General features: G+C 68.7%; 685 protein-coding genes, 3 tRNA genes, 1 other RNA gene, 13 pseudogenes, 2 CRISPR repeat arrays and 1 other annotated feature (1 of these 705 only partly in view). Of the genes and pseudogenes, 242 read left to right on the forward strand and 460 right to left on the reverse strand.

Features of this window, described 5'->3' with window-relative positions:
• A protein-coding gene (locus tag E4J16_RS11545) for a pyridoxal phosphate-dependent aminotransferase (protein WP_136192507.1) crosses the window boundary here: on the forward strand, positions 1-684 show its 3' portion. It extends 531 nt beyond the left edge of the window; only the last 684 of its 1,215 coding nucleotides appear in the window; its start codon lies off the left edge, out of view; it ends in the stop codon at positions 682-684.
• A 46-nt stretch (positions 685-730) separates the two neighbouring features.
• Here E4J16_RS11545 and E4J16_RS11550 read toward each other — a convergent pair whose 3' ends face one another.
• The 3 genes from E4J16_RS11550 to E4J16_RS11560 form a co-directional block, all read right to left on the reverse strand.
• The gene (locus tag E4J16_RS11550) at positions 731-1,900 is read right to left on the reverse strand and encodes a mandelate racemase/muconate lactonizing enzyme family protein (protein WP_136314059.1); all 1,170 of its coding nucleotides are present in this window, start codon (positions 1,898-1,900) and stop codon (positions 731-733) included.
• Positions 1,901-2,148: 248 nt separating this feature from the next.
• Entirely contained in the window at positions 2,149-3,654 is a 1,506-nt protein-coding gene (locus tag E4J16_RS11555; RefSeq protein WP_240038130.1) for an alanine/glycine:cation symporter family protein, read from the reverse strand.
• 169 nt (positions 3,655-3,823) lie between these two features.
• Complete coding sequence (locus tag E4J16_RS11560; protein WP_136192509.1) at positions 3,824-5,071, reverse strand: protein kinase family protein; 1,248 nt, start codon at positions 5,069-5,071, stop codon at positions 3,824-3,826.
• 135 nt (positions 5,072-5,206) lie between these two features.
• Here E4J16_RS11560 and E4J16_RS11565 point away from each other — a divergent pair, with 135 nt between their 5' ends.
• Positions 5,207-6,226, forward strand: coding sequence for an adenosine deaminase (locus E4J16_RS11565; protein WP_136314060.1), 1,020 nt, complete (start codon positions 5,207-5,209; stop codon positions 6,224-6,226).
• A gap of 72 nt (positions 6,227-6,298) precedes the next feature.
• Here the strand turns inward: E4J16_RS11565 and E4J16_RS11570 are convergent, their stop codons facing one another.
• Together E4J16_RS11570 and E4J16_RS11575 are read right to left on the reverse strand one after the other, a co-directional pair.
• The gene (locus E4J16_RS11570) at positions 6,299-7,585 is read right to left on the reverse strand and encodes a UDP-N-acetylmuramate dehydrogenase (RefSeq protein ID WP_136314061.1); all 1,287 of its coding nucleotides are present in this window, start codon (positions 7,583-7,585) and stop codon (positions 6,299-6,301) included.
• Between the two features lie 54 nt (positions 7,586-7,639).
• Positions 7,640-8,677 carry an arabinan endo-1,5-alpha-L-arabinosidase gene (locus E4J16_RS11575; RefSeq protein ID WP_168709493.1) on the reverse strand — a complete coding sequence of 346 codons (1,038 nt, stop codon included), beginning with the start codon at positions 8,675-8,677 and terminating at the stop codon, positions 7,640-7,642.
• A gap of 312 nt (positions 8,678-8,989) precedes the next feature.
• Between E4J16_RS11575 and E4J16_RS11580 the strand changes: the two genes are divergently transcribed.
• The 5 genes from E4J16_RS11580 to E4J16_RS11600 are packed head-to-tail and all read left to right on the forward strand — an operon-like array spanning position 8,990 to position 14,195.
• Positions 8,990-10,351 (forward strand): ABC transporter substrate-binding protein, encoded by a 1,362-nt coding sequence (locus E4J16_RS11580; RefSeq protein WP_204519820.1) that lies wholly within the window; start codon positions 8,990-8,992, stop codon positions 10,349-10,351.
• 59 nt (positions 10,352-10,410) lie between these two features.
• On the forward strand, positions 10,411-11,352 hold the full coding sequence (locus E4J16_RS11585; protein ID WP_108966189.1) for a carbohydrate ABC transporter permease: 942 nt from the start codon (positions 10,411-10,413) through the stop codon (positions 11,350-11,352).
• A gap of 7 nt (positions 11,353-11,359) precedes the next feature.
• A complete protein-coding gene (locus E4J16_RS11590) occupies positions 11,360-12,238 on the forward strand; it encodes a carbohydrate ABC transporter permease (RefSeq protein WP_136314063.1) in 879 nt (292 codons plus the stop codon).
• Positions 12,239-12,243: 5 nt separating this feature from the next.
• Complete coding sequence (locus E4J16_RS11595) at positions 12,244-13,533, forward strand: arabinan endo-1,5-alpha-L-arabinosidase (RefSeq protein ID WP_168709494.1); 1,290 nt, start codon at positions 12,244-12,246, stop codon at positions 13,531-13,533.
• An 11-nt stretch (positions 13,534-13,544) separates the two neighbouring features.
• Complete coding sequence (locus E4J16_RS11600; protein ID WP_168708083.1) at positions 13,545-14,195, forward strand: YesL family protein; 651 nt, start codon at positions 13,545-13,547, stop codon at positions 14,193-14,195.
• 65 nt (positions 14,196-14,260) lie between these two features.
• Here the strand turns inward: E4J16_RS11600 and E4J16_RS11605 are convergent, their stop codons facing one another.
• The 3 genes from E4J16_RS11605 to E4J16_RS11615 form a co-directional block, all read right to left on the reverse strand.
• Complete coding sequence (locus E4J16_RS11605; RefSeq protein ID WP_136192516.1) at positions 14,261-15,280, reverse strand: LacI family DNA-binding transcriptional regulator; 1,020 nt, start codon at positions 15,278-15,280, stop codon at positions 14,261-14,263.
• A gap of 68 nt (positions 15,281-15,348) precedes the next feature.
• Complete coding sequence (locus tag E4J16_RS11610; RefSeq protein ID WP_003792170.1) at positions 15,349-15,447, reverse strand: 30S ribosomal protein bS22; 99 nt, start codon at positions 15,445-15,447, stop codon at positions 15,349-15,351.
• Between the two features lie 194 nt (positions 15,448-15,641).
• Positions 15,642-15,884: a helix-turn-helix domain-containing protein gene (locus E4J16_RS11615; RefSeq protein WP_136192517.1), complete on the reverse strand. Its 243-nt coding sequence runs from the start codon at positions 15,882-15,884 to the stop codon at positions 15,642-15,644.
• A 420-nt stretch (positions 15,885-16,304) separates the two neighbouring features.
• Here E4J16_RS11615 and E4J16_RS11620 point away from each other — a divergent pair, with 420 nt between their 5' ends.
• Positions 16,305-17,651 (forward strand): TrkH family potassium uptake protein, encoded by a 1,347-nt coding sequence (locus E4J16_RS11620; RefSeq protein WP_240038468.1) that lies wholly within the window; start codon positions 16,305-16,307, stop codon positions 17,649-17,651.
• Between the two features lie 14 nt (positions 17,652-17,665).
• Here E4J16_RS11620 and E4J16_RS11625 read toward each other — a convergent pair whose 3' ends face one another.
• Positions 17,666-18,334, reverse strand: coding sequence for a TetR/AcrR family transcriptional regulator (locus E4J16_RS11625; RefSeq protein WP_136314066.1), 669 nt, complete (start codon positions 18,332-18,334; stop codon positions 17,666-17,668).
• Positions 18,335-18,477: 143 nt separating this feature from the next.
• On the opposite strand from E4J16_RS11625, the gene E4J16_RS11630 reads away from it, so the two are divergent.
• Both E4J16_RS11630 and E4J16_RS11635 read left to right on the forward strand, forming a co-directional pair.
• Positions 18,478-19,662 (forward strand): alpha/beta fold hydrolase, encoded by a 1,185-nt coding sequence (locus E4J16_RS11630; protein ID WP_136314067.1) that lies wholly within the window; start codon positions 18,478-18,480, stop codon positions 19,660-19,662.
• 232 nt (positions 19,663-19,894) lie between these two features.
• Complete coding sequence (locus tag E4J16_RS11635; protein ID WP_136192521.1) at positions 19,895-20,563, forward strand: potassium channel family protein; 669 nt, start codon at positions 19,895-19,897, stop codon at positions 20,561-20,563.
• A gap of 65 nt (positions 20,564-20,628) precedes the next feature.
• On the opposite strand, the gene E4J16_RS11640 is transcribed toward E4J16_RS11635, so the two are convergent.
• The 7 genes from E4J16_RS11640 to E4J16_RS11670 all read right to left on the reverse strand — a co-directional run bounded on the left by E4J16_RS11640 (position 20,629) and on the right by E4J16_RS11670 (position 27,464).
• Entirely contained in the window at positions 20,629-21,915 is a 1,287-nt protein-coding gene (locus E4J16_RS11640) for an endo-1,4-beta-xylanase (RefSeq protein ID WP_204519822.1), read from the reverse strand.
• Positions 21,916-21,969: 54 nt separating this feature from the next.
• On the reverse strand, positions 21,970-22,710 hold the full coding sequence (locus E4J16_RS11645; RefSeq protein ID WP_136314068.1) for an SDR family NAD(P)-dependent oxidoreductase: 741 nt from the start codon (positions 22,708-22,710) through the stop codon (positions 21,970-21,972).
• Positions 22,711-22,811: 101 nt separating this feature from the next.
• Entirely contained in the window at positions 22,812-23,183 is a 372-nt protein-coding gene (locus E4J16_RS11650) for a tautomerase family protein (protein ID WP_136192523.1), read from the reverse strand.
• Positions 23,183-24,265: a Gfo/Idh/MocA family protein gene (locus E4J16_RS11655; RefSeq protein ID WP_136192524.1), complete on the reverse strand. Its 1,083-nt coding sequence runs from the start codon at positions 24,263-24,265 to the stop codon at positions 23,183-23,185. The genes E4J16_RS11650 and E4J16_RS11655 overlap by 1 nt, the downstream gene beginning before the upstream one ends.
• Before the next feature lie 65 nt (positions 24,266-24,330).
• Positions 24,331-25,119: a carbohydrate ABC transporter permease gene (locus E4J16_RS11660; RefSeq protein ID WP_086614130.1), complete on the reverse strand. Its 789-nt coding sequence runs from the start codon at positions 25,117-25,119 to the stop codon at positions 24,331-24,333.
• A gap of 1 nt (position 25,120) precedes the next feature.
• Positions 25,121-26,053, reverse strand: coding sequence for a carbohydrate ABC transporter permease (locus E4J16_RS11665; protein WP_204519823.1), 933 nt, complete (start codon positions 26,051-26,053; stop codon positions 25,121-25,123).
• A gap of 67 nt (positions 26,054-26,120) precedes the next feature.
• Positions 26,121-27,464, reverse strand: coding sequence for an ABC transporter substrate-binding protein (locus tag E4J16_RS11670; RefSeq protein ID WP_168709495.1), 1,344 nt, complete (start codon positions 27,462-27,464; stop codon positions 26,121-26,123).
• Positions 27,465-27,629: 165 nt separating this feature from the next.
• On the opposite strand from E4J16_RS11670, the gene E4J16_RS11675 reads away from it, so the two are divergent.
• Positions 27,630-28,640 carry a LacI family DNA-binding transcriptional regulator gene (locus tag E4J16_RS11675; protein WP_086614132.1) on the forward strand — a complete coding sequence of 337 codons (1,011 nt, stop codon included), beginning with the start codon at positions 27,630-27,632 and terminating at the stop codon, positions 28,638-28,640.
• Between the two features lie 57 nt (positions 28,641-28,697).
• Here E4J16_RS11675 and E4J16_RS11680 read toward each other — a convergent pair whose 3' ends face one another.
• From E4J16_RS11680 to E4J16_RS11700, 5 genes are all read right to left on the reverse strand, one after another.
• Positions 28,698-29,993: an ABC transporter substrate-binding protein gene (locus E4J16_RS11680; protein WP_136314070.1), complete on the reverse strand. Its 1,296-nt coding sequence runs from the start codon at positions 29,991-29,993 to the stop codon at positions 28,698-28,700.
• 53 nt (positions 29,994-30,046) lie between these two features.
• On the reverse strand, positions 30,047-32,413 hold the full coding sequence (locus E4J16_RS11685; protein ID WP_204519824.1) for a glycoside hydrolase family 3 N-terminal domain-containing protein: 2,367 nt from the start codon (positions 32,411-32,413) through the stop codon (positions 30,047-30,049).
• A 43-nt stretch (positions 32,414-32,456) separates the two neighbouring features.
• Entirely contained in the window at positions 32,457-33,365 is a 909-nt protein-coding gene (locus tag E4J16_RS11690) for a carbohydrate ABC transporter permease (RefSeq protein WP_136314071.1), read from the reverse strand.
• Positions 33,362-34,342, reverse strand: a complete 981-nt coding sequence (locus E4J16_RS11695; RefSeq protein ID WP_136192528.1) for a carbohydrate ABC transporter permease — start codon at positions 34,340-34,342, stop codon at positions 33,362-33,364. Before E4J16_RS11695 ends, E4J16_RS11690 begins: the two co-directional genes overlap by 4 nt.
• Before the next feature lie 89 nt (positions 34,343-34,431).
• The gene (locus tag E4J16_RS11700; RefSeq protein ID WP_204519825.1) at positions 34,432-35,754 is read right to left on the reverse strand and encodes an ABC transporter substrate-binding protein; all 1,323 of its coding nucleotides are present in this window, start codon (positions 35,752-35,754) and stop codon (positions 34,432-34,434) included.
• Positions 35,755-35,889: 135 nt separating this feature from the next.
• Here E4J16_RS11700 and E4J16_RS11705 point away from each other — a divergent pair, with 135 nt between their 5' ends.
• Positions 35,890-36,897, forward strand: coding sequence for an acetylxylan esterase (locus E4J16_RS11705; RefSeq protein ID WP_136192529.1), 1,008 nt, complete (start codon positions 35,890-35,892; stop codon positions 36,895-36,897).
• Between the two features lie 46 nt (positions 36,898-36,943).
• Positions 36,944-37,981 (forward strand): LacI family DNA-binding transcriptional regulator, encoded by a 1,038-nt coding sequence (locus tag E4J16_RS11710; protein ID WP_136314072.1) that lies wholly within the window; start codon positions 36,944-36,946, stop codon positions 37,979-37,981.
• A 45-nt stretch (positions 37,982-38,026) separates the two neighbouring features.
• On the opposite strand, the gene mmsB (E4J16_RS11715) is transcribed toward E4J16_RS11710, so the two are convergent.
• The 5 genes from mmsB (E4J16_RS11715) to E4J16_RS11735 all read right to left on the reverse strand — a co-directional run bounded on the left by mmsB (E4J16_RS11715) (position 38,027) and on the right by E4J16_RS11735 (position 44,280).
• Positions 38,027-39,208: a multiple monosaccharide ABC transporter permease gene (mmsB, locus tag E4J16_RS11715; RefSeq protein WP_136314073.1), complete on the reverse strand. Its 1,182-nt coding sequence runs from the start codon at positions 39,206-39,208 to the stop codon at positions 38,027-38,029.
• Between the two features lie 3 nt (positions 39,209-39,211).
• On the reverse strand, positions 39,212-40,750 hold the full coding sequence (mmsA, locus tag E4J16_RS11720) for a multiple monosaccharide ABC transporter ATP-binding protein (RefSeq protein WP_136314074.1): 1,539 nt from the start codon (positions 40,748-40,750) through the stop codon (positions 39,212-39,214).
• A 66-nt stretch (positions 40,751-40,816) separates the two neighbouring features.
• Entirely contained in the window at positions 40,817-41,974 is a 1,158-nt protein-coding gene (gene chvE, locus E4J16_RS11725; protein ID WP_136314075.1) for a multiple monosaccharide ABC transporter substrate-binding protein, read from the reverse strand.
• Positions 41,975-42,247: 273 nt separating this feature from the next.
• Positions 42,248-43,279 carry a LacI family DNA-binding transcriptional regulator gene (locus E4J16_RS11730; RefSeq protein WP_240038131.1) on the reverse strand — a complete coding sequence of 344 codons (1,032 nt, stop codon included), beginning with the start codon at positions 43,277-43,279 and terminating at the stop codon, positions 42,248-42,250.
• Positions 43,280-43,293: 14 nt separating this feature from the next.
• On the reverse strand, positions 43,294-44,280 hold the full coding sequence (locus E4J16_RS11735; protein WP_136314076.1) for an aldose-1-epimerase: 987 nt from the start codon (positions 44,278-44,280) through the stop codon (positions 43,294-43,296).
• 259 nt (positions 44,281-44,539) lie between these two features.
• Here E4J16_RS11735 and E4J16_RS15155 point away from each other — a divergent pair, with 259 nt between their 5' ends.
• The 3 genes from E4J16_RS15155 to E4J16_RS11745 are packed head-to-tail and all read left to right on the forward strand — an operon-like array spanning position 44,540 to position 46,391.
• Positions 44,540-45,046, forward strand: coding sequence for a hypothetical protein (locus tag E4J16_RS15155; RefSeq protein ID WP_168709496.1), 507 nt, complete (start codon positions 44,540-44,542; stop codon positions 45,044-45,046).
• Positions 45,033-45,620, forward strand: coding sequence for an RNA polymerase sigma factor (locus E4J16_RS15160; protein WP_275669548.1), 588 nt, complete (start codon positions 45,033-45,035; stop codon positions 45,618-45,620). The genes E4J16_RS15155 and E4J16_RS15160 overlap by 14 nt, the downstream gene beginning before the upstream one ends.
• 30 nt (positions 45,621-45,650) lie before the next feature.
• A complete protein-coding gene (locus E4J16_RS11745) occupies positions 45,651-46,391 on the forward strand; it encodes a hypothetical protein (RefSeq protein WP_136314078.1) in 741 nt (246 codons plus the stop codon).
• 8 nt (positions 46,392-46,399) lie between these two features.
• On the opposite strand, the gene E4J16_RS11750 is transcribed toward E4J16_RS11745, so the two are convergent.
• From E4J16_RS11750 to arfA, 4 genes are all read right to left on the reverse strand, one after another.
• On the reverse strand, positions 46,400-47,332 hold the full coding sequence (locus tag E4J16_RS11750; RefSeq protein WP_136192536.1) for a carbohydrate ABC transporter permease: 933 nt from the start codon (positions 47,330-47,332) through the stop codon (positions 46,400-46,402).
• A complete protein-coding gene (locus E4J16_RS11755) occupies positions 47,322-48,317 on the reverse strand; it encodes a carbohydrate ABC transporter permease (RefSeq protein ID WP_136314079.1) in 996 nt (331 codons plus the stop codon). Before E4J16_RS11755 ends, E4J16_RS11750 begins: the two co-directional genes overlap by 11 nt.
• Positions 48,318-48,334: 17 nt before the next feature.
• Complete coding sequence (locus E4J16_RS11760; RefSeq protein ID WP_204519826.1) at positions 48,335-49,672, reverse strand: ABC transporter substrate-binding protein; 1,338 nt, start codon at positions 49,670-49,672, stop codon at positions 48,335-48,337.
• Positions 49,673-49,811: 139 nt separating this feature from the next.
• A complete protein-coding gene (gene arfA, locus E4J16_RS11765) occupies positions 49,812-51,317 on the reverse strand; it encodes an arabinosylfuranosidase ArfA (RefSeq protein ID WP_240038132.1) in 1,506 nt (501 codons plus the stop codon).
• Between the two features lie 261 nt (positions 51,318-51,578).
• On the opposite strand from arfA, the gene E4J16_RS11770 reads away from it, so the two are divergent.
• Both E4J16_RS11770 and E4J16_RS11775 read left to right on the forward strand, forming a co-directional pair.
• A complete protein-coding gene (locus tag E4J16_RS11770; RefSeq protein WP_168709498.1) occupies positions 51,579-52,604 on the forward strand; it encodes a LacI family DNA-binding transcriptional regulator in 1,026 nt (341 codons plus the stop codon).
• A gap of 2 nt (positions 52,605-52,606) precedes the next feature.
• Complete coding sequence (locus E4J16_RS11775) at positions 52,607-53,662, forward strand: LacI family DNA-binding transcriptional regulator (RefSeq protein ID WP_136314081.1); 1,056 nt, start codon at positions 52,607-52,609, stop codon at positions 53,660-53,662.
• Positions 53,663-53,664: 2 nt separating this feature from the next.
• Here the strand turns inward: E4J16_RS11775 and araA are convergent, their stop codons facing one another.
• Entirely contained in the window at positions 53,665-55,179 is a 1,515-nt protein-coding gene (gene araA / locus E4J16_RS11780; RefSeq protein ID WP_136314082.1) for an L-arabinose isomerase, read from the reverse strand.
• Positions 55,180-55,296: 117 nt separating this feature from the next.
• Positions 55,297-56,034: an L-ribulose-5-phosphate 4-epimerase gene (locus E4J16_RS11785; protein ID WP_136314083.1), complete on the reverse strand. Its 738-nt coding sequence runs from the start codon at positions 56,032-56,034 to the stop codon at positions 55,297-55,299.
• 558 nt (positions 56,035-56,592) lie between these two features.
• Between E4J16_RS11785 and E4J16_RS11790 the strand changes: the two genes are divergently transcribed.
• Positions 56,593-57,210: a hypothetical protein gene (locus E4J16_RS11790; RefSeq protein WP_136314084.1), complete on the forward strand. Its 618-nt coding sequence runs from the start codon at positions 56,593-56,595 to the stop codon at positions 57,208-57,210.
• A complete protein-coding gene (locus E4J16_RS11795) occupies positions 57,207-57,740 on the forward strand; it encodes a hypothetical protein (protein ID WP_136192541.1) in 534 nt (177 codons plus the stop codon). The genes E4J16_RS11790 and E4J16_RS11795 overlap by 4 nt, the downstream gene beginning before the upstream one ends.
• A 21-nt stretch (positions 57,741-57,761) precedes the next feature.
• Here E4J16_RS11795 and E4J16_RS11800 read toward each other — a convergent pair whose 3' ends face one another.
• From E4J16_RS11800 to E4J16_RS11830, 8 genes and pseudogenes are all read right to left on the reverse strand, one after another.
• Positions 57,762-58,469 carry a YesL family protein gene (locus E4J16_RS11800; RefSeq protein WP_168709499.1) on the reverse strand — a complete coding sequence of 236 codons (708 nt, stop codon included), beginning with the start codon at positions 58,467-58,469 and terminating at the stop codon, positions 57,762-57,764.
• A gap of 29 nt (positions 58,470-58,498) precedes the next feature.
• Positions 58,499-59,449 carry a carbohydrate ABC transporter permease gene (locus E4J16_RS11805; protein ID WP_108966099.1) on the reverse strand — a complete coding sequence of 317 codons (951 nt, stop codon included), beginning with the start codon at positions 59,447-59,449 and terminating at the stop codon, positions 58,499-58,501.
• A gap of 13 nt (positions 59,450-59,462) precedes the next feature.
• Positions 59,463-60,416: an ABC transporter permease gene (locus E4J16_RS11810; RefSeq protein ID WP_136314086.1), complete on the reverse strand. Its 954-nt coding sequence runs from the start codon at positions 60,414-60,416 to the stop codon at positions 59,463-59,465.
• Positions 60,413-62,041, reverse strand: coding sequence for an extracellular solute-binding protein (locus E4J16_RS11815; RefSeq protein WP_204519827.1), 1,629 nt, complete (start codon positions 62,039-62,041; stop codon positions 60,413-60,415). The genes E4J16_RS11810 and E4J16_RS11815 overlap by 4 nt, the downstream gene beginning before the upstream one ends.
• 65 nt (positions 62,042-62,106) lie before the next feature.
• Entirely contained in the window at positions 62,107-64,065 is a 1,959-nt protein-coding gene (locus tag E4J16_RS11820) for a glycoside hydrolase family 127 protein (RefSeq protein WP_136192543.1), read from the reverse strand.
• A gap of 142 nt (positions 64,066-64,207) precedes the next feature.
• Positions 64,208-65,056 carry a LacI family DNA-binding transcriptional regulator gene (locus tag E4J16_RS11825; RefSeq protein WP_240038133.1) on the reverse strand — a complete coding sequence of 283 codons (849 nt, stop codon included), beginning with the start codon at positions 65,054-65,056 and terminating at the stop codon, positions 64,208-64,210.
• Between the two features lie 3 nt (positions 65,057-65,059).
• Positions 65,060-65,215, reverse strand: a pseudogene (locus E4J16_RS16285) (LacI family DNA-binding transcriptional regulator); the annotation flags it as partial.
• Complete coding sequence (locus E4J16_RS11830; RefSeq protein WP_168709500.1) at positions 65,215-66,255, reverse strand: LacI family DNA-binding transcriptional regulator; 1,041 nt, start codon at positions 66,253-66,255, stop codon at positions 65,215-65,217. The pseudogene E4J16_RS16285 and the gene E4J16_RS11830, both read right to left, overlap by 1 nt.
• A gap of 195 nt (positions 66,256-66,450) precedes the next feature.
• Here E4J16_RS11830 and E4J16_RS11835 point away from each other — a divergent pair, with 195 nt between their 5' ends.
• Both E4J16_RS11835 and E4J16_RS11840 read left to right on the forward strand, forming a co-directional pair.
• Complete coding sequence (locus tag E4J16_RS11835; RefSeq protein ID WP_136314088.1) at positions 66,451-67,752, forward strand: glycoside hydrolase family 27 protein; 1,302 nt, start codon at positions 66,451-66,453, stop codon at positions 67,750-67,752.
• Positions 67,753-67,785: 33 nt separating this feature from the next.
• Positions 67,786-69,831: a glycoside hydrolase family 31 protein gene (locus E4J16_RS11840; protein WP_136314089.1), complete on the forward strand. Its 2,046-nt coding sequence runs from the start codon at positions 67,786-67,788 to the stop codon at positions 69,829-69,831.
• A 271-nt stretch (positions 69,832-70,102) separates the two neighbouring features.
• Here the strand turns inward: E4J16_RS11840 and E4J16_RS11845 are convergent, their stop codons facing one another.
• The 3 genes from E4J16_RS11845 to E4J16_RS11855 form a co-directional block, all read right to left on the reverse strand.
• Positions 70,103-70,936 (reverse strand): carbohydrate ABC transporter permease, encoded by an 834-nt coding sequence (locus tag E4J16_RS11845; RefSeq protein ID WP_136314090.1) that lies wholly within the window; start codon positions 70,934-70,936, stop codon positions 70,103-70,105.
• A complete protein-coding gene (locus tag E4J16_RS11850; protein ID WP_204519829.1) occupies positions 70,933-71,796 on the reverse strand; it encodes a carbohydrate ABC transporter permease in 864 nt (287 codons plus the stop codon). Before E4J16_RS11850 ends, E4J16_RS11845 begins: the two co-directional genes overlap by 4 nt.
• 104 nt (positions 71,797-71,900) lie before the next feature.
• Positions 71,901-73,163, reverse strand: a complete 1,263-nt coding sequence (locus E4J16_RS11855; RefSeq protein ID WP_136314092.1) for an ABC transporter substrate-binding protein — start codon at positions 73,161-73,163, stop codon at positions 71,901-71,903.
• A 138-nt stretch (positions 73,164-73,301) separates the two neighbouring features.
• Here E4J16_RS11855 and E4J16_RS11860 point away from each other — a divergent pair, with 138 nt between their 5' ends.
• Together E4J16_RS11860 and E4J16_RS11865 are read left to right on the forward strand one after the other, a co-directional pair.
• Positions 73,302-74,309 (forward strand): LacI family DNA-binding transcriptional regulator, encoded by a 1,008-nt coding sequence (locus tag E4J16_RS11860; protein WP_108966081.1) that lies wholly within the window; start codon positions 73,302-73,304, stop codon positions 74,307-74,309.
• Positions 74,310-74,432: 123 nt separating this feature from the next.
• Positions 74,433-75,983, forward strand: coding sequence for an alpha-N-arabinofuranosidase (locus E4J16_RS11865; protein WP_240038134.1), 1,551 nt, complete (start codon positions 74,433-74,435; stop codon positions 75,981-75,983).
• Positions 75,984-76,733: 750 nt separating this feature from the next.
• Here the strand turns inward: E4J16_RS11865 and E4J16_RS11870 are convergent.
• Positions 76,734-79,262 (reverse strand): HNH endonuclease signature motif containing protein, encoded by a 2,529-nt coding sequence (locus E4J16_RS11870; protein WP_240038135.1) that lies wholly within the window; start codon positions 79,260-79,262, stop codon positions 76,734-76,736.
• Between the two features lie 1,076 nt (positions 79,263-80,338).
• On the opposite strand from E4J16_RS11870, the gene E4J16_RS11875 reads away from it, so the two are divergent.
• The 3 genes from E4J16_RS11875 to E4J16_RS11885 all read left to right on the forward strand — a co-directional run bounded on the left by E4J16_RS11875 (position 80,339) and on the right by E4J16_RS11885 (position 83,734).
• Positions 80,339-81,070, forward strand: a complete 732-nt coding sequence (locus tag E4J16_RS11875; protein WP_136314094.1) for a TetR/AcrR family transcriptional regulator — start codon at positions 80,339-80,341, stop codon at positions 81,068-81,070.
• A gap of 99 nt (positions 81,071-81,169) precedes the next feature.
• Positions 81,170-82,594: an MFS transporter gene (locus tag E4J16_RS11880; protein ID WP_168709501.1), complete on the forward strand. Its 1,425-nt coding sequence runs from the start codon at positions 81,170-81,172 to the stop codon at positions 82,592-82,594.
• Positions 82,595-82,717: 123 nt separating this feature from the next.
• Positions 82,718-83,734, forward strand: a complete 1,017-nt coding sequence (locus E4J16_RS11885) for a nucleoside hydrolase (protein ID WP_168708090.1) — start codon at positions 82,718-82,720, stop codon at positions 83,732-83,734.
• Here the strand turns inward: E4J16_RS11885 and E4J16_RS11890 are convergent.
• The 11 genes from E4J16_RS11890 to E4J16_RS11940 all read right to left on the reverse strand — a co-directional run bounded on the left by E4J16_RS11890 (position 83,716) and on the right by E4J16_RS11940 (position 95,395).
• On the reverse strand, positions 83,716-84,681 hold the full coding sequence (locus tag E4J16_RS11890; RefSeq protein WP_240038136.1) for a sugar-binding transcriptional regulator: 966 nt from the start codon (positions 84,679-84,681) through the stop codon (positions 83,716-83,718). The genes E4J16_RS11885 and E4J16_RS11890 overlap by 19 nt on opposite strands.
• A 136-nt stretch (positions 84,682-84,817) precedes the next feature.
• Positions 84,818-85,771 (reverse strand): transketolase family protein, encoded by a 954-nt coding sequence (locus E4J16_RS11895; RefSeq protein WP_136192553.1) that lies wholly within the window; start codon positions 85,769-85,771, stop codon positions 84,818-84,820.
• Positions 85,768-86,646: a transketolase gene (locus E4J16_RS11900; RefSeq protein WP_136314096.1), complete on the reverse strand. Its 879-nt coding sequence runs from the start codon at positions 86,644-86,646 to the stop codon at positions 85,768-85,770. The genes E4J16_RS11895 and E4J16_RS11900 overlap by 4 nt, the downstream gene beginning before the upstream one ends.
• Positions 86,647-86,694: 48 nt before the next feature.
• On the reverse strand, positions 86,695-87,678 hold the full coding sequence (locus E4J16_RS11905; RefSeq protein ID WP_136192555.1) for a sugar phosphate isomerase/epimerase family protein: 984 nt from the start codon (positions 87,676-87,678) through the stop codon (positions 86,695-86,697).
• A gap of 80 nt (positions 87,679-87,758) precedes the next feature.
• Positions 87,759-89,228 (reverse strand): FGGY-family carbohydrate kinase, encoded by a 1,470-nt coding sequence (locus tag E4J16_RS11910; protein WP_136314097.1) that lies wholly within the window; start codon positions 89,226-89,228, stop codon positions 87,759-87,761.
• A gap of 164 nt (positions 89,229-89,392) precedes the next feature.
• Entirely contained in the window at positions 89,393-90,397 is a 1,005-nt protein-coding gene (locus E4J16_RS11915; RefSeq protein ID WP_204519830.1) for a D-ribose ABC transporter substrate-binding protein, read from the reverse strand.
• Positions 90,398-90,441: 44 nt separating this feature from the next.
• Entirely contained in the window at positions 90,442-91,563 is a 1,122-nt protein-coding gene (locus E4J16_RS11920; protein ID WP_136314098.1) for an ABC transporter permease, read from the reverse strand.
• Entirely contained in the window at positions 91,560-93,155 is a 1,596-nt protein-coding gene (locus E4J16_RS11925; RefSeq protein ID WP_136314099.1) for a sugar ABC transporter ATP-binding protein, read from the reverse strand. Before E4J16_RS11925 ends, E4J16_RS11920 begins: the two co-directional genes overlap by 4 nt.
• A complete protein-coding gene (locus tag E4J16_RS11930; protein ID WP_136192559.1) occupies positions 93,152-93,805 on the reverse strand; it encodes a DUF2291 family protein in 654 nt (217 codons plus the stop codon). The genes E4J16_RS11925 and E4J16_RS11930 overlap by 4 nt, the downstream gene beginning before the upstream one ends.
• Before the next feature lie 211 nt (positions 93,806-94,016).
• Complete coding sequence (locus tag E4J16_RS11935; protein WP_136192560.1) at positions 94,017-94,934, reverse strand: PfkB family carbohydrate kinase; 918 nt, start codon at positions 94,932-94,934, stop codon at positions 94,017-94,019.
• Between the two features lie 14 nt (positions 94,935-94,948).
• Positions 94,949-95,395, reverse strand: coding sequence for an RbsD/FucU family protein (locus E4J16_RS11940; RefSeq protein WP_204519832.1), 447 nt, complete (start codon positions 95,393-95,395; stop codon positions 94,949-94,951).
• A gap of 651 nt (positions 95,396-96,046) precedes the next feature.
• On the opposite strand from E4J16_RS11940, the gene E4J16_RS11945 reads away from it, so the two are divergent.
• From E4J16_RS11945 to E4J16_RS15990, 4 genes are all read left to right on the forward strand, one after another.
• Positions 96,047-98,287, forward strand: a complete 2,241-nt coding sequence (locus E4J16_RS11945) for a protease PrsW (RefSeq protein WP_168709502.1) — start codon at positions 96,047-96,049, stop codon at positions 98,285-98,287.
• Positions 98,288-98,316: 29 nt separating this feature from the next.
• Positions 98,317-98,748 carry a hypothetical protein gene (locus E4J16_RS11950; protein ID WP_136314101.1) on the forward strand — a complete coding sequence of 144 codons (432 nt, stop codon included), beginning with the start codon at positions 98,317-98,319 and terminating at the stop codon, positions 98,746-98,748.
• Positions 98,749-98,833: 85 nt separating this feature from the next.
• Positions 98,834-99,358 carry a DUF6301 family protein gene (locus E4J16_RS11955; RefSeq protein ID WP_136314102.1) on the forward strand — a complete coding sequence of 175 codons (525 nt, stop codon included), beginning with the start codon at positions 98,834-98,836 and terminating at the stop codon, positions 99,356-99,358.
• Positions 99,345-99,467, forward strand: a complete 123-nt coding sequence (locus E4J16_RS15990; protein WP_275669549.1) for a hypothetical protein — start codon at positions 99,345-99,347, stop codon at positions 99,465-99,467. Before E4J16_RS11955 ends, E4J16_RS15990 begins: the two co-directional genes overlap by 14 nt.
• A gap of 246 nt (positions 99,468-99,713) precedes the next feature.
• On the opposite strand, the gene E4J16_RS11960 is transcribed toward E4J16_RS15990, so the two are convergent.
• From E4J16_RS11960 to E4J16_RS11985, 6 genes are all read right to left on the reverse strand, one after another.
• Positions 99,714-100,613, reverse strand: a complete 900-nt coding sequence (locus E4J16_RS11960) for a carbohydrate ABC transporter permease (RefSeq protein ID WP_136192563.1) — start codon at positions 100,611-100,613, stop codon at positions 99,714-99,716.
• A 1-nt stretch (position 100,614) separates the two neighbouring features.
• On the reverse strand, positions 100,615-101,532 hold the full coding sequence (locus E4J16_RS11965; RefSeq protein WP_073327698.1) for a carbohydrate ABC transporter permease: 918 nt from the start codon (positions 101,530-101,532) through the stop codon (positions 100,615-100,617).
• 74 nt (positions 101,533-101,606) lie between these two features.
• Positions 101,607-102,881, reverse strand: coding sequence for an ABC transporter substrate-binding protein (locus tag E4J16_RS11970; protein WP_136314103.1), 1,275 nt, complete (start codon positions 102,879-102,881; stop codon positions 101,607-101,609).
• 152 nt (positions 102,882-103,033) lie between these two features.
• Complete coding sequence (locus tag E4J16_RS11975) at positions 103,034-104,068, reverse strand: LacI family DNA-binding transcriptional regulator (RefSeq protein ID WP_136192565.1); 1,035 nt, start codon at positions 104,066-104,068, stop codon at positions 103,034-103,036.
• An 89-nt stretch (positions 104,069-104,157) separates the two neighbouring features.
• Positions 104,158-104,808, reverse strand: coding sequence for an MBL fold metallo-hydrolase (locus E4J16_RS11980; RefSeq protein WP_136314104.1), 651 nt, complete (start codon positions 104,806-104,808; stop codon positions 104,158-104,160).
• On the reverse strand, positions 104,808-105,566 hold the full coding sequence (locus tag E4J16_RS11985; RefSeq protein WP_204519834.1) for a DsbA family oxidoreductase: 759 nt from the start codon (positions 105,564-105,566) through the stop codon (positions 104,808-104,810). The genes E4J16_RS11980 and E4J16_RS11985 overlap by 1 nt, the downstream gene beginning before the upstream one ends.
• A 65-nt stretch (positions 105,567-105,631) precedes the next feature.
• Here E4J16_RS11985 and E4J16_RS11990 point away from each other — a divergent pair, with 65 nt between their 5' ends.
• Positions 105,632-106,021, forward strand: a complete 390-nt coding sequence (locus tag E4J16_RS11990) for a winged helix-turn-helix transcriptional regulator (protein ID WP_073327704.1) — start codon at positions 105,632-105,634, stop codon at positions 106,019-106,021.
• Positions 106,022-106,027: 6 nt separating this feature from the next.
• Here the strand turns inward: E4J16_RS11990 and E4J16_RS11995 are convergent, their stop codons facing one another.
• The 5 genes from E4J16_RS11995 to E4J16_RS12015 form a co-directional block, all read right to left on the reverse strand.
• Complete coding sequence (locus tag E4J16_RS11995; protein WP_136314105.1) at positions 106,028-108,079, reverse strand: beta-galactosidase; 2,052 nt, start codon at positions 108,077-108,079, stop codon at positions 106,028-106,030.
• Positions 108,080-108,187: 108 nt separating this feature from the next.
• Positions 108,188-109,534 (reverse strand): extracellular solute-binding protein, encoded by a 1,347-nt coding sequence (locus E4J16_RS12000; protein WP_136192567.1) that lies wholly within the window; start codon positions 109,532-109,534, stop codon positions 108,188-108,190.
• A gap of 54 nt (positions 109,535-109,588) precedes the next feature.
• Positions 109,589-110,941, reverse strand: a complete 1,353-nt coding sequence (locus tag E4J16_RS12005; RefSeq protein WP_136314106.1) for an ABC transporter substrate-binding protein — start codon at positions 110,939-110,941, stop codon at positions 109,589-109,591.
• A gap of 113 nt (positions 110,942-111,054) precedes the next feature.
• Entirely contained in the window at positions 111,055-111,951 is an 897-nt protein-coding gene (locus tag E4J16_RS12010) for a carbohydrate ABC transporter permease (protein ID WP_136192569.1), read from the reverse strand.
• A 3-nt stretch (positions 111,952-111,954) separates the two neighbouring features.
• Positions 111,955-112,884: a carbohydrate ABC transporter permease gene (locus E4J16_RS12015; protein ID WP_136314107.1), complete on the reverse strand. Its 930-nt coding sequence runs from the start codon at positions 112,882-112,884 to the stop codon at positions 111,955-111,957.
• A gap of 174 nt (positions 112,885-113,058) precedes the next feature.
• Between E4J16_RS12015 and E4J16_RS12020 the strand changes: the two genes are divergently transcribed.
• The gene (locus tag E4J16_RS12020; RefSeq protein ID WP_136314108.1) at positions 113,059-114,084 is read left to right on the forward strand and encodes a LacI family DNA-binding transcriptional regulator; all 1,026 of its coding nucleotides are present in this window, start codon (positions 113,059-113,061) and stop codon (positions 114,082-114,084) included.
• Between the two features lie 125 nt (positions 114,085-114,209).
• Here E4J16_RS12020 and E4J16_RS12025 read toward each other — a convergent pair whose 3' ends face one another.
• From E4J16_RS12025 to E4J16_RS12035, 3 genes are all read right to left on the reverse strand, one after another.
• A complete protein-coding gene (locus tag E4J16_RS12025; protein ID WP_204519836.1) occupies positions 114,210-115,067 on the reverse strand; it encodes a carbohydrate ABC transporter permease in 858 nt (285 codons plus the stop codon).
• A 68-nt stretch (positions 115,068-115,135) separates the two neighbouring features.
• A complete protein-coding gene (locus E4J16_RS12030) occupies positions 115,136-115,990 on the reverse strand; it encodes an ABC transporter permease (RefSeq protein WP_240038469.1) in 855 nt (284 codons plus the stop codon).
• 189 nt (positions 115,991-116,179) lie between these two features.
• Positions 116,180-117,862: an ABC transporter substrate-binding protein gene (locus E4J16_RS12035; protein WP_136314110.1), complete on the reverse strand. Its 1,683-nt coding sequence runs from the start codon at positions 117,860-117,862 to the stop codon at positions 116,180-116,182.
• Positions 117,863-118,320: 458 nt separating this feature from the next.
• On the opposite strand from E4J16_RS12035, the gene E4J16_RS12040 reads away from it, so the two are divergent.
• Positions 118,321-119,391, forward strand: a complete 1,071-nt coding sequence (locus E4J16_RS12040) for a LacI family DNA-binding transcriptional regulator (protein WP_168709503.1) — start codon at positions 118,321-118,323, stop codon at positions 119,389-119,391.
• 204 nt (positions 119,392-119,595) lie between these two features.
• On the opposite strand, the gene mmsB (E4J16_RS12045) is transcribed toward E4J16_RS12040, so the two are convergent.
• From mmsB (E4J16_RS12045) to chvE (E4J16_RS12055), 3 genes are read right to left on the reverse strand one after another with little or no spacing between them, the layout of a single operon-like run.
• The gene (gene mmsB, locus E4J16_RS12045; RefSeq protein ID WP_136192575.1) at positions 119,596-120,852 is read right to left on the reverse strand and encodes a multiple monosaccharide ABC transporter permease; all 1,257 of its coding nucleotides are present in this window, start codon (positions 120,850-120,852) and stop codon (positions 119,596-119,598) included.
• Complete coding sequence (mmsA, locus tag E4J16_RS12050) at positions 120,849-122,489, reverse strand: multiple monosaccharide ABC transporter ATP-binding protein (protein ID WP_136314111.1); 1,641 nt, start codon at positions 122,487-122,489, stop codon at positions 120,849-120,851. The genes mmsB (E4J16_RS12045) and mmsA (E4J16_RS12050) overlap by 4 nt, the downstream gene beginning before the upstream one ends.
• The gene (gene chvE, locus E4J16_RS12055; protein WP_136314112.1) at positions 122,489-123,610 is read right to left on the reverse strand and encodes a multiple monosaccharide ABC transporter substrate-binding protein; all 1,122 of its coding nucleotides are present in this window, start codon (positions 123,608-123,610) and stop codon (positions 122,489-122,491) included. Before chvE (E4J16_RS12055) ends, mmsA (E4J16_RS12050) begins: the two co-directional genes overlap by 1 nt.
• Positions 123,611-123,808: 198 nt before the next feature.
• On the opposite strand from chvE (E4J16_RS12055), the gene E4J16_RS12060 reads away from it, so the two are divergent.
• From E4J16_RS12060 to E4J16_RS15995, 6 genes are all read left to right on the forward strand, one after another.
• Complete coding sequence (locus E4J16_RS12060) at positions 123,809-124,510, forward strand: hypothetical protein (protein WP_136314113.1); 702 nt, start codon at positions 123,809-123,811, stop codon at positions 124,508-124,510.
• Between the two features lie 348 nt (positions 124,511-124,858).
• A complete protein-coding gene (locus E4J16_RS12065; RefSeq protein WP_240038137.1) occupies positions 124,859-125,593 on the forward strand; it encodes a hypothetical protein in 735 nt (244 codons plus the stop codon).
• 90 nt (positions 125,594-125,683) lie between these two features.
• On the forward strand, positions 125,684-126,025 hold the full coding sequence (locus E4J16_RS12070) for a hypothetical protein (protein ID WP_136314114.1): 342 nt from the start codon (positions 125,684-125,686) through the stop codon (positions 126,023-126,025).
• 43 nt (positions 126,026-126,068) lie between these two features.
• Positions 126,069-128,174 carry a DUF6571 family protein gene (locus tag E4J16_RS12075; protein WP_136314115.1) on the forward strand — a complete coding sequence of 702 codons (2,106 nt, stop codon included), beginning with the start codon at positions 126,069-126,071 and terminating at the stop codon, positions 128,172-128,174.
• Positions 128,175-128,301: 127 nt separating this feature from the next.
• Complete coding sequence (locus E4J16_RS12080) at positions 128,302-129,987, forward strand: DUF6571 family protein (RefSeq protein WP_136314116.1); 1,686 nt, start codon at positions 128,302-128,304, stop codon at positions 129,985-129,987.
• 124 nt (positions 129,988-130,111) lie between these two features.
• Positions 130,112-131,812 (forward strand): DUF6571 family protein, encoded by a 1,701-nt coding sequence (locus tag E4J16_RS15995; protein ID WP_338028854.1) that lies wholly within the window; start codon positions 130,112-130,114, stop codon positions 131,810-131,812.
• A gap of 65 nt (positions 131,813-131,877) precedes the next feature.
• Here E4J16_RS15995 and E4J16_RS12090 read toward each other — a convergent pair whose 3' ends face one another.
• Together E4J16_RS12090 and E4J16_RS12095 are read right to left on the reverse strand one after the other, a co-directional pair.
• Complete coding sequence (locus E4J16_RS12090) at positions 131,878-133,848, reverse strand: right-handed parallel beta-helix repeat-containing protein (protein ID WP_136314118.1); 1,971 nt, start codon at positions 133,846-133,848, stop codon at positions 131,878-131,880.
• A gap of 38 nt (positions 133,849-133,886) precedes the next feature.
• On the reverse strand, positions 133,887-134,930 hold the full coding sequence (locus E4J16_RS12095; protein WP_136314119.1) for an NAD(P)-dependent alcohol dehydrogenase: 1,044 nt from the start codon (positions 134,928-134,930) through the stop codon (positions 133,887-133,889).
• A 316-nt stretch (positions 134,931-135,246) separates the two neighbouring features.
• On the opposite strand from E4J16_RS12095, the gene E4J16_RS12100 reads away from it, so the two are divergent.
• Positions 135,247-136,311, forward strand: a complete 1,065-nt coding sequence (locus tag E4J16_RS12100; RefSeq protein ID WP_168709504.1) for a LacI family DNA-binding transcriptional regulator — start codon at positions 135,247-135,249, stop codon at positions 136,309-136,311.
• A 462-nt stretch (positions 136,312-136,773) separates the two neighbouring features.
• On the opposite strand, the gene E4J16_RS12105 is transcribed toward E4J16_RS12100, so the two are convergent.
• The 8 genes and pseudogenes from E4J16_RS12105 to E4J16_RS12140 form a co-directional block, all read right to left on the reverse strand.
• Positions 136,774-138,714 (reverse strand): endo-1,4-beta-xylanase, encoded by a 1,941-nt coding sequence (locus tag E4J16_RS12105; protein WP_136192585.1) that lies wholly within the window; start codon positions 138,712-138,714, stop codon positions 136,774-136,776.
• 369 nt (positions 138,715-139,083) lie between these two features.
• Entirely contained in the window at positions 139,084-141,117 is a 2,034-nt protein-coding gene (locus tag E4J16_RS12110; RefSeq protein ID WP_136314122.1) for an alpha-glucuronidase, read from the reverse strand.
• Between the two features lie 59 nt (positions 141,118-141,176).
• Complete coding sequence (locus E4J16_RS12115) at positions 141,177-143,168, reverse strand: beta-galactosidase (protein WP_136314123.1); 1,992 nt, start codon at positions 143,166-143,168, stop codon at positions 141,177-141,179.
• 3 nt (positions 143,169-143,171) lie between these two features.
• Entirely contained in the window at positions 143,172-143,972 is an 801-nt protein-coding gene (locus tag E4J16_RS12120) for a hypothetical protein (RefSeq protein WP_136192588.1), read from the reverse strand.
• Positions 143,965-145,629, reverse strand: coding sequence for an ABC transporter substrate-binding protein (locus E4J16_RS12125; RefSeq protein ID WP_136314124.1), 1,665 nt, complete (start codon positions 145,627-145,629; stop codon positions 143,965-143,967). The genes E4J16_RS12120 and E4J16_RS12125 overlap by 8 nt, the downstream gene beginning before the upstream one ends.
• Positions 145,630-145,764: 135 nt before the next feature.
• Positions 145,765-146,652, reverse strand: a complete 888-nt coding sequence (locus E4J16_RS12130) for a carbohydrate ABC transporter permease (RefSeq protein WP_136314125.1) — start codon at positions 146,650-146,652, stop codon at positions 145,765-145,767.
• A 6-nt stretch (positions 146,653-146,658) separates the two neighbouring features.
• A pseudogene (locus E4J16_RS15360) lies at positions 146,659-147,243 on the reverse strand (ABC transporter permease subunit); the annotation flags it as partial.
• Between the two features lie 642 nt (positions 147,244-147,885).
• Positions 147,886-148,872, reverse strand: coding sequence for an acetylxylan esterase (locus E4J16_RS12140; RefSeq protein WP_136314126.1), 987 nt, complete (start codon positions 148,870-148,872; stop codon positions 147,886-147,888).
• Between the two features lie 257 nt (positions 148,873-149,129).
• Here E4J16_RS12140 and E4J16_RS12145 point away from each other — a divergent pair, with 257 nt between their 5' ends.
• Both E4J16_RS12145 and E4J16_RS12150 read left to right on the forward strand, forming a co-directional pair.
• Entirely contained in the window at positions 149,130-150,164 is a 1,035-nt protein-coding gene (locus E4J16_RS12145) for a LacI family DNA-binding transcriptional regulator (RefSeq protein WP_136192591.1), read from the forward strand.
• Positions 150,165-150,338: 174 nt separating this feature from the next.
• Positions 150,339-150,779 carry an RpiB/LacA/LacB family sugar-phosphate isomerase gene (locus tag E4J16_RS12150; protein WP_136314127.1) on the forward strand — a complete coding sequence of 147 codons (441 nt, stop codon included), beginning with the start codon at positions 150,339-150,341 and terminating at the stop codon, positions 150,777-150,779.
• Positions 150,780-150,898: 119 nt separating this feature from the next.
• Here the strand turns inward: E4J16_RS12150 and E4J16_RS12155 are convergent, their stop codons facing one another.
• The 7 genes from E4J16_RS12155 to E4J16_RS12185 form a co-directional block, all read right to left on the reverse strand.
• Positions 150,899-152,635, reverse strand: coding sequence for a dihydroxyacetone kinase family protein (locus tag E4J16_RS12155; protein ID WP_136314128.1), 1,737 nt, complete (start codon positions 152,633-152,635; stop codon positions 150,899-150,901).
• Positions 152,632-154,626, reverse strand: coding sequence for a right-handed parallel beta-helix repeat-containing protein (locus tag E4J16_RS12160; RefSeq protein WP_136192594.1), 1,995 nt, complete (start codon positions 154,624-154,626; stop codon positions 152,632-152,634). The genes E4J16_RS12155 and E4J16_RS12160 overlap by 4 nt, the downstream gene beginning before the upstream one ends.
• A gap of 58 nt (positions 154,627-154,684) precedes the next feature.
• Positions 154,685-155,599: an NAD(P)-dependent oxidoreductase gene (locus E4J16_RS12165; RefSeq protein ID WP_136314129.1), complete on the reverse strand. Its 915-nt coding sequence runs from the start codon at positions 155,597-155,599 to the stop codon at positions 154,685-154,687.
• Positions 155,600-155,820: 221 nt separating this feature from the next.
• Positions 155,821-156,537: a sugar phosphate isomerase/epimerase family protein gene (locus E4J16_RS12170; RefSeq protein WP_204519840.1), complete on the reverse strand. Its 717-nt coding sequence runs from the start codon at positions 156,535-156,537 to the stop codon at positions 155,821-155,823.
• A gap of 61 nt (positions 156,538-156,598) precedes the next feature.
• Positions 156,599-157,477, reverse strand: a complete 879-nt coding sequence (locus tag E4J16_RS12175) for a carbohydrate ABC transporter permease (RefSeq protein WP_136192597.1) — start codon at positions 157,475-157,477, stop codon at positions 156,599-156,601.
• Positions 157,477-158,385 carry a carbohydrate ABC transporter permease gene (locus E4J16_RS12180; RefSeq protein ID WP_136314130.1) on the reverse strand — a complete coding sequence of 303 codons (909 nt, stop codon included), beginning with the start codon at positions 158,383-158,385 and terminating at the stop codon, positions 157,477-157,479. The genes E4J16_RS12175 and E4J16_RS12180 overlap by 1 nt, the downstream gene beginning before the upstream one ends.
• A 7-nt stretch (positions 158,386-158,392) precedes the next feature.
• Positions 158,393-159,748 (reverse strand): extracellular solute-binding protein, encoded by a 1,356-nt coding sequence (locus tag E4J16_RS12185; protein ID WP_204519843.1) that lies wholly within the window; start codon positions 159,746-159,748, stop codon positions 158,393-158,395.
• Positions 159,749-159,993: 245 nt separating this feature from the next.
• Between E4J16_RS12185 and E4J16_RS12190 the strand changes: the two genes are divergently transcribed.
• Positions 159,994-161,031: a LacI family DNA-binding transcriptional regulator gene (locus tag E4J16_RS12190; protein ID WP_136192599.1), complete on the forward strand. Its 1,038-nt coding sequence runs from the start codon at positions 159,994-159,996 to the stop codon at positions 161,029-161,031.
• 195 nt (positions 161,032-161,226) lie between these two features.
• Here E4J16_RS12190 and E4J16_RS12195 read toward each other — a convergent pair whose 3' ends face one another.
• Together E4J16_RS12195 and xylA are read right to left on the reverse strand one after the other, a co-directional pair.
• Entirely contained in the window at positions 161,227-162,702 is a 1,476-nt protein-coding gene (locus E4J16_RS12195) for a xylulokinase (RefSeq protein WP_136192600.1), read from the reverse strand.
• A gap of 172 nt (positions 162,703-162,874) precedes the next feature.
• Positions 162,875-164,056, reverse strand: a complete 1,182-nt coding sequence (gene xylA, locus E4J16_RS12200; RefSeq protein ID WP_136192601.1) for a xylose isomerase — start codon at positions 164,054-164,056, stop codon at positions 162,875-162,877.
• 68 nt (positions 164,057-164,124) lie between these two features.
• Between xylA and E4J16_RS12205 the strand changes: the two genes are divergently transcribed.
• Positions 164,125-165,504, forward strand: a complete 1,380-nt coding sequence (locus tag E4J16_RS12205; RefSeq protein ID WP_240038139.1) for an ROK family protein — start codon at positions 164,125-164,127, stop codon at positions 165,502-165,504.
• 29 nt (positions 165,505-165,533) lie between these two features.
• Here E4J16_RS12205 and E4J16_RS12210 read toward each other — a convergent pair whose 3' ends face one another.
• The 4 genes from E4J16_RS12210 to E4J16_RS12225 all read right to left on the reverse strand — a co-directional run bounded on the left by E4J16_RS12210 (position 165,534) and on the right by E4J16_RS12225 (position 170,219).
• On the reverse strand, positions 165,534-166,661 hold the full coding sequence (locus tag E4J16_RS12210; protein ID WP_136314132.1) for a sugar kinase: 1,128 nt from the start codon (positions 166,659-166,661) through the stop codon (positions 165,534-165,536).
• Positions 166,658-167,338: a bifunctional 4-hydroxy-2-oxoglutarate aldolase/2-dehydro-3-deoxy-phosphogluconate aldolase gene (eda, locus tag E4J16_RS12215; RefSeq protein WP_136314133.1), complete on the reverse strand. Its 681-nt coding sequence runs from the start codon at positions 167,336-167,338 to the stop codon at positions 166,658-166,660. The genes E4J16_RS12210 and eda overlap by 4 nt, the downstream gene beginning before the upstream one ends.
• A gap of 164 nt (positions 167,339-167,502) precedes the next feature.
• Positions 167,503-168,609 (reverse strand): mannonate dehydratase, encoded by a 1,107-nt coding sequence (gene uxuA, locus E4J16_RS12220; RefSeq protein ID WP_136192605.1) that lies wholly within the window; start codon positions 168,607-168,609, stop codon positions 167,503-167,505.
• Complete coding sequence (locus E4J16_RS12225; protein ID WP_136314134.1) at positions 168,606-170,219, reverse strand: mannitol dehydrogenase family protein; 1,614 nt, start codon at positions 170,217-170,219, stop codon at positions 168,606-168,608. The genes uxuA and E4J16_RS12225 overlap by 4 nt, the downstream gene beginning before the upstream one ends.
• Positions 170,220-170,662: 443 nt before the next feature.
• Here E4J16_RS12225 and uidA point away from each other — a divergent pair, with 443 nt between their 5' ends.
• The 3 genes from uidA to uxaC all read left to right on the forward strand — a co-directional run bounded on the left by uidA (position 170,663) and on the right by uxaC (position 175,204).
• The gene (uidA, locus tag E4J16_RS12230; RefSeq protein ID WP_136314135.1) at positions 170,663-172,480 is read left to right on the forward strand and encodes a beta-glucuronidase; all 1,818 of its coding nucleotides are present in this window, start codon (positions 170,663-170,665) and stop codon (positions 172,478-172,480) included.
• A gap of 69 nt (positions 172,481-172,549) precedes the next feature.
• Positions 172,550-173,662: a LacI family DNA-binding transcriptional regulator gene (locus E4J16_RS12235; protein ID WP_136314136.1), complete on the forward strand. Its 1,113-nt coding sequence runs from the start codon at positions 172,550-172,552 to the stop codon at positions 173,660-173,662.
• A 111-nt stretch (positions 173,663-173,773) separates the two neighbouring features.
• Positions 173,774-175,204 carry a glucuronate isomerase gene (gene uxaC / locus E4J16_RS12240; RefSeq protein ID WP_136314137.1) on the forward strand — a complete coding sequence of 477 codons (1,431 nt, stop codon included), beginning with the start codon at positions 173,774-173,776 and terminating at the stop codon, positions 175,202-175,204.
• 14 nt (positions 175,205-175,218) lie between these two features.
• Here the strand turns inward: uxaC and E4J16_RS12245 are convergent, their stop codons facing one another.
• The 4 genes from E4J16_RS12245 to E4J16_RS12260 form a co-directional block, all read right to left on the reverse strand.
• A complete protein-coding gene (locus tag E4J16_RS12245; RefSeq protein WP_136314138.1) occupies positions 175,219-177,219 on the reverse strand; it encodes a glycoside hydrolase family 31 protein in 2,001 nt (666 codons plus the stop codon).
• A gap of 56 nt (positions 177,220-177,275) precedes the next feature.
• A complete protein-coding gene (locus E4J16_RS12250) occupies positions 177,276-178,097 on the reverse strand; it encodes a carbohydrate ABC transporter permease (RefSeq protein ID WP_136314139.1) in 822 nt (273 codons plus the stop codon).
• 4 nt (positions 178,098-178,101) lie between these two features.
• Complete coding sequence (locus E4J16_RS12255; RefSeq protein ID WP_204519845.1) at positions 178,102-179,019, reverse strand: carbohydrate ABC transporter permease; 918 nt, start codon at positions 179,017-179,019, stop codon at positions 178,102-178,104.
• Between the two features lie 80 nt (positions 179,020-179,099).
• Complete coding sequence (locus E4J16_RS12260; RefSeq protein ID WP_136314140.1) at positions 179,100-180,377, reverse strand: sugar ABC transporter substrate-binding protein; 1,278 nt, start codon at positions 180,375-180,377, stop codon at positions 179,100-179,102.
• 222 nt (positions 180,378-180,599) lie between these two features.
• Here E4J16_RS12260 and E4J16_RS12265 point away from each other — a divergent pair, with 222 nt between their 5' ends.
• Positions 180,600-181,622, forward strand: a complete 1,023-nt coding sequence (locus E4J16_RS12265) for a LacI family DNA-binding transcriptional regulator (RefSeq protein ID WP_136314141.1) — start codon at positions 180,600-180,602, stop codon at positions 181,620-181,622.
• Positions 181,623-181,671: 49 nt separating this feature from the next.
• Here the strand turns inward: E4J16_RS12265 and yicI are convergent, their stop codons facing one another.
• From yicI to E4J16_RS12290, 5 genes are all read right to left on the reverse strand, one after another.
• Positions 181,672-183,981, reverse strand: a complete 2,310-nt coding sequence (gene yicI / locus E4J16_RS12270) for an alpha-xylosidase (RefSeq protein ID WP_136314142.1) — start codon at positions 183,979-183,981, stop codon at positions 181,672-181,674.
• An 11-nt stretch (positions 183,982-183,992) separates the two neighbouring features.
• Positions 183,993-184,925, reverse strand: a complete 933-nt coding sequence (locus E4J16_RS12275) for a carbohydrate ABC transporter permease (protein ID WP_136314143.1) — start codon at positions 184,923-184,925, stop codon at positions 183,993-183,995.
• A 1-nt stretch (position 184,926) separates the two neighbouring features.
• The gene (locus tag E4J16_RS12280) at positions 184,927-185,859 is read right to left on the reverse strand and encodes a carbohydrate ABC transporter permease (RefSeq protein WP_240038140.1); all 933 of its coding nucleotides are present in this window, start codon (positions 185,857-185,859) and stop codon (positions 184,927-184,929) included.
• A gap of 2 nt (positions 185,860-185,861) precedes the next feature.
• Positions 185,862-187,178: an ABC transporter substrate-binding protein gene (locus E4J16_RS12285; protein WP_136314144.1), complete on the reverse strand. Its 1,317-nt coding sequence runs from the start codon at positions 187,176-187,178 to the stop codon at positions 185,862-185,864.
• Positions 187,179-187,278: 100 nt separating this feature from the next.
• Positions 187,279-188,343, reverse strand: a complete 1,065-nt coding sequence (locus tag E4J16_RS12290; protein WP_168709505.1) for a LacI family DNA-binding transcriptional regulator — start codon at positions 188,341-188,343, stop codon at positions 187,279-187,281.
• Positions 188,344-188,704: 361 nt separating this feature from the next.
• Here E4J16_RS12290 and E4J16_RS12295 point away from each other — a divergent pair, with 361 nt between their 5' ends.
• Together E4J16_RS12295 and E4J16_RS15165 are read left to right on the forward strand one after the other, a co-directional pair.
• Entirely contained in the window at positions 188,705-189,661 is a 957-nt protein-coding gene (locus E4J16_RS12295; protein ID WP_136314146.1) for a sugar-binding transcriptional regulator, read from the forward strand.
• Between the two features lie 419 nt (positions 189,662-190,080).
• Positions 190,081-190,236 carry a hypothetical protein gene (locus tag E4J16_RS15165; RefSeq protein ID WP_168709506.1) on the forward strand — a complete coding sequence of 52 codons (156 nt, stop codon included), beginning with the start codon at positions 190,081-190,083 and terminating at the stop codon, positions 190,234-190,236.
• A 115-nt stretch (positions 190,237-190,351) separates the two neighbouring features.
• Here the strand turns inward: E4J16_RS15165 and E4J16_RS12300 are convergent, their stop codons facing one another.
• The 8 genes from E4J16_RS12300 to E4J16_RS12335 form a co-directional block, all read right to left on the reverse strand.
• The gene (locus E4J16_RS12300; RefSeq protein ID WP_136314147.1) at positions 190,352-191,296 is read right to left on the reverse strand and encodes an AlbA family DNA-binding domain-containing protein; all 945 of its coding nucleotides are present in this window, start codon (positions 191,294-191,296) and stop codon (positions 190,352-190,354) included.
• Between the two features lie 137 nt (positions 191,297-191,433).
• A complete protein-coding gene (locus E4J16_RS12305; RefSeq protein WP_136314148.1) occupies positions 191,434-192,492 on the reverse strand; it encodes an aldo/keto reductase in 1,059 nt (352 codons plus the stop codon).
• A gap of 67 nt (positions 192,493-192,559) precedes the next feature.
• The gene (locus E4J16_RS12310; protein ID WP_204519847.1) at positions 192,560-193,198 is read right to left on the reverse strand and encodes a dihydroxyacetone kinase subunit L; all 639 of its coding nucleotides are present in this window, start codon (positions 193,196-193,198) and stop codon (positions 192,560-192,562) included.
• A 7-nt stretch (positions 193,199-193,205) separates the two neighbouring features.
• The gene (locus E4J16_RS12315) at positions 193,206-194,213 is read right to left on the reverse strand and encodes a dihydroxyacetone kinase subunit DhaK (protein ID WP_136314149.1); all 1,008 of its coding nucleotides are present in this window, start codon (positions 194,211-194,213) and stop codon (positions 193,206-193,208) included.
• A gap of 26 nt (positions 194,214-194,239) precedes the next feature.
• Positions 194,240-194,899, reverse strand: coding sequence for a class II aldolase/adducin family protein (locus tag E4J16_RS12320; protein WP_204519849.1), 660 nt, complete (start codon positions 194,897-194,899; stop codon positions 194,240-194,242).
• 101 nt (positions 194,900-195,000) lie between these two features.
• Positions 195,001-196,377, reverse strand: coding sequence for a PTS galactitol transporter subunit IIC (locus E4J16_RS12325; protein ID WP_136314151.1), 1,377 nt, complete (start codon positions 196,375-196,377; stop codon positions 195,001-195,003).
• 1 nt (position 196,378) lies between these two features.
• Entirely contained in the window at positions 196,379-196,681 is a 303-nt protein-coding gene (locus E4J16_RS12330) for a PTS sugar transporter subunit IIB (protein WP_092612975.1), read from the reverse strand.
• A gap of 46 nt (positions 196,682-196,727) precedes the next feature.
• On the reverse strand, positions 196,728-197,201 hold the full coding sequence (locus E4J16_RS12335; RefSeq protein WP_136314152.1) for a PTS sugar transporter subunit IIA: 474 nt from the start codon (positions 197,199-197,201) through the stop codon (positions 196,728-196,730).
• Between the two features lie 748 nt (positions 197,202-197,949).
• Here E4J16_RS12335 and tkt point away from each other — a divergent pair.
• Entirely contained in the window at positions 197,950-200,034 is a 2,085-nt protein-coding gene (gene tkt / locus E4J16_RS12340) for a transketolase (RefSeq protein WP_136314153.1), read from the forward strand.
• Between the two features lie 711 nt (positions 200,035-200,745).
• On the opposite strand, the gene E4J16_RS12345 is transcribed toward tkt, so the two are convergent.
• The 7 genes from E4J16_RS12345 to E4J16_RS12375 all read right to left on the reverse strand — a co-directional run bounded on the left by E4J16_RS12345 (position 200,746) and on the right by E4J16_RS12375 (position 209,316).
• Positions 200,746-200,970 (reverse strand): ATP-binding cassette domain-containing protein, encoded by a 225-nt coding sequence (locus E4J16_RS12345; RefSeq protein WP_204519851.1) that lies wholly within the window; start codon positions 200,968-200,970, stop codon positions 200,746-200,748.
• Positions 200,971-201,615: 645 nt separating this feature from the next.
• Positions 201,616-203,544, reverse strand: a complete 1,929-nt coding sequence (locus tag E4J16_RS12350; RefSeq protein WP_136314154.1) for a PT domain-containing protein — start codon at positions 203,542-203,544, stop codon at positions 201,616-201,618.
• Between the two features lie 393 nt (positions 203,545-203,937).
• A complete protein-coding gene (locus tag E4J16_RS12355; protein WP_136192627.1) occupies positions 203,938-204,690 on the reverse strand; it encodes an iron ABC transporter ATP-binding protein in 753 nt (250 codons plus the stop codon).
• Positions 204,687-205,826 (reverse strand): iron chelate uptake ABC transporter family permease subunit, encoded by a 1,140-nt coding sequence (locus tag E4J16_RS12360; RefSeq protein WP_136314699.1) that lies wholly within the window; start codon positions 205,824-205,826, stop codon positions 204,687-204,689. The genes E4J16_RS12355 and E4J16_RS12360 overlap by 4 nt, the downstream gene beginning before the upstream one ends.
• Positions 205,827-205,828: 2 nt before the next feature.
• Positions 205,829-206,740: an ABC transporter permease gene (locus E4J16_RS12365; RefSeq protein ID WP_338028855.1), complete on the reverse strand. Its 912-nt coding sequence runs from the start codon at positions 206,738-206,740 to the stop codon at positions 205,829-205,831.
• A 104-nt stretch (positions 206,741-206,844) separates the two neighbouring features.
• Entirely contained in the window at positions 206,845-207,870 is a 1,026-nt protein-coding gene (locus E4J16_RS12370; RefSeq protein WP_136314156.1) for a siderophore ABC transporter substrate-binding protein, read from the reverse strand.
• Positions 207,871-208,098: 228 nt separating this feature from the next.
• Positions 208,099-209,316: an ABC transporter substrate-binding protein gene (locus E4J16_RS12375; RefSeq protein ID WP_168709507.1), complete on the reverse strand. Its 1,218-nt coding sequence runs from the start codon at positions 209,314-209,316 to the stop codon at positions 208,099-208,101.
• A gap of 277 nt (positions 209,317-209,593) precedes the next feature.
• Here E4J16_RS12375 and E4J16_RS15365 point away from each other — a divergent pair, with 277 nt between their 5' ends.
• The 4 genes from E4J16_RS15365 (at position 209,594) to disA (ending at position 213,360) form a co-directional block, all read left to right on the forward strand.
• Entirely contained in the window at positions 209,594-210,148 is a 555-nt protein-coding gene (locus E4J16_RS15365) for a hypothetical protein (protein WP_136314158.1), read from the forward strand.
• A gap of 103 nt (positions 210,149-210,251) precedes the next feature.
• Positions 210,252-210,662: a hypothetical protein gene (locus E4J16_RS12385; protein ID WP_136192633.1), complete on the forward strand. Its 411-nt coding sequence runs from the start codon at positions 210,252-210,254 to the stop codon at positions 210,660-210,662.
• A gap of 49 nt (positions 210,663-210,711) precedes the next feature.
• The gene (gene radA, locus E4J16_RS12390) at positions 210,712-212,130 is read left to right on the forward strand and encodes a DNA repair protein RadA (RefSeq protein ID WP_136314159.1); all 1,419 of its coding nucleotides are present in this window, start codon (positions 210,712-210,714) and stop codon (positions 212,128-212,130) included.
• Between the two features lie 159 nt (positions 212,131-212,289).
• A complete protein-coding gene (gene disA / locus E4J16_RS12395) occupies positions 212,290-213,360 on the forward strand; it encodes a DNA integrity scanning diadenylate cyclase DisA (RefSeq protein ID WP_136314160.1) in 1,071 nt (356 codons plus the stop codon).
• A gap of 74 nt (positions 213,361-213,434) precedes the next feature.
• Here disA and E4J16_RS12400 read toward each other — a convergent pair whose 3' ends face one another.
• Positions 213,435-214,115, reverse strand: a complete 681-nt coding sequence (locus E4J16_RS12400) for a hypothetical protein (RefSeq protein WP_136192636.1) — start codon at positions 214,113-214,115, stop codon at positions 213,435-213,437.
• 112 nt (positions 214,116-214,227) lie between these two features.
• Between E4J16_RS12400 and E4J16_RS12405 the strand changes: the two genes are divergently transcribed.
• On the forward strand, positions 214,228-214,560 hold the full coding sequence (locus E4J16_RS12405) for a hypothetical protein (protein WP_136314161.1): 333 nt from the start codon (positions 214,228-214,230) through the stop codon (positions 214,558-214,560).
• Positions 214,561-214,793: 233 nt separating this feature from the next.
• On the opposite strand, the gene E4J16_RS12410 is transcribed toward E4J16_RS12405, so the two are convergent.
• A complete protein-coding gene (locus E4J16_RS12410; RefSeq protein WP_240038141.1) occupies positions 214,794-215,507 on the reverse strand; it encodes an amino-acid N-acetyltransferase in 714 nt (237 codons plus the stop codon).
• A complete protein-coding gene (locus E4J16_RS12415) occupies positions 215,467-216,495 on the reverse strand; it encodes a sugar-binding transcriptional regulator (RefSeq protein ID WP_136192637.1) in 1,029 nt (342 codons plus the stop codon). The genes E4J16_RS12410 and E4J16_RS12415 overlap by 41 nt, the downstream gene beginning before the upstream one ends.
• 136 nt (positions 216,496-216,631) lie before the next feature.
• Between E4J16_RS12415 and E4J16_RS12420 the strand changes: the two genes are divergently transcribed.
• On the forward strand, positions 216,632-218,365 hold the full coding sequence (locus tag E4J16_RS12420) for a glycerol-3-phosphate dehydrogenase/oxidase (protein ID WP_204519853.1): 1,734 nt from the start codon (positions 216,632-216,634) through the stop codon (positions 218,363-218,365).
• Between the two features lie 577 nt (positions 218,366-218,942).
• Here E4J16_RS12420 and E4J16_RS12425 read toward each other — a convergent pair.
• Genes E4J16_RS12425 through glpA form a run of 3 tightly spaced genes read right to left on the reverse strand, consistent with a single transcriptional unit; the run spans position 218,943 to position 223,539 of the window.
• Complete coding sequence (locus E4J16_RS12425; protein WP_136314162.1) at positions 218,943-220,298, reverse strand: anaerobic glycerol-3-phosphate dehydrogenase subunit C; 1,356 nt, start codon at positions 220,296-220,298, stop codon at positions 218,943-218,945.
• A complete protein-coding gene (gene glpB, locus E4J16_RS12430) occupies positions 220,298-221,794 on the reverse strand; it encodes a glycerol-3-phosphate dehydrogenase subunit GlpB (RefSeq protein WP_136314163.1) in 1,497 nt (498 codons plus the stop codon). The genes E4J16_RS12425 and glpB overlap by 1 nt, the downstream gene beginning before the upstream one ends.
• The gene (glpA, locus tag E4J16_RS12435) at positions 221,791-223,539 is read right to left on the reverse strand and encodes an anaerobic glycerol-3-phosphate dehydrogenase subunit GlpA (protein WP_136314164.1); all 1,749 of its coding nucleotides are present in this window, start codon (positions 223,537-223,539) and stop codon (positions 221,791-221,793) included. The genes glpB and glpA overlap by 4 nt, the downstream gene beginning before the upstream one ends.
• A 419-nt stretch (positions 223,540-223,958) precedes the next feature.
• Between glpA and E4J16_RS12440 the strand changes: the two genes are divergently transcribed.
• The 10 genes from E4J16_RS12440 to E4J16_RS12485 all read left to right on the forward strand — a co-directional run bounded on the left by E4J16_RS12440 (position 223,959) and on the right by E4J16_RS12485 (position 237,430).
• Complete coding sequence (locus tag E4J16_RS12440; RefSeq protein WP_136192641.1) at positions 223,959-224,693, forward strand: MIP/aquaporin family protein; 735 nt, start codon at positions 223,959-223,961, stop codon at positions 224,691-224,693.
• Between the two features lie 38 nt (positions 224,694-224,731).
• Complete coding sequence (glpK, locus tag E4J16_RS12445; protein WP_136314165.1) at positions 224,732-226,270, forward strand: glycerol kinase GlpK; 1,539 nt, start codon at positions 224,732-224,734, stop codon at positions 226,268-226,270.
• A gap of 289 nt (positions 226,271-226,559) precedes the next feature.
• Positions 226,560-228,236 (forward strand): L-lactate permease, encoded by a 1,677-nt coding sequence (locus tag E4J16_RS12450; protein WP_136192643.1) that lies wholly within the window; start codon positions 226,560-226,562, stop codon positions 228,234-228,236.
• Between the two features lie 287 nt (positions 228,237-228,523).
• Positions 228,524-228,949, forward strand: a complete 426-nt coding sequence (locus E4J16_RS12455; RefSeq protein WP_136314166.1) for a hypothetical protein — start codon at positions 228,524-228,526, stop codon at positions 228,947-228,949.
• 1,424 nt (positions 228,950-230,373) lie between these two features.
• The gene (locus tag E4J16_RS12460; RefSeq protein WP_136192645.1) at positions 230,374-231,174 is read left to right on the forward strand and encodes a (Fe-S)-binding protein; all 801 of its coding nucleotides are present in this window, start codon (positions 230,374-230,376) and stop codon (positions 231,172-231,174) included.
• A complete protein-coding gene (locus tag E4J16_RS12465) occupies positions 231,174-232,763 on the forward strand; it encodes a LutB/LldF family L-lactate oxidation iron-sulfur protein (protein WP_136192646.1) in 1,590 nt (529 codons plus the stop codon). Before E4J16_RS12460 ends, E4J16_RS12465 begins: the two co-directional genes overlap by 1 nt.
• On the forward strand, positions 232,763-233,416 hold the full coding sequence (locus E4J16_RS12470) for a LutC/YkgG family protein (RefSeq protein WP_136192647.1): 654 nt from the start codon (positions 232,763-232,765) through the stop codon (positions 233,414-233,416). Before E4J16_RS12465 ends, E4J16_RS12470 begins: the two co-directional genes overlap by 1 nt.
• A 59-nt stretch (positions 233,417-233,475) precedes the next feature.
• Complete coding sequence (locus tag E4J16_RS12475; RefSeq protein ID WP_136314167.1) at positions 233,476-234,273, forward strand: DeoR/GlpR family DNA-binding transcription regulator; 798 nt, start codon at positions 233,476-233,478, stop codon at positions 234,271-234,273.
• Between the two features lie 280 nt (positions 234,274-234,553).
• Positions 234,554-235,864 (forward strand): MFS transporter, encoded by a 1,311-nt coding sequence (locus tag E4J16_RS12480; protein WP_136192649.1) that lies wholly within the window; start codon positions 234,554-234,556, stop codon positions 235,862-235,864.
• A gap of 117 nt (positions 235,865-235,981) precedes the next feature.
• The gene (locus tag E4J16_RS12485) at positions 235,982-237,430 is read left to right on the forward strand and encodes a mannitol dehydrogenase family protein (RefSeq protein WP_136314168.1); all 1,449 of its coding nucleotides are present in this window, start codon (positions 235,982-235,984) and stop codon (positions 237,428-237,430) included.
• Positions 237,431-237,682: 252 nt separating this feature from the next.
• Here the strand turns inward: E4J16_RS12485 and E4J16_RS12490 are convergent, their stop codons facing one another.
• The 4 genes from E4J16_RS12490 to E4J16_RS12500 all read right to left on the reverse strand — a co-directional run bounded on the left by E4J16_RS12490 (position 237,683) and on the right by E4J16_RS12500 (position 241,109).
• Positions 237,683-239,164 carry a PTS ascorbate transporter subunit IIC gene (locus tag E4J16_RS12490; RefSeq protein ID WP_136314169.1) on the reverse strand — a complete coding sequence of 494 codons (1,482 nt, stop codon included), beginning with the start codon at positions 239,162-239,164 and terminating at the stop codon, positions 237,683-237,685.
• The gene (locus E4J16_RS15175; protein ID WP_073330091.1) at positions 239,161-239,433 is read right to left on the reverse strand and encodes a PTS sugar transporter subunit IIB; all 273 of its coding nucleotides are present in this window, start codon (positions 239,431-239,433) and stop codon (positions 239,161-239,163) included. The genes E4J16_RS12490 and E4J16_RS15175 overlap by 4 nt, the downstream gene beginning before the upstream one ends.
• A complete protein-coding gene (locus tag E4J16_RS15180) occupies positions 239,430-239,921 on the reverse strand; it encodes a PTS sugar transporter subunit IIA (RefSeq protein ID WP_073330094.1) in 492 nt (163 codons plus the stop codon). The genes E4J16_RS15175 and E4J16_RS15180 overlap by 4 nt, the downstream gene beginning before the upstream one ends.
• A 66-nt stretch (positions 239,922-239,987) precedes the next feature.
• Positions 239,988-241,109 (reverse strand): ROK family protein, encoded by a 1,122-nt coding sequence (locus E4J16_RS12500; RefSeq protein WP_168708095.1) that lies wholly within the window; start codon positions 241,107-241,109, stop codon positions 239,988-239,990.
• Positions 241,110-241,394: 285 nt separating this feature from the next.
• Here E4J16_RS12500 and E4J16_RS12505 point away from each other — a divergent pair, with 285 nt between their 5' ends.
• The 4 genes from E4J16_RS12505 (at position 241,395) to E4J16_RS15370 (ending at position 244,080) form a co-directional block, all read left to right on the forward strand.
• A complete protein-coding gene (locus E4J16_RS12505) occupies positions 241,395-242,057 on the forward strand; it encodes an ATP-binding protein (protein WP_136314170.1) in 663 nt (220 codons plus the stop codon).
• 5 nt (positions 242,058-242,062) lie between these two features.
• On the forward strand, positions 242,063-242,722 hold the full coding sequence (locus E4J16_RS12510) for a pentapeptide repeat-containing protein (protein ID WP_136314171.1): 660 nt from the start codon (positions 242,063-242,065) through the stop codon (positions 242,720-242,722).
• Between the two features lie 244 nt (positions 242,723-242,966).
• The gene (locus E4J16_RS12515; protein ID WP_136314172.1) at positions 242,967-243,617 is read left to right on the forward strand and encodes a DUF6318 family protein; all 651 of its coding nucleotides are present in this window, start codon (positions 242,967-242,969) and stop codon (positions 243,615-243,617) included.
• A gap of 133 nt (positions 243,618-243,750) precedes the next feature.
• Complete coding sequence (locus E4J16_RS15370; RefSeq protein ID WP_136314173.1) at positions 243,751-244,080, forward strand: hypothetical protein; 330 nt, start codon at positions 243,751-243,753, stop codon at positions 244,078-244,080.
• A gap of 101 nt (positions 244,081-244,181) precedes the next feature.
• On the opposite strand, the pseudogene E4J16_RS12525 reads toward E4J16_RS15370, so the two are convergent.
• Positions 244,182-244,964 (reverse strand): annotated as a pseudogene (locus E4J16_RS12525) (ISL3 family transposase); the annotation flags it as partial.
• Positions 244,965-245,071: 107 nt separating this feature from the next.
• Here E4J16_RS12525 and E4J16_RS16290 point away from each other — a divergent pair.
• A pseudogene (locus E4J16_RS16290) lies at positions 245,072-246,125 on the forward strand (IS30 family transposase).
• Here E4J16_RS16290 and E4J16_RS12535 read toward each other — a convergent pair.
• Together E4J16_RS12535 and E4J16_RS12540 are read right to left on the reverse strand one after the other, a co-directional pair.
• Positions 246,088-246,669, reverse strand: coding sequence for a transposase family protein (locus tag E4J16_RS12535; protein WP_168709509.1), 582 nt, complete (start codon positions 246,667-246,669; stop codon positions 246,088-246,090). The pseudogene E4J16_RS16290 and the gene E4J16_RS12535 overlap by 38 nt on opposite strands.
• Positions 246,670-246,857: 188 nt before the next feature.
• Positions 246,858-247,142, reverse strand: a complete 285-nt coding sequence (locus tag E4J16_RS12540) for a DUF4230 domain-containing protein (protein WP_136314176.1) — start codon at positions 247,140-247,142, stop codon at positions 246,858-246,860.
• Positions 247,143-247,254: 112 nt separating this feature from the next.
• Here E4J16_RS12540 and E4J16_RS12545 point away from each other — a divergent pair, with 112 nt between their 5' ends.
• The 3 genes from E4J16_RS12545 (at position 247,255) to E4J16_RS12555 (ending at position 249,594) form a co-directional block, all read left to right on the forward strand.
• Positions 247,255-247,755 (forward strand): IS1/IS1595 family N-terminal zinc-binding domain-containing protein, encoded by a 501-nt coding sequence (locus tag E4J16_RS12545; protein ID WP_420809313.1) that lies wholly within the window; start codon positions 247,255-247,257, stop codon positions 247,753-247,755.
• 39 nt (positions 247,756-247,794) lie between these two features.
• On the forward strand, positions 247,795-248,463 hold the full coding sequence (locus tag E4J16_RS12550) for a hypothetical protein (RefSeq protein WP_136314178.1): 669 nt from the start codon (positions 247,795-247,797) through the stop codon (positions 248,461-248,463).
• Positions 248,464-248,910: 447 nt separating this feature from the next.
• The gene (locus E4J16_RS12555) at positions 248,911-249,594 is read left to right on the forward strand and encodes an HAD family hydrolase (RefSeq protein WP_168709510.1); all 684 of its coding nucleotides are present in this window, start codon (positions 248,911-248,913) and stop codon (positions 249,592-249,594) included.
• A 135-nt stretch (positions 249,595-249,729) separates the two neighbouring features.
• On the opposite strand, the gene E4J16_RS12560 is transcribed toward E4J16_RS12555, so the two are convergent.
• Positions 249,730-251,391 (reverse strand): lysine--tRNA ligase, encoded by a 1,662-nt coding sequence (locus tag E4J16_RS12560; RefSeq protein ID WP_204519858.1) that lies wholly within the window; start codon positions 251,389-251,391, stop codon positions 249,730-249,732.
• A 262-nt stretch (positions 251,392-251,653) separates the two neighbouring features.
• Here E4J16_RS12560 and E4J16_RS15800 point away from each other — a divergent pair, with 262 nt between their 5' ends.
• The gene (locus E4J16_RS15800; RefSeq protein ID WP_240038142.1) at positions 251,654-252,592 is read left to right on the forward strand and encodes a hypothetical protein; all 939 of its coding nucleotides are present in this window, start codon (positions 251,654-251,656) and stop codon (positions 252,590-252,592) included.
• A gap of 281 nt (positions 252,593-252,873) precedes the next feature.
• Here the strand turns inward: E4J16_RS15800 and panD are convergent, their stop codons facing one another.
• The 9 genes from panD to folP all read right to left on the reverse strand — a co-directional run bounded on the left by panD (position 252,874) and on the right by folP (position 261,324).
• Positions 252,874-253,329 carry an aspartate 1-decarboxylase gene (gene panD, locus E4J16_RS12570; protein WP_136192659.1) on the reverse strand — a complete coding sequence of 152 codons (456 nt, stop codon included), beginning with the start codon at positions 253,327-253,329 and terminating at the stop codon, positions 252,874-252,876.
• 337 nt (positions 253,330-253,666) lie between these two features.
• Positions 253,667-255,478, reverse strand: coding sequence for a PH domain-containing protein (locus E4J16_RS12575; protein ID WP_136314180.1), 1,812 nt, complete (start codon positions 255,476-255,478; stop codon positions 253,667-253,669).
• Positions 255,475-255,993 carry a PH domain-containing protein gene (locus E4J16_RS12580; protein WP_240038143.1) on the reverse strand — a complete coding sequence of 173 codons (519 nt, stop codon included), beginning with the start codon at positions 255,991-255,993 and terminating at the stop codon, positions 255,475-255,477. Before E4J16_RS12580 ends, E4J16_RS12575 begins: the two co-directional genes overlap by 4 nt.
• 181 nt (positions 255,994-256,174) lie before the next feature.
• Positions 256,175-257,167, reverse strand: a complete 993-nt coding sequence (gene panC / locus E4J16_RS12585) for a pantoate--beta-alanine ligase (protein WP_136314181.1) — start codon at positions 257,165-257,167, stop codon at positions 256,175-256,177.
• Positions 257,168-257,176: 9 nt separating this feature from the next.
• A complete protein-coding gene (locus tag E4J16_RS12590) occupies positions 257,177-258,166 on the reverse strand; it encodes a Rossmann-like and DUF2520 domain-containing protein (protein WP_136314705.1) in 990 nt (329 codons plus the stop codon).
• Positions 258,167-258,225: 59 nt separating this feature from the next.
• Positions 258,226-258,714, reverse strand: a complete 489-nt coding sequence (locus E4J16_RS12595) for a DUF3180 family protein (protein ID WP_240038144.1) — start codon at positions 258,712-258,714, stop codon at positions 258,226-258,228.
• Positions 258,711-259,583 (reverse strand): 2-amino-4-hydroxy-6-hydroxymethyldihydropteridine diphosphokinase, encoded by an 873-nt coding sequence (folK, locus tag E4J16_RS12600; RefSeq protein WP_168709511.1) that lies wholly within the window; start codon positions 259,581-259,583, stop codon positions 258,711-258,713. Before folK ends, E4J16_RS12595 begins: the two co-directional genes overlap by 4 nt.
• Positions 259,580-260,446, reverse strand: a complete 867-nt coding sequence (gene folB, locus E4J16_RS16005) for a dihydroneopterin aldolase (protein WP_136314183.1) — start codon at positions 260,444-260,446, stop codon at positions 259,580-259,582. The genes folK and folB overlap by 4 nt, the downstream gene beginning before the upstream one ends.
• Complete coding sequence (gene folP / locus E4J16_RS12610) at positions 260,443-261,324, reverse strand: dihydropteroate synthase (RefSeq protein ID WP_396027323.1); 882 nt, start codon at positions 261,322-261,324, stop codon at positions 260,443-260,445. The genes folB and folP overlap by 4 nt, the downstream gene beginning before the upstream one ends.
• A gap of 222 nt (positions 261,325-261,546) precedes the next feature.
• Here folP and E4J16_RS12615 point away from each other — a divergent pair, with 222 nt between their 5' ends.
• Complete coding sequence (locus tag E4J16_RS12615) at positions 261,547-262,764, forward strand: ATP-binding protein (protein WP_136314184.1); 1,218 nt, start codon at positions 261,547-261,549, stop codon at positions 262,762-262,764.
• A 77-nt stretch (positions 262,765-262,841) separates the two neighbouring features.
• On the opposite strand, the gene folE is transcribed toward E4J16_RS12615, so the two are convergent.
• Positions 262,842-263,417: a GTP cyclohydrolase I FolE gene (gene folE / locus E4J16_RS12620; RefSeq protein ID WP_136192664.1), complete on the reverse strand. Its 576-nt coding sequence runs from the start codon at positions 263,415-263,417 to the stop codon at positions 262,842-262,844.
• Complete coding sequence (gene ftsH / locus E4J16_RS12625; RefSeq protein ID WP_136314185.1) at positions 263,414-265,627, reverse strand: ATP-dependent zinc metalloprotease FtsH; 2,214 nt, start codon at positions 265,625-265,627, stop codon at positions 263,414-263,416. The genes folE and ftsH overlap by 4 nt, the downstream gene beginning before the upstream one ends.
• A 356-nt stretch (positions 265,628-265,983) precedes the next feature.
• Here ftsH and E4J16_RS12630 point away from each other — a divergent pair, with 356 nt between their 5' ends.
• Positions 265,984-267,165, forward strand: a complete 1,182-nt coding sequence (locus tag E4J16_RS12630) for an NlpC/P60 family protein (RefSeq protein WP_136314186.1) — start codon at positions 265,984-265,986, stop codon at positions 267,163-267,165.
• Positions 267,166-267,589: 424 nt separating this feature from the next.
• On the opposite strand, the pseudogene E4J16_RS12635 reads toward E4J16_RS12630, so the two are convergent.
• A pseudogene (locus E4J16_RS12635) lies at positions 267,590-268,216 on the reverse strand (IS1634 family transposase); the annotation flags it as partial.
• Positions 268,217-268,254: 38 nt separating this feature from the next.
• Here E4J16_RS12635 and E4J16_RS15190 point away from each other — a divergent pair.
• Both E4J16_RS15190 and E4J16_RS12640 read left to right on the forward strand, forming a co-directional pair.
• The gene (locus E4J16_RS15190) at positions 268,255-268,629 is read left to right on the forward strand and encodes a hypothetical protein (RefSeq protein ID WP_168708096.1); all 375 of its coding nucleotides are present in this window, start codon (positions 268,255-268,257) and stop codon (positions 268,627-268,629) included.
• 14 nt (positions 268,630-268,643) lie between these two features.
• The gene (locus E4J16_RS12640; RefSeq protein WP_240038145.1) at positions 268,644-269,297 is read left to right on the forward strand and encodes an RES domain-containing protein; all 654 of its coding nucleotides are present in this window, start codon (positions 268,644-268,646) and stop codon (positions 269,295-269,297) included.
• Positions 269,298-270,326: 1,029 nt separating this feature from the next.
• Positions 270,327-272,765: direct repeats of the CRISPR family, unit length 37 nt; unit sequence GTCTTAATGCACCTGAAGGTGCGAGGTGCTTCCTGAC.
• Between the two features lie 388 nt (positions 272,766-273,153).
• Here the strand turns inward: E4J16_RS12640 and E4J16_RS12645 are convergent.
• From E4J16_RS12645 to E4J16_RS12665, 5 genes are read right to left on the reverse strand one after another with little or no spacing between them, the layout of a single operon-like run.
• Positions 273,154-274,446 carry a hypothetical protein gene (locus tag E4J16_RS12645; RefSeq protein WP_136314188.1) on the reverse strand — a complete coding sequence of 431 codons (1,293 nt, stop codon included), beginning with the start codon at positions 274,444-274,446 and terminating at the stop codon, positions 273,154-273,156.
• Complete coding sequence (locus E4J16_RS12650; protein ID WP_136314189.1) at positions 274,443-275,615, reverse strand: hypothetical protein; 1,173 nt, start codon at positions 275,613-275,615, stop codon at positions 274,443-274,445. The genes E4J16_RS12645 and E4J16_RS12650 overlap by 4 nt, the downstream gene beginning before the upstream one ends.
• Positions 275,612-277,558 (reverse strand): hypothetical protein, encoded by a 1,947-nt coding sequence (locus E4J16_RS12655; RefSeq protein ID WP_136314190.1) that lies wholly within the window; start codon positions 277,556-277,558, stop codon positions 275,612-275,614. Before E4J16_RS12655 ends, E4J16_RS12650 begins: the two co-directional genes overlap by 4 nt.
• Complete coding sequence (locus E4J16_RS12660; RefSeq protein WP_136314191.1) at positions 277,555-278,004, reverse strand: hypothetical protein; 450 nt, start codon at positions 278,002-278,004, stop codon at positions 277,555-277,557. Before E4J16_RS12660 ends, E4J16_RS12655 begins: the two co-directional genes overlap by 4 nt.
• The gene (locus E4J16_RS12665) at positions 278,004-280,388 is read right to left on the reverse strand and encodes a hypothetical protein (protein WP_136314192.1); all 2,385 of its coding nucleotides are present in this window, start codon (positions 280,386-280,388) and stop codon (positions 278,004-278,006) included. The genes E4J16_RS12660 and E4J16_RS12665 overlap by 1 nt, the downstream gene beginning before the upstream one ends.
• A 245-nt stretch (positions 280,389-280,633) precedes the next feature.
• Between E4J16_RS12665 and E4J16_RS12670 the strand changes: the two genes are divergently transcribed.
• The 7 genes from E4J16_RS12670 to E4J16_RS12700 all read left to right on the forward strand — a co-directional run bounded on the left by E4J16_RS12670 (position 280,634) and on the right by E4J16_RS12700 (position 291,955).
• Positions 280,634-282,427 (forward strand): hypothetical protein, encoded by a 1,794-nt coding sequence (locus tag E4J16_RS12670; RefSeq protein WP_136192674.1) that lies wholly within the window; start codon positions 280,634-280,636, stop codon positions 282,425-282,427.
• A complete protein-coding gene (locus E4J16_RS12675; RefSeq protein WP_136314193.1) occupies positions 282,424-284,514 on the forward strand; it encodes an RAMP superfamily CRISPR-associated protein in 2,091 nt (696 codons plus the stop codon). The genes E4J16_RS12670 and E4J16_RS12675 overlap by 4 nt, the downstream gene beginning before the upstream one ends.
• Complete coding sequence (locus E4J16_RS12680) at positions 284,511-286,208, forward strand: RAMP superfamily CRISPR-associated protein (RefSeq protein ID WP_136192676.1); 1,698 nt, start codon at positions 284,511-284,513, stop codon at positions 286,206-286,208. The genes E4J16_RS12675 and E4J16_RS12680 overlap by 4 nt, the downstream gene beginning before the upstream one ends.
• Entirely contained in the window at positions 286,201-286,743 is a 543-nt protein-coding gene (locus tag E4J16_RS12685) for a hypothetical protein (protein WP_136314194.1), read from the forward strand. Before E4J16_RS12680 ends, E4J16_RS12685 begins: the two co-directional genes overlap by 8 nt.
• A gap of 1 nt (position 286,744) precedes the next feature.
• Entirely contained in the window at positions 286,745-288,967 is a 2,223-nt protein-coding gene (locus tag E4J16_RS12690) for a hypothetical protein (RefSeq protein ID WP_136314195.1), read from the forward strand.
• 84 nt (positions 288,968-289,051) lie between these two features.
• Positions 289,052-291,394: a hypothetical protein gene (locus E4J16_RS12695; protein ID WP_136314196.1), complete on the forward strand. Its 2,343-nt coding sequence runs from the start codon at positions 289,052-289,054 to the stop codon at positions 291,392-291,394.
• Positions 291,395-291,616: 222 nt separating this feature from the next.
• Positions 291,617-291,955 carry a hypothetical protein gene (locus E4J16_RS12700; protein WP_136314197.1) on the forward strand — a complete coding sequence of 113 codons (339 nt, stop codon included), beginning with the start codon at positions 291,617-291,619 and terminating at the stop codon, positions 291,953-291,955.
• Between the two features lie 280 nt (positions 291,956-292,235).
• On the opposite strand, the gene E4J16_RS12705 is transcribed toward E4J16_RS12700, so the two are convergent.
• Positions 292,236-292,577: a transcriptional regulator gene (locus E4J16_RS12705; RefSeq protein WP_136314198.1), complete on the reverse strand. Its 342-nt coding sequence runs from the start codon at positions 292,575-292,577 to the stop codon at positions 292,236-292,238.
• Between the two features lie 58 nt (positions 292,578-292,635).
• On the opposite strand from E4J16_RS12705, the gene E4J16_RS15195 reads away from it, so the two are divergent.
• Complete coding sequence (locus E4J16_RS15195) at positions 292,636-292,794, forward strand: hypothetical protein (RefSeq protein WP_168709512.1); 159 nt, start codon at positions 292,636-292,638, stop codon at positions 292,792-292,794.
• A gap of 41 nt (positions 292,795-292,835) precedes the next feature.
• Here the strand turns inward: E4J16_RS15195 and cas2 are convergent, their stop codons facing one another.
• Both cas2 and cas1 read right to left on the reverse strand, forming a co-directional pair.
• The gene (cas2, locus tag E4J16_RS12710; RefSeq protein ID WP_092606642.1) at positions 292,836-293,123 is read right to left on the reverse strand and encodes a CRISPR-associated endonuclease Cas2; all 288 of its coding nucleotides are present in this window, start codon (positions 293,121-293,123) and stop codon (positions 292,836-292,838) included.
• Positions 293,114-294,994, reverse strand: a complete 1,881-nt coding sequence (gene cas1, locus E4J16_RS12715; RefSeq protein WP_168709513.1) for a CRISPR-associated endonuclease Cas1 — start codon at positions 294,992-294,994, stop codon at positions 293,114-293,116. Before cas1 ends, cas2 begins: the two co-directional genes overlap by 10 nt.
• A 445-nt stretch (positions 294,995-295,439) precedes the next feature.
• Between cas1 and E4J16_RS12720 the strand changes: the two genes are divergently transcribed.
• The 3 genes from E4J16_RS12720 to cas6 all read left to right on the forward strand — a co-directional run bounded on the left by E4J16_RS12720 (position 295,440) and on the right by cas6 (position 299,514).
• Complete coding sequence (locus E4J16_RS12720) at positions 295,440-295,673, forward strand: hypothetical protein (protein WP_136314200.1); 234 nt, start codon at positions 295,440-295,442, stop codon at positions 295,671-295,673.
• Positions 295,661-296,008 carry a type II toxin-antitoxin system PemK/MazF family toxin gene (locus tag E4J16_RS12725; RefSeq protein ID WP_136314201.1) on the forward strand — a complete coding sequence of 116 codons (348 nt, stop codon included), beginning with the start codon at positions 295,661-295,663 and terminating at the stop codon, positions 296,006-296,008. The genes E4J16_RS12720 and E4J16_RS12725 overlap by 13 nt, the downstream gene beginning before the upstream one ends.
• Positions 296,009-296,492: 484 nt before the next feature.
• Positions 296,493-298,198: direct repeats of the CRISPR family, unit length 37 nt; unit sequence GTCTTAATGCACCTTGAGGTGCGAGGTGCTTCCTGAC.
• 497 nt (positions 298,199-298,695) lie between these two features.
• The gene (cas6, locus tag E4J16_RS12730; RefSeq protein ID WP_240038146.1) at positions 298,696-299,514 is read left to right on the forward strand and encodes a CRISPR system precrRNA processing endoribonuclease RAMP protein Cas6; all 819 of its coding nucleotides are present in this window, start codon (positions 298,696-298,698) and stop codon (positions 299,512-299,514) included.
• 67 nt (positions 299,515-299,581) lie between these two features.
• On the opposite strand, the gene hpt is transcribed toward cas6, so the two are convergent.
• The 3 genes from hpt to dacB form a co-directional block, all read right to left on the reverse strand.
• Positions 299,582-300,136 (reverse strand): hypoxanthine phosphoribosyltransferase, encoded by a 555-nt coding sequence (gene hpt / locus E4J16_RS12735; protein WP_136193950.1) that lies wholly within the window; start codon positions 300,134-300,136, stop codon positions 299,582-299,584.
• Positions 300,137-300,247: 111 nt separating this feature from the next.
• Positions 300,248-301,471, reverse strand: coding sequence for a zinc-dependent metalloprotease (locus E4J16_RS12740; RefSeq protein ID WP_240038147.1), 1,224 nt, complete (start codon positions 301,469-301,471; stop codon positions 300,248-300,250).
• A 3-nt stretch (positions 301,472-301,474) separates the two neighbouring features.
• The gene (dacB, locus tag E4J16_RS12745; protein ID WP_136314202.1) at positions 301,475-302,869 is read right to left on the reverse strand and encodes a D-alanyl-D-alanine carboxypeptidase/D-alanyl-D-alanine endopeptidase; all 1,395 of its coding nucleotides are present in this window, start codon (positions 302,867-302,869) and stop codon (positions 301,475-301,477) included.
• 239 nt (positions 302,870-303,108) lie between these two features.
• Here dacB and E4J16_RS12750 point away from each other — a divergent pair, with 239 nt between their 5' ends.
• The gene (locus E4J16_RS12750; RefSeq protein ID WP_086616070.1) at positions 303,109-303,609 is read left to right on the forward strand and encodes an inorganic diphosphatase; all 501 of its coding nucleotides are present in this window, start codon (positions 303,109-303,111) and stop codon (positions 303,607-303,609) included.
• Positions 303,610-303,757: 148 nt separating this feature from the next.
• Here E4J16_RS12750 and E4J16_RS12755 read toward each other — a convergent pair whose 3' ends face one another.
• On the reverse strand, positions 303,758-305,221 hold the full coding sequence (locus E4J16_RS12755) for a C40 family peptidase (RefSeq protein WP_240038148.1): 1,464 nt from the start codon (positions 305,219-305,221) through the stop codon (positions 303,758-303,760).
• Positions 305,222-305,542: 321 nt separating this feature from the next.
• On the opposite strand from E4J16_RS12755, the gene E4J16_RS12760 reads away from it, so the two are divergent.
• The 5 genes and pseudogenes from E4J16_RS12760 to E4J16_RS12785 all read left to right on the forward strand — a co-directional run bounded on the left by E4J16_RS12760 (position 305,543) and on the right by E4J16_RS12785 (position 312,377).
• Positions 305,543-306,904, forward strand: coding sequence for an O-acetylhomoserine aminocarboxypropyltransferase/cysteine synthase family protein (locus E4J16_RS12760; protein WP_136193952.1), 1,362 nt, complete (start codon positions 305,543-305,545; stop codon positions 306,902-306,904).
• A 211-nt stretch (positions 306,905-307,115) separates the two neighbouring features.
• Positions 307,116-308,306 carry a homoserine O-acetyltransferase MetX gene (metX, locus tag E4J16_RS12765; protein WP_420809314.1) on the forward strand — a complete coding sequence of 397 codons (1,191 nt, stop codon included), beginning with the start codon at positions 307,116-307,118 and terminating at the stop codon, positions 308,304-308,306.
• The gene (locus E4J16_RS12770) at positions 308,303-309,391 is read left to right on the forward strand and encodes an alpha/beta hydrolase (RefSeq protein ID WP_136193954.1); all 1,089 of its coding nucleotides are present in this window, start codon (positions 308,303-308,305) and stop codon (positions 309,389-309,391) included. The genes metX and E4J16_RS12770 overlap by 4 nt, the downstream gene beginning before the upstream one ends.
• Before the next feature lie 594 nt (positions 309,392-309,985).
• Positions 309,986-311,005 (forward strand): annotated as a pseudogene (locus E4J16_RS12780) (bifunctional lysylphosphatidylglycerol flippase/synthetase MprF); the annotation flags it as partial.
• The gene (locus tag E4J16_RS12785) at positions 310,998-312,377 is read left to right on the forward strand and encodes an alpha/beta hydrolase (RefSeq protein ID WP_136314203.1); all 1,380 of its coding nucleotides are present in this window, start codon (positions 310,998-311,000) and stop codon (positions 312,375-312,377) included. The pseudogene E4J16_RS12780 and the gene E4J16_RS12785, both read left to right, overlap by 8 nt.
• Before the next feature lie 43 nt (positions 312,378-312,420).
• Here the strand turns inward: E4J16_RS12785 and E4J16_RS12790 are convergent, their stop codons facing one another.
• Together E4J16_RS12790 and E4J16_RS15810 are read right to left on the reverse strand one after the other, a co-directional pair.
• Entirely contained in the window at positions 312,421-313,449 is a 1,029-nt protein-coding gene (locus tag E4J16_RS12790; protein ID WP_136193957.1) for a restriction system modified-DNA reader domain-containing protein, read from the reverse strand.
• A gap of 181 nt (positions 313,450-313,630) precedes the next feature.
• Entirely contained in the window at positions 313,631-315,583 is a 1,953-nt protein-coding gene (locus E4J16_RS15810) for a transglutaminase TgpA family protein (RefSeq protein WP_338028889.1), read from the reverse strand.
• A 392-nt stretch (positions 315,584-315,975) separates the two neighbouring features.
• Here E4J16_RS15810 and E4J16_RS12800 point away from each other — a divergent pair, with 392 nt between their 5' ends.
• On the forward strand, positions 315,976-316,281 hold the full coding sequence (locus tag E4J16_RS12800; RefSeq protein WP_136314205.1) for a hypothetical protein: 306 nt from the start codon (positions 315,976-315,978) through the stop codon (positions 316,279-316,281).
• Positions 316,282-316,337: 56 nt separating this feature from the next.
• Positions 316,338-317,165, forward strand: coding sequence for a hypothetical protein (locus E4J16_RS16340; protein ID WP_168709425.1), 828 nt, complete (start codon positions 316,338-316,340; stop codon positions 317,163-317,165).
• A 262-nt stretch (positions 317,166-317,427) separates the two neighbouring features.
• Here the strand turns inward: E4J16_RS16340 and E4J16_RS12810 are convergent, their stop codons facing one another.
• A complete protein-coding gene (locus E4J16_RS12810) occupies positions 317,428-318,429 on the reverse strand; it encodes an AAA family ATPase (RefSeq protein WP_240038149.1) in 1,002 nt (333 codons plus the stop codon).
• Positions 318,430-318,636: 207 nt separating this feature from the next.
• Between E4J16_RS12810 and E4J16_RS12815 the strand changes: the two genes are divergently transcribed.
• Positions 318,637-319,167 (forward strand): MauE/DoxX family redox-associated membrane protein, encoded by a 531-nt coding sequence (locus E4J16_RS12815; protein ID WP_168709515.1) that lies wholly within the window; start codon positions 318,637-318,639, stop codon positions 319,165-319,167.
• A 72-nt stretch (positions 319,168-319,239) separates the two neighbouring features.
• On the opposite strand, the gene E4J16_RS12820 is transcribed toward E4J16_RS12815, so the two are convergent.
• The 9 genes from E4J16_RS12820 to E4J16_RS12860 all read right to left on the reverse strand — a co-directional run bounded on the left by E4J16_RS12820 (position 319,240) and on the right by E4J16_RS12860 (position 335,872).
• Positions 319,240-321,711, reverse strand: a complete 2,472-nt coding sequence (locus tag E4J16_RS12820) for a DUF6571 family protein (protein WP_136314207.1) — start codon at positions 321,709-321,711, stop codon at positions 319,240-319,242.
• Between the two features lie 2 nt (positions 321,712-321,713).
• Entirely contained in the window at positions 321,714-322,382 is a 669-nt protein-coding gene (locus E4J16_RS12825) for a hypothetical protein (RefSeq protein WP_136314208.1), read from the reverse strand.
• Positions 322,379-324,490 carry a DUF6571 family protein gene (locus E4J16_RS12830; RefSeq protein ID WP_136314209.1) on the reverse strand — a complete coding sequence of 704 codons (2,112 nt, stop codon included), beginning with the start codon at positions 324,488-324,490 and terminating at the stop codon, positions 322,379-322,381. Before E4J16_RS12830 ends, E4J16_RS12825 begins: the two co-directional genes overlap by 4 nt.
• Positions 324,491-324,554: 64 nt before the next feature.
• A complete protein-coding gene (locus E4J16_RS12835) occupies positions 324,555-324,821 on the reverse strand; it encodes a hypothetical protein (RefSeq protein ID WP_136314210.1) in 267 nt (88 codons plus the stop codon).
• Between the two features lie 541 nt (positions 324,822-325,362).
• Positions 325,363-328,068 carry a pyruvate, phosphate dikinase gene (gene ppdK / locus E4J16_RS12840; protein ID WP_136314211.1) on the reverse strand — a complete coding sequence of 902 codons (2,706 nt, stop codon included), beginning with the start codon at positions 328,066-328,068 and terminating at the stop codon, positions 325,363-325,365.
• Positions 328,069-328,817: 749 nt separating this feature from the next.
• Positions 328,818-329,942, reverse strand: coding sequence for a putative glycoside hydrolase (locus E4J16_RS12845; protein WP_136314212.1), 1,125 nt, complete (start codon positions 329,940-329,942; stop codon positions 328,818-328,820).
• Complete coding sequence (pelF, locus tag E4J16_RS12850; RefSeq protein WP_136193967.1) at positions 329,939-331,720, reverse strand: GT4 family glycosyltransferase PelF; 1,782 nt, start codon at positions 331,718-331,720, stop codon at positions 329,939-329,941. The genes E4J16_RS12845 and pelF overlap by 4 nt, the downstream gene beginning before the upstream one ends.
• Entirely contained in the window at positions 331,714-333,024 is a 1,311-nt protein-coding gene (locus E4J16_RS12855; RefSeq protein WP_136314213.1) for a beta-carotene 15,15'-monooxygenase, read from the reverse strand. Before E4J16_RS12855 ends, pelF begins: the two co-directional genes overlap by 7 nt.
• 328 nt (positions 333,025-333,352) lie before the next feature.
• Positions 333,353-335,872 (reverse strand): ATP-dependent Clp protease ATP-binding subunit, encoded by a 2,520-nt coding sequence (locus E4J16_RS12860; RefSeq protein ID WP_204519860.1) that lies wholly within the window; start codon positions 335,870-335,872, stop codon positions 333,353-333,355.
• A 325-nt stretch (positions 335,873-336,197) separates the two neighbouring features.
• On the opposite strand from E4J16_RS12860, the gene E4J16_RS12865 reads away from it, so the two are divergent.
• A complete protein-coding gene (locus E4J16_RS12865) occupies positions 336,198-336,560 on the forward strand; it encodes a DUF6054 family protein (RefSeq protein WP_136314214.1) in 363 nt (120 codons plus the stop codon).
• A gap of 84 nt (positions 336,561-336,644) precedes the next feature.
• Here E4J16_RS12865 and E4J16_RS12870 read toward each other — a convergent pair whose 3' ends face one another.
• The 8 genes and pseudogenes from E4J16_RS12870 to E4J16_RS12900 all read right to left on the reverse strand — a co-directional run bounded on the left by E4J16_RS12870 (position 336,645) and on the right by E4J16_RS12900 (position 342,824).
• A complete protein-coding gene (locus tag E4J16_RS12870; RefSeq protein WP_136314711.1) occupies positions 336,645-337,226 on the reverse strand; it encodes an O-acetyl-ADP-ribose deacetylase in 582 nt (193 codons plus the stop codon).
• A gap of 41 nt (positions 337,227-337,267) precedes the next feature.
• Positions 337,268-337,645: a hypothetical protein gene (locus E4J16_RS12875; protein WP_136314215.1), complete on the reverse strand. Its 378-nt coding sequence runs from the start codon at positions 337,643-337,645 to the stop codon at positions 337,268-337,270.
• A gap of 541 nt (positions 337,646-338,186) precedes the next feature.
• Positions 338,187-338,795: a hypothetical protein gene (locus E4J16_RS12880; protein ID WP_136314216.1), complete on the reverse strand. Its 609-nt coding sequence runs from the start codon at positions 338,793-338,795 to the stop codon at positions 338,187-338,189.
• 254 nt (positions 338,796-339,049) lie between these two features.
• On the reverse strand, positions 339,050-340,330 hold the full coding sequence (locus tag E4J16_RS16010; RefSeq protein WP_204519862.1) for an FAD-dependent oxidoreductase: 1,281 nt from the start codon (positions 340,328-340,330) through the stop codon (positions 339,050-339,052).
• Positions 340,331-340,359: 29 nt separating this feature from the next.
• A pseudogene (locus E4J16_RS15820) lies at positions 340,360-341,211 on the reverse strand (oxidoreductase); the annotation flags it as partial.
• Between the two features lie 73 nt (positions 341,212-341,284).
• Complete coding sequence (locus tag E4J16_RS12890) at positions 341,285-341,959, reverse strand: 4'-phosphopantetheinyl transferase family protein (protein WP_136314217.1); 675 nt, start codon at positions 341,957-341,959, stop codon at positions 341,285-341,287.
• A 23-nt stretch (positions 341,960-341,982) separates the two neighbouring features.
• On the reverse strand, positions 341,983-342,438 hold the full coding sequence (gene dtd, locus E4J16_RS12895) for a D-aminoacyl-tRNA deacylase (protein ID WP_136314218.1): 456 nt from the start codon (positions 342,436-342,438) through the stop codon (positions 341,983-341,985).
• Positions 342,438-342,824 (reverse strand): DUF2516 family protein, encoded by a 387-nt coding sequence (locus E4J16_RS12900; protein WP_136193973.1) that lies wholly within the window; start codon positions 342,822-342,824, stop codon positions 342,438-342,440. Before E4J16_RS12900 ends, dtd begins: the two co-directional genes overlap by 1 nt.
• A 172-nt stretch (positions 342,825-342,996) precedes the next feature.
• On the opposite strand from E4J16_RS12900, the gene E4J16_RS12905 reads away from it, so the two are divergent.
• Genes E4J16_RS12905 through E4J16_RS12915 form a run of 3 tightly spaced genes read left to right on the forward strand, consistent with a single transcriptional unit; the run spans position 342,997 to position 345,523 of the window.
• Entirely contained in the window at positions 342,997-344,001 is a 1,005-nt protein-coding gene (locus E4J16_RS12905; protein ID WP_240038150.1) for an ABC transporter ATP-binding protein, read from the forward strand.
• Entirely contained in the window at positions 343,998-344,756 is a 759-nt protein-coding gene (locus tag E4J16_RS12910) for an ABC transporter permease (protein ID WP_168709516.1), read from the forward strand. The genes E4J16_RS12905 and E4J16_RS12910 overlap by 4 nt, the downstream gene beginning before the upstream one ends.
• The gene (locus E4J16_RS12915; RefSeq protein ID WP_136314219.1) at positions 344,756-345,523 is read left to right on the forward strand and encodes an ABC transporter; all 768 of its coding nucleotides are present in this window, start codon (positions 344,756-344,758) and stop codon (positions 345,521-345,523) included. Before E4J16_RS12910 ends, E4J16_RS12915 begins: the two co-directional genes overlap by 1 nt.
• Before the next feature lie 51 nt (positions 345,524-345,574).
• On the opposite strand, the gene E4J16_RS12920 is transcribed toward E4J16_RS12915, so the two are convergent.
• The 6 genes from E4J16_RS12920 to E4J16_RS12950 all read right to left on the reverse strand — a co-directional run bounded on the left by E4J16_RS12920 (position 345,575) and on the right by E4J16_RS12950 (position 351,691).
• A complete protein-coding gene (locus E4J16_RS12920) occupies positions 345,575-346,096 on the reverse strand; it encodes a hypothetical protein (RefSeq protein ID WP_136314220.1) in 522 nt (173 codons plus the stop codon).
• Between the two features lie 182 nt (positions 346,097-346,278).
• Positions 346,279-346,569 (reverse strand): putative quinol monooxygenase, encoded by a 291-nt coding sequence (locus tag E4J16_RS12925; RefSeq protein WP_136193976.1) that lies wholly within the window; start codon positions 346,567-346,569, stop codon positions 346,279-346,281.
• 313 nt (positions 346,570-346,882) lie between these two features.
• Entirely contained in the window at positions 346,883-347,497 is a 615-nt protein-coding gene (locus tag E4J16_RS12930; protein WP_136314221.1) for a hypothetical protein, read from the reverse strand.
• Between the two features lie 1,260 nt (positions 347,498-348,757).
• Positions 348,758-350,041, reverse strand: a complete 1,284-nt coding sequence (gene ygfZ / locus E4J16_RS12940) for a CAF17-like 4Fe-4S cluster assembly/insertion protein YgfZ (protein WP_136314223.1) — start codon at positions 350,039-350,041, stop codon at positions 348,758-348,760.
• Positions 350,041-350,772: a heme-binding beta-barrel domain-containing protein gene (locus tag E4J16_RS12945; protein WP_136314224.1), complete on the reverse strand. Its 732-nt coding sequence runs from the start codon at positions 350,770-350,772 to the stop codon at positions 350,041-350,043. Before E4J16_RS12945 ends, ygfZ begins: the two co-directional genes overlap by 1 nt.
• Before the next feature lie 46 nt (positions 350,773-350,818).
• A complete protein-coding gene (locus tag E4J16_RS12950) occupies positions 350,819-351,691 on the reverse strand; it encodes a tellurium resistance protein TerC (RefSeq protein WP_338028858.1) in 873 nt (290 codons plus the stop codon).
• 132 nt (positions 351,692-351,823) lie between these two features.
• On the opposite strand from E4J16_RS12950, the gene E4J16_RS12955 reads away from it, so the two are divergent.
• Positions 351,824-352,495: a winged helix family transcriptional regulator gene (locus tag E4J16_RS12955; RefSeq protein ID WP_136314226.1), complete on the forward strand. Its 672-nt coding sequence runs from the start codon at positions 351,824-351,826 to the stop codon at positions 352,493-352,495.
• Between the two features lie 162 nt (positions 352,496-352,657).
• Here the strand turns inward: E4J16_RS12955 and E4J16_RS12960 are convergent, their stop codons facing one another.
• The gene (locus E4J16_RS12960) at positions 352,658-354,082 is read right to left on the reverse strand and encodes a multidrug effflux MFS transporter (protein ID WP_275669552.1); all 1,425 of its coding nucleotides are present in this window, start codon (positions 354,080-354,082) and stop codon (positions 352,658-352,660) included.
• 291 nt (positions 354,083-354,373) lie between these two features.
• Here E4J16_RS12960 and E4J16_RS12965 point away from each other — a divergent pair, with 291 nt between their 5' ends.
• Positions 354,374-355,387 (forward strand): phosphodiester glycosidase family protein, encoded by a 1,014-nt coding sequence (locus E4J16_RS12965; protein ID WP_136314715.1) that lies wholly within the window; start codon positions 354,374-354,376, stop codon positions 355,385-355,387.
• Between the two features lies 1 nt (position 355,388).
• Positions 355,389-356,516: a bifunctional glycosyltransferase family 2/GtrA family protein gene (locus tag E4J16_RS12970; RefSeq protein WP_136314227.1), complete on the forward strand. Its 1,128-nt coding sequence runs from the start codon at positions 355,389-355,391 to the stop codon at positions 356,514-356,516.
• A gap of 240 nt (positions 356,517-356,756) precedes the next feature.
• On the opposite strand, the gene E4J16_RS12975 is transcribed toward E4J16_RS12970, so the two are convergent.
• The 7 genes from E4J16_RS12975 to E4J16_RS13005 form a co-directional block, all read right to left on the reverse strand.
• Complete coding sequence (locus E4J16_RS12975) at positions 356,757-359,675, reverse strand: FtsX-like permease family protein (RefSeq protein ID WP_136314228.1); 2,919 nt, start codon at positions 359,673-359,675, stop codon at positions 356,757-356,759.
• Positions 359,672-360,412, reverse strand: a complete 741-nt coding sequence (locus tag E4J16_RS12980; protein ID WP_136314229.1) for an ABC transporter ATP-binding protein — start codon at positions 360,410-360,412, stop codon at positions 359,672-359,674. The genes E4J16_RS12975 and E4J16_RS12980 overlap by 4 nt, the downstream gene beginning before the upstream one ends.
• Complete coding sequence (locus tag E4J16_RS12985) at positions 360,412-361,170, reverse strand: PadR family transcriptional regulator (RefSeq protein ID WP_136314230.1); 759 nt, start codon at positions 361,168-361,170, stop codon at positions 360,412-360,414. The genes E4J16_RS12980 and E4J16_RS12985 overlap by 1 nt, the downstream gene beginning before the upstream one ends.
• Positions 361,171-362,009: 839 nt before the next feature.
• Entirely contained in the window at positions 362,010-362,771 is a 762-nt protein-coding gene (locus E4J16_RS12990; RefSeq protein ID WP_136314231.1) for an anaerobic ribonucleoside-triphosphate reductase activating protein, read from the reverse strand.
• On the reverse strand, positions 362,764-363,000 hold the full coding sequence (gene relB / locus E4J16_RS12995) for a type II toxin-antitoxin system RelB family antitoxin (RefSeq protein ID WP_136193987.1): 237 nt from the start codon (positions 362,998-363,000) through the stop codon (positions 362,764-362,766). The genes E4J16_RS12990 and relB overlap by 8 nt, the downstream gene beginning before the upstream one ends.
• Before the next feature lie 153 nt (positions 363,001-363,153).
• The gene (locus tag E4J16_RS13000) at positions 363,154-363,420 is read right to left on the reverse strand and encodes a type II toxin-antitoxin system RelE family toxin (RefSeq protein ID WP_136314232.1); all 267 of its coding nucleotides are present in this window, start codon (positions 363,418-363,420) and stop codon (positions 363,154-363,156) included.
• 32 nt (positions 363,421-363,452) lie between these two features.
• Positions 363,453-365,402, reverse strand: coding sequence for a ribonucleoside triphosphate reductase (locus E4J16_RS13005; RefSeq protein WP_136314233.1), 1,950 nt, complete (start codon positions 365,400-365,402; stop codon positions 363,453-363,455).
• A gap of 518 nt (positions 365,403-365,920) precedes the next feature.
• On the opposite strand from E4J16_RS13005, the gene E4J16_RS13010 reads away from it, so the two are divergent.
• Both E4J16_RS13010 and E4J16_RS13015 read left to right on the forward strand, forming a co-directional pair.
• Positions 365,921-366,481: a serine acetyltransferase gene (locus E4J16_RS13010; RefSeq protein WP_136314234.1), complete on the forward strand. Its 561-nt coding sequence runs from the start codon at positions 365,921-365,923 to the stop codon at positions 366,479-366,481.
• Between the two features lie 190 nt (positions 366,482-366,671).
• A complete protein-coding gene (locus tag E4J16_RS13015) occupies positions 366,672-367,445 on the forward strand; it encodes a DUF1801 domain-containing protein (RefSeq protein ID WP_136314235.1) in 774 nt (257 codons plus the stop codon).
• A 148-nt stretch (positions 367,446-367,593) separates the two neighbouring features.
• On the opposite strand, the pseudogene E4J16_RS16095 reads toward E4J16_RS13015, so the two are convergent.
• From E4J16_RS16095 to E4J16_RS13045, 6 genes and pseudogenes are all read right to left on the reverse strand, one after another.
• A pseudogene (locus tag E4J16_RS16095) lies at positions 367,594-368,013 on the reverse strand (HipA domain-containing protein); the annotation flags it as partial.
• Positions 368,003-368,290: a helix-turn-helix domain-containing protein gene (locus E4J16_RS13025; protein WP_136314236.1), complete on the reverse strand. Its 288-nt coding sequence runs from the start codon at positions 368,288-368,290 to the stop codon at positions 368,003-368,005. The gene E4J16_RS13025 and the pseudogene E4J16_RS16095, both read right to left, overlap by 11 nt.
• Positions 368,291-368,402: 112 nt before the next feature.
• Positions 368,403-368,783, reverse strand: a complete 381-nt coding sequence (locus tag E4J16_RS13030; protein ID WP_136314237.1) for a hypothetical protein — start codon at positions 368,781-368,783, stop codon at positions 368,403-368,405.
• On the reverse strand, positions 368,780-368,992 hold the full coding sequence (locus E4J16_RS13035; RefSeq protein WP_136314238.1) for a ribonuclease PH: 213 nt from the start codon (positions 368,990-368,992) through the stop codon (positions 368,780-368,782). The genes E4J16_RS13030 and E4J16_RS13035 overlap by 4 nt, the downstream gene beginning before the upstream one ends.
• A 190-nt stretch (positions 368,993-369,182) precedes the next feature.
• Positions 369,183-369,620 carry a helix-turn-helix domain-containing protein gene (locus E4J16_RS13040; RefSeq protein ID WP_136314239.1) on the reverse strand — a complete coding sequence of 146 codons (438 nt, stop codon included), beginning with the start codon at positions 369,618-369,620 and terminating at the stop codon, positions 369,183-369,185.
• A gap of 667 nt (positions 369,621-370,287) precedes the next feature.
• A complete protein-coding gene (locus E4J16_RS13045; protein WP_136314240.1) occupies positions 370,288-371,088 on the reverse strand; it encodes a hypothetical protein in 801 nt (266 codons plus the stop codon).
• A 180-nt stretch (positions 371,089-371,268) separates the two neighbouring features.
• On the opposite strand from E4J16_RS13045, the gene E4J16_RS13050 reads away from it, so the two are divergent.
• Positions 371,269-372,459: a DEAD/DEAH box helicase gene (locus E4J16_RS13050; RefSeq protein ID WP_240038151.1), complete on the forward strand. Its 1,191-nt coding sequence runs from the start codon at positions 371,269-371,271 to the stop codon at positions 372,457-372,459.
• A 38-nt stretch (positions 372,460-372,497) separates the two neighbouring features.
• Positions 372,498-375,035 (forward strand): DEAD/DEAH box helicase, encoded by a 2,538-nt coding sequence (locus E4J16_RS13055; RefSeq protein WP_136314241.1) that lies wholly within the window; start codon positions 372,498-372,500, stop codon positions 375,033-375,035.
• A 29-nt stretch (positions 375,036-375,064) separates the two neighbouring features.
• Here the strand turns inward: E4J16_RS13055 and E4J16_RS13060 are convergent, their stop codons facing one another.
• The 4 genes from E4J16_RS13060 to E4J16_RS13075 all read right to left on the reverse strand — a co-directional run bounded on the left by E4J16_RS13060 (position 375,065) and on the right by E4J16_RS13075 (position 382,229).
• Positions 375,065-378,151: a type I restriction endonuclease subunit R gene (locus E4J16_RS13060; protein WP_136314242.1), complete on the reverse strand. Its 3,087-nt coding sequence runs from the start codon at positions 378,149-378,151 to the stop codon at positions 375,065-375,067.
• A complete protein-coding gene (locus E4J16_RS13065) occupies positions 378,148-379,317 on the reverse strand; it encodes a restriction endonuclease subunit S (protein ID WP_136314243.1) in 1,170 nt (389 codons plus the stop codon). The genes E4J16_RS13060 and E4J16_RS13065 overlap by 4 nt, the downstream gene beginning before the upstream one ends.
• Positions 379,314-380,873: a type I restriction-modification system subunit M gene (locus E4J16_RS13070; protein WP_136314244.1), complete on the reverse strand. Its 1,560-nt coding sequence runs from the start codon at positions 380,871-380,873 to the stop codon at positions 379,314-379,316. The genes E4J16_RS13065 and E4J16_RS13070 overlap by 4 nt, the downstream gene beginning before the upstream one ends.
• A 201-nt stretch (positions 380,874-381,074) precedes the next feature.
• Positions 381,075-382,229, reverse strand: a complete 1,155-nt coding sequence (locus E4J16_RS13075; RefSeq protein WP_136314245.1) for an ImmA/IrrE family metallo-endopeptidase — start codon at positions 382,227-382,229, stop codon at positions 381,075-381,077.
• 489 nt (positions 382,230-382,718) lie between these two features.
• Between E4J16_RS13075 and E4J16_RS13085 the strand changes: the two are divergent.
• Positions 382,719-383,228, forward strand: a pseudogene (locus tag E4J16_RS13085) (3'-5' exonuclease); the annotation flags it as partial.
• An 8-nt stretch (positions 383,229-383,236) separates the two neighbouring features.
• Here E4J16_RS13085 and E4J16_RS13090 read toward each other — a convergent pair.
• From E4J16_RS13090 to E4J16_RS13105, 4 genes are all read right to left on the reverse strand, one after another.
• Positions 383,237-383,800, reverse strand: coding sequence for a PIN domain-containing protein (locus E4J16_RS13090; RefSeq protein WP_240038476.1), 564 nt, complete (start codon positions 383,798-383,800; stop codon positions 383,237-383,239).
• Between the two features lie 25 nt (positions 383,801-383,825).
• Positions 383,826-384,320, reverse strand: coding sequence for a helix-turn-helix domain-containing protein (locus E4J16_RS13095; protein WP_108965671.1), 495 nt, complete (start codon positions 384,318-384,320; stop codon positions 383,826-383,828).
• 661 nt (positions 384,321-384,981) lie between these two features.
• A complete protein-coding gene (locus E4J16_RS13100) occupies positions 384,982-386,778 on the reverse strand; it encodes an SWIM zinc finger family protein (protein WP_136314248.1) in 1,797 nt (598 codons plus the stop codon).
• Between the two features lie 77 nt (positions 386,779-386,855).
• Positions 386,856-390,071 carry a DEAD/DEAH box helicase gene (locus E4J16_RS13105; RefSeq protein WP_136314249.1) on the reverse strand — a complete coding sequence of 1,072 codons (3,216 nt, stop codon included), beginning with the start codon at positions 390,069-390,071 and terminating at the stop codon, positions 386,856-386,858.
• Positions 390,072-390,338: 267 nt separating this feature from the next.
• Between E4J16_RS13105 and E4J16_RS13110 the strand changes: the two genes are divergently transcribed.
• Positions 390,339-392,990, forward strand: a complete 2,652-nt coding sequence (locus E4J16_RS13110; protein ID WP_136314250.1) for a DEAD/DEAH box helicase — start codon at positions 390,339-390,341, stop codon at positions 392,988-392,990.
• Between the two features lie 92 nt (positions 392,991-393,082).
• Here E4J16_RS13110 and E4J16_RS13115 read toward each other — a convergent pair whose 3' ends face one another.
• The 4 genes from E4J16_RS13115 to E4J16_RS13130 all read right to left on the reverse strand — a co-directional run bounded on the left by E4J16_RS13115 (position 393,083) and on the right by E4J16_RS13130 (position 395,077).
• Entirely contained in the window at positions 393,083-393,835 is a 753-nt protein-coding gene (locus E4J16_RS13115) for an A24 family peptidase (protein ID WP_240038153.1), read from the reverse strand.
• A 165-nt stretch (positions 393,836-394,000) separates the two neighbouring features.
• The gene (locus E4J16_RS13120; protein WP_275669553.1) at positions 394,001-394,429 is read right to left on the reverse strand and encodes an Rv3654c family TadE-like protein; all 429 of its coding nucleotides are present in this window, start codon (positions 394,427-394,429) and stop codon (positions 394,001-394,003) included.
• A complete protein-coding gene (locus tag E4J16_RS13125) occupies positions 394,426-394,836 on the reverse strand; it encodes a TadE family type IV pilus minor pilin (RefSeq protein WP_240038154.1) in 411 nt (136 codons plus the stop codon). Before E4J16_RS13125 ends, E4J16_RS13120 begins: the two co-directional genes overlap by 4 nt.
• Positions 394,837-394,843: 7 nt before the next feature.
• Positions 394,844-395,077: a DUF4244 domain-containing protein gene (locus tag E4J16_RS13130; RefSeq protein WP_136314717.1), complete on the reverse strand. Its 234-nt coding sequence runs from the start codon at positions 395,075-395,077 to the stop codon at positions 394,844-394,846.
• Positions 395,078-395,415: 338 nt separating this feature from the next.
• Here E4J16_RS13130 and E4J16_RS13135 point away from each other — a divergent pair, with 338 nt between their 5' ends.
• The 5 genes from E4J16_RS13135 (at position 395,416) to E4J16_RS13155 (ending at position 399,069) form a co-directional block, all read left to right on the forward strand.
• Positions 395,416-396,174 (forward strand): excalibur calcium-binding domain-containing protein, encoded by a 759-nt coding sequence (locus E4J16_RS13135; protein ID WP_136314252.1) that lies wholly within the window; start codon positions 395,416-395,418, stop codon positions 396,172-396,174.
• 18 nt (positions 396,175-396,192) lie between these two features.
• Positions 396,193-396,762, forward strand: coding sequence for a cyclophilin-like fold protein (locus tag E4J16_RS13140; protein WP_136314253.1), 570 nt, complete (start codon positions 396,193-396,195; stop codon positions 396,760-396,762).
• 93 nt (positions 396,763-396,855) lie between these two features.
• Positions 396,856-398,196 (forward strand): DUF4921 family protein, encoded by a 1,341-nt coding sequence (locus E4J16_RS13145; protein ID WP_136314254.1) that lies wholly within the window; start codon positions 396,856-396,858, stop codon positions 398,194-398,196.
• A 61-nt stretch (positions 398,197-398,257) separates the two neighbouring features.
• The gene (locus tag E4J16_RS13150) at positions 398,258-398,557 is read left to right on the forward strand and encodes a type II toxin-antitoxin system TacA family antitoxin (RefSeq protein ID WP_136314255.1); all 300 of its coding nucleotides are present in this window, start codon (positions 398,258-398,260) and stop codon (positions 398,555-398,557) included.
• Between the two features lie 2 nt (positions 398,558-398,559).
• Positions 398,560-399,069, forward strand: coding sequence for a GNAT family N-acetyltransferase (locus E4J16_RS13155; RefSeq protein WP_136314256.1), 510 nt, complete (start codon positions 398,560-398,562; stop codon positions 399,067-399,069).
• Positions 399,070-400,010: 941 nt separating this feature from the next.
• Here the strand turns inward: E4J16_RS13155 and E4J16_RS13165 are convergent.
• The 10 genes from E4J16_RS13165 to E4J16_RS13210 form a co-directional block, all read right to left on the reverse strand.
• Positions 400,011-402,086 (reverse strand): DUF6571 family protein, encoded by a 2,076-nt coding sequence (locus E4J16_RS13165; protein WP_136314257.1) that lies wholly within the window; start codon positions 402,084-402,086, stop codon positions 400,011-400,013.
• Positions 402,087-402,138: 52 nt separating this feature from the next.
• Positions 402,139-402,465 (reverse strand): hypothetical protein, encoded by a 327-nt coding sequence (locus E4J16_RS13170; protein ID WP_136191818.1) that lies wholly within the window; start codon positions 402,463-402,465, stop codon positions 402,139-402,141.
• Between the two features lie 403 nt (positions 402,466-402,868).
• Positions 402,869-403,735 (reverse strand): glutathione S-transferase family protein, encoded by an 867-nt coding sequence (locus E4J16_RS13175; protein ID WP_136192130.1) that lies wholly within the window; start codon positions 403,733-403,735, stop codon positions 402,869-402,871.
• Between the two features lie 156 nt (positions 403,736-403,891).
• Positions 403,892-405,778: a dipeptide ABC transporter ATP-binding protein gene (locus E4J16_RS13180; RefSeq protein ID WP_136314258.1), complete on the reverse strand. Its 1,887-nt coding sequence runs from the start codon at positions 405,776-405,778 to the stop codon at positions 403,892-403,894.
• Positions 405,778-407,535 carry an ABC transporter substrate-binding protein gene (locus tag E4J16_RS13185; RefSeq protein WP_136314259.1) on the reverse strand — a complete coding sequence of 586 codons (1,758 nt, stop codon included), beginning with the start codon at positions 407,533-407,535 and terminating at the stop codon, positions 405,778-405,780. The genes E4J16_RS13180 and E4J16_RS13185 overlap by 1 nt, the downstream gene beginning before the upstream one ends.
• A gap of 46 nt (positions 407,536-407,581) precedes the next feature.
• A complete protein-coding gene (locus E4J16_RS13190; RefSeq protein WP_136191820.1) occupies positions 407,582-408,568 on the reverse strand; it encodes an ABC transporter permease in 987 nt (328 codons plus the stop codon).
• Complete coding sequence (locus E4J16_RS13195; RefSeq protein WP_136314260.1) at positions 408,565-409,554, reverse strand: ABC transporter permease; 990 nt, start codon at positions 409,552-409,554, stop codon at positions 408,565-408,567. The genes E4J16_RS13190 and E4J16_RS13195 overlap by 4 nt, the downstream gene beginning before the upstream one ends.
• A gap of 404 nt (positions 409,555-409,958) precedes the next feature.
• Positions 409,959-410,540, reverse strand: a complete 582-nt coding sequence (locus E4J16_RS13200; protein ID WP_136191822.1) for an isochorismatase family protein — start codon at positions 410,538-410,540, stop codon at positions 409,959-409,961.
• A 122-nt stretch (positions 410,541-410,662) separates the two neighbouring features.
• Complete coding sequence (locus E4J16_RS13205) at positions 410,663-411,598, reverse strand: endonuclease domain-containing protein (RefSeq protein ID WP_240038156.1); 936 nt, start codon at positions 411,596-411,598, stop codon at positions 410,663-410,665.
• A 329-nt stretch (positions 411,599-411,927) separates the two neighbouring features.
• The gene (locus E4J16_RS13210) at positions 411,928-413,772 is read right to left on the reverse strand and encodes a phosphoenolpyruvate carboxykinase (GTP) (RefSeq protein WP_136314261.1); all 1,845 of its coding nucleotides are present in this window, start codon (positions 413,770-413,772) and stop codon (positions 411,928-411,930) included.
• Between the two features lie 158 nt (positions 413,773-413,930).
• Between E4J16_RS13210 and E4J16_RS13215 the strand changes: the two genes are divergently transcribed.
• On the forward strand, positions 413,931-414,761 hold the full coding sequence (locus E4J16_RS13215; protein ID WP_240038157.1) for an LppM family (lipo)protein: 831 nt from the start codon (positions 413,931-413,933) through the stop codon (positions 414,759-414,761).
• Between the two features lie 67 nt (positions 414,762-414,828).
• Here the strand turns inward: E4J16_RS13215 and E4J16_RS13220 are convergent, their stop codons facing one another.
• Positions 414,829-416,115: an adenylosuccinate synthase gene (locus E4J16_RS13220; protein ID WP_136314262.1), complete on the reverse strand. Its 1,287-nt coding sequence runs from the start codon at positions 416,113-416,115 to the stop codon at positions 414,829-414,831.
• A gap of 207 nt (positions 416,116-416,322) precedes the next feature.
• The gene (locus E4J16_RS13225; protein WP_136314263.1) at positions 416,323-418,080 is read right to left on the reverse strand and encodes an alpha/beta hydrolase family protein; all 1,758 of its coding nucleotides are present in this window, start codon (positions 418,078-418,080) and stop codon (positions 416,323-416,325) included.
• Positions 418,081-418,289: 209 nt separating this feature from the next.
• Between E4J16_RS13225 and E4J16_RS13230 the strand changes: the two genes are divergently transcribed.
• Positions 418,290-419,579: a hypothetical protein gene (locus tag E4J16_RS13230; RefSeq protein ID WP_240038158.1), complete on the forward strand. Its 1,290-nt coding sequence runs from the start codon at positions 418,290-418,292 to the stop codon at positions 419,577-419,579.
• Between the two features lie 608 nt (positions 419,580-420,187).
• On the opposite strand, the gene E4J16_RS13235 is transcribed toward E4J16_RS13230, so the two are convergent.
• From E4J16_RS13235 to E4J16_RS13250, 4 genes are all read right to left on the reverse strand, one after another.
• Positions 420,188-420,829 (reverse strand): MusI family membrane protein, encoded by a 642-nt coding sequence (locus tag E4J16_RS13235; RefSeq protein ID WP_136191827.1) that lies wholly within the window; start codon positions 420,827-420,829, stop codon positions 420,188-420,190.
• A gap of 21 nt (positions 420,830-420,850) precedes the next feature.
• Positions 420,851-421,711, reverse strand: a complete 861-nt coding sequence (locus E4J16_RS13240; RefSeq protein ID WP_240038477.1) for a carbohydrate ABC transporter permease — start codon at positions 421,709-421,711, stop codon at positions 420,851-420,853.
• Between the two features lie 44 nt (positions 421,712-421,755).
• Positions 421,756-422,601, reverse strand: a complete 846-nt coding sequence (locus tag E4J16_RS13245) for a carbohydrate ABC transporter permease (protein ID WP_136191829.1) — start codon at positions 422,599-422,601, stop codon at positions 421,756-421,758.
• A gap of 150 nt (positions 422,602-422,751) precedes the next feature.
• Positions 422,752-424,101 (reverse strand): ABC transporter substrate-binding protein, encoded by a 1,350-nt coding sequence (locus tag E4J16_RS13250; protein ID WP_136314264.1) that lies wholly within the window; start codon positions 424,099-424,101, stop codon positions 422,752-422,754.
• 370 nt (positions 424,102-424,471) lie between these two features.
• On the opposite strand from E4J16_RS13250, the gene E4J16_RS13255 reads away from it, so the two are divergent.
• Positions 424,472-424,699, forward strand: coding sequence for a toxin-antitoxin system antitoxin subunit (locus tag E4J16_RS13255; RefSeq protein ID WP_136314265.1), 228 nt, complete (start codon positions 424,472-424,474; stop codon positions 424,697-424,699).
• Positions 424,696-425,091, forward strand: a complete 396-nt coding sequence (locus tag E4J16_RS13260) for a PIN domain-containing protein (protein WP_240038159.1) — start codon at positions 424,696-424,698, stop codon at positions 425,089-425,091. Before E4J16_RS13255 ends, E4J16_RS13260 begins: the two co-directional genes overlap by 4 nt.
• A 245-nt stretch (positions 425,092-425,336) precedes the next feature.
• Here the strand turns inward: E4J16_RS13260 and E4J16_RS13265 are convergent, their stop codons facing one another.
• From E4J16_RS13265 to fbaA, 7 genes are all read right to left on the reverse strand, one after another.
• Positions 425,337-425,564, reverse strand: coding sequence for a hypothetical protein (locus tag E4J16_RS13265; RefSeq protein ID WP_136314266.1), 228 nt, complete (start codon positions 425,562-425,564; stop codon positions 425,337-425,339).
• A 192-nt stretch (positions 425,565-425,756) separates the two neighbouring features.
• On the reverse strand, positions 425,757-426,350 hold the full coding sequence (locus tag E4J16_RS13270; RefSeq protein WP_136314267.1) for a hypothetical protein: 594 nt from the start codon (positions 426,348-426,350) through the stop codon (positions 425,757-425,759).
• Positions 426,347-427,645 carry a DUF7224 domain-containing protein gene (locus E4J16_RS13275; protein WP_136314268.1) on the reverse strand — a complete coding sequence of 433 codons (1,299 nt, stop codon included), beginning with the start codon at positions 427,643-427,645 and terminating at the stop codon, positions 426,347-426,349. The genes E4J16_RS13270 and E4J16_RS13275 overlap by 4 nt, the downstream gene beginning before the upstream one ends.
• Entirely contained in the window at positions 427,642-428,415 is a 774-nt protein-coding gene (locus E4J16_RS13280) for an ABC transporter ATP-binding protein (protein ID WP_136314269.1), read from the reverse strand. The genes E4J16_RS13275 and E4J16_RS13280 overlap by 4 nt, the downstream gene beginning before the upstream one ends.
• A 500-nt stretch (positions 428,416-428,915) precedes the next feature.
• Positions 428,916-429,626, reverse strand: coding sequence for a response regulator transcription factor (locus E4J16_RS13285; RefSeq protein ID WP_168709518.1), 711 nt, complete (start codon positions 429,624-429,626; stop codon positions 428,916-428,918).
• A 4-nt stretch (positions 429,627-429,630) separates the two neighbouring features.
• The gene (locus E4J16_RS13290) at positions 429,631-430,725 is read right to left on the reverse strand and encodes a sensor histidine kinase (RefSeq protein WP_136314271.1); all 1,095 of its coding nucleotides are present in this window, start codon (positions 430,723-430,725) and stop codon (positions 429,631-429,633) included.
• A gap of 1,842 nt (positions 430,726-432,567) precedes the next feature.
• A complete protein-coding gene (gene fbaA / locus E4J16_RS13295; RefSeq protein WP_136191840.1) occupies positions 432,568-433,617 on the reverse strand; it encodes a class II fructose-bisphosphate aldolase in 1,050 nt (349 codons plus the stop codon).
• Positions 433,618-433,857: 240 nt separating this feature from the next.
• On the opposite strand from fbaA, the gene E4J16_RS13300 reads away from it, so the two are divergent.
• Positions 433,858-434,295, forward strand: coding sequence for an Hsp20/alpha crystallin family protein (locus E4J16_RS13300; RefSeq protein WP_136191841.1), 438 nt, complete (start codon positions 433,858-433,860; stop codon positions 434,293-434,295).
• A gap of 92 nt (positions 434,296-434,387) precedes the next feature.
• Here the strand turns inward: E4J16_RS13300 and E4J16_RS13305 are convergent, their stop codons facing one another.
• From E4J16_RS13305 to E4J16_RS13350, 10 genes are all read right to left on the reverse strand, one after another.
• A complete protein-coding gene (locus E4J16_RS13305) occupies positions 434,388-435,011 on the reverse strand; it encodes a TrmH family RNA methyltransferase (RefSeq protein WP_240038478.1) in 624 nt (207 codons plus the stop codon).
• A gap of 55 nt (positions 435,012-435,066) precedes the next feature.
• Positions 435,067-435,636 (reverse strand): orotate phosphoribosyltransferase, encoded by a 570-nt coding sequence (gene pyrE, locus E4J16_RS13310; RefSeq protein WP_170866503.1) that lies wholly within the window; start codon positions 435,634-435,636, stop codon positions 435,067-435,069.
• 724 nt (positions 435,637-436,360) lie between these two features.
• The gene (locus tag E4J16_RS13315; protein ID WP_136314273.1) at positions 436,361-437,092 is read right to left on the reverse strand and encodes a TlpA family protein disulfide reductase; all 732 of its coding nucleotides are present in this window, start codon (positions 437,090-437,092) and stop codon (positions 436,361-436,363) included.
• Positions 437,085-438,005, reverse strand: a complete 921-nt coding sequence (ccsB, locus tag E4J16_RS13320) for a c-type cytochrome biogenesis protein CcsB (protein WP_136191843.1) — start codon at positions 438,003-438,005, stop codon at positions 437,085-437,087. Before ccsB ends, E4J16_RS13315 begins: the two co-directional genes overlap by 8 nt.
• Positions 437,998-439,518 carry a cytochrome c biogenesis ResB family protein gene (locus E4J16_RS13325; protein WP_136314274.1) on the reverse strand — a complete coding sequence of 507 codons (1,521 nt, stop codon included), beginning with the start codon at positions 439,516-439,518 and terminating at the stop codon, positions 437,998-438,000. The genes ccsB and E4J16_RS13325 overlap by 8 nt, the downstream gene beginning before the upstream one ends.
• 14 nt (positions 439,519-439,532) lie before the next feature.
• On the reverse strand, positions 439,533-440,225 hold the full coding sequence (locus E4J16_RS13330; RefSeq protein ID WP_136191845.1) for a cytochrome c biogenesis CcdA family protein: 693 nt from the start codon (positions 440,223-440,225) through the stop codon (positions 439,533-439,535).
• 4 nt (positions 440,226-440,229) lie between these two features.
• Positions 440,230-441,132, reverse strand: coding sequence for a tetratricopeptide repeat protein (locus E4J16_RS13335; RefSeq protein WP_136314275.1), 903 nt, complete (start codon positions 441,130-441,132; stop codon positions 440,230-440,232).
• Between the two features lie 17 nt (positions 441,133-441,149).
• A complete protein-coding gene (locus E4J16_RS13340; RefSeq protein ID WP_204519865.1) occupies positions 441,150-442,673 on the reverse strand; it encodes an ammonia-forming cytochrome c nitrite reductase subunit c552 in 1,524 nt (507 codons plus the stop codon).
• 6 nt (positions 442,674-442,679) lie between these two features.
• Positions 442,680-443,177, reverse strand: a complete 498-nt coding sequence (gene nrfH, locus E4J16_RS13345) for a cytochrome c nitrite reductase small subunit (RefSeq protein ID WP_240038160.1) — start codon at positions 443,175-443,177, stop codon at positions 442,680-442,682.
• Between the two features lie 136 nt (positions 443,178-443,313).
• Positions 443,314-444,159, reverse strand: coding sequence for an SDR family NAD(P)-dependent oxidoreductase (locus E4J16_RS13350; protein ID WP_136191848.1), 846 nt, complete (start codon positions 444,157-444,159; stop codon positions 443,314-443,316).
• A gap of 62 nt (positions 444,160-444,221) precedes the next feature.
• Between E4J16_RS13350 and E4J16_RS13355 the strand changes: the two genes are divergently transcribed.
• Positions 444,222-445,031 carry an exodeoxyribonuclease III gene (locus E4J16_RS13355; RefSeq protein ID WP_136314276.1) on the forward strand — a complete coding sequence of 270 codons (810 nt, stop codon included), beginning with the start codon at positions 444,222-444,224 and terminating at the stop codon, positions 445,029-445,031.
• A gap of 750 nt (positions 445,032-445,781) precedes the next feature.
• Here E4J16_RS13355 and E4J16_RS13360 read toward each other — a convergent pair.
• From E4J16_RS13360 to E4J16_RS13370, 3 genes are all read right to left on the reverse strand, one after another.
• A complete protein-coding gene (locus E4J16_RS13360) occupies positions 445,782-446,615 on the reverse strand; it encodes an IS5 family transposase (protein WP_136314277.1) in 834 nt (277 codons plus the stop codon).
• Between the two features lie 103 nt (positions 446,616-446,718).
• On the reverse strand, positions 446,719-447,594 hold the full coding sequence (locus tag E4J16_RS13365; protein ID WP_240038161.1) for a serine hydrolase domain-containing protein: 876 nt from the start codon (positions 447,592-447,594) through the stop codon (positions 446,719-446,721).
• Positions 447,595-447,704: 110 nt separating this feature from the next.
• On the reverse strand, positions 447,705-448,457 hold the full coding sequence (locus tag E4J16_RS13370) for a nitroreductase family protein (protein ID WP_240038479.1): 753 nt from the start codon (positions 448,455-448,457) through the stop codon (positions 447,705-447,707).
• Between the two features lie 189 nt (positions 448,458-448,646).
• Between E4J16_RS13370 and E4J16_RS13375 the strand changes: the two genes are divergently transcribed.
• From E4J16_RS13375 to E4J16_RS13385, 3 genes are all read left to right on the forward strand, one after another.
• On the forward strand, positions 448,647-449,396 hold the full coding sequence (locus E4J16_RS13375; protein WP_136191852.1) for a 3'-5' exonuclease: 750 nt from the start codon (positions 448,647-448,649) through the stop codon (positions 449,394-449,396).
• 288 nt (positions 449,397-449,684) lie between these two features.
• A complete protein-coding gene (locus tag E4J16_RS13380; protein WP_240038162.1) occupies positions 449,685-451,973 on the forward strand; it encodes a PrsW family glutamic-type intramembrane protease in 2,289 nt (762 codons plus the stop codon).
• A 53-nt stretch (positions 451,974-452,026) separates the two neighbouring features.
• Complete coding sequence (locus E4J16_RS13385; RefSeq protein WP_240038163.1) at positions 452,027-452,674, forward strand: hypothetical protein; 648 nt, start codon at positions 452,027-452,029, stop codon at positions 452,672-452,674.
• 28 nt (positions 452,675-452,702) lie between these two features.
• Here the strand turns inward: E4J16_RS13385 and E4J16_RS13390 are convergent, their stop codons facing one another.
• The 3 genes from E4J16_RS13390 to E4J16_RS13400 are packed head-to-tail and all read right to left on the reverse strand — an operon-like array spanning position 452,703 to position 455,183.
• Entirely contained in the window at positions 452,703-453,890 is a 1,188-nt protein-coding gene (locus E4J16_RS13390) for a hypothetical protein (protein WP_240038164.1), read from the reverse strand.
• A complete protein-coding gene (gene dcd / locus E4J16_RS13395) occupies positions 453,887-454,516 on the reverse strand; it encodes a dCTP deaminase (RefSeq protein WP_136191856.1) in 630 nt (209 codons plus the stop codon). Before dcd ends, E4J16_RS13390 begins: the two co-directional genes overlap by 4 nt.
• A 58-nt stretch (positions 454,517-454,574) precedes the next feature.
• Positions 454,575-455,183, reverse strand: a complete 609-nt coding sequence (locus E4J16_RS13400; protein WP_136314279.1) for a TM2 domain-containing protein — start codon at positions 455,181-455,183, stop codon at positions 454,575-454,577.
• Between the two features lie 303 nt (positions 455,184-455,486).
• Here E4J16_RS13400 and E4J16_RS13405 point away from each other — a divergent pair.
• From E4J16_RS13405 to E4J16_RS15830, 6 genes are all read left to right on the forward strand, one after another.
• Positions 455,487-455,560: transfer RNA gene (locus E4J16_RS13405), tRNA-Gly, on the forward strand.
• Between the two features lie 231 nt (positions 455,561-455,791).
• Complete coding sequence (locus E4J16_RS13410) at positions 455,792-456,001, forward strand: hypothetical protein (protein ID WP_136314280.1); 210 nt, start codon at positions 455,792-455,794, stop codon at positions 455,999-456,001.
• Positions 456,002-456,310: 309 nt separating this feature from the next.
• Positions 456,311-456,703, forward strand: a complete 393-nt coding sequence (locus tag E4J16_RS13415) for a peptidase inhibitor family I36 protein (RefSeq protein WP_136314281.1) — start codon at positions 456,311-456,313, stop codon at positions 456,701-456,703.
• Positions 456,697-457,656 (forward strand): hypothetical protein, encoded by a 960-nt coding sequence (locus E4J16_RS13420; RefSeq protein ID WP_136314282.1) that lies wholly within the window; start codon positions 456,697-456,699, stop codon positions 457,654-457,656. The genes E4J16_RS13415 and E4J16_RS13420 overlap by 7 nt, the downstream gene beginning before the upstream one ends.
• A complete protein-coding gene (locus tag E4J16_RS13425; RefSeq protein WP_136314283.1) occupies positions 457,653-458,966 on the forward strand; it encodes a peptidoglycan-binding domain-containing protein in 1,314 nt (437 codons plus the stop codon). Before E4J16_RS13420 ends, E4J16_RS13425 begins: the two co-directional genes overlap by 4 nt.
• Positions 458,963-460,954 carry an ATP-binding cassette domain-containing protein gene (locus E4J16_RS15830; protein ID WP_168709519.1) on the forward strand — a complete coding sequence of 664 codons (1,992 nt, stop codon included), beginning with the start codon at positions 458,963-458,965 and terminating at the stop codon, positions 460,952-460,954. The genes E4J16_RS13425 and E4J16_RS15830 overlap by 4 nt, the downstream gene beginning before the upstream one ends.
• 88 nt (positions 460,955-461,042) lie before the next feature.
• Here E4J16_RS15830 and E4J16_RS13435 read toward each other — a convergent pair whose 3' ends face one another.
• Positions 461,043-461,789 carry a M50 family metallopeptidase gene (locus tag E4J16_RS13435; protein ID WP_136314725.1) on the reverse strand — a complete coding sequence of 249 codons (747 nt, stop codon included), beginning with the start codon at positions 461,787-461,789 and terminating at the stop codon, positions 461,043-461,045.
• Between the two features lie 333 nt (positions 461,790-462,122).
• On the opposite strand from E4J16_RS13435, the gene E4J16_RS13440 reads away from it, so the two are divergent.
• Both E4J16_RS13440 and E4J16_RS13445 read left to right on the forward strand, forming a co-directional pair.
• Complete coding sequence (locus E4J16_RS13440; protein ID WP_136314284.1) at positions 462,123-462,731, forward strand: (deoxy)nucleoside triphosphate pyrophosphohydrolase; 609 nt, start codon at positions 462,123-462,125, stop codon at positions 462,729-462,731.
• Positions 462,732-462,906: 175 nt separating this feature from the next.
• The gene (locus tag E4J16_RS13445; protein ID WP_136191859.1) at positions 462,907-463,578 is read left to right on the forward strand and encodes a TetR/AcrR family transcriptional regulator; all 672 of its coding nucleotides are present in this window, start codon (positions 462,907-462,909) and stop codon (positions 463,576-463,578) included.
• A gap of 39 nt (positions 463,579-463,617) precedes the next feature.
• Here the strand turns inward: E4J16_RS13445 and E4J16_RS13450 are convergent, their stop codons facing one another.
• The 10 genes from E4J16_RS13450 to E4J16_RS13495 all read right to left on the reverse strand — a co-directional run bounded on the left by E4J16_RS13450 (position 463,618) and on the right by E4J16_RS13495 (position 473,411).
• Positions 463,618-464,583, reverse strand: a complete 966-nt coding sequence (locus tag E4J16_RS13450) for a tetratricopeptide repeat protein (RefSeq protein ID WP_136314285.1) — start codon at positions 464,581-464,583, stop codon at positions 463,618-463,620.
• The gene (locus tag E4J16_RS13455; protein WP_240038165.1) at positions 464,580-465,662 is read right to left on the reverse strand and encodes a VWA domain-containing protein; all 1,083 of its coding nucleotides are present in this window, start codon (positions 465,660-465,662) and stop codon (positions 464,580-464,582) included. The genes E4J16_RS13450 and E4J16_RS13455 overlap by 4 nt, the downstream gene beginning before the upstream one ends.
• Positions 465,659-466,711: a VWA domain-containing protein gene (locus tag E4J16_RS13460; protein WP_136314286.1), complete on the reverse strand. Its 1,053-nt coding sequence runs from the start codon at positions 466,709-466,711 to the stop codon at positions 465,659-465,661. Before E4J16_RS13460 ends, E4J16_RS13455 begins: the two co-directional genes overlap by 4 nt.
• Positions 466,705-467,226: an alpha-amylase gene (locus E4J16_RS13465; RefSeq protein WP_136191863.1), complete on the reverse strand. Its 522-nt coding sequence runs from the start codon at positions 467,224-467,226 to the stop codon at positions 466,705-466,707. The genes E4J16_RS13460 and E4J16_RS13465 overlap by 7 nt, the downstream gene beginning before the upstream one ends.
• A gap of 1 nt (position 467,227) precedes the next feature.
• Positions 467,228-468,220 carry a DUF58 domain-containing protein gene (locus E4J16_RS13470; protein ID WP_136314726.1) on the reverse strand — a complete coding sequence of 331 codons (993 nt, stop codon included), beginning with the start codon at positions 468,218-468,220 and terminating at the stop codon, positions 467,228-467,230.
• A 14-nt stretch (positions 468,221-468,234) separates the two neighbouring features.
• Positions 468,235-469,485, reverse strand: coding sequence for an AAA family ATPase (locus tag E4J16_RS13475; RefSeq protein WP_136191864.1), 1,251 nt, complete (start codon positions 469,483-469,485; stop codon positions 468,235-468,237).
• 159 nt (positions 469,486-469,644) lie between these two features.
• Positions 469,645-470,571 (reverse strand): LmeA family phospholipid-binding protein, encoded by a 927-nt coding sequence (locus E4J16_RS13480; protein ID WP_136314287.1) that lies wholly within the window; start codon positions 470,569-470,571, stop codon positions 469,645-469,647.
• On the reverse strand, positions 470,568-471,404 hold the full coding sequence (locus tag E4J16_RS13485; RefSeq protein ID WP_136191866.1) for an FHA domain-containing protein: 837 nt from the start codon (positions 471,402-471,404) through the stop codon (positions 470,568-470,570). Before E4J16_RS13485 ends, E4J16_RS13480 begins: the two co-directional genes overlap by 4 nt.
• A 97-nt stretch (positions 471,405-471,501) precedes the next feature.
• Complete coding sequence (locus E4J16_RS13490) at positions 471,502-472,506, reverse strand: FHA domain-containing protein (RefSeq protein WP_168709426.1); 1,005 nt, start codon at positions 472,504-472,506, stop codon at positions 471,502-471,504.
• Positions 472,503-473,411, reverse strand: coding sequence for a PP2C family protein-serine/threonine phosphatase (locus E4J16_RS13495; RefSeq protein ID WP_136314289.1), 909 nt, complete (start codon positions 473,409-473,411; stop codon positions 472,503-472,505). Before E4J16_RS13495 ends, E4J16_RS13490 begins: the two co-directional genes overlap by 4 nt.
• Positions 473,412-473,573: 162 nt before the next feature.
• Here E4J16_RS13495 and E4J16_RS13500 point away from each other — a divergent pair, with 162 nt between their 5' ends.
• The 4 genes from E4J16_RS13500 (at position 473,574) to E4J16_RS13515 (ending at position 478,722) form a co-directional block, all read left to right on the forward strand.
• The gene (locus E4J16_RS13500) at positions 473,574-474,803 is read left to right on the forward strand and encodes a variant leucine-rich repeat-containing protein (protein ID WP_136314290.1); all 1,230 of its coding nucleotides are present in this window, start codon (positions 473,574-473,576) and stop codon (positions 474,801-474,803) included.
• A gap of 48 nt (positions 474,804-474,851) precedes the next feature.
• The gene (locus tag E4J16_RS13505) at positions 474,852-476,132 is read left to right on the forward strand and encodes an MFS transporter (RefSeq protein ID WP_136314291.1); all 1,281 of its coding nucleotides are present in this window, start codon (positions 474,852-474,854) and stop codon (positions 476,130-476,132) included.
• 51 nt (positions 476,133-476,183) lie between these two features.
• Complete coding sequence (locus E4J16_RS13510; protein WP_240038166.1) at positions 476,184-477,473, forward strand: glycosyltransferase 87 family protein; 1,290 nt, start codon at positions 476,184-476,186, stop codon at positions 477,471-477,473.
• Positions 477,474-477,561: 88 nt separating this feature from the next.
• Entirely contained in the window at positions 477,562-478,722 is a 1,161-nt protein-coding gene (locus E4J16_RS13515; RefSeq protein WP_136191872.1) for an App1 family protein, read from the forward strand.
• Between the two features lie 391 nt (positions 478,723-479,113).
• Here E4J16_RS13515 and E4J16_RS13520 read toward each other — a convergent pair whose 3' ends face one another.
• Positions 479,114-479,965, reverse strand: a complete 852-nt coding sequence (locus E4J16_RS13520; protein ID WP_240038167.1) for a VIT1/CCC1 transporter family protein — start codon at positions 479,963-479,965, stop codon at positions 479,114-479,116.
• A gap of 205 nt (positions 479,966-480,170) precedes the next feature.
• On the opposite strand from E4J16_RS13520, the gene E4J16_RS13525 reads away from it, so the two are divergent.
• Positions 480,171-480,485, forward strand: a complete 315-nt coding sequence (locus tag E4J16_RS13525) for a YtxH domain-containing protein (protein ID WP_136191873.1) — start codon at positions 480,171-480,173, stop codon at positions 480,483-480,485.
• Between the two features lie 69 nt (positions 480,486-480,554).
• The gene (locus tag E4J16_RS13530) at positions 480,555-481,472 is read left to right on the forward strand and encodes a cation diffusion facilitator family transporter (protein WP_136191874.1); all 918 of its coding nucleotides are present in this window, start codon (positions 480,555-480,557) and stop codon (positions 481,470-481,472) included.
• A 28-nt stretch (positions 481,473-481,500) separates the two neighbouring features.
• Here E4J16_RS13530 and E4J16_RS13535 read toward each other — a convergent pair whose 3' ends face one another.
• Together E4J16_RS13535 and E4J16_RS13540 are read right to left on the reverse strand one after the other, a co-directional pair.
• Positions 481,501-483,276, reverse strand: coding sequence for an ABC transporter ATP-binding protein (locus E4J16_RS13535; RefSeq protein WP_136314293.1), 1,776 nt, complete (start codon positions 483,274-483,276; stop codon positions 481,501-481,503).
• Complete coding sequence (locus E4J16_RS13540) at positions 483,273-485,102, reverse strand: ABC transporter ATP-binding protein/permease (RefSeq protein ID WP_136314294.1); 1,830 nt, start codon at positions 485,100-485,102, stop codon at positions 483,273-483,275. The genes E4J16_RS13535 and E4J16_RS13540 overlap by 4 nt, the downstream gene beginning before the upstream one ends.
• A 169-nt stretch (positions 485,103-485,271) precedes the next feature.
• Here E4J16_RS13540 and E4J16_RS13545 point away from each other — a divergent pair, with 169 nt between their 5' ends.
• The 4 genes from E4J16_RS13545 (at position 485,272) to E4J16_RS13560 (ending at position 489,864) form a co-directional block, all read left to right on the forward strand.
• Positions 485,272-485,865, forward strand: a complete 594-nt coding sequence (locus E4J16_RS13545) for an NYN domain-containing protein (protein ID WP_136191877.1) — start codon at positions 485,272-485,274, stop codon at positions 485,863-485,865.
• A 172-nt stretch (positions 485,866-486,037) separates the two neighbouring features.
• Positions 486,038-486,784 carry a response regulator transcription factor gene (locus E4J16_RS13550; protein ID WP_136191878.1) on the forward strand — a complete coding sequence of 249 codons (747 nt, stop codon included), beginning with the start codon at positions 486,038-486,040 and terminating at the stop codon, positions 486,782-486,784.
• Positions 486,785-486,846: 62 nt separating this feature from the next.
• Complete coding sequence (locus E4J16_RS13555) at positions 486,847-488,376, forward strand: sensor histidine kinase (RefSeq protein WP_240038480.1); 1,530 nt, start codon at positions 486,847-486,849, stop codon at positions 488,374-488,376.
• A gap of 231 nt (positions 488,377-488,607) precedes the next feature.
• Positions 488,608-489,864, forward strand: coding sequence for a hypothetical protein (locus E4J16_RS13560; protein WP_338028859.1), 1,257 nt, complete (start codon positions 488,608-488,610; stop codon positions 489,862-489,864).
• Between the two features lie 45 nt (positions 489,865-489,909).
• On the opposite strand, the gene E4J16_RS15835 is transcribed toward E4J16_RS13560, so the two are convergent.
• Positions 489,910-490,485, reverse strand: coding sequence for an endonuclease domain-containing protein (locus E4J16_RS15835; RefSeq protein WP_240038168.1), 576 nt, complete (start codon positions 490,483-490,485; stop codon positions 489,910-489,912).
• Between the two features lie 772 nt (positions 490,486-491,257).
• Between E4J16_RS15835 and E4J16_RS13570 the strand changes: the two genes are divergently transcribed.
• Positions 491,258-491,563: a WXG100 family type VII secretion target gene (locus E4J16_RS13570; protein ID WP_136314295.1), complete on the forward strand. Its 306-nt coding sequence runs from the start codon at positions 491,258-491,260 to the stop codon at positions 491,561-491,563.
• A 127-nt stretch (positions 491,564-491,690) separates the two neighbouring features.
• On the opposite strand, the gene E4J16_RS13575 is transcribed toward E4J16_RS13570, so the two are convergent.
• Positions 491,691-492,080: a hypothetical protein gene (locus E4J16_RS13575; protein ID WP_136314296.1), complete on the reverse strand. Its 390-nt coding sequence runs from the start codon at positions 492,078-492,080 to the stop codon at positions 491,691-491,693.
• Positions 492,081-492,341: 261 nt separating this feature from the next.
• Here E4J16_RS13575 and E4J16_RS13580 point away from each other — a divergent pair.
• A protein-coding gene (locus E4J16_RS13580; protein ID WP_204519867.1) for an IS5 family transposase occupies positions 492,342-493,227 on the forward strand; the annotation gives its coding sequence in 2 pieces (ribosomal slippage) (positions 492,342-492,548 and positions 492,550-493,227; 885 coding nt in all).
• Between the two features lie 297 nt (positions 493,228-493,524).
• Here the strand turns inward: E4J16_RS13580 and groL are convergent.
• Together groL and E4J16_RS13590 are read right to left on the reverse strand one after the other, a co-directional pair.
• Positions 493,525-495,150: a chaperonin GroEL gene (gene groL, locus E4J16_RS13585; RefSeq protein WP_136314297.1), complete on the reverse strand. Its 1,626-nt coding sequence runs from the start codon at positions 495,148-495,150 to the stop codon at positions 493,525-493,527.
• Between the two features lie 388 nt (positions 495,151-495,538).
• Positions 495,539-496,135 carry a LytR C-terminal domain-containing protein gene (locus E4J16_RS13590; protein ID WP_136314298.1) on the reverse strand — a complete coding sequence of 199 codons (597 nt, stop codon included), beginning with the start codon at positions 496,133-496,135 and terminating at the stop codon, positions 495,539-495,541.
• Between the two features lie 86 nt (positions 496,136-496,221).
• Here E4J16_RS13590 and E4J16_RS13595 point away from each other — a divergent pair, with 86 nt between their 5' ends.
• Positions 496,222-496,899: a uracil-DNA glycosylase gene (locus E4J16_RS13595; RefSeq protein WP_136314299.1), complete on the forward strand. Its 678-nt coding sequence runs from the start codon at positions 496,222-496,224 to the stop codon at positions 496,897-496,899.
• A 23-nt stretch (positions 496,900-496,922) separates the two neighbouring features.
• Here the strand turns inward: E4J16_RS13595 and E4J16_RS13600 are convergent, their stop codons facing one another.
• The gene (locus E4J16_RS13600) at positions 496,923-497,696 is read right to left on the reverse strand and encodes a Rossmann-like domain-containing protein (protein WP_136192146.1); all 774 of its coding nucleotides are present in this window, start codon (positions 497,694-497,696) and stop codon (positions 496,923-496,925) included.
• A gap of 346 nt (positions 497,697-498,042) precedes the next feature.
• On the opposite strand from E4J16_RS13600, the gene E4J16_RS13605 reads away from it, so the two are divergent.
• Both E4J16_RS13605 and E4J16_RS13610 read left to right on the forward strand, forming a co-directional pair.
• Entirely contained in the window at positions 498,043-499,293 is a 1,251-nt protein-coding gene (locus E4J16_RS13605; protein WP_168709520.1) for a tyrosine-type recombinase/integrase, read from the forward strand.
• Positions 499,294-499,312: 19 nt separating this feature from the next.
• Entirely contained in the window at positions 499,313-499,540 is a 228-nt protein-coding gene (locus E4J16_RS13610; protein WP_136314301.1) for a hypothetical protein, read from the forward strand.
• A 180-nt stretch (positions 499,541-499,720) separates the two neighbouring features.
• On the opposite strand, the gene E4J16_RS13615 is transcribed toward E4J16_RS13610, so the two are convergent.
• The 9 genes from E4J16_RS13615 to E4J16_RS13655 all read right to left on the reverse strand — a co-directional run bounded on the left by E4J16_RS13615 (position 499,721) and on the right by E4J16_RS13655 (position 511,465).
• Complete coding sequence (locus tag E4J16_RS13615; RefSeq protein ID WP_136314302.1) at positions 499,721-500,008, reverse strand: hypothetical protein; 288 nt, start codon at positions 500,006-500,008, stop codon at positions 499,721-499,723.
• Positions 500,008-500,517: a hypothetical protein gene (locus tag E4J16_RS13620; protein ID WP_136314303.1), complete on the reverse strand. Its 510-nt coding sequence runs from the start codon at positions 500,515-500,517 to the stop codon at positions 500,008-500,010. The genes E4J16_RS13615 and E4J16_RS13620 overlap by 1 nt, the downstream gene beginning before the upstream one ends.
• Before the next feature lie 4 nt (positions 500,518-500,521).
• Positions 500,522-500,794 (reverse strand): phage holin, encoded by a 273-nt coding sequence (locus E4J16_RS13625; protein WP_136314304.1) that lies wholly within the window; start codon positions 500,792-500,794, stop codon positions 500,522-500,524.
• 13 nt (positions 500,795-500,807) lie between these two features.
• Positions 500,808-501,911: a GH25 family lysozyme gene (locus E4J16_RS13630; protein ID WP_136314305.1), complete on the reverse strand. Its 1,104-nt coding sequence runs from the start codon at positions 501,909-501,911 to the stop codon at positions 500,808-500,810.
• Between the two features lie 81 nt (positions 501,912-501,992).
• Positions 501,993-502,643 carry a hypothetical protein gene (locus tag E4J16_RS13635; RefSeq protein WP_136314306.1) on the reverse strand — a complete coding sequence of 217 codons (651 nt, stop codon included), beginning with the start codon at positions 502,641-502,643 and terminating at the stop codon, positions 501,993-501,995.
• A gap of 12 nt (positions 502,644-502,655) precedes the next feature.
• On the reverse strand, positions 502,656-506,474 hold the full coding sequence (locus tag E4J16_RS13640; protein WP_136314307.1) for a hypothetical protein: 3,819 nt from the start codon (positions 506,472-506,474) through the stop codon (positions 502,656-502,658).
• A 42-nt stretch (positions 506,475-506,516) separates the two neighbouring features.
• Entirely contained in the window at positions 506,517-507,575 is a 1,059-nt protein-coding gene (locus E4J16_RS13645; protein WP_136314308.1) for a hypothetical protein, read from the reverse strand.
• Positions 507,572-508,312 carry a hypothetical protein gene (locus tag E4J16_RS13650; RefSeq protein WP_136314309.1) on the reverse strand — a complete coding sequence of 247 codons (741 nt, stop codon included), beginning with the start codon at positions 508,310-508,312 and terminating at the stop codon, positions 507,572-507,574. Before E4J16_RS13650 ends, E4J16_RS13645 begins: the two co-directional genes overlap by 4 nt.
• A 15-nt stretch (positions 508,313-508,327) precedes the next feature.
• On the reverse strand, positions 508,328-511,465 hold the full coding sequence (locus E4J16_RS13655) for a phage tail tape measure protein (protein ID WP_136314310.1): 3,138 nt from the start codon (positions 511,463-511,465) through the stop codon (positions 508,328-508,330).
• Between the two features lie 60 nt (positions 511,466-511,525).
• Between E4J16_RS13655 and E4J16_RS13660 the strand changes: the two genes are divergently transcribed.
• Positions 511,526-511,894: a hypothetical protein gene (locus E4J16_RS13660; RefSeq protein WP_136314311.1), complete on the forward strand. Its 369-nt coding sequence runs from the start codon at positions 511,526-511,528 to the stop codon at positions 511,892-511,894.
• Positions 511,895-511,897: 3 nt separating this feature from the next.
• Here the strand turns inward: E4J16_RS13660 and E4J16_RS13665 are convergent, their stop codons facing one another.
• The 43 genes from E4J16_RS13665 to E4J16_RS13870 all read right to left on the reverse strand — a co-directional run bounded on the left by E4J16_RS13665 (position 511,898) and on the right by E4J16_RS13870 (position 536,542).
• Positions 511,898-512,167: a hypothetical protein gene (locus E4J16_RS13665; RefSeq protein ID WP_136314312.1), complete on the reverse strand. Its 270-nt coding sequence runs from the start codon at positions 512,165-512,167 to the stop codon at positions 511,898-511,900.
• 50 nt (positions 512,168-512,217) lie between these two features.
• The gene (locus E4J16_RS13670) at positions 512,218-512,802 is read right to left on the reverse strand and encodes a hypothetical protein (RefSeq protein ID WP_136314313.1); all 585 of its coding nucleotides are present in this window, start codon (positions 512,800-512,802) and stop codon (positions 512,218-512,220) included.
• 123 nt (positions 512,803-512,925) lie between these two features.
• On the reverse strand, positions 512,926-513,432 hold the full coding sequence (locus E4J16_RS13675) for a phage tail tube protein (protein ID WP_136314314.1): 507 nt from the start codon (positions 513,430-513,432) through the stop codon (positions 512,926-512,928).
• 35 nt (positions 513,433-513,467) lie between these two features.
• Positions 513,468-513,659 carry a hypothetical protein gene (locus tag E4J16_RS13680; protein ID WP_136314315.1) on the reverse strand — a complete coding sequence of 64 codons (192 nt, stop codon included), beginning with the start codon at positions 513,657-513,659 and terminating at the stop codon, positions 513,468-513,470.
• A complete protein-coding gene (locus tag E4J16_RS13685; protein WP_136314316.1) occupies positions 513,656-514,096 on the reverse strand; it encodes a DUF3168 domain-containing protein in 441 nt (146 codons plus the stop codon). Before E4J16_RS13685 ends, E4J16_RS13680 begins: the two co-directional genes overlap by 4 nt.
• Positions 514,090-514,476, reverse strand: a complete 387-nt coding sequence (locus tag E4J16_RS13690; protein ID WP_136314317.1) for a hypothetical protein — start codon at positions 514,474-514,476, stop codon at positions 514,090-514,092. The genes E4J16_RS13685 and E4J16_RS13690 overlap by 7 nt, the downstream gene beginning before the upstream one ends.
• A 13-nt stretch (positions 514,477-514,489) precedes the next feature.
• Positions 514,490-514,849 (reverse strand): DUF6093 family protein, encoded by a 360-nt coding sequence (locus tag E4J16_RS13695; RefSeq protein ID WP_136314318.1) that lies wholly within the window; start codon positions 514,847-514,849, stop codon positions 514,490-514,492.
• Between the two features lie 8 nt (positions 514,850-514,857).
• The gene (locus tag E4J16_RS13700) at positions 514,858-515,307 is read right to left on the reverse strand and encodes a hypothetical protein (RefSeq protein WP_136314319.1); all 450 of its coding nucleotides are present in this window, start codon (positions 515,305-515,307) and stop codon (positions 514,858-514,860) included.
• Positions 515,308-515,328: 21 nt separating this feature from the next.
• Positions 515,329-516,264 carry a major capsid protein gene (locus tag E4J16_RS13705; protein WP_136314320.1) on the reverse strand — a complete coding sequence of 312 codons (936 nt, stop codon included), beginning with the start codon at positions 516,262-516,264 and terminating at the stop codon, positions 515,329-515,331.
• A gap of 18 nt (positions 516,265-516,282) precedes the next feature.
• On the reverse strand, positions 516,283-516,864 hold the full coding sequence (locus E4J16_RS13710; RefSeq protein WP_136314321.1) for a hypothetical protein: 582 nt from the start codon (positions 516,862-516,864) through the stop codon (positions 516,283-516,285).
• 93 nt (positions 516,865-516,957) lie between these two features.
• Positions 516,958-517,767 (reverse strand): VG15 protein, encoded by an 810-nt coding sequence (locus E4J16_RS13715; protein WP_136314322.1) that lies wholly within the window; start codon positions 517,765-517,767, stop codon positions 516,958-516,960.
• Positions 517,751-519,127, reverse strand: coding sequence for a phage portal protein (locus tag E4J16_RS13720; protein WP_136314323.1), 1,377 nt, complete (start codon positions 519,125-519,127; stop codon positions 517,751-517,753). The genes E4J16_RS13715 and E4J16_RS13720 overlap by 17 nt, the downstream gene beginning before the upstream one ends.
• Positions 519,128-519,149: 22 nt before the next feature.
• Entirely contained in the window at positions 519,150-520,922 is a 1,773-nt protein-coding gene (locus E4J16_RS13725; RefSeq protein ID WP_136314324.1) for a terminase, read from the reverse strand.
• On the reverse strand, positions 520,906-521,286 hold the full coding sequence (locus tag E4J16_RS13730; protein WP_136314325.1) for a hypothetical protein: 381 nt from the start codon (positions 521,284-521,286) through the stop codon (positions 520,906-520,908). Before E4J16_RS13730 ends, E4J16_RS13725 begins: the two co-directional genes overlap by 17 nt.
• A 58-nt stretch (positions 521,287-521,344) precedes the next feature.
• Positions 521,345-521,833, reverse strand: coding sequence for a bifunctional DNA primase/polymerase (locus E4J16_RS13735; RefSeq protein ID WP_240038169.1), 489 nt, complete (start codon positions 521,831-521,833; stop codon positions 521,345-521,347).
• Positions 521,834-522,185: 352 nt separating this feature from the next.
• Entirely contained in the window at positions 522,186-522,485 is a 300-nt protein-coding gene (locus tag E4J16_RS13740) for an HNH endonuclease (RefSeq protein WP_136314327.1), read from the reverse strand.
• A 99-nt stretch (positions 522,486-522,584) separates the two neighbouring features.
• On the reverse strand, positions 522,585-523,316 hold the full coding sequence (locus E4J16_RS13745; RefSeq protein WP_136314328.1) for a hypothetical protein: 732 nt from the start codon (positions 523,314-523,316) through the stop codon (positions 522,585-522,587).
• 12 nt (positions 523,317-523,328) lie between these two features.
• Positions 523,329-523,583, reverse strand: coding sequence for a hypothetical protein (locus E4J16_RS13750; RefSeq protein ID WP_136314329.1), 255 nt, complete (start codon positions 523,581-523,583; stop codon positions 523,329-523,331).
• A 4-nt stretch (positions 523,584-523,587) separates the two neighbouring features.
• Positions 523,588-523,788, reverse strand: coding sequence for a hypothetical protein (locus E4J16_RS13755; RefSeq protein WP_136314330.1), 201 nt, complete (start codon positions 523,786-523,788; stop codon positions 523,588-523,590).
• A complete protein-coding gene (locus tag E4J16_RS13760) occupies positions 523,785-524,006 on the reverse strand; it encodes a hypothetical protein (RefSeq protein WP_136314331.1) in 222 nt (73 codons plus the stop codon). The genes E4J16_RS13755 and E4J16_RS13760 overlap by 4 nt, the downstream gene beginning before the upstream one ends.
• A gap of 62 nt (positions 524,007-524,068) precedes the next feature.
• Positions 524,069-524,593 (reverse strand): hypothetical protein, encoded by a 525-nt coding sequence (locus E4J16_RS13765; RefSeq protein WP_136314332.1) that lies wholly within the window; start codon positions 524,591-524,593, stop codon positions 524,069-524,071.
• A 159-nt stretch (positions 524,594-524,752) separates the two neighbouring features.
• Positions 524,753-525,232, reverse strand: coding sequence for a single-stranded DNA-binding protein (locus E4J16_RS13770; protein WP_136314729.1), 480 nt, complete (start codon positions 525,230-525,232; stop codon positions 524,753-524,755).
• Positions 525,233-525,387: 155 nt separating this feature from the next.
• Complete coding sequence (locus tag E4J16_RS13775; RefSeq protein WP_136314333.1) at positions 525,388-525,897, reverse strand: hypothetical protein; 510 nt, start codon at positions 525,895-525,897, stop codon at positions 525,388-525,390.
• Entirely contained in the window at positions 525,894-526,961 is a 1,068-nt protein-coding gene (locus tag E4J16_RS13780) for a hypothetical protein (protein ID WP_136314334.1), read from the reverse strand. The genes E4J16_RS13775 and E4J16_RS13780 overlap by 4 nt, the downstream gene beginning before the upstream one ends.
• Positions 526,958-527,764, reverse strand: a complete 807-nt coding sequence (locus E4J16_RS13785) for an HNH endonuclease (protein WP_136314335.1) — start codon at positions 527,762-527,764, stop codon at positions 526,958-526,960. Before E4J16_RS13785 ends, E4J16_RS13780 begins: the two co-directional genes overlap by 4 nt.
• Positions 527,761-528,225: a hypothetical protein gene (locus E4J16_RS13790; RefSeq protein ID WP_136314336.1), complete on the reverse strand. Its 465-nt coding sequence runs from the start codon at positions 528,223-528,225 to the stop codon at positions 527,761-527,763. Before E4J16_RS13790 ends, E4J16_RS13785 begins: the two co-directional genes overlap by 4 nt.
• Complete coding sequence (locus E4J16_RS13795) at positions 528,222-528,464, reverse strand: hypothetical protein (RefSeq protein ID WP_136314337.1); 243 nt, start codon at positions 528,462-528,464, stop codon at positions 528,222-528,224. The genes E4J16_RS13790 and E4J16_RS13795 overlap by 4 nt, the downstream gene beginning before the upstream one ends.
• Entirely contained in the window at positions 528,461-529,186 is a 726-nt protein-coding gene (locus E4J16_RS13800; RefSeq protein ID WP_136314338.1) for a hypothetical protein, read from the reverse strand. Before E4J16_RS13800 ends, E4J16_RS13795 begins: the two co-directional genes overlap by 4 nt.
• 3 nt (positions 529,187-529,189) lie before the next feature.
• Complete coding sequence (locus E4J16_RS13805) at positions 529,190-529,474, reverse strand: hypothetical protein (protein ID WP_136314339.1); 285 nt, start codon at positions 529,472-529,474, stop codon at positions 529,190-529,192.
• On the reverse strand, positions 529,471-529,974 hold the full coding sequence (locus E4J16_RS13810) for a hypothetical protein (RefSeq protein ID WP_136314340.1): 504 nt from the start codon (positions 529,972-529,974) through the stop codon (positions 529,471-529,473). The genes E4J16_RS13805 and E4J16_RS13810 overlap by 4 nt, the downstream gene beginning before the upstream one ends.
• The gene (locus tag E4J16_RS13815; RefSeq protein ID WP_136314341.1) at positions 529,971-530,264 is read right to left on the reverse strand and encodes a hypothetical protein; all 294 of its coding nucleotides are present in this window, start codon (positions 530,262-530,264) and stop codon (positions 529,971-529,973) included. The genes E4J16_RS13810 and E4J16_RS13815 overlap by 4 nt, the downstream gene beginning before the upstream one ends.
• Entirely contained in the window at positions 530,261-530,689 is a 429-nt protein-coding gene (locus tag E4J16_RS13820) for a hypothetical protein (protein ID WP_136314342.1), read from the reverse strand. The genes E4J16_RS13815 and E4J16_RS13820 overlap by 4 nt, the downstream gene beginning before the upstream one ends.
• Entirely contained in the window at positions 530,689-530,898 is a 210-nt protein-coding gene (locus E4J16_RS13825; protein WP_136314343.1) for a hypothetical protein, read from the reverse strand. Before E4J16_RS13825 ends, E4J16_RS13820 begins: the two co-directional genes overlap by 1 nt.
• The gene (locus E4J16_RS13830; RefSeq protein WP_136314344.1) at positions 530,895-531,818 is read right to left on the reverse strand and encodes a DNA cytosine methyltransferase; all 924 of its coding nucleotides are present in this window, start codon (positions 531,816-531,818) and stop codon (positions 530,895-530,897) included. The genes E4J16_RS13825 and E4J16_RS13830 overlap by 4 nt, the downstream gene beginning before the upstream one ends.
• Positions 531,809-532,108: a DUF4406 domain-containing protein gene (locus tag E4J16_RS13835; protein ID WP_136314345.1), complete on the reverse strand. Its 300-nt coding sequence runs from the start codon at positions 532,106-532,108 to the stop codon at positions 531,809-531,811. The genes E4J16_RS13830 and E4J16_RS13835 overlap by 10 nt, the downstream gene beginning before the upstream one ends.
• Positions 532,105-532,590, reverse strand: coding sequence for a hypothetical protein (locus E4J16_RS13840; RefSeq protein WP_136314346.1), 486 nt, complete (start codon positions 532,588-532,590; stop codon positions 532,105-532,107). The genes E4J16_RS13835 and E4J16_RS13840 overlap by 4 nt, the downstream gene beginning before the upstream one ends.
• Positions 532,587-533,513 (reverse strand): phage recombination protein Bet, encoded by a 927-nt coding sequence (gene bet / locus E4J16_RS13845; protein WP_136314347.1) that lies wholly within the window; start codon positions 533,511-533,513, stop codon positions 532,587-532,589. The genes E4J16_RS13840 and bet overlap by 4 nt, the downstream gene beginning before the upstream one ends.
• Entirely contained in the window at positions 533,510-533,848 is a 339-nt protein-coding gene (locus E4J16_RS13850; protein WP_136314348.1) for a hypothetical protein, read from the reverse strand. The genes bet and E4J16_RS13850 overlap by 4 nt, the downstream gene beginning before the upstream one ends.
• A gap of 3 nt (positions 533,849-533,851) precedes the next feature.
• Entirely contained in the window at positions 533,852-534,022 is a 171-nt protein-coding gene (locus tag E4J16_RS15215) for a hypothetical protein (protein ID WP_168709521.1), read from the reverse strand.
• Positions 534,023-534,025: 3 nt separating this feature from the next.
• Entirely contained in the window at positions 534,026-534,238 is a 213-nt protein-coding gene (locus E4J16_RS13855) for a helix-turn-helix domain-containing protein (RefSeq protein WP_136314349.1), read from the reverse strand.
• Entirely contained in the window at positions 534,235-535,071 is an 837-nt protein-coding gene (locus E4J16_RS13860; protein ID WP_136314350.1) for a BRO family protein, read from the reverse strand. The genes E4J16_RS13855 and E4J16_RS13860 overlap by 4 nt, the downstream gene beginning before the upstream one ends.
• The gene (locus E4J16_RS15840) at positions 535,068-536,099 is read right to left on the reverse strand and encodes a DUF2807 domain-containing protein (RefSeq protein ID WP_240038170.1); all 1,032 of its coding nucleotides are present in this window, start codon (positions 536,097-536,099) and stop codon (positions 535,068-535,070) included. The genes E4J16_RS13860 and E4J16_RS15840 overlap by 4 nt, the downstream gene beginning before the upstream one ends.
• A 167-nt stretch (positions 536,100-536,266) precedes the next feature.
• On the reverse strand, positions 536,267-536,542 hold the full coding sequence (locus E4J16_RS13870) for a helix-turn-helix domain-containing protein (RefSeq protein WP_136314351.1): 276 nt from the start codon (positions 536,540-536,542) through the stop codon (positions 536,267-536,269).
• An 81-nt stretch (positions 536,543-536,623) separates the two neighbouring features.
• On the opposite strand from E4J16_RS13870, the gene E4J16_RS13875 reads away from it, so the two are divergent.
• Together E4J16_RS13875 and E4J16_RS13880 are read left to right on the forward strand one after the other, a co-directional pair.
• Positions 536,624-537,046 carry a hypothetical protein gene (locus tag E4J16_RS13875; protein WP_136314352.1) on the forward strand — a complete coding sequence of 141 codons (423 nt, stop codon included), beginning with the start codon at positions 536,624-536,626 and terminating at the stop codon, positions 537,044-537,046.
• 98 nt (positions 537,047-537,144) lie between these two features.
• On the forward strand, positions 537,145-537,516 hold the full coding sequence (locus tag E4J16_RS13880; protein ID WP_136314353.1) for an ImmA/IrrE family metallo-endopeptidase: 372 nt from the start codon (positions 537,145-537,147) through the stop codon (positions 537,514-537,516).
• Between the two features lie 104 nt (positions 537,517-537,620).
• Here E4J16_RS13880 and E4J16_RS13885 read toward each other — a convergent pair.
• The 4 genes from E4J16_RS13885 to E4J16_RS13895 form a co-directional block, all read right to left on the reverse strand.
• Positions 537,621-537,696, reverse strand: a tRNA-Thr gene (locus tag E4J16_RS13885).
• Positions 537,697-537,768: 72 nt separating this feature from the next.
• Positions 537,769-538,584 (reverse strand): DsbA family protein, encoded by an 816-nt coding sequence (locus tag E4J16_RS13890; RefSeq protein WP_240038171.1) that lies wholly within the window; start codon positions 538,582-538,584, stop codon positions 537,769-537,771.
• 232 nt (positions 538,585-538,816) lie between these two features.
• Positions 538,817-539,374, reverse strand: a complete 558-nt coding sequence (locus E4J16_RS15845; protein WP_240038172.1) for a hypothetical protein — start codon at positions 539,372-539,374, stop codon at positions 538,817-538,819.
• Positions 539,374-540,768, reverse strand: coding sequence for a serine/threonine-protein kinase (locus tag E4J16_RS13895; protein ID WP_240038173.1), 1,395 nt, complete (start codon positions 540,766-540,768; stop codon positions 539,374-539,376). Before E4J16_RS13895 ends, E4J16_RS15845 begins: the two co-directional genes overlap by 1 nt.
• A gap of 223 nt (positions 540,769-540,991) precedes the next feature.
• On the opposite strand from E4J16_RS13895, the gene E4J16_RS13900 reads away from it, so the two are divergent.
• The 4 genes from E4J16_RS13900 (at position 540,992) to E4J16_RS13915 (ending at position 545,669) form a co-directional block, all read left to right on the forward strand.
• Positions 540,992-542,119: an ABC transporter ATP-binding protein gene (locus E4J16_RS13900; RefSeq protein ID WP_136191886.1), complete on the forward strand. Its 1,128-nt coding sequence runs from the start codon at positions 540,992-540,994 to the stop codon at positions 542,117-542,119.
• Between the two features lie 229 nt (positions 542,120-542,348).
• Positions 542,349-543,722 carry a DUF4032 domain-containing protein gene (locus E4J16_RS13905; protein WP_136191887.1) on the forward strand — a complete coding sequence of 458 codons (1,374 nt, stop codon included), beginning with the start codon at positions 542,349-542,351 and terminating at the stop codon, positions 543,720-543,722.
• A 54-nt stretch (positions 543,723-543,776) separates the two neighbouring features.
• Positions 543,777-544,370 (forward strand): hypothetical protein, encoded by a 594-nt coding sequence (locus E4J16_RS13910; RefSeq protein ID WP_136191890.1) that lies wholly within the window; start codon positions 543,777-543,779, stop codon positions 544,368-544,370.
• Positions 544,371-544,442: 72 nt separating this feature from the next.
• The gene (locus E4J16_RS13915) at positions 544,443-545,669 is read left to right on the forward strand and encodes an AGE family epimerase/isomerase (RefSeq protein WP_136314355.1); all 1,227 of its coding nucleotides are present in this window, start codon (positions 544,443-544,445) and stop codon (positions 545,667-545,669) included.
• Between the two features lie 131 nt (positions 545,670-545,800).
• On the opposite strand, the gene E4J16_RS13920 is transcribed toward E4J16_RS13915, so the two are convergent.
• On the reverse strand, positions 545,801-546,544 hold the full coding sequence (locus E4J16_RS13920) for a hypothetical protein (protein ID WP_136314356.1): 744 nt from the start codon (positions 546,542-546,544) through the stop codon (positions 545,801-545,803).
• A 562-nt stretch (positions 546,545-547,106) separates the two neighbouring features.
• Here E4J16_RS13920 and E4J16_RS13925 point away from each other — a divergent pair.
• The gene (locus E4J16_RS13925) at positions 547,107-549,587 is read left to right on the forward strand and encodes an HNH endonuclease signature motif containing protein (protein ID WP_136314357.1); all 2,481 of its coding nucleotides are present in this window, start codon (positions 547,107-547,109) and stop codon (positions 549,585-549,587) included.
• A gap of 25 nt (positions 549,588-549,612) precedes the next feature.
• Here E4J16_RS13925 and E4J16_RS13930 read toward each other — a convergent pair whose 3' ends face one another.
• From E4J16_RS13930 to ispF, 4 genes are all read right to left on the reverse strand, one after another.
• Positions 549,613-550,854 carry a hypothetical protein gene (locus tag E4J16_RS13930; RefSeq protein ID WP_136191894.1) on the reverse strand — a complete coding sequence of 414 codons (1,242 nt, stop codon included), beginning with the start codon at positions 550,852-550,854 and terminating at the stop codon, positions 549,613-549,615.
• Positions 550,855-551,003: 149 nt separating this feature from the next.
• A complete protein-coding gene (gene rlmB, locus E4J16_RS13935; protein ID WP_136191895.1) occupies positions 551,004-551,999 on the reverse strand; it encodes a 23S rRNA (guanosine(2251)-2'-O)-methyltransferase RlmB in 996 nt (331 codons plus the stop codon).
• A gap of 91 nt (positions 552,000-552,090) precedes the next feature.
• On the reverse strand, positions 552,091-553,614 hold the full coding sequence (cysS, locus tag E4J16_RS13940) for a cysteine--tRNA ligase (RefSeq protein WP_136314358.1): 1,524 nt from the start codon (positions 553,612-553,614) through the stop codon (positions 552,091-552,093).
• Between the two features lie 31 nt (positions 553,615-553,645).
• The gene (ispF, locus tag E4J16_RS13945) at positions 553,646-554,248 is read right to left on the reverse strand and encodes a 2-C-methyl-D-erythritol 2,4-cyclodiphosphate synthase (protein ID WP_136191897.1); all 603 of its coding nucleotides are present in this window, start codon (positions 554,246-554,248) and stop codon (positions 553,646-553,648) included.
• A gap of 115 nt (positions 554,249-554,363) precedes the next feature.
• Here ispF and E4J16_RS13950 point away from each other — a divergent pair, with 115 nt between their 5' ends.
• The 3 genes from E4J16_RS13950 to E4J16_RS13960 all read left to right on the forward strand — a co-directional run bounded on the left by E4J16_RS13950 (position 554,364) and on the right by E4J16_RS13960 (position 557,775).
• The gene (locus tag E4J16_RS13950; protein ID WP_240038174.1) at positions 554,364-555,647 is read left to right on the forward strand and encodes a methyltransferase domain-containing protein; all 1,284 of its coding nucleotides are present in this window, start codon (positions 554,364-554,366) and stop codon (positions 555,645-555,647) included.
• 109 nt (positions 555,648-555,756) lie between these two features.
• A complete protein-coding gene (locus tag E4J16_RS13955; protein ID WP_136314360.1) occupies positions 555,757-557,178 on the forward strand; it encodes a serpin family protein in 1,422 nt (473 codons plus the stop codon).
• A gap of 147 nt (positions 557,179-557,325) precedes the next feature.
• Entirely contained in the window at positions 557,326-557,775 is a 450-nt protein-coding gene (locus tag E4J16_RS13960) for a GNAT family N-acetyltransferase (protein ID WP_136191900.1), read from the forward strand.
• A gap of 42 nt (positions 557,776-557,817) precedes the next feature.
• Here the strand turns inward: E4J16_RS13960 and E4J16_RS13965 are convergent, their stop codons facing one another.
• The 9 genes from E4J16_RS13965 to E4J16_RS14005 form a co-directional block, all read right to left on the reverse strand.
• Positions 557,818-558,489: an HAD family hydrolase gene (locus E4J16_RS13965; protein WP_136314361.1), complete on the reverse strand. Its 672-nt coding sequence runs from the start codon at positions 558,487-558,489 to the stop codon at positions 557,818-557,820.
• Complete coding sequence (locus E4J16_RS13970; protein WP_136314362.1) at positions 558,486-559,022, reverse strand: hypothetical protein; 537 nt, start codon at positions 559,020-559,022, stop codon at positions 558,486-558,488. The genes E4J16_RS13965 and E4J16_RS13970 overlap by 4 nt, the downstream gene beginning before the upstream one ends.
• Complete coding sequence (locus E4J16_RS13975) at positions 559,019-559,882, reverse strand: HAD-IIB family hydrolase (RefSeq protein ID WP_136191903.1); 864 nt, start codon at positions 559,880-559,882, stop codon at positions 559,019-559,021. The genes E4J16_RS13970 and E4J16_RS13975 overlap by 4 nt, the downstream gene beginning before the upstream one ends.
• Positions 559,883-560,018: 136 nt before the next feature.
• Positions 560,019-560,492, reverse strand: coding sequence for a transcriptional accessory protein (locus tag E4J16_RS13980; protein ID WP_136314363.1), 474 nt, complete (start codon positions 560,490-560,492; stop codon positions 560,019-560,021).
• A 149-nt stretch (positions 560,493-560,641) separates the two neighbouring features.
• Positions 560,642-561,499: a PTS system mannose/fructose/sorbose family transporter subunit IID gene (locus E4J16_RS13985; RefSeq protein ID WP_136191905.1), complete on the reverse strand. Its 858-nt coding sequence runs from the start codon at positions 561,497-561,499 to the stop codon at positions 560,642-560,644.
• Positions 561,500-561,530: 31 nt separating this feature from the next.
• Positions 561,531-562,382: a PTS mannose/fructose/sorbose transporter subunit IIC gene (locus tag E4J16_RS13990; protein ID WP_136191906.1), complete on the reverse strand. Its 852-nt coding sequence runs from the start codon at positions 562,380-562,382 to the stop codon at positions 561,531-561,533.
• Between the two features lie 68 nt (positions 562,383-562,450).
• Positions 562,451-562,945, reverse strand: coding sequence for a PTS sugar transporter subunit IIB (locus E4J16_RS13995; RefSeq protein WP_136314364.1), 495 nt, complete (start codon positions 562,943-562,945; stop codon positions 562,451-562,453).
• Positions 562,945-563,397 (reverse strand): PTS sugar transporter subunit IIA, encoded by a 453-nt coding sequence (locus E4J16_RS14000; RefSeq protein WP_073333948.1) that lies wholly within the window; start codon positions 563,395-563,397, stop codon positions 562,945-562,947. Before E4J16_RS14000 ends, E4J16_RS13995 begins: the two co-directional genes overlap by 1 nt.
• A 156-nt stretch (positions 563,398-563,553) precedes the next feature.
• Complete coding sequence (locus E4J16_RS14005) at positions 563,554-565,728, reverse strand: NAD(+) synthase (RefSeq protein WP_136314365.1); 2,175 nt, start codon at positions 565,726-565,728, stop codon at positions 563,554-563,556.
• Positions 565,729-565,861: 133 nt separating this feature from the next.
• Here E4J16_RS14005 and E4J16_RS14010 point away from each other — a divergent pair, with 133 nt between their 5' ends.
• The gene (locus E4J16_RS14010; protein WP_136314366.1) at positions 565,862-568,699 is read left to right on the forward strand and encodes a glycoside hydrolase family 32 protein; all 2,838 of its coding nucleotides are present in this window, start codon (positions 565,862-565,864) and stop codon (positions 568,697-568,699) included.
• A gap of 323 nt (positions 568,700-569,022) precedes the next feature.
• On the opposite strand, the gene E4J16_RS14015 is transcribed toward E4J16_RS14010, so the two are convergent.
• The 3 genes from E4J16_RS14015 to E4J16_RS14025 form a co-directional block, all read right to left on the reverse strand.
• Positions 569,023-570,234, reverse strand: coding sequence for an IS1249 family transposase (locus tag E4J16_RS14015; RefSeq protein ID WP_136314367.1), 1,212 nt, complete (start codon positions 570,232-570,234; stop codon positions 569,023-569,025).
• A 223-nt stretch (positions 570,235-570,457) separates the two neighbouring features.
• Positions 570,458-571,165: a TetR/AcrR family transcriptional regulator gene (locus E4J16_RS14020; protein ID WP_136314368.1), complete on the reverse strand. Its 708-nt coding sequence runs from the start codon at positions 571,163-571,165 to the stop codon at positions 570,458-570,460.
• 79 nt (positions 571,166-571,244) lie between these two features.
• Positions 571,245-573,950, reverse strand: a complete 2,706-nt coding sequence (locus E4J16_RS14025; protein ID WP_136314369.1) for an ATP-dependent Clp protease ATP-binding subunit — start codon at positions 573,948-573,950, stop codon at positions 571,245-571,247.
• A gap of 294 nt (positions 573,951-574,244) precedes the next feature.
• Between E4J16_RS14025 and E4J16_RS14030 the strand changes: the two genes are divergently transcribed.
• From E4J16_RS14030 to E4J16_RS14050, 5 genes are all read left to right on the forward strand, one after another.
• Positions 574,245-574,988: a hypothetical protein gene (locus E4J16_RS14030; protein ID WP_136314370.1), complete on the forward strand. Its 744-nt coding sequence runs from the start codon at positions 574,245-574,247 to the stop codon at positions 574,986-574,988.
• 143 nt (positions 574,989-575,131) lie between these two features.
• The gene (locus E4J16_RS14035) at positions 575,132-575,821 is read left to right on the forward strand and encodes a hypothetical protein (protein ID WP_136314371.1); all 690 of its coding nucleotides are present in this window, start codon (positions 575,132-575,134) and stop codon (positions 575,819-575,821) included.
• A 274-nt stretch (positions 575,822-576,095) separates the two neighbouring features.
• The gene (locus tag E4J16_RS14040) at positions 576,096-576,806 is read left to right on the forward strand and encodes a hypothetical protein (protein ID WP_136191915.1); all 711 of its coding nucleotides are present in this window, start codon (positions 576,096-576,098) and stop codon (positions 576,804-576,806) included.
• A 68-nt stretch (positions 576,807-576,874) separates the two neighbouring features.
• Positions 576,875-577,057 carry an antitoxin gene (locus E4J16_RS14045; protein ID WP_136314372.1) on the forward strand — a complete coding sequence of 61 codons (183 nt, stop codon included), beginning with the start codon at positions 576,875-576,877 and terminating at the stop codon, positions 577,055-577,057.
• Between the two features lie 48 nt (positions 577,058-577,105).
• Entirely contained in the window at positions 577,106-579,373 is a 2,268-nt protein-coding gene (locus E4J16_RS14050) for a prolyl oligopeptidase family serine peptidase (protein ID WP_136314373.1), read from the forward strand.
• Positions 579,374-580,280: 907 nt separating this feature from the next.
• Here E4J16_RS14050 and E4J16_RS14055 read toward each other — a convergent pair.
• From E4J16_RS14055 to dnaK, 6 genes are all read right to left on the reverse strand, one after another.
• Entirely contained in the window at positions 580,281-580,916 is a 636-nt protein-coding gene (locus tag E4J16_RS14055; protein WP_136314374.1) for a hypothetical protein, read from the reverse strand.
• A 26-nt stretch (positions 580,917-580,942) separates the two neighbouring features.
• Entirely contained in the window at positions 580,943-581,428 is a 486-nt protein-coding gene (locus E4J16_RS14060) for a hypothetical protein (RefSeq protein ID WP_136191918.1), read from the reverse strand.
• A gap of 126 nt (positions 581,429-581,554) precedes the next feature.
• On the reverse strand, positions 581,555-582,052 hold the full coding sequence (locus E4J16_RS14065; RefSeq protein WP_136314731.1) for a heat shock protein transcriptional repressor HspR: 498 nt from the start codon (positions 582,050-582,052) through the stop codon (positions 581,555-581,557).
• 2 nt (positions 582,053-582,054) lie between these two features.
• Positions 582,055-583,089, reverse strand: coding sequence for a DnaJ C-terminal domain-containing protein (locus tag E4J16_RS14070; RefSeq protein ID WP_136314375.1), 1,035 nt, complete (start codon positions 583,087-583,089; stop codon positions 582,055-582,057).
• A gap of 69 nt (positions 583,090-583,158) precedes the next feature.
• Positions 583,159-583,719, reverse strand: coding sequence for a nucleotide exchange factor GrpE (gene grpE, locus E4J16_RS14075; protein ID WP_136314732.1), 561 nt, complete (start codon positions 583,717-583,719; stop codon positions 583,159-583,161).
• 101 nt (positions 583,720-583,820) lie between these two features.
• Positions 583,821-585,680 carry a molecular chaperone DnaK gene (gene dnaK / locus E4J16_RS14080; RefSeq protein WP_136314376.1) on the reverse strand — a complete coding sequence of 620 codons (1,860 nt, stop codon included), beginning with the start codon at positions 585,678-585,680 and terminating at the stop codon, positions 583,821-583,823.
• Positions 585,681-586,113: 433 nt separating this feature from the next.
• On the opposite strand from dnaK, the gene E4J16_RS14085 reads away from it, so the two are divergent.
• The 7 genes from E4J16_RS14085 to E4J16_RS16015 all read left to right on the forward strand — a co-directional run bounded on the left by E4J16_RS14085 (position 586,114) and on the right by E4J16_RS16015 (position 590,651).
• Positions 586,114-586,857: a hypothetical protein gene (locus tag E4J16_RS14085; protein ID WP_136314377.1), complete on the forward strand. Its 744-nt coding sequence runs from the start codon at positions 586,114-586,116 to the stop codon at positions 586,855-586,857.
• Positions 586,854-587,078: a helix-turn-helix domain-containing protein gene (locus tag E4J16_RS14090; RefSeq protein WP_136191922.1), complete on the forward strand. Its 225-nt coding sequence runs from the start codon at positions 586,854-586,856 to the stop codon at positions 587,076-587,078. The genes E4J16_RS14085 and E4J16_RS14090 overlap by 4 nt, the downstream gene beginning before the upstream one ends.
• Before the next feature lie 417 nt (positions 587,079-587,495).
• Positions 587,496-588,812: an MFS transporter gene (locus E4J16_RS14095; RefSeq protein WP_136314378.1), complete on the forward strand. Its 1,317-nt coding sequence runs from the start codon at positions 587,496-587,498 to the stop codon at positions 588,810-588,812.
• A gap of 60 nt (positions 588,813-588,872) precedes the next feature.
• The gene (locus E4J16_RS14100) at positions 588,873-589,373 is read left to right on the forward strand and encodes a helix-turn-helix domain-containing protein (RefSeq protein ID WP_136314379.1); all 501 of its coding nucleotides are present in this window, start codon (positions 588,873-588,875) and stop codon (positions 589,371-589,373) included.
• 141 nt (positions 589,374-589,514) lie between these two features.
• Positions 589,515-589,886: a transposase family protein gene (locus E4J16_RS15850; protein ID WP_275669611.1), complete on the forward strand. Its 372-nt coding sequence runs from the start codon at positions 589,515-589,517 to the stop codon at positions 589,884-589,886.
• The gene (locus E4J16_RS15855) at positions 589,777-590,517 is read left to right on the forward strand and encodes an ISAs1 family transposase (protein WP_240038175.1); all 741 of its coding nucleotides are present in this window, start codon (positions 589,777-589,779) and stop codon (positions 590,515-590,517) included. The genes E4J16_RS15850 and E4J16_RS15855 overlap by 110 nt, the downstream gene beginning before the upstream one ends.
• Positions 590,517-590,651, forward strand: coding sequence for a hypothetical protein (locus E4J16_RS16015; protein ID WP_275669556.1), 135 nt, complete (start codon positions 590,517-590,519; stop codon positions 590,649-590,651). Before E4J16_RS15855 ends, E4J16_RS16015 begins: the two co-directional genes overlap by 1 nt.
• Here E4J16_RS16015 and E4J16_RS14110 read toward each other — a convergent pair.
• From E4J16_RS14110 to E4J16_RS14140, 6 genes and pseudogenes are all read right to left on the reverse strand, one after another.
• A pseudogene (locus tag E4J16_RS14110) lies at positions 590,637-590,789 on the reverse strand (transposase); the annotation flags it as partial. The gene E4J16_RS16015 and the pseudogene E4J16_RS14110 sit on opposite strands and share 15 nt — an antisense overlap.
• Positions 590,790-592,206: 1,417 nt before the next feature.
• Positions 592,207-592,356: a hypothetical protein gene (locus E4J16_RS16300; RefSeq protein ID WP_420809315.1), complete on the reverse strand. Its 150-nt coding sequence runs from the start codon at positions 592,354-592,356 to the stop codon at positions 592,207-592,209.
• Positions 592,357-592,517: 161 nt separating this feature from the next.
• Positions 592,518-593,753 (reverse strand): annotated as a pseudogene (locus tag E4J16_RS16305) (IS3 family transposase); the annotation flags it as partial.
• Positions 593,344-593,475, reverse strand: a sequence feature (AL1L pseudoknot). (Overlaps the previous pseudogene by 132 nt.)
• Positions 593,750-594,013 (reverse strand): transposase, encoded by a 264-nt coding sequence (locus E4J16_RS14130; protein ID WP_136314382.1) that lies wholly within the window; start codon positions 594,011-594,013, stop codon positions 593,750-593,752. The gene E4J16_RS14130 and the pseudogene E4J16_RS16305, both read right to left, overlap by 4 nt.
• Complete coding sequence (locus E4J16_RS14135; RefSeq protein ID WP_136314383.1) at positions 593,997-594,383, reverse strand: hypothetical protein; 387 nt, start codon at positions 594,381-594,383, stop codon at positions 593,997-593,999. Before E4J16_RS14135 ends, E4J16_RS14130 begins: the two co-directional genes overlap by 17 nt.
• 1,050 nt (positions 594,384-595,433) lie before the next feature.
• Positions 595,434-596,769, reverse strand: a pseudogene (locus tag E4J16_RS14140) (ISL3 family transposase).
• Positions 596,770-597,086: 317 nt separating this feature from the next.
• Here E4J16_RS14140 and E4J16_RS14145 point away from each other — a divergent pair.
• The 7 genes from E4J16_RS14145 (at position 597,087) to E4J16_RS14175 (ending at position 604,964) form a co-directional block, all read left to right on the forward strand.
• Positions 597,087-598,763, forward strand: a complete 1,677-nt coding sequence (locus E4J16_RS14145; protein ID WP_240038176.1) for a bifunctional phosphatase PAP2/diacylglycerol kinase family protein — start codon at positions 597,087-597,089, stop codon at positions 598,761-598,763.
• Positions 598,764-598,796: 33 nt separating this feature from the next.
• Positions 598,797-600,173 (forward strand): Mur ligase family protein, encoded by a 1,377-nt coding sequence (locus E4J16_RS14150; RefSeq protein ID WP_136314384.1) that lies wholly within the window; start codon positions 598,797-598,799, stop codon positions 600,171-600,173.
• Positions 600,170-600,934: a type 1 glutamine amidotransferase gene (locus E4J16_RS14155; protein WP_240038177.1), complete on the forward strand. Its 765-nt coding sequence runs from the start codon at positions 600,170-600,172 to the stop codon at positions 600,932-600,934. The genes E4J16_RS14150 and E4J16_RS14155 overlap by 4 nt, the downstream gene beginning before the upstream one ends.
• A 6-nt stretch (positions 600,935-600,940) precedes the next feature.
• Entirely contained in the window at positions 600,941-601,432 is a 492-nt protein-coding gene (locus E4J16_RS14160) for an NUDIX domain-containing protein (RefSeq protein ID WP_136191925.1), read from the forward strand.
• 482 nt (positions 601,433-601,914) lie between these two features.
• Positions 601,915-602,241 (forward strand): FeoA family protein, encoded by a 327-nt coding sequence (locus E4J16_RS14165; RefSeq protein WP_136191926.1) that lies wholly within the window; start codon positions 601,915-601,917, stop codon positions 602,239-602,241.
• Positions 602,238-604,403, forward strand: a complete 2,166-nt coding sequence (gene feoB, locus E4J16_RS14170; RefSeq protein WP_136314385.1) for a ferrous iron transporter B — start codon at positions 602,238-602,240, stop codon at positions 604,401-604,403. The genes E4J16_RS14165 and feoB overlap by 4 nt, the downstream gene beginning before the upstream one ends.
• 12 nt (positions 604,404-604,415) lie before the next feature.
• Complete coding sequence (locus E4J16_RS14175; protein WP_136314386.1) at positions 604,416-604,964, forward strand: NifU family protein; 549 nt, start codon at positions 604,416-604,418, stop codon at positions 604,962-604,964.
• A gap of 4 nt (positions 604,965-604,968) precedes the next feature.
• Here the strand turns inward: E4J16_RS14175 and E4J16_RS14180 are convergent, their stop codons facing one another.
• The 6 genes from E4J16_RS14180 to E4J16_RS14205 all read right to left on the reverse strand — a co-directional run bounded on the left by E4J16_RS14180 (position 604,969) and on the right by E4J16_RS14205 (position 613,375).
• Positions 604,969-607,314, reverse strand: coding sequence for an ABC transporter permease family protein (locus tag E4J16_RS14180; protein ID WP_136314387.1), 2,346 nt, complete (start codon positions 607,312-607,314; stop codon positions 604,969-604,971).
• Complete coding sequence (locus tag E4J16_RS14185) at positions 607,311-607,997, reverse strand: ATP-binding cassette domain-containing protein (RefSeq protein WP_136314388.1); 687 nt, start codon at positions 607,995-607,997, stop codon at positions 607,311-607,313. Before E4J16_RS14185 ends, E4J16_RS14180 begins: the two co-directional genes overlap by 4 nt.
• A gap of 584 nt (positions 607,998-608,581) precedes the next feature.
• Entirely contained in the window at positions 608,582-609,829 is a 1,248-nt protein-coding gene (locus tag E4J16_RS14190) for a TIGR04053 family radical SAM/SPASM domain-containing protein (RefSeq protein WP_240038178.1), read from the reverse strand.
• Positions 609,826-610,632, reverse strand: a complete 807-nt coding sequence (hemQ, locus tag E4J16_RS14195; protein ID WP_136314389.1) for a hydrogen peroxide-dependent heme synthase — start codon at positions 610,630-610,632, stop codon at positions 609,826-609,828. Before hemQ ends, E4J16_RS14190 begins: the two co-directional genes overlap by 4 nt.
• Positions 610,633-610,649: 17 nt before the next feature.
• Positions 610,650-612,038 (reverse strand): ferrochelatase, encoded by a 1,389-nt coding sequence (locus E4J16_RS14200; RefSeq protein WP_136314390.1) that lies wholly within the window; start codon positions 612,036-612,038, stop codon positions 610,650-610,652.
• Positions 612,035-613,375, reverse strand: a complete 1,341-nt coding sequence (locus E4J16_RS14205) for a glutamyl-tRNA reductase (protein WP_136314391.1) — start codon at positions 613,373-613,375, stop codon at positions 612,035-612,037. The genes E4J16_RS14200 and E4J16_RS14205 overlap by 4 nt, the downstream gene beginning before the upstream one ends.
• Before the next feature lie 251 nt (positions 613,376-613,626).
• On the opposite strand from E4J16_RS14205, the gene E4J16_RS15865 reads away from it, so the two are divergent.
• The 8 genes from E4J16_RS15865 (at position 613,627) to E4J16_RS14245 (ending at position 621,800) form a co-directional block, all read left to right on the forward strand.
• Positions 613,627-614,388, forward strand: coding sequence for a uroporphyrinogen decarboxylase family protein (locus E4J16_RS15865; protein WP_240038179.1), 762 nt, complete (start codon positions 613,627-613,629; stop codon positions 614,386-614,388).
• Positions 614,295-614,942: a uroporphyrinogen decarboxylase family protein gene (locus tag E4J16_RS15870; RefSeq protein ID WP_240038484.1), complete on the forward strand. Its 648-nt coding sequence runs from the start codon at positions 614,295-614,297 to the stop codon at positions 614,940-614,942. Before E4J16_RS15865 ends, E4J16_RS15870 begins: the two co-directional genes overlap by 94 nt.
• A complete protein-coding gene (locus tag E4J16_RS14220; protein WP_136314393.1) occupies positions 614,939-616,543 on the forward strand; it encodes a protoporphyrinogen/coproporphyrinogen oxidase in 1,605 nt (534 codons plus the stop codon). The genes E4J16_RS15870 and E4J16_RS14220 overlap by 4 nt, the downstream gene beginning before the upstream one ends.
• Positions 616,540-617,682 (forward strand): hydroxymethylbilane synthase, encoded by a 1,143-nt coding sequence (hemC, locus tag E4J16_RS14225; RefSeq protein ID WP_136314394.1) that lies wholly within the window; start codon positions 616,540-616,542, stop codon positions 617,680-617,682. The genes E4J16_RS14220 and hemC overlap by 4 nt, the downstream gene beginning before the upstream one ends.
• The gene (locus E4J16_RS14230) at positions 617,679-618,569 is read left to right on the forward strand and encodes a uroporphyrinogen-III synthase (RefSeq protein ID WP_136314395.1); all 891 of its coding nucleotides are present in this window, start codon (positions 617,679-617,681) and stop codon (positions 618,567-618,569) included. The genes hemC and E4J16_RS14230 overlap by 4 nt, the downstream gene beginning before the upstream one ends.
• Positions 618,570-618,616: 47 nt before the next feature.
• Positions 618,617-619,705: a porphobilinogen synthase gene (hemB, locus tag E4J16_RS14235; protein WP_136191937.1), complete on the forward strand. Its 1,089-nt coding sequence runs from the start codon at positions 618,617-618,619 to the stop codon at positions 619,703-619,705.
• Positions 619,706-619,922: 217 nt separating this feature from the next.
• On the forward strand, positions 619,923-621,350 hold the full coding sequence (locus E4J16_RS14240; RefSeq protein WP_136314396.1) for a glutamate-1-semialdehyde 2,1-aminomutase: 1,428 nt from the start codon (positions 619,923-619,925) through the stop codon (positions 621,348-621,350).
• A gap of 192 nt (positions 621,351-621,542) precedes the next feature.
• Complete coding sequence (locus E4J16_RS14245; RefSeq protein ID WP_136191939.1) at positions 621,543-621,800, forward strand: PspC domain-containing protein; 258 nt, start codon at positions 621,543-621,545, stop codon at positions 621,798-621,800.
• Here E4J16_RS14245 and E4J16_RS14250 read toward each other — a convergent pair.
• From E4J16_RS14250 to trxA (E4J16_RS14260), 3 genes are all read right to left on the reverse strand, one after another.
• A complete protein-coding gene (locus tag E4J16_RS14250) occupies positions 621,788-622,684 on the reverse strand; it encodes a macro domain-containing protein (RefSeq protein WP_136314397.1) in 897 nt (298 codons plus the stop codon). The two genes, E4J16_RS14245 and E4J16_RS14250, sit on opposite strands and share 13 nt — an antisense overlap.
• 69 nt (positions 622,685-622,753) lie before the next feature.
• Complete coding sequence (locus E4J16_RS14255; protein WP_136191941.1) at positions 622,754-623,248, reverse strand: Dps family protein; 495 nt, start codon at positions 623,246-623,248, stop codon at positions 622,754-622,756.
• Between the two features lie 203 nt (positions 623,249-623,451).
• Positions 623,452-623,829: a thioredoxin gene (trxA, locus tag E4J16_RS14260; protein ID WP_136314398.1), complete on the reverse strand. Its 378-nt coding sequence runs from the start codon at positions 623,827-623,829 to the stop codon at positions 623,452-623,454.
• Positions 623,830-624,142: 313 nt separating this feature from the next.
• On the opposite strand from trxA (E4J16_RS14260), the gene E4J16_RS14265 reads away from it, so the two are divergent.
• Complete coding sequence (locus E4J16_RS14265; protein ID WP_168709524.1) at positions 624,143-624,850, forward strand: GNAT family N-acetyltransferase; 708 nt, start codon at positions 624,143-624,145, stop codon at positions 624,848-624,850.
• Between the two features lie 86 nt (positions 624,851-624,936).
• On the opposite strand, the gene E4J16_RS14270 is transcribed toward E4J16_RS14265, so the two are convergent.
• Together E4J16_RS14270 and E4J16_RS14275 are read right to left on the reverse strand one after the other, a co-directional pair.
• Entirely contained in the window at positions 624,937-626,076 is a 1,140-nt protein-coding gene (locus tag E4J16_RS14270; RefSeq protein WP_136314400.1) for an aspartate-semialdehyde dehydrogenase, read from the reverse strand.
• Positions 626,073-627,566: an aspartate kinase gene (locus tag E4J16_RS14275; protein ID WP_136191945.1), complete on the reverse strand. Its 1,494-nt coding sequence runs from the start codon at positions 627,564-627,566 to the stop codon at positions 626,073-626,075. Before E4J16_RS14275 ends, E4J16_RS14270 begins: the two co-directional genes overlap by 4 nt.
• Positions 627,567-628,243: 677 nt before the next feature.
• On the opposite strand from E4J16_RS14275, the gene E4J16_RS14280 reads away from it, so the two are divergent.
• From E4J16_RS14280 to E4J16_RS14310, 8 genes are all read left to right on the forward strand, one after another.
• Complete coding sequence (locus E4J16_RS14280) at positions 628,244-629,902, forward strand: hypothetical protein (protein WP_136314401.1); 1,659 nt, start codon at positions 628,244-628,246, stop codon at positions 629,900-629,902.
• Positions 629,903-630,816: 914 nt separating this feature from the next.
• Positions 630,817-631,338, forward strand: coding sequence for a DUF6301 family protein (locus tag E4J16_RS14285; RefSeq protein ID WP_136314402.1), 522 nt, complete (start codon positions 630,817-630,819; stop codon positions 631,336-631,338).
• 69 nt (positions 631,339-631,407) lie between these two features.
• The gene (locus E4J16_RS14290) at positions 631,408-631,920 is read left to right on the forward strand and encodes a DUF6301 family protein (RefSeq protein WP_136314403.1); all 513 of its coding nucleotides are present in this window, start codon (positions 631,408-631,410) and stop codon (positions 631,918-631,920) included.
• Complete coding sequence (locus E4J16_RS14295; RefSeq protein WP_136314404.1) at positions 631,907-632,506, forward strand: DUF6301 family protein; 600 nt, start codon at positions 631,907-631,909, stop codon at positions 632,504-632,506. The genes E4J16_RS14290 and E4J16_RS14295 overlap by 14 nt, the downstream gene beginning before the upstream one ends.
• Positions 632,493-632,729 carry a hypothetical protein gene (locus E4J16_RS14300; protein ID WP_136314405.1) on the forward strand — a complete coding sequence of 79 codons (237 nt, stop codon included), beginning with the start codon at positions 632,493-632,495 and terminating at the stop codon, positions 632,727-632,729. Before E4J16_RS14295 ends, E4J16_RS14300 begins: the two co-directional genes overlap by 14 nt.
• 3 nt (positions 632,730-632,732) lie before the next feature.
• Positions 632,733-633,347: an Imm5 family immunity protein gene (locus E4J16_RS14305; RefSeq protein ID WP_136314406.1), complete on the forward strand. Its 615-nt coding sequence runs from the start codon at positions 632,733-632,735 to the stop codon at positions 633,345-633,347.
• Positions 633,348-633,471: 124 nt separating this feature from the next.
• On the forward strand, positions 633,472-633,645 hold the full coding sequence (locus E4J16_RS15220) for a hypothetical protein (protein WP_168709525.1): 174 nt from the start codon (positions 633,472-633,474) through the stop codon (positions 633,643-633,645).
• A gap of 33 nt (positions 633,646-633,678) precedes the next feature.
• Positions 633,679-634,113, forward strand: coding sequence for a hypothetical protein (locus tag E4J16_RS14310; RefSeq protein ID WP_136314407.1), 435 nt, complete (start codon positions 633,679-633,681; stop codon positions 634,111-634,113).
• A gap of 1,688 nt (positions 634,114-635,801) precedes the next feature.
• On the opposite strand, the gene E4J16_RS14315 is transcribed toward E4J16_RS14310, so the two are convergent.
• Both E4J16_RS14315 and E4J16_RS14320 read right to left on the reverse strand, forming a co-directional pair.
• Positions 635,802-636,212: a hypothetical protein gene (locus E4J16_RS14315; protein WP_136314408.1), complete on the reverse strand. Its 411-nt coding sequence runs from the start codon at positions 636,210-636,212 to the stop codon at positions 635,802-635,804.
• 156 nt (positions 636,213-636,368) lie between these two features.
• Entirely contained in the window at positions 636,369-637,415 is a 1,047-nt protein-coding gene (locus E4J16_RS14320) for an AAA family ATPase (protein WP_136314409.1), read from the reverse strand.
• A gap of 119 nt (positions 637,416-637,534) precedes the next feature.
• Between E4J16_RS14320 and E4J16_RS14325 the strand changes: the two genes are divergently transcribed.
• Together E4J16_RS14325 and E4J16_RS14330 are read left to right on the forward strand one after the other, a co-directional pair.
• On the forward strand, positions 637,535-638,548 hold the full coding sequence (locus E4J16_RS14325; protein WP_136314410.1) for an ABC transporter ATP-binding protein: 1,014 nt from the start codon (positions 637,535-637,537) through the stop codon (positions 638,546-638,548).
• Positions 638,545-639,609, forward strand: coding sequence for an ABC transporter permease (locus tag E4J16_RS14330; RefSeq protein WP_136191960.1), 1,065 nt, complete (start codon positions 638,545-638,547; stop codon positions 639,607-639,609). Before E4J16_RS14325 ends, E4J16_RS14330 begins: the two co-directional genes overlap by 4 nt.
• Positions 639,610-640,758: 1,149 nt before the next feature.
• Here the strand turns inward: E4J16_RS14330 and E4J16_RS14335 are convergent.
• The 5 genes from E4J16_RS14335 to E4J16_RS14355 all read right to left on the reverse strand — a co-directional run bounded on the left by E4J16_RS14335 (position 640,759) and on the right by E4J16_RS14355 (position 646,256).
• Positions 640,759-641,322 (reverse strand): hypothetical protein, encoded by a 564-nt coding sequence (locus tag E4J16_RS14335; protein ID WP_136314411.1) that lies wholly within the window; start codon positions 641,320-641,322, stop codon positions 640,759-640,761.
• Positions 641,323-641,413: 91 nt separating this feature from the next.
• Complete coding sequence (gene recR / locus E4J16_RS14340) at positions 641,414-642,028, reverse strand: recombination mediator RecR (RefSeq protein ID WP_136191966.1); 615 nt, start codon at positions 642,026-642,028, stop codon at positions 641,414-641,416.
• A gap of 2 nt (positions 642,029-642,030) precedes the next feature.
• Positions 642,031-644,922, reverse strand: coding sequence for a DNA polymerase III subunit gamma and tau (locus E4J16_RS14345; RefSeq protein ID WP_136314412.1), 2,892 nt, complete (start codon positions 644,920-644,922; stop codon positions 642,031-642,033).
• Between the two features lie 138 nt (positions 644,923-645,060).
• Positions 645,061-645,155: signal recognition particle sRNA small type (gene ffs / locus E4J16_RS14350), an RNA gene on the reverse strand.
• A gap of 45 nt (positions 645,156-645,200) precedes the next feature.
• A complete protein-coding gene (locus E4J16_RS14355) occupies positions 645,201-646,256 on the reverse strand; it encodes an IS30 family transposase (RefSeq protein WP_204519869.1) in 1,056 nt (351 codons plus the stop codon).
• A gap of 311 nt (positions 646,257-646,567) precedes the next feature.
• On the opposite strand from E4J16_RS14355, the gene E4J16_RS14360 reads away from it, so the two are divergent.
• Positions 646,568-646,655 (forward strand) — tRNA-Ser (locus tag E4J16_RS14360).
• Between the two features lie 160 nt (positions 646,656-646,815).
• Complete coding sequence (locus tag E4J16_RS16020) at positions 646,816-646,938, forward strand: hypothetical protein (protein WP_275669557.1); 123 nt, start codon at positions 646,816-646,818, stop codon at positions 646,936-646,938.
• 66 nt (positions 646,939-647,004) lie between these two features.
• Here the strand turns inward: E4J16_RS16020 and E4J16_RS14365 are convergent, their stop codons facing one another.
• From E4J16_RS14365 to E4J16_RS14585, 49 genes are all read right to left on the reverse strand, one after another.
• On the reverse strand, positions 647,005-648,447 hold the full coding sequence (locus tag E4J16_RS14365) for a glycerophosphodiester phosphodiesterase (protein ID WP_136314413.1): 1,443 nt from the start codon (positions 648,445-648,447) through the stop codon (positions 647,005-647,007).
• Positions 648,444-648,626: a hypothetical protein gene (locus tag E4J16_RS14370; RefSeq protein WP_136314414.1), complete on the reverse strand. Its 183-nt coding sequence runs from the start codon at positions 648,624-648,626 to the stop codon at positions 648,444-648,446. The genes E4J16_RS14365 and E4J16_RS14370 overlap by 4 nt, the downstream gene beginning before the upstream one ends.
• A 16-nt stretch (positions 648,627-648,642) precedes the next feature.
• Positions 648,643-648,924, reverse strand: a complete 282-nt coding sequence (locus E4J16_RS14375) for a hypothetical protein (protein ID WP_136314415.1) — start codon at positions 648,922-648,924, stop codon at positions 648,643-648,645.
• Positions 648,911-649,435, reverse strand: a complete 525-nt coding sequence (locus E4J16_RS14380; RefSeq protein WP_136314416.1) for a hypothetical protein — start codon at positions 649,433-649,435, stop codon at positions 648,911-648,913. Before E4J16_RS14380 ends, E4J16_RS14375 begins: the two co-directional genes overlap by 14 nt.
• A gap of 6 nt (positions 649,436-649,441) precedes the next feature.
• A complete protein-coding gene (locus E4J16_RS14385; RefSeq protein ID WP_136314417.1) occupies positions 649,442-649,714 on the reverse strand; it encodes a phage holin in 273 nt (90 codons plus the stop codon).
• Between the two features lie 16 nt (positions 649,715-649,730).
• Complete coding sequence (locus E4J16_RS14390) at positions 649,731-650,846, reverse strand: GH25 family lysozyme (protein ID WP_168709526.1); 1,116 nt, start codon at positions 650,844-650,846, stop codon at positions 649,731-649,733.
• Between the two features lie 40 nt (positions 650,847-650,886).
• Positions 650,887-651,135 carry a hypothetical protein gene (locus E4J16_RS15225; RefSeq protein ID WP_136191974.1) on the reverse strand — a complete coding sequence of 83 codons (249 nt, stop codon included), beginning with the start codon at positions 651,133-651,135 and terminating at the stop codon, positions 650,887-650,889.
• Entirely contained in the window at positions 651,132-652,259 is a 1,128-nt protein-coding gene (locus tag E4J16_RS14395) for a hypothetical protein (RefSeq protein WP_136314419.1), read from the reverse strand. The genes E4J16_RS15225 and E4J16_RS14395 overlap by 4 nt, the downstream gene beginning before the upstream one ends.
• Positions 652,249-655,335: a fibronectin type III domain-containing protein gene (locus tag E4J16_RS14400; RefSeq protein ID WP_136314420.1), complete on the reverse strand. Its 3,087-nt coding sequence runs from the start codon at positions 655,333-655,335 to the stop codon at positions 652,249-652,251. The genes E4J16_RS14395 and E4J16_RS14400 overlap by 11 nt, the downstream gene beginning before the upstream one ends.
• Before the next feature lie 342 nt (positions 655,336-655,677).
• Positions 655,678-659,799, reverse strand: a complete 4,122-nt coding sequence (locus E4J16_RS14405; RefSeq protein ID WP_136314421.1) for a tape measure protein — start codon at positions 659,797-659,799, stop codon at positions 655,678-655,680.
• 32 nt (positions 659,800-659,831) lie between these two features.
• Positions 659,832-660,110 (reverse strand): hypothetical protein, encoded by a 279-nt coding sequence (locus tag E4J16_RS14410; protein WP_136314422.1) that lies wholly within the window; start codon positions 660,108-660,110, stop codon positions 659,832-659,834.
• A gap of 116 nt (positions 660,111-660,226) precedes the next feature.
• Positions 660,227-660,655 (reverse strand): hypothetical protein, encoded by a 429-nt coding sequence (locus tag E4J16_RS14415; RefSeq protein WP_136314423.1) that lies wholly within the window; start codon positions 660,653-660,655, stop codon positions 660,227-660,229.
• Between the two features lie 101 nt (positions 660,656-660,756).
• Positions 660,757-661,353, reverse strand: a complete 597-nt coding sequence (locus E4J16_RS14420) for a hypothetical protein (RefSeq protein WP_136314424.1) — start codon at positions 661,351-661,353, stop codon at positions 660,757-660,759.
• Positions 661,354-661,370: 17 nt separating this feature from the next.
• Entirely contained in the window at positions 661,371-661,751 is a 381-nt protein-coding gene (locus E4J16_RS15230; RefSeq protein WP_168708052.1) for a hypothetical protein, read from the reverse strand.
• A complete protein-coding gene (locus E4J16_RS15235; protein ID WP_168708053.1) occupies positions 661,748-661,990 on the reverse strand; it encodes a hypothetical protein in 243 nt (80 codons plus the stop codon). Before E4J16_RS15235 ends, E4J16_RS15230 begins: the two co-directional genes overlap by 4 nt.
• Entirely contained in the window at positions 661,987-662,328 is a 342-nt protein-coding gene (locus tag E4J16_RS15240; RefSeq protein ID WP_168709527.1) for a hypothetical protein, read from the reverse strand. The genes E4J16_RS15235 and E4J16_RS15240 overlap by 4 nt, the downstream gene beginning before the upstream one ends.
• Positions 662,325-662,762 (reverse strand): Gp19/Gp15/Gp42 family protein, encoded by a 438-nt coding sequence (locus E4J16_RS14430; protein WP_136314426.1) that lies wholly within the window; start codon positions 662,760-662,762, stop codon positions 662,325-662,327. The genes E4J16_RS15240 and E4J16_RS14430 overlap by 4 nt, the downstream gene beginning before the upstream one ends.
• A 30-nt stretch (positions 662,763-662,792) precedes the next feature.
• A complete protein-coding gene (locus E4J16_RS14435) occupies positions 662,793-663,011 on the reverse strand; it encodes a hypothetical protein (RefSeq protein ID WP_136191983.1) in 219 nt (72 codons plus the stop codon).
• Positions 663,011-663,970, reverse strand: a complete 960-nt coding sequence (locus E4J16_RS14440) for an SU10 major capsid protein (RefSeq protein ID WP_136191984.1) — start codon at positions 663,968-663,970, stop codon at positions 663,011-663,013. Before E4J16_RS14440 ends, E4J16_RS14435 begins: the two co-directional genes overlap by 1 nt.
• A 33-nt stretch (positions 663,971-664,003) precedes the next feature.
• A complete protein-coding gene (locus E4J16_RS14445; protein ID WP_136314427.1) occupies positions 664,004-664,597 on the reverse strand; it encodes a hypothetical protein in 594 nt (197 codons plus the stop codon).
• 128 nt (positions 664,598-664,725) lie between these two features.
• Entirely contained in the window at positions 664,726-665,016 is a 291-nt protein-coding gene (locus tag E4J16_RS14450; RefSeq protein WP_136314428.1) for a hypothetical protein, read from the reverse strand.
• A 9-nt stretch (positions 665,017-665,025) separates the two neighbouring features.
• On the reverse strand, positions 665,026-666,273 hold the full coding sequence (locus E4J16_RS14455; RefSeq protein ID WP_136314429.1) for a VG15 protein: 1,248 nt from the start codon (positions 666,271-666,273) through the stop codon (positions 665,026-665,028).
• On the reverse strand, positions 666,273-667,751 hold the full coding sequence (locus E4J16_RS14460; protein WP_136314430.1) for a phage portal protein: 1,479 nt from the start codon (positions 667,749-667,751) through the stop codon (positions 666,273-666,275). Before E4J16_RS14460 ends, E4J16_RS14455 begins: the two co-directional genes overlap by 1 nt.
• Positions 667,751-669,103: a terminase gene (locus E4J16_RS14465; RefSeq protein ID WP_136314431.1), complete on the reverse strand. Its 1,353-nt coding sequence runs from the start codon at positions 669,101-669,103 to the stop codon at positions 667,751-667,753. The genes E4J16_RS14460 and E4J16_RS14465 overlap by 1 nt, the downstream gene beginning before the upstream one ends.
• Positions 669,104-669,248: 145 nt before the next feature.
• Entirely contained in the window at positions 669,249-669,581 is a 333-nt protein-coding gene (locus E4J16_RS14470; protein WP_136314432.1) for a hypothetical protein, read from the reverse strand.
• Positions 669,582-669,730: 149 nt separating this feature from the next.
• Positions 669,731-670,054, reverse strand: a complete 324-nt coding sequence (locus E4J16_RS14475; RefSeq protein ID WP_136314433.1) for an HNH endonuclease — start codon at positions 670,052-670,054, stop codon at positions 669,731-669,733.
• A 19-nt stretch (positions 670,055-670,073) separates the two neighbouring features.
• Positions 670,074-670,460, reverse strand: coding sequence for a DUF4145 domain-containing protein (locus E4J16_RS15245; RefSeq protein ID WP_168709528.1), 387 nt, complete (start codon positions 670,458-670,460; stop codon positions 670,074-670,076).
• Between the two features lie 589 nt (positions 670,461-671,049).
• Entirely contained in the window at positions 671,050-671,850 is an 801-nt protein-coding gene (locus E4J16_RS14485) for a hypothetical protein (protein WP_136314435.1), read from the reverse strand.
• Positions 671,847-673,178, reverse strand: a complete 1,332-nt coding sequence (locus E4J16_RS14490; RefSeq protein ID WP_168709529.1) for an HNH endonuclease — start codon at positions 673,176-673,178, stop codon at positions 671,847-671,849. The genes E4J16_RS14485 and E4J16_RS14490 overlap by 4 nt, the downstream gene beginning before the upstream one ends.
• Positions 673,179-673,260: 82 nt before the next feature.
• Positions 673,261-673,797 carry a hypothetical protein gene (locus tag E4J16_RS15390; protein ID WP_204519871.1) on the reverse strand — a complete coding sequence of 179 codons (537 nt, stop codon included), beginning with the start codon at positions 673,795-673,797 and terminating at the stop codon, positions 673,261-673,263.
• Positions 673,797-674,063, reverse strand: coding sequence for a hypothetical protein (locus tag E4J16_RS14500; RefSeq protein ID WP_136314437.1), 267 nt, complete (start codon positions 674,061-674,063; stop codon positions 673,797-673,799). The genes E4J16_RS15390 and E4J16_RS14500 overlap by 1 nt, the downstream gene beginning before the upstream one ends.
• Positions 674,064-674,083: 20 nt before the next feature.
• Positions 674,084-674,569 (reverse strand): single-stranded DNA-binding protein, encoded by a 486-nt coding sequence (locus E4J16_RS14505; protein WP_136314438.1) that lies wholly within the window; start codon positions 674,567-674,569, stop codon positions 674,084-674,086.
• Positions 674,569-675,138 carry a hypothetical protein gene (locus E4J16_RS14510; RefSeq protein WP_136314439.1) on the reverse strand — a complete coding sequence of 190 codons (570 nt, stop codon included), beginning with the start codon at positions 675,136-675,138 and terminating at the stop codon, positions 674,569-674,571. Before E4J16_RS14510 ends, E4J16_RS14505 begins: the two co-directional genes overlap by 1 nt.
• Positions 675,139-675,141: 3 nt before the next feature.
• The gene (locus tag E4J16_RS14515) at positions 675,142-675,915 is read right to left on the reverse strand and encodes a nucleoside triphosphate pyrophosphohydrolase family protein (protein ID WP_136314440.1); all 774 of its coding nucleotides are present in this window, start codon (positions 675,913-675,915) and stop codon (positions 675,142-675,144) included.
• Complete coding sequence (locus tag E4J16_RS14520) at positions 675,912-676,103, reverse strand: hypothetical protein (protein ID WP_136314441.1); 192 nt, start codon at positions 676,101-676,103, stop codon at positions 675,912-675,914. Before E4J16_RS14520 ends, E4J16_RS14515 begins: the two co-directional genes overlap by 4 nt.
• The gene (locus E4J16_RS14525) at positions 676,100-676,522 is read right to left on the reverse strand and encodes a RusA family crossover junction endodeoxyribonuclease (protein WP_136314442.1); all 423 of its coding nucleotides are present in this window, start codon (positions 676,520-676,522) and stop codon (positions 676,100-676,102) included. The genes E4J16_RS14520 and E4J16_RS14525 overlap by 4 nt, the downstream gene beginning before the upstream one ends.
• The gene (locus tag E4J16_RS14530; protein WP_240038486.1) at positions 676,519-676,839 is read right to left on the reverse strand and encodes a glutaredoxin family protein; all 321 of its coding nucleotides are present in this window, start codon (positions 676,837-676,839) and stop codon (positions 676,519-676,521) included. The genes E4J16_RS14525 and E4J16_RS14530 overlap by 4 nt, the downstream gene beginning before the upstream one ends.
• Entirely contained in the window at positions 676,839-677,087 is a 249-nt protein-coding gene (locus E4J16_RS14535) for a hypothetical protein (RefSeq protein WP_136314444.1), read from the reverse strand. Before E4J16_RS14535 ends, E4J16_RS14530 begins: the two co-directional genes overlap by 1 nt.
• Complete coding sequence (locus tag E4J16_RS14540; RefSeq protein WP_136314445.1) at positions 677,084-678,019, reverse strand: hypothetical protein; 936 nt, start codon at positions 678,017-678,019, stop codon at positions 677,084-677,086. The genes E4J16_RS14535 and E4J16_RS14540 overlap by 4 nt, the downstream gene beginning before the upstream one ends.
• Entirely contained in the window at positions 678,016-678,363 is a 348-nt protein-coding gene (locus E4J16_RS14545) for a hypothetical protein (RefSeq protein WP_136314446.1), read from the reverse strand. The genes E4J16_RS14540 and E4J16_RS14545 overlap by 4 nt, the downstream gene beginning before the upstream one ends.
• Before the next feature lie 13 nt (positions 678,364-678,376).
• Positions 678,377-678,997 (reverse strand): hypothetical protein, encoded by a 621-nt coding sequence (locus tag E4J16_RS14550; protein WP_136314447.1) that lies wholly within the window; start codon positions 678,995-678,997, stop codon positions 678,377-678,379.
• The gene (locus tag E4J16_RS14555) at positions 678,994-679,278 is read right to left on the reverse strand and encodes a hypothetical protein (protein ID WP_136314448.1); all 285 of its coding nucleotides are present in this window, start codon (positions 679,276-679,278) and stop codon (positions 678,994-678,996) included. The genes E4J16_RS14550 and E4J16_RS14555 overlap by 4 nt, the downstream gene beginning before the upstream one ends.
• A 23-nt stretch (positions 679,279-679,301) precedes the next feature.
• Positions 679,302-679,745, reverse strand: coding sequence for a DUF4326 domain-containing protein (locus E4J16_RS16310; protein WP_136314449.1), 444 nt, complete (start codon positions 679,743-679,745; stop codon positions 679,302-679,304).
• A complete protein-coding gene (locus E4J16_RS14565) occupies positions 679,742-680,137 on the reverse strand; it encodes a hypothetical protein (RefSeq protein WP_136314450.1) in 396 nt (131 codons plus the stop codon). Before E4J16_RS14565 ends, E4J16_RS16310 begins: the two co-directional genes overlap by 4 nt.
• Before the next feature lie 160 nt (positions 680,138-680,297).
• Entirely contained in the window at positions 680,298-680,477 is a 180-nt protein-coding gene (locus E4J16_RS14570; RefSeq protein WP_136314451.1) for a hypothetical protein, read from the reverse strand.
• A 19-nt stretch (positions 680,478-680,496) separates the two neighbouring features.
• Positions 680,497-680,745, reverse strand: coding sequence for a hypothetical protein (locus E4J16_RS14575; RefSeq protein WP_168709530.1), 249 nt, complete (start codon positions 680,743-680,745; stop codon positions 680,497-680,499).
• On the reverse strand, positions 680,720-680,899 hold the full coding sequence (locus E4J16_RS14580; protein ID WP_136314453.1) for a hypothetical protein: 180 nt from the start codon (positions 680,897-680,899) through the stop codon (positions 680,720-680,722). Before E4J16_RS14580 ends, E4J16_RS14575 begins: the two co-directional genes overlap by 26 nt.
• Positions 680,896-681,021, reverse strand: coding sequence for a hypothetical protein (locus E4J16_RS16025; RefSeq protein ID WP_275669559.1), 126 nt, complete (start codon positions 681,019-681,021; stop codon positions 680,896-680,898). Before E4J16_RS16025 ends, E4J16_RS14580 begins: the two co-directional genes overlap by 4 nt.
• Before the next feature lie 20 nt (positions 681,022-681,041).
• The gene (locus E4J16_RS14585; RefSeq protein ID WP_136192009.1) at positions 681,042-681,389 is read right to left on the reverse strand and encodes a helix-turn-helix domain-containing protein; all 348 of its coding nucleotides are present in this window, start codon (positions 681,387-681,389) and stop codon (positions 681,042-681,044) included.
• A 212-nt stretch (positions 681,390-681,601) separates the two neighbouring features.
• On the opposite strand from E4J16_RS14585, the gene E4J16_RS14590 reads away from it, so the two are divergent.
• A complete protein-coding gene (locus E4J16_RS14590; RefSeq protein ID WP_136192010.1) occupies positions 681,602-682,150 on the forward strand; it encodes a hypothetical protein in 549 nt (182 codons plus the stop codon).
• 163 nt (positions 682,151-682,313) lie between these two features.
• On the opposite strand, the gene E4J16_RS14595 is transcribed toward E4J16_RS14590, so the two are convergent.
• A complete protein-coding gene (locus E4J16_RS14595) occupies positions 682,314-682,760 on the reverse strand; it encodes a helix-turn-helix domain-containing protein (protein WP_168708056.1) in 447 nt (148 codons plus the stop codon).
• 97 nt (positions 682,761-682,857) lie between these two features.
• Here E4J16_RS14595 and E4J16_RS14600 point away from each other — a divergent pair, with 97 nt between their 5' ends.
• From E4J16_RS14600 to E4J16_RS14615, 4 genes are all read left to right on the forward strand, one after another.
• The gene (locus E4J16_RS14600; RefSeq protein ID WP_136192012.1) at positions 682,858-683,304 is read left to right on the forward strand and encodes a helix-turn-helix domain-containing protein; all 447 of its coding nucleotides are present in this window, start codon (positions 682,858-682,860) and stop codon (positions 683,302-683,304) included.
• A 98-nt stretch (positions 683,305-683,402) separates the two neighbouring features.
• Complete coding sequence (locus E4J16_RS14605) at positions 683,403-683,798, forward strand: hypothetical protein (protein WP_136314455.1); 396 nt, start codon at positions 683,403-683,405, stop codon at positions 683,796-683,798.
• 81 nt (positions 683,799-683,879) lie between these two features.
• On the forward strand, positions 683,880-684,944 hold the full coding sequence (locus E4J16_RS14610) for a hypothetical protein (protein ID WP_136314456.1): 1,065 nt from the start codon (positions 683,880-683,882) through the stop codon (positions 684,942-684,944).
• Entirely contained in the window at positions 684,941-685,984 is a 1,044-nt protein-coding gene (locus E4J16_RS14615) for an LAPAL motif-containing putative phage structural protein (protein WP_136314457.1), read from the forward strand. Before E4J16_RS14610 ends, E4J16_RS14615 begins: the two co-directional genes overlap by 4 nt.
• Before the next feature lie 41 nt (positions 685,985-686,025).
• Here the strand turns inward: E4J16_RS14615 and E4J16_RS14620 are convergent, their stop codons facing one another.
• Complete coding sequence (locus E4J16_RS14620; RefSeq protein ID WP_136314458.1) at positions 686,026-687,204, reverse strand: tyrosine-type recombinase/integrase; 1,179 nt, start codon at positions 687,202-687,204, stop codon at positions 686,026-686,028.
• A 1,354-nt stretch (positions 687,205-688,558) separates the two neighbouring features.
• Between E4J16_RS14620 and E4J16_RS14630 the strand changes: the two genes are divergently transcribed.
• Positions 688,559-689,188 carry a septum formation family protein gene (locus E4J16_RS14630; protein ID WP_136314460.1) on the forward strand — a complete coding sequence of 210 codons (630 nt, stop codon included), beginning with the start codon at positions 688,559-688,561 and terminating at the stop codon, positions 689,186-689,188.
• A 133-nt stretch (positions 689,189-689,321) separates the two neighbouring features.
• On the opposite strand, the gene E4J16_RS14635 is transcribed toward E4J16_RS14630, so the two are convergent.
• Positions 689,322-694,433, reverse strand: coding sequence for an acyl-CoA dehydratase activase-related protein (locus tag E4J16_RS14635; protein WP_240038180.1), 5,112 nt, complete (start codon positions 694,431-694,433; stop codon positions 689,322-689,324).
• 361 nt (positions 694,434-694,794) lie between these two features.
• Here E4J16_RS14635 and E4J16_RS14640 point away from each other — a divergent pair, with 361 nt between their 5' ends.
• Together E4J16_RS14640 and E4J16_RS14645 are read left to right on the forward strand one after the other, a co-directional pair.
• Complete coding sequence (locus E4J16_RS14640; protein WP_136314461.1) at positions 694,795-695,463, forward strand: TetR/AcrR family transcriptional regulator; 669 nt, start codon at positions 694,795-694,797, stop codon at positions 695,461-695,463.
• Between the two features lie 148 nt (positions 695,464-695,611).
• Complete coding sequence (locus E4J16_RS14645) at positions 695,612-695,950, forward strand: type II toxin-antitoxin system VapB family antitoxin (protein WP_136192020.1); 339 nt, start codon at positions 695,612-695,614, stop codon at positions 695,948-695,950.
• Between the two features lie 16 nt (positions 695,951-695,966).
• Here E4J16_RS14645 and E4J16_RS14650 read toward each other — a convergent pair whose 3' ends face one another.
• Positions 695,967-697,370 carry a uracil-xanthine permease family protein gene (locus E4J16_RS14650; protein WP_136192021.1) on the reverse strand — a complete coding sequence of 468 codons (1,404 nt, stop codon included), beginning with the start codon at positions 697,368-697,370 and terminating at the stop codon, positions 695,967-695,969.
• A gap of 282 nt (positions 697,371-697,652) precedes the next feature.
• Here E4J16_RS14650 and E4J16_RS14655 point away from each other — a divergent pair, with 282 nt between their 5' ends.
• From E4J16_RS14655 to E4J16_RS14665, 3 genes are all read left to right on the forward strand, one after another.
• Positions 697,653-698,384, forward strand: a complete 732-nt coding sequence (locus E4J16_RS14655; RefSeq protein ID WP_136314462.1) for a DUF4956 domain-containing protein — start codon at positions 697,653-697,655, stop codon at positions 698,382-698,384.
• A 58-nt stretch (positions 698,385-698,442) separates the two neighbouring features.
• The gene (locus tag E4J16_RS14660; protein WP_136192023.1) at positions 698,443-699,282 is read left to right on the forward strand and encodes a polyphosphate polymerase domain-containing protein; all 840 of its coding nucleotides are present in this window, start codon (positions 698,443-698,445) and stop codon (positions 699,280-699,282) included.
• Between the two features lie 61 nt (positions 699,283-699,343).
• Positions 699,344-701,233: a carbohydrate-binding domain-containing protein gene (locus tag E4J16_RS14665; RefSeq protein ID WP_420809316.1), complete on the forward strand. Its 1,890-nt coding sequence runs from the start codon at positions 699,344-699,346 to the stop codon at positions 701,231-701,233.
• Positions 701,234-701,384: 151 nt separating this feature from the next.
• Here the strand turns inward: E4J16_RS14665 and E4J16_RS14670 are convergent, their stop codons facing one another.
• Positions 701,385-702,347: an alpha/beta hydrolase gene (locus E4J16_RS14670; protein WP_204519873.1), complete on the reverse strand. Its 963-nt coding sequence runs from the start codon at positions 702,345-702,347 to the stop codon at positions 701,385-701,387.
• 606 nt (positions 702,348-702,953) lie between these two features.
• On the opposite strand from E4J16_RS14670, the gene E4J16_RS14675 reads away from it, so the two are divergent.
• A complete protein-coding gene (locus E4J16_RS14675) occupies positions 702,954-703,841 on the forward strand; it encodes an alpha/beta fold hydrolase (RefSeq protein ID WP_136314463.1) in 888 nt (295 codons plus the stop codon).
• On the opposite strand, the gene E4J16_RS14680 is transcribed toward E4J16_RS14675, so the two are convergent.
• Positions 703,829-705,058, reverse strand: coding sequence for a type II toxin-antitoxin system HipA family toxin (locus tag E4J16_RS14680; RefSeq protein ID WP_136314464.1), 1,230 nt, complete (start codon positions 705,056-705,058; stop codon positions 703,829-703,831). The two genes, E4J16_RS14675 and E4J16_RS14680, sit on opposite strands and share 13 nt — an antisense overlap.
• Before the next feature lie 2 nt (positions 705,059-705,060).
• The gene (locus E4J16_RS14685) at positions 705,061-706,686 is read right to left on the reverse strand and encodes a DUF262 domain-containing protein (protein WP_136314465.1); all 1,626 of its coding nucleotides are present in this window, start codon (positions 706,684-706,686) and stop codon (positions 705,061-705,063) included.
• 150 nt (positions 706,687-706,836) lie between these two features.
• On the opposite strand from E4J16_RS14685, the gene E4J16_RS14690 reads away from it, so the two are divergent.
• The 3 genes from E4J16_RS14690 (at position 706,837) to E4J16_RS14700 (ending at position 708,824) form a co-directional block, all read left to right on the forward strand.
• Positions 706,837-708,054, forward strand: coding sequence for a type II toxin-antitoxin system HipA family toxin (locus E4J16_RS14690; RefSeq protein WP_136314466.1), 1,218 nt, complete (start codon positions 706,837-706,839; stop codon positions 708,052-708,054).
• Between the two features lie 96 nt (positions 708,055-708,150).
• Positions 708,151-708,405: a type II toxin-antitoxin system Phd/YefM family antitoxin gene (locus tag E4J16_RS14695; RefSeq protein ID WP_136192029.1), complete on the forward strand. Its 255-nt coding sequence runs from the start codon at positions 708,151-708,153 to the stop codon at positions 708,403-708,405.
• Positions 708,405-708,824 carry a type II toxin-antitoxin system VapC family toxin gene (locus E4J16_RS14700; RefSeq protein ID WP_204519875.1) on the forward strand — a complete coding sequence of 140 codons (420 nt, stop codon included), beginning with the start codon at positions 708,405-708,407 and terminating at the stop codon, positions 708,822-708,824. The genes E4J16_RS14695 and E4J16_RS14700 overlap by 1 nt, the downstream gene beginning before the upstream one ends.
• Positions 708,825-708,840: 16 nt before the next feature.
• On the opposite strand, the gene E4J16_RS14705 is transcribed toward E4J16_RS14700, so the two are convergent.
• Both E4J16_RS14705 and E4J16_RS14710 read right to left on the reverse strand, forming a co-directional pair.
• A complete protein-coding gene (locus tag E4J16_RS14705; protein ID WP_136314468.1) occupies positions 708,841-710,910 on the reverse strand; it encodes an alpha-amylase family protein in 2,070 nt (689 codons plus the stop codon).
• A gap of 281 nt (positions 710,911-711,191) precedes the next feature.
• Complete coding sequence (locus E4J16_RS14710; RefSeq protein ID WP_136192157.1) at positions 711,192-711,635, reverse strand: winged helix-turn-helix transcriptional regulator; 444 nt, start codon at positions 711,633-711,635, stop codon at positions 711,192-711,194.
• Between the two features lie 166 nt (positions 711,636-711,801).
• Here E4J16_RS14710 and E4J16_RS14715 point away from each other — a divergent pair, with 166 nt between their 5' ends.
• The 5 genes from E4J16_RS14715 to E4J16_RS14735 all read left to right on the forward strand — a co-directional run bounded on the left by E4J16_RS14715 (position 711,802) and on the right by E4J16_RS14735 (position 715,676).
• On the forward strand, positions 711,802-712,416 hold the full coding sequence (locus tag E4J16_RS14715; RefSeq protein ID WP_136314469.1) for an NAD(P)-dependent oxidoreductase: 615 nt from the start codon (positions 711,802-711,804) through the stop codon (positions 712,414-712,416).
• 134 nt (positions 712,417-712,550) lie between these two features.
• A complete protein-coding gene (locus E4J16_RS14720) occupies positions 712,551-713,402 on the forward strand; it encodes a hydroxymethylpyrimidine/phosphomethylpyrimidine kinase (RefSeq protein WP_136314470.1) in 852 nt (283 codons plus the stop codon).
• Positions 713,403-713,638: 236 nt separating this feature from the next.
• Entirely contained in the window at positions 713,639-714,019 is a 381-nt protein-coding gene (locus E4J16_RS14725; RefSeq protein WP_136314471.1) for a PadR family transcriptional regulator, read from the forward strand.
• Positions 714,016-714,924 (forward strand): ATP-binding cassette domain-containing protein, encoded by a 909-nt coding sequence (locus tag E4J16_RS14730; protein WP_136192034.1) that lies wholly within the window; start codon positions 714,016-714,018, stop codon positions 714,922-714,924. The genes E4J16_RS14725 and E4J16_RS14730 overlap by 4 nt, the downstream gene beginning before the upstream one ends.
• An 80-nt stretch (positions 714,925-715,004) precedes the next feature.
• Entirely contained in the window at positions 715,005-715,676 is a 672-nt protein-coding gene (locus tag E4J16_RS14735; protein ID WP_240038487.1) for an ABC transporter permease, read from the forward strand.
• Between the two features lie 650 nt (positions 715,677-716,326).
• Here the strand turns inward: E4J16_RS14735 and dnaB are convergent.
• On the reverse strand, positions 716,327-717,769 hold the full coding sequence (gene dnaB, locus E4J16_RS14740) for a replicative DNA helicase (RefSeq protein WP_136192035.1): 1,443 nt from the start codon (positions 717,767-717,769) through the stop codon (positions 716,327-716,329).
• Between the two features lie 446 nt (positions 717,770-718,215).
• Here dnaB and E4J16_RS14745 point away from each other — a divergent pair, with 446 nt between their 5' ends.
• Positions 718,216-719,742, forward strand: coding sequence for an MATE family efflux transporter (locus tag E4J16_RS14745; RefSeq protein WP_136314472.1), 1,527 nt, complete (start codon positions 718,216-718,218; stop codon positions 719,740-719,742).
• Between the two features lie 475 nt (positions 719,743-720,217).
• Here the strand turns inward: E4J16_RS14745 and rplI are convergent, their stop codons facing one another.
• From rplI to E4J16_RS14770, 5 genes are all read right to left on the reverse strand, one after another.
• Positions 720,218-720,673: a 50S ribosomal protein L9 gene (gene rplI / locus E4J16_RS14750; protein ID WP_136192037.1), complete on the reverse strand. Its 456-nt coding sequence runs from the start codon at positions 720,671-720,673 to the stop codon at positions 720,218-720,220.
• Positions 720,674-720,688: 15 nt separating this feature from the next.
• Positions 720,689-720,925 carry a 30S ribosomal protein S18 gene (gene rpsR / locus E4J16_RS14755; RefSeq protein ID WP_073333345.1) on the reverse strand — a complete coding sequence of 79 codons (237 nt, stop codon included), beginning with the start codon at positions 720,923-720,925 and terminating at the stop codon, positions 720,689-720,691.
• A 144-nt stretch (positions 720,926-721,069) separates the two neighbouring features.
• Complete coding sequence (locus tag E4J16_RS14760) at positions 721,070-721,681, reverse strand: single-stranded DNA-binding protein (RefSeq protein ID WP_136192038.1); 612 nt, start codon at positions 721,679-721,681, stop codon at positions 721,070-721,072.
• A 26-nt stretch (positions 721,682-721,707) separates the two neighbouring features.
• The gene (gene rpsF, locus E4J16_RS14765) at positions 721,708-721,995 is read right to left on the reverse strand and encodes a 30S ribosomal protein S6 (RefSeq protein WP_136192039.1); all 288 of its coding nucleotides are present in this window, start codon (positions 721,993-721,995) and stop codon (positions 721,708-721,710) included.
• Positions 721,996-722,229: 234 nt separating this feature from the next.
• Positions 722,230-724,647 (reverse strand): transglycosylase domain-containing protein, encoded by a 2,418-nt coding sequence (locus tag E4J16_RS14770; protein WP_136314473.1) that lies wholly within the window; start codon positions 724,645-724,647, stop codon positions 722,230-722,232.
• Positions 724,648-724,884: 237 nt separating this feature from the next.
• Here E4J16_RS14770 and E4J16_RS14775 point away from each other — a divergent pair, with 237 nt between their 5' ends.
• The gene (locus E4J16_RS14775) at positions 724,885-727,761 is read left to right on the forward strand and encodes a cation-translocating P-type ATPase (protein WP_240038182.1); all 2,877 of its coding nucleotides are present in this window, start codon (positions 724,885-724,887) and stop codon (positions 727,759-727,761) included.
• A 1,362-nt stretch (positions 727,762-729,123) separates the two neighbouring features.
• Here the strand turns inward: E4J16_RS14775 and E4J16_RS14780 are convergent.
• The 6 genes from E4J16_RS14780 to E4J16_RS14805 all read right to left on the reverse strand — a co-directional run bounded on the left by E4J16_RS14780 (position 729,124) and on the right by E4J16_RS14805 (position 736,245).
• Positions 729,124-730,110 carry an NAD-dependent epimerase/dehydratase family protein gene (locus E4J16_RS14780; RefSeq protein ID WP_168709531.1) on the reverse strand — a complete coding sequence of 329 codons (987 nt, stop codon included), beginning with the start codon at positions 730,108-730,110 and terminating at the stop codon, positions 729,124-729,126.
• 50 nt (positions 730,111-730,160) lie between these two features.
• Positions 730,161-731,183, reverse strand: coding sequence for a LacI family DNA-binding transcriptional regulator (locus tag E4J16_RS14785; RefSeq protein ID WP_136192044.1), 1,023 nt, complete (start codon positions 731,181-731,183; stop codon positions 730,161-730,163).
• Between the two features lie 85 nt (positions 731,184-731,268).
• Positions 731,269-732,165: a carbohydrate ABC transporter permease gene (locus E4J16_RS14790; protein ID WP_108969293.1), complete on the reverse strand. Its 897-nt coding sequence runs from the start codon at positions 732,163-732,165 to the stop codon at positions 731,269-731,271.
• Complete coding sequence (locus E4J16_RS14795) at positions 732,162-733,139, reverse strand: carbohydrate ABC transporter permease (RefSeq protein ID WP_108969296.1); 978 nt, start codon at positions 733,137-733,139, stop codon at positions 732,162-732,164. Before E4J16_RS14795 ends, E4J16_RS14790 begins: the two co-directional genes overlap by 4 nt.
• 69 nt (positions 733,140-733,208) lie before the next feature.
• Positions 733,209-734,552: an ABC transporter substrate-binding protein gene (locus E4J16_RS14800; RefSeq protein WP_136192045.1), complete on the reverse strand. Its 1,344-nt coding sequence runs from the start codon at positions 734,550-734,552 to the stop codon at positions 733,209-733,211.
• 379 nt (positions 734,553-734,931) lie between these two features.
• Complete coding sequence (locus E4J16_RS14805) at positions 734,932-736,245, reverse strand: MFS transporter (protein ID WP_136314476.1); 1,314 nt, start codon at positions 736,243-736,245, stop codon at positions 734,932-734,934.
• A gap of 282 nt (positions 736,246-736,527) precedes the next feature.
• Between E4J16_RS14805 and E4J16_RS14810 the strand changes: the two genes are divergently transcribed.
• Both E4J16_RS14810 and E4J16_RS14815 read left to right on the forward strand, forming a co-directional pair.
• Entirely contained in the window at positions 736,528-737,835 is a 1,308-nt protein-coding gene (locus E4J16_RS14810; RefSeq protein ID WP_136314477.1) for an MFS transporter, read from the forward strand.
• A 206-nt stretch (positions 737,836-738,041) separates the two neighbouring features.
• Positions 738,042-738,680, forward strand: a complete 639-nt coding sequence (locus E4J16_RS14815) for a TetR/AcrR family transcriptional regulator (RefSeq protein WP_136314478.1) — start codon at positions 738,042-738,044, stop codon at positions 738,678-738,680.
• Between the two features lie 4 nt (positions 738,681-738,684).
• Here E4J16_RS14815 and E4J16_RS14820 read toward each other — a convergent pair whose 3' ends face one another.
• From E4J16_RS14820 to serC, 4 genes are all read right to left on the reverse strand, one after another.
• Positions 738,685-740,136 (reverse strand): glycoside hydrolase family 30 protein, encoded by a 1,452-nt coding sequence (locus E4J16_RS14820; protein ID WP_136314479.1) that lies wholly within the window; start codon positions 740,134-740,136, stop codon positions 738,685-738,687.
• A 75-nt stretch (positions 740,137-740,211) separates the two neighbouring features.
• Positions 740,212-742,353: a beta-galactosidase gene (locus tag E4J16_RS14825; protein WP_136314480.1), complete on the reverse strand. Its 2,142-nt coding sequence runs from the start codon at positions 742,351-742,353 to the stop codon at positions 740,212-740,214.
• A gap of 233 nt (positions 742,354-742,586) precedes the next feature.
• Positions 742,587-743,774, reverse strand: a complete 1,188-nt coding sequence (locus tag E4J16_RS14830) for a phosphoglycerate dehydrogenase (RefSeq protein ID WP_136314481.1) — start codon at positions 743,772-743,774, stop codon at positions 742,587-742,589.
• A 45-nt stretch (positions 743,775-743,819) separates the two neighbouring features.
• Positions 743,820-744,902, reverse strand: a complete 1,083-nt coding sequence (gene serC / locus E4J16_RS14835; protein ID WP_136314482.1) for a 3-phosphoserine/phosphohydroxythreonine transaminase — start codon at positions 744,900-744,902, stop codon at positions 743,820-743,822.
• Positions 744,903-745,546: 644 nt separating this feature from the next.
• On the opposite strand from serC, the gene E4J16_RS14840 reads away from it, so the two are divergent.
• Positions 745,547-745,819: a ribbon-helix-helix domain-containing protein gene (locus E4J16_RS14840; RefSeq protein WP_136192052.1), complete on the forward strand. Its 273-nt coding sequence runs from the start codon at positions 745,547-745,549 to the stop codon at positions 745,817-745,819.
• Positions 745,794-746,138: a type II toxin-antitoxin system RelE/ParE family toxin gene (locus tag E4J16_RS14845; RefSeq protein ID WP_136192053.1), complete on the forward strand. Its 345-nt coding sequence runs from the start codon at positions 745,794-745,796 to the stop codon at positions 746,136-746,138. The genes E4J16_RS14840 and E4J16_RS14845 overlap by 26 nt, the downstream gene beginning before the upstream one ends.
• Before the next feature lie 45 nt (positions 746,139-746,183).
• Here E4J16_RS14845 and E4J16_RS16030 read toward each other — a convergent pair whose 3' ends face one another.
• Complete coding sequence (locus E4J16_RS16030) at positions 746,184-750,623, reverse strand: type ISP restriction/modification enzyme (RefSeq protein WP_275669560.1); 4,440 nt, start codon at positions 750,621-750,623, stop codon at positions 746,184-746,186.
• The gene (locus tag E4J16_RS16035) at positions 750,535-751,257 is read right to left on the reverse strand and encodes a restriction endonuclease (RefSeq protein ID WP_275669562.1); all 723 of its coding nucleotides are present in this window, start codon (positions 751,255-751,257) and stop codon (positions 750,535-750,537) included. Before E4J16_RS16035 ends, E4J16_RS16030 begins: the two co-directional genes overlap by 89 nt.
• A 346-nt stretch (positions 751,258-751,603) precedes the next feature.
• Here E4J16_RS16035 and E4J16_RS14855 point away from each other — a divergent pair, with 346 nt between their 5' ends.
• The gene (locus tag E4J16_RS14855) at positions 751,604-753,499 is read left to right on the forward strand and encodes a DUF726 domain-containing protein (protein WP_136314483.1); all 1,896 of its coding nucleotides are present in this window, start codon (positions 751,604-751,606) and stop codon (positions 753,497-753,499) included.
• 246 nt (positions 753,500-753,745) lie between these two features.
• On the opposite strand, the gene E4J16_RS14860 is transcribed toward E4J16_RS14855, so the two are convergent.
• Complete coding sequence (locus E4J16_RS14860) at positions 753,746-754,021, reverse strand: hypothetical protein (RefSeq protein ID WP_136314484.1); 276 nt, start codon at positions 754,019-754,021, stop codon at positions 753,746-753,748.
• Between the two features lie 137 nt (positions 754,022-754,158).
• Here E4J16_RS14860 and E4J16_RS14865 point away from each other — a divergent pair, with 137 nt between their 5' ends.
• The 3 genes from E4J16_RS14865 (at position 754,159) to E4J16_RS14870 (ending at position 755,134) form a co-directional block, all read left to right on the forward strand.
• A complete protein-coding gene (locus E4J16_RS14865) occupies positions 754,159-754,371 on the forward strand; it encodes a hypothetical protein (protein ID WP_136314485.1) in 213 nt (70 codons plus the stop codon).
• 275 nt (positions 754,372-754,646) lie between these two features.
• Positions 754,647-754,790: a ribbon-helix-helix domain-containing protein gene (locus E4J16_RS15250; protein ID WP_168709532.1), complete on the forward strand. Its 144-nt coding sequence runs from the start codon at positions 754,647-754,649 to the stop codon at positions 754,788-754,790.
• A 38-nt stretch (positions 754,791-754,828) separates the two neighbouring features.
• Entirely contained in the window at positions 754,829-755,134 is a 306-nt protein-coding gene (locus tag E4J16_RS14870) for a hypothetical protein (protein WP_136314486.1), read from the forward strand.
• 28 nt (positions 755,135-755,162) lie between these two features.
• Here the strand turns inward: E4J16_RS14870 and E4J16_RS14875 are convergent, their stop codons facing one another.
• The 3 genes from E4J16_RS14875 to E4J16_RS14885 all read right to left on the reverse strand — a co-directional run bounded on the left by E4J16_RS14875 (position 755,163) and on the right by E4J16_RS14885 (position 758,942).
• Positions 755,163-755,696, reverse strand: a complete 534-nt coding sequence (locus E4J16_RS14875; protein ID WP_136314487.1) for a hypothetical protein — start codon at positions 755,694-755,696, stop codon at positions 755,163-755,165.
• Positions 755,697-755,982: 286 nt separating this feature from the next.
• Positions 755,983-757,014 (reverse strand): hypothetical protein, encoded by a 1,032-nt coding sequence (locus E4J16_RS14880; protein WP_136314488.1) that lies wholly within the window; start codon positions 757,012-757,014, stop codon positions 755,983-755,985.
• 401 nt (positions 757,015-757,415) lie between these two features.
• On the reverse strand, positions 757,416-758,942 hold the full coding sequence (locus E4J16_RS14885; RefSeq protein WP_136314489.1) for a CCA tRNA nucleotidyltransferase: 1,527 nt from the start codon (positions 758,940-758,942) through the stop codon (positions 757,416-757,418).
• 66 nt (positions 758,943-759,008) lie between these two features.
• Here E4J16_RS14885 and E4J16_RS14890 point away from each other — a divergent pair, with 66 nt between their 5' ends.
• From E4J16_RS14890 to trxA (E4J16_RS14905), 5 genes are all read left to right on the forward strand, one after another.
• A complete protein-coding gene (locus tag E4J16_RS14890; RefSeq protein ID WP_136192061.1) occupies positions 759,009-759,518 on the forward strand; it encodes an NUDIX hydrolase in 510 nt (169 codons plus the stop codon).
• Positions 759,515-761,899, forward strand: coding sequence for a DUF6049 family protein (locus E4J16_RS15255; RefSeq protein ID WP_168709533.1), 2,385 nt, complete (start codon positions 759,515-759,517; stop codon positions 761,897-761,899). Before E4J16_RS14890 ends, E4J16_RS15255 begins: the two co-directional genes overlap by 4 nt.
• A complete protein-coding gene (locus E4J16_RS14895) occupies positions 761,896-765,663 on the forward strand; it encodes a lipid II flippase MurJ (RefSeq protein ID WP_136314490.1) in 3,768 nt (1,255 codons plus the stop codon). The genes E4J16_RS15255 and E4J16_RS14895 overlap by 4 nt, the downstream gene beginning before the upstream one ends.
• A 103-nt stretch (positions 765,664-765,766) precedes the next feature.
• Entirely contained in the window at positions 765,767-766,693 is a 927-nt protein-coding gene (gene trxB, locus E4J16_RS14900; RefSeq protein WP_136314491.1) for a thioredoxin-disulfide reductase, read from the forward strand.
• Between the two features lie 69 nt (positions 766,694-766,762).
• Positions 766,763-767,089 (forward strand): thioredoxin, encoded by a 327-nt coding sequence (gene trxA / locus E4J16_RS14905; protein ID WP_136192064.1) that lies wholly within the window; start codon positions 766,763-766,765, stop codon positions 767,087-767,089.
• A 272-nt stretch (positions 767,090-767,361) separates the two neighbouring features.
• Here trxA (E4J16_RS14905) and E4J16_RS14910 read toward each other — a convergent pair whose 3' ends face one another.
• Both E4J16_RS14910 and E4J16_RS14915 read right to left on the reverse strand, forming a co-directional pair.
• On the reverse strand, positions 767,362-767,775 hold the full coding sequence (locus tag E4J16_RS14910) for a hypothetical protein (RefSeq protein WP_136314492.1): 414 nt from the start codon (positions 767,773-767,775) through the stop codon (positions 767,362-767,364).
• 213 nt (positions 767,776-767,988) lie between these two features.
• Positions 767,989-768,585 carry a hypothetical protein gene (locus tag E4J16_RS14915; RefSeq protein WP_136314493.1) on the reverse strand — a complete coding sequence of 199 codons (597 nt, stop codon included), beginning with the start codon at positions 768,583-768,585 and terminating at the stop codon, positions 767,989-767,991.
• 333 nt (positions 768,586-768,918) lie between these two features.
• Between E4J16_RS14915 and thrC the strand changes: the two genes are divergently transcribed.
• The 4 genes from thrC to E4J16_RS14930 all read left to right on the forward strand — a co-directional run bounded on the left by thrC (position 768,919) and on the right by E4J16_RS14930 (position 775,643).
• On the forward strand, positions 768,919-770,409 hold the full coding sequence (thrC, locus tag E4J16_RS14920) for a threonine synthase (RefSeq protein WP_136314494.1): 1,491 nt from the start codon (positions 768,919-768,921) through the stop codon (positions 770,407-770,409).
• Positions 770,410-772,543: 2,134 nt separating this feature from the next.
• Positions 772,544-772,699 (forward strand): hypothetical protein, encoded by a 156-nt coding sequence (locus tag E4J16_RS15260; RefSeq protein ID WP_168709534.1) that lies wholly within the window; start codon positions 772,544-772,546, stop codon positions 772,697-772,699.
• A 603-nt stretch (positions 772,700-773,302) separates the two neighbouring features.
• A complete protein-coding gene (locus tag E4J16_RS14925) occupies positions 773,303-774,610 on the forward strand; it encodes an aminotransferase-like domain-containing protein (RefSeq protein WP_136314495.1) in 1,308 nt (435 codons plus the stop codon).
• A 43-nt stretch (positions 774,611-774,653) separates the two neighbouring features.
• Complete coding sequence (locus tag E4J16_RS14930; RefSeq protein ID WP_136314496.1) at positions 774,654-775,643, forward strand: D-alanine--D-alanine ligase family protein; 990 nt, start codon at positions 774,654-774,656, stop codon at positions 775,641-775,643.
• Between the two features lie 192 nt (positions 775,644-775,835).
• Here the strand turns inward: E4J16_RS14930 and E4J16_RS14935 are convergent, their stop codons facing one another.
• From E4J16_RS14935 to rpmH, 8 genes and pseudogenes are all read right to left on the reverse strand, one after another.
• On the reverse strand, positions 775,836-777,155 hold the full coding sequence (locus E4J16_RS14935) for a ParB/RepB/Spo0J family partition protein (protein WP_136192070.1): 1,320 nt from the start codon (positions 777,153-777,155) through the stop codon (positions 775,836-775,838).
• A gap of 2 nt (positions 777,156-777,157) precedes the next feature.
• Positions 777,158-778,075: a ParA family protein gene (locus tag E4J16_RS14940; protein WP_136314497.1), complete on the reverse strand. Its 918-nt coding sequence runs from the start codon at positions 778,073-778,075 to the stop codon at positions 777,158-777,160.
• A 94-nt stretch (positions 778,076-778,169) separates the two neighbouring features.
• On the reverse strand, positions 778,170-778,826 hold the full coding sequence (gene rsmG, locus E4J16_RS14945) for a 16S rRNA (guanine(527)-N(7))-methyltransferase RsmG (protein WP_136192160.1): 657 nt from the start codon (positions 778,824-778,826) through the stop codon (positions 778,170-778,172).
• A 19-nt stretch (positions 778,827-778,845) separates the two neighbouring features.
• Positions 778,846-779,436 carry a Jag family protein gene (locus E4J16_RS14950; RefSeq protein WP_136192072.1) on the reverse strand — a complete coding sequence of 197 codons (591 nt, stop codon included), beginning with the start codon at positions 779,434-779,436 and terminating at the stop codon, positions 778,846-778,848.
• A 52-nt stretch (positions 779,437-779,488) separates the two neighbouring features.
• Positions 779,489-780,685: a membrane protein insertase YidC gene (gene yidC, locus E4J16_RS14955; RefSeq protein WP_136314498.1), complete on the reverse strand. Its 1,197-nt coding sequence runs from the start codon at positions 780,683-780,685 to the stop codon at positions 779,489-779,491.
• 215 nt (positions 780,686-780,900) lie between these two features.
• Positions 780,901-781,188 (reverse strand): annotated as a pseudogene (gene yidD / locus E4J16_RS14960) (membrane protein insertion efficiency factor YidD); the annotation flags it as partial.
• Positions 781,185-781,673 (reverse strand): ribonuclease P protein component, encoded by a 489-nt coding sequence (gene rnpA / locus E4J16_RS14965; RefSeq protein WP_338028860.1) that lies wholly within the window; start codon positions 781,671-781,673, stop codon positions 781,185-781,187. The pseudogene yidD and the gene rnpA, both read right to left, overlap by 4 nt.
• Positions 781,612-781,749: a 50S ribosomal protein L34 gene (gene rpmH / locus E4J16_RS14970; protein WP_073333441.1), complete on the reverse strand. Its 138-nt coding sequence runs from the start codon at positions 781,747-781,749 to the stop codon at positions 781,612-781,614. Before rpmH ends, rnpA begins: the two co-directional genes overlap by 62 nt.
• Positions 781,750-782,375 lie beyond the last annotated feature (626 nt).

Here is a 782,375-nt window from a genome sequence, read left to right on the forward strand (position 1 = left end):
TCGCCGTCCAACCCCACCGGCGCCGTCTACACCGCCGCGGAGCTCACCCACATCGGCCAGTGGGCCCTGGAGCACGGCATCTGGGTCGTCACCGACGAGATCTACGAGCACCTCCTGTACGACGACGCCCAGCCGGCCCACATCGTGGCGCTCGTGCCCGAGCTGGCCGAGCAGACGGTGGTGCTCAACGGCGTCGCCAAGACCTACGCGATGACCGGCTGGCGCGTGGGCTGGATGATGGGCCCCTCCGACGTCATCCGTGCGGCCGCCAACTTCCAGTCGCACCTGTCCAGCAACGTGGCCAACGTCTCCCAGCGCGCGGCCCTCGCCGCCGTGGGCGGTGACCTGTCCGCGGTGGAGCACATGCGCACCGCCTTCGACCGCCGCCGCCAGCTGATCGTGTCCATGCTCGCCGAGATCGACGGCGTCAAGGTCCCCACCCCCAAGGGCGCCTTCTACGCCTACCCGAGCGTGGAGGCGCTCATCGGCAAGTCCCTGCGCGGGCACGTGATCGACTCCTCGGCGACGCTGGCCGACCTGCTGCTGGAGTACGCGGAGGTGGCCGTGGTGCCCGGGGAGGCCTTCGGCCCCTCCGGCTTCCTGCGCCTGTCCTACGCCATGAGCGACGACGCCATCACCGAGGGCGTCACCCGCATGCAGCAGCTGCTGGCCGAGGTCGACTGAGCCCGAAGCGGATACACAGGGCCCGGAGCCGCCGGGCGCGGCCCCCTCAGGAGTGCAAGTCCCGCAGCACGGAGTAGAACTCCGCCTTGCCCTCCAGGCCGATGCCCGGCAGCTCGCCGGGAGCCACACGGGAGTCCACGACCTGGGCGTCGTCGGTGAAGCCTCCGGTGGGCTGGAACTCGCCCGGGTAGGACTCGTTGCCGCCCAGGTGCAGGCCGGCGGCGATGTGGAGTGAGAACTGGTGCCCGCCGTGCGGGATGCAGCGGCGCGAGGACCAGCCGTGGCGGTCGAGCACGTCCAGGACGCGGCGGTACTCGGTCAGCCCGTAGGACAGCGCCGGATCCACCTGGATGTAGTCGCGGTCCGGACGCAGGCCGCCGTAGCGCAGCAGGTTGCGGGTGTCCTGCATGGAGAACAGGTTCTCTCCCGTGGCGATGGGGCGTCGGTAGTTCTCGGCGACGACGGCGTTCAGGGCGTAGTCGAGCGGGTCGCCGATCTCCTCGTACCAGAACAGGCCCAGGGGCTCCAGCGCGCGGGCGTACTCCAGCGCGGTGTCCAGGTCGAAGCGCCCGTTGACGTCGACCGCCAGGCGCGAGCCGTCGCCGTCGAGGACGCCGTCGATGACCGCCTCGATGCGGCGCAGGTCCTCATCCAGTGGGGCGCCGCCGATCTTCATCTTGACCACCCGGTATCCGGCGTCGAGGAAGCGGCGCATCTCGTCGCACAGGTCGGTCAGGGTCTTGCCCGGCGCGTAGTAGCCGCCGGCGGCGTAGACGAAGACATCGGCGTCGGGGCTGCCGTCGCCGTAGTGGTCGGAGATCCAGCGGTACAGGGGCACGCCGGCGAGCTTCGCGGCCAGGTCGTGCAGGGCCATGTCGGCCACTCCGACGGCGACGGAGCGCTCCCCGTGGCCACCGGGCTTCTCATTGCGCAGCATGACCCGCCAGGCGCGTTCGGGGGCGAGTGCGCCGTAGTCGTCGAGCAGCTCGGCCTCGGGGGCGGCCAGCAGGCGGGGCAGCAGCCGCTGCTCGAGGATGGCGGAGGCGTTGTAGCGGCCATTGGAGTTGAAGCCGTAGCCGACCACCGGCCGACCGTCGACGATCACGTCGCTGACCAGGGCCAGGATCGAGCAGTCCATCGAGCTGAAGTCGATGTAGGCGTTGCGGATGGGGGAACTGATCGGGATGGTGCCGACGTGAGCGGAGACGATCCTCATTGAACATCCTTCACATGCCTGGGGGACACAAATCAGTGTAGCCGCGCGGATCAGGTCGCCTGTGCCCTGCGGGGGGAACCCGCGACCGCCTCCGCCTTGGAAAGGTGTCCATTCGTCGCAACTTTGAGCGGATGGCGCCCCGAGAGGTCACGAGCCGCTGAGCATTTACGCAGGTCAGCGCCGGTATCCAAAAGAAACCGGCGCTGACCTCGGTTGAAAACTCCGACAGATGGACACTTTTGCGCCGCTTAGGCCTTCACCGGGATGGAGGTGAACTCGTCCCCGGGGCGGCGCAGGCGCGGGTCCTGAGCCAGGTAGGCCTTCGTCTCACTGGCGATCAGGCCGGACAGCAGCACCATGCCGAGCAGGTTGGGGATGGCCATCAGGCCGTTGGCGATATCCGCGAAGGTCCACACGTCCTCCAGGCTGGTGACGGTGCCCAGGAAGATCAGGACGGTGAAGAACAGGCGGAACGGCAGCACCCCGTGGACGCCGACCAGGCGCACCGCGCAGCGCTCGCCGTAGTACGCCCAGCCCAGAATCGTCGAGGATCCCAGGAAGATGAGCGCCACCGAGACGATGTAGTGGCCCCACTGCCCGGGCAGGCCGGTGGTGAAGGCGGCCGCGGTCATGGTGGCCGGGTCGTCACCCGTCCAAGCGCCCGTCGAGAGCACCACCAGGCCCGTGCAGGTGACCACCACGAAGGTGTCGATGAAGGTCTGCGTCATGGACACCAGCCCCTGCCGCACCGGGTGGTTGGTCTTGGCCGCGGCGGCCGCAATGGCCGCGGAACCCATGCCCGACTCATTGGAGAAGATGCCGCGCGCCACCCCGAACTGCAGCGCCGCGAGCATCGTGGAGCCGGCGAATCCCCCCACCATGCCGTGCCCGGTGAAGGCACTGGAGATCACCAGCGCCAGCGCCGCCGGGATCGCCGTGATGTTCACTGCGAGGATGTACAGGCAGCCGCCCACGTAGAAGACGATCATCATGGGCACGAATGCGGCCGTGACCCTGCCGATGGACTCAATACCGCCCAGGAGCACGCCGCCGATGGCGATCGCCATGATGATGCCGACCAGCGCCGGATCCGCCCCGAAGGAGTGCTCCAGCTGGGCGGCCACGGAGTTGGACTGGGTCATGGAGCCGATGCCGAAGCAGGCCAAAAGCGTGGACACGGCGAAGAACACCGACAGCACCGTGCCCAGGCGGCCCTTGATCGCGTGCTGCAGGTAGTACTGGGGACCTCCGGACTTCTGCCCATTGGCGTCGGTGGTGCGGAAGCGCACCGCCAGGAAGGCCTCGGAGTACTTCGAGGCCATGCCGAAGAAGGCGGTCACCCACATCCAGAACAGCGCACCGGGGCCACCCAGGTGGATGGCGGTGGCCACACCGATGATGTTGCCCACGCCGACGGTGGCGGCCAGCGCGGTGGTCAGCGCCTGGTAGTGGGAGATGTCGCCCTCGGCCGTGTCCGCCTCACCGTCGCTGCGGTCCACCAAGGCGAAGCGCAGCGCGGGCAGGAGCTTGCGCAGCTGCACGGCGCGCAGCCGAATGGTCAGCCAGATCCCGGTGCCCAGCAGCAGCGGGATGAGCAGCCAGGGGCCCCATAGGAAGTCGTCGGCCGCGGTCAGGGCCTCACTGAGATCGGTCGGGCGCATGGCCGCCGGCAGCGCTGCCGACCCGGCCGACGCGGGCGGCGGGCCTACGGAGGCCGTGGAGACTACGGAGCTGGCCAAGGACGTGGGGAACACGGTTTCTGCCTTTCAGCCGGCGGGCACCGGCGCGGCCGCAGATTACGCAGGTGTGCGGTTTCGCGCATGTGAGTGTCCACAACGTGACCGTCCCGCAGGGCGGGGACGGCGCCGCGCCGCGTCCCCGGGCCCTCCCCCGGGCCCCGGCGCGTGCCGGGATCCGGCCGCCTCAGTGGGCGCCGCGGCGCGCCTGGATCTCCCGGGCCTGCGCCAGCCACGACTCGGCACGGGCCAGACGCCCCTCGGCATCGGCGCGCCACGGCCCGCCGTCCTCCCGGCGCGCGCCCGCAACGAGGGAGAGTACGACGCCGGCGCAGCGGGCGCGCAGCGCCACCGGATCCACCTGCTGCTCGGCCAGGCGCGTCCAGGTCTCCAGGACGGGACGCAGATGAGGGTAGGAGGCGGGCGCGAGGTGGTCCAGGACGCTGACGTGCCCGAGCAGGCAGGCCAAGTCGTCCACGCGCCGCCCGGGTCCCAGGGAGTCGACGTCCAGCAGGCTGGCGACCTGCTCCCCTTCCATCAGCACGTTCGCCTCGTAGAAGTCGCCGTGCACGGGGACGACCGGCCCCGGGTCGGAGCCCGCCATCAGCTGCTCAACCCCCTCCGCGATGGCGCGGGCACGGCCCACATGCTCGGGCAGGACGGTGGCGGCTGCGTGCGCGTAGTGGCGGGCCCGCTCGGACCAGGCGGGGTGGGCGGCCAGTTGCAGGGCGGCGGCGGGCAGGGAGTCGAGCAGCACGGTCAGGCCGTTGAACACGCGCGTCGCCTGCGCCTCATCCATTCCCCGCGAGAGCAGCCCGGACAGGGCCACGCCCCGACCGGTTGACAGCAGCACCAGGCCGTCCCGGTCGTCGCGCAGCACGTCCGGCGCCGGCACGCCGGCCGCGCGCAGCATGCGGTGCCGCTCGGCGAAGGCCGCCGACTGGCTGGGGCGAAGCACCTTGGCGTAGGCCGTGGTGGAGTCCGGATAGGTCACCCTCACGACTGCACGGCGCGTGGGCCGGTAGGCGACCATGGTCGCCTTGACGGGGGCGCCCAGCCGCTGGGAGAGCAGGGAGGGGGTGCAGGCGACCGCGAGCGCGGGCAGTTCCGGGTCCGCCGGGTGCCGCCAGACGTGCACGACCGGCCCATCCCCGCCGGTGGGGGCCACGCGGGTCAGGCCCGCGACCTGCGGGTTGGACAGCCGCGCAGTGGTGGCGCACAGGTACTCGGTGGCGCGGCTGCCGTCAGGCCGGGCGACGACGGCGGTGTACCCGACCGAGACACCGGCTCCGGGCCGGTGGTGCACCGAGTGGACCTCCCAGCTCATGAGCTGCTGGCCCGCCGGGGCGAGCGCCGCAGCCAGCACGGAGGCGGCACGCGCACCGGTGAGCAGGGCGACCTCCTCGGGCTCGTGTCCGGCCATGACGGTGCTCATGGGACAAGTCTGCCTCACCGCGGGCCCGACTCCACCCGAACGCGCGGCCCGATCCGCTCGGCGCTCGTGGGCATCCGCCGCCGCCTCCGCACGGCCCGGGTCTGCGGGTCACGCAGGAGGTGGCACAATCCCGCCATGCGCGACCTCTCCACCCTGCCCAAGGCGCACCTGCACCTGCACTTCACGGGCTCCATGCGCCTGGAGACGCTGGTCGAACTGGCGTCCTCCGCCCACGCCCGGCTGCCGTCGTCATTCCTGGAGGGGGACCCGCTGCACGTGCCCGCAGACCACCGCGGCTGGTTCCGCTTCCAGCGGGCCTACGACACGGCCCGCCACCTGGTGGTCACCGAGGAGGTCATGCGCCGCATCGTGCTGGAGGCGGCGCTGGACGACGCCGCCGAGGGGTCGCGGCGCCTGGAGATCCAGGTGGACCCGACCTCCTACGCCCCCTTCGTGGGCGGTATCACCCCGGCACTGGAGATCATTCTCGACGCCGCCCGGCAGGCCAGCATCCTGTCCGGGGTCGAGGTCGCCGTGATCGTGGCCGCCTCCCGGATGCGCCACCCGTTGGAGGCGCGCACACTGGCCCGGCTGGCCGCGCACTATGCGGGGGACGAGCCGGGCACCGTCGTCGGCTTCGGGCTGTCCAACGATGAGCGGGCCGGCGAGACCGCTTCCTGGGGGCCGGCCTTCGCCATCGCCCGCCGCGCCGGGCTGGCCTCGCTCCCCCACGGTGGGGAGCTGCTGGGCCCCGAGCACGTGCGCGACGTCGTCTCCGCATTGGGTCCGACCCGGCTGGGGCACGGGATCCGCACGAGCGAGGACCCGGCCCTGCTGGACGCGGTGGCGGCGGCGGGCATCAGCCTGGAGGTGTGCCCGGCGTCGAATGTGTGCCTGGGCGTGTACCGGGAGCCGGGCGACGTGCCGCTGCCGACGCTCCTGGAGCACGGCGCCCAGGTGGCATTGGGTGCGGATGATCCGCTGCTGTTCCAGTCGCGCCTGGTGGACCAGTACCAGATCGCCCGGGACCAGGGCCTGGACGACGCCGCGCTGGCGGAGCTGGCGCGCGGCTCCATCCGGGCCTCGCTGGCGTCGCCGTCCTCCAAGCGGGAGTGGCTGGCGCAGGTGGACGCCTGGTTGGCGGCGGACGACTGACCCCCGGGCCGCCTGCCCGTGCCGGCGGGCCGGGCGGTGCGCGGGCGGTCGGGGCCCGGGAGCCGCCCGGGTCTAGAAGCCGACGTGCACGGGCTCGGGCACGAGCGTGACGCCGAAGCGCTCACGCACGCCGGCGACAACGGCGTCGCGCAGCCCGGCCAGGTCGGCGGCGCGGGCATGGCCCCGGTTGGTCAGGGCCAGTACGTGCTTGGTGGACAGGGTGGCGGCAGGATCGGCCCCGGCGGTCGCGGGGGCGAAGCCCTTGCCGAAGCCGGCGTGGTCGATGAGCCAGGCGGCGGAGGTCTTCACCAGTCCCTCGACGACGGGCGCCTGCCGGGTGCCGGCCACCATCTGGGAGTGGTCGGCCACCGGGAAGCGGGGGGCGTCGTCGGGGAGGGCATCGGCCTGGGCGCGGGTGAGGATCGGGTTGGTGAAGAAGGAGCCGGCGGACCAGGTGTCGTGGTCGGCGTCGTCCAGGACCATTCCCTTGGAGCGGCGCAGTTCCAGCACGGCCTCGCGCACCGCCCGGGCGTCCACCCGGTCGCCCACCTCGACCCCCAGGGTGCGGGCCAGCTGGTCGTAGGCGATGGGGGCGGACAGGGAGGCCGCCCGCACGGAGAAGGTCACCGACAGCACCACCCAGCGGCCCGTGGGGCCCCAGGTGCGGCCGCCGCCGATCTCCGCGTCGGTCAGGGAGCGCTTGAGTTCGGAGTCGCGGTAGCTCAGGTGCAGACGGGCCAGCGGGAGCTGGACGGGCCGGCCCGTTGCCCGGTCCCAGGCGCGCACGGAGGCGAGCAGCTCGGCGACCTCGGCGCCGTAGGCGCCGATGTTCTGCACCGGGGCTGCACCGACGGTGCCGGGAATCCCGGACAGGGGCGCGAAGCCTCCCCAGTGGCTGGCGATGGCCTCGCGCACCAGGTCGTCCCAGGTGGTGCCGGCGGTGGCGGTGAACTCCACGCCTCCGCAGCGGTCATCCGCGGACAGGCTGACCTCCTGGCGGGCGTCGCGCACGACCACTCCGGCGAATCCCGCATCGGCGGCCAGGATGTTGGAACCGCCGCCGATCACCAGCAGGGGGGTTCCGGCGGCGTCGGCCTGGCGGACCGCGTCGATCAGCTCGGCCTCGGTGCGGGCCTCGACGTAGCTGTCGACCGGGCCACCCACCCGCAGGGTGGTCAGCTCGGCCAGGCACGGGGTCGAACCGGCGGCGGATCCCAGTGGGCGGGCGAGGGCGGGGACGGGTGCGGGCCAGTCGGCGGGATCGGCGTGCACGGAGATCGGCGTGGTGCACGCCTCGGTGCCGGACAACGGATCGGGCGCGCTCAGGCCGAAGCGGCCGGCGTCTGGGGGTAGTGACATGGAGGCTCCGCTCGGGTCGTGTTTGCAGGAGCAGGATAGGCGACCCGCCTCCACTCAGGCTGTCGCCTGCGCACGTGCGCTCAACTCCTCACTGCTGAGCAGAACCGGCCAGTCGTCGTCCCAGGCGAGTCTGCGCAGGGCCAGCGTGGGGGTGCCGCCGTTGTCGGCGTCGTAGTAGTGGTGGACCAGCCAGTCCCCGGCCACGGCCCCGCCTCCGGGGCCGATCATGTTCCCCTGGCTGCTAAGTAGTACCGTACCGCCGCCGTCGAGGAGCGACGCACCCGAACGGTCCAGATAGGGGCCGGTGATCGCCTCGGAACGCCCGACCGCGATCTCGTAGGTGGAATCGATTCCCTGACAACAGCTGCCGAAGGAGACGAACAGGTAGTACCACCCGTGGTGCCGGGCAAGGGCGGCCCCCTCCACGTCGTTCAGCGCGGTGCCGCGGTCGGCGAGCCGAATGGGGTCTGCGGTGGGGTCTGCGCGCAGTCCGTCCCGCCCCAGCTCCACGGCGAAGATCCCACCCCAGAAAGAGCCGAAGGCCATCCAGGTGCGCCCGTCGGCGTCGGTCAGGACGGAGGGGTCGATCGCGTTGTAGGCCTCGCCGTCGCCGGAGGTAATCACCACGCCCCGGTCCTCCCAGCCGGTCTGAGGATCGGTCGGGTCGAAGGCGGAGCTGGCCATCAGGCCGATTGCCGAGCGGGAGGAGCCGAAGGTAGAAGCCGCGTAGTACAGACGGATCTCGTCACCCACACGGACGACGTCGGGCGCCCAGTAGTTCGTCAGCCCGGGTACCGCCTCGTGCGTCCAGGCGGGCTCGTCGGCCAGGCGCCACGCACCGGTTCGCTTCCCCCAGGTGGTACCGCCGTCCTCGCTGATGCGCACCAGGATGGCACCGCCCCCGATGCTCGCATCCCCGGTGGAGAAGACCGCCAGCGGTGCGCCTTGCTCGTCCAGCAACAGCGCCGGGTCGTGCGCGGCCAGGTCACCGGCGAGGGTGGGTACTTCCGCGGCCGGACCGCGGTCGGCATCGCCCGCGTTCGACCTCGCGGCGCATCCGCCAGCAAGTCCAAGCACTGCCTGTGACGACAACAAGCTTCCTAGAACCAGTAGCGAACGTCGATTCATGTTTGCTCCCGAAGTTGTGCGGGGAACGGCTGCAGGGGCCCCGCCCCTGGGCAAGCCCCACCGAGCCGGTCGGGCCCGCAGCGGCACGCACCCTCCTTGGTACATCGTTATAGACGATGCTGCACGCACTCGCCCAGCCTGTCAATACCCGGCGTTTCCCGCATGATTCCAGCACAAATTGCGGTATTGACGTGCGGCCGGTCACATGCCATACTTTCTAACGTTGTAAATCAAGCGGGCCGATGATGCCCCACTTCTTCCGAACGGAGTCCTTCAATGATGAAGCACCAGATGCTCAGCCGTCGCTCCTTCAACTCACTCGCCCTGGCAGCGGGTGCTCTGGCTGGAGCCTCCGCCCTGGCGAGCTGCTCCTCCTCTGATTCCTCCGCCTCCGGCACCCCGGAGCTGACCTACATGTTCCGCGGAGGCACGGACGAGAAGGCCGCCTACCAGACGGCCATCGACAACTTCTCCAAGGCCAACAACTGCACCGTCAAGGTCATCACCACCGACGCCGACCAGTACTCCACCAAGCTGCAGGCCGCCATCACCGGCAACCAGGTCCCCGACGTCTTCTACCTGGAGCAGGGCTCGGTCATGTCCTTCGCCTCCAACGGCATCGTCATGGACATCACCGACATGCTCGGCGACGTCGACCTGGACAACATCTGGGCCTACGGCGTGGACTCCTACCGCTACGACGGCACCCAGGTCGGCAAGGGCCAGATCTACGGCCTGCCCAAGGACGTCGGCCCGTTCGCCTTCGGCTACAACAAGACCATGTTCGAGGCGGCCGGGCTCGAGCTGCCCGACAAGGACGTGCCCTACACCTGGGACGAGTTCGTCGACGTGTGCCAGCAGCTCACCCAGGACACCGACGGCGACGGCGAGCTCGACCAGTGGGGCACGGGCCTGAACGTCAACTGGTGCCTGCAGGCCTTCGTGTGGTCCAACGGCGCCGACTGGTGCAACGAGGAGCACACCACCGTCACCGTCGACACCCCGGAGTTCGCCGAGGCACTGCAGTTCTTCGCGGACATGCAGAACGTGTACGGCATCACCCCCTCCATTGCCCAGGCCCAGACCATGGACACCTACCAGCGCTGGATGCGCGGCCAGATCGGCTTCTTCCCCGTCGGCCCCTGGGACGTGTCCACCTACCAGGAGTTGGACTTCGAGTGGGACCTGATTCCGTTCCCCGCCGGCAAGACCGGCAAGCCGTCCACCTACATCGGCTCGCTGGGCATCGCCGTCTCCTCGGGCACGAAGTACCCCGAACTCGCCGCCAAGCTGGTCGCCTACCTTTCGGCCGACCGCGACTGCCAGAAGCAACTGGTTGAGGCGGGCATCCAGATTCCCAACCTGATCGACTACGCCAAGGACGAGTACGCCACCGACACCGAGACGGCGCCGGCCAACAAGGAGGAGTTCCTCCAGATCGTCGAGACCGACGGCCACGCCCTTCCCGGTGCGGTCACCTGGAGCCCCGAGTGGTATGACGAGTTCTTCACCAACATCCAGCCGGTGCTGGACGGGGACAAGACCGCCAGCGAGTACTGCGCGGAGGTGCAGCCCGTCATGCAGGCAAAGCTCGACGCCGCCGTCGAGGCCGCCAAGCAGGCTCAGGCCGGCGCCTGATTCCCATTCGCTGAGGCAGGTGGAGACGCCTGCCTCAGCGCCAACCCGGAGTTTGCACCATGTCCCTTACCAAAACCGCGCCCCCACGGCCGGTCGCGGCGGCCGTAGCGCCGCAGCGCAAGTCCACACTGCACCGCAGTGAGCACCGCTGGGCGGCGGTCTTCGTCGCCGCCCCCGTGATCGGCTTCCTGCTGTTCACTCTCTTTCCACTGGGCTATTCCATCTATGCCTCGTTCACTTCATGGAACGGCCTGTCCGCCCCTCGCTTCATCGGGCTGAACAACTTCATCGCCATCGCCTCCGACCCCTACTTCCGCAAGACGCTGTTCAACACGTTCTTCTACATGTTGGGCATCCCGATCGGCCTGGTCCTGTCGCTGCTGCTGGCCATGGCTCTGAGCCGGAGACTGCCGGGGCGGACCTTCTTCCGCACGGTCTACTACATTCCGGTGATCTCCTCGCTCGCGGCCATCGCCATTCTGTGGCAGTGGGCCTACAACGGTGACTATGGCCTGGTCAACCAGGTGCTGCACATCTTCGGAATCCAGGGCCCCAACTGGCTCCAAGACACCGCAACGGTTAAACCGGCGATCATCATCATGTCCGTCTGGAAGGGCCTGGGCTACTCCATGCTGCTGTACCTGGCCGCCATCCAGTCGGTACCGAAGTCGCTGTACGAGGCGGCCGAACTCGACGGCGCCGGGTCGCTACGCAAGTTCATCTCGATCACGCTGCCGATGGTGCGTCCCGTGACCTTCTTCTTGATCGTCACCAACATCATCAACGGCTCCCAGATGTTCACCGAAATCAACATCATGACCCCCACTGGCGGCCCCGAGTACTCCGCCGCAACCATCGTCTGGTATATCTGGCAGAAGGCCTTCAAGAACCTGCAGATGGGCTACGCGACCTCGATGGCGCTCGTGCTAGGGGTGCTCATCTTCATCATCACGGCGATCCAGATGCGCATGAACGCGCGCAACGCGTTCAGCGTCGAGTGAGGCGACCATGCAGATCCTCAAGCAGACCCGTAGCCGGACCCCCCTGAAGGCCAAGACCCGCTACACCATCACCAATATCTGGATCACCATCCTGCTGGCGATCGGAGCGGTCATCATGGTCGCTCCGCTGCTGTGGATGTTCACCACCTCGCTGAAGGACAAGGAGGGCGTCTTCGCGCTCCCGCCGGAGTGGATCCCCAGCCCGGCGCACTGGGACACCTACCTGCGCATTTGGACCGAGGGACCACTGGCCAGCGGCATCAAGAACAGCCTTGTCGTCTCCCTGTCGGTGACGATCGTCGGCTCCTTCGTCTCAGCACTGGCCGCATTCGCTTTCGCCAAGATGCGGCTGCCCGGGAAGAACGGATTGTTCCTGCTGCTGCTGTCCGGAATGATGATTCCCTTCCCGACACTCATGATCCCGCAGTTCATGATGTTCTCTCGTATCGGTTGGGTGGACACCCTGCTGCCGCTGATCGTGCCCGGCATGTTCGGCAACATCATGATGATCTTCTTCCTGCGCCAGTACCTGACCTCCACCCCGGACTCGCTGATTGAGGCGGCCCGGGTTGACGGGGCCTCCTTCCCGCAGATCTTCTTCCGCATGATCCTGCCGCTGATCCGTCCCGCCATAGCCGCCCAATTCATCTTGTGGTTCATGGGCGTGTGGAACGACTACCTCGCGCCGACGATCTACCTCAACAGCCCCGAGAAGCTGACGCTGCAGCTGGTGATCGCCAATTTCAACTCCAACTACGCCATCCAGTCCGACTACCCGTTGATCATGGCGGCCTCCATCGTCGCGCTGCTGCCGATCTTCGTGATCTTCCTGGTCTTCCAGCGGCAGATCATTGAGTCCGTCGCACTGACCGGAACGAAGGCATGAGGCCCATGGGCAGTAACCCACGACCCCGCCCGGTCGCCTCGCCGAACGCGGCGCCAGAGAGCGCCAACACGCCCGGTCCCGGAGCCGACCCCGGCCCCTGGGGCGCTCACGACCCCGCGGTCATCCGCGCTCGCGACGGCCGTTACTACATGTTCTCCACGGACACCGAAGTCGCGGGATCGCCCGGGGTCGGCGTGCAGGTCCGCCGCTCCGACGACCTGATGCACTGGCAGTGGGTGGGTCATGCCTTCGACGGCGTGCCGGCCTCGGCCGAGCGGTGGTCGGGGGCGCAGGGCATCTGGGCACCCGACGTCGTCGAGCGCGACGGCGAGTACCGCATGTACTACTCCGCCTCCACCTTCGGCTCACGGCGCTCGTGCATAAACCTGGCGGTGTCCGGGAGCCTGGAAGGCCCCTGGACGGATCTGGGCCCGGTGGTGCGCACGCGCGCAGAGGATCCTGTCAACGCCATCGATGCCGCCGTCGTGCGCACCGCAGAGGGAACGGACCTGATGCTCTACGGTTCCTTCTTCGGGGGATTGCGGCTGCTCGCCCTGGATGAGCGGGGTCTGCCTCGCCGGCCGGGCGACCTGGGCGTATCGGTCGGTCGGCGCACCACTGCGCACAACGGCCCCATTGAGGGATCGCACATGTGGTACGACGCGGAGACCGGGCGCTACCTGCTGGTGTGTTCATTCGACTCGCTGTTCGACACCTACAACATCAGGGTCGCGCGTTCCGAGCACCCCGAGGGCCCGTTCCTCGATGCCGCCGGTCGCCGCCTCGGCTCCCGGGAGGGCGACGTGGTGGACGGCGGCACCAAGATCCTCGGCTCTCTGGTGACAACCGCGGGTGAGACGGAGCTGGCTCCTGGGCATTCCAATCACCTGGTTACCCCGGACGGCATGCTCCTGGTCCATCACGTCCGCACGGGCGCCGATCCCGAGCGCCACCGGGCGCAGCTGCGCCGCATGGCGCTGACATCCGCCGGCTGGCCGGTGGTGAGCCCCGTCGAATACGACGCGCTCCCCCTGCTGCCGCTGGAGGGCACCGATCTCGACGGCCCTTGGCAGGTGTGGCGGATGGACGCCGAATCCACGCTCCCCGCAAGGCCGTCCGTGGGCGCGGTGCGCCTGGGGGCCCTACTCCCGACACCCGCGGAACAGGGCGGCGTCCGGGCTACGCTGGAGGTCGATGGCACCGCCGTCGACGCCGTCGTCTGGCGTACCCGGGCCTCCACCGCCTTCGCGGGGCTGTCGGGGGACGAGGTCGTGCTGGGAGTCCGGGCGGAATGAGACAACGCCGTATGCAGCCAGTCGACGACGCCGACATCGACCTGCCGGGTTGGGGCGGCACCGTCATGGGCTGGCTGCGCGTGGCCACCCAGCTCGTGGCGCTGAACATCCTGTGGTGGCTCGGTCTTCTCGCCGGACTGGTGGTGTGCGGCGCGCTTCCCGCCGGCTGCGCCGTGCACGAGCTTGCACGGCGCAGCCGCCGCGATCCCTCCATGCATCTGTGGCGCGACTTCTGGCGAATCTACCGGGAGTCCTTCCGCCCTGCAGCGGGCGTCGGGGCGCCGCTGGTCACCGTGACACTGCTGGGCGGCGTCGACCTGGGCATCCTGTCTCACGCCCGCGGAGCGCTGGTGGCACTGTTAATTCCCGTCATCGTCATCTGCATCATGTGCGTCGTAGTGGCGTGCTACGCCATCCCACTGCTCGGCGCCACGGACGACCTCGGGGCGCGGGAGACGCTACGGCGGGCGGCGGGGGTCGCCGTAGCCTCACCGCTTACAACCATTGGCCTGGTGGTCACGGCTGCGGCCGCCGGGGCGGTGGCCTGGTGCTGGCCGCTGTTGGAGGTCCTGGTCGGCGTAAGCCTCCCGCTGACGGCGATGACGCTGCTTACCCGCGAGCGGCTGCTGCACACCGGGGTGCTTGTCGATCCGTCCGCGTAGCCGCGGCCGAATCCCGCCGCAGCGCTGAGCATGCGGTGCGCGCGGGCCGCAAGGGCGCGTCTGAGCTATAACGCCGTCGACTGTCGCTGAACGAGCCGGAAGGGAGCCACCTCGTTGCGGTAGGGAACGGGCGGGCGACCGGCCTGCTGCTCTTCGATCCGCTCAACCAACAGGGCGACGGCGCGCTGAGCGATCCAGCCCGGACCGGGATCGATAGTGCTCAGCGAAGGCTGGGTGTACTGGCCGTCCTCGACGCTGTCGAAGCCGATCACCGACACATCTTCCGGAACCCGAATGCCCGCGACCGTGAGCTCGTGCAGCACACCAATGGCCATGGCGTCATTGAGCGCGAAAATCGCATCAAACTGGACACCGTCTGAGATCAGCCTCCGCGTGGCCTCCGCCCCGCTGGCCCGATGCCACAGGCCCGCCTCGCGCACCAACCGTTCATCCACCACGAGTCCGGCCTGCGCATGCGCCTGCCGGTAGCCGGCCTCGCGCAGTCCGGCCGAGCCGACGACCTCGCCCGCATGCGCACCGATCAGCGCGACCCGCCTGCGCCCCAGGCCCAGCAGGTGTGTGGTGGCCTGGTACGCCGCCTCCGTGTTCGCCATGGTCACGTGGTCTGCGGGCGCACCAAAAACACGCTCCCCCAGCAGCACCAGCGGGTAGTCGACGTGGAACTGGGCGATGTCATCCTGCCCCAGCTCGAGCGGGCTGAACAGCAGTCCGTCAAACAGATGGCGGCGAGAGTCGTGCAGTACCCGCAGCTCACGCTCCCTATCGGAGTTCGTCTGCTCAATCAGTACCGTGCGGTCGTACTTCTCGGCGGCGGCGATTACCGCGTCGGCGAGTTCCGCGAAGTAGGCGAGTTTCAGCTCGGGGACTGCCAGGCAGACGAGCCCGGTGGAACCGCGGCGCAGGTTGCGCGCCGACTGGTTGACCTTGTAGCCGAGCTTGTCGATGGCATCGAGGACTTTGGTGCGTGTGGACTCACGCACGTGCGGGTAGTCGTTGACGACGTTTGAGACGGTCTTGACCGAGACCCCAGCCAAACGGGCGACGTCATGCATGGTCACGGCCATGTGGTGCTCCTATGCGGTACGGCTGGGTACGTGTGTGCCCGGGGAACAGGCCCCGGGCACAGGTCACTTCACTTCTTGTTGCGACGCTGGTGCCGCGTCTTGCGCAGCAGCTTGCGGTGCTTCTTCTTGGCCATGCGCTTGCGGCGCTTCTTAATGACAGATCCCATTGAGGCTCCTCGTGGTGTTGTTCGTGCCGGCCTGCTCGCGCGGCCGGCAGCGCCGGCGCGTGGTTGAACGAGCGTGGTGGCCGGGCGAGGGACAGATCAGCACTCGCGGGGTTGACCGCCAGTAGCTGGCGGTCAACCGCCGTGCTGACGGGTCTTGCCCGGCCACACGGGTGACGAGGGGATTGTAGCGGGTCTCAGGATCCGGTCGACGCCGAGTTCTCGTGTCCCCAGTCACCCAGGCCCGCAGCCAGGTACTGCTGGACCGCACGTTCGGGAACCCGGAAGGAGCGCCCCACCTGCATGGCGGGCAGATCCCCGGAGTGAACCATGCGGTAGACCGTCATCTTGGATACGCGCAGCATGGCGGCGACCTCAGCCACGGTGAGGAAACTGGGCGCGCCCGCGGCGCTTGGTGGGGTCGAGGTGCCCGATGCCATGGCGGTGATGTCCTGTCTTCCGGTCGGATTGGACGCGAAAGGGGTCGGACCGTACACGACCCCGCGCGATTGCGGAACGGACCCAATATAACCTGTGTCCCAACTGTCGCACAGGCTCTTTCCTCCCACATTTGTCACGCGCGCCGCATCTCACACATCCGACACGTCTCAACCGGATGCCGCCGGGCACCGCACCTGCCACGACGGTACCCGTCGCGCCGCCTCATGGCCCACAATGGCTCCGTGTCCTCATCCGTGAGCCCCGAGTTCAACGCACACCCCGCGCCGTCGTCCTCCGGCGCCGCCATGATGGGGACGACGGAGCCCACCGACCCGCTTGACCCCGAGGGACCCGTCGAGATCGCGCGCCAACTGACGGCGCAGGAGGACGCCACCGGCCTACGCGGTCTCCTGGCCCGCATGGGGGTGCGCAGCCGCTTCGACCGGGTGGCCCGCTTCTCCCCCGCACGCCTGGCGGTCACCGTCTTCGCCATCATCGTCGCCGGCATCGCCGCCCTGCTCAGCCTGCCGATCGCCACCGCGAGCGGCCAGCGCGCCCCCTTCGTGGACGCCCTGTTCACCGCGACATCAGCGGTATGCGTCACCGGGCTGACAACCGTGGACACCGCCACCTACTGGTCCCCCTTCGGACAGCTGGTCATCGTCCTCGGCGCGGCGATCGGCGGCCTGGGGATCATGACCATGGCGTCACTGCTGTCCTTCGCCGTGTCCCGGCACCTGGGCCTGACTCAGCGCATGCTCGCCGCCTCGGAGAACATGGCGGGGCTGGGCGACGTCATCTCCCTGCTGCGCGCGGTCGCATACACGGCGTTCGGCGTGGAGGCGGTCCTGATGCTGGTGCTCCTGCCCCGCTTCCTCACCCTGGGACTCGACTTCGGGCACGCCGCCTGGTACGCGTTCTTCATGGCGTTGTCGATCTTCAACAACGCCGGCTTCGTGGTCATGCCGGAGGGACTGACGCCCTACGCCAGCGACTGGTGGGTGGGGCTGCCGATCGTGCTGGGCACCTTCCTGGGCGCCATCGGCTTCCCGGTGATCCGCGATGTGGTGCGCAACCGGCACCGCCCCCGTCAGCTGACGCTGCACAGCAAGCTGACACTGACCACGTACACCGCGCTGAGCGCCTTCTCCGCCGTGGCCATCGGCGCCTTCGAGTGGAACAACCCCAACACCTACGGAACGCTGTCCACCAGCGGGAAGCTCCTGACCGCGCTGGTCAACAGCGTCAACGCCCGCTCCTCAGGACTGTCAACGATCGCCCCCGAGCACATGCACGAGTCGACCTGGCTGCTGCAGGACGCGCTGATGTTCATCGGCGGCGGCTCGGCGTCAACGGCGGGGGGCATCAAGGTTTCCACCTTCGCGGTGCTGGTGCTGGCGATCCTCGCCGAGGCCCGCGGCGATCAGGACATCGAGGCCTTCGGGCGGCGCATCACCCTGTCCACCGTGCGGCTGAGCGTGGCCGTGGCCTTCATCGGGGCGAGCATCGTCGGCGTGTCCTCGCTGCTGCTGCTGGAGCTGACCGACCTGACCCTGGACCGCATCCTGTTCGAGGTGATCAGCGCCTTCGCCACCGTGGGCCTGTCCACGGGCATCACCCCGATCCTGCCGCCGGGAGCCAAGTACGTGATCATCGGCCTGATGTTCATCGGCCGCGTCGGCACCATGACCGCCGCCTCCGCGCTGGCACTGCGCGAGCGCCGCCGGGTGATCCGCATGCCCGCCGAGCGTCCGCTCATCGGCTGAGGCGCGCAGTCCGCTCAGCCGCCCAGCATGCCGGCCAGTGCGCGCGCGGTGGCGACGACGTCGTCGTGCCAGCCGGACTCGCCGACGACGATTCTCCGCACCAGCAGGCCCACGGCGGCATGGTGCACGACGGCGGCCGCCGCCTCCGGATCGAGGTGCCCGGCGACGTCGCCTCGGGCCTGCCAGCGCCCGAGGATGCGGGCGGTCTCGGAACGCACCCGGGCGTAGCTCTCGGCATTGGCGGCGCGCAGATCCGGTTGGCGCACCAGCTCCGCCCAGATGGCCGCCTGCAGGGCGGCGTCGGCCACCGTGCGCCCGCCGTCCTCCGCCCCGGCGTCGGCGCGGGGGCCTCCCTCCGCGCCGGTGCCGGCCGCGGCTTTGTACCTCCATGCCTGTTCCACGGCGTCGACGAAGGCGGACTCGAACGGCGGGAGCTCCTCACCGGCAGACAGCCCCGCCATCCACTCCACCACGGGGTCGGTCGCCTGCCCGAGGACCGCCCGGATCAGGGACTCCTTGCCCTGCGGAAAGTAGCGGTAGACGGTGGCGGAGGACATGCCGGCCTCGGCGATGATCTCGTCCATGGAGGCGCCGTCGAAGCCGCGGCGGGCGAAGCAGGCCTCCGCCGCCGCCACGATTCGGGCGGTCTGGCGATCCCGGTAGGACTGAGTGACGCGAGGCATGGGGACAGGATATGGCGCGCCGATACGCGTCCCGCCCCCACGCTCAACCCCGCCACATACAACAACGATCGTTTTGACTTGGACTCCGACAGTCATTAGCATCCCACGTCAAACAACAACGTGCGGTTTCATTAGGAGGGCTGTTGAGCACTTCCCACGCATTCGACCTTGACGCCCCGCCCCTGGGCGCGCGGGCACTCCCGGCCGCGACCGACCACGCCTTCCAGGCGCTGCGCTGGGCGGAGTTGATCGGCCCCCACGCGATCGACGAGATCAGCGCGCTGACGCCGCTGCCCCGCACCAATGCCGGCTGGGTCGGGGCGTACCTGCACCTGGCGCGCGGCGCCCGGACCGCGGGCAGGGACTTCGACGCCGTCGTCTATGAGCGCGCCGCCCAGTTCTTCATGAGCGGCGACGACCCGCGTCGGTCCCCCATCCGGGAGCGCTTTGTGGACTTCATGCGCCACCGCTTCGGTCTTTATCCCGTCGGCGTCCCCTGCGACGGCGCCGTTCTGGCCGCATACGACCTGCCGGCCCGGGGACTCGGCCCGGGCGAGGAGCCCCACAGCACTTGGGTGGTGTTCGGCGGCTTCGACTCCTATATCGAGGAGTGGTTCCCACTGCTGGACGCCGTGGCCCGGCGGGGGCACCGCGTGATCGCCTTCGACGGGCCCGGTCAGGGCGGCGTGCTGGAGGAACAGGGGCTGCCCCTCGTGGCGGAGTGGGAGCGGCCGGTGTCGGCGGTTCTGGATCACTTCGACTTAAGCGATGTGACTCTGATCGGCATCTCCCTGGGCGGCGAGCTCGTGATCCGGGCAGCAGCCTTTGAACGACGGGCCGAGCGGGTGGTGGCTTGGGATGTGATGGACGACTTCCTCGACGTCCTCATGCGGCAGGTGGCCCCCGTACCGCCGCACGTGGGACGGACGCTCTCCGGGCTGCCAGGTGTTCTGGTGGACGGGCTGCTCGCGCTGGCAAGCAGGCGGCCCGTCGTCCAGTGGGGCCTGGAACAGGGGATGCGAGTCACCGGCACGAAGTCCCCGGCGCAGTTCCTGCGCTTCGCCGGGCGGCTACGAACCCGTGAGGCCTCCGCACAGGTGCGCGGGGACGTACTTCTGCTCGCAGGCCGGCGCGACCACTACGTACCCCTGTCCCAGCTGAGCCGGCAGGCGCGCGCACTCACGGGCGCCCGGTCGGTCACCACGCGCGTATTCACCGACGTCGAGGGCTGCGCCACCCATTGCCAGGTTGGAGACCTGGGGCTGGTGGTGCGCACCATCCTGGCCTGGGAGGAGCCGTTGCTGCGCCGGGACCGACGGATCGCGTAGGGGATCTTGCGGACTGAGGGTGCGATGGGGCGGGCGCCGTTTCGCCGGAGCCCGCGCCCCCGATATGCACGAAGCGTGGAAGCCGTGCCATTTCAACCGAACTCAGCACGTAACAACAACCGACCTCGGCATGTAACTTCAACCGACCTCGGTGGGAGGGGACTACCGTTGGGCGCAGTATCCGTCCGGACCCACGACTAATCTGTCCGGACCCGCACCGCTACGAGGACTCATGCCTGACCGCTCCGCCTACAACGACTCGACCCTGGTGATCGGGCTCGGCCGCTTCGGCTCCGCCATGGCCGCCACCTTGGACCGCCTGGGCCGGGAGGTCCTCGCCGTCGAACGCGATCCCGTCCTCGTGCGCCAGTGGGCCGGGCGCATCCCGCTGGTGGAGGCGGACGCCACTGATATGGAGGCCCTGGAGCAGCTGGGGGCCACCGAGTTCGGCACCGCGGTGGTGGGCGTGGCCACCTCCCTGGAGGCGAGCGTGCTGATCACCGGCAACCTGGTGGACCTGGAGACCCCGCAGATCTGGGCGAAGGCCGTCTCCCGGGCGCACGGCCGGATCCTGCGGCGTATCGGCGCCCACCACGTGGTCTATCCCGAGTTCGATGCGGGGCAGCGCGCCGCCCACCTGGTGTCCGGCCGCATGCTGGACTACATCGAGATGGAGAAGGGCGGCTTCACCATTGTCAAGATGCGCCCGCCCGCCGAGCTGCACGGCTTCACCATCGGCGAGTCCAAGATCCGCTCCCGCTACGGGGTGACCGTCTTCGGCCTGATGAGCCCGGGTGAGGCCTTCGAGTACGCCACCCCCGCCACTCTGGTCTCCCCCGACGACGTGCTCGTGGTCGGCGGGGACGCCATGCTGCTGGAGCGCTTCGCCAACCGCGGCTGAGTCGCTTGCTTACCCGTCGTCGTGCGGATCGGCCTCCGCCTTCCGATCCGCGCGACGACGGCGTCTCATCCCCGCAGCGTGACGGCCACCTGTGGCACATCGGGCGCCGAGTCGAGAACCATCTCGCCGCTGCGGTCGGCGGCGGTGACCCGGTAGGTGCCGCGGAAGCCCGCCAGGCGCAGTTTTCCGTCGGCGTCGGTGCGTACAGTCGTCGGCGGCGTCCACCACTGGCCCTTGACCAGGTCGTGCAGGGCCGCGTAGCTGGGTTTCAGGGTGCCGTCGGCGCGGGCGAAGCCGACCGGGGCGCCCAGCCAGGCGCCGTCGTCGGTGAAGCCCCAGTAGGTGATCGCCTCGACGGCGGGGTGGGAGGCGAGCGTGGTGTAGTGGCGGCGGATCTCGTCGGCCTGGCGCTCCTCGCCCTCCGGGGTGCTGGGCCACTGCGGGATCTGGTAGTCGTTCAGGTCCACGATCTCGGGCGGCATGAGGTGACCGGAGACCAGCGTGGTCTCGGTGAAGTGCAGCGGCAGGCCGAAGCGGCTGAAGCGCTCGAGCACCTCATGGGTGCGCTCCTCGCCCCAGTAGCCCTGGTGCATGTGCGACTGCAGGCCGATGGCGTCGATCTTCACCCCAGCCTCCAGGCACTCCTCGATCAGCTGGGCGTACTTCTCGCTCATGTTGAAGTCGTTGAGCAGCAGGAAGGCGTCGGGGTTGGCGGCGCGGGCGGTCTCGAAGGCGAGTCGCACGATGCCCACGCGGCCGAGCCGCCGGGCGAGCGGGGTGATGGCGTTGTCCTCGGCGGTGAAAACGGGCATGATCACCACCTCGTTGATGGCGTCCCAGGTGTCCACCAGGCCGCGGAAACCACCCGCGTCGCGGGTGATGCGGGCGCGCAGGATGCGCTCGACCTCCTCCGGGTCGCGCCCCAGCAGCCACTTCGGCGCCATGGTGTGCCAGGCCAGCGGGTGCCCCTTGACGTCGGCCCCATGGGCGCGGATCCAGCGGGCAGTGTTGGCCAGGCGCTCGGTGCGCGGGTGTCCCTCCTCCGGCTCGAATGAGCGCCAGTAGAAGGGCAGGGTGGCCACGTTGAACAGGTCGAAGAAGCGGTCCGTCAGCGCCTGCGCCAGTTCCGGCCGGGCCCCGCCGAACAGGCTGTCCGCATTGGAGTTCTCCCCGTTGGCGACGGCGACGAAGTCGAAGCCGATGTTGCCGATTCCCAGCTCGTGCCGGGTCTGCTCGACGACGACGTCGGTCTCCGCCAGCGGCGCCCCGTCGGGGCCGGTCACGGTGATGACGCTCTCGGACAGGCGGTGGCGCATGGCTTGTGGGACGGTTACGGTGCTTACGTGGTTCAAGGCTTGCTCCTGTTGTAGTTCGTTTGCGGAAATAGTGCGATTCGCAGTGGGGTCCTAGATCTGGCTCATGCCGCCGTCGATGACCAGCTCCGCGCCGGCCACGTAGGCGGAGTCCTCGGCGGCGAGGAAGACGATCGCGGCGGCGGTCTCGTCGATCGAGGCGATGTGGCCCACGGGCACCATGCTCGTGATCCGGTCGATGGCCTCCTGCCCGCCGACGAAGTCGGCGAAGCCCTCGGACATGGTTGGGCCCGGGCTGGCCGCGTTGACCCGGATGCGTCGCTCACGCAGCTCGGCGGTGAAGGTGCGCGCGAGCGAGCGCACGGCGGCCTTGGAGGCGTTGTACACCGAGTGTCCGGGGTCGCCGTTGGAGCCGGAGATGGAGGACAGCAGGACGATCCGCGCGCCGTCCCGCAGGAGGGGCAGGGCCTTGCGGACGGTGAAGTAGGCGCTCTTGACGTTCAGGTCCATGACCCGGTCGTAGGTGTCCTCGTCCATCTCGGCCAGCGGCCGGTCACCGCCGCCGCCCGCATTGGCGACGATGACGTCGAGCGGGCGCCCGAGCGCCGCGATACGCCCCATGAGGCGGTCGAGGTCCTCCATGCTCGAGGCATCGCCCTGCACGGTCAGGCAGTTCTCGCCGAGTTCCCGGCGCGCCCGAGCGAGCATGTCGCTGCGGCGTCCGGTTACGACGACGTCCGCGCCCTCCGCGATGAGGCGGCGCGCCACGCCGTAACCGATGCCGGCGGTGGCGCCGGTGACGAGCGCGAGCTGATTTTCGAATCTACGTTCCATCGTTTGTCCTTCTGTGAGATGTCGGGCTCGCCGGGGGTGCGGACGAGCATGGATTCGGAAGGGGGGACAGCAGCCGGATGTCCCGCCCCGGCAACCGGGCGTCAACCACGCTCCCCGCGCGCGCCCGGGTACCAGTCCTCAAGCTGGTTCTCGGTCACCGCGATGAAGACGTCGTCCGGCCGAGCGCCCGCGGCCTCCAGGTGCCGTGCGACCGCCTGATACATGGCGCGCTTCTGCTCGACTCCGTACATCCGCACCATGAGCACGCGCACGATGACAACGTCCTCACGCCGACCACCGAGATAGGTGGGATGGGCGATGATCTGCTCCTTCGGCAAGGCGTGGATCACTTGGAAACGGTCCTCCCGGTCCATTCCGAGGCCCTCGACGAGGCCCTCATGAATGGCGTCGGCGTACTTCCGGCGAGTCTCCTGGGACAGTGCGTCGGAGAGCTCGATAGTGACCAGTGGCATCAGGCCCACACCTCCTTGACTGCGCGAACATTGCGTCCCCTCTGGATGGACTCCTCAATGGCCAGGGCGAGGTAGTGGTCCTGGCAGGCCTCGGCAAGCGGGTAGGGCTCCGGGGCCTCACCACGCGCCCACGCGCCGACCTCGAGGAGGAAGGAGGCGACGGCGATGTCGTCCTCCGAGAAGCGGCTTCCCAGCCAGGGATTGCGGTAGACGATCTGCCCGTCGAAGGCAACGGCGGCGAGCTCGTTGCCTTCGAGGTTCATGTCGACTCCAAGCCGCCTGTAGCTCAGAGGAGACGAGACAACGCCCTCATCTGTCAGGCGCACGACATTGTCGTCGACAATCTCCCCCTTCTCGCCCCGCACCAGGATCCTCCGCGACAGCAGGGGGTTCCACCACTGGTTGTCGGTGAACAGGTACAGGCCGCAGCGTCCGTCGCCGAAGTCGAGTGTGGCGATAGTGGTGGCCATGTCCTTGGGCTGCGGATTAGCCTCCCACCCGGAGAAGGACAGCGGATCGACCAGCGGCGCCGTGAACCGGTGCGCGTTGACCACCGCCTCGTCCATGCCGGCACCGAGGAAGCTCCTGATAAGGGACATCGAGTGATACATATGGGTTGAGGCGACCTCCACGAAGGTCGGGGCCCCGATCACACCCCGGTCCACGACGGCCTTGCGGCTCGCGTGGCCGGGCATGCGCAGGTACTGCTCTGCGACCTGGACGAGGCCCGTGGACCCGACGTCGTGCCATAGCGCCCGTAGCCCCTCCAGGTCCGGTGCCGGAGGGGTCTCGGCGAGGACCTTGACGCCGCGAGCGACGAGGTCGCGGACGACCCCGGGCATCGAGGACCAGGACACGCAAGCGATCACGAACTCCGGATCGGTGGCGAGCAGATCTTCCACGGCGGGGACAACCGGCACGTCCCAGCCGTCGCGAATACGGGAGCGGGAGGGCTCAGAGCGAGCCAGTACCCCGGTGCAGTTCAAGACTTCGGGGACTGTGGCGGCAATACGGAGGAAGAACTCCGATCTCCACCCGGCCCCGATGATGGCGAAGCGGATGGGAGGCGATGATGTTGTCATACTGCTCGGCTTTCGTGTCAGTGGGCGAAGCAGCGCCCTGGGTGGTTGTGACAATGAGGAGACCGCTACTTGAGTGCGCCGGCCGCCATGCCCCGCTCGAAGTACTTCTGGGCGGACAGGTAGGCGATCACGGCCGGCACGGCCGTGATTACCGCGGCCGCGAGCACTCCGGTCTGGTCGTTGGTGTACTGGCTCGTGAAGAACGAGGGCAGGAGCGTGACTACCTGCTTGCCCGGATCATTGAGCATGAGCATCGGCAGAAGATATGAGTTCCAGGAGTTGATGAAGGTCAGTACGACGATCGTCGCGGCAATGGGCCGTGTCAGTGGAAGGATGACGTGGCGGAAGACCTGCAGGATGCTCGCTCCGTCGACTTTGCCCGCCTCCATGAGCTCGTTGGGGATACCGCCCACGTAATTGCGGGCGAGCAGCACCGTGAAGGGCGTCTGCAGCGCCGCAAGAGGCAGAATGACCGCCGCATACTCGTTGTAGAGGTCGAATCGTGAGGCCATGACGAACAGCGGCGTGAGCAGGACGGCCTCGGGCATCGTCAGCGCCGCCAGCAGCGCCCAGAACCAGATCTCCTTGCCGCGGAACCTGAGCTTGGAGAAACCGAAGGCGGCGAGCATCGTGACCACGTAGACGATCACGACCACGCTGACGGCGATGATGGCGCTGTTCCTGAAGTAAGTCGGCACGACGCCGGTTGCGAAGACCTTCTGGTAGTTGCCGATGCCGCGGCCCGCGAACGATCCCTGCACCATCGCCATCAGCGGGAGCAGGAAGGGGACGGTCAAGACCGTGGCTAGAGCCTGGATCAGAACCCTGGAGCGTCGGCTACGAGAGTCGAACATGTCAGTTCGCCCCCTTTCTGCTGCGGACGCTGGAGGCGACTCCGCCGACAATGGCGAGGACAAGCAGGATCACCGCGACGGCAGCCGCATATCCGAAGTGCTTCTCCTGCACCATGGTGTGGTAGATGTAAGTGCCGAGGAACTCGGTGCCGTGGTTCGGTCCACCCTTGGTCACGAGGTAGGGCACGTCAAAGGTCTTCAGGGCGCCGATGAGGCCGAGAATGGCCAGCGCGCCGGTGGTTCCCCTGCACATCGGCCAGATGATCGAGCGCATGGTTCGCACGCCTCCGGCACCGTCGATCCTTGCGGCCTCGAGTATCTCGGAGTCGATCTGACTCATCGCCGCGTAGTAGAGGATGAAGGTCATGCCGGTCCACTGCCAGACGGTGACCACCATGACCACCCCCATCGCGGTGGACGGGGAGGCGAGCCAGGGCTGGCTCAGCCAGCCGAGCCCGACGTGCTGCAGGAGCCAGTTGAGCTGTCCATCGGCGTCGAAGATCTGACGGAAGACCGGGGCCATGGTCGCGGGGGCCAAGACGGTCGGCACGAAGATGATCACCTTGTACACCGCACCCAGGCGGACCCTGGAATGCAGCAGCGCCGCCAGAATGAACCCCACGGCCGTCTGCACGGTGAACGTGATGATGAAGAAGTACAGGGTGTGCCACAGGGCTCCCCAGAAGACGTTGTCGCCGACGAGCTCGGCATAGTTCCCCGCACCTATGAAGTCGGGTGCGGAGAGGATGAAACCGTTCCAGTCAAGCGTGGAGACGAAGCCCGTGTACCCGATCGCGAAGTAGACGAGCCCGATGACCAGGACGGCCGCGGGCAGGATCCAGGGCAGGCCCCATGACTGCATGTCGATGCCACGCCGCGCCGCGGCCTCGGTCCCGGAAGCACGCTTTGCCCGGGCGGGGCGTACGACCGTCATAGCGGTTCTCCACTCGTCGCTGCCGCATCGTGGAGAGACCGCTGTGGAAGCAACTCAGGCATTGCGCTCACCTCTCCGAGTCCACAACCGCCTGTAGCGCGGACAGCACTTCCTCGATCGTGACCGTCCCCGCGATGAGGCCGATCAGACCGTCCCGGTAGGCGCTGTTGAGATCCGCGCTGACGTCGGCGAAACGCGTGACACTGCTGCCGCCGGCCTGCTCCGTGTACGTCTGCAGGGGCTCCCTCTGCACCTCGGGGTCGACCAGGTCGATGGCGTCCCAGTCGGGGGTGACTCCCTCAAGCGCGGGGATGTCATTGAGAGTGTCGGCGATCGCCTGCTGACCGGCACTTGAGGCGGCCAACCAGGTGGCGAATGTCGTGGCCGCGGCCTGCTGCTGAGACATGCCGCTGACGGCGACACCGTAATCCGCGTCACCGAAGTAGCCGCCGATATTGCCCGTGCCCGCAACGTCCGGGAAGTCGATCGGAAGGATCGTGAACGGCTCCGGGTTGGACACCCCGGCGGCCTCCATGGCCGCCACCATCGCGTCCTTGACCGCGTACTGCGTGTACCAGGACCCCATCATGATCATGGCGTACTTGCCGGACATGAACATGTTGTTGGCGTCAGGGTACTGCTGGAGCCCGATCGCACCCTCCTGCATGATCCCCTCATCGAAGAGGCTCTGCCAAATCTCGAGGCCCTGGGTGAAGACCGGGTCGCTGAACGGGATCTCCCCCTTCGCAGCCGCCACATATGAGCCCGGCCTGATGTTCTCCATGATCGCCTCGAAGGTGTCCATGTCGAAGGCGTGCTGGCCGGCGCCCTGAACGAAGCCGCCGACGCCCGCCGCTCGGAAGGCCTCGCAGGCCGACTTCCACTCGGCCAAAGTGGTCGGATGCTTGACACCGTGCTCGTCAAAGAGGTCCTGGTTGACCCACAGGCCGCCGGAGTACACGGCGCCGGCGGACAGGCCGACCAGCTTGTCGCCGACCGTGAGTCCGTCGACCCCGATCGAGGCGAGCCTGCTCCTCCAGTCGTCGCCCAGCGCCGCGGTGACCGCCTCCGTAAGGTCGATGGCGCCGGCTTCGAAGGTCTGGACTCCGCCGTTGGCAGAGCCAGGAGCGACGTTGAAGACGTCCGGTCCGTCCTTGGAGGTGATTGCGGGGCTGAGCACGGAGTCGTAGGAGTCGATCGGCTTGGAGACGAACTCGACGTGAATATCGGGGAACTCCTGGTTGAAGGCCTCGATGATCTTAGCCGCGTTGGCGGCGTCCGGCGTCCAGCCCCACCAGGTGATGTCACCGGTCGTGGCCGAGCCCTGCTGCTCCTGCCCGCCGCCGCACGCGCCGATGCCGGCAGCGATGGCGATAGATGCGGCTAGACCGCCGAAGGATCGACGAGTCATGGGAAAGTTTCGCGAGTAGTGCATCATTGCACCTTCCTCCTAGCAAGCTCATTGTCCCCAAGAAGGGTTGCACACACCTTCGAGTGCCACGAAAGTTTCTTTTATCTTTCGTGGCTCGCTAATCTAGTTCCATCGGCTGGTCCTGTCAAGAGAGGAGCCCCGACGATGAGCCAGCGGGTCACAATCGCCTCCATCGCCCGGCAGGCCGGGGTCTCGGTCCCGACGGTCTCGAAAGTGCTCAACGGCCGCCCCGGCGTTTCAGAGACGACGCGCCGCGAGGTCGAGGCGCTCGCGTCGGCGCTCGGCTACAAGCCCCGCCACACCACCCGCCCGGCTCCGAGCCATCTGGTCGACTTCGTGATCTCCGGGCTCGACACGCAGTGGGCATCCGCGCTGCTCACCGGCGCCCAGGCCGAGGCCGCCCGCAGAGGAAAGGACCTCGTGGTCACCGCGACCCACGGATCTCCCGTCGGGGGAGCCCACTGGGTGGATCATCTGGTCACCCGCGGCTCCGCAGGAGTGGTCGTCGTCGTCTCGGAACTGCTCGAGGTGACCGAGCGCAAGATGCGCCAGCTGAAGATGCCGGTGGTCCTTCTCAACCCGTCAGGACACCAGCACCGTGACATCCCCACCGTCGCGGCCACGGACTGGGCGGGCTCACGGGACGCCACAGAGCACCTGGTCTCCCTCGGTCACCGCCGGATCGCCTACATCACCGGCCCGATGGACCTCGTCTCTCACCAGGACCGTCTTGACGCCTACCGCTCCGTCCTCAGCCGCCACCAAATCCCCTACGACCCCGAGCTCGTCGTCACCGGCAACTCCCTGTTCGAGGGCGGCTACCGGCTCACGCCGCGGCTCCTCGCCCTGGACAACCCGCCGACGGCAATCCTCAACGGCTCCGACGAGCAGGCCTACGGCAGCTACCGGGCGATCAAGGACGCCGGCTTGGCCATCCCCGAAGACATCTCCGTCATCGGCTTCGACGACGTGGACCTGTGCCAGTGGGTCTCGCCCCCCATGACCACCGTCCACCAGCCCCTGATCGAGATGGCGCAGGAGGCCACGCGCATGGTCATCGATCTCTCCGAGGATCCGCACGCGCCGGCGCAGAACATCGAACTCGCCACGACCCTGGTCGTGCGTTCATCGACAGGGCCCGCGCCCCGCCACTGAGCGGAGCGGCATCAGACCGGACGGGAGCCGCCGCGCACTCGCCCGCGCCCGGCCTCGTCACTCCTTGGCGGCGGCCGCGGTCATGGCGTCGACGATGCCCTGGGCGTCGCCCTTGCCCGCCAGCATGTCGACCACCGCGACGTTGAGCGCGTTGCCGATGTTCTGCCCCAGGGAGGTGTCCAGCCACACCTGCGAGTAGGCGGCGTCGTTGCCCGCCTGCATGGCGTCGGCCAGGGGGCCCGCCGCGATTACCCCCTGGGCGTCCCGGTTGGCGGGCAGCATGTCGAAGGCCTCGGCGTAGGCCTCCTGGTTGTCCTTGGTCATGATGAAGTTGAGGAACTCGGCGCACAGCTCGGCCGGGGCCGTAGCCGAGCAGGAGTAGCCGTCAACGCCACCCATGATGGCGGTCGGATCGCCCTCGCCACCCTCAACGGCGGGGAAGGGGAACCAGCCCAGATCGGGAAGCGGCTGCTCATCCGGGGTCAACGAGGCGATGACACCCACGTCCCAGGTGCCCATGAGCTCCATGGCGGCCTGGTGGTTTGCCACCAGGCCCGCGGATGAACCGGCGCCCTGCTGGGCGGAGGTGGTCAGGAAGCCGCTGTTGAAGGGCTCGGTGGCGGCGAAGTCGGCCAGATCCTCCCCGGCGTCGACCCAGCACTGGTCGGAGAACTCCAGCTCCGACAGCGACGTCTCCAACCTCTCCTGACTGCACTCGCGCAGCACGAACTGGTAGTACCAGTGGGCGGCGGGCCAAGCGTCCTTGCCGCCCAAGGCGATTGGAGCAGTGCCGGACTCCTTCAGCTTGGCCACCGCGTCGGACAGCTCCGCGATCGTCGTCGGCGTCTCGGTGATGCCCGCAGCGTCGAACAGCTCCTGCGAGTAGTAGATCCCCTCGGGCTGGAAGGAGGTGGGCATCGCATACAAGGAACCGTCGATGGTGTAGGGCGCGAAGGTGCCCTCGGCCACCGATTCGCGCACCTCCGGGTCCACCAAATCCGTGATGTCGAGCAGCTGGCCCGCCTCGACCATGTCGGCCATCTTGCCGCCGCCGCGCTGGACGAACAGGTCCGGGGCCTGCCCGCCGGCCAGCGCCGTCTGCAGCTTGCCGTCGATGTCCTCGTTGGAGATCGCCACCACGTCAATGGTCACGCCCTCGTGGGCGGCCTCGAAGTCGGCCGTGACCTCCTCCCAGTACGCCGCCCAGGCAGGCGTGGTGGAGTTGTTCCAGAAGGTCAGCGTGACCTCCTCCCCACCGTCGGCCGAGTTCGCACCGCATGCAGTCAGCGCCAGCGAGGCGGCCAGCACGGCGGCGGCTCCGAGGCGGCGTCCGCGCCCCGCAGATAGCTTCATCCTTGAAACCTCCGTAGATCGTTTGTGACTGGTGGAAGCCGTGGCAGGCGCCCTCAGGCGGGCGTCACGTCCACCGGCGTGGTGAGTACGCGGCCCTCGCCGACCTCGCGACGAGCGCCGGTGATTTCGACGGCGAGCGGCGCCAGCCGGTCCTCGCTGCTGGTGCCGGCGGCGAGCAGGATCTGCCCGGGCTCGACGATGCGCCGGTGGTCTACGCCGGTGAAGGAGGTGCGGTCGGCGTGCACGGTGAAGGTGACCCGCTTGGACTCCCCCGCCTCCAGGTCCACCTTGGCGAAGCCGATGAGGGCCTTCAGCGGGCGCACCACCTCGGCCACCGGGTCGGACAGGTACAGCTGGACCACCTCGGCGCCGGCGCGGTCGGAGGTGTTGGTGACCGTGACCGCGTACTCGACCTGGCCGCCCGCGTCCATCCGGGGGGCGGCCACGGCCGGGTCGGTGAGGGTGAAAGTCGAGTAGCCGAGCCCGTAGCCGAAGGGGTACAGCGGCGTGGGGTCCAGGTTGGAGATGCCATCGGCGTGCCAGGCGAGCGGCGCCGCCAGATAGGTGCCCGGCTGGCCGCCGCGGCCATTCGGAATGGCGACGGGCAGCCGCCCGGAGGGGTTGACCGCTCCGGTGAGCACGCCGGCGATGGCGTCGGCGCCCTCCACGCCCGGCATGAAGGCCTGCACGATGGCGGCGCAGCGGTCGGCGTACTCCCCCAGCGCATAGGGGCGGCCGGTGACCAGCACCAGCACGGTGGGCGTGCCGGTCGCCAGCACGGCCTCCAGCAGCTCCCCCTGGCGTCCGGGCAGGCCCAGGTCGACGACGTCGCAGCCCTCCCCCGAGGTGCCGCCGCCGAAGAGCCCGGCGATGTCCCCGAGGGTCACTACGGCCACCTCGGCGGCCGCGGCGGCCGCGACGGCGGCCTCGAAGTCCTCGGCGCGCCCGTCGATGAAGCCGACGCCCCGGTGGAAGGTGGCCCCACCGGGGCGGGCGGCACGCAGCGCCTCGGGCAGGTCGCGGATCTCCAGCCCGGTGGTGCGGCCGCCGTCGCGGCTGAGCACGTGGTTGGGGAAGGAGTAGCAGCCCAGGAAGGAGCGCACGTCCTCCCACACCGGGCCGGACACGGCCACGCTCGCCTCGGGGGCGAGCGGCAGCACGCCGTCGTTCTTCAGCAGGACCACCGACTCCTCCGCCAGGGCGCGGGCCACCGCCCGGTTGCCGGGAGAGTCCAGGTCGCGGCCCGTATCGACGCCGGTGGTCGGCTCCCAGCCGGCGTCGAGCAGGCCCAGCTGGGCCTTCTGGGTCAGGACCCGGACGACGGCGGTGTCGAGCTCGGCCTCGGTGAGCAGGCCGGCGTCCAGCGCCGCCTCGAGGTGGGAGTAGCAGGTGGTCTCCGGCAGCTCCACGTCCAGCCCGGCGCGTACCGCCAGCGCGGCGGCGTGGGCGTAGTCCCCGGCGACGTGGTGCATGGCCTGGAGGAAGCGCACCGACCAGTAGTCGGAGACCACCGTGCCGGAAAAGCCCCAGCGCTCGCGCAGCACCTGCGTGAGCAGGTGGTGGGAGGCGGCCACCGGTTCGCCGTCGATGTCGGAGTAGGAGTTCATGACGGCGGCGACGCCGCCCTCGCGTACCGCCATCTCAAACGGCGGCAGCATGACGTCCTCCAGCTCGCGCACGCCCATGGGCACCGGGGCGTGATTGCGGCCGGCCTTTGAGGCCGGGTAGGCGACGAAGTGCTTGAGGGTGGCGTGTACTCCCTGGGCCTGCAGGCCGCGCACGTAGGCGGTGCCGAGCGTGCCCACCAGGTAGGGGTCCTCCCCGCAGGTCTCCTCCACGCGCCCCCACCGGTAGTCGCGCACGACGTCGAGCAGCGGGGCCAGGCCCTGGTGGACGCCGACGGCGTGCAGGTCGGCACCGATGCGCCCGGCCATCTGCTCCACGAGCGCGGGTCGCCAGGTGGCGCCCCAGGCGATGGCGGCCGGGTAGACGGTCGCCCCCAGCGCCGTGAACCCGGTCAGGCACTCCTCGTGGACGATCGCCGGGATGCCGAAGGCGTTGCGGGCGATGACGTCACGCTGCAGGCGCGCCAGCTTGGCCGCTCCCTCGGCGACGCTGACGGGGTCGGTGCCGTATATGCGGGTGAGGTGTCCCAGTCCGTCGTCGACGCTCTCCTCCCAGCCCTGGCGCCCGGCCTTGAACGCGTCCTCCATGGGGGCGACCGGGTGACCGGTCTCGGATGCGTCCGCGTCGCCGTCGTGCTCGCCGTCGCCGGCCGGCTCCGGTGCGGGCACGGCCTGTTCCTCGTCGCGCTCCCAGAAGGAGGCGAGCTGGTGGATCTTCTCCCGGCGGCTCATGGCGGCGAGGAGGGCTGCGGCCCGCTGGTCGGCAGGCAGGGAGGTGTCGTTCCAGGTGTTCACGGTTGGCTCCAGGTTGGTTTGGTGGCGGGCGGCGGTGGGAGGGTCAGCCCTTGACTGCGCCGGTCAGGCCGCCGACGATGCGCCGCTCGAAGAGGCTGAAGACCACGAGGGCGGGGATCATGGACAGGGAGGTGAAGGCGAGCACCTGGGCGGTGTTGACCGAGTGCTCGGAGGCGAAGGCCTGGACCCCCAGCGGGAGGGTGTACTTGGAGTGGTCGGTCAGGATGAACAGCGGCAGCATGTAGGAGTTCCAGGAGCCGACGAAGGTGAGGATGCCGGTGGTGACCACACCGGGCGCCGACAGGGGCACCACCACGCGCCAGAAGAAGCCCATGCGCCCGCAGCCGTCCAGGGAGGCGGCCTCCTCCAGCTCCTTGGGGATGGCCCGCAGGAAGGGCACCAGAATGATGACCGTCTGCGGCAGGGCGAAGGCGATGCCGGGGATGATGATGCCCGCCAGGGAGTTCATCATGCCCAGATTCTTGATCAGGATGTACAGCGGTGTGATGGCCACCGTCATGGGGAACATGAGCCCGGCCGCGAACAGCATGTACAGGGCGCTGCCGCCCTTGAAGGGGTAGCGGGCGATGACGAAGCTGACCATCAGCCCAAGCGTGACGGTGCCCAGGGTGCCGCAGGCGGCCGCAATCGTGGAGTTGCCGACCTGCTGCCAGAACCCGGAGCTGGTGAGCACCACCCGGTAGTTGTCCACCACCCAGGGGTCGGGCAGGCCCGCGGGATCGGCGGTGATCTGCGAATTGTTGCGGAAGCCGCCGAGGATGACGTAGACGACCGGGGCGAGCAGCGCGGCAATCACCAGCGCGGCCACCAGGTAGACCGCGGGGCTGGCCCATTCCGGCTTGGCCTTGGCGGCCCGCCCGGGGCGGCGCCTTCCGGCGGAGGCGGGCGCGGCGGGGTCGAGGGGCTTGATGGAGGATGCGGCGGCGGTCATCGGCTGCTCCCGGTCAGTGCGCCCTCGGTGTCGCGGCGCAGGACGAATCGTTGATAGGTCAGGGCAATCACCAGGGAGATCAGGAACAGCACCACCGCTACCGCGTTTCCGTAGCCGTAGTTGCCGCTCATGCGCCCGTTGACCACCATGTAGGTGGCCATGGTGGAGGTGCCCGCGGTGGAGGAGATGTACTGCCCCCAGATGATGTAGACCAGGTCGAACAGCTGCAGGGAGCCGATGATCGACAGGAAGCCCCACATGCGCATGGTCGGTCCCAGCAGCGGGATGGTGATCTTGCGCTGAATCTGCCAGTAGGAGGCGCCGTCGACCTTGGCGGCCTCGGTCAGTTCCTCCGGAATGCCCTGCATACCGGCCAGGAAGATGATGACGGCGAAGCCGGCGTACTTCCAGGTCAGGATGAACAACAGGATGGTCAGGGCGGTCTTGGGGTTGGAGATCCAGTCATTGGCGAGGGCACCGAGGCCTAGCTTGCGCAGCAGGCCGTTCATGGCGCCGTCGGTCTGCAGGATCAGCCCCCAGGCGGTTCCGGCGATGACCTCGGAGATGACATAGGGGATGAAGATCAGGACGCGGATGACCGACTGGCCGCGCATCTTCTTGTTCAGCAGCAGCGCCAGGAGCAGGGCGAAGGGGCCCTGCAGCGCCAGGGAGCCGACCACGACGATGGCGTTGTGCCGCAGCACGTTGTGGAACTCGGGGTCGGTCAGGATCGTGCGGTAGTTGTCGAAGCCGACGAAGTTGGTGGGAACGCCGAAGCCCTTCCACTTGAAGAAGCCGTAGTAGGCGGCCATGATCACCGGCAGGATGACGAAGGTCAGGAACATGATGACGGCGGGAGCGGACAGGGCGGTGATCTCCACCCGGTCCCGCCAGGACAGGGAGCTGGGACTCTTCCTCTTCTTACTCCGCCTGACGGCGGTGGCGCCGCCGGCAGGCGCTGAAGTTACTGCTGTCATGTGCGGATCTCGTTTCGTGGATTGGCCGCGACGCGCCCGGGGCGCGTCCTGGGCGCGCCGCGGCCTACTGGTTGAGAGTTGAGAGGGAACTATTCCTTGGCGGCGGCCGCGGTCATGGCGTCGACGATGCCCTGGGCGTCGCCCTTGCCCGCCAGCATGTCGACCACCGCGACGTTCAGCGCGTTGCCGACGTTCTGCCCCAGGGAGGTGTCCAGCCACACCTGGGAATAGGCGGCGTTGTTGTTGGCCTCCACCTGCGGAAGCAGAGCCTCCTGGGTGACTACGTCCTGCGCGTTCTCGTTGACGGGGATGGTCTCGAAGGCGTCGGCGTAGGCCTCCTGATTGGCCTCACTCATGAAGAAGTTGAGGAACTCGGCGCACAGCTCGGCCGGGGCGGTGGAGGAGCAGGCATAGCCGTCCACCCCACCCATGATTGCGGTCGGGTCGCCCTCGCCGCCCTCGACGGCCGGGAAGGGGAACCAGCGCAGGTCGGGCAGCGGCTGCTCATCCGGCGTCAGCGAGGCGATCACACCGACGTTCCAGGTGCCCATGAGCTCCATGGCGGCCTGGTGGTTGGCCACCATGCCGGCCGAGGAGCCGGCGCCCTGCTGGGCGGAGGTGGTCAGGTAGCCGCTGTTGAAGGGCTCGGTGGCGGCGAAGTCAGCCAGATCCTCCCCGGCGTCGACCCAGCACTGGTCGGAGAAATCCAACTCCGCCAGTGAGGACTCCAAGGTCTCCTGGCTGCACTCGCGCAGGGCGAAGAAGTAGTACCAGTGGGCGGCGGGCCAGGCGTCCTTGGCCCCCAGCGCAATCGGCGAGGTCCCGGACTCCTTCAGTTTGGCCACCGCGTCGGACAGCTCCTCCATGGTGGCGGGCTCCTCGGTGATGCCCGCGGCGTCGAACAGGTCCTGGGAGTAGTAGATGCCGCCGGGCTGGAGCGAGGTGGGCATGGCGTAGACGCCGTCCTCGATCGTGTAGGCGGAGAAGGCGCCCTCGGGGACCTCCGCGGCCACGGTCTCATCGATCATGTCGGAGATGTCTAGGATGAGTCCGGCGTCGACCATGTCGCGCAGCTTGCCGCCACCGCGCGCGAGGAAGACGTCAGGCCCCTCACCGGCGTTCTGAGCGGTCTGCAGCTTGCCGTCCAGGTCCTCGTTCTGAATGGCCTGGACCTCCACCGTGACACCCTCGTGGGACGCCTCGAAGTCCGCGGCAATGGTCTCCCAGTATTCCGAACCGGGACCTGTGGTCGCGTTGTGCCAGAGGGTGAGGGTGTTGTCGTCTCCGCCTCCACCGGCGCCGCCGCCGCAGGCCGCCAGGGCCAGCGATGCGGTCAGGACACCGGCCATCATTCCCGCCACGCGACGGCGGGAACGGGCAGGATGGGGGTTGTGAGCACTGAGCTTCATCATTGAAACCTCCGAGTACGGGCGCGTCCGATCAGGCTGACCGAAATATTTCGCGAATCCGTCTGACATGTTTAGTATAGCGGCGCACGTAAATCTGTCAAGTACTGTGCTACCGCACTCTCCAACGAAGGAGCCGCCATGTCCTACTTCGACCTGCCGCTGCAAGAACTCGAGGTTTACGCTCCGGATCTACACGAGCCGGAGGACTTCGACGCCTTCTGGGCACGCACGCTCGCCGAGAACCCCTTCGTTCCCTCCAGCGTGACCGCCACCCCTGTGACGACGCCGCTGCTCACCCACCGAGTCCAGGACGTCACCTTCGGCGGCTACGCCGGCGACCCCATCCGCGCCTGGCTCATTAGTCCGGCAGAGGCGGACGGGCCGCTACCGGGCGTCGTCGAGTTCCTCGGCATGGGCGGGGGCCGCGGCCTGCCGCAGGACCATCTGACCTGGGCGGCCGCGGGGTACGCGCACCTGGTGATGGACACCCGCGGGCAGGGCTCCCACTGGGGCTCCGGGGGCGACACGCCCGACCCGCACGGCACGGGCCCGGCCGCGGCCGGGTTCGCGACCCACGGCCTGCAGTCCCCCGAGGAATACCTCTACCGGCGCCTGTTCATCGACGCCCACCACGCCGTCGAGGCCGCCGCCGGCCTGCCGGAGGTCGACGCCAACCGGATCTGCGTCACCGGCGTCTCCCAGGGCGGCGGACTGACCATCGCCGCCGCCGGCCTGAACCACCGGGTGGTCGCCGCCATGCCGGACGTGCCCTTCATGTGCGCCCTCCCCCGCGCCCTCGGACTTACGAATGATCCGCCCTATGCCGATATTGCCGGCTACCTGGCGGTGCACCGCGACCAGGTCGAGCAGACGTACCGCACGCTCGCCTACTTCGACGCCGCGCTGCTGGGCGCACGGGCCACCTGCCCGGCCCTGTTCTCCACCGGGCTGATGGACACCACCTGCCCGCCCTCAACCGTCTTCGCCGCGCGCAACCGCTGGGGGCGCGCAGCCGCCGAAGCTCCGCAGCGACCGGAGATACGCGTCTACCCGTTCAATGGTCATGAAGGCGGCGAGTCCTATCAGTGGCGCGAGCAGGTCGCCTGGCTGGCGGCGCTGCGCCGAGACCTGCAGCAGTCCTGCTAGCCTCCGTCTACACGGCGGGCTCCAACGGCCCTGAGGGGAGAATGACGTGGAACCTCGGCAACGAGTAACTCTTGACGACGTCGCCGCGGCGGCCGGCGTGTCAAAGTCGGCCGCATCCAAGGCACTGAACAACCGCGCCGACGTCTCCGCCGCCACCCGGGAGCGCGTACTGGCGGCCTGTGAGGACCTGGGCTATGTGCGCCCGGAGACCTCGGCGGCGCGTTCCTACCCGCAGATCGCGATGGTCTCCGACGACCTCGCGACCGCTTACACCATCGAGGTGCTCAAGGGGGCCGCCACCGCCGCACTCCACGCCGGCGTCGCCCTGAACACCACCTACACGCCCGCGGCGGCACCGCACGAGTTCCCGGTCCCCTTCGAGCCGGAATGGTTCACGCTGCTGAAGTCGACCGACTACCTCGGACTGATCGTGCTGACCTCACCCCTGACCCGGGAGCAGCAGGCGGCCGCCAGGCGCATCGGGCTACCCGTGGTGCTGATCGACCCCTCCGGCGAGCAGGAACGCGGCGTCGCCTCAATCGGCGCCACCAACTGGAACGGCGGAGTGGACGCCACCGATTACCTCATCGGCCTGGGCCATGAGCGGATAGCCCTGGTCGGTGGCCCGAAGGACTCGGTGCCCGCCCGTGAACGCCACCAGGGGTACCTGTCGGCATTGCAGATGCACGCACTGACGGTGCGCCCCGAGCTGATCTCCTCAGGCCCCTACACCTATGACACCGGCCTGCAGCAGGGCCGTCGCCTCCTGGCGCTGCCCGCGGACCGGCGTCCGACGGCGGCATTCGCCGCTTCGGACACGACCGCGCTGGGCGTCTACGAGGCCGTCCGCGAGGCCGGAATGCGCATTCCGGACGACTTCAGCGTGGTCGGTTTTGACGACACCGAGATGGCCGGGTGGGCGGCGCCACGGCTCACAACCGTGCGCCAGCCCCTGTTCCGCATGGGGCAGGAGGCGGTCCGCATGATCGTGGACCACCACCGCGGCCGCCCCATGCTCACCACCACGCCCGTGCGCCTGAGCACCCGACTCGTGATCCGCGACTCGGCGGCACCGCCCCGATAGCGCCGCCCTGCCTGCCACCGCGGGCGGATCGCCGTGGCCCTCCGCCTAGGCGGTCACGGCACGGCGCTTGTTGAGCAGGTCGAAGGCGACGGCGCCGAGTACGACCAGTCCCTTGATGGCCTGCTGGTAGTCGATGCCGACCCCCAGCAGGGACATGCCGTTGTTCATCACGGCCATGACCAGCCCGCCGACGATGGCGCCCACCACGGTGCCCACGCCTCCGGTGACGGCCGCGCCGCCGATGAAGCAGGCGGCGATCGCGTCCAGCTCGAAGCCCTGGCCGGCCTTAGGACCTGCCATATTGAGCCGCGAGGTGAAGATGATGCCGGCCAGCGCGCACAGCACGCCGTTGTTGACGAATACCCAGAAGCGGACCCACTGGACCTTGACTCCGGACAGGGCGGCCGCCTCCTTGTTCCCGCCGATCGCGTAGATCTGGCGGCCGATGACCGTGCGCCCGGCGACGAAGGAGTAGAGCAGAATCAGTGCCGCCAAGATGAGCAGCACGTATGGGGTGCCCTTGTAGGTGGCGATCTTCCAGGCGAAGGCCATGCCGATCAGGCATACGAGCACCATGCGCGCGATCCAGGTCCCGGCGGCGGAGACGGGAACCTCATTGGCAATGGAACGCCGCCGGTTGCGGACCTCGGAGAACACATACGCGGCCAGTGCGATGGCGACCAGCAGCAGGGTGAATACGTCGTACCCGTACCCGCCGAGCAGGCCGTTGAGATAGCCCGATGAGATCTCCCGGAATCCGCTCGGGAACGGGGAGATGGACAGGTTGTGCAGCACGATCATGGTCAGCCCGCGGAAGATCAGCATGCCGGCGAGGGTGACGATGAAGGCGGGGATCCCGACGAAGGCGATCCAGAACCCCTGCCACACGCCGACGACCAGACCGGTGATCAGGGCGGCGATGACTCCGGCCCACCAGGGCAGGCCGTGGTTGACGGTCACCACCCCCGCGACGGCCCCGGTCAGAGCCACGACCGAGCCGACCGACAGGTCGATGTCGGCCATCAGGATGGCGAAGAGCATGCCGATCGCCAGGACCAGTACATAGGCGTTCTGCACGATGATGTTGGAGACGTTCTGGGAGGAGAGGATCTGACCGTTGGTGACGATCGCGAAGAAGATCACGATGACGACGAGCGCAATAGCCAGGCCCCCTTGCCGCAGGTTTGTGCGCAAGGCGCCCTTGAGCGTTGAGAATGTGTTGGACATTGGTCAGTCTTCCTTGATCTGAGTCATGTAGCGCATGAGCGTCTCCTGGTCGGCATCGCCGCGATCCAGGTCGGCGGTGACGCGCCCGGCCGAAAGGGTGTAGATGCGATCGCAGATGCCCAGAAGCTCGGGCAGCTCCGAGGAGATGACGAGGACGGCCTTGCCCGCGTCCGCCAGCTGATTGATGATCTGGTAGATCTCGTACTTGGCGCCGATGTCGATCCCGCGGGTGGGCTCATCGAGGATCAGCACGTCCGGCTCGGCGGCCACCCACTTGGCGAGCACGACCTTCTGCTGATTGCCTCCCGACAGTCCGCCGACGACGGACTCGATGGTGGGCGCCTTCACGGCCATCTGGCCGCACAGCTCGGTGACCACGGCCCGTTCCTCATGCAGATCGAGCACGCCGCGGCGGGAGAACCTGTGCGGGGATGCCGATGAGACGTTGCGCCTGATGGACTCGATGAGGTTGAGCCCGTAGCGCTTGCGGTCCTCCGACACGTAGGCGATGCCGTTGGCGATGGCCGAGGCAACGTCCTTGATGTGGATCTCGCGGCCGTCTTTGAAAACCCTGCCGGCAATGTCACTGCCCCAGGAACGGCCGAACAGGCTCATGGCCAGCTCGGTGCGCCCGGCCCCCATCAGGCCGGCGAGGCCGACGATCTCACCGTGCCTGAGCACCAGGTCGGCGGCGTCGACGACGGTGCGCGACGGGTCGGCGGGATGGTGCACGGTCCAGCCCTCGAGCCGCAGTGCCTCACCATCTACGTGGGAGACGTGAGCGGGGAAGCGCTGGTCCAGCGTGCGGCCGACCATGAGGCGGATGATCTCGTCCTCCTCGACACCGCCGTCACGGTGCATGTCGAGTGTGGCGATGGTGTGCCCGTCTCGAATGATCGTCGTGGAATCGGCGATCCGCCTGATCTCTCCGAGCTTGTGGGAGATCATGATGCAGGTGATGCCCCGCTCCTGGAGCTGACGCATGAGGTCGAGCAGGTGGGCGGAGTCGTCATCATTGAGGGCGGCGGTGGGCTCGTCCAGGATCAGCAGGCGCACGTCCTTGGACAGTGCCTTGGCGATCTCCACCAGCTGCTGCTTGCCCACGCCGATGTCCTGGACCCGGGTTGCCGGGTTCTCCGCCAGCCCCACGCGGGCCATGATCTTCTGCGCCTCGGTGTTCGTGCGGTGCCAGTCGATGACACCGCGGGATGAACGTTCATTCCCCAGGAAGATGTTCTCCGCAATGGACAGGAACGGGCTGAGCGTGAGCTCCTGGTGGATGATTGCAATGCCCGCACTCTCCGACGCCTTGATGTCGGAGAAGCTCACCTCCTGGCCGTCCAGCAGAATCTGCCCCTCGTAGGTGCCGTGCGGGTGCACGCCCGACAGCACCTTCATCAGGGTCGACTTACCGGCCCCGTTCTCGCCGCAGATCGCATGGATCTCGCCGCGCCCCACCGCGAAGTTGACGTCGTCCAACGCCACCACCCCGGGGAACCGCTTGGTGATGCCACGCATCTCAAGAATGTTGTCAGTTGCCATGTTCAGCCCCGACTCCCGTCACGGATGGGCACCGATGATGCACCCGGCGCCATGAAGCAATTCCGGTCACTTGAGCTCATCCTCGGTGATGTAGCCCGTGTCCACGAGGGAGCTTTGTACGTTGTCCTTGGTGATGATCTCGGACTTGAGCAGGTAGGAGGGGACGATCTTCACCCCGTTGTCATAGGTCTCGGTGTCGTTCACCTCCGGCTCCTCGCCGCTGAGCACCGCCACGGCCATCTGCACCGCGGCCTCAGCGAGCTCGCGAGTGTCCTTGAAGATGGTGGAGTACTGCTCGCCGGCCATGATCGACTTGATGCCTGCAATTTCCGCGTCCTGCCCGGTCACCGTCGGGTACGGCTGTGCGTCCGTGCCGTACCCGGCGCCCTTGAGTGCGCCGAGGATGCCGATGGACATGGAGTCGAGCGGCGACAGTACGCCATCCACCCGGCTGCCGTCGGAGTAGGTGGAGGTGATCAGGTTGTCCATGCGGGACTGTGCGGTGGCGGCATCCCAGCGCATGGTGGCCACGGTGTCGAAGGCGGTCTGACCGGATTTGACGGAGACGACGCCGCTGCCGAGGTACGGCTGGATCACGTCCATAGCGCCATTGAAGAAGAAGGGGGCGTTGTTGTCGTCAGGAGAACCACCGAACAGCTCGATGTTGTAGGCCTCGTCCGGCGACACACCTGCATCCTCGCCATCGGCGTTGAGAATACCCATGCCGATGAGCAGTGAGGTGCCCATCTGGGTGCCGACGTCGTAGTTGTCGAAGCTGGTGTAGTAACTGACGTTCTCGTTGTCACGGATGAGGCGGTCGTAGGAGATGACCGGGATTCCGGCCTCTCCCGCAGAGTCCAGCTGCCCGGACAGGGCCGTACCGTCAATGGGCGCTATGATCAGCAGATTCACGGCCTGCGTGATCATGTTGTCGATCTGGTTGGCCTGCGTGGGAATGTCATCCTCGGCGAACTGCAGATCGACGTTGTAGCCGAGCTCTTCGAGCTGCTTCTTGATGTTGTTACCGTCTTTGATCCAGCGTTCAGACGACTTGGTCGGCATGGCCACGCCGATCTTGAGCTCCTCGGGCGCCTTGCCGGCGGTATCGCTTCCGGCTCCACCTGTTGCACCGGGCCCACCGCAGGCAGCCAACGCCGCCGCTGCGGCGACACCACCGACGAGCGCACAGCGACGCGAAAGAGTCGGGACTTGGGGTCGGGACATGTCAAACCTCCTCATCGAGATCTTCAGGGAGCCCCGCAGCCGCCACACCTAGGCATGCCGTCCGCGGGAACCAACACCAGTGTGAACGTTCACTTTCAAAGTGTCAACATTCTCCCGCAAGATCAACACGCGCGGACCGGGCGGCTAAATTGCGGCTTTTAATAGCCATACAAGGCGCTCACCTAGAGTCAACCTAGGCGGCCGGGTTTTGAGGTGGTACTCCTCGGCGGTCGGTGCCGGGCCTGCCGCCGAGCGCCACCTCCCGTGCAGGTGTCAGCAGCTGGAGCGGCGCACGCGCAGGGTGGGTGAGATCGAGTGGGCGGTTCCGGCCTCGCCGTCGATGGCGCGCAGCAGCACCTCCATGCACAGCACCCCGAGCTCGTCGAAGGGCTGCCGCACGGAGGTCAGCGGCGGGGAGAAGAAGGCCGTGCCAGGAGTGTCGTCGAAGCCGACCACCGCGACATCCTCGGGCACGCGCACACCCTGGTCACGCAGGGCGGCCAGCAGGCCGAGGGCCATGAGGTCGTTCGCGCAGAAGACCGCATCCGTGAGGCCACGCGTCACCATCTCGGCGCCGGCCTCATAGCCGCGCTCCGCGCTCCAGTCCCCCGTCAGCATCGGCGGGATCTCGCACCCGGCATCCTCCAGCGCAGTGCGCCAGCCGCGAGCGCGGGCGAGCGCGTCGTACCAGTCCGCCGGCCCCGCGAGGTGCGTGATGCGCCTGCGGCCGGTTCCCAGCAGGTGCCCCACCGCCATGCGCGCTCCGAGCTCCTGATCCACGGAGACCACGTGAATGCGCTCGCTCGGCGCCAGGCCGTCCGCAACGACGACGAGCGGAACCGCGCGGGCGGCCCTCTCGGCACAGGTGGCGATCCAGGTCTGCGGGGCGACGGCGATGATCCCGTCCACGCCGCGCTCGATCAGGAAGTCGAAGGCCTCCCTGATCTCCCTCTCCGCATCGTCCCCCTCACGTTTGAGGGCGGTGACCAGGGTGGCGTAGCCGGCCTGCCTTGCAGCCACCTCGATGGCAGCGGTGGTGGAGGCGGGGCCCTGGAACTGAGAGCCGGTGGTGACCACGCCGATCATGCGGCTGGAGTCGGTGACCAGCGCGCGGGCCGCCATGTTGGGCCGGTAGCCCAGCCGGTCGATGGCGTCCCTGACCTTCGCCAGGGTGGCGGGCCGGACGGACTCGGGGCGGTTGATGACGCGCGAGACGGTCTGGTGGGAGACGCCGGCCAGGCGGGCGACATCCATCATTCCGGGACGGCGTCCCGGCGGCGGCGCTGGCGCGGGCGTGACGGGCACGCCCGCGTCCCCGCTCAGTCCTCCTCCCAGAGCCGCCAGGTGAAGCTGTGCGACTGCCCCACCGCGAGGGTGATCAGGTCCTGGCCGGTGTTGAAGGCGTTGGGCGGGCAGGTCATGGGCTCGACGGCGACGCCCCTGCGGCCCAGGTGCTCCCCGCTGTAGACCTGCACCCAGGGGACCGCGGCGCTCATGACCACGCTGCGCTCGCCCTCTCCCCCGGTCAGGCGCACCTGCCACTCACCCTCCGGCAGGCCGGTGTAGGCGTTGTCCGTGGCGGTGGCGCCGACCAGGCGTCCGGCGCGCCAGTCGCACTCGGTGCCGGTCACGTCCCGCTCCCCTGCGGGGGCCATCCGGGAGTCGACGTCGAGAATGCGCCGGGCCGGGACCTGCAGGCTGCATTCGTCCAGCGGGACCGAGCGGGTCAGGTAGGGGTGGCAGGAGACCCCGTAGGGTGCGGGCGCCGGGGCTCCGCCCTCAACCGGGGCGCCGACCACGCCGACGGACCGGGAGACGGCGGCCCCGGCATTGGTGGCGGTGGTGGTGACAGTGAGCCCGGTGCGGGCGTCCAGCTCGTAGCGGACCGTGACCTCCAGCGCCCAGGGATAGGCGTAGGAGGCGGGCAGGCCCAGGGTGAGCAGGACGGCGCTCGCCGAGGCACTGCCGGCCGCCGCGCCGTCGTCGGGCCCGGAACCCGAGCCGACGGCGAAGTTCGTCCAGCCGACCAGGCCGTGCAGGGCCGCCCCGGTCTCGGGCTCGTTGCACGGCACGAGGTAGTCCACACCGCGGTAGGTGTAGCAGGAGCCGGCGATGCGGTTGGGCCAGGGGGCAAGGGTCTTGCCCTGCCAGGCGCCGGGCAGGGACTCCTCGGCGTCGAAGGGGATGACCAGGTCGCGGCCCTGCCGACGCAGGTACACCAGGGTGGCGCCTGCGGTGGCGATCCGGGCCTCGTAGTCGCCGGCCCTCAGGTCTATGAGCTCTCCGTTGAGCGGGGGGTGGTTCATGCTTGCTTCCGTAACTCTCGTGGGGCCGCCGCCCCTGATTGTTGTCCGGTCGGGCGCAATCGTAGTCGACACTCTCCCGCAAGGGTGTAACGCGACCGGCCTCCCGGACATATACCGGGTGTGGGAACCACCAGTCCCGCGCGCCCGCCGACGCCGGCATGACCGGCGGCACCGGGAGTTCCGCGAGAATGGTTCCAGGTACCCACACCGCAAGTGCTGCATCAGGCCCACCGGGCCGCCGTCAAGGAGGCGACCGACAATGAACCGGTTTAAGACGAGTCGGACGACCGGAGCCGACCGCACCGCCCGGCGTATGGGCGCCGTTGGCGCAGCCCTGGTCGTGGCGCTTCTGGGCGTGGCAGTACTGGGAGGATGCGCGGCGCGGCAGGCTGACGACGCGCGCCCCGACCCGACGGCGCGGCCGTGCGTATTCACCTATGCGGTCGCCCAGGACGAGGATCGGATCTACCTGGATGCGCTGTGGCAGGGGCGGCTGGAGGTGGACGAGGACAGCGGTTGCATCCAGGGGGCAGACGTCGGCGCGGACGACGATCAGGAGCCGGGGACGGGCCCGGTGGGCATGGTCTTCCCAGAGGGCACCGAGGTCACGTCCGACGGCACCGAGATACGCCTGCCGAGTGGAGGCACCATCCCCATCGGCCCGGAGGTCTCACTGGGTGGAGGCTTCTTCCCGGACGCACCCGCCACACCCTCGCCGAGTCCCGGATACGGCGAGTACTTCATGGTCAACGATGCACCCGAGTGAGGCCCGCTCAACAGCACCGGGGAGGTCCGACCCGCCGACGAGCCGGACCTCCCCCGACGCGCCCCGCTCCAGCACCGCCTCGACACACCCGCACGCGGTCGAGGCATTCCAACGTATCTACACGGACCATCAGCCGCACATGCTGGCGATCGCCAGGCAGCGCCTCGGCAGGCAGGCCGTGGCTGAGGACATTACCGCCGAGGCATTCCGAATAGCCTGGCAGCATCATGTGTCCGGCGGGGAGGTCACCGTCCCGTGGCTGTACCGGACGCTCCGCAACCTGATCGCCAATCAATACCGCAGGCATGAGCGTGACTCGAAGTACTTCAACTCGATGAGCAACGCCCGCGAGAAACACCGGTCGATCGAGAGCGCGGTTGACGACTCCATTCTGATTCGTCAGGCCATGGGGACGCTCAGCGACGCCGACCGTGAGCTCCTACGGATGGCGTACTGGGAGGAGCTGACGCGATCCGAGATGGCATCCGTCCTCGGAATCACGACCGTCGCCGTCCGGGTGCGTCTTGCGCGGGCAAGGCAACGGCTGCGCGCCGCGCTCGGAGAGCCGGGGTGAGAAGTGCACGCAGGAGGTCGACACCGTTCCATGAACGATCTTGAGCGCAGAATCCAGGACTCGCGCCCCCGGGGACCCGGACGGGGCTCCCCGCTCTCGCGGCGCGCGCAAGCAGACTTCGAAGCAATCACCGGCCACGCCTACGAACGCCGGCGTCAGCGCCCCGAAGCGCGGAGGTCGCCGCTTGAGCGGAGCGCCCGCGCCCGGCTCCTGATGCCCGCCGCGGCCGCGGTCGCGATTGGACTCGCCGTCGGATCGTTCGCGGTCTCGCAGATCGGCCGCCCGACTCAGGGCGACGGCGATGCCGAGTCCATTACGGGGGACTCCTACCAGCTCGCCGGCCAGTCGGCAGCCGCGCAGCCCTATGAAGACCTACGGGCACTCGCCCAGGCCGCGGACCTCGTCGTCGTAGTCGAGGTTCCCGCCCGGGACGGTACGGAGAGGACGGATGGCACCGCGATCAATCCGGACGGAATCACAGTAGCTGAAGTCGACGAGGTCCTGATGCCGGCGCAGCTGGACCTGTCGACGGTGCAGGTTGTGGAGGATCCCGTGGACTCGGGCGGACAGTCAGCGCTGGCCGCGGTCGATGGCGCCAAGGCGGTGCTGTTCTTGAACGCCTCCGGTGAGCCGGGGGTGTACACGCTCACCCATCCGACCCAGGGCGTGCTCGGCGTCGACGGCGGCGAGGTCCGTCCGGTCCTCGCCGCCGTCGACATGGGGGGAGTGGAGACGGTCGCTCAGCTCAGGAGCCTGCTTGACGACCAGTGACGCCGGCCTTACTGCCCTCCCAGGCCGGTGGTGGCCACGGCCTTGATGATCTGGCGCTGGAAGGCCATGAACAGGATCGTCAGCGGCAACGCGGCGATCATGGCGGATGCCATGGTCTGGGCGTAGATGGTGCCGTAGGCGTTCTTCACCGTGGACAGACCCACCGGCAGCGTCATCAGGTCGGGGTTGTTGGTGACGATGAACGGCCACATGAAGTTGTTCCAGGCACCGATGAACACGAAGATGGCCACTGCGGTGACAATCGGCCGGGACACCGGCAGGATGATGTTCCAGAACAGGCGCCAGTTGCCTGCGCCGTCCACGCGGGCGGCATCCTCCAGTTCCTGGGGAACCTGGTCGAAGTACTGCTTGAAGATGAACACCATCATCGGGGCGATGGTCTGCGGCAGGATCACACCGGCGAAGGTGTCCACCGCGTTCAGCAGCACCATTTCCTTGAACAGGGGCACGATCAGGATCTGCCCGGGGACCATGATGAGCGCGATTGTCAGCGCGAGCAGGATCTTGCGTCCGCGGAAGATGGTGCGGGAGAAGGCGTAGCCGGCCAGCGCGCAGATGATGACCGTGAGGATGGTGACCGCGGTGGCGATCAGGAAGGTGTTGCCCATCCAGGTGAACACCTCGCCGCGTGCGAATACGGTGCGGTAGTTCTCCAGGGTGAAGCCGCCGTCGGGAACCCACTGCAGCGGCAGTGACTGTGCCTGTACCTCGGTCTTGAAGGAGGTGTCGATCGCCCAGGCGAGCGGCAACAGCCAGGTGAGGGCGAACAGGCCGAGGATGAGGAAGGCGACGACGCGGGCCACCTTGCTGTCTCCCAGCAGCAGACCGCGGGTGCGGCGGATCTCCGCATTGCGCTCGGCCCGTTCGCGGCGGTGCCGGTCGCGCAAAGAAGTCGGCGGGGCGATGGACTCAGCGCTCATTGTTGGCGTCCTTCCGAGAGCGGGTCAGGAACCGGAAGGCCACGGTGATGACGATGATGACGACGAAGAAGATGTACGACATCGCCGAGGCGTAGCCCATGCGGTAGTTCGTGAAACCCGTGTCGTAGATGTATTGGAGGATGGGGCGGGTGGAGCCCTCCGGGCCGGAGCCGCCGGCGAAGGCGATGAACATCTGGTCGAAGATCTTCAGCGATGCGATCACCTGCAGCGTGGCCACGAGCACCGTGGTGCTGCGCAGCTGCGGCAAGGTGACAGACCACAGTTTGCGCCAGAAGCCGGCGCCGTCGACCTCAGCGGCCTCATAAAGCAGGTCCGGGATCGCCTGAAGGCTGGACAGGTACAGCAGGAAGTTGAAGCCCACGGTCCACCAGACGGTCAGGATCACCATGGACCACATGGCCACGTCCACGTCGGTGAGCCAGCCGACCCTGTCCAGCCCGAGCCGGCCCAGCCAGTAATTGATGAAACCGACGTCGGAGTTGAACAGCCAGGTCCAGATCTGCACGACGACGGCGACCGGCAGCAGGTAGGGGGCGAAGAATGACAGCCGCCAGAACCACTGGCCGGGAATGCCGGTATACACCAGCAGCGCCATGATCAGGGCGACGAGTACCAGCGGAATGGTGCTCATGAGCGTGAAGGCGAGCGTGTGGCCCAGAGTGGACCACATGGTGGGGTCACCGAGTGCCTCGGCGTAGTTGGCCGGCCCCACCCAGCCACCGTTGCCCATCAGGGACTGCTCCGTGAAAGACAGCCACAGCCCGTAGACGATGGGGGCAATCAGAAACAGGAAGGCGACGACGAGGAAGGGAATGACGAAGGGCATGCCGGAGCCGAGTCGCCTAACCGCACGGGAGGAGTCCTGTGCGCTCCGGCTCGCGCTGGCCCGATGACCGGTCCTCGTGGTGGAGGCCGTAGCCGGATCCGTGCCGGCTGCCGTACTCACGGCAGTTCTAACAGTCATAGCGGGTCTCCTTTCACTCAGGCCGGCGGGTTCTGGGCGAGCATGCGGTCCAGCCGGTCGATGAGTCCGTCCACGGCCTGCTCCGGCGTGAGGGAGCCGGACAGCCAGCAGGACTGCATAACCTCCGCCACACGCGCCTGGAAGTCGGAGCCGGATCCCGTGAACCAGGCGGCGGGTTCGAAGACGGCCTGGCCGATGGCATCGGCATAGTGGGACTGGGGCACGAGCTCGGCGTAGGCGGAGGATGAGGTGACCTCCACGTTCGCGGGAGTGTGCCCGCCGGCCGCCCAGTCGAGGGAGTTCTTGAGCATGCCGGCCACGACCTCGTAGGCCGCATCGCGCCTGGCCTCGTCCACACTCGTCTGGTGCGGGAGGACGAATACGTGGGAGTCGCCGAAGGTGGCGGGCGTACCGAACACATTGGGCATGGGCATGGCGTCCAGGGGCACGCCGGCGTTCAGGAAGGTCTGGTACTCCCAGTTGCCCATGAAGGTGATGCCGGTGCGGCCGGTGGAGAAGGAGGCGATGGCGCCGCCGTAGTCCATATCCGGCTCGGCGACGGTGCCGTCGAGCATGTCCTTGATCAGGGAGGTGACCTTGATGGCGGCGTCTCGGTCGATCTGCGCCTCCTGCCCCGGAGTGAGGGTGCATTCCGCACCGGTCTGGGCGTACAGGCCCCAGAACATGCGGGAGACCTGGGCGCCGTCGCCGGTGTAGCCGAAGGACATGCCCTGCCCGCCGGTTACCTCCGCCAGGCGGCGGCCGGCGTCGAGGAAGCCCCCGGGGGAGTCCAGTCCGGTCAGGGTGCCGTCCGCGGCAAGCAACCCGGCCTGGTCGCACAACTCGGTGTTGAAGAAGAGGATGAAGGCGTGGAAGTCCAGCGGGACGGCATACAGCTGCCCGTCAACGAAGCACTTGTCCCACAGCAGTTCGGGGAAGTCCTCCGGGGTAATGCCGTGATCCGCCAGGCGATCCAAGTCCCAGGTGTCGAGCAGCCCGCCGGGGGCATAGCCGATCACTCGAGTGGCGTGCATGACGGCCAGATCCGGGGAGCGCCCGCCGACCGAGGACATCGCTAGCTTCGTGTAGTAGGGACCGCCCCAGGTGAGCACCACGGGGTCGATCTCAAGCTGCGGATTCTGCTGTCCGACGGTGTCCATCATGGCCTGGAAGACGCCGCCGTCACCGCCGGTGAACAGATGCCAGAGCTGGATCCTGGTGCGGTCGGAGGCGGATACCGCGGACGAGCAGCCGCCCAGCAGGCCGGTTCCGGCCAGTGCGGCGCCCGAAAGCATGGCCGCGGTCAGAAAGCGACGTCTGCTGAGGTGCGCCGACGGAATCGATGGTTGACTCAACGTGACCTCCTTGTCAGTCGTGAGTGAGTGGCGCCCGTGGGGGCGGCGCGTACGGACTGTCGAGCCGTACACACCGCCCGGGTGGGGCGTCGGCGACGGGTCGGGCCGGCCCGCCGCCGACGCTTTGGACTCCTTTCTTTCAGGCGAGCTCGACCGCCAGCCAGGAGGCGGGCGGCAGCGTGGTGGCGAGCACGCCGTCGGCCAGCGTCACCTCGTGCGGGACGGGGCGGACGCGGTCGGGGTCGTCGGCGGTGTTGACGGCGTCGAGATCGTCGGGCGCGATGATCTGGGCCGCCTTGACGCGGCTCACGCCCAGCGCCCCCAGCGCGGCGGTGACGTCGACCGCATCGGTCAGTGAGCGGTTCAGGGCCAGCAGCGAGCCGGTTCCCGTCTCCTCCTCCCAGGTGACCACGGCGTCGACGGCGTCGACCTCGCCATAGCGCTCGGTACCGGCGACCGGGCTGGCGACGACGGCGTCGTAGGCCTGGCCACGGGCGATCCGGGAGGCGATGGCGAAGGGGTGGAAGGTGGTCTGCCGCCAGGCACGGCCGCCCTTCTCGGTCATAATCGGGGCGATCACGTTGACCAGCTGCGCCATGGAGGCGGCCTTGACGCGGTCGGCGTGGCGCAGCAGGGAGATCAGCAGGCCGCCGACCACCAGGGCATCGGCGCCGGTGTAGACGTCCTCGATGCGGGGGGCGGCCTCCGGCCAGTCGTCGGGGGCGAAGCCGTGCTCGATGGAGTTCCAGGCGCCTAGGCGCCACACGTTCCACTCGTCGACGCTGACCATGATCTTCTTGTTGGAGCGGTGCTTGGCGCCGACGGCGTCGGCGGTGGCGATCACCCCGTCGATGAAGCGGTCCAGGTCCACGCCGGCGGCCAGGAAGCTGGCCCGGTCCTGGGCGTCGGGGTCGACGTAGCGGTGCAGGCTGATGTAGTCGACCTCGTCGTAGGCCAGGTCGAGGATGGTGCGCTCCCAGTCGCCGAAGGTGGGCATCTCCCAGGAGGAGGAGCCGCAGGCCACCAGCTCCAGGTCCTGGTCCACCATGTGCATGGCGCGGGCGGTGGACAGGGCCAGGTAGGCGTAGTCCGCGGCGTTCTTGTGCCCGACCTGCCAGGGGCCGTCCATCTCGTTGCCCAGGCACCACATGCGCACGTTGTAGGGGTCCTCGTGCCCGTTGGTGCGGCGCATGTTGGCGTACTGCGTGTCTGCCTGACCGTTGACGTAGTCCAGGAGGTTGACGGCGTCGGTCTCGCCGCGGGTGCCGAGGTTGATGGCCAGCATCGGCTCGATGCCGGCCTGGTCGCACCAGGTCATGAACTGGTCGGTGCCGAAGGTGTTGGGCTCGGTGGTGTGCCAGGCGAGCTCGAGCCGCCGGGGCCGGTCCTGGATGGGGCCGACGCCGTCCTCCCAGCGGTAGTTGGACACGAAGTTGCCGCCGGGGTAGCGCACGGTGGTGACCCCGAGCTCGCGCACCAGGTCCATGACGTCCTGTCGCAGGCCGTTGGCGTCGGCGGTGGGGTGGTCGGGTTCGAAGATGCCGGTGTAGACGCAGCGCCCCATGTGCTCCACGAAGGAGCCGTACATGCGGGGTGAGATGCGACCGATGGGGCGGTCGGCGTCGACCGCGATACGTGCTGTCAAGGGATCCTCTCCTTTGAGTCGGTTGTGGGCCGTGCCTCCGGCGGGCGGTGCCGGCGCGCTGCCGTTGTCACCATGGTGACCCTCTACTTCAACGTTGTCAATCCCCACGGCGCCGTCCACGAACGAACATCAACCCGACTTCTTCTGCCGTACCAGCGCACAGCTGGAGCGAACGGGGAAACAAAGGCAAATTGACAACGTTTGACATCGTTGAACGTGCGTCGCGGCACAGTCGGCGTGCGTTTCTGTATGCTGCCGCGCATGGCCGCCACGCTCCTCGACGTCGCCGCCCTCGCGGGCGTCTCGCCGAAGACCGTCTCGCGGGTGGTCAACGGCGAGCCGGGGGTCTCCCCCACTACCCGCGAGCGAGTGCTGGACGCCGTGACGCGCGCAGGCTATGCCCCCAACACCTCCGCACGCTCGCTGCGCACCGGTCGCTCCGGAGCCATCGGGCTGGCGGTGCCGGAGTTGAATCAGCCGTTCTTCGCCGAGATCGCCGACCGCATTGCCGCCGAGGCGCACCGCCACGACCTGGCGGTGGTGCTCGGGGTGACCGGCGAGCGGGGGCAGGGCGAGGCGGAGTTCCTGGCGGAGCATCCCGACCTGGACGGCACCGTCATGTACTGGCAGGGCATGGAACCCGAGCAGATCGCCGCCGCGGCCGCACAGCGCCCGCTGGTGCTTCTCGGGGAGCGGAGACACGACGCCGTCGACCGCGTCGCCATGGACAACGAGCGCGGCATTGATCTGGTCGTTTCTCACCTGCAGGCCCTCGGACGCGGCCGCGTCGCCGCGCTGGGCGTGGCCGCACCGGGCCAGTGGACGCATGCGGCGGGCCTGACCCGCACCGAGGCGTTGCGCACAGCCATGGAGGAGCACGGACTCGACCTCGACGAGCATCGCCTGGTCGCCTCCACCGAGTGGCGTCCCGTCGACGGCGCCGCCGCCGTGCGAAAGCTGCTGGAGCGCGGCGTCGACTTCGACGCCGTGATCGGCTTCAACGATGGGCTCGCGCTCGGCGCGCTCCATGAACTGGCGGCGGCGGGGCTGCGAGTGCCGCAGGACGTGGCCGTCACCGGCATCGACAACCTTGAACTGGCGCGCTACTCCTCCCCGTCGCTGACCACCGTCTCGCCGAACCTGAGCACATATGCGGCGGACGCCGTTTCACTGCTGCGACGGCGCATAGCCGTCCCGGACACTCCCGCCCGCACCGTCATCGAGGATGTGACACTGCTGGCCCGGGACTCCACCGTCGGGGGTGAGACGCCGTGGCCGCGCGTGTGACCATGAGCGATGTCGCCCGCCGGGCGGGCGTGTCCACCAAGACCGTCTCGAACGTGCTGCGCGGCGCGCCCGGAGCCTCTACCGCTACGCGCCGGCGCGTGCTGGAAGCGGTCACGGCGCTGGACTATCGGCTCAATCCGAGCGCTTCGGCACTGCGCTCAGGCCGGTGGGGAAGCATCACCTTGGCGATCCCCACCCTGCAGCAGCCGCTGTACGCCGCACTGGCCCAGGAATTGATGCGTGCCGCCGGCGACACGACCGTGATTCTGGAACTGACGAGCGGTGAGGCGGAGCACGAGCAGGAGATCCTGGCCGGCTCATGGGCGAGGCGCTCCGATGCCGCGGTGTTGGTGCCCCGGGCGCTGGATCCGGCGTCATTGCTGGCCGGTGAGGCGTCATCCCCCGCACCCCTGGCGCTCATCGCCGATTCCGGCCCCGTGGGCGTGCCGCGAGTGAGCTGCCCGCTCGATGCCCAGGCGGCGCTGGTCGCCGCCCATCTGCGGTCGCTGGGACGAATCCGTCCCGCCGTCGTCGGCGTCGCCAGTGCCGCCGACCGCTGGACGCGCGCCTGCGTGCGAGGCCTACGGGAGTCGGGATTGCGCGTCGACGACGATGCCGTCCTGCGTGTCGGTTCTCCTGACGGGATGCTCGGCGGAGTCGAGGCGGTGGCACGGTTGGCATACACAGGGCTCCCCGTGGACGCGGTGGTGTGCCACAACGATGCGCTGGCCGCGGGCGCCGTAAGCGCGCTACGACGACGCGGTGTACGGGTACCTCTGGAGGTGGCCGTGATCGGCCGCGGGAACACCGACGCCGCCGCCTTCGCCACCCCAACGCTCACCAGCGTGGACCTGGATCTGCCGGCCATCGCCAGGGGGGCGTTGTCGCTGCTCAGTATCGGAGCGGACGCGACTGTTAGCGAGGACTCACCCGCATCGGGGCCGCTGGAGCCGCGGCCAGTGGAGACCACCCCGGCGTTGTCGGTGCGTGGGTCCACGGTCGACGACGCCGGGGCGGCCCCGGGGCGGCGGGGCGAGCCCCACCGCGGACAGGTCTGATCTCAACCCTGGGTGAGGCGGTAGTAGACCTGGTTATTCCGCAGCTCCTGCACGAAGCCGCGGGTGGTGGTGGAGGAGTCGATGACGGCCAGTTCCATCCGGGCGATCTCGGCCAGGTCCTGCCACATCTCCAGGGTGGTGGCCGTGGTCATGACCGTGTGGTGGGCGGCGCCGGCCTGCATCCAGCACTCGGTGGAGGTGTAGAAGTCGGGAGCCGGTTCCCATACGGCGCGGGCGACGGGCAGCTTGGGCAGCGGCTCGTCGGGACCGACGACCTCAACGAGGTTGGCGGTCAGGCGGAACCGCTCACGCATGTCGGACATGGCGACTACGAGTCCGGCGCCGGAGTCGGCGTCGAAGACCAGGCGCACGGGGTCCTCGCGGTTCCCGATGCCCAGCGGGTGGATCTCCAGGCGGGGCTTGGACTCGGTGAGCGAGGGGCAGACCTCCAGCATGTGGGCGCCGAGGATCTTCTCCTTGCCGGGCGTCATCTCGTAGCAGTAGTCCTCCATGAGGGAGGCGCCGCCGGGCAGGCCGTAGCCCATGACCTTGGCAGCGCGCACGAGCAGGGCGGTCTTCCAGTCGCCCTCCGCGCCGAAGCCGTAGCCGTCGGCCATGAGCCTCTGGACGGCCAGGCCCGGCAGCTGACGCAGCCCGCCGAGGTCCTCGAAGTTGGTGGTGAAGGCGGTGGCACCGCGCTCCTGGAGGAAGCGGCGCATGCCGGCCTCGATGCGAGCACCGTAGCGCAGGGACTCGTGACGCTCGCCGCCGGGACGCAGTTCCTCGACGACGTCGTAGGCGTCCAGGTACTCCTCAATGAGGGCATCGATCTCGGCCTCGGTGACGGCGTCGACGACCTCGACCAGGTCGTTTACGCCCCAGGTGTTCACGCTGGCGCCCAGGCGCAGCTCAGCCTCGGTCTTGTCGCCCTCGGTGACGGCGACGTTGCGCATATTGTCGCCGAAGCGGACCAGGCGCGTGGCATGCAGGGCGTCCCAGCCGGCGGCGGCGCGGGCCCAGGTGCCGATCTTGGCCTGCGTGGCCGCCTGGGTGGCGTGCCCGACGACGACCTTGCGGGGCTGGCTCAGGCGGGTCAGGATGTAGCCGAACTCGCGGTCGCCGTGGGCGGCCTGGTTGAGGTTCATGTAGTCCATGTCGATGGTGGACCACGGCAGGGACTGCGAGTACTGGGTGTGCAACTGAACCAGGGGCTTGGACAGCGCGTCGATGCCACCGATCCACATCTTGGCCGGGGAGAAGGTGTGCATCCAGGCAATCACACCGATGCAGGCGTCGTCGGCGTTGGCGGCGAGCATGGCGGTGCGGATGGCGTCGCGGTCCTTCAGGACCGGCTTCCAGACGATGCGCACCGGAATGGCATCGGCGGCCTCCAGCCAGGCGGCTACCTGTTGGGACTGGTCGGCGACCTGAGCCAGGGTCTCCTCGCCGTACAGGTCCTGGCTTCCGGTGAGGAACCAGATCTCCTTGCCGTCGAAGGGGTTGGGTAGAGCAGTCATGAGTCTTCTCCTTTGAATTGCGTTGATAGACAGTAGGTTGAAAAAGGTTCAGGGGCGGCCCGCACCGTGCCGGGCGGCGACTCGGGGCGGGGCACCGGCTCGGGGCGGACGGGTTGGTCAGTGTTGGCCGTAGACGTTCTGGTAGCGGTCGTTGAGGCGGTCGATCATCCCCTGCTCGATCGGCACCGGCTCACCCCCCTGACGCGCGATATGCACGGTACGCGCCACCTCCTCACACATCGCCGCGGCCTTCACCGCCGCCCGCGCATCGACCCCGATCGTGAACGGGCCGTGATTCGCCATCAACACCGCCGGCGACCGCGACCCCGACAAGGTCTCCACAATCCCCCGCCCAATCGAGTCATCCCCAATCAGGGCAAACGGACCCACCGGAATCTCACCCCCGAACTCATCGGCCATCATCGTCAGCACACACGGCACCGGCTCCCGCCGCGCCGCCCAAGCCGTCGCATACGTCGAGTGCGTATGCACCACCCCACCCACATGCCCCATATGCCGGTACACATACGCATGCGCCGCCGTATCCGACGACGGCGTCAGATTCTCCGGCGTCCCATCCTCGATCTTGTCCCCGTCCAGCGTGCACACCACCATGTTGTCCGCCGCCAGCTCCTCATACGCCACACCCGACGGCTTAATCACAAACAAGTCCGTCCGCTCCACACTCCCGTCCGGACGAGACACGCTCACCCGCTCAGACACATTCCCAGCCGTCCACACCACCAGACCCCACCGAATCAACTCCCCATGCAAACGCGCCACCCGCTCACGCGCACCAGCCACCGCCTCACGCACACCATCATCCAAATCAGCCAACACAATCCGCTCAGTCATGTTCTTCTCCTACTTGTTCGTCGGGTGGATCGGGGTCGACGGCGCCGTTCGGCACCGTTGCCGCAGCCCTAATTGTGAACGCTCACATCGACGTCGTCAACCCCCTGTCCAATCGACATCCCCCAACCCGCCTCCGCTATGACGCCCCCACCGCCCCAGTCATCCACTCCACCCCTTTCCTTGCATGAATCGAGCGAACCTCTGCCGACCGACACCTCACGCCCAAGGTTCGGCGAACCACAAGCAGTCTCAACAGACACACGTCGGGGCACTTCCACAAAACCAGCCCGAAGGCGATTATCACACATCAAGCCTGCACGCAAGGTACGCAAGGCTGAAGCCACCGCAACGATCTCCGCCATACGGGCGAGGACTATCTCAGCCAAAAGATGTATATGTCAGCGGAGACATAGTAGTTAGGATTGACTCGCCAAATCAGATACAGGATCGGAGATCTGCATGATGCAACGACGCTCAGCGACGACTCTATTCACCACGATTGCGGGCAGCGTCGCCCTATCAGTGATCCCGGCACCCGCTTCGGCGTCATCCCACATTATGCCCACTGAAACACAACCAACTCCAGACATCCCCGGCCTGCTCGCAGAGATCAGCAACAACCTCGCCTCGAAGGGGCAGTCCATCGAAGGAGTACTCAGAAGCTATGGATACGAGAGTGCCGCAGCGGAGTATGAGGAAGGCGCCCCACACGCAACCTCCCGACTGGACGCTCCGAACGCGACCAGTTCCGCCAGAACGAGAAAGGCCCTTCGCGTTGCAGTGGCCGGAATCGGGGCAAGTTTCCTATCAGCCGGATACAAGCTGTCAGCAGAACTGGCTCTTCACGGGCTAAACCTAAAGCGAGGAGGGACCACACGCATACCCAAAAACGGGGGCATCGCCGCACAGACGCAACTCGTCAAAAGACTGCGATCATCCAAGTCCCGGCGCGGCAGCGCCGCATTCGAGAAGACCGGTGGAACAGTTGGCTACGATCTATACTATTCAATCCACCGCTTCTCCTGGGTGCGAGTAGGCACGAGAATCAACATTAGAGATGTATACGACTTCAGCGCCAACGACTATGCGGGCCTACAGCAGAAAGTCATCAAGGTAATGCTAGCCGCTCAACAGACGCGCGCCATTTACCCATTCAATGTTAGAATAACCGTATGATCGGGAACTCCTCGTCTGCGTGCAAGCTGACGACCAAGGCTGCACTCACGCTCATGGCGGTGATCATCATCACTCCCGCGCTAATAGTGGGTGCAATATCATTGACCATCGCTCATGCCGGCGCGCCTCTGGCGGGCGCTTTAGCTTCCGAAGAGGCTGGAAACAACGATTTGGACTGGCAGTTGGAAGCACTCGAAAGCAATTGGGGAGTGACGGTACCTGATTCTGTCGTCCTGCAGGAGTACCACGAGTCGGAGGTCGGTCCGCACGGTGAGCATGATGCGGTGTATGTGCTGCATGCCGCCGAGGTCGAGGGCACCTGGCTCGATCCGGAGTTCACCTCCCCATCGCCGCACCGCGTGAACCTTATTGGGAGGATCGCGGAAAGTGCGGGCGCCACCGATATCGTCGACGACGCCTCGGCCCTCAGTTGCGCCGTCGTCAAAGGGAACGATGTGTATCGGAGCCTAACGGCATGTCGTATGCCCGGCATCGATGCTGGACTCCTGCTTCTGGAGCGCATCACGTAACGACCATGGCCTTGAGTTGCGTCAACGCTCCGCCAGCGCCCGAATGGCGGCGTCGATGTCGACGTCGTCGGCCGCTTCGACCGGCACTGCCGAATCGGGCAGCGGGAGGACGCCGGAGTGCCAGTACAGCCAGGCCACGCACCAGGCGGGCAGGGCCACACCGAAGACGGGGACCAGCCCGGGAGACGCGCGCCACAGGCCCAGCCATCCCGCCGCGACGGCGAGCGCCACCAGCGATTGCGCCGGGCGCGACAGTGCCAGCACCACCACCAGCTTGGCCACCCGCGGCAGGGGCTCGTCGAAATGAACCGCCACCGGCCAGACGATCAGCGTAACCGCCGCCCACAGAACGCTGAGCACCACCACGAGCCCGGAAAGCCAGGGAGTGACCTCGCCGATGCCGCCGCGCAGCACCAGCCGGTCCAGGCCCAACACCTCCCAACCTGCGAGCACCACCGCGCCGATCGCCTGCGCGTGCCAGAACTCTGTCCGCCACACCCGCCAGAACTCCCGCCACAGGCCGGGCCGCTCGGCAACAACGAGGTTGCCCGCCTCCAGGGCCTGATTGAGCAGGTCCCGCCGAATGACGGCGTTGAGAGCCATAGTCGCCGGTGCCGCACCGAGAATGACCCCGCCGGCGACCACGCCCAGCAGCCAGACCAGGTGCAGGACGAACAGGCGTCCTACTAGCTCGCCGATGCGTACGTGCCACCCCACGAGGGCGGGCATAAGGCGCCCCCGTGGGGCGGGCCGGCCACTCATCCCTTCACCGCTCCGATCAGCACACCCTTCTCGAAGTACTTCTGCAGGAAGGGATATACGACGATGACGGGCAGGGTAGACACCACGATCACCCCATACTTGATCTGGTCGGCGTATCGCTGCGCGTAAGCGCCTCCCGACCCGCCGCCACCGCCGGCCCCGCCGGAGAAGGCCTGGTTGGACAGCAGGATGTCTCGCAGGACGATCTGCAGCGGCTGCTTGGCGTAGTCACGGACGAAGATGAGCCCGGTGAAGAAGTCATTCCAGTGCTGCACCAGGTAGTACAGCCCGATCACCGAGATGATTGCCTTCGACAGCGGCAGCGCGATGGTGCCGAAGAACCTGAAGTAGTCCGCGCCGTCAAGCGTCGCCGCCTCGTAGAGCTCCTCGGGTAGGGAGTTTTCGAAGAAGGAACGGGCGATGATCAGGTTGTAGACGTTGACCGCCGAAGGCAGGATGAACACCAGCCAGTTGTCCAGCAGCCCAAGGTCCTTGTAGAGCAGATACGTTGGAATGAGCCCGCCGCTGAAGAACATGGTGAAGGCGAAGAACAGCATGAGCGGGCGCCGCGGTCGGAACTCCCTGCGCGACAGCGCGAAGGCCGCGGGCAGTGTGACCGCCAGGTTCAAGGCCGTACCCACCGCCGTGTACACGATCGTGTTACGGTACCCGGTCCAGATACGCGCGTCGCCGAGTATCTGTTCGTACCCGAACAGGCTCAGGCGTTTGGGAAGCAAGACGACTTGTCCGGTGGCCACGGCACCCGAGTCACTGATGGACGCGATCAGGACGAAGTAGATCGGATACAGGGTCGCGAACACTACAAGCGCGCATGCCAGCAGCACGCCGAGGTCGAACAGCCTCTCCCCCGACGACCAGCGCCGACGCCGAGAGTGAGGTCGCCGTGCCCTGCGGGATCGACCCGATGAGAGCGATGTGGTGGTCATGTCTCCTCCTTCGTCACCACAGGCTCGTATCCGACACCCGCTTCGCGATGCGGTTGGCAAGCACGAGGAAGGTGAAGTTGATGAGCGTGTTGAACAGGCCGATGGCAGTCGAGTAGCTGAATTGGCTGCTGAGAATGCCGATCTTGTAGGTGTAGGTCGAGATGACCTCGGAGATCGGCAGGTTCAGGGTGTTCTGCATCAGGAACACCTTTTCGAAGCCGGTGTTGAGTACGTTGCCCATGTTGAGAATGAGCAGGATGATCATCGTGGGCACGAGGGCCGGTATATCCACGTGGCGTATGAGTTGCCACCGGTTGGCGCCGTCGATTCGGGCGGCCTCGTAAAGCTGGGTGTTGACCCCCGCGAGCGCTGCCAGATAGATGATCGAGTTCCATCCGGCGTGCTGCCAGATGTCAGACAGGACATAGACCGGGACGAAGCTGCCCGTGTCTCCCAGGAAGTTGGTGCCGGAAATACCAATGGACGCCAGTAGCCGTGTAAGCAGGCCGTCGCTGGGAGACAGGAACACCTGCAGCATGCCCACGATCACCACCACGGAGATGAAGTGAGGCAGATACGTGATGGTCTGGACCCAGCGCTTGATGCGCGAGCGCACCAACTGGTTGATTAACAGCGCGAGGATGATCGGTGCGATGAATCCCAGCACAAGCGTGGTTATCGAGATCAGCACGGTGTTGCGCATCAGGGTGGCGAACATCGGGGAATCGAAGAACTGCTGGAAATACTTCAACCCCACGAACCTGCCGCCGGTCAGGCCGGCAGTGAAGTCGAATTCCCGAAAGGCCAGCTGAATGCCGTACATGGGAACGTAGGCGAAGACCAGAACGAAGGCGGTGGCCGGCAGTACCATGGCCCACAGCTGCCAATAGCGTTTGAGGTGTCTCGCCAGGCCATGCCCGGAACGTCCCGCCGGGGCGCCGGCGCGTTTCACTACTGCGGTACTCATTGCTTCGAAGCCATGTAGTCGTCGTAGTACTGCTGCATCTTGGCGATGTTGCCCTCGATGCCCGACGCCTTGACGGTGGCGAGGTAGTCGTCCCACTGCTCCTCGACCCCGCCGTTGGTGATCCAATCGGCGAACTTGGTCTGGGTGGTATTGAGCATGGTGGTGTTGACCAGCGCCATGGCGCTGATGTCCTCGGCGGTCATCTTGATGAACTGGGTGGGGTACACGTCCTTCTCCAGATCCATGTTGTCGATGGCGGGCTGCAGGGGGACGGTCTCGTCGATGGCCTCCTGCAGGTCCGTGGGCAGTTCCACGGTGATGTCGTCACGGATCCACATGGGACCGTTGTCCGCCAGCGTGGAGGTCCATTTCCAGGTCGAGGGGTCGGTGCCGTCCTCGGCCGGTAGGACCTTATAGGTGCTCTCATCGACTTTCTCAATGTTTGGACCAATGTCTCCGAAGAGCACTTGCAGGCTCATCTCCCGGTCGTAGAAGGCGTTGAGGACCTTCAACGCGGCCTCCTTGTTCGGGGTGGAGGCTGAGACCACGATTTGGTTGGCGGGGAAGTTCTCGCCGAGGCCGTCGTAGCTCCAGGCCACGGGCGTGGTCTGTCCGGCCTTCTGCGCGAGCACGGGCATGGCCTCGTACTGTTCGTAGATCTCGGGACCGAAGCGATCCGAACGGGTCCAGCCCCAGGTGAACCCAACCGTGGCGACGCCGTCCCCCGGCCCGCGAGCGGCGGACTGGTACGCCGAGTAGTCCTGAGTCAGCACCTCCGCGGAGATCAGCCCCGCCGCATAGCACTTGGACAGGAAGACCATGACGTCGCGGTAGCGCTCGTCGATGAGGAAGTTGGAGACTTTGCCGTCCTGGAGGAAGTAGCCCTGCCCGCCGCCGGAGGACAGGGGCAGGCCGGTGGACCCGAGCAATAGTACGGATTGGAAGTAGCCGAAGCCCGTGGTGCCCACCGGGCTCCAGTCCATGGGGATCACCTTCGCCCCGGTCCCGGTCGGATCGCCCTCCTTGAAGGCGACAAGTACGTCATACAGCTCGTCCCAGGTTGTGGGCATTTCCAGACCCAGCGCATCCAGCCACTGGCGGTTGATGTACTGGTGCTGAACGGTAGGCGGCCAGAAGCGCTTGTACCCGGGGACGGCGTAGATCGCACCGCTGCTCTGGGTGGCCAGGGCCGTGAGTTCCGGCTTCGCCGCCAGCATTTCCTTGACGTTGGGAATGGCGTCGAGATCGTCGGAGAGATCCTCGAAGAGCGTGCCGTAGGTGGCCAGGTCGGAGTCCGAGATGGCTCCAGTGCCTACGATCAGATCGGGCACATCGCCTGCGGCAAGCATCGTGGATTTCTTCTGATCCCAGTCGGCGGAGACCTCTTCCCAGGCGATGGGAATACCCGCGACGTCCTCGAGCTGCTTCGTCCACGCCATCTGGGCCATAGGCTTGGTGAGGGGGTGCTTAAGCACGAGGATGCGAAGCTGGTTGGAGCCACCCGATCCGGATCCGCTGCTGCAGGCGGCGAGCGTGCCGCCTGCAGCGGTGACGGCGGTGGCCGCTGCCAGGCTCCGCAGCATGGTGCGTCGGCTGAACGCGGGCGCACGTGTACAGGTGTTCATGGTTCTCTCCTTTGAGTGAGGGTTGTGGGATGGACAAATGCGGAAGGGCGTGGATCTCAGCAGGGTCAGATGGTCGGAATCCATACGCGCATGGCACCGGGGCCGCGGTTGCCCCAGGTGGAGAAGGGCACAAGTTCCGCCTCCACGTTTCGTGAGGGCTCGGCCGGCTCGACCCATGAAGCCGGGCGGTAAAGCCGATCATCAGGATCACGCACCGCCAGACTCACCCGCAGTACGGGGGCCGGACCAGTCGTCGTCGGTGGTAGCTCAGCGACATCCGGCGGCCCGGGCAGGAAAACGTCATCGGCGGCGATTTCCTCCGGCAGGTCCACCTGCTCCAGGCAGTACAGGATCGGCCCCCGCTCGAGGGCGACGGCACCGCGTACGGCGTCCACACGGTGGTTGGCGGCAATCCAGCGGGGACGGAGCGGGAGCTGCAGGGTAGCGCCGTCGACGTCGTCGGCCGGGATCTGGATGTAGCCGTGGGCTTGCTCGGCCTCGGACACCGGGCGTTGTTTCCCTCCCACGCGCAGGGTGATGCCGTCCGCCCAGACCGGGATGCGTACCTGCACCGCCGTTCCAGGAGGTAGGGCGCCACCCACGACGTGCAGGGAGATCTCACCGTCGGCGGGGTAACGAGTTCGGACCGTCAGCGTTCCGCCGCCGAGCGATTCGGGCAGTTCGATCTCACAGGCGAGAAGTTGGTGCAGTTCCAGCGCGGGCCCGTCCGGGGCCTGCCGGACGGTGGCCACGTACGCACCGGCCTGGGCGATGGTGCGCGCGATGTTGGGCGGGCAGCAGGCGCAGGCGTACCAGGGCTGCCGCTGCGCGGGGGCGTTCTCCTCACTGAAGCGGTCGGGACGTCGCTGCATGGGGTTGGAGTAGAAGAAGCGGGTGCCGCTCTCATCCACCGACGCGGCCAGGGCGTTGTAGAGCTCGCGCTCCATGACATCGGCGTAGCGGCGGTCCTCGCCGGCCAGCAGCATGCGCCAGGTCCAGTGCAGGTCCGCGATGGTGGCGCAGGTCTCGGCGTAGGCCCGGTCAGCCGGCAGCTCGTAGTCGTTTCCGAAGGACTCGTCGCGGTGGCGGGAGCCGAAGGCACCGGACAGGTACATCTTGCGCTCGTGGACGCGTTCCCATTGCGCTCGCATGACGTCGTGTAGCGCCGACTCACCGGTTTCCAGGAACAGGTCGGTGACACCGGCGTTCAGATACAGCTGGCGGACCGCGTGGCCGGTGGGGTCGACGGCCTCACGCACGCGCGCGTGGTCCTGGTAGTAGCGACGTCCGAAGCCCTCATCGGGGAGGATGTCGTGGCCGCGCTGGTTGATCAGGTGCTCGGCCAGGTGCAGCCAGCGGGCCTCGCCCGTGTGGCGGTGAAGCTCGATGAGTGCGGTCTCGATCTCGGGGTGCCCCGGGATGCCGTCCTCACGGCCCGGGCCGAAGCGGCGGTCCACCAGGGCGGCAAAACGGATCGCGACCCGGAGCAGTCCGTCCCGTCCAGCCGCCCGGTCCAGGGCGACAGCCGCCTGGATCAGGTGCCCGAGCACGTACATCTCGTGGTTACGCTCCAGCTCGGCGAAGCGCTTGTCCGGGCGAACGCCCTGAATCCAGGTGTGCAGATAGCCGGTCGGCTCCTGCACGCGGGCGATCAGCGCGATGGCCTCGTCGAGCCAGGCGTCGAAGTCGTGGGTGCCGGAGCGGGCGATCTCCCAGGCGACGGCCTCGATGACCTTGTACAGGTCCGAGTCGGCGAAGACGAAACCGCGGTAGGGGGCGCCGGACTCGCCGATCACGCGCCGGAAGTTGTCCATGACGCCGGAGATCTCCAGCTGCTCGATGCAGTGGGGAATAGTGCGGGAAGCATTGCGCTCCTGCCAGCGCCCCAGAGGGCTCTCGGGGGAGATGCGGACCGCGTCGATGCCGAGCGGGGCGCGGCCGACGGGGTGGGCGTGCGGGCCCGGGGCGGCCGGAGCACACAGACAGGCCGAAGAGGCGGTCTGCTGCAAATCGAGTGGCGCCATTGTCAACTCCTCGTTGCTGTTGTGACATGTCCATCATGACCGCCTGATTAAACGTTGTCAACCGCGATCAAGTGATTCAGGGCACACCTTGTCGTCGATGTGGGCGTCGCACCAGGCAGAGGAGCGGCGGTGCGCAGAAGGTTCAGCGACTGGAGCCGCGCACGATCAAGGTGGTCGGCGCCTCTGCGGGCGCCCCGGGCGCCTCACCCTGTAGCTGCGCTACGAGGCACTCCACCGCGGCACGGGCCATGGTGTCGGTTCCCGGATCGACGGTGGTGAGCGACGGAACGGTGAACTCGCCCTCGACGGTGTTGTCGAAGCCGGTCACCGCGACATCCCGGGGGACCGCGACTCCGGCCGCCTGCAGAGCGCGCAGGGCACCGATGGCTACGGCATCATTGATGCACATCAGCGCGTCGAAGCGGATCCCCGAGCGCAGCAGGCCGATTGTCGACTCCAGGCCGGTGTCCCTGCGGTCCCAGTCCTCGCCCCGCACGATCAGGGCCGGATCGACATCAATACCCGCCTCCTGCAGCGCGAAGCGGTAGGCCTCCAAACGTGGCCCGCCATCGCCGTCCATCTGGGCCATGTAGGCGATGCGGCTACGGCCGACGGAGACCAGGTGTCGGGCTGCGGCCAGCGCCCCACCGAACTCGTCCATGGCGACTCCGGCAACACCCGCCGTCGGGGTCGAACCGATTTGCACCACCGGCAGGGGAGGCCGCCGACCGGCCAACAGCGCGTCATTCAAGTGGTGGGGGCATATGAGTACGCCGTCCGCGTCCCCCGTGGACACTCCCATGACGGCGTCGCGTTCGCGCGCGGGCACATCCTCGGTCAGTCGGATCGTCGAGCGCAGGCCGCGCTGGGCGAGCTCGTCGATAAGCATCTCCGCAAGACGGGAGAAGTAGGGCTGATAGAGGTTGGGAACCACGATTGCGATCCGCCCGGATACGCCGGTGACCAATCCCCGAGCGGCCTCAGAGGGCACGTACCCGAGGGTACGCGCTGCTTGCCTGACTCGCCTCCGGGTCTGCTCGGACAATCGCGTCGTCCCGCTCTTCCCGCCTCCCGATAGCGCCGTCGACGCCGTGGCCACCGACACGCCGGCCGCCTGAGCCACATCGCGGAGCCTGACCCGCCGCTGCATCAGAACCCCTCCACCCGGGGAGACGACAACGGCCCAATCGACAGCGGGGGCGCGGAGGTGAACCCCAGCGTGGATTCGCGACGTATCAGCGTGGCCCCAACCCGTGTCATCGCCCTGTTGTGCGAACCCGGCTCCCACCTCCGTTGGAGATCGTCCAGCGCAATCCTCGCAATCTCTCCGGTGGGAAAGCCGAGTGTGGTCAGCGACGGCGAGGAGAATCGTCCATCCTCGAGACCGCCGCACCCACACAGCGCGATCTGGTGCGGTACCCGCACTCCTCGACTTCTGAGCCCCGCAAGCACACCCAGGGCGAGCTCGTCATCGGCGCATACGACGACGTCATGGCGGTCGAGGTCCTCCACCAGTCGTGCGGCCAGCCGAAATCCCTCCGCGCGACTGGGCACGGCATCCGTCTCCAGTACCGCCGCAGTATCCAGCGCCCGCTGCAGGGCATGAGCGAAGGCACCTGGCCGGTCCAGGCGAGGGCCGACGACCACCGGAGCCGTCAGTCTCAGCGCCCGCAGATGCCGGCTGACGACGTCGGCCGCCTGATCCAAATCCAAGCCGACACCTCCGCCGGTCGTCGGAGTGCCGTTAGCCCCGAAGGCCTCGATCCGACAGACCGGCAGGGGCCCTCCCCCCGCAGAGGAAACGTCCTCGCCATGGATTCCTCCCACCACAATCGCCCCGTCGAATGACGTCGACTGCTCGGTCAGCACTTGGACGGCGCGATTGCGATCGCGACCACACGGCTCGATGGCGGTGCGGAGCCCGCGCCGGTCCGCCTCGATCACCAATGCCTGCGCCAGCGCGGCGACCCAGCCGGAACGCAAGTCGGGAACGATGACGGCCACGGTCTCGGTGCGGCCGGTACGTAGTGTTCGCGCCAGCGCGTTTGGCTGCCAACCGAGCTGGTCGATGGCCGTCGTCACCTTGTGTCTGAGCTCGTCGCTCACATTCGGCTCACCGTTGACCACCCGGGAGACGGACTTGAGCGAAACGCCCGCCAGTTCCGCTACCTGGCGCATAGTGACAGCCATCGACTCCTCCCCTCCCGTGTCTCGCTCCCGGGGCGGCTCCATCCACCGCCGATCACACGGTATCGGGGTACAGCGGTTGCGGCAGCCGAATGCCACGCATGGCGACGGTCTCCGCACCGAACCCACCGAGTACTCTTGACAACGATTCATCACTGCTTCATGATACGGACTACATTTCGCTTCTAGGAGTCAGTGATGACACCACCAGTTTCCCCACCTGCCACCTTCCCGCCGCGCGGCTGGAACTCGTGGGACTGCTTCGGCGGGTCGGTGACCGAGGCCGAGGTTCTAGACAACGCGCGTTTCATCCACGAGCACCTGCTCGCACATGGCTGGGACACCGTCGTGGTAGACATCCAGTGGTACGAGCCGGCCCCCGGCACCGCGGACTACAACGCCCACTCGGCGGCAGTCATCGACGCCTACGGGCGTCCGCTGCCCGCCGAGAACCGTTTTCCCTCGGCGGCGGGTGGAGCCGGGTTCGGACCGCTGGCGGAGGCGATCCACGCCCTGGGATTGCGCTTCGGCGTGCACCTCATGCGGGGCATCCCGCGCCGAGCCGTCGCCGCGAACACCCCGATCCTCGGCACCGCCTACACCGCCCGGGACGTTGCCACTCCCCCATCCGACCGCTGCCCCTGGAACCCGGACAACGAGGGTGTGCAGCCGGATCACCCCGGTTCCCAGGCCTGGTACGACTCGCTGCTCGCACTCCTGGCCACCTGGGGCGTGGACTTCGTCAAGGTCGACGACGTGCTCTACCCGCCCATCCGCCGCCCCGACATCGCCATGATCCACCGCGCGATCAAGCGCTCCGGCCGCGACATCACGCTCAGCCTGTCTCCGGGGCGCGAGCTGTCGCTTGAGCACGCCGACTTCCTACGCGAGCACGCCCAGATGTGGCGGGTCTCGGACGACCTGTGGGACGACTGGGAAGCAGTCGTGGAACAGTTCCAACGGGCCGCACGCTGGGCCGCAGTACAGAGCGACGACGGTGTCGGGGACCTGGACATGCTGCCTCTGGGGCGAATTGGTCTACGCGCGCATGTCGGCGACCCGCGGCACTCGCGCCTGAACCTCGACGAGCAACGCACCATGCTGACGCTGTGGAGCATTGCACGCTCCCCGCTCATGATGGGCGGACATCTGCCGGAGTCCTCGCCGGAAACCATCGCCCTGCTCGGCAACGACGTCGTGCTCGCCCTGGGTGAGCGGGGCGCCGACTGCCGTGAGATCATCCGCGACGGCGACCTCGTGGTCTGGCGCTCCACGCTGCGTCCGGCGCCCGGCCGGGGGGAAGGGGAACGGGAGGTCCGCGCCGTCTTCAACCTCGGCGATGAGCCCCGCACCCGCCGCCTGCACCTGGCCGATCTCGGGCTGCCCCAGACGACCCGCCACCTCACCGACCTGTGGACCAGCAAGCGCGCCGCCGTCGTCGACGGCTGGTGGGATATGGACCTGCCCGCCCACGGCTGCGCCGTTGCCGCGGTTGCCTGAATCCGTCACGCTCTCCCACTACCGAGGACCGTCATGTCCCCCATACACGCCGCCACCACGCCGGTCTTCGAGATCGGGCCCGCCTCGATCACCTGGCGCGGCTCCGGCCAGACACTGCGCGTCGAGTCCTGGGGCGAGAGCGCCGTACGTGTGCGATGCGTCCCGGCCGGGGACCTCATCGATACCGACTGGGCGCTCCTGCCGGTGCCGGACGTGCCCACGACCGTTACCGTCGACGGGCCTGATGCCCGCCTGGTCAACGGCCGACTCACTGTGCTCGTGCACGCCGACAGCGCCTATGACGCCCAGGCGGGCTATCAGGTGTTTCGGGCCCGACTGGAGATCCGCGACAGCAACGGCCGTACCCTCCTGCGCGAGCTCGGCGACGGCGGGGCGCTCAAGCTCGTCGCCCGCAACTTCACGCCTCTGCCCGGAGGCTCCCACCATCTCCTCGCCGCCTTCGAGTCGCCCGTCGACGAGCACTTGTACGGCATGGGCCAGTACCAGCAGGAGATCCTCGACCTCAAGGGATCGACCTTCGAGCTCGCGCACCGCAACTCCCAGGCCAGCGTCCCCTTCGTCTTGTCGAGCGCCGGCTATGGCTTCCTATGGCACAACCCCGCCATCGGTCGTGCGACTTTCGCGCTTAACAGGACCGAGTGGGTGGCGAACGCCACCCACCAACTCGACTATTGGGTGACCGTCGGAGACAGCCCGGCGGAAATCTCCCGCGCCTACGCGGACGCCACCGGGCACGCACCGATGATGCCCGAGTTCGGGCTGGGCTACTGGCAATGCAAGCTGCGCTACTGGAACCAGAGCCAGTTGCTCGAGGTCGCTCGCGAGCACACGCGCCGAGGACTGCCGATCGACGTCATCGTCGCAGACTTCTTCCACTGGCCCGAGCTGGGCGACTACCACTTCGATGAGGAGATGTGGCCCAACCCGCGCGCCATGGTTGAGGAGCTGCGCGAGCTGGGCATCGAGCTAATGGTCTCCGTCTGGCCGCAAGTTTCCCCGCTCAGCGAGAACTACCCTCTGCTCGCCAAGGAGAACCTCCTCGTCCAGGCGGACCACGGCCTGCAGCCCCAGATGGCCTTCGGCGGCCCATCCCTGTTCCTCGACCCCACTAACCCGCGCACCCGCGACACCGTGTGGAAGATCTGCAAGCGCGGCTATCACGCCCTGGGCATCAGGCTCTTCTGGCTCGACGAGGCGGAGCCCGAATACGGCACGTATGACTTCGACGCCTACCGCTACCACGCCGGACCGGTATCCGAGGTCGGAAACATCTACCCACAGGCGTTCTCCCGGCTCTTCTACGAGGGGCAGGTCTCGGCCGGGCAGGAGGACATCGTCAATCTCGTGCGCTGCGCGTGGGCGGGCTCCCAACGCTACGGCGCCCTCGTGTGGTCCGGGGACATCCCCTCCAACTGGACAAGCCTGCACCGCCAGCTTATCGCGGGTCTGCACATGGGCGTCGCCGGCATCCCCTGGTTCACAACCGACATCGGCGGCTTCCACGGCGGCGATGCCCGTGACCCCGCCTTCCACGAGCTGCTCGTACGGTGGTTCCAGCTGTCCACGTTCTTCCCCGTGATGCGCATGCACGGCGACCGCCTGCCCTTCGAGAAGGTCACCGCCGCCGACGGTACGCCCCGTGAACACAGCGGCGCTGCGAACGAGCTGTGGAGCTTCGGGGAGGAGGTCGAAGAAATCCTCACTCGCTTCGTCTGGGTGCGCGAGCACCTACGGCCGTACACGCGCTCACTCATGCGCGAGGCGCATATCGGCGGCCAGCCGGTCATGCGCGGCATGTTCTACGAATTCCCCCACGATGACGCCTGCCGTGACTTGGCTGATCAGTACATGTTCGGCCCGGACGTCCTCGTGGCCCCTGTACTAACGCCCAGGGCGACGAGCCGCGAGGTCTACCTCCCAGCCGGGGCGTCGTGGACCCACGCCCACACCGGACAGATCCACGACGGCGGGCAGTGGGTCAACCTTGACGCCCCGCTAGGCTCCATCCCGGTTCTTCTGCGTGACGGCGCGCTGTCACATCTGATTGGGACCATCTGAGCGCCGTCGGATCCCGGGGCCGCAGTGCACCAGGACGACCGGTTCGCGATAAGGCTGATCATCGACGCGCTCGGGGTAGCCGAAACACTTCCATTGGGGTGAGAGACCAGCAGCACCCGGACGCTACGGGTGCCGGGTAGAGCTGGAGGAGGCCTGTGCCGGGAGACTCCGCGTCCCACATCAACAGCGTCGCGGTCTCCAGGAGGAACGCACGGGTGCGCCCCGCTGTAGCTGGGCGCACCCGTAGTCGTCGTCGGCAGTACCGACTCACTCATCCCTTGACGCTACCTGCAGCCAATCCGGAAACGATCCAGCGCTGGCAGAAGATGAAGAAGATGAACACCGGGATGAGCGCGATGACCGTCATGGTCATGAAGGACGGCCAGTCGGTGGCGAACTGCCCGACCGCGTTGTAGACCTGGAGCACTACCGTGCGCTTGGCGGTGGAAGAGATGAACACGTTCGGGGTCATGAAGTCGTTCCAGGTGCTCATGGTCTGGAAGACGATGACCGTGGCCAGGATCGGGCGGATGAGCGGCAGCACGATACGCCAGTAGATGGTGAAGGGGCCGGCGCCATCGAGTCGGGCGGCCTCGATGATCTCCCAAGGGAGTTTGCGCATGTAGCCGACAATCAGGAAGTAGCAGAAGATCGCCCCGGCCAGATACATGACCACCAGCCCGTTAAGGGTATTCACCAAACCGGCCCGGGCCTCCAGCCGGTACAGAGGAATGAGCGTGGCCTGCGCCGGGATGACGAAGGCGATCATGAGCACGAGTCCGACCACCGCAGTGAACCGACTTCTGCGCATGACAATGCCGTAGGCGGCCAGCGACCCGATGAACACCTGACCGGCAACACCCACCACCGTGACGTAAACGGTGTTGAGGAACGACCGGAGGACCGGCGTGGTCGCGAAGACCTTGGAGTAATTCTCCAGCGTGGGGGTGGAGGGCAGTCCCAGCGGCGAGACGGCCATGTCCTGGCTGGTCTTAAAGGTGTTGACCACGATGTAGTAGAGGGGGATTGCCGCGATCAGGGCCAGGAGGATCATGACGACGCTCCGAATCCAGTACCACAGGCGACGGCGAGCGGCGGGGCTCATGACAGGTTCCTCTCGATCCGGTTGGAGACCGCGAGCTGCGCCAGCACTATGAGCGCGACCGCGGCGGTGAAGATGACGGCCAGTGCGGAGCCGACGTCGGCGCGACCCTGCGCAATGCCCTGGACGATGATCGACTGGGTGAGCGTGTTGGTGGCGAACCCGGGGCCGCCCTTGGTCAGGGTGAACGGCAGGTCGTAGACCTTCAACCCTCCGGACATCAGCAGGAAGGTGGAGACCACAATGCCGGGGGCCAGCTGTGGCAGCGTGATGTGGCGGAACTGCTGGAGCTGACCGGCGCCGTCGAGCTCGGCCTGCTCGTACAGGTCAGCAGGAATCGCCTGCAGGTAGGCCAGGTAGAGAGTGGCGTGCCAGCCTACCCCGGCCCAGACGGCCACCAGAATGACGCACACGCGTGCCGACGTCGACTGAGCGAGCCATGCCACCGCGTCCGCACCGAACAACGAGTGCAGGATGCTGTTGACCACGCCGGTATCCAGGGGCGAGAGGATGTACTGCCAGACCAGTCCGAGAATGGCCATGGAGGGTACGGACAGGAAGAAGAACAGGGAACGCACCAAGTTGCGCCCGAGGAAGCGCTTGTTGAGCACCACCGCCAGCGGAATCGCGAACACGGTGATGAGCACCGTGGTGGCCAGGGCGAACATGATGGTGAACACCAGTCCCTGAAGCAGCGAGGGGTCGGAGAACACCGTCGCGTAGTTCTTCAGGCCCACGAATTCCACATCGGTGGAGTAGCCGGAGAAGTTCGTGAGGCTGAAGTAGAAGGTCTGCGCCAATGGGACGGCGAATAAAAGGACGAAGACGGCGATGACGGGCAGAAGAAATGCGGAGCTGGCCAAGCTCTCCGAGGCCTGGCGCCCACGCGGGCGTCGGGCCCTACCCCTGGAATTGACACGATCCGGACGGGACATCAGATTCTCCTAAGTGATTCTGCAAAAGCGCCTCACAAGGAGGCCAGCTTGGTGTCCATCCCGGCGGCGACTTGTTCCACGGTGATCTGCCCCTGCACCAACTGCTGGCACAGCGCGATGCCTTCGAGTTGGAGAGCGTCCGAGGCGTGGTCCCAGTAGTTCATGGGCAGGTAGATCTTCGAAGTCTTGAGGTAATCGTCGTAGAGGCCCTGATACTCCGGGGCCACCTCAACCGTGAAGTCCGAGGTGTTCACCAGGGTGCCGATGTGCTCGTTGGCGAGCCTGAGGCCTTCTTGCGACGCCAGGAAGGTGATGAACTTCTTGGCCGCTTCGAGTTCCTCCCCCTGTGCGGAGGCCGAGATCGCAAAGCCCGGATCCGGGGCACCAGTTGCAAAGGGCTCGCCGCCAGGTGCAGCCGGCATCGGCGAGATACCCCAGTTGAGGTCGGACGCGGCGATGTCCGCCAAGTCCCAGGGGCCGGTAATGAACATGGCGAGGTTGCCGGCGATGAAGTCCTCCTTGAGCTGCGTTCCGGTCAGCGAGACGGACTCAGCTCCGACGATGCCCTCGTCGTAGAGGCGATACCATTGCTTCATCGGCTCCGGCCACTCCTCGGCGAAGGTGGACTCGCCGGTGAAGATCTTCTTCTCCCCCCGCTCGTCGCCCGCGAGGTCGTAGCCGGCCCCCAGGAATGCTTGGAACATTGAGGGAATGTCCTGGACACTTTCGCGGTAGGGGGTTACGCCCGCACCCTTGAGCTGCTTGCACAGGTCAAGGAACTCATCCCAGGCCTGCGGGACGTCATCCGCGCCCGCCTGGGCCAACAGGTCCCGGTTGTAGACGACGCCGGCCGCCCATGCGCCGAACGAGGCGCCGTAGATTTTGCCGTCGTCCTCATACGCGCGCAGGTTCGCGTCCGCAATCGCACCCATGAACGGCTCGTCGGTCAGGTCCGCAACCAGGCCCTCACCGATGAGTTTCTCCTTGGTCTCCGGGTTGATGCGATGAACCGTGGGCTGCTGGTTGCCGGCGATACGGGTCTGGAGCGTCTGAAAGTAGCCGGCGGTGGGAGCGGAGTAGGAGAAGTCGATCGCGATGTCTGGGTTGGCGTCCTCAAAGGCATCGATAAGCGGCCGTGCCACCTCCTCGGTCTCCCATGACAGGTAGGTGATCGTGGTCTTGCCTGAGTTCCCGCCCCCGCCGCATGCGGCGAGGGTTGCCGCAATCGAGGCCATCCCGAGGCCGGCGAGGGCCTGACGACGAGAGACGGCGGTGCTGGCGATGTTGGAGATCATGGTCGGTGCTCCTTTGCACGTGACGAGCGGCGCCCGCTCGATTTAACGTTACATCGGTACCATAGCGCAGTTTCCGCAGTTGTCAACAGAGCGACCGCCGCAACCCGGTAGGCTGCGGCACATAGCGAGGAGGAGCCAATGACAACTCTGGCGGACGTCGCCAAGGAGGCAGGCGTGTCGGTTATGAGCGCCTCCAACGTGCTGCGTGGTAAGCCCAACGTCTCCGCATCAATCCGCGAGCGTGTGCTCGCCGCCGCGACCAAGCTCGACTACCGGGCCAACATGGCCGCCAAGAGCCTGCGGTCCGGTCGCAGCGGCATCATCGCCCTCTGCGTTCCCCGCCTCGACATGCCCTTCAACGCCGCCTTTGCCGCGGCCGCCACGTCAGCGGCGGAGGAACACGGCGTCAGGGTGATGGTCCAGCAGACGCTTTCCGACCCCGAGCGGGAGCTCGAGATCCTGCGCGGAGCTACAGCCTCCCTGGTAGACGGCACAATCGTCTCCGCGGTCGGCGCAAGCGCCCGCGAAATCGAGGACGCCGCGAGCAGCCACGCCGTCGTCCTGTACGACGAGCGCATCCAGAACACTCAACTGGACCTTATTTCCAGCCCCAATCAGGCGGGCGGGAGGGCCGCGGTCGAGCACCTGATCACCAAGGGCTGCCGCCGCATCGCCGTCTTGGGCACACACAGCGCCCCTCATGGCCGCGCCGGCGCCGATGGCCAGGACCTGCGCTGGGCCGGCGCCTTGAGTGCAGCCGAGGACAACCCACAGGTCGATCTGACCCCCATCCCCTGCGCATGGGACTGCGAGCCCGCGTACGCCGCTATGCTTTCTGCCTTGGCCGTGGGCACACCCGTCGACGGCATCTTCGCCATGACGGACTCCGTCGCACTGGGAGCCATACGCGCTCTGTCCGACCGAGACCTTCGCTGCCCCGAGGATGTGCGCATCATCGGCTTCGACGGCATCCGCGAGGGAGCCATATCCGTTCCCTCACTGTCAACCGTGGACATTGGGATAACCCAGCTGGCACGCACAGCGGTCGACATGCTCCTGACGCGCATTGAGGCACCCGCGTCGGAACTGCCCGGACGCCGGTTCACCCCCGCCTACACGCTCATCGAGAGGGAATCCTCGCGCTGAGCCCATCCAAGCCGCGGTTGAACGACCACACCCTGACATGTAACGTTACATCCATGGGACCGGTTTACCCGCCCCGTCACTCCTTACTCCCGCATGCTCAGACACACAGACCAAGGAAGTTCCATGATGTCCAGCTCTCCTGTCCCCCGCGCCGTCGTCGACCTCGATGTACCCGGCCCCACCATCTCCCGTCACATCTATGGGCACTTCGCGGAGCACCTGGGCCGCTGCATCTACGGCGGCTTTTACGTGGGCGAGGACTCCCCCATCCCCAACGTCCACGGTCTGCGCACCGACGTCATTGAAGCGCTGAGGACGATCGCCATCCCCAACCTGCGCTGGCCCGGCGGCTGCTTCGCCGACGAGTACCACTGGCGCGACGGGATCGGCCCCAAGGATCAACGCCCCACCATGGTCAACACCAACTGGGGTGACGTTGTGGAGGACAACTCCTTCGGCACGCACGAGTTCATGGAACTGTGCGAGTTGCTTGGGGCCGACGCCTACATCACGGGCAACGTCGGCTCGGGCACGGTGCAGGAGATGAGCGAATGGGTCGACTACCTGACCCGCGAGGGGGACTCCCCCATGGCGCGCCTACGCCGGGCCAATGGCCGGGAGAAGCCGTGGCGGGTGCCGTTCTTCGGCATCGGCAACGAGCCCTGGGGCTGCGGCGGGAACATGAGCGCGCCGGTCTACGCCGCCCAGGCCCGCCGCTATGCCACCTTCGTGCGCAGCCACGGCGAGAACGAGATGGTGCGCATCGCCGGCGGGGCGAACGTCGACGACTACGCGTGGACCGACGCACTGATGCGCGACCTCGTCTGCGACACCTGCCCGCGCTCCGAGCCCGGCCCCTACCAGGCAATCAGCCTGCACTCCTACACCTTCCGCGACTCCTTCGAGGCCAAGGGTCAGGCCCGCGGTTTCAGCACCGAGGACTGGTACGCCACCTTCGCCAACGCCTGGTGGATGGAGGAACTGATCACCCGGCACTCCACGGTGATGGACCGCTACGACCCCCACCGCAAGGTGGGGCTCGTCGTCGACGAGTGGGGCGCCTGGTGGGATGCAAAGCCGGGCACCAACCCCCACTTCCTGCAGCAGGACAACACCCTGCGGGACGCGCTCATCGCCTCGCTGCACTTCGACATCTTCCACCGCCACGCCGAGCGCGTCATCATGGCCAACCTGGCCCAGACGGTCAACGTGCTCCAGGCCCCGATCCTCACCGACCCGACCAGCGGCGCCATGGTGCTCACTCCCACCTACCACGTGCTGGCGATGAACCTGGGCCACCACGATGCCACTCGGCTCGACGTGCGTTGGGTGGATGATCTTCCCGCCCATGCCGACGACGGCGCACGTCCCTTCCCGCTGGTCTCCGTCTCCGCCTCCCGTAAGGGCGACACGGCGCTCATCTCCACAACCAACCTCGACCCCGCGGCGCCCCACACGATCCGTCTGGACTTGCGCGGTGCCGCGGCGGCGGTGGACGGTGCGCGCGTGCTGACCGCGGCCGCGCTCGACGCCTGCAACACGCCAGAGGCCCCCGACGCCGTATCAGCGGCTGCGTTCTCGGACTGGTCGCTGGCGGACGGCGTGCTGGAACTGGTCATCCCACGTGCCGCCTACGTGACGGTGTCCTTGGGACTAGAGCCGACGACGAACTGAGTGCGGAGCCGCGACGGCGCAAGACTCCCGCCACCGCTCGGCTGCGGCGACTCGGCTCCCGCGGCCACTCGCCTGCTGCGACGACTCGGCTCCCGCCACCACTCGGCTGCTGCGACCACTCGGCTCCCGCCACCACTCGCCTGCTGCGACCACTCGGCTCCCGCCACCACTCGCCTGCTGCGACCACTCGGCTCCCGCGACCACTCGGCTCCCGCGACCACTCGGCTCCCGCCACCACTCGGCTGCTGCGACCACTCATGGAACGCGCCGCCGCACGCGGTCTGTGCACGAGACTCGGTCGCCGGCCCGCTCCGTGCCCGCATCTAGGTCCGGTTGTGTAAGTGCTTGGGTGGCGGTGCGCGGTTGGGTGGCGGTGTGTGGTTTTTGAGCCTGTCTGTTGGACCCCTGTCCTCCCGTTGGACCCCTGTTCCCCCGTTGGACCGCCGTAGCCGCCGGTTACAGCGGTCCAACGGGGCGTGGGCGGTCCAACCGGGGCGTGGGCGGTCCAACCGGGGCGTGGGCGGTCCAACCGGGGCGTGGGCGGTCCAACCGGGGCGGCGCAAGACCCACTCGCCCCCTCGACGGGCGCACACAGCCCACTCAAGCTGGGGCCCCGTAGCCAGCAGACACGACGAACTCGCCATCCGCTACCAGACCACCACCCACATCGCCAGCACCGACCCACCAGCACAAACGACTCACACAACACGACCTAGAGCCCGCCTCTGAGCCCCGCCTCTAGGACCCGCCCTAGAAGGGCGGGATCTTGTCGAGCAAAGGGGCCAGACCCAGGTCATGCAGAGCCGCCGGGTAGGGGTGGGCTTCAAAGGCGCCGACGGGCTGGCCGGGACGGGGTCCTCGACTGGTTACCTGCGGCGGATGACCGGGCCCGCCCCGGCGGGATGCCATCTCCAAACCGCGGCGAAGCCGCTCCACGACCGCGCCGTCGACGGCCCGCGCCTCTCGCTCGGGGATGATTCGAGCAGAAACCTGGAGTTGGCGGGGGCCCACGCGACGCGGCAGGAGGGTTACGGTCCCCTCCGGGGCTCGGCGGTAGCGGGCCCCGGAGGGCGTAGTCCACAGGAGGGCGTCATCATCCTGCCGGGTGAGGGTCCATCCGGGAGTGTGCTTGAGGCGATGGTGGGCCTGACACAGGCAGGTGAGGTTGTTCAGGCTGGTGGTCCCGCCCTCCGCCCAGGAAATGACATGGTCGATGTCGCAACGCGCGGCCGGCACCGTGCACCCGGGGAAGGTGCACGCCTGATCACGGGCCTGCACCAGGTCACGCAAGGCGGCCGGAGGCCGGTAGTGCGACCGCCCCACGTCCACTACGGCGCCTGAAAGGGGATCGGTGACCAGCCGACGCCAGACACCGCCCAGAGCGAGGGCACGCGCAGTGGCGGCGGGGATGGGCGCCCGATTGCGGCCGATTACGACCTCGGCCGTCGGTGCCGTCCCCAGCGGCAGCGCATCCCCACCGCCCGCGTACAGACCTGCGCCGTTGGTGGTGCTCTGACTCCTCCCATGGGCTGCAGGCGCACTGCTCCCGTCGACAACTACGGGCGTCTCGATCCCATCGACGGCAGCGGGCGCACTTCCCCCACTGCCGGTGGGCAGACTCATCCCACTCGCGCCGCGTGAGCCGTCTTCGCCACCCGGCGGCGCGCCGCCGGTGTGGTCGTCATCGGGTACCAGCAGGGTCAGCGGGACCGTGACATCAACATTGATTCCAATTCCGGGTGGCGGGAAGACCGGGTCGATACCGGACGGCGTCCACCAGGGACGAGAGGGCTCCACCAAACCGCTTAGAGCGCCGAGCAGCCCCTCCAGCGGAACCCCATCCGGCAACAAGCAGCCACCGCGGCCGGCTCCGAAGGTGCCATGTGCTACGCCGGTCGCGTCGCCGGCGCTGGAGTTCTCCGCTGTGGGGATCACGGCGACGGGTATCTCGGCGGCGGCCTCTCCGACTGGACCGCCGGAACGGCAACCGGCGTCGACAAAATCCGACGCATCGCTCGTGCGCGTGCTTCGGCAGGCAACGTGTTGGCTGCCTTGAAGGGTGCGCAGGGCCATACCGGTGAGAGCGTCGGCCCGCAGCTGGCCCAGGCTGCGCCCATCGCCGGCGGCGCGGGCACTGGCGGCGATGGCGTCCAGGGTTGCGTCCAGAAGGAAGGCGTCCATGCTGGGAAGCAGCAGCCGCATCTCATGGGTGCCCTCACCGGCCTGACGAGGACGGCCCACGTGCCGATGCGCCACATCCCGCCTGCGACGGCCCCCAATCCCCTCAGGATCCAGGGCAGCAAGGGCACGGTCGATGTCCCGGCCCAGCTGCGAGGCCGTTCTACGCGGAGCACGCGCGAGGACGCGTTCCTGCACCGCAGCCGAGACTTCAGCGCAGACTCCCTCCAGACGCCCCACTATCAGCGCCGTCTTGGACTGATCCAGCAGGCCCGCCCGGTGCAGCACCTCGGTGGGCGCGAGCTCCGGCAGCAGCAACGCCTGCCCCCGATCCAGGATCCTGCCCGCGCTGCTGCGGGTGACGCCCAAGCGACAGGCGATCTCCCCGCATGTGGTGAACCTCTGTTCTTCATCGGTGATCACCTGCTCGGGTTGGCCCTTTGGCCCCCATGGAGCGACGCCGCGGTTCATGTCCGCGGTTCTCGCCAAGCAGGCCGCAGCAACGCCCTCAGCCCAGGACGCCCATGCGCCCAGCCGATGGCAGGCCGCCACCAGCTCGCTTAAGACCTGCCCGCCCAGCGCAGCCAGGCGGTCGACGCCGGTCCCTTCACCCCAGTCAGGTCCCACCCGGCGGGACACACCGGCCAGAGCGTGATCGACCGGGCTGGGAATCGCTGCGAACAGGGCGTCCATGTCCGGGATGCCTAGCACTTCTGCCGCATCCACGAGACCGTCATCGGCATCATCTTCCGCCGCTACTGCGGCGACCGCACCACTAGTACCAGTGCCCTCCGCGCAGGCGCCGCCCGGAACGCCGCCACGGCCGCCCACGCCGTCGTCCCGACCGGGGCGGCCGAGCTCACCGCTGGAGCGGTCAGGCACCAGTACACCGGCCAACAGGCCCTCGACGACGCCGGCCAGCCCCGCCCCAGCCGGAATCCCCGCCAGGTACTCGCCGAAGGCCTCCGGATCCGAACCGGACCCGGGCATCAACGACTGGACTGCCGACGACGGCGTCTCCTGGAAGCAAACAGGCAGCACTGCCGTGCCCGGCCCAGCATGCTGGGCGGGCGGGCATTCGACACGGCTGCCTTCAAGCATGGATCCACGGTATCTCGGGGCACCGACATGAATTCCGCCCCCTTAACCGGCTCTTCCGGTTTGAGGGTGTGGTGCCTCCGGCGTGGTGGCTTCGGTCCGGGTTGGGGTGTTCGCGGTGGTCGTGGTTGGGGTGGTGAGGTCGGTGTCGGGCCGGCGGGGACGTTCTCGGGGCGGCCGAGGACGTCGTCGGCGTTGTCCGACGGGCAGGGGCGCGTTGGCGGTGGCTAGCCGTCGTCCTCGGACAGTCCCCCGCCAGGCGATCTCCGGGTTGGCTCTTGGTGCTGGTGGGTGTGGTGGTCGGCGTCTTGCGGGGTGAGGGACGCGATGAGCCGGGCGTGGTGAGCTGGGCCGGCTCGCCACGCCAGAACGCCAGGCCTGGCTGCACCTGGCTGCCGACAGCTCCGGCGCCCGGAAGCGGGTTCATCTGTAACGCCACTTCGCCGTCTGTAACGCCACTTCGGCGTTAACAACGCCAGTTAACCGTCTGCTGAAGGCCCCAGAGGTATACAGCAGAACGTTAAGTAGCGTTGTTAACGCCCAGCCGGCGCACCAGACGCCCCACCCCACCCCATGCCATGCCAAGTCCCAGGACATCGGCAGCACTCCTGCCGCCGCCCCAGACAACCACACCCCCGCCCCCAAACCGGAAGAGCCCCTTAACCGGCTCCGCCGAATTGAGGGTGCGTCGGAACCCTGGTGAAGGCAGACCGGCGGCGCGGGCCCCGGCAGCGCAGGCCCTGGTGAAAGCAGACCGGCAACGCAAGCCCCGGCAGCGCAGGCCCCGGCGGCGCAGGCCCCTGGCGCAGGCAGCCCGCCCGGCGGCACAGGCCCCGACTGCACAGGACTTGAGCCGTGGCACCACCCACGACGAGCCGCGCTCCCATCGCACCGACACCGTCCCCACGCCATGGCGGCGGGCCGGGTGAGCACATCAACCCGTCCAACTCGCCGCGCGCTGGCGTGTCTGACCCGGTAGAATCGCTATATTGCGAAATGGGGACCGCCCGGCCTGCGATCGCGCCTTCCAAGGCCGGACCCCACACGTTGCCGATTCGACCAGTCCCTGGAGGTCAAACATGGCACGACTCGAGGACTCCACGGCGCCTCTGAAGGACGCCATGGGCAATGCCCTGCTCGAGCTCATGCAGGAAAAACCACTTAAGAAGATCAGCGCCGGAGAGATCGCCTCGCGAGCCGGCCTGGGGAGAGTTACCTACTTCCGCCACTTCTCCTCCAAGGAGGAGGTACTGGCATACAAGTACCGAACCGCCTGGATGGACTTCTCCGCACGCCACTGGTACGACGAGTCCGATGACCGCGCGAACGCGATAGCGATGTTCCGCTTCTGCCGCCAGGTGCGGGACATCAACGACGTCGTCTTCGCCGCAGGACGAAGCAGCATCCTGCTCGACACTGTGCTGGAAGCGCTCGACGCCGGGCAGCAGAAGCAGCAGACCCCTCCCGGGAACGGCGACGCTCACAAGACCACGGCCGACTCCACCACCGACGCCCACGAAACCGCGGCTGACCCCATCACCGACACCCACGCGCAGAACGTGCGCCGCTTCAAGGCCTATGGACTCTTCGGCCTCATCGACAGCTGGATCCGCTGCGGCTACCAGCAGTCCCCGGAGGACATGGCGGCCGAGTACGTCAGCTGCCTCAGCCCTGAGATCGAGTCCCTGGGGACCCGGGGCGGGGGCCGCCGGACTGGTGGGCGTGCGGCGCGCATGCGCAGATTGCAACGGATCCGCGAGAACGCCGCCCGACAGGACCCGCGCCAGTACATCATCGACGAGCTGCCTTGACGCGGTGAATCCATTCAATGTTAAATGAACCAACCGGTCAGAACCTCGTCGTACGCCAACCGCGCGACGAACGTCCGGACATCTACGCAAAGGAGCCGTATGTCCACCACCGATCCGCGCATCGGGGAGCCCACACGCCCAGGCACCTCGGCCAAGTACCTGGGCGGGCGCCCCTATTACCAGTACTTGATCTCCTTCGTCATAGCCGGCGTCTTCCTGTACGCCTGCTACTCGGCGCTGGCAGCGATCCTGCTGCCCAACACCGTGCAGACCATCGAGTTCCAGCACTACTTCTCCGGCACCACCGTCACCAGCCTGGACCAGCTCACCGAGCTGACCAACCTGGCCAACGACGTCAGCGCCGGCACGGCGACCGCGACACCCGAGCAGCAGCACCTGCTGGACCTGCTTAAGCAGTACGAGGCGGCACGGGCATCCTCGATCTCCAACATGATGATCGTGGGCTCGTTCTTCACGCTGTTCGCCCAGCCCATCGTCGGCGTCATCTCTGACCGTTGGCGCTCGCGCTGGGGCCGGCGCGCCTTCTGGATCGTGGCCGGCGCCGTCGCCGGGGCCGCCTTCATGATCGGCCTGCGCTACTCCACCACGGTGCTCATGCTCACCGTCTTCTGGACTACGGCGCAGGTGTCGCTGAACTTCATGCAGGGGCCGCTGTCGACGACGGTGGCGGACCGGGTTCCCGCCGAGAAGACCGGTACGGTTTCCGGCCTGTCCGGCATCGGCATGATGGCAGGCTTCACCGGTGGCTCCGTGGTGGCGGGCATCCTCATGAACTCCATGGGCCTGGACGCATACTTCGTATTCGCCGTCGCCGTGGTGGTCGGGGCCCTCATCTTCGTGACCTTCGCCAAGGACCGCTCATCCAAGGACCTGGAACTGAGCCACTTCGACTGGATCGCCTTCTTCAAGGGCTTCTTCGTCCCGCTGTTCGACCACGACTTCCGCTGGGTCTGGATCGCCCGCTTCATGATGTTCTTCGGCTACACCGCCGTCACCAACTACAACCTGTACATCATTCAGTCCCACCTGCGCCCCGCCCACACCGCGGCCGAGGCGAACACGATCGTCGCCACCCTGTCCGCCTCGGCTCTGCCGGTGCAGCTACTCATGCTGGCCTTCGCCGGCAAACTCTCCGACAAGGTCAAGCGGCGCAAGCCCTTCGTCATCGGCGCCTCCGTGGTGATCGCCCTGGACATGCTGGTTCCGCTACTGGTTCCGACACTGCCGATGTACTACTTCTTCTACATCCTCCTGGCAGCCGCCTACGGCATGTACATGGCGGTCGACGTCGCCCTGTTCATTGACGTCCTACCCGACCCCGACGCCGCCGGACGCGACCTGGGAGTCGCCAATGTGGCATCCAACATCGGCCAGATGCTGGCGCCCTTCGCAGCCGGCCAGCTGGTAGCCCGCACCGGAGGCTACTCCAGCATCTTCATCACCGCTGTAATCGCCGTCGCCATTTCCGCCGCGGCCATCATCCCGGTACGCAAGGTCAAGTAGCGCCCGCCAGGCACAGCGGCGGCGGTATCGGCACCTACCGGTCCGATGCTGCCGCTGCGCTCCCCCACCGCTCAACTCGCCGAACCAGCCCCTCGCACACAGCCGCTTGCAAAGGAGCAAGACATGAACACCACCCCCAAGACCTGGGCCTACGGCTCACTGCCCTGGCTGCCCGACGCCGACCGGCTCACCGGCGCGGCTGCCCGCACCCGCGTCATCATCGATAACGACTTCGCCGGCGATCCCGACGACCTCTTCGCGCTGGCCCACCACCTGCTGGTCGAGGGCACCGAGGTACGCGGCGTCGTCGTCTCCCGGCTGCGCGAGGATGACCCGTGGAATCGCACCGACTCCTCCGTGCGCGCGGGCCACGAGCGCGTCGAGACGCTGCTGGCGACCATGGGGGTGACCGGCGTCGACCTGTACGACGGCGACGACCGTGGCTTCGACGCCTACGCCGACCAGACCGCTGCCTCCCGCTTCATCATTGATGAGGCGCTGCGCGACGACGACCGCCCGCTGTTCCTCGTGGCCGGCGGCTCGCTGGGCGACGTCGCCCGGGCCTTCAAGGCGGAGCCGGCCATTGCCGAGCGCCTGACGCTCGTCTGGATCGGCGGCGGGGAACACGCCGGACTGGCGTACGTGCCCGAGGGCGGCACGGACATGGAATACAACCTGGCACTCGATCCCGCGAGCGCCCGCTACGTCTTCAATGAGACCGAGGCGCGCATCTGGCAGATTCCGCGCGACGTCTACCGCTCCGCCACCGTCTCCATGCCGACCATCCGCCGCGGCTGCGCTCGCGCGGGAACGGTTGGCGCCTACCTGCTCGGTGAGTTGAACCAGGTGCGCGAGATGGTTTCGGGCATGACGCACCCCGGCGCCACCTACGTGCTCGGAGACCAGCCGCTGGTGCTGCTGTCCTCGCTGCAGACCACCTTCGAGCCCGACGCCGCCTCCTCCTACTACGACGTCATCCCCACGCCCCGCATTGCGCAGGACGGCACCTACCGCTACCCGCAAGACGTCCGGCCGATGCGCCGCTACCAGCGCATCGACAACCGACTCCTTTTCGACGACATGTTCGACTCCCTGGCCGTCCTGGCCGAGTGGCAGGCGGTTCAGGCGGCTGATGACTGATCGTCCAGCAGTGCGCGTGCCGTTGCGGCGTCGGTGATAAGCACGTTCACCCAGCCGCCGCGTAGGGCGGCGTGGATGGCGGAGTGTTTGCGCTTCCCGCCGGCCGCCGCCACCCTGCGCGGGATAGCGCGTAGCTGATCGGCGTCGGCTCCCACTAGGCGGCGGTCAAAGGCGGAGTCCACGTGGGCGCCGTCGGCGTCGAAGTAGCGCAGACACACGTCTCCAACGGCGCCTGCCGCGCGCAGTTCCTCATGGCCGGCGTCGGAGAAGATGTTGCCGGACTGGCGCAGCAGCGCGGAGGGCTCGAGGCTACCGATGCCCACCAGCGCAATGGTGACCTGCGGCAGTAGTTCGAGAATGTGAATGACGGAGGGGTCGTTGCGCAGCTCGGCGGCCGCGGCCGGCGTACCCAGCACGGCCGGCGAGGGGAAGAACTCGGGCGCGGCACCGGTGGCCCGGGCGAGCATGTCGATCATGCGGGTGGCCTTTACCTGCACGGTCGGGTTACCGATTCCGCCGAATAGCTGTACGACGGCTGAGGCAACCTGGGTTCGGAAGGGCTGCAGCCTCTCTATCGCCGCCAGCCAGGTGGCGCTCCAGGACGACAATCCGATGACATCGCCGCCGGTGAGCGTGGTCTCCAGGTAGGTGGCTGCGGCCGCCGCGAGCGCGTTCTCGACCGTGGTCTCGTCCTCGCCGGCGTCCACCACCACGCACTCGTCCATCCCGTAGCGGGCCTCGATCTCCTCCTCCAAGTTGGTGAAGGTGCCGGCGGGCAAAGTGACAACGGTGCGCACAATGCCCTCGTCGGCGGCGCGTTTCAGCAGCCGGGAGACGCGCGGTTGGGAGACGTGCAGCTCGGCCGCGATTTCTGATTGCTTGATGCCGCGCTCGTGATACATGCGTGCTATGCGGGCCATCAGCCGCAGTTGGGCATCATCGTTCACCGGAGTGGTTCCTTTCCCCGCAGCAGGGCTTAGAGCCTTAACCTATCGCGATCGGGAGCATTTCGGGGAAAGGGTTGCGGCCGGGACCAGGTTTCTCGCCTGGTCCCGGCCGCGTTCAGGTCACGGCGGGTATCCGTTAGGCGAGCAGCTCCTCGGCGGCGGCCGTGATGCCGTCGGCGCTGATCCCCCAGTGGTCCATGAGCCAGCCCTCCGAGCCGGTGGGCGCGAAGGTGTCTGGGATGCCGATTCGCTTCACCGGCACGGGCTGGTTGGCGGTAACCAGTTCGGCGACCGCGCCCCCGAGCCCACCGGCGGCGAGTCCCTCCTCGGCGGTAATGATCCGGCCCGTCTCACGAGCGGCGGACAGCACCGCATCCTCATCGAGCGGCTTGACGCAGGCCATGGACAGCACGCGCGCACGGATGCCCTCTTGGGCAAGTGCGTCTGCAGCGGCGAGTGCCCGGTGCAGCACGGTGCCATTGGTGATGATGGTCAGGTCGTCACCATCGCGCAGCGTGGTTGCCCGTCCCGGGGTGAACACGTAGTCATCGGCGTGTACGGCGGGCACCTTCATCCGTGAGATGCGTATGTAGACGGGGCCGTCGTGCTCGGTAACCGCCCAGCGGACGGCGGCGGCGGTCTCGACCGGATCGGCGGGAACGATCACCGTCATGTTGGGGATGACCCGCATCCAGGCCACGTCCTCCGCACTGTGGTGGGTGCTGCCGAGTTGTCCATAGGCCAGGCCCGGGCTCTGGGCGGTGAGCACCATGTGCCGGTATGAGTAGGCGGCGTCGATCTTGACCTGCTCCATCGCCCGGGCGGACAGGAAGGAGCCGGCGCATGAGACGATCGGTAGTCGGCCGCCGCCCTCGAGTCCCGCGGCCACGCCCACCTGGTTCTGCTCGGCGATACCCACGTTGATAATGCGCTCGGGGAAGCGTTTGGCGAACCCACCGAGCTTGGAGGAGCCCACGGAGTCGTTGACGACGGCGACGACGCGCTCGTCCGCTTCCCCCAGTTCCGTCAGGACGTCGGCGAAGGCGTCACGGCAGTCGTACAGGGGGTTCGCTTCGGCGATGGCGGTCATGCCAGTGCCTCCAGTTCTGCTAGTGCCTGCTCCACCTCGGCGTCGGTGGGCAGCTTGTGGTGCCAGGCGACGGCGTCGGACATGAAGGAGATCGGGTGTCCCTTGTGAGAGTGGGCGATGATGAAGGTGGGTTTGCCGGAGGCGGCTGGTACGGCGGCGAAGGCATCCAGCAGGGCGCCGATGTCGTGCGCGTCAACATCCACCACCTCCATACCGAAGGCGCGGGCCTTGTCATCCAGCGGAGTCAGATCGTTGGTGTCTTCCGTGGTAGCGCCCTGCTGGAGGCGGTTGCGGTCGGCAACCACGCAGAGGTTCGCCAGGCCGCGCTGGGCGGCGAACATGAGTGCCTCCCAGTTGGAGCCCTCCTGCAGTTCGCCGTCACCGGTCAGGACGAATACACGGCGGGGAGAGCCGTCCAGCTGGGCGGCGATGGCCTGGCCGACGGCGATCGGCAGACCGTGCCCCAGCGGCCCGGTGTTGGCCTCCACGGCATCCACGTACAGCCGGTTTGGGTGGCCGTTGAGTCGGGACTCGGGCTGCACGAAGGTCTCCAAATCGGCCACATCCAGCAGGCCGGCTGCGGCGAGCGTGGTGTACAGGGCGCAGGCCGCGTGCCCCTTGGAAAGGATCAGACGGTCGCGCTCGGGGTCGTGCAGGTTCTCCGGGGTCACATTCAGGATGTGGAGGTAAAGGGTTGCCAGTACGTCGGTGATGGAGAATTCACCGCCGAGGTGGCCCATGCGAGCATTCGCCACCAGCGTGAGGTCCTTGCGGCGGATGAGGCGCGCTCCCTCCTTGATGTGCGCGATCACCTCCTCCCGGCTCATGTCGGGCGTGGTGCGCCCGAGGACGGGCAGTTCAACAGAAACTGTCATGGTTCTTTACTCCTAGAGCATTGGGCGTGATGGGGTCGGCCCGGAGCCTCAGGCCATGCAGGTCAACAGCGCGTCCTGCACGACCCGCTGCGCGGCGAGCGGATCCTGGCGGGCCTGGGCGTCGGCGAGGGCCGCCTCGTCGAGGTTGTCCAGGGCGCGGTGCAGGGCCTTGAGGAAGCGGATGGAGGTACGGGCGTTGTCCACCACGTCCTCCCGGAAGGGGAACTGGTCCAGCTGCCACACGCCCTCCCAGTTGTTCTTCTTCAGCGTGTGGAAGAACTCGAAGATCTCGGTGATGTGGACGGTGCCGACGACCATGTCGTCGTCCCAGCCGCGGTAGTTGTCGTTGACATCCATGCCCCACAGCAGGCCGTGGTCGATGAGCAGCTGGGCGGCCTCGGCCGGGGCCTCACCGCCGAACAGGGCGTGTCCGAAGTCGAGGAGCACGCCGACGTTGTCCACACCCATCTGCTGGATGCCGAGCACGGTCTTGGCCGCCGAAGACCAGAACATGTGGGTGCGGGGCTCACGGGGCTTGTACTCGATGACGAACTTCAGGTCGGGATTGGCCTTGGCCAGATCGCGCATGCCCTCCACGGCCAGGCGGCTGAGTTCCTTGTAGTCCACCTGGAAGGGATAGTCGAAGCCGTCCTGCCCGGGCCAGATCTTGACATAGCGGGCGCCGAGTTCGCGCACGGCGTCGGCGGCGCCCTGCATGATCGCCATGGCTGAGGCCCGCTTGTCCGGGTCCGGGTTGGTGAAGGCGCCCATTTGGTGCTCACGCAGGTAGATGTCCGGGGTGACGCCGATGGCCCTCAGGCCGGTGCGCTCCAGGGCAGCCTTGACGTCGTCGAGGCTCACGCCGGCCGTGAAGGGGTAGTTCAGATCCACGTAGCTGATGTCGCCGACCTCGGCGGCCAGTTCGATCTGCTCGATGGTGGAGCGGGGGTCGCCGTAGCCGTCGGTGGCGTAACGGTCCACGTAGGTGGCGAAGTTCCACAGGCCTGCGCCGAAAACGGGGGTGTCAGACATTGTTTGTTCAACTCCAGTCGTTGTTGTGTCGGTGTATCGGTGTTGGTGATCTTGTCGGATGGTTGGTTGATGACCGCCGGTCAGGCGGGCACGGCCCGGGAGCGAGCCAGCGCGTCGCGCCATTGTGAGCGTGCGGCCGCGCGGGCACCGTCCTCGAAGGCCGGGCGGTAGCGACTGCCCTCCTGCTGCGCGACCGCCGGCAGCTCCCAACCCAGTCGGGTGAAGCCCATGAGGGCGGCACCCAGGGCGGAGACCTCCGCATTGGCGGCCACGACCACGTCGCGGCCGAGCAGGTCCGCCTGGCACTGCATGAGCAGGCGGGAGGCGGTGGCGCCGCCGTCGGCGTGGAGAACCTGCAGGTCGGAGGTGTCCAGGGCGTCCACGACGTCGGCGATCTGATGGGCGACGGCCTCAAGGGCGGCGCGTGCGACGTGGCCACGGCTCGTGCCGGCGGTGAGCCCGGAGATGACGCCAACGGCCTGGCGGTCCCACCAAGGAGCCCCCAGTCCGGTAAAGGCGGGCACCAGACTGACGCCGCCGGAGTCGGGCACGGTGGCGGCCAACTCATCCAACTCGCGGCCGGGGTTCACGCCCAGCAGGCGGGCGGTCCAGTCCATGGCGGTGCCGGAGGCGACGATGTTGCCCTCGTGCCCGTACATGGGGGCGTCGGTGAGCCAGGCCAAGGTGGTGGACACCCCGGTGCGGACGGAGCGGTCCGTACCGGAGGGAATCATCACCGATGAGCCCGTGCCATAGGTGGCCTTGCCCTCGGCGGTGTTGCGGCAGCCATGGCCGAACAGGGCGGCATGGGAGTCCCCGAGCACACCCACGATCGGCACGCCGTCGGGCAGGAAGTCCAGCCCGGCAGTGACGCCGAAATCGGCGTTGGAGGCGACGACGTCGGGCAGCGCGGCACGATCGACGCCGAACAGCTCGCACATGGCGGGCGACCAGTCGAGCGCGGCGAGGTCCAACAGAAGCGTCCGGGAGGCGTTGCCGGCCTCAATGACGTAGGCGGACTGACCCGTCAGGCGGCTTACCAGCCATGCATCCACGGTGCCGATGCGCACCGGCCCCGAACCGACCTGATCAAGCAGGTAGCGCATCTTGGGCGCCGAGAACATGGGATCCAGGCTCAGGCCGGTGGTGGAGGCGACGGCGAATTCACGCTCCGGGGAACGCAACCAGTCGCAGAACTCGGCGGTGCGAGAGTCCTGCCAACCGAGCATCGGGGCCAACGCCCGGCCGGTGCCGCCATCCCAGGCGACCACGGACTCACGCTGGTTGGAGATGGTGATGCCGGCCGGCGTACCCACGACCCCGGCCAGGCACTCCCGGATGGCGGCGCACTGGGCGGCCCATACGGCGTCCGCATCCTGCTCCACCCAGCCGGGGCGTGGGTAGGACACGGCGACCGGAGCCGAGCCGGAGGACAGGATTGAGCCGTCTGGGGCGATGGCGAAGGCCTTGGCGTTGGTAGTGCCCTCGTCGAGGGCGAGGACGTAGGGACCTGCCGTTCCCCCGGGCGCATGTCGAGCCGCATCGCTCATGCAGCGCCTCCTTTCCTGCGTGCCGAGCGCGGCCAGCGCTTGGCATTTTTATTCCTCGTTGAATCTAGATGTGAGCCTAGCAGGTGCCGTCGTGGTTGGGAAGCCCCGGGCCGAGGCCGATTCGGCCCGAGACCTCCCCTGACCGCGGCGCGAGCTACCGACACTCACTCCTCTTCAAGTTCGAAGAGCGTGTAGCGATCAGCGTTCGACCCGTCGATCAGGATGCAGTCCACGAGCTGCTTCTCCTTCTTCCCGGTCTCGCCGTTCTTAATGAAAGCGTCCGCCTGCTCCACGGCCATCTCGGAGATGTGCACGGCCGGCTGCATACCGGTGGCGAGCATCGTGCCCTCCTTGATCGCCTTGACAGCATCCGGAGAGCCGTCGAAGCCGATCACCAGGATGTCGTCGGTCTTACCGGCCTGCTGCACCGCGGCGACGGCGCCCACCGCCATGGTGTCGTTGCCGCAGATGATCGCCTGGACGTCGGCGTCGCGCTGGAGCAGCGTCTCGACCTTCTGATAACCGAGCTGCTGGTCCCAGTTGGCCGTCTCGGTACCGACCAGTTCCATGTCCGGATATTGGTCGAGCACGGAATGGAAGGCCGTGGACCTGACCTGGGCGTTGGTGTCCGTCTCCCGCCCGAAGAGCTCGTAGTAGCGGCCCGCCCCCTGGAGGGTGTCCGCGAGCTTCTCCGCAACGAGCGCTGCACCCTGGGAGTTGTTGGCCACGATCTGTGCGGCGGCAAGGCCGGAGGTATTGATCTCCCGGTCGATCAAGAAGACCGGGATGCCCGCCTCAACGGCCTTGCGGACCGCACCCTCGGTGGAGTCGGCGCCCGCGTTGTCCACGATGATCGCCGCGGCATTCCGGGAGATCGCGGAGTCGAACAGCTCGGACTGCTTGTTTACGTCGTCGTCGTGGGAAAAGGCGTCGGCGGTGTAGCCGAGCTTCCGAGCGGCGGCAACGGCCGCCTCGGCCTCCGTTTTGAAGAACGGATTGTCATGCGAAGGCGTGATGACCGCGAAGTAGTTGGAGTCACCGCCCGCGGAACAGGCGGCCAGGCCGGGCAGGAGGGAGATCGTGAGCGCTCCGAATGCGCCTGCGCGCAATACGGTGCGGCGAGGGATCGGGCTCATGGATGAGCTGATGGAGGTGATGGTAGATGTCATGATGGGTTCCGCTTCTTCTCTGCTTGTTTCACAGTTCGACGGGATCAGGCGGAGGCGTCGCCGGGACTGACCTCGGCCCGCTGAATGCGGGCGGCCTCCCGTTTGACTTCTTGTGCGGCCTGGGCGGCGGCACGAGAACGCTCGAGGCGCTGCTGCCCCTGGTCGAGCATCACGGCCAGGACGATGACCAGGCCCTTGAGGAAGGTCTGCCAGAACGAGGACACGCCCACGAGGACCAGGCCGTCGTTCAGGAAGCCGATGACGAAGGCGCCGATGAGGGCGCCCTTGACGTCCCCTCGCCCGCCCGCAAGCGAGGCCCCGCCGATGACGACGGCGGCGATCGCGTTCATCTCATAGGTCTCACCGGCAGCCGGTGCGGCAGCGGTGAGTTCGGAGGCGATGATGAGTCCGGCCAGAGCGGCCATGCAGCCGGAGACCATATACACCCGCATCTTGACGCGCTTGACGGGCACACCGGAGAGCTCGGCGGCACGCTCATTGCCGCCCACGGCGTAGAGCCAGCGGCCGAAGGGGGCGCGGGCGACCACCAGGGCGACGACGATCGCGAAGATGATCATCAGCCAGACACTGGTGGGCAACCCGAGCGGCCGGGACACCCCCAGGAAGGAGAATCCCGTGTTGCCGAAGGCCTCCTCGCCCGCCAGGTCCGGGTAGGTGGCTCCCTTGGAGATGAGCAGCGCCGCGCCGCGCGCCATATACATGGTGCCCAGGGTGGCGATGAAGGGGGCAACGCTGAATCTTGTGATCAGCAGCCCGTTGATCGCACCGACGAAGGTGCCCACCACCAAGGCGACAATGACGACCACCAGCACCGACGGGTAGGCGTTGATGTCAAAGACCGACAGGTGCATGCCCTTGAGCATGACGCCGGCGATAACGCCGGACAGGCCGACGATCGATCCGATGGACAGGTCGATGCCGCCGGTGAGGATGACCAGCAGCATGCCCAGGCTGAGCAGCGCGTTGTAGGCCACGTGCTTGGTCATGGTCACCAGGTTGGTGGTTGTCAGGAAGGAGTCGGACAGCGAGGCGAAGATGACGATCAGCACAAGCAGGGCGATGAAGGCGCGCTGCGCCATCAGAAACTCGCCGATGCTCCGATTGCCTATGCGCAGGCCGGACTTGTGGGTGGATGCGGGTGTCATGCTTGGTCCTCGTCCTTCGTGTCACTCGTCGCGGCGTTGTCTGCGCTCGCGGCTTCGTCGTCGGTAGCTGTGATCTGTTCGCCGGTCGCGGCCATGACCTGGTCGCGGGTGGTGGTGCGCGGGTCGAAGTCGGCCACTATGCGTCCGCGGGCCATGACGATCAGGCGGGTGGAGGCGCCCAGCGCCTCGGACAGTTCGGAGGTGGCGAACAGGACGCCGACCTTGGTTCCCGCCACCTCGGCCATGGTGGAGAAGATGTCCGACTTGGCGCCGATGTCAATTCCGCGGGTGGGCTCGTCCATGAGCAGCATGCGGGGTGCAGTCATCAGCGCCTTGGCGATGACGACCTTCTGCTGGTTGCCCCCGGAAAGGGAGGTGATCCCGATGCCTGGGGACTCGGTCTTAATGCGGACGGCCTCGATGCCGTGATTGATCTCCTTGTCCTCCTGCTTGCGCTTGACCTGCCCATTACGGGTGAGGATGCGCAACGCCGCCAGGCTCATGTTGCGGCCTACGCTCATGAGTTGGACGATGCCGTCGGCCTGCCGGTCCTCCGGGGACAGGACGAGTCCGGCGTCGATCCGCTCGCCGATTGGAGCATGGGATATGTCCTGCCCATCGAGCAGGATCCGGCCGGATGCGGCGGTATGCCGTCCCGCGAGCGTCTCCAACAGTTCGGTGCGCCCGGCACCCATGAGCCCATAAATGGCAACGATCTCCCCCTCACGCACCGTGAGCGAGAGGTTGTCAACCGCGATGCGCGACGGGTTCGCGGGATCCGGTACCACCAGGTCCTCTATCTCCAGGATCGGTTCGCCGGGAGTAGCGGTGATCGCCGTGAACAGATCGGATTGATCCCGTCCCGCCATGGTCTTCACGATCCAGGGCAGGTCCACGTCCGCCATGGGCGCCGTGGCCACGTGCCGGCCGTCGCGCAGGATGACCGCGGTGTCCGCGATCTCGAGGCACTCGTCCATGTGGTGAGAGATGTAGACGATGGCGACGCCGTCCGCGGTCAGTTCGCGAATGATGCGGAAGAGCACCTTCACTTCCGTGGCCGAGAGCGCCGATGTGGGCTCGTCCATGATGAGCACGCGCGCCCCCTCGACGAGGGTGCGGGCGATCTCGACGAGCTGCTGCTGCCCCAGCCGCAGGTCGCCCACGAGGGCGTTGGGGTCGATCGGCTCTTCCAGGCGTGCGAGCGCCGCGGCGGCCTGCTCCCGCTGCCGAGAGCGCGAGATGCCTGTAGGTGAGGCAATCTCACGGCCGAGGAAGATGTTGTCAACCACCGAAAGATTGGGACAGAGGTTGAGCTCCTGATGGACGATGGCGACTCCGTGCGCAACGGCATCGGTGGTGTCGGTGAAGGTGATGGGCTCGCCGTCGAGCTCGATCGTGCCGGAGGTCGGCGGCTGCACTCCGGAGAGGATCTTCATCAGGGTGGACTTGCCGGCCCCGTTCTCTCCGATGAGGGCCACTACCTCACCCCGGTGAATCTCGAAGTCGACGCCGCGCAAGGCGTGAGTCGCCCCGAAGGCCTTGGTGATGTCGCGGCCGGCGAGGACGACGGGGGCCTTCTCGCTTACGGTCATGACGCCACCTCAATAGAGATTGGGGTGATCACGACGTGCGCCGGGTCTGAGTACGCAAAGGCACCCACGACGGTGATCTTCTGGCCGATCATGGAGCCCAGGTCGTTCTCGGCGAGCACTCCGGTCTTGAGGGGATCGTTGAGGGACAGCCCCACCTGGGCGTAGTCGATCTGGTTCTCGAACATGTCGAAGGTGACCTCACCGGTGACGTCTCGCAGAGCCGTGCCCATCACGGCGGGCCCCGTCTGGACGGATACGGTGACGCCGGAGGGAACGCCGTCGACCGCAAGATTGACCTGACCGAAGCCGCCCTCCTCCACGGTGCCGGTGGTGGTCACAGCGAAGGTGTACGCGGCCTCACCGTCACGGTGGCCGAGCTCCTCGCTGGCGCCCTCCTCGTCCTCCTGGAGATCTTCGAGCAGCCCCGCCAGGTCGGTGGCGTTGTCATTGACGTACGCAATGGTGGAGTCGTAGTGCTCGTTGGCGTATGCGACGGGATCCGTCGATCCGGCTGTGAGCACGGCTTCCGCCTCCTTCGGGGTCATGAAGGTGGTGCCGAGGAAGCAGATGGCGAGTATCACCACCGCTCCGACGACCTTGAAGATGACACCCCAGGGGCGCCCGCGTCGTGTCTTGTTAGTTCGTGCCACCGCTTGAGCCTCCTCGCTCTGTCGTGGCGGATTCGGGACGATCCGCCTGCGTTGACATATTCATTCGTCCATGAATGACAGCTCTAGTGTCACCCACGGTCTCGTTCCTGTCAACTTCATAACGGCTGGGGACACGAGCGCAGAAACAGCTCGGGGCCGGCCGACGTCCGGCGGGCCCCGAGCTTCTGTGGCGCACTCACGCCGCTGCGGTTCAGATCCTGATGGGTTCGATGGCACCGTAGGAGGCAGCCGCGCCTGCGGATAGCACCGCCGCCGAGCCCGCCCGCATGGCCTCCGCCACGGCCCGTTCAAAGTCCAGCCCGAGTGTCAGGGCAGCCGCCAGCGCTCCGACGGAGGCATCCCCCGCACCGGTGGTGTCGACCACCGGACCCGCGGAGATCGCGTCAACGTGTGCGCCCTGTGGACCACCGGCAACCGCGGCGTCGTACCAGACGGCGCCGGCGCCCCCGAGCGTAATCAGCACGCGACGCGGACCCCGCTCGGTCAGCTGGGCGGCGGCGTCAAGCGCCTCCGCTGCGCCACGCGGGGCGGGACGGCCGAGAACCAGACCGGCCTCGGTCTCATTGACCACGAGGATGTCCACTGCGGCGAGATCCTCCGCGGCGATGCCGTAGACCGGCGCGAGGTTGAGAATCGTCGTCGCCCCGGCCCCGCGAGCGGAGGCGATGGCGGCCGCATTGGCGGCGGCCGGAATCTCACCCTGGAGGACGACGACGTCTCCTGCTTGCAGAGCTGCGGCGTCGACCTGCTCGGAAGTCACCCGGCCGTTTGCACCCGCGTCAATGACAATCGTGTTCTCCCCGGTGGCGGACACGGTGATGAAGGCGGAGCCGGTGGTCCCCTCGTCTACCAGCAGGCCGCTCACATCGACACCATGACCGGCGAGTTCCTCACGCAGCGCTGGGCCGGCGGCGTCAGAGCCGACGCGTCCGACGAAGCGGACGCGGGCGCCGGCGTGGGCTGCCGCGGCGGCCTGGTTGGCGCCCTTACCGCCGAGCCGATAGCTGAGCGAACGGCTGTAAAGGGTCTCCCCCGGTTCGGGGAAGCGGTCAACGGTGACCGTGACGTCCTGGTTGATGGAGCCGATTACAACTACATGCGCGGACATATGGTCCCTCCTTGTCAGTCCTGCGGCCCAAAGCTCGGCAGCACGCCCTTGGTGAGCAGGTAGCAGCCGTACGGCCGGGTCTCCTGGGTGTGAATGACCGCGGAGGCGGAACGAGCGGCCTCGTAGAAGTCGAAGCGTTCCATGGCGGCACCGGAGATCTCGCGCCCCTCGAGTTCCGTGGCCACGGCGAGGACGTCGCGGGTCACCTCGCGCAACTCGGTATCACCCTCGCCGATCATGTAGCGCACGGGCGCCTCGACGAAGGTGTCGAGCGGCATGAGTTCGACCACCAGCCGCACGGCCTCGGGACTGTTCAGCGAGGGCATGGGGATGACCGGCCTGCCAGTGGCGTAGGCGGGGTAGTTGGAGTCGACGACGGCGATGACGTCGCCATGCCCCATACGGGCCAGCACGCCCAGCAGTTCGGGCGTCATCAGGGTATTGATTCCTTTGAGCATCATTCTCTCCTTTGAAGGTAGTGCCGACGCTGGCGTCACCTTAACGCTGCCTGGGTTCCGGGGCCCCTCGCGCGCACCCCAGGGTCTCGAAGGCACCTGGCGTGACGGGTCGACGTACGTTACGGTTTCGTCATTATCCCTGTTGGTCCCTGAAAGGGCTGGTTCATGGTTGACGACGGCGTCCGGCGCGAGGCAGCGGCCGATGACAGTGGCGCCTGGCGGGACCGTTCCGTATCCGCGATGGACGGGGGCGTCCCGGCGCCTCCACCAGGTCCTTCGCCGGAGCCGGTGCGGGGTCGGTATGCGGCGGTACCGGGCGGGGGCGAGCCCGGTGGGCGGCCCGGGATCGCACCGGAGTCGGGCCCGGTGGTGCGGGGTCGGCATGCTGCTGTGCCGCCGGGTGCGTATGGGGTGATGCCGGGCGGTGCACCCAGCGCTAGTTCTTCCGGCGCACCCGTTCCTGCTGCTGGGGCGGCGGCGTCGGCGGTCGGTTCTGGTGTGCCCGCAGGGTCTGTGCAGGGGTATGGGTTTGTGGTGCCTGCGTCAGCGCCTGCATCCGCGCCCGCGCCTGTGTCTGCGTTAGCAGCGCCCCCGCCGGAGGGTGTGGGCGCGCCCGGTCCCGGGGCGCGTGCTGCGGCGGGTACGGATCATGTCTTGTCGGTTTTGGATGTTCCGGCGGAGTGGTGGGAACGGGCGCTGGAGGGCTGGCGGGGCTGGTGGGCGCACCATGCGGGTTTCGCACGCGCGGTGGTGCGGGCTCAGCGGGTGGTCTCCACCGTGGCACTGGTACTGGGAGTGATTGCACTGGTGGTGGTGCCGCGCCTGACGCTGGGGCTAGTGCCCGCGCTGTTGATGACCGGCTGCCTGCTGGTGGTGGGACTGCTGGCGCGCACCCGCACCCTGGGGCTGCGGCCGCTGTTGCTGCTGATGGGCATCAGCGTGCCCTGGTCACTACTGATAGCCCACGCCACCCGGGCGATCGGTGAGTCGATCGGATTGTCCACCACCGATGACGGCGCCCGCATCGCACTGGCAGCGTTTGTGGAGGAACCGGGCAAACTGCTGCCGCTGCTGCTTCTGGCGGTGGTGGCGCCGGGCCGGATCAGACGCCTGGCGGCGGTGGACTGGGCGCTGCTGGGATTCGCTACCGGGGCGGGCTTCACCATCGCCGAGGACGGCGCCCGCCGCCTGGCACCACCGGGCATGCTCGCCGAGCTGTTGGGCGAGAACCGGCTCCACTACTCGCTGAACCCGTGGACAGCCGGGGCGTTCCAACTGTCTGGGGGCAGTTGGGCCGAACAGATTCTGGGTATCGACGCAGCCCCCGCAGGGCCGATGACCACCGGGCACCAGGTCCCCACCATGGGGGTTGCCATGGGCGTCGCCCTGGGCCTGGCCCTGTGGCGCACGAAAAAGCCCTGGTGGCGCGCCGTCGCCTGGCTACCGCCAGCAGCGATGCTGACGACGGCGATAGTGGATCATGCCTGCTACAACGCCGCCGTCGGCTGGACCGGCTGGGCCGACCAGGACACCGCCATCCCCACCTGGATACGCCTGGCCTGGCAGGTGCGCGGGCAGGGCCACACCCAGATCACCATCTCCGTGGCCCTGTTCATCACCTGCATGACGGTCGACGCCCGCCGCCGCCACCGCGCCGGCGTGTTCGGCGACGTCGCCCTGGAGGCCCCCAAAGCGCCCGACCTGCCCATGACCGGTGCTCCCGCCGCCCTGCGGGCCCCGGCGCAGGCCCTGGTGTGGCTGGCCGCCTACGCCTGGTCCGACCTGGTGATCATCGCCGCCGCCTACGGGGACCGGACCCTGACCCGCAGGGCGCGCATGGCCGAGGGCCGCGCCATGGGCGCCCAGGTGCGCGGAGTGCGACAGGACGCCATGACCGTGACCACCCCCGGCACCGAACCGGCCGCGCGCAACACCTTCCGCCTAATCGCACTCGCAGTCGCAGCGGTGATGCTGGCGGCCTGCTGGTGGTACGGCACCGCCCTCGCCCAGCACATCGGCTCCTGGCTCCAGCAGCCCGACTGGCCCTACTTCTTCGCCGGCCTGCTGGACGGGCTCGCGCAGTGGTGGGACTCCCTGGGCATGCCCGGTCAGATCCTGGTCACCGCCCTCGCCGTCCTCGCCCTGGCCTGGGCGGGCCTGTCCGTGACCGCGGCACTCGGGGCCGTCGGCGTAGGCACCTGGGCCCTATCCCACGGGCGCGGCATCGCCACCTTCCTCCAAGACCCCGCCACCGCCACACGCTCCTACGCCACCAACGCCACCTGGGAACAACTCCTACTGGACGGGGCCGACTTCGCCCTGACCTTCATACCCGGCTCCGCCCTCGGACTCACAACCCGCAAAGCCGCCCGCACTGCAGCCGAAAACGTCGCCCTCACCCGCACCGCACGCCGCAACACCCGAACCCTCACACACCAAACCAGCCGCACCACCACTCGCACCTGGACCGAGCAGGGCGTACGCGACTGGATCAATAACTTGCAGCCCGTAGTGCGCAAACCATCAACCACCGCAATCCAATACCAGCACCGAGTCCTGGGCACCGACGTCGAACGCGTCATCCCAACAGGCGTCGGAGACGAAACAATAATCGCCGACGCCGTGACCGCCGACGGCAACATCGCCATAGCCTTCGACGCCAAACACACCAAAGGAGGCTCCGGAGCACTATACGAAGGCGGCAGGCCAGAATTCTTGTACAAGGACTTCGACCGTGAGATAAGACGCTACGGCCAAGCGATACTCAACCCGAACAACCCCCTTGGAGGCCTTACCATCGTCACCAACACCGACAAAGCTGCAGAGTTCCTCGGCCAACGCGCCCGCAGCATACTCGGGCACGACTTCCCACTCATCATCAAGGTAGTTCCTTGACAACACAACATTGGAGTTAGGATATAGTCATGAGCGAGCGATATTCAATACTACCCCCGGGACCCACCACCCTGACAATTGCCGACAAGGACACATTCATCCGCGCAGCACGGGCCCAGTGGCCTAGATGCCGAATCGTACAAGCGGGCCTCAGCCCAGAGGACTCCGACGCCGACGCGTACCCTGTTTTCGAAGGACATGAGGTGGAGATATGTCATTTTCCGGAGAACAAGGTCATTTCCTGCTCCGGGCCATTCAACCAACCAGGGGTAGCCGAGGTCGCCGCGTGGGTGCGTTCTCTCAATCCTGATCCGAATCTCGTACTTTGGCTCACGGACACATTCTTCACCGGTCACGTCGTACTCGCACCAGGCATCACAGCCGACGAAATTCGCGCCTCGTGGGTAGACCACGCCGAGCACGACCCGACGGTCGAGTACCCGGAGTACTTCGGCAACTAAGCCGGCACCTCCGCCCCACCACCTGCACCCCCATCCACAGACACCTCTGCCTCACCGCACATGGCCTCAGCAGAAGCCGCCCACCATGACCGAGATAAAAATACTTCCCGTCGAGCGCGCCATCGAGTGGATCCGCGCCTGGGCCGAGCTCGACTGGCCCATCACCTGGGAGACCGCCTACGCCACCCGCGACAAACTCGGCTGGACACCCGCCCCCGACGACGGACGCTTCTTCACCACCGAACTATCCACCAACGGACAAGAAGACGGACACATGTCGCGTCTGCACGGTCAGTGCAGCGGGGTATCGATACCACTCTGCTCCCGCAACCTGCAGGCCGAACCAAACAGTCCTTGGTCTTCATCTCTATGGCAGGCTTACGACGCCACCGCCGACGCACTCACGCAGCTGTACGGCACCGGCAAGCAGACCGGCGACCGAAGCGACGTCCTCCAAACCGACTGGATTCTCAACAACCAAGTCACCGTAAGCCTCCTCGCCTCAAGCAAAATCATGAGGGCGATGCTGGACTCACCCGAAGTCACCGCGATCGACCAACAGGAGCTGTACTACATTGAGAAGTACGGTGAGGACTATGTCGACGACTGACCCTGGCACCTCACCCGGCAACACCACCGCCGACGTCGGCCCGAACCACCACGGGAATGTCCCTTCGCACGGCATGCGCATCCTCCCGGCCGAGCGCGCCATCGAATGAGTCCGTGCCCGGACGGTCCAGTCCGGTACACCGCGCCCGCATTGTCACAAACGGTGACAAACGACCCCGAGGCGCTGGCCCACGACTCACGAAACGTTGGAATCATGCGGCTGCAAAATCCCAACGGGGCACCGAATCCGGCGTTTGTCACCGTTTCTGACAATGTTGGCCACCAAACGCCCCCGTTCTCAGTTCTCCTCGTCGACCGCCCGACGCCGAGCCCTGTCGTCAACACAACCGGCAGGCTCAGCCCTTCACCGCCCCGGAGAAGGCTCCGGAGACGAAGTAGCGCTGGAACAGCAGGTAGACGATCAGCACCGGGATCGCCGTCATGATGATGAAGGCGTTCAGCGGCCCGTAGTCGGTGCCGTGCTGGGCGGAGAAGTTCTGCACAGCCAGCGGGATAGTCGCCATCGATCCCGATTGCAGAATCGTGGACGCCATGGCGTACTCGTTCCAGGTGGACACGAAGTCCAGGACGAACAACGCCGCCAGGGTCGGCTTGATCAGCGGGCAGCAGATCTGCCAGAAGATGCGGAAGGTGGAGGCGCCGTCGAGCCGGGCGGACTCCTCGATCTCATCGGGTATGGCCCGGAAGGAGCCGTAGAGCATGAAGACCTGGTACGGAACGCCGAAGGCGAGATAGGGCAGGATCAGGCCCACATAAGTGTCCAGCAGGTCCGCCTTCAGCAGCAGCTGGAACATGGGACCGAGGGCAACTTGGATGGGCACCATAGAGCCGACGGCGAAGACGGCGACGACCCACTTGGCCCGCCGCATATGGATTCGGGCCAATGCGTAGGCCGCGAGTGCTGCGAGCAGCAGGCCCAACGGCACTTTGATGACCGAGACCAGCAGACTGTTACTGCCACTGATCCACAAGTCACCGGTGTCGACGGCGTCGGCATAGTTGCTCCAGAGCCACTGCGAGGGCAAACCGAGCGTAGATCCGCTCGCCAGGTCCGCTCGACTCTTGAAGGAGGTGAGCAGCATGACGGCGAAGGGCACCAGCCAGAACGCCGCCGTGATCAGCAGCGCCACCCACAGTCCAATGGTGGCCCAGTCGCGTGGCGGCCGGTTCGGCGCGGCGGCGATCGCGCCGTCGTCGAGACCGGCAGTGGTGCGGACAACGGGAATAGCAGTCATCTCAGTCCTCCCCCTTCATGGACCAGGCCAGGTAGGGGACCACCAGGCACAGCGAGAGAATCAGCAGGACGGTGGCGACGGCGCCGCCGGCCCCGAAGTTGTGGTTGGAGAAGGACTGCTGGTACGACCACAGGGCGAGAACCTGGCTGGACTGCGCCGGTCCTCCCCCGGTCATGCCGACCACCAGGTCGTAGACCTTCAGCGAGTTGATAATGGTCAGAATGACAACGACGACGGTCGTCGGTCGCAGCGCGGGCCAGGTCACGTTGCGGAAGACCTGCCAACGGCCCGCCCCATCAACCTTGGCCGCGTCCACGAGCTCGGCCGGCACGGATTGCAGACCGGCGAGGAAGAGCACCATGTTGAAGCCGACCCCCTGCCATACCGAGGCGACAAAGATGGAGTACAGGGCGGTGCGTGGGTCACCCAACCACTCGTGGGCCAGTCCGCCCAGACCGACCGCCTCGAGTACCTGGTTGATAACGCCCATGGTGGGGTTGTAGATCCACCGCCAGATCGCTGCCACCGTGATGGATGCGAAAACGCTCGGGATGTAGAAGATCGAGCGGAAGGCATTGCGCCCCCATATGCGCTGGTTGAGGGCCAGAGCCATGAGGAGGGACAGCACCATGGGGATGGCTACCGATAGCACCACCCAGATCATTGAGTTCTTGAGGGCAGTCCAGAACACCGTGTCCTGCGTGAGCAGGTACCGATAGTTCTTGAGCCCGACGAATTCCTGGGCGGCGGTGGCGTAGCCGGACCAGGAGAAGAAAGACAGCCGTACCGAGTCAATCATCGGATACAGCAGAAATATGCCGTACAGCAGGGCCGCCGGGGCCAGGTAGGGCAGGGAACGCAGCACGCGGTGCTGTTTGATGGCCCGTACGGGCGCTGACGCCGTTTGAGCTGTTGCCATGAGAAGTTCTTTCGCTGAGTTTGTTGCGCGGATCGGACCTGAACTGGCCTGTCCGCTCGCGCGGTACCGGCCGATCAGGAGTTGGCGTCGATGAACTTCTGCATGGCCGGGCCGGCCTCCTCCGGGGCCATATCACCGATGAGGACGGCGTTCTGGATGCGCCAGTACTCGGTCGTCTCATCCAAGCTGAGGGCTTGATCGAAGTTGTTGTACATCTCCTCCGAGGACTCCAGGATTGGGGGCCACAGCGCGTCAAGCGGGTTGTCCTTGGAGACCTCGACGTCCTTGTTCACACTCACAGCAGCCCAGGCGCCGCCGCTGCCGCGCATCTGCTCGGTGGAGGTCACGAAGTCGAGGAAGGATGCGGCCAGGTCAGCTTTGGAGGTGTTGGCATTGATGTAGAAGCCCTCGCCGAAGCCGTACAGGCGCCCGGTTCCGGTGGGGAAGGGGAAGATGCCGACCTCCTGCGGATCCATGCCGTTGTCCACGCACTGGGCGTCGAACCAGGTGCCCTCCAGGGCCATGGCGGCCTGCCCGTTCCAGAACAGGAGGCTGGAGTCGTCATTGGAGATGGACATGTAGCCGGTGTTGAAGTACTTGTCCGCCCAGGTCTTGAGCTCCGTAAAGGCCTCCGTGACGCCGGGCTCGGTGGCCCAGCCCGTCTTGTCGGTGACCAGGGTTCTGGCGACGTCGGCACCGCATTTGGTCTCAATGAGTGAGTCAAGCAGGCGCATGACATGCCAGTTGACGGTGCCGCCGAACTCGATCGGCGTGATGCCAGCGGCCTTGAGGGCGTCGCAGGCGCCAATGAGCTCTTCATAGGTGGCCGGTTCGGCAGTGATGCCGGCCTGCTTGAAAAGAGCCTTGTTGTAGTACAGGGCCTGCGCCTGCAGGGTCCAGGGGATGCCGTGGTAACCGCCGTACTGGGTGATGCCTGCCAGGGAGGCGGCGGTGAAGCGATCCTCCCAGCCGTACCGCTGGTAGTAGTCGCTCAGGTCCAGGCTCATGCCCGCCTCGACGAGGTCTCCGCCGAGTCCCGGCCCCTCCCAATACCAGTAGATGTCTGGTCCGGCGTTGGTGCCGGACACCTGACGCATGGACTCCTTGAGGGAGTCGGTGGAGTGGGTCTCATAGTTGACAGTGATGTTGTTGGCCTCTTTGAAGGCCGCAACCAGGCGGTCGATGTCTTGCTTCTGAGAGTCCTCGAGTGCACCGACCCAGAGGGTCAGGGAGTCCTCTCCGCCTCTGGATGAGCCGCCTCCCTGGCGTCCGCAGGCGGCGAGAGCGCCGGCAGTGAGGAGGGCGGTACCGAGCCCGATGGCGTGACGGCGAGTGAGAGTTGTTTTCATGATGTCCCCTGTGGCGTTGAAGCCGTCGTGCGGCGGCAGTGCCGGACAACGGCAAGTCTCATGTTCATTCGACATTGAATGGACACTGTTAAGCGTAACAGGCTGTGCGCTGCTGTCAAGGGCTGCGGTTGCGTATTCGCACCGAGGTCGACTCAGCCCAGCGCGCCCAGGTGTCCGGCCGTCGAAGCGCGCACCACCAACTCGGGCCGCGGCGCATCGTCGTCGTAGCTGACGCCGGTTACGTCGGCGACGGCGCGCCGCAGCGCTACCTCACCAATCCGCTCGAAGTCGATACGTGCAGTTGTGAGCGGAGGATCCATGAACTGTGCGTCGGGCATGTCATCGAAGCCTGCAATCGCATAGTCGCGGGGCGCTATGAGTCCCCGCTGGCGCAGTGCACTGATGAATCCCAGAGCAATGGTGTCGCTTCCCGCGAAGACGGCGGAGAACGATCCCGCCTCCACCCGCCCAGCACATTCGGCTCCGGAGGCGGCGTTCCACTCACGACTCTCCAGCACCGGCAACCCCTCCAGGCCGGCGGCGGTCATCTCCGCCTCGTAGGCGCGCCGCCGGGCGACCGCCTGTGCCCGGTCGGATGGCCCCGATATGTGCAGGATCCGGCGGTGCCCCAGCGCGATCAGGTGCCGCATGACCGCACAGGAGGCCTCGTAGGAGTAGGGGCCAACGGCGTCTACGGCCTTGTCAGGCAACTCCGCCAGAGTTACTAGCGGGACCGCGCCATCCACGTAATCAATGATCCGCTTGATGCTGTCATACGGGGAGCCCACGATCAGGGCGTCCACGCGCATGGACAACAGCGTGTCCACCTCTGTCAGGAGTGCCGCCCAGGACTCTGCGCTTGTGGCGGGATCGCGTTCCATGTGGGAGATCATCACCGCCTGTCCGGCCTCCCGAGCCGCACGCGTCAAGCCGCCCATGATCCCGGAATTGCCGTAATTGAGCGGCCCCAGCAGCACTAGCCCGATCAGGTTCGTGTGCCGCGCCTTCATCTGCAGCGGAATGCGATTGCGCACGTACCCCAGCGCATTTACGGCGGCCTCCACGCGCGCACTGGCGTCGGCAGAGACATATCCGCCGTTGAAGTAACGCGAGACGGTCTGAGCGGACACTCCGGCGGCACGACCGACGTCGACCATGCTGGGTCGTCTGCCTTCCACGCGCGCCATGCTGCCCAAATCCTTCTCGGTTGCTCCCGGCCGCACCGAGCCTTCTCGTCGCGGCTTGCCCTATGCCGCTCAGGGTAGTCGGCCCCGAGTCACTCGGCCGCGTCGCACCGTCGTACCGCGCGCCCGAGGCGCGCGACCGTGATGGGGAGGGAGTGTCCCGACAGCAGTTCCGTGCCGTCGGGGAGCGTGAGCAGCCTGGTCTCCAGGCTCTCACGGAGCTTGCCCGCATCCCCCGTCGGAAAGATGGTCAGCCCGGGGCCTCCCTCGTATACCGTGTCACCAACCACCGCGAAGCCGGCCTGTTCGCAGTAGAAGGCGCAGGAGTCATCGGTGTGCCCGGGAACGTGCAGGACCTCGAGTTCGACGTTCGAACTCTTCCCCAGGGCCAGGCGATCGCCGTGGTGGAACTTCTCCACACCGTGGACCCGCAGGGGCGCACCGTGGGCGGCGGACAGGTTCAGATCGGGGTCGGTCAAATAGCGCTTGGATTCCGCATGCGCCAGCACGGGGACGCCCAGGGCGGCGCGCAGCTCATCCACGGCCCCGACATGATCGAAGTGGCCGTGCGTGAGCACGATGGCCTCTACGGTCCACTGATGCCCGCGCACGGCACGCAGAAACAGCTTCGCCTGGGCACCGGGGTCGATCAGGAACGCATGTCGCGCGACCTCGTCGACGACGAAGTAGCCGTAGGTGGCAAACACGCCCCGGGCCAGAAGCGGGCGAACCTGTACCCCCATCAGATCGCGCACCCCTCCGGGCCGCAGGCGCCGCCCGCGGCGGTGTCCTCCGCGAGCGCCGCGTCGCGCGCGTTTGTGAGCACGCGGGTCATCTCCTCGATCGGCTGGGCACCCGAAATGGCGTACTTGCCGTCCACCACGAAGAACGGTACGGCGTTCACCCCCATGGAGTGCGCCTCGCGCTCATCGGCACGCACGGCGTCGGCGTACTCGTCACTGGACAGCACGCGCTCCACGTCCGCCTCCGGCAGTCCGGCCTGCTTGGCCAGGCGCTGCAGGACGGCGCGGTCGGACATGACCTCGTTATCCACGAAGTAGGCGTGGAAGCAGAGTTCCTCGAAGCGGGTGTTGCTCTGCGCATGCGCGAGCTTGGTGAGCCGGTGCGCATCGAACATATTGGTGTTGCGCGTGGTGGCGTAGTTGAAGTCGATGCCTTCGGCCCGCCCCATCGCGCTGATGGAGTCGATGCGCTGGCGTGCAGCCGCCCTGGTCAGCCGGTACTTCCTGGCGAAGCGGTCAAGCGTAGTTCCCTGCACCTCGCGGGGCGCGTCCGGATAAAGCTCGAAGGCCCTCATCTCCACCTCGACGTCGTCGGCCAGGCCGAGCGACTCGATCGCCTTGTGCAGGCGGGTCTCGCCTACGTAGCAGTACGGGCATGCGAAGTCCGACCAGTAGGTCACCTTCATGTGCTCCTCCTCGGGGTTGTGGGCGCCGGCGCGCTGGGCGCGGCCTGCGCATCTGGAGCAACTGTCACTCATGGCGCTACGGTTCCGCTAGTACTATCTTTTTCTGTAGTACTAGCGGCACGAAGGATAGGAGCGGCATGGCCGAGGCCCCCAAGATCGAGTGGTGCCCCGCGATCGCGTCCCTGCAGAAGGTCGTGGGCGGCAAGTGGAAGATCGAGATTCTCTTCTACGTCGCCCTGGCCGAGGTCAGACACTTCGGCCAGTTGAAGCGTTGCCTGCACGGCGTGTCGGACTCGACCCTGTCCAAGCAACTGCGGGAGCTGGTCGCGGACGACTTCCTGGAACGCGTCGACTACGGCGAGGTGCCTCCCCGCGTGGAGTACCGGTTGACCCGCCGCGGGGAGAGTTTCAAGCCCCTCATCCAGGCGATGTGGGACTGGAGCGAGGCGGAGTTCGAGTTCTCGCGCGCCGAGGCCGCCCAGATGCGCGCCGCGCGCGACGAGTTGGGTATTCCCCAGGTGCGGTGAGGCGGCTCAGTTGCGCGGCACCCGTACGACGACGGCGTCGCTCGCGCCGAGGGAGTCGGCGCCTCCCAGCGGTACGCCGCCCAACATCCCGGCGACGGCAGCGGCCCTCCCGAGGTCGTGGTTCCCCCGGTTGGTGAGCGTCCAGTAGTCTGCCGCCTCGCCGCGGCGGGCGGAGGCAATCACCTGCCCGCGCAACGGCTCGGGCAGGTCCGGGCCGATGCCGGCGGACGCAAGCAGTTCGACAACCAGCTCCGCCAGGTCTTCACCCTCCAGGCGCGTGGAGACATACGTTGCCGACCCCTGCCCCACCGGGCGCCGCGTGACCGCGGGGGTGCCCGGGTCGATGCCGCGGGCCAGCACGTAGCGGCGCAGCACCCGGACGTCGGCGGCGGTGACCTCCACCGCCTCGGTCCACATGCGGCCGGTGGCGCCTTCGGACAGGGCGGCGGCCTCGCCGTCGAGCAGCGGGCTGAACTCCTCCACGCGGATGCCGAGCAGGTCGCGCAGGGCACCGGGGTAACCGCCAAGGATCACGTGATCATGCTCGTCCACGGTCCCGGAGAAGTAGGTCGTCACCAGGTGGCTGCCCCCGGCGACAGCGGCGCGCAGGCGCTCGGCCAGGTCCGCGGGCATGATGTGCAGCAGCGGGGCGACCAGCAGGTCGTAGCCGGCCAGATTATTGCGCGGGGAGACGACGTCGACGCGCAGTCCCGCGCCCACCAGGGCCCGGTACCAGTCCAGCGCCTGGCCGCGGTAGTCCAGACGGGTGTGCGGCAGGAACTCCTGGGTCAGCGTCCACCAGGACTCGTAGTCGAAGACGACCGCGGCGCGGGCGGGCAGGGCCGGGCTGCCCGCCACCTCCGCCAGTTCCTCCAGGCGCTTGCCGAGGGCGACGACGTCGCGGAACAGGCGCGAGTCCTCTCCGGCGTGCGGGAGCAGGGCGGCGTGGTACTTCTCGGCGCCTGCCCGCGAGGCCCGCCATTGGAAGAAGCAGATGGCGTCGGCGCCGTGGCCCAGGTGCGTCAAGGAGTCGCGCATCAGCTCCCCGGGAACCTTGGGCGGGTTGACGGGACGCCAGTTGACCGCGGAGGTGGCGTGCTCCATGAGCCACCACGGCCGACCCTTGGCAATGGCGGAGGTCAGGGAGGCGGAGAAGGCGAGCTCATCGATACCGCCGGGGCCGGGGTCCAGGTAGTGGTCGTTGGAGACGAAGTCGACGTCCTCGTCCCAGCCCGGGTAGTCCATGGCGGCGGTGTCGCCCATGACCATGAAGTTGGTGGTGATCGGCACGTCGGGGGTGATGGCCCGCAGCACTTCGCTCTCGGCGCGCAGGTAGTCGCGCAGGGCGTCGGAGGAGAAGCGACGGAAGTCCAGCAGCTGGCTGGGGTTCGACTCGGAGGCGGCCAGGCGGGGCGGCAGTATCTCCTCCCACCGGTGGTAGGTCTGCGACCAGAACGCCGTCCCCCAGGCGTCGTTGAGCGCCTCCAGCGTGGTGTAGCGCCGGCGCAGCCAGTCGCGGAAGGCAGCCGCGGCGTCCTCTGAGTAGTCGTAGGCGTTGTGGCAGCCGAGTTCGTTGCTGACGTGCCAGGCGGCCAGTGCGGGATGCTCGGCGTAGCGCTCGGCCATGCGGCGGGTCAGTTCCAGCGCGTAGCGGCGGAAGACGGGTGAGGTGGGGCGCCACTGCTGTCGGCCTCCCGGCCACAGGGTCTCCCCCGTGCGGGTGACCGGCAGTACCTCGGGGTGCTTGGAGGTGAGCCAGGCGGGCGGAGACGCGGTGGAGGTGGCCATGTCGACGTCGATACCGGCCTGCGCCAGTCGGTCCATGATCCGGTCCAGCCAGCCGAAGTCCCAGGAGTCCTCGCCCGGTTGTATATGCGCCCAGGAGAACACCGGCAGGGTGACGACGGTTACGCCCGCCCGCCGCATCAAAGCGATGTCCTGTTCCCAGGTGGCCTCTGGCCACTGGTCGGGGTTGTAGTCGGCGCCGAAGTGGATGGCGGCGCCCTCGCGGCGCGGGCGCCGAGGGAAGGCGGGGCGGGTGGTGGTGCTGTTCATCATGCCCTGTCTGGTCGCGAGCCGGCCGTGAGCCGTTCTGTCGGTGGTGTGCGGCGGCGCGCCGGGGTTGGGGTCCCTGCCACGTCCTCCGGCGCGCCGCCCCGGGGCGGGTCAGGAGACCTTGAACCCCTGCTGGTTTCCGTAGGTGACGCAGGCCTGCTGCCAGGCGGACAGTCCGTCGGCGATGGAGGTTGCGCCCTTGGACTCGTAGGCCTTGCCGACCGAGTCGTTGAAGATGGAGTTGGCGTAGGCCTGGAAGGGCAGGAAGGACCAGCCCTCGGTGACGGCCGCGGCGCTGTCGGCGAAGACCTCGTTGGCCTTCTGCCCGCCGAAGTAGTCGAACTCGGCGGACAGAAAGTCCTCACTGGTCAGGTCCGCGGTGGTGGCAGGGAAGGCCCCGTTGGCGATGCGGCTGGCGACGCCGTCCCCGGCGTTGGCGTACTCGATGAAGTGGTAGGCCAGGGCCTGCTTATCGCTGGCGGCGGTGACCGCCAGCGAGGAGCCGCCCATCTCCGAGGAGGCGGTCTGCCCCGCCTCCCAGGCCGGCAGCGGCGCCACGCGCCACTTGCCGGCCCCGGCCTCGACGCCGCCTACGAAGGAGGCCGGCATCCAGGCACCCATGGCCAGGGAGGCGATGGTGCCGTCTCCCAGGCCCCGGTACCACTCGTCGGACCAGTCGGCGCAGGGGTAGAGCAGCTGCTCCTTGAGCAGCGTGGTCCACAGCTCGGCGTACTTCTGGGAGGCCTCCTCGCTGAAGTCGATGCCGACCGTAGTGCCGTCCACCGTATAGGGGCGTGAGCCGGCCTGCCACAGCAGGGAGAGCGTCTTGACCGCGTCACCGATGTCGTTGGCGATGTAGTGGTTCGGGTTGGCGGCGTGGATGGCGCGGGCGGCGTCGAGGTACTCCTCCCAGGTGGTGGGGACCGCAACGCCGGCCTCGGTGAATACCTCCTCGTTGTAGAACAGGGCTACCGGCCCGGAGTCCATGGGCAGGCCGAAGATGCCGTCCTCGGAGGCGACCGCCGCCCAGGGGCCGGCGGAGTAGGAGTCGGCCAGGTCGGCGGCGCCGAACTGGGTCAGGTCCGCGAGCGACTCGGACAGGGAGAACTGCGGCAAGGCGTAGTACTCGATCTGAGCCACGTCGGGGATACCCGACCCGGCGGAGACGGCGTTCTGCAGCGCCGTGTACTGCTCGGTGCCGGTGCCGGCGTTGACCAGCTCCACCTTCACATTCGGGAAGGCCTGCTGGTACTCGGCGACGACGTCGCTCAGGGTGGGCTCCCAGGACCACACGAGCAGCTCGCCGCCGGCAGCGGCCGCCGCGGCCGCGGCTGAGGGGTCGACTTCGGCGGCGGGCTTGGCGTCCTTCTCGGAGCCGGAGCAGGCGGCGAGGGTGAGGGCCAGGGCGGAGGCGCCCAGCGCCGACAGGGCGCTGCGGCGGGTGAGATCGACAGGCATGAAGGAGTCCCTTCTCGTGATTCGAATCAAGCTATGACGTGTACGGGTGCGCGGTCAGGAGACCGTGAAGCCCTGCTGATTGCCGTAGGTGATGCAGGCTTCCTGCCAGGAGGCGAGGCCCTCCGCGATGGTGGTGGCGCCGGAAGTCGTGTAGGCCTTGCCGACGTGGTCGTTGAAGATCGAGTTGGCGTAGACCTGGAAGGGCAGGTAGGTCCACCCGGGGAGCACGTCCTTGGCGGCCTGGGACAGGACCTCGTTGGCCTTCTGGCCGCCGAAGTACTCGAACTCCTTGCCCAGGAACTCCTCGGAGTCGAGCTCGGCCGTCGTGGAGGGGAAGGCGCCGCCGTCGATGCGGATCTGGATGCCGTCCTGGGCGGAGCAGAACTCGACGAAGGAGTACGCAAGCGCCTGCTTCTCGGAGGCTGCCATGACCGCCAGGGACGAGCCGCCGTTCTCGGCGCAGGCAGGAGTGTTGGCGTCCCACCGGGGCTGGGCAGCCACCCGCCACTTGCCGGAGGCACCCGGCACGGAGGAGGTGAAGTTGCCGGGCATCCACGCGCCCGTCACGAGTGCGGCGATGGTGCCGTCGCCCAGGGCCTGGAACCACTCGTCGGTCCATGGGGAGATCGGGGCGAGCAGCCCCTCCTTGATCAGGGTGGTCTGCAGCTCGGAGAACTTCTCGGCCTCGTCCGAGGAGAAGTCAATGGTGACGTTGGTTCCATCCACCGTGTAGGGCTGCGCTCCTGCCTGCCACAGCCCGGACAGGGTGGCGCCCGCGTCGCCGGTGTCGCTGGCGATGTACTTGCTCGGGTCGGCGGCGTGAATCTTGCGGGCGGCATCCAGGTACTCGTCCCAGGTGGTGGGGACCTCGACGCCGAGCTCGGTGAAGACCTCCTCGTTGTAGAACATGGCCATCGGGCCGGAGTCCAGGGGCAGGCCGTAGACGCCCTCACCGGTGTGAACGGAGCTCCACGGCCCCTCGGTGAACGTGCCCTCGTAGTCGGCGGCGCCGAACTGGGTCAGATCCGCCAGGGACTCGGAGATGGAGAACTGCTGCAGGGCGTAGTACTCGACCTGGGCTACGTCGGGCCCGCCCTTGCCTGCAGAAATCGCGTTCTGCAAGGACGTGTACTGGTCGGCGGAGGTGCCGACGTTCGTCACCGTGACCTTGACGTTGGGGTACTTCTTCATGAAGGCCTGCGCGCAGGGCTCAATGGTGTTGTCCCACGCCCACACGAGCAGTTCGCCGCCCGCCTCCGCGGCCGAGGCTGCGGCGGAGGGATCGACGTCGGCCGCCCCACCGGAGGACGAGGAGCCCGAGCCGCAGGCGGCCAGCAGAGCTGAGGTAGCGCCGGCCACGGCCACGGCCGAGCCGGCGCGCAGAAACATTCGACGATCGATCGTCATGGGATTTTCCTTTCCAGTTCGCACCCTTGCGGTGCTGGTGGGAGTGTTTGGGTTGGGGGTTGATGTAGTCGAAGGACGCAGGGGCAGGCGGAAGGAGGCTTGGAGTGGCGGCATCATTCCTTGACGCCGCCGGAGGCCAGGCCGGCCTGCCAGAAGCGCTGCAAGCCGAGGAAGGCCGCGATCAGCGGAATGATGGTGAGCAGCGAGGCGGTGATAACCAGGTTGAAGATCGCCTGCCCTCCGGCCGTAGCGGCCTGCGCGTTCCAGGCGTTCAAACCGATGGTGAGCGGATACCAGCTGGCGTCCTTCAGCATGATCAACGGCAGGAAGTAGTTGTTCCAGGTGGCCACGATCGCGAACAGGGAGACCGTCACGATGCCGGGGCCCAGCAGCGGCAGAGCCACCTGGCGGAAGGTGCGGAACTCACTCGCGCCGTCGATCCGGGCCGCCTCGAGCAGCTCGGTGGGCACGGCGTCGCGGGTGAACTGCCACATCAGGTACAGGCCGAAGGGGGAGATAAGCGACGGGATGATCACCGACCAGGGAGTGTTGGTAAGCCCCAACTTGGCGAACATGAGAAAGGTCGGGACCGCGAGCGCGGTGCCGGGGACGGCGACGGCGCCGATGACGATGGCGAAGACGGCGTTCTTACCCGGGAAGTCGAACTTGGCCAGACCATACCCGGCCAGCACCGAGAGCAGCACGGAGCCGCCGGCGCCCAGAACCACATACATCAGCGTGTTCAGGAACCAGCGCACGAACTGGCCGTCGTTGTAGGTGAGCGCCTCACGGATGTTGTCCCACAGGGCGAAGTCGTGACCGAACCACAGCCCGAAGGTGGAGAAGAGGTCCCCCTGGGTCTTGGTGGAGGAGATGAACAGCCACAGCAGCGGCAGGTAGGTGTAGATGAGCATCAGGCCCATCACGATTGTCAGCAGCCAGCTCTTGCGGGGGTTCTCGACGTTGTAACCGCGGTGGGCGACGGCGGCCTCGGTGGTCTTCTTGCTCATGGCTCAGTTCTCCCGGTTCCCGCGCAGCTGGACGAAGTAGGCCACGGCCATGGTGATCAGGCCCATGACGATGGCGACGGTGGCCGAGTAGTTGTACTGCTGGCCGGCGAAGGAGAGGTTGTAGGCGTAGTAGTTCGGCGTGTAGTAGGTGGTGATCGCGTTGGGGGCGAGGCTTTGCAGGATCGAGGGCTCGTTGAACAGCTGGAACGATCCGATGATGGAGAAGATCGTGGCGATACCCAGGGCGCCCCGCAGCGCCGGGATCTTGATGGCGGTGATGATGCGCCACTCGCTGGCGCCGTCGATGGCGGCGGCCTCGTACAGGCTGTGCGGGATGGTCTTCAGCGAGGAGTAGAAGATCAGCATGTTGTAGCCGACGAACTCCCAGGTGACGATGTTTCCGATCGACACCAGGATCATGTTTGCGCCCAGCGGGTCGGGGATGCTCACGCCCAGGAAGTCGGACAGCGAGCCGACCAGGCCGAAGCGGTTGCCGTACATGAAGCCCCACATCAGGGCGGCCACCACCGCCGGGACGGCGTAGGGCATGAAGATGGAGATGCGGAAGAAGGCCGTGCCGTACAGCTTCAGGGAGTCGATCGCCAGCGCCGCCAGCAGCGACAGCGTGAGCATGATCGGTACCTGGACCACCAGGAACAGGGCCACCCGCCGGAAGGCCTCCCAGAACTGCGGGTCGGCCAGGAGCTGGGTGTAGTTGTCCAGGCCGACGAACTGGTTGCCGCCCACCATGCGCTTTTGGAACAGGCTGAGGTAGATCGAGTAGAGGATGGGCGCCAGGAAGACGAAGGCGAAGACCAGCATGAAGGGGCCCACGAAGCCCCATCCGGTCCAGCGGCGTCTGGGGCGCCGCGCGGGCGCTTGCTTGGGTGGTGCGGCACTGGGCGTGCTCGCTGCGACGGGGATCGCCGACATCCTTGTCCTTCCGTCTCTGCACTGAGCGGAGTGGCATGAGTTAGGAGTGTTTGCGTAATCAGTTGCAGTCATGCGAATGGTTGCGCAAACATCATGAACAGATGTTACCTTGTCACATCAACGTTGACCCTGTCAACCGTTACGATGACGCTCTCTCGCCATTAGGAGGTTGCCATGCCAGCCCGACGCCGTCGTCAGGTCTCCATGGCGGACGTGGCCCGGCAGGCCGGCGTCTCCGCACAGACCGTCTCACGCGTGTCCAACGGGTACGAGGGCGTGGTTCCAGAAACCCGTGAGCGGGTGGTCGCGGCCATGCGCGAGCTCGGCTACCGCCCAAACGCCGCCGCCCGCGCCCTCAAGCGCGGCAGCTTCCGCAACATCGGGGTGGTCATGTTCGCCCTGACCGCCACCGGCAACACCTCGATCCTCGCCGCGATCTCCGAGTCCGCCTCCGCCCACGGCTACACCGTCACCCTGCTGGCCCCCCAGGCACGCACCACCGCCTCCGTCTCCGGCGCCTTCGACCGCCTGCATGAGCTGCTGGTGGACGGCGTCATCCTGGTGATGGAGTCGATGCCGGACGACTCCGAGGACGCGTCCTTCACCATCCCGGACGTTGAGCACCTCGTCGTGGTCGACTCCGCCCTGGGCCCCGACCACGCCGTAGTCGACACCGACCAGGCCGCCGGCACCCGTTCCGCCGTCGAGCACCTGCTGGCGCTGGGGCACGAGACCGTCCACCACATCACCGGCCCCGCCCACTCCTACTCCGCGCAGCGCCGTGAAAAGGCCTGGCGGGAGGTACTCACCGAGACGGGACGGCGGGTGCCCGAGCCCGCTCACGGGGACTGGTCGGCCGGCTCCGGCTACCAGGCGGCCCTGGCTCTGCTGAAGGATCCGAGCTGCACTGCCGTCTTCTGCGCAAATGACGAGATGTCACTCGGACTGCTGCACGCCGCACAGGATCTGGGGCGGCACGTCCCGGAGGACCTGTCGGTGGTCGGCTTTGACGACATCCCCCTTGCCGCCGACTTCGCTCCCCCGCTGACGACCGTGCACCAGGACTTTGCTGGTATGGGCCGGGCCTGTATGGCCCGCCTGGTGCGCATGATGAGCACCGGGGTGGCCGAGACCGGCCAGGAGCTGGTGCCGACCTCCCTCGTGGTGCGAGCCTCCACGGCGGCGCCGCGGCGGTTTTAGGTGGATACCGTCACTCGCCGCCCCAATCCCAGCACCCCCGGACTATGTGGCCGAGCCGAAGTCCTGGTCGCCGAGAACGTATGCCGGACCGCAAACCGGAAAAGCTCCATCACAGCCGGCCACAGTCACCCCTTCACTGACCCCAGCATGACTCCGGTCACGAAGTACCGCTGCACGAACGGGTACACGCACAGGATCGGCAACACGGTCAATGTCATTGTAACCGCTTGGATATTCGCCGCGATCTGAGTAGAGGTGGATCCCGCCGCGGCAGCCCCCTCCGAGGCGGCATTCGAGGCGCCTGCGATCATATTACGCAGGTAAAGAGTGATCGGAAAGAGTTCACTCTTGTTCAAGTAGAGGAAGGCGCCGAACCAGTCATTCCAATACTGCACCGAGTAGAACAGCACCATTGTGGCGATAACCGCCTTGGAAAGCGGCAATACGATCCGGAAGAAGATCCCATACCACCCCAGCCCGTCGATCTGCGCAGCCTCCTCCATCTCCACCGGAAGGTTCTCGAAGAATGACTTCATGACCAGCAGGTTGAACACGGACAACGCCCCGGGAACCACCACGGCCCAAATGGTATTCTTCATCCCCAACGCCGACAGCAGGACGTAGTTGGGAACGATGCCCCCGTTGAAGAACATGGTGAAAACAGCAATGCCGATAAGCGCACCACGTCCTTTGAGGTGTTTCTTCGACAGCACATACGCATAGCTCGTCGTGAGCACCATGGCCAGCGCAGTACCGAGCACCGTGTAGAGTACCGTATTTCCGTAGTTCCGCCAGAAGGTTCCGTTGGTCAACACCGCCACGTAAGTATCCACATTGAAACCGACGGGAACTATGCTGACCAGTCCCGAGCGGATTGCCGCCGCCGAACTGAAGGACTGCGCCAACACCATCACGAAGGGGTACAGCATGACGGCGCACAGCACCACCATGAAACAGGCATTGAATACCTGGAATGCTCGCACGCCCCGAGTGTCCTTCGGGCCGATTGCAGCACTCCCATCAGCCTTGCCATACAGTCTCTCTGACACGCTCACCACAAGCTCGTTCCCACCAGTCGCCGTGAGGCGAGATTCGCCGACATCACCATGATCAAGCCAATGATCGCCTGGAAGAGGCCGATCGCGGCCGCATAGCTCATATTGTTGGATACCAGACCCACACGGTACAGGTAGGTCGAGATGACGTCGCCGGTCTGGTAAGTCAAGGGATTATACAGGAGCAGCACCTTCTCGAACCCCACATTGAGGAATCCACCGATGTTCAGGATGAGTAGCGTTATCATGGTCGGCCGGATCCCCGGCAGTGTCACATGCCAGGTCTGCTGCCAGCGGTTCGCACCATCGATCTTCGCCGCCTCGTACAGGCTTTCGTCTATGGATGTGAGCGCCGCCAAGTACAGAATGGTCCCCCACCCCATCGTCTGCCAGGCCTCGGAGCCGACATAAATCGCGCGAAACCACTCCGGCCGTTGGAGGAACGGTATGGCATCCCCGCCCGCTGCCTGGATGATCTGGTTGACAGTACCGGGCAGTGACAGCAGTTGAATCACCATCCCGGCGACAATTACCACCGACAGGAAGTGCGGCAGATAGGTTATCGACTGCACCACCCGCTTGAATTTCGCCCTGCGAATCTCATTGAGCATCAACGCGAGGACGATCGGCAGGGGAAAGCACACCGCCAGTGTCAGACCGCCGAGAATCGCGGTATTGGTGAACACTTTCCAAAAGGTCGGATCATTCACGAACGTCTCGATATAGCGCAGTCCAACCCATTCCTCACCATAGATGCTGCCACCCGGACGGAATCTGCGGAACGCGATGATATTGCCCAGCATCGGGCCGTACCGGAAGATGATGAGGAACACCAGCGGCGCTAAGGCCATCGTGTACAACTGCCAGTCCCGCGCAAATGCCTGCCGCCAGGTATATCTCGCCCTCCGACGTCTCCCGCCCCGGGGCGACTCATCCCTGCGCACGGCGGTGCGGGCATGTACTGCCAATCCCATACCGTACCGTCCCCTTTCTCCCCCACGCGTATTACGCTCACGGGGCAATTACCGCGGAACCGCGTTCTAACCGTTGTTCTGCGCGAAGCGCTCACGCGCCCCGTTGATCAGGTCCACGTAACTCTGCAGACCTCGGGCCTCCAGCTCGCCAACGTAGGCATCCCACTCGGACATGTCGCGCTGGCCTAAGATGAACTTCAGGGTGTTGGTGTCTACTATGTCCTTCAGGGGCGTGGACAGCAACGAGGCCTGCTCCAGCTCGGCCTCGTCCAGCGGCGCGGGAGGCATCGGAGAGCGCGGCGTGCGGTTGGTCAGGACGTCGTCCATGTATGCGACGAAGGCCTCGCTGTTGTAGGACTCCTTGAGCCTCCGACTCTCAGTCCCGTAGGCCAACACGTCACTCGCATAGCCCAGATCGCTCTGTAAGTCTGTCGGCGCACCTACATTGATGTTGTACACCGAAAGCGAGTAATCGGGATTGAGAGTGATCGCCCCCTCGTCGTCCTTGGTGTAGGTGTCCCCCTCGACTCCCCACATGACGAATTCACGGGCCTCCTCGCTGTAGTAGAGCCAGTCCAGGAACTGGATCGTGGCCAGGAAGTGGTCGGAGTCGCGGAGCGAGGAGTTAAGCATGAACCCGTGCCAGAAGCTGCGTGGCTCGACGATCTGGCCGGCCGGGCCCCCGGGAGCAGCAATCTGCAGGAGCTCGAACTTACCGGCACCGAATGTGCCCTCCATAGCCTGGGCGAATTCAATCACCGTCTGACTGTTGCCGGACGCCGCGAACACCTTGTTGTTGGCTATCTTCTCTGCAATGGTGCCGGTAGTCTGCGTGGTGCCGGTAGTGGTCATGGACTCGGTGTCCAGCAGGCCCTCCTCCACCAGGCCGCGGAAGTACTCGAGCATCTGCTTGTACCCATCACTGGATCCGGAGTAGGTCAGCGCCCCGGTGCCATCATCGATCATTCCATTGCCGAACCCCCAGCCGGCCACCGCGCCAAAGGCGTGAGCTGCGTAGTTCAACAGCGCCTGACCCTCGAAGCCATCGGCGAGCGGTTGGGAATCTGGGTAGCGCTGCTTGATCAGGCGAAGCGCATCACGCATTTCATCCCATGTCTGCGGAACGCCGGCACCGACTTCATCGAACACGTCCTTGCGGATAACTACAGTGAACACCGGCACGGAGACTTCCTGGAGACCCGGAAGAGAGTAGTTCTTCCCGTCCGCCTGTTTCAGGTTGTCAACCAGCTCCTGAAGGTCCCAGTCCGCGACCAGCTTGCGGAAATGGGGCATGTAGTCGAGGTAGTCACTCATCGGTAGAACCGCCCCGGAGGACACGAAGGGCGCGTCCTGACCCGAGTAGACCAGGGGGATGATCTCAGGAGCGTCACCGGCACTGATGAGCAGACTGCGTTTCTCCTCGTGATCGCTCAACGGGATGTGGGTGAGTGTGAAGGAGACATTGGTGCGCCTCTGGAGCTCCTGCATGAAAGGGGAGTCCTCGGTGACCATGTACTCAGGCCAGTCGGTCCACAACAGCGACAAGGTGATGGGCTCCGTTGCCTTGAAGGTCGTCCCGGCAGTGAAGTCATCCATGGCACCCACCGACTGTTTCTCCACGTCTACCGCGGCATCGCCTCCGCTAGAGCCCCCGCACGCGGCCAGGACGGCGGTCACGGCGGCGACCATCGAGATACTCATGAACTGTCGACGGCTGGACATCAACCCCAGCCCGAAGCTGTCCGGCATGATTCTCCTCATTGAGACTGATTGGACCGCTAACCGCGTGGAGCCGTTCCAACACCACTTTCAGCGGTCGCAGCGCGATCGGTTCCTGCCGACACGCATTTCCTGCGCACTCCGTTTGTGGATTGTGAAGGACCTGCAGAGCCATAGGGAACGACCTTGGCAACGTTGTTGCTCGCTAAGAGACTATGATCCGCAACACCGGCAAACAAGCTTTTCGAAGGTTTTCGAAGCCGAGACGGACGCCGCCCACAACTGCTGCTCCCGCCGCCTGGACATCGGCGGATCAGCCAGTGCCTCCACGCACCCGCACCCTATTGTTATCCTGCACTACAAATATGGTTCCAGTCGGCATGCTCCTTTGCGCATGCTCGTGCGGCCGGGACTTCGACCCCCTGATCGGCCCGCCGGCACACCCGCTGGAGGACACGTGCCTGTACGCCAGGCCGGGAAGGAGCCTCGTGAACGACTCGCAGACACAAGTGTCCGGGGCTAGACGCGTCACGCTCGCAGACGTCGCCGCACAGGCCGGGGTTTCCATGCCCACCGCTTCCAAGGCGCTCAACAACCGCGCGGATGTCGCGGAAGCGACCCGTCAGCAAGTCCTCGAGGTTGCCCAGCGTCTCGGTTATAGCCCGCCTCCCTCAAGACGTCCTCTCCAACTACCGGCGATTGCATTAGTCGCTCAAGATCTGCGCAGCGCCTACGCCCTATCGATCATCGACGGCGCCGCCGAAGCGAGTCGCGCTGTCGGCGCTGTCATCGCCGTCACCTCCGCCAACATACCGGCAGTTAGCCGCAGCACCTTACAACCCTTGAGCGAACAGTGGTTCATTCAGCTTCACCGGCGTGATTACCTCGGGGTCATCACCACCACTACGCGCCTCAGTGTCCGTCAGGTCAGTGCCGCCGCCGACAATCACCTGCCTGTCGTCTCCATTGACCCTACATCTCCGCTGCCACACGGCGTCGTGCCGGTACAATCGGCAAATTGGGAGGGAGCACTGACGGCGACAGAGCATCTGATCGGACTGGGCCACCGACGCATCGCTGTCATCGGCGGTCCTCCGGCGTCCATACCCGCACAGGACCGCTTTCGCGGATTCCTCACAGCCATGCGGAATCACGGTCTGAGTCCCGATCGGCGCCTTGCCGCGCGGGGCGCCTATGTGGTCAAGACCGGATATCTGGCCGGCAGGCAGTGGTTCGCCATGCCGCCCGACGAGCGCCCCACGGCCGTCTTCGCAGGGGCGGACGCCTGCGCCATCGGCGTACATCGGGCGGCTCACGACACCGGCCTGGCCGTACCGGAGGACCTCAGCATCGTGGGCTTCGACGACGTCGATATAGCCGCCTGGACCACCCCTCCGCTGACCACCGTGCAACAGCCGCTGAAGGAAATGGCGTCAGAGGCAGTGCGCATCATCCTCGCCCGTCGCCAAGGAGATGAGTCGGTCTCTCACCCCGTCTCCCGGTTCCCGACTCGACTCATAGTTCGGCGTTCGACTACGGCGCCACCGTCGTCGCGGTAGCGGGGCGCATGTCTTGCCTACCGAATTCGGCCACAGGCAGCCGGGAGAGAGTCCGGGCGGTGAAGCCCCTGCTGGTGCCACAGGTGCACAGGTGACGATGCCCAACCAGGAGGCCTGCCCCTGAGCGCGATGATCTGTATCGCGCACTGCGCGCTGGACGATCCGGAATCCGACCCCAACCCCATAACAGCCGGGGGGCCGCACTCAGGCGGCACTGCGACGCTTACCGGCGATGTCCACGGCGACGGCGAGCACCAGCACCAGGCCCTTGATGGCCTGCTGCCAGGCGGAGTCGACCGCCATGATGGACAGCCCCATGTTGAGCACGCCCATGATCAAGGCACCGATAATGGCACCCGATACCCGCCCCACACCGCCGGAGACCGCGGCCCCGCCGATGTAGGCCGCGGCGATGGCATCCATCTCGTACAGGTTGCCGGCGGTGGAGACCGCGGCACCAGCGCGCGAAGTAGTGACGATGGCCGCCAACGAAGCGAGGAAGCCCATGTTCACAAACACCAGGAAGTCCACCCGCTTGACGTTCACACCGGACAGGCGGGCGGCCTTCAGGTTGCCGCCGACGGCGTAGATGTGGCGTCCGAACACGCTCTTGTTCATGACGAAGGAGTAGATCAGGATCACCGCGCCGACGATCACCAGCACGATCGGCGTGCCGCCTGCCGAGTAGGCGAGCAGCATCGTGAAGAAGCCGATCGCGGCCGCGAACACGAGCAGGCGCGCAGCCACCACTCCGGCCGGGTCCACTGCGCGCCCGGCCGCACGGTTGCGGCGCCGCGAGCGCAGCTGGGTAAGCACCAGCCCGGCAATGGCGACCGCGCCGATCAGGATGGTGACGCCGTCGTAGTTCTTGAAGTACCCCAGCCAGGCCGGCAGCGAGCCGTTGGCGATGGACACGAAGCTGGGCGGCAGTCCGGAGACGGTGCGCTGCACCAGCACCACCGTCAGTCCACGGAAGATGAGCATACTGCCGAGGGTCACGATGAAGGCGGGGATCTCCATGACCGCCACCCAGAAACCCTGCCAGCAGCCGATGAGCAGACCGATCACGATCGCCACCAGCACGGCCACCGGCCACGGCACCCCGGAGTTGACCACCAGCAGGCCGATGACGCCGCCCACGAATCCGACGATCGAGCCGACCGACAGGTCGATGTGCCGGGCGATGATGATCATGACCATGCCGACCGCCAGGATCATCACGTAGGCGTTCTGCTGGATGAGGCTGGCGACGTTGTTGGGCGCCAGCAGCAGCCCGCCGGTCAGGATCTGGAAGAAGATGATGATCGCGACCAGCGCGGCCAGGATTCCGTACTGGCGGAGGTTGCGGCCGAGGGACTCGCGCAGCTTGGCCCCGGCACCGGGGACATTCTCGCCACGCCCCGAGGCACGCTCGACCTTGCTTTCCGACGTCGTGATGTCGGCTGAATTCGGCTGGCTCACTGCTCCGCCCCTTCCTGTTCCATGCGCGGCGCGGACCCCCGGCCGGCGACGTCCTTCTCGACGGTCATGAGCTTCATTAGGTTCTCCTGGGTGGCCTCGGCCCGGGGCAGTTGCCCCGTGATCCGGCCTTGGCTCATGGTGTAGATGCGGTCGCATATCCCCAGCAGCTCGGGAAGCTCCGAGGAGATGACGAGGATGGCCTTTCCTGCATCGGCCAGTTGGTTGATGATCTGGTAGATCTCGTATTTGGCGCCGACGTCGATGCCACGGGTCGGCTCGTCGAGGATGAGGACATCGGGGTCGGAGAACATCCACTTGGCCAGGACGACCTTCTGCTGGTTGCCCCCGGACAGGGAGCCGACCGGCGTGGCGAGCGACTCCGTCTTGGTGCGCAGCTCGCGCCGGTAGCGTTCGGCCACCTCCTCCTCCGCGGCGTCGTCGACGATTCCGCGGGAGGAGACCTTGTTCAGGGCGGCGGCGGTGGTGTTGGTCTTGACGTCCTGGATGAGGTTCAGTCCGAGCACCTTGCGGTCCTCGGTGACGTAGGCCAGACCGTTGTCGATGGCCTGCCGCACGGTGGCGGTGGAGATCTCCTTGCCGTCCTTATAGACGTGTCCGGAGATGTTGGTGCCCCAGGAGCGCCCGAACAGGCTCATGGCCAGTTCCGTGCGTCCGGCTCCCATGAGGCCGGCGAGCCCGACGATCTCTCCGCGCCGCAGCGTCAGGGCGGCGTCGTCGACGACGGCCCGGGCGGTATCGATGGGGTGGTGGGCGGTCCAGTGTTCGATCCGGAGCACCTCCCCCTCCACGTGGGGAACGTGCTCGGGGAAGCGGCTCGAGAGCTCGCGGCCGACCATGAGGCGGATGATCTCGTCCTCGTCTATGGCGCCGACGCCGTGCAACGGCGCGGTGTGAACGGTGCGCCCGTCCCGGATGACGGTGGTGCGGTCGGCGACGCCCGCCACCTCCGCCAGCTTGTGGGAGATCATCACCATGGTGATGCCGCGCTCACGCAGGCCCCACATGAGGTCGAGCAGGTGGGCGGAGTCGTCGTCGTTGAGGGCGGCGGTGGGCTCGTCGAGGATCAGCAGGCGCACGTCCTTCGACAGCGCCTTGGCGATCTCCACCAGCTGCTGCTGGCCGACGCCGAGGTCAGCTACCCGCGTCTGCGGCTGGATGTCCAGGCCGACCTCGCGCAGCAGCTCGACGGCGGCCTCATTGGTGGCATCCCAGTCGATTACGCCGTGGGTCGCCTTCTCGTTGCCCATGAAGATGTTCTCGGCCACCGACAGGTAGGGGCTGAGCGCCAGCTCCTGGTGGATGATGACGATGCCGACGGCCTCGGAGTCCCGGATGGAGCGGAACTCGCGCACGGCGCCGTCGTAGACGATGTCGCCGTCGTAGGTGCCGCGGGGCCAGACCCCGGACAGCACGTTCATCAGGGTGGATTTGCCGGCGCCGTTCTCGCCGCAGATCGCGTGGATCTCGCCGCGACGCACTTTCAGGTTGACGTCCTCCAGGGCCTTGAACTCGCCGAAGGCCTTGGTGATGTGGCGCATCTCCAGGATGGTGTCCGTGGACGACGGCGATTCCAGAGCAGGCGCCGTTGCGGACGGATTCCTGCGGTCGGCCGCCATCACAGTCCCACCTCGGCGGCGGTGTAGTAGCCGGAGTCGACGAGGACCTCTTGGACGTTGTCGGCGTCGACGGTCACCGGGTCGAGCAGGTAGGAGGGCACCACCAGTTGCCCGTTGTCGTAGGACTCGGTGTCGTTGACCTCGACCTGCTGTCCCCGGGCGATCTGGTCGACCATGGTGGCGCAGCGCTCCCCCAGCAGCCGGGTGTCCTTGAAGACCGTCATGGACTGGCGACCCTTGACGATGTTGGAGACGTTGGCCTGGTCGGCGTCCTGCCCGGTCAGCACCGGCCAGGTGTCGTCACGGTAGCCGGCGGAGGCCAGGGCCTGCCCGATTCCCAGGGCGATGGCGTCGTTGGGCGACAGCACGACGTCGACGCGCCGAGAGGTGGAGTAGAAGGAGTTGAGCCGGTTCTCCATCTCCGACTGGGCGGTGGTGTTGGACCACGCCTGGATGCCGATGGACTGCCAGTCGTCCACGCTGGAGGGCATCTTTCCCGATGGGCAGACCAGCTTGCCGGACTCGATGTAGGGGCTCAGCACGTCCCAGGCGCCTTCGAAGAAGAAGCGGGCGTTGTTGTCATCTGGGGAGCCTGCGAAGGGCTCGAAGTTGAAGGGGCCGGAGGCGGTGTCAAGTTCGAGGGCATCCACGATGTACTGCCCCTGCATGGCGCCGACGTTGTAGTTGTCGAAGGTGACATAGTAGTCGACCGCCTCGGTGTCTCGGATGAGGCGGTCGTAGGCGATCACCTTGATCCCGAGGCCGGCGGCGCTCTGGAGCACTGGGCCGAGTGCGGAGCCGTCAATGGCGCCGACGACGATCACGGCCGGGGACTTGTTGAGCATGGTCTGGATCTGGGAGTTCTGCTGCTCGACCTTGTTGTCGGCGAACTGCAGCTCGACGGCGTAGCCGAGGTCCTCGAGCAGTCGCTTGAGGTTCTCGCCGTCCCGGCTCCAACGCTCCAGGTTCTTGGTCGGCATGGAGACGCCGATCAGCGCACCTGCGCCGCCGGCCGTGTCGCCGTAGTAGTCGGCCGTTCGCTCCGCGGTGCACGCCGCCAGCAGCGCTGCCGCCGTGACGGACCCGCCCGCAATGAACGACCTGCGCGAGAGATTCGACATGAGGCCTCCTCGCCCCGGGTGATGCGATGGACGGACCCTGCGATCCGTTTAGTTTCACGCTAGCACTTATACGTAGTCGTGACAACCCGGCCACGCGCCGGCCCCACAGCGCTTGTGCACCGCGGGCAAACATGCCACACTTCATAACGTCCCGATGACGTTGCCTACGCGCAAGTTTGCACGAGCGAGGAGCTACGCATGCGTCACTTCCCCACTGACACTCCCGGCTTCCGGCGCTCCGCTGCCGGTGCGGTGGCGCTGCTGCTGGCGTGTGCGCCGCTGGTGGCGTGCTCGTCCGATTCCAATGACAACCCCCTGGGCATCGGCACCTTTGACCCCGAGGCGATGGCCTCGGCGGAGGCGTCCGAGTCGGCTGCCGCCGCGGCGGCGTCCGCGTCTGCTGCGGCCTCGGCGGAGGCTGCAGGCATAGTGACGGCGGAGTCACTGTCCACCGACCGCTACGAAGTCACCTCCATCCCCGAAGACCTCGACGAGCAGCAAACCGAAGTACTCAAGGCCTTCATCAACTACGACCAAGTAACCTGGAACATCTGGTTCACCGGCACCGGCGTAGAAAACGCGCAAGCTGTTGCTACCGGCGATGTTCTAGCAAACATAAAGGAAAACTTCGAGAACCTCAACGGCAAGACAGATCAGGGAACGGTGCGCATAGCGATCAGCGAAGTGGCAGTCGTCACCTTCGACACCTCCCAAAGTACAGCCGAAGTGAGGGTATGCGAAGACCTTTCCGGCATCACAACATACGACGCATCAGGACAAGACATAAGTACGAACGAATCACGCTCCCGTTATGACATAATAGTCACGATGGCGAATGAGAATAACGTCTGGAAATCCTCTGTCGAGAAAACGCTCTCCACCAATGAATGCGTGGTATGACCCATGAATCACTTTAATCCGGTAATGATCCTGGTTCTGGTCTTGGGGTTCTGGTTCGGCGCCATCGGCGCTCCTGCCGTCGCCCTAGGAGGCGGAGCGACCGATACCGACACTGGCCCTTCTTCTGGTGCTTCTGGTTCGGTTTCGTCGGGTGGGGATGGTTCGGTGCAGATTGCGGTGTCAGCGCAGTTCGTGTCGGCCGCGGCGGATGGTTCCGGTTCGGGTGGCGGTACGGTCTCCTCACAGACGGTAACGGCGAGCGTGCATCCGGTTTGCTGGCACACGAAGGCCCTGTCCGGCGCTGACACGGCCGAGTGGCTTGACTCACCAAGCGGCGCGGAGTCGGACATGTACCATCGCAATAACAACAATCCAGACCCGAAGGCGCTGGAGGAGCAGAAGGCCCGTTACCCTGACTACGAGTCGCACGCGGATGACACCGAAGGCTACTGGTACGTCGCGACCTGCTCCTCGGAGTACATGGCCGACGACGACCCGCGCGACTTCTACGACGTGGTTCAGGACTACGTGGCTTCTCATCCGCCGGTATGGGTGCCCGCTGGCGGGGCGGCTCCGGAGTCGGTGATCGATGGGGCGACGTTGGCGCGGGCGGCGTGGGATGCGGTCACGATCCCCACCGCCACGATTGGCTACAACCCCATGGTGGGGGACTTGCGGGCCACGATCGTGGGCTGGGACACCTGGGTGTGGGCCACCGGCGACACCCCCAAAGAAGTACGCGTGACCGCCACCGCCGGCCCCGTGACCGCCACCATCACCGCCACCGCCTCCATGCTCACCCTCCAACCCAAGGACGGCACCGCCAAATGCACCGGCTTCGGCATCCCCTGGAGTGAGGACAACGACCGGACCGGCACCGACTGCGTCATCATCTTCGATCGCTCCAGCGCGCACTTCAAGGACAATGTCACCCCGGTGGACGTGAAGGTGTCCTACGCGATCACCTACTCCGCCACCGACGGCGCCACCGGCACCATGGACACCCACACCACCAGCACAACCACCAACATCCCCGTCGCCGAAATCCAAACCCTCAACACCAGACCAACCAAACAACCATGACAGCCTACACACAATCGGACACCGGCACTCGATTGCGAACAGAAAGTTGTTGACAGGCACAAACCAATCGATCGAATGGAGGCAACTCGAATGGTCGCCAACCCTAAGCGGCAAGCTCTCGAGAAGCTCAGCGAATACGTGTCACACAAGAACCAGGATCTCGGGTTCGAAACCAACTCTGCAACCTGGGACATCGCGCGCGACATCTTTCAGGGCTCTAAGGGCTCCGAGTTCAGTTCGGCGGTTAACGCCTCCGACACGTGGACCGGCCCGTTGGCAAACACCTCTGCTGAAGACACGAAGACCGATGTTGATGCGGTCGACACCGTGTTCAGCGATCTGCTCGACCGGATCAACGCTGCGATCACGGCACTGCCCGAGGAACTCGACGAGAGTGACCCGGCAGTAAACTGGCCCAATGAGTCAGAATGAAATGAGTGAAGAACCCGGGAACGAATAGGAGCGTGAATCCGAGATGGCAGTACTGTACTTGAACCCCGACAAGCTGGATACCGTAATTCAGGATTTACGAGACTTCGCAGACGACTGCAAAACCGCTAAATTCAGGATTGATGACGAGTTCGAGTTCAGGCACGACCCCATGGACATCAGTGACTTCCGTACAGCAGCGACGGACGCCATTGATGGTGTCGATGCCAGGGCGGACGATCTGAAGAAGGCCAAAGACGCGATCGTAGCGGTCAACGAGTCCGGCGTCGGCAGCATGACCACTGACGGGGGCATCAGTTGCGAGGTCCCGGACGACACCGCCATCAACTCGATTGATGACTTGACAGCCTGGTCGCAGGCCACCATCGACGCCCACGACCTGCAAACCATCATCGACGGCTCGATTGGCGCTAAGTCCAACGGCCGCACCTATGACCAAGTCATTGAGGCCATGAGGGAACGGTCAGGCGACCCCGCTTATGCGGCCGCGCTGATCAACGCGCTCGGCCCGGAGAACCTGACCAGCCTCCCGTTGGATGTCGCTGAGCACTACACCGTCAGCGACGAGTCTGGGGACTTGAACACGAAACCGGGGGCCGACACGGAATTGGCCGAGCTGTTGGGCACGTTGCTGGCCTCCGCCTCGACCACATGGGACAAAGCGACCTGTGAGTCAATGGCGACCACGATCAAGGAGTCCGTCGATGACAAGGGCGAGTGGGGGCGCATAACCGTTCTGAACGCCATGCTCGACGGGCATGACGCCGACGGTGACCACGTTAACGATCTGGAGTTCAACAGCGCCTTCCTTACCGCCCTGGCGAACAGTCTGGATGACATCGACTGGAAAGCGGTCAAGTCCTGCTCCGAACGCGCCACGGACCCCAATACGGACCGCGACATCGCCGGCTACGATAAGAAGAATCTCGGCCCCTACCTGGGCGGTCAGTCCTTCGACCCACTGGCCGGCGTGTTGGACGCCATGGGCAACAACCCGCAAGCCGCCCTCGACTACCTGGCCAAGGCGTCCGAAAGCGGCGACGGGGCGGACATGACACTGCTAGAGGAGCTGTCCAAGCGCGGCTGGGATGAGCAGGGATTCTCCGGCTTCACCGCAGCCGTTGCCGCCGCCTCCAGCCAACGTCCCTCCGCCGACCCTACCACGCGCAAGCGCGCCGACAACGTTGCCGGATACGGCATCCACTACCTGGCCACCAACAACAAAGAGGTCGTCTACGACGACGACGCCAAGGCCCGTGTCGCCCTGTTACTGGCCAACTGCCCTGCAGAACTCACACGCGCATGGAACGACGATCGAAATCCGGTTGACCCGAATACGCAACAGCAGCTCCCGGCTGCCACAGCCGCGGACCTTAATGCCCTGGGCTATCGTGTTGCTGACTCCTGCGACGCGACCGCGACCATAGCCGCCCAGCTCGCACAATACGCCCACGACCGAGCACTGCAGGATGCCGCCAATCATGCCGGTGACCCCGACACCCAAATCGCTGACATCAACAAAGCATACGATCGAGCTACCGTAGCGGCGGGGTATCTTGCGGGGCTGGCGGACAAGAAGGCAAACGACCTCAACTCCAAAGCCAAGAATACAGCAGACAACCACAGTGAGGCAGCCAAGACCGCACTCAACGTGCTCAGCACGGTCGCCGGTGCCGGATTCGGCATCGTTGGCGGCCCTCCAACCATGGTAGCCGGAGCGTCTGCCGGATACTCCGTGGCCACCACGCTGCTGGCGCCCGTGGTGGAGTATGACGCCGCCCAGGTCGATTCCGCCGCTCCAAGCGGAATGGACAAGGGCCTGCAGGCCGCGGCCATCCAGGATGCGGCTAATGCGGGGCTGCTGAACCCCGAGGACTACACCATCACCGGCTACAACGACCACAACGGCAACAGGGCGAAGACCTTCACCTGGATCGTCACCAGACCCGACGGCACCCACACCATCGACCTGTCACAAGCCGACGACCCCGCCACGGCCGCGGACGATGTGTCAACGTGGGTGGAAATGGTGGAAGCAGCCACCGGCGACTACGTATTCGAAGACATCACCGACGACTTCAGCGGCAGTTATGAGCGTGGTTATAGTCGGGGAAGTAACTATGGTGGTTGACTCCTATAAGACAGCTAGGTTTTGCCAGATCGGGCTCGGTTCTGCGCGCCGTGTCCGGCTGGGGGCGTCTGCGGTGGTACTGGCTGCCGGGTTAGCACTGTCGGGGTGTGCTGCTGGCACTGGCGCGGTGACGGGCGCTTCGGGGGCGGCGGCTTCCGCTGATGTTGTGGAGCTGGTGTCTTCTGGTGGGCGGGCGGCGCAGGCGCTGTCTGAGGCGGTCCGAGGCAGCGGCACCGGTGGGGTCGGAGTGAGTGAGCTGGTTCGGGCCGCGGCCCCCTATGCCGGTGATCCGGTGTGGGCAAATGAGTTCATCACTGCTCTGGGGGCCGACAACCTCACCGGCCTGCCTCTGGCCGGTGCCGTTGCCGATGGTCAGGCCCTCGCCCACCTACTAGGCCGGATACTGGCGACGGCATCCACCACTTGGAACGAAGATACCCGCGGGTCCATGGCCGCGGCCGTCGCCGGATCCGTGGCGGACAAGGGCGAGTGGGGGCGCATCACCGCCCTCAACGCGATCTTGACGGCCCCCGCCGCGGATACAGAAGCCGACACCACTGGCGCCGAGGCAGTCGGCGCTGGCGGCGGCGAGCAGGCCGACAGTGCCGCGGATGCTGATGACGCCTTTGCCCCCGGGTTCCTGACCGCCCTGGCTGACGAGCTGGCGGGCATAGACCCCGACACGATCCGCCGCTACCGCGGGTACGCCAACACCAGCTACCCCGACCTGACACACTTCGGCAAGCAGGCCATCGGCGGCTACCTGACCGGCAACTCCTTCGACCCCCTCACCGGGGTACTGGAAGCCATCGCCACCCACCCCCAAACCGCCCTGGACTACCTCACCGGCACTGCCGGCGACGCCGACCGGCCGCGCTTCAAGCAACTGTCCCAACGCCAGTGGGACCAGCAGGGCCTAGCCGCCTACACCACCGCCATCGCGGCCGCCACAACCCAGCGCACCAGCACCAGCCCCGACACCCGGCAACAGGCCGACCAGCTCGCCGGACAAGCCATAACGTATCTTGCCGCCAGCACCACCGAGGACCAGTACACCCCCGCCACCGAGAGAGCCATAGCCAACCTTCTGGCCAACAGTCCCGCAGAGGTCACCTGCGCCTTAAACCAGGACAACCCCTACAAGTCCTGGCGTACCCCCACCTGCGACCACGCAGACAGCTGGTTCGAACGCCAGCCCTCCATCTACGAACCCGTCGACCCCGCCCCCATCACCGCCCTGGCCTGGCGCATCACCGACACCCCCGAAACCACCAGCACCATCGCCAACGCCCTGGCCGAGCACGCTCGCACCCAGGCACAAACCAACCTCAACACCACCACCAGTCCCAAACCCGGCACCGTCAATGATGACTATGACCCTAGAGTCGACGCCATCAACATCCCCTACCAACGAGCCGTCTACGCCATCAGCTACCTCGCCGGCCTCACCGAGAACAAGACCGGCACCAACACCTACAATCACGCCCTCATCACCGGACACACCAACGACGACAACCAACTATCCGCCATGGCCATCCAGGACGCCGCCAACGCTGGCCTGCTGAACCCCGAGGACTACACCATCACCGGGGACAGTAGTAAGACCTACACCTGGATCGTCACCAGACCCGACGGCACCCACACCATCGACCTGTCACAAGCCGACGACCCCACCATGGCCGCGGGCGAGGTATCCGCATGGGTACGAATGGTGCAAGCAGCCACCGGAGACTACGTGTTCAAAGACATCACCGACGACTTCAGTGGCAGTTACACGCGCGGTTATGACTTAGGGAGCAAGTACGGTGGCTGACTCGCGTGTGGCGGCTAGGGTCGGCCGATTCGGGCGTGGTCCTGGTCGTCGTGTCCGTCTTGGTGTTGCCGTGGTGTTGGTTACCGGGTTGGCGCTGTCGGGGTGTGCTGCTGGCACTGGCACGGTGGCGGGGGCCTCAGGGCCAACGGTTTCTTCTGCCGCAGCTGATATGGCCTCTTCTGGTGGGCGGGCGGCGCAGGCACTGTCTGAGGCGGCCCGCGGCAGCGGTACCGGCGGCGCCGGGGTGAGCGAGCTGGTTCAGGCCGCTGGCCCGCATGCCGGTGATCCGGTGTGGGCAAATGAGTTCATCACTGCCCTGGGGGCGGACAACCTCGCCGGCCTGCCCCTGGCGGGCGCCGTACCCGACGGCCAGGAGCTCGCCCACCTGCTCGGCCGGATCCTCGCGGCGGCATCCACCACCTGGGACGAGCAGACCTGCGAGACCATGGCCGCGGCCGTCGCCGGATCCGTGGCGGACAAGGGCGAGTGGGGCCGCATCACCGCCCTCAACGCGATCTTGACGGCCCCCGCCGCGGATACAGAAGCCGACACCACTGGCACTGAAGCAGTCGGCGCTGGCGGCGAGGAGGCCGACCGTGCAGCAGATGCTGATGGCGGGTTTGCCCACGGGTTCCTGACCGCCCTGGCCGACGAGCTGGCGGGCATAGACCCCGACACGATCAGCCGCTACCGGGGGTACGCCAACACCAGCTACCCCGACCTGACACACTTCGGCAAGCAAGCCCTGGGCGGCTACCTGACCGGCTACTCCTTCGACCCCCTCACCGGGGTACTGGACGCCATCGCCGCCCACCCCCAAACCGCCCTGGAATACCTCACCGGCACCCCCGCCAGCGCCGGACGGCCGCGCTTCGAGCAACTGTCCCAACGCCAGTGGGACCAGCAGGGCCTAGCCGCCTACACCACCGCCATCGCCGCCGCCACAACCCTGCGCCCCAGCACCACCGCCGGCACCCGCCAACAGGCCGACCAGCTCGCCGGCCAAGCCATAACGTATCTTGCCGCCAGCACCACCGAGGACCAGTACACCCCTGCCACCGAGAGAGCCATCGCCACCCTACTGGCCAATAGCCCCGCCGAGGTCACCTGCGCCTTAAACCAGGACAATTCCTACAAGTCCTGGCACACCCCCACCTGCGACTACGGAAACAACTGGTTCGAACGCCAGCCCTCCATCTACGAACCCGTCGACCCCACCCCCATCACCGCCCTGGCCTGGCGCATCACCGACACCCCCGGAACCGCCAGCACCATCGCCAACGCCCTGGCCGAGTACGCTCGCACCCAGGCACAAACCAACCTCAACACCACCACCAGTCCCAAACCCGGCACCGTCAATGATGACTATGACCCTAGAGTCGACGCCATCAACATCCCCTACCAACGAGCCGTCTACGCCATCAGCTACCTCGCCGGCCTCACCGAGAACAAGACCGGCACCAACACCTACAATCACGCCCTCATCACCGGCCACAGCACAGACGACAACCAACTATCCGCCATGGCCATCCAGGATGCTGCTAATGCGGGGCTGCTGGACCCCGAGGACTACACCATCACCGGCTACAACGACCACAACGGCAACAGAGCGAAGACCTTCACCTGGATCGTCACCAAGCCTGACGGCACCCACACCATCGACCTGACCCAAGCCGACGACCCCACCATGGCCGCGGACGATGTGTCAACGTGGGTGGAAATGGTGGAAGCAGCCACCGGCGACTACGTATTCGAAGACATCACCGACGACTTCGGCAACGGCTACATGCATGGTCACCGATCCGGGAGTAAGTACGGCGGCTGACTCGCGAGCGCTCAGACCCGCTGCCGCCCTCGTCCGGAGCGACAGCGGGCCGATCCGCGCCTGAATCACCAGACCCGCACGCGATTCGCCCCCGGCCTCAGGCCGGCCAGCGGCCCGGCCGGGTAGGCGGCGTCGTGCTCCTTGAGCTCGCCTGTCAGGTCGACGTCGGCGAACGCCTCGGTGCCGTCGGGGTTCTCCCAGGCGGCGTCGGGGTACCAGGCGCGCCCCAGGTTCCGCCCGGCGACCGTCGTCGAGGCGGCCGCGGCAAAAGACTCCGGTAGCTCGATAACCAGTTCGACGCCGTTGTCGGTGGCATCCTCAACCAGGGCGCGCACCCGCCCCAGGTGGACCGGCCGCGCCTCCTGCGCATAGGCGGGGGCGCCGTTGCCGTAGGCGTTGTCGCGCACGTGCACGGGCAGCTCCACGCCCTCGAAGCGCTCGTGGTCCCCCCTGGAGGGGTCGTTGACCTGCGCCAGGTAGGCCTGTACGCCATGCGGATGGGCGTCGAACAGGGCGGTGCCATCACTGATCCGCCGGTGCGCGGGCGGATCGACGAAGGCGGCCTCCCCCACGGTGGACAGGAACAGGTTGGCGATGTAGCGGTCGTCCCCGCCGCGGATCGCCGCATAGCCGGAGACCGCCGTCGAGTGCGGCAGGTGGTAGGGCGTGGGCCGCTCAATGATGGGCTGGTTGGCGACCACGCCGAGCAGCAGGTTGTTGACATAGGCACCGCCCTGGGAGTGCCCCTCCAGCGAGACCGGTGAGGCGAACACGTTGTGGTCCACCAGGTAGGGCCCGTGGCTGACCTCGATGAACAGGTCGCGGGTGTTGCGCCGGTAGACGTTGCGCGTTACGCGCGTGCCCTGCGCCTGCCAGTCCAGCCAGGTGCCCAGGGTGCAGTCCTCGATCAGGTTGTGGCGCAGCACCGTGTCGATGGCGGCGTGCAGCTTGATGCCGGCGATCTCGTAGCCGTAGAACTCGCGCTTGGTGGCGATGTGGTGGATGTGGTTGTCCTCGATCACGGAGAACACGCAGCCCAGGTGCCCGACGATGCCGGTCTGCCCGCAGTCGTGAATGTGGTTGCGGCGCACCACGTGCGAGCCGATCAGCTCCTTGGACCAGCCCACCCGGCGGGCGGCGAACACCGCCTCCAGCTGGTACTGGTAGCCGGGCTTGTCCAGGCGCTCGGCCGCCCAGTTCGCCCCGGAGGAGTTCTCCTTGCCCAGGGAGACGGCGGAGCACTTGGCATCGTGGATGTCGCAGTCCTCGATCACCCAGCCCTTGGCCCAGTTGGGGCCGATCAGTCCCGGCTGATCCGCCGTCGGCGGCGCCCAGGGGGTGGCCGCCTGGGCGAGCTCCAGGCCGCGCACCGTGATGTAGTTGATGTGGTGCACCTCCGGGTAGAACACGCTGCGCCGCACATTGACCTCCACCAGCGACTCATTCGGGTCCGCCTGCCCGAAGTTCGCCCACACGGTGGTGGTCTCCTCCCCCACCTCGGCGTACCAGACGCGCTGGGTCCAGTCCGGGTCGGGTACGGGCTCGGGGGTGCAGGTCCACCGGTCCACGTCCTGGGTGCGGCGCGGCGGAGCGTCCACCTCCGCCCGGCTGGTCACCTCGAACAGGCTGCGCCCGTTCAGGTAGACCTCACCCAGGTGCTTGCGCGGTGCCTGCCGGGAGGCGTAGACGATCCAGTCGCCCTCGATCGGCTCGGCGAACGGGTTGAAGTCGCCGAACAGGGCGCCCGGCAGCACGGCCCGCCAAACGCCGTCACCCTCGCGCTCCCAGCCGGTCACGACCTCCGAGCCCTTGAGCACCGGGTGCTCTCCGGGGGCGGCGGCGAAGGTGATGCGCCGGTCGCCGTCGAGTCCCGTGCGCGGGGGCCGCACCCACTCGCGGTAGGTGCCTTCGTGGATGAGGACGGTGTCGCCGGGCATGGCGGCCCGGGCGGCGCGGTTGATGGTGCGGAAGGGGGCGGCGGCGTCGCCGGGCGCGGCATCGGAGCCGGACGGGGATACGTGGAAAACAGTGGACATGTTGTGCTCGTTTCTGCGGTTGTGGGCGGCAGCGTGCGTCAGCGCTGCGGATGGACCATGCTCTTGAGGGTGGTGGGGGCGGGCCGGTCCCGTAGCGGGGTCTCGGCGTCGGCGAGGCCGTAGTGGTCGGTGGCCAGGGAGTCGAGGTCGACCCTTCCGGAGGAGACCAGCTCGATCGCGGTGGGCCAGGTGTTGTTGTAGCGGAAGATGCCGGTGACGTTGACCTCGCGACTGGTTATGTGTGCCACCGGCAGGAGCATGTCGTCGTCCCCCATGCCGATGATGATCGCAGAGCCGCCAGGTTCGACTCGCTTTATGCCATCGACGACGGCGGCGGTCACGCCGGTGGCGTCGAAGAAGGCAGTAAAGGCGCGTCCGTCGAGTGCGGCTTCCCCGGGCGCGTGGACCTCGGTGGCCCCCAACTCCAGGACCATGCGGCGACGCTGTTCCACTGGGTCGGTGACGACGACGGTGCCGGCTCCGTAGGCGCGGGCAACCTGGGCGACGATGGCCCCAATGGGCCCGGCGCCCGCAATGAGGACACTGTCGCCCACGCCGATGCGGGCCTTGCGCACCGCGGCGATGCCGACGCTAAGCGGTTCGAGCAGCGCGGCGGCGTCGAAGGACATGTCATCCGGGATGGCGTAGGCGAAGTCGTCCTGGATGAGGGCGTACTCGGCGAAACTGCCGTCGATCGGCGGAGTCGCATAGAACTCGATATGGGGACAAAGGTTGTACTCCCCACGCTTGCAGTACTTGCATACCCGGCAGCAGCGCTGCGGCTCGATGGACACCCGCTGCCCCACCCGGCCGGAATCGACGTCGGCGCCCACGGCGACGATAGTGCCGGCGGACTCGTGACCGAGGATCATGGGCTCACGGACGACGAAGTCTCCGATGCGTCCGTGTTGGTAGTAGTGAACGTCCGAGCCGCATACACCCACGGACTCGATGCGGACCAGCACCTGGTCTGGATCCGGGGCGGGGACGGGGCGCTCCTCCAGGACGACGACGCCGGCCTCCCTCAGGACGGATGCGCGCATGGTTGGTGGCAGGGCGGTTGCTTCAGGGTCCCGGGACATGTTGGTTCTTCCTTTCGGTTAGGGCTTGCCTGGGCGTTCGTTCACTTGCCGACGCCGGCGGTCAGCCCGGCCACCATCTGCCGGCGCCCGAAGGCATAGGCGATGGAGCCGCGCAGCGGACAACGGACACCAATGGCCGTGTGCGAAAGTATTTTCGTTTGTTTCGCCGACGAACCGATCGTACGCCGAGATGATCGCAGGAGACAAGGACAATCTGCGCGATAGACAATCACGAGCCCACAACATTGCCGCCAACAACGGCCCACTTGTGTGAAAATAAATGAAACTAGCGGTTTGTCTTGCGGAAGGACTCGGCATGCCCAGACCCCGTTCCTCCGGCCCTACGCAGGCCGCCGTCGCCGCCCGCGCGGGAGTGTCCGTGGCCACCGTCTCCAAGGCTCTGCGCGCGGATCCCGTCATCTCCGCACCGACCCGGACGGCGGTGCTGACCGCCGCACGCGAACTCGGTTATCGCACCCCGATGACCGTCCTGCCGGGTACCCCCGACGACCATGCCGCACGCCCGGTGACGGCCGTCTTCGACACGGTGGACACCCAGTACGCCGCCTACGTGCTACGGGGCCTGCTCGAGGAGGCCGAGCTCGACGGGGTCTGGCTGCGTGTGCGCCACATCGGCTCGGCAATGGACCAGCTCGATCAGGCGCACCTGCGCACGTGGGAGCGCAGCGTGCTGGAGGTGATGCCGTCCTCCTACGGCGTCGTACTGGTGACCACCGGCGTGACCTCGGCAATGGTGGAGGCATCCGGGCAGCAGCACGTCCCCCTGGTAGCCATCGATCCGGCCACCGCGGTTCCCGAAGGGACCTCCTCGATCGGCGCGACCAACCACCGCGGCGGGCAGCAGGCCGTAACGCACCTGCTCGACCTGGGCCACCGCCGCATTGGCATTGTCACCGGACCATCGGAGTCCATACCCGCCACCGAGCGGGTAGCCGGATACCGCAGCGCCCTGGCGACCGCCGGCATCGCCCCGGAACCCGAGCTGATACGCGCCGGACGCTTCGACTACGACTCCGGCCTGATCCACGGCGGAGACCTGCTGGACCTCGATACGCCGCTCACCGCCGTCATCGCCGGCTGCGACGCCGCCGCCGTCGGCGTCATCGAGGCGGCACGGCGCCGCGGCCTGCGCGTGCCCGAGGACCTATCGGTGGTGGGCTTCGACGACACCTTGACCGCCACGGTCTGCTCCCCCAGGCTGACCACCATTCACCAACCCCTGGTCGACATCGGCGCCGAGGCCATGCGCACCATCATCCGCCTGGCCACCTCACGCGGCTCCCGCGCCCTGTCCCCCATCGAACTGGCCACCAGCCTCGTTGTACGCGACTCCACCGCACCACCCCCTACAAGCCGGTAACCGGCTGAACCTGCGTCGGTGGGTTATCGGCGCGAATGTGTGTGCGGTTTGGGCGTGTGGTCCACCTGGTTGGGCGTGCAGTCCGGGTGGGTCGTCTCGTGGTGGTTCGTCAGGTACGGCGACGGCTCGTGCCTTCCGGTCAACGGTTCGTCTCTTGCGACGACGGTTCGTGCGTTCGGGTCGACGATTCGTCAGGAACCGCGACGGTTCGTGCGTCTACCCCACGAACCGTCGCAGAAAGTGCCGAAGCGTTGGTGCCAAGTGACGAACCGTCGTCGAAACCCACGAACCGTCAACCGAACCACGCCGAGCAGGCGACCACATCCCCTTCACGGCGCTCCAGCTGTATTACGACAGGAGGGTGCGACGGCGTTCCATCGCACCCTCCTGCGGCGTCGGCGGGTAGCGTCCCCCGACCGGCGCATCCCGTGGCCGAGTCGTACCGCCCCGGTTACGGGAGTCTCAGCCGACCCGGCGTCGTGCCCGCAGCAACAGCGCGCCCGCGCCCAGCAGCAGGGCCGCTGCCGGGAGGACCAGCATCTCAGCGCCGGTGCGCGCCAGCGGGCCTCCACCGGCCTTCGGCGACGGCGCCGCACCCACCACCGGGGTTGCACTCGCCGCCCCCGAGGGCGCGGGCAGAGCGCTCGCGCTGGGCGCGGCCGAAGCCGCCGGCTGGGTAGCGGTGGCCGAGGGCGCCGCGGTGGGCGTCGGCTCCTGCGTCGGCTCGGGAACGGTGCACTCCTGCGGCGTCGCCGGGATGTCCTGGCCGACGGCCGCCGCGTAGGCCCACTTGCCGTGGTAGTACGGGTCGAACAACAGCGGGTCACCGCTGTAGAACCGCCAGGAGCCGGAGTCAACCAGGCCCCACAGCGTCACCGAGAACAGATCCTGCTTGGCGTCCTGCTCCGCGAACATCTCGAACAGTCTCTGGTAGAAGCGGCCCTGGTCCAGCAGGGTCTGAGTGTCTACGGGCGTGCCGGTGCGGGTGGGCACGTCCAGCTCGGTAACCGCCTGCACCAGCGGCAGGTCGTCGAAGGCGCTCATGGCCGCCCCGAAGCCCTCGACGTCATCGTCCAGCCAGGCGTGGAACTGGTGCCCGACGCCGTCGATCGGGACGCCGCGCGCCACCAGCCGCTCGACCAGGGCGTGGTAGCGCCCAGTCTTGGAGGAGGTGTCCGTGCCGTACTGGGTGTTGTACTCGTTGATGAACAGCGTCACCGGGTGGTCGGCGCCGGGAGCTGCGTAGGTGGTGTTGAAGGCCTCGTTGGCGTAAATGAAGGCGTCGTCGATGAACTCCTCGCCCAGGATCTGGTACCAGTAGGAATCACGCAGCCCTTCGGTCTCGGGCGAGGGCCCGTCGGTGATCACCTCGTTGACGACGTCGAAGGCCACCAGCGGGTTGGTGTCCGAGCCGAACAGCCCGTACTTGTCAGAGAGGTACTTGGCCACATTGTTGATGTGAGTGCGCATCCGCTCGCGCAGCTCCTGCCGGTCGGCCTCGGAGTCGCCGGACAGGAAGGTACCGTCATCGTGCTGGAACAGCCAGTCCGGGGTCTGGGAGTGCCAGACCAGCACGTGCCCGTATACCCGGCCGTTGTTGGCCTGCGCCCAGTCCATGACCGCATCGGCCTCGGCGTTCTCGGTGACGAAGCTGTGGTCATCGTTGTACCAGGCCTCCGGCTTCATGAAGTTCTCCGGGGTGACCTGGTTGAAGTGCTGGTTGAGCAACTCCAGAGAGTCGCCCTGGACGGTGTTGGCCGTTACCGCCGCGCCCACGGGGTAGGGCAGGGCGTCGAGCAGGGAGGTGGAGTCGTCCACCGGGCCGCGCCCGCAGGCGAAGGCGGTGATGGCGGCGTCGTCAACGTAGAAGGATGCGGTGGGGTCCTCCAGCTCGATGTAGATCGTGCCGTCGATGCCCTCGGGCGGCGAGTAGCTGCCGGTGAGCTCGACCCACTCCGCGGAGGTGACCGCGGTCATCGGCGTGATTTCCACGTACTGCCCGTCGCTCTGGGCGGCGGTCAGCTTGGCGCGGGTGGGGGCAGCCCCGTCCGGTAGGCGCACCCAGGCCGTGACGTCATAGGCCTGCCCCGCCTCCATGTAGTCGCCGATGGATATCTCCACTCCGTGCCATGCCTGGGTACGACCGGCGACGTACAGGCTGTTCCAGGGGCTACGCCGCACCTCGTTGGTGGTGACGGCGGTGACACCCTCGCCGCGTGGGACCCACGGCATGTCCGGCTGACTGGACTCGAAGTTGGAGTAGCTGACTGCATAGGGCTGGGGCTCTGTCGGTGTTTCGACCGCGGCCGCCCCCGCCGTCAATCCCGCGGTCGCGACGGCGGCCGCGGCAATCGCCCCAAGCAGACGGTTCCGGCGGGCACGCCGGGGTTTTGCTGTGCGCATGCGTTTGCCTTTGCTGTTGTCCCACCAGCCCCGGATGCGCCCCACGATGGCGCAGCGGTGGATCTCAGGCAGCGGTACGGACTGCATGAGCGCGCTCGCAGTGGCTGATCCAAGTGGTGAGGATGGCTAGGGTGTGCCGGCCGACGCTGGCCCGCAGTCATGACACTACACGTTCCGAAATCTAGCCACAATAATTTCGTTGTGTTTCGCACCGAAATCCTCCTCGGTGGCTCGGAGAGCCACACAGTGCGCCGTTCTCGAGCGTTCCGGCAGCCGGAGAACCGGCCCTGGCGCCATATCGACCGACCTCGACGGTAACAACGACCGACCTCGACGAAGGAGGGGCTCGGAGGTAGGTCAGGGGCAGGCTCAGGGGTAGACAGTGCGCCCGGCGGCATCGGGGATCCCGCTGTGCCGCAGGAAATAAGTGCAGACCTGGTCGCGCCATTCGACGGCGTTGCGCTCCTGGGCCCGCCAACGGCGATCGATGTCGGCGCGGACGGGCTCGGGCACCTGCCCGCGCACCGCCTCCCATTCGCGCCGCATGGCGCGCACCTGCTCGACCCCCTGGAAGTGGGTGTCGTAGATCCGCTGGATCAGGCTCACCCCACAGCGGGGCAGCACCTGGTCGTAGCGCAGGTGGTGGAAGAAGAGCAGCAGCCTTTCCGGACACTCCTCCAGCGAGCGGTAGCGGGCCGCAAGCGCCGGCGGATACTGTTCGGTGTATCCCGACCCGGTGGGCGTGCGATCCACACCTACGCCGTCCCGGTCGGCGAAGTGGTAGGTGCCCCACGGAGAGTACTCGTACCCATCGATACTGGGCCCGTAGTGGTCGCCGGGCGTGACCATGAAGCCGACACCGAGTGGGGCGGTGTAGTTCTCATAGGCCTCACGGGAGGCCAGCAGGATGCGCGCCAGGGCCGCGTGCAGGCGGGCGTCACCGGCGAAGGAGGCGGCGGCCCACTCCCGGGCGATGGTCTGCGTGCCCGCGTGCAGGTCCCAGGCCAGCCGCCCGTAGCCGTACAGATTGGCCTGGGAGAAGGTGTTTCCGACCCAGTTCCAGTCGCGCCCCACCCCGGCGACGGCGACGATCGCCGAGCCGGAGCGTCCGGCCAGGTCCTGGCCCAGGTCGGTGCCGTGGTCACCGGCGACGTCGAGATCGAGTACCTCCCGCCAGGCGCTGGGCAGGAAGTAGGTGTCCCAGGCGTGCCCGGTGTACTCCTGGGCGATTTGCAGCTCCAGGGCCACACGCGTCTCACGCAGGCCGAGCAGCAGTGGGGAGACCGGCTCGCGCACCTGGAAGTCGAGCGGGCCGTGCTTGATCTGCAGCAGGACATTGTCGGCGAAGCGCCCGTCCAGGGGCATGAAGTGGTCGTAGGCGGCGCGGGCACGGTCCCGGGTACGATCGCGCCAGTCCTGGCGGTGGTTGTACACGAAGCAGCGCCACATGACCACCCCTCCGTGCGGGGCCAGTGCGGCGGCCAGGAGGTTGGCGCCGTCGGCGTGATTCCGCCCGTAGTCGAAGGGTCCGGGACGCCCCTCCGAATCGGCCTTGACCACGTATCCGCCCAGGTCGGGCACGGCGCCGTACACGCGCTCGGTGGTCTCGCGCCACCACTGCTGCACGGAGGCGTCGAGCGGGTCGCAGGTGCCCAGGCCGCCCAGGGTCATGGGGGCGGCGAAGTCGACGGCGATGAAGGTTATGATGTGGCGGCGGCGCAGGCGGGCGGCGATGGTGCGCACCAGGTCGAGGCGCTCGGTGAGCAGAGTGGCCTCGGTGGCGTGCACATTGACATTGTTCAGGCATACCGCGTTGATGCCTAGGGACGCGAGCAGCAGCCCGTAGTCGTCGATGCGCTCCGTATCGGGGGCCAGGCCGCCTCCCTCGAAGAAGACCGAGTCCCCGGCGTAGCCACGCTCGACCGTCCCCATGACCGGATGGGGCACCAGATTGTCCCAGTGGTCGACCATGCGCAGGGGCAGGTCCGGGCCGGAGGTGACGGCGTCACTGTCCCCCAGCATCGCCTCGGGGCCGAGGGTGAGCAGCCGGAGCGTGCCGTACAGGGCACCGGCCCCATCGGCGCCGACCACGACGAGGTCCCCCGCCACGTCGCGGACGACGGCATAGCCCTCGGAATCCAACGGTCCGCTCGTCACGGCGTCGCGAGCGGCCCCGCGCAGCGCGTCCGGCAGCTCGCAGAGGTGCTCCAGGGTGGTTATGAGCAACTCGCCCGCGCCCCCGGCGGCGGGGGCACCCGGAGCCAGCCGCCGCCAGTCGGCGGCCGCCCGCGCGGCCAGCTCCTCCCCGCCCACGGCGCGGGGCGTGTAGGAATTCAGCCACGGCTTAGTGGCCGGTTCTAGCCACATGGGTGAGCTGGTGGCAAATGGAGCTGTCGAGATCATGCGGGTTCTCCTGAGGATGGTCGAGGTGAACGCATCGGATTGCTGTCGTTGGCCTGCGCTCAGGCGCGTCGCAGCACGCACACGTCTCCGGCTGAGACGGTCAGCGGTATGCCCGCATACACGCGCTCCCCGGTCAACAGGTCGGTCGCATCTGCGGGCGGCGTCCAGGCCCGGGGCACCTGGTCGTGGTTGAGCAGCATGTCGAAGCTACCGTGGGGTCCGGTACGGCTGGTGTGCTCCATTTCGCCCACCAGGGGGTGACCGGGGGCGGGGTCGACGAGGGACGCGATCAGGTGGCGGCGTCCGGCCCGGCTCAGCAGCGCGCCGAGCCGGATCACGCTGCCGCGGCCGAACTCATGGCGGACCACGGCGGCACCGCCTGCGAACCAGCCGGAGCTCCAGCGGCCGGCCACCTGCCCGCCGGTGGGGCGCAGAACCTCGAAGAGGTGATGGGCGGTGTCGGTGGCGCCGTCGGGGAGGATCAGCTCGACGCCGTCGCCGGGCTCACGGGCATCACGCTCCTCGATCTGGCAGCCGAGCAGCTCGTCCACCCGGTCATCCGTCAACACGCGGCCGGTGGCGCCGGTGGCGAAGGACATGGGCCCGGCCACCAGGATGCCGCCGTGCGCCACGTAGCGGTGCAGGGAATCGACGACGTCGTCATGGGCCACATACAGGCTGGGGGCGACGATGATCCGGTACCGGGACAGGTCGTCGCGGCCGTCGGTGACGTCCACACCACCGAGGTGACGGGCCAGCGCCGCATGCCATCCACGGGCCTGTGTGATCAAGTCCCAGTGGTCTGAGAAGCCGTCGACGAGCCGGCTGTACCACCACGAGTCCCAGTCCACGAGGACCGCCGCCTGCGCATCGACCCGGCCGCCGATCAGCGCGTCGAGCCGGGACAGTTCCCGGCCGAGGGCGGCGGTCTCGCGGTAGGTGCGGGTATCGGTGCGGCCGCGGTGGTCGAGGACGCCGCCGAACCACATCTCCGAGCCCGCCGGGGCGCTGCGCAGCTGAAAATGGAGCACCGTGTCGGCCCCCTGGGCGAGGGCCTGCAGGCTCCAGCGGCGCAGGACGCCCGGCGGGCGGGTGGGGTTGACGTCCCGGCAGGTGGTGGCGACCGGTGCCTGCTCCATCAGCCACAAGGGCTTGCCGCGGCCGACCGCGCGCATGAGGGAGTGGTTGAAGGCCATCTCCGGCCAGGCGCGGGTGGTGCGCGGGTAGTTGTCCCAGGCGACGACGTCGAGGTCTCGGGCGAAGCGGAAGTAGTCCAGGTGCTCGTAGGGCCCCATGAGATTGGTGGTGACCGGGTGGGCGGTGTCGAAGCGGCGCACCTGCCCGATCTCGCCCTCCAGGCAGGCGGCGAACTGCTCGGTCATATAGCGCTTGTACTCCAGCGTGATGACCGGGAAGCCGCTGCGATAGGGGCCGCCCCAGTGCTCGGTGAGCGCATTCGGGGCGGGGATCTGAGCGGGGTCAGTGAAGCGGTGGGACCAGATCTGTGTGCACCAGTGGCGGTTGAGCGCTTCCAGCCCGCCGTGCGTGCGCAGCAGCCAGCGGCGGAATCCGGCGGCGCAGCGCTCGCAGTAGCAGGCGCCGCCGTACTCGTTGCCGATGTGCCAGGCGAGCAGGGCGGGGTGGGCGTGGTAGCGCCGCGCGAGTAGCCCGGCGATTCGCTGCGACTGTTCGCGAAACACCGGCGAGGTGGGGCAGAAGTGGTGCCGCTGACCGTAGCCGTGTCGCCGTCCCTCGAAGTCCACCCGCATGGTGGTCGGCTCGGCCGCCACCAGCCAGGGCGGCAGCGCCGCGGTCGGGGTGGCGAGGACGACGCCGAAGCCACAGGCGTGAACACGGTCCAACAGGGAGTCGAGCCGGTCCCAGGCGAAGGTATTCGGGGCGGGTTGCAGCTCCGCCCAGCCGAAGACATTGAGGGTGAGGGTATTGATACCGGCCGCCTCCAGGGCGGCCAGATCGGTATCGATGGTGGCGTCGTCCCACTGCTCGGGGTTGTAGTCGCCGCCGTGCAGGATGTGTGCGGGCAGGTGCATGCATCACTCCAACGAGGTGGACGTCGGGTCGGTCGGCCGAGTGAACTGCGCGGTGAGGATGCGCCGCTGCCCGCGCGTGGCGGGTGCGGCCAGCGCGCACAGCGGCACCCAGGCGAGCACCAGGGCGGCCGGGGCGTGCAGGGCGAGGAGGAGGCCCGCGGCCCCGATGCCCGCGAGGAGGAGGGTTCCGGCGGCGTCGCGAACGCTCATGACGACGGTGAGCACGAGCAGATCGGAGCTTTTGAAATTGAACAGGGCGATGATCGCGCCCACCCGTCCGACTCCCAGCCCGACCACGGCCAGGAAGGCCAGCAGGGCCAGGCGCAGCCCGCCCGCCACTCCCCCGGCGGAGCCCGCCAGGCCGATCGCCAGCATGACCGCGAGCGCGGCAATGGGCCCGAACTGGCCGATCGCCCCTCGCCAGCCGCGCCACAGGGCGGCGATGCGACGGCGCGCGGAGGGGTCATCGGTCCACCCGGGGCGGGTGACGGCGTAGACGACGGCGGGCAGGGCGGTCAGTGCCAGCGCCCAGGTGAACGCTGTCGCCAGCAGCGACCAGGCGGCGGCGCCGTCGAGGACTAGCATGCCGATCGCTGCCGGCGCCACCAGTGGCAGCGCGCCGATGGCGAGGGCGACCGCCTGGTAGATGACCGAGCTGGCCCGCACCAGCAGGGAGTCGGCGTAGGCGTCGGGGGCAGGGGCGCTCCGGCCGTCGGCGTCCACGCCCCCGCTGGGGGCGGCGGAGGGGGCCACGGTGCGGGCGCCCCGCGATGGGGTGCCCGCACCCGGGTGACGGTCAGCCATTGTTCTCCACGTAGGTGGCGCGCGCCGCGTTGAGGATGTCCATGTAGGAGGTCACGCCCTTGGCCTCACATTCGGTGACGTAGGTGTCCCACTCGGCCAGGTCGCGCCTTCCTGTGATGAACTTCAGCGTCTCCTGCATGACGTAGTCCTGTAGCGGAGTGATCAGGAGCGTTGCCTGCTCGCGCTGGGTCTCATCCAACGGGGCCGGCGGATCGATGGGCCTCTGCGTGTGCGTGGCTGCCATCTCCTCCTGCCAGGCAAGTTCCTTGTCCAGCATCATTGAGTGCAGCAGTTCAGTGGTGCCGCCGTAGGCGAAGACGCCTCCGGAGAAGCCGTACTCGACGCGCAGGTCCTTGTCGCCGGCCGGGTTCAGACCGTTGTAGTTGATGTCATCGACCAGCGTGCGGGTGCCATCTGCGTCCTTGTTGTAGGTAACCCCTTCCACACCCCACTTGGCGAATTCTTCGCCCTCGTCGGAGTACCACAGCCAGTCGATGAACTGCATCATGGCCACGAAGTTCGGGTCGTCGGCGGCCTTGGAGGAGATCATGATGCCGTTCTCCAGGCGGGTGCCACCGATCAGCGCGCCGGCGGGGCCGGCCGGCTGGAGAATCTTGACGACCTCGAAGTTGCCCTCTCCGAGGGTCTCCTTCATCGTCGTCTCGTAGGTGACGTCGTACTGGGAGTTGGTGCCGATGGCGATCGACTTGCCGGTGGTGAAGGTGTTGACGGCCGTGTCCTCGTCCTGGGTGAAGGAGTCCGGGTCGAGCACGCCGGCGTCGACCATGCCGCGCAGCATGGTGACCATGGCCTTGTAGTTGTCGGAGGTGCCGCAGAAGATGAACGACTGCGAGTCCTCGTCCCACTCGGCCATGGTGGTCATGCCCCAGGAACCGCCGGACTGGGTGCCGTAGGAGACCGCTGCAAGGTTGAGCATGCTGAGCCCCTCGAAACGATCGGAGATGCCCTTCATGTCCGGGTGGCGCTCCTGCACCTTAGAAATCACGTCCTGCAGCTCCTCCCACGTGGTGGGCAGCTCCAGTCCCTGTTCGTCGAGGAGATCCTTGCGGATTTCGAAGGTGTAGTCGGGCCAGATCTCCTCGTGCAGGCCGGGAAGAACATAGATGGAGCCATCGGCCTGGCGCAGCGTGTCCAGCTCTTCGTCAAGCTGCCATTCTTCAACCTTCTTGCGGAAGTTGGGCATGAGGTCGAAGTAGTCGGACACCGCCAGGACCGCCCCGGAGGAGACGAAGGCGGACTCCTGGCCGGGGTACGTCTTGGGAAGGATGAGCGGTGCGTCGCCGGAGGAGATCAGCAGAGAGCGCTTCTGCTCGTAGTCGGACATGGGCACGATCGTCATGTCGAGGGTGACATTGGTGCGGTTGGTGATCTCCTCCAGCAGCATCCAGTCGGCCTTATAGGGGTAGTTGGGGTGATCGGAGAACAGGCAACTGAAGTTCAGCGGCTCGGCCGCCTTGAAGCTGGTATCGGCGGCGAAGTCATCCATGGCGGCGGCCGTATTGGTCATGCCCTGCGCCGCATCGCCGGAGTCGGAGCCGGAGCCACAGGCCGCCAGTGCGGCGGCTGCCGCCGTGCTCAGAAGCAGGGCGCCGGCCCGACGGCGGGTGATGGGGTGGGAGAAGAGACTGGGGCTCATCGCTGAGTGCCTTTCTAATGGTGTCGGCCATGATCGGCCGGATGGTGGGTCGGATTGGGAGGAGTGGTGGATGGATGGGTGGGCGCCGCTGCCGTTGCCGGCCGCGCCCCCGGTCGACGCCTTTGTGGGCTCTTGTCAGCCCTTGACGGACCCAAGGGTGACGCCGGTGACGAAGTACTTCTGCACAAAGGGGTAGACGCAGAGGATCGGCAGCGAGGTGAGCACCATGGTCACCGATCTGAGGTTGGAGGAAATCTGGGTCTGGTCGGCGGTTCCTCCTCCGAGGGAGTCGGAGGTGGTCACTCCCGCGAGCATGTTGCGCAGGTAGATGGTGACCGGGAACAGGTTCTTGTCGTCGAAGTACAGGAAGGCCCCGAACCAGGCGTTCCAGTTGGCGACCGCATAGAAGAGGAACATGGTGGCGAGGATCGCCTTGGACAACGGCAGCACGATGCGGAAGAGGATTCCGTAGGTACCCAACCCGTCGAGCTCGCCGGCCTCCTCCAGTTCATGCGGCAGCCCCTCGAAGAAGGACTTCATGACCAGCAGGTTGAACACGTTGATCGCATTGGGCAGCACGACCGCCCAGATCGTGTTCTTCATGCCCAGGTTGGTAATCAGAATGTAGTTCGGGATCAGACCACCGTTGAAGAACATGGTGAATACGGCGAAGCCGACCAGCGCATTGCGGCCCTTCAGGTCCTTCTTGGACAGTACGTAGGCGAACGCAGTGGTGAAGACCAGCGAGATGAAGGTGGCGACGACCGTGTACACGATGGTGTTCCGATAGCCGGTCCAGAAGGCGGAGTCCCCAAGCACCACTTTGTAGGTAGTGACGTTGAATCCCTTGGGGATGAGGTTCACCTCCCCGGCAGAGATGGCCGCCTCGCTTGAGAAGGACTTGGCCACGACGTTCAGGAAGGGGAACAGCGTCACGAATATGACGCCCAGGAGTATGACCGTGTTGAGCAGGCGGAAGGCCCGGTAGCTGCGCGAATCGTATTTGGCGTTTTGAACAGGCATATCCAATCACCACAGACTCGTCTTGGCGAACTTGCGGGACGCCAGGTTGGCGGCCAAGACCATGATCAGCCCGATCAATGACTCGAACAGGCCGATGGCTGCCGCATAGCTGAAGTTGGACGACTGCAGGCCCACCCGGTACAGGTAGGTGGAGATGACATCGCCGGTCTCATAGGTCAACGGGTTGTAGATCAGCAGGATCTTCTCAAAGCCCACCGCCAGGAAGGAGCCGACGTTGAGAATCAGTAGCGTAACGATAGTGGGCCGAATTCCCGGCAGCGTGATGTGCCAGGTCTGCTGCCATCGGTTCGCGCCGTCGATCTGGGCAGCCTCATACAAGGAGTCATCGATGGTGGTGAGCGCCGCCAGATACAGGATCGTCCCCCAGCCAACGGTCTGCCACACGTCGGAGATGACGTAGATGGGCACGAACGCCTTGGCCGTTTGAATGAAGTTGACCGCCTGACCGCCCAAGGCGGTGATCAGGCTGTTGATCGGGCCGTCCACCGCGACGACTTCCATGATGATCCCCGCAATGATGACCATCGAGAGGAAGTGTGGCAGGTATGAAACGGTCTGAACGATCTTCTTGAACCAGACTCGGCGGACCCTCGTTCAGGAGCAGGGCCAGGATGATCGGTGCCGGGAAGGAGACCAGCAGTGTCGAGAAACCGATGACCACCGTGTTACGGAACACGCGCCAGAAGGTGGGGTCCGCGATGAACATCTGAATGTACTTCAGTCCGACCCATTCCTCGCCGTACATGGATCCGCCGGGCACGAACCTGCGGAAGGCGATGACATTGCCGACCATGGGCGCGTACCGGAAGACGATGAACCAGATGACCGGGATGACCACGAGGGTGTATAGCTGCCAGTCGCCGCGGCGACTGGACCTGCGCCTGCCGGATCGTCCCCCGCTCCTGCGGGACCTGGTGCCGGCGGTCGCAGCCGTAGGCGTGGAGGCGGCACGGCGCCCCGCCGGTCGCGACGGGGATGGCGCGGTATCCACCACTTCTGCCACGACACATCACCTCCTTGTGAATTGACGCCCTAGCGAATCTTTTCGCTTCAGCTTTCGTTGGCGACCGCCTTAGAGTAGCCCGCCACACCTCCCAGGTCAAGCGATTTGTCTTCTCGTACTTAAAATATGAAAGGCCGAAAAAGTCTAGATTTTAGGTGTTGCGCTACCTTGTCGCGCAGGTTGCCATTAATTGCCCAGCGGCAAAACTATTAGGACTCCGAGCCCGTGCACCGCTCCCGGATCCAGGCGAGCTGGCGGCGCAGGTAGTGGAACTCGCCGCCCTCGTGACCGTTGTCGGGATAGAGCTCCACCTGTGCGGGGCCGGCGTATGCGGCCAGCGCCTGCTGCCCTCCGAGCGGGGGGCAGCAGGTGTCGCGCAGCCCCAAACCCCACAGCGAAGGGGCCTGAGCGCGCCGGGCGTGGTTGACGCCGTCGACGTACGACAGGGTGCGGAAGGCCTCCTCACGCCCGGTTCTCCGCACCGCCAGGTAGCGCACCAGCTCCGCATACGGCTCCCCCTGGGCCACCTGGTACACGGCGGGCACGTCGCACAGGAAGGGGACGGACACGGTGACCCCGCGCAGGTCGGGCACCAGCCCCGCTACTGCCAGCGCCACGCCGCCGCCCTGCGAGTTGCCCATTACGAACACGCGCTCGGAGTCGATGTCCGGCTGCGCTCGTACGGCATCGACGGCCCGCACGGCGTCCACGATCAGGCGCCGGTAGTAGTAGGTGGCGGGCGAGGCGATGCCGCGGGTGACCACGCCGGGCGCCTCCGGGGCGCCGGCGTCGGGATCGGGGGTGTCGCCGCCGCTGCCGTATCCGTACCCCTGGCCGCGTACGTCGAGCAGCAGGTGGGCCATCCCCGCGGCGGCCACGTGCGGATTCTCCCCCGGCAGGCCGCGCCCCCGGCCGTACCCCGGGATCTGCACCACGCAGGGCAGCACCTCGCCGTCGCGGCTCGCCGGGCGGGAAAGCCAGGCACGTACCCGTTGACCGCCGAAGCCGCTGAAGGAGAAGTCCCAGTAGCGCAGCTCGGTGAGGGGCTGCGCGACGCCGGTGCGTTCAACCAGCACCGCGTCGGGGTCGTGGCTGCGCGCCCGGCTCAGCGTCCGCTCCCAAAAACCGTCGAAATCCTCCGGCTCCGCCACGGCCACCGCAGGCAGCGGGCCGAGCGATTCGGGCAGGACCGCCATGTGCACCATCCTCCACCCGCCGATCGCCCGGGCGGTAACCGCCCAACGACCGGCTTTCGTGTTATTTCGCTTATTTTCGGATACGCATTGAGTCTAGAAGCGGGTTACCCCGGAAACAAGGCAGGGCCGCCATACCGAGATCGGCATCCGCCGCCCCACCGACGGCCCGCCGTTCGCCGACCACTACGCTTGCCGGTACAAACCTGTACAACCGGCTGCTGGCGCCGGTCGGGAACTACCCGAGAACGGAGGACGCTGTGGCACCGCGCGAACGCGTTACGCTCGACACCATCGCCGCGGCGGCGAAAGTCTCGCGCGCAACCGTGTCCAAGGCGATAAATGGCCGTCAGGACGTCTCCGCCCGCACGCGGCGACAGATCCTGGACCTGGCCGAGCAACTCGGCTACGAGGCCCCGACATCCGCGGAGCGCAGTTCCCCGACGGTCACAATCGTCTTCGATTCCCTCGACACCTACTACACCAACCGGGTGTTGGCCGGAGCGGTCGCCGCCGCGCACGACCACGGCGCCATTCTCGACGTCCGCTCCTTCTCCAACCGCCGAGAGTCCGCCGCGGACTCCTGGGTGCGTCGGATCGTGGCCGAGGGGCACCTGGCACTGATAGTGGTCACCATGGAGCTGTCCGCGGCGCAGCTCGACGCCGTGCGCTCACTCCGGCTGCCGGTGATCACCGTGGACCCGGCCCAGGAGACCCCCGACGGCGTGGTGGAGATCTCCTCGACCAACTGGAACGGCGGCATGACCGCCACCCAGCACCTGCTCGCACTGGGACACCAGCGCATCGCCTTCGTCGCCGGGCCGCAGCGCTCTCTGCCGGCGCGTGAACGCCTGCTCGGCTTCCGCTCCGCCATGATGGACGCCGGCCTCGACGTCGATCCGGCACTGGTGCTGGGAGACAGCTACACCTATGACACCGGCGTGCGGGCGGGGCTCAGCCTGCTGGATCTGGAGAGCGAGCGCAGACCCACCGCCGTCATGTGCGCCTGCGACGTCTCCGCGATCGGCGTGTACGAGGCGGCCCGTCAGCGCGGGGTGTCGGTGCCCGACGCGCTCAGCGTCGTGGGCTTCGACGACACCTTCCTGGCCGAATGCGCCGCGCCTCCGCTGACCACGATTCACCAGGCCCTGGAGACCATGGGGGCGCGCGCCGTCGAGGCGGCCCTCGACCTCGCCGAGGATTCCACGGGAACCGGGACCAGGCGCACCATCGGCTCGGTCAAGATCCCCACCCGCCTGGTCGCGCGCCAGTCCACGGCGCCGCCGCGGGAGTAGCGGCAGCCCCGCCGTCGCGGGCACAGGCGCACTGACCGTGAGCAACGACGCAAATCGCACTCAGGTATTGCGATGTTTTCTGTCGCCTCCCTAAACTTTCGCCACGAAGGATGTAATCCCGGTCGCCCCCGCTTCTTCCATCGGCGCCGGGCAACGGCCCGAAGGAGGACCGCCATGAAGCTCGCATTCGGCTGCGACCCCAACGCCACCGCACTCAAGCGCCTGCTCATGACCGAGGCGACCGAACTCGGTCATGAGGTCGTCGACTACCCCTCTGAGGACCCCGTTTACGCCAACGTCGCAATCCGAGTCGCCCAGGACGTCGTCGCGGGGCGGGCCGACCGCGGAGTGCTGCTGTGCGGCACGGGCATCGGGGTATCCATCGCCGCCAACAAGGTCCCCGGCGCCTACTGCGCCTGCATCACCGACGCGTACCAGGCTCAGCGCGCGGCCCGCTCCAATGATGCGAACCTGATCTCCATGGGATCCCAGGTCGTCGGACCCGAGACGGCCAAGGTCCTCCTGCGTGAATATCTCGGCGGCGTCTTCGACGCAGCGAGCCGTTCCGCCCCCAAAGTAGACCGTATCCGCGATTACGAGGCGACCGGGGTCTGAGTCCTCCGGCGCGTGACGGCATCGCCATGCCGCTGTGCTCCACAAGACCAACTGTGCAGGCGGTCGGGCGGAGACGGGACACAGGACGCCCGTCCCCGCTCGACCGCCGTCGTCACTGCTCAGGCGTCCCCACCGGCCGCGCCGAGGATACGACCGACGGCCGCCACACACATCCCGAAGGAGACGGCCCCGGGATCCGGATGTCCTATCGACCTCTCGGCGAGCGGACGGGCGCGCCCCTTTCGCGGTGACAGAGCGCTCGTCGCCTCGGCCGCACGACACGCCTCGGCCGAGGCCGCGCTCCACGCCTCGCCCAGCGACGCCTGCGCATCGACCTCGAGGCGCAGGCGGTCACGGAACGGCACCGCCGCATCAATGATCGTCTTGTCCCCGAGCTCAGCCTTGCCCAGATCGGTCATTGCCAGGACGAACTGCTCCACGGCAGCAGCCACGTCGGCGGGCGCAGCAGCATCCTCGTTGCCGAGCCCGGCGCCCAGCGCCCTCAGCGCGGCTCCCCATAGCACCCCCGAGGTACCGCCGGCGTGTTCGGCCCACGCGTCACCGGCACGTGCCAATACGCCCGCAGCGCCCCAGCCCGTCTCCAGCGCAGCCGCGGCGGCGTCGACGGCGCAGTCGATTCCGCGGACCATGCCCCGGCCATGGTCGCCGTCACCGGCCACCTGGTCGATACGGCCCAGCTCGACCTCCTGGTCGTGCAGCACAGCCTGCATCGCCCGCAGGCAGTCGAGGACCAGGGCGGCGACTGCGCGGGAGGCCGCCGATCCCACCGGCGACTCGGCCTCGGCATTGAAGCCCTCAATGGATGCTTCATCGGCGGTTGTGGGTGCGGCCGTCCCTTCCAGCACGCCCCGACGGAATGCGGGGGTGTGCGCGGGCGCCAGCCACAGGGGCTCCAACTCCTCGTCCAACCAGCACAGAGTCAGTGACACCCCGGCCATGTCGAGACTGGTCACGAGTTCCCCAACCTCGGGCGCGACGATCTCCAGATCGGCCTCCCGCAACAGGGCCGCTACATGACCCCACAACAGGAACAGCTCCTCGTACTTCGTGGAGCCCAGGCCGTTGAGGATCGCAGCAACCCGCGGCCCCGACCCTGCCGGACGCTCCGTGAGCAGACGCTCCACGAGGAGAGCGGCCAGTTCGTCCGCGGGCATCCAGTCTATGTCCTCCAGCCCCGGCTCCCCATGGATCCCGAGTCCGATCCCCAGCTTGCCCTCAGGCACCGTGAAGTGTGGCTCCCGGGCACCGGGGAAGGTACAGCCGGCGAAGGCCACACCTAGCGAGAAGGTCGCGGCGTTGGCCCTCAGTCCGAGCCTCACCACCTCGTCGAGGTCGTCTCCACGCTCCGCCGCTGCCCCCAGGACTTTGAAAACCACGAAGTCCCCGGCGATCCCACGCCGCTTCGCGGCCTCCTCCGCCGGCGCGGAGGCGATGTCATCGGTGATGATGAGCTGTCGGGTCTCGATGCCCTCGGCGGTAAGCCGTTCCCCGGCGATGCCGAAGTTCATGACGTCGCCCGCGTAGTTGCCATAGCTGATGACTACACCTCCCCCGGAGGAGGCGGCTCGTGCCACCGAGTACGCCTGGGCTGTAGACGGAGAGGTGAAGAGATTGCCGATGACGGCGCCGTCCCCCATGCCTGGGCCGACCAGGCCGGCGAAGGCCGGATAGTGGCCGGAGCCGCCCCCGTAGATGACGGCCACCTTGGGATCCGCGGGGCGCCGCCGACGCACGACGCCGCCGGGCACCGGACGGAGTCTGTCGGAGTACAACTCGACGAAGCCCCTGGTCGCGTCCTCGGTGAAGTCGGCCGGGCTGTTGTAAATCATGGTCATGGGGCTGTCCTCCCCTCTGCGCCGAGCACCTGATCGGTGTCCCACACGCAGATGCGTCCGTCCCCGACCTCCGCAAGCGGACCGGGGATCCAGGTCTCATCAGGACGCTCATTCCCGATGAGATCCGGGGACAGGCACACCGGGGAGCCGTCAGGCGCGGTGAAGGGCAGCCCGGCCATACGCACATGCCCGAGGTCCTGCGCATTTACCGGGGCGAGGATGGGGAGCTCCTCGCCCTCGGGAAGATCGATAATGACGCTCACGCATCCATCACCATCGGCCTCGACCCGGGCGGCACCGTCGTCGATCCTCCCGGGACGGTCCTCCTGTGCGTAGCCCCGGGCGCCGCCGAGGTAGACGTTGTCGCGAATGATCACGACCTGGCGCACACTGTTGTAGCGGCCGTGGTCGCCGGCCTCCATCTCAATCCGGGAGAGGTACTCGTCCCAGTTCGCCGGGCACCCGTCGTAGGCGACCGTCCCGTGCCCGTGCGCGCTCAGTGCCGAGTGGGGCCGGGCGTAGGCCGGGGCCCGAGTCCCGGGACCGAAGATATTGCCGATGAAGCGGTCATCACCTCCGAACACAACCGAGACACCGGCGACCTTCGTCGAGTGGGGCAGGTGGTAGGGCGTGGAGCGGTCGGGGACGGTCTCGGCCCTGACGGTGCCGAGCACGAGGTTCGCCACGTAGGCGCCGCCCTGGCTGAGTGTCTCGATCGATGCGGGAGAGGCGAAGACATTCGAGTCCACGACGTAAGGGCCGTGGCTGACCTCGACGAAGAGGTCACGCGAGTTGTCGTGCAGCACGTTGCGGGTGACCCTGGTCCCCTGGGTCTCCCAGTCGAGCCAGATGCCGAGGGAGCATCCGTGCACGTGGTTGTGGGCGATCCTCGTGTCGATCGCGGCGTGCAGCTTGATGCCTGCGATCTCGTGGCCGTAGAAGGCCCGGCGCGCAGAGATGGAGTGGATCTCGTTGTCCTCGATCGTCGAGAAGGCGCAGCCCATGTGACCGACGACGGCGTTCTGACCGCAGTCGTGGATTAAGTTGCGGCGCACCACGTGGGAGCCCACCTTCTCCTTGGACCACCCGAGCTCGAGTCCGGCGAAGACCGACTCCAGCTGGTACTGGTAGCCCGAGCGGTCCTTCCTCGTGGTGGAGTAGTTGTCTCCGGTAGAACCCTCCTTCCCCAGCGACACGGCCGAGCACTTGGCGTCGTGAATGTGGTTGTCCTCAATGATCCAGCCCCTGGCCCAGTTGGGGCCGATGAGGCCGGGCTGGTCTCCGGTCGGCGGCGCCCATGGGGTTGCGGCATGCGCCAGCTCGAAGCCGCGCACGGTGATGTAGTCGATCTGGTGAGTGCGCGGATAGAAGACCGAGCGGCGGACATTCGCCTCGAGGAGCGCCTCCCGCGGGCTGCGGCCCCCGAGGTTGACCGTGATCGTCGTCGTCGCCTCATCGACGACCGCCAGCCAGGTGCCGGGAACCGGTCCTCCGGCGGGAGCCACCTGCACCCCGGTCCAGTCGTCGACGATCTCGGGCAGCGCCGGGGCCCGGCGCAGTTCGTCGAGGTCGCGCACCTCCCTCAGCGCCGTACCGTCTAGGTACACCTCGCCCAGGTGCTGGGGGGCGTCCGTTCCCACCGGACGTACCAGCCAGTCACCGGCTACTACCTCCCGGTAAGGGTTGAAGTCGCCGAACAGGGAGTTGTCGAGCACCGTGGACCACAGGCCGTCCTCGCCCTCCTCCCAGTCGGTCAGCTCCTCGGAGCCCTTGATAATGACGTGCTCCCCGGGAGCGGTCGTGTACGTGATGCGTCGCAGTTCGTCGCGTCCCCCGCGCCGGGGGTCGACCCACTCGCGGTAGGTGCCCGCATGGACGATGACGGTGTCACCGGGCATGGCTCTGCGGGCGGCCTCCGAGATGGTCAGGAGAGATTCCTGCGCCGTCCCTGCGGCAAGGTCGGATCCCGTCTTGCGGACGTGTATCTCCATGGTTTTGGTTCCTGTTCCTTTTCCTTGAGAGCTTCCTTGAGAGCTTGTCGCGGCGGGGTCAGTTCTCGGTGCCGGCCTCGCCGCGCAGGAATGCCGCCAGGACGGAATCGTCCTGAGCCCCGAGGCCTGCTCTCATGGCTGTGCGGTAGAGGTTCTCGGCGGCGCACGCGACGGGTGTGGGCAGGTGGGCGGCCCGGTTGAGGTCGCCGACAATGCCCATGTCCTTGTCGATGATGTCCAGGCGGGAGCGCAGCTCGACCGGTGCTCCCCGCAGTTGCTCGGCCATGCGTGGACCACGGTCGCCGAGCATGAACGAGGCTGCGGCTCCCTGCATGAACACCTCCACGCACCGGTGCGGATCAAGGCCGAGGCTCTCCGCCATGGCGAGTGCCTCTGCCGCGGCCGCGGTGTGGATGCCGCACAGCAGTTGGTTGACGGCCTTCATATTCTGACCGGCTCCGACCGGGCCCATCTCTACCAGGGTCGCACCCAGGGCGGTGAGCGTAGGGCGGCCGGCCCGGAGCGCCTCCGGCGATCCTCCGATCATGATCAGCAGCGAGCCGTCGGCCGCGCGGACCGCCCCGCCGGAGACCGGGGCGTCGACGGTGAGGACACCGCGTTCCGCCAGCCTCTTCTCCACCTCCACCACGCAGGCGGAACCGACGGTTGAGGTGGTGATGACGACCGCACCCTCGCGCAGGCCGCAGACGGCGCCCTGGGACCCGAACAGCACCTGGCGGATCTGGTCTGCGGACCTCACTGCGATGACGGCGACGTCAGCGCCTCGGACGGCTGCGGCGGCGGTGGCGGCGGGCAGGACCCCGTCATTCGCGGCGAGTTCGCGGCGTGACTCGAAGGGGTCGTAGCCAACTACGGTACCCGGGGTGAGGGCGGCAAGGCGGGTGGCCATGGGCAGGCCCATGGCCCCCAGGCCGAGGACGGCCGTGCGGCGCGCCGTGGTTCTGTCAGTCATGGTGGTTCCCTTTCAGATCTCGTTCAGCGCCACAGCCAGCATCCGGCGGATGTAGCGCATGTTCTCCGCGGAGACGGTCAATCCATCGCCGCCGTAGTTCTCCACGCACATCGGGGCCGTCGAAGCCGGCGTCAGTGGCGATCTGGATCGCCTGGCGGTAGTTCGCCGTGCCGAAGGCCATGGGCGCGGGCACGGTGGTGACGTGCCCCTCGGCGTCGACGTCACGCGAGTAGCTCTTCATGTGCCAGTAGTTGGCGTGGGGCATGCATTTCTCGACGCTCACGAGGAAGTCCTCGATAGGCCGGTGCAGCCGGTAGATGTTGCCCAGGTCGGGATTGAGGCCGACGCTGCTCATGTCGATGTCGGTGACGAGCCGGACCGCGGAGTCGGCGGTGCCGAGCAGGGTGTCCTCGTACATCTCCCAGGGACAGGGCCATGCCCGCACGTTCGACGTGCTCGCCGAGCTCGCGCAGGCGGGTGACGGCTCGGCGCCAGTTATCGGGATCGTGGGAGTCGACGGGGCCGGGCTGGGTCCAGAACCACAGCGCCCGGGCCTGGGCGTCAAGGAGCGGACGGTGCAGGCCGACGGAGACGATCTCAGCCCCGAGGAAGGCCGCCGCGTCGATCACCCGGTGCGAGTACGCGAGATTGCCCTCCCAGTCGACGGGGTCGATCACGGAGCGGCGGATCGCGGAGACAGCCACAGGTGTGAGCCCGTACTCCTCCAGAAGTCCCTTCAGGAGCGCCAGGCGCTCCCGACTGAGATCTGCGATGCGTACCCAGTTGTCGGTGAGGTCAATGGCCGTGAAGCCCTCGAAGCGGACCTGGGCGAGCTGCTTGCGCCAGACGGCCTCGTCGGCGTCCTGGGAGCCCGGAAAGGGAAGCATTGCGGCGGCGATGGGCCAGTCGGCGGAGGTGCGTTTGCAGGTGTAGGTCATTGGAGTTCTTTCGGTGAGGTTTGGTGAAGGAGCCGGCTCGGCCCCGAATGCGGGCGCAGGCCTATTTGCCGAATCCAGCCGTCATTCCGGCGATGAGTTGGCGTCGGCCGAGGACGTAGAGCGTGAGTATCGGCAGTGCCGACAGCACAATGGCCGCCATCATGGCGGGCACGTTGATCGTCAACTCCCCCTGGAAGGTCCACAGTGCCAGGGGCAGGACCCTGCTCCGGGGCGACTGAGTCAGCACTAGCGGAAACAGGAAGTTGTTCCAGACGTTGACGCCGTTGTAGATCGCGGTCGTCGAGATCGCCGGCACGCACAGCGGCAGCACGAGCCTGTGGAGGATCTGCCCCTCGGTGGCCCCGTCCAGGCGCATCGACTCGAACAACTCGCCCGGGATATCCCTGAGATAGTTGGTGAATATGAGCACCGTGATCGGAATGGCGAAGGCGGCGGACGGCAGGATCACGGCCAGGAGTGTGTCGTACAGGCGCATCCTCGTGATCATGTAGAAGATCGGGATGATCGCCGACTGGGCCGGGATTGCCAGGCCGAGCAGGAAGACGCTCAGGGACCGCTTGGCGAGCGGCCGCTTGCTGCGCACGATGGTGTAAGCCGCCATGAGCCCGACGGCGATGGTCAGGCCGACGGCTCCGACGGTCACGATGATCGAGTTGAGGAAGAATCGCGCGAAGCCCTTCTCAAACACCAGCGCGTAGTTCTCCAGGGTCGGGTCACTCGGCGGAACCAGTGCCCCGTCGGTGAAGAAGTTCTGCTGCGTGCGCAACGAGGTGATTACCACCCAGTAGATCGGCACGACCACGACGAGGAGCCAGAGGAGGGCACCCATGCCGCCGGGGATGTTCAGCCGCGGCCGACGGCGCCGCGGCGCGTCCCGCGCGCTGATCTCGCTGATCTGGGCCAGGGCTGCGGCGCTCATCAGATTCCCTCCTGCTGACTTTCCATCCGGGTGAAGCCCGTAACCCTCGTGAGTGTCAGGGACAGCATCAGCCCCAGCGTCGCCAGCAGCGTGGCGATGGCACTGGCACGCCCCATGTCCGCCGCCTGGAAGCCCGTGAGGTACATGTGCAGCGGCAGGATCCGGGTGGCGTAACCCGGCCCGCCCGCCGTCAGCACGAAAATGAGGTCGAAGTAGGTCAACGAGCCGACGAGCATCAGGGTCGAGGAGGTGACGATCGTGTACTTCAGCTGCGGCAGCGTGATCTGGAAGAACATCCGCAGTCCGCCGGCGCCGTCGCACGAGGCGGCCTCGTAGAGGGACTTCGGGACCTGCCGCGCGCCCGCCTGGTAGAGCAGGGTGTGCAGCGGCACGAAGTGCCAGGCGACGATGAAGATGACGACCGTGAGCACCGTTCCCCTGTCCCCGAGCCAGTTTCTGCTCAGCGGCCCGAGCCACTGCATGGCGGTCATGCCGAAGTTCGGGTCGAGCAGGTTCTTGAAGGTCAGGCCTACCGCTGCGGAGGACAGCAGCAGGGGCAGGAAGTAGACGGTCGTGACGACGGCGCGTGTACGACCCTCCCGGGCCGCCCAGACACCCAGCAGCAGGCTGAGCGGAGTCTGCACGACCCAGGATCCGACCATCACTATGAGGCTGAGCCTGATCGTGGTCCAGGTGACCGGATCAGTCAGTACGGCGCGCCAGTTAGTCATTCCCGTCCACTCCGGCGACCCGAGGCCGTCCCACTTGGTCAGGGACAGGATCACCGCGCCGAACAGAGGAACGATCGCAAAGACGACGAACAGGACCAAGGCCGGGGCGATGAACCACGGGCTGGGTCCGGCGTTCGTCCCCGTCCGCGCGTCGTGGGAGTTGTTTGAAGCACTCACGAGGGCCTCACTTGCCGACGGTGGCGGTCATGGTGTCAACGAACTCCTGGGGGGTGATCTCCAGGAGGAACAGCTGGTCAAGCGCGGTGTTGAGGGCCTCTCCCTGAACCGGTGTGAGTGCCTGGTCCAGGGACAGCTGGAAGGCCGGCGCCTCGTTGACCAGTTCGAACACGTAGGACGCGAAGGGATCGTCCGCGGCGGCGAGCTTGTCGCCTGCGGACACGGCACCCGGCACCGAGGCGCGGCCGATGATCTCATCGACGTACTGGTCGTTCATGACCTGCTCGTCCAGGAAGCGGATGGCGACATCCTTGGCTGCGTCGGTCGAGGCGCTGGAGATGTACCAGTACGCCGAAGGGTTGCCGGTGACATCCTTCGGGTCGCCCTTGCCGCCTTCGACCGCAGGGAAGGGGAAGTAGCCGAGGTTGCCCGACTCTACGAACTGGGGGGAGGCCTGGGCGATATTGGAATAGGCGTTGGACAGCATGACGAGCATCGCCGCCTTGCCGGTGTAGAGCAGGGCATCGGCCGCACCGCTCTCATAAGAGGTTGCGGAGGCGTCGTCGGCGAAGGCGCCGACCTGTACGAGTTCCTGGATCTTCTGCGCGGCTTCCAGTACCGCGGGGTCGGACCAGCCATCGGCCTCGTCGGCCTCGATCCTGGCGAACACCTCCGGACCGCCGATGCGGTCCACCAAGTAGGCGAGGTAAGGAAGGTGGGGCCACTTGCTCTGGCCCGCCAGGGCGATCGGGGTGATGTTCGCGCTCTTGGCCTTGGCGACCACGGCGAGCAGCTCGTCCCAGGTCTGCGGGGCCTCGGCACCCATCGTGGAGAAGACTTCCTTGTTGTAGAGCACGACGACGGGCTGCATGTTGCCGATCGGGACTCCGTAAAGTTCACCGTCGATGGTCGCCGCGCCGAGGGTCGCCTCAAGGTAGCGCTCGGCGATGCCCGCATGCTCGGTTCCCGCGAGCCGCGTGATGGAGTCGACCAGGCCCTGCTCGACGTAGTCGCGCAGGCCACCGCCGCCCCACCCGTAGACCAGAGTCGGCGCCTGACCAGCACCGAGGGCTACGCGGACCTTGTCCTTATAGCCGTTGTCGGGCATGACCTGCAGGTCGATCACCTCATCGGGGTGCGCCTGGTTCCAACGGTCGACAGCGGCGACGTAGGAGTCCGACTGGGAACTCTGAATCGCCCAGGCGCTGGCGGCGAAGCCACCCGAGCCGCCAGCACCGGAGGAATTGGGGCCGGAGGAGCTGCAGGCGGCCAGCGCGGACACCATCGCCGCGGAGCCGACTACGACACCAGAAGTCTTGAGAAGACCACGGCGCGAGAGCATGTGCTGACAACGAATACTCATCTTCGAGCCTTTCGTATCGACAGTTTTGACCGGCTGCCAAAACTTTATGCCTTGAGAGTAACGACCCTCACGTTGATCCGCAAGTACCGGGACCCGCCTGATGAAGTCGTCGGCGGATGAACCACCTGCGCCGTCACGCGCCGCGCCGCACCCTCTAGAGCGGACGAGGAGACGAAGAACTCTCCTGGTCCCCTACCATGCGGAATGCGGCCACCACGTCGCGCCGACCGCTGAAAGGCACTTCCATGAACAACCCGTCCGCCGCGAGTCGCCCCCTGCTTGCGGATGTCGCCGCACGGGCCGGCGTCTCACTCGCGACCGCCTCAAAGGTCGCCAACGGCCGGCCCGAGGTCTCACCGGCCACTCGCGCGCGAGTCGAGGCCGCCATCAGAGAGCTCGGCTACGTCACCCGGGCACACCGCCCCGACGAGACTCCTCCGTCGATCTCGTTCATGGCTGATGTCATCGACAGCGCCTACGCCATGACGATCCTTAAAGGGGCACGCGACGCGGCCGAGGCCCACGGCGTCGACCTGGTCGTCGAACGCACTCACACGTCCGCGGACAGGACCTCCACCGTAACCCAGTCGGATCTCAATCACAGGCTGCTGTCACGCAACCGTTCGGGCGCCGTAATACTCACCGCAAGCCTCGACCCTGACACAGTCGCCGACCTCGAGGGGGCACGGCTGCCGATCGTCGTCATCGATCCCCTGGACTCCTCTCATCCGGAGATCGTCTCTGTAGGCGCGACCAACTGGCTCGGTGGGCACAGCGCCGCAGACCACCTGCTCGGACTCGGGCACAAGCGCCTAGCCGTCCTCACCGGGCCCTCCGCCTCCCTCAGCGGTACGGCCCGCCTTGACGGCTTCCTGTCCGCCTGCAGCCGCCAAGGGCTCACGCCCGCCCCTGAACTCATCCGGCACGGCCCCTTCACACAGGCAGCTGGATATGAGGTCGCCCGGGAGTGGCTCTCGCTCGGCGCGGACCGCCCGACGGCTATCACTGCGGGCTCCGACCTCCAGGCCATCGGTATCGTGCAGGCCGCCGACGACCTCGGACTGCGCATCCCGGAGGATCTCAGCGTCGTCTCCTACGACGACACTTTCATCACGACACTCACGACACCGCACCTGACAGCTGTGCGCCAGCCCCTGGAAGAGATGGGGCGCAGGGCCGTCGAAACCGTCCTCCTAATGCAGGACGGCCAACCCGAGGCCCATCACATCGAGATAGCGACCACCCTGTCCGAGCGCAACTCGACGGCGCCGCCGCGGGAGTAGCGGCAGCCCCGCCGCCGCGTCATTGAGCAAACTGTCTGAGTTCGGCACAAACGGGCTGGTCGCGCCGATTCGCCTTCAACCGAGCGTTGCAATCACGCCGTTTCGCAGTCCGCCCCGAGGCACGCAGACGGCGTTTGTGCCGATCTCGGGCATCTTCCCGGCATGGAAGCTGCCGCGGCCCCGCCCAACAAGCGTTCAGTCCTGCTGGGCGGCGGCCACCAGGGCCGCAGCCGCGTCGTAGGCGGCACGCACCTGCGGTTGCGGCTCGGCGGTCAGGTGCTCGACCGGGCCGAGTTCCCATGCGGGCGGCTCCTCACCGCCGGCAAGCACCCAGGCGGCCTGCTTGGCGGCGCCGTTGGCGACATACTCGCCGGGCTCGGGCACCTCCACCGGAACGCCGAGCACGGCGGGGGCGAGCTCACGGGCGCAGGCCCACTTCACTCCCCCGCCCACGAGCGTGACGGCGTCGACCTCGACCCCCTGGCCGCGCACGGCGTCGACGCACGCCCCCATAAGGCACAGCAGTCCCTCGACGGCGGCGCGCGCGTAGTTCGCAGGGGTCAGTGAAGCCAGCGTCATGCCGGTGAGCATGCCCGTGGCCTCGGGCAGGTTCGGGGTGCGCTCACCCTCCAGGTAGGGCACGTGCACCAGCCCGGCGGCACCGGGCTCGGCAGACAGTGCGAGCCGGTCGAACTCGTCGTAGGAGATTCCCAGCACCTGCTTGGCGGCGTCCAGAATGCGCGCGGCGTTGAGCGTGCAGGCCAGCGGCAGGAAGGCGCCAGTGGCGTCGGCGAAGCCCGTGACCAGCCCTGAGGGGTCGTGTGTGGGAGTGGCGGAGACGGCGGCGACCACGCCGGAGGTGCCCAGGGAGACGCTGGTGGCGCCCGGCCGCAGGCCCAGTCCGAGGGCGGCGCCGGCGTTGTCGCCGCAGCCGGGACCGAGCACCAGATGGGTCAGGTCCCGCGCCTTCCCTGTCGGAGTGGTGAAGGCGCCGCCGCGGGCGGCCTCCTCGTGTGGGCCGACGACGCGGGGCAATACGATGTCGGCGACCTCGGCCTCGCGGCGGTGCAGGGCGAGCGCGAGCAGGTCGCGGCGGTAGCTGTTGGCCACGGAGTCGAAGTAGCCCGTGCCGGAGGCGTCGGAGCGGTCGGTGACGAGGGTGTCCAGCGAGGCGGCGCCGGACAGCTTCCAGGTGAGCCAGTCGTGCGGCAGGCAGATGGCCGCGATGCGGGCGGCATTCTCGGGCTCGTGGTCGGCCAGCCACCGCAGCTTGGTGATGGTCAGGGAGGCCACGAGCACCGAGCCGACGGCGTCGGCCCAGGCCTTGGCCCCGGCGGCTTCGTCGCCGTCGCCGAGCTCGCGGATCAGATCGCGGGCGGCGCCGGCGCTGCGGGTGTCGTTCCACAGCAGGGCGGGGCGGATGACCTCACCGTCGGCATCGAGCACCACCATTCCGTGCTGCTGCCCGCCAACGCTCAGGGCGGCGACGTCATCGAGCCCGCCGACGGCGTCGATCACTTCGTTGAGTGCGGTCCACCAGTGATCGGGGTGGACTTCGGAACCGTCCGGATGGGAGGCCTTGGCCTCACGCACGAGGGCGCCGGTGGCGGCGTCGCGGACGACGAGCTTGCAGGACTGCGTCGAGGAGTCGACGCCGGCGACGAGGGCCATAAGAGTTCCTTCCACGTTGAAGGCGGTTGGATTTCGAGGGGACGAACTAAAGCGTAGTCGTGTAGTCGTATGTTGAAGCGGGACGTTGTCGAGGCGAAGGGTCGCCTTCCTCGCGGGGGCCGACGGGCGATGGGGCGGCACCGCCTTGGCGCCACCCCATCGCCACTCCGGTTCAACCGATGAGGTGCTGGACGGCCTTCTCGTAGAGGTTGACGTAGTGGTAGTCGCGGGCGGCGGCCGCCTCGGCGTCGAAGTCCTCGTAGGCGGAGCGGTCGGCGAGCAGGTCGGCGATCGTCTCCCCCTCGGCGAGGGTCGGCTCGGCCAGCTCGTAGATGCCGGAGAGCTTGAGCGCCTCCTGCACCTCCGGGTCGGCGCGGAAGGCACGGGCCTTCTCCGCCAGCTGGATGTACATCTCCATGTTGGCGGCCGCGGACTCCCACACACCCTCAATGCCGTCGGTGCGCGAGGGCTTGTAGTCAAAGTGGATCGGCCCGTCGTAGCGCGGGCCGCCGCTGGGGAAGCCGTTGACCAGCAGGTCGACGGTGAAGAAGGCGCTGAGCAGGTCGCCGTGGCCGAAGACCAGGTCCTGGTCGTACTTCAGGCCCTTCTGACCATTGAGGTCGATGTGGAAGAGCTTGCCGGCGTTCAGCGCCTGTGCCAGGGCGTGGGTGTAGTTCAGACCCGCCATCTGCTCGTGGCCGACCTCGGGGTTCAGACCGACGATGTCGCCGTTGTCCAGCTCGGCGATCAGGGCCAGGGCGTGGCCGACGGTGGGCAGGAAGATGTCACCGCGGGGCTCGTTCGGCTTGGGCTCCAGGCCGATGCGCAGGTTATAGCCCTGGTCCTTGATGTACTGCGCGACGGTGTCCAGACCCTCCTTGTAGCGGTCGAAGACGGCACCCAGGTCCTTGGAGGAGTCGTACTCGGCGCCCTCGCGCCCGCCCCACATGACGAAGGTGGTGGCGCCCAACTCGGCGGCCAGGTCCACGTTGCGCAGGATCTTGCGCAGCCCGAAGCGGCGGATGGAGCGGTCGTTGTTGGTCAGACCACCGTCCTTGAAGATCGGGTGGGTGAAGGTGTTGGTGGTGACCATCTCGATGGTCAGGCCCGTGGCGTCCACCGTGTCCTTGAGCTTGCCGACGATCTTCGCGCGCTCGGCATCGGTGGCGTCGAAGGGGAAGACATCGTTGTCGTGGAAGGTGATGCCCCAGGCGCCGAGCTCGGCGAGCTTCTCGGCGTACTCCCAGGGCTTCAAGGCGGTGCGGGTGGTGTCGCCGAAGGGGTCGGCGGCCAGCCAGCCGACGGTCCACAGACCGAATGAGAACTTGTCTTCCTTGGTGGGCTTACGAACCATGGTTCCTCCTCGAGCCGGATTTTGTTCGCTCACGCAACTATGCCACGGGTGTGCGGTATGGTCAAGGCGTGTCTCAAGCTCGCACGACGTCAGCGTCGCCGTCCCTCGCCCCCCGTACCCAGGCATCCGCAGCCACTGTCTCCGCACGGCAGTCCAGCCTGCGGACGGCAAACCTGGCCCTGTTGGCCGGGCACGTCTTCGCCGCCCCCAAGCCGGTATCGCGCGCCGACGTCGCCGCCATGACCGGCATGACCCGCTCAACCGCCTCGCGGTTGGCCGACGACCTGGTGGCGGTCGGCATCCTGACCGAGCTGGACCCCTCCCCGGCCTCCGGGCCCGGCCGTCCGGCAGTGCCACTGGCCCCGGCGCGGGGCACCTTCGTGGCTATCGGCCTGGAGGTGAACGTGTCGCGGATGGCGGTACGCGCGATTGACCTGTCCGGCCAGGTGCTGGCGGAGCGGGTAGTGCTGGATGACTTTGAGGCCTCCGATCCCGCGGAGGTCCTGCCCCGGCTGGCAAGGCTGACCCGCGATGTGCTGAGTCTCGACGCCGTACGGCGGGCCCGCAAGGTGGGCGCCGCCATCGCCCTCCCCGGCTTGGTCTCGCACGAGACGCTGCTGCGCGCCCCCAACCTGGGATGGGAGCGGATCGATCCGCGCCCATTCCTGACCGACGTCCTCCAGCCGGACGGCCTGGTGCTGCGCCTGGGCAACGAGGCCAACTTCGGCGCCCTGACCGCGGGACGCGACCGACCCGCGGCGCTGCATTCATCACCCTCCTTCATCTACCTCTCCGGTGAGAACGGCATCGGGGCGGGAATCGTCCGCGATGGCCAGGTGACGCTCGGGGTTTCGGGCTTCGCCGGGGAGATCGGGCACATCCAGGTGGATCCCACCGGCCCGCTGTGCACCTGCGGCAACCGCGGCTGCGTAGAGCGCTACGCCGGGCGCCGCCTGATCCTTGCGGCCGCCGACTTGGACGACGCCGCGGGTCCGGAACAGCTGGTCACGGCCTGGCAGTCGCATGACCCGGCCGCACGTCAGGCCGTCACCCGGGCGGCCCAGGCACTCGGCGTCGGGCTCAGCGCCGCCGTGAATATCTTGGATATCCCGACGATCATCCTGGGCGGGCACCTCGCGCCACTGGCCGACATCCTGCGTCCCGAGTTGGAGGCGGAGCTTCGCCAGCGGGTGCTGTCTTCTCGCTGGTCGGTGCCCGAGGTGATCACCACCTCGCAGGATCAGACGCCGGCGGTCACCGGCGCGGCCTGGTCCCTGCTCGAGGAGGTCGTCGCCGACCCCGGTCGCCTGGATGTGAGGCGCTGCTCTCCACGCACCACACACCCCCTGGTGCCCGTGCGCCACGAACACGCGTTCACGCCTCGAACACGAGTTTTAGAGGTATGCATGCGCCCAGCGCCCGCAAACCTCCAAAACTCGTGTACTTGAGGCGAAAGCGTGTTTCAGACGGCCGTTCGTCAGCGCTGCACCCGGGCGCCGCCCCCGGCGGCGAGGCGCAGAACCTCGGCCTTGGTGGCCATGCTCGTATCGCCGGGCGTGGTCATCGCCAGGGCGCCGTGAGCCGCGCCGTACTCGACGGCGGTGGCCAGGTCGCCGGTGTCGATGAGCCCGTAGATCAGCCCGGAGGCGAAGGAGTCGCCGCCGCCGACGCGGTCGAGGATCTCCAGCCCCGGCCGCTGGGTGGAGCGCACGAAACCGTCCTGCCGCGACCAGGCGATCGCCGACCAGTCGTTGACCGTGGCGGTACGCACCTGGCGCAGGGTAGTGGCGGCGACCTTGAAGTTGTCGAAGTCGGCAGTGACCCGCTCGATCATGCGCTCGAAGGCGGTGGTGTCCAGCTTGGACAGGCCTGCGTCCACGCCCTCCACCTCGTAACCGAGGGAGGCGGTGAAGTCCTCCTCGTTACCGATCATGACGTCCACCAGCCGCGCCAGGCGCCGATTGACCTCCTGGGCCCGCTCAATGCCACCGATCCCCTTCCACAGGGAGGGCCGGTAGTTCAGGTCGTAGGAGACGATCGTGCCGTGGCGGCGGGCGGCACTCATGGCGGCCTGGGCGACCTCGGCCGCCGACTCGGACAGAGCGGCGAAAATGCCGCCGGTGTGCAGCCAGCGCACCCCGAGGGTGCCGAACAGGTACTCGAAGTCGACGTCGTCGGCCCGCAGTTGGGCGATGGCGGTGTTCCCGCGGTCGGACACGCCGACGGCGCCCCGCACCCCGAAGCCGCGCTCGGTGAAGTTCAACCCGTTGCGGACGGTACGGCCGATGCCGTCGTACGGCGCCCAGGTGATCATGGGGTCGACGCCGCCGGCCAGGATCATGCCCTCGATCAGGTGGCCGACCTCGTTGTCCGCGAGCGCGGTGACCACGCCGGCGCGCAGACCGAAGCAGCGGGACAGGCCGCGGGCGACGTTGTACTCGCCGCCGCCCTCCCACGCCTCGAAGCGTCGGGCGGTGCGCACCCGCCCCTCGCCCGGATCCAGGCGCAGCATCACCTCGCCCAGGGAGACGACGTCGTAGCGGCACTCCTCGGCGGGGCGCAGGGTCACCGGCCCGGTAGCAGTGGTTTCGCTGACGGTGCTCATCGGCCGCACTCCTTCGCGATGGCAATGGCCTGGGCGGACAGGCGGGTGATCTGCTCCCAGTCGCCCGCGGAGACCAGGTCCTTCTTCACCATCCAGGAGCCGCCGCAGGCGCGGATCACGTCGACAGACAGGTAGTCGGCCAGGTTGTCGGCGTTGACGCCGCCGGTGGGCACGAAGCCCAAGCCGGGGAACGCGGCGGAAAGCGCCTTGATTACGGGCACGCCGCCGTTGACCGAGGCCGGGAAGAACTTGACGGTATTGATGCCGAGTTCGAGGGCGGCCATGATCCAGGAGGCGTCCGAGCAGGCGGGCAGCGAGAGGACCCCGGCGTCCTGGGTGGCGCGCACGACGTCGGCGCTGAAGCCCGGCGACACGATGTACTTCGCGCCGGCGGCGACTGCGGCTTCGACCTGCGCGGTGTTGATGACGGTGCCGGCCCCGACGGTGAGGTCCTCGACCTCCTGCATGGCGCGGATGGCGTCGGCGCCCGCGGCGGTGCGGAAGGTTACCTCCGCCGTGGTGATGCCACCGGCGACCAGCGCCTTGCCGACGTTCACGCCGTCCTCGGCGGAGTCGACGACGACGACCGGCACCACCGGGTTGGCGGCCAGCAGCGCGGCGAGCGGCGACTGGGCGGCGGTATCGTCTCGGGCGGGTGTTTCAATCGTTCCTGTCATTACGTCTACCTCTCTGCACCCGCTGATCCGTAGGCGCGTGGTTGCGATTGGCTCTGGCACGGAACTCATGCCGGTTTCAGGTTGCTACTCTTGCCACCAGATCGACCGACCTCGGCATGTAACTTCTACCGACCTCGGCATGTAACTTCTACCGACCTCGGCGGTTATTTCGACCGACCTCGAGGATTGGAGGCGGGGCGGGACTTGAGTTTGGCGGTGGCCTCATACAGGCCGTTGATGTAGGTGGCTCCCAGGGCGCGGTCGTACAGCGGGTAGCCGGGGCGGCCGGTTTCGCCCCAGATCATGCGGCCGTGGTCGGGGCGCATGTAGACGTCGGAGCAGGTGTCGTGGATGGCCTCGACGATGGCGGCCATGTCCAGGCTGCCGTCGGCGGACAGGTGCTGCGCCTCTTGGAAGTGCTTGGGGCCCAGGTGCTTGACATTGCGCACGTGGGCGGCGGCGATGCGGCCGCGCTCACCGAATTCGCGGAAGATCGCGGGCACGTCGTTGTCCGGGTTGGAGCCGAGGGACCCGGAGCACACGCACAGGGAGTTGGCCGGGGAGTCGACCAGGCCCACGATGGCGTCCAGATCGTCCCGGTTCTTGCACACGCGCGGCAGGCCGAACAGGTCCCAGGCGGGGTCATCGGGGTGGACCGCCAGGCGGATGCCGACCCTTTCACAGGTGGGGATGACGCCCTGAAGGAAGTAGCGGTAGTGCTCGCGCATTCGGGCGTGGTCGATGCCCGCGTACAGGGCGAGCACCTCCTCCAGCCGGCCCAGCCGCTCGGGCTCCCAACCGGGCAGGGTCAGACCGCCGGAGGCGCGCTCGGTCATGGCGACGATCTCGCGCGGTCCCATGCCCTCGACGTCGGCGTGGTTGTAGTACAGGCAGGTGGAGCCGTCCTCGTTGCGGTGGTACAACTCGGTGCGCAACCAGTCGAACACCGGCATGAAGTTGTAAATGACCACCTTGATGCCGAACGCCGCCAGGTTCTCCAAGGTCTGGCAGTAGTTGGCGATGTAGGCGTCACGGCTGGGCAGTCCCAGCTTGATGTCCTCGTGGACATTGACGGACTCGATCACCTCACACTCGAGGCCCTGGGCATGTACCCGATCCACCAGGGCGCCGATGTCCTCCCGGCTCCAGACCTCGCCCGCGGCGTACTGGTCCAACACCCCCATGATGCCGGTCATGCCGGGTATCTGGCGCACATGCTCCAGGGGGATCGGGTCGTAGGCCTCCCCATACCAGCGGAAGGTCATCTTCATGGCAGCATCTCCTCCTCGATGGTGGTGCGCACGGCGCCGGGGCCGACGAGTAGTCGCGCCAGCAGTGTCTCGATCTTGGCGGCCAGCGGGGTGGTATACAGGTCCAGGGCGAACAGGGTCGGGTCGGACAGGATGGGTAGCAGTGCGGCGTGGATGGCCGCGGCGTCGGCGCTCCCGCCCAGGCGCAGGTCGGCCACGTGGGCGTGCAGCTCCCCATAGCGCGGATCGGAGGACGGCGTGAAGGGCGCACCGTCGTCGGCAATGCCCGTCAGATAGCGGCACCACAGGGCGATCACCAGCGGGATGGCCGTCAGGCCGCCCAGGTCCAGGCCGCGTTCGCGGTAGCGCAGCAGGGTCTGTCCGAAGCGGATCGGCAGCTTCTGCGAGGTGTCCATGGCGATGCGGGCCGGGTCGTCGGGCAGGTAGGGGTTGGTGAAGCGGGTGCCCAGGACCTCGGTGAGGAAATCCGCGGGGGCGACGACGCCGGGATCGGAGACCACCGGCAGGCCCTCGTCCCAGCCCAGGCGGCTGACCAGCGCTTCCAGAGCCGGGTCGCGCATCTCCGCATCAATCGTGGGCATCCGCAGAAGGCAGCCGGCGACGGCGAGAGCCGTGTGCAGCGGGTTGAGGCAGGTGGCGACCTTCATGTTCTCGAACTCGTCGCACACCTCGCGTGCGACCACGTGCGCGCCGGCCTGCTCGAAGGGCGGGCGGTCGGCGGCGAAGGCGTCCTCGATGATCAGGTACTCGGTGGGTTCGGCGTTGACGAAGCCGGCCATCGCGGTGCGTCCACGGGTGGCCAGCGCCATGTCGGTGAAGCCGAGCCGGGCCAGGTCGTCACTGACGGCCGGGCTGGGTCGCGGAGTGATCTTGTCGATGACGGTGATGGGGAAGGCAACGCGGGTCGGGTCGGCCAGCCAGGCGAGGAAACTCTCCGACGCGGAGCCCGCCTCGACCCAGCCGCGGGCGACGACGGCGATCGCCTCGCGCAGCCGGTCGCCGTTGTGGCTGAAGTTGTCGCAGCTCATCAGGGTGATGGGGGCGCCGCCCGCCTCGTAGCGGGTCAGCAGAAGGGCCGCGAGCAGCGCCATGGCGTGGGACTGGTAACCGTGGGGATCGATGGCGACGGCGTCGGCGAGCTCTGGCAGGAGTCGGCCGGCGCCGTCGTGAACGGCGTAGCCCTTCTCGGTGATGGTCAGGGAGACGAGCGTGACCTCTGGATCGGCGGCGAGTGCGAACAGACGGGCGAGGTCGCCCTCGCGGCGGGTGACCAGGGCCTCGCACACCCCGGCGATGGCGCGCAGATCGCGACCGCCGTCGGGGTTGAGCGTGACGCCGAGGGTGAGTAGGTCGTGGGCGCCGAGCCGGGCGTTGAAGCCGGCCGGGTCGGTGGTGACGACGGCGGTAATGGGCCAGTGGTGTCCGGCGGCGATGAGGTCGTCGGCGATACGGGCCAGGAAGACGCGGAAGATATTGCCGGCGCCCAGGTGGAGCCAGCGCGGACGGCGTCTCCCCGCGGCCTGCATGGCGGCGACGTCGAAGCCGGGCGTGACGACACCCGCGCACCGGAACGCGTCCCGATCCTGCAGACCCTCTATGGTCAGTTTCATGGGCGGATCGGCTCCTTTGCTGCGGACGCTGCTGAAAGCAGATTCTCTCCCGGACGGCAGCGACACCCCCAGTTGCCACGAGTTGTCAAAGACCACCCGACCGCCGTGAAGCCCTCCGGAGCCCGGGAGGCGTGCTACCGCCCCTCTGCTACGAGATTTGTGCTCTGCTGTGCGCCTATTTGCCGCACACCAGGGCGCAAGAGCTCGAAACAGATGGCAAGAGCGCGCAGTAGGCGCTGGAGCAGGAAGTGCGTTCGAGCACGGACGCCGTCGGCTGCGCATTCGTCCTCTGCTTCAAGTGGCAACAAACGGCAACTCGTCGGCGGATCAGGGACTAAGTTGTGGGATGGCAATGTAGTTCACCACACACGCTCCCGCAGAATCCACGCTCCACGACGGCGCGGTGGAGCAGGCCTCTGCGGGCGACAGACAAGGGAGCCCGCATGCTGTCCGTACGCAATTCCGCCTCGCGCACAGTCGTGTCCCTCGACGGGGTGTGGCGCTTCCAGCTCGACCCGGAGGACCATGGTCAGGCCGAGTGCTGGTTCGCCACACCCCTGCCCGCACCGCGCCCCATGCCGGTGCCCGCCTCCTACAACGACATCACCATCGCCCCCGAGGTCCACGACCACGTGGGTCCTGCATGGTACGAGCGCGAGGCCGTCGCCCCGCACAATCTGGGCGAGGACCGACTGGTTCTACGTTTCGGCTCTGTCACCCATGACGCGCGCGTGTGGGTCGACGGCGTCGAGGTTGCCCAGCACACGGGCGGTTACCTTCCTTTCGAGGCCGACATCACCGACTATGTGACGGCTGGGCGCGACTTCCGCATCACCGTGCGCGTGGACAACCGACTGTCCTGGCAGTCCATCCCCGTGGGCTTCCTCACGGAGGACGCCCAGGGACGCACCGTGCAGCGTTACTTCCACGACTTCTTCAACTACGCGGGCATCCACCGCTCGGTCGTGCTTTATACCCGGCCGCGGATCGCCGTCACCGACGTCACCATCGTCACCGACTACGCCACCGGCCCCGAGGGCACCGCCGGACGCGTCACCTACACCGTTGAGGCGGAGGGCGCCGAGCACATCCACGTCGTCGTCAAGGACGCCGCCGGTGCGGAGGTCGCCCATGCCGAAGGCGCCGCCGGGACGCTCACCATCGACAACGTCAACCTATGGCAGCCCGGTTCCGGCTACCTGTACACGCTGGAGGTGCACGCCCGCGGCTCCGCGGACGGCGGCGCGGGTGAGGACGTCTACCCGCAGCGCTTCGGCGTGCGCACCGTGACGGTGCGCGACTCGCAGTTCCTCATCAACGGGGAGCCGTTCTACTTCCGCGGCTACGGCCGCCACGAGGACAACCTGGTCCGGGGCAAGGGGCACGATCCCGCGCTCATGGTCCATGACTTCGAGCTGATGGAGTGGCAGGGCGCGAACTCCTTCCGCACCTCCCACTATCCCTACGCCGAGGAGGTCATGGACTACGCCGATGAACGCGGCTTCGTGGTGATCGACGAAACGGCGGCGGTCGGACTTAACACGGCCATCATCGGCGGCTTCTTCGGGGGCGATCCGATTCCCTTGTTCAGCGAGGACCACGTGAACGCACATACGCAGGCGGCTCACGCCGACCACATCCGCGAGTTGATGGCCCGGGACAAGAATCACCCGTGCGTAGTGCTGTGGTCGCTGGCCAACGAGCCGGAGAGCAACACCGAGGCCTCATTGCGATACTTCGAGCCTCTGGCCGCCGCGGCCCGGGAAGCGGACCCGACCCGACCGGTCGGCTATGTCAATGTGATGATGGGACATCCCGCCCAGGAGCGGGTGGTTGACCTGTTCGACGTAGTCATGCTCAACCGTTACTACGGCTGGTACGTGAACAACGGCGACCTGCCGGCCGCCGAGGCGGGACTGCGAGCGGAGATCGACGCCTGGATCGAGCGGGCACCGGGCAAGCCGATCCTGTTCACCGAGTATGGGGCCGACACGCTGTCCGGCATGCGGGATCTGCTGCGCCGCCCGTGGTCCGAGGAGTTTCAGGTGGACCTGCTGGCCATGTACCACCGCGTCTTCGACGCCTACCCGCAGATCGTGGGTGAGCAGATGTGGAATTTCGCCGACTTCCAGACCGGGACCGGCACCACTCGAGTCGGCGGCAACAAGAAGGGCATGTTCTCCCGGTCACGCGAGCCCAAGCAGAATGCCTTCGTGGTGCGAGACCGTTGGCTGGGCAAGCGGCGCAGCCACGAGTGTTGACCCGCTCACTCGCTTCGGACGCCCGGCCGCGACAACGCAGCACCGCCCGCCACTCGGAAAAGAGCACGATTGCCAGCCACAGTCTCGGATGACGACACCACCGCCTTAGCCGACGTCGACAATGCCTCGACGCGTCCACAGGGCGCAGAGGAGCGCGGGCGCGACAAGCCCATCACGATCTACGACATCGCCGCCGCGGCCGGGGTTGCGCCATCGACCGTGTCCCGCGCGCTGACCCGCCCCGGCCGGGTGTCCACCGAGACCGCCGACCGCATCCATGCCGTCGCCGAACAGTTGGGCTACAAGCGCACTCGGCCCCGCCGTCCCGCCGACTCCGCGGAGGAAACCTATGTGATCGCGCTGGCGATCGCCGACGTCGGCAACCCCTTCTTCAGCCGGGTCATGATCGGCCTGCAGGAGTCGGCGCGCACCAACGGGTACACGGTGCTGCTGGTCGATTCCCGGGAGAACGCCGCCGAGGAGAGGGCCGCCATCGGGAAGGTACTGCACCTCATCGACGGGATCGTCCTGGCCTCCTCCCGCATGAGCAACTCGGCGATCCAACAGTTCAACCGGGCCGTGCCCGTGGTGTCGCTGAACCGGCAGGTTCCCGGCGTCACCTCGATCCTGTCGGACTCCGTACAGGGGATGCGCGCCGTCGTCGAGCACCTGGCCGCCCACGGGCACCGCGAACTGACCTACCTGGCGGGGCCGCCGGACTCATGGTCCAACGGCACTCGCTGGGAGGGGCTGACCCGCGCCTGCCATGCCCTCGGCCTGCGCCCGCGCCGGATCGGGCCCTTCTCCCCCACCATCGGCGGTGGACTGCACGCCTTGGAGACGTGGGGCCGCCACCCGACCAGTGCCGTTGTCGGCTACAACGACCTCCTGGCGATCGGCTTCATGAAAGCGGCGGTCGCTCGCGGCCTGCGCGTGCCCGAGGATGTATCGATCATCGGCGTGGACAACGTGGACCTGTCCGCCCTGACCAACCCGGGGCTCACCTCCCTGGCGGCCGGGTCGCGGCGGCTGGGCATGCGGGCGGCGACGGCGATCGTCGGGCACCTGCGCCACCGGTCCCAGCCGCAGCCGGCGGTCACCATGCTGGAGATGTCCCTGCAGGAGCGGGAAAGCGTCGGGCCGGCGCCCGTGGCGCCACCCGTCCTGCCGCCCATCACCTAAGCGCGGCCTCCCCCGCCCGACGACGGCGCCCCGTTGCGGGAGCAGCCCGTAACCGACATCGTCGTCGACCGCCATGCCCCAGTATCAGCACCAGTTACCAAGGAGACCACCGTGTCCGCCCCAGTCCAGCCACTGGCCCTTAACCCCGACCGGCTGCTGCCCGCCGACCCGGCCACCCGCGCGGTGGCCCGCGAACTCCTGGCGGAGGTGGCCGACACGCCGATCATCTCCCCGCACGGGCACGTCCCACCCGAGTGGCTGGCCCAGGACGTCTCCTTCGCCGACCCCACCAGCCTGTTGCTCACTCCGGACCACTACACCAACCGTTTGCTGCACTCCCTGGGCGGGGTGGAACTGGAGCAACTGGGTGTCCCGGTGGGCAGTGAGCTGAGCGCGCAGCAGTCTCGGGCGGCGTTCCGGCTGCTGTGCGAGCACTGGCACCTGCTGGCCGGTACCCCGGTACAGACCTGGTTCACCGAGGTCTTCCACGACGTCTTCGGGGTGCGGGTGCGGCCATCGGCAGCGACCGCGGACGCCATTTATGACCAGATCGATGCCGCCCTGCACACGCCGCAGTTCACGGCCCGCGCCCTGTACGAGCGCTTCAACATCGCCGTGCTGGCGACGACGGACGATCCCTGCTCGGACTTGGCCGCCCACCGCGCCCTGGCCGCCGACTCGGATTGGAACGGCCGGGTGATCCCGACGTTCCGCCCCGACGCCTACCTGGAGCCGGCCCGGCCCGGCTGGCGGGAGTTGACCAAGGCGCTGGGGCGGGCCGCCGACCAGGACGTCTCCACCTACGCGGGCCACGTGGAGGCGATGCGGCGCCGACGGGCCTTCTTCAAGGCCTGCGGCGCGGTCTCCTCCGACCACTCGCATGCGGATGCGGGCACACAGCGGCTGGAGGACGCGGAGGCGGAGGTGCTGTACGCGCGCGCCCTGGCGGGACGGATCGACTCCGCCGACGCCGCCCGGCTGCGTCGCCACATGGTGAACGACCAGGCCCGGCTGGCGGTGGACGACGGGTTGGTGATGACGCTGCACCCGGCCGTGTATCGCAACCACGACTCCGGGGCGCTGGCCCGGTACGGTGCTGACGTGGGCGGGGACATCCCCACGGCGGTGGAGTTCACGCGTGCCCTGCAGCCGCTGCTGGACGCCTACGGCAACGCCGACGGCTTCCACCTGATCCCCTTCACCATGGATGAGACGGTCTACTCCCGGGAACTGGCGCCGCTGGCCGGATGGTACCGGGCCGTGTACGTGGGGGTGCCGTGGTGGTTCATCGACGAGCCCGACGCGATCATCCGCTTTCGGGAGGCGACGACGGGCTCGGCGACCTTCTACAAGACCTCCGGCTTCATCGACGACACCCGGGCCTTCTGCTCGATCCCTGCCCGGCACGGCATTGCACGGCGCTGCGACGCCGGTTTCCTGGCGCGGCTGGTGGTCGAGCACCGGCTCGGCCTGGATGAGGCGGCGGCCGTGGCCCGCGACCTGGTCGACGCGATCCCCCGCCGCGCCTTCAAGCTCGACTGAGGCGACCGTCCCGGTCACAGCGCCAGGGCTCCGCCCTCCCGCTGGAACACCGGAATGTACTCCTGCGGGGCGTCCGTCTCAATGGTGACGCCACCTTCGAATGTGAGCCCTGAGTGGATCTCCGTCCACCGGGCTCCGGCCGGCAGATACACCGGCCTGCTGGTGACGCCGGGCTCCGTCACCGGCGCCACCAGCAGATCCGACCCCAGGAGGAATTCGTCCTCAACGTCCCAGGCGGCGGGGTCCCGTGGGAAGTCCAGGAACAGCGTCCGCATCGCGGGCATGCCGGTGGCCGACGCCTCCGCCATGACCTCGGCGATGTAGGGGCGCAGCCGTTCACGCAGCTCCATGTGGGTCCGAGCGATCTCCAGGCAGCGCTCCCCATAACTCCACACCTCATTCGGACCGCCGCTGATGGGCGAGCCCAGTTCGCCACGCGGCTCGCGGTGCCCGTGGAGCCGGAACAGGGGACAGAAGGTGCCGTAGGCGAACCAGCGGGCGTACAGCTCACGGTAGGCCTCGTCGTCGGGGTCTCCGCCGTGGAAGCCGCCAATGTCGGTGGTCCACCAGGGGATGCCGGAGATGCCGATGCTCAGACCGGCCCGCACCTGGGTGGCCAGAGACTCCCAGGTCGGCGGGATGTCACCGGACCACACCGCCGCACCGTACTTGGCCTGGCCCGCCCAAGCCGAGCGGCACAGCAGCACGGTGTCGCCTCCCCCGGAGGCGTGGTGGCCCTCGTGGAACAGGCGGGCATTGTCCCGCGGGTAGATATTGGCGACGGCGGCCCCGGGGCCGGCATGGAAGGACAGGTTCTTCGGGTGCCCGGGATTGAGTTCAGGCTCGCAGGCGTCCAGCCACCACACCCGTACGCCGACGTCGAAGTAGTTCCGCTTCACCGTCTCCCAGACGAACCGCCTGGTGCGCGGATTGGTGGGATCGTAGAAGGCCACCGGCAGGGAACGGGGCATCTGCTTGTCGTGGATGTCTTGATGGAACTCCACGCCCTGATCACTGCCGACCAGCAGGCCGCGGCTGCTCATCTCCTCATAGTTCTCCGATAGCGGTGAGACGGTGGGCCAGATCGACACCATCAGCTTGACGCCGAGCTCATCCAGCTCCCGCATCATGGCGGCCGGGTCGGGATACTCCGCCGGGTCGAAGCGGTAATCACCCATGGCGGTCCAGTGGAAGAAGTCGGTGACGATCACCGACAGCGGCAGTCCGCGACGCCGATACTCGCGCGCCACCTGAAGGATCTCCTCCTGACTGCGGTAACGGAGCTTGCACTGCCAGAAGCCGGAGGCCCAGTCGGGCAGTTGCGGGGCGTGCCCGACGGCGTCGGCGTAGTGGGAGACGATCTGCGCCGGACTGTCCCCCGCGGTCACCCAGTAATCCAGGGCGGGGGCGGCATCGGCGACCCAGCGGGTGCCGTTCTCCGCGAACTCGACCCGGCCGACGGCGGGGTTGTTCCACAGGAATCCGTAGCCGCGGCTGGACAGGTAGAAGGGGATGTTCACCTCGGTGTTGCGCTGAACGAGGTCCAGTACCAGCCCCTTGTGGTCCAGGCGGCCGTGCTGGTGCTGGCCCAGGCCGTAGATGCGCTCGCCCGCATAGGCCTTGAAACGCTGGTGGATCTCATACAGTCCCGACCGCTGCCCGTAGAAGACGTGCGCGCCCGGCCACCAGAAGTGCTCGCGGTCCTCGGCCAGCAGCTCAGAGCCGTCGTCGGTCCGGTGGAAGCTCAGCATCACCGCGGGCTTGCCGTCGCCGGAGTCGAGCCGGGCCCGAACCGTGATCTCGCCCGCCACCAAGGTGACCACGTCCCCCTCGCGGCTCACCCGGCAGCCGGGGGCTGCCGGTGGGAGCGCGTCCAGGGCGCCGACGTCGTCGGTGGGGATGCGGTGCTGCGCGGCGCGTACCCGCACCGAGTCGCGCCCCCATTGTTCGACGCGAAGCACCTCATGCTCGTGACGCACTTCGAAGCCGTTGTCGATTGGCGAATAGTCCAGCATTTCTTTCTCCTAATGTCATTGAAAAGGGGGGTCTTGAATGAAATGAGTGGTTCGGCTCAGGCCTTGACGGCACCACCGGTGGCGCCCGCCGCAATGTATTTCTGCGCCGCCACCAGCAGCACGGCGGCGGGCACGGAGGCCATGGTCGCCGTCGCCATCACCGAGCCCCAGTCGGCCACGTATCCGCCGATGAACAGGTATATCCCCAGGGTCACCGGACGTGCGGCCGAGTTCGAGTTCAGTGTGAGGGCGAACAGGAAGTCGCTCCAGGCGAACAGGAAGCTGAACAGCGCGGCGGTGATCATGGCATTCCGGCTCAGCGGCAGGACGATCCAGACGAAGGTGCGCAGCCGTCCCGCGCCGTCGACCCGGGCGGCCTCCAGCAGGGACATGGGGATGGCCCGCATGAATGCCTGAATGATCAGGATGGAGAAGGGTACGCCCAGAGCCGAGTCGGCCAGGATGAGGCCGACGGTCGTGTTGAGTATCCCCAGGTCGTTGTATGCCGAGTAAAGGGCGTTGGCGATCACGATGCCCGGGATCATTTGGCTGAGCAGCAGGGCGAACATGACCGCCGCCGCCCCGCGCACCCGGTACAGGCTCAGGGCGTAGGCCGCCGGGGTGGCAACCGTCAGGCAGACCAGGACGGCACCCACGGCCACCACCAGGCTGGTGAGCAGGTTCGCCCCTTGGGTGGAGAAGGCGGCCCGGTAGCCGTCCAGACCGGGATGGATGGGCAGCCAGTCGAGATCGGCGGTGGAGACTCCGGGTTGGAAGGAGGCGTTGACCATCCAGTAGACCGGAAACAGCATGAACGCCAGGAAGAGGCAGCCCAATACCGTATAGACCCAGGACCTGCGGGGCTGTTTGTGAGACATGGCCTCAGTCCTCCACTCCGGAACGGGTCATCCGCAGATAGGCCAAGGCGAACACCAGGGAGATGAGCACCAGGATGTTGCCGAGCGCCGCGCCCTGACCGAACTCGAAGTTCGCAAAGGAGAGCCGGTAGGACTGGGTGGCCAGGGTCTCGGTGGCGCCGGAGGGACCGCCCTCGGTCAGCCCCAGGATGATGTCGAGTACTTTGAGGGTGTAGACCACCCCGAGTATCAGCACCACGGAGACCACCGGCCGCAGCAGGGGCCAGGTGATGTTCCTGAAGGCCTTCCATCCGGTGGCGCCGTCCAGGGCGGCGGCCTCGTAAAGCTCGTCGGGAATGTCCTGCAGCCCGGAGTACAGGATGGTCATGTTGAAGGGGATGCCCAGCCAGATGTTGACCATGACGACGGCGACCAGGGCAACCTCGGTGCTGGTAAGCCACGGAATGTTCTCGACGCCGGCGAGCCCGAGGAGCTGGTTGACGACGCCGGAGTCCTTGTCCAGCATCCACTTCCAGATGGCGCTGGACACGATCATGGGCAGCAGCCATGGCAGCAGCATGAGTGAGCGCATGACCCCGTTGAGCGGGAAGTGCTTCTTGAAGAAGACCGCCAGGGCCAGGCCGATGGTGAACTGCCCGGTGATGGAGCCGACCGTGAACAGCACCGTGTTGATCAGCGCGGTTGAGAACACGGAGGACTTCACAACCGCCGCGTAGTTGGCCAGGCCCACGAATGGAGCCTCGCCGGTGTAGAAGGTGCGGGTGGTGTAGTCCTGCACACTCATCATCAGGTTCTTGACGATCGGATAGCCGAAGTACAGCAGCAGGAACGCGATCGCGGGTGCCAGGAAGGCCCAGCGGAAGGCCTCCTCGCGCCGACGCATCTGCCGGCGCGCCGGGCCTGGGCGCGGTTCAGTCATCATCGTCTCCTTCTGGGTGGGTTGCGGTCAGTCGAGCCGACGCGGCGGCCGGAAGCGGGGCCACACCCCGGCCGCCGCCGCCCTCAAGAGACGAAGTCCGCCTTGGCGGTCTGGAGGGCCTGCAATGGGGCGGCCTTGCCGGTCAGGGCGGACTGCATGGCGTTGTACAGGGCCTCCGCCGTCTTGGGCCAGGCCTCACCGAGCTTGGCGGTGCGGGAGCGCCCGTTGTTGACGGCGGTGACCAGGGGCTCCATGTCCGGCAGCTCGGCGAGGTAGTCGGCGTCGGCCTCCTCGCGCGTGGGGATGGTGAAACGGGTGGTGTTGAGTTCCAGGATCGACTCCTTGCCCAGCAGCACCGCGAGCAGCTCGGCGGCCTTCTTCTGACGCGCCTCGTCGCCGGTGGCCGGCACCGTCCACAGCTCACCGCCGAGGGGAGACACGGCGGTGTCTCCGGCCTTGGGCACCGGCATCTCGGCCACGCCCCAGTTGATGCCGGAGTCGTTGAAGGTGTTGGTCATCCACGGGCCGTTGACGATCATCGCCGCCTTGCCGGAGGTGAACTGCTCACCCAGATCGCCCTGGCCCCAGTTGACGACGGACTGGGAGGCCGAGCCATCGTTCACCAGGCCCACCAGCAGCTGGAGAGCGCTGGCCGCCTCCGGGGTGGCAATATCGGTCTCGTCCGCGCCCGCGGACCAGAAGAAGGGCAGGAACTGCCAGGAGCCCTCGTAGGAGGCCTTGGCGCAGAAGGCGACCCCGTATGCACCGTCCTTGGTCAGGGTCTTGGCGGTGGACTTCAGCTCGTCCCAGGTGGTGGGCACCGCGACACCGGCGGCGTCCAACAGGTCCTTGTTGTAGTACAGGCCGAGGGTGTTGGCACACGGACCCATGCCGTAGAGCTCGCCGTCGTAGGTGCCCGCGCCGACGAATCCGTCGATGAAGCCGTCGGCGGTGATGCCGAAGGTGCTCAGGGGCGCCAACGCCCCGGTGGCGGCGATCTGCTGGAGGTCGGGATTGTCCAGCATGAGCAGGTCGGGCAGAGTGCGTGAGGAGCTCATCTGCAAAACCTTCTGAATCAGGCCGGTGCCGGAGACGGCCTCGCGCTCAATGGTGACACCGACCTGCTCCGCGGCGGCCTCGAGTGCCTTCTGGAAGATCTGGTTGTCCGGCTCATCGGCGTAGTAGTCGAGCACCTTTAGGGAGGTGACCTCTCCGCCCTTGCCGGTCGCGCCGCCCCGGCCGCAGGCGGCAAGCGGAAGCGCTGCGGCGGCCAGCGCGGCGCCCTGAAGGACACGGCGACGGTTAACGGTACGGCTCCCAGCGGGGTGCGACCCCGCGGCGTTCCGGGTGTTGATGAACATGTCGACTCCGTTCCCCGGGGCGACGATGAACCTATCGATACGTATGCGCAAACGTATGCGTACCGGTAAGATTCGCTGTGTGTCGCCCTGCGGTGTTGTGAGAAAGACCTGACGAAGCGTCTTCGCTCCGCCTCGGGCGAGAAATGTATCATCGTGAACCCAACCTGGCAAGCGCGTGTGCGAGCACGACCTGCCCGTCGGCCCCAACCGAGAGTGCCCACCATGCAGTCCTCACCCACAAGTCGTGACGTCGCGCTGGCCGCGGGAGTCTCCCAGTCCACGGTCTCCTATGTATTGAGCGGCAAGCGGTTCGTCTCGCCGGATACGCGTGCGCGCGTGCGCGAGGCAATGGACGAGCTCGGGTATCGCCCGCATGCGAGCGCCAGGGCGCTGAAGAGCAGTCAGAGCAGAATCCTGGGCCTGCTGGTGCCCTACCACGAGCGCATAGACGCCCCGGGCCAGTACCGCTACATCGTCTCCCTGGCCGCCGCATGCCGACGTCGCGGCTACGACCTGCTGGTCATCAGCGGCGAGGAGGACGTGGAGGGCATGCGCCGTCTGGTCGGCTCGGCACTGTGCGACGGCATCCTAGTAATGGATGTGCTCGACACCGATGCTCGCGTGGCGGCCGCACACGATCTGCGCATCCCCTCGGTCTTCATCGGGCTGAGCCATGACGCGCAGTCCGTGGTCGCCACGGACACGGACTTCGAGGCCATCGGGGCGGGCTGCGCACAAAGGATTCACGACGCCGGACACACCCACGCCGTCGTGGTCACTCCGGCCTCCGAGCACGTCCGCCCCATGGGCTTCATCCGCCGCTTCACCGATGCCTTGGAGTCACGGGCCGCCGATCTGGGGCTGGCCCTGGAACCACTCGCCGTGGCGAGAGGCTTCTCCCCCACACACCAGGCCCTGCGGGGCCACCTCGGCCGGGCCCACGGCGCAGACGCGTTCATAACCACGCCGGCCACATCGATAGACGACGTAATCAATGCTCTAATCGTGGAGGGCCTCACGCCCGGAGTCGACGTCTCGGTGATCGGGGCCGGAGGCTCGGGGGACTCCTCCCACACCGGCATCGATTACACCTACTACGACTCCGACGTGCCCAAAGTAACCGCCACCGCCGTCGACCTACTGGTCGATCAGTTGGAGGGAGCACTCCCCCTGAAGGGCAGGGACCCCGAACTCATCACCCCGCTCTTTCACGAGGGTGTCTCTCTGCTGCGGGCACCGAAGTGAATAGTGTGAGGCCGTCCCGGTTAGGCCACCACGAAGCCCGCCGTTCGGTTCAGTAGGCGGCCACGATCCCTGGCGGATACTCCACCACGGCCGCATCCCCGTCAGCCTGCACGCAGGTCCCGCCGGCCTCCAGCCGCCACGGCCCGCGAGCACCGTCGGCCCGCGCCGTAATTGCGCCGCCGCGGCAGGCGACTCGGAAGGCGACCGCCGCATACCCGTCGTGCGCAGGCACCACCACCTCCCGCTCATCACCGTCCGCCAGGCCGAAGCAGCGCAACGTCAGGTCCGCCGCCCAGTCCTCCTCCGGCCTCTCCACCCGTGCCGTCACGGGCAGCACGCTCCCCTGCCGCACGTACAGCGGCAGGGTGTCCAGGCCGTGCCGCTCGCGCACCCACCGCGGCCCAGCCACCGTCGTCCCATCCCACCAGGAGGTCCAGGTGCCTTCGGGCAGGTAGACCTCCACCTCGCCGTCGGCGTCCATCACGGGCGCCACCAGTAGGGCCTCCCCGAGCATGTACTGGGTGTCGACGTCCCGGGCCCCGGGGTCGTCGGGGAATTCCAGGAACATGGGCCGCATCATCGGCACCCCCGAGGCGTGCGCCTGCTCCGCCAGCCGGTACAGGTAGGGCATGAGCGACAGCCGCAGGCGGATGAACCGGCCGGCCACCTCGACCGCCTCGGCGTCGAAGGCCCAGGGCACGCGCACCGAGTTCGAGCCGTGCAGCCGGGCATGCGAGGACAGCAGGCCGAAGGCCAGCCAGCGCTTGAACACGCCCGGGTCGGGGGTGCCCTCGAAACCGCCGATGTCGTGGCTCCAATAGGCGAAGCCGGACGCGCACAGGGACAAGCCGCCGCGCAGCGTCTCCCCCATGGAGGCGTAGGTGGACTCGTTGTCGCCGCCCCAGTGCACGGGGAACTGCTGTCCACCCGCCGTGGCCGATCGGGCGAACAGGACCGCCTCCCCCTGGCCGCGCTGCTCGCGCAGCAGCTCGAAGACGGTGCGGTTGTAAAGGTGGGTGTAGTAGTTGTGCATCTTCTCCGCATCCGAGCCGTCGTGCCAGGCGATGCCGGTCACTGGGATCCGCTCCCCGAAGTCGGTCTTGAAGCAGTCCACGCCCATGTCCAGCAGCGCCTGGAGCTTCCCGCGGTACCAGGCGACGGCGTCGGGGTTGGTGAAGTCGACCAGGGCCATGCCCGCCTGCCACAGATCGGTCTGCCACACGTCGCCGGAGGTGGTGCGCACCAGGTAGCCGCGGGCGGCGCCCTCATCGAACAATGCCGAGCGCTGGGCGATATAGGGGTTGATCCACACGCATACGCGCAGGCCGCGGGCCTTGATGCGTTCCAGCATGCCGGCCGGGTCGGGGAAGGTGGCCGGGTCCCACACGAAGTCGCACCAGTGAAAGCCACGCATCCAGAAGGTGTCGAAGTGGAACACGCTCAACGGCAGACCGCGCTGCTCCATGCCGTCGATGAATGACATGACGGTCTGTTCGTCGTAGTCGGTGGTGAAGGAGGTGGTCAGCCACAGTCCGAAGGACCAGGTGGGCACCATCGGGGCGCGGCCGGTCAGCGCCGTGTAGCGCCGGAGCACCTCCTTCGGCGTGGGACCGTCAATCACGTAGTAGGTCAGCCGCTCGCCCTCCACGGAAAACTGCACGCGGGTGGTGACCTCGCTGCCGACCTCGAAGGACACCCCGCCGGCCTCGGCGACGAAGACGCCGTAACCGGCGCTGGTGAGGTAGAAGGGGATGTTCTTGTAGGCCTGCTCGGAGGCGGTGCCGCCGTCCTCGTTCCAGATGTCCACGCTCTGGCCGTTCTTGGTGAAGGCGCCGAAGCGCTCCCCCAGCCCGTAGACCCGCTCCCCCGGGCGCAGGGAGAGCTGTTCGCGCATGTAGGCGGTCCCGTCCGGCCCGACGACGTGGGCGACGGCGCGCGGCAGGCTCGCCGTGAGCGGGCGTCCGGCGGAGCTGAAGGCAGCCGTCCAGTCCTCCCCCTCCCGCAGGGTCACGGCCAGCGCGCCGGCCCGCAGGGTGACGCCGCCCGCCACCTGCTCGACCTCGCCCTGATAGTCCTCCGTAGCGGCTACCGCGAAATGCGGCCCGCGGTCGCGCACGCCGCGGTGGTTGACCAGCTCCACCTTGATGACGCCGTCGGCGACGGCGGTGAAGGTCGCCGACAGCAGCGCCACGTTCAAGGTGTCGCCACGGGTGGACACCGGGCGGACCGGGGCGTACGCGTGAACAGTGCTGCCGGTGTCGCCGCAGTGAGCGGAGCCGACGGACAGGTCGAGCAGGCCGCGGGCCTTTTCCACGGTGTAACCGGGACGGTCGAGCCAATAGCCGTTGGAGAACTTCATGGCGGGTTCCTTTACTTGACCGCGCCGGCGGTGACGCCGCGGGTCAGGGTGCGCTGGAAGAAGAGGAAGAACAGGAAGGTCGGAACAAGCGAGACGAGGGCGCCGGCGTTGAGTGTGGGCACATCGAGCATGCGGTCCCCCTGCAGGCTGGAAAGCGCAATCGGCACGGTCTGGTTGTCATTGCTGGTGAGCATCACCAGCGGAATGAAGAACTCATTCCACGTCCAGATGAAGAAGAAGATCGCGAGCACGCTCATGGTGGGGCGGACGATCGGGTAGACCACCCGCCACAGGATCTGCCAGCGGCCGGCGCCGTCGAGCTCGGCCGCCTCCAGCAGGGCGCGTGGGAAGGTGCCCAGCACGGAGGAGAGCAGGTAGGTGCCGAAGGCCGACTGGATGACGGTGAAGATGATGACGATCGACCACGGGTTGTCGGTGAGCCCGACCCGCTGCGCCATGGTGAACAGGGGGTAGATCAGCCCCTCCTGCGGCAGCATGTTGGCGATCATGAACACGGCCACGATCCAGGCGCGCCCCCGCACCCGGCCCACGCCGATGGCGTAGGCGTTCAGCAGGGACAGCAGCGTGCCGGCGACCGCCACCACCGCCGAGGTCCAGATGGAGTTCCACAGCTTGACGGGGAAGTTGACCCGCTGCCAGAAGTAGGCCAGGCCGTCGGTGTAGATCTGCTTGGGCAGGGACAGCGGGCTGCCGCCGGAGTAGTCGGCCGGAGATTTGAAGGCGTTGATGACCATCAGCAGGAACGGCGCCACCATGGCCAGCGCGAACAGGCCGACGACGGCGAGCACGATCCAGCGTCCGACACCCCGATGGAAGCGGTCCTTCCTGCGAGTGGCCGTGCCCGGTTTCGGCGCCGGGGCGCGTTTGGTTGCGCCCGCCGCACGAGTGGCCACAGATGCTGAGCTGAGGACGGTGTCGGACATGTCAGCGTCCCTCCTCCTCGCGCCGGGCGCTGCGGTTCTGGAAGACCTGGATGACGCCGGCGATGACGATAATGACGATTGTGAGCACGGTTGAGATGGCGGCGCCGTAGCCGACCTTCGACTTGTCGAAGAAGTTCAGGTAGGAGTAGTAGCTCGGCACCAGGGTGGAGCTCTCCGGACCGCCACGGGTGAGCACGTAAATGGGCGCGAACACCTTCAGCGCCGCGATGGTGCAGGTGAGCACGATCACGAAGGTCTCCGGCCGGATCTGCGGCACGGTGATGGCGCGGAAGCGCGCGAACCAGCCCGCGCCGTCGAGCTCGGCCGCCTCGTACAACTCCGGGTCCACCCGCTGCAGGGCGGACATGAAGATGACGGTCGGGTAGCCGATCTGGATCCAGATGAGCACGAACATGACCGAGCCCAACGCCGTCGAGGTGGAACCCAGCCAGTTGGGCGGGTCGGTGACACCCAGGCCGCGCAGAATCGTGTTGACCGCACCCGTCTGGGAGTTGAGGATCCAGTTCCACACGATGCCGGCCACGGAGATCGGCAGGATCTGCGGCAGGTAGTACATGGCGCGCAGCGTCGCGGCGGTACGAGAGCCGAAGTGCTTGCCGATGTAGTCGAACAGGACGGCAGCCAGCACCAGCCCGATGAGCGTCGGGATGATGACCATGGCCACGATCATCGACAACGAGTTGCGGAAGGACGCCCAGAACTTCGCGTCATCCAGCAGTTGGGCATAATTGTCCAGCCCGATGAACCGCATCGGCGACATGCCGCCCTTCCAGCTGTTGAGCGAGTACCAGACGTTCAGGGCGAGCGGCACCAGAATGATGATGGTGAAGCAGACCGCTCCCGGAATGAGGTAGGGCAGGTAGGCCAGACTCCGCGATCTGCGGCGCGAGGGCCGTTCGGTTCGGGCGTGCACGGTCAGCCCTCAATGCCCATATCGGCCTTGCCCTCGTCATATGCGGAGCGCAGGTCGGCAAGAGCCTCGTCGCCGGTCTTGGAACCGTTGATGAGGGACTGCATGGCGGAGACGATCTGGTCGTAGAAGCCCGCCACCGGCCAGTCCGGGTAGAAGGCCAGGCCGTCCTGCTCGTTGATCTGAGCGAAGTTCTCGGTCATGGTGCGGGTCTTGTCGTCCTCAATGGTGGAGGGATCGCCACTCACCGGCAGCCCGCCCTTCTCACCAAGGATCGCCTGGACCTCATCGGACAGGGTGATGTCGATGAAGTCGTAGGCGAGCTCCTTGTTCTTGGCGTTGGTCGGCACCACCCACAGGTTCCCGGAGGAGCCCGGGAACAGTTCCGTGCCCGGGAAGAGGAACTGGTCCCAGTTCTTGTCGGCCATGTCCCCGACGATCCGCCCGAACCACCAGGAGCCGGAGACGAACATGGGATAGCTGCCGTTGATGAAGGCGGTGCCGGCATCCTCGGCGGTCAGGCCGGCGGAGTCGGCGGCGACGTACCCCTTGTCGATCCACTCCACGAGCTTGTCGGTTCCGGCCTTGATCGGGTCGGCGCTCCAGTCGACGTCGTCCTCGAAGAGCTGGTAGGCGTTGACGAAGGAGCGGTCGGCGTGGGCCAGGACGAGCTGGTACCACAGCTGCCCCATGGGGTACTCCGAGCCGGCCTCGGCCAGCGGGATCTGCCCGGCGGCGACGAAGGCGTCGCACACGGCCTCGAACTCCTTCAGGGTGGTCGGCACGCTCAGCCCCTGGGCGTCGAACATGTCCTGGTTGTAGTAGACGAATACGTACTCGCCGTAGTTGGGGACCCCGTACCAGTCGCCGTCGCCCATGAGGCCGTCCTCGGTGTAGCGGGCGGTGGTCTGCAGCGAGGCGGCGAGCTTGGCATCCCAGCCGCGTTCGGTCGCCTGCTCGGTCAGCGGCTCGATGAGTCCCTGGGAGGCGAGCTGCCCGGAGGTGGAGTTGCCCTTGTTGTACTCCATGATGTCCGGGACGTCGTCTCCCGTCAGCACGATCTTGGCGTTCTTCTGCAGCTGCTCGAAGGTCTGGTCCTCGATCCTGACAGTGACTTCGGGATGCTGCTCCTTGAAGATCTCCACGGCGCGGGCCCAGGCCTGCCCCATGGCGGAGTCGTCCGATTCGTAGTCCCAGATGGTGAAGGTGTCCGATCCCCCTCCGGATGACCCGGAGGAGCCGCAGGCGGACAGTGCCGGGCCGAGTAGTCCCGTGGTGGCTGCGGCGGCCAGGAGGGCGTTGAAGTTCCTGCGCTTCATCATGATGTTTCCTCTTCGTTGAGTACGGTCACTCCACTGGGGAGTGGTGCTGGAGCCCGGCGCCGATTGACGTCGGGAGATTGTGGGTTTCAGCGGGCTGTATTCAGCTGCTGCTCTTTTCGCGCGGATGGTTGCCGTCCAGGTCGGCTCCCGGGGCGGGGCCGAGGCTCTCGCCCTCGACCACCGAGCAGGTCACCAGCTGGTGGCAGTCGGCCGGGTCGAGGCGCTCGTCGAGGATGGCCAGCAGGGCACGGGTGGCGAAGGCTCCCATGCGCTCGCCGGGCGCATGCGTCGTCGTCAGGACGGGGGTGGTCATGGCACCGAGCGTCGGAGAGGAGACCGCGCCGACCACGGAGATATCCCGGGGAACCCTTAGTCCTTGCGCCTGCAGTCCGGTGAGCAGGCCGAGGGCCGCCATGTCATTCATGACCACTATGCCGGTGGGTGGCGAATCCTGTTCCATCAGCGTGCGGGCCACGGCCTGGCCGGCCTGAGGACTGGCGTCGCAGGCCAAGGCGAATGGCGTCAGCGCGCGGTGACTGACCGCCCGCAGGTACCCCTGTCGACCCCTGATCGCGGGCCCGTAGCCCGCCTCCGTCTGGGAGGCGGGACGCCCGATGAAGGCTATACGGCGGTGGCCGAGCCGATACAGCTCGCCGACGGCGTCGTCGACGGTGCGCTCGAAGTCGATGTCGACGTAGGCCAGGCCGGTCGGGTCCGCGGTGCGCCCAACCATGACGAATGGCAGCCGGGCCCGCTTGAGCGCGGCAACTCGCGGATCGTCGACTCCCACCTCGACCAGCAGCACGCCGTCGGCCTTGCCCTGCCGCACCAGGGCCACGAGTTCCGCACCCGCCACGGCATCCTCCAGGGGCCAGACGGCGAGGTTGTAGCCGTTGCGGGAGGCCTCGTGCTGCGCACCGCGAACGATCTCAAAGACGGTCTCGCCCATGGCGGTGTCGAAGCTGGGGAAGGTCATGGCCAGGGTGTGGGAGCGGCGGCTGGCCAGCCCGCGCGCCATGGCATTGGGTTGGTAGTTGAGCTCCTCCATGGCGGCGCGAATGCGGCGGGCGGTCTCCGGGGCCACCGGGCGGGCGCCGGACAGGGTGTAGGAGACGGTCGAGACGGCGACATTGGCCCTTCGGGCCACGTCCTGCATGGTGGCCATGTACACCTCCCTGGTCTGCTCGACACCTCCGCGCTGCGGCGATGCCTTGGTCCTGTCCGGAAGACATCCGGGGCCGGCCCGGTGCTGCCCGACCTGGCCCGGCCTGCGCCCGCAAACCACTGCGAGCACCGGATCCTCACCGACATTCCGTTTTCGAAACGCTTCGTCGAAGCGCTTCGATAAGTGTGCGGCACGCCTGCCGCGGGGGTCAACGAGAGCGGCGAAAGATCGAAATTTCGACTCGCACCGATCCACCCGTGTCGACCCGAGTGACACCGTCATGCCCGGCCGTCCACCGCCGTCCACGGCCACTGAGCAGGAGCACGGCAGCCACTGGGTGGACCTGTCTTAGCATTGTGCTGTGGGCGAGGACAGCACCCGGGGCGACGTCGAACTGCTGCTGCGGGTGGCACGCATGTACTACGAGCAGCACCTCACCCAGGTGGAGATCGCCCGCGAGGTCGGCTACTCCCGCCCCTCCGTCTCCCGTCTGCTCGCACGCGCCCGGGACCAGGGAATCGTGCACATCACCATCTCCCACCCTCTGGAACACGTGCTGTCGGTCGAGAAACGGCTGCGGGAGGCGTTGCCGCTCAAGGCCGTACGGGTCGCCGAGGTCGACGGGACCGATGTCATCGGCGCCGTCGGGCAAGCCGCCGCGGAGCTGTTGATCAACTCGGTCTCGAACGGACAGGTCGTGGCCGTCGGCAATGGACGCTCCATCCAAGCCGCCGCCCAGCGGATTCCGCAGATCCCCCGGGTCGACTGCACGATCGTCCAACTACTCGGTTCGATTCCCGGCGGTCTGCCGTCCTGGGGGCGTGATGCTCCGACCATCTGCACCCGCATCGCGTCCCAGCTCGGGGCGAAGGTCGCCCGCATGCCGGTGCCGCTGATCGTGGACAACCCCTCGCTGCTGCGGCCGCTCATGCGCGAGGAGAAGGTGGCCACCACACTGGCGTTGGCCGCCCGGGCGGACGTGGCCCTCGTCGGTGTGGCCGGAGTGGGGGCGAAGGGCGCGGGCAACATCCTGGCGGAGTACCTGACCCCGGATGTGCGCGAGGCCATCCGTATCGGCGGAGCGGTCGGGCATATCCTCGATCACCACTACGATGCCGCCGGTCGCCCCGTGCCCACACCGCTGACCCCGCGCACCTTGGCGCTGCCGCTCGATGAGCTCAGGCGCATACCGCTGGTCATTGGGGCGGCCGGCGGCGAGGACAAGGTGGAGGCGATCGTCGGGGCAGTGCGCGGCGGTATCCTCAGCGCCCTGGCCACCGACTACCAGACCGCTCTGTCGATCCTCGACTTCCTCTGAGCCTTCCCCACGGATTCGGCTTGGGCAGTCTGCATGGGCGTACCGTGCCCGTTGCACACATGAACCGCTTTCCAGAACCCCGCGCTTCGCTACTTTTCGTTGAAATCACGGGAGTTTTCACATTCGTCCGCAAACGCGTTCCGAGGCTCCAGTGTGCAGCGAGGGGTCCGTTGCACACTGGAGCCTCGCAACCGGTTCGCGCTATAAGACGAAACCGCATGATTCCGCCGATTATCGCCACGGCATCCGACCCGATGTGTGCAACTCCCGGTTCCGCCCCGCCAACCGGCCACTGCCTGCGTTCGAGCCCAGCACGCGCCGCATTCGTGCGATGATGGCAGCGCCTCCACGGCGCAACCCCGGATCAACGCAGAAACCTCTGCCGGGGAGTGTGCACCGAGAGGAGGTGACCTCTGGGCATGTCGAAGAACCGGAAGCGCCGACGCCACAGGGCCAAGGCGCCCAAGGGGATGAAGAGCAAGCAAAAGGCCCAGATCCGGCGGACCGTCGTCGAAACTGTTCCGCCGATGATCTGGGCCCTTGCGGCTCTGCTCAGCGTCCTGCAAGGCCGCTGAGATCAACATCTCCGGATGTCTCCGGGGAGTCGGGCGGTTGCCGCCGCTCGGCTCCCTCCCACTATCTCATATCGTGAGTCAACGGCGCCAGTGGCTATCCCTCCGCGCAGGCGCATTAGTCCGCCTGCGCCGACTCCGGGGCAGCGGCGCGCTTGCGGTGGTAGAGCAGGTAGGCGCCCACGCGCGCACGCAAGCTCGGGCGCACCTCCTGCGGCCAGCGGCGGGCGATGTAGGAGACGGCGTCGTCCACCTCGAGCCGCTGCGTGGAGTTGCCGACCCGCACCCACAGCTCTGTACCACCATTGCCCTTGGGCCCCTTCAAATACACGGGGGTGGGCGAGGGCGGAACCGTCACCCGGCACACCTCGCCCGACCCGTCGGTGGCCGGGGCGAAGTCCAGACGCGGCAGTGCGGCGGCGTTCGTTCCCAGTCGCACTCGCCACAGGCTGCGCAGGAACAGTTCGAAGCGGTCGGCGTCGGGCTGACGCAGGGTCGCGTAGTCGGGATCGAGCCCGATCAGGCGCCCGTCGTCGTCGACGCCCAGCAGCAGCGTGCCGCCGCGGGAGTTGAGGAACGCGGCCACGGTCTTTGCGGCCACGGTCTCCATGGCGTCATCTCGCTTGCCGGTGTGCATGTTGACGCGGGCGGAGGACTTCAGTTCGAGCCGTTCCGATTCGCCCTGCCGGGCCACCGCGGCGATCGGCTCCAGCGGCGGCTCGTGCTGCAGCCGCGTAATCACCAGCGCGGTCACCCCCACCACCATCACCGCGACGATGACGGCGGAGGCAAGCATGCGCGGCGCCCACAGGTACTCCTCATTGAACAGCCAGGCGCCGCCGGCGAACCCGGCCCACAGGCCGATCAGGGCGGTGAGTGTAGCGGTGGAGGTCGAGATTCGGGCCCGACGCCGCACCAGGTGCGAGGCGACGCGCCCGGCCAGATAGGCGACCAACAGTGCCACCGGCTGAATGAGGACGGCGAACAGCAGCACCGGGCTGCGCGGGACCGCCGGCAGCGCGGTGACGGCAAGCGGCAAGGTGCCGATGAAGCCTGCGAGCATGGAGTGCATGGTGCCTCAGCGCATATGGCGGCCAGGGGACCGACATCCGCCCCGGCCGCACTCCGCTACGCGGCGCCCGCCCCGGCGCGTGGCGGGCTGCGCGTAGCGGCGACACCTATCCTGTCCCGGTGCCGCATTCAGCCGCGGTCCCGCAGATGCCGAGCCAGCAGCGTCAAGTCGGCGGGGCTCAGCCGGTCGGCGGCGTTGAGGTGGTGCCAGAACGGGTAGGGCAGGCCGGTGGCACTGACCCGCTCCAGTCGCTGAAGTTCCTCGGCGGTGAGCTTCAACTCTGCTGCGGCGAGGTTCTGCCGCAGCTGTTCCTCGTTGCGCGCCCCGACGATCAGCGAGGTGACCGCGGGCTGGGCAAGCGTGTATGCCAGCGCAACCGCACTCGGGAAGACCCCGTGCCCGTCGGCAATTGCCACGAGTTCATCCACAATATCGTAGAGGGTCTCGGCATCGTAGACCGGCGGCTCGTTCCAGCCCTCCACGTGGCGACTGCCTGCGGGCGCATCAACCCCGCGCCGATACTTGCCCGACAGCAGGCCGCCGGCCAGCGGGCTCCACACCAGGATGCCGATGCCCTGGTCCACCGCGGTGGGGATGATCTCGTGCTCGATGTCCCTGGTCTGAAGCGAGTAGTGCACCTGGTTGCTGACGAAGGGCGTCAGGCCGTTGCGGTCGGCGGTCCACAGGGACTTCATCAGGTGCCAGGCGGCGAAGTTGGAGCAGCCGATGTAGCGCACCTTGCCCGCGTGCACCAGGTCATCCAGGGCGGAGAGCGTCTCCTCCAGCGGCGTGATCCCGTCCCACTCGTGCACCTGGTAGAGGTCGATGTAGTCGGTGCCCAGGCGGCGCAGGCTGGCCTCCACACTGCGCACGATGTGGTGGCGGGACAGGCCGGCGTCGTTGGGTCCCTCCCCCATGGGCATACGCACCTTGGTGGCGATCAAGACGTCATCGCGGTCGGCTCCGAGCGCCTTGCCGAGGATCTCCTCGGATAATCCGGCCGAGTAGATATCCGCGGTGTCGATCAGGTTCACGCCCGCGTCGCGGGCGATATCGATCTCCCGGCGCGCCCCGTCCACATCAATGTGGCCCACGTTGCGGGCGAACCCGGTGCCACCGAACCCCATGGTGCCCAGCGTGATCGTGGAGACCCGCAGGCCGCTTCTTCCCAGCTGTCTGTATTCCATGCCCCTACGTTACGGCGGGATCCGCGGGGGTGGGAGGCCCTGCCAGTCCCCCGCGAATCCGCATCCTTCAGCCCGCCCAGGCCGCGGCGCCCTCGAAGATGAGGCGGCCGACGACGGAGCCGCCGTCAAGCACGCCGATGGACCGGGAGGCGGAGTAGGCGGCGCGCCCGTGGACGGCCTCCATCTTCCGCGTGGCCTCCGAGCCCTGCGCGGCCGCCTCGGCGGCGCGCGCCAGCAGCTCGCCCAGGGACGCCTGGCCGGCGGCGACGGCGCCGGCCCCCTCAGTCAGCGCCGCGGCCCCGGGCGCGAGCGCGTCCAGGATCGTCTTCTGCCCCGGCCTGGACTCGGCCTTGTCCATGATGGCGTCCACGCCCGCCTGCAGGGCCTGCGCGGCGGCGACCACGTCGGCCTCCGTCCTCCCGCGCAGGGTGCGGGCCATGCCCATCAGACCGAAGCTGAGGATGGTGCCCAGCGAGGACGGCGCGGCACCGTTGAGGGCCTCGGCTCCCCCGCGCAGCAGCTGTCCGAGGTCGGTCTGCTCCTGTCCGGCGAGGTAGGCGGCCAGGGCCCGGAAGCCGTCGTCCATGGAGATGCCCAGGTCGCCGTCGCCGTTGACCTGGTCGAGGGAGACCAGGTATTCCCGGTTGGCGGTCATCAAGGCGCTGATCTGTTCGGCGATCGCCGCCAGCGTTTCACGGTTCAGCACGGCGGCCTCACTTGTTCGCGTTGGTGTAGAAGGGGGTGGAGGCGGGGGCCCGCAGCAGCTCCTTGAGCTCGGCGTCGAGTTTGAAGACGCTCACGGACAGGCCGGACATCTCCATGGAGGTGGCGAACTCGCCCACGTGCGGCATGACTACCGCCACGCCGCGCTCGGCCAGCAGCGCATGCACGGAGCGGTAGACGATCAGCTGCTCCTCCAGCGGGGTGGCGCCCAGACCGTTGACCATTACCGAGACCTCATCCCCGGCGGCCAGCGGCAGATCGGCCGTGATGGTCTCCAGCACGAGGGCGGCGATCTCCGCCGCCGTCATCATGGGGCGCACCTCGATACCGGCCTCCCCGTGAATGCCCATGCCGACCTCGATCTGTCCCTCCGCAATGGTGAAGGTCGGCTCGCCGACCTTGGGGACGATGCACGGGGAGGTGGCCACACCCATGGTGCGGATATTGTCCAGGGCGCGGGCCGTGACGGCGGTGACCTCGTCGAGTGTCATCATCTGCGCGGCGGCCGCCCCGGCGATCTTGAAGGCGTAGACCAGTCCGGCCACGCCGCGGCGCTTGTCCGCCCGTTCCTTGGGGGAGCTGGCCACGTCGTCGCGGCCCAGCAGCTGCCGGGTCTCGATGTCGTCGAACTCGACGTCCTCGCAGGCCATGCGGAAGTTGAACACGTCGCCGTTGTAGTTGCCGTACAGGCACAGCACGCCGGCCCCGCGGTCGCAGGCACGGATCATGTCAGCCATCTTCTCGGCCGCCGGGGAGGCGAACACCTCGCCGACGGCGCAGCCGTCCAGCATGCCCTGGCCCACGTAGCCGAGGAACAGGGGCAGGTGCCCGCTGCCGCCGGCGGTGACCACGCCGACCTTGCCCGGCGCCGCGGGGTAGCGCGAGACGAGCACGCGCGGATCGCCGTCGAGCAGGCCCACGCGGTCGCCGTAGGCGGCCTCGATGCCCTCCATGGTGTCGCGCACGAAGGTGTCGGGGCGGTTGAGTATCTTCTTCATGTCTTCTCCCAGGATCCTGTCGGTGGTCAGCGCTGGTTGGCGAAGGTGATCTCGGCCGGGTAGGCCCACTTCTGCAGCTCCGCGGTGGCGAAGGACTCGGGCTCGACGCCGCCGCTGGCCGTGAGCGCGTGGTGGTAGAGCTCGGCCAGCTCCTCGATGTAGGCGGCCTTGAGGTAGGCCTCGTAGAGGTTGCGCGAATCGACGGCGACGGCGCCGTGCTTCTCCAGCAGCACGCAGTCGGCCTCGCGCACCGCCTGACGCACGGAGGCGGCCAGCTCGGGGGTGCCGGGACGGCCGTAGGGGGCCACCGGGATGCGCGCCCGGGTCAGCCCCAGGTTGGCGACCTCGTAGACGATCGCCGGGATCGGCTTGTTCAGCAGGGCGAAGGAGGTGGCGTAGGCGGAGTGCGTGTGCACGATTGCGAGCACCTCGGGACGCTCCTTGTAGATCTCCAGGTGCATGAGCACCTCGGACGTGGGCCGCAGGCCGGACTCGTTCTCGACGACGTGGGCGTCCAGATCCATGACGACGACGTCGCGCGGGGTCATCAGGTCGCGGTCCAGGCTGGTGGGTGAGGCGACCAGCAGGCCGCTTTCGGCGTCGCGGATGGAGAAGTTGCCGGACTTGTGCTTGCACAATCCGTCGTGCTGGGCCCGCTTGGCGATCTCGCACAGTTCTTTCTTCATGGCTTCTAACATCGTGATCTCGCTTTCTGGTGGATTCTCAGGTGATATGCGGACGGCGACGACGGCGGTCCCTGACGGTTGCGCCGTCGTCGCCGGGACCGTCAGGCGGTCACGGCCGCGCTCTGCTCCGCGGCGCGGGCCCGGTTGCGCTCGGCGATGAGGCTGCGCGAGTACAGGACGAAGCAGACCAGCCAGACCACGAAGATGAGCAGCGGGATGAAGTTCCCGTCCAGGAACTGCATGAGGTGGGACAGCGCGTAGGTGAAGATGGGCGCGTCGATGGAGGAGTTGGAGATCAGCTGCCCGGCGGACAGCTCCACGGCCCGGGTGGAGTTGGCCAGCTCGGTCATGAACGGCGCGAAGGCGGTGCCCACCCACAGGAACACGGGGGCGAAGATCGTGCACTGGATGAGCATCCGGATGATGTTGCCCTGGCTGGCGAAGTAGGCGCCCACCGCGATGCAGATGTTGACGATGCCCGCGAAGGGGAGGATGTCGTTGCCGGGCAGGAAGAAGGCGTAGGCCAGCGTGACCGGGATGGTCCAGATGACGGCGATCCAGATCTCGTTGGCGCCGCCGAGGAAGGGCCAGTCGAGCCCGACGAACAGCTGCCGGTCGCTGAAGCGCTTGCGCATGTATTCGGAGATGGCATTCGAGATGGGCTCCAGTGCCTGCATGAAGTACTTGGAGATGACCGGGAACAGCGTCAGCGCCGTCGCCGCCTGAATGCCCAGCGTCAGGATGCCGGCCACGTCGAAGCGGGCCAGGACGCCGAACAGCACCCCGAGGATGAAGCCCAGGACGTGGTTCTCGGCGAAGATGCCGAGCTTGTCGCGCAGGTCGGCGGCGTTGAAGGACCGGTTCAGGCCCGGGATCTTGCGCAGCAACCAGTCGATCGGATACATCGGCGCGGCCAGGAACACCATGCGGTGGGTGATGGTCACTCCGGGGATGCCGGTCATGGTCTCCACCCGGTGCTGATGGAAGTCCGCGGTCTTGAGCTCGAATACCACCTGGATCGCGGCGATGACGAAGGCCAGCCAGACCTGCCCGGTGATGTAGTAGACGGCGACGGCGGTGAAGATCTTGCCCCACACGTTCCACAGGTCCGCGTTGAAGGTCTCGGTCTGCTTGAGCAGGATCAGCACGATGTTGATGCCGATCACCAGCGGGAACATGAGGAAGGCGTAGGGCCAGGACCAGGAGATGGTGGACATGGTGGTCCACCCGCCGTCGGTGATGGGCAGGTCGACGCCGATGGTCTCGGACATGGCCTGGGCGGCCGGGGTGATGGCCTCGGTCATGTAGGTGATGAGCATGGTCATGCCGGAGAAGGCCACGCCCAGGGTGATGCCCGCGGAGATGGCGTCCTTGACCTTCATGCGGACGATCAGCCCGGCGATGATGATGATCAGGGGGACGAAGATGGCGGCCCCGAGGGAGAGCAGGAAGTTGACGGAGTTCTGCAGGACCTGCATGTCATGCCCTCCCGGAGGCCCCGGATGCCTTGATGGCCTCGATCAGCTTGGCCAGTTCCTGGTCCTGCCCCATGCCGGTCAGGAAGGCGATCCCGTTGATGACGGGGACGGAGCGGGGCTTGTTCTCCCGCACGATGGTGATGTAGGCGGCGGCGTCGGTCAGGTGGCGGTCGACGGACTTGAGGTCGACCGCCTGGACGTCGGCGTCCACGCGTGCCTCCTTCAGCAGACGGCTCACCTTGCTGGCCACGGTCTGGGAGGTGGCGACGCCGCTGCCGCAGGCGACGATTACCTTCGCGGTCATGATGGGTTTCTCCTTTGAATGTGTGGGATGGGTGGGATGGCGTGGGTCATGCGGCCGCGAGGCCTGACATGTCGGAAAGAACGCGGTAGTACTCATCCGGGGTCCGCGCCCCGCTCAGCTGCTCCATGAAGGCCGGGTCCTGGAAGGCCTGCAGCAGGATCTGCAATACCTCCACGTGGCGGTCCTCCTGCACGAAGCCGAGCACGAAGATGAAGCGCACCGGGTGGATCACGTCGTCGTTGCCCATCTCCCGCCAGTCGATCGGCTTGGCCAGGCGCACCGGCGCGATGAAGGGGGTGATGATGTGCTCGGTGTCCGAGTGCGGAATGGCGACGGCCTCCGGGGCGGTGGGAAGCGCGGTCGGGTACTTGCGCTCGCGCTCCGCCAGGGCGTCACGGAAGGACTCCCGGATGTATCCGCCTTGCCGGAGTTCGGCCGAGATCCGGCCGAAGAACTCCTCCTGATCGCGCACCTCCCAGTCGAGGCGGACCAGATCGCGTTTGAGCAGATCCAGTTGCATGCCAACTCCTTGAGTCTCGTCGTCGAGTACCAGGGTCCGGACGCGTCCCGGACACCCCGCAAGGTAGCGCCACAACCCGCAATGGAACACCCCTTAAGTAAACATATGTTCACCATCAGCCAGGGCGCCGTCGCCTAACACCCGACAATTCCGCCGTTTTTCTCCCGCTTATCCAGGATTCATCCATCGCGGACCGTTCCACGTTATGTACATTCGTTCACCATTCCCACGATCCTGGCGTCCGGACTCGCGAGGCCGACACTGACGGCCTGCCCGCACTTGACCGCCCGCTGCCGAGCATGCAGGAAGACCCCCGACGACGCCGGCTACCCCTCGAATACGCCGGCCCGGAAGGCGTGGTCGACGGCTTGCCCGCGTGCTCGACGCAGAACCCGCGCGCTCAACACCAGACCACGCCGCATCGACAGACTCGGCGGCCACGCCGACCGGCCCGGACGAACAGCGGCCGCGCATCATCTACCGCTGTTTGTCCAATCGCGATACATTTGCGCCTGATGCAGGCCCAACCACGAGCAGCACCCCGGGACACCTCCCCGCCGCTCATGGTTGACGCGCGGTCGCCCGATGCACGCACCTATGTGCACTCGGCCGTCTTGCCCACCCGCCCCGGCAGCGTGGATGATGCGTCCAGCACCTGCGGCGGGTACACCCACCGGCCGGGCGCACACTGACCGCAGCGCCTACCGCTACAGACAACCAACAAAGCAACCAACAAAGGAGTTAGCCCATGACCACCGAGCCCCTCGCGCTCGCCGACCTCGACCTCAAGGCCATCAGCGTCGCCAAGGCTCTCGCGGCCGACGCCGTGGAGGCGGCGGGCTCCGGTCACCCCGGTGCGGCGATCTCGCTGGCACCCGTGGCCCACCTGCTCTACCAGCACGAGCTGCGCCACGATCCGGCCGACCCGGGCTGGCTGGGCCGCGACCGCTTCGTCCTGTCCGCCGGCCACGCCTCCCTGCTGCAGTACTGCCAGCTGTTCCTGACCGGCTACGACATCCCGATCGAGGGCTTCACCCACTTCCGCTCGTCCTCCGGCCTGCCCGGCCACCCCGAATACGGCCACACCCCCGGCATCGAGACCACCACCGGCCCGCTCGGCGCCGGCTTCGCCAACGCCGTCGGCCTGGCCATGGCCGCCCGCCGCGAGCACGGCCTGTTCGAGCCCGACGCCGCCGACGGCGCCTCCCTGTTCGACCACTTCGTCTACACGGTCATGGGCGACGGCTGCATGCAGGAGGGCGTCGCCTCCGAGGCCGCCTCCCTGGCCGGCACCCTGCAGCTGGGCAACCTGATCGCCATCTACGACGACAACGACATCTCCATCGAGGGCGACACCGACATCTCCTTCACCGAAGACCCCTCCGCCCGTTTCGAGGCCTACGGCTGGCAGGTGCTCGACGTCGACTGGAAGGCCGGCGGCACCTACCGCGAGGACCTGCAGGCCCTGCACGAGGCGCTGGTGGCCGCCCGCGCCGAGACCAAGCGGCCCACCATGATCCGCCTGCGCACGATCATCGCCTGGCCCTCCCCCACCAAGCAGGGGTCGGAGGCCTCCCACGGCGCCAAGCTCGGCACCGATGAGGTCGTCGGCCTGAAGGAGGCACTCGGCCTGGACCCGCATGCCTCCTTCCAACTGCCCGACGACGTCGTGGCCTTCACCCGCGCTCACGCCGCCGGGCGCGCCGCGGCCGCCCGCGCCGACTGGGACGCCCACTTCGCCGCCTGGCAGCAGGCCTCCCCCGAGCAGGCCGCGCTGCTGGAGCGTCTACAGGCCGGACGCCTGGACGAGGGCCTGGACGCCGCGCTGCCGGTGTGGGAGGTCGGGGAGGCCCTGGCCACCCGCGCCGCCTCCGGCAAGACGCTGACGGCCCTGGCGCCGGTCGCCCCGGAGCTGTGGGGCGGGTCGGCCGACCTGGCCGGCTCGAACAACACCACCATGGCCGGTGAGCCCTCCTTCCTGCCCGCCGACCTGGCCCAGGCCGAGGGCGACGGCCCCTACGGGCGCACCCTGCACTTCGGCATCCGCGAGCACGCCATGGGCGGCATCCTCAACGGCATCGCGCTGGACCGCCTGACCCGCCCGTACGGGGGCACCTTCATGGTGTTCTCCGACTACATGCGACCGGCCGTGCGCCTGGCGGCGCTGATGGGCCTGGGGTCCATCTTCGTCTGGACGCACGACTCCATCGGTGTGGGCGAGGACGGCCCCACCCACCAGCCGATCGAGCACCTGGCCGCGCTGCGCGCCATCCCGGGGCTCGCCGTCGTCCGCCCCGCCGACGCCAACGAGACCGCCGCCGCCTGGGCGGAGATCCTGCGCCGCCCCGAGGGCCCCGCCGGCATCGTGCTGTCGCGGCAGGGTCTGACCGTGCATGCCGACGCCGCCACCGCCCGCGCCGGCGTCGGCCGTGGCGCCTACGTGCTGGCAGAGGCCACCGACGCCGCCGGCGCCGAGGTCGCCCCCGCGGCGATCCTGATCGCCACCGGCTCCGAGGTGGGCGTGGCCATGGACGCCCGCGAGGTGCTGCAGGCCGAGGGCACGCCCACCCGGGTGGTCTCCGCCCCCTGCCTGGAGTGGTTCGCCCAGCAGGACGACGCCTACCGCACCTCGGTGCTGCCCGAGGCGGGCGTGCGGGTGTCCATTGAGGCCGGCTCGGCCATGGGCTGGCGCGAGCTCGTCGGCGACGACGGCGTGATCGTCTCCCTGGACCACTTCGGCGCCTCCGCCCCCGGCACACAGCTGTTCGCGGAGTACGGCTTCACCGGCGAGGCGGTGGCGGCGCGGGTGCGCGACGCCTTGGCCAGCGCCTGACGGACCACGCACTCACTTCACTGAGGCGCGGGCGGACCACCTTTGTCGGCGGTTCGCCCGCGCCTGACGAACGTCCGCCATGGCGTGGGTGAGCCACCTGCCTCAGCCGGTGCGCTCGCCCACGCCCGTTCGGCATGTCTACCCACCCGGTCTCGACGCTCCCGCTCAAGACGCACCGGGCCGCATTCCACGACCCCCGGCGATATTCCACGACCTTGGTGTATGTTGCACGACCCCGGGGTGGTCGTGGAAAGCACACCAAGGTCGTGCAGTGCGGCCCAAGGTCGTGCAGTGCGGCCCAAGGTCGTGCAGTGCGGCCCAAGGTCGTGCAGTGCGGCCCCCGACCGCAGAACGCGCCGTGCACCGCCGGTGTGCCCGCACCTAGGCCTGGTTGTGTAAGTCGCTTGTGCCGGTGGGGCGGAGCTGGCGATGTGGGTGGTGGCCTGGTAGCGGATGGCGAGTTCGTCGCAGCTGGTGGCTACCGGGCTCCAGCTTGAGTGGGCTGTGTGTACCCGTCGAAGGGGCGAGTGGGTCTTTGCGCCGCCCCGACGGACCGCCCACGCCCCGATGGACCGCTCACGCCCCGGTTGGACCGCTGTAACCAGCGGCTACGGCGGTCCAACCGGGGAACAGGGGTCCAACGGGGGAACAGCGGTCCAACTGACAGGCTCAACAGCCACACACCGCCACCCAACCACTTGCACAACAGACCTAGTAGCAGGCGAGCGGCCCCGATGGGCCGTCGATCACTTGGATGGGAGTGCCGAAGACGGCGGTGAGCACGTCGTCACGCATGATCTCCGTCGGCGGGCCGAAGCGGAACACGCCGCCGTCCCTGAGCGCGCAGATGCGGTCGGCGTAGCGGGCCGCGAAGTTGATGTCGTGCAGCACGATCAGCACGGTGCGGCCGAACTCCTTGGCAGCGCGCCCGCCCACGCCTGACCGGAGCGCCTACCCGCCTGCACCTTCCTTGCGCGTTAGCCCCCCCGCATCCGCCGCCACCCCGACCTGCACACGTCGATTTACGACCTTGGGGTACAAATCACGACCTCCCCGGGGTCGTGGAATGTACCCCAAGGTCGTGGAATGTGCCGAGCGCTGCGGCCTGGTGGGCCCAGGGGCTCGGCGTGAGCACGTGCCGCACGCTCATTCGCGGCGCGCTTCTAGAGATTCGGCGTAGTTTCGCGAAAAACATATCATCCGATGAACAGTGCAGCCAGCTCCCATGTGCGGCGACCCCCGCGGCGCACATGGGAGTCGGCTAGCCTCCGCCGGCCTGAAACCAAGAACATTGAAATACCGGGAAAAAGTCGTAGGTCGGTTGGATCGGCGGGGTGGTTGAGCGTGCGCCGTGTCCGGGATGACTCACCCGACCGGACCCTAACCACCCCCGACTGGCACCAACACTCACCCATACACGCACACCCGAACCCACCACACCCCCAAACCAAAAGATCCCGTGATGTCGGACAACAGATAGAGAGGAGCCCCGGTCCTCCCATGCAGTCTCGCGTTTGCGCGACCGAGTGGAGGACCGGGGCTGATAGGTAGTCGCTCTAGCAGTGCGGCGACCGGGCGATGTCAGTCAGCAACGGTCTTGCGGCTGCGGTGCAGGAGCAGGCCCGACGCGAACAGGCCCGCCGCAAGCATGGTTACCGTGGTGCCCGCGAAGCCGGTCTTGGCCAGGCTCTTGGAGGAGTCGGCGGAGTTGGCGCCGGTGGTTGAGGCGACCTCCGCGCCGGGGTCCGCGGACCCGGCAGACGGCTGCGTGGCCGCGGAACCGGAGCCAGGCGAACCGTCGTTACCCGAGGTACCTGAGCCGTTTGCGGAGGGACCCGTGGAGGGCTGCCCGGCGGAGCCGCCACCGGCGTTGCTCGTGGGAGCGGTGGAGGGGTCGGTGCCGGGGTCCGAGGTGCCGCCGGTCGACGCATCCGTCGGCGCGGTGCTCGGCCCAGCCGACGGGTCATCGGACGGCGCCCCAGGACCGGTCGACGGCGCGCCAGACGGGTCATCGCCCGGCTCCGAAGTCGGCTCAGTGGACGGCTGCTCCGAGGGCTCAACACCGGGGTCACCGGTCGGGTCCGTGCTGGGCTCGGCGGATGGGTCGGTCGAAGGCTGGTCCGAGGGCTCTACGGAAGGATCACCCGACGGGTCATCGCCCGGCTCCGAGGTCGGCTCGGCGGACGGCTGCTCCGTAGGCTCAGCACTCGGCTCCGTCGTGGGACCCGCAGAAGGCTCTACGGACGGCTCAGCAGTGGGGTCGTCACTCGGCTCGGGATCAGGCGTGTAGTAACCGCCCACTGCGCTCCCGGAACCGGAAGGCACCTCGGCGGTCGCCTCATACACGACGCCGTTGACGGTAAGGCGACTAGTTTGGGATGCTCCACCCTTCGAATAGTAGCCAACAGAGCACCAGTCGCCAGGACTTTCCACAGCAAATATAAGGCTCCCACCGCGATCATTTTGATCATAGGTGGCATCGGGGTAGTACCCTTGATTGAACTCATCATCTGGCGACTCAAGGTCCCACGAGCCATCCCTAGAACAGCTTGGACCGATAAGATACTCGCAAAACAAACCGGTATCCTCGTCGCACAATCCTAAGATCTCATAAGAGCTAGACCCACTGATCAAAAACGACCAAAGACCAACGCGGTACTCCCCGTCTTGGACCTCAGGGTCGATCCGCCCAGATATCCCTGCGACGAGTTGCGGATCCGAACCTGATTCGTACTCAATCACGAATTCAGCGTCACCCACGTCTATCCTCGAGGTTCTTTTTACAGATCCCTCTTCACCATCCACGAATGGAGCATTAACGAACACCCTGAGCAGCCCATCACTGAGATAATCATATTCCTCAGCGTTCTCATTCAGCACGCACGACAACAAGACGTCGCGATAGAAACCCTCAGTGTTTCTTTCGCTACTCTCACAGTGCCCTACCACGACGCCATTTGCGTCCGTAAGATCGAAGTCATAAGACCACCCATATCCGAAGTCTCCTCGGACGGTCTCGCCCGCATGCCACGTCATGCCATCCGTAAGGCGAATCTGGAGCTGGTCGCCCGCACGGGGGCTGATAGCCTCCCAAGAAATCGTTAGCTCCAGATCCGAGAGCGAATCCGTTGTCGGAACCGCCGCCTTGACGTCGGTGACGGTGATGTTGTTGCGGCCGTTCTGACCTGCCACGGTGGGCGGGGCCGGGTTCTCGGTGGGGGTGCTGGCCTGGCCGGCCTTCGCTGCGGGCTGCGCCTGCGCGGCGGCCGTCTTATCACCGGCTTGTGCCGCCACGTCCACCGCGTCGGCCTCCTGCTCCGTTTCCGCCGCAGAGTCTTCCTCCGCAACGGCCTCGGCGCCAGCTACGTCATCCGGCTGCGTCTGAGCCGCATCGCCCTCGGGAGCCTCGGCAGTCTGGGCAGACGCATCGGACGCGTCGACGGCCACAGCCTCTGCCGGAGCCGGTTCGGCCGTATTCTCCGCCTCATTGGTCGCGCCCTCCGGGGCCAAGGCCGTGCCTTCAGCGCCCTCCGCGAGTGGAGCCTGAGCCTCGTCACTCGACGCGGCGGCCGCTACGGCAAGTTCCGCGGCCTCGGTAGTTCCGGCGTCGTCGCCGGGAGTCTCAGCAAGGGCCGGGACGGTCAGGCCGCCCAGACCCAAGAAGAGAGAGAGAGAGAGAGAGTAAGAGTGCTCTCCGTCTCTTGGGAACGGGGATCATCGGTTGTACCTTTCTGGGAGATGGCGCGGGAAACCCACTCAGACGCGAGCGCCCTCCCAACACCAATACGATGAAGGCTGAGAACAGCCCCACGAGCATCATCCCCGACCCCATGATTGGTGTCAACTAGTTAACGATTATCTGTAAGCGCCCTGTGCCGAACCCAACACTCCGCCCCAGCGCGCCTAGTAGCAGGCGAGCGGCCCCGATGGGCCGTCGATCACCTGGATGGGGGTGCCGAAGACGGCGGTGAGCACGTCGTCACGCATGATCTCCGCCGGCGGGCCGAAGCGGAACACGCCGCCGTCCCTGAGGGCGCAGATCCGATCGGCGTAGCGGGCCGCGAAGTTGATGTCGTGCAGGACAATCAGCACGGTGCGGCCGAACTCCTTGGCGGCGCGCTCCAGGTGGTTCATCATCTCCACGCTGTGGGCGATGTCGAGGTTGTTCAGGGGCTCGTCCAGCAGCACGTAGTCGGTCTCCTGGCACAGCACCATGGCCACGTAGGCGCGCTGCCGCTGTCCGCCGGAGAGCTCGTCCAGGTGGCGGCTCTCCAACTCGTCCAGGCCGAAGAAGTCGATGTAGCGGGAGATGATGCGCTCGTCGTCGACGGTGAGCCGCCCGCGGGAGTAGGGGAAGCGTCCGAAGCCGACCAGCTGGCGCACGGTCAGCCGGGTGATGAAGTGGTTCTCCTGCCGCAGGATGGACAGCACCCGGGCCAGGTCCGCCGACTTGGTGGAGGACACGTCCAGCCCGGCCACACGCACGGCACCCTCGTCGATCCCCAGCAGCCGCCCTACCATGGTCAACAGGGTGGACTTGCCGGCGCCGTTGGGGCCGATGAAGGCGGTGATGCCGCCGGCGGGCAGGTCCAGCGTCACCGGGCCGATTGACACCTCGCTGTTGTAGACCTTGCGCACTTCGTCCAGCTCGATCACAGGCGCCCCTTTCTGAGCACGACGGCGAGGAATACCGAGCCCCCCACCAGCTCGATGATGATGGAGACGACGCCCTGGGCGTAGAACACGTGCCGCATGATGAAGTATGCGCCGGTAAGCACGAGCAGTCCCAGGCTCGTGGCCATGGGGAACAGGTAGCGGTGGTCGTAGGTGCCCGACAGCTGGTAGGACAGCGTCGCCACTAGGAAGCCGAGGAAGGTCATGGGCCCCACCAGCGCCGTCGAGGTGGCCATGAGCACCGAGACCAGCACCAGCACGCCGATCGTAGCGCGGGTGTGGTTCAGCCCCAGGGTGGTGGCGGTATCCCGCCCCAGGGCGAGCACGTTGAGCCGACGCGAGTACGCCAGCAGGGCCGCGGCGCAGACCACCACCAGCGGGATGGCGATCGGGTAGTAGTCGGAGTCGGCGTTGGCGATGGAGCCGAACAGCCGGGCGGAGAGCAGGTCGAACTCGCTGGGCGTGAGCAGCCGCTGCATGAAGGTGGTCACGCTCCCCAGCCCCGAGCCGATGACAATGCCGATCAGCAGCATCGAGTACAGGTTCCGCGTGCCGCCGGTCAGCAGCCAGGAGTACAGCAGTAGGGACAGCCCCACCATGAGCGCCAGCCGCAGGGCGAACATGGGGGCGGTGCGGGTGGCGGTCAGGCCGGTGGCCCCGAAGAAGAAGATGGTGGCGGTCTGGATGGCCCGGTACAGGGATTCGAATCCCATGATCGACGGCGTGATGATGCGGTTTGAGGTGGCGGTCTGGAAGGCGACGGTGGCCAGGGCCTGGCACACGGCCACCACGATCATGGCCACGATGGCGTCCAGGCGCCGCTCGGCGATCAGCCAGAAACCCCGGGTCCCGGGTGGCATCGGGTTCTTCCAGACCAGCAGGCCGACGGCGAAGCACACGGCCAGGCCGGTGACCGCCAGGTAGGTCAGCCACCAGCGACGGCGGGCGGCGGGGGTGGCGAAGGCACCGGAGCGACGGGCGGCACCCGAGCGCCCCGCGGGGCCGGCCGGGGGGTGCGGGGAAAGGCCGGCCGTGGCTCCGGCTGCGGGCGGGGCTCCGGTGGCCTCGGGGGCCGTCGTCGTCGGGGCGCCCGGGACTGCATAGGCGTGAGAAGTCATGCTCATCCCCTCCTGGTCTGGCGGATGATCAGGGCGATGAATACGGCCGCCCCCACCAGGCCCAGCACCACGGCCACCGGGATCTCGAAGGGGGCGATGATGGTGCGGGCGAGCAGGTCGCAGGCGGTGACAAGGGCGATGCCCACCAGGCACACCCAGGGCAGGTTGGAGCGCAGGTCGTCCCCGCGACGCATGGACACCAGGTTCGGCACGATCAGCCCCAGGAAGGGCAGCGAACCGACCACCACGGTGACGGTGCCGGTGGCCACGGCCACCAGTCCGGTACCGATCAGGACGGTGCGCCGGTAGTCGACGCCGATGTTGGTGGCCACGTCCTCACCCAGGCCGACGGCGGTGAGGTGGTCGGCGTAGTAGAAGATGGCGGCCACCACCGCCACCACGATCCACAGCACCTCGTACTGGCCCCGGTACACCGAGGTGAAGCTGCCCTGGAACCACACCCCCAGGGACTGCAGCATGTCGGTCTGAAGCGCTACGAAGGTGGACACGGCGCTGACCACCGCCCCGAGCATCATGCCGATGATGGGCACCAGCAGGGAGGAGCGCAGGGAGACCCGGCGCAGCAGCAGGAAGAACACCATGGTGCCCAGGAAGGCGGCCGTCACGGCGCCCGCCATGCGTCCCAGCACGCTGGCCCGCGGGAAGACCACCATCACCGCCAGCAGGCCCAGGCCCGCCCATTCGGTGGTGCCGGTGGTGGTGGGCTCCACGAAGCGGTTCTGGGTGATCAGCTGCATGACCAGGCCGGACATGCTCATGGCGGCCCCGGCCAGCACCAGCGCCAGGGTGCGTGGGACGCGGACGTTGCGGAACATCTCCCAGCCGTCGGCGTGGGACAGGATGGAGTACTGGCCGGTGGCCAGGCTCAGACCCAGCAGAGCCAGGACGACCACCAGCCCGACCGCGAGCCCCCGGCTGACCAGGGGCCCGCGGGTGCGGGTGGTGGCATCATTCGCACGGCGCGGAGTGGCGCTGCGCTCTTGAAGCTGCCGAGCGCTCAGTTCTGGGCACCTTCGAAGGCGTCGGCGATCGAGTTGAGGATCTCGGTGTAGGTGATGATCGACTCGTTGGTGTAGGTGTCGTCCGGGGCGTAGACGATCTGCCCCGAGCCCACGGCGGTGACGTTCTGCAGGGCGGCGTTACCCGCAATGACATCCGCGGCCGGGGTGTAGTTCGGGTCGTCCGCGGTGATGGCGGCGTCGCGGTCCATGACGAAGATCCAGTCCGGGTTGGACTCGGCGATCTGCTCCACCGAGACGTCGTCGCCCTGGTGGTCGTCGGTGGATCCCTGGACATCGAGGGCGGGCTTGAGGTCGAGCAGGTCGAACAGCGGACCCCAGGTGCGTCCGGTGGTGGGGCCGGAGTAGCCGATCTCGCCGCCGGAGACGATCACGGCCATGACGGTGGAGGAGCCGTCGTAGGCGTTCTTGGCGCGCTCCAGGGCGGCGTCGAAGTCGGCGATGAGCTGGTCGGCCTCGGCCTCCTTCCCGAACACCTGGCCCAGGGCGGTCACCTGGCGCTTGAGCTCGGCGTCGAAGGGCTCGTCGTCACGCGGGTCAAGGTCGAGCAGTGCAGCGTCGGGGGTGAGCTCGGCGATGGAGTCGTACTGGTCGGAGAAGCGCTGCCCGACGATCACCAGGTCCGGCTCGGCGGCCACGAGCGCCTCCAGGTCGGGCTCGCGGTGGTTGCCCATGTCCGCGACGTCGTCGCCGGAGTAGGCGGTGATGGAGGAGGGGATGAGCTGCTTCGGAGCAGCAACCAGAGGCACCCCCCAGTCGGCGAGCACCTCGAAGGTGCGGTTATCGGTGGATGCCGCCCGCTGCACGGGCAGGGCGACCTCCACGCTGCCGTGGTTGTCCTCGATGGTGACCGCGGACGCCTGGGTGGATGCCTGAGAGGCGGCGGCCGTCGCGGATCCGTCGGCTGCGGCGGTGGATGCGGTGTCGGCGGACCCGGAGCAGCCGGCGAGCACGAGGCTCACGGCGGCCGACAGGGTCAGGAGCGCAGGGAGCTTGCGAGACATGTCTTCCTTCGGGGTGGTAGGGCTCGCGCGGCGCGGGACGCGCGCGAGTGGCACAGGCGCGCCCAACCCGTTAGGTCAGGTTCGCCTACGTAAGGCAAACCTATGCCACACACGCGTCTGTTCACAAGCGCCCGCCTCCCCCGCTCACACCCCGAGATCGGTAGATCTTACGTACCGAGGTCGGTAGTTGTTACGTACCGAGGTCGGTTGATATGGCGGCAGCACCCCTCACGACGCCGAGGCGGAGGCCTCCGGACTCGCATCAGGACTCGCGGTAGCGCTCGCCGCAGCCGTCGCCGCAGCCCTCCCAGCCTCGATGGCCGCGACGATGTCGGGAACATGATTCTCACAGCACCACGGCAGCGACAGCGGGGACGCGGCCGCAACGCTCGCGGCAGCTACCGGATCGGTGACCAGCAGCGCCGCACCCGATGCGACCGCCGGGATCCGCGACAGGCGGTTATCGCCCCTGATGGTCTCGACGACGGTCGCGTCCTCGACCTGAGCCCAGAACAGGTCGGCCTCCAGCTCGGCAGCGTCATCAAGCGAGTACTCCACCGTGAGCGCGTCCGTTGCGCCCACTCCGGCAGCGACGGCGGCCGGCGCCGGCCGCAGCCCCAGTTGCTCCAGGAACTGTGAGCGCGTGTCCGTGGACGTGTACAGAGAGATGGACGGATGACCGGGATCGAGGTCGGCGGCCACGTAGCTGGCCCCCGCCAGAGCCGGATTGGCGGTGGCCGTGGAGGTGACCAGGAAGGTGGTGGCGTTGACCAGGGCCTCGGCCGCCGCGGAGCGGCCCAGCGCCCTGCCGACGGCGACCGTGACCGCCTCCCAGGAGGCACCGTACGCGATGGCCCCCGGCGGGTAGGCCAGCGTGGGGGCGACGGCGGACAGCCGCTGATACTCCGCCTCGGTCATGCCCGAGTTCACCCCCAGAATCAGGTCCGGCTCAAGGGCGGCGATAGCGTCGACGTCGATTCCATCCACCGCCGCGTACAGGGCCGGGGCGTCGTCGGCGTCCCAGCCGGAGCCGAGTGCCTCAAGCGCCTCGGTGGTCCAGGGGTGGGCATCCTCGCCTTCGCCGTCTGCGGACGCGGCCGGCATTCCGACCGGCACCACACCGAGCGAGATGACGACGTCGGCATCCACCCAGGAGACCGTGGCGACACGGGTGGGTTCGGCAGCAATCGTGGTGGAACCGAAGGCGTGCTCAATGGTGATGGGGAACGACTCAGTGGCGCCCTGGGAGGCATTACCGGCAGCGGCGGAGGAGCCTGCGGCGCCACTGCCGCTGGACGCGCAGGCCGCCAGCAGCGCGGCCGCACCCGCGACGGCGGCACTCGCCAGCAGGCTGCGACGGCTCAGGCGGCGGTCACGGGAGTCGCCGACGCGATCGGCGCGGCGAGCTCGGTCGGCGGACTCGGCGGAGGCGGAATAACCAGCCAATGACGACCCTCCCTTCGGTCTCGTCCCTGGCGCCGGGCACACGGCGCACACGGGCCGCATTCGGGAGCATCTTCCTACGCGCGGCCGCCGTCCAGCAAGGCCGCTGCACCGGCCGAACCGCTTCACGGCTCCGCGCCCCCCCCCGCACGAGAAGTGCCGAGCGCCACACCGGCATCGATAACGAATCACACATTTCTCGGCACGTCTTTCTCTTGCCCTGTTCGTCACCTCAGCGAAATACTGGAGCAGAACCCAAGCCCCTCCCAGGAGTCAACTCGTGGCAGACAGCAAGGCAAACAAGAAGAACGAGCCCACGCCCCACTCCAAGTTCTACTGGCTCCTTACCATCCTCGGGGCGATCATCGGCGTCGTGGGGATCATCGCCCTACTGGCATGGATCACCTCCAACTCAAGTGGAGGCGCACGCGTTCCGCGCCTGCTGCTGGCGCTGCCGCTACTGGTCTCACTGGCCGTCGCCTGGATGATCGACGCCACCATCGTGGAGAAGGCTCCTCAGCTGGTGCGCAAGAAGGACCGCGCACTGCTGGCGGCGAAGCTCGGGCACGACCCCGTCACCGGGGCGCCCCTCACCGCCGCCTATGGGCAAGCCGGGGCCTACCCCGCCCCGCCTCAGCCCACGGCGCCGGGATACGGCTACGGGCAGGCGCCCGCCTACGGTGCGCCGACAACGCCGCAGCCCGCGCCCGCAAGCCCCGGTTACGGCTACGGCCAGTCCCCTGCGCCTCAGTCCCCTGCGCCCCAGTCCCCGTCCCAGGCAGCCCCCCAGAGTTATGGGCAGATGGGGTACGGACAGGTCCCGCCCGGCCAGTGAGGCTCCGGCTGCGGGTAGTACTCCCCAGGCGGCGCCATTGCCGCATGATGAGGTCGGCGCCAATACTGAAGGGAAACTGATTCCCACTGTTCAGGAGACCACTTTGGCTGCCAACCAGACCCAGCAGATCACTCCCCGTTCCAAGTACTTCGGCCTCATGCTCTTCCTGGCATGCGTCTTCGGGGTTATCGCGGCCTTCGGCATGTACGCATGGATCTCCAGCCAAGTGACCCACCCGACACGCATCCGGGTGATGGTCCTGATGATCCCCTTCATCGTCATGCTGTACGCCGTCAAGTACATCGACAAGCAGATCCTCGCCAAGCACCCGCACCTGGTTGGGGCGAGGTACCGCCAGCTGCTCGCCGCGCAGCTCGGGCACGACCCGATCACCGGCGCCCCGCAGACGCCGTACTACGAGTCCGGACCGGCCAGTGCGCCGACCGGAGCGCAGGGCTACGGCCAGATGCCCGCATACGGCGGCACCGCCCACAACCGCCCGACGGCGCAGTAGGACGACAACGCCCCGAGTTCGTGTCGGTGCCGCTCGGTAGCCTGCGCCCATGACCACCACAAAGTCAGTCAGGGCGCGCACCTCCTACGTATGCACCGAATGCGGCTGGACCAGCCCCAAGTGGCTCGGGCAGTGCCGCGAGTGCCGCGCCTGGGGCACGCTGGAGGAGTTCGTTGAGGCAGCCCCGGGCGGCACCTCATCGGGCGGCCCGGCCGTGGCCGCTGCGGCGATTCGTCCCGCCGTCGCCGCCCGCCCCATCGCAGAGGTCAGTGCCGAGGAGGCCCGGGCCCGTCCCACCGGGATGGGCGAGCTGGACCGGGTACTGGGAGGCGGCGTCGTCCCCGGGGCGGTCGTGCTGCTGGCGGGAGAGCCCGGCGTCGGCAAGTCGACGCTGCTACTGGACGTCGCCGCCAAGGCGGCCGCGGCCTCCCGTGCGCGCGGCCAGGGCCCGGTGCTGTACGTGACCGGGGAGGAGTCGGCCAGCCAGGTACGGCTGCGCGCCGAACGCATCGGCGCCATTGATCCGGCGCTGCTGCTGGCCGCCGAGACCGAGCTCGGGGCACTCCTGGGGCATGTGCAGGACGCCTCCCCGTCCCTGCTGATCGTCGACTCGATCCAGACGGTCGCCTCCGCACAGGTCGAGGGCGGGGCGGGCGGCGTCACCCAGGTGCGCGCCGTGGCGAGCGCGCTCATCCAGGTGGCCAAGGAGCGCGCCATCCCTGTGCTGCTGGTGGGGCATGTGACCAAGGACGGCGGCATCGCGGGGCCGCGCGTACTGGAGCACCTGGTGGACGTCGTCTGTCAGTTCGAGGGGGACCGCCACGCCCGGCTGCGGCTGCTGCGAGCGGTGAAGAACCGCTATGGTCCCACGGACGAGGTCGGCTGCTTCGACCTGGGCGAGCGGGGCATCGTCGGCCTGGCGGACCCGTCCGGCCTGTTCCTGTCGGCGGCGCGCAGTGAGGTGCCGGGCACGTGCGCCACGGTGACGCTCGAGGGCCGCCGCCCCATGCCGGTGGAGATCCAGGCGCTGGTGGCCGGGACTGCCGCAGGCTCGCCGCGCCGCACCACCTCCGGGGTGGATCATTCCCGGGTGGCGATGTCCCTGGCGGTGCTGGCGGCACGGTTGCGGCTGGACACGTCCAGCACCGACGTCTATGTCTCAACCGTGGGCGGTGCGCGGGCGGTCGAGCCGGCCACGGACCTGGCGGTGGCGATCGCCGTCGTCTCCGCCGCGCAGAACCTACCCACTCCTCCCGGGTTGGTGGCCTTCGGGGAGGTGGGGCTGACCGGGGAGGTACGGGCAACCGTCGGCGTGCAGCGGCGGCTGGCGGAGGCGGCGCGTCTCGGCTTCGACCGGGCTATCGTGCCATTGGCGGGATCGGAGGAGCTGCGGGCCGTCGACGGCGTACGCGTGCTGCCCGTGGCCCACCTCAGTGAAGCCGTCGGAGCGGCCCTGCCGCGCGGCTGAGCACCCGCCGGGCACAGCCGAGTACCGCGACAGCGGCCGACGGCGCTGCCCGCCGCGACCTGTTTCACGGCGTCGGACCGTGCCGTGCGGTTAGCATGATGCGGCACCGGTCCGTCGCCCCGCCAGTGGGCGCACCAGGACCACCCCCAGGAGAGACCCATGACCGATACCCCCGCCAACCTGCTGCGTGAGACCCTCGCGCTCGTCGCCCCCGGCACCGTCCTGCGTGACGGTCTGGAGCGCATTCTGCGGGGGCGCACCGGGGCGATCATCGTGCTCGGCTTCGACGAGACGGTCGAGGCGATCTCCTCAGGAGGCTTCCGGCTGGACGTCGAGCTGACCGCCGCCCAGCTGCGCGAACTGGCCAAGATGGACGGCGCCGTGATCGTGGACCGGGCCAACAACCGCATCCGCCGCGCCAATGTGCAGCTACTGCCCAACGCCTCCATCGAGACGGCCGAGGCGGGCATGCGCCACCGCACCGCCGAACGCGTCGCCCGCCAGACCGGCCACCCGGTGATCTCCGTAAGCCAGTCGATGCGGATCATCTCCCTGTACGTGGACGGGCGCCGCCACGTGATCGAGCCGAGCGAGGCCATCCTGGCGCGCGCGAACCAGGCGCTGGCTGCCCTGGAACGGTACAAGGCGCGCCTGGACAAGATCTCCGGAGGCCTGGACGCCCTGGAGATCGAGGACCTGGTCACCGTTCGCGACGTCACCGCCGTACTCCAGCTACTGGAGATGGTCAGCCGCATCGCCTCAGACATCGACGGCTACGTCGTCGAGCTCGGCACCGACGGGCGGCTGCTCGCGCTGCAGGTGGAGGAGCTGACCCGCGGACTGATGGCGGAACGGGACTTCCTCCTCGCCGACTACCTGCCGCAAGGACTCGAAACCGCCACCGTGGACGCCCGGCTGAAGTGGGTGGGTTCCCCCGCCCTGCTGGACCTGGCCATGGTCGCCCGGTCAATGGGGCTCGGCGGCGCCGACGGGCAGGACCTGGACGCCTCCGCATCCCCCCGCGGGCTGCGGATTCTCGCCAAGATCCCGCGCCTGCCACTGGTCACGGCGCGAGCCGTGGTCGACGACTGCGGCTCCCTGCAAGCCATCCTGGGCGCAACTGTCGAGGAGCTGCAAGCCATCAACGGCGTCAGCGCCCGCCAGGCCCGCACCCTGCGCGACGGCCTGTCACGCCTGGCCGAGGTCTCCATCGCCGACCGCTACGCGTGACCTCAGCGCCGCCCATAACCGGCCCGCACGGAGAACCGGCCCGCACGGCCGGGCTTGGGCGACAGCGCCGCCGCCTACTCGATCACGAACACGCGATCCTCGGTGAGGTCTGCACCATCCAGTTGGATGCGCACACGGTAAGTACCCGCCGTGGCAACATCACCGGAGGCGGCAGACGTAGCCGTCTCCTCGGCGGACGCACCCTCCGCCCCCTCATCCGCCTCTGCGGCGGAGGGGTCCCCACTCGGCTCCTCAGTCGGCTCCGCGGCCGTCGGCGAAGCCGTGGCCGCCTCAGTCGCAGTGGCCGAGGCACTTGCCGCGGCAGTGGCTGCGGGCGCACAGTGCGATGAGGCGACATTGCCGTCCCAAATCAGGGTGGCGGCAGCCGCGTCCCCGGAGGCCACGAGCAGGCGGCGGCTGGTGGGAGTGAAGGGGCATGCCGTCGACTCCCAGACCGTCTGGTTCCCGGATGTGATGACGGCACCGATGTGCTCGCCGCCCAGGTCCAGCAGGCAGGCCTCGGAACCGGTGTTGTTCACGGTGACATTCAGTGTCACGCCACTGCCGCTGGCCACGGACTCGGGTGAGGTGAAGGTGACGTCCAGGTCCTCGGCCTTGCAGTCGCCGGGGTTGGGGTAGGTGGTGGCCGTCTGCGCGGCCGCCTGATCATCCTGCGCGCGGATCGTGTTGCGCACCCACATCGCGGCCGACAGGATCCCGCCGGACACCCCGGCGAGCAGGGCGACGCCGAGCACCAGTACCAGCAGGCGGCGCAGCCCGTAGCGCGGCCGCCGAGGCGGCGCCGGACGACGCCCGCCAGTCCGCCCGCGCCCACTCGTCTGAGCGCGTCCCGCCGAGGAGGAGCTTGTGCGCCCCGCCCCGGCCCTGCCCCCGCGAGCGCCTGGCCCGCCCGCCGAGCGGCCGACGCCGGAGCGCGACGCCGAGCGGGCGGCCTGGCTGCGGCCCTGCCGACCCGGCCGGCTGCCGGGGCGGCCGTCCTGGGTGGTGACGGTCCGCTGTGCGCGGGCCCTGCCGCGGGGCGTCTGCCGCGAGCTCGCCCGGACGGGGCCCGAGCCGACGGCGCCGCTCCTCGAAGCTCCCGAAGTGCTGCCGCCCGATCTGGCCGGTCCGGCACCGGTGGGCTTGGTCCCGCCGCCCGACGACGGCGTCCGCCGGGTGCCGCTGGAACGTCCCGACTGAGCACGGCCGCCCGCGTTACGGCCTGCGCTACGGCCCGAATTACGACCCGTATTGCGACCGCGTGCACCGCGGGAGCCCCCGCCCGTGTTCCGTCCCTGCGCCATGGGTCCGACTGTACCGGCGCCCGGCCCGCACCCCGGTCAGCGCCCCGCCCGGCACCGCCTACCGGCGTCCCGCACCCGCTTATCGATCAGCTGTCGGGTGCACGCCGGGGGATCGGGAGGCTGCCGTCCTCAATCGTCCAGTTCCAGCAGCATGCGGGTGTTGCCCAGCGTGTTGGGCTTGGCGCGAGCCAGGTCGAGGAACTCCGCGACTCCGTCGTCATGGCTGCGCAGCATCTCCACGAAGATGTCGGTCCCCACGGGAGTGCCCTGAATCTCCTTGAAGCCGTGCGCGGCGAAGAAGTCCACCTCGAAGGTCAGGCAGAACACGCGCCGCAGCCCCAGGGTGCGGGCACGGTCGAGCAGGTTGCTCAGGATCGCGTGGCCGACGCCGTGGTGCAGGTGGTCGCGACGCACCGCCAGGGTGCGCACCTCGGCGATGTCGTCCCACATGACGTGCAGCGCGCCGCAGCCGATCAGGCCGGATTCCTCCGCCCCCTCGAGCCGCCCCGCGCCCTCCGCCACGGTGAACTCCTGAATGTCCTCGAAGTAGTTGATCAGGTCCTTCCCGATCAGGATGCGTCGCTCCGCGTACGGGCGCACGAGCTCGGCGATGGCGCGCGCGTCGGCGGGGCGCGCCGGCCGCAGCACGGTGCGGAACGCGGCGTCCTGGAAGCGGTCGGGCAGGCGGCCGCCGTCGTCGCTCGCGGACACGGCGAGCGGCGGCGTCGCCGCGGGGCGCGCCGACCCCGCAGCCGACCCGCCCACCGGGGCCTGAGTCGTCGCTCCGGCCTCCGCCCCCGGCTCAGCGCTGCCGGTGCTGTCCGTGTTGCGCATGCTGCCCATATTCGCGCTTCTCCTTCCGTGCTGCCAGCGCCAGCACCGCGCGGGCGGTCGCGTCATCCACCACCAGGTTGGTGGCCACGCGCGCCCGCAGCGCCGCCAGCAGGGCACGCGCCTTGCCGACACCCGCCACAACGCACAGTCTGCGAGGAATCCGGGACAACTGTGCGGGAGTCGGGCCGGTGGCCCGCCCATTGAGGGAGACATCACGCCAGGTACCGTCCTGGCGCAGCATGACGGTGCACACGTCGCCGACGACGCCGTCGCGCCGCAGCAGCTCCCGGTCCTTCTCAGTCAGGTGGCCGCCGCTGTAGACCTGGCTGGGCAGCGCCGCCGCCGGGTCAAGCGACCCGACGCCGAAGACCGCCAGACTCGCCCGGTCCGCCAGCGCCAGCACGCGCCGAACCGAGCGCTCGGACCACATGGCCTCGCGGGTGGCGGCATGGTCGAAGAAGGCCGGGACGGGGAATGCCACCGCCCGCGCCCCGAGCCGCTCAGCGAAGTCGGCCAGCACCTCCCCCACATTCGGCCCGTCGCCCTCAGGCGCGGTCGCGCCATTGAGCTGCACCACCGTCAGCCCCGGCACGCGCCTGCGGGGCAGGGCCGCACAGACCTCCGACATGGTGGTGCCCCAGGCAGTGCCCAGCACCCCGTTCTCCGGGGCGAGCGCCACCAGTTCCTCGGCCGCCACGGCGGCGACCTGCTCGAGCCGGTGAATCTCAGTGGTTCCCTCACGCACCGGCACGATGCGCGCCGCTATGTTGAAGTTGTCCCGCAGCGCCGCCTCCAGGGTGCCCGCGCCCCCGGGAGCAGTCAGGGTGATGCGCACAATGCCGTCGGCCCGTGCGCGAGCGAGCAGCCGGGAGACCGTCGAGCGTGAAACACCCAGGTGGCGGGCGATCACGTCCATGGTCTCCCCCTGCACGTAGTACATCGAGGCCGCCTCGTAGCACCGGCCGAGCGGAATCGTGTTGCCGGTCCCCTCCGTCATCCACTCCCCCTGTCACCCAAGGAACTGCACGTTCGTGCAGAATCATTGCCCATTATCGCATGGAGCGGTGATGCTGGGAGCACGGCCGCCTACGAAGCGTAGGCAATACTTTCTATCCGCCTTATAGGAGGCTTCCATGCGCAACACCGCCCTCACCGCAGCCCAGCGTCAAGACGCCCTGGAGGCCATGTCCAGCGGAGAGGGCCTGGACGTGCTCGTCGTCGGCGGGGGCGTGACGGGCGCCGGCATCGCCCTGGACGCCGCCGCCCGCGGGCTGCGCACCGGCATCGTAGAGATGGGTGACTGGGCCTCGGGGACATCGTCCTGGTCCTCCAAGCTCGTCCACGGCGGCCTGCGCTACCTCTACCAGCTGGACTTCGCGCTGGTGCACGAGGCCCTGACCGAGCGCGGCCGCCTGCTGACCACCACGGCGCCGCACCTGGTCAAGGCCCAGCCGTTCCTGTGGCCGCTCAAGCACCACTACGAGCGCTCCTACTCCGCCGTCGGAGTGGGCATGTACGACGCCCTGGCCATCGCGGGAGCCCGCGGGCACCAGACGGTCCCGGTGCAGAAGCACCTGGGCCGCAGAGGCACCCGCGCCCTGGCCCCCGCCCTGAACCCGGACAAGCTGGTCGGGGCGATCCGCTTCTACGACGCCCGCGTCGACGACTCCCGGCTGGTCATCGACCTGGTGCGCACCGCCGTCGGCCTGGGGGCACACGCCGCCGGCCGCACCAAGGTGACCGGCTTCCTCAAGGACGACCACGGCGCCGTCATCGGCGCGGCCGTCACCGATCTGGAGACCGGCCAGTCCCGCAGCATCCGCGCCGCCCGCACCATCAACGCCACCGGAGTGTGGACCGAGGCCACCCAGGACCTGGCCACCGACGCCGGCGGGCTGAAGGTGCTCGCCTCCAAGGGCATCCACATCGTGGTCCCCAAGGAGGCCATCGACGCCGAGACCGGCATCTTCCTGCGCACCGAGAAGTCCGTGCTGTTCATCATCCCCTGGCAGCGGTACTGGGTCATCGGCACCACCGACACCCCCTGGACCGAGGACGTCGCCAAGCCTGTGGCTACCGCCGCCGACGTCGACTACGTGCTCGACCACGCCAACGAGGTGCTCTCCCGCCCGCTTACGCGCGCGGACATCATCGGCGTCTACGCCGGCCTGCGCCCGCTGCTGCAGCCGCAGCTGCGGCCCGGCGCCCAGGCCGCCAGCACGAAGGTCTCCCGCGAGCACACGGTCACCCGGGTGGCCCCCGGGCTGACGGCGATCGCCGGCGGCAAGCTGACCACCTACCGGGTCATGGCGGCCGACGCCGTCGACCACGCCCTCGGCGAGGCCCTGGCCCACGCCCACCCCTGCGCCACCGCCGAGCTGCCGCTGGTCGGCGCCGCCGGCTACCACGAGCTGGCCGCGCGGGCCGGGGACATCGCCCGCGAGCGCGGCTGGACCCTGGCCCGGGTCACGCACCTGCTGGACCGCTACGGTGACGAGCTGCCCGCACTCCTGGACGCCGTCGACACCCACGACGCCGTGGCCTCCGACGAACCTGCCTGGGGCGAGCCGCTCCCGGGTGCGCCCGCCTACCTGCGGGCGGAGGTCGCCTGGGCCGTCACCCATGAGGGCGCCGCCCACCTCGACGACGTGCTGCTGCGCCGGGTGCGCCTGGACCTGGAGCGCCGCGACCGGGGCCTGGGAGTCGCCGACGAGGTGCTCGCGGTGATGGCGCCGCTGCTGGACTGGAGTGAGGACCAGGTGGCGGCGGAGAGGGCGGCCTACGCCGAGCGGGTGGAGCAGCTGGCCGCTGCGGAGGCCGAGTCCACCGATGCGGCCGCCGTCGCCCACGTCAGCCGGGCGGTCTGAGCCCTCCGCACCCCACCCTCCGCACCCCGCCCTCCGCACCCCGCCGAGGTCGGTAGATATAACCACCGAGGTCGGTAGATATAACCACCGAGGTCGGTCGATATAACCACCGAGGTCGGTCGATATAACCACCGAGGTCGGTCGATATAACCACCGAGGTCGGTCGATACAACCACCGAGGTCGGTCGATACAACCAGCTTTGATGATCTTGGCCTCCGACCGGCACACCATTAGCGGCTCGTCACGTTTAGGGTGTGGCGTTCGGATCGGGGCTGCGATGCGGTGGTCGTTGTCGGGCGCGGGAGCTCGTTTTCGGGTCGGCGCCGGGGGTGGACGGTTCGCGTATTTGGTTGACGGTTCGCCAGGTAGCAGCGACGATTCGTGCGTCGCCCCCCACGAACCGTCACACCCCGCCCACCGGCACACACCCACAAACCCAAACATCCCCAATAGCGCCGGTCTCGGCACGTAACAACAACCGACCTCGGTACGTAAGATCTACCGACCTCGGTACGTAAGATCTACCGACCTCGGTACGTAAGATCTACCGACCTCGGTACGTAAGATCTACCGATCTCAGTGGTTGGGGCGGGGCTCGATGCCGGCCAGGCGTGACAGGCCGTAGGCGGCATGCAGCACCCAGATGGGGTGCACCGTCTTGACGCCGCTGGACTGCTCGATCTGCCAGCGGCAGGTCTCGGTGTCGCACACCGCCAGGTTCGGGTTGACCTCGCGCACGACGTCGAAAAGGGGCCCCCCGACCGCCTGCGCGACCTCGTACTTCTCCCGCTTCAGCCCATAGGTGCCGGCGATGCCGCAGCAGGCCCGCCCGGACTCGACCACATGGAAGCCGGGCACCAGCTCCATCAGCTCGATCGCGGGCATCCCCATGTTCTGCCCCTTGAGCTGGCAGGGGGCGTGGTAGGCGACTGTGGCGTCGATACGGCGGAAGCGGTGGGGCAGCTCGCCGGCGTCGTCGAGGTCGCGCAGGAACTCCGACAGCTCCACGGTGCGCGGGGCGACGTCGGCGAGCACCTGCGCATCCACCCCCATGATCTCGTGCGCCTCGTGCTTGAGCATACCGGCGCAGGAGCCGGAGGAGGACACGATCGTCAGGTCCTTCCCGGCCGCCGTCAGCTGCTCGCACAGCCGCACGACGGCGGCGGAGGCCTGCCCGTACAGGCCGTTGGACTGGGCGGCCAGGCCGCAGCAGCCCTGTTTGGGCACGATCACCTCATACCCGATGTGCTCAAGCACCTCGATGGCGCGCTTGGAGGTCTCCACCTCGAAGTAGCCGCCGGCGCAGCCGTGGAAGAACACGATCGGGCCGCGGGAGCCGGCCGGGACCAGCGTGTGAGTCCGCTTGGTGCGGCGACGCAGCCAGCCGGCCAGCGACTGCGGCTGCGCGTGCGGCATGGGGGCGTCGCGGTGCACGCCGACCGTCTTCTCCATGACCACGCGGATCGGCTTGTTGGCCAGGGCGGCGTTGGCCAGTGGCGCGATCGGGGTCATCACCCTCCCCATGAGGGTGGTCTGCGTGATCAGCCGGTCGCGCACGGGCACGGCCCGGTTCTGGGCGCGCATGACGGCGCGGGCCTGGTTGTTCAGTTCGGCGATCTTCACGCCCTGCGGGCACACCCGGGTGCAGGTGCCGCACGATGAGCAGTAGTCGATGGAGTGGTCCACGCTCTCACCGTTGCGGTAGCGCTCGGCCTGCGGGCCGACGAACTTCGGTCCGGGGAACAACTCCGTGACCTCCATGACCGGGCAGGCGGTCTCGCAGATGGTGCACTTGACGCAGCAGTCCAGGCTGGCCCGCGCCAGCGCGTGGGCTGCGGTCTCGACCGCGGCGGCACCGCTCCTCACCCGCTCCCCGCCCTTGCCGGGCAGCGGCAGATCCCAGCGCTGGGCCAGGGTGTCGACGTCGAACATCAGTCCTGCTCCTTGCTCTCACCGGGCCCGGCGGCCCGACTGGTCGCGGCGTCCGCCTCCGCGGCGGCGGTGTGGGCGGGCGGGCAGCCCAGATCGGCCAGGACGGCGTCGACGGCGGCCTGCGCCGATCCCAACGCGATGCCCTCCCCGGACTTCTCACTCCAGCGCACGGCGCCCGCCAGTACGCCGCCGACGGCGTGCACACCCGCCAGCGCGGCGGCGCCGTCGGGCCCCAGCGGCCGCATCCCGGCGTCGACCGCCACGCCCACCCGGAACAGCCCCTGGGGCGCGCCCCAGTAATCACGGTGGACCAGGCGGCGCAGATTCTCGGCGCCGTCGGCGGTGACCCCGGCCAGCGGCAGGCCGAGGACCGTGTCGGTCACCCGCCCGTGGGAGTCCATGGCCAGGGCGCCGGACTCGAATCCGCCCGCAGCCAGGATGAAGGCGGCGGCACGGTGCTCGCGGGGCCGGCCGGCGGCGGCAGTGGTGACCGATACCAGGCGGCCGCGCTCCACGCGGGTGGAGACCACGCGCGCGCCCATGACCATGCGCACACGCTCGGCGGAGGCGAGCCGGTCCAGCCGGTGCTCCAGCCGCAGGCCCGGCACCGACGGCGGCACCAGCGGGATCTCCCCCACCGGCGCCCCCAGCCGCTCGGCGAGCTCCCGGAAGACGCCGGGACGGTCCAGCCCGAGCACGGCGGGCAGCAGCACGGTCTCACCGTCGCGCACCCTGCCGTCCAGCAGGCGCGCCAGCCGGTCGATTCCCTCGGCGCCGTCCAGGGCACGGGCGTGCCCGACGGCATTCGTGTCGCTCTCGCCGCCGCGGGCCACGAAGTCGACGGTCAGTGCGCGCGCCCGCACGCGCCCACCATCCGGCAGCGTGCTGCGATTCAGGTTCCCGGCAGCCATGTCGGCGGTGAAGTCCTTCAGCCGGGCCAGGCCCACCACCAGGTAGTGTCCGCCGTCGCGCAGCACCGAGGCCTGCATGGAGGGCTGCACCAGCAGCGTGGGGCGTATGGCACCGACGGCGGTGGGCAGCCACAGGTTCGCGGGGCCATCACCGGCCGGCGCGGCGGAGCCGCCCGACCCCGCGCCGGCGTCGCCCGCGCCGGCGTCCTCCACGGCGTCCGGCCGGGCGGTGAGCAGCTCGGAGCCGACCAGGGCGGCGAAGCGGTCCACGCCGGCTGCGGTGGCGCGCCGACCGATCACGCGGTAGGGGTGCCCTTCGGGCAGCAGGTCAGCGGCGGCGATGGCGGCATAGGGGCGGGTAATGGCGCGGCGCGCGGAGCGCTCCTCCGCAGTGGTTCCGGCTCCCGGTCCAGCGGGACCGGCCGCGCCGCCGAGGCGTCCGAGCACGTCTACCGTGCCTGGGGACAGCGCCAGTCCGCCCATGCCCTTGGTGACCAGGGTGACGGTGGCGCCGGCCCGGCGCAGCCGCAGCGCCGCGGCGTATCCCGATATCCCGGCGCCGATGACGACGACGTCGCTGCTCATGCGCGGGCCTCCTGTTTCTGCTCGGTGGCGGCACGGAAAGCGCCTGCCAGGGCTGCGGCATCGGGGTCGAGCCGGGGCGGGGCCGCCAGGGCCGCCAGCGCCGCAGCCATCTCCTCCGGTAGTTCCTCGCCATCCTCGGCGTCCGCGATGGGGGTCGCCGCGGCGGCGGGGGGCGCGACGGCGGGCAGGTCCTCGACGTCGAGGGTTCCCTGCAGCATCCAGAAGTCCAGGGCCGCCTCGCGGACCTGCTCGCCGTGCAGGACCGACCACAGCCCGATCCAGCGGTGCCGCAGGAAGGTGCGCAGCAGCTCGGTGGCGTCGGCGGCGCTGGTCCGTCCCTTGCACACGTGCACGCCGGCGACGCGGGCGGCGCAGAAGCCGCCCTGGCACGGCCCCATGCCGATGCGCAGCTGGCGGCGCAGATCGTCGAAGGACGCGTCGGGCTGCTCATCCATCAGATCGGTGAGCATCTTGCGGGTGACCAGCTCGCACTCGCAGATCGTCTGATTCTCCAGCCGGTCCTGCTCACGTGCAGCCAGGCGGTGAGAGACCTGGTAGTTACGGCCGTGCTCGGAGCCGGGGTCCGCCTCCGCGTCCGTGGTGCAGGGGCGGTCGACGCCGAGCTCGGCGCACACGGCGTCGACGGTATTCTTGGCCATGAGCCGATAGGTGGTGAGCTTGCCGCCGGCCACGGTGATCAGCCCGGCCAGTCCCTCTGCCTCGCTGTGCCGCAGGACGGTCATGCCGCGGCTCATGTGGCGGGTGTCGGTGCCGGCTACGCGCTTGTCACGCACCAGTGGGCGGGCGCCCGCCCAGGCGTGCACGAGCCGGGCCTGCCGGAAGCCCGGGATCAGCGCCTCACCGGCGTCGAGCATCTGGGCCACCTCCTCACGCGGGATCAGCAGGTGGTCGGGGTCGGGGACGCGGCGGTCGGTGGTGCCGATGATGGAAACCGTGTGGTCGGGGACGATGATGTCGCCGTCGGCCGGGTAGACGCAGCGGTTGATGACATGGTTCACGACCCGGTGGTTGACGGCGATCATGATGCCCGCGCCGGCGACGATCTCAATCGCCTCCGAGCCGGCCATGGCGGCCAGGCGCCCGCCCCAGGGACCGGCGGCGTTGACCACCACGGCGCAGGTGACGGCCAGGTCCTCGCCGGTCTTCAGGCCGCGCGCCCGCACGGCGACGACGCGGCGGTCCTCCCCCTCACCCTCGACCACCAGGTCCGTGACCTCGTGGTAGGTCAGGATCGTGGCGCCATGGGCCCGGGCCGAGCGGGCGGCGCCCCAGACCATCTGCCAGCCGTCGACGGCGCCGTCATTGACGGCGAAGACGCGCTTGATGCCGGGGTTCAGCCGGGGCTCCATCCGCAGCGCCTCGGAGAGGCTGAGCTCCTCGCAGGCAACGCCGGTCTGCGCGGCACCGATGAGGAACTGATCGGAGAAGTCCAGGTCGTCCTCGGGGCCCACTACGAACATGCCGCCCGTGCGCTCGATGGCGTCGGCGTGGATGCGGGAGACGATCGCGTTCTCCTCCGCGCACTCGCGGGCGGAGCCGGGATCGGAGACGACGTAGCGGCCACCGGAGTGCAGCAGCCCGTGGAAGCGGCCGGAGGTGCCCTGGGCGAGGTCGGCGCGCTCCAGCAGCACGACGCTCATGCCGCGCATGGCGGCATCCCGGGCGACACCGACGCCGGTGGCGCCGCCGCCGACGACGACCACGTCGGCAGTTATGGCTCTCACTGGGGACCTCCTCGTCCATCGAGGCGGGCATGCGACCCGCCCCGGCTGCACGTGCCTCGTCCGCACGTGTGGCACGCTCCTTCCCGCGCTGCCGCTTTTATGACTACACGTCCCAGAGAGCTCGTGCACGCGCAATGCGCAAACGTTCATCGCGCGTCACTACGCGACGCAACTATTTCCCGCCGGATTCGCCGGCACCAGGACTTATCCGCACAATAACAGCACTCCGACGTCTTAGCCTCAGCTCACCATCACATAACAAGACCGGCTCGGCACTCCGAATACCCATGTGACCCCGAGTACTTTCGGACCTGTTCGGGCGCGGCCAGTGCTTCGTCCGTCCCTTCGTGGAATGCGTGCGGCCGCGAGCCGCTCGCCCTACGCATCAAGCACGCTGTCGTGCAGAAAGTGAGCAGGCCATGAGTCTCGCCCAGATCTTCCTGTCGGAGTTCTTCGGGACCTTCATCCTCATCCTCTTCGGAGCCGGCGTCTGCGCCGCGGTCAACCTCCCCAAGTCGAAGGCCCAGGCCTCCGGCTGGATCGTCATCGCCTTCGGATGGGGCCTGGCGGTCTTCATGGGCGTCTACGCCGCGTACGCGACCGGCGGTCACCTGAACCCCGCGGTCACCATCGGGCTGGCGGTCGCCGGCAAGGACCTGGCCGCCGGTGTCCCTGCGACGGCGACGAACATGATCGTCTACATCATCGCCCAGTTCCTCGGCGCCTTCCTCGGCGCCGTGGGCGCCTGGCTGGCCTACAAGAAGCACTTCGACGAGGAGGCGCCCGCCGACGCCAAGCTCGGCTGCTTCTCCACCGGCCCCGGCATCCGCGCCTACGGCTGGAACGTGGTCACCGAGGCCATCGGCACCTTCGCCCTGGTCGCCTGGGTGATCTACAACGGCAAGTCCCCCTCCGAGCTGGGTCCCTTGGCCGTCGCCTTCGTGATCGTCGCCATCGGCCTGTCGCTGGGCGGCCCCACCGGGTACGCCATCAACCCCGCCCGCGACCTCGGTCCGCGCGTGGCGCACGCCATCCTGCCGATCCGCGGCAAGGGCTCCTCCGACTGGGCCTACTCCTGGGTACCGGTCGTGGGCCCGCTCATCGGCGGCATCGTCGCCGGCCTGCTCATCCCCAACATGGCCGGTCTGTTCTGACGCGGCCAGCAATCACAACGAAGTGAAAGGACTCGTCCATGACTGAAACCACCGAGACCGAGAAGTTCGTCCTGGCGATCGACCAGGGCACCACCTCGTCTCGCGCGATCATCTTCAACCACTCCGGTGAGGTGGTCGCCGTCGGCCAGCAGGAGTTCACCCAGATCTTCCCCAACCCCGGCTGGGTCGAGCACGACCCGGTCGAGATCTGGGAGTCGGTGCGCGCCGTCGTCGCCGAGGCCCTGCAGAAGGCGGAGATCAACCGCCACTCGCTGGCCGCCGTCGGCATCACCAACCAGCGCGAGACCACCATCGTGTGGGACAAGAACACCGGCGAACCGGTCTACAACGCCATCGTCTGGCAGGACACCCGCACCGCCGCGATCGCCCGTGAGATCGCCGCCGGCGACCCGCTGGGAACCGAGCGCTACCGCCAGATCACCGGCGAGAACATCTCCACCTACCCCTCGGCCACCAAGGTGAAGTGGATCCTGGACAACGTGCCCGGGGCCCGCGAGAAGGCCGAGGCCGGGGACCTGCTGTTCGGCACCCCCGACACCTGGGTCGTGTGGAACCTGACCGGCGGCGTCAACGGCGGCGTGCACGTCACCGACGTCACCAACGCCTCCCGCACGCTGCTGATGGACGTGCGCACGCTGAAGTGGCGCGAGGACATCTGCACGGACTTCGGCATCCCGATGTCCATGCTGCCCGAGATCCGCTCCTCCTCGGAGGTGTACGGCTACGGCCGCAAGAACGGCCTGCTGATCGACACCCCCATCTCCGGGATCCTCGGCGACCAGCAGGCGGCCACCTTCGGGCAGGCCTGCTTCGAGGTCGGCACCGCGAAGAACACCTACGGCACCGGCTGCTTCATGCTCATGAACACCGGTGAGGAGCCCGTCTTCTCGAAGAACGGCCTGCTGACCACCGTGCTGTACCAGCTGGGCGACTCCAAGCCGGTGTACGCACTGGAGGGCTCCATCGCGGTGGCCGGCTCCCTGGTGCAGTGGCTGCGCGACAACCTCGGCATGATTGAGAAGTCAAGCGACATCCAGGCGCTGGCGCAGACCGTGGAGGACAACGGCGGGGTGTACTTCGTGCCCGCATTCTCCGGCCTGTTCGCCCCCTACTGGCGCGACGACGCCCGCGGCGTGATCGTGGGCCTGACCCGCTACGCCACCAAGGGGCACATCGCCCGCGCCGTGGAGGAGTCCACCGCCTTCCAGTCCGCCGAGCTGCTCGACGCGATCAACGCCGACGCCGGGGTTCCGCTCAAGGAGCTCAAGGTCGACGGCGGCATGACGAATGACGACCTGGTCATGCAGTTCCAGGCGGACCTGTGCGGCGTCGATGTCATCCGTCCCGTGGTGGCCGAGACCACCGCACTGGGAGCCGCCTACGCCGCCGGCATCGCCGTCGGCTTCTGGAGCGGCACCGAGGACGTCATCGCCAACTGGCAGGAGGGCAAGCGCTGGACGCCGTCGATGGACGCCGCCGAGCGCGACCGCACCTACCGGCTGTGGAAGAAGGCCGTCACTCGCACCCTCGACTGGGTCGACGACGACGTCAAGTGAGTCTCATAGCCGCGACACGCCAGTCCGTATCGTGAGCCGCCACGGCTGATGCGGGCGCGGCCCGGCCGCCTGCGTCAGTCGCATCACCGGGGTCCGGTGCCATTACGGCACCGGACCCCGCCGCATATCCGGCAACAACGTGGGCCCTCCGGGTGGGATACGGAGATCCGCACAAGTCCGCCGAGCCCTACACGTCAGCGGCGAAAAGATGAGATGATCCACACGTCGCGGCCACGGCACGCAACGCCCGGTCCCGACGTCGATGCCCCCGACCAGCCCGGAACCCACTATGACGCTCACCGCACCACTGCTCGCCACGGCCTTCACACCCTCGACGACCGCCGTCGGCGGCAACGTCTTCATCACCGCGATCGTCGGCCTGCTGCCGCTGATCGCGTTCTTCGTGCTCATGGGCGCCTTCAAGGTCGCCACGCACTGGTGCGCGATCATCTCCCTGGCGCTGTCCGCCGTGATCGCCGTCGTCGCCTTCCACATGCCGGTGGGAATGACGGCGCTGTCGGCCACGCAGGGGCTGGCGATGGGCTTCATCCCCATCATCTACATCATCATCGCCGCCGTCTGGCTGTACAACCTCACCGAGACCTCCGGGCGCAGCCAGGACCTCAAGGCCGTGTTCAACACGATCGGCAAGGGCGACCAGCGCGCCCAGGCGCTGATCGTGGCCTTCTGCTTCTGCGGCCTGCTGGAGGGCCTGGCCGGCTTCGGCGCACCGGTGGCCATCACCGCCGCCATGCTGGTGACCCTCGGCGTTCCCAAGATCAAGGCGGCGATCGCCACCATCGTGGGCAACGGCATCTACGTCGGCTTCGGCGCCATGTCCATCCCGGTGACCACGGCCGGGAACCTCGGCGGCCAGGACCCGGTGTCCGTCGCCCAGAACATGGGTCACCTGACCTCCCTCATGTGCGTGCTGGTGCCCTTCCTGCTGCTGTTCATCCTCGACGGCGCACGCGGCATCCGGCAGCTGTGGCCGCTGGCCCTGGTGGCCGGCATCGCGGCCGGCGCCGGCCACTTCATCACCCCCGGCGTCTCCTACGAGCTGACCTCGGTGGTGGGCGCGCTGCTGGCCTTCGCCGCCTGCTACCTGTTCCTGCTGGCGTGGACGCCGAGCACGCCGGAGGAGTACCACTCCGAGGTGGCCGCCGCGGACAAGCCCGACCGCGAGCGCATCATCCTGGCGCTGCTGCCCTACGTGCTGGTGGTGGTGATCATCGCCATCACCAAGCTGTGGAAGCTCGGGGTGGACCTGTCCGCCGTCCTGTCCAGAACCGATATCAAGATCCCCTGGCCGGGCGTGTACGGCAACCTGCTCACCGCCGACGGCGAGGCCTCCACCTCCGCCGTCTACAACCTGCAGACCCTGTCCAACCCGGGCACCTGGATCCTGCTGACGGCGGTGATCGTGTGCATCGTCTACGGCACCCGCTCCTCGGGCGGACGCTTCCAAACGTCCATCGGTGCCATGTTCGCAGCACTGCCGCGCACCATCTACACCCTGCGCATGTCCATCCTCACCATCGCCTCCGTCATGGCGCTGGCCTATGTCATGAACTTCTCCGGCCAGACCACCGCCGTCGGCGCGGCCCTGGCCACCACGGGCGCCGCCTTCGCCTTCCTCTCCCCCGTCCTGGGCTGGGTCGGTACGGCGGTGGCGGGCTCGGCCACCAGTGCCGGCGCGCTGTTCGCCAACCTGCAGGCAACCGCTGCCGCGGAGGCCAACCTGGACCCACGCATCCTGCTCGCAGCCAACACCATCGGTGGTGGCCTGGGCAAGATCGTCTCCCCGCAGAACCTGGCGGTGGTGACCACCGCCGTGGACGCCCCCGGCACCGACGCGGAGATCCTCAAGAAGGCCGCCCCCTACTCCATCGGCCTGCTGCTTGTGCTGTGCTGCCTGGTGCTGGCCGCGTCCCAGGGCTGGATGGGCGCCTACATGCCGGCCTGACGGTGGCGCCGGCGACTTCGACCGGGGGCCGTTTGTCGGATACGGCCGCTTCCTCCCCGGCCACTCCGCGTTCGCGGTGGCCTCGGGAGGTGGGGGCCGTATCCGGGCTCCCACGGTCGTACTCGGGCCGGCGGGTATGCGCCCGACTCCCGAGGTGCGGGCTCCTCACCGCACTGGCTGTCTGCAAGGCTCTCCTCCTCGGAGCCTGCTCGGTTACTCCCCTCCCGGGTCGGGACGCCCAGCCGGACAGCGCGCAGGATGCGCGTTTCGCCGAGTTCACGCAGTACGTGCCCGACCCACTGACCGTCCAGACCTCTCTGGACTCGGTCACCAGTCGCATGCCGGCAATGGGCGCCACAGGCGTGCACTTCGTCGGGCAGTATCGGGTCAACAAGGGCGAGTGGCCGCTGCCGGAACCCGATCGCCCCTACTGGTTCCACGCCGTCGTCGAAGTCGACCAGGCCACCAGCCGGGCGCTGGGTGACGCCGCCACTACCACGCCCGACCTGCTGCCGCCGATCTACCCCGACCTGCACCAGTACGTCCCCCAGGACTGCACCTTCGCCACCGTCCTGGAGTCCGACGCGAACCGGATTCTTGACACCGAGAACGCCGACCCCGTGGGCGGCTCGGAGCGGTTCACCGTGGATGAGCTGGCACTGTCCGCCGACTGCAACCTCGTCGTCATGGTCGGCACCGGGCACTACTCCTGACGGCGTAACGCCAGGTTCAAGGGGGCAGGGCTCGTAGCGGGATGGCAATTCCCGGCTCTTCCGGTTTGAGCGTGTGGTGCTTCCGGCGTGGCGGATTCGGCCCGGGTAGCGGTGTTCGCGGTGGTCGTGGTTGGGGCGGTGAGGTCGACGTCGGGCTGACGGGGACGTTCTCGGGGGCGGATGAGGTCGATGTCGGGCCGGCGGGGTCGTGTTCGGGCCGGCGGGGTCGTGCTCGGTAGGTGCTGGTCTGCCGAGAACGTCCTCATCATCCCCAAACCCTCCACGTTCGGGAGGGTTTCGGGCTTACGAGGACGTGCTCGACCAGCGCAGGTCGTTGTCGGGCGCACGAGGACGTTTTCGGGCCGCCGAGCACGTCGTCAGGCCGGCGGGGGCGTGCTCGGGCCGGTGGGGACGTTGTCCGCCGGGCCGCTTCGGCGGTGGCTAGCCGTCGTCCTCGGACAGTCCCCCGCCAGGCGATCTCCGGGTTGGCTCTTGGTGCTGGTGGGTGTGGTGGTGGTCGGCGTCTTGCGGGGTGGGGGGGCGCGGTGACCCTGGCGTGGTGAGCTGGGTCGGCTCGCCATGCCAGAACGCCAGGCCTGGCTGCACTTGGCTGCCGACGGCTCCGGCGCCCGGGAGCGGGGCCGTCTGCTGCGCCACTTCCCGGTCTACTGCGCCGCTTCCCGGCCTACTTCGCCGCTTCGCGGTCTACTACGCCACTTCGCCGTCTGCAACGCCACTTCGGGGTTAACAACGCCAGTTAACCGTCTGCTGCAGGCCCCAGAGGTATACAGCAGAGCGTTAAGTAGCGTTGTTAACGCCCAGCAGGCGCACCAGACACCCCACCCCACCCCACGCCATGCCCCAGGACATCGGCAGCACTCCTGCCGCCGCCCCAGACAACCACACCCCCGCCCCCAAACCGGAAGAGCCCCTTAACCGGCGGGACGACGCTTCGTACCTTCCGGGGGACGCTTCGTACCCTCCGGTGACGGTTCGGCACTCCAGGGTACGAACCGTCACCGGAGGGTACGAAACGCTGATGCCAAGTGCCGAAGCGTCGTCGGAAGTGCCGAAGCGTCGGCGCCAGGTGGCCAACCGCAAGCAGCCGCACACCCCGGAAACCGCCCCGCTCCCCACACCCGCACCCTCGAACCGGAAGAGTCGGCCAACGACATCGTCGGCCGCACGCGGCAACAGGTGAGGAAAACCGAAGACAGGACTTGCGGAATGTGATCCCAAACGCGCCCAGGACTCTATCCGAAAGCTCCAGCACCCACCCCAAGCGGAACCCACTTTTCCGCGAAATATCAGGCTTCGCCCAGGGAGCTCCCGCGAAGTTGCGCCGACCGGTGGAGACGCCTGCGCCGCTGCCCTAACCTGGTCACGGATACGCCAACGCCGCCGTGGAGGAAGGACCCAATCCCTTGCGCATCGCACTATTCGCCACGTGTCTGGCAGACACGATGTTCCCCCAGGCCGCGCAGGCCACCGTCAGTATTCTCGAGCGGCTCGGCCACGAGGTCGTCTTCCCCCAGGGGCAGGCGTGCTGCGGGCAGATGCACGCCAACACCGGCTACTTCAAGCAGGCGGCCGCCATCGTGGAGAACCACGTGAAGACCTTCGAGCCGGTCCTGGACGGGGAGTGGGACGCCGTCGTCGTGCCCTCCGGCTCCTGCGCCGGCGCCGCCCGGCACGAACAGCGGCTCGTGGCCGAGCACGTGGGCGACGCCGCCCTGGTCAAGCGCGTGGATGCGCTGAGCAAGTACACCTACGACATCTCCGAGTTCCTCATCGACGTACTCGGCCTTGAGGACGTGGGCGCCTACTTCCCGCACACGGTCACCTACCACCCCACCTGCCACTCCATGCGGGTGGCGCACGTTGGAGACCGCCCCTACCGGCTACTGCGGGCCGTCGAGGGCCTGACCCTCATCGAGCTGCCTGATGAGAAGGTGTGCTGCGGCTTCGGCGGCACCTTCTCCATCAAGAACTCTGACACCTCCACCGCCATGGTTGCGGACAAGGCGGCGAACGTCATGTCCACTGGTGCCGAAGTGCTGTGCACCGGCGACTACTCCTGCCTGATGAACATCGGCGGGGCCCTGTCCCGCGTCAACTCCGGCGTGCGCGTAATGCACCTGGCGGAGATCCTCGCCTCCACCAAGGAGGCCCCCTTCGAAGGCCACGCCTCCTTCCAGCCCAGCAAGGACCAGGTGAGACTCTGATGACCCAGACATTCCTAGGCATGCCCGCCGCCTCCCCCGAGGAGCAGCCCCACACCGGGGGCTGGCGCACCAACGTCGAGGTCCCGCAGGACACGCTGCGCTGGGGCCACACCTTCCCCGAGGGCGCGCACAAGACCCTCGCCAACACCCAGATGCGCCGCAACCTGGGCCACGCCACCCGCACCATCCGCAACAAGCGGCAGCTGCGCGTGGATGAGATGCCGGACTGGGAGGACCTGCGTGAGGCCGCCGAGGCGGTGAAGTTCGAGGTCGCCTCCCGCCTACCCGAGCTGCTGGAGCAGTTCGAGGCGAACGTGACCGCCAACGGTGGCATCGTCCACTGGGCGCGCGACGCCGCCGAGGCCAACCGGATCGTCGCCGACATCATCAAGTCCAAGGGCGTGGACGACGTCGTCAAGGTCAAGTCCATGGCCACCCAGGAGACCAACCTCAACGAGTACCTGGCGGACGAGGGCATCACCGCCCACGAGACCGACCTGGCGGAGATGATCGTCCAGCTGGCCGACGACATGCCCTCCCACATCGTGGTCCCGGCGATCCACCGCAACCGCTCCGAGGTGCGCGGCATCTTCCTGGACCGCATGGGCGACGCCCCCGAGGACCTGTCGGACAAGCCCGAGGAGCTGGCAGGAGCCGCACGCGCGCACCTGCGCAAGAAGTTCCTGCACGCCAAGGTGGCCGTCTCCGGCACCAACATGGGCATCGCCGAAACGGGCACCGTCTCCATCTTCGAGTCCGAGGGCAACGGCCGCATGTGCCTGACCCTGCCGGACACGCTGATCACGCTGATGGGCATCGAGAAGCTGGTCCCCCGCTACCAGGACGCGGAGATCTTCACTCAGCTGCTGCCCCGTTCCGCCACCGGCGAGCGCATGAACCCCTACACCTCCATGTGGACGGGCGTGACCCCCGGCGACGGCCCGCAGGAGTTCCACCTGATCCTCATGGACAACGGCCGCACCAAGGTGCTCACCGACCCCATCGGCCGCCAGGCGCTCGCCTGCATCCGCTGCGGCTCATGCATGAACATCTGCCCCGTCTACCAGCACACCGGCGGGCACGCCTATGGCTCGGTCTACCCCGGGCCGATCGGCTCGATCCTCACCCCCCAGCTCACGCAGGGGCTCGACGACGACGATCCGGTCCACACCCTGCCCTTCGCCTCCTCCCTGTGCGGGGCCTGCGCGGAGGTGTGCCCGGTCAAGATCGACATCCCCACGATCCTCATCCACCTGCGCGCCCGCAGCGTGGACGTCAAACGCCGCCTGGTGCCGGACATGTGGGACGTGGCCATGAACGTCACCGCCCCGGTCATGTCCAACGGCAAGGCCTGGCTGGCCGCCACCGAGGGGGTCAAGGCCACCCGGCTGATCGGCAAGGACGGGCGGATCGGCGCCCTGCCGTTCCCCGCCTCCCTGTGGACCCGGTCGCGCGACCTGCCGATCGCCCCCAAGGAGTCGCTGCGGCACTGGTGGAAGCGCACCCACCCCGAGGGCATCACGCCGTCCCGCACGGCCACCGACGCCGTCGACGCCGCCCAGCCCGATGTCACCGAGGAGAACCGCTGATGGACGCCAAGACCGCTATTCTCGCCCGCGCCCGCGAGGCCATCTCCCGGTCCCAGCAGGGCCGCCCGGTGCGGGAGGTTCCCCGCAACTACATCCGGGTCGGCGCCGACGCCCCCGGCTCCGAGCCGGTCGTGGCGGACATGGTGGAGAAACTGGAGGACTACTCCGCCACGGTTGTGCGCGCACCGAAGGACGCCGCCATCCTGGACGCCATCGACGAGCTGCTCGGGGACGCGCGCAGCGTCGTCGTCCCCGCCGGGCTGCCCCAGGAGTACAAGGATGCGGCCGCCCGCAGCGGGCGCACCGTGCACGAGGACTCCCGCCAGGAGCCGATCCCGACCCTGGAACTGGACCGGATCGAGGCAGTGCTGACCTGCTCCCGCGTGGGGATCTCCATCTCGGGCACGATCTGCCTGGACGGAGAGCCCGACCAGGGCCGCCGCGCCATCAGCCTCGTGCCGGACAAGCACGTCGTCGTCCTGGAACGGGAGACGATCATGCCCACGGTGCCGCAGGCCGTCGACGTGCTCGGGCAGCACCCCACCCGCCCCACCACCTGGATCGCCGGCGGATCGGCCACCTCGGATATTGAGCTGGTGCGCGTCAACGGCGTGCACGGTCCGCGCAACCTGGGCGTGGTGATCGCCCACTGACCCGGTGCCGCCGCTCGGGGCGGCACCGGCGGCCGGCACCTGACGGCAACGAGGCTCGCATGAACAACGGCACCCCTGATCCGCTCTCGGCGCGCTCGGACACCCGGGCGCGCCGGGAGGCGCTCATCCGCGAACTGCGCGAGCGCGGTGAGATGGATGTGGCGGAGCTCCCCGGGCGCTTCGGCGTATCCGTGGAGACCATCCGCCGCGACCTGCGCCACCTGGAGTCCAGTGGCCGGATCATCCGCAGCTACGGCAGGGTGGCGGCGGCGGAGTCGGCCACCTACGAGACCAGCCGCGATTTCCGCTCCAGCCACAACGTTGATGAGAAGGACCGCATCGCCCGGGCAGCCGCCGCCTGCCTGGGACACGCCGAAACCGTCTTCCTGGACGAGGGCAACCAGCCGCTGCTGGTAGGGCGCGCCCTGCCCGTTGACCATCCACTCACCGTGGTGACCAGCTCCCTGCCGACGGCGATCGAGCTGGCCGAGCGGCCGCGCTACACCGTGATCGCCGTCGGCGGTCGGATACGGCCGAAGACCCTGGGCGCCGTCGACCACTGGGCCACCACCATGCTGGAACGGATGGAGCCGGACCTCGCCTTCATCGGTGCCAACGGCATCACCGACGACGGCTGGCTGACCACCCCGGACCCGGCGGTCGCCGCGGTCAAGGAGACGGCGCTCGCCGTCGCCCGCAGCGCCGTACTCGTCGGCAACCACACCAAGTTCGGGCACTCCACCTTCGTGCGCTTCGGGCATGCGCGCTCCCTGGACCGCATCATCACCGGCAGGGAGCTGCGCTCCGCTACGGCACGCCGCCTGGGTTCCTTCGGCCCGCAGGTCGACCGGGTGTGAGCGCGTAACGCGGTTGATGCCCGCGGGCAGGGCCCGGCCTGCCCGAGCGCACCGCCGTCGTCTGGCCGGATGCCGAAGCGGTCACGCCTCCGGCCCTAACCGGTCACCGCCCGCCACAACCGGTCACCTACAACCGCAACGTTCCATGGCCAATGGCGCCCCGTATCGGTCGGCCGCGAGCGGTCAACCGGTCAGCAAGACGGTCACTCGGGGACCGCAAACTGGGTTCACCGGCGAAGGACGCCGGCCCTGAACAGCGACCAAAGGTGATCGAGCAACGATGCCCAGTTCCAACAGGTTCATAGCAGCCATACAGAAAACCGGATTCCCCACCAACCTCGCCACGGGGTTCCTGGCGGTCATCATCTTCGTGATCGGCGACGGTATTGAGGCCGTCTGGATCACCAACTACCTGTCCAGCGAGGCCGTGGGCTTCACCGTCTCCCAGGCCTCGATGATCGTCACCTCCTACGGGGTGGTCGTGGCCATCGCCGCCTTCCTGTCCGGAGCCCTGTGCGACGCGATCGGCTGCCGCCGGGTGATGCTGATCGGCCTGGTGTCATTCCTGGTGTTCGACGCACTGTTCATCGCCGTCGGGCTGCCCAGCCATAATCTGCCGCTGCTGCTGCTTTTCTATGGGTTCCGCGGCTTCGGCTACCCCATGTTCGCCTACGGGTTCCTGACCTGGACGATGATGGTGACCCCGCCCGCCCGGCAGTCCTCGGTCTCCGGCTGGTTCTGGTTCGCCTTCAGCCTGGGCATGCAGCTGCTCGGCTCCTACTTCTCCAGCCTGCTGCTGCCCCACATCGGTCACATCCCCACCCTGTGGCTCGGCTGGGTGCTCGCGGCGGTCGGCGGCACCATCGGCATGCTGTTCCTGCGGCTGCACCCCTCCTCCGCGCAGACCCGCGGCAAGTCCGTGGCCCAGTCCGTCGGTTCGGCGGTCTCGGTACTGTGGCGCTACCCGAAGGTGTCCGTGGGCGGCGTCGTCAAGATCATCAACCTGTCCGGCCAATACGGCATGCAGGCCTACTACGTGGTCTACCTGCACAAGGTCTACGGCATGCCCGAGTCCCAGGCGATCCTGGAGTTCTCCATCTTCGGCTTCGTGGCCATCCTCGGCGACGTCTTCTGGGGCGTGATCGGCGACAAGCTCGGCTGGCGCAACACCCTCCAGTGGTTCGCCACCCCCATTACGGCGGCGGCGCTGGCCTACATCTACCTGATCCCGATCGTCGCGGGGCCGAACTTCTTCCTGATCGCCCTGGGCACCTCCGCCGTCGGCATCGGGCTCAGTGCGCACGTGCCCACCACGCCGCTGATCACCGCCCACGCCCACGGCGAGACCGGCAACGCGCTGGCCATCCTGAACCTGGGTGCCGGCCTGGGCGCATTCGTGGGCCCGGCCATCGTCACCCTGCTGATGGGCGACGAGACCACCGCCTCCGGCTACCTGTGGGTGGCCATGGCGCTGGCCGGGATCTACGTCATCTCCTTCTTCCTGTGCTTCGCCCTGAAACTGCCCGGCAACGCCCGCATCCTCGACAGCTTCGACGACGACGCCGAGCAACAGGAGGCGGTAACCGCCTGATTACGCGCAAGCGACGCCGTCGGCGTCGGGCCGGAGCCGCCCGACGCGCTCCGGCAGGAACACCCACGGTCCATATCCGACAATCACACCAACTCTCTCAAGACAAGGATGTCCACCATGACCACCACACTCGCCGCCTCTCCGCTCGCCCCCGGCTACGACCGCTCCGCCATCACCACCGGCATCGTCCACATGGGTGTGGGCGGCTTCCACCGCGCCCACCAGGCCATGTACCTGGACCGGCTCATGCGCGCGGGCAAGGCCCTGGACTGGGGGATCTGCGGGGTGGGCCTGCTGCCCCGGGACGCGCGCATGCGCGACGCTTTGACCGGCCAGGACTTCCTGTACAGCCTGACTCTCAAGCACCCCGACGGTCACCACGAGCCCGCGATCATCGGCTCCATCTGCGACTACCGCTTCGCCCCCGAGGACCGCGCCGGGGTGCTGGAGGTGATGACTGCGCCGGCCACCCGCATCGTCTCTCTGACGGTGACCGAGGGCGGCTACAACATCGACGACGCCACCGGCGCCTTCCGCACCGACACCCCCGGCGCCGCCCACGACGCCGCCAACCCGCACGAGCCGGAGACCTCCTTCGGTTACATCGTGGAGGCCCTGCGGCTGCGCCGCGAGGCCGGCACCGCCCCCTTCACCGTGATGAGCTGTGACAACCTGCCCGGCAACGGGAAGATCGCCCGCACCGCCGTCGTGGCCCAGGCGCGCCTGTCCGACCCGGAGCTGGCCGACTGGATCGACGCCAACGTCGCCTTCCCCAACTGCATGGTCGACCGCATCACCCCGCAGACCACCCCCACCGACATTGAGGAGGTGCGCGCCGAACTGGGTGTGGAGGACGCCTGGCCGGTGGTGGCCGAGCCCTTCACCCAGTGGGTGCTGGAGGACGACTTCCCGGCCGGACGCCCGCCGTATGAGGAGGTCGGGGTGCAGATGGTCGACGACGTCGTCCCCTATGAGCTGATGAAGCTGCGGCTGCTGAACGCCTCCCACCAGGGCCTGGCGCACTGGGGCCGGCTGCTGGGCATGGAGTATGCGCACACGGCCGCCGCCGACCCCGACATCGCCGCCTGGGTGCGTGCCTTCCTGGAGCGCGAGGCGCGGCCGCGGCTGCTGCCGGTGCCGGGCATCGACTTGGACGAGTACATCGACACGCTCTTCGAGCGCTTCACCAATGAGGCGATCGCGGACACGCTGCTGCGGCTGGCGCAGTTCGGCCCCTCCGGCATGCCGAAGTTCGTGCTGCCTACCGTGCGCGAGAACCTCGCCGCGGGCGGGCCGATCCGCCTGGGCGCGGCCATGTGCGCCGCCTGGTCGCTGGGGGTGCTCGGCACCGACGAGAACGGTGAGGTGATCCCGGTGGCCGACGACCTGCGGCCCTTCGCGCGGCGGCAGGAGGCGGGCGACGCGCTCGGCTTCATCGGCAACCGGGAGATCTTCGGCGACCTGGCCGACGACGAGCGCTTCCGCACCGCCTACGCCGAGGAGCTGGCTGCGCTCAAGCGGGACGGCGCCCGCGCCCGCATGCGTGCCCTTCACCGAGATCGGTAGACGTTACGCACCGAGATCGGTAGACGTTACGCACCGAGATCGGTAGACGTTACGCACCGAGGTCGGTAGATCTTACGTGCCGAGGTCGGTAGACGTTACGCACCGAGATCGGTAGATCTTACGCACCGAGATCGGTAGACGTTACGCACCGAGATCGGTAGACGTTACGCACCGAGATCGGTGTAATGACGGGCCCGACGACTTTAGTCGCCGGGCCCGTCGTGTGCGTCGAATTCAGGCAGCCGCCCTCGGTCAGGCGGCCGCCGCCTTCGCCTTGTTCTCCTCCTGCAGCGCCGCCCGCTCGGATGCGGGCAACCAGCCGGTGTTCACCAGCCGTACCTGGTACCACCAGGCGACGGCGAACAGAAGCGCGCCGAAGCCGAGCGCGGTGAGCGAGCCGCCGACGGCGCCCAGGCGGCTGAGCACGCCCACGATCGAGCCGAACCAGCCGAAGTCGGCGTCGCCGAAGGTGGAGTTGGCCAGGCCGAGGGACCCCATGACGGTCAGCAGCGCGGCGGGCAGGAAGGTGATGAGCATGCCGTTGACGAATCCGCCCAGGATCGCGCCCCGGCGCCCGCCGGTGGCGTTGCCGAACACACCGGCACCGCCGCCGTCGAAGAAGTGCGGAACCATGCCGGGCAGTATGAGGGCCATGCCCCAGGCGGGTCCGAACCAGACGGCGATCAGGGCGAGCGAGGCCAGCCCGCCGATGAAGGAGGCGATGAAGCCGATCAGTGAGGCGTTGGGGCCGAAGGGGAAGACGATCGGGATGTCGAGCGCGGGCTTGGCGCCGGGCACCACCCGGTTGGCGATTCCCTGGAAGGCCGGTACCAGTTCACCGAGGATGATGCGCACCCCGTACAGGATGATGCTGACGCCGATCCCGAACTGCAGTGCCTGCGCAAAGGCCGCCATGATGTAGGAGCCGTAGGTGTCGGAGGTCTGCGTCCCCTCGAAGACCGTCATGAGTTCCTCGCGGGGTACGGCGATCATGCCCCAGATGGCGAACACCAGATACAGGACCAGCATGAGCAGGGTCGTTGAGACCATGGAGTCGCGTAGGAAGCGCAGGCCCTGCGGGAACTTCATGTCCTCGGTGGAGCGTGAGCGCTTGCCGACGGCGCTGCCGAGCGCACCCGCCAGCAGGTAGCCGACAGTGTTGAAGTGACCCACGGCCAGCTTGTCATCCCCGGTGACCCGGTTCATGTACGGCTGGGCGAAGGCCGGCATCACCACCATGATGATGCCCATGAGCACCGAGCCGACCACCACCACGAGGGCGGAGTGCCCGGGGCCGAAGCCCACCGACAGGACCACGGCCAGCAGCGTCGACATGAACACCATGTGGTGTCCGGTAAGGAACACGTACTTCAGCGGCGTGAATCTGGCCAGCAGCAGCATCACCAGGAAGCTGAGCACGATGAGATAGGCGGATGTGGTCCCATACTCGCTCGCGGCCTGGGCGGTAATGACCTCGTTGGTCGGGACGACGCCGTGGGCGCCGGTAACCGTGAAGATCAGGTCCCCGAACGGCGCCAGCGCGCTCGTGACCACGGTGGCGCCGGCACCGAGAATCAGATAGCCCATTGCCGCCTTGAGTCCTCCGCCGATGACCTGCCCGGCGGACTTGCGCAGCGCGATCAGGCCGACGGCGGCGACGATGCCGATCAGGTAGGCGGGGACGTTGAGGATCTCCTGGCTGATGAAATCGAGAACCGCGACCAACGCGTTCACTGAGTCTTCTCCTTCAAGGCGGCCTCGATCTCGGAGATGTCGGTGAAGTTGTGGACCACGGCGACCGGCGTGGACAGCCCGGTGAGCTCCTCGGCGAGTTCAGCCGAGGTGATGATCAGATCGGCGCTCTGCGCGGCCCCCTTGGCGGTGCCGATGTCGGAGGTGCTGACCTCCGCGTCAAGGCCGAGCGAGGCCGCGGCCTGCTCGACGTTCATCTTCAGCAGCATCGAGGTGCCGATGCCCATGCCGCAGACGCAGGTGATGTTCATTCTTCTTCCAATCCGGTAGAGGTGGTGGTGTCGGTTGAGTTCGGGTCGAGCAGTGCGCGGAGCGCCGCGGGAGTGGGTGCACGGTCCAACTCGGTGCGAGCGACAGGGTCGGACAGGGCGCGGGCGAGGGCGGCCATGACGTCCAGGTGCTCCCGCTCGTCCTTGGCTGCCAGCCCGATGATGTGGCGCACCGGATCGTTCGGGCTGCCGAAGTCGACGGGGTGTGTCAGCCGCACCCAGCTCATGCCGGTGTGCAGCACCGCCGGGGAGGGCCGCGAGTGCGCCAGGGCGAGACCGGGGGCGATGACGATGTAGGGGCCGTGCTCCTCTACGGCCGCGATCATCTCCTCGGTGTATTCGGGTGTCGCCGCCCCGGAAGCGGTAAGTCCCTCCCCTGCCAGCCGAAGCGCATCACGCCAGTCGGTCGCGTCGACGTCGAGTCGGAAGGACGTATCCGGTAAAGCGGTGGACAGAGTGAGAACAGCCATCGTTGCCTCTTCTCGTCATGTGTGCCGGTGGGTTCCGGTGGACACGACGATACCGGCCACAACCCGTTATGTAAAGAGCTTTACAAAACTGTCCTGGTCTGGGCGCCGTGAGGTCACTCGGGTCAGCAGCATGTCCAGATGCGCGGGGGCCGTCAGCAGATCCTGAGCCAACAGCGCCGCCCCGACCACGCCGGCGTCGGCCCCCAGCTGCGCCGACGCGACGACGAGCGGCCGAGTCGCCTCCTGGGGCCCGACGGCTTCCAAGGCGGCGCGCAACGGGTCCAGGAACACCGCTCCGCCGTCGGCGAGGGCGCCGGCGACCACCACCGCGGAGGGATTGAGAACCGCAATGACCGGCGCGAGCGCACGGCCCACGAGTCGCGCCGAAAGCTCGAGCAGCTCGATACTCAGCGAATCCCCGCGCAGCGCCAGGTCGGCCAGTTCCTCACTACTGCCGACCGTCCAGCCGGCCTCGCTCAGGCGCTCCCGCAGGGCCCAGCCGCCGGCGACCGATTCCAAGCACCCGAATCGCCCGCAGCGGCACTGCCGCCCCTCCGAAATCCGCATGTGCCCGATCTCTCCGGCCGCCCCAGTGGCGCCCGTGCGCACGACGCCATTGATCACGGCAGCCGCGGCGATTCCCTCACCCGCCTTAACCAGGATGATGCCGTCGGGGTTGGACCAGTGCATCCGGTACTCGCCGAGTGCGGTCACCTGCACGTCACTGCCCACGGCCACCGGGACGCCGTCGAAATCCTCTTTCAACTCCGCGGCAAGATCGACCCCGTGCCATCCAGGCATGAGCGCCGGGTGGACCAGGCGCCGTGAGACGGGATCGACCGGACCGGGAACACAGACTCCCACACCGAGGACGCTGTCGGCGGCGCCGATCTCCTTGAGCATTGCCTTCAAACGACGGCGGACCCAGGGGAGCACCGTGCCAGAACCGCCAGAGAGGTCCAGTAGCCGGTCATCACGTACCAGGATCGTCCCGGCGAAGTCCGTCACCGCCAGGTTGGTGCGTGAGCTGCCGATGTCGACGGCCAGCAGCACGCCGCAGCCGGGGCGAATTCGGAATACCGTGCGCGGCCTGCCACCGGTCGAGGCGTCCTGCCCGGCCTCGTCCACCAGCCCCGAGCGCAGCAGCACGTCAAGCCGCTTGCCCAACGTGACTCGTGAAAGCTGCATACGATCCTGAAGCTCGGACCGAGTGGTCGCCTCTCCGCGCCGGATCAGCCCGAGGAGTTCACTGGCCTCAGCCTCTCGCACGTTCCCCATGACGCCGCCTCATGTTTGCCCCTCACGGCGATAGTACCCAATTCGCCGCTTTCGACGGCAGCCCCCGGGACAGAGATCGCACGTTCGAATCGCATGCTCGCTTGCCCCGATCCGCCCACTCCGATCTGCATTTGCGTCTGCCGACAACCCCGTCGTTTCCGCCTGCACCCGCCCGGCAGGATAGCCTTGGGATCCGTGAGCACCCGCGTCATCCTGCTTACCGGACCGTCCGGCTCCGGCAAGACATCCTTGTTGCGGCGCTGCGGCGCGCACCGCCTCAAACTGGACGACTTCTACCGTGACGGCGATGAGCCGGGCATGCCGCTACTGGACGGCGGCGTCTCCGGCGCCGAGGGCGTCACCCGGGCCGAGGCCCAGAGCGCCATCGACTGGGACAACCCGGCCTCCTGGGATGCCGACCGCGCCATGGCAGCGATCCTCGACCTGTGCGCCACGGGCTCGACGACGGTGCCCGTGTACTCCATCCCGGACAACGCTACCGTCGACTACACCACCCTCGACGTGGACGCCCTGCCGGTATACGTCGCGGAGGGCGTGTTCGCCGCGGAGCTCGTTGACCGTTGCCGGAAGGCCGGCGTGCTCGCCGACGCGCTCGTGCTGCGGCGCCCGCGCCTGCAGACCTGGTGGTTCCGACTGCGCCGGGACCTGGCCGAGCATCGCAAGCCCATTCATGTGCTGCTGCGCCGGGGGATACGGCTGGCGCGGGAGGAGCCCGCCAGAATCGCCGAGTGGGTGGCGAAGGGCTGCCGCCCGGTGGACCGCGCCGAGTGCGAGGCCGTGATCACCGAGCACCTCCGCGCCGACGTCCAGCAGTCGCGGGCCGACGACGCCGCCTGAGCCTCATGCCCGACGCGCATCTCCCCCGGCCGCCCCGCGCGAAACCGGCCCGGCCGCGGGACCTCGAGCCGACCGACGCCGTCGTCCTGCGTGCAGGCGGGTACGCCGACCTGGCCCGGATCAGCGGCGTCGACATCTCCGGGGTGGATCTGCGCGGGTTGGAGCTGGTTGAGTGCGTCTTGGAGGATGTGCGGGCGGATCGTGCCCATCTTGAGGAGTTCCGCCTGGCGGAGTCGCGCGTGGACAGGCTGACGGCCGCCGAGCTGCACGCACAGCGGTCGGTGTGGAGAGAGGTCTCCTGGGAGGCCTCACGAGTCGGGGCCTGCGAATGCCATGATGCGCAGTGGCGCAGCGTGCTGGTTGAGGACTGCCGCATCGGCTTCCTGGGGCTGGGGCGGGCCAATCTGCTCGATGTGCGCCTACGCGGTTGCATGGTGGACACGCTCGACCTGACCGCCGCCACACTCAACCGAGTGGCTTTTGACGACTGCCGCGTCGGCGAGTTGCGGATACGGGAGAGCCGGCTCAAGGACGTCGATCTTCGGGGACTCACGCTCAACCAAGTCGACGACGCCGCCGGGCTGCGCGGGGCCTGGGTGGGCGCCGACCAACTCGCGGAGCTCGCGCCCGCACTCGCCGCATATGCGGGCCTGAGAATCGTCTAGCGCCCGGCTCTCGCGCCTTTCTAGCTCTCCCCTCACTCCTCCGCCTCGCTGAGACCGGCGCCGGTGAGGACGTCGGCCAGCGGGAGTACGTCCCGGGTCTTCACCGACCGCACCGCCCCAGGTTTTCCACAGGGGGCTACAAGTGAGTGGCGCCGCGAGTGCAGATGTCGGTACGGTTGCGGGCGTCGGTGACAAACCGGCATCCCAGCTAGTCCCATCCGGGTCCTCACCGAGGAGGCTCCCCATGCCCGCGTCCACTCCAGCAGCACCTGAACGCCGCCTGTCAGCAGCGGCGACCTGTCTGGCAGCCCTTGCCCTGGCGGCAGGCTGTGCTACCACCAGCAACACGACCACAGTGCCTTCGGCACCACTATCAGCAACCTCAGCACCTACCGCGACGGCCACGCCAACGCCCACGCTCCCGCCCGAGCAGGCCGAGGCCAGGGCCACCGCCCTGGCCATGGAACCGCCCCAGCCCTCCGCCCCGGAGTTCACCCCCGACGGCGCAGCCGAGGCAGTCGCGTACTTCCTGGAGCTCTACCCCTACGTCTATGCGACAGGGAACCTGGACGCCTGGAAGAGCATGAGCGGGGACGACTGCATTTTCTGCAACAGTGTCATCAACAACGCCACCGAACTACACGATTCTGGCGGCTGGGCCGATCCCTGGGAGCAGGAGATCATGCCGCTGGAGTGGTGGACCGACCAGGAGGACCTCAACCGCTACGTCGTGCGCAGTCAAATCCATTCGCCTGAACGTGATCAGTATTCCGGAGCTAACGAACCGCCACTTCATATCGATGAGGCATATGACGTCGTACGGGTTCAGCTTTACTGGGAGGGAAATGACTGGATCATAGAAGCACTGGAAGTGGAAGACGGAGATGATTCATGATGAAAACGCAGTCATCCGCAATCCATAATACAATAGTCTGCACGCTCACGCTAGCACTGCTGAGTATCGCACCATTTCGCACGCCGACAGCCATGGTGGCCCAGGAATCAAGGCGGACGCGGCAGAGGATTCTGTGACTGTTTCTGGTGGGCGGTCGCAAGAGGTGGTGGAGTCGGTTCCGGGCGCGCCGGTCCCCCGGGGGCGGCTACCCCGGAGGCGCGCAGCAGCCAAGCACCGACGGCGTGCGCTAGAAGTACGGGCCACCCACCAGTGCCCCTACGGCACCATCTCCTCCCCCACCGGCGTACGCCCCATCTGGCTAAAGTGCCTGGACGCCCCCGCCGACACCACCGGAGGCACCACCACCCCCATCACCGGAACCAACACCACCACCAACACCACCACCCCCTACGACCTCGTACGCACCCTCACCGACCAAGCCGAAACCCAACAAGGACACTGACACCACCACCCACACACCCGCAAGTGCCTCGGCCGTCCCTCTGGAGGCGCCAGACAGACGGCAGAGGCACAAATCATGCACGCTATTTCGGCTCTTCCGGTTTAAGGGTGTAGTAGCTGGTTGCGGAAGCCTCCGGCGTGGATGAGGCTGCGTACGGTGTAGTTGGTGAGGTTTCTGAATCCGAGGGCGATGCCGCGTAGGTGTTCCAGGCGGCCGTTGGTGTTCTCGGTGGGGCCGTTTGAGGTGCCGGGGTGGTCGAAGTAGGCGATAATGTCGTCGCGCCGCTGGGCCAGGGTCTTGCCCAGCGACTTCAGCTCTCCGAGGGCGTCAGGCACGCCGGTGGTGAGCGAGTCGATGACCTTGCTCATCAGCTGCTTGCCTTCGGCGGAGGTCTTGGCGCGGTAGGCGGCCACAATCTTCTGATAGACCGCCCAGGCGGTCTCTACCGGCGTGTTCTGGGGGTCGGCAAACAGTTGTTCGAGCCGGTCCCAGCCGCTGTCGGTTACCAGGCCCGCCCCGGTGCGCAGCAGCCTGCGGGCCTTGTACAAGGGGTCATCCTTACGGCCCCTACGGCCGGTGGTCTCGCGCTGGGCGCGGCGCCGACAGTCGTCTAGCTTGTCCCCGGCTAAGGCGACCACGTGGAAGGGGTCCATGACCTCGGTCGCCTGGGGCAGGGCCTCGGTGGCGGCGGTCTTAAACCCTGTGAACCCATCCATGGCCACCACCTCGATCCGGCTGCGCCAAGCCTCGGACTGGTTGTCGAGCCACTGCTTGAAGACCTGCTTGGAACGGCCTTCGACCATGTCCAGCAGCCGGGAGGGGCCCGTCCGGTCGCGTACCGGAGTCAAGTCAATGATGACGGTGACGTACTTGTCGCCCCCCCGTTGTCTATGAAGAAGTGCAACACCGTGCCTACTAGCCTGGGTTCTGTGAGGAATCCGTTGGCTTTGGAGAGGAACGGTGCTGCACCGTGTGTAGAGGATACCGGCACTTGAGCGGTGAGGAGCGTGATGTGATTCAGGCGATGCTCCCCACTCATTCGCTGCGGCAGATCGCCACCGCGCTGGGCCGCAGCCCGGCGACTATCAGTCGGGAGGTGGCCCGCAACTCCTGGCGGCCCTCCCACCTGGCCGAGGCCTACAGGCCCTACCGGCCCGCCAGGTTGAAGACCGACTGGTGGACCGGGCGGGCATATGTGGCCTCCCGCGCCGAGGCGGCTGCGCGCTCACGCCACCACGGCCGGCGTGCACGCATGAGTCATGACCCCCTGGTCGCCTATGTAACCGAGCGGCTGCGCCGGGGGTGGAGCCCGCTGGTGATCAGCGGCCGCCTGAGGCTGGACCACCCCGATGATGAGCGGATGCGGGCCTGCCCGGAGACCATCTACGCCTGGATCTACGTCACCCAGGATCGGGCCGCCGGCCTGTCCGGCTACCTGGCCAGGGCTCACCGGCGCCGCCGCCACACCGGCGGGCGCAGGACGGTTGGCTCCCCGATCCGTCTGCGCGTGGGTGTCAGCCACCGGCCCAAGCAGCGGATGAGCGCTCCCAGGCGGGTCACTGGGAGGCCGACTCGTGATCTGCAAGCATGGGGTCATCCACACCCTGGTGGACCGGGCCACCCGGTTCATGCTCACCGCCCTGCTGCCGGACAAGACCGCCGCCGCCACTTCCGCCGCCCAGACCCGCCTGCTCGATGGCCTGCCCACCCATATGCGCAGGACGATCACCTACGACAATGGTAGTGAATTCGCTGCCCACCACACCCTGGTGGAATCCCACGGGGTACTGACCTATTTCGCCGACCCCTACAGCTCCTGGCAGCGGGGCACCAACGAGAACCGCAACGGCGTGCTTCGCCGCTACCTGCCCAAAGGCACCGACATCACCCACCTGGACCCAACGGAACTAGCCGACATAACCACCGAGATCAACAACCGCCCCCTACGGGTCCTGGGCTACCACACACCAGCCGAAGCCCACCAACAAGCCCTGACCCAACATACAATCAAAACCACCAACCCCAGGCGTTGCACTTCAACCTAGACAACGGGCCCCTGCGGGTGTGCCGCCAGATATGCTCATCCACCCCGATGACCTCCACACCCTCCAGACGGCTGGGGTCCTTCAGGAGGGTGTTCTTAGCCCGATCAAGGACGGCGTCGCCCTCGGTGTCCCAGGACACCCCCAGCGCTGCCGCTACACGGGCAACGCTCATGAACTCCACTCCGATGGCCCGGATCGCCCAGTCCACGGCCGCCAGAGTCAGGGCAGCCCGCTTGGCCGCGGCACGAGAGGCATCCTGCCTCCACACGCGTTCGCATCCCTGGCAGCGCCACCGCCGCAACCGCACCAGCAGGTGGGTTGGCCGCCAGCCCACAGGTACGTGCGCCAGCCGCCTGGTCACGGTCCCCACCGCCACACCCTGGGCCCCACACCGTCTACAGAACGCATCCTCCTCCAAGGCTCGCAGGCGGCACTCCACCAGCGCCCGCTCCTGCTCCAGGCACATGCCGGTGGCGGTAAGCCCCAGGGCATCCAGGCCCAGGAAACTAGCAAGATCAGGGGCAGCAAAGGTAGTCTCGGCCATGTCGAGGTCTCCATGATCGGTAGTGTTTAGAAGCCCACCAATCATCGGGGACCTCGACCCACACCCACCATCCCGACACGCGCACCCGCGACCACCCCACCACCACACCCTCAAACCGGAAGAGCCGCTATTTCACAACCGGGCGCACACAATCCTCTCCTCGAAGATCGCGTGAAGAAACCGCAGGACTACTCAGACCACACCACAGTGACCGTGTAATCGCCCTGACCGGCACCTGTCAGCATGCTCTCAACGTGAGACGTGAGGAGCTCTTCAGCGCGATTCTTCGCCTTGTCCAACAGCCCTCCGTCGATCGCGATTTGCTTAACAGTGCTCTCCTCATCGGCGAGAAATGTGGTGACATCATCAACACCCAACCGGTTGACCAGGCTGAAAGTCTGGTCGTACGTATTGACAGTAGCGGGGTCAATCGATGATGACAGCACCTCAACAGCAGGCGCATTCAGCGTCACGGACTTGCCCTCATTGTCGAGTTATCGGCGCGAATGTGTGTGTAGGATCGGGGGTTTTCGTTGAAGTAGTGGGGGAAAGTCGGAGTTAATTGGGGGTGGGGCATGATTCAGCATGCCTCGCACTAACAGGCCGCGTTGTGTGGTATGCGGCTCCGGGATGATTCGTAACGGCTCCACCACTGCTGGGCACCCGCGCTGGAGGTGCAAGGACTGCGGGGCCTCGACCACCAGACGCCGGCGCGACCAGGCGCCAGCCCAGGACGACCCCACGCCCGGGCAGGTAGAAGACTTCACCATGTTCCTGGCATGGGCGGCCGGCAGTCGCTCCCAGGCCGAGGCCGCCGGCGGTAGTGACAGGGCGTTTCGCCGCCGGACCGCCTGGTGCTGGGACATCCCAGTTCCCAAGCCGCCGGTTACTGGCGAGATGCACTCCCAGGTGTTCGTCGACGGGGTGTGGCTGGCCCACAAGTGGGTGCTGCTGGTAGCCCGCAGCCCCACGCACGTGATCGGCTGGCAGTGGGCCGCGTCCGAGAACTCCGCCGCCTACGCCGCGCTGCTGGCCCCATCGCCCCGCCCGACCTGGTCGCCACCGACGGGGCCGGCGGCGCCTTGAAGGCAATCGCCGCCACCTGGCCGGCACCCCCGTCCAGCGGTGCTGATCCACGTACACCGCGACACCGTCCGAGACCTGACCCTGCACCCCAAGACCACCCCCGGCAAGGCCCTACTACGCCACTCCAGAGCCCTCCTGAGGGTTTCCACCACCGAGCAGGCATCGAAGTGGCTGGTGACTCTGAACGACTACGGCACCCAGTACCGGTCCTGGCTGAACCAGCGCACTACCGCCGAGCAGGACCCCCAGACCGCCGCCCGCACGGGCCGCAAGTGGTGGTACGCCCACCCCCGGGTGCGCCGCGCCTGGCGGCGCCTGGAACGCCTAGCCAAGCAAGGCCAGTTGTTCGCCTACCTCACCACCCCGGACGGCAAGCCCCGCCCCACCCCCGCCGAGCGCACCACCAACCCCGTAGAAGCCGTCAATGCTCAGGTCCGCGACCGGCTGCGCCACCACCGCGGCGCCACCCCCGACCACCAGGCCGCCATCGCCGAGTGGACCCTACACACCTACACCCAGGCACCGGCCACGCCCGCGGTGATCCTGGCCGACTGGAACGCCCAAGGCCGCCCCAAGCGCACCCGCACACCCAAACCCAAAACAAACAAGCCCGCCAGCACCAATCAGCACCCCGCCGGATGGGGCACCACACCCACCCCCGAAGAAGGCCTCTGGGCCCGCAAAGGCTGGGCCGGACGAACCAGCTAGAACACCCCGACACGCCCGAACCACACACACATTCACGCCGATAACCCTCATTGTCCACGTCGATCGTTATTGTTGAAATATCGGCGATTCCGGCCTTCACTTCGCCAGCATAGGTTATCAAGAAGGAGCCATCAGTCATAGGGACCTCCCAGGCTAGGATTTTATTGCCTTCCTTGGAGTACTTGCCGACATTAGTATAATTGTACTCCTCGGTAGCCAGCTCGGCGATATCATCGAACGATGCGGCGATCGTCGTCGAGTCCACAGCATACCTCCTGCCCCAAGTTCTCTCACCACGCCCCTGACCCACCCCGTCCCTGGCCGCTCCCCCAATGGCATCACCGCAAGCGGCGCGCCGCCAATCCGCGTTCACGCTCTCAGCCGTCCTTCCATCCCCATGCGGCGGGCGTCGCACGCCTCGGCGTGACTCGGTGCGAGACTCCCCCTATGGCCGGCACGGTTATTGTCTTTGACATCGACGGGACGCTCATGGACCACAGGGCGGCGGCAGACGCAGGCCTGGACAGTTATCTTCGCCTGATAGGGGCCGAGCCCACGGAGTCACTGCACGACACCTGGATTCGAGCAGAACGGAAGCACTTCACGGCATGGCGAGAAGGTGAGCTGACTTTCACCGAGCAGCGACGCCTACGCATGGCGGACCTGCTCAACGCGCTGGGGAAGACCGTCGGCGGCGAAGCGCAACTGGACCAGCTCTTCGATTCCTACCTGGCAGAGTACGAGCGCGCCTGGCGGGCCTACCCCGACGCGCCGCAGTGTTTGGAGGAGCTGCGCAACCGCGGCTTCAAGCTCGCGGTGCTCAGTAACGGCGATGCTCGGCAGCAGGGCCGGAAACTTGAGCGGATCGGCGTCCGCAAGTTCTTCTCCTGCGTGCTCACCTCGGACTCCTTGGGAGCCGCAAAACCTAACCGGGAGGCATTCGACCGGGCAGCCGAGGCGTTGAACGCACCGAGTGCGGAACTCACCTACATCGGCGACGACGTCGAACTCGACGTGCTCGGTGCACGCGCCGCTCGCTGGCAGGCAGTTCACCTGGACCGGTTCGACACCGGCCATTTCCAGCCCTGCGTCAAGTCACTGAGTGAACTGCCAGCGCTCCTTGACCGGTAACGCCAACAGAAGTGAACCCGCTCCCGGGCATGACCTGGCCGGCGACCGCTAGGCCCCTAGGCGCGGCGTGACCGAGCCGGGGAGGCGAGTTTCGCCGTCGTCGTCGGGCGGGCCGACTAGACCTGCCCTGCCAACTCAGCCGCGCCGCACCAGGGGGAAGGTGATGGTCTCGCGGATGCCCTGACCGGTCAGGGCCATGAGCAGCCGGTCCACACCCATGCCCATGCCGCCGCAGGGCGGGAAGCCCTGCTCCATGGCCACCAGGAAGTCCTCATCCAGGACCATGGCCTCGGGGTCGCCCTTGGCGGCGGCCAGCGCCTGCGCCTCGAAGCGCTCGCGCTGAATGACCGGGTCGGCCAGCTCGGAGTAGGCGGTAGCGGTCTCGGTGCCGCGAATGTAGAGGTCCCACTTCTCGGTGAGTCCCGGACGTGAGCGGTGGTAGCGGGTCAGCGGGGAGGTGTCCTCCGGGAAGTCGAAGACAAAGGTCGGCTCCCACAGGTCATTGCCGACCGTCTCCTCAAAGATGTCCTCCACAATCTTGCCGGCCACGGCGTAGTCGTCGACCTCCAGGCCGAGCCGCTCCGCGATCCGGACCAGCTGCTCGCGCGGCGTGGCGACGGTGATCTCCTCCCCCACCGCCTCGGATACGGAGGTGTACAGGTCGAGCCGGCGCCACTGGCCGGACAGGTCGTACTCGGTGCCATCGGCCAGGCGCACGATCTCCTCACCCTCACTCAGGTCGAAGGCGTCGCGGGCCGCCTGCTGCACCAGGTTCTGAGTCAACTCGGCCATGCCGTTGTAGTCGGAGTATGCCTCGTAGGCCTCCAACGCGGCGAACTCCGGGGAGTGGGAGGAGTCCATGCCCTCGTTGCGGAAGATCCGGCCGATCTCGAACACCCGGTCCACGCCGCCTACGACGGCACGCTTGAGGTAGATCTCCGTGGCGATGCGCAGGTACAGGTCCATGTCCAGCGCGTTCATGTGCGTGACGAACGGCCGGGCGGCGGCACCGCCGTGAATCGCCTGCAGCACCGGCGTCTCCAGTTCGACGTAGTCGCGCCCGTAGAAGTTCTCCCGCAGGCTGCGCACCACGGCCGCCCGGGTGCGCACCATGTCGCGGGCGGCCGGGCGCGTGAGCAGGTCCAGCTCCCGACGGCGCACGCGCTGCTCCTCCGAGAGGGTCACCGCCTCTCCGGCCTCATTGGTCCAAGTCTTCGGCAGGGGCCGCAGCGCCTTGGAGGCAAGCTGCCAGGCGGGGATTACGACGGCGTCGTCGCCCAGTTCGGACAGTTCCGCGTCGTCAAGGCCCGCGCGCAGCTCCGGCTCGGCGAACACGGACAGCTCGCCGCGCCGGGAGGCGCCTACGTGCCCGTGGACGAACAGGTGGTCGCCGAGGTCGACGTCGGTCTTGAAGGCGGCCAGGGTCCCGTGCCCCTGGCCGGGCAGCGACTTGGCCGACAGCATCGCCTGGAGTGTGGCGCCGGCGCCGTCCTGCAGGGTGACGAAGCACAGGCGGCCGGTGTTGCGCAGGAACACGACGCGACCCGCAACGCCGACGACATCGCCCGTCTCCTCGCCGGCCTGGAGGTGGCCATAGTGCTCCCGCACGGCCGCGATGGTGGTGGTCAGCGGCACGGAGACCGGGTACGGGTCCCAACCCTCCTCGCGCAGGCGCGCCCGCTTGGCCGACCTGATCCGGAGCTGGTCGCCGGACGACGGCGCGGCCGACTGAGGTGTGGGCCGGGCCGCGTCGGTCTCAGGTGCGGGGGGCTGCTGGTTCACAGGCGCATCAGTCACGCGCGCGAGTGTAACCGTTCAGCCCGTCCGGCCCACATCCGGGCTGTCAAGGATCAAGTGGCGGGCGTCGTCAGTGGCCCACCTCGAGCAGCGTGCCGCGCCTCCACCGACCGCATTCCCGTCGTCTGGCGCCGGCCTGATCGCCTTCCGGCGCCTCGGCCCACGTCAACAGGGGTGGTGACAGCACGCCCCGGAGCAGAGTTATCCACAGGGAGGCGATCGGTACTACCCGACTTCGCCGTCACAGCATCATCATTCATGTATGGAAGCCGAGCTCGAACTACTGCTGGAACGCGTCACGGCGCTACACGGCGCGGCATACGAGGACGAGATAGGACTTCGCCAGGAGGATCGGAGCCTCGTCCAGCGCGCGCTGGCCGCCGAGCTGGTCTACCGGCCGGCTCCCCGATTCCTCGCAGTCCCGGGCACGGACCCGCGCATCGTCAAATGCCGGCAGTTCCGTGCACACCTGACCTGCGCGAGCGCCGCCGAAGTGCTCGGCTACCCGATGTGGAGCAAGCCCGACTCGTTACACCTGGCGGTGCCCAATAATCGCGGAGTCCGGTCCAGCCCGCACCGCGACTTGAGCGCTGTGGTCGTACATCGGAGAACACGGCTCACACCGATGACGGTGGACGACTTCCCCTTGGTGGTTCCGGCCGAAGTCGTAGCCTGCTGCTTGAAATGCCTTGACGAACTCGATGCCATATGCGTTGCGGACGCTGCACTCCACCGTGGCGACACCACGAAAGAGGAGGTCGCGGAGCTTCTGACCGGTCGTTACAGCGCCAGGGCCAGGCAACGGTTGGAACGCGCAGAACCTGCTACACGGTCCCCCTTGGAGACTCGTACCAGGCTCGCACTGCGCGACATCAACCTGTCAGTGGACACTGGAGTGATCGTCGAGGGGGTAGGGGAGGTTGACATGCTGGTCGAGGGCTGGCTGATCGTCGAAACGGACGGCTGGGAGTTCCACTCGTCAAACGAGCAGTATGCACTTGACCGCCATCGGGACCAGGCCGCACTCGCTCAAGGGTTCGTGCCCATACGGTTGACGGGGCAGGATGTTGCGGCCGGAGAGGAGCGCATTCGCCGCATAGTCGCGCAGGCGATCCTGGGTGCCGCACGCTCAGATCGCGTTACCGTTCCCAAGAACCCCGGAATCATGCGGAATCTATGTCGGGCCGCGGGGGCGCACTGAGTCTCCTGCGTGCGCCAAGGCTGTCGGCGCACGCTGGAGCCATATCAGCGAGCCGCAGCAACTTCCAGCCAACCATCACTTTTCCCTGAAATCTCGCCAAATTGGGACATGGCGCGCGCCATTGCCTTCGTCCCTGAGCGTGCGCCGCCCCTCGGCCCAAGGTGCGCGAGTCGTCAGCCGTGGCACGCAAAGGACGAATCCGGAGAATGTTCCGCCAGTTGTCGTCGGGAAGCGAGGCCGGGGTGTCGGCTCCGCTTGCCCAGCCGTGGACACTGCGCAGTTCAGCCGCGCACCGCAGCGATGGGTACGCCGGAGGACCGCAAGCCCTGGAGGCGAGCCACGTCGGAGTCGACGGGTACCTGCCCGGGCTCGGTGCCACGTTCAACGATGTGGTTGTCCGCGTCCACGAACACCACGTGCGGCAGGTAGGTGCGCGCCTCGTCGTCGCTCAGTTGGGAGTATCCGATGAGAATGATGATGTCGCCCGGGTCCACCAGGTGAGCGGCGGCGCCGTTGATGCAGATCTCGCCCGCGCCGCGCTCACCTGGGATGACGTAGGTGGACAGGCGGTTGCCGTTGGTGCAGTCGCAGATGTCCACCCGTTCCCCCGGCAGCAGGTCGGCCGCGTCAAGCAGGTCCGCGTCCACGGTGATGGAGCCGACGTAGTCGAGGTCGGCCTGCGTCACGGTGGCGCGGTGAATCTTGGACGTCATCATCGTCCGAGTGCGAGTGCTCATCGCTAACCAGCGTAGACGCAGCGTAGTCCCCAACCACCATGTCGTGACCGAGGAGACAGGGTGAGGAGGACAACGGCCCCTGGACATCCGAGAGGAGAGCCGCTGGGTGCCGCCGCAACATCAACCGACCTCAGCGGTCACAACTACCGACCTCGGCGGTCATAACTACCGATCTCGGCGGTCATATCAACCGACCTCGGCGGTCATAACTACCGATCTCGGTGGTTATAACTACCGATCTCGGTGGTTATAACTACCGATCTCGGTGAAGAGAAGCGCCTCGGGGGTGCGGACGCCCTTCAGGGGGTGCGGACGCTTCAGGGGGTGCGGACGCCCTTCAGGAGTTCTCGGTGGCGCGGGCGAGCCAGCGGTCCAGCCGTTCTTCGCGTCTGCGCCGCAGCGCCCGCTCGGAGATGACACGTTCAATGGCGGCGGCGTCGTTCAGGTCCAGGTTGCTCAAGGAGCGGCCGATCTCCGCATCCACCATGTCCAGGTGCAGCGCAGCCAGGGAGCGGCGCCGCGCGCAGGGTCCCTGCACCAGCCGCAGCGACTGGATGCGCTCGTAGGGGATCACACTGACACGCCGCCGCCACCGCCCGAGCCGCAGCACCACGCAGGTGTCGGTAAGGGCGATCGCTTCGCGCCGCCACGCCAGCGGGGAGAACAGGCGCCCACGGGGACTTATGCGTATGAACCCGCGCCCGGCGGCGCCGACGGCCAGGGCCTCGTCGCCCGCACCGTCCTGGCCCTGCCCGGTCAGGGCAGATTCCAGGAAGGCGTCGGGATCGGCCACACCCAGGTCGGGCACCACCAGCCACAGCGCCCGCAGGGCCGTATCACGCCGCCCCACCGGCAGCAGCACGTTAGCCCCGCTGTTCTCCACCGTCCCGGAGGACTTGGTCTCAGCAGCGCTGCGCCCGGCCACACTCACCTCAACCCGCCACCAGTCGGGACCGCGCCACAACGGCCCCTGCGCGATCTGCACGCCATGGACCCGACCGGGAGGGAGCGTGGAGGAGGTCTCCGCGGTCAGCCCGAAGCGCGTTCGAATCCCCGCGGGCGCGGCCGCAGCCCGGAAGCGCCACCCCTTGTCGAAGCGGCTCCACGCGTATGCCCCGAAACCGAACGGTATGGTCAACATAGGCAGCACGCTGAAGAACACCGCCACTGGCCTGTTGTCCTGGAAGGCCCCGATTCTCAGCCACACGGCCAGCAACACCAGGAAGCTGACCGACACCGCGACGGCGGCAAGGGTCGCTCCCGAGCGCAGCATCGAACCGATCAGGATGCGGGTGTCCACCTCATACAGGTAGTGCTCGGCGGCGGACAGACGCTCCCCCGGGATCGGCTGCGCGGTCATGGCATCCTCGAACCCGTGGGGCACCGACCGGCCCGCCGTCCCGTCGGTGTCAACGAGGCAACTGCGCGGCCCCGCGTCCCCATTCGGTTCGTCGGCCTCGCCAAGCCGCTCCATCCCCGCACCCGCGGTCGCATCCGGCTCCGCCGCCTCGCCCCCGCCGTACAGCTGGGCTCCGGCCGCCAGCGTCAGGATCTGCTCGCGCAGTTCCTCCAAGTCGCGCGTCCGCAGGAAGCCGATGGTGACATTCGAGTCCCCGCCCCCGGCGACCTCCACCTTCAGCCGCCCCAGCCCGAAGATACGGCCCAGCAGCGGGTGGACGATGTCGACGGACTGGATGCGCGGCAGGCGCGCGGTGCGCAGTTGCCGGTTGAGAACTCCCGTGCGCAGGTAGACGGCATCGCGGTCGACGGCGAATGCGCGCATCCGCCATGACAGCCACAGGCCCAGGCCGATCACCACGACCACACCGAGGACGGCCAGTGCCGCCCCCGTAATCAGCCGCGGCGATACACGCGCCTGTACCTCTTGCAGCGCCGAATAGGCGTCGCCCACGTACTCCACGTTCTGCCAGACCAGGATGGCCAGTACGGCGGTGATGCCCTTCCACCCCTCCAGCAGCGGGGTAATGGGGTGCACCCGGGACCACTTGGCGTCGGGTGGGAGGGTGATGCCGCGTTCCTGGGTGGTCGGGTTCAGGTCATCGCGCCGACGCCGATCGCCGGGCCTGGGCGGGACGGTGGCCGCCCGTGGCGCGCCGGGGTCGCCGGATGTGAGCGGATGCGTGCTCATAGTCCGGCCATCCTCTGCTCGCCGCGTTCGGACAGGAGGCGCCGCAGGTTCTCCGCCTCGGCTACGGGCAGTCCGTTGATCGTCGCGTCCGTCGACGCCGACGCCGTGTGGAGTTTCACCTCTGCGATGCCCAGGTGACGGCCCAGCGGCCCCTGGGAGGTGTCCACGAACTGCATGCGCCCGTATGGGATGACGTTGATTCTGCGGAACATGATGCCCTTGCGCCACAGCAGGTGGTCATCGGCCATGGCGTACCCCATGGCCCGCACCTGCCGGGGGATGAGCCACAGCTCCCATACGGTGAGGACGACGACCAATACCGTCCCGATGTGGAACCAGGGACTCGCCCAAATACCCGCGGCCACGAAGCCGATCAGGCACACGCCGTTGAATACCAGGTTGGAGACCAGGCGCGCGGTGATCAGCCGTGGGGATACGGGCCGGAAGTCGACGCCGTCAGGGGCGAAGGGGTCCGCCGTCGGTAGGGCAGTTGGGTGCGGGAGAGTTGGGGACATGGGGGCTCCTGATGCTGGATTCCCACCGAGCATCGCAAGCGTGGCCGCCGTGATGCATCCTCCCACGGGAGGAGCGGGCCGACCCCGTGGATCCTCCCGGGGAACGTCCGCGAACCCGGCTCCCGGCCGCCGGAGGGGGCGACGGCGCCTTAGGACTGGAGGGCGCGCCCGCGGGGAGGGGTCAGAGCAGGTCGATCAGCGTGTTGTCGATGAGCCGGGTGGTGCCCACGCGGGCGGCGACCGCCAGCAGTCCGCGGCAGGAGGCGCCGCCGGGCGCGCCGCCCCGCCCCGCGCCCCGCGGCCCTGCCTCCGGCTGCGCCTGCGGTTCCAGGCCGAGCCCGGCCCCGGCCAGGTCGACGAAGGAATCCGGGTCGACGACGGCGACGTAGTCGACCTCCACGCCCGCCTCGGCCTCAAGCACCTGCTGGGCGGCCGCGCGCACCGTGGCGGCGTCGGCGCCGGTACGGGCGGCGGCACGCCCGGCCTCCAACGCCCACGACAAAGCGAGCGCGTGCCCGCGTTCGGCATCGGACAGGTAGGCGTTGCGTGAGCTCATGGCCAGGCCGTCGGTCTCGCGGCGGATGTCGACGGGCACGATCTCAACCGGTACCGCCAGGTCGCGCACCATGGCCTTGACGACGGCGAGCTGCTGGGCATCCTTGCGGCCGAACATGGCCCAGCGCGGCGCGGTCAGGTGCATCAGGGCGAGCACCACCTGGCACACGCCGGCGAAGTGGGTCGGGCGGGTGCGTCCCTCCAGGACGGTTGCCAGCGGACCGGGTTCGATGCGCACCTGCGGGTCGCCGTGGGGGTACATGACCTCGGGGGTGGGGGCGAAGACCACCAGTCGCCCCACCGCGAGCGCGCCGTCCGCACCCGTCAGGACGGCGGCCAGGCCGTCCAGGTCCGCCTCGAGGGTGCGCGGGTAGGCGTCCAGGTCCTCCCCGGGCGCGAACTGGAGCGGGTTGACGAAGATGGTGACGACTATGGTGCCGTCGGCTCCGACGCGGCGGGCGGCCTCGCGCACGAGGTCGAAGTGGCCCTGGTGGAGGGCGCCCATGGTCATGACGACGGCGCGGGGGGCGTCGTCGCCGGCCAGGGCGGAGGCGAGGTCTTCGCGGGTGCGGGCCAGGACGGTGCGGGTGGGAGCGTCCGGGGTGGTTGAGGCGGTCATGGGGTAACGCTAGATGATCTGCTCCGGGGGCTGCCCGGCGGAGTCCTCACCGTGGTCGCTCAGGACCTCACGCAGGGCGCGCACCTGCTGCGCCCCCAGCGCGCCGGTGGCCTCGCGACGGGCGACGGTTGCCCGGGCGAGCGTCAGGTAGGTGTCGACGACGTCGTCCAGCGGGCGGCCATTCGCGTCGCGCAGCTCGGTCAGGGCCGCCAGGTGGGTGCGCACGGTGCCGGTGTCGCCGCGCGCCACCGGCCCGGTCAGGCCGGCCTCGCCCTCGCGCAATGCACGATCGAGGGCGATGGACAGCAGTGGGGCGAGGGTGGCGGCGCCGTCCTCCACGCCGGCGGCGGCCAGGATGCGCACCGCCTGGCCCACCAGGGTGACCAGGTGGTTGGCGCCGTGGGCGAGGGCGGCATGGTAGGCGGGGCGGGATTCCTCCGGGAGGACGAAGGGCTCGCCGCCGAGCTCGACCGCGAGCGCCTGCCCGATGGGCAGGACGGCGGCGGGTGCGGTCACCGCCATGGGGCAGCCGATCAGGCGGGCGACGTCGGTGGAGAAGCCGCCGAAGGTCATGGCCGGGTGGATGGCCAGCGGTATGGCGCCGCAGCGTCGCGCCGGTTCGAGCACGCCGACGCCGTAGGCGCCGGAGGTGTGCACCACCAGCTGGCCGGGCTGCCAGCGCCCGAGCTCGGCCAGGCCCTGTACCAGGTCCGCAAGGGCGTCGTCGGGGACCGCCAGGAGCACCAGTTCGGCACGTTCAACAATGTCCTCCACGTCGAGGATGGGAACACCGGGAAGGAGCAGTTCGGCCCGTTCCCGGGAGGACGCGGAGACGGCGTGCACGCCGATGATCTGGTGGTCCACCGACCTCAGGGCCGAGCCGAGCACCGCGCCGACCCGGCCGGCACCGATGATGCCGACGCCGAGCCTGCCGGGGCGCGGTGAGTGCGTCGACGGCGTCCGAGTGGATTCGTGGTCTGCGGGGGTGTCGGGGTTCATGGGCATGGAGCGATGTTCTCACGGCCGTGGTCCCGGGCGGACAGCGGCCCGGGCCCGGTTCAGGCGGCGCTGCCGTGCGGCGAGGAGCCGGGATGCAGGTCATCGTCGTCGTCCTCGCCGATTGCGCACCAGTGCTCCACGAGCAGGCCGATTGCGGTCCACAGCGCGCATGCGGTCAGGCAGGCGCCCGCGGAACGGGCGAGTGAGGTCATGGCCGGCGAGTCCAGGTTGAGCAGCGCGACGAGGAGCCCGCCGGCGTACACCCCGCCGACGACCGCGCCGACCCGGGCGGATGCCTGTGCCGCAGCCGCGGTGGTGGCGGCCCCCGGGGGAGTCATCCAGGTGGGTTCGTGCTCGCGTAGGCGCCGGACCGCCAGCCCGGCGATCAGCACGATCGCTGCGATGGCGGCGGCGACGACGGCGCCCCAGGGCGTCAACGAGGCGACCCAGCCGCGGTGGCGCAGCATGAGGTCGGATGCCGCCCAGGCGAGCACGCCGGGGCCGACGAAGCACGCGAGGACGGTCGTCCAGCGCGTGCGTCGCATCATCGGTTCTGGCCGTTGCGGCCGATTACGTCGTTCCAGTTGGGCGGGGCGGCCCAGACGTTCTCATCCTCATCGTCACCGGTTCCGCTTGCTGCACCGACGCTGCCGTAGCCGGCCCCGTTAAGGAAGCCCGGGGTGGCCGGCGGCTCGGGTTGGGCGGCGGGGGTGGCGACGGGTTCCGCCGCGTGCCGTGCGAAGGGCTGCGCGGGAGCCGACGGCTGCGGCTCGGGCGCCGCGGACTGCGCGGGAGCCGACGGCTGCGGCTCGGGCGCCGCGGACTGCGCGGGGGCCGGGACGACGGGTGCGGGGGCGTCCGCCTCGTCGGCCTCCTGCGCCTCGGGCGGGGCGACGTACTGCCCGGTCGGCAGCGCGGGCAGGTGGTCGGAGTCGAGCCAGTCGAGGGCGAGCCAGCGCACGCCGTCGCGGTCGGGGGCGACCTCTGCCAGGGCGGCCACGGACTGGTTGCCGATCTCGGCGAAGGGATCGGCCTGCGCCCAGGGGGTGAGCACGAATGCGCGCTCGGCGGCACGCGGGTGCGGGAGCGTGAGCTCGGGGTCGGCGGAGGTGACGGACTCGTAGGTGATGATGTCCGCGTCGAGCGTGCGGGGCCCCTGCGGGCGGGTGCGCACGCGCCCCGCGGCGGCCTCCAGGTCCTGGCATACGGCCAGGACTTCACGCGGGGCGAGGGTGGTGGTGGCCAGCACCACCGTGTTGAGATAGTCGGGCTGCTCGTCGCCGTCGGTGGTGACGGCGGCGGTGCGGGCCAGCGGGGCGACGGCGGTCACGGTGATGCCCTCGGTCTGCCGCAGCGTGTTCACCGCGGTGCGCAGGGCGGGGACGACGCCGCCGACGTTGCCTCCCAGGGCGATCACGAGTTCCGCGGGCGCCTGGGGGCGCAGGGACAGCGGGTCGACCGGGGGCTGGGGCGCAGGGGGCGCGGGGGCCGCGAGCGACTCCGGCGCGGGCGCGGCGGAGGGCGCCTCCGGGTGGCAGTCGGCTGGGCGGCGACTGGCGGCTGGACGACGGGCGCCGGTGCCGCGGGGAGCGGGACCGCCGCATCGACCACCGGTGCCGCGGGTGCTTCCGGAGCTGCGGCCTCGGGCCGGGGGGTGAGTGGCGCGGCCATGCCGTAGGCGGTCGGCGCCTCCGCCTGCGGCGGTGGGGCGACGGCGGCCTCGTCCTCGGCGGCGTCGGCATCCGCCTCCGCGGCCGGGGCCGTCGTCTCCGGCTCCGCTACCGGCGATGCGGCTTCCGGCGCGGGGCCGGCCGCAACCGGCTCCGCGACCGGCTCCGCCACTGAGGCGGGCTGCGGGACGCCAGCGGACTCGGGGGCCCGCTCCGCCGCGGAGTCGACGTCACGGAAGATGCTTACGGACACGTCGTCGAAGGCGACGTCCAGCGGCGCCTGGGGCTTGTGCACCGTCACCTCCACGGCAGTGACGCGCGGGAAGGCGAGCACGGCGTCACTGATGCGCTCGGCCAGTGTCTCGATCAGCCCGACCGGCTCGCCCTCGATGATACGGACGACGGCCTGGGCCACGTCCGCATAGTTGACGGCGTCGGTCACCGAGTCGGTTACCGCCGCGATGGCGGTTCCGCGCTCCCCCAGGAACACGGTGACATCCGCCGTGAACAGCTGCCCCTCGGTGCGCTCGAAGGGGAGGAGGCCGTGGTAGCCGCGGGCGGACAATCCCTTCAGGGTGATCCTGTCGGGGCTGGCGTAGTTGGTGCTCATCGGTTTTCCTTCCAGAGGGAAGCGGTGCGGACGGCGTCTCGGTTGGCCGGGACCTCGTGGACTCTGACGGCCCAGGCGCCTGCGGCGGCGGCCAGGGCGGTGGTGGCGGTGGTGGCGGCGTCGCGTGCGAGCGGGTCGGCTGCGGCCTCGGGTACGGTAACGGCGGCCAGGAAGCGCTTCCGTGACGCACCGACCAGGACGGGGTGCCCCAGGTCCTCCGTGAGCCGCCGGGTGGCGGCCAGCAGCTGCCAGGACTGGGCGTGGGTCTTGGCGAAGCCGAGGCCCGGGTCGATCACGATCTGCTCCGCGCGCACCCCGGCGGCGGCGAGCTCCGCCAGGCGCTCGCGCAGCTCCGCCTCCACCCCGGCGACGACGCCGCCCGGCCCGTAGTCGGTGAGGGTGTCCATGGTTGCGGGGTCACCCCGCCAGTGCTGGCAGATGTAGACCACGCCCGCCTGCGCGACGACCTGGTGCATGCCGGGGTCGGCGAGCCCGCCGGAGACGTCGTTGATGATGCGGGCGCCGGCGGCCACGGCGGCCGCGGCTGTGTCCGCGTGCAGCGTGTCCACGGAGACGACGGCGTCGGCCTCCGCCAGGGCACGAATGACCGGCAGCACACGGGAGCGCTCCTCCTCCCCGGTCACGGCGGCCGCGCCGGGGCGGGTGGACTGGCCGCCGATGTCCAGGATGTCCGCGCCCTGCGCCAGCAGCTGACGGCCGTGGGCGACGGCGAGCTCAGTGGTGTCCCAGCGACCGCCGTCGGAGAAGGAGTCCGGGGTGACGTTGACGACTCCCATCACCAGGGTCCGTCCGGCCGCAGCGGCCGCCGTGAGTGCCTGCGGCAGCGGCGCCGGAGCCGCGACGGGGATCGTGTTCACGCCCCCAGGCTATCGGACGCCACGCGATTCCCCCGGATTTCAGGGGCACAGTATGAAAAGACAATCCGGGGCGGGGCGTACGGCAGGCCCTGTGGGCGGCCCGGCTCAGGCGCGGCGGCCCAGCACCAGACTCATGGCCTCGGAGCGGGTTGGGGGCTATTCACCACCACCGTCATTTTATTAGAACACAATAAAACGTAGTAAAACTAGTAAGATGCCAACATGGACAACGTGAACAACCCGTACACGCCCAACGCCGGAGCCACCCCCGAGGCCCTGATAGGACGCGACGGGCAGACCAAGGACTTCTCTGACCTGCTTGAACGCCTGAAGCGCGGACGCACCGACCAGTCCATGATCATCACCGGCCTTCGAGGCGTCGGCAAGACCGTGCTGCTCAGCCGGTTCGCTGAGATCGCAGCGCGAGCGGGCTGGGAGGTCATCGAGATGGAGGCGTCCAAACACGACGAGAGCGCGTTCCGGCAGATGATCTTCGCGAAGTTCCGTGCCGCGCTCCTGCACCTGTCGCCCCGGCGCAGGTGGGGCGAACGCGCTCGACATGCGGCGGCGGTGCTCAGTTCCTTCATGCTGTCCGTGGACCCGGAGGGGAGCATCGCCTTGACCTGGGACGTCCCGGCATCTGATGGATACGCGGACAACGGCGACCTGGGCCTCGACCTGACCGACGTGTTCCTGGCTGTCGGAGAGGTCGCCAAGGAGAAGGACACGGGCGTCGTCATCCTCATCGATGAAGTCCAGTTCCTCAACAAGATGCAGTTGGAGTCCCTGATCCAGGCGGTCCACAAGTCCGTGCAGAAGAAGCTCCCCATCACCTTCGTCGGTGCGGGCCTACCTCAAATCGCCGAGCTCGCCGGTGATGCCAAGTCCTATGCCGAGCGTCTGTTCACATTCCCGCGGATCGACTCGCTGACCGAGCAGGAGGCGCGCCGCGCCATCATGGAACCCGCTCAGGCGGAAGGCGTTACTCTCACGCCCGAAGCGGCGGATCGGGCCGTCGAGATCACCCACGGGTACCCGTACTTCCTGCAAGAGCTGGGCTACCAGGCGTGGATCGTCGCGAAGGATGGTCGGATCACGGCAGAGGACATCTCTACCGCACGCGAGGCCTACGAGGCCAAGCTGGACAGCTCCTTCTTCAGGGTGCGCCTCGACCGAGCCACACCGCTGCAAACGGCGTACATGCGCGCAATGGCCGAGCTGGGCCCGGAGCCCCAGAAGGCCTCCGAGGTCGCGTCCCTTATGAAGCGCGAGTCCTCCCAGCTGGGCCCCATCCGCTCACAGCTCATCGAAATGGGTCTGCTCTACACGCCTCAACACGGGTACGCCGCGTTCACCGTGCCGGAGTTCGACTCCTTCATGCGGCGCGCCGTCCCCGAACTCGATGTGCCTGAGATACATCGCCGACGTCGCCGCAGGTGAATGCGCTGCACCTGCGAGCGCCCACAGCATCCACCGCCTCAGCCGCCTGAAGCGCCCCCAATCGACGTCGGTCCCGCTCAGGCGCGGCGGCCCAGCACCAGGCTCATGGCCTCGGAGCGGGTTGCGGCATTGTGCATGACGCCGCGCACCGCACTGGTGACGGTGTTGGCACCGGGCTTGCGCACGCCGCGCATGGACATGCACAGGTGCTCGGCCTCGATGACGACGATGACCCCGCGCACACCCAGGCGCTCCACCATGGCGTCGGCGATCTGGGAGGTGAGCCGCTCCTGGACCTGCGGGCGGCGGGCGTAGCCCTCCACCAGGCGGGCGAGCTTGCTCAGGCCCGTGACGCGCCCGTCCTCACCGGGGATGTAGCCCACGTGGGCGACCCCGTGGAAGGGCAGCAGGTGGTGCTCGCACACCGAGTACAGGGGGATGTCCCGCACCAGCACCATCTCCTGGTGGTCGGCGTCGAATACCATCTCCAGGTGCCGGGCCGGGTCCTCACGCAGCCCGGAGAACATCTCCTCCAGGGCCCGGGCGATCCGGTCGGGCGTGTCGCGCAGCCCGTCACGGTCCGGGTCGTCCCCGATGGCGGTCAGCAGGTCCCGGACGGCGCGGCGCACGCCGTCGGCGTCGTAGCCGCTCACCACTGCCGCCACTCCTCGGGCCGCCCGTCGGAGTCCGGCTGCTGGACGGCACCGGCCGACCGTTCGCCGCCCGCGCCCTCCGCCGGGTCGTCGGCCGTGTCGGCGGCCGCGTCGACGGCGCCGACCGACTCGGACGCGGCCCGGGCCGCCTTGGCCGCGTGCCGGTCGGGCGCCTGCGCGGCGGAGGCGAAGGTGGCGGCGACGTCGTCGGTCAGGACCAGGGCGTCGTCGGAGTGCCACAGGGGGCGGCGCGGCTGCTTGATCACGGGGGCGAAGATCTGCTCCAGGTCCTTCTCCAGCAGCGTCTCCTTCTCCAGCAGCTGGGTGGCGAGCTCCTCCAGCACGTCCCGGTTGCGCACCAGGATCTCCCAGGCCTCGCGGTGGGCGGCGTCCATGAGGGCGCGCACCTCGGCGTCGACCGTGGCGGCGACGTCCTCGGAGAAGTCACGGCTGGTGGCGTTCAGGCCCAGGACGGTCTCATTCTCGGTGGTGCCCAGGCGCACGGCCCCCACGGAGCTGGTCATGCCGTAGTCGGTGACCATCTTGCGGGCGGTGGCCGTGGCCTTCTCAATGTCGTTGGAGGCGCCGGTGGTGGGGTCGCGGAAGACGATCTCCTCCGCGGCGCGCCCGCCCATGGCGTAGACCAGCTGGTCGAGCAGCTCGTTGCGGGTGGTGGAGTACTTGTCATCCGCGGGCATGACCATGGTGTAGCCCAAGGCCTTGCCGCGCGGGAGGATGGTGACCTTGGTGACCGGGTCGGAGTAGGCGCTGGCCGCCGCGCACAGGGCGTGGCCGGCCTCGTGGTAGGCGGTCACGGCCTTCTCGTGGTCGTTCATGACGCGGGTGCGTTTCTGCGGGCCGGCGATGACACGGTCGATGGCCTCGTCCAGGGCGCGGTTGTCGATCAGCTGCGCGTTGGAGCGGGCCGTCAGCAGCGCCGCCTCGTTGAGGACGTTGGCCAGGTCGGCACCGGTGAAGCCGGGCGTGCGCTTGGCCACCTGGTCCAGGTCGACGTCGTCGGTCATCGGCTTGCCCTTGGCGTGCACGCGCAGGATGGCGGCGCGGCCGGCCATGTCCGGGGCCTCTACTGAGACCTGCCGGTCGAAGCGGCCGGGCCGCAGCAGGGCCGGGTCGAGCACGTCGGGCCGGTTGGTGGCGGCGATCAGGATGACGTTGGTGGTGGCGTCGAAGCCGTCCATCTCCACCAGCAGCTGGTTGAGGGTCTGCTCGCGCTCGTCGTGCCCGCCGCCCATGCCGGAACCGCGGTGGCGGCCGACGGCGTCGATCTCATCGACGAAGATAATGGCGGGGGCGTTCGCCTTCGCCTGCTCGAACAGGTCCCGCACCCGGGAGGCGCCCACACCCACGAACATCTCCACGAACTCCGAGCCGGACATGGAGAAGAAGGGCACCCCGGCCTCCCCGGCGACGGCGCGGGCCAGCAGGGTCTTGCCGGTTCCTGGCGGGCCGTACAGCAGCACCCCCTTGGGGATCTTGGCGCCGACCGCCTGGAACTTCTGGGGCTCGGAGAGGAATTCGCGGATCTCCTCCAGCTCCTCCACGGCCTCGTCCTCACCGGCGACGTCGTCGAAGGTGACGTCCGGCATCTCCTTGCTGCCCACCTTGGCCTTGGACCGCCCGAAGCCCAGGGCGCCGCCGCGGTCACCGCTCATGCGGCCCAGGAGCCACCACATGAAGCCGATGAACACCACCATGGGCAGCACCAGTTGCAGCAGGGAGGACCACCAGCTGGTGGTGGGCACCACCGAGTTGTAGCCGCCGGAGGGGTTGGCGGCCTGCACGAGCCGGTTGACCTGCCCGGCCTGCGCCTCGGTGTAGGTGAACTGGACGCGGCGGCCGAGGTTCTGGTCGGTCTCCCCGGAGCGGTTGGCCTTGCTGGTGTAGTCGGCGGTGAGGTCGAGCTCTACGCGCTGGGTGCCGTCGACGACGGTCACGGACTCGACGGTGCCGGCACTGTCCTGGAGGATCGCCAGACCCTCGGAGGTGTCGATCGTGCGGTACCCGCTGGCGGAGCTGAGCAGGGCCCAGCCCAGCAGGACGAGCAGCACGAACGGGGCGATCCACAGCAGCGGGTTGCCCAGGGCCGCGCGGCGCCGCCCGGGCCCCTGCTTGGAGCCCCCCTTGTCTGCGCCGCGGCCGCCCTGCTTAATGGAGCGCGCCACCACGCGGATCTGACCGGAATCGTTCATCGGCGTCTTGTCCCTTTCGCACGTCTGACCGCTCCGACGCTAGCGGAAACCACCGACACGTTCCCCCCGAACCTGCACGTGTTCGCGCCGGGCGTGGCCGGGGATCGGCGCAGGCACGCGGATCCCCGCCGACTATGAGGCCGCAGTGTGACCAAGTCGTGGAAGACACCGACGATAAAGAGTTGGCAAAGGGACGGTCGAGTCGTCTAACGTGTCAGTTACGTGCTCGACCGGTCCGGTACCTGAACCAGGCCGGGCACACCCCCGATGACCGGTTCGGACCGGCCCCTGATTCCCGGGGAACGGCCCACACCGCAACGATACCCGTTGCCAAGATGCACAGGAGACCCTGAGTTTTGTCGCCAATCCGATCACTGCGCCGATGTGTCCCCATCACCCTGGGAGCATCCGCCACCATTGCACTGTCCATAGCCGCCGCCCTTCCGGCGGCCCCCGCCCAGGCGGCAGTCCAGTTCGACACCACCCTGGACCTGATGTCCGCATCCGGACTGTCTGGCACCGTTTACACCGCGGGCGATGAGTTCGCCGACGACGGCGCGGGCATGAGCTTCTCCGTCTCGGATACCCTCCCGGACGGGATTGAGGGCAACATCGCCATTCCCCTTGCTGACGACACCTACGCGGTGCCGCAGGGGCTGCCCACCTCACCCACGCGCACCACGGACTCCGCCGCCGTCGAGGACCTCATCTCCCGCGCACAGACCTTCTACGACGCCGGCAGCCAGCTGGTCTGGGACTCCAGTCGGCCCACGCCCCTCACCGGGACGGTCGTGCACTCCAGCACCACCGCCCCCTACGGCGTGACCTGCTCCACCTTCGTGAGCATGGTGCTGCTGGGATGGGACTACGACCACACCACCTACGTGTCCGATCAAAACACCCAGGTGGGCTACGCCGTCGACTTCGGGGTGGACCCCACCACCTCGAAGATCTGGCGCGCCAACAACCTGGCCAGCTGGTTCTACGCCAACGGAGACCTGTGGATGGAGACCGGCGCCGATGGCGACAGCTTCGAGCGCGGTGACATCCTGTTCTTCTCCCAGCAGGACCCGGAGGGGCGCATTGACCAGGTGCGCTCGGGCACCGAGTCCACCTACTTCGGCAACGTGTACCACGCCGCCATTTACATGGGTGACGGCATGCTGATCCATTCCACGGGCACGGGCGACGGCGTCAACATCACCACCCTGAACCCGGTGCTCAAGCAGGACCTGTCCTTCGTGGCGCGTCCGAGCTTCACCGCCGAGGCCGCCAACACTGGCGAGTCCGCCGGCTCCGGGAGCGGCACCTCCGGGAGTGGCACGTCTGCCGGGCAGGGCTCGGGCACGCAGTCTGCTCAGAGCAGCGCCGCACCGACTGCGGCTGCCACCAGCGGCGCACAGAGCAACAGCCAGGGTGGGACCACCGGGACCGCGAGCCCCGGCAATGGCAACAGCGTCCGCGCGGTGACCCCGGTGTCTCCGAACCGGCGCTACTCTCGGCCAGTTGCGGACAACCGCAGCTGGATGTCCCGCTGAGCGTCCCGGCTCGGCTGCGCCCCGAAGGAGCACCACCCCGACGGACGCACAGTCGGCCGTGAAGTACAAGCACCGCAGGCGTGGGCGGCGGCAAGGTCTGAGACTTGCCGCCGCCCACGTCGTGCTGCCTAGGGGCCAATGGGGCTCTTCCGGTTTGGGGGTGTGGTGTCTCGGGCTGCGGCATGACTGCTGCCGATGTCCTGGGGCATGGGGTGGGGTGGCGTGGGGTGTCTGGTGCGCCGGCTGGGCGTTAACAACGCTACTTAACGCTCTGCTGTATACCCCAGGGGCCTTCAGCAGACGGTTAACTGGCGTTGTTAACCCCGAAGTGGCGTTGCAGACGGCGAAGCGGCGCAGCAGACGGCGAAGCGGCGCAGCAGACCGGGAAGTGGCGCAGTAGACCGCCCCGCTCCCGGGCGCCGCCGGAGCTGTCGGCAGCCAAGTGCAGCCAGCAGCCTATCTGTAGGGGCAAGCCCGTCCGGTCCACCAGCAGCCCCACAATGACCTGCGGGCCCCGCCCGCCACTCCTTGAAGTACCCCACCCGCCGTAGGCGGCCTCCTTCTCCGCCCCGAAGTACAGGGTCGTCACGCCTGCAGGCACCGACTTAGGTCGCCGCAGCCGGTGACGTGCCGCAGGCAAGCGTCCGCGATCCGTTCCCGCCACTGGCGGCCCGCGCAACGGGCCAGGGACCGGAACAAGGAGCGCGGGGTCACGGCGTCAACTCCGAGCTCGCCCAGCACATCGGGGACCTGCTCCTTACCGGTTGGCTCGACCAGCCGGGCCAGCACCACCTGCCTGAACCCCTCACCCCCACCAGTGGCCTCACCCAGCCCCAGGGCCGCATACGCGCCACACAGCACGTCCCACAGCAGGGCAGAGCGCTGCCCGACCACTACCGCCGGCGCGGCCTGGCGGGCAGCCCGAGGGGTCAGGTAGACCAGGTCCAGCACACCCTGGCCTCCCCGGATCTTCTCCCGCCCAGCCTCCACCAGGGCCGCCAGCTCCGCCTCACCCGTGCGCCGAGCCCACGTGCTCCACAATCCGGCGCAACCTTGTCGGCGACATGCGCACGACATATCATTGACTTCATGACTACTTCGGCACTGATCCAGGCACGTACGGCGCACCGTCGCACGGCGACGACGGATTGGCGCACGATGACCAATACACTCGTCGACAACCTTGGCTCCGGCATGGTGTCCTTGATTGTGGGAGTCGCGCCGGAGACGATCACCCGATGGTCGCGAGGAACGTCCGCGAACCCCCGCGAGACCAACGAGCGCCGCATGCGGGAGACCTTCCGCATCTACCTCGAGTTGGCGGCCACGGACTCCCCACACACGGTGCGCGCGTGGTTTATGGGCTCGAACCCCGAGCTCGGGGACGACTCCCCCGCGGAGGCGCTGGCGGAGGACCGCTTCAAGGAGGTCTTCGCCGCGGCCCGATCCTTCCAGGCGCAGTAGTTTCGCGGTCTACCGTGCTGTGCGAACCGACGGGCCCGTTGTACCGTATCGGCAGGGCAGAGGCGCCGTTCCACTTCTCCGAGATCACGCCGGAGGTCTCTGGCCTGCCGAATGCGGGCAACCGGTTCGATGTACTCGGGGGCGGCGTCATGTATGCGGCCAGCACCCCCACAGGGGCTTTCGTTGAGACGCTGCAGTCCTTTAGGCCGACGACGGCGGCGCGGGCGGCTGTAGCGCGCGACACCCCGGGATTCATGATTGCCGGATCAGTACCCCGGGACTGGCGTGAACGACGTCGGCTTGCACGGCTTACCCTGGAGGAACCGAGCCCGTTCATTGATGTGGAGAGTTCCGACGCCTGGCCGGTATTTGAAGATGCCCTTGCCCCCGAACTATGCAGACTCGGCATATCGCGTCTGGACATCGGCGCCGTCCGCGGTTCTGATCGGCTAGTGACTCGCCTGCTAGCACGCTGGGCGTATCTCGCCTCGCTGGCGTCCGGCGAGCCTGCGTACGGCGGTGTTCGGTACATGTCGAAGCTCGGTCCCTTCGAGTGCTGGGCAATCTTCGACGGCGTCCAGTGGAACCCTGCGGGCCAGAGCAGAATCACCAAGCAGGACGCCGCCTATCGGGAGGCCTGTGCCCTGCTGGAACTGGTGGCGCACTGACCCGGCGGCAGGAGCTCCGAGACCGACCCGGCGTGGACGCGACTTCAGGGAGCCGCCTGCGTTGCCGTTGACACCATCAGCCCGCATGCTTCCGGCCACACGCCGACCATTCCCGGCTGTTCGTGTTTGTGGGTGTGGTTGGTGGGGGTGGGAGTTGTCGGCTGGGGTGCGGGGTCGGGCCTTGTCGTTGACGCCCGCGTCGCCGGGTGCGGGCCGGCCGGGGCGCCGGGCGTGTTTTCCCGGGTGGGATCTGGCGCGTAGGCCGGCGCGGGGCCTGACGGTTCGTACCTTTGGCTGACGGTTCGGCACATAGCGCCGACGATTCGTACCTTCCGGCGACGGTTCGGCACCCAGGGGTACGTACCGTCGCCGGAAGGTACGAATCGTTGACCAGAAGGTACGAACCGTCGCGTGAACGTACGAATCGCCGGCCGGAGGGCGTGAGCTGCCGGGCGAGCATCCGAGCCCCTCCCACCCCAACCGCCGCACTCCGGAGGGACCCGCCGGGACGTCCACAACGTCCACCACCAGGCCCTCACCTGCACACCACCACACCCTCAAACGCAAAGAGCCGCATTCCCTCCGGCGGCAGCACCGTCCGAACGGCCGTGGTGACGCACCGGACATCACCGATCTTCCCTGTTTGGGCGGTGTTCCTGCGGTTCCCGTGTTCGGACTGCCTGAGAGCGACTCCCGGACAGTCCATTCGACGCCGACGACCGGCAAACACACCCGGGCGTGCCAGGCCTACTACCACTAAGGCCTCGCACATCCGACTACGACCGCTTACGCCCGAGGACGACCAGCGCCCGGCGAAAACGTCCTCGTGCGCCCCAGTCCCTCACGAACGTGGAGGGACCGGGGATCACGATGACGTTCTCGGCAGCTTGGCACTGCCCGAGTACGACCCCATCGACCCGAACACGCCCGCACCCGCCCGAACACGACCACCGCAGCACAGCCTGGCCAAAACCAGCACGCCCCCAAACGTCGATAGCCCGAAACACACCACAGGCGGCCGTCCGCCGCGCCCAAATGCACCTGAAGGTGCGAGGTGCTTCCTGACCCTCACCTACGTCCTAGCAACACCCTTTCTGGGGCTGTCTTAATGCACCTGAAGGTGCGAGGTGCTTCCTGACCTGGTCACGCTCCTCGCATACCTGCTGGAGCGCGGGTCTTAATGCACCTGAAGGTGCGAGGTGCTTCCTGACGCATACGCCGCTGAGACCCGAGAGGTCAATCGGAGGAGTCTTAATGCACCTGAAGGTGCGAGGTGCTTCCTGACTTTTTGAGGAATAGGGCGACGCCCTTTAGTGAAGGGATGTCTTAATGCACCTGAAGGTGCGAGGTGCTTCCTGACGTGGCGCGGGCATGGTCAGGCGGGTCCCGTACAGCGTCTTAATGCACCTGAAGGTGCGAGGTGCTTCCTGACCCCGGATCAACGTCCTCAAGGCCCTCGTATCCTTGATGTCTTAATGCACCTGAAGGTGCGAGGTGCCTCCTGACCTACTGCGCCGACTTCTGCGCAGCGTATTGCGCGTCTTAATGCACCTGAAGGTGCGAGGTGCTTCCTGACACCCGGAGGCCCCGCGCTTCATCGGCGCTGCCGACGAGTCTTAATGCACCTGAAGGTGCGAGGTGCTTCCTGACAGGAGCGCGTGGAGTTCCGCGGCACTCCCGCCGACGTCTTAATGCACCTGAAGGTGCGAGGTGCTTCCTGACAGTGACGACTACTGGTTCATCATGCCCAGCTACGTCGGTCTTAATGCACCTGAAGGTGCGAGGTGCTTCCTGACGAGAGCTGCACTGCGTGTCGGACGAAATTCGCTAGTCTTAATGCACCTGAAGGTGCGAGGTGCTTCCTGACCGACACAGGCAGAGATGCCGGGAAAGCCATCAGGCTGTCTTAATGCACCTGAAGGTGCGAGGTGCTTCCTGACCCCCGCCCAAGGAGGAGGCAAACAATGCCGGCCAGGTGTCTTAATGCACCTGAAGGTGCGAGGTGCTTCCTGACCGTACCTTAGCAGCATGATTGCTGTAGCGTTCCTGGGTCTTAATGCACCTGAAGGTGCGAGGTGCTTCCTGACAACACCCTTCTTCCAGCGCTAGCCCTGCTGGCGGGTCTTAATGCACCTGAAGGTGCGAGGTGCTTCCTGACACAAGGGGAGGTGAGTGAAATGAGCCAGGCCCAGCGTCTTAATGCACCTGAAGGTGCGAGGTGCTTCCTGACGCGAGGGTCTCTGGGTGACCGGGGCAGTGCTCGTCGTCTTAATGCACCTGAAGGTGCGAGGTGCTTCCTGACTTCCGTAACTTCCTATCGTAGAGTGTCTAGTTGCAGGGTCTTAATGCACCTGAAGGTGCGAGGTGCTTCCTGACACGAGACATTGCAGGCTAGGCCCCTGCGCCGCAGTCGTCTTAATGCACCTGAAGGTGCGAGGTGCTTCCTGACGAGCGAGCCGAGCGAGTTCGTCGTTACCCCCCAGGGGTCTTAATGCACCTGAAGGTGCGAGGTGCTTCCTGACAGGAGGTGACCTCTCGGCGCAAGGCCCGCCGCGCCGTCTTAATGCACCTGAAGGTGCGAGGTGCTTCCTGACGCACTCGCGATTGTCGTACTCCCGGCCGTGCTGGGAGTCTTAATGCACCTGAAGGTGCGAGGTGCTTCCTGACGATTTACCGCGGGCAGCTCGACGGCGTCACCAACGCGTCTTAACGCACCTGAAGGTGCGAGGTGCTTCCTGACGTGCTAACCGCGTGCGTCTTCGTCTTCATTGTATCCGTCTTAATGCACCTGAAGGTGCGAGGTGCTTCCTGACCCCCAAGGGGGCGACGATGCGTAACAGAAAATTAATAGTCTTAATGCACCTGAAGGTGCGAGGTGCTTCCTGACCGCATACCGCGAGCGGGCTACTGGTGAGTGGGAGGAGTCTTAATGCACCTGAAGGTGCGAGGTGCTTCCTGACGGGCTATCGCCCTTTAACACCGCCGCGACCGGCACGTCTTAATGCACCTGAAGGTGCGAGGTGCTTCCTGACCCGAGAAGACCGGGTGGCTAAGGCGGCTGCCCGCAAGTCTTAATGCACCTGAAGGTGCGAGGTGCTTCCTGACACCGAGACCGGCACCGAGGCGGAGGAAGTCGACGGTCTTAATGCACCTGAAGGTGCGAGGTGCTTCCTGACTCGTGTTGACCGATAAGAGCAACCCTAGCGTCGTCGTCTTAATGCACCTGAAGGTGCGAGGTGCTTCCTGACTGGCGTTTGGGGCCTACCATAACCGGTGGACTACAGTCTTAATGCACCTGAAGGTGCGAGGTGCTTCCTGACCCAGTACTTCGATGCTGGCTACTACGCTACCACCTACGTCTTAATGCACCTGAAGGTGCGAGGTGCTTCCTGACGGGGCGGTGACGCCCCGTGGACTTCGTAACATGCCCTGTCTTAATGCACCTGAAGGTGCGAGGTGCTTCCTGACCCCCTACCCCTGGAAACCGCGCCGTTCCGCCACTTCCAGAGGCGAGATCGCCACCGACCCCACAAGCACCCCACGGGACCGACTGACACCACCCCAAAACTACCACCTTTCGTTGGAAACAAGCCAAGCGCCACCGACGCCCCTCCAGACCCCTCCAGCCACCAACTTTCAACGAAGTCATGCGGAAAAGTCGGGGTCCAAACGTACCAATCTTTGTACCGTAGACCGAATTGTGACCTCCCGGCGCACGCCACACCAGATACGCACGCCTCACAGACACCAGCTGTCACACGCGACACACGCCCTTCGGGGTCGACGCCACGCCCCGGAGGAACCGCTCGCCCGCGCCTGCTCCCAGCAACACCGCACGGACGTCCCACGCCTACGATCATCCCTCAATCTCCCGCAGCAACTGCGCGAACCTGGAGAACCAGGACGCGCTGAGCCCCAGCGCGCCGAACTTGTCTTGACTCTTGCCGCAGTCTTTCTCCTCGTTCCTGGCATCGCTTTCCGCCCCCGCCTTGGCGTCACGCTCCAAGCGCGCGATAAGCGCATCCAGCAACTCTGCGAAGGTTAATCCCTCGGGAGCGTCCACCCGCAGATCATCCAAAGCGCGATCCAGCGCCTCCTGGACGGTCGACTTTCCGTGGGTAATCACCAGCCGGTCGCGCACCTCGTAGGGAAGACGCAGTAGATCCCCGCGCCTCAGGCAGGCCAACGCAGCTTTTGTGCCCGCGTTCCTCCGCTCGATTACCTTTTCCCTATTCAATAGCGTGTCGGGCTCCTGAAGCAGACTCTGACCCCTCTTAGCAAGGCGCCGCGCGTGCACAGCCTCTGCCGCCGCCACCACCAGCCGCGCCTGTGTCAGCCAGTCCGCTCCGTCAAGTAGGACACGCACCGTGCGCAGCACGTCCACAATCACCCCTGCATGGTCATCGAGCCTTTCCGCCTTACGTGCCTGCACGTATTCTTGACGCAGTTCCTCGCAACGCCCGGCGAGCTCGTCCATGTCTCGGTCTCCTGCGGCCAGCACCCGCAAAGCGCTGAGCAGGTTGAGGCTGCGCAGGCTGATGGCGGCGGCACGCCTCAAGGCCTCCTCGGCGTCGTTGCACAGGGCGATCCGGTGAAACTGGGAGGCCGGCTCCTTGATGCCCCGGCCCTTGTCGACGAAGGTCTGGACGAACAGCGGCACGGCGTTCACGGCACACCACTGCTGGGCCGCCTCAAGCGCGCCATAGACGGCGGGCTTCTGCCCGGTCCCAACGATCACCACCGCGCTCGGCAACCGCCTGGCCAGCACTTCGCGAAGGCACTCGCGCGCGGACCTCATGGGGTCAACGGGCTTACCATCACCGTCACGGTCCCCGCAGCCCACGAGTTCATACGCATTCTTGCGCGGCAGCCAGTGCTCGCCATCGCCGTCGATGATCACGGTCTGCGCGTTGAGTTCGGCCGCTCTCTTGGAGTCGGGATGCGTGGAGTGCAGGATCGCGAACTCGACCGGCAACCGCCCGGCGCCGTCAAGCAACGCTCCGGGAACTGCCCGCCGCAGTTCCGCAGGCGCACACCCACCCAGCACGCGCTCCGGCACCGTGGGAGACATCAGGCTGACCCCGCAATTGAATACGTAAAGAACAGGGCGTCGGCCCGGCCGCGGCACCCACTTCGGCAGTCGGTTCATGAGCGCAGGCTCGGACTCAATGCGGCCCCAATCCCCACTGCGCGGGGCCTGACCGTCATGAACCGTACTCGCTCCAATCGTGTTGAGCGATCCGGCGGAGGCCAGCCACGCCGTCGAGCCCGGGCAGGCATCTCCAAGGCAAGCGAGTTGATACTCAGCTTCGCCAATGACCGGCCCCAGCATCTTCGGCTTGCCCCTGCTGTCCACGAATGGCAGCGGCGGCCACGCCTGCCCTCCCCGCTGCTCGATGCGCCGCTTCTCCTCCTTGCACAGCTCCCAGTAACGTCGCTCCACCCAGGCCCGCAGTGCCAGGCCGGCTCCGTGGTCGGCGCGCGCCATATCGGTGGCCGCGAGCACCGCGAGCGCCCCCGCCCCCCCCTGTCCTGCCCGTCTCGAACACGATCCAGGGTGGCGGTGAGCCGCGCCGTCTCCTCCAGTGCCTCCTCCGAAATGGGCAACGCCGCCCCCTCGCTCGCGGCCCATTCCGTAGCCTGCAGGGTATAGCCCAGTGAGCGCAGCCAGTAGAACGGAGCCGCCCGGTTCGGGCTGCGGTCCAGGAACATGGCCCGGTCCCCGCCCTCCTCCGGGGCGACCGCGAGCCTCCACTTCAGGCCCATCTGGTCCGCCAGCCCCATGGCCGCGAACACAACGGCGGTCGCCCCTGCGATACCGGAGACGATGACCTCACCGTCCGCGATCCCCGCATCGCCGTCCAGCCACCGGCGCAGCTCGTCGATGCACTTCTGCTCACGCAGATCCCCGTTCGCGTAAGCCTCGACCACCAGCGGAAACCCGAAGTGCTCCTCCAGCCCGGCCTTCACGTCCGGGTAGTTGCAGGCATCCTCCAGCAGCGTCGCGACGGCGTCGGTCTCGGTGCCCGCGCGACCATTGGCCGTGCCCAGCAGGATCACGCGCACGACGGCGTTCGCGCCGCGCAGCGCCTCCAGCACCAGCGCCAGCGGGGTGTGTGCGAAGCGACCCGGGCGCCCGCGCTCACCCGGGGGCGTATTCAGCAGTCGGTCGCGCAGAACGTCGGCGTCGGCCTCATCGAGCTGCTGCCGCAGTCGCCTCAGCTTGACGTCCTGGACTATCAGGCGCTCCTCAGGACGGAGCTTCACGATGTCATTACCGAGGTCTCCCTGGCCGACCGGGTGAATGATGGTGATCATCGGTCCCTTCCCAAGCGACGGCCGCCCGCGGCCTTCATTCTTTCGATCGCCCCATTACCGCCTGCAACATGTTTGGACCGCCGCCTCTGTTCATGCTTGCGCCGTAGCCAGAGCATTACCTTGAGCATGCCCGCTAGGAGCAGGCCAACAATGACCGCAATGCCGATCACCCCGACGATCCAAAGCCGCCACAGCCCGCTGCGCTCGCCCGCGCCCGCCGTATCCCAATTGATCCAGATCTCCAGCAGGATCGACAACGGCAGGCCCACAAAGGCGAGGATGCCCACGGCCCACTCCATGGCGCGGGCGGACTCCTGCCGCTCGCGCTCCAGCTTCTCCCGCCTACGGTCGCGCTCCTGCCGCTCCTTGTCGGCGACGTGCTCCTGCCGCTCGATCAGGGTCTGCACGCTCTCCTGCAGCAGGCGCGCCTGCTGCACGGTCTGCTCGACCGCCCGGTCCAGACCTCCCGCCTGCTGCATCCAGGCCAGCACCATGTCGGCCTGTCGGTGCCGGGTGACGTCGGTCCACCATTCTGAGGCGAGAAAGGCGACGGCGTCCCCGTCGAGGCTGATTGCCCTGGTGATAACCGGATCGAGGCACGCGGTGACCACATCCGGGTCGTCTCCCCGGCTGATCATCCTGGTTGCGTCCCGCAGTTCCTGGGCGGTGTCCGCCAGATCCTGGGACAGGGCGCGCACGCGCAGCCTATCCAGAACCACCAGCAGGTACACATCCAGGTCGGTGGAGCACATCTTGAGCATGGCCTCCAGTAGGAAGCCGTCGTCCTGGCGCGGCAGGTAGGCGGCACCGTGCTCCCACACGCTCACCGCCCAGCTCTGCGAGAGCACGTGAATGTTCTGCTTCGCCCGGGCGTAGCGCTCCTCCCCCAGTTCGAAGCCCGTGGGCGACGGCAGGCTCCCCCACTGCCAGCCCGCCGCCGTGAGCACCGCCAGCGGCAGCCTCACACTCGGCGTCGTTCCGGCCACCGCCCGGCGCAGGTCTTCGAGCGGCTCGGAGCCTACCGGCACCTCCACCCGACGACCGAGCGTCCAGGGTATCTCCCCGGGTTCTGGAATCCACCGCCGGCTGAGCCGCCGGGGCACCCAGGTCAGAGTGAACAGCGGGGCGGAGAACCAGGACTTCCGCTCGGTGCGCTCCGCCGCCAGCGTCACCTGCGCCGGACCGCACACGTCGGGACGCGCCAGCAGCTCGTTGATCGTCTCGCAAATGGCTGTGATCCGGCTCGGGTGGCGGACGGCGTCGTAGAAGCGCTCGTAGGAACGTTGGTCGGCCGGTTCTTGTGAGCTCTCATCCGCCTGGTCGTCGTCCGGCTGGGCGGCCTTGGCCCCTTCGCCATCCGACTGCTCGTCATCCACCGGCTCACCGGGCAGCAGCTCGGTCTCCGTCCGCGGGACGACGGCGTGCACCGCCAGGATCGCCGTCCCCGGCCCCTCGCCATTCGATACGCGCAACACCTCCAGAGCGCCGATGCGCAGCACCCGTTTGTCATTCTTGTCGCGGTGATCGACCAGCTTCTTCAGTTGCAGGGAGCGGCGGTTGTCCGCCCCGAGCGGCTGGTTCTTGCAGCCTCTGCCACCGCCCAGCAGCCGTTCGGCCACCTCCGGGTGGAAGTAGGCGGCCCGCATGCCCCGGTAGGCCTGCCGCATGATGCCGCTGCGGTCCCGCGCTCGGAAGCTCAAGGCCTTGGCGTCCCAGTTCCCGAAGGCCTGGTTCCAGCCACGATGAACCTCCAGCTCCCACACCAGGACCACGCGCATCTCGTCGGGGTCCTTCAGGTGGATGAAGCCGGTGCGCGGCGGCTCCGTGCGCCCCGACTGCGGGCACTGCTGCCGTAAGTTCGACTGCTCCGAGTCCGAGTTCTCTGGTTCTGGCCGTTCGGGTCCTGGCCGCTCCGGTTCCGGCCGTTCCGCGCCCTCGGTCATCGCTCCCCCTCGGCTCGACGACGCTCGTCCAGATCGCCCGGCGCGCCGTCGTCGGCCCCGCGCGGCAGGCAGCCCAGGCGGCGTGCGCCGACCACCTGCCCGTCGGCGTCGCGAATCAGGTCATCGGGCCAGACCAGGTCGACACGCTCGGGGAAGTGCTCGGCCACCACGCGGCTGGTGACGTAGACGGTGCCCGGGCGCGGCTCGGGCAGAGGCGGGTCGATCCCGAGCCAGGTGGCGCCGACGGCGATCGGCACCTCCCGCGCGCCGGCCGCCTCGCCGGGATGCTCGGGGTCGTAGACGGTGAGGGTCTCCTGCCGCCCCTCGGACAGCAGCAGCCGGGGCACGACGTCGGCACCCGGCAGCCGCAGCGGCCCGCCCTCAAGGTGCAGGATCACCTCGTGCGGGGTGAGGTTGACCAGTCTGACGGGCGTTGTCGGCGTCATCAGCGCTCTCCTGCCCACTCCAGCAGCGCCTGGAACCGGTTGGCCCAGGAGCCATCAACAGCGATGCCCAGTTTCTCACTGCCGCCCTTCACGGAGTCTATGGCGTGCTCGAGCAGGTCCGCATAGCCGAAGTCATCGCTGGTCCGGATGAACCTGTTGCGCATCACCTCCCGCACCGCCTCATCGACCGAGCTGTCGCCGTGAGTCAGACGCACCTCGTTCCTGACCTCGTAGAGGAGCCGGAGCAGGTCTCCGCGTCCGCAAGCATCTATTCCGCTCCATTCCGCCGAATAACTGTTCTCTTTTCCCTGCCAGGCATAGCGCTCCCGGAACAGGGTCTCGGCCGCGTTCTTGCCCCGTCGCGGGAAGTTGACCGCCTCGGCAACCACGACCACCAGGCGCGGGTCAACGTCCCCCACAGCTCCCTGGCACCGCTTGAGGACCGTCTTCATCACCGATAGCAGCACGCCTGCGTGGGCGTCGGGATCCTTGGCGTTGACCGCCTCCAGGTACTCCTCACGCAGCTCGTCGCATTCCTGCGCCTGCACGTCCATGTCCCGATCACCGGCGGCGAGCACCCGCACGGCGCTGAGCAGGTTCAGGCTGGACAGGCTCGCCGCAGCGGCGGCGCGCAGCGCTGCCTCGGCGTCGTTGTGCAGGGCGATGCGGTGGAACTGCATCCCCGAACGCGTGATGTTTCGCCCCGATTGGACCGACGTCTCCACGAAAAGCGGCACCGCCCGGTGGGCGCACCAGGCCTGGGCGGCCGTCAAGGCGCCGAGCGCGACACCCTTGGGGCCCGATCCCACGATTGCGACGGCGCAGGGCGCTTTGGCGTCCAGCGCCTCGCGGACAATATCGGCGACGCTCTCCGCCAGAGCATCAACCGGCATGAAGTCCTCCGCCTTCGCTCCCCCATAGTTCTTGACACTCACTTCTGCAACTGCCGTGCTCCCCTCGGTCTTCGACGCCATCTCACGGGTATGCTCCGCAGCGGTCACCGATTTTGGGTCCACCGAGTGCAACAGGAGGAAATCAACGTCCCCGACGCCCCCGCCTTCCAGCATGCCCCCGGGAACGGCGCGCCTGAACTCCTGATCCGGCCCGGCCTCCATGACGCGTTCAATGACCGACGGCGGCCGGTAGCCGGCGCCAATGCCGCAGATGTACAGGACTCGCCCCCGCCCCGGCCAGTGCATCCAGGAGGGTACTCGCCTCCACAGTTCAGGAACGTTCTTAATTGTATCCAGCTCGGACGCCGTCGGCGCCGCGGCATCGTGGACGGCGCGGTTGCCAACCGGTCTCAGGCGATCACCTGTTTTGAGAAACCACGCGGCCGAGGTGGAGTCCTGGTCCAGCTGCTCATCGCGGACCACGCCCAGCACCTTGCCGAGCTCCTTGCCCGGCAAGCGCTTGAACACGCTGCTGATCTGATCATCCTGGCCTCGGTCGGCGTTCTCCTCGGCCAACAGGGCCTCATAGTGCTTCTCCACCCAGGCGCGCACGGCCAGGCCGGCGCCGTTATCCGCCCGGGCCATCTCCACCGCCACCAATGAAGCAAGCTGCTCATCGGTGACTGATGACGAGACATCGTCCCGCCCGGCGGATCCGAACACGGCGTCGATATCGCCCTGCAGACGGGAATGTTCGCCGTCGATCAACTCCTCGCGGTCATGTTCCTGAGCCCAGGCAGCGGCTTGTTCCAGGTAGCCCAAGGCGCGCAACCAGTAGAAGGGGGCATCGCCGTGGTGACCGCGGCGGACCAGGCGCGCCGCGTCGTCGTCGGGACTACCGGCGACCGCCAGGCGCCAGTCGTAGCCGAGCTGGTCCACCACGCCCATGGCGCTCAGGCACATCATGGTGGCCCCGCCGATCATGGACACCACCACGGGGCGGTCCGCAGCAGTGCCGTATGCCGACTCGACCCAGCTGCTGAGATCGCCACGGCCGACCTGCTCGTTCAAGTTACCGTCGGCGCGGAGTTCCGCTGTCACTTCCAGCCCGTACTGTTCGTGCAGTACCGCTCTTACTTCGTCACACGCCAGCAGCGCAGCAAGGGCCTCGGCGATGTCGGCCGTGGCGCCATCGCCGGAGTTACTACCCAACAACAGCACATGGACCTGCCCACTACGGCACTCGGCCTGGATCGCCCCCAGTTCCAGGGCCAATGGAGTCCGTGCGAACCGGCTCTTGTGGTCTCGGGACGCCGCGCCGTCGAGCAGGAGGCCCACAGCCTCGGCCGGGGTGCTGGCAGTACCTCCCACGGCGGCCGTCCGCAGCGCTGTGACACCGGCATGCCTGGCCTGTTTGCGCTGTTCCCCCTTGAGCTTCAGGATGTCGCTACCAAGGTCGCCTTCACCAACGATATGAACAAGCAGAGTCATGTCAGGTCCTCTCTGACCGTGTGGTGGGGTCGCATTGGTGCTGGGCGCACCGCCGCGGGCAGGGCAGGGCGCAGCCTCCCCGAGTCTGCACCCGACCGCTGCGTTCCGTCAGCCGAACGGAGGATGAACTATCGGGTCTGAGACTCCTCACCCAAAACCGTGTTGCTACTCACGTCGACGTGGCAGACTACACGCGTCCTGGCATCCGCCCCCGTCCCACCCCGTCCCACCCCGAGAGGATCCCCATGCACCTCGTCATGATCGAGACCCACGGGAACCAGAACTACATCTTCTCCTCCCCGCGCCTGCGGGAGAACATCGGGGCGTCATACCAACTGACCCTGCTGGAAGACTGGGCGGAAGACGCGTTGAAGCAGCCCGGCACTACCGGCAACAGCATCTATGACGACTGGCACGGGCAGCATCCCGACTACGGCGAGGACGCTCCTTGGGTCTCCCGCTCCTCGGGCAAGGTCATCCTCATGACCGACACCCCCGAGCAGGCGCGCGAGTTGATCGGCCGCGTCACTCGCCGCGCACTGGTGGAGGCGCCGGGAATCGACGTGTCTGGGGTTTTCGTTCCGATGGCCGGCGAGCACGTCACCGCCTCCGACCTGAAGGCGGTCCACCGGGAGGCCGCCGCCTACGCACTGAGCAGGCCGCCGGCAAGCGCCCGCTTCTCCCAGATGCCATTCCTCGAGCGGGCGGGAGACTCCTCACTGCCGGCGGCGCCACCTCTGGCCGGCGTCCGTGACGAGGACAAAAAGGACAAGAACAGGCTGGCCTTGTACTCCCTGCGCTCCAGGGTCGCGAGGCACAAGGCGAGCATGCACCGCGAATACCTGGTTGAAAGCGTAGAGACCGAGGAGCTGCCTAAGGATAGCTACGATCTCGCGGCTAACCCCACGGAGCTGGAGAACCTGCTGCAGCCGGAGAACGACGACGACCCCCGGGCCTTGTCCAAAGTCGCGGTGATCCATATTGACGGCAACGGCGTCGGCGCCATCATGCGGGATCTTGAGGGTGCGCTGGAGCGCGTGCGCGAGGTCGCTCCCGCCGCGGTCACGGACGGCGACGATACGCTGCGCTGCTTCCTCCTGGAAGTGAACCGGCGTCTGGAGGGAGCGGTCAAATGGGCCTTCACCAGCGCCTGGCGCGACACCGCGCTGCTGGCGGAGGAGAAGGGTTCTCCTCCTCGGGATGAGAGCGGCCAGGCGAGGTCCCGCACAGTCGTGCCCGTGGTACCGGTGATCCTCGGCGGCGACGACGTCACCGTAATCACCGACGGCGACTATGCGCTCCCCTTCGCCGAGTCGTACCTGACTCATTATGAAGCCAATACGGAATCAGATCCGCTGCTGAAGTATCTCGGGGGTGCGGACGGCGTCGGCCCCATGACAGCGGCCGCGGGCGTGGCCGTGGTCCGCCGCAACTTCCCCTTCCACATCGCCTACGACCTGGCCGAACGGCTGGTTGAGTCGGCCAAGCGGGTGGGCAAGGCGCAGGTTCCCGCAATCTCCACCCTGACCTACCACGTCCTTTTCGACACGACCGTCCTTGACGCCGACGAAGTCCTCAGTGCTTACAAGAGCTTCACCGGCCGCCCCTTCCTGCTGAACCCCGACCCGGCCCGGCCGGCGGGAACCTCGGCGGCGCAGCACCCGGACTGGGTGGAGGTGTGCGAACGGGTGGACAAGTTCAACCGGCTCACCGAGGAGGACGAGGAGACCGGCGAGACCCGCTTCCCCCGGACCAGAGCCGCGCGCATCCGCAGGTACCTGTCCGACGCAGCCCAAGCTCAACTCAGGGGCGACACCGCTACGCGGAAGACGATCATGGTTCATGCCGAGAGCGAATGGCGCGCCGCCGAAGACAGCCTGGGGAGCAACGTCGAGGCGATCGGCGGAATCACGGGTCTGTTCGATCTGCTGGAGCTGTCCGACCTGCTGCCCGAAAGCTACCTCGGCGAGCAACTGCGTAAGCCATCGAGCCACGCCCCATCATCCGCCAGCCAGCAGTCCGAGGAGGCCCGCGCATGAGCACCACGAGCACTCCCCCGATTCACCACTCACCCGTCAGTTTCCCGCTGCGTGTGGTCTTCGAATCCGATTGGGGAGTATCCACCGGCGCCGGAATCGCGGGCGGCGTCGACGCCGTCGTCGAGAAGGACGAGCGGGGCCTGCCGATCGTGCGCGGCACCGTCCTGGCCGGCGTGATTCGCGAGCAGGCCTTCGTGGTGGCCGGCGCCCTCGATCGGGATGCGGCGGGCGATTCCGACGCGGCCTCCGACGATCCCCCCACCTGGCGCGCCTTCGTCACCAAACTATTCGGTGATGCTGAGCATCCGCGCCTGGTCGGCTTCACCGACGCCCGGCTACCCGACGACGCCACTCCGGACGGGGCCGTCCATGAGGTGGTGTCGCTCTCGATCGACGAGGATACGGGCACCGCCAAGCAGGACTTCCTCCGTTTCTTCGAGCGGGCCGCCGCCGGCGAACTTGAGGGCGAGGCCGTGCTCGCGGACTTCGATCCGCGGGGGCGCCCACTGGTCTGGAAGGACGACCAGGTGGAGGCGGCGCGCCTGATCCTGAGCCTGGCCGGGCTGCTGGTGCGAGGCATCGGTTCGAACCGCTCCGACGGCGACGGCGTCTGCGACATCCTCATCGGCGATCCGCCCAAGGCCGACTCGTCCGCCGGACAGCCGACCGTCGAGACGGTCAAGAAGTGGTGCCGCAGCCAGCTGGATGCTCGTAAGGAAGTACCCACCATTCCTGAGGCCGAGGGCCAGGCGCGGGCTCCGGAGATCGCTCACACGCCGGAGTCCGGCGAAAAGACGACTGGCGCCAGCCGCTTCTTCACAGCCACTCTCGACATCCGCCTGCTGACCCCGGTGGTGTCCTACGAGGTGCCCCTGTCCAACGAGGTGCGGTCCCTGGACTTCCTGCGCGGCACCGTGCTGCTGCCGTGGGTGCACCGGCGCCTGCGGGCAGTTGCGGGCGATGACCAGTTGGTGCGTGATGCCGTCGTCGCCGGTGACCTGCTGGTTTCCGACGCCACCGCCGTCATCCGCAACGACGACGGCGCCGCCTGGCAGGGCATGCCGGTTCCGCTGGTCCTGTCCCGCCCGAAGAACCCACCACAGTCCGGGGTGCCGAACGATGACGGCACACAGCCCGCATCCCCCACGGAAATGACCGCCACGAACCGACTGCTCGCGGGCGAGCCGGAGGATGTGCACAAGCCGCTGCGCGCCGGCTACGTGTTCGTCCCGGATACTGGCCCGGACGGCTCCGGCGGCGTCGTCGGAGGCATCGGAGCGCCGGCCCTGGTGGGCAGGCAGTCCACCGCGCATGATCCGGACACCGGCGGCGCGCGCAGCGGCCAACTGTTCCTGGTCAGGGCCCTGCCCGCGGGACTGCGCATGCGCGCCACCGTGACCGTCTCGGAGAGGCTTCTCGACCGGATCGGGCCGCTGCTGGCTGTGGTATTCCCCCACGAGGTCGAGGCGCGGCTGGGGTCGCGGCGCCTGAGCGGAACCTACGGGCGCGCGCAGTGCAAACTGTCGGCATTCACGGCAGCAGACCCGGCCCTGCCAGGCGAAGACCCCGCATGCACACTCTGGTTCACCTCCGATGTGCTGGTGCGTTCGCCCCGGCTCGGCCCCGGAGGCAGTATCGAGGACCTCCTACAGGCCTTCAAGCGCGCCGGCGCCCCCGTTGTGCCGGCGGGAGAGCACGACGAGCAGGGGGCCTCGGCATCGCCTCCGGAGGGTGCATTCACCGCCGGAGTCCGGCACAAGCGCGTGGACTCATGGTCGGCCGCCGAGCATCAGCCGCGCGCGACCCGCACCGTCATCTCCGCCGGTTCGGTGCTGCGGGTTGTGGCCGCGGATGGTGCGGACTCCACGGCGGTTCTCCGACGGCTGGCCGAGCTGTCTGTCACCGGTGTCGGCGAGTTGACCGCGCAGGGGTATGGGCGGTTCGTCGTCAACCACTGGATGCTGAAGAAAGAGCAGATCCACTTGAAGGAGCTGCACCAAGCGGACTTCCTGAGCTGCATGCGGCCAGAGCCGGAGGAACGTGCCGTGGAGAGCACCTCCGGCGGCCATGAGGAGGAACGGGCATGAGCATCACCCGCTACGAACTGACGATTCGGCTGCGGACGGCTTCACCGCTGCACTCGGGCGGGATCGACGAGTTCGTCGATCGCACCCGCTCAAAGGAGGAGCGCAAGTCCGTGCCGCGGCGCTTCGTCCGCGACGGGCACGGACATCCGATCATCACCGGCCGCTCGGTCAAGGGCGCAGTGTGGGCGGCGTGCCGCAGGTACGTGAAGGATCACGGCGACGCCGGGCTCACGCTTGCCGATCTCGATTTCCTTCAGGGACTGGCCGAAGACAACCGGGCAGGTGCACTGACCTTCCGCTCCATCGACTTGAACAAGGTGGCTGAGCGCGAGCGCAAACCGAAGAAGGACCAGGCCGCGAAAGACCCGCTGATCACCCGCACCGGCATCGCCGTCGACCGTTACTGGGGCACGGCAGGGGATACGGCCCTGTTCCAGCACGAGTATGTGCCGGCGGGCAAGTCCCTGGAGCTGGTGATCACCGCACAGGTCGGCACGCTGGACGGCGCGGGGGACCCGAGCGCGTCAACCGGCAATGCTCCATCCGAGAGCGCGCACAAGTTGAAGGACCCGGAAGCCACTGTGGAGCGACTGTTCGCGCTCATCGTCGCCCTGTTCGCGCAGGAGCGCATAGCCTTCGGCGGGCGCAGGAGTGCCGGCTGGGGCCGGGTGCGACTGGATGAGGCGAAGTCGAGTACATCGGGGCCGCCTACATTGGGCAGGCCGTGGACCCTGGTGAAGACTCCCCTGGCGAGCAAGAATGACCTGTTGGACTGGCTTGCGACGTCGGATAAGCAGCGCAGTCCGCTCGAGCCGGCGAATATAGCCGCGTCCGGCCTGACCAGAATCACCATCACCTGGGACAGCCCCACTGGCATCCTTGTGGCTGAGACGCCGTCCGAGGATGACGGAAACGAACAACAGAACAATGGCAACGAAACGGTACCAACCAATCCGCTCCGCTCGGGACCGGGAGAAACAGACCCGCTGGTGCTGCCCGGGTCCTCGGTACGCGGAGCGCTGCGATCGCGCGCATCGCGCATCGCTCGCACGGTGCTGGCTGCGAGGCGACCGGATCAGATGTCGAACTGGCAGAACTGGGACGTCCACAAGCAGTTGGCTCACGACCCGACCCTGGTGCGCGACCTGTTCGGTTCAACCAAGCACCGCGGCGCACTGACGGTGCTGGACACCGTTGCCTCAAGCGACGGCACCGGACGCAAGGTGACGCACAACGCCGGGGACCGTTGGACCGGCGGCGTCGCGGAGGGCGCGCTGTACAGCGAGATGGTGTACGACAACGCCAAGTGGAATGACATCGTGCTTGAGCTCGATGCCGATGCCCTGCCAGGTAGCGATGACCGCCGGAAGGCGGCATGGTGCCTACTGGGCCTGGTCATCGCTGAGCTGAGTACCGGCACGCTGCCCCTGGGCAGCCGCGGTACTCGCGGGATGGGACAAGTGAGCGTATCCGCGGTGCGGGTAGAAACGGGCAACTCACTCATTCCCGGGTGGAGCCTGACCGCCAAGGCCGACGACTCCGAGTCCCTCGCGCGCGGCATCCTCGCCGAGCTCCGGGAGATCGACATCGCCGCCAATCCGAACGCGGGCGAGGGCTGGGAGGGCTGGTCGAGCTACCTCGACGACCGTACCCCCAACGCTGCAAAGAAGACTGAGGAGGCCGCCCATGTCTGAGACCGAACGCTACGACGCGCCGTTGCAACGCGGAATGCTCACGGACACGTCGTGCGGCGACGGCACTCTCGCCAGCGTGCTGGCGGAGGCAACCACAGGCAGGTGGCAGGGCGTCGCGTACACGACCGCGGGCGCTTGTGCGCTGCGCGAGATATATGGCGAAGCTGGGACTGCACGGCTCCGAAACACCGACGGGAAAGAGGTTGACCCTGACACAGTCTATGAACTGCGCCTGTGGTCTGTGGAAACCAGCAGCGACGAGTCGCTTCTGGCACGTGAGCTCCGCTGGCTGAACGGAACCGGTGGGGTAGAAGTAACCGTGCGCCGTAAGGCCGAGGCCGTGGACGGCGGCAAAGCAGCAGCCGGCGAATCCGACCGTCCGTGCTGGTACCGGCACAACAGCTACCTGCAGCACGGGGCCAGCGCGCCCTACAAGGGCTCGGACGCGATGACCAGCATTGAGGTCTTCACCGAGGAGGCCGCCTACGGGAACACCGTGTTCGTTGACGAGATTATGACCGGAAGGTGGAACTGACATGTCCGACTCGAACGACCCCATCTCATTCAAGCCATTCCACTCGGCCGTCAACCGCATCCCGGTGCTGCGCGAAACAGCACAAACGGACTCTAACAAGGGTGAACTGCCCCCAGAGTTGTTCAGTGACGGCCAGCCGCCTTCACACGACCACCTCGACCCAGATCGCTGGTCCGGATCGATCGACCTGGAGATGACCGTGCGCACGCCGCTGGTCTTCGGGGAGCAGAAGAACGGGCACGTGAAACTGCCGATAGTAGGCGGGAAGCCGATCGTCCCGCCAACCATGGTCAAGGGGATGATCTCGCGCGCATACGAGACCCTCACCTGCTCCCGCTTCCGCGTATTCGGCGACATGAACAATGCTGGCGCCTTTCGGCGCGATGTGGACGACCGCCGACGCCGCCTCACCTACCGCGCCGATCCGGCATCGGCGCTCCAGCTAGTGCCACTGCGTGTCACCGGGAAAAACACCGACGGCAGCTTAAGGGCAGTGCTGCTGCGAGGCGACGTGCTTGTCCAGGGCGATTACAAGGAGGACGGCATCACCTACCGCACCATGTATGCCGCAGCCCTGCAGGACACCGCCAACAATGGCCACGCACAGTTGGTGCTACACGGTGGGATAGAGCGACTGCGCAACCTCACCAAACATGAACAGGAGATCCGCTGCGACATGTCTCTGTGCCTGCACAACGGCGGCCGCGGAACTGCGCGCTATTCCTACTGGCAGGTCACGCACATCTACGACACAGGCGGTCGGCGCCTGGAGGCGTTTCGCATCAGGGACAACGTCAGAGTCGTGGACACCATGGAGAACAAGACTGGATACGTCTTCCGCACCACCGCCGTCGGCGACGAACCGAATCAGCTGTTTGCCCATAAGCACGATGAGAGGGTGTTCTTCGACGTCAGTGAACACCCTGAGGAGGTCGTCCTGAGCAACGCGGTGTGCGAGGGCTATAAGCTGGTGGTTGACAGCTACATCCGCGAACGCGAGGGCGATGGGCAGCACCGAGCTAACCGCGCCACTGCTGAGCACGCTACAGAGCTGAAGTGCGGTAGCCTGGCGTACGCGGTCGTTCACAGGAACACTCAGACCGGCAAGGTGGCCGTCCATGAAGTCGTACCGATCCTCATTGGCCGCCACGCATATGCCGCCAGCCCCTATTCGCTGGCGAAGGAACAGGGAGTGCTTCCGCTTGCCTCGGCCGAGCAGTCGTCCGCTGCGGACCGCCTGTTCGGATATGTGGTACCTGAGGTGCGGGAAGCCCCTCAGGGAGGCGACGTAGCAGCCCGGGGACAGGTAATCGTCAGTGCGGTCGATACCTCCGGCGCGTTGATCAGAAAGGAACCCGCCCGACTGGTTCCCCTCCTGAGCCCTAAGCCCAATTCGGCGCGCCGTTTCCTCACCGACGCCCAAGGCAAAACTCCACAATCACAGTCTCCTAGCCACCAACGACGCCCCTTGAAACGGTCTGAGCACTTTGTCCCCGGGCAGCTGCTTGGCGTCGCGGCCTACCCTGTTCACCGCGATATTCTCGATGCTCCGGGTATGCCCCGGTCCGCCACTGTCCTGCCCGTCGAGGACGGCGTCGACCAGGCGAATGACGACGTACGGCTCACCGCTGACGCGTGGGTTGCCGCGGGGAGTGTGCTGAGGTGCCGACTGTCGTTCAACAATGTCTCGGGCGCCGAGCTCGGCGCTCTCCTTTGGGTACTGACCCCGGAGAACCTGGTACCCGCAGGCGCACGCGGCTCCGTCGGCTATCTGCGGATGGGACTCGGCAAGCCACTCGGTCTGGGCGTGCTGGAAGTGCGAGTCGCACCGGCTGGCTTGCGTGTGCGCAAGAATTCACATTTCGCTGAGCAGTACACAGCACTCACCGGCTGCCTCGGCTGCGTAGACCCGGTGGTCGATCCGGGGGAGTTCGAGCTCCCGGAGGCCTCCGCGCTGGCGAAGACTCCGTGGGTTAAGGCGATGCAGCGTGCTGCCTACGGTTACGACGATGGCAGTCCGGTGCGCCATATGCGGCTGAAGGAGAACAGGGAGAACAACCGCATCGACTTCGAGACTGGCGAGCCGAAACGGGGCAAGGGCATCGCGCCGCGCGACCTATTCGGCCCGGAGTCGACCAAGCCCTTGCACATCACCGAGCACAAGAAGAACCACGGCGGCCAGCGGAATTATGGCCGCACATCGTATCGTGGCCGACGACGATAGTTCTCTCAATAGGGTTCACGAACGCGGCACCAAGGGTAGACACCCACACCATCCGCAGGATCCCATTCTGGGAGGACGCCCCCGATGACATGGCACCACGCTTACAACGGAATCCCGACCGTGCCCAGGTCCACGGGTCACTTCTTCGGTGAACACACCCCATCGGGGCACGATCAGCTCTCTCCCGACACGCTGTCCGGTGAGATCGAAGTCAGCATCAAGGCGGCCTCCCGAACTGTCCCCGGGCAGAGAACCGTCGACGGACGAGTCGTGGTCGCTTCGCGCAGCGGTGATCCGGAAGGCGCCCGCAGTTGGGAGGATGTCACCATCCCGGTCACCACGCTCAAGGGTGTGCTCTCCTCCGCGTACGAGGCAGTCACCGCTTCGCGCATGCGCGTATTCGCCGATCACGACCGGGTTCTCACCCACAGGCGCACTACGCAGGAGTCGACGACGTTGTATCCGGTCTTCCTTGTGCGTGGCGGAGGCGCCGCGGATTCCGAGACGGGATTGCGGGCTCGGGTCATGCTGGGAATGAATGATGTCCCGGGTCGGCGTGGCTGGAACCGTCCGACGCACGTGTGTGCAGCGGTTCTGCCCAATAGCCCTGCTTCCGCCACAGCGCTTTACGATTCGACAGGCACCTGGATGTACTCAGGTTCAACGAAGGGGAAGAAGTGCCGGTACGCCGAGGGAGTGACATCCCGCGATGTCGAGAATAGACTGGCTGACCTGCGTCGCGCCACTCCGCACCTTGCTAAGATTAGCTTCACCGTCCAGACGGAGGCCTTCTACAAAACACAGCGCGCGGTAGTAGAAGCCGTAGGAACCGAACGCTTCTGCGGCACAAAAGATCGCAAAATAGACCAGAATGGCCCGTATGAGGGCTACATCGTCAGACTAACCCCTCAGGGTTCCGACCCGCTGATCGACACCAAGCTCAACGAGTTCGTCTTCTTCAACAAGAAGAAGAATCACATATCCCTTCCCGTCAGCGAGGACATCCTCGATCGCTTGGTAGAAGTCATTCACAGCTACCTGGAGAACATTCGCCAACTCATGGACCGCGAGAAGGCGGGCACCCCTCGTAATACGAATACTCGCAAGTCGACCGACTCGAAGACATGGCTAATCCATGAGATCGACAATGGCAAGATCAATAAGCACGGACAGATACTCGGCGCCTCTGATCCCAAGGTACACACGGGCAAAGACTCCGCTGTCATGGCCGACCGCGTACAGATCAAGCAGTTCTTGCTGAAACTCGCCTCCAAAGGCCCAGGCATCCCTCTGTTCGCCTCGGTGTCGAACAAGGGCAACATCACCGGGCTCACGCCGTCTCAAGTTGGCCGGCGCGTCGCTCCGGGCTCGGTTTCCCCGGCAGCGCTGGCCGAGAAGACGGGCGTTTCCCCGGCGCGCACTTACGACGAGGCCTCCGCCGGGGACCGCATGTGGGGCTTCGTCACCGACAAGAAGCAGCCGGGTACGGACCAGGCGGCGGCCGTACGAGGCCGCATCACCATTCGGCCTGTAACGCCGGAGCCGCTCCCGCCAGGCCGCACCTGGCTGCGCCTGCCCGAGGAGGGATACTCCGGGTGGTTTGTGCCTACTCTGGCCAGCCCCAAGCCGTCGACAGGGGTTCCCTACCTGCGGGGCAAGCAAGGTGAGCCCCTCCCCGAGGCCACCACTCGCGCCGGTACCTATCAGTTCGGCCAATCGCTCATCCGCAAGGTCTACCCAACGCACCGAGGGCTACTTGGCAGAGACGATGACCTACCGAACAGCACGCCGCTCCATGCCGATGTTGGGCCGCACGACACCGTCGTCGGTTCCTACCTGCTCCCCGGCGCCACATTCAGCACCTCGATCCGGTTCGAAGGAATCACAAGGGAGGAGCTGGCCGTCCTGCTCTGGCTGCTCACGCCCGAGCGCTTGGTACCCGCCGGCGCATCCCTCAATGACCAGTCGATGCGCCGGGGCTATCACCGACTCGGTTTCGGCAAGCCATTGGGGCTTGGCAGTGTGGAGATCAGAGCCACCGATGTGCGCATGAACACCGGTGAGGAATTCGCTCAGCTGTACACGGAGTTGTCCGGATGCCTGGGCAGCATGCCGATCGACACGGCGACAACGCCTTTCGCCAGGCTCGCCGACGCATTGGACACACTACCGGATGGCTTCGAGTCCACGTTGCCGGTGCGTTCCTTCGTACGTGCAGCCTACGGATGGGATGACGCCGCACCGGTCCAGTATCCTGACGCAGACAAGCCCGCGGACAAGAAGACCGGAGTATCCGCTACCACCAACTGGTTCAAGAACCGCGAGGAGAACCGCGTCAAGCAGAGTATCCCGGATAACAAGCACGCACTCGCCCACACCTACGACCTTCCCGGTCTTCTGGCTCCTGATAGCGCACCGAAGGGATGACCATTGACGCCAAACGATGACCAGCGGACAGTACATGGAGAACAAGGAACACGACACCCCCGCCTGCGAAAGCTCCTTGGGTTCAGTCTCGCTATCTTCGTGCCCGTACTGTTGACCTGGCTCGGAGTCAACGACTTCAGATTCGCCCCATGCTTCCGGCCAACTCCAAGCCCATCACCCACGTCGACTTCCCTCGCCGGCGGCGCTACGGCACCGATCGAAGTGACCATACTGGAAGACAACGGGGTGGATATACGATGGAGCATCGTTGACGACCCCGAAGTGCACGGTTACGACCTCACGGTCGTAGCCGTGAAACCTGTAAAATACGCGTACTCCATCCCTCGCTATTCGGGAGACAGGGAAGTTACTGAGAGGCACTACCCGGTTGACTACCTGAATCAACTGCTAGAAGACGACGAGCGCACAGAGAGAGTCGAGGACGGCCAGCTCTGGCACATCTGCGTTCAGGCCATGAAGGAACAACCGCTTAACACTCCCATCGACGAGTACGTCATTCCCGGAACCAGGGCTTGCAGCAACGACTTCACCTTGCCGTAGATACTGAGTAACGAGTTTTGACTGAGGCGCGGCAGCGCAGTGCGCCGCCGTAGAATGCATCCGATACGCACCGCTGCCGATCCGCCCAGCGCTACTCAGCGCGGCGCCCTCGCACCCGGATCTCCTGCCGCCAGCTCTTCAGACGTTCCTTCACGCCGTCGAGCTGCTGGGGCGTCACGCTGTAGTCAGCCACGAGCCGGGTGTAATCGAACTGACCTGATCGAGACGCTGCGCCAGGTAGTGCGGGCGAAAGCCGGGATCTGCTCGGCGGCGAGGTTGTCTACCACTGCCGCGCACGCCCGTGCAGCTCCGGAAACCGCCCCTCCCACAGCTGCACGATCCTCTTGTCAAGGTTGAGCACCGGCCACAGCTCAATGGTCCGGCCACGGTTGAGGAACCGACGCTGCTCGTCTACCAGGCCCTCGGCAAGCACGGCCTGGTAGACGAGTCTCCCTGTGTACTCGCGACCCACGTCATAGGTGCGGTCACCGGACACCCAACGCACACCGGCAGGCAACTGCACCGGCCCCGTGGCCGGCCCCCGTAACTCGTCGAGCGAATCCGGTACGTCATAAGGCTCGACGTCGCGGAACCGCACCCGTCCCGTTGCAATGTCTGCCATTGCCGCCCCTCCTTCGCCCCAGCGTACACTGATCCGCCAATGACAATCGGAGGCACCCATGCCCGCAATAGCGTCGGAGTCGACTGCACCCGGCCCCAACCAGATCGAGCCGTCCCCCACAGCCGAGGTTGATGAGGAGACCGGCTTGCACCTGCTTCGAATAGGCCGCCCAATCAGTGCTGAGGAGATCACCGCATTCCTATCGGAGGACGATTGACGCTGCCTCGTCCCGGCGCCTTGCCGGCGGCCAGCGCTGTCTCACCACACCCCGCGGTACAGGCCGCCGTCGTCAAGGGCCGGGGCGGTGCCGTGCACCTCAGCGCGCCCCAGGCAGTTCGCGCACAACGGATAGAGGTGAACCACATCGTCCCGGGAGTCGATGATGTCATTGACACGCTCACGCACCTCGTCGAGCTCCCCCTCCTCCAGCCGCAGCTGGAACACCGACTCCTGAATCCGGTATCCCCAGCTCTCCAGCGCCGCGGCCAGGCGGGTGCGGCGAGAGTCCGCCGCGACGTCGTAGGCCAGAATAACGATCATCGCCATGCCGCACCGGTCCACTCGTAGCCGGGCTCGGTGATGGCCCGCCCCAGCAGCTGCGCCTGGTGGTGAATGTGGCGCCGCCAGGTACCCGCAAAGCCCGGCAGCGCCCCCTTGACCTGCCGCTGCAAAGTCGCCTCGTAGCCGTCCACCAGTGCCTTCTTGCCCTCCGGCCCCAGCCAGACGCCGTCGCCGTCGGGAGAGTCGGTGGCGTGTTCGGGGCGCAGACGGCGGGAGCGCAGCAGCGCCATGACGGTACGGTCCACCAGTAGCGGGCGGAACTCCTCCATCAGGTCCAGGGACAGGCTGGGGCGTTTGTCGGTGGAGGCGTGCAACACGCCCAGCGAGGGCTCGAGCCCGGCGGCGATGAGCGCCCCGGTGCACTCCGACAGCAGGATCGCATACGCATAGGAGAAGGCGGCGTTGGCCAGGTCCTTGGGCGGGCGTCGACTGCGTCCCTGGAAGGAGACGTCCTCGGGCACGAGTCGGGACAGTGCTTCGAAGTACTCGGTCGACGCCGCCCCCTCCAGGCCCATGAGTTCGTCGGTGTCGGCGGCGTGGGCGGCGTCCTCGGACAGCTCCCGGATGGTGGTGCAGGTCGCCTCGATGTCGGCCCCGCTGTCGCGCCGGCCGATGCGGTGCAGGACGCCTACCTGGTGGCGCAGCTTGGCCCGCACAATGGCGCGGGCGAGCGGTAGGCGGGCACCGTCGTCGGCGGCGAAGGCGGCCTGGGTGAGCAGGCGCCGGGCGTTGGCGGTGTCGCGCAGGCCGGAGAGCTGCCCCAGGTAGCTGCCGCGGCGGGAGAGGAAGACGACGTCGATGTCGTTGTACAGCGCCCAGGAGCGCGCCCCGGCGGAGAGCCCCACGGCGCCGGTGAGCACTATGCGGCTGACCGCCTGCCGGGGAATGGAGACCTGGGGGAGGCCGTCGGCGCCGTCGACGATCAGCCGGCCCTTGGTCACGTGCAGCCGCGCGCCGTCGCGGCCGACGTAGACGACCTTGTCCGGGTTGGGACGGCCCTTGATGTCGTGGTGGGGGTCCACCGCCGGGCGGGTGCGGGAGAAGTCGACTCCGAGGTAGCAGAAGCCCTCGTCGAAGGTGGTCATGGTGGTCTTCTCCTGATTCAGGCTCAGCCCGTGGGCGGCGACCCGGGAACTGAGCAGGTCGTAGGCGGACAGCAGGTCGTCCTCGGTGGGGGCGCACACGACGATGTCGTCGGCGAAGCGGGCATAGCCGTAGCCGGCGTCGCACAGCGCGGTATCGACGTCGGCCAGCGCCAGGTTGGCCAGCAGCGGGGACAGGCAGGAGCCCTGGGCGATACCACGGCCCCGCACGCGCCGCTCGCCGTGGGCGCGGCGGGGCCGGGCGAGCAGACGGATCAGGTTGATGGTCCGCGTGCACCGCAGCACCGGGGAGAGCACGGTGAGGGCGTCCTCGACGTCCGCGTTGGGGAAGTAGTCCTCCACGTCGGTGCGCAGCACGTACTGGTAGCCGTCGTCGCGGAGGGTGGCGAGCAGGTCGATGGCGTCGTCGGTGCCGATGCCGGTGCGGTAGGCGAATGAGCAGGTGGACATCAGCAGGTCGGCCCTGTGGGCGATCGTATCCAGGACGGCGCGCTCGACTATGCGGTCGCGAATGGAGGGGACGTGGAGCGCCCGTGTCTCGCCGGGCTCACGCTTGGGGATGTCCAGGCGCATGAAGGGCTCGGGGGTGTAGATGCCCTCGCGCAGTGAGGTTGAGAGTTCGTCGAGGAAGCGCTCGAGGTCGCCGACGATGGCGCGGGTCTGCTTCTGGAGCACCCCGTCGCGGGCGTCACGTGCGAGCACGGTCTCCCAGGCCGCTGTCAGGGTCTCGATCGAGCTGATGCGCTCGTACACGGAGTTCGAGGTGGTACCGGCCGAGTCCTGTGCGTCGGCGTCCGCGGACGCAGTCGGCAGGAGGGAGCGCCTCGCCAGTGGTGGAAGGTCCTGGCCGAGGAACTGGTCCCGGCGCGGAGCACGGAACTCGTCATTGCGGCGGCGCCTGCGCCGTTGCCGATAGCTCCTGGGACCTCGCCGGCGAGCAGGCGCCGGGATTCCCGTCGGACGTGCTCCGCCGGCGGAAGGTGGTGGGATGTCTGGGTGCGAGTCCATTCCATGATCTCTTCGTCGAGTGGCGAGGTGGCGCAGGTTGATCGTAGCGCCGACGGCGTGAATGAGTGGGGCATTCGGGCACACCGGCACCCACCATCCGCCCTCGGGAGAGGCGGTGGCGGGCGAAACCGTACATCCGAGCGCACAAGACCGCCTAGATCAGTCCGGTCATACCAGTTATACTCAGTGTGTGAAGACAGCGGTATCCATTCCAGACCCGGTATTCCAGGAGGCCGAGGAAGTTGCGCGGCGCCTCGGCTGGAGCCGTTCGCAGCTGTACACGAAGGCCGTCCACGACCTGATTGTTCGCTACAGCGATGATCCTGTGACTGAAGCGCTCAACGCCCTCGAAGATGTCGAGTCGGCACAGACGCCGTTGACACCGGCCAGGAGACTCATCGAGTCGGGGGCATGGCCGTGGTAGCTCGGGGTGAGGTCTGGTGGCTCGACTTCGGCGACCCCATCGGCTCGGAACCCGGCTACCTCAGGCCCGCCCTGATCGTCTCCTCGGACCGGTTCAACCGATCCCGTATAGCCACCGTCATCGTGTCAGCCATAACCAGCAACCTGCGCCTGGCAGCGGCGCCGGGCAACGTCGAGCTGGAGCGCGGTGAGGCGGGTCTGCCCAAGCAGTGCGTCGTCAATGTCTCGCAAACTCTTGTCGTTGACCGCTCCAGGTTGAACAACCGCATCGGCGCTGTCCCCATGCACATTCTCGCCCGCGTGGACGATGGACTTCGACTGGTGCTGGACCTTTGACCGCAGGCCCGCAGGGCAGGCCCCGGTGTAACGGGCTCTTCCAGCTTGAGGGTGCGTTGTCCGGCGCACGTGTGGCTCGCGTGCTGCTCTACTCACCTGCGGGTACGCCTGCGGCGGCGCTCGCTGCTGCCGCACATCCCGGAAAAGTGTCCAGATTCGGGACAAACGCCGCCCACGTGGGCGTGAGTCGTTCTGGAACCCGCATGATTCCAACGTTTTGGTCGTGGCCTGGGACGCTGCCCGCACCGTTTGTCCCGAATCTGGACATTCACCACCACTCACACCCCGAACGCCAGCTGTCCGCGCGTATACGCCTGGGCTCGACACGCGCGACCAGCCCGCGGGTTCGACTACTGACACCGGGCAGGCCCACCAGCCAGGCCCGAGTCACTACCACACCAGACCGAGGCGCCCGCGCCTACCCCACACCCCTAAATCCGGAAGAGCCCCTTATCAACGGCGTAGCGATTCGATACGCCTGCGGGTCTTAATGCACCTTGAGGTGCGAGGCGCTTCCTGACCCCATGTGGGGCACGATCTTCAAGCCGAGCGAGGAGGTCTTAATGCACCTTGAGGTGCGAGGTGCTTCCTGACAGGTCGCCCTGATCTTCCAGCTCAACGGACGTCCGTCTTAATGCACCTTGAGGTGCGAGGTGCTTCCTGACTAACAATTTGGACAGGAGGTCCAGAATGATAGCAATCAGTCTTAATGCACCTTGAGGTGCGAGGTGCTTCCTGACTCAGGTTTGAGACGGAGGTCTGGTCGGAGGAGCGTGTGTCTTAATGCACCTTGAGGTGCGAGGTGCTTCCTGACCTATGTCGCGGCGATGGTCAAGGAGCGTGCGTGACAGTCTTAATGCACCTTGAGGTGCGAGGTGCTTCCTGACCTGCGCGAACGTAATTTTGTGCTTCACAGCCCTTGTCTTAATGCACCTTGAGGTGCGAGGTGCTTCCTGACACGTCTGCGTTGTGCAGCAGAGGACCGGGAAGAGATGTCTTAATGCACCTTGAGGTGCGAGGTGCTTCCTGACTCAAGGAGGAAGCATGAGTAACGACCGCAATGACTGGTCTTAATGCACCTTGAGGTGCGAGGTGCTTCCTGACTCGCCCGTGGCCGGCTACGGCCGACACTGCAAAAGTCTTAATGCACCTTGAGGTGCGAGGTGCTTCCTGACTCGCCGCACAGGCCGACACCGCCGCCGAGGCGGAAGTCTTAATGCACCTTGAGGTGCGAGGTGCTTCCTGACGAGCTGAGTAAGGAGGATCTAGAGCGAATCGGTCTTAATGCACCTTGAGGTGCGAGGTGCTTCCTGACGCAGCCCCAGTCCCAGGCTCCCGCTGCGAACGAGGTCGTCTTAATGCACCTTGAGGTGCGAGGTGCTTCCTGACGCGTCAATCACGCCCTCAACAAACTTTCCTTCTCGTCTTAATGCACCTTGAGGTGCGAGGTGCTTCCTGACCGTCTCCGCCGAGCGCGTCCAGCGTCGCGTCACCAAGTCTTAATGCACCTTGAGGTGCGAGGTGCTTCCTGACGCGACGATGCGTAACAAAAAATTGATGTCGGTCATGTCTTAATGCACCTTGAGGTGCGAGGTGCTTCCTGACCTACCAGAACACCATCACCACGTCCGTGAAGCAGAGCGTCTTAATGCACCTTGAGGTGCGAGGTGCTTCCTGACTATATGTTGGGCTCTGGGCAGACGCTTGCCCGGAGGTCTTAATGCACCTTGAGGTGCGAGGTGCTTCCTGACCTAGCGCTGCGCTCCGCGCGGCGCGGCCGGCACGTTCGTCTTAATGCACCTTGAGGTGCGAGGTGCTTCCTGACGTATCAACGAAGCTGTCAACCGCGTCATCGCCGCCAAGTCTTAATGCACCTTGAGGTGCGAGGTGCTTCCTGACCTTCCGTCGGCACGCCGGGAACACTCTTCGGGAGAAGTCTTAATGCACCTTGAGGTGCGAGGTGCTTCCTGACATGTCTATTGTTGCGGCTGGGCTGGACTATACAGCGTCTTAATGCACCTTGAGGTGCGAGGTGCTTCCTGACGGGCGCTTTGTAGATAAACGCACACTTCACCAACGGGTCTTAATGCACCTTGAGGTGCGAGGTGCTTCCTGACCAATTTGGACAGGAGGTCCAAATGGAAGCCAACGTCGTCTTAATGCACCTTGAGGTGCGAGGTGCTTCCTGACCCCTACCCCTGGAAACCGCGTCATTCCGCCACTTCCAGAGGCGAGATCGCCACCGACCCCGCAAGCACCCCACGGGACCGACCGGCACCACCCCAAAAGTACCACCTTTCGTTGAAAACACGCCAAGCGCCACCGACACCCCTCCAGGCCCCTCCAGCCACCAACTTTCAACGAAGTCATGCGGAAAAGTCGGGGTCAAAACGTACCAATCTTTGTATCGTAGACCGAACTGTGACCTACCAGCAGGTGTCACACCATCCACACAGGCCACACCAACGCCACCAGCCACACCCGCAACCCGGCACTGTCGCTCCGTCTCCTCTCCCCTTGCCAACGCCCCCTGTACAACGGCACTCCTCATCGCAAGACTCCACCAGCTAGTACAGCTAATTCGCTCCCGTACCCGCTTGATCGGTGACAGGATGTACTCGGCGTCCCGATCCCACCACCGCCGCACACAACGTCGTGACGCACACGCGTACAAACCAGCAGGAGGCGTGACCGTGCCCGCTACCGTGTACATCCGCTTCGATGTCGACGCCCGCGTCCACGCCACGCCCCGACGTCTCCACGCGGCCTGGGGCCACGTACTGGATCTGCCCGCAGGCATCTCCCCCGCACGCGCCCGGCACCTGCCCAGCCTGGCCCACCGCACGCCGCACGACGCCCCCGGCCCCAAGCCCTACTGCCTGGGCCAGATGGACGAGTCGCCGGGCATGATCGGAATCGAGCTGCGTATCCTGAACGATCACCTCCTGGACACGCTCGACGCCTGGCTCGCCTGGGGCGGCGTACTGCCGCTCGGCGACGGCGCCGAGCACACGGTCCTCGCCGCCGCCCTGGAAGCGCAGGTGCTTGAGCAGTCCTCCTGGGAGGAACTGGCCGCCACCTGCGAGCACAACGCCTGGAGCATCCAGCTGCTGTCCCCCACCGTGTTCACCACCCGGGGCCGACACTCGCCCGGCATCACCCCAACATCCCTGGCAACCAGCCTCCACAGCCGCTGGCGCCGCTGGTCGCCCCAGACCGCGCCAACGCTGCCGGAACGCGCCCATCTGGAACGGCTCCTGGCCATGGAGGACCGCACTCACGCCGTCGCCGTCGGCCTGGGCATGCCCCGACGCGACTCCCGCGGCCGACTCGCCGACCGACGCATCCCCGCCCGCGCCGGCCGGCTGCGCATCTGCGGCCCCACCGGCACCCCGGCCACGGCCGCCTTCTCGCGGCTAATGGCCCTGGCCCGCTATACCAACGTCGGTTCACATACCTCCTACGGAATGGGCGTGATCGACGTCATCCCCGACCCGCTCCCCTGACAATCGTTGGACACGCACCCGACGCGGCACCAGGCTCGACGGCGTCATCCAGGCCGAAGCCCACGCCTCAGCCGCCGTAGACCTCCGGGCGCAGGGTCCCGATGAACGGCAGGTTGCGGTACTTCTCCGCGTAGTCCAGCCCGTAGCCGACCACGAACTCGGTGGGGATGTCGAAGCCGACGTACTTGACGTCCACCTCCACCTTGGCAGCCTCCGGCTTGCGCAGCAGGGTGGCGATCTCCACGCTGGCCGCGCCGCGGCTGGACAGGTTCCCCAGCAGCCAGGACAGGGTCAGCCCGGAGTCGATGATGTCCTCCACCACCAGCACGTGCCGGCCGGTGACGTCCGCGTCCAGATCCTTCAGGATGCGCACGACCCCGCTGGACTTGGTGCCCGACCCGTAGGAGGACACCGCCATCCAGTCCATGGGCACCGAGCGGTGCAGTCGGCGCGACAGGTCCGCCATCACGTAGACGGCCCCCTTGAGCACGCCCACCAGCAGCAGGTCGCGGTCGGCGTAGTCGACGTCGATCTGTGCGGCCATCTCATCAAGGCGCTGGTTGATCTCCTCCTCGGTGATGAGCACCTGCTGCAGGTCCTGTCCCATGTCCGCGGCATCCATGTGTGAGCCTCCTGGTTCTCCGGCGAGTTCTCGGCATACAACTTGCGGCGGCTGGGGCGGCGTCGGGAGAACGCGAGGGCTCCAGTCCCGGCGGCATCCTTTCACACCCGGCTACAGTCCCAGCCGCTCGATCCAGGCCTCGGGCCGGGCGATCTCCTCGGGCCGCGGCAGGTTCTCCGGCGCCCGCCACACCACGTTCAGTCCCGCATGCCCCACCCGGTCGACGACGGCGCGCACGAACTCCGCCCCGTCAACGTACTGGGCCCGCTTGGCCTCCGCCCCCAGCAGCCGCTCCAGCACCGTGGCCGCGGCACCGTCGCGAGAGTGCCGCAGCACGGCACGCAGCCGGTGCACCGAGGGCATCCGGCTGGGCTCGACGGCGTCGAGCACCGCCTCCGCATGCCCCTCCAGCAGCGCCATGGTGGCGGCGACGGCGGCCAGCCGTTCACGCTCGGCGGCCCCCAGGCGGTCGGCCAGCAGCGGCGAGAGCGCCTCCGGCCCCGCCGCCGTCCCGGACCGCAGCGCCCGAACCAGTCGGGACACGCCCCGGGGCTCGCCCGGTTCCGGCAGGCGCACCAGCGCGTCGGCGACCTCAACCACCTGCGCGGCCAGATAGTCGGCCAGCCAGGGCGCGGCCGTCAGCTGCAGGACGTGAGCGGCCTCGTGCAGCGCCACCCAGGCGGGCAGGTCCAGCCGGTCCAGGTCCCACTCCCGCTGCACACCGAGCACATTCGGCGCCACCAGCAGCATGCGGACCGTGCCCGCGACGGCGCCAGCACCCGGCCCCGCGGCGGCCCCCTGCGCGGGGTCAGGCGCGGCCTGGTGGGCGGCCCCAGCACCCGCGCCCGCGTCCACGCCGCCGCCCTCTCCGGGCTCCGCCCCCGCCGGCAGCACCTGGCCGAGCACACGCGTGGACACCAGGCCGAGCAGGCCGGCCACCGCGCCGGTCACGGCGGCGCGTCCGACGCCGTCGGGCACCCCGGCCCGCGAGCCCGCGGGCTCCGGCACCCGCTCCATGAGCGTGCGCAGGAACGCGGCATTGGCCCGCTGCAGGCCCGCCCGGTCCACCACCAGCACACGCATCGTCTGCGCCGCCAGACGGCCCGCACGACTCATGCCGGTGATCTGCGCCGCCCACGGCAGCGCGTCCTCCGCACTGCGCCGCAGCAGCACCACGATGCCGCGGCGGTCCGCCCCGGGCACCCGCGGCCCGGCCGGCGTGGCCAGGCGGGCCAGCCGCAACGCCCCCTCCCAGTCGACGCCGTCGGCCGCAGCCCCGCAAGCCGCAGCCCCGCCGACGCCGTCCTGGACGGGCCCGCCCGGCACCGCGCTCACCGCTCAGCCCCCGCAGCCGCAGGCGGCCAGCGGGGAGACCAGATCGTCGTCGATGGCCATCCGGGCGGAGTACAGCCCGCCCTCCTCGAAGCCGTCCACGATCACACTGAATGCCAGCAGGCGCCCGTCGGCGGTGACCACCGTGCCCGTCAAGGATGCCGCCGTATCCAGGGAGCCGGTCTTGGCGCGCACCGTGCCCGCGCCGGAGATCCCCACGTAGCGGTCATCCAGCGTCCCGTCCAGGCCGCCCACGGGCAGTGCCGTCATGAGGCTGCGTCCGGTGGTGCCGGCGTCGTCGCCCGCCGCCCGGGCGATGATCTGGGCCAGGAGCCGGGCCGGGACCTTGTCCCCCAGGGCCAGGCCGCAGGAGTCGCGCATGGTGACGCCGCTGACGTCGAAGCCGTCGTCCCGCAGCCGGGCGAGCACCGCCCGAGTCGCGCCGTCGAAGCTGGCCTCCTCCCCGGCGGCGAGCGCCACCAGGCGCCCCTCAACCTCCGTCATCGTGTTGTCGGAGGCCTTCAGGGAGACGGACAGGATGTCGGCCAGCGGCGCGGACTCGACGGCCGCCAACTCGGTGGCCTCCGCGCCCGCCGCCGCCCGGCTGACCTGCCCGGTCACCGAAATGCCGGCGGCGCGCAGGTGGTCGGCGAAGACCTGGGCGGCATCCATGGCGGGGTCGGCCGGGTAGCCGCCGGAGGGGTAGGCGGTCACGTCAACCATGAGCGGCTGTATCGGCGCCACCCAGGACTCGTTGCCCGCGGCCCAGGCGTCGTTCCAGGTGGGACCGGTGAACAGGGTGTCATCCAGGGCGACGGTGACGCTGGTGACGCCCTGCGCCTCCAGCTGCGCGGCGGCGCTCCGGGCCAGGTCGCCCAGGCCGGCGCGGCCCACCGTCGCGTCCGGGTCGCCGGCGTCCTCAGCGAGCAGGACGTCCCCGCCACCCACCAGGGTCAGCGTGCTCCCCTCCAGGACGGCGGTGGTGCGCAGCGTGTGCTCGGCGCCCATGAGTGACAGCGCCGCCCAGGCCACCGGCACCTTGTTCGAGGATGCGGGAGTCAGGGGCGAGCCGGCGCGAACATCCACCAGTTCCTCGCCGCTGACCACGTCCACGATCGACACCCCTGTCGTGCCCTTGCCTACCCGCTCATCCCCCGCCAGCGTGTTCGCCAGGGCGGTCAGCTCGGCGGCATCGGGCACCGGTGCGTCCGCGGCCAGGCCGGAGGCGGCGTCGGGCTCCTGGGCGACGGCGGAGGCCGTGGGGAAGGGCTGGACCGTGTAGTCGGCGGGCGATGCGGTCAGCACGCCGGGTACCAGATCCAGTGCGTCGGCCAGCCCGTAATAGGCGCCGAAGACGACGAGCGTGGCTGCCGTCAGGGCAGCGATCTGGGCCTTGTGCACGGCTCCTCCGAGGGTCGGGCGGACGTTGTAGGCGAGCTTCGGGCGCGACCGCGGCGGGAAGCCCTGCCACCTCGGGCGGGCCGCATGGCTTTCCCCTCCGGATGCGCCGTCATAGTCCACACTAGTGCTATCGGACCGGCCCTTCCGGCGCGACGCCGTCCTCGTCGTGTCGCGGGCAGGCCGGCGTCCCGAGCACTCGGGGCGCCCACACGCAGGCAACGCAAGATATGGAGACAGCCGTGGAATTCGACGTGACGATTGAGATCCCCAAGGGGAACCGCAACAAGTACGAGCTCGACCACACCACCGGGCGCATCAAGCTGGACCGGATGCTGTTCACCTCCACCCGCTACCCCGACGACTACGGGTTCATCGACAACACCCTGGGCGAGGACGGGGACCCGCTCGACGCGCTGGTCCTGCTGGAGGAGCCCACCTTCCCGGGCTGCCTGATCCGCTGCCGCGCCCTGGGCATGTTCCGCATGCGCGACGAGAAGGGCGGGGACGACAAGGTCCTGTGCGTGCCCGCGGGCGACCAGCGCGCCTCCTGGCGCACCGACATTGAGGACGTCTCCGAGTTCCACCGCCTGGAGATCCAGCACTTCTTCGAGGTGTACAAGGACCTCGAGCCCGGCAAGAGCGTGGAGGGCGCGCACTGGGTCGGCCGTGAGGAGGCCGAGGCGGAGATCCGCCTGTCCTACGAGCGCGAGGCCGCCCGCATCGCCCGCGAGGGGCACTGAGACGGGCCACCGTGGCCGCCCCTGATTGAACCGCGGTGGGGCGGCCGCGTCGCGCCCGGGCGGACGCCTGCCGCCCGGACCGGTCGGCCGCCCCGGCTCCGGCGGTGAGCCCGACGACGGCGCCCCTGAGTCGCCGCCGTCGGGCAGATCAGGGGCGCACGGCGTAGGGCATGACCCCGGAGTAGCGCATCGAGGTCACGCGCACCGTGTAGCCGAAGGTCGGCGCTTCGATCATCTGACCGTTGCCCAGGTACATGGCCACGTGGTAGATCCCGGACTGGGTGCCGTTGGAGGACCAGAAGACCAGGTCGCCCGGCTGGGCGCTGGACAGGGGGATCATCGTGCCCTGGCCGTACTGCGCGCGGGAGGAGTGCGTCAGGTACACGCCCGCCGCCCGGTAGGACATCATCGTCAGCCCCGAGCAGTCGACTCCCGCGTAGGACTCGCCCGCCCACACGTAGGGCACGCCGATGTAGGTGTAGGCCGTCGCAATGGCGGTGCTCGCCGCGCCGCCGGAGCTCGCTGTGCTGGTGTTCGTCGCGGTTTGCCGCGGAGTCTGGGAAGAGGAACCGGAGGACGAGCCGGACGAGCCGCCTGACGACGAGCCACCGGAGGACGAGCCGCCCGACGACGAGCCGCCGGAGGAGCTTCCAGAGGACGAGGAGCCGGACGAGCCGCTCGATGAGGAGCCGGATGAGGACTGCCCGCCCGAGCTCGTGGACTCCTCGGAGGACTGCCCGGAGGAGGACTGCGAATTGCGCTCCTCAGCCTGACGCGCCGCCTCGGCCTGGGCGGCCTGCTCACGAGCCGCCTGCTCGGCCGCCTCCTTGGCGGCGGCCTCCTCCCGGGCCTTGCGCTCCGCCTCCAGCTGCTCCTGGTAGGCGGTCTCGAGCTCAACGGTGGTGTTGCGCTGCTCTGCGAGCTGGGCGATGAGGCTTGCCCGTTCGGTCTCGGCCGAGGCCTGCGCCGCCTGCGCAGCGGTGGCGGCGGCATCGGCATTGGCCTTGGCGGTGGCGGCGGCGTCGGCGGCCGTCTGCTTGGCCTCCACCTTGGAGTCGGCAATGGACTGCATCGTGTCCGCGACCGCCTGCAGGGCCTCGACGCTCTGCAGCTGCGAGTCAGTGTCCTCGCCCGCGCGCACCAGCGCAACACTGACGTCGGTGGCATCGCCGAGGGACTCACCGGACAGGTAGGGGGCCAGGACGTCCAGCGTGCCGGCGCTGCCCTGCTCGTAGGTCTCGGCGACGACGGCGCCCAGGTCGGTGCGCGCCTCATCCGTCTCCTCGGCGGCGGCGTCGGCGTTGGCCTGGGCGGTCTCGGCCTCGGTGGTGGCGGCGTCGAGCTCATCCACCGCGGTCAGGTAGTCCTCGTTCGCCGCGGCCGCCTCGATCTCGGCCGCGGCGGTGTTGACGCTCAGCTGGGCCAGGGAGGCCTCGAGCGAGGCGATGGAGGCCGCCGTCGTCTGCTCGGCGGACTTGGCGCGGTCAATATCGTCCTGGGTCACCTCATCGGCAACTGCCGGGGTGAACGTCACGGCGAGTGCGAGTACCGCGGCGGTCAGGCTCGCGCGCATGGGGGCGCTTGAGCGGCGCGGGCGATGGGTCGTGCTCACAAGTTCTCCGTACATGTTCCGGCGCGCCTCCTTGACCGACGCACCCCGGTTGTTCTCGCATACCGTACCCATCAATACCCGCAAGAGAAACACGAACAACAGAATTCACAGCAGCCACAGGGGGCACCCCACGTACCACCAACCCCGGAATGGCGCGGTTCTACGACACGCATCGCGGATGCGTGGCATTCGTCACACTGAGCTCTGAGGTAGCGTTTCCCTCACAGGTCCGCTCGGCCCGGCCCTCCCGCGGTCCCGGCCACCACTCCACGACCTGCCATCAAATCCGTCGTAGATTCCGCCATTGATCAAGGAGTTCTCATGGCTGAAGCACCGTCCAGCACTCCGGAGCACGTCCCCTCCCCCGCAGACCCGACCGGCTGGCGCTTCGAGACCATGCAGGTCCAGGCCGGCCACACCCCCGACTCCGACACCGGCGCTCGGGCCATCCCGATCTACCAGTCGACCTCATTCGTCTTCCCCAACGCCCAGGAGGCCGCCGAGCGCTTCGAGCTGAAGTCCCTCGGCCCCATCTACACGCGCCTGGACAACCCCACCAACCAGATCGTCGCGCGCCGCATCGCCGCACTGGAAGGCGGCATCGGCGCCCACCTGGTCGCCTCCGGAATGGCCGCGCAGGCACTGACCTTCTTCACGCTGGGCGGGCAGGGCAGCAACATCGTCGCCTCCCCCTCCCTGTACGGGGGCACCGTCAACCAGCTGAACCACACCCTGCCCAAGCTCGGCATCGAGACGCGCTTCGTGAGCGACCCCGGTGATCCGGAGGCCTGGGCGGCTCTGGCCGATGAGCGCACCATCTGCTTCTTCGGCGAGTCCATCCCCAACCCCAAGGGCGACATCCTCGACATCGAGGCGATCGCGCAGGCCGCGCACGCGCTCGGCATCCCGCTGGTGGTGGACAACACCGTCGCCTCCCCCTACCTGATCCGCCCCTTCGAGTGGGGTGCGGACATCGTCGTTCACGCGGCCACGAAGTTCCTCGGCGGGCACGGCTCCACCGTCATGGGCGTGATCGTCGACTCCGGGAACTTCGACTTCTCCCTCCAGCCCGAGCGCTTCCCCGCCTTCAACACGCCCGACCCCTCCTACAACGGCCTGGTCTACGCCCGCGACCTCGGCGTGGGCAGCCCCCTGGGCAACATGGCCTTCATCCTGCGGGCCCACACCGCCGGCCAGCGGGACCTCGGCTTCGCCGCGAGCCCGGCGGACTCCTTCCTGATCGCCCAGGGCGTGGAGACCCTCTCCCTACGCATGGAGCGGCACGTGGACAACGCGCTGGCAGTCGCGAAGTGGCTCGAGGGCCGGCCGGAGGTGTCCGAGGTCCGCTACTCGGGCCTCGAGTCCAGCCCCTACTACGAGCTGCACCGCAAGTACTGCCCGCGCGGGGCGGGCAGCGTCTTCGCCTTCGACCTGGTCGGCGGGCGTGAGGCGGGGGCCGCCTTCATCGACGCGCTGTCCCTGTTCTCCAACCTGGCCAACATCGGCGACGTCCGCTCGCTGTGCGTCCACCCGGCCACGACCACGCACTCCCAGCTCTCCGACGAGGAGCTCGCCCGCGCCGGCATCAGCGCCGGCACCGTACGCCTGAGCATCGGCATTGAGCACGTCGATGACATCATCGCCGACCTGGAGCGGGGCCTGGCCGCCGTCGCCGCGCTCTAATATCCCGCTCCCATCCCGCTCTCATCCCGCTCCCCACCGAGGTCGGTAGATCTTACGTACCGAGGTCGGTCCGAGGACGCCTCACTCGTGCGGCCGTGCTGGCCGGCGGCAAGACCGCTGGCCAGCACGGCCCGCCCCACCACGGCCCGCCCGCCCCAGCACATCCCCGGCCCCGGGGCGCCCAACACTTATCCCGGCTACGATGTCACCCATGACCGCGCCCATTTCACAGGTGCCGGGGGTCGGTACAGCAACCCTCAAGCTCGTCGACCGCTCGGCGGGCTCCCCCACGGGCGCCTGGCGCCCGGGCGATGACCCGGGCCGCCGACACTTCCTGGAGATCGGCGACCTCCCCCTGGACTCCGGCGAGATCCTGCCCGAGACGCACCTGGCCTTCGAGACCTGGGGACAGCTGAGCCCCGCACGCGACAACGCCGTCCTGGTGCTGCACGCCCTGACCGGCGACTCCCACGTCACCGGCGAGGCCGGCCCCGGCCACCCGACCGCCGGCTGGTGGGACACGCTCGTCGGCCCCGGCCGCGCCATCGACACCGACCGCTACTACGTGGTGGCGGCGAACATCCTGGGCGGCTGCCAGGGCTCCACCGGCCCCTCCTCCACCGCCCCGGACGGGCGCCCCTGGGGCTCCCGCTTCCCGTGGCTGACCACGCGCGACGCCGTGCGCGCCGAGTCGCGCCTGGCCGACGCCCTCGGCATCGACACCTTCCACCTGGTGATCGGCGCCTCCCTCGGCGGACACCGCGCCCTGGAGTGGGGCGTGATGCACCCCGAGCGCGTACGCAACCTGGCACTGGTTGCCACCGGCGCCTCCACCACCGCCGACCAGCTCGCCTGGTGCCACCTGCAGGAGCTCGCCATCGTGGGCGACCCCTACTTCTTCGACGGCGACTACTACAACCACCGTGTCGGCCCCGTGCGCGGGCTGGGCCTGGCCCGCGCCATCGCCCACACCACCTACCGCTCCGCCGGGGAACTGGACACGCGCTTCGGCCGCGCCCACCAGGGCCAGGAGGACCCCGCCGTCGGCGGCCGCTACCAGATCGAGTCCTACCTGGACCACCACTCCGGCAAGCTGCTGGCCCGCTTCGACGCCAACACCTACCTGATCGTCAACCACTCGATGATGGTTCACGACGTCGGCGCCGGACGCGGCGGCATCGAGGCGGCCCTGGGGACGGTGACCGCCCGCACCCTGGTGGTCGACGTCGACTCCGACCGCCTCTTCCTGCCCGCACAGGCCGAGGAGCTCGCCGCCGGCATCCCGGACACCCGCCGCACCACCATCCACTCCCTGCACGGGCACGACGGCTTCCTCATTGAGGCCGACCAGATGGACGCCGCCCTGCGCGGCTTCCTGACCGAGGACGAGCCCGGCCGATGAGCAACCCCGCCCACCCGGCCCCCGCAGTCCCCGTGGCACCCGTTGACGCCTGGGGTCCGGACGTGCTCGGTCCCGGCTTCCGCGCCCGCACCCTGCGGCTGCTGCCGGACGCCGAGGACGACGACGCCGTCGCCACCCTGGTCCACCACGTGCCGGCCCTGGACCCGGCGGCCCTACCCGGCACGCCGACGGCGCCGCGCTTCACCATGCTCTACCTGCACGGCTGGAACGACTACTTCTTCCAGGCGGACTTCGCCCGTGAGATCTCCCGGATCGGCGGCGCCTTCTACGCCTTGGACCTGCGCCGTTACGGCCGCTCCCTGCGTGAGGGGCAGATGCTCGGCTGGGTCACCTCGCTGACCGACTACGACGAGGAGATCGGCCTGGCCCTGGCGGCCATGCGCGCCGCCGAGGGCTGGGACACCCCCACGGTGCTGTGTGGTCATTCCACCGGCGGCCTGACCGCCGCGCTTTGGGCGGACCGCCACCCGGGCGCCATCTCCGCGCTGGTGCTGAACTCCGCCTGGTTGGAGATCCAGGGCGCCGAGCCGGTGCGGCTCGCGGGTGAGCCGGTGGTGCGTACGCTGGCTCGTCGCGACCCGCGCCGGGTGATCCCCATCCCCGCCTTCCCGCCGGAGTCCTTGTACTCGCTCGCCGACGGGTGGGTCGCCGAGCGCGACGGCGAACTGCCCGACCCGGCCTGGGCGGATGACCCCTACGTCACCGGCTGGCGCGTCGACCATCGCTGGCGGATGGTCCCGACGGCGCCGATCCGGCCCGGCTGGCTGCTGGCGATCCTGGCCGGGCAGGCGCGGGTGGCAGCGGGCCTGGATGTGCGCTGCCCGGTGCTGTCGATGGGCTCCGCGCGCAGCCATTTGAGCGTCACCTGGACCCCGGAGGCGCGCCGCACCGACACGGTGGTCGACGCCGATGCCACGGCCCGCCGGGCGATCGGCCTGGGCAACCTGGTTACGGTGGCCCGCTTCGACGGCGGCGTGCACGACCTGCTGCTGTCCGCCCCGCCCGTGCGTGAGCAGGTCTACTCCGCGCTGAGGCGTTGGCTGCGCGGCTACGTGCTGACCTGAGGCCACGGCGCCAGCGCGACTTTCGTCTTCCCGACCCCCACCTTTAGGTAGGGGATGTCCCCGACTCGGGGCCGAGTCGCTTTCAGGGGCCGATCATCCGCCCGGCGGAGGTGACGTACGCCACCCGCCGCGCACCATGAAGACATGTCCGCCACAGCCGTTTCACCGCGTCCTCCCAGCATTGCACCGGTCCCCGCCGCCCCGCGCATCAGCGCCCCCGCCCCGACCACGCACCTCATCCCGCCCGCCCCCGCCCCGACCACGCACCTCATCCCGCCCACCCCCGCCCCGACCACGCACCTCATCCCGCCCGCCCCCGCCGCGCCCACGACGACGCCCATCGCCTCCCGGCCGACGACGCGCCCCTCCCGGGCGGCGCGCTACCGCACCATCCTGCGCACGCTGCTGGGCACCGGCGTCGGCCTGCTCGCCGTCATCGTCACCCTGGCCTGGGCCGCCGACGCCCAGCACTCGACCCGGGTGCTGGCCCCGCTGCTGGTGGGGCTCGTGCTGTTGGCCGTCTGGCACCGCGAGCGCATGACGCGGCGCGCCCGCCACAGCGCCTCAGGGGCGCGGCGGGCTCAGCTGGGTGAACTGGTGCGCACCCACGGTGCGGGCACCCTCGGCTGGATGCTGACCTGGCCGGGCAATCAGGCCTGGATCGCCCCCGGCCACAGGTGCGGCTTCGCCTACCGCACCGGCGGCGGCGTCGCCCTCACACTCGGCGACCCGGCCGCCGCCCCCGACCAGGTGGGTGCCGCCGTCGACGACTTCACCGCCTTCGCCGTTGACGCCGGCCTCATCCCGGCCCTGTACTCCGTGCACGAGCCGACGATGCGGGCGGCGCGGGAGCGCGGCTGGACGGTTGTGCAGGTCGCCGAGGAGGCGGTGCTGGACCTGGAGGGCCTGGCCTTCCGCGGTAAGGCCTTCCAGGACGTGCGCACCGCGCTGAACCACGCCCGCCGTGAGGGCGTCACCGCCCAGTGGACCACGTGGGCGGACGCCCCCACCGACTGGCGCAACCAGATCCGCGCCATCTCCGCGCAGTGGGCGGAGCAGCAGGCGCTGCCGGAGATGGGCTTCACCCTCGGCGGCCTGAAGGAGCTCACCGACGCCGATACCCGCCTGCTGCTGGCCGTTGACGCGGAGGGCACCGTTCATGCCGTCACCTCCTGGCTGCCCGTGCACCGCGGCGGCGCGGTAGTCGGCCTGACGCTGGACGTGATGCGCCGTCGCCGGGACGGCTGGCGTCCGGCGATCGAGTTCCTGATCGCCCGGGCCGCGCAGGACGCGCAGGCCGACGGGCTGGAGCTGCTGTCGCTGTCCGGCGCGCCTCTGGCCCGCTCGCAGGATGCGGACTGCCCGGGTGCGGCGGCGGCCCGCCTGGAGCCGGTTCTGGACCGTGTGGCGGGGCTGCTGGAGCCCGCCTACGGCTTCGCCTCCCTGCACGCCTTCAAGCAGAAGTTCCAGCCGCGCGCGGTGCCCATGTACTTGGCGGTCCCGGAGGCCATTGACCTGCCGGCGGTGGGGCTGGCGATCGCCCGCGCCTACCTGCCCGGGATGAGCCCCGTGCAGGCGGCCCGGTTCGGCAAGGTCCTGGTGCGTCATGGGTGACGACGTCGTCCAGCTGCTGCGGCAGGTGCGTCTGCTGCACCCGTGGATGGGGGCGGCGTGCCTGGCGGTCGTCGTGGTGGTGGCGGCGCTGGTGTGGCTGACCCGCACCCGGCACCTGCCCTGGCGGCGGCAGCTGGCCGCGCCGCTGGCCGGGGCCGGGGTCGGGGCGGCCTGCTGGGTGGCGGTCGACTGCGTGTGGCGGCCCTTCGCCGACGGCGTGGGCACGACCGTGTGGCTGTGGGTGGCGCTGACGGCGGGCGTCGTCGTCCAGGTGCTCCTCGGTGGGGACGCCGCCGCCGACCGGGCGCGCGTGCACGAGCGCAAGCGGCGGCTGGTGCGGGCGGCCGGGTCGGGCGGGAGCATCACCGCGACGGTGGCGGCGGCGTGCCTGGCCGTGAACGCGTTCTTCGCGGCCTACCCGTCGGCCGCCGCAGTGCTCGGCATGGGGGTGGCGACGACGCCGCTGGACTCCCTGCCGGCCGCGGCCGCACTGCCCCGGCCTCCTGAGCGGGGCCCGGGAGCACTGGAGGACTCCTGGCGGCCTCCCGCAGACATGCCGCAGGACGGCGCGGTCGTGACCGCCGCGATCCCGGCCGGGGACCAGTCGGGCACCAGCGGCTTCACCCCGCGCGAGGCCTACATCTACCTGCCTCCCGCCTACCTGACGGCGCAGCGCCCGGCGCTGCCGGTGCTGGTGCTGCTCACCGGCCAGCCGGGCAGCCCCTCAGACTGGTTCGAGCTGGGCGGCTTGAAGGACTCGCTGGACGCCTACGCCGCCGCGCACGCCGGCTTGGCGCCGGTGGTCGTGGTCGCGGACATGCTGGGCAGTCCCTACCGCAACCCGCTGTGCGCGGACACGGTGCGCGGCGGGAGGGTCGCCACCTACCTGGAGCAGGATGTGCCGGCGTGGATCCGCAGCCACCTGCAGGTGGACGGCGCCGCTGCGCGCTGGGCGATAGGCGGATTGTCCAATGGCGGCACCTGCGCCCTGCAGGCGGTGACCCGCTCGCCGCAGGTGTACCCGACCTTCCTGGCGCTGAGCGCCGAGGAGCACCCCACGTTGGGCTCGGAGCGGCGCACCATTGAGGTCGGCTTCGGCGGGGACCGCGCCGCCTATGCGGCCAATGACCCGCTCTCCCTGCTGGCGGCGGCGCCGTCGGGCCGCTATGCGGGCGTGGCCGGGGTGCTTTCGGTGGGCACGGGGGATGAGCGCTACGCGCAGGTTGTGCCCACCGTCGCGGACGCCGCCATGCGCGCGGGCATGACCGTGACTGAGCGGGAGTACCCCGGCGGGCACACCTGGGCGGTGTGGTCGGTGGCGCTGCGCGACCAGCTGGACTGGCTGGGGCGGCGCCTCGCGCTCACGGCCTGAGCCTGGACCGCACCCTTGCCGCCCGCCGTGCCGGTTCCCGCCCTCAGGCCAGTAGTTCGCGCAGGCTCGGGCCGCCGACGCCGACGCGCCACACCCGCCAGCCGTCGATGTCCTGAGTGTTCTGGGCCGCGTTGGCCGCGGCGGAGGGGTCGCGGAAGGAGGTGCCGTCCGCGATGGTGATGGTGCCGTCGGCGGCCAGGGTCGCCCGGTGGTCGATGCCGCGGCGTCGGCGCAGCCACACGAGGGTGGCCGGGGTCTCGATCGTCTGGGCGATAGTTGCCAGGGCCTCCTCCGAGGCCTGGCCGGAGGGGATGGTTGGCTCTGCACCGAGTGCCGCCGCCTCCAGGCGGTGCCCGTTGCCGGCGCCGGCGGGCGACGGCGCCGCCGGGGCGTCCTCCTGCGGCCCGGACTCGGGCTCGGACGGCTGTGCGACCACGGGGGTGGGCACAGTGGCGTCCTCGGGCAGGGGGGTCTCCGGTGTCTGGGCTCCGGGCGCGGCAGTACGCCAGTTCAGGTCCGGGGCGTGGTCGACGACGCCGGTGCGCAGTGGCTCGACGTCTACCAGGGCGCGCCCGTCCTCGGTGGAGCGGACCCGCAGCTCGTGAAGCTCCACGCCGGAGCCGACGATCATGCCCAGGGCCGGGCGTACGTAGTCGGCGATCTCGGTTGCCAGGAGGGTCAGCCGGGGACCGGGCTCGACGCCGGTCGGCATGCTGCCGCGGAATGCGGCCAGGTCACGTTCGAATGCGGGCAGGCCACCCGGGTAGCGGGAGGCGAGCTGGTCGCGCCCGCTGCGGGCCGCGCCGGTGGCACGCGCCATGGCGAGCAGCAGCGCCGTCGAGTCGAGCGCGTCGATGACCTCGATGGTGACCACCTGGCCGGCGGCATCCAGTGCGGTGAGGGCGTCCCCGCCGACTACCTGGTCCCAGCCGATCGCCAGCAGCGGCCGACGCAGCACTTCGGTGATCTGCCGGCGCACTGCGGCCAGGACGGCGCTGCGATCCGCGTCTGTTGCGCGGCGGCCCAGAACCGCGGGCTCAAGCCGGTTGTCCTTGAGGTCAAAGAGCGCCATCTTGTGTGCCTTCCTGATCCGGCGCTCACCGCCCCGACGGGTCGCGCGCTACTTCGGTCATCCTCTCATGCACAGGGCTGCATATCGCACTCGTGTGGGCCGCTGCACACGCCGTCTTCCGGCCGCCTCCAAGGCACCTGGGAGGCTCGTCTGCGCCGTCTTGCGCCCGGCTGTGCGGCGGTCAGCGCCGGCGCCACAGGCTGTCCGGCAGCAGGCGGGCGCGCAGGCGCCGGGACCGTGAGGCCGACAGCGCCAGTCCTGCCCGCGCGGTGCGCAGCAACCGCCCCGGGTCCGGTCGGCTGCCGTCTGCGGCGGCTGACGCGTCCCCGGCGTCCCCGGCGGCTGAGGCAGTTGAGCGCGCGGCGTCCCGCTCCCGGTCCCCGAAGGCCTCGGCGACGGCGGCCTGCGCCAACTCCACGATGGCGCGCCCGGCGGCGGCGCCCAGGCCCTCAGTGGCGGCCAGGTGCTCGGCGAGCGCCTCATGTGTGCGGGCACGTGGACCGGCGGCGTCGGCTCCGCCCGGCGCGGCGGTCGGAGCTCCGGCTCCTGGGCGCCGCGCCTGCTGCGCGGGCCCCCATGCGCCCAGGTCGGTCGCGGTGTCGTACAGCTCATCCCAGGCGGCCGCGGCGGGACGGTCACCGGCACGGATGCGGGCGATACGGCGCCGCCGCCGAACACCGCGCGCCAGCGCCGGGCCGGCGAGCAGCAGGGCGCCGGCCACCGCGCCCACCGCCCACAGCGTCAGGCGCCCCAGTCGGAGGCCACTACCGGCCGCCCGGCCCGTGCCGGGTTCCGGCGTCGCCTCGCCGGACGCCAAGGTCGTAGCCGTCGCCACGGCCCGTGCCGACGCCGACGCCGTCGCCGTCGCCGTCGGCGTGGGCTGCGGGTCCGCCCCGGTGTCCGCCCGCTGCCCGGCGCCGCCGGGGGTCGGCTCGAAGGCCACCCAGCCGAGGCCGTCGAACCAGACCTCGGGCCAGGCGTGCAGGTCCCGCCCGGACACGGCGGTGGGCGTGGTCGGATCCTCGGCGCGGGAGGCGTAGCCGACGGCGATGCGGGTGGGTAGGCCCAGGCTGCGGGCCATGAGCGTGAAGGCGGCCGCGTAGTGGACGCAGTAGCCCTGACGCTCAGCCAGGAAGCTGTTGACCGTCTCAACCGGGGTGGTTTCGGAGTTCGCGTCGAACCCGCCCGGGGCGTCCTCGTCGTAGGTGAAGTCGCCGCCGTGGAACCAGGCGGCCAGGGCGGCGGCCCGGGCAGTCGGGGCGGCGTCGGCGAGTCCCGCGGCCTCGACCACCTCTTGCGCGGTAGCGGCGATCGTGCCGATACCCCGGGGCGTGTCCGTGTAGGCGGCCAGGGCCCCGGGATCCGCAGCGGCGGCCGTGTAGGGCGGGAGCACCTGCGGGTTGCCGTCGGCGCCGGCGACCGCGTTCCAGCCCAGCGCCGTGAAGGTGCTGCCGGTGGCGGCGTTGTCTCCCCGGGCGACGACGGTGGAGGTGCCGGGCACCCACGCCCAGTGGGAGGGGGTGAGGCCCCCGTCCTCTGAGGCGTCCCGGCCCTCCTCCGCGGCGACGAGGACGGTCGCCTGCGGCAGTGGCAGGCGCGGGGAGGACAGCTCCCGGATGCGGATGCGTATCCGCGTCAGGTCGGCGGTGCCGGCGATCACGTCGTCGCTCGTCACGCCGGCGGTGACGACCGCGCCGCCGGCGGTCAGCGTGGCGTCGCCGACGGGCGCCAGCAGGGTGTCGGCGCTGCTGGGCCCCGGCTGCGCCAGCGGCTCCCAGACCTCGCCGTCGAGGTCGCGGATGACGGCGAGGGTGAAGCGCATGGCCGTGCCCGCGGGCACGGACTCGGCCGTGTACTCGAAGGCGGTTGCGGCCGAGCCGCGCACCAGGTCCTGTCCGAGCGTGAGCGTCGTGTCGGGCACGGGCACCGCCGCAGGGCCGACGCCGCTCACATTCCAGCTCCAGGCCCGCATCTGGCCGGCGGGGGCGTGCGGCATGACGAGCCCGGCCAGGCCGACCGCCAGGGCGGTGACGGCCGCCGCAGCCGTCCACATCCCGGCCCGGTCGGCGAGCACACCAACCGTGCCGCCCCGGGGCGCGCGTCGGGCTGAGGCCCCGGCCGCGGGCACCGGCATCGGCACCGAGGTGATGATGAGCGCGAGCAGGCCGGCTGCGGCCGCCAGTACGACGGCGTCGTCGGGGTACCGCCCCAGGACGACGCCGGGCGCCAGCAGCGGCGGCCGGGGGCAGCCCGGTGGCGCCGCAGCGGTCGGCGCCGCCCGCGCTCATGAGTGCGCACACCCAGGCGAGCAGGAGGCTCAGCAGGCACAGGGCGAAGCCGAGTGCGCCGTCGGTGCCCAGTGGGGCGATACCGTCGCGCAGGACGGCGCCGACAGCGCGCAGCTCACCTGCCGGGTCCGCCAGCCAGGTTCCCACCTGGCCGGTACCGCGCCAGCACCACAGCAGCGCACCGACGCCGGCCACCAGGCCCGCGCCACAGGCGTACCCCGCCCGCCGAGGCCAGGCGGTGCGCACCAGCCCGGGCACCATCACGGTGGCGGCGGCGACGGCCAGGCCGCGGGCCGCCCACGGCTCGGGGGTCAGCAGGGGCGACAGCGCAATCGTCGCCAGGTGCCACAGGGCCACCACGATGAGCGCGGACGCCGTTGGCTGCCAGCGTGAGGTGCGGGTGGTCGGCCGGCTGGACGGCGCCGCCCGCACAGCCGCCGAGCGTGGGGGCGGCGCCGCGGTGGGAGAAGCCGTTGCCGTGGCAGTGGCGGCGCAGGCCGGCTCCGGACCCACCGCCAGCACCACGCCTCCAGGAGCCGGCTGAGGCGGTGGTGCGGCGGCGATGCCGGTGATGACCACGTCGGCATCGGGAGCCGGGACGTGGTCGTCGTAGCCCTCCTGCGCATCCACGACCGCCAGGCGCCGCAGCAGCGTGACTGCGTGCGCGGTGGCGGCCCGGTGGCACTCGCCGCCCAGCCGCAGCTCGACGTCGTGGCCTACGCGCGCCCAGGCCTCAATCATCCCGGCGGCCCGGCTCACAGCGGTCTCGAAGGCGTCCGCCGCGGCGGCGTCCGTGCTCCCGCCGGTCCGCGGCGAGCCGGTGGTTTCCGCGCCTTCCGTGTAGGCGCCGGCCCGCAGGTCGAGGCGCAGGCGCCGCGGCCGACGACGCTCGGGCTCCCGGTCGACGACGAGCAGCCGGTCCACCCGTGCGGACTGGCGCCAGTGCACGGATCCGAGCGAGTCCCCGGGCAGGTAGTCGCGCAGGTTGCCCGGCTGCGTCCAGGCGCCCCCGCTGCGGGCGTGCCCGGCCGGGTCCCCGGTTGGGCGGTCGACTCCGCCCGTGTTGGCGGCAACCGCCTCGGTGGGCGGTGGCAGCGGGCGCGGCAGGGCCAGGAGGTCGCCGTCGAGGTGCATGGGGATGCGGGCGCGCGCCAGTCCGAGCGGCTCGAAGCAGCTGAGGGTCTCCGCCGTGACGGCGATCCGGCCGCGTCGTGGCGGGCGGTAGGAGATGGCGCAGCGTCCCGCGGCTACCGGGATCGTGAAGCGGGCGCCGTCGACGCGCCAGGTCACCCACAGCGGCACCCACCGGGGCAGCCGGGCGCCGACGGTGAGCCGCCAGACGGCCTCCTCACCGGCGTGGACGTCGCCCGGTCCGGTCAGGCGCGGGCGCGGACGGGCCGCCAGCGCCGTCGTCCAGGCGGCCAGTAGGGCGGCGGCCGCCAGCGCCGCCAGCAGGATCCCCAGGTTGCGCAGCAGCTCCAGGCCGCCCCAAAGACCTCCCGACACCAGTGCCAGCGCCAGGAGCATGACCTGGCCGCCGGCCGGCGTCGGCGCCGCCCAGGGGATCGCCCGGAGGACGCGGCGTCGGCGGGGGCTGCGGCTGGGCGTGCGCGGATCGGCGGGGCGCCCGGGGCGCGCACGGCCGGTACCCGCCGGACGGCCCGGGAGTAGAGGATCCGCCGGCATCGGTTCAGTTCGCCTCCGGCACGGGCGTGCGGGCGACGATTCGCTCCAGGGACGCGGTGGCGGCGGCGAGCGCCGCGGCGGCCTCGGTGTAGTGGCCGGCGGGCACGAGCCGGTGGGCGAGCACGTCGGTGGCGGCGCGGGCGACGTCGTCGGGGGACACGAATCCGCGCCCGGCCATGGCCGCGCGGGCTCGGGCGACGGCGGCCAGGTGGAGTCCGGCCCGGGGGCTGGCGCCCAGGGCGATGGCATCGTCGCTGCGGGTGGCGGAAACCAGGGCGACGATGTAGCGGGCGACGGCTGGGGCCAGGTGCAGGGCGGCGACGGCGGTGCGGGCCGCGCGGGCATCGTGCTCGGAGGCGATGGGGGCGAGGTCGGCCAGCGGGTCGGCGGTGCCGCGGGCGAGCAGCATGGCCGCTTCGGCGTCGGCGTCGGGGTAGCCCATGGTCAGGCGGGCCATGAAGCGGTCGCGTTGCGCCTCCGGCAGCGCGAAGGTGCCCTCCATCTCCAGGGGGTTCTGGGTGGCGACGACGATGAACGGGTCGGGCAGGGGCAGGGAGCGGCCCTCGACGCTGACCTGCCCCTCCCCCATGGCCTCCAACAGGGCCGACTGGGTGCGGGGCGTGGCCCGGTTGATCTCGTCGGCGACCACGACGCCGGCGAACACCGGGCCGGGGTGGAAGCGGAACTCGCGGGTGGACTGGTCGTAGACGCTTACGCCGGTGACGTCGGCGGGCAGGAGGTCGGCGGTGAACTGGATGCGGGAGGAGGACAGGTCCAGGCAGCGGGCCAGCGCCAGGGCGAGGGTGGTCTTGGCGACGCCGGGCACGTCCTCGATCAGGAGGTGGCCGCCGGCCAGGAAGGTGGCCAGGAGGGTGTCGATCGCCTCGGTCTTGCCGACGACGACGCGCCCCATCCGCTCGCGCAGCGCTTCGGCGAGTTCGCGCAGGGCGGCGGGGGTCATCGGTGTGTACGCGTCGGCGGCGCCACGGCTATCAGCGCTGGTCATGCGCCGATTCTGGCAGAGCCCACCGGTCGGTGGCAGGGGGTCGCAGTACCTGGCAGCGCGAGTCCGGGCGCTTCCCGCAAGGCGCGAGTTCGTGTCGCCTAAGTATTGACCTGCGTCTGATTATCGCGCATCCTGAGACCACCGTCACAACGCGGCTCGCATTGTGTGGATGCACGCGCAGCGGCCCGCAGAAGGAGCGTGAGTCCCGTGCCCCCGACTGTCCCCGTGGCCCTCGCGGTGGGGCGGATCCTGATCGGCCTGCTACTCACGGTCAGCGCCTACACGAGGCTCACCGCCCCGCGAGAGCTGCAGGTGGCCGACGTCACCGGTTACCGCCTTCTCCCCGGACGAGGCCCGCGGGCCGTGGCGATTGCCCTGCCCGCGGTCGAACTGTTCTTGGCGGGCTGCCTGGTGCTGGGCGGTCGCCTGCCCATCACCGAAACGATCACCGCCGTCCTGCTGCTGGCGCTGGCCGGCGCCTCGGTCAGCGTGCTCGCGCGCGGCATCAAGGCCGACTGCGGCTACTTCGGCTCGCGGCTGCGGTGGCGGGTGGGACCCGGCGTCGTCGCAGCGAATGTGGCGCTGGCCGCGGTGCTCGTGGCCGACCTGCTTGTCACCCCGCAGCGCCTGGTGCTGGCCAGCCCCGGCAGCAACATGGTGGTCATCGTGCTGGGTATCGCCATGGTCTTCAATCTGCTGACGAACTGGGACAAGTTCCGTCAGCCGCAGCCGGCCTGAGGACCACCCGCCGGGTCGCGCTCTGTGCTGGACGGCCGATGGTGACGGCGCAGTGGTCGTACAGCGCCGCGTTCATGCTCCGCCCGCATCGTGGCCCGCTTCAAACGCATCTACTGCTGGCACGCCATCACGGATGGTCACTCCGGAAAGATCGGGATCGAGTAACCAGCTGGCGAATTGAAGCATGTTGCCCGAGTCGGACGACAGCACTACGGCGTCTAGCCTGGGGCGCCCGGTGGAGTCCTGTTTCATCCACGCGTAGGTGTAGCGCCTGCCGTCGGGGTTCTCGTAGGCGCCGGGTGGAAGCAGTCCGCGCTCATCGAGCTTGGCGTACACCTCCGCCAGGAAGTGCCGCCTGACCGCCTCAGACATTCCGAGCTCCTGCACGTCAGTCCGCCCGGGTGCGCCGACAGTGGGATTCTGCAGTGCGGCCGCGGTGTAGGCCCGCGCGGTGTGCCGCGCCGTACCGCCCCAGGCGGGCCCGGCGGCACCGGCAACGGTATCGGCGGTGGAATACACCCCGTCGTCGAAGGCATTGAGGAGCATCTGGCTTGTCGCATCCAGCTGCTCTCCCTCAGCACCGCGACCCTTTTCAGCGGCGCCCTGGATGTATCCGAGCAGACGACCATCGGGGTAAAGCTTCTGAACGATCAGGGCGCTCGCGCCCTTCAGAGTCGACTTGCCTGCGTCTTCCAAGTCATCTGAGTCGGCAGGGAGCGTGTTCAGCGCATCGTCGAGGCGCAGCGAGGTGTACCTGCCAGCAGCGGCCGACACGGTCTGTAGCGCAATGTCGTCTTTAAGCGTCTCCTGCAACAACGACCGAACCTCGTTCGGATGGTAACCCTCCCAACCGGCCGACAAATTGGCATTGAATGCCGAGTCCTCGTTCGAATTCTCAGTATTGTTTGCGGCCTCATCCACTTCCTGCATGGAGTTGGCCAGCACTACGGCCGTGTTCTGCCGCGAAGTACCCGTCCACAGGCCGTCCTTGCGCCCGGCCATGTCGACCGCGGCCTGCTCCGTGATCCACGCGGCACGCTCGTCCTTGGTACCCGTGGTCAGCTGCCTGTGCTCCGAGGCTCCCGCGAAGGCCGCAGTGAGCGCCTCAAAACCGGCCGAGTCCCAGTCACGCCCCTTAAGCCACTCCCAAGTAGTGACATCAACCTCCACGGTCTGCTCGGTAGCACGATCATCAACCGGCGGCGCCAGGAAGTCCAGAGCCGCATCGGGCTGCCGCCCCATCGCAGTCAGAATCCCGGCCATGGGATCCCAATCACCCACGCTGCCTTCCGGAGGCGACGCTTTCATCCGCTGCGACTGCCACGCCGGCAGCCCGTCACGGCTCTGCTCGTGTGCTCGTATCGCGTACCCCAGGTCCTGGAGGAAGTAGTGGTTGAACACCCCGCCAGCAGTCGTCGGCGCCCCGGTCAGTATGTTCGTCGCCGAGCGGTTGGCCCCTTCCAGCAGCAGGTTGAAGCCGAGCGGCATGTAGTAGGGGTAGTCCTCGTCTGTGACCAGCCCGCTCAGTTTCTTGGCGTAGTCAGAGCGGTGCTGCGGAGTCCAGGCCGAGGAGTGAGTAGCAGTGCCGAAGCAGATCGACAGCGCCGCCTGGGCTGACAACCATGCGTCGTCGGTCCGCTGCCGACGGGTCGCGTATTCGGTGTCAGGATCACTCGGATCGTAAGCGGGAAGGTTCTCGGTCTGCTGCAGCCGCAGCTGATTAATCGTATAGGCCAGTTCCGCCATGCTCTCGGGACCCATGGCGTCGGCGAAGGCAGCGGCATACACCTCGTCGTTCTGATGCTCAGCCACCGAACCATTCATCAGCTCCAGCAGCTCATCAGGACCGGCGTTCTTCACCTCCTCCGCATCACTTCGGGCCCGGTCCAATGAATCCGCAGTCGCCGCGACCGCTGCGGTTTGCTCAGCGGTGGCGAAAGCAGTCGGTTCAGCGCTGGGAGCAGCATCGGTCGGGTCGTTCCAGTTAGGGCCTGGGTCATCGGCGCGTGAGTCCACTCCATCCAGCACCTGTGGTGCGTACTTGATCACCAGCTCCTCCAGCGCCGCAACCGTCGACTCATCAGCATCCTCCGCAACCACCGTGTACATGGCAAACCCGGCACGACCTTCCAGCCAATATGCATAACCATTCGGGTGCACAGGATTTCCCGTGGACAGGTAAGAGAATACGCGCGCTTCCGTACCCGGGATCTCACGCCCCTCACCCCCAGTAATCGCCTCCAACGTCGCAAATGCGTTGTCACCATCCTGCCCAAACACAACCCACGAGTCGCTAGTGCCGTGCACCGCCAGCACAGCCCGCTCACCCTCGATAGCACAATACGACAATCTGCCGGCCCCCTCCTCAACCTCCGTCACACGACCCACAATCGGAGCCACATCCTCCTCCGCAATCAATCCACAATAAGGGCCCGCAACCGAACCACCACCACAACCACTCATGCAACCCACCGATGCCACCATAAACAACACCATCACAACCGCACAGAGCGGCGGCATACGGCTAAATTTGAACCGCAGCATTGTCACCGTCCTGGCGATCCGGTGGACGTAGACTCCGCCTCGTTGGACGAGTCCGCAGTCTGGACGGCAGACGGCTCGCCGCTCGGCGCCGAAGTAGCCGGATCGTTCCAGTTCGGACCGGGGTCCTCCGTACGCGATGCCACCCCATCCAAGACCTGCGGCGCGTACTTGATCACCAACTCCTCCAACGCCGCAACCGTCGTCTCATCAGCATCCTCGGCAACCACGGTGTACATCGTGAACCCGGCACGACCCTCCAGCCAGTACGCATAAGCATCCGGGTATTGCCGACTAGCGTCGAGATAGGAGAACACCCGCGCACCGGTCCCCGGAATCTCACGCCCCTCACCCCCAGTAATCGTTTCCAACGTGGTGAACGCATTATTGCCACCCTGACCGAACCCGACCCACGAGTCAGTAGTGCTGATTGCGACAAGTATGCCGCGCTCACCATGAATCCGACAGCCCATCACGCTAGAACGTTCATCTTCAACACTTTCCACCCGACCCACGATAGACGTGACATCATCCTGCTCAAAAACACCACAATACGGGCCCGCAACCGAATCACCAGCACATGAGCCGACACATCCCACCCCCACCAGCAGCATCACAAGAAACGCAACTCTCATACGTCGCAACAGCGTACCCATTTGAGCAACCACGGTCATCGTTTCCCCGCGTTCACACCGTCTTTAAAACCATCTGATGAGCGTTTAGCGTCACTAGACACTCCTGAAATGTCAGAATCATCCTGAATCCAACCATTGAATTGCTCAAGGTTATCAGGGTCCGACAACAGCGCACCTGAATCAATATATGGATCCCCACCGCTGTCCTGCTTCATCCATCCGCTGTAGGAAGAATAGAAGTCGCCTTCACGATTCTTGTATGCGCCAGGCGGAAGATAACCGCGCTCGTCAAGCTTAACGTATGTCTCCGCAAGGAGTCGTTGCTCGACCTTGTCCTGCATTTCGACCGCCTCGTCCTGCGCCTGCTGCGCGTTTGACGGCAACGAGTCGCCCGCCGCATCGAGTGCGTAGGACTCCGCGATGCTTAGCGCCTTACTCGCCACAGCGGACTGCGGCCCCGGGATGAAGCTCAGCCCTTTACCGAAGGCATTGAGGATCATTTGGTTAGTCGCGTCTTTTTCAGCCGCCGCGTCGCCGCGACCTTTCTCCGCGGCTCCCTGAATGTAGCCGAGCAGACGACCATCGGCGTTGCGGGTCTGGGAAACCCGGTCATAAGCGTCCTCATAACTTGCGTCCTCGGGCAGTGTGTCCAGTGAGCTATCGAGGCGCAGCGATGCGTATCTACCCGCGGCGTCCGACACGGTCTGTAGCGCGATGTCGTCTTTAAGCGTCTCCTGCAACAACGACCGAACTTCTTCCTCGTGTCCTTTCTTCCAGCCCGCAGGCATCGAGACATTGAAATCTGATGCCTCGCCAGATCTTTGTGCACCATTAGCGGCCTCGTCTATCTCCTGCATGGAGTTGGCCAGCACTACGGCCGCGTTCTGCCGCGAAGTATCAGTCCACAGGCTGCCCTTACGTCCGGCCATGTCGACCACCGCCTGCTCCGTGATCCATGCAGCACGCTCATCCTTGGTCCCCGTGGTCAGCTGTCTGTGCTCCGAAGCGCCGGCAACGGCTGCCGTGAGCGCTTCAAAACTGGTCGAGTCCCAGCCACGTCCCTGCAGCCACTCCCAGGTCGTGCCATCAACCTCCACGGTCTGCTCGATGGCACGGTCATCAACCGGCGGTGCCAGGAAGTCCAAAGCCGCATCAGGCTGCCGCCCCATCGCAGTCAGGATCCCGGCCATGGGATCCCAATCACCCACGCTGCCTTCCGGAGACGGCGTCTTCATCCGCTGCGACTGCCACGCCGGGTAACCGTCGCAAGTCTTCTCATGCGCCTGTACGGCATGTCCCAAGTCCAGCAGGAAGTACTTGTTGAACACCCCACCGGCCTGACCAACCTCACCGTCCACTTCAACCGTATTCGCCGCCGTGCGGTTCGCTCCTTCCAGCAGCAGGTTGAAGCCGAGCGGCATGTAGTAGGGCTGGTCCTCATCCGTGACCAGCTCCGCCAACCCCTCCGCATAGTCCGCGCGGTGCTGCGGCGTCCATGCCGAGGAGTTCGTCGCTGTGCCGAAGCAGATCGACAGGGTTGCCTGAGCGGAAAGCCACGCGTCGTTGGTCTTGTCCCAGCGAGTGCCGTAGTCGGTGTCAGGATCATTCGGATCATAGTCGGGAAAGTTCTCAAGCTTATACTGTCGGTCCTTATCAATCCTGTACGCCAGATCGGCCATGCCCTCAGACCCCAAGGCGTCGGCGAAGGCAGCGGCGTATACCTCGTCGTTCTGATGATCCGCCACCGACCCATTCATCAGCTCCAACAGTTCATCAGGCTTGGCATTCTTAGCCTTCTCCGCGTCGATTTCAGCCTGCACCACCGAACTGAGATCGGTCGACGAGTTGATCGTCACGGTGTCCGGCAGGTCATAGGTGATGACGCCGTCCGCATCCATGCCCGCAATGCCCGACTCATTCAGGCGCACGATCTCATCCTTACAGGACTCAATCTCATCCGCTCTGGCCTTCAAACTGTCAATGGCGGTCAATGCGTCCGCACTGAAGTCACTGTCAGGAAGATCGACGTCAGCGTTGTCGAACTGTAGATTGATGGCACTTCTGGCGTCCTCCGCATCGGTGGCGACCTTACGGATTTGAGCGATGGCGGTTTCCAGCTTCTCGGAGTTGAGGGATACCTTCGTCATTACTGTTCTTCTCTCGTCTCAGCAGCGATCCTACGGGATCGCCGACATCCGTCCTGGATCTCAGTCATCCTTCGTCACCGTCCTCCGCGTTCGCTATTGCCGTCGCGAGATCGTCACTGAGCCCCGCGAATACCGCAATCAGCGCATCGATGTCGGTCTTCGTGTATTCAGACTCTTCATCCGCCAGCGGACCTTCCCAGGTATCGGATGCATTCACCCAGGCGTACAGCCCCTCTACAATAGTGCACGCATACGGGTTCACCAGGTTTATGTCACAGTTCTTGCGATCGACATAATCCTTCAACTCGGTGAGCTTTTCCTTCTCGGACATCTCTTCCTCCAGGGGTACGTACCGACTCGCGCGTGACGTTACGTCGCTGTCACTGTACCGCAACGAACGGACGATGGCACTTGCAACTGAAACCCCTCTTGCCGGCGCGACACTTGATCGTTTGTTCGTAGCGCGCCGGGACGCCGCTCCACAGGAACTCCAGGTGGCCGCCACCATCGGTTATCGCATCACGTCCGCGCCGGGTGCACGCGAAGCCGCATCAGGGCTGACTGCGGCTACTTCGGCTCACTACTGCGGTAGCAGGTGGGCCCGGGCGTCGTCGTGGCGAACTACGAACGAATGCCCCCTGCTACGACGTTTTGCACCCTGGTGTACGGCGAATACCCGCACACCAGGGTGCAAAAGCTCCTCTCAGGAGACAAAGACTCGCGGCAGCCGACAGCCGCTGGGACACACGCCGAGTAAGCGGCAAGACCCTGCCGACTCGCCGACCGGACGACGTCGGCTGGGCTGGCACCCCGTCGGCCGACGTCAGCCCGACGCGGTTCAGCCCGCCGACGCCGTCGTCACTACGCCGTCGTCACTCCGCCGGCGCCAGCACCGCGGCGCGACCGGCCTCCAGGCGCGCAACCGGCACCCGGAACGGCGAGCAGGACACGTAGTCCAGGCCGACCCGGTGGAAGAAGGCAATCGAGTCGGGGTCGCCGCCGTGCTCTCCACACACGCCCATCTTCATGCCCGGCTTGGTGGACCGGCCGCCGTCGACGCCCAGCCGCACCATGCCACCCACGCCGTCGACGTCAATGGACTCGAACGGGGAGGTGCCGAAAATGCCCGCCTCGATGTAGCGGCCTACGAAGGAGGACTCCACGTCGTCGCGGGAGAAGCCCCAGGTGGTCTGGGTCAGGTCGTTGGTGCCGAAGGAGAAGAAGTCCGCCTCCTCGGCCACATGCGCGGCAGTGACCGCCGCCCGCGGCAGCTCGATCATGCAGCCGATCGGGAAGTCAAGCTCGAAACCGGACTCCGCGGACACCTCCGCCAGCACCGACTCCGCGCGCTCCCGCGCCAACTGCAGCTCACGCACCGACCCGATCAGCGGGATCATCACCTCCGGACGCGGGTCACCGCCCGCCTTCAACCTCTCCACGGCGGCCTCGGCGATGGCCCGCACCTGCAACTCGATCAGGCCCGGCATGGTCAGCAGCAGCCGCACGCCCCGCAGGCCAAGCATCGGGTTGGCCTCATGGTTGCGACGCACCACGCTCAGCAGCTGCTCGTCGGCGGGGTCCAGCGTGCCGCGTTCGCGGGCAACGGCGACCTTCACGCTCAGCTCGGTCAGGTCCGGCAGGAACTCGTGCAGCGGCGGGTCGATCAGGCGCACCGTCATGGGCTTGCCGTCCATCGTCTGAAGCATCTGCACGAAGTCGCCCTTCTGCAACGGCAGCAGGGCGGCCAGGGCGGCCTCACGCTCGGCGTCGTCGGCCGCAAGGATCAGGTTCTGCACGTACTGCTTGCGCTCCCCGAGGAACATGTGCTCGGTACGGCACAGGCCCACGCCCTGGGCGCCGCGGTGAATCGCGTGGCGGGCGTCGTCGGGCGTGTCGGCGTTGGCGCGCACCTGCAGGCGCCGCACCTCGTCCGCGCGGCTCATGATGCGGTCCACGCTGGTGACCAGCTCACGGGCATCCTCATCGCCGGCGACGTCGAGGGCAGCCTGCAGGCCACGGCGCAGGTAGGTCATCACCGGGGAGTCAACGACGGCGACCTCCCCCAGGAAGACCTCGCCGGTGGTGCCATCGATGGCAATGACGTCGTCGCTCGTCAGCGGCGCCTCCCGCCCGGCCACACGCACGGTGCGGGCGGCGGCGTCGACCTCGAGGGCCTCGGCACCGCACACGCAGGTCTTGCCCATGCCGCGGGCGACGACGGCGGCGTGCGAGGTCTTGCCGCCACGGGCGGTCAGCACGCCGACCGCGGCGACCATCCCCGGCAGGTCGTCGGGGTTGGTCTCGCGGCGCACCAGGATGACGGACTCGCCGGCCTCGGCGCGGGCGATGGCCTCGGCGTTGTCGAAGGCGATGTGGCCGACGGCGGCACCCGGGGATGCGGGCATGGCACGCGTGATCAGGTCACGTCCGGCGTCGTCCCCGAACTGCGGGAACATCAGCTGGTTGAGCTGGTCGCCGGTGACGCGGGTGAGGGCCTCATCCATGGTGATGAGCTTCTCATCCACCAGCTGCGTGGCCACGCGGAAGGCGGCCGCGGCGGTGCGCTTGCCCACGCGGGTCTGCAGCAGCCAAAGCTTGCCGCGCTCGATGGTGAACTCGATGTCGCACAGGTCCCGGTAGTGGGTCTCCAGGCGGCGCATGGCGGCACGCAGCTCGTCGTAGCTGGTCTTGTCCAGGCGCTCGAGATCGGCCAGGGACAGGGTGTTGCGAATACCGGCGACGACGTCCTCACCCTGGGCGTTGACCAGGTAGTCGCCGTACACGCCGGAGCGGCCGGTGGAGGGGTCCCGCGTGAAGCACACGCCGGTGCCGGAGGTCTCCCCCATGTTGCCGAACACCATGGTGCACACGTTCACGGCGGTGCCCAGGTCGTGCGGGATCTTCTCGCGGCGCCGGTAGATGTGGGCGCGCTCGGTGTTCCAGGAGCGGAAGACGGCCTCGGTGGCCATGTCCAGCTGGGCGCGCGGGTCCTGGGGGAAGTCGATGCCGGCGTGGGCGGCGACGATCGCCTTGTACTCCTCCACGAGTTCCTTCAGGGCGTCCACGTCCAGCTCGTAGTCGAGGCTGACGCCACGCTCGGCCTTCTTCGCGTCCAGGGCGTCGGAGAAGTGGTCGCCGTCGACGTCGAGCACGGTCTTGCCGAACATCTGGATCAGGCGCCGGTAGGAGTCCCAGGCGAAGCGCTCGTCGCCGGAGACCGCGGCCAGGCCCTGCACCGAGGAGTCGTTCAAGCCGATGTTCAGGACGGTCTCCATCATGCCGGGCATGGAGAACTTGGCGCCCGAGCGCACGGAGACGAGCAGCGGATCCTCCGCGTCACCCAGCTGGCGGCCGAGCTCCTCCTCCACCTGCCGCAGAGCGGTGGTCACCTGTACGGCGAGCTCGTCGGGGACGACGCCGTCGCGCAGGTAGGCACGACACGCGTCGGTGGTGATGGTGAAGCCGGGCGGAACCGGCAGGCCGAGTCGGGTCATCTCGGCGAGGTTGGCCCCTTTACCGCCCAGGAGGTCCTTCTGGTCCTTGTCTCCCTCGCTGAAGCGGTATACGTACTTGGGCATCGTCGCCTCTTTCTGGTTCTAGTGAGCTGTGCGCCCGCGCGCGTTGACGGCCACACTCTAATGTGACTTCAGTCCTAACGCCACTCTCAGCGCCGAGGTCGGTAGATCTTACGTACCGAGGTCGGTAGTTGTTACATACTGAGGTCGGTAGTTGTTACGTGCCGAGGTCGGTAGTTGTTACGTGCTGAGGTCGGTAGTTGTTACGTACCGAGGTCGGTCGCTATGACGCATAGGCGACCGCAGCGAGCGCATACCCGAGCTACCTGGCGCACCATCCTCCCCACGCAGCCATGCAGGGGTAACGAGTCGCCAGGCGCCCGCTGGAAAGAAGTTCGCAGCGCCTCCTCCGCCAACGACGGGCAGAGGACGACGGCTCATGCACTCGGTCGACCATTCTCAATCTTCCTGCGGTGGTTCGAGGATGCGATGCCCTGCGACACCACGGGATCCCCGGGTCTAAGGGCGGCGGGTTGGGCCTGTTGAGAGCGGGCGGTGTCCCCACCGAGAGCCCCTACGGCGAAGGGGTATGCAAGATGGGCGCCAGCGGCGATCCACTGACCGGGAGACCCAGAGGCCCCAACGCCCACAGCGGTCCCGCACCACTTCGACCGACCTCAGTACGTAAGATCTACCGACCTCGGTACGTAAGATCTACCGACCTCGGTACGTAAGATCTACCGACCTCGGTACGTAAGATCTACCGACCTCGGTACGTAAGATCTACCGACCTCGGTGAAGGGGCTCGGGGATCAGGGGGTCAGCGCGAGGACGCCTCCGTGGGGGGCCAGCCGCAGGCGGCGGGGCAGGGGCTCGCCGTCGGGCCGCCCCAGGGGACCGGGACGCACGGCGCCGGCCGGAAGCGTCACCGTCCCGCCGTGCTCCCCATCCGGGACGGCCGCCGCGACACCACCCTCGAAGCGGCGCCGCCACACCCGGCCCGACTTGCGCACCGGCCCAAGCGGCCTGCCGAGATCCGCGTCCATGGCGGGGAACCACGGCGTGCGCGAATAGTCGTCGTGGCCGGTGGCCGTGAAGGACAGGGTCGGTGCCCCGCCCCCGATGATCCAGAACATCGCCAACCCGTACAGCGCCGAGCGGGAACCGTCATGGTCCGGGCCGGACCCGCCCGACGGCGTGCGCAGCACCCCCAGCCCCGGGCCGCTCAGCTGGTCGGCCTGCGCCGCCGCCGTCCCGGCGTCGAACAGGACGCCGTCGCCCCAGCCGAGCCAGCACTCGTCGAAGCCCCCGCCCCAGGCGGCGTGGCGCCCCCAGCGGCCCGGCTCACGGCGTGCCTCGGCGATGTTGGGCACGAGCAGGCGGCCGACGGCGGACAGGGCGCGGCCCGCCCCCTCCACCAGGTCCGTGAGGGCCGCCCGCAGCCCCGCGACGTCTGCCGGAGCGAGCGGATCGGTGGCCGAGATCGCCGGCAGGTCCAAGCCGTAGTAGTCCTCGAAGACGTCGTTGTCGGCCATGACCCCGTCGAAGGCGGTGCCCTCCAGGGATGCGGACACCTGCTGCGCCCACGCGGCCCGGTAGTCGGGATCCCACACGCGGGCCTGGAAGTGCCCCGGGTAGGAGTCCCACTCCACCGGCTCACCGCCGCGCCCGGCTATCCAGCCGCGGTCGCGCGCCTGCGCCCAGCCGATGCCCGAGGCGCAGCGCTCCGGCGGCTCGAACTCCCGCACCGAGGACAGGCAGCGGTACGCCAGCACGGTCATGTCGGGGCGGGCGTCCTTGAGCCTCGCCGCCGCCTCCCGCTCCCACGGCTGCAGAACCGCTGCCCGGTAGTGGGCGACGGCGAAGTCCAGCTCCGCGGGCGCGATCGGTCCGCCGTAGCGCAGCCAAGCGCCGACTCCCCGTCCGGTGCCGCTCATTTGTTGGCCGCGCGGCCCTTGCGGGCACGACCGGCCCAGCGCAGGGGCCGCCGCGGAGCACGGTGACGGCCCTGCCGCGACGGCGACTGGGCCACGCGGCCGTACCGCTCACCGGTCGTGCGGACGCGGTCGGTCCGACGCCGTACGCCGACCCCGCCCTTCTGGTACAGCTCGTGGTAGGCGGCGTTGACCTTGAGCAGGTTGAAGGCGGTCTCGGCACGGGCACGGGCGGAATTGCTCATCTGCTCGAACAGATCCATGTCGCCGGTGACCTGCTGGATCCGGTCCGCCATGAGCACCGGATCCCCCGGGGAGATGACGAAGCCACCGGGATCCAGCACCGTGCCCTCCTGAGTGGTGATGGCGCCCAGGACCACGGGCCGCAGCGCGCCCACGTCGGTGGACACGGTGGGGATGCCCGCGCCCATGGTCTCCAGGGACACCATGGGCATGCCCTCGTTGTACGACGGCAGGAGGAAGAGGTCCCAGTCGCTCAGATGCTCGCGCACATTGATCGTGCCGCGCACCGTGATGACGTCCTCGAGCCCCAGCTCCGCAATCCGGGCCACACAGCGCTCGTAGTACTCGGGGGCGTGCTCGGTGGGGCCGCACACGTCCAGGTGGAAGCGCAGTCCGCGCTCGCGCAGGATCCGCATGGACTCGATCAGGTCGAGCAGCCCCTTGATGGGCACGACCCTGGCGATGTACACCAGCCGCCACCGGTGGGAGTCCGCTCCCGCGGCGCGCAGCGAGGCGATTGCCGCCTGCCGCCTGGCGTAGGCCTCGTCGAACTCGTCGATGACGATGCCGTTGGGGATGATGTGGACCGCGCCCGAATCGAGCCCCAGGTTCCGCGCCTCCTTCACGGCGTCCGGATACAGGTAGGTGGTGGCGTAGGCCTCCGGGTAGCACAGCCGCCCCATCTCGATCCACCAGGCCATCCACATGCGGTCGCGTCCGCCGACGTCGAAGGTCCGGTAGTCCTGCGACGTGACCGGCTTGTCCATGCGCCGGCCGAGCAGGGTGTTGATGGTGTCGCGCACGTACAGGTTGTGCTCGGTCAGCAGGAAGGAGGCGCGGTTCTCCCGGGCGGCATTGGCCGCCAGCAGGGAGGCGTAACCGGTGGTGTGCGCGTGATACACGCGCGCCCGCGGCATGGTCTCCCCCAGGACGGCGTATGCCTGGGAGAAGAACTCGCGCAGGCACCAGAACAGCTCGCTCAGCGACATGCCCAGGGTGGGCATGCGGTCGCGGTAGGTCTCCATGAACTCGGCCGAACCGAGCAGCGCCCACAGCGGGTAGCGGCGCGTTGAGGCCGCCATGCCCTCCGCGATCAGGTCCCACACGCGCTTGCCGTCCCCGGCGGCCAGGGCCTGGAGGGCGTCGATGAGCCGGTGCGCCAGGACGAGCCGCTCACGGTGGTTCATGTGCAGGTCGGCGGGCCGGCTGGAGGTGAACTCGGGGTGGTCGGCCATGGACAGGTACACGACCTTCACCCAGCGCACATTGCCCGGCATGCCGTACAGGTCGGTGCGCGGGCAGTCATGGTCCCAGGTGATGTGGATGATCCCGAAGGTGAGGTCGGGGTTGCCGGTGATGATGTCGTGCACAACCGCGGACACCCCGCCCTTGAGGTAGGGGTAGGTCGACTCCATGACGATGGCGACGTCAACGTCCTCGTAGTGCCCGTCGGCGGGAACGCCGTCGGGAAGCGGCGCGAGTACCGGACCGACGCCGTCCGCGGCACGTTCCGTAATGCTGCTGATGCTGCTCACCATGACAGGGCCTTTCGCCAGAAGAATGAGTATTCGGGTGAGGACCACCGCACCCGGTAGATGCCCAGTGAAACGGCAATCAGTACGACGTCGACCAGTGCGGTTACGACGAAGGATCCGGTCAGGCCGCCGACCAGTGTGAACGCCGTAAGCGCCGCCAGCAGGTGTGCGGCGGACAGGGCCAGCGCCAGGACGGGATCCCCGGCATGGTCGATCTCGTATGCGAGCAGGGTCAAGACCGCCAGCAGCGCCGAGCCGGTGGACACCGCCAGCACGTCGGGCACGGACCCCGGATCGGCCACGGCCACGACCGCCACTACGACCGTCACCCCCAGGGCGGCCACCAGCCCGGCCCGCACGAGCCCTCGGTCCAGGAGCCTGGTGAGGTAGCGGCTGCGGTCGTGCAGCGAGTCGATGCTCACCGATTCCAGCCCCTTGTGGAAGTCGTTGAATGCGGCGTTGACTCGGGGCGTCGCGATTGCGAAGTAGAAGCTGTACCCGAGGACCGCGGGCTGAAGGCACAGGTAGGCCAGGGCGATGCGCCACTGCGTGCCCAGGGTGAGGAACAGCAGGAGCTTGTCCGCCCACAGCACGCCGCCGAGGATGAGGCCGCGCCCCATGTCCGCCAAGTACTCGGCGGGGCGCACCGGGAGGGGGCGGAGCAGTTCCGCCAGGGCGGAGCGCATCGGCACGACCTGCGTGAGAGTTGCCGCCAGCGGCGGCAGGTACCAGGCCGCCGGGAGCAGCAGGACCGCGGCGGCATATGCCGCCCAGCCGAGCGCCCAGCGACGCCGTCGGCGCAGCAGGTCCGCGACCATCAGGGACTGGGCGAAGATCATGTTCTCCAGCAGCAGGACGAAGTGCGCCACGATCGCCGTCACGGACCAGTGGGTGGTCGCGGCGACCAGTGCGCTCACGAGCAGCACCGGCGGGATGGCGAAGGCCAGCACGGTCGGCCACAGCCGGGCGAACTGCCTGGGGCACTGTGCGGGCTCGGCATCCGCGACCGCCCCCATGAGGCGGTACACCGGCCCGCAGGTGACCTGACTGAGCCAGGGGACTCCCACGGCGACGGAGATGATCAGGGAGCTGACCGGTACGCCGCCGACGGCGTGCCCCACCATCCGGCTCATGGCCAGCGGGTAGGACAGCCCTAGGAGGATGGCGGGTGACATCGCCAGGAACAGGTTCTCAACAACCCATGCGGCCTTACGCCCCAAGGGGGGCTCGCCGGGCCCGGTCAGAGGTCTGATCCACCCGGGAAGCGGGGGCGCTTGCCGGGCAGTAACAGGAATGTTCGCAGTCATGAAAGGCGTATTCCTTGATGGACAAGACAACAGAATGCGTGGACATGGACTTGCAAGCACGTCAGCGCGTGTGCATCGGGCACTCGCGAGCCACTTACGACGCACACACTAACCGAGGAGGCACCCGCGAATAGGGAGGATACAGCAATACCACTAAGGTCACACCAATTTCACAGCCGTGTTATGACCGGGACCACCCGACGCTCGCGCCCACACAGTGCCGCAGGGCCGCGGCCTGCGCCCTCATTCGAGCTCCCGAACACGCAGGGCGGGGCCGCCCCGGTCGGGGCGGCCCCGCACTCTCACGCTCGGGGAATCCGGTGGCGGACTACTGCGCCGGCTCGGCGGCGGCCGAGGCGATCTCCTCGGCCTCGCGCACGGTCTCCTCCGCGTCCTCCCGGGGCACGCCCCGGAAGGTGAACTCGCCCAGGATGCCCTCGCCCTCGGCGTCGACCAGGACCTTCTGGCCCCGCTCAATCTCCCCGAAGAGGATCTTCTCGCTCAGGGCGTCCTCGATGTCGCGCTGGATGGCGCGGCGCAGCGGGCGGGCGCCGAGCACCGGGTCGAAGCCGCGCTCGGCGAGCAGCTCCTTGGCGGCGCCGGTCAGCTCGATGTCCATCTCCTGCTCGTCCAGACGCTGAGACAGGCGACCGATCATCAGGTCGACGATCTGGCGGACCTCCGCCTTGGTCAGCTGCGGGAAGACGATCAGGTCATCCACGCGGTTGAGGAACTCGGGCCGGAACTGCTGCTTGAGCTCGCGGTTCACGTGCGCCTTCATCTCCTCGTAGTCCATGGTGCCGCCCTCGGTGGACTGGAAGCCCGTGGCAACGGCCTTGCCGATGTCCTTGGAGCCGAGGTTGGTGGTCATGATGATGACCGTGTTCTTGAAGTCGACCACGCGGCCCTGGGCGTCGGTGAGGTGGCCGTCCTCCAGGATCTGCAGCAGCGAGTTGAAGATGTCCGGGTGGGCCTTCTCCACCTCATCGAACAGCACCACGCTGAAGGGTCGCCGCCGCACCTTCTCGGTCAGCTGGCCGCCCTCGTCGTAGCCGACGTAGCCGGGGGGCGCGCCGAACAGCCGGGAGACGGTGTGCTTCTCGGCGAACTCGGACATGTCCAGCTGGATCAGGGCGTCCTCGTCGTCGAAGAGGAACTCCGCCAGGGCCTTGGCCAGCTCGGTCTTACCCACACCGGTGGGGCCCGCGAAGATGAACGAGCCGCCCGGGCGCTTGGGGTCCTTCAGCCCGGCGCGGGTGCGCCGGATCGACTTCGACAGCGCCTGGATGGCCTTGTCCTGGCCGACGATGCGCTTGTGCAGCTCATCCTCCATGCCCAGCAGCTTGGCGGACTCGGTCTCCGTGAGCTTGACCACCGGAATGCCGGTGGACATGGCCAGCACCTCGGCCACCAGGTTCTCATCCACCTCGGCCACCTGGTCGAGGTCACCGGCCTTCCAGGCCTTCTCCTTGGCGGCGCGCTCCTCACCGAGGCGGCGTTCGTCGTCGCGCAGGGAGGCGGCCCGCTCGAAGTCCTGGTCGTCGATGGCCGACTCCTTCTCCTTCTTGACCGCGGCGATGCGCTCATCGATCTCACGCAGCTCCGGCGGGGCGGTCATGCGGCGGATCCGCAGGCGCGCACCCGCCTCATCGATCAGGTCGATGGCCTTGTCCGGCAGGAAGCGGTCGTTGATGTAGCGGTCGGCCAGCTTGGCGGCCGCCTCAATGGCGTCGTCGGTGATGACCACGCGGTGGAAGGCCTCGTAGCGGTCGCGCAGACCACCCAGGATCCCGATGGTCTCCTCAATGGAGGGCTGCTCGACGGTGACCGGCTGGAAGCGCCGCTCCAGGGCGGCGTCCTTCTCGATCTTGCGGTACTCCTCCAGCGTGGTGGCGCCGATGGTCTGCAGCTCGCCGCGGGCCAGCATCGGCTTGAGGATGCTGGCGGCGTCGACGGCGCCCTCGGCGGCACCCGCCCCGACGAGCGTGTGGATCTCGTCGATGAACAGGACGATGTCGCCGCGGGTGCGCACCTCCTTGAGGACCTTCTTCAGGCGCTCCTCAAAGTCGCCGCGGTAGCGGGAGCCGGCCACGAGCGAGCCCATGTCCAGGGAGTACAGCTGCTTGTCCCGCAGGGTCTCGGGCACGTCTCCGTGCACGATCGCCTGGCTGAGGCCTTCGACGACGGCGGTCTTGCCGACGCCGGGCTCACCGATGAGGACGGGGTTGTTCTTGGTGCGCCGGGAGAGGATCTGCATGACGCGCTCCATCTCCTTGTGGCGGCCGATGACCGGGTCCAGCTTGCCCTCGCGCGCGGCGGCGGTGAGGTTGCGGCCGAACTGGTCCAGGATGGCCGAGCCCGACGGCGTGCCCTCCTTGTTGGAGCCGCCGGCGGTGACGGTCTCCTTGCCCTCGTAGCCGGAGAGCATCTGCATGACGGTCTGGCGGACGGTGGAAAGGTCGGCGCCGAGCTTGGTCAGCACCTGGGCGGCCACGCCCTCGCCCTCACGCAGCAGGCCGAGCAGGATGTGCTCGGTGCCGATGTAGTTGTGGCCCAGCTGCAGCGCCTCGCGCAGGGACAGCTCCAGCACCTTCTTGGCTCGCGGCGTGAAGGGGATGTGACCGGAGGGGGCCGACTGGCCCTCGCCGATGATCTCCACGACCTGGGCGCGCACGGCGTCCAGGGAGATGTCCATCGACTCCAGCGCCTTGGCGGCGACTCCCTCGCCTTCGTGGATGAGGCCCAGAAGGAGGTGCTCGGTGCCGATGTAGTTGTGGTTGAGCGCGCGGGCCTCGTCCTGGGCCAGGACGACGACGCGGCGGGCGCGGTCAGTAAAGCGTTCGAACATCGTTGATTGCTCCTCGGCACGTGCGGTTGGTGATCGCGTTGCCCGGGTTCGGGCACTGCCCGGATTTGGGGGAACGCGGGGCACGCGCTGATAAGGCTAACGGCGCGAGGCAGGCACGGATGCCCCTGTTCGCAGTGGGCGTGAGCAGGGTTGAGTCTGCCCGACTCAGGAATACGTGCGGCTTGGGTCCATACGCCCGCGTCGCGGGGCCGCGCGCTCCGGTGCCTTCCCCCTGCGCAGCGACAGTGACCTCCGTCCTGCGGACATATAGGCTCACTGGGTCCACCACCTGCCCAACTCGTGGCCACACCCAGGGAAAGGCCCCATGTCTGTCTACACCCGCAGTCTCAAAGGCCCCTACGACGAGCTCCTCCCCTTCCTCACAGCCTCCATCGTCGGCCGGTCCATCTCCGCGTCCGAGGAGCCCTCCGCCGACGTCAGCACCGCCGCCGGGCGCGTGGCCGTGCGCGCCTTCGAGCGCTACTCCTGGGCCGGAAGCAATCGCGTCGGCATGACGCTCACAGCCGTCGAGGACGGCGACGCCGTCCACGTCGTCGGCATCACCGTCGGCGGCAGCCAGGCGGTCTTCATGAAGATCAACACCTTTGGCGAAGACGCCTTCCTCGAGACCCTCATCAACGCCTGCGCCGCGTGGGAATCCAAACACGGCGTGCTCCCCCAGCGCTGACGCCGGGCTGCTGCGCCAGGGCAGAGCAGGAAGAGCGCGGGAGGGCCCGGCAACTCTGACGGAAGGGCCATCGACAACCTCGCTTCAGGCGTCCAGGGCCGTCTGGAAGGCCCGCAGCAGCCGCTCGGAGAAGAGCACGAAGCGCACCAGCTCCAGCCCGCCCGGCTGCGCCGCGGCGGCGTCGACGACGTCGGTGCCGCACACCTCGACGCCGCTGGCCGTGTCCGCCCGGGCCGCCAGGGCGCGGGCCTCGACCACCGCCGCCCGGGCTACGGCGTCGGCGTCCCAGCCGTACACGCCGGCGGAGATCGCCGGCACGGCCACACTGCGGCAGCCTAGCTCCTGGGCCAGCTCCAGGCTGGAGCGGAAGGCGGCGCGCAGCAGGGCGGGGTCGGTCTGGCCCGCGTGCCGGTTGGGTCCGACGGTGTGGATCACCCAGCGGGCGGGCATGTCGAAGCCGGGCGTGGCCACGGCCTCACCCACCGGCAGCCCATCGGGAAGACTCGTGGCGCGCAGCTCGCGGCAGGCCTGCAGCAGGCGCGGCCCGGCGGCGCGGTGAATGGCGCCGTCGACCCCGCCACCCCCGAGCAGCCCGGAGTTGGCCGCGTTGACGACGGCGTCCACCTCCTGGGTGGTGATGTCCCCGTGTACAGCCTCGATCCGCATCATGGTTCCCATTGTGGCAGCCGCATCAGTCAAGCCTGTGGCTAGTCGTCTTCGATGTTGTAGTCGCAGAAGATCAGCCGGGTGCGCCACGCCTGATCGCCGGCGAGCAGGACTCGCTGTTCGTCGGACAGCAGTTCGCTGTCGTCCATACACCACTCAACTACCTCCGAGTCGTATGGAAGGCTCTGCGCGTAGCCCTGCTCCACCAGTCCGTCGTAGCTATCCGGGCTCGCCTCTAAATCGGGAACCGTCATGGTCCGTATTGCCGCTTCGAGGTAGCCACCCTCGTTCGGACCCACGTCGCAGAGATAAACGGCCATGCCCTCCAGCTCCCGCATTTGCTCGAGCGTGAGTTCCGGAGCGGTGTCGACTTGCTCCAGGCACAGCCGCTCCGCCTCCTCGACACCAAGCCCGGGCACAGCAGTTGCGGAGGCCGAAGGAGTAGCGGATACGGACGGAGGCAGCGAATTCTCCCCACCAAACTCAGAGGCACCAGAGCATCCGGAAGCACAAAACGACAGCGCGAGAGAGGCCAGGCCCATAGCGACAACGCTGCCGCGATCATTTACCATACTATCCAACATTGGCCTTCCCGTTCCAGGCGCGCACCCCAGACAACTGAGTGAAGCTATAGGTGCAACCACTGGTACTGCAGCTCGTAACGATCCCGTACGCCATCACTCCCCCCCTTCCCATTACTGTAATAACTCAGACCACCGGAGTCGCCATCCTTGAATCCGCTGCAATCACCAGCACCATCCCGGTTCGAGTCGTGTATGGTGGTTGTCATATGTCCGACGGTGTAACCACTCACCTTGCGGGAAGCGCCTGTCCGTAGTGACCAGCTGTTAGCACGTAGAATTTGCCGCCGATCTCTATGGGCGCTCCCAAGCTGCAACGAGTGTCAGTACCACTGTGCACTATGGACCCTCCAGAATAGAAGGGCGACTTGTCATTCGATCACGTCGCCGCTGGATCCTCCGGTTCTTCTACCGAGATACGTATCGGCACCCCCAAATCGCCGAGGGCGCCAGTGAGTTCTTGTTCCATGTCCCCGAAGCCGGTTCCGTCGCGTACATCAGAGGCAGCGACGTCGCCGTCGTCTGACACGACAACCTCGATTCCATCACCGACAGGATCGGGGGCGACCGACTCGATGTTCAGCGCATCCCAGTCAAGGCCCAATACCTGCTCCTGCGCGGCGTCGACCTGTTCCGGGGAGTTCTCGTTGACGACCACACGGATACGATGTGGGTCAAGAGATACCAGCTCGTCCAGCCCGTCGATGTCACTTGATATGACAAACAACTCAACCATCTGGCGGTCCGAAGTCAAGGCGACTCCGAGCACGGTGTCACTATGCGACTGCGCGAACACCTCAGCTTGATCGGCCAGCGCTGTCACCTCAGGGGACTCCGATCCGTACCATGTGCGCTGACCATACTCGTCTGTAATATTGATACCGATATCTCCTCCACCAGCGTCGTCTGCTGCCGCCATAGAGGTGGCAGCTGTTTGAAAGCATAGAGCGAGCGCAAGCACGGAAGTGGCCGAAATCAGGGAGCGCATATTGAAACCTCATCGCCGTCGAACGGTTTCCTAGCATCTCCTATGCTATGCATGTTCCAGCCGTCTGTCAAGCGTTTGGCGTGACTCATCTCGGGTTCCAGAGCGAGATTCCGGAGTACGCTCAAGCCTGCGGACCTAACATCGCGAGATGGGTAGCCGTTCAAAACGCGTCTCAGCGCACATTTGGTGCCCGACACGCGCCCCGAGCTGCGGGGCGGCATCCGTCCGGGCGCCGCCCCGCCGTCGTCCAGGAGCTACTTGGCCAGCTGACTGGCGACCTCGAAGCCGTCCCAGATCGCGTACATGATGTTCGCGCACCGGCGCGCATCGCCGATGACGTGGTACGGGATGCCGGCGGCCTTGACCTCGGCCTCCAGCTCGTGGCGCGGCTTGTAGCCGATCGCGGTGACCACCGTCTGCGCCGGGACCAGCCGCTCCTCGCCGTCGACACTCACCAGCAGGCCGGCGTCGGTGACGTGCTCGGCGCGGACGCCGGCGAGCACCTCGACGCCGCGGTAGGCGACCAGGTCGTGCAGCATCGCATGGTTGGCCATGCACGTGGGCGCGTTCTTCTTCAGCACGTCGGCCAGCGCCTCCACGATGGTGACCTCAATGCCGCGCTCGCGCAGGGAGATGGCCAGCTCGCAGCCGCTGGTACCACCGCCGACGATGACCACCCGCTCGCCGAGGGAGTCCTGATCGAGCAGGGCGTCGGTGGCCTCCACCACGGGCACGCCCTCGCCGAGGTCGAGTAGCCGCGGGGTGGAGCCGGTGGCGATGAGCACGTGGTCGGCTCCGGAGCGGCGGATCAGCTCGGCGTCGACCCGGGAGCCCAGGTGCACCTCGACCCCGAGCTCCGCCAACTGCCGCTCGTACCAGGCGATCAGGGCGAGGTCGTCCTCCTTGAATGAGGGCTGGCCGCCGGCGATGACCACGCCTCCGAGGCGTTCGGAGGCCTCGTGGAGCACGGGGAGGTGGCCGCGCTCGGCGAGCACGCGGGCCGCCTCCATGCCGGCCACGCCGCCACCGACGATCAGCACGCGCATGCGAGTGCGGTCGGTCGCCTGCGGCAGGGGGCGCTCGAGTTCCCGGGCCGCCAGCGGATTGACCGCGCAGCGCAGCGACGAGCACTTCTCAATGCGGCCGATACAGCCCTCCTGGCAGGAGATGCAGGGGCGAACCAGGTCGCGCCTGCCCCGCTGGAGCTTGTTGACGATCTCCGGGTCCGCGAGGGTGGGGCGGGCCAGCGACACCAGCGTGGCCGTGCCGTCGGCCGTGGCCGCGGCGGCCAGGTCCGGGTCGTCCATGCGCCCGGCCACGATCAGCGGGATCTCGGGGCAGGCCTCGTGCAGCTGGCGCGCGTAGGGGACGTACAGGCCCTTGGCCTGGTACATCGGCGGGTGGCTCCAGTACCAGGAGTCGTAGGAGCCGACGTCGACGTCGAGCGCCTCGTATCCGTAGGACACGAGCAGGCGGGCGGCCTCGATGCCCTCGTCCATGTCCCGCCCCATCTCGGTGAAGGTCTCACCGGGCATGGCGCCCAGCCGAAGTCCTTGATCATGGACTTCGGGGAGAAGCGCAGCTGGACGGGGAAGTCGGCGCCGGCGGACTCGTGAATCGCCTGGGCCACCTCGCGCGCGAAGCGCAGCCGGTTCTGCAGCGAGCCGCCGTAAGCGTCGGTGCGGTGGTTGAAGTATGAGATGGCGAACTGGTCGAGCAGGTAGCCCTCGTGCACGGCGTGCACCTGGATGCCGTCGAATCCGGCCTCGCGCGCCACCATCCCGGCGATGCGGAACTGCGCGACGATCCCCTGGATCTCCTCCACCGTCATCTCCCGGCAGGTGATGGAGGGGTCCCAGCGGTAGGGGATCGCCGACGGCGCCGCCGGGGTGCGGCCGCCGAGCACCCCGGGAATGATCACGCGCCCGAAGCCCGCCCCGACCTGCAGCACGATCTTCGCGCCGTATGCGTGGACGCGCTCGGTCAGGTCTCGGCTGGTGGTGAGGAAGAGTCCTGGCGAGAGGGTCGGGTTCGGGATCAGTCCCGGCGGGACGCCGTCGGCCGGGTTGGTCACCTGGCAGACGCCGGTGATGATCAGGCCGATCCCGCCGCGCGCCCGCGTGGTGTAGAACTCGATCGCCCGCTGGTTCCAGCCGCCCTCCGCGGTGGAGAAGCCCAGGGGCCCCATCGGCCCCATGGCGTAGTGGTTCTTGACCTCGATGCTGCCCACCCGGGTGGGCTCGAATAACTCCGGGTGCTGCACCTGAGAGAGTACGGACGTTGACATACCGGTTCCTCTTGAACTCGGCGCACACATAATTCCGCGCAATTTCAAGGGTAACACCAGGGCTCGAAAGCAGCCAGGCCCACCGCGACAAGGGCGCCCTGACATATTGGGGAGCCCTTGAGCATGCATAGTAACTCACGCCCAACAGCTCGCGGGATGATCCAACATAAACGAACCCTTACTCACCTAACAGTGAATCCAATTACACCGAGGCCTTCATTACGACGGCGCTCGCCAGGAGGCCGCCGCCCGCAGCCCAGCGACCGGTCAGTTCTGCATTGCTATCGGGGCCCGTAGCCAGCCGCACCATGAAGGCGCCGTCGGCGCGGATGCCGACCTCTGCGTCCGCGAAGCGCGGGGGGCGCCGTGCACGGGGGAAGCAGGCCTTGTACACCGCTTCCTTGATGCTGAACAGCAGCCGGTCACCGGCGACGCCCGGCAGCGCCTCGGCCAGTTCGCAGACGTTCTCCCGCTCCGCGGGGGAGGCGATCCGCTCCAGCACGCCGCGAGCCAGTGGCCGACTCGGCTCGGCATCGATGCCGAGCGCGGTCACCTCGCTGGCGCGGGCGACCGCCGCCGCCCGGTAACCGAGGCAGTGGGTCAGGGAGCCGACGACGCCGTCGGGCCAGGCGGGCTCGCCCACAGGCCCCGGCACCATGGGCGGGCGCTCCAATCCCAACTCGGCCAGTGCCCGCCCGGCCAGGTGCCGCACCGTGGTGAACTCGGCACGGCGCCGGGGCGAGGCCCCCGAGATATGCGCGGCCTCCTCCGGCAGCAGCGGCGCGTCGACGTCGTAGGGCGTCTCCCAGACGATCACCGGCGCCGGGACGATCGCCGCGAGCAGGGGGGTCTTGGCGGCCGTGTGCGGCTGCAGCATCGGGACGGACGCCGACGCCGACATCAGGCCTCGAGAAGGATAGTGACCGGGCCATCCAGCTCGGCGTCGATGTCCATCTGCGCGCCGAAGCTGCCGGTGGCCACCTCCAGGCCGCGAGCGCGCAGCTCGGCAACCACCGCCTCCACCAGGGGCTCGGCCACCGCGCCCGGGGCGGCGCCGTTCCATGAGGGGCGGCGCCCCTTGCGCACATCGGCGTACAGGGTGAACTGGGAGACCACCAGCACTGGCGCCCCCAGGTCGGCCACCGACACCTCCCGGCCCGCGGCCCCGCCGTCGTCCCCCGGGCCGTCGAAGAGCCGCAGCTCGGCGATCTTGCGGGCCACGGTGGCGACCTGCGCGGAGCCGTCGTCGTGGGTGACACCGACCAGCGCAAGCAGCCCGGGGCGCTCAATCGCGCCGACCACCTCGCCGTCCACACGCACCGCCGCCCGGCGCACGCGCTGCAGAACGGCGCGCATCAGCGGCCCGGCGTCCAGTCCCGTGGGCCCCTGCCACCCTGGGCACCGCCGCTCCCGGGGAAGCGGATCGAGGAGCGCACCCGCACCGGCGCGTAATACCGCAGCGCCGGGCGGACGTCGGCCAGGTAGACGGCGTTGGCGACCACGCCGAGCAGGCCCACCATGGAGGACGCACCCATCAGCAGGACCACGACGATCCCGGCGGCGTTGACGCCGACCCAGAAGCCCTTGGTGCGCTTGCCGGCGGCAATGAAGTGCGAAGCGTCTCGCGTGAGGGTGTCGATAAGCGCCCAGGCGCCCAGGACCACGGCGGTGAGCTGTGCGAGCCGCCAGATCAAGCCGACGGCAAGAGCGAGGTAGTAGGCAACAAGTCCCAGGATCTCCACGCGGCCACTTTAGCCGCCGCCCCGCGGCGCCGCGAGGCCCATCTCCCGTGGGCGAAAGCGGTACACCGCCCCGCCGGACCGCGCGCCCAGGTCACGCCCAGTGCCGGGGCCGTGCGCCCCGACGGGACTGCGGACTCCTCACTCACAGCGGGTCCCATGCCATAGTTGCCGCGTGCCACCAACGCTAACCGCCGAAGCCACCCCGGTGCTGGAGGCCTCCGGGCTGCGGCGCACCTTCGGCAAGGAGGAATTCGTCGCCGTCGACGACCTCTCCCTGAGCGTCACCCCCGGCCAGGTGCACGCGCTGCTGGGTCCCAACGGCGCCGGCAAGACCACCACCGTGCGCATGTGCGCCACCCTGCTGACGCCCACCGCCGGCCAGATCCGGGTCGACGGCGTCGACGCCGTCCGCCGCCCCGAGGCGGCGCGCGCCCGGCTGGGACTGGTGCTAGGTGGGGAGCTCGGCTTCTACCCGCGCGCCACCGCCCGCGACAACCTGCTGTTCTTCGCCGACCTGCAGGGCCTGGACCGGCGCCGCCGCAGGCGGGCGGTGGATGCGGCGCTGGAGCGCATGGGCCTGGCCGAGGTGGCCGGCCGCAAGGCCGGGGCGTTCTCCCGCGGCATGCTGCAGCGGCTGCACCTGGCGCGCGCCCTGCTCGGGTCTCCCCCACTGCTCCTGCTGGATGAGCCGACCACCGGCCTGGACCCGGACGTCGCCCTGCAGGTGCGCGACCTGATCCGGGAACTCGCCGACGCCGGCACCGGCGTACTGCTGACCTCCCACTCCATGCCGGAGGTGGAGGAACTCGCCCACACGATCAGCGTGATCGGGGCGGGCCGGATCGTCACCCGCGGGACGGTCCGCGATGTGGCCGCCCACGCGGGCATCGGCATGATCAGCGGCTTCACCCTGCCGGCCCGCCTGGCCGACGGCGCCGCCCGGGTCCAGGAGCAGCTGGGCGACGCCGTCGTCGTCGTGCAGCGCCCCGCCTCGAGCCGGTGGGCGGTGACCGTCTACTGGGCCGCGGACGACCCGCGCGCGGACCGGGCGGCCCGCGCCGCCGCCCTGGCCGCAGCTCTGGAGGCGATCGGGGTGGAGGCGCCCGCGGATCTGGTGACTCGGCCGGCGTCACTGGAGGAGGCCTACCTGGCCCTGGCGGACAGGCTCGCCCGGTGATCCGGCAGCTGCGCATGACGGCCTTCCATGTGCGCCAGTTCGTGTCCGTCCCCTACTTCATCCAGTTGATGGTGCTGACCACCGTCGTCACCACGCTGGTGCAGTTCCTCGCCGCCCGCGCCTGGGGCGGGATCACCCCCACCCAGGGTTGGGTGCGCGGCGGCGTGATCGGCATGTGGACCACCACCACCTGCGCCGCGGGCATCATCGGCTTCGAGCGGCACAAGGGCACCCTCGCGCACCTGGTGCTGGCGCCGATCGGGGTCCTGCGGTCCCTGGCCGCCGTTGTCAGCGCCGCTGCCTCCTTCGGACTGGCGGCGCTGCCGGTGGCCTGGTGCACGTGGGCGGCGGCTTCCGGGTCGGTGAACTTCACCGTCCCCGGGTGGGTGGGGGCCGGGCGCATGGCGGCGGCCGCGCTCCTGCTGTTGGCGGGCTGTCTGGCGCTGAGCCTCGTGATCGCGGCCCTGTTCGTGCTCACCCCCAACGCGATCGCCTACGAGGAGCTACTGCTGGTGCCGGTGTTCATCGCCTCCGGCATCCTGTTCACGTCCACCTCGCCACCCGCCTGGCTGGCCGCCGTCAGCCGTTTTCTGCCCCTGTCGGTGCCCTTCGACCTGCTGCTGGGGCGGCCGCTGGGCGTCGTCGACGCGCTGGGTTGGCTGGTGTGCGTGGCGGCCTGGCTGGGGCTGGCCGCGCTGCTCGGGCGGCGGGCGCTGCGACTGGCCACCCGTGCCGGCACCCTGGAGGTGATCTGATGAGCGCCTTTCTGCGCCGACTGGCCTCGGGCGTGCGCGTGACGTGGGCGTCGTCGACGGCCTTCGCCACCCTGGGCACCGCCACCGTGACGCTGCTGGTGCTGCCGCTGCTGAGCATCGCCTACGACGTGCTGCTGGGCGCGGACCTGTCCGCACCCGACCTGGTGCGCACCGGCTACGCCGCCGCGCTGGTGGCCCTGGCGAGTTCCGTATGCGCCGGGGTCGTGGGCACCGTCGCCGCCGACCGCAACCTGGGCATCTTCCAGGAGGTGCACACGCGCCGTCGCCTGGACCTGGCGTACTGGTTGGCGGTCGCGGCCGTGCCCGCACTGCTGGCCGTGCTCACCGGTGCGGCCGCCATCGGCGCGGTGTTCGCCTTCTCCCCCGCCCATGACGTAGCCGTGCTGGGGCGGGTCGTGGCCCTGGCGCCAATCGCCGTCGTCTGCGGGCTGCTGCTGGGGGTGGGTGCGGCGGGTATCGGCGTCGACCTGCCCGACCCCTACCTGGGCGCGACCGTCGTCGGCACGTTCCTGCCGCTGCTGGCCGGCGTGATCGTGCCACTGTCGGCGTGCCCGGCGTGGCTGCGCGGGCTCGGCGCCCTCGCTCCCATGAGCGGGACGGTGAGCGCCCTCGATGCGGGGGCCGACGTCGGCGCGCTCCTGGCCCGCGACCTGCTGGTCGCGCTCGCCTGGGCGGGCGCGGGCCTGGCGGCCACCCGGCACGCCGTCCACCGACTGCGCGCCGGGCTGCGCCGGGACGTCATATGAACCCAGTGGGCCTCTACTGCGCCTCTTGAGCCCTGGCAGGAGCTTTTGCCCTCAGTTGGACGCCTGGGCCATCGCGGTTGCGAACTGCCCGGATCCCGATGAACTGACCGGGTCGTTGTCGTCAATGGCGATGGATGCGGTGATGTCTGTTCCGTCCTTGGCCTGAGCAAGAACATTGGCGTTGGAGGCGTCAAAGATGACAGCGCCGTCAATCTCGACGGTCTTGCTGAACGGAAGAGCCTCATCAGTCAGCTGTTCCTGGCTGATGTTGCCGTTGGCGTCCAGGCTGGTCATGGTGATGTCTGCGACGGTCGCCGTGTCACTGGTAACTTCGAACACGATCGTGTGCTTTCCCGAGCCGCCCCCGGAGGAGGCGTCGGATTCCTCGGCGGCCGCCTCGGAAGTCTCCTCGCTTGCGCCCGCCGCATCCGCTTCATTCGTTGCGGCTGCGTCGTCAGTCTTTGACGACTCCGAGGAGTCTGAGGAGCCTGAGGAGCCGCACGCAGAAAGGGCGGCGGCGGTGACGGCGCTCATGGTTCCCAGCGCGAAAACCCGCCGTGGTATTGCAGTCATGGAAGCGATTCTCCTATGAATCAGGATTGCTAGGACGAGGGGAACTATGCCACCCCCCCCCCCCTTGTCAAACGGACCAAATTCGCCGCATCCGGCCCCGGCCAGGTATCGCCGGTTTGCGTCCGTGAATCAGTGCCCAATCTGCAACCCTTCACCCTTGCGGGTGCCGACCGTTCGCCTCGTCAGCCGATCCGGTCCAGGAAGGTCAGCACCGAGTGCGGCTCCTCAATGCGCTCCTCCAGGCGGGCGTTGAACGGCCCGCCATAGGGCATGCCCAGGTGGGTCTGGAAGGCGTCCTCGTCAACGTAGGCCTCCATGACGAAGAACTTCGCGGGATCATCACTGTGGCGGTAGACATCGAAGACGCGGTTGCCGGGCTCGCTGCGAACCTTCTCACCGAAGTCACAGATCATCCGGGCGACCTCGTCCTCGTATCCGGGCTTGGCGGTGAACTGCGAGTGCAGAATCTTCACGGCTTCTCCTCAGGGCGTGTGGGATGTCGCGCCGATTCTATGATGCACATCACGCCTGCGGTAGGGCCTGCGGGGTTCGCACCCGCACCGCCCCGGGGGGGGGGGGGGGGGAACAGCCCACGCGGCGCTTCGGAGCCCCCACCGGGCGCCCTGCCGCCGACCCTGTGCGCGCAACGACCGCGTGCTCCTGTCCGTCTGCCGCGCCAAGGACGGACCTGGCAGCTACCCGGCACGCCGTCGCCCGGCTGCGCGCCGGAGTGCGTCGGGATGTCATCTGAGTCGGCCCGCCGATGATCGCCGTCGCCCCTCGCCCTCAGCCCCGGGTACGACGTCGCAGGCCGTGAAGCATGCCGTGCGTCATGAGCCGAGCCACCGGCCTTATGAACCGCACCATTCGGCGGGCGGCGATCGTGTGCGGCACATACCGTTCGCGTACCGTCAAGCGGCAGGCATGCAATCCCGTCGGGGCGAGGACGAACGCCCACGTGAAGTCGAAATCCATGGCAACATCCCCGGCAGGAGCGCTGCCGCCCTCGGTGGACAGGACGAGGCAGTGCTCCGGCTCCATGCGGGCAACGGCGAGGGAGATGCTCTCAGCCAGGTCCACCGAGTCACCCTCCGTCAGATTCTGCCACGCCGGGTTGATCGCATCAGTGCTGGAGATGCCCACGCCGACGAGCTGACACAGCGCATCGAAGGAGTAGAAACCGCCACGCCCGTAGCCCATCTGGACCAGCCAGGGCCATACGTCAGCCACGGGTGCCCGCAGCACCGTCTCATGCGTCTCAACGATCTCGGCGTCGGGCAGGAGCTCGTCCCCGGGCAGGGGCTCGGCAGCATCACCGCGCGGACGCAGGCGCCCATTCACATAGGCGACACCAGCGGCGCCAAGGGCGATGGGCACGATCCAGCGGCTGCGCTCCCTCATACACCCATACTTCCACAGCGACAACATTCCCACGAGGACCACAACGCCAAGTCATGGCGAGCGCCGCAGGCGAGATAAACCGGGTCTTCCGGTTTGAGGGTGTGGTGCTTCCGGCGTGGTGGCTTCGGCCCGGGTTGCGGTGTTCGCGGTGGTCGTGTTCGGGCTGGTGGGGTCGTGCTCGGTGGGTGCTGGTTTGCCGAGAACGTCCTCGTCATCCCCAAACCCTCCACGTTCGGGAGGGTTTCGGGCTTACGAGGACGTATTCGACCAGCGCAGGTCGTTGTGGGGCGTACAAGGACGTTTTCGGGCCGCCGAGGACGTCCTCGGGCCGGCGCGGGCGTGCTCGGGGCTGGCGAGGACGTCCTCGGGCCGGCGCGGGCGTGCTCGGGGCTGGTGGGGACGTCGTCGGCCCGGTGGGGGCGTCTTCGCCGCCGGCCGGGCGGAGTGCTCGAGACGTGGGTTGAACCTCCACGGCGCCGGCTCACCACGCCAGAACGCCAGACCTGGCTGCACTTGGCTGCCGACAGCTCCGGCGCCCGGAAGCGGGACCGTCTGCTGCGCCACCCCCGGTCTACTACGCCACTTCGCCGTCTGCAACGCCACTTCGGCGTTAACAACGCCAGTTAACCGTCTGCTGCAGGCCCCAGAGGTATACAGCAGACCGTTAAGTAGCGTTGTTAACGCCCAACCGGCGCACCAGACACCCCACGCCACCCCACCCCATGCCATGCCCCCGGACATCGGCAGCACTCCTGCCGCCGCCCCAGACAACCACCACACCCCAAACCGGAAGAGCCGGTAAACCGGGTCTTCCGGTTTACGGGTGTTGAGGCGGGGGCTGGCGCGGTGTCCGGGGTGCGGGCGCCGGGCCCGGCCGGCGTCACCGCCATCGGCCAGCGCACCGGGCGCCGGGCGCCTGGCCGGACCACAAGCCCCAGGGCAGACCCAAGCCAAATCCCCAGGGGCCTGGAGTTGTATTCCGGGGTGGCATCGGGCGCGTGGGGTAGGAGGCCTGTCCGCGGCGGCTGTCCGTTGGTGCTCGTTCCCGTGCGCGGCGGCCCAAAGTGTCCAGGATCGGCATAAACGACTCCGCCGTCGCCGACGGCCATGGGCAAAACAGTGGAATCATGCGGTCTCTCGATCGGCCCCAGCGGTCGCCGACACCCTTTGTGCCGAACTCGGTACGTAAGATCTACCGACCTCGGCGGTTATAACTACCGACCTCGGTACGTAAGATCTACCGACCTCGGTACGTAAGATCTACCGATCTCGGCGGAGGGGGAGGCCGCGCAGGCCGGCGCCGGGGCGCTCGGCTGGGCTGGCCTGGGCTCGACCCTCGGGGGACACCAGAAGCTCCTGGGCGGCGTCCACCCGGGAAACCGCGATCGGTTCCGCGCCCGCGGCCCCGGCTGCCGCAGTCCCGACCTCCTCCGCATTCGCGTCGGGGGCATCCGCCTCGGTGACCTCCACGGTCAGCGGCGCATCCGCGGGTACGCCCCGGCGCAGCAGCGCCAGCGCCATGGGCCCGTAGTCGACGTGCCGGACCACCGAGGTCACTACGCCGACAGCCCGCTCCCCCAGGTACACGCCCGCCCCCGGCACCGGCAGCTGCCCGGTGAAGCCATCCAGCTGCAGCACGGTCAGGCGTCGTGGCGGACGCCCCAGGTTGAGGGTGCGGGCCACCGTCTCCTGCCCCGGGTAGCAGCCCTTGTGCAAATGCACGGCGGTGCGCAGCCAGTCCAACTCATGCGGGATCGTGCGCGCATCCGCCTCCCGTCCCCACCGCGGCCGCCCGGCCTCCACGCGCAGCGCCTCCCAGGCCAGCGAGCCGGCCAGGCTCCGCCCGGGCACGCCCGGCGCGGCACCGGCGCCTCCGGACGCGGCGCCATCCGCCTGGTCGGTGCCGGCCAAGAACGCCTGCGCGACCTCACCGGCCGCATCGGCCCGCACCAGCACCCAGGTGGCCCGGTAGCCCGCGCCGGGGTGCGTGCCCTCCACGCCGACGTCGTAGCTGGTGCCGCCCTCAACCACGCCCGGCCAGGGGTCGCGCCAGGTGGCCAGGTGTGCACCCGCCGCCCGGCCGGCCTCCTCCAGGGCGACCGCGCCCTCGCCGAGCGCCGCCAGCACGGCCGCGTCCTCGCGCTCGGTCACCTCCACGCGCAGCATGAAGCGCATCGACTCCAGGAACTCGGCCAGCGCCGCCCCACGGCCGGCCTCCGTGACCAGCCACAGGACCTCGCCGTCGTCGACACAGGCCAGGGCATGGGTGATGCGCCCCTGGGCGTCCAGCAGCAGCGCCTCGGCGCCGCCGTCGCCGGGAGTCAGGCGAGTCAGCTCCTGGCTGGACAGCGTGTTCAACCAGCTGAGCCGGTCGGGGCCGGTCACGGCGACGACATCGCGGGCCAGTGCGGTGGCGGCGCGCCCGCTGCTCAGCGCATTCTGCTCGCGCAGTGGGTCCTCATAGCGGGCGGGCACGGCGGCGTCCAGGTCGCCGGCCGGGTTGGCGGCGGCGTCGAGCCGGTCCAAGAGGGGGCTGCGGCGCATCAGGCGGAAGTGTCCGTCGCGGTGTCGGCTGCGGCGCGCATAGCCTCGTCGGCGGCGATGGCCTCACGCAGGGCGGCCCCGGGGTCGGCGTCGTCCTCGGCCTCCACGCGGCCCAGGCGGCCGGAGGCGTAGGACTGCGGCTCCTCCTGCCCGAAGGCGGCCATGTCCTGGGTCCACATGAGCTCCCCGCCCACCAGCCCGAACATGCGGGTCATCTGGGTGACGTCGGCGGCGGTGCGGGTGCGTCCCACGGCCTGGGTGCCGACCTGGGCGCGCGGCCCCTGAATCCAGCCCTCCCAGACGCCGACGTGCCCGGCGGGGTCGGTGGAGACCAGCTCCAGGGAGGTGATCGGCGTCTTCGAGGCCGATCCGGAGGCGGTGCCCGCGGCGCCGTCGTCCCCGCCGCCGGCGTTGGCGGGGGTCTCCTGGCCGACCGGGCGCCAGAAGGTGGTCTCGGTGGACCAGATCTGCGCGGGAGTCAGGCGGGAGGCGCCCTCCAGACCGGGCATCTCAAAGTCGAGGTCCTGGCTGCGGGTGGCGTCAACGGTCCAGATGGTGGTGGTCTGCCGCAGGTAGGGGCCGCCGTCGTGGTCGAAGGTCATCTCCTGGTAGACGGCCTGCTCGGGGACCGTCTCCCCGTAGGTGAGGATGCCGTAGCCGCGCCAGGTGCCCACCAGCCAGGCCAACGGGTAGATCTCGGGGGCGAGGTCGTCGGGAATCGTGAACGCCATGGGTGCAGAGTACGGCCGGGGCGCGGCGGATGCCACGCGCCCGCCGTCAGCCCGCGATGAAACCGCCCATGATCCGCGCAATGGCATACACGGGCGCCCCCAGGGACAGGATCGGCACGATCGCACTGGCGACGGCGGCCCGCCCCCCGGGCACCCACCGGTGGGTCCACAGCACCCGGTTCGCCACCGCCATGAGCACACCGGCCACGAACCCGACCACCAGGCAGGCGGCCGCCGACTGCAGCGCCGGCTCCATGCCCACGTGACCGGCGCCGAAGAAGCCGACGGAGGCGAGTACCCCGCCCACAGCGCCCGCGACCAGCGCGGGCAGGGTGCAGGTCAGCACCTCCAGCACCGTGGCACGCACGTTCAAGGTGGTCAGCAGGGCGCCGGTGAACAGTGCGAGCGTGCAGGGCACGATCACGGCCGGGTCGGCGATTCCGGTGCGCAGGGCGCACCAGCCGGCGCCGGAGACCATGACCAGGTTCCCGGTGACCGTTGAGGACAGGTCCTCCACCAGGTTCCTGCGGCCGTCGCGCCGCGACATCTGCGCCAGGAAGGCCGCGGGCACGCTGAAGGCCATGACCACGCCGGCCATGCCGAAGTCGTTGGTGATCGCCACCAGCACCGCCGCGCACAGGCCGGTGAGGGTGATGACGGCGGTGGCCCCCTGGTCGTGCCGGGTGCGCACGAGCGCCGGCCAGCCCTGGCCGGTCAGGGGCACCAGCAGGACGACGACGATCAGCCGCATCCATGCGGGCAGGGCCGCGGAGATCGCCAGGAGCACCGGGACGACGCCGGCCACCACCAGCCGCGTCCAGGCGGGGTCCACCAGTCCCACCTCGATGGGGAGGTTGCCGCCGCGCCGTGTGCCGAAGCTGCCGGGGTCCGCCGTGCCGGGCAGATCGCGAGTGTTCACGGTCGCATCGTCCCACACCTGTGACCGGCGCACGTAGTCGGGGCGTGTAATCCGGCCGTGTAATCCGCTCGCAAATCCAGATGTGGTTCACTGACGTGCGGGCCCCAGCCGGACCGGAAGGAGGCGGCAGCCGTGCGCGTCATCATGTTCACCCGAGAGAAGGACGCCACCGCCGTCGTCCCCGCCGTGTCATTCCTCGACTGCCGGGTCGAGTGCCTGGAGCCGGTTCCGGCCTCATACGCCGCGGTGGGCGAGGCCGATGTGGTCATGGTCGACGCGCGCGGGGACCTGATGCGCGCCCGTGCGCTGTGCCAACTGCTGTCAGGGCCGATGGACTGTCCGCCGCTGATCCTGGTGCTTCAGGAGGGTGGCGCCGCCGTGGTTCAGCCCGACTGGGGCGCCGCCGACTTCGTCATGTCCCAGGCCACGCCCGCCGAGCTCGGCGCCCGACTGCGACTGGTGCGCGTGCACACCACCGCCCCGGAGCCGATCACCGAGGACCGCATCGAGGCCGGCGACCTGGTCATCGACACCACCGCCTACACCGCCCGCATCCGCGGCACCCTGCTGGACCTGACCTACAAGGAGTTCGAGCTGCTCAAGGCGCTCGCCCTCAACCAGGGGCGGGTGCTGACCCGCCAGGCGCTGCTGGACGAGGTGTGGGGTGAGGACTACATCGGCGGCTCACGCACCGTGGACGTCCATGTGCGTCGCCTGCGCGCCAAGCTCGGCACCGAGTACGACCACCTCATCGGCACGGTCCGCAACGTCGGCTATCGCCTGGACGCCTCCGAGGAGGAATAGGGCCGCCGACGCTGCTGGCCGGGCCGGCGATGACGCGGGGTAGACCACCAGGACGCTGAGCAACCAGTGAGGACGCGCGGCAACCGCCCAGCACGCTCCTAAGGGCAACGTCCTCGAAGGCCACCCAGCGTTCTCGCGGGCCATCCCGCGTGCTCGAGCAACTTACCCCGCTTGCTGAAGCTGGTCGCGGCCGAGCCGGGCGGCCCGCTTGGCCTCCGCGGCGGCCCGCTGCCGCTCCTTCTCGCCGCGGCTGCGTACGCCGAAGACGGCCAGTACGTTCGCCGCGAGTGCGAGTACCAAGATCGTGACGCCGAAGGCGACACCGGAGGCATGGCCGGTGAGCCCCACCAGCGGGCTGGCGGTACCGCCGAAGATGAACTGGACGAAGCCCAGCAGCGCGGAGCCGGTGCCGGCCCAGCGGCCCGTGCGTCCCAGCGCGACGGCCGGCAGGTTGCCCATGCAGATGCCCAGGGTCATGACATGCCCGATGAACAGGGCGATGGTGACGATCATGAGCGGTGTTGAGGACACGGGCGCGGACAGGCGCAGCAGGCAGACCGCGGCGAAGACGACGTCGACGACCAGGACGGCGATGAGCCCCATGCGGATCTGCCGCTCGGGCGAGATCCGCTTGGCCGCGGCACCGCACACCGCCACGGTCACCGTCACCATCAGGCCGCAGACGGCGAAGACGGAGGTGTAGGCGGCCGTGCTCATGCCGAGCACGCCCTGCATCATGAACGGGGCGGCGGACAGGTAGGAGGTGAGCAGGGCGTAGACGAGCGCGTTGATGATGGTCAGCCGGACGAAGACGCGATCCTTGCCCAGCGCCCGCGTGCCCTCAATGAGCACGCCGAGCCCGCCCTCATGACGCCGCTGCGCGGGTAGGGTCTCGGGCACCCACGCGGCAACCAGCAGCACCAGCAGCCCCTGGAAGGCGGCAACAACGGCGAGGATGCCGCGCCAGCCAACCGGCCCGACCAGCGCCCCGCCGAGGATCGGGGCGACCACAGGCGCGATACCCTGGATCGCCATCACCAGGCTCAGTGCCCGTGCCGCCGTGATACCGCGGGAGCGGTCGGAGATGACGGCACGTCCCAGCACCATGCCAGCGGCCCCGCCGAGACCCTGAAGGAAGCGGGCGGCCAGCAGCACGGCGGCACTGGGGGCCACCGCCGTGCCTACCCCGGCGACGAAGGCCAGCACGCTGCCCCATAGCAGCAGGGGACGGCGGCCGAAGCGGTCTGACAGCACGCCGATGCTCAGCTGGCCCAGTGCCACGCCGACCAGGAAGGCGGTCAGGGTCAGCTGGGTGGTCGACGCCGAGACCCCCAGATCGGCGGCCATGTGGTTGAAGGCCGGCAGGTAGGCGTCCGTGGCGAGCGGGGCGATGGCCGCCAGCGCCGCCAGGGAGATCAGCAGGGACGGGGCGAAGGAGGTGCGCACGCCCGCGTCGCGTGAATCGGCGGAACCGACGGCGTGAGCGTCTGCCGCCATGCCGTCGTGAGCGCCCGCGCCGACGGCCTGCGGGGCGGCGGCCTCGCCTCGCAGCTCAGGGGAGGGGTCGGTCGAGGGGAAAGCGGTCATGAGAAGAGACTATGAAACCGGCTGGCGAGGAGTGGCGGGACCACGGCGTATTAGCGGCCTTTATCAGGAACATTCTCATGACTCGCCCAGGTTATCGGCCGATGTGGCAGCCGCCTGCGCTCCGAGGCCCGCTTCATATTCACAGGAGGCCCATACTCGGGCCCCGGCCGGCGCACACGGCCGCCCGCGAGGGTTAGGGGCATGTCCAACACTTCGACCCCTGAATCCGGCAGCGCCGACGCCCAGACCGAGCCCGTCGGCGGCCGCCTCGACACGGCGCCGTCGGACCGGATGGCCGCATCCCAGAACCCGCAGCCCCGCACGCCGCCCGACTCCGCGGGCCAGGCGCCGCGCCGCCACTCGCGCAGACGCGCCCTGCTGGGCGGCAGCGCCCTGGTGGGCGCCGGCCTGCTCGGCACCGCCGCTTGGGCGCTGAACCGGTTCGTCATCGACCACGTGGAGGTCGACGACGTGGCCGCCTACGAGGCCATGAACTCCTCGGTCTCCGCCACGGCCGCGGCCACTGCGACCGCGAAGGCCACCGGTGTCACCGTCACGGACAACAGCTACACGTCCTCGCTGACCTCCATCAAGGTAGAGCAGGTCTCCACCGGCTCCGGGAACGACACGGTCACCTACTACGTCGCCGACGTCCAGGTGTCCGATGCCACCGCCGTGCGCAGCGCCTTCGCCAACAACGCCTACGGCACCAACATCACCGCCCTGCCCAGCGCCATGGCCACCGAGCACGGCGCGGTCCTGGCCGTCAACGGCGACTACTACGGCTTCCGCTCCGACGGCATCCTCATCCGCAACGGCGTCATCTACCGCGACGACGGCGCGCGCGACGGCATCGCCTTCTACACCGACGGCCGCGTCGAGGTCTACGACGAGACCAGCACCACCGCCCAGACCCTGCTGGACGCCGGCGTGTGGAACACCCTCTCCTTCGGGCCCGCGCTGGTGCGCGGCGGCGCGGTGCTGGACGGGGTCGACTCCGTGGAGGTGGACACCAACTTCGGCAACCACTCGATCCAGGGCACCCAGCCGCGCACCGCCGTCGGCGCGATCGCGGACGGGCACTACGTGTTCGTCGTCGTCGACGGGCGCGACAAGGGCTACTCGCGCGGAGTCACCATGACCGAGCTGGCCCAGATCATGGCCGACCTGGGCTGCGAGAGCGCCTACAACCTCGACGGCGGCGGCTCCTCGACGCTCTGGTTCAACGGCGAGGTGGTCAACCGGCCCTCCAACGGCGGCGAGCGCGAGACCTCCGACATCCTCTACATCGCACAGGGGGCCTGAGATGAGTACGTCAACACGGCAAAACACCGGCTCCTTCCCGCGACGCCGCCTGCGGCCCGACGCCGCGTCCCGGCCGCACACCGCCTACGCACCGGGACGGTCCTCCCGCGTGGGACTGGTCGTGCTCATACCCGCCTATCAACCCGACGAGCGCCTGCCGCATCTGGTGGGCGACCTGGTGCGGGAGCTGCCCGGATGCCGGGTGCTCGTCGTCGACGACGGCTCCGGGCCGGAGTATGCGCCGGCGTTTCGGGCGGCGAGCGCACGCGGGGCGGACGTCGTCGGGTACGGCCGTAACCGGGGCAAGGGGGCGGCGCTGCGCACCGGGCTGGCGCAGGTGGCCGAGCTGTGGCCGGAGGCGGACGTGGTGTGCGCGGACGCCGACGGGCAGCACCGGCCCGCGGACATCGCCGCGGTGGCCCGGCGTGTGCACACCACCGGGCACATGACGCTCGGGGTGCGGCGCCTGACCGGGCCGGTGCCGGCGCGCAGCCGGATCGGCAACACCGTGACCGCACTGTTGTTCCGCCTGGCGACCGGCTGGCACCTGGGCGACACCCAGACCGGCCTGCGCGGCTACCCCGCCGGGCAGACCGCCTGGCTGGCGGACGTGCCCGGCGACCGCTATGAGTGGGAACTCAGCGCCCTGCTGCGCGCTCACGAGCTCGGCCTGGAGGTAGAGGAGGTGGAGATCGCCACGGTGTACGAGCCGGGCAACGCCTCCAGTCACTTCCGGCCGCTGCGGGACTCGGCGCGGATCTATGCGCCGCTGCTGGGATTCGTCGGGGCGAGCCTGGCGAGCTTCGGCATCGACTGGGTTGCCTTGATGGCCCTGCACCTGGCCACCGGGAGTCTGCTGGCAAGTGTGGTGGGGGCGCGGCTAATCAGCGGAACGGCCAACTTCTTCATGAACCGGCGCGTCTTCCGGGCGGCGCCCGGCACCGTCGGCCGCACCGCGGTGAGGTATGTGGTGCTGGCGTTGGCGCTGCTGGCGGCCGGCTACGGGATGCTGTGGGCGTTGACCGGAATCGGGGTGCCACTGTGGTTGGCCAAGCCGCTCGGCGACGGGGCGCTGTACCTGGTCAGCTACCTGGTGCAGCAGCGGGCGGTGTTCCGCGAGCGGCCCTGAGGACGGAGCATGGCGGTGCGCCCGCGCCGAGGCGCCCACACGCCGCGACGCACCCGCACACCGAGACGCACCCGCGCCGATCCTCCGATGGTGGCCGCGCCACGACGTTGCACGACCCTGGTGCACGTTCCACGACTTCCGTGCGCGTTCCACGACCCCGGGGTGGTCGTGGAATACACCCCAAGGTCGTGAAACGCCCCCAAGGTCGTGAAACGCCCCCAAGGTCGTGGAACGTGACGGCTAATCGTCGCGGGAGCGCGCCAGATGGCGCGGCGGGCGACCCATCAGCCACGCCACGCCCAGGCCCACCGCGACGAAGCCGGCCAGTCCCACCAGCTGCCAGCCCCACACGCCCTCCAGGCGCAGCCAGGGACCGTCGATGGCCACGTGCCGGTTCCAGGCCACCAGATACGCGGCCACCGCCCAGCCGCACACCGCCCCGGCGGGCACGCCGAGCGCCAGCACGACGGCCGCGTGGGCAGCGGTGAGCCGCCGCAGGAAACGCGGCGAGGCTCCCACCGCGTGCATGGTGACCATGTCGGCGCGCATCTGGGTGCGGGTCAGCAGCAGACTCACCACCAGTGCGAACAGGGCCACCGCCGCCAGCACGGCCAGGACCGCGAAGTCGGCCACGCCGCCCCAAGGCGGCAGATCCGGGTCGGTCCCGACGGTCACCAGGTCGGTGTGCGCCTCGATGATCCGCTGTGCCGTGGCGGTCTCCGCCGCGGTCAGCGGTCGCGACAGCTGCACCATCTCCCCCACGTATTTCGGCGCGTCGGCGCCGGTCAGCCCCAGCTCGGCGGCGGTGGCGGGCGACACCGTGATGGTGGCGGTCATCCGCGGCAGGAAGTAGGCGTCCCGGGATTGCTGGTGCTGGATGGTCATGGCGGCATCGCTGTAGTCCATGAGACCTATACGAACCGTTCCGTCGTCATCGATCCAGGTGGCGTTGTTGACCACCACACCGCCCGCCTCCAGGAGCTCCGCGGCCTCCTGCGCCCCGTCCAGGCCGGTGGCGCGCAGCGCCTGCCCTTCCATTACAAAGACATCGTCTCCCAGCATCCAGGGGGCCGTGATGCCCGGGTTGTATCCCTGCCCCGCAGGCACACAAGTCACCGTGTCCACCAGTCCCAGAGAGGCCGCGACGTCCGGGTCGGTGAAGTCGGGGCAGCGGGAGTCGGCCGGCGGTTCGACTCTGAGGGTGTACGACACGCCCTCCTTACGAAAGTCCATCGCGCGAACCGGCGCGGAGCCGGTGACGGGCAGGCCGGCGTCTTGCAGCACGCTCACGGCGTCGGCCAGGACGGCGGCGTCGAAGGCCTCGGAGACCGGCACGCGTGGTCCCAGCGCAAGGTGCCCGGGCGCCACCAGAACCGTGGAGGTGTCGTTGTAGTTGGCGGTTGCGGACGCCAGGTAGACGGTCTGCCCACAGGCCAGCGCGACGACGACGCCGATCGCACCGACCACCGGCAGGGCGCGGCCGCGGTGGGCGGCGGCGTCTCGGGCGGCCACGCGCAGCGCCAGCGGCCCCTTGGCCAGCACCGCGATTGCGGCGTCGAGCACAACCGGGGCCAACATGAACAGCCCGACAGCACCCAGCAGCAGGGCCGCCACCAGCAGCGGCACGGCGGCTCCCCCGGGCAGTGTGCCGGGCACCACCGGCTCCTCTCCGGGCGCGGCGACGGGTACTTGTATGCGCAGTGAGGCAAGGGCACAGCCGATCGCGGCCGCCAGCAGGCACGCACCGCCGAGCAGGCGCCACCTGCGTCCGGCCCGACTCTGCTGAGCGCCGGCCGCGTCCGCCGACTGGCTCCCGCGCTTGAGCGCCTGGACCGGCTCCATGCGCGCCACTCGCCGGGCGGGCGCGAGTGTGGCCAGCCACCCGGCCAAGGCGGCGCCCGCGACAACGAGCACCGGCAGCCACCCCGGCAGGCCCGCGAGCGCTTGCACCTCGGGTTCGAAGATGCGGTAGGCCGCCCAGGCGGCGACGAGGCCGCCACCGGCGCCGAGTACTCCGCCCACGCAGCCGATCGCAGTCCCCTGCAGGGTGATGGTGCGGGCCAGCTGCCGCGGTGCGGCTCCGGTGGCGGAGGCGAGGGCCAGGGTGCGGCGCTGCTGCTCGGCGGCGACCACGAAGGCGGGGGTTACCAGCCCCAGTAGCAGACCCGCGGCGGCGGCGCAGGCGATCACGGTCATCACCAGGGCGGTGGCCAGGTAGTCGGCGCTGACGGCCACCGGATACAGCTCGGAGGCGTCCGGGTAGTTGGTGAGCACGTGGCGGGAGACGGCGAAGGCCATCTCGCCGTTGAGCTGCTTGGCGACCTCCCACGTGACCGGGTCGGGGCCGGTGACCAGGAAGTGGGTGTCGACGCCGGCCGGGTCGCCCTGGACCGCCGGCGCCAGCCAGGCCGGCAGCGCCCAGGCGCGGGCGGCGTCGTCGTCGACCAGGCCGGTGACGCGGTAGGAGCGCCGGGAGTCCTGCATGACCTCGGCGATGCGTCCGTTAGTGGAGTACCAGCCGTCGAAGGGCGGGGCGATCAGGGTGATCGTCTCCCCCACCTCCATGCCGGTGCGCTCGGCCAGGGCGGTGGTGATGACGACGTCGGCGGTGCCGGTCGGGGCGGTGCCGGCGACCAGCGGGGGCAGGAGCAGCTCCAGGCCGGCGGCGTCGGCCTCGCGCAGGGTGAAGGTGCCGATTGCGCCGAAGTCTGCTCCTTGCAGGTCCTCTGCGGCGGCGGGCGTGGTCGTGCCCGTTTCGGCGTCGGGGTCGGCCAGGGCGAGCAGATCCTCCGAGTCCCAGAACTGCAGGACCCGGTCGCGCGCGGGGAGGTATTCCACCAGCTTCTCCGCGGTCAGGGGCACGGTCTCCAGCGAGTCCATCCAGGGTCCGGGTGCGCCCTCGGGCACCTGCCGGAACGGGGCCTCTGCGGGGTCGACGGCGGTGCCGGTGATCACGGCCTGGGCGCCGTCGGGGATGGAGGCGAGCGCGGCCTGCCGGGTGGGCGGGGTGGACAGCCGCGTGCCCAGGAAGCCGACGATCAGTACCAGGGGAGCGGCCACCAGCAGGATCGCCAGCAGGCTGCGGGCCTTGTGCGCCCGCGCGTCGCGCGCGGCCAGGCGGACGACGGGACGCAGGGCCCGCAGCCGGGCCGCGCTCACCGTCCCTCCCCCGGTACGGGCAGCAGTTCGTCGGCGTCGGCCGGGCCGGAGGACCCGACCATGCGGCCATCGCGCAGGAAGACCGTGCGGTCGGCCCAGGCGGCGAAGCGGGGCTCATGGGTGACCATGAGGACGGCGACGCCGTCGTCGGCGCGCTGACGCAGCACGCCGATGACGGCGGTGCCGGTGGCGGAGTCGAGTGCGCCGGTGGGTTCGTCCGCGAGCAGCAGGCGGCGCGGGCCGACTATCGCCCGGGCGATGGCGGCGCGTTGGGCCTGGCCGCCGGACATGTCGCCGGGCAGGCGGTCGGCAAGATCCGCCAAGCCGACCTGTTCCAGCGCGGTCAGTGCGGCCGCCCGGGCGCGACGGGCGGGCCAGCCGTCAAGCTCCAGGGGGAAGGCGACGTTCTCGGCGGCGGTCAAGGAGGGCAGCAGGTTGAAGTCCTGGAAAACGAAGCCGATGGTGCGGCGGCGCACCTCGGCCAGGGCGGTGCGGTCCAGGCCGGACAGGTCGCGGCCCGCCAGGATCACGCTGCCGGAGGTGGGCCGGTCCAGGGCGCCGGCGAGGTTGAGCAGGGTCGACTTCCCGGATCCGGACGGGCCCATGACGGCGACGAACTCACCGGGCGCGACCGTGAGCTCGCCCCCGTCCAGGGCGGTGACGGCGCGGGCGCCGGTGCCGTGAATGCGGCCAACGCCGCGGAGCTCGAGCACGGGCTGCTGATGTGAGGCGGGCATCAGGACCGCCTCCCGGTGGATGAAACGGGCGTGGTGGAGGCAGCCGACGCGCGGGGCGCGGCGGGCGCAGCCGAAGCGCGGGGCGCGGCGGCGCGGGTCAGGCGGCCCTCGGCGTCGTCGAGCCAGCGCAGCTCGGCCTCGACGATGAACACGTGATGGTCCAGGACGAGCGTGGTGGCCAGATCCTCGTCCGCGGCGGCGCGGCGGGCGCGGTTGATCTCGTGGAGGGTGGTCTGCGTTGCCTGGCGCTGCTGCTGGATCAGTGCGGCGACGTCGACGTCCGGGGACGCGGCGGCCAGGGCGAGCTTGATGACGAGCTCGTCGCGTTCGGGGGCGCGGCGGGCCACCGGACTTGCCCACCAGTGGGCGAGCTCCTCTCGGCCGGCGTCGGTCAGGGTCCAGGCGGCCACGTCCCGGTTGGCGGTGGGCGGCGTCTGCGTCTTGGAAGGCCCGGTTGCGGGAGCCGCGTTAGCGGCCGCGGGCGTGGCGTCGGAGTTGCGCGGCGCGGGCTGCGCCGTTGCCACCGGGACGGGGGCGGAAGCGGTTGCGGCGCCCGGCGTGCCGGCGCCGTTCGCGGGCCGGCCGGGATCGAGGCGTATCACCAGGCCGTCGCGTTCGAGGCGCGCCAGCGTGGTGGCGACCTGGCCGATGTTGAGGGGCCAGGTGGTTCCGGTGGCCGCTTCGAAGTCCTTGCGCAGCTGGTAGGTGCCTGCGGGGCCGCGTGCGAGCAGGGCGAGCAGGGCGTGTTTCACGGCCATTCGGACCTCCGAGTCGCGTGTCGATGCAACAACCGACCTAGTTACTGAGTAACGCTTACTCGGTAAGTATAGGTGTTCGAGGGGGCCGGGCTCAAGCACACGGTCGAGCAGTGGGCAGCAGCGGTGAAGGTGGCACGAAATGCACCACTTTCCCTGCACGGCAGACCCGCCTTGGCCGCAGCAGGCGCGCAATCATGCGGATCGGCGTGTCGTCGAGTACAGCCGACACGTGAAAGTGGTGCATCCCATGACAGCTACGACCCCCGCGATCCCTGCGTTGCGGGTCACACCGTCAGCGTCGGTGGTGGCGGATCGGGCCTACAGCCCTTGGCGCGCGGGTCGCACCAGCCCGGCCTCGTAGGCGGCGATCACCAGCTGCGCCCGATCCCGAGCACTCCCTCCGTCATCGCCGGCTTTGGCCGGATAACGTGGGTTTGTTGCGCGTCCAAGGTGCGCATTGCCGCTCCAGATCGAACACGCCCTCAACAAGCACGCTCACCCCGGTACGCCGCCGGATGGCTTCCACGCCCCCGGACCACACTCCACGACCCCCGTGTGCGTTGCACGACCCCAGGAAGGTCGTGCAACGCACCCCAAGGTCGTGCAATGCCCCCGAGGTCGTGGAACGTGCACCAGAGTCCGGCCCGACAGCACAATTCGCACCGTCCAGTACTGGCCCGTCAGCCCATGCCGGTCTCGGCGAGAGCAGACTGTCAGCCACCAGGTTGACCGACCTCGGCACGTAACAACTACCGACCTCGGCACGTAACAACTACCGACCTCGGCACGTAACAACTACCGACCTCGGCACGTAAGATCTACCGACCTCGGCGGAGGAATCAGGCGGGGCGGTAGGTGAAGCGGTCCCAGCCGAGGGCCTCGACTTGGGCGGCCATACGCTCACACTCGGCGTCCCAGCCGGGCGCGGACACGGCGAAGTCGCCGGTCGTGCCCGCGCCGCGGGCCTGCTGCAGCGCGTAGACCCGGGCGCCGGCGTCGTGCACGCGGCGGGCGACCTCCACGGCGTCGGCGGCCGTGACATCCCCGGGGACCACGGTGGTGCGCACCTCGAAGTCGACGCCGTCGCCGCGAGTGGCCGCGTCCACCAGCACCTGCAGGCACTCCCAGGCCTTGGCGGCGGAGTTGGGGCGGCCGACCACGGCGTCGTAGTGCTCGGGCAGCGCCTTGATGTCGAGGCCGACCCAGTCGACCAGCCCGCGCGCAACCATGTCGCGCAGGCGACCCGGGTAGGGGCCGGCGGTGTGCAGGCCCACCAGGAAACCCATCTCCTTCACCTCGGCGGCGGCGTCGGCGAGGGCGTCCTGGCGCAGCGCCTCCCCGCCGGTGAGGACGACGCCGTCGAGCAGGCCGCGACGGCGGGCGAGCAGGGAGCGGACCTCATCCCAGGCGACCACGCCGGGCGTGCGCGCGGGGATGAGGGCCTGGTTGTGGCAGTAGAAGCAGTTCCAGGGGCAGCCCTGCAGGAAGACCGTCGCTACCAGGTGGTCGGGCCAGTCGACGGTGGACATGGGCACGAGCCCGGCGATCTGCAGATCGTCGGCGGGGCGGTGCGCGACGCCCTTCTTGAGGGTCTCAGTCATCGAGTCCGAGGCTCGCGGCGATCTCATCGAGGCGGCGCGTCTTGACCTCACCACGCCTGGCCGCCTCCGCTTCAGCCTTCAGCGTGTACGCGTACTCCAAGTCATCGATGTAGGACTCAACAGCCTCACGCACATAGAAGGTTGCCGAGCGCCCGGTCCGAGCGCCCAGGTCATCGAGCCGACGCTTGAGCTCCTCCGGCAGTCGCACGCTCAGAACTGCTGTAGACATGTTTACAGCATAGGAGTCGGCCCTCGCTTCCGACAAGCCCCAGCCCATACAGCGAAGGTCCAGAGCCCCCTAGGACGAGCGCCGGGACCCCACCGCTGAAGCGGCAGGCGCCCCGGCGCCCCTGCGGCCAAGTCACGAACAGGCCCGGCGATCTCACCGATAGACCGTGGAGCGATGACCGACATCGATTGCGAGGATCACGCAGCGCTCATCCTGGACGTCGACGATCACCCGGTAGTTCCCGACCCGAAGTCGGAAGAATCCCTTAAGCGGGCCAGTCGTCGGTTTCAGGAAGTTCCGCGGATCATCAGCGCCCTGAATCTCCCGCAGCTTGCCGACCACACGCACCTGGACACTGCGATCGAGTCGGCGCAGCGAATTCTCGGCGCGAGGAGTCAGTTCAACGATCCAGTCCGCCACCTGCCCCTCCCGCTCCGCTGCAGACCCGGCCCTCAGGCGCTGATGGAGGTCAGGCGGGAGGTGGTGGTGCCGTGGGCGCCGGCCGCGGCCTCGGTGAACATCTGCCGCTCCATGTACTCGCCCTTCTTACCGATGTTGAAGGACTTCACGGGGCGGAAGTAGCCCATGACGCGGGTCCACACCTCGCACTCGACCGGCTCGGCGTCGGGATGCAGCTCGGCGCACTTGGGGCAGGTGAAGTGCTCGCCGGCAAGGTAGCCGTGGGTCGGGCAGATCGAGAAGGTCGGGGTGATGGTGATGTAGGGCGTGCGGAACGCGGTCAGCGAGCGGCGCACCAGCTCCTTGCAGGCCTGGGCCGAGGAGATGTGCTCGTTCATGTACAGGTGCAGCACCGTGCCGCCCGTGTACTTGGTCTGCAGCTCCTCCTGCATCTCCTGCGCCTCGAAGGGGTCGTCGGTGTAACCGACGGGCAGCTGGGAGGAGTTGGTGTAGTACGGGTTGGAGTCGGTGCCGGCCTGGAGGATGTCCGGGTAGCGCTTGCGGTCCTCCTTGGCGAACCGGTAGGTGGTGCCCTCGGCGGGGGTGGCCTCCAGGTTGTACAGGTGACCGGTGGCCTCCTGGATCTCGACCATGCGCCCGCGGACGTGGTCAAGGATGCGCACGCACATGGCGTGGCCGCGCGGGTCGGTCAGGTCGTAGGCGTCGTGCGTGAAGTTGCGGACCATCTCGTTCATGCCGTTGACGCCGATGGTGGAGAAGTGGTTGTCCAGCGTGCCGAGCCAGCGCTTGGTGAAGGGGAACAGGCCGGTGTCGATGTGGTGCTGGATGACGGTGCGCTTGAGCTCCAGCGTCTGCGAGGCGATGTCGATGAGGCGGTCCAGCGCCTTCACCAGGGCCTCCTCGTCGTCGGCGTGCAGGTAGCCCAGGCGGGCCATGTTCACGGTGACGACGCCGACGGAGCCGGTCTGCTCGGCGGAGCCGAACAGGCCGTTGCCGCGCTTGAGCAGCTCGCGCAGGTCGAGCTGGAGGCGGCAGCACATGGAGCGGATCATGCCGGGGTCGAGCTCGGAGTTGATGAAGTTCTGGAAGTAGGGCAGGCCGTACTTCGCGGTCATGGTGAACAGCCGGTCGGCGTTGGGGCTGTCCCAGTCGAAGTCCTTGGTGATGTTGTAGGTGGGGATCGGGAAGGTGAAGACGCGGCCGTCGGCGTCACCGGTGGTCATGACCTCCATGAAGGCGCGGTTGATCATGCCCATCTCCTCGGCGAGGTCGCCGTAGGTGAAGTCGCACAGCTCGTCACCGACCAGCGGGTGCTCGTCGGCCAGGTCCGCGGGGCAGGTCCAGTCGAAGGTGAGGTTGGTGAAGGGCGTCTGGGTGCCCCAGCGGGAGGGGACGTTGAGGTTGAAGATGAGCTCCTGCATGCACTGGAGGACGTCGTCGTAGCTCATGTTGTCCAGGCGGACGAAGGGCGCCATGTAGGTGTCGAAGGAGGAGAAGGCCTGCGCGCCGGCCCACTCGTTCTGCAGGGTGCCCAGGAAGTTGACGATCTGGCCGACGGCGGAGGAGAAGTGCTTGGCGGGGCCGGAGGCGATCTTGCCGGGGACGCCGTTGAAGCCCTGCTGGAGCAGGTTCTTCAGCGACCAGCCGGCGCAGTAGCCGGCGAACATGTCCAGGTCGTGGATGTGGATGTCGCCGTTGCGGTGGGCGTCGCCGGCCACCTGCGGGTAGATCTGGCTGAGCCAGTAGTTGGCGATGACCTTGCCGGAGGTGTTCAGGATCATCCCGCCCAGGGAGTAGCCCTGGTTGGCGTTGGCGTTCACGCGCCAGTCGGAGCGGTCCAGGTACTCGGTGATGGTGGAGACGGCGTCCACCTGGGGGCGCGAGCCGTGGGCGACAGCGGAGTCGGCAGAGCCTCGGGCCACGAGCTCGGGGTGGGCGGCGGCCAGATGAGCGGCGGACGGAGTCGGGGTGCTGTCGGACACGAGGGGCCTCCAGTGCTTTGCGTGAGTGCTGAGCGTGCGGTCTTCTTTGAACGGGTGGCACCACCGGGGCCGAGGACCCCTGTCGGCGCCGCCGACGTCGCCGACCCTACTCCAAGATGCCTCTCGAAGCAGCAACGAACGACATGGTTGTAACACATCATCTGGGAGCGTTACTCCCTGGCGACCACAACATGTTGTGGTCAAGATCCGCATGCGACCCCCCTCGATACCGCAACGGCGGCGCCATCTGGCGAGATCCCGACCCACCGCCGCCCCCAGTTCTTGTGGTGTCATGGCTCACACATTTGAGGTGCTGGTCAGCGTGTCGCGCCCCTCCACCGTCCACCCCCTGGACGGCCCGCCCAGCGTAGGCGGACCGCTCACCTCTTCGACTGCGACCATGCCCCACTGCGGCACAAGCCCCATGCACCGCCCGCGCCCTCATGACACGCCCGGAGGCCCGGGCCGACGATCAGTAGCCTTGGAAGACCCTGATCAATCATCCTGAGGAGCCCCCTATGCCCTCGACCGCCCGCCAACTCTTCCACTCCGACCTCTTCCGGTACTTCGGCCGCACCGATGTTCCACTATCCGCGCGCATCGGCGAGCGCAAGGTGCTGAGCTACCTGTGGGCCCTCCGACATGCACAGAGCGCAGAATCACCGCTGCTGCGGAAGGCGTACCGGGCGGCCCTCAGCCACCTGTCGGCGACGACGTTCATCCAGATTCCCTGGTCCACTCGGATCGGTCCCGGCTTCTACATCGGGCATCGGGGCCGCATCATCATCAATCCTGCGGCCGTGATCGGCAGCAACTGCAACATAGCGACGGGCGTAACGATCGGGATCGTGCCCACCGGCCGCCGCGCAGGCACGCCCACCATCGGGGACCGTGTGTGGATCGGCACGAACGCGGTCATCGTCGGCGGGATCACCGTTGGGGACGACGTGCTCATCGCACCTGGGGCGCTGGTCAACACCGATGTCCCATCCGGGTCCATGGTCATCGGCAACCCGGGGGTTATCCGGGAGGGGCATCCGTGCCCACCGGAGTACATGCAGAACCTCTGGCGGGGATGAGGCGGGCGCCTGCGCTGGTCTACCAGAAGCCGACCGGGAGACACGTTTCCCCTGGTCATAGGCGGTTTGCCCAGCAAGTCACGCCCAGTTCAGTCGTCACGATTAGAACCCCGCCACGCCCTGGCATACGCTGCACGGCACGAGTGACAGTCGTCCGCGCCCCTATCAGCAGCAGGTTTGAGGAGCCCTCTTGGAACCCACGCATGTCCCGGTGAACGACTTCTTGTCCACCGTGAGCACCCAGCGGGCGACCGAGGCACACGCACTCATCACCGTCATGCGGGAGGTAACCGGTGCCGTCCCTGTCATGTGGGAGTCGGGCGTGATCGGCTTCGGCTCGACTCCCCACGGCACCTCCGACACCGGCAAGGGCGCCATACCAACCGTCGCCTTCAGCCCACGCAAGTCCGCGGTAGCCGTATACCTCTGCCCGGCCGTGCTGAAGGATGGCTACCTCATGGACCGGCTCGGCAAGCACAGGGTCGGCAAAGACTGCCTGTACATCGCGCATCTGGCTGACGTTGACGCCGAGGTTCTGCGCGAACTCATCACCCGTTCACACTGGGAGCACGTACCTCCTCAGCGGAACCGGCAGGGCGCAGTCGCCCGGACGCATCTGCGCGCCGTCACCGATTACCTGGCGTCCGTGCCGCTGGCGGCGCGCCCGGCCTTGGACGCACTGCGTGACCTGGTGCGGCGCACCGCACCAGGCGTCGAGGAAGTGATCAGCTACGGGATCATCGGCTATCGGATTCCGGGACGCAGCAAGGCCGCGCGGGTTTTCGTCTCGGGCTGGAAGGACCACGTAGCGCTGTACCCACTGCCGTCCCAGGAGGCGCTGCGCACTGAACTCGCCCCATGGGTGCGCGGCAAGGGGACTTTGTGGTTCGGTCTGGATGAGGGCTTGCCGACGACGCTGCTGGAACGAACCGTCGCAGCACTCTTGGATGATCAGCGGCCTTGAGATACGGCGGCAAGCGCCTCGATACGCGGGGCGATAGCGTCAGCCATCCGTACGAAGAGTTCGCGGAGGTCGGCGCGCGGAGAGCGGGACAGGTCGCGGATCGAGTCGACGACGTCGAGGTAGTCGTGCTGCTCACCGTCCCCTGAGTTGCGTTCATGGCACTGATGTAGCCGATCCGATGTCCGAGATCGGATCGGTCGAACCTGCGCAGGACGAGTACACCGCAGTCGTCCACATTGACCAGTCGCCGCTGCGGGCAACGTATTCCGACTTCCTGCATGAGGTCGAGCATGACAGCCTCCCATGCCATGACATTCCACCGGTCGGATGCATGCGGGAATTTGGCTATCGCGAGGCCGCCGTCGTCCAGCCTCACGGAGGCCTTGGGGCGAGCGCCTCCTAGGCCGGTGGCGCCGGTGTCGAGAAGCTGCTTGATGGCGGCGGCCGGATCATCATCTGCTTGCGCCCGGTCGGCCGCAGTGGGGAGGTACGGGTGAAGTGCGCGGTCCCTACGCGCTGCGGCTTCAACTCGGTGTCGAGAAGGACTTCGACGTCGGTCATCGGGCACGCCGCTTCGTCAGGCTTCCGGCGCGCAGGCGGCCGATGTCTGTGGACAGCGGGTCGACGGCGTCGACAACCTGGTCGAGGATGCCGAGGGCGCGCAGCACTTGGGCGACGGCACCGAAGGAGACGGTGGGATCGCCGCGTTCGATCTTGCGCAGCGTGTCGCGGCTGATGTCGGCCCGCTCGGAGGCCTGTTGGGCGGTCAGCCCCAGCACCATGCGCCAGCCGCGGATGTGCTCGCCGAAGGCGGTCATCTGCCGGTTGATCCGGTAGCCAGGCATCTACACCTCCTTATGGCGTGCATGATCGCCATATTAGCAGGTTATGACGAACATGATCGCCGTTGTGCTACTCGGAGCTGGAGTACTCGAGCCAACGCACCCCTGTCCGGGATCATGCATCAAGAAGCTGAGCCACTCTCTGATGCGACACCCCCATAAGCATGCCGACCTCGCGGAGAGTCAACCCGCCCTCGCGCAGAACTCGCGCCGCCGCACGAGACTCGTCCGCTGCCCTGCGCGTCGCCGCATCCGCCTGCTCACGTAGCCGCCGAGCCTCCGCCATGTGCTCGACGTAGTCGGCGGGAAGTGTGGTTTGGACATCGAAGTCGACCTCGGACTCAGGGATGCCCGCGAGGTACGCAACGGCCTCACGCATCTCATCCCTCGCCTGATCGAGACGACGAACCTGGGAGACCGCGCCCACCTCGGGGACCTCAAGAACCCACCAATTGCCGATTCCCCGCTCGGCCTTAAGAACAAATGTTCGACTCATCGCCACCATCCTTTCCCGCCGAGGACCTCGGCGAACTGATCGAAGAACTTGCCCGCCGTCACGTCGTCGATCTCGACGTGACGCCCAAGGGTCCGCGTAACACTCCCGACTCGGACGGCGGTATGGCGAGTGAGTTCACGAACCTCGTATTCAAGTCCCCGGTCGCGCGCTGCGCGCTTGACCCGCTTCAGCACCGCCGACCGTTTCATGACGGCAGTCTAGTCACACTAGAAGTCTTCGGCAATGCCGACTTGCCGTCCCGAATTGCACCTCGCCCCTCCGCCAGCAGCGGGTCGGAGCGCCGCTCCTGCTCGGGCAGGTTCGCGGCCGTCATCAGCACGTCCGCGACGCGCCGCAGCAGCTCGCCCCGCTCACAGGTTTCCGTGGTTTTTGTCGCAGTCAGTCTTCGAAGCGCTCGAAGCCCCCTTCCGCATCCAGAGCGCGCAACTCCTCGAAGGCACGGCGACGCTCGCGCTCGCGCTCATCACGAAGCCGCACTACGTCGTCTCGGCGGAAGCGAGTGTGCGAGCCGACCTTGAAAGAGTCAATCAGGCCGTCGCGGCTCCACTTCAGCAGGGTAGGACGCGAGACGCCGAGCATGTCGGCGGCAACAGTGCTGGTGAGCTCGTCAGGGACACGTCCGATAGTGACCTCGCCATGCTCGGCGATCGAGGCGAGGGCTGCCAACAGAGCCTTCTGAACACCCTGCGTCAACACGACCTCGCGGCCGTCAGGGTCACGCAGTACGAGTACGGCCCCTTCTTTGGGCTTGATCTCCTGGACCTCACGCACGGTCTGCGCCGCAAGGCCGACCCTGGCGAGCGTACCGGCTGACATGATGTCTCCTCTCTCCTCACACACCATTCGAGGTGCTGTTACAGGGTAACGCAGTTTCACATATATGTGAAACACAGTGGGGATCACCACTCTTCTGGTGCAACCACAGGAGACCGGGCCGCGAACCGGGGCGTCCACCGGATGGCGACATCCGCGACCACGCCCTGACGCTCCGCGACGGCACGGATCACTGCGTTTGACCCTAATCGGCGCCGTCCCGGCATGACTCCATGCCATGCATTCCCGACGAGGACGGCTCCTCGTGCGCGGAGTACGGCGGTTGGCGGCGGCATCTGAGGTTGGGTGCGGCACTAGGGCGCGAGCGTCCGCGGTGAGATGCAGCGCTCGGCATGACGTTGGTGACGCGGAGGCCAGAGCCCGATCATTGGGTACGCCCCTTCGGCCTCTACTACGCCAGTTAGACCTCCGCTGAAGGGCCCAGACCCCTTCAACAAACATCTAACCGGCGTAGTAAACCCCGAACCGGCGTAGTAGACGACGTCACCGCTGAGCACGCGGGCGAGTCGGCTTCCGGCTTCATCCACACCTTCAAACGTGAAGCACCGCATTCACGTTCTCCATACCGGCACACTCAAACACCTAACTAGCCAGCACCACCCTGAACTCACACAGCAGCACCAGGCACAACCTAGCCAGCAACCGCGATTCAGGAACTCACCCTATTTGCCTTGACCTCCCCGACTTCCGCACAACCGGTCGGTTCACGACGAATCTGCGCCATTTCACGTGCTACACGCCGTTTGACGTCAACATGAATGTCAGACTCCGTCGCACACCACCATGCAAGCACTCTTGCCAACGAACCCACGGAAGAAAGAGCCACAGACGCGATAACGGCAACCACAACAGTTGCCGCACCCATAGACACTAACTTTATCCCGTCAATGCATACGCCCAACGGCAACAAATGACCGATGCGCCTGTCGAGACAGGTAAGCGCAAGAATCACCAAGACAACAATGATACATAATCTCACAGCCGCCGCGAACGCCCATGCCGCCCATCCCACGATAAGAGGTTTGATCGGCCCGTACTGCGCCGCAGCAAGAAGCAAGATCCATACCGTCCCCGGCGCCCGTGCCCCCATTAGGCCTTCGGCCTCAAAATCAAAGTCACCCAAATGCTCCCCCTCTCGCATCACTCGAACCACCGGACTTATCGCCATCCACACAACCAGCATTACAGTCAGCCTGGCGAACACGTCGTAGCACACAGGATTTTCGTTCGCAACAATCGGAGGCAGTTCGACCGAAAGACCGTTCGCGGCAGACTCGAAACCAAATTCGCGGGCAACAGTCGCAAGAATATCGCTGGGACGCCTCTCCGTCAAATATGATGAGACAACCAACAGGGCAGCGCCACATACTAGCCACGAAAACGCCCTGTCCTTCTTCCGCGACAACCCCGCAACTATCCCTGACAACACTTGAATCATCATCTTGTCCATCGTTCCTCCTTCGCGCGACTACCCTCTCACCTGCCACTGACACAAACACACACCCACAGGTCGCACGTCCGCTCGCACTGTCACTCTCAGGAGCGCCGACTGCTCCTGCCCGAGGTTGCAGATCATGTCTCCCGCTCGTCGGCCACTCCGTATACCGACGCAGTCTTTAGGATCATCCCCGTGACCACGGCCACCCCCTCCGACCCAACCGCAGCGAGCGCGGTCTCCACTCCCGCGCCTTCCGCGGCAACCGTCTCCCCCACCGGCACCGCCCGCTCGGACGCTTCTTCCGCCGACGTTTCCTTGCCCGTCACCGCTCCCGCCAGCGCCGCCCCTTCCCCCGCCACCGCCCCGCCCGCCTCTACTCCCCCGCCGTCACTCGACGTCGCCCCGGGCTCGGTGGTGCGGGTGCGCGACGAGGACTGGCTGGTCACCCAGGTCTCCACGAACTCCGACGGCACCCTGGTGACGGTGCAGGGGCCGTCGGAGCTGGTGCAGGACGTCACCGCCCAGTTCTCCGCCGGGATCGACCGCATCGAGCCCGTGGACCCGCGCCGCACCCGGGTGGTGGCGGATACCTCCACCCGGCATCGGCTCTCGCGCCTGTGGCTGGAGGCGACGCTGCGCAAGACGGCGCTGCCGGCCGGCTCGACGGAGCTGTCGGTGGTGGGCGACATGCTGGCCGACCCGCTCCCCTACCAGCTCACGGCCGTCCGGCAGGCGCTGGACCCGGCCAACCTGCGCCCGCGCATTCTGCTGGCGGACACGGTGGGCCTGGGCAAGACCCTGGAGATCGGCATGATCCTGGCGGAGCTGGTGCGCCGCGGCCGTGGGGACCGGATTCTGATCGTCACGCCCCGTCACGTGCTGGAGCAGATGCAGCATGAGATGTGGTCGCGCTTCGCCCTGCCCTTCGTGCGCCTGGACTCGGTTGGCATTCAGCGGGTGCGGCGCACCATCCCGGCCACCCGCAACCCGTTCTCCGTCTATCACCGAGCGATCATCTCCATCGACACCCTCAAGTCCGACCGCTACCTCAACCACCTGCGCAAGCAGCGCTGGGATGCGGTGGTCATCGACGAGTCACACAACGTCACTAACAAGGGCACGCTCAACAACCGTCTGGCGGACATCCTGGCCCGCCAGACGGACGCCCTGATCCTGGCCTCCGCCACGCCTCACAACGGGGACCCGAAGTCCTTCGCGGAGCTGATTCGCCTGCTGGAGCCGACGGCGGTCCATGCGGACGGCTCGCTGGATCAGGAGGCAGTGCGTCGGCTGGTGATCCGCCGCCACCGCACGACAAACGACATACGACCGAAAGGACGCACGACACGCCCACACAGAATCCGCAACACAGCTAAGCTCTGACATCAGTTACATTCCATGAGAACCAGAAAGGTAGACCGATGCCCATCCAGTGGAACCGCATACGCGCAAGCGCAAGTGCACCGCTAATTGAGCCGAGAGAAATCTATAGCTCCTTAGGGCAACGCACATGGGATCGGCTACGACCTGAGCAGACAGAGGTGCTAGACGAGTGGTTCCGCCGCAGGAACACAAAAGATCTCGTTATCAAGCTCAATACAGGTTCCGGAAAGACACTGACAGGCCTATTGGTTGCCCTGTCTAGCCTACACGAGCAAGTTGGGCCTGCCGCATTCTTGGTGCCTAACAAGTACCTAATCAAACAGGTCGTGAGTGAAGCACGCGACGCCGGAATACTAGTCACAACCAGCGAAGACGACCTGGACTTCTTAGCCTCTAAAGCCATCCTTGTTACAACTTTCCATAAACTATTCAACGCTCGCAGCATATTCGGCGTACGTAGCATAAGGCCGGGGAAGACCCCACTTGGGACCATTGTGATCGACGATGCACATACCGCTATACATACTTCAGAGGCGCAGTTTTCGGCGGAAATACCGTCAACACATGAGGCGTTTGACAAACTCCTCAAGCTATTTGCAAAAGATCTGGAGCTACAAAGACCAAAGGCATACCAAGACATAGTCAGCGGGGAACCTGGAGGACCCATAGCTGTCCCGTTCTGGGCGGTCGCGACGAGAGCGAACGATGTTATCAGCGTCATGCATCCGTATGCGACAAGCCCAAATGATCCCGCAGAACTGTATTTTCGATGGCCTCTGGTCGCCGATCATTTGCAGTACTCAACTATCACCGTCACCTCCGAGTCTATAGAAATCCGACCACCGTGCCCGGACACCGAAATGCTACTCGGATTTGATAACGCGAAACGGCGCATCTACCTCAGCGCAACACTGCAGGACGAGAGTCTGCTAGTAACAGAACTCGGAGCAGATCCAGAATCTGTCGCGACACCCATCACTCCTAAACGAGCGTCTGACCTCGGTGACCGCATCATTCTCGCCCCGCGTTTGATTAATTCAAACTTCTCACTCGAATCGGTTCAACAATTGGTCCGCCGCTTCGCCGATGGGGACAGACACGGAAACGGACCCGACCCTCTGAACGCCATCAACGCCGTTGTTCTCGTGCCGAGTGACCGTGTAGCAGAGACATGGTCGGGGGTCGCGGACGAGATACTTCATGTCAGCGATATGAACCCGTGTATCGACAGAATGAAGGCTGGTGAGCATCTCGGAGTCGTCGTCTTGGTCAATAAGTACGATGGAATTGACCTGCCTGGCAACGCATGCCGCATGTTGGTAATTGACGGTGTCCCCACTCCCTCCACTCCCTACGAGCGGCGCGCGGCAGAAGCGCTCGAGGGCTCCGCCACCTACCGCGGAAGAATAGTGAGCAAGCTTGAGCAGGGAATGGGGCGCGGGACTCGAGATGTCAGTGATTACTGCGCCGTGCTCGTACTTACGAGCGAAGCCGCACTTGCACTCAATGACCCTGCCCAGATAGCTCAGTTCTCACCAGCTACTCGTGCCCAAATCGAACTGAGCGCACGAGTCGCGAATGAGATAAAGGGTGAGGATATGTCTTCGATTTCAGAACTGCTAGACTCATTCTTACGACGACAACAAGATTGGACAGAATTAAGCCTGGAGGCAACTGCTCAAGTGACCTACGATCAATTTGATCGTGTATCCGAATTAGCAGCATGCAGACGCAAGGCGTTTGATCTCATCAAGAACAGCGATATTACCGGTGCAATCAAAACGTTGCGCCCCGCAATCGACGGAATCAGTGACCACAAGGAGAGCTGTTGGTACCTCGAAGAACTTGCAACATATGAGCACATGATTAGTCCCTCCGACGCCCAGGATACTCTCGAGGCAGCCAGGCGACATAACAGCACCGTACTCAAGCCAAGGAGATCCGCAGCGCAGTTGAAGTCTCGCCTTCCACGCCCCATACCACAGGCCGAAGAAATGGCGAGTTATCTTTCGAACTTCGATAGGCGCAACCTCGAACTTATTGTTGACACAGTCTTCGATGGTGTTGCGTGGGGTGTAAAAGGTTCCTCAAGCAAAGCAGAAGCCCAAATACGGGAACTAGGTTCGCTTCTGGGATTCGCCTCCACTCGGCCAGAGAAAGAAGACCACAACGGTGGTCCGGACAACCTGTGGGTGCAGTCAAACGGGCAACTAGTAGTAATCGAACTGAAAACCGAGGTAGACCGCAGCGATCAACGAATAACCAAAAGAGAAGCTGCGCAGCTCGCACACTCCGTTATTTGGGCGCGCGATATATATGGCGAAACGGCGGACGTCGTTCCGGTACTTTTCCACCCGTCGCACAGGTGCAGGGAAGATACTCGACTGCCCCGCGGAACTCGTGTAATAACAAGAGACAACTTCGAGGCACTCAGGCGTAATGTCATGACATTGATTCGCGAGCTTATTAGTTCCGACAATTATTCGCCCGAATTTATCGCTAGCTCATTGTCGCGCAATTATGTGAACGCCGATACCGTCATCCGGAGACACTCGACTAAGCCGAGGCAGAATTAGCCCGGGTATAGCTTTACGCAACCGTTTGTTTACGCCCATCTGGGTGAAAGGTCCCCGAACCTCTCCACGTACGCCGTCAGCGCCTCGACGACGCGCGCCTTGCGCTCGCCGCGGCTCTGGCCGGCTGCGGCCTTGCGGAATCGGGAGACGCGCGGGAGTAGCCGGGTGATCGCGGTGCCCTCGGTTGGGACAACTCCACTACGCAGGGCGGCGCCGACGAACTCCTCGGTTTCTGCCGCACGCAGCCCTTCGGCAGTGACGATGGCAGCCAGCTCGGCCGCCATCCGCGCCGCGATGAACGCCTTCCACTGCTCGTCGACTGCACCGTTGCTGGACACGGACCGGACGAAGTCCTCGATGAGGTCCCGCTTGGAGTGGAGGGTTGGGCTGGAGGCGATGGCACGCTTGATCTCCACGGGGATCTCCCTGTCCTCGCCGTCGCCCCGCTGGGTGCGCTTGTCCTCCACGAGCCGCAGGATGTAGTCGACCCCGACCTCTACCTGCTTGATGAGTTCGATCTCGAAGACGAGGTCCTCGTTGACGACTTCCTTCTCCGCCTCGGCCGCCGCGCGCATCTGGGCGTGGATCTCCAGGTACATGCTGGTGTAGTCGGCGAGGTCGGCGTCGTTGAGGCCTCCCATGTTGTCCTCAGCGAACTCGTCAAAGGAAACGAGGATGTTCCGCAGCCGGAGGATCTGGCCGAACAGCGTCACGAACTCCTTTTGAGCCTCCTCGGAGGTGATCACCTCGCCGGGCTGCCAATCGCTGCGTAGCTGCGCGACCTTGGCGGCGAACTCTTCCAGGTACTCGCGGTAAGACCGCAGGAGGATGGTGCCGGAGGCGTTCTTGTTGCCGAACAGGGCGATGGCGGCGTCGGTCTCGGCCTGAAGGTTGCGGAAGCAGACGATATTGCCGTAGCTCTTGACGGCGTTGAGGATGCGGTTGGTGCGGGAGAAGGCCTGGATGAGGCCGTGAGTGCGCAGTGATTTGTCGACCCACAGGGTGTTGAGGGTCTTGGAGTCGAAGCCGGTGAGGAACATGTTGACGACGATGACCAGGTCGATCTGCCGCTTGGTCAGGCGGGCGGAGATGTCTTCGTAGTAGCCCTCGAAGCCCGAGGCGCTGGTGTCGTAGCTGGTTCCGAACTGCTGGTTGTAGTCAGCGATGGCGGCGTCGAGGAAGGCCCGGTCGTCGGCAGGCAGCGTGGTGGGGTCGGTGGATTCCTCGGCGAGCGAGTCGCCGGGTGCCTCGGCGTTGGCGGCGTAGGAGTAGATGATGCCGACGCTGAGCCGCTGGTCGCTTGGCAGTCCCTGCTGCTGGCGGGCGAACTCCTGGTAGTAGGCGCGCGCGGCGGGGATGGAGGCGGTAGCGAGCAGTGAGTTGAAGCCGGCCAGGCGTTGTTGTCCGAGCGTGTAGGTCCGGTTGCGTCGGGTCTTCTGGTTGAAGTGCTCACGGATGTAGGTGACTACCTGCGCGATCCTCCCCGGGGCGAGGAGCGCCCGCTCGGTGTCGATGGCACTGACTTCCGCGTCGACGACGTCGTCGCGGCTGTGCACGGTGTCGATGTAGTCGATGCGGAAGGGCAGGACGTTCTTGTCGCCGATGGCGTCGACGATCGTGTAGGAGTGGAGCTGGTCGCCGAATGCTTGGGCGGTGGTGCGCAGTTGTACGTTGCCGCTGGAGCCGGCGTTCTCGGCGAATATGGGTGTGCCGGTGAATCCGAAGAGGTGGTAGTTGCGGAAGGCCTTGGTGATGGCGGTGTGCATGTCACCGAACTGGCTGCGGTGGCATTCGTCGAAGATGAGTACGACGTGTCCCGTGTAGACGGCGTGCTTACGGTTGCGCCCAACGAAGGTGGAAAGCTTCTGTATCGTGGTGACGATGATCTTGACCGTGGGGTCGTTGATCTGGGCTGTCAGCTGGGTGGTGGACTGGTTGGCGGAGACGGTGCCCTCGGCGAAGCGGTTGTATTCCTTGATGGTCTGGTGGTCGAGGTCTTTGCGGTCGACGACGAAGATGACCTTGTCGATCTCCTCCATTCCGGCGGCGAGTTTGGCGGTTTTGAAGGAGGTGAGGGTCTTGCCGCTGCCGGTGGTGTGCCAGATGTATCCGCCGGCGTCGAGGGTGCCAGTTTGACGGGCGTTGGTGGAGGTGTTGATGCGCTGGAGGATCGCCTCGGTGGCGGCGATCTGGTAGGGCCGCATCACCAGGAGCTTGCGGTCGGCGAGGGCGTCGGCGACGGTGAAGACGCAGTAGCGGGTCAGGACGGCGAGCAGCGTGTGCTTGGACAGGAAGGTGCGGGTGAAGTCGACGAGGTCGGTGATGCGCCGGTTGGCGGCGTCGGTCCACCAAGAGGTGAACTCGTATGCGTCCGATGTTGCGGCCTTAACCTGCCGCTGGGTGCCGCGGTTCTCGGTGACGTGGTCCTGTCGGGTGGTGTTGGCGTAGTACTTGGTGTAGGTGCCGTTGGAGATGATGAAGATCTGGACGTAGCCGAACAGGCCCGCTCCGGACCAGAAGGAGTCGCGCTGGTAGCGTCTGATCTGGTTGAAGGCCTCGCGGATGTCGACGCCGCGTCGTTTGAGCTCGACGTGGACGAGCGGGAGCCCGTTGACCAGGATGGTGACGTCGTAGCGGTTGGAGCGCGCAGCGTTGGTGGCGACGTATTGGTTGGTGACTTGCAGCCGGTTGTTGTGGATGTGCTGTTTGTCGATGAGGCGGATGTTCTTGGACTCGCCGTTGTCCCGGGTGAGGACCTGGACGTGGTCCTCCTGGATGCGCTGGGTCTTCTCGACGACGTCGAGCGCGCCTCCGGTGGTGAGAATGGAGTGTTCGAAGAAGCGCTTCCACTCGGCATCGGTGAAGCGGTAGTCATTGAGTGTTTCGAGTTGTGTGCGGAGATTCGCGATAAGTTCGGCCTCGGCGTTATCGGGGCTGAACTGTATGTACTCGTACGCCTGGTCCTGGAGCTGGGCGATGAAGGCGCGTTCGAGGTCCGCTTCGGACTGGTACGCCTTGCTGGTGCGCTCGCTCGGCTCGTAGGCGCCGACGACGGTGGACTCGTCGGTCAGGATGACGGGCTCAATGCGTACGGCGCGGGCTTCGCGGATGGTCATGCTGCCGCACCCTTCTCCGGGAAGGCCAAGAGCTTGTCCCGGTAGTACTCGTACTGCTTGCGCCGTGCCGCGATCTCCGCAGGCAGGCCAGAGTTCAGGTCGTTGACAAGGGCGTCGAACTGATCGAGGATGTCCGCGATACGACGCTGTTCTTCGAGCGGAGGGACCGGAATCTTGATCTGCCCGAGTCCTTTGGCGGATAATCGCTTAACCTTTGCCCGCGACACATACTTTTCCTTTTGAGTATGATACCCTGAGGTTCGTAGCACGTAAGAAATAAAACGCGGATCCTGATCGTGTTTCAACGCGAAGGAATCGTCATGGTAGGCAACCGGCTCACCCCCCAGCCACGCGACTCCAATTCCCACATCGGCTACAGTCTCGCCAACAGCGGCGACGATTACGTCTCCCGGCACAGCAAAGCGGAGCGACGCAGAAATCTCCGGACGTACCCGCGAAACAGACTCTGACGCACGAACCCCGTACGTCGTATAAAGCTCACCATAGTGAATCGCCGGCAAACCCTCATGCTGCAGGTCATTTCGAGTAAACCGACGACCGCGCACAAGTGACCCCAACTCGCCGATGCGAACTAACCTGTCCTCAGTACAACTACCCCAAATCAGCACGTCTCGAAAGTAGGCATACTGATCCCTACGGGCCTCCAGCTCCGCCTCCAGCTCCGCCTCCAGCTGGGTGAACTGATCCAATATTCTCACAATTTCACGCTGCACCGCAAGCGGCGGCACCGGAATCTCAATTCTTGCCACATCCTTAGGGTACACATGAGGGACGCCACCGCCACGCTTCATTCTGTGAAGGTCATCTTGCATCCTACGCAATACATGAAAACAGAATCTTCCGACGACTATCGCATCATTTACCTCAATAGAGAACGCGTCAGATACAAAGATTGGCCGATCCCAGTAGGAGACGTAGCCGGCATAAGCTCCCGATCCGGCAACTACGATGACCCCACGTTCTCGGTTTGGGGTGTCACAATAGTATGCTGGCTTCATCCCACCCGCTACGACAGGAATGTCTCCAGGCACCATGGTCTTCCTTGTCGCAGCCGTCCCACGCCTCAACTCAGCCACATCCCCAAGAGCACGGTATTCCACGCCACCCGGGCACAGTTCCTTGACCAAGTCGTCGATGCGGCTCACTTGGCGTCCCCTTCCAGGTCGGCGACGATCGCGTCGATGCTGGCACGCAGCTCGGCTTGGCGCGCCACGATGCGCGCGATCTCAGCGTTCAGCGCCGCGATATCTACCTCCTCGCGCGTATCTTCTGCCTCCACGTAGGCCGACACCGAGAGGTTGTAGCCGTTCTCGGCAAGCTCCTCAGCGCTTACCACAGCGGAGCGGTGCGCCGCCACCTCACGCTTCGCCACGGCGTCGACAATGAAGTCGCGGTGCTCGGCGGCGAGATGGTTCTTGTTGCCGGTGCGGACGAACTGGTCGGAGGCGTCGAGGAAGAAGACATCGTTCGTGGTCTTCGACTTCTTGAGCACGATGATGCAGGTGCCGATCGTCGTGCCGAAGAACAGGTCGGGCGGCAACTGGATGACCGCCTCTACGTAGTTGTTCTTGACCAGGTACTTGCGGATCTTCTGCTCCGCCCCGCCCCGGTACAGCACACCCGGGAACTCGACGATCGCCGCCGTGCCCTTGACGTCTAGCCAGGACAGCATGTGCATGGTGAAGGCCAGGTCGGCCTTCGACTTCGGAGCCAGGACGCCCGCGGGGGCAAAGCGCGGGTCATTGATGAGAGTTGGGTCGTCCTTGCCGATCCAGTGCGTCGAATACGGCGGATTGGAGACGATCGCCTCGAATGGCTTGTTATCCCAGTGCGCTGGATGCTGCAATGTGTCCCCGTGCGCGATGTTGAAGTCCGCAAAGTTGATGTCATGCAGGAACATGTTGATGCGGCATAGGTTGTAGGTGGTCAGGTTGATCTCCTGGCCGAAGAACCCGCCGCGGACGTTCTCCTTGCCGAGCACCTTCGCAAACTGGAGAAGAAGCGAGCCTGAGCCGCACGCCGGGTCATACACCCGGTCCACGCTCGTTTTGCCGGCCACGGCGATGCGCGCCAGCACCTCGCTGACCTCCTGCGGAGTGAAGAACTCACCACCACCTTTACCTCCTTGAGACGCGTACATGGTCATCAGGTACTCGTAGGCGTCCCCAAACGTGTCGATGGTCGAGTCGCCGTATGACAGGTCTAGGTCGCCGACGGCATTGATGATCCGCACCAGCTTCTCGTTGCGCTGGGCAACCGTTGAGCCGAGCTTGTTGGAGTTGACGTCGACGTCGTCGAACAACCCACGCAGGTCCGACTCGGCCCCGGTGCCAAATGCGGAGAGCTCGATGTTCTTGAAGATCCTAGACAGCGTCTCGTTGAGGTTCTCATCGTGCGGTGCCCGCTCACGCACGTTGCCGAACAGTTCCGAAGGGGCAATGAAGAAGCCCTTCTCGTTGATGATGCCGTCGCGCGCCTCACGTACCTCGGAGTCACCCAGTACGGCGTAGTCGAAGTCCAGGTCACCAGCCTCATGCTCACCTGCGTTGATGTACTCGGTGAGGTTCTCGGAGATGAACCGGTAGAAGAGGAAGCCCAGGACGTAGGCCTTGAAGTCCCAGCCGTCCACGCCTCCGCGCAGCTCGTTGGCGACCTTCCAGATCGTCCGGTGGAGCTCGGCGCGCTCGGTCTCTTTGGTCACGGGTTCCTCGTTCTCATCGTCGGGGCGGCGCCGAGGTCGGGCGCCACGGGACAGTGTCGCACCCGCCTCCGACACGAACGCGAGGCGCTCCAGCAGGCGGTCGAACTGTTGTCCGCGCCGACCGCTCACCCGAGGTCATGACTCCGGGCGGCGCAGGTCGAGATGGGCGCCCGTGCTCCGCCGCGTGAGCCGAATGGTGCATCAAGCTTGTAGCACGTTCTCCGCCAGTCCCTCGAAGGTCGACTGCGTCGCTGTCCCCAGCATCCGGTAGGCATCCCGGTACGTAGTCCGCCCCTCAAGGGTTGAGGAGACCACCGCCCGGGTGAAGGGGCGCCCCAGACGCCGCAACTGAGTGTTGTAGTACTCCCCACCCGCACCGCTGCTACGACTGGACTGCTTCAGTTCCATGACCCGCATGCGTTCGGCGTCGTACCGGGACATGAACTCGTCCCAGGTCAGCCTCCCAACTTCTCGGAGCCTGGCAAGCACCACAAGAGTGCTGACCTTGTAGCGGGCGGCCAGTCGCTCCAGTTCGTGCTCACCGTAGCTTCCTGCCCACTCCTCACGGAGCGAGTCAAGGGGGACCAGCACCTCCGCAGCAACCTGGTTACACCAGCGTTCTTCCTCTTTCATCCCTTTCGCAACACCTGTGGTGGCATCGGAAAGCGCGCTGCGCCCCAGCCACAGGTGGGCAAGCTCATGGACGAGAGTGAAGATCTGCGCGGCCTTCGTATCGGCGCCGTTGACGAAGACGAGGGGAGCGATGTCATCAGCTAGGGCGAATCCCCGGAACTCCTCCGGGTCAAGCCCGCGGTGCGTGTTCGCACCGACGATCCCACTGACCATGACCAGGACCCCAATGGCCTCAACACGCTTTATGAGGTCCGTCATAGCGGCGGCCGAGTTAGAGACGTCCAGCTCATCCAGGCAGAGCACATCCCTTATGCGGGCGGCGACATCATCCGCCGGTGTCGCCAGCGTCACGGAGTCCACGAAGTTGAGCGGGGAAGCGCCCAGCTCCAGAGCATCGTCGCGGTACCAGTCCTGGCGCCTTTGACACAGGTAGATCGTCTCCAGCAGGTCGGCGGACGGCTCGCGGACTCCGGCGTCGCGAATGGTCCGCATGTCCGGGATAGGGATCTCCTCGACCGGCGGCGTGGGCAGGAAAAGCATCCCGAAGGGCGTGTGGGTGTCAGAAGCGAACTTCTCCACCTGCTTGAGAGTGGGGCGCCTGGTGCCGTCAATCCAGTCGTAGAACTTGGGGGCACGACGGCGGACGGTCTCCTCGTCCCAGCGGGCCCGCCTGACGGCCCAGCGCAGCAGGTCGGGCGCGACATCCACACGGACTGTGGCCACGGGGTCCTCCTTCGCGTCCCGGTCTCAGGCACAAGTTTGCCGCATACCGCCGACATCGTCAGCCTCGCAGCCGAAGTCGCCCGCCAGCATCCGAGCACGAATGCTGGTTGCCTCGCACTTAACCGCGACCTGAGCTGTCCGGGGTGCGATCCGCTGGGATTCCCGCGTTGGCGCGGAAACACGGCAGTGGGGGCAGTCCGACCACCACTCATGCGTGAGTACATCATTGCCTGAGAGCCTGCTCTCCACCATCCACCGTCACCTCCTCATTGCCCTGGTCACGCACCTGCTTACCACCTTGGTTGCGTATATGCTCGGACACCCCTGTGCGAGCGAGCCCATCGCGTTCGCCATTGACATCCTCTGGACCGTCGTCCGACACCCGGCCACGAAGCGCCTCTGCACGCACGTCATCAGCAGAATGACTCGTCGAGCCGATCCTCCTCGCCACGCCGCGGGACGGCGCCCTCGCCGCCGTGACCGCCGTCGTACACCAAACCATCGAGCTGGTCGGGCGCGGCGGCGCTGCCGGGCAGAAGCGGCGCCGCCGAACTCGACGACGCCGCGGCACTGCTGAGCCTGTGGCTTGAGGAGGACCGCGCCGCGGGGACGGGCGCCCCGGAGTCCATCGCCATCCTGGTGCGCGACCGCTACCAGCGGGACAACGCGGTCACCGGCCTGGCGCACCGGGGCGTGGAGGTGCGCCCGGTGGACCGGGAGGCGGTCGGCCGGGGCCGGCCGGTGGTCATGACCATGCACCGCGCCAAGGGGCTGGAGTTCCGCAAGGTGCTGCTCTTCGACGTGTCCGTGGAGGCGATCCCCCGGTCCCTGCGGGAGCAGGAGTACTCCGAGGCCGACCACGACGACGCCCTGCTGCGCGAGCGCTCACTGCTGTACGTGGCCGCCACGCGCGCCCGCGACCAACTGGCCATCTCCTGGTCCGGCCAGGCCAGCCCGTTGCTGGCAGGGGTCGGGCACGCGTCACAACGGTTGGAGTGAGGCTTGGATCATGGCGGAAACACCGTCCGCCACCTCTGCGCCCTCGCAGCCTGCGCGAATTCCGGAACGCCGCAGCGGGCAAGATGATCTATCAACTCATTGAGCGTCCACGGAGGCTTGCGCGTAGAACGCGCCTGGCGACTCAGCGCGGTCATCACGTTGGCCGGCTCCAGATCAAGTTGATGAAGGAGGAAAACATCGGGACTTTGGACCTCAAGATCGTACGGCGCGAGCACGTCGGCCGGATAGTCCTTGAGGTTCGCCGTCACAATCACATCTGCACGCCCGGTAACGGCCGCCGCGACGACGTGCCGGTCGTCAGGATCGGGAAGGTCGATTGCAGCCACGAGGTGCTCCCACCCGGTCACGCAAGCGTCGGGAAAGGCGGTGTCCATAGCTGCGGCGCGGAGTCGAGCGGCGCCGACCGGTAGGTCAGGATGGACACCCTCGATCGCTCGCACTGTCTCATCAAGTATTTGTGCGCTCCATAGAGCACGATAGAGGCCGGCTTCGGCGATCCTCAGCAGTGTGTCGGCTAGCGTCACAGGGACGAGTACACAGGCGTCCAGCATCGCAGAGAAACGCGCCACGGCCGCTTCATCCCTTGCGCGCGCGACGCAGAGCAGCCGTGTAGTCAGCGGCAGTATCCTCGTACAGGCCGAGGTCGACGGCCTCACGCGTCATGGCATCCAGAGTGCCGCTGCGTTCCTGAGCGGACTGCTGTTGGTACGCGACGATGTCTGCGAGCCGGACCCGGCGGTGCCTACCCGCCGCGGGACGCTCGTAAGGGATCCGGCCGGACTCCAGAAGCTTGACCAGGGTGGGGCGGCTGATACCGAGGAAATCCGCAGCCTCCTGGGTCGTCAGTACCTGATCCACCGGCGCCACCGTGATCGCCCTGCCCTGAGACATGGCGTGCACGACGTCCATAAGCACCCGATGTACCTCCGCCGGGAGACCTACGGTCTGGCCGTCCGGCCCGACGAGCGCAGCCGGTTCCGCAACCTGCCCCAGAAAGCGGGACAGATCCAGCATCGCCTCAAGGTCCTCGGGCGGCAGGGTCGTCTGCATCTGCGCAGCTGTGGCAGCCATGCGGCAATCGTAGCAGCAGTTCGAAAAAATCGAAATTACTAGGTCCTGTTGCGTGAGCGGTCGGGTGGCAGTGTGTGGCCGTTACGCCTGCCAGTTGGACCGCTGTTCCCCCGTTGGACCCCTGTGCCCCCGTTGGACCGCCGTAGCCACCGGTTACAGCGGTCCAAGCGCGCGCAAGCGGTCCAAGTAGGAACACCGGGAATGGTCACGGGGCGCCTTCGAAGGTCCAAGCGCGCGCAAGCGGTCCAACCAGGGGCAGCACAAGATCCACCCACCCCCTTCAACCACCGACAACCAGGCCCCAGCACCGCGGGAACGGCCCTGGACGCCTGACTGCGCCCAACGATCCTCACCGAGCACACGGGCGAGCCCACCCGGAGGCACCCACACCGCCAGCGCCGCCCCACCAGCACAAACGGGCTCTTCCGGTTTGGGGGCATGGTGATTGACGGTGCGGTCCTCCGCGGCGCCGCGGCCTACAGGTGCCGAGACTGCGGGGCCGCAGGGCACATCGGGTACGCCCCTTCGGCGCCTGCTACGCCGGTTAGACCTGCGCTGAAGGCTCCGCAGCCCTTCAATCAACGCCTAACCGGCGTACTGCAGCACGATCCCACGTAGTAGGCCACTCCGTCCCCGGGCACCAACGACCGCCTCCCCGGCTTCACAGCCCGACCCGGTCGAGCTCCTCGCGGACGGTGGGCCGGCGCCGGTACTGCTCGCGCAGATCGGTGAGCCACGCGCGGCAACCCGCCACGCGGCTGCCCTCGGGTGCGGCGTCGTAGGGCTGGGTCACCCCGTACACGCCTTCCGCGCCGTCGGCGGCCGCGGCCAGCGCCATCATGCGGGTGGCGAGCACCGCCGCCTCACGGGCCGCCTTCCGTCCGACCGGAATGAGCGTCTCCTCAATGGCCTGGCGGTACAAGGCGATGGCGTCGTCCGGACGCGGCTGCGGGGTGACGTCGGCGAGCTGCCGCCAGGCGTAGCCGACGCCCCAGCGGTCGGCGGCCGCCCAGGCCCGCTCGACATCGCCCACGTGCAGCGCCAGCTCGATCACCGGGTCGCCGCTGCGCCAGGACTTTCCCTCGACCCATGCCAGCGCCTCCTCCCGCTCCGCATCCTCCCGGCCCGTCCAGGCGCCGACGGCGGTGAGGACGTCGAGCATCTCCGGGGTGGGCGCGCGACGGAACAGGGCACGGGCCATTTCCAGCGCATCGTCGTCGCGCCCGTCCTCGCGGTACAGCTCGGCCGCACGCAGCGGATCGATCCAGTAGCCGCCGCCCCGCCTGCGCCAGTAGTCCAGGTTGCTGGTGGACACACGCCCCTCGGCTACCGCCCGGTCCAGGTACGCCATCGCCTCCCGACGGCGCTCCGCCGCGAGCAGCCGCTCAACGATCGCCCCGTACTCGGCGTGCTCACCCAGGCTCAGCAGCTGGACGGCGCGGTCGACGTCGCCGTCGTGATCGGCCAGCTCCAGCAGTATCCGCTTCAGGTCAAAGTCCGGGCTCTTCCCCGCGGCCTCGGCGGCCGCCTCCGCCTTGGCCGCCGCACGCCGGTAGACGTTCAGGCCCTTGTCCCCCAGCGCCGGCAGGAACTCCGCCAGGGTGACCGAGGGCCAGCCGGGCGAGTCCAGCCGGAACTTCGCCAGCCAGCGTCCGAGCTTGCCGGGCTCGGGCGGGCTGGCGCAGCAGGCGCGGGCGTACAGGTCAACGGCACGCTGGCAGACCCCGCCGACTACGCCACTGGAGTCGTCAATGTTCCTCTCCAACTGCTTGCGCAGGCGGGTGGTGATGTGGAGCAGTGCGGGTGCCGCCGCCTTAGCGCCGTCGGCGGTCTCGAGCAGGGGCTCTAGCTCGTTCAGGACGTCACTCACGTCCTTGCCGTAGTCCATGGCCTCCCGGTAGCCGAGGAAGCGGCGCACTCCAGTGACGGACTTCGCCTGCACCATCAGGTCCGCGGCGACTGCCTCCACGTCCCCGCCGACCAGCGACGCCGTCGTGCTCAGCGAGCGGAACACCTCCGCATTGGATTCGGCGAGGTTCAGGATCAGCCCACGCAGCTGGTCCGCATCCAGGCCATTCAGGTAGTGCTCGACGGCGGTGGCCGCGTCATCCTCAGGGGCCGGTTCCTTCGCCCCCGTCGGCTCCGCCCCCATGAGGGCGCTGGAGCGCTTGGCCGCTTGCAGCACGGCCAGGCCGACGGCCACCAGGTGCTTGCAGAAGGCGCCCGAGGCGTGGTGCGGGCAGTTGCAATTGCCCGCGACCCCGCCGTCCTCATCCTGCTGCCAGGTCAGCCGAACCGAATAGGGGAAGGTGCCGGAAACCGTGGCGGTGGCCTCGCCGTCGGCGATTCGGAGCTCGCCAACCGCGTCCGCCAGGCCCTGACCGCGCCCATAGACGGATCCGCCGGCGGCCGCGGCCAGGGCCGCCTCGGTGAGTGAGCCGAGAGAATCGCTGCGCATGCGCCAATCGTGGCAGACGGCAACCGGGGCGCCAACCCGTCTCATCCGGCTCGGGGCCGCGGGGCCGGGCGGGTCACTCACGAATACGGCTCCGACTCGAGGGCGCCGCCGAGATCGCGGAAGTAGGGGTAGTGCATCCACGCCGCGCGGTCGCCGATCACGTACAGGCGCCTCCTGGCCCGGCTCGCAGCAACGTTGACGAGGTTCACGGTCGACGACGCCCACGCCTTCGCCCCGGGCGCACCCGGATCGCCGCCCAGGACCAGGAACACCACGTCCGCCTCCCGCCCCTGTGCGGTGTGGATCGTGCCGCCCGGCATGATCCCCCACCGCGCCGCCATCGCGCTAATCCGGTCGGCAACCTCCCGGAAGGGGGAGATCGCGATGATCCGCGCGGGATCAACACCCCTGCCGATGAGTGCCTCAAGCTGCTCGCCGAGGCATTGGATCTGCTGGCCCTGCAGGTGGGTGCCGCGCCGCGTGGCCGGCACGTCGAACCACCGGCTGGTGGCGATCCGCGGCCCCTCCGGGCCGTCGAACAGGTCGGGGTGGCCCGGGTCATCCAAACGGCGGTGCACCCCGGTGATCATGATGCCGTCGTAGGCGATCTGATTGCACAGCGAGAACATCGGGTCATCGCAGCGCCGGTGCACGGTGAGCGGCGCACTCACCCAGACCCGGTTCTCTGCCCGCCCCAGCATGGTGCCGTACTGCGATACCCGATCGGTGAGCGTCTGCACGGAGGCCTCCGGCGGCGTCCAGACCGGTGATACGCCAACGCCCTTGGCGATGTCTCGCGTCGCCTTGCGCGGCATCGTCACCACCGGTTGCAGTTGCAGGGGGTCCCCCACCGCCACGACCCGCCGCGCGCGCCAGATCGCCCCGACGGCGTGCTGCGGGCACGCCTGCCCGGCCTCGTCGATCAGCAGCCAGCCGAGCGACTCGGCCCCGAGACCGGAGAACATCCGTCCGATCGAGGCGAAGGTGGTCGACACCAGGGGCACGACCAGGAAGAAGGTCTGCCACGCGGCACGCAGCTTCTCCTCCTCAAGCCGTGCGGGGCTGTCACCGCCGACGACGTCGATCGCGGCGCGCAGGCCCTCAAGCATGTCCCCGGCCGCATTCGCCAGGAAGGCCTCGTGCAGTTGCAGGGCCGCCAGGAACAGTTCTGCACGGGCCGCGTCCAGGGTCTCGTCGAGCCACGGCGCGCGCATTTCACGTTCCGCCCGGTCTCGTGCCCGGCGCGGGTAGGCGGGCCCGTACTCCTCCTGATCGGCTGCGACACGACGGCGCAGCTCGGCCGCCTTCCGGGCCGCTTGTTGGTGGGACGCCTCGGCCCACGCCTGCTGTTCGGCCAGTCTCTGGCTCGTATCCTGGAGCCGGTATGCGCGCTCGCTGACCCCCTGCCAGTTCCGCACCGCCTGTTGCAGGCTGTCCTCCAGGGGCTCCAGGCGCGTGCGCCACTGCCTGGCTGCCCGGCCGAGGGTGAAGATGGTTTCGAGCACCCTGGGGCGGGACTCAAGCTGCCGTCTATGCGCCTGCTCCGCCTCGAGGCGCTCCGCGAGCGCTCGCTGCACCTCGGCCTTGTAGTCGTGCACCCGGTGGTTGGCCGCGGCCACTTCCGCTGCCCGACGGCGCAGCTGTTCGGCCCGCGCGGTCTCCTCCTCCAAGGCCGACCTCAGGTCCTCCCACCGCTCCTGTGCGGCACGCCGCCGCCTGACCAGCTCCTCGACGCGCTGCTCGGCTCGGTGGAAGTCCGCCCGTGCCCTCCCCCAGCTCGGATGCGGCACCTCGCCGTCGCGCCACTGCTTCAAACGGGTCTGCATGCGCTCACCTCCCGGCACTGGCGTCCGCGTCTTCCAGTCCTGCTGGTCGAACCAGAAGGCGCTGCGGAAGGCCGCCCGGTTGCGCTTGTTCCCCAGCGGTGCGGCCACCAGCCCCCAGGCCTCCTGGCGCGGTTGGTCTGCTCCGCTCCCATTGCCGTCATTCATAACCGCTGTGGCTATGTCCGCGAAGTAATTGGCCTCTTCTCGCCATCTGGGAGCGATTGCATCGCGCGTGGGGATCTCCACGCTGATGTTCTCAACGGCCGCGTTGTTGGCGGAGACGACGACCATCTCGAAGCCGGTCAGTTCCGGCCGCAGTTGGCGGACTCTGCGCGGATACCTGTCTGCGGAGCTCCAACGGTGGGTGATGCCGGTGAATGCGTCTTCAGGCCTGCTGAGGGACGCCAACCGATGCGCGCGCTCCACCACGTTCCCCGCCAGGATTTCACGCAGCATCGTGGTCTTCCCGGTGCCGGGAGGACCGTTGACGCCCATGATGCCGCCCGCGGCGGATAGCTCGTTCAGCGCCTGATTGACTGCGAACTGCTGGCGCAGGGCCAGCGGATGCGTAGGTTCGGAGGGCCAGCGCCCCAGCGGCAGTCGCTCGATGCCCACGGCCGCGTCAACCACCCCGTCCTGCTGCATGACGTCGATCCGCTCATGTGCCGGGGCCGACTCGTCCGGGGTCAGGTAGGCGGCCAGCGTCTTCGGGCAGTAGTCACCGTCCAGGTCCCGTTGCACCGCCGCGAGTTCCCCAAGGAAGAAGCTGTTGAGGAAGTCGCTGTCTGCGGCGGCTGCGTCATTACGGTCTCCAGAAACGACCGAAGAGGCAATGATGATGCGGTCACTGGAGAGCGGATTACTGCCGCTGACTCCGGCGGCGCCATAGGCGATTCCCAGCAGCCGTTGCAGGGAGTTGTCATCCTGCGGGAGTGGCGCATCCACACCGAGCTCGTCGCGGCGCAGCCCCTCGGCCACATCCACCTGCTCACCGAAGGCCTGGTTGGCAGTGGCGAAGCTGCCCGCCCAGTCCAAGTCCGGGGCGGCGCCCGTACCGCTGATCTGGGCAGCCGCCCACAGCGCCGAGGAGAGCACCGCCGAACCCTCCACCAGCCTCCCGTACTCGTCGACCTGCACAGCGGCGCAGGCGCTGCGGCCTGCACGGCGCTGGTCATAGGCGTCACGATCATCGGCGAAGACGCGATGCAGGAAGCCATACACCTCTTCCAGCTCGTATACGCCCAGGTAGACCGTGTGACGCCACGCAGAGCGCTTCTTGCCGCGCGGTGCCGGTGCGGGCAGCGTCTGCCAGGGAAGCGGGTCGCCGGGGTGCCACTCGATGACCTGACGCGCGGATGGGCGCCCCGAGCGCCCGGTGAGCTTGGGGACCGGCTGGGGATCGAACAGCTCCAGCATCCACCAGTACCGCAGAATCCGCACACGATCATTGCGCCAGGGTCTCGCCATGCCCCGAGTCTGCCCCCGATGAAGGGAACTGGCGAGCGATTCGCGCCCACGCAGGACTTGCCCGCGAGCGATTCGCGCCCGCGCAGGACCGTGCCCATCAACGTGGCCCGGCCCGGAAGCGGTGCCGGACCCACCCGGAACCGGTGCCAGCCCCACCCGGAACCTATACGTGCCCGGCGGCTCCGCTCGGGGCCGCCTAGGTCTCCCCGCCTGGCCGCGCCTCCCCCGGCTACCGTTCGCGTCGTACCCCTGCGGCACACTTGCCCCATGACCACCCAGCCGCACTCGCCCGCGCGCGACCTCACCGAGTTGCTTGAGAGCATCGGCGCGCGTGACCGTCGGCTGATTCACCTCCAGCGCACCCCGGCCCGGCCCGGCCGCCATGGCGACTGGCCGGAGTGGGCGGACCCCGAGCTGGTCGCCGCCTACACCCGCCTGGGCGTGGAACGCCCGTGGACGCACCAGGTCGCCGCCGCCGTCTCCGCCCACTCGGGCCGCCACACGGTGCTCGCCACCGGCACTGGCTCCGGCAAGTCCCTGGCCGCCTGGCTGCCCGCCCTCTCGGCGGTGCTGGCCGCCCAGCGCGCCGGCGCGGACAGCCGCATCTCCGCCTACGGCCGCCGCCCCACCGCCCTGTACCTGTCCCCGACCAAGGCACTTACCGCCGACCAGGCCGCCGCGCTCAGCCGCCTGGTCGCAGAGCTGGAGGCCGTCCAGCGCGAGGCGGGCGTCTCGGGTGGTTCGCTGCGCACGGTGCACACGGCCGCATGCGATGGTGACACGCCCCTGCCCGAGCGCGACTGGGCCCGCGCCCACGCCGACGTCGTCCTCACCAACCCCGACTTCCTGCACTTCTCGCTCCTGCCCGGGCATGAACGCTGGAACCGCTTCCTGCGCTCACTGCGCTACGTGGTGGTCGACGAGTGCCACGCCTACCGCGGCATCCTCGGCGCTCACGTGGCCCTCGTCATCCGCCGCCTGCTGCGGCTGGTCCGGCGGCTGCGGCCGCACGGCCCCGAGCCGGTGGTGCTGTGCGCGTCGGCGACGGCGGCTGAGCCTGCCCTCACGGCCGCGCGCCTGATCGGGGTCCCGCCTGAGGCCGTCACCGCCATCACCGACGACGACGCCCCCACCGGCGAGCACACGCTCGCCCTGTGGCAGCCGGCCCTGCGCGATCCCTGGTCGGCCTGGGAGAACTCGGTGGCGGCCCTGGCCGAGGCGCTCGACTTCCCCGCCGCCGACCCCCACTTGAACCGGCCGGGCGAGGCCGCCGCGCCCCCCGCGCAGGCACCGGCCGGGCGGGCCCACACGCCCGTCTCACCGTCACAACCGTCTACCTCAGGGACGTCCCCCGGCACCGGCCCGGACACGGACGATCCGTCGGAGGACCCGTCGGCGCGCCGCAGCGCCGTCGTGGAGGCGGCCGAGCTGCTGGTGGACCTGCTCAGCGTGGGGGCACGGGCGCTGGTGTTCGTGCGCTCGCGCCGGAGCGCCGAGATCGTGGCCGAGCACGCCCGGCACACGCTGGGTATGTCCCAGCCGGGGCTGGCGGGCACGGTCGCCGCCTACCGGGGCGGCTACCTGCCCGAGGAGCGCCGTGCCCTGGAGCAGGACCTGCGCCACGGCCGGCTGCGCGCCCTGGCCACCACCAACGCCCTGGAACTGGGCATTGACGTCACCGGCCTGGACGCCGTCATCATCGCCGGCTGGCCGGGCACCCGGGTGAGCCTGTGGCAGCAGGCGGGCCGGGCCGGGCGCGCGGGCGGTAACGGAGTGGCGGTGCTGATCGCCTCCGACAACCCGCTGGACGCCTACCTGGTGCATCACCCCGAGGACGTATTCGCCGCCCCGGAGGCGACCGTCTTCGACCCCTCCAATCCGTATGTGCTGGCCCCGCACCTGTGCGCGGCGGCCTCGGAGTCGCCGCTGCGGGAGGAGGACCTGCCCCTGTTCGGCCTGCCCGACGACTCCCTGCTGGCGGAGCTGGCCGCCCGCGGGGCGCTGCGGCGCCGCCCGGCCGGCTGGTTCTGGAACACGAGCCTGCCGGGACGGGCACAAGACCTGACCTCCCTGCGCGGGGACGGGCCGGCGGACGTGCCGGTGGTGGAGGAGGCGACCGGCGCCGTCGTCGGCACCGTCTCCGGCGCTGCCGCGGACTCCACCGTCCACCCGGGGGCGGTGTACGTGCACCAGGGCCAGGTCTACCTGGTGGAGGAGCTGACCGAGGATGCGGCCGTCGTCAGCCGGAAGGCCGCCGTCGGCTACCGCACGCGGGCGCGCGAGCAGAGCTCGGTGCGCATCGTCGCCGAGCGGGAGCGGCGGCAGTGGGCCGACGGCGTGGTGTGGGCCTTCGGCTCGGTGGAGGTCACCAGCCAGGTGATCGGCTACAACAAGCTGGCGCTGCCGGGCATGGAGGTGATCTCCCAGCACCCGCTGTCCATGCCCGAGCATGTGCTGCCCACGGCCGCGGTGTGGTGGACGGTGCCGGTGGAGGCCACCGTCCGAGCGGGGCTGGATGCGGATGAGCTGCCGGGCGCACTGCACGCGGCCGAGCACGCCATGATCGGGATGCTGCCACTGCTGGCCACCTGCGACCGCTGGGACATCGGCGGACTGTCGACGGCGCTGCACCCGCAGACGCTGACGCCCACGGTGTTCGTGCACGACGCCCAGGCCGGCGGCGCCGGCTTCGCCGAGCGCGGCTTCCGCGCCGGGCGCGCCTGGCTGGAGGCGACGCTCGCAGTGGTCTGCGAGTGCCCGTGCACCGGCGGCTGCCCGAGCTGCGTGCAGTCACCCAAGTGCGGAAACAACAACGAGCCGCTGGACAAGGCGGGCGCGATCGCACTGCTGCGACTGCTGCTGGATGCGATCCCCGACAACGCCGTGTCCGGTGGGGCCGACGGCGCAGCCACGCCGTAGGCGCCGGCCACGGCACAGGCCTGGCGGCGCAGGCCTGGCGGCGCAGGCCTGGCGGCGCGCCCAGCGGCCCGGTCCCCGTGCAGGTTGCGGCCTCAGGCGACGGCTAGCATCCAGGCCAGCCAGCCGCCCGCCACCAGGTAGGGGCCGAAGGCAATGGTGTCTTTCAGCCCGGTTCGGCCAGTGATCACCATCCCGATGGCCGCCAGCCCGGCCAGCACGAAGCTGAGCATTAAGCCGGTGACCACGTGCCCCACCCCCGCGTAGCCGAGCCACAGGCCCAGCAGGGCGCACAGTTTGACATCGCCGAGCCCCATGCCGGATGCGCGGATGAGCCACACGACCAGCGCGGCCGCGCCAACCACGAGCGCGCACAGGACTGCCCGGCGCACCCGCCAGGCTCCCGCCGCCGACGGTGCCACCAGCAGCATATTGCCGAGGGCCTGCGCGACCCTGACCGCCAGGAGCCACAGCGCTGCGGCGCCGAGCAGACGGTCGGGCAGCCGGTGGCAGACGACGTCTACGCTGCCGGCCACACCGAGCAGGGCAATCACCGGGAGGGTCAGGGCCGTCTCGGCGGGCGTGCCGTGGCCCAGTCCCCACGCGAGGGTCACCGTGCACAGGATCGTCGCGAGCACCGCCTGGGGGCGGCGTTCCAGCAGGCCCCGGGCGCGTATGCGCGGGCCGGGACCACTCGGAGCGGTGGGGGAGGCGCCCGGTGCAGCGCCCGGCTCCAGCCGGCCGAGGTAGCTGCGGGCGAAGCCGGAGGCCGGCCCGGCGGCCACGCCTACGGATGCGGCGGCCACGAGGCAGGCCACGGCCACGGGCAAGACGGCGGCTGCGTTCACGATCCCACCTTCTCATGTCATGACGCCGAGGCCCTTCCCCTCGGCGCCCCAGTAATCGGGGTGCTCGCCCCGGATTCGGGCCCGGCGGCGGCATACCGCGGTTTACCGTGCCATGCCGCCGCCGGCCGGCATCACCTCGCATGCGCCGGCGGCGCCTCCCGGCGGTCACAGCGGGTTGACCGGCCCGGCGCGGGCGGCAGCGCCGGCCCGACGCGTGATCCCCAGGACCCGGGTCGGCACCGCGACCGTCACCGTCACATCCTCGCCGTCGACCGTGCAGGAGCCCAGCTCGGCGCCGTTGGCCCGGGCCACCCGCTGGGCGGTGGCGCAGGGGTCGGCGGGGGCGAGCACGGAGGTCAGCGCCGTCGCCCCGGCGAGTGCCGCCAGGTCGGCGGCCGCGCGGGCCCGCCCAGCGGCGGCCTGAGCCTGAATCAGTCCGGTTGCGCCCAGGGCCAGGCACAGGGCAACGGCGATGATGCCCAGCACCATGACCGTGCCGGACCCCCGCTCGGAGCCCCCTGGGGGACCGTCCCGGCAGGCGCGCTCCTCCTCCGCGCCGGGCGGCGCCTGCGGCGGGCGCGCCGCCCGGTTCACGGCGCACCCGCCTGGGCGGAGGCGGGCTCGGTGTAGGCGCAGGCACGTGAGCGGGCGGTGAGCCCCAGGCCGCCCAGCGGCCCCGGAACCCGGCGGCTCGTCGTCACACAGGTGAGCTCGCCGGTCTCGACACTCACCGTCACCGGCCCGCCCGCACGCTGGGCGGCACCGACGACGTCGCTGGAGCCGATCGCGGCCTGCCGGGCGGCGACGCGGGCGGCGTCGGTGACCCGCAGCTGGGTGACGCCTGCGCTGATGGCGGCGAGCATCAGCAGCAGCACGAGGACGACTGCCGGCATGGTCACGGCGAGCTCCGCCGTCACCATCCCCGCCTCACCGCCGGCGTCGGCCGCAGCGGCCCGGCGGTTCGCGGGCGCGACCGCCCACTGGCTTGGTGGCGTCCACATGTCCGCCTCAGCCCACCGACAGCGCCGATTCGATGACGCCGCGCAGGACGCCGGTCAGGCTGCCCGAACGCATGATGGCCAACAGCAACCCGGCGAAGGCCGCCGCCGCGAGTGTGCCGATGGCGTACTCGGCGGTTGCCATGCCGTCCTCACCGTCCCGGCCCTCGAGGCCGTCCAGGGCGGGCGGGACGCCGTGGGCGAGGGCCCAGGCGTTGTGCAAGGTGGACAGGGTCTTCTTCATGGTCTCCTCCTTGGGGATGAGGGCGTGACCGGCCTTGGTCACGTCCTGCGGGCGCCGTGCCCGCACCACCAGCGTCGGGCAGTCGGCCGCTTCCCGCATCCGGGCCATTCGAGCTCTGTGGATAAGGGGTGCACGAACCGCGCCTGTGGACGTTGGCGGCGCCGGGGAGCGTCCGCCCGTGCGCACTACACGACGATCACGAATCTCACCGTCGGGTTGATTAGTGATTGCGATTCCGCGGCTGCGGGCAACGGCCGTCGCCCGCGCCAGTACGGTGCTGAGCATCTGAGGTCCTCTCAGTCCCCACGATTCCCATCCCAGTCCCCAGGAAGTCCCCCATGCCGGCAGCGTCCGCCCACACCCCTTCGACCCGGATCCCGCACCTGTTGAGTCAGCGGCGCGGCACGGTCGTGCTCTTCGCCGTCATCGCCCTCCTGCTCGGCGCCTGCCAGGCGCTTGCGGGATGCGGCGTGTCCCCCGAATCCGAGGCGCAGCCGGTGCAGACCACTGCCGCCGCGCTGGTCGTCCCGGACTTGGTGGGTTTGGACGGCAAGGAGGCTGCCGAGGCGATCGAGCAGGCGGGTTTCACCGCGCGGCCCGACTTCACCGACATTGACGGTGAGGAGACCGTAATCATCCCCGAGAACTGGTCAGTCAGGGAGCAGGACCCCGCCGCCGGGTCGACGGCGGCAGCAGACCAGGTAATCACCCTCACGGTCAACCATGACGCGGCTGACGCGGCCGCATCGGCGGCTGCTTCGGCATCGGCGGCTGCGGCCCGCGCCAAGGCGTCCGCTGCGGCATCGGCGTCGGCTGCGGCGGCAAGGGCTGCCCAGGAGGAGGCCGCCAGGCAGGCCGAGCAGGCTGCCCAGGAGGAGGCGGCGCGGCAGGCCGAGCAGGCCGCCCCGGAGGAGGCCGCCAGGCAGGCCGAGCAGGCCGCCCCGGCGCCGGTGCCCCTGATGCCGCAGCAGGACACGTCGGTGTACTACCAGAATTGCAGTGAGGCCCGGGCTGCGGGCGCCGCGCCCCTGTACCGGGACGACCCGGGATACCGCAGTGGGCTGGACCGCGACAACGACGGAATCGCCTGCGAGTAAACGCAGTACATTGGCCTCGTGTCACATTTCTCCCACGAGCCCACCCGCCGTCGCCTGCTAGGGGCGCTACCCGTCGCCCTGGGCGCCCTGGCCATGACGGGCTGCACCTCCCGCAGCAGCGGTGCGGCGTCGTCGTCGGCAGCAGGCCGCGGAGCGGCGGCCCCCACGAGCAGGCCCGCCAGCGGGTCAGAACCCACCCCGGAGGCCACCGTGTCCCAAGCAGGAACAACCCCGATCCACATCAGCCTCGGCAACGCCTTCGACGGCACCGTCATGGAGGCAACCCTCGACGACAGCGCCGCCACCCGCTCCCTACTGGCTCAGCTGCCCCTGGATGTCAGCTTCTCCGACTACGGCGGGCAGGAGCTGACCGCCTCCCTGCCGCAGGACCTGGACACCACCGGCATGACCGCCGGGGCCCCGCAGCCGGGTGACATCGGCTGGTACGAGCCGGGCAAGGTGCTCGTCCTCTACTACGCGGCCGTCGGCTCCTGGCCGGGCCTGTACGTCATCGGGCACACCGACTACGACGTCGTGCTCCTCGCCCGGCAGGCCGACCTGCCGGCCTCGATCACCCGGGCCCAGTGACGCGCGGGCGGAGCCTCCGAGCACGCGGATAGGCGCGGGGATGCGCCGTCGATATCGGTCCGGGAGGGCGACGGCGGCGCGATACTAAGGAGCATGCTCCAGCCGTACTCCCCCTCCGCCGAGCCGCTGACCCGTATGGCGGACGGGACCGTCAAGCAGATCAGTCCCTTCACCGGCACCGAGGTGTGGACCGTGCCCGGGCGCGGCAACCGCCCCATCTCCCACCCCGCCGCCGAGGTGCACGAGCTCACCCCGGCCGAGCGCACCCGCGCCTGCACCTTCTGCCCGGCGCATTACACCGAGACTCCGCCGGAGAAGTCCCGCGTCGTGGCCACGCCCGACGGCGGCTTCGAGCGGATCGACGCCCTGCCCGCCTCCGAGCTGTTCGACACGGTCGCCGAGTTTCGCCGCATCCCGAACCTGTTCGAGATCCTGTCCTACGACTACTGGCACGCCAACCACGGCTACGAGGTCCCCGACGCCGCCCGGGAACGCATGGAGGCCTACCTGGCCGATCCGGCCGGCGCCGCCCACGTGGCCCGGGTGGCCCGCGCCAAGCTGCGCGCGTCGGGACGCAGCCCCGAGGCCTGGGAGACCATGGACGACGCCGCCCGGCGCGAGTACCTGGCCGCATTCTTCGCCGGCGGTCACGACGTGATCGTGGCGCGGCGGCACTACACCGACGACGCCGTCGACTCCTCCTCCCTGGCCGGGTCCGGCACGCTCACCCCGGCCGAGCACCGCGCCTACATCCGCCTTGCCGTCCAGTCCGCGCATGACCTGTATCAGGCCAACCGCTGGGTTCGTTATGTGGCGGTGTTCCAGAACTGGCTGCGCCCGGCCGGCGCGTCCTTCGACCACCTGCACAAGCAGCTGGTGGGCATCGACGAGCGGGGCGTGTCCTCCGAATTGGAGTTGCAGCGGGTGCGCGCCAACCCCAACCTGTACAACGAGATGGGCGTCGACTACGCCGCCTACCGGGGCCTACTGGTGGCGTCCAATGAACACGCGGTGGCCTTCGCCGGCTTCGGGCACCGCTACCCCACCCTGGAGGTGTACTCGACGTCGCCCACCTGCGAGCCGTGGCTGATGAGCCGGGATGAGGTGGACGCCGTCTCCGACCTGCTGCACGCCCTGCATGCCGCCACGGGCGCGGATGTGCCCAGCAACGAGGAGTGGCACCACAAGCCGATCGACGTCGACCAGCCGATGCCCTGGCACATCACCCTGAAGTGGCGGGTCTCCACCCTGGCGGGCTTTGAGGGCGGCACCAAGATCTACCTCAACACCATCGACCCGTGGACGCTGCGCGACCGGGTGGTGGCGCGCCTGGAGGACCTGCGGGCGGACCGGCTGATCGCGCCGATGGCGGTGGGCGAGGAGTGCCCGACGACGCCGAACCGGCTGCTGTACAACCCGGTGCTGGGGCGGTGAGGCACGGCTATTGCAAGGCGGGACTTCCGTACGTACATTATCCGTACGAGGAGGAACCACCATGTCACCCGTCAAGACCCGGCGGATCGATCTGCGCGCCACGCCGCGCCAAGAGGCCCTGATCCAACAAGCCGCGACCCAAACGGACCGCACCGTCAGCGAGTTCATACTCTCGTCCGCAACTATGGAAGCCGAGCGAGTCATGACAAATCGTCGCTGGTTCACCGTTGATAACGCCACGTTCGATCGAGTCATGCAGGTGCTCGACGCCCCCCTGACCGACACCTCACGCTTCGAGCGGCTATGGAACCGCCCGTCTCCCTTCGGGACCCGCATCGAGCTTTCAAAGGACCCGGAGTAGGAATGGCCACTGGCATCCTGGAGGCTCCTCGGCGACTGACTCGCGACGACTCCCGAAGTGGATTCCACAGCGGCGCCGAGGAGCTGGATGACTGGCTGCATCGTTTCGCCTGGCAGAGCCAGAAGGTGGACAACGCGATCACCTACGTGACCGTCCAGGACGGCGAGGTGCTCGGGTACTACGCGCTCGCAACTGCCTGCATCGTAAAGACAGACGCTCCGGCAGGCGTCGCCAAGCAGGCGCCGCGCGAGATTCCCTGCGTCCTGCTCGCACGGCTCGCCGTCGACCAGCGCGCGCAACGCCAGGGCATCGGCGCCGCACTTCTCAAGGATGCCCTGGCACGAACTCTTGAGGTCAGCGAGATCGTGGGCGCGCGCGCCCTCCTGATCCATTGCCGGGACGAGGCGGCCAAGTCCTTCTACCTGGCCAACGGAGACTTCGTCGTCTCACCCGTCGATGACATGCAACTGCTGCTGCCCATGAAGGCGATCAGGAATTCGCCAGCCGATTAGCCGCACCTTCGAAGACAGGGGCCATCCGCTCATACCCTTCCCGGGTTTGGTGGCAGGGGGCGGCAAAGTCGATGTGTGGCTCGGGGGTTGTTAGGGGCTTGATGGCCTTGATAGCTCTTCGCGTTTGTGAGTGTAGTGGGGTGGGTCCTGTTTCGCGCCCGTAAGGGCGTCCCTCTGCTTCAGTCGCCGCTCCACGACTAGGAATACTGGAAACGTTCGCCTCGCCTACCGCCCCCCTGACCTCGATCTGCGGGCCGTCGGCGCGTCGCAGGCATGGCCGTACGGGTCCGCGCCGCGGCGCAAGGATCGCCGAATGTGCGGGCCGCGGCGTATGGCGCATGGTAGATGGCGTTGGGTATGCCCCTTCGGTGCCTACTACGCCTCTTCGGCGTCCGCTGAAGGGCTCAGGACCCTTCAACAAACACCCAACCGGCGTAGCAGAGCACCAACTGGAGTAGTAGACGAACCCCGACACCGCGGCGCACAAGGACAGCAATGCCGTGGAGCGCTGCATCGGCCGCATCAAACAGAACCGGACCATGGCCACCACATACGACAAGCGCACCGTCCGCCACCAGACCACCACCCACATCGCCAGCATCAACCACTGGCTCAAACGACCTACATAACACGCCCTAGCACCGCATCCAGCCGGTGGCACACCCGCGCCCGACCGGGCCCGCGCGGTGACGAACACCCCTACCAGGGGATGGCACGCCAAGGCAAGTGTGATGGACTGCGATGCGCCGGCGCGACTCCTTACGTGGCGAGAATGGGCTAGCACCACCTATCGTCGCAGGAAGGCCGCGCCGCCCCGAAAACACGCCCAAAACCCCCAACCTTGCCAGCAAAGCCCTAACCAGCCACAAACTTGGTTGCCCCTGCCGTCGGGCCGGATCTCCAGGCCATATCAACTTACAACTCGAAACCTTCCCGCTCCATTATTTGTCATCAGTTCTATCGGCCGGTTCAACATAACCAGGAATCTCCGGCCTGTCATCCACATACGCCTTGCCTTCATTGAAATACCTATCGAAGTCACTCTTCAACTTGGATATAGTATGGTCTCCTAAGCCGGTTCCGACCTCATTCCGCCAACGTGTCAATTGACCCACTATGTCCGTGTCGGAGCTTGCCGCATCCCACATGATACTGTAGTTGCCTTCCGGATCGTGGACTATCCAGTCGTAGTCGTCATTGCTACCATTGTACGTGTACAGATCTTGATCCAAGATCCCAAGCTCAGAAGCATCCTGAACCGCTGCCGTCCACAGCAATTCATCACTTTCAGCGGTGGCCGGAGCCGCCGACTCAACATGATCCGCAACTACAGGCTTCCTTAGAGTTCCGACCCCCGCTGTAGATCCCGCCGCAGCACCCGCCGCTACAGGCCCAAGGGGCGCCGCAGCCGCAGTAATTGCTCCGACAAAGACGGCGTACGTCAAATCAAGGAGGAGATTCTGGAACCCAGCGTCCGCATCTGCATCGGCGTTCATGTTATCCGCTTTTCTGTCGGCAATCCCCACCAACGCACCTGTCGCCTCGCTGGCATTGTTATACGCAGCATTGATGTCTTCTATCTGTTGTGCAGGGGCACCATCGTGGTTCTTCCGCGCCGTCGACACTCCACTTGTGTGCGCATACCCCAGGAGTTGAACGTAAATGGTACTCACGGCGTCAACCGAGTCAGCAACCCGATATGTCAAGATATTCGCGTCTTCGACACTGGCGGCAGAGAACCGCATCTCAGTGTGCATAGTATCTTCGAGCACATCAGCACCGGTCCAAGCATTGGTCAGTTCTCCGGGACAGTTCGCCAGCAGGAGGCCGATGCGAGCCTTCGCATCATCGTCGTATATACTCTCATCGGTATTCACTGCAAGCAAATGGATGCTGTTGTCCGTCAGAGCGTTCGCCCGATCTCGCACGTCTGGAGCATTCGAGGAACGCAAGCTCGAGGCCGCAGCCGCCGCGGCGGTGAATCCTGCAAATCCCTGCTCATCCCACTCGCGCTTCGACAGTTCCTCGAGCCGCGTCGTGTCGAAGTCGCCGCCAGTAGACGCAGGGGCAAGGTAATCAAGCGCAGCCTCGGGATTATTACCCATGGCGTCAAGTACGCCGGCCATCGGGTCGATCGATTGTCCGGCCAGGTACCGACCGCCCGGCGGTACATCCCAATCCCAGTTAATGTCGTCGAGACGGTTGGCCAAAGAAGCCAGGAAGGCGTCATTGAAGTCCAGGTCGTTAACATGATCGCCGTTCTCATCGTGTCCGTCGAGCATGGCGTTCAGGACCGTGGCCTGCCCCCACCCCTCCTTGTCATCAACGGATCCCGAAATAGCTTTTGCGACAGAACGACATTTATCGTCGTCCCACCTTTTGGATGCCGACGCAAGCAGTGTGCCCTGGAGCTCAGCGAGTTCCCCGGCGGCCTTTTGGTCTAGCAACGTCACGCATACGTCACCGGAATCGATTCCCCCGTCGAAGTGCGTGCACACGCGTCCTTCCACATTCAGTGGCAATTGGGTGAGGTTCTCCGGGCCCACGCAATCGATATAGGTCTCCGCGTACACGGAGTCGTCCGCGTGCTCCCGCATCGATTCTATCACTTGGTCGTAGTCACGCCCATTGGACTTGCGTCCGGTTTCAACGATATTCTGCAGGTCGTGGGCATCAATGGCGGCCTCCGACCAAGATACTAGTTGCTCAACATTGTTGATGCTAACACTATCGGGGATATCGCAGCTGATCACTCCTTCCGCGTTCATGCTGCCGACGCCGGACTCGTTGACAGCCACGATGGCATTCTTGGCCTCCTCCAACGTGTCGGCCCTGCCATTGAGGTTACCGATCGCTTTATCGGCGGCGGGCGGAAAGTCGTCGATGGGCGTCGGATCATGCTCCGCCTCGAACTCACTATAGATCCTCGACTTGGCGGCGTCACACTCGTCCGCGAGAGCGCGGATATTCTGTATCACTGATTCCAGCTTAGTGGGATCCATATGCAGCACGGTCATTTGTTACTACCCTCCTTCGGGTTGGACTGTCAGTCTGGTTAGGGCGCCGCACCTAAACGCCACCATTGGGCCAGTTGGCGTCCGGATCGTCCTCCGGCACCTCCACTGGCAAGGCGTTTCTTTCGTTCCGGACATCCCAGAACAGATTGGCGAATACTGCATCAACCGCGTCCACATCCGCTTTGGTGTCTTCGGCCATCTCATCCGCCAACGGCCCCGTCCAGGTGTCCGACGCATTAACCGTCGCCATTATTTCCGCGCCTTTTGAGGGCCCCGCGTAGCGCGGCACCAAGGTGCCGTCAAAGCCAAGCCTCGTGTTCTGGTTGGACACATACTCGCACAGGCGTCCGAGCGCCTGACGCCGCAGATTCTCCGCCATCGGACTAGCCCCTGTTTCCGGTGCAGGTGGACGCATTCATTGGCTCGAGAGTCCGGACCGCCATGGCCGCTTCGCGTGTATTCGCGAAGACGCGCACTGGTGCCAGCGGCACGCCTCGATTACGAGCGCGCTCGCTCGGGTAAGAACGTCGGTCGGATACATGTTTCACGTTCTCTCCTAATGTCGGATACATGCAGGATCATGTATGCATAGGAGAGTACGTGGACAACTACATCCATCAAATGGGCAGGTCTGCCCATAGCCACCCGCGCAACGGCAAAAGCCGGTGACCCGTCTTCGGGTGGTCGGTGGCGTGGCGCCTCAGCGTTGTCCGCCATTCACGGCGATGGTTAGCCCCTGATTGCGCATGGCCCGCCGCCAATGGCGCGGGCACGCCACCACCTCAGAGTCCGAGCGCGCTGCGCTCCTCGGTGCCGACCCAGCCGGCGCGTCCCTCCAGCGCCCGGAACCAGCGGGCCAGCGCCGGCCAGAATGCGATCGACGGAGCCTCGCCACCGGGGTAGTACGCGCGTCCGCCGTACTCGTAGGCCTGCACAGTGGTGAACAGGCGAATGTCACTACCCGTGGGGGCGGCGCCACACAGGAACTGCTCCACGGACACCACGGCGGACAGCGGCGGCACGTCCTGCACGGTCAGGGCCGCCTCGCGGGATGCCTCCATCTTGGTGGCCCGAGCCAGGAGGGTGTCCACGACGTCGAAGGCCAGCAGCACACTGTTGGCGGCAGTCGTCGCCTCATCGGCGTCCTTGGAGTGAGTGGCAGTGGCGTGCGGCTGGTTGATGTGTTCGCCGATCCACTTGTCCCAGGCGTCGGTGGAGTTGCGGCGGTCCAGCGGATACAGGTCGGGGGCGCCGGCCCGGTGCAGCGGCTTCCATGCCGTGGCCAGATCGAACAGTAGGTCTCCGGAGTCGTCGACGACGACGTGCCCAGTGGTGGTGTCCACCAGCGCCGGAACCGTCGGCGGCGGGGTGTAGCCAGGGGTGCCCGCGTAGACCTCAGCAATGGAGGTCGCGTTTCCCAGCGCCGGGTCGGGGCCGGGCTCTCCGTCAGGGCCGGTCAGCTCCCAGAAGCCGTCGACCCCCCGCCCATAGCACCAAGAGACGGGGATCGCCTCGGTGAGTCCCAGCAGTCGCCGGGCGATCAGTACGCGGCGGCACCAGGGGCAGGATCCGGAGGCGACCAGCCGGTAGCGGCCGGCCTCAACTGGCAGGTCTCCTTCAGTGAAACGGTGCGAGTGGGCGATGGCCATGGGTGCCTCCCGGAGCATGGAAACGAACGTCATGTGGGTTCAGACCAATGGTGACCCCTGCACCGGCCTCCCGTCAGCCCCTTCACCGGAGGCGAACCCGCATTGTGAACTTGCCACGCGGCGTACTCACCTCCGGCACGACGACGGGTGCCACTTCTACCGACCTCGGTACGTAAGATCTACCGATCTCGGCGAGGGGTGGGGGCGGGGGCGGGGGCGGGGGCGGGCGGCGCGTCGGCGCGCCTGAAGCTCGGGGTCGGGAACCGGCACGGCCGCAACCAGGCGGCGCGTGTACTCCTCCCGGGGGTGCGCGAGCACCTGCCGGGTCGGCCCCGACTCCACCACCCGCCCATGCGCGAGCACCACGGTCCGGGTGGCCAGGGAGTCGACCACGGCCAGGTCGTGGGAGACGAACAGGCAGGCGAAGCCCAGCTCGGACTGCAGCTCGCGCAGCAGGTCCAGCACCACCGCCTGAACCGACACATCCAGGGCACTGGTCGGCTCGTCGGCGATCACCAGGCGCGGGTCCAGCGCCAGCGCGCGGGCGATGGCGACGCGCTGGCGCTGCCCGCCGCTCATCTCATGCGGGTAGCGGTCGGCCATGCCCTCCGGCAGGCGGACAGCATCCAGCAGCTCCCGCACCCGAGCCCGCCGCGCGGCGGAGCCGTACCCACCGTGCACGATCATCGGCTCCGCAATGGCCGAGCCCGCCGTACGGCGCGGGTTCAGGGAGGAGGCCGGATTCTGGTAGACGACGCCGGTGGCCCGCCGCGCGGGCAGCAGGGCACGGCGCCCGGCCCCGGCCACCTCCACCCCGCATACGCGCACCGACCCGGCCGCGATCGGCACCAGGCCGGTCAGGGTGCCGGCAATGGTGGACTTCCCGGAGCCGGACTCACCCACCAGCCCGAGCACCTCCCCGGCGCCGATGCGCAGGGACACATCGTGCACCGCATGCACCCGGTGACGGCGGTTGCGGTAGACGACGTCGAGGCCGCGAATTTCGACGACGGGCGCAGGCTGCGAGCCGCGCTCGACCGCCCCCGCAATGGGCTCCGCACCGGCGGCGCCACCTCGGATCTCCGCAGGGCGCGGCCCGTCCTCCCGCCGCGCCTGATCCGCCGCGTTCTCCTCCACGGCCCCGTCGCGCAGCGACTCCAGCCGGGGCACTGCCGCCAGCAGGGCGCGGGTGTAGGGGTGGCGGGGCTGGGCGAACAGTTCCCGGGTGCGGCCCCGCTCCACGATCCGCCCCCGACGCATGACGGCGACGTCGTCGGCCACGTCCGCAACCACCCCCATGTCGTGGGTGATCAGCAGGACGGCGACGCCCGACTCGGTCAAGGACCGCAGCAGGTCCAGAATGCCGGCCTGCACGGTTACGTCCAGGGCGGTGGTGGGCTCGTCGGCGATCAGGACCGGCGGGTCGGCGGCCATCGCCAGGGCGATGCAGGCGCGCTGCAGCTGCCCGCCGGAGAGCTGATGCGGGTAGGAGCGGGCGATGCGCTCGGCCTGCTCCCCCTCCCCCAGGCCCACGCGCCCCAGCAGTTCCAGGACGCGGTCGCGCACCTGGGCGCGACGCGGCCGGCCCGGCGCGTGGATGCGCACCGCCTCCCCGATCTGGGAGGCGATGGTCTCCAGCGGGTCCAGCGCCTGGGTCGGCTCCTGGAAGACGGTGCCGACCAGGCGGCCGCGCACGTCGTCGAGCACCTCCCGGGCGGCCCCCACCAGCTGCGTTCCCCGCGGCGAGTCGGCTGCTGGGACCGGCCCGTCGGCACCGGGGCGGGAGGCGTCGTCGACGGCGCCCAGACGGTTGGCGACGTCGGTCACGACGGCGGAGCCGGTCACCACCGCGGTGGGCGGGAGCAGGCCGAGCGCCCCCATGGCCGTGACCGACTTCCCGGAGCCGGACTCACCCACCAGGGCGAGCACTCGGCCCGGCACCAGGTCCAGGTCGATCTCAGCGCTGGCGTGCTCAACCGTGCCCGCGAAGGACACCCCGAAGCCCCGCAGCGACAGCGCGGGCTCCGGCTCCCGGTCGCGCACTACTGGCTCACCCCCAGCACCAGGTAGTTGGGGTAGGCGGGGAAGGGCGCCACGAAGAAGCCGGTCACCTTCGAGCCGTGCAGGAAGGAGTTGCGGCGGTTGACCAGTGGCACCCCGGGGACGTCCTCGGCGATGCGCCGGTCCAGGGCCGCCCACTTGGCGGCGGCCGCCTCGGCATCGGTCTCCTGCAGCGCCTCAGTGATCAGCTGGTCGACCTCCGGATCGGAGTAGCGGGAGATGTTGTGCCCGCCCTGGCCGATCTCGGAGGAGGCGTACAGGGGCTGAATGTTGGCATTGGCCGACGGGTAGTCGGGGTTCCAGGACACCACCGTCAGGTCGTAGGTGGAGCCGTCGCCCTGGGTGGCCCGCTCGGTGTAGGCGTCGGTGGTCTGCGGATCAATGGTCACCTTCAGCCCCAGCTCGGTCAGCGACTGCTGCACGGCCTGGGAGATCGCCAGGCGCGCCTCATTGTTCTGGGACAGCAGGATCAGCTCGGGCACCTCCTTGCCTTCCAGCAGCGCCTTGGCCTTGTCCATGTCCGTGGGGTAGAGGTCGTAGTCCTCCTGGCCGGGGATGCCCGGGGTGATGTAGGTGGTGGCGATGCCGGCGCCGAGCTCCCCGCCCAGGGTGCGCTGCACGGCGGTCTTGTCGACGGCGTAGGCGATCGCCTGGCGCACCTCGGGGTCGGTGATGCGCTCGGTGTTGATCGCCAGGTACAGCAGCGGGCCGGGGTCGGAGGTGGCCAGGCGGGCGGAGGCCGCCTCGTCCGCACTGACCTGGGCCAGCTTGGAGGCGGTCAGCAGCTGGGCGGAGAAGGCGTACTGGTCGTCGCCGGAGTCGGCGATCAGGCGCTGGCTGACGGTGTCCTCGTCCTGCCCGAGGGAGAAGACGATCTTCTCCGGCAGGGCGGTGCGCACCTCGTCGGTGGCGGCCGACCAGTTCTCATTGCGGGCCAGGGTCACGGAGCTGCCCTGGCGGTAGTCATCCACCCGGTAGGGGCCGGAGGCGACCGGCGCCTGGGCGTAGGTGGCGGGGTCGTCGCTGTCCTCGGGGACGGGCGCGAAGGCCGGCAGGGACACGATCCACGGCCAGTCCCCGTAGGCGTGGTCCAGGTGGAAGACGATCGTGGACTCGTCCGGCACCTCAATGGCGTCCAGGTGCGCCCCGTCGTAGGGGCCGGTGTAGTCCCCCGCCCCAGCCAGGAGGGTCTTGTGGTAGCCGAGCCCGCCGGACAGGGCGGGGGCGAAGGAGCGCTCCACGCCGTACTTGATGTGGGAGGCGGTGATCGGGGTCCCGTCCTCAAGGGTGATGCCCTCCTTGAGGGTGTAGGTCCACGTCAGGCCGTCCTCGGAGACGGTGCCCGTGTCGGTGGCCAAGTCGGGGACGACGGCGGGGGCGCCGTCGGCGGTGATGTCCCAGGTGGTCAGGCGCCGGTGCACCAGCGCCAGGGAGGTGATGGCCAGGGACTGGCTCTTGGCGGGATCCCAGTTGATGTCGGTGTCGGTGCTGAGCACGTACAGGGTGCCGCCGGCCGTGCCCGTGGCGGCCGCGGCGCTCTGGGCACCTGCCGAGCCGCGCGAGTTGGCGCCGCAGGCGGCCAGCGCCAGAGCCAGGCCGGACAGGCCCGCGCCGGCCAGCAGGCCGCGGCGGGAGAAGGCGCGGCGGCCGGAAGCGGCGGGCCGGTGCTCGCTGCGCTCCGCGGAGGCGAGCGGGCGGGCGGGGTCGGGCTGCGACGTCGTCGGGCGGGTGGAGGACATGGGCTTTCCTTTCGGGTGGATGAGGGCAGGAGCGGATTCGGGCGGGTCAGACCCGCGGGTCGATGACGGCGGCGAAGGCGTCCACCAGGAGGTTCGCCACGATTACGAAGGCGGCGGCAACCAGCGTGACGCCGGTGATCACCGGCAGGTCGGTGGAGCCGACGGCGTCCATGAGCAGGGCGCCGAGCCCGGGCATGGAGAAGACGCGCTCGGTGATGACGGCGCCGCCGAGCATGCCGCCCAGGTCGAGTGCGAAGTAGGTGATCACCGGCAGGGACACGTTGTGCATGACGTGCCGGCCGATCACCCGGCGCTCGGGCAGGCCGACGGCGCGGGCGGTGCGCACGTAGTCCTCACCCAGGTTCTCCAGCATCTCCCCACGCACCATGCGGGCGTAGACGGCAGCGGAGATCAGGGCCAGCACGCACCAGGGCAGGATCAGGTGCCAGGCCCAGTCGACGGGGCTGTCCGTGAGCGGCACGTAGCCGGATACGGGCACCATGTCCAGGGTGAAGCCGAACAGGAGGATGCCGAGCAGACCCAGCAGGTACGACGGCGTCGACACGCCCACGACCGTGCCGGTCATGATCGCCCGGTCCAGGCGGCTGCCGCGCCGCAGCGCGGAGACGGCGCCCGCGCCCACACCGATCAGCAGCCACAGGACGGCGGCGCCGATGGCGATGGAGGCGGTCACCGGCAGCCGGGAGGCGATCAGCTCCGTGACCGGCGTCGACAGGCGGAAGGAGTAGCCCAGGCAGGGGGCGGCGCAGGTGATGGCGGAGGCGCCCGAGCCGAAGGTGCGTCCGGTGAAGATCCCGGCCAGGTAGTTCCAGAACTGGGTGTACCAGGGCTGGTCGTAGCCCATGAAGCCGCGGGCGCGCTCCAGGTTCTCCGGCGTGCAGGGCTTGCCGCAGGCCATGGTGGCGGGGTCTGAGGGCCACAGGGAGAACACGGCGAAGGTAACGAAGGCGATGAGCACCAGCACCAGCAGGGTCTGGGCGGTGCGGGAGGCGAGGAAGCGCAGGCGGTTCATCGGGTCTCTCCCGTCCTGGGGTCGAGGGCGTCGCGCAGGCCGTCACCGAACAGGTTGAAGGCGAGGGTCACCGTCAGCAGGGCGGCGCCAGGGAACAGTAGGTACCAGGGGTCGGTGCTCACCCAGGTGACGGCGCTGCCGATGGCCCGCCCCCAGGAGGGGGTGGGCGGGGCCACGCCGACGCCGAGGAATGACAGGGCCGCCTCGGAGGTGATCTTGCCGGGAATGGAGATGGTGGTGAACACGATGATGGTGGCCACCAGGCCGGGCAGGATCTGGGTGGTGATCACATGCCATTGGGAGGCGCCCATCGCCCGGGAGGCACCCACGTAGGTGCGCGAGCGCAGCGAGAGCGTGCGGGCGCGCAGCACCCGGGCGGTTGAGGGCCAGCCGAGGATCCCGATGATGGCGATCATCACCGGCACGCGCGGGGCGGTGGCGGGCACGATCGCGGAGACGGCGATCATGAACACCAGGTGGGGGAAGCCCAGGGTGATGTCGGTCAGGCGGGACACCAGGGCGTCCCACCAGCCGCCGAAGTATCCGGCGGACACTCCCAGGGCGATGGCGATGATCATGGACACCACGGTGGCGCCCATACCGATCGCGAAGGAGGTGCGGGTGCCCTCCACGACGATGGCCAGTAGGTCGCGCCCGGTCTGGGGCTCCACGCCGAAGGGGTGGGCGGCGCTGACGCCGCCGAAGCGGCCGAGCGGCAGCCCGGCGGGGTCCAGGGCATCGAGGTCGTAGGTGTAGGGGTCCACGCCGAAGACCCGCGTGATCAGCGGGGCGAACAGGGCGACCAGGGTGGTCAGGACGACGATTCCCGCTCCGATCATGGCCGCCCGGTCGGAGCGCAGCCGACGCAGGCGGCTGCGCGCGGCAGGCGAGGCTTGGACGGCATCGGCGGGTGAGGCGGCGTCGGCGGGTGAGGCGGCGTCGGCGGGCGAGGCGGCGTCGGGGATGTCCTGAACGGACGTGTGCACTGGGGCACCTCACATGGGCTGGGGAGCGCGTCGCGCTCAGGGTGGACGGCGAACGGGTATGAGGCTGTCGTCAGCGACAGCAACAACACATTCGCTCGGCCAGCATGTGGGTGGTTCCTCCGAAGCTCGGGATGCGGCTGGCGGCGTCCGGGTAGTCGGCCGCCGACCGCCGACGCCGGGTGGCGTCGAGGCGAGACGCTAGCAGCGCCAACAGCGATCTGACGAGTCGCTACGGCATTGTGAGACCAGCTTCTCACCCCGCCCCTCACCGAGATCGGTAGACGTTACGTACCGAGATCGGTAGACGTTACGTACCGAGGTCGGTAGACGTTACGTACCGAGATCGGTAGATGTTACGTACCGAGGTCGGTAGATATGGCACCGCCTCCCACCCGCGGCACTTATCAGACGGCGTCGGAGGACACGAGTTCCACGCCCGCCTCGACCATGGCGGCACGCGCCGCGCGCCCCTGCTCCGGGCTGACAGGGGCGGTCAGGTCCGTCAGCACCCGCACGCGGTAACCGGCACGCACGCCGTCGAGCGCCGTCTCCTTCACGCAGTGGGACTCGGCCAGCCCAACTACGTCCAGGGCCTCAATGCCATGAGCGCGCAGGATCCCGTCCAACGCCACGCCGGAGTCGTCCACGCCCTCGAAGCCCGAGTAGGCGGCGGCGTACTGGCCCTTCTTGACGCTCGCATCCGCGGCCACCTCCCTCAAGGCGGGGTGCAGCTCGGCCTCCTCGGTGCCGACGACGCCGTGCGGCGGCCAGGTGTCCACGAAGTCCGGGGCCTCGGAGAAGTGCTCACCGGGATCGATGTGCCAGTCCTGGGTGGTGACCACCAGGGCGTAGTCGCCGCGGTGGGCGGTGACGTAAGCGGCCACCCGCTCGGCGACCGCGTTGCCGCCGGATACCGGCAGGGCGCCGCCCTCGCAGAAGGTCGGCTGGACGTCGACGATGATCAGGGCGTGGTTGGCAGCAGTCATGCCGCCAACCTAGCCGTCCGGGTGTCTTGACACAAGGCGCTCCGGCCCGGGTGTCAAAATCGATGACAAACGCCGCCACCGCCGTCGGACCCCGCCCCAGCACCCGCGTGATTCCGCTGTTTTCAGAAGCAGTACCGACGTCGATGGACCCGTTTGTCATCATTCTTGACAGTCGCGTCCAGCTTGCCTTCCCCACTCGGGCGAGCAAGCAGACCATCGCGCGCGGCCAGCAGTCCCTGGATCTCCGCGCCCACTTTTCCGAGATGGACATCCTTGCGGGTGAAACGAGCAACCCGATATCCCTGTCGGACCAGTTCCCGGTCGCGGCGACGGTCCCGGGCAAACTGGAAGTCGTCCTCGTGGTAGGTGTAGCCATCCAGTTCCAGGACCAGGCGGCCGTCAACCAGCAGATCCACCTCTCCCACGCCGGGAATGTCCACACCATCCTCGAAGGGGATCCCCGCATCGTACAACTGCAAGCGAGCCAGAGTCTCTAGTGGAGAGCGCGCCCGCGAACTGGCCAAAGCCAGCCACTGCCGGGCCTGCCGCGAGCCCGGCCCTCGCAGCAATGCGGCGACGGCGTTGACATCGGCGTGCCCCTCATGCAGAGCCGCGTCGCAGGCCATCAGGGGCGCCTCACGATCAGGGCTGCAGCGCAGGTAGCGCGCCAGCATGAGCGGCACAGGCGCCACCGGGAACCGGGTCGGGGGAAGTGGCTGAAGCGAACCTTCAACATGCAGCACCTCACCCTTGAGCGCAGGCAACAACCTGCCGCGAGGAACCGCCAAATGCACCGGCGTCCACAGCCGGGGGTACGGGTATCCGTAATGCTTGGCGGCGTGCATGCAGGTGATCAACCCGCCGTGAATGCGGGCAAGGACCAGGTCCCAGCCCACTCCCGGCAGACTCACCACGCCATGAGGGTGGGCGATCAGCCTGCGGGCCTCGATCAACCTCTCAATGTGACGGCGCTCCGTCCGGTCCGGATGCAGGTCCCGTATCCGCACAGCGCCGTGGCACGCCCGCACCCGCGCCAGAATGTCATCATTCCGTCCCATGGGCACAGGCTCGCTCCCGCGGACGACGCGGCGCTACCCGCCTCCACGAGACCTGTGGATTGGCCCTGCACGAACCGCGCCTGTGGAAACCGGGGGCCGGCCCTCCGGGCGATGCCTTATGTGTCAATAATGATGACAAACGCCGCCACCGCCGTCGGACCCCGCCCCAGCACCCGCGTGATTCCGCTGTTTTTGGAAACGACGCCGACGCCGATCGGCCCGTTTGTCATCGATTCTGACACCCGCCCGCCCCAGACGCCGGGCCCACGCCACAAACAACGGGTCCCCGGCCCAGTGGACCGGGGACCCGTCGGCTAAGCGCTCAGCGCTCAGGCCTTGGCGGCGGCGATGCGCTCACGGAACTTGGCGAGCTCCTCGCGGATGGCAGCCGGGACCTTGTCGCCGAACTGCTCGTAGTACTCCTCGGTGGAGTCCATCTCGGCGGCCCAGGCGTCGGGGTCGATGTCGTACATCTGGTTCCAGATGGACTCGTCCACGTCCAGGCCCTCGAGGTTGAAGTCCTCGAACTTCGGGTACAGGCCCGTCACGCCCTCAATGGCCTCGACCTCACCGGCGGAGCGGCGCACGATCCAGTCGAGCACGCGGGAGTTGTCGCCGTAGCCCGGCCAGAGGAACTTGCCGTCGGCGTCCTTGCGGAACCAGTTGACCTGGTAGACCTTCGGGAAGTTCTCGCCCAGCTGCTCCTGCATCTCCAGCCAGTGGCCCCAGTAGTCGGCCATGTGGTAACCGCAGAAGGGCAGCATCGCGAAGGGGTCGTGGCGCAGCGAGCCGACCTTGGCGTCAAGGGCGGCCGCGGTGACCTCGGAGGCCACCGAGGAGCCGATGAAGACGCCGTGCGCGGGGCTGTACTGCTCGGCCACCAGCGGCACGTTGGTGGCGCGGCGACCGCCGAACAGGATGGCGTCGATGGCAACGCCCTCGGGGGCCTCCCAGTCGGGGCAGATGATCGGGCACTGCGAAGCGGGCGTGGTGAAGCGCGAGTTCGGGTGCGCGGCCTTCTTGCCGGCCTCGGCGTCGGCGGGGGTGTAGTCGTTGCCCTGCCAGTCGATCAGGTGGTCCGGCAGCTCGGCGTCGATGCCCTCCCACCACACGTCGCCGTCGTCGGTCAGGGCGACGTTGGTGAAGATGGTGTTGGCCTTCATGGTGTCCATGGCCACCGGGTTCGTCTTGTAGGACGTGCCCGGGGCGACGCCGAAGAAACCGGCCTCGGGGTTGATGGCGCGCAGGCGGCCGTCCTCGCCGGGACGCATCCAGGCGATGTCATCACCGACGGTCTCGACCTTGTAGCCGGGGATGGTCGGCTGGAGCATGGCCAGGTTGGTCTTGCCGCAGGCGCTCGGGAAGGCGGCGGTGACGTGGTACTGCTTGCCGGACTTCTCGTCGGTCAGGCGCAGGATGAGCATGTGCTCGGCCATCCAGCCGTCGCGGCGGGCCATCGTGGAGGCGATGCGCAGCGCGTAGCACTTCTTGCCCAGCAGGGCGTTGCCGCCGTAACCGGAACCGTAGGACCAGATCTCGTTGGTCTCCGGGAACTGGGTGATGTACTTCTCGTCGTTACAGGGCCAGGTGGTGTCCGCCTGGCCGGGGGCCAGCGGGGCGCCGACGGAGTGCACACAGGGGACCCAGGTGCGGCCCTCGTTGATCAGGTCCATGGCCTTGGCGCCCATGCGGGTCATGATCCGCATGTTGGTGACGACGTAGGGGGAGTCGGTGATCTCGATGCCCAGCTGGGAGATCGGACCACCGAGCGGCCCCATGGAGAAGGGGATCACGTACATCGTGCGGCCGGCGTAGGTGCCGTCGAACTTCTCGTTGAGGATCTTCTTCATCTCGGCCGGGTCGTACCAGTTGTTGGTCGGGCCGGCGTCCTCCTCCTTCTCGGAGCAGATGAAGGTGCGGGACTCGACGCGGGCAACATCGCTGGGCAGCGAACGCGCGAGGAAGGAGTTGGGGCGCTTCTCCGGGTTGAGGCGGATGAACATGCCCGACTCGACCATCTCGGAGGTCAGGCGGTCCCACTCCTCCTCGGAGCCGTCGCAGAAGTAGACGTCCTCCGGCTTGCCGAGCTCGGCGAGACGGACGGCGAAGGCAATGACGTCCTCGGGGGCGTTGGCCGGTGCAGCCGCCCGGACATCCTGCTCAGACACAGTCATGTGAGTCCTTCTTTCTTTCGATTCTCATGACTACGGGGTCGGGCACTATCCTTCCTCATCCGGCGCCGAAGGTCACGCCCGAAGGTCCCCTGTCAGCGCATTCACCCCCTTCTACGGTGGTGTTTCCTGCCACACCCGCCGCCGTGTAGCGTCGGGGCATGGCCGTCGTCACCTCCAGCCTCCGCCGTCGTTCCGCGCCTGCACAGCTTCGGCGGGGCCTGTCGGCCGCAGTCGCCCTGGGCACCGCCGCGCTGGCCCTGGCGGGCTGCACCGCGCGTATGGACATGCGCCTCGACGTCGCCGGCACCTACGACGCCGACCTGGTCATGCGCGACACCACCGGCACGGTCTTCACCGAGGCCACCGACTGCGAGGAGCTCGCCACCGAGTCCCTGGTCGGAACCGGCGAGGGCGCCACGGTCACCGCCTCCCCGATCGGTTCGGCCGACGACGCCGACGGGCTGGGCTGCGAGGTACACGTCACCGGCGTGCCCATTGCGCAGGCCGACGGCGATTCCTCCGGCTCTGGCCGACTGGTGGTTCGCGACGGCGACCTGTACGTGGTGCATGTGGCCGGCTATGGGAGCGCGTCCGCCGACGGCGCTGAGGGCGCGGGCGGCGCCGAGGGCGCTGGGAGCGCTGAGGGCGCGGGCGGCGCGGGCGACGGCTCTGAGGGAACGGGCCCGTCGGCGGACTCGACCGCCGCGGATGCGACGGAGTCGCTGAGCACGGTCGTGGACGCCCACCTGTCGATCACCTTCCCGGGCGCCGTCGTCGACGCGGGCGGCGGCCGCGTCTCCGGAACCACTGTCACCTGGGAGGACGCCGACGTCCTGTATGACGGGGTGACCGCCTCGGGCTACGCCACCACGGGCGCGGGCGTTTCCGCCTGGGACCGCTACGGGTGGTGGATCATCGCGGGGGTGGTCGCAGCCGGCGTGGCCGTGGGTGCGGCGGCGCTGCGACGGCACCGGCCCCGACGGCGCTGAGCGGCCGACGGCGCCCAGGCGCCCCCTCGGTCCACGCGGGAGATCGGCGCGCCGGGGCGCACCCGCCTCATCCCAGCAGCCGGTGCCGGGTGATGGTGGCCTCGCGGCCAGCACCCACCCCGATGGCGGAGATGCGGCAGCCGGCGAGCTCCTCGATGCGCAGCACGTAGTCGCGGGCGGCGGCGGGCAGGTCCTCGAAGCGGCGCACGCCGGTGATGTCCTCGCTCCAGCCGGGCAGTTCCTCGTAAACCGGCTTGGCGTGGTGGAAGTCGGTCTGGGTCAGTGGCATCTCGGAGGTGACCTCGCCGTCGACGTCGTAGGCGACGCAAACGGGGATGGTCTCGTGTCCGGTGAGCACGTCGAGCTTGGTCATCACCAGGTCGGTGAGTCCGTTGACGCGGGCGGCGTAGCGGGTGACGACGGCATCGTGCCAGCCGCAGCGGCGCGGGCGGCCAGTGGTGACGCCGTACTCGCCGCCCTCGGCGCGCAGCCGCTCCCCCATGGCGTCGGTGAGCTCGGTGGGGAAGGGCCCCTCGCCGACGCGGGTGGTGTAGGCCTTGACCACGCCGACGACGGCGTCGATGCGGGTGGGGCCGACGCCGGTGCCGGTGCAGGCGCCGCCGGCGGTCGGGTTGGAGGAGGTGACGAAGGGGTAGGTGCCGTGGTCGATGTCGAGCATGGTGGCCTGACCGGCCTCGAACAGGACGGTCTTGCCGGCGTCGAGGGCCCGGTTGAGCATCAGGGAGGTGTCCACCACCATGGGGCGCACGCGGTCGGCGTAGGAGAGCAGCTCGTCGGCGACGGCGTCGGGGTCGATGGCGGGCCGGTTGAAGACCTTCAGCAGCAGGCTGTTCTTCTGGTCCAGGGCGGAGTGGACCTTCTGCCGCAGGATCGACTCGTCGAACAGGTCCTGCACGCGCAGGCCGACGCGGTTCATCTTGTCCGCGTAGGTGGGGCCGATGCCGCGGCCGGTGGTGCCCAGCTGGCGGGCGCCGAGGAAGCGCTCGGTGGTGCGGTCCATGACCCGGTTGTAGGAGGGGATCAGGTGGGCGTTGGCGGAGATCTTCAGGGCGGAGGCGTCCTTGCCGCGGGAGGTGATCTCCTCGATCTCCTGGAATAGGACCTCCAGGTCCACCACCACGCCGTTGCCGATCACGGGGGTTACCCCGGGGGTGAGGACGCCTGCGGGAAGAAGGTGGAAGGCGAAGGTTTCGCCATCGATGACGACGGTGTGGCCGGCGTTGTTGCCGCCGTTGAACTTGACGACGTAGTCGACGCCCTGACCGAGCTGGTCGGTCGCCTTGCCCTTTCCTTCGTCTCCCCATTGAGTTCCGACGACGACGACGGCTGGCATTGCTGCTCCCTGTGTGCGTGGGTGCCCCGGAGGGCAGGCGCGGCCTGGGCGCGCCGCGGACAGCCTACCCGAGGCCCGGTGGGCGGGAGCCCATCTGTCTCGGCGCCCGCCCCCACCACCGGGCCCGGTTTTGCCGCTACTTGGCACCACTACCTCATACGACGACCCCGATCGCACCGGCGCCTGGTGGCCTGGGACGCGCCGCCCTCACCGCCCGGCTGTCACCAGGTCCACGCCGCGCACACTGATATTTCCTCCAGCGGGGCCACCAGTCAGGTCCACCCCGACAACATGGGTGGAGGCCGCCTCTTCAGGCAGCACGAACCTGATCGTGGCCAGGGTGTAGTCCCCGTTCGCGTCCACCCTCGCCAGGTTCCGCAGCGCTTCAAGCCTCCCGGAGGGCTCCAGCACGTATCGAGAGCCATCCGCCGCAGTCACCACGACGCGCAGTGGCGTATGCGTCAGGCCGTCTGCACGGTCCCCCGTGGGCGCCAGGTGGACGGCGAGGGACTGCACGTCGTGCGCATCCGTGTCCAGGTGCCCACCACCGCCATCGGTAAGGGTGACGGCGGCCGTGAATGAGCGGGAGGACAGGACTCCCACCTCGGGGTACGGGCACCGGTCCGAATACTGGTTGGGATCCATATCCGCGTAGGTGCGGCAGGTGGTCACGCTTCCGCCATTGAGCGCGGTCAGTGCCGGTGCGTCGGCCGCATCACCGGAGGCAGTCCAGCTCACTCGCTCGACTCCGGGGGCGATGAGCCAGCGCGCCGGAATGCCGACGAGCTGCTCGGGCAGCTCAGCCATCGACGACGTGGGGATCGCCCCGGTCTCCCCCCGCACAGTCTGGGCCAGCCACTGCACGGCTACGTCCGTCAGCATGCGCTCGTGGTCGGCCGCTTTGGGCGCCTCCATCCCCTCGTCCAGTACCCGGTCGTCGAAGCCGCGCTCCGACAGCGCCCGGTTGATGTAGTTATGCCCGTATCCGGGGAGCCGGACACTGATGGCCGGGGCACTGCGCGGCTGGCCGATATGCTCGGCCAGCCACATGGGGCCGGCCTGCTTGACATCGCGGTCGGCATCGCCGTCGACGGCGAGCAGGGGCACATACGCGGGCGCCGGAGCGGCGAAGTCTGCCTCCGGCCCGTCCGGGACACCGTAGTCGCCGCCGTAGGACATCAGTGAGGTGATGGGGCTCGCGGACTCCCGCCAGGACTCCACCGCGGCATTGGCGATGCCGGCGGAGCGCGAGTGCATGATGAGCGCGGTCCGGCTCGCGTCGACGGCCCCGGTCAGTCCTTCCCCCAGGACGGAGTCCCTTCCAGCCGATGCGGCGATGGCCTCCTCGCGCATGCGCCCGACGGTGGCGAGCCAGCCGGCGACTTGGTCATAGGGGGCGGACAGCTCCGCCCCCGACCACAGTGGGGACAGGTCGGGGATCAGCACTGCGTACCCCTGCGCGGCCAGGGCCTTGCCGAAATAGGTCATGCCCCGGTCCGCACGGATCTCCTCGACGCCCCTTGCGCAGGGGTAGCCGAAGGTGTCATCGGCGCAGCCGAAGGTGCGCAGGTGACTGAAGATCACCAGGGGCGCGCTCTGGGCCTCGGTATCGGGGGTGACCAGGACGCCGCGCACCGGCGCCCGGAACGCCCCGGGATTCGACTGGGGACCGAGCTCGACGTCGCCGAGGTCGAAATCCCTGACAACCGCGCCATCGCTGAGCTCAACCGTGGTGTGGGCGGGCACGCGGTCGACCGGGGCGTGCGGACCGTCCACGTCACCGGAGTCGATAACCGCGGTGGCCGTCTCCTTGACGGCGGGCTGTGACTGCTCCGGCCCATACCGGGCACCGGATGCCAGCAGCAACCCGATGACAACCGCCATGACGACCGCCAGCGATGCTCGACGGCGTAGTTGCCTTCGCATCATGAATCCTCCCGAGAAGCTCAGCATCAGGGCGTCCACGACGACTCTGCGCGCGCCCGGCATCCACGTTGCGATACGGGATCGCGGCCGGGAAGAGCCCGGAGGAGGAGATGACGCCGCGAGGGCTCCTTCTCGGAAACGACCTCCATGGCTCCGGCCTCCTGCGCACGACGCACACGCAGCGGGATCCGGCGCGCATTGTCAACGCCGCCTTGCGAGCCGTAACGATAATCATTACCGTTTGCGGCATGAGAACACTCCCCAAACTCAGTGCGTTGACTCTGGCCGCCGCGGCCCTGACCATGGCCTTGGCCGCCTGCGGCTCGTCCTCAGCGGGCGGCTCCGGCTCCCCCACCACCGCCCAGGCGCCGACCGAGGCGACGCCGTCGGAGAAGCCCGTGGAGGTGAGCGACGTCGATCCGCGCGCCGCCATCACCTACGACGGCGGCATCCAGATCGTGGACACCTCCGACGGCTCCGTGGTCGCGGATATCGAGAAGGAGGGCTTTCTGCGGCTGAACCCCGCCGGGGACGGGCGGCACGTGCTCGTCTCCTCCTCCGCGGGCTTCGAGGTCCTGGACCTGGGCATGATCGTCAAGCCCCACGGCGACCACAACCACTACTACACCACCACCCCCGGCCTCACCGGCGCCGTCATCGAGGCGGAGACGCCCGGGCACGTCGTCACCCACGCCGGGAAGACGGCCGTCTTCGATGACGGCACCGGCACAGTCACCATCTTTGACACCAGCGCCTTGGAGGACGGCCAGCTCAGCCCCGACGAGCTGACCAGCTTCCAGACGAACGACCCGCATCACGGCGTCGCCGTTCCCCTGGCCGGTGGCAGCGTCCTGGTGACCGAGGGGACCGAGGACGAGCGGCACACGGTCCATGAGCGCAAGGCCGACGGTTCCATCGGCGCCGAGTCCACCGACTGCCCCGGCGTCCACGGCGAGGCCACCGCCCAGGGCGAGGACGTGGTCAGCTTCGGCTGCACCAACGGCTCGGTGGTGTTCCGCGACGGGCAGTTCCACAAGGTGCCGGTGCCGGAGGCCTACCAGCGCAGCGGCAACCAGTTCGGCTCCCCCGAGTCCCCCTACGTGCTCACCGACTACAAGACCGTGGAGCCCGTCGACGGCGCCGCGCCGGAGCACCCCACGAAGGTCGGCATCATCAACACCACCGATGCCACCACCACAACGGTGGAACTGGGATCGGCCTACTGGTTCCGCTCCTTCGGCCGCGGCGCGGCGGGCGAGGGCGTGGTACTGACCTACGACGGCAAGCTCAACATCCTCGATCCGGCGTCCGCCAAGGTGACCAAGCAGGTGGATGTGGTGTCCCCCTGGACGGAGAAGGAGAACTGGCAGGAGCCCGGCCCCAATGTGAAGACGGCCGGCGACTTCGCCTACGTCACCGACCCCGCCACCCAGAAGCTGCACCTGGTGCAGATCTCCACCGGCGAGCTGCTCTCCAGCCTGGACCTGTCGGTGGTGCCCAACGAGATGACGGTGATCGACGCCGAGCTGAAGCACTGAGGTCCTGGCACTACTACCAGCCGAAGCCAACCCCGCCCCCCACCGAGATCGGTAGTAATAACCACCGAGATCGGTAGTAATAACCACCGAGATCGGTAGTAATAACCACCGAGATCGGTAGATACGGCTACGTCCCGGTGCGTCCGTGGGAGAGCTCCTACGGGACGACGCACCGGGACGGCGTCATGTCACCGCTGTCTGGCTGTGCATCGCGCTTCAGTACGTATGTTTCCCCTGGCGTTTGAGGACACAGTGATGGGAGACAGGAATGCGCGCTTGGGTCGCGAAACGACGCCCAAGTGGCGCGCTCATTGCCATCTCCCACGGTCTGCTGTAGTTCCAGCGCCCTACGTAGCGTCGCCGCGCGGACCCGCACCACCACCGATGGTTACTTCGACCGACCTCGGCGGTCATTACTACCAACCTCGGCGGTCATTACTACCGACCTCGGCGGTCATAGCTACCGACCTCGGCGGTCATTACTACCGACCTCGGCGGTCATTACTACCGACCTCGGCGGTCATAGCTACCGACCTCGGCGGTCATTACTACCGATCTCGGTGGTCATAGCTACCGATCTCGGTGGTGATTACTACCGATCTCGGTGGTTAGGGGTATGGGCTCTCCGTGCGGGCGGCGTCGCGCAGGCGGTCGATGACGGGCCGCTGCACCAGGGCCATGAGGTAGCCGATGAAGGCCACCCCGAGCAGCACCATGAACCAGCCGGCGGCGGCACGCGCGCCCGGCAGGGCCACCACCAAGACCACGGGGGCGGCAAGCAGAAGCAGGCACACGGCGGTACGGCCGAGGGCCCCGACGGCCAGGCGCGCCGCATTGGCCACGTGCGTGCCGGCGGTGTTGTCGAAGAAGGCGACCAGCGGCACCAGCCAGATCAGGACGGCGACGATCAGCAGGGCCCCGGCGTCGACCAGGCCGGTCATGGCGGCACCGCCCAGCTGGGACAGTGACAGGTTCATCCACGCGGCCAGCACGCCCGCGGCCAGCACCGGCAGCCACCAGGCCAGCGACTGCCGGAGGTTGGTGCGGAAGGACCGCCACCAGGTGCGCACCGTGTAGGTGTCCTCCTCGCGCACCATCTCCATCACCACACGGGCACATGCAGTAAGCGCGGACCCCGCCGTCACCACCGGCAGGCACCCCAGCAGGGTGAGCAGATTGACGACGACGAGGTCCGCGGCTGCGGACCAGGCCCGGTAGAAGGCCGAGTCGGGCCGGAGGAAGCTGGGCACGACGACGGGAGGCGGGTGCCGTCAGCCCTTGACGGCGCCGGCGGCCACGCCCTCGACGATGTACTTCTGGCCGAAGGCATAGAAGACGACGATGGGGATGATGGCGAGCACCAGCATGGCCATCTGGGCGCCCATGTCGCGGTTGCCGTTGGAGCCGACGAGCATCTGGATGACGATCGGGATCGTCTTGTAGCGCTCGTCCTGGCCGATGACCAGGTTCGGCAGGAGGAAGTCGTTCCACACCCACATGGCGTTCAGGACCGCCACCGTCACCGCCGTCGGCTTGAGCAGCGGCATCACCACCCGGAAGTAGCTCTGCAGCGGGGAGCAGCCGTCCATGTAGGCGGCCTCCTCGATCTCCAGGGGCACGGACTTGATGAAGCCCGCGAACAGGAACACGGACAGGCCGCCACCGAAGCCCAGGTAGAGGATGATCATGCCCCACGGCGTCGCCAGCCCCAACATGTCGGCGATCTTGACGGTCGGGAACATGACCAGCTGGAAGGGGGCGATCATGGAGAAGGCGAACAGGTAGTAGATCAGCGAGGTCCACCAGGTCTTGACGCGGGTGATGTAGTACGCGGTCATGGCCGTCAGCAGCACGATCACCGCCACCGAGCCGACGGTGATGAACAGCGACCAGCCCAGGGCCCGGGCGAAGCCGGACAGCTGCAGGCCGGTGATGTAGTTGGTCAGCCCGGCGAAGGTCTCGCCGGTGGGCAGTGAGAAGGGCGAGTCGGAGATGAAGAACTTGCCCTTGAAGGAGTTGATCAGGATGAACAGCAGCGGGACGATCCAGATCAGCGTCAGCACCGCGAGAAACGCGGTGAGCAGGTTCTGGCCGACCGTCTGCTTGCGGCGGGCGGGCTTGGAGGACCGCATCGGCTTAATGGCGGTGGAGCCCATGGGGGCGAGAGTCTCGGTGCTCACGCGTCAACCTCCTTGGCGCGGGTCGCGCGCAGCTGCAGCACGGCGATGACGGAAACAATGATGAAGAAGATGACGGCCTGCGCCTGGGCGATGCCCTGCTTGCCGACCTGCTTGTACATCAGGTCGACGATGTTGAGCGCCGCCATCTGGGTCTGCTTGAGCGGGGCGCCGTTGGTCAGGGCCAGGTTCTGGTCGTACATCTTGAAGGTGTTGGCCAGGGTGAGGAACAGGCAGATGGTGATCGACGGCATCACCATGGGGATAGTGACGTTGCGCAGCGTCTCCCACTTGCCGGCGCCGTCGATCTGGGCCGCCTCGATCAGCTCCGGCGGCACGTTCTGCAGGCCGGCGATGTAGATGATCATCATGTAGCCCATGAGCTGCCAGTTGATGAGCAGGATCAGCCCGGCCATGCCCAGGCGCCAGTCGTTGACGATGGTCTGACCCCAGTGGCGCAGGATGGCGTTGAGCATGACCTGCCAGGTGTAGCCCAGCACGATGCCGCCGATCAGGTTCGGCATGAAGAACACCGAGCGGAACAGGTTGGTGCCCCGCAGCTTGCGGGTGAGCAGGTAGGCCAGGGCGAAGGCGCCGAGGTTGACAGTGAGGATGGAGATGGCTGAGACGACGGCGGTGAAGCCGAGCGCCTTGACGAAGCCGGTGTTGCCGGTCAGGGCGGTCTGGTAGTTGTCGAAGCCGACCCACTTGGCGTTGGTCAGCGTGGTGAACTTGGTCAGCGACAGGTAAAGGCCCATGAAGAAGGGCACGATGAAGGCGATCAGGAAGGCGATCAGTGTGGGGCCGGTGAATACGAGGAAGTACTTCTTGAGTGACTTGGTCATGAGTGTCTCGAGGGGTTCACTGGGACTGAAGCTGCGGCGTCGGGCCGACTGAAGGGGTACGGCGGGCGGCGCCCGGCAGTGTCACCGGGCGCCGCCGTCGTCGTTTCTCGCTCAAGCGAGGGGCCCATCAGTGGCCGCTTGGAGGAGTCGTCAGGCGCTCTTCTCGGCCTTCCACTCCTCGACGAAGTACTTCTTGACGTCGTCCCAGGACTCATTGCCCGCGGCGTACTGGGCCAGGTGCTGACCCACCTGGTCCTTGAAGTCCTGACTCGGGTAGGTCTGGAAGACCCAGTTGATCGGGTAGAGCTCGTCGTTGTTCAGATACTCCACGACCTCGGCGCCGAGCGGATCGGCCGGCGCCAGCTCGGCGAAGGCCGAGTACGGGGCGGCGGAGACCACGGAGTTGTCGGTGAGCAGCTTGGCCGCCTCGGCGTCCATGAACAACCAGTTGAGGAAGTCGATGGAGGCCTGCTGGTCCGCCTCGGGGGCCTGGGAGTTGACCGACAGGTAGTTCTCGGTGCCCAGCGCAATGCCGGACTTGTCCTCGCCGTCCACACCGATGTAGATCGGCATGAAGTGGATCTGGTCCTCCTTGACGACGTTGCCGTCGACCTCGGAGATCTGGGACCAGGCCCAGTTGCCGTTCTGGACGAAGGCGGCCTTGCCGAGGGCGAACTCGGCCATGGAGTCGGAAACAGTCTTGGAGGACAGCGCGGAGGGCTCGACCGTGGAGTTGTTGAGGTAGAGGTCGAAGATCTGCTGGTAGTTGTCCGAGTAGGTCAGCTCCAGGTCGGGGGTGTCGGTGACACCCTTGTCCTTGAACTCGTAGTACACGGGGTAGTTGGACAGGTGGGTCTGCCAGCGCCAGTCCTCGCCCGGAGACAGGGAGGTGGAGGCGAAGACGCCGTCGATGCCCAGGTCGCCCTTCTTGGACTGCATGTCCTCGACGACCTCCTTGAGCTTGTCGAAGCTCTTGATCTCATCAATGGAGGTGGCCTTGGCGCCGTCCATCGCGAAGTACTTGTCCAGGATCTCGCCGTTGTAGATCAGGCCGTAGCCCTCGGTGGCCAGCGGGGAGCCGTAGACGGTGCCGGCGTCGTCGGTCAGGGCCATGGAGGGGTCGGTGAGGTCCTTGACGAAGTCGACGTCGGACAGGTCCAGGGCGTAGTCCTGCCAGGTGGCCAGGCCGACCGGGCCGTTGATGTTGAAGATCGTGGGCGGGTTGGACTTGGCGACCTCGGTCTGGAGGGTCTGCTCGTAGGTGCCGGAGGCGGCGGTAACCACCTTGACCTCGACGCCGGTCTTCTCGGTGTAGGTGGAGGCGATGGTCTTGAAGGCCTCCTCGGCCTCGGGCTTGAAGTTGAGGAAGTAGACCGATCCCGTCCCGGAATCGCCGGAGCCGGAGTTGGAGCCGGACCCGTTGGAGCAGGCGGCCAGGGTCGCGGCGAGCGCGACCGCCGCGGAGCCACCGAGCATGGAGCGACGGGTGATGGGTCGCATGAATGTCCTCCCTTGGACGTGGAGTTGTCGAGCCTGAGGCCCGGGTAGAGAGTAGCTGCCAATCGTGAGCCATAGGCCGCGGGGCGGCCCAGCGCCGACGGCGGCCATGACCGCCTCATTACACACGAGACCACGACTTGCTGCAAGCCTTGCAAGCAAAATTCTGGACTCATCCGAGCAAACACGGGGTTTTACGCAGCCTCATGCCACGTCCCGTGATCGTATTGCAAGGGATGCGACATCGGATTGCAGGCCCGTCCGTCCCGCTTCCGGCATCATGGGCGCGGCCGTCCGAGGGTGCCGCACCAACGTAGCGCGCCGGCGAACAGCCCCGCCGTAGCAGCCCGCACCCGGGCGGTATGATTCCGGTATGACTCAGAAGATTGCGGTAAGCCTACCGGATGCGCAGGTCAGCTCCATCCGGCGTGCGGTTGCGCAGGGGCGGGCGGCCTCGGTGTCCGGGTACATCAGCGCGGCGATCGCCCGTGCCGAACGCGAGGACGGCCTGGCCGAGCTGCTCGACGACTTGGACCGCGAGCTGGGCCCGGTCGACGACGCCGACCTGGCCTGGGCCGACCGCGCCCTGGGCCTGGCGTGAGCACGGACGGCGAGGTCACGGGCCTGACCCTGGACACCGGGGCGCTGCTGGCGCTTGAGCGCGGCGATGCCAGAATGCGGGCCCTGCTGCGCCGGGCAGTCGAAGCCGGGATCGCGCTGGCCGTGCCCGCGGGCGTCGTCGCCCAGGCGTGGCGAGGAGGGCCCCGCCAGGCGCGGGTCGCCCGGCTGCTCGCAGACCCGGCGGTCCGGGTGATCCCACTGGACGACGTGACGGCGCGGGCGGTCGGACTGCTGTGCGGACGCAGCGGACACCCCGACGTCGTCGACGTCCATGTGGTGCTGCACGCCCGCGAGCAGGGCCACGCGGTAGTGACCTCGGACCCGGACGACCTGCACGCCGTCGCCCCCGCGCTGCGACTCATCACCGTATAGCCCGCCGACGACGTCGAGGCCGCCTGGGCGGCGCAGGGCTCGCCGCGCCGGTTTCGACACTTTGCGTCCTACTACGAGCTTTTGCACCCTGGTGTGCGGGCACACCCATCGAATCAGGACACAAAAGCTCGTACCAGAGGTGAAGCACGTGTTCCTGCATCATGGGCGTGGCAGGCCAAGGTCACCGCGCCAGCGCCGGGCGCAGGCACCCCGCTGTCACCCCTACTCCCGAGAGGCCGTGGCACTCAGTCGTCGCGGTGGCGCATCCAGTACAGGTAGGAGTACACGCCCATGACACCGAAGAAGAGCGGGTAAAGCCAGACACGCGGGGTCAGCCAAGCCTCGATAGACAGCAGGTTGCCGTTTTCCAGTCCCAGAAGCACCCGCGCGACCAACAGCGACCAGAAGAACTGCGCCACCACCCGCCCCGGCGCAGGCCGACGGCGCTGCGTGCTCTCGCCGGTGACGCTCATGGGGGCTCTCCTTAGTCCGAACTCATCACAGTGTACCCGGCAACTCACCGCCACACGCGGGCGTTTCCACCACCATCGGATGCACCCCGACACTTTGCGTCCTACTACGAGCTTTTGCACCCTGGTGTGCGGGCACACCCATCGGATCAGGGCACAAAAGCTCGGACCAGAGGTGAAGCACGTGTTCCTGCATCATGGGCGCGGCAGACCAAGGCCACCGCGCCAGCGCCGGGCGCAGGCGAACAGTCCCGCCGTCAACAGAGCGACGGCAACCGCCCAGGAGCCCGCCTCGGTGACCGGCGCCTGCCCCCAGTTCCACGACGTAGGCGCGCCCGCCGGATGCCCGAACCAGGCGATGACAAAGAAGCCCGCCAAGGGCCCGATCGCGGCCAGGGACTCGCGCAGCGCGCCAGCGACCAGCAGTGCCAGGCCGAACCAGGCCAGGTAGGCGCGTCCCGCCTCAAGTGCGCACATGCCCGAGCGGGGCAGGGATGCCGCCGCCACAAGTACCAGTCCCAGCACTCCCATGCCAGCCAGATGCAGCCAACGGGCCCGGGCGAGAATGCCGACATCCCCGCGGTCCATGGCCGGGACCGGGGAGGCCAGACTGCCGACCGCCAGCACCGCGATGAAGGCATCGAGCACCAACAGGTAGGGCACGGCCACGGGGTCGCCGCGGGAGACGAGCGTGAACATGTTGGTGCCGATCACCGCACTGATGACTGCGAGCACCGCCATCACCGCACCCGCTGCGAGTAGTCGACGGGAGCGCACGTAGAGTCTCACCGACACTGCTCCGCGGCAATGTCACGCATGGTGTCAAGGCGCGCTTGGATCCAGGCGTTCTGCGTGGCTTGATCGGACTTGGCCACGCGAGCGATCTCCGCGCGGTCGATGTCTCTGGTGTCCCCCATGCCGGCGGGGCGGGTGTCGGCGCCTTGCAGGTGCAGTTCGATCAGCCCCTGGAGTTCGCCATAGGCCCGATAGAAGTCTTCGACGCCAGGATCCGCGTCCGTCGGCAGGCAGTCGACCGGCACCACGGAACCAACGATCAAGCCTGCGAGGTCGTTCGCAGCGAACCAGACGGAGTCGGACTCAATGGTGAAGTTTGAGGCCCCCGGCTCCAGCCCATAGGCACTTACGTGGTCGGGGAGCTCCAGGCCGAGCACCTCCGCCTGGGCGCTGGCGCGTTGGGCAAGCGTGGCCAGCGCGGGCAGGCGGGCAGCGTCCTCGGGCCACACGCACAGCTGCAGCTTCGTGTCGGTGGTGCACACGGGATGCTCGGGAATAGCGCGCTCGACCATCAGCGGCGGACCGGTCAACACGAGGCCGGTCCCGAGCACGCATACCGCACAGCCCGCGGTGACTGCCGCTCGGGTTCGCCGGGGCCAGGGGAAGGCGGCGTGCTCGCGGCGGGCTCGCAGGGCGGCGAGCAGGTTCGGCAGCGCCAGGGCGGCAGCAACCACAATCGCAGCCTCGACGACGGCCAGCGTGACTCCTACGGGTGCCAGTTCCACCCAGGCGTGGCCGGAGAGGAACACTCGGGTCAGCCGACTCTCTGGCGTGCCCACGCCCGTCCCCTGGGTGGTGATGAGCCTGAGGAAGCAGGCCAGGACGGCGACCACGGGCGCGAACCAGGCCGGGCCGCCAAGTCGGCCCAATAGGACGCCAGCAGCCAAACATTCGCTTACCACGGCCAGGGCGATGATGAGGTACGAGGGCCATAGGAAGCCCGCCGGGACGAATGCGGACAGGTTAACCACCACGGCGCACGCGGCCCCAACCGCAACCACTCCCGCACCCGCCAGCAGGTAGGCGGCCAGCAGCGGTCCGGCCCAGGGCTCACCGCCGTTTCGGGACTCACGTTCCCCGCAGCGACGCCGCACCTCCCAGGCTGCCGCCCCGGCCAGGGCGGGACCGAGGTAGTACAGCGGGGCGGTGATGGCCGCCGATGCCTCAGGCCACACACCCTGCCACTGGTGACGATCGCTGAGCATCAGCGCCACCAGTCCCACTGCGGCCAGGGGCGCCACACGTACCAGCAGGGAGCAGCGCAGTTCTATGCGCAGCACGCCGCTCATGGCTGCTCCTGGCTGAGCACACTCATGTAGCCGCGCTCAAGCTGGTTGTCACCGGGAACCTCAGAGGTCGCTCTCGCCTCCAACTGCGTGGTGGTGCCGCGGAAGCGGACCCGCCCGGCGTCAAGCACTATTATCTCGTCGCTGAGTGCACGCACGTCCTCGACCAAGTGGGTGGCCAGCACGGTGGCAGTGTCTTGCAGTTCCTCGACCAGGCCGCGGAAGGCGATGCGCTGGGCAGGGTCCAGGCCCACGGTCGGCTCGTCGAGGAGCAGCAGAGCCGGGCAGCTGACGAGTGCGGCGGCCAGGTGGACACGCTGGACCATGCCGCCGGACAGTGTGCGCAGCGGCCGCTTGGCCTGACCGGTCAGGCCCACCCGGTCGAGCGCCTCCATGCAGGCCTCTCGCCGTCCGCGCGCGGGCAGGCCCTTGGTCCACGCCGCGTACTCGACGGTGTCAAGGGCGCTGAATCCCGGGACCGACGCCGGGCGCTGGGGCATGAGCGCGAGCCGACGCCGGGCCCGGCGGGCGGCGGAAGTGTCAGTGACCGGGATTCCGTTGACCGTCACAGTCCCCGTACTTGGCGCCAGTTCACAGGCCATGATCGACATGAGCGTGGTCTTGCCGGCGCCGTTGGGGCCGAGCAGTCCGAGTACTCGCCCCGCGCCGATCTCCAGATCGAGCGGGGCGAGTACTTGCAGCCGGCCGAACTCTCGCGATACGTGCGCCAAGGCGACGACGGACTGAGAGGACTCGGCTGATGAGGATGTCATCCGCGGTACTCCACCCAGTTGCCGCTGTCCTGAACACGTCTCCACGCTTGCCCCGTGTCAAACGTAGTTATCGCGCCCTTCGTGATCGGGCGCCAAGCCCCCGTGTAGTCCGACTGGTTGGCTCGTGCGACATGCACGCGGTACCGTCCCGAGTACTCGGCCGGATTGCACTTCCCGGCCCAAGCCGTGTTCCACCATTGCACATAGCAACCGTGCGTACTCGCGCTGGTACCAGCGAACGCAGACGTCGTCGTCACGGCACCGACCGAAGGAATCAGCAATGCCGCAATCAGTGTCAACCGCAGAATCTTCCTGATGACTGATACTCTAGTCACTTCAATCTCCTCTCTTATCTAGAGGCCCTTCGCCGCTCAATCAAGTTTCCACGCAAGCACCCTGTCGCTAACATCGACGAATGTTAGCGATCTGGCCGCACCTAGCAAGTGTGGAACGTCGACATGCGCACTGCAGGTGGCCCATTGCCAACTCGGCCGATGCCATCACGCCGAATCACCCGCCACCAGCCCGAGGCGGTTGGCCTTGACCGCGAGTTCGGTTCGAGAGGAGCAGTTCAAGGTTTGGAGGATCTCCGAGAGGTAGGTACGTACGGTCGCCTCCGTGTGCCCAGTCCGCGCCGCCACCTGCCGGTTGGTCAGTCCCCGAGCCACCAAGTTGAGCACCTCGGCATAGCGGGGAGAGAGCGCTTCGGCGCGGTCGAGGAACTCAGCGTTGGCCTCCCGCTCGGCGGCCCGCTGCCGGAGGCTCTGCGCCGCGACTTCCAACGGCTCCGGCCCGAGAACCGTCTTGCCCGCCACAGCATCGCGCACAGCGGCGATGATCTGCTCGATGTCCATGTCCTTGGTGAGGAATCCCTGCGCGCCCGCGCCCAGGGCCTCTGCCAGGCGGGCCTTGTCCTCAAAAGCGGTCAGCATGACCACGACGACTCCGGGATGACGCGTGGCAATCGCCCGAGCCGCCTCAATGCCGTCCATCCTCGGCATCTCCACATCCACCAGCGCCACGTCCACCCGGTGCAGGTCGAGCTCGCGCAGTGCGGCGAATCCGTCCTCGACGGCCGCTACGAGTTCGATCCCCGGTTGATCGGAGAGCATGGCCGCGTATCCCTCACGCACGAGGGAGTTGTCCTCGGCGAGTAGTACCCGCAGGGGCGGGCCTCCCGACGGCAAAGCGGCATTGGATGAGGCGGTCATGTCGTCAGTCTCCCCCCGTGTCACCGGCAGACTCCACTCCCACACGGACATCGGCTCCGCCATCCGGCTCTGCACCCAGGCGCACCGGTACGCTCGCTCCGAGCAGCCAACGATCGCCCGCGGGGCCGTATACCACCTTGCCGCCCAGGCGCGCCGCACGCATGGCCAAACCGCTGAGGCCGGTACTGCCGCTCATGCCCTGCCTGCGCATCTCTTCTATTGTGGCCGACTGCCCGCCGCCGGTCTGCCTGGCCGAGGAAACCTCGAGGTTGATATGATCACCAGTCTGCTCGATTTCTACCACTACCGTAGATCCGTCCGGCGCGTACTTGAGGGCGTTGACGGCACCCTCACGCAACGCCAGTACAAGCAGGGTCTGCGACGGAGGATCAAGGTCGCGCAGCAGCACGTCCCATGACACCGACGAGCCGGCCTCGAACCGGACCCCTCTTGATTCCAACATCCGGCGGCACTCGGAGACCGCGGCGCGCAAATCGATGTTCTTACGTTCCGTCACAGAATCCGGTGTACGCAACCCGTCCATGAGACCGCGCAGATGCGTCATGGCCTGCTGCCCGGCGTCCACAAGGGCACGCGCACGGTCCTCCTCGGAGCCGGCGGGCAGATCCCGGGCAAGACTCTGCCCCGCCACCACGACCTGGGCCAGGTCCGTTGCGATCGAATCGTGTAGTGTCAGCGCGATTTCGGAGCGGACCCGCAGCTCCTCGTTCTCAAGCTCCAAGCGCAGCCGCGCCTCCCGCTCCGCCAGCTCAACGAGCCTGTGTTCGTACTGCCGCAGCGCCATGCCGACAATCACGGCAATCGACATCAGCAAGGCCTGCGCTTGTAAGAACCACATGGGGTCCTCAGCAGAAGCAGCACCAACCAGTGTGTGCGCTATGACGGCGACTGCTGCGGCAGCGTCCCAGCGCCGGGACAACCAATCCACTACCACCAAATGTAACGCGATCGAGGAGACTAGCACACCAGCGGACAGCAATTCGTCCACCACACTACAAATGACTACCAGTACTCCGGCAAGCCGCGGAAACCAGCCCAACAGCGCAGCACCCGATACCATCAGGAGCGTCAACATCACTACGAGCGCCTCCGGCTGGCTCCCGGTCCAAGCATTCGCATCAAACATTAGGAAACACACGCCAAGAACCGCGTAGGTGATCTTCTTCCCCCGCGCCATCCCAGGAACGCCCACCGGACGTTCGTCCGGATCCCTACGTATCAACGTCGATGCACACAGCAACCAGGGAATAACACGCATATCACATCGCGTCCGCCGTCGGGTTCGTTCTCCGGGGAATATACCGCCAGCACTGAAGACGCATCCGCCGCCACCGGCTCTGCCGTCACCTGTGGTACCGCACCGCCCACCAGCGCCGCCACCAGCAGCATCACGGCCGTAGCCCGCCTCATCATCGTGTGCTCCATTCATCTCGCCATCGAGCGTTGTCCGAGGTCATTGTCCCCGGTGAGCCGCGCCGACGCCATCGACGAATGTCGGTGCCCATCACCCGGACAGCAGGGCCTCAGGGAGAAGGTTCTGGCCACTCCCGGCACACCCCGTTGCCAGCAAGCGCTATTTCACAGCGACTACGGCCTCCGCCGGTGCAGCGCCCCGCTCGCTCCTCGCACCGATCTGGATTAAAGCAGCAGGTAACGCAATCCCAGTCCACAGGCCACTGCGATCAAGACCGCGACGGCGACCATTACCGTGGCACGACGACGAGACATCAGACCTCCATCAAGCATGTTGGCAGCCGGATCGGACCGGAGCCGCGCTGCTATTACAACTCGGTCATGCTCGCGCACATGTGTCAGATGCCCAAGGCACCGCAGTAGGAGACTTCCCAGTGGAGTCTCCTACTCAGGCACGAGCCCCGGGGCGGATCGGTGGCCTGTCAGCAGTCCTACCGGCGAAGTACGGCGGGGCCGCGAACCACTGCCGCGCCGCAGGCGCTACTGCGGCCAGGGCCATTGCCAGCAGAATCCCCGAGCCCAAGACAGTCAACCCCATCCACGGCAAGCGCCGGCCGGGCAAGAGATCGGCATACACCACCCAAACCGCCAGGTGATGAACCAACAGCACGACCGACCCGCCGATCACCCCTGCTATGAATGCTCTCCACATCCGAGTGCTCCATGCGAGCACGGCCAGCAGCCCGAAAACACACGCCGCCACCAGTACCACGCCTCCAACCCCGAGGAAGGGCAGTCCGTGAACAAGATCAGCATCGATGATCTTTGGGGCCAGCCACGGCCCGATCTCCAATACTCGCCCCCCTTCTGGATACATCACTTCCCAGAAGGTGAACCACGCCAGGCTCAGCCACGCTCACCCAAGCTCGATCACCGCGAACAACATCAAGAACAGGGATGCTCCTACCCCCACGGATACGGCAACAGGTTGAGCACGCATACCCCTGCGCCCCGCCATCGTCGCCGCGACGCCCGGCGCGATCACCAGCGCCAGCAGCACCACTCGCAAGGCGATATCGACAGCGCTCCAGTCCGAGGCACTCGGCTCTAGCTGGGAGGAGGCGGGACCCGCTGCCAAGTCTTGGAGGATCGGCACACCGAGACCAAGCAGTCCTGCCGCTGCGCTCGCCGGCCGCCGCCGCCCCATTTGAGCCAGAGCCACCACCTCTAGCACTACCGCGGCGGGCAGCCAGCCGGGCTGGTTCAGGCACTGTGTCGCTGCGACACCAGACCGGGCGGAACGATCCCCACCAAACACGGTTGTGGCCCCGACACCGCATGGGTGCCGGGGCCACAGCCAGTATTCGCAGCGCGTTCAGGCCGCGCCGAGGAGCGTTACCGCACCATGTGCAGTTCCTCCCCCGCCGTGCCGCACCCGGCCGAAGCCGGACTACGCCGCGCCCGCTGCCCGCGAGCTCGCCGGGCGGGCGCGCCGTCGTCGGGCCGATCAGCGCTTGGCGGAGCCGACGGAGCCGAGGCGCTCGCAGGCCTCGACGACGCGGGCGGCCATGCCCTCCTCGGCGGCCTTGCCCCAGGCGCGCGGGTCGTAGGTCTTCTTGTTGCCGACCTCGCCGTCGATCTTGAGGACGCCGTCGTAGTTCTTGAACATGTGGTCCACGACCGGGCGGGTGAAGGCGTACTGGGTGTCGGTGTCGACGTTCATCTTGATGACGCCGTTGCGCACCGCGGTGGCGATCTCCTCGTCGGTGGAGCCGGAGCCGCCGTGCATGACCAGGTCGAACGGGGAGTCCTTCACGCCTACCTTGGTGGACAGGCGGTCGCCCAGGCGGGCGGCGACGTCCTTCTGGATGTCACCCAGGATCTCCGGACGCAGCTTGACGTGGCCGGGCTTGTAGGAGCCGTGCACGTTGCCGAAGGTCAGGGCGGTGATGTAGCGGCCGTTCTCACCCAGGCCGAGGGCCTCGATGGCGCGCCAGGCGTCGTCGGCCGTGGTGTAGAGGTTGGCGTTCTCATCACCGGAGATGCCGTCCTCCTCGCCGCCGACGGCGCCGATCTCGATCTCCAGGACCGTGTTGGCGGCCTTGGCACGGGCGAGCATGTCCACGGCGATCTCAATGTTGTCGTCCAGGGACTCGGCCGAGCCGTCCCACATGTGGGAGTTGAACATCGGCAGCTCACCGCGCTTGACCTGCTCCGCCTCGATCTCCAGCAGCGGGAGGATCCAGGGCTCGAGCATCTTCTTGGGGCAGTGGTCGGTGTGCAGACCGATCACGCCGGGGTAGAGGTCGCCGACGGCGCGGGCGTAGGCCGCGAAGGCGATCGAGCCCTTCACCCGGTCGAGGCGGGAGGAGCCGGACCAGTAGGCGGCACCGCCGTTGGAGATCTGGACGATTCCGTCGGACTCGGCGTCGGCGAAACCCTTGAGCGCCGCAGACAGGGTCTGCGAGGAAGTGACGTTGATCGCGGGGATGGCGTACTTGCCGGCCTTGGCGCGGTCAAGCATGTCGGCGTAGGACTCCGGGGTTGCAATGGCCACTGGGTGCCTCCTGAAGAAAGTGAATAGTCAGTGGTGCGGTGCTGATTCTGTCACGGATTCGGGCGCGCGTGAACCGGATCATGGTCCCGTTTGGCCACGAGGGGCCGTTTCACCGTCGGCGATGACCCGGATCACTCCGCCAACCCGGGTGCGACAATGGAGCCGCAGCGATCGGACGCGAAGACGCCCACCGCTCGACTCTCGGAGACTCCGAGGCCGTAACAACTGGAGGTGGTTGACATGGCAACATCATCCTTCGACCCGTTCCGCGACCTGGACCGCTGGCTCACCGGCGGTATGGTGCGCACCCCCGCGTCCGTGGGCATGCCCCTGGACCTGTACCGGGAGGGCGAGACCTTCGTGGCCCGCATCGACCTGCCCGGCGTGGACCCCGCGACGATCGACGTCGACGTCGAGGAACGCACCCTGACCGTACGGGCCGAGCGCCCGGCCACGGAGGGCGCGGACGTGCAGTGGCTGGCCCACGAGCGCCCCACCGGCACCTTCGCCCGGCAGCTGACGCTCGGCTACGGGCTGGCGCTGGACCGCATCTCCGCCCAGTACACCGACGGCGTGCTCACGCTCACGATCCCGGTGGCTGAGGAGGCCAGGCCCCGCAAGATCGAGGTCACCCACGCCCCCGCCAACCACCCGGTCATCGAGGCCGACAACGCCTAAGCGCGGCGGCGCCCCGGCACTCGCGCGGCGGCGTCGTGATCGCGGCAAACGACGCGGCCCGTCCCGCCGTCCTCCCCGGGCCCGTTCCCGACTCAGTCGGGTGCGGGCCCGGCGTGCTGCACCACCCAGGCGTGCATGGCGACGGCGGCCGCCGCGGCCACGTTGATGGAGCGGGTGGATCCGTACTGTCCGATCCGCAGCACCCGCGAGCAGCGCTCCAGCAGTGCGGGGCTGATGCCCTCCCCCTCACTGCCGAACACCATCAGGCACCGCGCCGGCAGCACGGCCTTCTCCAGCGGCTCCGCCCGCGGGCCGTTGTCGATCCCGATCACCTCGTAGTCGGCGTCGGCGGCCCAGGCCAGCAGCGCGTCCGGCACAGGGTGGTGACGCACGTCCAGGTAGCGGTTGGTCACCATGGCGCCGCGCTTGTTCCAGCGGCGGCGCCCGATGATGTGCACGGCGGCGACGTTGAAGGCGTTGGCGGTGCGCACGATCGACCCGATGTTCAGGTCCTGGGAGATGTTCTCCACGGCCACCTGCAGCGGATGGGCGCGCGCCGCCAGGTCGGCGCGGATCGCCTCCACGCTCCAGTAGCGGTAGCGGTCGACGACGTTGCGGCGGTCGCCGTCGGCCAGCAGTGCCCGGTCGTAGTGGGGGTCCTCGGGCCAGGCATCCGGGCCCCCGGGCCAGGGCCCGACCCCGACCTCGCGGGACACGTGCCCGCCGTCGGGCTGCGCGTCCGGCCCGGAGGAACCGGCGCGGTCGACGGCGTCAGTCAAGTCCCAGGTCCGCCAGTCCGAGGGCGGCGTAGTAGGGCAGGCCGGCGGCCTCGATCCGCTCGCGCGCCCCGGTGGCGCGGTCCACGATCACGGCGACGGCGAGGACGTTGGCGCCGGCCTCGCGCAGCGCGGCGACGGCCTCGAGCGGCGAGCCGCCGGTGGTGGAGGTGTCCTCCAGGACGACGACGTTGCGGCCGGCGACGTCGGGGCCCTCCACGCGGCGCTTCATACCGTGGTCCTTGGCGGCCTTGCGCACCACGAAGGCATCCAGGTCCAGTCCGCGGGAGGCGGCGGCGTGCAGCATGGCGGTGGCCACCGGGTCCGCGCCCATGGTGAGCCCGCCGACGGCGTCGACGTCCTCGGTGCTCAGGCCGGCCTCCTCAAGCATGTCCAGCATGACGTGGCCGATAAGGGGGGCGGCCTCGTGGTGCAGGGTGGCGCGGCGCATGTCCACGTAGAAGTCGGACTCGAGCCCGGAGGCAAGGGTGACCTTTCCGCGGACGACGGCGAGGTCGCGGATCAGTTCGGCCAGGCGGGCGCGATGGGAGTCGTTGGCGATCACATCTGTAGTCACGTCGCCAAGGCTAACCCGGCAGTGCCGAACACTGCAGGATGGATTGACTCCAGGGCGGGAAGCGGGCTGTAGGAGTCATGGTCGGGCGCCCTCGGTGTGCGTGTCGACGGTTAGTGTGCTTCAGCGGCGGCTGGCTCGGCGGTTCCAGTGAGGGTGCTGCATCTGCCATTGACGCTTCGGCACTTCGCGTGACGGTTCGGCACTTGGCACCAGCGCTTCGGCAGTTCCGGCGACGGTTCGGCACCCCGGGGTACGAACCGTCACCGGACGGTACGAAGCGTCCATCGGAAGGTACGAACCGTCGGGCCAGGGTACGAAGCGTCGTCGCGATGGGGTACGCCCTCACCCCCGGCGCCCACCGCCTCTCCTCCATCCCCGGCAGACTGCCTGGCCCCGGTGCCAGGCCCCGTAGCACAGCATGGGTAAAACCATCCCAGGCTGTCGAAGCCACCGCGGCCGCAGAAGCGCTCCCGCCGCAGACGCCCCCTTGCCGTGGCTGCTGCCTACGGCGCCTGCTGTGCCTAGCCCACCACAACCGACCTCGGCACGTAACAACTACCGAACTCAGTACGTAACAACTACCGACCTCGGCACGTAACAACTACCGATCTCAGTACGTAACAACTACCGACCTCGGTATGTAACTTCTACCGATCTCAGCGAGAGGGGCGGGGAGGCAGGGAGGCGGGGCGGGGAGGCGGGGGAGGTAGGGTCAGGCGCCGGTGAGGGCGCGCAGCGACTCGTCCATCTGCGCGGGGGTGAGCAGCCCCACCTGCACCTGCTGCACCACACCGTCAGCACCGATGAAGAAGTGCGAGGGCACGCCCATGATCCCGTAGGCGGCGGAGATCGCCTGACTGCGGTCGGGCACCTGCGTGAAGTCATTGCCCACGCGCTCGGAGTAGGCGCTCACCGCGGCGGCGTCCTCCCCCACGTAGACCACGATCACCTCCACGTCATCCCCGTACTCGGCGGCGGCCGCCTGCACGTCGGGCATCTCGGTGCGGCAGCCCGTGCACCAGGTGGCCACGAACATCAGCCACACCGGCCGCCCCTCCATGGCGTCCGCATCCAGCACCACCTCCTGGGAGTCGAGGTCGGTGGCGGTGAAGCCCGGAGCCCGCTGCCCCACCACCGGGGCACGGTCCGCCCCCGCCACGTCCACCTCGGTGACCACCGCGATCTCGGCCTGGGCCGGGCCGGCATCGTCGGGCTTAACCGCCCACCAGGCGGCGATGGCGATGGCGAATGCCGCCACGATCAGCACCGCCACCTGCCCGAAGCGCGAGCCACGAATGCCGGCGCGCCAGGCGGGCTCGTCGGGGTCATCGGCCCGGGTTGCGAGCTCGGGGTCATCGGCCCGGGACGCGGGCTCGGCATCGGGCAGGTCGCTCACGTCGGCGGAGGTCTCCTCCAGCAGCTCATCACTCGAATCGTCACGCATAGGAGTGCAGTCCTCCGAAGAACAGGTTGCCCAGGTAGGTGAACAGCACGGCGGCGAATCCCAGGATCAGCAGCCAGGCGGCGCGGTTGCCCCGCCAGCCGCGGGTCACGCGCGCATGCAGGTAGGCGCCGTAGATCAGCCAAGTGACCAGCGCCGCCGTCTCCTTGGGATCCCAGCCCCAGTAGCGGCCCCAGGCGACGTTCCCCCACAGCGCCCCCAGGATCAGCATCAGGGTCAGCATGGGGAAGGTGACCACGGTGGCCCGGTAGGCCAGGTCGTCGAGCACCTCCTGCCGGGGCCAGCCCCGCCAACGCACGTGCGGGGCCAGCAGGTACATGACCGCGGCGGCGAAGGACACCACCGCGGCCCCGTAGCCCAGGGAGGCGGTGAACACGTGCAGCGTCAGCAGCGGGGAGTTCTGCAGCGCCGGCATCAGCGGGCTGGGCTGGTAGGACAGGGTGGAGGCGTAGATGAGCATCGCCAGGATCACCGGCAGCACGATGATCGACACGGTCCGCACCCGGTAGCGCCACTCGAACACCACCTGTGCCAGCATCATGCCCCAGGCGAAGCAGATGGCGAACTCGTAGTGGTTGGAGAAGGGGGCGTGCCCGGTGGCGATGGTCCGGGCGATCAGCGAGCCCGTCAGCAGCAGCAGGGCCAGCTGGGTGGACTTGGCGGCCCACCAGGTGACGGTGAAGCGTTTGATCGGGGCCCGCTGGACCCCGCCAGTCACCTCCACGGTGCGCTCACCGTCGCCGGTGCCGACGACGACGCTGCCGCCCGTCCCCCCGGCCGGTACGGCCGCCGCGCGCGACATGCGGGCGGCGAAGAAGGCGCCCAGGTAGGCGATGGTGGAGACCACCACCAGGCCGGTGGTGATCAGCAGTAGGGCCTGGGAGTACTCAAGCATCGGCGTCGGTCCTTTCCGCGTGCTGCGTCATTCGTCCGCTCAGGCGGACGGCCATGTCGGTGAAGAATGCGCTGAACCCGAAGTCGCGGCGGTCCGGGGAGGCCAGCTGCACCAGGGCGCCGTCGTCGCCCTCGGTGACCCGCACCCAGATGCGCCGGTGCCGGAAGAACATGGTCATGCAGGTGCCGATCGCCAGCAGGCCGAATCCGACCCACACGATCGGGGCGCCGGGGTCGCGGCGCACAATCAGCCCGGTGAACTGCTGCTCCCGCTCGAAGGTGAGGGTGTAGGCGCCCACCGTGCCGGGCGTGCCCTGATCCAGGACGGCCTGCGCGCTGGGCGTGGTGGCGTCCCCCTGGTACAGCTCGACGCGCACCTGGCCGGGCTCGATACCGGTGCCTACCTGCCCGGAGGCCGCCTCCACCACGTACATGACGGTGCCGTCCGGCAGGGTGGTGTGGCCGTAGTTGAAGATCTTGTCCGACGTGGTCCACTCCAGGGCGACGCCGTCGTGGAGGACCTCCGCCCCGGAGGCGTCGACCACCCGCATGACGGCGGAGACCCCGAAGTAGGACTGGTGGAACATGACGCCGTGGTAACTCAGCGGGGTGTTGACCCGCACCTGCTGGGAGGCGACCTGGCGGCCGGCGTCCAGCAGGGTCAGGTCGGCGACGTAATCCTTGGGAGAGCCGTCCTCGTAGTAGGTGTCCTGGAAGCTGTTGGCCTGCACGGTCAGCGCGGTGCCGTGGCCGACGTCCTTGGGGTGGCCGACGGTCAGGGCGAACTGCTGGTCGCGGAAACCGGTCATAGAGGACACCACGAATCCGACCATGACCACCACGAAGGCGAGGTGGGCGAACACCGTACCGAAGGGCGCCCAGTGGTTGCGGTCCAGGTAGGCGTTGCGGCCGGGCCCCCGCTCATCCACGATCACGCGCAGGTGGTGCCTGCGGGCGTCGGCGCACACGATCTCGAAGGCGTCCTCGGCACTCACCGGCGCGGTGAAGCGGGAGCGCAGCCGGGCCCGGTCGAAGAAGCGTGCGGTCACCCGGGTGCGCGGGTGGCGGGCGGCCCGCCAGATCACCGGCAGCCGGTGCGCCGTGCAGGCGAGGATCGAGGCGGCCAGCAGGCCCATCACCACCAGGAAGGGCACCGAGGTGAACATGTTGAAGGCGCCCAGCGTGCGCAGGATGCCGGTCCAGCCGCCGAACACCGGCCGCACCTGCTCCAGCCACTGCTCGGTGGCCTGCGCATCCGCCCTGGCGGAGGCGGGCATCTGCGGGAGGATCGCACCCAGCAGGCCCAGCAGGCCGGCCAGCAGGATCAGCACCAGGCCGACGGTCTTGTTGTAGAGGAAGGCGTACACCTGCCCGGCCAGCTGACCCGGGGACAGCGCGACCTGATCGTCGAGGCCGTCCACGGCTCCGGCGCCGCCCGGCTCGCCGGTGGTGCCCGCCTGCTTCGCGGCGGGCGACTTGGCCGACCCGGTCGGCCGCGTGTCGGTCTGTCTCAACTTCAGCTACCTCCTCACAGCCCCGGGGCGGGGATCAGGGCGGACAGTCTTCCCAGCAGTCCGGCGATCATAAGCAGCCCGATAACCACGAGGACGCCCCCGCTCACGAGCGAGACTCCCACGTGGTGGCGGCGGAACCAGTCGAACCTCCGTGTGGCCTGGGCCGAACCCACGGCGACGGCGACGATCGGGATCCCCAGGCCCAGGCAGTAGGCGGCCATGAGGCAGACGCCGGACCACGCCGTCGGGCTCGCCGTCGCCAGGGCGAGGATCCCGCCGAGGATCGGGCCGATGCACGGGGTCCAGCCCGCCCCGAAGGCGACTCCCATCAGGGCGGCGCGGAGCGGCGACCCGGCGGCGTCGGCCGGACCCGACGCCCGCACCAGCGCATCGAAGGGCCGCAGTGTCAAGATGCCCGCCACATGCAGCCCCATGAGCACCAGCACCGCGCCGCCGACCATGCGCGCGTAGACCGCGTAGGGACCCAGCGAGCGCCCGAGGAGCCCCAGCGAGGCCCACAGGACGATGAACACCACGGAGAAGCCGATCACGAAGCTCACCGAGTTGGCCAGGGCGGTGCGGCGGCGCACCGGCCCCGCGTCCGCGCCCACCAGCTGCCCCACGAAGGCGGGCACGATCGGCAGGAAGCAGGGCGAGGCGAAGGAGACGAGGCCCGCCAGCAGGGCTACCGGAAGGGTCAGCTCCATCCGCTCACCCCGCGCTCGGGGTCGCGGTGGCCGAACCCGTGGCGGTCACGTGGCCACGCACATTGGCGGCCATCTCCGAGTCGGGGGCGAGCTGGAGCACCTTCTCCCAGCACTGGTTGGCCCGTTCGGCGTCGGGCGGGGTACGCGCCATGTACAGGAATCCGAGGTTGTACCAGGGCTCGGCGACATCCGGGGCGATCTCGGAGGCGCGCAGCCAGTGCGCCTCCGCCTCCTCGTACTGGTTGGACTGGTACTCGGCCACGCCGATGGTCAGCAGGGCGTCGACGTTGTCCGGGTCGGCGTCGAGGATCTGCTGCAGCCAGGTGATGGAGTCCTGGTAGAGGGCCGCCTTCAGGTACATGACGCCCAGCTCCTGACGGGACTCCACGTCTGCGGGGTCAGCCTCCGCCTGCTGCTGGAGCTCCGCCTCCCGCTCGGTGTCCACCGGCTCGGCCTCATCCATGGCGGCGACGGCGCTCGCCGCGGCCGTCGCGGCGACCGACGGGTGGCCCTCGGGCAGGGCCGTGCTCGCGGCCTCACCCCGACCCGCCTGCTGCACGATGATGACGACGGCGGCGGCCAGCAGCGCCACCAGCACCAGGTTCAGGCGGGAGACGCCGGTGCGGCGCTCGATCTGCGAGCGGTTGCGCCCGCGCCCCGCCGCGGGGGCCCGAGGCGGCCGCTGGGCGGCATCGTCGTCGGCCAGCACGTCCTCGAGGTCCGCCGCATCCTCGACGACGTCGGCGCCATCGTCCGCACGCTCACCCTCAAGGCCGGCCAGCTGGGCGGCCGCCCAGTCCTTCAGCCCCTCCGGGGCCGTGGCCAGAAAGGCCGCCAGTGCCTCCCGATCCGGCTGATCGCCACCGCCTGCTGCTTGCTGCTCCGCGCTGTCGTGTGCCTGGGTCATACGGTTCCCGCGCCCCGTCAGTTGCCGGCGTCCGGCATGTGCTGCTCGGGGATGGCCGGGCCGATCCCGTTCTCGACGTCGACGCCGCGCAGCGCCAGCTGCCCGGAGCGGGCCCAGTCGGTCGCCTGGTTGAGGATGGAGATCGAGTACGCCGGGGCGTGGAAGCCGCGGCCGTTCTCGGAGAAGGAGTAGTCGATCACGAACTGCGCCTTGCGCTGGTAGTCGCGGGCCGTGGCCAGGTCCTCCTCCGTGGCACTGCCGTCCGCGTCGGCCGCGGTGATGTCGGTGATCAGCGCATCCAGGGCGGTGAAGGAGACGTTCAGCGAGCCCTGCCAGCGCGTCTGGATGCCGTCCACCCGCTCGCGCATCTCACCCGCGGTGGAGTGGTGGCAGGTCAGGCAGGAGGCGTTGATGGTCTCGTCGCTGACCATGGGGCTCATGATCTGGTGGTTGGAGACCTTGTTCGCGCCCACGCGGCTGTAGGCCATGTGGCAGTCGGCGCAGGTGACGCCGTTGGTGGCGTGGATGCCCTGCGACCAGGTCTCGAAGTCGGGGTGCTGCGCCTTGAGCAGCTCGGCGCCGGACTCCTCGTGGGTGAAGTCGGTCCAGCCGACCTCGTCGTAGTAGTCCATGGCGTCGTATACGGTCAGGCCCTTGTCCCACGGGAAGGTCAGGGTCTTGGAGTCGCCCGCGAAGTAGTACTCGACGTGGCACTGGGCGCACACGTAGGTGCGCATCTCCTGGTTGGTGGCGTCACGGTTGACGTCGTAGTCCTTCACGCCCTCCGCGGCCTTGGCCTTGCGGATGCCGTCGATGAAGGCGGGCCGGGTGATGGTCAGCTCCATCGTCTGCGGATCATGGCAGTCGATGCAGGCGATGGATGATGAGGCGTGCTCATAGGCCTCGTCGTAGCTCATGGCGTTCATGGCGTGGAAGCCGGCCTCGCGGTCCCCGTCACCGAGCTCGTCGTAGACCTCGGGCATGGAGGCGTGGCAGTTCAGGCAGGTGCCGGGCTGGTTGAAGCGCTCGCCGGTGCGCTCGGTGTAGCGCTGGTCCACGAGCGCCCACTCGTGCCCGCGCGGCTCGGTGTAGTCCACCGCGAAGGCGTAGCCGCGCCACATCCGCTGCGCGCGGGTCTCGGACTCGATCCGGGAGATGGTGTGGTACTCGCGCGGGTCCTCGTCCGTGGGGGTGACGGCGATGAAGTCGCCATCGGTGTCCTCAATGGTCTTGCGGTACTGCTCGTACTGGATGGGGAAGTTCTGTCCCCAGACGGCCGGGTCGTAGGAGGTGTCGGTCAGCTCCACCACCTCGGTGAAGGAGGCCGCCGACTCCTGCTTGTGCTCGAAGATGGTGGTCAGCAGCCAGGTCAGGGCACCCGCGGCCACGGCCACGGTCACCAGCACCAGCGCCGGCACCAGCTTGCGGGAGCTCCCGGACCGGGACTTCTTCTTGCCGTCGCCCTTCGCCCCGGCGTCGTCGGGGTCCGGAGCATCCACCTTGGGGTCCTCCATAGCAGCATCTTCCCTCTCGGTACTCATGTCGCGTCACCTCATGTGCCCGACGCCGTCGTGGCAGCGGATGCACGACACCGTCTCATCCTTGTGGGTGGAACTGTTGGTGGCCTGGTCGACGAAGTCGCCATGGCAGTAGAGGCAGGCAGCCTCGGTGATCTCGCGGTTGTGCTCGCGGATCTGGATGTTCTCCGGGTAGTTCTGGAAGGTGAACTTCAGGGAGTGCCAGAAGCCGTTGTCGGCCTTGTTGATGTACTTGTAGACGAGGTTGTCGTGCGGGGCGTGGCAGGAGTTGCAGGTGGCCACGTCATGGTGGCTGCCGCGCTGCCAGGCCTCGTACTGCTCATCCATCGCGTGACAGTTGGCGCAGGTGGCCGGATCGTCACCGAGGTAGCCGGTGACACCCGAGTAGTACACGGTGAATCCGCCGACCCCCAGGACCACGCCCAGCAGCGCCGCCAGCGCGATCCGCGTCCAGCCGCTGAACATGCGCGTGTAGCCGCGCCATAGCGCCTTCACGAGACGTACCACGCGGCACCCCCTCAATGCTCCGGGAATGTCACGCCCCGTCCGTTGGGAACACGGACCTACACTGGGCTTCCTGACTGTATGAAGGATATCACGGGGTGTCGTGAAAAGTCAGGACCTACGCCCGGGACTCACCCCGTCAGTACCGGGTGCGCACACTGGCGTGCCCGGCCACCCGCCGCACCAGCCCGCGGGGCGCCAGACGCAACAGCGCATTCACACCGAGGTACCGCAACGAGGGCGTGCAGATCACCTGGCCGCGACGCACCGCCGCGAGCGCGGCCCGGGCCACGTCGTCGGCCTGCAGCCAGGCGATCTGGGGCCAGTCCGCCTCCATGCCGGCACGGTCGTGGAACTCCGAGCGGGTCAGGCCGGGGTTGACGACGGTCGCCGTCACGCCGGTACCGCGCAGCTCACTGGCCAGGCCCTCGGTGAAGGTGCGCACCCAGGCCTTGTGCGCCGCGTAGGTGCCCATGGCGGTCAGCGCCGTCACGGAGGAGACGTTCAGGATGGCGCCGTGCCCGCGGGCGATCATCCCGGGCACCGCGGCGTGGGTGAGCTCCAGGACGGCACCGACCATGACGTCCAGCGCGCGCCGCTCCTGGGCGATGTCGCCGTCGGCGAAGGACTGGCCGACGGCGAAGCCGGCGTCGTTGACCAGCAGGTCGATGGGGCGGGCCGCCACCTGCTCGGCCGTATGCGGGGCATCAACTTCCACCGCGCCTGCCGCGCCCGCGGGTGCGGCGGCCTCGGCCCCTGCAACGCGCAGGCGGTCAGCGACGCGGGCAAGATCCTTGGGGACCGACAGGTCCGCGGCGATCACCTGCACGCCCACGCCCGCCACCTGGCTGATGTGCTTGGCGACCTGATCCAGCCGCGCCCGGGTGCGGGCGACGAGTACCAGGTCGTGGTGGGCCTCGGCGAGCTGCCAGGCCAACTCCAGGCCGATGCCACTGGTGGCGCCGGTGATGAGTGCGGTTCCCATGCGGGGGAGCCTAATCGCCCGGCCCCGTCGTCGTCCGCAACTGGTCGCGGTAGCCTGCGCGCATGCGACTGGCCACCTGGAACGTGAACTCCGCCCGCACCCGCGTCGACCGGATCATCGACTTCCTCCAGCGCCGGGACGTGGACGTGCTGGCCATGCAGGAGACCAAGTGCCGCCCCGACCAGTTCCCGCGCGCGCCCTTCGAGGCGGCCGGCTACGAGCTGGCCGTGCACGGATTGAACCAGTGGAACGGTGTGGCCATCGCCTCCCGGGTGGGGCTGACGGACGTCACTGCCGCCTTCCCCGGGCAGCCGGGCTGGGCTGCGAAGGCAGGGGCCGAGCCGGTGGTGGAGGCGCGGGCACTGGCAGCCACCGTGGGCGGTGGGGCCGGCACCGACCCGGTGCGGCTGTGGAGCCTGTACGTGCCCAACGGGCGTGAGCTCACCCACCCGCACTACGAGTACAAGCTGGCCTGGCTGGCGGCGCTGCGTGACGCCGTGGCCGGCTGGCTGGCGGCGGATCCGGGCCAGTCGCTGGCGCTGGTGGGTGACTGGAATGTGGCGCCGCGCGACGAGGACGTGTGGGACATGAGCGTCTTCGCGGGCGCCACGCACGTGTCCGCGCCGGAGCGGGCGGCCCTGGCGGCGCTGGAGGCTGCGGGCCTGCGGGAGGTCACCCGCGAACGCGTCACCAACTACACCTACTGGGACTACCAGCAACTGCGCTTCCCGCGGAATGAGGGCATGCGCATCGACTTCGTGTACGGCTCGGCGGCCTTCGCGGCGCGCGTGCGGGACGCCGCCATCGACCGGGATGAGCGCAAGGGCAAGGGCCCCAGCGACCACGTGCCCGTCGTCGTCGACCTCGATTGAGCAAGCGGCAGGCGCTCCGGTGGCGCCGTGCAGGTGCGCAGCCATGATCTCGGCGGCGCGCAGTCAGCACAGGAGTCCGCACAGGGCGGCAGGCCGACCCGGGACGCACCCGCTCCGACCTTCATCAAGCGTGTCAAGATGCGTCAATACGAGTGCCGCACGCTTAGCCGCCGACGCCCAGTACACGAACCGCGAAATTCCGCGGTTTCACCGAACGCGCCGGGGACGCCGGACGGCTCCCATGTGCGTCGGCGCCTTCGCCGCACGTGGGAGCGTCGGCACAGAAAAACGGGAAATTTCAACAATGGCTTGTTTTCAAGGAAAAGTCCCGATCGGCGCGATTGCGGCGTGCGGCTTAGCGTGCGCGGCGCCGATGCCCTAGGTCGTGTTGTGTAAGTCGCTGGTGCTGATGGGGCGGTGCTGGCGATGTGGGTGGTGGCCTGGTAGCGGATGGGGAGTTCGTCGCAGCTGGTGGCTACCGGGCTCCAGCTTGAGTGGGCTGCGTGCGCCCGTCGAAGGGGGCGAGTGGGTCTTTGCACCGCCCCGGTTGGACCGCTCACGCCCCGATGGACCGCTCACGCCCCGATGGACCGCTGTAACCGGCGGCTACGGCGGTCCAACCGGGGAACAGGGGTCCAACGGGGGAACAGGGGTCCAACGGGGGGGACAGGGGTCCAACTGGCAGGCTCAACAGCCACACACCTCCGCCCAAGCACTTACACAACAGGACCTAGAGGTCGCGTCAGTAGGTTATGGTTTGCGTGTGGGTCGTTGGTCCCAGCGGTGGGTGGTCCAGGCGCGGTGGATGAGGTTGCGTATGGTGATGATGGTGTTGGCCAGGGCGATGAACGCGTCGATGACGGTGGTGCGCACCTCGGTGCAGACTTGGAGCTTACGGAAGCCGCGGGTGTGCCAGGAGTTGGTGCGCTCGACCACCCACCGGCTGCCGGCCTGAAGAGGCGTGCCTTTCGGTGAGATCTCGGCGTCGCATCCCAGCACCTCAAGCAACTGGCGGGTCTTGAGGCTGTCGTAGCCGGCATCAAGGTGCACGGTGATGTGCTCGGGTAGATCGAAGCCGAACCGGTTCAGGCATTCCAGGGTGGGGGCCAGCAGTGGGGAGTCGTGGCGGTTGGCTGGGGCGACTACCACCCCGATGGGGATGCCGTGACCTTCGACCATGACTGAGCGTTTGGTGCCCTGCTTGCCCCTGTCTACCGGGGAGGGGCCGGCCGCCTGGCCCCCGCAGGGGGCTTTTGCCAGGCAGCCGTCCACGCACAGGTCCTCCAGGGCCAGGCCGGCGATCTTGTCGTAGGCCTCAAGGGCGGCCTGCTCCAGGGCGGTGAACACACCGGCCGTGATCCACTCGTCGCGTCGGCGCCGGATGGTGGCCGCTGAGCAGGTGATATCGGCGATCTTTTCGTAGGCGGCTCCCAGCACCAGGACCTGGACGAGCTTGTCGAATACAACCCGGTCGGGGATACGGGGCCGGTGGCAGCCCAGCGGATGGTTGTCGACATGCTCGGGCAGTAGGGTGCTGAACTGGACCCACAACGGGTCCATAAGCGAAGATGGCAGTGCGGGCACGAGGAACCCCATATGTAGGAACTAGCGTTGAACAACTCCTTCCTACCGGGACCTCGTGCCCACACCCTGCTCCCACACCGCGCCTACTGACGCGACCTCCTAGTCACAGGGCGAGGATCTGGGCGCCGAGGGCGGGCCAGGTCTCCCGGTGCACGGCGCCGAAGGGGCGCGCACCCAGGAACACCGCCTGGCGGCGGGCGACCGGGTCCACCCAGATGAAGGACCCGGACTGGCCGAAGTGGCCGAAGGTCTCGGGACTGTGGGTGGGCGCCGTCCAGTGCGGGTGCTTGACGCCGCGGATCTCCACCCCTAGGCCGAAGTCGTTGGGGTCCTGCCGCCCATATCCGGGCAGGACGCCCGGCAGCCCGGGGTGTACGGGGCGGCGCGCGGCTTGGGCCAGTGCGGGCGAGACGAGCGTGGGCGCCGCGAGTTCGCGGGCGAAGGCGGCCAGGTCCTCCACGTTGCCCTCCCCGGAGTGCGCCGGCGAGCCGGGGATGCGGACACTCGCCATGCCGAGGGGCTCTAGGACGGTCGCCTCGACCCACTCCTCCAGCGCAGTGGCGGTGGCCTCCTCCAGGCGCCGGCCGAGGAGCTCGAAGCCGCAGTTGGAGTAGATGCGCCGGTGGCGCGGCGGGGCCAGGACGGCAGCGGAGTCGAAGGCGACACCGGAGGCGTGCGCGAGCAGGTCGCGGATGGTGGCGCCGGGGAGCTCGGGCGCGGCGGGCGCGTCGAGGTCCAGCAGGTGTCGGTCGGCCGCGATGAGGGCGCTCCAGGCCACGATCGGTTTGGTCAGGGAGGCGAGTGGGAAGACCGCGTTGCTGTCGCCGACCCGGGCGATGGTGCGGAAGCGGGGTCGCGCGCTGAGGTTGGAGGGGACGTCGGCGCCCGCGTCCGTGAGGAGCTCGCCGACGATGAGCGCGATGGGAAAGTCGAATCGCTGTACGGCAGGGAGGGCCTCCGGCCCAACCGGGGCGGGCACGGCGCCAAACCCAGCAGGGAGGGCCTCCGGCCCAACCGGGGCGGGCACGGCACTGTCGGCTCGGCCCGACCGGTCGGCGGCTTCCAAAGGGGTCGGCATCGCGCCTCGCCTCAGTGCAGGCAGAGGAGCTGCTCGTGCAGGACGTCCAGGACGGGTGCCTGCGAGGCGGGGCCGCCGCCCAGGGCGCGAGCGATCTGGGTGGTGAAGGAGTCCACCCGGTTGTTGGTGTCACGCAGGTCGTAGTACTGCTCGACCTCGGCGTCGTAGGCGGCCAGGGCGTCGGCGTGCGCGTCAAGGTCCGGATAGGCGTCGATGGCGGTGACGAGCTCGCGGGGCAGGCGCGGCTTGTACTGGGGGGCCTGGGCGGCGTGGCCCACCAGCAGACCAAGGATCGGGTAGGTGCGCTTGGGCAGGGCCAGCGCCGTGATGACGCGGCGGACGTCGCCGATGATGGAGCCGAGGTAGACGGTGCCCAGGCCCAGGGACTCGGCGGCCGTCACCATGTTCTGGGCGGCGATGACGGCGTCCTCCACGCCCTGGAGGAATAGGGCGGTGCGCTCGAGCGGCTCCAGGGAGGCGCCGGCGCGCTCACGAATGACGGCGTTGCGGTGCAGGTCGACCACGAATACGAACAGTTCCCCGCGCTCACCGCCCACGTAGGGCTGTCCGGATGCGAGGTGGAGCTGCTCGCGCACGGCGGGGTCCTTGACCCGGATGACGGTGACCTGCTGCTGGAAGGAGGAGGTGGCGGCGTGGCGGGCGACGTCCAGCAGCGTGGAGACCACGTCCTCACTCACCGGCTCGTCGGTGTAGGCGCGGATGGTGCGGTGGGCCAGCTGGGCGGCGATGGTGGCGTTGGTGATGGGCGTAGTCGCCGGGGTGGTCAGGGCGTCGGTGGGTGCGGTGGCGGGTGCGGCGGGGTCATTGGCGGGCGCGGTCGTCATGGTTTGGACTCTAGTCCGGTCGCCCCCGGAGCCGACAGGGAAAGGCCGGAGAACTCGGGAGAACACCGCGTGTGGGGCGGCGCGCAGCGGCGGCATACCATGGGGGTGATGCCCTTCTACCACCGCCCGCGTCGGCCACTTCGCCAGACCCTCCAGCCCCGCCCTGCCACGGGCGCACCCGATGCGGCGGACGTCACGGAGGTGGGCTACGCCATCGTCGACCTGGAGACCACGGGGCTGTCTCCGGCGGCGGACTCGATCATCGAGATCGGCCTCGTACTGGCCGGACCGGACATGACGGTGGAGCGGAGCTGGTCGACGCTGGTGAACCCGGGGGACGCCGTCGACGTGGGCCCCACCCATATTCACGGGCTTGTGGCCGAGGACCTGCGGGGAGCGCCGGCGCTGGCGGAGGTCGCCGACCTGCTGGCCCGGGATCTGGCGGGGCGGGCGGTGGTCGCCCACAATGCGCGCTTCGACGTCGGCTTCCTCACCCAGGCGCTGGGCGGCCTGGACCGCCTGGAGCGCGGGGCGCGGGTGCCGCGCGTGTGCACCATGGAATTGGCGCGGCACTTCATGGCGACGCCGTCGCGGCGGCTGGTTACCTGCTGTGAGACCGCCGGGGTGGCGATCGGGCGGCACCACACGGCGCTCGACGACGCCCTGGCCAGTGCCGGGCTGCTGCGCCACTACCTGGAGGTGGGCCGGGAGCGCGGCGAGGAGCCGGTGGCATGGTCTCGGGCGCTGGAGGATGCGGTGGTGTTCAACGGCTGGCGCTGGAGTGAGTCGGCCGCCCGCGCGCAGGAGTCCCGCCTGGTGCCGCGCCGCGGCGACGGCGTGCTGCGCAATAGGCGTTAACAGTGGGAGGGGCCGTGGTCCCGATGACTGCCGCCTCGCCGGGGTCATAGCGGTTTGCCCCGGAGGTCCGGGACCTCATTCTGATGCCGCACGGTTGTTCACGCCTGTTCGTAGTGCAAACGATTGAATTCTGTGATTCACTGCGGCGGCGTGTCATCCTCCTAGCCGAAGGGTTCCCTGATGGTCGTTTCCTACGCGCACTCCGCTGGTGGTGCTTGGCATGCCGGTCCGGCGTCCGCTCCGTTGCCTGAGGGGCGTGCGGAGTGGTGGGAGGTGTTGCGGGATCGGGTGAGCGGCACTCGCTGGTTCGGGCGGTTGTTGCGGTTCCGGGCGGTGTACTCGTGGGTGGCGCTGGTGGTGGTGCTGGTCGCGCTGGTGGTATCGCCGGCGCTGAGGGCGGCCTTGGGGGCCTGGGTGGGCTGTGTGTGGCTGGTGGTGTGCTGGTCCGCGCTGGCGCGGGCGAAGACGGTGTCCTGGATGCTGGTATCCGGGGTGCTGGCGGCAGCGATGCCCTGGGCGGGGGTAATCGCGGCGACGAGTGCGTGGGTATCGGGGCTGGCCGAGGTGTCGGTGAGTTCTACGGCCGCTTCGGTGGTGGTGGCCCCGCTGGTAGAGGAGGCGGGCAAGCTGGTGCCACTGGCGGTGCTGGCGCTGGCGGCTCCGGGTCGGGCGCGCAGGCTGCTGGCGAGCGACTGGCTGGTGCTGGGGGTGGCCTGTGGTGCGGGCTTTGAGGCGGTGGAGGAGATGGCGCGACGGGTCGCCATCCTGGAGACACAGCTGGGCCTGTTCGATACCTTGGACTTGTTGACGTGCTCGTACCAGGGCGTCGGCGGTTTGGAGTGCCTGGGTGCGAGGACGTTCTCTCTCAGTCCGTTCTCGGGGCAGGCCGGGGACTATCTTGCCTTCGCAGGGCATGCGATCGTGACCGGTGTGGTGGCCGGAACGCTGGGCGTGGCGGTGTCCGTGTGGCGCCGGTGCAGGGGTTTGTCAGGCTGGGTGCGGGTGGCGGTGCGGGCGGTGTGTGTGCTGGCGCCGTTGTGGGCGTTGTGGGTGGCGATGGTGGATCATGCCGGTGGTAACGCCAGTCACTATGGTGCCTGGTCGCAGACCGGGGATGAGGCGCCGTGGTGGCCGGTGGGCGTTACCTCCACTCTGACACTGGGCGGCCACGGGCGCGGCTGGGTGCTGCTGGCGCTGCTGGGCGTGGCATGGCTGCTGGACGTGCGCACCTTGTGGGAGGGCGGTTACACGCTGTCGATTGAGGGCAGTGACGGCGGTGGCCGACTGGGGCTGTGGCGGGAGCGGCGCTTCAAGGCACTGCCCTACGATCGGTGGCGGCCGCTGCGGGCGGTGCTCATCGATCTGGTGGCGACCACCGGGATTGAGTGGCGCTGGGCTTACCGCACGCTACTGGAGGCCGCTAGCACCCGCCAACCGAGGCTGCTAGCGGTTGCGCCGTCCAGGCTGCGCATTGGCCGTGAGGAGGCGTCGCGTGCGGTGCTGGACGCCGTGCCGCAGCGTTGGTGGGTCTGGCGGTTGGCCGGGGTGGTGGCCCTGGGCGCGGCCGTGGGCCTGCTGGTCGTGACTGTGGTGCTGGCCGCCGCGTTGCAGGAGCAGCTGAGCAGCTCAGGGTCCTTGTTGTGGCTGGCGGGGATCCTTAACGCGTTGGGTTCCTGGTGGGAGGGGCTGAGCCTGGGCCAGAAGGCCGCTGTGGTGTTCTTCGTCGGGGCGGTGGTGGTGTTCACCGGCGGGACGGTGGGGTTGGCCTTCGAGGTCGGTATGGGTGCTGCCACCTTGTTCGGGGCCGCTCGTGGCGCCGCTGATCTGATGCGCGACCCGTCGGGGACCACGCGTCGCTACCTGTCGACCCACACCCCCGCCGAGATCGTCATGGACCTGGCGCTGGCGGGGCTCACCGTTGTGGGCGGCGGCGCGGCCAGCGGCATGGGCGGCCAGGCCGCCCGCGGTGCCTACTGGGCCTCCCGGCAGGCCACCCGCGAGGCCCGCTACGAGTACTGGCTGTGGCGTAACAACCGGCCCGCCTGGCGCAATTACGTCAAGGACCGCAACCGAGCCGTGCGCAACTACCTGGCTGATGAGACCGGCGCGGTAAAGCCCGGCATGTTCGATCCGCGTGCAGGCAAGCACTACCCCGGCGTGCGCAAACCCGTGCGCGGGTCCAGTGAGGGCGGGGTGGGCACCTGGGGCAAGAGCCGGAACAACTCCCCCTCCTGGCGCTCACCGACCTATGAGGAGCAGGTCACCGGCGTACGCGCACAAGACGCCTACTACGTGGGCGGCAAGGAGTTCGACGGCTTCAAGGACGGCGTACTCATCGAGGCGAAGGGCGAGGGCCTGGCCAACCTCATGAACCAGGAATGGGGCAAACACATCATCCCCGACGCAGTTAAACAGGCCAGAGAGCAGGTGGCGGCGGTGCGCGCCACCGGTACCAACACCCCCATCCACTGGCACATCGCCGAACAAGAATTCTACCAACGACTCCTAGACCTCCAGAAAGACGGATACTTCCCCACCACCATCAAGCTGTTCCTCACCCCACCCAACTACTACTAACCACTAACCAACACTAATCCGGCAGCCGCAGCCAGCAGGAAAGGAAAGACACCATGAAATGGCACCTTTCATTCAAGACTCAGCGTCCGGGCCTTGACCGGCGCATGGATGAGTCGATTGCCAGGGCGTGGGAGTTTATGCAGGCGATCAGGCCCTACGACCCCACCTTCTTCCGGTGGCGGGAAACCGCCCGCACCAAGGCCCAGGCGGAGGCCAACCCCAATATCGAGACCCTCGACCAGCTCCGCCAGGCCGTCTACAGCAGCGTCGACCCGGAACTGCCTGGCGCCCAGCTTATGCTGTTCAGCGGCGATATCGGTACCGGAGGCAGCAATCTATACATCCTGCTGGGCCTGGTGTACCCCGACACCCACTCCATAAGACTAGAGACCGGGCCCGCGCTCGGGGCGCGCATTGACACCGACGAGGACTTCGCCGACTGGCTCATGCTCACCGCCGCCCGCATTGTCAACCCCACCATCGGCGCACTACGCCGCCAAGGCGATCCTCTCAACCCCGACCCCGAGCCGTACGACTTCGGACCCGGCTGGAAGATGTTCTTCCACCGCGACTCACCCCACTGGGACCAGGCACACGCCCTAGCCACCAAGGCCATGCCCGTAGCCGAAGGCGCCATCCTCACCTACGGCACCCCCGACACCTACACCCAAACCCTCAACCAATGGCCCCGCGAGCAATGACCGAGACGACCGAATAGAACGGATAAACCTACAACCCGACCAGGAAGCCGTCGTCGTCCACCGCCACTCCCCCGGCGGCCGCCAGCAGGGCGCCGGCCACGTCCTCAATGAGGGCACGAGCCGCGGAGCGCGCCTGCCGCACCCCGTCGGGTGGATCCTCACGATGAGCGTCGGCAGGGTCCACCGGCGTCCACACGACCTGATAGGCGATCACGCCGTCGCGCGCCCAGGCCTCACCGCGCACCGCCAGCGGCACCTCCTCCGCCGCCTGCACGCGAATCTCAATCCCACCCCACTCCGGGCGCGCACGCTCCACTGCGGCGACGACGCCGTACCCGTCGCGCAACTCCTCCACGGCCGCCCCCGCCGCCCGGGCACGCGCCTCCTCCTCGGCCTGCACGCGGCGACGGCGCTCCGCCGCCTGCCAGGCGGCATCAAGTACATCGTCGCCGATCGCCTGCGAGAGCCTGACCAGTTCCTCATGCGGGATGGCGGCCAGCCCGGTCGGACCTGAAGTGCGCTCGGCGTGAAGATGCAGCCTCGCGCCCCGCGCAACCGGCGCGGCCAGGGCGACGACGCCGTCCGGCACGATCCACACCGGCGAGTAAACCGTCAGGGTCGTGGAGCGCTCCGGGTCGGGAACCACCAGCACCGGGACGGTGCGGCCGCCGGGCTCTTCCGGGTCCCCCGCCAGCCGCAGGCCGCCGGCCAGCCGACGGGCGATGGCTCGCAGCCGGGTCAGCGCCAACAACTCATTGCCGGTGGGCTGTGCGAGCGGGAAGGCGTCGGCGAGCGGATCGATTCCCGCCAGCGCCGTCGGCAGGGCGCCGACCCGCTGCGGCGGGCAGTCCAGAATCATGACCTGCGTCGCCCAGTCCGGCAGTTCCAGAACCCGGCGCAGTTCGGCATCCGCGTCCCACGGACCCAGCAGCTCGGCGCCGGGGGCCACCTGCAGGCGGGAGGCACCGACCCAGCCGGCATTCTCGTCCTGGGACAGCGCCAGGGCCTCAACCTCGTCGACGGCGACGTCGTCGGCGAGCAGCAGTAGGTGCTGGGTGTCGGCGCGCCCCACCGGGAAGGAGCCGACCGCGGAAAGGGCGGTACTGGGCAGGGTAGTGGCCAGGTCGGCGCCGGCGGCGTAGAAGTCCGGCAGGACGGGGGCTCCCTGGGCGTCGCCCGCCGTGCGCCCCGGCGCGGAGTCGTTCGAGCCGCTCATGCGCCGGAGCCCTCGGGGCTGGGAGCGCCGTCGTCGAGCGGTCCGGGATCGGTGATGCGGATGCGGTGGAAGGACAGGTGGGAGCGGGAGGCCGTGGGGCCGCGCTGCCCCTGGTAGCGCGAGCCGGTGGCGCCCTGGCCGTAGGGGGCGGCGGCGGGAGAGGACAGGCGGAAGAAGCACAGCTGCCCGACCTTCATCCCCGGCCAGAGCTTGATGGGCATGGTGGCCGTGTTCGACAGCTCCAGGGTGACGTGCCCGGAGAAGCCGGGATCGATGAAACCGGCGGTGGAGTGAGTCAGCAGGCCGAGGCGCCCCAGGCTGGACTTGCCCTCCAGACGGGCGGCGATGTCAGCGGGGAGGGTTACGCGCTCGTAGGAGGAGCCGAGCACGAACTCACCGGGGTGGAGGACCAGCGGCTCGTCAGGGCCGACGTCGACCAGGTGGGTGAGCCGGTCCTGCTCGACGGCGGGGTCGATGACCGGGTAGCGGTGGTTGTCGAACAGGCGGAACCAACGGTCCAGGCGCACGTCAATGGAGGCGGGCTGGATCATCTCCGGGTCGTAGGGCTCGAGGCCGACGTGACCGGATTCGAGTTCTGCGCGGATGTCACGGTCGGAAAGCAGCACGGACCCGATTGTGCCAGGTTGGCAGCCTCACAGCACCCGGATAGGCGGCGCGGCCGCCTCAGTTGCTCAGCGGCACGCCCTGGGCGTCAACACCCCACGGCTGGGAGCCGGGGGTGGCGGTGAGGATGATGATCCCCTCGACCAGGGCCCAGATCCACGAGATGAAGGAGAGCGTGAAGAAGGACAGCAGCGTGATCAGCAGCTGGGCAAGCGCCTTGCCGTTGTGGCCGAGGTAGAAGTTGTGGACACCGAAGGCGCCGAGGAAGATGCCCAGCAGGCCTGCGGCAACCTTGGACTTCTGGTTGTAGGCGGGGTAGGGCTGGCCGTAGGCGGCTGCGGGCGCCTGGTAGCCCGGCTGCTGGTAGCCGGGCTGCTGGTAGCCGGCCTGGTAGGCGGTCTGCTGATAGGCGGGGTCCTGGTAGCCCTGCTGGTAGCCGGCCTGCTGCGCCTGCTCGTATCCCGGCGGGTAGGCGGCACCAGCGTTGGCCTGCGCACCCTGGTAGGTGTCGAGCTGCTGATAGGGGTCGGCCGCGGAAGCACTGGAGGATGCGGGGCTCGCCTGGTAGCTCTGCGGGTAGGCGCCGTCGGCGACGGCATCCTGCGCACTCGCCCCGTAGGAACTGTCGGAGTTCTGCGATTCGGGCGGGCTGAAAGGCGAAGAAGTCATGGTGCCATGCTCGCAGATCCATGCGGCCGCGCGCACCCCGTCTCACGGGTGGTTCTGCCCATACGCGAGGTATCTCACGCCCTTCGGCGAGGCACCGACCGCAGGCCTGCCTCCCCGTCCAGGACGGGCTGCGGATGCCGCCAGCGGTGCGGACCGCGAGGCACGGCCTCACTCTTCACGGCGCGGACCGGGCCACGCCCCAAGCCGGGGCGGCCCCCGCCACTCACCCCGGCCGGGACAACCCACCTTGCACCGGGCCGACAGCGTGGTAACCTGTGCGGGCACCTCACCCCGGTGAGGCATGCGGGTGTAGTTCAATGGTAGAACTTCAGCTTCCCAAGCTGACAGCGCGGGTTCGATTCCCGTCACCCGCTCCACTGGCGGTCGCGCGCGGCAGCGTTTCCCGGGTTCCTTGTTCCCGTTTCCCAGTTCCCGGCGTTTTCGCCCCGCAGGCGCCGCAGCGCGGTTGCCGCCGTCCGCGGCGATCCACCCCAGCACGCCCGGCCGCCGACCCGCCCGTGCCCCGCCCCGGAAGCATCCCTGGACTTCTTGACAGCCCGGGGATCATGGAAGCCACCCAGATGATTCCCGCTCAACGAGGAGACTCTGTGAACCAGCGCGAACGTCGGCGCAGCAGGCGGAGGGCCACCGCAATTGTCGGCGTCGTGGCACTGGTCGTGGTTGCCGCCTCCGGATTCTTCGCCGTCGTCGGCAATGGGCGTGCTCCCGCTGCGGCTGCGGCCGACGCCACCGAGGCTGCGGCGTCCGCCGCTCCGGCAGCTACCGAGGTCGCCACGCTCGCACAGCACGAGTTGTAGGGAGACCAGCTGACTCATCCCCCGGGCGTGGAGGTCCCGTCACCGTCCGACCTCATCCCGGAGCTCGCAGGTGCCACCGTCCAGGCCCAGGATGGCTCATCACTGGTATTCGACACCGATCCGGACACCCCCGCGATGCAACGCGATCTAGCCGATGCCGAGCTCGACTCGGAGTCGGCGAGCGTAACCGAACCCCGTCCGCCGACTCCGGTACGCCACACCTAACTAAGGTGTTGACAAGCTAGTTGCGTCCAGTTACGCTCATACCACGTCGAGGTTGACGCATCCCATCGAGCGATTGGAATCAACATGAAATCCAAGTTCCTTGCCGCCGCTTCTGTTGGCCTACTCGCCCTGGGCGCCATGTCTCTCACCCCGGCATCCTATGCCGCCCAGGGTGACTGCGGTTCCGGCTACACGTGTCTGTGGGAGCATAGCGGCTATCAGGGCGGCGCTGTTTCATTTCAGCGTTATATTCCCGACCTGGCTCAGTGGAAACTGACCAACGACAAGAAGGCGAACGATGTCGCTTCTTCCGCCAAACAACGCGGAAGGTACGAAGACACCTGCTTCTTCAAGCACGCGTACGGCGGCGGGGAGTCGCGCCGCATGGGCCGAGGATCATCTTGGTACAACCTTGCCCACCATTCTTTCAATGATGTGATCTCCTCCGGCTACTTCACCGGCTACAGGTCATGCTGACTCCCGCCAGGGGTCGACGTTCAGTCGTCGCAACCGCAGCGATCGCCGTACTGGTTTTCGCTGCGGGATGCGGCGGCGAAGCAGCCGACTCAACTGATGACACGCTTGACGCCTCCAGCATTGCAGCCTCCGACATTCCTGCAGACGGTGCACAGTCCGCCGACGGCGGCTTGACCATAAAGGATTACAACAAGGGCACGTTGCCGACTGATCCTTATCGTTCAGTCAATCCTGATCTGCGTAACTACGCGTGGGACGTTTCTGTGGCCAAGTGCATGATCGACAATGGACACACGCCGCCTCCGGTTATTGAGTATGACTGGAATGACCCGGCCGTTGTAAGCATCGGCGGCTGGAGTCGGCGGATGTCCGTTGAGGAGGCGGAGCAGTACGGTTACCACCAGCCTCCTGCGTCCACCAGGGCGGAACGAATTCGTAGCGCATCCCAGTTCATTGACTCGCAGCCGACTGATTGGAGGAGCGCTTACGAGTCCTGCTATGAGGGTACGGCAGAGTCGCCATTGTTTCAAGAGACGGTGACTGACGATTTACCCTTCGCAGAAGGAGTGGAAAGCAACCCCTTATTGGACGAGGCGGCAGCGCAGTGGCGCGAATGCATGAAACCGCTGGGCATTCCCGACCTGCCAGAGGAGGCGCCCGGTTTGGCGCCGTCTCTGGCTAGCAAGTTCGGTCTTGATAACCCTGACAGTCTTGAAGCACTGAATCCGACTTCGGTGAGCGCGGAAGAGATCGCTATTGCGACTCAGGATGCTCAATGTGATGCTGACAGTGGGTATGATAAGACGGAATACGGACTTGTATGGGTGGCGAGAGACCGATATGTAAAGGCAAATCTGTCAGATTTGACGGCCAGACGTGAAGCGATAGAGAATCAGGAAACAGAGCTGAAAGCATATATCGAAGAAAACCGAAACGTGGTGTTGACGGGGTGAATGTGAAGTTCCGGGGTGCGCTGATTACTTTAGCCGTGTTGTCGGCCGCAGCTGTAGCACTTGGCGGGGTATGGTTTATAGCTAAAACCGTGCAGTCTCCCGCACAGCGCGAGGCTGCTGCCGCATCACCAACATTGGATCCGATCGCGGTGGTGGCACAGCGGGGGACTCTGGTTGACCAGCTCACTGCCAAGGGGTCCGTAAGCAAAGAGGGTGTCACGACCATCTCAGTTCCTCTTGGTGACGGGACGAATGTAGTGACTGATACGGGAGTGGCTGTTGGTCACCAGCTGATTCCTGGCCAGTCCGTACTACGGATTAACGGCCGCCCGCTTATCGCGCTGATGGGAGATTTTCCTACGTACCGGGATCTCACGGAGGGGGACGAAGGTGACGACGTGCGACAGTTACAGATCGCACTGGTCGAGATAGGATATTCACTGACTATCGATGGGCAGTTCGGTTCAGCAACCGCCAGTGCTGTCACACAGTTGTATCGTGCTATCGATTTTGAGCCATTAGTATCAACTACGTCGGATTCAACGCGGGCCGATGGTGCGTCGTCACAACAGAGTTCTAATTCGTCGACCTCCAAAGGATCTTCACACTCTGAAAACAGTGGCGACTCCTCGGCGCAAAACAAGGCGTCGGAGGAGGTTGTGAAGCGTCGGGTCACGGTTCCGCGTGGTGAAATCATCTACATACCTCAATCGGGTGCCGGTGCCGTGGTGAGTTCGATTCCATCGGTGGGAACCACACTGACGGACTCTTCTGCCGTGATCACGCTGCGGTCCGGGCTTGCGCGCGTCAAGGCTGAAGTGCCACAGGCTACCGCAGAGAGCTTACAGGCGGGTGTGTCGGCAACGGCTACGATTAAAGATCAGCAATACACCTTCACTTTAGACACAATTGAGTCGCCTAGCACCCCCGGGGGTGCCGAGGCCAGCGGAAACATTGCCGGGAGTAGCGGCGGACAGTCATCGTCGTCCGATTCTGCGGGTGGTGCAGCTGCGACCAGTGCGAGTTACACGTTGACGTTCAGTCCAGATCTCCCTTTACCGGCGGACTTGACGCAGGACGAGTCAGTTCTGCTTACTATTGACCGAAGCCCGACACTGACTGATGTCATTGTCATCCCTAAACGTGCTGTGGTGACCGCCCCTAATGGGCAGCACACCGTGCTACGGCAAGAATCGTCTGGACAGTTTGTGGCTGTACAGGTTGAGGTCCTGGGTTGTGTAGGTAGTCAGTGTGCCGTGAGCGAGGAGTCGTTGACCGTGGGTGATCGTGTGCGTGTGGACGGATCATGACGGTTCTGACCTTAGAGAATGCCAGTCGCACTTATGAGGCTGTTGTACCGGTCCATGCTCTGAAGTCGGTCAGCATCACGATCAACCAGGGCGACTTCGTGGCAATTGAGGGGCCGTCCGGAGCCGGGAAGTCGACGTTACTCAATATTCTGGCTCTTCTTGATAAGCCGACGCACGGTTCGTACCGGATCGACGACGTCGACGTTGTTGGCTTGAGTGACACCCGGGCTGCCGATCTGCGAGGTAGCATCTTCGGATTTGTCTTCCAGTCTTTCCATTTGCTTCCACTGCGTACAGCGGTTGAGAATGTTATGCTTGGCATGGCCTACCAAGGCGGGGACCCTGAGTCAGCCAGAATGCGAGCGTATGAGGCGCTGGCTTTCGTGGGCCTGAGCGAGCGGGCTGATATTCCTGCCGAACGTTTATCAGGTGGCGAACGTCAACGTATCGCTATTGCAAGAGCTATTTGCGGTGGCGCGCCAGTTGTTGTGGCCGATGAGCCCACTGGGAATCTGGATAGTCGTTCGTCTCAGCTCATTATGGACATGCTGGCCGACCTCAACGACCGTGGGACGACGATCATCGTAGTCACACATGATCCGGCGGTCGCCGCGAAAGCATCCCGACGTCTTCGCGTGGTCGATGGTGTGGTCACACAACAGTCCGATGCTTCCGCTAATGATACGGCGGACGGCCCGGCTGCACAGTGCGGTCAAACCACCGAGCCAGGGGCCGCGCTCTTCCAGGGCACGGCCGCGTCACCTAGTCGGCATCGTCGGAGATCGCCATTCAGATGCACTCGTGGCGGCACTCCGACAACGGCGTCGCGCGTTCATCCTCGAATGCTGTGGCATGACGTTTCCCAAGCCCTGGTCAGCGACCCTGGCCGCTCTTCACGGCTGATCGGGGTAGTAGTTATCGCCGTTACGCTGTTCCTCACCGTCATTAGTCTGGCATACACGGCCAGTTACCAGGTCTCGGATGTTTTTGACGCGCAACGCAATAGGCGCGTAGCCGTTGCGTTGACGGATCCGACGGACACCGGATACATTCCCCAAGTCGTCGCTCAACCCGATCCTGAGGCTGTTGACCGGATCGCCTCTATCAACGGGTTGCAAGAAGCCATGCTCGTCTCGCGGCACGACAATCACCCCGCCACTTCTGACCCCTCCTTACGCGTCGTTGATCTTCCCGTCTACGGACTGACCCCGATCACGCCGCTGAAGGATTTGTTGACCACGCGGGGCGAAACCTTGCCCTTAGACCATGATCAAGTCCTCATCGGTGAGGCCGCTGCTTCCGCTTGCGGCCTGGGCCCCTTGGACGCTTCCCCGACGCTCTGGGTTCGGGGTAAGCCCTACGAGGTAGTCGGCATCATCACAGATGCCGGTATCCGCTCGGAGTTGCTCGGCGGTGTTGTAATGAGCCAGGAAGAAGCCAGCGCCGTTGCCCCAGCCGCAGAAAACGTCCTCGAAATCCGTACAGCGCCGGGCGCAGCCTCCGCAATCGCAAACGTGGCCGCGTTGGCATGGGTGCCCACACACGTGGAGACCGCCATCACGGACTCGCCACCCGACCCCACGCAGATGCGCGAAGAGCTGGAGACCAGCGTGCGCACCGCACTGCAGACCCTCACGGTCGTGTCCGCTCTGTCAGGTCTGGCGATCCTATCCAACGCAATGAACAACTCCGTTCAAACCCGCACCGGTGAACTCGCCCTACGTCGGGCTATGGGAGCCAAGAGGAACCACCTGCGCACCCTCATATCAGCTGAATCCCTTCTCATCGGGCTTATCGGGGGAGCATGCGGATCCATACTCTCACTCCTCGTGGTCCTGGCAATCACAATCTTCCAACACTGGCGCCCAGTAATCGACCCGCTCAGTTTCCCCCTCGGTATCGTCGCAGGTATCCTCACCGGCCTAGCCGCAGCTGTGATCGCCTCGCGTAAAGCAGGACGCATCCACCCCGCCCAAGCCCTGCGCTAGGTGTCCATGAGAAAATGTCTGTAACAGGAATACCGGTGTTTTCTAACACGTGTTTGTTACGTGGGTCTTGATATGGACTGCGGCAGCCCTACCACAGCTCGGCTGCGGAGCGCAGCACCAGCCAGGTCGCGCCGGCATCGACCAGCGCCCAGGTCAACCACCAGAATCCGGCAGGCAGCGGCGTGAGCCGCGCCAGCGTGCGGTGGTCGGCACCGCCGTCGCGCGAGCGGGCGACGGCGCCGAGCGACTCCCACGCCCCGGCGAGCAGCAGAAGTCCGACACCCACCACCAGGCCTGCGCGCAGCGGCACCGCGGCGGCGTCGCCCCACCACCACAGGGCCGCCACCGCCGCGCCGCACAGCGTCACCAGTCCCGCGGTACGCACCGACCGGCTCATCACCAGCAGCACTGCCAGCACCACCAGCGCCACCGCCAGCACCGTGCCCGCCCAGCCCGCCAGGGCCGCGAGCACTGCGCCCGCCCCAACGAGGGCTGGCATCGGGTACCCGGCCCAGGCGGTGACGCAGCGGCCGGGCCCGCGGCTGCGGCCGGAGGTGACTGCCCGCCCCGACAGGTCGCCCTCCACGACGAAGCCGTGGAAGCGCCGCCCCACCAGCATGCCGACGGCGGCGTGTCCGGCCTCATGTACGAGTGTGGTCAGCGCCCGTGCCCAGCGGCGCAACCACGGCAGCGCCCACGCCAGGAACACCACGACCCCCGCGGGCCACAGCAGCCGCGGGTCGGGCGGGGCCGTAGCGGCGAGGCGGGCGAGAGCGCCGTCCCAGAAGCCGACCGCGTCGGTGACCGCAGCGGCATCGGCGGCGCCCAGGGACATCCCCGCCGCGCCGAGGGCTACCACGTTGATTGCGGCCGTGCTGATCATGATCACCGGCCGCAGTCTGCCAGGCGTTCCTGTGCGGGTGTTGTCCAAGCACAGCCTGGACCGGTGTTGGACCGGTGCTCCCGCCCTGAATCGGGCGAATACTGTCACAGAATGCACCACGTTAAGACGGGACCGCTCCCTAGTAACATCGCCGGGCCGCATGACTACGCGGATTTGAAGATGGTCTAACCGCCGGGCGGGTTGAAATTGGTGCATTTCGTGACAACTGTGCGCACCCGCACGCGGTCCCGGCCGGTCTCGGCGCGCGTGGCCTAGGGTCGGTCCATGCTCGAAACGCGTCGCGCCCGCCCCAGCCGCCTGGTGGTGGCCGCCGCCATTCTGGACCGTCTGCCGGACACGGTTGCGCCGTCGGCGCTGCTGTGCGCTGCCCGCTCCTATCCGGCCGAGCATGCTGGCCAGTATGAGTTCCCCGGCGGGAAGGTCGAGACGGGAGAGACGCCGAAGGCTGCCCTAATGCGGGAACTCGCAGAGGAGCTCAGCTTGGAGGTGCGACTGGGCGCCGAGGTGTCCCCCTCCCCGGATCTGGCGGTGCTGCCGCCGGCCGCCGGGCCGAACTCCGAAACGACCACCTCCGCCTTCCCCGGTGACGACCGTCCGGCCTGGCCTGCGATGCATGGATACCGCATGCGCGTTTGGCTGGCGGAGCCTGCGGGGGCCGCCAAACTCGGCGGCGCCCACGCGACGCTGAACTGGGTCCCGCTGGAAGACGTCGCCGCCCTGCCCTGGCTGCCCGCCGACCGTCCGATCTTGGAGGCGATCAACCGCATGCTCATGCGTCCCCAGGTGCAGCGAAGCGCTCGGGGATCCAGCTTCCCGCGCACCGCGGAGCTTCGACGGCACTCGACCGTCACAACTACCGACCTCGGCACGTAAGATCTACCGACCTCGGCACGTAAGATCTACCGACCTCGGCACGTAAGATCTACCGACCTCGGCACGTAAGATCTACCGACCTCGGCACGTAAGATCTACCGACCTCGGTGGTGGGGAGTGGTCCGGTTACTGACACTTCTCGCCGGTCCGTCACCTTAAGGGTTAGGGTGTCCTCATGCCGAAGATCATGGGTAACTCACTCGCCGAGCACCGCGAGCGCACCCGCCGCGCACTGTTCGACGCCCTGTCCGACCTGCTCGCCCAGCGGCCCTTCGACAAGATCACCCTGTCCGACGTGGCCGCCCGCGCAGGCGTGGGCCGCACCGCCGTCTACAACCACTTCACGGACAAGGAGGACCTGCTCCTCGCCTTCATGGAGCATGAGACGGGCCGCTACGCCAAGGAGCTCGCCCGCACCCTCACCGACGTAGCCGACCCCATCGACCGTCTGCGCATCTACGTGCGGCAGCAGGCGCTCGTCAAGCGCCACTACCACTTCCCCGCCAGCGGCCCGCTGGCCAACTCGGTCTCACGGGACACGGCCGGCCGCCTGCACGCCCACGCCGGGCACATGGCGCGGATGCTCACCGGCATCCTCACCGACGCCATGGACGCCGGCGCCATCCCCAGGCAGGACCCGGCGCTGCTGATTCCGCTGATCCACGCCTGCGTGCTGGGCGGGCGCCCCACCCCCACCGAGCCGCGCGCCCGCGCCGCCTACCTCGGCGCCCTGGACTTGTTCGTGCTGCGCGCCGTGGGCGCGCCGACGCCGGAGCACGCCGTACCCGCCGTCCCGCCGACGCACGCCACCGAGTCGGCACCGCATTCGGTTCGCGCCGCCGGCTGAGCAGCGCCGCCGCCCAGTGCGCCGCGGAGGCCCTACGCCCTACCAGCGCCGCCCGTCACCGCCGGAGATGCCGGAGGAGGAGGTGGAGTTGGCGTCCCCATTGCGTTCCTCCAGCTGGCGGCGCTTGGAGTCGCCGGGGGTCGGAGTGGGCGACGGGCTCGGTGACGGCGTCGCCTGCTGACTGGGCCGTCCGCTGCCGGTCGGCTGTGGGGTCGGAGTGCCCGTAGCGCCGTCCGACGGCGTCGGCTCGGCGTTCGGGGACGAGGTGGCCGTGGCACTGGGATCGGACTGGGCACTGGGGTCGGGCTCGTCGGAGGTCTGTGGCGGAGGCGGCACCTCGCACTGGCCGGCCGCCTGCACGGCCGCGTCCAGCTCCGCCTCGGCGGCGGCCGTGTTCCCCGCCTCCTCGGCCGCGGCCGCAAGGGCGACGTGCGTGTTGTACAGGTTGACGCGCACCAGGCACTCGGGCGCCTGGGGGTCCAGCACCGTCGTGGTGTTCCCCTGCGCGTCGCGCACCTGGACGGTGCCGGCGGCGGGAGCGGTCCTGAGCGCCTCCTCCAGCTCGCTCACGGCGAGGACGAGGCGGTCGTCGAGCAGCTGGGCGGTGCCCAGGTTGTAGTGGACGCGCCACTGCTCCAGCCACGGGTTGAGCCGTGCGGCCGTGCGATAGCGGTCCACGGCGGTGGCGTAGTTCCCGGCCACGACCGCATGGTTGGCGGCGAAGGTCAGCCCGGAGACCGCCAGCACCCACACCGCCATGACGCCGACGACGGCGGCGGGGATCCCCTGCCAGGTCAGTAGCCTGCGACGGCGGGCCAGCCGGGCGCGCCGGTGGTGCGGGGACTCCGCCTCCTGCGCCGCAGAGTCGGTGACGCCCACGCGCGCGGCGTACTCCTGGGCCGCGGCATCGCTGCGGGCCCCTGGGCGGAAGGCGTCGTCCTCAGCGGGCAGCCCCGTGGGGGCGGCCTGCGGCCCGTCGGTGCCGGTCGGGTCGGTGTGGCTCATCGGGGTCCTCCTGCCTGGGCTCCCGCCCCGTCGACGGCGGGGCGCGTCAGCTCCCGCACGGCGCGGTCGGCGCGGATCAGTGCGACGCCCTCCCAGGTCACCAGCGCGGCGGCGAGCAGGCCGAGCGGCCACACCATGTAACGGGTGTAGCGCTTGTGCTCCCGCCCGTCGGACAGCACCTGTTCGACGTCCTGGTCGGTGAAGGCGGTAGCGGGCTCGTCGTCGGTGCCGGTGCGCTGGAGGTAGGTGACGCCCAGGGCTTCGGCGACCGCCTGCAGCTCGGCGGTGTCGGGCACGGAAACCGCCGGCTCACCGGTGTCCGGATCGGTGATGTAGTCGGCGTCCGGGTCGGCGGAGCCGTTGAAGGCACGCATGCTCCCACCGGCCTCGGTGCCGTAGCCGAGCACCGCGCCACCGTCCACGACCCCCGCCAGCTGCTGCCAGCCGATCCCCGCGGCCGCCGCCGCGTCGGCGCCGGCGCCGTCATCCGTGGCCTCGCCGTCGGAGAGGATGTAGACGAGTCGGGCGTTCTCGGAGGAGGCCTCGGCGGCGCCGGCCAGAACCTGCGCCAGCAGCGGCAGGGCGCGCTCCAGGGAGGAGCCCTTGGAGCGGTCGGTGACCTCCTGCTGCAGGGAGCCGATCCAGGAGGAGACGGCGTCGACGTCGCTGGTCAGGGGCAGTTCCCGGGCGGCCGTGGAGTCCAGGGCGATGATGCTGAAGCGGGCGTCGGGGTAGGCGTCGCGGATGGCGGCGAGGTCGGCGCGCACCCCGTCCAGGCGGGTGCCGCCGCCGGCGTCGGGGCCGCCCGCCCAGTCCTCGGCCGCCATGGAGCCGGTGCGGTCCACCACCAGGTAGACCTCCACGTTGGAGACGGACACCGCCTCGGTGACCGGCAGGCTGGGTCCGGCCATGACTGCCAGGACGACGCCGCCCAGCGCGGCTCGCCGCCACCAGGTGGCGCGGGCGCCCGGGTCGGCGTCGCGGCGCAGCAGCCAGCGCCCGGACACCGCCAGGGCCACGGCGACGACGAGGGCGGCCACCAGCGTGAGCGGCCAGCCGAACAGGGGCACCAGTCTCATGCGCGCCTCCATGCAGCCGCGGCCAGGAAGGCCAGTACGGAAAGCGTCAGCAGCGCGGCCGGCGCCTCGGGCACATCGGTGAGCCGCACCTGTGTATTGGCGTCGAGCTCGTCGATCTGGTCGGCCTCCAGCTCCTGCACGATCTGCCCGGCGGTGTCGGCGTCATCAACCTCGTAGAAGCGCCCGTCGTGGTCGGTGGTGATCTTGCGCAGGTCCGCACGGGCCTCGTCCACGTCCTTGCCGGACACGTCCGGATCGGCCAGCTCCGGGTCGGCGCCGAACAGGGAGAACAGCCTGATGGAGCCCTCCTGGGCGAGGTCGGCGGCCTGGGACACCGAGTAGATCTGCTCGTGGAAGGGGTCGAGGATCTGGTTGTCGGTGGCCAGGATGATGGAGCGGGAGCGGTCGGCGACCTGGTTGTCGAAGGCGAGGGTGCAGGAGGCGAGCCCGTCACCGGCCAGGGACGATCCGGAGACGTCCTCGGACAGGGTGCCGGGGAAGGTCTGGTAGTAGCGCTCCAGGGCGGGGTTGCCGCGGTAGGGCAGGAAGTCCAGCACGTCGGCGATCTCTTTGAACTGGTCCTGCAGCAGTTCGTAGTCGTCGGTGAGCGGCACGATGGTCTGCGCCGTGGAGTTCCAGGCGACCAGGGCCACGCGCTCACCCTCGAAGGTGTCCAGCAGCTTGGCGAAGGTGTCCAGGATCTTGGAGTCGGTGGTCACCATGGAGGTGGAGATGTCCAGGCACAGCACGATGTCGCGGCTGGCCAGGGACTCGTTGCGCACGGTGCGCTCGATGGGCCTTCCCGCCATGGCCGCGGAGGCCCCCAGGGCGATGACGAGGCCGGTCCCCAGGAGGGCGTACAGCATGCGGCGGCGGGCCACGCGCTCACGCACGCTCGGGCTGGTCAGCAGGGCGGCGGAATTGGCCACGCGCCGTGGTGCGGCGGCGCGAGCACGGCGGCCCGGGCCGCCCAGGGCACCGGTGCCCGCCAGGACGACGACGGCCAGGGCGGCCAGGGCCACGAGCCAGACGAGCCAGGGCATCACCATCGGGTGACCACCTCCCGCGCCTGCGCGATCGCGTCGTCGGCGGCCGCGTCCGGGTCCCGGTCGAAGGATGGCTGCTCCCACACGGCCAGCAGCTCGCCGACGTGCCCGAGGGGGTTGGTGTCCAGCGGGCGGCGGCCGGCACGCACCCGCCGCAGCCGCTCCATGACGGAGTCGGGCCCGGCGGTGTCTGCCATGTCGAGGATCTCCATGACGCTGGCGGAGACGATGTCCTCACCGCTGCGCGCGGTGGCGAAGCCGCGCAGCGCACCGGCCAGCTCCAGGTGCAGGCCGCGCAGGTCCAGTTCGTGGCGCCGGTAGCGGGCGGCCGCGTCATCGACCCGGCTCACCCACTGGCCGCGCTCGGAGGCGGCCATGGGGATGTCGCCGACGGCGCGGGCGGTGTCGCGGCGGGTGACCAGGAAGGCGCGCAGGATGAATGCGGCGGCCGCGATGAGCGCGACCACACCGAGGATCGTCATCCACAGGGGCATCAGCACGGGCGGGTTCACGGTCAATTCAGCGCCTCCCTCTGCCGCGCCCGGAGGCCAGGCGCTGGCGTGCCAGCAGGGCGGCGATGGAGTCCACCATGGTCGCGTCGGAGCTGATGACCGCGTGCTCGATGCGGCGGGCGTCCAGCAGGGCGGTGACGGCGGCACGGCGGGCGTCGTCGGCGGAGGCCAGCTGGGCGGCCAGGGTGGCGTCCTCGCGCAGGAAGGCGGGGATGTCACCGACGAGCTCGACGTCGCGGGTGGGGCCGCGGCCCGGAGCGAGGGGGGTGTCGTCGGCGATCTGAATGGCGATGAGCTCGTGCTGGGCGGACAGGCGGCGCAGCCGGTCGACGACGGCGGGGTCGGCGGCGGCGTCCGGGTGGGAGGTGTCGGTGATCAGCACCACCAGGCTGCGGCGGCGGTGCCAGGTGCCGACCCGCTCCAGCAGGGTGGACAGGGCGGGGCCGGGGGCGGCGGGGGCGAGTCGGTCACCACTGGTGAGGGCGTCGAACTGGCGCTCGAGCAGGGACAGGATCATCTCGGCGTGCTCACTGCCGGACCGGGGCGGCCGGGAGACCATCCGGGCGGCGTCGGCGGCGACCAGGGCGACCGTGTCACCGCGCAGGCGCGCCAGGTAGGCGAACACCTCGGCGACGGCGAGGGCGAGGTCGCGCTTGTCCTCCCCGCTGGGCGCCTGCGCGGCCATGGTGCGGCCGGTGTCCACGGCGAGCACCAGCGGCAGGTTGGACTCGCGCTGGTAGCGCTTGATGACCGGCTGGCCGAGGCGGGCGGAGGACTTCCAGTCGATATCGGTGACGTCGTCGCCGGGCCGGTAGACGGACAGGTCGTCGAAGTCCTGCCCGTGGCCCACGAACACGGAGCGGTGCCGGCCGTCCAGCAGGCTGGTGGAGCGCCGCAGGGTGGGCAGTGACAGGCGGCCGCGCACACGCGCCACCCGGGCGCCGGACCGCCGGCGGGCGGGGTTCGGCTCCTGCGTGGAGGCGGGGTCGGTGCGGTTCATGGTCACGGCGCCGCTCAGGGGGTGGGGACGGAGGCGAAGATCGCGTCGATGATGGACTCCGGCGCGATGTCGTCGGCCAGGGCGTCGTAGGTGAGCACCAGGCGGTGGCGCAGGGCCGCGTGGCGCAGCATGCGCACGTCGTCGGGAGTGACGTAGGTGCGGCCGGCCTGCAGGGCGACGGCCTGGGCGATCTTCATCAGGGCGATGCCGCCGCGCGGGGAGGCGCCCACACGCACATGCCGCTCCAGGCCGGGCACGGGCCGGGGGCCGCCGCCGCGGGAGGTGTTGACCAGGGCGACGATGTAGTGCTTGATGACGGGGTCCACGTAGACGCGCTCGACCGCCCCGGCCAGCCACTCCACATCCTCGGTGGTGATGGGGCGGGTGCGGATGGGGTCCTCGAAGGCGCCGGTGGAGATGCGGTCCAGGACGTCGGCCTCCTCCGCCGGCCTGGGGTAGGTGAGCACCTCCTTCATCAGGAAGCGGTCCATCTGCGCCTCGGGCAGGACGTAGGTGCCCTCCTCCTCAATGGGGTTCTGGGTGGCCAGCACCATGAAGGGGTGCGGCAGGGGGTAGACCACGCCGCCGATGGAGGTCTGCCGCTCCTGCATGGCCTCCAGCATCGCCGACTGGGTCTTGGCGCTGGAGCGGTTGATCTCATCCAGCAGCACGATGTTGGCGTGGACCGGGCCGAGCTGGGTGGTCATCTCACCGGTGGCGTAGTTGAGGACCTGGGTGCCGACGATGTCATTGGGCATCAGGTCGGGGGTGCACTGGATGCGGTGGAAGGTGCCGGACACGGCGGCCGCCAGGGTCTGGGCGGCGGTGGTCTTGGCCAGCCCGGGCACGGACTCCAGCAGGATGTGCCCGCCGGCGATCATGGTGGAGACCAGGGCCAGGCGCAGCTGCTCCTGGCCGACCACGCGCTGGGAGAAGATCTGGGTGACTCGCCCCAGCAGCTCCCCGGCCCGCTCGACGTCGGCGCGCGGGGAGGCGTTGGAGCGGGAGGTCCGCTCGGCCTCCCGCTCGAGCTCGGCGGATGAGGGCAGGGACTGGGTGCTCGGGTAGCCGCCGTCGGCCGGGGCGCCGGCGGGGGACGCGGCGCGGCGGGCACGGCGCCCGGAGCCGGGCCGGGCCTGCGCGGCCGCGGGGCTCGGAGGCACGGAGGGCGGCATCGCGCCCGGTGCCGATCCGGCGACGGGGGCGCCGGAGCCGGCCCCCGGCACGCTGGGGCCGGCACCTGACGGACCTGGCTGAATGGTCATGGATCTCCTCTGGCACTGCGCTAGCCGCGCCGCCTTCTCAGGCGCCACCGCAAGAACGTTCGTCTCGGGGAGGCTACACGAGGCCCCTGCAGGTTTCACTGCACTGTGGCGGGAAGTACTGCCCGCCCGCCCTCGCGGAAGCCGCGAACCAGGCGGCGCCTACCAGGCGGCGAGCTCGACGTCGGAGCCGATCAGGGTCAGCCGCATCCCGTCGCGGGCGACATATGCCTGGGACAGCTCCAGTCCCGCGGGCAGCACCTCGGGGCCGATCTCGACCACGGAGGTATCAAGACCGAAGTAGGACAGGGCCGTACCGACGCCGAACAGGCCGTCGCCCGCATCGTCTGCACCGACGTCGATGTCATTACCCATCACGTTCACCCTCACCACTGACAGCTCCAGCCCGCCGGCATCGGTGACGACGGGCTCGAGGGTGAGGGAGGCCTCGACGCCGAGCACGGTGGTGGCGGCAACCATCCGCCCGGGCTCGGTGGTGGAGCCGTAGGCCTCGGGGGTGATCGTCAGGTCGGGGGCGTCGGGGACGGCCGCGGCCACGATCCGCTCCAGCTCCTCGAAGCCGACGGCGCCGGAGGCGTAGACGCCGCCGACCCGGTAGGGATCGGCGGTGCTCACGCCGGTGAGGTTCGCGGTCACATTCGTAAGCTCCAGCTCGGTCACCGCCGCCGGTCCGGATCCGGCCGCGTCGTCACCGCCGTCCGCGCCACCACCGGTCTCAACCACCAGGGTGTTGGCGCGGATGCTCAGCGTCTTCAGCTCGTGCCGCAGCAGCTGCGGCAGCACGGCCCCGTCGGTGGTGACGGCGGCGTCGTCGTCGAGCCCGGGCAGGGCCGCGCGCACGGTCTGCACGACCTGACCGCGCGCATAGTGCTCCGCGCCGCCCACACCGCCGGCGGCCAGGCACGCGAGCACCACCAGCGCCGCGAGCGCACGCCGCCACCGGCGCCGACGGCGCCCGGGACCGGCCTGCGCATCCGTGGCCTCCGGCTCGGGCTCGACGACGTCAGGGGACTCGTCCCGACCGGCACCGGCCGCCGCGTCGGGCGTGGAGGCGTGCCGGTCGGTCACTCAGTCTCCCCGGCCGCCCCGGCGCCGGACGGCGGTACGGGGGCGGTGTCGACCCGGGACTCGGTCTGCATCGCGGCGGCCCGGTTCGCCTCGTACTCCTCATCCAGCAGCGGCAGGTCCTCCGCGGTCACCATCAGGGTGGACACCGCATGCTCCACCAGCGCCGCCCGCCGGTTGGAGGCGACGCCGCCGGAGCGCCCGCCGCGCAGCCCCCGCACCCCCACGCGGTCGAGCTTCTCGCAGACGTTGTCGAGCTTGCGGTTGAACTTGGTCAGCGACCAGCCCAGGCGCGCGGCGGCCGACGCCGAGGACGGGATCTCCGCAGAGCCGGTGCCGGCCCGCTTGAGCACCGGCTCGGACAGGGCGAGGACCAGTAGCCGCTGGGAGCGGGTCATGGGGGTGGCGCCGATGGTGGTCTGCCCGCGGGACTCGCGCACCCCGTCGATGCCGGTGAAGCGGCCGGCCTCGGCGGTGATCAGGTCGATCTCGTAGGTGGTCGGCCCGGCGGAGAAGGTGAGGATCACGCGGGGGAACACCAGGGGCATGCTGGCCCCGGGGGCGAGCCGGGACTGGACCAGCCCGTCGCCGTCGGTCAGCGTGGCGGACAGGTGGGAGCCCTCGTTGGCGATCCACCACAGGCCGGAGTCGTGGCGCAGCACCAGGAAGCGGCGGTGCAGGTAGGGGTTGTCGTCGATGTCGAGGTCACCGCCGCGGCCGATCACGAAGACCTCGTCGGTGCCCACACGGTAGACCTCCCCGGAGAAGTCGAGGACGAGCTCATCGGGGCGGTCAGGGTCTACCTCGGGCAGGTCGGTCCAGGTCAAGTCGCTCATTCGGTCCCCCACTTCCTCGTGCGCCTCGCTTGATTGCACGGTCCAGCCACATCGACTAACAGCAGCGTAACGGATACCGGCACCGTCCGCCCGCCGGTCACAGCGGCGGCTCCACGCGGAGGGTCACGCCGTCGCCGACGTCGAGCACGTCCCCGATCAGCAGCGGCGTGGGCAGGGCGGTCGCCAGGAGTACGGGAGGGATGCCCGCTCGCACCAGGACGGTGCCGTTGGCGGAGCCGAGGTCGCGGGCGAGCAGGCTCCAGCCCGCGACGCTGACCTCCAGGTGCGAGCGGGACACCAAGTGCGCGGGGCTGGGCACGGTGACCAGTTCGGCGGTGTCCGCATCGCCGCTACGGGGGCGGGGAGCCCGGCCGACCACGAGGTCGCCGCGCACCGGCACGGTCTGCCCCGTGGAGATGGTCAGCACCGCCAGCACCGGACGCGGCACTGGGCGGATCTCGCCGGTCAGCGGGGCGGCGCAGGTCTGGCAGGCGAGCGCGTCGGGCGGATTGGGGTGCCCGGCGGCGCACATTGCGGCGGAGACCAGTGGCACCGGTGCATCCGGTGACAGGGGGGTGCCGGCATCGGCCAGGACCTGGGTGGCCCCCGGCCCGTCCTCCTGCTCGGGGGCGGGGGCGCTCTCCCCCGCCGCCGGGTCGTCGGCAGTGGCGGCTGACGGTGTCGTTGCGGCGGGAGGCGCCGTAGCGGCGGCGGGCCGCCCGGTGCGACGACGCCGTCGGCCGGAGCCGGGCAGGGGCTCGGGACCGCCCGGGGTCTCGGTCGGCGGCGGCGGGGCCGGCCCGACCGCATCCGGGGCCGCCGCCCCCGCGCCGGACTCGGACGGCAGGGGGGCGAAGTCCGGATCCACCCACACCCCCGTCTTGAGGAGTCCGCCGTCATCGGGGCGCTCCGCGGCATCGGGGGCGGTGGCCACGGCATCGGGGGCCGGAGCGTCGGTGGGCGTGGCGGACGGGGACTCGGCGGACGGGACCGGCCCGCCCAGGGCGGCCAGCACCAGGTCCCGCACTCCTTCCGGCACCGGCGTGTACAGGACGGCCGTGCCGAACCTGCCGACAACCGGCTCGCCCGCGGCTTGTATCACGACGCCTCGCATTCCGGAAGGTCGACCACGAGCGCGGTGACATTGTCATGACCTCCGGCCTCCAGCGCGGCGGCGACCGCCATCTCCGCGGTGCGCTGCGCCCCCATGCCCGAACCGAGCACGGTGGCCAGCTCGCCGTCGTCGAGCTCATCGCTCAGGCCGTCCGAGCACACCAGGATGCGGTCGCCGGCGCGCGCGGGCACCAGCCGGATCTCGGGGTAGGCGGCCTGGTCCAGGCCGGCGCCCAGCGCCCGGGTGACCACGTTGCGTCGCGAGTCCCGGTGGGCCTGGGCGCGCGTCAGCCAGCCGGCGTCGACCAGGTCCTGCACCTGGGAGTGGTCGTGGGAGAGCTGGGTCAGCAGGTCCTCTCGCAGCAGGTAGACGCGGGAGTCACCGATGTTGAGCACGATCCAGGTGCGCCCCTCCGGGAGGTCGGCCAGCACGGCGCCGGCAATGGTGGCGCCGGGCGGGTTGGTGGCCTGGGAGGGGAGCGCGGACACCGCTTCACCGGCGGCGACGACTGCGTCGACCACCTGCGCCTGGTTGACGACACGGCTGCCCGCCAGCGGCACCAGGGCGCTCAGGGCCGCCCTGGCGGCGGCGCGCCCGGAGGCGTGGCCGCCCATTCCGTCCACCACGATGAAAGCGGGGGCCAGAGCCAGGTAGCCGTCCTCGTTGACGCGGCGGAAGCGGCCGATGTCAGTCGCCGCACCCACCACCGTTACCGCCTGCGGGGCGGGGTCGGCCGGGGACTGCGGCGCCGCCAGGGCGGCAACCGTCGGGACACCGGGGGCGGGGGCGCCGTCGCGCCGCTCGTGGTCGGGCCGCTCCCGGTCCTCACGGCCGGGGGCTGCGGCCCGGTCGGCCGGGTCGGATGCCTCGGCCGACTCGCTTTCCTCACTCATCAACGCCTCCTGGAAGTGTGGGGAGGGACATGCGTCGCTGCCCCGACGATACCGGCCGAGCCACCATATTGCGCTCTCAGGTAGGCTCATGCTTGTCGGCACCCACCGGCGGCCCGCGCAAACACACGCGGACCGGGCCCACGCAGTCACAAAGGATCCAGCATGTCTCAGCCTCAGGACGACCTCGTCGCACGGGCGAGTGACCCCGATGCGGAACTCAAGACCCTGCACGAGCTCGCCAACAACTACCCCGGCCTGCGCCCATACATCGCGGAGAACCCCCGCACCTATCCGGCGCTGCTGGAATGGCTCGCCGCCCTGGGGGACCCCGCCGTCGACGCCGCGCTCGCGCGCCGCAACGCCGCCGCGGCCACCCAGGCCCTGAGCACGGAGCAGGCCCGGGCGGCCGCCCAGGCGGCCGCGGCCGAGGCGGCGCCCGCGCAGGCCCCCACCGGCCAGCTGCCCCCGAGTGACCCGGCGGGCCTCACCCAGGCGCTCCCGCAGTCCGCCGTCCCCGGACCGGCCCGCCCGAGCACCCCCGAGCGGCGCCCGATCATGGAGGGACGCCAGGCCGCCACCGGCGCGGCCGCCCCCACCGCCGCCTACCCCTACCAGCAGCCCCAGCCCACGCAGCAGGCCCCCTACCAGCAACAGGCCCCCTACCAGCAACAGGCCCCCTACCAGGCGGCTCCGTACCAGGCGGCCCCGTACCAGCAGGGCGCCCCCCAGGCCGTGGCCGCACAGCCGGCCGCGGGGAACCAGGGGGTCTTCGGCGTCGGCACCCCCGAGCCGGAGGAGCAGCACACCGCCAGCAACCGCTGGCTGTGGATCCTCGGCGCCGTCGCCCTGGTGCTGGTGGTCGCCCTGATCGTGTGGTACCTCAGCTCCGACCACGGCAACAGCACCTCCCGGAGTGCCGAGGACCCCGCCCAGGCGGCCGCCCCCCAGGTACCCGCCTCCGCCCCGGAGCAGGTGCCCTCGACGCCGTCGCCGACCCCGAGCCCGACGGCCTCCCAGAACCTGGTCGCCCCCGCGCCCGACGGCGCCCTCGAGATGAGCGCCTTCACCACCCCGTCGGGCAACATCAGCTGCGTGCTGGGCGATGACTCGGTCTCCTGCACCGTCAACGAGCACGACTTCGTGCCCACGGACGCCTCCTGCAACAACTCCAGCGAACGGGCCTTCACCGTGAGCGTGGGCACCAGCGGCCAGGCCGAGGGCAGCTGCGGGACCTCCTTCTCCTCGGCCGGCGCCTCGCTCAACTACGGCGCGTCGGCGAAGAACGACTCCTTCGCCTGCACCTCCAGCGAGTCCGGCATCGAGTGCTGGAGCCAACTCTCCGGAGACGGCTTCCGCCTGTCCCGGTCCCAGGTCGAACCCACCACCCGCTGAACCGCCGGCCCGCGCCGGCCGCCCCCCATCCGCACCGAACAGAACTCAATGTCCTCCAGCTACAGCACGATCCTGCGCCAGCCGGGCGCCCTCGGCTTCTCCATCGCGGGCCTGATCGCCCGCTTCCCCATGTCCATGGTGGGCATCTCCACCATCCTGGCGATCCAGGAGCTGTACGGCAGCTACTCGGCGGCGGGGACCGTCTCGGCCGCGAACGTGGTCGCCGTGGCCGTCGGCGCCCCGGTGCTCGCCCGGCTCGTCGACGCCCACGGCCAGTCGCGCGTCATGCTGCCCGCGACCCTCGGCTCGGCAGCGGCACTCATCGCCCTGGCGGCCGCCACGCAGCTGCGCGCCCCGCTGGTGGTGCTGCTGGTGCTGTCGGCACTGGCGGGCCTGCTCGCGGGGTCCTTCGGCTCCCTGGTGCGCTCCCGCTGGACCACGGTGCTGAGCACCCCGGAGCACATCCACACCGCCTTCTCCCTGGAGGCCGCCTTCGACGAGGTCGCCTTCATCATCGGCCCGGTGCTGGCCACCGTGCTGTGCACCTCCCCGGCGCTGCCCGCCACCAGCGGGTGGATCGCCGCCGTCACGCTGCAAGTCGGCGGCGGACTGTGGTTCTTCAGCCAGCGGGCCACGGAGCCGACGCCGCACCGACGGCGCCGCGAGGCGCCCAGGCGCCCAGAGGCCGCGCCGACGCAGGCGGCACCGGCTCCCGTGCTGCGCCAGGGCGCCGTCGTCGCCGTCATCGCCGTATTCCTGGCCTCCGGCGCAATGTTCGGCGCGAACGATGTCGCCGCCGTCGCCTTCGCCACCGAACTGGGCATGAAGTCGGCCTCCGGTACGGTGCTGGCCGCCTGGGGGGTCGGGTCCTTCACGGCCGCGCTCATCTACGGCTCCCGCGCCTGGCACCGGCCGCTGTGGCAGCAGTTCCTGCTGGGCACGACGGCGCTGGCGGTGGGCGCCTCAACGCTCATGCTCGCCCCGAACCTGGTGGTACTCGCGGTGCTCATGACGCTGACCGGCATGGCGATCGCCCCAACGGTCACCACCGGCAACTCGATCACCCAGGCGTCGGTGGCGCCGTCGCAGCTCACCGAGGGGCTGGCGTGGGTCGGCACCGCCATGAACATCGGCGTCTCGCTGGGCTCCATGTTCGGTGGCCGTGCGATCGACGCCGCCGGCAGCCATGGCGGCTACCTGCTGGTCGCCGCCATGGGGTGGCTCGCCGTCATCATGTGCCTGTGCGGCCTGCGGGCAGTGCGGCGGGCCCGCCCGCACCGGAGCCTGCCAACGGGCGCGCAAACGGCGGACACGGCCACCACGGCCTGAGCCGGGGCGCCGTCGCCACCGCCCTCCGTCACGCCCCATAGACTGCCCGGCGTGGAGTCCCTCAAACGCGCGCTCGCGTCGCCGGCGGCCACCCTGATCGGCTGGGCGGCGTTGGCACTGTCCATATACCCGACCCTGTGGGGCAAGGACGGCACCGCCACCTTCAAGCTCGACGCCTGGATCTACCACCACGCCGTCGCGCAGTGGCACGCCGGCGGCGACCTGTACGACTGGTACGCCAACCCCGACCAGCACCTGTGGCCATTCACCTACACCCCCTTCGCCGCCTGGGTGATGACGCCCCTTACCTGGTGGCCGGACCGCGCCACGCAGGTGGCGCTGGTAGTCGCCACGCCGCTGTGCGCCGCGCTCACCGCGTGGGCCGTGCTGCGCGCCCTGGGGGCGAGGAACAGCGTCGCCCGGGGCGCGGCCCCCTGGCTCGCACTGGCCGCCGTGCTGCTGGCGGAACCGATCCCCAAGTCCATGGAGTACGGGCAGGTCAACGCCGTACTCATGGCACTGGTGGCCCTCGACCTGCTGGTGATGCCTCCCGACTCACGGGCACGCGGCGCACTGTCCGGCCTGGCGGCCGCGTTCAAGCTGACTCCGGCGGTTGCCGTGCTGGTCCTCCTGGCGCGGCGCGAGTGGCGGGCGGCCGCCACCATGGTCGGCGCGGCACTGGGGGTGACGGCGCTGTGCTGGCTGGTGTCGCCCGCGGAGTCGGCGCGGTTCTTCCTCTCCGCCATGTGGGACTCCTCCCGCGCCGGCTTCACGGACTACTCCGGCAACCAGAACCTCAAGGGCCTGGTGGCCCGCTGGCTGCCGATGCCGGCCTGGGACGCCGCCTGGGCGCTACTCGCCGTCGCCGTCGTCGGCCTCGCCTGGCTGCTGCTGGTGCGACTGAACCGGCTGCGTCCGCCCCGCCCCGGCGACGCGGACGCCGCCTCCCCCCGCCCGGCCGCCCCACGCGCCGACGGCGTCGTCCTGACGGCGCAGGTCGCGGTGGCGATGACGCTGGGCCTGCTCATCTCCCCGATCTCCTGGTCGCACCACTGGGTGTGGTGCCTGCCCGCGCTCATGGGACTGGTGGCTGCGGGCCTGGAGTGGAGGTCGCCGTCGCTGCTGACGGCGGCGGCCGCCGGGGCAGCCGTATTCGGCCTGTCCATGCAGTGGTGGTTCCCCGAGCAGAATCACGTTGAGCAGGACTGGCCCTTCTGGGCGACCGTGGTGGGATCGTCCTACACGTGGTGGGCGCTCGTGGCCGGCGTGGTGCTGTGGCGGGAGGCCGGTCGCCATATCGACCGACCTCGGCACGTAACAACTACCGACCTCAGCACGTAACAACTACCGATCTCGGCGGGAGGGGCGGGCGGGAGGGGCGGGGAGTCCTCCCCGTACGCCGCGGAGTAATCGTCCGTAGGATGACCCCGTGCCGTTCTCCGATCTCGTCCGCGCCGTCGAGGACCAGTTCCACCGCGACTCCATCCCCGTGCTCCGGCGCCGCGGCTGGCGCCCGCGGGCGATCCCCTACGTCGGCTACGGGTCGGCGGCGCCCCCGGCCGCCCGCCCGGACGCACCGGCCCAAGCCGCCCCCCGTGATATGGCGCGCGTGCTGGCCCGCATGGTCATGCGCCCGCCGAATGCGCCCAGTGAGGGCCCGCTGTTCCAGCGACTGCCGGAGGAGCTGCCGGCAACGCCGCAGGACGCGCGCCGCCAGGCGGCCGAGAGCCTGCTGGAGGCGCAGCGCGGCTGGCGCATGTTCATCGACGTGCCCGTGCCGCATCTGCCGGTCACGGTCACGCTCGGCGGGGTGAGTGTGCGCACCCGCGCAGACCGGGAGGGGTACGTCGACGTCGTCGTGCGCGGGCACGGCCTGCCCCCCGGCTGGCATGAGGCCACCCTGGAGGCGGCGGGCGCCGCCACGGTCACCACGCGGGTACTGGTGGTGGCCCCGGGACCGCGCCTGGGCATCGTGTGCGACATCGACGACACCGTCATGGTCTCCCACGTGCCCCGCATGTTCGTGGCCGCCTGGAACCAGCTGGTCAAGTACACCTCCTCCCGCGAGAGCGTGCCGGGCATGGCACAGCTGCTCACCACGGTGCAGCAGGCGCATCCGGGCGCGCCGGTGATCTACCTCTCGACCGGCGCCTGGAACGTGGTGCCGACCTACCGCTCCTTCTTCGAGCGCAACGGCTTCCCGGAGGGGCCGATGCTGATGACGGACTGGGGGCCCACGAACACCGGACTGTTCCGCAGCGGCATTGAGCACAAGCGCACGGGCCTGCGCCGGCTCATGATCGACCTGCCGGAGGTGAAGTGGCTGCTGGTCGGCGACGATGGCCAGCACGATCCGCTGATCTACGGCGAGGCGGCGCGCGAGCACTCCGACCGGGTGGCGGCAGTGGCGATCCGTCGACTCACCCCCACCGAGCAGGTGCTGGCGGGCACGCAGCTGACCCACCCGGCCGGGCTGGCGCCGGAGGCGCGGGCGCTCGCCGAATCCGGAGTGCCGGTGGCGCTCGGGGCTGACGGCTACGAGCTGGCACGCACCCTGCAGCCGGAACTGCTCGCCGCGCAGCTGCCCTAGGTCGTGTTGTGTAAGTCGTTTGTGCTGGCGGGCGGAGCTGGCGATGTGGGTGGTGGTCTGGTAGCCGGTGGTGAGTTCGTCGCAGCTGGTGGCTACCGGGCTCCAGTTTGAGTGGGCTGCGTGCGCCCGTCGAGGGGCGAGTGGGTCTTTGCGCCGCCCCGGTTGGACCGCCCAAGCCCCGATGGACCGCCCAGCCCCGATGGACCGCTTGCGCCCCGTTGGACCGCTTACTTCCCGTTGGACCGCTGTAACCGGTGGCTACGGCGGTCCAACGGGGGGACAGGGGTCCAACGGCGGCACAGGGGTCCAACTGGCAGGCTCAACAGCCACACACCTCCGCCCAAGCACTAACACAATAGGACTTAAGACCCGCCCGCCCGCCACGGGCCGCTCAGACGGCGACGCCGATGAGGTGCCCGATACCCCAGGTGACCGTCATCGCCAGCGCACCGCCGAGCACGTTGCGCACCACGGCCGGGCGGATCGGGGCGTCGCCGAGCCGCGCAGACACCACGCCGGTGATCGCCAGCCCGACCAGCACCGCGGCGAAGGTCAGCGGAATCTCCACACTCACCGGCAGCAGCAGGATCGCCAACAGCGGCAGCATGGAGCCCACCACGAACGCCACGGCGCTGGAGAAGGCCGCGTGCCAGGGGTTGGTGTAGTCATCCTCCCGCAGGCCGAGCTCGACCTCCAGGTGCGCGCCGACGGCGTCGTACACCGTCAGTTCACGCGCCACCCTCCGCGCGGTCTGCGCCGTCAGTCCCTTGGCGCGGTAGTGGGCGGCCAGGGAGTCGACGCCGGCGGCCGGGTCGGCCGCGAGCCGCTCACGCTGGCGGGCCACATAGGCCCGCTCGGTGTCCGACTGGGTGGAGACGGATACGTACTCGCCGGCAGCCATGGAGACGGCCCCGGCCAGCACGCCGGCGACTCCCGCCGCCATGATGGCGCCGGTGTCCGTGGGCGCGGCGGCGGCTACGCCGATCACCAGGCCCGCCACGGAGACAATGCCGTCATTGGCTCCCAGCACGCCGGCGCGCAGCCAGTTGAGCCGAGACGCGAGCGCGGACGCTGAATTGCCGACGGCCGGCAGCGGCTGGTGGCGGCGCGGGCGGGCGGTGAGCCAAAGCGCCGTGGGGCACACCTCCGGCTCCGGCGCGGCGGCCTCATCACCGGAGCGCAGCCGCACACCCACCAGAGCGGACTTGCGCTCCGAATGGAAGGGACTCAAGAGCTGCGGCACACCCATATTCTGACGGTAGAACCAATCAATGCGCCTGTATAGCAAAGATAGATTTACCTAATGGGCTTGCCGGCTGCTCGCGTTCGCGGTGGGCCGGTGGTGTGCTGCGGCCGCCGCGGCGACTATCCCCAGCTGAGCCCCAGGGTGAAGCCGGTAGGGTTGCGGGCAGGGGCCGCGCCGGGCGGCACCCGTGCAGGAGGAACCCATGGCTAGCAAGCTCCCCTTCATCATCGGACTCGGTGCCGGCTACGTCCTCGGTACGCGCGCGGGCCGGGCGCAGTACGAGCGCATCAAGGCGTCGGCCACCAGGCTCGTCGACCAGCCCTTCGTGCGCGACAGGGTCAGCGCCGCCTCCAACCGCGCCTCCAGCTTCGTGCGTGAGCAGGGCGAGGCCGTCACCGACAAGGTCGCCGACGCCGTCAAGGAGCGCCTGTTCGGCACGCCCACCCCGCAGCCGTCGTCGGCCCCGTCGGTTACCGTCGACGACGCCCAGGTCCGCCCGGTCAACCACGCCGACTGAGCCCGCCGCGGCCCCGCCCGGAACTGACGCGGCTTTCTCCGGGCGGGCCCGCCCGGCCATACTCTGGGGGTGCCATCCCCCCGCTACGCCCCGCCCAAGGACCTCTCCGGCTACGCCTGGCTGTCAGTCGGGGCGGCCCTGGCCACCATCACGCTGAAGGCGCTCGCCTGGTGGCTGACTGGTTCGGTCGGGCTGCTGTCCGATGCCGCCGAGTCCCTGGTCAACCTCGTGGCCGCACTGGTGGCGGTAGTCGTCTTGAAGATCGCCATCCGGCCGGCCGACGCCGACCACCAGTTCGGGCACTCCAAGGCGGAGTACTTCTCCTCCGTGTGCGAGGGGGCCATGATCTTCGTGGCCGCCGGCTTCATCATCTTCTCCGCGATCGAGCGCATCATCACCCCGGTCATGCCGGAACGGCTGAGCCTGGGGCTGATGATCTCGGTGGGCGCCTCCCTGATCAACGGCGCAGTGGCCTGGGTGCTGCTGCGCAAGGGACGGGCCGAGCACTCGGCCACGCTGGTGGCGGACGCCAAGCACCTGCTGACCGACGTGACCACCTCCGCCGCCGTGCTCGCGGGGGTGGGCCTGGTCGCGGTGTTCCACTCCCCCGTGCTCGACGCCGTCGTCGCCCTGGGTGCGGGCCTGAACATCATGTGGACCGGCTTCCAACTGATCCGCGAGTCGGTGGCCGGGCTCATGGATGTGGCCCCGGACCGGGAGGCCCTGCAGCGGATCAACGCGGTCCTGGATGAGCGCCGCCGCGACGGCGTCGTCGACTTCCACGCGGTGCGCGTGCGCGAGGCCGGCAGTCGCCGCTTCGCCCACCTGCACGTGCTGGTGCCCGGCGACTGGACGGTCAAGCGGGGCCACGACTACACCGAGGCGCTCATCGACGAGCTCGTCGCCGCCGACCCCAGCCTGCGGGTCTCGGCGCATCTGGAGCCGATCGATGACCCGCTGTCCTACGCCGACGTCGAGGACGTCTGAAGGCACCGCCCACGGTCCTCGGCCGGGCTCACTCCTGGCGGGCGCGCAGGCGCGCGAGCGGCCCCTCGGCCTGCGCCAGCAACTCCCCCGGCGGACCGGACTGCACCACGCGTCCGGCGTCGAGCACGACGACGTGGTCGGCCTGCTCGATGCGGTGCAGCCGGTGCGTGATCTCCACGACCGTGACCTCGTTCCGGTCCGCCCAGTGGCGCACGCCGTCGCGCACACGGGCATCCACGGCGGGGTCGAGGTGGCTGGTGAACTCATCCAGCACCAGCACGTCGGGCAGGGCGAGCAGGGCGCGTGCCAGGGCGATTCGCTGCCGCTGGCCGCCGGAGACCGTGGCGCCGCGCTCACCCAGCACCGTGTCGTAGCCGGCGGGCATGGCCACCACGTCCTCATGCACGGCGGCGATCCGGCAGGCGGCCTCGACCTGCTCGCGAGTGGCGCAGGGGCGGGCCAGGCGCACATTGTCGGCCACGCTCATGCGGAACAGGTGCGCCTCCTGCGCGACCAGGGCGACCCGGTCGCGCATGCTCTCAGCCTCCAGGTCGCGCAGGTCCACCCCGCCCACGCGCACTCGCCCGCGGGCCGGGTCGTCGAAGCGCAGCGCCAGGCGCGCCAGCGTCGTCTTACCGGAGCCCGAGGCCCCCACCAGGCAGGTCCACCCGCCCGCCTCGGCACGCGCACTCACCCCGCGCAGCGAGGCACGGGACGCCTCCGGGTAGGTGTAGTCGACCTCCTCCCAGGAGACGGCGAGCCGACCGGGCGGCAGGATGACCGCGCCGTCGGCCATCTCCACGGGGGCGCAGGCCACCGCGTGGACCCGCGCGGCGGCCGCGAGCGCGGCGGACAGGGAGCCCGCCAGCTCCTCCACGCCGCGCGTGACCTCACCCAGGCGCAGGACGGCGGCTGCGGCGGCGGCCAGCGCGGCGGGGGAGACGACCCCGGCGCCGACCGGGCCCGCGCCGGCCGCCACCACGGCGATGGGTCCCGCCAGTACCAGCAGCTGCCCGGCGCCCCGGCGCAGCGCTCCGGCCGCGGCCGGCGGGCGGCCGGCCGCGGCCAGGTCGTCGTCGTGCAGGCGTGTGCGCTCCAGGCGCTCGGCACCGCGCCCGTAGCCGACCACCTCCGCCAGTCCCTGCACGGAGTCGGTCACGTGCTGGGTCAGCTCCGCCCGGGCGGCGAGCACGCGCCGGGAGCCGACCGCGGTCATCCTTCTGCCGAGTAGCGGGACGCACCCGACCGCCGCCGCCAGCACGGCGGCGCCCGCGGCGGCAACCGGCCAGGTGGTGGCGCCCCCGATGGCCGCCAGTACCGCCAGTGGCACGAGCAGGGCGCTGACGACGGGGGCGAAGGTGTGGGCGAAGAACACCTCGATGCGGTCCACGTCCTTGGTGGCGCGGGCCAGCAGGTCGCCGGAGCGGGCGGTGGTCAGTACCCGTGGGGCACGGCGGGCCAGGGACCGGAACAGCTCGGCGCGCAGCAGCTCCAGGGAGGTGAAGGCGACCGTGTGCCCGAGCAGTTGCTCCCCGTAGCGCAGCGCCGCCTTCAGCAGTGACAGGGCCGCCATGGCGCCGGCCACCGGCCCGAGCGGGGGGACGGTGCCGCCTGCGGCGAGGCGGAGGGCGGCGTCGACCACGGCGTGGGCGGCCAGGGCGAGCAGCGCCACGCCCGCCAGCTGGTCGGCGACGCGGCAGGCGGCGGAGCCCAGCAGCGGCGGCAGCACGGGCCTGGTCACGGAGAGCAGCCAGCCGGCCAGTGCGCGGCGGCCGCCCGGGCGGGGCGAGGGCGTGGTACTCATCGCAGGCCGCCCCCTTCGACGCGGACCACCCGGTCGGCGGCGGTCAGCGCCCCGGAGCGGTGCGAGACGGTGATGACCGTGCGGCCCACGGACAGCCGCTCGATGGCGTCGAGGATCGCGGCCTCGGCGTCCAGGTCCACCTGGCTGGTGGGCTCGTCCAGGAGCAGCAGGGGCCGGTCGGCGAGGAAGGCCCGCGCCAGGGACAGCCGCTGCGCCTGCCCTCCGGACAGCCGGGAGCCGCGCTCACCGACGTCGGTGTGCAGCCCCTCCGGCAGGGCGCGCACCTCGCTGGCGAGGTTGGCGGCCGCGAGCGCCTGCCACATGCGCTCATCGGTGGCGGTGGGGTCGGCCAGGCGGAGGTTGTCGGCGATCGTGCCGGTGAACAGCCAGGTGGACTGGGTGACCACCGCGCTGGCGGCACGAATGGCGTCCTGGGTGGTGGCGGTGGCGGCGGTGCCGGCCACGCGCACGGTCCCGGCGGCGGGCAGCAGGTCACCGGCGATCAGGGAGATGAGGGTGGACTTGCCCGCACCGGAGGGGCCGACGACGGCCAGGTGCTCGCCGGGGGCAACCTCTAGGTTTACGTCGGCCAGCACGGTGACCGGGGCGGGTGGCTCGGGCCGCGGGTGGGCGGCTGATCCGGGATGCCCGCCGGGGCCGGAGGGCTCGCCGGGGCGCGGTTCCCAGGCGGCGGTGACGCCGCGCAGCGAGACCATGGGCGCGGCGGTGTGCGCAGCCGTGCTCGGGCCTGCCGGGTCGTCGGGGTCGGGCTGCGGCGCTGCGCCGGCCGGGCGGCGTCGGGCCAGGACCCGGCGCAGCGCCCGCTGGTTGGCCATGCCGCCCATGCCCACGTAGAAGAAGCTGCCGACGCGCCCCAGGGGCTGAAGCAGGATGAAGGAGATCAGCACCAGGGCGATGGCGCCGTCGAGCCCGATCGCCCCGGAGGCCAGGCGGATCAGGGCGAGCACCGCTGCGGCGGTGACCAGGAACAGGGAGAACAGGCCGTCGGTGATGAGGATGACCAGCTGGTTGCCGGCGAGCAGCCGCATCACCGCCCGGCGGTTGGCCTCCCCGAAGGCCTCCAGGTCGGTGGCGCGGCGCTCGGCGGCGCGGGCGAGCACGAGGGTGGTCAGTCCCTGGATGGCGTCCAGGTATTCGGCGCTCAGCCGCATGCGCTGGGCGCGGGACGCGGCGGAGGAGCGGCGCAGCCTCCGGTGCAGGACGACGACGAGGGCCGGCACGGCGATGAAGGCCGCGGCGAGCACCCCCGCGGACAGGGGGTCGACCGCCGTCCCGACCAGTGCCAGCACCAGCAGCGGGGAGGCGATTGCGGCCGTGGTGGGCACGAGGAAGGTCTGCCGGTAGGCGGCCACCCGCTCGGCACCGTCCGTCAGCAGGGTGACCGTGGCGCCGGAGCGGTCCGCGGCGCGGGCCGGGCCGAGCTCGAACAGGTGGGCCAGCACCTGGCGGCGCAGGGCGCCCTCCTCGGTGGCGGCACTGACCTGGGCGATGTACTGGGTGGCGGCCGCGCACAGCGCGGAGACGAGCGCCGCCGCCGTGGCCGCGGCGAGGTGGCGCCCCCACTCACCGGGGGCGGAGGCGCCGGCGTGTTCGGCTACGGCCGGAACGGCGGCGGGCGCCAGACGGGCGAGCGCACGGGCAACTGCGATCAGGGCACAGGCGTCGGCCAGTGCGCCGGCGCCGGTCAGCAGGGCGGCCGCCGCGTTGGCGCGGACACCGGCGCGCGTACCGAGCCGCGCCTTTGCAGCAACGACGGCCGCCGTCAGCTCGGGGCCGGGACGGGCGGCGGGCAGCGTCTTCGTCATGCACTTATGATTGCCTAAGTCATGGGCCACACGCCCGTCACGGTTGCACCGGTGCCCGGGGCCGCGTGCCCGGAGGCACCGACAGCTCACCCCCTTCTTAGCGACTAGTCAGCGGGTTCCACGCAACTCACCCGGTGAGTGCGCGGGCGTGGGCCGTTAGCATGACACCATGACCACACCCACGTATCTTCTTGTGGACGGGGAGAACATCGACGCCACCCTCGGCATGAGCGTGCTCGGGCGCCGCCCGGAGCCCGACGAGCGTCCCCGGTGGGACCGCGTGCTGTCCTTCTGCGACGATCTCGCCAACGAGAAGTCCGACGGCGCGGAGACCCGCGCCCTGTTCTTCCTCAACGCCACCTCCGGCCACATGCCCATGGGCTTCGTCCAGGCGCTGCTGGCCATGGACTACCGCCCCATCCCACTGGCGGGCTCCGGCAACCAGGAGGAGAAGGTCGTCGACATCGGTATTCAGCGGACCCTGGAGGCGCTGGCCGAGCGCGTCGAGGGCGGCGAGGACGTGCACGTCCTGCTCGGCTCGCACGACGGCGACTACGTCCCCCAGGTCGAGCGCCTCCTGGATGCGGGAGCCCAGGTGGACGTGCTGTGCTTCCGGGAGTTCCTCAACACCCACCTCGCCTCCCTGGAGTCGCGCGGCCTGACCGTCTACGACCTGGAGACCGACGTGGACGCCTTCACCATCGCGCTGCCGCGCGTCCGCATCATCCCGCTGACCGAGTTCGACCCGCTCAAGTTCATCTGACCGAGTTCGACCCGCCCCGCCCTCCTCCCCGGTGCGGCCGACCGCACCGGGGAGACCCCGGCCCCGGCCCCGGGGGCCGTGATCGCGGATGGAGAAACACCTCCGGAAAACACATTCCCCACTCCCATTCAGCATCCAGGCGACTCCCAGACTCACCGTGCACAGTGGCGGCATGGACCGAATCCACGACTCTCAGCAGGCATCTCATGAGGCACGTCTCCTAGTTGTCGACGACGAGCCGAATATTCGCGACCTGCTCGCATCATCGCTGCGCTTCGCCGGCTTTGAGGTGCTTACGGCGGCGGATGGGAACGGCGCCCTGCGCGGCGCCGAGGACGCCGACCCCGACCTGATCGTGCTGGACGTCATGCTGCCGGACATGGACGGCTTCACCGTAGCCCGCCGCCTGCGCGAGCGTGACGTGACCATCCCGATCCTGTTCCTGACCGCCCGCGACGACATGGCGGACAAGGTGCAGGGCCTGACCGTCGGCGGTGACGACTACGTCACCAAGCCCTTCGGCCTGGAGGAGGTCGTGGCGCGCATCCGCGCCATTCTGCGTCGCACCCGTGCACTGGAGGGGGAGGACGACGGCGTCGTGCGCGTAGCCGACCTGGTTCTGGACGAGGACGCCCACGAGGTCCACCGGGCCGGCGTCGAGGTGGACCTGTCCCCCACCGAGTTCAAGCTGCTGCGCTACCTCATGCTCAACGCGGGCCGCGTCGTATCCAAGTCCCAGATCCTGGACCACGTGTGGGAGTACGACTGGAACGGTGATGCCGCCATCGTCGAGTCCTACATCTCCTACCTGCGCCGCAAGGTCGACCAGATCTCCGGAGCGGACGGAACCCCGGTCGCCCCGCTGATTCAGACGCGCCGCGGCGTCGGCTACATGCTGCGCGAGCCCAAGGCGAGCTGAGCGTGCGCGCCACCGTGAGGAACACGGTGCGCCGCCCACCCCGGGGACGCCAGTACCGGCCGGTGAAACGCGGGCGCTGGCACCTGCTGACCGCATGGAGACGGGCGTGGCGCGCACAGCCGCTGCGCACCCGCCTGGCCCTGCTGACCACCGGCCTACTGACCGTCGGGCTGTTCGCCTCATCACTGTCCGTCACCTCGCTGCTCGAGAACCAGCTGGTGGGTCAGGTCGATGCCCAGCTGCGCGCCACGGCGCAGGCCATCGGCACTCAGGGGGTGACCGCGCTCAGCTCCAGCCGTATCAACAGCTCCGACCCCGACTCCTCCATGCCCTCCACCTACTACGTGGAGGCGCAGTACCTGGACGGCAATAGCGGCCAGATGCTCTCCCCGGACACCGCCGACAAGTACGGGGTCCCCACCATCCGGATGCTGTCGGTGGACGAGGCGGTGGCGCAGGCCTCCGACCCCAAGCTGTTCACGGTGGACTCCGATCAGCTGAACCACCAGTGGCGGGTCATCATCCTGCCTATCGACGACCGCACCAGCGGCGAGCACATTGGCGTAGTCGCCATTGCGCTGCCTCTCAGAGACGTGATGGAGACGGTTGAGCGGACCCGGCTCGAGGTCGCCCTGACCGACTTCTCCCTGATCCTGCTGGGCTCCATGGCCGCCGCCTACCTGGTGCGACGCTCCTTCCGCACGCTGCGGCAGATCGAGGGCGTGGCCGGGCAGATCGCCAGCGGCGACCTGTCCGCCCGCGTCCCCGTCACCGAGCCGCCGACGACGGAGGTCGGCTCCCTGCAGCGGGCGCTGAACACGATGCTGCAGCAGAACGAGCAGGCCTTCGACGTCCAGGTGGTCGCCCAGGAGCGCATGACCCGTTTCGTCTCCGACGCCTCGCATGAGCTGCGCACTCCCCTGTCCGCCATCCGCGGCTATGGCGAGCTGTACCGCATGGGTGGCGTGCCGCCGGAGCGCACGGCGGAGGTGATGGGCCGGATCGAGTCCGAGGCCTCACGCATGGGCCGGCTGGTGGACGACCTGCTGCAGCTGGCCCGCATGGATGAGGGCCGGGAGATGTCCATGGCCCCGGTGAACCTGACGCAGATCGCCGCCGGGGCACTGACGGACATGATGGTGCTCGCCCCCGACCGCGACTGCGCCCTGATCCCGCTCGACGACGCCGATAGCGAGGCCCGGCCGGTCATGGTGCTGGGCGATCGGGACCGCCTGTCGCAGGTGCTGACGAATCTGCTGGGCAACGTCACCCGGCACACGCCCGAGGGGTCCCCGGTGGAGATCGCCGTCGGCACCGTGCCGCACGGTTCCGACGGCACCGGCGCGCCGACCGTCGTCGTCGAGGTGCGCGACCACGGTCCGGGCGTGGCGCAGGCGGATGCGGAGAAGGTCTTCCAGCGCTTCTACCGGGCCGACACCTCCCGCAACCGCCAGACCGGCGGCTCCGGCCTGGGGCTGTCGATCGTGTCGGCCATCATCACCCGGCACGGCGGCACCGTCCGCATGGACCAGACGCCGGGGGGCGGCGCCACCGTGCATATCGAGCTGCCCGCCCTGGTCACCCCGCAGTAACCCCACCGAGATCGGTAGATCTTACGTACCGAGATCGGTAGTTGTTACGTACCGAGGTCGGTAGTTGTTACGTACCGAGGTCGGTAGTTGTTGCATGCCGAGGTCGGTCGGCGCGGTGACGACCGCGACACGCGCGCACAAAAGGTGGCGGGTAGAACACCCCTGGGGGTTCAAGTTCCCGGCCAACGGTCCTACCATGGCTGCGTTTCATCTCATCTCGGAGGCTTTCTCATGAGCCATATGGACGCGATCGACGCCCCCCAGTGGCTGCTGTCCGCCTTCGTCCGCTGCGCGAAGGCGGTCGGTGCCACGGCACCGGTCGAGCAGATCCGCTCCACCGGAGAGGATCTCGTCGCCTGCTGGACGAGCCCGGACCGGCACTTCCACGATCTCAAGCACGTCATCAACATGCTGGCGCGCGTCGACGAGCTTGCCGACGAGTCCCACAACCCTGACGTCATGCGCCTGGCCACCTGGTACCACGGCTGCGTCTTCTCCACTGCGAGCGAGTCCACCTACCGGCGCAACGGCGGGGAGGACGAACTCGCCTCCGCCGCCTACGCGGCCAAGAGCCTGCAGACGCTCGGCGTGCCCGACCAGACCGTAGACCGCGTATGCGCCCTCATCCTGAACCTCAAGCGCCACAACCTCGCCAAGAACGACATTGACGCCCAGGCCCTCAGTGACGCGGACCTGGGCGCACTCGCCGTCGAGCCGCAGCAGTACAAGAGCTACCGGACGGCTGTGCGCGAGGAGTACGCACATATCCCCCTGGAGGACTACCTGCGGGCACGCCTGGCGATCATCACCCGGCTGCTGGACCGCGAGTCGCTGTTCTCCTCCCCGCTGGGCGCCCGCTGGGAGCTGCCCGCGCGGGAGAACCTGGAGGCGGAAAGGCGGCACCTGCAGGACAAGCTCGCGAAGCTCCCGCCGGCCGAGGGCGCCAAGTGCGCACCCTGTCAGCCCGCGCAGGTCGGCGCTCCCGAAGCCGAGGCACCCACGGCGTCGGCAGCACCGGCGGAGGCCGCCACGACGAACAGCCCTGTGCCTGAACCGGAGGCGACCGACGGCGTCGTCGAGCCCCGGCAGTCGCGCGCCGGGGCCGCCGATCCCCGCCTCGGCGGCCTGGAGACCGCCGGCGACGACGACGTCGTGCACGCGGCTCCGCCCGCGGTGCGCAGCACACCGGCGTCAGCGCCCACACCCCCTGAGGCTCCGCGTGCGCACCGGTCCCGGCCGGTCGGAGACTCCAGCAAGGAGCACACCACCTCCCTGGAGTCCTGCGCCGATGACTTGGACCAGTTGCTGGCCAAGCCGCGTCCAGGCGAAGAGGCCGCTGCAGACCGGGCCAGCCTGGCGGAGGCCGAGCGCGCCAAGCTGGCCGAGAAACTGCGCGCCAAGCGTGAGGAGGCCAAGGCGCTGCGAGAGGCGCGCACGGGCGAATTCGCCGCCATCACCGAGCCGATCGTCGGCTCGTCGGCCGACTGACGCGGCCTACTGTCTGAGATCGGCACAAACGACGCCGCGCGCGCTTCACGCTGATTTCACGTTGGCGTAATTCCAACGTTTTGCGCCGGGCAGGCTGACGCCCACGGCGCGTTTGTGCCGATCTGCGACACTTCCTGCTGCGCGATTGCGGGTGGCCAGGAGTTGGTGGATCTCGGCTCCTACGCGACCAAGCTCCACGTCTTTGCGCGTGAAGCGAGCCACCCGGTAGCCCTGCCTGACCAGCTCTCGATCGCGAGTGCGGTCGCGGGCGAATTGGAACTCGTCCTCGTGGTAGGTATAGCCGTCCAGTTCCAGGACCAGCCAGTCATCGACGAGCAGGTCGACCTCCCCCACATATGGAATGTCCACGCCGTCGGCGAACGGGATCCCGGCGTCATGCAGTTGCAGGCGGGCCAGGGTCTCCAGCGGCGAGCGCGTCCGCGGACTGGTCAGGGCCAGGCGCTGCCGAGCCTGCCGCGAGCCCGGGCCGCGCAGCAGCGCCGCGACGGCGTCCGTGTCGGTGTGCCCCTGGTGGAGCGCTGCGTCACAGGCCATCAACGGCCCCTCCCTGCGGGGGTCGCAGCGCAGATAGCGGGCCAGCATGAGCGGAACCGGTGCCACCGGGAACTCGGTCGGAGGTGGCAGTTCGAGGGAGCGCTCGACATGCAATACCTCTCCGCGGACCGGTGCCCGATCCGCACTGTGAGGGACGGCCAGGTGCACCGGCGGCCATAGACGCGGGCGCGGGTAACCGTAGTACGCGGCCGCATGTAGGCAGGTGATCACTCCACCGTGGATTCGTGCGAGAATCAGATCCCAACCCACGCCGGGAAGACTCACTACCCCATGGGGGTGTGCTATCAGCGCATGAGTCTCGACCAGTTTCTGGACGTGGCGGTACTCAGTGCGGTCGAGTTCCAGGTCCCGGAGCCGAACCGCACCATGGCAGGACTTCACCCACGCCAGAAGGCCGTCGTCGCATCGTCGCATGGGCCGAGGATGTCCGCAGCCGGCAACACCACGCCACCGCCCCCGGCGATCTCTGTGGACTGCCCCCGCACGAACCCCACCTGTGGGAACCGGCAGACTGTCTGAGATCGGCACAAACAACGCTGCGCGCGCTTCACGCCGGTTTCACGTTGGCGTAATTCCAACGTTTTGCGCCGGGCAGGCTGACGCCCACGGCGCGTTTGTGCCGATCTGCGACACTCTGCCCCCAGGCTCACCGCCATCCACAGGCACGGTTCGTGCAGGGTCAATCCACAGGGCTCGACGGCGGTGGATGCGGGCGGGTCCGCTCGGTCTCTACGGTCGGGGCAAGCGTCGCAGCCGCGGCGCCGCCCGCAGGCCGAGCCCGAAGCGCCCCGGCCAGTCTCACCGAAAGGCCCTCGTCATGCCCGTATTCGCCGTCGACACCCAGGCCGTCTCCGACACGGCCACCCGCGCCCGCACCCGGATCTCCACCATCCAAACCGAAGTGGACGGGATGAAGGGAGACATCTCCCTGCTCCAGTCATCGTGGACCGGTGGCGCCTCCGACTCCATGGCCGCCTGCGCCGCCGACTGGCACGTGACCGCCCTGCAAGTGCAGGCGAGCCTTGATTCGATCAGCCAGGCACTGGACCAGTCGGCCGTCTCCTATGACGACGCCGAGTCCGCCAACTCCGGCCGCTTCAGCTACCAGGCCCCGCCTGCCTGAGCGGCGCGCCCACCGGAGCGTCATCGCCGCACGTATACGCGGGCCGCCCTCCTGCCTGAGCGGGGGGACGGCCCGCCGTCAGCGTGGTGGGGTCGGTCGACTGCCGCGTCGGACGGCGACGCGGCAGCTACACGCCCCGCAAGAAGTTGAGCTCACGGCGTCGCACGGGCTGCGGACCGTCGGGGTAGCGCCAGCACCGCCGGGCAACGCACACCGCCAGGAACAGGGCCAGCAATGCCAACCCACCGGTGAAGGCCCCCCAATTGCCGAACAGGACCAGCAGCGCGATCACCGACAGGCGCCCCAGGTTGTTGACCCGGACCCCGCCGGTGTCACCCGCGCCGCGAATTCTCGCCAGTGCCAGCACCTGCCACAGCACTCCGCCAAGAACCAAAAGGCCGACCACCCACACAGAGAGCCCAGATACGCGCAGCATCCCACCGACGCCCACCAGCAGAAAGGGCGGGGTCTCCACGAACGCTCGCCCGGCGAAGGAACTGGCGGCTATCTGGCCCATATGGCCATCCAACACCACGTCGGTCTCCCCAGCAAGGGTACGCAACCGCCGATCCAGCACTGAACACCCCGTTGTCCAGGTTGAAGTGCAATGCCTGAGGCCAGTAACCCAGTGCTCGAACAGATGCTGCGCAGGGGGCCGTTAGGGCGTGTTGCGTTAGTCGGGTGGGGTGGTCGGCGTGGTGTGCGGGATGGGGTGAGGCCTTTGGGGTATCACGGGTGGTGTGAGAACAAACCGTGACACTGCCAAAGGCCTCGACCGTTGAGTATAGACGCTGCCGCTCGTCATGACCTGACCGATGCTCAGTGGGGGCTGCTCGAGCCCCTGCTGCCCGCCCCGCCTGTTCGTGGCAGGCCGCGCGTGTATCCGCTGCGGGACATGATCAACGCCGTACGGTGGAGAACCCGGGTCGGTGCGCCCTGGCGTGACGTACCGGCCCGCTACGGGCCGTGGTGGAGGGCCCTGCGCCCTGTACCGGGCCTGGCAGACCGATGGGGTGTGGGAGCGCATCGAGTCCGCCCTTGTCGCCCAGGCCGACGCCGCCGGCAAGATCGGCTGGCGGGTGTCGGTGGATTCGACCACCTGTCGGGCGCATGTGCATGCCGCTGGGGCGCGCAAGGACAGTCCCCAGCTGGTGGAGGGGGAGCCCGAGGATCACGCCCTGGGGACCTCTCGGGGTGGCTGGTCGACCAAGGTTCACGCCGCCGTGGACGCCGCCTGCGGCATGCTGGCCGGGGTGCTGACCGCCGGACAGGTCGCGGACTGCCCGATGATGATCCCCGTCCTAGACAAGATATGTGTCCAGCGTCCTGCCGGTGGACGGCCCCGCACCAGGCCGCAGATGGTGCTGGCCGACAAGGCCTACTCCTCAAAGGGGAACCGGGACTGGCTGCGCAACCACCACATCAAGGCCACCATCCCTATCAAGGCAGACCAGGCCGACAACCGCCGCCGACGCGGCAGCGCCGGGGGCAGACCGCCCGCCTTCGACCCCGTGGCCTACAAGGACCGCAACGCCGTGGAGCGGTGCTTCGGCCAGCTCAAGCAGAACCGCGCCATGGCCACCAGGTACGACAAGCTCGCCGTCCGCTACCAAGCCACCACCCACATCGCCAGCATCGACCACTGGCTCAAACGACTTACATAACACGCCCTAGCGGGCTGTTCGTGTTTGGGTGTGTGGTGGTTGGTGGTGCGGGTCTTTGCGACGCCGCGGTCAGGGAGATACTGGGGCTGCGGGGTGTGTTGGCTACGCCCCCGCCCCTGGGCACGGCCCCGGTCCCCACGCGACAACTTGTATACGACGGCGGGCCGCCCTCCTGCCCGAGCAGGGGGACGGCCCGCCGTCGTCGCGATCGGGCCGGGGCCCGCCGACGGCGGCGCGGAACGCGCGCCTACCGGCGAACCACTCCGGCCGAGCCGGTCAAACCGACCGGGCAGTCGATCAGTACATGCCGCCCATCTCGTCACCGGCGCCCGCGCCGGCGGCCGGGGCCGGGGGCTCGGGCTTGTCGGCGACGACGGCCTCGGTGGTCAGGAACAGGCCCGCGATGGACGCGGCGTTCTGCAGCGCGGAGCGGGTGACCTTGACCGGGTCGGCGATGCCGGCGGCCAGCAGGTTGGTGTACTCACCGGTCTGGGCGTTCAGGCCCTCACCGGTGGGCAGGTTGCGCACGCGCTCGGCCACGACGCCGCCCTCAAGGCCGGCGTTGATGGCGATCTGCTTGAGCGGGGCCTCCAGGGCGACGCGCACGATGGCGGCGCCGGTGGCCTCGTCGTCGGACAGGTCGAGGCCGTCCAGGGCGGATGCGGCCTGCAGCAGCGACACACCACCACCGGCGACGATGCCCTCCTCGACGGCGGCCTTGGCGTTGCGCACGGCGTCCTCAATGCGGTGCTTGCGCTCCTTGAGCTCGACCTCGGTGGCGGCACCGGACTTCAGAACGGCGACGCCGCCGGCCAGCTTGGCCAGGCGCTCGGACAGCTTCTCGCGGTCGTACTCGGAGTCGGAGCCCTCGATCTCATTGCGGATCTGGGTGACGCGGGCCTCAATGGCGTCCTTGTCACCGGCGCCGTCGACGATCGTGGTCTCGTCCTTGGTGACGACGACCTTGCGGGCCTGGCCGAGGTCCTCCAGGGTGGCGTTCTCCAGCTTCAGGCCAACGGTCTCGGAGATGACGGTACCGCCGGTCAGGATCGCCATGTCCTGCAGCATCGCCTTACGGCGGTCGCCGAAGCCCGGAGCCTTGACGGCCACGGACTTGAAGGTGCCGCGGATACGGTTGACCACGAGGGTGGCCAGGGCCTCGGCCTCGACGTCCTCGGCGACGATCGCCAGCGGCTTGCCGGACTGCATGACCTTCTCCAGCAGGGGCAGCAGGTCCTTGACGTTGGAGATCTTGGACTCGACCAGCAGGATGTAGGCGTCCTCCAGGACGGCCTCCTGGCGGTCGGCGTCGGTGACGAAGTAGGGGGAGATGAAGCCCTTGTCGAAGCGCATGCCCTCGGTGACCTCGAGCTCGAGGCCGAAGGTGTTGGACTCCTCCACGGTGATGACGCCGTCGTGGCCGACCTTCTCCAGGGCCTCGGCGATCATGGCGCCGATCTGCTCGTCAGCGGCGGAGATGGAGGCGGTGGCCGCGATCTCGTCCTGAGTCTCGACCTCCTTGGCGTCGGCCAGCAGGCGCTCGACGATGGCGGCGACGGCCTTGTCGATGCCGCGGCGCACGGCGATCGGGTTCGCGCCGGCGGCCACGTTGCGCAGGCCCTCACGCACCAGCGCCTGAGCCAGGACGGTGGCGGTGGTGGTGCCGTCACCGGCGACGTCGTCGGTCTTCTTGGCGACCTCCTTGACCAGCTCGGCGCCGATCTTCTCGTAGGGGTCCTCGAGCTCGATCTCCTTGGCGATGGTCACGCCGTCGTTGGTGATGGTCGGGGCGCCCCACTTCTTGTCGAGGACGACGTTGCGGCCCTTGGGGCCGAGGGTGACCTTGACGGTGTCGGCGAGGGTGTTCAGGCCCCGCTCCATTCCGCGGCGGGCTTCCTCGTCGAAAGCGATGATCTTGGGCATTGCTGCTCCTGTATCGGGTGGTGGCCGGCTGGTGCCCGCGACGGACGGGGCGGCGCCCGACGTTCATGTCCCGCCCGACGCCGACCCTCACCTGCCGGCCTGGGTCGTTCACCGGACCCGGGGAGCGGCTTTGTCACTCTCCGGGTCCGAGTGCTAACCGCAATGCTGGCACTCTCGACCCTTGAGTGCAAGACGCTCAGGTTCGCCGTCGGCCCGAAACGGGGTGTGAAAGAGCTCTCCGCGGGCCGTTCGCGTGGACCCCGGCGTGTCACTTGTGCCGGTCTCAGCAGCCATATCAACCGACCTCGGCACGTAAGATCTACCGACCTCGGCACGTAACAACTACCGATCTCGGCACGTAAGATCTACCGATCTCGGCGAGGAGGGGTCACTCCTGGTAGTCGCTGCGCAGAACCACGACAATCGGGTTGGACTGGGCCTCCTCGGCGGACTCGACCACCTCACCAGCCCCGAGCACGTCGGCGACCGCCTGCGCGGTGGCCGCCAGATCGGCGGACGCGTAGTAGACGGTCGTGTCGGCCGGCTCCTCCAGGGAGTACACGCCCTGCGAGACGGTGACCGCGGTGAAGCCGGCGTTTTGCAGCTTGTCTCCGGTACGGGTGGCCAGGCCGGTGGTGTCGGTGCCGTTGTGCACCGTGATGCCGGTCGTGTAGTCGGCGCTGCCCGCGGGCTCGGCCGTCGCCTCCGCGGTCGCCTCCCCGGTGGCCTGCTGCCCGGAGTCGGAGGCCTGTGCGGTCGCGGTGTCCTCCGCGGGCGCCGTCGCCGCGGTTGATCCCCCGCCCCCGGTCGAGTGCCGCCCGAGCAGCCCTACGGCGCCCCAGGCCAGCAACGGCACGATGATGAGGATGGCGAGCAGCGGAATCCAGCTGCGCCAGGCGGGAACTTGGGCGCGATGAACCCCGACGGGCACCGGACCGTCGGTTTCGGCGTCGAACTCGTCGTCGGGGTAGTCGTAGCGGCTCACCCTGCGAGAATACCGGCAGCTCGCCGCCATGGGGGCAGATGCGCGCCGACACCCCGACGCCGCTGCGCGCACACTAGGCTCGGAACGTGACCGAGCCGAAGCCCCTGTCCGAGATCATCCACCCCTCCTGGGCCGCGGCCCTCGCGCCGGTGGAGCCCACCATCCACGAAATCGGCGCGAGGCTGCGTGAGGAGGTGGCGGCCGGGCGCGGCTACCTGCCTGCGGGCACCGACGTGCTGCGCGCCTTCACCTATCCGCTCGACGACGTCAAGGTACTCATCGTCGGCCAGGACCCCTATCCGACGCCGGGCCACCCGATGGGGCTGAGCTTCTCGGTGCAGCCGGGAGTGCGCCCGCCGCGGAGCCTGGAGAACATCTACACCGAGCTGGTCAGCGACCTGGGCGTGACACGCCCCACCTCCGGCGACCTGACCCCGTGGTCACTGCAGGGCGTCATGCTGCTCAACCGGGTCCTGACCGTGCGGCCGGGCGCGCCGGCGTCGCACCGGGGCTGGGGCTGGGAGACGGTCACCCAGCGCGCCATCGAGGCACTGGTGGCGCGGCGCCGGCCGCTGGTGGCGATCCTGTGGGGCCGGCCGGCGCAGTCCCTGTCCCCCATGCTCGGCTCGACGCCGATCATCGCCTCCCCGCATCCCTCGCCGTTGAGCGCCTCCCGCGGCTTCTTCGGATCGCGCCCCTTCTCACGGGCGAATACTGAGCTGGAGCGCCTGGGGGCGACGCCGGTCGACTGGCGCCTGCCCTGAGCCCCCACGCCGGGGCCGACCGGTCACTCCCCGACGGCGTGCAGGTGCATGCGCGTGCCGGGGCCGATTTCATCGCGGGCGCCGAGCTCCTCCAGGTCGACGCCGTCGCGCACTGCGGGCGCGGGCACGAAACCGGTGACGGTGGCGACCCCGAGGTCCAGGAACAGCGGGTGCATGGGGGTGGAGGGGCCCACCAGCACCGTATGCGCCCCGCCGCCGACGGCCAGGTCGATCAGCCGCGGCATGGTCTTGTTGACCAGGCTCGAGGAGGAGATGAATACGTAGTCGGACTCCGGGAGCAGGTACTCGCAGGCGGAGTCCGGGTAGTCGCCGGGCCGCGGGTCGCGTTCCATGATCCACAGCTCGCCCGCCCGCCACAGGGCGCGGCCGGCGAAGGGGAAGTGCCCGATGATCGCCACTTTCCGGTCGGCGACGGCGTCGCGGTACGGATCGAAGACCTGGCCCCAGGTCAGTCCCGCCCCGGTGGGGACGAAGCCGTGGGAGGCGGCGACGTCGCGCCGGGAGTACCAGGAGTTGATCGCGGCAAGCCCCACGCTCGCCTCGGCCAGGTTCCAGCTCTTGGCCAGGGCGGCGACGTCACGCAGGGGCCGACCGCCGTCGGGGACGTCGGCGGAGGCGGCCGGGCGAGTGGTGGCGGCCAGCGACCAGGCGGAGCCCAGGCCGCCGGCGGAGTTGAGCACGCGAGTCCAGCGCGGGCCGCGGTGGGAGGCGACGACGGTGACGTCGTCGGGAAGGTCGTCGATGAGTGCTTCGTAGATCTCCCAGGGGCTGACCACCACGGCTCTCCTCACGACTGGGCTGAAGGGCCGGCCACACCAACCCCATTCACAGGCGAGCCTCACCTTACGTGTACACGCAGTGAGCAGTCACGGGGATCTCAACAGGCGGCACGATCCGCCCGCGCCGAGCAAGTGGAGCCGCGTGTCGGACTCGAACCGACGACCTGCTGTTTACAAGACAGCCGCTCTACCCCTACCCTGACCATGCGGGGTGCCGCAAAACGGCGGAACTCCAACGAAAAACAGCCGCTCACACTACGCCCGCATGCGCGCGCATACGCCCGAGGTGGCTAGCACGATGGCTATCATCGGGCGTGGGAGACCGGCCAGGGAGGAGCAGACGATGGCATACGGCGACGGCACAGGCCCATACCAGGTCAAGGGCGGACGGTGGGTCGGCGCCGTCGACGTCGGGTGGACCGAGCGAGGCACCCGACGCCGCCGCACCGTCTCCGCCAAGACCAGGGCCGAGTGCGCCCGCAAACTCCGGGACCTCAAGCGTCAGGTCAACGCCGCCGTCGGGCAGGCCCCCGCCGCGTCGCACGCCACCGTCAAGAGGTGGGCCGACGAGTGGCTGCCGATCCAGGCCGGCCGACTCCGCCCCAAGGCCTACGCCACCACCGAGGGCATGATCCGCAAGTGGATCATCCCCACCATCGGCAACCGGCGCCTATCGGATCTCACCGCCCACGACGCCCGCCGCCTCGACCAGGCCATCCTCGACGCCGGCCGGTCGTCGACGACGGCCCGCACATGCCGGGCCACGCTCTCCCGCATGCTGCGCGACGCCCGCCGCGAGGGCCACCCGGTACCGCAGGCGATCCTCGACGCCGAGCCACCCAAGCGCGCCGCCAACAGCCGCCGGGCGATCCCCGCCGACGACGCGATACGCCTCCTGCGCGCCGCCGCCTCACGCGACCAGTGGCCCCCACTACCCGCCAGCGTGACCGGCCGGGCGAGGCAGGCCCACCGCCTCGCCTCCGAGGTCGACCCCTCCCGGTGGGTCGCCGCACTCCTCCAGGGCATGAGGCAGGGCGAGTGCCTAGGACTCACCTGGGACCGCGTAGACCTCGACGCGGGGACGATCACCGTGGACCGGCAACTACAGTCCGTCCCTCTCCGTGCCAGGGAGGCCGGGGTGGCAGATGCCGGCTGGTATGCCGCCGAGCACCTGGCCGGCGCCTACTACCTGGTGCCCGTCAAGTCGGCGGCGGGTAGGCGGGTGATCCCGCTGGTGCCGTGGATGACGGCGGCGCTCACCACGTGGCGTGAGCAGTGCCCGCCGTCGCCGTGGGGGCTGGTGTGGCCGCGCCTGGCCGGCGGCCCGTGGTCGAGCGGTGACGACCGGCGCGCCTGGCACGCCCTCCAGGAGGTGGCGGGGGTGTCCCGGCCGGACGGGCGCCCGTACACGGTCCACGAGGCGCGTCACTCGGCGGCGACGCTGCTCATGGCGCTGCAGGTGCCCGCGCCGGTGCAGGTGGCGATCATGGGGCACTCGAGTATCGCGGTGACGCAGGGCTACCAGCATGCGGATCTGGAGGGTGCGCGGCGTGCGCTGGAGGGCGTGGCGGGGCTGCTCCAGATCGAGGCGTGACCGTTCCGCAACCCCCATAGTGTCGCCCAGGGTTGCACTCCTCGCCGAGGTCGAGGACCGCCTGCGCGGCGCCTGCCTGGCCGCCATGGCCGCCGGCGTCCCGGTAGCGCACATCGCCGACGCCGCCGGACAGTACGCGCTCGGCGACCTCACCATCCAGGCCGCCGCCGACGACGGCCGCCCAGTCGCCGACCTGGCCGCCACCTGGCAGCTATCCGCCACCCGGATACGCCAGATCCTCCAGTGAGCACACGAAAAGGCCGCCCCGCACCCAAACGGGTGCGGGGCGGCCCCTCGTGCATACAGAGCTGGGATCTCAGCGGCGGTCAGATTAGCGGACCGGCTGCGGCGCGCAGCGGGCGCAGTGACAGTGCTGCCGCAGCTCCGTCCCCGCTGGCCGTCACCACACGGCCCGTGATAGTCGCAGTCATGACTGCTCCTCCCCCTCGCTGTCGTCGTCGTCACCGGCCAGCAGGTTGCGGATCGGCCTCTCCCCAGGCCCCAGGGGCAGGTCCGCCAGCGGCGCCCCGTAGTCGATCGCCACCGCGCGGCTCACGCGGGCCACCGTCTCCCACTCGTTCGCGCGCCGCCGCTCACGGGCAAGCGCCGTCTCATGCGAGTGACGCAACCGCTGGGCGCGCTGGAGCCCCTGCATGGCCAGGCGCAGCATCTCCACCGCCCCACCACCACCGAGCAGCGCCACAATGATCGTCACTAGTCCGCCGTCCACGCCGCGTCCCCCCTGACGATGGCGGCCTCCACAGCCCGCCGCTCCGCCTCCTGCGCGCGCCTCACCGCCTCCTCCGACTCATCCACGGTGGCGGGCGGCTCACGCCCCGGCTCCCAGTCACGCCCCCAAATCCGCTCGATCCGGGTCAGCATGAGCACGAGCACGAGCAGCGTGTACAGGGGCAAGTGCCCGTTCGGGGCGAGCAGGATCTCCTCGGCGGCCTCGACGGCGAGCCCTACCGTGATCAGGCCGGCGGCGGGGGCCTCGACCATCCACATGCCGCGCCACGCGGTGGGGATGGCGAGGATCGCGCCGGCGGCGACGCAGACGGCGCCGATGAGTGTGGCGGGTGGTGGCAGGAGCGCGCCGTGGAGGAGGTCGCGGGCGGCCTGGACGCCGCACAGGAGGTAGGCGGCGAGCATGGTCAGGGTGATGCGGCGGGGTGGGCTGATTGATGCCCAGATGCGGGCGAGTCTGCGGGGGATGCGCGCCATCGTGTCACCTCTCCTCGCCGGCGTTGTCGAGCGGCTGGCCCACGATGGGCGCCTCGTAGACGCCGCCGGTGTGGACGGCGGCCACGACGAGCGCGATGACGGCGAGGACCTGCTCGGCGACCTGCCCCCACGCGGTGGCCTGCTCGCCGGTGATCACACCGAGGGCCGCGAGTGCCGCGAGGATGGCGGCGGCGGCCCCGTAGAGGGCGCGCCTGCGCTCGGGTGTCAGCCAGGAGACGATGGTGCGGTCCGTGGTGAGTGCTACATGCTTCCCCATGGTGGGACCTCCTTCACTTGGAGAGCAGCTTGCCGCTGCCCGCGTAGGAGCTGTTGAGTATGTGCTGGAGCATCCGGACCGTCGGGGCGTCACCCCGGCCGGTCACCCACTTGCTGAAGTTGCCGCCGTTGAGGTCGGCAGGGCCTCCGGCCTGCCTCATCCAGGACGGGTTGGCGTGCGCGCTCCAGTACTGGAGGCACTTCCAGGACCGCCACCCCATGGTGCCGTCGGCGGCGAGCGTGGTGGATCCGGTCAGTGTCCGCTTGGCCCCCGACGACAGCTGCCCGTTGAGGAATCGCTGTAGGGCGGCGTACGCCGGGGCGGCCGGCCCGCCAATCTGCGTGCCCATGACCTCCTGCAGGCGGCGCAGGGTCGGGGAGCCCAGCACGCCCGTGATGGCGAGCTGCCGGGCACCATCCGTACCCGTGCGGGCGTCCAGCGCCCGGTCCACCACCGCCGACGCCGACGTCGACGTGGTCGTGGCGGTGGCCACCGTCGACGTCGAGCCCGCATAGCGCGCCCAGGCAGCCTTGTCGCCGTAGAAGACGTTGAGGTCCAGATTGCCGCCGTATCCGTTGATGCGGCCGGAGGACGTGTACTGCCACATCACCAGGTTCCAGCCGTGGCCCGGCCGGTAGGGGCAGTCGGGGGCCTCCAGGCCACGGGCCGCCGACGTGGGGTATCCGGCGACCCAGAGCCCGTAGTCCCGGGCAACGGTCTCCCACGCGTACTGGGACGCCGGGGATGCGGACATGTAGATCAGCGGTCGCACGCCTGTCATCTGCGTGACCGTGTCCAGCCAGGTCTTGGCCCAGGCGACGTCGGAGACGCCGGAGCCGTCCTCCCAGTCCAGCACCAGCACCGCGTCCCGGATGTAGCCCCGAATGTTGTCGACGAAGTGCTTCGCCTCGGCGGCCGCGCTGTTGGTGCGGTTGCGGGCGAAGTGGTAGACGCCGCGCAGCTTCCCGGCTGCCTTGGCCTGCTGGTAGTGCTTATCGCAGTACGGATTGACGTATCGCGTCCCCTCGGTCGCCTTGATGATGACAAAATCGCCGCCCACGTTGCGGACGTCAAGGGATGCCTGGTAGGAGGCGATGTCCATTCCTGTCAGTGCCATATGCTCTCTCTCCTCTGTTGAGTTGTTCGGGTACGGGAAAGGCCCCGGCCGGGCGGCTGGGGCCTTCAGTAGTACAGCCGGTTAGGCCATTGTGCGGGGGAACGCGATCACCATTAGCCGGTTCGCGTCCGCCGCCGTGGAAATGCGGGCCGTGGACGCCGAGGTGCCGCCAAATGACAGGGCGAGAATCACTTGCGGGTTCACGCCGGCCGGGCAAATGTCCATGTTGAAGACGGACTGAGTGGACTGGGACTCATTCTGCTCCCAGCGGGCGGTGTTCCCCTCCCGGTTGCGCATTAGCAGGCGCAATCCGACAGTGCCGGAAATAGCCGCGTTAACCATTCCCCATGCGAGAATGGTGCGGTCGTAGGGGCGGACGGGGAGCGTGGACGTGATGAGCGCGTGCTGGCTATTCGCCGCCCGGCTGATCGTGCCGCCCGCATACGACTGCTCCACAGACTCCGGCTCATTGATCGGGGCGATGGACCACACCCCGGCGGCTGTCTTCTGCCCAGTGGACCGGTAGATGACGCCGCCGACGTCGAGGAATGCGGGGTGCGCGGCGGTGGGGGTGGTGCCGGCGGTCTCGGCTGCGGTGAGCGCCGTCCGTGCGGCTGCGACGCTCGCGGCGGGCTGGATCACGCCCGCCGCCGCAAACGCGGCCTCCAGGGACGACAGGATGCCATCCCCGGCGTCCGGGACCGGCACCCCATTCCACGTGTTATGAGCCATAGCGTGTCCTTTCTAGACGGGGGTGACTCGCGACCAGTAGCGGGCCGTGTTGAAGGTTCCAGCCACGGACACGTAGCGCTTCCAGATTGCCCGCACGTAGTACCAGGTATTAGCCTGCACCTGCACGATCTCTACCCCGGTCGCCGGGGTGATGAAATCCGATACGGCGTCGAAAAGGTGCGCTCTGGCGACGCTTCCGTACAGGCCGCTAGTAGGTGCGGTGGGGGAGGCCGCGTAAAGGCCGAGCTGGATCATGAGCGATCCGGCTAGCGACGTGAAGCTGCCCCATGTGAGCTGGTGCTCCAGGCGGAGCTTCCCGGTTGGGGACATGACTCGCATTTGCGTCTCGTTGAAGAATTCCCACGCCTGATTTACGTACTCGACCTTGCGCTGCTGTAGCTGCCAGATTCCGAGGTTCTTGTTGAAGGTCCAGGATGCGAGGTAGTTGTCGAGGGACACGGTGCCGCCGCGCACGCGATCCTTCATCCGGAAATTACCGGCCCCGTCGACATAGAAAGTCTCCGCCCCGGAACTGTCCCTGAAAATGAGGTACGGGCCGGTATTCTTCGCGGACATTTGGGCTGACCCGGCGGACGGCGTGCTGAGCGACACGCCGAATCCGGTGTCTGTGTCGCCCGCCTGGACGGTGCCGTCGGTGCCGCTCCCGGCGATGACGCGCCCACCCCGGAGGGTGTTGCCTACGAGGTCGCCGACGACGGCGGTCCCGGTGATGGTGGCGTCCCCGGCGGTGAGCATGTCGGTAGTGACGGCCGCGAAGGCGCCGATCTTGGACCACATCTCCTCGCTGGCCTGGATCTTGGCTGCGGTGACCGCGCCGTCGGTGATGTCCACGGCCGGGGTCTGCCGGTGCACGTCCACGTGGCCGACGTAGGCGACCGCCTCCGTGGGGGTGGTACCCGCCGCGAAATAGAGCGTGGGCCGTACCGTCATGTAGGCGGCGCCGTCCGGCACGGTCACCGGCACCTCACCACCCACACGGAACCACTGGCCGACCGGGTGGTCCGTGAGTGGCACCTGTGGCTTGCAGGTCTGGTTCCCTGCCGCGCCACTGATCAGCCGCTTGGCGGAGTCGTAGAAATACACCTGCGTGGAGAAGCCGCTGCCGGTGGTGGGCATGGCCCCGTCGCAGTACCACATGCTGGAGGCGAGGATCCGGTCACCGGGCGTGCACGGCACGCGCGCCCCCTCCTGCAGGATGGGCCCGTAGAGCGTCATGCTGGATGCGCCGGCCGCCCGCTGCACCATCCGGTAGGCGTACGGGTGCCCCTGGTAGGTGGTCTCCGACCGGTAGTCGGCGGAGCTGCCGGTCCACAGGGCCGTGGTCGTGTCGTAGTAGGGGTCGGGCAGGAGATTGTCCGACGTCACCGACAGGCTAGTTGCGAGCACGCGGCCCAGGAAAGCCTGGTCGGCGAGGATCGCGTTCATGACGGCGACGGGGATTGTGGCGCCGTCGGTGACCGTCAACTTGCTCACGCTGAGGCTGCCGATCTTGGCGTCCGTGATGGACGCGTCGGCGACCTGCGCGGTACCGACGGCGGCGTCCCCGATCTGCGCCCGCCCGACGGCCTTCGAGCCGATGAAATCCGTCCCCGCCTTGATCTGCACCCACGCGGAGCCGCCCCACACGTAGCGGCGCAGTGACGTGCCGCCGGAGCGGACCTCCCAGATCGCGCCGGCGGGCTTGCCGTCGCCGTCGGAGTCGGACGGGTTGGATGAGGAGACGGTGTACAGGCCGGACGCGGTGGTGGCCTTGGCGGTGGCGGCGTCGGCGGTTGCCTGCGCACCCAGGGCGGACGCGGCTGCCGCGTCGGCGGCGGCCTTGGCGGTGACGGCTACTGCGGCCGCGTCGTCCGCCGCCTTCTGCGCGGCCAGCAGGTCGGTCACGTCGATGATCGTCACCCGGTGGACAGTCAGTGCGGCACCACCGGCACGCAGGTAGATCACGAGCGCGAGGGTCTGCGCCGTACCGGTGTAGTCGACCGTGACATCCTGGCTGTAGGTGCCGTGCACGGTCCCCGCCGGCACCGCCTTGAGATGGTCATCCGGCCACAGGGAGCGGACGTAGGCGCCCGCCGCCGTCCCGTAGTACGCGCCCATGTCCACGCCCGCGTCGGCCTCAGCGGACACTGTGGCCGTGACCCGGTAGGTGCGGCCACCGGGCAGGGGCGCGTACTGCGACAGGAGCCGGTTGGTGATGTTGCCGCTGGTGGCAGTGTTGGAGGTGGTGGCGGCGGACGCGGTCAGTGTGATCGTGCTGCCTGCCTGCCACGAGCTGGTCCAGACGATGCCGCCGACCAGCGCCGACTGCGCCGCACTATCCGCAGCGCCCTGCGCCTGCCCGGCGGAGTCCTGCGCCTGCCCGGCGGAGTCCTGCGCCCGGTCGGCGGAGTCCTGCGCCCGGTCGGCGGCGGCCCGGGCCTGCTCGGCGGCGGCCCGGGCGCTGTCCGCCTCCGCCTGCGCTGCTGCGGCACGCGCGGCTGCCGTGTCGGATGCCGCCTGCGCTCCGGCTGCGGTCGCCTGCGCCGCCGACGCTGCGGCCTGCGCACGCTCGGCGTCCGTGGTGGCGGTCTCCGCCTGCGCCTGTGCGGCTGCGGCGGCCGCCTCCGCTTGCCCGGCGGCTGCCTCGGCGGAGGCCGCCAGGTTCCCGGCCTGGTCTGCCCGCGCCTGCGCACGCTCGGCGGCAGCCTGCGCGGCGGAGATGTCGGTCACGTCCGTGATGGTCGCGCTGTGCACGGTCAGCAGCTGCCCGCCCGCACGCAGGTAGGCGATCACCTGCACCTGCGTCTCACCGGTGCGGTAGGAGACCGGCAGGTCCGCGTGCAGGAGCGCCCGCTTGGTGCCCGCCGCCAGCTGCCAGACATTGGGGGACGGCCACCAGGACCTCTTGTAGGCGCCGGCGGCGTCCATGTAGTACAGGCCGTACTCGATACGGGCGTCACCGGCGGCGGACGCGGTCATCGCCAGCCGGTAGGTGCGGCCACCGGGCAGTGGGCGCGTGTGGGTGCCGATACGCCCGGTCGTGCCGGACGTCGCCGACGTCGACGTCGAGATCTCCGACGCCGTGCGGGTGGTCTCAGCGTTGACCCACCAGCCGGAGGTCCAGACGATGCCGCCGACCAGCGCCGACTGCGCCGCACTATCCGCAGCCGACTGGGCGGCAGCAGCCCGGGAGGCCGCACTGTCCGCCGACACCTGCGCGGCGTCCGCCGCAGAGCGGGCAGCAGACGCCACCGCCTGGGCGTCATCCGCCACCATCCGTGCAGCCTCCAGGCGCCCGTCCAGGCCATCGACGGCGGACGACAGGGACCCGACCGCAGAGGCGGTCGACTCCCACTGCGCCCGCTGAGACGCCAGCTCCCCCGCCACGGCCTCCGACCGGTCAAACGCCTCCTCGGCGGTCGCCCTGATCTCCTCGGCGGCCTCGAACGCGTGGGCGGCGTCGCTCATAGCCACCGCGATCCGCTCACCGAGCACACCCGTGGCCACCGCGTCAGCACCGGCCGGGATCGTGATCGGGGAGGAGATCCCCGTGACCCGCCCCGTGGAGTCGAGGGTCACCCGGACAGTCGCGCCGACGGCGGACAGGCCACCGTCAGTCATGCCGGTAGCCTCCGACACTGGCGCGTCAGCGGGGATAGCGACGCGCACCCACCCGGCCGGGAGGGTCGTGTCATCGGCGCTGGTCGCGGTGACGGTGCCGAGCACCCAGGAGGGCATCCCCTGCGCGGCCTGCTGGGCGGACGCCTGGAGGGCGGCGCGGCGTGACGACGCGGGGGCGGCGTCCAGCCACAGCGACGGGGGCACAGTCATGCCTCGGGGCTCCTCTCTATCGAGTTAGGTCTATGGGGCGGGCTACCAGTCGAGCACCTCGACGTCGACCCGCATTGTGGCGGTCAGGTCGGTGACGGGGAGGCTGTAGCCGGTCACCCGGCCCGCGAACGTCTCACCCGACGCGGTGATCACGCCTACGATGTCGCCTACCTCTAGGCGGGCATCCGGCACGATCGTGAGCGACCGCGCCCGTGACGCGTACAGGTCCTCACGCATGATCGTGTCCGCCGCCCGGTTGACCGCCGCCTGGCTGTCAGCATCCGACGCCTCCTCATGGCGCGTCACCCACCCATACCCGGCCGCGTCATACGGCGCCGCCGTGCTGGTGCGGGTCGCCGTCCACCGGGTCTCCTTCCCACCCTCGGTGGTGGATCCGGTGACCACCCACCGGTTCGGGCGGCGCACCTCGCCGGCCGGGGCCGGGGGCGCCGATATCAGCAGCCCACCCTGCCGGTAGATCACGTCGACGACGCTCGCGTCTCGGAGCGGGTAGGCGTGCAGTACGCCGTCCGCCTCCACGCGCAGCCCGATACTGCGGCTGGTGGCGAGCGACTGCACCGCCTCCGTCCTGCTGGTGCCCCACTGTGTGGTGGTCGCGACCGCACTGTCGGTGACGCCGACGTCGAGGGCGACCGGCAGTGTCCCAGCGAGCCGCTGGAGCTCGCTGCGGAGGGTGGCGCCGCGCGGCGGGCTCGAGGGCCACGCCATCGGGTCGTCCTCCAGAAGCCGCGTCAGGTCCGCGCACGTGACCGACACCTTGTCGCCGTCGGCCTCCCAGCCGGTGTGCACGTACTGGCCGAGCGGCACCCGCCACTCCTGCCCGGACGGCGCCCGGTAGATCACATCCACCAGGGACCGCTGCCCGAACCTGCCCAGCGGGTCCAGCGGCACCTGCGGGACCCAGGATGCGGGGGCGGTGTAGGTCAGCTGGGCGGGCACGGTCCGGCCGGACGACCACTCCAGCACCACGTCCGCCGCCGGAACGTTGGTGGCGAGCACCCGGCCCGCGCGGATCACGCGCACGTCGACGCCGACGGCGAGCCCGGCGGCCAGGTCCTCGGTGGCTGGCCCGGCCCTCATCGCGGCATCCCCGCGATCAGGCGGCAGACCTCAGTGTAGGTGCGCGGCGTCCACGTCCCGTCGTAGGCCTCCCACTCACCCCACGTGACCACCGGGGCCGCGTGGCCGCGAGCACCGCGCCAGGTGGGCGCCCCCACCTGCTCCAGGCCGTCGCGGGCCTCGCAGGTCAGGGACCACTGCCGCTGCGCCACCGGCTTACGCACAGTCCTCTGGTGAGACGCCTTAGTGACGGTCACCGGGCGGATGGGCGGGATGTCGCAGTCGTGGACCTGGCAGACGGTCGGGTCATGCACGATCACCAGCCGGGACGCCATCACGGCCAGGGCGCGCATGGTGGCGGTGCTGCCGCCGTCGGTGAGGCAGTCCAGGGTGACCGTCTCCGGCTCCGGCACCAGCGGCCACCGGTCCACACGCCCGCGGGCGGTGGTCATCGCCGACACGGACACGCCCATGTCCGTGGAGTCGTCCATGAGCCACCGGATCATGGCGGCCTGGTGGCCGGTCGGGTCGGTGACCATGTGCGAGCCCAGGCTGCCCCGGGTAAGCGTCACCGAGCTACCGCCGAGCGTGTACGTCACCGGCTCCCCGACAGGGGCGAGCGGGTCCGAGATCGGCACACCCACGTGGGCGGTGTCGATGACGGCGAGGAGCCGGTCACCCGCCCACACGGGCCCCGTACGGTCGGGGATGATTGACGGCATTTGGGTGTGCTTGGCGACCCATCCCGTGACAGCCATAGTCTACCCCGCCTCCTATCGGTTGAGCCGGTTTGCGCGGACGATCCGGCCGTCCGCGACCGTCGTCATCTCCTGCCGCAGCTGCTCGCCCGTGATCGGGTTATCCACCACCACAGTCAGCGCCGCCGTCGGTGCGGCCGCGTTGACGCGGATCGCGGGCGGCGCGGCCCCGTACACCGAGGGGCTGCCGCCGTCGGCGAAGCCCATCACCTCACGGGACAGGAGCCCCTGCCTGGCGAGGGCGCGCAACTGGAGCATCCGGGCCTGCCCGCCGACAGCACCGACCTCCGCTGCCGTCCACACGTGCTCACCTGCGGACAGCATCGCCGGCACACTGTCCGACGTGGCAGTGCCCGGCCCGCGGACCGCACCACCGGACGCGTACCCGGCGAGCCGGTTCACCCCAGCCTGGAGCGCCTTATTGGAGCTGCCTATAGACACGTAGTTCGTCGTGACCGTCACTGTCTTCGACCGGATAGAGTCAAGCGTCGCCTTGATCGTCCGCAGTTTACCGGACGCATTATCCTTGCCCGTGATAGTGACCGTGCCGGTGGTCTTGTCGATAGCGATCTTCACACTATCCTTCTTCAGGCGGGCGGGACCATCATTGCCATTAATGGTGATTGTTCCATCGGAATTGTCGACCAGCCCGATAAGCTCGGACAGTGTCTTGTCGGCGGGGACCCGGGACGCGCCGATAGTGATATTGCCCTCCGAGTCAGCGACCTGCCCCATTAGCTGCGCCAGCGTCAGCTCCGCCTCCGACGCATCCATAGTGACATCGGTCGTGATGTTCTCCGGGATCAGGCGCAGCTCGTCGGCCAGGGCCTCCGCCTCCTCGGCGGTCATGCCCGCAGCCTGCGCGGCCGCAATCAGGGCGTCCCGCCCATGCTGCATGGCCTCCTGCATTTCCTCGGTCGACGCATTCTGCCCGTACATCGCCTCGACCAGCTTCCACGTGGACGATGCGATAGCGTCTAGGGCGGCCTCGTTCGCGCGCCCCGACTCCGTGTTACGGTCCAGCGTCCGCCCGTTCTCGGCGATCGTCTCGGTGGCGTCGTCGATGGCCTGCTCCAGGCCACGAGCCGCGTCACGCTCGGCCAGCACCAGCTGCGCCATGTCCGACAGGGCGTCGATCAGCTCCGCCAGCTCCTCGGCGGCCTCGGACGCAGCGGTCCCCATGGCCGCCACGTCGTCGCCCGCAGCCCTCGCGGCCGCACCCGCACCCACCGCTGCCGGATCCAGATCCCCCATCGCAATCGCGAGGAGCGTCTGGTCATCTGCCGCCATGCCGGCCTCAGTCGCCAGCGCCGTCAATGCCTGCTTATAGCCAGGCAGAGAGTCGAGGAGATCGGTAAGTGCCTTGTCGGACCCATCTGTCATCTCCGCCAGCCGCCGGAACGAGTCAACCGCTGCCGAGGAGTCCATAGCAGACATAGCATCATCAATAGCTGCAAGGTCGTCGGCGAACTTCTGAAAGTCCGACCGCGTGTCCCATCCGACATGGCTTGCGGCCTTATCCATTGCGGACGCAAACCCTGTCAGCCCCTTCTCCCAATTCGACATTCCACCCGCAGTGTCATTCAGCATAGCTCCGAACTGCGAAGCGGACAATGTAGCCGCACCCGTGTAGTCCTTAAAAGCGGTCGCAGCCGAGGCACCCGTTATGTCCAGCTGGGCCAGCGCGTTTCCTGCCTCGGTGACACTGGTCTTGAACTTGTCAGTGCTACCCGTGGCGATAATAAGACCCGCCGTAAGCCCCATTCGCCCCACGCGACCACCGAGGGACGTCGACGTGAACAGGTTTTTGACCGCACTCGCTGCGCTACCAGCGGATATCCCCAGCGACTGCATGGCGGTCCTGGTCTCGACGATACGAGGCAGTAGCACCATGGCACCACCGGCCGCCGTCAGGGCAGCACCGGCCACACCAGCAATCACCGTCACGCTCTGCTGCACCGGAGCGGGCAGCTCCGCGAAGGCATTCACCGCATCGGTGGCGCTCTGCACGACACTTCGAAGCGGCCCCTGCGCCCCCTCCCCCATGCCGATCAACATCGTCTCCCAGGAGCCCGCGAAGATCTGAAGGTCACCCTTGAGGCTATCCAGCCGTGCGGACGCGGTCTCAGCGGCGTACCCCTGGTCGTTTACGGCATCGATCCACCCCTGGATACCTTCCTCACCCTGCTTGTAGAGCACGGCGGCGGCACGGATAGCGTCGCTACCGAACATTGTCGACAGGGCGGTGTTACGCTCCGCCTCAGAGAGCGCGCCAAGCTTCTCCTGCAGCTGGCCCGCGAAGTTCGCGAGGCCCACAAAATGCCCCTGGCTGTCGTAAACCTGGAGGCCGAGATCCTTCATTAGGTTTTTGGCTTTTGTCGCCGGATTCATAAGCCTCTGCAGCATAGTCTTGAAGCTCGTGCCAGCGTCGGAGCCGAGAAGGCCTGCCGACGCGAACGCCGCCAGGCCACCCACCGTCTCCTCAATACTCAGCCCCATCTGGGAAGCGACCAGGCCGCCCTGGGCGAGCGCCTGCGACAGGTCAGACACGCCGCCCTGCGCCTTGCCCGCACCGGCGGCCAGCAGGTCCGCCACGTGAGTAACATCCGAGCCCGCGAGGCCGAACTGCACCATCGCGGACGCGGCGGTCTCGGCCGCCTCACCCACAGAGACACCACCGGCGGCCGCGAGGTCGAGAGCGCCGGACAGGCCACCGCCCAGGATGTCCGCCGTCGACACGCCGGCCTTGGCGAGCTGGTCAATGCCGTCGGCGGCCTCGACCGCGCTGAAGGCAGTATCCTTACCGGCCTGGATGGCGGCAGCCCGCAACTGCTCCATGCTCTCGGCGGACTCGTGCGTGTCCGCCTGCACAATCGCCATGGCCTCAGCAAAATCGGCGGATGCTTTGACGGCGACGGTGGACGCGGCGAGGAGGCCGGTGCCGAACGCGGCCATCGCGGTCCCGGCGGTGGTCAGCTCGCCGCTCATGAGCTGGGCGCGCTGAGCCATCCTGCCGAGGCCGGTGTCGGCAGCCTTGCCGGTCTTGTCCGCGGATTTCGCAGCCTCATCGAGCGTCCGTGACGCCTGCTTGATCTGCTGGTTGAAATCCGCAACGTTGGCGCGGAGTGTGACCTTCACTGTACGGTCAGCCATCAGCTGCCTTTCGTTCTATGCTTGCGGGGTTGCTAGGGGCCTCACAGTGGAGGAATTGTGATGAGCGCAGACACACCGGCCGAACCAGTCAAAAAGGGGCACGGCTGCCTGACATCAGTCATCGGCTTCGTCGTCGTTGTTGCCGCGTTGACTGGCTTGCTGTCGATGTGCGACTCCAGCACCGGAGGCGAGGACTCAGACCACCTGGCGAAAGTTGCCTGCCAGGATCACGTCAAGAAAGGGTTGAAAGACCCATCATCGGCGCAGTTCTCAGACGTCGTGATCGACGGGCCAGTCGACCACCAGTGGACAATCACCGGCGTGGTGAGGGCAACGAACTCGTTCGGCGGGACCGCCGTCGCTACGTGGACGTGTGAGGCCCGGAATGACAACGGCACCTACTACACGTCATACAGGCTCAGCGAGTAGCGCCTACCGGCTGGTGTGGCGGGTGTCGTCGATCACCAGGAGCGTGCCCGGCTCGAGCTCGGCCTTGGAGTCCCGCCGGTCATGCTCCCACGCCTCGCGGGCCGCCCTGGCGTAGCAGGTCACCTCGCGGGCCTCATACCAGCCGTCCATATCCTCAGACCATGCTTGCGAGCGCGGGTAGCCGCACCCGCACGGGCACAGCCCATCACGGTGCAGCCGGTACGCGACCGCCAGCAGCCGGTCGTCCTCGGTCCACTCATCGTGCGCCCACACCAGGCCCGTGGGCGGTAGCCCCCAGTCCTGGGCGGCACGGATCGACTGGATTAGCCACGCCGACGTGGGGCGGTCGAGGACGCGGGCGAGAAAGGGGCCGGCACGCTCGGGGCAGACTCATTGCAGGTGCGGACGGCGGCGGCAATCTTCGCGACCTGCTGCGGCGTCACCTCCGCCAGCCGGGCAACCATGGCAGCATCCATGCCCGCCGGGGCCACGATATGCGCGGCAATGAACCCGATGGTCTGCTCCTCGGTCACCTCGGCGCCGTCGGTGATACCCAGGGACTCGCGGAGCATCCGCCGCGTATGCTCACTGGACGCCTCCACCACGACGTCGAGGGCCGACTGTGCGAGCTGCTCGCGGATCTGCCGCATGTCCGCCACGAGGCGGGCCGCGCCGGCAGTGTCCTCCGCCGCGCGGGCGACCGTGAGCCGCTCCGCCAGCACGTCGAGGTCGGCCAGCAGGTCGGGACGGCCGTAGATGGTGGTGGCCCGCCGCTGAGGACGCGCCCCCGCGATCCACGCCTCCAGGTTGAAGCCTTCGGGTGTGAGCGCGGCGGGGTCGGTCACGTCGCGGGACAGGCCGTCGTCGGCGGGCACGGTGTCGCCGAGGCTCATCTCAACGTCGGTCATGGGGATAGTCCTTCCTCAAAGTTGGTGCGGGGTGCGGTCCTATTTGGTGGGTGTCGGGCCGGCGGGGGGACCATCCCCGCGAGTGCCCCACCGGCCCGACACGACTAGGTGCGCGCGCCCAGGTCAGGCGGCGACGACAGCGGTCTCCTCGGCGTCCAGCACCGACACCGGCACCACGCGCTTGATGTAGCCGGTGGTCCGGTCGCTGGGCTTCTGCGGCGTGCCTGTGTTGCACTCGTACACCGCCACCTCCTGGCCGGCGGCAAACTCTGCGTCGTAGGCGGGGCCCTCGCGCTCCACGAGCCACAGGTGCGTGCCCTTCACTTTGAGTAGATCCCAGGCCACATCGTTGTCCGTGTCGGCCTTGCCGTCGCCGTCGAGGTACCGGAACGGTGTCAGCGAGCCGGACCAGGATGAGGGGCCGAAGTCCTGAGAGGCGCCGCGCTTGCACAGCTCCTGCTCGTCGATCGTGGAGTCGGCGTCGGCCCCCAGCTGGTAGTCGGACTTGTTGATGCGGCACTCCAGGCGGGTGCCGGCCTTCAGCTCGGCCACGGTCGGGGCGGACATGTTCGCGGGCGCGGTAGTGAGTGCGACGAGCGCGATGCGGCCGTCAGCAAGTGTCTTAGGCATGATGTGTGTCTCCCTAGATAGGTGTTGGTGGTGGGTCAGTCGTCGTCGCCGTCGATGTCGGCGTCGTCGTCGGTGTCGGTGTCTGCGCCGCAGCAGTCCGCCACCGGATGCTGCGGACGCGTGGTGGTCCACCCGGCGCCCAGTACCGGATGCTCCAGCCAGTGCGCCGGGATCCGGTCATGGCGGCCGGTGTCAGTGCGCCACGCGTCGACCAGGCCAGTGGTCATGTGTCCTCCTGTAGTGGTGTGGATGCGAGCCGCCACGAGTCGACGGCGTAGGCGGGCGGCATGCGCGTATCCGCCCGGGTCACCTCCCGGTCCACGGTCACCGGCACACTGCCAGTCAGGCGCAAGGGGAAGCATCTGCGTCCGGGCACCTGCAGCTCGGCGCCGTTCAACGTCTCCCGGACGTCCGCGAGGTCGCGCAGGCAGTTCAGCGGCGTGGAGGAGACGACGGTGACCTGTAGGGTCTCGTCCAGCTCCACCTGCCGCTGTGCGACGTCGACGTCTACCGGCCGCCCGGGGCTGGCCTGGAGCATCACGTACGGCAGGGGCGGCTCCCGCTCCTGCACGTCACCGATGTGCACGCGGCACCCGGCCGCTTGCAGGATCTGCTCGACGGCGACGATGTGGTCTGCCATGACGGGCAGCGGTGGTGTCACCATGTGAGTGCTCCTGCCAGCTCGGCGAGATGCTGTGCGAATCCGTCTGCCTCGGCCTCTAGGGCTCGGGCGGGGTCGGGGACCGTGCCGCCACCCCGGGATGTGCCCCAGATGGCGACGTTCGCCAAGGCACCGGCGGGTTTCGTCGGCCCGATCTCCGCTGAGATCTGGTCCGTCGATGTCTCCAGGTCGTAGGACACCGTGTTGGCGACGTACCGGAAGCCCGCGTTCCCGGATGCCCGGAAATCCGCCTGAATCTGCTTCTTGATGTTCAACGCGCCCTTGGACACCACGGGGATGATGTGGCGGGCTAGCCTGCCGTCGACGGCGCGCATGTCCGCCGCCAGCACCCGCAGCTCCGAGGTGTCAATCGCGACTGCCACAGCCGCCCCCTCCTCACTCGGTGATGATGTCGACGGGCACCCGCTGCGCCGTCAGATGAGTTTTCGCCAGCTCGCCCGTGACCCGGAACGGGCGCGGGTAACTGTCGACTACGGCGATGTCGCCGGAGGTCAGCGCGGGCGCCGACACGGGCACGTGCAGGTGGAAGCGCTGCACCACGTAGGTGTGGCCCGCACCCTCCGGCGTCGTCTCGTACGCCTCGTAGGTCTGGACCTTGCACGGCCCCGTGTAGACCGTGGTCTCAGGCCATGACTCCCGACCCGTCGCGTCACGCACAGGCCGGGCAGCACGACGCGTCACCGTGCAGTGGTCCGTCATCAGCCGCTCGGCACGCCGACGACGGCGACCAGTCATCGGCGACCTCATGACCGGCCACCCCCATACAGGAGCGCGTCAGCCACCGGATCAATCGGCACCGCCGGATACACCGGCCGGGTAGTGCCGATGACCCCGATGCCCTTCGTCGGCGTCGCCGCGAACGCCGACAGCGCCCGCTTCTCGCTGGCAGTGAGGAACAGTCCGGCCTCATCAACCGGCCTGCCGCCCGCCCGCCAATCGTCCACGGACTCGTACTGCCACGACTCAGGGTTGGAGAAGGCGCGCGCGGCACAGGCGAGCACAACATGCTGCACCCGCGCCGGCACGCGCCCCAGCTCCCACCTGGTCTCATCCTGGCCGGTCTCGTCCAGGACAAGGCCGGTGGCGGCGGCAAGCGCCCAGCCCGCCCGCACCATCTCGGTGCCATCGTCGATGGACTCGCCGAGCCACCCGGCCAGATCCTCCACGGTCGCCAGCTTGTACTGGTCGCTCACCGCCGCTCACCCCCTGCCGTGTCAGTCGCCGGCGGCGAGGCCGCAGGACACAGCCCGCTTCGCGTCCAGGGTGGCCGCACCGAAGAACGTGTCCACGATGGACTGGTCCTCCAGCTGAAGCGGGTTGTAGTGCATGATGTGCCGCAGGGAGAAGCCGTCCTTGGCGACGGTGGCACCATAGGCGGCACCCTCCGGCTTGCGGGACGGCCGGGTCACGAACGCGAACGCGTCACGGTTGTAAGCAATCGCGAAGTCCTCCGGCAGAGCGGCCTCCTCCACGATGGTGAAGCCGTAGATGGTGCCGATGGTTGCCTGCCGCAGAGTCTCCGTGGTGCCCGCGGAGTGTGCCTGCACCAGGGTCTCGTTGGTGAGCAGGAGGGCGGCGATGGCGGAGCCGACGGCGAGCGTGCGGCCCTGCGTGGGCACCTTCCGGTCGTTGAGCACCTTGCGCAGGCGGGCGATCACCTTCAGGGCGTCGGTGCCGTCGGCGGCGAACTTCAACGCGGTGCCGGCGTTGTAGGTCACGTCCGCGCCGGTGCCGGAGGCGGTGGGTGCCTTGATGGCGCGCATCTCCTCCAGGAGCGGGTCCGCCAGCTGATCCACGACGGACTCTGCCTGTGGGATCAGAACCTCCTGCTCCAGGCTGGACAGGGTGAAGGTCGCCCAGTCGTCGGGGAGGCGGACGGCGTTGTAGATCTGGTTCTCCAGCTTGACGGGGATCCAGGTCTGGGTGAGGTCGTTGAAGGTGATCTCGTCTCGGGCCTGCCGGTTGGTGGGCGTGTAGATGTTGGCGGTGCCGGCAGAGATGGGGCCCTTGACGTTGACGGTCTGGCCTCGGCCGGCGACGAACTCGCCCGCGAAGTCCATGCGGACGGTGCGGGGCAGGTTCGTCAGGTAGCGGAGGGCCGCGAGCGTGGAGGACGCGGCCTGCTCGGGGGTGTAAAGGGTGTGAGCCATTGTGGGCTGCTCCTTCGGTTAGTTGCGGTTGGCGAACATGCGCTTGGCGGCCTCGTCGCTGGTTTCGGTGCGCTCCACCTGCTGGCGTGGTGCGGCACCGTCACCGGTGCGGGGCTTCTGGGACGGCGGGGTGCGGGGCGCGAACATTTCGAGGAGCTCCTGCGCGTCCTGGCGCATCTCCTCGGCGGTGTCGCCCTGTAGGCGGGCGGCTAGCCGCGGGTCGAGCCCGTACTCGGCGGCGACCTCTAGCCGGTGCACCTTGCGGGCCAGCTCGTCGCGCTCTCGGGTGAGGTCGTCGACGGTGGCCGCCTTCTGCTCGGCTGCCTTGGCCCGTGCCCGTTGGGCCTTGGCTTCGGCGTTTGCCTTGCGGATCTTGGCGAGGGCGCGTGCGTGGTCCCACTCCTCCGGGGAGTCGGCCTCCTTACTGTTCTCACCGTCGCCGTTGTCCTCGCCGCCGTCACCGTCGGCGTCGGTGTCGGGGTTGGCGGTGTCGGCCGTGGTGGCGGCCGCGTCCGCGTCGCCCGCGGTGTCAGCGCCGCCGCCCTCAGTGCCGGGGTCGACGGCGTACCGGAGCAGGTGACGCATAGTGCTGTTGCGCATGATGGTTGGCCCTCCTGGGGGTCTGGTGGTGTGGTGCACCCACCGGGGGTGCGGTCCTGCCCCGACCACACGGTGCGGTCGGGAAGTCTTGTGCTAGTCGCGGGGGTAAACGCCGTCGTGGAACAGGTCCGGGTGCATGCGCCGCATCCGCGCCAGTACCGTGTCCCTGCTCCGGCCGGCCTTACGGACGGGGGCGACCCTCGGCTGCCCCGCGTCGGAGGCTTCTTCGGCGGCGTCGAAGTAGGCGTTGATCCACGCCACCTCACGCTCGGTGGCGTACTCGGCAACCCACTCGTCGGGGGTCTCCCAGCACTCCTCCGCCGTGCACCCGCACTGCGAGTGCGCCTCGAAGTCCACCGTGTCCTCGGCGTAGACGGGGCCCCTGCCAGCGAGCATTGCGCAGAAGGCGCACGGGGTGCCGTCGGTGACCCGCCGCCAACGTGCCCCGTTCGCGCGCGCCGTCATAGTGACCATGCCACGGCCGGCGTCCATGATGAGGCCACGGGCGGCCATGGACACGCGCGTGCGCGCATACGCGTACGCGGTGGCGTCATCCAGGCCCCGCAGCTTCGCCGTCTTGTAGGCGACGGGGCCGTGGACGGTGAGAGTCTCGGCGACGTCGGCGGTCGCGAGCGTCGGGGACACCACCTCAATTCCCCGGTGCCCCTCGGCGGCGGCTTGACGGGCCAGGTAGCGGCCAGTCATGGCCCGCTCAGCCTCGGCTCCGGCGAGCACGTCACCCGTAGCCCGCGCGATGAACTGGGAGCGCCCGTAGTCGATGTCGTCAGGCCGCATGTACCAGCCGAAATGCCGGTTGACGCGGCGGCGGATCACCTCGGCGCGCGCGTTAGCGCCCCGCCGGTAGGCGTCCGTGAGCCGCCGACCGTCAGGCGTCCGGGACACCAGCAGCATCCTGTGCGGTCAGGTGGGCGGCCAGCAGGGCGTCCATGTCCGGGTGCTCGTCGGCGTACCGCCGCCACATGTCGGCCTGCGTCGGGGAGACGCCGGGGATCATGTCCCACAGCAGCTCGGCGGGCACGCCCAGCTGGGAGGCGATCTTCCCCAGGGCGTCGGCGGCCTGCGACAGGGAGCGGGCCTCCGTGTCCTGCCAGTTCACGTGCAGCCCGAAGTCGGCGGCGTCATCCGTCCGCCCCTCAATGTGGGAGGCGAGGCGCAGCAGGCGGGCGTGAGACTGCCCCAGGGCACGCTGGAACGACTGGACCTTGAGCCGCTCGGTGGAGCGGGCCTCAGCGATGGCGTCGGCGGACAGGTTCACCAGCTGGGCGCCGGACAGGGACCACACGGGCTTCTGGGCGACGGCGGCGAGCGTGTTCAGGTCTTCCTGCTCGGCCCGCAGCAGCCCGTCCAATGACGTTTCGGCGAGGGTGCCAAACGTTACGCCCTCGCCGCCGGTGAGCAGGTCCGGGTTGGACAGGGCCGCCTTCTGCCGGTTGTCCTCCTCCGTGCTGCCCGGCTCCGGCAGGCCGGTCGCATACCGCACCTTCCAGGAGTTGTAGTGCTGGGCCATGAGCCGGTCATGCGTGCTCTTCTGGTGGCGCTCGGCCACCACCTTGAAGCGGGCGGGCTCACCGACACTCACGCCGTCAATGTCAGCGGACGGGGCGTACCGGATGACCGGGCACACGCCCAGGCCGTGACGACGGGCCTCGATGTATTCGAGCCGCCCGGACTCGTCCTCCGCCAGGAAATGCGTGGCGTCCTCGTCGATCAGCCGGAACGCGCGCCCATGCGGCTGAGGAATCGTCCGCAGCGCGTAGAGGGGCCACTCGTCCTCCGCTACATCCCCCCACACCACGTGCAGGTGCTTGGGACTGTAGGCGGACAGGACGGCGGCGGTCCCCTCCACGGTCGGCGCTGTGCCCGGCAGGGCCAGGATGTACGCCTGCCCGTAGGTCAGGGCCGCACTGTAGAGGGCCCCCTGCCGGGAGGGGAGGCCGTTGCGCTCCCACGGCGCCCACATGGCCGCCGTGTCCCGCCCGCTATCGGATGACACGCCGTCGGCGATCATCTGCTGGGCGGTCTCCTCCACGATGAGCCGCAGCAGCGGAGTGCCGGACAGGCGCCGCAGCTGGGCCGCCTCACGCTTCCGGTCACCAGCCGGGGCTGCAGCACGCAGCTGCTCCCACACCGACTCCGTGTCGGCGCGCATCAGCGCGTCAATGTCGTCGCACCGGCCGCGGGCGGTCCTCGCCTGCTCGTCGAGCCGGTCACGGATCAGCGCAGTCACATTCGCCGGCCGCATAGCCCCACCCCCCTTTTCGTCTTTACCAGATGCCTCTACCGCCACGACGGCGGCCACTATTCACGTACGTTCTCCGGGCGAGCCGGGCACCGACCATCGCCACCGCAAGGTCCACCTTCCGGCGCGATTCCCGGTGATTCTTCCCAATGCTCATGCCCCACTTCGTCGGCATGCGGCGCGCGTTCAGCACGTGAGTCCGTAGCCGGATGTCGCCGTCATGCACCAGCTCCAGGGAGCCGACCTCCGCCGTCGTCCGCCCAACCTGCTGCACGAAAGCCTCGGCATGCTGGGGGTCGGACATGTCCCACATGACCGAGTGGCCGCCCTTGCGCTTGCCGTCAGCCCACAGGCGCAGACGCCGCCCATAGTCACGATGCCACCCGTCAATGATTGAGTCCCAGAACAGGGCCATGGTCTCGTCGTCGCGAGTGTGCGACGGGTCCGCCCACAAGGCGACCACGTTGTGCGTGTCCAGCAGACCCCGCACCGTCTCATCGATCCGGTCACGCGGCGCAACCCACCCGTTCGCGCGAGCCTCCGGCGGCCGCTGCCACATCCCCAGCGTAAACACGGCCCCGTCCAGGATGCGGCAACCCATGAGCGCGGTCGCATCATCGCTTTTGCCGCCGTCGAAGAACACGGCCAGCTCGTCGCCAGGATCCAACACCAGCTCGGTGTCGGCGCACCGGTCCCACTCGCGGCGGTTAAACCACGCGTCCTCCTCAGCCGCCACCTGATTGAACCACTTACGCCGACTCTCCGACGGCGGATTCCTCGGGTCCAGCACCGACTTCAGAATGCGATCTTCGTCAAGCCACACGGCGTCACCACGGACCGCCCGCACAACCTCGGGTACCGCCTCAGCAGTCAGCGGCGCACTCTCCGGCGCCTCCAGGCTGTCATACAGCAGCCCGAAGTCGGCGTGCGTGGCGTGCGGCCCCTGCGTCTTCTCCCAGCCCTCACGCGTCCGCTGAGCCACACTGTCCCGCCCGTCCACGTAGGCGTTGCAGATGTCGAGGATGCGGGCCTGCCGCTCACGCGTCGACTTCGCGACGTTACCGTCGACCGCGCCCGCCATCGCGTGACCGTTATTCGACGCCACCCAGTTCTGAGTCTCATTCCTGAGCACAAACGTGGGACGGCCGCCCTCCACGGTCAGCGGGTTAGACGTCACCGCCTGAATCTGGCGAGTGTCATCCATCGCCCACACATTCGCCTTCCCGACCTGCACCCCGTACCAGGAGCGGCACTCCGGCGAGAACAAGGACGGGAACAGCTTCATCGTGTTGGCGGTCTGCTCCTGGGCGACAGCGAGGATCTGCACCCACGCGTCTGGCTCCGCCCGCCCAGTGACCTCACCGGACGGGTGCAGCTCGGGCACGGACGGGCCAATCATGCCGACCGCGCTCATCGTCGCCGCCAGCGGATCCTTCCCCCACCCCTTCAACCTCTGTAGCACGGCGTTCGGTGTGAGGAACCGGCCCGCGTCGTCGACGGCGTAGAACCACAGGATGAACCGGGCCTGCTCCATCGTGTACGTCCACGGGCCGCCGCCAGCCGCGTTCAGCCAGAACCCGGCCCAGGAGAGCACCTGCCAGCCGATCGTCCGCTCCGGCAGCAGCCAGCCGCGCCCCGGCTCCCAGTCCCACACGGGACCAATCCGGTTCGGCGCCCACGCCAGCCCCTCGGGCGGCACCGTGCGCGCCAGCTGGCCCCGATACCAGGCCTCAATCTCCGCGTACTCGGCAGCGTGATCGTGCAGCAGTGCCGGCTTCGCGCTACGCGGCCGCGCCATGATGCACAGCCCACCGCGACTGAGCCGCCTTCCTCGCCGCCGAAGACCGCCCCTCAGCCTCACCACCCGCCCCGGCAGCATCGTCCGGCAGCTTCAACGACCGCAGCAAGCCCGCCAGGACACTACGGTGCTGCCTGATCTCCCCCAAGGCCGGGTGCGCCACCACCTGCCCCATGGACCCGGTAGTAAGCGGCCCGTCCTCCGCCAGCACCTTCTGCAGGGAGTCGATGATGTCCATCTCCCGGCACGCATCCTCCAGGACGCGCAGCTCATCCGGGCGCAAGTCCCAACGCTTCACCACATCATTCCAGCGAGCGTTCGCCTTCTTCGACAGACCCGCAGGCGCAGGGTACTTCTTGGACATCACGACCTCCCAGGGTCTCGGGCGCCAGCCACCCGCCCACCCGGGGCATGGCGGCCGGTCAGTTAGTCAGCGCGTGGGCGACCTCGGCCAGGTCGCCCAGAACCGCCGCGCTCGTCTTGTAGGGGCGGGCGGTCACAGTCATAAACCGGGCGCGTGAATACACCTCCACGCCCGGAAGCCTCCGGCCCGGCCCCTCAGGAAGCTGGCCGAACACATGCAGCCCCGTCCCAGACGGGGACACCTCCACGTAGGTTGCCGGGCACGCGTCCAGGACACGCTGGGCAAACGCGCTCGGGCGGCCGTCGCCGTCGAGGCAGTGGTCCAGGTCCAGGCAGCCGATCCCGCCGCCGAGCATGAACCCAACACCGAACCCGGTCTGGGAGCCGAGCACGCGCCGCAGCGGGGACCACGTGCCCGGGTCCGTCGACGACGCCGGAGCGCCGTCAACCGTGACCGGCCGCTTCCCATCCCGGCGCACCCACCGGGCGCGTCCGATCATCTCCACCGGCACGCCAGGCAGGAGCTTCGCGGCACGGTGCGCGGCCACGCGGCAACGGCCCGAGCAGAACCGGCCTGGCCGCCCAGTATCCCGGCGGGGGACTTCGCCGCAGCACCACGCGCACATCACCATGGCCCTAGTATACGGCACAACCGCGCGGCGCGTGTAACGAAACCCCCGGAATGGCAGCCAACAGGCGGGCCGAAAACCCGAAGCCAGTAGGTGACCCCCAACAGGCCCCGGAAAGCCCGCCAGAACGGCCCTCAGGAGCCCAAAAACAGCCCCCGAAAAGCCGGGCAGTCGGGCACGCTGCCCAGGAGCTGCTATCCCGCGGTTGCTCGGCAGGCCCGGGGAGGGGAGTCACCCCCACCCCGTGGTGGGCCAGCGCGATGCGGCGCGCTCAGATTTCGCCCGGGTGCTTCTCGTCGGGGTGCTGGCGGAGGCGTGCCCGGGCGTGGTTGCGGGCCGCGGTCTCCCGGGCGGTCTTGGCTAGGTGGCAGGCGGCGGAGAGGGCTTGGAGGTTGTTGAGGGTGTGGTTGTCGCCTGGTGTGATGTGGTCGATGTCGGTTGCGTGGCCGTCGCATCCGGGCGCGTGGTTGATGGCTTGGCATTGGCCGTGTGCGCGCGCGAGGACTTGGGCGCGGATTTGTGGCCAGTTTCGGGGGAGTCGTTGGCGGCGGTTGCTGGTGCTCCAGGGCATGGTGTTTGGGTGTGGTTTGGCCCCGGCACCTTTGTGTTGGTGTCGGGGCCTTCCGGTTTTGGGCGCAGTCGGCGTCGATTGCGTGACGCGACCAGGTTATCACGCTGCGGTCTTGCGTGTGTCGAGGTCTTTGGTGCGTGTGTTGAGGTCTCCTAGGTTGAGTCTGCCGGTGTGGTCTGTGCGGATGTGTCCGCGGTGGATCCATTGGCGGAGGAGGTCTGCGCGTAGGCCGGGGTGGAGGTTGCGTGCTTCGGTGCGGGTGACCCACACGTCGGCGTCGCTGGTGGTGGTGATGGTGTGGTGCCTGGTGGCGTCGATGATTTCGCCGTCGGGCCACCATGATTGGCAGGTGGCGCATTGGCGACTGTCGGTGAGGCCGCGTTTGGTGGCGGCCTGCTGGAGTCGTCCGCCGCAGGATGGGCACCTGTGTTGGGTGTCGTCCTGGTCGGTGTGGCCGGTGGCGGCTGCGACACGGGCGTGGATCGGCTCCAGCTCGTCGGTGAGTGCCTGCCAGTCGTCGGGGTGCTGGCGTGCGGCCTGGTCGGCGATGCTGGCCAGGTAGGTGAGGGAGCCGCCGAGGGCGCGCCCGTACCAGGACTCCCAGTGCTCAGCCCAGGTGGCGGCCCACAGGAGGATGCCTGCTGCGGTTCTGGCGTCGGCGGGCTCGTCGGTGTTGTCGACGCGGATGCCGAAGGGGACGCGCCCCTCGGCGTCGGTGGCGTGGCTGGGGTTGGGTTGTGGGCTGCGTGGCTGCCCCTTGCCCTGCTCGAGCTCGCGGAGGAGGGGTAGCCATTGGGCTAGGTCTGTGAGCATGCGTGCTGGCGTGGTCATTGGTCCCCCTGGTCAGTTGAGGTGCAGGCCGCGCATGTCTGGGATGCGCAGGAGGCGGGTGTCGATGGTGGTGTTGGTGCGGAGGATGAGGTGTGTGCTGTGGGCTGCTTTGCCGTCGCGGAGCTGATCGATGGTGTCTGCTAGGTCGATGGCCAGCTGGAGGCTCTCGCGGATGGTGTCTTCTTCTGTGTCGGCACTGGTTTGAGCGGATGCGTCGAATCGCCAGGCGGGGGTGTGGTCGGCTTGGACGGTGATTGTTACGTGCATGGTGTTAGCGCTCCTGGCTGATGTGGTCGAGTCGGTGGAGTAGGGCGTGGATGTAGGCGTAGGCGTTGTCGGTGAGGTGTTGTTCGGCTTCCCGTCGCTCGGTTGCGGGCTGGTATGGGTCGGCGATGGTGTGGGTGAGGCTTCGGGCCTGGCGGATGAGTCCTTCGATGCTGAGGTTGCGGATGTCTTCGGTGTAGATGCTCATCGGGTGCGCTCCTGTGCGGCTGTGACGATGTTGTGGGCGGTGTTGAGGGTGCGGGCGCGGTTGATGAGGTAGAGGGAGTTGTCGCGGGTGTCGTAGGCGTGGTCCATGGCGTCGAGGTGTGCGGCTAGGTCGGTGATGAGCTGGATGGGGATGGTGGCGTGTCCGGGTGGTGGTGTGGCCCTCAGGTGGCGGATGCGGCGGCGGGTTAGCGGTGTCATGGTGCGGCTCCTTGGATTGTGGGGGCGCGTTTTGTCCCGTGGGTTGTCCGTGCTGGGTGGGGTTAGTTGTCCCTGTCGGCGGCGGCGAGGATGGCTTTGGCGGTGTCGTGCTCGGCGATGGCGTACCGCATGGGCTGCAGCTCGTCGCGTTCGCTGTTGCAGGCGACGGTGATGTGTGGAGTGGTGTCGCGTAGCCGGTTGATGAGCGCTGTGGGGATGGGTGTCATGTCCTCCTCCTGCTGGTTGTCGAGGATTCTTACGTCGTCGTCGATCGTGCAGGTGAGGTGCCTGTCGCCGTGGTCGAGGTAGAGGCGGACGGAGTGGGAGGTGAATACCAGGCCGGTGATTTCGTGTTGGCCGGTTCCGTAGTTGGGCGCGTATGTCATTCCGAGCTGTAAATGCATTGCCGGAATAGTGCGCGTTGTTACCTCGCTGTGGTCTACCGTGTCAGCGTCGTCGAGGTCGGCGGCCAGCTCTTGGGCGTGAGCGGTGTGGCCGAGTGCCTGGTTGAGGGTGTCGCGCATCGCCAGGAGGGAGTCGCGGATGCCGTTGAAGGCTTGGGTGAGGTTGTCGTGGCTGGTGGTCATGGCTGGGGTGTTCCTCTCTGTGTTTTGTATCGGGCTTTGTTTTGGGGGCTAGGCGGGCCGATCTCGACCCGACCCTTACAGGGGTGGGGGCGGGGCGTTTTCGTCCCGTCTAGGGGGCAGCCGTGCAAGATTTGGGCATGTTCCGTCGTGGCGGGCGACCTAGAAGGGCACCGAGTCGCCGCCCTGGGTGGCCCAGGGGTCGCCAGCGGCACCGCCGGCGGGGGCGTCCCAGCCACCACCGCCCTGCCCCTGCGCGGGCTGCCCCTGGCCGCGTGGCGGGGTCTTGGCGACCTGCGCCCTGGCGTAGCGCAGCGACGGCCCAACCTCGTCCGCCTGCAGCTCCACGACGGTGCGGTCCTGGCCGTCGCGGGTGGTGTAGGAGCGCTGCACGAGGCGCCCCTGCGCGATCACGCGCATGCCCTTGCGCAGGGACTCGGCCACGTTCTCCGCGGCGTCGCGCCAGACCTGGCAGCGCATGAACAGCGGGGTCCCGTCCTCCCACTGGCCCGCCTGCCGGTTGAAGGTGCGCGGCGTGGACGCGATCGTGAACGACGCGACCGGCGCCCCCGACGGCGTGAACCGCAGCTCGGGGTCCGCGGTCAGGTTGCCGATGATGGTGATGATCGGCTCGTTGGTCATGGTTGTGTCCTCCTGGATCGGTTGGGTTTGTGCGGATTGGCTGGTGTGTTGTTGGTGCCAGGCGTCCCGGTGGCGGTCGTGGTCGGCCCACATGGCCCGGACGCTGCGGCCGCGCCCCATGCGCTCGAGGTCGCGGGGCCGGTACACGATCGGGCTCACCGGGGGATGCCCTTGCGTGCGGCGATCGCCGCGAGCACGGCCCGCGCCTTCTCGCGGCCGACGAGGTTGTCCATCGAGATTTCCGGCGGTGGCGGCTGCCTGCCGATGGCCCGCCAGGCGTGCTGCTCGGCGGCGGCCCGGTCCTGGCCGGTGCCGACCGCCCGTCGGGCGGCCTGGATCCACCGGTTGGCGAGGTCGGGCTCGTGGTCGAGGCCTGCAGGGCGGAGCGGCCCCCGGGCGTCCTCCTCGGCGCGTATCCGCTCGCTGCGGCCCCTGCGGATCGCCTGGGCGAGGTGCTCGACGTTGATCTGCCAGGCGCGGCCCGCGTCCTGCCAGGCGCGGATCGCCGCACGGCAGGCCGGCCGCAACTCGCCAGTGTCGGGGCCACCGGGCACCTGGTCGTTGAGGTAGTCGGCCCAGACGGGGCCTTGGGCGTCGCGGGCTGTGGTGGCTCCGGCGGCGACGAGGTAGGTCACGGCGTCGGCGGCGTCCCTGGGGGTGATCATGCTTGGCCTCCTGCGATGAGTCGCAGCGCGTCGCCCTGGGGGTTGGCGTCCTGCTGCTGTCGGGTGATCTGGTCGGCTTGGGCTCGCATGTCGGCGAGCACTTGGGCCTGGTTGCGGTAGCCCTGCTGGTGCTGTTGACGGCGTTCGGTGGACTTGCCGAGCCACGTCGTGAAGGCCCCGTTCCAGGACGCCTGCCACCGGTCGGTGCTCTCGGCGTGGGCCCGGAACATGTCCACCTCGTGGTCGATGTCGAGGCCTGCGGCGGCTGCGCGGGCTCGGTGCTCGTCGGTGGGCTGCCAGTCGTCGGGGAGCGGGCCTGCGGGCTTGTGCCGTCTCCGTGGCTTCGGGGCCGGGGCGTCCTCGACGTCGACGTCGAGCGTGCCGTCGTCGTGTGCGCGCGCGCCACGCTCCGCGTCAGCGGAGCGTGAGCTATCAACATCGTTAGATGTTGATGGTTCAGGTACAGGTACAGGATGGGGGAGCGAATTTTGAAGGGTTCCCCTTTTTTCGGGGGAACTCGAATCGAACCAATCTGGAACCAAATCCGAAGGGTTCCCCGAAGGGTTCCCCGAAGGGTTCCCCGAAGGGTTTCCCGAAGGGTTCGCTTCCGGTTCGGGGAACTGCTTGCGGACCTCCAGGCACGCGTCGTACCCCTTCCAGTCCGGGTGCTCCTCGAACGCCCTGCGCACCTCACGGGAGACGATCGCCATGAGCATCGGGGACGCGATGGCCGCGTAGTCCTTGACCAGCGACCGCGTGATGTTCGGCGACTTGAGGGCGCCGTCGTGGCGGACGAACGACCTGACCAGGGCCTCCTCGGTGTCGGGGTCCACGGCGATGAATCCCGCCTGCCCCAGCTCCCAGGCGGCCTGCCTCAGCGATCGGACCGTCTGCCCGGCGGTGAGCGCGGCGAGGCGCGCCTCCCTCCAGTCGACGACGCCGCAGAAGTTGATAGACGGGTGGGTGAGGAGCAAGAAGTAGAGGTGCTGGGCGCCGACCGTCAGCTTGCGGAAGTCCGGGTCGGTCCAGATGGTGCGCCGCACTGGAATGTAGTCGCGGCTCATCGGTCTACCTCTGGGCATGTCTTGTAGTGGTCGATCGCAGGCTGCAAGCGGTCGATCAGCCGCCGGTACTCGTCTTGCATGCCGTCATCCATGCCGAGCCCGTAGAGGCAGTCGTACCGGTGGCAGATCGGGCACTCGTAGTCGGACTCCCCAGCTTCGAGGGCGTGGTAGATGACGCAGCCTTCCTCCTCGTCGGCCGCCTCAGGGTGGAGGCATGCCCAGCAGTGCCCGCACTTCTGTGGTGTGGCGTCGCTGTGGCCTGTGGTTTCGTCTACCGCTTCGCGGATGATGTTCCAGACGATCCCGCAGGTGTACTTCCACTTTTGTGATGCGGTGACCTTGCGGCGGCTCATGGCCTTGTCAATGGCGTCGGTGATGACGTTGGCGGGGACGCCGAGGTTCCGCCAGCGGATCACGGTCTGCTCCCAGCCGTCATCCATCGCCGCCCATGGGCAGTCGTAGGAGTCGGCGGAGTCGTCCCACCACGCTTGCACGTTCTCAGCCCATAGGCGGTCCTCGGCGATTTCGTCCCCGCGCCTCGCCAGTGCGGTTTTGAGGGCGGCGGCGAGTGCTACGGCCTGCTCGGAGACCTCCGCGACCAGGTGGTCGTCGGGCTTTGTAGAGGTCTTGCCTGCGTTGCAGTCGCGGCAGGCGGCCACGAGGTTGCTGGCGTCGTCGCTGCCTCCGAGCGCCTTTGGGATGACGTGATCGACTGTGAGCTCGCTGGTGGTGGAGTGGCAGTACCGGCACGTGTAGTTGTCGCGGCGTAGGACTTCGTAGCGGGTGCGCTTTGTGACGCTCATGGCTGCTCCTGCGTGGTGATGGTGGTGGCCCAGGTGGCGGCGTGCATGGCCAGCTCCACCAGGGCGTCGGCGAGGTCCAGGGCGGGCGTGGCATGGGCGACCCTCCCCAGCGCATCCACGAGCACGCGCATCCGCTCGTAGTCGTCCATGTCCTCCTCGTCGAGCGAGAGCGCGGACGGTGCCGCGTCGTAGGTGTCACGGATGGCTGTCACGGGGTCGTCGATGTCCTCGGCGTGGGCCCACAGGGCGCACCGGTAGGTGAGCTGGTCGAGGAGCCACCTGCGGTGCTGGATGACGGCGGGCGCGTAGGGGGTCTCGAGGTTGCCGGTGCGGGTGCGTAGCGCCCACCCGTCGGCGACCTGCCCTACGAGGCTGGTGATCTCCATGAGCCCGTGTGGGATTGGGCCGCGTGGTGGCGGGAGTGTGAGCGGGCGGAGTGCGACGTCGAGCGGGTGGCTCATGACTCCACCTCCCCACCGGTAGGGGCGAGCTGCCGCTCGGCCCAGGCGACGGCGCCGGGGTGGGGCGCCTCGATACGGTGGGCGATCACCTCGGTGAGGTCCATAGCGGCCGCCTCGGAGATCTCGGGGTAGTGCTCCCAGACCTCGCCGGCGGCGGATTCGAGGATGTTGGCGGCGTAGTGGTCGGCGAGGATGCGGACCGCGTACCAGTGGTTTGCCGACTCGGTGCGGGCGCTCATGCCTGCCCCTCCTCGCCGTCGGCCAGGAGGCCGGGCCAGCCGTCGCGAGGGTCCGGCACTGGGTCGATCACGTCAGGGGTGCCCAGTACCACGGGCATGATGAGTGCGACCGTGTCAGGGCCGAGAGTCACCACGGTGGCCCGGCACTCCCCGCCGGAGTGCCAGATGACGGCGGGCTCGCCGTCGGGGGCAGCGCGGAGGAGTCCGGCCAGCAGCTGGGGGTTGTAGCAGGTGGCGTCCTGTCCGGCGGTGACGCGGGTATTGGCCCAGATGGCGTCGAGGGGCGGCCACTCGCTGAGGGGCCGCGTCTCGTCGGTGATGGTCACCTCGGTGTCGCCGTGGATGGTGATGTGGACGTGCTCGCCGTCGTCGCTGGCCCGGATGGTGACCGTCCAGTCCTTGGCGGGGTCCACGGTGGTGATCCATGCCTCGGAGTCCTCCCAGTCGGTCTCTGGCACAGGTGTGGGGTCGGGGATGGCCCGGCGGGCGACGGTGAGGTGCTCGGCGCGGATGAGCGTGTCGAGGTCCGCGTCGTCGGTGTCGGCGGTGTGGCGGGTGCGGAGCAGCACGTGCCGGTCGGTGGCCTCCATGAGCAGGCGGCCGTCGGCGGTCCAGGCGTGCACGTTGCGGAGGACTGGCACCGGTACGGGGTCGTCGGGGACGATGGCGGTCACGCGGTCAACTAGGCGGGCGAATTCGCGGGCGGGGATGGTCACGGTCATGGGTCAGTCCTCCAGTAGGTCGAGTAGTCCGCCGTCGTCGGCGGTGGCGGTGTCGGTGTGGTGGTAGGCGGCCTGGCAGGCGCGGCAGATGTCGTCGCGGCCCTCTATGTCGGTGATGGGCCGGCCGAAGGGGCGGCCGTGGATCTGCCAGCCGCCGCCGTCGCACAGGACGGCGAGGTTGGCTACCGGGTCGTGGTGCGGGCACTCGCCCACCGAGACGATTCGGGCGATGTGGTAGACGCGGAGCCTGCCGAGGGCGAGCATCACGTACCGGTCGTCGGCGCTCATGCGGCCTCCCCTCGTGACGGCCGGTACAGGTGGGTCAGCCGCCAGGTCATGTCCCACACCTCATCCCCGACGCCGTAGGTGTCGGCCTGGCACACCAGGGGCGTGATCTGGTCCTGGCCGGTCTCCTCCGCCATGACCTGGCGGAGGTTGGCGACGGCGGCCTGGCAGGCGTCAGGGTCGATCTCGACCATCACCGCCCGGGAGGCGAGGATGATCTTGTCGCAGGGCTCCAGGGGCACCAGCTGGATGAGGCGGGCGAGGTAGATGCCGGTCCCGCCGAACGGGTCCAGGGCGCGGATACGCATGAGCGTGTCCCTGCCCGGGCCGTGCTGGTCCTGCGCCAGCTGGAGCACGGCGCGGACCTGGTGGTCCACTACCTCCACGGGGGTTACGACGACGCCGTGGCGCTTGCCGCGTCGGGTCTCGCAGGCGGCCTGGTAGGCGAGGGCGATTTCCTCCTGCCGGGCCTGCTTGGCGTCCAGGTGACGTGTGGTGGTCATGTGAGGCGCCCGCCCTTCATCTGGTGGCGGGTGTGCCGCACCCGCTCGCGCCACGCCTCGTGCTTGCAGATGCGGCAGTCGCGCTCCAGGGTGATGCCACGCCCGAGGCGGCGCCGCACCCGCACCCGGGCGGTCGCAATAGACCACTCGTGGCCGTGCGCGCACGTGGCAGGGCCGCCGGCAGCGGCCAGCCGCTCCAGCAGCTCATACGCCACGCTGTCAGGCACCGGCGCGGACGACGCGCCGGCGGGGATCAGGTCCGCGAGGTCGCGGAGGCGGGTGGTGCTCATGCGGCCACCTGCCCGTCCACGTCGTCCTCGTCGGCGAGGACCACCAGCGGGGTGATGATGAGCGTGATCCGGTGCCAGCCCTCGGTCATGGCGGGGTCGGCCGACCCCTGGTACATGTGCGGCCCGTCCAGGTGCAGGCTGTCGTCGTCCGGCAGCACGTGGGCGTCCACCAGCCCGTCGACCAGGGCCTTGATGGTGGGGTAGGCGTTGGCGGGGTCGACGCGGCGGCGGGTGCGTCCGTGCAGGTAGGCGTCGATGCGTGCCCGCTGGAGGGCTGGGATGCGTGCTCGGCGTGCGGTCCAGCCCGCCCGCTCCCGCAGCGCCTTCACGCGGCGGGCCTTCTCGGCCCAGTGGAGGCGCCCGGCGGGCCCGTTGGATGCGATCCACTCACCCTTGGGGATGAGGACCGAAATCTTGTATGCCATTAGTTGCTGCCCTTCAAATACGTGTCGTAATAGTTTTGTGCTGCGTCGCGCGCGGTCGTCCCGCTGGCGCGGCCCTCCTTGTCCCAGGCCACCCACCCGCCGCCGTCCTGGCGGACCAGGCAGATAACCCGCCGCCGGAATACCGCCTCATAAAGGACCATCCCCGGCGGGCAGATAAGCGGCTCCTTCAAACGAATATCGGCACTCATGGCGCGTCCTTTGCGAGGTCGCGGGCGAGTGCGTGGATGGCGTAGGTGGCCTGCTGGGGGACGACGCCGTTGCCGATGAGTTGGGCCTGTTGGGTGCGGGTGAGTCCGTCGATGCCGGTCACCCACCGGTCGGGGGTGCCCATCAGCCATTCGGCGTAGCGCATGCTCAGGCGCCCCTGGTCGTCCTCGGGGTCGGGCATGAGCCGCCCGATGCGGCGCTCCCAGATGTGCTGCCTGCGGCGTGCGTCCGACAGCATCCACAGGCCCTCTCGGATGGCGGTCTGGAGGTTGGGGCCGCCCTGCCGTCTTCCGCGTCCTGGGCCGGTGTGCATGCTGGCCGTCGGCGTGGGTAGGAGACCCGCCCGTGGCCCGTCGTAGGGCAGGACCGGCATCAGGGTGCGTCCTAGCCCATAGGTGCTGACGTCGCGTCGGGCGGCGAGGACGAAGACCCGCCGGCGGCGGTGCGGGGCGCCGGCCTCAGCCGCCGTGACGATGCGGGTAGCGGTCCGGTAGCCGGCGGAGTCCAGCTCCCCGGCGACCCACGCGGCGGGCGCCGACGCCACGTTCTCCCACACCACCAGCCGTGGCCGGAGTTTGCGGACGGCGCGGAGCATATGCCTGATCACCGCCGACCTGGCGTCCAGCAGGCCTCGCCGGTGCCCGGCGAGGCTGAATCCCTGGCAGGGCGTCCCGGCCGTGATGACGTCGACGGGCTCCACCCGCGACCAGTCCACCTCGGTGATGTCCCCGTAGTTGCGCGTGTCCGGGAAGCGGCCGGCGAGGAGTCGCGCGGGGCCGGGGGCGGGGTCCGCCACCCACCGGATCGGCGTCCAGGGCACCACGGCGTCGCGGAGCCCCATCTCCAGGCCGGCGTAGCCGGTGCACAGTGATCCGACAGTCAGGTCGGGGCTCATATCCATGCCTCCCATTCCTCGACGGGGAGGCCCACGGTGTCGGCCCAGTCGACGGCGGCGAGCGCGTCTGTGTCGTCGCGCCACCCGGGTGTTAGGGCGATGGCGTCACAGTCGACGAGCATCCGCATGCGGGCGCGGGACAGGGCCATTTCGGGGGTGTCGCCGGGGCGTGCGCCTGCGGTGACGGTGCTGGTGGTGATGGCGGCGGGGACGCGCACGTCATGCCCGGCCGCACGGAGTTCCGCCACAGGGTCGGCGTCGCCTGCCCAGTCGTGTCCTGCGAGGTAGAGCCTCATGCTGCCTCACCCACCCGCATTCCGTGGCGGGCTATGGTGGCCGCCTCCGTGTCGGTCATTGGGCGGACCCTGGCCACCGCCCTGATGCGCGGCGTGCGGCCGTGCACCACCGTCATGTCCGGGCGTCCGCACAGGATCAGACGCAGCTCCCGCGCCCGCTTCGCGACCGCGCCGAGCGCCTCCGCCTCCCAGTGGGCGAGCGGGATCTCGCCGCCGCCGGGGATCGCCCGCTCCCAGGAGAGACGGGCCCCGCCCCGCGCGGCGAGGGCGGCCGGGTTGCGGTGCGGCACGGACACCTGCGGGCCCGGCGCGCCGGTCTCGGCCTTACGCCGTGCCTTTTCCACACAGGCGTGGCAGAGCCCGTCCCTGCGGCACACGACCGTGCCCGGCCAGTCGGCCGTCTTGGTCCTGGCTGGCCGCATGGGGCGGCCGCAGGATTTGCAGGGGATGGGCCCCTGCGACCAGTCAATGCGGGTGCTCATGCCACGGTCTCCTCTCCGATGATCTCGGCGCCGTCCATGGCGTCGATGGTGGTGTCCTCAACGTCGACGTCGACGTTGATGACTTCTGCGTCCACCGCCTCGCCGGTGCTGCTGGCGGATGCGTTGGCGAGCTGGCCGTCGAGCCACGCCCGGTAGGCGTCGGGGGTGGCGTCGATGCCCGCCTTCTCGGCCTCGGCGACGAGCCGCTGCACCGTGGCGGGACTGGAGTCGTAGCCGTGGACGGTCAGCCACTCGGCGACGAGCCGCTCACGCCCAGACGACGCCACCTGCTGCGACTGCCCAGACGACTGGGCGGGCCGCTGCGGCCGGTCGGCAGCAGCCTGGTCCGCCTGCTGCATCTCCTCGGCGGTGTAGATCCCCGACAGGTCCATCGGGCATGCCTTGCGCAGCGCCTGCGCCTCCGCGCACTTGGCGAGCATCGTCATGGGCATGCGAGCCCACATGCCCATGGGGCTGCCGTCGCGGCCGGTCTGCGCGTACTCGGACAGGTAGGCGACGGCCTCATAGGTGCCCTCGCCGAGCCGGACGGTCACCCGTGCCGCTAGCGGCATGGTGCCGGCGGGCAGGACCGGCCGGAAGTTCCCAGTGCGGGGGTCTGCGTACTCGGCGGCGGAGATGGACAGGGGCACGCCCATGCGTTCGGCGCGGCGTGCGGCCACGAGCCGTAGCCCGTCGATGCCGGTCTGGATCGTCTGCTTGGTGCGGCCGCTGCGCCGGTCGTAGCGGCCGATCATGTACAGCTGCCGGGCGAACGGGTCTAGGCCTGTGCGCTGCGCCTGGTGGAGGAAGACTGCGAGGTCCGCGTCGGAGGCGTCGGCTACGCCGAGCTGCTGGAGGGCGGCGACCTGTGCGGGCGTCCACTCGGTCTGGTCCTGTCGGATGGTGAGGTCGGTGCTGGTCATGCCGCCGCCTCCTCGTCCTCGTCGTCGTCGAGCAGGTGGCCGTACATGGAGAGGGGCCCGACCGTGCGGATCACGTCGACCTGCCAGCGGCGGCCGGTGACGTCCTCGAACTTGCGGCCGTGGACCGCGCAGACCGTCCCGGAGGACTCGTAGTGCCACCGGAGGCGGAAGCCCATGCCGTCCAGGCGTGAGGCGACGGCGCCGTCGGCGTGCAGCGTCACCGAGAAGCGGCCGTCGCCGCCGAAAAAGTTCGGGCCGCGGAGGGCGAAGCCGCGGCGTGCGGCCTCGTCGATCAGTGCGTCCGTGAGCGCGAAGGCGGGCTGGTAGATGCTCATTGGTCAGTTCCCTTCCTCGGGGTTGTCATAGGAGATGGTTATGAATGCGGTGCCAGCGGCGACGGCGACCAGGGCGGCCACGTTGGAGGTGCCGTGCGCGGCGGACAGGAGGGCGGCGATGGCGCCCATGGCGATGAGGGCGAGCCCGACGCGGCGGATGAGACGGTCGGCCATGGGTCAGCCCTCCGGCAGGCCGTCGACCCAGGCGGCCAGGTCCTCGTGGCGGATCAGGAGGCGCCGGCCGAGGCGGCGTGCGGGCAGGGGCGGGATCTCGCCGTCTGCGCCGGTGGAGTGGATGGCGCGGCGGATCACGTCGGTGGAGACGCCCGCAGCCTGTGCGGCGTCACGGACCGTGTAGGCGACCGGCTGGGGCGTGACACTGGCGCTCATGCCGCCGCCCCCTTGCCGTCGTCGAGCGTGAACCTGCCGGTGGTGAAGCCGTCGATCAGCACCTGCTGCCCGGGGCCGGTGATCTTCGGTGTGGTCTTCTCGATGTCGCCGTGACCGGTGGTGACGAGCGTGGCCGTGGCGCGCACGTACCCGCGCTCGAGCGCCCACTTCGTCGGCGCGTTCCACAACGTGCCCCTGTTGTTGCAGAGCCAGCCGTGGGAGCGCAGCCACCTGAATAGCTGAGCCTGGTTGACCGGGATCCCTTCCTGCGTGATGGCGTCGGCGACCTGCTTCACCAGCAGTTCCCCGCCGGACGCGGACAGGGCTTTGCCGAGGCGCGTGTGCGGCCGGTCCTCCTCGACCTGCACCTCCAGCGCCGCACGCCGAGCGCGCTCCTCCTTCAGGCTGGTGGCCAGGCCGATGATGAAGTCGGGGTCGGTCAGCGCCCGCTCTACGGCGGCGGGGGTGAGGTAGCCGCCCCGCTGCCGGATCGACGGCAGCACCTCCCGAGTCACCCACCGACGGAATGCCTTGGCCTCAGGCTTACGGCTCAGGAAGACCACCTGGTACATGCCGGCCTCAGAGACGACGACAGGATACTGCGTGCGTCCCATCGAGTCGATGACCTCAGCATTGCTTAGGGCATCGACGTCGACCTGCTTGGCGACCATGCTCGGGTTGCTCAGATCCAGCGCCTTGCAGAGATCCGCAAGGACGAACCACGGTTCGTCGCCCTCCAGGAGCGCGCGGATGCCGTGGTCGCCGAACTTGTAGGTGAAGACCTCGGTGTTGTTGCCGCGGGGTACGTCGGCTTCGGTGATGATCCCGCTCATCGGGCCTCACCCCCAGCCACCGGGTTGCCGTCGGCGTCGACCTCACGGACCACGACCACCGACGGCGCCTTCACCTTGTCGCCGTGCAGCGGGATCACCTCGGCCGCCGGGACACGGCACTCGAGGAAGCGGGCGCCCCGCTGGTCCTCGCTGTCGAGGTACTGGCGTGCCTGCCAGGGTGTCGGGGACAGGTGGAGCCCGCCGCCGCAGTAGGGCTCGGGGACCCAGTCGTTGCACTCGACGATGCCGCCGCCGGTGGGCCACTCGACCGGGTGCCCGTACCGCTTCCCTGTGGTCCCGTCGGCGGGGATGGCCTTGTAGAGGGTGAGCATCCCGTCGTCGGTCTGGGCGCCGTGGTAGGCGGCCCAGTCGTCGATGCGGGTCAGGTCGAGTGTGGTCAGGTCGAGGATGGTGCCGCCGGTGACGGTGGCGCTGGTGGAGAGGCGGCGGGTGACGACGTAGAGTCCCGACGCCCGGACGGTTGCGGAGTCCGACGCCTCGACGGTTGCGGAGCCCGACGCCCGGACGGTTGCGGAGTCCGACGCCTCGACGGTTGCGGAGTCCGACGCCTCGACGGTTGCGGAGCCCGACGCCCGGACGGTTGCGGAGCCCCACGCCTCGACGGTTGCGGAGCCCGACGCCCGGACGGTTGCGGAGTCCGACGCCCGGACGGTTGCGGAGCCCCACGCCTCGACGGTTGCGGAGCCCCACGCCCGGACGGTTGCGGAGTCCGACGCCCGGACGGTTGCGGAGCCCGACGCCCGGACGGTTGCGGAGTCCGACGCCCGGACGGTTGCGGAGCCCGACGCCCGGACGGTTGCGGAGTCCGACGCCCGGACGGTTGCGGAGCCCCACGCCTCGACGGTTGCGGAGCCCCACGCCCGAATATCCTTGCCGTGGTCGTTGCCGATGGTGATCCACTCGCCGTCGGTGTTGCAGATGATGATCTCGTGCTCGGCGTAGGTGATCTTGGGGTTGTGGAGGGCGGCGTCGAGTTCGGCCTGTGTGGTTACGTGGATGGCGGTCATCAGTGGGCCTCCTTGCTGGTGATGCGGGCGAGGGTGAGGGCGATGTCGCGGATCAGGGAGTAGCCCTCACGGTGTCGGGGGCTGCTGGTAGGCTGGGACATGAGATTTCCTTTCTCTCGCCCCCGTCGGCTGGTTCCCGGCGGGGGCACTCTTGTGTTCGGGGTGGGTCAGGCCGCCTGGTCGGCGGCGTGGGTGGCGCGGTACCGGGCTTCGGCTTCGTCGATCAGCGCGGCGGCGGTCGCGCCTAGCTCGGTCGCCACATCGGCCAGTTCGGAGGCGGTGAACGCCACCTGCCCACGGCACTTCCGCCCGAACACGTTCGGGTGCATGTGGAGGCGGCGGGCCATCTCGGCCTGACTGATGCGGGCTCGGCTGAGTTCTGCACGGACGACGCCGGAGACCTCTTGGTCGAAGCTCCAGAACCTTGTTGGGTTTCGGCTCATGTGAGCACGTTAGAACCCAATAGGGTTCTGCCGCAACCCTATTGGGTTGCGTTTCGGTGACGGGCGCGAGATGATTGGGGCATGGCCTTTGCGAAGCAACTCCGCCCGCTCGACCGTCTGGTCCAATCACTCCTCGCGGACGCTGTACGCCACGCCGGTGTCAAGCACTCGGACATCGGCGCTAAGACAGGTCTGTCCCAGAATCGGGTGTCGAAGATCCTGCGTCTGGACACGCCGCCCGCAACCGTGGGGGAGATAGCCGCCATAGCGGGCGCGATCGGCTACAACGCCGCCGAGATAATCGGTCGGGCGGAGGCAATCGCGGCCACCGATCCCGAGTGGGCCGACGTCGTGCAGATCGACGAGCAGGAGGCCGCCGTCGACGGCGATGTGGTGCAGCTGCGTCCCGGCTGGCCCGAGGGGCTGCCCCCGGCTGAGGAGCTGGCCGCCCAGGACATCCCCGGTGCCGAGCAGGAGGACGAGGAGGGCATGTGGACGCCGTAGTCCGCGCCCCTGGATACGCCGAGAGCCCGCTTGTAGACGCGCGTCTACAAGCGGGCTCTCGCAATATGTGTCAGAGGGGCGGCTTAGTGTGCTGGGCCGTGAGACCCCCACTAGAAGCCGTGCTCGCCAGCGCCGACGAGCGCGGCGTCACCGTCCGGTGGCTGCCCCTCGGCCGGTGGAGAGGCTGCTACCACCAGCCGACCCGCACCGTCTACCTGCGCGCCGGCATGTCCGACCGGCTGGCCGTGCCGACGCTCATGCACGAGCTGGAGCACGCACGCCGTGGGGACGACGGCCACCAGTCCCGGCCGGTGGAGACACGGATCGACCGGCTGGTGGCGTGCAGGCTCATCACGGCCGGGGAGTACCGGCGGGCGGAGGTGCTGGTCGGTCCGCACGTGGGTGCGCTCGCCGTCGAGCTGGACGTGCCCAGGTGGGTGGTGGAGGCGTACCGGGACACCCTCCGCTAGGTCACGGTCAGGCCACAGACGAGATGGCTAGCACAGTGGCTATCATCCGCCCCTGCCCGGCGCCGGCGTCGGACCGGCCGCCCGCACGATCATGCGGGAAAGTGTGGAGCCGCGTGTCGGACTCGAACCGACGGCCTGCTGTTTACAAGACAGCTGCTCTACCAACTGAGCTAACGCGGCATGCGGGGGCGAGCTTACCCGTTCCCGCCCGGAACGCCCAGAGGCGGCCGCTCCCGCGCGGCCGCTCCCGCCTCAGAGACGGTCGGTGATACCGGTCTCCGTGGCGATGTCGGCCAGTTCAAGCTTCTCGGTGCCCAGGGCGACCGTCGGCGTACCGGTGATCGGGATCTCCGCGAAGGTCGTGTCGCACAGATCGAGCCAGGCGCCATAGGTGTTCGCCGTGATGGCGGAGCCGATCTGCTCGACGACGGCGTCACTGACTCCCGCCTCCGTCGCGGCCTGCGTGACCGACTCGGCGGTGATGGATGAGTAGTCTCCGATGGCGTAGAGCTCGGCGAAGCGAGCCATGACCGCCTGGTGGAAGGCGAACGCTGAGGTCGGCTCCTGATCGAGGACGACACCCATGGCGTTGCACACCATGTCACTCCAACTGCTTCCGAGGAACCTCGAGGGGTGCAGCACCAGGTTGATCTTGCCGTCTTCCAGCAGCGTCTCGAACTCCGTCTTGTGGAGCTGCTCGAAATTGGCGCAGTGATGGCAGGCGTAGTCGAAGTAGATGTGCAGGTTCTGGGCGCCGTCCGTGCTGGTGCCGGGCTGGAGGTCAGGACCGAAGACGAGCGAGCCGTCGGCACGGATGGTGGCCGGGAATCCCTCACCGCTGGCCAGTTCCGTAACAATCTTCCCCCCCACAGCACCCTTATTGCGCTCGGTGATGACCACCGCGGCCACAGTCCCGGCCACGGCCAGGCCGCCGATGCCCAGGAGGCTGCGCCGAGTGATCCGGGCGCGCCGCTCCCGGCGCTCCTGCTCCTCGCGCATCGCCTGCGCCTTGGCGCGCGCCGCCTCCCGACGCTCGGCCTTGGTCGGACGGGGCTGGTTCGAAGCCACAAGCAACTCCTCAAGTCGAAATCGGCGCCACTGCGAATACTGCGCGTACCACAGTCCCTGATATGTCCTGAACGCGCCTACCGCATGCATTGCATGCAGCTGACACCGTATGCATTCTGCCTGGGAACGCGACCAAAGGCACGGCCACCGGATGCGGCCTGCCTCACGCCGTCGGGCGGGTGACGCGACCGCCCGGCATACGGCCGCGACGACGTGGCGGCCGGCTGAGCGGCTAGGAGATGCTGAAGGGGGCCATGCGCGCCAGCGGAAGCGCACCGAGGATGAACAGCACCACGACACCCACAGTGACGGCCGCGAACACGGCAACGCCGATCAGCCGGTTCGAGGGGCTGCGCAGGGCCGAACCGGCCATCCGTGCGCCACCGCGGCGTGTCGGCGAGCCCCAGGGGACGAACCAGGTGACCAGCATGTAGGTGGCGACGGAGGGCACCAGGCACACCCCCACCCGGTGGTAGTTGCTCCAGGAGGTCAGGACGGTCGGCTCGCCCGAGTCGCCGAACCCGAGCGCTCTCCCCGTGAAGTAGAACACGACGAGGGCGACCAGCGCCCCCACCGCGCAGGCGGCCGCGCTCGCCGCCAGGGAGCGCACCAGGTACCAGGGCACCGACGCCCACATGCGCGAGTTGTCGGCGCTGGAGGCGTAGCCGTTGCTCAGGCGGCGCCAGCGGCGGGCGTCATCGGCCCGCCCGACAGTCCCCGCGATCACCACCAGCACGGAGAACACGAGCAGCACCCATCCGGGAACCGGCAGCGACAGCGCCATCAGCATCAGGCAGAAGACGGCGATGACCGCGCGATGGCGCCGGGGCTCCAAGGCCCACTCGGGCACCCCCGCCCGCACCGCCGCAGCCGGGGCGCCGGACTGGGTCTGCGGGTACGCCGACGGCGTCCGGGAGGGTTCCGGGGCGGGCCGCGCGGGCTCCGGGGCCGCCGGGCGGGCTCCGCGACGGGCCGGACGGGCACCGCGCCACTGCCCGGCACGAACGACGGCGGAGAGGCCGGCACCGCCTGTCCCGAGTGGCCCGGCACCGGGACGGACGCAGGCGTGAGGGGCGGCGAAGCGGGCGCGGACAGGAAGCCGTAGGCGCCGGGCGGCGAGCCGTATCCGGACACGCGCCCGGAGCCGTGTCCGGCGTCACGTCCGGAGTCATAGTGCCCGGAGTCATAGACAGACCCGTAGGTGCCGGTGCTGGTGTTCGCCTCAGCGGCGGCCGCACCCTCCCCGTCTTCGGCCTGCGCGGCGGAGTCCTCCTCCCCGAGCACCTCGGCCAGGGCGACCTCACCGGTGCCGCCGTCGGCGATCTCATCCAGGACGCGCAGCAGGTCCGGGACGGGCAGGCGGTCAGCCGCCTCGGGCGCGAGGGCCGCCGTGAAGGCTCGCGCCAGCGCGGGCTGAGCCTCCTCCAGGTCGCCGAGCTCCGGGGTGCCGGCGTACACGCGGCGGAACACCGCCTGCCAGGGGCCGGAGCCGAAGGGCGAACGGCCGGTGATGGCGAACAGGATCACGCCCGCCAGCGCGTACCAGTCGACTTCGGGGGCGGGTTCGCCGCCGTCGAGCATCTCGGGCGGAATGAAGCCGGGCGTTCCGGTGACCTGGCCGGTCTGGGTCAGGCGGACGTCGTCGGCCACCTGGGCGATGCCGAAGTCGATCAGGACCGGCCCCTGCGCCCCTAGCATCACGTTGGAGGGCTTGAGGTCGCGGTGAATGACACCGGCCGCATGCACGGCGTCGAGCGCATCGACCAGGCCGTGCGCAAGGTCGGACAGGTCGCGGATGTCGGTGTCCAGGCGGTAGACGCCCTCGTGGTCGACCTCGCTCTGGAGGGTGGGGCCGTCCACCAGCTCGGTGATGACGAAGGTGACGCCGGAGCCGTCCGCGCCGTCGCCGGTCTCGATGTCGAGGATGCGGGCGACCCGCGAGTCCTTCACCCGGGCCAGCACGGAGGCCTCGCGGTCCAGACGACGACGAGCCATCGGATCGGCCGCGATCTGCGGGTGGAGGATCTTCATGGCCACGTGCCGCCCGTCGCCGTCGACGGCCTCCCAGACCACGCCCATGCCGCCCGCACCCAGGCGACGCAGGAGCCGGTAGCCGCCGACGTCCGCGCCCGCGCGCAGTCCGGCCAGAGATGCGGGCGTGGCACCGTCGGGGATCTGCGTCATGGCGCCACAGTACCGGCAGGCACCCCAACCACCGGGGACGTGAGGTGATTCACACCCCTTTCAGGGTTTTCCTAGCTTCGTCGGACTACCTGCACCGCGCCGTCGTATGACACAGTTAGTCCTGCCTGGGGCGAACCGCCCCGGCACGTGTCAATGCGGACACGCATCGGCACCTTTCACCACGGATCGTCCGGCACGTACCTGCCGGTGAAGGGATACCTTTATGGCAACCGTCACTTTTGATCACGCCACCCGTATCTACCCGGGGAACGACACCCCGTCGGTGGACAGCCTGAACCTTGAGATCGCCGACGGCGAGTTCCTGGTCCTCGTCGGCCCCTCGGGCTGCGGAAAGTCAACCTCCCTGCGCATGCTCGCAGGCCTCGAGGACGTCAACTCCGGCCGCATCCTCATCGGCGACCGCGACGTGACCGACGTCCAGCCCAAGGACCGTGACATCGCCATGGTCTTCCAGAACTACGCCCTGTACCCGCACATGTCGGTGCACGACAACATGGGCTTCGCGCTCAAGATCGCCGGTACTCCCAAGGATGAGATCGACCGGCGCGTCAAGGAGGCCGCCAAGATCCTCGGCCTGACCGAGTACCTGGACCGCAAGCCGAAGGCACTGTCCGGTGGTCAGCGTCAGCGTGTGGCCATGGGCCGCGCCATCGTGCGCAAGCCGAAGGTCTTCCTGATGGACGAGCCACTGTCCAACCTGGACGCCAAGCTGCGCGTGCAGACGCGTACGCAGATCGCGTCCCTGCAGCGCTCGCTGGGCGTCACGACCGTCTACGTCACCCACGACCAGACGGAGGCCCTGACCATGGGTGACCGCATCGCGGTCCTCAAGGACGGCATCCTCCAGCAGGTCGGCACCCCGCGTGAGATGTATGACAAGCCCGCCAACGACTTCGTGGCCGGCTTCATCGGCTCCCCCGCCATGAACCTGGGCCGCTTCACGGTCGACGGCGACATCGCCTCCATCGGTGCCGCGCGCGTCCAGCTGTCCCGGGCCACGCTCGACGCCATGGTCCCGGAGGACAACAACAAGATCGTCATCGGTTTCCGCCCCGAGTCCCTCGAGGTGGTCTCCGCCGAGGACGACCACTCCATCCCGGTGCGGCTGTCCTTCGTGGAGGAGCTGGGCAGCGACGCCTACATCTACGGCGAGCTCGTCGGAGCCGAGGGCTCCGAGGACAAGCTCGGCTCCGGTGAGGACTCCAGCCAGATCATCGTCCGCGTTCCTCCGCGCACCGCGCCGGAGCCCGGCGAGACGGTGTACGTGCGCATCAAGCCGGGCGAGGAGCACATCTTCTCCGCATCCACCGGCAAGCGCCTGCCCGCCTGAGTCGGCCCACTTCGACCGCAGGCGCGCCAACGGCCCGAGCCACGCAAAGGCCATCAGGTTGGGCCCCGTTCCTCGTGTGAGGGGCGGGGCCCGGCCGTAGGCCGACGGCGGGCGCACGAACCGCATGTATCGTTCGCCCCGATCCGATGACCACAAGGCGAGCCGTCTCGCCTGCAACGACCCGGCGCCGTCGAGGACCGATCCGCGGCGGACCTGAGAGAATGCGCACATGCCCCAGTCCATGCAGATCACCGCGGCCACGATCGACCCGGCGCTGCTCGATCTCCCGTGGGAGGTCCCGTTGGAGGAGTGGCCGGCGGAAGTGCTCGCCGCCCTCCCGCGGGGACTGTCGCGCCACATCGTTCGCTTCGTGAACCTGTCGGAGCGGGTGATCGCCGTCAAGGAGATCGGCGAGTCCGTTGCCCACCGCGAGTACGAACTGCTGCGCAACCTGCTGCGGCAGGGGGCACCCTGCGTGACGCCGACGGCGGTGATCACCGGCCGCACCGGCCTGGACGGCTCCGCCCTCAACTCGGTCCTGGTCACCGAGCACCTGTCCTACTCGCTGCCCTACCGGGCGCTGTTCAGCCAGTACATGCGGCCCGAGACCGCGACCCGGCTCATAGATGCCCTCGCGGTGCTGCTGGTGCGGCTGCACCTGCTGGGCTTCTACTGGGGGGATGTGTCCCTGTCCAACACGCTGTTCCGGCGGGATGCGGGCGCCTTCGCCGCCTACCTGGTGGACGCCGAGACCGGCGAGCTGTACCCCGACGGACTGACCGAGGGCAAGCGCCTGTATGACATCGACATCGCCCGCACGAACATCATCGGTGAGCTCATGGACCTCCAGGCGGGCGCCCTGCTGGAACCGAGCGTGGACACCATCGAGGTGGGCGACCGGATCGTCAGCCGCTACACCGAGCTGTGGGAGGTGCTGACCGCGGAGGAGACCTTCGACCTGGGCGAGCGGTGGCGCGTGCGCTCCCGCATTGAGAAGCTGAATGAGCTGGGATTCGACGTCGGCGAGCTGACCATGAAGACGGAGGCGGACGGTTCGGGCACCCGCATGATCATCCAGCCGAAGGTGGTCGACGCCGGCCACTATCACCGCCAGATCATGCGGCTGACCGGCCTGGACGTGCAGGAGCGGCAGGGGCAGCGCATGCTCAACGACCTGCAGACCTTCCGTACCGTCACCGGGCGCAAGGACGAGCCGGTCGAGCAGGTGGCGCACGCCTGGCTGGCGGAGGTGTTCGAGCCCACCATTTCCGCCGTCCCAATGGAGCTGCGCCGCAAGCTGGAGCCGGCGGAGATCTTCCACGAGGTGCTGGAGCACCGCTGGTACATGTCCGAGCAGCGGCAGCACGACGTCGCCACCGAGGAGGCGGTGGCGGACTACGTCAACACCGTCCTGCCGCAGCACTGGGATGAGCAGTCCTACTTGTCACTGGGCGACACCCAGGAGATGGAGGCCATCTTCGACGACGATGAGCCGGCCCTTGAGGACGACGCGGACTTCGCCGCACTGGACGAGGCCACGGCCAGCGCCTTCGAGCTCAATCCCATGGGCTTCACCGCCGGCATGAAGTTCAAGGGCGAGTAGCGCCGATCAGGGCGGCGACGTCGGTCAGAGTGTTGGCGTAAAGGCCAGGCGGTCATGGGATGGATTGAGGCGCAGCCCATGCGCCGCTTCGAGGTGGCGGCGCCGCCCCGAGACGCGGTGCGGCTCGTCATCGACCTGTTAAGACCACAGGGCTTCTCGCTGGAGACCTGGGACCTGGACTCGGTGCTGGCCGAGCGGGGGCCGTGGACCGGCGTGGTCCTGCGCGAGGGCAGCGAGGCCACCGCTTTCTTGGCCGACTACCTTACGGAGGTCTTTCCGTTCGTGCTCGCCCTCCCCTGGGTACGCCGCCAGCACGGACGCCTGCGTCTGGCGGTGCTGGCTCGGCCGCTCGGCGGCCGCACGGCAGCCAGCGAGCTCATCTGCTGGCACTTCTCCCTCCATTCCGGAACCTACTGGAGCCGCCCCGAGTACTTCGCCATTGACGTCATGGAGGGGCTGACGCAGCCTCTGCGCGCCGCGGGCCTACTGCTCGCCGGCCCGGCCAAGCCGAGCAGTTGGAAGACCTGGAAGACCCTGCCCACCGATCACCCGCTGCACCCCAAGCAGTGGCGCACCATCAGCAAAGCGGCCAAGCGCCGAGCTCGCCACCGCGCTGAAGGCCCATTCGGTTCGGGTGCTCACTCCTGATACACCCTATTGAAACCGACCCGTCATCCGTGCCACGCTTGGCCGAGCCCGCCCTGGGTCGAGGAGGACTCGATGACCACGCTCATGACCCGCCAACTCTTCGATGCGCAGACCTGGAGCCTGCTCGCCTTCGGCAAGCGCTCCCGCACCGAGCACGGATTCGGCTGGCTCGACGACGTCGGCAGTATCGCTGCCGAGCGCGGCGTGCAGCTGTGGATCACCGGTCGCATGACCCACTGCTTCGCCCTGGGGCATCTCATGGGTGATCCGGACTGCACCGTCCTGTCCGCGCACGGCGTCGCGTGCCTGCTGGACGGACCGTTGCGCGATGACGACACCGCGGCCTGGCTCTGTACCGTCAACCTCGACGGCACGCCCCAGCCGGGCCCGCTGCGCGCCTACGACCACAGCTTCGTCATCCTGGCCGCCGCCTCCGCCCGCATGGCTGAGGTGCCACGGGCGCAGGAGCTGCTCGACGCCGCCCTGCTCGCCTTCGACCGGCTGTGGTGGGACGAGGCGGCCGGGATGGTGGTGGATTCCCGGAACCGTGAGACCCTCGCCGTGGACGACTACCGGGGGGCCAACGCGAATATGCACACGGTCGAGGCGCTGCTGGCGGCCTACTCGGCCACCCATGACCCCCTCCATCTCCGACGCGCTGCACGCATCACCGGCCGCATCGCCCACGAGGTGGTGACCCACGCCTTCCGCCTGCCCGAGCACTTCGATGACTCCTGGAACGCCGTCCTCGACTACAACCGAGACCGTCCCACCGACGCCGTCCGCCCCTACGGGTCGAAGGTGGGGCACTGGCTGGAGTGGGCGCGACTGATGGTCCAGGTGCGCGTCGCCTGCACCGCCGTCGGGATCGGCTACGACCCGTTGCTGGACAGCCTTCCAACCGGCATGTACCGCAAGGCATTGCAGGAGGGGTGGGGAGCCGACGGCGAGCAGGGCTTCGTGTACACGGTGGACTTCGACGGTTATCCGGTGGTCCGCGAGCGCATGTCCTGGGTGCTGTGCGAGGGTATCAGCGCGGCGGAGACGCTCCGGCAGATCACCGGAGACAACTCCTACGAGCACGATATCGACACCTATGCCGCCTGGGCCCGTGAGCACCTGATCGAGGATCCCGGCCAGTGGCGTGGGGAACTCGACTCCCAGGATCGGCCGATCTCGGCCGCGTGGTCGGGCAAACCAGACATTTACCATGCACTTCAGGCAATGCTGATCGGTCGCCTGCCCATCACCCCGTCCCTCGCCGAGGGGCTGCTGCGCACCGGGGCCTCACCCGCCTGAAACCGCCGGACCGGCAACACGCAAAACACGACCTTGGGGTACGTTCCACGACCCTCGGGTGGTCGTGGAACGTACCCCAAGGTCGTGCCATAGCACCAAGGTCGTGGAACGCACCCGAGCCGCCGGACCGCTCACGCCGTCGGGCCGCCTCCAAGCCGCACGCGCACGCCGGTGAGCACTCCGGCGTCGTCGGCCGCCAGCACCAGTGCGCACAGGAAGGCGGCCATGGTGTGTGACCAGTAGGGCACCCGCATGCCCATACATGCCCTTCCCGCGGATACGTCCGGTGAACCCATCTTCTCGTGGCGCAACTCCCAGCCCGCGGCATCGGCAACCAGGGCCAGCAGGTCATCCATGGTGGAGAACGTGCCTCCAAGCCCGGTTACGGCGTGAGCGTCTTCCCGCCCCGCCACGGTGATCGTCACCGGACGCATGGCGGCCGGGCCGTGCACCGGCAGCCGCTCCGCAATGCTGGTGACGAGGGAATGATCGTAGACGACCCGCTCCGCGGGGAATCTCAACGCCAGCCCCTGGAACGTGAATGGTCCGACGTCCCGGCAGGCGGCGTAGGCGCATTCGCACACCAGGGAGATGGTGGCGGGTGTCAGCTCCCGCGACACCCCGACCTGGAACCAGCCGACGGCACCGTCATCGACGAAGTCGTCGGCTGCGCCGGACGGCCTGCCCCAGAAGCCCTCCTCAATAGTCAGACCCGCGCAGTCGGCCGGGGGCAGCAGGTGCAGACCCCGGATCGCCGCCTCGCCGACCAGGGCACCGTAGGCGGCGTCATCTGGCTCCGTGGCCGCAGCAGCAACTGCACCCTCGCGGTGTCCGAGCAGGCCGATCTCAACCCCGGGCCCAACCGTGTCGTTCATGGTTCGCAGTCTATGGATCCACTCATCGCAGCCCGGCGCGCGCCCCACGCGCCCCGGGTTAAGGGGCTCCCCCGGTTTGAGGGTGCGGGGGTGAGGGAGCTCGGGTGCGATTGTCGTGGGGGCGATGAGGTCGGTGCCGGGCTGATACGGCCGCGTCCAGGCCGACGGGGCCGTCCTCGGGCCGACCCAATGAGCCTGCCGCCAGCCCTGCGCCTGGAAGCGGGGCCATCTGCTACGCCACTTCATCGTCTGCAACGCCACTTCGGGGTTAACAACGCCAGTTAACCGTCTGCTGAAGGCCCCAGAGGTATACAGCAGAACGTTAAGTAGCGTTGTTAACGACCAACCGGCGCAGCAGACACCCCAACGCCCCGACCAGCACGCCAGCACGCCGACCAGCACGCCGCCCCTGCAAACCGGACGAGCACGTTAAGGGGGTGGAATTCGTGTCGGTGACCCGCGATACCGTGGACACATGTACGAAGGCAACGGTGCGGAGCGGCGATCCGGCAGGGCATCCCCGACGGATCGTGCAGGGCTGCCCGGCACCGGGAGAGGGTCGATGGCGAGCGTTGCCTGGGATGCCTCATACGGGGAGGCGGCGTCCTGGCCCGGAGCCGAACAGGCCTACACGGCCGGGCCCGGGGTCCTACAGGAGCCCACGGCGCTGATCGCGCACCTGGCGGAAGTACCCGCAGGCGCGGGCCTGGCGAGCCTGGTTGAGGGCATGTTGGCCGGCATACTGGTCGCCGCCACCCCCAACGGTGACGCGGCTCGCTCCGCCGCCGGGGAGACCGCAACAAACGCAGGCGCGGAGCCTGCTGCAACCACCGCACACACCGCATGCGCCGCCGACACAGCGAGCGCCGCGGGCGCTGCCACCGCGGACGCTGTGGGCATCGCCGAGCTGGCGGAAATACTGGGAATTCCGGACACCGAGGCACTGTTCAACACCATCACGAGCCCGGCCGACCGCGCCCTGGCGCAGACCTCCGCACAGCGGGGCGTGGACTGGGGCGAGGGCACCGGCATCGACCGCCTGGCCGCGCTGGGCGCGCAGGTGCTCAGCGAACTGGTGGCGGCGTGCCACCGGCTGGTCGCCTGGGCGTCGTGGTGCGAAGGCGCAGCGGCGGCGTGCCTTGCCCGTACACCGGAGATGAACCGCGGCGCAGCTCCCTGGGGTCCGGACGGGCGGCTCGAATGCCTGGTGACTAAGGAGGAGCGCCGTTTCACCACCGGCGGGGAGATCGCCTGCCGACTCGGCACCACCCGCCAGAGTGCCTGTCGGATACTGGATCGAGGCGAGGCCCTGCTGCAACCCGAGTTCGCGGCCACCGAGACCCTGCATCGGGCCGGCCTGCTGGACACGGGCAAAACCGCCCTGGTGGTGCAGCGCCTGGAGGATGCCGACGCGAGGGTGGCCAGGGCCGTGCAGGAGCAGGTCCTGCCCCGCGCATCCCGCAGGACGACGTCACAGCTGGCCAAGGACATTGACCGCGCCCTGGCCGCCTTGGACCCCGACGACGCCGACAGTCGCCGCAAGCGCAACCAGGCCCGCAGGCATGTCACGCGGCCCCGCCAGGCAGGCGAGGGCGTCCACGAAATGCGGCTGCTCCTGCCGAGCCTGGACGCGTTCCTACTGGATGCAACCCTGGACGCCGTCGCCGCCTCCGCCCGGGCAGCCGGGGATGAGCGTTCCCCGGCGCAGTTGCGGGCCGACGCCGTCGTCGGCATGACGCTTCGCACCCTGCAGTCCAGCCAGTACGCGGCATGTCGGCCACCCTTCACCACGCCCGAGCCGGCCGCGGCCAGCGGTGGGCCACCCGCACCGGCTACCGCACAGTTGCTGCCCGACGGCGTCCCCTTGGACGGGTTGCTGGCCGGCTTGAGCAGCCTCGTCGAGCCCGCCCGGCCCTGGTGGACGCCCTCCGGGGTAGATGCGGTCTTCCCGCCGCCGGGCATCACCATCAACGTAGACGTCACCGTCCCCTTGGAACAGCTGCTCCCCGACGACGCCGACCCCAACGGGGACGACCCGCCCAACGGGGACGACCCGCCCAGTGGGTATGCGGCCGGGGACAGCCGACCGACCGCAGGCGATACCGCAGCCCGGCCCACGGGCGCCGGAGGCAGACAATCCGCCGCAGCCGGCGGGCGAAGCGCGCCCGAAGCACCCACAGCCGGCGGGCTAAGTGTGCCCGAAGCACCCACAGCCGGCGGGCGAAGCGCGCCCACCGCAGGCCCCGCAGACACACCCTCGCGCAGCGGGAGCAGTGCGCCCACCGCGGTTGTGGGCGGCCACTGTCCCCTCCCCCACGGCGAGGCGGTCGCCGGCGCGGCGCCCGCAGCCGAGGTCACCATTGGGGTCAGTACGGTGCCGGTACCCGCCGCCACCGCCCGCGCCCTGGCAGCCGGTGGCGTCTGGCGCAGGCTTGTCACCGACCCGGTCTCCGGGACCGTAGTCGACGTGGGCCGCACCCACTACCGGCCCCCGGTCGCCCTGCGTGAACTCGTGCAGGCCAGGGACGGCTCCTGCACGTTCCCGGGATGCACCACCCCCGCCGCCCGTTGCGACACGGACCACATTCAACCCTGGGCCGAAGGCGGGGCCACCAGCCTGAGCAACCTCACCAGCCTGTGCCAGGCACACCACCGGCTCAAGCACACGCCCGGATGGAGCCTCAGCCGCACCGACTCCGGTGACATGACCTGGCACACTCCCAGCGGTGCTCGCTACCAGCGCAGCCCGGACGGGAGCATCACCCTGCTGGCCCACAAGATCGGTCCCCGCCAACTGCTTGTCCCCGCCCAGAAGGTCCCCGCGCACCTCACCGACGCCGTTGACGACACCATCCTGGATCGTCTCCAGCACGGCCTCGACCTCTCTGCTCAGGACGCGAACCGTCGCGGCGCTCCCCCACAGGTCACCAGCCGCGGCCCCCGCCCCGGCCGACCCGTCGGCGCCTTCGAGTCCACGCCCTACCCGCAGGCCCTGCACGACCTCGGCCTGGCCCCGCTGCTAGACGAGATTCCGCCCTTCTGACATTCCGCCCTGCTGACCGGTCGACTCAGGCCCCGAGCTCCTCGGCCACCAGCGCCATCTCCTCATCCGCCCGACGCCGCAGCTCCCGGTGCCGGGTCACGGAGGCCAGCGACACTTGAGTCACAGCCTCCGCCACCATCAACGCGCCAAAGACGATCATGCCGCGGCGCAGGTACCCGGTCCGCTCGCGCCGACGCACCGCATAGCCGATCAGCGCACTGCCGACCCCCGCCTCCAGGCCGAAACCGGCCCGCACGATCCAGGGCTTGTCGGTGACGAAGCGGACATACGACTGCCACGACGCCGATCCCGGCACCGAGGGGTCCTGCAGCATCAGCCCGACCGAACGCCCCACGGCATTCGACAGTCCACGCGGCTCATGCACCACCGCCCCGGGCGCCTCAGCAGGCGCCAGCCGCCCAGTGAGCACCATCGCCACCCAGTCCGGAAGGCCGAGCGCATCCACCAGGGCCACCAGTCCGTCCAACCCGGGCGTGGAGAAGGCCTCCGCCACCGCCTCAGCGTCAGCACCCGGCACCGTGTCTGCCACACGGGAGACATCCGTGGAGTCCGTCAGCAGCTCCTCCACGAGCTTGCGCAACGCCGGCCCGGGCTCCGCCACGCCGCCCCACACGTACCTTGAGGTCATGCCCCAGGAGAAGACGGCGTCGTCCTCACTCTCCCCAGTGGTGACCGCGCGCACGGCGATGTCACGCGTATCCACGCTCAGCACCAGGGCGGGCAGGGACTCCTCATCCCAGCCGAAGGTGCCCAGCTCGTTGCCCTCACCGGCATACATGACGATGCGCCGGTCCAGCGCGGGCAGGGAAATGACGGCGAGCGGGCGCTCCAGCAGCGTCGCCTGCAACGGCACCATGTATGCGCTCAACGGCGAGACGACCACGGTGCGGGACGCATCCGGGGACTGCGCCGCCACATCCGGCAGCGCGACGTCGTCGGGCAGGGCATTGAAGGAGGCGGGGCCGATGGTGACATCCCCGGAGAACTCGCGCGCGAGGGACTCCACCAGCTCACTGATACGAATTCCGCCCATCACACCGCCGCGCGACGGCGGCGTCACGGCCACGCGCCCATCAGCGTCGGCCAGCAGGGTCAAGGACAGCAGGTGGGGGGTCTCCGGGTACCACTCGAGGCGGGCGACGACGCGATCCTCCTCCAACCGCGCGGCGACCGCGTCCGGCTGGGTTCCGGGCACCACGAGCACGCCCTCGGTGCGGTTCCAGCGCTGTGCGGGGTCCTGAGCCATGAAGGCCTCCTAGTCGAATGGTGACGACCGTCGTCCGCCGGCCCGTCCGCACGACGGGCGGGGACACGACCATTGTGTCAGCATAGAGCCTCCCGGTCAGCCCCGGGAGGCCCCGATAGTCACCGGCAGTCCGGCTGAGCCGCGACGAGCTACGCGCCCGCAGCCGCTCGACGACGCAGCCGATCAACCTCATACAGGGCGATACCGGTGGCCACGGCGGCGTTGAGGGACTCCACCGTTCCGGCGATCGGAATGGAGACCAGCAGGTCGCAGGTCTCCCGGACAAGCCGCGACAACCCGCTGCCCTCGGCACCCGTGACCACCACCAGCGGGGCATCCGCCAGGTTCAGCTCCTCCACCGCCGTGGTGGCCCGCCCGTCCAGGCCGACGACGAAGCACCCCTCCCGCTTCAGGGCCTGCAGGCTGCGCACCAGGTTGGTCTCCCGGGCCACCGGCACCCGCGCGGCGGCGCCGGCGGACACCTTCCAGGCGGCGGCGTTGACACCCGCGGAGCGGCGCTCGGGCACGATCACGCCGTCGGCGCCGAAGGCCCCGGCCGAGCGCAGCACAGCACCGAGATTATGCGGGTCGGTCACCTGGTCCAGCGCCACCAGCAGCGGGGTGTGCCCGGCCTCGCGGGCGCGATCCAGCAGGTCGCGGGCGAGCACGTACTCGTAGGCGGGCACCTCAATGGCCACCCCCTGGTGGGCGGCGCCGTCGGTGAGCGCCTCCAGGTCCAGCCTGGTGGCCTCCACCACCGGCGCACCGACCAGTGCCGCCCGGCGTACGACGGCGTTCAGGCGGTCATCGTCCTGCGCCGAGGAGGCCATGAACACGCGCGTGATGGGCACCCGCGCGCGGGCCGCCTCCGCCACCGCGTTGCGGCCGCAGATGATCTCGTGGTCCCCGGGGACGCCGAAGCGCCGCTTGGCGTCCTCCAGGCGCCCGGCGTGGGTCGGCTGGGCGGCACGCGACTCGGCAAGTGCCTTGGCGCGCGCCTTCGGATGACCGACGCGGTCTTCGGCCTTGGGCGTGGGGCCCTTCCCCTCCAGGCCGCGGCGGCGCACACCACCGGAGCCCTTGAGTGGGGCCTTCTTCTTGCCGGACCTGCGCATGGCGCCGTGCCGCTGGTCGTTTCCTGCCATCGTGGACTTCCTATTCTGCTGCGGCCAGTGGCCGGGGTTACGGAAAGTGGGTTTGCTAGGCGTCGGGCGCCGCCTGAGCCGGAAACCCGGCTCAGGCCAGGTGCCAGCGAGCCCCGGCGGCGCTGTCCTCGACGACGACGCCCGCCGCCGTCAGCTCCGCGCGCAGCGCATCGGCCCTGGCCCAGTCCTTCGCGGCGCGGGCCTGGGCGCGCTGCTCCAGCAGTCCGGCCACGAGCCGGTCCAGGGCGCGCACGGCGGCGTCGTCCGTGCCACCGCCCGCACCGAGCACCCGACCCCGCCAGGACTCGGCGAGCGGATCGAGGCCGAGCACATCCAGCTGAGCGCGCAGGTCCAGGGCCGCATCCGCGACGGTGGTGGCGTCGGAGGTGGACTCGGCCAGGGCGGTGTTGAGCCGCTTGAGGGTGGCGTGGACTACCGCCATGGCGCCGGCGAGGTTGAGGTCCTCATCCATGGCCGCGACGTACTGCTCGGGCAGGGCCCGCGCACGCACCGCCGCGGCGGGGGCGTCGACCGGGCCGGGGCCGCCGTCGCCGGGGGCGGTGACCTCCCGGGCGCGCATGACCGCCCCGGACAAGCGCTCCCACAGACCGGCGGCGTCGGCGAGGGTCTCCTCGGAGAACTCCACGGTGGAGCGGTGGTGGACGGTGCCCAGCGCCAGGCGCAGCACCGCCGGGTCGTAGCGGTTGAGCAGCTCGGACACCACCAGGGAGTTGCCCAGCGACTTGCTCATCTTCTCGCCCTTGATGGTCACCCAGGCGTTGTGCACCCAGTGGCGGGCGAAGCCCCAGCCGGCACCGTGGGAATGGGCCTGCTCGTTCTCGTGGTGCGGGAAGCGCAGGTCAATGCCGCCGCCGTGAATGTCGAAGCACTCCCCCAGGTAGCGTCGGCTCATGGCCGAGCACTCCAGGTGCCAGCCGGGCCGGCCCCTGCCCCAGGGGGCGTCCCAGGCGGCGTCGGCCGGCTCGGTGGGCTTGGCGGCCTTCCACAGGGCGAAGTCGCGCGGGTCGCGCTTGTCGGCCTCCACGTCGGCGTCCAGCTGGGAGTCGTCCTCAGTGGTGGCCAGGTCGTCGACGCTCTGGTTGGTCAGCGAGCCGTAGTCCGGTAGGGAACGCACTTCGAAGTAGACGTTGCCGGTCTCGCCGGTGTAGGCGTGCCCGGCGTCGAGCAGTCGCTGGACCAGGTCGATCATCTCGGGGATGTGGCCGGTGGCGCGCGGCTCATAGGTGGGCGGCTGCACGCCGAGGGCCTGGTAGGCGGCGTCGAACTCCCGCTCATGCCGCTGCGCCCAGGCCCACCAGGGCACCGGCGGGGTGGCGGCAGCCGACTTGGTCAGGATCTTGTCGTCGATATCGGTGACATTGCGGATCAGGACCACGTTCTGCCCGCAGCGTGTCAGCCACCGGCGCAGCACGTCGAAGGCGATGGCGCTGCGCATGTGCCCGATGTGCGGTGAGCCCTGCACCGTGGCCCCACACAGGTAGATCGTCACCGTGCCGGGCGTAACGGTGGGCGCCAGGGGCACGACTGCGCGGGCAGCCGTGTCGTACAGGCGCAGGTTCAGCGCAGGGCGCGCGTCATTCACGGAGGTGCTCACCCCCGCAGCCTAACGGGTGCGGCAAACCTCGCTACGCCTGCGGCACCGGCCAGACCAGGGCGGTGGCGACTGCCGCCAGACCCACCTCACGCCCCAGGAAGCCCAGCTGGTCCGTCGTCGTCGCGGAGAATGCGACGGCGGCGCCGGCGGCCGCGCTCAGGGCGGCGGTCGCCTCCTCCATGCGGTCCGCCACGCGCGGGCGAGCACCGATCAGCTGAACGGCGATGTTCCCGATCTCAAAGCCGGCCTCGCGCACACGCTTGGCCGTCTCCGTCAGCAGCGCCGCGCCGGAAGCGTCCTTCCACTCCGGCTCGTCGGTGCCGAAGTTGGCGCCCAGGTCCCCCAGCCCGGCGGCGGACAGCAGGGCGTCGCAGCAGGCGTGCGCGACGACGTCGCCGTCGGAGTGCCCCTCCAGGCCGACCTCATCGGGCCAGTTCAGGCAGGCCAGGTTCAGCGGAGTGTCGGAGTCGGCGGCGGCGAAGGCGTGTACATCGGTGCCGATGCCGGTGCGGGGCGTCCACTGGGCGATCTGCGCGCGATAGGCGGCGACGTCGGCCTCGGTGAACGTGGCGGTGCCGGCCGAGTGGCGGGCGGTGCGCTGCGTGGTGGCGTCGGTCTCGGGTTCATCACTCATGCGGGACAGTCTGCCGTATATCTCCTCGTTACTCCTACAACCTACCGTTCCCCCGCGCGTCGGCGGCGGACGCAACCGCCTTGACGACGCGGCCCGGAGCCGGACAATTCGGCCTGTGGCTCACGCACGTACGCACAGCAGCGCGCCGACCGCACAAGCGCCGTCGGCGGCCTCACTGTGCGCGCTGCACGAGGACGCCACCTGCCGTTCCTGCCCACACTTGTCGACCCCGCTGCCCGCCCAACTGGCGCACAAGCAGGCCCGAATCGCCGCACTGCTGGCCGACGGCGCCAACCCCGTGCCGGCCGACGCCTGGCAGGAGCCGGCCGCGAGCGCCCCGGCGCGCTTCCGCAACAAGGCGAAGATGGTGGTCTCCGGCACGGCCGCCGCCCCGGTACTGGGCGTGCTGGGGAGCGGCGGCCGCGGCGTCGACCTGCGCGAATGCCCCCTGCACATGCCGCAGATCGAGGCCGCACTGCCCGTGCTCGCGCGCACCATAACCGCGCTCGGCCTGACGCCCTACGACGTGCCGGCGCGCCGGGGAGAGCTGAAGCACCTGCTGGTGACGGCCTCCCCGGACGGAGACCTGATGGTGCGCTTCGTGCTGCGCAGCCGTCGGCACGTGGAGGACCTGCGCACCGCCCTGCCCGGGCTGCAACATGACCTGCCGACGCTGGCTGTGCTCAGCGCCAACATTCAACCGGTGCACCAGGCGATCATCGAGGGGCCGGAGGAGGTCGTGCTCACCGACACCGACCGCCTACTCATGCGGCTGCGGCTGCCGGCACCGGCCGACGGCGGGGCGCGCGCCCCCGTGGCGGGTGCGGCGCGGGCGGGCGCACGCGAGCTGCCGCTGTACCTGCCCACGCGCTCCTTCTTCCAGACCAATACCGCCATTGCCGAGCAGCTGTACGCGACCGCCCGCGCCTGGGCCGACGCCGACACCGGGACGGCCGGGCGCCCGCAGCGGGTGTGGGACCTGTTCTGCGGCGTCGGCGGCTTCGCCCTGGCACTGGCCGGACCGGGGCGAGCCGTGCGGGGCGTGGAGGTGTCGGCGGCGGCTATAGACGGCGCCCGGGCCGCGGCCCGCCTGATGAAGCTGCCGGCGGAGTCGGCGCGCTTCGAGGCCGGCGACGCCTCCGTGCTGGATCCGGGCGCCGGGCCCGCACCGGATCTGCTCGTGGTCAACCCGCCGCGGCGCGGTATCGGGGCGGAGCTGGCCGGCCGCATCGAGGCCTCGGGGGCGGAGCGGGTGCTGTACTCCTCCTGCAACCCGGGGAGCCTGGTGGCGGACCTGGCGCGGATGCCGTCCCTGCGGGTGCGCCGGGCCCGCCTGTTCGACATGTTCCCCCACACCGACCACGCCGAGGTCCTCGTCTCCCTCCGCCGAGATCGGTAGAAGTTACGTACCGAGATCGGTAGAAGTTACGTACCGAGGTCGGTAGATATGGCGCGCCCGGACATATCTACCCCTGGCATAGTGCCGCCCTGCCACATACCCTCGTGGCATGGTGAGTAATGACGCTGCCTCACGCCTATCCGCCAGAGCACGCCCAGCCGTCTCCGACCGGTCGACCCCGGAGCGACCTCGGGGCCTGTCCCGCCGCCGGGCGTTGACCCTTCCGCCCGCCATCGCCGCACTGGTGACCCTGGGCGGCTGCGGCATACTCGGGAGCTCCGCGCAGGCACAGGCCTACGACACCGATGCCACCCACCGCGAGGTCCCCCTGGAAGACGTTCCCGGCGCGCCGGACGCCGCGGCCGCCTGCGCCGCCCTGAGCGAGTCCCTGCTGCGCTTCCGCCTGGGCGAAGAGCCCGGGGGCAACGTCCTGAACTGCCCGGTGGGTACGGCACTCGCCGTCGCCCTCCTGTACGCCGGCTCCGCATCCCCCGCCGACGGCGTCGATGCCCTGCTCGGAGTGGCTACCGACGCCGGTGCAGGCGCCGACGCGGACCATGTCCGCGATCTGACCTGGTCGGCACTACAGAATGCCCTGCTGTCCAAAGATCCCAGCGATGCGCAGCTCGACAACTTCAACCCCGAGCAGATCCCGGACACCCCACTGCTGCACATCGCCAACCGGGTGCTGCTGGTCGGCGACAACCCGGCAGTGGAGCAGTCCTACCTGGACGCCGCCCGCCAGTGGTATGCGGCCACCACCGAACACGCCAACCGCCGCCGCGCCAAGGCGGCCCTTGACGCCTGGGCGAAGCGCCACACCGGCGGGCTGATCGAGTCCTCCGGCATCGAGATCACCGAGAACACGCGGCTGGTGCTGCAAAACGCCCTGCTGTTCGCCGCCGGGTGGGCATCGCCCTTCACCGCCGATGACACCACCGGCGATGACTTCACCCTTTCCGATGGTACGACCGCCACCGCCCAGTTCATGCACGACAAGCGGCTCCTCCCCTACACGCAGGGCGAGGGCTGGCGGGCCGTGCGCCTGCAGTACGCCGAGGGCAGCGGCAGCACCGTGATGGACGTGATCCTGCCGGACTCCGGCACCACCCCGGCACAGCTGCCCGAGGGCACTTGGACCGCCGCCTCCGCGGCACTCGACGCCGTCGCCTATGAACAGCGCCGTGAGGTCCGGTTGGCCCTGCCCACCCTCGACCTGCAGCCGGGCGCCGTGGATCTGCTCGCCTTCCTGGAGGCGCAGGGCATCACGCTGGACTCCCTGGAGCACATCGGCGAGGACCTGGTCGTCGACCAGGCGGTGCAGCAGGTCCGGCTTATCGTCAAGGAGGAGGGCACGGTGGCCGGGGCACTCACCGAAGTCAGCGTGACCGAGTTGGCCGCGGCACCCGAGGAGGATGAATCGATCACGTTCACCGTCGACCACCCGTACGTGGTACGCGTCTTCGACCAGCTCACCGGCCTGGTGCTGATCGAGGGCATTGTCATGGACCCGAGCCCGCAGGGACAGTGACGCGGCGACGACGACGCAGCGACCATGGCGCCGCGGCACCCGGGCCCGCACGTTCACGAACCCGGTAATGCGGCAGCATGTCCCCAATGCGGCGGGCCCAACCGTTACGCTCTTCCCGAAGTCATCCCCACCCGAGCAGGAGAAGTAATGAGCGTCGACGTCGTCACCCAGTCCACCCCTGAGCTTGTCGAGGCGATGGAGCGCCTCATCCCCCAGCTCTCCCGCAGCGCCCCCGCCCTGACCGCCGAGCAGTGCGAGGCACTAGTCGCTCAGCCGGGCGTGTACCTGTTCGTCTTCCGTCCCGACACCCCCCAGGCCGACGGCTCCACCCCCATCCTGGGGATGCTGACCCTGGCGACCTTCACCATCCCCACCGGGCTGCGAGCCTGGGTGGAGGACGTCGTCGTCGACGGCGATGCCCGCGGCCAGGGCGCCGGCCAGGCCCTGGTGGAGGCCGCCGTCGAGTACGCGCAGTCGCTGGGCGCCCGCACCGTCGACCTCACCTCGCGCCCGAGCCGCGAGGCCGCCAACCGCCTGTACCGGCGGGCCGGCTTCGCGCTGCGTGAGACGAACGTCTACCGCTTCTCCGGCGAGTGACCGCAGCGGGGCCCGGCGGTCACCGGGCCCCGCGACCCGCCATCAGGGCTCGGCCCACAGCAGCAGGTGCGGCGTGACGGCCTTCAGCTCCGGGACGACGACGAGCCCGGGGTCGGCAGGGAAGTGCTTGCGCCCGCCGATCTGGATCACCCGCAGGTCGTTGGAGCGGGCGGAGGCCGCGCCGGTGGCGGAGTCCTCGACGACGACGCACTGGTCCTCGCTCAGTCCCAGCAGGCGCATGCCGGCGGCGTAGGGGGCACGGTCCGGTTTGCCGGGCAGACCGTCATCGCCGGTGACGGCGCCGACGAAGACGTCACCCAGCGCATGCGCCACCGCCTCCACGATTGGGCGGGGCGACTGGGTGACGATGACCTGCGCCAGCCCGACCTCCAGCAGGGTCTGGGTGATCTCCCGGGCGCCCGGCACCAGCGGCGGCGAGGCCTTGACGGCGGCTTCGACGTCGGCGGCCATGCCGGTGAAGATCGCCTCGGCCTCAGGGGCGTCGGGCGTCGGGGCGGCCCCGGTGGCGGCGATCAGCTCGCGGGTGCGGCGGATGGAGGCGCCCTCCAGGGCGGCGACTTGCGCCTCGGTGACGGCGCCGCCCGCGGCCTCACAGCGGCGTCGGAAGGATTCATCCCAGAAGGGCTGGGAGTTGATGAGGGTGCCGTCCATGTCCCACAGGACGCCGCGGACGTAGCGGCCGACGTCGCTCACCGCCTGCTCCCGCTGCCTCCGGAGCCGCGGCCGCCCCGCCCGCCGTTCTTACCGCGGGGGCGCTTGCGCTGGGCCCGCTCGGCGCGCTTGGCGAGCTTGTCCTGCTCGGCCTGCGCCCACTCGATGCGCCCGACCAGCCACTCGCGCGTCTCCCGGGTGAGCATCTTGTTGTCCTCCAGCAGGCCGCCGGCCCGCAGCCTGGTGAAGTCCAGGTACTCGGCGTTGCCGGTGCGCTCGTACTGGCGCGCGGCCTCACGCAGATCGGAAGTGTCGCGGGCCACCTGCCGCTCGATCATCTGCCGCCCCAGCAGCAGGAAGATCGCCAGCACCAGAGCCACAATGCTGCCGTACCCCTTGGTCGGCGCGTACAGCAGCGCCGCCAGGACGGACAGCCCGACGGCGGGCCCCATCATCCCGTACGTGTACCCCTCGGGGCGGCCGTCATGGCCGCGGACCCAGGCGCGGAGCTTGGCGCGCCCGTCCGGGTCGCCGCCGTTGAACCAGTCGCGCACCCTGCCAACAACGCCGCTCATCGCTCCTCCTCTACGACCGGGCGTGCAGCGGCGTCGGCGGCGTCACGCTCAGCATCGGCAGCGGCCCCAGTGCCCGCGCCCAGCAGCTCGTCGACGAGCTCGGCCATCGAGCCCACCGACCGCTCACAGGCGGCAACGACGTCGGGCGGCGACCAGGGCAGGCAGATGGCATGGTCGGCGACGGTGTGCATGGGGATGTCGTTCCAGGAGTCGCCCACGCTCCAGGTTTCGATGCGCTCGCCGGCCAGGGGGCCATCGGCGTCAGTGAGGGCGGCTACCAGGTCACTCAATCCGGCGCCCTTGGTGGCCCCGGCGGGGATCACGTCAAGGAACTCCTGGTTGCGCACCACCTCGATCTGGTCCGACCAGCGGGCGCTGAGGTCGGTGGCGATGCGCTCGCGCACGGCGTCGTCGCGCACGCGCATGGGCACGCCGATGAACCGGTGACTGGGCATCTCCTCCAGGCTCATCGGCAGGAAGATCTCCAGGATCGGGGAGGTCTCATGGTAGGTGTCGGACACGATGTGGTCCGCCTCCATGGTGGTTCCGAACACGGTCAGCCCGTCGATGCCCTGAAGGTATTCGGCGATCTCGTGCGCGACGCCGTCGGGCAGGTAGCGGGCGGACAGGACCCGGTAGTCGCCGTCGATCAGCACCGCGCCGGTGAAGGTGACGGCGTAGTCGAAGCTCATGCCGACGGCCGTGAGGGTGTTGCGGGTGGCGAATACGGACTTGCCGGTGTCCACCACGAGCAGGTTGCCGGCCTCCCGCCAGCGCCGCATGGCGGCCAGGTCCGCGTCTGAGACGCGCCGGTCGAACAGGACCGTGCCGTCCAGGTCGGTCGCGATGAGTTGACGCACGTACTTCTCCTGCCGGGTGACGGTATGTGCTGGGTTACAGCTTACTGACTGCAAGCCGGAAGCGGGACGGGAGCCGAAGGCGAATTGATACGGCCGCTAGGGCCGGGCAGCCGGTTGAGGAACCGTCGGCGACCGCTCAGCCGAAGAGGACGCGGATGAGAGCCGCGACCAGCAACGCGGCACCACCGGCGGCCTCGATGAAGCCCCAGTACTGCACCGGGATCCAGAACATGGTGTGGCGGTTGCGCAGCGCCCGGCCGATGCGGTCACGCTCCTGAGACACCAATCGGTCGACCTGCTGCTGCGCCTCACCGGCGCTGCGCGGAGCGGGCACCCCGGGTGCCGCCTGGAAGGCGCCGACTTGTATCCTCCCGTACATCTCCTGCTCGTAGGCGCGCAGATGATTCTCCAGCCGGTCGTCCGGGCGCGTGACGTTGATCCGCAGCCCCACGAACCGGCCGACGACGCCGAAGATCAGGAATCCGATACCCATGCAGAGCATGGTCACCGACTCCTCCTCAGAGAAGGCCGCCGCCACGGCGGCACCGCCACCACCACCCAGGACCAGGAACAATGCGGCGAGCACGCCACCGCCACTCCAAACGATCATGCGGCCACAGTAGCCAAACAGACCCGATGATCACAATCCGGCTACATACGAGGCGTCGAGGTCGGTCGAAGCCTCGCAACTTCGACCGACCTCGACGGTAACAACAACCGATCTCGGTGGTTATATCAACCGATCTCGGTGGATGGGGGCTATAGGCCGAGCCAGCCGGTCCAGGCACCGAGGATGCCGATGACGAACATGCCCAGAATGATCCACAGGGCATTGATCTTCTTGTTCAGCAGCCACATGCACACGAAGGTCAGCCCCAGAGCGGCCACACCGGGCAGCAACTGATCGAGGATGTTCTGCAAGGTGGTCTCGGTGACGGTGCCGTCGTCGGCGGTCACCGAGGAGATCACCCCGGGGAAGTTGATCGTCGTCCATTTGGCCACCAGGGCGCCCATGACGAACAGACCGGTGATGGCGGCGATCTGGGTGATGCGCTTGAGCTGGCCGCCACCGACCTCCGTCACCATCGCGGTACCGCGCTCATAACCCCACTTCAGGCCGTACCAGCGCACCAGGATGCGGATGATGTTGATCCCGAAGAAGTAGACCAGCGGGCCGAGCCAGGAGCCGGTCAGCGCCAGAGACGCACCCAGTGCGCCGAGCACGGGCCGTACAGTGCCCCAGAAGATGGGGTCGCCGACGCCGGCGAGCGGGCCCATGAGGCCGACCTTGACGTTGGTGATCGTGTCATCGCCGATGTCCTCACCCTTGGCGCGCTGCTCCTCCATGGCGGCGGTGACACCGAAGACCACCGAGGAGATCCAGGGGTGGGTGTTGTAGAACTCCAGGTGGCGCTTGAGCGCCGCCGCCTGCTCGGTCTTATTGGAGGGGTAGAACTTCCGGATCGCCGGCATGAGCGTGATGCAGAACCCCATGGCCTGCATACGCTCGAAGTTGAACGAGCCCAGCAGGAACGTGGAGCGCCAGTACATGCTCCGCAGATCGCGGTCGGTGAGCATGCGCTCGCGCGCGGGCGCGGCGTCGATTTCAGTGGACATGGTTGTTTTCCTTCCCTGTTCCTAGCCGCGGTCAGTCGAGCTCGTCATCGAGATCGTCATCCAGGTCGTCACCCGGCCCGCCGGCGCCTGCGGCAACGGGGGCTGAGCGCGGCAGCTGGACCGACTCGTGGAAGTCCGGGTTGAGCTGTACGTAGATGAATGCCAGGCAGATACCCATGATGCCCAGGGCGACCAGGGTGATGCCGGTGTCCAGGGTGGTCATGGACTGGGCCACGATGAAGCCGATGAAGAAGAAGGGCATCAGCTTGCGCGCGCGCATCATGTTGATGACCATGGCGTAACCGACGACCACGATGAAGCCACCGGCGATCTGCAGGCCCTCGGTGACGACGTCGGGAATCAGGGCCAGGGCCCGCTGCACGGCATCGCCCGAGGCCACTACCGCGACTGCGGCGGTGGGAACGGCCACGCGCAGACCCTGCAGGGACAATGCGATGAAGTGCATGATCTGAATGCCCCGCATATTGCCGTCCTCCGCGAAGCGGTCGGCCTGGTGGGCGAAGAACACGTTGACGGTACGCACGAAGATGGTCAGCGCCTGGCCGGCAACGGCCAGCGGGACGGCGACGGCGATCGCCTCCTCGTGCGACTGTCCGCCGGCAATGGCGATGACGGTGGAGACGGTGGAGGCCAGCGCGGCGTCGGGCGCCATGGCGGCACCGACGTTCATCCAGCCGAGGCTCACCAGCTCCAGGCTGCCGCCGACCATGATGCCGGTTGTCGGGTCGCCCAGGGCGAGGCCGGTGAGGGTGCAGGCGACGATGGGTCGATAGAACATGCGTTCGTCCAGAACGGAGTCGCAACCGGCGAGGAAGGCCACGAGGGTCACGAGGATGATCTGGACAGCACCAATGTCATGCATGAGAGTGCTTCCTGGTGGGGATGGACAACGGTAGGGGACGGGTTGAGCGTGCGGACAGCCGCCTGCGGTCAGTCGATGAAGCCCTTGGACTTCAGCGACTCCATCAGGCCGGCGCGCCCGGAGGAGGGCACCTGCTGGATGTACTGGCTGATGCCGCGGGAGTCGATCTCCTGGAAGTTCTTGACGTCCTCGTCGGAGACGTAGACGGCCTGGGACAGGGCCTTGGTGCCCTGCTTGAAGGTCATGCCGCCGACGTTGACCTCATCGGCCTGGATGCCCAGGTCGAGCAGGCGCACGATGTCTGCCGGGGTCTCGACGACGATGACGGCCTTGAGGCTGTCGTACTTGGGGTTCTTGTACACGCGGGCGGCCTTGGCGACGGTCAGCACATGGACCTTGACCTTGCCGCCGCCGGTCTGGAGCATGAGCGTCTTGCGCAGCTCGTCATTGGCGGCGCCGTCGGAGACGGCAAGGATGGCCTCGGCCCCCAGGGAGCCGGCCCAGTTGTTGGCGACCTGGCCGTGGACCAGGCGGGAATCGATGCGCAGGAGCTTGATGTCCATCAGAGCTCGTCTCCTTCGTCGTCGTCGGAATCGGTGGTGGTGGGTGGGGTGAAGATCTCGGACAGGACCTTGACGCCGCCGGCGCCGGAGGTCTTGGCGACCTCGACCAGCTCGGTCAGGTCGCCGCCGGCCAGGCGGCGGCCGAGGACCTCGATGAGCATGGGCAGGTTCACCCCGGTGACGACGTCGGCGTCCTCACGGGCGGCGGCGAAGCGGGCGGCGGCGTTGTAGGGGCTGCCGCCGAGCAGATCCACGAGGATGAGGTACTGCCCCGAGGCGGAGGACTCGACGGCGTCGGCGTACTTCGCCAAGAGGTCGTCCGGTCCTTCGCCGGGGTCGAAGCTGATGGGGACGACGTCGTCCTGCGGGCCGGCGATCATGGCGGCGGAGTTGAGCAACCCCTCCGCCAAATGACCGTGGGCCGCGACGATCACTGCAACTGATGACTGCAACGGCGGGCTCCTGCCAGTGGCGCACCGTCGGGGAACGGTGCTGATCGAACAATGGGGTCATGACCACGTCGCCATGCCCCAGCACGGTCAGCGTATGCCAAATCGTTTGGACTGGCGACAGATTATGACGAAGCACACAGTAGCACGATGCGTGTCTCAGATCTCCGGAACGTTGCGCTCGATTTCCGCGATCCACGGGCCGGCGTCGGCGTCGGAGGGCATGCGCCAGTCGCCGCGCGGGGACAGGGTGCCGCCGGCCACCACTTTGGGGCCGTTGGGCAGCGTCGAGCGCTTGAACTGGTTGGAGAAGAAGCGCCGGAAGAAGACCAGCTCCCATTTGCGGATGTCGGCGAGGGAGTAGGCGACCTTCTCCTCCTCGGGCAGGCCGGCCGGCCACTGCCCCACACTCGGATCGGCCCAGGCCTTCTCCGCCAGGAAGGCGATACGGGAAGGGCGTGCGCCGTGACGCAGCACGTGCCACAGAGTGAAGTCCTGCAGGGCGTAAGGACCGATGCGCGCCTGGGTGGACTGGATGGGTTCGCCGTCGTCGGCCGGCACCAGCTCGGGGCTGATCTCGGTGTTCAGCACCGCGAGCAGCACCTGGCCGGCCTGGTCGGAGAACAGCTTCTCGGCCACCACCCAGCGGATCAGGTGCTGGATGAGGGTCTTGGGCACGCCCGCATTGACGCCGTAGTGGGCCATCTGATCGCCCACTCCGAAGGTGCACCAGCCCAGGGCCAGCTCGGACAGGTCGCCGGTGCCAAGCACAATCCCGCCGCGGGCGCCGGCGATGCGGAACAGGAAGTCGGTGCGCAGCCCGGCCTGCACGTTCTCAAAGGTCACGTCGTAGACCCCGCGGCCGCGCTCGCCCCGCCCGTAGGGGTGGTCCATCGTCTTGAGCATCTGCTCGGCGACGGGACGGATGTCCAGCTCCTCCACATGGCAGCCGAGCGCGGTGGCCAGGGCGAGGGCATTGTGCTTCGTGGCAGCGGAGGTGGCGAAGCCGGGCATGGTGATGGCGTGAATATCGGTGCGCGGGCGGCCGAGCCGGTCCATGGCGCGGGCGGCGACGATCAGGGCGTGGGTGGAGTCCAGCCCGCCGGAGACGCCGATGATGAGCTTGGGGTTGCCGATGGCCCGCAGCCGCTGCACCAGGGCGGCCACCTGAATGTTGTAGGCCTCGTAGCAGTCCTGGGCCAGACGGTCGGGGTCGTTGGGCACGAAGGGGAAGCGGTCGACGGCGCGCCGCAGCCCGATGTCCGTGCGCGGCACCGCGAGCGCGGCCCGTGGAATGACCACCGTCCTGAAGGCCTGCGGATCCGTGGACGCGGCTCCGCTGCCCGCCGCACCGGTGAGGACGCGGCGGTTGTCGTCGAAGGTGCCCTGGCGCAGCCGCTCGGCGCGCAGCCCCTCGATGTCGACGTCGACGACGGTGGCGCGCGGCCCGTCCGGGAAGCGGTCGGTCCGCCCCAGCAGGGCGCCGTTCTCATAGACGAAGGTCTGGCCGTCCCAGGCCAGGTCGGTGGAGGACTCGCCGGCCCCGGCGGCGGCGTACACGTAGGCGGCCAGGCCCCGGGCGGAGGAGGCGCGGGCCAGCAGGCGGCGCTGCTCGGCCCGGCCGACGGTGACCGGGGAGCCGGAGAGGTTGACCAGCACGGTGGCGCCGGCCAGGGCGGCGACGGAGGATGGCGGCACCGGGACCCACATGTCTTCGCACACCTCTACGTGGAAGATGAGCCCGGGCACGTCCTCGACGTCGAACAGCAGGTTCGACCCGAGCGGCACGCTCGCGCCGTCGGGCTCGGGGCCGACTTCGGGCAGGCGGATGAGGGCGGGCAGGGGACCGGCGCCGGAGGCGAAGTGCCGGCCCTCGTAGAACTCCCGATAGCTGGGCACGTACGACTTGGGGGCGACGCCGCGCACGCGCCCGCCCTGAATGACGAGGGCGCAGTTGAGCAGCCGCTCCCCCACCCGCAGGGGGGCGCCGACGACGATTGCGGGCAGCAGCTCGGCGCTGGCGGCACGGATGGTCTCCACGGCCGCCAGCACGTTGCGCAGCAGCAGGTCGTCCAGCAGCAGGTCGTCAATGGAGTAGCCGGTCAGGGTGAGCTCGGGGAAGGCGGCGATGGCGACGCCGTCGTCGGACAGCGACCGGGCCTGGGCGACGACGGCCGCCGCATTGGCCGCGGGGTCGCCGAGGGCCACCGGCAGGGTCACTGCGGCGACGCGCGCGAAGCCCTGGTCGTAGGCGGAGTGGAAGACGAGGTCGGGACGCGCGTTGGCGCGAGGGTCGGCCGGGCCAGTACTGTCGGGGCGCTCCGGGTTGCTCATGGCCCGATCCTGGCACAGTGTCGGCCGACACCCCTTGTCAAATCGTTTTGCTCACCGTAGTGTCTCCTGGTAACCGGGTGTGTATCGCCCGGTTACCCATCCCAAACCCTGATCCGCATCGAAGGAGATGCATATGCACGTCACTTCGCGATTACATCGGCTGGTTCGCCCCGCGGCCGTCACGGCGGCCCTCGCACTCGCCGCCGTCGGCTCGGCAGCGTCGCTGCCGGCGCCCGCTGCGAGCGCCGCTCCCGCCGACGCCGCAGCCAGCGACCCCTGGCGGCCACTGGCCCACTACTCGCCGCAGGACAACTGGATGAACGACCCCAATGGCCTGGTGTATGTGGACGGCGAGTACCACATGTTCTACCAGTACAACCCGGAGGGCAGCGAGTGGGGCAACATGTCCTGGGGGCACGCGGTCTCCACCGACCTGGTGCACTGGGAGGAGCTCGGCGTCGCCATCCCCTACACCGCGGACTACGGGGTGTTCTCCGGATCGGCCGTCTACGACGCCCACAACACCTCCGGCCTGGGCACCGCCGACAACCCTCCCCTGGTGGCGGTGTGGACCCGCGCCGACAACCACAACGGCAACCAGTCCCAGTCCCTGGCCTACTCCACGGACAAGGGCCGCACCTGGACCACTTACAAGGGCGGCGATCCGGTGCTGGACATCGGCTCCACCGAGTTCCGCGACCCGAAGGTCTTCTGGGATGAGGCCGCCGGCCACTGGACCATGGCGGTGGCCCTGTCCGCCGACCACCAGGTGGCCTTCTACTCCTCCGACAACCTGATCGACTGGGCGCGGGAGTCCACCTTCGGCCCCATGGGCGACACGAGCGCCGTCTGGGAGTGCCCGGACCTGTTCCCCATGGCCGTGGACGGCGACCCGAACAACGTCAAGTGGGTGCTGTCGCTGAGCGTGGCCGGAATGGGCCGCTACTTCACCGGCGACTGGGACGGCACCACCTTCACCGCCGACGACATCCCCGTCTACACGGGCGCCGAGGGCACCGTGGTGGAGGACTGGGAGTCCGGCGCCTACGGCGAGTGGACCACCTCCGGCGCCGCCTTCGGTGACGCCCCCGCATCCGGGGACATCACCGGGCGTGAGGGCTCCTACTACGCGGACTCCTGGGGCACGGGGGACGCCGACACCGGCTCACTGACCTCCGCCCCCTTCACCATTGAGAAGGACTACCTGAACCTGCTCATCGGCGGCGGCAACCACCCCTTCGACGCGGCCGCCACCGGTGACGACGGCGGCGGCACCCTGCTGACCGGCTTCGACGACGGCAGCTGGGACGGGTGGACCGTCACCGGTAACGCCTTCGGGGAGGCTCCGCTGGCGGGCGCGGCACCCGGGCAGCAGGCGCTGATCAACATGCGCGGCACCGGCGTGCTGAACTCCTTCTACGACGCCGACACCGGCCAGGGCACCGACGCGTCCACCGGCATGGCCACCTCACCGGAGTTCACCATCGACGCCGACTACGTGAATCTGCTCATCGGCGGCGGCAACCACCCGGAGGCGGATGGCGGCGGAGCCACCGTCGTCCAGCTGCTGGCCGACGGCGAGGTGGTGCGCACCGCCACCGGCCGCAACCTGGAGGAGCTCAACTGGCAGAGCTGGGACGTGAGCGACCTGCGCGGGCGCACCGCCACGCTCCGCGTCGTCGACGAGAACACCTCCGGCTGGGGGCACATCCTGCTTGACGAGGTGCGGCTGTCCGACCGCGCCGCCACCACCATCCCCAACAACACCTCGGTCAACGTGGTGGTCGACGGCCGGGTGGTGGCCTCCGCGACCGGCCGGCAGTCGGGCGGCCTGGACTGGGCGAGCCTGGACCTGCGCCAGTGGCTGGTGCAGGAGGCCTACCTGGTGCTGGAGGACAACAACCAGACCTCCGAGTGGGGCCACTTCATGGTCGACACGATCGTGCAGTCGGACACGCCCGGTTTCAGCCAGACGGAAGTGATGCCCTACCTGGACTACGGGCGCGACTACTACGCCGCCGTCACCTGGAACGGCGTGCCCGACGGCGAGCGGTACACGGTGGCCTGGATGTCCAACTGGGACTATGTGAACGCGGTGCCGACCACGTCCTGGCGCACGGCCATGTCCACGCCCCGCAAGCTTGAGCTGCGCACGCTGAACGGCGAGCCGCGGCTGACCGCCGCGCCCGTGGCCGGCGTCGAGTCGCTGTACACCGGCGACGCGGTGGTCCTCGACGGGACGCAGATCCCGGAGGGCACCACCGCCCTTGACGGCCCGGCCGAGGGCAGGGCACTGGACATCTCCCTCGCCCTGGACCCGGGGTCCGCCGCCGAGAGCGGCATCGTCGTGCACGCCGCCGACGGGCAGGGCACCGTGGTCGGCTACGACGCCGAGGCGGGCGAGGTCTACCTGGACCGCACCAACTCCGGCGCCACCACCTTCTCGGCGTCCTTCCCGAGCGTGGAGCGTGTGAGGGTCGCGCCGGACGAGGACGGCCTGGTGCGACTGCGGGTCCTGGTGGACGCGTCGTCGGTCGAGGTGTTCGCCGCCGACGGCGCCGCGACCATCACCGACGTGGTCTACCCGGATGCGGCGGCGACGGGGGTCTCGCTCTTCGCCGACGCGGGCACGGCAACGGCGGTGCAGCTGCGCATCAACCAGTTGGCGGACTACCGGGACGCCTCCGTCGTGCCGGGGCCGTCGCCGACTGCGGAGCCCTCAGCCGAGCCCACGACCGCGCCTTCTGCTGCGCCCTCAGCCGCGCCGTCGACCGCACCCGCGGGCCCGACGGCGAGCACCGGGCCGGCTGCGACGGTGAAGCCCACACGGGCGTCGACCCCGGCGGGCACAGCCAAGGCGTCCTCGCCGTCACTGGCACGCACCGGCGCCGCAGCGCCGCTCCTCCTGATGGTGGCGGCAGCGGCAACAGTGGCGGGGGTCACGCTACGGAGTTTGCGGACCCGCAACTGAGTTGCGGATTTTGGCGCCGCCCGCACAAACGCAACCCATCCGTTACGGGTCTACCGCGGAATTCCGGGGTTTCCGGAATGGATTAACCCGACGGGACGTCCTATGATTAATCCCGTCGGGACGCTCGCGGCATCGAGGAGGTTCAGGGACTCTTATGACGTGCCGGTGCGTTTGGGGTTGACGCGTTTCAGGGACCGCGCCCCCAAATCCGACCGAGGCCCCGCGCCGATGGCGCGGGGCCTCCTTTTTTCCCCGGCGAGGCCCGGCGGAGTCGGCGGGTTATCGGCGCGAATGTGTGTGTGGTTCGGGCGTGTCGGGGTGTTCTAGCTGGTTCGTCCGGCCCAGCCTTTGCGGGCCCAGAGGCCTTCTTCGGGGGTGGGTGTGGTGCCCCATCCGGCGGGGTGCTGACTGGTGCTGGCGGGCTTGTTTGTTTTGGGTTTGGGTGTGCGGGTGCGCTTGGGGCGGCCTTGGGCGTTCCAGTCGGCCAGGATCACCGCGGGCGTGGCCGGTGCCTGGGTGTAGGTGTGTAGGGTCCACTCGGCGATGGCGGCCTGGTGGTCGGGGGTGGCGCCGCGGTGGTGGCGCAGCCGGTCGCGGACCTGAGCATTGACGGCTTCTACGGGGTTGGTGGTGCGCTCGGCGGGGGTGGGGCGGGGCTTGCCGTCCGGGGTGGTGAGGTAGGCGAACAACTGGCCTTGCTTGGCCAGGCGTTCCAGGCGCCGCCAGGCGCGGCGCACCCGGGGGTGGGCGTACCACCACTTGCGGCCCGTGCGGGCGGCGGTCTGGGGGTCCTGCTCGGCGGTAGTGCGCTGGTTCAGCCAGGACCGGTACTGGGTGCCGTAGTCGTTCAGAGTCACCAGCCACTTCGATGCCTGCTCGGTGGTGGAAACCCTCAGGAGGGCTCTGGAGTGGCGTAGTAGGGCCTTGCCGGGGTGGTCTTGGGGTGCAGGGTCAGGTCTCGGACGGTGCCCGTGGTGTACGTGGATCAGGCACCGCTGGACGGGGGTGCCCGGCCAGGTGGCGGCGATTGCCTTCAAGGCGCCGCCGGCCCCGTCGGTGGCGACCAGGTCGGGCGGGGCGATGGGGGCCAGCAGCGCGGCGTAGGCGGCGGAGTTCTCGGACGCGGCCCACTGCCAGCCGATCACGTGCGTGGGGCTGCGGGCTACCAGCAGCACCCACTTGTGGGCCAGCCACACCCCGTCGACGAACACCTGGGAGTGCATCTCGCCAGTAACCGGCGGCTTGGGAACTGGGATGTCCCAGCACCAGGCGGTCCGGCGGCGAAACGCCCTGTCACTACCGCCGGCGGCCTCGGCCTGGGAGCGACTGCCGACCGCCCATGCCAGGAACATGGTGAAGTCTTCTACCTGCCCGGGCGTGGGGTCGTCCTGGGCTGGCGCCTGGTCGCGCCGGCGTCTGGTGGTCGAGGCCCCGCAGTCCTTGCACCTCCAGCGCGGGTGCCCAGCAGTGGTGGAGCCGTTACGAATCATCCCGGAGCCGCATACCACACAACGCGGCCTGTTAGTGCGAGGCATGCTGAATCATGCCCCACCCCCAATTAACTCCGACTTTCCCCCACTACTTCAACGAAAACCCCCGATCCTACACACACATTCGCGCCGATAACTCGAGTCGGCCGTATCCCGCGGCGCTCAGGCCTGGCATGACGGGTTACCAGGGGTTTCCGGCTCTTCGTGTATGTGGGTAGACGTGCGGGCCGTGGGAGCACGGTTGCCGCGGGCAGCCGGGTGGCGGAGCTCAGCCGAGCCGCCAGCGCTGCTTGAGGTCCGCCACATACAGGCGCATCTCGTCGACCATCCCGGTGTCGACATTGACCGAAGCCGCAGTTCCGGGGGTGGTAGCGCACAGCCACTGAATCTGCAGCCCGTCGCTCAGAGCCACGACCGACCGGGCTATCAGGCGCGAGGGCGCCTCCGGGCGCACGGTCCCGAAGTTCTTGCCCCGTTCCAGGCTCTCCTCGATCTGCGCAATGGACTCCGACAGGTGCTGCGCCAGCCAGGAGTGCGCCGGATGCTCGGTCGCGAGCACCGCCGGCGTAGTCGCCGTATAGATCGCCACCAGTTCACGGTGCCGGGTGTTGTGCTCAACCAGGGCGGCGAATGCGTCCAGCAGCGCCCAGGGATCATCCTTCAGCTGCTCCTCGCCCAGCAGGTTCGCCCGATCCTCCCGGTCGCGGCGCTCCAGCACCTGGGCGAACAGCGCCTCCTTGGAGGCGAAGTGGTGAAGCAGCCCCGCCTTGGAGATCTCGGCCGCGGAGGCGATGTCCGCGAGCGAGGTCCCGGCATAACCGTGGGCGCCGAACAGGGCGACCGCCTCGTTCAGGATGCGTTCACGCTTGTCCTCGCTACCGGCCGGCGGGCGTCCGGGGCCGCGCCAACGCCCACCCGCCGAGGCGGGGGCGTCCGGGCCAGGGGCGACAGGGTCATGAACCGGGGAAGGAGCCATGCCCTTATTCTGGCACCGATGCGGACCGGGCCCGGGCAGCGCGTCCTCGCCGCCCGGGCCCGGACACCGTCCGGTCGGATCAGGCGGTCGGCGTCGCCGCCGACGGCGCCCACGCCTCGCCGCGGGCGCTCAGCGCCAACCCGGCCAGCACGCCGTCGGGGCTGACGTCGACGACGACCTCCTGGCCGTCGAGCACCTCACCGGCCAGCAGCATCTTGGCCAGCCGGTCGCCGATCTCCCGCTGCACCAGCCGACGCAGCGGCCGAGCGCCGAAGGAGGGGTCGTAGCCCTCGTCGGCGAGCCACTCGCGGGCGGCGTCGGTGACCGTCAGGGTCAGCCGGCGCCCCTGCAGCCGCTCGGACATGCGGTCCAGCTGGATGTCGACGATCCGGCCGAGCTCCTCCTTGGTGAGCGCGTCGAAGATCAGCGTGTCATCCAGGCGGTTGAGGAACTCGGGCTTGAATGCGCCGCGCACCGCGGTCATCACCGAATCGCGCTTCTCATCCGGGGACAGCAGCGGGTCGATGAGGAACTGGCTGCCCAGGTTGGAGGTGAGCACGAGGATGGTGTTGCGGAAGTCGACGGTGCGGCCCTGGCCGTCGGTGAGGCGGCCGTCGTCGAGGACCTGCAGCAGGATGTCGAAGACCTCCGGATGGGCCTTCTCCACCTCATCCAGCAGCACCACCGAGTAGGGGCGGCGCCGCACGGCCTCGGTCAGCTGGCCGCCCTCCTCGTAGCCGACGTACCCCGGAGGGGCGCCGACCAGCCGGGCCACCGAGTGCTTCTCGGAGTACTCGGACATGTCGATGCGCACGATGGCGCGCTCGTCGTCGAACAGGAAGTCCGCCAGGGCCTTGGCCAGCTCGGTCTTGCCCACACCGGTGGGGCCTAGGAACAGGAAGGAGCCGGTGGGCCGGTCGGGGTCGGACACGCCCGCGCGGGAGCGGCGCACGGCGTCGGCGACGGCGGTCACCGCGGCCTTCTGGCCGATCAGCCGCTTGCCGATGGCGTCCTCCATGTGCAGCAGCTTGGCCTGCTCGCCCTGCATGAGCTTGCCGACCGGGATGCCGGTCCAGGCGGAGATGACCTCGGCGATCTCGGTCGGGCCGACCTTCTCCGCGATCATCGGCTCCGGGGCGGCCCCCTCGCGCTCGAGTCCGTCCGGGCCGACGACGGTGGTGTCGACCGCCTCGACGTCGCGGATCTGCTTCTCCAGGGCGGGCATCTCGCCGTAGCGCAGGCGGCCGGCCTCCTCGAAGCGGCCCTCACGCTCGGCCAGGTCCGCCCGGGTGCGCAGTTCGTCCAGCTGGGCGCGCAGCTCGCCGACCTTGTTGTGGCCGGCCTTCTCCGCCTCCCAGCGGGCATTGAGGGAGGCCAGCTGCTCGGAGGCGTCGGCCAGTTCGGCGCGCAGCCGCTCCAGCCGGTCGACGGCGGCGGGGTCGGCGCGGTCGCCGCCCTCGTCGGACAGCGAGTCGGCCAGGTAGGACTCCTCCATGCGCATGCGGTCCACGCGGCGGCGCAGCTCGTCGATCTCCACCGGGCTGGAGTCCAGCTCCATGCGCAGCCGGGAGGCGGCCTCGTCGATCAGGTCGATGGCCTTGTCCGGCAGCTGTCGGCCGGAGATATAGCGGTCGGACAGGGTGGCGGCGGCCACGAGTGCGCCGTCGGAGATGGTGACCTGGTGGTGGGCCTCGTACTTGGGGGCGACGCCGCGCAGGATGGCGACCGTGTCCTCGACGGAGGGCTCACCCACGTACACCTGCTGGAAGCGGCGCTCCAGGGCGGGGTCCTTCTCCACGTGCTCGCGGTACTCGTCCAGCGTGGTGGCGCCCACCAGGCGCAGCTCGCCGCGGGCCAGCATGGGCTTGAGCATGTTGCCGGCGTCCATGGCCCCCTCGGAGCCGCCGCCCGCGCCGACGACGGTGTGCAGCTCGTCGATGAAGGTGATGACCTCGCCGTCGGAGTCCTTGATCTCCTTGAGCACGGCCTTCAGGCGCTCCTCGAACTCACCGCGGTACTTGGCGCCGGCGACCATGCCGGCCAGGTCCAGGGCCACCAGGCGCTTACCGCGCAGGGAGTCGGGCACGTCCCCGGCGACGATGCGCTGTGCCAGCCCCTCGACGACGGCGGTCTTGCCGACGCCGGGCTCGCCGATCAGCACGGGGTTGTTCTTGGTGCGGCGGGACAGCACCTGCACCACCCGGCGGATCTCGGCGTCGCGGCCGATCACCGGGTCGAGCTTGCCCTCGCGGGCGGCCTCCGTCAGGTCCGTGCCGTACTTCTCCAGGGACTTGTAGGTGCCCTCGGGGTTGGGGGAGGTGACGCGGGCGGTGCCGCGCACCTGCGGCAGGGCCTCGCGCAGCCTCGGGGCGGTGGCGCCGGCGTCGGCCAGCAGCCTGGCGACGGGGTCGGCCGAGGGGTTGCCCGCGGCCAGGCCGATGAGCAGGTGCTCGGTGGAGACGTACTCGTCCCCGAGGTCCTTGGCCTCCTTGCCGGCGGCCTCCAGGGCGGCCAGGAATGCCCGCGAGGGCTGTGGCTGGGCGACGGAGGAGCCGGAGCTGGCCGGCAGCGAGGTCAGCACGCGGCGGGTGGCCGCGCCGACGGCCTGGCGGGCCGCGGCGTCGGTGACGACGGCGGCGAGCAGGCCCGCGGCGACGCCGTCGGCCTGTGCCAGCAGCTCCGAGAGCAGGTGGGCGGTGTCGACCTGCGGGTTGCCCGCGGCGGCGGCCGCCTGCATGGCCCCGGAGATCGCCTCCTGCGAGCGGGTGGTGAAGTTAGTGTCCATAGGGACCTCCTTGACGTGGATGCCGGACACAGGCGGTCCGGAGTTCTGCACGCCTCAACCGACGCAACCTTGCGTCTATTCCACTCAACTTTATGCGGGGGCGGTTCCCGGCGGGGTTGCGGTCACGACTTGTGCGCAGGCGGGACCACCGGGATGCGCGTCGACGACGGCCACCCCTCCCGACCCCGTGGACGCGGGCGAAGCATGGGGACTCCTGCCCATTTCGTTACCCGACCCGGCTCCATAGCCTGATCGCGCACACACGCCCACACCTTCCTGAGATTTGGAGATCCCATGAAACGCCTTCCCCGCATCGCCGGTATCGCCACCACCGCCCTGACCGCCGTCGCCCTGAGCCTGAGCATGTCCGCCTGCACCCCCAACTCCGACGACGCCGCGGACCGGAACGCGGACCAGGCAGCCACCGCCGACGCCGGCTCCACCGACTCCGAGGACGCCGCGGACGCTCCGGGCGCAGCGGACACCGAGGCGGCCTCCGAGCCGACCGTCCCCGACGGCTACACCCTCACCGACGTTCCCGACACCGACCTGGCCATCGCCATCCCCTCCGACTGGACCACGCTCACCGGTGACGACGTCGCCGACCCCGAGCGCGTGGCCGACATGGCCACCGCCCTGAACACCACCGAGGACGACGCCAGGAGCAGGCTGGAGGCGCTGTCCCTCTACAGCGTCGACATGGACGAGGACTCCAGCGGCTACGGCGAGACCCTCAACGTGCAGATGCTCGCCGCATCCGAGCTTCCCAACGAGGACCGGCTCACCGAGATGATCGAGGAGCAGAGCACCGCCGACGTCACGCTGGATGCCGGGGAGTACTCCGCCACAACCACCGGTAGCGGCACCGACGCCGTCACGCAGGTCTACGACATCGTCTACGCCGACGGCAGCTCAGTCCCCAGCGCCTACGTCGTCCTGCCGACGGCGGACGGCAGTGAGACCGCTTACGTGGCCATCAACGCCACCTCCGCCGAGCGGCGGCAGGAACTGATCGACGCGATCCTCGCCTCAGTCTGATCCGAGACATATTGGTACTCTATTCGTTATAGTTGGGGCGGGGGCTCGGCGTCCCCCGCCCCAACATCACCCCACGGCGCCCGCAGTACCGCTGAAGCGCCCGGTGAGTGCCTGTCCCCCGGAATGACCTGGATTGGAGCCTCATGCACCGCACTTCCCGCCGGACTGCCCTCCGCCGCGGCCTCACCATCGCCGCCGCTGCAGGCGTGTCTGTGCTGATGTCCACGTCGGTGACGGCCTGCTCCAACAACTCCGGCTCCTCCGCCGGGGCCACCACGGCCGCCGGATACACCCTCACCGAGGTGCCGGGCTTCGACTTCTCCCTCGCGATTCCCACCGACTGGACCACCCTTACGCCCGACGACCTGGACGACGACGCGCTGGTGAACACCGTCGCTGAAGCGCTCGGGCAGGATGCGGAATCGGTGCGCGAGAGCGCCGATACCTTCCACCTGATCAGCGTGGACGCGGACGCCGAGGGCTTCGCGGAGAACCTGGTGGTCTCCCAGTACGAGCTCGAGGACGCGCTGCCGCCCGAGGAGGAGCTAGCGGAGGTCACCGCGGACTATCAGGTCGACTCCAGCAACTACGTCCAGCGGGAGACCGGCTCCGGCGCAGACGCGGTGCTGTACACCGCCTCCGGCACCCGTGGCGAAACCGGGGAGGACTTCGCCATCGCGCTCATGGCCATCGCCACCGGCTCCGGCCCGACCAGCGCCGCGGGCGCCACCGCCTCGCCTGACGCCGTCATCACCGCCACCTTCGTCCTGATCGAGGCCGCCTCCGCCGACCGCGCCCAGGAGCTGGCCGACGTCGTCATCGGCTCCGTCTGAGCCGCGCGGCTACGGCCGCGCAATTCGCCGCAATCAACCCCGAAGGAGTCCCATGACCCCCTGCCTGGCAGGACCGCCCTGACTGCCGCCTCCGCCGGCGCGCCGGGGGGCGGCGCTCGCCGCCAGCTGCACCCTGATTCAGGGTGCGGCCCGGCAGTACGCAGTACACCGTTAACGCGTACACGGTCACCCCGAATGAGGACGGCACGGTCACCCCAGCTGCCGGCCACCGTCCGCCCGACGTCCAAACCACCCAACCGTAAAGGACCCACTCATGACCCGTTCCACCCGTATTCCCCGCCTGGTCCCCCTGGCCGCCACTGGCCTGACCGCCATCGCCCTGACCCTGTCGCTGGCGGCCTGCTCGTCAGGCTCCGACTCCGCCGACTCCGCCGGCGCCGCCACCCCCGCGGGCGATCAGACCGTCACCGTGGAGTCCTCCGCCGATGCCGCCCCGGACGCGGACGCCACGGCAGTCCCGGAGGGATTCACGCTGGTCGAGGTGCCTGAGTACGGCGTCTTAGTGGCCGTCCCCTCCGACTGGGACACCCTGACCTCCGCCAACACCTCCGATGAGGAGCTGGTGGGACGCATCGCGCAGGCGCTCGACGACTCCGAGGAGGAGGTCATTGCGGATCTTGAGGACACGCCTCTGACCAGCGTCGACACCGCCTCGGACGCGGAGGACCCCGCATACCTCTACATGACCCGGTCCGACGGGAACGGCGCCCTGCCCACCGAGGAGATGTTGCGTGCCCTGGCCGAGAATCACGACGCCACCTCCTCGAACTACGAGCAGACCACCTCGGGAAGCGGCGCCGACGCCGCCACCTTCACCATGACCGGCTCCGAGGACGGCAGGCAGCGCCGCGTCTCCGGCGTCGCCGTGTCTGACGGCGACGACGCCTTCTTCCTGGTGGTGGTCGTCAGCGACTCCGAGCAGCAGCTTCAAGAGGTATCCGACGCCGTAATCGACTCGTTGTGAGCTGCGCGTGCGATACTGCACGGCAGGGACGCCGGCCGGCCTCCCGTTGGTCGACGAAAGGAAGCGCTATGGGACTCGATGACCTGAAGAAGAAGGCCGAGGGCGTCGTCAGCTCCGACAAGGTCGAGGAGGTCTCCGACAAGGTCCTCGACAAGGCCGCGGAGGCCGCCAAGAAGGTCACCGGAGGCAAGTTCGACTCCCAGGTCGACTCCGCTCGCGACGCCGCCGACAAGGCCATCGGCAACGAGTGATGCCGGTTCCGGCATCGTCGGGCACCCACTGGCCGTAGAGTCGGCCGGGTGACCACCGCGCCCGTTCCCCCTTCGCCCGCCCTCGAGCCCGTCCCCGACTGGCTCGACGACATTGAGGGGGAGCGGGCGCTTTCATGGGTGGCGCAGCGCAATGCCGCCACCCGCGCCGCCTTCGACGACGCCCCCGGGTTCGCCGAGCTGCGCACCGACATTGAGACGATCCTGGACGCGCCGGACCGGATCCCCCGGGTCGGTCAGGCGGTCGGGGCGCTGTACAACTTCTGGACCGACGCCGCCCACCCGCGCGGCCTGTGGCGGCGCACCACTTGGGAGTCCTACCGTGCGGACGGCCCCACCGACTGGGAGGTGCTGCTGGACCTCGACGCGCTGGGCGCGGCGGAGGACACCGCCTGGGTGTGGCACGGCGCCTCCGTGCTGCGCACCGGCCCGCTGGCGGGTCGGCGCGCCCTGATCACCCTGTCCGACGGCGGTTCCGACACCGACGTCACCCGCGAGTTCGACCTGGATGCGCACCGCTTCCTCCCCACCACTCCCGCGGCCGCCGCAGGCTTCCACCGGGAGGCCTCCAAGGGCTTTCTGACCTGGGGCGACGAGACCGGCGAGGCGGCGCTGCTGGCAACCGACTTCGGCGTCGGCTCCCTCTCCCCCGCGGGCTACCCCCGGCAGGTGCGGCGCCTGCACCGCGGCCAGGCACCGGATGCGGGCGAGGTGCTGCTCACCGCCGCCGCTGACGACGATGGCGCCTGGGCCTACCGCGACTTCTGGGGGCACACCTGGCTGCTGACCCGCCCCGACTTCTACACCGAGGAGCTGTGGCTGCTGCCCGACGGCGCCCCGACCCACCCCGCCGCCGACGCCGGGCGGCAGCTGGCCGGCACGCAGGCGGTCGTGGCGCCGGGCGCCCTGCACGTGGACGTGCCCGCCTCAGCCGCGGTGACTCCCGCCTGGGACCTGCTCCTGATCGAGCTGCGCGAGGACTGGGAGCCCGCCGCCGGCTGCACCTATCGGGCCGGCTCACTGCTGGCGGCCCCCCTCGACGCCTTCCTGGGCGGCTCCCGGGAGCTGACGGTGCTGTTCGCCCCGACGCCGGCGTCCTCATTGAGTGGTTTCACCATCACCGCCCACCACCTGGTGCTGGAGCTGCTGGAGGACTGCGTCACCGCCCTGGAGGTGCTCACCCCCGCCGGCCCGGACGGCGTCGGCAAGTGGTCGCGCCACCACCTGGACCTGGGTGCGCTCGCGGGCGGGGACCTTCCCGCCGCGTCGGCTTCCGCGGCGGACCCGACGCTGCTGCGGCCGGGGCGGGCACTGCTGAACGTGTCCGCAAGCGCCGTCGACCCGCTGGCGGGCGACGGGCTGTGGCTGACCAGCTCCTCCTTCACCCGCCCCACCACGCTCGCGCTCGGGGAGCTGAACGCCGACGGCGAGCTGGGCGGCGTCGAGGTGCTGCGGACCGCGCCGGAACGCTTCGATGCGAGCGGCGTCGTCGTCACCCAGCACGTGGCGGTCTCGGAGGACGGGACCCGGGTGCCGTACTTCCAGATCGGTCGACCGCGGCTGGATGACGCCGGCCGGCCGCTGCCCTCCCCGACCCTGCTGCACGGTTACGGCGGCTTCGAGGTCTCGCTCGGCATCAGCTACCTGCCGATCACCGGCCGGGCGTGGCTGGAGCGGGGAGGCACCTACGTGGTGGCCAACATCCGCGGCGGTGGCGAGTACGGGCCGGCCTGGCACCGGGCGGGGCTCAAGCGGAACCGGCACCGGGTCTATGAGGACTTCGCGGCCGTGGCGCGGGCGCTGGTCGAGCGCGGGGTGACCGCCCCGGAGCAGTTGGCGGTTCACGGCGGCTCCAACGGCGGGCTGTTGGCGGGGGTCATGCTCACCCGCTACCCGCAGCTGGTGGGCGCGGTGGTGTGCGAGGTGCCGCTGCTGGACATGCGCCGCTACAACCGCCTGCTGGCGGGTGCCTCCTGGGAGGCGGAGTACGGGAACCCGGACGACCCGGCGCAGTGGGAGTACATCCGCGAGTTCTCCCCCTTCCACCTGCTTGAGGCGGGGCGCACCTACCCGCCGGTGCTGCTGGTGACCTCGACGCGGGATGACCGGGTGCACCCGGCGCATGCGCGCACCATGGCCTACCGCATGCTGGCGCTGGGGCAGGACGTGACCTATTTCGAGAACAGCGAGGGCGGGCACGGCCGCGCGTCCACCAGCGCCCAGCGGGCCTACATGTACGCCCTGGAGCACGAGTTCGCCTGGCGTGCGCTGACCTACAGCAGGTCAACCAGCTCCTGAAGCTCGCCCTGCGGCCCACCAGTTCCAAGACTGACAGCCACGAGACCTGGGCGAACGCCGTGTCCGCCGTATCCTGGGGCACCGTTTGCGAGCCGGTGGATGTGGGCAGGATCGAGAATGACGACCACACCTACCGGGGCATCATCAAGGTTGCCGGATTCCCGGCTCTTCCGGTTTGAGGGTGTGTTGGGCTGGGGGTTTGTGTGTTGACGCGACGGTTCGTACCTTCGCGTGAGGGTTCGTATGTTCTGGTCGGCGATTCGTACCGTCGTGCGACGGTTCGTACGGTAGGGGTACGTAGCGTCGTAAGAAGTGCCGAATCGTTGGTGCCAAGTGCCGAATCGTCAGGCGAAGTGCCGAACCGTCATCCGGGGCGCGCGGGCGAACACGCCAGGCCCGCACCCCGAGCGCTCACGCCTGCGCCCGGGGCCCGTCGAGTAGGGCACCGAGCTTGCCGCCGTGCGTCGTCAATGGCGCCAGCCCGGTCCAGCACCCAGATGATCTCAACGGCCCCAACGAATCAGCGCAAGCCAGCACCACCCACCGACAACAACCTCACCAACCCGACAACGACCACCCCCACCGCAGCCCCGACCCCAACCACCACACCCACAAACCGGAAGAGCCTGTATATCGGGTTCGGCATGTGGGTGGGGTGGGCGGTGTATGCCCAGGCCCGCGGGGGTGAGGTGTCCGAGTTCGGCACAAAGGCCGTCGGCAGCCCCCGAGGGCAGGTATAGAAACCGCATGATTCCAATGTTCTGCCCGCGGCTGGCCGACAGCACTGGAGCCGTTTGTGCCGATCTCGGACATTTTGGACCGCCGCACGACGGATTCCGCGCCAGCGACGACCCAGCTGCATGAACGCCCGCAAGACGCTCACTAGTAGGAGGGCGGCGCAAACGTCTCAGTGGCGGGCGCGAGCGGCGCCGACAACGGCAACCACCAGGCCTGCGACACCGGTCGCGCCGGCGCCGAGTATGAGCAGTGCGGCCGCAGGGACGCGATCCAGCTTCATGGTCGGGCCCACCACCACACCGTTGGTGCCGGACGGGCAGGAAACCGTGTAGACGCCGGCACCACCCGCTGCGAAGGTCGCATAAGGCGCTCCCGCCTCGGGGGTGTCGAGGATGATCGCCACGCCGTCGGGGTCGGTGACCGCGCAGCCGGAGGTGGCGCGGGTCGAGGTGCCGTACAGGCCCACCGCCGTACCCGCATCCAGGTAGACCGTGCCGTCCTCACCAAGCGGCGTGCCGCGAGTGGGGGAACCGTCCAAGACCGTCATAACCCCGCCGATCAGCAGCATAGGCGCCACCAGCAGCATCAGCACCAGTCCGATGCCGAGGGTGCGCCGTCGGCGGGGCCGCGGCGGCATCGTCCCACCGACGGCGTCTGCGCGGGCCGCGCCTGCTCGCCGCCCCGCCACCGGGTCAGACACGACAGGTGGCTCAATGCCCTGCCGACGCAGGTGGACGGCGAGCTCCTGTGGGCTCAGGCGCTTGCCGTAGCGGGGCTCGCCGTCCTCGGTCTCGTACGCCGACACCGGTGCTCCGTTACCGGGCCGCGCCGTCAGGCGGCGGCGTCGCTCTTCGGGCCGCCGATCTTCGCCGCGATCTCAACGAAGAGACGCAGGATCAGGATGTTGATCCCGATCTGCGGGATGGCGACCAGCAGGTTCAGCACGAAGTCCCCGAAGTTGAAGTAGACGCTGCCGTCGTAGCTGGAGTGGTAGTAGGTCGCGTCGAATGCGCCGAACACCCAGGACACCAGGTACAGGATCAGACCCAGGGTGAAGACCGTCTTGCCGTACTTGGAGGCGAAGTCGCGTGCGCCGTCCATCAGGTTGCTCATGAACGACTCGGAGGAGGGCTGGGCGTATCCGCCGCTGTAGGGGTTCTGCTGGAACTGGCCCGCCTGCGGCTGCCCGGCCTGCGCGGGCTGGAACTGCGTCGGCTGCTGCGCCTGCTGGGGGTACTGCTGCGGGTTGTAGCTGCCCGGGGCGGATGCGGCCGACGGCGGGATGTAGGGCTGTCCGGGGTTGGGGGGCTGAGTCATGCGCCTAGTTCCTTCACTTTCTGATACTGAAGCAATGTCAGCCTACCGCCCCGCAGGCAAGAGAATCACGACCTGAGGGGCGTCTCACCTGCGAGAACGGTCTCGCTTCGCGCTCGCCCGGATCTCCTACCAGGAGCGGCGCAGCACGATAGCGGTGCCGGGACGGCCGGGAATGCCGCCGGACGACCTCCCGCTCGGGGTGCCGGCCCGCACGTCCGCACGGCTGCGGGCACGCCGCCCCGGAGTCACCGGGACGACCTGCACCTCGCCGTCGGCGGCCGCGGCGAAGACCCGCTCGACGGCGGCCTGGCGGGCGCGCAGGGAGCGGTTCTCCTCCTCCAGCCGCTCCAGGCGCCGCTCCAGGTCGAGGATCCGGCGGATACCCTCCAGGTTGATTCCCTCCTGGCTCAGCGCCTGCACGCGCCGCAGCTGCTGCACGTCCCGGTGGGAGTAGCGCCGCCCCCGCCCGGAGGTGCGGGCGGGGGTGACCAGCCCCAGCCGGTCGTACTGCCTGAGGGTCTGGGGGTGCATGCCGGCCAGCTCCGCAGCCACGGAGATGACATAGACGGCCCGCTCGTCGGCATCCTCGGCGAGGAAGTCGACGCCCCGACCCGTCCGCCGCATGCTCACTGCGCCGCCTCCTGGGCGAGGCCCGCACGCGGGTCGGCCTCCATCGCCTCATCGAAGGCCTCCAGGGCGGCCCGGGCCTCCTTGGAGAGCTTCTTGGGCACGGCCACCTGCACGGTGACCAGCAGGTCGCCGGTCTTCTTGGAGGTGGCCACGCCCTTGCCGCGCAGGCGCAGCACGGTGCCGGAGGAGGTGCCGGGCTTGATGCGCACGCGGCTGGTGCCACCGTCAAGGAGAGGCACCTCGACGGTGGCGCCGAGGGCCGCCTCCTTTAGGGTGACCGGCAGGTCCATGCGCAGGTTGGCGGGGTTGACCGGATCAATCGAGTACACGGGGTGCTTGGCCACCGAGATGGTCACCACCATGTCCCCGTTCTCCCCGCCGCCCGTGCCGGGACGCCCCTTGCCGCGCAGGCGGATCTTCTGCCCGTCGTGCACGCCGGCGGGGATGCGCACGGTGATGGTGCGCCCGTCGGCGGTGAGCTCGGCCAGAGTGCCGGACACGGCGTCGCGCAGGGACAGGGTGGCGTTGGTGAGCACGTCCGGCCCCTTGACCGGCTGCGGCTGAGAGGAGAACCCGCCGAAGCCGAAGGGACCGCGGCCGCGCCGCCCGCCGCCCGCGGCGGCGCCACCGGCAGCACCCCCGAACATGCGCAGCAGGTCCTCCAGGTCCTCCTGCGAGGCGCCGCCGGAGGTCGAGTAGCGCACATTCGGGCCACCGCCGCCGAACATCGAGGAGAAGATGTCCTCGAAGCCGGCGCCGGCGCCTCCGGTACCGGAGGTGAAGCGCGCACCGCCGCCCGCCATGGAGCGGATGGCGTCGTACTGCTGGCGCTCCTTGGCGTCTGACAGCACGGCGTAGGCCTCCCCGATCTCCTTGAACTTCTCCGCCGCGGCGGCGTCACCGGGGTTGCGATCGGGGTGGTACTTCTTGGCGAGAGCGCGGTAGGCCTTCTTGATGGCGGCGGAGTCGGCGTCCTTGGCGACGCCGAGGACCGCGTAGAAGTCCTTGGTCATCCAGTCCTGACTGGCCATGGCTCACCGCCTCCTTTCTGTTCCTGCTTCTCCTGCAATTCGTGTGCTTGCTCCGTTACGGGTACCGCCTCAGGCCGGGTTGGCGACCTGCACCCGGGCCGCGCGCACCACCCGCTCGCCGAGCCTGTAACCGGGCTGGAGGACCAGCGCGATGCTCGGCTCGGTCACCTCGGTGGACTCCGTGGCCATCAGGGCCTCGTGGAGCTTGGGGTCGAACACGTCCCCGGCCTCGCCGAAGCGCACCAGGCCGAACTTGTCGGCGAGGATCTGCTCCAGCTTGCCGGCGGTCGTGGCGAAGGTGCCGGTCAGGTCGCCGTGCTGGCGGGCCAGCTCGATCTCGTCAAGCACCGGAATGAGGGTCTCGACGACGCTCGCCTGCCCCGCCTCGCGGTGCCCGGCGGCGCTCTCACGGGAGCGGCGCACGAAGCCCTGGTACTCCTGCTGGAGGTTGTACAGGTCCGCGCGGGCACGGGCCAGCTCGTCGGCCGCCTGGGCGGCCTGCGCCCGGGCCTGCTCCAGCTCCGAGGGCGCCTCAGCGGCGCCCGCCTCGGCGGCGTCGCCCTGGGCCGCGGAGCCCAGGTCGACGCCGTCGAAGGCGGACTCGATCTCGTCGGCCAGCGCCGGGTCGATCCCGCCGGGCCGTCCGGCGTCAGGACCGGACGCGCCCTGCGCGCCCCCCTGCCCGGAGTCGTGCTCGGTGCCCTCCTCCGGGCGCTTGTCCGGGTCGGTGCTCACTTGGCGTCCTCGTCGTCAACGATCTCGTCGTCCACGACGTCGTCGTCCTCGGAGGAGGAGGACTGCGCCTGGGAGGCTCCGGCGTCGGCGGCCTGGGCGGCCTGCTCGGAGGCGTACAGGGCCTGGCCGATCTTCTGGGAGACCTCGTTCAGCTTCTCCTGCGCGGCCTTGACCGGCTCGATGTCAGTGCCCTCGAGGGCCTTCTTGAGCTCGTCGACGGCGGCGGACACCTCGGCGCTGACGTCCTGCGGCAGCTTGTCCTTGTTCTCCTTCAGGAGCTTCTCGATGGAGTAGACCTGCTGCTCCGCCATGTTGCGGGTCTCGGCCTCCTCGCGGCGCTTCTTGTCCTCCTCGGCGTGGGCCTCGGCCTCCTTGACCATGCGGTCGATGTCCTCCTTGGGCAGGGCGGAGCCGCCGGAGATGGTCATCGACTGCTCCTTGCCGGTGCCGCGGTCCTTGGCGGACACGTGCACGATGCCGTTGGCGTCGATGTCGAAGGAGACCTCGATCTGCGGGATGCCGCGGGGGGCCGGGGCGATACCGGTCAGCTCGAAGGTGCCCAGGGGCTTGTTGTCGCGGGCGAACTCGCGCTCGCCCTGGTAGACCTGGATGAGCACCGACGGCTGGTTGTCCTCGGCGGTGGAGAAGACCTCGGAGCGCTGGGTCGGGATGGCCGTGTTGCGCTCGATCAGCTTGGTCATCACGCCGCCCTTGGTCTCGATACCGAGGCTGAGGGGGGTGACGTCGATGAGCAGCACGTCCTTGCGGTCACCCTGGATGACGCCGGCCTGCAGGGAGGCGCCGACGGCGACGACCTCATCGGGGTTGACGCCCTTGTTGGGCTCCTTGCCACCGGTCAGCTCACGCACGACGTCGGTGACGGCCGGCATACGGGTGGACCCGCCGACCAGGACCACGTGGTCGATCTCCGACAGGGAGACGCCGGCGTCCTTGATGACGTTGTGGAAGGGCACCTTGGTGCGCTCGAGCAGGTCCGCGGTCATCTCCTCGAACTGGGCGCGGGTGAGGCGCTCGTCGAGGTGGATGGGGCCGGCCTCGCTCATGGACAGGTACTGCAGGTTGATGTCGGTGCTCAGCGCGCTGGAGAGCTCCTTCTTGGCCTGCTCGGCGGCGTCCTTGAGGCGCTGCATGGCGATCTTGTCCTTGGACAGGTCCACGCCGGACTTATCCTTGACCTGCTTGACCAGCCACTTGACGATGCGGGCGTCCCAGTCGTCGCCGCCCAGGCGGTTGTCGCCGTTGGTGGCGCGCACCTGGATGGTGGAGAAGCCGTCCTCGTCCTTGCCGACCTCCAGCAGGGAGACGTCGAAGGTGCCGCCACCCAGGTCGAAGACCAGGATGAGCTCATCCTCCTTGCCCTTGTCCAGGCCGTAGGCGAGGGCCGCGGCGGTGGGCTCGTTGACGATGCGGTCCACGGTGAGGCCCGCGATGGTGCCGGCCTCCTTGGTGGCCTGGCGCTCGGCGTCGTTGAAGTAGGCGGGGACGGTGATGACGGCGTTGGTGACGCTCTCACCCAGGTAGGCCTCGGCGTCGGCCTTCAGCTTGGCCAGGATGCGGGCGCTGATCTCCTGGGCGGTGTACTTCTTGCCGTCGATGTCGACGGTCCAGTCGGTGCCCATGTGCCGCTTGACGGAGGAGATGGTGCGCTCGACGTTCGTGACGGCCTGGCGCTTGGCGACCTCGCCGACCAGCACCTCACCGGACTTGGAGAAGGCGACGACGGACGGCGTGGTGCGCCCACCCTCCGCGTTCGGGATGATGGTGGGCTCGCCACCCTCGAGGACGGCGATGGCGGAGTTGGTGGTTCCGAGGTCGATGCCGACGGCACGTGCCATGGGTGCTCCTTGATGTCTCGTAGTGTTGAAGTTGAGCGGTATGCACTCAGGATTGCGGTTGAGCGCGGTCTTGTCAACTCCACGCGCCACAACCTTGAGTCTGATGCACTCAACCTTGAGCGGGGCGGTTCTATTCCGCGGCGCCCATGACCCGGATTACACCCCTCCCCCTCGCCGAGATCGGTAGATCTTACGTACCGAGGTTGGTAGAAGTTACGTACCGAGGTCGGTAGATATTGCCGCACGCCATGCCGACCACCACTCCCACGCCACCACCCGCCAACCCAACACCCTCCCAGACACCAAGACCCCCATGTCAGCACGATCCACCTCTTGACACGCCACCCGAACCGGCGCACCATATCGATTATCGAGCGATCGATATTCGATATGCCGCGCGCATCCGCACCGGCAGCCGGAACCGAGGACCACCATGAGCAACGCCGCCACGACCAGCAGCCCGTCCCCTAGCAGCCCGTCCCCAACCCACCGCCTCCGCTCAGCCATCGCCAATGCCTCCGCAGAGCGGGAGAACCCATGGGGCGTTCCCGGACGGATCTCAACCGTGTGCCTTCTAGGCTTCGTCGCACTCATGACCCTCGCCGAGCCATCCATAGCCCTTCTGGGCATCGTGCGCCACGGCTTCCTGCGCGCATCCGTCATCGCCACGCCCGGACCGATCGATCTCGACGGCGAATACACGGGCGTCCTTGAGGACACCGGCGTCGAGCGCACCATCCTCTACGGCTACCACCGCCCGCCCGGCTGGGCCTTGGCGCTCGAAGCCACCCTCATCGTCGCATACGCCGCACTCGTGGTCACCATGCTGATCCTCTTCGCCAAGACAATCGCCCCGACCAGCCCATACTGGCAGGGCGACGGCGACCCCTGGGAGCGGATACGACGCAACGCCCGCCATCTGCGCTGGACGGTTTTCGCCGCCGTCGGCATCTACGCGCTGTTCGGGGAGGTGATCCCGGGACTCCTCTCCCCATCCGACGACGCCATCAGCCAGCTGCATGTAGGCGGATTCTGGGAAGGACTGCCCTTCACCATGCTGGTCGGAGTCTGGACCCTGACCTACTTCACCGATGCGCTCCATCGCCTATCCCGGCGCACCACCGCACTCGCCGTCGAGAATGCCGATCTGCGCGAGGAAACGGAGGGCCTCGTATGAGCGCGAGCGGTCAGGCCCGCGTGGTCTGCCACCTGGACCGCCTCCTGGAGCAGCGCGGCCTTACGCTCGCAGCGCTGTCCGACCGAGTGGGCGTGACGGTGGCGAACCTGTCCGTACTGAAGAACGGGCGGGCCAAGGCCATCCGCTTCACCACCCTCACGGCGCTGTGCGACGCGCTCGACTGCACAGTTGGCGAACTACTGGAGGTGACCGACGCCTAGGCCGTGTCGCGAAAGTCGTTTGTGGTGGCGGGTCGGTGCCGACGATATGGGTACCTCCGGGCGGGCAGGCCTGTGTGCTCGGTGAGGATCGTTGTGCGCGGTCAGGCGCCACGGCGTTCCCACGCCGCCCTGGTTGGACCGCTCACGCCCCGATGGACCGCTCACGCCCCGTTGGACCGCTCACGCCCCGTTGGACCGCTGTAGCCAGTGGCTAGGGCGGTCCAACGGGGGCACAGGGGTCCAACGGGAGGACGGCGGTCCAACGGGGGAAACAGGGCTCCCGCCGCCAGGGACACGACCCACACCGAGCAGTACAAAAGACGGTCAAACGACTGCGTGACGTCGGGCAGGCAACGGGGTTAGGCTGACATATGTAGTGCAGGTCACTTTCCCTTCCATCTCGATGAGGAGATCCCTATGGCCCAGCCACCAACCTCAGAAACCTTCTCGATCAGGGGACGCGCCACCCAGGAGGAAATCGACGCCTTCTTCGCGCCACCCACAAAGCAAGTGGGGCCGCTGTTCATCGTCTCCTACCTGGCCGCCCAGCTCTTCTTCTTCGTCGCCCTCATGGGGCCTGCGATCGTGTCGATCCAGAACAAGGCCATGCTCATGTTCCCGGACGACACAGCGGCACAGGCCAACGCCGTCTCCCAGATCGCCGGTCTGGGGGCCCTGGGCGCGGTCTTCGCCAACGTCATCTTCGGGCAGGTCTCCGACCGCACCATGTGGCGCTGGGGACGGCGCCGCCCCTGGCTGGTAATCGGCATCCTCGGCATGACCGTCGGCCTGGTGATCATGGGCCTGACCAACACGGTACCGGCGGTCGCCGTCGGCTGGCTCATCGCTCAGATCGGCGCCAACGCCGCCCTGGCGCCCTTCGTCGCCGTACTATCCGATCAGGTGCCGGAGTTCCAGCGCGCCCGTATCAGCTCCATGATCTCCATCGCCCAGAACCTGGCCATCCTGATCGCCACTTACCTGTCGAACGGGCTGAAGGACAATCTTGCACTCCTGTATATCGCCCCGGCCATTCCGGCCATCCTGGTCATGACCTGGTTCGCCTTCGTCCTGCCGGACAAGCAGCTGACTATTAAGCCGCCGCGACTCGACCTGGTCGGCCTGCTCAAGACCTTCTGGGTGAACCCATTGAAGTACCCCGACTACGGTCTCGCCTGGGCCGGACGCTTCCTCATCACCCTGTGCTCCTTCTCCTTCACCACCTACCGCCTCATGTACCTGGTCAACCGGGTCGGCCTCACGAGGGACGAAGGACTCAGCGCCCAGGCTACTTCAGTGCTCATCTACACGATTGCTCTCATGGCGGCGAGCTTCGTCGGCGGGCAGTTGTCCGACCGGCTCCACCGTCGCAAGGCCTTCGTATTCGCTGCCTCCGCACTATTCGGTATCGGCGTGCTCATGCTCGCACACACCACCACGGTGTCCGGTTTCTACATGGTGGAGGCCGTCATGGGCCTCGCCTACGGCATCTACATCTCCGTGGACCTGGCCCTGGTGGTGGATGTCCTGCCCAACCCGGACAACGCCGGCAAGGACCTGGGTGTGTTCAACATCGCCAACGCGCTGCCGCAGTCGCTCGCCCCGTACATGGCTCCGTTCTTCCTGGGCATCGGCTCACCGGAGAAGATGAACTACTCGGCGCTGTGCTACTTCGCCGGCATCTGCGCCATCATCGGCGGTGTACTGGCCATCTTCATCAAGAAGGTGAAATAGTAGCAACTAGTGTCGTGTGTCGTTAGTTCTTGGACGGTTGTTTGGGTGGGATGAAGGGGCATGGTTAATCGTCCTGCTCCTGGTCTGGCGCTGCGCGAGGGTGATCGTGGTGACCTGGAGGGGCTGGTGCGTTCGCGCAGTGCGCGGGCGGGACTGGTGCGGCGGGCGCGGATTGCGCTTCTTGCGGCGGACGGGTTGTCCAACACCGAGATCGCCCGGAGGGCGGGTGCCTCGCGCACGACGGTGGTCGAGTGGCGGGATCGCTACCAGCGCCTGGGCGTGGACGGCCTGGAGGATGCCGCGCGCCCGGGCCGGCCCCGCAAGGTGGACCACGCCGCGATCGTGACCGCCACGCTGACCCCGCCGCCGAAGTCGTTGGGGGTCACGCACTGGTCCACCCGGCTGCTGACCGCCCGGCTAGGCGTGTCGGCGGCGACGGTGGCCAGGGCCTGGAGGGCCTACGGGATCAAGCCGTGGCGGGAGCAGTCCTTCCGGTTCTCCACCGATCCGGAGCTGGTCCAGGGGGTCGGCAGAGTTGTTGGCTGGGTGGTGGGTTGTTAGGGGTTTTCGGCGTGTTGGCGGGGGTGCGGCGCGACTCTCCGGTGACGATAGGTGGTGCAAACAAAACCGCCACTGCTGAGCGGTCGTGCCGCTGTGCCATCATTCCCCACCACGCCCTTGTCGCGCCAGCCCCTGACCGGGGTGTTCGCCACTGTCCCGGACCCCCGCCGCCGGCGCGGGGTTCGCCACCGCCTGGATGTGGTGCTGGCTTTGGCGGCGGTGGGGGTTCTGGCCGGGTGCCGGACCCTGCTGGCGATCTGGGAGCACGCCCGCGACCTCGAACCCCGAGAGCTGGCCGAACTCGGCATGGACAAGGACCGGCCGCTGCCGTCGGAGTCCACGATCCGCCGCGCCCTGGCGGGCCTGGACGCCGACGACTACCGACGCCAGGGTGGCGTCGTGGGTGCTCACCCGCACCGGCACCATAGGCGGCAGGCGGGTGATCGCGGTGGATGGCAAGACCATGCGCGGCGCCAAACCCAAGAACAACAACAGCAGCGGAAACGCCGATGATGGCGGCGGTGATGGTGGCGGCGGCGCGCCGCACCTGCTGGCGGCCCTTGACCAGGGCACCGGGGCGGTGGTGGCTCAGCAGCGCGTGGCCGGCAAGACCAGTGAGATACCCGCCCTAAGAGACCTGCTGGCGCCCCATGACCTTACCGGCGCCGTGGTCACTGCTGACGCCCTGCACACCCAGACCGCCACAGCACAGTGGATCACCTCCCACGGCGCCGACTACCTGCTGACCGTCAAGAACAACCAGCCCAGTCTGCGAGCGAGGCTGAAGGCCCTGCCCTGGGCCGACATCCCCGCAGTGTCTGGCGTGGACACCTCCCACGGGCGGCGGGTGCGCCGCACCATCAAAGCCGTACAAGCACCCAAGTGGGTCGAGTTTCCCGGCGCCGCCCAAGTGCTACAGGTGCGCCGGACCCGCACCACCCGCACCCGTACCGGCACCACCAAGCGCTCCACCGAGGTCGTCTACCTCATCTGCTCTGTTCCGATGCAGGACGCCCCGCCCGAGCAGGTGGCCGCCTGGACCCGCGGGCACTGGGGCATAGAGAACCGCGTCCACTGGATACGGGACGTCACCTATGACCAGGGGACCGCCACCAGCTGCGTGCCGGCTCCGGACCCCAGGTGATGGCCACCCTGAGGAACCTGGCCATCAGCCTCATCCGCACCACCTACGACAACCCCACCACCAGCATCGCCTCAGCCAACCGCGCCATGACACGCAAACCCACCAAAGCCATCAAACTCCTAACAACACCCTAACCACCAAACGACTTTGCCGAGCCCCTGGCCGACGTGGATGAGGCTGCGGATGGTGTAGGTGGTCAGGTTTCGGAAGCCGAGGGCGATGCCGCGTAGGTGTTCCAGGCGCCCGTTGGTGTTCTCGGTGGGGCCGTTGGAGTGAACTGCACCGGGTTTGATGGAGGCAGTGAATACACGGAAGGATCACTGCTGGGAGTGCTCAGAGGAAGTATCCCGAGGAGCTGCGGGAGCGGGCCACCAGGTTGGCTGTGGTGGCCCGCCGGGACCCCGAGCGGTCTAAGGGGGCGATCAGAAGGATCGCCCGATGAGCTGGGTGCCCCGCCCCGAGGCTCTGCGTACCTGGGTGAAGAAGGCCGAGATCGATGCGGGCGCCCGGCCGGGAACCACCAGTCAGGATGCCCAGCGGATCCGGGAGCTGGAGAAGGAAGTACGCGAGCTGCGCAGGGCTAACGGTGATCCTGCGCAAGACGGTGCGCGCATGTTTGCGCCCCGGGCGGAGTGTGAGGCGCCGGTAGAGGTCACCGGTCTCCTTCATCGACGGGCAACAAGGCGGACCTTGGGGCCTGTGCCGATCTGCCAGGCGCTTACTAGCACCGGTGTCAAGATCGCCCCTACCCGTCCTGCCGGGCCCGCAAGTCCCGTCCCCCCAGTGCCAGGGGGGTGCGCGATGAGGTTCTGAAGGCCGAAATCAGCAGAGTGCATGAGAAGAACTACTGCGTTCTGGGCGCCAGGAAGATGCATGCGATGCTGAACCGGCCTGAGGCCTGTGAGCGGCATGGTCTGGGGCATGCGACGCCTGCTGCACCGTGGAGAGGTTGATGCGGGCCATGGGCCTGCACGGCCACCGGCCGCGCCAAGTCACCGCGTACCACGCGCAGCGCGCCCAGGGAGCAGTGCCCCGCAGACCTCGTCAACAGGCATCAGCGCGTTCAGGCCGAACGAGTTGTGGGTGGCGGACATAACGTATGTACGCACCCTGTCCGGCTGGGTGTACGTCGCCTTCGCCCGCTGACGTGTACTCCCGGCGGATCGTCGGCTGGCAGACGTCCACGAGCTTGTACACCGACCTGGCATTGGACGCCCTGAAGATGGGTATCTGGCAGCACCCGGCGCGAAGGAGCCGACCTTACCGGCCTGATCCATCACTGGCTCTTCGCGTTTGAGGGTGTGGTGGTGGGGGTCGCGGGTGCGCGTGTCGGGGTGGTGGGTGTGGGTCGAGGTCCCCGATGATTGGGAGTCGCTTAACACCACCGATCACGGAGACCTCGACATGGCCGAGTACTGCCTTCACTGTCCCTGATCTTGCTAGTTTCCTGGGGCTGGACGGCCTGGGACTGACCGTTACGGGGCAGCGGATCACACCCGATCAGGCGCTGGTGGAGTGCCGCCTGCAAGCCCGCGAGGAGGACGCGTTCTGCCAGGTCTGCGGAGCCCAGGGCGTGGCGGTGGGGACCGTGGCCAGGCGCCTGGCGCACGTGCCGTTCGGCTGGCGTCCCACGCACCTGCTGGTCCGGATGCGGCGGTGGCGGTGCCAGGGCTGTGAACGCGTGTGGCGTCAAGACGCGTCTCGTGCCGCGGCCAAGCGGGCTGTGCTGACCCGGGCGGCCGTGGACTGGGCGATGCGGGCCATCGGCGTGGAGTTCATGTCCGTCTCCCGCGTGGCGGCGGGGTTGGGGGTGTCCTGGCACACTGAGGGCGACGCCATGTCAAGCCCCGGGTTTCGTAGAGGCTGTTTTATCTGGCGCCGGTGGTTGCCGGCTGGGGTTGGTTGGTGGTCTGCTCGCCGACGTCCATGGTCTCGGTCTCGGCCTCGGCGATGGTGTCGGTGTCGCCGATGGCGGTGGTGTCGGTGTCGTCTGGTGGGGTGTAGGCCTGCTCGTGCTCGATCGGGGCGTGCATGCCTATGGCGGAGTGAGGCCGGACGGTGCCCGACCAGTTGCGCCCACTCAGCGGTAGCGAACTCCACGTCATCGATGCCCTCCCAGGGCCCGTGCTCATCCAAGTACTTGTGGTTGCGGATCAGCTCCGCCTTGTACAGCGAGTTCAGGGCCTCGGCCAGCGCGTTATCGTAGGAATCGCCCTTGGAACCCACCGAGGCCACCGCATCACAGTCCGAGGGGGCCTGCCCGTAACGGATCGCCCGGTACTGCACTACCCGGTCGGAGTGGTGAATCAGCCCCTTCAGGTCCGCGCCCTCGCGCTGGCGCTGCCAGATACCCATGCGTAGGGCGTCCAGGGCAAGGTCGGTGTACAGGCTGGTGGAGGTCTGCCAGCCGATGATCCGGCGGGAGTAGACGTCGGTGACGAAAGCGACGTACACCCAGCCGGACAGGGTGCGCACGTAGGTTATGTCCGCCACCCACAACTCGTTCGGCCTGAACGCGCTGAAGTGTCTTTTGACCAGGTCCGCGGGGCACTGCTCCTTCGGTGCCGACCGGGTCGTCCTGGGCGATTTGGCGCGGCGGATGCCGTGCAGGCCCATGTCCCGCATCAGACGCTCCACGGTGCAGCGGGCCACATGCCCCAGGCCGTGCCGGGCGGAGGCCTCGGGTCGGTTGAGCATGGCGTGCATCTTGCGGGCCCCAAGTACGCAGTAGTTGTTCTCATGCACCCGCCCGATCTCGGCCTTCAGAGCCTGGTCGCGTCTACTCCTTGCCGATGGAGGACGGGACTTGCGGGCCCGGTAGGCGGAAGGGGCGATCTTGACACCGGCGCTAGTAAGCGCCTGGCAGATCGGCTCGACCCCAAGGTCCGCCTTGTTGTCATCAATGAATGAATCGATGACCTCTACCGGCGGTCGAGCTCCGCCTGGGCGAAATACGCGCTCGCCTTGCGCAGGATCTCATTAGCCCGCCTCAGCTCGCGTACTTCCTTCTCCAGCTGCCGGATCCGCTCGGCATCGGATGTGGTGGTTCCCGGGCGGGCGCCTGCGTCGATCTCGGCCTTCTTGACCCAGGTGCGCAGCGCCTCGGGGTGGACACCCAGTTCATCGGCGATCCTGCGGATCGCTCCCTTAGACCTCTCCGGGTCCCTACGGGCCTCCACAGCCATCCTGGTAGCCCGCTCCCGCAGCTCCTCGGGGTACTTCCTTTGTGCACTCATGACAGTGATCCTTCCGTGTGTTCACTGCCTCCATCAAACCCGGTGCAGTTCACATGCCCGTGCAGCCGAGACGGATCCGTCCGGTCGCGCACGGGTGTCAGGTCAATGATGACGGTGACATACCTGTCGCCCTTGCGGGTGTGCCGCCAGATATGCTCGTCCACCCCGATGACCTCCACGCCTTTCAGACGTCCAGGATCATTGATCAAGCGGTCCTTGGCCCGCTCCAGGATGGCGTCGCCCTCAGTGTGCCATGACACCCCCCAGCGCCGCTGCTACGCGCGAGATGGACATGAATTCCACGCCGATGGCCCGGATTGCCCAGTCCACTGCCGCCCGGGTCAGTACAGCCCGCTTGGTCGCGGCTCTAGAGCAGTCTTGACGCCACACGCGCCCACACCCCTGGCAGCGCCAGCGCCGCAACCGTACTAGCAGGTGCCTGCTCACGGCCCCCACCGGTGCGCCCTGGGCCCCGCAGACCCGGCAGAACGCGTCCTCCTCCAAGGCCTGCAGCCGGCACTCCACCAGTGCACTGCCGCCATCTATGCGCATGCCGGTGGCGGTCAGTCCCAGGCTGTCCAGGCCCAGGAAACTAGCAAGATCAGGGACAGTGAAGGTAGTCTCAGCCATGTCGAGGTCTCCGTGATCGGTGGTGTTCAGCAACCCCAATCATCGGGGACCTCGACCCACACCCACCACCCCGACACGCGCACCCGCGACCCCCCCACCACCCACACCCACAAACCGGAAGAGCCGGAAAAGGAAGCCGGAATACCGCTAGCGCGGATCCTGGGTAGTGAATGTACGCTCCGTAGCTCAAAGGGCTGCGCAAACAGCCCAGTGTTGTGCTCCCAGGTTTGACATCAACGATGTGTTGTGCGCCGTGCTAGCGGGCATGTTTCAAAAAACCTACCGTTCGTCCGCCACCCCTGAAACCCGTCATTGGACCACAAGGTCCCCATGTAACTCTGCGTCTTGCTGTCAGAAAGTGTCCAGACCCAAAACGTCAACGGACTTGTCCATATTACTTGAGTACTCCCCTTGCCGCACTGCGGCCTCCAATCGCCTCCAAGCTTGAAGGCTGCGGGCGCGACCGCCGACGTTTGAGCAACTTCTACTCCGACATTCGCAGCGGCCGGGCTCGTAGGAGCTGCACACACAGCCGCCGTAAGTGCAGCGGCGGCTACGGCACTGAACAATCTAGACTTCAGGGACATGACACGACTCCTCGTTGAATCACTGTGACGCATTCAGGTTGCGTCTGTGATTAAGCGTACACTTCGGTCGCCATGATGTCAACGGTACGACGAGACTCATCTCAGATGCCCGCGAAAGAGGTTCGGTGCCTCATCCAGGTACTGCCCGCGAGAGTCGCGGATCGTGGCGGACATGGGGAGTGGGTTGTCAATGCAGGCCAGGGCTGAGATCACTAGGAAGTACGCGGGGGCGTATGCCAAGGGGGACAAGGGGAGGATGCCGGGGTGAGGTGTGTGCGGTGACCGGTCGGGTGCCGGGAGGGCGCCAGGCGGCGCCTGAGGGCGGTTGCCAAGCGCCCTCCAGGAGCTGGCAGGTCCGAGCCCAGGACCAGGGCGCGTAAGTACTCCTACGACGCGTTGAAGGTCTTACAGCGAATGTGGGCGGCCAGCGGCGGGGGAGTTGCGGCAAATAGGCTCTTCGCGTTTAGGGGTGTAGTAGCTGTTGTCTGAAGCCTCCGGCGTGGATGAGGCTGCGTACGGTGTAGTTGGCTGGGTTTCTGAATCCGAGGGCGATGCCGCGTAGGTGCTCCAGGCGGGGCGTTGACTGCTTCGGTGGGCCCGTTGGAGGTGCCGGGGTGGCCGGTAGCAGGCCAGGATGTCCTTGCGCCGCTGGGCCAGGGTCTTGCCCAGCGACTTCAGCTCTTCCAGGGCCTCAGGCACACCGGTGGTGAGCGAGTCGATGACCTTGCTCATCAGCTGCTTGCCTTCGGCGGGGGTCTTGGCGCGGTAGGGGGCCATGATCTTCTGATGCACGCCCCACATGATCTCTACCGGCGCGTGCCGGTCGTCGGCGAACAGTTGTTCGAGACGCTCCCAGCCCCTGTCGGTCACCAGCCCCGCCCCGGTCCGCAGCAGGAGCCTGGCCTTGTACAAGGGGTCATCCTTACGGCCCCGTCCCCCGGTGGTCTCGCGCTGGGTGCGGCGGCGGCACTCATCCAGCTTGTCCCCCCGCCAGGGCAACCACGCGGGTAGGGGTCCATCACCTCCGCCGCATCGGGTAGGGCCTCGGCAGCGGCGGTCTTGAAACCTGTGAAGCCGTCCATTGCCACCACCTCGATCCGGCTGCGCCAGGCCTCATCGCGTTCCTGGAGCCATTGCTTGAAGACCTGCTCGGGTGCGGCCTTCGATCATGCCCGTGCAGCCGGGAGGGGCCGGTACGGTCGCGTACCGGGGTCAGGTCAATGATGACGGCGGGCGTACTTGTCTCCCTTGCGGGTGTGCCGCCACGCGTGCTCGTCCACGCCTATGACCTCCACGCCCTCCAGACGGCCGGGGGCCTTCAGGAGCGTGTTCTTGGCGCGCTCCAGGATGGCGTCGCCCTCAGTGTGCCATGACACCCCCAACCCCGCCGCCACGCGGGAGACGGACATGAACTCCACCCCGACGGCCCGCATCGCCCAGTCCACGGCCGCCCGGGTCAGCACAGCCCGCTTGGCCGCGGCACGAGACGCGTCTTGACGCCACACGCGTTCACAGCCCTGGCAACGCCACCGCCGCATCCGGACCAGCAGGTGCGTGGGACGCCAGCCGAACGGCACGTGCGCCAGGCGCCTGGCCACGGTCCCCACCGCCACGCCCTGGGCTCCGCAGACCTGGCAGAACGCGTCCTCCTCGCGGGCTTGCAGGCGGCACTCCACCAGCGCCTGATCGGGTGTGATCCGCTGCCCCGTAACGGTCAGTCCCAGGCCGTCCAGCCCCAGGAAACTAGCAAGATCAGGGACAGTGAAGGCAGTACTCGGCCATGTCGAGGTCTCCGTGATCGGTAGTGTCTAGCAACCACCAATCATCGGGGACCTCGACCCACACCCACCACCCCGACACGCGCACCCGCGACCCCCCACCACCACACCCTCAAACGCGAAGAGCCACCTAACTCAACAGCTGGGAACCGCTCGGCAGTGGTCTAGACCTGGCCACCAGGGTCAGGGTCCCGTTGTACATCTCCCGGGGCGGGCGGACGCGCACAGCTCCCCCACATACGGCACTGGTAGCTTGACGGCGCAGCGGCGGCCGCGGCGTTCACAGCCTTCGGCGCGACGCCACCGTTGCGACATCGCCAGCAGTCAGAAGGAGCCCCGTGTCCGCCCGTCCCGGCACTTTCAATGACCGGCTCGCCGACGTCGTCGGCCACCTGCGCCGCCGTTGGGAGCTCGGCTACGGCGCCTGGGTCCTGGGCGCGCTGGCCTTCGCCGCCTGGACCGTCCTGGTTCGCACCGGACTCACCGACCGCCTCGACGCCGCCCTGACGGTCCCCGCGCTGCCACCGCGCTCGGGCCGGGGCCAGGTACTCGAGGCGGTCTCCCTGCTCACCCACCCGGTGCTGATCTACGCCGCCATCGCCGCGGCCGCCGTCGTCACCTACCAGCGGCGCATGCGTCGCCTGTCGACAGCCCTGACCACCTCCCTGCTGGGCCTGCCGCTCCAGATCGTCATCGCCACCGGGATCGACCACGCCCGCCCCTCCTCGGCCTTCGCCGACTCCCTGTCCTACCGCGGCTTCGCCTATCCGGCCGGCCACGCCGTCGCCATGACCGTGGCCGCCTGGGTGCTGGTCACCCTGACCCGCGCCCGACGCCGCCCCACCTCCCAGGTGCGGCTGTGGCGCCTGGCGGGGATCCTCGCCGTCGCCGTGACCTGCGTGGGCCAGTGGGCCATGGGACTGCAGTCCATCTCAGACCTGGTCGGCGGGGTCCTGTTGGGCGCCACCGTCGCCAACCTCGCCCTGAGCGTCGGCGGAACCGAGGAGATCCTGGCGTCCTGGGCGCATATCGGCCTGCCCTCCGCCACCGTCGACAAGCGCGCCGCGATCGTCTACAACCCCACCAAGTTCGACGACCTGTCCCTGCTGCGACGCCGGGTGGAGTCCGAGGTGCTGGCGGCCGGCTGGCAGCCCACCCTGTGGCTGGAGACCACCCCCGACGACGTCGGCCACGAGCAGACCCGCCGCGCCCTGGCCGCCGGCGTCGACCTGGTACTGGCCGCCGGCGGCGACGGCACCGTACGGGCCGTCGCCGGGGAGCTGGCGGGCAGCGGCGTGCCCATGGCACTGCTGCCCACCGGTACCGGCAACCTGCTGGCCCGCAACCTACAGGTGCCGCTCGACACCGACGCCGCCCTGCGCCTGGCCCTGTCCGGCTCCGCCCGCGCCATCGACGTCGTGCGCTGCACCTGGGACGGCGGCACCGAGCGCTTCGTGGTCATGGCCGGCCTGGGCCTGGACGCGCGCATCATGGCGGACACCAGCGACGACCTGAAGCGGGTGATCCGCTCCGGCGCCTACGTCCTGGCCGCGGTGCAGAACGCGGTGCCGGACCCGTTCACGGTGCGGGCCGAGCTCGACCACGACAATGACGGCGGTGACGGCTCGGGCACTCCAGCCGCCGCCACCGAGCACCGGGTGGTCATGGCGCTGCTGGGCAACGTCGGCACGATCACCGGCGGCATGACGATCTTCCCGCAGGCCGTGCCCGACGACGGGCGCGTGGACCTGCTGCTGACCGGCCCCAACCGGGTGACCGACTGGGCGAAGGTCGGCGCCGGCCTGCTGATCGGCCAGGATGTGGATGGCGTCAGTCACCACCAGGCCCGTCGGCTGACCCTGACCACGCCCGAGCCGGTGCCCTTCGAGCTCGACGGCGACCCCGTGGGCCGCACCCGCAGCCTGGTGGCCGAGGTCGAGCCCGCCGCCCTGCGTGTCGTCGTCCCACCCGCCTCCACGTCACACCGCCGAGGCGGGGGCACTCATCTAGACTGAGGCGATCCGCCACCGACCACAGGCAGGAGCCCCATGCGTTCACGACTAACCGTGGCACTCGGCCGCACGGCCCGCACCCTGGCCCGTCTGCGCGGCGGCGGCTCCGGCGGCACCGCCTTCCCCGGCCTGGTCATGGAGCGCACGGATCCCGGCTTCCTCGCCCGCACCCTGGATCGGCTGCCGCACGGGGTGGTGCTGGTCTCCGGCACCAACGGCAAGACCACCACCACCAAGATGGTGGTGCAGCTGCTGCGCGACCAGGGCTTGAAGGTCTTCACCAACCGCACCGGCTCCAACTTCGTGCGCGGCGTGCTGGCGGCCCTGCTCACCGAGGTCGACGCCGTCGGCCGCCTGGATGCCGACGTCGCCGTGCTGGAGCTCGACGAGGCGCACGCCGTCCACTTCGTCCGCTCCGTCAAGCCGCGGGCCGCCCTCATGCTCAACGTCATGCGCGACCAGCTCGACCGCTTCGGCGAGATCGACTACACGGCCTCCCTGCTGCGCAAGGCCGCCCTGGCCACACGCGACGTGGTGGTGGTCAACGCCGACGACCCGCGCCTGAACGGGGACCGGTTCCTCACCGGCCTGACCGCGCGCACCGCCGCCTTCGGGGTCGGCCCCGCCCTGCGCTCGGTCTTCCTGTCCGACGACGATCTGCGCACCGAGCAGGCCGACGGCGGCGCACCCGAGTCCGCCCCCGCCGCTGCGGAGCCCGACGCCGGCTCCCCCTGCCCGGCGCCGCGCGTGCGCCTGGTGGCGCTGGCCGACAGCGAGGCCACCATCGAGGTGGACGGCGCCGAACACCAGGTGACCTTCGCCATCCCGGGCATCCACAACGTCCTCAACGCCTGCGCCGCCCTGACCCTGGTGCTGGAGGTGCTGGGAGACCGGGCCGACCTGCCCCGCCTGCTGGCCACCCTGTCGGAGATCCGCCCGGCCTTCGGGCGCGGGGAGGTCATCACCCTGGACGGGCGTCCGGTGCAGCTGTCACTGGTTAAGAACCCGGCCGGCTTCCGCATGAGCCTGCTGTCCGCGCCCACCGCCCAGGCCGACGCCGCGCCCGCCGCGGGCCGGACTCAGCCCGATGAGCTGATCATGATCGCCATTAACGACGAGTACGCCGACGGCCGTGACATGTCCTGGCTGTGGGACGTGGACTTCACCTCGCTGCAGCGGGCCGGGGTCGCCGTCGTCACCGGGGTGCGCGCCTGGGACATGGCGCTGCGGCTGCGCTACGACGAGGTGCCCGTCGGCGTCGTCGAACCGGACCTGGCGGCCGCACTGGACACCCTGCGGGAACGGGCCGCAGCCGAGGACCGTCCCATGCGCATCTACACCAGCTACACCGCCATGCTGGCTCTGCGCGCCCGCCTCGGGCACCTCACCGACGTCGAGGAGGTCATGAAGTGAGCACCGCGCCCACCACCTACCCCCACACCGGGGACGGACCCGCCCGGGGCCTCATCCGCGTGCTGCAGCTTTATCCGCGGGACATGAACATCTACGGCGACTGGGGCAATCTGCTCACCCTGGCGCGCCGCGGCCAGTGGCACGGCTACGACGTCGAGCTGCACTCCTACAACCCCGGCGACCACCTGCCGCAGGAGGTCGACCTGGTGCTGGGCGGCGGCGGCCAGGACTCCGGGCAGGAACGCATCAAGGAGGACCTCACCGGGATCGGCCCGCGCCTGCGCCAGTGGGCGGCGGACGGCGTGCCGATGCTGGTCATCTGTGGCCTGTACCAGCTGTTCGGGCACCGCTTCGTAACCGGCGAGGGCTCGGAGATTCCCGGGATCGGGCTGCTGGACGCGCAGACGGTGGCCGGCCCGGGGCGCCTGATCGGCAATGTCGTGCTGGACTCCCCCGAATTCGGCAGGGTGGTCGGCTATGAGAACCACTCCGGGCTGACGACGCTCGGCCCCGGCGCCGAGCCGTTGGGCACGGTGCGCTCCGGCGACGGCAACAACGGCAAGGACGGCTTTGAGGGCGCCCGGTTCAAGCACGTGATCGGCACCTATCTGCACGGCCCACTGCTGCCGAAGAATCCGGCCGTGGCCGACTGGCTGCTGCAGCGGGCGGTCGAGCTGCGCGGCCAGACCTGGGATCCGCTACCGATCGACGACGCCGACGCACGCCGCGCCAGCAATGTCGCCGCCTCCCGGCCGAGGTGATCCGGCATGGCAACGCCTGAGTTCATCGTCGAGCTGCGCAAGAAGATCGGGCACGAGCAGCTGTGGCTGCCCGGCGTCAGCGTGGTGGTGGTCGCCCCGGACGGGCGGCTGCTGCTGGGCCGACGCTCGGACAACGGCGCCTGGGCGGTGGTGTCCGGCATCCCCGAGCCCGGCGAGCAGCCGGCCGCCGCGGCGCGGCGCGAGTGCCTGGAGGAGACCGGCGTGGACCCGCAGATCGTCGGCGTGGCGGAGGTGAGCACTGGGGAGCCGCACCTGTTCCCCAACGGGGATCGTTGCGTGTTCATGGACGTCACCTTCGCCGCCCGGGCGGACGCCGCCGCGGTGGCGCGGGCACATGCGGCCGATGAGGAGTCGACGGCGGTGGGCTGGTTCGCGCCGGATGCGCTGCCGACCCCACTGGTGGCCTCCACTCCGGGTCGCATCGACGCCGCCCTGGCGTGGCTGGCCGACCCGTCCACCGGTGCGCGCTTCCAGTGATGCGGCGCCGACACGCACCTCCGCCGACGCGGCGCACAGGCACGCTTCGCTGACGGTTCGTACCTTTTGTTGACGGTTCGGCACTTAGCACCGACGATTCGTATTCTCTTGCGACGGTTCGGCACCTAGAGGTACGTACCGTCGCCAGAAAGTACGAATCGTTGACCTGAAGGTACGTACCATCGTGCAAAGGTACGAACCGTCACACCGAGGGCACGAACCGTCGTGATAGCACCCGGGCACCTCGCCCGCTACGACCACCCTCAAACCGGAAGGTCCGCAAAAGGTCTCCTGCGCCGCCCCCAGTGAAGCCTCAGGCATGGCCCCGGTCACAGGATTTCCGCTGACGCTTACCGCAGCCTATCTTTTACTCGGCAAGCGGGCGCCAGCGCCCGCTCGACACCGCGACCCGCCCGGTCAGCACGGCCGATCGGCACCTACTGACCCGCACCGTGAGCGTCTTAATGACCAAGGAGCCAGACATGGCCGCACCGACCACGGCCAGCACAACATCATCTGGGCCCGCCGCCTTAATCGTTCCCCTGCCCACCCTGCCTCGGGGCACGCGCGCCCGCATCACCGCCGTCTGCGCCGATCGCGGCGAGGCACTGGCCCGGCGCCTGGCCGATCTCGGCTTCGAGCCCGGCCGCGTGATCGTGGTTGGGCGCCGCGCCCCACTGGGCGACCCGACCGTCTACCAGGTGGCCGACTATGAGCTCAGCCTGCGCCGGCGCGACGCCGCGCTGGTGTCCGTGGAGGTCCTGGCGCCCGCCTCACCAGAATCCGCCGCACCGGAGACCGCCGTATGAGCACCGCCGTCGAAACCGCAACGGCCCCGGGCCGCACAGGTACACCCACCGATATGACCTCCTGCCACGAACCCTCCTGCCACGGCGGCTGCACCGCCCACGGTTCCGCCGTCGGCCCCATTGACGCCGCCGCCCGCATCGCCCTGGCGGGCGCCCCCAACGCGGGCAAGACCTCCATCTACAACACGCTCACCGGCCTGCGCGCCAAGACCGGCAACTATCCGGGCGTCACGGTCTCCCGCTCCCTGGGTGCCCTGGAGCTCTCCGCCGCCGAGACCGGCTCCGACCCGCTCACCCTCGCCCTGGAGGACCTGCCGGGCGCCTACTCGCTGGAGCCCATCAGCCCCGACGAGCGGGTCGTGTATGACGTGCTGACCGGCCACTGCCACGGCGTCGCCCCGCCCGACGCGCTGCTGGTGGTCGTCGACGCCACCACCCTGTCCCGCTCCCTGGGCTTCGTCGCACAGGCCCTCGCCCTTGGCCTGCCCACCGCCCTGGCGGTCACCATGACCGACGAGCTGACTCGCCGCGGCGGCCGGCTCGACGTCGACGCCCTGGGCGCGGCGCTCGGCGTGCCCGCGGTGCGGGTGATCGGCAACCGCACCACCGGCATCCCGCAGCTGCGCCGCGCGCTCGCCGCCTGGCGCGACTGGTCGCGCGCCCCCATCGCGCCACCGACCAGCGGCCCGGAGCGCACCTCCTGGGTGGCCTCGATCCTCGCCGCCGCCGACTACACCGCCCCCGTGCCCGACGCGCGTACCGCCGCCGTCGACCGGGTGCTGCTGCACCCGCTGTGGGGCACGCTGGTGTTCTTCGCGGTCATGTTCACCTTCTTCCAGGCCATCTTCACCTGGGCCGCTCCGCTCCAGGACGCCATCGAGGCCGGCTTCGGGCTCCTGGGCGACGCCGTCCACGCCTGGCTGGACGGCCCCGCGCCTCTGCTGGCGGGGCTGCTGGCCGACGGCGTGATCGGCGGCGTCGGCGGGGTGCTGGTGTTCCTGCCGCAGATCGCCATCATGTTCCTGCTGATCGCCCTGATGGAGGGCGTGGGGTACATGTCGCGCGCCGCCTTCCTCATGGACCGGGTGATGAGCCGGGCGGGACTGGAGGGGCGGGCCTTCGTGGCGCTGCTGTCCTCGCTGGCGTGCGCCATCCCCGGCATCATGGCCACCCGCACGCTGCCCAGCGCCAAGGACCGCCTGGCCACCATGCTGGCGGCGCCGCTGATGACCTGCTCGGCGCGCCTGCCCGTCTACATCATCATGATCTCCCTGCTGGTCGACCCCGGCCAGCGCATTGGCCCGTTCGGGGCGGCGGGCACGATCATGTTCGGCCTGTACCTGGCGGGGGCGGTCGCGGCCATGCTGGCCGCCCGGGTGGTCAAGCGCCTGACCGACCGGGGCGGCGTGCTGCTGCCCTTCTACATGGAGATGCCGCCCTACCGGCTGCCGCGCCCCCGCACGGTGGCCCTGATGGTGTGGGACGCCTGCAAGGGCTTCCTGAAGAAGGCGGGCACCATCATCCTGGCGGCCACCATCCTGGTGTGGGTGGGGCTGAATGTGCCCGCCCGCTCGGAGGCGGAGTTCACCGCCCACTGCGACGCCAGCGCCGAGTGCGCGCCGATCGCCGCCGCCGCGGCCGACCCCGCCTCCTCCACGGTCCTGGACGACGACGGCGCGGTCGTATACGACCCCGAGGAGCTGCAGGCGCTGCTGGACGCCCAGCGCACCAGCTACACCATGGACTCCTCACTGGCGGCATCCATCGGCAAGGCGATCCAGCCGGTGTTCGAGCCGCTGGGCTTCGACTGGCGGATCAACGTGGCGGTCATGTCCTCCCTGGTGGCCCGGGAGACGGCGGTGGCCACGCTCGGTCAGATCGCGGCCGCCGGGGACCCGGAGGAGCCGGGTGCGCAGCTGGCCGCCATGACCTACTCCGAGGACACGCTGGTGGCCCACGCCGGCGAACCCCTGTTCAACCCGGCGACGGTCGCGGCACTGCTGGCCTTCTTCGTCTTCGCCATGCAGTGCATGGCCACCGCCGGGGCGATACGCCGCGAGACCGGCACCTGGAAGTGGTCGGCGATCGCCTACGGCTACCTGTTCGTGCTGGCCTGGGTCGCCGGGGCCGCCGCCCACGCCGTCGTCACCGCCCTGACCTGAGTGGAGGTGGCCATGAGCGTCGTCCCCACGCATCCGTTGGCGACCCCGGACCCGGCCGTGCTGCGCTGGGTCATCCCAGACGGGCTGCTGGGCTTCTCCGGGACCGTGGCCCGCGCCCCGCGCCTGCTGCAGGCCCTGCTCGACGACGGCACCCTGGCCTGCATTGAGGCGGTGCCCGGGGCGGTGCTCACACTCCTGGGCGCGGGCCACAGTTGGCAGGACGACGGCGCCCGGGTGCGCACCGCCCTGGTGGACGCGCTCGGCGCACCCGGAGCATGGGAGCCGGCTGAGGACGCCGTCGGGGTGGGGCCGGACGAGGCGCTGGAGGCGGCGGCCCGGGAGATTGCGGCCGGGCCGGTGGGGGCGATCGCCGCGGCCCACGGCGGCTCCTTCACCGTGCAGAAGGTGGCCGACGGCGTCGTCGAGGTGGCCCTGGAGGGCGCCTGCCGCGACTGCCCGGCGGCCGTGATCACCATGCATGCGCGCTTCAAGCACCTACTGCGACGCCGCTGCCCATGGCTGGTGGACGTGCGCGAGGCGCCCGCTTGCTCGCCGGCTTAACCGGTTACTGGCCGCCCTGGCTGCGGGGCATACGGGCCGCCGCCACCAGCAGGCCGACGGCTACCAGCACGGACGCCGCGATGGGCATGGCCCACCACCAGCCGAAGGAGCCGGTCACCAGGGGATTGTTCATTATCAGCGCCGGTTGCGCACCGAAGCGGCCGAGCAGGGCCGCCACCGCGGTGCACGCCACCACGCTCAGGCTCAGTGGCACCGCCAGGGCGCACTGCCCGCGCCTGCCGACGCCGTGGTCCCGCGCCTGCAGGCGCACGGGCCGCAGCCGCCCCAGGAAGGTGATCGCTGCCAGCCCCTGGCCGATCACCGCTACCAGGCTTGCCGCAATCGGCAGGGCGAGGGCCTGCCGCATCAGTTGGCGCTGCTCCGGCGAGTCCGGCTCGATGACAAAGGCGTAGCCGGCGCGGGTGATGACGTCGCTGCGGAAGGCATCACGCTCATCGTCGGGCAGGGAGCCGAATTCCGGCAGGTAGATCGTGCGCACGTTCGATGGCTCCAGCCCCAGCGCCTCCACCTGCGGGTCGTCGGCGGCGAGCACCACGTCGGGCAGCCACTGGCTGTCCAGCAGATTCGACGGGGACAGCCCCGTCACCTCGGCGGTCTCCTCCACCTGGTCCGTGGCCAGAGTGAAGAAGACGCGCGTTGCCCGGTCCTCGGCACCGCCGTCCAGCAACTCTGTTGCCGCTGTGCCGGCCAGTGCGGAGGCGGGCCCATCCTCAGGCGCGAGCGCAATGAGCCCCAGGGCGGTGAAGCACATGGCGTCGGTGCAGTCCGACTTTCCCGCCGGAGCCACCCGCGGCCGCCGCTGGTCCTCACGCAACTCGGTGAATACCAGCGCCGACTCCATGGCCTGCGGGTAGGTGGTGGTAAGCACGGCGACGTCCTGCGCGGTCAGTCTCTCCACCGTCAGCGTCTGATCCTCTCGCCCATCGGTCCCGTTAGCGAAGTGGAGGCTCGCACTGTAGAAGGCGGCGAAGCCGGTGAACATCATGGTGGCCATGAGCACGGGCAGTGCCACCGTGAGGCAGTGGCGCACGGCCGCGCCCGCCGTCGGCGTGCGCCGTAGCCACGGCAGGCTGAGCAGCAGCACCGGGGCGGCCAGCGCCCCCACGATCACACCCAGGATGTGACCGGTCAGCACGCGGTGGGGCTCGGCGACGCGCAGGTAGACGAGCACCACCGCCGCGATCACGCCCACCGCGCCCAGCGCCACCCCGTAAGCGGGGCGTAGGTGCCAGGCCGCACCCCTGGTGTCGGCTGACCAGCGGCGCAGCCGGTCCGGCAGTGCCCCCACCGCGGCGGCGAGCAGCAGCCAGACCAGGATCAGGCCTCCGCTCTGCCACAATGCCGGACGGTAGCCGTCCCAGTACTGTCCTAGCGCCGTGCCAATGGCCCCGTGGCCGACGCCGAGGGACACCTGGGCGGCGATGATCCCGAGAACGCTGCCCACAAGGAGTGTCAGCGGCATGCCCGCGCCGGCCAGCACCGTTGCACGCTGTGGCGTCGCCCCCGCGGCCCGCAGCGCCCCGGCGACGCGACCGGCATGGGGCCGATCCGCGGCCAGGGCGGCGCCGCAGGCGGCGCCGGCGCTCAGCAGCAGTAGCGCCAACAGCACCGGGAACCCGGCCAGTTGCCGGGAACTGACCTCCTGCACGGCAGACCGAACGGCATAGTCGACCCCAGCTACCGTTACCGCACCGCTACCACACTGCTTACCCACCCCGATCTGTTCGCACGGGTCGGCGTCACTGAGCCAGGAGGAGATCGCCGCGCCGGCATCCAGGACCTCGCCGGATACCGCGACGGCCGTGGGCTCATCCGGCGCGGCGGGATTGCGGGTAATGCCGGTAACCGTGTACTCGGCTGTGCCTTCGGGAAGATCCTCCGAAGTCAATTCCAGGCGGTCGCCCACGCTCAGGCCCGTGCGCCGTGCGACCTCTGCGGAAATGGAGGCCTCGCCGTCGGCGCGCGGATAGACGCCCTGCGCGAGCACGCCGGTGCGGGAGGGCCCACTCAGCACGGACACCTGCGCATCGGAGACGGCCTGCGGCCCGCTCAGGGCTGCGCTGATGCGCAGCACGGCCACCGCCTGGCCTTCGTCCGCCAGCGCGCGCATGCGCTCGGACAGCTCGTCGCTGTCGCCGCTGACCTGGTAGCGGTAGCCGCCGAATTCGGCGCGCGCCCCGGCCTCCACCGTGGCCAGGAAGGTGGCCCTGCCGCTCAGCAGCAGGGAGCCGAACAGCGCCAGCACGCCGGATAGCAGCAGTGCCGCGGCAAACAGTCCCGGATGCGCACGCACCGAGCGGGTAATGACCCGCAACTGCAGACGGGTCACCGCTGGGCCCCGCCCGTCATGGCGCCCACCGAGGAAGGTTCGGCTACGAGGTCGTGGTCGTGGATGCGCAGCACCACGTCGGCATACTCGGCCACCACCGGGTCATGCGTGGCTACCAGCACCAGCAGGCCGTCGTCGTGGGCCAGGTCGGCGAAGCGCCGGGCAATCTCCCTCGTGGCCTGCTCGTCGACCGCGCCGGTCGGCTCGTCGGCGAGCAGGACCTGCGGGGCGGTAGCCAGTGCGCGGGCGATGGCTACCCGCTGCTGCTCGCCGCCCGAGAGGCTGCCCACTGCGGCGTTGGCCTGCCCGGTGAGCCCGAGCTTGTCCAACAGTGCGGTGGCGTCGGGAAGAGTACCGACGCCACCGGCTGCGGAGGCGAACTCCTGGGCCAGCTTCACGTTCTCGACCGCGGTCAGATAGGGGACCAGCCGATAGTCCTGGTAGACCTGGGACACGCGCCGGGCACCGCCGGTGCCCGCCAGCTCGATCGTGCCGGTATCCGGTTCGAGCTCGCCGGTGATGAGGCGGAACAAGGTGGTCTTGCCCGAACCCGAGGGCCCCATCACCGCATGCAGCCGCCCGGCCGCGAGTCGACAGGTGACGCCCCGGTAGATGACGCGCTCACCCGCACCGCCGTAGGCGAAGCCCATGCGATCGAGAATGACATTTTGACGCTCAGACATCGCGTCGCGGCTCAGACTAGCGGGGCGCCTGATCAACACGCGCACTGCGAGGCCACACTGCGCTGTTGGGATTTGTCGTGAAGTAGAGGGTCCTGTACGTCCTGCCGGTCCTCGTAAACCACGATGAATGAAAATCCGGCCCGTTAGCGAGATCAAGAGTCACCCGCGCCTTCGTGTCATTCCCCAAGTAAGAGCAGTAACCAGCGGCACGGGTTGCCCCAACGGTGGTTTCCAGCCAGGCAGCACAGTTCCCAGACAACGCTCCTGCACTCGGAACAACTGCGGCAAACCCGCCTACAGTCAACAACCCTGCCAATGCGACTGAGAGCACACCTCGCAAAGCTGGACTTGACTTCACCATGGCAATCAACCTCTTTCAACTGACCCCATAAAGGTCAAGGACTAGTCAGTGAGACAAGGAGACAAGCTCCGTTGTCAACGGAGCTAAGATGAGTGTAACCCCCGCCACAGACAGTATTCAGCATTTGCATACAACGATGACATAACGATCAAGGCCGGTCGCTCCTAGCCGACTTCTGCCAAGCCCCTCACACCCCCGAACAGCATCAGCAGCAACGGTGTGCTCAGCCGCCTGCACCCGGTCGTCCCGAAGGCACGGGCGCGCTCAGCAGTGCCTTCACGTCCTCGGGGTAGGGGAAGCTGCCGGGCTGGTAGGCGCACAGCGGCTCCTCGGCGTGCAGGTCCCCGGTGGTGTTGAAGGCCCGCGCCCGCGAGCCGCCGCACACGCGGTTGTACTCGCACGCCCCGCACTTTCCCTTGAGCCGGGAGGTGTCCCGCACCCCGGTGAAGACCTCGCTGTTGCGGTAGATCTCCGTCAGGGAGGCGTCGCGCACGTTGCCGGCGCTCTTCTCCAGGAAGCCGGAGGGGGTGACGTCGCCGATGTGGGAGATGAACATGAAGCCGTTGCCGCTGGAGACGGTGATCGGGGGCCGACGCCGCCGCTCGCCGTGGTCCAGGCCCAGCTCCACGATCCGCTCCCGCAGGCTGCGGTACAGCGGCCCCAGGTGCATGGCGGCGATCATGTCCTCGCCCTCGATGCCCCGCTGCGCCAGGGCGTAGCGCTGCAGGGAGACGCGCCGGAAGTGGTGCCCCTCGGTGGTCTTGGCGGGCACCGCCTCGCCCATGTCGTAGAAGATGTTGAGCACGTCCTCGATCTCGGCGGCGTCCAGGCTGCCCAGGTCCACCCCGCGGCCCGTGGGCACCAGCAGGAACCCGGACCAGGTCATCGCCCCGTACTCGCGCACGAGCGCGGCGATGTCGGGTAGCTCGTGGACGTTGTGGCGGGCGACGACGGAGTTGATTTGCACCTTCATGCCCAGTTCGCGGGCCGCCTGCCAGCCGGCGACGGTGCGGTCGAAGGTGCGCTCCACGCCGCGGAAGGCGTCGTGGGTGGCGGCGGTGGCGCCGTCGAGCGACAGGGAGATGACCCCGGCGCCCGCGTCCTGGATGCGGGCCAGGGACTGCTTGTTCAGCTTGTCCGTGCCGGAGGGGGACACGGCCATGTGCAGGCCCAGGCCACTGCCGTAGGCGACCAGCTCGGCCAGGTCGGGGCGTTCGAAGCAGTCCCCGCCGGTGATGATGAAGATGACCGCCGGCTTGCCGAAGGAGGCGGCCTCATCCATGAGGGCCTTGGCCTCGGCGGTGGTCAGCTCGCGGGGGTCGCGCAGGGGCCGGGAGACGGCCCGGCAGTGGCGGCAGGCCAACTGGCAGGCGCGGGTGGACTCCCAGGTCACCAGCATGGGGCGCTGCGCCGGGTCGTGGCGCTGCATGCGCACCGGCCGGGCGGTGCGGGGGCGCGTGGCGGTGCTCATGCGCGGGGCTGGCGTTCGGCCCACTCGTGGGGGCTGACGCGGCAGCCGGTGTAGAAGGGGGTGTCCACGCGCACGTGCAGGCGGGCCTCCGTGTAGCGCTGGTGGTGGATGACGCCCTCCAGGCGGTCCAGGGAGTCGGCCTCGAAGCCGAGCACCCACTCGTAGTCGCTCATGCCGAAGGCGGCCAGCGTGGAGCCCTTGACGTCCGGGTACTTGGAGAAGCCGTTGCGGCCGTGGGCGGCCATGATCCGCGAGCGCTCCTCGGGCGCCAGCAGGTACCAGTCGTAGCTGCGCACGAACGGGTAGACCATGCACCAGTCGCGCGGGGCCACACCGCCGAAGCAGGCGGGGATGTGCTTGCGGTTGAACTCGGCGGGCGTGTGCAGGCCCATGCAGGACCACACCGGCTCCAGGTAGCGGCCCAGGGCGCTGGCGCGCAGCCGGTGGTTGGCGTCCTGCAGCTTCTCCGGGTCGTCGTCGAGCCACCAGACCATCAGGTCGGCGTCGGAGCGGAAGCCGGACACGTCGTACCAGCCGCGCGTGGTCACCTCGGAGACGTCCACGAAGTGGGTGGACTCCCCCACCAGGCGACGGCGCGTGTCCTCCAGCGGCGGCAGCGGCGCCGTCAGCCGGTAGACGGCGAACAGGGCGTAGTGATTGTTGTTGTTGACGGCGTCGAAGTCGACCTCGGCGGCGTCGCGCGGGTCGTGGAAGGGGCGGCGCTCCTCATCCTCGAAACGGTGCAGGCGCGGGGCGCCCTGACCGGAGTCGACTTCGGGGTGAGAGTTCTCGTGGTCGCTCATGGTGTCTCCTTCGTCGATTACTGGTGGGTGGTGGCGTGGGGGTGTTCTCCGCCCGGGTGCCCGGCGGGCCGGCAGCAGGTGGGCGGGCAGACGGTGTGGAAGGGGCCGGTGCCGGTGGTGGACTGGGGGCGCACGTCCTCGCCCCGGGCGACGGCGGCCCGCTCGGCGAGCACGTCGGCCAGGGAGGCCACGAACTCCGGGTGCGTGCCGGCCGTGGCCGCGCGCACGTAGGGCAGGCCCAGGTGTGCGGCGGTATCGCGGGCCTCGGTGTCCAGGTCGAAGACGACCTCCATGTGGTCGGCCACGAAGCCGATGGGGGCGACGACGACGCCCGCCGGCACGTCCACGTCCCGCCCGTCGGTCAGGCGCCCGGCGGCCAGCGCCTGAAGGTGATCGTTGACGTCGGGCTCCAGCCAGCGGGCCTGGGGCGGGCCGGAGCGGGAGCAGTAGACCAGGTCCGCTTGCGGGCGCCGGCCCAGGCGGGCGGCGACGGCGTCCAGCAGCACCGCGGCCAGGCGCTCGTGCTGGGCGACGTAGGAGATCTCGGTGGACAGGTCCGCGGCAACGCCGGGCTCAGGCACGAAGGGGTGGGATTCCTGCGGGGAGGGGCTGGAGAGGTCTCCGGCCCCGCCAGTGGCACTGCCCGATCCAGCCTCTCCCGAGTCGGCACGCTCCTCGGCGCTTGGGGTCGACAGCTCTTCCATCGAGGTGGGGATCGAGTGGGTGACCAGCACCAGCCGGATACCGTCGGCGCTCACGCCGTCGGCCACCAGCTGGTTGAAGGCGGTGACGATGGCGTCGGTGTTGGCGGCCAGCATGCCCGGCGTGTTGTAGAAGGGGCGGGTCTTGTCCACCACCAGCTCCACCGGCCCACCCCCGGCGCCGCCGACGCGGGCGGCCGCGTCCGCCTCCCGGCCGCGCCCGGTGGCCCCGTCGGCGCCGACGGCCAGCAGCGCCAGCGCACCGGCGACGTCCTCCCGGTACTGGCGGCAGCCGGAGTAGGAGGCGTAGGCGGCGGTGGTGAGGGCCAGGATGCGGCGGGCACCGCCGTCGGCGAGCTCGCGCAGGGCCTCGGAGACGAAAGGGTGCCAGTTGCGGTTGCCGATCACCACGGGCACCCGGCTCCCGCGGGCGGCCAGCTCGGCGCGCAACGCATCCAGGAGTTCGGCGTTGCGGGCGTTGATCGGGGAGACGCCGTCCCAGCGGCCGTAGTGGCCGGAGACCTCGCGCAGCCGGGAGTCGGGCACGCCCCGGCCGGCGGTGGCGTTGCGCATGAAGGGCAGCACGTCGTCGGGGCCCTCGGGACCGCCGTAGGACAGCAGCAGGACGGCGTCGTAGGGGGCCAGCGGGTCGGCGGCGGGTGCGGGAGCGGTCGGCGCCGCGGCTCCGGCGGCGGTCGGGGTCATCGGGCTCCTCCCGGGACCGGGACGGCGGCTCCCGCCCCGTCGGTACTGGCGCAGGCGGCCTGACGCAGGTCGGCGGCGATCTCGACGCCCAGTATCAGGTTCAGGGCGTCGAGGTAGTCCTGGCCGCGCCCGGCCTCGGCGGCGGCGCGGGCGGCGACGGTGGGGTGGTGCAGCATGCGGGCCGCCAGGTGGTGCAGGGCGCGGGCGGCGTCGCCGGCGTCCACCCGGCCGTCGACGACGCGCAGGCGGGCGACCTCCTCCTCCACCAGCTCCGCGACGTGCCCGCGCAGGCTGCACACCACCGGGTCCATGCGCCGCCCGGACAGCATGCGCTCGAACAGGGCGGTCTCCTCCTCCACGATGGCGCGGGCGGTCTGAACCTGGTGGGCCTCGGCCGCGGGAACGGCGCGCTGCACGCTGGGCAGGTCGATGAGCCGCACGCCGGGTAGGGAACCGACCGCCACCTCCACGTCGCGGGTGAGCGCCAGGTCGAGGATCACCAGCGGCCGAGCGCCGTCGGCCGGGTGGTGGCGGGCGGCGGGGGCGATGAGCTCGCGGGTCAGTACCGGCGCGCCCAGGCCCCGGCAGGTGATGACCAGGTCCGCTCCGGACAGGGCAGCGGGCAGGGCGGCGGCGTCGACGGCCTGCAGCCCCCGCCCGACGGCGAAGGCGGTGGCGCGGTCCGAGCGGGAGTAGACGGCGATGTCGGTCACCCCGCGGCGCCGCAGCGCGGTCACGGTGGCGCCCGCGTACGCACCGGTCCCGACGATCAGCACCCGGGTGCCCTGCAGTGGCGGCAGGTGACGGGCGGCCAGGTCGACGCCCACGGAGACGACGGAGCGACCGTTGCCGGCCAGGCCGGTCTCGTGAGCGACGCGGCGGGAGGCGGTGGAGGCGTGCTCGACGGCGCGCGCAAGATCGGTTGAAAGGGTGTCCTCCTCGGCGGCGACCCGCATGGCGCGGCGCAACTGGCCGGCGATCTCGCGCTCGCCCACCACCATGGACTCCAGTCCGGCGGCGGTGGCGAACAGCTCGCTGACGGCTCCGGCGCCGCTCCATGCGGTCAGCTCGACGGGGACCGCCTCGGCGTCGGGGCGCCGGTCCGCGCGCCGCGCGAGGAAGCCGGTGACGTCCCGGCGCAGTGCGCCGCCCGGGAGGGACTGTGGGGCGTCGAGGAGGAGGGCCAGGCGGTTGCAGGTGCCCAGGACGACGGCGCCCCGCAGTTGCGGGACGGACTGCAGCAGGTCGGGGCCGAGGTGCGCGGCGGTGGCCCCCAGGCGGGCGACCGCGTCGAGGCCCTGGGTGCGGTGGTCGGCGGAGAGGAGGTGAATGGTCACGGCGAGTGGTAGTCAAGCACTGGATGCGGATCGGGGCACAATTATCACCGGCACCACCCTCAATTATTCCGACACGGCGTCAGATCGGTTTCCCGACGCCGTGTCACCTGGTTGACGAACCGCCGGATTGCAGGCGAAAGCAGCCAAGGCGCGAGCAGTTCGGGGCGGGGCTGCACAATGAGCGGACGCCGCGCACCGGCGACGCCACGTCATGTCATTTCTACCGGGACCAGCAGGACGAGGATCATTTCGTGAGTATTTCCGCGCAGAATTCCGACGGGGCGGATCGCCCGGGCGCCGGCCCCGGCACCGCCGGGAACGGCGCCGCACGCCCGCAGCGACCCGCCCTGCTGGAGGCCCTGGCCGGACGCCGGCCCGCGCGCACGCCCGTGTGGTTCATGCGCCAGGCGGGCCGCTCCCTGCCGGAGTACCGCGCGCTGCGCGAGCGGGCCGGGGCGCCCATGCTGGACGTGTGCCTGTGGCCCGAGTCGACCGCGCAGGTGACGCTCCAACCGGTGCGGCGCCACGGGGTGGATGCGGCCGTGCTCTTCTCCGACATCATGGTGCCGCTGCGGCTGGCGGGAGTGGAGGTGCGCATTGAGCCGGGCACCGGACCGGTGCTGGACGCACCCGTGCGCGACCACGCGGACGTGCGCCGCCTGACGGCTCACCGCTACGGGCAGGCCGAGCGGGCCGGGACCGGGCCGGACGGAGACCTGATCGACGGGGCCGCGGGGGTGGAGGCGATCCAGGCGGCCGCACGGGCGGTCGTGGCGGAGCTGGGCAGTCCCCGCCGGCCGGGCGCGGGCATTGGACCGGACCCGCCGGGCTGTCCGCCCGGGCGCGGGCGGGCCTGGCACAGTCGCGCGGCGCGGCCGACTGGACCCCGCTGCTCGGATTCGGTGGCGCACCGTTCACACTGGCGGCCTACCTCGCCGAGGGCCGCCCCTCCCGGGATCACCTGGCCGCCCGCACGCTCATGCACGCAGACCCGGCCGCCTGGGACGAGCTGATGACCTGGGCGGCGCACCTGACGGGGCGATTCATGGCCACACAGGTGCACGCGGGCGCGGCCGCCGTGCAGCTGTTCGATTCCTGGGCCGGGTCACTGTCCGCGGCCGACTACCGCGAGAAAGTCGCCCCGTACTCGGCCCTGGCGCTGGACGTTGCCCGCGAGGCCGTCTCCGCCACCACCGGCGCCTCGGCGCCGACGATCCACTTCGCCACCCGGGCGAGCCACCTCCTGCCCGAGCTGCACCGCACCGGGGCAGACGTCGTCGGCCTTGACGAGTGCAGTGAACTGGGTGAGGCGAGCCGACGAGTCGGGGGCCGCCCGGTGCAGGGGAACCTGAACCCGGCGCTACTGGGCGCGCCGTGGGACGTGCTCGCCAGGGGTGTGGATGCCTGCCTGGAGTCGGGCCTGGCGGCACCCGCGCACGTGTTCAACCTCGGGCACGGGGTGCCGCCGTCAACCGACCCGAATGTGCTCACGCGGGTGGTGGCGCGTGTGCACGGCGCGGAGGATTGGGAGCACACTGCACTGACCGGATGGGATGGTGAGGCATGAGCGAGCAGTACGAGGCGCTGGTGGTCGGCGGCGGAATCGCGGGCCTGGCCGCCGCGTGGGAGCTGACGCGGGCCGGCCTGCGGCCGTTGCTGATCGAGGCCCGCGGCTACACCGGTGGGCTCGTCGCGGGCGGCGAGATCGGCGGGGTCCGTATGGACCTGGGCGCGGAGGGCTTCGTCATCCGTGGTGACGCGATCACGCAGATGGTCGATGCCCTGGGCCTGCGCGTGGTCGGACCGTCCGGGGGCGGGGCGCGCCTGTTCCTCCCACCGCTGGAAGGCGCGGGCACCGGCGCGGACGCCGCCTCCGCGCAGGCCGAGGCGCACACGGCGGACCCCGCCCGCGGCTGGCGGCTGCACCGCTTCCTGCGCGACGCCTTCCTGGGCATCCCCGCGAATCCGCTCGCCGACGACGTCGTGGCCGTCATCGGAGCCGACGGGGCCGCCCGCGCCGCCCGCGACGCCGAGCTCGCTGGATCGGTGGGCACTTCCCCGCAGGACCCGGCCGACCTGGCCTCCTTCGTGCGCACCCGCATGGGCGAGGCGGTGCTGGACCGCCTCGTGCGCCCGATCGTGGCGGGCATCCACACGGCCGACCCCGCCGACCTCGCGGCGGACACCGTCGCCCCGGGGCTGCGCGAGGCGACCGCCCGGCTGGGCTCGCTGCAGGCCGCCGTCGGGGAGCTCCTGGAGCGGCGGCGGGCCCGCCGCCGCGGCGGTGGCGCCGCCGACGTGACCGTTGAGGGCGGCCTATTCAGCCTCACCGACGCGCTGCGGGAGGCGATCACGGCGGCAGGAGGCGAGGTGCTCACCCGCACCGGCGCGCAGTGGCTGCGGCCGGCGCCGGGCACCACCGAGGGCGCGGCCTGCTGGGAGGTGGGGATCACGCCCACCACCCGGGGGGCGACGCCGTCGGCCGAACCGGTTGCGGCCGGCCCGCAGCAGGTGGTGCGCACACCACGAGTAGTACTGGCCTGCTCGGCGGGGGCGGCGCTGCGGCTGCTGGCGGGTGCCCCGGGCGTGGACACGCAGGTGCGGGTGCCGGTCGGCTCGCCGATCGCGCGCTTCACCCTGGTGGCTCGTGCCCCGGAGCTGGCGGGCGCGCCGGTCGGCTCCGGACTGCTGGTGGCCCCGGCCGCGCCCGGGCAGGTGCCGGTGCGGGCGAAGGCACTGTCGCACCTGTCGATCAAGTGGCCGTGGATCGGGGAGGAGCTGCGGCGCCTGCACGGTGGGGCCGCCCCCGCGCAGGACGAGGTACATGCGCTGCGGCTGTCCTACGGGCGGCCCGGCGAGCCGCGCCCGCAGGTGGAACTGGACGATGTTCTCAACGACGTCGCCGCGCTGACCGGGGTGCGCATCCCCCGGGCCGACGTGCTCGACTCCATGCTGGTGCGCTGGGACGGGACCCTGCCACCGGTGACGCCCGCCTACCGCGAGCGCACCCGGCGCCTGCTGGCCGAGGTCGCCCCACTGGACGGCTTGGCCGTCACCGGGGCGTGGGTGGCCGGGACGGGCATCGCCGCCGTCGTCGCCCACGCCCGCGCGCAGGCTGCCGGGCTCGCGCCCGCCGACGGCATCACCGGACAGGAGGGACGCGCATGAGCACCGGCCAGGTGATCGGGGCGGGCTCGCCGTCGGCGCGGACCGTGCGCCTGGGCACGCGCGGCTCGGCGCTGGCCGTCGCCCAGTCCACGCAGGTGGCGCAGGCACTTGCCGCCGCGTCCCGGCGGATCGGCGCCGACCTGGAGGTGGAACTGGTCCAGATCCGCACCCGCGGTGACGTGGACGCCACCCCGCTGACGCGGCTCGGCGGCGTCGGAGTGTTCGCGGCCGCCCTGCGCGAGGCGCTGGCGGCGGGAGCCTGCGACCTGGCGGTGCACTCCTGCAAGGACCTGCCCACCGCCGCGGTGCCGGGCCTGCGCCTCGCCGCCGTGCCGGCCCGCGAGGACCCGCGTGACGCCCTGTGCTCCGCAGGCGGGGCCGACGGCGCGACGCTGGCGGACCTGCCCCGCGGGGCGCGGGTCGGCACCGGCTCGCCGCGGCGCGGAGCGCAGTTGTTGGCCGCGCGCCCCGACCTGGAGCTTGTGCCCGTGCGCGGGAACGTGCCCACGCGGCTGGCCCGGGTGCTCGGGGCGGTAGTCGGTGCGGACGGGCCCCTGGGGGCGGTGCGCGACCCCGACCTGGACGCCGTCGTGCTGGCGCTGGCGGGCCTGCGCCGCCTGGGTCTGGACGGCTACGCGACCCAGGTGCTCGCGCTGCCCGGAGCCGGTGCCGCGCGGGAACCCATGCAGCATGCCCCGGCGCCCGTCATGGTGCCGGCGCCCGCGCAGGGCGCGCTGGCCCTGGAGACGCGGGACGAGGCCGGAGCCGGGGCATACCCGGACCCGGGACTGGCCGCGGCGCTGGCCGCCACCCTGGCGGAACTCGACGACCCGGCCACCCATGCGGCCGTGTCCGCGGAGCGCGCCCTCATGCGGCGCCTGGAGGCGGGCTGTGCCGCGCCGGTGGGTGCCGTGGCCGTTCCCACGATGCTTTCGGACGGGAGCGCGGGGCTGCGACTGGACGCCGTCGTCGCCGCACCGGATGGGACGCGGCTGCTGCGGGAGTCGGCAGTCGGCAACCAGGCGGAGCCCGCCGGGCTCGGGGTGGCGGTGGCCGAGGCGCTGCTGTCGGCGGGCGCCGCACAGCTGGTCGACCTGCACGCGAGCCTGCCCGACCGCGGCCGCCGGGAGGCGCCATGAGCCCGGCGACCGCCGCGCCGGGCACCGCAAGCGCCCCTCTGTTCGGGCGGCGCGTGCTACTGCCGCGCGCCAAGCCCGGCGACGCCATCGCCGCCGCACTGGCCTCGGCCGGCGCCGAGGTCGCCTGCGTGGGCGTGACCCGGGCCGTTCCCGGGCCGTTGGCACCCCGCGAACTGGCCGCCGCACAGCTGGCGGCCGGCCACTACGCCTGGGTGGTGCTGACCTCGGCGCGCACCCTGGACTTCTTCGACCTGGGCTCCTTGAGCGGCCGTGAAAAGACCCCCTCCCACGCAAAGGCCGCCGACGCGGCCCTGTCCCCCGGTGACACCGGGCGGCCGAGCGACGCGCCCATGCACACCGGACTCGCCGTCGTCGGGGCGGGCACGGCCCAAGCCCTGCGGGAGCAACTGGGCCGCGAGCCCGACCTCATCGCCGCGGGCAGTGGCGCCGCCCTGCTGGAGCTGCCCCAATTGAGCCGGGGCCCCGGCCCCGCGGCGGGCGCATCCGGTCGCCGCCTGCTGCTGCCGGGTTCGGCGCTGTCCTCCCCCGTATTGCGGGAAGGCCTGGCCACGGCCGGCTGGCAGGTCGATACCGTGGCCGCCTACACCATGGAGCCGGTCCGCGCCGCCGAACTGCCGGAGGGCTTCACCGCCGAGTGGGCGGGCGGCGGTTTTGACGCGGTGGTGCTGGTGGCCGGCTCCTCCACACGAGCACTGCTGGAGGTGGCCGGGCCGCCCCCGCCCGCCACGCGCGTGGTCGCCATCGGCGCCCCGACCGCCACAGCCGCGCGCGCCGCCGGACTGCGTGTGGACGCCGTAGCCGCCGCCCCCACCCCTGCAGGAGTTCGCGACGCCATCGTCACGACACTGCCCGATCCACCACACTGAAATCACATCCTCCACCACTCGCCCGCATGCCTGAGGAGGCCCCCGCAATGACCCCGACTGCACCGACCTCACCCCTGCCCGACCCGCGCGACCCCGCCACCTCCCCGGCCGCCGACCTGCTCACCTCGCGGGGCGTGCCCGCGCCCGCCATCCCGACCGTCCGCCCCCGGCGCCTGCGGCGCACGCCGGCCCTGCGCGGGCTGGTGGCCGAGACCCGCATCGACCCCGCCCAGCTGATCCTGCCGGCCTTCGTGCGCGAGGACATCGGTGAGCCCGCCCCGATCGGCGCCATGCCCGGCGTCGTCCAGCACACGCTGGACTCGATCCGGCGTGAGGCCGCCGCCTGTGCCGAGGCGGGCGTGGGCGCCATCGACCTGTTCGGCGTGCCCACTACGCGTGACGCGACCGGCTCGCAGGCCTGGGCCGAGGACGGCATCCTCAACCGGGCGGTGGCCGCGGTGCGCGCGGAGGTCGGGGACGCGCTGGTGGTGTGCGCCGACACCTGCCTGGACGAGTTCACCTCCCACGGCCACTGCGGCCTGGTGCGGCCCGACGGGGACCCCCGCGCCGGCGAGATCGACAACGACTCCACGCTCGCCCTCTACCAGGCGATGGCCGTCTCCCAGGCGGAGGCCGGGGCGCATATGGTCTCCCCCTCCGGCATGATGGACGGGCAGGTGGCGGCGATCCGCGCCGCCCTGGACGCCACCGGGCATGACGACGTCACCATCCTGGCCTACTCGGCCAAGTACGCCTCCGCCTACTTCGGGCCGTTCCGGGAGGCGGTCGGCTCCACCCTCAAGGGCGACCGGCGCACCTACCAGCAGGATCCCGCCAACCGCCGCGAGGGGCTGCGGGAGGTGCTGCTGGACGTGGAGCAGGGCGCCGACGTGGTCATGGTCAAGCCGGCCGGGCCCTACCTGGACGTGCTGGCCGACGTGGCCGCGGCCAGCCCGGTGCCGGTGGCCGCCTACCAGGTCAGTGGCGAGTACGCGATGGTGGAGGCGGCCGCCGCCAACGGCTGGATCGACCGCGAGCGCGTGATCATGGAGTCGCTGCTGGGGATCGTGCGCGCCGGCGCGGACTGCGTGCTGACCTACTGGGCGCGCGAGGTGGCCGAGCGAATGGGCGCCTAGAGATGAAAATGGCCATCGGTAGCGACATTGACGATTTGGGCGGCTGACAGCCACGATAACAAAAGGTTATTTGCCCAGGTAGAAGGCCGTTTGCCCAACAAACCGATGCGTCACGCATATTCAAAACTGCGCCAGATGGACACTTTTCCCCGGCCAGGCACGTTCCACAGCGCCGTAGGCTGCCACCAGACCACCTCGATCGCTCCAGGAGCCCGCCATGTCATCAGCCCCGACCAATGCCGACCTATTCGCCGCCGCCCGCGCCGTGATCCCCGGCGGCGTGGACTCCCCGGTGCGCGCCTTCGGCTCGGTGGGCGGCACGCCCGCCTTCATCACACGCGCTCGCGGCGCACGCGTCACTGACGCCGAGGGCCGCGAGTACGTGGACCTGGTCGGATCCTGGGGGCCGGCGCTGCTCGGCCACGCCCACCCGGAGGTGGTGGCGGCGGTGCAGGCGGCTGCCGCCCGGGGGCTGTCCTTCGGCGCCCCCACCTCAACGGAGACCGAGCTGGCCGCGGCAGTGCGCCGCCGCGTGCCACCGGTGGAGCGGCTACGCCTGGTATCCACCGGCACCGAGGCCACCATGACCGCGGTGCGACTGGCACGCGGCGCCACGGGCCGCGACCTGGTGGTGAAGTTCGCCGGCTGCTACCACGGTCACAGCGACGGCCTGCTGTCGGCGGCCGGCTCGGGCGTGGCCACGGGCGGGCTTCCGGGTTCTGCCGGGGTGCCGGAGGCTGTTGCCGCGCAAACCCTGGTCCTGCCGTACAACGACGTGGACGCCCTGGAGGCGTGCTTTGCCGCCCGCGGGGAGGAGATCGCCGCGGTCATCACCGAGCCGGCGCCGGCGAATATGGGCGTGGTTCCGCCCGCGCCCGGCTTCAACGCCGCCATCCGCCGGGTGACGGCGGAGCATGGCGCCCTGATGATCGCCGACGAGGTGCTCTCCGGCTTCCGGGTGGGCCCGGCGGGATTCTGGGGCCTGGAGGCGGTCGACGGCTGGACTGCGGAGGCGGTGGATCCGGGCGCTTGCGCGCAGCAGCCCTCACCCTCCTGGCCGGGCGACCCGGACGGGAACAACTCCGGCTGGCGCGAGCGGGCGGCCTGGGTGCCGGACCTGTTCACCTTCGGGAAGGTGATCGGCGGCGGCATGCCGCTGGCGGCCGTGGGCGGCCGCGCCGACGTGATGGAGTTGCTGGCGCCGCTCGGCCCCGTCTACCAGGCGGGCACCCTGTCCGGCAATCCGCTGGCGACGGCCGCCGGCCTGGCCACACTCGCCCTGGCCGATGCGGGCGTGTACTCCACGGTCGCGCACCGCGCCCGCGAGATCGGGGCGATCGTCGGCGCCGCCCTGGAGGATGAGGGGGTGCCGCACCGGGTGCAGTACTCCGGCTCGCTGTTCTCCGTCATGTTCGGCCCCGCGGCCGAGGCGGAGGGCGTGCGCGACTATGAGGCCGCCCGCGCCCAGGAGACGTGGCGCTTCGCCCCGTTCTTCCACGCCTTCCTCGGCGCCGGGGTGGCGCTGCCGCCGAGCGTGTTCGAGGCCTGGTTCGTCTCGGCCGCGCACGGTGATGCCGAGGTCGAGCGCATTGCGGCGGCCGCACCCGCCGCCGCCCGCGCCGCGGCCGCCGCGCGGCCCAACTAAAGCCCGTTGGACCCCTGTTCCCCACATGGACCGCCATCCCGGCGTTGGACCGCCGTAGCCGTCGGCTACAGGGGTCCAACCGCGTTTAGGCGGTCCATCCGCGCCTAGGGGCTCCACCGAGCTGCCAAAACCAGGGTGGCATCGGGATGGTCCCGGATACCGGAATCGTTCCGGGGCGGGCAGGCTGGCACCATGACACAGCAGCGCCCCACCAACCCTTACGGTCGTCATCCGAAGCGCTCGCGGAGCACCGAGTCGTGGCGCTCGCGTCTGCCGCGGCGATCCCACCGGCGCCTGCTGGCGGGCGTGTGCGGCGGCCTGGCCGAGTACTGGGCCGTGAGCCCCACCCTGGTGCGGCTCGCAACACTGGCGCTCGCCTTGCTGCCGGGACCGATGTGGGTCGTCTACGTCGCCGCCTGGGTGCTCATGCCCGGCCCCTACGAGGCCTGAGCCCCACGCCCGCCCCGGGCGGAGAGTGCGGCCTCGTAGGCGGCGACGTCCACGTCGGCGAAGGCGCAGATGACTATCCGCAGCTCGGATTCGGGGTGGGCGCGCAGCCAGCCATCGAGGGTGTCGAGCACGAGCGGCGCGGCCTCGTCCTTGGGGTAGCCGAACACACCGGTGGACACCGAGCACAGGCCCACGGAGTCCAGGCCGGCGTCGTCCACGGCGTCCAGCACGCTCCGGTAGCAGGAGGCCAGCAGGGCGCGGTCGGCGTCGGCGGGGCGGCCGCCGTCGACGATCGGGCCGACGGTGTGAACCACGTGCGCGGCGGGCAGGTGGTAGCCGGACGTGAGCAGCGCGCGGCCGGTCTCCTCCGGGCGGCCGTCGCGGGCGTCCATGTAGGCGGCGCATTCGGCGCGCAGGCCGGGGCCGGCGACGGCGTGGATCACGTTGTCGATGCAGGTGTGCCCGGGCACGAAGCAGCCCAGCATCTGCGCATTGGCGGCGTTGACGATCGCGCCGGCGCGCAGGGTGGTCAGGTCGCCGCGCCACAGGGCGACGCGCGCGCCGAGCGGGCCGGCCACCCCGTGGGTGGCGGACAGGGTGGGCAGCGCCAGGGCGTCGGGGGCACCGGCGTCGTGCACGCGCTGGGCGGCCTCGGCGGCGAGCATCTCGTCCAGGTCCTCCCGGACGTCGTCGTCGGGGATCTCGCGGGGCGGGCGGATGGTGAGCAGCCCGTCCAGCAGCCGCCGCAGCTCCACGGGCGGCAGCTCGGCGAGGGCGGCGGGCGGCGGGAATGCGGCGACGTCGCCTGCCTGGACGGCCTCGGTGGCGAAGTGCCGGGTGAGGCGTTGCAGGCGGGCGACGTCGGCGGTGGGCGCGTGCGTCATGCGCTCAGGTTAGGCGCACCGCCGCGCGATTGGCAGCGGCGGGCGGGCACCCGGGCGCAGTCGGCGGCGTCAGTTCACGGAGTAGTTCTGCGCGGACAGGAACCAGCTCTGCTGCTCCAGGCGCTGGGTGTAGTCCTCCAGGATGCCGGAGGAGGAGGGGTCGGCCTCGTCGACGGCGTCGTGAATGTCACGCAGGGTGGTGACGACGGCGTTGATGGCGGAGACGATGTAGTCCACGGCGTCGGCGGTGATGACGGCGGCCTCGGGCGCCTCGGGGACGGTGGTCTGCGAGGCGACGGTGCCGGGGCGGCCGTCGGGGAAGACGTTGATGGCGCGCATGCGCTCGGCGAGCTCGTCGGAGCCCTCGCGGGCGATGTCGACGACCTCGTCCAGGTTGAGGTGGAGGTCGCGGAAGTTGGGTCCGACCAGGTTCCAGTGGACCTGCTTGCCGACGAGGCTGAGTGCGGTGATGTCCACCAGGGCGCGCTGCAGGTCGGCGGCGAGGGCCTCGGAGGCGGTGAAGGTGGGGATGACGGCGGGGTTCTTGACTTGGTGCTTGCTCATGGCTTGAAGTTTACAATCGCTTCGGTTCTAACGGTAGGGCTTATCGCTCGTGAGGGAACCCGAGCGGCGGCTGGGAGCCGCAAACGGCGGAAGGCCGCCCGACGGCGTACACGGCGGTAGCGCCGTCGGGCGGCCTTCCAGTCAGTGGCCAGGGGGCTTGGACCCGCTTGTGCCGCGGGCCTGTGCCGCGGAGTGCGGCGATCTCAGGCCTGCGCGCCGGCGGCCTCCTCCTCGGCGATCTTGCGCTTGATCTCGTCCATGTCGAGCTCGCGGACCTGGGTGATCAGCGAGTCCAGGGCGGGGGCGGGCAGGGCGCCGGCCTCGCGGTAGACGAGCACGTCGTCGCGGAACACCATGAGGGTTGGGATCGAGGAGATGCCCAGGGCGCCGGCGAGCTCCTGCTCGGCCTCGGTGTCGACCTTGGCGAAGGTGACGTCCGGGTTGTTCTCGGCAGCCTTCTCGAAGATCGGCGCGAAGCGGCGGCAGGGGCCGCACCAGGAGGCCCAGAAGTCGACGAGGGTGATGCCCTCGCCGCGTACGGTCTGGTTGAACTCGGCGCCGGTGATGTCTTTGGGGGCCATGAGGCTTCCTTCCCACTCGGATGACTGGCGGTGTTGCCCGCCGGCGCCTGGGACAACCGTCCTAGATGCCGAGGTATTCCGGCGGCGTGTCCCTCCCCCTCGCCGAGATCGGTAGAAGTTACGTACCGAGATCGGTAGATCTTACGTACCGAGGTCGGTAGATCTTACGCGGCACGTGGTGCCCGACATACGCAGCGCTCGCGCCCCCCATCCCGACGACGTCGGAAACGCGAAGGCACCTCCCCGGTCCCGCCCAGGCCGCCTGCCTACCGTTCATCGGCGAACGCTGGTTCTGACGATGCCAGGAGGCACTATGTCCACCATCACCTACCGCCCCTACGCACCCCGGGACGCCGAGGGAGTCATGGCGATCCTCCTCGACGCCTTCAACATCCGGCGCTATGCGCCGCGCCCACACCTCGAGCGCTCCGCCGCGGAAGTGTTCCTGTCCGAATGCCTGCTCGCCTCCACCTACGCGCAGGTCGCCGTCGCCACCGACGACGCCCCGGACGACGACGAGGCGCCCGGCACCGAGCGGATCATGGGCGTGATCATGGGCCGGGTGGAGGATGAGACGCCACTCCCCTGCCGGCCTCTCGCACGCGCCGATATGCTCGCCAGCCTGACCTGGCTGGCAACGGTGGGAATGCCGCAACGCGGCCTGCTCATGCAGGCGCTGAACCTCAAGCACCGTTATGCCGAGCTGTGCCAGGACGTCCTGGACACCGGGGTTGCCGCCCTGACCGACGAGGTCACGCTGCTCGCGGTGCACTCCGCCTGCCGGGGACAGGGCGTGGGCAGCCGTCTGTACGACGGCTTCATGGAGCACCTGCGCGAACACGGCCGCACCGACTTCTTCCTACGCGCCGATTCGTTGTGCGACTACGAGTTCTGCGAGAGCCGCGGGATGGCGCGCGCCGCCGCACGAGAACAGCAGCTCGACGTTCCCGGGCTGCCAAGGCGAGTCGGCGCGTACCTGTACGCCGGCGAGGTGCCGGAGGCAGCACCGGCTTCCGCGTGAGTGGCGGAGGCCGCCCAGACAGCGGTCGCCCCAGCCACTTCTACCGACCTCGGTACGTAAGATCTACCGACCTCGGTACGTAAGATCTACCGACCTCGGCGGAGTTCGGCGGCTACGAGTTCGGCGAGCTGGACGGCGTTGAGGGCGGCGCCCTTGCGCAGGTTGTCACCCACCGCGAACAGCGCGATGCCGTGGCCGTCGTCCCAGGCGCCGTCGGCGCGCACCCGGCCCACGAAGGTGCCGTCGCGGCCGGCGGACTTCAGAGGGCTGGGCACCTCCTCGTAGGTGACGCCGGGAGCGGCGCGCAGCAGCTCGATGGCCCGCTCGGGGCTGAGGGGGCGCTCGAACTCGGCGCTCACGCTCACGCCGTGCCCGGAGAACACCGGGATCCGCACGCAGGTGCCGGACACGCGCAGGTCCGGGATTCCCAGGATCTTGCGGGACTCGTTGCGCAGCTTCTGCTCCTCGTCGGTCTCCCCGGTCCCGTCGCCGGCGTCGTTCCCGGCCCAGGCGACGGCGTTGAAGGCGATGGTGTCCACGTACACGTTCGGCTCGGGGAAGGTGACGGCCCGGCCGTCCAGGGCGAGGCCCTCGATCTCCTGCCCCTGCTCGACGACGCCGCGCACCTGCCCGGCCAGCTCGGCGACCCCGGCGCGCCCGGAGCCGGACACGGCCTGGTAGGTGGAGGCGACCAGCCGCCGGAGCCCGGCCTCATCGTGCAGCACCTTCAGGGCCGGCATGATCGCCATGGTGGTGCAGTTGGGGTTGGCGATGATCCCCTTGGGGCGGTCGGCCAGCGCCTCCGGGTTGACCTCGGCGACCACCAGCGGCACGTCGGGGTCGCGGCGCCAGGCGGAGGAGTTGTCCACCACGACGGCGCCGGCGGCGGCGAAGCGGGGCGCGTACTCGCGCGAGGCGGCCCCACCGGCGGAGAAGATGGCCACGTCAATGCCGGTCAGGTCCGCGGTGGCCACGTCCTCCACCTCAATGCGGGCGCCGCGGAACTCCGCCACGGTGCCGGCGGAGCGGGCGGAGGAGAACAGGCGCAGGCTGCGGGCGGGGAAGTCGCGCTGGGCGAGCATGGTGAGCATGACTCGGCCGACCTGGCCGGTGGCGCCGACGACGGCGACGTTCACGCCGTCTGCGGGGCCGGCGTACCCACCGACTCCCCCGGGGGACGCGGCCGTCGGGGAAGCGTCCACGTGCTGGTTGTTCTGGTTGCTCATCGTCCGGTACCTCCGTAGACGACCGCCTCGGCGGCCTCGGCATCGAGGCCGAAGGCGGAGTGGACGGCGCGCACGGCCTCGTCGAGTACGGCGTCGTCCACCACCACCGAGATGCGGATCTCGGAGGTGGAAATCATGTCGATGTTGATCCCGGCATCGCTCAGGGCACCGAATAGCTTGGCGGACACGCCCGGGTGGGAGCGCATGCCGGCGCCGACCAGGGAGAGCTTGCCGATGTTGGGGTTGAAGTGCAGGGATTTGAAGCCGAGCTCGTCCTGGGCGGCCTCGAGGGCGGCGCGGGCCGCCGCAGAGTCGCCGTCGGGGCAGGTGAAGGAGATGTTGGTCAGGCCGGTGCCCTCGGCGGACACGTCCTGGACGATCATGTCGATGTTGGTGTCGGCGCGGGCCACGATCTCGAAGATGCGGGCGGCGGCGCCGGGGATGTCGGGCACGCCGACCAGGGTGATCTTGTCCTGGCTGCGGTCGTGGGCGATACCGGAAATGACGGGGGCTTCCACGTGATCCTCCTTGGCGGACGGGTGCGGGCGGGCCTGGGCGCGGGCGTTGACGGCGCGAGTGTGGGCGGCGCCGACGGAGGCTCCGTCGGGCGGCTGGGAACCGGTGGGGGCGACGACGCGGCCGGTGACGGCGTCCATGGCCGGCGCCGGGGTGGTGCCAGCCGGCGGGGCGGGCGTGGGGGCGGAGGGGGCATCGTCGTCGGCCCCGGGGACCAGGGGCGGAATGAAGGCGCCCTCGCGGCGGCCGTCGTAGATCCAGGTGCCGGTCTTGTCGGAGAAGGAGGAGCGCACGTGCAGGGGCACGCCGAAGCGGCGGGCGTACTCCACCGCGCGCAGGTGCAGGATCTTGGCGCCGTTGGCGGCCATCTCCAGGGTCTCCTCGCTGGAGATGGCTTCGACCCGGCGGGCGCTGGGGACGATGCGCGGGTCGGCGGTGAACAGTCCGTCGACGTCGGTGTAGATCTCGCAGACGTCGGCGTTCAGGGCGGCGGCGAGGGCGACGGCGGTGGTGTCGGAGCCGCCGCGGCCCAGGGTGGTGACGTCCTCGACCTCGTTGATGCCCTGGAAGCCGGCGACGACGGCGACCGCCCCCATCTGTACGGCACGGGCGACGCGCTCGGGGATGACGCCGACGATGCTGGCGCGCCCGTACTTGGAGTCGGTGAGCACGCCGGCCTGGGCGCCGGTGTAGGCGCGGGCGGGCACGCCCAGTTCGCCGATGGCCATGGCCAGCAGCGCCATGGAGATGCGCTCGCCGGCGGACAGGAGGATGTCCATCTCGCGGGCGGGCGGCTTGGTGGAGACGGCGCCGGCCATGTCCAGCAGGTCGTCGGTGGTGTCACCCATGGCGGAGACGACCACCACCACGGTGTTGCCCGCCTTGCGGGTGGCGACGACGCGCCTGGCGACGCGGCGGATCGCCTCGACGTCGCTGACGGATGAGCCTCCGTATTTCTGCACGACCAGTGCCATGTGGGGGTTCCTGCCGTTGTGCTGCCGGTTGGTCGTTGCCGACGCCGAAGCAGCGGGTGGCCCCGCATGACGGGGGCGTCCCGGCGTCCTCGGCGTGGCGTCGGGGCTAAGCATACGGCCCGTGTGTTACGGCGGCTTACGGCGACCGCCAGGTGGGCGCGGGCAGATGCCCGATCCCGGACGGGCGCCACTTTGATCCTGGCCGGGGTTGCGTCACGGGGAGGACACGCCTAAAGTCGCCGCATGGCGAGCGTTACGGTTTCGTCATTATCCCTGTTAGTTCCTGAAAGGGCTGGTTCATGGTCGACGGCGGCGCTGGGCGCGAGGCAGCGGGTGGTGACGACGGCGTTCGGCGGGACCGCTCCGCATCCGTGGTGGGTGGGGACGTCCCGGCGCCTCCTCCGCCCTCGCCTCCACCAGGTCCTTCGCCGGAGCCGGCGCGGGGTCGGCATGCCGCTGCGCCGCAGAGTGCGTATGGGGTGATGCCGACTGCGGACAACGACTCGAGCCAGCCGGCATCGGCGGCTGGTGCTGGCGTGCCCGCCGGGTCTGTGCAGGGGTATGGGTTTGTGGTGCCTGCGTCAGCACCTGCATCCGCGCCCGCGCCTGTGTCTGCGTTAGCAGCGCCCCCGCTTGGGAGTGTGAGTGCGCCCGGTCCCGCGGGCGCGGATCATGTCTTGTCGGTTTTGGATGTGCCGGCGGAGTGGTGGGAGCGGGCGCTGGAGGGCTGGCGGGGCTGGTGGGCGCACCATGCGGGTTTCGCACGCGCGGTGGTGCGGGCTCAGCGAGTGGTATCCACCGTGGCGCTGGTGCTGGGTGTGATCGCGCTGGTGGTGGTGCCGCGCCTGGCGATCGGGTTGGTGCCCGCGCTGTTCATGACCGGCTGCCTGCTGGTGGTGGGGCTGCTGGCGCGCACCCGCACCGTGGGCCTGCGGCCGCTGTTGCTGCTGATGGGCATCAGCGTGCCCTGGTCACTACTGATAGCCCACGCCACCCGGGCGATCGGTGAGTCGATCGGATTGTCCACCACCGATGACGGCGCCCGCATCGCACTGGCGGCTTTCGTTGAGGAGCCGGGCAAACTGCTGTCACTGCTGCTTCTGGCGGTGGTGGCGCCGGGCCGGATCAGACGCCTGGCGGCGGTGGACTGGGCGCTGCTGGGGTTCGCTACCGGGGCGGGCTTCACCATCGCCGAGGACGGCGCCCGCCGCCTGGCGCCGCCGGGCATGCTCGCCGAGCTGCTGGGTGAGAACCGGCTCCACTACTCGCTGAACCCGTGGACATCCGGGGCGTTCCAACTGTCTGGGGGCAGTTGGGCCGAACAGATTCTGGGTATCGACGCCGCTCCCGCAGGGCCGATGACCACCGGTCATCAGGTCCCCACCATGGGCGTGGCCATGGGCGTCGCCCTGGGCCTGGCCCTGTGGCGCACCGCAAAACCCTGGTGGCGCGCCGTCGCCTGGCTACCGCCAGCAGCGATGCTGACGATGGCGATAGTGGATCATGCCTGCTACAACGCCACCGTCGGCTGGTCCGGCTGGGCCGACCAGGACACCGCCATCCCCACCTGGATACGCCTGGCCTGGCAGGTGCGCGGGCAGGGCCACACCCAGATCGCCGTCTCCGTGGCCTTGTTCATCACCTGCATGCTGGTCGACGCCCGCCGCCGCCACCGCGCCGGCGTGTCCGGCGACGTCGCCCTGGAGGCCCCCAAGGCGCCCGGTCTGCCCATGACCGGTGCTCCCGCTGCTCTGCGGGTGCCGGTGCAGGCCGTGGTGTGGCTGGCCGCCTATACCTGGTCCGACCTGGTGGTCATCGCCGCCGCCTACGGGGACCGGACCCTGACCCGCAGGGCGCGCATGGCCGAGGGCCGCGCCATGGGCGCCCAGGTGCGCGGGGTGCGACAGGACGCCATGACCGTGACCACCCCCGGGCACCGAACCGGCCGCGCGCAACACCTTCCGCCTCATCTCCCTCGCAGTCGCAGCGGTGATGGTGGCGGTGTGCTGGTGGTACGGCACCGCCCTCGCCCAGCACATCGGCTCCTGGCTGCGACAGGAGGACTGGCCCTACTTCTTCGCCGGCCTGCTGGACGGGCTCGCGCAGTGGTGGGACTCCCTGGGCCTGCCCGGTCAGATCCTGGTCACCGCCCTCGCCGTCCTCTTCTTGACTTGGGGCGGTCTGTCGGTAGCCACCGCACTCGGGGCCGTCGGCGTGGGCACCTGGGCCCTATCCCACGGGCGCGGCATCGCCACCTTCCTCCAAGACCCCGCCACCGCCACACGCTCCTACGCCACCAACGCCACCTGGGAGCAGGTACTGCTCGACGGACTTGACTTCGCCCTGACCTTCATACCCGGCTCCGCCCTCGGACTCGGAACCCGCAAAGCCGCCCGCACCGCAGCCGAAAACGTCGCCCTCACCCGCGCCGCCGCCCGCACCAGTGCCGAAAGCCTCGCCCTCACCCGCGCCGTCCGCCGCAACGCCACCGACCTGGCCGAGATCAACCGTCTCTTCGCCCAGCGCGACGCCGCCAGGGCCGCCCGCCAGGCAGCCGAGAAGCGCCTCAGGGACGCCATGCCACCCGGCTACGACATGACGGATTTTAACGCTAAGAAAATCAAGACGACACTCAGGAATCTAAAGAAATCTGGGTACAGCGACACCCAAATCAAGACGCTTCGTAATACCGCAAAGCAGGCCACTGAGGCGCGGCCAGCGGAGCGGCGTATTGCCGAGTACATCGGCGAGCGGGGCGGGGAGCAGGCACTTGCGCGCCGCGGGTACGACATCCCGGAGTCCTTCCACTCCACCGGGCCCGGCACGCCCGGTCCCGGCAGTCACCGGCTGGACGGCATGGGGGTAAAGCCCGACGGCAGCGAGATCGTCTTCCCCGAGTACAAGGGCGGCACCGCCAAGGTATCCACCACCAAGGTCCCCACACGCTTCGAGGGCCCCGCCGCGCAGGCCACGCCGGCCTACGTGCGTGACCGCATGCTGAGCGATCCCCGCGTAGCCCAGTACTTCCACGACAATCCCCAAGTCTGGCAGTCCGTAAAGGAAGGACGCACCAGGCTCCTGATCGAGGTGTACTCAACCCCCGCACCCGGATACGCCCAGGCCAGCGCCAAGACTTACTTCACCCTCACACCCCAGGTCATCCAGGCCATGGAGGAGGCCATCGCAGCCCTATAGCATCACGACCAGCCACCACAACACGACATCCAACCCGGCAAGGGAGACCACAAGCATGACCGAGATGAAAATACTTCCCGTCGAGCGCGCCATCGAGTGGATCCGCGCCTGGGCCGAACTCGACTGGCCCATCACCTGGGAGACCGCCTACACCACCCGCGACAAACTCGGCTGGACACCCAACCCACATGACCCCGAACTATTCGCCACAGAACTCACTGTCGGAGATCGGGGAGGATACATCACCAGCTACCATGAAACAGTTGGAGGTGCGGCGATACCTCTAACATCATTTAATGCACTGGGCGAGCACGACGACACATGGGTTGCCAACGTGTGGACAGCGTTTGAACTTTACGCGAAAACGCTGACGGAGCTTTACGGTAATGGAAAACAGACCGGGGATCGCACCGGCGTTGTTCAGACAGACTGGGTACTCCCCACCGGAGTCACCATTAGCCTAATAGGTTCGTCAGAGGGAATCGACGCAGATATAGACTCGCCCGCTATCACCTCGATTGATCAACGGGAACTGGCCTATATCGAGGAGTACGGTGAGGACTATGTCAACGACTGAACCCGACACCTCGGAGGCGCCACCGCCAGCGTCAACCCGAACCACCACACGGACGCGCCGCTACGCAGCATGCGCATCCTCCCGGTCGAGCGCGCCGTCGAGTGGATCCGTGCCTGGACCGAGCTTGACTGGCCCATCACCTGGGAGACCGCCTACGCCACCCGCGACAAACTCGGCTGGACACCCAACCCCGAAGACCCCGAGCTATTCACCACCGAACTCACCGTCAACCAAGACGGGGGATACCTCAGCACACTCGACGACGCCTGTAGCGGCCTCTCGATCCCGCTCTGCTCCCGTAACCTGTCGGCCGAACCAAACACTCCTTGGACGACTTCCCTGTGGCTGGCTCACGATGCCATCGCCGACGCACTCACAAAGCTTTACGGCACCGGCAAGCAGACCGGCGACCGAAGCGACGTCCTCCAAACCGACTGGATACTCAGCAACCAAGTCACCGTAAGCCTAGTAGCCTCAGACAAGTCCATGAGCGTCATGCTGGACTCCCCCGAAGTCACCGCGATTGATCAATGGGATGCCTACTACGTCGAGAAGTACGGTGAGGACTATGTCGATGACTGAATCCGGCAGCTCACCCGACGACACCACCGCCAGCATTGTCCCGGGTCACCACGGGGATGGGCTGCCGCAGACTGTGCGTATCCTCCCGGTCGAGCGCGCCATCGAGTGGATCCGCGCCTGGGCCGAGCTTGACTGGCCCATCACCTGGGAGACCGCCTACGCCACCCGCGACAAACTCGGCTGGACACCCGCCCCCGAAGACCCCGAGCTATTCACCACAGAACTCACCGTCAACCAAGACGGAGGGTACCTGATACGACTGGACGGCCGGTGCAGCGAGGTGTCGATAACGCTTTGCTCCCGTAACCTATCAGCCGAGCCGAACACTCCTTGGACGACTTCCCTGTGCCAGACATACGATGCCATCGCTAACGCACTCACAGCACTGCACGGACCCGGCGAACAAACCGGCAACAGAACCAACGTTCTTCAGACCGACTGGATACTCAGCAACCAAGTCACCGTAACTCTAATCACATCAGGCAAAATCATGCGGGCCATCTTGAAATCCCCCGAAGTCACCGCGATCGATCAATGGGATGCGTACTTTGTTGAGAAGTACGGTGCGGACTATGTCGATGACTGACCCCGGCACCGCCCCCGGCAACGCCACCGCCAGCATTCGCCCGAGTCACCACGGGGATGGGCTGCCGCAGACTGTGCGTATCCTCCCGGTCGAGCGCGCAATCGAGTGGATTCGCGCCTGGGCCGAGCTCGACTGGCCCATCACCTGGGAGACCGCCTACGCCACCCGCGACAAACACTGCCGGCCGCTATGCAAGTTATTCGCGCACACGCCACGCAGGTGACGTATGGACAGATGCGACGCATTATCTAGGCAGCTTTGGATTGCACGCACCGAAGTAGCAACCAACCCGAAAGGGGTGCTCTCATTGCCCCGGCGGGCACAGATATGGACTGCCATGAATGACCCAGCCGACCCCGAAGCTTCCTACCGACACAGAACCTATCTGAAGATCGCCTGCATCCGCCATGTGCAGCACATCTGGGAGCGAGTACTTCCAGGGCATGGCGGTATCGAGGAAATGCTGGCCCTGACACAGCAGCTCATTGACCGGCAGGTCGACCCAGAAACCGCGGAGCGGGCGAGCGATTCCTTCCTGAGTTCGGTGACCTCCAAGTACGGAGCAATCGAGAGGAACTACCCGGCGATGATGATCGCCGACGCGGCTCGTAACACCGTACTGTCAGCGTGCGAAAGGAATCCGGACTACGACACCGCCGAAGCCAACGAACAGGACGACGACGAGCTGCTACCAGATGCTCTAGAGACAAGTTACGCGTACGCAAGCGCCGCCGCAGGAGGCCTGAACTGGCAACCCGCAGACCAAATCAACGTCAACGCCCGCCGCGCCTTCTGGACCTGGTACCTGGACCATGCCATCCCTTGGGCGCTCACTATGTGAATGCAGCTCGGCGGTCAAGCACCCGGAGTGGCACTAAAGTCGGCACCTCTACCCCACCAGCTGCGCCATCCAACCACAGCCACCTCCACATAACCGCACATGTCGCCAGCAGGAGCAGACCACCATGACCGAGATGAAAATACTTCCCGTCGAGCGCGCCATCGAGTGGATTCGCGCCTGGGCCGAGCTCGACTGGCCCATCACCTGGGAGACCGCCTACGCCACCCGCGACAAACTCGGCCGGACACCCGCCCCCGACGTATACTCGGGGAGGACTTCCCACTCACCATCAGAATAGTTCCTTAACGTCGCCCCAACAAGAGAGGCGATCATGACAACGTCCCTAACCGTATTCACGCCAGAATCGACCGATCTAACGATCGTTGACCGAACAACATTCACCGGCGCCACACAAGCGAGGTGGCCCGGATGCAGGATCATATACTCTGACGACCATGAGAATAGACACGCCGACTGCTACGCGTACCCCTTTATTGACGGAACGCTAACGGAACTATCCCACTTCCCCGACAGCACAACCATCGCATGCAGGGGCGCATTAGAGGCTCCCGGAATAGCTGAGACGATAGCCTGGATACGTTCTCTCAATCCTGATCCGAATCTTGTTCTGTGGCTCACGGACACATTCTTCACTGGTCACGTCGTCCTCACACCAGGCATCACAGCCGACGAAATTCGCGCCTCGTGGGTAGACCACGCCGAGCACGACCCGACGGTCGAGTACCCGGAGTACTTCGGCAACTAAGCCGGCACCTCCGCCCCACCACCTGCACCCCCATCCACAGACACCTCTGCCTCACCGCACATGGCCTCAGCAGAAGCCGCCCACCATGACCGAGATAAAAATACTTCCCGTCGAGCGCGCCATCGAGTGGATCCGCGCCTGGGCCGAGCTCGACTGGCCCATCACCTGGGAGACCGCCTACGCCACCCGCGACAAACTCGGCTGGCCAAGTGCTCCCGGCGGCTTATTCACTAAAGTACCCGCCCCCGTAGGCCAGGACGACGAAACCGTCTCGTACTTTCGCACAAGATGTAGTGGTGTTCCGTCGCCCTGGCGTCAACCATTCCTCCGGACCAGGAGAGCATTGAGTGGATTTCCAGGGTCTGGGCAATGTACGATCGTTACGCCCGGTCATTGACATACGTGTACGGCGCCGGCTCTGAGACCGGTAGGCGCAGCGATGTTCTGCGGACCGATTGGTACCTGCCGAATCGAGCAACGATCAGCCTGATAGGCTCCGCCGCAGGTGTGGAAGCCAGACTTTATGCACCGGACTCCACTGAACTCAGTGATTTCGCTTCATCGCAGCCCAAACTTGATGGCAGGGATCCAGTGTGCCCTGAGACCGGATCGGCTGGACCGGAGAGATCCCGCCGCACCGCCACGCAACAAACGCCCAACCAACAGGCGCCAAGCTCCTCCACGCATCGGTACGCATCGGCACGATCCATCCCCATCAGGACGAGCCTCTGCAAACTGTTCGCTCCCAGGCGGGCCCTGCCCGTCGGGAACGCAATGGCATGGATACTGACGTTGGCCGAGCTCGACTGGCCCATCACCTGGGAGACGGCCCGCGCCGTCTGCGACGACCTCCGATGGTTTACCGACCGCAAGGACGCACGGCGATTCAGAACATATCTATCACCCAGACGCGAGTACTACGGCCGCATTCTCGACCTTGACGGCGAGCCGATCGGCGCATCTACCCCTCTCACCCGTCGCAACCCCAGAGGTGACTAAAAGCCAAGGCGTGCTTCTCGGCAGCAGCAGGCCTACAACGGGTACATGGACGCGTTTCACAGGTCCTTCGGCGTGGCCTGGACCAGCAATAGCAACAATAGCAACGGTTCGCAGCGCGGATACACCTGGGCACTACCCGATCACGTCACGGTCAGCCTGCTCGGACCTATCTGGGGCGTCGACTCCATAGTCGGATCACCGGCTTACCAAGACCTGCTCGAACATGAATGGCAACGCCACTCCGATGAATTCGACGTCGCTGACGGATGAGCCTCCGTATTTCTGCACGACCAGTGCCATGTGGGGGTTCCTGCCGTTGTGCTGCCGGTTGGTCGTTGCCGACGCCGAAGCAGCGGGTGGCCCCGCATGACGGGGCGTCCCGGCGTCCTCGGCGTGGCGTCGGGGCTAAGCATACGGCCCGCGTGTTACGGCGGCTTACGGCGACCGCCAGGTGCGAGCGGGGCCGGTGGCGTGGGCGGGCGCATCCGGACGGCGACCTCCGGCCCGCGCCGGCGCCCGCGTTGACGCTCCGCCGCGTTCCACGACCCCGGGCGTCGTTCCACGACCTTGGTGCATGTTTCACGACCCCGGGGTGGTCGTGAAACATGCACCAAGGTCGTGCAACGCCCGGCCGACTCCTGGGTCAGCCCTCTTAGTCCACGCGGCGGCGTCCCTCGAAGGCACACCTACTACCGGTGATCCTGACGTCCCTCCTCGCCCCATCGCACGGTCCACGCGACAGTCGATGGGTCCTCCCGGCCTGTGATGACGTGAACCTTGCCGTTGACGACGCGGCGGAGGGATTTGCGGAGCTCCTGCTGATAGTTCGCCATCGTCTGCTGTGCGGCGGCTTGCCGATCTCGCCTCGCGTGCGGCTGCGCGCCGGGCAGTTCGATGCGCAGCGCTACCGAAAGCCGCTGCGTCTTCACCGCCTTAAGGCATGTCTCCCGCTCGGCGTGTTCGGCGCGGGTCCAGGCATGCAGGCCCGCGAGCGTATCCATGACCTTCTCGGCCACTACGGCGACCAGGTCCTTGGGCGCTATCGCCTCCGGGTAGGCGTAGTCCTTCGCCTCAATGAGCCACAGGTGGTCACCGTCCAAAGCGACGACGTCACAGCCATGGAGCGCCTTGCCGGCGGGGTCCTGGATCTTGCTGAGAGCGTTCCTGAAGTACGGCCATGCGTCGTACTTGCTTACCTCCCAACCGTCCGGGAAGGAGAAGACGGCGCCGTCGACCTCTTACTCCACCATGAGGGGTCACCGATAGAGGTAGCGGGTGGACTGTTCGAGTTCGGCGTCGAGGGCAGTGATGACGGGCAGGTCGTCAAGGTCATCGGCCTGCGTCACGGTCACCGGATCGTCGTTGGCACGGTCGAGCCCGAAGTAGCGGATGTCTGCATCCTCATCCTCGTCGAGCATCTGGAGCTCGCGCGGGAGGAATAGGCTGTGCGTGGGGAGGAAGACCTGGACCCCGCAGCGGGCGAGCCCGGCGATGAGCGGGGCGAGGAGCCGGATGGAAGCGGGGTTGAGATTCGCCTCGGGCTCATCCCAGAACAGGTACCCCTGATCTTTAAGAACCCCGTTGGCGAGGAGCACCTGGATCATGCCGAGCTTGCGGTGCCCCTCGGAGACCAGCGGCGCCTCGAGCTGAACACCTGAATCACCCTCTGTGTCGCGGCGCAGAACGAAGCGCTCATCCCTCACCTCGAAGCGTCCGCCAACGATGTCGCCGATGACGTCCTCAATCTCCGTGTCGGAGCGGTCCTTGAGTCGGGGGCGGTAAAGGAGCGTCGCCAGGTCGTTCCAGGTCTCATCAAAGGGGAGCTCGTAGGTGGCGAAGAGCGAGCGCAGTCCGTGCGCCACTGAAAGGATCTCGTGTGCGGGAATGAAGACCGGGAAGTAGCGGGGGCGGCGTAAGCCGACGTCGAGGAGGACATTGCTGTCACCGGGCATCTCGTCGTCCGAGAACACGTAGACGAGATCGCTTTCGTCGTCCAGCGTGAGGTTAAGACGGGTCGGACCTTGCCCGTGCGTGGTGAGAGAACTGATCGAGTCCACGTTGAAGACACCGCGCAGCTTGCCGGGGAGGTCCCCCGGCCAGTTGTCGGCGCCCGCACCGCGTCGCGCCGGATTCGACTTCTCCGAGGCGACCGCCGTCATGGAGTACAGCAGCTTGAGGAGCATGGACTTGCCGGTGTTGTTCGTACCGACAAAGACGTTGATCTGAGGCGAGAAGGTCAGGTCGGCCGACGCGAAGGGCCCGAAGTTGGTCACGCCTAGGCGTGTGATCGGCTGGTCAACCATGGCTGAATCCTACCGGCGACGCGCGGAAGGCCTGCCATCTCCCGACCCGAGCCGCCCACCACGCGCCGGTCCAGGCGGCAAACTCGCCACTCCATGGCGTAACCGTTACATTATGCCCCATGAGCATTGAGGCGAGCCAGGTCACACGCGTCTTCGGGTCGGCACCGGCCGTGCAGCGGCTGAGCCTGTCCGCGCCGTCCGGCGCCATCACCGGCCTGGTGGGCCCCAACGGGGCGGGCAAGACCACCCTGCTGCTCATGCTGGCGGCCCTACTGCGCCCGGATACGGGCACGATCAAGGTGGCGGGCCTAGATCCGGTCACCCAGCCGCGTCAGGTGCACCAGGCGGTGGGTTGGATGCCGGATGCCTTCGGCACCTGGGACTCGCTGACCTGCACTGAGATTCTGCTGACCTTCGCCGCCGCCCAGGGCCTCGACGACGTGACCGCCCGCGAGCACGCGGCCGACATGCTCGCCCTCGTGCATCTGGAAGACATGGCACGCACCCCGGCGCGCGTGCTGTCGCGTGGGCAGAAGCAGCGCCTGGGCCTGGCGCGAGCACTCGTCCATTCCCCGCAGGTGCTGCTGCTGGATGAGCCGGCTGCCGGCATGGACCCCCGCTCACGCGCCGATCTGCGCGGCATTCTGCGGGACCTGGCCGGCCAGGGGGCGACGGTGCTGATCTCCAGCCACGTGTTGGGCGAGTTGGAGGAGATGGTCGACGGTGTCATCTTCATGTCCCGTGGGCGCGCAGTTGTGCCGCCTGGCGCCAACTCCGCCGACGCCGTCGCGACGGCCTCCAGCCAGGATGCAGGAGCTTCTGGTGCGGAGCCCGGGACCGGGACTGCGGCGGCGGCCGGGGGCGCGGTGCCGGTGCGTCCGACGCCGCTGCGCACCACCTGGCGGATGCGGGCCCTGGACTCCGGGCGCCTGGCCGCGTGGGCGCGCGCGGGAGCGCCGCCGGGCGCCGTCGTCGACCCCGGCGGCTCCGTGCATTTGGAAGTGCCCGACGACGCCGCTGCAGCACGCATACTGCGGCTGGCCGTTGAGGACGGAGTCGAGGTGGTGTCCTTCGCTCCGGTGACCGGTGCGCTGGAGGCGGCGTACCTCGTAATGGAGGAGGAGCGGGCATGAGTCTGCGGGGAGTTCACACCGTGATGGTGCTGGAGTTGCGGCAGCGAGTGCGGTCGACCCGCTGGTGGGTGATGCTGCTGGTGTGGGCGCTGGTGCTCGTGGTGCTGTTCGTGGGCATGACGGGGCTGTCCGTCTCCGCGGGCATGGAGCGTGAGGAGTTCGCGCCGGTCCTGTACGACGTGGTGCTGTGCTTCGTGCTCGGGATCGGGCTGGTAGTGGCACCCACGCTGTCGGCCACGTCCATCAACGGGGACCGCGCCGACGCGACCCTGGCGCTGTTGCAGGCGACGGCGTTGCGCAGTTGGGAGATCGCCGTCGGGAAGCTGCTGGCGGCGTTGGTGGCAGCCATGGCCTTCCTGGTGGTGGCGCTGCCGTTCCTGCTGATACTGGCGGCGGTGGGAGGGGCGACCCTGCCGGCGCTGCTGGGCCACCTGATACTGCTGGTGGTAACGCTGGGATCGGTGTGCGGCATCGGCCTGGGCTTCTCCGCGTTGACGGCACGCACCTCGGCGTCGGCGGTGCTGACTTACCTGGTGGTGGCGGCGCTGGCGGTCGGTACGCCGCTCGCTCTGGCGATCGCCACTCCCCTGGTGCAGGAGCAGCAGGAACAGATCATTTACAGCATCGACTATGACGCCTCCACGGAGGACAAGCTGGTGTGCCGTGAGGATCCCTACAGATACCACACCACGGTCACTCACGCCGAGCGGATCTGGTGGATGCTCATTCCCAATCCATTCGTGGCACTGGGAGACGTCTCCGCCCGCGCGCCGCTGGACCACTATGACTCCGAGAGCTTGCTGGAGGGGCTCGGCCGAGGAATGGACGCAATGCGCGACCCGCAGTCCTCAGAACCAACGGTCATTGACCACTGCGACGTGCAAACCGAATCCGTCAACGACGACGGGTACTCGCACGACTGGTCGCGCGTCGACCACGTGGCGTTTTGGCCGGCTAGCGCGGCGCTGCTGTTGCTGCTCGGCGCGGGCGGCGCCTGGGCCGCGGCCCGCCGCCTGCGGGTCCCGGCGGGTCCGCTCCCCCGCGGCATCCGCCTGGCGTGAGTCGTCGGGCCTGAGTCTGCCCGCCGCCCTCCCGCACCGAGATCGGCCGATCTAACCATCCACTTCGGTCGGATATACCGTCACGGTCGGTCGACACAGCGGCGGCAGGAGTGCTGACGATGTCCTGGGACATGTCATGGGGCGGGGTGGGGTGGGGTGTCTGGTGCGCCGGCTGGGCGTTAACAACGCTACTTAACGCTCTGCTGTATACCTCTGGGGCCTTCAGCAGACGGTTAACTGGCGTTGTTAACGCCGAAGTGGCGTTACAGACGGCGAAGTGGCGTTACAGACGGCCCCGCTCCCGGGCGCCGGAGCTATCGGCAGCCAGGTGCAGCCAGGCCTGGCGTTCTGGCGTGGCGAGCCGGCCCAGCTCACCACGCCCGGCTCATCGCGTCCCTCACCCCGCAAGACGCCGACCACCACACCCACCAGCACCAAGAGCCAACCCGGAGATCGCCTGGCGGGGGACTGTCCGAGGACGACGGCTAGCCACCGCCAACGCGCCCCTGCCCGTCGGACAACGCCGACGACGTCCTCGCCGGCCCGAAAACGTCCTCGTACGCCGAGTACGACCCCACCGGCCCGACACCGACCTCACCACCCCAACTACGACCACCGCGAACACCGCATCCCGGACCGAAGCCACCACGCCGGAAGCACCACACCCTCAAACCGGAAGAGCCAATTAATCGGCACCTCTACCCCACTGCCTGCACCACCCATCCACAGACACCCCCACCTCACTGCACACAACCCCAGCAGGAGCCGACCACCACGACCGAGATGAAAACACTTCCCGCAGAGCGCGCCGTCGAGTGGAATCGCACCCAGTCCGTCCATGCCGTTCCGCCGCGCCCACAGTGTCACAGACGGTGACAAACGAACCCGAAACTCCCGCCCACTACTCACAAAACGCTGGAATCATGCGGCTGCTGGAACCAATCCGCGCTGCAGGTCCCACGTTCGTCATCATTTCTGACACTACTGACCACAGAACGCCCCGCTCTCAGCTCTCATTGTCGCCCCCCTTGCCCAGCGGACGTGGGTCGTACAGGTCGTCAAGGTCATGGCCTACACCCTCGCCCTCTGTCGGCGAGACGCCTAGCGCCCGCGCGCCGTCATCCGGCCTCGGCGCGGGGAACCGGCGGTTCACTCCAAGATGTCGTCCTGGCGCACCTCTCGCTCACCGAGCTCCTCGGCCAGCGTGACTCGCACGGCCGACAGCACCGCGATCGCCGGGCAATCGCCGTCCGCCATCTCCGGCAGCACCCCGGCGCTGAGATTAATGGTGACGTCTTGCGGGGTCTCCCGCAGCTCCACGGATACGCCCTCGCATGTGGGCGAGCCGCCGACAAAGCTCACCTCCACCGTCGTCGGGTCGATCAGACTCCACGAGTCCCACTGGATTCGCGACGGCGAAACCAGGTCGTCGCGGGGTGTGAGCAGCTCCCCCTCAGCGATCGCATCGCTGGAGGGCGCCGGCGTCGCGACGGAATCCCCGGGAGCAGCACCGCCGGACCCCTGCGGACCCGCTGTGGCCGTCCCCGAGCCGCCCGACGACGTCGAAGTCGAGCACCCCGTCAGAACCGGAATCCCGATGGCGGCGGCACCGGCAAGCAGTACCGCCCGGAGGCCGGTACGTCTTCCAACAACATGCATGACTATCCCCTCCCGCGCCCAGGGGCCCTTCGACTTTGAGTCGACGTCGTTCACGTTCAGGGTACCCGGCAATTGACGATTGGGGTGGGCGCTGACCGGGAGGAGCTGCGGCCGAATCCGCGCCTCGGCTCGGGCCCGCCGTCGCTCAGCTCTCCTCGTCAACCCGGCGGCGCCCCTCAAAGGCGCGCCCGAGGGTGACCTCATCCGCGTACTCCAGGTCGCTGCCCACCGGCAGGCCGGAGGCGAGTCGCGAGACGGGAACCGCCATGGTGCGCAGCATGCGCGTGAGATAAGCGGCGGTCGCCTCGCCGACCACGTCGGGGTCGGTGGCGATGATGACCTCCTCCACCGCGCCGTCCCCCACCCGGGCGAACAGCTCGCGGATGCGCAGGTCGTCCGGGCCGACCCCGTTGATCGGGTCGATGGCACCGCCCAGCACGTGGTACAGACCCCGGTACTCGCGGGTGCGCTCAATGGCGACGACGTCCTTGGGCTCCTCCACCACGCAGATGACCCGCCGGTCGCGCCTCGGGTCGCGGCAGACGGTGCACTGCTCGGATTCGGCCACGTTCCCGCAGGTCTGACAGAACCGCACGCGGGACTTCACGGCCCGCAGCGCCTCCACCAGCCGCTCCACGCTGCCGGCGTCCGCGGACAGGATGTGGAAGGCGAGCCGCTGGGCGGACTTGGGGCCAATGCCGGGCAGTTCGCCGAACTGGTCGACGAGGTCCTGAAGTGCGCCTTCGTAGGCTGCGGGCAAGGTCAGTGTCCTTCCTGGGTCACGGTGACTTCCTCCAAAACAGTGGCGCCGAGGAGACGCTTAACGACCTCAAGGCCGACGACGCCGGCCTCCTCGGCGTCCTCATCGTCCTCGCTGGGCAGGTCGTCCTCGAGGGCAGGACGCGCGGGCGCCGATGCGTCACCATCGCCGTGATGGTGGCGGGCACCCCTGGCTGCGGCCCTGGCGGCCGCCTGTGCGGCGGCCAGCCGCGCGGACCCGGTACGCGGACCATCATCGGCGGGACCCTCGGGGTCACCGGGCTCCTCAGGCACCGGCACGCCGTCGGAGAAGGTCGATTCCGGGGCATCCCAGGCCACCGGAGCCAGGCCGTGCGTCCGGGCGGGCTCCGGGCCGACGGCGGGTGCCGGATCGGCGGAGCCCGACGGCGCACCAGCGGTCCCCTCCGGACTCCGGGCGGGCTCGACGGCGTCGGGCGATTCCGCAGCAGCCGGCGTGCGCGACGGCTCGGGTATCTCCGGCAGCGGGCGCAACCGGTGGACAGTTGCCAGCGGGGTGGCCTCGGCGTCGGGGGTATCGCCGGGTCCGGCTGCGGGCTCAGGCGCGGGGTCCGCGCCGGATGCGTCGGCGTCGGCGTCGGGAGCAGACTCGTCCGCCTCAACCGGAACGGGATCGGCTGGCGCCGGGGGTGTCGAACCGGCCGGGATCGCGCCGCCGACTGCGACCGGGGCGGCCTCCGCGGGCGTCGACGGCGGCCGCACCTGTGGGCTCTCCTGCCCCTGGTCGGTGGCAGAACCGGCCGACCGGGCCTGCTCGGGGGAGGTCGGGGGGACGGAGGCGTCGGGGCCGGCGAAGTCCACCGGTGGGGGGATCGAAGCATTTGCTGCGGCCACGGCCTGCTCCCGGGCGGCGTGGCGGGCCCCGGGGACGGCGACCTCCCCCCAGCCGTCGTCACCGGAAGGAGCCGGAGCTGTCGGCGTCGGCGCAGACCCGCCCGCGGCGCCGCCGCTGTTCTGCGCGCCCCCGGGGGCGCGCATGCCGCCGTCGGGGCCCGGCCCCGCGCCGGTGCCGCGGTCTCCGGCCGAGGCGTACCTTGCCGTGTCCGCACCGTGGGGATTCGCGGCTGGGCCGGGACGCGCACCGAAGCCGCCGACGTCGGGCCTGCCCGGGCGAGCACCACCCGGACCGCCGGAGCCTCCGCGTGGGCCGCCAGGCCCGCCGCCCGGGCCGACGAGCACCGCGTGGACTTCCAGGTTCAGCCCCAGCGCCTGGTGGATCGCCTGGGCGAGCACCGGACCGTGTCCGCCGTTCTCAAAGGCGTTGACCAGGCCTTGCGCGGTGAAGATGACCTGGAAGACACCGCCACTGATCCCGCCGGGCTGGGAGTTGGGACCCACCAGCGCCCAGGTGGCCCGCCGCGAGCGCTTGGCGGCGTCCAGCACCTCCTCCCAGCGGGCCCGGATCATCTCGGCGTCGGCGGCGCCCGCGGATGCGGCCGGACCCGCCTGCCCCGCGGCGGCCGGGCCGGACGGGTGGGACGGCGCCCCACCCGATGCGGCGGGCTGCGACCGACTCGGCGCTTCGGTGGATGCCGGGTGCGGCGGCTGCCCGGCGGGCGCGGCCTGCTGCGGCGGGGCGGCGCCCGGGGCCGACGCCGGGGCCGCGTGCTGCTGTGCCGCGCCGGCGGGCGCAGGAGTCGGGGTCGCGCGCGGCGGCACCGAGGCGGAGCCGCGAGATGCGTCCGGCCGCCCGGACGCGGCAGTGGGCGCGGTGGCGGGCGGGGCGGGCTGCGGCGTCGGCCTGGCGGCGGACGCACCTGCAGGCAGGAGCAGGCGCGCCATGAGCAGCTCCAGCTGCAGCCGGGGGGAGGTGGCGCCCACCATCTGGTCCAGGGCCTGGGCAGTCACGTCCGCCGCCCGAGACAGCGCGGCCGCACCGATCGTGCGCGCCTGCGTCTCCATGCGGGACAGCTCATCGGCGGGCAGGGAGCCGAGTGCGGGCCCGGCCTCGCTGCCCGCGAGCGCGATCACCAGCAGGTCCCGCAGCCGCTGCAGCAGGTCCTCGACGAAGCGCCGGGGGTCATGCCCGGAGGTGACCACGCGGTCCACCACCCGGAACACGCCGGCGCCGTCGGCTGCGGCAACCGCATCCACGCAAGAGTCCAGCAGGGTGGTGTCCGTGTAGCCGAGCAGGGCGACGGCGCGCTGGTAGTCGACCTCGCCGTCGACGGCGCCGCCGATCAGCTGGTCCATGACCGACAGGGTGTCGCGCACACTGCCGCCACCCGCGCGCACCACCAGCGGAAACACGCCCGGCCCTACACCGATGCCCTCCGCCTGGCACAGGCGCCCGAGGTAGTCCTCCAGGATGTCCGGCGGGACGAGCCGGAAGGGGTAGTGGTGGGTGCGGGAGCGAATGGTGCCGATGACCTTGTCCGGCTCGGTGGTGGCGAAGATGAACTTCACGTGCTCGGGCGGCTCCTCGACCAGCTTGAGCAGGGCGTTGAAGCCCTGCGGGGTGACCATGTGGGCCTCGTCGAGGATGAAGATCTTGTAGCGGTCCCGGGCGGGCGCGAAAGAGGCGCGCTCACGCAGGTCGCGGGCGTCGTCGACGCCGTTGTGGCTGGCGGCGTCGATCTCGACGACGTCGAGCGAGCCCGGGCCGCCGGTGGCAAGGTCCCGGCAGGAGGGGCACTGCCCGCAGGGGGTGTCGGTGGGGAACTGCTCGCAGTTCAGGCAGCGGGCCAGGATGCGGGCGGAGGTGGTCTTGCCGCAGCCCCGCGGGCCGGAGAAGAGGTAGGCGTGGGTGACGCGGTCGGCGCTCAGGGCCGCCATGAGCGGAGCGGTCACGTGCTCCTGCCCGATGACGTCCTGGAAGGTGTCGGGCCGGTAGCGGCGGTAGAGGGCGGTGGTCACGGTCCGACTCTAAACGGGAGGACCGACACGATGCGACGCCTGGACGTTGCCAATCGCTCAACCGCCCGGCGGGCGGTGCGCACAGGCCCCGTGCACCCGCCAGAGCCTCGCCACTTGCCGGGCACCCGCGGCCCGGTTGCAAGGGACCCCCCGTGCACCCGCCAGAGCCTGCTTACCCTTGCTACCTTCCGGTCCTGGGGGATTCACTGGATGACGCCGCACGAGGGGCCGGATCAGAGCGTACCCGATGAGGCCCGGCGGCGGTCAAGTCCCGTTGTCTAGGTTGAAGTGCAACGCCTGGGGTTGGTGGTTTTGATTGTATGTTGGGTCAGGGCTTGTTGGTGGGCTTCGGCTGGTGTGTGGTAGCCCAGGACCCGTAGGGGGCGGTTGTTGATCTCGGTGGTTATGTCGGCTAGTTCCGTTGGGTCCAGGTGGGTGATGTCGGTGCCTTTGGGCAGGTAGCGGCGAAGCACGCCGTTGCGGTTCTCGTTGGTGCCCCGCTGCCAGGAGCTGTAGGGGTCGGCGAAGTAGGTCAGTACCCCGTGGGATTCCACCAGGGTGTGGTGGGCAGCGAATTCACTACCATTGTCGTAGGTGATCGTCCTGCGCATATGGGTGGGCAGGCCATCGAGCAGGCGGGTCTGGGCGGCGGAAGTGGCGGCGGCGGTCTTGTCCGGCAGCAGGGCGGTGAGCATGAACCGGGTGGCCCGGTCCACCAGGGTGTGGATGACCCCATGCTTGCAGATCACAGAGTCGGCCTCCCAGTGACCCGCCTGGGAGCGCTCATCCGCTGTCTTGGGCCGGTGGCTGACACCCACGCGCAGACGGATCGGGGAGCCAACCGTCCTGCGCCCGCCGGTGTGGCGGCGGCGCCGGTGAGCCCTGGCCAGGTAGCCGGACAGGCCGGCGGCCCGATCCTGGGTGACGTAGATCCAGGCGTAGATGGTCTCCGGGCAGGCCCGCATCCGCTCATCATCGGGGTGGTCCAGCCTCAGGCGGCCGCTGATCACCAGCGGGCTCCACCCCCGGCGCAGCCGCTCGGTTACATAGGCGACCAGGGGGTCATGACTCATGCGTGCACGCCGGCCGTGGTGGCGTGAGCGCGCAGCCGCCTCGGCGCGGGAGGCCACATATGCCCGCCCGGTCCACCAGTCGGTCTTCAACCTGGCGGGCCGGTAGGGCCTGTAGGCCTGGGCCAGGTGGGAGGGCCGCCAGGAGTTGCGGGCCACCTCCCGACTGATAGTCGCCGGGCTGCGGCCCAGCGCGGTGGCGATCTGCCGCAGCGAATGAGTGGGGAGCATCGCCTGAATCACATCACGCTCCTCACCGCTCAAGTGCCGGTATCCTCTACACACGGTGCAGCACCGTTCCTCTCCAAAGCCAACGGATTCCTCACAGAACCCAGGCTAGTAGGCACGGTGTTGCACTTCTTCATAGACAACGGGAGTCCGCCTCCCCCACCGCCTCTGCGGTTGCATCCGAGGCACTGTTGTACTGCCAAGTGCCGCTAGGCGGGCCGGCACCCCGCACACCCACCCCACGAAGCCAACCGTGACGGATGCCACCGCCTTGAGTTGGCGCGAGGGGCATCCGGTCCGATATATTCGCTTCTCGCTACACGTGGTGACAGCCACGAGCAGCACCTGGAGGATTCGCCTAGCGGCCTATGGCGCACGCTTGGAAAGCGTGTTGGGTGCAAGCCCTCGGGGGTTCGAATCCCCCATCCTCCGCCACCACTTTTCCCCGGAATCACAACGATTCCGGGTTTTTTCTTTCTCCTCCTGTCAACGCTCCTGTCAACACCTGCCCACCACCTACGTGACGAGCACCACCGCCACGGGCACACATAGACCCGCCGCACCCACGAGACAGAACTACGGCCACTGCCGACCCATGGCCGAGACCCGCGACCGGGACCAGGCCATACGCGCCGCCGCCGACGACGGCCGCCCAGTCGCCGACCTGGCCGCCACCTGGCAGCTATCCGCCACCCGGATACGCCAGATCCTCCAGTGAGCACACGAAAACGCCGCCCCACACCCAACCGGGTGCGGGGCGGCCCTCGTTTACGCGGTATGAGGCTCAGAAGTCCGGGCTCCAGTCGCCGACGCCGGACACCATCGCCCCCACCGCGCCACCCTCCACAGCAGCCGAGAACTCGGCGCGGCCGGTCAGGATATGCGCGGTCAGCGGCTTCCCCACCGCGAGCGCCTCCTCCCAGGCGGCGGTGCTGTACGGCCCGTCCAGGCTGAGGATGTCCTTGTTGGGGTCGGTGAGCAGGTTGGACCAGGCGCTGGTGTTGCCGGTGCGCCAGGTCTGGTACCCGTACGCCCACGTGCGGAAGCCGCGCGCCTTCCACACTGAGTATGCGACCAGGCCGTCGCCGGAGTACTTGAGGATTGTGCGGTCCCGGTAGGGGGTGAGCATGTCCAGGTACTCGCGCTGGTGGGTGGTGATCGCGTACTTGGGGTCGAAGAGAAGCACGTGGCTGTCGCCGTAGTGCTCGATGAGCCAGTCGAGGCGGGCGGGCATGTAGTCGGTCCCGCTCATGGCCTGCTCGACCTGCGCCCACGTCATCTCGGAGACGGGCGTGTCCGGGCCGCCCAGGCGTGCCAGGGTGCGGTCGTGGCAGCCGAGCCACACGCCATCGGACGTGCGGGCCGCCGAGAACTCGAGCATGTGGGCGCCTGCCCAGACGGCCTCGGTGTAGGCGCGCTCGGTGTGCTCGGGCCAGGACGTGGACCCGCCACGGTGTGCCACCAGCCACGGCGTGCTCATGCCCAGCAGGCCGGTGACGGTGGTGGCGCCGTGCGGCATGAGGCGGGCGGGGGCCAGGCCACGGGAGGTCTGGTAGCCGACGATCTCTACCGGCTGCCCGTCGACCTCGAGGGTCCGGTCCACCGGCTCCGGGTCGGGGTCGGGCGCGTAGGCCGGGTCGATGGTGAGCGGCAGCACCGACCATGCCTTCAGTGCGGTCTCCCCGGTCAGGGTGGGTACCAGCTCCTCGCCCTGGCAGTCGTCGATGATCGCGGCCGTGACCGCCGTCCAGGACGCGGCCGTGGTGTGGCCGGAGTCCTCGGCGGACACCACCACCCGGCCCGTGGGGGTGTGGCCGACGATCTTGCCGGTGGCGACCTGGTGCTGCTGGGTGACCACCAGTGCGGCCCCGGCGGCGGGCAGCACGGGGGCGGTATCCTGCCACGCCACCGGCGACGGTGCGGACAGCAGGCCACGCAGCACGACCAGGACGGCGGAGATCCGCCCTCCGCCGACCGGGGTCCCCACCGGGACGCTGAGCGTGTCCCCGGGGGCGGTGACGGGGCGGGTGGCGATAGTGCCCGAGCGGCCACTCTCCCCGATCTTCGCCGTGTAGGCCCCCTGCCACCCGGCGGGTGTCATGTCCCCGGAGTGGCCGTACTGGGCGCCGACGACGAGGACGGCGGCGTCACCGGCCTGCGCGCCCTCCACGCTCAGCACGGACCCGGCCGCTGTCGTCGCGGCGGTCCCCACCACGGTGGTGGTCATGCGATCACCCGCACCACGAGCGTGCCGGCCGGGGTGCCCGCCGGTACGGACGCGCCGGCGGCCAGCACCAGCACGCGCACGGTGTCACCGCCCTGCTGCGGGGCGGTCGCCTGCGCCGCCTGCACGGCAGCCGCGATCGCAGCGTCCGCCCCGCTCTTGGTGTACACAGTCGCAGCCATAGGAATCCCCTACCTTCTAGTCGTCTTCTTCCTGGTCGGCGGCGCGCCACGTAGACCCGGGATCCTCGCCCGGGCCACGGGGCAGCCGCTCCACCGGCACGCCAGCCTGCACCGCCAGCGACCTGGTAGCCCAGCACGTCGTCTCCCACGCGGCCGCCTGCCTGTGCCACCGCTGCACCTCGGTCTCGATGTCCCGCCGCTGCATCCACGACCGGTGGGCGGCACGGATGATCGACAGCACCAGCGGGGACCCCAGGGCGGCGACGATCACGGACACGATCAGGTCAGGTCGGATCATCTGGCACCTCCTGCCCTGGCGGCTGCTCGTAGACGGCGAGGATGTCCGCGCTCAAGGCGCGGGCGGCCATCAGCCGCGTCTCCTCCTGCCTCAGCCTCGTGTGAGGCTCCCGGCCCGGCTCCCACCAGCACCCCCAGATCCGCAGCACACGCTGCACCACGAGCAGCGCCACCGCCACGGCCACCCACAGGTGCCAGCCCGGCCACCGCTCGGCCAGCAGCGACCGGGACAGGCCCAGCGTGGTGGCCGCCCCCAGGCCCAGGATGACCAGCATCGCCGCCGGCGCCTCCACGCCCCACCACCCGCGCCAGGCGGACGGCACGGCCACCAGCGCACCCACGACCATGCACGCGGCCCCCAGGCCGAGGTCGAGCGGCACGGGGCCGGGGCGGGCGACGACGGCGACACCAGCCGCACCGAGGCACAGGTAGGTGACGGCCGCGAGCAGGGAGATCAGTCGCGGCGGGGTGAGGGACCCCCAGATGGTGCGCGGTGTCAGGGGCGACCACATGGGGCCTCACCCCTCCTCGCCGGCGTTGTCGAGCGGCTGGCCCACGATGGGCGCCTCGTAGACGCCGCCGGTGTGGACGGCGGCCACGACGAGCGCGACGACGGCGAGGACCTGCTCGGCGACCTGCCCCCACGCGCTGGCCTGCTCGCCGGTGATCACACCGAGGGCCGCGAGCGCCGCGAGGATGGCGGCGGCGGCCCCGTAGAGGGCGCGCCTGCGCTCGGGCGTCAGCCAGGAGACGATCGTCCGGTCCGTGGTGAGCGCTACATGCCTACCCATTGGTACTTCCCCCTGGTCACTTGGAGAGCAGCTTGCCGCTGCCCTTGTAGCTGGAGTTCAAGACGTGCTGGAGCATCCGGACCGTCTGGGCGTCACCCCGGCCGGTCACCCACCGGCCGAAGTTGCCGCCGTTGAGGTCGGCAGGGCCTCCGGACTGCCTCATCCACTGCGGGGACTGGTGCGCCGCCCAGTACTGGAAGCACTTCCAGGACCGCCACCCCATGACACCATCACTCGCGAGCGTGGTGGATCCGGTCAGTGTCCGCTTGGCCCCCGACGACATGGCGCCGTCGAGGAACTTCTGTAGGGCGGCGTACGCCGGGGCGGCCGGCCCGCCAATCTGCGTGCCCATGACCTCCTGCAGGCGGCGCAGGGTCGGGGAGCCCAGCACGCCGGTGATGGCGAGCTGCCGGGCACCATCCGTCCCGGTGCGGGCGTCCAGCGCCCGGTCCACCACCGCCGACGTCGACGTCGACGTCGACGTCGACGTGGTGGTGGCGGTAGATACCTTCGACGTCGAGCCCGCATAGCGCGCCCAGGCCTGCCGGTCGCCGTAGAAGACGTTGAGGTCCAGATTGCCGCCGTAGCCGCTGACACGCCCGGAGGATGTGTACTGCCACATGACCAGGTTCCAGCCGTGGCCCGGCCGGTACGGGCAGTCGGGGGCCTCCAGGCCACGTGCCTTGGAGGTGGGGTATCCGGCGATCCACAGGCCGTAGTCCCGGGAGACGGTCTCCCAGGCGTACTGCGAGGCCGGAGCGGCGGACATGTAGATCAGGGGCCGCACGCCTGTCAGCTGCGTGACCGTGTCCAGCCAGGTCTTGGCCCAGGCGACGTCGGAGACGCCGGAGCCGTCCTCCCAGTCCAGCACCAGCACCGCATCGCGGATGTAGCCCCGAATGTTGCCGACGAAGTGCCGCGCCTCGGCGGCCGCGCTGTTGGTGCGGTTGCGGGCGAAATGGTAGACGCCCCGCAATTTGTTGGCGGCCTTGGCCTGCTGGTAGTGCCGGTCGCAGTACGGATTGACGTATCGCGTCCCCTCGGTCGCCTTGATGATCACGAAATCACCTGCGACGCTGCGGACGTCAAGGGATGCCTGGTAGGAGGCGATGTCCATTCCTGTCAGTGCCATATGCTCTCTCCTCTGTTGAGTTGTTGGCCGGGTGTTGGGGTCAGGTGGCGGGGGTACCGAGGACGACGGCGCGGCGGCCGTGCAGCAGCACCAGCACCCGCGCACCCACGGCAGGGGCCGCCACCAGCGACACCGGGGACGCGCCCAGCGGCGCACTATCCCCATCCAGCCGCACACGCAGCGGGCTCGCACTGGTGACAGTCCCCCACCGGTACGACGGCGCCCTATCCACACGCCGCCGCAGATCCGCGAGCGCCGCCACGAGCGCATCCAGGGTGGTGGCCATCATGGGATCTCCTCCAGCTCTATGGTCGCGAGCGCGGTCGGCTCCATGGGGACGGACACCGAGGCGATGGTGGCGCTGGTGCGGTGGCCGGCGGTGTCCCAGGTGACGCGCTCACGCGGCCAGATGGGCAGTGGCAGGCAGGATGCCTTGATGCGGCCGGTGGTGGCCGTGAGCTCGGCGAGGCGGCGGGCGGCGATGGAGTTCAGTGCGGTCTGGCTGGTGGCCTCCACGCCGGTCTCCACGTGCGTGATCCACCGGCCGCGCGCCTGGTGGCTGTAGGGGCTGTCTGGGCTGGTGTTGGTGGCGGTGGCGGTCATCTCCGGCTCGTCCTCGCCACCGCCCTGGGCGACGCACACGACCCGGTTGGGTGTGCCCGCGACGTCGAGGTCGCGGGTCCAGGTGGCGGAGTGGACGGCCCGGTCGCCCTCGGCCAGCTCCCAGGCGAGCGGCCGGTCGCCTGGGAGCCGGTACGGGCTCGACGCGAGGGCGCCGTCCGGGGCCGGGCTGAGCGCCCAGTAGTTCGCCGCCGCGAGCACCTCGTTCAGGGCGGTGAGGAGGGTGGTGCCTGCCTCGAAGGTGAGGGCGGAGGTGAGGGCGGAGGTGAGGGCGGCGGTCGAGCGCTCGATAGCGGGCCGCTCCCCCGCCGCCGACACCTGGGCAGACACCCAGTCCGTCACCACCGTGCCCGCCGGGACGGTCAGCGTCTCAGGCAGGGCGTCCTCCGACAGCACCAGCAGCGGCGAGGACAGCTCCACATCCCACGACGAACCCGCGCCCGTGTACGACCTGGTGGGTGCGGACAGCAGGTACTCGCCCAGCGGCCACGACACGACCCTGCCGTGCCGGTCGCGCACATGCTCGTAGACGTGCACGCGGTCGGACAGCCAGTCGATGCCCTGGGCGCGGTCCGTGAGCGTGAGCGTGCCGGAGGCCCGCAGCGTCGTCGACGCCGACAGGTCCACCTGCCCGCCGGTCACGCCGTCCACCGGCCGCACCTCCCGGCCGTGCCGGTCAGCCAGGACGACCTCCCACCAGGACTGCCGGTGCCCGGTCAGCACCCGGGCGACCGTGTCCCCGTCCAGGCCGTCAGGGCTGGCCGTCACCCATGCGGGCAGGTCAGTCGTCACGATCCACCTCCGTGAGGTCCAGGTCGATATCCCAGATGCCGCCCCGGTAGTCGCGCGGCAGCGACAGCCCCGACATGGAGCACCACATCCGGCGGCCCAGCGGGTCCCGGTACACCACCGGGCCCGGCAGCACCGCGAGCGCGGCCAGGGCGTCCCGGATCGGCATGTCGTCGTCGTCCAGGGTGGCGGACACGGTCAGGGAGCGGGCCTCCTGGATGCCGGCCACCTCCACCGGCAGGCGGCGGCCCGCGAGGTACACGGTCTCCCGCTCCGCCAGGTCCACCGCCAGGGAGTGCGCCGGGTTGCCGTACAGGGGTGCGGTGGTGGCGTACGCGGGGCCGCCGCCGATCCACATGGCCTGGGAGTCGGCCTGCACGGCGACCAGCGCCGACGCCGACGCCCCGTCATCGGTGACCGCCTCCACCCGGTACACCGTCTCACCACTGGACAGGGCGAGCGGGTCAGCGGTGGCGTAGTCGAGCGGCACCTCGGCGTCCAGCGGCTCCCAGGACTCGCCGCCGTCCACGGACCGGGCCACCCGGTTGCGGGTGGCCGGCGGAGAGTTGGGGGTGAGCACGCTGCCGTCGGCGGAGACCGCGTAGGACTGGCCCCCGAGCATGGCGTATGGGCCTGCAGGGTCCCACCACTCCGCCACCAGGCCCTCCTGGCTGGCGTCCGTGGTCAGGGCCGGGTGGCGCACCCACAGGGTGCCGCCCGTGCACACCACGGCGGGGCGCGCGGCCACGGCCCCCTCGGGGACCGAGGCTGCCAGGACCGCCCGGTCACCGCCACCAGCCAGGCCGGTGCCCGTGGGGGCGGGCTCGCTGGTCACAGCCAGCACGCTGCCGTCGGCGGCGAGCCACTCCACCTCCACCGACACCACGGCCCCACTGGTGGGCTCCTCGGCCGCCGGCACCGAGGCGGGCGCCGCCGGCACCGGCGCGGTGGTGTCCACGACGGCGGTTGCCCCGTCTCCGGATACGACGGCACCGTCTACCACCACGGTGTCCCCGCCGGCGGCCGCCACCACGGCTGCGCCGTCCAGGACAGCCGTGGCGCCGTCGGCGGCCACCGCCACAGTCAGGGCGGGCGCCGCCTGCTCCGCCGGTGCGGCGTCCTGGCCGGTGACGTCCAGCACCACCGCATCATGCACGGTCAGCGGGCTGCCCCCGGCGCGCAAGTAGCAGATGAACTGGATCTTCCCCTCGCCATCGCGGAAATTGATGGGGAGGTCCACCCAGATGGTGGCACGGCTGGTGCCCGCCGACAGCTGCTTGCGGCTACCCGACGGCCACAGGGACCGCGTGTAGGTGCCCGCCGTCGTCAGGTAGTAGCAGCCCATGTCCACGTAGCAGTCCGCCTCGGCAGACACCAGCAGCGCCAGCCGGTACGTGCGGCCGCCAGGCAGGTCCCGCGTGCTGGTGCCGATACGGCCCGCGTTGCCGGACACCGCCGACGTCGACGTCGAGATACTGCCCGAGGTCTTGGCGACCTCGGCGTTGACCCACCAGTCGGCGGTCCACCGGTAGGCGACCTCCAGCCCGGCATCCACGCCCCCGGCAGCCACGTCCATGCCCCACGCCAGATGCTCGCCCGCCGACACCGGCACAGGGTCCGCCACGGCGACACGGCACCCCCACCCGGGCACCACAGGCGCCGCCTGCGCCCACCCGTCAGCCGTGCCGTCAGCCGCCGCCAGCGCACCGCCAGTCGTGGCCCACGCCGTCGGGCGCGCCATGTACGGGTCCGGCACCAGGCCCACCACACGAGCCGACGCCGGCAGCGGCGCAGGATTCGCCAGCGCCAGCTGCACCGCCCCAGTGGTCTCGTCCCACACGGCATCCACGAGCGGCACCGGCGGCGAGGGGTACACCACCGACACCACCGACACGGCGGTAGCCGACTGCCGGACCGCCGACACCACAGTCACCGACACCTGCCACGTACTGCCGTGCGGCAGCCGCGACGCCATAGATACCCGAGTCCCGGCCCCGGACACGCTCACCGTCTCCACCGGCCCGGACGGCACACCGTCCACCAGCTCCACGAGCTCCACCACAGCCGACACCTGGGCGTGCCCCTCGCTCTGAGCGTAGGACCACGCCACATCCGTGGTCGCAGCACCCACCACAGGCCCCGGGGCCGTGATCCCCACCACGGGCGGCGTCGCCGCCCGGAACTGCGCGGCCGCCTGCCCCAGGCCCCCACCAGCCGGGGACCACGCGGCAGAATCACCACCCGCACCACCGTCATACAAACCCTTGGTGCGCACAGTCCACATGTACTGGCCCACCGGCAGCGTGACCGCAGCAGTCTGCGCAGCCCCCGTGACATCGATGGTCTGCACCAGCTCGGTGACCAGCGGGGACACCACCCGCCGCAGCTCCACGCGGGCGGCGGTCTGCGCCGTCGAATCCGTAGGGATGTGCCGCCAGGACAGCACCACGCGCCCCGGCGCCACAGTCCCGGTCGGGCCCAGCACCGTCGGCGCAGACGGAGCCCCCAGCACCTGCACCGCAGGCGACGGCGACGACGGTGCCGACCGCAGCCCGTTGGGGGTCTTGGTGACCACCGTGTAGGTGTGGGCAGCCGCCGGATCCGGGGCACGGTGCACAAACGACGTGACGTTATTCCCGACAGACCCGACGAGCACGCCGTTGTCGTAGACGTCATAACTGCCCTCATTATGCAAGACAGTCTTCGACCAGGAGATGACAATATCGCCCGCCGAATTCTTGATAGCCGTAAGGCCGGTGGCGGGAGTGGGGGTAGTCCACACCGTCGCCGACTGCGCCCGCCCGGACTCCCTCCCATTCCACGCCCACACCCGGTAATAGGTGGCGCGCCCCGCTGGCAGGGACGTGTCAGACCAGGCCGTCCCCGTCCCCTGCACAGTGCCGACCCGCACCCAGGATTTGGTCTGGTTGTTGTAGTATTCAATCCCCGACGCGGACACGGGGTGAGACGCGTCTCGCCGCTGCGACCACGAGACGCGGATTGTCTTGCCGTCCGTCGTCGTCGCGGACACGCCCGTAGGCGTGTACGGCACCTCATACTGCCGGGCAGCGACCGTCACCGACCGCGTAACCTTCGGGCTGCCCCCATTCCAAATCGGCCCCAGCGACGCCGAGAAACTGCGGGTCACGGTGGACCCGTAGGCGGTAGCAACCGTAATCGTCTGCCGGGCGACTTCCTTAGTTACCGTCGCCCCATACCCGGACGAGAAGGATACGGACACGTCGCCCGTGATCGCACCCGACCGGTGCAGCACCGACGAGTACGAATGCCCATACGCAACCGACTGCAAATAGTAGACGACGGTCAGCCGCACGCTGCCAGAATCGACACTCCCCGACTGGGAAACGTCAATACCGACACGCATGTACCCCGATGCGGAGCCCCACTGGATAGCCAACCGTCACACCCCCAGAGTCTCACGCAGCCGACCACGAGACGCCGGACCAACCGCACGCTCAATACGCACGTCCATCTCCCCCAGGAGCGACCCATTGGCGTCCAAGAGCGTGACCTTCTCCGGCCACCGGTCGCGGCTGGCCGCTAGCTGAGCCAGCAGGTCCCACTGGCCGCCGGTAAACACCGGCTCGGGCTTTCCCGTTTCATTAGCGACCAGTGACAGGCCGGGCTGCAAAAGACCGCCCTGGTCATACTTCAGGCGCCCGTAGGTGACGGACCCGTACACCGGGACCTGCCGGGCCGAGCCGCCCGGGTGCGGCTCCTCCACGATCTGGCCGCGGCCGGCGTACCACGCGATGTGGTACGCCGGATTGCCCCAGAACACGACGTCGCCGGGGATCGGCGAGGTCACAGGGGACGCGACGGCTTGGTAGCCCGCAGCCGTCAGACGCGGCGCCCGATGCCCCGTGTGAGTCAGGGCGTAGTAGACCAGGCCGGAGCAGTCCAGCCCCGGCGGAATACTCGACCCACCCCACACGTACGGGGTACCCAAGAGAGTCTTCGCGAAATCCACCGGCGCGGACCCGGTACCGAGCGTCTCGGTCTTCTTCTTCAACCACTCGCCGATAGAGGTAATAGCATTCCCGGGGATTTCCTTAACCGCGTCGCCGAGCTGGCCAGCGAGCGGGAACCCGCCCATGAGGGCGTCCACGGGCTTGCGCACCAGCTCGGTAACCGCACCGATCGGGTCGGAGATGATCTCCGCCGCCGCCTCAACAGTATTAGCGAGCCAGTCGGTCACGCCCTTAATGCCGCCGCCGACCGCGTCCTTTACCTTGTTGAAGATACCGCCGAGGAAGAAGTGCTGGTAGCCGCGGTCTCCGATCGCGGACAGGCCCCGCCGGCCCCCGCCGACCGCAGCCCGATTCATCGCGTTCACGGCCTTCTCGCCGCCGACGGCGCGCACCCACTCCGGGCGCATGATCGCCTCACCGCCCGACAGGGCCAGCGCGCCGCCACCATCACGAGAGACGAAATGGTAGACGTCCTTGCCGGGCGTGTAGCCCGGCAGCACACCACCGGACGCGTAGCCCGGAATCTTCGACACCGACGGCAGGGTGATATTCAGGCCGACCGCCTTAGTCAGCTTGTCGACCAGCTTCTTGATACCGTCAGTGTAGATAGTGCCGATCAGGAAGTTCACCGGCTTAGCCGCCAGGGACTTAATACCGTCCCACGCCTTCCCGACAGAGTCCTTCATCGTGTTGAATCCGGACTTGATCTTCCCGATCGTGTTGTTGATGTTGGCCCACAGCGTGTTAGTGAACCAGTTTGCGACCGTGTTGATCGCAGACTTGATCCCAATCCACACCGTCGTGATCGCCGACTTCAGCCCGTTAAACCCAGACTTCAACTTGTCAATGACAACCTGAATTATCGGGCGCAGCGTATTAGAGAACCACGACGCGACCGTGTTGATCGCAGACTTGATCCCAATCCACACCGTCGTGATCGCCGACTTCAGCCCGTTAAACCCAGACTTCAACTTGTCAATGACAACCTGAATTATCGGGCGCAGCGTATTAGAGAACCACGACGCGACCGTGTTGATCGCAGACTTGATCCCAATCCACACCGTGGTGATCGCCGACTTCAGCCCGTTAAACCCAGACTTCAACTTGTCAATGACAACCTGAATTATCGGGCGCAACGTGCTGTTGAACCAGTCGGCGACCACGCTGATCGCGGTCTTGATCCCATCCCAGACCACCTTCACTGCGACAGCGAGCAGCGCGAATCCCGCCATTGCGTTGCCCACAAAGACGGTGATGACGGGCTTGACGTAGGTGTTGAACCAGTCCACGACAACTCGGACAGCGCCCATAATGCCGACCCAGACCGTGCTCACTACGGTGGCGAGCGTCGAGAAAACGTTCCTGAGCGTGTCGAACACGGTCGTGAATACGGGCACGACATTATCTGAGAACCATGCCACTACCTTTTCGACGGCACCCTTTATGCCGTCCCAGACGTCTGATACCTTGTCGCCGACCGTACTGACGCCGCTCTTGATCCCGTCCCAGGCACCCTGTAGCGCGGGGAGCACAGTGTCCTGGAACCAGGACACGACCCCGCCAACCACGTTCTTGATCGCGGTCCAGACCTTGTCCATGATCTTGCGGCCGGTCTCGGTCTTCGTGAAGAAGAACCACAATCCGGCGGCCAGGGCGGCAACTGCTGTCACCACCAGCATGACGGGATTAGCGTTGGCCGCCACATTGAACGCGATTTGCGCTGCCTTGGCGGCGTTCTGCGCGGCCTTGTAGACGTTCAGCGCCGTGGTCCAAGCCTTGTAGGCCGTCACGGCCGCACCAATCGCTACCGCAATCGACGACACGTAGTCCTTGTTCTTCACAAGCCACTGCGCCACCGAGGAGATGCCGTCAACGATCGACGGGACGAGCTGCACAACGCGGGTCAGCACCTCGCCGATCTTGGGTCCAGCCTCCGCCACGAAGCCCTGCACGCCCGTCCAGATGGACTCGAGAGTCGGCTTGGCGGCCTCGAAGCCGTTCATTACAGCGATGACGGCCTCACGTACGGACATCAGGAAGTCAACGAGGCCGGAGTCCTCCTGCTGACCGAAGATCGGCCCGGTGAAGTCGCCGTCGAGCAAGATCGACTTCATGCCCTCGAATGCCGGGACAATAGTGTCGGAGATCCACTCCTTCACGACCTGCGCCTTCTCAGCAACCGTGTCGCCCCAGGTCGAGAAGTTCGCCGTAAACCCGTTAATGGCCGACGAGATGCTGTCCACGCCGAAGACGTTGATTACCTTGGTAATCGCCGCGGCGATACGGCTGCGCGCGTTCTCAAACGCCGTGGAGATACCAGACGTCGCTGTCAGCGCCTGGTCGTGGAAGGACGCCAGCCCGTCGATACCCTCGCCGTCGAGCTTTACCAGGGTGGCGTTGAAGTCATCGAAGGAGACCGTGCCTTCCTTCATCGCGTCGTACAGGTCGGAGGAGTTAGCCGTGGCCCCCAGGAGGGCGCGGGCCATCTGGTCCAGCTGCCCGGGCATGGCCGACTGCATAGAACGCCACGCCGCCATGTCCACGGTCCCGACAGCCAGCATCTGCCGGTACTGCTCCATAGCATTCTCGACAATGGCCGCCGAGCCGCCGCCAGCGAGCAGAGCATCGTTCAGAGCCAGGCTGACGTCGGTCGCCTCTTCCAGGCTGTCAGTCAGCGGAGCCAGCCCCTGCACGGTAAGGGCTACCGCGTTCGTCGACGTCGGCAGCCCGTCCAAGGACTTGGCGATCCGGTCAATCTGCACGCGCGCGTCATCGGCGGAGTAGCCGATGTTCGCCATGATCCGCGGGAAGTTCGACAGCGTGTCCGCACGGCTCACCGCCCGGGAGAGGTTCGTCGCGATCGTCGCGCCCAGGGCGGCCACAGCGACACCGGCGGCCTTCACACCGACCGAGACCGCAGAGGACAGAGCATTGCCGACAGATGCGCCGACCCTGGACGCGACCGACGCGACCCCGGCGCCGGCCGCAGCCACGACACCGCCGAGACCGGAGACCGCCTTGCCGAGCCCAGCGCCGATCACCTGGCCTACGGGCTGCCACGCCTTGACGACCTTGCCCACAGCACTGCTGCCCAGGGCGGTCGTGATCCCCGAGACCTTCGACGTGACCGCCTTCGCGACCCCGTTCACGCCGCTGGTGATGCTGCCCCACGCCTTAGTCGCGCCAGCCGACACCGAGGCCCAGGACTTCGCCAGCGGCCCCGTGACCGTCCTCGCCAGGTTGCTGATTGCAGTCCCGACCGGGCCGAGCTGCGCCAGAGTCGTCCTAGCCGCGTCCCTGGCGTACATACCCACCAGCCGCAGCGTCTCCACCCCAGACTTCACCGACGCCGCGAGCGCCCGGGCGACGGCGGGGGTCTTGACGATGGCGTTGCCGATGGATCGTGCGATTCGCTGGCCGACGCTGGTGCCGAGCTTAGTTGTGGTGGGGCCGTCGATGGCCTGTGCGAGCTGGGCCTTGATGCCCTTGGCGCTGAGGGAGACCTGGAGCCAGGCGGTGCCGAGCTGGATTCCGGAGGTGGCGTCTGCCATGGGCGGGCACCTCCTTGGGGCTGGCTGTGGAGTTATCGGCTGGCGGTGAGCTCGGGGTGGCGGGCGAGCCAGCGGGCAGCCTTGGCGTCCTGCTTCTGCTGCTGGGCGCGGGCCTTGGCCTGCCAGCCGGGTTCGGGGGGCTTCGGGGCCTTTGGCAGCTGGTTTCTCTTGGCGCCGGCGGCGGCGGCGATGTAGGAGATGATTTGCCAGGTGCCGTGCTGGATGGCGGCCACCTCGTCTGACCAGGAGACGTCCCCGCCCATTGCGCGTCCGAGCGCGCTGCCCGGGGGCAGGCCTCGCAGGAGTACCATTAGGCGGCGCGGGGTGAGGGTGCCGCGCCACAGGTCGAGCAGATCGACCTGGTAGACGCGTAGCAGGTCTGCCTCGATCTCGGCCGCGTGCTCCTGCAGGAGGGCGGGGAGCTGGGCTAGTTTCCCAGGTTCGCGGCCTCCATCAGCTCGGTCATCATGTCGCCGACGGCGTCTAGAGGTACGCGGCCTGTGTCCGGGTCGCGGAGTGTCTCTAGGACGTCGTCGCGCGCGGGCCCGAGCAGGATTGTCACGATGCGGTAGAAGGCAGCCATGTCGCCTGCCTGGCTGAGCGCCGTCGCCTCAAGAAACTCCCAGGAGGACAGTGCCTCGGGGTCGAGGGTCACGGTGATGCCTCGGACGGTGACGGTGATGGGCTCGCCGGTGGCCTCGGAGCGCTGCTGGTCCGCGATGGTCACCTGGGGCGCCTGTTCGGCGGCGGCTGCCAGGGGCTCGCCGTCGGCGGCGGGGGCTGTGGCGGCCGGGCGGGCGGCGAGGGCGGTGTGGGTGTGGGGGCGACGCCGGCCGCGGTTCTTCTTGGACGACATTTCCGGATCCCTTTCAAAGATTGTGGGTGCGCCGGATCCTCTAGCGGTGGGTTGACCCTCGCCCGGCCGGGGATCCGGGGCCGGCCGGGCGAGGGAGTGTGTCAGGCGGACGGGAGCAGCGACGGAGCGTCCGTCCAGATGCTGAAGTCGTCCAGCATCGTCAGCTGGTGCTCATAACCGGTGATCTCACCGGTCTGGAAGGACAACTCGCCGCGCTCGCCCAGCTCCAGGTGAGGGAGCACGATGCGGATCTTCACGCCCGCGCCGGACACATCAAACAGGTCCAGCACCCCGGACATGGGGATGACCTTCCGAGACGTCGGGACTGTCAGCTTCGCGACGACCTTCGTCTCCCCGTTGAACTCCTCCGAGCTGCGCCCAGCGGCCTTGACGTCCAGGTACCGCTTGACGATGTCGAGCTTCCCCTCAAGCAGTGTCGCGGTCACAGTCGTCTTGGAGGAGTCCATGAAAGTCTTGACGATCTTGTGTCCCTGGTGTCCCTTGATCTCAGACACCGAGTCGTCGAACGCCATGCCGGCTCCGTCCTCGGACAGCCAGCCACAGTCCACCAGGGTGTCCGGCACAGCCGTGTACAAGCCGGTGATCTTGGAGTCCAGATCCGGGTCGTAATCCCCCAGGTAAAGGGAGTCATCATCAGACCCAAAGATCCATGCGTTGAGAGCGTTTGTCTTTCCCATGGTAGTTTGCCTTTCAGCTATTGAAGTTTGGTAGTGATCTGATAAGTGGCGGTCGCCCGCGCACTCGTGGTGTCCGGGTCCGGAGACTCCGCCGGGGACGTTCCAGACACACGCACCACCGGCGCCAGCCCCACAACAGCCCCATGCACCGCACTATCGACCGCGAGCGCCAGCTCGACGGCGGCGGCCGTGGTGGGGGCGTAGGAGTCGATGGTGACCTGGGTGGTGTGGAGTGCGCGGTCGTGGCGGCCGGTGCCGCCGGTGAGCAGCACCCGCACGAATGTGGCGGGGGCGTCCTCGGTGTCGGGTCGGGCGGAGAGGGCGGGGACGCCAACCTGATCCGTGAGCCAGGCCAGCAGGATTTCCTTGACGTCTACCGCGCGAGGGGGTGTGGTCATCGGACGCCACCTCCAGCTGCCCGCTCTAGGACGTGGTCGCGCGCCTGGCGGCGGCGAGCGTCGGGGGTCTCGGCCCGCACGTAGGCGCGGGCGCGGTTGCCGGTGCCGGCGACGACGCCGAAGCCTTCTCCGGCGCGGGCCCTGACCTGGTTGGCTGCGTCGTTGACGGCGGCGCGGGCGGCCTTCGAGCGCAGCAGCTCGGCGATGCCTGGCTTGTTGAGCGTGATCCTGGTTGTCACGGGTGTCCTCCTGTCTCGTGGGGGTCGGTGGCGGCGGCGAGCGTGACCACCAGGCCGGAGGGCCAGCGGGCCGGCGCCCCCTCCACCCGGTAGACGGTGCCGTGGACGCGCAGCCGGTCGGACGCGAGGACATCCGGCCATGCCCCGCGCCAGTACAGCGTCGGCGAGGAGAGCACCGGTGCTGCGCCGACCGTGACCGGCTCCGAGGTGCCCCCAGGCGCGAATAGCGCCGGGGGCAGCTCGGTCTCGACGTCGGGGCCCGGCACGCGCTCGCCGTAGCGGTCGGTGGTGCCGGGGCCCGCCCGGACCCGCACGACCGGTGTCGGTACGCGGGTCATCGGGGCACCGCCGAGAAGAGCAGGTCCACCTCGGCTGCCCGGCCTGTGCGGCCGCCGAGCAGCTGTGCCTCCGCCTTCCGGAGGAACAGGCCGCCCTCGGGGTTGGAGTAGGTGAACCCGTCCGAGAAGGGGCCGTCCGTGTGGGTCTCGGAGGCGACCAGGCCCCGAGGCTCGACCCCGTAGCCGCCGGCGGCGACGTCGGCGGTCTGGTCGGCGGCCATGGCCCGCTTGACCATGGCGCACACGATCCGCCGCCGGGTCGCCGCGGTGGCTGACGCCCAGCGGGGGCAGGACGCCTTGATCAGGTCCGTGGCGTCCTCCAGGAGCACCGAGGCCCGGGCCTGCTCGGTGCCGGACAGTGCCCACCACCGGGCCTCCAGGTCGGCGACGGTCGCGAACAGCTCCGTGGCCTGCTCCTGCTGGTCGTCTGCCATGATCGGGCCTCCTCCCCTCCCGTGTGGCGGTCAGTCGTCGCCGTCGACGGCGGCGTGCTTGGCCTTGCGGGTGGTCTTGCGGGTAGAGGCCGGGACGACACCGGCCGAGGCGGGCAGGGAGTCCAGGAGGGCCGCCTGCGCGCCGTCGACGGACGCCCGCCCATCGTGGAAGTCCACGACGACCCGGACGCCGTCGACCACGCCGACCACCCGCTGCTCGGGCCACTTCACCGACCGGTAGGTGCGCATCAGGCAGAGACCTTCACCATCGCGTGGTGCAGCTCGTTGCCATAGCGCAGGCCGATCTCGCCGTACAGCTGCACCTTGTCGGTGGCGCCGGTCTTGGCCAGCGGCTCAGCGAAGAAGTGACCCTTGCCGGGGATCTCCAAGAACGCGGGAGCGCAGTCCTCAAGGGAGACCACCAGGAGGGTGTCGGCGGGAACGTACCGGTCGAGCATGATGTTCGCCCGGCCGAAGTCCGTCTCGATGGTCTGCAGGTTGACGCCGCCGACGTTGCGGGTCTCCTCGCGGTAGTTGTTGTCCTTGATGAAGATCTTGGACAGCTGCCGCTTGAGGGCCGCGCCGACAATGATCGTGCGGGTCTCGGCCTCCTGCAGGCCGCCGTTCTCCCACGCCTTCTGGAACGCGTCAAGCACCGCGTCCTCGGTCAGGGAGCCGCCGGCCACGGTGACCACGTTCGTGGTGATCGCGGAGATCAGGCCCTGGGTCTTGCGCGGCTGAGTGTTGTCGTCCGGGTCCTGCAGCACTCCGGTCAGGAAGGACTTCTCCACGTCCCGGGCAATCTGCTTGAGCTGCTGCTCAATCTGCCAGGACAGCTCATCCACGGGCAGGGTGGTGGAGCCGATCGTCACCATGGCCTTGCCGTCGGTGGACCGCTGCGCGCGGGCCGCGGACTTGGTGTAGGTGATCTCGACAGCCTCCTGGTGGATCTCCAGGACGTTGCGGACCGTGCGGCGCACGCGCTCCTCCCCCTCGGGGGCGGCAGCGCCCTCAAGACGCTGACGGTTCTCGTCAGCGTCCCGCAGGTCGTAGGTCTGCCACTCGAAGAACGTCGCACCAGCAGACACGCCACCAGTCAGACCACCAATGGCGGACAGGAACGGGGTGTCCTCCGGGGAAGTGCCGAACAGCTCCCCCACATAGTTGGGCAGGTTGTAGGTGGTGCCAGCACCAGTGATTCCGGGCATCACAAGCCCCTTTCAATGATTCGGTCTGGATGTTCAGCCGCCGAGCTTCATCGCCTTCAGCGACGAGACGAGCGTCTTATCGCCCGCCTTCTCGGCAGCCGCAATCTGGTCATCCAGGGAAGCCCCGGCGTCACCGTCCGGGTTACCCATGTGCCGCACGAACAGAGGCGACTTCGACCCACCCGCCGGCGCGGACGCCGGAGCGGGCGCCTGGGAGGTCGCCCAGGCCTTGAGCGCTTCCGCGTACGCCTGCGCGTCATCGCCCGGGCCTGCCAGCAGCTCAGACGGCACACCCGTCCTCGCCGCCACCTCGGCCCGATCCCGCTCCACCTCAAGCGCCCGCACCTTCGCCTCAAGAGCCGCGAGCGCCGCGGCGTCCTTGTCGGCCTGGGAGCGCTCGGCGTCCTGGGCTGCTGCCTGGGCTGCCTGCAGCTCCTTGAGCTGCTTCTCGGCGGCCTTGCGGGCGGCCCGCTCGGCGTCGAGGGCGCGCTTGCCGGCGTCGCCGAGGGCGGCCTCGCCGCCGGTGTCGGGGGTGGGTGCGGCCTGATCCTGGGTGGGGTTGTCCGTCGCGGACTCGCCCCGCTGGGCGTCGCCGTCAGCGCTGGGTGTGGTGTTGGGGTTGGGCATGGGTGCTTCCCTTTCTGGGGTTGGTGCCGTCGCGGCACAGGTAAGCCCCGCATGTCGCATACGGGGGCATGAGAAAACCCCGCGCCAGATGGTGCGGGGCAGTCAGCGGGAGCGCGGTAGCGCCGGGGCTAGGCGGCCGGGGCGGCTGCCTGGGCCTTGCGGGCCTCCTCCTGGGAGGCCACGAGGTCGTTGTATTCCTCAAAGTCGAGGGCGTCTGCGCACAGTTCACGGGTCATTTCGATGATCCGGTCGGGGACGATGAGGTCATACCAGGCGATGGCTGAGATCGCGCATTCGCAGGCCGCACCGGTGTCGTCTGCGCGCAGCAGGTTCAGGGTGCGAACGTCCTCGGAGTCCGCACCCCGGTGCTCAGCCACGATGGCGATCAGCTCGCCGGTCAGCTCGTCCCAGGTAGCCACGAGTTAAGTCTACGCGCCGGCCGCGTTGTTGTGCACGGGGATGATGCTCGCAACCCGAGTCACACCGCGCTTGTTCGTGCGCAGTGCCACACGGACGCGAATGCCGTTGACGGTGTCCTCGACGATACCGGCGGGGCTGGTCGGCCATGCCTGGGATCGAAGTACCTGTTCAGCCGCGCGGAGAATGTCGTTCGGGGTCCAAGACGAGGGGAACTCGCTAGACCCGTGTATCCACCCGTACCCGGTGCCATGGCCTCCGCCCCTGCGGTCGCCGTAGAGCGTGTGCGCCCATGCCTTGGCTGTCAGGGCTGGCAGGTCGTCCGGCCAGGACTGGGGAGCCGAGGGCAGGGCCTCGGGAGGCAGCCGGCGGGACGCGGACTGGGCCATGCCGGAGGCAGCCAGCCGGTCCGCGACCCACGCGCGGTGCTTGTCCCACGCCTCCCGCTGCAGCGTGTTGTCCAGGCTGGCGCTGCGGCGAGCGGTCGCCGCCCCCGCCTTGCCGGCCGGGGTCTTGGGCGAGTCGGTGAACTCGCCCGGGTAGCGCTTGCGCATGGCGGCCGCGATGTTCTCCGCCGTCGGGGACTGCCCAGAGGACACCACGATGCGACGCGCCTCGTCATACTTCGCCTTCAACCCGTCCGGGTCGTACCCGGCGATGCTCGGGTCCTTCGCCTTCCAGGACGGCACGACCTGGCAGTCGCAGTGGTCGTGGTATCGATTGCCGTCCCCGCCGGCGGACTCGGCGGTGGCGTACACCCAGCCGCGGGAGGCCAGCATCGCGCACCACGCGCACGTTGACGGCCCGGACGGCACCCGCGCCCACTTGCGGCACGCATTGTCCCGGACCGCGTTGCGGGTGATCGTGCCGCGCCCCTGCCCCATGACGTGGCGCTGCAGACCACCCTCAAGCATCGCGCGCGCCGCCGCCAGGTCGCCGGCGAACACGAAGCGGGACGCCGCCCGGACGGTCCCCTCAAGACGGGCCAGGGGCACCGGCTCAACCAGCACCGCCTCATAGGCCCCGCCTATCTCTGCGGCGCGGGCCTGCTCGTACCACTCGGCAGCGGCCGTAGCCACCACGTCCCCGTACTGCTGGCACAGCGCCGGGAAGACCTCCAGCAGGCCGTCCCGGATACGCGCCGGCGGCCACCCCGCCCGAGCAGCCGCCGCGAAGAACAGGTCCAGCTCCCTGACCGCCTCGGTCACCGCCCGGCGCTGAGCCGCCGACAGCCGGCTGATGCTCGCACGATCCGGCATCAGTCACCCTCAACCGGCACAGATCCCGCGGAGGCACCAGCCTGCGCCGTGGCCGGCGTGGTGACGTCGACGCCGGCGGAGCTGAGCTGGTCCAGCACCGAGCGTGCGCCCGCACGCCGCAGCTGAGACCTGATCCGCGTGATCTGCTCCCCCGTGTACCCCAGCTCCTCCAGCGCCACATCCGTGTCCGCGAGCGCAGGGATCGCCTGGATCTGCTTGACCATGGCGTCGGACTGGGAGACGACCGAGGGCATGGCGGGGTTGCGCCAGCGGGCGGACACGCGGGTGAGGTCGTCGGGCATCCGGTCTGTGGGGGTGCCATCGCGGATGCACACCATGTCCTGGATGACCCGGGCCAGGGCGTGGCCGTTGACGCGGTTGAGGGATTGGGCCTCGATTACGAGGTCTTCCTTGGCGGCGTAGATGGCCTCGGCGGATGAGGGGTTGTCCTGGACGATGCCGAGGGAGGAGATGGGCACGTTGGTGGATGCGGCGAACTCGGCGGCGAGCTGGCGCTTGACGTCGAGAAAGGGCTGCATGGACTGCTGTGGGATGACCTCAAGCTTGGGCAGCTCGCCGTCCTCGTCCTTCGGCAGGGACTTGAGGCGGCCCATGTACCAGGTCCACAGGGGCGTTGGATTGCCGTTCTCGTCCTGGAACATCTCCTCGTCGGCGCCCAGGAGCAGGAGCGCGGGGGCGGCGTACAGGTCGGAGGAGACCTCGGTGCGGTAGCCGGCGCGCACGGCGCGGTCCACGATGGACATGACCTCGCGGCTGATGCGGGAGCGGCCGAAGGGGCGGCCCAGGGAGGGCCGGTAGGCCAGGGGCTCCATCGGGACGCGCCCGAGGGCGTGGTCCATGCGGGCGATAGCCGTCCACCCGCGGTCGCCTCGGGCGAGGCGGGTCACGTGCGTGCGAGTCATTAGCAGGGCGCCGTTGGGGAGGCCCAGGTCGTCCCGGGAGTCCAGCACCAGGCCGGCCTCAAGGTGGCGGCGGCGGGCGTCCCACAGGCCGGTGGCCCACTGGGCGTCGGCGCCGGTGACCACCACAGGCGGGTCGTCCGTACCCTCCTGCCCCGGCATGACGACGGCGAAGGCGCAGGAGAAGGTCAGCTCGGCGTCGACCAGCTCAGGGACCAGCACGTCGAATCGGTTCGCGGCCAGCAGGCCCGACAGGTCGAAGGGGTCCTCCTGCCCGGACGGGGCGGTGATGCCGTCCCACATGCAGCGGGAGGCCAGGGCGGTGACGGCCTTGTCCGGCCAGCCGCACACGACGTCGAGCTGGTGGCGCATGTACTCCGGGATGGACGCGCCCAGCCACGCCAGGTCCTGGTGCATGTTCCGGTAGCGGGACCGCAGCGCATTGCGAGAGGCCTTCCGGGACCACTGGGTCAGCAGGCGGCCCATCAGCTCGGCGTCGTCGGCGGACAGGCCCACCACGCTGGTGGGCACGTCCACGATCAGCGGCGCAGCCGTCATCAGGTCATCACCACGCCTCTCCTGGTCGCGACAGTCTTCGGACGACGCTTAGTGGTCTTGGCCGCCCAGGCCGCCAGGGTGGCGGCGTCCAGGCCGGCGGAAGTCATGCCCTCGGGGGCCTGCCAGCCGAACCCACCCCCGGCGCCGATCCGGCGACGGGAGACCACGGCGGCCTCCTCCTCAAGCTCCGGGTCCTGCAAGTGGGTCAAGGTCTGCTCACGGACCGCGGCATCGAACATGGCGTGGGCGGTGATCACGTCCGCGGCAGTCGGGGTCCACAGCACCTTCGCCGGGATGCCCTCGGCTCGCAGCCGCTCGATCAGATCCCCGGCGCCGGCCTTGCCGTCCACCACGATCTGCGCCCACCGGTCCCGGTGAGCCACCAGGTAGTCCACCACCCACTGCACGCCGTGCCCCATCTGACGCACGCCCTGCTCGGTGCACAGCTCCACATGCACCCGGCGGGTGCGGTCCTTGGGAGCCTTGCGCCACTGCGCGCGAGTCATCACCTCGCGGCCGGCGCGGGCGAGGGCCACCGTGGACCCGTCCGCCGCAAAGCGGACCGCCGCGCACCAGCGGGCACCCAGCGGGGCGTCCTCAACCGTCAGCGCCTTCCACGCCTCCCGGCCGATCGCCTGGTCCGACAGGGACGGGTCCCAGATCCCCAGGCCCTCGCGGCGGAAGGACTCAGGCCCCAGCTGCCGCTTCATCCGCAGGATCGACGACTCCGGGGTGCGGTGCGGGTAGGACGGGTTGGCTTTGCGCCACTGGGCGCGGGAGCTGGGGTCCGCAGTGTCGTCGGCACCCAGCTCGACGTACAGGCCGTCCCGCAGGTCCCCATCCAGCGCCTGCCGCCGGAAGACAGTGAATGCCTCGGACGGGTCCGTGGGCCTCGGGGGCGTGCCCATGCGGATGATCAGCGGGTTGGGGCTGGTGTTCGTGGCGGGCACCATGTCGTCCAGAGCCCGCTGCCCCAGGATCTGAGCCTCGTCGAAGATCAGCACGTCCACGCCCGCGAAGCCGCGCCCGAACCCGCCCTCCCTGGCGCCGAACAGGATCCGGGAGCCGTTGTGGAACCGGATCTGCTGCTCACCGTTCGCCCGGCGCACCCCGTTAACGGGGATGTAGCGGGCGGCCGACGGGCGGCGGGCGATGCCCTGCATGTACTCGAAGGTCTCATCAGCCGTGCGGGTGCGGTGCGCGGTCCACAGCACCAGCAGGCCCGGCTGCAAAGTGCACAGGGCGAACATCGCCGAGCCGATCGTGTAGGTCTTGCCGACCTGCCGCGGCATGGACATCTGCACGCCATCGATACCCGCCGCGTACAGGCCATCAGCGTGCTTAGCGAACACGCACCGCCCCAGCCCATCCTGCCAAGGGTCAAAGCTTGAGCCGATGCGGGCGCACCGGTCACGGATAGCCGGCCACCCCGTCGAAGTAACGCCCTCAGGGAGGATCAGATGCTTGGCGACATCCGAGAGCCGGTCCCGCCGCGGGCTAGACCGCCTCCCACTCCTCGTCCTCGGTGGCGTCGCCCGACTCATCCAGGGCCTCCTTCTCGCCCTCCTCGATCACACGCACCTGCGCGTCAATCTCCAGCAGGCGCCGAGAGATCGACGCCAGATCCCGCGGGGAGGTCTTGTCCGAGTCCAGTGCCTTCGCCAGGCGCTTACGCATCGTCGTGAGCACATCCTTGCGGGAGCCGCGCTCCGCGGCCTCCAGCACCGACGACGGCGCCGCCGGCGCCTCGGGCTCCGCCACCTCGACGGGTGGGGTGTCGGGGACTGCCCGCAGCTGAGGCTTGCGTGCCTTCCGAGGCCGACCAGCCATCCCGAATCACCCCCAGCCGCGAGCGCCCGATGCGGGAAAAACGTTGGAATCGTGGGAAAAACAGCGGGGAGAGAACCCGCTATGCCTTTAGGGGGCCGAGGCCGGAGGGGGGAGGGGATACTCCCCCCTCCCAGCCCGCGGCGGGCCGGTCACCAGTCGCCGGACTCGGCGGTGTCCCGGACCCTCACCGGCGAGGGCAGCCGACGACGGCGCTTACGGGAACGGACCTTACCATCGCCCTTGCGTAGATTGCACGAGCGGCACAGGATCTGCAGGTTCTCCAACTCGTCCGTGCCACCCTGTGCCCAGGGCACGATGTGGTCCACCTCAGCGGACCTCGGAGTCAGCCCCACAGCCCAGTCCAGCTCCACGCCGCAGCGCGGGCAGCGTGTCAGCCCAGCCGCGCGAGCACGGCGCTTGACAGTCGCGGCCAAGTGCAGCCACTTCGTGGTCCCAGTGCGAGAGGTCGCCATGCGACGCACCTCCCGGCTGTTAGTCGCGGCCTTCCGCCTTTCGCCGCTGGCGCTGTTCACGGAAGCGGGTTAGCTTGGCGGGCTGCTGGTATACCGCGTCGAGCAGCACGCTCATGAAGTTCAGGACGTCGTCGCACTCTTCCTCGGTGACTTCCTGGACGAACTCCCCGTGAGCCATCTCGTTGCCCATGTGCCGGATCTCGTGCGCTGTCTCTGTCACCAGCGGTGAGATGAGCTGCCGCTCCTGCAACGTGTTGATCTTCGACATCAGGGAGCCGTCGGTTATGCCCTGGTCCTTGGCTACCGCTTCCACCACCGACCGCGCCAGCAGGATCGCAGCCCGGTAGGAGCGGATGGAGTAGCAGGAGTACGCCTCGGACGCAGCATCGTTAATCGGGGAAGGCACGTCAGGGAACTCCTTCCCAAGCACGGCCTCAGGAACCCAAACAATCCGCGTAGCAGTATCAAGGTGAAAGGCGCTCTCCGTATAGATTCCAGTCGCCAAAGCTACGGATGGGGCGCCGCAGTTGTCGCACACGCAAGGAATACCCCAAATCTTCTCAGCACCCTGGGGCTCGAAGCGCGCACCGTCGGAGGTGGGCGTCATATGCGCGGATTGCTTGCAGTTCCAACAGACACGAGATGCCATGAGCAGATACTAGCCGCGGGAATGCGAAAACCCCCGGCTGGGATCGGCTCGGGGCTTGGTCGGGCGCACTGGTCCCGCTGGCAGTAGCGTTGCAATGAAGACGTCCGATGTCAAGCATCGGCACGCTGACGCCGAAAGCCACCGCGCCGCCACCCCGCGAGATGGGCGGCCGCCTCCACCTCCAGCACGTCCGGCCATGCCACCCATGACTGCCGGCCTACTCGCTGGGATCGGACCCGGCCCCGGTGGACCCACGACCGCAGGGTCGAGGCCGACAAGCCGGGCACTCGGTCCAGTGCGACGACGGCGGGTACCCACTCGGTGCCGTCCGGGCCGACCACGCCGGTCACGACGGCGCCCCCGCTGTAGCGGCTGTCTGGGCTCGGGCCAGGGCAAGGGCTCTCGTGTGCTGCCAGTCCTCCTCACCCAACGTGCGTCCGCAGGCCGGCAGGCTGCACCGGACCGTGGCCGATGCGCCGACCGTCGCGGGCGGGGACACCACCAGCGACAGACACCCACAGGACGGGCAGCGCACGTCCGTGACCCGCCGGTCGGGCTCTGCCATGGGCCAGCGTGCCAGCGCACGAGCCGTCGCAGTGCCCAGGTCTGACAGGAGATCCCCGGACCACGGCTGGGCTGTGATCCACTCCAGGTGCGGGGCCAGCCACTCCACCAGCACCGCCGTGCCGCCGGGCTCGGCGGGACCGATGGGCTCAGCCTCCCCGTCGGTGTCAGGCACAGTCCACCGGGACAGGCCCGGCGTCGGCGGCGTGACGCCGCGCTCGGCGGCGACCTCACCGCACCACGTGGCGACCATGGCGTGCAGGTCATCCAGGACCACGAGCGGCGCCGGGTAGAGCATCCCCTCACCCGGACGCGCCCCCGAGCTGCCGGCGTCGGTATGGCCCGACGGCGATGACACCGACGGCTCAGCCATCAGCAGCAGGTGATCCACCAGGCCCGGCAGACCCGTGACCGTGGAGGTCAGTCGACCCACGCACCACGAGCACAGGCAGGCGCCGTCCTCCGCCGGCCTGGGCAGGCAACCCCGGCACTCCACCAGCTGACCGTCCCGGTCGGTGGCGGTGCCGTCGCAGTCCGGGACATGAGCCCCACGGATCACGCAGCCGGAGACGCAAGCACTCATGACTGCGCCCCTTCCTGTGGTGGCTTGGGCTGTCGTCTGCGATGTCGGCGGCGGCGTGCCCTGGCCTGGCCTGCCCTGCCATCCCCTGCCTGAGCCCCGCCCTTGTCCTGCCGGTGCCCTGCCTTGCCCTGGCCCTGCCGTGCCCCTTCCTCACCAGTGCCCTGCCCGGACCCTGCCCTGCCCTGCCGGCGCCCGCGCGCGTCCGCGCGGGGGCCCGCGTGCGGGCGCGCGCACGCCCGGGAGAGCCCAGATTCGGTTGGGTCTGGCGGATCGGGAGAAAATCGAGTTGGTGACTCGATTTTCTCGGGATCGGCCGACGGCGGCGGGGCCTCGTCGAGATCGCCAGCAGACGACCCAGACGGCGTTTCGGCGGCACCGAGGTTCGGATCAGACGGCACCACTGGGGTGCCGGAGCCGTTCACCTCTGCACCACTGGCGCCGCGCCCACGCCCTGATGTGGCCGTGGGGGCACTCCCGGCCCCCGCGTGGGGTCCGGTGCCATCGTGGGTGTTCTGGGCCGTCAGCGGCCCTCCTGCGGGGCGATCCTGGGGCATGAGGTTCGGATCAGACGGCACCACTGGGGTGCCGGAACCGTGCGCCTCACGATCCAGGACCACCCACATGGGGGCGGCGAGGCCGGGGACGAACTCGAAGTGGCAGCCGCGGCGAGCAAGATCGACGCGGTGCCGCTCGGTGACGTGCAGGGTCATGCCGGCCTCGGCGGGCCGGCGACTGCCCTTCTTACGGTTGCAGGCGTGGCAGACGACCACGAGGTTGTCCAGGCCCAGCAGCTCAGGGTCGATATGGTCAACCTCGGGGCGCCGCTCGGAGCGGTGATCATCCCGGGCGACCTCGGTCAGGCAGTAGGCGCACAGCGCACGCTCGGACTCATTCGGCCCCGGCTCACGCACACGGTCCCGCGCCCACACCTGATCCTTGAGCCGCTGAGAATTGCGCTCAGACTGCTTAGCCTGACGCAGCTTGGCATCCTCGCCCCGCTCATAGCGGAGCATCGCCCAATCATGGAAGTAGAACTTCCCCTCCGGCACCGCCGGGCACCGGTGGCACTCATGCCCCGACCCATGCCACAAACCCGCCTCCACCAGCAGACCCGCGAGCGCCTGGGCGGCGTCGAGGTTCAGTGTCTGGGAGACCAGGTCCAGGAGGTCTACGAACCCGTCGGCGTGCTTGGCTTGGGTGATTGAGCCGGCCAGCGTCCACAGGCCGATGGCTGCTAGGCCGGTCATGTCGCCGGTCATGGCGCGGCGGGCCAGAGCCTGGGCTTTCGCATTGGCGGCAAAGGCATCGTCAACCTGGAAGAACGACACGGGCACGGGCCTTTCTCGGACGGACTGCTGATGTGGGAGAGGTCGGTTTAGGGGGTGCGCGGGCACCATCGGCGGGCATCTGTCACGCCTCCTGGGGCGAGGCAGGCTGGTACGTGGCGTCAAAGATGTCCGGCTTGCAGGGGTAGAACTCCCCTTGGACGCCCCGGATGATGTAGTCGCCGGGGCTGGCAACCATGTCCCCCTCAAGGGTGCGGATGGTGAGGACGCCGCCCTTGTTGTCCGCGCGCCCGTCCGGAGCAGAGGCACCTATCCAATCCAGGATGATGATGCTGCTCGCGACGGTACCGTCGTAGCGGATAGCCTCGACGGTGACGGGACGCTTGACGTAGCGGCCGACAGCGCCGGCCCCAGGGGCAGTCTCCTCAGATTCGACGCGGGTGTCCTCGGCGACCAGGCACTGGGAGAGCAGCTCCCGGACTTCCGCGAGCTTCTGCTCGGGGGCGGCGTCGGCGTGGTCGATTGTCCAGAGCGAGTCCTCCACGCGGGTCAGGACCAGCTCGATATCCGAAGCGATGGTGTAGGCGCGGTCGCGGTGCTTACCGGGCAGGAAGGCGTCGGCGATGCGGCGCAGGTATGCGGCGTCAGGATCGGTCAGCATCACAGCACCGCCCGCCAGAGGAGGATGGTCAGGGCCGCGAGCGCGGATAGGAGGAGTGCGCCTAGGCCGATGAGGATGAGATAGCCGATGATCTGGCCGACGACGTGGGCGGGGCCGGTGCTGGTGGGCTCGGGTGGTTGTAGGTCTGTCATTTTGTTTTTCCTTTCAGTGCGGCGGAGCAGGGACAGCACGACGTAGTACGTGATGAAGGCAAAGGCGATGTAGACGGCGAGGTGCAGGAGTTCGCGTAAGACGATGCCGAGCATGAGAGGACCTTTCGTGTGGCTCAGAACGGCGGTTCGTCGCCGAAGCTTGTGTCGGCGTCCTGGCTGATGCCCCAGGGGTCGTCCGCCGGCGGGTTGGCGGGCTGCTGTTGACGCTGGCCGCCCTGCTGGCCGGTCTGCCCGCGGGCGTTGCGGGTGACCTGGGCGGTCGCGTACCGGAGTGATGGGCCGATCTCGTCCACCTGCATCTCCACCACCGTGCGGTTCTCGCCCTCACGGGTAGTGAAGGAGCGCTGCACCAGGCGGCCCTGCGCGATCACGCGGGTGCCCTTGGTCAGGGTCTCCGCGCAGTTCTCGGCGGCGTCGCGCCAGATCGAGCAGCGCATGAACAATGTGTTCCCGTCCCGCCACTCCTGCGCCTGCCGGTCGAAGCTGCGCGGGGTGGAGGCGATCGTGAAGGAGGCGACCGCCGCCCCCGACGGCGTAAACCGCAACTCCGGGTCCGACGTGAGGTTCCCGATCAGCGTGACAACCGTGTCCCCGGCCATCACTCCACAGCCTCCCCAGTGTCAGCCACCTGCACGAGACTCCGGGCCGCCTCCGCCACACGCATGGCCCGGACGATGAGCCGGCAGCCCGGCGAGGTGCGCGGGTCAGCGCTGTCGAGGTCAGTGAGCCTGGCCGCGAGCGTGCGGACAGCCTCGGTGGGGACGACAGACAGTGACTCCCAGTGCTCGATCCCCGCGTCGGGCTGGTCACGCAGTACGAGACCGATCTCGTCCCCGCCGTCGAATAGGCGGTAGGCGTACATGCTGCTGCGCAGGGCGACCAGGCCGCCTATGTCCCGGCTGCCCTGATGGCCGTCGAGGACGCGGATGACCGGCTCCGTCGGCCAGGCCTCAGCCTCCGGCTCAGGGTCGGGCTCCGGCGGCACAACAACGTCGACCATCGAGTCGGACCAGCGCACGTCGGAGCCGTCGTGGAAATAGATGACGATGCGGTTCTCGTCGTATTCGCCCGCCCTCACGATCTGCCGGGTCTCGCCACGGTGGCGGATGAGCATTCCCCGCTCTAGCTCGGCGGCGGGGGTGGGTCGGATGGTGATTGTGTCGGTCATTAGTCAGTCCTCTTCGGGGTCAGTGGTGGGCGGGTGGGGTGCTAACTGGCGGATGGACCACTCGATGTCGATGAGAGACTCCCGTCGCGGCCAGATGGCGAGTTCGGCTGCGAGCTGGTCTGCTGCCTGCTCGCTGATCTCTGGGTAGTACTCCCGCACCCCGCCGCTGTAGATATCCAGCAGCGTGCGGGTGTGGTCGAGTAGGAGCGTGCGGAGGGCGCGCCAGTAGTTGCGGGGGTTCCCGTCCTCGGCCGGGCTGGGTTGGTCGGCTAGGGCGCGGGCCAGCCATGCGGTCGCCATGGTGGCGGTCTGCACCAACTCGTCCACGAGGTCGCCACCGTGCCCGGTGGGCGTGTCGGCGTCCGGCGTCAGGGCGCGCGCGACCTCGCCTACCTCCTCACTCAGGATCGCCGCCCGAGCGTCATCCGACATGTCCGGGTGGAACGGGGTCATCCCCGCATGCTTGCGGTGGGCGCGGTCGTATTCGACGCGCACACGGCGCCAGATCTCGTCCTCCGCGAGACCGGAGGCGTCCACCGCCCAGGCCACAGTCCACCTGGCCAACTCCGCCAAATGGTGGGGGTAGCGCCAGTGGACGAGAGCCTTGGACGCGAGTTCATGCAGCGTGCCCAGACGCTCCGCAGTCGAGGCTCCACGGAAGAACACCCGCGGGCAGGACGACGGGTGCCGGACCCAGTTGATCGTCTCAGCGATCGCCGTCGACGACTCCGAGCTGAACAGCGACGGCGCCGACCACATGTCAGAGCGCCGGGTCATGACCATGCCCCCTCGTCGACAGAGTCCAGCAGGGTGACGGCGGCCTCAGCGATCAGCGCGTGACGCCGCGCCGCCGGGATCTCTGGCCCCTCGTAGCAGGCGCGGCGCAGATCATCCACCCACATCTGGGGCACCAGCACCAGCCCATACTCCGTCGCAGTCTCAGCGAGGGCCTCAGTCGCAATCATGGCCGGTCCGCCTCTCCCAGGTCGAAGACAAAGACACGGAAGGTGTAGGTGCGCTGCCCCCACCGTGCGGAGGACAGCTCGGCGGATGCCTCCAGGTGCGGGCCAACCAGATGGCGGGCGTCGTCGTCCGGCAGCAGGCCCGCATCCACGAGGCCGTCCACGATCGGTTTGGCCGTGGCCATGAGGTTGTGCGTGTCCCGACGACGCCGGTCCGGGAAGAGGATCTCGATCACGATCCGCGCCCGCTCCAGCCGGGGCGCACGCGTGAACCGGGCAGTCTGCTCCGCGACCGACCGGATCGACTTCGCCCGCGCGTGGCGGTAGCGCCAATGCCGGTGGTCATTGGCTGAGATCACCTGATCCGCACCCAGCACAATCGACGCCTCCCAAACAGGGGCAACAGCACCAGTGGTGATCATGCGGACACCACCTCCTGCTCGTCCCACACACTGACAGCAGCCGGGGCGAAGGCATCCAGGTGCCGCCGGATGCGGTGCGGCTGATGCCCGCCCCACACATCCGCCACCAGACCCACCGGCGTCATCGCCACCACCACCGGCGCAGACACCACATGATGCTCAGCCGCGAGCGCCTGGGCGTCTGGGTGGTCGGCGAGGGGGCGTGCGCGGTGGCGTGCGCCAAGGTGGTCGAGGAGGTGGAGGGTCTGCTCGCACTGTGGGCAGTGCGGGAGTGTGTAGACGTCCAGCCACGGGGTGCGGGGGCCGTGGGTGCCCATCACGCGTCACCTCCGAGGAGTCGCATGCGGTAGGTGACGTCTGGTGCGGCGGCTGGTGAGAGCGGGAGTGACTGGCCGGCGGCGTAGGCGGCGATCTCGCCCAGGACGGCGCCGGCGGCGGCCTGCTCGCGGCGTAGGGCAGCGACGGGGTCCGACGGCGATGACGCCAGGGGCTCCTGTGCCGGGACGGTAGCGGTGTACTCGTAGCCCTCGCCGAGGTCTGGCTCTACGGTGACGGTGATCCTCATGCCGCGTCACCACCCGGGGTGTCGCCGTCGGGCTCGTCGCCGTCGCCGGGGTCGGTGTCGTCCTGCTCGTGCAGCCAGGCGGACAGCTCCGAGACCATGGCGTGAGAGACCTCCTCGGTGGCCTCGCCGCCGACCGGGGCACCATCCAGCAGCAGATCCATCAGGACGGCGGTGGCGGGGCCGTCGTAGGCCGCCTCCGTGGAGGGCACCGCATCTACGGTGCCGTACACGCGCAGGCAGCCGAGCACCACCGGGCCGGAGGCTGCGTACAGGTCCCCGTAGACGACCAGGCCCATGCCACCCATGGTGACCCGCAGCGGCAGCACACCGAGCGCCCGGGCGGTGGGAGACCAGCGGGACAGGGCCTTGGGCAGCAGGCTGCACGTGGTCTGCAGGGCCAGCGGGGCAGCACACACCGAGGCGATCAGGGCGGCGGCGTCCACGCGCTGCTCGTCGCCCTCGGGCCCCCACTCGCCCATCGCGGCCACCCGGACAGTACGGCCGGCCAGCATGCCCGAGGTGTCGGTGACCTGGATGCTCCTGCCGTCGGCTGGCACATCCAGCCGCACCGTCTCACCAGCCACCGTGCGGAAGACCGCGATGATGGTCTTGGCAGCGCCGGCGGTCAGGTCCAGGTCCACGCGGGTGACCACCTGGGCAGCCGATACCGGCCCGTCCCCGTCGATGATGACGGCGTCGTCAGCCTCGGACAGCGGGACCGACGCCATGATCGCGGACACGGAGTCCGTGGCCAGCAGGCACAGGCGCATCGCCTCGACGTCGAGCACCAGGCGCAGCCGATCACAGCCCGCGCCGTCCCGGTCCGTGCCCACGTGCGGGACCACCGCGCCCAGCGCCATCAGCAGGCCTGCCATGTCGCAGGTGGCGTGCAGCATCACCCCCAGCGGGGCAGCAGCAGGTGTGGCAGTCATGACGGGTCCTCCTGGTCGAGTAGAGCGAGTAGAGAGTCAGTGCCCTGCCCGTCCGGCACCGACGCCGTCCGTGCCAGGCGGTAGTAGGCGGTCTGGCAGGCCCGGCACATGCGGGCGTCCTCCAGCGCCTCACGGATGCGCTCCGGGGACGCGGGGCGGACGCTCTCGGCCACGTACGGGATCCGCAGACCGGGAGAGCACAGGCGGGTCACGTCCCGGTACGTGCCCCGCAAGCGGGCGACGGCAGGGCCGGGCTGCCCAAGATGGGTCACCGGCAGCACCGGGGACGCCAGCACCAGCAGCTCCAGCTCAGGCACGGGAGCGGGTACGGGTGTGGTGGACATGGTTGACGGGCTCCTAGTTGACGGTCTGGTGGTGACGGCCGCGCTTGTAAGCGGCCAGCTCGTGCACGGTGAGATAGACGCCGGAGACCGGGTGCCTGGCCACACGGCCCGCCCGGTAGAGATCCGACAGCCAGCACAGGGCCGTAGCGGCCGACAGGATGGCGGCCTCACGCGGCACCTGGGCGCAGGCGGGCACCCACAGCGGGCGTGCGTGCTGGTCGAGCAGCCGGGACCACCACATGTCCGACCCCACCCCCAGGCCAGCCCTGGCGTCCAGGGCCGCCTCGGCATCGGGGTCGGCGTCCAGGGCGCGCCACTCGCTGACGACGGCGGCCACCTGCGTGATCCGCTCCCGGGCCACCCGCACGCGCACGCCCCCGTAGCGCATACCGACCGTCCCCAGCACGCCGCCCAGGGCGACCACCCGGGCCAGGTACTCGGCGATACCCGGCGCATAGGCGGAGCGCAGCGCCCCGTGATGGGCGACCAGCAGGCCCGCACCGATAGCGTCCGACGCGGCCACACGGGACAGGTACGCGGCCGGGGTGTCGTGGTTGGGCCACTTCCAGTAGTCGGGCGAGACCTGGGTCAGGGCGTCGTCCCACAGCCGCGCGAGATCAGAGACAGTCCTCATGTCAGCCGCCCGCCCTTCATCGCGTGGCGGGTGTGCCGCACCCGTTCCCGACACGCCTCGTGCCGGCAGATCTTGCAGTCGCGCTCCAGGGTGATGCCACGCCCGAGGCGGCGCCGCACCCGCACCCGAGCGGTCGCAATAGACCACTCGTGACCATGCGCGCACGTGGCAGGGCCACCGGCGGCGGACAGGCGCTCTAGCAGCTCATACGCGATCGAGTCCGGGACGATCGCGGACGACGCGCCGGGCGGGATCAGCCCGGCCAGGTCACGGGCACTCACAGGGGCAGTAGCGACGGCGGCGGTCATGACGCCACCGCCTCGGCAGGCGTAACCCGGGACAGATCGATATTCCGCGGGGAGGTGCCGGCGGCGACCGCCAGCAGCACGTCCGCGTGGCACGGCTCATCCAGCGGGCACCAGCACGCCAGGTCCCGACCAACCAAGGTCTCCCGGATCTCGGATGCCGATGGTGGAGACGGGACAAGCTGGGCGCGAAGATCTCCGCGCAGCCACGCAAGGTAAGCCTCCACCGCCGCCCTGGGGGTATCCAGCCAGCAAGGATGGATCGCGTCTGGGATACCCGGAGGAATGCCAAGCACGGCCTGGTCGGCGCTGGCGTTACTCGCCAGGATCTCTAACCATTGTCGGAACGGGTTTCCCCACCGGGAGGGCCGGCCGACGTAGACCGCCCCATCGGGCATCCGCCACCCCGCCGTGCGCCGCCGCTGGATCCGCCGCGGGCTCATGCCGCCACCCCCGCAGAATCACCGGGCTGAGGCTCATGCCCCAGCAGCCGGGCCTCCGCCGGCGTCGCCGGACGCACCGTCAGCGTCAGCAGGATCGTCGCCGCCTGCCCGTGCTGCACACTCCGCCGCGGACGGCTCATGGCCACCAGGCCCTCACTGCGCAGCTGGTCCGCCAGGTCAGCCAGCGCCTCCAGCTCCTGCTGCACCATGGACATGCTGCCCGGCAGCATCCGCCACGGCCACGTGACCTCACGGCCGAGCGACGGCGACCACATCACCGAGGCAGGCGCGATCCCCGCCAGGTCCCGCAGCGACGGCGCCGGCGGACGCACCACCAGCAGCCGCCTCATCCTGGTCACCCCGGGCAGCCTGGGCAGCCTGGGCAGGGTCATGCGCGCACGACCCGCACAAGCCCCGCCCGAAGTGCAGGCGCGTGCCCTGCCAGGCAGGCTCGCTGGCCGCGTGCCCACGAGGCCGCATCGGCCGCCTACAGCTCTCACACGGGACCGGCCCATGAGACCAGTCCAGCCGCACCGGACGCACCATCACCACTCACCCCCCATCAGAGGCCAGGCGGTCCAGGACGCGCGCCGCAGAGGCGTCACCGTCAGACGCCAGGGACTCCAGCACACCGGCCACACGGCGCGGGTCGAGCAGCAGCTGCACCAGCATGCCGACCGCCAGGCCCATCGCACCATCAGGCGCCACCAGCTCACACACCATCTCCGGCACGCCCTCATCCCCACCGGGCTCATCCCCCCGGAGTCAGCACCAGCCGCAGGTGCGCATGCGGCTGGTTGTGGATACGGTCCACGACCGCCTCAGCCTCGCCAGCCACCGCACCATCCACGATCCGGGCCGCCTGCTCCAGCGCGTCCCCCACGCCCTCGCCGCCGACGCCGCCGCCGGGGCCAGCGGACAGCTCCGCGTCCAGGGCCGCCAGCTCCGCATCCACCGCGGGCACCTCCACCTCGTCACACGAGGTCAGCAGCAGCCACACGCCCACCCCGGCCCAGGGCCAGGGCCAGCAGCGACAGGCCCGACATCGCCGGCGCACGGCCCGCCACGGCCAGCCACGCCTGCACACACGCCACGACCACGCCCGCCGTCAGCAGCACGGTCCCAGCACTAATCCTCCGGTGCGCGCCCATCACGCAGCCACCTCCTCAGCGGTCTTGTCACCAGCGCCGGCCAGGCGGAGCAGGCCGCGCACGACGTCGACCAGGCGACGCCTTTCCGCCTTGTGGCGAGGCATGTACGATTGGGTTCGAGCCATGATTTGTTCCTTTCTGTGGCTCACTGGCCGTCGGCAGTCGTAGTGCTGGCGGCCATTTCTTTCGCTTGCGCTGCCCGTGCGGACCGCCGGCGAGCAGCCGACCGGGCGGACTGGCCCATCGGCCCATGCGACCGCGCCGGCACGGACACGGCAGGAGCGCCGTCGTCGGCCGGGCGATCCCACACGGGGCGGACCTCCTGGCGGGCCAAGTACTCCTCCACGTCCTCCTCACGGAAGCGCAGTGGGGAACGCTTAGAGTCCCGCAGCTTGCGATGACGGATCAGCCCGTCCTGCGCGTAATCCCGCACAACCTCCGGAGTCACCCGCAGAATCTCCGCGACATCCTCAGCGGTCAGTAGCGGCCTCATCGCAGAACCACCCCCCACACCCGTCGCACGACCGGCAGGAGTCAGACCGGCCGTGCGACGGGGGCACCTCCCCGACGGCCTCATCCCCAACACCGCACGCCGAGGAGGTGGTCTTCTCTTCCCGACCCGGGGCCGGGGCCTCCTCGGTAGGCTCCAAGGCACCACTACCCGCCGACGCGCAAGCGCCGGCACCACCTACCGAGGAGGAGATATTGGACGCAGCAACGTGGCTGACTGCCGGGCTCTCGGTCATCGCCATGCTCGGTTCATTCGCCGGATGGCTGCTCGGGAGCAGGCAAGCCAAGAAAGACGCCCAAGCTCGAGAGAACGAAGCCAAACAGCGGGACACAAAGTTCCAGGAGTTCCTCGACCTCACGCGAGCGGCAGCACAGCGCGCTGAGGCGTCCGCGAAAGCCGCCGAAGAACAGGCACAGGCACTGCAACGCGCCGCCGTCGGCACTGAAGCCATCGCTGCCGCCGTGACTCCGCCGCGGCTGCTCTTGTCCTGGGGGTCCCGCAGATCCTTCTCGCTGCGCAACACCTCGCCCGAACCGGCCACGATCGAGGCCTTCGCCAATCCCGAGGCATTCTTCAAACTGCCGTTCTCTGTCCCAGTAACGCTCTCCCCTGGGGAATCACTACGGGGCTCCGCATTCGATGCGCACGGGAGACCATTCCCACCACAACTGGCGCTACGCGTCGACGGCACCGACGCGCCCGTGTTCGTCCCGGCAGACGGGCGTCCCGGATCAGAGACCTGAGTAAGAGTCAGACGAGCCTCTTCCACGACCAACGTCACTGTCGCAGTCATGAAGCTGTCCGGGGCGATGTCGATCCTCGCAGGCTCATCAATAATCGGAAGCAACTCACCGTCCTGCGTACGAATCTCGAACACAGGCTTATACGGCCCACCTATACGAGCCATCACGCCACCTCCTCGTCGGAGGAACGGTGCGTGGCCGGGTCCTCATCACCCGACAGGTGCCGGGCCGCGTCATCCAGCGACCAGCACGAGTCACACACCTGCTCGTGCTGGAGCAGGGCCTCCGCCGGCACGCCCGCGAGCGCAGCACCTACACGCTCGACCGCAGCAACACCGTGAGCCTCCACGGCGGGCGTCGACTCGGTCCCGAGGGTGGCTTGGCCGGCGGTTTCAGCGCGTGAGATCAGATCGGAGACAGTGGTGCCGAGCGCGGAGGCGATGGCGGCGAGCTCCTGGAGCTCCAACTTGGCGTCCACCCGCAGGCGGCGCTGCAAGGTGACGCGCGGGATTTGAGTCGCCCGCGCGAGAGCGAGCACAGACATCTCTGCAGACTTCATGTCGGCAGCGATGACCTCGGCTACTCGACCGGGCGAAGGGTTGGTGACCATGTCTGCACCATAGGTGCCCGATCGGGCACCTAGCAAGCAGGGTTCCCTTCCGTTACCGAACTGGCATCCGTGGTGCCCAATATGACACACTTGCCCAATGGCTACTCGTGACAAGGACCCCTCGGTTGGACTGAATGCCGCAGTGGCAGCTGAGCTGCGCGCCGAGCGCGCGGCACAGCAACTCACCGTGGAGGCACTGGTGGGTCGGTCTGGCATTCCGAAGCGCACGCTGCTGCGCCTACTGAATGCGGAGCGAGCGATCAGCCTGGATGCGCTTCAAGCCCTAGCGGACGCATTTGGGGTACGGATGTCTGCGCTGATCGCCCGGGGGGAGGAGCGCCTATCCCGCGAGCGCGAGCGGGCCGAAGTTGTGCAGCTGGCGGAGCGGCGTGCCGATTGGCCGGAGGGGCTGCCGCCCCTAGAGGAGCTTGCCGCCCAGATCCAGCCCGGGGCTGACGAGGAGCTGGCAGAGACGACCGGCTGGCGTGCAGATCTCGGCGAGGAGTCCCAGGACATCCCCTACGGGGAGGATGAGCCGTTCTGAGGCGGTGGCGGCCGAGAGTACCGCAACCCCGCTTGTAACCGAGGTACTACAAGCGGGGTTGACATTTGTGTCCGAGGGTGCGGCTAGTGTGCCCGCTCGTGAGACCAACGATGGACGCCCTACTCGCCGCCGCCGCCGCCGAGCAGCAGGTGTCCGTGCGGTGGCTGAACATGCCGGAGGGGTGGCGCGGCGCCTACCACCTCCCCAGCCGGACGGTCTACCTGTGCACGTGCATGAGCGAGTGCGACGCTGTCCCGACGCTCATGCACGAGCTGGCCCACGTCGCCCGTGAGGATGACGGACACCAGGCCCGCCCCGTGGAGGCGAGGATCGACCGGCTAGTGGCATGCAGGCTCATCGCGCCGCCGGAGTACCGGGCCGCTGAGGCGCTGGTGGGGCCGCACATCGGGGCACTAGCCGTCGAGCTCGACGTCCCACGCTGGGTTGTGGCTGCCTACAGGGAGACACTGCGTCGTCACAAGATCGTTGCCTGAGCCGGCCTCAAAACCGCTCAGGCACGCTAAGCGCGGCGCAAGATAAAGTCACCACTACCCAACCCACAGGAAGAGGCCCTCATGAAGCCCTCCGGCTGGGGGATCGCCATGCGCATCCTCGGCGTCCTGTCCACACTCTTCGCAGGCCTCGGGATCATCGGGATCATCGGCGCCATGGTCACCGACGACTACAGCCCCGGAGACGCCGTCCTCGGCTCCCTGATCCTCGTGATCCCACCAATCGCGGTTGCCGTGATCCTGTTCCGCGGCGCCGATCACGTGGACAACAACGTCGCCGAGCGTGCCGCCCGGCGGGCCGCCCAGGCCGCTGCAGCCCGGCTGGTACCGCCACAACCGGCCCTGCTGCAGCCCCAGCCCCCACAGCCGCAACCGGCACCACCGCAACCTCAGGCAGCCGAGGAAAAAGCCGCGAAACGACGGCAGGTACAAGCCGAGAGACAGGCAGCCAAGGAAGAGCGGGAGGCAAAGCGCGCAGAGCAGAAGGCCGCCAAGGCCGCGCGACGGAAGGAACGCGAGGAGAAACGGGCCGCGCGACGGAAGGAACGCGAGGAGAAACGGGCCGCGCGACGGAAGGAACGCGAGGCCACCCAAGAGGAACTGGAAGCAAAGCGCGCAGAGCAGAAGGCCGCCAGAGCCGCGCGACGGAAGGAACGCGAGGAGAAACGGGCCGCTGCTGCTGCTAACCGCACCCCAGGGTTCCTGCTGGACATCGCACCGATGCTGGAGGACGGCCCCTTCACAGACAACGGGAAACTCTCCCTGTACGTCATGGACAAGCACAAGCCCGCCATCCACAAGCTTGCCCGCACCCACGGCGACTTCGTTGCCCGAGGCAGAAGCGGGTCGGGAGCGTTCGCAGACTGGGGGACGGTCGTCGCAGAACCGAGCAACAGCTATGACCCCGACGCCGTCAGGCTTGAGGTAAAAGGCCAACCAGTGGCCTACTTCTCGCTGGAATGGAAAGACCTCGCACACGAAGCCCTGAACGCAGCCTCAGGGCTCCCCGTTGTCGTCCCCGTCGTCGTGCGATGGTGGGGCGGGCGCGGAGAGTACGTCTGGGCGTTCCCCACGATGGAAGCCGCCAGGGACTTTGCCGACTGGCTGCACCGCAAGGACCGCAAATGAGCGACTCGCAGCAGCAGCCCCTCGTTGGTGTCACAGGCATCTGGGACAATCAGCAGGTGGCCACCGGAACCTACACCGAGAAGGCCGTCTTCACCTTCCGCGGGGAGGCTGTCGAGGACGGCACGATGGACGCCGCCCAGTTCGGACAGGCCCTGCTCGGTTACAGCCGCATGGTCGGACAGGCCGCGCGTATCGTCAGCCCCAAGGCCGGCGCAGCCGAAGTCAAAGTCGTTGCCAACCGACAGGGCTCCTTCGAAACCCTGGTCAGCATCGGCGTCACCCTGAGTTCTGTTGAGGCCGTACGTGACTGGATTCTCGGAACCAACGGACAGACGCTTGAGCAGGCGCTGAGCATCGCTGTTGGGAGCGGAGCAGTGCTCGGCACCGTCGTTGGTGGCGCCGTCAAAGTCAGCAAATGGCTACGCGGCCGACACATCGCACGCCGCGAGAAGACCGACGCTACCCATGATCGCATCGTCACCGACGGAGGAGACAGCATGATTGCGCTGGCCAAGTCGGTCGATGTCATGCTCGACCCCTTATTCCGCAGGGGCGTGCGCGATTTCTCCCAGCCCACCACCATGCCCGGCATTGATGACGTCATTCTCCAGCATCCTGACGGGGAAGAGGCCATCACAATGGCCGATCGCAACTTCTTCCTCGACGATCTAGAGGAGGAAGATCTCGTCGAGGAGGAAACCATGAGGTTACGCGTCGAGCGCCTCGCCTTCGACGGCGCCCCGTGGCGCTTCTCCCACAAGCCCTCCGGACGCGCGCTACGTTTTTCCTTCGCAGCACCGATCGACGACCAGGAGTTCCTCGACGACGTAGCAGCACGCCGTGTGGTTTTCGGCGACGGAGACGAGATCGACGCACTTGTCCAGATCTCTACACCCGCAAAGCCACGTCCCGGCGCACGACGACAGTTCCGCATAACCAGGGTGGTTCAGGTTCACTACCGCGACATATCCGAGCAGGATCAACTGCTGACCGAGGACGGACTCGCCCTGAACGATGACGTGCTACCTCCGAAGCAGTAGGGGACTTTCTTCCCAAGCCAGTTAGCCCCATGCGCGGAGGGTTACTCGGCTCGGGCGAGCATGGTTGCCATGGCGTCGGCGGCGGCGCGGCGGCGCTCGGGCAGGAGGTGGCCGTAGAGGTCGGCGGTGGTGGTGACGGACTCGTGGCCGAGCATGTACTGGACGGTGACGAGGTCGAGGCCGGCGGCGATCATCCACGAGGCGGCCGTGTGGCGCAGGTCGTGGATGCGCGGGCGCACGTCGAGGGCCTGCCCCTTGGGTAGTGGTTTGACGCCGTCGAGGAGGCTGGTGGGCCGGCGGCGGCTGACGGGGTCCTGGGCGGGGAGGCCGGAGGCGAGGCGGGTCACGGGCGCCCATACGTGTTGGAAGAACACGTTGTGGCGTACCGGAGTACCAGACGGGGTGGTGAACAGCAGGTCGGTACGCGAGCGGCCCCGGGCCGTGGCGGTCAGGGTGTCGGCGAGGTCGGGGGCCAGGGAGACGGTGCGGTTGGCGCGCCGGGTCTTGGGCGGGCCGAGCCGGAAGCCGGACGGGGCCTTCTTCCACGCCTTGGTGACGGTCACGGCACCGTCGGAGAGGTCACCGACCTGAAGGGCAGTCGCCTCCGACCAGCGCAGGCCCGCAGAGGCCAGGAGCGTGATAAGTGGCCGGTAGTGGTCGGGCACGACCGAGCGGAGGATGCGGAACTGCTCGGGGGTCAAGAAGACCATCTCAGCCTTCATGCCCCTGGGGAGGCGGGTGCCGTCGGCGGGGTTGGTGGGGATGATGCCGCGGCGGGCGGCGTCGGCGAGGATCGCGGACAGCAGCCCGTGACGGTTCGCGATCGTCTTGGGGGCGGCGCCGTCGTCCTCCTGCACGTTGACCCATGCGCGCACGGCGTCGACGTCGATAGCGACCAGCGGCAGGCAGGACAGCGGGGCGAAGGCTGGAGACGCGATCATGCGGTGGTAGCGGCGGCGCGTGGACGCCTCAATGCCGGTCAGGGCGTCGATGTAGGAGGCGGCGAAGTCGGCCAGCGTGGCCAGCGGGGCGTCGGAGGCAGGAGCGCGGTCAAGAATGGCGAGCGCCTGCTCGGGGCCGAGCTGATTAACCAGGCGGCGGAAGCGCTCGGCGGCGTCAAGGTCGTCGAAGGTCGCCGACGACTGGCGGCCGCCCGTCCGGAACAGCACCGTGTGGGACACGGAGCCGTCCGAGCGCCGGCGGTGGCGGATGGAGGACACGGGTCTCCCTTTGGCTAGTTGTTGACACGGTCAACACCAGACCGTACCCATGGGCACCGACACGCACTCACGCACCCCCATAAAACGGCACCACCATGCAGAACCGCAACGGCAGAAAACCGGGCGAAAACCGGTGACGGAAGGTTCGAATCCCCCATCCTCCGCCACCACTTTTCCCCGGAATCACAACGATTCCGGGGTTTTTCTTTGCCGGGCGCCTCGTGTTTGTGGGTGTGGTGGTTGGGGTCGGGGCTCCGGTGGGGGTGGTCGTTGCCGGGTTGGCGAGGCCGTTGTCGGTGGGTGGTGCTGGCTTGCGCTGATTCGTCGAGGCCGCTGGGATCATCCGGGTGCTGGACCGGGACTGCCGCCATTGACGACGCACGGCGGCAAGCTCGGTGCCCTACCCGCCAGGCCCCCGGGCGCAGGCGTGAGCGCTCGGGGTGCGGACCTGGCGCGCCTGCCCGCGCGCACCGGATGACGGTTCGGCACTTCGCCTGACGATTCGGCACTTCGCCTGACGGTTCGGCACTTCGCCTGACGGTTCGGCACTTCGCCTGACGGTTCGGCACTTCGCCTGACGGTTCGGCACTTCGCCTGACGGTTCGGCACTTGGCACCAACGATTCGGCACTTCCGGCGACGCTACGTACCCCTACCGTACGAACCGTCGCAAGACGGTACGAATCGCCGACCAGAACATACGAACCCTCACGCGAAGGTACGAACCGTCGCGTCAACACACAAACCCCCAGCCCAACACACCCACAAACCGGAAGAGCCAGTAAACACCGAACCGGCGTAGTAGACGACGCCAGCGCAAAGCACGCCGCCGAGCCGACTCCCGACTCCACCCACACCCACACCCCCAAACACGAAGCGCCGGTTTTCCTAGCCACTTCACAGTGCTCCACCGAGCCTCCTTCCAGCCGCACCGGGTTACATGATTACTGCCGCCGGGCGGAACGGATCACGAGGGAATGGGGACCCCAATGACTGGTCCGCATCCGAGACGGGACGGGTATATGGGAGCCCGTACCGCGTCGTCCCGGCGAAGGAGGACCGCACCTCGGGACCGGGAACCCCGAGGGCATCGCGCACCTCGCCACGGTGGCCTGCGGGCCTGGCGCATCGCCGGCCCGCAGGCCACCGCCATGTCCCGGCGCCCCACTCCGCCATCAACTCCGCCAGCGGCACCCCGGCCGCGGCACCACCAACCACCGCAGCGCCGAGCCGCTTCCGCCCCTGCGGACAGCACCCGGGCTCCGCAGCCGTCTCCGCATGGATCACCGCACCAGGGAGATGAGTCACGCCAGTCGTGCTGTTCCCGCCGCCAGCGGGTATGTCAGCCTATGACCATGCGTTACTCCTTCGCTACACTCGCCGTCCCCGCCGCCCTGCTGCTGACCCTGGGGGTATCGGCCTGCCAGGGCAGCGCCACGTCGGACACCGCCACCCCCACGGCGACACCATCGGCATCCGCGCCCGCCAGCGCGACGACGCCGCCCGAGAACGCCGTCGCATCCCCCAGCGCCCGAACGGTCTCCGCCATGGACTTCCAGGTGGGCGACTGCCTGATCTACGGGGACAACTCGGTCCCCGCCTCCCCGACCGCCGCAACGGACTCCGCGACATCCGCCCCCTCCGCAAGCGCCTCCGGGGGCACCGGTGGAACCGTCGCCTCCGGGAGCCTGGTCGACTGCTCCGCCCCGCACCTGTACGAGGTCTATGCCGAGGGCGCGATCTCCGCAGACGCGTTCCCCAGTGACGAGCTCATGGAGCAGTACATCGCCGACATCTGCTACGACGCCTTCGAGACCTACGTCGGCATCAGCTACGACGACGCCTACTCCCAGAACACCTACGCAGTCACCGCCCTGCGCCCCACCCAATCCACCTGGGAGCAGGGGGACCGCGCAGTGTCCTGCGTCCTGGCCTCCGCGGACGGCAGTGAGCTGACCGGCTCCGCCCGCGGCGCCGGGAACTGACCCGCTGCGGCGATCGTGCCCGCAGGCGCTTCTACGCGGCCGCTTCGCCGGAGCAGCGGGCAGCTCGACGGCGGCATGAGGCCGCGCTGAACGCCCCGAATGCTTACGCCCGACCGCCTACCGGCCGGCCGCGTCACGACCTGCCGACGCCGACGCGCTCGGGGGCGGCGACGTCCGGTGATGTGGGCGTGCCGTCCGGGGCGGGGCCCAGGTCCGCGATCAGGTCCCGGGTGGTGCGGCCGTCGCCCGAGGCGTTGTCAATGCCGTTGAGCGGGCGGTCCGCGGCCGCCGACGCCGTTCCCATCCCGTCGCCCCGCTGGGCGGCGTTCGACGGCGCGGCCTGCGCGGCATCCTCCTGCATCATGAAGGCGGTGGAGATCATCAGCTTGATGCGGTTGAGCTGGTTGACCTCGCTGGCGCCGGGGTCGTAGTCGATGCCGACGATGTTGGCCTGCGGGTAGCGGCGGCGGATCTCCCGGAACATGCCCTTGCCGACCACGTGGTTGGGCAGGCAGGCGAAGGGCTGGCAGCACACGATGTTGGGGGCGCCGTGCTCGATCAGCTCGATCATCTCGGCGGTCAGCAGCCAGCCCTCACCGGCCTGGTTGCCGAGGCTGAGGATCTCGCCGGCCTTCTCGGCCATTTCCGCGATCGGGGACTCGACGTCGAACTTGCCGCCGGCGGCGGCCAGGGCGGCCCGGGCGGGGGCCTGCACCTGCTCGATGAACCACACGCCCGCCTTCTTCTGGTAGACGGTGTCGGTGCCGATGCCGTAGGTGTCCGCCTTCCACTGGGCGGTGGTCATGCCGTTGAGGAAGAAGCCCAGCAGCCCGGGGACGACGGCCTCGCAGCCCTCGGCCTCGATCTGGTCGACCACGTGGTTGTTGGCGTCCGGCTGGAACTTGACCAGGATCTCCCCCACGACGCCGACGCGCGGCTTGCGGGGCACGTCCGCCAGTTCCAGCGCGTCGAACTCGCGCACCATCTCACGCAGCAGTCGGCGGTAGCCGATGCGTCCGCCCCAGGTGGCGGAGCGCCCCTTGTGCTCGAAGAACTCGCAGGTGATGGCATTCCAGCGCTCATACAGGGCCTGGGCGGAGCCGGGAACCGCCTCGTAGGGGCGCACCCGCAGCAGGCAGGTGCTCAGGGTGTCGCCGATGACGACCCCCTGCAGCGCCTTGTAGGCCATGGTGGGGGTGAGCTTGAAGCCGGGGTTGGCCTCAATGCCCTGCAGGGAGACGGCCAGCACCGGGATCTGCGGGTAGCCGGCCTCACGCAGGCCCTTGCGGAGCATGGCGGCGTAGTTGGTGGCGCGGCACATGCCGCCGGTCTGGGAGATGGCCACCACGCACTTGTCCGGGTCGTGGGAGCCGTCCTCGAAGGCGCCGATGAGCTGGCCGATCACCATGATGGCGGGGAAGCAGGCGTCGTTGTTGACGTAGCGCAGCCCCACCTCGAGGTCGGACTTGCTGGCGGACTCCAGCAGCTCGACCTTGTACCCCAGGCGCCGCATGAGCGGCACCAGCGGCCGGAAGTGGATCGGGCTCATCTGCGGCATGAGGATCGTGTGGGTCTGGCGCATCTCCTCGGTGAACACCGGGGTGGTGGCGGCGGGCAGGCTCCGTTCGCTGCGGGCCACACGCCCGGCGAGCGTGTGGTCGCCGTCGTCCGCGGGCGCGGTGGTGTCGACCTCGACCGGCTCGTCCGCGAGGTCCTGCGCCTGCTCGGCGACGACGTCCTCCGCCTCGCCCGCCTCCCGCCGCCGACGGCGTGCCTCGCTGGCGGCGGCGAGCGAGCGCAGGCGGATGGTGGCGGCGCCGAGGTTGGAGACCTCGTCGATCTTGAGGGTGGTGTACACCCCGCCGGCGGACTCGAGGATCTCCTGCACCTGGTCGGTGGTAACGGCGTCGACGCCGCAGCCGAAGGAGTTCAGCTGCACCAGTTCCAGGTCGTCGGCCCGGGTGACCAGCTCGGCGGCCCGGTACAGGCGCGAGTGGTAGGCCCACTGGTCGCGCACGCGCAGCTTCGGGGACACGTTGGCCACGGCGACCGACGCCGTCGGCGCCTCCAGCCCCTCCGCGGTGACGTCGGACCAGTCGGCGGGCGCCTGCGGGTCCTCCTTGCCGCGGCCCAGGCCGCGGCGGATGGAGGCGACGGCGCGGGACAGCGCCCCGCCGGCCACCTGGTGCTCGACGCCGTCCCCGGCGCCGTCGAGGGACGGCTCGGGCTCGGGCAGGATCGAGTCCTCGGAGAGGACGGCCATGCCCAGGGTGTTGATGACGTCGGGGACGCCGTGGTTGATCTCCGGGTCGATGTGGTAGGGGCGGCCGGCCAGCACGATGCCCTTGCGGCCGTTCTCGCGCATCCACTCCAGGGTGCGGCGGCCCTCGGCGCGCACGTCCGCCTTGAAGGCGGCGTCCTCGGCGAAGCCCGCCGCTACGGCTTTGCGCGCCTCGGGGAGGGTGACGTTCCAGTCGGCGAACACCTCCACCAGCCGCTCGGCCAGCTTGGCCGGGTCGGCGAGGTTCAGGAAGGGGGCGAGCATGCGCACGCCGCCAGGGCCGACGGGAGCCCTTGTGCCCTTCGCAGCCGGTCCCTGCGGGACGGGAGTGGCAGCGGCCTGCGTCTCACCGGCTGCGCCGTCGCGAATCGCCTCGATGTTGTTGCGGATGACCTCGGGGTAGGTGGCCACGATCGGGCAGTTGTAGTGGTCGTCGGCGCCGTCGACGAGTCCGCGCTCGTAGAAGACGCAGGGGAACCAGATGGTCTTCACGCCCTTTTCGATAAGCGACTGGACGTGACCGTGGGCGAGCTTGGCCGGGTAGCACACGTTCTCGGAGGGGATGGAGTCCATGCCCTGCTCGAACAGCTCGTGGTTGGAGCGGCCCGACAGCATGACGCGGAAGCCCAGCTGGGTGAGGATCGTGAACCACAGCGGGTAGTTCTCATACATGCCCAGCACCCGGGGCACGCCGATCTCGCCGCGCGTGTCCTGCCCCTGGCGCAGGCGCCGGTAGGCGAAGGTGCGCCGGTACTTGTAGTCGTACAGGTTGGGCATGTCGGACTTGGTCTTGCGGCGCTCCTGGGTGGCACCGCGCTCGCAGCGGTTGCCGGACACGTGCCGCTGGCCGTCGTTGAAGGTGGTGATGGTCAGCTTGCAGTGGTTCTGGCACAGCTTGCACACCGCGGTCTCGGTGGTGAAGCCGAAGCGGGACAGCTCGGCCAGGCTCATGAGCGTGCCGGGGACGCCGTCGTAGGTCTCGTGGGCGGTCAGGGCGGCGCCGAAGCAGCCCATGAGCCCGGCGATGTCGGGGCGGACCACCTCGCGTCCGGTGAGCAGCTCGAAGGCGCGCAGCACGGCGTCGTTGAGGAAGGTGCCGCCCTGGACGCTGATGCGCTCGCCCAGCTGGGAGGCGTCGCGCAGCTTGATGACCTTGTACAGGGCGTTGCGCACCACCGAGTAGGACAGTCCGGCGCTGATGTCGCCGGGGGTGGCGTTCTCCTTCTGGGCCTGCTTGACCGAGGAGTTCATGAACACGGTGCAGCGGCTGCCCAGGTCCACGGGGCTGTCCGCGGTCAGGGCGGAGGCGGAGAACTCCTGGATGGACTGGCCCATCGACTGGGCGAAGGTCTGCAGGAAGGAGCCGCAGCCGGCGGAGCAGGCCTCGTTGACGGAGATGGAGTCGATGGCGCCGCCGCGGATGCGCAGGTACTTCATGTCCTGCCCGCCGATGTCGATGACGCTGGTGACGCCGGGGTTCAGGTGGGCGGCGGCCCGGTAGTGGGCCATGGTCTCCACCACACCCTCGTCGATGCGCAGCGCGGCCTTGACGATGCCCTCGCCGTAACCGGTGACGCAGGAGCGGACGATGCGCACGTGCTCGGGCATCTCCAGGTGGATGCGGCGCAGGATCTCGACGGCGGCGGTGACGGGGTCGCCCTCGTTGCCGGCGTAGTGCTCCCAGACGATGCGGTTTTGCTCGTCGACGACGACGGCCTTGATGGTGGTGGAGCCGGCGTCGATGCCCAGGAAGCAGTCCTCGTAGCGGGTGGGGGCGCCGTCGGCGGCCGCGGCCTCGGCGGACGGGGCGGGCCAGCCGACCCGCTCCACGGTGGCCCGGGCGTGGCGGGCGCGGAAGGCGGCGAGCTCGGCGTCGTCGGCGAACAGGGGGCGCATGCGGCTGGCGCCCGTGCTGGCGGCGCGGCCGGAGGCGAGGCGGTCGGAGACCTCGGTCAGCGGCGTCGGCTCCTGGCCCGCGAGCAGGGCGGCGCCGACGGCGACGTACAGCTGGGCGTCGTCGGGGCAGGTGAAGGAGTCGACCTGGTCGGCCAGGGTGCGCTCGAAGGCCCGGCGCAGCTCGGGCAGGAAGTGCAGGGGGCCGCCCAGGAACATGACGTTGCCGCGGATGGGGCGGCCGCAGGCCAGGCCGGCGATGGTCTGGGTGACCACGGCCTGCAGCACGGAGGCGGCCAGGTCCTCGCTGGCGGCGCCCTGGTTGATCAGCGGCTGGAGGTCGGACTTGGCGAACACCCCGCAGCGCGAGGCGATCGGGTAGAGGGTCTGGTAGTTCGCCGCCAGGGCGTTCAGGCCGGAGGCGTCGGTGTGCAGCAGCTGCGCCATCTGGTCGATGAAGGCACCGGTGCCGCCCGCGCAGGTGCCGTTCATGCGCTGCTCGGGGGTGGGGTGCAGGTAGGTGATCTTGGCGTCCTCGCCGCCGAGCTCGATGATGACATCGGCCTCGGGGTTCTTGGCCTGGACGGTGCGCGTCTCGGCGATGACCTCCTGCACGAAGGGCAGGCCCATCAGGTTGGCCAGGTTGAGCCCGGCGCTGCCGGTGACGGCGCCGCGCACGCGGGCGCCCGGGAAGGCGGCCGCGACCTCGGCCAGCAGGCGGGAGACCTCGCCGCGCACGTCGGCGTTGTGGCGGCGGTACTCGGAGAAGACGGGGGCGGGGAAGGGCTCGCCATCCACCGGCTCGGGCAGCAGCACGAGCTTGACGGTGGTGGAGCCGACGTCCAGGCCCAGGCGCAGGGGCACGGCCCCGGAGTAGTCGGCGCCGGCCTCGCGGGCGACCGTGGCCGCGGGCGCGCTCGCGGCGAGTCGGGTGGGGAAGGAGGGCATGCCCAAGGGGATCGCCATGAGGGAGGGGCCGCGCCCGGCGACGGGCGAATCAGTGGCCGTCGGCGGGGCGGGCAGGGCGAGGTCCTGCGCGTCGCTGCGGCCGGCGTCGGCGTTCCTAGTCATCAATCCACCTCTCGACCCCATCGGAATGCGTACTTCCGGGACCACGGGGACCCGGGGTCGTGTGGAACCGTAATCACGGGTGACGCCGGGCTTCAACGGTGTTGAAATTACTCCGGCCCAGGACCTCCGTCCCGGCCGGGTTTTCCTTGGAAGCGTCGCGAAACGTGCGCTCGCGGTTCAACCAGACCTGGACGGCGTTGAATATTGCGCATGCATGCTTTTCTAATTGCGGGCGGGCTGGCGGCCGCCCCGCGGGAGTCGGCGCGCATCCCCGCCAGACCCCGGTTCAGCCCGCGCCGCCGTACCCGCCGACGCCGCCACACCCGCGCCGCAGTCGCCCCCAGTCAACTAACCTCCAAGCATGAGCGACGCGGCCACACCCGCCCCCGGACACCGTCGGGGGCCCCGCTCCGGGAGCCGTACGGGCGGAGGCACCGAGACCACGCGCGACGCCATCCTCGACGCCGCCCGCAGCTCCTTCCTGGCCAGGGGATTCGCCAAGACCACCATCCGCGGGGTCGCCCGCGCCGCCGGCGTCGACCCGGCGCTCGTGTCCTATTACTTCGGTTCCAAGGGCGATCTGTTCGGCGCCTCCATGAACCTGCGTATTCGCGCCAGTGAGGAGATCGCGAAGGTGGTCTCCGGTGACATCCGCACCGCCGGGCCGCGGCTGGTGCGCCTGGCCATGACCGCCTGGGACGACTCCTCCGGCGGGGCCACGTTCCGGGCTCTGCTGCGCTGGGTCGCCACCGACGACGGCGCCCCCGAGGCCGTGCAGGCCTACGCCACCGAGCAGATCGCCGCCCCGGTCATGCAGGCCCTGGGGCAGCTCGGCGTGCTCGGTCCCGACGCCCGCGAACGCGCCACCCTGGCCGCCAGCCAGCTGGTCGGACTGGCGATGATTCGCTACACCTACCGGGTCGAGCCGATCGCCAGCGCCTCCGTCGACCACCTGGTTGAAGTGGTCGGGCCCACGATTCAGCACTACCTGACCGGCCCGCTGCTGCGGCGGACGCCGGAGGGGCACTGACCGGCCGCCGTCGGCCGGAAATCCGGGCCGCGCACCGCCGTCGGCCGGGGAGCGCTTCCCCCACCCGGCCCCAACGGACTTGCGGGCGGGTTCGTCCGAATGCCGTTCCGTGTCCCGGCGCGTCACACGTTCCCGTTAGCATGGGGGAGTGATCTTCAAGGCCGTCGGCGACTGCGCCCCCTACCCCGACCACGGGGTCGCCGCGCAGCGTGACTGGGCGGCCATCGCACCCCGCCAGATTCGGCTCGACCAGTTGGTGACCACGCGCGCGCAGCTGGACCTGCGCGGCCTGCTGGACGACGACTCCACCTTCTACGGGGACCTGTTCGCCCACGTGATCGCCTGGAATGGGGAGCTGTACCTGGAGACCGGGCTGCACCGGGCCCTGCGCGCCGCGCTTCAGGGGCGCACGTCGATCCATGCGCGCGTCCTTGAGCTGGCCAACGACGGCCGCCCCCTACCCTCCCCGCCGCCGCCCACGGAGTAGACGGCGGCGGGCTCCTTCAGCCCTGCCGGCGGGCCCGCTTGGAGTAGGCCGGGCCCTCCAGCTCGGTGCCCGCGGGCGCCGACGCCGGTGAGGCCTCCTCCAGGTTCGTGCCCCGCAACCGGGAGATCGCCCGCATGACGTGGTAGACGACGATCGCGGCCAGCGAGCCCAGCGCGATGCCCGCGAAGGTCATGTCGCCCCAGCTGAAGGTGTAGTCGGCGATGGCGATGACCATGGCGACGGCTGCCGTGTTTAGGTTGACCGGGTCGGAGAAGTCCACCCGGTTCTGCACCCAGATACGCACCCCGAGCATGCCGATCATGCCGTACAGGACCGTCGCCGCCCCGCCCAGGACGCCGGCGGGAATGGTGGCGATGATGACGCCGAACTTCGGCAGCAGGGACAGTCCCAGGGCGGTGGCCGCCGCAATCACGTACGCCGCCGTGGAGTACACGCGGGTGGCCGCCATGACGCCGATGTTCTCCGCGTAGGTGGTTGTGCCCGAGCCGCCGCCCGCACCGGCGAGCATGGTGGACACGCCGTCGGCCAGGAGCGCGCGACCGGTCACGTCGTCGAGGTTCTCCCCCGTCATGGCGGCCACCGACTTCACGTGCCCGATGTTCTCCGCGACCAGCACCAGCACCACGGGGATGAACAGTCCCAGGAGGCTGAAGTCGAAGGCGGGGGCACGGAAGTCCGGCACGCCGATCCAGCCCGTCTGGGAGACCTGGGAGAAGTCGACCTCACCGCGCACACATGCGGTGGCGTAGCCGATCAGCACACCGATGAGGATCGACAGACGCCCCACGATGCCCTTGAACAGCACGGTGATCACCAGGATGGACACGATCGTCACCAGCGCGGTCACCGGGGCGGTCTTGACGTTGTTCCAGGCGCTCGGGGCGAGGTTGAAGCCGATCAGGGAGACGATCGCGCCCGTAACGATGGGCGGCATGAGGCGGTCGATCCAGCCGGTGCCGGCCACGTGGACGATCACGCCGATGACCGCCAGCAGCGCCCCGACGGAGATGATCCCGCCCTGCGCCAGGGCGGCCTTGGCCTCATCCAGCGGCACCCCCGCGTCCGCGGCGTACCCGGTCACGGCACCGATCGGGGCGATCAGCGCGAAGGAGGAGCCGAGGTAGCTGGGCAGGCGGCCGGAGGTGACCAGGATGAACAGCAGCGTGCCCAGCCCGGTGAAGAACAGGGTCGTGGACGGGTTGAAGCCCGTCAGCAGCGGAACCAGGAAGGTCGCCCCGAACATGGCGACGACGTGCTGGACGCCGATGCCGACGGTGCGCGGCCAGCTCAGGCGCTCGGAGGGGGTGACGACCTCACCGGGGGCGATGGAGCGCCCATCGCCGTGGAGGGTCCAGCCGCGCAGGCGGCGTTTGCGGTTGGAGGGCTGGTCGGAGGGCACGTGGGCTCCTGTCGCGTGGGGGACGGGGACCGGCTTGCGGGCGGTCCCCGCACGCCGGAGCAGCAGGGCCCGGCAGAGCCCTGCCGGGGCCACAGTCTAGAAGCCGCCGCCGACGCCCACGTGAACTGTCCGCACCCGCCGGCGTCGACCTCCCCTCCCGGCGCGCACCCGGTCACATACCCCCGCGACACGGCTTTCACAGGAAGCGCATAGACCCGCCTCATAGCGTGGAACACGGTCCGAGACGGCGGTGGCCGTCCCCGCAACGAATGAAAGCAGCCCATGTCCCTCAGTACCCTCGCCTACATCGGTATCGACCTGATCGCCCTCATAGTGCTGGTCGGAGTCCTGTACACGCGGCGGCACGCCCGCAAGGACCTGCTGGCCGCCTACGTGGGCGTCAACGTCGGCGTCCTGGCGGTCACGCTGCTGCTGTCGACGGCCTCCGTCGGTGCGGGGCTGGGTCTGGGCCTGTTCGGCGTGCTGTCGATCATCCGCCTGCGCTCCACCGAGCTTTCCCAGCACGAGGTCGCCTACTTCTTCGCCGCCCTGGCCCTGGGCCTGCTCGGCGGCATCACGGCGGCCCCGCTGGCGATGACGGCGCTGCTGATGGGCCTCGTCGTCGCCTCCCTGTGGGTCGCCGACCACCCCGCGCTCATGCGCCGCAACCGCCACCAGGTCATCATGCTGGACCGCGCCATCACCGACGAGGACACCCTCATCGCCCACCTCGAGCAGCTGCTGGACGCGCAGGTGCGCTCGGTGGAGGTGCAGCGCCTCGACCTGGTCAACGACACCACCCTCGTCGACGTCCGCTTCCGCCTGCACCCGACGGGAGACTCGCAGGCGACGCCGTCGGCCGCCCGCACGGCGGTGACCGCACCCGCCCCGGCGCCGGCGCCCCCGTACACGCCGTCGGCGCACGCCCCCCGCCCCCAGCACGCCGCCACGGCCACCACCACAGACACCGCCGACTACCTATTCCCGCCTGTCGCGCAGCCCGTCGGCCGCTGACGCGGGCCAGGACGGGCAAGCCGCCTCACACACCGCACAGCCACAGGAGCCTCCCACCATGAATCAGCACCTGCACACCGGCTCACTGTCCACAACCACACTGGACGAGCTCAACTCCGCCGCCGGCCTGCTCACCCGCGTGGACCGCAAGTACCTGCTGCCGCTGCCGACGGCCCAGGAAGTGGTCGACTCCCTGGCCGGGCAGGCCCGGGTGCTGTGCATCGACGCAGACAGGAGCTTCGCCTACGCCTCCACCTACTTCGACACTCCCGGGCTGGACTCCTACCTGCTGACGGCACGCAAGCGCCGTCGTCGGTTCAAGGTGCGCACCCGCACCTACCTGGACTCCGGGCTGTGCTTCCTGGAGGTCAAGACCCGGGGCCCGCGCGGCGCCACGGTCAAGAAGCGCATGCCCTACGCGCCCGCCGACGCCGACCGGCTCACCGCCGCCGGGCTCTCCTTCATTGCCGACTGCCTGGTACTCGCGCAGACCTGCTCGGCCGAGCACGCCCGCAGGGTCGCCGACCTGCTGGTCCCCGTGATGCGCACCGCCTACGAGCGCAGCACCCTGCACCTACCGCAGGCGAACTCCCGCATGACTGTCGACACCGGCCTGACCTGGAGCCCCGTCGGGCCCATGGATGGCGGCGCACAGGACTGCGAGACGGCGTCGGCGAACGACCTGGTGATCGTCGAGACGAAGACCCCGGCGACGCCGTCGCCCGCCGACCGGCTGCTGTGGGCACGCGGGCACCGCCCCGCCAGGATCTCCAAGTACGCCACCGGCATGGCCCTGCTGCACCCGCGGCTGCCGGCCAACAAGTGGCACCGGGTACTCAGCCACGAACTCGCCGGCTCCCGGCGCGACAGCTCCCGGCACCTGGCATCCGCAGCCTGAGCCGCCGCGCCCATCGCGCGCCGTCGCCCCCACTACATCGAAGGAAAAGGACACCGCACACATGAACACTCCGCTCAGGCACCTGCACGGCACCGGAAACCACACGGGCCACACCACCCGCCGCACCCGCCGTATTCACACCCGCATGCTGGTACCCCTGGCAGCGATTGCGCTGGCGGCCGGATGCTCCACCGGCACCACCTCCACCGCCGCGTCCTCCGGGACCAGCGCCGCGGGGGGCGACTCCTCCGCAACCGCCTGGACCACAATCACAAGCGAGGTGGCGGCGGCCTCCACTGGGGCGAGCGTCGCCGACATCCTCGCGGCGAACACCGACACCTCCGGGGCGGTCTCCGCCGTCACCGCGGACGACGACGCCGGCACCTACGACGCGGCCGCCGCCACCACGATCACCTTGTCCGGCAACTCGGCCAGCGCCGCCGGCGACGGGGCGGGCGGGGTAAGCGTGGACGGCAGCACCATCACCATCACCGGCGCCGGCACCTACGTCCTGACCGGTGAGCTGACCGACGGCAAGGTGATCGTCAACGCCGACGGCGCCGAGGTGCGCCTGGTGCTCGACGACGCCTCCATCAGCAACACGAGCGGCCCGGCCATTGACATTCAGGACGCGGGCAGCGCCGTCGTCGTGCTGGCCGCGGGCACGGAGAACACGCTCACCGACGGGGAGACCTACGCCGACACCGGCGAGGACGCCCCCACCGCGGCCCTGTTCTCCTCCGACACCGTGGTGCTCACCGGCACCGGCTCACTGACCGTGACCGGCAACCACAATGACGCGATCTCCTCCAAGAACGGCCTGGTGATCCAGGGCGCGCCCACGCTCACGGTGGACGCCGTCGACGACGGCATCCGCGGCAAGGACTACCTGGTCATCTCCGGCGGCACCATCACGATCACCGCCGGCGGGGACGGGCTGAAGTCCACGGAGGACGACGACGAGGCCATGGGCTTCATCGCCCTGGGCGCCGCCGACATCACCATCACCTCCGGCGACGACGGCGTGTCCGCGACCACCGACGTCACCGTGGACGGCACCACACTGAGCGTGACCGCGGGCGGCGGGCAGGCGAACGCCACCCAGGATGCGGGCCTCGGCGGGGCGCCCGGACAGTGGGGCCAGCAGGCGGGCGACCAGGCCGCGCAGACGGAGGAGTCCACCGCCGTCGACACCGACGACGAGGACGAGTCCGGCGTCGACGACGCCGCCAAGCCCAAGGGCGTCAACGCCGGCGTCAGCTACACGCAGGCGGACGGCACCGTAACCCTGGACGCCGCCGACGAGGGCCTCCAGGGGGCCTTCATCAACATTGCGGGCGGGGCCCTGACGATCACCTCCGGCGACGACGGCATCAACGCCACCAACGGCGACTATGTGATCGAGGGCTACGAGACCGTCGACTCCGAGTCCGACGACGGCTCGGTGCTGACGATCTCCGACGGGCAGGTGCAGGTGTCCTTCACCTACTCCGACGGCATTGACTCCAACGGGTCGGCGTATGTGACCGGCGGGCAGGTCGTCGTCTCCGGCCAGGCGGGCTCCATGGACGGGGCGGTGGACGTCAACGGCGAGAGCCAGATCTACGGCGTCACCGGCTCCCCGAGCGTGTCCGCGGGCGACACCATCACCGTCACCGGCGCCGACGGCGCCTCCTGGGAGATGACCAGCGTGTTCACCTCCCAGTACCTCACCGTGCTGGGCCTGACCGAGGGCGAGGAGTACACGGTGGCCACCACCTCGGGCGGCTCGGCCACCGGCACCGCCGCGGCGCTCAGCTCGGGCATGGGCGGCATGGGAGGCCAGGCGCCGTCCGGGGACGTCGGCGGCCAGGGCGGCCAGGCCCCCACCGGGGATATGCCCACCGACGGCGGCCTGGGCGGCGATGCCGGCCAGGCCCCCGCCGACGGCGCCGCCACCGACCAGGGCTGACGTCCTGCGGCCACCATCCCCGTCTACTGCGGCGCTTCGGCGCTAACAACGCCGGTTAGCGGTCTGTTGAACAGCCACCAGGCACTCACAGCAGACCGCTGACCGGCGTCATATTCGGCCTTGGGTTCTCGAGGGAGCCGCGGGCCGCCGATCAGCTCAGGTGCTCCTTGAGGAAGGTGTCGACGACGTCGAGCACGCCGTCCTGCCAGAAGGGGGCGCCGCCGTGGTCGGCGCCGGCCAGCCGGTAGAAGGTGACCTCCTGGCCCTTGGCCTGCAGGTCCTCCACCAGCCAGACGGACTGGGAGAAGTTGACGATGCGGTCCTTGTCCCCATGGACCACCAGCAGTGGTGGCAGGGCGCGCCGCGAGGCATGCGGCACGTGGTCCATGATGACGGTGGGAGCCACCAGCTCGGGATGCTCGTCCACCCGTACGTGGCCGATGAGCCAGCCCTCGGGGGAGTCGGCCTCCAAATGGTCCTGAATGGACGGGTACTCGTTCATCCGGCCGATGTGGGTGGGGCCGTAGTAGTCGACGAAGGCGCGCAGGCCCAGTGCCTCGGCGACGGGCTCGTCGGAGAAGGCGGGATCGTCGTCGGCGCCGCCCGTGCCGGTGGCCCAGGTCATCAGGGTGGTGTGACCGCCGGAGGAGTCGCCCCACATGGCCATGCGATTGACGTCGACGTGGTACTCGGCGGCGTGGGCGCGCAGCCAGCGCACCGCCGTCTTGGCGTCCTTGGCCTGGGCGGGGAAGGGCGCCACCTCGCTGCCGCGGTACTCGACGATGGCGATCACGTACCCGCGGGCGGCGAAGGCCACCAGGTTGCCCAGTTCATGGCCGAGCTGCTGGGTGTGGAAGGCGGAGCCCTGCACGTACAGGATGGTGGGGTAAACGTCGGTTGCGGTGTCCGGGAAGGCGGCCCGACGCGGCGGCATGATGATCTGCAGGTGGAGCGTGCGCCCGGACTTCTCGGCGTAGGGCACGTTCAGGTGGACCTCCCCGTAGCGGGGTTCGTCCACCGCGGGCAGCGTGCGCATGCCGGGCACGGCCAGCTCGGAGGCGGGGAAGTCGGCGGGCTCGACGCGCCGGGGCGGGGTGAATAGGAAGTCAGTCATGGCGTGCTCCATGTCAGTAGGACGGCGTCGGCCGCGGCACAATCCATAATGCCTCCCCGGGGATGCCGCATGCCATCCATGGAGAAACCGTGGAGTTGCTCGAACGGTGAAAGCTCCCCGGTACGCCTTCGATCGCGTCGGCCAGCTTCTCAACGATTCGCGGGTCACTTCGATCGGGAGAACGTCGATCTCTCGAGAGACCGTCGCCTCCGCTGGGAGCTCATCCTCCTGGTAGGTACCGAGGATCGACTGCGAACCGATGACGATGGCTTCGCGGCTTCTTCGCGTTTGAGGGTGTGGTGGCTGGCGTGTTGCAGAGTCAGGGAGCTGGTGAGCCTGCCGGTTCACCGTGCCGGACTTGGCTGCCGGCAACCCCGGGGTCTGGAAGCGGGTTCATCTACAACGCCACTTCGGGGTTAACAACGCCAGTTAACCGTCTGCTGAAGGGCTCCGAGGTATACAGCAGACCGTTAAGTAGCGTTGTTAACGTCCAACCGGCGCAGCAGACACCTCACCCCACCACCGCACCCGTAAACGCCAGAAGCCGGTGAACGGGCGTAGCAGACGAGTTCGGGACCACCAGCGGCGGCGGCATAAGCTCCGGGCATGACCATCGTTGAGGCATCCGCCGTCGCCCCGCTCGCCCGTCACCTGGCCGGGCCGCTGGACGACGCCGCCGCGCCGGTGCTCGTCCTGTCCCACGGCATCACCGACTCCGCGGCCTGCTGGATCGAGGCCGTGGACCGCTGGTCTGCGTTCGGCTACCGGATCGTCGCCCTGGACGCCCGCGGGCATGGCGACTCCCCGCGCTGGGATCAGCCGGACCTGGCCAACCAGAGGACGACCGGCGAGCGCCTGGCCGCCGACCTGGTGGACGTGCTGGAGGACCTGCGCGCGCACGGCCTGCGCGGCGAGGGGCCGCTGCGCGCGCCGCTCGCCGTCGTCGGGCACTCCATGGGCGGGGTGACCAGCCTGGACGTGGCCGCGCACCGCCCCGACCTGGTGGACGCCGCCGTCGCCGAGGACCCGGCCTTCGTCACGCCGATCTGGCGGCGTCTACTGGCTATGAACGCCTACCGCCAGGTGCGGGAGATGCGGCAGATCGCCGCCGACCCACAGGCGCGCTTCGAGCTGGAGATGCGCAACAACCCCACCTGGTCGCCGCGGGAGACCCGCGCCAGCGTGGAGGCCGCCTGCGGCGTCGACCTGGCCTTCATCGCGCAGGGCTGCGTGTCCCCGCCGACCCCCTGGGAGGAGGTCATCGACTCCCTGGCGGTGCCGACGCTGATCGTCACCGGCACCGAGCGGGTGGTGCTGCGCGGTGACAATCTCACCAACATCACGCGTCGCGCGAACCCAACCATTGAGACCGCAGTCATCGAGGGCGCGCCTCACTGCGTGCGCCGCACTTTCCCCGACCGCTTCCACGCCATCACCGACCCCTGGCTCGCCCGGCGTCTTCACGCAGGCGCATATGCCGCCTACCGGCAGTGACGTAATCGGCTCGCCGTCTGCTCCATGTGACCGGTGATCCACTCGCGCACCGGCGCAGGTGCGGCGTCAATGCTCTCCCGGCTGGAGAAGAATCGGTCCACCGTGTCATCGACGACGTCGAGCACATCCTCATCGCCGACGGCGAGCCCATTCTGGAGCCGGACGAAGTGCTCCCGGGTGACCTCAGCTAGCCTGCTGGCGCCGAAGAAGGGCAGGCCGAGCTCCGCATGATTCGGATACGCTGCGGTACACACCAGGTCATAGGCGGGTGAGAGCCGCGCGCGCCGCCCGTCGGGGTATATCAGCGACCAGTTCTTCAGGTGGGCGTCCCCGTTGCCGGCGAGCAGGTTGAATACCGTGCGACGGACCATCTCCTGCAGGGAGGCGTGGTCCCGCCCGCGGTAGGCCAAACCGGCGACCGTCTCCACACTGGACTGATACTTGCCGTCACCAATGCCGTACTTGTTCAGGACCTGCGCGAAGTCCTCGATATGTATACGGCCCTCAGGCGACCGGTCGAAGCGGCGTACGGCGTAGGCGTCGGTTTCTTCTGACAGCCAGGCGCCCGGCCCCAGATCGTCAATACTCTCCCGAGGCCACAGTGCAGCCTGAGGGACCTCGATCCCCACTTGCTCCGCCAGCTCCATGACTGACAGTTCGTTGGAGGCGACTCCCGGATACGCTGGATCGGGGATCTTAAGAATCCAGTCCCCGTCCTCCCCATGAGCCGGAACGACTAGGCGGCCGCCCCTCATACTCATGGAGTATTTCAAGGTCGTGCCCGCCAAAGATGCACGTCGTATAGCGCCCGCCGGCTTGAACTCCGGAGGCGGGATCAATTCTGCCCCCTCAAAAGATGCGTCATCATTCTCAACGACATCCGGCAGAACTTCAACCGCCCCGGGTAGATCTGTCCCGATCCTTTCGAGCAGGTCTATCTCGCGGTGCACGCTTACACCCTGCTCCTTCGCAATCAGGTCGCGGAGGCGCCCCTCGGGGAGCAGGTTGGAGAACCACGCCGGCACCCGGTTGGTGGCGTGCGGCTGCTTGCGTGGATGGTCCTCGAACCAGCGCCCAAGGACCATTCGTCCGGGACGATCCCAGTAGTCCGGATCAAATACGAGCTTCGTGAACGGCCCTCCATCAGGCTGGTCGCGCCTGTGAATGGAGGCCACGTGCTCGCCATGCAGGCGCACCGCGTACACCGAGTCACTCACGGCTACGCCTCCTCGCCGAACACGTAGTCTGACAGCGGCGGAGTGTCCTCCTGCCCCCAGGCGGTGCGCACCATCAGAAAATCAGTCAGATACCCTTGCAACGCCTCGGCGCGCAGTCGCAGGAACTCGCTGAACTCATTGGCCTGCAGCCGCTCCAGCATGGTCTCATCCAGCAGCAGAGAGCCCAGGTCCACTTGTGCATCCAGAGCCGTCAGCAACTCGCGCCGATCCAGCACGGAGATGAGCTTCGACGCCGCCACCGGAGCCTGGTCCTCAAGTTCCGATGGGGGAACAAGGTCCGCTACTACGGCGCGCGGCGTCGTCTCCCCCTCCAGCTGCTCAGCCAAGGCTTCGATGGTGAGTGGCTCGTTGGTGCGCACATCCACCGGATGAAGGTTCCACAATGCCGCCAGAATCATCTTTGAGTCCGCGCGAGTCGCGCGGAAGACCGTCAGTTCCGGAGGCTGCGGGCTCTCACTGAGATCGACTGCATCAAGGAGCCGCTGCACCGAGGCGGACTCTTCACCTCGTCTCACCCGCGCCGCCATGTCACGCAGGTCCGTCTGTGAGCCGCTGATACCAAGCGCATCGGCTCCCGCACTTGTGCGCCACAGCCAACGGGACAGCAGTTCCAGGTTACGGTCGGCCGGCTCGGGGAAGAGAGCAAAGAAACGTGTAAGAACCAGCAGCTGGAAGCGGAAGGGCAGAAACACCAGGTGCGGAATCCCGCAGCGCTCCTGCAAGAAGCGCGCCGCTTGCACGAGCGCCCGCTCCGTGGCCTGGTAGGCCTCCGCCTCGCTCTCCACAGGGAAGTCACTCACGCGACGACGACTTTCAGAGAACTCTCCGTGGACGTCCCTGGTGATGTCCGTATGCCTGCGCACCAGGATCGCCTGCACCACAACCTTGTCATCCAGCAAGCCAAAGCGGGTCTGCGCATGAACGCCTGCGGCAATGCCGGAGGTGGTGTTTCCCGCCTCGGGCCCGCCGTGGATGGCGTTGAAGATCTCCGCCGCGTTCAGGCGCTTGCCGCGGGAGTTGATCCGGTCGAACACCTCACGGAGCGTCTGCTCGTCTGCCTGTTTCATGACCGTGGCCGGCACAGTCACGCGGTTAAGCCTGCCCGCCATTTCCTGAACGTGTGTTGCCTGATCGGCGGCGTCCGGGTTGTCCGCAAGCCAGGCGAGGGCCCGGGAGAAGTCGAACAGGTCGGGCAATGGGATCACTAGCGGCTCTTCAAGCGAACGGCCGCCCACCACCGCCTTCTGCCGCAGCGAGTACCCCAGGGCGAAGCGCGGATCCTGCGCACCTTCGGGATCGATCGCGTTGACCAGGCTGGTGACGCGCTGCTGGCCGTCGACAACCCACAGCGCATCCGACCGTGCCGGTGCTTCAACGTGCAACGCGCCGATAAGCAGACCTTCTGCGTCGGCCTCACGCTGCCACAACAGCAGGCTGCCAAAGGGGAACCCACGCAGGATCGAGTCGAAGAGGCTGAGCACGTCCTTCCCGTCCCATCGGAAGGACCGCTGGAACTGAGGCACGCGCAGCCCTCCCGACTTCACGAGAGCGCGTAGCTCGGCGATTGTGTAGGCCTCGCTGCTCGACAGCGCCTGGGCAGTCTCCATATAGCGATCATGCCACGGACATACGACACAAACGCGAGTAGCGATCCGCCGCCAGTCGGTTGGGCGCGCAAGCCACCGGGCGGCGTAGGACGGCATCGCATTTAGTTCGACCGCCCGGTTCCTCCGGCTGGTACCGCCTACAGTGCCCCCATGAGCACCACCCAACTGGAGGTCTCGTGGACCGGCGTCGACGGCGCACTCACCCACGTCGGCACGCTGGCCCTCGAGGCGGACGCCCAGCGCCAGCGGTTCGCCTACGCCGCTGACTGGCTGGAGCACGGCTTCCCGATCGGAGTCGACCTCCCGCTGAGCACGGGACCGCTCTCCCCGCCCGACGGCGCCCCCACCTTCGGTGTCTTCGACGACGCCTGCCCGGGCCTGTGGGGCAGGGCGGTGATCGCGAGCGGCAACCGGGAGGAGCGCCCGTCCGGCCTCGGCCTGCTGGCGGCGGTGGCGGACGTCTCGCGCCAGGGCGCGCTGCGCTTGTCCGCGAGCGTCGACGCCGCCCCGCTCGCGCCCGGAGACCTCGCCTCAACCACCGACGCCAAGGCACTACTTGCAGACATCGAGTCCTTCCAGCGCGGAGACATAGACCGCGAGGGCACGCACCGTATCCTGCTGGGAGCCAGTAGCCAGGGCGGCGCCCGCCCCAAGCTGGCACTGCGGGACGACCGCACCGGTGGGATCGTCATGGCGAAGTATCCCGCGGTGGCCGACACCTACGACCTGCTCACCTGCGAGGCCGTGGCGCTGCAGGTGGCGCGCGACGCCGCCCTCAGCGCATGCTCGTATCAACTGCTCCGAATCGACGCCCACCGGGCAATCCTCTTGGTCGATCGCTTCGACCGTCGCGACCGCGGCCGCCTCGGCTACCAGTCGATGCACACGGCGGCGCAGCTGCACGAGGCCGGTGATTTCTCCTATCGAGCCGCCGTCGACGCGGCACGCGCGCTCGTCGGCACGCAGGCGGCGCGCGCCGTGGTGGCCCGCGCCGCCCTATCAATCTGTCTGCACGACGTCGACGATCATCCCTGGAACATGGGGTTCCTCCGGGATGCGGATGGCTGGCAGGCGGCGCCGGTATTCGACGTCGTCCCCTGCCCGGACGAACGGGACGGAACGCCACTGGAGGGGACGACGTCGGAGCGGAGCCTGGAGCAGCTGCTGGACCTGGACTGGGAGCTGCCACGCAGCGAAGTCCTCGACCTGACCACGCGAGTGGCGCAGGTTGCCCGAGGCGCCTGGGAGCGGGCACCGAAGGACTTCGGCCTGGACCCGCAGGACGCCCGGATGTGCGAGCGCATCATTGAATCGACCTGCGACTTCGACACGGTGCTCGACGGGCGCGAGGCCCGCTACGCCAGCTGAATCCCGTGGCATGCGGTCCCACTGCACCAGCCCTTCTTTCAACCGGGGCGATGTAGTATCGTTGCTACATCGCCCCTTTGAAGGAAGACGCGACCGATGACAGCCACCACCATGTCAAGCCGGGAGTTCAATCAAAACGTCTCCGCAGCCAAGCGGGCTTCGCACCAGGGCCCGGTCCTCATCACCGACCGCGGCGTCCCCGCGCACGTCCTGCTGTCCATTGAGGATTATCGGCGTCTCACCTCCGGGAACAAGGGAATCCTGGAGGCGCTCTCCATGCCCGGGCTGTCCGAGATCGAGCTGGACATCGAACCCGCCCGCGAACTACCGCGGGCCGCGGAGTTGGACTGATGCTGCTGGACACCAACGTCGTCTCCGAACTGCGCAAGGTCGGAGACGGACGCGCCGACCCACACGTCATGCGCTTCTTCTCCGACCTCGACGCAGACAGCCTCTACCTATCGGCGATCACCGTAATGGAGCTCGAACTCGGAATCGCCCGGGTTGAGCGGCGCGACCCAACCCAGGGAGGCCGCCTGCGCACCTGGATGGCGCACCAGGTTCTGCCGTTCTTCCACAATCGGATTCTTCCGGTAGACACCCCTGTCGCCTTGCAATGCGCACACCTGCACGTACCCGACCCCCGCCCCGAGCGAGATGCCTACATCGCGGCAACCGCGATGGTTCACGGCCTTACGGTGGTGACTCGTAACGTCGCCGGCTTCGCCCCCATGGGCGTGGCACTACTCAACCCCTGGGAGGCGGCTTAGGACACCGGCCCGCACGTCAGTCGGTGGAGCGCACCAGCCACCAGGCGGCGTAGGGCGGCACCGGCACCTGGCCGTCGCCGGCGCCCTCCAGGCTGGTGGAGCCCGCGGGCACCGTGTCGGTGAGCACGTCCACCGCCCCGAGCACCCCGTACTCGGCCAGCCGCGCCGCGGGCACGGAACGCCAGTCCGGAGTCACGTTGTACACGCCCACGAAGCTGCCGCGCGGGTGGTCGCGGAAGGTGACCAGCACGCCGTCGTCGTCGACGGGGGCGACGACGGTACGCACATCCGCGCTCAGCTGCGGCAGGGAGGCCCGCACCTTACCCATGTGGGCCAGGTCGGTGAACACCCGGCCGGGCACGGTGGAGCGGTCGTGGCGCTCGGCGACGGCGGCCTCGGACAGGCGCGGGCGCCCCGCCCAGCGGGAGTCGGACTCGTGGCCGGGCTCGGTGTCCCAGTTCGGGTCGTTGAACTGCGCCAGCTCATCCCCGCTCCACAGCACCGGGATTCCGCCCCATCCGTAGATGATGGCGTAGGCCAGGCGCATGGCGTTGAAGCGCTCCTCCAGCCACGTGCGCAGCTCCTCCTCCCGCCAGGCAGGCGTGCGCTCATCAATGCCGGCCACCGCCTCGGCGGCGGCCTCGATACCGATGAGGGAGGCCGCGGTCCCGGCGGTGCGCCGGTCGTTGGTGACCGGGTTGTACTGGAAGGTCAGGCCGCGGGCATCGCTCATCGGGTACAGGCCCGTGTACCAGTCGGCGAGGAACACCCGGTGCCAGTAGCCAGTCAGGCCCACGGCCTCGGCGTCGGCGTCGTCGATCGCCCAGCCGATGTCATCGTGGCAGCGGATGTAGGTGATCCAGGTGGCAGTGGACGGCTCGATCGGCAGCGAGGAGAGCGTCTGGGCGGCCAGGCTCACGCTGCGGCTGGCCAGCATGGACCACACCTGCACCATGAGGGAGTTGTGGTAGGCCAGGTCGGAGACCTTGCCGGTGTAGCGGCCCTGCCCCAGGTACTGCAGCAGCTCGGTGGGGGCCACAATCGCCTCCGCCTTCAGGGCGATGGCGGGGCAGGCGATGCGGGTCAGTGCCCGCAGCACCTCGGTGATGGAGTGAACCTCGGGCTGCCCCTGGCAGTCGGTGCCCTTGCGCTTGATGGTGAAGGCAATGGCGTCCAGGCGCAGCACCTCCACCCCGCGGTTGGCCAGTTCCATCACGATCTCGACGAACTCCTCCATCACCTGGGGGTTGCGCCAGTTCAGGTCCCACTGGAAGGAGTTGAAGGTGGTCCACACCCAGCCGTCAAGGTCCTCCTCCCAGGTGAAGTTGCCGGGGGCGAAGTCGGGGAAGATCTCCGGGAGGGTGCGCTCGTAGGCGTCCGGCTCGGTGCGGTCTGGGAAGATGAGGAAGTAGTCGCGGTAGCGCTGCTCGCCGGCGCGGGCCCGCTGTGCCCACTCGTGCTCACGGGCCACGTGGTTGAGTACCAGGTCGATGACCAGGCTCATGCCCTCCTTGCGCAGCTCGCCGGTCAGGTGGGCGAGATCATCCATATCACCCAGGTCGGGGCGCACCGCGCGGTAGTCGGCCACGGCGTAGCCGCCGTCGGAGTCGCCGGGACGGGGGGTGAGCAGCGGCATCAGGTGGAGGTAGCTGACGCCCAGCTCCCGCAGGTAGCCGATGCGCTGCTCCACGCCGCGCAGGTCGCCGGCAAAGCGCTCGGTGTAGCCGGAGTAGCCGATGCGGGAGGGGTCCTGCACCCAGGCGGGGTCGAGCGTGCGGGCCAGGTCGAGGTGGCGCAGCTCGGGGCTGCGGGCCGCGTATGCGCGGGCAGCCTCAGCCAGCAGGGTCACGGCGGTGCGCCCGGCCGCAGGCTCGCCGTACAGGGTCAGCAGGCCGTCGCTGACGTCCGGGTACCAGCGCTCGACGCGGGTGGTGAAGATCTCGCGCTCGGCGCGCGGCAGGCCGGCGAGCGCGGCGTCGACGGCGTCGCGGACCTCCTGGGGCACCACCACGGCCGCGGCTCCGGTGGACCAGGTGGAAGCGGATGCGGGGGTGCCAGTGGAGTCGGCGGGTGTGGGAGCACTCATACCTATATGGTCCCTGATCAGGCGTCCGCGCGGGAGGACTTTCGGGCAGCGAAGCTGCCGCAGGTACGCGCAGGTGTCACAAAACGCACCACTTTGAACCGCCGCGCCGTTGGGGCGTCTCCGTGAGCCGCGCGATTCCGCGGCAGAGTCGACCGGGCCCCGAGGACGCGCCCGGAAAGTGGTGCATTCTTTGACACTCGTAGCCGCATCCCGTGCCCGCAGATATCCCTCGGACTCCCCTCAGACATGATCCGGCACAACAAGAGTCGGATAGCGGTCACCTACTCCTCGGGGTGGAGGTGGGCGCGGTCGTAGCTCTCACGATGGGCCAGCACCTGCGCGGCGTTGACCTCGGCCCAGGCGCGCAGCGCGGCGATCGGCTCTGCGAGGCTCGCACCGAGCGCGGTGAGCGTGTAGTCCACGCGCGGCGGCACACCCGGGGTCTGCTCGCGCAGCACCAGCCCGTCCCGCTCCATAGACCGCAGGGTCTGGGCCAGCACCTTGGGAGTCACGCCGCCCACAGCCTCGCGCAGTTGACCGAAGCGCCGCGGCCCGCGCGCCAGTACCGCGACGATCAGCGGCGTCCAGCGGTCGACCACATGCCGCAGCACCGTTCGGGACGGACAGTCGGGTGACAGCACGTCGTAGGCGGCCAGTGGCCGACCCGCAGCCGTGCCCGTGGTGGCGGGAGCGGCCTCCGCCTCGGCTGCGGGTGCGGCGCCCATGCCCGCCGCAGAGGGCGCGGCGGCATCAAATGAATGTGACACGAGCAACTCCGTAGTTACCTTGAGGTACTTGGTTTCAAATAAATACTGTAGCAGCGTCGCCGCCCCACCGCGAGCGCAGGCGGCACACATCCGCAAACCGCACCCACAAGCACAAGGAGCCCTCATGAACATCACCGTCATCGGCGGCACCGGCACCACCGGCGCCGCAGTGGTCGCCGAGGCCGCCCGCCGCGGCCACACCGTCACCTCCGCCTCCCGCTCCGGCCGCCACACCGAGGGTGCCGCCACCGACGTGGCAGTCGACTTCGCCGACACCGCCGCCGTGGTCGACCTGGTCAACGCCGCGGACACCACCATCGTCGCCGTCTCCCCCGACCGCACCGGCGGCCCCGTACAGCCGACCGTCGACGCCTTCAAGGCACTGATCGCCGCCCGCCCCGCCGGTCGGCTCGTGATCGTCGGCGGCGCCGGCTCACTGCTGGACGCCGACGGCAAGCGGCTGGTCGACTCCCCCGACTTCCCCGCCGACTCCAAGCCCGAGGCCCTGGCCTTCAGCGAAGTACTGGACGCCTTCCGCGCCGCCGGGGACGAGCTGGCCTGGACCCTGGTTTCTCCCGCTCCCGCCTACCCCTCGGAGCAGTCCGCCGGCGCCTACACCGTAGGCAAGGACAGCCCGGTCGGCACGAACCTCTCCCCCGCCGACTTCGCCCTCGCGCTGGTCGACGAGGCCGAGCGCGACGCTCACCGCGGTGAGCGCTTCGCGGTCGCCGGCGCCTGAGCCCGCACCGGCCGACGACGGCGACTGTGCGGCCGCCGTCGTCGGCCGTGCGGTGGGTGGCAAGCGGCCGAGGCGAGTTCCAGCATGCGGTCCGCCGTGTGGACACTTCCCGGACGCCGGGGCATGCTGGCCGCATGGCAAGCACCACCGCGAGCAGTCCCGCAAGCACAACTGTCCCCGCCGCCCCTCCCATCGCCCTGGCAATCGCCGGCTCGGAGGCCTCCGGCGGCGCCGGCGCCCAGACCGACCTGAAGACCTTCCACGAGCTGGGCGTGTTCGGCTGCACGGCCCTGACCTGCATCGTCTCCATGGACCCCAAGCACAACTGGGACCACCGGTTCGTGCCGGTCGACCCGCAGGTGATCACCGACCAGATCGAGGCCTGCGCCACTGTCCACACCCGGATCGACGCCGTCAAGATCGGCATGCTCGGAACACTGCCCACCATTGAGGCCGTCGAGGCCGCCCTGGAGCAGTACCAGTTCCCCAATCTGGTGGTGGACCCGGTCCTGATCTGCAAGGGCCAGGAGCCCGGCACCACCCTTGACGTCGACAACGCCCTGCGCGCGAAGATCCTGCCCCGCGCCAAGATGACCACTCCGAACCTGTTCGAGGCCGCCACCCTGGCCGGCGTCGACGAGATCACCAGCGTCGAGCAGCTCAAGGACGCCGCCAAGCGCATCTACGACCTGGGCGTGCCCAACGTCCTGGCCAAGGCCGGCCCCACGCTCGGCACCGGCACCGCCCTGGACGTCTTCTACGACGGCCAGACCCTGGAGGTCCTGGAGGTGCCGGCCGTCGGCACCGAGCGCATGCACGGCGCGGGCTGCACGCTGGCCGCCGCGGTAACCGCCGAGCTCGCCAAGGGCGCCAGCCCGCTGGAGGCCGCCGTCACCGCCAAGAACGTGGTGTCCGCGTCGGTGAACCCGGGCATGCACGGCAACATCCCCTTCACCTACGTCTACCAGGGCTTCTACCGCGGCTGACGGCGCTTGAGGGCGCGCCGGGCCGACCGGAACGCCGCACACGCACCGGAGGCACGCCCTCCTGCAATTCACGACCTCGGGGTACGTTCCACGACCACCCCGGGGTCGTGTTTTGTACCCCAGGGTCGTAAAACGTCAGCCCTCTTCGGCAGTCAACGACGTCGGCGCCGGAGTTTGGGCCCGTACCTTGCGCAACCCAGTAGACAGCCTGCCTACTATCTAGATAGTCTGACTACATGGACTCCTCGGCTTCGCGCCTCCTGCGCGGCTTCCTAGAACCGTGCCTACTCGCCCTGCTTGAAAGCGGCGCCGACTACGGACTGTCGCTGACCCGTCGCCTCGACGCCGCCGGTCTGGAGAATGTTCCCGGAGGCAGCCTCTACCCGGCACTCACCCGCCTGGAGCGGCGTGGCCTGCTCGCCACCACCACACGCCCTTCCGATTCCGGACCCACTCGCAAGTACTACGAGCTCACCGACGCCGGCCGAAACGAACTCGCCGCGCGTCGAGCGGAGTGGTGCGCCTTCCGTAGCGCCGTTTCAGCCATCTTGGAGGGTGAGGCGTCACCCCACGGGCGGGCGCTTCCCGCCCATACAGCGGCCGAGGCCCACTCATGACCGCCGCAACCTACTCCGGCTCCTCGTCGCACCCCGAGCCGGATCCTGCCGACGCCGCCTGGTACCGAAGCCTGAACGCGGAGCTGACGGCACATGGCCTGAGCCCCAAGGAGCTCGAACGCATCGTGGCAGATGCCCGTGCTGAGGCCGATTCAGCCGGTATCGCGCCGGCGAACCTCTTCGGCCCCGCCGTCCTGTTCGCCCGCGAGTTGGCCTCTGCGATGAAAGAGGGTGACGCCGCCGGTCGCGACACGGGACACGCACTGGGCCCAGTGGTACTGCGACTGCACGATGTCACCCTCCGGCGTGGCCGACGCACAGTCCTGTCGAACTTCAGTCTCACGGTACGACGGAGCGAAATCGTCGCCGTCGTCGGCTCAAACGGAGCCGGCAAGTCCACTCTCCTCCAGGCCTGTGCGGGCCTGCTGCCAACCAGCTCGGGTCGAGTGGAGCGGACCGAGCGCTTCGGCTACGCGCCGCAACTCGACGCGCTGGCCCCACTGCTGACCGTCGACGAGCATCTACGGCTATTCGGGGCTCTCGACGGCGCGAACCAGGACCGCGCAGTGCCGACGGGGCACCAGATCCTCCACCGCCTGGGATGGCGCCCCAACGGCGACCAGATCACCCGCACCCTGTCAGGAGGCACCCAACAGAAACTCAATCTCGCCCTGGCTCAACTCACCTCCCCCGAACTGCTGCTCCTGGACGAGCCCTACCAGGGCCTTGATGCTCTGGCCTATGAGGATTTATGGACTCTCATCTCGGCCTGGCGAAGCTCCGGCGCCGGGGTCCTTCTGGTGACCCACCTGCTGCGAGACATCGACTTCGTCGATCGCGTCGTCGAACTGCCCGCCCCCGAATCGTATACGGAGGCCCCCCAGACAAAGGAGCGAGCCGCATGACCGCAGCCGCAATCGCCGAGCCCGGCGCCCCGTCACTGAACAACGAGCATCGGCTACTGCGCACCGCAGTGCTGGTGGCCATGGTCACCACGCACGAACTGAGCCGGCGACGTGGAGCGCTTGCCCTCGCCCTGCTGTTGCCGCTCGTCTTCTACCTGGTGCGAATCGACACGCACTGGACCGCACTGCGCCTGCTGTCCATCGGACTGGGCTGGGCGGCCGCGACACTGGCCCTATTCACGTCGGTGGCCTCACGCTCGATAGACCTGCGGCTCGCCGCGAGCGGGGCCAGCCCGACGGCGCTGGTCCTGGGACGGCACACAGCCGTGCTGGGCCTCGGCTGGATCATTACCGCGCTCTACTCCGGACTCGTTCTACTCACGATCGGGGACAAGCTGACCCACCCGGCTGCTGTGCCGCTAATGCTGCTTCTGACCGTGACCGTGGCGGCGCCCCTGGGCTCTGTGGCCGCCGCGCTCGTGCCGAGGGACCTGGAGGGCGCCCTGTTGCTGCTGGCGGTCATGGCCATTCAGCTCCTCGTGGACCCGACGGCCGCGTGGACTCGAGTGCTGCCCCTATGGTCGACGCGAGAGCTATCCAGCTACATCGTCGATTCTCTGGGCACACAGGCGGACGACTACCTCTGGCGCGGGCTGCTTCACGGATTGGGCTTCGCCGTCGGGCTGGTGGTATTGACCTGGCTGCTAGGTATCCGGCGTCTACGAGTGATCCGCCTTCCCGAGCCGCAGTGATTCGCGGCCCCATCCCCGGTGAGACAGAAGCACGTTCCACGACCTCGGGGTACGTTCCACGACCGCCCCGGGGTCGTGTTTTGTACCCCAGGGTCGTGCAGTGCGACGAAGGTCGTGGAATGCGCCCGCCCCAGCCGAGCTCCCACAGGACTACGCCGCGTATCAGACCTTGAAGGGTGTCGAGCCCTGTCCGAGTCGGCCACTAAGTTGATCCCTCTCCCCATCCGCGCGACCACGGTCTCCTGGGCTGAGGTCTGGTGGGTGTGGGCTGTGTGCCCGGGTATGCCGTGGGGAGGAGTGCCCGAGTTCGGCGCAGCGGACGGGCCCTACTTGGACCGCCGTCCTCTCGTTGGACCGCCGTCCTCTCGTTGGACCGCCGTCCTCTCGTTGGACCGCCTGAGACAGCGTCTAGGGCGGTCCAAGCGGAGCTGAGCGGTCCAAGTAGAGCTGGGCGCGGGTCGGTCGACCGAACCGCAAACAACCACACACCACCCCAGCCCCCACCGCCACGCCCTCGAAACAGAAGAGCCCGTAAAACGGTGTCATGGTTCGTCGGAAAACGGTGTCCACGTTGACCGTGACTCGGTGGTCGGCATTGCGGTGAGACGGTGGCAGCGCTCGCTCACTGGCACTCGCACGCGCACCCGCGCTCATTCGTAGGCCGGCTCGGGGGTGATGTTGCGGGCCATGTTGGCGAAGCGGGACAGGTGCCCCTGGAAGGCCACCGGGATCGTGCGGGTCTGGCCGTTGCGGTGCTTGGCGACGATGATGTCGGCCTCGCCCGGCCGCTCCTCCTCCTGGTAGTACTCGGGCCGGTGCAGCAGCATGATGACGTCGGCGTCCTGCTCCAGGGAGCCGGATTCGCGCAGGTCGCTCATCTGTGGCTTGTTGCCGGTGCGCTGCTCCGGGCCGCGGTTCAACTGGGCGACGGCGACCACCGGAATGTCCAGCTCCTTGGCCAGCAGCTTCAGCGAGCGCGAGAACTCCGAGACCTCCTGCTGGCGGGACTCGACCTGCTTGCCCGAGCTCATCAGCTGCAGGTAGTCCACCACCATCAGCCCGAGCCCGTGGTGCTGCTTCAGCCGCAGGGCCTTGGAGCGGATCTCCGGCATGGTCAGGTTCGGGGAGTCGTCGATGAACAGGGGCGCCTCGGAGACCGGGTTGTAGGCGCGGGCCACGTCCTCCCAGTCGCGCTCGTCCATCTGGCTGCCCCCGCGCAGCTTGTTCATGGCCACGCCCGACTCGGCGGACAGGATGCGCATCATCAGCTCCATGCGGCCCATCTCCAGGGAGAAGTAGCACGAGGGGATGAGGTTTCCGTCCGCGCCGCGCGAGTGTATCGACGCCGAGCGGCAGAAGTCGACGGCGAGCGTCGACTTACCCATGGCGGGGCGCGCGGCCACGATGATCATCTGCCCGCCGTGCAGGCCGCCGAGCAGCTCGTCGAGCTCTACGAAGCCCGTGGGCACGCCCCGCATCTGCCCGTCCTCGCGGGCCTGCCCGGCCTCGATCTCGAGGTTGGCCTCATTGAGCAGCTCCCCGACCGGCACGTAGTCCTCGCGCTCGCCCTCCTTGTGGGCGACGGCGTAGACCTCTGACTCGGCCAGGGTGACGAGTTCGTCGATATCGCCGGCGTCGGTGGAGTAGCCGAGCTGGGCGATGCGAGTGCCGGCCTGCACCAGGCCGCGCATCAGCGACTTCTCCTTGACGATGCGCGCGTAGTACGCGGCGTTGGCGGCGGTCGGCACGGTCGCCATCAGGGAGGCCAGGTACGGGGCGCCGCCAATGCGCTCGAGCTCGCCCCGCTTGGACAGCTCATCGGCGACGATCAGCGGGTCGGCCGGCTCGGAGCGGTTGTAGACCTCGACGATCGCGTCGAAGATGGACTCGTGGGCGGGCTTGTAGAACTCCGGGCCGCGCAGCACCTCGATGACGTCGGTGATGGCCTCCTTGCTCAGCAGCATGCCGCCGAGCGTGGACATCTCCGCCTCCAGGTCCTGCGGCGGGACCCGGTCGAAGGTGCCGTCGTAGCGGGCGTCAACCGGCCGCTCCTCGCTGCGGGCGCGTGTGCCGATGGTGTCGACGTCGGTCATTTGTCGGTCACTACCCTCCCCTGCCGTGCCCGCCCAGACGGGTCGCGCGGTGACACTAGCGGGCGGATCCGGGAGTCGCAAACGGTGATCTTTGCAGCCTGTGGGCAACCGGCGTCGACATGTGGAAAAACCCCGAATGCCTGTGGGCGACGCGCCGCCGCGGGTGTGGAGCGGCGGCGGACCCAGTCGGCCCCAGCCGCGTCGAAATCCCCGAAACTCGCTGGAATCTCGCCTCTGACCGGCGGTGGTCACAAGCCACAAGGCGTCCGGCCCAAACCGCAATCAAAATCTGTGGATAAGTGGGTATTCCTGTGGATGAACCTCAACCTCGACCTGAGGGAGCGCCCTTCAATCTCACATCGTTACCGCACGTCATTCGCCGCCCCCGCACCGCCCGCGGCCAGCCGCGCATGAGAGACTGGCCCGCCCGACCCACGGAGTAGATCTTGTCCGACTCGCCGGCTCCAGCAGCCAACACGTCCCCGCCCGCAGACTCGGGCGGCACCGGCCCGCAGGCCGCATCCGCCGACCTGAACCGCCAAATCCTGTCCCTGGCCGTCCCCGCCCTGGGAGCGCTCGTCGCCGAGCCGCTGTTCGTGCTCATCGACTCCGCCATGGTCGGCCACCTGGGCGCGGCCAGCCTCGCGGGCCTGTCGCTGGCCTCCACCCTGCTGACCACCATCGTCGGCCTGTTCGTGTTCCTGGCCTACGCGACGACGGCGACCACCGCCCGCCGCTTCGGCGCCGGTAACCGGGTCGGCGGCCTGCAGGCGGGCGTCGACGGCGCCTGGCTGGCGGCACTGTTGGGTCTGGTGGCGGCGGTCCTGCTGGCCGTCGGCGCACCGTGGGCGGTGGACGTCATGGGGGCCGAAGGCCCGGTGGCCGACGCCGCCGTCACCTACCTGCGCGCGTCCGCACCGGGACTTCCCGGAATGCTGGTGGTCTACGCAGCCACGGGCACGCTGCGCGGCCTGCTGGACACGCGCACGCCCTTCGTGGTGGCGACGGCCGGTGCGGTCGGAAACGTCGCCCTGAACGCGACTCTCCTGTACGGGGTGGGCATGGGGATCGCCGGCTCCGGCCTGGGCACGGCGATCGCACAGACCGCCATGGCGGTGGCGCTGCTGTGGCCCGTTGTGAGGGCAGCCCGCGCGGCCGACGTACCGCTGTCTCCGCGGGCGGCGGGAATGCGCGCCTCCCTGGGCTCCGGGGCGCCACTGCTGGTGCGCACGGTGTCGCTGCGGGCGGCGATCCTGGCCACCGTGTGGGCGGCAACCGCCCTGGGGGCGACGGCGCTCGCCGCGCACCAGGTGGTCAACTCGCTGTGGAACTTCACCGCCTTCGCCCTGGATGCGCTCGCCATCGCCGCGCAGGCGCTGGTGGGGACGGCACTGGGCCGGGCCGAGGCCGAGCGGGCGGCACGGGTATCTGCGGAGCAAGCCCCGGCGTCGGCGAACCCGGGCCCCTCCCGTGCCGCTGCGGGTCCGGCCGCGCGGCGGGATCCCTCCTCGGCGCCACCGCCGGAATCCACCGTGCCGGTGCCGCATGACGGCCCGACGGTCGACGCCGTGCTACGCCGGTGTCTGGCGTGGGGGGTGGCCGCGGGGGCGGTGATCGGCGTCATGTTGGCGGGCGCCAGCCCCTGGCTGCCGTACCTGTTCACCTCCGAAGCCGCGGTGGTCGTGGCCGCGCGGCCGGCCCTGCTGGTGGCCGCCACGGCGATGCCTCTTGCGGGTGCGGTCTTCCTGTTCGACGGGGTGCTGATGGGGGCTGGCGACGGCCGCTACCTGGCGTGGGCGCAGATGGCGACCCTGGTGCCGTATCTTCCGCTCGCCGTCCTGGTGGCCCGGGGCTGGCCGACGAGTGGGATGGCGGGCCTGGTCTGGCTGTGGGTGGCCTTCGCCTGGGTGTTCATGGGGGTGCGCGCCCTGGTGACCGGTCTACGCGCACGCTCTGACGCCTGGCGGCATTGAGCGGCTAGGCACGGAGCCATCGGTTGTTGCCACAACCACTCGCATACAGCCGCCGTAGTTGGGCGCAACGACTTCCGCAGCGAGCACACGGCCACCGACAGCACACATTGCCCACCCCGGGCGCGGCAGGAGACTAGCGGGACCTGACGGTTCGTACTCTTGCCCGACGCTTCGTACCTTCAGGACGACGCTTCGTACCTTTGTTCGACGGTTCGGCACCCCGGGGTACGAACCGTCACCAGAAAGTACGAACCGTCGTAGCCAAGTGCCGAAGCGTCAGCTCCGAGGCCGCACGCACCGTAACGCCCTCGCCCGAGAACCGGCCTCGGCAGCCCCACGCACTCAAATCAGAAGCGCCGAATATGGGCGCGTGGCCGATGCTCCAGCCGACGTGCCGCCCACACAAAAGTCGTAGCCGACGCGTCGGGTGACGCGTCGGCTACGACGTGCTTGTTCGTATCAGCTGCTACCCGACTCAGCGGGCGGCGACGACGTTGACCTCGAGGGGGGCGACGACGTCGGCGTGCAGGCGCACCGTGGCACTGTGACGACCGGTCGACTTGATCGGGCGGGGCAGCTGGATCTTGCGGCGGTCAATGGCCGGGCCATCGGCCTCCTTGACGGCGTCGGCGAGCTGCGCGGTGCTGACGGCACCGAAGAGGCGGCCGTTGTCACCGGACACGGCGGTGACCGTAACGACGTTGCTCGACAGCCAGGCGCGGGCCTCCTGGGCCTGCTCCAGGGAGTCAATGGCGCGCTTGCGGCGGGCCTCCGCCATCTGGTCGATCTGACGCTGGGCGCCCTTGGTCCACGGGGTCGCCAGCTTGCGGGGGAGCAGGTAGTTACGGGCGTAGCCGTCCTTGACCTCGACGACCTCCCCGGCGGCACCGAGGTTGGCGACGTCGTGCGTGAGAATGAGCTTGGTGGTCATTGTCTGCGTCTCCTATCAGCGGGCCGAGCTCGTGTAGGGCAGCAGGGCCATCTCACGGGCGTTCTTGATGGCCTTGGCGATCTTGCGCTGGTCCTGCACGGAAACGCCGGTGACACGGCGGGCGCGGATCTTGCCGCGGTCAGAGATGAACTTCCGCAGCGTGGCGGTGTCCTTGTAGTCGATGGTGCCGACCTTGATGGCCTTCACCGGTGCGATCTTCTTCTTCGGCTTACGAAGCTGGGGCTTCGCCATGGTGGTACTCCTTGGGTCGGGCGCCGCGTGGCACCCGTGGGTCTATTGCGAGATTGGTGCGGGCGACGACGGCGCCCACGTTCCCGGCCGGGCCGGGGAATGACTGAAGTTGCGGTGCTGTCAACCGGACTTCGAAGACGCGGCTCAGAACGGGGGCTCGTCGCCGAAACTGGTGGCGGGGCCGGTGGCCCAGGGGTCATCCGGGGCGCCTCCGGCCGGGGCGTTGTAGCTGCCCTGCTGGCCGCCCTGGCTGTAACCGCCCTGGCCGCCCTGCGGGGCGTTGCTGTAACCGCCCTGCTGGCCACCGCCCTGGTTGTATCCGCCCTGCTGCTGGCCGGCATTGTAGCCGCCGCCCTGGCCGCCCTGGTTGAAGCCGCCCTGACCGCCCCCGCGGGGCTGGCGGGTGACCTGCGCCTTGGCGTAGCGCAGGGAGGGGCCGATCTCATCGACCTGCATCTCCACCACCGTGCGGTTCTCGCCCTCACGGGTGGTGTAGGAGCGCTGCACCAGGCGGCCCTGCGCGATCACGCGCGTGCCCTTGGTCAGCGACTCGGCCACGTTCTCCGCGGCGTCGCGCCAGATCGAGCAGCGCATGAACAGGGTCTCCCCGTCGCGCCACTCCTGGGCCTGACGGTCGAAGCTGCGCGGGGTGGAGGCGATGGTGAAGGAGGCGACCGCCGCACCCGAGGGCGTGAAGCGCATCTCGGGGTCCGCAGTCAGATTCCCGATAATCGTGATGACGGTATCGCCGGCCATTGCTTGTCTCCGTTCCGGTTAGGCGCTCAGGCCTCGGGGCGCAGCAGCTTGGTGCGCAGCACCGACTCGTTCAGGCCGAGCTGACGGTCGAGCTCCTGGGCGACCTCCGGCGTGGTGGTCATGTCAACCACCACGTAGATGCCCTCGGACTTCTTCTTGATGTCGTACGCCAGACGGCGCTTGCCCCAGACGTCAGTCTTGTCCACGGTGCCCCCGTTGCTGGGGACGACCTGCAGCATCTTCTCGAGCGTGGGAGCGATGGTGCGCTCATCCGTCTCGGGCGCGAGGATGATCATGATCTCGTAATGACGCATGCTTAGTACCCACCTCCTCTGGTCTGAAGCGGTCACGGTCTCTCCGTGACAGGAGGGTGATGCGTGCGACTGCGCCGCCGCACACGCGGGTGCGTGCGCCAACGAGGCAGTCCGCCCGTCACCATACCCGAGTGCGCCGCTCCCCTTAAAGGCGACGACGGCGCCGCCCGGCGTGCGGTGCGCCACGCCAGGCGGCGCCGACCGCACCGCGGGGAGTACAGACCCGGGCAAGGCTCACCCGCTCTGCTGGCCCCAGCCCCAGCCCTGGCTCTGCTGGCCCTGACCCCAGCCCTGTTGACCTTGTTGGCCCTGGCCGCCACCACGGCCCGTGGAACCGTCGCCGTAGTCATCATTCCCGGATCCGTCCCCCGTTTCATCGGAGTCGTCACCGCCCGTGCCAGGAGTCAGGGGGTCGGAGTTCCCGCCGTCGCCCTCCTCGGAAGTCTGCTCCTCCACCGGCTGCTCCTGCGTGGCCTCCTCGGTGGGCTCCTGCGTGGCCTCCTCGGTGGGCTCCTGCGTGGGCTCCTCGACGGTGCCGGTGCTCTCCTCCACCGGTGCCACCGGGGCCGGGGTTCCGTACAGGCCACCGGGGTAGTAGGAGGCGGCGGTGCGCTCGGGGAAGTCCTCGATCGGCAGATCCGCGAGCGCCGTGGTCATGTACTCGGTGAAGATGTCCGCCGGATAGGTCGAGCCGGTGATCTCCCCGTAGTAGCCCCAGGGGGTGATGGACTCCTCCGAGCCGTCCTCCCCGGTCTGGTAGAGGGTGACCGCGGTGGCGATCTGCGGGGTGTAGCCGACGAACTGCGCCGACTTGTTGTCCGAGGAGGAGCCGGTCTTCGCCGCGACCGGCCGCCCCAGGGCGAGCGCCGTCGTGCCGGAGCCGGAGTTGACCACCTGCTGCATGGCGTAGGTGGAGTCGGCCATGACGTCGTCGGAGAAGACCTTCTCCCCATTGGTGGAGGGGGTGTAGGCCACCGAGCCGGCGGAGTTGGTGACCGAGGCGACGATGTGGGTGTCGTGCCTGGTGCCCTGCGCCGCGAAGGTCGCATACGCGGTGGCGATGTCGATCGTGTGCGGCGAGGCCGAGCCGAGGACGTTCTGCACGTAGGCGTCCAGCCCCATCGTGTCCTCCGGGTAGCCGGCACGCACCGCGACCTCGTTGGTCACCTCCGGGTCCACGTCCCGGTTGAGCTGCAGGTAGGTGGTGTTGATCGAGTAGGTGGTCGCCTTGATCAGGTTCGACCAGCCGTAGGAGACGTTCTGATAGTTCTGGAAGGTGGCGCCGTCGATCACCATCGGCGAGTCGCCGGTGTAACCGTTGGCGAGCGTGTCCCCGTTCTCCAGGGCGGCCACCAGCGCGAAGGGCTTGAAGGTTGAGCCGGCCTGCGCGACGGCGTCGGTGGAGGAGTTGACCTGGTTGGTCAGGTAGTCCTCACCGCCGTACAGGGCCAGGATCCCACCGGTGGCGGAGTCGATGGACACGAGGGCCGCACGCAGGTTCGGCGAGGCCCCCTCGGGCAGGTTCTCGACCGCGGCGACCGCGGCGTCCTGATCCTCCTTGTCGATCGTGGTGACGATCTTGTAGCCGCCGGTGTCGATGTCCTCGGCCTCCATGCCGGCGTCGGCCTCCAGCTCCGCACGCACCAGCTGCAGCAGGTATCCGGTCGGGCCGCCGTAGGTCTCCTTCGTCTGGGTGGCGACGGTCTCGGGAAGCTCGGCGGAGTCGTACTGCTCCTGGGTGATGTAGCCGTCCTCAAGCATGTAGTCCAGGACGCGCTGCCAGCGGGCGGCCGCCTGGTCCGGGTCCAGCGCCGGGTCCCAGGCGCTGGGTGAGGGCAGGATGCCCGCCAGCAGCGCCGACTCGGACACCGTCAGCTCGGAGGCCGGGTGCCCGAAGAACGCCTCGGAGGCCGCCTCGATCCCGTAGGCGCCGCGGCCGAAGTACACCGTGTTCAGGTAGGAGCCGAGGATCTCCTGCTTGCTCATCTCCCGGTCGATCTTGATGGCCATGATCGCCTGCTTAAACTTGCCGGCGTAGGAGCTGGTGGTGTCCACGTAGTAGTTCTTGATGTACTGCTGCGTCAGGGTGGAGGCACCCTGCAGCGCACCGCCGCGCATGTTGTTGACGAAGGCGCGGACGATGCCCTTGGGGTCGATGCCGTTGTTGGAGTAGAAGGAGCGGTCCTCGGAGGCCACCACGGCGTTGCCCACATAGTCGGGCAGCTGGGTCGCGTCGATGATCTCCCGGTCCACCTCAGCGAACTCACCCATGACGGTGGTGCCGTCGGCGTAGTAGACGGTGGTGGTCTGCGCCTGCGCGAACTCGCTGGGCTCGGGCACCTTCACCAGGGCGTAGGAGACCGCGAAACCGGTCACCGCCATGACGATCAGGAGCAGGAAGCTGCCCAGCATGAACCGCCAGCTGGGCAGCCAGCGGTGGATCGGCCCCTTGCCGGCACGCGGATAGTTGAAACGGCGACGCCGCCCCGGCGCCGCCGCGCCGTCGACCCGGGTGTCCCCGGCGGCGCGCTTGGCGTCGCGCGACCTGGGGGCCTTGCTCTTGCGCGGCTTGTTCACCCGCCCGGCATTCGCCGCCTCGGCGAGCTTGCGGCCAGTGGGGCGGGCACCGCCCTGATTCGCGGAGTCTGCCATGCGCTCCTCTTCCTCTACGCAGCTTCGTCCGGGTTCATCACATCACGTCCAGGCGCTCTGAGGCCACTGTTCCGCCTGTCAGATGCGTCTATTTGCCCGCAGGGCGCCCGCGCACACCCGCCATGAGCCTCTCGCCACCGCCTTTCGAGCCGCTGTGACTTCGGTGGGATTGCCCTGAACCGCCGCTGACGGCGAACGGTGCTCGACGCCGGACCACGCCGCTGCTGGGATATGCGCGTGACCGCAACAGCAACCACTCAGCCAGCCCCGGCGGCGCCGACCGCCCCTTGGTCCCTGCCGGCGGCCGACGTCGCCACGGCCCTCGGTGCCGACGCCGAGGCCGGCCTGACCGCGAACGAGGCCGCCCGCCGCCTTGAGGCCGACGGCCCCAACGAGCTTCCCAGCAGGCCCCCGGTGCCGGCCTGGCGCCGCTTCCTCGCCCAGTTCGCCGACCCCCTGGTCTACCTGCTCATCCTCGCCATCGTCATCTCCGTGGTCGCCTGGGTGCTGGAGGGCGCGCACGGCGTGCCCGTGGACGCCCTGGTGATCCTCGCAGTCATCACCCTCAACGCCGTGCTCGGCTTCGTGCAGGAGAACAAGGCCGCCGACGCCGTCGCCGCCCTGTCCGCCATGACCCGGGCCTCCAGCACGGTGCTGCGGGACGGGGCGCGCGTCGTCGTCCCCTCCGCCCAGCTGGTGGTCGGCGACGTGCTGATCCTGGGCGAGGGCGACCAGGTGGGCGCCGACGCCCGCCTGCTGTCGGCCGCCTCCCTGCGCGTGATCGAGGCCTCCCTCACCGGTGAGGCCGACGCCGTCTCCAAGAGCGCCGACGCCGTCGCCACGGACGCCGATCTGGCCGACCGCACCGGCATGGTCTACCGCGGCACCTCCGTGGCCCAGGGCTCCGGCCAGGCCGTGGTCACCGCCACGGGAGCCGCCACCGAGATGGGCGCGATCGCCCGCATGCTCGACGCCGTCGAGGACGAGGACACGCCCCTGGAGCGGGAGATCACCCGCGTGTCCAAGATGCTCGGCGGGATCGTGGTGGCCATCGCCGTCGTCGTGGTGGCCACCCTGCTGGCGCTCACGCCGGAGCGGACCGCGGACTCCTTCATCGACGCCCTGCTGCTGGGCGTGTCACTGGCGGTCGCAGCCGTGCCGGAGGGACTCCCGGCGATCCTGTCGGTGGTGCTGGCGTTGGGCGTGCAGCGGATGGCGCTGCACCGGGCGGTGGTCAAGAGGCTCAGCAGCGTGGAGACCCTGGGCTCGGCCTCCGTGATCTGCTCGGACAAGACCGGCACCCTGACCCGCTCGGAGATGACCATCCAGGAGGTGGTCACCGCCTCCGGGCCCACCGTGGTCACCGGCATCGGGTATGAGCCCAATGGGCACGTCGCCCCCGACGCCGACCGCGACGGCCACCCCGACGGCGAGCCCCTGGCGGGCGCGCTGCGCGAGGAGGTCACCGTGGTGCTGTCCGGCGGGGCCATGGCCTCCGACACCGAGCTGGCCGAGGACGACGGCGTCTGGAGCGTCGTCGGCGACCCCACCGAGGGGGCCTTCCTGGTGGCCGAGCTCAAGCTCGGCACGCAGGGCAGCCGCGACGGGCGCTTCACCCGCGTGGGCATGGTGCCCTTCACCTCCGAGCGCAAGCTCATGAGTGTGCTGTACACCGACGCCAAGCACGGCACCACCGTCCTGATGGCCAAGGGCGCCCCCGACGTGCTCATGGAGCGCTGCACCCGCGTGCGCGTGGGGGCCGCCGACCAGCCGCTGGACGCGGCGGCGCGCGCGGAGTTCACTGCGCATATCGCGGACATGTCCGGCCGGGCCCTGCGCACCATGGGGGTCGCATACCGCACCCTGGATGCGGGCGAGGCCGCCGCCGTCGCCGCGGCCGGCACCGACGGTGTCTTCGACCACCTGGAGCAGGGGCTGACACTGGCCGGCGTCGTCGGCATCATCGACCCGCCCCGCCCGGAGGCGGCCGCCGCCGTCGCCGAGGCGCACCGGGCCGGCGTGCGGGTGCTCATGATCACCGGCGACCACCCCGTCACCGCCGGTCGCATCGCCGCCGACCTGGGCATCGCCGAGCCGGGGGCGCGCGTGCTCACCGGCCGGGAGCTGTCCGACCTGGACGACGCCGCCCTCGCGGACGCCGTCGGCAGGGTGAACGTGTATGCGCGGGTGGCTCCGGAGCACAAGCTGCGGATCGTGGGGGCGCTGAAGGCGCAGGGGCAGACGGTGGCGATGACCGGCGACGGCGTGAACGACGCCCCCGCCCTGCGCGCCGCCGACATCGGCGTGGCCATGGGCGTGACCGGCACACAGGTCACCAAGGAGGCCGCCACCATGGTGCTGGCGGACGACAACTTCGCCACCATCGTGGACGCCGTGCGGGAGGGCCGCCGGATCTTCGACAACATCAAGAAGTTCCTGCGCTACCTGCTGTCGTCCAATATGGGCGAGGTGCTCACGGTGTTCGGCGGCGTGGTGCTGGCCGGGGTGATCGGGCTCGCCGGGCACAGTGACTCCGGGGTGGTGCTGCCGCTGGTGGCCACGCAGATCCTGTGGATCAACCTGATCACGGACTCCGGCCCCGCCCTGGCGATGGGCGTGGACCCGAGCGTGGAGGACGTCATGGCACGCCCGCCGCGCCGCCCCGACGAGCGGGTGATCGATGGGACGATGTGGCGCGGCGTGCTGCTGGTGGGGGCCGTGATGGCGGCGGCTACCCTCGGCACCCTCGACATTTTCCTGCCCGGCGGGCTGATTGAGACCTCCTTGAGCGTGGACGATCTGGCGACGGCGCGCACGGCCGCCTTCACCACCCTGGTGCTGGCGCAGCTGTTCAACACCGTCAACTCCCGCTCCGAGACGGTCTCCGCCTTCAGTCATCTGCTGGTCAACAAGTGGCTGTGGGGCGCGATCGCCCTGGGCGTGGTGCTGCAGGTGGCGGTAGTGGAGGTGCCGCTGTTGCAGGCGGCCTTCTCCACGGCGAGCCTGGACCTGACGCACTGGGCGGTCGCGGTGGCCATGGCCTCGCTGGTGCTGTGGGTGGATGAGCTGCGCAAACTGGTGCGCCGGGCGCGGCGGCGCTCCCAGGAGGGCTGACCGCCCACTCCACCCCGCCCCACCGCACCCCCACCGCCGAGGTCGGTAGATCTTACGTACCGAGGTCGGTAGATCTTACGTACCGAGGTCGGTAGATCTTACGTACCGAGAACATCACTTGGCCCGTCATCGCGCCGTTGAATCAGCGCAGTGCCTAGCCCAGGCGAGTCCAGGCGCGTTCTCACGGTGTATGCCGCGTCGTCGAGGCCCTCCCTCGATGCCCCCTGCCACAGCGGACCCCTCGCGGGAATTGCCACCACACTACGAGATCCACCCGTCGGTTGTGTCGGGCGTGGGTGTCTGCTGCGCCGGCTAGGCGTTAACAACGCTACTTAACGCTCTGCTGTATACCCCTGGGGCCTTCAGCAGACGGTTAACTGGCGTTGTTAACCCCGAAGTGGCGTTGCAGATGAACCCACTGCTCGCGACCGCCACAGGTTAGCTCCGGTTGTGTGAGTGCTTGGGTGGCGGTGCGCGGCCGGGTGTCTGTGTGCGCTTGGGTGTCTGTGTGCGTGGCCGTCGAGCCTGCCAGTTGGACCCCTATGCCCCCGTTGGACCCCTGTCCCCCCGTTGGACCGCCGTAGCCGCCGGTTACAGCGGTCCAACGGGGCGTAAGCGGTCCATCGGGGCGTAAGCGGTCCAACCAGGGCGGCGCGGGGCGTGTTCGCCCGGTTGCGTGTGGAGGGGCGGAGTTCTTGCACGACCCTGGGCGACACTGCACGACCCCGGTGCGCACTCCACGACCCCCGGGTGGTCGTGCAAAACACACCAAGGTCGCGGAACGCAGCCGCAGGTCGTGCAGAACACAGGGGCGGGGCGAGCGTCACCGCCACCGCAACCGTCGCCGACCCGAGGCCGAGCCCGAGGCCGAGCCTGAGCCTGAGGCTAAGCCTGAGCCTGAGGCCGAGCCTGAGCCTGAGGCTAAGCCTGAGCCTGAGGCTGAGCCCGAGGCTGAGCCTGAGGCCATGGACCCCGGCGAGCAGACCACCACCAACCAACCCAGTCGGCAACCATCGACGGCAGATACAGCACCCTCCGCCGAACCCGGGCCGCGAGCGGGATGCGGTCTACGGCGTGCTCGTCGACCCCTTCGGCATCCGCTGGATCTTCAACATCGGCACCTCGCAGTGAGTTGCACGCAATAGCGCAGGCCCCGGCACCGCCCACCCAGACTTTTCCGCGGAATTACAACGATCTGCCTCCTGGGCCGAAAACGTGCGCCCACTCCGGTGTGCAACGAGCCCCTCGTTGCACACCGGAGCACCTTAAACGCACCCAGCCCAATTCCGTTTTCCGCGCCGTCATGCGGTTTCGCGTTCCGCACTCGGATTCTTTGCGTGCAACGGGCCGAGTGCCGAACTCTCAGCGCCCGGCGACGCCCGCCCCAGCGAACACGTCGAGATCCGCGGAGACCAGTAGGTCCCGCACGGTCATCGCCAGGGGCCGGGGCAGGAAGCCGAGTTCCTCGCGGGCCCGCCGATTGGAGACCGTCGGACTGTCGGCCAGGGCACCGAGCGCGGCCGGCGTGAAGACGTCTGTGCCGAGGCGACTACCCACCACTTCCCCCAAGGGCGCCAGCGGCCGCACCCATTCAACCGGGACGGCCAGAGACACCGGCCGCCGCCCCGCCAGGATCGCGCCGAGCGACATCAGTGTGCTCAACTGTGCGCGCGTCCCGCCCAGCAGGTAGGAGCGCCCCGCCCTGCCCCAGTCGAGCGCGACCGTGATGGCTGCGGCGACGTCCCGCACATCCACCCAGTCGAATCCGCCGGATACCGTCACCTTACGGCCCCGCGCAGCGGCACGAATGAGCCCGTTCACGCGCGAACCGCGGTCGACCGGGCCGATGATCCCGGTGGGCAGGCATATCACCGCGTCCAGGCCCTTGGCCGCCTCCGCCAGCACCGCCCGCTGCCCCACGGCCTTGGAACGGTCGTACAGCGGCCGCCCCGTACCCGAAAGCGCCGTCTCCTCGGTGACAACACCGCCTGCCGAGCAGTCCAGGGCGTGGACCGAGGAGCAGTGCACCATGCGAATGCCGCGACGGCGCGCCGCGGCCGCCACCAGCGCCGGCCCGCGGGTGTTCAGCCGCCAGGCTCCGGGGTCGCGCCGCCGCAGGGTGATGCGGGCGGCGAGGTGGACGACGGCGTCGCAGTCCGCCATCGCCCCGCTGAGGAACTCCTCATCCAGAACGGAGCCGGTGACCCACTCGGCCCCTCCCGGCAGCGCATGCTCCGCCGTCGGGCGGTGCGGCCCCAGCGCCCGTACCGTCCAGTCCGCCGCGACCAGCCGCGGCAGCAGGTTCAATCCAAGGTAGCCACCAGCGCCGGTGACCAAGACGCGCTTCACCCACCAAGTGTCTCGCAAAGGTCACGTGAAGGCCACCCTTGAGCAGTTAATCACGGCGCCGACCAGGGACGAGGTTCAAGTCTCATCGTGGTGGCACGTACGACGAGCTCGGTCGGCAGCACATTGTGCACCGGCGCATCCGCCCCCTCTCCGAGTGCGGACAGCAGCAGCTCGGCACCACTACGGCCCTCCGCCAGCACGGGCTGCCGAATGGTCGTCAGTCCGAACAGCTCCGACATCTTGTAATCGTCGAAACCCACCACCGACAGATCCTCCGGAACCCGGATGCCCATGGACCGTGCCGTCTGCATGGCCCCGATCGCCATTTCATCGCTCATCACGAATATGGCGGTCGGCGGTTCGGCCAGGCTCATCAGCCGCGCCACGGCGAGGCATCCGCCCTGAACGGTGTAGTCGGCCTCGACGACCAGCGCGGGATCGGCAGCGATGCCGGCCTGTGCCAGTGCGTCCCGGTACCCCTGGTGACGCAGGCGAGATGATTTGAAACCCATAGGATGGTCGAGTTCCCCACTGATCAGGCCGATACGCCGGTGGCCCAGGTTGAGCAGGTGGCGCACCGCCGTGGTGGCGGCGGCGCGATCGTCGATCATGACGGAACTGACCTGCGCCGTCGCCTCGCCCAAGGTGGTCAGAGCAATGCGGTAGCGCGTGAATTGGCGGATCTCCTCCTGGCTCAACGCGAGGGAGAAGATCAGCGCCCCTCCCACCACGTTGCGCAGGGGCATGCGCTCAAAGAAGCTCCGGCGTCCAGCGACGTCTACCAGGTTGTACAGCAGGACATCACACCCGGCCGCTCGCAGCACCTGCTCCGCACCGGTGATCGCCTGACCGAAGAACCATCCCGTCACGTAGGGCACGAGCAGGCCGACGGCGTCGGTGCGTCCACTGGCCAGGCGTCGAGCCGAAGTGTTGACCACGTAGTCGAGCTCGCGTGCGGCCTCCTTCACCCGACGGCGCGTCGCCTCCGAGATCTGCGGGCTGTCGCGCAGCGCCCGCGACGCCGTGGAAACCGACACCTTGGCGACCCGGGCGACGTCGGCGATCGTGGCCATCGGTCTCCTTCATCCTACGCTTCCCTGCTGAGCCCGGTGAGGCTCCTTGGAGTTGCCACGAGCCCCGCGGCAGCCGGGGCGGCGGTCAACTCTTCACTGACCCCGCCATCATGCCGCGCACGAAGTATTTCTGCAGCAGTAGGAACACGGTCACGGGCACGATGATGGAGACGAATGCTCCCGCCGTCAGCAGGTTCCAATCGTCCCCGTAGGTTCCCGACAGGTCGGCCAGGCGTACCGTGAGCGGGGCGGTTTTCGCGGTACCGCCGGCGTAAGTGAGTGACACCAGCAGATCGTTCCACACCCATAGGAACTGGAAGATGAAGAAGGAGGCCATGGCCGGGGTGAGCAGGGGCAGGACGATCCGGGTGAAGATCGTAATGTGTCCGGCGCCGTCCACCTTGGCGGCCTCCACGATTTCCCGCGGTATGTCCGCCATGTAGTTGTGCAGCAGGAACACGGCCAGCGGCAGGGCGTAGATCGTGTGGGCGATCCAAACCGCCACGAAGGGCAGGGTCTTGGACACCCCGGACCCCACGAATATGCGCATCAGGGGAACGAGTGTCATCTGGATGGGGACGATCTGGAGGGCGAAGACGATCGTGAACACTAGATCGCGTCCGCGCCAGTCGATCATCGAGAAGGCGTAGGCGGCCATGAGCGCGAGCAGCATCGGCGCGAATGCGCCGATCAGGGTGATCAGGAGGGAGTTGAAGAAGTAGTTGCTCAGCTGATTGGAGGCCGATCCTCCGAATAGGACGTCGGTGTAGTTGTCCAGCGTGAAGCTCGGCTTGGCCAGGAAGGTCCACCAGCCGGAGTTGTTCAGGTCGGACTTGTCCCTGAAGGAGGAGATGAACAGGCCGAAGGTCGGCACGGTCCACAGCAGGGCTATCAGCAGCGACAGCCCGGAGGCGGCCTTCGAGGTCAGTGCCGTATGGGTGCGGGCCCATATCGACGGCGTGGCGGGGGCGGCGGTGCTCATCCTCTTACCTCCCGGTTGCGGCGGAGCTGATGGACGTTGAAGGCGATGACCGGCGCCACCATCACCAGCAGGAGCACGGCGATGGCGGATCCGATTCCGGGTTGTCCGTAGCGGAAGGACTGGTCATACATGGTGTTGGCGATCACCTGGGTGTCGTACTGGCCGCCGGTCATGGTGCGCACGATGTCGAACACCTTCAGCGATCCGATGGCGATGGTGGTGAACACGACCACCAGGGTCGGCCGCACCAGAGGAATGGTGATATTGGTCAGCATGCGCAGGCCACCGGCGCCGTCCAGGCGGGCGGCCTCGACGACGTCCACCGGCATGGCCTTGATGGCGGCGGACAGCAGCACCATGGCGTAGCCGGTCTGCGTCCAGATCATCACCACGATCAGGAACAGCGTGTTCCAGGGGGAGTCGATGAGGAACTGCCGCGGTTCTTGGCCGAGCCAGACGAGGAGCTGGTTGAGCAGGCCGATCTGGGGCCGGGAGATATCCCGGTAGGCGTAGACGAACTTCCAGATGATGGAGGCCCCCACGAATGAGATCGCCATTGGCATGAACATGAGGGTCTTGGTGAAGCGTTCGAAGCGGCTGCCGTCTATGAGTAGGGCGTACAGGAAGCCGAAGCCGGTTGAGGCCACGGGGACCACCACCAGCCAGATCAGGGTGTTCAGCAGCGAGCGCACGGCGGCCGGGTCCGTGAAGATCCACTTGTAGTTGTCCAGGCCGACGAATTGCGTCTGCGTACCGTCGTACAGGGACATCAGGGCCGTCCCACCCATGGGATAGACGAGTCCCACCGCCAGCAGTAGCAGCGCGGGTCCCGCAAAGACCAGAGCAATCCTCCGCTCCTTGGTGCGCCATCGCTCCAACAGCGCGATCACGAACACCACCAGGGCGACGACGATCGCGATGGCGGCCAGCGCCAAACCGACTTGCAGGAGCTTGTCCTGCCATCCTGCCAACATGGTTGTTCTCCTGTCCTCCGGTTCCCGGGTACCGGGGGCGGCACACGCCGGCGCCGCCCCCGGGCGAGTTCAGTCGTTCCAGCCGGACTCGATGTCGGAGAGCACCTGCGCCGTGGTGGAACCGAGCACCCAGTCGGTCATCCCCTTCCAGAAGGTGCCCCCGCCCACGGCGGTGGGCATCAGGTCGGAGGCGTCGAAGCGGAAGACGGCGCCGTCGGACTGGAGTAGTTCGATGGCGTTCTCCAGCTGGGGTGTCGGGGCGTTGGAGGCGTCCACTCCGGTGTTGGCCGAGACCATTCCCTGGGTGACGATGTCATTGGCCCAGGTGTCCGAGGCCAGGTACTGGCGCACGGACTCCACGGCGTCGGATTCGGTGAAGGCGACGGTGAACTCTCCTCCGCCCACGAGCTGCTTGGGGTCATCGGCGCTGGTTCCCGGCAGGTAGAAGCCCCAGACGTCGCCGTCCGGAGCGACGGTGACGTCCTCGTCGAAGGTGGCCGAGGCGGTGCGGTGGGACATGTAGCAGGACTCCCCGTCCGTGACCGCGGTCAGGGCGTCGATCTGGTTCGTGGATGCGATCGAGGTCACGTCCCCGAAGCCGGCGTTGACGTAGTCGGCATTCTTGAGGATCTTCCCGACCTCATCCAACGCCGCGACGATCTGCGGGTCGTCGAAGGGGATCTCATGGGCGATCCACTGGTCGTATACGTCCTCACCGGCGGTGCGCAGCACCAAGTCCTCCAGCCAGTCCGTTCCCGGCCATCCCGTGGCGGCCCCGGACTCGAAGCCGTCGCACCACACCCGCTGCCCCGTGTCGGCCTGAATCCGGGCGGTCAAGTCGAGCAGCTCCTGCCAGGTGGTGGGAGCCTCGTAGCCACCCGCCTCGAACAGAGGTACCGAGTACCACACGTAGGACTTGACTCCGGTGGTCAGCGGCGAGCCGTACAGGGTGCCGTCGACCGTGGCGTAGTCGGAGAAGGACTCCGACCAGCCGGCCTCGACACTGGCGGCCACCGCGTCGGAGGCGGGGATGAGCACATCCTGCTGGGCGAGGGTGTTCAGTAGTGCCGGCTGGGGGATGAAGGCGATGTCCGGAGCGTTGCCTCCCTGGATGCGCACCTGGATCTGCGACTCGAAGTCGGTGGAGCCCTCGTAGACGATCTCCGCCCCGGTGCACTGGGAGAAACCCGCCCAGGAGTTCTCCAGACGCTCCTGATCGGCGCCGACGTAGGGGGAGTAGATGTTGATCGTCTCCCCTGACAGGTCGCCCCACTGCTCGTACTTGGCGCAGTCCACATCCCCTTCTGCGGACTGCCCGCCCCCGGAGGAGCAGGCGGCCACACCCGTGGTGGCTAGAACGAGTGCGGAGGCGAACGCCACTGCTCGGCGAAGCCGACGGTTTACAGATCGCATGTGCCGATCCCTTTCTGGTGGCCTCAGTGGGAACGAAGGCGTGAGTACGCCTGGCCGTGAGACGGCCCGAGCCCAGCTGCGGTGGTGGGTTGAGAGTCGAGGTTGATGGGGTAGATGAGTCGGTTGCAACCGACCGCTGCGCGCGGTATCAGCGGTGACCCGCGCGACACGGCGAGCATACGTCGACCCGGTCGCTTTACGCAAGCGCTTGCGTGAACCAAGTCTCCGACTCGCCACGCGTTCCCTTATGGAATTAAGCGCGTTTAGCGCACATACCCCGGACTTACATGTTGTCGACGCTCCCGTCCAGAAGTTGTTTGCCTAGCGTTTGCATTGACGCATCGAGTTCCGCCCGCGTCGACCCGACTCCGGTGATGCCTCAGCCCAGCCCGGGCAGGCCGACGACCTCCCGGGGGCGGTCGTGCAGGGCGCGCACGCACGCCCGGTAGGTGACGGCCACGCACCACACGAAGCCCACCAGCGCCACCTGCACCGGGCGCGACCAGCCGACGTCGGGCATCACCAGCACGGCCACGCCGGCCGCCACGCACTCGGCGGTGTTGAAAAGGACGTCGTAGATGGAGAAGGCGCGGCCGCGGTAGGCGTCGGCGGTGTCGCCCTGGACGATGGTGTCGACGGCGATCTTGGCGCCCTGCACACCCACACCGAAGATGAAGATCCCCGCGGTCATGAGCGCCTGCTGGTGGGTGCCCACGAGGATCAACTGCCCAACCGATCCGCCGAGCAGGCACATGACGATCCAGGTCGACGGCGCCACGCGCTCATGGGCGATCGGCGTGAGCACCACCGCCAGGCCGTGGCCGGCGACCATGGCGCCCATCAGGGTGGCGAAGATGGCGAGCCCCGTGTCGGCGTCCCCGGGGGCGGCGAGCAGGTTGCGGGCGGTCAGGATCATGGTGATCACCTGCATGCCGTACACGAAGCGGTGCAGCGCCATGGTGGTCAGCGCCAGGCCGGGCGTGCCCCGGCGCACCAGGTAGCGCACCGCGTTTGCCAGGTCTCCGGCGGTGGCCGCGAGCGCGGCGCCCAGGCCGTCGTCGGCCGGCTTGTCCGGGCCGAGCTGGTTGGCGCCGAGCCGGGTGACCACCCCGGCGGCCAGCACGTACAGCACCATGGCGGTCAGCAGGCTGGCGGTGTCCTGGGCGGTCCCGGCCGGTAGTGCCAGGCGCAGCACGAAGCCGATCACGGCGCCGATCGCGGTGGCGGCACCGCCCAGGGTGGGCACGATCGAGTTGGCGGTCAGCAGGCGTCGGTGGTCGATGATCTGGGGCAGCCCGGCGGACAGCACGGACAGCAGGAAGCGGTTGATGCCCAGTGCCACCAGGACGAGCACGTACACGGCCGGGCCGATGCCGGTGGCGCGCAGCGCGAGCGTGGTCAGCGCGATGACGCCGGCGCGCGCCAGGTTGCCGTACAGGAGGGTCTGTCGGCGCCGCCAGCGGTCGATGAACGGCCCGGTGAAGGGGCCGACGACGCTGAAGGGCAGCAGCATGACCACCAGGGCCGCGGCCACGCCGGAGGCGGTGGTCATGTTCTGCGGCTGGAAGAAGAACAGGGTGGCCAGGCCCGCCTGCACCATGCCGTCGCCGGTCTGGGAGACCAGGCGGACGCCCAGCAGGGTCCGGAAGGCCGGGACGGAGGCGAGGTCCTTGAGGTCGTCGGTCAGGCGCATGGGTTAAGACTTCCGCATGCGAGCACCAACGGCGGTCAGCGTCCGCTGTGATATCGGGCCGGGCAGCCGCGGGCCGACGGCGGAATTCGACTCGGGGAGCGTCGGCGCGCGGAGGCCGCACGGGCCGGCGTCGGTGCGGCGCGCAGAGCGCCGGGCACGCTCGCAAGCGCTGGGCAACTCTTGACAACCGCCGCGAACGGGGATTAGTCTTCCCAGCGTACTTACTAAGTAGTAAGTAACCGTGTTGGTGAACACCGCCGTTCAATGAAAGGGTCCACGCACATGGCACAGCAGCCCGCGTCCCCCGCCGAGGAAGACACCTCGGCGCCCTCCAACCTCGCCCCCGACACCGGCTTGCCGCTAGAGCGAAGCACCATGGTGCGCTTCGGCGCCGGCTTCCTCCTCATCTCCGTTCTTTGGGCAGTCGGCCTGAGCATCATCGCCTCGGTGCTCCTGCCTCAGCGCCTGAAGGACCTGGGAGTTGCCAACCCCGACGCACTTCTCGGCACCATCAACGCAATCACGGCCGTCGTCTCACTGGTTTCCAACCTGATCTTCGGAAACTTCTCCGACCGCACCCGGTCGCGCCTCGGCCGCCGCACCCCCTGGGTCGTCTGGGGAGGAGTCATCGGCGGGGTCACACTCTTCGCCGTCGGAATCATCGGCAACACCAAGCTGCTCACGCTCGACTACTGCCTGTGCATGGTCGGCCTGAACATGATGCTCGCCCCGGCGGTCGCCGTGCTGTCCGACCGCGTGCCGGAGACGATCCGCGGCACCATGTCCACCTTCTGGGGCGTGGGCGCAGCGATGGGCTATCCGCTCGGCGCCATCATCGGCGCCTCCTTCATCACCGGAGGCTATGCGGCGACCTCGGGCTTCGTAGTCGGCGGCATCCTCATGGGCATCTCCGGCATCGTCGCCGTCGCGCTGTGGCCCCGGGAACGCTCCGCCGCCGACCTGCCGCCGGCGGGCCAGTCCCTGGCCGACCTGGCCCGCTCCTTCATTCCGCCCACCCACGGCGCGAGCGACTTCTACAAGGCGTTCTTCGGTCGCTTCACGATGCTCATCTCCTACCAGATGATCAACGCCTACCAGCTCTACATCATCCAGGACTACCTGGACCTGTCCGCCGGCCAGGTCGCCTCTACCGTCGCACTCACCAACACGATCATCCTGGTGGTGAGCCTGGCGGGAGGCTTCATCGGCGGACCGCTCTCCGACCTGCTGCACCGCCGCAAGGTGCCGGTGGTGATGGCCTCCCTGTGCTTCGCCCTGGGAGTCGCCATGCCCTGGATCATGCCGACTACCACGGGTATGTACCTGTTCGCCGCCATCGCGGGCTTCGGCTACGCCGTATACGGCTCCGTGGACCAGGCCCTCAACGTGGACGTGCTGCCCAACCCGGAGACGGCCGGCAAGGACCTGGGCATCCTCAACATGTCCACCACCTTCGGCCAGATGTGCGGCCCGATCATCACCTCCTTCGTCGTCACCCGCACCGGTAGCTACTCACTCGTCTTCCCGATCTCAATCACCTGCGCCGTCATCGGCTGCTTCTCCATCCTGGCCATCCGTAAGGTGCGCTAAGCGCATCCGCGCGGCCGGCCTGCACATCAATCAAGTGCAGACCGGCCGCACTTCATTGTCAAAATCCATGACAAACGACTCCCGACGACCCCATGGCTTCTCCTACAGCCGCATGACTCCAACGACCTGAAATTGCATCTTGGCCGTTGTGGGAGCGTTTGTCACCAATCCTGACAATGCGCAACTCCGGGCCATAGGATCGCGCCATGCCGTCGTCTTCCAAGCGCCACCGCATGACCGCCGCCCAGCGGCGCGAGCAGATCGTCGAAGTCGCCACCGAGCTGGTGGCCAAGCACGGATTCAACGGGCTGTCGCTGCAGGAGGTGGCGGACGCCGTCGGCATCACGCAGGCCGGGCTGCTGCACTACATCGGCACCAAGGACGGCCTGCTGGAGCTGCTACTGAACGACCGCTACGACCGCCAGGGCACCCCGCAGGACTTCATCGACTCCGGCGACCCGGCCGCCACCCACCCCGAGGGCATCAGCCTGCCGGCCTACTTCCGCTACCTGGTGGCCTTCAATGAGGCCCGCCCGGAACTGATGGAGCTGTACATGACGCTGGGCGTGGAGGCGACCGACCCGCGTCATCCCGCCTACGAACGCTTCATCGACCGCCCCGACCAGGTGTGGGACTACTACTCCTCCTTCACGTGGCGGCTGCCCCCCGAGGTCATGTCGGCGGGCGGCTGGGAGTCGATGCGGCCGCTGGTGGAGATGGCGATCGAGGCGATGGACGGCGCACAGCTCCGCTTCTTCCGCCACCCGCCCATCTCCCTGACCGAGGAGTGGGCGCGCTGGGAGGCGGTGCTGTTCCCCTCCCCGGTCTGGGACGACTACCGCTAGCCGCTCAGGCCAGCGGCTTGGGGGCCACCTCCACGTGCTCGGCCGGCACCACCACGGTCACCAGGGAGTCGGCGGGGGCGGTGAAGGACACGTTCTTGCTGCCCACGCCCACCACGAAGTCCTGCGGGGTGGTCATGTCGTTCTGTGCGGCCACCACCACCGAGCCGTCCGGGTTGTGGAAGGCCAGCAGGTTCTCATACCCCGTGTAGGACAGCGCCGGCACGAAGCGGGCGCCCGGCTGCACGAAGCCGGACAGGTGCCGCAGCACGTAGTACTCGTAGGTGAAGCGGCTCCTGCCGGTTTCGGGGTCCACGGTCACCAGGGAGTTCTGGCTCCACCCCCAGCGGGAGACCCCGCCCTCATCCAGGGCCAGGTTCCAGTAGTCGTAGACGCTGGCGCCATTGTTGAAGTAGTGGCGCATCATGGTCCAGGCGTAGCGGGCGTAGCGCCAGTCGTTCTTGCCGTCGCCGCACTCCTGCTCGGACTGGTAGATCTTCAGCTCCGGGTGGTTGTGGTGGACGAAGGGCACGGCCCGCTTGCCGTCCCACTGGAAACCGACGCCGGCGATGTGCGGACCCACCTCCGGGTCGGCCAGCACCTTCTCCACCATCGTGTCGTCCGGGCGCTCCATGGTGCCGAAGAAGACCTTCACGCCGCGCCGCTCCATCTGCGGGATCAGGTGCTTCAGGAAGGCGATCAGGCCCTCCGGCGTCCAGGTGCAGGCGGGGTAGATCTGGGCGGAGTTGAACTCGTTCTGCGGCATGACCATGGAGATGTCGATGCCGCGCTCGGCGTAGGCGTCGATGAACTTGCCGAAGTAGCGCGCGTAGGCGTCCAGCACCTCCTCACTCAGGATCAGCCCGTCGGTGCCCTCCTCGATCTGGTTGTCCGGGGACAGGCCGTTGTCGAAGTTGGTCTGCTCGCTCATGGGGTTGGGGGCGGCGCAGGCGTAGTGCTTGTTGCGCTTGAACCACGACGGCGGCCCCCACGGGGAGGCCCACAGGGTCAGGTCGGGCCTCTGTGCCTTGGCGGCCTGAATGTAGGGCACCAGGGTGGCGTCGTCGTGCTCGACGCTGAAGTGCTCCAGGGCGAAGTCGCCGTCGACCTCGTCGTAGGAGTACCAGTCGGTGGCGAAGTCGTTGGCGCCCACCGGCATGCGGCACACGGTGAGGTTGGTGCCGACGCCGGGGGCGAAGATCTGCCGCAGCACCTCGGTGCGCTCGGCCTCTGACAGGCGGGACAGCGCCACCCAGCCGAGCTCGTTGAAGCAGACGCCGAAGCCGTCGATCTCCTGGGCGGGTGCGTCCAGGCGCAGGAAGGCGCCCGGGAAGGTCTGCATGGGCTCGATGGTGACGGGGGTGTCCGGGGTGAACCAGGGGTCGGCCTCGGTGGTGGCGTAGAACTGGAAGCCGGCGGTTTTGGCTGCGGGCGTGCTGGCTGGGCTGGTGTCGGTCATGGGTTCTCCTAATGGCGGGGGTTTTGTGCTTCGTTGCGGTTGGTTGGCGCCGGTTCGCCGACGTCGGCGGTCGGTTCAGGCCTCGACGGCGAGGACGCCCCAGGCGGGGAGGGTGACGGTGGTGCCGGCCTCCAGGCGGGCGCCCGGGGCGGCGGCGGTGCCGAGCACGTCGTCCCCGCTCACCGGCAGGGCGATGGCGACGGCGTCGTGGGAGTAGTTCAGGAAGTAGCTCAGCTGGCGGCCGCGGCCGTTGGTGCCGCGGCGCACGGTGACGGTGCCGGCCAGGTCCTGGGCCCAGTCGGTCACGCCCGCCCGCTCGGCCACCAGCCGCAGCACGGCGCGGGTCAGCGCCGGGGCGGTCATGGTGGCCAGGTGGGTGATCGAGCCGGCGCCGACGGCGCGGGTGGCCACCGCCGGTCCGGACCAGGCGTGGTGGTCGTAGGTGGCGAGCACCTCCACCTCGGCGTCGCCCTCACGGGCGGCGGCGTCTATGGGGGTGAGCAGCTCCATGAAGGTGGAGGCGGCCAGCTCTGCCGCCACCCCCGGGTCGACCGCGGCGTCGTCGTCCAGGGCCGCGGCGAGCGCGCCCACCGGGCGCAGGGCGACGCCGTCGGGGCGGGTGAACTGGTCGGTGCCCAGGCCGAGCAGGGCGGACAGGCCGTGGGGCTGGCGGTCGGTGAAGACCTGCACGTTCTCGTCGGCGACGCCCGTGCGGAAGGTGGTGACCAGGTGGCCGCCGCCGGCCACGTAGGCGCGCAGGGCGTCGGTGGTGGCCTGTGGGGTGACGTACAGGGCGGGGGCGATCAGCACGGCGTAGCGGCCCAGGCGCTCGACGGGGGCGTCGGCGGGAACGATGTCGGCCTCCAGGTTGAGGTCGAACAGGGCGTCGTAGACCCAGCGGAAGACGTCGTTGTAGTTGGCGCCGCCGCCGGCGTACTGGCGCGGGAAGCCGGCCGCAAGGCTGAACCACTCCAGGGCCGTGTAGGCCTCGTTGGAGATCATGATGGCGATCCGGTTGTGCTTGCGCAGGTCGGTCAGGGAGGCGGCGTGCTCCTTCAGCTCTCGGCCGACGACGCAGGCCTCCCGGTAGGTGGGGTTGGGCGTGTAGTCCTGGGAGAGCAGGCCCTTCCAGTAGGTCTCGAAGGAGTTGTGGATGGAGCCCCAGTGCCAGTACATGACGCCGCAGGCGCCGGAGGCCAGGTGGGAGTAGGCCTGCAGGCGCAGCTGGCCGGGGTAGGGAAGCCAGCCCATCTGCCCCTGCGCCTGCGTCTCGATGACGAGGTAGGGGTCGCCGTCCTTCAGGGAGCGGGAGATGTCGCCGCCGAAGGCGATCTCCTTGCCGGTGAGGTGGTCCTCGCCGGGGTGGTAGATGTCGACGCCGGCCAGGGTGACGGCGTCGGCGGCCTGGAAGTGGTCGACGGCGGGCTGGATGCCGAAGGAGTAGCCGCGCCACTCGTAGTCGAAGTTCTGGGTGACGAACTGGTCCTCGCGCCGGTACTCGTCGACGATGGCGCGCTGCCAGGCGAGGAAGTCGGTGACCAGGCGGCGGCGGAAGGCGTCGAAGGCGGCGGCCAGGGAGCCGTTGATGGTGCCGGTGACGTCGGGGAAGTCCTCCCAGGCGCCCACCCGGTTGGACCAGTAGTTCAGGCCGAAGGCCGAGTTCAGGGCGTTTAGGCCCTCCTGGCCGTCGCCGAAGCGGGCCTTGAGGTGGTCGACGAAGGCGCGCTGGATATCGGCGTTGGCGGCGTCGTAGTACTTGGTCTCGTTGTCCAGCTGGAAGCCGACGACGTGCGCACGCGGCGCCGTGTGGCGGGCCAGGGCACGGATGGCGGCCTCGGCATAGAGCCGGTAGGCGGGAGCGAGGATGTTCATGTTCTGCCGCGGCCCGTACTTGTTGGGGCCGGCGGCGGTGACGCCGAGGACCTCGGGGTGGCGGGAGGCCAGCCAGGTGGGGATGGCGGCGGTGGGGGTGCCGATGATGACGTCCAGGCCGTGCGCGGCGGCGGCGTCGAGGGCGCGGTCGATGTGGGTGAAGTCGAAGACGCCGGGGGCAGGGTTCCAGGTGCCCCAGGTGAACTCGGCGATGCGGATGGTGGTGAAGCCGGCGTCCACCATCATCTGCATGTCGCGCTCAAGCCGGTCGGGGCCCGCGGCGGCGGGGGTGTACTCGTCATAGTAGGCGGCTCCGAAGATGAGCCGGCCCGAGTGCTGCGTCATTGTGCCCTCCTGTGCGGCGCCCTCGCCGCTTATCTAGTATTTACTAGATAGTAGTTCAGTTGGGCGCGGAAGGGAAGGGGCCCGTGGAGCCGAAGTTCTCCCGGCGGGCCCCGCCGCCTCCCTGACAACGTTGCCACCGCCTGGCCTCAACCCACGCAGCACCCGCCTTGCGCGCGCCCCAAGGTGGTGGACCGCGTGCTGGCGCGGACGGGATTGTGCGTCAGCGCCCAGGTTCAGGCGGCGGGCGCGATGGCGCGCGCGGACAGCACGCCGTCTATGGCGCGCAGCTGGTCGAGCACGTCCTCGCCGAGCTCGCCCTCGACGTCGACCAGCGTGACGGCGAGGTCGCCGCGGGAGCGGTTGAGCAGGTTGGCGATGTTCTGGCCCCGCTCGGCCACCAGGGTGGAGACCTGGCCGACCATGTTGGGCACGTTCTGGTTGACGATCACCAGGCGGCGGGTGCCGGGCTCGCGCGGCAGCACCGCCTCCGGGAAGTTGACGGAGTTGTGGACCTGCCCGTCCTCCAGGAAGCCGCGCAGCTCGTCCACGGCCATGACTGCGCAGTTGCGCTCGGCCTCCTTGGTGGAGGCGCCCAGGTGCGGCAGGGAGATGCACTTGGGGTGCTTGTGCACGGCGGTGGAGGGGAAGTCGCACACGTAGCCGCCCAGGGCGCCCTCGTCCAGGGCGGCGACGACGGCGGCCTCGTCCACGATCTCGGCGCGCGCGAAGTTCAGCAGCACCGCCGTCTCCTTCATCAACGCGATGCGCTGGGTGGAGACCAGGCCGCGGGTGGACTCGATCAGCGGCACGTGCACGGTGAGGATGTCGGCGCGGCGGAACACCTCCTCCATGGATTCGGCGCGCTCCACCTCGGCACTCAGGTGCCAGGCGTGCTCCACGCTGATGCCGGGGTCGAAGCCCACCACGTTCAGGCCCAGCCCGAGCGCGGCGTTGGCCACCTGCACGCCGATCGCGCCCAGGCCGATCACGCCCAGGGTGCGGCCGGGCAGCTCGAAGCCGACGAACTGCTTCTTGCCGGCCTCGACGGCGCGGGCGATCTCGGCGTCGTCGCCGGCGAGCTCGTGGGCGAAGCGGGCGGCGGGGATGAGGTTGCGGGAGGCGATGAACAGGCCCGCCAGCACCAGCTCCTTGACGGCGTTGGCGTTGGCGCCGGGGGTGTTGAACACCGGGATGCCGCGCTTGGTCATGGCGTCGACCGGGATGTTGTTGGTGCCGGCGCCGGCGCGGGCGATCGCCATCACCGAGTCGGGGATCGGGGCGTCGTGCAGCTTGGCCGAGCGCACCAGCAGCGCGTGGGGGTCGTTGACGTTGCCGCCGACGTCGTAGCGGTCGTCCGGGAAGCGGGACAGGCCGGCGCCGGAGATGGCGTTGAGGGTCTGGATGCGGAACTGCTTCGTCATGGCTGTGGCTTCTCCTGCGGTGCTACTGGGCTTCCGGGCGGACCGTCAGGCGCGGGTGCGCTCGAACTCGGTCATGTAGTCGATCAGGGCGGTGACGCCGTCGGCGGGCATGGCGTTGTAGATGGAGGCGCGCATGCCGCCGACGCTGCGGTGACCCTTGAGGTTGGTCAGGCCGGCGGCGTCGGCGCCGGCGAGGAAGTCGGCGTCGAGGGCGGGGTCGGCCAGGGTGAAGGGGATGTTCATCCAGGAGCGGGAGCGCGCCTGAACGGGGTTGGTGTAGAAGTCCGAGGCGTCGATGGCGGCGTACAGGCGCTCCGCCTTGGCGCGGTTGCGTTCGCCCATGGCCTCCAGGCCGCCGGTGGACTCGATCCAGTGCAGGATCAGCCCGAGCAGGTAGATGGAGAAGGTGGGCGGGGTGTTGAGCATGGAGTCGGCCTCGGCCATGACCTTCCAGTCCCAGATGGCGGGCACGTCCTCGCGGGCGCGATCCAGCAGGTCCTCGCGCACGACGACGATCGCCAGGCCGGCGGGTCCGAGGTTCTTCTGGGCGCCGCCGTAGATGACGCCGAAGCGCTCGACGTCGATCGGGCGGGAGAGGTAGGTGGAGGAGAAGTCGGCCACGAGCGGGACGTCGCCGACGTCGGGGATGTACGGGAACTCGACGCCGCCGATGGTCTCGTTGGGCGTGTAGTGCAGGTAGGCGGCATCGGCGGGGACGGTGAAGGAGCCGGGCTCGGGGGTGGTGGTGTAGGCGGAGGCGGACTCGTCGGCGACGACGCGCACGTCCACGCCCTGACGGCCGGCCTCCTTGATGGCCTTCTTGGACCACTGGCCGGTGTTGAGGTAGGCGGCGGTGGCGCCGCGGGCGGCCAGGTTCATGGGGATGGCGGAGAACTGGCCGGTGGCGCCGCCGGCGAGGAAGAGGACGCGGTAGCCGTCCGGGACGCCGGCGACGCGGCGGAAGGCGGCCTCGGCGTCGGCGGCGCAGGCGACGAAGTCCTTCCCGCGGTGGGAGACCTCCAGCACGCTCATGCCGGAACCCTGCCAGTCGGTGAGCTCGGCGGCGGCCTGCTCGAGCACGGGCAGGGGCAGTTGTGCGGGGCCTGCGGAGAAGTTGTACACGCGCATGGCTCCACGATAGCCGGGGTGCGCGGCGCGGCCGCAAAGCGTCTCATGGGACGGGGGGCGGGCGGGGTGTGCGGCGGGCGGCAGCAGCAGGGTTGCCCGGGCGACCCCGCCGCGGCGGGCGCCGGCTACTGCGGGGGTGCCGGAAATGACCCCGGCCGCGGGGGCCCACGGTGACCCCGGCTGCTGCGGGCGCCCACGGTGACCCCGGCTGCTGCGGGCGCCCACGGTGACCCCGGCTGCTGCGGGCGCCCACGGTGACCGCGGCGGCTGCGGGCGCCGGCAATGAGCTCGAGCGACCACGACGGCGATGCCGGGATCTGGCACCGCGCGCCACCCAGACCGGTCTCGCCCTGACCCGCCCGACCCCGCCCGACCCCGTCCAACCCAGCCCGGCCCGTCCCCGAGGGCGTCTGCTACGCCGGTTCGGGGTTAACAACGCCAGTTAACCGTCTGCTGTATACCTCTGAGGCCTTCAGCAGAACGTTAAGTAGCGTTGTTAACGGGGAAGAGGCGTTGCAAACGACCTCCTCCGCAGCCAGCTACCCGGCCAGAACCCACGACCTGCCGGCCGAGCCGCCCCACAAGCATCCTTCCGCGCTTCCCAACAGACGCATAGAATCGAAACGACGACGGAAGGAGCCCCGGTGAGCAGGACGCTGACCATCACCGTGCCGGACAGTCTGGCCGCTGAGCTGGATCAGCGTGTGGCATCAGGCGCGTACGCCAGCCGGAGTACAGCCGTCGTAGACGGGCTCCGCGAGTTGTTCAGTCGCGAAGAAGCTCTCGATTCATGGCTGCGCGACGAAGTGGGCCCGGCCTATGACGAGCTACGCGAGGATCCCACCCGCGCCTTGTCTCCCGAAGCAGTGCGCGCACACATCGTCGGCATCCATGCCCAATCAGCGTCCGGAGCCTGAAGCGCCGTCGCGCCACGTCGTCTACTCCCAGCGGGCGCAAGGCCACCTGGCTGATCTGTATCGTTGGATCGCGGACGAGTCAGGATTCCCCAACCGGGCACTGTTGTATGTATCAGCACTTATGGACCGATGCGAGGCTTTGGGCGACTTCCCGATGGTGGGGCACGCTCGCGATGACATTAGGCCTGGCTTACGTACCGTCGGCTTTCGACGCCGAGCCGTCATCGCCTTCGCCGTGACCGATGAGGCTGTTGAGATCCTCGGTGTCTACTACGGTGGCCGTGATCACGAAACACTTCTGCGCACCGATAAGCATTAACCCAGTGTTCGCCGCGGAAACCCAACGGGACGGCGCCAACAGAGACTAGTCGCGCACGTCCAGCGGCGGCAGGGACTTCACGATCTGCTGGGTGCGCACGGAGACGGTGGTGACGCGGGCGATGAGGTCGAGGAGGTAGCGGGGCTGGGGCCCCGCCATTTCGCCCTGGCCCGCGCCTTCGGCCATCCACTCGTTAGGGTCGTTGAGGATGCCGGAGGCCTTGTCGGTCTTCACCTGGTAGCGGTCGATGAGCCAGTCCAGGCCGCTGCGCGAGCCCAGCAGGTAGTCCTGCGCCGCCTCCGGGATGCCCGACACGGTCACGTGCTCGTTGTAGACGATGCTGGTCTTATCGGCGACCGGCCTTCCGTCCACCCGGGTCTTGCCGTAGCGCAGCTTGGTCACGTGCAGCAAAGCCAGGTCAATCGCGTCGCGCTCCGCCCAGGGCATGTCCTTCCCGTCAACGGTCAAGGTCAGCTCCCACGGCTCCACGGTCTCGTAGTCCAGGTGAAGGTCCGCCAGGCCGCGCCCGGCGGTGGCGATGGCGACGAAGTCCGCGCGGGAGGCCACCAGCGGGATGCGCGGCAGGGACTTCTTCAGGTCCGCGCCGTACCGGCTGCAGTAATCCGGCGAGTGCAGCAGCCCGTAGACGTAGTAGAAGACGTCATCCTTGCCGACCGTCGGCCCGTAGGCCTCCCGGTAGGTACGCAGGGTGGCGTCGGTGATGTTGTCGACGCGGCGGTAGCCGCCGATCACCTCGCCCGCACCCTCACCATCCGGGCTCCCACCATCATTGCCGACGACGCCGCTCGCTCCCGCTCCCAGGTCGAGCATGCCCGCGTCCCGGACGGGCTGGTCGACCGGCTCCCAGGTCCAGCGCGGAAAGAATTGGCCACCGCTTCCCGCACCAGTTACATGCAAATTCGGCACTCGATCGGTCACCAGTGCTGAAAATGGAACGGCTGACCCTTGGCCAACTATGTACAATCCCAGGTTATCGTGCGCCGGCGTGGGGAAGCAGTCGTAGAGTCCGTAGACCATGTCGTTTAGCTGCCGGTCAAAATAGACGTACTGCTTGACGAATGGTCGATAGGTGGACTGGTAGATACGCCCGGGGTTGAAGGTGTAGGTCTTGTTCCGTACGACGTTTTTCTTGTCGGCACGGTTCCAAGAGAAGAGCGTCGGGTCAAGAAACTCCGGTTCCGCTCCGATTCGTGCCTGTACGTTGTAGTACTCGACCATCTCAGAGACCCGCTGAATCAGTTGGGTTGAGGAGTATGAGTACACCCAAGCATCTCGTGCGGTAGCCAACCCACGACTACGCATTCGGAAGATCCCGTCCGGCGCATCCTTACCCCCAATGGATTGCCACGTGCCGTAGCGCGGGTCGCGCTGGTTGATCCAGTCGCCGGCGGCGTTGGGGGTGATCGTCTCCCAGTCCATGGCCTCGATGCGCGAGTCGTCCACGATGCGCAGCTTGTCCTCGCGGCTCAGGTAGTCGCCGATGTCCCGGTAGCGCAGCATCGCCGGCCCGCTGTGGGCGGGGTCCTTGACGAGGAAGGTGACCGCGATCGTCGTCCGTCCTCCCTGACCAAAGACGTTTCCCCGCTCTCGCCTGCGCAGCTCGCCCGCAGTACGAGCGTTACCCCTGAGGTTGAAGACGTAGACGTGGGCGAACTCCTCGGCCAGGCTCAGCCGCACGCCGTCGGCCGTGTTGGCGTCGATGAAGCCGCCGTTGGTGACGAAGCCGATGACCCCGGCGTCCCCGAGCCGGTCACTGGCCCAGCGGATGGCCCGCAGGTAGGAGTCGTACAGGGAGTTCTTGTTCGTGCCCGTCGAGCGAGCCGCGTAGGTGTCGGCGATTCGCCGGTCCAGGTCCGGATAGCGCTGGTTGGCGTTGTTGTCATTGGCGGACTCCTGCCCCACCGAATAGGGCGGGTTGGCGACGATCAGCCGGATGTCCAGCTTGCGCTGGGCGGCGGCGCGGTCGTTGTTGGCCACGAAGAAGCTCGTGTCCAGGGTGCCCGCCCCCTCGCTCATCTGGAAGGTGTCGGCCAGCACGATCCCGTCGAAGGGCACGTAACCGCCGTCGTCCGCACTCCACGCCCCGGCACCGGCGTCGTTCCCGGACTGCTGCGCCTGAGCGAGCAGGTCGCGGTAGGCGACCTCAATGTTCGCCGTCGCAATGTAGTAGGCCAGCAGCAGGATCTCATTGGCGTGCAGCTCACCGGCGTACTTGCGCGCCAGGTCGGCCGGGGTGATGAGCCCGGACTGCAGCAGGCGCACAATGAAGGTGCCGGTACCAGTGAAGGGGTCCAGCACGTGCACGCCCGCGTCGGTGATGCCCCTCCCGAAGTGCTCACGGGACAGGTGGTCAACGCTGCGCAGGATGAAGTCGACGATCTCCACCGGCGTATACACGATCCCCAGGGACTTCGCCGTCTTAGTGAAGGCCTGGGAGAAGAACTTCTCATACAGTTCGGTGATGATGCGCTGCTTGCCCTCGGCGTTGTCGATGCCGGCACAGCGCTCGCGCACCGAGGTGTAGAAGCCCTCCAGCTCCTCGGTCTCCGCCTCCAGGTTGGCGCCGTCGAGCACGCGCAGCATCCGGCCCATCACCTGGGCCACCGGGTTGGTGGCGGAGAAGTCATAGCCGTCGAATACGGCGTCGAACACCGGCTTGGTGACCAGGTGCTGGGAGAGCATGTCGATCGCGGACGCCGGGGTGATCGAGTCGTTGAGGTTGGCCCGCAGGGCATCGAGGAAGTGCGTGAACTCCGGGGCGACCGCCGGGTCCGCCACCCGCTGCTCCAGGCGGGTGCGGTGGCGGGCGGCGATCTGGGCGACGTCCTTGGCCCACTGCTCCCAGTAGCGGCGGCTGCCGACCTTCTGGACCAGGCGCGCGTAGATCGCCTCCTTCCACTTGCCCAGCGATGCCAGGTCGAAGGCCGCCTGCTCACCCAGGTCAACCGCGTCGTCGTCGGGGTCGTAGGCGGGCGTGCCGAAGGGATCGATGATGGCGACCTTGTCCGGCTTGGAGCGGTTGAGGTCGATCTTGTTGACCATGGCATCGAAGCGCTCGTCGTGCGCGCGCAGCGCCTGCAGCACCTCCCACACCACGCGGAAGGTGTCATTGTCGGCCAGCACGTCCTCCGGGGCCATGCCCGTGGGAATGGCCACCGGCAGGATGATGTAGCCGTAGCGCTTGCCCGGAGCCAGCCGCATGACCCGCCCCACGGACTGCACAATGTCCACCTGTGACTTGCGCGGGGAGAGGAACATGACCGCATCCAGGGCGGGCACGTCCACGCCCTCGCTCAGGCAGCGGGCATTGGACAGCACCCGGCAGGACACCGCTCCGTCGGCGTCGCCCGCACCGCCGCCGGATCCCTGGCTGCTGTCGGCGCCCGACGACGACGCTCCCGGCCCGTCCGCGCCCTCACCCGAGAGCCAACCCAGCAGGCGGTTGCGTTCCATGATGTTCATGGAGCCATCCACGTGCCTGACCTCGACCGACCCCAGCCGCCGCTGCGGCCCGGCATCATCGCCGCCCGCCGGAGCGACGGCGTCGTCCCGCTCGGGCAGGCCGCTGCGGTAGTCCTCGGCGACGTCGTTGAAGGCCGCGGCGAAACGCTTGGAGCTTCTGATGTCCCGGGCGAAGGCGACGGCGGTGCGCATGGGCTGAATGTCGGTGCCGTACTCGGACAGGTTCACGGAGCGCTTGGCCAGTGCGTTCCAGCAGCCGACGATGCGGGCGGCGTCATCCAGGGTGAGTTCGCCGTTGCGCGCAAGGGAGGACTGCATGCGGGAGGCGACGGCGTCCTCGGACACGGTCAGGACCAGCACCTTGTAGTCGGTGAGCAGGTTGCGGGAGACCGCCTCGCCGAAGCCCAGGCGGAAGAGCTCCTCGCCGTAGGTGTTGGCGTCGTCCATGGAGGCGAGCACCGCGTTCTTCTGGCCGGCGCGCGCCTTGGTGGAGTCGTCGTAGATGCGGGGCGTCGCCGTCATGTACAGGCGCTTGCGGCCGCGCAGGTAGGTGTTGTCGTGCACGCGGACGAAGGCGGACTCGTCCGCCCCGGCGAGCGTGGCGCCGGTGGTGCGGTGGGCCTCGTCGCAGATGATCAGGTCGAAGTCCGGTGCTCCGAGTCCCTGTGCCCGGGCGACGACGTCGATGGACTGGTAGGTGGAGAAGACCACCGTCATGGGGGTCACGCCGTCGACGGGAGCGGCGCGCCGGGTGAGCCTGCGGGCGAGGGCTTCGGCGTCGGTGGTGGCGGGGATCGCCAGGTCAACCACCGAGATGTCCTCGCTCAGGTCGGTCTTGCCGCGGCCCTTACCGACCTTGTTGTCAGAACAGACCGCGAATGAGCGCAGCGGCACCTGGGCCTCTGCGCTCCACTCAAGCAGCGTCTGCGACAGCAGCGCGATGGAGGGGACCAGGAATAGCGCTACCCCCCCCCCCGCCGCTTCCAGCCATGGCCTCGGCAATGCGCAGCGAGGTGAAGGTCTTACCGGTGCCGCAGGCCATGATGAGCTTACCGCGGTCGGCTGTGGCGAGCCCCTGGGTCACCGCGTCCAGCGCGCGGCGCTGGTGCTCGCGCAGCGTCTTACGGCCAGCACGCTCCATTACCTCCGGGGTGGCCAGGTTGAACTTGTCCCAGTCGATGGTGGAGTTGAACAGGTCCTTCAAGCCGATGCGGGAGACCGGGATGGCCTGGTTCTCCACCGTGGCTGCGGCCGCGGAGTTCCACTTGTCGGTGGTGGACACGAACAGGCGCGAAGTGAACTCACCCGTGCCCGACTCGGCCAGGAAGGTATCGACGTCGGCCTTGGTGACCTGGGACTGCGGGTCATAAAACTTGCACTGCACCGCGCACAGGTCGCCGGTGTCACGCTCGCGAGCCACCAGGTCGACGCCGCGATCCGGGCGGGCGCCGCGGCCCGGCCAGTCCCTCCACATCCAGACCTCGTCGAAGCGCTCAGCGTAACGGGGGTCGGTCAGGAGGAACTGCCGCACCAGGCGCTCGAAGCTCGTTCCCTTGCCTCGCTGCGTCTGCGCATTGAAGTACAACTCGTCAAGGAGGGCGGCGACGCGGGACTGGCTCTCGGGCGACTGACTCACGCTGGGCAGCATAGGCGTGCCGACCCTCCTCCGGGCGCGATACCGAAATCTGGAATCAATCGCAACCGCCCTCGGGCCCGGGTGCCGCCGGGCACGATGCCCGAGGCGCACACCAGCGATCCCATGCCCTCCGGGTCAAGCGACGCCTCACGCCGCCAAGCACATGCCATGAGTTCACCCACCTCCTTGCAGCCCGGGCTCCCGTCACCTAGTCGTGCATGCGAGCGCAGCGATTCGTCTTTGCAGCGTTACCTCATCCAAGTCTTAACCGGGACACCGCCGCAGGTATGCTCGTCGGCGTGAACCACGGCGGTTCACATATGCCACGAGAGCACAGGAGACCCCCATGAGCTCATCCTCCGCGAAGGTTCGTTATACGCCTAAAGGCAGAGACGGAGCCAAGGCCGTGCTTACTCTCACCAGCGGAGAGACTCTCACAGAGACTTGGCCCGGAGCAGACGGCACCCCCGAGTTCATTGGCGTAGACCGTCTGACCATGAACCCGGCGCTCACCGCCGCGCTGCACGCGTTCGTCGTCGCCAAGAAGGCGCAGCGTACTGCCGTTAATAATGTGGCACAGGCCGACGTGGAGAACGGAACAACCGCAACCACTGACATGCACGCAGACCAGGCAGATTCAGTCGCCGATACTCCCACCGACGACTGCGCAGAGCCGGATGCCGCTTCCGCTGCCACGGACAATTCCACCTCTGCGGAGGAGGAAGCAGAGCGATTTGTCAGGATCAGCCGTCTATGGAGAAAGCAGCAGCCCGACCCACTCGACGTCATTCAAGGGCGCTTGCGCGCACAAACAGACGACGCGGAGAAACTACTCCTGAAGCTGGCGCAGATTCATGGATTCGGTGAGCGTGAGTCCACTCAGCACGATCGTAACGCCTGGTGTTCCGCGTGCCTGACAAAAGGGGTCCACAGAGCACTCGACGTACCGGCAAACTGGTATGACGCATGGTGCTGTCGAAACTGTGGAGTGATCACCACCAGGTGCGCGATCCCCGGTTGCCCGAACATGGCGATACGCGGAATGGGCGTAACCGGCACCCGTGGCCTGTCACTGCCGGTTTGCGCAGAGCACTCCCACGAGGTCCCGGATTTTGAGACTAAGGACGCAACCATCGAGGATCTCGAACACTGGCCCGATCTGTTCGAGTACAAGCGCCGTAACGTCACCAGTCTCACCAAGCGAGGGGCGGTCGCCGCGGGGATAACCGTCCTGGCTGTTCCTGCGGCTTATTTCGCCGCACCGGCGATCGGCGGCATGGTAGGCGCAGCCGCCTCCATGGGCACAGGAACAGCACTGTCAGGTGCTGCCGCGTCAAGCTATGGCCTCGCACTACTCGGCGGAGGCTCAATAGCCACCGGAGGGCTCGGCATGGCCGGCGGAACCCTGGTTGTCTCCGCCGCGGGCGGCGCTGCGGGCAGCGCCTACGGTTTGCGGGTCGGCAGCGCATACCTCGGCGATGACTCCTCCTTCGACATCGAGTGCTTGCGTGATGGCGACGGACCCGCGGTTGTGTATTCTTCCGGCTTCCTCACCGACAATGACGACTCCTGGGCGAACTGGAAAAGGCTTATTGACACCGGCTATCCGAACAATGCCGTGTATCGGGTCCGCTGGGGTGCAAAGCAGAAGCGGGATATTGCGACCATTACCGGTGAGGGAGCCGGGCTTCGGCGCGGCATCACCAAGGTGGGCAAAGCGGGCCTCAGGGCGACCCGCTCGGCAGTCAAAAGACTTGGCCCTTTCCAGATGATAACTGGAGCCGCGGAAATGGCGCTCAATCCCTGGTCCGTGGCACTACGGAACTCCTCGGCGGCAGGCACAACTCTCGCAGCCATCCTCCGGCGCACCGAGAACAGGCAGGGGTTCGTGCTCATCGGGCACAGCCTTGGCGCAGCGGTAATGGCGACGGCAATGATCGGACTGGCCGCCGATAACGAGCCCTCTCCCGTGGTCACCGCCCACCTACTCGGCGCCGCATTCCCCGCAACCGCCGACTGCAACAAGCTTTCCGCCGGCGCCACCGGCAAGATCTATAACTACTTCTCCACCAATGACAAAGTCCTCGCGCACCTCTATCGCGCTGCCACATTGGGGGCCAAGGCGGCCGGGTCAACCGGATTTATTGACCCCTGTGGAGGCGTGGTCAATGTGGACGTCAGCGATGTCGTGAAGAAGCATTCTGACTACATACACAAGGTGTCACTATGCATGGAGGCTTGATTGATGTGCACCTGGACGGTGACCTGTACCCGAAGAGCACTCCGTCACCGCAAGCGCCTCGGTCACGATTCGGCTCCACACCCGGCCTGTAGTTGACAAGAGTCCGATCGACCAGGCACTCAAGGCAAATTGACCGCGTGGGTGCGGAGGAACCGCTTCTTGCCGTAGAAGGCAATTTGATGATGATCACCCAACCAGGCGAGGAACTCCTCGTCGGTCTCACCGTTGCACTCCAAGAGTTCGTCATCATCGCGCGCAATGCACTCCGGCCACGAGCTGCTGTCCCACACTGTTGAGCCAGTATCCGAATCCAATCTCCAAACCCGGCGTCCAGCGCACGTCGGGCGGGACCATGCGCAACTCTTCATCCTGCTCCCGCGGGTAGAAGGCAGTCACGTCAAGGGTCGAGTCGACGCAGTGCCTGGCCAGGAGCTCGCGGAACAGCTCCTCGGTTTGCGCCCGGGTCTGGTGCACCAGCGGGAAGACGTCCGTCGTGGAGTAGACGTCGATCGTCGTTGACATGCGCGCGGCATAAACATGCCTACTGACATGATCCGTCGGCGTCCATCCCCCGAATCGCCGTACCCCGTGCCGACTCGGGGATCTGCAACTACTACAGTGAGCTACACCGCTAACCGCCGTCCCTGAAAGAAGCAGCCATGGATTCTGCTCGAACCGGCTCCACCGACAGCCTGTACCTGAACTCCCCGCGCCACCTGCGCACACTCCTGGTCTGGGCATTGGTCACCGCCGTGTGCTTCAGCTTCCTGCCCGCAGCCGTGTGGAGCATCGTGCGCTGGATCCTGCTTGCCGGCCTATGCGTAGAAGTCATCCTGCTTGTTCGCGATCGCCGCGGGCATCCCAGGCAGTAGCCGCCCGCGTCCACGCCCCGGCCTCCCACGGCGTCGGGCGTCTGCTACGCCGGTTCGGGGTTAACAACGCCAGTTAACCGTCTGCTGTATACCTCTGAGGCCTTCAGCAGAACGTTAAGTAGCGTTGTTAACGGGGAAGTGGCGTTGCAAACGACCTCCTCCGCAGCCAGCTACCCGACCAGAACCCACGACCCGCCGGCCAAGCCACCCCACAAGCATCCTTCCGCGCTTCCAAACAGACGCATGGATTCAGCACCATGACGGAAGGAGCCCCGGTGAGCAGGACGCCGACCATAACCGTGCCGGACAGCCTGGCCGCCGCGCTGGATCAGCGCGTGGCACCAGGCGCGTACGCCAGCCGGAGTACAGCCGACATAGACGAGCTCCGCGAGGATCCCACCCTGCATTCCACCGCCTAAGACGTCTGCAAACCTCCGCCTTCCGCTCCACTTGCCACATGGACACGCGGGAATCATTGGGTCATGACTACCTGCCGCGCGTCGTCGACGCCCAGCTTGGTCGGCTGCTTGAAGTCGGCGGCGCCGTCGTCATCGAGGGCACCCGCGCCTGCGGCAAGACCATGACCGGCCTGAATGCCGCCCGCCCTGCGCCTTCCTCGACGACGATGCCACGCCACACCGGCGCCGGACGCTTTCTGCGCATGCGCGAGCGCACCATGACGTGGTTCGAACGCGGCACCTCTACGGGTGCGGGGAGCCCGCGGCATTGCTCCCGGGCTTTCGCCACCGTCCGCGGAACATGACCGCCATCGACGGCGTCGCTCCACCGGCCTAGCGCAAGGGTGCGGGTAAGGGTCGGTACTGGGTGGTGTCCCGCGCCTTGAACGAAGCCGCGAGATCAACAACGACGAAAGCAAACAGCAAGACGAGCGCAGCTACGGACACGCAAATGAGCGGCATTACAACAAGGTCGGCGGACTCGCGCCACGGGGAGTAGTACACCGGAGTGTCGCCCACGTCGAGGAACAGGAAGGAGGCTCCGAGGAACGCAAGCAGGTACACCGCGTAGGCCAGCGGAATCCACGGCGAAACGGGGCGCTCACGAGCATTCGATTGAGCCACCTGAAACAACACAGCGAGCACAATGTGCACTATCGCCTGGCAGGGGCCGACGGCGATGATATAGACGAATGCTCCCCAACCGGCCTTGCTGTCCGCCACCATGGACACCACGCCCGCCACCGGCACCAGCACGACCGACGCCCATCCGACTATGAGCGCCGTGATACGGCCCGCGTTCGCACGGGGCCGAATGGACACGAACCCGGGTCCGGGGGGACCGGGGAGAGTGGACACGCTGTTCACGAAAACACTGTAGCGAGATCGCCTCGCCGCTGTCCGCGCGCGCAGGCGGGTAGCTCTATCCATCTCCCCTGTCCGGTTCGGCACGACGGCGGTCTGCACGCACCCCTCAAAGGCGTCGACTACGCCGGTTCGGGGTCTATTACGCCACTTAGCGCTTGCTTGTGCGGCTGTACCCGGCGAAATCAACCGCCAACCGGCGTACTCAACGCCGAAGTGGCGTAGTAGTCGCCACGGGCGCCCGGGGCGCGTCCCTCGCCGGAGCAGGACACCGTCCCGAGCCGCACCCCTACAGCCACAGGTCGCGACGACGTCGGGTCTCACGCAAGGCCGCAGGCGGAAACAGACTCTCCACCCGCCGCACTAGCCGCTCGGGATCGGCCAGTTCCCGCCACTCGAAGCGGTGCACCGCCCACCCGCCACGCCGCAGCACCATTTCCCGCTGCTTCTCCGCGCGCACGTCCGCCGACGTCGCCAGCTTGCCGTAGCCGTCGAACTCCAGGTCCACCATGGCACTGTCCACGGCGACGTCGAGGAAGTACTCGTGCGCATCGTCGCCGATCCAGCGCCGCTGCGTCACCGGCTCGGGCACCCCGGCCACACCGACCGCCCAGCGCAGCACGCTCTCGCCCGGCGACTCCGCGAAGGGGTCCGCCCGCTCCACCGCTACCCTGGCACGACGCTTGCCGTGACGGCGCCCCTGGCTCTCCACCATGCGCATCAACCGCTCGCGCGCCGCGTCGATCTCCATCTCCCCATAGCAGCGCCGGTTGAAGCGGTCGGGCCGGCACACCGCCCGCAGCGCGGCGTCCACCACCGGCAACGACTCGCGCACCGGCAGGTCGAAGGCGCAGTCCATGGCCGTGCGCAGCGGCGTCGTCACCCGCAATCCGCCCACGTTGACGACCTCCTCCGGCGCCGGCGCAGTGGTCGAACGCAGCAGCGTCACCGACCGACCACGACGTCGGCCCTCCGGCGGCCCGTACCTGACCGTTGGGAACACGATGGTGCTGCGCGATCGGTTCCCGGGCACCGCCAGGCGGATACAGGGCTCGGACTCTAAGACAGGCAGCCCCAGCACCACCGCCGCCGCCTCGTGGGTCAGGGCGATTGCCGACGGCGAGGCTCGCAGCGCCGCCTCGCAGCGCGCCAGGGTGACGAGTTCCTTCAGGCGCCAGGTCGGCGTATCCCGGCCGGGAATGAACATGTAGCTGCCATGCGCCACCCGTATGAGATCGCGTCGACCGGACAGGCCTCCGTTGGAGCGGTCGGCGGTGAACCACATGCGGGGACGTTCGGGCGGGGTCGGGTAGTGCTGCATGTCAGCAGAATCGCCGCGGCCCGACGGCGGCGCCACCGCGCCCCGTGAGCTCTGTGGATTGGGGTGTCGCGAACGGCACCTGTGGACGCCGGTGAGAGGCCGGCGACGGAGGCGGCCCGCAATGGCTCGGTTCAGCGGCACATGCGCACCACCGAAGGCCAGCTCCTTTGCGGGTGCCGGCACCCGCCCACCCGCGGACGCGTCTACTACGCCGGTTCGGGGTTAACAACGCCAGTTAACCGTCTGCTGTATACCTCCGAGGCCTTCAGCAGAACGTTAAGTAGCGTTGTTAACGGGGAAGAGGCGTTGCAGACGAAGAGAGCGCACCCTCCGGCTTGTTGACCAGGGCGATTGCCGACGGCGACACCCGCAGTGTCGGCCCGCCGCCTACTTCCCGCCGCCTACTTCCCGCCGCGCGCCGCCCACCAGGAGTGCAGCGCCTCGCGCGCCAAGTCTTCACCCAGGGGGCCCTTCTCCATACGCAGGTCCATCAGGAAGCGGTAGGCCTCACCGACCACCGGCCCGGGCCCGACGCCGAGCTCGGCCATGATCTGCTTGCCGTCCAGGTCCGGGCGGATGGCGGCCAGCTCCTCCTCCTCGCGCAGCTGCGCGATGCGGTCCTCGAGGTCGTCGTAGGCCGCGTCCAGCATGTGGGCCTTGCGCTTGTTGCGGGTGGTCACGTCCGCGCGAGTCAGCCGGTGCAGGCGCTCCAGCAGCGGTCCGGCGTCGGCCACATAGCGGCGCACGGCGGAGTCGGACCAGGCGGCGTCGGCGTAGCCGTGGAAGCGCAGATGCAGCTCCACCAGGCGGGAGACGTCCTTGATGGTCTGCTTGTCGAAGCGCAGGGCACGCATGCGCTTGGCGGTCATGCGGGCGCCGACGTGGTCGTGCCCGTGGAAGGTGACGGTGCCGTCGCGCAGGAACCGCCGGGTGGCGGGCTTGCCGATGTCGTGGAAGATCGCCGCCAGACGCAGCACCAGGTCCGGGCCGGGCACGGGCCCGTCCGGCCCGGTCTCCAGGTCGATCGCCTGATCCAGCACGGTCAGGGTGTGCTCATAGACGTCCTTGTGGCGCTTGTGCTCGTCGACGGTCTCCTGCAGGGCGGACAGCTCGGGCAGGACGACGTCGGCCACACCGGTGTGCACCATGAGCTCCAGCCCGCGGCGCGGCCACGGCGACACCAGCAGGCGTTCGAGCTCGGCCCGCACGCGCTCGGCGGAGACGATCTCCAGCCGCGTCGCCATGCGGCTCATGGCCTCAAGCACGTCGGGCTCGACGTCGAAGCCCAGCTGCGCGGCGAAACGTGCGGCCCGCATGATCCGCAGCGGGTCGTCGTCGAAGGACTGCTCGGCGGACACCGGGGTGCGCAGCACGCCCGCGAGCAGGTCCTCGAAGCCGCCGTGGGGGTCGACCAGTTGCAGCTCCGGCAGCCGCAGTGCCATGGCGTTGACGGTGAAGTCCCGGCGGGTGAGGTCACCCACAAGGCTGTCGCCGTAGGCGACGGCGGGCTTGCGGGAGCCGGACTCGTACTCCTCGGTGCGGTAGGTGGTGACCTCGACGATCGTCTCGCCCTTGCGCGCACCAATCGTGCCGAAGTCCTTGCCGACGTCCCAGCAGGCGTCGCCCCATTCCTTCAGCAGCGCCTCGGTCGCCTCGGGGCGGGCGGAGGTCGCGCAGTCCAGGTCGTGCGGGACGACGCCGAGGAAGGCGTCCCGCACGGGTCCGCCGACCAGCGCGAGCTCGTATCCGGCGGCGGCGAAGCTGCGGCCCAGGTCGTGCAGCGAGGGTGGCAGGCTGCGCAGGGCCCGGCGGGCGGTGGGGGTCAGGCCGTCGGCGTCGGGGCGCTCGTCGGGGACGACGGCGGTGCGGGCGCGCCGCTCCGGGCGCGGGGCGGACTTGGGGGCGGGGGCGGTCGGGCGGTCGGTCATCGGCCTAAGCCTGCCACGCGGAGCGCAAGGGAGCCGATCCGCGGGTGGACCGCCTAGAGTGTCCCCATGTCCTCCCACCGCTCACGTGTGCCCCGCGCCGGCAGTCGGCCGCGGCGCGCGACCGCGCGCTCATTGCCCGTGGTCGATGAGACGAGTGCCGGCGGGCTGATCATCGACGTGCAGGACGGCCGGGCCGTGACCGCCGTCATTGCGCGTCGCAACCGGGGTGGGCGCCTGGAGTGGTGCCTGCCCAAAGGACACCTGGAGGGCGAGGAGACCGCCGAGGAGGCGGCCGTGCGTGAGATCGCGGAGGAGACCGGTATCACCGGCCGGGTGCTGCGGCACCTGGCCACCGTCGACTACTGGTTCGCCGGCGAGGATCACCGCGTGCACAAGGTAGTCCACCACTTCCTGCTGGAGGCCCTGGGCGGCAGGCTCACCACGGAGAACGATCCCGACCATGAGGCGGAGGAGGTCGAGTGGGTGACTCTTGATGACGTCGCCCGCCGCCTGGCCTACCCCAATGAGCGTCGGATCGTCGCCGCCGCCAGGGAGATCCTGGTGGGTGACGGGTGACTCCCGGCGCGGCGCACCGCTGTCCGCCGGTCGGTCCCGCCGCACGGCGGGTACTGACCGTGCTGCTGTCAGTGCTAGTACTGGTCGGCGCGCTCACGGCGGCCCCGTTCGGCGTCGCCTCGCCCGCCGACGCGGCCGGGCCCGGTGCCGGCCCGGCCGCCGTTGCCGCAGATGTGACCGACGCCGACTCTGAAGCCACTGAGGAGGAGGTCACCGGCAGGGTCACCGTCTCCGTGACGAGCCTGGCTCCGGAGGTGGTGAGCACCGGCGAGGACGTCACCATCACCGGCACCATCACCAACGGCACCGAGCAGGCGCTGACTGACGCCACGCTGGTGGTGCAGATGCAGTCGCGCACCGAAATGACGACGGCCGGCCTGGCCTCCTGGCTGGGCGACGAGCATGACACGCCCCTGGAGACGGTCGCCGTGCAGACTCAGAGCGAGCAGGTCGCCCCGGGCGCGGAACGGTCCTTCAGGGTCACGGTCAGCTCCGATGACATGCCGCTGTCCGACACCGACCAGTGGGGGCCGCGCGGCGTGCAGGTGGCGCTGACGCAGGGCTACACCACGCTCACTCAGGACCGCACGATCCTGCTTTGGAACCCGGGGGTGCGGGTCAGCCCCACGCGGGTGACCGTATTCGTGCCGGTGACGGCCTCCCCGGCCGAACTCCTGGCCCTGACCGCCGCCACCCCCGAGGTGCGCGAGGAGGCGGCTGCGACCCCGCCCGCCTCCACCGACCCGACCGCGGGCCCTTCCGCGAGCGGCACCGCCGGTGCGGTGCACGACCCCACGCCGACGCAGGAGGGCACCGCCACGGAATCCGCCGACTCCCAGGCCGGCCCCACCGATGCCGCGAGCGCGGACCCCCAGGACGGGGACGCCGGGACCGCGCAGACGCTCTCGGCGCTGCGCGAGCGGGTGCTCGGCCTGCTGGAGCTGGCCGGGGACGGGATCGTCCTGGCAGTCGACCCGGCGCTGCTCGCCGCACTCGGGCTTGACTCCGCCGCACCGGTCGCCGCCACCGCCGCGCCCGCGCCCACGGAGGAGTCCGCTCAGCCCGAGGCCACCGACGCCGACCGGCTGGGGACCGCCCTCGGGGCCGCGCTGGAGGCCGGGGACGTGATCGTCCTGCCCTGGGCGGACGCCGACCTGGCCGCCCTCGCCCACCTGGGGGAGGACGAACTGCTCGACTCCGCCCTGGAGCGGGCCCGGGACTCCGCGGCGGCGAGCTCAGGCGCCGGCACCGAGCTCGCCTGGGCGGCGGGCTCCCTGGACGCCACCACGCTCGCCGCCCTGCCCGACTCGGTGACCACTGTCGTCGCCCACCCGGGCGACGCCGCCGTCGCCGAGTACCTGACCTACACGCCGTCGGGCACCATGCTGCTCGACGGCCGCACCGTCCTGATCCCGGAGGAGGAACTCTCCGCGGCGGCCGGCGGCAGCCTCGCCACCGGCGAGGGGGACGCGAGGCTGCCAGAGCTCGACGCCGTGCAGCTCCTGCGCGGCCAGAGCGCGATCCTGACCCGGCAGGCCCCGGCGCTCAGCCGGGACCTGGTCGTGGCCGTCTCCCGCGAGGACGCCGCACACACCGATCCGCAGGTGCTCCGCCAGCGCCTGGCCGCCCTGACGGGCTCCACCTGGATGCAGCCGCAGGACCTTCAGTCCCTGCTGGAGTCGGCCGCCGACTCGGCCACCGCCGGCACCGAGGCGGTGCGCATGGCACTGCCGGATTCCACCACCGGCGAGGGCGAGGTGACGGCGATTACCCTGGGGGCGGCGCGGCAGGCCGCGACCCGGCTGGATTCGGTGGCCTCCATCCTGAGCGACCCGACCCGGGCCCTGGGGGTGTCCACGGACGTCGTCGCCCTGACCGCCTCGGCCTCCTGGAGGGAGGACGAGTCCGCCTGCACGGCGATGATCAACCAGGCCCGGGCTCATGGTGAGACGGTGATTCAGGGGCTCGCGGCGGCGCCGTCGAGCACCATCAACCTCATCGCCTCGGCCGCCGACCTGCCGGTGCGGATCGTGTCCTCCCTGGACCAGGACGTGACGGTCAAGGTGCACCTGGAGTCCAGTTCCACGCGCCTGCAGATCTCGGAGGATGTCACCGTCACCGTGCCGGCGGGGGGGCAGGCGACCGCGAGCGTGCCGGTGACCGCCGTCGGCTCCGGTGACGTCGACGTGACCATCCAGCTGCGTGCCGACGACGACGCGCTCGTCGGCACGCCCTCCACGGTCCATCTGCGGGTGCGGGCCGACTGGGAGAATGTGGGCACCCGCATCCTCAGCGGAGTCCTGGTGATCCTGCTCGTAGCCGGCATCGTCCGGACCGTGCGCCGGGGACGCCGAACCGCCACACCCAGGGAGCGCAGATGAAGCAGGACGGGGCGCAGTCCCGGACCAACAGCCCGGTCCAGCGGGGGCAGCAGGCCGACAAGGAGCGGCAGGCGCCGTCGATCGCCCGTTCCAGTGCGGTGATGGCCGCCGGCACGCTGACCTCCCGCATCCTGGGGCTGGTGCGCAATGCACTGCTGATCTCCGCGCTGGGCGCGACCGCCTCCGGCGCCGCGGACGCCTTCAACACCGCCAACACGGTGCCCACCCAGCTGTACAACCTGCTGATCGGCGGCATCCTCAACGCGATCCTGGTGCCGCAGATCGTGCGCGCGCTGCGTCAGCGCAACGGGGAGGAGCTGGTCAACCGGCTGCTGACCGCGGCCTCCCTGGTGATCGCGGCAGCCTCCGCGGTGCTGACGGTGGCGGCGCCGCTGGTGATCATGCTGTACGCCTCCGGCCTGGGGCGCTGGCAGCCGCTCGCCTTCGCCTTCGCGTTCTGGTGCATGCCGCAGATCTTCTTCTACGGCCTGTACGCCCTGTGGGGGCAGGTACTCAACGCCCGGTCCAGCTTCGGCCCCTACATGTGGTCACCGGTGCTGAACAACATCATCTCCATCGCCTCGATCCTGGCGTACCTGCACATTTACGGCGGCTACACCACGGGGCAGGATCCGGGTATCTGGGATGCGGGCCGCATCGCCCTGATCGGGGCGACGACGACGCTCGGCATCGCCGCCCAGGCACTGATCCTGTACATCCCGCTGGTCCGCTCCGGCTTCCGCCCCAAGCTCATCCTCGGGGTGCGCGGCATGGGGCTGGGGAGCATGTCCAAGGTGGCGCTGTGGGCGCTGCTGGGCACGGGCATCGTCTCCCTGGGTGACCTGGCGGCCACGAACCTGGGCTCGCGGGCGGTCACGGCCGCCGAGTCGGCCGCCTACGCGGACGTGATCGTCCCGTCGACGACGATGTACGCCAACGCCCAGCTGGTGTACATGCTGCCGCAGTCACTGGTGACCACCTCGATCATCACCGCGCTGTTCACCCGGATGAGTGAGAAGGCGGCGGCCGGGGACCGGGAGGGCGTGCGCGACGACCTCTCCCTGGGGCTGCGCTCGATCGCCGTGTTCACGGTGCTGTTCGCCGCGGGTATCGGCACGCTGGCGGCCCCGGCGCTGCAGGTGTTCGTCCCCTCCCTCGCCCTGGAGCAGGCCAATGCCTCCGCCCCGATCCTGACGGTGCTGGCGATCGGCATCGTGGGGCAGGGCATCTGGTTCACCATGCAGCGGGTCATGCTCGCCTACGCGGACACCAAGCGCCTGCTCATCGCCGACACCGTGGTGGGCATCATCCCCGTCGTGGTCTGCCTGGGCGCCTACCTGCTCGCCCCGGCCAACCACTGGATGGTGTGGGCGGCGGTGGCCTCGGCCACCTGCCAGGTCGCCGGGTTCCTCGTCCTGGTCCCGCTGATCCGGCGGCACCTGCCGGACCTGGACGGCCCGCGCGTGGTGGGCACCTATGTGCGGCTGATCGCCGCGGCCGCGCCCGCCGTACTGACCGGGCTGCTCGTGCGCCGCCTGCTCGGCCCCACCGATGGCTCCCTGACCGGGTCACGACCGGTTGACGCCCTGGTGACGGTGCTGGTGGCGGCGGTACTCATGTCGGTGGTTTATCTGGCCGCCGCCAAGGCTTTGCGCGTGCAGGAGCTGAACGTGTTCTTCAGTCCCCTGTCGCGCATTGTCACCAAGATCGGAGGGCTCCTGCCCGGGCCGGTGGGCCGCGCGGTGGTGGGCGCGGGCCGGGCCCTGGCGCCCGCTGCGCCCTCCTCGCCGGGGGCGGGCGCCGAGGCCCAGGAGCCGCTGGTGCTGCCCCCGTCCTTCCCGCCGGCAGCCAGGCAGTCGGGCACCGGGCCCGTTCCGACCTCCTCCAGTATCGGTTTCGCCCCGGCCGCCGTATGGCCCGCAGATCCGGCTAGACTCGCTTTCAACACTCAGGCGCTACCAGTCGTGGGAGGTGGCCTTATGGCGGACGCTACACCGATCGGTTCCGGCCGGTATGAGCTGCTGTCCGCCATGCCCGCGACGCTGCCGCGCATCGTGCGGCACCTGGGCCGGGACACGATCCTGGACCGTCCGGTCACCGTGCTGATGCTGACCGACGCCACCCCGAACCGCCGTGAGGTGCTGGAGGCGGCCACGCGCGCCGTGCTGGTGGATGATGGGCGCATCCAGCGCGTATACGACGTTGAGGCGGGCACGCCGTCGTTCATCGTCACCGAGCCGATGACGGGCCGCACCTTCGCCTCCCTGGTGGGCACGGGCCTGCGGGCCGACCAGGTGCGCGCAATCGTCGGCGAGGCCGCTCAGGCCCTGGACGCCTGCTCCCGGCGGGGCCTGCACCACCTGAACCTGGCGCCGGAGTCGGTGCGTGTGCGGCCGGACGGCACCGTGCAGGTCTCCGGCGTCGGCGTGGAGGCTGCGGCCCTGGGCCGGGACTCAGTGGCGACCGCGGACCCCCTGGCGGCTGACCGTGCCGACGCGCACGCCCTGGTCGAGCTGCTGTACTACGGACTCACGGGACGCTGGCCGGGAAAGCGCACCGGCCTGCCCACCGCGCCCATGGCCGGCGGCGCACCGGTGCCGCCGTCCCAGATCGCCCGCACCCCCGACGACGTCGACGCCGTCCTGGATCAGTTGGTTACCCGCACCTGGGCGGACCCGGAGGGCGCACCCAAGTCCGCGGCCGAGGTCGCCGGCGTGCTGACCCCGTGGGATCGCGGGGCACTGGCGGAACTGGCCGCCCCGTCGGCGGCACCCGGCGAGCCGACCGCGCCCCCGGCGCCGTCGCCCGCGTCCTCCGGGGCCTCCGCCGCCGCGCTGACCAGCATGGCGGGAGGAGTCCTGGCGCGGCTGCGGCGGCGCTCCACCGCCCGCGTGGCGGACGCCGAGGACGCCGTCGTCCCCGCACCCGCCGCGGGCTCGGCACCCGCCCCCGATGAGCGGCCCCCGGCCACCGCGGACCGGATCGCGGCACCCGCCCCGGCGAGCGCCCCGGCCGCCCCGGCCGACGCGGGGGGCTCATACCAGCCTGCACAGGAGAGTGCCTCCGCTCCGTATGCGCCGGAGGACTACCGGACGGCGCAGGAGTTGCGCCCGGATGATGAGGATGAGGAGGAGAGGGCGGTCAACCGCACCACCACGGCCGTCCTCGTGGCCGTCCTCGTGGCCGTCCTCGTCGGCGTGTTCTTCGCCGTCAACAACCTGCTGGGGCTGGCGGGCGTGAAGTTCCAGGATGATGACATTCCCGCCGCCAAGACCGTGCCCACGGCCTCGGCTGCTCCGGCCCCGGCACCGGAGCAGCCGGAGGAGGAGCAGGCGGAGGCCACCGCCAAGCCCGTCTCCGCTCAGGCCCTGGACCCCTTCGGTGACAACAACGAGCACCCGGAGAACGCCGCCCGGGTGATCGACGGCGCCACCGATCAGGCCTGGTCCTCGCGCTTCTACTACGACGCCTCCCTCGCCTGGAAGCAGGGCATCGGCATGGCGGTGTCACTCGAGAGCGAGGCGCCGGTGTCCGGCGTCGAGATCCATGGCACGGGTGTCGGCGGCAACGTGCAGGTGCGCGCTACCAGCGCGGAGGATCCGACCGGCGGGACGCTGCTGGCGGAGGGGGCCTTCAGCGAGGGCACAACCACCTTCGACTTCGATGCCACCTCCACGCAGTCCATCGTGCTGTGGGTGACGGACCTGCCGACCGCGGCCGACGGCGAATATAAGGTCACCATCTCGGAGATCACGTTCAAATAGGTCGTTCCACTGGAACAAAGTGCCCTGGTCCCCGGTTCACTCGGCGTACCCGCTTGGTACCGACGGGCATCAGCCCGCTGGGAAGACACGAGTCAGGAGAGTCATGGTCCACGACGTCGTCATTGTCGGTTCCGGCCCCGGGGGCTACACGGCTGCGATCTACGCCGCCCGCGCCCAGCTGCGGCCGATCATCCTCGCCGGCTCCGTGACCGCCGGCGGCGCCCTGATGAACACCACCGAGGTGGAGAACTACCCCGGCTTCGGGGAGGGCATCATGGGCCCCGACCTGATGACCCAGATGCAGGAGCAGGCGGAGCGCTTCGGCGCGGACATCCGCTACGAGGATGTCACCGGCCTGGACCTGACCGGTGACGTCAAGCGCATCACCACCGACGATGCCGTCTACGAGGCCCGCACGGTCATCCTGTCCACCGGCTCGGAGTACCGCAAGCTCGGAGTCGACGGAGAGGAGCGGCTGTCCGGTCACGGCGTGTCCTACTGCGCCACCTGCGACGGCTTCTTCTTCAAGGACAAGCCGATCGTCGTCGTCGGCGGCGGGGACTCGGCGATGGAGGAGGCCACCTTCCTGTCCCGCTTCGGCTCCTCGGTGACGGTGGTGCACCGCCGCGACCAGCTACGGGCCAGCGCGGTCATGGCCGCTCGCGCCCAGGAGGACCCGAAGATCGACTTCGCCTGGAACTCCCGGGTGGTGGGCCTGAACGGGACTGACGCGCTGGAGTCGGTGACCCTGGAGGACACGGTTACCGGGGAGCGCCGTGAGCTTCCGGCCGCGGGCCTGTTCGTGGCCATCGGGCAGATCCCGCGCTCGGAGCTGGTGTCGGGCGTGCTGGAGCTGGACGACGCCGGCTACATCAAGGTGGACTCGCCCTCACAGCGCACCAACATCCCCGGCGTCTTCGCGTGCGGCGACGTCGCCGACCCGCACTACCAGCAGGCGGTCACCGCCGCCGGCTCGGGCTGCCGGGCCGCCCTGGACGCCGAGGCCTACCTGGCCGAGCTGGACGCGTGAGTCCGCGCCAAGTAGGGCGCATCCTCATTCACATTACTCGATATTCATTCACCCCTTTCAGGAGGTCCCATGTCTAATGCCGTCGCCGTCACTGATGCCACTTTCAAGGCCGAGGTCATGCAGTCCGACATCCCCGTAGTCATCGACTTCTGGGCCGAGTGGTGCGGCCCCTGCCGCCAGATGGCCCCCGTCGTGGACGAGGTCGCCGCCGAGCTGGGCGGGCGGGCCAAGTTCGTGAAGCTGGATGTGGACGCCAACCCTGCCACCGCACGCTCCTTCGGGGTGCGCTCCATCCCGACCTTCGCGGTCGTGTCCGGGGGCGAGGTGGTCCACCAGTTCGCCGGCTCCCGCCCGAAGGCCTCCTTCAAGGCGCAGCTGGAGAAGGTCATCGCCTGACCGGGTCGACCGCGCCGTGCCCGGTTGACTGCTTCTGGGGCGCCGCTCGCGCGCGAGTGTCGCAGATCGGCACAAACGCCGGAAGCAATGACCAGACCATACGACGCAACCGCATGATTCCAACGATCGTCGGCGGGCCCAAAGGGCCCGCCGATGCGTTTGTGCCGATCTCAGACATTCCTCGGCACCGAGTGCTGCCACCTGCGCTCGCCGAGTGCGTCCCCAGGGAGTCGCATGACGTGACCCTCCTAAGTACGTCACGAGGCATGGCCTCAGGTGATGGGGACGTGCTCCAGCAGAATCAACTCGTCGGCCTCAGACCTGCGGCAGACCGTGAGGGTGTCGGAAGTCCCCTTCTTCAGCGGGTCGATGCACCGCAAGTCAGCAACGTCGCCCACGATGTCCGCGGCCGACGCCGCAGCGACGGTCTCCGCCAGCTCCTCGCTGCGAGTCTTCGAGGGGGAGTCGAAGTCGCCGTCGAGCCAGGTTCCCTCCACGTCGCGTGCTTGCACCACGTAAACAGCGTCGACTTCGCCATGGGGGCCGACCTCCGAGCTCTGATAGCCCTTCAGGCTGACACTACTGGGAATCTCGACCTCCCAGTTCTGCGCCAATACGTCGAGCTGCCAACTCAGGTCACCCTCCTCGTGCCCGTCGGCACAGCCGCTGAGTGTCGCGGTGACCAAGGCAGCAGCCAGCAACGGATAAGCACACCGACAACAAAATATGGGTTTACGACGCATGCCGCCATCTTAGACCGTGATTTTGATATTGAAGGGATAGATCGCACGTTGCCTCTGGGCAGCGACCATCACATTAATGACCTTCTGCTGCATACCGGCATGGTCTCCTTTCTGAAAATCATAAACGTCTCGAACTATGATCTTTCCCCCGGATTATTACCAATTGAACTTGTGGATTGAATAATAGAGATCGTACCCTATCGTGCCTCCTGCCCTGTTAAACGTCGCACTGCCACTCTTTGCTGTCTTCTTTCGTAGCGCGGCCACTGTAGCCGACTTCCCGGCAATAGAACCATTCTTGGGCACGTATGTGGTACCGGTACGGGTCAAGTCAAGGCCATGCAACGCCAACTCGGCTGAGAGCTTGTATCCCATAGCAAGGAAAGATGCGCCTATAGCTGCGACCGAGGCACGAAGCGCCTTCTTGGTCTGGTTGGACGCTGCGGCCCGACGGGGACCTGTAGCCCCCGAAGATCCAGACGTTCCCTCCGCGAACTCAGCCGCAGCATCTTCGTACCCGAAGCTTCTTAATACCTCTTCAACGGTATCTCCGTTAGCGGCAAGTTGCTCACGAATCTCCGCAATCAGATCGACGGCATCGTCTTCGGTACCGCCAGTTGCAGCGTATGCTTGCGAGATTGGCAGGCCCGAGCAGAAACCCGTGCCTATGATCGCCCCGCCGGCCATACCAGCCAGCGTCGTCATCGCTGAACGTCGTTCCACGGCAAGTCCCTCCTTTACCGTGGCATTCACCGCCGCTGGCTACGTGAGGTCTATAGCTCGTTATGTTTGCTGGCACTCCTCCCTGTGGAGGAGCTCGCCTCATTCTTCAGGACGAGGCGCCTTCACCAACAAGCGAATCCTGTAAGGCCAAGAATTTCGTGAGTACGACTCGCGGGGACACCGTCTTGGTGCATCTGGAAATCACCGAGACGGACCTACCATCCGCCGGGGGTGCCGTCACCCAGGTCCTTTGCGATACCACCTTGTCCCAGCCCCGTCAGCGGATGCGACCGCGGGTAGCCGCAAGGTTCAGCCGGTCGCATAGGATGGGCGCGTTCACCACGGCGCACGGGAGGGCGGCACATGCAGCACCGCACGCAGGACACGAGCTACATCTCCACCCGGGGCGGCATGCCGCCCGCCGGGTTCTTGGATGTGCTCCTATCGGGACTGGCCCCCGACGGCGGCCTGGCCGTCCCCGCCGAGGTCCCGCACATCAACGCCACCACCCTGGAGGACTGGCGTCCCCTGAGCTATCCGGAGCTCGCGGCCGAGGTCATCGGGCGCTATGCCACCGACGTCTCGGCCGCGGACCTGCGCGCGCTCACCGCCGCCGCCTACGGCCCGGAGCACTTCCCGGCCCCGGTGGTTCCGCTACGCCCGGCGGACGCCGTCGCCGAGGGGCTGACCCTGGTGGGACTGTCCGAGGGACCGACCATGGCGTTTAAGGACCTGGCCATGCAGTTCCTCGGCCAGGCGATCCCCTACACGCTGCGCCGGGAGGGCCGGGTGCTCAACATCCTCGGCGCCACCAGCGGTGATACCGGCTCGGCCGCGGAGCACGCCTTCCGCGGCCGCGACGGCGTCAGCGTCTTCATGCTGTCTCCGCAGGGGCGCATGAGCGACGTGCAGCGCGCCCAGATGTACTCCCTGGCCGATCCCAACATCCACAACATCGCCGTCGAAGGCGTCTTCGACGACTGCCAGAACCTGGTCAAGGCGATCAACAACGATCCCGCCTTTAAGTCCGAGTACGCCATCGGCGCGGTCAACTCCATCAACTTCGGGCGCATCGCCGCCCAGGTTGTCTACTACGTGTGGGCCTGGTTGCGCGCCTCGGATGGCGTAACGGGGGGCGGCGCCGGGGCGGCGGGAGCCGACGGCGGCTCTGCCATCGAGCCCAGTTCATTCCGCGTGGACGTGGCCGTGCCCAGCGGCAACTTCGGCAACATCTACGCCGGCCACCTGGCACGCACCATGGGCGTGCCCATCCGCCGCCTTATCCTGGCCACCAATGAGAACAACGTGCTGGACGAGTTCTTCTCCACCGGCGTCTACCGGCCGCGCACCGGTGCGCAGACCCTGGCCACCTCCAGTCCCTCCATGGACATATCCAAGGCCTCCAACCTGGAGCGCTTCATCTGGACGCTGCTGGGACCGGAAGAGTTCCAGTCCCGCTGGCCGGCGCTGGAGCGCACCGGAGTACTGGACCTGTCCGACCGGCTAGCGCGGCTGCGCGAGGACTTCGGCTTCGTCTCCGGCACCTCCACACATGCCGATCGGCTCGCCGCCATCCGGCGGGTGCACGATGCCACCGGCACCCCGATCGACCCGCACACCGCCGACGGCGTCACGGTGGCACTGCGGGTCATGGAACGAGGTTTCCCGACCCTGGTGCTGGAGACCGCCCGCCCGGAGAAGTTCCCTGAGACGGTGGCCGAGGCCCTCGGCGCCCCTCAGCCCGTTCCCGACGCGATTCGCCGCCTGCTCGACGCCGAGCAGCACGTGGTCGATATCCCTTGCGACGAAAGCCGCCTGCGCGCACTCATTGCCGCAGACGCCCTTCACGCTTGACGGGTCTTCACCTCAATTGACGACAGGGGGCCGCGAGAGTGTTTCACGTGAAACATCCTCGCGGCCCCTTGATGTTTCACGTGAAACATCCCGAACACCGCAACGCCACCCGACTCTCAATCCCGGAGACTCGCGTACACATGCTCTCAACCGCGCTGCCGCCGAACGCCGAGTCACTACACCTGACCTTCGTATCACGTTGGTTGAGGACGAGGTCGCCGCAACCGGAGCACTGCACCCTCCCATGAGGCGCCCGGTACAGCCAGCGTGCCGCCTGCGCAGCGACGAATCATGACGCGCTCGAGCGCCATTCAGCATCGGCTCCGCATGCCCGCCCCAGCAGCTCACAAGGGACGTACCGGACGCCGAGCACCTTCAGCATCGGCTCCGCCCGCCCCAGCAGCTCACCACGGAGGCACCGGACACCGAGCAACCCCGCACCGATCCCGAAATCCCTCCATCCGCACACGCCCCGAGCGTGGGGCGCTCGTAGCTGGTTCGGGAAGCGACGCGGCCCAGTGCGCGTCCGTAACAGCGCGCCAAGGCGCCTGGTCGTGTTGTGTGGGTTGTTTGTGCCGGTGGGGCGGTATCGGCGATGTGGGTGGCGTTCCGATAGCGGGTGGCGAGTTCGTCGTATCTGGTTGCCACGAGACCCAAGCTTGAGTGGGCTGCGTGGGGCCGTCGAGGGGTGAGTGGGTCTTGACGCCGCCCCGTTGGACCGGTCACGCCCCGATGGACCGCCGCAACCGGTGTGTTATGTCTCAGGACATCGGTGACAGTTCGGGGGTGTTTGGTGGTGACACTTCGGGCCTGATTGGGGCATGAGCTCAACGAACCGTCGTGTTGATCCCCGTGTGCGCCTGGCGATCGTCCAGTGGCCTGACGACGCCCTCGTACGGGGGCGGTGGCCGCCTCTTGCGACCGGCGCGCCATCGGCTGGTGACTCCTGGCGCCTGACCGGGTCGGCGTGCTGCAGCCGTAAAGCGGGTCCTGACCCGACGACGAAGCCCTGGATCGCCGACGCTGCTGTATAGGCCCCCGGGCTGTCCCCGGCCGAATCTAGCCGTGGGTCACAGCGGCCGCCACCACGACCCCCAGCCCAATCTCCAACCGCGCCGGCCCCGCAAACCGCCACAACTGTCACCGATGTCCTGAGGCAGAACTGTCACCGATGTCCTGAGACATCACACCGCCGCAACCGGTGGCTACGGCGGTCCAAGCGGGGCACAGGGGTCCAACGGGGGCGCAGGGGTCCAACCGGCTGGCTCAACGGCCACGCACACAAACACCCAACCGCGCACCCCTTCGGAGCAGTCGCCATGACCGACCATCCTGAGCCGCCATACGACGGTGGTCGGCCCCCGTCCCACCACCATCCACCGCGTACCACCCGTCCGACACGCGCGGCGCGTGCGTGACGTGCCCCGATAACCGTGCTGGCAGGCCATATCCGTCCGACACGCGGCGCGTGCGCGGCACTCGAATCGCCCGGCTCGGACTGCATTGACTACTCGCTCTGCGCCGACGGCCCCTGACGCCCTCCGATGGCACGCCGCGCGATGTTTCACGTGAAACATCCACCCCCCATTTGGCGCCCGTGCCACAGATGCGAGGCCTTAGGTTGGTTGATCTGAACCCCGGACTCCGAGTGCGAGTTGGCGGGATCGAGCCTTACTGGGGGCAACGGCAAGGCACCGAGGAAACTTCGCCATTCCAGCGCGTGCCCCTCTCCTCGCATTCAACTTGGTGATTCCGGTGGCCGGGCCGGATGGGCGCTTACTGCCTGATGCCCTGCCCCTGCCTATGCAATGATCCGCGCGGTGTTGTCACCGGCAGTGGCGGACGGGCGGGGAAGCGGTGATTTGGGGAACGACCCGCCGCAGCGCGGTTGGCTCTGACGCTGGTGTGGGTGCTGGGCCGTCCGCCTGGCAGGGTGAGCACCAACGCCCGGACGGATGCGGAAGGTGAACTAGGACCTCGACGTGCTCGTCGGTGCCGGGCGCGTGTAAGGCGCGGCACCGGGTCAAGACCATCACCGGGGCGCTAAGACGCCGTTCAACACGTACCCTCCCAACGAGCCGGGTCGGCCGCGGGAGGTCTGTGCGCGCCTGGACGGGTCGGCCGCGGGAGGTCTGTGCGCGCCTGGGCGAGCGCGGCCGCGTCGTGGTCGTTGTTCGTTGACCAGCTGACAACGATCGGCGCCCTGGCGGTGGCGGTCGCGGTGACTCAGGCGATGGACGGCACCGTCGACTGCCTGCCGGCCTCTATATGCGCCGTACCGCCAACCTGACCTCGGGCAGTGCCAGAACCAACGCGAAGGACACCGCAGTTGTCGCCAACGCGGCCCGCACTTTGCCCCGAACACGACGAGCCTCTTACTACTAAACCTTGATGCCGAAGGCGCCCGCTGTCACCGCCTGGAGGCCGGCGTCGATGCCCTCGCACGTCAGAGCGCGGTCGTGTCCGGCGCCGACGCTGCCGTGAGCTGCCCACCCGACATCGGTCGGCTCATAGTCCGCAACAAGCGCCTCAAGCGGGCGATACTCCCGTCAGCCCTCGCCTCTCCCACATCCGAGCCAGCGTCTCCGGCCCCGCGTCCGGGGCCTACCACGACCGCGAACACGCCTGGAGCGAAGGCGAGCACCAGCCTTCATTCGTCATCGCCCGCCTCCGCGCAACCATCACATAGGAGCACACGCCCTCACTCGAACGATGTTTCACGTGAAACATCCGGCCACCACGGGCCGTCCGTGCCGATCCGGCCGGTGACCGCGCAACACGTGCCAACCGAGGGGAGCGCCGCCGAAGGATGTTTCACGTGAAACATCACCGAATACACCATGCGTGGCAGACTTGTGCACGATGACGAACACCCGCCGGGAGGGAAAGACACGTGACTGAGACGAACCCACAAAGAGGCAACCGGCTGGATCCCTGGCTCGACTCCTACGCCACCCGAGCGTACGGCCTGCGTGAGTCCGAGACCCGCTCACTATTCGCCGTCGCTTCAAGGCCGGAGGTGGTCTCGCTTGCCGGCGGTATGCCGAACCTGAAGGACCTTCCTCTTGACGCGCTGGCAGAGGCGACCGCCCGCATGATCCGCAAGGACGGCGGCAAGGCACTCCAATACGGCAATGGGCAGGGGCTGCCGCGACTGCGCGAGCAGATTCCCGAGGTAATGGCACTCGAGGGCATCGACGCCGATCCCGAGGACGTCGTCATCACCACCGGCTCCCAGCAGGCGGTCGACCTGGTCACCGAGCTGTTCATCGACCCCGGCGACGTGATCCTCACCGAAGCTCCGACCTACGTCGGATCGCTGTCGATCTTCTCCACCTACCAGGCCGACATCCAGCAGGCCCCGATCGACGCCGACGGTGTCATTCCCGAAGCCCTGGAGCAGACACTTGCCGACCTGGAGCGCCAAGGGCGCCGAGTGAAGTTCTTCTACTGCCTGCCCAACTTCCACAACCCGGCCGGCGTCACGCTCTCGGAGGAGCGGCGCCCGCAGGTGATCGACATCTGCCGCCGCCACCACGTCCTCATCATCGAGGACAACCCCTACGGTCTCCTCGACTTCCAGGGACGCACCCACACGGCGCTTAAGACGCTGGCACCTGACGACGTCGTCTACCTCGGATCGTTCTCGAAGATCTTTGCCCCCGGATACCGAGTCGGCTGGGCGGTTGCCCCGCCCGCGGTGCGCGACAAGATGAAGCTCGCCTCCGAGGCCGCCATCCTGTGCCCGAGCTCCGTCGGCCAGTTCTCAATCTCCACGTACCTGGACAACTTTGACTGGCGCGGCCAAATCAGCGAATTCCGGTCCATGTATCGCCGTCGACGCGACGCCATGGTGGACGCTCTTTCCGAGTTCATGCCCATGTGCACGTGGAACGTGCCCGAGGGCGGCTTCTACGTGTGGGTGAAGCTTCCCGATGGCCTCGACGCCAAGGAGATGCTGCCACGCGCCGTCACCAACCTGGTCGCCTACGTCTCCGGGACGGCCTTCTACGCGGGCGGCCGTGCAGGACGCGACCATATGCGCCTGTCCTTCTGCTATCCCGAACCGGTGGACATCCGCGAGGGAGTGCGCCGCCTCTCCGAGGTCGTCACCCACGACCTCGACCTCATCAAACTATTCGGACCTGCCTGCCAGCGCCCATCGGGCGGCGTTTCAGCGCCGTCGCCGGATCAGGTCTGACACCGTTACCGCCCACCCGCAGTTCGAACTCAAGGAGCCCCTCATGCCCGACTCATCCGACACCCCTGACATCACACCTGACAACGCCGCGAGTGAACCACTTCGGATCGCAGTACTCGCCGGCGGCCTCAGCCACGAGCGCGAGGTCTCCTTGCGCTCGGGGAACCGGGTCATGAATGTACTCAAGCACTTGGGGCACACCGTGGTCCTGCTCGACGTCGACGCCCGGACCATCCCCTCCCTCAAGGCCTTCAGCCCCGACGTCGTCTGGCCGCTGGTACACGGCGGCCACGGTGAGGACGGCGGGCTCCAGAACGTACTGATCGCACTCGGTCTTCCTTATGTGGGCACGCACTCGGACGGCTGCCAGCGCGCATCCTTCAAGCCCACCGCCAAGGCATCCGTGCGCGCAGCCGGGGTGCTCACGCCGGACTCCGTCACCCTCCCGAAGGCCTACTTCAGCCAGCTCGGCGCACAGGACGTACTGGGCGTCGTCGCCGGGCACCTCGGCCTCCCGGTCGTCGTCAAGCCGAATCAGGGTGGCTCCGGGCTAGGGGTCTCCTACGCGTCAAACGCCGACGAACTGCGCAGCGCCATGGTCTCCTGCTTCGCCTACGACGAGCGCGCCCTGATCGAGAACTACGTCGAGGGGACCGAGCTCGCGGTCTCTGTGGTTGACACCGGAGACGGTCCTCGCGCCCTCCCTCCCGTGGAAGTCGTCTCCCAGGGCCGCTACGACTTCGACGCGCGCTACAACCCCGGCCGGTCGGAGTACTTCGTGCCGGCCCGTCTGGACCAGGACGCACTGAACACCGTGCAGGAGATGGCGGTGACGGTCCACCGTTCCCTCGGCCTGGGCAACCTCTCGCGCACCGACCTGATCCTCGACGGCGACGGACAGCCTTGGTTCATCGACGTCAATGTCATCCCGGGCATGACCGCGATGTCATTGTTCCCCATGGCCGCGAAGGCGGCGGGAGATCTGCCGGAGCTCTACGATCAACTGGTGCACAATCCAGCGGTGCGCCCCTGAGACCACACCACCTCGGCGCCAACTGAATGGGGAGGGCCGCGATGTTTCACGTGAAACATCGCGGCCCTCCCCGTATCTCCGCGCCTCCGCGTCAACGACTCACACAGAACCGCGTACGTGCATTCTCACCGATACGACCGCCCAACCCCGGAACCACCCGAGGCGGCTCACCGTCCTGGAGCGGTCGGCCGATCAACCCTCGTCGAGCGAGGTTCCGGGAGCCAGGGCCTCGACTATCCGAGCCAGGTCCTCATCCCCGGCGAACTCGATCGTGATGCGTCCCTTCTTCGCGCCGCGTGTCACCTTCACCCGGGTGTCGAAGGCGTCCGACAGTCGCGTGGACAACGCCGGCAATGGCGTATTGCGCGCACGTGACGCCGTCGGCACGCGGGGCACGTCATTCGACTCGCCGTAGAGTGCGACGATCTCCTCCGTGGCCCGCACCGAAAGACCCTCCGCAACCACTCGCTGAGCAACACGCTCCATGGCCGCAGCGTCCGGCAGGCCGAGAAGCGCCCGCGCATGTCCCGCGGAAAGCACCTCTGCGGCGACTCGCCGCTGCACCAGCGGAGGCAGCTTCATCAGGCGCAGAGTGTTGGAGATCTGTGAGCGCGACCGTGCGATCTTCGCCGACAGCTCCGCCTGCGTGCAGTCGAAGTCCTCGAGTAGTTGCTGGTAGGCCGCGGCCTCCTCAAGGGGGTTGAGCTGAACCCGGTGAAGGTTCTCCAGCAGGGCGTCGCGCAGAAGCTCCTCATCAGCCGTGTAGCGCACCACCGCCGGTATGGTCTCCAGCCCGGCCTCCTTGGCGGCGCGCAGACGGCGCTCGCCCATGACCAGCTCATACTCAGCCGCCTCACCGTCGCTGCCGGACGCCTCGCCGAACTCGCCCTCGGCCGCACCCGTCGTCGACGCCACGGTGGCCGCATCATCCACCCGGCGCACGACAATCGGCTGAAGCAGGCCCACCTCCTTAATGGAGTTCGCGAGCTCGGCGATGTCGTCATCATCGAATACCTGGCGCGGCTGCCTCCGGTTGGGCACGATCATCTCAACCGGCAGCTCCGCGAAAGTCGCACCCGGGACCGGGACGAGCTCGGCATCAGCGGAGTCGGTGTCTGCCTCCGCCGCAGATGTTTCACGTGAAACATCGCCCGGGTGCGAGGAACCCGGTTCTGACGCCGCCGAGTCCCCGGCGGCATCCGCCGCTGCGTCGGCCACAGCGGTCGCCGCAGTGGACTCGGGTGCCGCCGCACCGGAGTCCGCACTCGTAGGTGACTCGGCCGACCCGGCCTGACGCGCACGGCCCGTGGATCGCCGCGACCGCTTCGACGGGGCGAGCAGAGTGGCGGCGATGTCATCCGCGCGCCGTGGCGCGGCCTCGACGGCGTCGGCGACCCCGTCGCGCGCCTCGGGGAAGAACACGTCCGACGGCCGCCGCGCAGGATTCTCCACCTGCGCATCCGGAATGAGTGCCTGTAGCCCGCGACCCAGGCCGCGCTTCTTCTGTGCCATGGTCATGCCTCCGTCGACTCTTCCGGCTGGTCGGCGGCGGCATCGACGCCGCGCGCAGCGATCTCCAGCGCGAGCTTCTTGTATGCGACCGCACCGGTCGACCGCGGGTCCCAGAACACCACCGGGGAGCCGAATGAGGGTGCCTCCGCCACCCGCACCGAGCGAGGAATGCGGGTGGTGAGCGTCGCCGCGGGAAAGTAGGTGCGTACCTCCGCCTCCACCTCCTTGGCGAGAGTCGTGCGGTTGTCGAACATGGTGAGCGCGATCATGGACACGTTCAGCGTGGGGTTGTGGATCTGGGCGATGCGCTCGACCGACCGCGTCAGCAAGGCCAGTCCCTCGAGCGCGTAGTACTCCGCCTGCATGGGGATGAGCACCTCGCCCGCCGCGACGAAGGCGTTGATGGTCATGATGCCCAGGCTCGGCGGGCAGTCGATGAGGATGTAGTCGATGCGCGCCTCACCCCGTGACTCCCGGTCCCGCAGGTACTCCTCCAGCGCCAGCCGCAGGCGCGCCTCGCGCTGCGCGGAGTTGATGAGCTCGATCTCCACGGCGGCGACGTCGATGGTGGAGGGGACGCACCACAGCGTCTCGGCGAAGCGGGTCTGCACGGCGACGTCCTCAATGCGGGCACCCTCCACCAGCACGTCATAAATGGACGCCTGGTCCTCGTCGTGCTCGACGCCCAGCGCCGTCGAGGCGTTGCCCTGCGAGTCCGCGTCGACAACGAGCACGTGCAGGCCGGCCTCGGCCAAGGCGGCGGCCACGTTCACCACGGTTGAGGTCTTTCCGACACCGCCCTTCTGATTGGCGACCGCGATGATACGGGTGTGCTCGGGCCGAGGGAACCCGCCCTCGGCCACCTCATCCAGGGTTGAGCGGTCAGCGCGGAGCTGATCGAAAATGGACGATCCTGACAATCTGCTTCTCCTACGGCGACATCCCGGCGCGTACGCCGATTCGGCCGCTTCAGTCTACGTGAGAAGCAGGTATCACCCGGTCAGCATCACCCGGTCAGCGCGAGGCCGGCCGCCTCACCTGAACAACCTTGGTGATCCCCTCATCGGGGGTGACCACCTCATGGACAACCGCCGGTTCGAGCCGTGCACGCTTGATCACGTACTTGGCCTCGGCCACCTCGGCATCGGCACGGGCGCCCTTGAGCGCCAAGAGGCTGGCACCCGGCTTCAACAGAGGTGAGGTCATCCTAATCAGCTTTGTGAGATTCGCCACAGCACGCGCGGTGACGGCATCGTACCTGGCCCGCAGCTCCTCCGCCCGGGCTCGCTCAATCGCCACATTGTCCAAGTCGAGCTCGGCGACGACGTCCTCCAGCCACTGCGTGCGCCGCTCCATGGACTCCACCAGCACCACATCCAGGTCCGGGCGCAACAGCGCCACGATGATCCCGGGGAAACCCGCACCGGAACCGATGTCCGCCACCCGGCCATGGTCGGGCAGGAAGGGCACCACCGCGGCGGAGTTGACGATGTGCCTGGACCACAGGCGCGGCAGCTCCCGGGGACCCACCAGGCCCCGCAGCTCGCCCTGCTCCGCCAGCATCTGCGCAAAATGCTCGGTGGCGCTGAAGGCGGGGCCGAACATCGCACGCACCTGCGCGGTGGGCTCCTCCAGCTGCGCCGAGTCGGATACCGCCTCGGCGGCGCTCATCTCCGCCTCGCTCATCGGGTCACTCACGGCCCGAGTCGACGTCGGCATCCTCGGCCTGCGCGGCACCGTCCACGGCGGCCTCGGCCTCGTCGTCGTCGGCCAGCATGACCACCACGTGGCGGTGCGGCTCGGCGCCCTCGGACTCCGAGTACAGCCCGGCCGCGGCGACGACGTCGTGGCAGACCTTGCGCTCGAAGGGGTTCATGGGCTCCAGCGCCACAGGCTCGCCGGTGGCCTTCACCCTGGTGACCGCCTCCTCGGCGATCTTCGTCAGCTCGGTTCGCCGCCCGGCGCGGTAACCGTTGATGTCGAGCATGAGCCGGGAGCGGTTGCCGGTGCGCGCCTGCACCGCCAGGCGGGTGAGCTCCTGGATGGCCTCGAGGACCTCTCCGTCGCGGCCCACCAGGTCGGCCAGCTCGCGCTCGTCACCCTCCTCGGAGGCGATGATGGCGATCGATGCCCGGCCGTGGTCGACGTCAATGTCGATGTCACCGCCGAGGTCAACGATGTCGAGGAACTCCTCGAGGTAGTCGGCGCCGACCTCGCCCTCCTCCTCGAGGTCCTTGATGGAGGTGTTCTGGTGCTTGGGTCGTGCTGCGTGCTCGGTCATGATGCCTCTCGCTGTCTTGAGTCGTTTGTTCCCTTAGTTGCGCGGACCCGGCTCAGCGGGGCTTGCGCTTGCTGTTCTTATTGTTCCGCGCGGCCTCGGCCTTGCGCTTGGCCGCAGCCTGCTTGCGCGCGCGGGCGCGGCGCTCATACCGACGCCGGGCGATCTCCTCCTGAGTGAGCCCCACGGCGTTGGTCGAGGGCGCGTCGGCGGCGTCCGCCTTGGCGTCCGCGGGTGAGTCCCCGGGCGCGGGCTTGCCGGCGTTGGCCGCGGGCGCGCTCTGAGGACGCTTCTTCTGCCGATCCTTACGTACCGGCTGGACGCGCTGCCCGGAGCTGACGGACCTTCCCTCCGCCTCCGCCTTGGCGCGCTCCTCCTCCTCCAGGGAGGGCAGTCCCTTACGGGCGCGGCGGGCGTTCTCGCGGGCGCGCATCTTCTTCTCGGCCTCGGAGCCGGGCGCGGGCATCTTCCTAATGGTGAAGAACTGCTGGCCCATGGTCCACAGGTTGGTAGTCACCCAGTACACCAGCACGCCGATCTGGAACTGCACGCCGGTGAAGGCGAAGAAGATCGGCATGATCGTCATCATCATGCGCTGGGAGCGCATGGCCGGGTTGTCGCTGTTCTTGACCGAATCCGGCATGTTCTTCATGCTCAGCTGCGCCATCGTGTACCACTGGGTGACGCTCATCAGGACGATCATCACCACGGTCACGATCTTGACCGTGAGCTCGCTGGAGTTCATGAAGGACGCCGACAGCGGGGCACCAAACACGGTGGAGGCCTGCACCTGCTCGGCCAGCGCAGCGGTGAGCGGGCCGATGGAGTCGTGGTCGGCGTAGGTCTCGGTCGCCACCGCCTCCAGGTTCGCCAGCACCCGGAACAGGGCGAAGAACACCGGCATCTGGATCAGGATCGGCAGGCAGGAGGCGAAGGGGTTGGTGTTGTGCTTGCGGTACAGCGCCATCATCTCCTCCTGCTGGCGCTGCTGGGAGGCGGGGTCCTTCTTGCCCTTGTACTTGTTCTGCAGCGCCTGCAGCTCCGGCTGCATCAGCTGCATGCCGCGAGAGGCGCGGATCTGCTTGACGAACAGCGGCATGATCAGCAGCCGCACGAACATGGTCAGGCCGATGATGGAGAGGACCCAGGCGATGCCCGGCCCGTCGGGAAATCCGATGAAGACGAGGAATCGATGGATGTTGACCATGACCCAGGCGACGGCGACCATTAGAGGCCACAGGAACGTGTCCATTGCACTCCTTGCTTTAAACGTGCTTGAGGGCGGATGCGGCAGACGATGCCGCCAAACTTGTTGAGGTCCGGTTATGCCGACGGTTGTCAGGGTTGTTGTGGACTACCCGGCCACGCACCGCCGGTGTGGGCGGGGCGAGGCCGCGACGAGGCGCCGTCGTCGGGCGGGGCGCCCGAGTGGGGCCGACTCTGCACTGAGTCGTGGTTGCTCCCGGCGAAGCGCGGAACGTCCGGCGGCAGGTGATAGCGCCAGCGGCCGGGGTCGGGGACGTGGTCGACGCCGCCGCGGGTCAGCGGGTTGCAGCGCAGCAGTCTCCAGGCCGCCAGCAGCATGCCCTTGACCGCGCCGTGAACCTCGACGGCCTCGACCGCGTACGCCGAGCAGCTCGGGTAGTAGCGGCAGCGCCTGGGCAGACCCGGGGAGATCCACCGCTGATACAGGGCTATCAGTGCCAGCGCCGCCCGGGCGGCGGCGGACGGGGCGTGGTCGTGTACCGCAGTCATCTGCGCCGCCCAGCATGCGCCAGCGACCGGCTGCGCTTCAGCAGCCGGTCCAGGTCGACGGCCAGTTCCGCGCTGGTGGCGCCGTCCGCCCCCGCCAGCCCGCGCACCACGACGCGCGCGCCCGGCTCGAACTCGCTCAGGCGCACCCGCAGCAGCGCACGGACTCGCCGCTTGATGCGGTTGCGGTGGGTGGCCCTGGGGACCTGTTTCTTGGATACGACGACGCCGATCCGGACGGAAGGCCCTGCCATGGACCCAACGCCGACGGCCCCGGCTTCATCCTGGTCGGGACTGGAGTCGAGGCCGTGATTCGGTCCGGCGCAGTAGTGCACCACCAGCCGCCGACTGCCGCTGCGCGCACCGGACCTCACCGCGGCCGAGAAATCCTCCGACCGCAGCATCCGGTGCGCCGCCGGAAGCACCTCAGGCCGCGAGACGGGCGCGACCCTTGCGCCGACGCGAAGCCAGAACGGCACGGCCGGCACGGGTGCGCATACGCTTACGGAAGCCGTGCACCTTGGCGCGGTGACGGTTGTTGGGCTGGAAGGTCCGCTTGCTCACGGGTGTACTCCTGGTGCGATGATCGGAACCGTGCATCGCCAGTCGCGGCACGGTCGCTCGCGTTGGCTGCCCCATGGTGAGGGACGTGACTCCACGCGAACGTCCGCACCACAATAGGGTCACGCTTTCCCCGTGGTCAAACGAATCCGCGCATATCGTGATGAGAACCCGGACACGCTCGACCCCACCCCCATCACGCCACCCCCTGACGGCCCGCACCTCGGAGCCCTCCGACGCCGCGCTCACACGCGGGCTTCCATCCTCAGACCAGCCACAACCGCCCACCCGCCACGCCCCAAGCGCGAAGCGCCCGTTATCCCTACCCTGTGAACATCGGCCGTCACGGCCTGTGAACTCCCTCCGCCCGCGTGCCGCCGGCACGGCGCGGAACGGGAAGGCAGACGGCCCGAGGTGATGCAGGTTTCCACCGCTCATCGACTGTGCGGTGTGCCCGGGGCCCCGGGGGTGCCATACTCATCCCCAGTTGTGGACAACCCTGTGGGCAACCGCATACGCATGCCGACGGCGGGCGACCGGTCTCCAGCACCGCGGCCCGGCCGGCGGCCCCGGCGACGAACGGCGTCGCTCCGGGGGCCGGATGACATGACGTCGGCATCGGTTACGGT

This window comes from Actinomyces procaprae, from assembly GCF_004798665.1.
Taxonomy (GTDB): domain Bacteria; phylum Actinomycetota; class Actinomycetes; order Actinomycetales; family Actinomycetaceae; genus Actinomyces; species Actinomyces procaprae.

Bases quoted from the DNA above. Each gene is read 5' to 3' on its own strand.
- E4J16_RS11550 (WP_136314059.1), bottom strand. From the start codon at position 1,900: ATGAGGATCGTCTCCGCTCACGTCGGCACCATCCCGATCAGTTCCCCC.
- E4J16_RS11560 (WP_136192509.1), bottom strand. From the start codon at position 5,071: ATGAGCACCGTCATGGCCGGACACGAGCCCGAGGAGGTCGCCCTGCTC.
- E4J16_RS11565 (WP_136314060.1), top strand. From the start codon at position 5,207: ATGCGCGACCTCTCCACCCTGCCCAAGGCGCACCTGCACCTGCACTTC.
- E4J16_RS11570 (WP_136314061.1), bottom strand. From the start codon at position 7,585: ATGTCACTACCCCCAGACGCCGGCCGCTTCGGCCTGAGCGCGCCCGAT.
- E4J16_RS11580 (WP_204519820.1), top strand. From the start codon at position 8,990: ATGATGAAGCACCAGATGCTCAGCCGTCGCTCCTTCAACTCACTCGCC.
- E4J16_RS11585 (WP_108966189.1), top strand. From the start codon at position 10,411: ATGTCCCTTACCAAAACCGCGCCCCCACGGCCGGTCGCGGCGGCCGTA.
- E4J16_RS11590 (WP_136314063.1), top strand. From the start codon at position 11,360: ATGCAGATCCTCAAGCAGACCCGTAGCCGGACCCCCCTGAAGGCCAAG.
- E4J16_RS11595 (WP_168709494.1), top strand. From the start codon at position 12,244: ATGGGCAGTAACCCACGACCCCGCCCGGTCGCCTCGCCGAACGCGGCG.
- E4J16_RS11600 (WP_168708083.1), top strand. From the start codon at position 13,545: ATGCAGCCAGTCGACGACGCCGACATCGACCTGCCGGGTTGGGGCGGC.
- E4J16_RS11605 (WP_136192516.1), bottom strand. From the start codon at position 15,280: ATGGCCGTGACCATGCATGACGTCGCCCGTTTGGCTGGGGTCTCGGTC.
- E4J16_RS11610 (WP_003792170.1), bottom strand. From the start codon at position 15,447: ATGGGATCTGTCATTAAGAAGCGCCGCAAGCGCATGGCCAAGAAGAAG.
- E4J16_RS11615 (WP_136192517.1), bottom strand. From the start codon at position 15,884: ATGGCATCGGGCACCTCGACCCCACCAAGCGCCGCGGGCGCGCCCAGT.
- E4J16_RS11620 (WP_240038468.1), top strand. From the start codon at position 16,305: ATGGGGGTGCGCAGCCGCTTCGACCGGGTGGCCCGCTTCTCCCCCGCA.
- E4J16_RS11625 (WP_136314066.1), bottom strand. From the start codon at position 18,334: ATGCCTCGCGTCACTCAGTCCTACCGGGATCGCCAGACCGCCCGAATC.
- E4J16_RS11635 (WP_136192521.1), top strand. From the start codon at position 19,895: ATGCCTGACCGCTCCGCCTACAACGACTCGACCCTGGTGATCGGGCTC.
- E4J16_RS11645 (WP_136314068.1), bottom strand. From the start codon at position 22,710: ATGGAACGTAGATTCGAAAATCAGCTCGCGCTCGTCACCGGCGCCACC.
- E4J16_RS11650 (WP_136192523.1), bottom strand. From the start codon at position 23,183: ATGCCACTGGTCACTATCGAGCTCTCCGACGCACTGTCCCAGGAGACT.
- E4J16_RS11655 (WP_136192524.1), bottom strand. From the start codon at position 24,265: ATGACAACATCATCGCCTCCCATCCGCTTCGCCATCATCGGGGCCGGG.
- E4J16_RS11660 (WP_086614130.1), bottom strand. From the start codon at position 25,119: ATGTTCGACTCTCGTAGCCGACGCTCCAGGGTTCTGATCCAGGCTCTA.
- E4J16_RS11665 (WP_204519823.1), bottom strand. From the start codon at position 26,053: ATGACGGTCGTACGCCCCGCCCGGGCAAAGCGTGCTTCCGGGACCGAG.
- E4J16_RS11670 (WP_168709495.1), bottom strand. From the start codon at position 27,464: ATGACTCGTCGATCCTTCGGCGGTCTAGCCGCATCTATCGCCATCGCT.
- E4J16_RS11675 (WP_086614132.1), top strand. From the start codon at position 27,630: ATGAGCCAGCGGGTCACAATCGCCTCCATCGCCCGGCAGGCCGGGGTC.
- E4J16_RS11680 (WP_136314070.1), bottom strand. From the start codon at position 29,993: ATGAAGCTATCTGCGGGGCGCGGACGCCGCCTCGGAGCCGCCGCCGTG.
- E4J16_RS11690 (WP_136314071.1), bottom strand. From the start codon at position 33,365: ATGACCGCCGCCGCATCCTCCATCAAGCCCCTCGACCCCGCCGCGCCC.
- E4J16_RS11695 (WP_136192528.1), bottom strand. From the start codon at position 34,342: ATGACAGCAGTAACTTCAGCGCCTGCCGGCGGCGCCACCGCCGTCAGG.
- E4J16_RS11700 (WP_204519825.1), bottom strand. From the start codon at position 35,754: ATGATGAAGCTCAGTGCTCACAACCCCCATCCTGCCCGTTCCCGCCGT.
- E4J16_RS11705 (WP_136192529.1), top strand. From the start codon at position 35,890: ATGTCCTACTTCGACCTGCCGCTGCAAGAACTCGAGGTTTACGCTCCG.
- mmsB (WP_136314073.1), bottom strand. From the start codon at position 39,208: ATGTCCAACACATTCTCAACGCTCAAGGGCGCCTTGCGCACAAACCTG.
- mmsA (WP_136314074.1), bottom strand. From the start codon at position 40,750: ATGGCAACTGACAACATTCTTGAGATGCGTGGCATCACCAAGCGGTTC.
- chvE (WP_136314075.1), bottom strand. From the start codon at position 41,974: ATGTCCCGACCCCAAGTCCCGACTCTTTCGCGTCGCTGTGCGCTCGTC.
- E4J16_RS11735 (WP_136314076.1), bottom strand. From the start codon at position 44,280: ATGAACCACCCCCCGCTCAACGGAGAGCTCATAGACCTGAGGGCCGGC.
- E4J16_RS15155 (WP_168709496.1), top strand. From the start codon at position 44,540: ATGAACCGGTTTAAGACGAGTCGGACGACCGGAGCCGACCGCACCGCC.
- E4J16_RS15160 (WP_275669548.1), top strand. From the start codon at position 45,033: ATGCACCCGAGTGAGGCCCGCTCAACAGCACCGGGGAGGTCCGACCCG.
- E4J16_RS11745 (WP_136314078.1), top strand. From the start codon at position 45,651: ATGAACGATCTTGAGCGCAGAATCCAGGACTCGCGCCCCCGGGGACCC.
- E4J16_RS11750 (WP_136192536.1), bottom strand. From the start codon at position 47,332: ATGAGCGCTGAGTCCATCGCCCCGCCGACTTCTTTGCGCGACCGGCAC.
- E4J16_RS11755 (WP_136314079.1), bottom strand. From the start codon at position 48,317: ATGACTGTTAGAACTGCCGTGAGTACGGCAGCCGGCACGGATCCGGCT.
- E4J16_RS11770 (WP_168709498.1), top strand. From the start codon at position 51,579: ATGGCCGCCACGCTCCTCGACGTCGCCGCCCTCGCGGGCGTCTCGCCG.
- E4J16_RS11775 (WP_136314081.1), top strand. From the start codon at position 52,607: ATGAGCGATGTCGCCCGCCGGGCGGGCGTGTCCACCAAGACCGTCTCG.
- araA (WP_136314082.1), bottom strand. From the start codon at position 55,179: ATGACTGCTCTACCCAACCCCTTCGACGGCAAGGAGATCTGGTTCCTC.
- E4J16_RS11785 (WP_136314083.1), bottom strand. From the start codon at position 56,034: ATGACTGAGCGGATTGTGTTGGCTGATTTGGATGATGGTGTGCGTGAG.
- E4J16_RS11790 (WP_136314084.1), top strand. From the start codon at position 56,593: ATGCCCACTGAAACACAACCAACTCCAGACATCCCCGGCCTGCTCGCA.
- E4J16_RS11795 (WP_136192541.1), top strand. From the start codon at position 57,207: ATGATCGGGAACTCCTCGTCTGCGTGCAAGCTGACGACCAAGGCTGCA.
- E4J16_RS11800 (WP_168709499.1), bottom strand. From the start codon at position 58,469: ATGCCCGCCCTCGTGGGGTGGCACGTACGCATCGGCGAGCTAGTAGGA.
- E4J16_RS11805 (WP_108966099.1), bottom strand. From the start codon at position 59,449: ATGACCACCACATCGCTCTCATCGGGTCGATCCCGCAGGGCACGGCGA.
- E4J16_RS11810 (WP_136314086.1), bottom strand. From the start codon at position 60,416: ATGAGTACCGCAGTAGTGAAACGCGCCGGCGCCCCGGCGGGACGTTCC.
- E4J16_RS11815 (WP_204519827.1), bottom strand. From the start codon at position 62,041: ATGAACACCTGTACACGTGCGCCCGCGTTCAGCCGACGCACCATGCTG.
- E4J16_RS11820 (WP_136192543.1), bottom strand. From the start codon at position 64,065: ATGGCGCCACTCGATTTGCAGCAGACCGCCTCTTCGGCCTGTCTGTGT.
- E4J16_RS11830 (WP_168709500.1), bottom strand. From the start codon at position 66,255: ATGGCTGTCACTATGCGCCAGGTAGCGGAACTGGCGGGCGTTTCGCTC.
- E4J16_RS11835 (WP_136314088.1), top strand. From the start codon at position 66,451: ATGACACCACCAGTTTCCCCACCTGCCACCTTCCCGCCGCGCGGCTGG.
- E4J16_RS11840 (WP_136314089.1), top strand. From the start codon at position 67,786: ATGTCCCCCATACACGCCGCCACCACGCCGGTCTTCGAGATCGGGCCC.
- E4J16_RS11845 (WP_136314090.1), bottom strand. From the start codon at position 70,936: ATGAGCCCCGCCGCTCGCCGTCGCCTGTGGTACTGGATTCGGAGCGTC.
- E4J16_RS11855 (WP_136314092.1), bottom strand. From the start codon at position 73,163: ATGATCTCCAACATCGCCAGCACCGCCGTCTCTCGTCGTCAGGCCCTC.
- E4J16_RS11860 (WP_108966081.1), top strand. From the start codon at position 73,302: ATGACAACTCTGGCGGACGTCGCCAAGGAGGCAGGCGTGTCGGTTATG.
- E4J16_RS11865 (WP_240038134.1), top strand. From the start codon at position 74,433: ATGATGTCCAGCTCTCCTGTCCCCCGCGCCGTCGTCGACCTCGATGTA.
- E4J16_RS11870 (WP_240038135.1), bottom strand. From the start codon at position 79,262: ATGCTTGAAGGCAGCCGTGTCGAATGCCCGCCCGCCCAGCATGCTGGG.
- E4J16_RS11875 (WP_136314094.1), top strand. From the start codon at position 80,339: ATGGCACGACTCGAGGACTCCACGGCGCCTCTGAAGGACGCCATGGGC.
- E4J16_RS11880 (WP_168709501.1), top strand. From the start codon at position 81,170: ATGTCCACCACCGATCCGCGCATCGGGGAGCCCACACGCCCAGGCACC.
- E4J16_RS11885 (WP_168708090.1), top strand. From the start codon at position 82,718: ATGAACACCACCCCCAAGACCTGGGCCTACGGCTCACTGCCCTGGCTG.
- E4J16_RS11895 (WP_136192553.1), bottom strand. From the start codon at position 85,771: ATGACCGCCATCGCCGAAGCGAACCCCCTGTACGACTGCCGTGACGCC.
- E4J16_RS11900 (WP_136314096.1), bottom strand. From the start codon at position 86,646: ATGACAGTTTCTGTTGAACTGCCCGTCCTCGGGCGCACCACGCCCGAC.
- E4J16_RS11905 (WP_136192555.1), bottom strand. From the start codon at position 87,678: ATGTCTGACACCCCCGTTTTCGGCGCAGGCCTGTGGAACTTCGCCACC.
- E4J16_RS11910 (WP_136314097.1), bottom strand. From the start codon at position 89,228: ATGAGCGATGCGGCTCGACATGCGCCCGGGGGAACGGCAGGTCCCTAC.
- E4J16_RS11915 (WP_204519830.1), bottom strand. From the start codon at position 90,397: ATGACATCTACCATCACCTCCATCAGCTCATCCATGAGCCCGATCCCT.
- E4J16_RS11920 (WP_136314098.1), bottom strand. From the start codon at position 91,563: ATGACACCCGCATCCACCCACAAGTCCGGCCTGCGCATAGGCAATCGG.
- E4J16_RS11925 (WP_136314099.1), bottom strand. From the start codon at position 93,155: ATGACCGTAAGCGAGAAGGCCCCCGTCGTCCTCGCCGGCCGCGACATC.
- E4J16_RS11935 (WP_136192560.1), bottom strand. From the start codon at position 94,934: ATGTCCGCGCATGTAGTTGTAATCGGCTCCATCAACCAGGACGTCACG.
- E4J16_RS11940 (WP_204519832.1), bottom strand. From the start codon at position 95,395: ATGATGCTCAAAGGAATCAATACCCTGATGACGCCCGAACTGCTGGGC.
- E4J16_RS11950 (WP_136314101.1), top strand. From the start codon at position 98,317: ATGAGCGAGCGATATTCAATACTACCCCCGGGACCCACCACCCTGACA.
- E4J16_RS11955 (WP_136314102.1), top strand. From the start codon at position 98,834: ATGACCGAGATAAAAATACTTCCCGTCGAGCGCGCCATCGAGTGGATC.
- E4J16_RS15990 (WP_275669549.1), top strand. From the start codon at position 99,345: ATGTCGACGACTGACCCTGGCACCTCACCCGGCAACACCACCGCCGAC.
- E4J16_RS11960 (WP_136192563.1), bottom strand. From the start codon at position 100,613: ATGACTGCTATTCCCGTTGTCCGCACCACTGCCGGTCTCGACGACGGC.
- E4J16_RS11965 (WP_073327698.1), bottom strand. From the start codon at position 101,532: ATGGCAACAGCTCAAACGGCGTCAGCGCCCGTACGGGCCATCAAACAG.
- E4J16_RS11970 (WP_136314103.1), bottom strand. From the start codon at position 102,881: ATGAAAACAACTCTCACTCGCCGTCACGCCATCGGGCTCGGTACCGCC.
- E4J16_RS11975 (WP_136192565.1), bottom strand. From the start codon at position 104,068: ATGGCGCGCGTGGAAGGCAGACGACCCAGCATGGTCGACGTCGGTCGT.
- E4J16_RS11980 (WP_136314104.1), bottom strand. From the start codon at position 104,808: ATGGGGGTACAGGTTCGCCCGCTTCTGGCCCGGGGCGTGTTTGCCACC.
- E4J16_RS11985 (WP_204519834.1), bottom strand. From the start codon at position 105,566: ATGAGTGACAGTTGCTCCAGATGCGCAGGCCGCGCCCAGCGCGCCGGC.
- E4J16_RS11990 (WP_073327704.1), top strand. From the start codon at position 105,632: ATGGCCGAGGCCCCCAAGATCGAGTGGTGCCCCGCGATCGCGTCCCTG.
- E4J16_RS11995 (WP_136314105.1), bottom strand. From the start codon at position 108,079: ATGATGAACAGCACCACCACCCGCCCCGCCTTCCCTCGGCGCCCGCGC.
- E4J16_RS12000 (WP_136192567.1), bottom strand. From the start codon at position 109,534: ATGCCTGTCGATCTCACCCGCCGCAGCGCCCTGTCGGCGCTGGGCGCC.
- E4J16_RS12005 (WP_136314106.1), bottom strand. From the start codon at position 110,941: ATGACGATCGATCGTCGAATGTTTCTGCGCGCCGGCTCGGCCGTGGCC.
- E4J16_RS12010 (WP_136192569.1), bottom strand. From the start codon at position 111,951: ATGAGCAAGAAGACCACCGAGGCCGCCGTCGCCCACCGCGGTTACAAC.
- E4J16_RS12015 (WP_136314107.1), bottom strand. From the start codon at position 112,884: ATGTCGGCGATCCCCGTCGCAGCGAGCACGCCCAGTGCCGCACCACCC.
- E4J16_RS12020 (WP_136314108.1), top strand. From the start codon at position 113,059: ATGCCAGCCCGACGCCGTCGTCAGGTCTCCATGGCGGACGTGGCCCGG.
- E4J16_RS12030 (WP_240038469.1), bottom strand. From the start codon at position 115,990: ATGGCCTTAGCGCCGCTGGTGTTCCTCATCATCTTCCGGTACGGCCCG.
- E4J16_RS12035 (WP_136314110.1), bottom strand. From the start codon at position 117,862: ATGCCGGACAGCTTCGGGCTGGGGTTGATGTCCAGCCGTCGACAGTTC.
- mmsA (WP_136314111.1), bottom strand. From the start codon at position 122,489: ATGGCGGCCGACCGCAGGAATCCGTCCGCAACGGCGCCTGCTCTGGAA.
- chvE (WP_136314112.1), bottom strand. From the start codon at position 123,610: ATGTCGAATCTCTCGCGCAGGTCGTTCATTGCGGGCGGGTCCGTCACG.
- E4J16_RS12060 (WP_136314113.1), top strand. From the start codon at position 123,809: ATGCGTCACTTCCCCACTGACACTCCCGGCTTCCGGCGCTCCGCTGCC.
- E4J16_RS12065 (WP_240038137.1), top strand. From the start codon at position 124,859: ATGTACCATCGCAATAACAACAATCCAGACCCGAAGGCGCTGGAGGAG.
- E4J16_RS12070 (WP_136314114.1), top strand. From the start codon at position 125,684: ATGGTCGCCAACCCTAAGCGGCAAGCTCTCGAGAAGCTCAGCGAATAC.
- E4J16_RS12075 (WP_136314115.1), top strand. From the start codon at position 126,069: ATGGCAGTACTGTACTTGAACCCCGACAAGCTGGATACCGTAATTCAG.
- E4J16_RS12090 (WP_136314118.1), bottom strand. From the start codon at position 133,848: ATGTCCACTGTTTTCCACGTATCCCCGTCCGGCTCCGATGCCGCGCCC.
- E4J16_RS12095 (WP_136314119.1), bottom strand. From the start codon at position 134,930: ATGTCCCGGGACCCTGAAGCAACCGCCCTGCCACCAACCATGCGCGCA.
- E4J16_RS12100 (WP_168709504.1), top strand. From the start codon at position 135,247: ATGCCCAGACCCCGTTCCTCCGGCCCTACGCAGGCCGCCGTCGCCGCC.
- E4J16_RS12105 (WP_136192585.1), bottom strand. From the start codon at position 138,714: ATGCGCACAGCAAAACCCCGGCGTGCCCGCCGGAACCGTCTGCTTGGG.
- E4J16_RS12110 (WP_136314122.1), bottom strand. From the start codon at position 141,117: ATGATCTCGACAGCTCCATTTGCCACCAGCTCACCCATGTGGCTAGAA.
- E4J16_RS12115 (WP_136314123.1), bottom strand. From the start codon at position 143,168: ATGCACCTGCCCGCACACATCCTGCACGGCGGCGACTACAACCCCGAG.
- E4J16_RS12120 (WP_136192588.1), bottom strand. From the start codon at position 143,972: ATGGCTGACCGTCACCCGGGTGCGGGCACCCCATCGCGGGGCGCCCGC.
- E4J16_RS12125 (WP_136314124.1), bottom strand. From the start codon at position 145,629: ATGAGCCCCAGTCTCTTCTCCCACCCCATCACCCGCCGTCGGGCCGGC.
- E4J16_RS12130 (WP_136314125.1), bottom strand. From the start codon at position 146,652: ATGCCTGTTCAAAACGCCAAATACGATTCGCGCAGCTACCGGGCCTTC.
- E4J16_RS12140 (WP_136314126.1), bottom strand. From the start codon at position 148,872: ATGGCGGTCCTGCCCGAATCGCTCGGCCCGCTGCCTGCGGTGGCCGTG.
- E4J16_RS12150 (WP_136314127.1), top strand. From the start codon at position 150,339: ATGAAGCTCGCATTCGGCTGCGACCCCAACGCCACCGCACTCAAGCGC.
- E4J16_RS12155 (WP_136314128.1), bottom strand. From the start codon at position 152,635: ATGACCATGATTTACAACAGCCCGGCCGACTTCACCGAGGACGCGACC.
- E4J16_RS12160 (WP_136192594.1), bottom strand. From the start codon at position 154,626: ATGGAGATACACGTCCGCAAGACGGGATCCGACCTTGCCGCAGGGACG.
- E4J16_RS12165 (WP_136314129.1), bottom strand. From the start codon at position 155,599: ATGACTGACAGAACCACGGCGCGCCGCACGGCCGTCCTCGGCCTGGGG.
- E4J16_RS12170 (WP_204519840.1), bottom strand. From the start codon at position 156,537: ATGACCTACACCTGCAAACGCACCTCCGCCGACTGGCCCATCGCCGCC.
- E4J16_RS12175 (WP_136192597.1), bottom strand. From the start codon at position 157,477: ATGAGCGCCGCAGCCCTGGCCCAGATCAGCGAGATCAGCGCGCGGGAC.
- E4J16_RS12185 (WP_204519843.1), bottom strand. From the start codon at position 159,748: ATGAGTATTCGTTGTCAGCACATGCTCTCGCGCCGTGGTCTTCTCAAG.
- E4J16_RS12190 (WP_136192599.1), top strand. From the start codon at position 159,994: ATGAACAACCCGTCCGCCGCGAGTCGCCCCCTGCTTGCGGATGTCGCC.
- E4J16_RS12195 (WP_136192600.1), bottom strand. From the start codon at position 162,702: ATGGCCCTCGTCGCCGGCGTCGACTCCTCGACGCAGTCCTGCAAGCTC.
- xylA (WP_136192601.1), bottom strand. From the start codon at position 164,056: ATGGTTCGTAAGCCCACCAAGGAAGACAAGTTCTCATTCGGTCTGTGG.
- E4J16_RS12210 (WP_136314132.1), bottom strand. From the start codon at position 166,661: ATGAGCACCGTCAGCGAAACCACTGCTACCGGGCCGGTGACCCTGCGC.
- eda (WP_136314133.1), bottom strand. From the start codon at position 167,338: ATGACAGGAACGATTGAAACACCCGCCCGAGACGATACCGCCGCCCAG.
- uxuA (WP_136192605.1), bottom strand. From the start codon at position 168,609: ATGAAGATGACCTTCCGCTGGTATGGGGAGGCCTACGACCCGATCCCC.
- E4J16_RS12225 (WP_136314134.1), bottom strand. From the start codon at position 170,219: ATGAAACTGACCATAGAGGGTCTGCAGGATCGGGACGCGTTCCGGTGC.
- uidA (WP_136314135.1), top strand. From the start codon at position 170,663: ATGCTGTCCGTACGCAATTCCGCCTCGCGCACAGTCGTGTCCCTCGAC.
- E4J16_RS12245 (WP_136314138.1), bottom strand. From the start codon at position 177,219: ATGCTGGACTATTCGCCAATCGACAACGGCTTCGAAGTGCGTCACGAG.
- E4J16_RS12250 (WP_136314139.1), bottom strand. From the start codon at position 178,097: ATGTCTCACAAACAGCCCCGCAGGTCCTGGGTCTATACGGTATTGGGC.
- E4J16_RS12255 (WP_204519845.1), bottom strand. From the start codon at position 179,019: ATGATGACTGAACCGCGCCCAGGCCCGGCGCGCCGGCAGATGCGTCGG.
- E4J16_RS12260 (WP_136314140.1), bottom strand. From the start codon at position 180,377: ATGTTCATCAACACCCGGAACGCCGCGGGGTCGCACCCCGCTGGGAGC.
- E4J16_RS12265 (WP_136314141.1), top strand. From the start codon at position 180,600: ATGCAGTCCTCACCCACAAGTCGTGACGTCGCGCTGGCCGCGGGAGTC.
- yicI (WP_136314142.1), bottom strand. From the start codon at position 183,981: ATGAAGTTCTCCAACGGCTATTGGCTCGACCGTCCCGGTTACACCGTG.
- E4J16_RS12275 (WP_136314143.1), bottom strand. From the start codon at position 184,925: ATGTCCGACACCGTCCTCAGCTCAGCATCTGTGGCCACTCGTGCGGCG.
- E4J16_RS12285 (WP_136314144.1), bottom strand. From the start codon at position 187,178: ATGATGAAGCGCAGGAACTTCAACGCCCTCCTGGCCGCCGCAGCCACC.
- E4J16_RS12290 (WP_168709505.1), bottom strand. From the start codon at position 188,343: ATGGCCACCATGCAGGACGTGGCCCGAAGGGCCAATGTCGCCGTCTCG.
- E4J16_RS15165 (WP_168709506.1), top strand. From the start codon at position 190,081: ATGTCGAAGAACCGGAAGCGCCGACGCCACAGGGCCAAGGCGCCCAAG.
- E4J16_RS12300 (WP_136314147.1), bottom strand. From the start codon at position 191,296: ATGCTCGCAGGCTTCATCGGCACCTTGCCGCTTGCCGTCACCGCGCTG.
- E4J16_RS12305 (WP_136314148.1), bottom strand. From the start codon at position 192,492: ATGGAATACAGACAGCTGGGAAGAAGCGGCCTGCGGGTCTCCACGATC.
- E4J16_RS12315 (WP_136314149.1), bottom strand. From the start codon at position 194,213: ATGAAGAAGATACTCAACCGCCCCGACACCTTCGTGCGCGACACCATG.
- E4J16_RS12320 (WP_204519849.1), bottom strand. From the start codon at position 194,899: ATGAAGAAAGAACTGTGCGAGATCGCCAAGCGGGCCCAGCACGACGGA.
- E4J16_RS12325 (WP_136314151.1), bottom strand. From the start codon at position 196,377: ATGCAGGTCCTGCAGAACTCCGTCAACTTCCTGCTCTCCCTCGGGGCC.
- E4J16_RS12330 (WP_092612975.1), bottom strand. From the start codon at position 196,681: ATGACCGCGAAGGTAATCGTCGCCTGCGGCAGCGGCGTCGCCACCTCC.
- E4J16_RS12335 (WP_136314152.1), bottom strand. From the start codon at position 197,201: ATGCAACTGGATCTGCTCAAACGCGATCTGGTCCGCCTCGACTGGGAG.
- tkt (WP_136314153.1), top strand. From the start codon at position 197,950: ATGACCACCGAGCCCCTCGCGCTCGCCGACCTCGACCTCAAGGCCATC.
- E4J16_RS12360 (WP_136314699.1), bottom strand. From the start codon at position 205,826: ATGACTTCTCACGCCTATGCAGTCCCGGGCGCCCCGACGACGACGGCC.
- E4J16_RS12370 (WP_136314156.1), bottom strand. From the start codon at position 207,870: ATGTCTCGCAAGCTCCCTGCGCTCCTGACCCTGTCGGCCGCCGTGAGC.
- radA (WP_136314159.1), top strand. From the start codon at position 210,712: ATGACCACCACAAAGTCAGTCAGGGCGCGCACCTCCTACGTATGCACC.
- disA (WP_136314160.1), top strand. From the start codon at position 212,290: ATGACCGATACCCCCGCCAACCTGCTGCGTGAGACCCTCGCGCTCGTC.
- E4J16_RS12410 (WP_240038141.1), bottom strand. From the start codon at position 215,507: ATGGGCAGCATGCGCAACACGGACAGCACCGGCAGCGCTGAGCCGGGG.
- E4J16_RS12415 (WP_136192637.1), bottom strand. From the start codon at position 216,495: ATGACGGAGGGGACCGGCAACACGATTCCGCTCGGCCGGTGCTACGAG.
- E4J16_RS12420 (WP_204519853.1), top strand. From the start codon at position 216,632: ATGCGCAACACCGCCCTCACCGCAGCCCAGCGTCAAGACGCCCTGGAG.
- E4J16_RS12425 (WP_136314162.1), bottom strand. From the start codon at position 220,298: ATGTTCGACGTCGACACCCTGGCCCAGCGCTGGGATCTGCCGCTGCCC.
- glpB (WP_136314163.1), bottom strand. From the start codon at position 221,794: ATGAGCAGCGACGTCGTCGTCATCGGCGCCGGGATATCGGGATACGCC.
- E4J16_RS12440 (WP_136192641.1), top strand. From the start codon at position 223,959: ATGAGTCTCGCCCAGATCTTCCTGTCGGAGTTCTTCGGGACCTTCATC.
- glpK (WP_136314165.1), top strand. From the start codon at position 224,732: ATGACTGAAACCACCGAGACCGAGAAGTTCGTCCTGGCGATCGACCAG.
- E4J16_RS12450 (WP_136192643.1), top strand. From the start codon at position 226,560: ATGACGCTCACCGCACCACTGCTCGCCACGGCCTTCACACCCTCGACG.
- E4J16_RS12465 (WP_136192646.1), top strand. From the start codon at position 231,174: ATGACCCAGACATTCCTAGGCATGCCCGCCGCCTCCCCCGAGGAGCAG.
- E4J16_RS12470 (WP_136192647.1), top strand. From the start codon at position 232,763: ATGGACGCCAAGACCGCTATTCTCGCCCGCGCCCGCGAGGCCATCTCC.
- E4J16_RS12475 (WP_136314167.1), top strand. From the start codon at position 233,476: ATGAACAACGGCACCCCTGATCCGCTCTCGGCGCGCTCGGACACCCGG.
- E4J16_RS12480 (WP_136192649.1), top strand. From the start codon at position 234,554: ATGCCCAGTTCCAACAGGTTCATAGCAGCCATACAGAAAACCGGATTC.
- E4J16_RS12485 (WP_136314168.1), top strand. From the start codon at position 235,982: ATGACCACCACACTCGCCGCCTCTCCGCTCGCCCCCGGCTACGACCGC.
- E4J16_RS15175 (WP_073330091.1), bottom strand. From the start codon at position 239,433: ATGAACATCACCTGCGTCTGCGGCATGGGCATCGGCACCTCGATGCTG.
- E4J16_RS15180 (WP_073330094.1), bottom strand. From the start codon at position 239,921: ATGGCTGTTCTCACTCTGTCCACCGCTTTACCGGATACGTCCTTCCGA.
- E4J16_RS12500 (WP_168708095.1), bottom strand. From the start codon at position 241,109: ATGCAGCTTTCACGAGTCACGTTGGGCAAGCGGCTTGACGTGCTGCTG.
- E4J16_RS12510 (WP_136314171.1), top strand. From the start codon at position 242,063: ATGCCCGACGCGCATCTCCCCCGGCCGCCCCGCGCGAAACCGGCCCGG.
- E4J16_RS12515 (WP_136314172.1), top strand. From the start codon at position 242,967: ATGCCCGCGTCCACTCCAGCAGCACCTGAACGCCGCCTGTCAGCAGCG.
- E4J16_RS12535 (WP_168709509.1), bottom strand. From the start codon at position 246,669: ATGGCCGAGACTACCTTTGCTGCCCCTGATCTTGCTAGTTTCCTGGGC.
- E4J16_RS12545 (WP_420809313.1), top strand. From the start codon at position 247,255: ATGCCTCGCACTAACAGGCCGCGTTGTGTGGTATGCGGCTCCGGGATG.
- E4J16_RS12555 (WP_168709510.1), top strand. From the start codon at position 248,911: ATGGCCGGCACGGTTATTGTCTTTGACATCGACGGGACGCTCATGGAC.
- E4J16_RS15800 (WP_240038142.1), top strand. From the start codon at position 251,654: ATGGAAGCCGAGCTCGAACTACTGCTGGAACGCGTCACGGCGCTACAC.
- panD (WP_136192659.1), bottom strand. From the start codon at position 253,329: ATGAGCACTCGCACTCGGACGATGATGACGTCCAAGATTCACCGCGCC.
- E4J16_RS12575 (WP_136314180.1), bottom strand. From the start codon at position 255,478: ATGAGCACGCATCCGCTCACATCCGGCGACCCCGGCGCGCCACGGGCG.
- E4J16_RS12580 (WP_240038143.1), bottom strand. From the start codon at position 255,993: ATGTCCCCAACTCTCCCGCACCCAACTGCCCTACCGACGGCGGACCCC.
- panC (WP_136314181.1), bottom strand. From the start codon at position 257,167: ATGACCGCCTCAACCACCCCGGACGCTCCCACCCGCACCGTCCTGGCC.
- E4J16_RS12590 (WP_136314705.1), bottom strand. From the start codon at position 258,166: ATGAACCCCGACACCCCCGCAGACCACGAATCCACTCGGACGCCGTCG.
- E4J16_RS12595 (WP_240038144.1), bottom strand. From the start codon at position 258,714: ATGATGCGACGCACGCGCTGGACGACCGTCCTCGCGTGCTTCGTCGGC.
- folB (WP_136314183.1), bottom strand. From the start codon at position 260,446: ATGAGCACCAACTACGCCAGCCCCGACAGGATCACCCTGAAGGGATTG.
- E4J16_RS12615 (WP_136314184.1), top strand. From the start codon at position 261,547: ATGGACAACGTGAACAACCCGTACACGCCCAACGCCGGAGCCACCCCC.
- ftsH (WP_136314185.1), bottom strand. From the start codon at position 265,627: ATGAACGATTCCGGTCAGATCCGCGTGGTGGCGCGCTCCATTAAGCAG.
- E4J16_RS15190 (WP_168708096.1), top strand. From the start codon at position 268,255: ATGACTACTTCGGCACTGATCCAGGCACGTACGGCGCACCGTCGCACG.
- E4J16_RS12645 (WP_136314188.1), bottom strand. From the start codon at position 274,446: ATGAACCGACTGCCGAAGTGGGTGCCGCGGCCGGGCCGACGCCCTGTT.
- E4J16_RS12650 (WP_136314189.1), bottom strand. From the start codon at position 275,615: ATGATCACCATCATTCACCCGGTCGGCCAGGGAGACCTCGGTAATGAC.
- E4J16_RS12655 (WP_136314190.1), bottom strand. From the start codon at position 277,558: ATGACCGAGGGCGCGGAACGGCCGGAACCGGAGCGGCCAGGACCCGAA.
- E4J16_RS12660 (WP_136314191.1), bottom strand. From the start codon at position 278,004: ATGACGCCGACAACGCCCGTCAGACTGGTCAACCTCACCCCGCACGAG.
- E4J16_RS12665 (WP_136314192.1), bottom strand. From the start codon at position 280,388: ATGACTCTGCTTGTTCATATCGTTGGTGAAGGCGACCTTGGTAGCGAC.
- E4J16_RS12670 (WP_136192674.1), top strand. From the start codon at position 280,634: ATGCACCTCGTCATGATCGAGACCCACGGGAACCAGAACTACATCTTC.
- E4J16_RS12675 (WP_136314193.1), top strand. From the start codon at position 282,424: ATGAGCACCACGAGCACTCCCCCGATTCACCACTCACCCGTCAGTTTC.
- E4J16_RS12680 (WP_136192676.1), top strand. From the start codon at position 284,511: ATGAGCATCACCCGCTACGAACTGACGATTCGGCTGCGGACGGCTTCA.
- E4J16_RS12685 (WP_136314194.1), top strand. From the start codon at position 286,201: ATGTCTGAGACCGAACGCTACGACGCGCCGTTGCAACGCGGAATGCTC.
- E4J16_RS12690 (WP_136314195.1), top strand. From the start codon at position 286,745: ATGTCCGACTCGAACGACCCCATCTCATTCAAGCCATTCCACTCGGCC.
- E4J16_RS12695 (WP_136314196.1), top strand. From the start codon at position 289,052: ATGACATGGCACCACGCTTACAACGGAATCCCGACCGTGCCCAGGTCC.
- E4J16_RS12705 (WP_136314198.1), bottom strand. From the start codon at position 292,577: ATGGCAGACATTGCAACGGGACGGGTGCGGTTCCGCGACGTCGAGCCT.
- E4J16_RS15195 (WP_168709512.1), top strand. From the start codon at position 292,636: ATGCCCGCAATAGCGTCGGAGTCGACTGCACCCGGCCCCAACCAGATC.
- cas2 (WP_092606642.1), bottom strand. From the start codon at position 293,123: ATGGCGATGATCGTTATTCTGGCCTACGACGTCGCGGCGGACTCTCGC.
- E4J16_RS12725 (WP_136314201.1), top strand. From the start codon at position 295,661: ATGGCCGTGGTAGCTCGGGGTGAGGTCTGGTGGCTCGACTTCGGCGAC.
- hpt (WP_136193950.1), bottom strand. From the start codon at position 300,136: ATGGATGCCGCGGACATGGGACAGGACCTGCAGCAGGTGCTCATCACC.
- E4J16_RS12760 (WP_136193952.1), top strand. From the start codon at position 305,543: ATGGCTGAAGCACCGTCCAGCACTCCGGAGCACGTCCCCTCCCCCGCA.
- metX (WP_420809314.1), top strand. From the start codon at position 307,116: ATGACCGCGCCCATTTCACAGGTGCCGGGGGTCGGTACAGCAACCCTC.
- E4J16_RS12770 (WP_136193954.1), top strand. From the start codon at position 308,303: ATGAGCAACCCCGCCCACCCGGCCCCCGCAGTCCCCGTGGCACCCGTT.
- E4J16_RS12785 (WP_136314203.1), top strand. From the start codon at position 310,998: ATGGGTGACGACGTCGTCCAGCTGCTGCGGCAGGTGCGTCTGCTGCAC.
- E4J16_RS12790 (WP_136193957.1), bottom strand. From the start codon at position 313,449: ATGGCGCTCTTTGACCTCAAGGACAACCGGCTTGAGCCCGCGGTTCTG.
- E4J16_RS15810 (WP_338028889.1), bottom strand. From the start codon at position 315,583: ATGCCGGTGCCCGCGGCCGGGGCCTCAGCCCGACGCGCGCCCCGGGGC.
- E4J16_RS12810 (WP_240038149.1), bottom strand. From the start codon at position 318,429: ATGACCAGCGCTGATAGCCGTGGCGCCGCCGACGCGTACACACCGATG.
- E4J16_RS12820 (WP_136314207.1), bottom strand. From the start codon at position 321,711: ATGCTGCGGTTCAAATTTAGCCGTATGCCGCCGCTCTGTGCGGTTGTG.
- E4J16_RS12825 (WP_136314208.1), bottom strand. From the start codon at position 322,382: ATGACCGTGGTTGCTCAAATGGGTACGCTGTTGCGACGTATGAGAGTT.
- E4J16_RS12830 (WP_136314209.1), bottom strand. From the start codon at position 324,490: ATGACGAAGGTATCCCTCAACTCCGAGAAGCTGGAAACCGCCATCGCT.
- E4J16_RS12835 (WP_136314210.1), bottom strand. From the start codon at position 324,821: ATGTCCGAGAAGGAAAAGCTCACCGAGTTGAAGGATTATGTCGATCGC.
- ppdK (WP_136314211.1), bottom strand. From the start codon at position 328,068: ATGCCCAAGTACGTATACCGCTTCAGCGAGGGAGACAAGGACCAGAAG.
- E4J16_RS12845 (WP_136314212.1), bottom strand. From the start codon at position 329,942: ATGAGCGGCACCGGACGGGGAGTCGGCGCTTGGCTGCGCTACGGCGGA.
- pelF (WP_136193967.1), bottom strand. From the start codon at position 331,720: ATGGTGAGCAGCATCAGCAGCATTACGGAACGTGCCGCGGACGGCGTC.
- E4J16_RS12855 (WP_136314213.1), bottom strand. From the start codon at position 333,024: ATGACTGCGAACATTCCTGTTACTGCCCGGCAAGCGCCCCCGCTTCCC.
- E4J16_RS12860 (WP_204519860.1), bottom strand. From the start codon at position 335,872: ATGTTCGAACGCTTTACTGACCGCGCCCGCCGCGTCGTCGTCCTGGCC.
- E4J16_RS12865 (WP_136314214.1), top strand. From the start codon at position 336,198: ATGTCTGTCTACACCCGCAGTCTCAAAGGCCCCTACGACGAGCTCCTC.
- E4J16_RS12870 (WP_136314711.1), bottom strand. From the start codon at position 337,226: ATGCGGATCGAGGCTGTACACGGGGACATCACCACCCAGGAGGTGGAC.
- E4J16_RS12880 (WP_136314216.1), bottom strand. From the start codon at position 338,795: ATGCGCTCCCTGATTTCGGCCACTTCCGTGCTTGCGCTCGCTCTATGC.
- E4J16_RS16010 (WP_204519862.1), bottom strand. From the start codon at position 340,330: ATGCCCGGTGAGACCTTCACCGAGATGGGGCGGGACATGGACGAGGGC.
- E4J16_RS12890 (WP_136314217.1), bottom strand. From the start codon at position 341,959: ATGCTGCAGCCGCACACGGCCGCCAAGACCCCCCTGCTCGCGGCGATC.
- dtd (WP_136314218.1), bottom strand. From the start codon at position 342,438: ATGCGCGCCGTTCTGCAGCGCGTGCGCCGGGCGGCGGTGCGTGTGGAC.
- E4J16_RS12915 (WP_136314219.1), top strand. From the start codon at position 344,756: ATGAGCGCCTTTCTGCGCCGACTGGCCTCGGGCGTGCGCGTGACGTGG.
- E4J16_RS12920 (WP_136314220.1), bottom strand. From the start codon at position 346,096: ATGACTGCAATACCACGGCGGGTTTTCGCGCTGGGAACCATGAGCGCC.
- E4J16_RS12930 (WP_136314221.1), bottom strand. From the start codon at position 347,497: ATGAGGGAGCGCAGCCGCTGGATCGTGCCCATCGCCCTTGGCGCCGCT.
- ygfZ (WP_136314223.1), bottom strand. From the start codon at position 350,041: ATGCGCCGCAGCCCCCTCTTGGACCGGCTCGACGCCGCCGCCAACCCG.
- E4J16_RS12945 (WP_136314224.1), bottom strand. From the start codon at position 350,772: ATGGCGTTCACGATTCCCGACGACCTCGCCCCCGAGATCTACCCGTTG.
- E4J16_RS12960 (WP_275669552.1), bottom strand. From the start codon at position 354,082: ATGACCGCTTTCCCCTCGACCGACCCCTCCCCTGAGCTGCGAGGCGAG.
- E4J16_RS12965 (WP_136314715.1), top strand. From the start codon at position 354,374: ATGGCCGCATCCCAGAACCCGCAGCCCCGCACGCCGCCCGACTCCGCG.
- E4J16_RS12970 (WP_136314227.1), top strand. From the start codon at position 355,389: ATGAGTACGTCAACACGGCAAAACACCGGCTCCTTCCCGCGACGCCGC.
- E4J16_RS12980 (WP_136314229.1), bottom strand. From the start codon at position 360,412: ATGCCCGCCTCACATCAGCAGCCCGTGCTCGAGCTCCGCGGCGTTGGC.
- E4J16_RS12985 (WP_136314230.1), bottom strand. From the start codon at position 361,170: ATGGCCGTGAAACACGCCCTGCTCGCCCTGCTCGCACGCGGCCCCGCA.
- E4J16_RS12990 (WP_136314231.1), bottom strand. From the start codon at position 362,771: ATGACTGAGACCCTCAAGAAGGGCGTCGCGCACCGCCCCGCCGACGAT.
- relB (WP_136193987.1), bottom strand. From the start codon at position 363,000: ATGTCTACAGCAGTTCTGAGCGTGCGACTGCCGGAGGAGCTCAAGCGT.
- E4J16_RS13010 (WP_136314234.1), top strand. From the start codon at position 365,921: ATGCCCTCGACCGCCCGCCAACTCTTCCACTCCGACCTCTTCCGGTAC.
- E4J16_RS13025 (WP_136314236.1), bottom strand. From the start codon at position 368,290: ATGCCTGGCTACCGGATCAACCGGCAGATGACCGCCTTCGGCGAGCAC.
- E4J16_RS13030 (WP_136314237.1), bottom strand. From the start codon at position 368,783: ATGAGTCGAACATTTGTTCTTAAGGCCGAGCGGGGAATCGGCAATTGG.
- E4J16_RS13035 (WP_136314238.1), bottom strand. From the start codon at position 368,992: ATGAAACGGTCGGCGGTGCTGAAGCGGGTCAAGCGCGCAGCGCGCGAC.
- E4J16_RS13040 (WP_136314239.1), bottom strand. From the start codon at position 369,620: ATGTCAGCCGGTACGCTCGCCAGGGTCGGCCTTGCGGCGCAGACCGTG.
- E4J16_RS13045 (WP_136314240.1), bottom strand. From the start codon at position 371,088: ATGGACAAGATGATGATTCAAGTGTTGTCAGGGATAGTTGCGGGGTTG.
- E4J16_RS13055 (WP_136314241.1), top strand. From the start codon at position 372,498: ATGCCCATCCAGTGGAACCGCATACGCGCAAGCGCAAGTGCACCGCTA.
- E4J16_RS13060 (WP_136314242.1), bottom strand. From the start codon at position 378,151: ATGACCATCCGCGAAGCCCGCGCCGTACGCATTGAGCCCGTCATCCTG.
- E4J16_RS13090 (WP_240038476.1), bottom strand. From the start codon at position 383,800: ATGCTGGACGCCTGTGTACTCGTCCCTGTGACGCTAGCCGACACACTG.
- E4J16_RS13095 (WP_108965671.1), bottom strand. From the start codon at position 384,320: ATGGCTGCCACAGCTGCGCAGATGCAGACGACCCTGCCGCCCGAGGAC.
- E4J16_RS13100 (WP_136314248.1), bottom strand. From the start codon at position 386,778: ATGCGCAGCGATTCTCTCGGCTCACTCACCGAGGCGGCCCTGGCCGCG.
- E4J16_RS13105 (WP_136314249.1), bottom strand. From the start codon at position 390,071: ATGGCGAGACCCTGGCGCAATGATCGTGTGCGGATTCTGCGGTACTGG.
- E4J16_RS13110 (WP_136314250.1), top strand. From the start codon at position 390,339: ATGACCACCCAGCCGCACTCGCCCGCGCGCGACCTCACCGAGTTGCTT.
- E4J16_RS13125 (WP_240038154.1), bottom strand. From the start codon at position 394,836: ATGTGGACGCCACCAAGCCAGTGGGCGGTCGCGCCCGCGAACCGCCGG.
- E4J16_RS13130 (WP_136314717.1), bottom strand. From the start codon at position 395,077: ATGAAGAAGACCCTGTCCACCTTGCACAACGCCTGGGCCCTCGCCCAC.
- E4J16_RS13135 (WP_136314252.1), top strand. From the start codon at position 395,416: ATGCCGGCAGCGTCCGCCCACACCCCTTCGACCCGGATCCCGCACCTG.
- E4J16_RS13145 (WP_136314254.1), top strand. From the start codon at position 396,856: ATGCTCCAGCCGTACTCCCCCTCCGCCGAGCCGCTGACCCGTATGGCG.
- E4J16_RS13150 (WP_136314255.1), top strand. From the start codon at position 398,258: ATGTCACCCGTCAAGACCCGGCGGATCGATCTGCGCGCCACGCCGCGC.
- E4J16_RS13155 (WP_136314256.1), top strand. From the start codon at position 398,560: ATGGCCACTGGCATCCTGGAGGCTCCTCGGCGACTGACTCGCGACGAC.
- E4J16_RS13165 (WP_136314257.1), bottom strand. From the start codon at position 402,086: ATGACCGTGCTGCATATGGATCCCACTAAGCTGGAATCAGTGATACAG.
- E4J16_RS13170 (WP_136191818.1), bottom strand. From the start codon at position 402,465: ATGGCGGAGAATCTGCGGCGTCAGGCGCTCGGACGCCTGTGCGAGTAT.
- E4J16_RS13175 (WP_136192130.1), bottom strand. From the start codon at position 403,735: ATGGCCATCGCCCACTCGCACCGTTTCACTGAAGGAGACCTGCCAGTT.
- E4J16_RS13185 (WP_136314259.1), bottom strand. From the start codon at position 407,535: ATGTCCTCCACCCGCCCGACGACGTCGCAGCCCGACCCCGCCCGCCCG.
- E4J16_RS13190 (WP_136191820.1), bottom strand. From the start codon at position 408,568: ATGAACCGCCTGCGCTTCCTCGCCTCCCGCACCGCCCAGACCCTGCTG.
- E4J16_RS13200 (WP_136191822.1), bottom strand. From the start codon at position 410,540: ATGACTGCTGCCAACCACGCCCTGATCATCGTCGACGTCCAGCCGACC.
- E4J16_RS13205 (WP_240038156.1), bottom strand. From the start codon at position 411,598: ATGGGACGGAATGATGACATTCTGGCGCGGGTGCGGGCGTGCCACGGC.
- E4J16_RS13210 (WP_136314261.1), bottom strand. From the start codon at position 413,772: ATGACTGTGTCTGAGCAGGATGTCCGGGCGGCTGCACCGGCCAACGCC.
- E4J16_RS13215 (WP_240038157.1), top strand. From the start codon at position 413,931: ATGGCCGTCGTCACCTCCAGCCTCCGCCGTCGTTCCGCGCCTGCACAG.
- E4J16_RS13220 (WP_136314262.1), bottom strand. From the start codon at position 416,115: ATGCCAGCCGTCGTCGTCGTCGGAACTCAATGGGGAGACGAAGGAAAG.
- E4J16_RS13230 (WP_240038158.1), top strand. From the start codon at position 418,290: ATGAGAACACTCCCCAAACTCAGTGCGTTGACTCTGGCCGCCGCGGCC.
- E4J16_RS13240 (WP_240038477.1), bottom strand. From the start codon at position 421,711: ATGCGGTCCTCCAAGCCCGCCCGCCGCAAGCAGACGGTCGGCCAGAAC.
- E4J16_RS13245 (WP_136191829.1), bottom strand. From the start codon at position 422,601: ATGACCAAGTCACTCAAGAAGTACTTCCTCGTATTCACCGGCCCCACA.
- E4J16_RS13250 (WP_136314264.1), bottom strand. From the start codon at position 424,101: ATGCGACCCATCACCCGTCGCTCCATGCTCGGTGGCTCCGCGGCGGTC.
- E4J16_RS13255 (WP_136314265.1), top strand. From the start codon at position 424,472: ATGACTCAGAAGATTGCGGTAAGCCTACCGGATGCGCAGGTCAGCTCC.
- E4J16_RS13265 (WP_136314266.1), bottom strand. From the start codon at position 425,564: ATGAGCGTCACCGGCGAGAGCACGCAGCGCCGTCGGCCTGCGCCGGGG.
- E4J16_RS13275 (WP_136314268.1), bottom strand. From the start codon at position 427,645: ATGAGCGGCGTGCTGCGCATAGAACTGCGCTGCTCCCTGCTGGTACGT.
- E4J16_RS13280 (WP_136314269.1), bottom strand. From the start codon at position 428,415: ATGACATCCTCATCAGCCGAGTCCTCTCAGTCCGTCGTCGCCTTGGCG.
- E4J16_RS13285 (WP_168709518.1), bottom strand. From the start codon at position 429,626: ATGACCGCCTCATCCAATGCCGCTTTGCCGTCGGGAGGCCCGCCCCTG.
- E4J16_RS13300 (WP_136191841.1), top strand. From the start codon at position 433,858: ATGGCAACATCATCCTTCGACCCGTTCCGCGACCTGGACCGCTGGCTC.
- E4J16_RS13315 (WP_136314273.1), bottom strand. From the start codon at position 437,092: ATGCGTGACGATTCGAGTGATGAGCTGCTGGAGGAGACCTCCGCCGAC.
- ccsB (WP_136191843.1), bottom strand. From the start codon at position 438,005: ATGCTTGAGTACTCCCAGGCCCTACTGCTGATCACCACCGGCCTGGTG.
- E4J16_RS13330 (WP_136191845.1), bottom strand. From the start codon at position 440,225: ATGGAGCTGACCCTTCCGGTAGCCCTGCTGGCGGGCCTCGTCTCCTTC.
- E4J16_RS13335 (WP_136314275.1), bottom strand. From the start codon at position 441,132: ATGACCCAGGCACACGACAGCGCGGAGCAGCAAGCAGCAGGCGGTGGC.
- E4J16_RS13340 (WP_204519865.1), bottom strand. From the start codon at position 442,673: ATGAGTACCGAGAGGGAAGATGCTGCTATGGAGGACCCCAAGGTGGAT.
- E4J16_RS13350 (WP_136191848.1), bottom strand. From the start codon at position 444,159: ATGGGAACCGCACTCATCACCGGCGCCACCAGTGGCATCGGCCTGGAG.
- E4J16_RS13355 (WP_136314276.1), top strand. From the start codon at position 444,222: ATGCGACTGGCCACCTGGAACGTGAACTCCGCCCGCACCCGCGTCGAC.
- E4J16_RS13375 (WP_136191852.1), top strand. From the start codon at position 448,647: ATGCCCTTCTACCACCGCCCGCGTCGGCCACTTCGCCAGACCCTCCAG.
- E4J16_RS13385 (WP_240038163.1), top strand. From the start codon at position 452,027: ATGAAATGGCACCTTTCATTCAAGACTCAGCGTCCGGGCCTTGACCGG.
- E4J16_RS13390 (WP_240038164.1), bottom strand. From the start codon at position 453,890: ATGAGCGGCTCGAACGACTCCGCGCCGGGGCGCACGGCGGGCGACGCC.
- E4J16_RS13400 (WP_136314279.1), bottom strand. From the start codon at position 455,183: ATGACTTCTTCGCCTTTCAGCCCGCCCGAATCGCAGAACTCCGACAGT.
- E4J16_RS13415 (WP_136314281.1), top strand. From the start codon at position 456,311: ATGAAATCCAAGTTCCTTGCCGCCGCTTCTGTTGGCCTACTCGCCCTG.
- E4J16_RS13420 (WP_136314282.1), top strand. From the start codon at position 456,697: ATGCTGACTCCCGCCAGGGGTCGACGTTCAGTCGTCGCAACCGCAGCG.
- E4J16_RS15830 (WP_168709519.1), top strand. From the start codon at position 458,963: ATGACGGTTCTGACCTTAGAGAATGCCAGTCGCACTTATGAGGCTGTT.
- E4J16_RS13435 (WP_136314725.1), bottom strand. From the start codon at position 461,789: ATGTCCCTGGGCGCCGCCGATGCCGCTGCGGTCACCGACGCGGTCGGC.
- E4J16_RS13440 (WP_136314284.1), top strand. From the start codon at position 462,123: ATGCTCGAAACGCGTCGCGCCCGCCCCAGCCGCCTGGTGGTGGCCGCC.
- E4J16_RS13445 (WP_136191859.1), top strand. From the start codon at position 462,907: ATGCCGAAGATCATGGGTAACTCACTCGCCGAGCACCGCGAGCGCACC.
- E4J16_RS13450 (WP_136314285.1), bottom strand. From the start codon at position 464,583: ATGAGCCACACCGACCCGACCGGCACCGACGGGCCGCAGGCCGCCCCC.
- E4J16_RS13455 (WP_240038165.1), bottom strand. From the start codon at position 465,662: ATGAGACTGGTGCCCCTGTTCGGCTGGCCGCTCACGCTGGTGGCCGCC.
- E4J16_RS13460 (WP_136314286.1), bottom strand. From the start codon at position 466,711: ATGGTGATGCCCTGGCTCGTCTGGCTCGTGGCCCTGGCCGCCCTGGCC.
- E4J16_RS13470 (WP_136314726.1), bottom strand. From the start codon at position 468,220: ATGAACCGCACCGACCCCGCCTCCACGCAGGAGCCGAACCCCGCCCGC.
- E4J16_RS13475 (WP_136191864.1), bottom strand. From the start codon at position 469,485: ATGACCATTCAGCCAGGTCCGTCAGGTGCCGGCCCCAGCGTGCCGGGG.
- E4J16_RS13485 (WP_136191866.1), bottom strand. From the start codon at position 471,404: ATGAGCGACTTGACCTGGACCGACCTGCCCGAGGTAGACCCTGACCGC.
- E4J16_RS13495 (WP_136314289.1), bottom strand. From the start codon at position 473,411: ATGAGTGAGGAAAGCGAGTCGGCCGAGGCATCCGACCCGGCCGACCGG.
- E4J16_RS13500 (WP_136314290.1), top strand. From the start codon at position 473,574: ATGTCTCAGCCTCAGGACGACCTCGTCGCACGGGCGAGTGACCCCGAT.
- E4J16_RS13505 (WP_136314291.1), top strand. From the start codon at position 474,852: ATGTCCTCCAGCTACAGCACGATCCTGCGCCAGCCGGGCGCCCTCGGC.
- E4J16_RS13525 (WP_136191873.1), top strand. From the start codon at position 480,171: ATGGCTAGCAAGCTCCCCTTCATCATCGGACTCGGTGCCGGCTACGTC.
- E4J16_RS13535 (WP_136314293.1), bottom strand. From the start codon at position 483,276: ATGAGTACCACGCCCTCGCCCCGCCCGGGCGGCCGCCGCGCACTGGCC.
- E4J16_RS13540 (WP_136314294.1), bottom strand. From the start codon at position 485,102: ATGACGAAGACGCTGCCCGCCGCCCGTCCCGGCCCCGAGCTGACGGCG.
- E4J16_RS13545 (WP_136191877.1), top strand. From the start codon at position 485,272: ATGACCACACCCACGTATCTTCTTGTGGACGGGGAGAACATCGACGCC.
- E4J16_RS13550 (WP_136191878.1), top strand. From the start codon at position 486,038: ATGGACCGAATCCACGACTCTCAGCAGGCATCTCATGAGGCACGTCTC.
- E4J16_RS13560 (WP_338028859.1), top strand. From the start codon at position 488,608: ATGAGCCATATGGACGCGATCGACGCCCCCCAGTGGCTGCTGTCCGCC.
- E4J16_RS13570 (WP_136314295.1), top strand. From the start codon at position 491,258: ATGCCCGTATTCGCCGTCGACACCCAGGCCGTCTCCGACACGGCCACC.
- E4J16_RS13575 (WP_136314296.1), bottom strand. From the start codon at position 492,080: ATGGGCCAGATAGCCGCCAGTTCCTTCGCCGGGCGAGCGTTCGTGGAG.
- groL (WP_136314297.1), bottom strand. From the start codon at position 495,150: ATGCCCAAGATCATCGCTTTCGACGAGGAAGCCCGCCGCGGAATGGAG.
- E4J16_RS13605 (WP_168709520.1), top strand. From the start codon at position 498,043: ATGGCATACGGCGACGGCACAGGCCCATACCAGGTCAAGGGCGGACGG.
- E4J16_RS13620 (WP_136314303.1), bottom strand. From the start codon at position 500,517: ATGGCGCGCATCCCCCGCAGACTCGCCCGCATCTGGGCATCAATCAGC.
- E4J16_RS13625 (WP_136314304.1), bottom strand. From the start codon at position 500,794: ATGGGGAAGCATGTAGCACTCACCACGGACCGCACCATCGTCTCCTGG.
- E4J16_RS13630 (WP_136314305.1), bottom strand. From the start codon at position 501,911: ATGGCACTGACAGGAATGGACATCGCCTCCTACCAGGCATCCCTTGAC.
- E4J16_RS13635 (WP_136314306.1), bottom strand. From the start codon at position 502,643: ATGGCTCATAACACGTGGAATGGGGTGCCGGTCCCGGACGCCGGGGAT.
- E4J16_RS13640 (WP_136314307.1), bottom strand. From the start codon at position 506,474: ATGACTGTGCCCCCGTCGCTGTGGCTGGACGCCGCCCCCGCGTCGTCA.
- E4J16_RS13645 (WP_136314308.1), bottom strand. From the start codon at position 507,575: ATGAGGGCCGGGCCAGCCACCGAGGACCTGGCCGCCGGGCTCGCCGTC.
- E4J16_RS13650 (WP_136314309.1), bottom strand. From the start codon at position 508,312: ATGGCTGTCACGGGATGGGTCGCCAAGCACACCCAAATGCCGTCAATC.
- E4J16_RS13655 (WP_136314310.1), bottom strand. From the start codon at position 511,465: ATGGCTGACCGTACAGTGAAGGTCACACTCCGCGCCAACGTTGCGGAT.
- E4J16_RS13660 (WP_136314311.1), top strand. From the start codon at position 511,526: ATGAGCGCAGACACACCGGCCGAACCAGTCAAAAAGGGGCACGGCTGC.
- E4J16_RS13670 (WP_136314313.1), bottom strand. From the start codon at position 512,802: ATGACCGACGTTGAGATGAGCCTCGGCGACACCGTGCCCGCCGACGAC.
- E4J16_RS13675 (WP_136314314.1), bottom strand. From the start codon at position 513,432: ATGCCTAAGACACTTGCTGACGGCCGCATCGCGCTCGTCGCACTCACT.
- E4J16_RS13680 (WP_136314315.1), bottom strand. From the start codon at position 513,659: ATGACCACTGGCCTGGTCGACGCGTGGCGCACTGACACCGGCCGCCAT.
- E4J16_RS13685 (WP_136314316.1), bottom strand. From the start codon at position 514,096: ATGGTGACACCACCGCTGCCCGTCATGGCAGACCACATCGTCGCCGTC.
- E4J16_RS13695 (WP_136314318.1), bottom strand. From the start codon at position 514,849: ATGACTGGTCGCCGTCGTCGGCGTGCCGAGCGGCTGATGACGGACCAC.
- E4J16_RS13705 (WP_136314320.1), bottom strand. From the start codon at position 516,264: ATGGCTCACACCCTTTACACCCCCGAGCAGGCCGCGTCCTCCACGCTC.
- E4J16_RS13710 (WP_136314321.1), bottom strand. From the start codon at position 516,864: ATGCGCAACAGCACTATGCGTCACCTGCTCCGGTACGCCGTCGACCCC.
- E4J16_RS13720 (WP_136314323.1), bottom strand. From the start codon at position 519,127: ATGCGGCCGGCGAATGTGACTGCGCTGATCCGTGACCGGCTCGACGAG.
- E4J16_RS13725 (WP_136314324.1), bottom strand. From the start codon at position 520,922: ATGGCGCGGCCGCGTAGCGCGAAGCCGGCACTGCTGCACGATCACGCT.
- E4J16_RS13730 (WP_136314325.1), bottom strand. From the start codon at position 521,286: ATGTCCAAGAAGTACCCTGCGCCTGCGGGTCTGTCGAAGAAGGCGAAC.
- E4J16_RS13740 (WP_136314327.1), bottom strand. From the start codon at position 522,485: ATGCCCTGGAGCACCAGCAACCGCCGCCAACGACTCCCCCGAAACTGG.
- E4J16_RS13745 (WP_136314328.1), bottom strand. From the start codon at position 523,316: ATGACCACGCCAGCACGCATGCTCACAGACCTAGCCCAATGGCTACCC.
- E4J16_RS13750 (WP_136314329.1), bottom strand. From the start codon at position 523,583: ATGCACGTAACAATCACCGTCCAAGCCGACCACACCCCCGCCTGGCGA.
- E4J16_RS13755 (WP_136314330.1), bottom strand. From the start codon at position 523,788: ATGAGCATCTACACCGAAGACATCCGCAACCTCAGCATCGAAGGACTC.
- E4J16_RS13760 (WP_136314331.1), bottom strand. From the start codon at position 524,006: ATGACACCGCTAACCCGCCGCCGCATCCGCCACCTGAGGGCCACACCA.
- E4J16_RS13765 (WP_136314332.1), bottom strand. From the start codon at position 524,593: ATGACCACCAGCCACGACAACCTCACCCAAGCCTTCAACGGCATCCGC.
- E4J16_RS13770 (WP_136314729.1), bottom strand. From the start codon at position 525,232: ATGACCAACGAGCCGATCATCACCATCATCGGCAACCTGACCGCGGAC.
- E4J16_RS13775 (WP_136314333.1), bottom strand. From the start codon at position 525,897: ATGATCACCCCCAGGGACGCCGCCGACGCCGTGACCTACCTCGTCGCC.
- E4J16_RS13780 (WP_136314334.1), bottom strand. From the start codon at position 526,961: ATGAGCCGCGACTACATTCCAGTGCGGCGCACCATCTGGACCGACCCG.
- E4J16_RS13785 (WP_136314335.1), bottom strand. From the start codon at position 527,764: ATGAGCGTCACAAAGCGCACCCGCTACGAAGTCCTACGCCGCGACAAC.
- E4J16_RS13790 (WP_136314336.1), bottom strand. From the start codon at position 528,225: ATGAGCCACCCGCTCGACGTCGCACTCCGCCCGCTCACACTCCCGCCA.
- E4J16_RS13795 (WP_136314337.1), bottom strand. From the start codon at position 528,464: ATGAGCGCCCGCACCGAGTCGGCAAACCACTGGTACGCGGTCCGCATC.
- E4J16_RS13800 (WP_136314338.1), bottom strand. From the start codon at position 529,186: ATGACCGTGACCATCCCCGCCCGCGAATTCGCCCGCCTAGTTGACCGC.
- E4J16_RS13805 (WP_136314339.1), bottom strand. From the start codon at position 529,474: ATGAGCGCCGACGACCGGTACGTGATGCTCGCCCTCGGCAGGCTCCGC.
- E4J16_RS13810 (WP_136314340.1), bottom strand. From the start codon at position 529,974: ATGACCACCACACGTCACCTGGACGCCAAGCAGGCCCGGCAGGAGGAA.
- E4J16_RS13815 (WP_136314341.1), bottom strand. From the start codon at position 530,264: ATGAGCACCACCCGCCTCCGCGACCTCGCGGACCTGATCCCCGCCGGC.
- E4J16_RS13820 (WP_136314342.1), bottom strand. From the start codon at position 530,689: ATGGCATACAAGATTTCGGTCCTCATCCCCAAGGGTGAGTGGATCGCA.
- E4J16_RS13825 (WP_136314343.1), bottom strand. From the start codon at position 530,898: ATGAGTGCCGATATTCGTTTGAAGGAGCCGCTTATCTGCCCGCCGGGG.
- E4J16_RS13830 (WP_136314344.1), bottom strand. From the start codon at position 531,818: ATGGATATGAGCCCCGACCTGACTGTCGGATCACTGTGCACCGGCTAC.
- E4J16_RS13835 (WP_136314345.1), bottom strand. From the start codon at position 532,108: ATGAGGCTCTACCTCGCAGGACACGACTGGGCAGGCGACGCCGACCCT.
- E4J16_RS13840 (WP_136314346.1), bottom strand. From the start codon at position 532,590: ATGAGCACCCGCATTGACTGGTCGCAGGGGCCCATCCCCTGCAAATCC.
- bet (WP_136314347.1), bottom strand. From the start codon at position 533,513: ATGACCAGCACCGACCTCACCATCCGACAGGACCAGACCGAGTGGACG.
- E4J16_RS13850 (WP_136314348.1), bottom strand. From the start codon at position 533,848: ATGAGCATCTACCAGCCCGCCTTCGCGCTCACGGACGCACTGATCGAC.
- E4J16_RS15215 (WP_168709521.1), bottom strand. From the start codon at position 534,022: ATGGCCGACCGTCTCATCCGCCGCGTCGGGCTCGCCCTCATCGCCATG.
- E4J16_RS13855 (WP_136314349.1), bottom strand. From the start codon at position 534,238: ATGAGCGCCAGTGTCACGCCCCAGCCGGTCGCCTACACGGTCCGTGAC.
- E4J16_RS13860 (WP_136314350.1), bottom strand. From the start codon at position 535,071: ATGAGCGGGATCATCACCGAAGCCGACGTACCCCGCGGCAACAACACC.
- E4J16_RS15840 (WP_240038170.1), bottom strand. From the start codon at position 536,099: ATGACCGCCATCCACGTAACCACACAGGCCGAACTCGACGCCGCCCTC.
- E4J16_RS13870 (WP_136314351.1), bottom strand. From the start codon at position 536,542: ATGAGCCGAAACCCAACAAGGTTCTGGAGCTTCGACCAAGAGGTCTCC.
- E4J16_RS13875 (WP_136314352.1), top strand. From the start codon at position 536,624: ATGGCCTTTGCGAAGCAACTCCGCCCGCTCGACCGTCTGGTCCAATCA.
- E4J16_RS15845 (WP_240038172.1), bottom strand. From the start codon at position 539,374: ATGCTGATGGCGCTGTCGCTGCCGGTTCCCGGATGGGTGCTGCTCGTG.
- E4J16_RS13895 (WP_240038173.1), bottom strand. From the start codon at position 540,768: ATGACGCAGATCCCCGACGGTGCCACGCCCGCATCTCTGGCCGGACTG.
- E4J16_RS13900 (WP_136191886.1), top strand. From the start codon at position 540,992: ATGGCAACCGTCACTTTTGATCACGCCACCCGTATCTACCCGGGGAAC.
- E4J16_RS13905 (WP_136191887.1), top strand. From the start codon at position 542,349: ATGCCCCAGTCCATGCAGATCACCGCGGCCACGATCGACCCGGCGCTG.
- E4J16_RS13910 (WP_136191890.1), top strand. From the start codon at position 543,777: ATGGGATGGATTGAGGCGCAGCCCATGCGCCGCTTCGAGGTGGCGGCG.
- E4J16_RS13915 (WP_136314355.1), top strand. From the start codon at position 544,443: ATGACCACGCTCATGACCCGCCAACTCTTCGATGCGCAGACCTGGAGC.
- E4J16_RS13920 (WP_136314356.1), bottom strand. From the start codon at position 546,544: ATGAACGACACGGTTGGGCCCGGGGTTGAGATCGGCCTGCTCGGACAC.
- E4J16_RS13925 (WP_136314357.1), top strand. From the start codon at position 547,107: ATGGCGAGCGTTGCCTGGGATGCCTCATACGGGGAGGCGGCGTCCTGG.
- E4J16_RS13930 (WP_136191894.1), bottom strand. From the start codon at position 550,854: ATGGCTCAGGACCCCGCACAGCGCTGGAACCGCACCGAGGGCGTGCTC.
- rlmB (WP_136191895.1), bottom strand. From the start codon at position 551,999: ATGGCAGGAAACGACCAGCGGCACGGCGCCATGCGCAGGTCCGGCAAG.
- ispF (WP_136191897.1), bottom strand. From the start codon at position 554,248: ATGAGTGATGAACCCGAGACCGACGCCACCACGCAGCGCACCGCCCGC.
- E4J16_RS13955 (WP_136314360.1), top strand. From the start codon at position 555,757: ATGGTGAGTAATGACGCTGCCTCACGCCTATCCGCCAGAGCACGCCCA.
- E4J16_RS13960 (WP_136191900.1), top strand. From the start codon at position 557,326: ATGAGCGTCGACGTCGTCACCCAGTCCACCCCTGAGCTTGTCGAGGCG.
- E4J16_RS13970 (WP_136314362.1), bottom strand. From the start codon at position 559,022: ATGAGCGGCGTTGTTGGCAGGGTGCGCGACTGGTTCAACGGCGGCGAC.
- E4J16_RS13980 (WP_136314363.1), bottom strand. From the start codon at position 560,492: ATGATCGTTTGGAGTGGCGGTGGCGTGCTCGCCGCATTGTTCCTGGTC.
- E4J16_RS13985 (WP_136191905.1), bottom strand. From the start codon at position 561,499: ATGTCCACTGAAATCGACGCCGCGCCCGCGCGCGAGCGCATGCTCACC.
- E4J16_RS13990 (WP_136191906.1), bottom strand. From the start codon at position 562,382: ATGCATGACATTGGTGCTGTCCAGATCATCCTCGTGACCCTCGTGGCC.
- E4J16_RS13995 (WP_136314364.1), bottom strand. From the start codon at position 562,945: ATGGACATCAAGCTCCTGCGCATCGATTCCCGCCTGGTCCACGGCCAG.
- E4J16_RS14005 (WP_136314365.1), bottom strand. From the start codon at position 565,728: ATGAGCAACCCGGAGCGCCCCGACAGTACTGGCCCGGCCGACCCTCGC.
- E4J16_RS14010 (WP_136314366.1), top strand. From the start codon at position 565,862: ATGCACGTCACTTCGCGATTACATCGGCTGGTTCGCCCCGCGGCCGTC.
- E4J16_RS14015 (WP_136314367.1), bottom strand. From the start codon at position 570,234: ATGCCTCGCACTAACAGGCCGCGTTGTGTGGTATGCGGCTCCGGGATG.
- E4J16_RS14020 (WP_136314368.1), bottom strand. From the start codon at position 571,165: ATGGCTCCTTCCCCGGTTCATGACCCTGTCGCCCCTGGCCCGGACGCC.
- E4J16_RS14025 (WP_136314369.1), bottom strand. From the start codon at position 573,950: ATGGACACTAACTTCACCACCCGCTCGCAGGAGGCGATCTCCGGGGCC.
- E4J16_RS14030 (WP_136314370.1), top strand. From the start codon at position 574,245: ATGAAACGCCTTCCCCGCATCGCCGGTATCGCCACCACCGCCCTGACC.
- E4J16_RS14035 (WP_136314371.1), top strand. From the start codon at position 575,132: ATGCACCGCACTTCCCGCCGGACTGCCCTCCGCCGCGGCCTCACCATC.
- E4J16_RS14040 (WP_136191915.1), top strand. From the start codon at position 576,096: ATGACCCGTTCCACCCGTATTCCCCGCCTGGTCCCCCTGGCCGCCACT.
- E4J16_RS14045 (WP_136314372.1), top strand. From the start codon at position 576,875: ATGGGACTCGATGACCTGAAGAAGAAGGCCGAGGGCGTCGTCAGCTCC.
- E4J16_RS14060 (WP_136191918.1), bottom strand. From the start codon at position 581,428: ATGACTCAGCCCCCCAACCCCGGACAGCCCTACATCCCGCCGTCGGCC.
- E4J16_RS14065 (WP_136314731.1), bottom strand. From the start codon at position 582,052: ATGCGGCGGACGGGTCGGGGCGTCGACTTCCTCGCCGAGGATGCCGAC.
- E4J16_RS14070 (WP_136314375.1), bottom strand. From the start codon at position 583,089: ATGGCCAGTCAGGACTGGATGACCAAGGACTTCTACGCGGTCCTCGGC.
- dnaK (WP_136314376.1), bottom strand. From the start codon at position 585,680: ATGGCACGTGCCGTCGGCATCGACCTCGGAACCACCAACTCCGCCATC.
- E4J16_RS14085 (WP_136314377.1), top strand. From the start codon at position 586,114: ATGAGCAACGCCGCCACGACCAGCAGCCCGTCCCCTAGCAGCCCGTCC.
- E4J16_RS14090 (WP_136191922.1), top strand. From the start codon at position 586,854: ATGAGCGCGAGCGGTCAGGCCCGCGTGGTCTGCCACCTGGACCGCCTC.
- E4J16_RS14095 (WP_136314378.1), top strand. From the start codon at position 587,496: ATGGCCCAGCCACCAACCTCAGAAACCTTCTCGATCAGGGGACGCGCC.
- E4J16_RS14100 (WP_136314379.1), top strand. From the start codon at position 588,873: ATGGTTAATCGTCCTGCTCCTGGTCTGGCGCTGCGCGAGGGTGATCGT.
- E4J16_RS16015 (WP_275669556.1), top strand. From the start codon at position 590,517: ATGGCCACCCTGAGGAACCTGGCCATCAGCCTCATCCGCACCACCTAC.
- E4J16_RS16300 (WP_420809315.1), bottom strand. From the start codon at position 592,356: ATGGCGTCGCCCTCAGTGTGCCAGGACACCCCCAACCCCGCCGCCACG.
- E4J16_RS14135 (WP_136314383.1), bottom strand. From the start codon at position 594,383: ATGGCTGAGACTACCTTCACTGTCCCTGATCTTGCTAGTTTCCTGGGC.
- E4J16_RS14150 (WP_136314384.1), top strand. From the start codon at position 598,797: ATGCGTTCACGACTAACCGTGGCACTCGGCCGCACGGCCCGCACCCTG.
- E4J16_RS14160 (WP_136191925.1), top strand. From the start codon at position 600,941: ATGGCAACGCCTGAGTTCATCGTCGAGCTGCGCAAGAAGATCGGGCAC.
- E4J16_RS14165 (WP_136191926.1), top strand. From the start codon at position 601,915: ATGGCCGCACCGACCACGGCCAGCACAACATCATCTGGGCCCGCCGCC.
- feoB (WP_136314385.1), top strand. From the start codon at position 602,238: ATGAGCACCGCCGTCGAAACCGCAACGGCCCCGGGCCGCACAGGTACA.
- E4J16_RS14175 (WP_136314386.1), top strand. From the start codon at position 604,416: ATGAGCGTCGTCCCCACGCATCCGTTGGCGACCCCGGACCCGGCCGTG.
- E4J16_RS14185 (WP_136314388.1), bottom strand. From the start codon at position 607,997: ATGTCTGAGCGTCAAAATGTCATTCTCGATCGCATGGGCTTCGCCTAC.
- E4J16_RS14190 (WP_240038178.1), bottom strand. From the start codon at position 609,829: ATGAGCACCGCCACGCGCCCCCGCACCGCCCGGCCGGTGCGCATGCAG.
- hemQ (WP_136314389.1), bottom strand. From the start codon at position 610,632: ATGAGCGACCACGAGAACTCTCACCCCGAAGTCGACTCCGGTCAGGGC.
- E4J16_RS14200 (WP_136314390.1), bottom strand. From the start codon at position 612,038: ATGACCCCGACCGCCGCCGGAGCCGCGGCGCCGACCGCTCCCGCACCC.
- E4J16_RS14220 (WP_136314393.1), top strand. From the start codon at position 614,939: ATGAGCGAGCAGTACGAGGCGCTGGTGGTCGGCGGCGGAATCGCGGGC.
- hemC (WP_136314394.1), top strand. From the start codon at position 616,540: ATGAGCACCGGCCAGGTGATCGGGGCGGGCTCGCCGTCGGCGCGGACC.
- E4J16_RS14230 (WP_136314395.1), top strand. From the start codon at position 617,679: ATGAGCCCGGCGACCGCCGCGCCGGGCACCGCAAGCGCCCCTCTGTTC.
- hemB (WP_136191937.1), top strand. From the start codon at position 618,617: ATGACCCCGACTGCACCGACCTCACCCCTGCCCGACCCGCGCGACCCC.
- E4J16_RS14240 (WP_136314396.1), top strand. From the start codon at position 619,923: ATGTCATCAGCCCCGACCAATGCCGACCTATTCGCCGCCGCCCGCGCC.
- E4J16_RS14245 (WP_136191939.1), top strand. From the start codon at position 621,543: ATGACACAGCAGCGCCCCACCAACCCTTACGGTCGTCATCCGAAGCGC.
- E4J16_RS14250 (WP_136314397.1), bottom strand. From the start codon at position 622,684: ATGACGCACGCGCCCACCGCCGACGTCGCCCGCCTGCAACGCCTCACC.
- E4J16_RS14255 (WP_136191941.1), bottom strand. From the start codon at position 623,248: ATGAGCAAGCACCAAGTCAAGAACCCCGCCGTCATCCCCACCTTCACC.
- trxA (WP_136314398.1), bottom strand. From the start codon at position 623,829: ATGGCCCCCAAAGACATCACCGGCGCCGAGTTCAACCAGACCGTACGC.
- E4J16_RS14265 (WP_168709524.1), top strand. From the start codon at position 624,143: ATGTCCACCATCACCTACCGCCCCTACGCACCCCGGGACGCCGAGGGA.
- E4J16_RS14270 (WP_136314400.1), bottom strand. From the start codon at position 626,076: ATGAGCAACCAGAACAACCAGCACGTGGACGCTTCCCCGACGGCCGCG.
- E4J16_RS14275 (WP_136191945.1), bottom strand. From the start codon at position 627,566: ATGGCACTGGTCGTGCAGAAATACGGAGGCTCATCCGTCAGCGACGTC.
- E4J16_RS14285 (WP_136314402.1), top strand. From the start codon at position 630,817: ATGACCGAGATGAAAATACTTCCCGTCGAGCGCGCCATCGAGTGGATC.
- E4J16_RS14290 (WP_136314403.1), top strand. From the start codon at position 631,408: ATGCGCATCCTCCCGGTCGAGCGCGCCGTCGAGTGGATCCGTGCCTGG.
- E4J16_RS14295 (WP_136314404.1), top strand. From the start codon at position 631,907: ATGTCGATGACTGAATCCGGCAGCTCACCCGACGACACCACCGCCAGC.
- E4J16_RS14300 (WP_136314405.1), top strand. From the start codon at position 632,493: ATGTCGATGACTGACCCCGGCACCGCCCCCGGCAACGCCACCGCCAGC.
- E4J16_RS14305 (WP_136314406.1), top strand. From the start codon at position 632,733: ATGGACAGATGCGACGCATTATCTAGGCAGCTTTGGATTGCACGCACC.
- E4J16_RS15220 (WP_168709525.1), top strand. From the start codon at position 633,472: ATGACCGAGATGAAAATACTTCCCGTCGAGCGCGCCATCGAGTGGATT.
- E4J16_RS14310 (WP_136314407.1), top strand. From the start codon at position 633,679: ATGACAACGTCCCTAACCGTATTCACGCCAGAATCGACCGATCTAACG.
- E4J16_RS14320 (WP_136314409.1), bottom strand. From the start codon at position 637,415: ATGGTTGACCAGCCGATCACACGCCTAGGCGTGACCAACTTCGGGCCC.
- E4J16_RS14325 (WP_136314410.1), top strand. From the start codon at position 637,535: ATGAGCATTGAGGCGAGCCAGGTCACACGCGTCTTCGGGTCGGCACCG.
- E4J16_RS14330 (WP_136191960.1), top strand. From the start codon at position 638,545: ATGAGTCTGCGGGGAGTTCACACCGTGATGGTGCTGGAGTTGCGGCAG.
- E4J16_RS16020 (WP_275669557.1), top strand. From the start codon at position 646,816: ATGGCCGAGACCCGCGACCGGGACCAGGCCATACGCGCCGCCGCCGAC.
- E4J16_RS14365 (WP_136314413.1), bottom strand. From the start codon at position 648,447: ATGACCACCACCGTGGTGGGGACCGCCGCGACGACAGCGGCCGGGTCC.
- E4J16_RS14370 (WP_136314414.1), bottom strand. From the start codon at position 648,626: ATGGCTGCGACTGTGTACACCAAGAGCGGGGCGGACGCTGCGATCGCG.
- E4J16_RS14375 (WP_136314415.1), bottom strand. From the start codon at position 648,924: ATGATCCGACCTGACCTGATCGTGTCCGTGATCGTCGCCGCCCTGGGG.
- E4J16_RS14380 (WP_136314416.1), bottom strand. From the start codon at position 649,435: ATGTGGTCGCCCCTGACACCGCGCACCATCTGGGGGTCCCTCACCCCG.
- E4J16_RS14385 (WP_136314417.1), bottom strand. From the start codon at position 649,714: ATGGGTAGGCATGTAGCGCTCACCACGGACCGGACGATCGTCTCCTGG.
- E4J16_RS14390 (WP_168709526.1), bottom strand. From the start codon at position 650,846: ATGGCACTGACAGGAATGGACATCGCCTCCTACCAGGCATCCCTTGAC.
- E4J16_RS15225 (WP_136191974.1), bottom strand. From the start codon at position 651,135: ATGATGGCCACCACCCTGGATGCGCTCGTGGCGGCGCTCGCGGATCTG.
- E4J16_RS14405 (WP_136314421.1), bottom strand. From the start codon at position 659,799: ATGGCAGACGCCACCTCCGGAATCCAGCTCGGCACCGCCTGGCTCCAG.
- E4J16_RS14410 (WP_136314422.1), bottom strand. From the start codon at position 660,110: ATGGTACTCCTGCGAGGCCTGCCCCCGGGCAGCGCGCTCGGACGCGCA.
- E4J16_RS14415 (WP_136314423.1), bottom strand. From the start codon at position 660,655: ATGTCGTCCAAGAAGAACCGCGGCCGGCGTCGCCCCCACACCCACACC.
- E4J16_RS14420 (WP_136314424.1), bottom strand. From the start codon at position 661,353: ATGGGAAAGACAAACGCTCTCAACGCATGGATCTTTGGGTCTGATGAT.
- E4J16_RS15230 (WP_168708052.1), bottom strand. From the start codon at position 661,751: ATGACCACACCCCCTCGCGCGGTAGACGTCAAGGAAATCCTGCTGGCC.
- E4J16_RS15240 (WP_168709527.1), bottom strand. From the start codon at position 662,328: ATGACCCGCGTACCGACACCGGTCGTGCGGGTCCGGGCGGGCCCCGGC.
- E4J16_RS14430 (WP_136314426.1), bottom strand. From the start codon at position 662,762: ATGGCAGACGACCAGCAGGAGCAGGCCACGGAGCTGTTCGCGACCGTC.
- E4J16_RS14435 (WP_136191983.1), bottom strand. From the start codon at position 663,011: ATGCGCACCTACCGGTCGGTGAAGTGGCCCGAGCAGCGGGTGGTCGGC.
- E4J16_RS14440 (WP_136191984.1), bottom strand. From the start codon at position 663,970: ATGCCCGGAATCACTGGTGCTGGCACCACCTACAACCTGCCCAACTAT.
- E4J16_RS14445 (WP_136314427.1), bottom strand. From the start codon at position 664,597: ATGCCCAACCCCAACACCACACCCAGCGCTGACGGCGACGCCCAGCGG.
- E4J16_RS14455 (WP_136314429.1), bottom strand. From the start codon at position 666,273: ATGCCGGATCGTGCGAGCATCAGCCGGCTGTCGGCGGCTCAGCGCCGG.
- E4J16_RS14460 (WP_136314430.1), bottom strand. From the start codon at position 667,751: ATGACGGCTGCGCCGCTGATCGTGGACGTGCCCACCAGCGTGGTGGGC.
- E4J16_RS14470 (WP_136314432.1), bottom strand. From the start codon at position 669,581: ATGGCTGGTCGGCCTCGGAAGGCACGCAAGCCTCAGCTGCGGGCAGTC.
- E4J16_RS14475 (WP_136314433.1), bottom strand. From the start codon at position 670,054: ATGGCGACCTCTCGCACTGGGACCACGAAGTGGCTGCACTTGGCCGCG.
- E4J16_RS14485 (WP_136314435.1), bottom strand. From the start codon at position 671,850: ATGAGTGCTTGCGTCTCCGGCTGCGTGATCCGTGGGGCTCATGTCCCG.
- E4J16_RS15390 (WP_204519871.1), bottom strand. From the start codon at position 673,797: ATGCTGACCGATCCTGACGCCGCATACCTGCGCCGCATCGCCGACGCC.
- E4J16_RS14500 (WP_136314437.1), bottom strand. From the start codon at position 674,063: ATGCTCGGCATCGTCTTACGCGAACTCCTGCACCTCGCCGTCTACATC.
- E4J16_RS14505 (WP_136314438.1), bottom strand. From the start codon at position 674,569: ATGGCCGGGGACACGGTTGTCACGCTGATCGGGAACCTCACGTCGGAC.
- E4J16_RS14510 (WP_136314439.1), bottom strand. From the start codon at position 675,138: ATGACCGACACAATCACCATCCGACCCACCCCCGCCGCCGAGCTAGAG.
- E4J16_RS14515 (WP_136314440.1), bottom strand. From the start codon at position 675,915: ATGACCCGGCGCTCTGACATGTGGTCGGCGCCGTCGCTGTTCAGCTCG.
- E4J16_RS14520 (WP_136314441.1), bottom strand. From the start codon at position 676,103: ATGATTGCGACTGAGGCCCTCGCTGAGACTGCGACGGAGTATGGGCTG.
- E4J16_RS14525 (WP_136314442.1), bottom strand. From the start codon at position 676,522: ATGATCACCACTGGTGCTGTTGCCCCTGTTTGGGAGGCGTCGATTGTG.
- E4J16_RS14530 (WP_240038486.1), bottom strand. From the start codon at position 676,839: ATGGGCACCCACGGCCCCCGCACCCCGTGGCTGGACGTCTACACACTC.
- E4J16_RS14535 (WP_136314444.1), bottom strand. From the start codon at position 677,087: ATGAGGATCACCGTCACCGTAGAGCCAGACCTCGGCGAGGGCTACGAG.
- E4J16_RS14540 (WP_136314445.1), bottom strand. From the start codon at position 678,019: ATGACTGCCACACCTGCTGCTGCCCCGCTGGGGGTGATGCTGCACGCC.
- E4J16_RS14545 (WP_136314446.1), bottom strand. From the start codon at position 678,363: ATGTCCACCACACCCGTACCCGCTCCCGTGCCTGAGCTGGAGCTGCTG.
- E4J16_RS14550 (WP_136314447.1), bottom strand. From the start codon at position 678,997: ATGAGGACTGTCTCTGATCTCGCGCGGCTGTGGGACGACGCCCTGACC.
- E4J16_RS16310 (WP_136314449.1), bottom strand. From the start codon at position 679,745: ATGAGCCCGCGGCGGATCCAGCGGCGGCGCACGGCGGGGTGGCGGATG.
- E4J16_RS14565 (WP_136314450.1), bottom strand. From the start codon at position 680,137: ATGACCCTGCCCAGGCTGCCCAGGCTGCCCGGGGTGACCAGGATGAGG.
- E4J16_RS16025 (WP_275669559.1), bottom strand. From the start codon at position 681,021: ATGGCTCGAACCCAATCGTACATGCCTCGCCACAAGGCGGAAAGGCGT.
- E4J16_RS14585 (WP_136192009.1), bottom strand. From the start codon at position 681,389: ATGAGGCCGCTACTGACCGCTGAGGATGTCGCGGAGATTCTGCGGGTG.
- E4J16_RS14595 (WP_168708056.1), bottom strand. From the start codon at position 682,760: ATGGTCACCAACCCTTCGCCCGGTCGAGTAGCCGAGGTCATCGCTGCC.
- E4J16_RS14600 (WP_136192012.1), top strand. From the start codon at position 682,858: ATGGCTACTCGTGACAAGGACCCCTCGGTTGGACTGAATGCCGCAGTG.
- E4J16_RS14610 (WP_136314456.1), top strand. From the start codon at position 683,880: ATGAAGCCCTCCGGCTGGGGGATCGCCATGCGCATCCTCGGCGTCCTG.
- E4J16_RS14615 (WP_136314457.1), top strand. From the start codon at position 684,941: ATGAGCGACTCGCAGCAGCAGCCCCTCGTTGGTGTCACAGGCATCTGG.
- E4J16_RS14630 (WP_136314460.1), top strand. From the start codon at position 688,559: ATGCGTTACTCCTTCGCTACACTCGCCGTCCCCGCCGCCCTGCTGCTG.
- E4J16_RS14635 (WP_240038180.1), bottom strand. From the start codon at position 694,433: ATGACTAGGAACGCCGACGCCGGCCGCAGCGACGCGCAGGACCTCGCC.
- E4J16_RS14640 (WP_136314461.1), top strand. From the start codon at position 694,795: ATGAGCGACGCGGCCACACCCGCCCCCGGACACCGTCGGGGGCCCCGC.
- E4J16_RS14655 (WP_136314462.1), top strand. From the start codon at position 697,653: ATGTCCCTCAGTACCCTCGCCTACATCGGTATCGACCTGATCGCCCTC.
- E4J16_RS14660 (WP_136192023.1), top strand. From the start codon at position 698,443: ATGAATCAGCACCTGCACACCGGCTCACTGTCCACAACCACACTGGAC.
- E4J16_RS14665 (WP_420809316.1), top strand. From the start codon at position 699,344: ATGAACACTCCGCTCAGGCACCTGCACGGCACCGGAAACCACACGGGC.
- E4J16_RS14670 (WP_204519873.1), bottom strand. From the start codon at position 702,347: ATGACTGACTTCCTATTCACCCCGCCCCGGCGCGTCGAGCCCGCCGAC.
- E4J16_RS14675 (WP_136314463.1), top strand. From the start codon at position 702,954: ATGACCATCGTTGAGGCATCCGCCGTCGCCCCGCTCGCCCGTCACCTG.
- E4J16_RS14685 (WP_136314465.1), bottom strand. From the start codon at position 706,686: ATGGAGACTGCCCAGGCGCTGTCGAGCAGCGAGGCCTACACAATCGCC.
- E4J16_RS14690 (WP_136314466.1), top strand. From the start codon at position 706,837: ATGAGCACCACCCAACTGGAGGTCTCGTGGACCGGCGTCGACGGCGCA.
- E4J16_RS14695 (WP_136192029.1), top strand. From the start codon at position 708,151: ATGACAGCCACCACCATGTCAAGCCGGGAGTTCAATCAAAACGTCTCC.
- E4J16_RS14700 (WP_204519875.1), top strand. From the start codon at position 708,405: ATGCTGCTGGACACCAACGTCGTCTCCGAACTGCGCAAGGTCGGAGAC.
- E4J16_RS14705 (WP_136314468.1), bottom strand. From the start codon at position 710,910: ATGAGTGCTCCCACACCCGCCGACTCCACTGGCACCCCCGCATCCGCT.
- E4J16_RS14710 (WP_136192157.1), bottom strand. From the start codon at position 711,635: ATGGGCGCCGCACCCGCAGCCGAGGCGGAGGCCGCTCCCGCCACCACG.
- E4J16_RS14715 (WP_136314469.1), top strand. From the start codon at position 711,802: ATGAACATCACCGTCATCGGCGGCACCGGCACCACCGGCGCCGCAGTG.
- E4J16_RS14720 (WP_136314470.1), top strand. From the start codon at position 712,551: ATGGCAAGCACCACCGCGAGCAGTCCCGCAAGCACAACTGTCCCCGCC.
- E4J16_RS14725 (WP_136314471.1), top strand. From the start codon at position 713,639: ATGGACTCCTCGGCTTCGCGCCTCCTGCGCGGCTTCCTAGAACCGTGC.
- E4J16_RS14730 (WP_136192034.1), top strand. From the start codon at position 714,016: ATGACCGCCGCAACCTACTCCGGCTCCTCGTCGCACCCCGAGCCGGAT.
- E4J16_RS14735 (WP_240038487.1), top strand. From the start codon at position 715,005: ATGGTCACCACGCACGAACTGAGCCGGCGACGTGGAGCGCTTGCCCTC.
- dnaB (WP_136192035.1), bottom strand. From the start codon at position 717,769: ATGACCGACGTCGACACCATCGGCACACGCGCCCGCAGCGAGGAGCGG.
- rplI (WP_136192037.1), bottom strand. From the start codon at position 720,673: ATGACCACCAAGCTCATTCTCACGCACGACGTCGCCAACCTCGGTGCC.
- rpsR (WP_073333345.1), bottom strand. From the start codon at position 720,925: ATGGCGAAGCCCCAGCTTCGTAAGCCGAAGAAGAAGATCGCACCGGTG.
- E4J16_RS14760 (WP_136192038.1), bottom strand. From the start codon at position 721,681: ATGGCCGGCGATACCGTCATCACGATTATCGGGAATCTGACTGCGGAC.
- rpsF (WP_136192039.1), bottom strand. From the start codon at position 721,995: ATGCGTCATTACGAGATCATGATCATCCTCGCGCCCGAGACGGATGAG.
- E4J16_RS14770 (WP_136314473.1), bottom strand. From the start codon at position 724,647: ATGGCAGACTCCGCGAATCAGGGCGGTGCCCGCCCCACTGGCCGCAAG.
- E4J16_RS14785 (WP_136192044.1), bottom strand. From the start codon at position 731,183: ATGGCCACGATCGCCGACGTCGCCCGGGTCGCCAAGGTGTCGGTTTCC.
- E4J16_RS14790 (WP_108969293.1), bottom strand. From the start codon at position 732,165: ATGAGCACCGCCGCCCCCGCCACGCCGTCGATATGGGCCCGCACCCAT.
- E4J16_RS14795 (WP_108969296.1), bottom strand. From the start codon at position 733,139: ATGTTGGCAGGATGGCAGGACAAGCTCCTGCAAGTCGGTTTGGCGCTG.
- E4J16_RS14800 (WP_136192045.1), bottom strand. From the start codon at position 734,552: ATGCGATCTGTAAACCGTCGGCTTCGCCGAGCAGTGGCGTTCGCCTCC.
- E4J16_RS14805 (WP_136314476.1), bottom strand. From the start codon at position 736,245: ATGCGCCTGACCGACGACCTCAAGGACCTCGCCTCCGTCCCGGCCTTC.
- E4J16_RS14810 (WP_136314477.1), top strand. From the start codon at position 736,528: ATGGCACAGCAGCCCGCGTCCCCCGCCGAGGAAGACACCTCGGCGCCC.
- E4J16_RS14815 (WP_136314478.1), top strand. From the start codon at position 738,042: ATGCCGTCGTCTTCCAAGCGCCACCGCATGACCGCCGCCCAGCGGCGC.
- E4J16_RS14820 (WP_136314479.1), bottom strand. From the start codon at position 740,136: ATGACCGACACCAGCCCAGCCAGCACGCCCGCAGCCAAAACCGCCGGC.
- E4J16_RS14825 (WP_136314480.1), bottom strand. From the start codon at position 742,353: ATGACGCAGCACTCGGGCCGGCTCATCTTCGGAGCCGCCTACTATGAC.
- E4J16_RS14830 (WP_136314481.1), bottom strand. From the start codon at position 743,774: ATGACGAAGCAGTTCCGCATCCAGACCCTCAACGCCATCTCCGGCGCC.
- serC (WP_136314482.1), bottom strand. From the start codon at position 744,902: ATGCGCGTGTACAACTTCTCCGCAGGCCCCGCACAACTGCCCCTGCCC.
- E4J16_RS14845 (WP_136192053.1), top strand. From the start codon at position 745,794: ATGCCCAATCAGCGTCCGGAGCCTGAAGCGCCGTCGCGCCACGTCGTC.
- E4J16_RS14855 (WP_136314483.1), top strand. From the start codon at position 751,604: ATGAGCTCATCCTCCGCGAAGGTTCGTTATACGCCTAAAGGCAGAGAC.
- E4J16_RS14860 (WP_136314484.1), bottom strand. From the start codon at position 754,021: ATGTCAACGACGATCGACGTCTACTCCACGACGGACGTCTTCCCGCTG.
- E4J16_RS14865 (WP_136314485.1), top strand. From the start codon at position 754,159: ATGGATTCTGCTCGAACCGGCTCCACCGACAGCCTGTACCTGAACTCC.
- E4J16_RS14870 (WP_136314486.1), top strand. From the start codon at position 754,829: ATGGACACGCGGGAATCATTGGGTCATGACTACCTGCCGCGCGTCGTC.
- E4J16_RS14880 (WP_136314488.1), bottom strand. From the start codon at position 757,014: ATGCAGCACTACCCGACCCCGCCCGAACGTCCCCGCATGTGGTTCACC.
- E4J16_RS14885 (WP_136314489.1), bottom strand. From the start codon at position 758,942: ATGACCGACCGCCCGACCGCCCCCGCCCCCAAGTCCGCCCCGCGCCCG.
- E4J16_RS14890 (WP_136192061.1), top strand. From the start codon at position 759,009: ATGTCCTCCCACCGCTCACGTGTGCCCCGCGCCGGCAGTCGGCCGCGG.
- E4J16_RS14895 (WP_136314490.1), top strand. From the start codon at position 761,896: ATGAAGCAGGACGGGGCGCAGTCCCGGACCAACAGCCCGGTCCAGCGG.
- trxB (WP_136314491.1), top strand. From the start codon at position 765,767: ATGGTCCACGACGTCGTCATTGTCGGTTCCGGCCCCGGGGGCTACACG.
- trxA (WP_136192064.1), top strand. From the start codon at position 766,763: ATGTCTAATGCCGTCGCCGTCACTGATGCCACTTTCAAGGCCGAGGTC.
- thrC (WP_136314494.1), top strand. From the start codon at position 768,919: ATGCAGCACCGCACGCAGGACACGAGCTACATCTCCACCCGGGGCGGC.
- E4J16_RS14930 (WP_136314496.1), top strand. From the start codon at position 774,654: ATGCCCGACTCATCCGACACCCCTGACATCACACCTGACAACGCCGCG.
- E4J16_RS14935 (WP_136192070.1), bottom strand. From the start codon at position 777,155: ATGGCACAGAAGAAGCGCGGCCTGGGTCGCGGGCTACAGGCACTCATT.
- rsmG (WP_136192160.1), bottom strand. From the start codon at position 778,826: ATGAGCGCCGCCGAGGCGGTATCCGACTCGGCGCAGCTGGAGGAGCCC.
- E4J16_RS14950 (WP_136192072.1), bottom strand. From the start codon at position 779,436: ATGACCGAGCACGCAGCACGACCCAAGCACCAGAACACCTCCATCAAG.
- yidC (WP_136314498.1), bottom strand. From the start codon at position 780,685: ATGGACACGTTCCTGTGGCCTCTAATGGTCGCCGTCGCCTGGGTCATG.